We start from the raw sequence: 910,293 nt of genomic DNA, 5'->3' as shown, positions 1-910,293 counted from the left end.
CCACCCGGGGCGTGGCCGCCAGGGCGGCCGACCAGAAGGTCCGGGCCTCGTCCAGCACGGCGGACGGGACGTCGACGATGACCTCGCGCAGCAGGATCCGGTGCACGTCCCGACCCTAGGGCAGCGGGCCGGCCCGCGGCCAGACCTCGTCGACCCCCGCTGCTGCTCCTAGTATTCCGGCATGAGCACTCGGGAACCACGTCCGGACGCGCTGCTGATCGGGGCGCCCAAGGCGGGCACGAGCGCACTGCACGCCGCCCTCCGCGCGCACCCCGAGATCTGGGCGTCGCCGGTCAAGGAGCCGAAGTTCTACCTCTGCGGGGAGGCGCCGCCCCCGGCGTACCGCGGACCCGGCGACGCGCACAGCCAGCAGGAGTGGGTGTGGCGGCGGCGCGACTACGAGGCGCTCTTCGCCCCGGCCCCGGCCACCAGCGTGCGGCTGGAGAGCACGCCCTTCTACCTGTACTCCCCCGACGCGCGCCGCCGGATCGCCGAGGAGCTGCCGGACGTGCGGGTGGTCGTCGTGGTCCGCGACCCCGTCGACCGCGCCTACTCCAACTGGACCCACCTCTGGGCCGACGGCCTGGAGCCCGAGGCCGGCTTCGTCGACGCCTGGCGCGACGAGGACCGCCGGGTCGACGCCGGCTGGGCGCCGTTCTGGCACTACCGCCGGATGGGCCGCTACGGCGAGCAGCTGGCCGACCTGCTGGGCCGCGTCGAGCGCGACCGGGTGCTGGTGCTGCGGTACCGCGAGCTGGTGGACGCACCCGTCGCGACGCTGGACCGGGTGTGCGCGTTCCTCGGGGTGGCGCAGGGCCGGGTCGGCACCGTGCCGCCGGACAACTCCCGCGGCTTCGTCGAGGACGGCCCCCGCAACCGTGCCCTCGCCCGGCTGGTCCGGGCCGGGGCGGCCGCCGGCCAGTTCGTGCCCCCGCAGGTCTGGCGCCGCGCCAGCCGACCGCTGGTCGGCGCGCTGCAGCGCGGCGGCCCCGCCCGGCGCCCGCGGCTGGACCCCGACGCGCGGGGCGCGCTGCTCGCCGACGTCGTCGACGACGTCGACCTGCTGGAGGAGGTGCTGGGCCAGTCGTTCGCCGACTGGCGCTCGGTCACCGGACGCGGCTCCTTCTCCGAGCGGACCCGGCCGGCCTGACCGGGCGGGGCCGGCTCAGCGGGGGCTGAGCGAGGTCATCAGGTCGTGCGAGCCGTCGGCACGGGCGGCCTCGAAGTAGAAGCGGCGCCCGCCGTCCGGCAGGTCGACGACGCTGACGTAGCGCAGGGCCCCGTCGCTCTCCGGCGACTGCGCGACCGGGCCGTCGCCGACCGGCACCAGCACCCCGTCCTGCTCGCGGGCCACGCCGGTCCGCTCGAACCAGTTCGCGGCGGCGCTGTCGCGGCCGTCGTAGAGGACCGTCAGCGGCTCCTCGGCCAGCACCGCGGTCACCCGGGCCCCGCGGGAGTCCCAGGTCGCAGGGCTCCCCCGCAGCACCGGGCCGCGGTCGGTCCAGTCCAGGCCGTCGTCGCTGGTGGCCAGCCGGGTGACCATCCGGTCCTCGTGCCCGGCCTCGGCCAGCGGGTGGCAGCACACCCACATCCGCCAGCCCCGCGCGTCGGCCAGGACCACCGGGTCCTTGACGCCCCAGGCCGCGTCCCCGGGCAGCACCCGGTGCCGGGTGCCGTCGGCGAGGTCCTCGGGCCGGTCGGCGTCCAGCGCCTCCACCCACCAGTGCTTGGAGCCCGGGGTCGCGCAGCTGAGGTAGAGCCGCCAGCCGCCCTCCGGTCGGCGGACCAGCGCCGGCCGCTCGAACGACGCGGCGCCGAACGCGTCGCGGTGGACCTCGGCGACAGGGGTGAAGCTCAGCCCGTCGTCGGACCGGGCGACGACGACGCTCACCCCGCGCCCCTCGTCCAGCGGCCGGCGCACCCGGTAGGCCAGCCAGAACACCCCGTCGTCCAGGACGACGGCCGCCGCCCCGGACCAGTTGCCCGGGCCGGTCGCCGGGGCCGCGACGACCACCGCGGCGTCCTCGAAGCGCGGCAGGTCCAGGTCGACCGAGAGGCTCATGGGGGGAGCGTAGGCGGGCGGTGGCCGCCCGGGCCGCGCCGCCCGCTCAGCGGTCGAGCGGGTGCGCGGCCAGGTGCCCGAGCACCAGCGCGGCCAGCTCCGCCGGGCGCTCCTCCGGCACCCAGTGCGAGACGCCCGGGAGCACCACGAACCGGTACGGCCCGTCGACGTGGGCCGCCGTCCCCTCGGCGGCGCGCCGGCCCAGGGCGGTGTCGCGGTCGCTCCAGACGTAGAGCGTCGGCACCGCGGTCCGGCCGGTCCGCAGGCCACCGGGCAGCCGCAGGGCGCGGTACCAGGACAGCGGGCCGGTCGCCGACGCCGGGTCGGCGAGCATCGAGACGGCCGGCTCCGGGTCCGGCATCCCGGTGCCGGCCAGCAGGCGGCGGGCCAGGGCGCCGCCGCGCACCCGGAACAGCCGCTCGGCCAGCCCGGGCACCTGGAAGAACGCCATGTACCAGGAGCGCAGCGCCTGGCTGCCGGCGAGCGCGCGGGCCATGGCCGCCGGGTGCGGCACCGACACCGCCGTCAGGGTGGCCACCCGGTCGGCGTGCACGCCGGCGAGCACCCAGGCCACGGCCGCCCCCCAGTCGTGGCCCAGCACGTGGAAGCGCTCGGCGCCGGCGGCGTCGGCCAGCGCCAGCACGTCGCCGACCAGCCGGGCCACCGCGTAGGAGGCGATGTCCGGTGGCCGCGCGCCCGGGGAGTACCCCCGCTGGTCGGGGGCCAGCACCCGGTAGCCCGCCGCCACCAGCGGCGGGACGACGCCCGCCCAGCTGGCCGAGGTCTGCGGGAAGCCGTGCAGGGCCACGACGACCGGCCCGTCCAGCGGGCCGCTGTCGAGGACGTCGAAGGTCATGCCCTCGGAGGTGAACCGGGTCAGCCGCGCCGTCATGGCGCCAGTCTGCGCGACCGTTCTCAGCCGGCGAGGGCCAGGCCCGCGACCAGCCCCAGCCCGGCGAGCAGCACGGCGGCGACCAGCTGGCCCACGGCGTCGACGACGGCCGCCGTCCACCGGCCCGCGGTCGCCAGCCGGACCGCCTCGACGGCGGCGGTCGAGAACGTGGTGTAGCCGCCCAGGAAGCCGGTGCCCACGACCACCTGCGCGAGCGGCGGCAGCAGGCCGCCGGTCGCCAGCCCCGTGACCAGGCCCAGCAGCAGGGAGCCGGTGAGGTTGACCAGCACCGTCCCCCGCGGCAGCGCGTCGCCGAGCCGGCGGCGGACCTCGCCGTCGACCACCAGCCGGGCGACGGCGCCCAGGCCGCCGGCCAGGGCGACGACGAGCAGCAGCGCCGGGCTCACCGGCCGCCCCTGCGGCCGCCGCAGCGCAGCCCGGCGAAGGCGGCCGCCAGACCCAGCACCAGGGTCGCGCCGGCGTAGAGCAGGGCGGCCCCGACCCGGGCCTGGTCCGCGAGCCCGGCCGTGTCCGCGGCCAGCGCGCTGTAGGTGGTGAAGCCGCCCAGCACCCCGGTGCCCAGCAGCAGCCGCAGGTCGCGACGGCGTCCCTCGTCCGGGCCGGCGCGGTGCAGCGTCGCGAGCAGCAGGCCCAGCACGAAGGCGCCGACGACGTCGACGCCCAGCACCGCCACCGGCAGCCCGCTCACCGGAGGTACCGCCGCGCTGACGAGGGCCCGGAGGCCGGTCCCGAGCGCCCCGCCGACGAACACCAGCCCGACGCTCCGCCCGCGCAGGTGGAGGGACCGGGTTGCGCTCACGGCGTCACGCTAGCCCTCGCCGGCTCACTAGAGTGGTCACCCATGCAGCACGTGGGAACAGGTGGAGCGCGCCCGAGCGCCCCGGGGGACGGCCGGCGGCGACCGGGCAGCACCGACCGGGCGCGGCGCCCGCAGCCGCTGGAGGTGCTCGCGTGAGCGGCCACCTGCTGCTGCTGCAGCCCTCGGCCAACCGCGTCTACGCCGGCGCGGCCGACGCGCTGGTCGCGGCCGAGCTCCGCATCCTCCTCGGCGACGGGGACCCGGCCCTCGTCGAGCCCGTCGAGGTGGCCGGCGTCGGCTACCTGGCGGTGGGCCTCGACGACCTGGACGAGCCGACGGCCGACGCGCTGGGCCGGCTCTCGGCGGGCTTCGCGGTCTACCGGCGCGAGGGCGACCTGCTGCGCCCGGTGCCGCTGGTGCACCCCGACCGCTTCGACGACGACCTGGTGACCATCCCCAAGTACCCCGGCAAGACCAACGAGCAGTTCACCCGGCTGCTCACCAACGTCACGCTGGCCTCGGCCACCCGCCCCGCCACCGGGCCGCGCTCGGTCCTCGACCCGATGGCCGGCCGCGGAACCACGCTGAGCACCGCGCTGATCCTGGGCCACGACGCGGCCGGGGTGGAGTCCGACCTCAAGGCCGTCGAGGCCTACACCGCCTTCCTCAAGACCTACCTGCGCCGCAAGCGCCTCAAGCACACCGTCGAGCTCACCCCGGTGCGCCGCGAGGGCAAGAGCCTGGGCCGACGGCTCGACGTCGCGGTCACCTCCGAGGCCGGCGGCCGCACCCAGAACCTGTCGGTGTTCTCCGGCGACACCCGCCAGTCGGCGGCCCTGTACGGCAAGCGGCGGTTCGACGCCGTCGTCACCGACGCCCCCTACGGGATCGTGCACGGCAGCCAGCCGCTGAGCGGCAAGCGCGACCGCTCGGCGGCCGCCCTGCTCGGCGAGGCGCTCGGCGTCTGGGCCGGTCAGCTGAAGGCCGGCGGCGCCCTCGGGCTGTCCTGGAACACCTACGGCCTGACCCGCGAGCGGCTCAGCGCCCTGGCCGTCGAGGCCGGGCTCCGCCCGCTGGACTCCGGGCCCTACCTGCAGTTCGGCCACCGCGTCGACGCCTCGATCCACCGCGACGTCTTCGTGGCCGTCAAGGACATCTGAGCCCCCACCGGCCCGATGAGTCCGGCCCGCCCCGCCGGTCTGAGGGGCGTGATGAGCGCATGAGGACGCTGGTGGCCGTGGAGAACCTCTCGCTGGACGGGGTGATGCAGGGTCCCGGTCGGCCCGACGAGGACACCCGGGGCGGGTTCACGCGGGGCGGCTGGGCCGCGGCCGCGCTGGCCGCCGACCCGGTCGCCGCCCAGGCGTCGATGGCCGGCGACAGCCTCCCGGCCGGCCTCGTCCTGGGCCGGCGCACCTACCTGGACCTGCTGGACCACTGGACCCGCACCCCCGAGCCGAACCCCTTCGTCGACCTGCTGCTGAGCACGCCGAAGCACGTGGCCTCGCGCACGCTGGCCGAGCCGCTCCCCCACCCGGCCACCGCCCTGCTGGGGGACGACCCCGTCGAGGGGGTGCGGCGGATCAAGGGCGACGGCGAGGGAGAGCTGGTGCTGCTGGGCAGCGGCCAGCTGGTCCGCGCCCTCGCCGCGGCGGACCTCGTCGACACCTACGTGCTGACCGTCGTCCCCGTGGTGCTGGGCCAGGGGACCCGGCTGTTCCAGGACCGGCCCGTCGAGCTGGAGGTGCTCCGCACCGTCACCTCGCCGACCGGGATCGTCGTCGGCACCTACGCCGTCCGGCACCCGGGCTGAGCGGCCCGGGCGCCGGACACCGACCCGGCGTCAGCGGCGGCGCGGCCGCACCACCCCGGCGTCGCCCCCGCCGCGGCGGACCGGCTCGGCGACCGCCTGCACCCGGCCGCGGGGGAAGAACTCGAGCGCGGCGACGGCGCCGATCTCGCTGGCGCTGGTGAACGCGTCGCCGCTGGGCGTCAGCGTGTAGCCGTAGCCCTGCGGGCCGAGCGCCGCGCCGTAGCGCGCGATGAACGCCGGCTCGGCCGTCACCGCCGCGTTGTTGCGGTGGCTGGCCCGCGGGGCCGCGACCGCCTCGGGCAGCGTCAGACCGCGGTCGACGCGGTTCACCAGGGTCTGCAGCACGGTGGTGATGATCGTCGAGCCGCCGGGCGAGCCGAGGGCCAGCACCGGCTCCCCGCGACGGGTGACGATGGTCGACGCCATCGAGCTGCGCGGCCGCTTGCCCGGCTCGATCCGGTTCGGGTCGTCCGCGTCGTAGACCGTGGTGAAGTCGGTCAGCTCGTTGTTCAGCAGGAAGCCCCGGCCCGGCACGACGATCCCCGACCCGCCCGTCTGCTCGATGGTCAGGGTGTAGGAGACGACGTCGCCCCAGCGGTCGGCGGTCACCAGGTGGGTGGTGGAGGTCCCCCGCCCGTCCGCACCGGTCGGCGGCGCCGTCCGGCAGCCGCGCGCGCTGAGGTCACCCGGCGCCGTCGGCGTGGGCAGGGCCCGGTCGGGGTCGACCAGGCACGCGCGGGAGCGGGCGAAGCGCTTGCTCAGCAGGGTCCTCGTCGGCACGTCGACGAAGGCCGGGTCGCCCACGTAGGCGGTCCGGTCGGCGAAGGCCAGCGCCGAGGCGTCGAGGTAGTGGTGGAGGGCCTCGGCGTCGCCCATCCGCGCCAGCCGCTGCGTGGAGAGGATGTTCAGCGCCTCGCCGACGGTGGTGCCGCCGCTGGAGGAGGGCGCCATGCCCCAGACGTCGAGGCCGCGGTAGCGCACCTTCGTCGGGGCCTGGCGCAGCACCCGGTAGCGGGCGAGGTCGGCCTTCGTCATCGTCCCGGCGGGCACCGGCAGCGTCGCGCCGGCGACCACGGGCGGGTCCTGCACGGTGCGGACGATGTCGGCGCCGATCCGGCCGCGGTAGACGACGTCGGTGCCCTCGCGGCCGAGCGCCTCGTAGGTGGCGGCCAGGTCGGGGTTGCGGAAGACCGACCCGACGGCCGGGGCGTCCCCGCCCGGGAGGTAGAGGTCGGCGGTGGTGCTGATGGCCGAGAACCGGGCCTTGTTGTCCAGGGTCTGGTTGCGGAAGGTGTCGTCGACGACGAAGCCGCGGCGGGCGATCTGGACGGCCGGCCGGAGCGCCTGCCGCAGGCTGAGGGTGCCCCAGAGGCCGAGGGCGCGCTCCCAGGTGGCGGGTGTGCCGGGCACCCCGACCGAGACGCCGCTGGTGACCAGCTGCGGCGAGAACGGGTAGGGCTTCCCCGTCGCCGGGTCGAGGAAGGTCCGGGGCCCGACGTCGGCCGGCGCGGTCTCGCGGCCGTCGAGCGTGCTGACCCGGCCGGTGCGGCCGTCGAGGTGGACGAGGTAGCCGCCCCCGCCGACGCCGGCGGAGTAGGGCTCGGTGACCCCGAGCGCGGCGGCGGTGGCCACGGCGGCGTCGACGGCGTTGCCGCCGGCGCGCAGCACGCGCAGCCCGGCCTCGGTCGCCTCGGGGTCGACGCTGGCCACCGCCCCGCCGGTGCCGAAGGCCACCGGGTTCTTCTCGGTCTGCCGGACCGCCGCGGTGGCGGCCGGCGCGGCGGCCGGCACCGGTGCGGCACTGGCGGGCGCGAGCCCGCCGGCCAGCAGCGCGGCCCCCGTCACCGCCACCCCGACCAGCCCGGCCCCGCCCCGTCGGGCCGTCCTCGTCGTCCTCGTCGTCATCGCTCCCCCTCCGCCTCGCCCGGCCCCGCGGCCGTGTGACGGACGTTACACACCCCCGCTGACAGCGGGCGAGGACCCGGCGGGCAGCGCGGCGGCGGGCGCGCGCTCAGCCGGCGAAGCGCTCCGCGACCCAGTCGAGCTGCGCGGCGACCTGGTAGGCCTCGCCGCCCTCGTGGTCGTTGTAGGGGTAGACGTTGATCTGCTTGTCCGCGCCCCGGTAGTGGTTGTAGGCCGCGTAGACCGTCGACGGCGGGCAGGTGAGGTCCATCAGCGCGACCGAGAACAGCGCCGGGGCCACCGCCCGCTTGGCCAGGTTGACCCCGTCGACGTAGGAGAGCGTGCGGAACGCCGCGTCGGCGTGGTCGCGCCAGCCCGCCAGGTACTGGGCGATCTCGCGGTAGGGGTGCCGGTCGGTGAGCGCGACGGCGCGGGCGAAGTGGCAGAGGAAGGGGACGTCGGGCGCGCAGCCGGCCAGCTCGATCCCGGCCAGCGGCGCCAGCCCGGCGGCGGCGAGGGCCAGCCCGCCGCCCTGGCTGCCGCCGGTCACCACGACCCGGCGCGCGTCCAGCAGCGGGTGGTCCTGGGTCAGCTCGAGCATCCGCACCGCGTCGGTGTAGACGCGCCGGTAGTAGTAGGTGGCGGGATCGAGGATGCCCGACGTCATGAACCCGGGCGCGTGGTTGATCCCGGCGTCGGCCGAGGCGTCGGCGGTGCTGCTGCCGCCCCCGCCGTTCCAGCCCTGGCCGCGGGTGTCCATCGACAGGTGCGCGTAGCCGGCCTGCGCCCAGATCGTGCTGCTGTGCGGCAGCCCGCGGCCGCCGGAGTAGCCGTGGTACTGCACGACGGTGGGCAGCGGCCCGGTCGCGCCGGCCGGCACGTGCAGCCAGGCCCGGACCGGGGCGCCTCCCGCGCCGGCGAAGGTCACGTCGTAGGAGTCGACGAGCGCGAGCCGGTTGTCCACCGGCTCCACGGTCGGCGCGAGGGCGTGGCCGCGCGCCTCGTCCAGGGTGGCGGACCAGAAGGCGTCGAAGTCCTCGGGCTCGCTCACCTCCGGCGCGTAGGTCTCGAGCTCGGCGAGGGGCAGGTCGAACATGGCCATGGTCGCGGAGTCTAGGACCGGACCCGTCCCGGGCCGGCAGCGAGGTCGTAGCCTGCCGCGGTGACCACCACGCGGACCCTGCTGCTGCTCCGGCACGCGACCGCCGAGCCGGCCCGTCCCGGCCACCGCGACGCCGACCGGCGGCTGAGCCCGCGCGGGGAGGTCGAGGCCGACGGCGTGGGCGCCTTCCTGCGCGACCGGGGCGTGCTGCCCGACCGGGTGCTGTGCTCACCGGCGACCCGCACCCGCCAGACGCTCGAGCGGCTGGGCCTCGACGTGCCCGTCGAGCTGGTGCCGCTGCTCTACCAGGCCGGCTCCGACGAGGTGCTCGAGCTGGTCGCGGCCGCCGACGTCGGCACCGTCCTGGTGGTGGGGCACGCCCCCGCCGTGCCGGGGGTCGTCTACGACGTGGCCGACCCCGGGACCTCCTCCCCGGCCGCGTCCGCCGCCGTCGCCGACCGCTTCCCACCGGCGACGCTGGCCCGGCTCGAGGTGGCGGGCGACTGGTCCGACCCCAGCACGGCCCGGCTCGTCGAGGTCCGGCTGCCCGCCGGGTCCGAGGGCCGCCTGCTGCGCTGAATGTCACCGGAATCAGCGCTCAGGACGTATTTCCCGCTCCTTTCCGCGACCCCGGAAAAGCCCTTCGTGACCCGATCGCGACCTCGTCGGGAAGGGTTTCCGCCGCCGCTTCCCTAAGATGGCCGTCCGCGCTCCCGCCCGACAGGACCACCATGACCAGCGCCACGACCCGCTCGCCCGGGTCCCTGTCCCGCCGCACCCTGCTCGGCGGGCTGCTCGCCGGCGCGACGGCGGCCGCGGTGGGCTGCGGCGCCGACGGCGCGACCGCCCCGGCCCCCGGCGGCGGCCCCGCGGCCACGGTCGCGTCGCTGGTCGCGGAGCGGCCCTTCTACGTGGCCCACCGCGGGGGCGGCGGGAACTGGCCGGAGATGACGGCCTACGCCTACGAGCAGGCCGCCCGGCTGCCGGGGCTGCACGCGCTCGAGATCTCGGTCTGCCTGAGCGCCGACGGGGTGCTCGTCTGCAGCCACGACCCCAGCACCGCGCGGGTGACCGGCGTCGACCACGACATCGCCACCACGCCCTGGTCGACCCTGTCGACGCTGCAGGTCAGTGCGGCCGGGACGACCGACCCCGCCCAGCCCAGCAGGCCGCTGACCAGGTTCGACGACGTCGTGGACGCCTACGCGGACCGGTTCGTGCTGTTCGTGGAGCCCAAGGTCCCGGCGGCCGCGGGGCCGCTGATGGCGCGGCTGGTGGGGCTCGGCCAGCCCGAGCGGGTGGTGTGGAAGCAGTACGTGAACTCCGGGGAGTTCGAGCGGGCGAAGGGGAACGGCTTCGGCACCTGGGGCTACGTGCTGGACCAGCCGAGCCACCTCGGCGCCAACCTGGAGCGGTTCGCCGCGGCGCCCCACATCGACATGCTCGGCGTCCCGCGCGAGCAGCCGGACGCCTTCGTCAGCGCGGTCACCGACGCGGCGAACCGGAACGGCAAGCCGGCGATGATGTGGGCGCTGAGCTCGGAGGAGGACCGGTCCCGGGCGCTGCGGCTGGGCTGCCGGGGGCTGATGACGTCGAACATCGCCGGGCTGCTGCCCCGGGGGTGACACCGGTGGGACGGCTGGGTCAGGGGTGACACCAGTGGCCGTTCTGGTCCCTGTGTCCAGGGTCTCATCACGATTTCGTCTCGGCCGCACCCCCGGAAAGTTCCCTGTTGATAGCCTGCCGGGACCTGGTTGTTCACAGCGCGTATCAGCAGGCGGCGTATCAACTCCCCCAACGGTGGAGGCAGATCGCCGGCTCGGATACCTCGCGGCTGTGGTTGACAGCGAGTTTGAGCTTGTCGGGGGGCGACAAGACATACGGGGGACATCTGCATGGCAACACCTGAGCACTCCGCGGCGCCGAACGGCGCCGAGGACGGCCGCGCCCGCCCGGGCCCGGACGGGAACGAGGACTTCGCGGCCGAGCTGCGACCCCGCGACACCGCCGAGAGCCGGGACGCGCTGGCCGCCAGCACCGCCCACCCCTCGCACGACGTCAGCCCGGACACCGGGGCGATGGACGTCGCCCGTCGTCGTCCGGCCGACTCCGCCGCCGAGACCGCCCGCCGTGACCCGCGCTCGGAGGCGGTCCTGGAGCCGTCGCCGGTCCGGACGCCCGGCCTGGCCGCCTGGACCCAGCGCTACACGCTGACGGTGGCCGCCGCCGACGTGCTGGTCGGCGTCGTCGCCGTGCTGCTCGCGCTGCCGGTCCTGAAGTACCCCTTCACCACCGGCAACACCCTCGTCATCGTGGCCGGCGCGGCGCTCGCCTGGCCGCTGGCCATCGCGATCAGCCGCGGCTACGAGCGCAGCAACATCGGCGTCGGCGACGACGAGATGCGCGCCGTCATGCGGGCCGTCGTCTTCGCCGTCGCGGTGGGCGCGGTCCCCGCGGCCATCACCGAGAGCCTCGGCGTCGTCGCCACCTCGGTCATCGCGGTCCCGCTCGCCGGGCTCGGCAGCATCGCCGTCCGCTTCGCCGCCCGGAAGAACCTGCACCGCCAGCAGCGCGCCGGCCGCAACGTCCGCCGCGTGATCGTGGTCGGCAGCGCCTACGCCACCGCCGACCTCACCGAGGTGCTGACCCGCGAGCCGCACGCCGGGATGAACGTCATCGGGGTCTGCGTGCCGCGCTCCGACGTCTCCCGGGCCCGCGACGCCGGCCTGGCCGTCATCGGCGACCTGGACCAGGTCCCCGAGCTGATCCGCGCCTACGCCGCCGACGCGGTCGCCGTGACCGGCAGCGACGCGACCCGCCACAACTACCTCCGCGAGCTCTCCTGGGCCCTCGAGGGCGCCGGGGTCGAGCTCCTGGTGCACCCCGGCCTCGTCGAGGTCGCCGGCCCGCGGATGCACATCCGGCCCTACGTCGGCCTGCCCCTGCTGCACGTCGAGCAGCCGCACTTCACCGGCTGGCGCCGCTTCGTCAAGCGCGCCACCGACCTGGTCCTGACCGGCGCCGGCGTCCTGGTCATCTCCCCGGTCCTCGCGGCGCTGGCCCTGGCCGTCAAGCTCAACGACGGCGGACCGGTCATCTTCCGCCAGACCCGGGTGGGCCTGGACGGCTCCACGTTCACGATGCTCAAGTTCCGCTCCATGCACGTCGACGCCGAGGCCAAGCTGGCCGAGCTGCGGGCGCAGAACCCCGAGATCGGCCACATGTTCAAGATGGAGGACGACCCGCGCATCACCCGCGTCGGCAAGTTCCTCCGCAAGTTCTCCCTCGACGAGCTGCCGCAGCTGTTCAACGTGCTCGCCGGCACCATGTCGCTGGTCGGCCCCCGGCCGCCGCTGCAGTCCGAGGTCGACGGGTACGAGGACCACGCCCGCCGCCGCCTCCTCGTCACCCCCGGCCTGACCGGTCTCTGGCAGGTCAGCGGCCGCTCGCTGCTCAGCTGGGAGGAGACGGTCCGCCTCGACCTCCGCTACGTCGAGAACTGGACCCTCACCCTCGACCTGCTCATCCTGTGGAAGACGTTCTTCGCCGTGGTCGCGCGCCGCGGCGCCTACTGAGCCGGCCACCACGGTGCTCGTCCCCCCGCGGGCCGCGCTGCGGCTCGCCCTGACCGCCGTCGTGCTGGGGTCCGCCCTGGCCACGACGGCGTGCAGCACGCCGGCGCCGACGGCGTCGGGGACGCCGAGCGCGGGCACAGCGCCGAGCTCGACGACCAGCACCGCCACGACCTCTGCCGCGCCGAGCCCGACCCCGACGGCCTCGCCGTCCGGCCGGCCCGGCGCCAGCCCGACGGCCACGACCTCGGCCCCGGAGCCGGGCTCGACGCCGAGCGGCCCGGCCGGCGGCCCGACCGCGGCGCCGTCGGCCTCCGGCTCCGCCGCGGACGCCCCGGACCCGACGGCGCCGGCCCAGCCGGTGCCCGCCGACCGGGAGGACGCCCGCGACCGGCTGCCGGCGGTGGAGGGCGCGCTCGCCGACGGCCTGCGCTGGTCCGACGGCGTCCGCGTCGCGGTGGTCGAGGTCACGCAGGGCGAGCTGGACCAGCCGGGACCCGGCAGCCGGATCGGCCCGTTCACGAGCTTCCGGCTGCGGGTGACCAACGAGTCCGACGAGCCGCTGGACCTCAGCCGGGTCATCACCAGCCTCACCTACGGCCGGCCGCCGCTGCAGGCCCGGCCCGTCTACGACGAGGACGCCGCCGACTTCACCGGCCGCCTCGCCCCGGGGGACCGCGCGTCCGCGCGGTACTCCTTCGCCGTCCCGGCGTCGGGACGGTCCGCGGTCGCGCTGACCGTCGACCTCGACGCCCGTCACGGCCTCGCCACGTTCCGAGGGGACGCCCGCTAGCCGGCGCCCGCACGACCCGCCCGTCACCGAGGACGGTCGGCGCCATCACTCGAGGGGAAACATCTGATGGGAATCCTGCAGGGCCGCCGGTCCCGCCTGTCCGCGGCGGTGGCCGGGGGGCTCGCGACCGCCCTGGTCGCGCTGGGCCTGGGCGCCGCCCCGGCCGCGACCGCCGACACCCGCCCGATCTCGACCACCCTGCCCACGACGGCGTCGGTGGACCCGCTGCCCACCTGGCAGCTGACCGGCGTCGTCTGGAGCCAGGTGGTCGTCGGCACCACCGTCTACGCCACCGGCGACTTCACCAAGGCCCGCCCGGCGGGCATGTGGAAGGGCGGGCCGACCGAGATCGCCGTGTCCCACCTCTTCGCCTACGACATCACCACCGGCGAGCGGGTCGCCTCCTTCAACCACACGCTGAACGCGCCCGGGCTCGCCGTCACGGCGTCCCCGGACGGGAAGCGGGTCTACGTCGGCGGCTCGTTCACGACGGTGGACAACAAGCCGCGCGGGCACCTGGCCGCGTTCGACACCGCCACCGGCGCGCTGGTCGAGGGCTTCAGCCCCTCGGTCGACCAGGACGTCAAGGCGCTGACGGCGACGAACGCCACCGTCTACGCCGGTGGCGCCTTCGGCAGCGCGACCGGCACCGCCGCCCCGACCTCCAGCGCCCGCAAGCGGCTGGCGGCCTTCGGCGCGGCCGACGGCGCCCTGCTGCCCTGGGCCCCCTCGGCCACCGACGGCGCCTACGTCTGGGCGCTCACCCTCACCCCGGACCAGACCAAGGTCGTGATCGGCGGGCAGTTCGCCACCCTCAACGGCGCGAACGTCTACGGCCTTGGCGCCGTCGGCGCGACGACCGGCACGAACCTGCCCTGGGCCGCCAGCGGCACGCTGCGGGACTCCGGCAAGGGCGCGATCAACTCCCTCACCACCGACGGCACCTACGTCTACGGCAGCGGCTTCGCCTTCGGCGCCGGCGGGCTGTTCGAGGGCAGCTTCTCCCTCAACCCGGCCAACGGGGCCATCCGCTGGATGGTCGACTGCCTGGGCGACACCTACGACGTCGAGCCGGTCGGGGACGTCACCTACACCGTCAGCCACGCCCACGACTGCCGCTCGATCGGCGCGTTCGGCGACACCAGCCCGCGCACCCGGTGGCAGCCGGCCAACGCCTTCACCACCGCGCCCACCGGGCTCAACAACGGCCCGAACGCCTACGGCTGGAACTACAAGGGCCGCCCCGCCCCGACGATGCTGCACTGGTACCCCGAGCTGGGGATCGGCATCTACAGCAAGCAGTACCAGGCCGCCTGGAGCGTCGTGAGCGGCAGCGGCTACATCGCCCTGGGCGGGGAGTTCCCGACCGTCAACGGCAAGGAGCAGTACGGCCTGACCCGCTACGCCGTACCCGGCGCGGCGCCGGGCGTGCCCGCCAACAAGGTGGGCCCGCAGTACCTGGGCACCGTGCCCGTGCGCAGCGCCCCGCCCGCCACCGCGGCCTCCGTGCCGGCCCCGGGCACCGTCCGGGTCACCTACGGCGCGGCCTGGGACAAGGACAACCAGCGGCTGACCTACCAGCTCTACCGCGACCGCGGCACCGCGGCCGAGGCCCTGGTGGACACCCGGACCGTCGACAGCAACTTCTGGACGCTGCCGACGCAGACGGTGGAGGACAAGACCGCGCCGGCGGGCAGCCACACCTACCAGGTGCGGGTCACCGACCCGTTTGGCAACGAGCTACTCAGCCCCGTCTCGAACAGCGTCACCGCCAGCGGGAACGCGGCCCCGACTGCGTCGTTCACCGCCACCACCACCGGTCTGACCGCCAGCGTCGACGGCGGCGGCTCCACCGACGCCGACGGCACCATCGCCTCCTACGCCTGGACCTTCGGCGACGGCACCACCGCCACGGGGCGCACGGCCTCCCGGACCTACGCCGCCGCCGGGACCTACAGCGTCAAGCTCACGGTCACCGACGACCAGGGCGCGGTGGGCACCACCACGCGGTCGGTGACCGTCGCCCCGACGCCGCCGGCGAACACGGCGCCGACGGCCTCGTTCACCAGCACCACCGCGGGCCTGCGGGTCGACGTCGACGGCAGCGGGTCCGCCGACGCCGACGGCACGGTCGCCTCCTACGCCTGGACCTTCGGTGACGGCACCACCGCCACCGGGGCCACGGCGAACCGCACCTACGCGGCCGCGGGCACCTACGACGTGCGCCTCACCGTCACCGACGACGACGGCGCGACCGGCACGGTGACCAAGAGCGTCACCGTCACGGCCCCGCCGTCCGACGTGCTGGCCGACGACACCTTCGAGCGGACCTCGACCTCGGGCTGGGGCAGCGCGCCGACCGGCGGCGCCTGGACCTACAGCGGCAGCACGAGCCTGTTCACCGTCGCCGACGGCGCAGGGGTCATCACCATGGCCGCCGCCGGCTCGGGCCCGACGGCCCGGCTGCCGATCTCCTCGACCGACACCGACCTGCAGCTGACCTTCGCCTTCGACAAGGCGCCGACGGGCGGCGGGCAGTACACCCGCGCCGTCGTCCGCGGCGACCAGGCGAACGGCTACCACGCCAAGGTCTGGGTGCAGGCCAACGGCACGATGGTCGTCTACCTCAACCGGAACGTGGCCGGCACCGAGACCAACCTGGCCAGCAAGGTGCTGCCCGGGACCTTCGTCCCCGGGCAGGGCTACCGCGTCCGCATCCAGGGCTACGGCTCGGGCACCACGACGCTGCGGACGAAGGTCTGGCCGGCCGGCACCACCGAGCCGACGGCCTGGGCCGCCACCGCCACCGACACCACGGCCGCCCTGCAGAGCCCGGCCGGCGTGGCCGTCCGGGCCTACCTGTCCGGCAGCTCGGCGGCCCCGGTCAGGCTCTCCGTGAGCGAGATCACGGCCCGGCGGACGGGAGAGCTGACGGCCCGCTAGACCGCAGGGAGAGGACGGGCGGCGCACCGGCGCACCGCCCGTCCGGCCTCGGGGGGCCGCTCTGCGCACCACCACCGGACGCTGGCGCGCGCGTAATACGACCGTGTCATCCGAGCCGTACAGTGATGCGCCTACCAAGCAAGGACGGATTGTGATGAGAGTTTTGGTTCTCTGGGCCGACGACCGGTCCCCAAACCTCGGGGTGAGAGTTCTCGGTGCCGGCACGGAGGCCCTGACGCGTCGGGTCTGGCCGGACGCCGAGTTCGTGTTCTACAACTACGGCGCCCGCACGGCTCCGGTGCGGCTCGGCTCGGTGGCCGAGGTCGCGAAGGAGGCGGTGCTCCGGCGCCACGGCCTGGCCGACTGGTTCCGCGGGTTCGACCTCGTGATGGACACCCGCGCGGGTGACTCCTTCGCCGACATCTACGGGCTGCCGCGGCTCTCGGCCATGTGCGCGACCACGGAGTTCGCCTCCCGGGTCGGCGTGCCGGTCGTGCTGAGCCCGCAGACGATTGGCCCCTTCGGCTCCCGGCGGGCGAAGGCCCTGGCCAAGCGCTCGCTGCGCACCGCCGCGGTCGTGATGGCCCGCGACAGCACCAGCGCCGAGGCCTCCGCCGGTCTGGGCCGGCCCGTCGACGTGCTCACCACCGACGTCGTGTTCGCCCTCGACGTCCCCGAGCCGACGACGCGGCGCGACGTCGTGCTCAACGTCTCCGGCCTGCTCTGGCAGCCCGGCCCGCACGTCGACGCCGCGGCCTACCGGCGCACCGTCGCCGAGGTGCACGACCGGCTGGTCGCCGCCGGCCGCACCGTGAGCCTGCTGGCCCACGTGCTGCCCTCGGACAACCCCGACGACGACGTGCCGGCGGTCGAGGAGTTCCGCGACACCCACGCCCCCGGCGCGGAGGTGATCGTGCCGACGTCGCTCACCGACATCCGGACCACCCTGGCCGGCGCCGAGCTGGTCATCGGCTCGCGGATGCACGCCTGCCTCAACGCGCTGTCGGTCGGCACCCCCGCCATCCCCCTGGCCTACTCCCGCAAGTTCGCGCCGCTGATGGCCGACCTCGGCTGGGAGCACGTCGTCGACCTGCGCACCGCCGGTGACGAGGCCCCCTCCCTGGTCGCCGGCATCGCCGCCCGCGACGACCTGCCCGCCCGCGTCACCGCCGTCCGGGAGCGGGCCGCCAGCACGCTCGCCCTGGCGACCGACGCGCTCGCCGGCCAGGTCGACGCCGTCGCGGCGGGGCGGGGCTGATGGGCCGGGCCGACGCCGAGGCGCTGGACCGGGCGGTCGCCCGGGTCGTGGACACGGCCAACTGCTCCGGCTGCGGGGCGTGCACCCAGCTCGACGCGGGGCTCGCGATGGCCCTGGACGCGGAGGGCTACGCCCGCCCGGTGCGCGGGACGGCCGCGCCCGCGCCCGTCCCCGGGGCCGCCGCGACCTTCGACCGGATCTGCCCCGGCCGTCGCGTCGCCTCCCCCCGCCCGCCGGGCGCGGAGGTCCACCCGACGCTCGGCCCCGTGGTCAGCGCCTGGGAGGCCTGGGCGTCCGACCCCGAGATCCGGCACCGCGGCAGCAGCGGCGGCACGCTGACGGCACTCGTCGCCTGGCTCACCGAGAACGGCGAGCAGGCCTCCTTCACCGGCGCCCGCGCCGCGGCCGCCGAGCCCCGGCGGACCGTCTCGGTCACCATCACCAGCCGCGACGAGGCCCTGGCCTCGGCCGGCTCCCGGTACGCGCCGGTGGCCTCCGTCGCCGCCCCGGGCGCGCTCGCGCCCGGCACCGGCCTGGTCGGCAAGCCGTGCGAGGTCTCCGCCGCCCGGGCGCTGCTGGACGGCGCGCCGGCGACCGGGTCCACCCCGCTGCTGCTGTCCTTCTTCTGCGCCGGCACGCCCAGCCAGCACGCCACGGACGCCCTCGTCCGCGAGCTCGGGGTGCCCGACGACGCCGGCCTGCGCGACCTCTGGTACCGCGGCCGCGGCTGGCCCGGCCACTTCACCGCCGAGGCGGCGGACGGCCGCACCGTCCGCACCACCTACGACGAGTCCTGGGGCCGGCACCTGGGCAAGGCCACCCAGTGGCGCTGCAAGATCTGCCCCGACGGCGTGGGCGAGAGCAGCGACGTGACGGCCGCCGACTTCTGGCACACCGACGCCAAGGGCTACCCGGTCTTCACCGAGGGCGACGGCACCAGCGCGCTGCTGGCCCGCACCCCGCGCGGCCACGAGGTCCTGCAGCGGGCCTTCGCCGCCGGCGTGCTGACCGGCCGGGCGCTCGACCTCGACGCGCTGGCCGGCGTGCAGCCGCTGCAGGTGTCGCGGCGCAGCACGCTGCTGGGCCGCCTCGTCGGCGCCCGGCTCGCGGGCCGCCCGGTCCCCCGCTACACCGGCTTCGGCCTGGCCCGGCTCGCGCTCGGCGACTGGCGGGAGACCGCCCGGACGGCCAAGGGCAGCTTCCGCCGGGTCCAGCGCGCGCGGCGCGGTGCGGTGGGTGCCCGGTGAGCACCGAGCCCCCGCTGAGCGACCCGCCCCTGGCCGGCCCGCCGATCAGCGACGCGGAGGCCGAGGCCGCCGCCGAGAAGGCCGCGATGAAGGAGCAGCGCGGGCTGCTGGGCCGCACGGCCGCCCGCGGCGCCCTGATCACCGTCGGCGCCCAGGGCGTCAAGATCGTCCTGCAGGTGGTCGGCGTCGTCGTCCTCGCCCGGCTGCTGACGCCGGGTGACTACGGCCTCGTCGCCATGGTCACCGCCATCATCGGCGTGGCGGAGATCTTCCGGGACTTCGGCCTCTCCTCCGCCGCGGTGCAGGCGAAGACGCTCTCGAAGGCCCAGCGCGACAACCTCTTCTGGATCAACACCGGGGCCGGCCTCTTCTTCACCGTCCTGGTCTTCTTCACCGCCCCGCTGATCGCCCGGATCTACGGCCACGAGGAGCTCGTCGGGCTCACCCACGTGCTGGCGCTGGTCTTCGTCCTCAACGGCATGGGCACCCAGTACCGGGCCGACCTCAACCGGCGGCTGCAGTTCACCAAGCTCGCGACGGTGGAGATCGCCGCGCCGGCGATCTCGCTGGTCGTCGCGATCGTGGCCGCCCTGGAGGGAGCGGGCTACTGGGCGCTGGCCGTCCAGCAGATCACCATGGCCGTCGTCCTGCTCGTCGGCAACGCGGCTTCGGCCCGCTGGATCCCGCGGCTGCCCCGCCGCGCCCCCATGCGCGACCTCTTCACCTTCGGCTGGCAGCTCGCCGGGTCGCTGTTCGTCGGCTACCTCGGCAACAACATCGACTCCCTGACCATCGGCACGCGGTTCGGCTCGGAGGCGCTCGGCCTCTACAACCGCGCCTTCCAGCTGCTGATGACGCCGCTGGGCCAGCTGCGCGCGCCCAGCACCAAGGTGGCGCTGCCCGTCCTCTCCCGGCTGCGGGAGGACCGGGAGGCCTCCAACGCCTACCTGCAGCGCGGCCAGGCCGCCCTGGGGCTGACCCTGGTCGTCGGCCTGGGTGTCATCATCGGCGCCGCCGAGCCGGTGACCTCGATCTTCCTGGGCCGCCAGTGGCTCTCCGTCGAGCCGATCCTGCGGCTGCTCGCCGTCGCCGGGGTGTTCCAGAGCCTCGCCTACGTCGGGCTGTGGATCTACCTGTCGCACGGGCTCACCAAGGAGCTGCTCCAGTACACGATGATCACGGTGACCATCAAGGTCGCCTGCATCCTCGTCGGCAGCCTGTGGGGCGTCACCGGCGTGGCCTGGGGCTACGCGATCGCGCCCGCGCTGGCCTGGCCGCTGTCGTTCTGGTGGCTCTCGCGCAAGGCGCCCGTCGACGTCGGCCCCCTGTTCGTCGGCGCCGGCCGGATCATGGTCCTCACCGCCTTCGTGGCCGGCGGGACCTTCGGCGCCTGCGAGCTGACGGCGGAGTGGGGCCGCTGGGTCCAGCTGCCGGCCGGGGCCCTGGCCGCCGCCGTCGTCTACGCGCTGGCCTTCGCGCTGGTCCCCATGTTCCGCCGCGACATCACCGGCGTCCTCCAGATCGTCGGCAAGGGAATGAGGAAGAACCGGTGAGCACCCCCCAGCCGCTGCCCCGCTGCGCGGCCGTCGTGGTCAACTACGGCTCGTCGGCGCTGCTGGCGACCAACCTGGCGGCGGTCTCGGCCGCCGCGCCCGCGCTCGACGTCGTCGTGGTGGACAACTTCACGACGGCCGGGGAGCTGGCCGCGGTCCGCGAGCTCTGCGCCGCCCGGGGCTGGACGCTGGTCCCCTCCCCCACCAACCTCGGCTTCGGCGCGGGGGTGAACCTGGGGGCCCGGACCGCGCTGGCCGCGGGCGCCGAGCAGCTCCTGCTGCTCAACCCCGACGCCCGGCTCGACGCCGACGCGCTCGGCCGGCTGCAGCGGGTGGTCGCGGACGACCCGCTGGTGATGGCCGCCCCCGTCGTGCGGGCGGCCGACGGCCGGGTCTGGTCCGACGGGACCGACCTCTACCTCGACCGCGGCGGCATGCGGGCGACCCGCAAGCGGCCGACCGACCCGGAGCCCCGCGTCGAGATGTGGCTGAGCGGCGCCTGCCTGCTGCTCGCCCGCGGGCTCTGGGAGGCCGTCGGCGGCTTCGACGACCGCTACTTCCTCTACTGGGAGGACGTCGACCTGTCCCGCCGGGTGCGGGAGGCGGGCGGCCGGCTGGTGGTGGTCCGCGAGGCCGGGGCCGTGCACGACGAGGGCGGCACCCAGGGCGAGGGCGGGCAGCGGGCCAAGTCGGCCACCTACTACCGCTACAACATCCGCAACCGGCTGCTCTTCGCCGGCCAGCACCTCGACGCCGCCGACCGGCGCCGCTGGGTGGCCACCGCGCTGCCCGAGGCCTGGGCCGTCGTCCTGCGGGGCGGGCGTCGCCAGCTGCTGACCTCCACCGCCCCCTGGACCGCGATGGTCCGCGGCACGGTCGAGGGGCTGGCGCTGCTGCACCGGGCGGCGCGCACGGCGGCGGCGCCGGCCGACGGCCCCGTCCGCGTGCTGCAGTCCTTCCCGGACCCGCGGCCGACCACCAACCCCTACATCTGGATGCTCAAGGACAGCCTGGAGGCCCACCCCGACGTCGAGCTGACGACCTTCAGCTGGCGCCGGGCGCTGACCGGGGACCACGACGTCTTCCACGCGCACTGGCCCGAGATCCTCGTCGACGGCCGCACGCCGGCGCGCAAGGCGCTGCGCCAGCTGCTGTTCGTCCTCGTCCTGCTCCGCTCCCGGCTGCGCGGCACCGCCGTCGTCCGCACCGTGCACAACCTCGAGCTGCCCTCCGGCATCAGCCGGCGGGAGGTGGCGCTGCTGCGCTGGTTCCAGCGGCGGACGACGCTGCTGATCCGCATCAACACGTCCACCGAGCTGTCGGACCGGCCCCACGAGACGGTCGTGCACGGGCACTACCGGGACTGGTTCGCCTCCTACCCCCGCGAGGAGCAGGTGCCGGGGCGGCTCGCCTACTTCGGGCTGATCCGCCGCTACAAGGCGGTGGACACCCTGCTGACGGCGTTCCGGGCCACGACCGACCCGGCGCTCAGCCTCTTCGTCGGCGGACGGCCCTCGACGCCGGAGCTGCGGGCCGAGCTGACCGCGCTGGCCGCGCCCGACCCGCGGGTGAGCACCCACCTGGAGTTCCTCACCGACGCCGAGCTGGTCGCGGCCGCCTCGGCGGCGCAGCTGGTCGTGCTGCCCTACCGCGAGATGCACAACTCGGGCGGCGTGCTCGCGGCCCTCTCGCTGGACCGTCCGGTCCTGGTGCCCGACAACGAGGTGAACACCCAGCTGGCCGCCGAGGTGGGCCCCGGCTGGATCCACACCTACGCCGGCGCGCTCACCCCGGAGGACCTCACGACGACGCTGGAGCGGCTGGCCGCGGGGACCACGGGCCGTCCCGACCTGTCGGCCCGGGACTGGTCGACCGCCGCCGAGCTGCACCTGCGGGCCTACCGGCGCGCCCTGGCCCTGGTCCGCGGGACCGGCACGTGAGCGCGGCCCGGCCGGGCCGCCGGGCGCCCGCGAGCACCGCCGGCACCTGGTCGGACCGCCTAGAGTGGTGCCCGACCACCCGTCCCCGGTCCGCGACGCCCGGGGACCCGCGGGCGTCCACCGGCCCGCGCGGCCGGCCGCGGGACGCCGGACCGTCGACAAGGAGCACGTCCATGGCCGCCGAGACCTCGCCGAGCGCCCCGTGAGCGGGACGCAGTTCGACAGCGGGCTCGAGCTGGTCGCCGGCGTCCTCGTCCTGCTGGTCGTCTTCGCCGGCCTGCGCCGCTCGCCCAAGATCGCGGTCTTCGCCTGGCTCGTCGTCATCTGCTTCGTGCCGGTCTGGATCGGCCAGAGCGTCGTCGCCTACTTCCCGGCGTTCACGATCATCTCGCTGCTGACGGCCGCCAGCCTGCTGCCGACCGTCGTCGGCATCCGCTGGTCCTACGTCGACCTCTTCTTCGTCGCCATCGGCGCCATCGCGGTCGTCGAGTACCTGCTGCGGCTCACCACCCTGAGCGCGACGTTCGACCTCGCCACGGCCTGGGCCGGCGCCTTCCTGCTGGGCCGGATCGTCACCTCGGTGCTCGACGCGCGCTGGATCTACGGCGCCGTCGGGGTGTTCTTCAGCGTCGTCGCCGCGCTGGCCGTGCTGGAGTTCGCCACCGGCACCAACCTCTTCACCACCTACGTGACCGCGAACAACGCCAACTACGAGGTGTGGGGCGGCCTGCAGCCCCGCGGCGGGATCCTGCGCGCCGAAGGGGCCTTCGGCCACTCCATCGCGCTGGGCAGCTCGCTGGGGGTGGCCGTGGCGCTGACGATGGGCAGCCGCTTCCGGCCGGTGCTCAAGACCGCCATGGTCGCGCTGATGCTGGTCGGCGCCGTCGTCAGCTTCAGCCGGACCGGCATGATCACGGCCGCCGCCTCGGTCGTGCTGGCCTGCCTGTTCCTGCGCGACTCCCTCTCCCGCGCCTACCGGGTGAGCCTGCTGGTGCTGACGCTGGCCGCCGCGGGCGTCGTCTTCGCCCTCGTCGAGGACGTCTTCGTGGCCTCGGGCAACGAGGCCGAGGGCAGCGCGCTCTACCGCTCCGAGCTGCTGCAGCTGCTCACCTACATCCAGCCGTTCGGGCTGGCCGACAACTTCGCGGTCTCGACGACGTCGGAGGTCTCGATCGGCACCTTCGGCTCCGTGGACAACGCGCTGCTGCTGTTCGGGCTGATCTTCGGCTGGGTGCCGGGCGTCCTCGTCCTGCTGCTGCTCGCCGCCGCCGGCCTCTACGTGCTCCGCGGCCGGGCGACGGCCGCCACCATCGCCGTCGTCGCCCAGATCCCGGCGCTGGTCACGGTGGCCCTCATCACGCAGTACGCCGCCGTGCTCTGGTTCGCCGTCGGCCTGGCCGTCAGCACCCAGGTGCTGGCCAACGCCGAGCACCGCGCGCGCCGGGCGGCGGCCCGGCGGCCACCGGTGCGACGGCACCGGCGCGTCCCCGCGCCCGTCACCGCCGGCTGAGCCCGTCCGGCGGCACCCGACCCGTCCGCGCTCAGTCGGGCGCGCTGCCCCAGTCGGCGACCTGGCCGACCTCGACCGCCGGGTTGCCGGCCACGATCGTCCCCGACGGCACGTCGCGGCGGACCACCGAGCCCGCGCCCACGACGGAGCCCCGCCCGACCGTCACCCCCTTGAGCACCAGCGAGCGGGTCCCGACGAGGACCTTGGGCTCGATGACGATGGGCGCCTTGTGGTCGCGCCGCCGCCCCGAGGGCGAGGTGGTCCAGTGGAAGTCGGTGTCGAGCAGCTGGACCTCCCAGGAGATCCGCACGTCCTCCCCGATGGTGACGCCGGAGCCCACGTTGACCTTCGAGCGGGCGCCGATCTTGGCGCCCTTGCCCACGGTCAGCGTCGCGCCCGAGCCGACCCACAGGTGGGCGCCCTTGGAGATCGTGCAGCCCGGGGCGAGCGCGTAGGTGCCGGGGCCCATCAGCTTCACCCGCGACTCGATCCGCACGCCGGGGTGGCCGCGCAGCACCCCGCGCAGGTAGCTCCAGAAGTGGCGGCGCACCATGCGCAGACGGGACACGGGCACCAGCTCCCTCACCGGGGCCCCGGGGGCGGCCCCACTCGGGGGTCAGCATAGCGACGGGCGGCCCTCGTCCAGCCCCCTCGAGGGGTGCCCGGCGGTTATGATGCGTGCTCTCCTCGACGACGAGAGCTGTCCGTCCGGCGACCAGAAGGCAACCCTCGTGCCCCTCCGTGACCAGCCCGACGGCGCCCGGCAGCCGGCCCCCGCCGCCCCGGGCTCCCGCACCTTCGCCGCCGTCTTCGACCCCCGGCGCAACGCGCTCAACGCCATCCGGCTGCTGCTCGCGGTGTCGGTCATCGTCTGGCACTCGTTCCCGCTGACCGGCGCGGACATCGGGTTCGCCCCGCTGCGCCAGCTGCTCAGCCACGGCGGCGTCGACGGCTTCTTCACCATCTCCGGCTACCTCATCGTCTCCAGCTGGCTGCGGGCCCCGAAGGTGTCGACCTTCCTGCGGGCGCGCGTGCTGCGCATCTTCCCCGGCTTCTGGGCCAGCCTGCTGCTGACGGCCGTGGTGGTCGCCCCGCTCGCCCTCGTCCTCGCCGGCGTCGGCCTGCCCGCCGGCTACTGGTCCGACGCCGCCGCCTACGTCGGCAGCAACGCCGCCCTCTGGGTGAACCAGTACGGCATCGCGGGGACGCCGGCCGGGGTGCCGTTCCCCGAGGTCTGGAACGGCTCGATGTGGACGCTGGTCTGGGAGTTCTTCTGCTACCTCGCCGTCCTCGGCCTCGGCGTCGTCGGGCTGCTGCACCGCCGGCACACCATGGTCGTCGCCTTCGTCGCGCTGACCGCGACGACGCTGGCCACCGCGTACGGGCCGGTGGACAACTACTGGCTGACCCTCGGGTCGCGCTTCGGCCTGCCGTTCGTCGCCGGTGCCCTCGTCTACCGCTACCGCGAGACCCTCGTCGTCCGCGGTCGCTACCTGCTGCTGGCCGCCGTGGTCGTGCTGGCCTCGACGGCCCTGCCGGACTACCGGGTGGTCAGCGCGCTGCCGCTGGCCTACCTGCTGCTGGGCCTGGGCGCCCTCGGCACCCGCCCGCGCCTGCAGTTCCGCCAGGACCTCTCCTACGGCACCTACATCTACGCCTTCCCGCTGCAGCAGCTGCTGGCCCTGGTGGGCGCGGGAGCGCTCGGGGTCCCCCTCTTCGCCCTGGCCTCGCTGGTCCTCACGCTGCCGCTGGCGGCGGCGAGCTGGTTCGGCCTCGAGAAGCCCGTGCTGCGGCTCAAGGACTTCCGTCGCGCCCGCACCGTGCAGCAGGCCGCCGTCGCCGACGTGCCCGCCCCGGCCCCGGCCCCGCCGCGCTGACGTCGAGCGCCCGTCGACCGGCCCGCCGGGGGCTCCCCACCCGGGGCTGACGCCGTCCTCCTCGCCGGCCGGACCGTCGGCACCCGCACCTGCAGGTCCGGCGCAGCGCCCCGGACGCGGACGAGCCGTGCCGGTCGGTGACCGGCACGGCTCGTGGGCTCGTGCTGCGGGCCTGGAGGCCCGGGTGGTGCGTCAGCGCCAGGCGCCGAGGTACCGCGTCCCGGCCGCGCGGCCGAGCTTGGCCGCGACGTCGGAGGGCAGCGGCTGCCCCACCGTCGTGTTGCGGCTGGAGATCGCCGAGACGGGCTGGTAGTTGCTGCCCACCGGGGACGAGCCCAGGTGGTGGTAGCTGTTCCGGTCCCGCCCGGTGGCGGCGACGTAGTCGGAGAACGTGACGAAGTTCGTCGAGTACGCCCCGGCGTTGCCCCAGACGGTGGCGAGCTTCGGCGTGCCCACGGCAGGCTGGCTGAAGACGTTGCCGTTGGAGTAGGTCGCCATCTGCTCGGCGTTCAGCGCGCGGTCCCAGGCCTCGACCAGGTAGATGGTCGACTTGCTGGCCGGGCCACCGGTGAAGATGTTGTTGCCCACCGTGACGTTGGTGGTCGTCCACGGCATCGACAGGTCGGGCTGGGCCCGGCGCGGGTCGTGGCCGGAGACCGAGAGCTGGGTGATCCGCCGCTTGTCCTGCGCGATCGCCAGGCCGGAGCGGCCGTTGCCCACCAGGGTGTTGTTCCAGACGCTGACGTTGTTCGTGTTCGAGATCATCAGGCCGTCGTGGGCGTTGCCGGCGATCACGTTGCCCGCCACCACCGCCTTGGACGAGATCTCGAGCACGACGCCCCAGCGGGCCCCGTTGGTGATCGTGTTGTTCAGCACGTTGATGTCGTAGGTCGACTGGTCGGTCCAGAACTGGTTGCCGTTGGTCCCGGTGAGCTCGCTGTTCTTCAGCGTGATCCCGCGGGTCGTGGTGACCTTGAAGCCGCCGGCGCTGGGCGTCGGGTTGAAGTTCTGGTCGTTGCTGTTCTGCAGCGAGAGGTTGTCGACCACCAGGCCGTCGGCGTAGCTGGCCTGCAGGCCGATCTGGCCGCTGCCGGCGATGGTGACGTTCTTGAGGCTGGAGCCGGGCTTGAAGATGCCGACGCCGGCCGTGGCGCTGTCGCGCACCTCGACGTTCTCGAGCTTCTGGCTCGCGTAGTAGGCCGTGATGACGCCCTGCTGCGGGACCGAGGAGGCGTAGCGGCGGAAGCCGATGCCGCGGATCGTGGTGCCGGGGGCCCGGAGCGAGACGGCCTGGCTCAGCGTGCTGGCCTGGACGGTGCGGCCCGACGGGTTGGTGCCGAGGTAGAGCCGCTTCGCACCGCGGTCGACGAAGAAGGTGCCCGTCCTGACCTGGCTGAGGCTGCCGACCTGCTTCTGCTCGGCGCCGTCGATCCACACCTGGTCGGGGTGGGCCGCCATCGGGTAGGCCGGGTTGAGGAACGTCCAGCCGACGGCGGTGCCGTCCGGGGCGCCCTTGGTGTAGGTCGGGCTGGTGTCGAAGGCGGTGTTCCAGCCGTCGACCTTCCAGGCGCTGCCGGAGGCGGCGAAGCCGGTGACACGGCTGGAGCCGTCGAACCAGACGGCCTCGTTCGGGTAGCTCTGGATCGTCACGGCCTTGCCGGGCGGCACGATGAAGTACTCGTGGTACGTCCCGCCGCGGATCACGATGGTCTGACCGCTGGAGGCCTTGGTCAGCGCCTTGGTGACGGTCCGGACCGGGGAGGTCTTGGTGCCCGAGCCCGCGTCGCTGCCCGAGGTGGAGACGAAGACGGCGTTGGACGGCACCGGGTAGGCCGTGGTGCCGATGGTGGCGGCGCCGTGCTTGCCCGACGGGGCCGGGGTGGCCACCGGGGTGGTGACGACCGGCGGGGCCGGCGGGGCGACGGTGCCGCTGCCGCTGGTGCTGAGGGCCGAGAAGGCCTGGGTGCGGTAGGTCTGCGCGGCCTGGCCGGCGCTGACGTACCCGCTGACGCCGACGGCACCCGCGGACGCGATGCGCGACCCGGAGGTGTCGGTGGCGCGGACCTGCCAGTCGGGTGCGCTCGTCCCGGTGACGTAGGCCTTGCTGCGGACGGCCACCGACGACGTGCCGGTGACGTTCAGCTCGACGGTGACGGTCTGGCCGGGCGACACGGTGCCGAGCACCTTCGAGGCCAGGACGGTGGAGACGCCGCCCGCGACGCGGACGACCTCGCTGTGCAGCTTGCGGTTGGCGTCGATGCGGGCGCGGCTGCCGTACGCGGTGCCGCTCGCCTGCCGGCGGGCCTCGGCGCTGTAGTAGACCTGCGTGCCGCTCGGCACGGTGAACGCGGCGCGCACGGTGGCGTCGCCGAGGGTCACCGCGGGCAGCGAGGCCCGGAACGAGCGGTTGGCGCCGACCCCGCTGACGACAGCGGTGCTGCCGCTCACCGAGCGGGCGGAGCCGCCGGTGACCGACCAGGCACCGCCGCTGGGGGCGCTGCCCCAGCCGGAGCCGACGGAACGGTCGAAACCGTCGGTTGCTACTGTCGTGTCGGCCGCAGCGGTCAGCGGCGTCGCCGCGAGGGCGACCGTGGCGAGCACGGTCGACGCGAGGCCGACGACGGGCGCGGCCCATCTTCGGCGCGCGCCAGTGGAGAACGATGGCATGGGGGCACTCCTGCAGTCTGGGGGCAATGGCTGGGGATTGTTGTGCAATCGTTGCGACGAAGTGTTGCACACGCCGACCCCGGCCTAAAATCACGGAACGGTCTCGTTCCGGTCACCCCACGGTCACGTCGGCCCCGACCGCCGGTCGACGTCACCCCTGGTCAGAGCGGGTTCGGCCGCCGGTCCCCATGACCACCGGTCGCCCTCCGGCCCCTCGGCGGAACGCCGCCGTTACACCCGGAGCGCTATGACCTCGGTCACATGTCCGCGTCCTGCACGGCCCGCCGCCCCCACCATCCGCTACGGGTTCGACTCCGAGGCGCCGTGCAGGCCGACGCCGGACCAGTGCCACAGCCAGGCCACCCAGACGACCTGGGCCACCAGGCAGGCGACGAGCAGCGTCGCGCGGTACGCCTTCGAGCGCGACGCCATGGCCGCCGCCAGCAGCAGCGGGAAGGCCGGCACCATCAGCCGGAAGACCGCGCCGTTGGGGGCGATGACGCCCAGCAGGTAGAGCAGGTAGCTGGCGGTCCAGAGGTACATCACCGGGCCCAGCGAGCGGACCGTCCGGGTGGCCATCACCAGGACGAGACCGAGGACGAAGACGACCGGGGCCAGCACCCCCAGCGGCTTGCCGAAGAGCCGGATGCCGATGTTGGCCCACAGCTCCCCCGGCAGCACGTGGGCGTTGCCGTGCCATGCCGCCTCGGTCTCGAAGTAGGCGTCGGGGTCGCCGGTGACGACCGCCATCACCGCCGGCCACAGGAAGGTGCTGAGCCCGGTGACGGCGGTGAGCACGCCCAGCCCCACCCACTGCCGCCGCTCGACCGGCCGCTGCCGGCGGTACAGGAACCAGCCGACAGCGAGCAGCAGCATGGTCAGCGCCAGCGGTGCGCTGGTCGGGCGGGTGAGGCTGAGCACGAGGACGAGCGGGACCGCGGTCCACCAGCGCTGGTGGACCAGGCACAGCAGCACGGCCACCAGCAGGGTGAGGCCCAGCGACTCGGCGTAGCCGAACTGCAGGATCGGCGCGGCCGGCTGGAAGGAGAACAGCGCGACGCCGGTCAGGGCCGTCCCGGCGGCCGCCCGGGTGGCGAAGAGCCGGTAGAGGAGCAGGCAGAGCGCCAGGCTGGCCAGCAGCGAGATCAGCGGCCCGCTCACCAGCCACCCGACGCCGGTGACCAGCTCCACCAGCTTGGCCAGCCCCGGCAGCACCGGGTAGAAGGCCCACTGGTTCGGGTCGAGGGCGCCGGCGGCGTCCCGGGGCAGCACGCGGGGGTAGCCCTCGTCGAAGATCTTGTGGTACCAGCCGGCGTCCCAGCCGTCGACGTACTCCAGGTAGCCGGGCCGCTCCGTCGTCCAGGGGTTCGGGCCCTGCATCCGGGCCACCGTCAGCACCACGGCCAGCGAGAACAGCCGGCCGACCGCCCAGACGACGAGCACCTGCACCCACCAGCGCCAGGTGGTGAAGCGGCGGAAGCCGGAGCCGAAGGCGCCGAGCACCCGGTCCGTCAGCTGCCCGAGGGTCGTCCCGAGCCGGAGGGCGGAGTCCATGCGGACACGCTACGGGCTGACGACGGCTCAGCCGGTGGGCTGACCACGGAAGACGACCAGTGGGTCACTGGGCGTCACGCCGACCTCGACGGTCACGGGGTCGCGGCGGCCCTCCGCCACCGTGAACACGTAGACGCCGTCCACGGTCTGCCCCGCGGCGGCGCGGGTGGGCAGCGGACGGGCCGGGTCGGCCGACATCAGCGAGCCCGGGGCACCCTTCGCGTCGGCCAGGTTGACCACGGCCGAGCCGAGGTCGAGCTCGGCCGTCGTGCCGTTCTCGATCGAGACCGTGACGGCCAGCGCGGGGCCGGCCACCTCGCCGGGCCCGCTGGCGGTGGCCTCGACGGCGCGGACCGAGGCGAGCCGGACGACGACGTCGTCGGCGGCCTCCCCGGGCGCGTCGAGGCGGACCGGCTTGCGCGTGCGGACCGGCTGCGCCTCGACGCTGGACTCCGCGCTGCCCGGGGTGGGCGGCGGCACCGGCGTGGTCGCCGCGCTGGAGGCGGGGACGGGCGGCGGCTCGGGGACGGGCGTGGTCCCGCCGTCGGAGCCCCCGGTGCACCCGGTGAGCAGGACGGCGAGCAGGACGGCTCCGGCGGCGGCGCGGGCCACCGGCCGGGAGGGGTCGTGGGACATGGCTGGCCTCTCTCGTTCCCCCGAGGTCAGACGCCGATCCTCCCACCCGGCGGCGCTCCGCGGGGAGCGGCGTGCCGGGGTGGGAGGAGCGGGGCGTCAGCGGCGGGTGACGACCAGGTCGTCGAAGGCGAACACGACCGGCGCGTTGGTGCTGCTGCCCGACAGGTAGGCGGTCAGCGCCACCGCACCCGCGCTCTGCAGCCCGGCCACCGTGCTGGTGCTGGTGACCTGGGCCGCGGCCGGCTCGGTGCCGGTCGCCTTCCAGACCTTGCCGGCCAGCGTCGTGGTGCCCGTGCCGGTCACGTCGAAGCGGACCGTGAGGACGTCACCGGGGGTGTAGGTGAGCCCGCTGACCAGGCTGTCCTTGAGCAGCGTCTCGGTGCCGGCGGAGACCGACGTGGTGCTGAGCCGCACCGTCCCGTCGGCCACCAGCCGGACCTTCAGCCGGTACTCCGACGTGCCCTGCTTGCGGGCCGCGACGGTGACGTAGCTGCCGCCGCCGGTGGCCACCTTGTCCGCCGCCACCGAGACGGTGGTGGTGGAGTCCAGGACCGAGACCCCGTTGAGCGCGGCGACCGGGCCGGAGCCCGCCTTGGCCACGGTCACCAGGCCCTTGCCGCCGCTGGTGGCGAAGGCCGACGAGTCGGTCCAGCTGCCACCGGCGTCGGCGGCGCCCCAGCGGGTGCCGGTGCGGCCGAAGGCGTCGGAGGCGACGACGGCGGTCGCCGGCGGGGCGGCGGTGACGGTGACGCTCTTGGTGACGCTGTCGCTCAGCCCGCCGTCGTCGGTCACCGTCAGCTTCACGCTGTAGGTGCCCGCCGCCGCATAGGTGTGGGCGTCGGTCCGACCGGTCCCGGTCGACCCGTCCCCGTACTCCCAGGCGTAGGACGCCACGGTGCCGTCGCTGTCGGTCGACCCCGACCCGTCCACGCTCAGCTTCAGGTCCGCCGCCGAGGAGGCGAACGCCGCGGTGGGCTTCACGTTGGCCGCCGGCGGGGCGGCGGTGACGGTGACGCTCTTGGTGACGCTGTCGCTCAGCCCGCCGTCGTCGGTCACCGTCAGCTTCACGCTGTAGGTGCCCGCCGCCGCATAGGTGTGGGCGTCGGTCCGACCGGTCCCGGTCGACCCGTCCCCGTACTCCCAGGCGTAGGACGCCACGGTGCCGTCGCTGTCGGTCGACCCCGACCCGTCCACGCTCAGCTTCAGGTCCGCCGCCGAGGAGGCGAACGCCGCGGTGGGCTTCACGTTGGCCGCCGGCGGGGTGGTGGTGCCGGGGGCGGTCACCGCGTAGCCGTCGAAGCGCAGCGTCACGGGCAGGTTGGTCACCGTCGAGGCCAGGTAGCCCTGGACCGCGGCGGCACCGGGGCCCTGCAGGCCGGCCGCCGTGCTGGTGGCGCTCACCTGGGCGGTCGCCGGCTCGGTCGCCGAGGCCTTCCAGAGCTTCGCGGCCAGCGTGGTGGTGCCGGTCCCGGTCACGTCGAGGCGGATCTTGTAGACCTCGCCCGGGGTGACGGTCAGGCCGCTGACGAGGACCTCCTTGAGGGAGGTCTCCGCACCGGAGACGACCTGGGTGACGCCGAGCCGGACCGAGCCGTCGGCCAGCACCCGGGCCTTGAGCCGGTACTCCGAGGTGCCCTGCTTGCGCGCCGCCAGGATGACCTGGAGCCCGCCGCCGTTCGCGACCTTGTCGACCGCGAACTCGGTGGTCGTCGTGGAGTCGGTGGCCGCGACCCGGGTCAGGGTCGCCGTCGGGCCGGAGCCGGCCTTGGTCATGGCCAGCACGCCCTTGCCGCCGGCGGTGGAGAACCAGGTGGCGCCCGAGTCGGTCCAGGCCCCGCCGGTGTCGGCGGTGCCCCAGCGGCTGCCGGTGCGGCCGAAGGCGTCGGCCGCGATGACGCTGCTGGCCGGCGGCTGCGGGGCCGCGGTGACGGTGACGCTCTTGGTGACGCTGTCGCTCAGCCCGCCGTCGTCGGTCACCGTCAGCTTCACGCTGTAGGTGCCCGCCGCCGCGTAGGTGTGGCTGTCGGTCCGACCGGTCCCGGTCGACCCGTCCCCGTACTCCCAGGCGTAGGACGCCACGGTGCCGTCGCTGTCGGTCGACCCCGACCCGTCCACGCTCACCTTCAGGTCCGCCGCCGAGGAGGCGAACGCCGCGACCGGCTTGACGTTGGCCGCCGGCGGGGCGGCGGTGACGGTGACCGCCTGCGTCACCTGGTTGGTGCCGCCGCGGTTGTCGGTCACCGTGAGGGTGACGTCGAAGCTGCCGGCCCGCGGGTAGGTGTGGCGCGGCGTGGCGCCGGTGCCCGTGGTGCCGTCGCCGAAGGTCCAGGCGTAGCCGGCGACGGTCCCGTCCGCGTCGGCCGAGGCCGAGGCGTCGAAGGCCGCGACGAGGTCCGTCGTGGTCGAGGTGAACGCGGCCACAGGGGCCGTGTTCGCCTTCTGCACCGAGACCGGGTGGGTGACGGTGTCGCTGCCGCCGCGGTCGTCGGTCACGGTCAGCGTCACCTGGTAGGTGCCGTCGACCGCGTAGGTGTGGGTCGGGGCGGCCAGCGCGGAGGTGTCCCCGTCGCCGAACGTCCAGGCGTAGGTCGCCACGGTGCCGTCGGCGTCGGCGCTGGTGCCGGCGTCGAAGCTGCAGGCCCGCTCGGCGCAGGTGCTGGTGAAGGCCGCGACGGGCGCCTGGTTCGGCACCGGCTTGGTCACCATCACCTGGCGGGTCGTGGTGGCCTTGGCGCCCTTGTCGTCGGTGACGGTCAGGCTCACGGTGTAGGTGCCCGACGCCGCGTAGGTGTGGGTCGCCGTCGAGCCGGTGGCCGTGGTGTCGTCGCCGAAGTCCCAGGCCCAGGCCGCGACCGAGCCGTCGGCGTCGCTGCTGCCCGAGCCGTCGAGGAAGCAGGTGGCGTCGGTGCAGGAGGAGGTCAGCGCGGCCACCGGGGCCGCGTTCACCGCCGCGTCGGAGGCGTTGTAGTGCGCCGCCACCTGGGTGGCGCTCAGCGCGTAGGGGTAGACGGCCGCCTCGTCCAGCGAGCCGGCGAGGAAGGAGCTGTTGCCACCCCAGGAGGTGTCACCGCCGATCCGCCAGTAGCCGGTGTAGCCCTGGTTGGAGGTCTGCCCGTTGGTGCCCACCAGGACGCCGTCGACGTAGAGCCGCATGCCGGCGGTCGGGTCCTGGGTGGCCACCATGTGGTGCCAGCGGCCGTCGTTGTAGGTGGCGGGCGTCGTCGTGGTGTTGGCCTGGCCGGTCCACACCCCGAAGGTCAGCTGGCCGCTGTTCTCCAGGTAGATGTGCCGGTCGTAGTTGCCCGAGTAGCCGCTCTGCTGGTCGCCGAAGCCCATCAGCTTGCCGCCGTTGGTGGTCGTGGTGGAGAACCAGACCTCCTCGGAGTAGGCCGTCGGGTTGGTGAAGGTGCGGGCCGTCGCGATGGTGCCGGTGCTGCCGTCGAAGGCGGCGGCCTTGCCGGCGGTCACAGGGCTGGGTCCCCCAAGGGTGACGCCGGCGGCGACGTTGCCGGCCGTCCGCGCCTCGGTGGCGTCGGCGACGGTGCTGCCGCTGGTCTCGTCGAGGCGCCAGAAGAACAGCGGGCTGTCGCCGTAGACCTGCTGGCCGTAGCGGTCGGTCGGGGCCGGCGGCACGTCGACCGTGCGCCCGCTCTTGGTGTAGTGGTCGCGGATCTGGGTCTGGCTCAGCGCGGTCGGGTAGATGGCGACGTCGTCGACGGTGCCCGCGAAGCTGCTGCTCGAGGGCTGGTTGGGCCAGCCGCCGATGTTGTCCCCGCCGACCCGCCAGTAGCCCTGGAAGTCCTGGCCGGAGGTGGTGCCGCCGTCGGTGCCGACGCGGATGCCGTCGACGTAGAGCTGCTGCCCGGCGGGCGACAGCGAGGCGACGACGTGGTGCCACTGGCCGTTGTTGTAGCTGGCCTGGCTGGTGAGCGCCCGGACCCCGCCCGGGTAGACGCCGAAGGTCAGCCGGCCGCTGTTGTCCATGTAGACGTGCCGGTCGTAGCTGCCGCTGTTCCCGGTCTGGCTGTCCCCGAAGCCGAGGATCTTGCCGCCGGTGGCCGTGGTGGTCTTGAACCAGGCCTCGGCGCTGAAGGTGTTGGTGCTGCGCTCGGTGCTGGTCTGGCCGGCCACGCCGGCGGCGGTGCCGTCGAAGGTGGCCGCCGTGTCGGGCGAGCCGGTGACGGCCCCCGCCGCGCCGTTGGTGACGCCGCTGCCCAGCACCAGGTCGTTGCCGCCGGCCCAGTCGACCGAGGTGGTCTCACCGGCCGCCTCGTCGAGGCGCCAGTAGTGGGTGGCGCCGTCGGTCTGCACGGCGCGGGAGTAGGGGCTGTCGTCGACGACGGTGGTGCCGGTCGTGATCGAGGTGGTCGCGCTCTTCGCCGTGTTGCCCGAGGGGTCGGTCGCGGTGACGTAGTAGCCGTAGCTCGCGCCCGGCGTGAGCCCGGTGTCGGTGAAGACCTGGATCGGCCGGTTCCAGAACTGGGAGGTGACCGTCCGGGTCAGCACCGGGGTGGCGGGCCGGTCGGTGCGGAAGAGCTTGTAGGTGAGCTGCTGGTCGTCGCGGTCGAAGTTCGCCTTGAACGAGACGCGGACCGAGGAGCCGGAGATGCCGCGCAGGCTCGGCGCGCTGTCGGCGGCGGTGGCGCGGGGGCCCTGCTTGTTCGTCGCGATCGAGGGGATCGCGAAGCGCACCAGGCCCTGCTGGCCGACGTTGTTGACCAGCGGGAACTCCCCGCCCTGGACGACGTACTCGCTGGTGGCCTCGGTGGTCCAGCCGCCCTGCGACTGGCCGGTGAAGGAGCCGACGGAGACGTCGGGGAACCAGTTGACGATCGAGGACGACGGCTGGCCCTGGAAGCTGTAGTAGCCGCCGGCGTTGTTGGGGCCGGTGGTGGTGGTCGCGTCGACGGTGAAGGCGTTCGCCCGCATCCAGCGGCTGCGCGGGTTGGTGTCGGGGAAGCCGTTCATGTTCGAGCAGTCGTGGTGGTGGCTCACGGTGTAGACCACGCCGCCGACGGGCGACACGTCGTAGGTGTCGCCGTGGCAGTCGGCCATCGACTTGAGGGCGCCGCTCATCGGGTCGGCGACGAACATGCCCTCGAAGTTGCCGGTCCCGCCGTACCAGTAGGCCGCGCCGTAGATGTTGGTGCCGTCGCTCTTCAGGCTGTAGATGCCCGCGGAGTTGCCGTAGTTCTTGATGGTCTGGTTCGCGGCGAACGGGTAGAGGGTGCCCGTCGTGGCGTCCAGCGAGCCGAGGCCGATGGCGGCCGAGCCGTTGAGGGCGGCGAAGATGCCGCCGACCACGAGCCGCGAGCCGTCGGGCGTCAGCGTCATGGTGTTGACCGTGCTGTCGGCGGTCGGCGCCCAGGCGAGCGTGGCGCCCGTGCTGGGGCTGACGGCGGCGAGCCGCTGCCGGGCGACGCCGTTGACCGCGCCGAACCAACCGCCGAGGTAGACGGCGTCGTTCGAGACCGCGATGGAGAAGACGTCGGAGCTGGCCACCGGCTTGAACGTGGAGACGAGCGAGCCGTCGCTGGTGTTGAAGGCGGCGACGCGGCTGCGGCTCTGGCCGTTGACCGTGGTGAACGAGCCGACGACGTAGAGCCGCGACTTGTCCGGCGACACGGCCATGGCCCGGATCCGCCCGTTGACCGTGGGCGCGAAGCCGGGGTTGAGCACGCCGGTGCGGATGTTGTAGGAGAGCAGGTTGCCCCGCGGCGTGAGGTTGGTCCCCGCGGCCGCGCCGGCCGGGCGCGCGTTGGCGAACTGGCCGCCCGCGTACACGGTGTCCCCGACGATGGCCTGGTCCCAGACGACGCCGTCGATCTGCACGGTCGGCAGCGCGTCGGCCGTCACGCCCTTGGCGGCGTCGCGGTCGACGACGTTGTAGGTGGACGCGGCCTCGGCCGCGGAGGCCTGGCCGGTGCCCGCCGCGACCAGCGCACCCGCGAGGATGGTGGTCGAGAGCAGGCCGGTGAGAGCGCGCTTGGCACGCGAAGGCGTCAACGCCATGAGTTGGGTTCCCCGAGTGTTCGGTGCGCGGCCCCACCCCCCGTGGGTTCCGTCGCAGAGGAAGACTAAGGAACGGTCCCAAGTCCCGCTGCTCGTCGTTACCTGTTCGTGTCCGGCTCCCGCGGGAGCGGCGGCCCGCTGTGACGGAGATCTCTCAGCGGCGGTACTCGGCCACGTCGCGGCCGAGGGCCCCGACGAGCATCCCCGCCCCCTTGGCCGCCAGCCGCCAGCCGCGGGCGCGCTGCCCCAGACCGCCGCCGAGGCGCCCGAGCAGGGCCCGGAGCAGCCCCGCCGCGACCCGCGCGAGCGCGCCGGCCGCCAGCCGGAGCCGCGCGGTGACCCCGCCGCCGGCGAAGCCGAGCTCGATCCGGCTGGCCACCGCGCCGTGGCTGAAGGCCCGGCGCAGCACCCAGCGCCGGTCCATCCGGGCCGGCGGGATGTGGTCGACCACCTCCGCCTCGTCGCACCAGACCAGCCGGTGGCCGGCCCGGGTCAGCGTCCGGGTGAGCAGGGTGTCCTCCCCGCCCCGCATCCCCAGGCCGCGGTCGAAGGTCAGGCCGAGGGCGCGGAGCAGCCGCAGGTCCAGCAGCAGGTTGGCCGAGGACGCCGCGGCGACCTCGGTCCCCGTCGGGTACCGGCGCCGCTTGAAGAAGCCGCCGGCCTCGATCCAGGGGTCGGTGACGCCGGCGTAGGTGGGCGAGACCCGGCCGACGACCCCCGCCGGCCGGCCCTCCGCGTGCCAGGTGCCGAGGAGCCCGGTGAGCCAGCCCGGCGCCGGCTCCTCGTCGTCGTCGATGAACACCAGGACGTCGGCGTCGGCGGCCTCGGCGACGGCGCGGGCCCGCCCGGCGGCGATGCCCGGGGTCTCCTCGTGCACGTAGCGGACCCGCGGCGCGTGCGCGGCGGCCACCGGCTCGGCGCTGCGGGCGGCGTCGTTGTCGACGACGACGACGGTCGTGGTCCAGGGCCCGGCGGCGTCGAGCCCGGCCGCCTGGTCCACCAGCTGGGGCAGCAGCACGGCCAGCTGGTCGGCGCGCCGGAAGGTGAGGACGGCGACGACCACGGCCGAGCTCTCGGGGTGGTTGGGCGTCATCGGGGCTCCTCGGGGCGGCCGCGCCGGGCGGGTGATCTCGATCTCAGTGGCGGCGTCCCCGGCGCCCCCGACCGGCGCGGGGGCGCGACGCGGCGGTGACGGACCTGCGCGGAGCGCCCGGCGGGCGGGGCCGGGTGGATTACAGTATCCGACGACACCGGGGCCGGGTCCCGGTGGCTCTCGGCGTCGGCCCGTTCCCGTGCGCCGTCCCTGCGCGCACGACACGTCGCTCGAGAGGTCTCTCCCGTCATGAGCTTTGCCTCCTCCGTCCGGCTGCTGCTGCGGCACTGGATCCTGATCGGACTCATCACCCTGCTGGTCGGGGCCGGCGTCTACGCCGTCTCGACGACGAGGACGCCGCTCTACACCGCGACCGCGAGCCAGTACTTCACCGTGAGCGTCGGCGACTCCGCCGCCGAGCTGGCCCAGGGCAGCAACTACGTGCAGGACCAGATGGCGTCGTTCGGCCAGCTGGCCACGTCGCCGGCGGTGCTGAACCCGGTGATCGACGACCTGGGCCTGACGATGACGGTCAAGGAGCTGGCCCGGAGCATCCGGATCACCACCCCGCGCAACACCGTGGTCATGCAGATCGCCGTGGCCAACGCCAACGCCGAGACCGCCGCCGCCATCGCCAACTCCGTCGGCTCCCAGCTGGGGAACGCCGTCGACACCGTCGGCCCGAAGCTGCCGAGCGGCCGCTCGCTGGTGACGGTCCAGTCGATCCAGACCGCCCTGCCGCCGACGGTCCAGTCCTCCCCCGACACCCGCCGCAACACCGCCCTCGGCCTGCTCGTCGGGCTGCTGCTGGCGACCGGCATCGTGCTGGCCCGGGCCCGGATGGACAACCGGGTGCACAGCCCCGCCGCCCTGGCCGAGATCACCGACGAGCCCGTGCTCGGCGCCATCCGGCACGCGGCCAACCTGCAGAACCGCGCGCTCGTGGTCATCGACGACGCCGACAGCCGCAGCGCCGAGGACATCCGGCACCTGCGCTCGAGCATCGAGCAGCTGGCCGGCGGCCGGTCGAGCTTCGCGCTCGCCGTCACCTCCTCCGTCCGCGACGAGGGCCGCTCGACCATCGCCGCCAACCTGGCCGCCGCCCTGGGTGAGGCCGGCCGCCGCGTCGTCCTCGTCGACGGCGACCTGCGCCGGCCGCGCGTCGCCGAGATCACCCGCACCGACGGCGGCACCGGCCTGCTGACCGTGCTGGGCGACCCGACCGGCGTGGCCGGCACCGTCCAGGCCGTCCGCAACGGCCACTTCGACGTGCTGACCGCCGGCGGCACCAGCGCCAACCCGACCGAGGTGCTGGCCTCCCCCGCCCTCGCCGCGCTGATGGGCGAGCTGCGCAGCCGCTACGAGTTCGTGGTCGTCGACACCCCGGCCGTGCTGGCCGTCGCCGACGTCACCGCGCTGCGCGGCCAGGTCGACGGCGCCGTCCTGGTCGCCGACGCCTCCAGCGTGCGGCGCCCGCAGCTGCAGCAGGCGCTGGACACGGCCGACGTCGCCGGCCTCACCGTCCTCGGCGTCGTGCTCAACGAGGTCGCCGACCGCGAGCTGCCCGCCACCTCGGGCTACACCGGCACCGAGTCCCGCCGCACCCGGCAGAGCGACAAGGGCGCCGCCCGCGCCAGCCGTCGCAGCTCCTCCGCCGTCAGCTGGGACGCCCCCTCCGCCTGACCCACCCCCGACGTCCCGCCCTCCCCGCCCGGGGACGGCGGGACGTCGTGCGTCCGGGGTGCGAGTGCTGAGAACCCGCGACGCCGGGGCCGCCGGACAGACGGTTTCCCAGCACTCGCGGCCGTCGGCGCAGGACCGGACCGCGGGGTCACCCTGGTTCTGCAGACGCAGTGGGGTCGGGTGAGCCGGATCCGGCCCCTCACGGGTCACTGTGTCTGCAGAACCAGGGACCGGGTCTCTAGCGCTGCCAGGCGCCGAGACGGGGCCGCTGGGGGGCCGCCCCGGCGGCGGCGTCGTCCGCCGCGGTGTCGAGCGCGCGGGGCACGTCGGCGGCGTCCTCGGCCGCGGAGCGGGCGACCCGGCCGTCGCGGTCGACCAGCCGGTCGCCGCCGACGACGAGGACGCTGGCCGGGTCCTGGCCGGTGGCCGTGCGGTAGGCGGCGAAGTCGTCGTAGAGCGCCGGCTTGCCCGCGGCGGAGGGCCAGCTGGCGAAGACGGGGTGCGCCCGCGCCGTCGCCAGGTGGTACAGGTTGTGGTCGAGCTCGACGTCGAGCTGCTCGCCCGACCGCTTGCCGGTGTAGTCCACGAGGCAGACGACGCAGCCCTCGCCGCCGTCGGAGAAGACGTTGTTGTAGATCGCCACGTCCTGGCTCACCCACGGCATGCCGTCGCCGTCGGGTCGGCGCTCGTCGGTGCCGCCGGGACCGGGGTTCTGCGGGGTGCGTCCGTCGGTCACCACGACGAGGTTGGCCTCGTCGTTGCGGGCGAAGGTGTTGTTCGCGATCTCCGCCCGGTCGGTGTCGATGAGCCACAGCCCGTGCACCCCGTTGTCCACCAGCACGTTGTCGACGAGCCGGACAGCGCTGGAGATCTCGACGACCATCCCGGCGCCGGTGTTGCGCTCGGCGCGGGAGGAGACGATGTCGACGTCGTAGGAGGCGGCGTCGAACCACAGCCCGTGGCCGAGGTTGTCGGCGAACGCGCTGCCCTCGACCCGGACGTGCCGGGAGCTGGTCAGCTTCATCCCCCCGGCGGCGGGCGCCCGGTTGAACAGCTCCAGGTTGTTCTGGGTGGCGACGACGTTCGCGACGTCGAGGTGGTCGGCCTGGTGGGCGTGCAGGCCCATCAGCCCGTTGCGCGAGGCGGTGAGGTCGCGCAGCGTGACATCGGCGGCGAACACCGAGAGCCCCGTGGTCGCGTTGTCCTCGAAGACCATGTCGGACAGCCGGACGCCGGTGTTGTTCACCGTCGCGGCGCCGAGCTGCCAGACCGAGGTCGCGTAGCGCCGGACGCCGATCCCGCGGACCGTGTCGCCGCGGCCCACGACGGTGAGCCCCTTCGACAGCGTGCTGGCCCGGACGGTCGCGCCGGCGGGGTCGGTGCCCAGCACCAGGCGCTCACGCCCGGCGTCGACGAAGAAGGTGCCCTCGACGACCTGGGCACGGGTCCGGACCTGGGTCTGGGGCCGTCCGCGGACCCAGACCTGCTCGGGGTGCGCGGCCATCGGGTGCGCCGGGTTGACGAAGCGCCACCCCGGCTCGTCCCGCTCAGGCGCCCCGCGGGTGTAGGTGGGGCTGGAGTCGAACGTCTTCGTCCAGCGCACCTCCCACACGTCGCCGCGGCGCTGCCAGCCCTTCAGCACGCTGCTGCCGTCGAGCCACACCGGCTCGCCGGGGTAGGCCTGCAGGTTGACCGTGCGCTCGATGGGCAGCACGACGCTCTCGTGGTAGCTGCCGGCCCGGACCACCACGGTGCCGCCGGCCGGGGCCCGGTCGACGGCGTCCTGGATCCGCGTGAACGGGGCCTGCGCCGAGCCGTCGCCGCCGGCCGCCGCGTCGCGGCTGACCAGCAGGGCCCCGTCGGGGACGGGGTAGCGGGTGGAGCCGATCGGCGCGGAGCCGGTGGGCCGGCCCGCGGCGTCGTCGGGGGCGTCGTCGCCGGCCGTGCCGTCCTGGCCGGCCGGGACCACCACGCCGCCGCCGATGGAGCCGGTGCCGTCCGCGGTGCCCGGCGTCTCGGCCACCTGCTGGCGGACGTTCAGGTTGTCGAAGCCGACCACCTTGTCGGCGTCGGAGCTGCCGGCCACGTAGGCCCACAGGGCCAGCGACCCGCCGGCGGCCAGCCGGGACGCGCTGGCGTCGACGGCCTCGACCCCGCTGGCCTCGCCCGCGCCGGCCGAGACCCCGGCGCGCACGGTGACCGGCGTCATCCCGGTGACCGACGCCGTGAAGGTGAGCCGGGTGCCGGCCCTGACGCCCGTGGCGACGATCTTCTCGGTGGCCAGCACCAGCTGGTCCTCGGTGCTGCCGTCGAAGCGGGAGAGCGAGAGGTAGACCTTGCGGTCGGGGGCGAAGCGGAGGACGGGCCGGTAGTAGAAGGGGCCGTTGGTGCGCAGGTGCATCGCGACGTAGACCCCGCTCCCACGGCGCACCGGTGCGGGAGCGATGACGTCGACGGACGCGGTGAGGTCCTGCGGGCGCTCGCGCGTCAGCGCGGCGAGGTGGCCGACCGAGGCCCGCGGCAGCCGGACGAGACCGGTGCCGCCGTCGACGTGGAAGTCCGTCGCGCCGGTGAGCGCGTAGGGCCCGCCCGAGTCGGCCTCGCCCCAGCCGGTGTCGAGGTCACGCTCGAAGGTGTCGGAGATGACGACGCGGCCGTCGCGGTAGGTGGGCTCAGCGGTGGCGTCCCCGCCGCGGGAGCGGCGGTCGACCAGGACGACGCCGAGCAGGAGCAGCAGCACGAGGGCCGCGACCACCAGACCGACGACGGACCCACGGGTCCACCGCTGGTGTGCTCTCGACGACACGCGACGTGTTCTCCCCTGGTCCGCGGCAGGCTCGCACCCTCGGCGGCACCGTCCCGCCGACGTTAGCAGAGCGTCCCGAGCCTCCCCGGGGCGTCGCGGACATCGCAAGCCAATCGAGATCTGGCCGCCACCGGGCCCCCGCGGACCGCTCCGGGACCGGCGCGGACGGTGCCCGCGGAGCGGCGGCCGGCGGCGACAATGGTGGGGCGGGCGAGCGCCCGCACCCCGGCGCGAGCGAGCAGGAGACCCCATGGCGGCAGACGCACCCCGGACCTGGCCGGTCCGGCTGGCCCTGGTCCTGGCCGTCGTGGCCGTGCTCGTGGCCGCCGTGCTGGTGGTCCGGCAGGTGCGGTCCGAGCCGGCCGCCGTCGAGCCGCCCGCCGGCACCCCGGTGCCCAGCGGCTCCCCGGCCACCACGCCGGAGACGTCCCCGTCGGCGACGCCCACCGCCAGCCCGGTCCCGACGGCCGCCCCGTCCTCGGCCGGCCCGACCGCCGCCGCGAGCCCGACCGCGCGGACCTCGCCGTCGGCGAGCGCCACCGCGGAGGAGGAGCCGGAGGAGGCCCCGGCGCCGACGGCCGAGGTCAGCACGAAGCCGCCGGTGCCGCTGGACGAGCCGGAGGAGGTCGAGGAGGGCCTGACCGCGCGGGTGAGCCGGCTCGAGGCCGTCGCCGGCGAGGCGAGCGGGCCCGGCGAGGTGTCCGGGCCGGCGGTCCGCGCCACCGTCACCCTGACCAACCGGTCCGGCGAGCGGGTCGACCTGTCCAGCACCGTCGTCAACCTCTACCACGGGGCCGACGAGGCCCCAGGGTCCGCGCTGAGCGGTCCGGGCACCCGCGCGCTGCCGAGGTCGGTGGCCCCCGGGGAGCGCGCGAGCGGCACCTTCGTCTTCGCGGTGCCGGAGGACCGACGCTCCGACGTGCTGATCACCGTCGACTACTCGGTCGACACCCCGGTGGTCGCCTTCCGCGGCCGCGCCCCCAGCTGACCGGCGGAGGGGAGCCCGGGGAGGGCCGGGCTCAGCGCTCGGAGAGCAGCGAGCGCAGCAGCGTGCTGGAGGTGTGCACGGTGTAGGGGAAGTAGTGCACCCTCACCCCGACCGACGCCATGTCGGCCTCGAGCTTGTCGCCCTTGGCGGTCCCCCGCCAGTCGTCGCCCTTGAAGAGCACGTCGAAGCGGACACGCTCCCACACCTCGAGCTTGTCCGAGGAGAAGTCGGTGGTGACCTCGTCGACGAGGTCGAGCGCGGCCACCACCTCGAGCCGCTCGGCCAGCGGCACCACCGGGTGCTTGGCCTTGGCCGCGAAGAGGGCCTCGTCGGTGACGGCGCCGACGACGAGCCGGTCGCAGTGCTCGCGGGCCCGCAGCAGGATGTTGAGGTGCCCGACGTGGAACATGTCCCAGGCGCCCGGCACGTAGCCGACGACCGGGGTGCTCACGCCGCCACCCGCTCCGGGGCGCCGAGCGCGGAGACGTCGCGGTACCACTTGCGCAGGGCCAGCGCGAGGTAGCCGAGCGTGCCCAGCCCCAGCAGGCCGTAGAGGGTGAAGAAGACCAGCGGGGCGCCGAGCACGAGGAACACCAGGCAGAGCACGCCGTAGTCGGCGGGGATCTTCATGAGGGTCCGCAGCGGCGTCGACCCCTCCGTCGACGGCGCCGGCCGGCCGTGCTGGGCGCGGTCCACCCGGGCCAGGAAGTCGTTGAGCAGCATGCCGAAGAACATCACGGCGGTGACGACGGTGAAGGCGATCGGCACCAGCAGCCAGCCCAGCGCCAGGTCGAAGTGCCGGAAGGCGATGATCAGCACCGCCAGGTGCAGCATCGAGTTCTTGGCCGCGTCGAACATGTGGTCCAGCCACTCCCCGGCCGGGCTGCCGCCGCCGCGCAGCCGGGCGAGCTGGCCGTCGGCGGAGTCGAGGGCGTAGCCGAGCACCAGCAGCAGGCAGACGCCGATGCCGGTCAGCCAGGTGGGCGCGCCCGCGGCGAGCCAGACGATGCCGCTGAACGTGGCCAGGGCGCTGACGCAGGTCACCTGGTTGGGGGTCATCCCCACCTGGAAGGCGGCGGCCGCGAAGACCCTGCCCAGCGGGCGGTTCACGTAGAGCGAGTACGCCGGGGCGCCCTTGGACGTCTTCTGCGCGTTGCGGAGCTGGGCGTGGGCCGCGCCGAAGCCGCGGGCCTGCACTTGGGTGCCGGCGGCCATCAGGCGACGGCCTCGTCGGAGACCGCGGCCCGCAGCGCGTGCCGGAGCACGTCGGAGGCGGTCTCCCGGCGCGGGCTGAGCACGACGGCGTCGACCCCGTCGAGCACCGAGGGCTCGTCGGCGACGACGAACGCCGTCACGGCTCCCACCTCGGCGGGCACCTCGGCACCCGTCTGCTCGACGGCGCGGCTGACCCCGCGGACGCGGGCGACCAGGGCGAGCCGCTCGGCCACCGGCACCACCGGCCGCCGGCCGTAGCGCTGTTCGACGAGGTCGTCGGCGAGGACGCCGGCCACGAGCTCGTCGCAGCGCTCCCCGGCCTGGGCCACCAGGTCGAGGTCGCGGACGTTCAGAAGGTCGAAGCTGTGGGCGAGATAACCGACAGACAATGTGCTCAACTCCCCACACGCGGGTGTTTGCGGACTGGATTCTCGGCACCCCGGCGTCCGGTACCGGAAGGGTAGCCGGAAAGGGCCCCGCCGCCGCCCGGAAAGGCGGCGGATGAGCCCGACGTCACAGCCTCGTGACCCCCGGGCCCCGGAGCGCTCAGCGGACCCAGTACTGGTCGACGAGGGCCTTGGTGCCGGCGATGTTGCGGCGGCTGGAGGCCCCGAACACGATCGACTCGATGTTCGGCTGGGCGCAGACCCACTCGATCGCCTCGCGCGGCTCGATGGCCCCGGACGCGAAGACCGACATGGCGATCGCGCGGAACTCCCGCTCGGCCAGCATCCGGTGGTAGGCCTCCATGCCGCCGCTCATCCGGAATCCGACCTTGTTGATGTTGGAGCAGACGATCGGGTTGACGATCCCGAGGCCGTCCAGCACGTCCAGCAGGGCCGGGGTGTTCATGGTGATGAACCCCGGCTCGGCGCCGTAGCGGGCCCGGACGTGGTCGTGGAAGATCTTGAAGGCCTCGTTGAAGCCCAGCCCGAGGAGCAGGTCGACGACGACGTTCTGCAGGAAGATGACCGGCGTCCGGAGCCCGGCGAACATCTTCATCTCGGAGTCGATGAGCAGCGTGACGATGCCCTCGATGTCCTTGGTGGCCAGCGAGCGGCTGCCGCGCAGCGCCGCGTCGAGGAAGCCCTCGTCCGGCAGGAAGCGCTTGATGGCGCCCAGCGGGCCGTCCTCGGTCATGGCGTTGGCGTACTTGTGCGCGTACGGCATGCACGGGTAGAAGGTCATGTCCGGGTAGCGCTCGGGGTTGGCGCGGACGTGATCGGCCACCAGGGCGATCCGGTCGTGCGTGGTGCACATGAAGGTCGTGACGCCCTCGTCGTAGGCGTCGTCGAGCACCGACTGCACCACGCTGATGTCCTGGAACTTCATGGCCTGCGCGCGGGCCTTCTCCTCGGACATGTGGTTCACGCCGAAGAACTGGTTGTCCCCGAACAGCAGCCGGTCCATCCGGACCTGCTCGGTCGTCGTCGTGGTCATCGGGCGACCCCCACCTTCTGCAGCAGCGAGCGGACCCGGGAGCGCACGGCCCCGGGCAGGGAACGGCCGGTCCGCCCGGCCGGGGCGGCGAGCGCACCCGTCGCGGGGGCGCGGACCACGCCGGCGGCGTCGTCGACCATGAGCTGGATGGCCCGGTCGGTGGCGGCGGCGTGGGCGAAGTTGTTGACGCCCTCGGTCTCGCCCTTGATCACCCGGGTGACGAAGGTGTCGACCTGCGCGCTGTACTCCTCGCCGCGCAGGTAGAACCAGACCTCCTCGGTCAGCTCCGTCGTGTACTTGACGTTCCACCCGGGCACGTAGCCGTCGGGCACGGCGGCGCCGTCGCGGAGGAAGACCTGCACCTCCTGGCGGTCGGCGGAGATGCGGCCCTCGGTGCCCCAGATGGTCACCTTGGTCGTCATCTTGCGCTGCGACTCGTCGCTCCAGTTCACCGACAGCTGAGCGGTGACCGGCGCCCCGCCCGGCGTGGCCGGGTCGAAGAACAGGGTGCTGAACACCTCGTCGTCGGTCTCGCGGGAGAACACCGGGTTGAGCACCGAGCCGCCGGCCCGCTCCGCCTCGCCCAGGTACCAGTTGACGAGGTTCAGCGGGTGCGCGGCGTAGTCGTAGAGGCTGCCGCCGCCGAGCGCCTTCTTGGTCCGCCAGGTGCTGCCCTGCGGCTTGAGCACGACGGGGCCGTAGGCCTCGGCCAGCACGTGGGTGACCCGGCCGATGGCACCGAGGTCCAGCAGCCGCTTCACCTCGGCGAAGGCGCCGACGAAGCGGTAGTGGTAGCCGACCTGGGTGACCAGGCCCTTCTCCTCCGCCAGCGCGGTGAGGGCGGCGGAGTCGGCCGGGTCGAGGCAGAACGGCTTCTCGCAGAAGACGCTCACCCCGCGCTCCAGAGCGGTGCGGACCATCGGCGCGTGCATGCTCGACGGGGTCGAGATGACCACGGCGTCGAGCTCGGCGTCGTCGAGCATCGCGCCCATGTCGGCGTAGGTCTTCAGCCCGGTGTACTTGTTCAGCACGCCCAGCATGTAGCCGGCGGAGTCGCAGATGCCCGCGACCTCCACCTCCGGGTGGGCGTTGAACATGGACAGGTGGGAGAGGCCCATCTTGCCCAGCCCCACGACTCCGACTCTGATCACGACTGCTCGCTTCCTGTTGTCCCTGCGGTCTGGACCACCGGCATCCCTCCGGTCTCGTGCGTGTCGGCCATCCCCGCGGTGACCCCTCGGCGCCCGTCGGGCCCGAGGTAGGGCAGCAGCAGCTGCTCGTACTGGCCGGCGACGTGCTCCCAGGTGAACTCGGAGGCGTGCCGGACGCGGGCGGCCGCGCCGAGCCGGGCGGCGGTCTCCGGGGAGGCCACCAGCTCCCCGACCCGGGCGTCGACGTCCGCGGCGGTGCGGAAGTAGAGGGCGGCGTCGCCGGCCACCCAGCGGTTGTAGGCGTTGTCGTGCGCGATCACCGGGTTCCCGGCGCCCAGCGCCTCGACCAGCGACGGGTTCGTGCCGCCGACGGTGTGGCCGTGCACGTAGCCGAGGCTGTGGAAGCGGAGGGCGGCGGTGGCCGCCGGGTCGTAGATGCCGCCGACGAAGCGCACCTCGGGACCGGCCGCCTCGACGACGGCCCGGTGGTAGGCGTCCTCGTCGGGCTTGTAGCCGCCCAGGACGACCAGCTCGACGCCGCGCGGGCGGGCCGAGAAGCCCTGCACGATCTCGAGGATCGTGTTCTCGGGGATCGGCCGGGCGATCAGCGTCAGGTAGCGGCCGGGGGTGAGCCCGTGCGCCTCCACGACGTCGGTCGGGGCGTCGAGCACCGTCGGGCCGCCGTAGGTGACCGTGCTGACCTTCCGCGCCGGCGCCCGGGTGTGCAGGTAGGTCTCGATGACCGGGTGGTCGGCGACGAGGTGGTTGCCGACGAAGCAGGCGATCCGCTCGTTGGTGTAGAGGATGGCCTGGCGCAGCTTGCCCCAGCGGGCCCGCGACCACTCGATGCCGTCCATGTTGATGACGTTGGGGATGCCGAGCACCCGCTGCACCACGTTGAAGACGGCGGTGTTGTAGCCGAAGGTGAGGCAGACGTCGCGGTGCTTCGCGGCGTGGGTGATGGAGAGCCAGTCGAACTGCGACGTGCCCAGCCAGCCCTCCCGGTCGACGGGGATGAGCACCCGCTCCAGGCCGTTCCAGACGTCCTCGGTCACCGGACCGGTGCCCGGGACCTGGCAGTAGACGACGACGCGCCAGCCCTGGTCGCGCAGGAACAGGGCCACGTTCTCGGCCGCGGTCTCGAAGCCGCCGTAGTTCGCGGGCACGCCGTGGGTGCCGAGGATGCGGACCGTCCGCGAGCGCGGGGTGGCGGTGAACCGACGGCTGCCCGGCAGCCGGTCCAGCACCCCGGCCAGGCTGGCGACGGCGCTCACGGGGCCACCTCCACGGTGCCGGTCAGCTCGCGGACGAGCCCCACGACCTCGGCGTTGTAGCGCCCGGTGGTGAAGCGCGCGAGCGCGTTGGCGCGGGCGGCGGCGGCCAGCGAGCCGGCCAGCTCGGCGTCCTCGACGAGGCGCCGGACGGCGTCGGCCATCGCGTCCACGTCCTCGGCCGGGACCAGCAGGCCGGTCTGCTCGTCGGTGATGCTCTCCAGGTGGCCGAGGGCCGCGGTGGCGACGACCGGCCGCAGCGACATCTGCGCCTCGACGACGGCGTTGCCGAAGGGCTCGCGCAGCGAGGGGGCGATGGCCAGGTCGGCGCGCTCCAGGGCGGGCCAGATGGGCGAGCAGTAGCCCGAGAAGGTGACGGCGCCGGCCAGGTCCTCCTGGGCCGCGCGCTGCTCCAGCTGCTCGACGTACCACTCGTAACCGGGGAAGGCGGAGCCGGCGAGCTCGACCTCGAGGGCGACGCCCTGCTGGCGGAGCCGGCCGACGGCCTCCAGCGCCAGGTGCGGCGCCTTCCGCGGGGAGAGCCGGCCGACGACGACGGCGCGCAGCGGCAGGTCGCGGGCGGGCGGGGACGGCTCCTCGGGCGGGGTGGGCACGCCGTTGTAGATGAGCCGGCCGCGGGCCTCCAGGCCGGGGTCGGCCTCCACCATGGCGGCCATCGCCGACCGGCTGATGACGATGACGGCGTGCGCCAGCCGCAGCGGCGCGACGAGCGCGCGGCGCACGACCGGGGAGTCGGTGTTCTCGGCCTCGTGCAGGTGGCAGACGGTCGGGGTGCCGGTCAGCCGGGCGGCCAGCAGCCACCACGGCAGGGTGACGGTGTTGACGTAGACCAGCGAGGGCTTCAGCCGGCGGATCAGCCCGACCAGCCGGGGCACCGCCAGCGCCGCGGAGCCGACCATGCCGGCGAAGGCGGCCGCCGACTGGTTGGCCCGGCGCAGCACCGGGAAGGAGAAGAAGTGGACCTCACCGCCGCGCGCCCGGATCCGGGGGACCAGCTCGCCGTCGGACGGCAGAGCCACCACGACCCGCCAGCCCTGCGCGGTCATCGCCGAGATGCTCTCCAGCATCTGCAGGTCGGACCCGTAGACGTCGGGCGACGGGTTGGCGATGAGCACACTGATGCGCTCGTCACTCATGCTGTTGGTGTCCCCCTTGGCCGCTCGCCGTCCCCGCCGACGCATGCTGAGCAGTCGAATGATGAACAAAGATGCGCACCCTCCGCACCGGGGGAGCGCCGCGGCTCATCGTAGGGCATTTCCCCCGCCCTGACCCCGGGAGGAAATCCTCGACCGGCCCCCGGAGCGCATTCCCGGCCGAAGTGGAACGCACTCGTTACCCGCTGAGCGTGACGGCCCCCGCGGCGGGACCCCGGGGGGCGGATCCGGTGTGGGGCGGATCACCCCGGTCCGCCGCGCGGGACGCCGTCCGGGCGCGGCCCGCGCGCGGCCGGGGTCCTGTGGACGCCTCGCTAGAGTGACGGCGTGGACGACGCGGGTCGAGCAGGTCACGGGGACCGCCGCAGCCGTTGCTGCGGAGAGGGACCCCGATGACGGTGACCGAGGAGTCGGTGGTGCTGATGAGCGCGGCCGGCGAGCCCATCGGGCAGCGGCTGAAGTCCGAGGTGCACGACGCGGAGACGCCCCTGCACCTGGCCTTCTCGCTCTACCTGTTCGACGAGGACGACCGCCTGCTGCTGACCCGGCGGGCGCTGGGCAAGCGCACCTGGCCCGGCGTGTGGACCAACACCTGCTGCGGCCACCCCGCGCCCGGCGAGGACATGGAGGACGCCGTCCGCCGCCGCGTCGGCGAGGAGCTGGGCCTGGCCGTCGGACCGCTCGAGTGCGTGCTGCCCGACTTCGCCTACACCGCCACCGACGCCAGCGGCGTCGTCGAGAACGAGATCTGCCCGGTGTACCGGGCCCGCGCCCTGCATCCGGTCGCGGACCCCGCAGCGAACCCTGCCGAGGTCATGGACTGGAAGTGGGGGGCATGGGACGACGTGGTGCGTGCGGTGGGGGCGACCCCGTTCGTGTTCAGCCCCTGGTCGGTGCTGCAGGTCGAGCGCCTGGCGGTGACCGGGTGAGGGGGCACCCGTGCGGTCGGAGGACGCGATGAGCTCGCAGCTCTCGCCCTCGGGCCTGCCGGGCCGGCGTCGGGGGTCCTCGTCGGTCGTCGCCCTGCCGACCCGCCGCGCCGGTGAGCTGAACGAGGAGTTCCTCGTCCGCGTCGACGCCCGGATGGCCGAGGTCGTCGACGACCTCGAGCGCGTCTGGACCGACGAGCTGAGCCCGCACGGGGCCGTCGTCGACATCCTGGCCGACCGCGACCTGCCCGAGCTGCTCCGCGGCCTCGTGGGCACCGGCGGCAAGCGCATCCGGCCGAGCATGTGCCTGTGGGGCTGGGTGGTGGCCGGCGGCCGGCGCGACGACCGCGGGGCGGCCGACGTCCTCCAGGTCGCGACGGCGCTGGAGCTGCTGCACATCTTCGCCCTCATCCACGACGACGTCATGGACGAGTCCGCCTCCCGCCGCGGCCAGCCCTCGGTGCACACCCTCGCCGCCCAGCTGCACCTGCACAGCGGGGGCCGCGGCAGCGCGAACCGCTTCGGCGACAGCATCGCGGTCCTGGTCGGCGACCTCGCGCACGCCGAGGCCGACCACCTCGTCAGCTCGCTGCCGGCGGCCATGCGGTCGGTGTGGCGGGTGCTGGTCGTCGAGCTGGTCCGCGGGCAGAGCCGGGACCTCACCGGCAGCGCCGCCGGCCGCCGCGACCTGGAGCACGCGCGCCAGGTGGCCCAGGCCAAGTCGGGCTGCTACACCGTCTGGCGGCCCCTCCAGCTGGGCGCCACCGCGGCCGGCGCCGACCGCGCGACCGTCGAGGTGCTGGCCACCTACGGCGCCGAGGTCGGCGAGGCGTTCGCGCTGCGCGACGACCTGCTGGGCGTCTGGGGCGACCCCGCCCGCACCGGCAAGCCGGCCGGTGACGACCTGCTCTCGGGCAAGCCCACCGTCATCCTCTCCCTGGCCCACGAGCTGCTGCAGGGCCCGGCGCGCGACGTGCTGGAACGGGTCGGCACCCCGGCGCTGAGCCCGGCCGACGTCGTCTTCCTGCAGGACGCGCTGCGGGCCGGTGGCGTCGTCGACGCCGTCGAGTCCCGGATCAGCGCCCACGTGCACGCCGCCGTCGCCGCCCTCGGCGCCGAGGGGCTCGACCCCGACGGCGTCGCCGGCCTCACCCAGATGGCCCACCGGATCGCCTGGCGCGACCGGTGAGCGGCCCTCGCCCCCGTCCCACCCCACCGCTCGAGGAGCACCCCACCCGCATGACCACCCCGTCCCCGGCCCGCGCATGAGCTCCGTCGTCGTCATCGGGGCCGGTCTCGCCGGCCTCTCCACCGCCTGCCACCTCGCCGGTCGCGGCTACGACGTCACCGTCGTCGAGCGGGAGGACATCGCCGGCGGCCGCAACGGGCTGCTGCAGCGCGACGGCTTCACCTTCGACACCGGCCCCAGCGTGCTGACCATGCCGGACCTCATCGCCGACGTGCTCCGCGCCGCCGGCAGCGACCTGTCCGCGCTGGGCCCGCTCAAGCGCCTCGACCCGGCCTACCGCGCGGTGTACGCCGACGGCAGCACGATCATGGTCCGCGGCGACCGCGACGCGATGCGCCAGGAGATCGCCGAGACCTGCGGCAGCGTCGACGCCGCGGCCTTCGAGGGCTTCGTCGAGTGGCTGCGCAAGCTCTACGTCGCCGAGATGCCGAACTTCATCGACACCAACTTCGACTCCCCGCTGGGGCTGCTGAAGAACCCGCGGGCCGCCGCCAAGCTGCTGCAGCTCGGCGCGTTCCGCCGGCTGGGCCCGGCCGTCCGCTCCCACTTCCAGGACCCGCGGCTGCACCGGCTGTTCAGCTTCCAGGCGATGTACGCCGGCCTGGCGCCCGAGAAGGCGCTGGCCCTCTACGCGGTGATCACCTACATGGACAGCATCGAGGGGGTCTTCTTCCCCGAGGGCGGCATGCACGCGGTGCCCCTGGCGCTGGCGCAGGCGGCCGAGAAGGCCGGCGCGCAGTTCCGCTACGGCGAGAGCGTCGAGACGGTGCTGCGCTCCCCCACCGGCCGGGTGGCCGGCGTCCGCCTCGCGGGCGGTGAGGCGGTCAGCGCCGACGCCGTCGTCTGCACGCTGGACACCCCCGTCGCCTACGAGCACCTGCTGCCCGAGCTGACCCCGCCGCGGGCCGCGCGCCCGGGCAAGGGCGACTACTCGCCCTCGGCCGTCGTCTGGCACGTCGGCGTCCGCGGCCTCCCCGAGGAGAGCGCCGCGCACCACAACATCCACTTCGGGCACGAGTGGAACACGGCCTTCGACGCGCTGCTGGACCGCGGCGAGCTGATGCCCGACCCGTCGCGGATGGTCACCATCGCCTCGCTCGACGCCCCCTCCGCGGCGCCGGAGGGCTGCTCGTCGCTGTTCGTCCTGGAGCCCGTGCCCAACCTCTCCGGCGGCAAGATCGACTGGGTGCAGGAGGCGCCGGCCATGCGCGACCGGCTGCACGGCTTCCTCTCCGCCAACGGCTACCCGGACGACGTCGTCACCGAGGAGCTCGTCGACCCGCTCGGCTGGCAGCGCCAGGGGATGGCAGCCGGCACCCCGTTCGCCCTCGCGCACACGTTCCCCCAGACCGGCCCGTTCCGGCCGCCGAACGTCGAGAAGCGGGTGCCCGGCTTCTTCTTCGCGGGCTCGGGCACGGTGCCCGGCGTCGGCGTGCCGATGGTGCTGATCTCGGGCAAGCTCGCCGCCGAGCGGGTGAGCGGCTACCTGCCGGGGCCGACCCGGTGAGCCGCACCACCGACGCCCCCGCCGCCTCCGACGGCGGCCGCACGGCCCTGCTGCACGCGGGCTACCGCGAGGCCGCCCGGCTGACCTGGCGCTACGGCACCACCTACTACTGGGGCGCCGCTCTGCTGCCCCGGGCCCGCCGCAAGCACGTGCACGCGGTGTACGCGCTCTGCCGGCTCGCCGACGACATCGTCGACGACCAGGCCGTCATCGACGGCGGGGACACCGCGGCCACCGCGGCCGCGCTGCAGGCCTTCGCCGACCGCTACCGGACCGCCGTGGCGGCCGAGGAGGCCGGTGCCCCGACCGGCGACGACCCGGTGATGGCCGCCGTCGCCGCCACCGTCGTCGGCTGCGACATCGAGCGCGAGTGCTTCGACCGCTTCTTCGGCGCGATGGCGATGGACCTCACCACCACCGCCTACGAGACGTGGGACGACCTCTGCGGCTACATGGAGGGCTCGGCCGCGGTCATCGGGGAGATGATGCTCCCGGTGCTGGAGCCTGCCAGCCCGATGGCGAAGGAGCCGGCTCGTGCCCTGGGCCTGGCCTTCCAGCTGACGAACTTCCTGCGCGACGTCGACGAGGACCTCGACCGCGGCCGCGTCTACGTGCCGCAGGAGGACCTGCGGCGCTTCGGCGTCGAGCTCGACCCTTCGCGTGTCGCGGGGGGGCTCGGGGGGGTCGTCCCCCCCGCAGGTGAGGCCGTGGAGGCGCGCGGCCGGCGGCGCGCGACGCCGGAGTGGCGGGAGTTCCTGGCCTTCCAGATCGCCCGCAACCGCGAGCTCTACGCGCTGGCCGACACCGGCATCGCCCTGCTGCCGGGCCGCTCGGCCCGCTGCGTCGGCGCCGCCCGGGTGCTCTACAGCCAGATCCTCGAGCGCATCGAGGCCGCCGACTACGACGTCTTCACCACCCGGGCCCGGGTGCCCACCTGGCGCAAGGCCACCACCGCCGCGCGCATCATGGTGGCGGGGCCGCCGACGCCGCCCGCCGCCGCCCAGACCGGACCAGGAAGGACCGCCGACCATGTCGCTCCGCACCCCCGCTGACGCCGTCGGCCAGGCCACCGGCCAGCAGGCCGCCGAGCCCGACCTGCTGCCCGGGGTCCCGATGCCCGCGTCGGTGCGCAGCCGCATCCCGCTCTACCGGGTGCCGCAGCCCCGCGAGGACCGGATGATCTCGACCTGGCGGCTGGCCAAGCCGCGGCGGATCGCCGCCGCGCTCGCGGTCTCCCAGGCGCAGAACTCGGGCGGCTGGTACGTCGCCGGGGCCAGCACCGACGTCGGCCGCGCCGAGTCCGTCGCCCGCACCATCGCCGGCCGCGAGGTCGTGCTGTGGCGCGACGGCGAGGGCACGCTGGTCGCCGGGCCGGGCGCCTGCCCGCACCTGGGCGCGCTGATGGACCGCTGCCCCGTGCTGGACGGCACCATGTACTGCCGCTGGCACGGCCTGGCCTTCGAGAACGCGCCGCAGCCCGGCTGGAGCCCCTACCGCGCCTTCGACGACGGCGTGCTGGTCTGGGTGGGCCTGCCCACGCCCGGCGAGGAGCCCACCGAGCGGCCCTCGCTCCCGCCGCGCCCGCCGCTGCTGGGCTCGGTCGCCGCCGTGATCGCCCAGCCCGGCGTCTGCGAGCCGCAGGACGTCATCGCCAACCGGCTGGACCCGTGGCACGGCTCCTGGTTCCACCCCTACGCCTTCAGCCACCTCGTCGTCGACGACGACGCCAGCGACGACACGACGATGGTCGTCGACGTGACGTTCCGGCTCAGCCGCACGTGGGGCGTCCCCGTCCAGGCCGAGTTCAGCTGCCCCGACGCCCGCACCATCGTCATGCGGATCACCGAGGGCGAGGGCGCCGGCAGCGTCGTGGAGACCCACGCCACCCCGCTGGGGGTGGACGAGGAGGGCCGGCCGAGGACGATGATCACCGAGGCGACGATCGCCTACTCCGACCGCCCCGGCTTCGCCGCGGCCCGCTGGTTCTCCCCGGTGCTCAAGCCCCTGATCCGCCGGACCGCCCGGCAGCTCTGGGTCGACGACCTCGACTACGCCGAGCGCCGCTACGACCTGCGCCAGCGGGGCGAGTTCCCCGGCTGAGAATCGCCGCGCCGGCTCAGCCGGCGCGGGTGAGCAGCCGCCGGACCCGGCCGGCGACGGGGTGCCGGGAGGCCGTCGGGACGGTCCAGAGGTCGTGGCCGGCGACGCCCTCGCGGGCCAGCAGCGCGTTCGCGGCCAGCCAGCCCGTCGTCGCGGCCCGCTCCATGAGGGCGACCGGGTGGTCGCAGCGGATGCCGTCGCCGGCCAGCACCACCCGCGGGTCGGGGGTCGCGACGCCGGGCCGCAGCTGCCAGGGCGCGGTGCCGGCCAGCGGGCAGTCCGCACTCACCAGCCACTCCTGCGCCAGCACGGCCGCGCCGGCCAGCTCGGGGAGGAGGACGTCGAGGTGGTGCCGCAGCTCGGCCCGCAGCGCGTCCTCGTCCACCCCGTCGGCCAGCGCGTAGGCGTGCAGCTCGACGACCGAGCCGCCGCGCGCCTCGGACCAGCGGCGGGCGCCGTCCTCGAAGCGCTCCAGCAGCGAGACGTTGTCCAGCGGCCCGAACCCGCTGGTGCCGAGGAACGGCGCGCGCTCGACGTCGGCCCGGCGGTCCAGCCAGAGCCGCCAGACGGCGAACGGCGGCGCGTTGCGGCCCGCGCCCACCCGGCCGCGGTAGTCGTCGTCGAACAGCGGGGAGCCGTCGACGAGGCGCCGGGTCGTACCCGGGTCGGTGGCCAGCACGACGCCGGAGACCCGGCGCTGCTCCCCCGAGCCCAGCGTCACCTCGAGCTCGTCGCCGGTCCCGGCCACGTGCTCGACCGTCTCCGACGTCGCCACCTCGACGCCGAGGCCGTGCAGGTGGCGGCCCAGCGGCGCCCAGAGGCTGGTGTCGTAGTCGTCCCGCGGCACGTCGAAGAGCAGGCCCTCGGCCGAGCCGGTGAAGTAGGAGTGGAACATCGCCACCAGCTCCCCCGCCGCGAACTCCGACGGGTGGGCGAAGAAGCTGCGGGCGAAGACCTCCAGCGCGAGGTGCCGGGCGTCGGAGGGGAAGCGCAGCCGGTCCAGGAAGTCCGCCGCGCTCTCGCCGTCGTAGCGGGAGAAGGTGGCGGGGAAGTCGACGTCCAGCAGCTCCAGCGCCGCCGGGATGTCGACGCGGGCCAGGTCGGCGGCGGTGAAGGAGGGGCTCTGCGCCACGAAGGCGGCGATGGAGAGCGGCGGGGTCCGCGGGACCGCGGCGAAGGAGTCGCGCTGGCCGGCGGCCGAGACCAGGGGGTAGTCCGCCAGCGGCACCAGCCGGTCCAGGCCCGGGTCGGTGCGGCGCAGCAGCGCCCGCAGGTTGTAGTACTGCCGGAAGAAGGCGTGGAAGCCGCGGCTCATCGTCACCGGGGGGCCGCCCGCGCCGGGGTGCTCGACGGGCCAGGCCCGGACCCGGCCGCCCAGCTGGGGCTGCGCCTCGACGAGGGTCACCGGCACCCCCCGCTCGGCGAGGCCGGTGGCGGCGGTCAGCCCGGCGATGCCGCCGCCGGCCACCAGGACCGGGTGCCCGCCCGTGCTGCGCCGCGCGCCCGGGGCGCCCGGGTGCCGGACGGCCCGCGGGTCGCGGCCCGGGAACCAGCCCCCAGCGCTCACCCCGCCCGCCTCGCCCGGAACGTGTGCAGGATGCCGCGCTGCCAGCCGGGCGCCGTCGAGACCTCGACGTCGACGAAGCCGGCGGCGTAGAGCCGGTCGACGAAGGTCTGCACGGCGTCGAAGGCGCGCACGCTGCGCCACAGGTAGCGGTAGAGCCGGGTCTGCCGCGACGTCACCCAGCTGAGCGGGATGACGACCAGCCAGCAGACCAGGGACCAGACCAGGTCGGCCACCCGGGACTGGGCGACGGAGTACTCCTGCACGACCAGGACGCCGTCGGGAGCCAGCAGGTCGTGGACGTCGCGGAGCACGGCGTCGCGCTCGTCCGGGCCGACGTTGCGGAACAGGTAGGCGGCCAGCACGCCGTCGACGGGCCCCGCCAGGCCGAACTCGGACCGGCGGGCGGCCAGGTCCTGCGCCAGCCCGTGCTCGAACGAGACCCCGGTCGGCCAGCGCTTGGCGTGGGCCTCGTCCAGCATCCCGGAGGAGGCGTCGACCCCGGTGAGGGCGACGTCGCGGTCGGCGTCGCGCGCGGCGGTCACGAGGGCCCGCGTCGAGGCGCCGGACCCGCAGCCCAGGTCGACCAGCGCCAGCGGGCGGCCGGCCGGAGCGGCCTCCAGCAGCGCCTCGGCCGCCGTGGCCAGGTGCGCGTGGTAGCCGGGGTTGAGCGCGACCATCGCGTCGTAGCTGGGGGCCGCCTCGTCGAAGGCCAGGGGCACTTCCTGGGTGCTGATCACGGTCGGGTCCTCACCTCGTCGTGCCGGCGGGCCGGCGTGCTGCTGCAGGGGGGCCCGTGGCCGGCGCGGGGCCGGTCCGACGAGACCTCGACAACCCTAGCCGCCCGGACCGCGCCGGCCCGGGGCGCGGTCACCGGAATTACAACGTTCAACCAATAAATAGCGTCCACGCCCTGACCTGAGAAACGTCCGAGAAAGCGCGGGAATGATCTTTCATTGATCCGTTTTCAGGCCGAATGAATGGGTTACGATCCCCCCATGTCCCGGAGCCACCCCCTGCACGCCGGCCGGCGCAGCGGGGGTGCGGGCGACCTGCGGCAGGGCAACCTGACCCAGATCCTGCGGCACGTCCGCGACCACGGCGCCAGCAGCCGGCACGACATCGCGCACGGCTGCGGGCTCGGCATCTCCACCATGACCGACCTGGTCGGCGAGCTCCGCGCCCGCGGCCTGGTCCGCGAGCTGGAGCCGGTCCGCCGGCCGGGCGCGGGCCGGCCCACCAAGCCGATCGCGCTGGACGGCGACGCCTGGTGCGTCCTCGGGGTGCAGCTGGACATGCTCGAGGCCTCGTTCGTCTGCACCACCGTGGGCGGGCGGGAGCTGTGGCGCGAGCAGGTCCCGCTGCAGCTGCTGCACTCCGGACCCGAGCGCGGCTTCGCGCTGTTCCACGAGGCCCTGTGCGGTCAGCTGCGCCGGATCCCGGAGGAGCGGACGCTCGTCGCGGTGCACCTCGCACTGCCGGGCTACGTGGCGGGCGACGGCGGCACCGTCAGCTGGTGCCCGACGCTGGGCTGGGACGGCCTGGAGCTCAAGACCGCCGTCTACGACACCGTCTACGGGGCGGGCTGGGAGAACGTCACCGTCGGTGTCGAGCACGACGGCCACCTGGCGGCGCTGCAGGCGGTCCGCGCCGAGCTGCCGCCCCCGATGCCGGAGGTGGCGGTCTACCTCGGCGGGCTGCGCGAGCTCAACGGCGGCGTGGTCCTGGACGGGGAGATCTTCCGCGGGGCCGACGGCGGCGCCGGCGACCTCGGCCACGTCCGGGTGCAGCCGGACGGACCGGCGTGCGGCTGCGGCCGGCGCGGCTGCCTGGAGTCGCTGCTGGGCCCGGAGCAGCTGCTGGTCCGCAGCGGGCTGGTGACGGCGTCGGAGGCCGAGCGGCTCACCACCTTCGAGCCGTTCCGCGGCCTGCAGATGCTGGTCGAGGCGGCCCGGACCGGGCATCCCGGCGTGCTGCAGGCCCTGCAGGACGGCGGCGGGGCCCTGGGCGTCGCCCTCGACGGCATCATCGGCACCCTCAACCCGCACGCCGTGGTGCTGGGCGGGTACCTGAGCCTGCTGGGGCCGTCGCTGCTCGGCACGCTGCAGGAGGGCCTCGACGCCCGCACCGCCATCGGTCCGTTCGCCTCCACCCAGGTGGTCAGCCTCGAGACCGTCTCGGTCAGCCGCGTCGTCCTCGGGGCCGCGCTCGCCGCCCGGGACGCCGTCCTGCAGGACCCGCTGAACCTCACCCACCCGCTCTGAGCGGAGGCCGACCGCGGCCGCCCGGCGGGTCGGTCAGGGACCGAGCTCGACGGCCGCCAGCACCACCGCGGCGCTGGCCCAGGCCAGCGGGGCGACCGCCGCGGGGCTGCCGTCGGCCAGCACCTTCTCCGGCAGCGAGCCGGCCGCGGTGCGGTGCGCGTCCAGCCAGCGCAGCCACGCCTGCGCCCCGGCCCGGTCGCCGAGCGCGGCCGCGGCCAGCGCGCAGCTCGAGGTCGACGTCGTCCAGCTGATCCCGTCGTCGCGCCACGACCCGCCCGGCGCCAGCCCGCCCGCGGGCCGCAGCATCGCCCGCGGAACCCGCGCGAAGGCCGCGACGGCGTCGGGGTCGGCGTGCTCGGCGAACGGGGGCAGCAGGAAGACGACGCCGAGGTCCACCGACGACGCCGGCCCTCCCGGGTGGCGCGGGTAGCCGTCGCCGAAGCGGGCGCGGACGGTGGCGGCCAGGCGGTCGGCCGCCGCGCCCGCGCGCTCCGCGGCGGCCGGGTCGCCGGCCAGCCCCTGCAGGCGCGCGGCCGCGGCCAGCCCGGCCCGGAGCAGCGCCGCCGTGGCCAGCGTCGGGCGGCGCTCGGGCACCTCCCAGTAGTCAGGACCCGCGGGCGGCAGCCGCCGGCCGTCGTCCACGGCGGCGCGGGCGGCCGCGGTGGAGCGGTCCAGCAGCGGCGCCCACCGGGCCAGCAGGGCCGCGCGGTCGGCGGCGGGGGCCGCCTCGACGACCGCGGCCAGCGCCCACAGCGCCCAGCCGGTCCCGTCCAGCTGCTCGCCCCGGTCGTCGGGCACCCCGGAGCCGTCGGGTGAGTAGCGCGCGGCGAAGACCCCGGACGCCGGCTGCACGCGCTGCAGGAAGTCGAGCACCGCGGCCGCGTCGGCCGGGTGGCCCGTCCGGGCCAGCGCCGCCGCGGCCAGCGCGGAGTCGCGCGGCCAGACGTAGCGCCAGGGCGGCGACCAGGCCGCCACCGGCACCCCGTCGGGGAGGGCGAGCGTGCGCAGGTCCAGCAGGGCGTCGCGGACCATCGTGCTGCCCTCCAGGCCGGGCACCGCCGGGACCGAGCCCGAGGCCAGCCACGCCTGCTCGGCCCGCCGTCGCCCGGCGGCACCCGGGGCGCCCGCGAGCACCCGGCTGCCGGGCAGCAGCAGCGCGGCGTCCTGCACCGGCTCCAGCCGTCCGCCGGCGCCGACGCCGGTCGTCAGCGCGTCGAGGGGGACGACCCGGTCCCGGACCGCGCGGGAGGCGGCCCCGGCCGGGCACAGGCCGTAGACCAGCACGACCACGAGGCCGAGGGCCAGCGGGCGCAGCGCGCGGCGGAGCGGCCGGCCGGTCCGGGGCCGTCCGGCCGGGGCCGCGGTGGTCATGCCGGGCAGCCTAGGCGGCCGGGCCCCCGGGCCGCCGCCCTATCCTGAGGCCGTGGCGCACCGGGACGAGGGACGGCGGCCGGGCCGCCCGGCGGCCCTGGTGCCGGCCGTCCTCGCCGTGGGCGCACTCGTCGTGCTCGCCGCGGCGACGGGCTCCTCCTGGGGGATCACCGACCGCTTCGGCGTCTTCGGCGACGGCCCCGACGTCGAGCCGGGGAACCTCCCGTCGGTGCCGACGGCGGCCCCCAGCAGCCCCCCGCCCCTGCAGGACGCCGGGACCGGCACCCTCGTCGTGCCCGTGCTCTGGGCCGCGCTGGTGGTGGCGCTGCTGGCCGTCCTCTTCTGGGTCTGGCGGGCGCTGCCCCGCACGCCGGTCAAGAACGCCGCGGCCGCGCCGACGGGCGGGCTGGTGGCCGGTGACGGCGGGCCCGACGCCCCGGCCGTGCAGCAGGGCGTGCGGGAGGCCCAGCAGCTGCTCGACACCGTCGTCGACCCCACCGACGCCGTGCTGGCCGCCTGGGTGGCGCTGGAGGACGCGGCGGCGCGCTCCGGGGTCCCCCGCCGCCCGGCGGACACGCCCACCGAGCTGACCTCGCGGGTGCTGGCCGCCACCGAGGCCGACGCGGCCGCCGTGACCACGCTGCTGGGGCTGTACCACCGGGCCCGCTTCTCCGCCGACGGCGTGGGACCGGCCGCCGTCGTCGAGGCCCGCCGCTGCCTGGCCGACCTGGCCCGCAGCTGGTCGCGCTTCTCCGCCGACGCCGGGCCGCCGCCGTGACCGCCGGCGACGTCGCCCGCACGGCCGCGCTGGGCGCCGGGGTCTTCGTGCTGATGCTGGTCGTCGGCCTGGACCTCGCGCACTGCCTGCTGCTCGCGCTCACCGCCTGCGTGCTGCTGCGGCTGCGCGCGACGGCGGTCGCCGACGACGACGGCTGGCCCGAGCACGACGACGACCGCACCGACACCGGCGCCCGGCGCGAGGTCGACCGGCTGTCCTGGGGCCTGCACGGCTTCGAGTCCCGCGTCGACCGCCGCTCGCTGGCCCACCTGCGCGGCATCGCCACCCGGCGGCTCCGCTGGCGCGGCGTCGACCTCGACGACCCGTCCGACGCCGACCGGGCCCGCGCGCTGCTGGGACCCGACGCCCACACCGCCCTCACCGCCGACCCGGGCACCCCGCCCCGCTACGACGCCTACGCCCGTGCCGCCCTGGCGGTCGAGCGGCTGACCGAGAGGACCACCCCGTGACCGAGCCCCAGGTGGCACCGCCCGCCGCCCCCGTCCAGCCGCTGAGCGTGCCCGAGGTGGCCCGGCTGGGCCAGCAGGTGCTCGCCGAGGTGGGCACCGTCGTGGTCGGCATGGAGGACGCGCTGCCCACCGCGCTGGCCGCGGTGCTCGCCGGCGGCCACGTGCTGTTCGAGGACGTCCCGGGGCTGGGCAAGACGCTGGCCGCCCGCAGCCTGGCCGGCGCCCTGGGCCTGGACTTCACCCGGCTGCAGTGCACGCCGGACCTGCTGCCGGCCGACATCACCGGCTCCTACGTCTGGGAGCCGGGCAGCGCGGCCTTCGCCTTCCGCGCCGGACCGGTGTTCACCGGCCTGCTGCTCGCCGACGAGATCAACCGGACGGCGCCCAAGACGCAGTCGGCGCTGCTCGAGGCGATGGCCGAGCGGCAGGTCACCGTCGAGGGCCGCAGCTTCACCCTCGACCGCCCCTTCCACGTGATGGCGACCTCGAACCCCGTCGAGTACGAGGGCACCTACCCGCTGCCGGAGGCCCAGCTGGACCGGTTCCTGGTCCGGCTCGCCGTCGGCTACCCCAGCGCCGAGGGCGAGGCGGAGGTGCTCGGCCGCCGGCTGGCCCGCCAGCAGGAGGAGACCGCCGTCCGGGCCGTCGTCGACCCGGCCACCGTGCTGGCCATGCAGGCCGGCGTCGAGCAGGTGGCGGTGGACCCCGACGTCGTCCGCTACTGCGTCGCGCTCGCCTCCGCCACCCGCCAGCACCCCTCGGTGGAGGTCGGCGCCTCCCCGCGCGGCTCGCTCGCCCTGCTGCTGGTCGCCCGGGCCCGCGCGGTCCTCGACGGCCGCGACTTCGTCACCCCGGAGGACGTCAAGCAGGTGGCCGTGGCCGCGCTGGCGCACCGGATCACCCTCAACCCGCAGACCTGGGCCAGCGGGCTGGCCGCGGCCGACGTCGTCGGGACGCTGCTGGCCACCGTGCCGGGGCCGGCCGCGACGGCGAGCGCGCGGTGAGCGCGCGACGGGCGCGCCCGTGAGCGACCCGACCACGACGGCGCGGGTGGTGGACCCGGACGCCCCCCGGCCCCGGCCGGTCGCGCCGGCGCCGCCGCGCACCCCGGCCCCCGCGCCGGCCAGCGCCGCCTGGCTGGTGGGCGGGGTGCTGGTGGCCGTCGTCGGCCTGGTCGCCGGTCGGCCCGAGGTGGCCGTGCTGGGGCTGCCGCTGCTGCTGGGCCTCGTGGTCTCCCGGGCCGGCTGGCCCGCGCAGGACGTCCGCGCCCGGCTGCGGGCCGCCGACCAGACGGCGAGCGCCGGCACCCTGCAGGCCGAGCTGGAGGTCGGCGCCGCGCCCGGCGTCCCGCTGCTCGGGGTGCGGGTGGACGCGCCGGGGCACCGCCCGCGCGAGGCGCTGCTGCTGGCCCGCGACCGCGTCGTCGGGGTGCGGATGCGCTCGGTGCGCACCGGCAGCCGGGCGCTGTTCCAGCTGGACGCGCGCTCGGCCGACCCGTCGGGCCTGCTGCTCGGGCCCGTCAGCTCGCAGCCGCCCGTGGTGATGACGGTGCTGCCGTCCACCCGCGCGCTGCGGGCCCTGCCGCTGCCCTTCCGGCTGCAGGGCCTCACCGGCCCGCACGGCTCGCGCCGGGCGGGCGACGGCGGCGACCTGCACGACGTCGCCCCCTTCCGGCCCGGCGACCGGCTGCGCCGCATCGACTGGCGGGTGACGGCGCGCATCAACGGCCAGGGGGCCGCCGGGGCCGGCCAGCCGGGCGCGGTCTCCGAGCTCTACGTCCGCCGCACCTTCGCCACCGCCGACGCCACCGTGATGCTCGTGGTCGACTCCCGCGACGAGGTCGGCCCGCGGGTGGACACCTGGGGCGACGCCTCCGCCGTCGACGAGGACGAGGCGACCTCGCTGGACCTCGCGCGCACCGCCGCCGCCTCGGTGGCCCGCAGCTACCTCGAGGCCGGCGACCGCGTCGGGCTGGAGGACCTCGGCCGGCTCCGGCGGCCCAGTCCCCCGGCCGGCGGCCGGCCGCACCTGCACCGGCTGACCCAGCAGCTGGCCCGGGCCCGGCCCGACGGTGAGCCCACCCGCCGGCAGCGGGTCCCCCGGCTGCCCTCGGGCGCGCTCATCGTGCTGTTCTCGACCTTCCTCGACGACGACCCGGCCCGGCTCGCGACGTCCTGGCGCGGCTCGGGCCACCGGGTGGTGGCGGTCGACACGCTGCCGCCGCTGCTGCTGGCCGGGCTCAGCGGGCGGCAGCGCACCGCGTTCCGGGTGGTGTCGATGGACCGGCTGGACCGGATCGCCGACCTCGGCCGGGCCGGGGTGGAGACGGTCAGCTGGCAGAGCCTGGACCCGGCCCACGACGTGGCCGCCGAGCTGGGCGTGCTCGCCCGCCGGCGGGTCCGCCGGTGAGGGGGCCGTCGCGGCTGGCCCCGCTGCGCGACCGCGTGGTCGAGCTGGTCCGCAGCACCCCGCGGGCGCTGCCGTCGCTGCGGCCCCGCCGGCGCCGGGTGCAGATCGGGCTCGGCACCACCCTCCCCGGCTGGCTGCTGCGCGCGCTGCTGACGGTGCTGACCGGGGCGGCCGTCGTCGCCGCCGGGGCGCCGACCGGCAGCGCGCTGTTCTGGATCGGCCTGCTCGTCGGGGTGGCGCCGCTGGTGCGGCCGGGCGGGGCGTCGGCCGTCGTCGCCGTCGGCTTCGTCGCCTTCGTCGCGCTGACCGCCGGCACCGGCGCGTGGCGGCCCGGCGCGTTCGTCGCGCTGGCGCTGACGCACCTGCTGGTCCAGCTGGCCGCCGTCCTCGGGCCCTTCGGCTGGTCGGTGCGGGTGGAGCCGGGCGTGCTGGTCGTGCTGCTGCGCCGCTACCTGCCGGTCCAGGTCGCCTGCCAGCTGGTCGCCGTCGTGGGCGCCGTCGTGGCGCAGGGCCGGGTCCAGCTGTGGTGGCTGGGGCCGCTGGCCGTCCTGGCGGTGGGCGCGCTCGTGGTGGCCCTGGCCCCCCGGCTGACCGCCCGACCCCGAGGGGGCGGGCAGCGCCCGGGGGGCGCCGTGTAGAAACAGGGGCATGGACTACCGCACCCTCGGACGCAGCGGCTGCGCCGTGTCGAACCTCTGCCTGGGCACCATGACCTTCGGCGCCGAGACCGACGAAGCCGGCTCGCACGCCCAGCTGGACCGCTTCGTGGAGGCCGGGGGCACCCTGGTCGACACCGCCGACGTCTACGGCGCCGGCACCTCGGAGGAGATCATCGGCCGCTGGTTCGCCAGCCGGCCGGCCGAGGTCACCGAGCGGGTGGTGCTGGCCACCAAGGGGCGCTTCCCGATGTCGGCCGAGCCCAACGGCGCCGGCCTGACCACCCGTCACCTGACCCGGGCGCTGGACGCCTCGCTGGGCCGCCTCGGGCTGGACACCGTCGACCTCTACCAGGTGCACGCCTTCGACCCGTGGACGCCGCTGGAGGAGACGCTGCGCACGCTCGACGGCTTCATCCGCGCCGGCAAGATCGGCTACTACGGCTTCTCGAACTTCACCGGCTGGCAGCTGACCAAGGCCGTGCACGTCGCCGCCGCGCTGAACCTCGCCCCGCCGGTGACGCTGCAGCCGCAGTACAGCCTGCTGGTCCGCGAGATCGAGTGGGAGGTCGTGCCCGCCGTCCAGGACGCCGGCATGGGCATGCTGCCCTGGAGCCCGCTCGGCGGCGGCTGGCTGTCCGGGAAGTACGAGCGGGACGAGCGGCCCACCGGCAGCACCCGGCTGGGCGAGAACCCCGAGCGCGGCATGGAGGCCTACGACCGCCGCGGCACCGAGCAGACGTGGGACGTCGTCGACGCGGTCCAGACTGTCGCGGAGGCGCGCGGGGTGTCGATGGCCGAGGTCGCCCTGGCCTGGGTCACCGACCGGCCCGGCGTCACCTCGACGATCCTGGGCGCCCGCACGCTGGAGCAGCTGGAGACCAACCTGGCCGCGGCCGACCTCCACCTGAGCGCCGAGGAGAACGCCCGCCTGGAGGAGGTCTCCCGCCCCCGCGTCGGGGACTACCCCTACGGCGACCTGGGCGTCCAGCAGCGCAGCCGCAAGCTCGCCGGCGGTCGCTGAGCCCTCAGCAGGCCGCCCTCACGAGGTCACCAGCACCGAGCAGATGTTGCCGGCCGGGTCGGCGAACCAGGCGATGGGCGGGCCCCAGCCCCGCTGGATGCCCCGCTCGTCGGTGCTCTCGTAGCGCTCGAGGACGACGCCGCGCGCCACGAGCGCGTCGACGGCGGCCTCGATGTCCTCGACCGGGAAGTTGAGCACGGTCGCGCTCGCCGGCCGGTGGTCGGGCTTCGGGTAGACCAGCACGGTCCCCCCGCCGCCCAGGTGCAGCGTGAGCATGCCGTCGCGCTCGCTCACCCGCAGCCCGAGGGTCTGGCCGTAGAAGGTGCGGGCGGCGTCGACGTCGTCGGTCGAGAAGCCGCTGAAGGCCGGTGAGTCCTGCAGCACGGTGTCCTCCTGGTCGTGGGGAGCGCGGTGCGCGGCTCCGGGGGTCAGACCGGGCTCGGCCCCCGAAGTCGTCGGGCTGCGGTTCCCGTGCCCCGGGAACGGCGACGGGCCGCCGGCAGCAGCAGCTGCGGGCGGCCCGTCGTCGTGCGGGTGCGGCTCAGGAGACCTTGCGGGTCACCTTCGGGCTCGTGACCCGGTTGCCGTCGGCGTCGGTGATCCGCACCTGGTAGGTGTAGGTCTTGCCGGCCTTCACCGTGGTGTCGGCGTAGCGGATCCACGGCCGGTTCCAGAAGGTGGACCTGCGGGTGAAGGTCTTCAGGACCTTCCCGTCGCGGACGACCTGGTAGCGCAGCGAGCGGTCGTCGAGGTCGTAGTTGGCGTTCCAGCCCAGCTGCAGGCCGGCCTTGTCGGCCCGGCCCCAGACCGACGGCGTGGTCGCCGCTCCGGTGGCCCGCGGCCCCATCTTCCGCGGGGCCTTGTTCGCCGGCGTCGTGAACCGGGTCAGGCCCTGCTGCGGCTTGCCGTTGACGGTGGTGAACTCCCCGCCGAGGACGACGTACTTCGAGGTGCCGGCGACGCTCCACGCGCCCTGGGTCGAGCCGCTCACCTTGCCGGTGTTGAGCTTGGGGAACCAGTTGTAGATGGCCGGCGCCTTGTAGCCCTGCCAGTTGCGGTAGTTCACGCCGTCCTGGGTGTTGGTGGCGACGGTGCCCTTGGCGGCCTTGCTCACCACGAGGGCGCGCTGCGGGTCGATTTCCTGGAACCCCCCGATGTTGCGGCAGAAGTGCGCGTGGCCCACGGAGTAGACGAGGTCACCCACGGGGGCGACGCCGTACTGGTCGCCGTGGCAGTCCTGCAGCCACTTGATGCCGCCGTCCTTCGGGTTCAGCGCGAAGACGCCCTCGAAGTTGCCGGAGTTGTAGCCGTACCCGGTGCCGTAGACCGTGTCCTTGTCGGCGGCCAGGGAGAGCACCGCCGAGGCGCTGCCGTAGTCGCGGATCTTAGCGTTGGCCTTCCAGGTGCCGGGGGTGCCGGCCACCTTGGTGACCGCGCCCATCCCGCGGTTGACCTTGCCCGAGAGCTTGCCGAACGAGCCGCCGATGACGACGCGCGTCTTGTCCGGCGTCGGGACCAGCGCCTCCACCGAGCCGTCGGCCGAGGGGTTCCACTTCGTGACCCCGCCGGTCTTGGCGTCCAGCGCCGCGACGCGGAGCCGCTGCTTCTGGCCCACCCGGGTGAACCAGCCGCCGACGTAGACGCGGCCGCCGATCGTGGTGATGGCGTTGACCCGGTTGTTGAAGTTGCCGCTGAGCGGCAGCAGCTTGCCGGTCGCCACGCTGAACGCGGCGAGCGCCGGGCGGTTCGTGGTGCCGACCTTGGTGAAGTCACCGCCGACGTAGAGGATCTTCGCGTCGGGCGAGGTGGCCAGCGCCCGGACCTGGCCGTTGAGCTTGGGCGCGAAGGCCTTCATCTTGCCGGTCCGGATGTCGTAGGACATGAGGTTGTAGCGCCGGACGGCGCTCTTCCCCGGGGCCGCACCGGCGGGGCGGGCGCTGGTGAACTGCCCGCCCGCGAAGACGGTGTTCCCGGCGATGGCCTGCTTCCAGACGATGCCGTCGATCTGCGCGGTGGGCAGCGCGTCGGCGGTCACCGTCGCCTTCGGCTTCTGCAGCACGGGGGGCACGGCGGCGGAGGCCTGACCGGGCAGGGCGGCGGACAGGCCGAGGGCGGCCACCGCGACGAGGGAGCCGGCGAGCCGCAGGGAGCGGGCGGGCCGAGCGGGGCGGGAGGTGGGTCTGAGGGGGCGCATGAACCATCCGGGTGGGGGCGACGGAGATCTTCGGAGGGGGGAGGGCTCGGACTCTACCGGAGCGGCCCGGCGGCCCCCGGGCCCTGCGAGGCCCCGTCGGGCCCTCCGCGGCGGCGTCCGGGATCCCCGGCGGCGCCCGACCACCGCCACCGGACCGTGATCTGAGCGTGATCGGACCGTGACCAGCCGCTGCCGGCCGCTGCGCCGCCGTCGCCGCCCGTGTGCCCCACATCACAGCAGGCCGGAGCAGAAAACTGCCCCGCCACCGACGAGCGGTGGCGGGGCAGCGGGGTGCGCGCGGGGCTCAGGCGCCCAGGGTCGCGGTGTCGATGACGAAGCGGTACCGGACGTCGCTGGCGACGACGCGGTCCCAGGCCTCGTTGATCTTGTCGGCGCTGATGACCTCGATCTCGGCGCCCAGGTGGTGCTCGGCGCAGAAGTCGAGCATCTCCTGGGTCTCGGGGATGCCGCCGATGCTGGAGCCGGCGAGGCTGCGGCGACCGGGCAGCAGCGAGAACGCCTTGACCGACATCGGGTGCTCGGGGGCGCCCACCTCGACGAGCGTGCCGTCGACGGCCAGCAGGCCCATGTAGGCGTCCAGGTCGAGGTTGGCCGAGACGGTGTTGACGATGAGGTCGAAGGTGCCGCCGAGCTGCTCGAAGGTCTCCGGCTCGCTCGTCGCGTAATAGTGGTCGGCGCCCAGGCGCAGGCCGTCCTCCTGCTTCTTCAGCGACTGGCTCAGCACGGTCACCTCGGCCCCCATGGCGTGGGCGATCTTGACGCCCATGTGCCCCAGCCCGCCGAGGCCGATGATGGCCACCTTCTTGCCGGGCCCGGCGTTCCAGTGGTTCAGCGGGGAGTACAGCGTGATGCCGGCGCAGAGCAGCGGGGCGGCCTCGTCCAGCGCGATGCCCTCGGGGATGCGGAGCGCGAAGTCCTGGTCGACGACGATGTGGGTCGAGTAGCCGCCGGCGGTCGGCTTGCCGTCGCGGCCGATGCCGCCGTAGGTGCCGATGTTGCCGTTGAGGCAGTACTGCTCGAGGCCCTTGAGGCAGGACTCGCACTGGCGGCAGGAGTCGACGAGGCAGCCGACGCCGACGCGGTCGCCGACGACGTGCTTGTCGACGTCGGACCCGACCTCGGCGACGACGCCCGCGATCTCGTGGCCGACGACGATGGGCCAGCCCGCGTCGCCCCACTCGCCGCGCGCGGTGTGGATGTCGGAGTGGCAGATGCCGGCGAACTTGATGTCGATGAGGATGTCGCGCGGGCCGAGGTCACGGCGCTCGATGGTGGTGGGCTCGAGCGGCGCGGTGGCGCTGGGCGCGGCGTAGGCGTGGACGGTCAGCATGCGAGGGGTTCTCCTTCGGTCGGTGAGCCGGGTCGGCTCGGCGACGGCGCGGTCGCGGGCTGGTCGGCCCCGGGCCGCAGCGCGGTCGCCTCGGCGTCCCGCGTGGGAACAGCCGGTCTCCCACCCTAGTCGGCCGCTGCGGCCGGCCCCGGCCACCCCGACGCGGGTGGACGGCACCGGGGACCGTCGCCCGGACGGACGGGGCGGGGTCAGCCGGGCAGCGTCCGCGCGCCGACCAGGCCGGTCCCGGCGCCCGGCTGCAGCACGGGCGGGACCAGCGCGAGGGAGCCGACGCCGGGCAGCCCGAGGTGCGCCATCCCGGTGCCGGGCACCGCGCCGTCGTCCTCGCCGGGCACGGTCACCAGCAGGACCGGCACCGGGTCCTCGTCGTCGAGCGGTCGCGTCAGCAGGACGCCGGCCACCGACGCAGCGAACCCGTCGCCGCGCTCGGCCCGCCCGGCCACCCCGACGGCGTCCTGGGACCAGGCGGCGCCGGTTCCCGCCAGGGTCGCGCCGGTGGCCACGTCCACCCGGCTCGTGCTGAGCGCGCCGGCGTCGACGACCCCGCCCAGGTCCTCCCCGGGCGAGCCGACGACCAGGTGGCGCCGGCCGCTGCCGAGCCCCAGCTCGGCGCTCAGCACCGCGGCACCGAACCGGTCGCCCGCCTCCAGGGCGCCCGGCACGCCCGGGGAGTCCTGGGTCACCGTCGTGCGCCGCCCGCGCAGCGGCCCGGCGCTGGTGGGCGAGGCCTCGAAGAGCTCGACGGCGGCGTGCCCCACCAGGCCGGCGTCGACGGCCCGGCCGACGTCCTCCCCGGGGACGCCCACCGCCACGACGACCACCGCGTGGTCGCCCAGCGACGTGGCCCAGCTGCTCACGGCGGCGCCGTAGCGGTCACCCGCCTCGGCGGCACCGCCCGCTCCCGGGGAGTCCTGGCTCACCTGGGTGAGCGGGTACCCGGGGACGGCCAGGGCCAGGGCCCCGGCGTCGACGCGGGAGCCGACGTCCTCGTGCGGGACGCCGACGAGCAGCAGCGGGCCCAGGCCGCTGGGCGCCACGTGCAGCACCTCCCCGAAACGGTCACCGGGCTCGGGCGCCCCGGCCCCGGGCCCACCCTGCTGGACGACGTCGACCCGCTCGGTCCCGGCGAGCCGGCGGTCCAGGCGCACGACCCGACCCGCGTCCCGGACGCCGGCCACGTCGCGCCGCGGCACGCCGACGGCCAGCCACTCCCCGTCCTCACCGGCCAGGGCCGCGCCGAAGCCGGCCCCCGCCTGCGCGCCGCCGAGGCCCGGCCAGCGCGACTCGTCCAGCGTCTCGAGCGGTCGTCCCAGCCCCTGCGGCGATCCCGGCAGCACGTGCACGCGGCCGGCGCCGCGGAGGCCGGCGACGTCCTCGCCGGGTGCGCCGACCACGACGTCGGCGCAGGCGCCACCCGGGCGCCGCAGCACCAGCACCGCGGCCCCGAACCGCGCACCTGCCCGGGTGGGCAGGCCGACGTCGGCCGCGGTCACCAGGGTGCGCCGGGCCACCCGCTGCGGCAGCGGCTCCCCGGGCCCGGCGAGGTCGGAGAGCACGACGAGCGCGCCCGCGTCGGGCTGGCCGGGCAGGTCGTAGGAGGGCAGGCCCAGCACGACGTCCGGTCCCCCGCCGTCCACGTCGGCCGGCACCCCTGCCCGGCAGCCGGGTGCCGCGGCGGCCGACGGCGACGGCGGCGCGGCCAGCAGCAGCGGGACCGGCACCAGCGCGGCGAGCAGGACGGCCCGCCGCCGTGCCCCGCTCCGGTCCCCGTCGACCACCGCGCACCCCCGTCCGCCCCCACCCCGAGGCCTACGCCCACCGGTGAGGGCCGGCAAGGTGTCAGATCGGCCCAGGGCGGGCCGGCGGGCGGGCCGGGCGGTTGAGCCAGAGCCCGCCGCCCACCAGGACGGCCGCGACGAGCAGCGTCCAGGACAGCCGCTCGCCCAGCAGCAGCACCGCGCCCAGCGTCGTCACGACGGGGATGACCAGCTGCGTGGTGCCCGCCGCGGTGCCGGTCAGGGAGCGCTGGCAGACGTACCAGGCCACGTAGGCGAAGGCCGTCGTCCCCGCCCCCATCAGCACGCCCCAGGCCAGGCCGGCCCCGGTCAGCGTCAGCCCCGCGGCGGCCCCGGCGGCCGTCGGCACCACGACCACGACCGCCAGCAGCGCGAAGTTGGCCGTGGTGGCCAGCCGCGGGTCGCCGGTGGTGCGCCCCAGCGCGGTGTAGACGCCCCAGGCCACCCCGGTGAGCGCGAGCAGCAGCACCCCGGCCGGCGTGACCAGCTCCACCCGGCCCGCGCTCAGCACCCCGATGCCCAGCAGCGAGACGCCGGCACCCACCCGGCGGCGGACCGGCACGGGGGTGCGCCGGACGACGTCGGAGCCGACGAGGGTGACCATCACCGCGGCGTAGAAGACGAAGGTGCCGGCCGCGGCGCCGATCAGCACGTAGCCGTAGGAGATGCAGACGGCGTAGACGCCGAGGGCCAGCGTCGGCACCAGCGCGGCGCGGCCGGGCCTGGCCACCCGGCCGTCCCGCAGCAGGGCGACGGCCAGCAGGGCGACGGCCGCCGCCAGCACCCGGACCCCGGTGAGCAGGCCCGGGTCGGCCAGCCCGGCGGCCACGACGTGCCGGGTGATGAGGGAGTTGGCCGCGAAGGCCAGCAGCACGAAGGCCAGCAGCAGCGGGAGCCGGCCCGGGGGCAGCGGCGCCGGCTCAGCCACCGGCGGTGCGGGCCAGCAGGTCGCGGGCGGCGACCAGGACGTCGTCGGCCGTCACCGCCAGCAGCGCGGGGTCCGGCGTCGAGCCGAAGGTGTCGCCCACCCGGAGCCGGGCGTCGGTGAGGACGACGTGCGGGCCGCCGGCCGGCGGGCCCCACTCCTCGGGCGGCGCGGGGCCGAAGATCACGACCGACGGCGTCCGGTAGGCCGAGGCCAGGTGCGGGACGCCGGTGTCGACCGAGACGAGCAGGGCGGCGTCGGCCACCAGGGCGGCCAGCGCGGCCAGGTCGGTGCGGCCGGCCAGCACGTCGGCCTCGGCCAGCCCGGCCAGCGCGCCGACCTCGAGGGCGCGGTCCCGCTCCCGGGCGCTGCCGGTCAGCACGACGTGGTGGCCGTCGTCGACCAGGGCGCGGGCGACGGCGGCGAAGCGCTCGACGGGCCAGGCGCGGCAGCCGTAGAAGGCGCCGACGTGGACGACGACGGCCCCCGGGGCCGGGGAGGGCGTCGGCCCGCGGAGCAGGGCGACGTCGTCGGGGTCGGCCGGCATCTCGTGCGCGGTGACGAGCCGGGCCCAGCGGTACCGCTCCAGCACGCCGTCCTCCCAGGCCGGGCCGTCCCAGCCGGGGGCGGCGTGGCCGAGGCGGACCCGGGGCTCCAGCGCCTCCAGCACCCGCCGGCTGTCCGGGCCGCCGTGCAGGTCGACGACGGTGTCCACCCGGCCGGGAGCCAGGGGCAACAGGTCGTCCAGCCCCGGCGTCGGCAGCAGCGCGTCGACGCCGCCGACGAGGTCGACGACGGGGTCCAGCCAGCCGGGGACGGCGAGCACCAGCCGGTGGTCGGGGTGCGTCCGCCGGATCGCGTGGACGGCGGGCACCGCGACCAGCAGGTCGCCCAGCTTGAGGGCGCGGAGCGCGAGCAGCTCCGGACGTCCGTCCGGCTCGCCGAGGATCTGCACGGGCTCAGTCTGCCCGGTCCCCGCTCCGCCGATCCGCGCCGGCGAGCAGCGCCCGAGCGTCGGCCAGCACGGCCGCGACGGGCACGTCGGCGACGAAGGAGTCGTCGTGCGGGCAGCGCGGGGCCCCCAGGGCGGTGACGTCGACGCCGCAGACCGGGCATTGGGTCGTCCAGGCCAGCTGCAGCCGGTGCCGGCCCCGGCTCAGGGCGCCGGCGTTGAGGGCGTTGCCGAACCAGTAGACGCCGACGGTCGGGGTGCCCAGCGCTGCGGCGACGTGCCGCGGGCCGGAGTCGTCCGCCACCACCAGGTCGGCGCGCAGCAGCAGGTCGACGAGCTCCGGGAGGGTCCCCCGGCCGGCCGTCGAGCGGACCCGCGGTGCGTGCTCCGGCGGGACCGCCGCCAGCAGCTGCTCGGCCAGCCCCACCTCGGAGGCGTCGCCGACGACGACCACGTCCGCGCCCTCGGCCGCCAGCGCCGCGGCGACGGCGGCGAAGGAGGCCGGCGGCCAGCGGCGGCGGGGGTCGGTCGCGCCGGGGTGCAGCACGACGAGCGGCGGACCGGCAGGACCGGACCGGCGCGCCTCCTCCTCGGCCGGCGTCAGCCGGAGCCGCGGCTCCAGGTCGACCGCCGGCGCCCCGGCCAGCGCGGCCACCTCGAGGGCGCGCAGCACCTCGTGCTGGTAGTAGAGGTAGGGCACGGTCCGCTCCAGCGCCGGCGCGTCCTCGGCCCGCAGGCCGACGGTGTGCCGGGCGCCGAGGGCCAGCAGGAACGGGTTGGAGTTCGCGCCCCCGCCGTGCACCTGGACGGCGAGGTCGTAGCCCCGGGCCCGCTGGTCGTCGAGGAAGGCGGCCGTGGCGGCCGGGTCCTCCACCCCGTCGCGGACCCCGGGCCGGACGGGCAGCACGACGACGTCGGCGAACGGCGAGGGCCGGCCGGCCAGCAGCGCCGCGTGCCCGGGCGCGCCCAGCAGGGTCAGCGTCGCGCCCGGGTACGCCGCGGCCAGCGCCTCGGCCGCCGGCAGCGCGAAGACGAGGTCGCCGAGGCCGCCGCCGCGCAGCACCGCGATCCGGGTGACGTCGTCGAACCGGGGGGCCAGCGCGCCCACGACGGGCGCGCGGCCGGGCCCGGCGGAGGGGCCGTCGCTCACGAGACGTCCGGCGTCCAGGCGCCGCCGGCCACCCGGGCCGACGCCTCCCCCGCGCCCGCGGGCTCCAGGTCGGCGCGAGCCGGCACCCGGGTCGACGCGGTCGCCGCCGCGCCGGCGCTGACGTAGGCGGCGGCCTCCATCACCGCGGTCCGGACGGCGTCGTCGGCGTCCGCCCCGGCCAGCAGGGCGGCGGTCGCGCTGGCCGCGAACTGATCGCCGGCGCCGCAGGTGTCGGGCCGGCCGTGACCGGTGCCGGTCGCCGATCCCACCAGGGGGACCGCGACGGCCCGGCCGCCGCCCGCCCGGGCCAGCACCGCGCCCCGCTCGCCCTGGGTGATGGCGACGGCGTCGACCTCCCACCGCCGGCACAGCCAGCCGGCGCCCTCCAGGGCGTCGTCGCCGGCGCCGAAGTGCCGGGCCTCGGCGGCGTTGGGGGTGACGAGCGCGACGCCGGGGACCGGATCGGCGCCGCGGGGGTGCGGGTCCCAGACCACGGGCACGTCGACGGCGACGGCGCGCAGCCGGCGGCGCAGGGCGGGCAGCGCCGCCACGCCGCGGCCGTAGTCGGCGACCAGCACGGCCCCGGCCCGGCCCAGCAGGGCGTGCACCGCGCGGGGCAGCACGCCGCCCGCCGGCCGGCCCCCGCCGCTGTCCAGCCGCAGCATCGGCACCCCGGCGGCGCCGACCCGGGTCTTGACGACGGTGTCGCCCTCCCAGCGCAGCGGCTCGACGCCGACGTGGCGGCCCAGCAGCTCCTCCAGCCGGGCGGCGGCCGGGTCCTCGGCCAGCGCGGTCACGAGCACGACCTCCACACCGCTCCGGGCGGCCAGCAGCGCGGCCAGACCCGCGCCGCCCGGGCGCTCCCAGCGCTCGTCGAGGTCGACCACCGGGACGGGCGCGTCCGGGCACAGCCGGGTCGCGGTCCCCGTGAGGTCGACGTCCAGCAGGATGTCGCCGACGACCACCAGCGGTCCTGTGCGCCTCATGCCGGCACCTCCGTCCTGAGCTCCTCGACCGCGGACGGGGCGGCCACCCGTGCGACGGCGGCGACGACGTCGGCCGGCGCGACGCCGGTCAGGCAGGGGTGCCCGGGGACCGGGCAGGTGCGGGCGCGGGTGCCGGCGCACGGGGCGTCCTGGTCGCCGAGCACGACGACGGGGACGCCGTGCGGCGCCCAGGCGGAGGCCGCGACGACGGGCGCGAAGAGCGAGACGACCGGGGTGCCGACGGCGGCCGCGAGGTGCGCGGGCCCGGTGTTGACGGCGACGACGGCCCGGGCGCCGGCCAGCACCCCGGCGAGCTCCCGCAGGTCCAGCCGGCCGCCGAGGTCGCGGGCCCGCTCCCCCGCGCCGGCCGTGGCCGCCGCCGTCAGGGTGCGCTCGCCGGGCCCGCCGGTGACCACGACCCGGTGGCCGGCCGCCACCAGGGCGTCCACCAGCGCGCGGGCGTGCGGGCCGGTGGTGGCGCGGGCGGTCACGGCCGCGCCCGGGTGGACGACGACGTAGGGACCGTCCCCGGCGAGCGGGCGGGCGTCCGGCCGCGGGCCGGCGACGGCGAGCCGGCTCGTGCTGGCCGCCGAGCCGAAGCCCGCGGCCCGGGCCAGCTGCAGCGCCCGCTCGGCCTCGGGCAGGCCCTCGACCGGCCGGTGCCGCAGGTCGAGCAGCGAGCCCGGGTAGTCCTCGCTGGCCGCGCCCACCCAGCCGACGCCGGCCATCCGGAGCAGCAGGGCCAGCGGCAGCGGCGACTGGTGGTAGGACGTCAGCACGAGGGCGGCGTCGAAGCGGCCGGCGGCCAGCGCGGTCACCAGCTGCTGCACCGCCGCGGGGTCGAGCGGCGGCGGGTCGAGGACCACCCAGGGGGCGGTGAACTCCAGCACGGCATCGACCCCGGGCAGCATCCCGGCGACCTCGCGCCCGCCCGGCCCGACCAGCAGCGTCACGTGCGCGGCGGTCTCGGCGACGGCGCGCACCGCCGGCCCGGCCAGCAGCACGTCGCCCAGGCTGTCCAGCCGGGCGACCAGCACCCGGCCGGTCGTGGGGGCCGGCCTCACGGGAGCCCCGCCTCGTCGGGCTCGTCCAGGTCCGGCCCGTGCACGCCGGGCACGTGCAGGCCGACGGCCTCCGCGAGGCTGCCGGCGACGGCGGCGACGGCCCGGGCGTGCGCGATCTCCTCGGGCCGGGTGACGGGGGTGGGCACCAGCACGGCCCGCGCCCCGGCGGCCAGCGCGGCCCCGACGTCGGCCCCGATGTCGCCCACGACCAGGCAGTCCGCCGGCTCCAGGCCCAGCGCGGCGGCCGCGGCCAGCACCATCCCGGGGGCGGGCTTGCGGCAGCCGCAGCCCTCGTCCGGGCCGTGCGGGCAGACCTGCCAGGTGTCGAAGGGCCCCAGCTCCTCGACGACGCGGGCGTTCACCCGGACCAGCGCCTCCGGCGTGATGAGCCCGCGCGCGACGCCGGACTGGTTGCTGACCACGCCGACGGCCAGGCCGAGGCCGCGCAGCCGGTCCAGCAGCGCGCGGGCGGCGTCGACGGGCCGGACGCCGGCGGGGTCGTCGAGGTAGGGCACGTCGTGGATGAGGGTGCCGTCGCGGTCGAACAGCACGGCCCGCAGCGCCCGCGGCTGCCCGCCCCCCGCTCCTGCCATCGCCTGCCCTCCCTCGTCGTCCGTGCTCCCGATCGCTGCCCCGCCCTCCTCCCTCACGCGCGTCGCAGGGGTTGGGCTGCGGCGCGGGGCCGCCGCTCGAGGGCGGCGGCGTAGGCGTCGGCGGTCGCGGCGGCCACCCGCGGCCAGGTGTAGCGCTCCAGCACCCGCGCCCGGCCGGCGGCGCCCAGCCGGGCGCCGAGCTCGGGGGCGGCCAGCAGCCGGCGCAGCGCCGCGGCCAGGGCGACGGGGTCCTGCGGCGGGACGAGCAGCCCGGTCACACCGTCGCCGACGCTGTCGAGCATCCCGCCGACGGCCGCGGAGACCACGGGCACGCCGCAGGCCATCGCCTCCAGCGGGACGAGCCCGAACGGCTCGTACCAGGGGGCGCAGACGACGGCGTCGGCCGAGCGGAGCAGGGCCGGCATGGCCGCGCGCGGCACCTGGCCCGGGAAGTGCAGCCGGTCCGCGACGCGGACCCGGGCGGCCAGCTCCTGCAGCCGGTCCCGCTCGGGGTCACCGGTCGCCCCGCCGACCACCAGCAGCTCGGTGTCGGGGAGCGTCGCCAGGGCCTCGACGACGACGGCGAACCCCTTGCGCGGCACCGGCCGGCCCACCGTCACCAGCCGGTGCCGGCGGGTGCGCGGCGGCACCGGGGTGCCGTCCTCGACGGGGGTGAAGCGGGTGGCGTCGACCCCGCAGGGGACGACGGTCGTGCGCTCGGCGGGCACGCCCATCCGGCGCAGCTCGCGCACCTCGTCGGAGCAGGTGGCGACGACGCGGTCCGCGGCCCGGGCCACCGCCAGCTCGACGCCCACCCGCTCGGGCGGGCTCGTGTCGGCCGGGCCCTGGTGGCGGCGCTTGACCGTGCCGAGGGCGTGGAAGGTGACCAGCCGCGGCAGGTCCAGCGCGTCGGCGGCCCGGTCGGCCGCCCAGGCCGACATCCAGAAGTGGCCGTGCACGACGTCGGGGGCCAGCGCGGCGAGCTGCGCGGTGAGCCCGTCGGCGAAGGCCGGCATGTGCGGCCAGAGGTCGTCCTTGGGCAGCGGGCCGGCGGGGCCGGCCGGCACGTGCAGCACGGCGTAGCCGGCGTCGGTGTCGACGCGGGCGGGCTGGTCCGGGTCGTCGCGGCGGGTGTGCACGGTGACGTCGTGGCCCTGCTGCACGAGCGCGGCCGCCAGGGCGTCGACGTGCACGTTCTGCCCGCCGGCGTCCACGGCACCCACGACCGCCAACGGGCTGGCGTGCTCCGAGACCAGTGCGACCCGCACCCCACCTCCTCCTCCACGTGTGGCAGGAGCACTACCCCTTCTTCTCCTCCCGAACCAGGGGGCGAGGCCCCCCGGGCGGGGCGGCGGACTCCGCAGGACGGACGGCCGAGCGTTTCGACGCGGCCGGGCTGGGCAACCAGCGGGCATGACTGGATTCCAGGTGACCGAGGTGCAGAAGGCGCTCAAGGGCGCGGACTACCCGATGGACGGCCCCGCGCTGGCCGAGCTCGCGAAGTCCAACGGCGCGGGCGACGACCTCGTCCAGGCGCTGCAGGGCCTGCGCGAGGTCGAGGGCCCCAACGGGGTGATGAAGGAGCTGAAGGGCGAGCTCGGCGGCTCGACCGACGACTGAGCCCCGTCCCCGTCGGCCGGTCGCCGACGACGTCCCCGGGGGCCTGCCGGGGCGTCGTCGGCGACCGGTGCCGTCTCAGCCCTCGGTGAGCAGGACGGCGACGTCCCAGGGGCCCAGCGCCAGGCCGGCCCCGAGGTCGCGGTCCGGGTGCCGGGCGTCGACCGCCCCGGCCGGCGCGGCCACCTGCTGCGGCTCCCAGCCCCAGTTGTGGACGACGTGCAGCCGCCGGCCGTCCCGCGTCCGGGCCTGGCTGACCGTCACCGCGGCCGGCAGGTCGCCCCAGCCGGGCCGTGGGTCCGGCACCAGCCACGCCGCCAGGTCGCGGGCCAGCGCCGGGTCGGGCACCGTCCCCACCGTGGTGATCCGGCCCTCGCCGTGCTCGGTGGTGGTGACGGCCGGGAAGCGGCCCAGCTGGGGGTGGTCGTACTCCAGCAGCGTCTTGGCCCCGTCGCTCTCCAGCAGGTCCACCCACCGGGTGGCGTGCGCGTCCGGGCCCACCGCCAGCCCGTCGCCGGCGGGGTGCACGTCCAGCGGCGAGCGCAGGTTGGTGAACTCCTGGAACGAGACGCCGGCGGCGTCGGCCAGCAGCGCGGGTTTCCGCTCGGTCCGCGGCCGGCCCTCGTCGTCGCCGTAGCCGGTCCGGATGCCCAGCACGAGGTGGCCGCCCGCGGCGGCGTACGCGCGCAGCCAGAGCAGCAGCGCGTCCCCGGCCACCAGCAGGCCCGGGACGACGAGGACCGGCAGCTCCGCGGCCACCGCGGCCGGCGTGCGCTCGAGGAGCTGCTCGTCGTGCACCACCCGGACGCCGACGCCCGCCTCGAACGCGCCCCGGTAGAAGGCTTCGTAGATGCGGTGGAAGGCCCGCGGGTCGGTGTCGGCGGGCGACAGCGTGGCGTCGGCGGCCGGGAACGGTGACTGGAACGCCAGCCCCCACTTGGACCGGGCGGAGTAGACCAGCCCCAGCGACGCGTGCGGGGTCAACCCGGTGACGGTCGGTCCCAGGTCGGCCAGCTCCGCGCCCAGCGCCGCCAGCTCGCGGTAGACCCGGCCGGGCCGCTGGTCGTGGGGCAGGATCCCGATCCAGTACGACTCGGTGCCGAAGTGGTTGGTGTGCCAGTGCCAGTACTCGACCATCTCGGCACCGCGGGCGATGAAGCTCCACGCCGCCTGGCGCCACTGGCCGTCCCAGGCGGGGAAGTTCGTCCCCGGTCCGCCGATGGCGCCCGCGTTGGTCTCGGTGACCAGGAACGGCGCCTGCTTGGAGGCGTACATCCGGTCGGCGCTGGCGAACAGCGTCCACGCGCCGCTGGTCGTCCAGCCCTGCGGGGCGTCGTCCCCGACGGGTAGGGCGAGGTCGTCCTGCATGGCGTAGTACGGGTTGCCGGCGGTGACGTCCAGCGCGCGGGTGAGGCCCACGTCGTCGACGCCCGGCCGGTCGTAGGCGATGCAGGTGGTGACGAACTGCTCGGGCGAGGCGTACTCGCGGACGATGTCGGCCTGCCAGGCGATGAACTCGGTGGTGAGCTGCGCCTGGAAGGTTCGCCAGGCGAGGTCGTACTGGGGCTGGTAGTTGCCGTCGGGGCGCCACAGGTCGGCCCAGGTCGAGAGCCGGTGCGACCAGTAGACGAGGCCCCAGGCCTCGTTGAGCGCCTCGACGGTGCCGTAGCGCCGCCGGAGCTCGTCGACGAAGCGCTGGAACACGCCCTCGTTGTGGAAGAGCAGCAGGCCGGGCTCGTTGTCGACCTGGAAGCCGATGACGGCCGGGTGCCCGGCGTAGCGCTCGACGATCTTGCGGACCACCCGCTCGGCGTGGGTGCGGAAGGCGGCGTGGCTGTAGTCGACCTCCTGGCGCCCGCCCCACGGCACCCGCTCCCCCGTGCTCACCTCCCCCGCGATCTCGGGGTAGCGGCGGGCCAGCCACGGCGGGACGGCGTAGGTCGGGGTGCCGAGCACCACCGAGATCCCCCGGGCGTGGGCGCCGTCGAGGACGGGCTGCAGCCAGTCGAGGTCGAAGACGCCCTCCTCCGGCTCCCAGGTGGACCAGACGGACTCCCCCACCCGGATGACGGAGAAGCTCGCCTCGACCATCAGGTCGAGGTCGGCCTCGAGCCGGGGTGAGGGCTGGTACTCGTGGTAGTACGCGGCGCCGAAGAGGACGCGGTCAGGACGCGGGGACACGGGGAGATCCTTCCGGGGGTGGTGCGGGACGGGGACGCCGGGGTGGGCCGGCGGGCGGTGGTCGGCGGTCAGGCCTTGACGCCGCCGGCGGCCAGGCCGGTCTGCCAGAAGCGCTGCAGGACGAGGAAGGCCACGACCAGCGGGATCACCGAGACGAGCGAGCCGGTGATCACCGTCGAGAAGAGGGCCTGGGAGCCCGAGCCGGCGGCCGCGGTCGACTGCCACTGGGCGAGGCCGACGGGGAGCGGGAACTTGTCCGGGCTGTTGAGCATGATCAGCGGCAGGAAGTAGTTGTTCCAGGTGGCCACCAGGCTGAACAGCAGCACGGTCACCGCGCCGGGGACGAGCAGCCGGAACGCCACCGTCACGAAGATCCGCAGCTCGCCCGCGCCGTCCACCCGGGCGGCCTCCAGCATCGAGGCGTCGACCGCGTCGGCGGCGTAGACCCGCATCAGGTAGACCCCGAACGGGCTGACCAGCGAGGGCAGGATGATCGCCCAGTAGGTGTCGGTGAGCTCGGCGCGGGCGAAGAGCAGGTAGGTCGGCAGGGCCAGCGCCGTCGTCGGGACCATGACCGCGCCGAGGATGACCGAGAACAGCGCCTTGCCGCCGGGGAAGTCGTACTTGGCGAAGGCGTAGCCGGCCGCGGTGGCCAGCACCGTGGCGCCGACGGCGCTGGTCACGGAGTAGATGACCGAGTTGAGCGCCCAGCGGGCGAACACCCCGTCCTGGAAGGTGAAGACGCTGCGCAGGTTGTCGAGGAGGTTGAGATCGGCGAACCACAGCCCGAAGGTGCTGAAGAGGTCGGCGTTCGACTTCGTCGAGGCCACCACCAGCCAGTAGAGCGGGAAGAGGAAGTACAGCAGGCAGGCCACCATGACGACGGTGAGCAGCAGGCTCGTCCGGCGCCTCGGCTCCTCCCCCCGGCGCGCCGGGCGCCGCGGCGGGTCGGCCAGCGGGGTGGTGGTGGGCGTGGCGGTGGCGGTCATGACCGGTTCTCCTTGCGCTGGTTCCACAGCTGCACCGCGTAGGACAGGGCCATGATCACGATGCCCAGCAGGAAGGCGATCGCGGCGGCGTAGTTGACGTCCTGGTTCACGAAGGCGAGCGAGTAGGCGTACAGGTTCGGGGTGTAGGCGTTGCCGATCACCGTCGGGGCGACGGTGCGCAGCAGGTTCGGCTCGTTGAAGAGCTGGAAGGTGCCGATCACCGAGAAGATCACCGTGAGCACCAGGGCCGGCCGCACGTGCGGGATCTTGATCGACCAGGCGATCCGCTTCTCCGACGCGCCGTCGACCCGGCCCGCCTCGTACAGCTCCGGCGGGATGGACCGCAGGGCCGCGTAGATGATGATCATGTTGTAGCCGATGAACTCCCAGTTCACGACGTTGATGATCGAGAAGAACATCCCCGTGGACGTGAGGAAGGGCGGGGCCGGCAGCCCCAGCAGCCCCGCCACCTGGGCGAACGGCCCGAAGTCGGGTCCGTAGAGGTAGCCCCACATCAGCGCGGCGACGACGCTCGGGACGGCGTAGGGCACGAAGATGCCCAGTCGGATGATCTTGGAGAGGCGCGTCATGCCGCTGTCCAGGGCCAGCGCGAAGAAGAGCGAGAGGCCGAGCATGACCGGCACCTGCACCACGAGGAAGCCCGCCATCCGGGCGACGCTGCTGAGGAAGCTGGCGTCGGTCAGCGCCTTCGCGTAGTTCTCGAACCCGACGAAGGAGACGCCGCCGATCAGCTGGCGGCGGAAGAAGGAGAGGTAGCCGGCGTAGGCCAGCGGCACGATGATCATCGCGAGGAAGATCACGAAGAACGGCAGGACGAAGAGGTAGGCGGCGCGGTACTGGCGCTTCTTCGCCACGGTGAGCCCGCGGCGGCGCGGCGGGTCGGCGGAGCGGGTGGGGGTGGGGACGGTGGCGGTGGCCATCGGGGTCCCTTCCAGGACGGGGGTCGGGCGGAGGGGGTGCCGCCGCCGCGCAGGGCGGCGGCACCGGGGGACGTCAGGCGAGCGTGAAGCCCTGGTCCTTCGCGTAGCCGGCGACGGCGTCCTGCCAGGCCTGCAGGCCCGCCGTCAGGTCGCCCTTGTCGGCGATGGCTTTGCCGAGGGTCTCGTTGAAGTTCGTGTAGACGAAGTCCATGAACGGCAGCCAGCCGAAGTCCGGCGTGACGGTCGCCGAGATCTCGGTGAAGGTCGCGTTCACCTTCTGGCCGCCGAAGAACGGGGACTCCTGGTCGGCCACCTCCGGGTCCTCGAGGATCGTCGTCGACGGCGGGAAGAGGAACTGCTCGGTGGCCAGCTTGAGCGCCGACTCCTTCGCGGTGTTGATGTAGAGCGCCAGCTGGGCCGCTGCGATCGGGTTGGCGCTGCTCTTGAGCACCGCGTCGGTCGACCCGCCCCAGTTGCCCGACGCGGGCGCCGCCTCGTCCCACTGCGGCAGCGGCACGGCGCGCCACTGGCCGGAGGTCTTCTTGGCGGTGCCCTGCAGGAACACCGGGCCCCACGCGGCGGTCGGCCAGCTGGCGTACTTGCCGTTGGCCAGGCCCTGGTACCAGGAGTCGGTGAAGTCGGGGTCGACCGAGAGGCTGCCGGCGGCGAGCATCTCGCCCCAGAGCGCGACGACCTTCTTGCCCGCCTCGCTCGCCAGGTCGACGGTGACCGTCTTGTCGCCGTCGTAGGCGAAGGGCCGTGCCCCGGCCTGCCACAGGTAGCCGATGATCTGGCCCGGCTGGTTGGGCGCCAGGTTCGTCAGGTAGCTCTTCGGGTTGGCCTTGCGGTAGTCGGCGGCCGCCGTGACGAAGGCCTCCCAGGTGGTCGGCACCTCGACCCCGGCGTCGGCGAGCAGGTCGTCGCGGTAGAGCAGGCCCATCGGGCCGACGTCCTGCGGGACGGCGTAGACGACGTCGCCCGTGCTCACCTGCGACCACACCCACTCCGGGTACTGGTCCTTGATGGCGCCGGCGCCGTAGCCGGAGATGTCCAGCAGGTTGTCCCCGAGGGTGAAGGACGGGATGTACTGGAACTCCATCTGCGTCACGTCGGGAGCGCCCTGACCGGACTGGATCGCCGCGCGCAGCTTCTGGTAGTGCGGCGCGCCCTGGCCCACGTTGACCAGCTCGACCTTGATCGCCGGGTACTTCTTCTCGAACAGGTCGACCTCGTTCTGGATGTCGGGCACCCAGGTCCAGAAGGTCAGCGTCGTCGGCTTGGCCATCGCGGCGTCGATGTCGGCCTGGCTGACCTGCGGGCCGGCCGAGGGGGCGGCCGGGCCGTCGTCCCCGCCGCCGCTGCAGGCGGCGAAGAAGACGGCGGCCGAGGCGAGGGACATCGTGCCGAGGAAGCCGCGTCGGGTGAGGGTGGACATGGGCGTACCTGCCTTCGTCGGGAGGTGGTGCACAGGCGCACGGCTCGGTCGAGGGTGCGCGGGACCGCCCCGGTGGCCGGGAGGCCGTCGGGCGGGTGGTGAGGAGGAGGGGTCAGGGGCGCGCGGCGGGAGGCCCGCTCGAGCGTCGTGGGATCAGCAGCGGGGGCGGGGCGTCGACGGGGTCGAGGTGCTGGGCGCCCTCGATCATGGCCACGAGGTCGTGCAGCGCCCGGTCGGTCGAGACGGTCTGGTCGAGCCGGACGGTGGTGAGCGGGACGACCTGGAACTCGGCCTCGGGGACGTCGTCGACTCCGACCACCGAGACGTCCTCGGGCACCCGGAGGCCGGACTCCACCAGCGCCCGGACCACCCCCATGGCCATCGAGTCGTTGGCCACGAAGACCCCTGTGGCGCCCGAGCGGGCCAGCTCCAGCCCGCAGGCGTAGCCCGAGCGGGGTGACCAGTCGCCCTCGAGGACCGGGCCGGCGTCCACGCCGGCGGACCGCAGCTCGGCCTGCCAGCCCTCGCGACGGGCGACCGCGGCGTCCCAGCGCCGCGGCCCGGCGACGTGGGCCAGCCGGGTGTGGCCGAGGTCCAGCAGGTGGCGGGCGGCCAGCCGGCCGACCAGCGGCTGGCTGGCGCCGAGGAGGGCGATGTGCCGGATGCCGGGGAGCGGCCCGACGTTGCTGACGACGGGGACGTCGCGGAGCAGGTCGGTGTCCAGCCGGACGTCGACCGAGGGCACCTCGAGGATGACGCCCTCGGCGCCCCGCTGCAGCAGGCTCTCGACGGCGCCGTGCACGTCGTCGAGCCACGGGTCGGGGGTGGAGTTGATGGCCAGCGAGTACCCCTTGGCCCGGGCGGCGTGCTCGATCGAGAGCAGCCGGGTGGCGGGCCCGTAGTAGCGGGTGCCCACCGCGATGGCGCCGATGACGTGGGTGCGCTGGGTGACCAGGGCGCGGGCGGCGGTGTTGGGGCGGTAGCCCAGCTCGCGGACCGCGGCCAGCACCCGCTCGCGGACGTCGGCCCGGACGTGCGGCGCGTCGTTGATGACGCGGGACACCGTCTTCTGCGACACCCCGGCGGCCCGCGCGACGTCCATCATCACGGGCACCCGCCCCACGCGTTCCGGCACCGTCTGAACACTACCCATCGCTCCTCGTTGACTACGCTGTCATCTGGCTCTGACTGCGTAGTCAAAACCCGTCGGGCAAGATTGTCAAGGCCCTGACGGGGTAGAGGCACGGCGCAGCGCCGGCGGAGGAGAGGAACGGGGTTGGACGAGCGGGTGAGCGGCACGACGGAGCTGCTGGAGCGGCCGGGGCTGCCCGGGGGCGCGGACTGGTGGCGGACGGCCGTGATCTACCAGGTGTTCCTGCGCAGCTTCGCCGACGGGAACGGCGACGGCGTCGGTGACGTGCCCGGGCTCCGGTCCCGGCTGCCGTACCTGGCCGCGCTGGGCGTGGACGCCGTCTGGGTCAACCCCTGGTACCCCTCCCCGATGGTCGACGTGGGCTACGACGTCGCCGACTACCGCGACGTCGACCCGGCCTTCGGCACCCTCGCCGACGCCGAGGCGCTGGTCGCCGAGGCGCACGCCCTCGGCCTGCGGGTGCTGCTGGACGTCGTGCCCAACCACACCTCCGACGCGCACCCCTGGTTCGTCGCCGCCCTGGCCGGCGACCCCGCCGCCCGGGCCCGGTACCTGTTCCGCGAGGGCCGCGGCGAGCACGGCGAGCTGCCGCCGAACGACTGGGAGAGCTGCTTCCGCGGGCCGGCCTGGACCCGGACCACCGACGCGGACGGCCGCCCCGGGGCCTGGTACCTCCACATGTTCGCCCCCGAGCAGCCGGACCTGGACTGGCGCAACCCGGAGGTCCGCGCCGAGCTCCTCGACGTCCTGCGGTTCTGGTTCGACCGCGGCGTCGACGGCTTCCGGATCGACGTCGCCCACGGGCTGGTCAAGCAGGCGGGGCTGCCCGACGCCCACGGCAGCGACCGGCGCTCGGAGGAGCACCCGGGGTGGGACCAGGACGAGGTGCACGAGGTCTACCGCAGCTGGCGGCAGCTGGCGGACAGCTACGACCCACCGCGGGTGTTCGTCGCGGAGGCCTGGGTGGCCCGGCCCGAGCGGCTGCCGCTGTACCTGCGGCCCGACGAGCTGCACACCGCCTTCGAGTTCGAGCCGCTGCACGTCACCTTCCGCGCGGAGCCGTGGCGGGCCGTGGTCGAGCAGGGCCTGGCCGCCGCCGCCGTCTCGGGTGCTCCCAGCGCCTGGGTGCTCACCAACCACGACGTCGTCCGCCAGGTCACCCGCTACGGCCGGGCGCAGCCCGAGCGCCGGGCCTCCAACGAGGAGCAGCGCGCCCGCTTCGGCGTCGACCCCGTGGACCACGCGCTCGGCCGCCGCCGGGCCCGCGCCGCCGTCGTGCTGACCATGGCGCTGCCGGGCGCCGCCTACGTCTACGGGGGCGAGGAGCTGGGGCTGCCCGAGGTCGAGGAGATCCCCGACGCGCGCCGCCGCGACCCCATCCACGCCCGCTCCGGCGGCACCGACCCCGGCCGGGACGGCTCCCGGGTGCCGATGCCGTGGACGGCGGGCGCCCCGTCGGCCGGCTTCTCCCCGCCGGGCGCGGCCCCGACGTGGCTGCCGCAGCCCGCGGGCTGGGACGCCCTCGCCGTCGACGTCCAGGAGGCCGACCCCGGCTCGACGCTGCACCTCTACCGGTCGCTGCTGGCCGCCCGCCGCGAGCGGATGACGGAGGCGGGTCCGCTGGAGTGGCTGGCGACGCCGCCCGACGTCTTGGCCTTCCGTCGGGGGACGACGGCGTGCTGGGTGAACTTCGGCGACCGGGCGGTCCCGCTGCCGTCCGGCCGGGTGGTGCTGGCGTCCGGTCCGCTCGCCCCCGGCCTGCTGCCGGCCGACACCGCCGTCTGGGTCGAGGTGCCGGCCGGCTGAGCCGGACCTCCGGCACCGGTCGAAAGCCTCTGGGCGGGGCCGGTACCCGCTCCTACGGTGGAGCAGGCCCGTCCGCACCCCGTCCCCCGGAGGATCGATGCCCCGCTCCCGCACCGCCCGTCGCCGCCTGCCCGCCGCGCTCGCCGCCCTCGGCGTGCTGGCCGCCGGGGCCGTCCTGAGCACGACGCCGGCCGAGGCCGCCGTCGTCCGGCAGGCCTCCTGCACCGACGGCGGGGGCGTCCGCTGGGATGTCGCCGTCACCTGGGGCGCGCCCTACGCGACCGCGGGCGGGGTGACGAAGGTGGCCCTGGACAAGGCGGCCTGGACGACGACGGAGGCCGGCCCGGTGCCCACCGACTCCCGCGTCCGCACCTACGACGGCGCCGGGAAGCGGCTGCAGGACCTGACCTGGTCGGGAGCCTTCGACTACCGCGGCGGCGCCGTTTCGAAGTCGCGCAACCCCGTCAACCCGCCCAGCGCCCCCGGCAAGGCCAAGGTGGTGCTGACCCTCGGCGTCGACGGCGACGGCTTCGGCAGCTGCTCGGTCACGCTGACCCAGCCCGCGACGGCCGCGCCGAGCGCCGCCGACCGCTACGAGACCGACGTGGTGGCCGCCACCAACCCCGAGCGGACCAGCCGCGGTCTGGCCGCCCTGGCCCCGCAGTCGTGCGTCGACTCCTACGCCGAGGCCCAGGCCCGCCGGATGGCCGACGAGGGCCGGATGTTCCACCAGGACCTGCAGCCGGTCCTCACGACGTGCGGCCTGCGCACCGTCGGGGAGAACGTCGCCTACGGCTACCCGACCGGGACGGCCGTCACCCAGGCCTGGATGGGCTCCCCCGGACACCGCGCCAACATCCTCAACGGCAGCTTCAAGCTGATCGGCGTCGGCGCCGCCCAGGGCCCCGACGGCCGCTGGTACGCCGCGCAGGTCTTCGGCACCCTCGCCTGAGTCCGCCCGCACCCACCGAGTTGTGAGGAGTTCGACCGCGACTACCCGGTCGAACTCCTCACACGAACGCGTCCCCGTCAGCTGACGGGGTTGCCGCCGGTGACGCCGAGCATCTCGCCGGTGATGTAGCTGGACTCCTGCGAGGCGAAGAAGACGTACGTCGGGGCCAGCTCGGCCGGCTGGCCGGCGCGGCCCAGCGGGGCGGACTCCCCGTGCTGGGAGGCGCGCTCGACGGGCATGGTGGCCGGGATCAGCGGGGTCCAGATCGGGCCGGGCGCGACGGCGTTGACCCGGATCCCCTTCTCGGCCAGCTCGGCGGCCAGGCCGCGGGTGAAGTTGTGGATGCCGGCCTTGGTGGTGGCGTAGTCGAGCAGCTCCGGGGACGGGCTGACGGCCTGCACCGAGGAGGTGTTGATGATGGTCGCGCCCTCGGCCAGGTGCGGCAGCGCCTTCTGGCACAGCCAGAACATCGCGTACAGGTTGGTCTTCATCACCCGGTCGAACTGCTCGGTGGTGATGTCGGCGATGCCGCCCGACTGCGCCATCTGGTACGCCGCGTTGTTGACGAGGACGTCGATGCCGCCCAGCTCGGAGACCGCGGTGTCGATGATCTGCTGGCACACCTGCTCGTCGCGGATGTCGCCCGGGCAGCGGACGGCCTTGCGGCCCGCCTCCTCGACGAGCCGGACGGTCTCGTCGGCGTCCTCCTCCTCCTCGGGCAGGTAGCTGATCAGCACGTCGGCCCCCTCGCGGGCGAAGGCCAGGGCCACGGCGCGGCCGATGCCGGAGTCGCCGCCGGTGATGACCGCCCGCTTGCCGGTGAGCCGGTCGCTGCCGCGGTAGCTGTCCTCGCCGTGGTCGGGCTGCTCCTGCATGTCCCCGGTCAGCCCGGGGTGGGGGATCTGGTCCTCGGTCTTCTCGGGCTGGTCGTACTGCTCGGTGGGGTCCGTCTGCTGCGTCTGGTCGCTCATGACCCCTCCTCTACCCGGCCGCGGCCCGTCCGACGCCCTCGGCGTCCCCGGTCGAGGGCGGCGGGTGCAGCCGGCGCAGCCAGCGCTCGGTCTCGGCGACGTGCGCGGCGGCCGCGGTCTGCGCGGCGCCGCCGTCCCGGGCGGTGATGGCGGTCGCGATCGCCCGGTGGCCGTCGTCGCTCACCCGCTTGATCTCGGGCCCGGAGGCGGAGTCGAAGATCTGGTAGTTCCGGCTCCGGCTGCGGAAGACCTCCAGCAGCGCGGCCAGCGTCGGGTTGCCGCCCGCCTCGGCGATCATCGTGTGGAAGCGGTGGTCCAGCTCGGCGGTCCCGGTCGGGTCGTCGCAGGCCTCGAGCTCGGTGAGCAGGGCGTCCATCCGCTCCACCAGCACCTCGGACCGGCGGGCCGCCGCCTGAGCGGCCGCGTGGCCCTCGAGGACGCGGCGCAGCTCGTAGATCTCCAGCAGCCCGTCCAGCGGCAGCAGGCCGACGGTCAGGCTGAGGCTCCGGACGATGTCGGCCGCCCGCAGCTGCGAGACGTAGGTGCCGGCGCCCTGCCGCACCTCGACCACGCCGAGCGCCGCGAGCATCCGCACCGCCTCGCGCAGGGAGCTGCGCGAGACGCCCAGCTCGGCGCACAGCTCGCTCTCGATCGGGAACCGCTGCCCGGCCTGCAGCCGGCCCGTGGCCATCATCTGCCGGAGGCCCTGGAAGGCCGTCTCCACCGCCGACACGCGCGCTCCCTCCGTCCGCCCCCCGACGGGCCGGGCGGCCCGCCGCCATCATGCCCGGCCACGACGCGACGACGCCGACGTGTCTGATGAATTGACGTGATCGAAACATCTGTGGCTTCACAGCGGCGCATTCGTCAGACAGGATGGGCGCCACCCCACCCCCAGGAGTGCCTGTGCCCACCACGACCGACGTCACCGCGCCGGCCCCGCTGACCACGCCCGACGGCCGTCCGGCAGCGGCGCTGTGGGCGCTGCACCCCGACCTGCGCCACCTCAACCACGGCTCCTTCGGGGCGGTCCCGCGGGCGGCGCTGGCCCACCAGGACGAGCTGCGCCAGCAGACCGAGCTGGCCCCGGTCGCCTGGTTCCCGGGCCTGCCGCAGAGGATCGAGGGCGCCCGCCGGCTGGTCGCCCCGCGGCTGCACGTCGAGGCCGAGCGGCTGGCGCTGGTGCTCAACGCCAGCGCGGGGGCCAGCGTCGTCTTCGGCAGCCTCACCCTGCCGCCCGGGGCGGAGGTCCTGGTCACCGACCACGGCTACGGCGCCGTCACCGCGGGCGCCGCGCGCGCCGCGCGTCGCGCCGGCGGCCGGCTGGTCACCGCGGCGGTCCCGCTGGAGGCCGACGAGGACGAGGCGTTCGAGGCCATCTGGGCCGCCGTCACCGACCGGACCGCGCTCGTCGTCCTCGACCACATCACCTCCCCCACCGCCCGCCGGCTGCCCGTCGGCCGGGTCTGCGCCGAGGCCCGCCGCCGCGGCATCGCCACCCTGGTCGACGGCGCCCACGCGCCGCTGCTGCTGGAGGACCCCGTCGCCGAGGCCGACGCCGACGTCTGGGTGGGCAACCTGCACAAGTACGGCTGCGCCCCGCGCGGCGCGGCGGTGCTGGTGGCCCGGCCCGAGGTCGCCGAGGACCTGCACCCGCTCATCGACTCCTGGGGCGCCGGCCTCCCCTTCCCCGAGCGCTTCGACCACCAGGGCACCCTCGACCTCACCAGCTGGCTGGCCGCGCCGACGGCGCTGGACACGGTCGACCGCGAGCTGGGCTGGGACGCGGTGCGCCGCTACACCACCGCGCTGGCCGACTGGGCCCAGGACCTCGTGGCCACCGCGCTGGGCGAGGCCTCCGGCGTCGACTGCCACGCCCGCGTCGGGATGCCGGTCGGGCCGCTGCGGCTCGTCGGCCTGCCGGGCCGGCTGGCGACCGGGCACCTCGAGGCCAACGCCATGCGCGACCGGATGCTGGCCGAGGCCGGCATCGAGACCGCCTTCACCGCGTTCGGCGGCCGCGGCTACCTGCGGCTGTCCGCGCACGCCTACAACACCCCGGAGGACTACCTCGACCTCGTCGAGCGCGCCGTCCCCCTGCTCCTGGCCTGGGCCGTCGAGGCCGACCCCGCATCCGCACCCGTCACCGTCAACCCCCAAGGAAGAAGAGAGCAGTGAACCGCAGATCGTTCCTCCTCGCCACGGCCGGACTGGCCACCGTCTCCGTCACCGGCCTCAGCAGCTGCTCCGGCGGCGGCTCCGACGCCGGCGGGAGCGAGGGCGGCGACGTCACGCTCCAGATGGTGGAGAGCCTGACCAACCCCGCCCGCTCGCAGGTGCTGAAGAAGCTGCTCGCCGACTTCGAGGCGGGCAACCCGGGCATCAAGGTCCAGCTCGTCTCCCCGCCCACCGAGCAGGCGGACCAGAAGATCCAGCAGATGCTGCAGGCCGGCAACGGCGTCGACGTCCTCGAGGTCCGCGACCTGACCGTCGGCCCGTTCGCCAACAACGGCTGGCTCTACGACATGACCGCCGACACCGAGGGGTGGGCGGGCTTCGCCGACCTCACCGAGCAGGCGCAGAAGTACAGCAAGCACAGCGACGGCAAGACCTACTTCATCCCCTACGGCTTCTACGGGCTCAGCCTCTTCTACCGCACCGACCTCGTCGCCGAGGCCGGCTTCTCCGGCCCGCCGAAGACGTGGGAGGAGCTGCTGGAGCAGGCCGCCAAGATCCAGGACCCGAGCAAGAACCGGTACGGCTACGCCTTCCGCGGCGGCAAGAACGGCAACGGCAACGTCGTCGCCGCCATTGAGGCCTACGTCGGGGACACGATCGACCGCGAGAACGCCTTCAAGATCCAGGGCGGGCAGTCGATCTTCGCCGCGCCCGAGGCCCAGGCCGCCGTCGACACCTACTTCGACCTGTTCCGCCGCGCCTCGCCGCCCTCGTCGGTCGCGTGGGGCTACCCCGAGATGGTCGAGGGGTTCAACAACGGCTCGACGGCGTTCCTGCTGCAGGACCCCGAGGTGATCGCCACGATCTCCGCGTCGAAGACCGTGAAGTCCGACCAGTGGAACACCGCGCCGCTGCTCACCGGCCCCTCGGGCAAGGCGTCGCAGCCCGTGGCCACGGCCGGCTGGGGTGTCGCGAAGGCGAGCAAGAACCCGGAGGCGGCCGTCAAGCTGGTGCAGTTCCTCTCCGGTGAGGCGTCGACGACGTTCGCCAAGGAGAACAGCCTCGTCCCGATCCAGAAGACCGCCGGTGCCGACTCCTTCTACACCAGCGGCCCCTGGGCGTCCTACGTGACGATGACCGAGAACCCGGACACCTACCTCACGGTCGTGCAGCCGCGCGGCGTCGCCTGGTGGACCGAGTGGTCGACCAAGGCCGACAACGACGTGCAGAAGGTCCTCATCGACCAGCTGTCCACGGCCGACCTGCTCAAGGGCTGGGACGCCTACTGGACCGAGAAGTGGAAGGGCTGAGCGCGGCGTGACCGTCCTCGACCGGGCTCCGCGGGGGGGCCGTCCGCTCGCGGACCGTCCTCCCGCCCCGGCGGGCCCCCGCCGGCGGACCTTCACCGTGCGGCGGGGTCTCGGCCTGCTGGCCTTCCTCGCGCCCGCGCTGGTCTTCGTCGTCGTCTTCACCTACTACCCGCTGCTGCGCGGCAGCCAGATGGCCTTCCAGCAGTGGAACCTCTACGACCTGCGCAACACCCCGTTCGTCGGCCTCGACAACTTCCGCACGCTGCTGGCCAACCCGACGTTCTGGACCGTGCTGCGCAACTCGGTCGTCTGGGTCGTCGGCTCGATCGTCCCGCAGCTGCTCATCGGCTTCGGCCTCGCCCTGCTGCTGCGCAAGCGGTTCCGCTTCCGCGGGGTCTACCAGGCACTGGTCTTCTTCCCCTGGGCCGTCTCGGGCTTCCTCATCGGCATCCTGTTCCGCTGGATGTTCAACGGGGAGTTCGGCGTCGTCAACGACCTGCTGCGCAAGGCCGGCCTGATCGACACCAACGTGGCCTGGCTGGCCGACCCGGAGCTGGCCATGTTCTCGGTCGTCGTGGCCAACGTCTGGTACGGCGTGACCTTCTTCGCGATCATGATCCTGGCGGCGCTGCAGTCGGTGCCCGACGAGCTGCTGGAGGCCGGCGCGCTGGACGGCGCGGGCAAGGCCCGCACCCTGTTCTTCATCGTCATCCCGTTCATCCGCACGACGCTGCTGCTCACCGTGCTGCTGCGGGTGATCTGGGTGTTCAACTTCCCCGAGATCATCTACGGCATGACGGGCGGCGGCCCCGCCGAGCAGACCCACATCGTCACCAGCTGGATGATCAACTTCACCTCCCAGGGCGACTACGGCCTGGCCTCGGCGCTGGGGCTCATCGTGCTCGCCGTCCTGGTCCTGTTCACGACCTTCTACCTGCTGGCCCTGAAGGAGCGTGACGCCCGGTGATCGACCAGCTCTCGCCCCCCGTCCGGGTGCTCCGCGTCGCCCTGCTCGGGCTGTGGCTCGTGATCACCCTGTTCCCGCTGTACTGGATCCTGGTCACCTCGTTCAAGGACCCGGGCGACATCGCGGCCTTCCCGCTGCGCTACCTGCCCTCGCCGTGGACGCTGACCAACTACGCCAGCCTCTTCCAGAACTTCGCGTTCGGCACCTACATGGCCAACAGCCTGCTGGTGTCGGTGGTGGCCGCCGCGGTCGCGACGCTGATCTCGCTGCTCTCGGCCTACACGCTGGCCCGCTTCGAGTTCCGGGCCAAGGGCGCGCTGCTGATGGCGTTCCTCGTCACCCAGATGATCCCGGCCTTCATCGCGCTGGGCCCGCTCTACGTGCTGATGGTCGACCTGCAGCTGGTCGACCGCAAGGGCGGCCTGGTGCTGCTCTACATCGCGGTCTGCATCCCGTTCTGCACGATCATGCTGCGCGGCTTCTTCGAGAACGTCCCCGACGCCCTCGAGGAGGCGGCGATGGTGGACGGCTGCTCGCGGCTGAGCGCGCTGTTCCGGGTGATCGTGCCCGTGATGACCCCGGGGATCATGGCGGCCTTCATCTTCAACTTCGTCAACTGCTGGAACGAGCTGTTCCTGTCGGTGACGCTGATGAACTCCGACAGCAACAAGACCATCCCGACCGCCCTCAACGGTTTCATCTCCAGCTTCAACATCGAGTGGGGCCCGATGGCCGCCGCCGCGGTGCTGACCATCGTCCCGACGATGCTCATGTTCGCCCTCGCCAGCCGCTGGATCGTCGAGGGCCTCACCTCCGGAGCCGTCAAGGGCTGAGGCGGGACGACCGGGCGGAGGGCCCGGGTCGTCCGGGACCAGGTGTCCCGCCGGCGCAGGACCAAGGGCCGGGCAGCAGGGTGCTTTCTCCCCTGCTGCCCGGCCCTCGTCGCGCGCGAGGATGGAGCCATCAGCACGGGGGACGGCACCAGATCGACGATCCAGGAGGACCGATGACCCCCGCGCCCAGGTCGAGCAGCACCGGCCGCCGCGGGCCCCGGTCCCCCCGGCCCCCGCTCCACCCGACGACCCGCTGCTAGCGGCGTCAGCACCCGCTCTCCCGGCGTCCCCGACGCCACCGGCCGCCGACGGCCCCCCCTCCCCGTCCCGGGCTGCACCCTGCCCGCTCGCCCCCAGGAGCTCCGCCATGCCCCGCACCGCCACCCCCGTCACCCCGTTCCGCCGGGCCGCCCGCGTCGTGGTCACCGCCGCGCTGGCCCTCGCCGCCGGCGCGGTCCCCCTGCTGACCCCGACCGGCGCCTCGGCCGGCACCCACCTCGTCATCGACGGCTTCGACCGCACGGTGGCCTCCGGGTGGGGCAGGCCCGACACCGGCAGCGCCTGGACCGGCGTCTCCGGCGGCACCGCCACCTCGGTCGGCGGCAGCGAGGGCAAGGTCAGCAAGATCCTCGGCGGGCGCAGCTTCAAGGCCTACCAGGGCGGGGTCCAGGTCCGGGACGCGGTCGTGCGCGCCGAGTTCACCGTCCCGGTCGGCAAGAACTTCCAGTACTCGGTGGAGGCCCGCAAGCAGGCCGACGGCTCCTCCTACTCCGCCCGGGCCCGGATCGACTCCGGGTCGGTCCTGCACCTCGACCTGTACCGCTCCGACGCCGCCGGGCGCCAGAGCGTGCTCAAGGAGATGACGCTGGCCACGCCCGTCCCCGTCGGGCAGCGCCTGGTGCTGAAGCTCTCCACGACGGGGACCGACCCGGTCATCGCCCGCGCCAAGCTCTACGTCAAGGGCGCCGCCGAGCCGGGCTGGCAGGTGACCGCGCTGGACCGCGCGGGCGCCGTCACCGGTGCCGGCCACCCCGGCCTGCAGGTCTACAACGGCGCCGGCAACCCGACGGTCGACCTCACCACGCAGGCCTTCGTCGTGACCGACGTCGCCGCCGACCTCACCTCGGCTCACCTGGTCGGCGACGAGGGCACCTCCACCGCCCCGCTGGCCGTGCGGCACGGCGCCGGCCCGGTCGGCAGCGCCCGCTACCCCGTGCCCGCCGACGCCCTGTTCGTCGCCCCCGGCGGCAGCGACGCCAACCCGGGCACCCTCGACAGGCCCTTCGCGACGCTGGCCAAGGCGGTGACCAGGAACTACTCCGGGCAGACGATCGTCCTGCGCGCGGGCAGCTACCACGAGTCGGTGCTGGTGCCCCCGGGTCACGCGGCCACCATCCAGCCCTACCCCGGGGAGGCCGTGTGGTTCGACGGCACCCGCGCGGTCACCGGGTTCAAGGCCAGCGGCAGCGCCTTCTCCGCCCCCTGGGACGTCGTCCTCGACCACAGCCCGACCTACTCCAAGGGCGCCCCCGACGGCACGGCCGCCGGCTGGCGCTGGATCGACCCCGCCCACCCGATGGCCGCGCACCCGGACATGGTCTGGCTCGACGGCGTCGAGCAGCGCCAGGTCGGCAGCCTCGCCCAGCTGGAGCCGGGCACCTTCTACGTCGACCAGGGCACCCGCCGCCTGCACCTCGGCAGCGACCCGACGGGCCGGTCGGTGCGGGCCTCGGACCTGCAGACCGCGTTCTCGCTGCGTGCCCCGGGCACCGTCCTCCGCGGCTTCGGGATCCGCCGCTACGCCGACTCCGTCTGGCAGCAGGGCGTGGTGACCAGCTACTTCGAGCGGATGACGCTGGACGAGATGACGGTGCTGGACAGCGCCACCGGCGGGATCGGGATGTTCAAGCCCGGCTCGGTCATCCGCAACACCACCGTCGACGGCTCCGGGCAGGTCGGCATCCACGCCAACCAGGCCGACGGCCTGCTGCTGGCCAACGTCTCCGTCACCGACAGCAACGACGAGCGGTTCAACCCGGCCCCCAGCGCCGGCGGGATCAAGATCACCCAGACCCGCGGCGTCACCCTGCGCGACAGCGAGATCCGCCGCACCCACGGCAACCAGTTCTGGACCGACCAGTCGGTGTTCAACGTCGACGTCGTCCGCAACGAGATCGTCGACAGCACCCGCTTCGGGGTGGTCCTGGAGATCTCCTCCACCGGGACGGTCGTCGACAACGTCATCGCCGACAACGCCTCCGACGGCGTCATGGTGGCCAACACCGACAAGGTGGCGATCTGGAACAACACGATCGTCGGCAACCGCCGGGCCATCGCCTTCACCCAGGACTCCCGCCGGATCGAGCAGCTGAGCGTCTCGGGCCACGACCTGCGCCGGCCGCAGCCGGACCTCACGATGCCCTGGGTCATCGGCAACAGCTCGGTGGGCAACAACGTGCTGGCCGCGGGGCACGGCGCCAGCTCGGTCCTCGCCGTCGAGAGCTACGAGCTGGCCCACGACGCCGGCGCCCTCCGGCTGACGAGCAACGGCAACGTCTACTCCCAGACCGCGCTGGGCGTGCCGAACGCGACCGCCAGCTGGGCCCGGCTCAAGGCGCAGCCGCTGCAGTTCGTCCTGCTGGAGGACTTCCGCGACAACACGGGCCAGGAGCGCAGCAGCATCAACCCGCTGACCACCAGCCCCGTCGACGCCGGCTACCGGCTGAAGCCGGCCATCGCCGCCCGGACGGCCGAGGTGGCCCAGCCGCTGCCCGCCCACGTCGCCCTCAAGGCCGGCCGGGAGGTCGGCGCCCGGACCCTCGGCGCCGTCGAGCGTCCAGCGAGCTGACCCCGGGCGGCAGGTCGCCGTCCTCGCCCCCGCCCCCGCCCCCCGGCACCGTGCCGGGGGGCGGGGCCGTCGTCGCGCCCGGGGCGCCCGCACCCCGGCGCAGGTCGGCCGGGGCGAGCTCGGCGGCGGTGAGCCGGGCGGCGACCGCGTCGAGCGAGCTGCCGGCGTCGACGGCGAAGCCCCGCAGCAGGTCGAGGCCGCCCTGCTGCGTCGTCCCCAGGTCGTGCACCACCATCCCGACCGCGCGCCAGACCTCCATCCGCCGGGCGACGCCGGGGCCGGCGAGCCAGGCGGCCACCGGCTCGTCGGTCCACCCGGCGCGCACCAGCGGGGCGTCCAGCAGCAGTCCGCCGATCTGGTCGGCGACGTCGGTCTGCACCTCGGCGCCCCGCGCCGCGGCGTCGACGGCGGGCGCGTCGCTGTAGAGGTCGAGCGCCCCGATCGGCGGGTGGCCCGGCGTCCGCAGCGGCAGCGAGGCCACCGAGCGGAACGACGTCTGCCGGATGAGCGCCCGGTGGTAGGCCGGCCACCGGCGCGCCAGCTCCGGCTCGTCGACGGCGACCGCCTCGCCGGCCTCGATCGCGTCCAGGCAGGGCCCCTCGCCCAGGGTGGTCTGCAGCCGCTCCGCGCGGACGGCCTCGTCGTCGCTGCCGCCCAGCGGCACCCGCAGCCGCTCGACCAGCCCCAGCCCGGCGCCCTGCACCGGCAGCACCGCGACGCAGGCCCGGGCCAGCACCGCGGGCAGCAGCGCCCGCCCGTCGTCGTCGTCGACGCCTCCCACCACCGCGGCCAGGTACCGGTCCGCCAGCCGACGCATCAGGCTCCTCGAGGTCCGGGGCGCCCTCGGCCGGGCGCCCGCACCCCGCAGCTACCCGGCCGGCGCCGGTCCGACGCGGACGCCCGGCCACCCGCGGGCCGGTCGCCGGGCGGGCGGGGCCAGAGTGGGGACGTGCAGAGCGACGTCGTGAGCGGCACCGCACGGGCGGCCGCGCTCGCCCACGCGCGGTCCTTCGCCCGGCTCTGCGCCGGCACCGCCGACGTCCTGCTGGACCTGGCCGGGGCTCCGGACCCCGGGGACCGGCTGCTCGACGTGGGCACCGGGACCGGGACGGTCGCGGCCGCCGCCCGGCGCCGGGGCTGGGTCGCCGTCGGCGTGGACCCCGACCGCGCGGTGCTGGACCTCGTCCGGCGCCAGGAGGACCTGCCGCTGGTCGCGGCCGCCCTGCCCCGGCTCCCGCACCGCTCGGGCGCGGTCGACGCGGCGACCGCCAACTTCGTCGTCAACCACGTGCCCGACCCCCGCGCGGCGACCGCCGAGCTGCTCCGCGTCGTCCGCCCGGGCGGGTCGGTCGCGGTGACGGTGTGGCCCGCCGGGGGTGACCTGGCCCGGCTGTGGGCCGATGTGCTGGCCGCGGCCGGCGTCGCCGCCCCGCCGTCGCGGTCCCTGCCGCCGGCGCTCGACTTCGACCGCACGGCGCCGGGCCTGGTCGGGCTGCTGCGGGACGCGGGCGGCGCGGACGCGGACGCGGCCGAGGTGGGCTGGGTGTGGCGGGTCGGGCCGGCGGACCTGTGGGCGGCGGTGGAGCACGGGCTGGCCGTGGTCGGCCGGACCTACCAGGCGCAGCCCGCGTCCGGCCGTCGCCGGCTGCGGGCGGCGTTCGAGGGCCTGGCGGCGGAGCGCGCGGTCGACGGCGAGCTGCGGCTGGCCGTCCGCGCGGTGGCCGGGGTGGCCCGCCGGTCCGGTTGAGCCGACAGCCCTCAGGTGGCCGTCGCCGGCCCGGGCGGCGGCGCGGCCCCGGCCCGGACGAAGTGCGCGCCCCAGGCGGCCGCCAGGGCGGCGAGCTCGGGCGGGCTGACCACGGTGAACGGGGCCCCGGCGGCGCCGAGAGCCCACAGGGGGCCGTCCAGCGCGTCGGTGTCCAGGGTCATCGTGCAGGTGCCCGCGGTCCGCGGGCGGACGTCGGCCCACCGGCCGACGCGGGCCGCCACCACGTCGGCCGGCGCCTCCACCACCACCTCCACGTGGTGCCGGCCGGCCGCCCCCGCCGCCTGGACCCGCTCCCGGACCCAGGTGGCCACGTCGTCGAAGGGCGGGGTCCGCGGACCGAAGGGCGTGCCGGTGCCCTCGGCCGTGGCGATCCGGTCGATCCGCAGGGTGCGCCAGTCCTGCCGCTCGAGGTCGTAGGCGACGAGGTACCAGCGACGGCCGAGGGGGACGAGCCGGAACGGCTCGACGCGGCGCGAGGAGGGCGTGCCGTCCGCGGCCCGGTAGTCGAGCCGCACCCGCTCGCCGTCGCGGCAGCCGAGCGCCAGCGTGGCGAGCACCGCGTGGTCCACCGGGGCGTCGGTGCCGGTGGACCACCGGGACGGGGTCGTGGCCAGCCGGACCGCGTCCAACCGCGTCCGGAGCCGGCGCGGCATCACCTGCACGACCTTGGTCAGCGCCCGCAGTGCCGCGTCGCCGCCCTGGCCGCCGGCCAGCTGGGACTGGATGGCCACCGCCAGCGCCATCGCCTCGTCGTCGTCGAGGACGAGCGGGGGCAGGGCCGCCCCGGGTGCCAGGGCGTAGCCGCCGTCGACGCCGGGGTGGGCGTCCACGGGGTAGCCGAGCTCGCGCAACCGCTCGACGTCGCGGCGCAGGGTGCGGGCCGAGACCTCCAGCCGCTCCGCCAGCAGCGGCCCGGGCCAGTAGCGGCGGGCCTGGAGCAGCGACAGCAGCCGCAGGGTGCGCGAGCTCGTGTTCACCATGGGTCTGATCCTCGTCGCCATCGCGGACAGGATCTGGCCGCGATGCTCCCTAGCGTAGGACCCGAGCGCAGGCCACCCCGAGAGGAACCACCATGACCCCCACCCCCACCCCCACCACCTCCGGCCCCGCCGTCAGCGAGAGGGACGAGCTCGTCGCCCTCCTCGAGCGGCACCGCGGGTTCTTCCTGCACACCGTGCAAGGGCTCACCGACGAGCAGGCGCGGCTCACCCCGACCGTCAGCGCCCTGAGCCTCGGCGGCCTCGTCAAGCACGTGACGGCAGTCGAGGCCGGCTGGCTGGACTTCGTCGAGCACGGCGCCCCGCAGCCGGACGCCGGGGCGGACCAGCAGGCCGACGACGCGGGCTACGCGGCCTACGTCGACGGGTTCCGGCTGCTGCCCGAGGAGACGCTCGACGGTGTGCTGGCCGGCTACGCGGCGGTGGCCGAGCGGGCCGTCCGGCTGGCCCGGACCGCCGACCTCGACGCCGCGCACCCGCTGCCGGAGGCGCCCTGGTTCGCGGACGAGTCGTGGAGCAACCGCCGGGTGCTCGTGCACGTCATCGCCGAGACGGCCCAGCACGCCGGCCACGCCGACCTCATCCGGGAGACCATCGACGGGCAGCGGACGATGGGCTGACCGGCCCCGGCGGGCGTCAGAGCCGGCCGAGGGTGCTGAGCAGGTGGGAGAGGAACGCGTCGGCGTCGACGGCGGTCGCCACCCGGCAGTTCGGGGCGGGGGCGTCGACGCCGTCCAGCAGGTCGGTGACCATGACCCCGCGGGCGGGGCCGTCGCCCGTGACCACCTGGACGTGCGCGTCGCGCCAGGTCACCAGCTCGGGCCGGGTCACGACGGCGACGGCCAGCGGGTCGTGCAGGGCGCACGAGTCCGCCTGCGCCGGGTCGCCCGGGTGCCGCGCGGCCTGGTGGTCGATCCAGGCGGCGGTCGACTCCCCGGCGAAGGCGCCGAAGCCCCCGCCGTCCTCGACCATCGCCCGCGCGTGCTCGCGGGTCAGCCGGACCTGCAGGGTGACGTCGAGCCCGACGAAGCGCAGCGGCGCCCCGCAGCGGAGGACCGCCTCGGCCGCCTCCGGGTCGCTCCAGATGTTGAACTCCCCCGGCATCCCCGTCGCGTGGGTCTGGCCGAGGAAGACCCCGCCCATGACGACGACCTCGCGGACGCTGCTCGCCAGCCGCCGGTCCAGCGACAGCGCGGCGGCCACGTTGGTGAGGGGGCCGACGGCGACGAGGGTGATCTCGCCGGGGTGCGCCAGGACGTGCTCGAGGAGCGCGACCGCCGCCGGTCCCGGGCGCGGGGCGCGGTGGCCGTAGGCGGACCGCGTCGCCTCCGGGGCGTCGCGGTGCCGGTCGGGCCGGGTGAGCGGGGCGGACGCGCCCCGGTGCACGGGCAGGTCCGGACGGCCCAGGCGCTCGGCCAGCTCCAGGGTGAGCAGGGTCGCGCTCTCGACGTCGGTGTTGCCGCTGACCGTGGTGACCAGGTCCAGCTGCAGGTCGGGGTCGGCGTGGGCCAGGGCGAGCGCGAAGCCGTCGTCGATGTCGGAGCCCGGGGCCCCCATCGCGAGGTCGGTGTCCAGGATGATGCGGGTCACGCGTGGTCTCCTCAGCGGGTCAGCAGGTCGCGGGTCAGGGGACCCGGGGCGGGGCGAACTCGTCGAACGCCTCGTGGCCCGCGCGCAGCGAGCCGTCCGCCTCGACGAAGTGCAGCCACTCCGGCGTGCCGACCGGGCCCCAGGCGTCCTGGTGCAGATCGGCCGCCAGGCTGTGGTGCAGCGCGTGCACGACGTGGCCGATGCCGCGGCGGCGCAGCTCGCCCAGGGTGTAGCGCATCACCTCCACGTGTTTGGCGTCGTCGCGGGCGCCCCAGACGGTCTCGTTGGCGACGAGCTCCTTGCCGGCCCGCCCGGCGAGCGCGACGCAGTCGTCGAGGAACCGCTCGAACCCGTCCTTCGTCTTGGTGTGCGGCTGGTTCCCGCTGCCGTTCCACATGTAGTACGGGTGGAAGCTGAGGATGTCGCTGATCGGCTCGGTCAGCGCCAGCGCGGTGAGGTTCGGGTAGTTGCCGACGGTCAGCGGCGCCCGCGCGCCGAGGTCCTTGCAGACCCGGTGGCACCAGGTCAGCCAGCTCAGCTCGGCCCGGCGGACGGGGCTCTCCTCGTCGTCGACGTAGCGGCCCATCAGGGGCTCGTTGCAGAGGTCCCAGGCGTAGATGCGCGGGTCGTCGACGTGCGCCCCGACCACGTCGGCCAGGTAGCGGTGGAAGATCCCCTGGACCGGGGCGGCGACGGGGTCGCCGGCGTCGGGGCGGGCGAAGAGGTCGTCCGCGCCCGTCCACGCGCTGTGGTGCGGGAGCAGGTGGTCCAGCGGCACGCCGCCGAAGTCGCAGACGGGGTCGCGCCACCGGTTGAAGAGCACCGGGATGACGAGGACGTCGTGCTGGGCGAAGACCCCCAACCCGGCCTCGAGGTTCGCCAGGAAGCGCTGCGGGTCGCGCTGGTGGGCCTCGTGCGAGAGCCACCACCGGGCGACGTTCCAGCCGGGGAAGTACCGCTTGCCGCGGGCGACCTCCACCGCCATCCGGCCGTGGTCGTGGTGCTGCCACAGGTCGAGGCCGCTGGTGCCCCAGGACCCGTCGTAGTTGAAGCCGTGGACGTCCTCGCTGCGCACGCGGCGCCCCTTCCTCGGTGGCTGGGACCGACGGGGGCCGGGGCGGGCTGTCGCCCGCCCCGGTGCCCGTCGGGTGGAACCGTCCCGGCTAGGAGCCGGCCAGCGACCCGCCGATGCCGCCGACGCTGAAGTACTTGTTCAGCGTCGCGAACAGGATGACCGGCGGCAGCATCATCATGACGGCGACGGCCATCACCAGGCCCCAGTTGGTCGCGTTCTGCTGGAAGAAGCTCTGCAGCCCCACGGGGAGCACGAAGTTCGTGTTCGACCGCAGGAAGACCAGGGCCACCAGGTAGTCGTTCCAGGCCAGCAGGAACGAGAAGATCGCCGTGGACAGGATGCCGGGGAGCGAGTTCCGGAGCACGACCTTCAAGAAGCCGCCGAAGACCGAGCAGCCGTCCATCCACGCGGCCTCCTCCAGGCTCACGGGGATGGAGTCGTAGTAGGCCGCCATCATCCAGATCGCCACCGACATGGTGGACCCGACGTAGATGATCATGATGCCGGTCAGGGTGTCCACCAGGCCGAACGCGGCGAACAGGATGAACAGCGGGATCACCGCGGTCACCACGGGCAGCGACTGGATCACGAACAGCACCAGCGAGAACCCGGAGATCAGGCGGCCCCGGCCCCGGGAGAGCACGTACCCGGCCGGCGCCGCCACCACGACCGACACGACGACCGTGACCAGGGTGACCGTCAGGCTGTTGCGGAGCCAGGTCAGGACGTCGGTCGCCCGGAAGATGGTGACGAAGTTCTCGAGCGTGAACCGCGACGTGCTCGTGCTCCCCAGCGCCGGCTGCAGGGCGAGGCCCACGACCGCGATGATCGGGATGAGCACGACGAGCGTGATCACCAGGATCGCGAGGAACCGCCACCAGCTGCCGCGCGACCCGGGCTCGGGCTTCGGCCTGGTCGGCGTGCCGACCCGGGGCTGCACCCCGGGCTCGGAGGAGATGGCTGCGGTGGTCACAGGATCTGCACCTTCCTGATCTGGCGGAACAGCACGACGGAGATGATGATCAGGACAAGCGTCATCAAGAAGGCGACCGCCACCCCCGGGCCGGTGTCGAAGTTCAGGAACACCGTGTTGTAGGCCAGCACGACCAGCGACTGCGTCGCGTTCACCGGGCCGCCGCCGGTCAGCAGGAAGATCGTGGTGAAGTCGTTCACGCAGAAGATCGTCATCAGGATCCAGCTGATGTAGGTCGACCGCGAAATCATCGGCAAGGTGATGTTCGTCAGCGTCTTCCACCGGCTCGCGCCGTCGACCCGGGACGCCTCGTAGACGTTGTTGTCCACCGACTCCAGGGCGGCGGCCATCATCATCATCATGAACGGGAAGCTGATCCAGACCTTGAAGACGCAGACGGTGATCTGCGCCAGCAGCGGGTTGGCCAGGAAGAGGACGTTGCCGAGCCCCAGCGACTGGGCCAGGACCGGGAACGGGCTCTGCGGGGTGGCGACCAGCCAGTTCCACGCCGTCGCCGAGACCACGACGGGAACCACCCAGGGCAGCAGCAGGAGCACGCGGAACAGCGTCTTCCCGGGGATCCTCGTCTTCAGCAGGATCGCCAGGGCGAGGCCCACGACCCAGCTGCCGAACACCCCGACCACGGTGAAGATCACGGTGAACCGCGCCGAGGCCCAGAACTCCGGGTCGGCCAGCACGTCGACGTAGTTCTCGATGCCGACGAAGTCACCGGCCGAGATCAGGCTGCCGTCCCGCAGGCTCTGGTAGGCGGCGTAGATCACGGGGTACAGGTTCAGCAGCACGAGCAGGACCAGCGACGGCACGGCGAAGGCGAACAACGTCCACGGGCTCGCCCCCGGCCGTCCCTTCACGCGCGGACCGCGCGACGACCCCGACCCGGCGCTGGCGACGCCTCTCCGGGCGCGGGTCAGGCTCTCTCCAGCGGTACGAGTCGACACGGGCTCACCTCCTCGGTGGCAGGGCGCCGGCCGCTCGGGGCCGGCGCCGCACGGTGCGCAGCCGGAGCTGCAGGATCAACGAGGGCGAGCACGTCAGGACTTCAGGTTGGCCTTGACCTCGTCCTGGAGCTTCGTCAGGGCGCTCTTCGCGTCCGTCTGCCCCCCCAGGATCGACTGGGTGAAGACGTTCATGGCCGGCGTGGCGTCGACCGTGGTCACGTTGAGGAAGTTGGCCGCGGTCCCGGGGGCGGCCCACGTCTTGGCGATGGGCTGCCACTCCTCGATGATGCGCACGTTGTTCTTGTTCTGCTGGAACTCCGAGGTGGCGGCGATCGACTTGAGCGGCGGCAGCCCGATGCCGGTGGCCTCGGTCCAGAGCGGGGCCATGTTCTGGTAGTAGTACGTGAGGAAGGCCTCGGTGCCCTTCTTGTTGGTGTTGTTCTCGTACATCATGATGTTGTTCGGGAAGTAGAGCGCGCCCTTCTTGCCCGACGGGGACGACAGCGGGCTGATGACCTGCAGGTCCTTCGCGATGGCGCCGCCGATGTTGGCCGAGAGGCCACCGGTGTCGTAGCCCATGGCGAACTTCTTGGCCTTCCACTGGCTCTGGACGTTGTCCGAGGTGTAGGTGGAGCTGGCCGGGTCGACGTAGCCCTTCGACACCATCTCGAGGACGAACTCCACGGCCTCGATGTTCTCCGGGGTCACGGCGTTGGGCTGCTGGTTCTCGTCGAAGAGGCCGCCGCCGTTGTTGATCATCCAGCAGACGATCGCGTGCTGGCCGGTGTAGGCGCCCGCGCCGGCACCGGTGCCGTAGCCGTAGATGTTGTTCTTCTTCAGCGCAGCCGCGGCGTCCAGGTAGGACTGCCAGTCCGTGGGGACCTCGGCGCCGTTCTCCTCCAGGAGCGCGGTGTTGGCCCAGATCACGCGCATGTCGAGGTTGTAGGGGATCGCCGCGTACCCCTTCTCCACCTTCAGCGTGTCGATGAGGCCCGGCAGGAAGTCGTCGTAGAGACCGTTCTCCTTCCAGGTGGCGTACAGGTCGTCGGCGTAGTGGATGCCGCCCTGGTCCTCGAACTGGAAGACCTGGGTGCCGCCGCCCGAGCTGACGGCCGGGTTCGTCTTGGAGGCGACGGCCGAGGCGAACGTCTGGTTGAAGTTGGCCCACTGGATGGTCTGGTACGTCACCGGGGGCAGGCCCTCGGCGGGCTTGTAGGCCTCGGTGATCTTCTGGTCGAGGGGGTTGAACGTCGTCTGCCCCCAGGGCATGTTCCAGAACTTCAGCGGCTCGGTGCTCCCGCCGCCGCCGGCGCCGCCACCACCCCCGCCCGAGCAGGCGGCCAGCACGGACGTGCTGGCGACGGCGGCCGCGGACAGCCCGAGGAAGTGACGACGGGACAAACCTGCATTGCTGACCATCTCTGGGCCCCTTTGCTCAGACGGTTCGTGCGTGGAGGGGGGCGCTCGGCGGCGGGCGGGAGGTCCCGGCCCCGGCTCGACCGGTCCTGAGGGGCCGGCGATCCGTCTGCTGCGTCACGGCCCCGGGTCGGCACCCTCGTGGCACCGACCGATGAGCTGTCGAGACTTTTCGCCCGTTCGCGAAAAACGTCCTGCGCAGCACAGTAGGACCACGATCGCAGCGGCGTCAACGACTTCGCCGAACTACTTGACAGCAGGCGGGCGACCCGCTTGCCTGGGGGCACCCCACCGGGTCGGACGCCGGAAGTCGTCGAAACTTTCGTCCCTGCTCGGTGCCGAGACGGCGACCGGTCCCCCCGGGAGCGACCCCCGCGAAGGAGCGGACAGTGAGCAGAGACGGCCGCGCCACCCTGGAGACGGTCGCCGTCGCCGCGGGCGTGTCGCAGGCCACCGTGTCCAAGGTGCTCAACGACCGCAAGGACGTCGCCGCCGCCACCCGGCTGCGCGTCCAGCGGGTGCTCGACCAGGTCGAGTACGTCCCGCCGCGGCGCACCCCGACCGCCGCCGACGCGACGGGACGCCGCACCGTCGAGCTGGTCTTCACCTCGCTGGACAGCTCCTACGCGGTGGAGATCCTGCGCGGGGTGAGCTCGAGCCCGGTGGACGTCGTCGTGTCCACGGTGGCCGACGCCGACGACCCGCGCCCGTGGTCCACCCGGCTCGCCGCCCGTGGTCGGTCCGGGGCCATCGTCGTCACGTCCACGCTGACCGCGGCGGACCAGCGGACGCTGGCCCGGGCCCGGATGCCCTACGTCCTCATCGACCCGGCCGCCGAGCTGCCGACGCCGGAGGTCGCAACGGTGGGCGCCACGAACTGGGCGGGCGGGCTGGCGGCCACCCGTCACCTGCTGGGGCTGGGCCACCGCCGGATCGGCGTGATCGGCGGACCCGTCGCCATGCTCTGCAGCCGCGCCCGCATCTCGGGCTACAGCGCGGCGCTGGCCTCGGCCGGCCTCGAGGTGGACCCCGCCCTGATCCGGCACGGCAGCTTCCACCACGACGGCGGGCACGACGCCGCCCTGGAGCTGCTCGCGCTGCCCGACCCGCCGACGGCGATCTTCGCCGGCAGCGACGAGCAGGCCTTCGGCGTGGCCGAGGCGGCACGGCTCACCGGTCGGCGCATCCCCGAGGACCTCAGCGTCGTCGGCTTCGACGACCTGCCGATCTCCCGGTGGTTCTCGCCCCCGCTCACCACGGTGCGGCAGCCGCTCGCCGAGATGGGCCGCACCGCGGCGGCCATGCTCTCGGCCGTGCTCGACGGCCGGGAGCCGCACGGCCGCCAGGTCGAGCTGGCCACCGAGCTCGTCGTCCGCTCCTCCACCGCGCCGCCCCCGGCGACCGCCGCGACGCCCGGGGCGGGGACGGGACGGGTCCGTGGCCGGCGCTGAGCCGACGGGGACCGCCGCCGAGCGCTGGCGCGCGGTCGTCCAGGACCCGCAGCTGCGCGCTGCCGTCGACCGGGTGGTGCCCGCCGACGACTGGCCCGCCGGCTGGGCGGGCGGGGTCGGGGACTACCTGGCCGAGGGCGGCACCGAGCAGGAGTGGGCCCTGGCGGGGCTCGAGCGGCTGGTCGCGGTGCTCGCCGGGCAGGACTTCGCCGCGGCGCCCCCCGCGGAGCAGGACCGCGTCCTGTCCGACCTCGGCGGGCGGCCGGGCCCCGACGCCGACCTCGCCGGCCTCCTGCGGCTGTGCTGGGAGGGCTACTACGCCACCCGGCGGAGCGCGGCCGACCGGGCGGACGACCCCGGCTGGCCGGCCGGGCTGGCGATGGTCGGCTTCCGCGACCTGCCCGAGGGCGTCACCCCGGTCGAGGCCCCGCTGCCCCCGGCCACGCCGGCCGCGCGGCTGCGGGCGCACTACGACGCCGTCGTCGTCGGGTCCGGCCCGGGCGGGGCGGTCGCGGCGCAGACCCTGGCCCGCGCGGGCCGCAGCGTGCTCGTCGTCGAGCGGGCCCGGCCGCTGAGCAACGCGGGGCTGCGGGGCGACCACCTGCACGGCAAGCGCAACGCCGTCTACCGTTCGGTGGCCGGTCCCGGCCCGCAGCACCCGCGGCTGGCGGTCCAGGAGGACGACGGCGGCGGGCTGGCGGAGCGGCTGGTGGACGGCGACGGCGACGCCTGGGCGTACGGGTTGAACGCCTACGCCTACGGCGGGGGCACCCGGCTCTGGCAGGGCATGGCGTGGCGGTTCTTCCCCGAGGACTTCGCGATGGCCAGCACCTACGGCAACCCCGCGGGGGCGACGCTGGCCGACTGGCCGCTCGGCTACGACGAGCTGGAGCCCTACTACAGCCGCGCCGAGCAGGAGCTCGGCGTCGCCGGGGAGGAGGGCGCGCTGACCGCCCGGACCCCGCGCTCGCTGGGCTACCCGATGCCCGCGATGGGCACCGAGCCCGCCCGGGAGCTGCTGGCCGGGGCGGCCGGGCGGCTCGGCTGGACCACCGGCGCCATCCCGCTGGCCATCAACAGCGTGCCCGCCGCCGGCCGGCCCGCCTGCGTGCGCTGCTCGTCGTGCGTCGGCCACGCCTGCCCGGTGGACGCGAAGAACGGCGCCCACAACACCTTCCTCCCCCGCGCGCTGGCCACCGGGAACACCGAGGTCGTCCTGGACGCCGAGGTGATCGCGGTCCACGACGGCCCGGCCGGGGCCTCGGTGGAGGTGATGACCGGCTGCTCGGGCGAGCCCGTGCTGCGGACCGTCCGCGCCGACGTCGTCGTCGTGGCCGCCGGCGCGGTGGAGTCGGCGCGGCTGCTGCTGGCCAGCGGGCTGGGCAACGACCACCTCGGCCGGCACCTGCACGACCACCGCTTCGTCAGCCTGCGCGGCGAGGTCGACCAGCCCGTGAAGAACGGCCTCGGCCCCGGGCACTCCGTCGCGACCCTCGACCACGTGCACGCCGGCACGATCCCCTGGGGCGGCGGTGTGCTCGTCGACCTGATGAGCGTGCTGCCCCTGACCTCGGCCACCGACCCGGGCGAGGGCGTCCCGCGCTGGGGCGCCGGCCACAAGCGGTGGATGCGGGAGGGCCGCCCGCACGCGTTCGGGGTGTTCGGGATGGGCCAGGAGGTCCCCAGCGAGACCTCGGCGGTCACCCTGGCCGGCGTCCTCGACCGGTGGGGGCGCCCGGGCGCCCGGCTGCGGAAGAGCGTGCACCCGGCCTCGCGCGAGGTCGAGGCGGGGATGGCCGCGCTGGGCACCCGCTGGCTGGAGGCCGCCGGGGCGCGGGGCGTCCGCCAGCAGCGGGGCGGCGCCACGGCGTCGGCGGCCGGCGAGCACTCCTGCGGCACCGCCCGGATGAGCGACGACCCGGCCACCGGGGCGACCGACCGCTTCGGCCGGCTGTGGGGTGCCCACCGCGTCGTCGTCTGCGACAGCTCGCTGCACCCGACGAACGGCAGCGTCAACCCCACCCTCACCATCGTGGCCAACGCGCTCCGCGTCGCCGAGCGGCTGGTCGACGACTGGCCCCGATGAGCCCTCTGCCCCCGGCGCCGACCACCGGCGCCGGCGACCCCGCGGTCCGCACCCCGGCCCGCGGTACGAACAGGACCACCACGAAAGGCGCTCGAGTGCCCACTGAACTGCACGTCGCGACCACCGGAGCCGACGACGGCGACGGCTCGGCCGACCGTCCGCTCCGCACCATCAACCGGGCCGCCGCGCTCGCCGTCGCCGGGGACACCGTCGTCGTGCACGGCGGTGAGTACCGGGAGTGGGTGCAGCCGCAGCGCGGCGGGCTCAGCGACCGGCGCCGGATCACCTACACCGCGGCCGCCGGCGAGCACGTGGTGGTCAAGGGCTCCGAGGTCGTCACCGGCTGGGAGCGGGTGGAGGACGGGGTCTGGCGCGCCGAGCTGGCGAACACCCTGTTCGGCTCCTTCAACCCGTTCGCCGAGGAGCTGGACGGCGACTGGGTCGTCTACGCCGACCAGTCGGTGCGCAAGAAGCACCTGGGCGAGGTGTACCTCGACGGGCAGAGCTCCTACGAGGTGGACTCGCTGGCGGAGGTCTCGGACCCGCCGCGGCGCACCGAGGTCGTCGACACCTGGACCGGGACGGTGGACCGGGTCCGCGACCCCGAGCAGACCCGGCGGGTCTGGTACGCCGAGGTGGGCCCGGAGCGGACGACCCTGTGGGTGCACTTCGGCGCGGCGGACCCGAACGCGTCGCTGGTGGAGATGAACGTCCGCCGGTCGGTGTTCTTCCCCACCGAGCACCACCTCGACTGGATCACCGTGCGCGGGTTCGAGCTGGCCCACGCGGCCACGCCGTGGGCGCCGCCGACCGCCGACCAGCCGGGCCTCATCGGCCCCAACTGGGCCAAGGGCTGGGTGATCGAGGACAACGTCATCCACGACGCCAAGTGCTCGGGCATCTCGCTGGGCAAGGAGCGCTCGACCGGCCACAACTACGCGACGACCCGCCGCGACAAGCCGGGCTACCAGTACCAGCTGGAGTCGGTCTTCTCCGCGCTGCAGATCGGCTGGGACCGCGAGCACGTCGGCTCCCACGTCGTGCGCCGCAACACGATCTACGACTGCGGCCAGACCGGTGTCGTCGGCCACCTGGGCTGCGTGTTCTCCACCATCGAGGACAACCACATCCACCACATCGCGCTCAAGCGCGAGTTCTACGGCTACGAGATCGCGGGCATCAAGCTGCACGCCGCGCTCGACGTCGTCATCCGGCACAACCGGATCCACGACTGCTCGCTGGGCACCTGGCTGGACTGGCAGACCCAGGGCACCCGGGTCACGCGGAACCTCTTCTACGCCAACCAGCGCGACCTGTTCGTCGAGGTCAGCCACGGCCCGCACCTGGTGGACCACAACGTCCTGGCGTCGCGGGTGTCGCTGGAGGTGCACAGCCAGGGCGGCGCCTTCGTCCACAACCTGGTCTGCGGCACGGTCTCGATCGACCCGATCGTGGAGCGCCCGACGCCGTACCACGTCCCGCACAGCACGCAGGTGGCCGGCTACGCGGCCATCACCGGCGGCGACGACCGCTACGTGGGCAACCTGTTCCTCGCCGACGACCCGGCCCTGGCCTACGCGCCGGGCTCGCGGCGACCGGGACGGCGCGAGGTGGGCTACGGCACGGCCGTCTACGACGGGCACCCGGCCTCCCTGGAGGACTACCTGGACCAGGTGTCCGACCCCACCAAGGGCGACCACGAGCGCTTCGCGCACGTCCAGCAGCCGGTCTACATCCGCGACAACGTGTACGCCCCCGGGGCGACCGCCTACGAGGCGGAGACGCGGGCCGCCCACCTGCCCGACGGCGACGCCGCCGCCCGGGTGGTCGAGGAGGGCGACGCGGTCTACCTGGAGACCACCCTGCCGGCCGGCTTCGACGACGTCCGGGTCGACGCCGTCCGCGGCACGGACCTCGAGCGGGTGCGCTTCGTCGACGCCGACTTCGAGGAGCCGGACGGCAGCCCGTCCCGGCTGGCGCAGGACCTCCTCGGCGCCGCCAAGGAGGCCGGGGGCCGCTACCCGGCCGGACCGCTGGCCGACCTCACCGCGGGGGTCGTGCGCACGCGGGTCTGGTGAGCCCGGGCGGAGGGGCGGCGCGGCCCTGACGGGCGCGCCGCCCCTCCGCCGCCGTCAGCCGGCCGCGAGCTGCGCGACCAGGGACTCCCGCACCTGGCAGCTCGCGAACGCGAACGAGTCGGCCAGCGCGTCCAGCTCGGAGTCGTCGAGCCCGCGGAGCAGCTCGGCGTACTCCTGCGCCATCGGCTCGGCGACGGCGATGTTGAGCAGCAGCCGGCGGACGAAGTGGAACCGGCCGAAGGGGTAGGGGTCGAAGTCCGGGAACTCGCGGGCGACGAGGTCCTGCACCGGCTGGGTCACCGCGCGCGGGCCGACCTCGTCGCTGCCCCACGCGTCGGCGGCCAGCCGGTCCTTCTTGGCCACGAACGGGTCGAACCGCGTCCGGTAGGGGGTGTCGGGCCGGACGCCGACCATGCCCTGGCGGCCCAGGTCCTTGTACATCCAGGACTGCCAGCTCGCCCCGTGGCGGGTGTAGATCTCCAGCTGGTCGGCCAGGATCTGGCGACGCTGGACGTCCCGGGCCTCGTCGCCCGTGTAGATCGGGGAGAACTCGCTGACCATGATCGGCGTCCCGGTCCGGCGGGCGTGCGCCGAGCGCTGCAGGAACTTCTCCTCCACCACGTCGCGGTCCACCCAGGTCCCGTCGGTGACGCCCGGGTAGGGCCCGCCCCGGCCGAAGCCGGAGGTCACGTAGTCGTGCAGGGCGTAGACCACGCCCTCCTGCGGCTCGCCGAAGAACTCGAACTCCGTCGAGTAGGTGTTGCCGTCCAGGAAGACCAGGTGGTGGGGGTCGACCGCGCGGACCGCGGCCAGCAGCCGGTCGTAGAACGGCCCGACGCGCTGCCGGGTGGCGTCCGCGGGCTCGTTCACCAGGTTGTAGCCGCTCACCCAGGGCTGGTCCTTGTAGCGGTCGGCGATGACCTCCCACAGGTGGACGACCCGGTCCTGGAAGTGCGGGTGGTCCCAGAACGTGTCGACGTGGGTCGGGTTGTCGGAGTGCCAGTCCTGGTTCTGGTAGCCGGGCAGGGCGTGCAGGTCGACCATCGTGTAGATCCCGTGCGCCGCCCCCAGCTCGACGGCCCGGTCCAGGTGCCGGAACCCGTCCTCGCGGACCTCGAAGGGCCGGGCGTCGTCCTCGAGGTGGCGGTAGCTGACGTTCACCCGGATCGCGTTGAAGCCGCGCTCGGCCAGGAAGGCGACGTCGGGCTCGGCGAAGAAGGCGGTCAGCAGCCGCTCGAAGAAGCGCTCCGCGCGGTCCTCGCCCAGCACCCGCCGGACCTGCGCCCGCATCGTCGACTCGTTCGCGGCGAAGCCGGTGACGAAGTTCTCCATCAGCAGCCAGCCGCCGATGTTGGGCCCGCGCAGCCGCACGACCTCCCCGGCCGCGTCGACGAGCTGGTCACCACGGGCGGACAGGAAGCGGTCGGGCACGGGCGGTCCTCTCGGGCGGGCGCTGGGGGCGTGCCGCCGACGCTACGCCGCTCGGGGCCGCTCAGCCGGTGAAGCGGACGACGAGGTCGCTCACCCAGGGGATGAACTCCCGGCCCTGCTGGACGGCGCGGGCCGCGGTGGCGAGCAGCGGGTACACCGCGACGACGAGGGCGAGCGCGAGAGCCGCCAGGGCCAGCGGCCAGGCGAGGGCCGCCCGACGGGTCAGCACCAGCCCCACCGCCAGCGCGAGGACGACGAGCAGGCCCAGCACGGTGACGGCGGCGATCCGGCCGGCCGGGACGTCGACGGCGCCGGCCACGGCCCCGTCGGCCGCCCCGATGGCGGTCCAGACCGGCAGCACCACGCCGACCAGGACGAGGACCAGGCCCAGGCCGGCCACCCCGAGGGCGGCGCGGACGGCGGGCGGGCGGGGGCGCAGGGCGCGGCGGGTGGTGCGGACGGTCACGGCGGTCTCCAGGAGGTGGGTGCGGGTACCTCCTCCAGACGCCACGACCGGCCGGGTCGTCACGCCCCGGACCGGGTCAGACCGGCTCGACGACGCTCAGGACGCTGATCTCGACGCTGCCGGGCACCAGCCCGTGCCCGACGACCAGGGCGACGAGCTGCGCCTGCAGCTCGGTCGCGGTGGCGCGGGCCTGGTGGTCGGCGCGGGTGGCCAGGTTGACGTCGACGTCCACCACGCGGCCGTGCGCCACCAGCTGCACGCCGTCGGGGCCGCCCGCCCGGCGCAGCGCCTGCACGGCGCCGGCCAGGGTCGGCTCCAGCCGGAGGACCCCGGGGTGGGCGGTGACGAGCGCGCCGACCTGCGTGCGCAGGGCGTCGACGACGTCCTCGCCGACCTCCAGCACCGTCGACCCGACGACCCGACGGCCCGGCTCCGGGCGGGACCCGCCCGCGGTCGCGCGCTCAGACACCGTGCACGTCCTCCACCTCGATGTCCACGCGGACCACGTTCATCCCGACCTCCCTGCTGACGACGTCGATCACGGCCCTCCTGAGCTCGCCGGACAGCGACGGGATGGACACGCCGCCGTCGATGCTCACGCGCAGCGCCACGCGCACGTCGGACGCCTCCCGGGGCGCCAGCTCGTCGACCACCGGGAGGGAGCCCGCCACGGGCGCGGAGTCGTCCACCAGCTCGACGCTGCAGCGCCGGACCTGGACGCCGCCGTGCCGGTCGCCGGTGCGGCGGACGACGGCCGCCACGGCCTGCTCGCTGATGGTGAGCGCCTCGCTCACCTGGCCGGGCAGCGGCTTGTTGAGGGGCAGCCGCCGGTTGCGCCGCACCTCGGAGCGGGCGACCTCGAGGATGCGCGCGATGACCAGCGGCCCGGCCTGGAGCTCCGGGTCCTCCTCGTCGTCGACCCGCAGCTTCGACGTCGCCCGTTCCAGCTCCTGCAGGCTCTCCCGGGCGGGGCCGCAGAACGGGCAGGAGAGCTCGTGCGGGGTCGCGGGGCGGGCGATGTTCTCCCACACCTCGTCGATGTCACGACCGCAGCCGAGCTGGGTCGAGGTGTTCACCGCCATGCGCTCATTCCTTCCGTGAGGTTCTGGCGAGCCCGGGCGAGACGGCCCCGGACGGTCGAGACGGGCAGGTTCATCGCGAACGCGATCTCCGTGTACGTCAGGTCGTGCAGCTCCCGCAGTACCCAGCAGGCGCGCTGCTCATCGGGCAGCTGCCGCAGGAAGGTGTCGAGGCCGCGCAGCTGCGCGGCGTACTGGGCCATCCTCGCCGGGTCGTCCGCGTCGTCGACGGGCAGGTCCCGCTCCAGCGCGTCGGCGTCGGTGGCGTCGGTCGCCCGCCGGGTGCGGGTCCGCAGCACGCTCAGGCAGCGGCGGGTGGCCAGCTGGTAGACCCAGCGCCGGAACGCGACGACGTCGGTGAGGGTGGGCAGCTTGCGCCAGACCAGCACCAGGCAGTCCTGGACGACGTCCTCGGCCTCGCCGCGGTCGCCCAGCATCCGGTAGGCCAGCCGGAAGACCGGTCCCTGGTAGCGCCGGACGATCAGCTCGAACGCCTCGAGGTCGCCGTCCTGGGCGCGGCCGACGACCGTGGCCTCCTCGAGGCCGTCCGGGTACGGCGGCGAGCCCGCGGAACCCTCGGTCCCGGCGGGCGAGCCCGACGTCTCGTCGTCGGGGCCCCCGGACGCGACGGCCTGCGCGTCGTCCACGCCGGCCTCGTCCACCCCCGCCACGTCAGCGGGGACCGTCTCGCGGTCCTCGATCTCCACCCGTGCTCCGTCCCCTCCTGACCCTGCCCCGGCCGGTCGACCGGGGCTGCTGCCGCGCGCTCAGGCCGGGCGGCGGTCCTCCGCGGCGCCGTCGCCGTCGACCACGACGACCTCGTCGGCGACGACGACCTGCTCGGCGACGACGACGCGCGGCGTGCCGCCGTCCCCGTCGGCCGGGCCGACGACGACCGTCGTGGCCGGCGTCTCGTCGAGGGTGGCGCTGTCCGCGGTGGCCGCGTCGACCGCCGGGGCCTCGTCGGCGTCCTCCACGGCTGCCGCGGCGGGCTCCTCAGGAAGGGGACCGGCCTCGGCCTCGGCCTCGGGCTCGTCGACGAGGGGCTCGGGCGCGGCCGGCGGGGGGACGTCGTCGTCGGGGTGGTGGACGTCGACGACGGTGACGTTGACCTCCAGCACCTCCAGACCGGTGGCGGCGGCGACGTCGCGGCCGACGGCCGTGCGCACCTGGTCGCCGACCTGCGGGGCCTGCGCGCCGTACTCCAGCACCAGGCTGACGTCGACGGCGGCCTGCTCGGCCCCCACCTCGACGCTGACGCCGCTGCCGTAGGAGGTGCGACCGCCGCGGACCCGGCCCATGGCCCGGACGAGGGTGCGGCCCGCGGGGCTGCCCACGGCGTGCACCCCGCCGACGCCGGCGGCCGCCAGGGCCGCGCTCTGCTGGGCGCGCGCGGCGGGCAAGGTCTCGGGGGTGGCGGCGCCGGCCAGCGGCAGCGGCGCGGCGCCGGCCGGGGTCTGGGCTGCGGGCGTCTCGCGGATGGTGTCGGTCACGACCGGGTCTCCTCGTGCGGGGTGGCGGGCCGGGCGGTCGCCCGGCCCACCGGGTGGGCGGGGATCAGCGCTTCTCTTCGAGCTTCAGCGCGACGCCGAGCGCCATGAAGGTGGGCGCCCAGTGGCCGATGAAGATGCCCCAGCGGTCCGACTGGCTCTTGTCGTCGCCGGTCTTGCCGCGGCTGATCAGCCACGAGCCCAGCGAGACGCCGATGGAGGCGAAGGCGCCGGCGTAGGCCCACTCGCTGCGCAGCCCGAGGCGGTGCAGCCGGTTGACGACCCCGTGCCCCTCCCGGACCTCGTCCACGGCGTCCTCGACGCGGTCGGACACGTGCGACGCCGCGCCCTCGACCTTCCGGCCGGCGTCGGAGGCCGCCCGGGAGGCGGAGCGGCGGGCGTCGTCGGCCCGGTCGCCCACCCGCTCGGCGGTGTCCTGCGCGCGGTCGGCGACGTCGTCGGCCAGCTGACGGGCCTTCGTGCCCGCGTCCTGCGCGGCGTCGGCGACCGCGTCGCCGAGGTCCTCGGCCTTGTCCTGGATGCCCATGCTGTGCTCCTCGTGCTGTGGTGGTGGTGACCGCGGACGGTCAGAGGGTGATGCGGTCGAGCCGCTTCTTGCCGGCGTCGATCTCCAGCTGGACGCCGAGCCGGCGAACCACCGTGTCCAGGGCCGTGCCCAGGTCGCGGACGGGGCCGAACTCGATCTGCTCGAGCAGCCGGGGGATGTCGGCCCGCTCCCCCGCCGTCACCTTGACGGTGAGGTCGGGGTTCTGCGCGTCGCCCCGGAGGACGGCCGCGGCGGACTGGACGCCCGGCAGGGCCTCGATCTGGGCCTCGACGGCGTCGGTGAGGACGTCGGGGGCGCAGCGGGTGAGGCCGTGCTCGGCCTCGTCGTCGAGCCGCAGCGGCTTGGCCGCGTTGGTGCGCGGCACCTGGGCGGCGAGCCAGGCCAGCCCCAGCAGGGCCAGCACGACGCCGACGACGGCGACGAGGACGACGACCCAGCCGGTCCCGAGGGCCGAGGCGGTGGCGCTGCCGGCGACCTTCGCGTCCGTGGCCGGACGGCTGAGGTCGAGGCCGGCCTGCCGGCCCAGCGGGGCCAGCTGGCCGGTGCTGACGAGGAGGCCGGCGGCCCCCGCGAGGACGAGCAGGACGCCGATGACGACGAGCCAGGCGCGGTTGAGCCCGGGGGCGTGCTGACGCATCAGATCTCCTTGGTTCGGACCGCGGCGGTGACCCGCGGCTGGGGCTGGACGGCGGCGGCCGTCAGTCCCTCGGTGACGGCGGCGACGACCCGGGCCCGGATGTGGTCGCGCTGCTCCGAGGTGGTGGTGACGTCGAGGTGGACCCGGCGGCTCGAGACCGACGCCGAGACGTCGTCGACCCCGTTGACGAGGTCGGCGCGGGCGGCGGCCAGGCGGGCGAGGGAGCGGTTCGAGATCACGTACTCGCGCTCGGCCACCACCCCGAGACCGCGGCTGGTGTCGAGCCGGGTGGAGGTGTGGGCCCCGGGCTTGACCCCGGCGACCACGAGGACGACCCCGAGCACCGCCACGACGGCGGATGCGGCGATGACGGCGGTGGAGCCCCAGGTCAGGCCGGCGACGGCGGACGCGGGCCCGGTCACCTGGCTGGCCCAGCTGCCCTGGACGAGCCGCGCGATGGCGGCGACGGCGGCCAGCACGCCGACGGCGAGCAGCACCACCGCGACGACCGACGCGGGGACGGTGCGGCTCGGGCGGCGGCGCAGGCTGCTCGAGCGGGCGTCGGACCTGCTCATCGGAGACCCTCCTGGGGGCGGTCGGTGTCGATGCCGGTGACGCTGAGGAACGCGACCTCGAGGTCGAGACGGTGCACGTCGACCCCGGTCAGCTCCTTGACGCGGCGGACGACGTGGGTGCGGAGCTCGTGGGTGGTGCGGCGGATGGACCCCGGGTAGGCGATGCCCACCGTGAGGGCCAGGTCCGCGTGGTCACCGGACAGGTCGACGTCGACGTCCGGGCGCGCGGCCCGGTCGACGTGGGAGCCGATGCCGAGCACGCCGCCGGAGCGGCCGTGGACGGCGCCGACCTCGGCGGCCGCCTGCCCGGCGATCTTCTCGACCACCTTGTCGGCGAGCACCAGACGGCCGCGACGAGCGGGGTCGGCCCGGTCGGTGCGGGAGGCCGGGGGTGCGGCGACCTCGGTGCTCATCGCTTCTCGGTCGCGCGACCGATCAGGCTCTGGACGTCGAGCTTGCCGTCCAGGGCGCGGCCGATGAGCAGGCCGATCGCCCCGAACACCAGGACGATCATGAACGAGCCGAAGGTGCCGAAGGCGGCGGTGAGGCCGAGGACAAGGCCCACGAAGAGGGCGGTGGTGCTGCGGGACAACGTCGGATCCTTTCAGGAGGGGTGGACGGGGAGAGGGGCCGCCGGCCCGGCCCGGCCCGCAGGCCGGGTCCGGGCAGCGGCGGGGCTCAGCGGAGCGGGTCGCTCGAGGAGCCGGCGTCGTCGGCGTCGTCCTCGGGGAGGTGGACGTCGGTGACGTTGACGTCGACGGAGACGACGTCGAGGCCGGTCCCGTACTCGACGGCGGAGATGACGTTCTCGCGGATCTGGTCGCTCACCGTGACGATGGAGACGCCGTACTCGACGACGACCGAGATGTCGATGGCGGTCTCCCGCTCACCCTTCTCGACCGAGACGCCACCGGAGACGCTGGGCTGGGTGCTGCCGGGGATGCGCTGGGCGAGGTTGCCGATGGCGCGGCGGGCCGCGTTCCCCATCGCGTAGACCCCGGACACCTCGCGGGCGGCGATGCCGGCGATCTTGGCCACGACGCCGTCGGCGATCGTGGTGTCGCCGTGCTCGGTGTGGAGGGCGTCGAGCTGCTTGGGCTCGGCCTTCTCCGCGTTCTTCGCGGCCTGGGCCTCGGCCTGGCGACGCTCTTCACCCGTGGCGGGCACAACGGACTGCGACATGCGAACTCCTTCAGAGTGTGTGAACTGCTGTCACAGAGGAGGACGCCGGTCACCCGGCAGGTGTCACACGTCTTCTCCCGCAGAAGGTGTGATGTGGGACACCTGTGCCCGGGGGCGTGGGCGCGGCAGAGCGGTCGCTCGCGCCGGAGCGGCCAGCTGCAGGGAGGCCGCCGGAGGAGCTGCTAGGCGTGCGCCGCCCGGTAGCGGTCCAGCACGTCGGAGGAGATCCGGCCGTGCGGGGCGACCGGGAGGCCCTGGGCCTGCGCCCACGCGCGGACGGCGGGCGCCCGCGTCGGGGCGGCCGGCGGCGCGGGCGGCGCGACCTCGGTGGCGTGCCGGGCGTACCGCGCGAACACCGCCCGGAGCCCCTCGGCGTGGTCGGGGCTGAGGTCGATCTCGTAGCTGCGCCCGTCGAAGGCGAACTGCAGGGGCGGGCTGTCCTCGGCGAGCAGCGAGCCGTCCAGGTCGTCGTGGACCTCGGTGAACGCGCGCTTCATGCTCGACCTCCCATTGGACTGATTGGTCTGATTGAACCACCGCGCGGGCGGCGGGCGGGAGGACACGCGGGAAGCCGGGACGCGGCGCCGGGCTGCGGCCGGGACGGCGGGCGGAGGAGACGGACCGCTTCGACGTGGGGTCGCCGTTGAGCCTGTGGATATCCTGAGACCTCCTCCAACGGAATGAGACCCAGACATGATCGAGTTCCGCGCGGTGACCAAACGGTTCGCCGACGACACGGTGGCCGTGGAGGACTTCAGCTTCGTGCTGCCCTCGCACAAGACGACCGTCCTGGTCGGCTCGTCGGGCTGCGGCAAGACCACGCTGCTGCGGATGATCAACCGGATGATCGAGCCCACCTCCGGGCAGGTGCTGATCGACGACGTCGACGTGGCCACCCAGGACAAGGTGGAGCTCCGACGCAGCATCGGCTACGTGCTGCAGTCCTCCGGGCTGCTGCCGCACCGCAAGGTGCTCGACAACGTGGCCACCGTCCCCGTCCTCAAAGGCGTCCCGAAGGCCGAGGCCCGCGAACGCGGCCTGGAGCTGCTCGACAAGGTGGGGCTGGACCGCGCGCTGGCCGGCCGCTACCCGCGGCAGCTCTCCGGCGGCCAGCAGCAGCGGGTGGGCGTGGCGCGCGCGCTGGCCAGCGACCCGAACATCCTGCTGATGGACGAGCCGTTCGGCGCCGTCGACCCCATCGTGCGCGCCGACCTGCAGGTCGAGCTCAACCGGCTGCAGCGCGAGCTGGGCAAGACGATCATCTTCGTCACCCACGACATCGAGGAGGCGTTCACCCTCGCCGACCAGGTGATCATCTTCAAGAAGGGCGGTGTGATCGCCCAGGCCGGCACCCCGGCCGAGATCCTCGCCGACCCGGCGGACGACTTCGTGGCCAGCTTCATCGGGGCCGACAAGGGCGGCCGGGACCTGTTCCTGCAGCAACGCGAGGGCGACCGCGGGATCACCCTGGTGGTGGACGGCGGCGGCCGCCCCGTCGGCGTGCTCGAGCCCGGCGAGGCGCCCCACCAGCCGACGGACCTGCGATGAGGTGGACGCTCTCCAACCTCGACCTGATCGCCGAGCTGACCCTCAACCACGTGCGGCTGTCGGTCATCCCGATCATCGTCAGCTTCGTGCTGTCCATCCCGCTGGGCTGGCTGGCCAACCGCAACGCGGTGCTGCGCTCGGTGGTGATCACCGGCGGCAGCCTGCTGTTCACGATCCCGTCGCTGCCGCTGTTCGTGATCCTGCCGTTGATCATCCCCACCCGGGTGCTGGACGAGACCAACCTCGTGGTGGCGCTGAGCATCTACGGCGTGGCGATCATGGCCCGCTCGGCCTCGGACGCGCTGGCCTCGGTCGAGGCACCCACGCTGGACGCGTCCACCGCGATCGGCTTCTCACCGGCGGCGCGCTTCTTCCGGGTCGAGCTGCCGCTGGCCGGTCCGGTGCTGCTGGCCGGCATCCGGGTCGTGTCGGTCAGCACGATCGCCCTCGTCTCCGTCGGGGTGATCATCGGCTCGCGGAACCTCGGGTACCTGTTCCAGAACGGCAAGCAGCGCGGCATCTTCGAGGAGGTCGTCGTCGGCATCCTGATCAGCCTGGTGCTGGCCCTGCTGTTCGACCTCGTCATCGTGGGCCTCGGCAAGCTCGCGATGCCCTGGAACCAGGCCACCCCGGGACGGCGACGCCGACCCGCCCCCACGGCGCTGCCGCGGGACACCGAGGCCCCGGTCCTGAGCGGAGCCTCCCGGTGAGCCTCCTGCTGAGCGCCCTGCGCTGGCTGTTCGACCCGGCCAACTGGGTGAGCGGCAGCCAGAGCCCGCTGCCGATCCAGGACCGGCTGCTCGAGCACCTGGCCTACACCGCCATCGCCGTCGTCATCGCCGCCCTGATCGCCCTGCCGCTCGGGTTCTACATCGGCCACACCGGCAAGGGCCGGCAGTTCGTCATCGGCTTCACCGGCGCCATGCGGGCGCTGCCGACGCTGGGGCTGCTGTTCTTCCTGCTCATGGTGTTCGGGTACGTCATGTCCTACTCCACCGCACCTCTGGTGGGGGCGACGATCGCGTTCGTCATCCTTGCCATCCCCTCGATGCTGGCGGGGGCCTACTCCGGGCTCGAGTCGGTCGACCGGGCGACCATCGACGCCGCGCGCGCCAACGGGATGACGGAGTGGCAGATCCTCACCCAGGTGGAGATCCCGCTCGGTCTGCCGCTGATCGTCGGCGGCCTCCGGGCGGCGGTGCTCCAGGTCATCGCCACGGTGACGATCGCCTCCTACGCCGGGCTCGGCGGGCTCGGCCGGATCATCACCAGCGGCATCGGGCTCAACGACTACGATCTGATCCTGGGTGGTGCCCTCCTGGTCACCGCCCTGGCCCTCGGCGTCGACGGCCTGTTCGCGCTCGCGCAGCGGGCCACGGCCACCCGCGGCCTCACCGACAGCACGACGGCACCACACCGCAGCTCGGCCAGCCGGTCATCGCGACCGCCCACGCGTGAGAACGCGTGAGACGAAGGGAACCACCCTCATGTCCAGCACCACCCGTCTCCTCCGGATAGGCGCCGCGACCCTCGCGCTCGGCCTGGCCACCACGCTGAGCGCCTGCGGGTCCAGCGACCCCACCGCCGCCCCGTCGGCCTCCGGCGGCGGCCAGACCGTCGTCGTCGGCTCGTTCGCGTTCCCCGAGAGCGAGATCCTCGGCGAGATCTACGCCCAGGCCCTGGAGGCCAAGGGCGTCACGGTGCAGAAGAAGTTCAACATCGGACCGCGCCAGCAGACGATCCCCGCCCTGAAGGACGGGTCGATCAACCTCATCCCGGAGTACAACGGCAACCTGCTGGCCTACTACGACACGAAGTACACCGAGCGCACCACCGCCGACGTCGACGGCGCCCTGCCCGACGCCGTGGCCGCCGACAAGCTGCGGGTGCTGAACTCGTCCGCGGCCGAGGACAAGGACGCCTACGTGGTCACCCGCGCCACCGCGGACAAGGGCCTGACCTCGATCGGCGACCTGTCCAAGATCGTGCCGTTCAAGCTGGGCTCCAACCCGCAGTTCGGCGAGCTGGGCTACGGCATCCCCGGGCTGAAGAGCGTCTACAAGGTGGGCACGAACAAGGGCGACGTCGACTTCGTCCCGATCGAGGACTTCGGCGGCCCCGACACCGTCAAGGCCCTGGTCGACGACACCGTCCAGGTGGCCGACATCTACACGACCTCGCCGGCCATCAAGTCCGAGGACCTGGTCGTGCTGGAGGACCCGGAGAGCATGATCTCGGCCCAGAACGTCCTCCCGCTCGTGTCGGAGGCCGTCTACACCGACCAGCTCGCCGAGACCCTCAACGGCGTCTCGGCCCAGCTCACCACCGACGACCTCATCTCGCTGCGCGACCGGGTCGAGGGCGACGAGAAGGCCTCGGCCGAGACGGCCGCGAAGGAGTGGCTGGCCCAGAAGGGCCTCGCCTGAGCTTGCCCGGGCGGCCCGCCCAGCCGTTCTGACCCCGCCGTCGGCCACCCCTGGATGGCCGACGGCGGCGCTCCGGGGCGAGCCGCCCGCAGGCGTTCACCGCGCGCTGCAGTGGTCAGCATCCGCGCGGTGACCCAGCACCAGGGAGCCCGGAGCGGCGGAGCGGTGCTGAGGCCTCACGACGCCGGGGCCGGGGATGGCTAGAGTCCGGTCCGTGCACACCTCCCGCAGGTCCTGGTCCACCGCAGCGGTCCTCCTGCTGCTCGGGGCGGTCGCCGGCGCGGGGGCGGTGCGCGAGCACTGGCTGGACTGCCGCGGGTCCATGTTGAGCGGCTCCATCCTGCGCGGGTACGCGTACGGGCCGGACTTCAGCGAGGCCTGCCTGGAGACGATGGACCGGGGCGGGTTCGCCTTCGTCTGGCCCAGCGGCGAGGACCCGTGGGGGACCGAGTCCCTGCTCGGCATGGTCTGCGCCTTGCTGTGGACGCTGTCCTGGGTCGCCGTCCTGGCGGCAGCGGGTTGGTCCCGCGGGACCCGTGTGGTGGCTGGCATCCCGGCCGTGCTGACCGCGGGCGTGGCCCTGGGAAACCTCCTGTCCGTGCGCAGCGACGCCTTGGACGTCGGCTTCCGCCTGTTGCTGTTCGCCGTGGACCTGAGCGCCGTCGTCGCGTTCGTGGTGATCGCCGCTCGAGAGCGGCTCAGCGTTCGGACGCTGTCGCGGGTCGCGTTCGTGCTGGCCGGCTCGACCGCGGTCGGCCAGTTCCCGTCGATCCTGGACTACGCGTTCATGGTGACCGTCTTCAGCGACGCGAACTGGGACGTCCCGCCGGGAGCCGGCTACCCCACCGTCGTCGCCGTCGGCGTGCTGGGCGCTGCGGTCCTCCTGATGACCGCTCTCCCGCCCGCCCGCGCACGGCGCCCGGCCGACCGACCGGTCCACGCGGATCTCCACGCCTGACTCCGGGGCTGTCCGGCCTCGTCGCTCAGGGGCCCGCACGCCTCCGCACGAGGGTCGGCCGCACGACGGTCGTCCACTGACGTGCTCCGCACGAGGGTCGTCCACTGACCCGGGCCGGATGGCGCCGAACCAGAGAGTCGCGGCGAACGGGAGGACCCCGGCACCCGAAGAACAAGGATCAACGGGCTACCCAGAGCTCCGGTGTGTGACCAAGAGGAAGACGATTCCTCCGACCGCGCCGTCACAGAACCTTGACGACGTCGTCCCGTGGACCGACCTCATCCGACATGGCAGTGGAGGCTGCACGTCGTAGACCGGGTAAGTGTTGCGGGAGGCGCTTCACTTCTGGTGCGGCCCTCAAGAGGACGACTGTCTCTCCGCCGACAGGTTCAGAGCCGCTCCCTGTTGACGGAGGACCAGCCGGGTCGCCGTCACCAGGATCCCGCCGACCGCGCTGATGGCCAGCAGGATCATCAGCGCAGGAAACAGGCCGAGGGCATCCACAGGCGTGGCGGAGTTGTTGTCGAGTGCTGGCAGCACGGCGAAGACGTAGATCGCCACCGCTGGCGCGAGGAGCTGCGGGACCAGCCGCAGACCGAAGCTCCATGTCGACCTGTTGGATCGCCGCTCGACCCACCGCGGCGCTCGACGGAGACCGACCACGGCCAGAGCCACGACGGCGAGGGTGAGAACGCCCAGGATCGCGTCCACGATCGTGGCTACTGGTGCACCAGAACTGGGCGCTCGGCCCTCGGTGAGGGCAACGACACCAGCGGAGATCTCGAACGGATGCTTGGTGATCGGGGTGTAGCTGTTGAGCAGCACCACCACGCCATACCCGCTACTGGGGACCAGCTCGGCGCGGGCGCTGTAGCGGGTCAGGGCGCCGTCGTGACCGATCCGTGGCGGAGTCGACGTCGTGGTGGCCTGCCAGCCGAGCGCGTACGTCGATCCGTCCCGCGGTGAGCGTGCCTGGGTGATCAGTTCCTGCGACAGCAGTCGCGTCCCGTCAGCAGTGACCCCGCCGCGTTGTTGCATGGCCAACCACAGGGCCATGTCGTGGGCAGTGCTGATCACGCTGCCAGACCCGATGTACATCGCCGTCATCTCACGAAGACGCCAAGCGCCGCCGTACGCCGTGACGTGACCGTCGTCGAGCCCGACCTCGTTCGGGGTGGTCAGCACCGAGCGGGTGTCGGCCATCCCCAGGGGAGTGAAGATGTGCTCGTCGAGGTACGTCGCGAAGTCTTGTCCGGACACGGTCTCCACCAGCCGCGCTGCCGTCTGGTAGTTGAGGTTGCTGTAGGCGTACGTGGTACCGGGGTCGTTGTCCAGCGAGATGGTCCGCACCTGGCTGACTCGCTGAGCCGGGTCGGCCGCTGCCGCGATGACCAGCGGGTTCGGTAGTCCCGAGGTGTGCTCGAGGAGCTGGCGGACGGTGATCTCGGCACCACGTGGATCGTCCAGCGTGAACTCGGGGAGCTGGCTGGTGACCGACCGGTCGAGATCAACCTTCCTCTGATCGACCAGCTGCAGCACGGCGAAGGCGGTGATCATCTTGCTCACCGAGCCGATCGACATGGGCGTGGTCGCAGTGATCGGGTCGCCGTTCGTACTCTGCCCGGTCTCCACGACGATCTGACCATCATGGACGACCGCCACCGCCGCCCCTGGAAGGCCCTCGGCCCTCAGGTAGTCCCAGATCCACCGATCGACCGTCGCGATGTCCACCCGCTCATCGGCTGAGGCGGGCACCGCAAACAAGAGCAGCAGACCGGCTGCAAGGGTCAGGGCCACCGCGAGTCGGACAGGACGCAGCGCCGAGATTCTTGAGAGCATCAGCCCACGCTAGGCCTACGAAGACCGCCCCATCTCTGGGTGAACCATCTGTTCCACCCGGTCATCTCCCTGGATAAACCCCAGTAGTCAGACCTCGAGAAGGGACTTGCCCGGTTACGGCTGGTCGACACGAGGTGGAAGCTCTTCCGCGGCGGGCTCGTCTGTTGCGCATCGGCTTGCCCCAGACGGGGACGACCACGCTGCAGTCGACCGCATGGTCGAAGGGAGACAGTGCCAGATCGGGGTGGCGCTACCCCGGGCGGTGGGATGAACCACCGGGAAGCGGTGTCGTCGCTGAGGGGTCGGTCACTGACGTGCTCCGCACGAGGGTCGGTCACTGACGTGCTCCGCACCAGGGTCGACGTGCTCCGTACGAGGGTCGTTCGCAGGCTTAGCCTCCTCAGGTGACCCCCGCGATCCGCGCCGTCCTCTTCGACCTCGATGACACCCTGTTCGACCACAGCGGCTCGGTACGCGCCGCGCTCGCCCAGTGGCTGCCCCACGTGCCCGACGCTGACCTCGGACGACTCACCGATGTCTGGTTCGACCTCGAGCACGTGCACTACGACAGCTGGCGGCTCGGAGACATCTCCTTCGACGAGCAGAGGCGCCGGCGCATCCGCGACTTCTGGCCCCACCTAGGCCGCCAGCTGCAGCCCGACGACGACCTCGACGCCCTCTTCGCCACGTACCTGACCCACTACGAGCACGCCTGGCAGACGTTCGACGACGCCAGCCCCGTCCTCACCGAGCTGAGGAGGCTCGGCTACCTCACCGCCGTCCTCACCAACGGAGCCGCCACCCAGCAGAACGCCAAGATCGACCAGATCGGGCTCCGCGACCAACTCGACGCCGTCATCACCTCCGAACAGCTCGCCGTTGCCAAGCCCGACCCCGCTTCATACCAGGGCGCCTGCCAGCAGCTGCGGGTCGAACCGCAGCAGACGCTGCACATCGGCGACCGGTCCGACCTGGACGTTCTCGGCGCGCGCGCCGCCGGACTCCACGCCCTTCACCTCGACCGCAACGACGCCGGCGCTGCCGACACTGAGGAACGCATCACCAGCCTTCACGACCTGATGACGCGCCTCACGACCGCTGCCGCAGCACAATCCTCGTAGATTTTCACCGCAGTCTCTGATCGTGCACCGGTCGGCTACTGCGTGCGTCCCGCACGGGGTCGGCCACTGACGTGCTCCGCACGAGGGTCGGTCACTGACGTGCTCCGCACGAGGGTCGGTCACTGACGTGCTCCGCACGAGGGTCGGTCACTGACGTGCTCCGCACGAGGGTCGGTCACTGACGTGCTCCGCACGAGGGTCGGTCACTGACGTGCTCCGCACGAGGGTCGGTCACTGACGTGCTCCGCACGAGGGTCGGTCACTGACGTGCTCCGCACGAGGGTCGGTCACTGACGTGCTCCGCACGAGGGTCGGTCACTGACGTGCTCCGCACGAGGGTCGGTCACTGACGTGCTCCGCACGAGGGTCGGTCACTGACGTGCTCCGCACGAGGGTCGGTCACTGACGTGCTCCGCACGAGGGTCGGTCACTGACGTGCTCCGCACGAGGGTCGGTCACTGACGTGCTCCGCACGAGGGTCGGTCACTGACGTGCTCCGCACGAGGGTCGACTGACGCCTCATGCACGACCTGCTCGCCCAGGCATTCTGTCTTGTGCGCCAGCCCTGGGTGCATCCGCGCGCGGGTAGGTTGCGGCCGGAGTTCAGCGGGAAGGGGTGGCCTCTTGGGCCTGTGCATCGAAGAAGTCGGGCAGGTTGTCTGGTCGCTCTGAGTGGGGTCAGATGCGCGCAACTGCTCCAGCCGGCAGCCGTTCGGTGGCGACTGCGCCGCTGAGCGCTCGGACAGACTCCCGCACAACCAGCTGCGGCAGGGAGCGTGGGAGGGCGAAGTCGAGCTCCTCGAGCTCGTGGAGCACCGTGGCCATGATGTCGTGGCCGAGCTGGACGAAGTCTTGGCGCATCGTCGTGAGCGGTGGTACGACGTGCTCGGCCTCGGGAATGTCGTCGAAGCCCATGACGCTGATGTCTGCGGGTACGTCGAGGCCGCGGTCGCGCAAGGCGTGCAGCAGACCGAGGGCCATCTGGTCGTTGCTGGAGAAGACGGCGGTGGGCAGACCGCTCACGCCGCTGCCCAGCTGACGACCGAAGGCGTAGCCGCTGGCCGGGGACCAGTCGCCCTCGGCAGGGGTTGGCGCGGCCAACCCGTAGTCGGTCATAGCGTCTTGCCACCCGCGTGTTCGTTCGGCGGCGTCGATCGAGTCCGCGGGGCCGGCGAGGTGGACGATGCTGCGGTGGCCCTGGCTGATCAAGTAGCCGGTGGCTCGGCGGGCTCCGGCGTACTGGTCGATCGCGACCGTGGTCGTAGCCAGGACCCCACTGGGGTCCACGGCGACTACGGGGAGGTCGAGCTCGACCGCCGCGAGGGTGTTGATGAGGCTCCGCCGGGTAGCTAGGACGACGACTGCCTCGATCGACTGGCTGAGCAGGAGCTCGACGGAGGCCCGTACGTAGTCCGGGTCGGAGTCGGGTAGCGGCGCGATGCTGACGGTGTAGCGGGCTTCCCGCGCTGCGGCGGTGAAGCCCAGGACGGTGCTGGCCGGACCGTAGTCCGGAGAGCCGGTGGTGATCAGGCCGAGGTTGCGCGACCGCCGCCTGACCATCGCGCGGGCTGCCGTGGAGGGGCGGTAACGCAGCTGGCGGACGGCCTTCTGCACGCGCTCTCGCGTCGAGTCGCGGACGTTGGGGTGGTCGTTGATCACCCGCGAAACAGTCTGGTGCGAGACGCCGGCCAGCCGTGCGACGTCGAAGATGTTCGGCGCTCGCTCACGACCGTCTTCGTTCACCACTTACCTCCTCCGTCCCTGCCTCACGTCCAACGCCCACCTCACCGACCGCCATTCTGCCGCAGCGGTCAGGTCCGCCTCGTCGTCAAGAGCTTCTGCAGGACGATGAACACCAGTAGGAGCGCCCCGATGAAGATGCGCGTCCACCAGGAGCTGAGCGTGCCCTGGAACGTGATGATCGTTTGGATCGTGCCCAGCACCAGCACGCCGAGGGCCGAGCCGAGCACGAAGCCGTAGCCGCCGGTGAGGAGGGTCCCCCCGATCACCACCGCGGCGATGGCGTCCAGCTCGGCGCCGATCGCGGTGAGGCTGTAGCCCGACAAGGTGTAGAAGCTGAAGAGGATGCCGGCCAGACCAGAGCAGAAGCCGCTGATCACGTAGACGGCGATCTTCGTCCGGTTCACCGCCAGTCCCATCAACAGGCTGGAGGATTCCGCACCGCCGAGGGCGTACACGGTTCGGCCGAAACGGGTGGCGCGGAGCACCAGGAACGCCGCGAGGACGACGAGCACCGCGATGACGGCGCCCGGTGAGACGGTGACGTCGGCCCAGACCGGGATCTGCAGGGACGCGACGGTGGTGAAGAACGGGTCGTCGATGGAGATCGACTGCGGGGCGATGACGTAGCAGAGCCCGCGCGCGAGGAACATCGCCGCCAGGGTGGCGATGAACGGCTGCACCCCGAAGTGCTGGATCATCCCGCCCACCAGCAGCCCGAGCACGGAGGCGACCGCGAGGACGGCGACGATGGTGACCGCCGGCCCCACCCCGGCTTGCAGCAGCCGGGCGGCGATGACGGTGGACAGGGCCATGACCGCCCCTACCGAGAGGTCGATGCCGCCGGAGAGGATCACGAAGGTCATCCCGACGGCCAGCACCAGCAGGAAGGCGTTGTCGACGAGCAGGTTGGCGAGCACCTGGGCGGAGAAGAAGCCCTCGTACAGACCCCCGCCCACCCCGAACAGGACGATGAACAGGACGGCGGTGACGATCACGGGACCGTGCTTGGGGCTGGTGATCAGGTCGACCAGATGAGCGAGGCTGGGGCGGTCTCGCCGCCTTCCGGGCCGGTTGACGTCAGACCCGACGCGGAGGGCGGTCATCGGAGGGCCACCTTCGCGCCGCTGCCCTGGACCAGAGGCGTAGACGGTGGCGGCGGAGCAGCGCCAGCCGGTGGGCTGCCGCGGAGGGAGCGGCGCCAGCGGGCGAGAGTCGCGGTCGTGGCTGGGGACTGCAGGAGGCAGACGGCGGTGATGACGGCTGCTTTGAAGATCATGGTCACGATGGGCGGGATGCCGACGGTGTAGACGGTGGTGACCAGGGTCTGGATGACCAGAGCGCCCACCACGGTGCCGGCCAGGGAGTAGCGCCCGCCCGCTAGCGATGTGCCGCCGATGACGACGGCGAGGATGGCGTCGAGTTCGATGAACAGCCCGGTGTTGTTGGCGTCGGCGGCTGTCTGGTTGGACGTGAGCACCAACCCTGCGAGTGCTGCGGCGAGGGCGCAGGCCACGTAGACCCCGATCACGAGGCCGCGGCTGCGGATGCCGGCCTGCCGGCTGGCTTCGGGGTTGATGCCGACGGACTCGATCAGGAGCCCGAGCGCGGTGCGCCGGGTCAGCACGGCCGCGAGGACGACGACGGCGACGGCGATCAGGACCGGGACCGGGACCCCGAGCAGGAAGCCCGAGCCGATGACCTTGAAGGCCGGGCTGTTGACGGTGACGATCTGGCCCTCGGTGATCAGCATGGCCACCCCGCGGCCGGCGGTCATGAGGATGAGGGTGGCGACGATGGGCTGCAGCCCGAGGGCGGCGACGAGGGCGCCGTTCCACAGGCCCAGCGCCAGCGCGAGCACCAGGGAGATGCCGATCGCTGCGGCGACCGTTGCGGGGGAGCCCGGGTCGGGAGCGTCGATGATGATGGAGCAGGTCAGGGCGCCGGCGATGGCGCCGACGGCGCCGACGGAGAGGTCGATGCCGCGGGTGGCGATCACCAGGGTCATGGCCACGGCGATGATGAGGGTCGGGGCGCCGTTGCGGGCGATGTCCACCAGGCTGCCGAAGAGGTGACCGTCGCGGACGGTGACGGTGAGGAAGCCCGGGACCACCGACACGTTGATCACCAGCAGGACGAGCAGGACGGCGACCGGCCAGATGAGCCGGGACCGCAGGAGGCGGCTCATGCGTAAGTCCCTTCAGAGGAGGCTCCGTCGGCGATGACGGAGAGGATGGTCTTCACAGTGAGGTCCTCGTTCTCGAGGTCGGCCACCTTGTGACGGTCGCGCATCACCACCACCCGATGGCTGAGCCGGAGCACTTCCTCCAGCTCGGCGGAGATGAACAGCACCGACATGCCGTTCTCGGCGAGCTCCGCGACCAGCCGTTGGATCTCGGCCTTAGCGCCGATGTCGATACCCCGGGTGGGCTCGTCGAGGATCATCAGGCGAGGTGCGGTGGCCAGCCAGCGAGCCAGCAGCACCTTCTGCTGGTTGCCGCCGGAGAGGTTGCGGACCAGGGCGTCGGGGTCAGCCGGGCGGATGTGCAGAGCCGCGATGTAACTGGCGGCGAGCTCGTCTTGACGGCGACGGGGGATGCGGCGGAGCCAGCCGCGGTCGGACTGCAGGGCCAGCGTGATGTTGTCCCGGACCGACAAGTCGCCGATGATGCCCTCGGCCCGCCGGTTCTCCGAGGCGTAGGCCACCCGGTGTCGCAGTGCGGCGCGCGGGCTGCGGAACTTCACCTGCCGGCCTTCGACGGTGATCGTGCCGCTGTCGGCCCGGTCGACGCCGGACAGGAGCCGTGCCGCCTCGGTGCGACCGGAGCCGAGCAGCCCGGCTATGCCGACCACCTCACCCGCGCCGATGGACAGGTCGAGCGGTTGGACTGAGCCCTTGCGCCCCAGTCCTGTCGCCGCGACCACCGGAGTCTCGGTCTCCTTCTGGGTAGTGGTGTGGGTCTTCCGCTCGAGGTCGTCCAGGACCGCGAGGTCCTTGCCGATCATCTTCTGCACCAACTCGATACGCAGCAGGTCCTCGGTGCGGTACTCCCCCACGAGGCGGCCATTGCGTAGAACAGTCAGCCGGTCGCTGATCTCATAGACCTGGTCGAGGAAATGGCTGACGAACAGGATCGCCACCCCGCTGCTCTTGAGGCTCCGGATGACCCGGAAAAGCTCGGCCACCTCATCGGCGTCCAGACTTGAGGTCGGCTCGTCCAGCACGAGTACTCGGGCCTCGACGTTGACTGCGCGGGCGATGGCCACGAGCTGCTGGATCGCCAGCGAGTGGTCACCGAGCAGCGAGCCCGGGTCGACCTTGAGGCTCAGCCCGTCGAGCAGCTCGGCCGCACGCAGACGCATCGCCGACCAGTGGATGCCACCGAACCGCCGAGGCTCGTGCCCCAGCAGGATGTTCTCGGCCACGGTGAGGTTCGGCAGGAGGTTGACCTCTTGGTACACGGTGCTGATACCCGCGGCCTGCGCCTGCCCTGGCGCTGAAAAGGTCACCGGCTCCCCGTCCAACCGCGTTGTCCCGGCGTCGGGTGTGTAGACCCCGGTGAGAGCCTTGATCAAGGTCGACTTGCCGGCCCCGTTCTCCCCCATCAGGGAGTGGACTTCGCCGGGCAGCAGGCGAAAGCTGACGCCCTCGAGAGCTCGGACCGGGCCAAAGCTGATGCTGATGTCCTGCATCTCGACCACCGGCCGCGCTTCGGCAACCGTGTCGGCAGCGGGGGGTGGGGCGGCGGTGCCCGTCATGGTGTTCCTCGACTGTTCGGTGTAGGGGCGGGGGCGGGGGCGGGGGTGCAGAAGGAGGCCTCGGCCGCTGCCGACGAAGAGGCGGCAGCGGCCGAGACTTACCTCCCCGAGGAGGCTTAGTACTGCCGGTTGGGCAGTGCTTCCTTCGCCTGCTCAGGGGTGAAGGTCGTCTCCTCGGTGAGGATCCGCTTGGGCACGCTCTCCCCAGCCTTGACCTTCTGCGCGACGTCCATCAGCTGCGGGCCCAGAATCGGTGAGCACTCGACGATGTAGTTGATCTTGCCCTCGCTCAGGGCGGTCATGCCGTCCTTCACCGCGTCGACGGTGACGATCTTGATGTCCTGGCCCGGCACCTTCCCAGCGGCCTCCATCGCCTCGATGGCGCCGAGACCCATGTCGTCGTTGTGGGCGTAGACCAGGTTGATGTCCGGGTTCGACTTCAGCATGGCCTCCATGACCTGCTTGCCCCCCGCGCGGGTGAAGTCGCCGGTCTGCGAAGCCACCACCTCGAACTTGCTGTCCCCGGCAAGGGCCGTCTTGAAGCCCTCCGCCCGGTCGATCGCCGGGGCCGACCCCGTGGTCCCTTCGATCTGGGCGATCTTGACTGGGTCGCTGGAGTCGGTGTACTCCTTCGCCACCCACTCGCCGGCCTTCTTGCCCTCCTCCACGAAGTCGCTGCCCAGGAAGGTCACGTACAGCGACTCGTCGGAGGAGTCCACCGCCCGGTCGGTGAGCACGACAGGGATGTTCGCCTGCTTCGCCTCGTTGAGCACGGTGTCCCAACCGGACTCCACCACCGGGGAGAAGGCGATCACGTCGACCTTCTGCTGGATGTAGGAGCGGATCGCCTTGATCTGGTTCTCCTGCTTCTGCTGGGCGTCGGAGAACTTCAACGTGACGCCAGCCTCCTTCGCCGAGTCCTGGATGGACTTGGTGTTCGCGGTCCGCCAGCCGCTCTCGGCACCCACCTGGGCGAAGCCCATGGTGATCTTCTCGTTCGAGCCGGCTTGTCCGCCAGGCTCTGCCGTGGTTCCGCTCCCGCTGTCTCCACACCCCGCCAGTGCGACCGTCAGGGTGAGAGCTGCTACGGCTCCGATGATCTTGCGCATGTCGACTCAACCTCCTTGTTCATCGACGCGGGCGTCCCTGCCCGTGGTCCCCGCCAGCGGCGGTGAGCGCAATGTTAGGGTTAACAATTGCTACCCCGCAAGGGTTTCGGTGATGTTGCAGGGGCTTCGTGCCTCCAGAGCGCCTTACAGCAACATCTCAAACTGCCCGTTGGTCTCTCCACGGCTAGTGCGGATGTGAGGGCTCTCAATGCGAAGACGTCGTCAAGGAGCGTCGCTGACGTCAGGGGGAGGGCTGGCCTGAGACACACCCCCGAGGGGATGCGCCCCTGTCTCGGCGGGTCCGGGGGTAGGGAGCAACACGAGGCAGGTCATCCGAGGTTCACCCGCCTCGCGCAGCTGAAGTCAGCCGCAGCAGGCGGTAAGAGTCGATGGCGCTACCGTGCTCCGCACGAGGGTCGGTCACTGACGTGCTGCGCACCGGCGGCTGTGACCGTGGACCTCTACGGGCACGTGATCGACCGCAACCTGTGGGACACCGCGCAGCGGCTCGGGGCACCCCGGGGGCACGTCGGGCCTCCAAGCGGAGACGGTGCTCGTGGCGCCAGACGCAAGTCGCCATGACCAGGTGGTTCGGGTGGGGCCGCCTGAGAGAATCGAACTCTCGACCTACGCATTACGAGTGCGTTGCTCTGCCATCTGAGCTAAGGCGGCCTGCGCGCGGGCGGCATGCCGCTCGCGCACGGTCGCCCACTATATCGACCCGGCGCCCCGACGTCGAAGCGGCGCCGCGGACGGGTGCACAGGGACGCACAGCGGAGCCCCAGCCGGCGCCCAGGCCGCTCCCGGCTCCCGCACAGCCGGGCCCGCGACGGTGGTCGCACCCGACCACGAGCGCCGTCAGGCGAGAGGCGAGACGATGAGCGACCTGCACCCCCTCCCCGTCCCCACCCGAGCCCTCGAGCAGGGCCCGGCACCGGCCGCCGCGGCCGCTGCCGAACCCACGACGACCCCGCCCGGCCGAGCCCGACGCTGGCTGGCGGGCACCGTGCTGGTGACCGTCGGGCTGGTGGCCGGCGCCGGGGCGACCTACGCCTTCACCGACCGGCCCGCCGCCACCTGGACCGACCCGGGCCCGGGGTCCGCGGGCGTCGACCGGCGCGGCACCGACCCCGCGGGTCCGCCGCCCGGGCCGGCCGACCCGGCCGGTCCCGGCACCACCACCGACGGCGAGCCGACCTGAGCGCTCAGGCGGCGCAGCGGGTCCCGTCGGCCGGCGGGGGCCCGCCGAGCAGGTAGGGCAGCACCAGGCCGCGGACGCAGGCGCTCTGGTCGTAAGCCGTGTGCCCCTCCCCCTCCAGCGTCACCAGCACCCCGGAGCGCAGCTGCCCCGCCATCGTCACGGCGTTCTCGTACGGCGTCGCGGGGTCGCCGGTGGTGCCGAGGACGACGACGGGGGCCGCCCCCTCGCCGGTGATCCGCGGCGGCTCCGGCGCAGGCGCCACCGGCCACAACGGGCACACCAGGTCGGGGCCGGAGATCGGGCCCAGGACGGGCACCCGGACGGCCGCCTCCGCCGCCTCCTCCTCGGCGCGGACGACGCTGGTCTCGCGGCTGTCGAGGCAGCGCACGGCCGGGAAGGCGTCGTTGATCTGGCCGTAGGTGCCGTCGGTGCGCCGCTGGTTGCCCTGGTCGGCCAGGGCGAGCAGCCCGCGGCCGTCCCCGCCCGCCGCCGAGGTCAGGGCCCGGAGCAGGTCGGGCCACTGCTCGCGCCCGTAGAGCGGGGTCAGCAGGCCCTGGACGCCCTGCTGCTGGCTCAGCACGCGGCCGGCCGGCGTCGTCAGGGGCTGCGCGTCGAGACCGGTGAGCAGCCGGCGGACGCGGCTGAGCACGGCCGCCTGGCTGGTGCCCAGCGGCTGCCCGGCCTCCGACGTCGCCGCCCACCGGGCGAAGTGCCGCAGCGCGCGCTCGAAGCCCTCCAGCTGGCTGACGTCGGCCTCGTCGTCGCTGATGTCCACGGCGCCGTCGAGGACGAGCCGGCCCACCGTCGCCGGGTACAGCTCCGCGTAGAGCGCGCCGATCCGGGTGCCGTAGGAGGCGCCGAAGTAGTGCAGCTGCGGGTCGCCGACCAGCTGGCGGAGCAGCTCGAGGTCGCGGACGGTGTCCTGGGTCGAGATGTGCTCCAGCAGCGCCCCCGAGTGCTGCAGGCAGGCCTGGCCGAAGGCGTAGTTCTCGGCCACCAGCGCCTGTTCCTCGGCCTCGTCGTCGGGCGAGAGGTCGACGGCGAGGTAGCGCTCGAGGTCACCCGCGCCGTAGCAGCGCACGGGCGTCGAGGCCCCCACCCCGCGCGGGTCCCAGCCGACGACGTCGTAGGACTCCAGGCCCTCGGCGTCGAAGTAGCCGACGTAGTTCCGGCCCGAGCCGCCCGGTCCCCCGGGGTTGACGAACAGCGTGCCGCGTCGGGGCTCCGCCGTCGCCGGCCGCTTGGCCAGCGCCAGGGTCAGGGCCCGGCCGTCCGGGTCGTCGGCGTCCAAGGGGGCCAGCACGGTCGTGCACTGGAGGCCGCGCCCGCACGGGCGCCAGGTCAGGGTCTGCGCGCGGTAGCGCTCCGTCCCCTGCCCCGGCGGCGGGTCGGCGAACCCGGTGGGCGCCACGTCGGGGACCGGGGTCAGCGGGCGCCCCTGCGCGGGCAGCGCCGGGACGGTCGGCGTCACGGTGGCGGGCTCGGGCGACGGCGCGGGCGCGCGGTCACCCCCGGGCAGCGCGCAGCCGGCCAGCAGCAGGAGGACGGCCAGCCCGGACGCCAGCGAGCGACGTCGGCGGGCGGGCATGGAGCGAGGGTACGGGCGGGCCGCAACCGGTGCGGGGCGGACGGCCGGGCGGCCTCAGGAGGGCGGGGCGGTCCGCCGACGGCGACGGGTGCGCGGCTTGCCCGTCCGCGCCGACGTGCCCGCGCCGGGATCGTCGGCGTCGGCCGGCTCCGGTGCGGGACTCTCGGCGGACGGCTCCGCGAGCGCCGCCGACGTGGCGGGCGGCAGCTCCTCGGTGCGGGTGGCGAACACCTGGCGGGAGCCGCAGACGCCGGCCTTCGCGCAGCTGGAGACCTGCCCGCTGTCCTTCATCCGCACGAGGACCGCGTCGGCCGGCACCGAGTGGCCGACGACGACCCCGTCGCCCTGCTCGGTGGTCACCGCGCTGCCGACGGCGGGCGCGGTCGCGGCGAACTCCACGTAGAGGGGGTGCTCGTACTTGAGGCAGCACATCAGCCGGCCGCAGGCCCCGGAGATCTTGAGCGGGTTCGGCGGCAGGTCCTGCGCCTTGGCCATCCGCAGGCTCACGGGCTCGAAGTCCTTGAGGAAGGTGGCGCAGCACAGGTCGCGCCCGCAGCTGCCCAGCCCGCCGGTGATGCTGGCGGCGTCCCGGCTGCCCACCTGCCGCAGGTCGATCCGGCTGCGGAGCGCCCGGGCGAGCTCGCCCACCAGCGCGCGGAAGTCCACCCGGTGCGGGGCGGTGAAGTAGAGGACCGTCAGCTGGTCGTGGTCCCCGGTGCCGACGACGTCGACGCCGACCACCTTCATCGGCAGCCCGTGGGTGCGGACCAGCTTCTTGGCCACCAGCTTGGCCTGGGCCCGGCGGCGGCGGTTCTCCTCGTCGCGCACCAGGTGCGCGTCCTGCGCCGGGCCGGCGCACACGGGGAGGTCGGCGAAGCCGCCGTCCTCGACCCACTCGGGCGCCCACACGCACTCGGCCACCTCGGGCCCGGAGTCGGTCGGCACCAGCACCCGGTCCCCGACGCGGTACTCCCGCTCACCGGGGTCCAGGTAGTAGAGCCGCCCGTAGCGCTCGAACGAGACCGCCATCACCCGAGCCATGGGCCCAGCCTAGGACGCGGCGCTCGTCGGGACCATCCGGTCAGCGGGGGCCGACCTGGTCAGGGAAGAGCGGAAGCCCGGCAGATGCGGGTCTGCCGGGCTTCCTCGGGTGGGCGTTCTGGGGGGCAGGGTCCCACCCGCGCCATGTTGGTCAGCGGAGCCGGAGAACCTGACCGACCTTGATCCGGTTCGGGTTCTTCAGCGTCTTCTTGTTGAGCTTCCAGAGGCCCTTCCAGCCGCCCTTCACCGCGTGCCGGTGGGCGATCTTGGCGAGCGTGTCACCGCTCTTGACCTTGGTCGTCCTCGCCTTGGAGCTCGACTTCTTGGCGGTGGACTTCTTCGCCGAGGAGGACTTCTTCGCCGACGAGGACTTCTTGGCCGAGCTGGACTTCTTCGCGCCCGGGTTGCTGGACGGCGTCGCGCTCTTGCTCGCGTGGCCGTTGCTCTTGGAGAGGCCGGCCTTACGGCCGCAGGTGGGCCAGGCGCCCGCGCCCTGGGAGGCGAGCACCCGACGGGCGACGGCGATCTGCTCGCCCTTGCTCGCCTTGTGGGCCTTCGAGGCGTACTTGCCGCCGCCGAAGCCGGACCAGGTGCGGCTGGAGAACTGCAGGCCGCCGTAGTAGCCGTTGCCCGTGTTGATCTTCCAGTTGCCGCCGCTCTCGCAGCGGGCGACCTTGTCCCAGACGGTGCTGGCGGCCGAGGCGGGCGGGGTGGCGAGGGAGACGAGGCCGAGGGCGAGGGCCAGCGAGGCCAGCACGCCGACGAGGCGCTTCATGAGGGTGGACGTCAACAACGTCGTCAGTACCTTTCCTGACTGACGCCTGTGAAGTTAGCTGACGGGTTCGGGCGAGTCAGGTGCCCGGCGCTCGCCGAACCGACGGTTCGAGCGCTTCACCCCAGGGCTCCCGCGGACGGGATCCCGAGTGGTTCCTCCACCTCCGCTGCGCCCGGGACTGTCCCGGCGAGGGGTCCGCCCAGCGAAGTTCGGCGCAACGGACCCGCGTTCCGACCCGCGCCCCGAGCGCCGGTCGGCCTTGCTCTTGGTCACGCTTCCGACACCGTCAGATCACGGGCAGGTCACGAACCAGGGACACCGTACGGGTAAGAATCCGCTGAGCGCAACTTGACGGCGACGTCTCCGGGCGCGGTCGGAAACCGCTTACCCGCAACGACGGAATCCGTCGTCGACGGAGGGCTGGACGGCGGGGCCGAGCCGTGCGCGAGGGCCGCCACCGAGCGGATGGGCTGCCGGTCGGCGCAGCCGTTCGCGTCCCGCGGCGGCCGGTCGGCGCCTGCGGCGGCAGATCCGCGCGTGCCGGAGCGGTCCGACCGCACGATGCGGCGCGCCGGCCCTCGCCCGCCCCGGACCGGCCCGGGGACGACGAGAGCCCCGTGCCGGTGGCACGGGGCTCTTGACGGTTCAACGGTTTCAGTTGTCGGAGAGGACGCTCGGGGGTTCGTCCCCTCCGGCAACCACGGCTGACGTTACTCCAGTTCGGCCGAAAACTCGACCTCGCGGGGTCCGCGGCCTCAGCCCTGGACCAGCGCGACCAACGTCGACTCCACCGCGAGCAGCGGAGCGACGTTGCCCTCCAACGCCGTCCGGCAGGCCAGCAGGGCGTCGATCCGGCGCAGCGTCGACTCCGGCGTGGAGCGCCGGGCGAGGACGTTGACGGCCGGCTCCAGGTCGCTGTTGACCAGCGGCGCCCCCGAGCGGGTCTGCACGCTGAGCACGTCGCGGTAGTAGCCGGTGAGCTCGGTGAGCGCGCGGTCGAGGGCGTCGCGCTGGTAGCGCTTGGCCCGGGCCTTCTGCTGGTCCTCCAGCTCCTTGAGGGCCGACGCCGCCTGCCGGGGCCGCGCGCCGCGGGTGCCGAAGCCCAGCGCCTCCTCCAGGGCGGCCCGCTCCTTGGCGTCCAGCTCGGCCGTCGCCGCGCTCGCCTCGGCGGCGCACGCCTCCACCAGCGTCGCGGCGGCCCGCAGGCACGCCCCGAGGTCGCCGAGCTGGCTGGGGATCTGCAGGATCTGCCGCCGACGCTCACGCGCGGGCTCGTGCCGGGCCAGGGCGCGGGCCCGGCCGACGTGCCCCTGGGCGACGCGGGCGACGAAGGCGGCCAGCTCGGGCTCGACGCCGTCGCGGGTCTCCAGCAGCCGCGCCACCGCGTCGGTCGACGGGGTCTGCAGCTTGAGGCTGCGGCAGCGCGAGCGGATGGTCACCACGACGTCGTCGGCGGTGGGCGCGCAGAGCACCCAGACCGTCAGCGGCGCCGGCTCCTCGATGCTCTTGAGCAGCGCGTCGGCGCCGCGCTCGGTCACCCGGTCGGCGTCCTCGACGACGATCACCTGGCGCCGGCCGAGCGTGGGGCTCATGGCCGCCCGGCGGACCAGGTCGCGGACCTCGTCGACGCCGATGGAGAGCATCTCGGTCCGGACCAGGGTGACGTCGGGGTGCGCGCCGCTGAGCGCGGTGCGGCACTGGGTGCACTCCCCGCAGCCGCCGCGCGGGCACTGCAGGGCCGCGGCGAAGGCGCGGGCGGCGTTGGACCGGCCGGAGCCGGGCGGCCCGGTGAACAGCCAGGCGTGGCTCATCGCGTGCCGCTCGCCGGCCACGGCGCGCCGGAGGGTCTCGGCCGCGCCCTCCTGGCCCACCAGGTCGGCCCACACCCCGCCCAGGGGGGCGACCGACGTCGCCGGCGCGCTCACCGGCGGGCGCCGCGGGCGCGGGAGGAGCTCATGGCGCCAGTCTGCCCGAGACCTCCGACAGCCCCGGGCCCGTCCCGTCCTCCAGCAGCGCCCGGACCCGCGCCGAGACCACGGCGGCCAGGTCCTCGACGGTGCGCCGGGCGTCCAGCACGAGGTAGCGGGCCGGCTCCCGCGCGGCCAGGGCCAGGAAGGAGGCGCGGGCCCGCGCGTGGAAGGTCTCCCCCGCCGCCTCGAGGCGGTCCTTGGCCACCTTGGTGTGCACGGCCCGGCGGGGGTCGACGTCCAGCAGCACCGTGAGGTCGGGCCGCAGGTCCTCGGTGGCCCAGCGCGCCACCTGCTCCACCTCGGCCTCGGCCAGCACCCGGCCCGCCCCCTGGTAGGCCAGCATCGAGTCGACGTAGCGGTCGCAGACCACCACGGCCCCGCGGGCCAGCGCCGGCCGGACGACCGCGTGCAGGTGCTGCGCCTTGTCGGCGGCGTAGAGCAGCGCCTCCGCGCGGGGGGCGAGGTCGCCGGTCTCAGGGTCCAGCACCAGCCGGCGGATCTTCGCGCCCAGCACCGAGTCCCCCGGCTCGAAGGTGCGGACGACCTCCCGGCCGGTCGGCGCCAGGGCCGTGCAGAGCTGCTCGACCTGGGTCGACTTGCCCACCCCGTCCCCGCCCTCGAAGACGACGAAGACGCCACGCGCGCTCACCGGCCCGTCCGCTCGCGCAGCCGGCCGGTCGACCGGGCGGCGGCGGTGCGGAAGGCCTCGCGGGCGCGCCGGGACTCCCCGACCTGGCGCTCCCAGGCCCGGCCGGCGGCGAAGGCGGCCGCCGGGTCCAGGGCGGCGGCCGCGGTCAGCGCGGCCTGCTCGTCGACGGGTCCGGCGCACACGGCGTCCAGCCGGCGCCGGGGCTTGCGCAGCCGGCGGAGGACCTCGGCGGAGCGGGCCGGCAGCACGGGGGCCGCGAGCGCGGCCAGCGCCTCCAGCCGGCGCAGCCGCACCGCGACGTCGGCCCAGGCGCTCGCCGGGCCGTCGACCCCGGCCGCGCCGACCGCGGCGGCGAGGTCGTCGACGGCGGTGGTCAGCAGCCGGTCCAGCTCGGCGGCGGCCGGGGCGGCCCCGCGCTCGCCGAGCCGCGGCGCGCGGGCGGTGCCGACGAGGCCGTCGAGCAGGGCGAGGTGGCGCTGGCTGCGCAGCCGCGCGACCACCCGCTCCGCCGGGTCGTCGTCGGGCCCGACGAGCCAGCCCAGCTCGTCGGCCAGGTCGGGCAGCCAGTCGGCGTCGACGCCGACCCGGAGGCCGTCGAGCTCGGCGGCCAGCACGGCCGCCGCGGCGCGCACCCGGGCGGGGGCGTCGGGGTCGCCGCCGCGGACGGCGAGGTCGGCCTCGACGAGCGCGCGCAGGCGCCGGCCCAGCAGCTGGCCGAGGAACCGCTTGAAGGAGGCGTCGGGCGCCGGCGGGTCCACCTCCGGCACGTCGCTGGGCCCGGTGGCGGGGGCGCCGAGCCGCGCGACCAGCCGGGGGAACCGGGTGACGACCGTCGAGCCGACGCCGGTCAGCGCCCGCTCCAGCCACGCCGTCTGGTCCTCGTCCAGGCCCCGGCCGACCGGGGTCACGACGACCTCGCGGTAGCGCGCGGTGGTCAGCCCGCCGCGGCGGACGGTCACCTTGTCGTCGCGGAGCAGCGCCAGGGTCTCGCCCTCGGCGTCGCGCAGGGCGAACTCGCGCCGGTCGCAGGTGAGGGCGGCGACCGGGCCCAGCGCCGCCCGGCGGCGCAGCGGCCGGATGAGGTCGGCCAGCTCGTCGGGCAGGTCGCTGTGGCCCATCAGCTCGATCCGGTCCCGGGGCAGCAGCGGCTCCCAGTCGGGCGCGGTCAGGTACCACTCGCCCCGGCCGTCGAGCACCCGGTGCGCCAGCAGCACACCGGAGCGGATCAGCCGGTGGTCCGGCGCGTCCAGCAGGGTGACGTCGATCGTGTACGCCGCGTTGTGGCCGGCGCGCGAGACGAGGTTGTGCAGCCCGAGGTCGGGGTGGACCAGCCGCGGGGCGACCGCGCTGTAGGGCATGTCGAACAGCCGCTGGCCGGGCGGGCGCGAACGGCCCGCCGGGGCGGGACCGGCCTCGGCCACCGGGGCCGGGGGCTCGACCGCCGCACCCGCGCCCTTCCGGCCGGCGCGGTCGGACCGGCGACCGCGGCGGCTCACCTGTCCGTCCTGCGCACGGGCCCAGCCTTCCACAGGCGACGGCGCGGCGGCCGCAGCCTCAGCGGCCGGCCTCGGCCGCGACCGTCTTCTTCGCCGGGGCCTTCTTCGCGGGAGCCTTCTTCGCCGCCGCTTTCTTCGCCGTCCCCGTGCCGGCCGCCGCCTTCTTGGCGGGGGCCTTCTTCGCCGGCGCCTTCTTGGCGGCGGTGCGCTTCTTCGGCGCGGGGCCCTTGGCACGCTTCTCGGCGAGCAGCTCGGCCGCGCGCTCGGGCGTGATGGTGGCGATGTCGTCGTCGCGGCGCAGCGTGGCGTTGAACTCGCCGTCGGTGACGTAGGCGCCGAAGCGGCCGTCCTTGATCACCATCGGCGCGCCCGAGACCGGGTCGGGGCCCAGCTCCTTGAGCGGCGGCTTGGCCGCGGCCCGGCCGCGCTGCTTCGGCTGGGCGTAGATGGCCAGCGCCTCGTCGAGGGTGATCGCGAAGATCTGGTCCTCGCTCGTCAGCGAGCGCGAGTCGGTGCCCTTCTTGAGGTAGGGCCCGTAGCGGCCGTTCTGGGCGGTGATCTCGACGCCCTCGGCGTCGGTGCCCACGACCCGGGGCAGGCTCATCAGCTCGAGGGCCTGCTCCAGGGTGACGGTCTCCACGCTCATCGACTGGAACAGCGAGCCGGTGCGGGCCTTGGCGTTCTTCGGCGCGTCCTCGGGGAGCACCTCGGTGACGTAGGGGCCGAACCGGCCGTTGCGCGCGACGACGGGGTGCCCGGTCTCCGGGTCGACGCCCAGCTCGCGCTCCTCGCCCATCGGCTTGCTCAGCAGCTCGCGGGCCAGCTCGACGGTGAGCTCGTCCGGCGGCAGCTCCTCGTCGACGTTGGCGCGGCGGCCCTCGGCGTCCTCCACGTAGGTGCCGTAGCGGCCGACCCGGACGACGATCGGTCCTCCTGAGCCTGTCGACGGATCGGTGTCGGTCTCCAGGTCCCCGACGGGGAAGGTGGACAGCTTGCGGGCGTCGATGTCGCCCAGCTCCGACACCAGCCGCTGCAGGCCCTCGTGGGCCGCGGCGTCGCCGGCGTCGGTGCCGTCGGCGGCCGCGCCGAAGTAGAAGTCGTTGAGCACCGACAACCGCTGCGCGTTGCCGCCGGCGATCTGGTCGAGCGTCTGCTCCATCTCGGCGGTGAAGGCGTAGTCGACGAGGTTCGGGAAGTGCTCCTCCAGCAGCCGGGTGACCGCGAAGGCGAGCCAGGTCGGCACCAGGGCCGAGCCCTTCTTGAACACGTAGTCGCGCGAGGTGATCGTCCGGATGATCGACGCGTAGGTCGACGGCCGGCCGATCTCCAGCTCCTCGAGCTTGGCCACCAGCGACGGCTCGGTGTAGCGGGCCGGCGGGCGCGTCTCGTGGCCCGAGGCGGTGACGCTCTCGGGCCGCAGGCTCTGGCCCTGCGTCAGCTGCGGCAGCCGGGTCTGCGCGTCGTCAGAGGTGGAGTCGTCGTCGGTCGACTCGACGTAGGCCTTGAGGAAGCCGTGGAAGGTGATGGTGCGGCCCGAGGCGGTGAAGCGGCAAACCTCCGGGGCCTCGCCCCCTGAGCCCGTCGACGGGCGGGTGGCGTCGATCCGGACGGTGATCGACTGGCCCTCCGCGTCCTTCATCTGCGACGCCACGGTGCGCATCCAGATCAGCTCGTAGAGCCGGAACTGGTCACCCCGCAGGTTGGTCTGCGCCGGGGTGAGGAAGGTGTCGCCGGCGGGCCGGATCGCCTCGTGGGCCTCCTGCGCGTTCTTCTGCTTGCTGGCGTAGGTGCGCGGCTTCGCCGGCAGGTAGTCGGCGCCGAACAGCTGGGTCACCTGGTTGCGCGCCGCCGTCAGCGCGGTGTCGGACAGCACCGAGGAGTCGGTGCGCATGTAGGTGATGAAGCCGGCCTCGTAGAGGTCCTGGGCCACCGACATCGCGCGCTGGGCGGTGAAGCCGAGCTTGCGGCCGGCCTCCTGCTGCATCGTCGTGGTGCGGAACGGCGCGTAGGGCTTGCGGGTGTAGGGCCTCGACTCCACGCTCTGCACGGCGTAGGTCGCGCTGCGCAGGCCGGTGGCCAGCTGCTGGGCGGTGGCCTCGTCGAGGTGGGCGAGCTGCTCGCTGCCCCTGGCGACCAGGGCGCCGTGGCTGTCGAAGTCGCGGCCCTGGGCCACCCGGCGCTCCCCGACGTGGGTCAGCCGGGCCGGGAACAGGGGCGGGTCGGCCGGGGCGCCGGCGTCCAGCACGGCGTCGAGGTCCCAGTAGGAGGCGGCGCGGAAGGCGATCCGCTCCCGCTCGCGCTCGACCACCAGGCGGGTGGCGACGGACTGCACCCGGCCGGCCGAGAGCCGCGGCATGACCTTCTTCCACAGCACCGGGGAGACCTCGTAGCCGTAGAGCCGGTCGAGGATGCGGCGGGTCTCCTGGGCGTCGACGAGGTCGGTGTCGAGGTCGCGCGGGTTGGCCACGGCGTCGGCGATCGCCTTCGCGGTGATCTCGCGGAAGACCATCCGGCGGACGGGGACCTTCGGCTTGAGCTCCTGGAGGAGGTGCCAGGCGATGGCCTCGCCCTCGCGGTCGTCGTCGGTGGCCAGCAGGAGCTCGTCGGAGCCGGCGAGCGCGTCCTTGAGGGTGCGCATCGTGGCGCGCTTGTCGGGGCTGACGACGTAGATCGGCTCGAAGCCGTGCTCGACGTCGATGCCGGTGCGGGCCCACTTCTCACCCTTGTACTTGGCCGGCACCTCGGCGGCGCCGGTCGGCAGGTCGCGGACGTGCCCACGGCTGGACTCGACGACGTAGCCGTCGCCGAGGTACCCCGCGATCGTCTTCACCTTGGTGGGCGACTCCACGATCACGAGCCGCTTGCCACCTGCTTTGCCTGCCACGCTGTCCCTCTTCTCCCGGCTCCGGCCGGGCGCTGGGCCCCGCTTCGCCGGACGTCTGCCACGTCATCGGTGCCCCCGCGGTGCTCGACCGGCGACGGCGCGCTCACTCTACGACCGAAGTCCACCCCCGCCCCGCAGCCCGCCGCGGCCCGCGTCGCGGCCGCCACCCCCGCGCCGGGGTGCTCGTGGCGTCAGGACAGGAAGCCGTCGACCACCAGCTGGCGCACCGCCGGCACCACCTCGGCGGTCAGGTCGTCCGCGTCGACGTCGAGCAGCCCGGCCACCGTGGCGACGACGGTACCCAGCGCGAGCTCGCCGTCACAGGCGCCCAGGATCCCGGCCAGCGCGGTGCCCGGCTCGGTCGCCCGGCGGAACCCGCGCTGCTGGCGCAGGACCAGGTGCTGGGGGTCGGCCTCGCCGGGCACGCCCGTCGTCTCCTCGACGACGTCGCCCGCCAGCACCCAGCGGCGGGCCAGCAGGGCCTCGTCGGTCAGCGACCGCTCGAGCCCGACGGCGACCAGCTCGCGCTCCAGCGCCGGGGCCAGCGGCTGCTCGACGGCGTAGGGCCAGTCCTCCAGCCGCACGTGCGGCACCGCCCGGCCGGCCCGGTGCAGCAGCAGCCAGCCCATCCCGACCGCCTCGATGCGCAGGGCCTCGAAGTAGTCCAGCCACTCGGCGTAGCGCGCCCGGTAGTCCGGCGAGCCGGCCAGCCCCGCGTCGGCCAGCCAGAGCTCGACGTACTCGTGGACGTCGAGGACCTCGCGCTGGACGACGTGCACGTCGCAGCCCGAGCCCGCGGTCCAGCCGCCCACCCGCTCGGTCCAGTCCTGGCCCGCGACGTGCGCCCAGTTGGCCAGCACCTGCAGGGTGCCGTCCTCGGCCAGGTGCCGGACGCCGTCGCGGACCACCTGCTCGACGAGGCCGTCGGAGGTCCAGCTGCCCTCGCGGTAGGCGAGCCGCTCGGCGTCGCTGCGCGGCGGGGACATGACGTAGGGCGGGTTCGTGGTGATGAGGTCGAACGTCTCGCCCTCGACGGGGTCGTAGAGGCTGCCCAGCCGCAGGTCGACGTCGACCTCGTTGAGCGCCGCGGTCAGCGCGGCCAGCTCCAGCGCCCGGGGGTTGAGGTCGGTCGCGGTCACCGAGCCCGCGTGCCGGGCCAGGTGCAGGCTCTGCACGCCACAGCCGGTGCCGAGGTCGAGGGCCCGCTCGACCGGCCGGCGGACGGTCAGCTGGGCCAGCGTCGTCGAGGCCGAGGAGACCCCGAGCACGAAGTCGGGGCGGATCGGGCGGACCTCGGTGTCGAGGTTGGGCGAGAGGTCGGAGACCACCCAGCCGCTCGCCCCGTCGTCGCTCGCATAGGGCCGGACGTCGACGGCGGCGCGCACCGCGTCGCCGTCGCGCTCCAGCAACCCGGCGGTGACGAGCGGTCCGACGAGCCCGGGCAGCGCCTCCTCCAGCGCGGCGGCGGGGACGGCGCGCTGCAGCAGCCAGAGCCGGCTGAGCACGGCCAGCGGGTCGGCGTCCTCGCCGAGGGCCCGGGCGCCGGCGAGCGTGGAGTTGCGGCCCAGCGCCGCGTGGGCGGGCGCGCCCATCCGCTCGACGACGGCGTCCACCTCGTAGCGGTGGCGGCGGAACGCCTCCCGCAGGGCGCTGACGTGGTCGGGGCTCAGGTCGGGCATCCCGTCATCGTCCCACCCCGCCTCCACCGGTCGTCCGGAGCGGAGCGGCCGGTCGGCCTCAGCCGCAGTGGTGCCGGCCGACCGGGATGACGGTGGGGGTGTGCGAGACCGGGTCGTCGATCACCCGGGCGGTGAGCCCGTAGACCTCGGCGATCGTCTCGGGGGTGATGACGTCCTGCGAGGGTCCGGCGGCGACGACGCGGCCGTCCTTCATCGCCACCAGGTGGTCGGCGTAGCGGCAGGCCAGGTTGAGGTCGTGCATGACGATGACCACGGTGGTGCCGCGCCGGCGGTTGAGGTCGGTGAGCAGGTCCAGCACCTCGACCTGGTGGGCGAGGTCCAGGTAGGTGGTGGGCTCGTCGAGCAGCAGCAGGTCGGTCTGCTGGGCCAGCGCCATGGCGATCCAGACCCGCTGCCGCTGGCCGCCGCTGAGCTCGTCGACGGGCCGCTCGGCCAGCTCGAGGGTGTCGGTGAGCACGAGGGCCTCGGTGACCGCGCGGTCGTCGGCCGCCGACCAGGAGCGGAACCAGGTCTGGTGCGGGTGCCGGCCGCGGCCGACGAGGTCGGCGACGGTGATCCCCTCCGGCGCGGTCGGCGCCTGCGGCAGGAGGCCGAGCACCTGGGCGACGGAGCGGCTGGGCATCCGGTGCAGGTCGCGGCCGTCCAGCAGCACGACGCCCGAGGCCGGCGGCAGCAGCCGGGCCATCCCGCGCAGCAGCGTCGACTTGCCGCAGCCGTTCGCGCCGATCACCACGCTGACCCGCCCGGTGGGCACGGGCAGCGACAGGTCCTGCACCACCAGCCGGTCGCCGTAGCCGAGGCTGAGGCCGCGGGTCTCCAGCTCGTGGGTGGTCGTGGGGGTGTCGAGCAGGGTCATGGTCGTCATCCTTTGCGGGCGGAGGCGGCGTTGGTGCGCAGCAGCAGGTAGATGAGGTAGGGGGCGCCGACGGCGGCGGTGAGCACGCCGACCGGCAGCTGGATCGGCAGCAGGTGCTGCCCGGCGAAGTCGGCGAGGGTGACGACGGCGGCGCCCACCAGCCCGGCGGGGACCAGCCCGGCGCCCGCCGCACCGGTGAGGCGGCGGGAGATCGGACCCGACACGAAGGCCACGAAGCCGACCGGGCCGGCGACCGAGGTCGCCACCGCCGCGAGGGCGACGGCGAACAGCATGAGCAGCAGCCGGGAGCGCTCGACGCCGACGCCGAGGGCCCGGGCGGTGTCGTCACCCAGCTGCAGGCCGCTGAGCGTGCGGCCGGCCCACAGGGTGAGCGGCACGACGACGACCACCAGCACGGCGAGCGGGCGCAGCGCCCCGGCGTCGGCCCCGTTGAGGCTGCCGGTCAGCCAGACCAGCGCCACCTGGGCGTCGTTCACCTGCGCCCGGGTCATGAGGAAGTCGATGACCGAGAGCAGCACGGCGCCGACGCCGATGCCGACGAGCACCAGCCGGGTGCCCGCGACGCCCTGGCGCCAGGCGAGCAGGTAGATGGCCATCGCCGTGACCAGCGCCCCGCCGAAGGCCGAGGCGGCGACGGCCACACCCGAGAGCCCGAGGAGCAGCAGCGCGGTCACCGCGGCCGCGCTGGCGCCGGCGGTGATGCCGATGATGTCGGGGCTGGCCAGCGGGTTGCGGAGCATGGTCTGGAACACCGCGCCGGCCATCCCGAGGGCGAAGCCGACGAGCAGCCCGCTGAGCACCCGGGGCAGCCGCAGGTCGTAGACGATGAAGTCCGACGCCCGGGTGCCGCGGCCGGTGAGGGAGGCCAGCACGTCGCCGACGGCCAACGGGTAGTCCCCGACGACCAGGGCGGCGACGAACGCGACGGCCAGCACGACGAGCAGGCCGGCGCAGGTGAGCACCGTCCGGCGCCGCAGGTGCCGCCGGACCCCGCGCACGGGGTCGGGCGGCATCCGGGTCGGCGCCTCGCGGAGCGCGGTCACAGCTCGCTCACGTGCCGGCGCCGGACCAGGGCGATGAAGACCGGGGCGCCGATGAGGGCGGTGACGATGCCCACCTGGACCTCGCCGGGCCGGGCGATGACCCGGCCGACGACGTCGGCGGTCAGCAGCAGGCACGGGGCCAGCAGCATCGAGTACGGCAGCGCCCAGCGGTAGTCGGGGCCGACGATCATCCGGGCGACGTGCGGGACGGTGAGGCCGACGAAGCCGATCGGGCCGCAGGCCGCGGTCGCGGAGCCGCAGAGCAGCACGACGACGGCGGCCGCGACGCCCCGCGAGCGGGACACGTGGGCGCCGAGCCCGCGGGCCACGTCGTCGCCGAGGGAGAGGGTGTTGAGCACCCGGCCGAGGAACAGCGCGGCGACGCAGCCGACGAGCAGGAACGGGGCGACCTGGGCGATGACGTCGGTCCCCCGGCCGGCCAGCGCGCCGACCTGCCAGAACCGGAACTGGTCGAAGGTGGCCTGGTCGACGAGCAGGAACGCCGTGGTCACGGCGCCGAACGCCGCGCTGACCGCGGCCCCGGCCAGGGCGAGCTTGAGGGGGGTGGCGCCGTCGCGGCCCAGCGCGGCCACGCCGTAGACGACGACGGACGCCGCCGCGGCGCCGGCGAAGGCGAACCAGATGTAGCCCAGCGCGCTGGTGACCCCGAGCAGGCTGATGGACAGCACCACGAGCAGCGAGGCGCCGGCGTTGACGCCGAGCAGGCCCGGGTCGGCCAGCGGGTTGCGGGTGACGCCCTGCATGACCGCCCCGGCCAGGCCCAGCGCGGCCCCGGCCAGCAGGCCGATCACCGTGCGCGGCAGCCGCAGCTCGCGGATGACGAGGTGGTCGGTGTTGTCCGGGTCGTAGCGGGTGACGGCGTCCCAGACGGCGGTGACGCCGGTGGTCCGGGTGCCCACGGCCAGGCTGAGGTAGACCAGCAGCACCAGGACGGCGGCGGTGAGGACCAGGCCCGTCACCCGGCGGCTGCGCTGCGGGCGCCGGACGGGGCGGCGGCGCACGTCGGGTCGCGCCTCCACCGTGGTCATAAGGCGAGCCTAACCTGACCTCCCGCCGGCTGTCTGCCGTCGCCCTCCGGGGTGGTCCGCCCGGGTCAGCCCGCGCGGTCGTCCCGGAGCACGGGCCGCAGCCGCTCCACGACGTCGGCGTCCTCCACCGTCGAGGGGACGACACCGGGGCCGCCGTCGGCGATCTCGCGCATGGTGCGCCGCAGCACCTTCCCCGAGCGGGTCTTGGGCAGCGCGGCGACGACGTCGACCCGGCGGAGCGCGGCGACGGGACCGATCTCGGACCGGACGAGGGCGACCAGCTCGGCCTCCAGCTGCCCCGCCGGCGTGGTCACGCCGTCGGCGAGGACGACGAGGCCGCGCGGCACCTGGCCCTTGAGCGCGTCGGCGACGCCGATCACGGCGCACTCGGCGACGGCCGGGTGCGAGGCGAGCACCGCCTCCATCGCGCCGGTGGAGAGCCGGTGCCCGGCCACGTTGATGACGTCGTCGGTGCGGCCCATGACGAAGACGTAGCCGTCCTCGTCGAGGTGGCCGCCGTCACCGCTGAGGTACCAGCCCGGGAAGGCGTCGAGGTAGCTGCGGCGGAAGCGGTCGTCGTCGCCCCAGACCGTCGGCAGGGTGCCGGGCGGCAGCGGCAGCCGCAGGCAGAGCGCGCCGTCCTCGCCGGCCGGCAGCACCGCGCCGTCGGGCCCGAGGGCCTGCACGTCGTAGCCGGGCACCGGCACCGACGGCGAGCCCGGCTTCAGCGGCAGCGGCTCCAGCCCGCGCGGGTTGGCGGCGATCGGCCAGCCGGTCTCGGTCTGCCACCAGTGGTCGACGACGGGGACGCCGAGCGTCTCCCCGGCCCAGGCGAACGTGTCGGGGTCGAGGCGCTCGCCGGCCAGGAACAGCGCCTGCAGGCTCGAGAGGTCGTAGCGACGGACGAAGGCGCCCTCCGGGTCGGCCCGGCGGACCGCCCGGATGGCGGTCGGGGCGGTGAACAGCACCTTCGCGCGGTGCTCGCTGACCACCCGCCAGAACGCGCCCGCGTCCGGGGTGCCGACGGGCTTGCCCTCGTAGAGCACCGTCGTCGCCCCCACCAGCAGCGGCGCGTAGACGATGTAGGAGTGGCCGACCACCCAGCCGACGTCGCTGGCGGTGAACATGACGTCGCCCGGGCCGACGTCGTAGACGGCCCGCATCGAGTAGGCCAGCGCGACGGCGTGCCCGCCGTGGTCGCGGACGACGCCCTTCGGCTTCCCCGTCGTGCCCGAGGTGTAGAGGATGTAGAGCGGGTCGGTGGCCGCCAGCTCGGCGCAGCCGGCCGGCTGGAACTGCCCCGGCCGCATGAGCACGGCGAGGTCCAGCTCGCGCTCGCCGCGCAGCTCGGCGGTCGCCTCGGGCCGCTGGTGGACCACGACGTAGTCGGGCCGGTGGGTGCTGCGCTCCAGTGCGGCGTCCAGCAGCGGCTTGTACTCCACCACCCGACCGGGCTCCAGGCCGCAGGAGGAGATGAGCACGACCTTGGGGCGGGCGTCGTCGATCCGGGCGGCCAGCTCGGCCGCCGCGAAGCCGCCGAACACCACCGAGTGGACGGCGCCGAGGCGGGCGCAGGCCAGCATGGCGATGACGGCCTCGGGCACCATCGGCATGGAGATGACGACGCGGTCGCCCGGTCCGACGCCCAGCTCGCGCAGGCCGCCGCCCAGCTGGGCGACCTCCTGCAGCAGGTCGGCGTAGCTGTAGGTGCGGCGGGTGCCCGAGTAGGCGGAGTGGAAGACCAGGGCCGGGTCGTCGGCGCGGCCGCGGACGACGTGCCGGTCGAGGGCGTTGTAGCAGGTGTTGAGGACGCCGTCGGGGAACCAGCGGCCGGCGGGCGGGGCCCCGGCGTCCAGCACGGTGCGGGGCCGGGTGAACCAGTCGACGGCCCGGGCCTGCTCGCCCCAGAAGCCCTCCGGGTCCTCGAGGCTGCGGCGGTGCTCGTCGGCGTACGCGCCCATCGGGCCCTCCTCGTCGGGGTGGCGCCGAGGGGTCGGCGGACGGCCCCGGACGCTTGTGGGCCCAGCGTACGATCCGGGGGATGCCTCCCCTGCTGCTGGACCCCCGACCGCTGATCGGACGCCAGCGGGCCGGCCTGGCCAAGATGCTGCGGGACCGGATCGGCGGCGAGGAGTTCAACGCCAGCCACGAGCGGATCTGGTTCACCGAGGGCGAGCGCTGGTTCTCCGAGGACGACGTCATCTGGCGCGTGCACGCCGACACGTCGATGTTCATCGGCGGGATCCGGGCGCTGCTGCTGCAGTCGCTGCACCCCGTCGCCATGCAGGGCGTCAGCGAGCACTCCGGCTACCGGGGCGACCCGTGGGGACGGCTGCAGAACACCAGCCGCTACCTGGCCACCACCACCTACGGCACGGTCGAGGACGCCGAGCGGATCATCCGCGTCGTCCAGGCCATCCACCGCCGCGTCACCGGCACCACGCCCGCGGGCCGGCCCTACGCCGCGAGCGACCCGCACCTGCTCGGCTGGGTGCACGCCGCCCAGGTCGACAGCTTCGTCACCAGCTACCAGGCCTTCGGCCCGCGCCGGCTCGCCGACGCCGAGGTCGACGCCTACGTCGCCCAGTCCGGTGAGGTGGCGCAGCGGCTCGGCGTCGTGGACCCGCCGCGGACGTGGGAGCAGGCCGTCGCCCTGCTGGAGCGCTACCGGCCCGAGCTGCGCAGCACCCCCGCCGCCCGCGACGTGGCGGCGATGCTGCTCCGCGACCCCCCGCTCACCGGCCCCGCCCGGCTCGGCTTCGGGGTGCTGGCCGCCGGCGCCGTCTCCACCCTTCCGCCGTGGGTGCGGACCACCCTGCTGCTGCCCACGCTGCCGACGGCCGACCGGCTCGTCGTCCGGCCGCTGGCCCGCTCAGCCATGCTCACGCTGCGCTGGGCGCTCGGCGACACCACGGACCTGCCCGAGCCGCCCCAGCCGGCCGCCGCCGGCTGACCACAGCAGGCAGACCGCCAGCACCGCGGCCGCGCCGGCCCCCATCGAGCGGGTCGCGACGGCGAAGGCCGACGCCTCCAGCGAGCGCCCGCCCGCCAGCGCCAGCCCGCCCACCAGCGCGGCGGTGACCAGCACGACCGCGACGCCGACCAGCCAGGCCGTCCGCCGGGCCGCCGTCAGGGTGGCGGTGGGCACCGGGCGAGCCGGGGTCCGCCGGACCCAGAGCAGCAGCCAGAGGCCGAGGCCCGCCAGCCCCAGCAGCCCGCTGGCGAACTGGAACCACTTGAAGGCCGGCAGCGGGCCGAGCGGCTCCGCCAGCAGCGCGACGTGCGTGGTGCCCCAGCGGTCGGCGTGGGTGAAGGTGTCCCAGACGACGTGGGTGAGCGCCCCCAGCACCACCGACACCGCCGCCGCGAGCAGCAGCCCCGGGGTGAGCGCGGCCGGTGGCCGCAGCCGTTCCCGCAGCCAGCGCGGCGCCAGGTCGGCCAGCGGTCGGCGCAGGACCAGCCGCCACAGGACGAGGACGAGCAGCCCGAGCACCAGGTCGACGCTCACCGGACCGCTGGCCGCGTGGGTCCAGCGCGACCCGACCGGCAACGGCACGAAGTAGGGCAGGTCCGGCACCCACGAGCCGATGACCAGGGCCGCCGGGACCAGCCGACGGCTGCGGGCCAGCGGCAGGACGGCGACGGCGTGGCTGAGGGTGAACGGCACGCAGGACAGCCTGCCGGAGTCCGTGCCGCCGCGGGGGCCGGAGCGTCAGCCCCGCGGGCCGGGAGCGGGCGGAGGTGCCCAGAGGGAGGGGTCAGCTCGGGGGCGGGCCCGCGGGCGCCGGCTGCCACGCGGGCGCGGGCGCGGGCGGCAGCGGCGCGGGCGCCGGGGCGGCCGGCCGGGTGAGCGCCTGCAGCCCGGTCCGGCCGGCCTCGCGCCAGATCAGCACCAGCGCGACGCCGTGCACCACCACGGAGAGGGCGAACTGCAGGAAGGTCCCCGTGGTGTCGGAGCCGATGAAGGCGTCCTTCCAGCCGCCGAAGAGGATGACGGTGACGAAGGCGAGAATGTTGTTGACGGCGTGCATGGCGATCGCCGCCTCCAGCCCGCCGGTGCGCCAGGTGGCGAGGCAGCCGGCCACCGCGAGGCAGGCGATGCTGCCCACCACCCAGACGTCGGGGCTGCCGTGCGCGGCGGAGAAGGCGATCGAGGAGATGACCGTCGTGACCACGAGGCCGACGACGGGGCGCCGGAACCACGAGCCGAGGACCTGCAGGATCCAGCCGCGGAAGAAGTACTCCTCGCCCGCCGCCTGGAACGGCGTCATGATCAGGACGACGACCAGCAGAGCCCCCCAGTGCGCGGGCCGCGGGCCGCTCGGCTGGTCGACCAGCAGGGTGATCCCGACGTAGACCACCCACACCGGCACCACGACGAGCAGGCACCGCCGCATCCAGCCCCACCGGATGCCGCCGGTGACCGAGGTGCTGAAGCGCGGCCGGACGCCGTGCACCGCCCAGATCGAGAACATGACCGTGGGGATGAGGATCACCAGCGACAGGTTGAGCGCGATGAAGCCGACGACGCCGAGGTCGTCGACGTCGGTGAGCGTCCCGAACACGTAGCCACCCAGGTCGGACCGGCCCGTGGCCAGGCCGACGACCAGCGGCGGGACGACGGAGAGGACGCTCAGGCCGAGGAAGATCGCGCCGGCGAGCAGCATCGTCAGCAGCGGCTTCCACCAGCGGTGCCGGGGGCCGCGGAGCAGCTGGGGGTAGCGGACGGGCTCCTGCGGCATCGCCGGCGGGCGGGGCGGCGGACCCCACGGGGCGACCGGGCCGTAGCCGGGCGGGAAGCCCTGGGGCGGGAAGCCGGGGGGCGGGTGGCCCTGGGGGGCGTAGGGCTGGGGGGCGTAGGGCTGCGGGGCGTAGGGCTGCGGGGGGTGGCCAGGCGGCGGGCTCTGCGGGGCGTAGCCCTGCGGATGGCGCGGCGGCGGGGGACCCTGCTGACCGGACCACGGGGCCGGCGGGGCGACCCACGGCTGGTCGGAGGTGGGCCGGCTCGGGAACGGCTGCCCGGGGTACGGCTGCCCCGGGTGGACCGGCGGCGTCAGACCGTCCGCGGACGCGGGCGGCCGGGGCTGCGCCGGTCCGTCGGACGCGGGCGGGACCGCTCCTGCGTCGGGCTGCTGGGGCTCGGAGGGGGCGTCGCCCGGCTGCTCGCTCATCCCGGCCAGTGTGCCACCGGCCCCGGTCCGCAGAGGCGGACCGGGGCCGGTGGAGGTGGGATCTGTGGACGACGGCGGGAGCCGCCGTCCGCTCAGGCGGTGTGCTCGGTGCGGGGCGCCGACGTGAGGTCGGCCCCGTCCGTGGCCTGCTCGACGGCCGCCCCCGGCCCGGTGGGCGCGTCGGGGGTGTCCGCCATGGCCATGCCGCGCCGGCTGCTGATGACGACCGCGACGACGATGATCGCCAGCGCGACCAGGGCGATGGCGTAGCGCCACGCACTGGGGGTCTCGCTGAACGGGGACATCGCGACGACCGCGGGGGCGATCAGCACGGCGACCAGGTTCATCACCTTGATCAGCGGGTTGATGGCCGGACCGGCGGTGTCCTTGAACGGGTCACCGACGGTGTCGCCGATGACGGTGGCCTCGTGGGCGGGCGAGCCCTTGCCGCCGTGGTTGCCGTCCTCGACCAGCTTCTTGGCGTTGTCCCAGGCGCCGCCCGAGTTGGCCAGGAAGACCGCCATCAGGGTGCCGGAGGCGATCGCGCCGCCGAGGTACCCGGCCAGGGCCGGGGCGCCGAGGCCGAAGCCGACGGCGATCGGGGCGAAGATCGCCAGCAGGCCCGGCGTCGCCAGCTCGCGCAGCGAGTCCTTGGTGACGATGTCGACGACCTTGCCGTACTCCGGCTTGCCGGTCCCCTCCATGATCCCGGGGATCTCGCGGAACTGGCGGCGCACCTCGTAGACCACCGCGCCGGCGGCACGGCCGACGGCGGTGATGGCCAGGCCCGAGAAGAGGAACACCACGGCGGCGCCGAGGATCACCCCGACCAGGGTCTGCGGGTCGAAGACGACCGCTTCTGCGGCGAAGGCGGCGTAGCGGTCGGCGAGCACGTCACGGATCGCGTCGGTGTAGGACCCGAACAGCGCCGTCGCGGCCAGCACGGCCGTCGAGATCGCGATGCCCTTGGTGATGGCCTTGGTGGTGTTGCCCACCGCGTCGAGCTCGGTGAGGATCTGCGCGCCCTCGCCGTCGACGTCGCCCGACATCTCGGCGATGCCCTGGGCGTTGTCGGAGACGGGGCCGAAGGTGTCCATGGCCACGATGACGCCGACCGTGGTCAGCAGGCCGCAGCCCGCGAGGGCGATCGCGAACAGGGCGACGACGCCCGAGCCGCCGAGCAGGAAGGCGCCGTAGACCGCGGCCGCGATGACCAGGGCGGTGTAGACGGCCGACTCCAGGCCGACGGAGATGCCGGCCAGCACGACGGTGGCCGCCCCGGTCAGCGAGGTCCGGCCGATGTCCTTGACGGGCCGGTCCTCGGTGCCGGTGTAGTAGCCGGTCAGCGCCAGGATGACGACGGCCAGCAGGATGCCGATGACGACGGCGCCGATGGCCACGACCCGCGGGTCGTCGACCGGACCGGTGAACGCCTGCGCGCCCGGCACGCCGAGGGCGGCGAACGAGGAGGGCAGGTAGGCGAAGGAGGCGATCGCGCAGAGCACCGCCGAGATCGCGGCCGAGAGGTAGAACGACCGGTTGATGGTCTTGAGGCCGTTCTCCCCCGCCCGCGGCTTGGTGAGGTAGATGCCGATGAGGGCGGTGATCACGCCGATGGCGGGCACGATCAGCGGGAAGACGAGCCCGGCCTCGCCGAAGGCCGCCTTGCCGAGGATCAGCGAGGCGACGAGGGTGACGGCGTAGGACTCGAAGAGGTCCGCGGCCATGCCGGCGCAGTCGCCGACGTTGTCGCCCACGTTGTCCGCGATGGTCGCCGCGTTGCGCGGGTCGTCCTCGGGGATGCCCTGCTCGACCTTGCCGACGAGGTCGGCGCCGACGTCCGCGGCCTTGGTGAAGATGCCGCCGCCGACGCGCATGAACATGGCGAGCATGGCGGCGCCGAAACCGAAGCCCTCGAGGATCACCGGGGCGTCGCTGCGGAAGAAGAAGACGAACACCGAGGCGCCCAGCAGGCCGAGGCCGACCGTCGACATGCCGACGTGGGCACCGGTGCGGAAAGCGATCTTCATGGCCGGGTCGCGGCCGCCCTCGCGGGCGGCGGAGGCGACGCGGACGTTGGCCCGCACCGCCAGCCACATGCCGAGGTAGCCGATCAGGGCGGAGAACACCGCGCCCGCCAAGAAGGCGATGGAGCGGAAGATGCGGAGGGTCCACTCGCCGAAGTCACCGCTGCCGCGGGCCGGCAGGGCCAGGAGCAGGAAGAAGGCCACCACGGCGAAGACCGACAACGTGCGGAACTGACGTCCGAGGAATGCCGAGGCACCCTCCTGGACGCCGAGCGCGATCGTCTTCATGTTCTCGGTGCCGTCGTGGGCCGCGAGCACCTCGCGGCGGAAGATCACCGCCATCACGAGCGCCAGGAGCGCGATCACGCCGACGATGGCGACGAGGGTGAGATTGCCTCCCGAAACCGGGATGGCGGTCACTTCCAAAGGAACTGGAAGTACGGGCATACAAAGTCCTCCTCGACCATGTCCGTGCGAAAGAAAGGGCCTGGGTTCAGCCGCGCGCAGTCTAACCACATGCCCTACTGGTCCGCTCGGGTCCCCGCGGCACGGCGCGGGCGCGTCCCGGCGCCGCGGCCGTGCCACGCTGGAGGGATGAGCGCGGGGACCGGAGCGGTGGTCGGGCGGCCCGGGGCGCCCGCCCTGCCACCCGTCGACGAGGCGGAGCCGGGGGTCCGGCACGTCCGGCGGCTGCCGGCCCGGGCGGGCACGCACGCCCCCTGGCCCGGCTGGCTGCCCGACGAGCTGCGCGAGGCCTTCGCGGGCACCGGCGTGGAGCAGCCCTGGCAGCACCAGGTCGAGGCCGCCGAGGCCGCCTGGCGGGGACGGCACGTCGCCCTGTCCACGGGGACGGCCTCGGGCAAGACGCTGGGCTACCTGATGCCCGTGCTGGCCGCCACCCGGGCCGGGCTGGCCCCGGCCGGCCCGCCGCGCCCGGAACCGACCGGCACCGCCGCCTGGCGGGTGGCCGGCCGCCCGCACACGTCGCTGTACCTCGCGCCCACCAAGGCCCTGGCCCACGACCAGCTCCGCGCGTGCGCGGACCTCGGCCTCTCGGGCTGGCCGATCGCCGCCGTCGACGGCGACACGAGCCCCGACGACCGCACCTGGGCCCGGGAGCAGGCGGTGCACCTGCTGACCAACCCCGACCTGCTGCACTTCTCGCTGCTGCCCGGGCACGCGCGCTGGGCCGGCTTCCTCTCCTCCCTGCGCTTCGTCGTCGTCGACGAGGCCCACCGCTACCGCGGCGTCTTCGGCTCGCAGGTGGCGCTGGTGCTGCGGCGCCTCCGCCGGCTGGCCGCCGCGTACGGGGCGGACCCCGTCTTCGTCGTCGCCTCGGCCACCGCCGGGGACCCCGGTCGGACGGCGGCCGAGCTCATCGGCGTCGACCGGTCGGCCGTCACCACCGTCGACGTCGACCGCTCCGCGCGCGGGCCGGTCGAGGTGGTGCTCCGCGAGCCGCACGGCTCCACCGAGGACGAGACCGCCGACCTGCTGGCCCGCTCGGTGGCCGCGGGAGCCCAGACCATCGCCTTCGTGCCCTCGCGCCGCGGCGCGGAGGTGGTGGCCCGGCGCGCACAGCAGCAGCTCGACGCGTGGTCGCCGCCCGACGACGGCGGCGGGCCCGGGACCGCACCCCGGGTGGCCGCCTACCGGGGCGGCTACCTCGCCGCCGACCGGCGGCGCCTCGAGCAGGCGCTGCAGGACGGCAGGCTGGCCGGGGTCGCCGCGACCAACGCCCTGGAGCTGGGCGTCGACATCGCCGGCATGGACGCCGTCGTGATGGCCGGCTTCCCCGGCACCCGCTCGGCCTTCTGGCAGCAGGCCGGCCGGGCGGGACGCCGGGGCCGGCCGGCGCGGGTGACCCTGGTGACCCGCCCGCACCCGCTCGACGCCTACCTCGCCGAGCACCCCGCCGCCCTCCTCGACCAGCCCGTCGAGCCCACGCTGCTGCACCCGGGCAACCCCTACCTGCTGGGACCGCAGCTGGCGGCCGCCGCCCAGGAGCTCCCGCTGACGCCGGCCGACGCGGCCTGGTTCGGCCCGCACATCGAGGCGCTCGCCGAGCGGCTGGCCGCGACCGGCGCGCTGCGCCGGCGCCGCGACGGCTGGTACTGGACCCGCCCCGAGCGCGCGTGCGACACCATCGACCTGCGCGGCTCGCGCGCCGACCAGGTCGAGATCGTCGAGGTGGACACCGGCCGGGTGCTGGGCCACGTCGACCCCGTCGCCGCCGACCTCACCGTGCACCCGGGGGCGGTGTACCTGCACCGGGGCGAGAGCTTCCTCACCGAGGAGCTCGACCACGAGGGGCTCGAGGCGCTGGTCCGCGCCGCCCGGCCGGGGTACCTCACCCAGCCGCAGACCAGCACCGCCGTCGAGGTGCTCGCCGAGCACGTCCGGCGGGCCCTCGGCCGGGGCTGGCTGCACCGCGGCCAGATCGCCGTCACCAGCCAGGTCACCGGATACCTCCGCCGCGACGAGGTGCTCGGCACCGTCTGGGACTCGACGCCGCTGGACCTGCCCGAGCACCGGCTGGTGACCAGCGGCACCTGGCTGACGCTCCCGCTGGCCGAGGTCGACGAGTCCGTCCCGCTGGCCCGGCTGGCGGCCGGGGCGCACGGGCTCGAGCACCTGGCCCTGGGCCTGCTGCCGATGCACGCGCCGTGCGACCGCTGGGACGTCCGCGGGTACACGACCGCGGCCGACCTCGGCACGGGCCTGCTCACCGTCACGTTCTACGACCAGCAGCCCGCCGGCGCGGGCTTCACCGAGCAGGCCTTCGGGGCCGGCCCCGCCTGGCTGGCCGCGGCGCTGGAGCGGGTCGAGGCGTGCCGCTGCGAGAACGGGTGCCCCGCCTGCGTGGTGGCCGCCGACTGCGGCGACGCCCAGCGCGGGCTGGACAAGCAGCTCGCCGCGTCCCTGCTCCGGCTGCTGCAGCCCCCGCCGGCCACCGGCGCGTAGCGGCGCCGGGCCCGCGGCGTCCGGCCATACTGGCGTCATGGTGGCCCTCGCTCTCGTGCTCGTCGTGCTGGTGCTGGTGTTCGCCGCCGCGGTGCTGCTGGGCAGCGGTGCGTCGTACGACCTGTCCGTGCTGGGCGCCACCGTGCCGGTGACCAGCAGCGGTGTGTTCCTGGCCGGGGCCGCCGCGATGCTCGTGCTGGCGCTCGCCCTCCTCCTGCTGGTGGTCGGCCTGCGTCGCGGCCGGGCCCGGCGCCGCCGGGTCAAGGCGCTGCGCTCGGCCGCCGTCGGCACGCCCGGCGCGTCCGCCCCGGGCGCGCCCGCGGCCCAGACCACGGGCTCTGCCGCACCCAGGACGACGAGCGCGCCCTCCTCGTCCGCATCCTCCGACCGGCCGGCCGCGTCCGACGAGGTGACGTCCACCCGGGACGACGACAGCCCGACCACGACCCCGGCCGAGCGGTCGCGCCTGCTGGACGAGGCGGACGAGGCCACCCGCGACCAGTCCCTCCGATGAGCTTCGGGGAGATCTTCAACCCGGGGCTCCGGTACCTCCGAGAAGAGAAGGAACGCCAGAAGATGCTCGTCTCCAAGCCCACCCACGGCGGCGGCTCGCCGCTCGGCATCGACCTCGAGGCCGGGGTCGCCAAGATCACCGTCCGCCGACCGGCTCCCGAGCCCGTCGACGCGGCAGCGGCCGACCCGGCCGACGCCTCCCCCGCCGCCGGCTCCGGCACCGCGCCGGAGACCGCCGAGGACCCGGCGGACTAGCGCGCTCACGGGGCCGACCCTGCGTGGGCCTCGCCGACGACGCGCCTCGGCAGGCCCCGCACCCGGCTCCGCACCGGCAGGGCGACCCGCACGCTGACGACGTACTCCACCGGGTCGCCGACCGTGCTGCAGCTGAGCACCGTGGCGTCGTTGTCGCGAGCGGTCCTCCGCGCCTGGTCGCACGCGTCGCGTCCGGCCGCGAAGGCGACGGCCCCGCTCACCGCCGCGAGGTCGGCGGCGGCCCGGGCCCGGTGCTGGGCGACCTCGTAGCCGGCCACCAGCAGCGCGACCCCGGTGAGCACGACGACGACCCCCATCACGCCGGCGACCAGCACCGACGCGCTGCCCCGCTGGTCTCCTCGCCGGACACGGCCGGTCACCGGCCTGTCCCGCCGGGCTCCGGCACGACGACCGCCTCGGCCGAGAGCGGCACCGCGAGCCTCCCGCCCCGCAGCGGCGCGACCGTCACCTCCACCCGCACCACCACCTGGCCGGAGCGCCGCTGGACCTGCACCCGCGCCCCGTCCGGAGCCTGGGCCCGGACGACAGCCGACGCCTCCCGGTCGCCCCGCGCCTCCTGCCGCGCCACCGCCGCCGCGGTGTCCACGCAGCGCAGCTGCATGACGACCAGGAGCACGCCCCAGCACAGCAGCAGGAAGAGGCTGAGCGCCGCCAGGATGGCGACGGCCAGCTCGGCCGTCACCATCCCGCGCCCGCCGCGCGAGCGCGTGACCCCGCGAGCGGGAACCACGGCGACGGCCCTCAGATCCCGCGCGCGAAGGCCTGGATGACCAGCAGGATGAAGTTCAGGATGGCCTTCTCCACCGGTCCGCTGGTCACCACCGCGAGCAGCACGCCCGCGATCCCGATCGCGGCGATGATGCCCACCGCCCACTCCGCGCTGACCATGCCGCGCTCACCGCGGCGGGTCACCGTGCGGCCGTCGGCCGTCACCGGCACGGCCACCGCCGTACCGGTCGCCGGACCCGTGCACCGGACACCGGAGCCGGCCTCGTTCGTCGTCGTCATCTGGACCTCCTGGGAGAACTCGCACCCTGTGCGGCAGCCACGTTGGCTGCACCGGGACTCTCCGGAGCGCCAGCCCCGCTGGTGCGTCGCGCGGCTGCGCTGTGCACGACCGGGCCGCCGCCCCCGGGGCTGTGGACGGACGGGGCCCTCACCCGAAGGCGTGGACGACGGCCGAGACGACGGTCGGGACGACCCCGAGCAGCAGGAACGCCGGGATGAAGCACGTCATCAGGGGCAGGACGCTGCGCACGCCCACGCTCCGCGCACGCTGCTGCAGCGCCGCCCGTCGTCGCTCGCGGGCCGCGGCGGCGTGGTGGCGCAGCGCGGCCACGAGCTCGGTGCCCGCGTCGGCCGAGCGGGCGAGCTCCGCCGCCGCCTCCCCCAGCTGCGGGTGGCGGGCGAGCAGCGCCCAGGCCGGACCGTCACCCACCCCGAGCTCGACGGAGCGGAGGACCGTCCCCAGCTCCTCCGCCACGGGCCCGTCGAAGGCCTCGGCCACGACGGCGCAGGCCCCGCGGAGCGGCAGCCCCGACGCCAGCCCGTCGGCCACCAGCTCCAGTGCCTGCGGGACGTCGGCGACCAGCCGGGCACTGCGGACCTGGGCGGCGCGCGGCTCCAGCCCGCCCAGGAGGACGGCGGCGACCACGGCGAGCAGCGGCCACGCGAGGCCGGCCCACCCGCCGAGGTCGAGCAGCCGGGACGCGACCAGGCACACCCCGGCGGCCGCCGCACCGCCGAGGACGAGCCGACGGGCCAGCGGTGGTGCGCCGGGACGACCGCGGAGCGCCCGGCGGACCGGGCCCACGGGTGCGTCCGGCGCGGGCACCGGCCCCGGGCGGATCCGGCGCAGCCCGCCCCGCGGCGGCGTCAGGGCCAGCAGGCAGGCGCCGCCGGCGAGGACCGCCGGCAGCAGCGGGCCGAGGGCGGGGAGCAGCGGCTCCACGGCTAGGCCTGCACCGACGCGGCACGGGCCAGCGCCTCGATCCACAGCACCCCGGTGCAGGCGAGGGCGGTCCCGAGCACGGTGCAGGCCCAGCCAGCCGGGCCCGCGGTCAGCCAGCCGACCGGGTCGCCGCCGAGCAGGTAGCCCATCCCCAGGCCCAGCACGGGGAGGGCGGCCATGAGCTTGCCCGTGGCCCGGGGTGCCGCCAGCTCCCCGCCCACGACGGCCCGCAGCGCCTGGTCGGCGCTCTGCCCGGCCGCCACCTGCTCGAGCGTGCTGCCGAGCGAGGCGCCGCTGCGGCTCGCCACCTGCCAGGCCCGGGCCAGCTCGCGGAGCCCACCGGCTCCCGGACCCGTGGCCTGCCGGAGCCACACCTCGGTGACGTCGCCGCCCAGCAGGAGCGTCTCGTGCGCGGGCCGCAGCACCGGGCAGGCGGCGGCGGCGGTGGCCAGCGCCCGGCTGGGCACCTGGCCGACGCGCAGGTTGGCCGCCAGGACGGTGCAGCCCTGCACGACCTCCGCCGCCGTCCGGTCGGCGGCCCGCCGCGCGAGCGCGAGGACCACCAGCCGGGCCGCGGTGGCCAGGACGAGGGCCCCGGCCACCCCCGGCACGGCGGCGCGCGCGCCGCCCAGCAGACCGGCCAGCACGGGGAGGGCGGCGAGCCCGGCGGCAGCCAGGAGCACCGCCCGTGCGGGCGGGCGCGTCCTCCCGGCCGTCGCAGGCGGAACCGGCGGGGCGGACCTCGACCAGCCCCGCACCGGGCGTGGCACCCCGAGCAGGACGGCGACGACGGCGAGCAGCACGGCGAGCCCGGTCATCGGTCGAGCAGCCTCTCGAGCCGCGCGCTGCCGGGACCCAGCCGCGACCGGCCCCCGGGACCGAAGGTGACCGCCGGTGACGTGCTCGTCAGCCCGGAGCGCTCGTCGCGGACCACCACGTGCACCTCCGCCAGCCGGCGCACCCCGGCCTCGTCGCGCCGGATGTGCAGCACCACGTCCAGCGCGGAGGCGATCTGGGCGTGCAGGGCCGCCCGGCCCAGCCCGCCCAGGGCGCCGAGGGCCTCGAGCCGGGCGGGCACGTCCTCGGCCGAGTTGGCGTGCACGGTGCCGCAGCCGCCCTCGTGCCCGGTGTTGAGGGCCCGCAGCAGGTCGCAGATCTCGGCCCCGCGGACCTCGCCCACCACCAGCCGGTCCGGCCGCATCCGGAGCGCCTGGCGGACCAGCTCGGTGAGGCCGAGCGCCCCGGCCCCCTCGGCGTTGGCCGGCCGGCCCTCCAGCCGGACCACGTGCGGGTGGGCCGGGTCGAGCTCGCGGGAGTCCTCCGCCACGACGATCCGGTGACCGGGCGGCACCAGCGCCAGCAGCGCGCTGAGCAGCGTCGTCTTGCCCGAGCCGGTGCCCCCGCTGACGAGGAAGGCGAGCCGGGCCTCGACGAGACGCCGCAGCAGGGCGGCCGCCCGCGGCCCCATGGCCCCCGAGGCGACGAAGTCGTCGAGGCCGAGACCGCGGCGGGCGGGGACGCGGAGCGACAGGCAGGTGCCGGGCCGGGCCACCGTCGCCAGGACGGCGTGCAGGCGGGTGCCGTCGGGCAGCCGAGCGTCGACGAAGGGCGAGGCGTCGTCGAGCCGGCGGCCCACCGACGCGGCCAGCCGCTGGGCCAGCGCCCGCACCTCGGCGTCGGAGCCGAAGCGGACGTCGGCGGCCTCCAACCCGGCCCCGCGGTCGAGGAGGACCTGCTCGGGACCGTTGACCAGGACGTCGGTGACCCCGGGCAGCCGCAGCAGCGGCTCCAGCGGACCCGCGCCGACGCTGTGCCGGCGCAGCGCCTCCACCGTCTCGACGAGGACGGCGTCGGTGACGAGCCGGCCCTCGGCCCGCATCGCCTCGGCCACGTCGTGCGCGGTGTGCGGGCGGCCGAGGGCGACCAGCCGGGTGCGCAGCGGGTCCAGCTCCACCGGGGCGCTCACGCCCGCACCTCCGCGGGCAGGCACTGCGCGAGCACCGCCCGGGCGGTGCGCGCGAGCACGCTGCGGTCGGACCGGGCGGGCGGCTCCCCCCGCTCGCCCGCGGCGAGCGCCGCCGGGTCGTGCGGCAGCACCCCGGCGCTGCCCAGTCCCAGCGCCTCGGCGGCCGCCGCGCCGGCCAGACCGCTGCGCCGGGCGTGCCGGGTGAGCACCCGCACCGCGGCGCAGGACGGGACGAGCAGCCGGGCCGCCTCGCGCCCCGCCGCCACCCCGCGGACGTCCGCGCGCACCACCAGCAGCACCTCCTCGGCCCGCCGCAGCACCTCGGCGGCACCCGCCGTCGCCTCCCGCGGCAGGTCGACGACCACCAGCGCGTGGCTGCGCAGCAGGGAGAGCAGCACGGCGCCGACCGCCTCCCCCGTGAGCGGGGCGCCGCTGTCGGGGAGCCGCGCCGTGGCCAGCACGTCGACGCCCTCGACCACGGGCAGCTGGCCGTGCAGGTCGCCGAGGAAGCCGCGCGCGCCGCTCAGGCGGGGCCAGCGCCAGCCCTCGTGCTGCTCGGCCCCCAGCAGCAGGTCCAGCCCGCCGCCCCGTTCGTCGAGGTCGACGAGCGCCGCCCGGGTGCCGTCCCGCGCGGCGACCAGCGCGAGGGCAGCGGCGGCCGTTGACGTCCCGACCCCGCCGGAGGCGCCCGTCAGCGCGAGCAGCCGGCCGGACCCCGGCGACCGGCCCGCCAGCCCGCTCACCGCGTCGGCCAGGGCCTCCGCGCCGCTGGGCAGGGTGAGCACGGCCGCCCCCAGGCCCGCGGAGTGCCGCACGGCCGCCGCCGGCGCCTCGTCGTGGCCGACGACCAGCAGCCCCCGACGCGGCGGGAGCCGGAGGCTGGCGAGCGCCGCCGCCAGGTCCGGGCCGACCACGACGAGCGGGGCCGACGCCCAGACGTCGCGGACCTCGGCCGGCTGGTCGAGGAGCCGGGGCTGGACGGCGAGCGTCGCCGTCACGGCGTGCACGCGGGCCAGCAGCTCGGGGTCGGCGGTCACGACGACGGGCGGGGTCGCTCCGGGCAGGTCCATGGCGGAAGTCTGGGCAGCCCGCGGCCTCACCGGGCGCGGACGGGCGGGCCTGTGGACGCGGCCCGGAGGGCGGCGTTTGACCTGTGGACGACGCACCTCCGTCGGCGTCCCCAGGAGCACCGGACGGGCGGCCGACGGCCTCCCCGGGGCATGTCCGGTCAAAGAAGATCCGCGTCCCGCGACCCCTTCCCGCACCCCCCGATCCCGTGTACAACAGAACCCAGGAAAGGACCGCGACGCCGGTGGCGATGAGCCCGGGGCGACGGGCCCGGTGGGTCACCGGGTCAGCCGCAGGGACGCCACCCCCCGAACGGTCGACGGCTCGAGACGGCAGTACCCACGCGGCGATCACCCATCCCTGAGGGGCAGTTGCGATCCAGGTCCACCTGGGCCAACGCGGAGAAACAGCACGCATGGTCGCTCCGGAACCGAGCCCGGCACGGCGCCCGCACCGCGGGCGCCGTGCCAACCCATCTCCCGGTCGCCGGGACCGCCCGCACCCGGCCCAGGACGCACGCTCAGCCCGTCAACGCGGCGAGCTCCGCGGACCGGCCGAGGGCCGTCGTGCAGTGCAGCAGCCAGTCGCGCACCCCCGTCAGGGTCCCGCCGGCGTAGCCGGCCAGCGCGGCGGCGTAGGCCGCTCCCGCGTCCGCGTGCCCGGCCTCGACCGGGACAGCGCCCCGCGGGTCCACCCCGGCGGAGATGAGCACCATGTGCTCGGCCGCCCGGGCCAGCACGGCGTCGGCCGAGCCGAAGGGCGCCAGGTCGGCCAGCTCGGCGTGCACCACCGCGGCGAGCACCACGGCCGACGCCGACCCGGAGCCGGTGAGCAGGCCGGTCAGCCCGGCCAGCCGCTCCGTCGTCGCCGCGTCGCCGCGCACCCGGCCCAGCGCGTCCTCCGGCACCACCCCGCGGGCCACCAGCACGTGCGCGCGGGCCAGCGCCTGGGCGGGGGCGACCCTCAGCGTGGCGGCCAGCGCGGTCAGCTCGGCGGACAGCCGCACGGTGCCGGGGAGCCAGCGGTCGCCGTCCCCGGTGAGTGCGGCGCTCGCCCGCGCCCCGCGGAGCAGCGAGCCGGCCACGGCGTCCGGGCTGAGCCGGCGCTCGCCCCGGTCCCGCAGCACGACGTCGACGGCGGCGAGGGCGGCGGCCACCGCTGAGGGGACGCCCTCCAGCCGCGCGAGATCGGCGAGCGGGTCGGGCACCACTAGAGTCTGCCCCATGACCGACGCGCGCCGGACCCCCTATCCGGAGGCGGCCACCCGCTGGATGGTGGGTGAGCGGCGGGCCCGCGTGCTGGACCTCGGCAGCGGCCGCGGTGGCTTCGCGGCCATGCTGCACGACGCGGGACACGAGGTGTTCGGGCTGGACCGCGAGGTCGGCGCCGTCGCCCACCTCGCCGAGCGGCTGGGCACCCGGCTGCACGTGGCCGGGCAGGTCGAGTCGCTGCCCTACCTCTCCTGCCACTTCGACGTGGTCACGGCCTCCCAGACCCTGCACCGCTTCGCGCCGGGCCTCGCCCTGACCGAGATCGCCCGGGTGCTCCGGCCGGGCGGCCACCTCGCGATCGCCTACAACACCCGCGACGACACGGTGCCGTGGGTCCGCCGGCTCACCGCGCTGATGCGCGACGCCGACCCGCAGGCGATGGCCGGCGACTTCGGCACCGAGGCGGTGCAGTCCCTCACGGAGAGCCCGTACTTCACCGGACTGGAGCGGCGGAACTTCCGCAACTGGGTCCCGATCACCCGGTCCGGGCTGGTGGCGATGGTCCAGCGGCAGCCGTGGGCGGCCGCGCTCAGCGAGGACCGCCGGGCCCGTCTGGTGGCCGACGTCGAGGAGCTGTACGACACCTCAGCCCGCCGCCCCGAGCCGCTGCTGCTGCCGTTCCAGGCGTCCTGCTGGCGCGCCGAGGTCGACCACGCCGGTCTGGTGCTGGTCGAGGACGAGGACGCGCTCGAGATCCGCCTCTGACCGACGGCGGCCCGATCGTGCGTGCCCCGCGCGATGTGTCGTAGGTCACCGTTATGGTGCGTCCACGACTACCCGTGGAGGCCCGATGACGGAGAGCACCACCCCCATCCCCGAGCACGGCGGCCGGAGCCCGCGCAGCGCCCACGAGGACGCCTACGCCGAGATCGCCGCCGAGCCGGACTTCGTCGAGCTGAAGCGCCGCTACCTGCGCTTCGCGTTCCCGGCGACCCTGGCCTTCATGGCCTGGTACATCACCTACGTCGTCGCCAACAACTGGGCGCGCGGGCTGATGGACACCCCGGTGGTCGGCAACATCAACGTCGCCGTGGTGTTCGGGCTGCTGCAGTTCGTCTCCACCTTCGTCATCGCGTTCCTCTACTCCCGGCACGCGACCCGGGCCCTCGACCCGCTGGCCACCCGGCTGCGCGACCGCTTCGAGCAGGGCGGCGACCGGTGAGCGCCCCGCTGCTGCTCCCGCTGGCCGCCGGCGACAACCGCGGGCTCACCATCGGGCTGTTCCTCGTCGTGGTGGCCATCACCCTCGGGATCACCTTCTGGGCCTCGCGGCAGAACAAGACCGCCGCCGACTACTACGCCGGCGGGCGCTCGTTCACGGGCTTCCAGAACGGCCTGGCCATCGGCGGCGACTACATGTCGGCCGCGTCCTTCCTGGGCATCTCCGGCTCCATCGCGCTGTACGGCTACGACGGCTTCCTCTACTCGATCGGCTTCCTCGTCGCCTGGCTCGTGGCCCTGCTGCTGGTGGCCGAGCTGCTGCGCAACTCCGGCCGCTACACGATGGCCGACCAGCTCGCCTACCGGATGCGGCAGACGCCGGTCCGCTCGGCGGCGGCGTCCTCGACCATCGTCGTGTCGATCTTCTACCTGCTGGCCCAGATGGTCGGGGCCGGCAGCCTCGTCGGGCTGCTGCTCGGCGTCAACGACGCCGCGGTCAAGAACCTCGTCATCGTCGGGGTGGGCGTGCTGATGATCATCTACGTCACGCTCGGGGGCATGAAGGGCACCACCTGGGTGCAGATCGTCAAGGCCGTGCTGCTGATGATCGGCACGCTGCTGATCACGATCCTCGTGCTGGCCCAGTTCCACTTCAACCTCTCCGAGCTGCTGGGTGCGGCCGCGGAGAAGTCGGGCAAGGGGGCGGCCTTCCTGCAGCCCGGCCAGCTCTACGGCAAGGACCTGGTCGGCAAGTTCGACTTCCTGTCCCTCGGCCTGGCCCTGGTGCTGGGCACGGCGGGCCTGCCGCACATCCTCATCCGCTTCTACACGACGCCGACGGCGCACGCCGCCCGCAAGTCGGTGCTGTGGGCCATCGGCCTCATCGGCGCCTTCTACCTGATGACCCTGGTCCTGGGCTTCGGCGCGGCGGCGCTCGTCGACACGGGGAAGGGCAGCCAGATCGCCTCCAGCTCGGGCAACGCGGCCTCCCCACTGCTGGCCCAGGCCGTCGGCGGCGGTGAGGGCACCCTCGGCGGGTCGGTCCTGCTGGCCCTGATCTCGGCGGTCGCGTTCGCCACCATCCTGGCCGTCGTGGCCGGGCTGACGCTGACCTCGGCCTCCTCGGTGGCGCACGACCTCTACGCGAGCGTCCTCAAGAAGGGACGGGCCAGCGAGAAGAGCGAGCTGGTCGTCGTCCGGATCGCGGCCTTCGCCATCGGCGCGGTGGCCATCGCGCTGGCCATCCCCGCACAGCGGCTGAACATCGCGTTCCTGGTGGCCCTGGCCTTCGCCGTCGCGGCGTCGGCCAACCTGCCGGCCCTGCTGTTCAACCTGTTCTGGCGGCGCTTCAACACCCTGGGCGCCACCTGCAGCATCTACGGCGGTCTGGTGGCCGCCGTCCTGCTGGTGGTCTTCTCACCCGTCACCTCCGGCACCCCGACGTCGTTGATGCCGAACGCCGACTTCGCCTGGTTCCCGCTGCGGAACCCCGGCCTGGTGTCGATCCCGTTCGGCTTCCTCTGCGGCATCGTCGGGACGCTGCTGAGCCGGGACCCGGAGTCGGAGCGTCGCTACGACGAGCTGTCGGTCCGCTCCCTCACCGGGGCCGGTGCGGAGAAGGCCACCAGCCACTGAGCCGGCTCCCCGCCCGCCGCCGCCCGGGCCCGACCGGCGGCGGCGCGGCGGGAGGCCGCTCGCTAACCTGAGCAGCGCCGGACCGCCGTCCGGAGCGCAGCAGCCGTCGAGGAGGACCAGCGTGAGCGAAGAGGGACTGTCCCACCAGATGCAGGAGGACCGTCGCTTCCCCCCGCCCCCGGAACTGGCCGCGCACGCCAACGTCACCGCGGCCACCTACGCCGAGGCCGACGCCGACGTCGAGGCGTTCTGGGCGGAGCAGGCGCGGCGGATCAGCTGGGAGACCCCGCCCACCGAGGTGCTGGACTGGAGCAACCCGCCCTTCGCCCGCTGGTTCGCCGACGGCCGGCTGAACGCCGCCTACAACTGCCTGGACCGCCACGTCGAGGCGGGCCTCGGCGACCGGGTCGCCTTCCACTTCGAGGGCGAGCCGGGCGACACCCGGACGATCACCTACGCCGACCTGGCCGCCGAGGTGCGCCAGGCCGCCAACGCGCTCGCCGAGCTGGGCGTCGTCGCCGGGGACCGGGTGGCGATCTACCTGCCGATGATCCCCGAGGCCGTCGTGGCCATGCTGGCCTGCGCCCGGATCGGCGCCCCGCACACCGTCGTCTTCGGCGGGTTCTCCGCCGACGCGCTCGCCTCGCGGATCCAGGACTGCGGCGTCGAGGTGGTCATCACCGCCGACGGCGGGTTCCGCCGCGGCAAGCCGTCGGCCCTCAAGCCGTCGGTCGACGCCGCCCTGGAGTCCTGCCCGGACGTGCGGCACGTGCTGGTCGTCCAGCGGACGCACCAGGAGACCCCGATGACCGAGGGGCGCGACCACTGGTGGCACACCTTCGTCGGCGGCCAGCCCACCGAGCACGCGCTGGAGTTCTTCCCGGCCGAGCACCCGCTCTACATCATGTACACCTCCGGCAGCACCGGGAAGCCGAAGGGCATCCTGCACACCACCGGCGGCTACCTGGTCGGCACCTCCTGGACCCACTGGGCGACCTTCGACCTCAAGGCCGAGACCGACGTCTTCTGGACCGCGGCCGACATCGGCTGGGTGACGGGGCACTCCTACCTCGTCTACGGTCCGCTGGCCAACGGCGCCACCAGCGTCATGTACGAGGGCACCCCCGACACCCCCCACAAGGGGCGCTGGTGGGAGCTCATCGACAAGTACGGCGTCACGATCCTCTACTGCGCGCCGACGGCCATCCGCACCTTCATGAAGTGGGGCTCCGACATCCCGGACGGCTACGACCTGTCCTCGCTGCGGCTGCTCGGCTCGGTCGGCGAGCCGATCAACCCCGAGGCCTACGTCTGGTACCGCGAGCACATCGGGCACGACCGGACGCCCGTGGTCGACACCTGGTGGCAGACCGAGACGGGCATGCACATGATCTCGCCGATGCCCGGGGTGACCGTGGGCAAGCCGGGCGCGGCCATGACGCCGGTGCCCGGCGTCAAGGTCGAGGTCGTCAACGACGAGGCGCAGCCCGTCGGGAACGGCGAGGGCGGCTACCTCACCGTCACCCACCCCTGGCCCGCGATGTTGCGCACCCTCTGGGGCGACGACGAGCGCTACGTCGACACCTACTGGTCGCGCTTCCCCGGCATGTACTTCGCCGGGGACGGGGCGAAGAAGGACGAGGACGGCGACATCTGGTTCCTCGGCCGCGTCGACGACGTGATGAACGTGTCCGGCCACCGGATGTCGACGACGGAGATCGAGTCGGCCCTGGTCAGCCACCCGAAAGTGGCCGAGGCGGCCGTCGTCGGCGCCACCGACCCGACGACCGGCCAGGCCGTCGTCGCCTTCGTCATCCTGCGCTCCGAGGCCGGCGACGGCGGGCCCGACGTGGTGCAGGAGCTCCGCAACCACGTGGCCAAGGAGATCGGTGCGATCGCCAAGCCGCGGCAGATCATGGTCGTGGAGGAGCTGCCCAAGACCCGCTCGGGCAAGATCATGCGGCGGCTGCTGCGCGACATCGCCGAGAACCGCGAGCTGGGCGACGTCACCACGCTCACCGACTCCTCGGTGATGGACCTCATCCAGGAGAACCTGGCCGCCAGCCCGGCCAGCGAGGACTGAGCCTGCGGGCGGGGGGCCGGCCGACGGCTCCCCGCCCCCGCCGCTCCGCTCCGTGGCTCCGGTACGACCTCAGGCCTCCGCGCGGCCCTGCCCCTGGTAGACGTCCGGGGTGCCGTCGGCGTCGGCGTCGCGCTCCTCCGCCTCGCAGATCCGCCGGTAGGTCCGGTTGCGCAGCCGAAGGATGACCGCGGCCAGCAGCGCGGCGAGCAGCGAGCCGCAGAGCACCCCGACCTTGACGTGCTCGTCGCGGGTGCTCCCGGCGCCGTAGGCCAGGTCGCCGATCAGCAGGGACACGGTGAAGCCGATGCCGGCCAGCACCGACAGCCCCGCCACGTCGACCCAGCGCAGGTCGGTGTCCAGCCGCGCGCGGGTGAAGCGGGCCATCAGCCAGGTCGAGCCGAGGACGCCGACGGTCTTCCCGACCACCAGCCCGGCCACGATGCCCAGCGCCACCCGGTCCTGCAGCGCGGTCACCAGGCCGTCCAGCCCGCCGACGGTGACCCCGGCGGCGAAGAAGGCGAACACCGGCACGGCGAACCCGGACGAGATCGGCCGCACCCGGTGCTCGAAGTGCTCGGCGAGCCCGGGGCCGGCCTCGGGACCGCCGGCCGCCTGGCTGCGGAGCACCGGCACGGTGAACCCCAGCAGCACGCCGGCCACGGTGGCGTGCACCCCGGACGCGTGGACGAGGGCCCAGGCGGCGGCCGCGAGCGGGAGCAGCAGCCACCAGGAGCGGACCCGGCGCTGGACCAGCAGGCCGAACAGCCCCAGCGGCACGAGGGCGGCGAGGAGCAGCAGCGGCTCGAGGTCGCGGGTGTAGAAGATGGCGATGATGGTGATGGCCAGCAGGTCGTCGACGACGGCGAGGGTCAGCAGGAAGGTCCGCAGGGCGACCGGCAGGTGCGTGCTGATGACGGCGAGCACGGCGAGGGCGAAGGCGATGTCGGTCGCCGTCGGGATGGCCCAGCCCTGCAGGGCGCCGTCGCCCGTGCGCAGGTTGACCAGCACGAAGACCAGGGCCGGGACGGCCATGCCGCCGACGGCCGCGACGACGGGCAGCGCGGCCTTGCGCGGGTCGCGGAGGTCGCCGGCCACGAACTCGCGCTTGAGCTCCAGACCGGCGACGAAGAAGAAGACCGCCAGCAGCCCGTCGGCCGCCCAGGTGCCCAGCGTCAGGTCCAGGTGCAGCGCGGCCGGGCCCACCGAGAAGTCACGGAGGGCGGTGTAGCCGGCCGACCACGGCGAGTTGGCCCAGGCCAGGGCCAGCACGGTGGCGACGAGCAGCAGAGCCCCGCCGACGGTCTCGCGGCGCAGCAGCGCGGTGACGCGGGAGACCTCGGGCCAGGAGCCGCGGCCGAACAGGGTGCCGGGCGGGCGGGCGGGCTGGGGCACAGGGTGCTCCTCGGGTTCAGGGGTCGTCACGGACGTTGCCGACCAGACTTCCCGGCGCACCGCGGGCCAGCCTACCGAGCCGGCGCGGCCCGGCGCGAACGCCGCTGCGGGCACCGCGCGCAGCACGGCGGCTCGCAGACACTAGGCTCACCCGGGACGAGAGGAGCACTCATGGCAGACCAGGGTGTGAGCGACCTGATCAAGGGCATCAGCGACGACGTGAAGCTGTTGGTGCGCGACGAGATCCAGCTGGCCAAGGCCGAGCTGGTCCCGGCGGCCAAGAACGCCGGCATCGGTGCCGGCCTGTTCGGCGCGGCCGGCTACTTCGCCATCTGCGCGCTGTCCGTGCTGTACTTCGCGGCCGCCTTCGCGCTGGCCCAGGTGGTGGACACCTGGCTGGCCTTCCTGATCGTCGGCGTCGCGCTGCTGCTCGTCGCCGCCGTGCTGGGCCTGGTCGGCTTCGTGCTGGTCAAGCGGGTCAAGGCGCCGGAGAAGACCATCGCCAACGCCAACGCGACGGTGGCCGAGCTGAAGGCCGCCGTGCAGCGCGGCAACGCCGCGGCGACGGCCCCGCAGATCGAGGGCCAGGTCGTCAGCAGCCGCGCGATCAGCTGAGACCGGCTCAGCTGAGACCGGCTCAGCTGAGACCGGGGCAGCTGAGACCGGCTCAGCTGAGCTCAGCGGAGGTCGGACCCCCGCGGCCGCAGGGCAGCGGGGGTCAGAACCGCTCGGCCGCGTCCTGCTCGTCGCCGGGGACGGGGAACTCCTCGCCGCTCGCGGTCTCGGGGCCCGGGTCGTCCTCGGTCTCGACGAGCGCCTCGTGGGACGCGCCGCGCGCCTCGTCGATGAGCTGCTCGGAACGCTCCAGCAGGGTGGGGTCGGCGGTCTCGGGCACGTCGGGGCTGTTGTCCGTGGTCACCGGCTCAGCCTCTCACGCGGCTCAGCGCCGGCCGTCGGAACCCAGCCAGGCGTCCATCACCCGGTAGGCGTTGGCGAAGATCGTCAGCACCGGGTTCACCCCGCCGTTGGTGACGTGCAGCGAGCCGTCGACCACCCGCAGGTTGTCGTGCCCCCACACCCGGCCCTCGGGGTCGGTCACCGAGTGCACCGGGTCCGTGCCCATCCGGCAGCTGCCGGCCTGGTGCTGCCCGCTGCTCGGTCCTAGCTCGTCGCCCCGCCGGCCGCCGACGACGACCGTCGACGCCCCGGCCGCGCGCAGCCAGTCCGCCGCCCGCTCGCCGAGGTAGGCCGCCGTCCGGTGGTCCTCGGGGTGCAGCCGGCCGCTCAGCCGGGCCACCGGCAGGCCGAGCCCGTCGGTGACCCGCGGGTCGAGCCGCACCCGCGACTCCGCCGAGGTCACCTCCTGGACCGGGCCCACCACCCGCTGCATGCGCGGCATCAGCCGGTCCATCCCCTGCTGCAGGCCCGTCCCGTGCCGGGGCACCAGGCCGCTCTGCGTCAGGTGCAGGAAGGTGCTGGTCGGGGTGGGCACGAACTCGTTGGCGATCATCCCGCCGCCCACCAGCCGCCCCGTGGCGTCGGTGTTGTGGTGGCGGAAGTCGTTGGTGGCGATGCTCGGGCCGGGCCCCACGTAGTCGTTGACCGGGTCGTCGAAGAGCCCCAGCGCCCCGGCGTAGAGGTGTCCCTGGAGGTGCCGGCCCACCTGGTCGGCGTCGTTCCCCGCCCCGTGCGGCTCGCGGTCGCTGGTGCTGGTGAGCAGGAAGCGCGCCGACTCCACGGCGCCGGCGGAGACGACGACGTCCGCGGCGGCCACCTCGGTGCGCCAGCGGCGGCCCTCGACCTCGGCCACCAGCACGACGCCGGTCACCCGGCCCGCCCGGTCGAAGGTCAGCCGCTCGGCGCGGGTGCCCAGCAGCAGGTGCAGCCGGCCGGTCGCCGCGGCGCGGACCAGCGTCGTGTTGTGGGAGCCGTTCTTGGCCTCGACGGGGCAGGCGAAGCCGACGCACTGCCGGCAGCGGGCGCAGGCGGGGCGGCCGTCGTAGGGCGTCGAGTTCACCGCGAGCGGCACGGCCAGCGTCTGGATCCCCAGCCGCGACCCGGCCTCGGCCAGCAGCCGCGCGGGCGCGGTGAGCGGCATCGGGGGCATCGGGAAGTCCCGTGACCGGTGCGCCAGGGCCGCGTCGCCGGCGGTGCTGCCGCTGACCCCGATCTCCCACTCCGCCCGGCTGTAGAACGGCTCCATGGCGTCGTAGGAGACGGGCCAGTCGGCGAGGGCGCTGCCCTCGGGCACGCCGTAGGTGCTGGCCATGGTGAAGTCCTCGGGCACGAAGCGCCAGGCCTGCGCGCCGTAGACCCGGGTGCCGCCGCCGACGGTGTTGGCGTTGCTCCCCCACCGCGGGTCCCACGGCGAGACGGTCTCGGTCCGGCCGCCGATCTCGAGGGTCCGCGGGTTGCCGCGCGAGGGCACCAGGGTCCGGTGGTCCAGGCCGATGTCGGTCCGGGCGTTGCGCAGGTGGTCCTCGGCGAGGTGGGCCCGGTCGGGGAAGCCGCCGCGCTCGACGACCAGCACGGTCCGGCCGGCCGCCGTCAGCTCGGCGGCCGCCACGCCGCCGCCGGCGCCGGAGCCGATCACCACCGCGTCGTAGCGCTCGCGGACGTCGGCGTGCCCGATGACCGCCCGCCGGTCCTCCGGCGGCACGGCCACGTCCGGCCAGCCGCCGGGCGGGTCGGGCGTCCAGCCGAGCGGCCCCCACGCGTCCGCGACGTTGCCGCCCGAGGCCGGGTCGGCGTAGTAGGCCGCCCCGACGGTGGTCGCGAACCAGCCGACGTCGGGCTCGCCGAGGAGGCCGGCGAGCACCTCCTGCTGCGCCGCGCCGGTCAGGCCGGCGAAGCCGCCGGTCCCGCCGCGCTCCGCCGCGGCCACGTCGAGCCGGTCCAGCACCGCCCCCACCCGCGCGGCCCAGCCGTAGGAGCCGACCGCCTCCGACACCAGGAAGTCCGCGACGCCGACGGCCGAGGCCGCGGGGGTCAGGCCGGCCGGCACCACGGCGTCGACCGCGGCCCGGAGCCGCTCCTGCTGCGCGGGCACGGGCACGCCTCAGCCCACCAGGTGGACGCGGGACTCCCACGGCGCCAGCTCGGCCGAGGCCGCGCCCGGGTGGGTGCTGAGGAGCAGCCGCGCCCCGGTGACGTCGGGCAGCGCGCCCGCCGGCACCGTCGCCGGCAGCGAGGAGCAGTTGGCCACGACGAGCAGCACCTGCTCCCCCAGCGTCCGGGTGAAGGCCCAGAGCTGCTCGTGGTCGGGCAGCAGCAGGGCGAAGCGGCCCTCGACGACGACGGGCAGCTCGTGCCGCAGCGCGATGAGCCGGCGGAGGTGGTGGAACGTCGAGTCCTCGTCGGCCACGGCCGCCGCGGCGTTGACGTACACGTAGTTCGGGTTCACCGGGAGCCACGGGATGCCCTGGGTGAAGCCGGCGTGGGAGGTGTCGTCCCACTGCACCGGCGTCCGGGCGTTGTCGCGGCTGCGCGCGGCGAGCGAGCGCATCACCGTCTCGGCCTCCAGGCCCAGGCTCATCGCCTCGGCGTGGTAGTTCACCGACTCGATGTCGCGGTAGGAGCTGATGTCGACGAACTGGGTGTTCGTCATCCCCAGCTCCTCGCCCTGGTAGACGTAGGGCGTGCCCTGGTGCAGGTGCTGCACGGTGGCCAGCGTCTTCGCCGAGACCACGCGGAACTCGGCGCTGTCGTCGCCGAACCGCGACACCGCCCGCGGCTGGTCGTGGTTGTCCCAGTAGAGGGAGTTCCAGCCGACCCCGGCCAGCCCCTCCTGCCAGGAGGCGAGGTTCTGCTTGAGGACCGGCAGGTGCAGCGGGGCGAGGTCCCACTTGGTGCCGCCGGGCTGCGCGTCCAGGCCGACGTGCTCGAAGGTGAAGACCATGTTGAGCTCCGCGTTGGCCGGGTCGGTCACCCGGCGGGCCAGCTCGATGGTGGAGCCGGGCATCTCCCCGACGGTCAGCAGGTGCCGCGCGTCGAGGCCGACGGCGGCGTTCATCTCCTGCAGGAACTCCTCCAGCCGCGGGCCGTTGGCGAAGCGCTCGAACGCCGGCGCGAAGCGGCGGCCGGGCGCGGCCTCGCCGTCGGCCAGGCCGGGCTGCTTGGAGATGAGGTTGATGACGTCCATCCGGAAGCCGTCGACCCCGCGGTCCACCCAGCGGTTCATCATCGCGTAGACGGCCTGGCGGACCTCCGGGTTCTCCCAGTTGAGGTCGGGCTGCTTCCGGCTGAACAGGTGCAGGTAGTACTCACCGCTCCGCTCGTCGAGCTGCCAGGCGGAGCCGGAGAAGAAGGACGCCCAGTTGGTGGGCTCGGCCCACTCGGCGCCGGGCTCGGAGCCCTCGCGCGCCGCCCGCCACCAGTACCAGTCGCGCTTGGGCGAGGCCGGGTCGCGCGACTCCTGGAACCAGGCGTGCTCGTCGGAGGTGTGGTTGACGACGAGGTCCATCACGAGCTTCATGCCGCGGGCGTGCAGCGCCGCGATCAGCGCGTCGAGGTCGGCCAGCGAGCCGAACGTCGGGTCGATGTCCTCGTAGTCGGAGATGTCGTACCCGTTGTCGTCCTGCGGGGAGGCGTAGACCGGGGACAGCCAGACGACGTCGACCCCCAGCGAGGCCAGGTAGTCCACCTTGGCCGTGATGCCCGGGATGTCGCCGATGCCGTCGCCGTTGCTGTCGGCGAAGGACCGCGGGTAGATCTGGTAGACGACGGCGGACCGCCACCAGCCGGGTTCCCGGGCGAGGACGGCTCCGGTGGAGGGGACGCGGGGCTGCTCGGGGCTGCTCACCTGCGCGAGTCTCGCACAGCGTCCTCGTCCTCCGGCTGCTCGATCCCCAGCCGGTCGCGCAGCGACCAGAGCTCGCGCTCGAGGTTCGCCCGGGCGGCCGCCTTGAGGCTCTGGGCCTTGCCGCTGCGGAAGATCTCGCCGTCGGCCAGGGGCTCCATGACCGCGAGCCGGCCGGCCAGGAACTCCTCCTCCGGGACGGCCTCGTGCTCGGCGCGGACGGCCTCGACGTAGGCGTCGTAGAGCTCCGGCGGCGCGGCGAGCACGGCGAGGTCGGCGTCGCAGAGCAGCTCGCCCTCGGGGTCGCGGGCGCCCGGCGCGTGGGTGGCGGTCAGCCGGACCAGCCGGGCGACCTGGGTGAGGTCCTCCTGCTCGAAGCCCGCGCGGCCCAGCTCGCGCACCGACAGCCGGGCCGAGGCCTCCTCGTTGGTCAGCTCGCGCTCGGGCAGGTCGTAGACGGCGTCGTGGAACCAGGCCGCGAGCCGGACCACGTAGAGGTCCTCGTCGCCGGCCAGCCGGTCGACCATCCGCAGCACCTGGAGCAGGTGGGTCCGGTCGTGGTAGCGCCGGTGCGGCTCGGCGTAGCGGCGGCGCAGGCCCGCGCCGAGCTCGGGGAGGGCCGGCATCAGCGCGTCCCAGCGCTCCGTCAGCTCGGCCTCGACGGCGTCGGGGTCCAGCGCGGCCACCGCGAAGGGGTCGGTCGGGTCAGTGGGCATCGGGGCCTCCGGGTTCGGGGTGGGGACGGGTGGTGTCGGAGCGGTCCCGCAGGTAGCGGGCGGGGATGGGCACCTCGCGGTGGCGGTCCCAGGGCCGCTGCCAGCCGGCGAGGTCGAGGACGCCGTCGAGCAGGTGGGCGGTCAGCCCCCAGATCAGGTGGCCGGCGACCTCGAACGCCGGTCCGGTGTAGCCCGACGGGTGCCGGACCGAGGCCCGCCGCGCCGGGTCGGTGAGCTCGGCGACCGGGACGACCGGGACCGAGGCCACCTCGGCGAGGTCGACGGCGCGGGCCTGCGTGCGGTCCCGCCACCAGCCGACCACGGCGGTGACGTCGAAGCCGCTGACGGCGACGTGGGCGGGCGGCAGCAGGCCGAGCACGTCGACGGCGTCGCGGCGGACCCCGACCTCCTCCTCGGCCTCGCGCAGCGCGGTGTCGACGAGGTCGGCGTCACCCGGGTCGGCGGCGCCGCCGGGGAAGGCGATCTGCCCGGCGTGGGTGCGCAGCGTGGCGGCGCGCTCGACGAAGAGCACCTCGGGACCGGCGGCGCCCTCGCCGACGAGGCAGAGCACGGCCGCAGCCCGGCCGCCCACCCCGGGCCGCAGGGAGACGACCGAGGCCACCCGGTCGGGGGTGGCGAGCGCAGCGGTCAGCGGGGCCAGCCACGACGGGCGGCCCGCGACCGGCGCGCTCACGGGGTCACCCCGAGGTGCTCGCGGGCCAGCGAGCGGATCTGGTCGGCGGAGGTGAAGGGCCGCAGGTTGCGGTGGGCGATGGTGCCGTCGGCGCGGACGAAGAAGGTCTGCGGGAGGGCGACGACCTGCAGGTCCCGGCGCAGCACGAGGTCGCGGTCCTGGACCTGCGGGTAGCGCCACCCGGCCACCCGCGCGAACTCGAGGGCGCGGGCGGGCTCGGGGTCGGCGTGGTCGATGCCCAGCACCAGCACGTCGGACCCGGGGTCGGCGGCGACCTCGGCGAGGAAGGGCGCCTCGTCGCGGCACGGCCCGCACCACTGGGCCCAGACGTTGACGATCATCGGCCGCCCCCGGAGCCCGGCCAGCCGGACCTCCCGGCCCCCGCCCAGGCAGGGCAGGACGGCGTCCGGCAGCCCGTCGGGCACCGCGGCCACCGCGGGGTCCGAGGCCGGGCAGTCCGCGATCCCGGCCGCCGCCTTCTCGGCGGCCAGGCCGCTGGAGTCGGGCGCCGGGCCGGCCGTCTCCGGGACGGTCGTGTCCGGGGCCGTGGCGGTGGGTGCGACCGAGGACCGCGTGACGGGGGGCTCGCTGGTGCAGCCGGCGACCAGCACCAGCGCGAGCAGGGCGGCCGCCAGGGGCCGACGGGTCATCCGCGCGGTTCCCGGATGAGCTTGGCCGCCTTGGCGGGGTCGGTCTCGCCCTCGCCGTAGGACGGGCACCAGTGCGCGACGGGGCAGGCGCCGCAGGCGGGGTTGCGGGCGTGGCAGCAGCGGCGGCCGTGCCAGATGACGTGCTGGCAGAGCGGCACCCAGTCCTTGCGGGGGAACAGCGCGCCGATCTCGGGCTCGACCTTCTCGGGGTCGGTCTGCCGGGTCCAGCCGAAGCGGCGCGACAGCCGGCCGACGTGGGTGTCGACGGTGATGCCGGGCACCCCGAAGGCGTAGCCGAGGACGACGTTCGCGGTCTTGCGGCCGACGCCGGGCAGGGAGACGAGGTCGACGAGCCGGCCCGGGACCTCGCCGTCGAACCGCTCGGTCAGCGCCGCGCCCAGCTTCATCAGGCTGTCGGCCTTGGCGCGGAAGAACCCCGTGGGGATGATGAGCGCCTCCAGCTCGGCGCGGTCCGCCCCGGCGTAGGCGGCGGCGTCCGGGTACCGGGCGAACAGCACCGGCGTCACCGTGTTGACGCGCTTGTCCGTGCTCTGCGCGGCGAGGATCGTGGCGACGAGCAGCTCCAGCGGCGTGCGGAAGTCCAGCTCGATGTCGGCGTCGGGGTAGGTCTGGGCCAGCGTCCGGCCGATCTGCCGGGCCCGGCGCACCAGCGCCGTCCGGGAGCGGTCGTAGGGGGCGGGCTCCGCCTCCGCGGCCGGCTCGTCGGCCGGGGGGCCGCCCGGGGTGGGGCTCGCGGTCATGGCCTCACCCTATGCCTCGGAGCGGGTGCGGCCCGAGGCCTGCGGAGCGGAGCGCCGGAGGCGCTGCGACCAGGCGCGGGACGACCCGGGCCGGGGCCCGGAGGGGCCCCCCGCCGCCGTCTCACGTTCTCGCGTCTGCCACGGTAGCCTGACACGCGTTGGATGAGACATGCGTCACTCAGGAGGTCGTGCGTGGATCCGGAAGTCTTGAAGAAAGCACCGCTCTTCGCCGGTCTCGAGGACGAGGCGGCGAGCGCGCTTTCTGCCGCCATGGGGACGATCCGCCTGGTCAAGGGCGAGGTGCTGTTCCACGAGGGCGACGCCGAGGACCGGCTCTACGTCGTGATCACCGGCAAGATCAAGCTGGGCCGCAGCGGCTCGGCGGGCCGGGAGAACCTGCTCGCGATCCTCGGGCCGGGGCAGATGTTCGGCGAGCTCTCGCTGTTCGACCCGGGCCCGCGCTCCACGACCGCGACGGCGGTCACGGCCTGCGAGATCCGCACCCTCGAGCACGACGAGCTGATGGGCTGGCTGACCGGCCGGCCCGAGGTGGCCCAGGGCCTGCTCGGCCAGCTCGCCGCCCGGCTGCGGCGGGCCAACGACGTCGTCGCCGACCTCGTCTTCTCCGACGTGCCGGGTCGGGTGGCCAAGCAGCTGCTCGAGCTGGCCAAGCGCTTCGGCGACGAGCGCGAGGACGGCGTGCACGTGCACCACGACCTCACCCAGGAGGAGCTGGCCCAGCTGGTCGGCGCCTCGCGGGAGACGGTGAACAAGGCCCTGGCCGACTTCGCCGCCCGCGGCTGGATCCGCCTGGAGCCGCGCTCGGTCACCATCCTCGACACCGAGCGCGTGGAGCGCCGCGCGCGGTAGTTCTTCTCCAGGCGCAGCTCGCGCACGCCGCGCTGGAGTCCCCGCCTTCCTCCCTCGCCCGCGGACGAAGAACGTGTCCGCGGGCTCGGTCGTCCAGGCGGGACGCGCGGCTCCGACGCTCGCTGCGCGGCACGGGGCCGGGCGCGGCGATCAGCGCCGCGCACTCGTCACTGCTGACCGAGGGTGACCTTGACGGTCTGGGCGTCGCCGTTGCCACGGGTGTAGGTCACGGTGACCTCGGTGCCCGGGGCGTAGAAGCGGGTGGCGGCGATCAGGCCGTCCGGGGTGGTGGTGGCGAAGTCGTCGAGCCGGGTGACGACGTCGCCCTGCTCCAGGCCGGCCTTGGCCGCAGCGCCGTCGGGGCTGACCGACTGCAGGGCCACCCCGGTCGCCGTGGAGACCTGGGCGTCCGAGCCGCCGACCGTGACGCCGAGGGCCGCGTTGGTCGAGGACCCGTCCTGGATCAGCTCGCCGGCGACCCGCGTGGCGACGTCGGCCGGGATGGCGAAGCCGATGCCGATGTTGCCGGACTGCGTGCTGCCGGAGCTGGCGCCGGTGCTGGCGATCGAGGAGTTGATCCCCACGACGGCGCCGTTGAGGTCGACGAGCGGGCCGCCGGAGTTGCCGGGGTTGATGGCCGCGTCGGTCTGCACCGCGAGGTAGACCGCGTCGTCGTCGTCGCCCGAGCGGACGGGGCGGGCGGTGTTGGAGACGATGCCGCTGGTCACCGACTCCGACAGGCCCAGCGGGGCGCCCGCCGCGACGACGGCCTGGCCGGTCTGCAGCGAGGAGGACTTCGCGAAGACGGCGGGGGTGAGGTCGCCCACCCCGTCCACCTTGATGACGGCGAGGTCGTTGGTCGGCGAGGTCCCGACGACCTGCGCCTGCGCCGTCGTCCCGTTGTGGAAGGTCACGGTGATGGTGCCCGCCGTGCCGCCCTGGCCGGAGCTGCCGGCCGCCGCCGAGACGACGTGCTCGTTGGTGAGGATGTGGCCCTGGTCGTCGAGGACGACGCCGCTGCCGATGTCCCCGCCCTGGCCGGCCTGCACGGTGATGGTGACGACCGAGGGCTGGATCTTGTCGGCCGCGGCGACGACGGTGCCGTCGAGGACGGGCGTCTGCGCGGCGGGCACGGTGGTGACCGAGATCGGGGACACCGCACCCGCGGCGCCGCCGTCGGTCAGGTAGGCGAAGGAGCCGACACCGGCACCCGCGCCGACGACGGCCGCGAGCGAGGCCGCCACCAGCAGCGACCCGATCCGGCGGCGCGGACGAGCCGCGACCGCGGGGGCCGGGGCCAGCGTGGTGACGCCGGCCGGGGCGGGGAAGTCGGCGGCCGTGTAGCCGGGCAGGGGCTGCGTCGACCACGGCGCGTCCTGGTGCACCCCGGTCGGGACGTCCTGGGTCGGCGTCCCGTAGCCCGGCGCCCCGTAGGTCGGGGTGCCGTAGCCCTGCGCCTGGTGGTCCGGGGTGCCGTAGCCGTGCGCCCCGTAGCCCTGGGTCTCGTAGGTCGGGGCCCCGTAGCCCTGCCCGGTGTAGCCCAGGGGCTGGGCCGGGGTGTCGTAGCCCAGCGGCTGGTGGCCCGGGGTGTCGTAGCCGAGCGGCTGCGTCACGTCGTCCTGGCCGGCCACGTGGTGCGGTCCGGGCTGTCCCGGCTGGCTGCCGAGGGGCGGCGTGCCCGCCCCGGAGGTCTCGTCCGATGTCATGCTCCGAGGTTGCGTCGCCATCCTGTGCGTCACCTGTGCGGTTCACGTGAGCGCGCTGGGAGTTGCGGCCGCCTCAGTTGCGGTGCGCCGCGCAGAGCGCGAAGTCGGCGCAGGCGTTGCAGAGCAGCGCCCAGCCCCGGCACAGGGGGGCCACGCAGTCGCGGTGGGCGTAGGTGGGCGCCCCGCAGGTCTCGCAGGAGCCGAGCACGGCCGGGTGGTCGCTGAAGGTCACCCGCACCCGGTCCTGCAGGACGTAGAGCGCGCCCTCCCACAGGCCGTCGTCGGCGAAGGTGCGGCCGTAGGCGAGGATGCCGCCCTCCAGCCGGTGCACGTCGGTGAACCCGCGGTTGCGCATCAGCGCGCTGAGCAGCTCGGCGCGCAGGCCGCTCGTGCAGTAGGTGACCACCGGCCGGTCCCGCAGCCCGTCGTGGGTGCCGGCGTCGAGCTGGGCCAGCACGTCGCTGGCCCGTTCCGCGCGGAACGACCGGGCGCCCGCGAAGCGGCCCACCTCGGTCTCGTGCCGGTGCCGGCCGTCGAGCAGGACCACCTCGTCGCCGCGGGTGGCCACGAGCTCGTGCAGCCCGTGCGGGCCGAGCGGAGCGCCGGCGCCCACCAGCCCGTGCCGGTCGACGCGCAGCTCGTGCGGGGCGCCGAAGCCCACCAGCTCCTCGCGGACCGTCACCGACAGGCGGGGGCGCGGCTCCCCCTGGCCGGGGACCAGCCGCAGGTCGAGGTGCGCGAAGGCCGGGTGCTCCCGGGTGGCGCGGGCGTAGGTCTCCAGCCGCTCGGGCGGGCCGCCGAGGTTGCCGCAGAGGCCCTGCGGGGAGACGACGACCGAGCCCCAGATCCGGCAGCGGGCCGCGAGCTCGCGCTGCCAGAGCGCGGTCGCGTGCGGGTCCGGCACGGGCACCAGCCCGTAGTAGAGCAGCAGCGTCGTGCTCGCCATGGCGCCTCCCCCGTGTCGCCGGCCTCTCCTGCGGCCGAGTCTGTCAGGCCTCGTCGAGCGCCGCGCCCAGATGGCGCAGCTGCGCCCGGACCGACTGCTCCGCGGCCGGCCGGACCGCCTCCCCGACGTCACCGTAGACCCGGTCGACGACCTGCTGGACCCCGCGGGCCCCCGTCCGCAGCGCCGTCCGCACCTGCTCGAGCCGCTCCTCGCGGTGCCGCCGGTACGCCTCCAGCCGCTCCGCCGGGTCACCGACCCGCGGTCCGTGCCCGGGCAGCAGCTCGACGACGCCCTCGGCGGCGACGAGCGCCGCGAGCCGGTCGAGCGAGGCCAGGTAGGCGCCCAGGTCGCCGTCGGGCGCGGCGATCACCGTGGTGCCGCGGCCCAGCACGGTGTCGCCGGTGAGCAGCCGGGCCGCCCCGTCGTCCCCGCGCAGCAGCAGCGAGCAGGAGTCGGCCGTGTGCCCGGGCGTGGTCACGACCCGCACCTGCCCGCCGGGGAGCGCCAGCACGTCGCCGTCGCCGAGGCCGTCCTGCCCCACCCGGAAGGCCGGGTCGACGGCGCGCACCGGGCAGCCGGCCGCCGCCGCGAGGGCGGGGGCGCCGTCGCTGTGGTCGGCGTGCCGGTGGGTGAGCAGCACCGCGGACACGCCGTGCGGAGCGGCCGCGAGCAGCCGGGCGCGGTGGCCCGCGTCGTCGGGACCGGGGTCGACGACGACGACCGGTCCGGCCGCCGGGTCGCCGAGCAGCCAGGTGTTCGTGCCCTCCAGGGTCATCGGGCCGGGGTTGGGGGCGAGCAGGACCCGCACGGCCGGGGCCACCCCCTCGACGGCCGCGGTCACGACCGGCTCCCGGCCGGGTCCGGGTAGACGAAGACCCAGCCGGCGCCGTCGCGGCGCAGGACGGGGAGCACGGTCTCGACGACGCGGTCCCGGGCCGCTTCGGCCACCGCGGCCAGGTCCGGCAGGTCGGCGAGCTCCAGCAGCACCGAGCGGGTGGGCGGCATCAGCACCAGCTCGCCGCGGTCCGCGGCGGCCAGCGCGGCGGCGGGGCGGTCCCAGCCGGCCCGGGTCGTCTCGCCCGAGACGTCGCTCGCCTCCGCCCCCGCGGGCAGGGCGGCGACGTAGAAGAGGGTGTCGTAGCGCCGCGGCTCCACCGCCGGGGTCACCCAGTGGGCCCACCGCCGCAGCGCACCGGGAACGAGGGCGACGCCGGTCTCCTCCGCCGTCTCGCGCAGCGCGCAGGCCAGCCGCGGATCCGGGCCGGCGTCGGCCGGGTCGACCCCGCCGCCCGGGAAGACGACCACCGACGGGGCGAAGGGCATCCGGGCGTGCCGGTGCAGCAGGTAGGTCTCGAGGCCGCCGTCGGCCGCCTCGCGCAGCAGCACCACGCTGGCCGAGGGCCGCGGGGCCACCGGCTCACCCGCCGACGTGTCCGCCCGGGCCGCGAGCGCGGCCGGCACCCGGCGGTCCAGGCGGGCGAGGACGTCGAGCGAGCGCGTCGGCACGGGCGCCTAGAGCGGCCGGATCGTCGGCGTGGCGGTCACCTCGACCACCAGCTCGACCTCGACCGGGGAGTCGAGCGGCAGCACCGCCACGCCGACCGCGCTGCGGGCGTGCTTGCCCGCCCCGCCGAAGACGTCGCCCAGCAGCTGGCTGGCCCCGTTCGCCACCTGGGCCTGCCCGGTGAAGGACGGGTCGCTGGCCACGAAGACGACGACCTTGACCACCCGGGCGACGGCGTCCAGCCCGCCGACCTCGGCCGCCACCGCGGCCAGGGCGTTGAGGGTGGCCAGGCCGGCGCACTCCGCCGCGGTCTCGGAGGTGACCTCCGCGCCGACCTTGCCGAGGGCGACGAGCTTGCCCTCGACGCTGGGCAGCTGCCCGGAGGTGTGGACCAGGTCGCCCACCCGGACGGCCGGCACGTAGGCGGCCAGCGGCGCGGCCACACCGGGCAGGGTCAGCCCGAGCTCGGCGAGCCGCTCGGAGGGGCTGCTCACGCCCCGGTGCCGGGGATCGGGCGCTTGAGGTAGGCGACCAGGTTCTCGGGGTTCAGGCCGGGCACCACCTGGACCAGCTCCCACCCGTCCTGGCCCCAGTTGTCGAGGATCTGCTTGGTCGCGTGCACCAGCAGCGGAACGGTCACGTACTCCCACTTCGTCATGGCGCTCACCCTAGCGACCGGGCCGGGTGGGGTCAGCGCAGCGGCGCGGGCCGGCCGACGGCGGCGGTGAGCGACCAGGAGCGGGTGGCCCCGGCCTCGAGCACCTGGTGGGTCCCGGCCGCGGCGCCGTCCGCCACCGACAGCGGGTGGCCCGTGCAGGGCTCGAGCACCAGGACGTCGTGCCCGCGCCAACCGCCGCCGTGGGAGGCGAACAGCCAGCACGACGGGAGGTCGGCGGCGTCCCAGCCCAGGGCGAGGCCCGAGCCGGCGGCGGGGTGGTCGACAGCGCACGCGCCCCGGTCGAGGCCGGTGGCGACGAGGAGCTCGGCGACGCCGCGCCCATTGATGTCCGGGCGCCGCCGGAAGTCGTGGTCCTGGCCGTCCACCCGGGCGACGGGCCACGAGAAGACGGCCCCGGCCGGCCGCACGCGGGGGGCGCCGAAGCCGTCGACCAGCACCTCGCGCGCGGCCATGTCCACAGTGGTGTCGGGCTGCAGGGCGACCGCGACGTGGGACTTCCAGAGGAACGGCAGCGCCCGACGGCCCTCGTTGGTCACCCGGTACTCGCACCGCAGCTCCGGGCCGTCCCCCAGGACCAGCCGCCGCTCGGCCCGGCAGGCCGAGACCGGCGTCGAGACGGCGAGGTCCAGGACGACCTCCGGCCCGCCGCCCCCGGTCGACGTGCCCGTCGAGACGGCCCAGGGCTGCGTCCACAGCTCGCCGTGGTCCGGCATCAGCTCCCCCGCCAGCTCCTCCGGCTCGTCGTTGGGGAACATCTCGTCCCAGCCGCCGCTGAAGTGGTCGTCGTAGACGGCCCCGGTGGGCACGGCCCGCAGCGGCACCCGGCCGTTGCGCCACAGGAGCTCGAGGTCGGCCCGCTTGTCGACCAGGCTCACGACCTTGGCCCCCAGGGCCGGCAGCACCACGGCCCGCAGCCACCGGTTCTCCAGGACCACGGCGGGGTGGCCGGACAGCGACCACTCCGTGCTGAGCGTCGGGCTGGTGGGGCTGGTGGCGGTCCGGGCGCCGGAGGTCGGGGCCGGGCCCCGCTCAGCCGGCACGGAGCCGCTCGAGCAGGTCCAGGTCGACCTCGACGCCCAGGCCGGGCTGGTCGAGCGGCACCCGCACCTGGCCGTCGACGAAGTCGATCTCGCGCGCGACCAGGTCCCGGGCGATGGGGGAGGTCGAGACCGTGTGCTCGATCAGCCCGCCGTTGGGGATGCTCGCGGCGAAGTGCGTCGACGCGGCGACGAGCACCCCGCTCTTGAAGGCGTGCGGCACCACGCGCCGGTGCCGCGTCTGCGCCAGCCACGCGAGACGGCGGCCCTGGGTGAGCCCGCCGCAGCGGGCCAGGTCCGGCTGGATGAGGTCGAGGCCGCCCTCGTCGAGGAGCCGCTCGAAGGCCCCGTAGCTGCTCTCCTGCTCCCCGCCCGCGATGGTCAGCGACGAGCGGTCCGACAGGGCGCGGTAGCCCGCGAGGTCGTCGGCCGCGACCGGCTCCTCCAGCCAGGCGATGCCGTACCCCTCGTACATGGCGGCCATCCGCAGCGCCGTCTTGGTGTCCCAGACCTGGCCGGCGTCGATCATCACCGCGACGTCGTCGCCGACGGCCCGCCGGATCTCCCGCACCAGCGCCTCGTTGGCCGCCAGGTCCTGGCCGATCGGCCCCCAGCCGAACTTGATGGCCCGGTAGCCCTGCTCCGCGTGCCGGGCGGCCGCCGCGGCGGCCTCGGCCGGCGTGTCCGGCATGACCAGGCTGGCGTAGGCGTCGAGCCGGTCCGAGCGCGGCCCGCCCAGCAGGCGGGCGACGGGCAGGTCGAGGACCTTGCCCGCCAGGTCCCAGAGCGCGATGTCGACGCCGCTGATCGCGTGCATGGTGGCGCCGCCGCCGAAGTAGCGGCTGCCCTCGACCATGTCGTGCCAGAGCGCGTCGACGTCGAGGGGGTGGCGGCCCAGCAGGACCGAGCGCAGGCCCCGGGCGATGAGGTGGGAGGGCTCGGCCTCGATGACGGCCTTCGCCACCAGCGGGGACGAGTCCACCTCCCCCACCCCGACGGTCCCGTCGCTGGCCGTGACGAAGACCAGCAGGGTGTCCTGGGTGCCGTCGCAGCGCTCGGCGTCGATCTCGGACAGCCGCAGGTGGACCGCCTCCACCGCGGTGATCGTCAGGTCGGCGTGGCTCATGGTTCCTCCGGGTCGGGGACGGCGGGGTCCGGCAGGGCGGCGGGGCCCAGCTCCTCGGCCACGATCCGCCGGACCGCCGGCATCTGCGCGACGAGCTCGTCGGCGGTGGTCCGGCTGGCGACGGCGCTGATGCTGAGCGCTCCGGTCGGCCGGCTGGGCGATCCGAGGAAGACGGGGAAGGCGATGCAGACGATCCCGAGGTCGTTCTCCTCGAGGTCCAGCGCGTAGCCGGCCCGTCGGTACCGGCTCAGCGCCTCGTGCAGGGCGGCCGCGCTCACCAGGGTGTGCGGGGTGCGTGCCTCCAGCGGGCCGTAGCTGGCCACGTAGCGGTCCACCGCCGTCCGGTCGGGCAGCGCGTGCATGAGCAGCGCCTTGCCGATCCCGGTCCGGTAGGCGGGGTTGGAACCACCCACCACCGAGCTCATCTGGAACGTGGCGCGCGGCGGCGGGACCTTGGCCTGGTAGACGATCGCCCCCTCGATGAGGGTCCCGTAGTGCGCGGTCTCCCCCGTCGTCTCGGCCAGCCGGCGCAGGACGGGCGTGACGGCGTGCACGGTGGGCTGCGCCTCCTGGTAGCCGACGACGAGCCGGACCAGGTCGAAGCCCAGGTGGTAGAGGCCGTCGGCGTCCTGGCGAGCGAACCCGCCGCCCACCAGCACCCCGAGGCTGCGATGAGCGCTCGACTTGGGCGTGCCCAGGGCGGCGGCGACCTCGCCCAGCCGCAGCCCGGTCGGGTGCTCGGCCAGGAGCCGGAGGGCGGCCAGCGACCGCGCGGCCCCCGTCGGCGCGGGCGTCGGCGGCTGGTGGGGGCCGGGCGCGTCACCCTCCGGGGCGGTCCGCGCGGCGGGCTCCGACGTCATCCCACCCCTCCTGGCGGTTCCGCCCTTGACCACTGCGTCACCTGTCGTACGATACCCACATCCCACTGCCGGGAACACCGTTCCACTTAGCGGAACTAGGACATAGATGTCTGCAGTGCAGGTCGACAGGGCGGTCGCGCCCGGTGCGGGGCGCACCCGTACCGCCACCCGGTCCCGCCGCAACCGGCGCCGGGAAGCGATCTGGTGCTACGTCTTCATCGCCCCGGCCGTGCTCGGCCTGCTGCTGTTCTCCCTCGGCCCGATGGTGGCCTCGTTCCTGCTGAGCTTCACCTCCTACGACCTGCTGTCCTCGCCGCAGTGGACCGGGCTGGAGAACTACGCCGCACTCGCCTCCGACGGCCTGTTCCGCAAGTCGCTGGCGGTCAGCCTCGTGTACGGGCTGGTCAGCGTCCCGGCCACGCTCGTCCTGGCGCTCGTGCTGGCGATCATGCTCAACGCCAAGATCCCGGCGCTGGGCTTCTTCCGCTCGGCCTACTACCTGCCCAGCGTGATCAGCGGCGTCGCCGTCGCCATGCTCTGGAAGTGGCTGTTCAACGGCGAGTACGGGCTGATCAACGTCGCGCTCGGCAAGATCGGCATCGCCGGGCCCGCCTGGCTGACCGACGAGAACTGGGCGCTGCGGGCGCTGATCTTCATGAGCCTGTGGGGCTTCGGCGGCACGATGCTGATCTACCTGGCCGGGCTGCAGGGCGTGCCGAAGGAGCTCTACGAGGCAGCCCAGGTCGACGGCGCGACCCGGTGGCGGCAGCACCTGCACGTGACGGTGCCGATGCTGTCCTCGGTCACCCTGTTCAACTTGATCATGGGGGTGATCAACGCCCTGCAGGTGTTCGCCGAGCCGTTCGTCCTGACACCCAACGGCGGGCCCGACAACTCCACACTGCTGCTCTCGGTCTACCTGTACCAGAACGCGTTCCAGTACCTCAAGATGGGTTACGCGTCGGCGATCGCCTGGGTGACCTTCGCGATCATCCTGGCGCTGACGGCCCTGGTCTTCCGCTCGATGCCGCTCTGGGTGCACACCGAGGGCGGTGATGAGCGGTGACCACCACCACCCGTCCCGTCCAGGCCACCCCGCGCCGGCGCCCGGCCCGCGGTCGGCTAGGCCGCTGGTCCCTCGTCGTCGTGCTCTCCCTCGGCTGTTTCGTGGTGCTGCTGCCGGTGGTCTGGATGGTGCTGACCTCGCTCAAGACCAGCGACCAGGTGTTCGTCAACCCGCCGCTGTGGCTGTTCACCCCGCAGTGGCACAACTACGTCGAGGTCCTCACGCTGGTGCCGTTCCAGCGCTACATCCTCAACACCGCGACGATCGTCGGCTTCGTCGTCCTCGGGACCCTGCTGAGCTGCTCCTTCTGCGCCTACGGCTTCGCCCGGCTCCGCGCCCCCGGCCGCAACGCGATCTTCTTCGTCCTCATGGCCACCCTCATGCTGCCGACCACGGTGACGCTGGTGCCCACCTACATCGTCTTCAACAACCTCGGCTGGCTGAACACCTTCAAGCCGCTCATCCTCCCGGCGTTCTTCGGGTCGGCGTTCTTCGTGTTCCTGTTCCGCCAGTTCTTCCTCGGGATCCCCAAGGAGCTGGAGGAGGCGGCCCGCATCGACGGGGCCGGCTACCTGCGGATCTGGTGGACGATCTTCATGCCCCTGAGCTGGCCGGTCATCGCCACGGTGTCGGTGTTCACGTTCGTGGGGGCCTACAACGACTTCTTCGGCCCGGTGATCTACCTCTCGGAGGAGTCGAAGTACACCATCGCCGTCGCCCTGTCCTACTTCAGCGGCTCGCCGCGCATCGGGCCGCAGATGCACCTCACCATGGCGGCGACGACCATCGCCGCCCTCCCGTCCGTCGTCGTCTTCCTCCTCGCGCAGCGCCAGTTCGTGCGCGGGATCACCGTCAGCGGCATCAACAAGTAGCCCACCACCAGCGACCGCTGGACCGTCCGAAGGGATCGTGCCGTGCCCCACCCCCTCCTCCCCGGCGCCACCGCGCCCCAGCTGACCCGCCGGACCGTGCTCGGAGGCCTGGCCGCCTCCGCGCTCGCCGTGGCGGGCTGCTCCTCCGGCGGTGACGCGCCGGCGTCGGCGCCCGCCGCGACCAGCACGCAGGTGGTCGGCCGGACCGAGCTGGCCGTCTACGCCTGGACCAACGGGCCCACCATCGACGACAACTTCAAGAAGCGCGTGGCGCTGTTCAACCAGGAGTTCTCGGGCAAGTACACGGCCAAGATCAACTTCCTGCCCTACGACCAGTACTGGCAGAAGATCCAGCTGCAGTACGCCGCGAAGAAGCCCTTCGACATCTACTTCTGGGACGTCCAGGCCTACGCCCACTACAAGAAGGGGCTCATCTTCAACGAGCAGACCGCCGTCGACGGCACCCCCATGGTCGACCAGGCCACCTACCCGACGGCGCTCTACGACCCCTGGCGCTTCGACGGGAAGAACCTGTTCTGCGTGCCCGACAGCCTGCAGACGATGATGCTGTACTACAACAAGGACCACTTCGACGAGGCCGGCCTGGACTACCCCGACGCCACGTGGACGTGGGACAAGGTCGTCGAGACCGCTCCCATGCTGCAGAAGAGCTCGGGGGGCAAGGTCACCCGCTGGGGGCTGGACATCGGGGCCCTGGGGATCTGGTGGGGCCTGCAGTCCCTGGCCTGGGCGGCCGGGACAGCCTTCGTCGACAAGGCGCTGGAGCCGGCCGCGTTCCAGATGACCGACCCGAAGGTGGTCGAGGCCCTGCGCTACGTGCAGGACCTGATGTGGTCCAAGCACGTCGCCCCGCGCCCGGAGGAGCGCGCCGCGGTGTCGCAGAACAACGGCGGGTTCGCCTCCGGCGCGTTCTCGATGATCCCCGACGGCAGCTGGAGCATCGCCTCCTACCAGCAGATGAAGGCGAACTGGGCGGTCGCCCCGTTGCCCAGCTACCAGGGCCAGAGCGTCGCCCCGTACTGGATGGGCGGCTGGGTGATCCCGAAGGACTCGGGCGCGCTGTCGGCGGCCCAGACCTTCGCCCTCTGGAGCGCGACCACGTTCCAGAAGACGATGGCCACGAACCACGACTGGATCCCGCTCGAGAACGCGGCGCGGACCTCCGACGAGATGCTGCAGGGGATGCCCGACGGCTTCAGCGAGGCCATGACCAACCTGCCGAAGGCGCGGATCGGCGACTTCTACACCACCAACATGCAGCAGATCTTCAACGAGGTGTTCGGCACCAACGTCGACCTGCTGCTCAACAACAAGCTGACACCCGAGGCCGCGGCCCAGAAGATGCAGGACGCCGCCACCAAGCTGCTGGCCTAGCCGCCGCGCCCGCCACCGGCTCCCCACCCACCCCTCAGCGGAGGTCCCATGCAGGCGCTGGTCCTGGCCGAGATCGGCCGGTTCGAGCTCGCCGACGTCCCCGATCCGGTCCCCGGACCGGGTGAGGTGCGGCTGCTCGTCGCGCAGTCGGGCATCTGCGGCTCCGAGCTCGGCGGCTTCCGCGGGACGGACGGCCTCCGCCGACCCGGCCTGGTGTTCGGCCACGAGCTGGTCGGGACGGTCGAGGCCTACGGGCCCGACGTCCCGGCCGGGCGGCGGCTGCCGCTGGGCACCCCGGTCACCGCCAACCCGCTCACCTCCTGCCTGGCCTGCCCGGTCTGCCGGGCCGGGCGGCCCAACGTCTGCCCCGAGCGCCGGCTCCTCGGCGGGCACGTGCACGGCAGCAACGCCGAGCTGGTCGTGGTCCCGGTCGACGCCCTCCACCGACTCGACCGCTACCCCCGGCCCGAGGCGGGCGTGCTGGCCGAGCCGGCGGCCTGCGCCGTCCGGGCGGTCGGCCGCACGGCGGTCGCCGAGGGCGGGACGGCGCTCGTGCTCGGCGCGGGACCCATCGGGCTGCTGCTGCTGGAGGTGCTGCGGCACCGCGGGGTGGAGACGCTGCTGTTCACCGAGCGCCTGCCGGGCCGGGTCGCGCCCGCGGAGGCCGCGGGCGGGGTCCGGCTCCCCGACGAGCCGGAGGCGCTGCTGGCCGAGGTGGCGTCGAGGACCGGGAGCCTCGGCGTCGACGCCGTCTTCGACGCGGTGGGCAGCACCGACACCCGCCGGGCCGCCGTCGCCGCCGCCCGCCCGGGCGGGGAGGTCTGCTTCGTCGGCCTGCACAGCGCGGAGTCACCGGTCCCCGTGCGCGATCTCGTGCGCCGCGAGGTCACGGCCACCACGAGCTTCGCCTACCGCCCGGCGGAGTTCGCCGAGGCCCTGGAGCTGCTCGGGACCGGTCGCCTGGAGTTCCACGGCGAGGTGGTCCCGGCCCCCCTGTCCGAAGGCCAGCACTGGTACGAGGCGCTGCTCGCCGGTCACCCGGCCGGCAAGGTCGTCCTGCGACCGGGAGCGCACCGGTGAGCGCCGCTCCCGAGGTCCTCGCGGTCCTGCCCGGCGCCGAGCTGGTCCGGGACGGCGGCGAGGCTGCCGCCACCTGGACGGCGACGGTGCAGGGCCCGACGCCGGCCGAGGGCCTGGTCCCGGTGGTCGCCGCGGTCCACGTGCCCGGCGCCCGCACGCTCCGGGGCTTCACCAGCAGCTGGGGCCTGGAGTTCGAGCCGCAGGACCGGCCCGCGGGCGAGCCCCTCGTCCTCGAGGTGACCAGCGGCCGCTCGAGCAACCAGGCGAGCCCCTGGCTCGCGGTCGAGGGCGCCGCCGGAGCCTGCGTGCTCACCCTCCACTGGAGCGGCAACTGGCGCCTGACCAGCACGCCCACCGCCGAGGGCGTCCGGGTCGAGGTGGGTCTCCACCCGGACGGGCAGCGGCTGCACCTGACCGAGGGCGAGGCCGGCACCCTGCCCGCCGTGTCCGTCGGCTGGGGCACGAGCACCGCCGAGGCGGCGGCTTCCCTCGCCCGGCACCTCCTCGGCCAGGTGCCGCCCGGTCCGCCGCTGCTCACCGAGTGGAACCACTGGTGGCCCTACGAGGACGTGGAGATCGACGAGGACGTCTTCCTCGCCAACGCCGCCGTGGCCGCCGACCTCGGCCTGGAGGTCGCCGTGCTGGACGCGGGGTGGTTCGGCCGGGCGGACGCGACGAGCGACTGGGTGGCCGAGCGCGGGGACTGGCACCGCGTCAACACCGCGCGCTTCCCGCACGGGCTGGCCTGGCTGGCCGAGCAGACGCGGGCCCGCGGCGTCGAGTTCGGGATCTGGGTCGAGGCGGAGGCGGTGGGCGGAGCCGCAACGGTCGCCGAGGAGCACCCCGAGCTGCTCGCGCTCGACGCCGACGGCGCCCGGCTGGGCTACGTCTGCCTCGGCTCCCGCCGCGGTCGCGAGCACGTGCACGACACCGTGCACGGGCTGCTGGAGCAGACACGCGCCCGGTGGCTCAAGTGGGACTTCAACCTCGACCCGGGACGGGGGTGCGCGCGCGACGACCACGGCCACCGCGCCGACGACGGGCTGCTCCAGCACTACCGGGGGCTCTACGCGGTCCTCGACCGCCTCAAGGTCGCGCACCCGGCGACCGTCCTCGAGGCGTGCGCCTCCGGCGGCCTCCGGCTGGACGCCGGCCTGGCCGCGCACGTCGACGGCTTCTTCCTCTCCGACCCCGACTGGACCGAGCACCACCTCGCCGTGCTCTGGGGGGCCGCCCGGATGCTGCCGCCGCGGCAGCTGCTGCACTGGCCGCAGAGCGAGTGGCGCGGCGAGCACCGCTTCCAGAAGGTCGACTACTCGGGCAGCCTGCTGACGCTCGAGCAGTTCGACACCAAGGTGCGGGCGGCGCTGCTGCACCGCTTCGGGGTCTCCGTGCGGCTGACCGAGATGCGGCCGGACCTGGCGGCGCGGCTCCGCGAGCACGTCACGACCTTCACCACGGTCGTCCGCCCGCTGCTGGCCGACGGGGTCCTCGTCCCGCTGACCGAGCAGCCGCTGCGCGAGGAGCGGGGCCACCGGCAGCCCGCCTTCCAGCTCAGCTCCGGCGACGAGCACCTGGTCGCTGCCTTCCGGCTGCCCCCGACCGGGGGCTGGGACCCCGTCCGGCCCGCCGGCCTGGACGCCCGCACGACCTACGCCGTGGCCCCCGTCGACGTCGCCGCGCCCGACGAGGCCGTCCTGGTCACCGGGGCCGAGCTGCAGGACGTGGGGCTGCCGAGCCCGCCGGCGTCGGTGACCTCGGCGCTGTGGTCGGTGCGGCGTGCTGCCGCTGGCGACGGGGGCCGGCGATGAGCGACGGTCCGGCGACCGCCGCCGTACCGGGCCGGGCCGGGGTCGCCGTCGTGACCGGGGCCGCCCAGGGCATCGGTGAGGCCACGAGCCGGCTGCTCGTGGAGCGGGGCTGGACCGTCGTCGGGCTCGACCGCGACGAGCAGGCCCTGGAGGCGGCGAGCCGGTCCCTGGGCGAGGCGTTCCACCCCGTGCCGGGTGACGTCACCCGACGCGTCGACCACGAGCGGGCCCGGGACGCGGCCTGCGCGCGGGGCACCCTGACGGGCTGGGTCAACAACGCCGGGATCGAGCGGCCCACCACGGCCCGGGACCTGGACGAGGACGACCTCCGGGCGGTCGTCGGCGTCAACCTCGTCGGCACGATGCTGGGCTGCGCGACCGCCGTGGGCGTGATGCGCGACCGCGGCGGGTCGATCGTCAACCTCTCGAGCATCCACGCCCTGGTCGGCTTCCCGGAGTCCTTCGTCTACGCCGCGACCAAGGGGGGCATCGACGCCCTGACCCGTCAGCTCGCCGTCGAGGAGGGACCGCACCGGGTCCGCTGCAACGCCGTCCGGCCGGGAGCGGTCCGGACACCGCTGACCCAGCGCTTCCTCGACGCGGCCGAGGACCCGGAGGCCCTGCTGGCCGAGTACGCCGACCTCCACCCGATCCGTCGGCTGATCGAGCCGTCCGAGGTCGCCGCGGTGGTGGCGTTCCTGCTCTCGCCGGACGCGGGCTTCGTCAACGGCGAGGCCGTGACCGTGGACGGCGGCGCCACCGCGCGCTGCTACCCGTACCCCACCTGAGCACCCGGCCCGGTGGGTCGTGCGCACTACGATGACCGGCATGACCCCCACCGCCCGTCCCGCACCCCGTCGCGCCCCGCGGCTCCCCGCCGCGGCCGGGACGCGCGCGTGAGGATCGGGATCCTCGGCGGCACGGGACCGCAGGGCCGGGGCCTGGCCCGCCGCTTCGCCACGGCCGGGCACGCCGTCGTCCTGGGCAGCCGCTCGGCCGAGCGGGCGCACGAGGTCGCCGCCGCCTACGCCGACCTGGGCGACGTCACCGGGGACACCAACGCCGGCGCCGCGGCCGCCGAGCTGGTCGTCGTCACCGTCCCCTACGAGGGCCACGCCGCCCTGCTCGCCGAGCTGGCCGGGCCGCTGGCCGGCAAGATCGTCGTCGACTGCGTCAACCCGCTGGGCTTCGACGGCCAGGGCCCCTACGCGCTGGCCGTCGAGGCCGGGTCCGCGGCGCAGGAGGCCCAGCAGCTGCTGCCGGGGTCGACCGTCGTCGCCGCCTTCCACCACGTCAGCGCGGTGCTGCTGGACGACCCGGCGGTCGACCACCTCGAGGGCGACGTGCTGGTCCTCGGCGAGGACCGCGACGCCGTCGCCACCGTGTGCGAGCTGGCCACCGCGATCCCCGGCGCCCGCGGGATCTACGCCGGCCGGCTGCGGCTGGCCGGCCAGGTGGAGGCCTTCACCGCGAACCTCATCGCCATCAACCGCCGCTACAAGGCCCACGCCGGCCTGCACGTCACCGACCTGCCATGAGCCGCGCCGCCCGCCCGTCGCCGGCGCCCGCTCCCGCCCCGCCCCGGCACGGCCTGCACATCGTCAGCGGCAAGGGCGGCACCGGCAAGACCACGGTCGCCGGAGCGCTCGCCTGCGCGCTGGCCACCGAGGGTCGCCGCGTGCTGCTCTGCGAGGTCGAGGGCCGGCACGGCATCTCCGAGCTGTTCGGCGTGCCGCCGCTGGTGGGCGACGAGGAGCGCCGGCTGCTCCGCACCCCGGCCGGCGGCGTCGTGCACGGCCTCTCGATCGACGCCGAGGACGCGCTGCTGGAGTACCTCGACACCTTCTACCACCTGGGCCTGGCCGGGAAGGCGCTCGACCGCTTCGGCGCCATCGACTTCGCCACCTCGATCGCCCCCGGCCTGCGCGACGTGCTGCTCACCGGCAAGGTCTACGAGGCCGTCCGACGCGGGCCGACGAACCGGCCGGGCGCCTACGACGCCGTCGTCCTGGACGCCCCGCCCACGGGCCGGATCGCCCAGTTCCTCAACGTGCACGAAGCGGTGTCGGGGCTGGCCAAGATGGGCCCGATCCGCAGCCAGGCCGACTCGATCATGACCGTGCTGCGCGCCCCCACCACGGTCGTGCACCTGGTGACGCTCCTGGAGGACATGCCGGTGACCGAGACCGAGGAGGCCGTCACGGCCCTGGCCCCCACCCGGATCGCGATCGGCAGCGTCATCGAGAACATGGTGACGCCGACCCCGCTCGCCCCGGAGGTGCTGGCCGAGGCGGCACAGGGCGGGCTCGACCTGTCCGTGCCCGGCTGGACGGCGGCGCAGAACGCCACGCTGGCCGCGGAGTTCGCCGTCGAGGCCGCGCGCACCCTGCAGCAGCAGGCCCGCCACGAGCGGCTGACGGGGCTCGGCCTGCCGCTGGCCGCCGTGACGTTCGACCCCGCCGGCATCGACGAGGACGCGCTGGTGACCATCGCGCACCAGCTCCGCGACCAGCTCGCGCTCGAGGCCGCCTGATGGCCGCCCGCGCCCGGACCCCCGCCGCACCGACCCCCGCGCCGCCGCCGTTCCTCGACGTCGACGCCGTGATCGCCGACCGGAGCACCGAGATCGTCATCTGCTGCGGCTCCGGCGGGGTGGGCAAGACGACGACGTCCGCCGCCCTCGCGCTCCGGGCGGCCGAGGCCGGCCGCAAGGTCGTCGTCCTCACCATCGACCCGGCCCGGCGGCTGGCCCAGTCCCTCGGCCTGGGCGAGCTCGACAACACCCCGCGCCCGGTGACCGGCATCGACACCGCGGCCGGCGGCAGCCTCGACGCGATGATGCTCGACATGAAGCGGACGTTCGACGACGTCGTGCTGGCCCACTCGACGCCCGACCGGGCGCAGGAGATCCTCTCCAACCCCTTCTACGTCGCCCTGTCCTCCTCCTTCGCGGGCACGCAGGAGTACATGGCCATGGAGAAGCTGGGCCAGCTGCACCGCCAGGCGCGGGCGGCCGGGCGCTGGGACCTGATCGTCGTCGACACCCCGCCGGCCCGCTCGGCCCTGGACTTCCTCGACGCCCCCGAGCACCTCAGCTCGTTGCTGGACGGCCGCTTCATCCGCCTGCTGCTCGCGCCGGCGCGGGGACCGCTGCGGCTGATGAGCGTCGGCTTCACCCTGGTCTCGACGGTGATGAACAAGGTGGTCGGCGGTCAGCTGATCAAGGACCTGCAGACCTTCGTCGCCGCCTGCGAGGCGCTCTTCGGCGGCTTCCGGACGCGGGCGCAGGAGACCTACCGGCTGCTGTCGTCGCGGCACACGACGTTCGTGGTGGTGGCCACGCCCCAGCGCGACGCGCTGCGCGAGGCGGCCTACTTCGTCGACCGGCTGACCGAGGAGCAGATGCCGCTCGCCGGCCTGGTCATCAACCGGACCCACGTCAGCGGGCTCGACGTCTCGGCCGAGCGGGCGCTCTCGCTGGCCGAGGACCTGCCCGACGAGGTCGTGGTGGAGGTGGAGGCGCTGCGCCGGCACGCCGACCTCATGCGCGTGGTGGAGTCGGAGCAGCAGCTGCTGCACCGCTTCTCGGGTGCGCGCCCGCAGGTGCCGCGGACGCTGGTGGAGACGCTGCCCACCGACGTGACCGACGCCGCGACCCTGCGCCGCGTCGGCGACCTGCTGGCCGAGCGGGACTGACGCGGACCCGGCGGCTCGGCCGCCGGGTCACGCCACCCCGTCTCAGCTCTGCTTGACCAGGAGCCGCGCCCACGACGTCACGTCGCTGCGCTGGCGCAGCAGCTGACGCCGCTCGCGCTCGGTCATGCCCCCCCAGACCCCCCACTCGATGCGGTTGTCGAGCGCCTCGGCGAGGCACTCCGACCGCACGGGGCACCCCCCGCAGATGAGGCGCGCGCGCTTCTGCTCCGCCGCCTCCGGAAAGAGGTCGTCCTGCTGGCCCCGGCACTTCGCGCGCATGGTCCAGTCCTCGTGGTGCACTGCAGTCACTGAAGTTCTCCCCTGTAGGTCCGACGCCGCACCGGGCTTCCCCGGCCCTGGTGGTGCGACGTGGGTAATCTAGGGACCGGTCGCGGTCGGTGACTAGAGGTGTCAGTTGAACCTTGGCCTGTTCGTGACCTGGACCCGCACATTTGTGTCGGGCCCGTGGTACGGAGGGGTCTTCCCGCCCGCGTCCAGGCGACGCGCGCACGAGGGGCGCGGGAGATTCGGCATGGCAGAAATCCTCCCGTACCCTGTCTGCCATGCCATTCAGCCCTAAGCGCGCGGGCAGCGTCGCGTACTCGTCGGTGATGTTCGTCATCGTCAGCGTGCTCGCCGGTGTCCTGGTCGCCGGACTCTTCGTCCCCCTCGCCGGCATGGCCGGGGTGAGCAGCAAGGCGGCGGCCACCGAGCTGGAGAGCCTGCCGACCGAGCTCTCCACCCCCGCCCCGCCCACCCGCTCCCGGGTGCTGATGGCCGACGGCAAGACCCTCGCCTACTTCTTCGACGAGAACCGCGTCCCCGTCACGATGGACAAGATCGCCCCCGTGATGCGGCAGGCGCAGCTCGCCATCGAGGACCACCGCTACTACGAGCACGGGGCGCTCGACCTCAAGGGCACCCTGCGCGCGCTGGTCCGCAACTCGACCAGCGACTCGGGCACCCAGGGCGGGTCCTCCATCACCCAGCAGTACGTGAAGATGGTCCAGGTCGAGGCCTGCAACGGGGACCGCGAGTGCATCGCGGACGCCCAGGCCAAGAGCATGGAGCGCAAGGTCCGCGAGCTCCGCTACGCGATCGCCCTGGAGAAGAAGTTCTCCAAGGATGAGATCCTCGAGCGCTACCTCAACATCGCCTACTACGGCGAGGGCGCCTACGGCGTCCAGGCCGCCGCCCGGCACTACTACTCCAAGGACGCCGAGGACCTGACGCTGGCGCAGGCCGCGATGCTGGCGGGCCTGGTGCAGAACCCCGACGCCAACAACCCGGTCGACAACCGCGCCGCCGCCCTCGACCGGCGCGACGTCGTCGTCAACCGGATGCTCGAGCTGGAGCTGATCACGCCCGCGCAGGCGAAGAAGGCCAAGAAGACCGGCTTCGACGAGGACCGGGTCAAGACCACGCGCGCCGGCTGCGTCGGCACCAAGTACCCGTTCCTCTGCGACTACGTCCGCCGCTCGCTGCTGAAGATGCCGAGCCTGGGGAAGACGCAGGACGACCGCAAGAACATGCTCAACCGGGGCGGGCTGACCATCCAGACCGCGATCGACCCGAAGACCCAGGACCTCGCGCAGAAGAAGGTCTCCTCCGTGGTCGGCCCGACCGACCCGCTGATCTCGACCATGAACATGATCCAGCCGGGCACCGGCCTGATCGTGGCCATGGCCCAGAGCCGCCCGGTCATGGGCAACGACAGCAAGAAGGGCGAGACCTACTGGAACCTGGCCGCCGACCCGGCGATGGGTGGCATCCAGGGCTACCAGGCGGGCTCGACGTTCAAGACCTTCACCATGGCGGCCGCCCTGGAGAAGGGCATCCCGATCAGCAAGAAGTTCAACGCGCGCTCGCCCTTCGACTTCACCGGCAAGACCTACCAGTCCTGCGTGGGCACCGAGACCGTGCCGAAGTACAAGGTGACCAACTCCGTCGGCCACTCCAAGGTCATCGACATGACCGAGGCCGCCGAGTTCTCGGTGAACACCTACTTCGTCCAGCTCGAGCTCGCCGCCGGCCTCTGCAACGTCACGAAGATGGCGGAGAAGGTCGGCGTGAAGCTGGGCACGCAGGACCGCGACCTCGTCGACTTCTACCAGTCGATCCCCTCGTTCACCCTGGGCAGCGTCGAGGTGAGCCCGCTCTCGATGGCCGAGGCCTACGCCACCTACGCCGCCCGCGGCGTGCACTGCGACCCGATCATCGTCTCGAAGGTGACGAACCGGAACGGCAAGCAGCTGGAGGTGCCCGACGCCGGCTGCGAGCAGGTCGTCGAGCCCGCTGTGGCCGACGGCGTCAACAAGGTGCTCAAGTCGGTCATGGACTCGGGCACCGGCCAGCGGGCCAAGGTCTACAACGGCTACGACATGGCCGGCAAGACCGGCACCATCGACAGCAACGAGGCCGTCTGGTTCGCGGGCTACACCCCCGAGATCGCCGGCGTGGCCATGATCTCGATCGACAACACGAAGAAGCCCTTCCGCAAGGGCAAGCCGGGCTTCCGCCGCAACGGCGTGAAGAACTACTCCGTGCCCTCGACGGACGTCTACCTGCAGGGCTCGGGCTCCGGCGACGCCGGTCGGCTCATCTGGAAGCCCGTCATGGAGTCCTACCTGAAGAAGGTGCCGGACACCTCCTTCAAGGCGCCCTCGCGCGACGTCCAGGTCGGCAAGCAGGTCCGGGTGCCCAGCCTCTACGGCCTGAGCATCGCGGCCGCGACGAAGAAGCTCGAGAAGGAGGGCTTCACCGTCGAGCGCCGCCAGGTCTACAGCCGCTCCACCGTGGGCAGCTTCCTCGGCTTCTCCCCCGGCTCGAACGCCACCGTCGCCGAGTTCAGCACGATCTACGTGAACTACTCGGCCGGTCGCGACCCGGCCGAGGTGGCCGCCGAGCGCCGGGCCCGCGAGGAGGCGGCCGAGCGCCGGGCCGAGGCCCGCGAGGAGGCGGCCGACGCGGCGCGCGAGGCCCGCGAAGAGGCCCGCAAGAAGGCCGAGGCCGCGGAGAAGAAGGCTGCGGAGGACAAGAAGAAGAAGAAGGACGACGACGGCTGAGCCGTCCCGCTCGTGCACGATGCCCGCCACCCCTCAGGGGTGGCGGGCATCGTCATGTCCGGGGGCGCTGCGTCAGGGGGGCGGTGCGCCCGGCGCGGGACCGGCTCAGCCGCCGGCGAGCTGGCGGCGCACCTCGGCGGCCACCGCCCCGCCGTCGGCCCGGCCCTTGGTCTGCGGGGTCACCACGCCCATCACCTTGCCCATGCCCTTCGGGCCCAGCTCGGCGGCGCCCGTGGCGGCGACGGCGTCGCGGACGATGGCGCTCACCTCCTCGGCCGTCAGCGGCTGGGGCAGGTAGTCGGCGAGCACGCCGGCCTCGGCCTGCTCGCGCTCGGCGAGCTCGGCGCGGCCCGCGGCGCGGTAGGCATCCTCGGCCTCCCGGCGCTTCTTGGCCTCGCGGACGAGCACGTCGAGGACCTGCTGGTCGGTGAGCTGGACGGCCTCGGAGCCGGCCACCTCGGCCTCGCTGATGGCGGCCAGCACCATCCGGATGGTGCCGGAGCGGAGCTTGTCGCGGCCGCGGATCGCGGCGGTCAGGTCGGTGCGCAGGCGTTCCTTGAGCGAGGACGGGGCAGGAGACATGCCTGCAGTCTCTCAGGCGGGCGACTTGTAGCCTTCCGGACATGACGGCAGCGCGCACGGCCACCACGCTCGCCCGCGGCGCCCTCGGGCTGCTGGGGGCCGGTGCGGGCGTCCTGGCCTACGCCTCGCTGGTCGAGGCCCGGGCCTTCGTCCTGCGGCGCGTCGAGGTGCCCGTGCTGCCCGCCGGGGCGGACCCGGTGCGGGTGCTGCACGTCTCCGACCTGCACCTGACGCCGTCGGCCGTCGCCCGCCAGCGCTGGGTCGCCGGGCTGGCGGCCCTCGAGCCGGACCTCGTCGTCGACACCGGCGACAACCTCGCCCACCGCGAGGCCGTCCCCTTCGTGCTCAGCAGCCTGGGCCGGCTGCTCGACGTACCCGGTGTGTACGTCTGGGGCTCCAACGACTACTACGCCCCCAGCTTCAAGAACCCGCTGTCCTACCTCCTGCACCCCAGCCGGCCTCGCGGGGAGAGCAAGCGGGAGCTGCCGTGGCCGGACCTGGACGCCGCCTTCCGGGCGGCCGGCTGGACCGACCTCACCCACACCAGCACGACCCTGGAGGTGCGCGGGCTCCGGATCGGGTTCCGCGGCACCGACGACGCCCACCTCGGCCGCGCCGACTACGCCCGGGTCGCCGGTCCCGTGGACCGCACGGCCGTCGACGTCAGCCTCGCCGTCACCCACGCCCCGTACCGGTCGGTGCTGGACCCCGCGGTCGCCGACGGGCACGACCTCGTCATCGCCGGGCACACACACGGCGGGCAGGTCTGCGTGCCCTTCTACGGGGCCCTGGTGACCAACTGCGACCTCGACCGGCCGCGGGTCAAGGGGCTGTCCCAGCACGTCGCCGGGGGGCGGACGGCGTGGCTGCACGTGTCCGCCGGCCTGGGCACCTCGCCCTATGCGCCGGTCCGCTTCGCGTGCCGCCCGGAGGCCACCCTGCTGACGCTGACCGCGCGCGGGACGGATGCGGCTCCGGGGTCCGCCATGGGCTAGACTCTCCGAGGCTCGAGGGCCACGGGGTGTGGCGCAGCTTGGTAGCGCGCGTCGTTCGGGACGACGAGGTCGCAGGTTCAAATCCTGTCACCCCGACCAGCTCGCTGGTCGACCACGCAGAGGCTCCTGGACTCCGGTCCGGGAGCCTTTCGTGTTCCCCGGACCAGTCCGCTCAAGCCGCTGAGCCCGGCCGGCCGGCCCGCTCCGGCGAGCCGAACCAGAGCTGCTCCAGCCGCAGCACCCGCGCCTCGGCGCCCAGCGCCCGCCGCTCGAGCAGCGCGTCGGGGTCCAGCACCGGCCGTGACCGGGGCGGGGCCGTGCGGCAGAACCAGACGGCGTGCACGAAGCGGCCGTCGTCGTGGCGGCCCAGCAGCCCGCCAATGGCCGCCGCGGCGGGGTCGGCGCTCAGGGCGGCCAGCCGGGCGGCGAGGTCGCCCGAGCGACCCGGTCGGGCACGGCCCAGCAGGACCTCGACGGAGCCCGCGCCGTCGGCTCCCCCGTCGCCGAGCACCTCGACGTCGTCGTAGTTGTCGAAGACCACGTCACCGGTGAAGAGCAGGACGCTGCCGGCCCACCACAGGCCCTGCTCGACGCGGTCGCTGCTGCGGCGGGCGTCGGCCTCGCTGGCGAAGCGGACGAAGGAGACCAGCTCGCGGTCCGCCGTCACCCCGGCGGTGGTGCCCAGCCAGCCGGTGGCCCCGGGGGCGAGGTTCTCCAGCCAGTCGTCCAGCCGGGCGAACGTGGCGACCGGGTCGGCGACGACCCCCCGCACGACCTGCACGAACATGACGGCGCCTCCAGCGCTCGGGTCCGACCCGTGCGGTTCCCCACATGATGCGCGAGGGCGTCGGGCTCGGCAAGCACCGGGCCCACCCGCCCCGAGCAGGCCCCCGGCGTCACGAGGACGCCGGGAGCCTGACTCGTCCCTGTGCGGGTGGTGCATCGCCGGTCAGCCTGCGAGGCGGCCACGGCGTGCGCGGCCCGGCCTCTGCAGGATGTTCGGAGCTGAGGTGCTCCCGGATGGGTCCGGGTGGGAGAAAGTTCCCCGGCGCCTCAGCGACCGGTGCCGGCGTAGACGACGGCCTGCTCGTCGTCGCTGTCCAGGCCGAACGCCGTGTGCGCCGCGACGACGGCGCGGTCGACGTCGTCCTGGTCGACGACGACGGAGATGCGGATCTCGGAGGTGGAGATCATCCCGATGTTGACCCCGGCACTGGCCAGCGCGGAGAAGAACCGGGCGGTGACGCCGGGGTGCGAGCGCATGCCCACCCCGACCACCGAGACCTTGCCGATGAGGTCGTCGTAGAGGACGTCGGCGAAGCCCACCTCGGCCTTGAGCGCGTCGAGCGCGGCCATGGCGGCCGGCCCGTCGGTCTGCGGGAGCGTGAACGAGATGTCGGTGCGCCCGGTCGCGACGGCGGAGACGTTCTGGACGATCATGTCGATGTTGATGTCCGTGGCCGCCACGGTCTCGAAGATCCGGGCCGCCTCACCCACCCGGTCGGGGACGCCGACGATGGTGATCTTGGCCTCGCTCCGGTCGTGCGCCACGCCCGAGATGATCGCCTGCTCCATGGCTGAACCTTCCTGTCGCTCCTGGACCCACGTGCCGTCGAGGCTGGAGAACGAGGAGCGGACGTGCACGCGCACGTCCTCCCGGCGCGCGTACTCCACGCAGCGCAGGTGCAGGATCTTGGCGCCGCAGGCGGCCATCTCCAGCATCTCCTCGTAGCTGATGTGCGGGATCCGCTTCGCGCTGGGCACGATGCGGGGGTCGGCGGTGTAGACGCCGTCCACGTCGGTGTAGATCTCGCAGTGGTCGGCGCCCAGCGAGGCGGCCAGCGCCACGGCCGTGGTGTCCGAGGCGCCACGGCCCAGCGTCGTGACGTCCTTCGTGTCCTGGGCCACGCCCTGGAAGCCGGCGACGATGACGATGTCGCCCAGCTCCAGCGCGCTGGTGATCCGGCCCGGGGTGATGTCGATGATGCGGGCGTTGCCGTGCGTCCCGGTGGTGATGATCCCGGCCTGGGAGCCGGTCAGCGACCGGGCGTGGTGGCCCTGGTCGTGGATGGCCATGGCCAGCAGCGCGGCGCTCATCCGCTCGCCCGCCGTCAGCAGCATGTCGAGCTCGCGCGGCGGGGGCAGCGGGGAGACCTGGAGGGCGAGGTCCATCAGCTCGTCGGTGGTGTCGCCCATGGCCGAGATGACGACGACGACGTCGTTGCCGGCCTGCTTGGTCGCGACGATCCGCTTGGCGACGCGCTTGATGCTGTCGGCGTCGGCGACGGAGGACCCACCGTACTTCTGGACTACGCGACCCACGCCGTCTCTCCTCCACCTCGTGCTGGTCCGCCCGGACCCCCGGCAGCGGTTGCGCGACCACTGTAGTGGCGACGACCGGGTAGACCGGCCGCGTCCAGCGGGCCGGACGGGTGCGGCCCAGCGCCTCCGCCGGCCCCCCGGGACCGGGCCGGTGCGATACTCGGGCGCGTGAGCGAGTCCTCCGGTCCGCAGCCGCCCGAGCCCCAGCGCGCGCCGCTGCCGCGGATCGGGGACGCCGAGCGCGACCGCGCCGTCGACGCCCTGCAGACGCACATGGCCGAGGGCCGCCTCGACCGCGAGGAGTTCGACGAGCGGCTGAGCCAGGCCCTGGCGGCCCGGACCGCCGCGGACCTGCAGCCGCTGTTCGACGACCTGCCCGAGCCCCGCCCCGGGACCGGGCTGGAGACGAGCTCGGCCTACGCGCCGCCGCCGTGGAGCCAGGCAGCACCCACGGCCTCCGCCGTCCCCGCCGTGGTCCCCGAGGCCGGCCTGCCGGCCACCCGGCCTCGCCCCTTGGGCGCCACCCTCGCCCTCACCCTCGTCTGGCCGGCGGCCGTCCTCTTCTGCTTCGCGACGAGCTGGTCCAACTGGTGGGTGTGGATCGTCGCCGCGATGGTCGCCGGCGTGGTCAACAAGACCTGGCCCGGCGAGGAGCAGGGCGACAAGGAGCGTCGACGGCACGGGGAGCACGGCGAGAACGGACAGCATTGACCCGGCTGTCAATCTGAGCGTCAATCGTTGACATAACGTTTCGGTCACGGTAGCGTCTTCGAGACGGTCGAGGGGCCTGTGGCTCCCGACGCGCCGGGCCGATCGGGGGAGCCCGGGGCGCAGGCCGCGCTCGACGTCACCGACTCCGGGACGACGGTCGCCCGTCACGTCGCAGGACCGGACGGGTACGCACCCGTCCCCCTGCTCCGCGCCGCGCGCGGGGTCCCAGCAGGCCGTGCCCCTCGTCGGGGGAGCGCCGGGGCTGGGCCCCGGGCCGGTGGCCGCGGAACCCCTGCCGCACCCGTCCTACAGTGGCGAGGTGAGCACTCCAGGAACGGTCCGCTGGGGCATCCTCGGGCCGGGCCGCATCGCCCGGGCCGTCGTCCCGGACTTCGTGCACGTGGACGGCGCCGAGCTGGTCGCGGTGGCCAGCCGGTCGGCCGAGCGGGCCCAGGCCTTCGCCGACGACCTCGGCGTCCCCCGCGCCCACGGCTCCTACGCCGAGCTGCTGGCCGCCGACGACGTGGACGTCGTCTACATCGCCACCCCCCACCCCCAGCACCACGCCCTGGCGCTCGCCGCGATCGCGGCGGGCAAGGCGGTGCTGGTCGAGAAGACCTTCACCGCGACCACCGCCGGGGCCGAGGAGGTCGTGGCCGCCGCGCGGGCGGCCCGCGTCTTCGTCATGGAGGCGATGTGGACCCGGTTCCAGCCCGCGGTCGTCGCCGCCCGCGCGCTCGTCGACGACGGGGCGATCGGCGAGGTGCGGCAGGTCCAGGCCGACCTCGGCGTCGAGCGCCCCTTCGACCCGGCCGACCGGATGTTCGACCCGGCCCAGGGCGGCGGCGCCCTGCTGGACCTCGGCGTCTACGTCGTCTCGTTCGCGCAGTACTTCCTGGGGACGCCCGACCGGGTCGTCGCGCACGGCTCGCTGACGTCCACCGGCGTCGACGCCGAGGCGGGCCTGCTGCTGGGCTACGACGACGGCCGGGTCGCCACCCTGCTGGCCACGCTCCGCCACCACACCCCGGGCGCCGCCCGCATCCAGGGCACCACGGGCTGGATCGAGGTCCCGCCCCGGTTCCACCACCCCGGTTCCGTCGTGCTGCACCGGCGCGGCGCCGAGCCCGAGGTCATCACCCGCCCGGCGACCGGCGGCGGCTACGCCCACGAGCTGGTCGAGGTCACCGAGGCGGTGGCCGCCGGCCGCACCGAGAGCGCCGTGATGCCGCTGGACGACACCCTCGCCGTGCAGCGGGTGCTGGGCGAGGCGCTGGACCAGCTGGGCGTCCACCTGGCCGAGGACCCGGAGGTGCTGGCGTGAGCGGCACCGCCGGGCCCGTGCCCTTCAGCCCCGAGCGCGTCCAGCGCGCGGTGGCCGCCGCTCCCCCGTCGCTCGTGGTCCGCGGTGCGGCCACCGGGGCGGCGGCCGGGCTGGCGGCGATGTTCGTCTTCCAGCTGCTGCGGGTGGGCTGGCTGATGGCCCAGGACCTCACGCGGGGCACCGGGTCGACCCCGGACGCCGAGAGCGCGTCCCGCGTCGTCGGCGTGCTGGTCCTCGGCTCGCTGCTGAGCCTGGCGCCCGCGGTGGTCGCGGGGCTGCTGCTGGGTGCCGTCACCGGCGGGCTGCTCACCTGGTCCTGGCGGCACCAGGGCCTGGTCCGGGCCTGGCTGACCGGCAGCGTCGTGGCCTACGTCGCCGCGCTGGTGCTCAACGCCACCGTGCTGCTGCGCCACCGCCCGCAGCCGCTGCTGTTCGAGCACTGGCTCTCGGCGGTGGGCCTGCCCTCGATCCTCTACGTGCTCGTCCTGGGCGGGGTCGGGGTGTCGCTGCACCTCACCGGCACCGCCGACGAGCGCGCCGCCGTGCAGGGCCGGGTACCGCAGGACTGACCTCGGCGGCGGGGCCGGAGGTCAGACCTCGACGAACCGCCGGCCCTCGAAGGCGCGGCCGAGGGTCACCTCGTCGGCGTACTCGAGGTCCCCGCCCACCGGCAGGCCGCTGGCCAGCCGGCTGACCCGGACCCCCAGCGGCAGCAGCAGCCGGCTCAGGTAGGTGGCCGTCGCCTCGCCCTCGAGGTTGGGGTCGGTGGCCAGGATGACCTCGGTGACGGTGCCGTCGGCCAGCCGCAGGCAGAGCTCGCGGATCTTGAGGTCGGCCGGGCCGATGCCGTCGATGGGGCTGATGGAGCCGCCGAGCACGTGGTAGGTGCCCCGGAACTCCCGGGTCCGCTCCACGGCGACGACGTCCTTGGACTCCTCGACGACGCAGATGGTCGTGGCGTCGCGGCGCGGGTCGCGGCAGACGCGGCACCGGGTGTCCTCGGAGACGTTGAAGCAGACCTCGCAGAACTTGACGGTGTCTTTGACCAGCCGGAGCACGTCGGAGAGCCGGCGGACGTCGTCGGGGTCGGCCGCCAGGATGTGGAAGGCCAGCCGCTGGGCGCTCTTCGGCCCGATGCCGGGCAGCCGCCCCAGCTCGTCGATCAGATCCTGGACCGGACCTTCGTACACCCGTGCTCCTCGTCCCTACGTGTCGTGCTCGTCCTCGTGACGCCGATCGGCGCCGGGAGGCTCAGAAGCCGAGACCGCCCATGCCGCCGGTCAGCGGGCCCAGCTTGGCGGCCGCGAGCGCCTGCGACTTGCCGGTGGCGTCACGCACCGCGGCGAGCACCAGGTCGGCCAGCGTCTCGGTGTCCTCGGGGTCGACGGCCTCCGGCTTGATCACCAGGCCGAGCAGCTCACCCGCCCCGGAGACGGTGGCGGTGACGACGTCGCCGCCGGCGGAGCCCTCGACCGTGGCCTCGGCCAGCTCGCGCTGGGCGTCGAGCAGCTGCTGCTGCATCGCCTGCGCCTGGGCCAGCAGGCCGGACATGTCACCTTCGGGGATCATCGTGCTCCTCGTCTCGTCGCCGCCGCCGGCGCGCGGCCGGCGCGGGGTCGCCCCCGTTCGTCCCGCCAGCCTATGCGCGTTCGGTCTCCTCGGCGATGATCTCCGCGCCGAGGTGGCGGGCCAGCAGCTCGGTGTGCGACTCGGCCGAGTCCTCCAGGTCGCTGTCGTTCCGGGTGGCGGCGGCATCGCGCTCGTCGTCGGTGCTGGCGACGGCCGGGCCCTGGCGGGTGGGGCGGATCTGCTGGCGCAGCTGCTCACGCGACTCGGACCGGTCCGGCTCGGCGGGCGGCGGCTCGGGCGGAGGAATCGGAGCGGCGGCGGGTGCCGGGGCGGGGGCGTCCCAGGAGGCGGCGGCCTGCTGGTCGACCGGGGCCGGCCGGGTGGCCGGGGTGGGCGTGCTGGGCCCGCCCTCCACCAGCGTCTCGATCTTGAAGTCGGCCCCGAGGACGACGACCAGCGCCTCCCGGAGCACGTCCTCGCTGCCGCCGCGGGAGAAGCTGTCGCGGGCGCCGACGTTGGCCATGGCCAGCACCATGACGCCGTTGCGGAGCTCGTGGACCTGGGCGTTCTGGCTGAGCAGGATCCAGGTGAAGCGGCGCTTGCCCTTCACCTCCTCCAGCACCTCGGGCCACAGCCGCCGGACGTCGGTGACGGTGAGCTGACCGCTGCCCGCACCGGGGCTGGCCGCCGGGGCCGGAGCGGGGGCGCCGAGGGCGGTGTCGTCGGAGTCCCCGCCGGAGGGGCCACGCAGGTCGGCGGGAGCGGCGTCGGCCAGCGAGGCCGGCGGCTCCGCGCGGGGCGGCTCGGCCAGGCGCGACGGGGGTGCACTGGGCTCCGGATCGGCGGACGGCTGGGCCGGACCGGCCTCAGGAGCCGCGGACACCGAGGTGCCGGAGGGGGGCGGGCGCGTCGCAGTCGAGGCGGGAGCCGCGGAAGGCACGGGCGCGGCAGCAGGAGCCGGGGCTGCCGGACGGACGGGGGACGGGTCCAGCGGGGCCGGCCGAACCGGGGCGTGCTGGGCCGGGGCGTCGCCGGCGGGGACGCTGACGCCGAGCCGGCGCTCGATGCGGTCCAGCCGGGCGTGCACGCCGCGCTCGTCGACGTCGGCGCCGGGCAGCAGCACCCGGGCGCACATCAGCTCCAGGTGCAACCGGGGCGCGGTGGTCCCGCGCATGTCGGTGAGCCCGGCGGCGATCACCTCGGCGGCGCGGGTCAGCTCGCCCGAGCCGAGGGCGGCGGCCTGGGAGGACAGCCGCTCGGCCTGGTCGGGGGCGACCTCGACGAGGCCGGAGCGCAGCGCGTCGGGCACGGCGGCGACGATGACGAGGTCGCGGAGCCGGCGGAGCAGGTCCTCGGCGAACCGGCGCGGGTCCTGGCCAACCTCGATGACCTTGTCGACGCAGGAGAAGACCCCGCCCGCGTCGCCGGCGGCGAAGGCGTCGACGAACTCGTCGAGCAGGGAGTCGGGGGTGTAGCCCAGCAGGGCGGTGGCGTGCCGGTAGCTGACGCCGGACTCCTCGGCCCCACCCAGCAGCTGGTCGAGCACCGAGAGCGAGTCGCGGACCGAGCCCGCCCCGGCCCGGACCACCAGCGGCAGCACCGTCTGCTCGACGGCGATCCCCTCGGCCGCGCAGAGCTTGCCCAGGTAGTCCGTCAGCACCTTCGGCGGCACCAGCCGGAAGGGGTAGTGGTGGGTCCGCGAGCGGATGGTGCCGATGACCTTGTCGGGCTCGGTGGTGGCGAAGATGAACTTGACGTGCGGCGGCGGCTCCTCGACGAGCTTCAGCAGGGCGTTGAAGCCCTGCGGCGTCACCATGTGCGCCTCGTCGATGATGTAGATCTTGTAGCGGCTCTGCACCGGGGCGAAGAAGGCCCGCTCGCGCAGGTCGCGGGCGTCGTCCACACCGCCGTGGCTGGCCGCGTCGATCTCGATGACGTCGATGCTGCCGGCAGCGCCGCGGGCGAGGTCACGGCAGGAGCGGCAGGTGCCGCAGGGCTCCGCACGCGGGCCCAGCTCGCAGTTGAGGCAGCGGGCGAGGATGCGCGCCGACGTCGTCTTGCCGCAGCCGCGGGGTCCGGAGAACAGGTAGGCGTGGTTGACCCGGTTGTTGGTCAGCGCGCGCTGCAGCGGCGCGGTGACGTGCTCCTGGCCGATGACGTCGGCGAAGGTGTCGGGCCGGTAGCGGCGGTAGAGGGCCAGCGGGGCCGCGCCCGTGGCGGACCCGGTCGACGGCGGCGGCCCGTCGAACAGCGCCTCGTCCTGGGTGTGCTCGGCGTCCTCGAGCAGCGCTTCCTCCACGCCCAGAACCTTATGCCCCCGCACTGACAGCGCCCGCCGCGCGAGCGCGGGCGGCTAGGCCGGGACGGTCGGCTCCAGGGCGGGTGCGGCGGCCAGCCGGGCCCGGCGCCGGCGCGGCGGCGCGACCTCGACGACGGGGGCCGCCAGGGCCAGCGCCAGCCGCCGCGCGCGGTCGGTGGAGAGAGCGACCAGCGGTGGATCGACGACGGGGCGCGGGGCCCGGCGGGCCTCGGCGCTCAGCATCAGGGCGACGGCCCGGCCTGCGTTCATGGGTGCTCCTGCACGAGGGGTGGCCGGCTTGCCGGCTGCTGGTCCCCCGACGCGGCTGCGCATCTCTCACGCTGGCAGGTCGGACGTCGTCCGGTCAGGGCCGGAGGTCCCGGCCGCGTCGGGACGAGGGGCCCGCCGGGACGGGACGGAGGTCCCGGCCGACAATGGCCCGGTGGACGTCCGCATCGGCATCTCCGGCTGGACGTACAAGCCGTGGCGGGGCACCTTCTACCCGCCCGGGCTGCCCCAGCGTCGCGAGCTGGCCCACGTCGCGGAGCGGATGACCAGCGTCGAGATCAACGGCACCTTCTACTCCCGCCAGCGCCCCACCAGCTTCGCCTCCTGGGCCGCCGCGGTCCCCGAGGACTTCGTGTTCTCCGTCAAGGGGCCGCGGTTCATCACCCACCTCAAGAAGCTGGGCGACGTCGCCGTGCCGCTGGCCAACTTCTGGGCCTCGGGCGTGCTGGCCCTCGGCCGCGGGCTCGGTCCGTGCCTGTGGCAGCTGCCGCCGACGCTCGGCTTCGACGCCGCACGGATGACCACATTCTTCGACCTGCTCCCCCGCACCGCGGGCGAGGCGGCCGCGCTGGCCGCCGGGCACGACGCGCGGGTGCCCGAGGACCAGGCTCTGACCACGACGACGGTCCCCGACCACCGGCTGAGGCACACCGTCGAGGTCCGGCACGAGACCTTCCGCGACCCGGCGTTCTACGCCCTGCTCCGCCGGCACGACGTCGGCCTGGTGATCGCCGACAACCCGGGGCGGTGGCCGGTGATCGAGGAGCGGACGACCGACTTCACCTACGTCCGGCTGCACGGCCACGACGAGCTCTACGCCAGCGGCTACGACGACGAGGCGCTGGACGCCTGGGCGGCCCGGGCCCGCGGCTGGCTGGCGCAGGGGCAGGACGTCTACGTCTACTGCGACAACGACGTCAAGGTCCGGGCGCCCTACGACGCCATGGGCCTGCTCGCCCGGCTGCGCGGCGAATCCACCGGGGGCGGCTGAGAGAATCATGGGCATGGTTCCCCCGCTCCGTGCCGTCCTCGTGGACGCCGACGGCGTCCTGCAGTTCACCGCCCCCTCCTGGCGCGACGGGATCACCGACACCGTCGGGCAGGACGACATGTCGCGCCACCCCCGGCTGCTGGACGAGATCGCCAAGGCCGAGGGTCAGGGGACGATGACCGGCGAGACCGACCTGGAGCACTCGCTGACCCAGGTGCTGGACCGCCACGACGTCGACCTCGAGCCGGCCGACGTCATCGAGGCCTGGCACGCCATCGAGCTGCACGCCGACGTCGTCGACGGGGTCCGCGGGCTGCGCGGCCGCGGCCTGGTGCTGGCCCTGACGACGAACCAGAACCCCCCGCGGGCGGCGTGGATGCGCGAGAACCTGCCCTACGACGAGGTCTTCGACGAGCACTTCTACTCCTGCGAGGTCGGCTTCGCCAAGCCCGACCCGGCCTACTTCACCCACGTCCTCGAGGCGCTGGGCGTGGCCCCGGAGGAGGCGCTGTTCATGGACGACACCGCGGTCAACGTCGAGGCGGCGGCCGCGCTGGGGATCCGCGCCGAGCTCTTCGCCCGGGACGGCGGTCGGGGCGAGCTGGACCGGATCCTCGCGACGCACGGGCTGGCCTGAGCCACGCTTCCCGGGTGTCCCGAGGAGGGCTCGGCCCGGCTGAACGGGGCGCGGGGGTCGGTCCTCGGGTGAAGTGCCCGGACCTCCGGAGACAGAAGAGCCCCCCGCGCACCCGATAGAGCCCACTTACCCTTGCTGCCGTCAAGCCCTGGGGGAGTTGGGTGAGGTGTCGCCACGCGGGGGACCGCAGATGAGCATACGGGATCCGCGCCGTCGGCCGAAGTCGAGGCGCCCCCTGCTGGCGGAGCGGCGCCGATTTGGTCCCGAGCGGGGGCGAGCGGGTAAGGTTCCGCGCGGAGGATTCGCCTAGAGGCCTATGGCGCTCGCTTGGAAAGCGGGTTGGGTGTGAAAGCCCTCACGAGTTCGAATCTCGTATCCTCCGCCAGTCTGACCCCCAGCAACTGCTGAACCCAGTGCACCGCCCGTCTGGCTTCGTCACAAAAGGCGTGAACCCAGGCGTTGGACCGGACTCGTGTGATTGGCGCCGATGATGCGCAGCGCGGCGAGAACGTGCATACGATTCCTCCGCGGTAGCCCAGTCCAGCATTAGCACCCGGGCACAGCCTCGATGCCTTGCGGCCACCCCTAGCGACGGTTCCCGCGAGGGCCGTCCGGCCAGTCCAAGCACTCCAACATCTCCTCCGAGAGCCAGCCCAGCGCGTACTGCGCCAGGTTGCGTTCGGGCGACGGCCGTCCACGCTCGACCTCCAGGGCGCTCGCTGGCGCCCAGAGCTTCCGATGGAGATAGTCCAAGGTGGCGCCGGCGCTGCGCTGGGTGAGAAAGAGCGCCACCTGCCGACCAAGCCCGATCTTGTCCTCCTCAGACAACTGCGCCTCGGCCTTGCCGTAGAGGGAGAACATGTCGTCCAGAACCTCGATCGTGCTCGTCCTCCTGGTCGGGATGTCCTCACGGAGAAAGCCTCTCCCCCCTTCTAGGTGGCGCCGGATGTCGGCGGCGAGGGACGCCAAGTCGTCGGCAGGCTCGTCGACCTCGAGGAACTGGCTGCGCAGCCGGACCAGTCTCTCGTCGACGGACGGGTGCCGGTTCACATCCGAGCCAGGCAACTGGTCCTCGAGCATGCCGGCTGTCTGCAGGAAGACCTCGGCCCCGATAGGGGCCCAGCACTGGCTCTCCTGCTCAACGGCCAGTACTTGCCGGTACAACTTCAGTCCCACCCGATCTGCTTCGTGCTCGCGCTCCCACCCGTCCTGCAGTGCGTCGAGCACTACCGTCTCGACCTGCACGGGCTCAGTTACTTGCTCGCGCTGGTCCACGAAGGCCAGCACGTGGCCGAGCTCGTGACACAGGCCGAAGCGGGTCGCGTGATGAGCCATGGTCAATTCGAGCTCGGTCACCGACGCGTCCGACCTGCCGTGGATTGGCTTCCTCGCGCGTGAGGTTGCCCAGTCGACGAGCACGGCGAGCTCCATCAGCGCCCCCGCTGCGCTGTGCAGGTCAGGATCGCCCGCAGAGGCATCCCGGTGGGTGCCGGGCAGGGACGCGGTCATCCTGCTGACCGCCGCGCACACGGACATCAGCGCCGACGACAGGCCTGCGTTGAAGACGATCACCATCCCGTCGCCGGTGGGCACCGTGAGTGCGTTGATCGTGCTGGAGCCGCGCTCCTCGACCACCAGCCCGGCCGGTCCAAGAGAGGTGATCGCGCTGGTGACGTCGGGCAGGGCGGCCAGCAGCTCTTGCAGCACCGGAGCGAGCATCGACCCCGAGACGAGCTGGGCGACGAGGTGCGCCGGCACGCCCTTGTCGAGGAGGCCAGCGATCTTGTCCTGGGTCATCGCGGCATTCTTCACTCGCGGCAGCGGCGGCAGCTGGGCGAGGAGCGCTGCCGTGCTGGGCGTCGGGGCAGCGTCGGACACGGCTCAGACCAAGGCGAAGTACTCGTCTGCGCCGTCTCCCTCGACCGGTCGGAGGATCGTCTCCTCCACCTGATCGGGGTCGACGTCAAAGGCACCGTACGCTTCGAACTGTCGCCACCAGAACCATCCGCGGTAGCCCAGATAGAGGATACGGCCCGCCAGCACGGCGCCATCGGCGAACGCCTGCAGCTGCGCGCCGGCCGAGGATTGGACCACGCTGAGCTTGCCGGCGAGGGAGGCGATCTCCGGCACCGCCGTGGGCGAGACGTCGGCCGATGCCCGGGCACGCAGCGTCGCGTTGCTGCCCTCGGCGGTGAACAGCACCCCCGCACCGGTCAGCTGCTGGGCGATCACGATGGACTCGCCCTTGTGCAGCTGACCGTCACGAGCGGCGGCCACGACAGCCGCCCGCACCACGCCGACGTCGGCGTAGCCGCGCCACCACATGGCCTTGCCGTAGAGGCTCGCCCCCGCCTGCCGGCCGAAGCTGACCGTCACGTCCCACCCTGCTGCCCCGATCGCGCCTCCGAGGCCGGAGAGCTTCCCGCTCGACTCGACGCTCAGCGCGATCTCGTCGTTGCTCTGGAACTGCCACGGGGTGTCGGCCCGCTGCTGAGTCGGGTCCTCCTGCAGCGCCGGGACCCCACGCAGGGCCAGGGTCGTCTCCGGCTGGAAGTCCAAACCGCTCACGACGCCGACCGCGCCCAGGTCCAGGTTGTAGGTCGGTTCGAGGTTGACCAGCCACCCCGGGCCCAGTCCCCGGCGTCGGGCCCAGGCCTCGGCGTAGCGCTCACGCAAGGACACCGTCGGTTCTCCCTCGTCTGCTGGTCGTCGGGGGACGACGTTCCCCATCGTCGTCGCGCCCGAGCGGCAAGGTCAATGGCCGCGCCGTGAGCGCTCACTTCCCGGCGGGCAGCACCCCGTCCACGATCACCGTCGACCCGGCCCGGTGGGCCTCGTCCTCGTCCAGCAGGTCGTGCAGCCGCGCCACCATCACGCCGTCGCCGGCGGGAACGGCCACACTGACGGAGCTGCCGGGGCTGGCGTCGCAGTCCTGCAGCACCTCCTCGACCAGCCGGGCGCTGGTGGCGTCGGACTGGGCACCGGCGTCGGCGTGCACGGAGAGTCGCAGCACCTCGTCCTGCGGGCTGTCGGCGTGCGGGTCGGGCTGGATCTCGGGCTTCATCGAAGTCCTCCGGGGTCGTGGAGCGCGGGGAGCCGCGCCGCGACCGGTGGTCGACGACGACGGACGCCCCCGGTCCGGGCGGCCAGGGGAGCCGGCTCGGGACCAGGAGCTCTGGCACGGCGAGACCGCACCAGGAGCGGCCGATGGGATGGTCCGGCCGCTCACCCCTGACGACGCCGTGACCCGGCGAGCAGAACGCGGCACTGCCTGTGACCCCGGTCACCCAACGCGAGCAGCAACAAGGAGAGAGGACGCCGACGGCAGCGACGAGGGTCGCCTCCTCTAGCGTCGGACCCGAGCCCTCGACGACGAGGTGCCGCGCCCCGAGGAGGTACGACCGTGACCACCCCTGGTCCCGACCGCGCACTGGCCCGGCTCCGGCCGGTGCAGACCCGCTCGATCAGCCCCGAGAACCCGGACGGCCGTCCTGGCGGTGGAGCCCGGGCGACGGAGGGCACCGGAGCCGCCGCGGCCCGCGACCTCGGTCCCGGCTGGAAGATCTCCCCGAGCGTCGTCGTCGCCCCGGGTGAGACCCACACCCTCGCCGACGTCGAGGGCTCCGGCGTCGTCACCCACCTGTGGGCGACCACGCACCCCGACCACTGGCGCACCCTCGTGCTGCGCGCGCACTGGGACGGCGACGCGGAGCCGGCGATCGAGGTCCCCTACGGCGACTTCTTCACCATGGGCTGGGGCCGGTTTGCCCAGGTGAGCTCGCAGGTGGTCGCGGTCAACCCGCACGGCGGCTTCAACAGCTACTGGCCGATGCCCTTCCGCTCCGGCGCCCGGCTGACGCTGGAGAACACCGGCTCGACCCCGGCCGTCGTCTACTACCAGCTCACCTACGAGACCGGCGGCGACCACGACGGCGACGGCTACCTGCACGCCCAGTGGCGGCGCAGCAACCCGCTCGAGGACCGCACCCCGCACGTGCTGCTCGACGGCGTCGAGGGGGCCGGGCAATACGTGGGCACCTACCTCGCCTGGGGCGTCAACAGCTCGGGCTGGTGGGGCGAGGGCGAGCTCAAGATGTACCTGGACGACGACACCACCCACCCGACCATCTGCGGCACCGGGACCGAGGACTACTTCGGCGGCGCCTGGAACTTCGACGTCCCCGGTCAGGGGTACACCGCCTACTCCACGCCCTACCTCGGGATGCCGCAGGTGATCCGCCCTGACGGCCTCTACGCCAGCCAGCAGCGGTTCGGGATGTACCGCTGGCACCTGCCCGACCCGGTGCACTTCGCCACCCGACTCCGGGTGGACGTCCAGGCTCTGGGCTGGCGCGACGGCGGCCGCTACCTGCCGCTGCGCGACGACATCGCCTCGACGGCCTTCTTCTACCTCGACCGCAGCTCCACCCGCCGCGGCCCTGCCCCGACCTTCGACGCCATGGAGATCCGCTGATCTGCGGCCGAGCGACCGCTGCACAAGGACCGGGGCCCTTCGACAGGCTCAGGGAACGAGGGCTGGGGCCCTTCGACAGGCTCAGGGAACGAGGGCTGGGGCCCTTCGACAGGCTCAGGGAACGGGGCGGGGGCCCTTGACAGGCTCAGGGAACGAGGGCTGAGGCAGGTCGACAGGCTGAGGGAGCCGGGGCTGATCCGGCGCGTCCGGCTCGCGGCTCGGCCGCGACTGCCAGGATGACGGCGTGCCGACCACGCTGAGCAGACGGCTCCGCGTCGGCTACGCCACGGGCGGGGTGGCCACCGGGTCCTTCGGCACCGTCCCCGGGCTGCTGCTGCTCCCCTACCTGACCGACACCCTCGGCGTCGCCGCCCTGCTGGCCGGGGTCGTGGTCTTCCTGCCGAAGGCGCTCGACGTCCTGCTCAACCCCGTCACCGGCCGGGTCAGCGACCGGCTGGCCGGCACCCGGGGACGCCGTCCGTTCCTGCTGGTCGGCGGGCTCGGGCTGGCCGTCGGCTTCGTCCTGCTGTTCTCCGGCCCGGTCCGGCCGCAGCCCGTCGCCGTCGCCTGGGTGGTGGTGGCCTTCGTCCTCTGCGCCGTGGCGTACTCGGTGTTCCAGGTCCCCTTCGTCGCGCTGCCGGCGGAGATCACCGACGACCCGCACGAGCGCACCGTGCTGCTGACCTGGCGGGTCGCCGTGCTCGCCGTCGCCATCCTGGCCAGCGGGGCCAGCGCTTCGGTGCTGCGCGACGCCGTGGGCGGCAGCGCCGGCTACAGGGTGATGGCCGTGGTCATCGGGCTGCTCATCGCCCTGGGTGCGCTGGGCGCGTGGGCCGGCACCCGCGGGGCGACCGGGCACCCGGTTCCCGCCCCGGCCGGCGGGCTGGGCCGGCACCTGCGGCTGGCGCTCGGGGTGCACGACTTCCGGGTGCTGCTGGCCACCTACGTGCTGCAGGCGCTGGGGATCGGCTGCATGCTCGCCGCCGTCGACTACCTGGCGCGGGAGGTGCTGGACCGGCCGGGAGCCTCGACCGTGCTCTTCGTCTGCTTCGTCGGCCCCGCGCTGCTGGTCACCCCGCTGTGGGGCCGGCTGGCCGACCGGGCGGGCAAGAAGCGCGGCTACCAGCTGGCGACGGTGCTGCTCGGCCTGGCCGCCGCGGGCGCCGTCACGGCCGGCCGGGTCCCCGTCGTCGTCGTCTTCGTGCTGGCCGCGATGGCCGGCATCGGCTACGCCGGCTGCCAGCTGTTCCCGCTGGCGATGCTGCCCGACACCGCCGCGGACGACGCCCGGCGCACCGGCGAGAACCGCGTCGGCGTGCTGACCGGGGTCTGGACGGCCGGCGAGACGCTGGGCCTGGCCCTGGGTCCCGCCGTGCTGGCCGTGCTGCTGGCCATCGGCGGCTACGTCTCCAGCCGCGGCGACGCCGTCGCCCAGCCGCCCGGAGCGCTGACAGCCATCACCCTGGGCTTCTCCGTCGTCCCCGCCCTGCTGGTCGCCGCCAGCCTGCTCACCCTGCGCGGCCACGGCCGCGGCCCCGCCCCCCTGACCGAGGAGACCCGGTGACCCCCGACGAGGTCCGCCAGCAGCTCGCCGCCGTCCGCGCGCACGACCTGCCCACCCACGGCGGCCGCACCCTGGCCTACGTCTACGACTCGGGCCTGGCCGAGGCCGACGCCCTGGGTCGGGAGGCGCTGGCGGCCTTCGGCGGCACCAACGGCCTGGACCCGACGGCCTTCCCCTCGTTGCTGGCGATGGAGCAGGACCTCGTCGGGCTGGCCGCCGACCTGCTCGACGGCCCGCCGGAGACCGTCGGCTCGGTCACCTCCGGCGGGACGGAATCGCTGCTGCTCGCCGTGCAGACCGCGCGCGACTCCCGCCCGGACGTCGAGCGGCCGGCCCTGGTGATGCCCAGCTCGGCGCACGCGTCGTTCCACAAGGCCGCGCACTACTTCGGCGTCCGGCCGGTGCTGGTGGACGTCGACCCGGTCACCGGCCGCGCCGTCGCCTCCGCGATGGCCGAGGCGATCGACGCCGACACCGTGCTGGTGGTGGCCTCGGCGCCCTCCTACCCGCACGGCGTCGTGGACCCGGTCACCGAGATCGCCACCCACGCCCAGGCGGCGGGCGTGCGCTGCCACGTCGACGCCTGCATCGGCGGCTGGCTGTTGCCGTACCTGCGCCGCGACGACCCGGGCGTGCCGGCCTACTCGTTCCTGGTCCCGGGCGTCACCAGCATCTCGGTGGACCTGCACAAGTACGGCTACACACCGAAGGGGGTCTCGCTGCTGCTGCACCGCAGCCCGGAGCTCCGCCGTCCGCAGCTGTTCGCCAGCGCGGCCTGGCCCGGCTACACGATGCTCAACACGACGACGCAGTCCACCCGCTCGGGCGGACCGCTGGCCGCGGCCTGGGCCATCACCCGGCTGATCGGCGACGACGGCTACCTGGCGCTGGCCCGGGAGGTCCGCGACGGGCTGGCCACCCTGGTCGCCGCCGTCGGCGTCAGCGCGCACCTGCGCGTGGTCGGCCGGCCGGACACGAGCCTGCTGGCGCTGGCCGCCGACGACGCCCTGGACGTCTTCACCCTGGCCGACGAGCTGCTCGCGCGTGGCTGGTACGCCCAGCCCCAGCTGAGCTCGGGGCCGTTCCCCGCCACCCTGCACCTCTCGGTCAGCGCGGCGACGGTCCCCCGGCTGCCCGAGTTCCTCACGGCGCTGGACGCCGCCGTCGACGCCGCCGTGGCCGCGGGCCCGACGACGGCCGACCCGGGCCTGGCCGCCGTGCTGGCCGAGCTGGACCCGGCCTCGCTCGACGACGCCGGGTTCGACCAGCTGCTGGCGATGGCCGGGCTGTCCGACGGCTCCGGGGCACCGGCCCTGCCCACCCGGATGGCGGCCGTCAACGCCGTCCTCGACGTCGCGCCGACGGCGCTGCGCGAGGCCCTGCTGGTCGGCTACCTCGACCGGGTCAGCCGACCCGTCCGGGCGGCCGGTGGTGTGGCGAGTTCCGGGTCGTAGTCGACCCGGAACTCACCACGCCCTACTGCTCCTCGTCGGAGAGGTCGACCGGCTGCTCCTGCTCGACGAGGTCGGCCTCGGCCGCCTCGCGCGCGTCGGGGTCCAGCCTGCTGGCGGGCGTGGGCGGGTGGCCCTCGGCCAGCGGTCCGGCCTCGGCCGCCTGCTCGGCCCAGTCCTCCTGGGGCACCTCGTCGCCGGGTGCGCCTGCGGGCACGGTCATCTCGCCTCCTGCTGGGTCGTGGTCAGAACCCGTCCCACCCTGCCAGACAAACCCGTTGCGACCCCCGGCGGCCGTCCCTAACGTTCTTCCCGCGGCACCCGCCGCCACGACGACCGGGAGGAGGTGTCCGACCTTGCTGATCATCTTCGCTGACCAGCCGTCCGCCGACGGCTCCCCGGCTTCCCACCTGGACACCGCCCGCGGTCCCGCTGCCTGACCGCAGCGCCCCGGGACCAGGTCCCCGCCGAGCCCCGTGACCCCGCCGACCCCCTCGGGTCGACGTCGGTCCTGCTCCTCCGCCCGTCCTGACGGGCTCCCGTCGTCATTTCCAAGGAACCGCCATGTCCTCCTACAGCCACGTCCACCTCCTCGACCCCACCGCGCACCAGCTCACCGGGTCGACCTCCCTGCCGCTCAGCCAGGCGGCGGCGCGGACCTACGCCCTGCGGCAGGCCGTCGCCGAGCGCCAGGCCCAGCACCGCGGCCCGCGCCCGGTCCGCACCTCGGTCCGGGAGCGCGCCCGCCGCCTCCTGAGCCGGCCCCGGCCGGCCTGACGCGCAGGTGAGCGCACCACCCGACGTCCCCGTCACCGCTCCGGTGGCGGGGACGTCGTGCGTCCGGGCTCAGCGCCGGCGCGCGGTGCCGAACAGGCTGCGGACGATTTCCCGGCCGGCCGTGCGGGCGAACTGCTTGAACGCCGACGACGCCACCACCTGCTGCACCACCGAGCGCTCGGCCCGCGGCGTCGCCCGGCTGCGCGGGGCCGCCCGACCCGACGACCGGCTCTCGCGCGCGGCGCGCTCGTCGGCCTCCCGGCGGGCCCGGTCGTCGCGCTCGGCCTGCTCGCGGGACTCGACCGCCTGCCGCTCGGCCGCGGCGGTGGCGGCCCCGGCCTCCAGCTTGCGGGCGAGCATCTCGCGGGCGGAGTCGCGGTCGACGGCGGTGCCGTAGCGACCCATCAGCGACGACGCGGCGATCCCGGGCCGCAGCACGTCCGCCGGCGTCGGCGCCATCAGCGACTGCGGGGCGCGCATCCGGGTCCGGGCGACCGGGGTCGGCGTGCCGTCGGGGTCCATCACCGTGACGACGGCCTCGCCGGTGCCGAGCTGCTGCAGCACCTCGGCCAGGTCGTACGGCGAGCGCGGGAACGTCGCCACCGTCTGCTTGAGCGCCTTGGCGTCGTTCGGGGTGTGCGCGCGGAGCTGATGCTGCACCCGGGAGCCGAGCTGGGCCAGCACGTCGTCCGGCACGTCCTTCGGCGTCTGGGTGACGAAGAAGATGCCGACGCCCTTGGAGCGGATCAGCCGGACGGTCTGGGCGATGGCGTCGAGGAACGCCTTCGACGCGTCGGTGAACAGCAGGTGCGCCTCGTCGAAGAAGAAGACGAGCTTGGGCTTCTCGACGTCGCCCACCTCGGGCAGGTCGTGGAAGAGGTCGGCCAGCAGCCACATGAGGAAGGTGGAGAACAGCGCCGGCCGGTCCTGCAGGTCGGGCAGCTCCAGCAGCGAGACCACGCCCTGGCCGTCGGCGGTCACCCGCATCAGGTCGGCGGTGTCGAACTCGGGCTCGCCGAAGAACGCGTCGGCGCCCTGGGCGGCGAAGGTGACCAGCGAGCGCAGGATGACCCCGACGGTGGCGGCGCTGAGCCCGCCGATGTTCTTGAGCTCGGCCTTGCCCTCGTCGCTGGTCAGGTGGGTGAGCACCGCCCGCAGGTCGGCGAGGTCCAGCAGCGGCAACCCGGCGGTGTCGGCGTAGTGGAAGACCAGGCCCAGCGAGGACTCCTGGACGGCGTTGAGCCCCAGCACCTTGGCCAGCAGCACCGGCCCGAAGGAGCTCATCGTCGCCCGCAGCGGCACCCCGAGGCCCTGGCCGCCGAGGGAGAAGAACTCGGTCGGGCAGGCGCGCGGCTGCCAGTCCTGGCCCAGCTTCTGCGTCCGGGCCAGCAGCTTGTCGCTGGCCTGCCCGGGCGAGGCCAGCCCGGACAGGTCGCCCTTGATGTCGGCGGCGAAGACGGGGACGCCGGCGGCGGAGATCTGCTCGGCCATCAGCTGCAGGGTCTTGGTCTTGCCGGTGCCGGTCGCCCCGGCCACCAGGCCGTGCCGGTTGAGCATCGAGAGCGGGATCCGGACCCCGGCCGCGGGCACCGGGGCGTCGTCCTCCAGCACCACGCCCAGCTCGATCGCGGGCTCGTCGAAGGTGTAGCCGGCGGCGATCGCCGCGACCTCCTCGGAGAGGGCCGGCGGCGTGCTCGCCGGGTCCTCCGGCGCCGCGGCCGCGGCGTCCGTCGGAGGGGCGGGCGGGGTCGCGGCGGGCTCGGTCATGACCGAATCGTAACGACGCCCGTCTGCGGCCACCGGCCTCTGCTGACTACAGTGGCCGGGTGATCTTCAAGCGCGTGGGTGACGTCCGCCCGTACCCCGACCACGGGTACGTGCAGAAGCAGTGGGCGGCCATCGCCCCTCACCAGGTGCGTTTGGACCAGCTGGTGACCACGAAGCGGACGCTCGACCTCGAGGCCCTGCTGGAGGAGGACTCGACCTTCTACGGCGACCTGTTCGCCCACGTCGTCGCCTGGCGCGGGGACCTGTACCTGGAGGACGGCCTGCACCGCGCGCTGCGGGCCGCGCTGCAGCAGCGGCAGACGATGCACGCCCGCGTGCTCGACCTGAAGTAGCCCGGGCGGGCGCGCCCGACCGGGGGGCGCCCCGGCGCCGGGTAGGGTGCACGGACCGGAGGGGGCGGCGAGCGCTCGTCCCGCCACCTTGAGGAGGAGGAGCGTTGCTCGGTCGCATCTTCCGCGCGGTGCGCACCCCGTTCACGCTGCTCGTGCTGCTGGGAGTCCTCTGCTACGGCGCCTGGTGGGGCTACACCAACGTCATCCGCGAGGTCCCGCCCGCCCCGCCGGCTCCGTGCGTGGAGCAGAAGCTCCCCAAGAACCAGCTCAAGTCCAGCCAGGTGACCGTCAGCGTCTTCAACGGCGGCGACAAGCGCGGCCTGGCCGGCGACGTCGGCCGCTCGCTGCGCGACCGCGGCTTCAAGGTGCAGACGACGACCAACACGCTGCAGAAGGTGCAGAAGACGGTCATCGTCGGCGCCGGGACCAAGAACCCCGAGGTGCTGCTGGTCAAGGCGTTCTTCAAGGACGCCGACGTCAAGGCCGACAAGCGGGTCGACGGCTCCGTCGACGTCCTGGTCGGCAACCGCTACGGCGGGTTCAACAAGAAGGCCAAGACCACCTACACGGTGAAGAGCTCGAAGGCCTGCCTGCCCGCGCAGCCCACCCCCACCCCGACGCTCGGCAGCTGACCTCCGGCGCCGCCGGCCTCAGGTGGTCCGCTCGCCGTCGCGCCAGCGGGCCAGCCGGCCGCCCCGGCCGATGGCGCGCAGCCGGTCCTCGGTGACCTCGCGCTGCGCCGTCGGGGTGACCACCAGCAGCTCGTCGCCCACCCGGATCCGCTCCCGCGGGGCCGGGTTGAACGGCTCGCTCCCGCGGATGATCAGCGTCACGACGGTGTGCCGGGGCAGCCGCAGCTCGCCGATCTCCACCCCGGCCAGCCGGGAGCCCTCCGGGATCCGGACCTGCAGCAGGTCGGCGGAGATGCGGTCCAGCGGGGCCACCTCGACCTCGACGTCGGTGGCCGCCCGGTCGTCGAGCAGCCCGAGGAGCCGGCCGACGAAGGGCAGCGTCGGCGCCTGCAGGCAGGTGAAGACGATGACGAAGACGAGCACGACGTCGAAGAGGAAGACCGCGCCCGGCACGTCCTCCGACAGCGGGATGGTGGCCAGCACGATGGGCACCGCGCCGCGCAGGCCCGCCCAGGACAGGAACAGCTGGTGGCGCACCGGCACCTTGAAGGCGAGCGAGGACAACCCCACCGACACCGGCCGGGCGACGAAGGTGAGGAACAACCCGGCCAGCAGGGCGACGACGACGGCGTAGAGGGTCACCCGACCCGGCGAGGCGAGCAGCCCGAGCATGACGAACAGCCCGATCTGGGCGATCCAGCCGATGCCCTCGACGAACGAGCGGGTGGCGGTGCGGTGCGGCAGCTGGGCGTTGCCGAGCATCAGCGCGCAGGCGTAGACGGCGGCGAAGCCGCTGGCGTGCACCAGCGCCCCGATGCCGTAGGCGAAGACGGTCCAGACCAGAGCGGCGAGCGGGTAGAGGCCGGAGGACGGCAGCGCGACCCGGCGCAGGATCTGCACCCCCACCCAGCCCAGGCCGATCCCGACGGCGAGCCCGGCGACCAGCTCCAGCAGGATCAGCCCGATCAGCCCGGGCACCCCGCCGTGCGTCGGCTGGCCGATCGCGACGGCGCTCGCCAGGCCGACCAGCAGCACCGTCGGGGCGTCGTTCAGCCCGGACTCGGCCTCCAGCGCCCCGCGCAGCGCGTGCGGGATCGGCACGTGCCGCAGCACCGAGAACACCGCGGCCGCATCGGTCGGGGAGGTGACGGCGCCGAGCAGCACCGCGATCCACAGGTCCAGGCCCAGCACGTAGTACCCGAACAGGGTCATCAGCCCGACGCTGACGCCGATCCCCAGCGTGGCCAGCACCAGGGCCAGCAGCGTCGAGGAACGGATGTCGGCCCACCGGGTGGTCAGCCCGCCCTCGGCCAGGATGATGACCAGCGCGCCGAAGCCGAGGGCGCGGGCGAGGTCGGCGTCGTCGAAGCGGACGCCGAGGCCCGAGTCGCCGAGCGCCATGCCGAGGCCGAGGAACAGCAGCAGCGACGGCAGGCCCACCCGGGCCCCGATCCGTGCGGCGACGATGGCCAGGATGACGACGACAGCCCCCACGAGGAGGACGCTGTCGAGGTCGATCACCCGCCCATCCTCCCCGACGGCTGTGACGCCCCGGTGACGAGCGGGTCAGCCTGGACGGCGCCGGACCTCCAGCCGGCTGCCCGGGACGACACCCCAGGCCGCCAGGGCGCCGGCCGCCGCCTCGAGCGTCGCGCGCGCCCCGCGCCGCGGCCGGGTGAGCCCGGTCCAGGGCTGCAGGGTCCCGACGTGCAGGACCACGCCGTCCCCGTCGAGGACGGCGACGTCGAGCGGGTAGCGCATCCCCACCATGTGCACCGACGGGCAGCGGGTGATCCACAGGGCGCCGACGACCGCGTCGGTGCCCAGCAGGCCGCGGCGGCGCTCGGCCGTGCGCTGAGCGACGGCGACGGGCGCCACCGGCGTGCCGTCGCGCAGCAGCACGTCGGGGCCGGGGCCGAACGGGCGTCGGGTCACGGGTCTCCTCCGGGTCGGGTGGGGGTGCGAGCGGCGGCGCGCGGGCCGGTCCGCTGACCCCGGCGGACCCTACGATCCGAGCGGGTCAGCCGCCCCGGGACCGGGGCGCGGCGGCCCTCCCCGACCCCCGAACCCGACCCGAGACCCCGACACCCAGACCCCGACACCGAGGAGGCCGACCGTGGCGCGACGCCGTGCCGTGGAGCGCGTCCGGCGCCGCGAGGGGGTGCTGGACCGGCTCGTCGCCGGCGCCCTCGTCGTGGTGGCGGCGTCCGGCCTGATGAGCGTGCTGCCCGGCCGGGGCCAGGCCGCCGTCACCGCGACGGCTTGCCGGCTGGGCTCCCTGGGCCTCGGCGCCTGCGGCCCCGACGCCGACGCGACCGGGGTCGACCTCGGCGCCGACGCCCTCGCCCCGCCCCGCTGCCCGGTGCTCGCCGACCTCGACGCCACCGTGCCCGAGGTGCGGACCCGGACCCTGACCACGGCGCGCGGCCTCGTCGTCCGGCTGGCCGCCGACCGCTCGGGCGACACCGTGCTGCGGCTGGGACCCGGCCCCGACCCGGCGCCGCCCGACCTGCTGGCCGGCGACGGGCGGGCCGACGTCGCCGTGCTGCCCGGGACCGCCGTCCCCGCCGGCACGGCCTGGCTGCTGCCCGGCGGCCAGGGCGCGGCGACGGTCGTCGGCGCCGCGCACGACCGTCAGCGGGCCTGGTCCCAGCGCCGCTCGGCGCTGGCCCTGCCCGCGGTGCTGACCCGCGACCACGGCCGCGACCTGCCCGCCCCCACCCGGCTCGCCTCCGCCGTCGACCTGCGCCGGGCCGTGCTGCCCGGGGGTCCGGCGTCCGTCCCGGCCGCCCCGCCCGCCGGCGGTCGCGGGCCGGATGGCGTCCGGCTGGACCCCGCGCGGCCGGCGACCGTCGTGCTCGACACCACCACCGGCACCTCCGCCGTGACCGCCGACCTCCGCGGGCGGGCCGCCGGTCGGCCCGTCGCGGGCGCCGTCCGCTGGACCCGCGACGCCGGCGGCGGGCTGACCGGACTCGTGCTGGCCCTCGCCGCCACCGGCCCGCTGGTCAACGGGCAGCCCGCCGGTGCGGCGACGACCGTCGTCTACCTGCGGGTGCCGGTCCGCACCCCGGTGGAGCGCGCCCTGGTCGAGGAGCGGCTGGCGGCGGCCGGTGGCCTCGCGCTGGACCTCGACGGCCTGCTGGCCCTGCGCCCGCCCGCCGCCGACGACCGGCTGGGCGGCTTCCTGGCCCGCGCGGCGACCGTGACCGTCCTGGGCTGGGACGGCCCCGGCCCCGGCGCGGCGGCCGGCCAGCTGCGGACCGAGCTCGACGACGACGCCCGCCAGCTCTGGCCGGACGCCCGGCTGGTCAGCGCCGGCGCCGTCGCCCCGCAGCCGACGGGCACCGCCCGCGTGCTGCGGGACGACCCGGGGTGCGTCGGCGGATGACCGAGCACCCGACCGGCTCCTGGACCCGCCGCTCCGCCCTGGCCCTCGGCCTGTCCGCTGCCGCGCTGCTGGTCGCACCTGCCCGCGCCGCGACGACCGAGGTCCGGCTGGGCGCGCTGGCCTTCGCCGTCCCCGCGGGCTTGCTGCCCGTCGACGACCCCGGCCTGGGGTCCGGCTGGCAGTGGCGCGGGGCCGGTCCCGGCCGGTCGCCGGTCGTGCTGGCCCGCGCCGAGCTGGCCGCGATCAGCCCGGAGGAGGTGCTGGCCCTGGTGCTGGCCGGGGCCGGCGCCGGGCTGCTGCCGGGGCTCCGGCTGGGGCCGCGTCGGCGTCGGACCACCCCCGGGGCCGCGCCGGGCGACGCCCAGCTGCGGGCCGAGCTGGGCTGGCGCTCCGCCGCCGGCCGCCCGGCCCGGGGCACCCTGCTGGCCGCCACCCGGGTCGGGGGCCCGGCCGCGCTGGTCGCGGTGCTGGGCGACGCCACCCTGACCGCGGGCACCGTCGACGCCGTCCTGGACTCGGTCCGGTGGACGCGCTGACGAGCGGGCCGGCCGGGCAGGCCGTCCGGGCCTGGGTGGTCGGGACGGCGACGCTGCTGAGCGCCGGGACCGCGGTGTCCGCCCTGGCCGCGGGTGGCGGCGAGCTCACGCCGCTGCGCGCGGCGCTCGCGGCCGCGGTGCTGGCCGTCGGCGTCGGCGCGGTCTCCGTCGTGGTCACCGACCGCGGGACCCGCACCCGGCTGCGCTGCCTGCTGTGGGGTGGCCTGGTCCCGCTGCTCGCCGGAGCGGGGACGGCCGCGCTGGTCGGCCCCGTCGCCGGGCCGGCCGCCGCGGCCGCCGGTGCTCTGCCCTGGCTGGCCGGGCTGCTGCCGGCCCTCGTCGGGCCCGCGCTGCCCCAGCTGCGGCTCGGCCGGTCCGGTCGGCCCCGTCGTCGCTGACGAGGGCCGTCACCGGTCCCGTCGTCGCGTGGGCGGCTCCGCCGGCCCGGCCGCTGACGACCGGCGCCGGTCCTAGCCGGTGAGCCGGGGCCGCAGCCGCTCGGCCAGGGCCACCAGCTGGGCCGGGTCGTCGGGGCGGAAGCGCAGGTCGAGGAGGTCGAGCCGGACGTCGACCCGCTCGTCGCCGCACGTCAGCACCGTGATCACCGGCGGGGGCGGCGGGGGCGGGGGCGCGTCGTCGTCCTCGTCGGCCGGCGGCGCCGTGGGGGTCGGGGTGGGCGTGGGCACGACGAACGACGGGTCGAGGGCGCAGTCGTCGGCCGCGAAGGTGGTGGCGGCCTCGGCCCCGGCACGGGCCGGCGGACCGGAGACGTCGGTCGTCCGGGCCACCACCTCGACGCTCACCTCGTCGCGCCGGACGTCCCAGCAGTAGCCGGTCAGCGACGCGCCGTTCGCGGTGGCCAGCCGCGCGGCCTCCACCCGGCCCTGCTGCGCGCACCGGCCACCGCCGACGAGATCGGCGACCTCCGAGGCCCGCCGGAAGCCCGGCGCCAGGGAGCGCGGGAGGTCGTCGACCACGCTCTGCGCCCCGGCCAGGGCGGCGGCGTCGGCGGCCTGCTGCGCCCGGCCGCCCTCGGCGCCGGCCACCGAGCCGAGGGCGACGAAGCCCGCCCCCAGCAGCAGGGCGAGCACCGCCATCACCAGCAGGGCGGTCACCGGCCCGGAGCCGCGCTCGGCGTCGGCGGGGCGAGCGGCCATCAGGTCCTCCTGCGGGTGGTCGGGGTGGGGAGTGCGGGGGTGCGGGCCGGCGGCGCGAGGGTCCGGGGTGCGGATCGCCGGGGCCGGGGACGCCGGACGGCCGGACGGGGGTGCTCCCCCGTCCGGCCGTCGGTGGTGGTCAGGCGACGGCGGTCTTGACCTTCTCCACGGCGGTGGTGATCATCCCGCCGAGGTCGGCCTCCTTGGCCACGGCGACGACCGCGACGATGATGATCGCCGCGACGGCGATCATCCCGACGTACTCGAGGGTTCCCTGGCCGGCCTCGCGCCGGGCCGCGACCTTGTCGAGGGCGGTCAGCTGCCAGAAGTACAGGGTGAGGGCGATCTTGCTCATGGGGGTTCCTCCGGTGCTCGTGCGACCCGGGTCCGGGTCGGCTGGTGGTCGTCCCCGCGGGGAGCGGGTGTTCCGATGTCGACGACGCTACGGAGCGCGGAGGCCGCGGGGATGGGCCCGAGGACCCACCCCCGGACCCAATTCCGGGCACCCCGCCGGGCACCTCGCCGCGGGTGCTCACCGGGCGGTCGCGCCGAGCCAGAGGGCGACGGCGTGGCCCCGGTTCTGGGCGCCCAGCTTGGCGAAGATCCGGTTGATGTGGTTCTTCACCGTCTTCTCGGAGATGAACAGCTCGCGGGCGACGTCGCCGTTCGCGGCCCCCTCGGCCACCAGCGCCATCACCTCGGCCTCGCGCACGGACAGCCCGAACCGGGCCGCCAGCCGCTCCTGGCTGGGTGCCGGGTCGCGGAGGACGGCGACGGCCTGCGCGGAGAACGTGCCCAGGCCGCGGGCGACCATCCGGACGGCCTGCAGCAGCTCGTCCTCGCTGAAGTGGCCGTGCACCAGGTAGCCGCGGACGCCGGCCCGCAGGGCGGCGGCGATGACGTCCGGGGAGTCCGAGTAGGTGAGCATCAGCACGGCGGTCTCGGCGGCCAGCTCGGCCGCGGCGCTGACGCCGTCCTGCCGGGGCATCCGGACGTCGAGCAGCAGCACGTCGGGGCGCTTGGCGCGGGCGAGCGCGACCGCGGCGGCGCCGTCGCCCGCCTCCCACACCACCTCGAGGTCGTCGGCGGTGGCGAGCAGGCTGCGGACGCCCATCCGGACGACCGCGTTGTCGTCGGCGACGGCGACCCGGATCCGGGTCCTCACCGCGGCAGGCGGAGCGGCACGTCCTTCGTCGAGCTGGTGCGCGGGTGGCGCGAGGCGGTCCATCGGACGCAGGTCCCCTTCCCGGGTTCGGAGTCGACGTCGACGTCGCCGCCGACGGCGCGGGCGCGCTCGTGCACCCCGCGCAGGCCGTAGTGGCCGGGGGCGGCGGCCGTGCCGGCGGCGGGCGCCCGGAAGCCGACCCCGTCGTCGCGGACGGTCAGCCGCACCCGGGTCGCGTCGCCGTCCAGCCGCACGTCGACGCGGGTGGCCCGGGCGTGCCGGGCGACGTTGTGCAGCAGCTCGCCCAGAGCGGCGGCCAGCTGGCCGGTGACGGCCGGGTCGGCGTCGACGGCCCCGGCCGCGTGCAGCGAGGTCGCCACCCCGGTGTCGGCCTCGAAGGTGCGCAGCAGCGAGGCGACGACGTCGACGGTGGGCCGGTCGTCGGTGTCCTCGCGCAGGGTGACGAGCAGGGCGCGGGCCTCCCGGGCCGCCTGGTCGGCGGCGTCGGCGAGCGAGCGCGAGAGGTCGCGGGTGAGCGTCTGGTCCTGCCCGGCGACCCGGGTCAGCGCCTTGGCGCCGAGGGAGATGCCGTGCAGGGACTTGCCCACCGAGTCGTGCATGGCCCGGGCCAGCCGGGCGCGCTCCTCCGCGGCGCCGACGGCGGCCACGGCCAGCGCCACCTCGCTGCGGGCGCGGAGGGTGCCCTCGACGCTGTGCCGGACGACCGCACCGACGCCGCCGAGGCCGAGCACCAGGGCCGGCAGCCCGGCCAGCAGGGCCAGACCGGCCTGCCAGCTGACCGGGCCGGCCCCGAGCAGCGCCGCCGGGGCGCCGAGGCTGCCGACGGCCAGCGGGGCGACCAGCGCGACGAGCACCCGGCGCGGGAACAGCAGCCCGACGGCGAGCGCGGAGCAGACGACGGTGAGCGCCGCGGGCTGGTCGGCGCCGACGGTGAGCAGCAGGGCGACGGCCAGGGCGACGTCGGCCGAGGCGGCCAGCGGGTGCGCGATCAGCAGCCGCACCGTCCGGCCGCTGCGGCTCAGCACCAGGCTGGAGGCGGTCAGCAGCAGCAGGCTCGCCGTGGCGGCCGCCGTCGCACCTGGCCCGGTCAGCGCGGCCGGGGCGGCCAGGGCCAGGCAGACGAGCCGGGCGGTGAAGGCGCCGCGGACCAGCCGGACGAACGCCGGGTCGGCCAGCAGCGACGCCGTCGCCCCCAGGTCGGGCCCGGTCGGCACGCCGACCACGCCCGTCACGCCCGGCCCCGGCTCACGAGAAGGCGTCCGAGATCGCGGACAGGTCGATGTCGGCCCCCAGCACCAGCCCGACGAGGACCAGCAGCAGCGCGGCCGGCACCAGCACGAGCGAGGTGACCAGCGTGACCCGCGGTGCCGTCTGCGCGGCGCGGCGGCGGGCGGCCTGGGCGCTCTCGCGGCGCATGTCGACGGCGATCTGGGTGAGCGTGACGCCCAGCGGGGCGCCCAGCTCCTCGGCCTGCAGGAAGGCGGTGACGAAGCTGTGCATGGCGCTGGAGCCGCTGCGCCGCTCCATGGCGGAGAAGGCGACCCGGGTGCTGGCCCCGTGCGCGAGCTGGTCCAGCGTCAGCCGGACCTCGTCGGAGATCGCCCCGCTGAACCGGTCGGTGACCCGGGCCAGCGCCGAGCGGAACGAGATGCCGGCGCTGACGGTGACCGAGAGGATGTCGAGGAAGTCCGGCAGGTCGCGGTCGATGCTGTCGCGGCGCCGCCGGGCCTGGCCGGCCACCCGCATCAGCGGCAGCAGCAGCGCGACCACGGGGATGAGCACCAGCCCGACCACCTGGCCCTGGACGGCGAAGAGCACCGCCACGGGCGCCAGCAGCAGGGACCACCAGCAGATCTTGCGGAGCAGGCCGTCGACGCTGACCCCGGCCGGTCGGCCGGCGTGGTCGATCTGGCGCTGCAGGTAGCCGACGCCCGTCGGGCCCAGCAGCCGGCGGAGCCGCGGCACCAGCCGGCCCGCCAGCCGGTCCAGCGGGGACAGCCGACCGGCGGCCTCGCGGCGCCGCTCCTCGCGGAGCAGCACGAGGTCTGCCGCGTCGAGGTAGGTCGAGGCGCTGCTGCGCATCATCCGGTAGCCCAGGCCGAAGGTGAGCAGGGCGCCCGTCAGGCCCAGCGCGGGCCACAGCGTGGAGAAGGTGATCACTACCGCTCCGTCCGGGTCATCCGGGCGACGACGAGGTAGCCGGTGGCGAACAGCCCGCAGGCCACCACCAGCGCCACCTGGCCGACGAGCTCCTCGGTCATCTTCTGCACGGTGCCGGGCTGGACGACGTTGAGCATCAGCAGGATGCCGACGCCCATGGCGATGACCAGCGTGCTGGTGGCGCGGGCCTGGGCCAGCGTCGTCCGGATCTCCCGGCGCACCTCCTTGCGGTCGTCGAGGGTCAGCGAGATGTCGCGCAGCGCCCCGACCAGCGAGCCGCCGGAGCGGGCGCTGACCACGAGGGTGGACATCAGCACCCGGACCTCGCGGGCCGGCAGCCGGTCCAGCAGCTGGAGCATGGCGGCCTCCAGTGACGAGCCGAACCGGACGGCGGCGTTGAGCCGCTGGATCTCGGTGCGGGCGGGCTCGGCCATCTCCTTCTCCGCGACCGCCCAGGCGGTGGCGATGCTGAGCCCCGCGCCGGTGGCGTTGGAGAGGATCCGGGCCAGCTCGGGGATCTGGGTGACGAACTTCTCCCGCCGGCGCTCCCGGGCCCGGCGCAGCCACGCACGCAGCAGGACGTAGCCGCCGAGCAGGCCGACGAGGCCGAACGCCGGCGCCAGCAGCCGGGCCAGCACGTAGGGGATGGTCGCGGTGGCCAGCACGAGCACGGCGAACACCGAGGCGGGCGGGTAGGTGACCCCGGCCAGCACGAGGTCGCGCTGCAGGGCGCGACCCAGCCGGGTGCGGTCGAAGCGGCGGGCCAGCCGGCGCAGCGGCGAGGCCGTCGGCTCGGCGGTGACGGTGCCCGCGAGGGTGCCGGCCACCACCTGCCGGTGGTCGGCGGCGTGCAGCGCCAGCTGGCTGATGCCGGCGACGAGCAGGACGACGAAGAGGGTCAGCCCGACGAGGACGAGGGTCACGGGGCCACCTCCCAGCCGGCCGGCAGCTCCTCGCCCGCGGCGGCCAGCGCCCGGACCAGCTTGGCGGGCGCCGGGTGCCGGACGAACTGCCGCGTCGACGGGTCGAACTCGGCGAGCGTGTGCAGCCGGTAGTCCTCCCGGCGGGCCGAGACCACGTAGGCGATCTGGGTGATCCGCCGGGTGCCGTCGGCGTGCCGGGACAGCTGGACGACGACGTCGATGGCGTTGTTCACCTGGTCGCGGATGGCCGCGAACGGGATCTCGACGTCGCTCATCGTCGCCAGCGTCTCGATCCGGGAGAGCGCGTCGTCGGCGGTGTTGGCGTGCACGGTGGCCAGCGAGCCGTCGTGCCCGGTGTTCATCGCCTGCAGCATGTCCAGGGACTCCCCGCCGCGGACCTCGCCGACGATGATCCGGTCGGGCCGCATCCGGAGCGCGTTGCGGACCAGGTCGCGGATGGTCACGTCGCCGCGGCCCTCGACGTTCGGCGGCCGGGTCTCCAGCCGGATGACGTGCTCCTGGGCCAGCGAGAGCTCGGCCGCGTCCTCGACGGTGACGATCCGCTCGCGGGCCGGCACGAACTGCGACAGCGCGTTGAGCAGCGTCGTCTTCCCCGAGGCGGTGCCGCCGGAGACGATGACGTTCAGCCGGCCGCGGACGCAGGTGGCCAGCAGCTCGGCGCTGGGGCCGTCGAGGGTGCCGCGCTGCAGCAGCTCGGCCAGCCCGTAGGCCTTGGGGAACAGCCGGATGGTGACCGACGGGCCGTCCAGGGCCAGCGGCGGCAGCACGACGTTGACCCGGGCGCCGCGCGGCAGCCGGGCGTCGGCAGGCAGCCGGGCGTCGACCATCGGGCTGGACTCGTCGACGCGGCGGTTGACCGCGGAGACGATCCGGTCGACGGTCTGCAGCAGCTGGGCCTGGGAGGTGAACCCGCTGGGGATCCGCTCCAAGCGGCCGAACCGCTCCACGTAGACGGTCTCGTGCCCGTTGATCATGATCTCGGAGATGCTGTCGTCGGCCAGCAGCGGCTCCAGCACGCCGAGCCCGACGGCCTCGTCGACGACCCGGCGGACCAGGGTCGCGCGCTCGCGGCTGGAGAGGATGACGCCCTCGCGGGAGATGAGGTGCGCCAGCACCCGCTCGAGCCGGGCCCGCCGCTCCTCCGGCGCCAGCTTGGACAGCTCCTGCAGGTCGACCTCGTCGAGGAGGATCTGCTTGAACCGGCGGACCTGGGCGTCGTCGGCCTCGCTCTCGCTGGCGTCGCGGCTCTGCGGGCGGGCGAAGTGGCTGAAGTCGCGCCTCACGGGAACACCACCGTCCGGCTGACCCGGCGGTCGGCCAGGAACAGCATCGGCGGCGCCTCGACCGTCACCCGGGCGCCGTGGTCGGGGCCGAAGGTGACGACGTCGACGACCCGGACGGCTCCGGGCACGCTGGCCGCGGCGGCCTGGGTCGCGGAGGCGTCGAGGGAGTAGGCCCGGGCCGCGTCGCGGGCGGCCTGGTCGGCGGCGTGCGCGGTGTAGGCCATCACGAGCACCTGGAGCGCCAGCACGAGCACGACGAGCACGACCGGCACCAGCGCGACGGTCTCGATGCTGGCCGAGCCGGCGTCACGGCGTCTCACCGGGGCTCCCGGACAACGGTGTGGTCGACGACGACGGCGACGTCACGGGTGACGCCGGAGCCGAGCAGCATCGGCGAGCGGACGGTGACGGCCACCCGGTCCCCGCCGGCCGCGACGCGGAGGTCGGACCGCAGCCCCGCGGGCACGGCGTCCCGCGCGGCGGCGTCGGGGCTGGTGCCCACCGCGACGGCCCGCGCCGCCGCACCGGCCGCCACCCCGGACCAGACGAAGGAGACCCCGAGCAGGACGAACTGCAGGCAGACGGCCAGCACGACGAGGGCGACGGGGATGAGGGCGACGTTCTCCACCACCACCTGCCCGGCGTCGGCCGGCAGCCGCCGCCGAGCCCGGTCCTCCGCTCCCTGAGCCTGACCTCCCGCGCCCTGAGCTCGTCGAAGGGCCTGAGCCGAACCCCCCGCGCCCTGAGCCTGACCTCCCGCTCCCCGAGCCTGACCTCCCGCGCCCTGAGCCTGTCGAAGGGCCCGCTTCCCGGCACCCCTCTCCTTCTTCCCCGCACCCCGCCCACCGCCCGGGGCCGCCCGGAGGGCCACCTCGTCGTCGGCGCCGCCGGCCCGCCGGGAGACGGCGACGGCGTCGTCGAAGGCCCGGCGCACCTGCAGCTCCGCGCCGACGGCCCGCAGGCTCCGCCACCAGACGGCGTTGCGGACCTCCGACGGCATCCGGGCGTTGCCGGCGCGCTCCAGGCCGCGCTCGAGGTCGGGGATCAGCACCTGGGAGCGCAGCCCCAGGGCCAGCTGGTCGATGGTGTCCTGCTGGATCTCGCTGCGCCGGACGAAGCGGTTGACGACCACCCGGACCGCGGCGGCGTCGGCGACGCCGAGGGACTCCCAGGCCGTCACCTGCCGGCGGGCGGCGCGCAGGGCGGGCACGTCGGCGGTCACGACCTGGAGCGTGACGTCGGCCGACTCGACCGCTGCGGCCTGCGTCGTGGTGACCGCCGAGCCGGTGTCGACCACGACGAGGTGGTAGAGCGTGCGCAGCTGGGCGAGGATCCGGCGGACGGCCTCGGGGCTGACGAACTCGGTGTCGCGGATCTCGGTCGGGGCCAGCAGCAGGTGCAGGCCGCTGGTGTGCACCACGACGGTGTCGGCGACGGCGCGGGAGGCGAGGTCCTCGCTGATCTTGGCCAGGTCGGCCACCGAGACCCGGTGGCTGACGTCGAGGTAGCTGGGCACGTCGCCCTTCTCCACGTCGAGGTCGACGAGGCAGACCCGCATGCCGGGCTCGGTCGTCGCGGTGTCCCAGGCCAGGTGGGAGGCGATGACGGTGGCGCCCACCCCGCCCTTCGCGCCGGCGACGGCCACCACCCGGGCGCCGCGGCTGCTGCCCGCGCCCCCGGGCTCGGGGTGGTCGGACAGCGCCGAGCGCAGCGTCGAGCTCCACTCCAGCAGCGCGGCCAGCCGGTGGTTGAGCTCCTCGAGCCCGAACGGCGCGGCCAGCACGGCGCGGGCGCCGGCGTCGAGGGCCTGGCTGTAGGTGTCGGCCGAGCCGGCCGTGCTCACCACGACGACGGCGAGCGCCGGGTTGCGCAGCGTCAGGTCGCGGACCGTCGGGGCCACCGAGCCCGGGCCCAGCCGGTCGTGCACGAAGAGCAGCGCGGGCCGGTGGGTGAGCACCGCCGCGACCATCTCCGACGTCGACTCGGCCACGAAGGCCACCTCGACGTCGATGTCGCTCTGGTCCAGCAGGGAGCGCAGCTCCTGCACCACCACCTGGTCGGCGACGGCGATCACGGCGCGGTTCATCGGGTTCCCTCCTCGGGGACGGCCTTGCCGCCGAGCTTGCGCGCGTCGAAGGTGTCGTCCTCCTCGCTGCGGTCCTGGGCCACGCCCGGCGGCAGCCCGACGAGCCGGACCTCCTGGGCGAGGGTGTTGGCGTACGTCACGCCGAGCGCCGCGTCGGGCTGCAGCGCGAGGGTGACGGGGATGACGTTCTGCAGGCTCTTGGCGTCGGGCGACTGGACCTGCTGCTGGCCGGCGACGGAGACGACGCGGACGTTCTCGACGAGGATCCGGGCCTGCTTGGTCAGGCCGGGGACGTCGGTGAACACGGCGTAGACGTCGACCCGGTCGCCGGGGCGGACCCGCCCGGCCAGCCCGGTCACGGCGTCGACGTTGACGGCGACCTCGCGCTCGGTCGGGTCGAGGTCGCTGGGCGGCACCAGCCCGTCGAGGCTGACGGGGGAGCCGGCGGCCAGCGGCGTGGCCGTCACCCGGCCGTCGACGTCGGAGCTGCGCAGCACCGTGCCGGCCGACGCCCAGCGCTCGGGCACCTCGGCGGGCTCGGTGTTCTCGCTGGACAGCGTGGTGAAGGCGGGCAGGTCCTGGGTGACGCGGTAGACGGTGACCATCGGGCCGACCTGGGCGTTGACGTCGGCGACGTAGCTGGAGACCCCGACGAAGACGAGGACGGCGGCCAGCGCGGACAGCACCATCAACATCACGCCGCGGCGTTGGCGGGGGTTCATGCGGATCCTCCTGCGGGGACGAGGGGACGGGCGGGAGCGGGCCCGGTCGCGGGGACCGGCGGAGCGGGCGGGGCGGGGGCCGGCGGGGCCGGCGCGACCGGCGGCAGCGCCGCGGGGACGGCGGCGGTGCCGCAGAAGACGCAGCCCGCGGCGCCCGTGCCCGCGCCGCAGACCGGGCAGGCGGGCCCGGGCAGGACCGGCCCGGTCGGGGCGACCAGCAGGGTCAGCTCGACGGAGCCGGGGCTCGCGTAGGGGCAGCCGGGCGCGGGGCCGGCGTCGACGGCGGTGCCGGCCCGGCCGTCGAGGTGGCGGGCGAGGGCGTCGGGCAGCGGTCCAGCGCTGTGCAGCACCGCCGCACCGGCGGCCCCGGCGTCGGGGCCGAGGCCCAGCCGCGCGGGCAGCAGGCCGGCGGCGCCGACCTCGGCGAGGTAGCCGGGCCGGCCGAGGAGCGAGCGCAGCCGGGCGCCGGCCGGCACGGGCTGCGGGGTGCCGTCCCACGCCCCGGCGCGGCCGCCGGCCCGCGGGTACCAGACGAGGCTGCGGGAGCGGGCGGCCACGGAGCGGACCAGGGCGACGGCGCGGCCGGGGTCGTCGGCGGCGGCCGGGCCGGCCGCCAGCCGACCGGCCAGCAGCAGCGTCAGCGCGTGGTGGTCGAGGACGAGGACCCCGACGCGGAGGTCAGGCCGGGCGGCGACCAGGACGTGCGCCTGCTCGCGGGCCCCGCGGGCCGCGTGCCGCGGGCTCAGCACGAGGACGGGCCCGCGATGGCGGTCCCCGACGGCGGCGAGGAGGGCGCTCGGGACGCCCTCCGGGAGGCCGACGACGGGGTCCAGGCCGGACGCCCCGGCCACGGTGATCATCAGCACAAGTCCCCCACGGGTCCGCCGGCCCGCGACGGGACCGGCACGCTGGTGCGGGCCCCTGCGGCCCGGCTGCGGCGTGAACCTACGGGCGGCCGGGGTCACCGCCCGGGGCGTCCGGACGGCCGGGGTAGGGCTCAGGCCAGCGGGGCCAGCACCGTGCAGAGGTAGGCGCCGAGCAGCATGGCCGGGCCGAACGCGAGGGCGCCGCCGCGGTCCACCCGGCGGGCCAGCAGCAGCACCAGCGCGGCGAGACCGCCCAGCACGAAGCCGCTGAGCAGGCCCACCAGCGCGTCCGACCAGCCCCACCAGCCGAGCAGGCCGCCGAGGACGCCGGCCAGCTTCACGTCGCCCAGGCCGAGGCCCTCCCCGCCGGGGCTCAGCAGGGCGGCGAGCAGGAACGCCGCGACGCCCGCGCCCGCGCAGGTGAGCGCGCGGAGCAGGGCGGCCGGCTCGCCGGTGACCACCGCGCAGGCGGTCAGCAGGAGGGCGGCGACGGGGTAGGCGGGCAGCACGAGCCGGTCCGGGAGCCGGCGCACCTCGAGGTCGACGGCGGCCAGCAGCACGGCCCAGACCAGGGCGAGCGTGAGCGTGGCGAGCACGACGGGCGGCTGGTCGGCCAGGAACGGGCCCGCGGCGACGGCGCCGACCACGGCCACCAGCGGCACCGCCCAGGGCGGGACGCTGCGGTGGTGCTCGTCGTCGGGGCGGCGGTGGTGGCCGCGGTGCAGCCAGCCGGCGGCGAGCACGCCGAGCAGCCCGGTCACGCCCACCCAGACCCACGCCACGGCTGGCTCCCTCCCGCCGGTCGCCACGCGCGGGACCGGTCTGCCCCCGCGACGACCTAGAGTCGGGTCTCCCGACCCCGTGGCGGAGGCGGCGCGACTGTACCCCGGCGCCGGTCCCCGCCCGGCACCACGACAGGGAGGCCCCATGCGCGCGACCCGACGGACCGGCGCGGCGCTCGCCGTCCTGCTGCTCTGCGGCCTGGCCGGCTGCGCCGACGACGGCAGCGGCGCCTGGACCGAGGTGGAGGACGGCCGGCTGCGCGTCGACCGGCCGACGGCGTGGTCGGCGCCGGTGCCCGTCGAGGCACCGTGGACCGCCGGCTTCACCCCCGGCGAGGGTGCCGTCGAGCAGCTCCAGGTGTCCGGCGACTTCGGCGACCACACGAGCGCGGCCCAGGGCATGGGCACCCTCGTCGGGCAGGCCCAGGTGGGGCTGCGCGGGTTCACCGTCGTCGAGAGCCGCGACGTCGAGATCGAGGGCGCCACCACCGGCCGGCTGACCCGCTACACCTTCACCGACAACGGCGGCTCGCAGCTGACCGGCACCTGGGTGGTGGCCGCCCGCTGGCCCTCCCCGCAGTCGGTCGCCGTCTCCTTCCTCACCCCGCAGCCCGACCCGGAGCTGGAGCGCCGCGTGCTGGAGTCCCTCGTCCTCGACGCGGACGGCTAGCCGGCCGGGCCCGCCGTTGGGCCCGCGGGCCCACGACACCGACCCCGGCCGCCCCTAGCGTCGAGCCACCGGACCGCACGGCCCGGCACGACGACGAGGGGACCCCATGCGGCAGCGCGGTGCACGGCTCACCGGTCGGCCGGCCCGCGGCGCCGCCACGCTGGAGGTCGCCGCCGCCTACGGCCTGGCCGCCCTGCTCGTCGCCGCGCTCCTGCTGGCCCTCGTCGGCAGCAGCGTGCCGGGGATCGCCGCCCGCGCGATCTGCGTCGTCCGCTCCGCCGTCGACGGCGACGCGTCGGGCTGCGCGCCCGCGACCGAGGTCCCGCCGCCGGTGGTCGACCCGTCCTTCGACCCCGAGCCGGCGCGCTGCAAGGTGAACGAGACCTCGGAGAAGGTGAACGCGCAGATCAAGATCGCGTTCATCAGCTTCGGGGAGAACGCCGGCTTCGTCGAGACCACCTACAGCGACGGCACGGTCACCTACACCGCCACCGACGGCGCCTCGCTGGGCGTCACCGGCGGCTTCGGCGGCCGGCTGGACATCGGCAAGGTGCAGCGCGGGGCCAAGGTCGACTTCGGGGCCGGCGTCACCGTCGACTACGGCAGCACCTGGGTCTTCGAGGACGCCGACGAGGCCGAGGAGATGCGCGAGCAGCTCGACCAGTACCTGGTGGAGCAGGAGACGCTGAAGCACGACAGCTCCGGCGGCTACGCGATCTACCTGGCCATCACCGGCGGCACCGACCCGCCCGACGCGCCCACCCTGCAGGTCTCGACCTTCGAGGTGAACGCCGACGTCAGCGGATCCGTCGGGCTCAGCTTGCCCTTCGACCCGGGCAGCACCGAGGGCCCGGCCCTGACGCTGGCCCAGGCCGGCCTCAAGTTCGGTGGCACCGGCCGCTGGACGCTCATCACCGACGCCGACAGCGGCGCCACCACCTACGTCACCGGCGGCGAGGTCTACGGCCAGGTCAGCGGCCAGGTCGGACCCGCGGCGGGCGAGCTCAAGGGGGTGCTCGGCTCCAGCATGGCCATCACCCGCGACGAGGACGGCCAGATCACCCGGGTCAGCCTCGTCACCACCCGCGAGGGCAAGGCCACCGGGACCCTCAACTCGGGACAGGGGAACCTGGGCGGCAACGCCTCCGACTCCAGCTCCGCGAGCGACGTGACCGTGACGACGACCACCCTCGACGTCACCACCCAGGACCAGCGCGACCTCGTCGACGCCTGGCTGGCCGCGCAGGCCGACCCCGAGGCCGCCGTCTCCCCGCAGACCTTCTTCCCCGACCGGATGGTGCCGGGCGACGCCTTCCAGAACCTCATGTACACGAACGCGACGGTGAGCAACGTCCAGTACGACAACGTCAGCGACAAGACCGGCTTCGCCGCCGAGGTGAAGCTGGGCCTCGCCTTCGGCATCGACCTCAGCCTGGAGACGACCGACTCGACGGCGGTCGACGCGACCTACCTCGACGTGCCCGGCGCCGACGGCATCCGGCCGCCGGTCGACTTCCCCGCCTGCGAGGCGGGGTGAGCACCGCCGTCCTCACCCCGGACGGCGGGCTGCGGGCGCTGCTCCTGCGGCTCTTCCTCGTGCTGCCGCCGGCCCAGGTGCTCGGGGTGCTGCTGGCCGGCGGGTTGCTGGGCGTCTCCGGCCTGCTGCCCGGACCGCCCGGGCTGACGGCGCTGGTCCCCGTCGTCACGGGGCTGGTCGGCGGGGCCGCGGCCGGGCTGCTGGTCGAGCCGGCCGGCGCGGGGCTGCGCCGCGCGCTCGCCGCGCAGGCCGCCCTGGGCTCGGCCTCGGTGCTGCTGCTGACGGTGCTCGCCGCGCTCGCCCTGCCGGCCACCTCGGCCGCGCCCCCGGTCCTCGGCTCGGCGCTGGGCGCGCTGGCGGTGGTGGTCGTCCAGACCGCCACCGCCGGGGCGCTGTGGCGGCTGCGGTCGCGGCCGTGACGACCACGCTCGAGGTGATCAGCAGGACAGCCGCGCGCCGAAAAAGGCTCTCCTGTACCGGTAGCCGAAGGAGTCCGTGCCCACTGTGCGTGCTCCTCGGACGGTGATCCCGCGGGGTGAACCGCGCAGGACCGTGACCGCGCCAGCCTGGTGGTTCTCGCCGAAGGCGCCGATGGTGAGGTCCAGGCTCCCGTCACCGTCGTGGTCCAGAAGAGCGAGGCCACCGCCGAAGAAGTCCCGCGGTTCTGCCTTTCCCGGGATGCCCACCGTGTCCTGGTCGTAGCGGCGATTGCCCGTCGTCTGCCAACCGCTGGCGCCGCCACGAACCACGACGACGCCGCCACGCTCCGAACGCTTGCCGGGCACGCCGACCACCAGATCCGAGTAGCTGTCCCGGTCCAGCCGGCCCACGACGACGCAGACACCGAACCCGTCCATGCTGTCACTGATGCCAGGGACACCTGGCGAGGTCTGGTCGATGACGCTGGTCCTGGCCACGGTCAGCTCCGCCTCGCCAGCGAGCTCGAGCACCGTCACCTGGCCATCGCTCGGGTTGTCGATGTCGCCGCCCCCCGAGCCCACCACGACCTCCGCACGCGGACCGCGCATGACGTTGCCCACGGCGAGCGAGGACAGGCCGTGGTCGAGCTCGTGGGTGAGACGTGGGCACCCGCCGGGTCCACCTCGCTCCACCTGGCAGACGCTGATCGATCCGGGGTAGGTGTTGCCCTCGCGGTTCGAGCCCTTCGAACCCACCAGCAGATCCCCGTCTCCGTCCCCGTCGAGATCGCCCACCGCCAGCAGGCCTCCGAACCCCATGTCGTATCCGTCGTCCTGGCCGGCGTCGAACCCACGCAGCAACGTGGTGCCCGCGGTCGTCACCCCGTGCGCACCGCCCAGCAGGACCTGCACGGCACCTGTCCCGAGACCTCGCGAGGAACCTTCTCCGGGGGTACCCACGACCAGGTCGGGATAGCCGTCGAGATCGAGGTCGGCAGCCACCAGGGACTCCCCCCACCGCGCGGCCGTAGCAGCGCCGCCCGGTGCGGAGAACGCATCGGATCGACGCGGGTCCAAGCCCGTCCTCGAGCCGTACACGACCGTGACGGCACCAGCCCCCGGCACCGCACCGACCCCCTCGTCAGGGGCTCCGATCGCCAGGTCGGCGTAACCGTCGTGGTCGAAGTCCGCACTGGCCACGGAGGCACCGAAGGCGTCCCCCCGCTCCGCGACACCCGGGATGCCGCGGGTCGACTGGGTCAGAGCGCGTCCCCGCGTCGACAGTCCTCTGCTGGTGGCCCCGTACACCACCACTCCGCCGGCATCGCCCGCCGTGCCGACCCTCATCACCGGGGCGCCGACCACCAGATCCGGATGACCGTTCCGGTCGAAGTCGAAGGGCCGCACCACTGGCACCGCCTCAGCAAGCGGTGCGAGCAAGGTCAGCGACAACGCGAGACACGCAGTGCCCGCGGCTAGAACGCGCACGGTTCTCATCAACCCGGACCTCCCGCCTCGGCGCTCAGCCTCCAACATCCTCCTCCCGGGAGGGGGTGCCAACTACTAGATCTGCCATCCCGCACCGATCGGACGCTGCGTCGGAGCGGTGACACGAAGGTGATCCGCTCACACGCTGCAGGGAGACCCGCCGTCAGGCGGAGCCCGCAGTCGTGAAGCCGGTGCCCACGCGTGCGAGCCCTCCGACGACACCGGGGCCTTGAAGGTCACCGAGCGGTTCCTCGGTCGTTCTGCGACGACTACCGGGAGCTGGGTGAAGGAGCGGGCCCACGGCTCCGTCGACGACACCGCGGCAGAGTCGGCCCGGGTGGCGCTGGCGCTGACGCTGGACGTGGTGGTGCGGCTGTTCCCCCGATCCTGCCGTTCGCGGCCTAGCGGGTCTGGTCCTCGTGGAAGAACGGGCGAACCACCGGGCCCCGTGGCCGCCGCGGTGGGCACCGAGGGGGACCCGTCCGTGCTGACCGACGTGGCGGCAGCCCTGATCAGCACCCGCGGCCAAGTCCCAGGTCGAGGCGTCCCTGAAGACCGAGTTCCGCCTCGCGGGCAGCCCCGGGTTCGTCCAGCGGCTGGGTCTCTTCGGGGCGCTCTGCGGGGTGAGCCAGTTGGTCGGCGCCGTCGGGGTCTCCGGGTGGCGTCATGCAGGAAATCCCGGAGTCAGATGTCCTTCTCGGGCGATCTCGATCGTCCCTAGGGTGAGGCGGGACCGTGAGGGCCCCACCCATCGGAGAGGAACGATGATGGCTCAGTACGCAACACTCATCTACAGCCGCGATGTCGACTGGTCCGAGCCGCAGTACGCGGCCGAGATGGCCGAGTACAACGAGTTCGGTGCGGCGGCGGCGGCCGCGCTCCGTGGAGGCGCCGCGCTCTACCCCACGAGCACCGCGACCACGGTCCGGGTGAAGGGGGGCAAGGGGGGCGACATGGTGACGAGCGACGGCCCCTACGCCGAGACCAAGGAGGCGCTCACCGGCTTCTACCTGCTCGAGGCGGACGACCTGGACGCGGCGCTCAAGCTGGCGGCGCAGATCCCTGCTGCCTGGGACGGCGCCGTCGAGGTGCGACCGGTGCTCCAGTTCGGCCAGTGACGTCGACGACCACCCGGGCTGCCGTCGCCCGAACCGTTCGAGAAGCGGGCGCCCGGGTGGTCGCCACGCTGGCTCGTATGACCCACGACGTCCAGCTCGCCGAGGACGCCGTGCAGGATGCCTCCCTCCGTGCTCTGACCGCGTGGGAGGCCGAGGGGATACCGAACGCGCCGCGGGCCTGGCTGACGGTCGCGGCCCGGAGACGGGCCCTCGACCTGGTGCGCCGGGAAGCCGCCCGGGGCGGCAAGGAGGAGGAGGCGATCCGGGTGCAGAACCTCTTCCGAGCCGAACCACCGGACTCCGACGTCCCGGACGACCTGCTGCGTCTGATCTTCACCTGCTGCCACCCAGCCCTGTCGACGGAGGCGCAGGTCGCACTGGCGCTGCGGACCCTGTGCGGTCTGAGCACCGCCGAGGTGGCGCACGCCCTGCTCGTGCCAGAGGCGACGATGCTGAAGAGGCTGACTCGCGCCAAGCAGAAGATCAAGCAGGCACGGATCCCCTACCGGGTCCCGCCGGCGGCCGAGCTCCCCGACCGCGTGCGCGGCGTGGTCTCGGTCGTCTACCTGCTGTTCAACGAGGGGTACGTGGCCTCCGCAGGCGACACGGCCATCCGGACGAACCTGGTCGACGAAGCCACGCGGCTGGCGTGGTTGCTCCACGAGCTGATGCCCGACGAGCCCTCGGTGTCCGGCGTGCTCGCGTTGATGCTGCTGCACGACTGCCGGCGCGAGGCCAGGCTGGACGGTCACGGAGATCCGGTGCTGCTCGCCGACCAGGACCGGAGCACGTGGGACCAGGACAAGATCCGCGTCGGCGTCGAGCTGCTGGGCCACGGGCTGAGCCGGACGCCCGACCGTCCCGACCCCTACGTCGTCCAGGCGGCCATCGCCGCCTGCCACGTGCTTGCCCCCAGCTACGCCACGGTGCCCTGGTCAGCGATCGTCTCGTGGTACGACGTCCTGCTGACGGTCAGCGACACGCCGGTCGTCCGACTCAACCGCGCTGTAGCCGTCGCGGAGCTCTGCGGTCCGGCGGCCGGGCTCGCCGAGGTGGACGGGATCCCCGACCTGCCGCACTACGCCTGGTGGCACGCGACGCGATCCCTGCTGCTGGCCAGACTGGGACGTCACGAGGATGCCGAGAAGGCCCGCGAGACGGCCCTCGGTCTGGACGCCAACCTCGTCCTCCACCACGGGCTGAGCACGGGCGACGTGATCGCGTGATCGGCGCGTCAGCCCCCGGGCCACCGGCCCCGCGTGCCGGCCGGCGACGGGCCGCCGACGTCAGGCGGCTCGGTCCAGGGATCGCACGGAGGCGGGGAACCGAGACCAGGGAGCAGAACGCCGGCGCCGCCCCAGGGGCTGCGCCGGCATCTGGCCGAGCTGGCGGTGGCGGAGAGATTTGAACTCTCGGAGGTTTTACCCTCACGCGCTTTCGAGATCTGCTGACCACATGCCGGTCGGGTACAGCGGCGTCCGGTGGGGCGGGCACACCAACCCAGAGGACGGATGCTGAACGAGGGCGAACGGTGCTGAACGAGACTAGAAGTGAGACTGGGTCCGCCTAGGTCGGCCGCAGCCCCGGCTGGCAGGCGAACTTATCCTGTGACTCGGCGGGCCGCCGGCGCATCGAGCAGCGAGGGGGCGCCTACCGGTTAGGCCGGACGGTGCGAGTACGGGTTTGTCGAGGTCTTCATTCCACCGGTTCGACAGCTGGAGGACCACTCAGCGGGGCGCAGTACGAGCATCCGTGCTGGGCAAGGCCGGCCTGGATAAGCGACTGTATCGACGGCAGGCACGAAATGCCTCTCGGATTTGAGCATCCGCCCAGCGCCGCCCTCCGCTTGCCCTGCTAAACCAAGTCGATGCCGAGGGTGTCGAGCCACTGGAGCGCTGCGGTGATCGGTTGCTGGGTGGGGCCGTGAGCTTGGCGGTAGCGGCTGCGTTCGCCGTTGCTCCAGCTGGTCTGGATGGCCTCGATGTTGGGGTGGGTGTAGTGCTCCCAGAGGGGTTTGGGCTGGAGCCGGATCGTGTACAGGTCCGGTGACGCCCAGATGGTGATGCCGCGCAGCGGCCGGGTGGCGGAGCGGGCGTCGATGGCGAGCGGCCCGGTTGATCCGGCGAGCAGCGCCAGGGCGGCGGTGATGGGGTCGCTGATGGTGCCGGTGACCTGCAGCAGCTGGGACGAGGCCTCGACGCAGTCCCAGCCGCGGGTCTGGGCGAGCTGGATGGCGCGGTGCAGGGGATGGTGCAGCCAGGCGTCGAGCTGGCCGTCGACGGTCTCGGGGGCGAGCGGCAGGCCGGCGGGCGTGCGCAGGCAGCGGCAGTACTCGGCTAGCAGCGCTGGTGTCGGCTGGTGTTGGGTCAAGACGGGCTGGGCTGCGGCTTCGACTCGGCGCGCGGCGACGGCGACAGGCCCGGTGGCGCTGGTGCCGGCGCGTTGGCGGACGACTGCGACGGCCACCGCGGCGAGTGCCACGGCTTCGTCGAGGTGGTCCTCGGCGGACGCTCCGGCCAACAGGGTGGTGAGGAGCTCGGCGAGGTGCTGGGCGGGGGTCTCGTCGTCGTCGGGCCAGTTGCCGGCGCAGGAGAAGACCAGGGCGAGACGGGTGACGGCGAGCCAGGACAGGGTCGACAGTTGTGAGTGCGACGCCGGGTTGGGGGTGCGGAGCCGGTTGCGGTTCTCGCGGTGGGCGAGGTCGGCGTAGCCGTGGACCCAGTGGCGGCGGGCGCGGCGCATGGCGGGCTGCTGGTGGCGGTGGTCGACCGGCTCGTTGTCGGTGTCGTCGCTGATCGTCTCGCTGAGGGTGCTGGTGATCGCGCTGTCGGTGGCGAGCTCGCCGACAGGGGTGTCAAAGTCCTCCCAGGCATCGCCAGGGGCGGCAGGTGGGAGGCCGAGCGCGAAACCGGTGAGCGCGGGTCCGTGCAGGCCGCGGGCGGCCTTCTCCCACCGCCACAGCGCTTCGACGCCTTGGGTGTCGTCGGGGTCGGTGACCCGTTCGGTGACGGCGGTCGCGCTCCGGGTAGTGGCGGGGGAGGCGCGGCGGCGTTCGTTGGCGAGAGCGGTGAGTTGGTCGGCGAAGGCGGCTAGGTAGCCGAGGTCGTCGCCGAGCAGGTCCTCGGCGGTGCTGATGCGGCGGCGCTGGCCGGGGCCGAGCAGCGGAGGCTGGGTGGCGCGGGGCAGGTTGGTGACCGGGACGGGCTGCCCGACGACCAGGTCCACGCCACTGGTGCTGAGTCGGAGGTGGGCGACGTCGTCGACGCCGACCCCGGGGAGGTGGTGGCGTCGCACGCCGACGGGGATGGCGCCGAGGCTGCGCCATTCGCCGTCGATGGGATGGTTCCGCGACTGCACCTCGACCTCGGGGGGACAGGCTTTGCTGAGCTCGAGGTCGAGGTCACGGCCCTCCCAGACGACACTGAGCAGCAGCGGAAGGCCCGCCGGTGTCGCCGTCGCGGTCGGTTTGTGCGGTTCGGCGGGGGCCGGGAGGTCGGCCAGGGTGACGACCTCGCGGTCACGGTCTCGGGCGCCAGCTGTTGGTGGCCACACCGGTTTGGTGAGCTCCTCGAGGACTGTCAACTCGATGTTGCCGCCCCGCCCGGGTGGGCGCAGCAGGGCGCTGCCGGTGAGGTTCGCGCTGCCCGTGAGCGCCCACCGTTGGGTGCCGGTGCGCCACTCGATGAGTTTGGCGTGCCGGTAACGGGTGGAGCGGTCAGCGATAACGGTCACTGACCCCGTCGCGGCGGCCAGCACCGAGGTGAGGGTGGCGGGGTCGAACACGCCCCGGTGCTCCTGCAGCACGATCGTGGCCTGGCGGGGCTGTAGGCGCTTTAGCAGGGCGTGGATGGCGTCGGCGGCCGGGTCAATGAACGGGGCCGCGAGGAGGAGCTCGTCGACGGGTCCCTGAGGGAGTCCTTCGATGACAGGTCGGTCGAGGGGTAGCACCCGTACGGTGCTGGACTGCTCAGGGACACGGGTCAGCAGGGCAAGGAGTCGGTCGGTAGACCTGTGGACCGCGTCGCGATGCGGGCCGGCCAAGGTGGCGGTGGTGGTGAGCTGGTCTAGCCACTCTGCGAGCTCGAGCAGCGGCTGGGTGGGGGCGCCCGCCGCTGTTGCCTCCAGGCAGCGCCACAACTCGGTGTTGTACTGCCAGCCGCTGGTGGTGAGGTTGCCGGAGCCGATCGCGGCCAGGGCGCCGTCACCGCCTTGAAGCAGCATCAGCTTCGGGTGGAACGCCCGTGGTGTCGCGGCAAGACCGAGGAGGTACTCCTGCCCAGCCGACCTCAGCGCAATCGGGTCCGGCGCCCACACCGTACCGTCGGCGATGACGGTGACCACCGCGCCGGCGGCGCGGCAGCGGCCCAGGATCCCGCGTTCGAAGAAGCCGGAATCGAACCCGAACGTGAGGAACAGCGCCTCCTCAAGCGGCCACGCGTCGCCGGCCGCGACCGTATGGAGGAGCTGGGCGAGGTTCATCGTCGCCGGCGCTCTGCTGTCGGTCGCGCCGACGGTCATGGTGCGCCGTCGGTGAGAGTCCAGCGGTTCTTGGTGTCGGACCAGCAGGTGATGCCGAGTCCGATCATCACCTGCGCGGCGGTCTCCCAGCGCAGTGAGATCCCACCGCCCGGCTCGAGGGAGTCGGTGACGAGCCGGCCGTCGATGCTGGCCAGGCGGGTGGGGATCTTCCAGCCGTCGGTGTGGAATCGGCCCTTGGACAGCGCCACCCGCTGGGAGCGGTGCAGCAGCATGGCGGTGAGCTCGCGCGCCACGTCCGCGGACGACTGATCGCGGCGCTGATCCAACCAGTCCGCGAAGGCGGTCGGGGTGAGCTGACGGTTCCGTCGCTCCGCGAGTGGGTCCTCGAAGTAGTCGGCGACCCGCTGCGGCAGCCGGCCGGCGCGGCGTGCGCCGATGATGAGCTGAGCCAGCTCGCGGCAGCCGCGCGGTAGATCGGTGATCGGCGGCTCCCGGTCCGCTGCCGTCGGCTGCCCGTCGGCGCCGACCCCGTCGGGCAGGGCCTCGATCAGCGCACCCAGCCGTGGGGCGGTCAGGTGCTCGGTGAGGGTGTCGGCGAGGCGGTCGCCGAGCTGACCGGCCGGCACCGCCGCCGGCATCGAGTTGATCGTCCACGCCCACAGGGACCGCCAGGCCTCCACGTACCAGGAGCGCAAGATGACTCCTCGCCACGCCGCCGCCACCTCGAGGCCAGCCACAACGGAGTCGGTGTACGTTGCACGGTCGCTAACCAACTTCTCCGCGGCTTGGACCGTCAGTTGCCTTGGCGTGTGCAGCTCGACCAGCCGGGCCAGCAGGCGCAGTGTCTGCGACCGTCGCTCGTCGCTCACAGCCGGCATCTCCGGCGCCACGAAGACGCTGCGCAGCCAGTCCCGCTCCGCCGCGGAGACCCCGCACACGCACCACTCGGGCCGATCCTGCAACTCAGCCACCGCCACACTGTCCCGGCCGGCCAGACTGAGGAGGTCGGGAAACGCGTCCCGCAGCAGACGGCGCCGAGCGCGCGGGCCGGCGCCGACCGCCGAGCCGACATCGACGACTAACCCGAGGGTGCGTTCACTGGCCAAGTAGGGGCCCAGGAAGCCTCGAGCCGATGCGGCGTACTGGCCGGGCTCGGCCAGCCCTGATACATCGACCGTCCCACCCTCGACCAGTTGCGGGGCGATCACGTCCGCACCGTGAGCCGCCGCCAACCCCTCATGCAGCTCCGGACGTAACCGGGCGTGCATGGTGGCGGCTGCGCCAACCACCACCTCGCACCGCCGCAGCAGCGCCAGCCGTTCCTCGACGCCAAGATCCTGCTCATCACCCTCGACGCCGACCAGAGCATGCAACGCGAAGTACCGGGCGTGCGGGGTGACCGTCGTCGCCCCAGGCAGCAGCTCCGCCACCGCCGCCAACGCGAACGACTCCACCGCTAACGGATACCGGCCCGGGTACCGACCGCCCAGAGCATTCGGGCCGGGTCCTGACCACAACGGTGCCCCAGGCGCGACGCTCACCCACTTGACGCTAGCGGGCGCGGGGGCAGCGTGAGGACTCTGGCTCCCCGTGTCTGCCAATCCTGCTGCACCGGCCGGTTCTGATGGAGCCAGTTCGGGAGAGCCTGGCATCGACGGGCGCCCAATCTGTCCACGCCGGACGTGGCGTAGCCCCGGCGCATCTCGCGGCTACGTTCAGGCGTCAGCCGCCCTTTGGGGCACGCAAGTTAGACCGCCATCTCCCGCCTGAACTCGTCGTAGGTCCCACCGAGGTACTCAAGCATCATGTCCTGGAAGTCAGGGTTGGCGAAGAAGAGGTCGAAAAGCTGGCCGTTCTTGTCCTGCCGGTCTACCAGCAGTTGCTTGATCTTCTCGGTCAGCACCAGCTCGTACTGGCTGCGGTCGTTATTTTGGGCGACGGTGCGCATGTCGTCGTCGGTCTTGACCACCACCCATTGCTGGTCTACCCACACCCGGTCGCCGTCGTCGAGACCGGTACCGAACTTGTCATTCATCACGGCGATCAGGGCCGAGAGCTTGTCGAGCACGGGCTCGGCCTGCTTGCCCTTCCCCTGCCCGGGGAGCGCAACTCCGGGCTCGTCGTCTCCACTGAGCTCGATGGAAGAGTCGGAGCTGACGGCAATCCGGAGATGGGTCAGCTGAACCGACTTGCTGAGCTGCGGCATCGGGTCGTTGTCACCGGTAGGAAGCTCGGTGAGCAGTGCCTTGCCGTAGAGATACAGCTTCTCCAGCTCGGCGTCGGTCCAGGGCATCACCTGAGCGACGAAGGCGTACGCGCGAGTGAAGCTTTGCAGTGTGGCGCGGAACTCCTCCTGCTGGTCCTCGTCAAGCAGCGTGAATCGGCCAACGGCAGGGCTCAGGTTTCCGTAGAGCAGCGACTGCTGCGCCGGGTCGCCCGAAAGGAGTGCAGCGACCGCCGCGTCCATCTCGGCGGGCGCCAGCACCTGAGCGGCCTTCAGATCGTGCTCCATCGTGTAGAGCACATTCGGATCCGTAGGCGCAGCCAAGGTCTCCTCGTAGAACGGCTCAAAAGAGTGTTGAATCTCCTCCGCGCTGTTGGCGAAGTCGAGGACGAAGGTGTCCACCTTGCCAGGTCGGGTGCGGTTGAGCCGCGAGAGGGTCTGGACCGCCTTGACTCCGGCCAGCTTCTTGTCGACGTACATCGTGTGCAGCAGGGGCTCGTCGAAGCCGGTCTGGTACTTCTCCGCCACCACAAGCACCTGGTATCCGTCCTCCCGGAACCGCTGAGGCAGCTGGCTCTCAGGGAAGCCGTTCATGCCCGGCTCAGTGAACTCATCCTCCGGTGAGTCGGGGTCCTTGACACTGCCGGAGAACGCGACGAGCGTCCGCAGCGGCTGCGCTCCTGCGTCGTAGCCTTTGCGCTTGATGTAGGCGTCGAGCGCCTGCTTGGTGCGCACCGCGTGCAGCCGGGACCGAGTCACAACCATCGCCTTCGCGCCGCCATCGATCTTGCCCGCCGTTTTCTGCCGGAAGTGCTCGACGATCACCTCGGCCTTCTGCTCAAGCTGGTAAGGGTGCAAGGAGACGAACCGCGCCAACGCCGCCTTGGCCTTCGACGCCTGCATCTCCGGGTCGTTCCGTGGGTGGGCGTGGGCGAGCTTGTAGTAGGTGGAGTACGTCGTGTAATTGGCCAGCACGTCGAGGATGAAGCCCTCGTCGATCGCCTGCCGCATCGAGTACGTGTGGAAGGGGTGCCGGTGCCCGTCTTCGCCGAGCATGCCGAAGGTGTCGAGCGTCTTCGGCTTCGGAGTCGCCGTGAAGGCGAAGAACGACAAGTTCTGCTGCTTACCGCGCGCCTTCGCGCTGGCCAGCAGGACATCGTCGACCTGCAGCTCCGCCGCCTCGGCCTCCGCCTCGCCCTCCTCAGCGTCCTCGAGCCCGCCACCAAGCACCTTCTTCAGCTTCTGCACGGCGTCGCCGCTCGTCGAGGAGTGCGCCTCGTCCACGATGACGGCGAAGCGGCGGCCCACGACGGCGTTGGCGCTCTCGGCGATGACCGGGAACTTCTGCAGAGTCGTGATGATCACCCGCGCCGCGTTGCCCTCCAAGGCTTCCCGCAGCTGGTTGGAGTGCTGGTCGATCCGCACGATGGTGCCGGGCGTGTGGTCAAGACCGGCGACGGTCTGCTGCAGCTGGCGGTCCAGCACGCGACGGTCGGTGATCACCACCACCTTGTCGAAAATCGGGTGGTCGTCGTCACCGTGCAGCCGTGACAGTGAGTGAGCCGTCCAGGCGATGGTGTTGGACTTGCCTGATCCGGCTGAATGCTGGACCAGCCGGTCGACGCCGGCTCCGTCGACCTGGGTGGCGGCGAGGATCGAGCGCACCGCGTGCCACTGGTGGAAGCGCGGGAACAGGACGTTTCCGTTCTCGACGTGCACAAATGCCGCGAGCAGATCAAGCCAGGCGTCGCGCTGCCACACCTGCTCCCAGAGGTATGCCGTCTCATATGACTCAGTGGCCGAGGGGGTGGAAGGTGGATTGCCCGCCGCTCCCGGCTTGCCCGGGCCCGCAGAGCCGGTGTTGAAGGGCAGGAAGCGGGTCTGGTCCCCAGCCAGGCGAGTGGTCATTGCGACGCGGTGAGGGTCGACGGCGAAATGCACCAGCGCCCGCTTGTCGAAGATAAGGTCGTGCGGGTTGCGGTTCGTGCGGTACTGGGCCATGGCATGCTCGATGGTCTGGTGCGTGAGCGGGTTCTTCAGCTCGGCCGTAGCCACCGGGATGCCGTTCACCACGAGCGTCAGGTCGAGTGAGTCGGCTGGGTTGGACTCCGAGTGGTGGAGTTGACGCACGACGCCGCACCGGTTTGCGTCGTATCGCTCCTGCAGTTCGGGAGTCAGGCTGTTCGCGGGCTTCGACCAACACATCCGCACGGTCACGCCCGAGTCCTTTACAGTCCCACGCAGAACGCTGATCGGCCCTCGGTGGTTGATGGCGTCGGCAACGACCTTCACAAACCTCTGCCGCGCCATCCCCTCCCCGCCGTGTCGGTTGATCAGTTGTTGCCAGGCTTTTGGTTGGCTCGCCGCGACGTAGGTCACCACCTCGTCGCCGAATAGGCCCAGCCCCTTGTCGTAGGTCGCAGGGTTGATTTGGTACCAGCCATGCGTGATCAGATGCGCTTCGATGTTGGCCTCAAACGCTGACTCCAGATGCACGCTCATGTCAGGATCCTGTCTTGCTGCATATCGGTCGCGCCGGTCACGGCGGCCGTTATTAGAGAAGATCTGTACTCGATTAGCAATCTTATCGATCGGGTGAGTCCGGCCGTTACCACGGCTTCCCTCTTGTGAATTGCTTCAGCGCGGTCAATGATCTCCGGCTGCCGCACACTGGGGACCAAAGGAATGCGCAAATCACGAACGACACCGGAGGGCAGGTTATTAGCCATTCCTTCGGCTCCACTAACTCCAAGCCGGATCCCCTCACGACTCCTCCGGGTGCGCATTATGTGCGCGAGATACCTGGCATCCCAACCCTCTGCGGGTGCGATTCGATAGATCTTGTCACATAGCAGTAGCCGGGAACGCGTGCCGCCTGGCACAACCGCAACGCTCCCGATAAGGTCTAAGGACCCACTCGCGCGCGACATCAGCAAGTCTCCGGATCGGATTTCGTATTCGGGCCGAGGCTCAAGACCATCTGGGAGCCGTTTGTTGTCGTCTGGCCGAAAGAGTCCGCCGTTCACACAGCCCGAACGCATTACTCCCCACTCTTGCGGTGCAGCTGGGACGGAGTCTGCCTGGGGTGACCATCCTTGCTCAAGGCCGACGAGGAGGTACCCAAGACGACACTCGCCGTACTGGCTGACCAAGTTGTCGTGCAGCTGCTGCAGATGAGCCTCTCGCGCTTGCACCAACTTTCCGATCTGCTCGCGGCGGGCAGCGACGATCCGGTCAATCAGAGCGATTCGGTTGTCGAGAAGATCCGCGATGCGCCTCTGATCGCCGCGATTCAACTCCGGCACCTGAAGCTTTCGTATGTCCTGCTGGAATAGGTGCGGCACACCCATCCCATCCTTGAGCTGCTGAATCTGCGCCTGAATCGGGCTGGCTTGTAGCCAGTACATTAGGTACCGGGATTCCACGTTGAAGGGTCGAAGAACTGCGATCGAGCCATTGACCGTTGCAGGCCTCGGCAAGTGGCGCACACAGTTTGCGATACCCAGCGTGCTGCCATCCTTCGCAAGCAGCACGTCGCCGATCTGCAATTGAAGTTCCGGGGACTCCGTGTAGCGAAAGTCAGAGATGAAGTTGACATTCGTATAATCGATTACTGATTGCTTGATGTTCGGTGTAGAGAGAAAAGCAAATCCATCGTCGACGTACTCGTCGGCCGTCAGCGCCTTCCAGCCGATCCGCGCATGGACCGTTGCTACTCGGTCCAGACGTGTCATCTCCGTCACAGCTCCACCCCGCTCATCCACAATTGGATCTGGCCCTCCAATTCCTTGATTTCGGAGGCAATCTCCTCCACCGGCCGCGGCGGCGTGTAGACGTAAAACTGTCGGTTGAAGGGAATCTCGACACCTATCCTGGTTTTCGTGTGATCAATCCAGGCGTCGGGTGCGTAAGGGTGGATTTCGTCTGTCAGGTGCTGCTCCGCGGCCTCGTACAACGCCTTGCTGCGCTCGTGCTCGCCAAGGTCAAACCATCCGGCCGGCAGTGGTACGTTCTCCTGGTCACGGAGGCCAGCGTCCGGCTGCGCCTTACCCTTCTTCAGCCGGGGAGCACCGTTCTCGTCTACCAACGGTCGCTCGACGGTGATTCGCTGAAAACCGAATGTCTCCCGTTCCAACATCTTGACCCGCGCCTCGTTGGCGAACTCGCCACCAGCGCCGCCGTAGAGTTGAGCGATCTCGGCGATCGCCTCCGGTGTGAGTTCCTTGCGCTTGTCGCCGAGCGACCTCCGCATCTTCGTGCCGAGTGCGCGTCCGTCAATCAACCTCACTCGGCCCCGGTCGGCCTCCGCCTTCTTGTTAGTCAGGATCCACACGTACGTCGAAATTCCGGTGTTGTAGAACATCTGATCCGGCAACGCGACGATCCCTTCAAGCCAGTCGTTCTCTAGGATCCATCGGCGGATCTCCGACTCCCCTGATCCGGCTTGGCCGGAGAACAGTGGCGAGCCCGAGAGCACGATGCCGACTCGCGAGCCGGTCGGCTTCATCTTCCAAAGCATGTGCTGCAGGAAGAGTAGCGACCCATCCGATGCGCGCGGCAACCCAGCGCCGAATCGGCCAGAGTGGCCCAAGGCGGCGTGCTCATCCTTGATCGGCCCGGCATAGCTCTTCCAGTCGACCCCATAGGGCGGGTTGGCCAGAATGAAGTCGAAGGCGCGGTCGAAAGCGTCGGCGGTGAGGCTGTTGCCATTGGCCATCTGGTTTGGCTCGATATCCTGCATCATTAGGTCTGACTGCGCGATGGCCCAGGTCTCATCGTTGAGTTCCTGGCCGTAGACCTTGACTACGGCGTTGGGGTTGCGCTCCATGATCTGATGCAGGGCCCCCATCAGCATGCCGCCGGTGCCAGCCGCGGGATCGTAGACGGTGCGGACGGGCTTAGGGTTCTGGGTCAGCTCTGACGAGGTCTTCTCATCCAACAGCAACTCGACCATGAGCGTGATGACTTCGCGCGGAGTGTAGTGTTCCCCGGCCGTCTCATTGCTCATCTCTGAGAACTTACGTAGCAGCTCCTCGAAGATGTAGCCCATCGCCTCGTTACTGACCACACTCGGCCGCAAATCTAGGTCGGCGAAATTGGAGAGTACGGCGTAGAGAATCCCGGCGCGGTCCATGCGGGTGATCTTGTCGTCGACGTTGTACGCCTCCATGACAGCGTATGCGTCCGTCGAGAGTCGGCGGATGTAGCCAGCGAGCTGCTCGACCAGGTTCTTATCGTCGCTGAGCATCGACGAGAACGTGAGGGGTGAGGTGTTGTAGAACCGCTGCTTTGCGACCGCCTTGAGGATGGCGTCCTGACCCTCCCCGATGGCCGCCATTCCGGCGGCCTTGGCGACTACGGCCTCCTTGGTGGGCGCCAGCACGGCGTCCATGCGCCGCAGGACGAGCAGGGGCAGCATGACCGATCCGTACTCGTGCTGCTTGAAGGTGCCACGCAGCTTGTCAGCAACCTTCCAAACGAAGGCCACCTTGTTTTCGAACCCGACCGGTGTCATCTGATCCCTCTCGACGGTGAGGTATGAGTCTGCATCCTGCTGGGCTCCGAGCTACCCGTTACGGGCATGTGGCGGCGGCGCCAACAAGTGGGAAGGCCAGACGGTCCGAGCTGAGCAGCGGACGACGCCTTCTCCGCCCGGCACCTCAAGGCTCCATCGGCAGCGGCTGCCTGTTGCACAGATGGGGCGACGCCAGCCCGCTGGGGCACAGGGACGCTGTGGGCCGCGCCCGACGGTCCAACCTGACTGTGGGCCGGGCTGAGAATGCGAGGCACTTCGATCAGGCGGCCCGCGAGTCCATCAACAGAACAGCTCGATGCTGCCAAGCCAAAGCGAGGCAGGCCGCACTGGTCTGGCCCAGCGGCTCCGATGACGTCAGCTGGTGCACCGTGTGCGGGTCGAACGGCAGCCCGCTCACTGTCCTGTTCGAAGGAAGGGACTTGATCAAGGTGCCTTCGGCATTCGTGTCCACCAGATCGCGGAAGAGGCGATCGAAGGCTCGGCTCTCAACGACCGCGACCGTTGCGATCGACGAGTTCAAACTCAGAGCATCGAGCACGATGCCCAGAGCGTAGACACGCAGCTCGCCAGAGGTGCGCGCGGCCGACATGTCGCGGTAAAAGCGCCATGTGTCGTAGTCGATCGGCCGACCACTGCTGCCGTCATGCTCCGGCTGACCGAGCATCTCCTCGCTGTACTCGCGCACCATGTTCCGCCACAGATCAAGGTCCGTAGCGACGCTCTCGGTCGAGATGCTGGCGGGCTGAAACTCGCCCGCCGGGAGCAAGCTGTAGTGCCGGCCGTTCGTCACCTGGGACGGGTTGCGCTGAAGCAGGAAGAACGTCCCCTTGCCGGCTTCCCGGTCCCACCGGATGGTCAGGGTGCTGATGCCCGGGTTGACGGGCCGATCGGCCAAGTCGAACGGGTCGGTCACCAGCGAGCGGTACGGCAGCTGTGTCCAGTCGAGCTGGCCCGCCAGCTCCGCGGTCGCCGCCTCGTGCGCGAAAGGCTCCGCGCTGTCGAGCTTGTCGAAGAACGTTGAGAGACCGAATGTCAATTCTCCCCCGCCGCCGCGCCAGTCGACGTTCAGCAGGCGGTAGCTGTGCCGGTTCTCGAAGAGGGCTGGCGACTTGAGGTAGCGAATAGCGGTTGTGTAGCGCTCGAAGGCGCGGCCTGGCGCACGCAGCGGCAAGGTCTGCCGCGCCTCGGCCTGCTCTCCCGTGATTCGAGGGGCTGGCGGCTCGGCTTCCCAGCGCAACGTGATTGCTTCGAGCGGCACGGGGCGCTCAGGGAGCCACGCTGCGGCGCTCAGCGCTGGCAGCTGGTCGATCCGGAGCACGGGGTCGTAGAGAGCGGCGGTCCGTGACGCCAACCCGATACCGCTCTCGGTGAGGTACTGCCGAACGTCGAGCCAGCGGGCTTGACTCGCTTGCACAACCGCGTCGGGCGTCGGCCGAGCCGGCGCCGGCCCCGTGCCGTTTGGCGACTCGACCAGGCCGCCCGACACGGTCACCGGCTCGGCAGCGAGGAGCAGCGTGAAGCGTTCGCGCGTGAGGTCATCGAGCCTGCTGAGGACCGTGTCGAGCAGCTCGCTGGTCGTCGGCCGCAGGTCAGCCTCGGGCCGTTCGCGCCACTTGGCAACAGTGCGCGGACTGACTCCGAGATAGCCGGCGAACGCCTCCTGGGACATGCGCGTCGCGGCCTGGAGCACAGTCGCCTTCCCGGCGGTCCAGTGCGTCACGACCGTCACCAGGGCAGTGCCAGGGCGGTGCTGGACCAGCGCGGGTGCATGGTCGGGCGGGCCCTCGCCGACTTGACTCGTGGTCATGACACCCCGCCTCTCAAGCCGTCGGCTCGCCATCGCCGGCGGCCGCCTCGAGTCGGGCCAGTCGAGCCTTGATCTCGTCGAGCTGCACGCTGATCTGGTCGAGTGTGCGCTGCATCTCGGGTTCGGTGACGCTTTCCGCGACTTGCTGCACTTGCACACCGGAGCCGGGCACCGCCCGCACCAAGCCGAGCTCGGCGAGGTTCTGCAGGGCGGCGCGAGCAGTCGTGCGGCTGACGGCGTGAGCCTCGGCCAGCTGCCGCTCAGACGGCAGCCACGAACCAGGCGCTGGCTCCCCAGCCCGAATCTGCGTCGCCAGCTGGGCCGTGAGCTCGTGCGCACGTACGGGAGGTTTCGGCATCGGTCGTTGACGGTCCCCTCTTGGTATGCTTATGGTCCACTCATGGGTCTCTCTTGGTCCTGACTCTAACTGCCATAGCTCGTCCCCGGCATCCCCCCGGCCGAGCACCCCTGACCGGTCGCAACCGGCGCCGGCACCCCTCGAAAGGAACACTCGTGCTCTCCATCCCCCTGGTCCTCCTGCTCGGTCTCCTCGCCTTCGGTCTGGTGCGGTGGGGCAAGCAGAAGGTCTCCGGCGTCATCGTCGGAGTGCTGTTCGGTCTCGCGCTGGCCTCGACCACCGTCGGACCGCCGATCCTGTCCGGCCTCAACTCGTTGTCGAACTCGGTCGTGCGTGCCTTCAGTTCGGCGGTGCAGTGATGGCCGAGCCGGCTATGGGCGACCCGGCGGCCCCAGCGGAGCCGGCTCCCCCGCTGGTCCAGCTCGTCGAGCCTCAAGGCGGACCGGCCGTCGCTGCCAAGCCGCCCCTCGTCGACAGTCGCGGTGGCGCCGGTCCTCCGACCGAGCCCCTTCCGGTCCTCCCGTCCTGGCTTCACTCGCGCACCGCCTTCCGTGACGCTGCCGCATGGAATGCCAGGCGCTCCGCTCACGTCGCCGCATTTCATGCGCTGCGGCTCCCGCTCTACTGGCTGCGACTGACGGCGCGCTCCCCTCTAGGACTGGCTCGGCTAACCCGTGGCTGGTTCTCCTGGGCGCTCGACGCTGACGGTCGAACTGTGCGCGCTCAGATGACCGCGCCGGGCGCCGACCCCGCCGTGTTCCTGCGGCTGAGCGAGCAGCACCGACGGACAGCTTCCGGTCGCGCCGGGCTCTCCGCGGTGGTCCTGGTACTAGCCGGCCTGATCGTGTGGAGCGGCACGCAGGCGGCGACTCCGGGCGGTCTGCTCGCGGGCACCGTCGGCCTCCTCTCGCTGCTCGGACTGCTCGGCCGGTCACCCGACCGGCCGGTCACCTCCCGAGCGGTCGACTCCGAAGCTGTCCCTCGGCTGACGGCTGACCTCATCCTGACCGCGCTCGGGTCGCTTGGGATCGGCGAGCTGAACAAGGCCATCACCCGCGGCGGGGAGAGCGCGGTCCGGTTCCCGTCGCCTGTCGTTCGGGACGGCCCCGGCTTCCGCGCTGACCTCGACCTGCCGCCCGGAGTCACGGCCGGCGACGTGATCGAGCGCCGCGACCGGCTCGCCTCGGGCCTACGCCGGCCGCTCTCCTCGGTCTGGCCCTCGACCGACCACGACACCCACGCCGGCCGGCTCATCTTGTGGGTGGGCGACAAGCCGATGAGCAAGGCGAAGCCCGTTCCCTGGCCGCTAAGCAAGGCTGGACGGGTCGACCTCTTCGCGCCCGTCACCTTCGGCGCCGACCCCCGGGGCCGGCCGGTCACCGTGACCCTCGTGTTCGCGCTGATGGTCATCGGCGCCCTGCCCCGGATGGGGAAGACGTTCCTGCTCCGCCTGCTCACGCTGGCCGCCGCGCTCGACCCCACCGCCGAGCTGCACGTCTACGACCTCAAAGGTGGCGCCGACTTCCTCGCCATCGAGCCGGTCGCCCACCGCTTCCGGGTGGGCGACGACCCCGACGACCTGAGCTACTTCAAGGCCGACCTCCGGGCGATCCACGCCGATATGGGCCGGCGCTACAAGCAGCTGCGCAGCCTCCCCCGGGAGGTGTGCCCCGAGGGCAAAGTGACCCGCGCCCTGTCCGACCGCCGCGAGCTCGGGCTCTGGCCGGTCGTGCTCGTGATCGACGAGTGCCAGCTCGCCTTCGACGACGACCCCGAGACCGTCGCCCTCGTGACCGACCTCGGCAAGCGTGGCCCGGCCGCCGGCATCATCGTCCTCCTGGCCACCCAGCGCGTCGACGCCAAGAGCCTCCCCACCGGGATCTCCTCCAACGCCGTCCTGCGGTTCTGCCTCAAAGTCGCCGGCCAGGTCGAGAACGACATGGTGCTCGGCACGAGCATGTACAAGGCCGGCGTCCGGACAACCACCTTCGCCCGCACCGATCGCGGCGTCGGCTTCCTGGCCGGCGAGGGCGACGAACCAGTCATCGTCCGCGTGGCCTACCTCGATGCCCCGGCCGCCGAGCCCGTCGTCGCACGCGCTCGCGCAGCTCGACTTACTGCGGGCCTCCTGACCGGCCACGCAGCAGGGCTCGACCCCGAGCCCGACACCGACACGTCCTCGGTGCTGGACCATCTGGCGGCGGCCTGGCCACTTGAGGAGGACAAGGTCTGGTGGGACGATCTGGCCGACCGCCTGAGCGCGGCTCACCCCGGCCTCTACGGCGCGTGGACCGGCGAGCAGGTCTCGGCCGCCGTCCGTCCTCATGGGCTCCGCTCGATCCAGGTGAAGCGGGTCTTCGATGGCCGCCCCGTGAACCGCCGCGGCCCCTCCCGCGCCACCCTCGCGGGGGCCCTGGGCGACCGCGACGACGTGCCGCCCGACACCTCTGAGGCACCCGCCACAGCTGCTACCGGTAGCGGCGCCGCTACCGAATCGACCGCCTCCCCACCAGGGAAGTAGCGCGTAGCGGCCGCCGACCGGCCGCCGGGCATCTCCCGCTCAACCCTCGCCAGCTCGACCACCACCGCGCAGGCCGCTACCGCCGGCGCGCCTGATCCGTACGCCCTCAGAGAAGACCTCAACTGTGATCGACCACAACAAACGGACCGCAGCCGCTCTCAAGTACGCAGCTCGCGGCTGGCACGTGTTCCCTCTCCTGCCCGGCAGCAAGCGGCCGGCCTGCCCCAACCACTCAGCGGCCCGCTGCGACCGCTCTGACCCCTTCTGCCGGCACGGCCACCAGGGATGGGAGCAGCGAGCGACGAACAGCGAACTGCGGATCAGCCGCGCTTGGAACCGGCACCCCTTCGGCATCGGCATCGCCTGCGGGCCGTCAGGGCTGCTCGTGATCGACACCGACCGCCCCAAGCCTGGTGCTGATGCTCCGTCCGTGTGGCGTCATCGCGCGGCAGTCACCGGGGAGGACGTGCTGGCCGAGCTGGCGCATGCACGCGAGCTGCCCGACACACACACGGTCTCAACCCCGTCGGGTGGCTTCCACCGCTACTACCGAGCCCCCAGGAACGCCCAGCTCGCCAGCACCGCCGGCCGCCTCGGTTGGCTCATAGACACCCGTGGTCAAGGTGGCTACGTCGTCGCACCACCCACGCAGCTAGTTGACGGCCGCCGCTACACGACGACCGCCGCCCTACCCCTGGCACCACTTCCCGACTGGCTGACCGCCGCGCTCAGCCGTAGGGCCGGCGGCTCCTCCGCCTCCCCTCCTCACGTGGCAGGCCGGACCGTCCCGGCCGGCTACGCCAGCGCCGCGGTCAGGGCCGAGGTCGACGCCGTACGCGCCGCGCGAGCTGGCCAGCGCAACCACGCGCTGTTCTGCGCCTCCGTCGCCCTCGGTCAGCTGGTGGCCGGCGGCCTCCTCGACGAGGCGCCGATCCGGTACCAGCTGCACTTGGCCTGTGCCGACCACATCGCCGCCGGCGCCTTCACCACCGCCGAGGCCATGGCCACCATCACCAGCGGTCTGCACCGCGGCGGCCTGACGCCTCGCACCGGGCCGCGCAACCGGAGCGCGGCGTGACCAGACCGACCGCGTCCACGGCCGCTGGTGAGCCGACCGCCGCCGTCGACGGCGCCGAGGTGCTGGACCAGGTGCTGAACGCCCTCCGTCGCTACGTCGTGATGCCGTCCGACGAAGCCGCCACCGCGGTCGTCCTCTGGGTGGCCGCCACTCACGGCATGCCTGCCTGGAACGCCGCCCCGCGACTGGTGATCAAGGCCCCGGAGAAGCGCTGCGGCAAGTCCCGGCTGCTCGACCTGGTCGAGGCCCTGTGTCACCTCCCGCTGATGACGACCAACGCCTCCCCCTCAGCCGTCTACCGGTCCATCGGTGAGAACCCGACCGACCCACCCACCCTGCTCATCGACGAGGCCGACACGATCTTCGGGCCCCGCGCCGGCGAGCACGAGGACCTCCGCGGCCTCCTGAACGCCGGCCACCAGCGGGGCCGGCCCGCGATCCGCTGGGACGCCTCCCGCCGCGAGGTCGACCGCATCGCCACCTTCGCCATGGCCGCCCTGGCCGGCATCGGCAACATGCCCGACACGATCGAGGACCGCGCCGTGCTGGTCACGATGCGGCGGCGAGCACCAGACGAGACGGTCCAGCCGTTCCGAGCCCGCCGCGATGGTCCAGCTCTCAGCGGGATCAAGTCTGAGCTGCACCAGTGGGTCCGCGCCCAGTTGGACCAGCTCAGCGCGGCCGTCCCCGCCCTCCCGGTCGAGGACAGGGCGGCCGACACCTGGGAGCCACTCGTCGCCGTCGCCGACCTCGCTGGCGGCCACTGGCCCGCAACCGCCCGGATGGCCTGCCTGGCCCTGAGCAACGGCGACAGCGACGAAGAGCACGTTTCCCTACGCGTCCGGCTGCTGATGGACTGCCGCACCGCGTTCGGCGCCGCAGCCGGCCTACCGACCGCCACCCTCGTCAGCCGACTCCGCGACGACGACGAAGCGCCCTGGGCGACCCTCGGCCACGATGGGCTTACCGGACGATCCCTCGGCATAATGCTCCGCGACTTCGGCATCAGCTCGGCAAACCGCCGATGGGAGGACGGCTCCCAGACCAAGGGCTACCTCGCCGAGACCTTCGCCGACGCTTGGTCCCGCTACTGCCCTCCGGCTCACCCGGGCGGCCTTCCCGTCCCATCCGTCCCGCCGTCCCACGAGCGCGAACTTGGGACGGATAGCGGCTCCTGGGACGGGTCATCCGTCCCACGACCGTCCAACCGTCCCAGAACCACGCCTGCGGGACGGCGGGACGGATGGGACGGGTACCCGACCTCGACCTCACCGGCCGTCTGCATCAGCTGCCGCGAACCGCTCAGCTACGACGACGGCACCCACACCCACCCCACCTGCAGCACGGCCTAGAGGAGTGTCAGAGATGACCGACGACGAGCTCACCGCCCTGTTCCCCATCCGTCCGGCTGCCAGTTCGCTTCCCCTGGTGCTGACCGTCGAGGAGGCCGCTCAGCGACTCGGTATCGGACGCACTGTGATGTACGCCCTCGTCAGCTCCGGCGCCGTCGAGTCGGTTCGCATCGGCCGGCTCCGCCGCGTGCCTGCCGACGCCCTGGTGACCTTCCTCGACCAGCTACGCGGTAACCGCGGCGGCGACGCCGCATGACGCGCCAGGGCAACCGGCGCTCGACGATCTACAAGGGCGCCGACGGGCACTGGCACGGTCGCGTCACTGTCGGTCTGACCGAGGAGGGACGGGTCGATAGGCGGCACGTCATGTCCCGCTCCAAGTCCGTGGTCGTCGAGAAGGTGAGGGCGCTCGAGAAAGCGCGGGACCAGGGCCAGCTCGGGAAGGTGTCAGAGCGGTGGACGGTCGAGGACTGGCTTGAACACTGGCTGGAGAACATCGCCCGACCCTTCGTCAAGCAAGATACCTACGAGGGCTATCGGGCCGCGGTGCGCAAACACCTGGTCCCCGGCCTCGGCCGCCACCGGCTCGACGCCCTCAAGCCCGAACACCTGGAACGGCTCTACGTCGCCATGCTCAAGCTGCCGACCCGGCGCGGCACGCTGATGAGTCCCGGGCGAGTTCACCAGGTCCACCGGACGCTCCGGGCGGCGCTGAACGAGGCCGTTCGACGCGGCTACATCACCCGAAACCCCGCTGAGTTGGCCAAGACACCGACCGTCGAGGACCACGAGGTGGAGCCGTACACGGTCGCCGAGGTCCAACTGCTGTTCGCCGCTGCCGGCCAGGAACGCAACGGCACCCGCTGGGTCGTCGCCCTCGCCCTCGGGCTTCGCCAGGGCGAGGCGCTCGGCCTGAAGTGGGAGGACGTCGACTGGGATCGCGCCATTCTCACCATCAGGCGTAGCCGTGTCCGGCCTCGATGGGCCCACGGCTGCGGCGGCAGCTGTGCCCATAAGTACGGGGGCCACTGCCCGCAGCGGCAGGCGCTTCGTCCGGACGCCGACACCACCAAGTCGAAGGCGGGCAAGCGGTTCGTCCCTCTCCCGGCGGCCATCCTGGATCTGCTTCGGGCCCACGCCGCCACCCAGGAGCTCGAGCGGCAGACGGCCGGCCAGCTGTGGCTGAACCAGGGATGGATCTTTGCCACAGAGCTCGGCGAGCCGATCAACCCGAGAACTGACTGGGACCGGTGGAAGAAGCTCCTCGTGGCCGGCGGCGTCAGGGACGGCCGGCTGCACGACGCGCGGCACACCGCCGCGACCGTGCTCCTGCTCCTCGGGGTGCATGAGCGCACCATCATGAGCGTGCTTGGCTGGTCGACGACGGCGATGGTCAGCCGATATGCCCATGTCATCGCGCCCATTCAGACGGACCTAGCGGCTAGGCTCGACAGCCTCCTCTGGGCGAGTCAGAAGGACGTTCCTGCACCAGCTCCTGCTGCCGGCCGAGGGCTACCCCAGTAGCAGCTCGGCTGCAGCGCTGACACTTCCCTTGCATCCGGGCGACAGAGACCGGTTCAACAGTTCCCCTCCAGAGACCGCTTGACCTCACCGGCGGCGTTGGCCGCCCAACCAAGGATCCAGGCCGCGCTCCCGCAGCATGCCCAGGAGCGGCAGATGCGGCTGGGCTCGGCAGTAAGCCCCCGGTACAGCTCAGTTTGTCAGCAAGTACCATCGGGGCATGCAGCCGGCGAACGGAACTTCCCTTGGACTCTTTGATGGTTTCGAAGCCTATCGAACACCCTCGGCCGACGACTACCGGGATCTGCTAAAGCGCGCTCTAGTGGTATTCGACACAAACGTCCTTCTGAACCTTTACAGGTACAGTGTCGACACTCGAAAGTCAGTGGTGGCGGTCATGGCGGCCCTCGGCGATCGCTTCTGGATACCGAACCACGTTCTGGAAGAGTTCTGGCGCAACCGGGAACGTGCCCTTGGAAGCCCAATCTCCGAAGTTAATGAGAGCATATCGTCGGTCGCAAGACACCGCGACCAAGTCTTCGAGATACTCGGCGCCTGGGTGAATAAGGCCGCCCTGTCGGAGGACGAAGTCAAAGTAGCAAAAGCCGAACTCGGAGATGCCTTCGAGCGGCTTAGCCAACTGCTAGACGCGGTAGCTGATGAGGACGAAGTCGCGCGAGCGCGAAGCACGGCGCAAGATCCAGTCCTAGAGATGCTTGAGCCGGTGCTTCGAGGTCGAGTTGGGGAGCCGATGCCAAAGCGAGAGCGAGAGGCTGCAATCAAGGAGGGCCAGCGTCGTGCCGCCGCAGGGGAGCCACCGGGGTTCGCAGATGTCAAAAAGGCTGATCTGGGCCCGGAGGGGGCGGCGGGTGATTACCTAGTCTGGTCACAGACACTTCTCGAAGCGGAGAAACGCAAACTAGATGTTCTTTTCGTCACCGGCGACGTAAAGCGAGACTGGTGGAGATACGAGAGTGGGACTCCTCGCGGACCCCGTATTGAACTAGCGCGAGAACTCAGGTCCAGGAGTGGCACGGCCCTCTACATGATCAAACCCGATCGGCTACTGACTTTCGCGAGCGTCCTTTCTGTCGAGGTAGAGCCCAGCTCCGTGACCAATATTGAGCGCGCGACGAGGAGGGACGAACCTTCCGTGATGCCCGACGGCGAGGACCCCGCGACCGACGCGCCAGCAGGCGATGCCGGCTTCTACACAGCGACTGCTCCCACCCACTGGAACGCAGTCGGCATCGACATGCTCCTCAAACGCCTCGGCCGAGGTGCTCCCGTCCAGCAGGCTGTACTGCGGCGGGCGGCGTTGAACGGTGGATATATCAGCCGGCAAGAGGTGTACGAAATCGGCGAATATGAGCCGGAGCGGCAGCTTAAGGGTTTCACGCGGCCAGTCAACCGCATCGTGGAGGAAATGCGCACTGCTGGAATCATCTCCACTGATGCCGAGGACGTCTTGGTACCCGTTTACGATGCAGGAGACTACGGGTTCGGATGGGTTGACGGATACCGCGTGCCATCGACCGTAGCCGCTCTCATATCGATCCATCAGGGTCAGGCAGTCCAACCGCAGAAAGATGACAGCTAAAATCGGTTAGGATTGACGACCGGTATAAGCCAAACGCATCTAGCAACGTCCGGTCCGGAACGACCTTGCAGCCCCTCACTGTGGACTTTCTCCTGGACTCCTGCTATACGAGGGCACCGATCAGTTCGGGCAAGTGAGGCTCCAAGTCAACGAGTTCAACGTGGGCTGCTGGACCAGCGGTGAATTCATGGATAGGCATTGGGAGTGGTCCGAATCGCTGCTCGAACAGGGCTCGCGTGCTTGTGGCGCGATCTAGTCCCCACCGGGCAGGCGAGGTGGACTCGCGCAGGAACTTGATCGGGGCCTGACCGACAACTAGGAGCTGCACTCGCCGCCCGGAGTCGTCCGACGCCAGGTGGACGAGGTCCTTGAAGACTTTGCGCTTCCTCATCGCGTCTGCTCCCGCCCACTGCGCCAGCTTGAACTCAGCTATCCGCTTGTTCGTCTGCAAGTCGTAGGGCCGGGTTGGGTCGTTGCCAGCCGCGAGTGAGGGACGACCCTGCACCACCTCGTCGTCGTCCAGCAGCGTCGGCAACATCAAGGCGATGGCAGATGCGTGGATCAAGTCGTTGACCCGCCCAAGCTTCCGCCGGGTGGCCACGGCCGCTGCAAGCAGCTCCAGGCTGACCCCGGCCGCCGCAGCTCGGGCGGCCGCGGACTTACCATCGCAACCGTCGAGCTCGTGTTCGAGATTGCGGACTGCATCTGTGAGGGGCACCTCCTCCAGGAACGCAAGGAGGAGCGCAACCTCAGCGACGAGCCCGTCGCTCATGTTGACCTGAGGAAAGTCACTCTGCGCGCCGACAAGTTCACGCTCTCCGTTTTCCAACCAGCGGCCAGCCAGGCGACTGCCTCCGGATGACTGTCGCTGTTCGACCACCAAGCAGGGTGGTTGTAGGCGCTGCTCGGCAGGCCCCCTGGGACCAGCTCAACTACTTCCTCGAAGCTGGCTCTCCAGGGTGACGTCTGCCTGTCCCGGAGGTAGCGCCGCAGATCGTCGTACTTCGCCATGCCCCCATCCTCCACTGCTCAGCGACATCGCGTGGGCGGAGAGCACCCGTCACTACGGGGCCAACTGAGACTAGAACTGAGACTAGAGACCAGAACGCCGGCGCCGCCCCGAGGGCTGCGCCGGCGTCTTGCCTGGTCAGGCTGGCGGTGGCGGAGAGATTTGAACTCTCGGAGGTTTTACCCTCACGCGCTTTCGAGGCGCGCTCTTTAGGCCGCTCAGACACGCCACCGCCGTAGAGGCTACTCAACGACCGGCCGGTCACGCCAATCGAGGCGCGCGCTCAGCGGGTGAGGAAGAAGTCCCGCAGGAGCTCCCCGCAGGCGTCGGCCAGGATGCCGCCGCGGACCTCGACCCGGTGGTTCAGCCGGGGGTCGCGGACGACGTCGAACAGCGACGCGACCGCCCCGGCCTTGGGGTCGTAGGCCCCGAAGACCAGCGTCGGGACCCGGGCCAGCACCAGGGCGCCGGCGCACATCGTGCAGGGCTCGAGGGTGACGACGAGGGTGCAGCCGGCCAGCCGCCACTCCCCCAGCACCGCCGACGCCCGGCGCAGCGCGAGGACCTCGGCGTGCGCCGTCGGGTCCCCGGTGAGCTCGCGCTCGTTGCCGGCCGCCGCCAGCAGCCCGCCGTCGGGGCCCAGCACCACCGCGCCGACCGGGACGTCGCCGTGCTCCTGCGCCCGCTGCGCCTCGGCCAGCGCCAGCCGCATGGGCGGCGCCCAGCCGCCGGCCGGGGCGGACCCCGGCACCGGTGCGCTCACGGCTGCCCGCTCAGGACTGCGCGGCCGCCTCGGCGACCCGGCGGAACTGGGGGTTGAGGCCGATCTTGTCGGCGATCTCGACGAGCATCTGGTCGCTGCCCAGGTCGAGGTCCTCGATGAGGGCGGCCATGTCGAAGTCGCTCATCCCGAGGTCGGCGACGATGCCGAGGTCGCCCATCGGCTCGCTGTCGTCGTCGGGATCGGGGATGTCCTCGTCGAGCAGGTCGGCGACGTCGTGGGCGATCGGCCAGTCGGCCGCCGCGGCGGCGTCGTTCAGCAGGACCTGCACGTGCTGGCCGCGCACCCGGACCAGGACGAAGACCTCCTCGACGAGGCTGACGAAGCCGAGCGCGCCCGCGTCGCCGGGGAGCCGGCGCAGCTGGGCGATCAGCTCCTCGAGGTCGTTGGCCAGGTCGGCGTCCATCGCCTGGACCAGCACCTGGCCCTCCTCGCGGTAGGCCGCGACGACGAAGTCGATCTCGTCGTCGGCGGCGTCCTCGAGGTCGTCGTCGTCATCGTCCTCGTCGTCGTCGTCCTCGACGTCCACGACGACGGGTGCCGCTGCGGGCGCCGCCGTCCGCGGCCGTGTGTCCGAGCCGGGTCCGTCCAGGTCGAACGACTCGTACTCCTCGTCGTCGAAGTCCGACACCCCGCCCCTCCTCCACGCTCGTCCAGCTGTCCCGACAGCCTCGGGCCGTCCGGTCCATCGTGTCAGACATCACGCCCCGGCACGACACCGAACCCTGCCCGGCCGCGACCGCTAACCTTCCCCCCGTGGACCTCCGCATCGTCGAGCACCCCCTCGTCTCGCACAAGCTCACCGTGCTCCGCGACCGGACGACCGACTCACCGACGTTCCGGCGGCTGACCGAGGAGCTGGTGACCCTGCTGGCCTACGAGGCGACCCGCGAGGTGCGGGTGAGTGAGCAGACGGTGCAGACGCCGCTGGCCACCGCCGTCGGCGTGCGGCTCTCCAGCCCGCGGCCCCTGGTGGTGCCGATCCTGCGGGCCGGCCTGGGCATGCTCGAGGGGATGACGCGGCTGGTCCCGACGGCCGAGGTCGGCTTCCTGGGGATGGTCCGCAACGAGGAGACGCTGGAGGCCGCGACCTACGCCGAGCGGCTGCCCGAGGACCTGTCCGGGCGCCAGTGCTACGTCCTCGACCCCATGCTGGCCACCGGCGGCACGCTGGCCGCAGCCGTGAAGTTCCTCGCCGCCCGCGGCGCCGACCACATCACCTGCATCTGCCTGATCGCCGCGCCCGAGGGCGTCGAGCGGCTCCGCGGTCTGCTCGAAGGGCTGGCCGTGCCCTGCACCGTCGTGCTGGCCGGGATGGACGAGAAGCTCAACGAGGTCGGCTACATCATCCCGGGCCTCGGCGACGCCGGCGACCGGCTCTACGGCGTCGCGGACTGAGGTCTCCTCCGGCCGCACCCGGCCCCGGTCAGTAGTAGTAGGGGAACTCCGACCAGTCCGGCGCACGCTTCTCCAGGAAGGCGTCGCGGCCCTCGACGGCCTCGTCGGTCATGTAGGCCAGCCGGGTCGTCTCGCCGGCGAACACCTGCTGGCCGACCAGCCCGTCGTCGACGGCGTTGAAGGCGAACTTCAGCATCCGCTGGGCGGTGGGGCTCTTGCGGCAGATCGCGCGGCCCCACTCCAGCCCGACGGTCTCCAGCTCGGCGTGCGGGACCACCCGGTTGACCATGCCCATCCGCTGGGCGTCCTCGGCGGAGTAGGTCTCGCCCAGGAAGAAGATCTCGCGGGCGAACTTCTGGCCGACCTGACGGGCCAGGTAGGCCGAGCCGAAGCCGGCGTCGAACGAGCCGACGTCGGCGTCGGTCTGCTTGAAGCGGGCGTGCTCGGCGCTGGCCAGGGTGAGGTCGCAGACCACGTGCAGGCTGTGCCCGCCGCCGGCCGCCCAGCCGCCGACGAGGGCGATGACCACCTTGGGCATGAAGCGGATCAGCCGCTGCACCTCGAGGATGTGCAGCCGGCCCGCCGCGGCCGGGTCTACCTGCTCGGGCGCCTCGTCCTCGGCGTAGGTGTAGCCCGAGCGGCCGCGGATCCGCTGGTCGCCGCCGCTGCAGAAGGCCCAGCCGCCGTCCTTGGCCGAGGGGCCGTTGCCGGTTAGCAGCACCGCCCCGACGTCGGAGGACGTGCGGGCGTGGTCCAGGACCCGGTAGAGCTCGTCCACCGTGTGCGGCCGGAAGGCGTTGCGCACCTCGGGCCGGTCGAACGCGATCCGGACGACGGGGGCGTCGACGGCGCGGTGGTAGGTGACGTCGGTGAGCGCGAAGCCCGGCACCTCCCGCCAGAGCGCGGGCTGGAACGGCTGGGCGGGGTCGGGCTGGCTCACCCGCTCACCGTAGCCGGGGCTCACTCGACGTCGAACTCGTTGCCCTCCGGGTCGGTCATGGCGATCCAGTGCCCGCCGACCTCGCGCCACTCCTTGCCCTCGACGGCGCCGAGGGCGACCAGCCGCTCCACCTCGGGCCGGATCCGCTCCTCGCCGACGTGCAGGTCGAGGTGCAACCGGTTCTTCACTGCCTTCTCCTCGGGCACCCGCTGGAACAGCAGCCGCGGTCCCGCGCCCCGGACGGCGACGAGGTCGCGCCAGTAGCGCCGGCCGTGGTGCACCAGGGTGTCGGACTCCTGCGCCCAGCCGCGGTCCAGCACGCCGGCGATCAGCTCGGCGTTGTCCTCGAGCTCGCCGCCCAGCGCCGCGGCCCAGAAGTCGGCCAGGGCATGGGGGTCACGGGCGTCGATCGTGAGCTGCCAGCTCACCCTCGTCGGCTGCTGCGTCGTCATCGGGTTCCTCCGCTCGTCGTCGGGCCTGCCGGACAACGTAGCCCGCGAGCGCGAGCACCGCCGCCGTGCCCACCACGATGGCAGTCACCGGTGACAGTTCCCAGAGCCGGCGCCAGGCCGCGAGACCCGCGGTCCAGACGGTGGCGTAGATGAAGGCCCAGATCGCCCCGCCGACGACGAGCGCCGGCAGGTAGCGGCGCAGCGGCATCCGGGCGAGGCCGGCGGCGAGGTTCACCAGGGTCTGGACCCCGACGGTGAGGAAGGACGCGGTCACCACCGGCGCGCCCCAGCGGGTTACCAGCCGCTCGGCCCGGCGGAAGCCGGGGCGGCGGACGAGACGGGCCAGCCGGGTGCGGCCGGCGCCGGCGTGGGCGCCGCGCCCCAGGGCGTAGGTGGCGCCGGCCCGGAGCAGGACGACGACGAAGAGGGTGGCGAGGGCGAGGGGGTACGGCCAGCCGGCCAGGAAGTCCATCGCCACGCGGCCAGTGTAGGGAGCGGCGCCGCTCAGCCCGGGGGTCGCGGACGGGCGGGGAGCTCCGGCGCGCTGCCCAGCAGGTCGGTGATCTCGCGCAGCCCGTGCTCGACCATCCGCAGCTGCTCGCGGCTGTCGTCGAGCTGCTGCGCGGCCAGCTCGTGGCGCGCCGACTGGGAGACGACGTCGAGGACGCGGTCGCCGAAGGCCTCCGCCGCGGGCAGGGCCCGGGAGACGCGGAGCACGGACTCGAGCCGCCGCACCTCCGCCCGGTAGGCCGTCAGCGCCCGGGACCGGCGCAGGCCGTCGTCGAGCGCGCCGAGCAGGGCGCGCTCGTAGCCGGCGTAGGTGCGGCCGGCCGCGGAGTCGGCGGGCAGCTGGCGGCGCTGCTCGCGCACCTCGCCCAGCAGTCCGGTGACCCGGTGCAGGTGGTCGAGGATCTCCGCGGCCTCGGCGATCGGGTCGATGAGCAGCTGGTGGTCGGCCAGCCAGGGGTCCCGCCAGGCCGGGGAGGTGAAGATGGCGTAGGCGTCGGCGAGCGGGTTCACCGTCGTCCGCCGGTCCCGGTAGCCGACCGGCGGCGTCGCCGCGCGGAGCCGGTGCGCCTCGTCGAGGATGGCCAGCTGGCGGGCGTTCGCCCCGGCCGCCTGCCACTGCGCGCGGTACCGGCCGAGGTGCGGGTAGACCGGCGCACCGGACCGGACGACGAGGGCGCCGACGCCGGCCCCCAGCGCGGCGACGACGAGCGCGCCGCCCGCGGCCCCGAAGGCGTCACCGCCCACGCCGAGCGCGGCGTCGGTGAGCAGCAGGCCGAACCCGCTGATGCCGCTGACCAGGGTGCCTCGGGTCAGCCAGCGCCCGGCCCGGACCGGCTCGGGCACGGCGCCGGCGAGCAGCGCGGGGAGCCGGTCGGGAGGCGGCGGGGTGGGCACGGGCACGGGGGGGTCCTCGGTCAGAGCTCGACGGCGTGGTTCTCGCCGAGGTCGGGCTGCTGGCCGGTGAGCCGGGCCTTCGCGTACTTCACGGCGGTGACCAGCTTGGGGTCCGACACCGACCAGTACTCGGCCGAGTCGGCCTCCACCCTGAGCAGCGCGACGGCCGGGTCCTGACGGCCGCCGTCGAACCAGGCCTCGGCGTGGCTGTTCCAGAACTCGTCGATGCGGGCGGGGTCCTGGGTGACCGAGGCGGTGCCGCTCACCGAGACCCAGCCGTCGTCGGAGGAGAAGGACACGTTGACCTGCGGGTTGCGGGCGACCTGCTCGGTCTTGTGCGAGGGGTCCTGGGTGAAGAACCACAGCTCGCCGTCGAAGTCGCGGTGCTGCACGGCCAGCGGGCGGCTCACCAGTTTGCCGCTCTCGGCGACCGTGGTCACCAGCGCGATCCGCGACTTCTCGACCAGCTGGGCGACCTCGGCCCGCTGCGCGGCGGTGCTGTCCTGCTCGGAGCTCATGTGCCGAAAGTACACCCGGCCCGGGGCCGGGGCCGGGCCCGGCGGAGCGCTCTCAGCCCCGTCCCAGGAAGGGCATCGCGGTGGCCATCACCGTCATCTGCGCGACGTTCGCGCCGAGCGGCAGCGAGGCCATGTAGACGACGGCGCGGGCCACGTCGGCGACGTCCATCCGGGGCTCGGGCCGGCGGCTGCCGTCGGCCTGCAGGATGCCGTCGGCCATCAGCGCCGTCATGTCGGTGGCCGCGTTGCCGATGTCGATCTGGCCGCAGGCGATGTCGAAGGGGCGGCCGTCGAGCGCCGTCGCCTTGGTCAGGCCGGAGACGGCGTGCTTGGTGGCGGCGTACGGCGCGGAGCGGGGCCGCGGGGTGGTGGCGGAGATGGAGCCGTTGTTGATGATCCGCCCGCCCCGGGGGTCCTGGGACCGCATGACCCGGAACGCCTCCCGGGTGCAGAGGAACGCCCCGGTGAGGTTGACGTCGACGACGGCCCGCCAGTCCTCCAGCGAGATCTCGTCGAGCGTCTGCTCGAAGGAGCCGCGGCCGGCGTTGTTGAAGAGCAGGTCGACGCGGCCGTGGTCGGCGACGACGGTGCCGAAGAGCGCGTGGACCGAGTCCTCGTCGGTGACGTCGGCGACGACGGGGTGCAGCCGGTCAGGCCGGGTCGCGGCGACCTCCGCGAGCGTCTCGGCCCGGCGGCCGGCCAGCACCACCCGCCAGCCCGCATCGGCCAGCGCGGTCGCCGCCGCCGCCCCGATCCCGCTGCCTGCCCCGGTCACCACGGCCACCTGTGCGCTCACCGCGCCAGCCTCCCACGGAGACGTTGCTGCGCCGTGCCGTGAGTACGCGGCACGGCGCAGCAGCGTCCTCCCCCTCCCCGGGGTCAGCGGGCGCGGAGGATCTCCGCCCCTGATCAACGAGCGCGGAGGATCTCCGCCCCTGGTCAACGAGCGCGGAGGATCTCCGCGACACCCGGCAGGACGTCGCCCGTCGGGCCGCTGAGGCCGCACTCCATGGCCAGCCAGCCGTCGAAGCCGATCCGGTCGAGCGCGGCCAGCGTGGCCGGCCAGTCGTAGTGCCCGGCGCCCGGCTCCAGCCGGTTGCTGTCGCCCAGCTGGACGTGCTGGATGTGCGCGCCGGCCGCCTCGATCGAGGCCGCGCAGTCAGGTTCCTCGATGGACATGTGATACGTGTCGGCGATCACGGCGACACCGGGCGAGCCGACCTCCTCGACCACCGAGACGGCGTCGGCGAGGGTGTTGACCAGGTAGTCCTCGTAGCGGTTGAGCGGCTCGAGGAACAGCACCGACCCGGCGCCCACCGCGTGCTCGCCCAGCTCGACGAGGGCCTCGACGAGCAGCCGGCGCGACTCCTCCTGGCTCCGCGGCGGGGTGAACGGGGGCAGCTTGCGGCTGAACACCCCGAAGGCGTTGGGGCTGACGATGCCCAGCCCGCCGGCCTCGGCGATGGTGCTGAGCAGCACCTTGAGGTCCGCGATCGCCGTCGCCCGGGCCGCGGGCTCGAAGCTGCCCAGGAACGTCGGCGTGTGCATCACCGCCGAGCACATCTGCACCCCGGCGTCGCGCGCCCGGCGCAGCTCGTCGACCCGGGCCCCGAAGACGCCGTCGCCGCGGCCGGACAGCTCGATGCCGTCGAAGCCGCAGTCGAGCGCGAACTGGAACTGCTCCTCCAGGTTGGCGCCCGGCAGGGTCGCCTCCTGCGCCGCCAGCCGGATCACGCGGCCACCTCCAGCGCCTCGTCGAAGCTGAGGACGACCTGCAGGGCCTGCTCGGGGTGCTCGTCGAGCATCCGGAAGGCCTCCGGCGCCTGCGCCATCGGCATCTCGTGGGAGATCAGCTCGGTCAGCCGCAGCCGGCCGGAGACGGCGAGGTCGATCGCGGTCCGGGCCAGCCGGGTGCCGTCCCAGCGGTGCTGCAGCGAGGGCGCGACGCCCGAGATCTGCGAGCAGACCAGCTGCACGCGGTTGTGGTGGAACTCCTCCCCCAGCCGCAGCCCGATGCCGTCGCCCTGCATGAAGCCGGCGGCGCAGACGCGCGAGCTGTAGGCGACCGAGCGGACCGCCTCGTGCAGGGCCCGGTAGCTGCCGGTGACCTCGAGGCAGACGTCCGCGCCCCGGCCGCCCGTCAGCTCGCGGATCCGCTCGGCCACGCTCCCCTCGGTGGCGTCGAGGACGGTGTCAGCCCCGAGCTCCAGCGCGAGCTCCCGCCGCGCGGGCAGGTTGTCGACGCCGATCACGCGGGCCCCGTTGAGCCGGGCCAGCTGCGCGGCGATCTGGCCGGGCACCCCGAGCCCGAACACCGCGACCGTCTCGCCGATGTGGATGTCGGCGTCCAGCACCACGTTCAGCCCGATGGCGCCGATCTGGGAGAAGATGCCGACCCGCGGGTCGGCGCCCGGGTCGAGGACGCGCTGGGCGGCGCGCTCGGCCTTCTGCACGGTGGCGGCGCGGTGGCCCCAGGTCCCCCAGACCCGGTCGCCGAGGGCGAGCCCCGCGGCCTCGGACCCCAGCTCGACGACCTCGCCGACCTCCTCGTAGCCCCAGCCGTCGACCGGGTAGGAGAAGCTCGTCGAGCCGTCGACGAAGAGCCGCCGCTCCTCGTCCCACCGCTTCGTCAGGTACGGGTTGCTGCCCCGGTAGGCGGTCAGCTCGGTGCCGGCGGAGATGCCGGAGTAGAGCGTGCGGAGCCGCACCTCGTCGGCGCCGAGCGGGGCGAGGGGTTCCTCGACCACCTCGGACGCGTGCGGGGAGGTGAAGCGGATGACGGAGGGCATGCGAGCTCTCTTCCTGATGGGGTGGTTGGGAGGGGGACGGGCGAGGGGACGGACGGACACCTGCGAGCGTCGGGCAGGTCAGGCCCGGGCCCTGTCTGGACGACGGAGCGAGCAGGACACGCTCTTCGTCCTGCTCGCGAGGGAGGAAGACAGGGTCTGGAGGGCCTGACCGGGCGCGAGCAGGATCACTCAGCCCTTGACGGCGCCGGAGATGAAGCCGGCGGTCACCTGCTTCTGCAGGACGACGAAGAGCACGATGATCGGCAGGATCGTGATCAGGGTGCCCGCCGCGAGCGGGGCGATGTCGATGGAACGGCCGCCGGTGAAGGCGTACAGGGCAGTGGTGAGCGGCCGGTAGCCGCCGCCGGGCAGGTAGAGCAGCGGCACCAGGAAGTTGTTCCAGGTGCTGATGAAGGTGAACACCGCCAGCGACCCGATGCCGGAGCTGACCAGCGGCAGCATCACCGAGGTGAAGATCCGCCACTCCGAGCAGCCGTCGATGCGGGCAGCCTGCTCCAGCTCCTCGGGGAGGTCGGAGAAGAACGCCCGCATGAAGAAGGTGCCGAACGAGGTGCCCGTCGAGGTGAGCACCAGCACGGCCCCGGGCAGGGTGTCCAGCAGGCCCATCGAGCGCAGCTGGAAGTAGAGCGGGATCATGTAGGTGAAGAAGGGGACGAGCAGCCCCAGCACCACCACGTAGAAGAGCAGCGTGCGCCCGGGGAACGGCAGCCGCGCGAAGGTGTAGCCGGCCATCGTCGAGACCACGATGATCAGCACCGTGCTGGGCACCGCGAGCAGGACGCTGTTGAGCAGGTAGTCGCTGAACTGCCCCTCGGTCCAGGCCCGGACGATCGACTCCATGGAGAAGGACGTGAAGAGCCCGAAGGGGTCGACCTTCACCTCGGCGTCGGTCTTGAGCGCCGTCGAGACCACGAGCAGCACGGGGATGACCGTCGTCACCGACATGACGATGAGCAGCAGGTGCCGGAGCGCCAGCCCGGCGCGACGCCGGCCCGAGACGCGGTGGACCGTGGCCCCCCGGGGCTCGGGCGGCAGGTCCGGCAGGACGGGGAGCGCCTGCGTCGTCGTGGCCATCAGGCCCCCGTCCCCTGCAGCGACAGCTTGCGCTGCAGGCGGTTGAGCGCCACCGCGAACGGCACCGAGAGCACCGTGATCAGCAGCGCGAGCGTGGTCCCGTAGCCGATCCGGCTGAGCTGGAAGGCCTGGGTGTAGGAGTAGGTGCCGATCACGTTGGTGGCGTCCGCGGGACCGCCGCCGGTCATGATGAAGATGATGTCGAAGACGCTGAACCCGCCCACCAGGGTGAGGGTCAGCACCATGAGGAACACCGGCATGATCTGCGGCAGGATCACGTACCAGAGCCGGGCCGGGCCCGCCGCGCCGTCGATCCGGCTGGCGTCGACCAGCTCGACGTCGACGTTGCGCAGGGCCGAGATGAAGATGACGACGGCGAAGCCGGTGGCCCCCCAGATGGCGGTGACCAGGACGGCGTAGAGCGCCCAGCGCGGGTCGCCCAGCCAGCCACGGGCCAGCGAGCCGAGCCCGACGGCGGCCAGCGTCTTGTTGAGCAGCCCCTGCACCGGGTCGTAGATCCAGCCCCAGACGATGCCGATGGCGATGCCGGGCAGCACGTAGGGCAGGAAGAAGCAGAGCCGGTAGAGCACGCTCCCCCGCTCGACACCCCAGAGCAGCAGGGCGATCAGCAGCCCGATCGCGATCGGGGCGACGGTGCCGATCACGATCCAGATCGCGTTGTTGGACAGCGCGTGCCACACCTCGTCGTCGGCGAACATCTCGCGGAAGTTGGCGAGGCCGACGAAGGGCGGGTTGGAGCTGACGCCGTCGAAGTCGACGACGGAGTAGACGAGCGCGTTGGCCAGCGGCAGCAGGAAGAACACGACCGTGAGCGCCACCACCGGGAGGACCAGGAGGACGCCCAGCCGGCGCTGGGCCCTCCGGGTCACCGCCGGGGCGTGCGAGGTGAGGACCGCCACCTCAGCTGGCCGGCTTCTTGAAGTTCTTCTGCAGCTGCTCGGCCACCTTCTCCGGCGTCGACTGGCCGGTCATCAGGCCCTGCATGCCCTTCCACATCGCGTTGTTGAAGGTGTCGTTGGTGAGGACGTCGATGTTGTAGCCGAAGTCTCCGGAGCCGTCGGCGATCTTCGCGGTGTCGGCCAGGATCTGGGTGAACAGCGGCGACGCCTCGATGCCGCTGGTGTCGATGGGGAACGCGGGGATGTCCTGCAGGTTCTCCACCGCCCAGCGCCCGTGCTCGGCCGTCATCCCGTAGTCGAGGAACTTCTCGGCCGCGTCCAGCTTCTTGCTGCCCGCCGAGATGAACGTGCCCGAGCCCAGGCCGCCGCTGAAGATGCCGGGGCCGCCCGAGGCCGGGAACGGGATGAAGCCGACCTCGAACTTGGCGTTGCGCTCGATGTCCTGGGCGAGCCAGGAGCCGGTCGGGTTGATCGCGGCCTTGCCGGAGTAGAACAGCGCGTTGCCGTTGTCGTAGCCGACGGCGGTGGGCGACGGCGTCAGCAGGCCCTGCTGGGCCATGTCCGACCAGGTCCGCAGGGCGCCGACGACGGCCGGATCGGTCCAGGGGGTCTCACCGGCGAGCAGCTTGTCCATGCCGTCGCTGCCGACCTCGCTGGAGAGGGCCATGCTCAGCAGGTGGCCGCCCTGCCACCCCTCCTTGTCGCTGACCCCGAACGGGATGACGCCGGCCTGCTCGAGCTTCGTCGCGCTGGCCATCAGGTCGGCCAGGTCCGTCGGCTCGGCCAGGCCGTTCTGGGCGAAGAGGTCCTTGTTGTAGAACAGGCCGACCTCCTCCATCTGGCTGGGGATGCCGACGAGCTTGCCGTCGAACGTGACCCGCTGCTTGGCGAAGTCGTAGACGGGCCACTGGTACTTCTCGTAGGCGCCGGTGAGGTCGTGCACCAGGCCGGCCTTGGCCAGCGCGCCCGCGAAGCCGGGGCCGGTGTCGTAGCCGAAGACGTCGGGACCGTTGCCCGAGCGCAGCTGGGTCTGCAGGACGGTGCGGATGGTCTCCGAGGGCAGCACGTCGAGCTTGACGGTGATGCCGCCGCTCTGCGCCTCGAACGCAGCGATGTCCTCCTTCATGAGCTTGAGGTCGGCCGCGTCCTCGGGCTGGCCGACCAGGTAGCGGATCTCGACCGGCCCGCTGGAGACCTGCGGGGCCGCGGACTCCTCGGCGGCGGGCGAGCCGCCGAAGCAGGCGGTGAGGGTGAGCGCGAGAGCGGGGACGAGCACGAGCAGGGGTCTGCGAGCAGCCACGGTGACTTCCTTGTCAGGGGGTGGATCAGCGATGTCGGACGACGGGAGCGTGAGCGGGAGGGCGCGGCCGAGCGACGGAGGTGCCCGGGGACGACCCGGCGGCGGGCTCCGTCGCCGCGCATGTTCTAACGTTAGAAGACGATGGCCGGAACGGTGTCGGATTGTCAAGATCTCGGGTAGAAACGAGGGGTGACCGTGACCGGACCCGACGCCGTGCCCCCACCGGGCGTCGGCCGTCCGGCCCGGATCAAGGACGTGGCGGCGATGGCCGGCGTCTCGCTGAAGACGGTGACGAACGTCGTCCACGAGCGGCCCTACGTGAAGCAGGAGACGCGCGACCGGGTGCTGGCCGCGATCGCCGAGCTGGACTACCGGCCCTCCCGCGCCGGCCGCCAGCTGCAGAGCGGGCGCAGCGGCCTCATCGCCCTGGTGGTGCCGCGGATCGACGAGCCCTACCTCGGCGGCCTGGCCCACGCGCTGATCACCGCCGCCTCACCGCGCGGGCTGCGGCTGCTCATCGACGAGACCTCGGGCCGGGTGGAGCAGGAGCTGGAGGCGGCCAACGGCTACCCGGGGCACGGGATCGACGGCGTCATCTTCAGCCCGTTCGCGCTGAACCCCGAGCACCTGGCCGCGCGCAGCCACGACGTCGCCATGGTCATGCTGGGGCAGTTCCTGCCCGCCAGCACCGCCGACTACGTCGCCATCGACAACCCCGGCTCGGCCGCCGACGCCGTCCACCACCTGGTGCAGCAGGGCCGGCGGCGGATCGGGTTCCTCGGCGCGCAGCCCGGCCGGCCGGGTGCGCTGGGCGAGGTGCGGCGCGGCGGATACGCGGCCGGGCTGGCCGCCCACGGGCTGCGGCCCCCCGACGGCGGCGTCGCCCCCGGCGCCCGCTTCACCCGCGAGTCGGGCGACGCCGGCGTGCAGGAGGTGCTGGACCGCGCCCCCGACGTCGACGCCCTGGTCTGCGCCAGCGACCTGATGGCGATCGGGGCGATCCGGGCCCTGCAGCGGCGGGGGGTCCGGGTGCCCGACGACGTGGCCGTGCTGGGCTGGGACGGCATCGTCGACGGCGAGTACGTCACGCCGAGCCTGACCACCGTCGCGCCCGACCTGCCGGCCCTGGCCGACGCCACGCTGGACGCGCTGATCCGCCGGATCGAGGGCGACCGGACGCCCGGCCAGGCCTACGTCGTGCCGCACCGGCTGGTCGTGCGGGGCTCCACCGGCGGGGGCTGACCCCGCCGGCGGGACCCGTCGGACCTCAGTGCAGGCGGGCGGGGGCGTCCGCCGGCTCGCTGCCGGGCTCGGCCCCGGCCGGCTTCTCGTTGCGGAGGAACAGCGCGCAGGCGACGGCGCCGAGGCCGACGACCATGGCGACGCGGAACGCCGTCTGCAGGCCCCCGCTCTGGGCGTCGACCGCGGCGGCCCCGGCCTCGACCAGCGTCGCGCTGCGGCCGGCCATGATGCCGACGAGCAGCGCGGTCCCGGCCGCACCGGCGACCTGCTGCAGGGTGGAGAGGATCGCGCTGCCGTGAGAGTACAGGGACGGCGGCAGCGGGTTGAGCGCCGTGGTGAACGCCGGCGTGAACAGGCAGGCCAGGCCCAGCGACATCACCAGGTGGTACCCGACCAGCAGCCCCACCGGGGTGCCGGCGTCGACGGTGCTGAGCCGCCACATCGTCACGACGAGCAGCAGCGCCCCGAAGGTGGACAGACCGCGCGGGCCCCAGCGGTCGAACAGCCGGCCGACGACCGGGCCGAGCAGACCCATCAGCAGGCCGCCCGGGAGCAGCAGCAGGCCGGTCTGCAGCGAGTCGAGCCCGCGGACGTTCTGCAGGTAGATCGGCAGCAGGATGATCACGCCGAACAGCGAGATCATCGCGATGCAGAGCATGGTGAGGCTGACGCTGAACATCGGGAAGCGGAAGGCGCGCAGGTCCAGCAGCGGGTCGCCGCCGCGGGCCAGCCGCAGCTGCCGCCAGCCGAAGGCCACCAGGCAGAGGACGCCGACGGCCAGGAAGACCAGCGCGGTGCTGAGGCTCTCTCCCCCGGCCTCGCCCAACCGGCTGAGGCCGTAGACCAGACCGCCGAACGCGGGCACCGACAGCAGCACCGAGACCACGTCGAGCCGCTGGCGGCCCGGCTCGCTGACGTTGCCGAGCAGGCGGGCGCCGAGCACCAGGGCCGCGAGGGCGATGGGCAGCACGATGACGAACATGAAGCGCCACGACAGGTACTGGAGGATGATCCCCGACACCGTCGGGCCGATGGCCGGCGCGACCGAGATGGCGATGCTGACGTTGCCCATGACGACGCCGCGGCGGGCGACGGGCACCAGCGTGAGGATCGTCGTCATCAGCAGCGGCAGCATGATCGCGGTGCCGCTGGCCTGGACGACGCGGGCGGCCAGCAGCATCCAGAAGCCCTGGGAGACCGCGGCCAGCAGGGTGCCGGCGGAGAAGAGGCTCATCGCCAGCACGAAGACGGTCTTGGTGGCCAGCCGCTGGAGCAGGAACCCGGTGGTCGGGATGACCACGCCCATCGTCAGCAGGAACGCCGTCGACAGCCACTGCACCGTGGACGCGCTGACCTGGAGGTCGCTCATCAGGTGCGGCAGGGCGACGCCCATGATCGTCTCGTTGAGGATGACGACGAAGGTGGCCACCAACAGCGTCATGATCACCGTCCGGTGCGCGGCGGGCATCGCCGCTCCCCGGCTGCCGGCCCGGCCGCCGGCCCCGGTCCCCGTCGTCTCGTCGATCGCCGTCATGGCCCACCCGTTCTCGTCGTCGCTGCTCCGTCTGCCGGCGCCGGTGCCGAGCCGTCCTGCTCCCCCGCGGACCGCCACCCCTCCGACCCGCCGCAGCGGTCGGACTCATCGGGTGGCTCGTCCGGGTGCGGACCGGGACCCACGCTAGGAGGACCGGTCCGCGGGGAGCAAGCGCTTTCACCTGTACCCCGCCGGAGGCGCCAACACCGGCTCGGCCGGTTCTGTTCCGCCCGCTAGCGTGGCGCGGTGCCCCCACCCCGTCTCGTCGTCGGCGCGGTGCTCGTCGACCGCCTCGACCGGCCCGCCCGCGTGCTGGCCGCCCGCCGGACCCGGCCCCCGGAGCTGGCCGGGCGGTGGGAGCTGCCGGGCGGCCAGGTCGAGGCCGGGGAGACCCCCGAGGACGCCCTGCACCGCGAGCTGGCCGAGGAGCTGGGCGTCACCGTCCGGCTCGGCGCCGAGCTGGTCTCGGGGCACGGGCCGACCTGGCCGCTGACCCCCGGACTGGTGCTGCGGGCCTGGTGGTGTGAGCTGGTCGAGGGCGTGCCGGTGGCCGGCGAGGCGCACGACGCGGTGTGCTGGAGCACCGCCGCCGACGTCGCCGACCTCGCCTGGCTGGAGCCCGACCGCCCGCTGGTGGAGCGGGTGGTCGCCGCGCTCGCCGCGGGGGCACCCGTCGACGGCGGGACGACCCGCGAGGGAGCGGGCACACTCGACGCATGAGACGCACCCTCGGCGCCGGGACCGTCCTGCTGCTGGCCCTCACCGCGGCCTGCACGGCCGCCGAGCCGCGCAGCGCCCCCGCGCCCGAGACCTCCGCCTCCAGCGCCCCGGCCTCCCCGGCCTCCCCGACGTCGAGCGGATCCGCGGCGGCCACCGCCGCCCCGAGCCCCTCGCCCCGGCCCTCCGCGACCCCCACACCCACGCCGTCGCCCACGAAGAAGCCCGATCCGATCTCCATGGCGGCGCTGGAGCAGAGGACGTACGACGGCCGCGACCTGCGGGTGGGCCGCTCGCTGGGCGACGTCGGCCCCTACGAGCGGTTCCTCGTCACCTACCGCGGCGACGGGCTGACGATCTCGGGCGTGATGGCGGTCCCCGACGGGAAGGGCCCGTTCCCCGTCCTGGTGCTCAACCACGGCTACATCGACCCGCGGAGCTACTTCCCCGGCCAGGGCATGCCCCGGGAGATGGACTACCTCGCGCGCCAGGGCTACGTCGTCCTGCACACCGACTACCGCGACCACGCCGGGTCCGACCGCGACGACGACGTCGACCACCAGCTCCGGCTGCCCTACACGGTGGACACCATCAACGCCGTCCGCGCGGTCAAGCGGTCGAAGCTGCGCTACCTCGACGGCGACCGCGTCGGCTGGCTCGGCCGCTCGATGGGCGGCGAGGTCACCCTCCGGGCGCTGGCGGCGCAGCCCGGCCTGGTCGACGCCGCCGTCGTCTACGCCTCGACGAGCTCGTTGGCCGCCGACAACTGGGAGCAGTTCTACCGCGGCGACGGCGACCGGGCCGCGACGAACCGGAAGATCGACCGCACCTACGGGCTGCCCGACGACAACCCCGCCTTCTGGCGCCGGGCCTCGGCGCGCTCGGCCTTCGACCGGGTCACCGAGCCGGTGCTCGTGCACCACGGCACCGAGGACGACACCTGCCCGCCGCGCTGGGCCCGGGCGACCGTCGACGCGCTCGAGGACGAGGGCGTCGACGTCACCCTGCGGATGTACGAGGGCGAGGGCCACACCTTCGAGGGCCAGTGGCAGCGCTCGATCGAGCGCACCGAGGCCTTCTTCGCCGAGCACCTCGACTAGCGGGCACCTCGACGAGCGGGCACCTCGAGCCGACCGGCTCAGCCCTCGACGACGGCCCAGCTGTGCGGCGCGACCGCGCCGTCCTGCACCGGGTCGCCGGCCTCCAGCACCGCGGCCGCGCCGTCCGGCAGCGGGAACGGCGCGTCGCCGAGGTTGAGCGCGAGCGTCAGCCGGGCGCCCGCCTCCTCGTCCGGCCCGCCGTCGGGCCAGGCGTGCACCAGCAGCTGCTCGTTCGCCACGCCCGAGGTGGCCGTCCGCGCGCGGGTCAGCCAGGGGTGCCGGCGGCGCAGGCCGATCATCCGCTGGTAGACCGACCAGGTCTCCGCGTCCGCGTCGGCGACCTCGGAGGGGGCGCCGGGCATCTCGGGCCGGATGGCGTCGTCGCCGCCGGCGCGGTCCTCCTTGACCGCGCGCAGGCCGTACTCGTCGCCGTAGTAGACGCTGGGCACGCCCGGCAGGAAGAACAGCAGGGCGACGGCGTGCGCGACGTGCCGCGGGTCCGCCACCTGCGTGGCGATCCGGGTGACGTCGTGGTTGCCGAGGAAGGTCAGCGGCAGCAGCTGGGCGACGAGGTCGCGGTGCCGGCCCAGCGTCCAGTCCAGCTCGAAGAGGTTCCGCTCCTTCAACGAGGACCAGACCGCCTTCCACAGCTCGTACTGGGTGACGGAGTCCAGGCCCGAGCGGTGCACGTAGTCCTGGTAGTCGCCGTGGATCATCTCGCCGACGAACCAGGCGTCGGGGAAGCGCTCGCGGACCCGGGGCAGCACGGCGGCCCAGAACTCCGGCGGGACGGCGTACGCCGCGTCGAGCCGCCAGCCGTCCACGCCGCGCTCCAGCCAGTGCGTCATGACGTCGACGACGTGGTCCTGCACCTCGACCGACCCGTGGTCCAGCGCCACCAGCTGGTCGTGCCCCTCGAAGTACCACGGGTGCCCGTCGCTCCAGCGGATCCAGCGGCCGGCCTCGGAGCCCTCGCCGCCCTCCAGGGCCGCGCGGACGGGCGGGAAGTCGCGGCCCGCGTGGTTGAAGACCCCGTCGAGCAGCACCCGGACGCCACGCTCCCGGCAGGCGGCGACGAGCGCGTCGAGGTCGCCCTCGTCCCCCAGCCGCGGGTCGACCCGGTGGTAGTCGGTGGTGTCGTAGCCGTGGGTCCTCGACTCGAAGACCGGCCCCAGCGCCAGCCCGTTGGCGCCCAGGGCGACGAGGTGGTCCAGCCAGCCGTGCAGGCGGGCCAGCTGGTGCGGCCCGGGGTGCGACCCGGCCAGCTCCTTGTCGGCCCCGACGAAGCCCAGCGGGTAGACCTGCCACCAGATGACGTGCTCCACCCACGCGCTCATCGACGACCACTCCCCTCGCACCTGCCGGACCGGCCTCCCAGCATCGCAGAGCGGCCGACGCCGACTCCGACGCCGGGGGGCCGGGACCCCCGTCCGGCCCTCGGGACGGCCGCCGCCCCGGACGTAGGGTTCCCAGCGTGACCACACCCCCCGCGCCGACCCTCGCCGAGGTCGAGGCCGCGCTGCACCGCTCGCAGGACCGGCTGGCCGCCGCTGTCGCGGTGCTGGCTCCGGCGGAGCTGACCGGCCCCTCCTACGACGCCGGCTGGACCGTCGCCGACGTCCTCTCCCACCTCGGCTCGGGGGCCGCCATCGCCGACCTCAGCCTGGAGGCGGGGCTGGGTCGTCGCGGCGCCCCGGAGTTCGAGGAGCTCGACGCGATCTGGACCGCCTGGAACGCCAAGCCGCCGCAGGACCAGGCGGCGGACGCCGTCGTCGCCAACGCCGCGTTCCTGGACCGGCTGGTCGGTCTCGACGACGCGCAGCGCGCGGGGTTCGCCGTCGACATGTTCAACGGCCGGCAGGACCTGCTGGGGCTGCTGCAGCTGCGGCTCAGCGAGCACGCCGTGCACACCTGGGACGTCCTGGTGGCCCGCGACCCCGCCGTCCGGCTGACCCCGGACGCCACCGTCGCGCTGCTGTCCGGCCTGCCCGAGCTGGTCTCCCGCGCCGGCCAGCGCAGCGAGGTGCCGCTGCGGGTGGCCGTCACCACGACCGAGCCGGGCGCCGCCTTCGTCCTCGAGGCCGACGGCGACGGACCGCGGCTGCTGCCCGGCGCGGCACCGGACGTGCCCGCACGGGTGACGCTGCCGGCCGAGGCGTTCATCCGGCTGGTCTACGGCCGGCTCGACGACGCGCACGCCGACGCGGTGGACGTCGACGGCTGCCGGCTGGACGACCTGCGGGCGGTCTTCCCCGGCTTCTGAGCTCCCGCCGATCGTGGCGTCCGGCGGGCGGGAGCGTCGGCGGCCGCGCCTAGGATGGCCGCACCAGCGCCGGTCAGCCTCGAGGAGGGCCGGTCCCCGAGGTCAGGAGCTCCGATGACAGACCAGACCGTGCCCGGTGACGCCGACGAGGGCGTCGAGCCCGGCTCGCTGCCGGAGCCCGAGGGCTCCGGCCTCACCGACCCCGACGCCTACGGCAGCCTGACCGTCGAGGACGACCCCGGGGGCACCGTCGACCCCGCCGACCTCGCCGGCGGTGCCGACGAGACCGACGAGGACGTCAGCTGAGGCTGTCGCTCAGCCGGCGTCGGTGGCCAGCACGACCAGCCGGGCGTAGCTGGAGCTGAAGCGGTTCTGGTCGATCGGGGTGGCCGTGTACTGCCAGAACGTCGCCCAGGTCCAGCCGCCGGGGAGCGTGCCCGGGGTCGTGGCGTAGCGGGCCAGCCACAGCGGGTTGGTGGCCGAGAACGCCTTGCTGTTCCCGGTGCAGCGGGTCCACCAGTCGGTCGTGGTGTAGATGACGGCGTCCCGGGTGGTCAGCCGTTTGTACTCGGTCGTGAAGGCCTTGACCCAGGAGACCATCTTGGCCTTGCTGAGCCCGTAGCAGGTGGCGCCGTAGGGGTTGTACTCGATGTCGAGGACGCCCGGCAGCGTCCGGCCGTCCGGCGACCAGGCGCCGCCGTTCTTGACGAAGACCTGCGCCTGCTTCGTCCCGCTGCTGCTGCTCGGCGTGGCGAAGTGGTAGGCGCCGCGCACCATCCCGGCGTAGTACGAGCCCGTGTACTGCGACCGGAAGTAGGGGTTCTTGTAGCCCGTGCCCTCGGTCGCCTTGACGTAGGCGAAGAGCTTGCCCGACGCCACCTGGGCGTCCCAGTCGACGTCGCGCTGCCAGCTGGAGACGTCGATGCCCAGCACGCCCTTGGGCACGAAAGCCTTCTTCTTCGCCTTGGCGGCGGCGGCGGCCGGGCCGGTGGTCCGGCTGGTGGACAGCGAGGGGCCCGACGGCAGGGCGCTGCGGCCGGCCGTGGGCGACTGCTGGCGCCAGCCCATCGTGGCGTTGCCGGGCTGGACGCCGGCCGCGCGGGCCTCGGCGGTCACGACCGGCGTCCGCGGGGCGGCCTCGGCGGGCAGGGAGGAGAGGGCGGCGAGCCCGGCGACGGCGGCGGTGAGCAGGGCCGCGGCGACCCGGCGCGGGGCACGGGGGGTGGAGAGCATGACGGGTCCTTCGGGGATCAGGGCACGGGGGGAGGACCCGCTCCGCAGCCCGCCGACGGCGGGCACCCCCCGAGGAGCCAGGACCGCGGACAGCCTAAGCACCGCTCCCGGCCCAGGGGAAGGGGCCGAAGGACCCGAGGACGGGACCGCTCAGCCGAAGTAGAAGCCCCGCAGGTGCGTGTCGACCCGGCCGCCGCGGAAGGTCACCTGCATCGTGCTCCAGCCCTGGCAGGGGACGGGCTGCCACTCCCCCGCCCGCTTGAGGTCGAACTGCTTGCCGCGCAGCACCCGGTCGGCCTCGGCGCGCGGCATGCCGTCGCGCAGCCGGTCGAACTCGGCGGCGGTGGTGCACCGCCGGTCCTGGCGCTCCCCCGCGTTGACGACGTAGGTGATGCGGCCGTCGTCGGCCTGGATGAGCATCGCCCGGGTGCTGCTGCACGCCTTGGGGTAGGACTGCGACCAGACGCCGTGCTCGGGACCCCACCAGACGGCCCGACCCTGCAGCAGGTGCTTGGCGCGCGCGAGCGTCATGCCGACCTCGACCCGGTCCAGGGCGGCCCTGCTGACGCAGCGGGTCGGCGGGTCACCGGCCCAGGCGGCGGCCTGCGCCGACGTCGGTCCCAGGCCGGACACCAGGCCGACCAGGGCCAGCAGCAGGGCGGCGGTCGCGGGGAGCCGACGGCGTCGGGACATGGCGGGTCCTCTGGGTGCTCGGGGGAAGCGGGCGCGACCATCCTCAGCGGGCCGGGCGTCCGGGCCGGGCTGCGACACCCCGAGCACCTCCGTTCGCGGAGCGGTCGGTACCAGATCGTTATGGCTCTCCCGGCGGCCACCCGTCGGCGGTCCGGGCCGCCCCGGCGAGCCCGGCCCGGGGTGTCGTCACCAGGGGCGATGGCGGTCCTGGGGGCCGGACGGCCCCGCGCGGGCCGCCCGCGAGGCTGTGGACCGCACCCCGGGCCGCCGGTCGCGGGCACTAGTCTCCTGGCGACCTCGGACGGCGGCGCCTCCCCGGCGCCGGCCGCCGTCGGGGTCGACCGAAGGAGTCCCGGTGCGCTCTCGTCCCGCCCTCGTCGGCCTCGCCGCCGCCCTCCTCCTCGGGCTGGTGCCGCCGGCCGTCGCCGCCCCGCCGGCCCCGCCGCCGACCGGGTCGCCGACCGGGCCCACCGCCTTCCGGCGCACGCTCGCCCCGGGCACGGCCGGCCGGGTCACCGCGCTGCCCCCGGGCCTGCGCCCCGACGCGCGGGTGAGCGCGCTCGTCCAGCTGGACGCGGCGCCGACCGGGGTCCGGGGTCGCGCAGGCGCCGGAGGAGCGGTCGCGCGTCGTGCGGTCACCCGGGTGCAGGACGCCGTCGTCCCCCGGCTCGAGGCCGCGGGGGCCGACGTGGGGGCCCGGCTGGGCACCGTGCTCAACGCCGTCCAGGTCCGGGTCCGCGTCCGCGACCTCGACCGGCTGGCCGCGGTGCCGGGCGTGCGCACCGTGCAGGTCGCGCGCGTCGTCCACCTCGCCAACGCCCGGTCGGACCAGGCGACCACCGCCGACGAGACCTGGGACCGGCTGGGGCGCACCGGCCGCGGCCAGGTCATCGGCGTCGTGGACAGCGGCCTGGACTACACCCACGCCGACTTCGGCGGACCGGGCACCCGGGTGGCCTACGAGCGCAACGACGGCGCCGTCGTCGAACGCGGCACCTTCCCCACCCGCAAGGTGGTCGGCGGCCACGACTTCGTGGGCGACGACTACGACCCCGGGGCCACCGGCCCCGACGCCGTCCCGCGCCCCGACGCCGACCCCCTGGACTGCCAGGGCCACGGCTCCCACGTCGCCGGGACGGCCGCCGGCGGCGGGGTCACCGCGGCCGGGCGGCCCTACACCGGTCCCTACACCGAGGCGGCGCTGAAGAAGGCGTTCCGGGTGGCCCCCGGTGCGGCTCCGCAGGCCACGCTGCGGGCGTACCGGGTCTTCGGCTGCGCGCACGGCGCCGGGGACGACGTCGTCGTCGCGGCCATCGACCGGGCCGTCCGCGACGGGGTCGACGTCCTCAACCTGTCCTTCGCCGCCTCCTGGGGCACCGCCGACGACCTGCAGACCCAGGCGGTCCGGGCGGCGACCGCCGCGGGCGTGCTGGTGGTCGCTGCCGTCGGGAACGACGGCTCCCGGCCCTACCTGGCCGCGACGCCGGCCACCGCCGACAGCGCGCTGGCGGTCACCGCGGTCGACACCGAGTCGGCGACCCGCGGCAAGGTCGCCAGGTTCAGCTCCGGGGGACCCCGCCGGCTCGACTCCGCCCAGAAGCCGGACCTGGCCGCGCCCGGGGTCGCGGTGCCGTCCGCGCTGGCCGGCTCGGGCAGCGGCAGCACGCGGATGTCGGGCACCTCGATGGCGACCCCGCAGACCGCCGGCGTCGCCGCCCTGGTCCGGCAGGCCCACCCCACCTGGACGCCGGCGCAGGTGAAGGCCGTCCTGGTCTCGACCGCCTCGGCGACGGCCGTCACCGGCTACGACTCCCGCCGGCTGGGCACCGGGCTGGTCCAGGCCCGCCGGGCCGCCGCGGCGAAGACGTACGCGTCGACCCCGACGGGGCTCGACAGCCTGGCCTTCGGGATGAACCAGCTGGGCGGCGCCTACCGCGAGAAGCGGACCTTCCAGCTCACGAACCGCTCGACGACGTCGGTCCGCTACGGCCTCCGCGCCACCTTCAGCTCCCCCGTCCGCGGCGCGGCGCTGACCTTCTCGCCGTCCGCCCTGACGTTGAAGGCCGGCCGGACGGCCACGGTGACGGCGACGCTGGCGCTGAGCGCGGCCGAGGTCGCGGCCCTGCCCGGGGCGTCGGCGTCGGACCGCGGGTCGCTGAGCACCCTGCACGGCGTCGTCGTCGCCACCCCGCGCACCGCGACCGCCGCCCACCCGGTGCTGCGGACGGCCTTCCTCTCGGTACCCGTCCCGCTGTCCGCCGTCAGCGCACCCGCGTCGGCCACCGCCGGGGCGACGGGCGACCCGGCGCCGATCCGGCTGACCAACGCCGGCTCGCACGCGGGCACCGCCACCGTCTACCAGGCCCTGCTGAGCGACCCGGCCGGGGACGCGTCCGGCACCGAGACGGCGGACGTCACCGACCTCGGCGTCCGCGCCGAGCCGGCCCCCAGCGGCGACCCGGCCGACCGCCTGCTGGTCCTCGCCGTCGGCGAGGCCCGCGGCACCTCCACCCACGGCCCGCGCACGGCCCTGGTCGCCCTCGACGTCGACGGCGACGGGGCGGCCGACTTCCGGGTCTTCAGCCGCGACACCGGCTACCAGGACCGCGGCGTCCCCGACGGCACGCTGACCAGCTTCACCGTCGACGCGGAGAACCACGTCGTCGACCGCTGGACCAGCTCGGCGCCGGCGAACGGCTCGACGGTGCTGCTGCCCGTGCTGGCCAGCAGCCTCGGCGTCACGGCCGCGAGCCCCCCGCTGGGCGTCCAGCTGGCCGGCTTCAGCGAGCTGGGGGCGGGCCAGGACGACGTGACCGCGGTGGCGCGCTTCCAGCCGTTCCGCCCGGCGCTGGGCCAGGGACCGGCAGTGACGGTGCCGGCCGGCGGCACCGCGACCGTGCCCCTCCGGCTGGACCGGACCCGGCTCGCGGGGCAGACCGCCACCGGCTGGCTGGTGGTCACCCCCGACGACGCCGCCGGGCTGGAGGCCGACCGGGTGCGGCTGCAGCGGACCCCCGGCAGCGCCGCCGTCGTCGGCAACGGCGGCTGACGCCCGCTGCCGGCGGCCTCCCGGGGGCGCGGGCCCTCAGACCTCGGAGACCAGCGCCTCGCTGTGCCGCTTCGTGGTGAGGTCGAACAGGGCGTAGCCGGCGACGGCGGCCAGCGCGACGGCCGGCACGAGGAACGCGATCGCGAAGCCGCCCGCGTCGGCGACCGCGCCCATCACCGGGGTGAGCAGGGCGCCGCCGAGGATGGCCATCACCAGGCCGGCCGCCCCGAACTTGGTGTCCTCGCCCAGCCCCTGCAGGGCCACGCCGTAGATGGTCGGGAACATCAGCGACAGCGAGAGCGAGATCCCGACGACGCAGACCAGGCCGACGAGGTTGGGCGAGAGCACCCCGACCAGGGCGAGGACGACGCCGAGCACGGCCATGACGAGCAGCAGCTTCGTCGGCCGGATCCGGCCCAGCAGGTAGAACATGAGGAACCGTGAGAAGAGGAACAGCAGCAGGCTCGCCTGCAGCGCCCAGCCGGCGGCACCGGCGCTCCAGCCGACGACCTCCTCGGCGTACTGGATGGTGAACGACCAGGTGCAGACCTGGGCGCCGACGTTGAAGAACTGGGCCACGACCCCCCAGCGGTAGTGCCCGTTGCGGACCAGCCGGCCGAGCACGCCCGCACTGCCCTGCGCGCCCGGCGCCGCCTCGACGTCCTCGACGGGGCTGTGCATGCCCTTGCGGAAGAAGATCAGCAGCCAGATGAGGATGAGCACCAGCGCGATGCCGAGGTAGGGGCCCAGCACCAGGCCGAGGTCGCGCTCCTGGCTGGCCACCAGCTGCTCGGGGCTCAGCCCGGCCTTGTCCTCCTCCTGCGTCAGGTTGGGCAGGATGAGGGCCGCCCCCAGCAGGACGCCGATGTTGGCGCCGACGGGGTTGAACGACTGGGCCAGGTTGAGCCGACGGGTCGCCGTCTCCTCCGGGCCCATGGCGATCGCGAAGGGGTTGGCCGAGGTCTCGAGGATCGACAGGCCGGCGGCCAGCACAAACAGCGCGGCGAGGAAGAGGCCGTAGGTCAGCAGCCGGCTGGCCGGGATGAAGAGCAGCCCGCCGACCGCGGCCAGGCCGAGCCCGGTGAGGACGCCGGTCTTGTAGCCGTAGCGCTTGTTGATGAAGGCGGCCGGGATCGCCAGGGTGAAGTAGGCCCCGTAGTAGGCGAACTGGACCAGCCCCGACTGGAAGTTGTTCATGCCCGTGAAGATCTTGCGGAAGACGCCGACGAGCACGTCGGTGAGGTTCGCCGCCGATCCCCAGGCGGCGAAGCAGGTCACCAGGAGCACGAAGGGCACCACGAGGGCTGGGTACACCAGCCTCGGGCTGCCGTCGGCGCGGCGCCCGTCCTGGACGTCCGGTCGGTCGGAGTCGGTCGTCGTCATGGCGCACCACTTCTCGTCGAGGATCAGGTGATCTGGATCACAGGCTGCAACCTACGCCCGCCGCGAGCGGAGGGCCACGGCGGTCGGTCAGGGGACCAGCTCGTGCAGCAGCCGCAGGGTGGAGGGGGCGCGCAGCAGCGGCTCCAGCTCGGCGTTGCCGCGCTGGTTGTGCTCTGACGCCATGTGCTCGTCCCAGGCGGCGCGGGAGACGAACTGCTCCACCATCGTCCAGCTGCCCGGCTCGTCCTCGGTCCCGTCGACGCCGCCCTGGAGCAGGTGCATGAAGACGCAGCCCTCCTCGGCCTGGGAGGCCGCCCGCATCCGGTGCAGCTGCGCCTCCGCCTCGGCGAGCCGGTCCGGGCGGGGGCGGATCGTGACGACCAGGAACAGCGGGGTGCCCGGGTCGGGGGTCGGGGTGGTCATGGCAGCTCCTCGGGGACGACGTCGTCGCCCCCGACCCTGCACCCCCGCAGCCGGCGGCGCGCACCCGACCCCCCCGCACCCGACCCCTCCGCGGCCGGCCCACCCGGCGTCCGCGCCGCCGGGGCGTGCGGCCGATGATGTCCCCATGCCCGATGCCGCGCCCGCCCCGACCGTCACCCCCGCGACCAAGGCCCTGCACACCTGGTCGCTCTTCCGCACCCTGGACCGCTACGTGGCGCCCGGGTCGATGCCGCTCGGCGGACTGCCCGAGTCGACGGGACCGGCGCCGGACCTGCTCGCCCTGCCAGCCGGCCTGGCCGCGCACGGCTACGGCAGCGCCCAGCTCTGCCACTTCTACCTGTCCCGCCGCGACCCGGCCTACCTCGGCGAGCTGCGCGCGGCCTTCGCCGACGCGGGCGTCGTGCTGGAGTGCCTGCTCGTCGACGACGGCGACCTGGCCCACCCCGCCGACGGCGACGCCCAGCGGGACTGGGTGTCCGGCTGGCTGGAGGCCGCCGAGCTGCTGGGCGCCACCCGCGCCCGCGTCGTCGCCGGGAAGCAGGACCCCGAGGAGGCGACGCTGGCCGCCAGCGCCCGCCGGCTGCGCGAGCTCGCCGACCGGCACCCCGACCTCGCCCTGGTCACCGAGAACTGGCACGCCCTGCTGCCGGACGCCGCCTCCGCCCTGGACCTGCTGGCGCGGACCGAGGGCCGGGTGGGCCTGCTGCTGGACCTCGGCAACTGGAAGGGCCCGGACCGGCACGCGCAGCTCGCCGCCGTCGCCGACCGCGCGGAGACCTGCCAGGCGAAGGTGCGCACCGAGCCGGACGGACGGCTCGACCTCGACGAGTACCGGACCTGCCTGCAGATCCTCGCCGACGCGGGCTACGCCGGGCCGCTGGCGATGGTCCACGACGGCCCCGACCCCGACGAGTGGGGCCGGCTCGACGACGCGCACGCGGTGGTCCGCTCGGTCTTCGGGTCCGCCGGGGCCTGAGGCCGGGACCGCTCCCGCCCGCGGGGGCCGCTCCGGGGGCCACCGGGAGGAGCACTTCCGCGCCGGTAACCTGGGCGGATGCAGACCGACGGCGGTGATCGCGAGCGGGACGGTGCCCGGCACCGGCTGCTCGACGCCGCCGAGAAGCTGGTGGCCCTCAAGGGGGAGGCCGGCGCCGCCAACCGCGCGATCATCCTCGAGGCCGGGCAGCGCCACAACTCCGCCATCACCTACCACTTCGGGACGCGACGGGCTCTCTTCGACGCCGTCTGGGAGTCCCGCAGCGCGGCGGTCGACCGGTACCGCCGGCCGCTGCTGGACGGCCGCGACGCCGACGGGCTCGAGGAGCTGGTCGCGGCCTACGTCGTGCCCCTCGCCCAGTACCTCGACGACCACGCGCCCAGCTACTGGGCCCGGTTCAACGAGAAGACGCTGCACCGCTACCCGCTGCAGCTGCCCGCCGCGCTCCGCACGTCGCTGAGCGCCGCCCCGGATGGGACCGGCCTGCTGACGCTGCTCGAGGTCTTCGAGCGCCTGCAGAAGCTGACCTGCGACGGCGTCGAGCCGGACGCCAGCCTGCGCGTCACCCAGGCGATCCGCACGGTCATCACCACCTTCGCCGCCTGGGAGCGCGAGCGCGACGCCGGGACGACGACGCTGAGCGCCCAGGAGCTCGGCGCCCACCTGGTGCCCGGCGTCCTCGGGCTCCTCGGCGCCCCGCGCTGACCCCCGGCGCCGCCGCCGTGCGGAGTCCGCAGCGCTCGGTCTCGATCCGGCAACACCCCTGGCGCCGCACGTCCGGCCGCCTCTACGATCGCCGAGGAAATCCTTCCTAACCGGCTCCGGAAGAGGTTCGCCGATGACCGTCTCCACCGAGGTCTCGTCCGCGCAGGTGCTCGTCGACGACCACGCGCCGCCGCCGCCGGCCACGGGCGAGTGGGGACTCCTCCTGGTCCCCGTCCTGATGAGCGCGGCGATGTTCGTCCTGGTCCTGCTGGCCGGCTGAGCGACCCGGAGCCGGCCGCACCCCGTCCCGGCCCGGCCCGGTGTCGCCCAGACCTCACCGGACGGTCACCGTCCAGGGGGTTCCAGGAGCATTTTCCTACCGCTAGTGTTCTCCCCGACATTCGTCTTCCCCGCCCCGCGCGCCCGGCCGCCGTTGGTCCCGCGCGGGGCGATCCGAAAGGACTCCCCATGCGCGAACCCTCTCTCGGCGCCAAGCTCGGCGCTGAGTTCCTCGGCACCTTCTGGCTGGTCTTCGGCGGCTGCGGCAGCGCCGTGCTGGCCGCGAAGTTCCTCTCCGAGGACGACGTGCAGCTCGGCATCGGCTTCCTCGGCGTCTCCCTCGCGTTCGGCCTCACCGTCCTGACCGGGGCCTACGCCTTCGGCCACGTCTCCGGCGGCCACTTCAACCCGGCCGTCACCATCGGCCTCGCCGTGGCGAAGCGCTTCGCGTGGAAGGGCGTCGGCCCCTACATCGTGACCCAGGTCGTCGCGGCCTCCGTCGCCGGCGCGGTGCTCTTCGCCATCGCCTCGGGCAAGGCCGGCTTCGACGCCGTCGGCAGCGGCTTCGCCTCCAACGGCTACGGCGAGCGCTCCCCCGGCGGCTACGGCCTGCTCGCCGCGCTGATCGCCGAGATCGTGCTCACCGCCGTCTTCCTCTACATCATCCTGGGCGCCACCGACGACCGCGCGCCCAAGGGCTTCGCCCCGATCGCCATCGGCCTGGGCCTCACCCTGATCCACCTGGTGTCCATCCCGGTCACCAACACCTCGGTCAACCCGGCCCGCTCGCTCGGTGTCGCCTGGTTCGCCGGCGGCGCGGCCATCAGCCAGGTCTGGCTGTTCATCGTCGCCCCGATCATCGGCGCCGTCATCGCCGGCGCCAGCTACGCCCTGATCACCGGCGCCGCGCGCGGTGCTGCCGACGAGGGCATCGCCAACAACCCCGAGATCGGCTCGGCCCCCGCCGCCTGACCTCGACGGGCCGGTCGCAGGTCCGCCTGCGGCCGGCCACCCCGGCCGGCGCCACCGTCGGCCAGCCTCCCGGACGACTCTCCCGCCGTCTCGCCCCTCGGCACCGCAGCCCGGGCGCTGACAGCCCGGGCGCCGGAGCCCGGGACTCCCGCTGACCGGGCTGTCTCAGGAGCGCGAACGGCGGCTCCGCAGCAGCAGCCCGGCGCCGACCACCGTGGCCAGCAGCGCGAGCACCCCGGCACCGGCCGACGGTCCGCCCGTCGCGGCGAGTGCACCGCCGGTGCCGTCGCCGGCGGGTCCGGCCGTGGTCGGACCGACCGCCGGAGCGGACGTCGAGGCGACCGGCTGCGGATCCGGCTGCGTGCTGGTGGGGCCCGGCTCGCTAGGAGCGGGCTCCGTCGGCCCCGGTCCCGTCGGCTCCGGCCCGGTCGCCACGGGCTCGAGGACGAAAGCGAGCTCGACCCGGTCCTCGTCGACGACGACGACGGTCTGCCCCTCCGGCGTCCGGTACCCCTCAGGGGGGTCCAGCGTGGCGCGGTAGGGCCCGGGCTCCAGGCCCGGTACGACGAAGCGGCCGTCCTCGTCGCTGGTCGCCGTCACCGCGTCGGCGTCGGTGGTCGTCGGCTCCAGGGTGACCTCGGCGTCCGCGACCGGGTCACCGGCGACGTCGGCCACCGTGCCCTCGACCACCCCGGTCGCGGGTACCGCCGCCGGGGTGACGGTGAAGTCCTGCCGGCTGACCGGCTCCTCGGACCCGACGGGCACGCTGACCTCGCGCCGGACGGGAGACGCCGTCGCGCCCCGGGGCGGGGTGACGGCGAGCCCGTAGTCGGCCCCGTCCGGGACGCGCTCGAACCGGTACCGGCCGGCCGCGTCCGTGACGTCCTCGCGGGTGCCGCCCCCGGCGTCGGTGAGCGTGACGGTGACGCCGGCGAGCGGTTCGCCGTCGTCGGTGGTCACCGTGCCCGAGACGGGCACGGGCTCCAGCGCCCGGAGGGCGAAGTCGACGTCGGTCCGGTCCGCCGCCCCCAGGTCGACGGTGCGGCTCAGCGGGTTGTCGGAGGTCAGGCCCTCCGGTGCCGTCAACCGGACCCGGTAGCCGTCGTAGGGCGCCCGGCCGGGAAAGCGGTAGCCGCCGTCGTCGTCGGTGCGGGTCTCGCCGACCTTCGCCCCGGAGGGGTCGAACAGCTCGACGAGCAGCCCGCCGGCGAGGTCGTCGGGAGCGCTGACCGTGCCCGCGAGGTCGAACTGCAGGCTGGAGAACCAGGTCTGGTAGACGGGGCTGCCGGCGCGCTGGCTGTAGCGGAAGGTGAGGGTGCGCAGCGCGGTCCGCGGTTGGAACCAGCCGCTCGCGCCGGCGGTGTCGAGCGCTCCCTCGTTGCCGCGCAGGGTGGCGGTGCCCTCGTCCCAGCTCGGCAGGTCGGTGCCGTCGTTCCCGGGCGGGCCGCAGGTCGGCTTGGGGGTCACCCCCCGGGCGCAGGAGTTGAAGACGCCGCTGAAGCCGAGGTCGGCCGGGTCCACCGCGGCGCCGTCGGCGCCGGTCGCGGTGACGACCACCGCGTCGGCGTCGACGTCGCCGAGGACGAAGGTCCACCCGCTCGCCGGGGTGGGCCGCTCGAAGGTGTAGGTGGTGACCGAGGGCGGTCCGGCGTTCAGGCCGGCCGGCCGGAGGTTGAGGTAGCCCTGGTCACGGCTGGAGCCGTAGACCGCCCCGGGCGGGGTCTGCGGCGCGAGGAAGGTCGAGGCGCCGGACTGCACGCCGACGCCGCTGCCGGCGACGCCGGTGCTGCGCACGGCGGCGACCGGGAAGCCGGCCGGGCGCTGGGTCATCGTCGTGACCAGGTTCCCCGACGTTCCGGTCAGGGGTGCCCAGCGGGCATAGCCGGCCGGCGCCGCCTGCGCCGGGAGGGCGGCCCCGACCAGCACCAGGCCGGTCGCGAGCAGGGTGGCCGCGGCGCGGGGGGCCAGGGGACGCCGGGGGGCGGCGTCAGCACGTCGGTGCACGGGGGATGTCCTGACGGTCGGGGGCAGACCTCTGCATCAGACCACAGGGCGGCACCGCTCAGGAAGGCCTTCCTACCGCCGGTGGTCCCCGGGCTCGTCCGGGCGGCGGTCAGCGCGTCCGGCGGAGCGCGGGTCCACAGCAGTCCCACAGCCGGCTCACCGGTGGCCGCGAGGGACGGCCCGCAGGATCTGGGGTGTGCCAGGAGAACCCGTGACGAGCACCGCGATCCCCCGTCGGAGCGGCTCGCGGTGGGAGCCGCCCGCCGACCCCCGTTCCGAGCCGCCAGCGGCCCCGCCGGACCCGGCACGGCCGCCGGACCCGGCGCGCCGCCGGTCGCGCACGGCGGTCTGGCTGGTCTCCGGCGGTGGCGGCGCCGTGCCCCGGGGCCGCGCGGGTGAGCGGACCGGCGGGGAGGGCACGTGACCGCCCTCGCCCCGGCCCGCGCGGTGACGCCGCCCGCGTCGCGCGCTCCCCTCCCCGGGCACGCGTCGAGCCGGCTGGACGCGACGGTGCGGACGGCCTCCGCCCTCGTGCTGTGGCTGGGCCTCGTGCTCGTCACCTCCTGGTGGACCGCCGCCGGCGGCGTCCAGGAGCTGGCCCGCTGGGGCGACGGGCTGACCTCGGTGGGGCGGCTGGCGGGCCTGTGGTCCGCGGACCTCCTCCTGGTCCAGGTCCTGCTGATGTCCCGGCTGCCACCGCTGGAGCACGCCTTCGGGCGGGACCGGCTGGCCCGGGTCCACCGCGTCGTGGGGTTCGCGTCCTTCGACCTCATGCTGCTGCACGTCGCGGCGATCCTGCTCGGCTACGCCTCCGGCCGCTGGTCGGCCCTGCCGGGCACCACCTGGGCGCTCGTCCGCGACGAGCCCGGGATCCTGCTGTCCGTGGCCGGGACGGCGTGCCTGGTCGCGGTGGTCGCCACCAGCGTCCGGGCCGCCCGCCGGGTCCTCCGCTACGAGTCGTGGCACCTGCTCCACCTCTACGCCTACCTGGGCGTGGGGCTCGCGCTGCCGCACCAGCTCTGGACGGGCACCGAGTTCCTCAGCTCCCCCGGCCGGACCGTCTACTGGTGGACCCTCTGGGCCGGCGCCGCGGGCGCCGTGCTGGTCTGGCGGGTGGGCCTGCCGCTCGTCCGCAGCCTCCGGCACGGCTTGCGGGTCACCTCGGTGGTCCGGGAGGCCAGCGACGTCGTCTCGGTCCACATGTCCGGACGGCGGCTGGACCGGCTGCCGCTGCGGTCCGGGCAGTTCATCTCCGCCCGCTTCCTGGACGGCCCCGGGTCCAGCCGGAGCAACCCGTTCTCCGTGTCGGCTGCCCCGGACGGCCGGAGCATCCGCATCACGGCCAAGGCGCTGGGTGCCGGCAGCGCCCGGCTCGCCTCCCTCCGGCCCGGCACCCGGGTGCTCTTCGAGGGCCCCTACGGCCGGCTCAGCAGCCGGGCCCGCACCCGGCCGCGCGTGCTGCTGGTCGGGGCCGGGGTGGGCATCACCCCGATCCGGGCGCTCGCCGAGGACCTGGCGGCCGCACCGGGCGACATCACGGTGCTCCACCGCTACACGGGCGAGCCGCTCTTCGCCCGCGAGCTGACCGTGCTCGCCGCCGAGCGCGGCCTCCTGCTGCACCCGCTGCCCGGCCCACGATCGCATCCTGGCGCGGTGCTGGGCGCCGCGGCCGGGCCCGACGAGCTGGCCGCGCTGCGGGCCTGGGTGCCCGACGTGGCCGAGCGCGACGTCTTCCTCTGCGGCCCGACCGCCTGGACCGACGGCGTCGAGCGCCTCCTGCACGCGGCAGGTGTGCCGCGCGACCACCTCCACACCGAGAGCTTCGCATGGTGAACCGATGAGAAGGATCGTCCTCTGGCTGGCCGCGACCGTCACCGTCGTGGTCCTGCTGTTCAGCTACCACACCTCGACCGACGCTCCGGCCGCGACGCCGCCCGCGGCCACGGCGAGCAGCACGCCGGGCGGCTCCTCCAGCGCGACGGCGGGCGCCGGCGCACCCCCGGCACCCGGCACCAGCCCGACCACGACCGCACCGAGCTCCCCGCCGGCGTCCGGATCGCCGTCGACGGCGAGCGGCGGCGGCGGCACCTACACCGGCGACGTCGCGCAGACCCGCTGGGGACCGGTCCAGGTCGAGATCACCGCGGCCGACGGCCGGCTGACCGCGGTGCAGGTCGTCGAGTACCCGACGGAGAACCCGCGGGACCAGGAGATCAACGCGCGCGCCATCCCCACCCTGGTCGACGAGACGCTCTCGGCCCAGAGCGCGGAGATCGACATGGTCAGCGGCGCCACCGTGACCAGCGAGGGGTACCTGCAGTCCCTGCAGTCCGCCCTGGACCAGGCCGGGATCTGATGACGGCCGACGTCCGCGCACCCGAGGTCGGGGAGTCCCCCGCACGCCGCGTGGGCACGGTGATGGGCACCGTCGTCAGCCTCGCGCTGCGCGGCCGGCACGCCGGCAGCACCGCCGGTGAGGCGGCGTGGCAGGAGGCGATGGCCCGGCTCCGTCATGCCGACGCCCTGTTCAGCACCTACCGGGCGGACTCCGTCGTCAGCCGCGTCGACCGCGGCGAGCTGGCGCTGCCCGCCTGCCCCGCCGAGGTGCAGGAGGTGCTGGCCCTGGCCGAGCGGGCGCACCGCGACTCCGGCGGCGCCTTCGCCGTCTGGCGCCCCGACGTCTCGGGGAGGCCGCGGCTCGACCCCAGCGGCGTCGTCAAGGGCTGGGCCGCCGACCGCGCCGCCGCCGCCCTCGCGGTGCTCGACGACACCGACTTCTGCCTCTCCGTCGGCGGCGACCTGGTCTGCCGGACGCTGGACGACGCCGCCCCCGCCTGGCGGATCGGGATCGAGCACCCGCACGACGTGCGCAGGCTGGTCGCCACCGTGCCCGTCCGCACCGGCGCGGTAGCCACCTCCGGCACCGCGCGCCGCGGCGCGCACCTCGTCGACGCCCGGACCGGCACTCCTCCTGCGGGCATCGCCTCGGTCACGGTCATCGGCGACGACCTCGCCGGCGTCGACGTCGACGCCACCGCCGCCTTCGCCCTCGGGCCCGACGCCGCGCGGTGGCTCCGCGGACGGGCGGGGCGGACGGGCCTGATCGTGTGGTCCGACGGGACGACGGAGGTGGTCACCGGCGGGGCGGCGGCATCGCCGGCCCCCCGGTGCTGACCGGGATCAGCTCCCCGACCGTCACCCACGACCACTCGCACCAGATCACGGAGGGGGGCACGGGCACGCCCGGTACGTCGCCCGGAGCAGGAAGGTCACCGGGGGTCCCGTACGTCGACTCCGAGCGGCGCACGACCGAGGTCGTGGGTCGCGCGACCACCACGTCTGCCGATCAGCTCGGAGGGCTGCCGGTAACGGGGAGACCACGACCTGACGCGACGCGGGGACGTCCGGCACGCGATCGCCCACCAACCGGCCGCGGGCGTGTGAGGATCACCCCATGAGCCTTGGCCTGGGAATCTTCCTCCTCGTCGTCGGCGGCATCCTGGCCTTCGGTGTCCGCGACCAGTTCGACGCCTTCGACCTCACCGCGATCGGCTACGTGTGCATGGCCGCCGGGGTGCTGGCCATCGTGCTGACCCTGGTCCTCCAGCAGCAGCGCCGCCGGACGAGCCACACCAGCTACGTCGAGCGTCGCGACGACACCCGGCCCCCGACGGTCTAGTCCGGGCAGACACCGGGCGGGCCCGTCCGTCAGGACGTGATCGCCGTCATCCTCAGGGAGACGAGGACCCCGGGCAGCTCGACGCCGAGCCTGGCCACGTAGCGGGTGGGCGGTCGGTCGGGGAAGGCGCGCGCGTACTCCTCGTTCAGGCCCTCGAAGTCGGCGGGGTCGGCGAGCAGGACGCCGACCTCGACGATGTCGTCGTACCCCGCGCCCGCGGCATCGAGGACGGCGAGGCAGTTGAGGACGGCCCGCCGGGTCTGCTCCTGGATGGTGGGGCCGGCCAGCGCTCCGGTCGCCGGGTCCACGCCCGTCATGCCGGCCACGTGGACGTGGTCGCCGACGCGCACGCCCTGGCTCCACAGCGCCGAGCGGGGGGCGCGGTCCGTGCTGATCAGCTGGCGACCCATGGCCGGATCATCCCAGCCGCCCGGGCGGACGGCAACGGCAGCGCGTCAGTCGACGGCGTTGGACAGCTGGTCGAGAACGGCCACGTCGTCGGTGTCCAGGTCGAAGTCGAGCTGCGCGTTGGCCGCGATCCGCTCCGGGGTCACCGACTTGGGCAGCGGCAGGACGTCCTTCTCCAGCAGGTAGCGGATCGACAGCTGGGCCACGCTCTTGCCGTACTTCCCGGCGATGCCGGCCAGCCGGTCGTCCTCGAGCAGCTTGCCGGTGGCCAACGGGGAGTACCCCTCGACGAGGATGGCGTGGTCCTGGCAGTAGGCGGTCGTCTCGGGCTGGGTGTTGCCGATGAACCACCGGATCTGGTTGACGTGCGGGGTCACCTCGGTGCCGGAGGCCAGCGACTCGAGGTCCTCGACGTCGAAGTTGGAGACACCGATCGAGCGCACCCGACCGGCCGCGTGCAGCTCCTCGAAGACCTTCCAGACCTCGATGTTGCCCGCCCGGTGGTCCGAGCCCATGTCCTGCCAGGGCCACGGGGCGTGGATCAGCCACAGGTCGACGACGCCCAGGTCGAGGTTGGCCGCCGACGTCTCGAACGCCTCGCGGGCACCCTTGGCGTCCTTGATCTCGGCCGGGAGCTTGGTCGTGATGTAGACCTCCTCCCGCGGCACGCCCGAGTCGCGGATGGCCCGTCCCACGCTCCGCTCGTTCCCGTAGGCCAGCGCCGAGTCGATGTGCCGGTAGCCGACCCTCAGGGCCTCGGCCACCGCGTCGTAGGCCTCGGCGCCTTCTGGGATCTGCCAGGTGCCGAACCCGATCTTCGGGATGGCGTGGCCGGAGGAGAGGGAGAACGTCTCGGTGAGGATGGGCACGACGCGAACCTACCGCCGGCCCTGGCCGGGTGATGTCCCGGTCCCCTCGCCGGTCGCCGGGCCCCGGTGGTCGACCGGGCTGCGCGAACCAGTCGTCGTCGACGTCACCGTGGCGGCTGGTCACCACGACGCCTCGACCTGGTCGTCCGTCCAAGGCCGACCACACGAGGGTCGGCCCCTGCCGTGCGTCCCGTACCCGGGCTCCGTTGCCACTGCGTCGAGCGGCATGCGACATCGCTGGCTTGATCACACCCCGGAGATGTGAGCGAGCGGGTGGTCAGGTCAGGCGAGCTTCTCCCGATCGGCGGCGTCGAAGGAGCGCAGGTCCTCGAACCGGCCCTGCTGGACCTTGAGGACCCACTCGGGGTCGCTGAGCAGGGCTCGTCCGACAGCGACGAGATCGAACTGGCCCTCCTCGAACTGATCCAGCAGCTGGTCCAGCGGCACCGTGCGGGCGCGGCCTCCGGCGGTGTAGGCGGTCATGAGGTCGCCGTCGAGGCCCACCCCTCCGACGGTGATAGTGGGTGTGGCGGTGATCTTCTTGACCCAGCCGGCCAAGCCGAGGGATGAGTCCGGGAAGGCGGCCTCGACGTGGCGTCGGGTGGAGACGTGGAAGACGTCCACCCCGGCGGTGAGCAGAGGTGCCAGCACTGCTTCCAGCTCGTGCGGCGTCTGGGCCAGGCGGGCGTGGTAGTCACCAGCTTTCCAGTTCGAGAGACGGAAGATGATCGGGAAGGCAGGGCTGGTCGCGGCTCGGCAGGCAGCGACGACCTCGGCGGCGAAGCGCGCCCGCCCCGCGGGTCCACCGCCGTAGAGGTCGGTGCGGAGGTTGGTGCCCGACCAGAGGAACTGGTCGAGGAGGTAGCCGTGCGCTCCGTGCAGCTCGATGCCGTCGAAGCCCAGGCGCTGGGCGTCGGCGGCGGCTCGGGCGTAGGAGGAGACGACCTCGTCGATGTCCGCGACGGACATGGCCTCGGACCCGGTCAGACCCGGGTAGCGACCCGAGGGGCTGATGGAGCTCGTCTCCGGGTGGGGGCCGCTGCCGGGTGGGCGCTGGGCCCCGCGGTGCCACAGCTGCGGCACGATCCGACCGCCGGCCGCGTGCACCGCCCGGGCCACCTCCTGCCAGGCCTGCAGGGCCTGATCGCCGTAGAACTGCGGCACATCGGTCCTGTCGCCGGCGGCCGCGTGGTCGATGAAGGTCCCCTCGGTGACGATGAGCCCGACGTCGCCCGCGGCCCGGCGGGCGTAGTAGGCGGCCACGTCCGGACCCGGGATCCCTCCTGGGGAGAACTCGCGCGTCATCGGGGCCATCACGAAGCGGTTGGCCAGCTGCAGGCTCCCCAGCCGGAAGGGGGTGAACAGCGGCGAGACGTCAACGGTCACAGCGGCACTCCTAGGATCAGCGGATCGCGATAATCTAATGTATCAGGAAACCGCGATATGCTTTACCCATGGTCGATCTCGACACGTCGCTGATCTTCAAGGCGCTCGCCCACCCGGTGCGACGACAGATCCTCACCTGGCTGCGCAGTCCGGAGGGGTTCGAGCCCCAGGAGCATCCTGACTCGGCGGTGTACGGGATCTGTCTCAGCAGCATCCAGCACCGCGCGGGCACGTCCCAGTCGATGACCTCGCAGCACATGGCCGCGCTCGAACGCGCCGACCTGGTCCAGAGCCACCGCCTGGGACAGTGGACGCACTACCGCCGCAACGAGGACGTACTGCGACGTTTCGCAGCCCACGTCGCCAAGGACCTGTAGGAGCCATCGGCCGTGATCGGCGGGCCAAAGGTCTGCACCCACCAGGGCTCGACCACTTCGGTCCGCCTCGCACGAGGGTCGGTCGCTGACGCGCTCCGCACAGGGCCGGCCACCACCAGCGCTCTCCCGGGAGCTGTTCCCTGGGGGGACCCGCCCGGATCGACGGGCCTGGGCGGGTCAGCTGGTCGACGCGCGGTCGTCGCGGACCTACGGGTGCGAGATCGGGCGCTGGCGCGCGCTGACCGGACTGCTGCCGTGAGCCGGCGCACGCACGGTCGAGCGCCTGCTCCCGGTCCGGACCCGATCCGGCTCTGCCGCCGATGAGGCCCTGCGAGCGCTAGCCTCAACCAGATGCCCCCCGGACTGCGGATCCTCGGCATCACCCTGGTGACGGCCGCCGCCTTCGCCGCGGCCGTGGTGGTCACCGGGTTCCTCGCGTGCGGCGTGTCGGGCTGCAGCGGCGCCGGGTTCGGGCCGGCGTACGCGCCGGTCCAGGGCCAGATCGGTCTCGTGGTCTGCGGTGCGCTGCTGGTGCCCTTGGCGGTCCACCTGCTCGGCGGCCGGCCGCACCTGGAGCGGGTGGCTGCCGAGTTGGTCGCCGGCGTCGTCGGCGCCGTGCTGGCGATGGCCCTGCTGGGCCTGGGCCCCGACGGCTGCCCGTCCGGTCAGACCCGCGCCAGGGCGGGTGCCGAGGACTTCGCGCCGGGCACCCTCACCTGCGTGGGCGGCCCCGGCGGCGGCTAGGACCGTGCCGCGTGCTCCTGCGCCTGCTTCCAGGCGTACCGGCGGTCGGCCGCGTCGATGCTGGCGCGGCTGCGGAGGTCGACGCCGGCCCGGGCAGCCGCCCGCTCGATCTCGGGGCTCCGCAGGTCGGGGATCGTGACGACCGCGGGCTGGATGGCCCGGTCACGGTCGGCGTAGCGGCGCTGCTGCACCGCCAGCTGCTCCGACACGACGGCGGCCTGGCTGGCCGACAGCGTCGTCGCGGGCGCCGAGCCCGTGAGTGCCGTGCTGACCAGCGGGTAGTACCCGGAGGCGTGACCGCTGCGGTTCGGGTGGAAGGACTCCGACGTCGGGCTGGCCAGCCCGTTGAGCCACTCCACGTCGTCGCAGACGGCATGGCTGACGAACCGGGCCGTGGGGCTGCTGTAGGTCAGCCCGGCCCCGGACCCCGCCACGGCCGCCTGGATGGTGCTGTTGAGCAGGTCGGCGGTCGCGTTCAGGCGGGCCTCCTCGGTCGGGGAGAACCAGGTGAGCAGGTTGCAGTCCTCGCCGTTGAAGATCCGCGGGTAGCCGGCGACGACCACTCTGGCCTGCGGAGCGCGCGTCCTGATCGCCTTGTAGAGGGCGGTGAGGCCGGCCGGCAGCTGCGTCCTGATGATCGACTGAGCCCGGTCGACCGCCGCGTTGCAGTTGCTGGCCCAGGAGGGCTTGGCGCACTCGGTGAGGACGCTGGCGAACCCGGCGTCGTTGCCGCCCACGGTCAGGGTCACGTAGGACGTGGTGCTGCTCAGCGCGGGCAGCTGAAGACTGCTGACGTCAGCGACCTTGGCGCCCGAGCAGGCCCGGAAGTTCAGGGCGAGGCTGCTGCGGGTGGCGATCAGGGACGGGTAGGCGTACGCCGACCGCTGGCAGGTGGTGCCGTCGCTGAGGTAGCTGCGAGTGCCCGTGCCGGAGGAGTAGGAGTCTCCCAGCGCCACGTAGGAGGTCCCGGCCGCGGCGGCGGGACCCGCCGTGGGAGCGAGCAGCACCAGCCCGGTCAGGACGCTGACGACGACGGCGACCAACCTGCGCATGGTTCTCCTCGGTCCGGCGAGCGCGGCCCTGCCTCGCACCGGCGGACGCTAGCACCCGTGGTGGTGCTGCGGACCGGAGTCGTCCTCCAGGAGCGTGTGCACGAGTCGACCAGGGCCGCGGAACCGCCGCTGCGCCCGCACGAGCGGAAGAACGCAGGATCCTGTTCAGAGGTGTGACGGTGTCTTGACCGTGGACCCATCGGCTCCCAGCGACGAGTAGGAGCGGGATGGCGGCCGAGGTGGTCAGCAGGACTGCGCTGGCGAGGGATTTTGCTGGCGCACCCGGAGAGACTCGAACTCCCAACCTTCTGATCCGTAGTCAGATGCTCTATCCGTTGAGCTACGGGTGCTCGTCGCCGCAGCACGCCGCGGACAACGGTTGATCACTATACCGATGGCAGCGCCCGGACGCGAACCGGCCCTCCGCGCGCCTCCCCGACCCCCGTCCCACCGGCGCGCCGCACGGCCCCGGCGGCACGTTTGACATCGTCCGGTGTTCTCCTAGAGTTCATCCGACGGCTGCCTCCAGCGTCACCACTGGAGCACGGGCGCCCTCCGAGCGCAGATAGGAAAGCGACGTGACAGTGCTGTTCGTCGTGATCGCCGTCGTCGTCGTGGCCCTGGTCTTCGACTTCACCAACGGTTTCCACGACAGCGCGAACGCGATGGCCGGCCCCATCGCCACCGGCGCGCTGCGCCCCCGCACGGCGGTGGTCATCGCGGCGGTGCTCAACCTCGTCGGCGCCCTGCTGTCCACCGAGGTGGCCAAGACGATCTCCGGCGGCTTCTTCGACGAGTCGCTGATCACCGCGCCGATCATCCTGGCCGGACTGGTCGGGGCCATCATCTGGAACCTGCTGACCTGGCTGCTCGGGCTGCCGTCCAGCTCCTCCCACGCCCTGTTCGGCGGCCTCATCGGCGCCGTCATCGTCGGCGCCGGGATCAGCACGGTGCACGGCTCGGTGATCGTGTCCAAGGTCCTGCTGCCCGCGCTGGTCGCCCCGCTGGTCGCCGGCGTCGCCGCGGCCGTGGCGACGCGGATCGCCTACCGGATCACCGCCCGCGCCGACCGCTCGCAGACCGACGCCGGGTTCAAGTACGGCCAGGCCTTCACGGCCTCCCTCGTCGCCCTGGCGCACGGCACCTCCGACGGCCAGAAGACGATGGGCGTCATCACCCTCGTGCTCATCGCCGCCGGCCTGGCCATCGGCCTGGGCACGTACTCCGGCGGCTGGCGGATCATGCGCACGATGGGCAAGGGCATCGTCGAGATCGAGACGCCGCAGGGCGCGGCCTCGGGCGCGGCCACCACGGCGACCATCCTCGCCTCGTCCCACCTCGGCTTCGGCCTCTCCACCACCCACGTCAGCACCGGCAGCATCCTCGGCTCGGGCGTCGGCCGCGAGGGCGCGGAGGTGCGCTGGTCGGTGGCCCGCCGGATGGTCTTCGCCTGGGTGCTGACCCTGCCGGCCGCCGGCCTCGTCGGCGGGCTCTCGGCCCTGGTGGCCGAGCAGGGCACCGCCGGCGTCATCATCCTGCTGGTGCTGCTGGCCGTCGCCTGCGCCGTCATCTGGGCCTTCTCCCGCCGGAACAAGGTCGACCACGAGAACGTCACCGACAGCGCCGAGGTGATGGTCTTCGCCAGCGCCCGCACCTTCCCGGGTCACCCGGTCGAGGGTGACGACCACGGCCAGGGCTCGACGACGCGGCGCACCGGAGCGGGCTCGCGGTGAGCATCGACTGGTGGGCCCTGGTGCTGGTGGCGCTGGTCTCGATCGGCATGTCCGTGCTCTTCGTGATCCTGCTCTCGGCGGGCATCCGGCTGGTGGTCGCCGCCCGCGGCCGCAGCAGCGGCGCGGCCGTCGCGCTGTCCGGCGGCTACGCGCTGCTCGGCCTGGCCGGGCTGCTCGTGCTCTTCGGGATCTACCTCATCGTCCCGCAGTTCCACTGACTAACCGGTTCCGCTGACCCCCGGTTCCGCCCACTCCTCCGGTCACCGGACGCCGCGACGCAGCCCCCGGCCGGCCAGCGCGCCGGTGAGGGCGCCGTCAGCCAGCACCCGTACCCCGGCGACCCAGACGTCGTCGACGCCCTCGGCCAGCGCCCGCGGCTCGTCGTAGGTGGCCCGCGCGGCCACGGCGGCGGGGTCCACCAGGACGACGTCGGCCACCGCCCCCGGCCGCAACGAGCCGCGACCCGCCAGCCCGAAGCGTTCCGCCGGCAGCGCGCTGTGGTGCCGGACGACGTCGGCCCAGCCGAGGTCGCCGCGCTCGGCGGCGAACACCTGCAGGTAGCGGGCGAAGGTGCCGTAGGCCCGCGGGTGCGGCACCGCGCCCCGGAAGATGCCGTCCGAGCCGCCGACGTGCGCCGGGTGGGTGAAGGCCACGGCCAGCTCGGCGTCGTCGCGCTCGACGGGGGTCCGCATCACCACCCCCACCTCGAGGTCGGACGCGGCCAGCACCCGCAGCCCGAGCTCCGCGGCTGACGTCCCGGCCCGCTCCCCCGCCTCGGCCAGCGTCAGCCCGGGCAGCTCCTCGTAGCCGGGGGCCGCGACGTGGGCGTAGCGGACCTGCTCGGCCCACCGCGGGCCCATGTCCGCGCGGGCCGCGAGCACCGGCACCCAGGCGTCGAGCACCTCGGCGCGGACGGCCGGGTCGGCCAGGGCGGCGGCGCCGGCGCCGACGCCCTCCGCGAGCAGCGTCGGCGGGAGCAGCAGCATGCTCAGCAGGGAGGACCCGCGCGAGTAGGGGTAGGAGTCGAAGGTCAGGTCCACCTGCGTCCGGGCCCGGTCCACCAGCTCGCGGACCAGCGCCGAGCGGGCGTGCAGGTGCGAGACGTGCCCGCGCACGCCGGCGTCGCGGCAGATGGCCACGACCTCGTCCAGCCCGGCCGCCGCGTTGTCCTCGTAGCCGCCCCGCATGTGGGTGACGTAGAGCCCGTCGACGGGCGCCAGCGGCCGGCAGAGGGCCGTGATCTCCTCGGTGCCGGCGAACAGCCCGGGCACGTAGTCGAGCCCCGTCGACAGGCCCAGCGCGCCGTCGGCGAGGCCGGCGGCCACCAGCTCCTGCATGGCCGCGACCTCGGCCGCCGTCGCCGGACCGGGACGCAGCCCGCAGACCTGCTCGCGCACCGTGCCGGCGGGGACGAGGTAGCCGACGTTCACCGGCGACGCACCGTCGTAGCCGGCCAGCAGCGCGGCCACACCCGGTCCGCGGTAGGTGGGGTGGGAGCCGTTGAGGGCGGCGAAGTAGCGGGTGGCGAAGCTCCCGTCGCCGGGGGCGAAGGAGACCCCGTCCTGGCCGGCGACGACGGTGGTCACGCCCTGCCGGAGCAGCGCCAGCGCCACCGCCGGGTCGAGGACGGCGGCGTCGGCGTGGCTGTGCGCGTCCACCAGTCCGGGCAGCACCAGCCGGCCCGTGACGTCGACGACGACGTCGGCCCCGGCCGGGTCCCCGTCGACGACGCGGCCCTCGGCCAGCAGGAGGTCGCCCGGGCGCTCCCCGTCGGCGTCGACGAGGGTGCCGCCGCGCAGCGCCGTGAGGACCGGCGCGGCCGCCGCCGTCACACCGGGCCCGTGGTGAGGTCCCGGGCCATGGCGACCTGGCCGGTGAGCAGACCCCCATCGACGGGCAGGGTCACCCCGGTGATCCAGGAGGCCTGGTCGGAGGCGAGAAAGGCGATGGCCTGCGCCACCTCGTCGGGCTGACCCACGCGGCCGAGCGGGTAGTAGCTGCCCATCCGCTCGAGGAAGCCCGGCTCGGCGGCGGCGCGCTCGTTCCAGGTGGGCGTGGCGATGGTGCCGGGGGCGACGGCGTTGCAGCGGATGCCGTCGCGGCCGTGCCGGGCGGCGACAGAACGGGTGAGGCTGACCAGGCCGGCCTTGGCCGCGGAGTAGACGTCGTTGCCGAAGTAGCCGAGGCCGTTGACCGAGGCCACGTTGACGATCGCGCCGCGGCGCTGGCGGCGCATGGCGGGCAGGCAGACCCGGATCATCCGGACGGCGCCGAGCAGGTCGACGTCGAGCTCGTCGAGCATGTCGGCGTCGTCGTCGCGCTCGTCCAGCTCGCCGGCCGAGATCCGCATGGCGTTGTTGACCAGCACGTCCACCCGGCCGAAGTCGGCCTGCAGCTGGTCGAGGACGGCGGCCGCGGCGGAGAGGTCGCGGATGTCGAGGGTCATGGCCACGGCCCCGTCGAGGGCCTCGGCCGTCTCGACGGCGCTGTCGCCGTCGACGTCCAGGACGACGACCTGCGCGCCCTCGGCGGCGAAGAGCCCGGCCGCCGCGCGGCCGATCCCCGACCCGGCCCCGGTGACCAGCACCACCTGCTCGGCGAAACGCATCGGGATCCTCCTGCTGGTCGGGGCGGGGTCAGAGGGAGCGGGGGTCAGGGGAGGCGGGGAGTCAGAAGAACGTGTGCACGGCGTCCAGGACGGCGGGGTCGGGATGGGCGGCGTCGTCCACCACGGCGATCGCCCGCCACTTGTCGAACGCGGTGCAGGGGTGCGAGAGCCCGAGCCGGACGACGTCGCCCACGGCCAGCGCGCTGGCCGGCTCGACGTCGACGTAGGCGTGCTGGTCGTTGAGCCGGGTGAGCGTGGCCGGGCCGATCTCCACCGGCTCCGGCTCGCCCAGCGGGCGCCGGCGGACGGCGTCGAGCAGGACGGGCAGGTCGAGGTCGAAGGGCAGGTCGCGCTTGCCGGCGTCGAGGACGACGAGCCCGGGCTCCGGTCGGGAGAGCACCTGGGCCCGGACGTGGATGGCCGGGCGGAGGGCCGGGCCGCCGCCGCGGGTGCTGGGGGTGACCTGCGCGTAGTGCACGTCGTCGTGGACGACGTAGGCCCCGGAGCGCAGCAGGACCTCGACGCGGTGGCCCTCCCGCTCCCCGGCCAGCGGGCCGAGGACGTCGACGACGGCGTCGAAGTGCGCGCTGCCGCCGGCCGTCAGGGTGACCACCGGCGTCTCGAAGCGGTCCGCCAGCCGGCCGTGCGCGTCCGCCAGCCGCTGCAGGAAGGCCTCGACGGCGGCCAGGCCCTCGGCGGTGCCGCCCGCGCCGACGACGGCGCCCTCGTAGCCGCTGACGCCGGCCAGCACGCAGGCCGGGGACGCGACGACCCGCGCGGCGACGGCGTCCACCTCGGCGTCGGTCCGGGCCCCGGTGCGGCCGCCGGGGGCGCCCAGCTCGACGCAGACGGTCAGCGGGCGCCGGGGCGGCACGCCGGCCAGCGCCGCGTCGATCCGCTCGACGGCGGCCACGGAGTCGACCCAGTGCAGGACCTCCAGCGCGGGGTCGGCGTCGCGGGCGGCGGCGAGCCAGCGCAGCTCGGCCGTGGCGACCAGTTCGTTGGCCACCACGAGGGAGCGGACCCCGAACGCGTGCGCGGCGCGCAGCTGCGCGGCGTTGGCCACGGTGATCGCGCGGGCACCGGCGTCCAGCTGGGCCAGCCAGAGGGCCGGCGCCATCGTCGTCTTGCCGTGCGGGGCCAGCGCGACGCCGCGGTCCGCGCACCAGGACGCCATGGCGGCCAGGTTGGCCGCGACGGCGCCGGCGTCCAGGGTCATCAGCGGCGAGCCGAGCTCGGACACCCGCAGGCCGGCGCCCGCCAGGTCGCGCGCCGCGAACCGGCCCTCGAGGCCGGCGAAGCCCTGGTGCCGCCAGTCCAGCGGCTCGGCCGCCAGCGCGTCGACGAAGGTGCGCAGCAGCGCGTGCCGGTCCGGGGCGCGACGGTCCTGGGCTGAGTGGTCCTGGGCGGGCCTGTCGGGCACGTCAGGCGGTCCCGGACGGCTCGACGGCGTCAGGCAGCACCGCCACGACGTCGATCTCGACGAGGATGTCCATCAGCTGCGAGCCGACGGTCGTGCGCACCGGGTAGGGCTCCACCATCCGGCTCCGGTAGACGGCGTCGTAGCCGGCGAAGTCCCGTTTGAGGTCGGCCAGGTGGGTGGTGACCTTGACGACGTCGCGGAGCCCGCAGCCGGCCGCGGCCAGGGCCGCCTCGAGGTTGTCGAGGACGCGGGCGGTCTGCTCCTCGATCGTGTCGCCGACGTTGCGCTCGGTGGCCGGGTCGACCGGGCCGAAGCCGGCGGTGAACACCAGCGAGCCGGCCTGGATGACCTGGGAGTAGCTGCCGCGCGGCTGGGGCGCGGAGTCGGAGGTGAAGGCCTGCCGCATGGTCGTCTCCCGAGGGGGTGAGGGGTCGCCCGCAGCGTAGCGAGGGCGGCCCGGCCGACCGGCTCCGGGGATGGGAAGACCCCGGCCGAACAGGCGTCGGACGGGGTCTGACCAGCTGGCTCGTGTGGCGGAGGCGGCGAGATTTGAACTCGCGATGGGCTTTAAGACCCAAACCCGCTTAGCAGGCGGGCGCCATAGACCGGACTAGGCGACGCCTCCCACACTGAGCGCCCACCGGGGCGAGCGCCCGGCAAGACTACCGACCGACCGCGCCGGGAGGCAAAAGCCACCCCGGAGAGCCTCCGCGCGCCGGCCCGCGGGCTCCGGCGGCCACGTACAGTGGGCCTCGCCCGTCCCGCCCGCCCCGTCGTCGAAACGCCTTGTGGGAGCACCCGTGACCGACCAGCCGCCCGAGCAGGGCCCGTGGAGCTGGGACCTCCCCTCCTCCGGGGCGACGGCGATCCCGACCCCCGGCCGCAGCTTCCGGCGGACGGCCGCGCTCACCGTCGCCGGCACCGTGCTGCCCGGCCTGGGGCTCATCGCCGCCCGCCGGCGGGTGGTCGGCGGCGTCGTGCTGGGGCTGTTCGCGGTCGCGCTGGTGGTCCTCGGGCTCTGGGCGGCCCTGGACTGGCAGGGCCTGCTGGCCCAGTTCGTCAAGCCGTCGGTCCTCTACGCCACCAGCTCGGTGCTGGTCGTGCTGGCGCTGGCCTGGGTGGGCGTGGTCGTCGCCAGCCACCTCAGCCTCCGCGGCCGGACGACGCGTCCGCAGCGGGTGGCCGGCGGGCTGCTGGTCGCCGTGCTGGCTTTCGCGGTCGCGGCCCCGATGGCGGTGGCCGCGCGCTACAGCTACGACACCGCCTCGTCGGTGCAGGGCGTCTTCAAGAGCCAGGACGACAGCCGCAGCGCCACCCGGCCGACGCTGGGCGGCAAGCCGACCAAGGGCGCGACGGCCGCGGCCGACCCCTGGGCGGACAAGCCCCGGCTCAACGTGCTGCTGCTGGGCGGCGACGCGGGCGACGGCCGCACCGGCACCCGGACCGACACCGTCATCCTGGCCAGCATCGACACCGCGACCGGCGACACCACGCTGTTCAGCCTGCCGCGCAACACCGGCCGGATGCCGTTCCCGAAGAAGTCGGCGCTCAGCCGCTACTACCCGGACGGGTTCACCACCGGCGACGGGGACGACCCCGAGCACTTCCTCAACGCCATGTACGACAACGTGCCGAACACGGTCCCGAAGGACGTGCTGGGCGAGACCGACAACCTGGGCGCGGACGCGCTCAAGCTCTCGGTCGGCACGGCCCTGGGGCTCGAGGTCGACTACTACGTGCTGATCAACCTGCAGGGCTTCAGCAAGATGATCAACGCCCTGGGCGGCATCACGCTCAACATCAACAGCTACATCCCGATCGGCGGCAACACCGATCTCGGCATCCCGCCGAAGGAGTTCCTCGAGCCCGGGCCGAACCGCAAGCTCGACGGCCGCGGCGCCCTCTGGTACGCCCGCGGCCGGTTCGGCTCCGACGACTTCGCCCGGATGGACCGCCAGCGCTGCGTGATCGACGCGATCATCAAGCAGGCCAACCCGGCCAACATGCTGGCCCGCTACGAGGACGTCGCCAAGGCGGGCAAGCAGATCGTCCTCACCGACATGCCGCAGGAGGTGCTGCCGCTGATGGTGGACCTCAGCCTGCGGGTCAAGGACGGCAGCGTCCGCAGCATCGTGTTCAAGCACGGCGAGGACGGGTTCCTCAGCCCGAACCCGGACTTCGACCGGATGCGGCAGCGGGTCAAGGTCGCGCTGGGCGAGACCAAGGCGGCCAAGCCGTCGGGCGGCTCGACGTCGAAGAAGCCGTCCCCCTCGGGCAGCGCCTCGAAGACGGCGAAGCCGAAGAAGACCGAGAGCGAGGACGTCGCGGACTCCTGCGCCTACGACCCGGAGATGGCCGCCACCGCGACGCCGTACCGCGGCTGACGCGTCGGGCTGACCCGCTCCGGCGGGCTCACTCCAGCGGGCGGTAGCCCCGGTGGTCGTCGAGGCGCTGGCGCAGGGCGTCGAGCAGCGCGGCGAACCGCGGGTCGGCCGGGCCACGCGGGTTGGTCACGACGAGGCCGTCGGCCGGGTCCTCGGTGACCACCTGCAGCTGCGGGTGGTGCAGCGTCACCTCCTGCACGTCCTCCCAGGCCACCGAGCGCGACTGCCCGGCGCGCGTCACGCGCACCGCGTCCGGGGCCAGCTCCACGCGGGTGCGCAGCCGCCCGCTGAGCACGACCGCGGCCACCACCAGCGCCAGGCCCGCGGCGAGGAGCAGGCCCCCGAGGACGGCGACGACCAGCGGCAGGTCCAGCGCCCCCCAGCCGACCAGCAGCAGCGCCCCCAGCACCTCGGCGCCAGCGGCGATGGCCAGGGCGCGGACCGGCGGGGTGGCGACGAGGTCGAAGCGCTGGACCGGGGGCTGGACGACGGGGTGCGGGCTCACCCGGGAACCCTAGCGAGCGGCGACGACCGGGCCGGGCGCGTGCGGGGCCGCCGGTGCGCGAGGACCGCGGCAACCGGCTCAGCCGCCGACGACCTCCAGCAGGGCCGGTCCCCACTTCTCCAGCTTGCCAGCCCCGATGCCGGAGATGGCGGCGAGCTGGTCCAGCGCCGTCGGCGCCACCAGGGCGACCTGGCGCAGCGTCGCGTCGTGGAAGACGACGTAGGGCGGGACGCCGGCCTCCTTCGCCGTCGCCGAGCGCCAGCCGCGGAGCCGCTCGAACAGCTCCTCACCGGTCGCGTCCAGCGGGACGGCACCGGCCGCCGACGACTTCTTCCGCGTCCGGGTCCCGGCGGCCTTCGGGGCCTCCCGGCGCAGAGCGACGGTCCGCTCCCCGCGCAGCACCGCCCCGGAGGCCTCGGTGAGGGTCAGGGTGCCGTACCCGTCGGCGACGGACAGCAGCTGCTGGGCGAGCAGCTGCCGGACGACGCCGCGCCACTCGTTCGCGTCGAGCTCGGTCCCGATGCCGAAGACGGTCAGGTCCGTGTGCCCCAGCTGGGTGACCCGGGGCGTGGTGTTGCCCAGCAGGATGTCGACGACGTGCCCGGCGCCGTAGCGCTGCCGGCGGTCGGCCAGCCGCCACACCGCGGACAGCAGCTTCTGCGCGGGCACGGTCCCGTCCCAGGTCTGCGGCGGGCTGGTGCAGGTGTCGCAGTTCCCGCAGGGCTCCGCCTGCTGCCCGAAGTAGGCGAGGAGCTGGACGCGGCGGCACTCGACGGTCTCGCAGAGGGCGAGCATCGCGTCGAGGTGCGCAGCGAGCCGGCGGCGGTGGGCGGCGTCGCCGTCGGAGGAGTCGATCATCTTGCGCTGGGACACGACGTCGGCGAGCCCGTAGGCGAGCCAGGCGGTCGCCGGCTGGCCGTCGCGCCCCGCTCGACCGGTCTCCTGGTAGTAGCCCTCCACCGACTTCGGCAGGTCGAGGTGGGCGACGAAGCGGACGTCAGGCTTGTCGATGCCCATGCCGAACGCGATGGTGGCCACCATCACCAGGCCGGGCTCGCGCAGGAACCGCGCCTGGTTCCGCGCGCGGACCGCGCCGTCGAGACCCGCGTGGTACGGCAGGGCGGTGATCCCCTCCCGGTTGAGGAACACCGCGGTCTCGTCGACCGACTTCCGCGAGAGGCAGTAGACGATGCCCGCGTCGCCCGCGTGCTCGGTGCGCAGCAGGGTCAGCAGCTGCTGGCGCGGGCTGTCCTTGCCGACGATCCGGTACTCGATGTTGGGCCGGTCGAAGCTGGCGACGAACTGGGTCGCGTCCTGGAGCTCGAGCCGGGTGACGATCTCCGCGGCGGTCGCCTCGGTGGCCGTGGCGGTGAGCGCGATGCGGGGCACGTCGGGCCAGCGGTGCCCGAGCATGGCCAGGGTCAGGTAGTCGGGCCGGAAGTCGTGGCCCCAGGCCGAGACGCAGTGCGCCTCGTCGATCGCGAACAGGGCGATCCGGCCGCGCTCGAGGAGCCGCACGGTGTCGGGGACGTTGAGCCGCTCGGGCGCCAGGTAGAGCAGGTCGAGCTCACCGGCCAGGTAGGCGGCCTCGACGTCGCGGCGCTCGTCGAGGCGCTGGGAGGAGTTGAGGAACGCCGCGCGGACGCCGAGGGCGGCGAGGGCGTCCACCTGGTCCTGCATCAGCGCGATCAGCGGGGAGATGACGACGCCGGTGCCGGGGCGGACCAGCGCTGGCACCTGGTAGCAGAGCGACTTCCCGGCGCCCGTCGGCATCAGCACGAGCGCGTCGCCGCCCCCGACGACGGTGTCGACGACCTCGGCCTGCTGCCCGCGGAAGCTGTCGTAGCCGAAGACGGTCCGCAGCACCTCGAGGGGGGTGCCGGCGTCGGGAGGGGTGGTGGTGGTGGACACCATGGTGCGCTGCTGACTCCTGTCCGGCGGTGCCGACGTCTGGCGGCGAGGGTGGGATTCGAACCCACGGAACGGTCTCCCGCTCGGGCGCTTTCAAGGCGCCTGCACTAGTCCACTATGCGACCTCGCCCGCACGTGGCCGTCGAGCGCCCGGCCCCGGGACCACCGCAGCGTAGCCGACCGCCCGCGTGGCAGGCTCGCCGTCATGAAGGCGATCGTGGCCCGCGAGGCGGGCGGCCCGGAGGTGCTCGGGCTCACCGAGGTCGACGACCTGAGCGCCGGTCCGGGCGAGCTGCTGGTCGACGTCACCGCCGCGGGGGTCAACCGGGCCGACCTCCTGCAGCGGCAGGGGCACTACCCGCCCCCGCCCGCCGCGAGCCCGCTGATCGGGCTCGAGGTCTCGGGGCACGTGGCGGCGCTCGGGGAGGGCGTCGAGGGCTGGGCGGTGGGCGACCCCTGCGTCGCGCTGCTGGCCGGCGGCGGCTACGCCGAGCAGGTCGTCGTCCCGTCCGGCCAGGTGGTCGCGCCCCCGCCCGGCTTGAGCCTGGTCGAGGCGGCCGGGGTCGTCGAGGTCGCGGCGACGGTGGTCTCCAACCTCGACCTGGCCCACCTGGGGGCCGGGGAGGTCTTCCTCGTGCACGGTGGCGCCGGCGGGATCGGCTCCTTCGCGATCCAGTACGCCCGCGCACTGGGCGCGACGGTGCTGGCCACCGCCGGCAGCGAGGACAAGCTGGCCTACTGCCGCTCCGTCGGCGCCCACCACGCCTTCTCCTACCGCGACGACTGGGCCGCGCAGGTCCGGTCGGCGGCCGCGGACGGGGTCGACGTGGTGCTGGACAGCATGGGCGCGAAGTACCTGGAGGCGCACCAGCAGCTGATGGCGACCGAGGGCCGGCTGGTGGTCATCGGGATGCAGGGCGGCAGCCGCGGCACCCTCGACCTGGGCGCGCTGCTGGCCCGGCGCGGACTGGTGACTGCCACCTCGCTGCGGCCGCGGCCGCCGGCGGAGAAGGCGGCGATCTGCCGTCGGGTGGTGGAGCGCGTCTGGCCGCTGCTGGCCGACGGCACGATCACGCCCACCCCGCAGACGACGTTCCCGCTGGCCGAGGCGGCTTCCGCGCACGCCCACCTCGAGTCCGGCGACAACCTCGGCAAGGTGGTCCTGGTCGTCCGCGGCTGAGCCGGTGCCGTCCGCCCGGGCGGGGTGTTGTCCGTCCGGCGTCGGTGTTGTCCGTGCAGCTGGACGTCTGGTAATCGAACACCTGTTCTCCTAGCGTGGTGGCGTGGACGAGGACGAGACCCCGGTGGGGCGGCGGCTGGCGGCGCTGGCCGACGCGCTGGCCGGGCTGGTCGACGAGGTCGAGGGCGGCGGGCTGGACCACCTCGACGCTGCGGGCCTGGTCGCCTTCCTGCAGGACCTCGAGACCGTCCGCAACCGGCTGCCGCTGGTCGACCACCGAGCCCTGCGCGACGCCGCCGACCGTGATGTGGCAGGGGCGCTCGGCCAGGGCCGGCTCACCCGGCTGCTCACCGCGGCGCTGCGGATCTCCGCCGGCGAGGCGCACCGCCGGGTCCGGGCGTCCGAGCAGGTCGGGCTGCGGGTCACCGCGCTCGGCCAGCCCGCACCGCCGATCCGGCCCGCCCTCGCCGCCGCCCAGCGCGCCGGTGAGGTGACGCCCGAGCAGGTCGACGTCGTCTGCCGCGGGCTCGCCCACGTCGACCTGCCGGGCTACGACGCCGCCGCGGTCACCGAGGGCGAGCGCGAGCTCACCCGGCTGGCCACGGTGCTCGGGCCGCGTGACCTGCAGGTCTGCACCGAGCGGTTCGTCGAGCACCTCGACCCCGACGGCAGCCGGCCCCAGGAGCAACTGGTGTCCGACCGGCGACACCTCGAGCTGCGGCGCGGCCGCGACGGGAGCTGGCGGGGCGAGCTGCGTCTCACCGGGACCCTGGGCGCCAAGCTCCGTGCCGTCCTGCTGCCGCTGAGCCTGCCGCGCACCGACGTCGTCCCGGGTCCCCGCGGGGGGCTGGTGGAGGTCCCGGACGGACGGACGCACGGCCAGCGGCTGCACGACGCCCTGGAGGACGTCTGCGACCGCGTCCTGCGCGCCGGCGACCAGCCGGCGTCCCCAGCACCGTGCTGGTGACCATCGAGCACGAGAGCCTGCTGCGGGGCACCGGTTACGGCACCACCGTCGACGGCCACGCGATCCCGACCGCCCAGCTCCTCGAGCTGGCGGCCGAAGCGGAGATCATCCCGACGGTGCTGGACCGTGCAGGGGCGGTCCTGACGCTCGGCCGGTCCCGCCGGATCGCCTCGCGTAGCCAGACGCTCGCCCTCGCCGTCCGCGACGGCGGCTGCAGCTTCCCCGGCTGCGACCTGCCCCCTCCCGTGGTGCGAGCGCCACCACATCACCGCCTGGGTCGACGGCGGGCGCACCGACCTCGACAACCTCACGCTGCTGTGCCGCTACCACCACCACAACGACGCGGCGCGCGGCTGGACCTGCCGGATGGGCGAGGACCGGCTCCCGGACTGGGTCCCGCCGCCGCACGTCGACAGGACCCGGACCCCCTGCGCAACGCGCGCCTCTCCGCGCCGCGGCCGGGTCGGGCGGTGAGCGAGCCCGGTCTTACGCTCACCGGATGACTGCCGACGGCCCCACCATCCTGGCGACCTCGGGCGGGCTGCGGCCCGGCCGCCGCACCCGTTGGGAGTTCTCCGCGCTGACCGAGCACGCCCTCGAGCTGGCCGGGGTGTCCGGGCGCGCCCCGAGGATCTGCTTCCTGGCCACGGCGTCGGGGGACAACCCGGCCGCGCTGACCGGCCTCTACGAGGCGGCCATCCTGCGCGGGCTGCACGCCTCCCACCTGACGTCCTTCGGGATGCCGAACGTCGAGGACCCGGCCGCGCACCTGCTCGAGCAGGACGTCGTCTGGGTGCTGGGCGGCAGCGTCGCCGGGTTGCTGGCGCTGTGGCGGCTGCACGGCTACGACCGGGCGCTGGAGCAGGCCTGGCGGGCCGGCGTCGTGCTCACCGGGGTGTCGGCCGGCTCGATCTGCTGGCACGAGGGCGGGACGACGGACTCCTTCGGCCCCGACCTGCAGCCGGTGACGAACGGGCTCGGGCTGCTGCCCTTCAGCAACGGCGTGCACTACGACAGCGAGGAGCAGCGCCGGCCGCTCTTCCAGTCCCTGGTGCAGGACGGGACCCTGCCCACCGGCTACGCCACCGACGACGGGGTGGGCCTGCTCTACCGGGGCACGACGATGGTCGAGGCGCTGGCCGAGGAGGACGACAAGGCCGCCTACCGCGTGGAGGCCGGGGAGGAGGCCGCCGTCGAGACGCGGCTGGACACCCGCCGGCTCTGAGCCGCGGCGCGGACGGCTGCCGTCAGCGCAGCTCGGGCGAGCCCTGGGCGGCGACGGCGGCCTCGGCCCGGTCGCGCGGGACGTCGAGGGTCCGCGCGCAGTAGGTGCAGGTGTCCAGGTAGCGGGTGCCCACCGGGAACAGCGGGATGAAGAACAGCGTGAACCGCCGCGTGCGCTTGATCAGCTGGTGCGCGGCCTGGTTGCCGCAGACGTCGCACACGTAGAACAGCGTCGCCAGCAGCACCTGCTTGGTGCTCAGTCCGAAGATCAGCACGGCGCCCCCTCCTGCGGCTCCCGGGCGGGAGCGCCGCACCAGGGTGCCACGGCCGCCTCCGGGCCCCACGCCGCCTCCCGCGACCGGGGACCCGCACCGGCCCGACCCGCATGTCGCGGGAGCCCGGACCTACTTCTTCTTCTTCTTGCTCCCGCCGCCCTTCTTGCCCAGCTCGGCCTGTGCGGCCGAGGAGGTGCGCGGGTTCTTCTTGCCCTCCTTCGAGGCCTTCGCGTTCGCCTTCTTGGCGGTGTCGCTGCCCTTGCCCTTCTTGTCAGCCACGGACGGCCTCCTCCTGGTCGATGTGCGCCCATCCTGCCAAGGCCGTCGGGGCTCCCGGAGGCAGCCGCCGGCCCGCTGCTCGGCACGCTCGACCCGCCCGCCGTTTCAGCAGGGACGGGCGGGGTTATGGTGCACCTGGGAGGCGAGATGGACATCCGCAAGACGTTCCTCGAGTGGCCGGTGCTCCGGCAGCTCACGGGCAAGGACCCGCTGGGTCGGGGCTCCGCCGTGCAGTCGCAGCGCACGCGCGACCTGGCGCCGCGCACCCGGACCGCAGACCGCGTCGTGCAGAGCATCTGCCCCTACTGCGCCGTCGGCTGCGGGCAGAAGGTGTACGTCAAGGACGAGCGCGTCGTGCAGATCGAGGGCGACCCGGACTCCCCCGTCTCCCGCGGGCGGCTGTGCCCCAAGGGCTCGGCCAGCGAGCAGCTGGTCAACTCGGCCGGCCGCGCCACGACGATGCTGTACCGGCGCCCCGGCAGCACCACCTGGGAGAAGATCGGCGTCGAGCAAGCGACCGACATGATCGCGGACCGCGTCGTCGCCTCGCGCCGCCGGCACTGGCAGGACACCGACGAGGAGGGCCGCCCCCTCCGCCGCACCATGGGCTTCGCGGCGCTCGGCGGGGCCACCCTGGACAACGAAGAGAACTACCTGATCAAGAAGCTCTTCACCGCGATGGGCGCCATCCAGATCGAGAACCAGGCCCGTATTTGACACAGTGCCACGGTTCCCAGTCTGGGAGCCTCGTTCGGCCGTGGCGGTGCCACCGGCTTCCTGCAGGACCTGCAGAACTCTGACTGCATCGTCATCCAGGGCTCGAACATGGCCGAGTGCCACCCGGTCGGGTTCCAGTGGGTGATGGAGGCCAAGGCGCGCGGCGCCAAGGTCATCCACATCGACCCCCGGTTCACCCGGACGTCCGCGGTCGCCGACGCGCACCTGCCCATCCGGGCCGGCAGCGACATCGTCTTCCTCGGCGCGGTGGTCAACTACATCCTCGGCAACGAGAAGTACTTCGACGAGTACGTCCGCCGCTACACCAACGCCCCGATGCTGGTGAGCGAGGACTTCCGCGACGTCGACGAGCTCGACGGCGTCTTCTCCGGCTACGACCCCGAGACCGGCACGTACGACACCTCCAGCTGGGCCTACGAGGGCATGGCCGAGCACTCGGCCGGCGGCGGTCCGGCCTCCGACCCCGGGAGCGGGGCCGAGGGCTCGGGCGACGAGGACGAGGAGAGCGAGTCCAGCCGCGGCGCCGGCCACGAGCTCGGCGGGCACGGGGCCGCGCTCGACCACTCCGAGATCCAGCGCGACGAGACGCTGCAGCACCCGCGGTCGGTGTTCCAGGTGCTCAAGCGGCACTACGCCCGCTACACCCCGGAGATGGTGCAGGAGACCTGCGGCATCAGCCCCGAGCAGTTCCTCGAGGTCTGCGAGGCGGTGACGGCCAACAGCGGCCGCGACCGCACCACCTGCTGGGTGTACTCGGTGGGCTGGACACACCACACCGTCGGCGTCCAGATGATCCGGACCTCGGCGATCATCCAGCTGCTGCTCGGCAACATGGGCCGCCCCGGCGGCGGCATCATGGCGCTCCGCGGGCACGCGAGCATCCAGGGCTCGACCGACATCCCGACGCTGTTCAACCTGCTGCCGGGCTACCTGCCGATGCCGAAGGCGGGCGAGCACGACTCCCTCGACGAGTACGTCAAGGAGATCGCGAGCCCCGACCAGAAGGGCTTCTGGACCAACGCGAAGAGCTACTCGGTCAACCTGCTCAAGGCCTGGTGGGGTGACGCGGCGACGGCGGAGAACGACTTCGCCTTCCAGTACCTGCCCAAGCTCACCGGCGACCACGGCACCTACGCCACCGTCATGTCGATGCTGCGCGACGAGATCGACGGCTACTTCCTGCTGGGCCAGAACCCGGCCGTCGGCTCGGCCCACGGCAAGATGCAGCGGATGGGCCTGTCCCACCTCAAGTGGCTGGTGGTCCGCGACCTCAACATGATCGAGTCGGCGACGTTCTGGAAGGACGCCCCCGAGATCGAGACGGGCGAGCTGCGCACCGAGGACATCGACACCGAGGTGTTCTTCTTCCCCGCCGCGGCGCACGTGGAGAAGGGCGGCACGTTCACCCAGACCCACCGGATGCTGCAGTGGCACCACAAGGCGGTCAGCCCGCCCGGGGACTGCCAGAGCGACCTCGAGTTCTTCTACAAGCTCGGCCAGAAGGTGCGCCAGCGGCTCGCGGGCTCCGACGACCCCCGCGACCGGCCCGTGCTGGACCTCACCTGGGACTACCCGCTGCTCGAGGACGGGGAGATCGACCCGGAGGCGGTGCTGCGCGAGATCAACGGCTCCTTCCTCACCGGGGAGAAGGCGGGCCAGCCGCTCAACACGTTCAACGAGATGCAGCCCGACGGCTCGACCAGCGGCGGCTGCTGGATCTACACCGGCGTCTACGCCGACGGCGTCAACCAGGCCGCCCGGCGCAAGCCCGGGCGCGAGCAGTCCTGGGTGGCGCCCGAGTGGGGCTGGGCGTGGCCGATGAACCGCCGCGTCCTCTACAACCGGGCCGCTGCCGACCCCGACGGCAAGCCCTGGAGCGAGCGCAAGGCGCTGGTCTGGTGGGACGAGGAGCAGCAGAAGTGGACCGGGCACGACGTCCCCGACTTCGAGGTGGGCAAGGCGCCGTCCTACCGGCCCGAGGAGGGCGCCTCCGGACCCGCCGGCCTGGCCGGTGACGACCCCTTCATCATGCAGGCGGACGGGAAGGGCTGGCTCTACGCGCCGGCCGGGCTGCTCGACGGCCCGCTGCCGGTGCACTACGAGCCGCAGGAGTCCCCGGTCAGCAACCCGATGTCGCGGCAGCAGTCCAACCCGACGCGGGAGGTCTTCCCGCGGGAGGACAACCTGCAGAACCCCTCGGGCGACGAGCCGGGCGCCGAGCTCTACCCCTACGTGTTCACCACCTACCGGCTGACCGAGCACCACACCGCCGGCGGGATGAGCCGCTGGCAGTCGGTGCTGGCCGAGCTGCAGCCCGAGTTCTTCTGCGAGGTCTCGCCCGAGCTGGCCCGCGAGCGCGGCCTGGAGAACAACGGCTGGGCGACGATCATCAGCGCCCGGACCGCGATCGAGGCCCGGGTGATGGTCACCGAGCGGATGGCCCCGCTGCGGGTCGCCGGCCGCACCGTGCACCAGATCGGCCTGCCGTACCACTGGGGGGTCGGGAACGACGCCCTGGTCAGCGGCGACTCGGCCAACGACCTGTTCGGGGTGACCTTGGACGCCAACGTGCACATCCAGGAGACCAAGGTCGCCTCGTGCGACATCCAGCCGGGCCGGCGTCCCCGCGGCCCCGCCCTGCTGGACTACGTGGCCGCGCACCGCGAGCGGGCGCACGTCACGGTGGCCACCGGCAACCAGCAGCGCACGCCCCCCGAGGGCCCCGACGGCCGGCACCCCAGCGACGCGGGCAGCCTCGGGCACTCGACCCAGGGCCAGGTCGGCGAGGGGCACGCCCCCGCCGGCCGGGACACCGACGCAGGACCTGACGGAGGCACCTCATGACCCACGGCGACCCGGCGCACCAGGGCGGCGGCCACGCCCGCGTCGACGCGGGTGACGGCCACCTGGGCCTGGACCAGGCGTTCACCTCCGCCGGCCCGGCGGGACCGGCGGCGCACGCCGGCTGGGAGGCGCCGCCGTCGCGCAAGGGCTTCTTCACCGACACCTCGATCTGCATCGGCTGCAAGGCCTGCGAGGTGGCCTGCAAGGAGTGGAACGGGGTGCCGCAGGACGGCATCTACGAGCTGCTCGGCAGCTCCTACGACAACACCGGGGCACTGGGGGCGAACACCTGGCGCCACGTCGAGTTCATCGAGCAGCGCACGCCGATGGCCGGCCTCGACACCGGCATCACCATCGGGGTGCCCGAGACCGCCGTCGGCCCGGACGTCCTGGTCAGCGAGGACATCCTGGGGTCGATGGCCCGCTCGGTGCACGACAAGCCCCTCGTCGACCTGGGGATGCCCGCGTTCGACCTGCCCAGCGCCTCCCCCGACGCCGGGGAGCGGACCGAGTTCCGCTGGCTGATGGCGTCCAACGTCTGCAAGCACTGCACCAACGCCGGCTGCCTCGACGTCTGCCCGACCGGCGCGCTGTTCCGCACCGAGTTCGGCACCGTCGTCGTCCAGGACGACATCTGCAACGGCTGCGGCTACTGCGTCGCCGGCTGCCCCTTCGGCGTCATCGACCGCCGGATCGGCCAGAAGGCGCCGCTGGTCGGCCACTCCGACAAGCCCGTGACGAAGAACGCCGGCGTAGCCCAGAAGTGCACGCTCTGCTACGACCGGCTGCTGGACGACCTGACCCCGGCGTGCGCCAAGGCCTGCCCGACGCAGTCGATCCAGTTCGGCGACGTCGACGAGCTCCGCGAGCGCGCCGAGAAGCGGGTGGCCGACCTCCAGGCCGCGGGCGTCATGGGCGCGCAGCTCTACGCCGAGGACCCCGAGGGCGGGGTCGGCGGGGCCGGGGCGTTCTTCCTGCTGCTCGACGAGCCGGAGGTCTACGGCTTCCCGCCCGACCCGATCGTCACCACCGCCGACCTGCCCCGGATGTGGAAGCACGCGGGGCTCGCCGCCGCGGGCCTGCTGGCGGCCGCGGCCGCCGCCTTCCTCGGGGGCCGGCGGTGACCGAGGGCGGCTACGAGCGCGGCCAGCAGGAGGTCGGGAAGGCCGCCAACCCCGACATCAACGAGGCCGGCCCGAAGAACACCACCGACGACATCGGCGCCATCCCCGGCACCCAGGGCGGCGGCAGCGCGGCGGCCACCGCCCAGCGCACCGCCGGCGGGGGCCGCTCCGAGGGCCGTGGGGACGGGCGCGGCGGGCGCGGTGGGCGGCGCAAGCGCCGGCGCGCCGAGGAGCAGATGGTCCCCGACGCGACCTTCACCTCCTACTACGGCCGTCCCGTCGTCAAGGCCGCCCCGTGGGAGGCGGCGATCCCGCTCTACCTCTTCATGGGCGGCATCGCCGGCGGCTCGTCGCTGCTGGCCGCCGGCGCCGACCTGACCGGTCGACCCGCCCTGCGCCGCGGCGCCCGGATCGGGGCCACCGGCGCCATCACCATCAGCCTCGCCGCCCTGGTGGCCGACCTCGGCCGGCCCGAGCGCTTCCTCAACATGCTGCGGGTGTTCAAGCCCACCTCACCGATGTCGGTCGGCACCTGGATCCTCACCGCCTACGGGCCGGGCGCGGTCGTCGCCGGGGCCGCCGAGGTGGCGAAGCTGCTGCCGGTCCGGTTCGGGGTCCTCAGCACCCTGCTCGACTGGGCCGCCCGCCCCGCCGGGCTGGCCGCGGCTGCGATCGCCCCCGGCGTCGCCTCCTACACCGCGGTCCTGCTGACCAACACCTCGACGCCCGCGTGGCACGACGCCCACCGCGAGCTGCCGTTCGTCTTCGTCGGCTCCGCGGCCGCGGCCTCGGGCGGGCTCGGCATGCTGCTCGCCCCCGTCCACGAGGCCGGCCCGGCCCGGCTGTTCGCCGTCGCCGGCGCGGCGGCCGAGCTGGCCGTCGAGCACCGGATGGAGCGCTCGATGGGCCTCTCGGCCGAGGTGCTGCACGCGGGCACCCCGGGTCGGCTGATGCGGGCCAGCAAGGCCCTCACCGCCGCCGGTGCCCTGGGCACCCTGCTCGTCGGCCGGCGCAGCCGCGTCGGCGCCGCCCTGTCCGGGCTCGCCCTGCTGGCCGGCTCGGCCTGCACGCGGTTCGGCGTCTTCGAGGCCGGGCCCGCCTCGGTGCACGACCCCAAGTACACGATCGTCCCCCAGCGGGAGCGGCTGAACCGGCGCCGGGCGGCCGAGGCCGCCGCCGGCCAGCCCCCGACGGGCGAGGCGTCCCCACCGGCCCAGGAGACCTGATGAGCAGCACCACCGCCGCGAGGACCAGCACTGGGAGCAACCCGACGAAGGGTCGGTGGGGCCTGGTCGTCGCCGCCCTGCTGCTGCAGCTCTCGCTGGGCGCCGTCTACGCGTGGAGCGTCTTCAGCTCCGCGCTGCAGAAGGCCGAGCCCTGGCAGCTGAGCAAGCCCGAGGCCACCGTCCCGTTCGAGGTGGCGATCGGCATGATCTTCATCGGGACCTTCCTCGGCGGCCGCATCCAGGACCGCCGCGGGCCGCGCACCGTCGCCGTCATCGGGGCGGTGGTCTACGGGCTCGGCGTCATCGTCGCCTCGTTCGCGCGCAGCTCCGACCAGCTGTGGCTGCTCGTCGTCGGCTACGGCGTCCTGGCCGGCTTCGGGCTGGGGCTGGCCTACATCGTGCCCATCGCCATGCTGCAGAAGTGGTTCCCCGACAAGCGCGGTCTCATCACCGGCCTCGCCGTCGGCGGCTTCGGCTTCGGCGCCGTCGTCACCGCGCCGATCGCGCAGGTCCTGGTCCGCGGGAACCCGGACGAGCCGACCGCGGCCTTCCTGCCGCTGGGGATCGCCTACCTGGTGTTCTCGGTGGCCGGCGCCCTGCTCTTCCGGGACCCGCCGCAGGGCTACGAGGTCCCGGGCTACGTGCCGGCGACCACGGGCAAGGTCGTCGACAGCGGACGGGACTACACCCAGGGCGAGGCCCTCAAGACCTGGCAGTGGTACTCGCTGGCGGCGATCCTCACCCTCGCCGTGCTGGCCGGGATCTCCTTCATCTCCCAGGCCGCGGCCAGCTTCACCGACATCTCCGGCTACACGGCGGTCGCGGCCGCCAGCGCCGTCGGCTTCCTCGGGCTGTTCAACGGGGCCGGCCGGATCGTCTGGGCGGCCGTCTCCGGGCGGCTCGGCCGGATGCCCACCTTCGTCGCCATCCTGGCCCTGGAGGGCGTCTGCCTGCTGCTCATCCCGCACGTGCAGAACGCCGTCCTGTTCTTCGTCCTCTGCGCGGTGGTCTACCTCTGCTACGGCGGCGCCTTCGGCACCATGCCCGCCACGGCCGGCGACTTCTTCGGGGTGAAGAACGCGGGCGGCATCTACGGCCTGATGCTCATCGGCTGGAGCCTCGGCGGCGTCGTCGGACCGCTGATCGCCGCCGCCCTGATCGGCGAGGACAAGGACTACACGACGGCCTACACGACCATCGGCATCATCGCCCTGGTCGCCATCGTGCTGCCGCTGGTCACCCGGCTCCCCCGCACGCGGACCGACGCCGCTGAGGGCAGTCTCGGCACCGCTCGCTGAGCCCACCGCTCCCTGGGCTCGTCGAAGGGCCCTTGAGCCTGCACTGCACTGCACCGCGCCATGAGCCTGGCGAAGGGCACCGCTCCCTGAGCCTGGCGAAGGGCCCTTCGACGAGCTCCGGGAACGGATCGGCTCAGGGGACGGGGCGGCTCAGGAGCCCGCGCGCTTCTTCGCCGCCGCGTTGGCGGCCCGGGTCTTGGCCGCCTTCTTCGCCGCGGCGCTCCGCTTCCGCTTGGCCGCGGCCAGCTCGGCGAGGATCTTCTGCTCGGCCCGCTCCTGCCGCCTGCGCGCGTTCTCTCGCTGCCGCTCCTCCCGCTCGATGACGGCGGGGGAGCGGACCGGCCAGACGTACTCCAGGTCGGGCCGGACGTCGGGGAACCTCGCGCGGTAGAACCCCGGGTCCTTGCGCACCAGCGCCGACTGGTGGCTCTCCCGGACGGCCTCGTCGAACAGCCACGGCGGCAGGGCGCCGGCGTCGGCCAGCTCGGCCTCGGTGCGCAGGTGCGGGACGCCGTAGGCGGCCAGGTCGGCCTGGATGGTCGCCGCGCAGGTGTCGCCGAAGCCGAGCTCCAGCCACACCTCGCACATCACCAGGCCGTAGCGGCCGAGCGCCTCCTCGTAGCCCTTCCACATGAGGACGGCGGGGTGCGACTTCCACGCGTAGCCGGGCACGGTGAGGGCCCGGACGATCTGGATCACCTCCACCCGCTGCTTGCCCAGCCGCTTGGCGTCCAGCGCGCGGGCGGACGCCTCGAAGGAGACGAAGGGGACGAAGGTCTGCATCGGGGTCCTCGGGAGCGTGGCGGGCGGGGCGCGGGTGCGCTCAGGCGGGTTGGCAGCGGGGGCAGGCGTAGACCGTCCGGCCCTGCAGGGTGCTGGTGACCACGGGGGTCCCGCAGTCGGCGCAGGCGTCGCGCTTGTAGACCCGGCGGGCGACGGCCTCGGGCACGTCGGCCCGGTCCTGGCCCGGCGGGACGTCGACGGTGATGATCCGGCCGTCGGCGACGCCCTGGCCCATCATCGCCGCGAGCCCGGACCACAGGGCGTCGACCTCGGCGTCGGTCAGCCGGGAGGCCGGTCGGTCGGGGGCGATCCGGAGCGCGTGCAGGATCTCGGCGCGGAAGACGTTGCCCACCCCAGCCAGCACCGACTGGTCCATGAGGGCCGCGCCGACGCTGCCCGGGAACCCCTGCAGCCGGCGGCGGGCCTCGGCCGGGTCGGCGTCGGCCCGGAGCGGGTCGGGTCCCAGGCCGGCGAGCAGCCGCGCCCGCCCGGCCGCGTCCAGCAGCTCGCAGGTGCTCGGGGCGATGAGGTCCCAGGCCACGTCCGGCGTCGCCAGCCGCAGCCGGACCTGCGGCATCGGCGCCCCGGTGACCGGCGCGAACCGCAGCAGCTTGCCACGCATCCCAAGGTGGACGTGCACGCCCGGGACGTCGACCAGGTCGACCAGCAGGTGCTTGCCGTACGCCTCGACGCCGGCGACGACGGCGCCGTCGACCGCGTCGGCGGCGAACCGCCCCTGCGGGGAGGACGCGGCGACGCGCTCCCCCACCAGCTCCTGCAGCTCACCGGCCAGCCGGTGGAGGGTGTGGCCCTCGGGCACGGCTCAGCCCGCCGTCAGCGGACGACCAGCGGGTGCGGGCCCGCGGCCAGCACCTCGCCGACGACGGGGGCGCCGGGCACCTCGCCGACGACGAGCAGGCCGCCGCTGGTCTGCGCGTCGGCCAGCAGCAGCAGCTCGTCCTCGTCGACCCCGGCGTCGAGGAACGGGCGGACCCAGTCCAGGTTGCGCCGGGTGCCGCCGCTGACGAAGCCGTCGGCCAGGGCCTGCCGGGCGCCGTCGAGGTAGGGGACGGCCGCGGCGTCGAGCCGGATCGTCACCCCGGACGCGCGCGCCATCTTGTAGGCGTGGCCGAGCAGCCCGAAGCCGGTGACGTCGGTCGCGGCCCGGACGCCGGCGGCCAGCGCGGCCTCCGACGCGGCCCGGTTGAGCCGGGTCATCGTCGCGACCGCCTCGGGGAACACCTCGCCGGTGGCCTTGTGCCGGTTGTTGAGGACGCCGATGCCCAGCGGCTTGGTGAGGCTGACGGGCAGCCCCGCCACCGCGGCGTCGTTGCGCAGCAGCCGGTCGGGGTCGGCCAGGCCGGTCACGGCCATCCCGTACTTGGGCTCGGGGTCGTCGATGCTCTGCCCGCCGGCCAGGTGCACCTGCGCCTCGCGGCAGACGTCCATCCCACCCCGCAGCACCTCGCCCAGCAGCTCCATCGGCAGCACGTCGCGCGGCCAGCCGACGAGGTTGAGCGCGACCAGCGGGGTGGCGCCCATGGCGTAGATGTCGGACAGCGCGTTGGCGGCGGCGATCCGGCCGAAGTCGTAGGCGTCGTCGACGACGGCGGTGAAGAAGTCGGTGGTGCTGACCACCGCGCGGCCGCCCTCGATCCGCACGACGGCCGCGTCGTCCCCCGTCTCGAGGCCGACGACGAGGTCGGGCGAGGTCCACGGCGTGAGCCCGGCCAGCGTCTCCTCCAGCTCGCCGGGCGGGATCTTGCAGGCGCAGCCGCCGCCGTGGGCGTACTGGGTCAACCGGTACGTCTGCTGGGTCGCGGAGCTCATGGGGCCACTCTAGGAGGGCCCGTTACGCTCCTGCGTGGAGGCGTACAGGTGCCTGGTGGCCCTCCCGGTCTTCAAAACCGGTGAAGTCGAGCATCTCGGCTTGGCGGGTTCGATTCCCGTCCGCCTCCGCCAGTCCTGACCCGTCCCCGGCGCGTCGGCGCCGCCGGGCCCGACCCGGACCGCCGCGGTGCCGCACCTAGGATCGCCCCCGTGACGACGGCGGAGACGGACCCCCGGCGGCGGGTGCCCCGGACCGACGCCGTGCTGGCCGACCCGCGGCTGGTCGCGGCGGCGGAGCGGCTGGGCCGCGACGCCGTCAAGCAGCAGGTGGTGGCCGCCCAGGCCCGCGCCCGCGCCGGCGAGCTGGCGCCCGAGGACGTGGCCGACGCCGCCGTCGCGGCCCTGCCCCGCACCCTGCACAGCACGGCGGCCGTGCTCAACGCCACCGGCGTCGTCCTGCACACCAACCTGGGGCGCGCCCCGCTGTCCGGCGCCGCGGTGGCCGCCGTCGCCGACGCGGCCGGCTACGCCGACGTCGAGTTCGATCTCGCCACCGGCCGCCGGGCCCGCCGGGGTCGCGGTGCCCTGGAGGCCCTCGCCGCCGCCGTCCCGGACGCCGGCGGGGTGCTGGCCGTGAACAACGGCGCCGCCGCGCTCGTACTGGCCACGACGGCGCTGGCCGCCGGCCGCGAGGTGGTCATCAGCCGGGGCGAGATGGTGGAGATCGGCGACGGCTTCCGGCTGCCCGACCTCATCGCCTCCACCGGGGCCGTGCTGCGGGAGGTGGGGACGACGAACCGGACGACGGCGGCCGACTACGCCGCTGCGCTCGGCCCCGCGACCGGCTGCATCCTCAAGGTGCACCCCAGCAACTTCCGCGTCGAGGGCTTCACCTCCGCCGCGTCGGTGGCCGAGCTCGCCAGCCTGGGCGTGCCGGTCGTCGTCGACATCGGCAGCGGCCTGCTGGCCCCCGACCCGCTGCTGCCCGAGGAACCCGACGCCGCCACCGCCCTGCGCGCGGGCGCCGACGTGGTCACCGCGAGCGGCGACAAGCTCCTCGGCGGGCCGCAGGCCGGCCTGCTGCTGGGTCGTGCCGACGTCGTCGAGCGGCTCCGCCGGCACCCGCTGGCCCGCGCGCTGCGGGTCGACAAGCTCACCCTGGCCGCGCTGGAGGCGACGCTCCGGGGACCGGTCACGCCGACCTGGGCCGCCCTCCGCGCCGACCCCGACCAGCTGCGCGCCCGCGCCGCGGCCCTGGCGACGGCGCTGGCCGAGGGCGGCGTCGCGGCCGCGGTGGTGGCCTCGGCCGGAGCCGTCGGCGGCGGCGGAGCGCCCGGGCTGGAGCTGCCCGGCTGGGCCGTCGCCCTGCCCGAGGACTACGCCGCCGCGCTGCGGACCGGCCGGCCCGCCGTCGTCGGCCGGGTGGAGCGCGGCCGCTGCCTGCTGGACCTGCGCTGCGTGCCGGCCGACGACGACCCCTGGCTGCTCGCCGCCGTCCGGGCCGCCGCCGCGGGCGCCGCGCCCGCGCGGGACGAGGGCTGAGTGCACGTCGTCGCCACCGCGGGGCACGTCGACCACGGCAAGTCGACGCTGGTCCGCGCCCTGACCGGGATGGAGCCCGACCGCTTCGCCGAGGAGCAGCGCCGCGGGATGACCATCGACCTCGGCTACGCCTGGACCAGCCTCGACGGCCCGCCCGGGGCGGACCGGACGCTGGCCTTCGTCGACGTCCCGGGCCACGAGCGCTTCATCGGCACCATGCTCGCCGGGCTCGGCCCGGCGCCCGCGGTGCTCTTCGTCGTCGCCGCCGACGAGGGCTGGCGGCGCCAGTCCGGTGAGCACCTGGCCGCCGTCGACGCCCTGGGGCTGACCGCGGGGCTGCTCGTCGTCACCCGCTCCGACCTCGCCGACCCGGCCGCCGCGACGGCGGAGGCCCTCGACCACCTCGCCGCGTCCAGCCTCGGCCGGGTGCCCGCCGTCGCCGTCTCCGGCCGGACCGGCGCGGGCCTGCCGCGGCTGCGCTCCGCGCTCGCCGACCTGGTCGCCGGCCTGCCCGCGCCGCGCACCGACGGCCGGGTCCGGCTGTGGGTCGACCGCTCCTTCACCATCCGCGGCGCGGGCACCGTGGTCACCGGGACGCTCGGGGCCGGCCGGCTGGCCGTCGGCGACACGCTGCAGCTGGGCGGGCGCCGGGTCCGGGTCCGCGGCCTGCAGAGCCTCGGCGAACCGGCCGACGCCGTCGGAGCCGTCGCCCGGGTCGCGGTGAACCTGCGCGGCGTCGAGGTCGACGAGGTCGGCCGGGGCGACGCCCTGCTCACCCCCGACGCCTGGCCGACCACCGGCGCCGTCGACGTCCGGCTGGCCCCGGCCGCCGGCGCGGTCGCCGACCTGCCCGCCGAGCTGGTCCTGCACGCCGGCACCGCTGCCGTGCCCGTCCGGGTCCGGCCGCTGGGCGGCAGCACGGCCCGGCTGACCCTGCCGGCACCGCTGCCGCTGGAGCCGGGCGACCGGCTGGTGCTCCGCGACCCGGGACGGCACGCCGTCGCCGCGGGGGCGCTGGTCCTCGACGCCGACCCGCCCGCCCTGCGCCGCCGGGGGGCGGCCGCCGCCCGGGCTGTGGCGCTGGAGCGGGCCGCCACGGCCGACCCCGCCGCCCAGCTGGCCGCGCAGGTGCAGCGCCGGGGCGCCGTCCGCCGAGCCGAGCTGCTCGCCCTCGGGATCCCGGTCGACGATCTCAGCCACGTCCGGGCCAGCGGCGACTGGCTCGTCGACCCGGCCGTCTGGGAGCGCTGGCAGCGGGACCTGACGACGGCCGTCGACGCGCACGCGGGCGCGCACCCGCTGGACCCTCGGCTGGCCGTCGAGGCGGCCCGGCGGGCCCTCGACGTGCCGGACCGGGAGCTGCTGGTCGCCCTCGCCGCGGCCGCCGGGCTGGAGCACGTCGACGGCCGGCTCGCCCGGCCGGGCACCGGTGACGACCTGGGCCCGGCCGAGGCGGGGCTGGCCCGGCTGGTCGCCCACCTCGAGGCCGAGCCGTTCCTCGCCCCCGAGAAGGGCGACCTGGAGCGCTGGGGTCTCGGCGTGGCCGAGCTGGCGGCCGCCGAGCGGGTGGGTCGGGTGGTCCGGCTGACACCCGACGTCGTGCTGCTGCCGGCCGGCCCGGCGCGGGCGATGCGCGTCCTGTCCGGCCTGGAGCAGCCCTTCACGCTCAGCGGGGCCCGGCAGGCGCTGGGCACCACCCGCCGGGTGGCCGTCCCGCTGCTGGAGCACCTCGACCGGCGCGGCTGGACCGTCCGGGTGGACGGCCAGCTCCGCCGCGTCAGGGGGCGCTGACCGCCACCCGCGACCGGCGGGGCAGGACGCGCCAGGCGCGCCCGACCAGGAGGAACACCACCAGCACGGCCAGCAGCGGCAGCCAGGGCACCCCGCTGAAGGCCGCGGAGAGCTCGGCCGGGCTGGACACGGCCTCCACCCGGGTGCCCAGGAAGCTGCCGCGGGCCGGGGCCGTCGTGCCGGTGGCGGTGAGCGCGTCGAGCATCCCGACCGCGTAGAAGAAGGTCGCGTAGACCCAGGCCGCCAGCAGCAGGGCCGCGGCGACGGCGCCCTGGTGCCAGCGCGGCCGGTCGGCCGGCTCGGCGTCGAGGTAGGTGCGGGCGAGCTCGCGCGGGGCGCCGAGGTCCGCGAGGGCCCGGGCGAGACCGACGTCGGCCGTCGCCTCGTCGAGGTTGGCCCGCAGCTCGCCGAGGACGGCGCGGCGACGGCGGCGCGGCATCGGGTCCAGCCACAGCTCCACCCGCTCGAGGTACCAGGAGCGGCGCCAGCGGTCGGCCAGGGACGACGTGCGGTTCATCGAGACTCCTCAGGAGGGGGGACGAGGCGGTGGACGACGTCGGCCAGGGCGTCCCACGCGCGCCGGGCGTCGGCGAGCAGGATGAGGCCGGACGGGGTGGGGCGGTAGTACTTGCGGGCCGGCCCGGCGGCGGAGGGGACCAGCCGCGAGCTGAGCCGGCCCTCCCGCTCCAGCCGGGTGAGCACCGGGTAGACGGTGCCGGTGGCGATGCCGTCCAGCCCGCCGTCCTGCAGGCGGGTGACCAGCTCGTAGCCGTAGGACTCCTCTTGCTGGAGGAGGGTGAGCACGAGCATCGGCAGCACCCCCTTGAGCAGCTGGGGGTCTCGTGCGACCACCTCGGCGACGTCCATGCTGGGAGGCTAGGCCCGGTATTCGGCGATGTCAACTAGTGGGCTTCGCCGGAGACCACGTGGTGCGGGGCGACGCGGCTCCGGGGTCAGCGGATCGCGGTCAGCAGCCCGCCGGCCAGCAGGGCGACGACGACCGTCGCGGCCCCGGCGGCCAGCGTGACCCGCCAGGTCAGCGCCCGGCCCACCATGATCATCGACGGCAGGCTCAGCGCGGGCAGGGCGATGAGCAGCGCGCCGAGCACGCCGGCGCTCGCCCCCGCCGCGGCGAGCCCCAGCAGGATGGGGATCTCCCCGCCCGTCGGCAGCACCAGCAGCGCGGCGACGGCCGCCGCGACCAGCACCGTCAGCAGGCCCCCGTGGCCGAACAGCCGGCTGAGCGGTGCGCCGACGAGGCCCACGAGGAAGACGACGACGAAGTACTCCGGCACCAGCACCAGGGCGAGCCCGCCGAAGCTGCGCAGCCACCGGCCGGGCAGCTCACGGAGGCCCGGCGTCGGCTCGGGGTCGGCCAGCGCCTGCTCGACGGCCCGGTCGGCCCCGGCCGGCAGCCGGGCGGCCCGCCGCTCGACGAGGACGCCCAGCAGCGCGCTGACGCCGACGACGAGGACCAGCCCCAGCACCACGCGGACCAGCACCCACGGCCAGGGCGCCAGCAGGGCCAGGAACACGAGCACGGCGGGGTTGAGCACCGGGTTGCCCAGCCAGAAGGCCAGCGCGGCCGACGTCGGCACCCCGGCCCGGCGCATCGTCACGGCCAGCGGTGCGGTGCAGCAGGTGCACATCATCCCCGGCAGGGCCGCGAGCCCGCCCGCCACCGAGCCGCCGAGCGGGGTCCGCCGGCCCAGCACCCGCAGCAGCCAGCTCCGCGGGACGAGCACGTCGACCGACGCGGCCACGACGAGCGCGACGGCCAGGGCCTTCCAGACGGCCCCGCTGTAGACCAGGGTGAAGTCCCAGGCCCGTTCCAGCGGGGGCCGGCCCTCGCCGGCCAGCAGGACCGAGGTGCCCTCCCAGGCCGCGGAGCCGACGAGCCCGAGCACCCGGTCGGTATAGGGCAGCCACTTGGCCCAGGTCAGCCCGACCACCCCGAGGGCGAGGGCCAGCGCCGTCAGCACCAGCGGCCGCAGCCGTCCCGTCCCCGCGCCCCTGTCGACCGTGGTGCTCATCCGTCGCCTCCCACTCACGCCTGCTGTCCCGGGGAGCACCAGTGCCCGGCCGGGACGCCGCTCAAACCGCCGCGGTCAGGACGTCCAGGCCCGCCACAGCCGCGCGTACTCGCCGTCGGCCTCGACCAGCTCGTCGTGGCTGCCCAGCTCGGCGATCCGGCCGTCGATGACCACGGCGATCCGGTCGGCGTCGTGCGCGGTGTGCAGCCGGTGCGCGATGGCCACGACGGTGCGGTCGTCGAGCAGCGCCGCCATCGATCCCTCGAGGTGCCGCGCCGTCCGCGGGTCGATCAGCGACGTAGCCTCGTCCAGCACCAGGGTGTGCGGGTCGGCCACCACCAGCCGGGCCAGCGCGATCTGCTGCGCCTGCGCCGGCGTCAGCTTCTGGTGCCCGGCCCCCAGCAGGGTGTCGAGGCCGCGCGGCAGCCGCTCCACCCAGTCCCAGGCGTCGACGGTGCGCAGGGCCTCGACCACGGTCTCGTCGGTCGAGGTCTCGCGGGCCAGGATGATGTTGTCCCGGACGGTGCCGACGAAGACGTGGTGCTCCTGGGTGACCAGGGCCACCTGGGTGCGCATGACGTCCAGCGGCAGCGCCGTCAGCTCGACGTCGCCGACGGTGACCGAGCCGGTCCGCGGGCCGTTGATGCCGGCCAGCAGCCGGCCCAGCGTCGACTTGCCCGAGCCGCTGGGGCCGACGACGGCGAGCCGCTCCCCCGGCCGCAGGTCGAGGTCGACGCCGTGCAGCACGTCGTGGCCCTCGCGGTAGGCGAAGCGCAGGTCGCGGCCGACGAGGTGGTTGCCCAGCGGCAGCTCGTCGCCGGGCTCGCGGTCCTGCGGCACTGTCGCGATGCCGAGCAGGCGGGCCGTCGAGGCGACGCCCACCTGGAGGCGGTCGACGTTGCGGATCAGCCGCTCCAACGGCTCGATGAGGGCCTGGACGTAGAGCACGGCGGTGGTGATCTGGCCGAGGCTGACCAGCCCGTTGACGTAGCCGACGGCACCGACGAGCAGCACCAGCACCTGCGGGGTGTCGAAGGCGATGCCGAGCACGCCGAACAGCAGGTTGCGCAGCGCCATCGTGTAGCGCTCGGCCTGGGAGGAGACGGCGATGTCGTCGTCGCCCCGCCGGGTCCGGCCCTCCTGCAGGCCCAGCGACTCGACGGTCCGGGCGCCCTCGACCGTCTCGGTGAGGGTGGTGTTGATCCGGGAGTAGGTGCCGCCCTCGGTGATGTAGCCCTTCGGCGCGCGGGCCAGGTAGCGCCGGGTGGAGAACCACAGCAGCGGCATGCTCACCAGCAGCGGCAGGGCCAGCAGCCACGAGTTCAGCACCATGGCCACGACGGTCAGCACCGTCGTCATCGCCGCGATGATCGCCTCGGGCAGGCCGAAGCGGACCGACTCGCTCATCGTGTGCACGTCGCGGGTGACGCGGGTGACGAGGTCGCCCGAGCTCGCGCTCTCGACCCGGCCCAGCGGCAGCCGCAGGACGGTCCGGACCACGTACTCGCGCGCCTCGGCCAGCAGGTCCTGGCCGAAGCGGACCGAGGTGCGCAGGGCCAGGAAGGTCAGGAGGGCCTGGGTGAGCACGACGGCGACGACGGCGAGCGCCAGCCCGTCCAGCCGGTCGGCCAGCGAGCCGCCGGCCCCGGCGGCGTCGACGAGCGTGCCGAGGATCCGCGGCACCACCAGCCCGGCGAGGGCGGCCAGGGCGTGCAGCACGAGCAGCGCGACGACGAGGAACCGCCGGCTGGTGAACAGGTCGCGGAGGAAGGCGACGACGTCGGAGCTGCCGGCCACCGGCAGCGCGCGGGCCGGCCGGCGGGAGCCGCGGTAGTACTCCTCCGCCCGCTCCTCGCGGGCCAGGTGCCGGGCGCGCCAGGCCCGCAGCCGCTCGCGCGGGGCGCCGCGGTACGGCGGCTCCAGCACGGGCGGGACGACGGGCGCCGGGGTGCCGGTCCGCCACGTCTCGGCCGAGCCCTCGAGCTGGGTGGTCAGGTCGGTCATCGTCCCTCCCCCACGCCGGAGGCCTGCTCGGCGGCCTCGTCCAGGGCCCGGGCCACCACGGAGCGGTAGCCGGGCGAGCCGTCCAGCAGCTCCTCGTGGGTGCCGCTGGCCGCGACGACGCCGTCCTCCAGGTAGGCGACCCGGTCGGCGTGGTGCAGCAGCAGCGGGGAGACGCTGGTGACGACGGTGGTCCGGCCGCGGCGGTGCGCCGCCAGCCGGCTGGCGATCAGCGCCTCGGTGTGCGCGTCGACGGCGGACGTCGGCTCGACCAGGACGAGGACGGCGGGGTCGAGGCCCAGCGCCCGGGCCAGCACCAGCCGCTGGCGCTGGCCGCCGGACAGGCCGCGGCCGCGCTCGTCGATCGTGCCCTGCCAGCCGCCGGGGAGCCCCTCGAACACGTCCTCGGCCGCCGCGGCGTGCAGCACGGCCTCGGCCTGCTCGCGGGTCAGCCGGTCGTGCGGGTCGACGAGCTCCTGCAGGGTGCCGGCGAAGACCTGGCTGGCGGCGTCGCTGACCAGGACGGTGCGGCGGACCTCGGCCAGCGGTACGTCGGCCAGGTCGACGGGGCCGAGGCTGACGCCCCAGCTGCCCGAGGCCAGCACGCGGTCGCGCTCGGCCAGCCGGGCCCGGTCGGCCTGCTGCTGCGCGCGGGCCCGCTTGGCGGCCCGGCCCTTGACGCCCTCGACGTCGAGGCCGACCGGCTCGTACTCGGCGGGCAGGTACCGGCCCAGCCGGTCGGCCAGGGCGGCGGAGTCGTCCGGCAGCGCGGACACGACCAGCGTCAGCTCGCCCGGGCGGGCGGTGAACCCGGAGCGGCGGTCGTGCAGCGCGCCGTCGGCCGGCAGCCGCAGCGGCTCGGCCGGCGGCGTCCACGGCGGCTGCTGCTCGAAGACGGCGATGGCCTTGCGCGCCGAGACCAGGCAGCGGACCCACTTCTGCGTCGACTGGAAGAAGGTCTGGATGGGCCACACCATGAACACGGCGTAGCCGAAGAAGCTGACGAGCTGGCCGACGCTCAGCTGGCCGGAGACGACCTGCCGGGCGCCCAGCCAGGTGAGCGCGACGAGGAACAGGCCCGAGAACAGGACGCTGGTGGCGTCGACGGCGGCCTGCCAGCGCCCGGCCGACAGCCCGGCGGCGCGGGTGAGCTGGGACTGCGCGGCGTAGTTGCGGGCGAACGTCTGCTCGCCGCCGATCCCCCGCAGGATCCGCAGGCCGGCGACGATGTCGGTGGCCAGCGAGGTGAGGTCGGAGGAGCGCGAGCGCTCGGCCTCCTGCCGGCGCTGCAGCGGCTTGAGCAGCGGCAGGGCGAAGACGACGATCAGCGGGGCCGCGACCAGCACGACCACGCCGAGCTGCCAGGAGGTCGAGAGCACCAGGCCCGCGATGACCAGGTAGGCGACGACGGCGCCGGCCAGGTTGGCCAGCAGCTCGTTGAGGCCGCCGAACTGGTCGGCGTCGCCGGAGGCCACGCTGAGCACCTCGCCCGTCGGCGTCCGCTGGGGCAGCACGTGCCCCATCTGCGCGACCTTGCGGGTGACCAGCTTGATGCTGCCGTACATCGCCACCAGCCAGGTGCGGACGATGAGGGTGTGGCTGAGGACGCCGGAGGCGGCGCCGACCAGGACCAGGCCCAGCAGCACCAGGCAGAGCCGGACGACGACGTCGAGGTCCCGGGCGGTGATGCCGTCGTCGATGATCCGCCCGACGACGTAGGGCCCGACGGCGCCGGGCAGCCACTGGAGCACCGTCACCCCGGTGAGGACGACGACCGCCGAGCGCTGCTGGCGCAGCAGCCAGAGCAGGAAGCGGCTGGGGCTGCGGGTGTCGGGGTGGGAGAAGTCACCGCGGCTGCGCGCGGGACGGGGTGCGCGGGGACGCACGTCGGCCAGGGCCCGCGGGGTGGGGGTGGCCGCCGTGTCCTCGAAGTCCGGGACGACCGGCGGGAAGTCTTGCATGACCGGCTCAGCCTAGGGTGCGCCCCTGACAGTCTCCACCCGGTTTCGCGCGGCCGCGCGGGCTCCGGGTGGCCGCCGCGCTGTCAGCGGCCGCACCTAGGATCGACCCATGACCAGCCAGCAGAGCGAGGACGGCCAGGACGGCGACGGCGGACCGGGCGGGCAGGCCGTGGCGGGGGCCACCGAGGACGGCCGCGTCTTCGTCGTGACGCCCCAGGCGATGGCCGTCGAGGGCCCGCCGGCGGAGCGCGCCGGCGCCCCGGCCGAGCACTCGCCCACGTCGGTGACCGACATGGTGGAGCAGCCCGCCAAGGTGATGCGGATCGGCAACATGATCCGCCAGCTGCTCGACGAGGTGAAGGCCGCGCCGCTGGACGAGGCCAGCCGCTCGCGCCTGGCCACCATCCACACGGCGTCCATCGCCGAACTCAAGGAGGGCCTCGCGCCCGAGCTCGTGGAGGAGCTGGACCGGATCGCGCTGCCCTTCAGCGCCGAGGAGACCCCGACCGAGGCCGAGCTCCGGATCGCCCAGGCGCAGCTGGTCGGCTGGCTCGAGGGCCTCTTCCACGGCATCCAGACCGCGCTGTTCGCCCAGCAGATGGCCGCGCGCGCCCAGCTGGAGCAGATGCGCCGCGCCCTGCCCGCGGGTCGCGGACCGGTCGGCCCCGAGGGACCGGCCGGGGGCGGCAGCGGGGGCATGTATCTCTGACCCCGAGCGCCGCGGGGAGGACGGGCACGAGGACCGCGAGGTCGACCTCGCCGTGCTGGGCGGCGGCCTGGCGGGCGGGCTGGTCGCGCTCGCGGTGGCCGCCCGGCACCCGGACCTGCGGCTGGCCGTCGTCGAGCAGGACCGGGTCGGCGGCAACCACGTCTGGTCGCACTTCGCCGCCGACGTCGACGACGGGGACGAGTGGCTCGTCGAGCCGCTGATCAGCCACCGCTGGGACGCCTACGACGTCTCCTTCCCCGGCTTCGCCCGCGAGCTGCACGCGCCGTACCGCAGCATCACCTCCGAGCGGCTGGCCGAGGTCGTGCACGCCCGGCTGCCGGCGGGCGCCGTCGTCCGCGGCCGGGTCGCCGAGGCCCGGCCCGACCGGGTCCGGCTGCACGACGGCCGGACCCTGCGCACCGGCGCCGTGCTGGACGCCCGGGGGCCCGGCGACCTCGGCCTGCTGCGGCTCGGCTACCAGAAGTTCGTCGGCCAGGTCCTGCACACCACCGCGCCGCACGGCGTCGCCCACCCGGTCGTCATGGACGCGACGGTGGAGCAGCGCGACGGCTACCGGTTCGTCTACCTGCTGCCGTTCGGGCCGCACGAGCTGTTCGTCGAGGACACCTACTACAGCGACTCCCCCGACCTCGACGTCCGCGACCTGCAGCGCCGGATCGCGGCGTACGCCGCGGCGAAGGGCTGGCCGGTCGAGCGCACCAGCCGCACCGAGAGCGGCGTGCTGCCCGTCGTCGTCAGCGGGGACTTCGAGCGCTACTGGGCCTCGACCGGCATCGAGCTGGCCAAGGCGGGCATGCGGGCCGGCCTGTTCCACCCCACCACCGGCTACTCCCTGCCCGACGCGATCCGGCTGGCCGGCCTGGTGGCCGCGGCCGACGACCTCTCGCACCCGGCCCTGCTGCGTCTGACCCACGAGCACGCCGCCCGCACCTGGCGCGAGCGCGGCTTCTACCGGTTGCTCGACACCATGCTGTTCGGCGCCGCCGAGCCCACCGAGCGCTACCAGGTGCTGCAGCGCTTCTACCGCCTGGACCCGGCCCTGGTGCAGCGCTTCTACGCCGCGCGGTCCACCCGCTCCGACCAGTTCCGGATCCTGGCCGGCCGCCCGCCCGTCCCGATCTCCAAGGCGGTGCGGGCCATCGCCGCCGCCCGCGCGCCGCGCTAGGAGAAAACCTGCGCGCGGACGGAACCGGACGCCGCGGCACCCCGTCCCACCCGAGGCCGAACAACCACGACACCTCGGGAGCCGTCCATGACCACCACGCTCGCCCCTCGCCGCACCTCCCCGCTCCCCCGCCCGGGCACCGCCGCTCCCGCCGCCCCCGCCCGCGCCGCCGCACCCGTCTGCGCCTCGTCGCCCCGGGTGTTCCAGGACCCGCTGCTGGAGGAGCCGCCCGCCACGGGCGCCCCGGCGCAGGACCGCCGCCGCTACGCCGACCTCGTCGCCGACGCGCAGGACGCCTGCCAGTCCTGCCCGCTCGTGGTCGACTGCCTCTACCGCGCGGTCGTCGAGCACGACGTCGCCGGCTACGTCGGCGGCACCACCGCCCGCCAGCGCGTCGAGATCCGCCGCCGGCTCGGCGTCGTCGTCCAGCCGGAGGACTTCGACACCCTCGCCGGCGTGCTGGGCGGCAGCCGGCCCGTCGACCACGACGAGGTGCTGCGGGTCCGGGCCGCGCACCCCGACGAGACGCTCGAGGTCCTCGCCGTCCGGCTCGGCTGCTCGCTGTCGACGGTGAAGCGTCACCTGCGCCGCGAGCGCAACCAGCCCAGCGCTCCCCGGCCCGTCGCCGTCCGGCCCAGCCGCCGCCAGGTCCTCGAGGCCACCCTCGCCGTCACCCGCCCCGCCCCGCGCGGCCACCAGCACGCCGCCTGAGCCCCCGCGGCACGGTCTACGGTGAGGGTCCCCGACGAGGAGGACCCGTGGACGACGAGACCCGCGCCTTCGCCCGCTCCTTCACCCGCTTCGTGCGGGCGATGGAGAAGATCGCCGACGAGGACGAGGCCGCGACCGAGGAGCTGACCGAGCTCGGGGTCCGCGTGCGGGACTTCCTGGGCGCCGACCCGACCACCGTGGAGCCGGTCGTCGAGACCGTCCCCGAGCACCAGGTGGTCGACCTCGACCTGGCCCTGGAGTTCCTGCTGGCCGACCTCGGCGGCGAGCGGATCGGCGTCCACGGCGTCGACCGGGGCCACGTCGAGGGCTTCACCGAGTACCTGGTCCGCAGCCACTACCCGTTCAGCCCCGGTGCCGTCAGCTACCGGCGGATGCCGACCGGCCCGGCCAGCGACCGCCGGGTCGTGGTCCTCGGCATCGGCCTGGTCGAGCTGGCGGGTCGGCCGCTCGTCTGGCTGCAGCGGGCCGCCAACCAGGACTACGACCGGCAGAGCTACACCCTCGAGCTGCTGGCCGCCGACCCCTCGGTGGTCGAGGAGTTCATGCTCCGCGTCCGGGCCGAGATGTCGCGGCGCAGCATCCTGCGCGGCCAGGTGGTCTCCTTCGCCGCCGACGCCTTCGACTACCACTCGCCGGGCGCCACCCTCTCCTTCCGCGTCCGGCCCGACCTCCCGGCGGAGCAGGTCGTGCTGCCGCCGGGGGTGCTGGACCGGGTGGCCCGGCACGTCGTCGGCCTCGGCGAGCACCGCGACGCCCTGCGCGCCGCCGGCCAGCACCTCAAGCGCGGCGTCCTGCTCTACGGGCCGCCCGGGACCGGCAAGACGCACCTGGTGCGCCACCTGCTCAGCCGGACGCCCGGCACCACCGCGGTCCTGCTGTCCGGCCAGACCCTCGGGCTGCTGCGGACGGCGACCGACCTCGCCCGGGCGGCGCAGCCCGCGCTCGTCGTGCTGGAGGACTGCGACCTCGTCGCCGAGCACCGCGGCGGGGACACCCGTGCCGCCCTGTTCGAGATGCTCGAGGCGATGGACGGGCTGGCCCCCGACGCGGACATCACCTTCGTCCTCACCACGAACCGGGCCGACCTGCTGGAGCGCGCCCTGGTGGAGCGGCCCGGCCGCGTCGACCTCGCCGTCGAGATCGCCAAGCCCGACCTGGAGGGCCGGCGGCGGCTGTTCGGGCTCTACGGCGCCGGGCTGGTCGAGGCCGGCAGCGTCACCGCGACGGCGCTCGATGCGGCGGCCGAGCGGACCGAGGGGGTGACGGCCTCGTTCGCGAAGGAGGCCGTCCGGCGCACCGTGCTGGTCGCCGCCCAGGAGGGCCGCGCACCCGTCGACACCGACCTCGACCGGGCGCTGGAGGAGATGCTGTCTGACGCCGAGGCCCTCACCCGCAGCCTGCTCGGCGGGGCGCGGCACTCCTACGGCGACGACGACCCGGAGGACGACGACCTCGACGAGGACCGCGACCTCGACGACGACATCGACGACGAGGACGGAGCACCGCGCTGGGCGGCGCGTCCGGGCCTGGCCCCGCGGGGGCCGACGTGGGGGACGGCGCCGGAGGACGACTGAGCGCTCAGCCGAACCAGCGGCGGAGCTCGGCGACCGGGCCGCCGTCGGCGAAGGTGTCGGTGACGACGTCGGCCGCCTGCTGCACCTCCGGCGGCGCATCGCCGATGGCGACGCCGCGGCCGGCCCAGCGGAGCATCTCCAGGTCGTTGCGGCCGTCGCCGAAGGCGATGACGTCGGCGGCGGTCAGGCCGAACCCGGCGGCCACCTCGGCCAGCGCCGTCGCCTTGTTGACGCCCTCGGGGGCGATGTCGAGCCAGGCGCTCCAGCCGACGAAGTAGGTCACCCCGTTGAGCCCGAGGTGCTGGGCCAGGGAGATGAAGTCCTCCGCCGAGCGCGTCGGGTCGCGCAGGATGACCCGGGTGACCGGCTGAGCGCCGAGCTGCTGGGAGTCCTGGATGACCATCTCGCCGGTCAGGTCGTCGTCGGGGAAGTGGCCGTTGAGCCGGTAGCCGCGTCCGACCTCCTCGACGGCGATCAGCGTGCCGGGCGCGAACTCCTCCACCCGGTCGATGACGTCGCGCGGGTCGAAGGTGATGGCCTGGACGACCTCCTCCGGCGGGTAGGTGACGATGACCGCGCCGTTCGAGCAGACCGAGGGGCCGGGCGGCAGGCCCAGCAGGTCGACGAGGTCGCGGGTGCCGTGCCAGCTGCGGCCGGTGGAGAGGACGACGGGCACCCCCGCGGCGACGACGAGGGCGATCGCGTCCTTCACCGCGCCGGGCAGGGCGCCGTTCCGGTCGACGACGGTGCCGTCCACGTCGAGCGCGACCAGCCGCGGGCGCCAGCCGTCGTCGGCGGGCCCGGGGGCAGCGGCGTCGCTCATCCGCGCGGGACCAGGGCCTCGCGGCCGCCGAGGAACGGCCGCAGCGCCGCCGGCAGCCGGACCGAGCCGTCGGCCTGCTGGTGGTTCTCGAGGATCATGATGATCGTCCGCGTCATGGCGCAGAGCGTCCCGTTCAGCGTCGCCACGGGCCCGGTGCCGCCCGCGAACCGGGCGCGGACGTTGAGCCGCCGGGCCTGGAACTCGGTGCAGTTGGAGGTCGAGGTGATCTCCCGGTAGCGGTCCTGGGTGGGCAGCCAGCCGTAGCAGTCGTACTTGCGAGCCGCGCTGAGGCCGAGGTCGCCGCCGGCCAGCTCGAGCACCTGGTAGGGGATCTCGAGGGCCTCGATGAACTCCTTCTCCCAGCCGAGCAGCCGCTGGTGCTCGGCCTCGGCGTCCTCGGGGGCGCAGAAGACGAACATCTCGACCTTGTCGAACCAGTGCACGCGGAAGATGCCGCGGGTGTCCTTGCCGTAGGAGCCGGCCTCGCGGCGGTAGCTGGGGCTGTAGCCGGCGTAGCGCAGCGGCAGGGACCCGGCGTCCAGCACCTCGTCGGAGTGGTAGGCCGCCAGCGGCACCTCGGCGGTGCCGACGAGGTAGAGGTCGTCGTCGGGCAGGTGGTACACGTCCTGGGCCGCCTGGCCCAGGAACCCGGTGCCCTCCATGGCGGAGGACTTGACCAGCGCCGGCGGGATCATCGGGGTGAAGCCGTTGCGCAGCGCGAGGCTCATCGCGAGGTTGATGAGGGCCAGCTCCAGCTCGGCGCCCTGCCCCGTCAGGTAGTAGAAGCGGGAGCCGGACACCTTGGCGCCGCGCTCGACGTCGATGGCCTGCAGCAGCTGGCCCAGCTCGAGGTGGTCGCGGGGGGTGAAGCCCTCGGCGGCGAAGTCGCGGCGCTCGCCGTGGGTCTCCAGCACGACGTAGTCGTCCTCGCCGCCCTCGGGGACGTCGGGGAACACGAGGTTGCCGACCTGCTTGAGCAGTCCGTCGAAGGTCGCGGACGCCTCGCCGGAGGCGGACTCGGCCTTCTTGACCTCCTCAGCCAGCTCGCGGGTGCGGGCGAGCAGGGCGGCGCGCTCGTCGCCGGCGGCCCGGGCCACCTGCTTGCCGAGGCCCTTCTGCTCGGCCCGCAGCTCCTCGAACCGGGTGATCGCGGTGCGGCGGGCCTCGTCGGCGGCCAGCAGGTCGTCGACGAGCTCGACCGACTCCCCGCGCGCCCGCTGGGAGGCACGGACACGGTCGGGGTCGGCGCGGAGCACCTTGACGTCGATCACCGCCTCACCCTATCCAGCCGGCCCCGCCGTCAGCACCTGCGTTGCGGCGGTGCCGCGGGCGGCACCGGGCAGGGGACAATCAGCCCATGCCGCGACGACCTCCTCGCCCTGCCGCCGTGGTGATCCTCGCCGTGCTCGTCGCCGCGCTGGCCGCGTGGACCGCGATGACCCTGTCCTGGCCCGCGTTCCGGGCCCTCGACGACCGGCTGCTGCCGCGGCCCCTGGACCCGCGGTCGGCGCTGGCGCAGGTCGCGGCCGCCGTCGCGCTGGTGGCGCTGCCCACGCTGCAGTACCTCGCCCTGCTGGCGCTGGCCTTCTGGGCCTCCCGCCGCCGGCTCCGCCAGCTGTCGGTGGCCCTGCTGCTGATGGCGGCGCTGGGCTGGGGCGCGACCGCCCTGTTCCGGCTGCTGGTGGACCGGCCGCACCCGGCCCAGGCCCTCGACGTCATCACCGTGCAGCACTCCGCCTACCCGGCGGCGCACCTGGTCAGCGCGACCATCACCGCGATCGGGGTGGGGGCCGTCTTCGCCGTCACCCGGCGCAGCGTCCGGGCCCGGTTCCTCTGGCAGACCGGGGCGACGGGCGTCGTGCTGCTGGTCGCCGTCGACCGCTGGCTGCTCGGCGCCCACCACGTCAGCGACCTCGTCGGCGGGCTGCTGCTGGGCGGCGTGGTCGCCGTGCTGAGCCTGGTCGTCACCGGCGTCCGGGTGCCCGTGCCGCACGACCTCGTCACCGAGATGGTCCGAAGCCGGCAGCCCGACGCCGAGACCGACGGGCCGCCGCGGCGGGCGGCGGTCATCGTCAACCCGTCGAAGGTGCTGGACTGGGTGACCTTCCGCCGGCAGGTCGAGTACGAGCTCTCCGAGCGCGGCTGGACCCACCCGCTGTGGATCGAGACCACCGTCGACGACCCGGGCCGGGCGATGACCCGGCAGGCCGTCGACGCCGGCGTCGACCTGGTCCTGGGAGCCGGCGGCGACGGCACGATCCGGGTGATCTGCGCGGGCCTGGCCGGCAGCGGCATCCCCTTCGGCCTCATCCCCTCGGGCACCGGCAACCTGCTGGCCCGCAACATCGGCATCCCGCTGGACCGGGCCGCGGCGCTCGAGGTGGCCCTGGACGGCGTCGACAAGGGCGTCGACCTGGTGGAGATCCGGGTCGACGACGGCCCCCCCGACCACTTCGCGGTGATGGGCGGGATCGGCATCGACGCCGTGATCATGGAGGGCACCAACCCCGACCTGAAGAAGGCCGTCGGCTCGGCCGCCTACTTCGTCTCGGCCGCCCGCAACGCCAACCACCCGGCGCTGCACACGACCATCCAGGTCGACGACGCGCCGCCGCTGCGCCGCCGGGCGCACGTGATCGTCGTCGGCAACGTCGGCTACCTGCAGGCCAACATCCCGCTGATCCCCGACGCCAAGTACGACGACGGCCTGCTGGACGTCATGGTCGCCTCGCCCCGCACCGCGGCCGACTGGGTGCGGATCACCACCCGGGTGCTGACCCGCCAGCGCCGCTCGGACGAGCAGCTGGACCGGATCACCGGCAAGAAGGTCACCATCACCGTCGAGGAGCGCGACCAGTACCAGCTGGACGGCGACACCGTCGGCGAGTGCGGCACGATGGTCGCCGAGGTCAAGCCCGGCGCCCTGGTGCTGCGCGTGCCGCGGACCAGCGGCACCTCCGCCGGCCAGCCCGCCGACGCCCTGGAGCAGTCCACCGAGGACCACCTGGAGGAGGCCCGCGGCTGAGCGGCTCACCGCTGCCTGAGCTCGTCGAAGGCCTGAGCGCTCCAGAGCGGGGGCGGAGCGGGGGTCAGCCGTGCAGGCGGCGCAGCCAGGAGGCGGCGGCGGCGTAGTCGTCGTTGGTGGTGCCGACCCGGATGACCGGGCGCTGCTGGTCGGCGCGGGGGTAGCTGCCCAGGAAGACGACGTCGGCGCAGACGCGGTGCAGGCCCATCAGGGCCTCGGCCAGCCGGGCGTCGTCGAGGTGGCCCTCGGCGTCGACGGAGAAGCAGTAGTCGCCCAGCGTGCGCTTGGTGGGCCGGGACTCGATCCGGCAGAGGTTCACGCCCCGGCTGGCGAACTGCTCGAGGATCTCCAGCAGCGCGCCGGGGTGGTCCTCGCGCAGGAAGAGCACCAGCGTCGTCTTGTCCGCCCCGGTGGGGGGCGCGACCGGGCCGGGCCGGGAGACGAGCACGAAGCGCGTCACCGCCTCGGCGTTGTCGGCGATGCCCTCGGCCAGCGGGGTCAGCCGGTACATCTCCCCGGCCACCCGGGCGCAGACGGCGGCGTCGTAGCGGGAGGCCGGGTCGGCGACCTCGGCCGCGGCGGCCGCCGTCGAGCCGCCCTCGGTGACAAGCGCCCCGGGCAGGTGGGCGGCCAGCCAGTCGCGGCACTGCGCCGCGGCGTGCGGGTGGGTGAGCACCTGTCGGACGTCGCGGAGCGCCGTCCCCGGCCGGGCGAACAGGGTGAACTGGACCGGGAGCAGGACCTCGCGGGTGATCACCAGGGGGTCGCCGTAGGCCAGGTTGTCCAGGGTGGCGGTCACCCCGCCCTCGACGGAGTTCTCGATCGGCACCAGCACGGCGGTGACCTCGCCGTCGCGGACGGCCTGCAGGCCCTGGCCGACGCTGGCGAAGGGGATCGCCTCGCCGTGCAGGGCGGGCAGCGTCATCAGCGCCTGGTGGGTGAAGGTCCCGGCGGGTCCGAAGTAGCCGTACTGGGCGGGCGGGACTCCGGGCACCGGCACAGGCTAGCCGCGGGCGGGCCTCAGCGCGTCGTCATCCCGGCCAGCGAGGCGTCGAGCGCGGCCAGCGTCGCCTCCGGGGTGTCGTCGGGCCGGCTGGAGAACCAGATCCCGTAGCCGCCGTCCTCCAGCGCGACCACCAGCACGCTCGTCCGGTCGTACCGGCTGGGGACGCCGTCGACGGCGTAGTGGATCTCCGCCGTCCGCGCCTCGGACTCCCCGGCCGGAGCCCCGTCCCAGGACTGCCGCTGCGGCTTCTCCTCCGTCGTCTCCTGGCCGGCGAAGAACTGGCCGCGGAGCGCGGCGAAGACCTTGGCCGCGGTCAGCTGGAGGCTGTCCTCGACGACGAGGGAGTCGGGCACCAGGCCCAGGCCGGTCGTCGCCGACCAGTCGCTGCCGTCCTCGTCGTAGTCCTCGTGCACGGGCGCGTTGCAGACGACCAGCGAGCGGAACGTGGGCAGCGCCGACCGCGGGGTGGTGTCGCAGACGTACGGCGCGGCCGGCAGCACCAGCCTCAGCTCCTCGATCGAGGCGGTGCGCGACGACGCGTCGTAGACCACGGCCGGCCCGGCCGGCTCCCCGGTGGGCGGGGCCACCGCGGGACCGCTCGGCAGCCGCTGGGCGCTGGCCGAGACCACCGCGCCGACGGCGACCACGGCGACGACCAGCACGGCCACGACGAGGGCCACGGCGACGGGCAGCCGGACCCCGGGCGGCTCGTGCGGGATCGGCAGCGCGGCCGCCGCGGGCTCCGCGGCCACGGGCTGCGGGGGCGGGCCGACGGCGTCGGCCGGGTCGGCGGGCGGGCTGAGCGTGGGCGCCTGCTCGGGCGGGCCGACGTCGGGGTCGCGGCTGAGCCAGCGCGTCCAGGCGGCGCCGTCCCACCAGCGGAAGGCGCCCGCCGACCCGCTGGGGTCGGCGTACCACCCAGGGTCCGGAGCGCTCACCCGGCCACCCTAAGGGCCTCCCGGGCCGCACCGGGCCCACGACGGCGACCCGGACCACGGCGCCCGACGGCTCAGGCGGCCGCCGCGTTCCCCGCCCGGCCGCGCAGCCGCTCGGCGGCGGTCTCACCCCGGCGCCCCACCGGGACGCTCCCGGTCGCGGCGGCCAGCCCCATCGGCGGCGTGGCGACGTACACCGACTCCGCGCGCTCGACGACGTAGGTCTCGTGCCAGATGCCGACGGCGCCGGGGACGGCGCGGGCCCGCCGGTTGAAGGCCGACCAGGCGGGCCGGTGCTCGGCGTCGGGCTGGGCGGCGTAGGCGTAGAGCTTCTCCGCCGAGCTCCAGTACTGGACCACCGTCGGCCCCCCGGACCCCAGCAGCACCCGGAAGCCGAGCAGCCCCGACTCGCGGTCGCGGGAGAGCTCGGCCAGCATCTTCGGCATCGCGGCGAAGACGGGCAGCCAGAGGTCGGGGCGCCAGGGCTTGTTGAAGCGCATGCCGATGAGGAAGACCACCAGCTCGCCCTCGTGGTCGTGGGTCATCCGGCTCGGGACGATCGGTGGCATGATGCTCCTTGTTGGATAGTGGTGGTTCCCATTATTGGGGAGTAGCACTATCCAATGTCAAGGGCAGCGGACGCCGAGCGGGGAGGACGGGGATGCGCATCTCGGAGCTGGCCCGCGCGGCCGACGTGCCGGTGGCCACCGTGAAGTTCTACTTGCGCGAGGGCCTGCTGCCCGAGGGGGAGCTGACGTCGGCGACGCAGGCGCGCTACGGCGAGGCCCACCTGGAGCGGCTCCGGCTGGTCCGGGCGCTGACCGGACCCGCCGGGCTGTCGCTGGCCGCCGTCCGCCGCGTCGTCGACGCGATCGAGGACCCGCCCGCCGACGTCAACGAGCTCCTCGGGGTGGCCACCGCCGCCGTCGACGAGCCCTCCCCCGCCCGCGACCACCGCGCCGTCCACGCGCTGCTCGAGCGCTGGGGCTGGCAGCTGCAGGAGAAGGACTGCCGCAGCCACGACCAGCTGGCCGCCGCGCTGCAGGCGCTCGACGACGCCGGCTACGCCTTGGAGCCCGGCGCGCTCGACCTCTACCGCCGGCACATGGAGGAGATCGCCGCGGTCGAGGTGGGCGGCGTGCCCACCTCCTCCCCGGCCGACGCCGTCCGCTACGTGGTGCTGGGTACCGTGCTGGTCGAGCCCCTGCTGCTGGCCCTGCGCCGGATGGCGCACCAGGAGCTGTCGGTGCGCCGCTTCGGCGGGACGTCCGCGGGCCGCGACGGGCCGGCGCCGGACCACCCCGGTCCGCCGACACGGGACCGCTGAGCCGACGAGGACGTCATCGAGGAGTTCATCGCCGGGCTGCCCAAGGCCGAGCTGCACGTGCACCACGTCGGCTCCGCCTCACCGCGGATCGTGGCCGAGCTCGCCGCCCGGCACCCCGGGCCCGGGCCGCCGGGCTGCACAGCGTCCCGCACGCCGGTGAGACGACCGGGCCGGAGTCGGTCTGGGAGGCGGTGCGGGACCTCGGGGCCGAGCGCGTCGAGCACGGCATCGCCGCCGTCCGCGACCCGGCGCTGCTGGCCCACCTGGTCGAGCACGGCGTCGTCCTCGACGTCTGCCCCACCTCCGACGTCGCCCTCGGCGTCGTGCCGTCGCTGGCCGAGCACCCGCTGCCCGCCCTGGTCGCGGCCGGGGTGCGGGTCACCGTGGCCACGGACGACCCGCCCATGTTCGGCACCGACCTCGGCCGCGAGTACGCCATCGCCGCCGACCTGCTGGGGCTCGACGAGGCCGGGCTCGCGGACCTGGCGCGGTCCGCCGTCGACGCCTCCTTCGCCCCGGACGCCACGAAGGCGGCGCTCCGGGCCGAGATCAGCGCCTACGCCGCCCGGACGACGCCACCGGCCTGACGCCGCGGCCACCGGCGGGGGCGGGCCGGCCCGGGCCGACGGCCGACGGCGGCGTGCCGGTGTGCGTGGTGGCGTCGCCGCTGGTCGTCGCGGCGGGGGCGCGGACGGGGAACAGCTCGGGCCGCTCGGGGCGGCGCCACCACAGCACGACGGCGGCCAGCACCGCGAACTGCACGACCGGCGACACCGTGTCCCGGACCCGGTTGGCCGTGAAGTCCAGGGCCGGCCCGACGTCGATCGCCCGGCCCGGCACGTAGGCCAGCGAGAGCGGGGTGATCCGCAGCAGCATGATCCGGTCCAGCTTGTTCGCCGCGAGCACCGCCAGCGGCATCCAGGCGATGAGGTCGTACCAGCTGAGCGTGTACATCGAGGTGACCAGCCAGGCGACGCTGAGCACCAGGGAGGTGCGGACGGCGATGGTCAGCGGGTCCTGGCGCAGGTCGGCGCCGCGGGCCAGGCCGGGGACGGCCGTCCAGGGCACCGTGCGCGACAGCATCCAGGCGATGACGAACAGCCCGCCGTAGGAGATGACGCCGACGACGACCTTGGCGTTGAAGCCGGTCATGAAGAGGTCGAGGAAGCGGAAGACGGGGTTGGCCCAGGAGCCCACCGAGACGTAGCTGCCGTTGCGGAGCGCCTGGAAGAACGCCGTCGGCTGCCAGAGGATGTAGGCCCAGCCCATCGGCAGGGCGGTGCCGAGGCAGAGCAGCAGCGCCTTCTTCGGCTCCTTGCGGTAGGCCCAGAGCATCGCCAGCCCCCAGATGCCGATGCTCACCTTGGCGCAGCCCGCCAGGCCGATGCCGACGCCGGCCGCGAAGGGGCTCTTGCGCATCATCATCAGCCCGGCGACGGCGAACACGACCGACAGCGCCTCGTTGTGCGCCCCCGCGACGACGGCCCAGATCAGCACCGGGTTGGCGACCGTCAGCAGGGCCGCCCGGGCCTGCCGGCGGGCGTCGCCGTGGGCCAGCATCACGACGCCGGCGCCGGCCAGGACGAACGGCACGACGGCGAACACCTGCAGCCAGAAGACGATGTCGTGCATGTTCTCCCCGCCCAGCTTGTTGGCCAGCAGCTGGAGCCAGGAGGTGATGGGGCCGTAGACGCTCGGGGTGTCCTGCCAGGGCCGCTCGGTCCAGCGCAGCACCGGGTCGAACTGGCCGCGGAAGACCTCGGCCGGGGTGATCTCGTACGGGTCGCGGCCGATGGCCTGCAGCCGCCCGTAGGCCGCGTACATCAGCACGTCGGCCGAGGTCAGCGGGGGGACGGTGATGGTGACCAGGCTCAGCCCGGTGCCCAGGGCGAAGAGCCGCCGGACCCGCGGCTTCCAGCCGTCCGCCAGCGCCCGCATGGCCACGAAGAGCCCGGCGGCGCCGACGACGATGGCCAGCCAGACCAGCGCGGAGACCACCCACTCGTCCGGCCGCACCACCCCGGCCGGCAGGTACCAGGGCGGCAGCAGCGAGCGGCGGGGACCCAGCGTCAGCGTCACCGCCGACGGGCCGAGGAAGCCGGCCAGCAGGGTCAGCGCGGTCGCGCCGACGATGCCGGCGACGCCGTAGCGGTGGTCGCGGTGCCAGTGCTGCGGCCGGTAGACGGGGGCGGGGGGCTTCGCGGGGTTGCCGGGACGGCGGCGGCGGCGCGCGCTCACCGGCCCCGGTCCCGCCGGAGCAGCGAGGAGAGGCCGTTCGCCCGGACCTGGTCGATCCCGGACTGGACCAGCCCGCGCGCGGCGAGGGCCCGGGTCACGTCGCGGAGCTGCTTGGCGCGGTGCAGCTGGCCGGCGAGGTCGCGGCCGGTGGCCCGGTGCCTCAGCGCGACGGGGACCTCCTCCACCCGCAGTCCGGCCCGCAGCACGTCGACGGTCATCCCCACCTCGACGCCCCAGCCCGCGGCCAGCGGGCTGGCCAGCTCGAAGGCGCGCCGGGTGAGGCAGCGCTGGCCCGACAGCGGGGCCTGCGGCATCCAGCCGGTGAGCTCGGTGATGCCGCGGGCGGCCGTGCCCATGACCAGGCCGAAGCCGCCCGGGGTGCCGCCGTCCTCGGTCTGCTGCTCGGGCAGCACCGCGATCGTGAGGTCGGCCCGGCCCTCCACCACGGGGGTGATGAGCGGGGCGCACGCGGCGGCGGTGCCGCCGAGGTCGGCGTCCAGCAGCAGCAGGGTCCCGCACTCGGGCCGGCCGTCGCGCTGCTCGCGGACGCCCAGGGCGTTGACGCCGGACTCGACGGCGGCAGCCTTGCCCCGGTTGCGGCGGTGGGTGACGACGACGGCCCCCGCGGCCGCCGCGTGCTGGCCGGTGGCGTCGGTGCTGCCGTCGTCGCAGACCAGCACGACGTCGACGTGGGGCAGCGCGAGGGCCGCGGTGACGGTGGCGGCGATCCGCTCCTGCTCATCCTTGGCGGGGATGATGCACGCGACGCGCGCCAGGGCTGGGCTCACCCGGCCATGCTAGAGGGTCGGCCCGCGCGCCCGGGGGGCCTCGCGGCGGGGCCGATAGGGTCCCGGCATGAGCGAGACAGCTGTCGCACGTCCCGGCGTGCGCTCCGAGGTCGGCCGGCTCCGCACGGTGATGCTGCACCGCCCGGGCCCCGAGCTGAAGCGGCTGACCCCGCGCAACAACGACGCCCTGCTGTTCGACGGCCTGCCCTGGGTGGACCGGGCCCAGGCCGAGCACGACGCCTTCGCGGCGGTGCTGCGCAGCCGGGGCGTCGAGGTGCTGTACCTCAGCGAGCTGCTGACCGAGACCCTCGGCGGCGCGGACGCCCGTGAGCGGGCGATCACCCTGACCCTGGCCGACCTCGGCCTGGGTGACCGGCTGCGGGCCTACCTGCGCGGGATGGCCGGTGACCTCGACGCCGCCGAGCTGGCCGGGGTGCTGATGGCGGGGCTGCGCAACGACGAGGTGCACGGCTCCGGCAGCCTCGTCACCGCCCTGCTGCCCGACCAGGAGTTCCTGGTCAACCCGCTGCCCAACCTGCTGTTCACCCGCGACTCCAGCGTCTGGGTCCAGGACCGGGTGACGATCACCTCGCTGGCCATGCACGCCCGCCGCCGGGAGACCCAGCTGACCGAGCTGATCTACACCTTCCACCCGCGCTTCGCCGGCGTCGAGCGGATCCACGGCTGGGAGAAGGAGCACCTGGAGGGCGGGGACGTGCTGGCCCTGGCCGACGGCGTGCTGGCCGTCGGCGTCGGGGAGCGGACGACGCCGGCCGGTGCCGAGCGGCTGGCCCGGACGGTGTTCGCCGAGGGCCTGGCGCACACCGTGCTGGCCGTGCCGATCGACCAGGACCGGGCGACGATGCACCTGGACACCATCTGCACCATGGTCGACACCGACGCGGTGGTGATGTACCCGAACGTCGCCCACCGGCTCGCGGCGCTGGCCGTCCGGGCCGGGCACGACGGCGAGCTCGAGGTCGACGGGCCGGTGCCGTTCCTCGAGGCGGCGGCGCGGGCGATGGGCATCGACCAGCTGCGGCTCATCGACACCGGCCTGGACCCGGTCACGGCCGAGCGCGAGCAGTGGGACGACGGCAACAACACCCTCGCCCTGGAGCCGAAGGTGGCCGTGGCCTACGAGCGCAACGAGGAGACGAACAGCCGGCTGGCCGCGGCCGGCATCGAGGTGCTGGCCATCGCGGGCTCCGAGCTGGGCTCGGGCCGGGGCGGCCCGCGCTGCATGTCCTGCCCGATCAGCCGGGACTGACGCCCCGGCGGGCGGGCCTCAGGCCACCGCCAGCCGCTGCTCGGCCAGCACCTCGCAGACCTCCGGGGGGCAGTCGGTGGTGAACCCGGTGACGCCGAGGTCGCGGAGGAAGCGGACGTCGTCGGGGTGGTTGACGGTGTAGGCGTGCACCTCGCAGCCGCGGTGCAGCATGTGCTCGACGAAGCCCGGGTCGCGGCGCAGCAGGGTGAGGTCCACCCCGACGGCGCGGACACCGGCCGGCAGCTCGGCGTCCCACCAGGGGGTGAGGTCGCGGCGCAGCAGCAGCGTGCGGGGCACGTGCGGCAGCAGCCGGCCCAGCCGCTCGACGCCGTCCAGGTCGAAGGTGATGAGCCGCACCGGGGAGCCGGCGTGGTGCCAGCCCAGGGCCCGCAGCATGGCGGCCAGCCGGTCCTCGACGTCGAGCGCGCGCGGGTTGGGGTGCTTGGTCTCGATGGCCAGCGTCACGTCGACGCCGTCGGCGCGGGCCTGCGCCGTCATCCCCAGCAGCTCGGCCAGGGTGACCAGCTCGCGCTCCTCGGGCTCCGGGCTCACCCGGACCCACGAGCCGAAGTCCAGCCGCTTGAGCTGGGCCACGGTGAGGTCGACGGGCCGGTCGGGCAGCCCGGCCGTCCGCTGGAGGTTCTGGTCGTGGAGGCAGACGAGCTGGTCGTCGGCGCTGAACTGGACGTCGCACTCCAGCCCGAGCTCCTCGCCCGTCGACGCCGCCCACTCGATGGCCGCCCGGTAGGCGGCCCGCGTCATCTCCGGGTGCCGCGCGGACCACCCCCGGTGCGCGAAGATCGCTGACACGCCTCCAGCGTTGCACCCGCTCGTCGTGCACGTGACGTTTCAACGCCGTGCGCGGACAACTGTGATGCACGCCACAGGGCGGTCGGTGTCAGCGGCCCCCGGCAGGGGTAGGGCGGGGCCCGGCCGGGAACGGCCGGGCCCCTGCGGCCCTAGGCCGACTCGTGCGCGATCTCGATCTCGGCCGTGGCCTGGATGAGGCTCAGCAGCTCGGCGTCGAGGCCGGGCGAGAACTCCTCGCGGCGCTCGGGCGCGATCGTGATGGGCGGGCCGTCCTGCGGCATCTGCGCGGTGCTCAGCTCGGTCCCGTCACCCGACGGCGACGCCCCGCGGTACAGCTTGGCCGCCTGGCTCGCGTTGTCGGCGTCGAAGGTGAACTGCACGCTCTGCAGCCCCTGGTCGACCAGCTTCTTGACCTCCGGGAAGGCCTCGGCGTTGGTCTTCGGGATCGGCAGCACCTTGCCCCAGTTCACGCCCAGGCTCTCCAGCGCCTTGGCGAACGCGTTCTCGTGCGCCTGGTCGCGGACGATCAGGTAGGCGATCGTCGAGCGCGCCGCCTTGTTGTCGGTCATCTGGTAGATCCGGCACTTCTGCAGCCGGCCCGTCGACTCGAGCATGAGGTTGTAGAGCAGGTCGAGGACCAGGTTGCCCGAGTTGTAGACGTAGGACCCGCTCCACGGGTTGCCCACGGCGTCGACCGGCATCGCGCCCTGGGCGCCCACCAGGAAGTGGTGGATGTTGCCGGTGTCCTTGGCGATGCTCAGCGGCGTCGCGCCCTTCGCGCCCGGGGCGTCGACGGGGTCGCTCTTCTTGCCGTGGTAGCCCGGGGCGCCGTCGAGCAGCCGGGCGATGGTGGTGCCGATGAGCTCGACGTGGCTGATCTCCTCGGTGCCGACGCCCTGCAGCAGGTCCTTGTAGGGCTGCGCCGCGGGGTCGCCGCGGAAGTTCATCGACTGGAAGAGGTACTGCATCATCGTGCGCATCTCGCCGAACTGGCCGCCGAGGCCCTCCTGCAGCGCGTTGGCGGCAGCGGGGTCGGGCTCGTCGGTGGCGATCTCGTGGATGAGGCGCTGGGTGTGGAGGTACATGGCTCGCTCCTACGACCGGGTGCCCCCGTGGGGGCACCGCGTGGAGCGGCTCAGCCTCTTGACCGCGTGTCCCCGCAGTCAAGCACCAGCAGTGCGGGCATCCCCGGCGGGGGGCCGGTCAGGCCTCGATGGGTCCGCCGCCGGCGGCCCAGCCGTGCACGCCGCCCTCGACGTTGAGCGCCTCGCGGCCCTGGGCCCGCAGGTACTGGGTGACCCGCGCGGAGCGGCCGCCGACGGCGCAGACGACGAGCGTCTTGTCGCCGACCTCCGCCAGCCGCTCGACCACCTGGTCCATCGGCACGTGCAGGGAGCCGGGGATGCGCCCGCTGGCCCACTCCTCGTCGGTGCGCACGTCGAGGAGGCGCCAGCCCTGCGCGAGCAGGCCGTCGACGTCGGCCGCGTGGATGGTCGGTACCTCAGAGGTCACCGGACCACGATAGCCACCGCACCGGGGGGCGTCCGACGAGCGCCGTGACGTGGGCGGACGGCCTACTTCAGCAGCCGGGAGAGCCGCCGGTCGGCCAGCTTCTTGCCGCCGGTCTGGCAGGTGGGGCAGTACTGCAGCGAGGAGTCGGCGAAGGAGACCTCGGCGATGGTGTCGCCGCAGACGTCGCAGGGCTGCCCCGCGCGGCCGTGCACCCGCAGGCCCGACTTCTTCTCGCCCTTCAGGTCCTTGGCGGCCAGGCCCTCGGCGCGGGCGATCGCCCCGCCCAGCTCGTCCTTCAGCGCCCGGTAGAGCGTGCTCAGCTCCTCCGGCGTCAGCGAGCTCGCCGGCTTGAAGGGGCTCAGCCGGGCCGCGTGGAGGATCTCGTCGGAGTAGGCGTTGCCGATGCCGGCGATCGTCCGCTGGTCCTTGAGCACGCCCTTGAGCTGCGCGCGCCCGGCCCCGGCCAGCACCGCCCGCAGCGCGTCCTCGTCGAACTCCGGGCCCAGCGGGTCGGGCCCCAGCGTGGCCACCATGGCGATGTCCTGCGGGTCGGCGACCACGTGCACGGCGAGCTTGCGCTGGGTGCCGGCCTCGGTGAGGTCGAAGCCGGAGCCGTCGTCCAGCCGCACGCGGAGGGCGAGCGGGCCCTTGCCCGGCTTGGCCGGGGTCTCGGGGAGCTGGTCCTTCCAGCGCAGCCACCCGGCGCGGGCCAGGTGGAACACCAGGTGGAGGCCCTGCGCGGAGAGGTCGAGGTACTTGCCGTGCCGCTCGACGCCGTCGATCTCCAGCCCGTTGAGCGCCGAGAGCGGCGGGTCGTAGGTCTTGAGCGCGCTGAAGGCGGTCAGCTCGACCCGGACGATGACGCGGCCCACGCACCGCTGGCGCAGGAAGACCGCGAGCGACTCGACCTCGGGCATCTCGGGCACGCCCACATCATGGCACCGCGGTCCGCGCCCGTCAGGGGGTCCGCGCGAGGGACGGGTCCGAGGCCCCGGACCGGAGGTGCCCCTGAGCCGGTCCTGAGGTCGCCGCGAGGTCGAGGGCGTCCTGGGGAAGTGCTGAGCGGAGGGGGCCGTCGGAGCTGAGGGAGCCCCGAGGTCGGGCGGCCAGAGTTCTTCTCACCAGCCCGGGTGACCGGGCCGGGGAGCCGCCGGGGGCCGCTCCACTCCCCCGACCAGCCCTCACCGCCAGGAGCCACCATGACCACCACCACCACCCGCACCGCCACCGCCACCGGCCGCCCCTCCCGCCGCCTCGCCAAGGTCGCCACCCTGCTCGCCGTCCCGGCCGCCATCGCCGTCTCCGGCCTCGTCGTCTCCCAGGCCTCCTACTCCGCCTACTCCGCGACCACCGTCAACCCCACCAACAACTGGGCCACCGGCACCGTCGCCCTCACCGACGACGACAACAGCACCGCCGCCTTCACCGCCGCCAACCTCAAGCCCGGGTCGACCGGCGAGAAGTGCATCGCCGTCACCTCCAAGGGGTCGCTGGCCTCGAACGTGAAGCTGTACGCCACGAACCCGACCTCCACCAAGGACCTGGCCGCGAACCTCAACCTCAAGGTCGTCCAGGGCACCGGCGGCTCGTTCGGCTCCTGCGCCGGCTTCACCCCGCTGGCCTCGGGCTCCGAGCTCTACTCCGGCACCGTCGCGGGCTTCGCCTCCACCGCCACCGGCTTCCACAGCGGCCTCGGCACCTGGGCCCCCACCGGCACCGCCGACGAGACCCGGACCTACCAGATCAGCTACGCCGTCCGCACCGAGGCGCCGGACAGCACCCAGGGCGGCACCGCGTCCGTCGGCCTCACCTTCGAGGCGCAGAACAGCTGACCCACCCGTCCTGACCACCCGGCCCCGTCGGGGGAGACCGGGGACGAGCCGGGCCACCAGCACCGCGGTGCTGGCGGCCCGGCTCGTCGGTCGTCCGGCGGGGCTCAGCCCTGCGGCGGGCCGTACAGCTGCAGGTCGTTGCCCTCGCTGTCCTTGAACGGGGCGATCCGGCCCCACGGGTGGTCGCTGATCCCGCCGGCGAAGGCGACCCCGGCACGGGTGAGCCGCTCGACCTCGTCGTCGATGCTGCCGTCGGGGGTGAAGGTGATGACGGCGCCGCCGTCCGCGTGGGCGGACGTCCCCTCCCGGGCGTTCAGCCCGATGGTGAGATTGCCGGCGTCGATCTCCGACCAGTCCTCCCCCTGGTCCTTGACATCGAGGGCGAGGGTGTCGGCGTAGAACCGGACCGCGCGGTCCATGTCGTCGACGGGGACCCAGACGGTGGCGACGGAGGTGGCCATGACGTTGCTCCTTCTCTCGGTGTGCTGTCCCCGGGCCCCTACCCGCTGCCGGCCGTCTCGCACGGCGACGCCGGCGTCAGCGCGTCAGGTGCCGGCCTCGTGCTGCGCCGCGACCTGGGCCGCGGTCAGCGCGGTCGTGGAGAAGGTGGCCTCGTCGAGGGTGCCGGCGAAGTAGCGGCTGGTGGGCGTGCTCGGCCAGCCGTCCAGGTTGTCGAAGCCGATCCGCAGGTAGCCGCCGCTGACCGCCTCGGCCGTCGTGGTGGCGGTGTCGGAGGCGACCAGCTCGCCGTCGAGGTAGAGGCGCATCCCGGCCGACGACAGCGTCGCCACGGCCTGGTGCCACCCGCCGTCGCGGTAGGCCGCCGGCGAGGTGACCGTGCGGACGGCGCCGTTGTAGACGCCGAACACGACGCGACCGGCGTCGGTGAGGTAGAGGTGGCGGTCGTAGATGCCCGAGGCGCCGGTCTGGGCGTTCCCGAGGCCGATGAGCTTGCCGCCCCGGGCGGTGGTCGTGCGGAACCAGATCCCCACGGTGAAGGTGTTGGGGGCGGCACCGCTGAGGGCCGCCGAGGAGAGGTAGCCGCTGCTGCCGTCGAACACCATCGCCCGGCCGGTGTCGCGGGGGCAGGCGCGGTCGGTGGTGCTGGTCTTCCCGGCCGCGCCGTAGACGCCGTTGCGGGCGGCGGCCGAGCTGTCCAGCGCGACGGTCGTCGTCGAGGAGGTCTCGTCCATCCGGAACCACAGCGAGGGCGAGGTGGCCGTCACCGCGCTCGCGCAGCGGAAGTAGGTCGAGGCGGCCAGCCGGTTGCCGGCGTTGGCGGTGGTGCCGGTGAACACCGCCCCCGCGGGCACGGCGGCGAGCCCGAGGAGCAGCCCGGCGACGGCGAGGGCCCCCGCGGGGCGCAGGACGGCGCCGCCGGGGCCGGGCGGCCGGGCGGCGGCTGGACGTGGGTCCGGGTCGGCCGGGTCGACGCCGTTGGGCGTGCCGGGCCGGTCGTCGGAGGGGTCGTCGTCGGGCGGCCCGGGCGGGGCGGCGCCGAACCGGCGGCCCTGCGCGGCGACGGCGGTCAGCCCGGCCAGGGCCAGCGCGGCCAGCCCCAGCGGGAGCCAGGCCCGCTCGCGGAACCAGACCACCGGCAGCCCGACCCACGGGACCCGCAGGGTGCCGACCCCGCGGACCGCGGCCAGCGTGACTGGAGAGGAGTCGTCGCCGGGGTTCGCGTCGCCGCGGGTGACCAGCCGGCCCTCGTCGTCCACCCGGACGAAGCGGTGCAGCCGCAGGCGGTCGGGGTGGTCGGGGTCGTCGAACAGCAGGACGCTGCCCAGGGTGGGTGCCGCGCCGTGCAGCGGCCGGGAGACGGCGACGTCGCCGACGTGCAGCCGCGGCAGCATCGAGCCGCTGCTCACGGTGGTCGGCGACCAGCCCAGCACGGCGGGCAGCGCGCCCCACAGCCCGAGGCAGACGGCCGTGGCCAGCACGCCGCGGGCCACCAGGCAGGCCACCAACCACCCCCAGGTCCAGGGCCGGACCTCCGGCTCCGGCGTCGTCGGCACCGGGCCCATCAGGTGTTCTGCGCCTCCCAGGTCAGGGCGAAGGCCGCGGTGCCGCCCTGCGCGGAGTCCGGGGTCGTCGTCGAGACGAGGTAGCTGACCTGGAAGGTCCGCGTCTCCGCCGCGGTGCCCGACGGCGTCCACGTCCCGACGCCGGAGGCGTAGCCGGTCGCGGCGCCGGTGAAGGCGGCGAGCGTCCCGGTGTAGACCGACGAGCCGCTGGCCAGCGGCGTGAAGCCCGCGCAGCCGCCGAAGGACGCACCGGTCCCCTGGGTGATCGTCAGCGTGACGGAGGAGGCGAGGCCGCGCGTGGTCGTGGCGTCGGCGGCGTAGAGCCGGACCGCGGACGCGAGCGTGCCCGACGACGTGACGGCCACGCAGCGCGACCCGGACGAGCCGGGCTTGAGGTTGGTCAGCGAGAGCAGGGCCGAGCCGGCGTCGTCGTCGCCCAGCACCACGGTGCCGACGGCGAGGCTGTTGCCGGCGTTGGACACCTTCGCGCTGAAGGCCGAGTAGGAGGCCTGGCCGACCAGGCCGAGGGTGGCCAGCACGGCCACCGGCCAGGCCAGCCAGCCCGAGCGGGCGACGGCGCGGGCGGAGGGGGGCAACGGGACTCCTGCGGGACCGGACGGACGGACGTCGCCCCCGCGACCAGACCCCGAGGATAACGGCTCCGGGGCGGGTCTTCGGGTACGGCGGTCAGGCCTCCGGAGCGCGCGCGGGCCTGGGGCCCGGGGTCCAGTCCGGCGGGTCGAGCGGCAGCGCCGCCGCCAGCAGCCGCAGGTAGTGCGGCCGCGGCACCTCGACGACGCCCAGGCTCTGCAGGTGCGGGGTGGCCCACTGGACGTCCAGCAGCCGCGCGTCCCCGCCGGCCTCGCGCAGCAGGTCGACGAGGGCGACGAGGGCGACCTTCGAGGCGTCGCGGCCGATGTCGGGGCGGTGGAACATCGACTCCCCGGCGAACAGCCCGCCGACGCTGACGCCGTAGAGCCCGCCGGCCAGTTCGCCGTCGGCGGTCCAGGCCTCCACCGAGTGCACGGTGCCGGCGTCGTGCAGCGCGCGGTAGACCCGGCGGACGGAGCCATCGATCCAGCCGTCCGGTCGGCGGGGGTCGCCGCAGCCGGCGAGCACGCCCTCGAAGTCGGTGTCGACGCGGACCTCGTAGCGGTGCGCCATCTTGCGCAGCGAGCGGGTGACGCGCAGCCCGTCGAGCGGCAGCACGGCGCGGTCGAGCGGGGACCACCAGCCCATCAGGCCGCCGCGGGCGGGCATCGGGAACAGCCCGCAGCGGTAGGCCTGCAGCACGAGGTCCGTGTCGAACTCCCGGCTGACGGCGACCAGGTCGTCGTGCCGCCACAGCTCCGGGGGTCCGAACGGTGACTCGGCCACGAGGTGATCATGCGCTCCGGGTCGGACCCGGGTGGGACCGGGGTCGGCTCCGGTCCGCCTCGCCCACCCGGCACGTACCCTGGCTCGTGGTGCGGCACGGCCCGGCGGCGACGCCGGCAGGGCCCGGCCCGAGCGCCCGGACCGGGTGCGCCGCACAGCGCAGCGACGAGGAGGAGACCCGATGCCCTCAGCCCAGGACGTGGGGAAGATGATCGCCCGCGGGATCGGCCCGGTCGCGACGATGGTCGCCCAGCCGCACGCCGCCGGCGGGGTGCTCCGCCGGGTGCTCGAGGTGGCCATCGACGGGTACGGCAAGGTGCCCGGCGCCAAGGCCAGCGCCGCCCGCCACCTGCAGCGCCACGAGGGCGACGTCGACCGGGCCGTCGAGGCCCTCATCGACTTCCACGTCCGGCTCGCCTCGGCCCAGGGGTTCGTCACCAACCTCGGCGGCGTCGCCACGCTGCCCGTCGCCGTGCCGGCCAACCTGACCGGCGTCGCCGTCGTCCAGGTCCGGATGGTCGCCGCCATCGCGCACCTGCGCGGCTACGACCTCGACGACAACCGCGTCCGCACCGCCCTGGTGATGTGCCTGCTGGGGGGTGAGGAGGTGGTCAAGCTCATCAAGGAGGGCAAGCTGCCCACCTCGCCGATGGCCATCGCCACCGCCCCCGTCTTCGACCCCGAGCTGGACGCCCGCGTCGCCGACGCCGTCGTCACCGACCTCGCCGGCCGGGTGGGCGGCAAGAACCTCGCCCTCGTGCTGACCAAGCGGGTCCCGCTGGTCGGCGGCGGGATCGGGGCCGTCGTCGACGGCGTCGCCACCCACCAGATCGGCAAGTACGCCAAGTCCGAGCTCGTCCGCCGGCGCGCGCTCGGCGGCTGAGCCGCCCCGGCGCCTCTGGGACGATGGGCCCGTGGAGCGCCAGCAGCAGGTCATCGGGGTCGTCGCCCTCGTCGTCGCGGCCCTGCTGGCCGTGGTCACCGTCGTCGGGGTGGTGCAGGCCCTCTCCTCCGGCAGCTGGGTCGTCGCCTCCAGCGCTGCGGTGCTGACCGCGGCCGCACTCAGCCAGTGGGCGGCCGTCCGGGCCCGCGCCCGCGGGGGCCGGCTGCTCCGCGGCGAGGTCGCGCTGCTGCTCGGCCTCGGCGTCGTCGGGATGGCGCTGTGCGTGCTCGACTTCGTGACCGGCGACCGCGGCAACCGCGCCTTCACCACGCTGTTCGCGGCCGGGCTGGTCGTCGTCGTCGGCGGGGTGGTGGGCTCCTACCGGCGCCCTGCGCCGCCCGCGGCCGACCGCTGACCCCTCCGGCGAGACCTCAGCCGGCGACGCGGCGGTACAGCCCCAGCGGCATCAGCCGCATCGGCCAGGCGAGCGCCGCCCAGGGCAGCGCCGGCACGTAGGCCCGCGCCGGCTCCCGCTCGACCGCCGCGACGATCGCCCGGGTCGCCCGGTCCGGGTCGCTGGCCATCAGCATCCGCGGGAAGTGCGAGGCCATCTCGGTCCGGACGTAGCCGGGGTGGACGGCGGTCACGGCGATCCCGGTGCCGACCAGGTCCGAGCGCAGGCCCTCGGCCAGCGCCGAGACACCCGCCTTCGTCGCGCTGTACACGTTCATCGCCCCGCCCATCCCCCGTAGGGCGGACATCGAGGAGATGAAGACGAGGTGCCCGGCGCCGGCGGGCCGGAAGACCCGCAGCGCGGACTCGGCCTGGTGCACCGCACCGAGGAAGTTCGTCCGCGCGGTGGTCCGGTTGGCCTCGGCCCCGTCGAGCCCCAGAGAGTCCCCGCCGGCCACCCCAGCGTTGACGACGACCCGGTCCAGCCCGCCCAGGGCGGCGGCGGCGTCGTCCACGGCGGCGTCGACGGCCTCGTGGTCGGCGACGTCCACCACGTGCAGGCTGACGACGGCCGACGGCGTCGCGGCGAGCAGCTCGTCGCGGAGCCGCTCGAGCGCGTCCGGACGGCGGGCGCAGAGGGCGAGGTCGCGACCCCGGGCGGCCCAGGCCCGGGCCATCTCGCGGCCGAGGCCGGCGGAGGCGCCGGTGATGAGGATGCGCTGGCGGAGGGGCGGCGGGACGGGCACCGGGCGACCCTACCCAGGGCCGCCGCCGGTGTCGGGTGGGTCACATCACTTGCAGCTCTTCTCAGGGTCGCTTAACTTAGGCGAGGCTCACCTACTGCGGGCCACGGAGCGCCGGGAGGACGGACATGCTCGCCAACTTCCTGATCGGCCTCCGCGAGGGGCTCGAGGCAGCCCTCGTCGTCAGCATCCTCGTCGCCTACCTGGTGAAGACCGGGCGCCGCGCGCTGCTGCCGCGGGTGTGGGCGGGCGTCGGCATCGCCGTCGCCGTCTCGCTGGCCTTCGGCGCGGTCCTCACCTTCGGCCCCAAGGGCCTGACGTTCGAGGCCCAGGAGCTGATCGGCGGCGGGCTCTCGATCGTCGCCGTCGGCTTCGTCACCTGGATGATCTTCTGGATGGCCACCGCCGCGCGCGGGCTGTCCGGCCAGCTGCGCGGGCAGATCGACCGGGCCGCCGAGGCGGGCCGCTGGTCGCTCACCGTCGTGGCCCTGCTGGCCGTCGGCCGCGAGGGCCTGGAGACGGCGCTCTTCCTCTGGGCCGCGACCCAGGCCGCCGCCCGCGACACCGCCGGCACGGCCACCCCGCTGGTGGGGGCCGCGATCGGCATCGCCGTCGCCGTCGTCCTCGGCTACCTGCTGTACCGGGGCGCCGTCCGGATCAACCTCACCCGCTTCTTCACCTGGACCGGGGCGTTCCTCATCGTCGTCGCCGGCGGGGTGCTCGCCTACGGCGTGCACGACCTGCAGGAGGCCCGCTTCCTGCCTGGCCTGGGCACGCTGGCGTTCGACGTCTCGCACGTCATCCCGCCCACCTCCTGGTACGGAACGCTGCTCAAGGGCGTCTTCAACTTCTCCCCCGCGACGACCGTCCTGGAGGCGGTCGCCTGGGTGCTCTACGTCGTCCCGACGATGGCGCTCTTCCTGCGCCGGATCTCCGCCCGGACCGCCGCGCCCGCCGCCCCGGTGGCCGCGCCCGTCCCCGCCACCACCGGAAGGACCCGACCGTGACCGGTCACCCCACGACGAGCCGCCGGGGCGCCCGCCCCGGTCTCGCTCTCGCCTCGGCCTCGGCCCTGCTGCTCGTCCCGCTGCTCGCCGGCTGCACCGACAACGCCTCCGCCGGCGCGGCGGGCGACACCGTCGACGGCGACGGCCGCGCGCTCACCGTCCAGGCCACCGACGCCGGCTGCCAGGTCTCGGCCGACACCGCCCCCTCGGGCAACCTGACCTTCTCGGTGACCAACGCCGGCGCGCAGGTCACCGAGTTCTACCTGCTGGCCTCCGACGGCCTGCGCATCGTGGGCGAGGTCGAGAACATCGGGCCGGGCCTGTCCCGCGACCTGGTGCTGGCCGCGCCCGCCGGCTCCTACTTCACCGCCTGCAAGCCGGGCATGGTGGGCGACGGCATCCGCGCCCCCTTCGCCGTCTCCGACTCCGGGGAGGACCTCGCGCCCACCGGGGACGACAAGGCGCTCGTCGACCAGGCGAACACCGGCTACGCCGCCTACGTGAAGGACCAGACCGAGCAGCTGGTCGCCGGGACGGACGCCTTCGCCGCCGCCTACGTGGCCGGGGACGACGCGAAGGCCCGCGAGCTCTACCCGCGGACCCGCGTGCACTGGGAGCGGATCGAGACGGTGGCCGAGTCCTTCGGCGACCTCGACCCGAAGATGGACCTCCGCGAGGCCGACCTCGAGCCCGGCCAGAAGTGGACCGGCTGGCACCGGATGGAGAAGGACCTGTGGCCGGCCCGGGCGAAGGGCTACGAGCCGCTGAGCACCGCCGAGCGCACGACCTACGCCGACGACCTCGTCAAGAACACCGCGAGCCTGAACACCCAGGTCCGCGAGCTGACCTTCACCGCCGACCAGATCGCCAACGGCACCCGGGGCCTGCTCGACGAGGTCGCCACCGGCAAGGTCACCGGCGAGGAGGAGTACTGGTCGCGCACCGACCTGTGGGACTTCCAGGCCAACGTCGACGGCGCCCGGGTGGGCTTCGAGGGGCTGCGGCCGCTGCTGCAGCGCAAGGACCCCGAGCTGGACACCCAGATCGACGAGCGGTTCACCGCCCTGCAGACGCTGCTCGACGCGCACAAGGAGGGCGACGGGTTCGTCAGCTACGACGAGCTGAGCGCCGCCGAGGTCAAGGGCCTCTCCGACGCCGTCAACGCCCTGTCCGAGCCGCTGTCGAAGCTCACCGCGGCCGTCGTCTGATGAGCACCCTCCGATGAGCACCCAGCCCGTGCCCGGCCCCGAGGTCGGCCCGTCCGTCCCGGGCGGGGACGGCGCGCCCGCGCGCCCCGGCGTCTCCCGTCGCGGGCTGCTGGGTGCGGGGGCGGCCGGCGTCGTCGGCGTGGGCGCGGGGCTCGTCGGCGGCCGGCAGCTCGGCGGCCCCGGGTCGGCGGTGGCCGAGCCGGCCCCGGTCGCCGGCGGGTACCCGTTCCACGGCGCGCACCAGGCCGGCATCGTCACCCCGGCGCAGGACCGGCTGCACTTCGCCGCCTTCGACATGGTCTCGGCCGAGCGCGAGGACCTCGTCTCGCTGCTGCAGGACTGGACCGCGGCCGCGGCCCGGATGACCCAGGGCAGGGACGCCGGCCCGTTCGGGGCGACGTCGGGGCCCTACGACGCCCCGCCGGACGACACCGGGGAGGCCCTCGGGCTGCCGCCCTCGGGGCTGACGATCACCTTCGGCTTCGGGCCGTCGCTGTTCCGGCTGGCCGGGAAGGACCGCTTCGGCCTGGCCGCGCGGCAGCCGGCGGGCCTGCGGCGGCTGCCGCACTTCCCCGGCGACAACCTCGACGCCGAGCGCTCCGACGGCGACCTGTGCGTCCAGGCCTGCGCCGACGACCCGCAGGTGGCCGTGCACGCCGTCCGCAACCTGGCCCGGATCGCCATGGGCCGCGCGTCGCTGCGCTGGTCGCAGCTGGGGTTCGGCCGGACGTCGTCGACCTCGACGGCCCAGGCCACGCCGCGGAACCTCTTCGGGTTCAAGGACGGCACCATGAACCTCAAGGCCGAGGAACCGGGGCTGCTGGACGACCACGTCTGGGTCCGGCCCGAGGGCGCGGCCGACCAGTGGCTGGCCGGCGGCTCCTACCTCGTGGCCCGGCGGATCAACATGACGATCGAGACGTGGGACCGCCAGCCGCTGCGCGAGCAGGAGCGGGTGATCGGCCGCACCAAGGCGACCGGGGCGCCGCTGTCCGGCGGCGAGGAGTTCAGCCAGCCCGACTTCACCCTGAAGGGCCGCGGCGACGAGCCGCTGGTGGCCACCGACGCGCACGTCCGGCTGGTGCACCCCGACCAGAACCGGGGCGTCCAGATGCTCCGCCGCGGCTACAACTTCGTCGACGGCAGCAACGGGCTGGGCCGGATGGACGCCGGCCTGTTCTTCATCGCCTACGTCCGCGACCCGCGCACGCACTACATCCCCGTGCAGATGAAGATCGCCCGCGGCGACGGCATGAGCGAGTACCTGCAGCACACCGGCTCCGGTCTCTGGGCGGTCCCGCCGGGCGTGCAGCCCGGCGGCTACGTCGGCCAGTCGCTCTTCACGGGCTGAGCGCGGCGGCCCGGGCGACCAGCGCCGGGCCGCCCTCGGAGCGAGAGCGGACGGTCACGGCGGGGCGTCCCGACGTCATGGGACCATCCTCGCGCGACCGCCCGGGGCCCGTCCTCAGGCGGTCCCGCTCCGAACTCCCCGGGGCCGGACGCCGCACTATCCTCGGCCTCGAGAGGTGGTGCAGATGGCGCCCGACGCCGAGGTCCTCGCCGCGGGCGCGCGCGCCCGCGTGCTGGTCGCCGGCTGCGCGCTGCTCCTGGTCGGCGACGTCGAGCGGGCCGACCGGCTGGCCCAGACCGCGCTGGCCCGTGCCGCGGCCGAGCCGTCCGGGCCGGACCCGCTGGTCCGCGCGCTGGCCACCGTCGCCCGGCCCCGGCCGGCCGACTTCGAGCCGCCCTGGAGGCCGGGCTCCCGCGTCGAGCTGCGCGACGGCGGGGGCGCCGCGCCGGTGGCCGCCGTCGTCGCCGACCTGCGCGACCTGCCGGCCGGACCCCGGGCCGCGGTGGTGCTGGCCGAGCACGGCGGGCTCGACGCGGCGCAGGTCGCGGCCGCGCTGCGCACGGACGAGACGACCGCGCGGGACTGGGTCGCGGAGGCCCGCGCGACGCTGATCGCCCGCCGACCGGAGCGGGGCGCGCCGGGCCGGCTGGCCGAGGAGCTGGCGACGGCCGCGGCCCCGGCGGTGGCGAGCGGCTCCCCGGCGGCGGACCTCGCCCACGGCCGGGCGCTGGTCCGGCGACGGCGGGTGCGGGGGGCGGCGGCCCTGGTCGCGGCCGCCCTGGCGCTGGTGCTGGGCACGGCGACCGTGCTGGACCGGACCGGCGAGGTCCCGCAGGCGGCGAGCACGCCCGGGGCGCCGGTCCCCGCTCCCAGCCCGACGCCGAGCGGGCCGGAGCCGGTCACCGCGGCCTGCGACATCGCCAACCCGTCCTGCCAGGCCACGGTCATGCGCCGGTGGCGGACGACGATGAGCGAGGTCGTGGTCTCCCACCTCGACCCAGAGGGGACCTACTTCACCGGCTACAGCTTCTCCTACGACCCCCGCTACGAGAGCCGGGAGTTCTGGTCCGGCGGCGACGGCGCCCTGGGGCTGGAGGTCTTCCGGCTGCGCGGCGGGGCGACCGAGGTCTACGTGCAGGTGGCCAGCGGGTACGACACGGCGGTCCGCTGCGGCGAGGTCACCGCGACCCGGTGCGAGGGGCAGCGCTTCATGAACGGCAACCGGTTCACCCTCAGCACGACCACGCAGGTCGCCCGCGGCATCGAGGTCCAGCACCGGCCCGACGGCGACCAGGTGGTCACCGTCGTGGCCCGGAACACCACCAAGGGGGAGGTCCTCGACGTCACCCGGGCCGACCTCATCGACCTGGTGCAGGACCCGCGGCTGCGGCTGCCGGTGATCTGAGACCGATCGGAGGAGCTCAGGCGGCGAGGTCGACCGGGGGCCGGCCGTGGCCGCGGGGGCCGTGGCCCCGGTGCGCGGGCCGGCGCGCGGCGTGCGGGTGGCCGCTCCGGCGCGGCCGCGGGGCCAGCGGGGTGGGAGCGACCGGGGCGTCGGCGGTGCCGGCGCGCGCGTCCATCACCGAGGGGACCACGGCCATCGCCCCCACCAGGGCGACGCCGACGACCGAACCGAGCGTGATGACCAGCTGCGTGATGTCCATGCGCCCAGCCTGGCGCGGCCGGGTGTGCGGGACATCGGTCCGCGGTCTGCGGCCGCTGTGGACCGGCTCGGCCCTCGGGCCGGTGCCCTCGTCCGCCGGTGTCGCCCGGAACGCGCCCCGGTGCCCCCCGGGACCCGGTCCCGGCGTGCGCCCGGGACCCGGTCGCCCCCCGGTCAGCCGAGCGGCATCTGCTCCCCCGCGCGGACGACCGCGCTGACCGTGTTGCCCGCCGGGGCCAGCGGGCAGAGCCACCGGCTGTCGTAGCGGCACGACGGGTGGTAGGCGAAGTTGAGGTCGACGACCAGGTGGCCGTCGTCGCCGCCGAGGTCGGCGCCCTTGGCGGTGTCCAGCAGGTAGCGGCCGCCGCCGTAGCTGGAGAACCCGTCCACCGCCCGGCCCGAGGAGCCGTCCCGCAGCGGCAGGAACAGCCCGCCGCCGTACTGCTGCAGCCACCAGACGTCGAGGCTGCCGCCCACGGGGTCGGGCAGCTCCACCCGGCCCACGGGCCGCAGCACCGTGCCCGCGTCGTCGCCGCCGTCGAGCTCCAGGCGGGCGTCGGCGTCCCGGGCGGGCAGCAGCTCCAGGACGGAGCGGAGCGCCGGGTCGTAGGGGGCGCACGGCAGCCCGGTCGTGCGCAGCGGGTCGTCGGGGGCCAGTGGGCTCTGCGGGTGCTCCCGGAAGAGCGCGTCGCGGCCCGCGCGCCACAGCGCGTGGCCGGCCGCGGGGTCGTCGGCCGCGCGCACGCCCGCGTACAGCTCGGCGACGGCCCGCCGCCAGCTCGTCAGCTCCAGCTCGGTGCTCACCGGAGCGCTCCCGCCTCGCCGGCGACCAGCCCGCGCACCGCCGCGATGTCGTCCGGGGTGACGCGGCAGCAGCCGCCGACCAGCCGGGCGCCGTCGCGCAGCCAGCCGCGCACGGCCCCGGGGGCGAAGGTGCCCTCCCCCGCCCAGCGGCGGCGCTCGGCGTCCCAGCCCTCGCCGCTGTTGGGGTAGACGACGACGGGCTTGCCGCTCGCCCGGGCGGCCAGGGCGACGAGGGCGTCGGCGTCGCCCGGGTCGGTGCAGTTGACGCCGACGGCGACCACGGCGTCGACCCCACGGGCCAGCGCGAACGCCTCCTCCACCGGCTCGCCGGCCCGGGTCCGGGTGCCGTCGCAGGTCAGGGACAGCCAGCCCGGCCGGCCGAGGGCGTCCATCTCGGCGACCAGGGCCTCCGCCTCGGCCAGGCACGGCACGGTCTCGCAGGCGAGGACGTCGGCGTCGGTGCCGGCCAGCACCTCCAGCCGCGGCCGGTGCCAGCGGCGCAGGGCGTCGACGTCGAGGCCGTAGTCACCGCGGTACTCCGAGCCGTCGGCCAGCGCGGCGCCGTAGGGGCCGACGGAGGCGGCGACGAAGCGCGGCGTCCCGTCGTCGGCGGCGTCGCGGGCGCGCTGCGCCAGGGTGACGCTGAGCCGGAGCAGCGCGGTCGCCCCCGCCCGGTCGACGCCGGCCGCGGCCAGCCCGTCGAAGGAGGCCTGGTAGGACGCGGTCGTCGCCACCGCGGCGCCGGCGGCGAAGAACGCGGCGTGCGCGGCGACGACGGCGTCGGGCTCCTCGGCGAGCAGCCGGGCCGACCACAGGTCGGAGGAGAGGTCGTGCCCCTGCGCCTCCAGCTGGGTGGCCAGGCCGCCGTCGAGGACGACGACGCCCGCGGCCAGCGCGGCGGCCAGGTCGGGGGCGCTCATCGGGCGTTGAAGGCGTCCCGGTAGGCCACCCAGTCCCGGGTCAGCGCGAGGTCGAAGCCGGCGTCGCCGTCGGTGCTCAGGGTGATCAGCCGCTCGCCCAGGCCCGTGAGGGCGTCGCCGACGGCGTCGGGACCCTCCTCGGTGGCCGTCGAGCGCTCGATCTCGGCCGGGTCGCGGCCCACCTCGGCGCACCAGCGGTCGAGGACGGCGTTCTTGTGCCGGAGCTCCTCGACGTCGCCGAAGCCGTGCCAGATGTCGGCGTGCTCGGCCACCAGCCGGAGGGTCTTGCGCTCCCCGCCGCCGCCGACCAGGACCGGGACCGGCCGGACGGGCGGCGGGTTGAGCGCGGCGAAGCGGTCCTTGATCCGCGGCAGCGCCTCCCCCAGCGCGGCGATCCGGGTGCCGGCGGTGCCGAACTCGTAGCCGTAGGCGGTGTAGTCGCGCTCGAACCAGCCCGCGCCGATGCCGAGGATGACGCGGCCGCCGCTGATGTGGTCGACGGTCCGCACGACGTCGGCCAGCAGGTCGGGGTTGCGGTAGGAGTTGCAGGTGACGAGGGCGCCCAGCTCGACCCGCTCGGTCTGCTCGGCCCAGGCCGCCAGCAGGGCGTAGCACTCGAAGTTGCGGCCGTCCGCGTCGCCGCTGAGCGGGAAGAAGTGGTCCCAGGTGAAGACGACGTCGACGCCCGCCTGCTCGGCGGCGTCGACGGCGCGCCGCAGGTCGGCGTAGTCGGCGTGCTGGGGCTGGAGCTGGACGCCGACCCGCAGCGGGCGGTGGGCGTAGGACGGGACGGGCTCGGTCATCGGGGTCCTCCACGACTCGGTTGCCCGGAGCCTAGACCGCAGCGCCGCCGAGCCGGCCGGGCGCTCGGACGGCCCGGGCACACTGGGGTCCCACCGCGCACCCCCACGGAGACCCGATGACCACCAGCCCCGCCCTCCCCACGCCCGTCAGCCGACGGTCCCTGCTGCTCGCCACCGGGCTGGGCGTCGCCGCCGTCGGCGGCCTCACCGCCTGCGGGATGGACGCCCCGGCCCCCGAGGGCGCCCCGGGGCCGCAGACCGCCGCGACCGGGGACATCCCCGTCGGCGGCGGCACGATCTTCCCCGGCTCGGAGACCGTCATCACCCAGCCCGCGGCCGGGGAGTTCAAGGCGTTCTCCTCGATCTGCACCCACGCCCGGTGCCCCGTCACCGAGGTGACGGACTCCATCCACTGCCTCTGCCACGGCAGCAGGTTCAGCCTGGCCGACGGCTCGCCGCTCAACGGCCCGGCGACCGAGCCGCTGGCGGCCAAGACGGTGACGGTCAGCGGGAGCACGGTCTCCGTCGCGGGCTGAGCACCACCCGGCGCGCAGCGCGACCGCGGCGCCCCGGGAGCGCGAGCCGGGGCAGGACCGGCGGTGATGGGGTTGACTGGTCGCCACCCCGGCCGCCCGGCGGGGCCGACGGGGTGAGGAGGACGCGATGGCCCGGGGCTCCAACCTCACCCGGCTCGGCGGCTTCAACCAGACCGTCCTGTTCGACGCCATCCGCCGCGCCCCGGCGGGCATCAGCCGGGTCGAGCTGGTCAGCGAGACGGGCCTGACGGCGCAGACCGTCAGCAACATCGTCCGCCGGCTGCTGGACGAGGGGCTGGTGGTGGAGGGCGGCCGCGTCCAGAGCGCGGTCCGCGGAAAGCCCCGGACGCTGGTCCGGGTCCGCCCCGAGGCCCGGCACGCGCTCGGCGTGCACGTCGACCCGGCCACCCTGACCGTCGTCCTCATCGACGTGGCCGGCGAGGTGCGCCGCTACGCCCGCCGGCGGACGCCGCAGGCGCAGCGGCCCGAGGACGTCGTCGCCGTCGTCGCGGACGAGGTCCAGCGCGTGCTCGCCGCCTCCGACGTCGACCCGGCGACGGTGCTCGGCCTCGGCGTGGCCGCCCCCGGGCCGCTGGACGTCGTCGAGGGCACGCTGCTGAACCCGCCCCAGCTGGCCGGCTGGGAGCAGGTCCGGCTGCGGGCCGACCTGCGCGAGGCGACCGGCCTGCACGTGCTGGTCGACAAGGACGTCACCGCCGCCGCCACCGGCGAGATGTGGGCGCAGGACGGCGCCCGGCACTCCTTCGTCTTCTGCTACCTCGGCTCGGGCCTGGGCGCGGGGGTGGTCATCGAGGACGCGGTGCTGCGCGGCGTCACCAACAACATCGGGGAGATCGGCAACCTCCTCGTCGACCTCGACGGCGAGGACATCGGGCTGGCCCGGCGCGGCTCGCTGGCCGCCACCTGCCTGCCGCAGGCCCTCGTCGTCCGGGCGCAGCGGCGCGGCCTGGTCACCTCGACGGTGGCCGCCGACGACTTCGGCGGCGTCGACGAGGTGTTCACCGAGATCTGCGCGCGGGCCGACGCCGGCGACGCCGGGTGCACCGAGCTCCTGGACGTCGCCGCCCGCGGCCTGGCCACCGGCCTGGCGGTGATGGTGAACTTCCTCGACGTCGACCGCGTGGTGCTGGGCGGGCCCGCCTGGCCGCGAATGAGCCGCCGGCTGCTCGAGGTGCTGCCCGGGCTGGTGCAGCCGCAGCTGGTGGCCGCGTCGACCCCGCTGGTGGTCGAGGGGTCCGCCGTGGGCGAGCACGTGGCGGCGCAGGGGGCCGCCGCCCTGGTGCTCGACCACTTCCTCTCCCCGCGCCCCGCCGCGCTGGTGATGGACTGAGCGTCGGCCCCGGCTTAAGTCCAATCGCTTGAGTTAGTGTGGGCGGGTCGACGACGCCAACCTGACGGAGAACCCACGTGCACGACGACCGCAGCCTCCTCGAGGGCCGCCTCAGCCGTTTCACCACCGACCACCTCGCCGCCGCCGTGCACCGCGACCGCGCGCCGCTCACCCTGACGGCCTGGCCCGTCCCGGGGGAGCCGGTGCCCTTCGCCGAGGCCGTGCAGCAGGAGTACGCCCCGATCGAGATCGGGGCCGCCTGGGGCCGGCCCTGGAGCACCCTGTGGATCCACGTCACCGGCGAGATCCCGGCCGGCTGGGCCGACGAGCCCGGCACGGTCACCGAGATCTCGGTCGACCTCGGCTTCGGCCACGGCGCCGGCTTCCAGTCCGAGGGGCTGGCCTGGACGCCGCAGGGCCGGACGATCAAGGCCGTCTCCCCCTACAACCACCACCTCCCGGTCGTCCCGGGCGAGCCGGTGGACTTCTACCTGGAGTGCGCCGCGAACCCCGACGTGGCCAACACCGGGTTCCGCGCCACGCCGAACGGCGACCCGGCGACGGCCGGCACCGAGCCGATCTACCGGCTGAACCAGCTGGAGCTGGTGCTCCGCGACGTCGCCGTCTGGGAGCTGCAGGCCGACCTCTTCACCCTCGGCGGGCTGATGGCCGAGCTGCCGACCACCTCGCCGCGGCGCGCCGAGATCCTCATGGCCCTGCAGCGGGCTGTCGACGTCGCCGACCCCGACGACCTGGCCGGCACCGCGCCGGACGCCCGCGCCGAGCTGGCCGACGTGCTGAGCCGCCCGGCTGCGGCGAGCGCCCACCGGGTCGCCGCCGTCGGGCACGCCCACATCGACAGCGCCTGGCTGTGGCCGGTGCGCGAGACCATCCGCAAGTGCGCCCGGACCTTCTCCAACGTCCTCGAGCTGGCCGAGGCCGACCCGGACTTCCGGTTCGCCTGCTCCTCGGCCCAGCAGTACGCGTGGATGAAGGAGCACTACCCCGAGCTGTTCACCCGGATCACCGCGGCCGTCCGGCGGGGCCAGTTCGTGCCCGTCGGCGGCATGTGGGTGGAGTCCGACACCAACATGCCGGGCAGCGAGGCGATGGCGCGGCAGTTCGTCGCGGGCAAGGGCTTCTTCCTGGAGAACTTCGGCGTCGAGACCGAGGAGGTCTGGCTGCCCGACAGCTTCGGCTACTCCGGCGCGCTGCCGCAGATCGTCAAGGCGTCCGGCTCTCGCTGGTTCCTCACCCAGAAGATCTCCTGGAACCAGGTCAACACCATGCCCCACCACACCTTCTGGTGGGAGGGCATCGACGGCAGCCGGGTGTTCACGCACTTCCCGCCCTCGGACACCTACAACTCGACGCTGTCCGGCGCCGACATGGCCCGCGCCGAGCGGCAGTACCGCGAGAAGGGCCGGGGCACCACCTCGCTGATGCTCTTCGGCTACGGCGACGGCGGTGGCGGCCCCAACCGCGACATGCTGGCCGCCGCGCACCGGCTCGAGTCGCTGGAGGGCTCGCCGACGCTGCGGCTGGACTCCCCGGCCGGCTTCTTCGCCGACGCCGAGGCCGAGTACCCGGGCGCGCCGGTGTGGAGCGGGGAGATGTACCTCGAGCTGCACCGCGGCACCTACACCAGCCAGGCGCGCACCAAGCAGGGCAACCGGCGCAGCGAGCACCTGCTGCGCGAGGCCGAGCTCTGGGCCTCGACGGCGACGGTCCGGACCGGCCGGGAGTACCCGGCCGCCGAGCTGAAGGCGCTGTGGGAGCTCGTCCTGCTGCAGCAGTTCCACGACATCCTGCCGGGCAGCTCGATCGCCTGGGTGCACCAGGACGCGGAGCGCAACTACGCCGCGATCGCCGGCCGGGCCGAGCAGGTCGTCGCCGACGCCGTGGCGGCGCTGGTCGGGGAGGGCGAGCGGCCGCTGCTGCTCAACGCCGCGCCGCACGCCCGGTCGGGCGTCCCCGCCCTGGGGGCCGACGAGGTCGCCGCCGACGCCGGGACGGTCCGGGTCGAGGAGGTGACCGACGCCGAGGGGCGGCCGGCGCACCGGCTCGACAACGGCGTCGTCAGCCTGGTCGTCGACGGGGCCGGCCAGCTCGCCTCGCTGGTCGACGCGGCCAGCGGCCGGGAGGCCATCGCGCCCGGGGAGAAGGGCCTGCGGCTGCAGCTGCACCGCGACATCCCCAACCAGTGGGACGCCTGGGACGTCGACGAGCACTACCGGCGCACCGTCCGCGAGATCGACCAGGTCGACGAGCTGCGGGTGGAGAGCACCCCGGAGGCGGCGACCGTCGTCGTCACCCGCTCGTTCGGGGCCTCGCACGTCGAGCAGCGGATCACCCTGGCCGCCGGCGCGCCCTCGGTCGCGGTGACCAGCACCGTCGACTGGCACGAGCGGCAGAAGCTGCTCAAGCTCGGCTCCGCCTTCGACGTGCACGCCGACCGCTCGGCGTCGGAGACGCAGTTCGGGCACATCTTCCGGCCCACCCACGTCAACACCTCCTGGGAGTTCGCCCGGTTCGAGATCTGCGCGCACCGCTTCCTGCACGTCGGCGAGCCGGGCTACGGCGTCGCGGTCACCAACGACGCGACCTACGGCCACGACGTCGGCCGGCGGACCCGCGAGGACGGCGGCACGACGACGACGGTGCGGCAGTCCCTGCTCCGGGCGCCGCTGTACCCCGACCCCGAGGCCGACCAGGGCCGGCACGTCCTGACGACGACGATCCGGCCGGGCGCCGCGATCGCCGACGCCGTCGAGGAGGGCTACCGGACCAACCTGGCGCCCCGGGTGGTCCGCGGCGCGCACGCCGTCGCCCCGCTGGTCACGGTCAGCGACCCGGCCGTCGTGGTCGAGGCGGTGAAGCTGGCCGAGGACGGCAGCGGCGACCTCGTCGTCCGGCTCTACGAGTCGCTGGGCGGTCGGGCGCGGGCGACGGTGACGGCCGACGCCGGCGCCACCGCGGTCGTCGCGACCGACCTGCTGGAGCGCCCACTCGAGGACGGGGTGAGCGCCGACGGCGCGTCCGTCGACCTCGAGCTGCGGCCCTTCCAGCTGGTCACCCTGCGGTTCCGCCGCTGATCCCTGGTCCCGCGCGGACCGTGTGAGGAGTTCGACCGGGTGTTCCCGGTCGAACTCCTCACACCATCGCCGAGCGGCGCCTCAGAGGACGGCGAGGGCCTCGACCAGGTCGTCGAGGCCGAGGCTGCCCTGGCTGAGGGCGGCCATGTGCCAGGCCTTGAGGTCGAAGGCGTCGCCGTGCGCGGCCCGGGCCCTCTCCCGGCCGGCCAGCCACGCGCGCTCCCCCAGCTTGTAGCTGATCGCCTGGCCCGGCATCCCGAGGTAGCGGACCAGCTCGCTGTCGAGGAAGGCCGGGTCGCCGCCGCAGTGCTCGCCGAGGAAGGCGCGGCCCAGCGCGGGCGTCCACGGCTCGCCCCGGTGGTCCGCCAGCACGCCGTCGGCGTCCTCCGGCACGGGCAGCCCCACGTGCATCCCGATGTCGATCACCACCCGGACCGCGCGCAGCTGCTGGCCGTCGAGGTAGCCCATCCGGGCGCCCGGGTCGGTGAGGAAGCCCAGCTCGTCCATCAGCCGCTCGGCGTAGAGCGCCCAGCCCTCGACGTCGGCGCCGACGGCCCCGACGGTGGTCTGGTACGTCGACAGGCTGCCCGCCACGTAGGTCCACTGGGCCAGCTGCAGGTGGTGGCCCGGCACGCCCTCGTGGTACCAGGTGGAGACCAGGTCCCACAGCGGGAACCGGTCCCGGCCCAGCGTCGGCAGCCAGGTGCGGCCCGGCCGGGAGAAGTCCTGCGACGGCTCGGTGTAGTACGGCGCGCCGGCGCTCCCGGGCGGGGCGATCATCGCCTCCACGCGGCGGATCGGCGGGGCGAGGTCGACGTGGGTCCCGTCGAGGGCGTCCATCGCCTCGTCCATCATCTGCTGCAGCCGGGCCCGGACCGCCTCGACCCCGACGACCGCCTCCCCGTGCTCGCGGAGCCACTGCATGGCCTCCGCCGGGCCCGACCCGGGCAGCACCTGCTCGGCCAGCACCCGCTGCTCGTCGCGGATCCGGCGGAACTCGGCCCAGCCGAAGGCGTAGGCGTCCTCCAGGGCCGTCCCGGTGCCGAGGTCGATGCCGTTCCAGTAGCGGGCGAACCGGGCGTAGCGCTCCCGTCCGACGGCGTCGGGCGTGCCGGCCGCCTGCGGGGCGTAGGTGTCGCGGAGGAAGTCGTGCAGCGCGGCGACCGCGTCGTCGGCGTCGGCGGCCGCCCGGTCCAGCTCCCCGCGCAGCCCGTCCGGGCCGTCCGCGGCGACGCTGGTGAACCAGCGCCCGGCCGACCACTCGGCCAGCTGCTCGACGACCGTGCGCACCTGCAGCGGGGCCGAGAAGAGGCCCTGCGCGGCCCCGGCGGCCAGGGTCTCCTGGTAGCCGCGCAGGGCCGCGGGCACCCGGGCCATCCGGCGGGCGACGACGCCCCAGTCCTCGTCGGTGTCGGTGGCCATCAGCTGGAAGGCCTCGCGGACCTGGTGCACCGGGGAGAAGAGGTTGGACAGCGAGCGCAGGCCCTCCGAGGACGCGTGCAGCGCGAGCTCGGCGCTCAGCCGCTCCCGCAGCAGCCGGGCGCACCGCTCCTCGACCTGCTCGTCGGCGGCCCCGGCGGCCTCCACGCGGTCGAGCGCGGCCAGCGTCGTGCGCTGCAGGTCTGCCACGGCGTCCAGGCCGGCCGGGGAGAGGTCGGGCAGCCCGTCGGGGGCCGGGATGCGGCCCAGGACGGTGCCCAGGGTGGGGTCGAGCACGCAGAGCCGGTCGACGTAGCCGTCGGCGAGCTGGCGGGGGGTGGGCAGGGGGTCGGTCATGGTGTTCCTCGCTCAGCAGCTCGGTGTCGTGGGGCTGTCCAACTCATCCCCCACCCATCAGCGACGAACGCTACTCGTCGCTAGCCGATGAGCGGTACGGCGACGCTGATACACGACCCATGCTTGCAGCAAATGCCGATAGACCGTTGGCGAAGCGGGGCGGCTCAATTGGGGCCGAGCGCCTCGACCCACTGGCGAACGACATTGAGCCAACGCTTTGACTTCACCGCACTTCTGCGACGGATCGAAGTCGAGCGGGATCTAGCAGCCGCAAGGACATCGACGGAGTAGTACTTGAGGCATTCTGGCCCAATACCAAGGCGCACGCTCGTGGGATCACTCAAGGGCAAGTGGCAGCGGTCGCACGTCGTCACCGCCACTCCACGCGAAGAGTTACGGCTACCCAACCGCCGGATCGCCGCTTGCTCGCCCAAACGAGTTTCGAGTTCGCCTGGAGTGCACTCCTGACGCTGGAGGTGAACTTCTCTGACTGGCAGACCCACACCCGCTTCGAGCAGAGCCTGCAATTGGTCGGCTGCAGAGCGCGGTTCGTCGTACCGCCAGACCAGCACCGATCCAGGTGACTCGCGATCACTGGTATGGACGAGAGGCAGGACATCCCCCGGTGACAGCGTCCAAGACTCCGACACCGAGTCCCCCGCGAACGTGGGCGGCTCAGACCGGAGTGCTGCGGTCAGCCAGATCTCGCCCTTAGGACCTGTGCGGATAAAGTCGTATCGCAGCCACACGCTTCGCGTTGGAGTGAGGGCCGCACGGATCGTCACGTCATCTGTGCTGACCTCAGCAAGCCAGACCCTCAGATCTGCTGTCACCTTCGCCCATGTCGCTTCTGCGGCCGGAGTCGCTGCTCGCGTCCGCAGGACGGGGACACTCGGCCGCTGAGGAGAAGGGCGGCTGAATTCCGGTACCGAGCGTAGGACGTCGAGTACGAGGCGCGGGTTTACCCGGTACCGACGCCCGAGGTGTCGGGAGAGCGTTGTGAGCGACCAAGAGCCAGGGCTCTCTTTAACGAGACGTAGGCCCTCCGCCTGCACGGCCGAGATGCTGAGGTTGTTCGGCCTCGCTGAGCGCCGTCCGTCCGGCAAAGTCATCAACCCTTCTCGAGGACTGCTAGCAGCCGTTCCCAACCTCGAAGAGCGATGCTGTCACTTCGGAAGTCATCTAGGGCATGATTCGCCGACATCGACGACAAATCACTCGCATCCATCAATTCGGATTGTCGACCGGATGAAACCACTGGCAGCGCCGCCCCGACCCGGACGCGCAACAGCCCGGCACCTCGGAAGAGGTGCCGGGCTGCTCGTCGCCGTGCGCGAGGGGGGACTTGAACCCCCACGTCCTTTCGGACACTGGCACCTGAAGCCAGCGCGTCTGCCATTCCGCCACTCGCGCTCGATCCGGACCTCGAACCAGTCCGAACCAGCCGAAGAAGGCTAGCACGATCCGCGCGGGCCGCTCGCCACGCTCCGGGGCGGCCGCCGTCCCGCCGCGGCGGGTCGGGCGCGCGAGGTCGGGCCCGGCGCGCGCGCACCGTTACGATCGGGGTCGGACCGAGCCGGTGGGAGGAGGGACATGGGGATCTTCGGACGCTTCGAGAAGAAGGTCGAGGGCGCCGTCAACGGCGTGTTCGCGCGCGCCTTCAAGGGCGACGTGCAGCCCGTCGAGATCGCCGCGCGGCTGCAGCGCGAGCTGGACGCGGAGGCCAAGCTCCTGTCCCGCGACACGCGCCTGGTGCCCAACGACTTCACCGTCGGGCTGTCGCCGCACGACCACGACAAGCTCGCGCCCTACGCCGGCACGCTCACCACCGAGCTGGCCGCCGAGCTGCGGCACCACGCGGCCGAGATGGGCTACCAGTTCAACGGGCCCATCCGGATCCACCTCGTGCTGGCCCCGACCCTGCCCACGGGGCGCTTCACCGTGGCGTCGGAGGCCGTCGCCGGCGTCGAGGAGCGCGGGACGCCCGACCGCCCCGCCCCGGCGGCCCGTCGACCCGAGGCCCCCCGCCGTCCCGAGCCGGCGCGCCCGGCCGGACCCGACCCGCGGACCCAGCTGGTGCTCGAGGTCAACGGCACCCGGCACGCGCTGACCCCGCCCGGCCTGGTCATCGGCCGCGGCACCGAGGCCGACCTGCGGATCAACGACCCGGGCATCTCGCGGCGGCACGCCGAGATCCAGGTCGAGGGCACGGGCGCGTCCCAGCGGCTGCACATCGTCGACCTCGGCTCGACCAACGGGATCACCGTCAACGGCCACAAGGTGCGCGAGGCCGCGCTGCAGGAGGGCTCACGGATCGAGATCGGCTCGACCCGGATGCTCGTGCACGCGCCCGCCGGCCGGTGACCCGTGTCCGAGATCGCGCTGACCGTCCTCAAGGTGCTGTTCCTGGCGCTGCTCTGGCTGTTCATCTTCTCGGCCGTCTCGGTCATCCGCACCGATCTCTTCGGCAAGGCGGTGCCGGCACCCGACCAGCCCGAGGCCCGCGAGCTGGAGTCCCCGTCCCCGCCGGCCCGCCGCACCCGGCGGCCCCGCGGTGAGCCCCGGGTGCTGAGCATCGTGCAGGGCCAGCAGACCGGCGAGGCCGCCGAGCTCGACCCCGGTCTGGTGATGATCGGCCGCGGCGCCGACTGCCAGCTGGTCCTGGACGACGACTACGTCTCCACCCGGCACGCGCGGGTGGTGGCCGGGGAGAGCGGGCTCTACATCGAGGACCTCGGCTCGACCAACGGCACCTACGTCAACGGCGCCCGGATCACCGCCCCCACCGCCATCTCGATGTCGGACACCCTGCGGATCGGCAAGACGATCCTCAAGCTGGAGCCCTGACGCGATGGCCCTGACGCTGCGCTACGTCACGCACTCCGAGATCGGCCTGGTGCGCAAGAACAACCAGGACTCCGGCTACGCGAGCCCGAACCTGCTCCTCGTCGCCGACGGCATGGGCGGGGCGGCGGCCGGGGACCTGGCGTCGGCCGTCGCCGTCGAGGCCATCCGGCAGTCCGACGCCCCCACGCCGTCGGCGGAGATGCTCGACGTGCTCGCCCGGGCGCTGCACCGGGCCAACGACCGGATCGCCGACCTCGTCGAGGCCGACGTCTCCCTCGACGGGATGGGCACCACGGTCACCGGCGCCCTGTTCGACGGCCGGGACCTGGGCCTGGCCCACATCGGCGACTCCCGCGCCTACCTCTACCGCGACGGCACCCTGGAGCGCCTGACCCACGACCACAGCTGGGTGCAGTCGCTGGTCGACGACGGCAAGATCGACGAGGCCGAGGCCGCCGTCCACCCGCACCGCTCCCTGCTGCTCAAGGTGCTCAACGGCCAGCCCGCCAACGAGCCCGACCTCACCCGGACGACGCTGGTCGCCGGCGACCGGCTGCTGTTCTGCAGCGACGGCCTCTGCGGCCTGGTCCCCGACCCCGAGATCGCCGCCGGGCTCGCCGTGCCCGACGCCGCGGAGGCCCTGCGCCAGCTGGTCGACGAGGCGCTCGCCGAGGGCGGCATCGACAACATCACCGCGATCCTGGCCGACGTCGTCGAGTCCGACGGCAGCACCGAGCCCGTCGTGCTGGGCGCCGCCGCCGACCGCGACCTGCCGACGGCGCCGATCGGGCTGCCCGGACCCGGGAGCGCAGGACCGGCGGGGACCCCGGCGGACCCGGCCGCGCCGTCGGGCCCGACCGCCCACGGCGCCACCGCCGGCGGCGCCACGGCCCTGGGTGCGGCCGCGCCGCTGGAGGACGAGGCCCGCTACAACCCGCAGCCCCCGGCCCGCCGCCGGCTGGTCCGCCCCCTGGTCGGCGCGCTCGTGCTGCTGCTGGTGGCCGGGGCGGGGCTGGCCGCCGCCTTCTCGTGGACCCGCACCCAGTACTTCGTGGGCGCCGCCGGCGACCAGGTGGCGATCTTCCAGGGGCTGCCGGACGACGTCGTCGTGCCGCTGTCGCGGGTCTACGAGGTGCAGCCGCTGGCCCTGGCGGACCTGCCGGCCTTCTACGCCCAGCAGGTGCAGGCCGGCATCGAGGTGTCCAGCCTGACGTCGGCGCGGCAGACGGTCGCCGAGCTGGCCGAGGCCGCCCGGCGCTGCGAGCTGACCCGGCCCACCCCCACCCCGTCGGCCTCGCCCACCGGCAAGGCCGACCCGCGGAGCACGCCCACCCCGGTCCGGCCCGAGGGACCCGCCACCCCGTCGGCGTCGGCGTCGGCCTCCGGGACGACCGGAGCGGGCTGCTGAGGTGAGCGCCCCCGCCCAGGTCACGGTCGTCCCGCGCAAGCGCCGCACCACCGAGCTGGCGCTGCTGGCCTTCGCGCTCGGCATCGGGCTGGCCGCCTACGCCGTCGTCGACCTCAACGTGCTCGGCGCCGTCAGCCCCCGCTTCGGCGTGGTGGCCGGCGTCGGCGCCGCCCTGGTGCTGGCCGCCCACCTCGCCGTCCGCTGGCGGCTGCCCTACGCCGACCCGGTGCTGGTGCCCTGCGTGGTGCTGCTCAACGGGCTGGGCCTGGCGATGATCCACCGGATCGACCTCATCAACGACCCGCCGCTGGCCGGGGCCCGGCAGCAGCTGATCTGGACGGTGATCGGCGTCGCGCTGTTCGTCGCGGTGGTCCTCGTGCTGCGCGACCACCGGCCGCTGCAGGGCTACACCTACACGATCGGGCTGGCCGGCGTCGTCCTGCTGCTGCTGCCGCTGCTGCCCGGCCTGGGCGTGGAGAAGTTCGGCGCGCGCATCTGGATCGAGGTCGGCGGCTACAGCTTCCAGCCGGCCGAGGCGGCCAAGGTGCTGCTGGCGGTCGCCTTCGCGTCCTACCTCGTCGAGAAGCGCGACGTGCTGGCCCTGGCCGGCTGGCGGGTCCTCGGCCTCGACCTGCCCCGCGCCCGCGACCTCGGGCCGATCCTGCTGATGTGGCTCGTGAGCCTCGCGGTCCTGGTCCGCCAGCGCGACCTGGGAACCTCGCTGCTGTTCTTCGGGTTGTTCGTGATGATGCTCTACGTCGCGACCGAGCGGGCCGGCTGGCCCGTGCTCGGCACCCTGCTGTTCGCCGTCGGCGCGTACCTGGGCTACCAGCTCTTCGGCCACGTCCGCGTCCGGGTGGGCGCCTGGCTGGACCCGTTCTCGGACTACGACGCCTACTACCAGGTGATCAACGCGCAGTTCGGGATGGCCTGGGGCGGGCTGCTGGGCACCGGTCTGGGCGAGGGCCGGCCCGGCCTCACGCCGCTGGCCCGGAGCGACTTCATCGCCGCCGCGCTCGGCGAGGAGCTGGGGATGACCGGCCTGATGGCGGTCATCCTCGTCTACGGCCTGGTCGTGGCCCGCGGCCTGCGCACCGCCCTGCAGTGCCGCGAGCCGTTCGGCAAGCTGCTGGCCGCCGGCCTGGCCTTCGCCTTCGCGCTGCAGGTCTTCACCATCATCGGCGGGGTGACCCGGCTGCTGCCGCTGACCGGTCTGACGACGCCGTTCATGTCCCAGGGCGGCTCCTCGCTGGTCTGCAACTGGATCGTCGTCGCCCTGCTGCTCGTCGTCTCCCACCAGGCGCGCAAGCCCGTCGTCACCGTCGCCCCGCTGGACCCGGACGCGCAGACCACCCAGCTGGTGCGGGTGCCCGCGGCCGGGGCGGGGGCCCGCGCGTGAACCGCCCGATCCGCCGCGTCGCCTTCGTGGCCATGCTGATGTTCGCCCTGCTGCTGGCCAACGGGACCTACATGACGCTGTTCCGCACCGAGTCGCTGGCCGCCGAGCCGCAGAACCGGCGCGTCCGCGACGCCGAGTTCGCCCAGGACCGGGGCGCCATCCTGGCCGCCGGCAAGACCGAGATCGCCACCACCAGCCCGTCCGACGACCGGTTCCGCTACCAGCGCAGCTACCCGGCGGGCTCGCTGTACGCGCCGGTCACCGGCTTCTACTCCTACGACCACGGCAGCACCGGGGTCGAGAGCACGCACAACGGCCAGCTGGCCGGCACGGCCGACGCGCTGTTCGTCCGTCGGCTCATCGACCTGGCCACCAACCGGGCGCCGCAGGGGGCCAGCGTGCAGACGACGATCGTGCCCGCCATGCAGGAGGCCGCCGCCCGGGCGCTGGGTGACCAGAAGGGCGCCGTCGTGGCGCTCGACCCGAGGACCGGCGCCGTGCTGGCCCTGGTCACCAGCCCCACCTACGACCCGAACGACGTGGCCAGCCACCGGATCGAGGAGGCGGGCGCGGCCTACGACCGGCTCGCCGGCGCGGAGGACCGGCCGCTGGCCAACCGCGCGGCCCGCGAGATCTACCCGCCCGGGTCCACCTTCAAGCTGGTGACGGCGGCCGCGGCCCTGGCCGACGGCAAGCGGCCGGACTCGGAGGTGGACAGCCCCGACGAGCTGACGCTGCCCGGGACGAAGACCGTGCTGCCCAACTCCACGAACTGCGGCGGCACCCGGGTCACCCTGACCCAGGCGCTCGAGGTGTCCTGCAACACCGCGTTCGCGAACCTGGGACTCGAGCTGGGCCAGGACAAGCTGCGCGAGCAGGCGCAGGCCTTCGGCTTCGACCAGCGGCACCTGGCCGACCTCAACGGGGTCGCCAGCCAGTTCCCCGACGACCTCGACGACGCCCAGCTGGCCCTCAGCGCCATCGGCCAGTTCGACGTCGCCGCCAGCCCGCTGCAGATGGCCATGGTCACCGCCGGCATCGCGAACGACGGGGTGGTGATGGACCCCTACCTGGTGAGCATGGTCCAGGCGCCGGACCTCAAGCCGCTCTCCACGCACGAGCCCACCGCGCTGTCGGAGGCCATGACGCCGGAGAACGCGGCGGCGCTGCAGCAGATGATGGTCGAGACGGTGGCCTCGGGCACCGGGCGCAACGGCGCCATCGCCGGCGTCGAGGTGGGCGGGAAGACGGGCACGGCGCAGTCCGACCCCTCCCGCAAGCCCTTCGCGTGGTTCACCTCGTTCGCCCCGGCGGACGACCCGCAGGTCGCCGTCGCCGTCGTGGTGGAGGACGCCGACATCCCCCGGCAGGACATCGCCGGCGGCCGGGTCGCGGCCCCGATCGCCCGCGCCGTGATGGAGGCCGGGCTGTGAGGGCGGGGCGGGCAGCGGGGGACCGCGGGGACCGCCGCCGCGACGGGGGAGCACCGGCGCGTCACGTCGGTGGCCCACAATGGCGCGGGGCACGGAGGGCGGGCGCGCACGTCCGAGCGGCCACACGGAGAGGAACCACGAGATGACTGGCGAGCCGATCACCGTCGGAGGCCGCTACGAGCTGGGCGACGTGCTCGGCCGCGGCGGCATGGCGGAGGTCCGTCGCGCCCTCGACCGGCGGCTCGGGCGGCCGGTGGCGGTCAAGCAGCTGCGCACCGACCTGGCCACCGACCCGACGTTCCAGGCCCGCTTCCGGCGGGAGGCCCAGTCGGCGGCGGGGCTCAACCACCCGACGATCGTCGCCGTCTACGACACCGGCGAGGAGCCCGACCCGCACACGGGCATCTCGATCCCCTACATCGTCATGGAGCTGGTCGAGGGCTCGACGCTGCGCGACGTCCTCCGCGACGGCCGCAAGATCCTGCCCGAGCGGGCGCTCGAGCTGACCCAGGGCGTCCTCGACGCCCTCAGCTACAGCCACAAGGCCGGCATCATCCACCGCGACATCAAGCCGGCCAACGTCATGCTGACCCCCACCGGCGGGGTCAAGGTCATGGACTTCGGCATCGCCCGGGCCGTCGCGGACACCTCGGCGACGATGACCCAGACGGCGGCCGTCATCGGCACCGCCCAGTACCTCTCGCCCGAGCAGGCGCGGGGTGAGACCGTGGACGCCCGCAGCGACATCTACTCCGCCGGCTGCCTGCTCTACGAACTGCTGGTGGGCCGGCCGCCGTTCGTCGGCGACTCCCCCGTCAGCGTGGCCTACCAGCACGTGCGCGAGGCCCCGGTGCCGCCGAGCCAGCTGGACCCGGTGATCACCCCGGACATCGACGCCATCACCCTCAAGGCGCTGGCCAAGGACCCGGCCGACCGGTACCAGTCCGCGCGGGAGATGAAGGCCGACATCAGCCGGGTGCTGGCGGGCCAGCAGGCGACCGCCGTCGTCCCGCGGGTGGCCGCGCCGGTCGACGCGACGCCCACCCGGGTGGTCCCGGTGCCGGTGGCGCCCCCGCCCGAGCCCGAGGACGAGGTGGAGGAGGAGCCGAAGCGCCGGGCCGGGGTCATCGCCGCCGTCGTCGCCGTGGTCCTCCTGCTGCTGGGCCTCGGCGCCTTCGGGCTGTACCGGGCCTTCGGCCCCCAGGCACCCGTCCCGGTCGCCATGGTCGAGGTGCCCGCGGTCATCACCTACCCGCAGGCGCTGGCGGAGGCCCGCCTCACCGAGCTGGGACTGGAGCCCGAGGTCCGCCGGACCAACGGCGCCGACGACGCCACCAAGGGCACCATCACGGCGCAGAACCCGGTCGGGGGCACCTCGGTGCCGACGGGGAGCACCGTGGGGCTCACGCTCAACGTGGGCCCGAAGACGGCCAAGATCCCGGCCGACCTGCTGGGCGCCAAGGTCGACGACGCCGAGCAGGCCCTCGAGGACGCCGGCTTCACCAACGTCAGCACCGAGGCGGCCACCAGCGAGGAGGCCGACGCCGAGGAGGACGAGGTCCTCGACGTCGACCCGGGCGAGGGCGAGACGGCGGCGCTGGACGACGAGATCGTCCTCACCTACGCCACCGGCGAGTCGGCGGTCCCCGTGCTCACGGGCAAGACGCCCGAGCAGGCCCTCTCCGACGCCCGCACCGCGGGGTTCACCAACGTCAAGCGGGTCGAGAAGGAGACCGACGAGGAGACGGCCGGGGTGGTGTTCGAGCAGAACCCCGAGGCCGGCAAGCGCGAGAAGCGGAGCAAGGAGATCACCATCACCGTGGCGGTCGCCCCGCCGCCCGCGCCGGAGCCGACGCCCACGCCCACGCCCACGCCCGAGCCGGAGCCGTCCGACACCCCGGCTCCCGAGCCGTCCGGCACCCCCGGCGTGACGAGCCCGACCCCCGGCAGCACGCCGGGCTAATAGAACGCCTGTACGATTTGTGCTAGGCTGGCGCCATGACCAGCGTGGTCCAGACGTCGCTCTTCGACCTGCCCGAGCCCGACGACGGGCTGGGACCGCTGGGCGGGCTCGTCACCCGGCAGGTGCTGGGGCGCGGGGCCTGGGTGGACGTGCTGCCGGGCTGGCTCAGCGGCGTCGACGGGCTGTTCGACACCCTGCTGGACGCGGTCCCCTGGGTGGCCGAGCGGCGCCAGATGTACGAGCGGGTGGTGGACGTGCCGCGGCTGCTCTGCTTCTACGGCGAGCACGACCTGCTCCCCCACCCGGCCCTGACGACGGCGCGGGAGTCGCTGAACGCGCACTACGGGCCCGAGCTGGGCGAGCCCTTCACCACGGCCGGCCTCTGCCTCTACCGCGACGGCCGGGACTCGGTCGCCTGGCACGGCGACACCATCGGCCGCGGCCGGATGGAGGACACGATGGTGGCCATCGTCTCCCTCGGCTCACCGCGGCACCTGCTGCTGCGGCCGCGGGGCGGCGGCGCCACGATCCGCCAGCAGCTGGGGCACGGCGACCTCGTCGTCATGGGCGGCTCCTGCCAGCGCACCTGGGAGCACGCCGTCCCCAAGACCAGCCGGGCCGTCGGACCCCGGGTCAGCGTGCAGTTCCGCCCGCACGGGGTCCGCTGAGGACTACCCGTGCGCTGAGCCCGTCGAAGGGCTCGACCCGACCCCGTTCCCTGAGCCCGTCGAAGGGCCCTGAGCCCGTCGACGGGACCTGGTCAGGAGCCCGCGGACATCAGGGGCGCGAGGCCGGCGGCACGGGCGGGGGCGCCGGCGTCGCCGCAGACGGCCAGCCAGTTGGCCAGCATCTGGTAGCCACCCTCGGTCAGCACCGACTCGGGGTGGAACTGGACGGCCTCGACAGGCAGCTCGCGGTGCCGGACGGCCATCACGACCCCGCTGGCGGTCAGCGCCGTCACCTCCAGCACCGACGGCACCGAGGCGGGCTCGATGGCCAGCGAGTGGTAGCGGGTGGCGGTGAAGGGCTGGGGCAGCCCGGCCAGCACCCCGACGCCCTGGTGCTCGATGAGCGAGGTCTTGCCGTGCAGCAGCTCGGGCGCCCGGTCGACGACGCCGCCGTAGGCGACGCCGATCGACTGCAGGCCCAGGCAGACGCCGAAGATCGGCACCACCCCGGCCTGCTGGCGGACCACGTCGACGCAGACGCCGGCGCCCTCGGGCGTGCCCGGTCCGGGCGAGAGCAGGATGCCGTCGAAGCCGGCGGCGAACCCCGGGTCGGCGAACCGCTCGTCGTCGTTGCGCCAGACCTCGACCTCGGCGCCGATCTGGGCCAGGTACTGGACGAGGTTGTAGACGAAGGAGTCGTAGTTGTCGATCACGAGGATCTTCGCGGCGCTCACGCCCCCATTGTCGCGCGCCCGCGGCAGGTCCCGCCGGGGTGACCAGCCTCAGCGCGGGGTGCTGGTCCCCCCGCCCGCGCTGGGCGAGGCGCTGCTGCCGCCCAGCGGGACGGCGTGCTGCAGGTCGAGGGAGCCCTCGTGCGCCGGGAAGTCCGCCCGCTCGACCGTCCGCTCGCTGTAGACCAGGCCATAGGCGGCCACGTACTGCTGGTAGATCTGCAGGGCGGGCGAGCCGGCCAGGGCGGCCTGCAGCCGCGCGGGGTCGCCGAGCGCGCTGACCACGTAGGGCGGGGCGTAGGGGATGCCGTGCAGCACCACGGTGTTCCCGACGCACTTGACGCCGGTGGTGGAGATGACCCGCTGGCCCTGGATGGTCATGGCCTCGGCGCCGCCGCTCCACAGCGCATTGACCACCGCCTGGATGTCCTGCTGGTGGACGACGAGCAGGTCGGCGTCCACCCCCTCGGCCGCGACGGTGTCGGGGGCGTCGTCGATGGTCACCGAGACCGCGGGGCCGGTCATGGCCGTGAAGGCCGCGGCGGCGGACGCCTGCTCCAGCCGGGCCTGCAGGGCGGGGTCGGTGCCCTCGACGCCGGCCAGCGCGTCCACCTGGTCGCGGACCTCGCTCACCTGGCGGGCCAGGTCGGCGTTGCGCCGGGACTGGGACTGGACCAGGCTCACCAGGTCGGTGTTGCGGCCCGGCCGCAGGTCGGTGCCCCGGGCGTTCACCGCGCTGAGCACCACCATCAGCCCGGCGAGCAGGCAGACGGCCGCCGTCAGCACCCGTCCGGCGGGCCGTCGGCTGGCGTCGCGACGGCGCTGCGCGCCCCGTGCGCGGCGGAGGGCGTGGAGCACCCGGTCGACGGCGCCCGTGCGCTGCGGCTCCTGCACCTGGCCTCCTCCCGACGCCTCGGACCGACCGGAGGAAATGGCTCCGGCCCGGTTCGCCGACTACGCTACCGAGCGACACCGAGGAGTTGAGCGTGCCAGAGTCGAGAACCCGCAAGTCCACCGACGAGAAGAAGCGTCGGGCCGCCCAGGTGGCCAAGCCGGCCAAGGTCAAGGCCCCGTCGAGCCGTCGGTGGGTGCCGCCGACCTTCATCACCGTCGGCCTGCTGGGCGTCATCTGGCTGATCGTCTACTACGTGGCGGGGCCGAACATCCCCTACATGAGCGACCTCGGCAACTGGAACATCCTCATCGGCATGGGCGGCATGGCCGCCGCCTTCGGCATCGCCACGCTCTGGCGCTGACCGTCCCCCGCTGCCGAACTACACCTGTGTGATTACGTCCACAATGGGGATAACCCCTGTGGACAACTTCCGGGACCGGCTCCGGTGAGGCGCTCGGGCGCCGCCCGGGGCCTGGACCGGGAGATCTTCGGGCTGGCCCTGCCGACGCTGGCTACGCTGGTGTCGGAGCCGCTGCTGCTGCTGGCCGACTCCGCGATCATCGGCCACCTGGGCACCGACCCGCTGGCCGGCCTGGGGATCGCGGCCAACGTGCTCGGCGTCCTCACCGGGCTGTGCATCTTCCTGGCCTACGGCACCACGGGCACCGTGGCGCGCCGGCTGGGCGCCGGCGACCGCGCCGCCGCCCTCGCCGGCGGCTTCGACGGGCTGGTCCTGGCGGTCGGGCTGGGCGCGCTGCTCGGGCTCGCGCTGCTGCTCGCCGCCCCCGCCGTCGTCGCCGCCTACGGCGCCTCGCCCGCGGTGACCGAGGCCGCCACGACCTACCTCCGGGTCGCGGCCTTCGGCGTCCCCTCGATCCTGCTGCTGCTCGCCGGCACCGGGGTGCTGCGCGGGCTGCAGGACACCCGGACGCCGCTGCAGGTGGTCATCGCGGCCAACCTGGCCAACGTCGTGCTGAACCTGGCGCTGGTCTACGGCGCGGGGCTGGGCATCGCCGGCTCGGCGCTGGGGACGCTGCTGGCCCAGACGGGCGCGGCGGTGGTGGTCGCCGTCGTCGTCGTCCGGCGGATGCGCGCCGTGCAGGCCCGGCCGCGGTTCGCCCCGGGCGGCGTGCTGCGCGCCGCGCGGGCCGGCAGCTGGCTCGTGCTGCGCACCGCGACGTTGCAGGGGGCCGTCACGCTGACCACGCTCACCGCGGCGACGAGCGGGACCATCGCCCTCGCTGCCCACCAGGTCGTCAACAGCCTCTGGGTGCTGCTGGCCTTCGCCCTGGACGCGCTGGCCATCGCCGGGCAGGCGATCATCGGCCGCGCGCTCGGGGCCGGCGACGTCGCCCTGGGCCGGGCGATGACCCGGCGGATGGTGGGCTGGGGCGTGGTCGCGGGCCTGGTCTTCGGGACCGCCGTCTGGGCGGCCCGGCCGCTCTACGTCGGCCTCTTCTCCCCCGACCCGCAGGTGCAGGCTCTCGTGGGGGCGGTGCTGCTGGTGGTCGCCGTGGTGACACCGGTGGCCGGTGTCGTCTACGTCCTCGACGGGGTGCTGATCGGGGCGGGCGACAGCCGCTACCTGGCCCTGGCCGGCCTGCTCGCCCTGCTGGCCTACGCCCCGCTGGCGCTGCTGGTGCGCGGCCAGGGCGCGGGGCTGGTCTGGCTGTGGGCGGCGTACGGGGTGTTCATGCTGGCCCGGATGACGACCCTGGTGCTGCGGATCCGGACCGGCGCCTGGGCCCGCACCGGGGCCTCGGTCGCCTAGTCGTCGACGACCGGGCTCAGCCGTTGAGGTCGGGCTTGGTCCAGTACCAGGTGCTGTCCAGCCGCTTCCGGGCCTCCAGGCCACCGGCCACCATGACGACGCCGGCCAGCAGGGCGAAGACCCAGGCGACGCCGAGCCGGCTCGGCACCCCGGCCACCTCGAGCTGGTTGTAGCCGGTCACGACGAGGACGGCGCTGAGGGCGAGCAGCCAGCCCGAGAGCAGCGCGAGCCGGCGGATCCAGCGGCCCAGCGTCTCCGCGGCGAGCGACCAGAACGACCCGAGGCCGGCCAGCAGGCCGATCTGCTGGGCGGCGAGCCCGAGGTAGGTGACGTCCAGCCCCAGCGCGAGCCGGCCCCGGCTGACGGCGCCGAACCCCTCGGCGTCGGGCTGGGCGGCGACGAAGAACCGGCTGGCCCCGATCAGCCCGCGCCCGTAGGCGTCGAAGGCCTGGATGCCGACGTGCGGCAGGAACGCGCTGAGCACCATGGCGACGGCGGCGACCCCGGCGACCACCCCCCGGCGCTGGTAGCCGCGGCGCCGGCGCAGCCGCGCCTCCTCGGTCGGCAGGATCACGGGCCGACCCTACGTGAGCCGCCGGAGCCCGTCGGGTCGTCGGACGACGCGGCGGCGCGCAGGACCTCCACCCGAGCGGCGTGCTCGGCCCAGAGAGCACTCGGGTCGCGGTCCTCGCCGGCGAGCAGGGCGGCCAGCCGGTCCAGGTGCAGCTGCCAACCCGCGCCGTAGCCGAGGACGTCGGCCAGGCCGCGGTGCTCGACCCCGAGCACCGTGCGCTCGGGACCGACGACGCTGAGCCGGAAGGTGACGCTGCTGTCGTCCTCGCCGGGGAAGTGCCAGCTCCAGCCGAGCACCCGCTGCGGCCGCCACCGGGTGACCCGGTGCGCGGACGTGGTGTCCTCGTCGTGGGCGAGGGCGAACCGGGCTCCCATCCGCTCCGGCAGCCCGGTGGGCCGGCCGAGCCAGCCGCCCAGCTGCTCCGTCGTGAGGGCGCGCCAGACCGCCGCGCGGCCGACCGCGAGGGGTGCGCGGACGAGGACCGTGCCGGCGACCGCGTCCAGCACGGTCTCGAGGTCAGGGGTCATCAGGGCTCCGCCCGGGTGGGGACAGCACGACGCCCCGAGGCCGGGGCCTCGGGGCGTCGTGGTGCGACGTGGGACGTCCGTCAGGACGCGGCGACGACCGCGAGCTGGACGTGCGCGGTGACCGCGTCGTGCAGCTTGATGCCGATGGTGTGGGTGCCCACCGACTTGATCGGCTTGCCGATCTCGACGGAGCGCTTGTCCACCGACACGTTGCCGGCCTTCTTGATGGCGCCGGCGATGTCCGCCGCGGTGACCGCGCCGAACAGCTTGCCGGTGTCACCGGCCCGCACCGGGAGCTCGACGCTGATGCCCTCGAGCTGCGTCCGCACCTCCTGGGCGTGGTCGATGCCGCGGATCTCTCGGGCCGCACGGCTCCGCTTGATGCCGTCGATCTGCTTCTCGCCGCCACGGGTCCAGCGGATGGCGAAGCCACGCGGGACGAGGTAGTTCCGGCCGTAGCCGTCCTTGACCTCGACCACGTCGCCGGCGCCACCGAGGTTGTCCACGGCAGCCGTCAGGATGAGCTTCATCTGGTCGTCCCTCCTCAGCGAGCCGTCGAGGCGTACGGCAGCAGCGCAACCTCACGGGCGTTCTTGATGGCGATGGCGACCTTGCGCTGCTCCTGGACGGAGAGCCCGGTCACCCGGCGGGCGCGGATCTTCCCGCGCTCGGAGATGAACTTCCGCAGCGTGGCGGTGTCCTTGTAGTCGATGTGCTGGCCCGCGCGCAGCGGGTTGGACTTCTTCTTCGGTGCGCGCTTGGCGGGTGGGGTGCTGGCCATTGTGGTGCTCTCCTCTCGAGCCCGGCGCGAGCTGTTGCTCGATGGCCGGAATGTGCCGTGGTGGTGTGGTGGGTGCTCGACCGCTCAGCCGGGGGCTGGACCGGTCAGAACGGGGGCTCGTCGCTCTGGGGCGTCGCCCAGGGGTCGGAGCCTTGTGCGCGGCCGCCGCCGCCGCCGCTGCCGCTGCTGGCACCGGTGGCCCAGGGGTCTTCGCCCCCGCCGCCGCCGTTGCCGCCGCCACCGCCGCTGTAGCCGCCGCCACCGCCCCCGGAGGGCCGGTTGCCGCCGCCACCGCCGCCGTAGCCGCCGCCACCGCCCTGGCCACCGCCGCCACCACCACTGCTGGTGGTGCGGGTGACCTTCGCGGTCGCGTAGCGCAGCGCCGGGCCGATCTCGTCGACGTCGACCTCGAACACGGTGCGCTTCTCGCCCTCGCGGGTCTCGTAGCTCCGTGACTTCAGGCGACCCTGGACGATGACCCGCATGCCCTTCTGGAGCGACTCGGCGACGTTCTCGGCAGCCTGGCGCCAGACGGCGCAGTTGAGGAACATCGCATCGCCGTCACGCCACTCGTTGGACTGACGGTCGAAGGTGCGCGGGGTCGACGCGACGGTGAAGTTCGCGACCGCGGCACCCGAGGGGGTGAAGCGCAGCTCCGGGTCGGCGGTGAGGTTGCCGACCAGGGTGATGGGTGTTTCGCCTGCCATGGGGTCTCCCTGGGTTGAGATGCGACGGTACGAGCGAGCGGGTGGGCCGGACCCTCAGCGGTCCCGGTCAGCCACGGCGACCACCTTGCCAGCCCCGGCTGACAGGATCGAGAGCCGGAGACGGGCTGTGGACGCAGCCGCGGACGAGGACGAGCCTGTGGACGGCCCGCGCGCGCTCAGTGGGCGTCGGTGCGGATGACCTTGGTGCGCATGATCGACTCGTTGATCGAGAACTGGCGGTCCAGCTCCTTCACGTCGACCGGGTTGGCCTGCATCGTGATGACGGCGTAGATGCCCTCAGACTTCTTCTGGATCTCGTACGCCAGCCGGCGACGACCCCAGATGTCCAGGTTCTCCACGGTGCCGCCACCCTTGGTGATGACGGTGAGGAACTGCTCGAGCGTGGGTTGGACGGAACGCTCATCGGTCTCAGGGTCGAGGATGACCATGACCTCGTAAGGGCGCATGCGCGAACTCCACCTCCTCTGGTCTCAGCGGCTGCAGGCGGGTCCCGCAGCAGGAGGGCGAATGCCGACCGGTCCCACACGGGTGGGTCCGGTCCGTCCGCAGCCCGAGGGCTGCGGCACAGCGAGCCATGCTACCGGCCGCCGGCAGCGCGGGCCAATCGCCGGACGCCGTCGACGGGAGGGGCCCGCGCGGCGCCACCCGGGGTCAGGCGTCACTCGTAGACGAACATCGCCTCGCCGGGCAGCACGAAGCCGAGGCCGTCCTGCAGCCGGTCGCGCCAGGACTCCCAGTTGTGGCCGTCGCGGGACTCCACGTACTCGACCTCCATGCCGGTGCCGCTGAGCACCGGCAGCATCGAGCGGTTCTGGACGATCAGGTCCTCGTACACCCCGCAGGAGACGAAGAGCCGGTCCGCCACCCGGGTCGGCCGGGCCCGGTACCGGTTGACGAAGCGGACGACGGGGTCGAAGGCCCGGTCCTCGCCGTGGTCGGCGCCGATGTCGGTGAACACGAAGGACCCCGACTGGAGCAGCAGGGAGCCGAACGTGCCGGGGTGCCGGACGGCGGTGGACAGCGAGGCGACGGCGCCGAAGCTGGAGCCCATCAGCGCCCGGGCGCCCGGACCGGGGGCCAGCGGCAGGTCCTCCTCGAGCCGGCCGACGAGCTCGGTGGCGATCCAGCGGGCGTGCGCGCTGGAGTTCGGGTACTCCACGAGCCGGTCGCCGGGGTGGGTGAAGGCCACCACCGCCTCGGCGACGTCGAGGCGGTGGATGAGGTTGTCGAGCACCGTCTTCATGGCGGCGTACTCGAGGTAGTCCCCGCCGTCGTGCACCACGAGCAGCGGGTAGCGGGCCGAGCGCCGGAACCGGGCGGGCAGGTAGAGGGTCACCCGGTTGTCCCGCCGCTGCGCGGTGCTGCGGATCCACGTCTCGACCAGCTCGCCCGGCCGGGCGTCGGGGTCGTGCACCGCCCACGAGGGCGTGACGTAGCCCGCGCCGTGCAGCACCGACGAGCTGCCGAAGGGCCCGCGGGCCTGCCGGGGGTTGCCGGGGTCGTTGAAGCGCTCGTAGGAGTCGCCGCGGCGGGCCTCGAACTGGTACTCCACGCGCGAGTCCGGCGGGATCTCGACGACGACGTACCAGAGGTCGGTCCCGGCCAGCCGGCGCAGCGGCAGGGGGTCGGCCAGCCCGACGACGCGGTGCCGCAGGGTGACGGCGTCGGCGTCGCCCACCCGGACGGCGAAGGTGCAGCGCAGTCCCTCGACCACCGGGAAGTCGTGCCGCTCGAAGAAGCGCTGCAGGGCGGCCTCGGGCGGCTGGCCCTCGGCCGCGAGGCGGCGGATCCGGTCGCGCAGCCGGTTGACCGGCAGCCGCCGTGGCCGGGCCTTGGTGCCGGCGGGCGGGCGGGCGGCGGGATCGGCGCCGCCGGGACGGACGTCGCTCACCCGGCCGCCCCCGCCGTCACCGCGCCGGAGGGGTCCAGCCGGCGGGCCGAGCGCGGCAGCACGCCGTGCTCGAGGTCCAGCCGGGCGCCGTCGGGCAGCAGCACCGCCCGGGACGGGGCGAGCCGGCGGGCCAGCAGCGCCATCCGCTCCGGCTCGTCGAGGCGCAGCCGCCGGCGGGCGTGCGGGAACGGCACGACGCCCGCGTAGAGGCCGAGGCCGTCGGCGTGCACCTCGGGCGGCCGCTCGCCGCGCGGCGGGTGGTCGTGGAAGAGGACGACGCGCTCGGCCAGCGCCATCGCCCCGGCCGACCAGGTGATGACCGGCCCGGCCACGACCGCGCGCAGCGCGAACAGCTCCAGCACGTGCAGCAGCACGCCGACGTGCCCGCCGGCGACCACGAGACCCGCGCTGCCGCCGAGCAGCCCGGCCACCGCGGCCCGGTGCTCCGCGACGGCGGGCCGGGCGTCGAGCCCCACCTCCTCGCGGTGCTCGGCCCGCAGCCGCCGGCCCCGCGCCAGGTGCCAGGTGTCGAGCGCCCGCAGCGCCGCGAGGGCGTCGGCCCCGGCGTCGACGGCCACCTCGGGGTCGCGGACCTGGCGGTGCACCGCGCGGACCGCCTCCAGGGCCGCCCGCAGCCGCACCCGGTAGGCGGTCCGCAGCGCGTCCAGCCGCTCGGCCAGCCGCTGCTCCGCCGCCGCCAGCACCGGGTCGGCCTCCAGCACCTCGAGCCAGCGGCGGTGCAGCTCCAGGTTCTGCAGCCGGCCGCCCAGCACGTCGTCGAGCTCGCCGGTGTCGGACTCGCGCTCGCGCCAGCCGGCGTTGACGGCGGCGACCGGGCCGTCGGGGATGAGCTCGGCGACCGCCGCGCGCGCCCCGGCGACGGTGCGCTGGGGGCCCAGCAGAGTGACCCGGACGGCGTCCCCGGCCGCGCCCGGAACCGCTCGCCGCTCCACGCGGCGATGCTACCGACACGGTTCGGTCACGATGACGGGGCTCTGACCTGGGCGGACGCTACGCTGCCTCCGCCTACCCGACCTCGGGCCACCACAAGGAGAAACCCCCATGTCCCAGTACCCGCCCGGCGCCTACCCGTCCGGACCGGCACCGCAGGCCGGCCCGCTGCCCGGCAAGACCCTCGGCATCGTCGGCCTGGTCCTCGCGATCTTCTGCAGCCTGATCGGGGCCATCGTCAGCTTCATCGCCTACCGGCAGTCGGCCGCGGCCGGCTGGAAGAACAACGTCGCCCTGGCCGGGGTGATCGTCGGCCTGGTGCTCTTCGTCATCGGCCTCGTGTTCCGCCTCTCGGGCGGCTACGCCAGCATGATGGGCAGCTGAGCCCGCTCCCGCAGCGCGCTCCAGCACCCGTGCCCCGGGGCACCGACCACCGCGGTCGGTGCCCCGTCGCACGTCCGGGGCCGGGTGCGCGCCGCCCGCCGGGCGCTGTCAGCGGGCCTCGCTAGGGTCGGCCCATGACGACGACGCTGGCGATCGGTGGGCACGGCGAGCAGGCGGACCCCGTCGGGGAGGCCCGCGCCCGGGAGGCGACGCTGGCGCAGTTCTTCCTCGGCGACCCGCAGGGCTGGAAGGGCCCCGAGTTCGCCCACCCCGGCGGCGCCGCGGGCCTGCGGGCCGAGGCCGAGGAGGCCGGGATCGCGCTCTACGTGCACGCGCCCTACGTCCTCAACGTGGCGACCAGCAACAACCGCATCCGCATCCCCAGCCGCAAGTTCCTCCAGCAGTACCTGCACGCCGCCGCCGAGGTCGGGGCCGCGGGCGTGGTGGTGCACGGCGGGCACGTGCTCAAGGCCGACGACCCCGAGACCGGCTTCGACAACTGGCGCAAGTGCGTCGAGCGGCTCGAGATGCCCGTCCCGCTGCTGATCGAGAACACCGCGGGCGGGGACAACGCGATGGCCCGCCGGCTGGAGCGCGTGGCGCGGCTGTGGGACGCCGTCGGGGACGCCCCGGGCGGGGACGCGGTCGGCTTCTGCCTCGACACCTGCCACGCCCACGCCGGCGGCGAGGAGCTGGTGGGCCTGGTCGACCGCGCGCGCGCCATCACCGGCCGGATCGACCTGGTGCACGCCAACGACTCCCGCGACGGCTTCGACTCCGGCGCCGACCGGCACGCCAACGTCGGGGCCGGCCAGCTGGACCCGCAGGCCCTCGCGGAGGTCGTCCGGCTGGCCGGCGCCCCCGTGGTGGTGGAGACGCCCGGCGGGCCGGAGGGCCAGGCGCAGGACATCGCCTGGTTCCGCGAGCACGTCTGAGGGAAGTACTTGCCAACCGGGAAAGTAGTTGCCAGACTTCCAGTCATGGATCCCGTCGCCACGTCCCCCGCCGTCTCCGCCGACCAGCTCGACCGGGCCGCCCGCCTCAGCGGCGCGGCCCGCCGCTCCAGCCGGTGGTACCGCACCTACCTCCTGGTGTTCGCGGCCGGGTCGTTCGTGCTCGCCCTCGCCACCGGTCTCTGGGCCGGCGGCCCGGGCGTCGCCGTCGTCACCGGGGTCTGGGCCGCCTTCATCGCGCTCTCCTCGGTCTGGGTGACCCGCAAGCCCACCACGATCCGCGGCATGAGGGGCCTGCACCTCGGCGTCATGCTTGCCTGGACGGTCGCCTGGGTGCTGACCGTCGTCCTCGGCAGCACCGTCTTCACCGGCCAGCTGGCCTGGTGGGTCGTCGGCGGCCTGCTGACCGCCGCGGCGCCGGCCGTGGGCGCGGTGCTCGCCCACCGGCGCACCGCGTGACCGCCGCCGGCCGGCACCCGCGGCACGGGCTGGACGAGGTCGTCCACTCCCCCGTCCGCTTCTCCATCACCGCCACGCTCTCGGGCGTCGACCGGGCCGAGTTCGGCTTCGTCCGGGACGCCGTCGAGATCACCGACTCGGCCCTCTCCAAGCAGGTCGCCGTGCTGGAGCAGGCCGGCTACGTCACGGTCACCAAGGGCTACGTCGGCAAGCGCCCGCGGACCTGGCTCGCCCTCAGCCCCGCGGGTCGTGCCGCCTTCGAGCGCCACCTGGCCGCGCTGACCGAGATCGCGGCCCGCGCCCGCGACACCGCGACGGCCGACCCGGGTGCCGTCAGCCCTTCGTGAGCCGGACGGGAGCGTCCCGGTCGCCCCGTCCGAACAGGCACCGGTAGACCCGGTCGCTGCCGTCGGCCTCCTGCGGGGGCAGCGCCAGCACCTCCCAGTCGGTGCCGCGGTCGGCGTCGTCGAGCATCGCGTCCAGCACGTCGGCGTCGCAGAGCCGCTCGACGGCCCGCAGGTCCTCCAGCTGGGACTGCCGCCGCACCTCGACGTCCAGCGGACCGGCGGCGAAGGTCTGGTAGACGTGCGTCTCGCCGCAGTCGCGCGGCGTGCCCAGCGAGGGCAGGTCGAACACCGAGATGATCCCGGCCCAGCACTCGGGCTCGGTGGGGCAGTAGCTCGTGCCGCCGAGATCCGCCGAGCAGTCCTCGTAGCCGGGCGGCAGGGCGGCGGCCCGGGTGGGGCCGGCGGTGGTCGGCGACGCCGACGCGCCCGCGGGTGGCGACGCCGTCGACGGGGCCGGGGTGGCGACCGGGGTCCCCGGCGCCGCGGACCCGCCCGGGTCCCGGCCGCCCAGCAGCACGGCCGCCACCACCAGGGCAGCCAGCACCACGGCGACCAGCGGCAGGACCAGCAGCCGCCGGCGTCGGCGCTCCGCCGTGGCGTCCGGACCGGTGTCGGCCCGCGCGGTGACGGCACCCGGGGTGGGCTCCGGCTCCGGCTCCGCCCCGAGCGGCAGCGCGGCGAGGCGATCGCGCAGACCGGCGGCGGTGGGGCGGGCGGCGGGGTCGAGGTCGAGCGCCTCGGTGAGCACCGCGGCCAGCCCGGGGTCGACGTCGACCAGCGGCTCCAGCGGCTCCCGGTGCCGGGCGACGACGTCGGCCAGCCCGGGCGTCGGGCCCTCCGGCCAGCGCGGCGGCCGGCCCGCCAGCAGGGCGTAGAGCGTGGCGGCCAGGGAGTAGACGTCGCCGGCCGGCGCGGGCGCGCTGCGGTGCAGCACCTCGGGCGCGGTGTAGGCGGGTGTCACGCCCTCGAAGGCCTCGGCGCGCGGGGCGTCGGGCCCGGGCATCGCCGCGAGGCCGAAGTCGGCCAGCCCCACCCGGTCGTAGGCGTCGACGAGGATGTTGGCCGGCTTCACGTCGCGGTGCAGGACGCCGCGGGCGTGGGTGGCGGCCAGCGCGTCGGCGATCCGCACCCCGATCTCCCGCACCCGCTCCGCCGACGGCCGCGCGTCGGCGTCGAGGTAGCGGGTGAGCGAGCCGCCCGGGCACAGCTCCATGACCAGGTAGGGCCGGTCGTCGGCGAGGATCCCGGCGTCGTGGACGGTGACGATGCCCGGGTGCGCGGACATCTGGCCGGCGGCGCCGGCCTCGCGGAGGAAGCGGAGCCGCTCGGACTCCACGTCCAGCCGGCGCTGGTCGACCTTCACCGCGACCAACCGGTCCAGGGTGACCTGCCGCGCCTCCCAGACCACGGCGAAACCGCCGCGGGCCAGCGGACGCCAGTCCGTGAGCCCCGGGATCTGCGGGGGTTCGATCGGCATCGTCACACCCTAGGCGGGCCTCCCGCGCGCCGCCGGGGTTCCGCGGGACCGGTCCGGAGCGGCGGTGGACCGGCGCGGGAGCGCGGGCGCCGCCGGCGCTCGGCGGACGCCGGGCCGTCACGCCCGGCCGCTACCCTCGCCGCATGAGCCGGAGCGTGTACGTGGCCTCACCCGAGGGCCTGACGGGCAAGTCCGCGGTGGCGCTGGGCCTGCTGGACGCGCTGGTCCGCGAGGTGGGCTCGGTCGGGGTGTTCCGGCCGCTGACCACGGCGCTGCACTCCGGGGACGACGACGTCGACCTCATCGTCGACCTGCTCGTCAGCCAGCCGGGGGTCCAGCAGGAGTACGCGGACGCGATCGGGGTCACCTACGACGCCGCCCGCACCGACCCCGACGAGGCGCTGCACGTCATCGTCGAGCGCTTCGGGCACCTGGCCGACCGCTACGACGTCATCCTCGTCCTCGGCTCGGACTACACCGACGTCTCGACGGGCACGGAGCTGTCGCTCAACGCCAAGATCGCGGCCAACCTCGGCTCGCCCGTCGTCCTCGTGGTGCACGGCCGGGAGCGGACGCCCGAGCAGGTCCGGACCGCCGCCGACGGCGCCATCGCCGAGCTGCGCGCCAACCACGCCCAGACGGTCGCCGTCATCGCCAACCGGGTGGAGGCCGCCGAGGTCGAGCCGACGATGGCCGCGCTCGCCGGCCTGGCCCCCCTCGTCGTCGCGGCCATCCCCGAGAGCCCCGTGCTCTCCGCCCCGACCTTCCGCGCCCTGGTCGAGGCGGCCGGCGCGGAGCTCACGCTGGGCAGCGAGAGCTGGATGGACCGGGAGTCCCTGGGGCTGATCGTGGCCGCGATGAGCCTGCCCAACGTGCTGGCCCGGCTGGGCCCCGACGTCACCGTCATCGCCCCGAGCGACCGCACCGACCTCATCCCCGGGCTGATGCTGGCGCACCAGTCGGGCACCTTCCCGACGCTGGCCGGCATCCTGCTGACCGGCGGCTACCCGCTGCCCGACACCATCCGGCGGCTGTCGGAGGGCGTGCAGCAGGACCTGCCCATCGCGCTCACCGCGGACGGCACCTTCGCCACCGCCGAGAAGCTCATGCGGGTCCGCGGGCCGATGACCAAGGGGTCCACCAGCAAGGTCGAGACGGCCCGCCGGCTGTTCGCCGAGCAGGTCGACCAGGCCGCGCTGCTGGCCGCGGTCGACGTGCCGGCCACCGAGGTGCGCACACCGCTGATGTTCGAGTACCAGCTGGTGGAGCGGGCCCGGGCCGACCGCCAGCACATCGTGCTGCCCGAGGCGAGCGACGACCGGATCCTCGAGGCGGCCGCCATCCTGCTCCGCCGCGGCGTCGCCGACCTCACCCTGCTGGGCGAGGAGACCAAGGTGCGGGCCCGGGGCTCGGCCCTGGGCCTCGACCTGGACGCCGCCGCGGTCGTCTCCCCCACCGACCCGGAGCTGGTGGAGCGGTTCGCGGCCGCCTACACCGAGGCCCGCGCGCACAAGGGGATGACGCTGGAGGTCGCCCGCGAGCGGGTCACCGACATCTCCTACTTCGGCACGATGATGGTGCACCTCGGCCTGGCCGACGGGATGGTCTCCGGGGCGGTCAACACCACCGCGCACACCATCCGCCCGGCCCTGGAGTTCGTGAAGACCCGGCCGGGCGTCGACACCGTCTCCAGCGTCTTCCTCATGTGCCTGGCCGACAGGGTGCTGGTCTACGGCGACTGCGCCGTCATCCCCGAGCCGACGACCGAGCAGCTGGCCGACATCGCGCTGTCCTCGGCCGACACCGCCCGCCAGTTCGGCATCGACCCCCGCGTCGCGATGCTGTCCTACTCCACCGGCAGCTCGGGCTCGGGTGCGGAGGTGGAGAAGGTGCGGGCGGCCACCGCGCTCGTCGCGGAGCGGGCCCCGGAGCTGCCGCTGGAGGGGCCGATCCAGTACGACGCGGCCGTCGACCCCGGGGTGGCCCGGACGAAGCTGCCGGACTCGGTGGTGGCGGGTCGGGCGACGGTGTTCGTCTTCCCCGACCTCAACACGGGCAACAACACCTACAAGGCGGTGCAGCGCAGCGCGCACGCCGTCGCCATCGGGCCCGTCCTGCAGGGCCTGCGCAAGCCCGTCAACGACCTGTCCCGGGGAGCCCTGGTGGAGGACATCGTCAACACCGTCGCCATCACGGCGGTCCAGGCGCAGGGGGTCCAGGCGTGAGCGCGGAGCCGGGCAGCGGGCCCGTCCTCGTCCTCAACGCCGGGTCGTCGTCGCTGAAGTACCAGCTGCTCGACCCCGCCGGCGGCGACGTGCGGGCCAAGGGCACCGTCGAGCGGATCGGCGAGGAGGGCAGCGGGGTCGCCGACCACCACGCCGCCGTCGAGCAGATGTCCGCCGCGCTGGCCGACGCCGGCGTCGACCTGGCCACCGCGGGCGTCCGCGCCGTCGGCCACCGGGTGGTGCACGGCGGGCCGGACTTCTCCGACCCCGTCGTGGTCGACGACGACGTGGTGGCCCGGATCGAGGCGCTCAGCCCGCTGGCCCCGCTGCACAACCCGGGTGCCGTCGCCGGCATCGAGGCGGCCCGCGCGCAGCTGGACGTGCCGCACGTGGCCGTCTTCGACACCGCCTTCTTCGCCACCCTGCCGCCCGCGGCGTCCACCTACGCCCTGCCGCGCGCCCTGTCCGAGCGGTACCGGATCCGCCGCTACGGCATGCACGGCACCTCGCACCGCTACGTCTCCCGCGCCGTTCCCGCCCTGGTCGGCCGACCGCTGGAGGAGCTCGACCAGGTCGTCCTGCACCTGGGCAACGGCTGCTCGGCCTCCGCCGTCCACCACGGCCGGGCGGTCGACACCTCGATGGGCCTGACGCCGCTGCAGGGCCTGGTGATGGGCACCCGCTCCGGCGACGTCGACCCGGGGCTGCACTCCTACCTGCACCGCGAGGCCGGGCTGTCGGTCGAGGAGATCGACGACCTGCTCAACAAGCAGTCCGGGCTCAAGGGCCTCAGCGGCGTCAACGACTTCCGCCAGCTGCAGGAGCACCGCGCGGCCGGTGACGAGGCCGCCGCGCTGGCCTTCGACGTCTACGTCCACCGGCTCAAGCACTACCTCGGCGCCTACCTCGTCCAGCTGGGCCGGCTGGACGTGCTGACCTTCACCGCCGGCGTCGGGGAGAACAACGCCGCCCTGCGCGCCGCCGTCGTCGAGGGCCTCGGCGGCCTCGGCCTCGCCGTCGACCCCGGGCGCAATGCGTCGCCGAGCCGCGAGGCCCGCGTCATCTCCCCCGACGGCGCCCCGGTCACCGTCGCGGTGGTGCCGACGAACGAGGAGCTGGAGATCGCCCGGCAGACCGTCGCCCTGCTCGACGGCACGGAGGGCTGACCCCACCGACCGGCCTGAGCTGCAACCCGCGGCCTGAGCCTGTCGAAGGCCCGAGATGGTCGGGTGCGGTCGCTGCGGGCCACCACCGGCGCCGGGCAACCATCCGCCCGCGCGCGGCCCACGCTGTGCGACGGCCCGTGCGCGCGGGCTCCCGCCAGACCCATCCACGCCCGGCGCCGGTGGTGTCCCTCCGCGCCCTCGTGCCCGGGTGCCCGCCGCACGCGGCCTAGGGTGGAGCGCATGGCGACAGCACTGGTGACGGGCGGCACGTCGGGGATCGGGGCGGCGTTCGCGCGGGCCCTGGCGGCCCGGGGCGACGACCTGGTCCTGGTCGCCCGCGACGCGGCCCGGCTCGAGACCACGGCGACCGAGCTGCGGGAGCGGTACCGCGTCGGGGTCGAGGTGCTGGCCGCCGACCTGGCCGTCAAGGCTGACGTCGAGCGGGTCGCGGCCCGGCTGGGCGAGGCCGAGCGGCCCGTCGACCTGCTGGTCAACAACGCCGGCTTCGGGATCCGGCAGCGGCTCGTGTCGGAGGACCTGTCCGCCTTCGAGCAGGGCTTCGACGTCATGGTGCACGCGGTGATGGTGCTCTCGGCCGCCGCGGCCCGGGCGATGACCGCCCGGGGGCACGGCGCCGTCGTCAACGTCGGCAGCACCGCCGGCTACGTGACGATGGGCGGCTACTCGGCCCTGAAGTCCTTCGTCGGCGTCTACACCGAGGGCCTGGCCAACGAGCTCGTGGGCACCGGCGTCACCGCCACCGTGCTCTGCCCCGGCTGGGTGCGGACCGAGTTCCACGAGCGCGCCGACATCGGCACCGGCTCCATCCCGTCGTGGATGTGGCTGGACGCCGACGCGCTGGTCGCGGAGTGCCTCCGCGACGTGTCCGCCGGCAAGGTGATCTCCATCCCGTCGCGCCGCTACCAGGTGCTCATGCTGGCCGCCCGGCTGGCCCCGCGCCCCCTGGTCCGGCGGGCCTCGCGCGCGCTGTCCTCCAGCCGGCACTGAGGCCGGCCGCGGCGCCGGCGGAAACGACGCGCGTCGCCGCGGTGCCGACGGGGTGAAGAGCGTCTGACGGTTCGGATACTGTGTCGACGTGTCCAGCCGCAGCCGTTACACCTCCCCCGTGCACGCCGGGGCGCGGTTCGTCGCGCAGCGGCTGATCCTCAAGCCCGCGATCTGGCGGATGACCACCGTCACCGTGCTGGGCCAGGAGAACCTCGAGGGCGTCACCGGTCCCTACGTCGTGGTCTCGAACCACAGCTCGCACCTCGACGCCCCCCTCATCATCACCGCCCTGCCGCACAAGCTGTCGCGCTACGTCGCCGCGGGGGCCGCCGCCGACTACTTCTTCGACGTCTGGTGGCGCAAGGGCCTCACCTCGCTGTTCTTCAACGCCTTCCCCGTCGACCGCACCGGCCTGCGCGGCCGGAAGGGCCTGGCCACCAGCCTGCTCGACGACGGCGTGCCGCTCCTGCTGTTCCCCGAGGGCACCCGCTCGCGCACCGGGGAGATGGGCTCGTTCAAGCCCGGAGCGGCCGCGCTCTGCATCAGCCGCGACGTACCCTGTCTGCCGGTGGCCATCGTGGGGGCCTCCGAGGCCATGCCGCACGGCAGGAACTGGCCGGACCGCGGTCGCCCGCCGGTCTACGTGACCTTCGGCGAGCCGATGCGTCCGGAGGAGGGCGAGAAGGTCGCCCAGTTCTCCGAGCGGATCGCCAAGGAAGTGCGGAGCCTGTACGACTACACCACCAGCTATCGCGAGGACCACGCCTGACCGCCCGCGCCGACCGCCGTCGGCGCGCCGGAGGGCAGCACCGGGACCACCCCGGTCGAGGAAGAAGGAGTGCGGCCATGCCTGCCGTTCAGCACATGAAGTGGTACGGCTGGGGCGTCGAGGGCGTCAGCTTCCACCACGAGGACAAGCCCGCGCTGCGGCCCTTCGTGCAGGAGATCATCGACCTCGACCTCGCCACCCCGCCCAAGCCGCGCACCCAGCTGAGCGACCTGGACATCCCCGCCCCGCGCATCTCCCCGGAGCTGCACGCCGCGCTGGTCGCCGTCGTCGGCGTCGACAACGCGGTGGACGAGGACGAGGACCGCATCGTCCACACCTACGGCAAGAGCATCCGCGACCTCATGCGCCTGCGCGGCAACGACCTGCCCCGGGTGCCCGACGTCGTCGTCTACCCCGCCGACGAGGATGAGGTGCAGCAGGTCGTCGACGCGGCGATCGCCGCTGACGCCGTGCTCATCCCCTTCGGCGGCGGCAGCAACATCGCCGGCAGCCTGCAGGCCCCCGAGGACGAGACCCGTCCCGTCATCAGCCTCGACCTCGGCCGGCTGACGAAGCTGCTCGACGTCGACGAGGAGGCCGGGCTGGCCCGGATCCAGGCCGGCGCGCTCGGTCCCGACCTCGAGGCGCAGCTGAACGCCCGCGGCTGGACCCTCGGACACTTCCCCGACAGCTTCACCCACTCCACGCTCGGCGGCTGGGTCGCGACCCGCTCCTCGGGCATGCAGTCGGACAAGTACGGCGACATCGCCGACATCACCCGCGGCCTGCGGATGGTCATGCCCGGCCGGGTGCTCGTGCTCCGCGGCCTGCCCAGCACCTCCACCGGGCCCAGCGTCCGCGAGATGGTGCTCGGCTCCGAGGGCCGCCTCGGCGTCATCACCGAGGTGACCGTCCAGGTGCACCGGATCCCCGAGGAGCGCGTCATCCTCGGCTACCTGTTCCCCTCCTTCGAGGCCGGCGTCGCCGCCATGCAGGAGATCTCCACCAGCGACGCCTCGCCGTCGGTGACCCGCGTCTCCGACGCCGGGGAGACCCGCTTCTCCTTCTCGACCCGGAAGAAGAGCAAGGGCGTCTCGGTGTCCGGCCTGGTCAGCAAGGGCCTGTTCAAGGTCCTCGAGCGCCGCGGCTGGGACCTCGACGCCGTCTGCCTGTCCTTCGTCGGCTACGAGGGCGGCCCGGACCACGTCCGGCGGCAGAAGGCCATCGTCAAGAAGATCATCGGCCAGCACGGCGGCATCCTGCTGGGCAAGGGCCCGGGCGAGCTCTACGACCAGAAGAAGTTCGACACCCCCTACATCCGTGACTTCCTGCTGGACCGCGGGGCCGCGGCCGACGTCTCCGAGACGGCCGCCCCCTGGTCGCAGCTGGTGCCGATGTACGAGAACGTCACCGCCGCCGCCCGCAAGGCGTTCGCCCAGATCGGCGTCCAGGGCTGGGTCATGTGCCACCTCTCGCACAGCTACCACTCCGGCGCCTGCCTGTACTTCACCTTCGCCTTCCGGCATGACGACCAGGAGCCCCTGGCCCGGTACGACGTGGTGAAGTCGGCCATCCAGCAGGCCTTCATCGACACCCACGGCACGCTCTCCCACCACCACGGCGTGGGCACCGAGCACGCCCCGTGGCTGGAGCAGGACATCTCCCCCGCCGGCGTGCAGATCATGGAGGGCCTCTTCGCCGGGGTCGACCCGGGCCGCAACCTCAACCCGGGCAAGATCACCGTCACCCCGCCGACCTCGCGGGCCTGACCCTCACCGCTGCCTGAGCCTGTCGAAGGCCCTTCGACACGCTCAGGGCGCGGAGGGTCGCGCTCGACGCGCGGAGGACAGGCCATCGACAGGCTCAGGGCGCGCGGGGCTCAGGGCGCGACGGCCGCGGCCTCGGCGACGAGGGCGTCGACCACCTCACGGACGGCCCGACGGGCGTAGCGGTCGGGCCGCAGCAGCGCCTCCACCAGCCGGCCGGCGCGCAGGTCGCGCAGCGGCAGCAGCACCAGGCCCGCGGGCGCGTGCTCGCGGGTGGTGTGCCGGGGCAGCAGGGCGATGCCGTGGCCCCGGGCGACCAGGATCTCGGTCAGGGGTAGGTGGGTGGTCCGGCGGACCACCCGGACCGGGGCCCCGGCCCGCGCGGCGATGGCGCTGAGCACCCGGTCGATGGGGAACTCCGGCGGCGGGGCGATCCAGTCCTCGCCGATGACGTCGGCCGGGGTGACGTGCTCCCGCCCGGCCAGCGGGTGGTCGGCCGGCAGGGCGACGTCCATCGGCTCGCGCAGCAGCGGGACCACCACGAGGCCGTCGCGCGCCGGGGCGGCCACGTCGTCCGAGCGGTGGGCCACCACGACGTCGTAGTCGGCGGCCAGCGCGGCGAAGTCGTCCTGGGCGACGTCCTCGTCGGCGGTCTCCAGGACCAGCCCGGGCCGGGAGCGCAGCCGGTCCAGCAGCCCCGGCACCAGCAGCTCGGCGGCGGAGTGGAAGCAGGCCAGCCGGACCGTCCCCGTCGCCGCCCCCTGGAACCGCTGCCAGGACGCCTCGGCCTCGGCCAGCGCGGTGGCCACCCCGACGGCGCTGCGGGCCAGGGCCACGCCGGCGTCGGTCAGCACCAGCCCGCGCCCGGCCCGCACGACCAGCGGGACGCCGAGCTCGCGCTGCGCGGCCTTGAGCTGCTGGGAGACCGCCGACGGCGTCTTGTGCAGCGCCGCCGCCACCGCGGCCAGGCTGCCCCGGTCGTGCAGCTCGCGCAACAGCTCCAGCTGCTCCACCGTCGGCCCGGACACATGAGCGACGCTACACCGTCGGTGCAGCAGAAGTCGCTTGTGCTTCACCGTCGCCTCCGCCGAGGATGGACGACGTGCCTCCCCGCGACCAGCTCCGCGCCCTCCTCGTCGCCGTCGTCTGGGGGCTCAACTTCCCGGCCACCGCCGTGGCGCTGGAGCACTTCCCCCCGCTGCTCATGGTGGCGCTGCGCTTCACCCTCGTCGCGGTGCCCGCGGTGCTGCTCGTCCCGCGACCCCAGGTCCCGCTGCGCTGGCTGCTCGGCGTGGGGCTCGGCATCGGGCTGCTGCAGTTCGTGTTCCTCTACCTCGGGATGGCCGCCGGGATGCCGAGCGGCCTGGCCTCCCTGGTGCTGCAGGCGTCCGCGCCCTTCACCGTGCTGATCGCCGGGATCTGGCTGCGCGAGCGGATCACCCGGCGCCAGGCGCTCGGCATCGCCGTCGCCGTCCTCGGGCTGGCCGTCATCGCCGTCCACCGGGCCCAGGTCGCCGCCCTGCTGCCGGTGCTGCTGACCCTGTGCGGGGCGCTCGGCTGGGCCTTCGGCAACGTCTGCAGCCGGCAGGCCCGGGCCCCGAAGCCGCTCCACCTCACGCTGTGGATGTCCGTCGTGCCGCCGGTCCCGGTGCTGGCGCTCTCCCTGCTGGTCGAGGGCCCCGACCGCGTGGTCACCGCGCTGCGGACCACCGCCACCGCCGCAGCCCTGCCCTCGGTGCTCGGGCTGCTCTACATCGTGCTCGTCGCCACCCTGCTGGGCTACGGGCTGTGGAACTCCCTCCTCTCCCGGCACCCGGCCGGCCTCGTCGCCCCGTTCTCGATGCTGGTCCCGGTGGTCGGGGTGCTGAGCTCGTGGCTGCTCCTCGGCGAGGGGGTCGACCGGACCGAGCTGCTGGCCGGGCTCGTCGTCGTGGCGGGGGTCCTCGTCGCCTCCCGGCCGCCGCGCCGCGCACCGGCGGGGACGCCTCCCCCCGAACCGGTCGTGGGCACTGGCGCGGTCGTCGTCGGTGCGCCACCATCCGGATATGGACGATGACGTTCGACGCCCGGCCCCCGGCCGCCGCCTGACCGGGGCGCTCGCCCGGTCCCTGACGACGGGCTGCGCGCTCGTCCTCCTCTCGACCGCGCTGACCGGGCTCCCGGCGTCCGCGGCCGTCTCCTGCCCCGGCGCGGTGGACGGCGACGTCAACGGCGACGGCCTCGCCGAGGTCGTCGTCGGCGAGCCCGGCTACGCCCGCGGCGCGGGCGCCGTGCACGTCTTCTACGGCTCCGAGTCGGGGCTGCGCACCGGCCCCGCCACCGGCGTGCCGGACGACGAGTACCTCAGCCAGGCCACCCCGGGCGTACCCGGCACCGCCGAGTCCGGCGACGGCTTCGGCGCCAGCGCGCTGCTGGCCGACTTCGACGGCGACGGCTGCGGCGACCTCGCCGTCGGGGCGCCCGGCGAGAACGACGGCCGGGGCTCGGTGACCGTCCTCTACGGCTCGCCGACCGGCCTGACCACCGACCGCGCGTCCGGCTGGACGCAGAACGCCCTGCTGGGCGCCGGTGCGGCCCGGCGCGCGGAGTTCTTCGGCGAGACGCTCGCCGCCGGCGACCTCGACCACGACGGCCGGGCCGACCTGGCCGTCGGGGCGCCGTCCGACCGCGTCGGCGCCGCCTTCGCCGGCGCGGTGACGGTGCTGCTGAGCGGGCCCTCCGGGCTCGGCGGCGCCGGCCGCACCAGCACCGTCAGCCAGGCCACCGCCCGCGTGCCCGGCGTGCCCGAGGACGGCGACGGCTTCGGGGCCGCGCTCGCCGTCGGGGACTTCGACGGCGACGACGTCGGCGACCTGGCCGTCGGGGCCCTCGGGGAGGACGACGTCTCGGGCGTGGTCGAGGTGCTGCCCGGCCGCGCCGGGCTGGGCGTGGGCCGGGCGCCCGCGCGGGCCCTGACCCAGGACACGCCGGGCGTGCCGGGGGCGGCCGAGCCGCTCGACCGCTTCGGCGCCGCCCTCGCGGCCGGCGACGTCACCGGAGACGGGGTGGACGACCTGGCCGTCGGGGCACCCGGGGAGAACGGCGTCGACCCCGAGCCGGGCTACGGCGCCGGCTCGGTGACCTTCCTGCCGGGCTCGGCCGACGGCCTCACCAGCCGGGGCAGCCAGGGCTGGACCCAGGACTCGCCCGGTGTGCAGGGGGTGGCCGGCCCCGAGGACGAGTTCGGCGCCGCCCTGGCGATGGGCCACCTGGACGCCGGGCCCTTCCTCGACCTCGCCGTCGGGGCCCCGCAGGACGCCGTCGGCGCGGTCCCCCGGGCGGGCTCGGTGACGGTCCTGCACGGCACCGCGGCAGGGCTCACCACCGCCGGTCCCGGCGGGCTCCGCTTCCACCAGGACGTGCAGGGCCTCGCCGGCGTGCCGGAGCCGGGCGACGCCTTCGGCGCCTCCGTCGCGGCCGTCGCGGTGCAGACCCCCGACGTCGACAGCCTCGTCGTCGGCGTGCCCGGCGAGCGGGTCGCCCGCGACCGCGACGGGATGGTCCAGCAGCTGTCGACCTTCGAGTTCGGGCCCAACCCCGTGGGGAGCCGCACCCTGTACCAGGACACCCCGGGCGTGCGCGGCGACGCGGCCGCCGGCGACCTGTTCGGCTGGGCGGTCCGCTGAGGGCGGCTTAACACAGCCGATACCTGCGCACCCTTGAATGGGGTCCCCGGCGAGCGAGAGTGGAGCGTGGACCTCAACACCGTGACCGACGTGCGGCCCGCCCGTAGCCGCGCCGACCTGGCCGGCCTCGACGCGCGCACCACGGTGCTGGCCGGCGGGTCGTGGCTGTTCGCCGAGCCGCAGGACCACCTCGTCGGCCTGCTCGACATCACGACGCTGGGCTGGCCGTCGGTCACCGAGCGCCCCGACGGCGGCCTCAGCCTGGCGGGGACCTGCACGCTGGCCGAGGTCGCCGCGCTGTCCGGACGGCTGGGGTGCGCGGCGGCGCCGCTGTTCCACCTGGCCTGCAGCGCCCTCTCCGGCTCCACGAAGGTGTGGGCCGTCGCCACCCTCGGCGGCAACCTCTGCACCGCCCTGCCCGCGGGCCCGATGACCAGCCTGGCCGCCGGCCTCGACGCCGACGTCGTGGTCTGGCGCGCCGACGGCACCGACGCCGTGCTGCCGGCCTCGACCTTCGTCACCGGGAACCGGACGACCCGGCTGGGCCCGGGCGACGTGCTGCGCTCGGTCGAGGTCGGGGCCGCGGCCCTCGCCTCGCGGGTCGCGTTCCGGCGGACGGCGCTCTCGGCCCTCGGCCGCTCGGGCGCGGTGCTGGTGGGCCGGCGGACCGGCACGGGCGGCTTCGTCCTCACCGTCACCGCGGCCACCGACCGCCCGGTCCAGCTGCGCTACCCCGACCTGCCGCACGCCGACGTGCTGGCCGCCGACGTCGCCGCCGTCGACGCCTGGTTCAGCGACCCGCACGGGGCGGCCGACTGGCGGCGTGCGGTGAGCGGGCTGCTGGCGGAGGAGATCCGGGAGGAGCTGGCGTGAGGTTCCACGTCGACGGCGCGCCCGTCGAGGCCGAGCCCCGGCCGGGCCAGTGCCTGCGCACCCTGCTGCGGGAGCAGGGGCACCACGCCGTCAAGAAGGGCTGCGACTCCGGTGACTGCGGCGCCTGCACCGTGCTGCTGGACGGGACCGCCGTGAACTCCTGCATCCTCCCGGCGCACCGAGCCGAGGGCCGCGCCGTGACGACGGCCGCCGGGCTGGGCACCCCCGAGGAGCCGGGCCCGGTGCAGCGCGCCTTCGTCGAGCACGCCGCCTTCCAGTGCGGCTTCTGCACCGCCGGCATGGTCGTCACCGCCTCGACGGTCACCGCCGACGACCTGCCCGACCTGCCCCGGCTGATGAAGGGCAACCTCTGCCGCTGCACCGGCTACCGCGCCATCCGGGAGGCCGTCGGGGCGGCCGCCGCCGGCTCCGCCGCTCCCCCGTGCGCGGGCCCCGCCACGACCGCGGACGGCTCGGCCGTCGGCCGCTCGCTCGGCGCGCCCGCCGGGCACCGGGTGGTCAGCGGCCGGGAGCCGTTCACCCTCGACGTCACCGTCCCCGGCCTCACCCACGTCGCGGTGCTGCGCAGCCCGCACGTGTCGGCCCGGGTCCGCTCCGTCGACACCGGGGCGGCCGCCGCGCTGCCCGGCGTCGTGGCCGTGCTCACCGCGGCCGACGCCCCGACGACGCCGTTCTCGACCGGCCGGCACGCGAACCGGCTCGACGACCCCGACGACACCCTCGTCCTCGACACCGTCGTCCGGTTCCGGGGGCAGCGGGTCGCCGCCGTGGTGGCGGAGACGCTCGCCGTCGCGGAGGCGGCGTGCCGGCTGCTCGTCGTCGACTACGAGCTGCTGCCGGCCAACGTCGACCCCGAGCGGGCGCAGGACCCGGACGTCCCCGCCCTGCACGGCGAGAAGGACCCCACGACCAGCCGGATCGCCGCCCCGCGCCGGAACGTGGCCGCCGAGCTGCACGGCGAGCACGGCGACGTCGACGCCGCGGTGGCCGCCGCCGACGCCGTCGTCCGGGGCCGCTGGCGCACCCAGCGGGTGAACCACGCCCACCTGGAGACCCACGCGACGGTCGGCTGGCGCGACGAGGACGGCCGGCTCGTCCTGCGCACCAGCTCGCAGGTGCCCTTCCTGGTCCGCGACGAGATCGCCCGGCTGTTCGACCTCGACCGCGCGGCCGTGCGCGTCTTCACCGCGCGGGTGGGCGGCGGGTTCGGCGGCAAGCAGGAGCTGCTCACCGAGGACCTCGTCGCGCTGGCCGTGCTCACCACGGGCCGGCCGGCGCAGCTGGAGATGACCCGCACCGAGGAGCTGACGACGGCCCCCTGCCGGCACCCCTTCCGGGTCGACGTCACCCTGGCCGGGAACCGGGACGGGCGGATCACGGCGCTGGCCCTCGACGTCCTCACCGACACCGGCGCCTACGGCAACCACTCGGCCGGGGTGATGTTCCACGGCGTCTCGGAGTCGGTGGCCATCTACGCGGTGCCCAACAAGCGGGTGGACGCAGCGTCGGTCTACACGAACAACCTGCCGTCCGGGGCCTTCCGCGGCTACGGGCTGGGCCAGGTCGTCTTCGCCCTGGAGTCGGCGCTGGACGAGCTGGCCGCCGAGCTGGGGGTCGACCCCGTCGAGCTGCGCCGGCGCAACGTCGTCCGGCCCGGCGATCCGCTGGTCGTCACCCACGTCGAGGGCGACGACCTCGTCTTCGGCTCCTACGGGCTGGACCAGTGCCTGGACCTCGTCGAGGCCGCGCTGGACCGGGACGACGGCGTGGAGCCGCCCGTCGGCGCGCGCTGGCGGACGGGACGGGGGCTGGCCATGGCGATGATCGCGACGGTCCCGCCCCGCGGTCACCCGGCGGAGGCGAGTGTCACGCTCGACCGCGAGGGCCGCTGCACCGTCGGCGTCGGGACGGCGGAGTTCGGCAACGGCACCACGACCGTGCACACCCAGCTGGTGGCCAGCGTGCTCGGCACCAGCGCCGACCGGGTCGTGGTGCACCAGTCCGACACCGACGCGACCGGCCACGACGTCGGCGCCTTCGGCTCCACCGGCACCGTGGTGGCGGGGCGCGCCGTGCACACCGCCGCGACCGCCGTGCTGCGCGCGCTGCAGGAGCGGGCCGCCGCCCTCACGGGCACCGCCCCGGAGCGCTGGCAGCCGGGACCCGACGGGCTGGGCGACGGCGACGTCGTGCTCGGCTTCCCCGTCCTGCTGGGCGAGGACGCCGTGCTGCGCCGGGAGGCGGCCGTCGACGGGGCCGTCCGCTCGCTGGCCTTCAACGTGCACGGCTTCCGGGTGGCGGTGGACACCGGGACCGGCGAGGTGCGGCTGCTGCAGTCGGTGCAGGCGGCCGACGCCGGGTTCGTCATCAACCCGGCGCAGTGCCGCGGCCAGGTGGAGGGCGGGGTGGCCCAGGCGCTGGGCACGGCGCTGTGGGAGGAGCTGGTCCTGGAGGACGGCCGGGTGACCACCGACGTGCTGCGGCACTACCACCTGCCCCAGATGTCCGACGTCCCCGAGACCGAGGTCCTCTTCGCCGACACCAGCGACGCCCTGGGCCCGTACGGGGCGAAGTCGATGAGCGAGTCGCCCTACAACCCGGTCGCACCCGCGCTGGCCAACGCCGTCGCCGACGCGATCGGCGTCCGGCCGCGCGAGCTGCCGATGTCGCGCGACCGGCTGTGGCGGCTGCTCCAGCAGGACCGCTGAGATCCGGCACGTCGTGGACGCCCCGGGCCCGGAAGGTCGGCGTGTTGCGGCCCTGGCCCCCACGAGATGTCGGATCTCAGCGACCCGTGTTCGTAACGCGCGGTCCCTAGGATCGGCGCCACCGACGTCGGGAGGATCGTCATGGGCATCGTGCTCGGCACCCACCAGTACGGCAAGGCGGAGAACCGGGTCGTCCGGATCTACCGGGACAGCCCCCGGCACGAGATCCGCGACGTCACCGTCTCGACGGCCCTGCGCGGCGACTTCGCCCGGGCGCACACCGTCGGCGACCAGTCGGCCGTGCTGCCCACCGACACCCAGAAGCAGACGGCGTACGCCTACGCCAAGGAGAAGGGGCTGCGGGCCGTCGAGGACTACGCCCTCGCTCTGGCCCGGCACTTCGTCGACGACGTCGAGCCGGTGGCGGGCGCCCGCGTCGAGGTCGAGGAGCACGCCTGGGAGCGGGCCGTCGTCGACGGCGTGGAGCACGACCACACCTGGGTCCGCCGCGGCCAGGAGGTGCGCACGGCCTCGGTGACCGTCGAGGGCACCGGGGACGACCAGCAGGTCTGGGTCACCGGCGGCCTCAAGGACATGGTCATCCTCAAGAGCACCGGCTCGGAGTTCTCCGGCTTCCTCACCGACCCCTACACGGTCCTGCAGCCGACCACCGACCGCGTGATGGCGACGTCGCTGGTGGCCCGCTGGCGCTTCACCGAGCACACCGGGATCGACTGGGACGCGACCTACGCTGGGATCAAGGCGCTGCTGGTGGAGCAGTTCGCCACGGTGCACTCCCTCGCGCTGCAGCAGACCCTGTTCGCGATGGGCAGCGCCGTCCTCGAGGCCTACGGCTTCCTCGCCGAGGTCCGGCTCTCGGCGCCCAACAAGCACCACTTCCTCTACGACCTCAGCCCCTTCGGGCTGGACAACCCCGGCGAGGTCTTCCACGCCGACGACCGCCCCTACGGCCTGATCCAGGCCCAGGTCACCCGCGACGACGCCCCCGACGCCGGGCCCGCCTGGTACGGGTACACGGGTCTGGTGTGAGCCCGGTCGGAGCGCCGGAGCCGCTCCCGGCGCCGGCCCGGCTGGTGCTGCGCGGCCACGTCTTCCACGTCGCCGGCGACGCCACCCTGGCCACCGCCCGCGAGCGGCTGGTCTCGCTGCCCGACGGCGCGCTCGTGATCGCCGACGACGGGACCATCGCCTGGCTGGGCGCGCACTCCGCGCTCCCCCGCGAGCACGCCGACGTCCCCGTCCGGCGGGCCGACTTCGTGCTGCCGGGCTTCGTGGACACCCACCTGCACTACCCCCAGACCTTCTCCCTCGGCGCCCACGGCGGCGGCCAGCTGCTGGACTGGCTGCAGCGCTGCATCTTCCCGGCCGAGGCCAGGCTGGCCGATCCGGCCGTCAGCACGGCGATGGCGGAGGCCTTCGTCGAGCGCCGGGTGGCCGTCGGCACGACGGCGGCGCTGGTCTTCGGCTCGGCGTTCCCCACGGCGCAGGACGCGCTCTTCGCCGCACACCAGCGCGCCGGGCTGCGGCTGGTTAGCGGCCGGGGCGTGCAGACCGTCGGCTCCCCCGCCGCCGCCCCGCTGCTGACGGGGGAGGAGGAGGCCCTCGACCTGGTGGCGCAGGAGATCGAGCGCTGGCACCTGGCCGACACCGGGGACCTCGCCACCGCGCGGCTGCAGGTGGCCGTCGTCCCGCGGTTCAGCCTGTCGGTCACGCCGACGACGCTCGCGGGGCTCGGCGAGCTCTACGCGGGGGTCCGCGACCGCGGCGTCTACTTCCACTCCCACCTCAGCGAGCACGACACGCCCGGCACCGGCGAGGTCGCCGCCGTCCGCGCCGCCTACGGCGTCCGGGACTACCTCGACACCTACGACGGCCGATTCCGCCCCGGGTCCGCCGTCGGCGGGGAGAGCCTGCTGGGCCGCCGCAGCATCCTGGCCCACGCTGTGCACTGCACCGACGCGGAGCTGGCCCGGCTGGCCGAGACGGGCAGCTCGATCGCGCACTGCCCCACCTCGCAGCAGTTCCTCGGCTCGGGCACCCTGCCGTGGCGGCGGACCACCGCCGCCGGCGTGCGGGTGGCCCTGGGCACCGACATCGGCGCGGGAGACGAGTGGCTGGTCTCCCGCGTGCTCAACGACGCCTACAAGGTCCACCTCTCCGAGCCGGGCGCGGCCGGGGTGGCCCTGCACCCGGCCGAGCTGCTCTACACCGGCACGCTCGCCGGGGCCCAGGCACTGGACCAGGACGACCGGTTCGGCAACCTCGACGTCGGGAAGGAGGCCGACCTCGTCCTCGTCGACACCTCCGCCCAGCCGGGCCTCGGCGCTATCCTGGGAGCCGTGGCCCAGCAGGGCGGCCCGGGTGACCAGGACGACGCCACCCTCTTCGCGCTGCTGATGGGACTGCGGGAACCCGCCATCACCGGGGTCTTCGTCGCGGGCCACGCGATTACTTCGGGTCCAGTACGGTGAACTCATGTCCGGGGGGTCTCTGACGCCCGGGATAGGCCGAACGCATCCGGCCTGGTTCGCGTTCCCCGCGCGGCCAGGTCCATCCCCTGTGCGGGTGCCTATCCCGGGTTCGGACCCTCCCCCTGCACCTCACACCTCGCCGGGCAGCGGCAGCACCGCCTCGGGCTGGATCACCTCGTCGGGCTCCAGGGCCACGGGCTCCAGCCCCTCCAGCGGCTCCCCCTCCTCCGGCAGCTCGGGGTCCTCGGGCAGGTCCGGCTCCTCGGCCGGCTCCGGCTGCGGCCGGCCGCGCGGGTCGAAGGCGTCGGCCTCGAGGACCAGCGCCCCGAAGGCGTAGCCGGCCCCGGGGTCGAACCGCGGCCGGAGCGTGAAGTACGACGTCGGGTCCAGCGCCAGCAGGCCGAGGAACACCTCGGCCACGATGCGGCCGCCGACCGGGCCCAGCCGCTGCCCGCCGCCGAGCTCAGCCTCCTTGAGCACGTAGTACCAGAGCGGCGCCTTCTTGCCCCAGCCCGCCTCCGGCAGCCCGCCCAGCTGCGCGTTGGTCAGGGGCTTCAGGCCCATCGCCGTCGCGACGTCCTGGCCGCACGGCAGCCCCAGCCGCTTGCCGCGCAGCAGGTTGCGCTCGGCGAGGGCGAGGATCGCCCCCGCCGCCGGCGCCACCACCGTGGGCGGCAGGGTCGAGAGCGGCAGGGAGATCTGCGTGTCGATGCGACGCGCCATGTTGCGGTCGTCGGGGGTGCTGAGACCCGGGATGTCGAAGAAGTAGTTCCAGTCCACCCAGAGGTCGTGCGGGACGGGCCGGCTGCCGCGCAGGTCCTCGTAGCCGTCCCGCGCGAACAGCGGCACCGTGTGCTGGTCCTGCACCTCGTACTCGGCGCGGATCATCGAGTGCCCGTAGCGGTAGGCGGCTCCGGAGAACTCGACCGGCATGTACGGCTTGGCCGTGCTGCGCGGCTTGTAGAAGGTGGTCCGGGCCGTGAGCGTGCCGTCGGCCCGTCGGGCCAGGATGGCGTCCACGACGCCCTGGCCGACCACCCGTGGCAGGAAGTCGTGGACGATCAGCCACTGGTAGCGGAACCGCACCTCCTGCCGGGCCTGCTCGAAGCCGAGGCCGGAGTCCCGCAGCCGGTTGTGCAGGCGGAGGAACACGGTGTGCAGCTGGGCCACGATGAGGTTCTCGTCGTTGCGCGGGTCGCCCAGGAACGCCTTGCCCACGGCGTCGCGCGGGAGGTCCACCAGGCCGTCGTGGTGCTCCACCCGCAGGTAGCCGGGCCGCGCCGGGTCGTAGAGCTCGGGGCTGGCGGCGGGGCCGGCCCCGTACACGCTGCCCAGGTCGAAGCGCGGTGAGTCGAAGTTCGTCGTGCCGCGCGGGTCCTGCTCCTGCAGGGTCAGCGGGGTCTTGTCGAGGGTGATGTCGTGGTCGGCGAACTGGCCGAGGTAGATGTAGCCGGCCGGCATCGAGGTGTCGCACGCGGTGTCGCTGAACCGCACGTCCGACAGCGGCGCCTTGCCGTCGTCCATCCGGCGGGCGAGGGTCCGGAGCAGGGCGTCCGACGGGCTGTAGGCCGGCAGCTTCTTGAACATCAGGCCGAAGCGGGCCTCGCGGTCCCGGCCCACCCGGGTGGCGATGTCGAGGCCGCGCAACCCCTGGCCGTGGGTGCCTCGGCGCGCCCGGCGCACGGCGGCCGCCGCCCGGACCGCGCCGAGCGGCCCGGACCGCAGCCCACCGGCCAGCAGCCCGGCGGCCGCCGCGGCCAGCACGGTGCGGCGTCGGACCGCCGGACCTCCCGGGGCCGTGGCGGCGCCCCGCGGGCGGTCCTCCCCGACGGCGGCCGGAGCGGCGGTGCGCCCGGTGAACGGGCAGGTGGCGGTGTGAGCACGGCTCGACATGGTCGGTTCTCCCCCTGGTGGACTCGACGACCCGAGCCTCGCCGCTCGACGCCACGGGCAGCAGCCGCTCCTGGGGGGTGCAGGCACCCCCTGGGTGCGGGGGTCGACCCGCGCTCCCGGCCCCCGGACGCGAGGAGGGCCCGCCGCGGGGAACGGCGGGCCCTCGTCGGCTGCTGGTGCGCGTGGCCTCCGTCAGGGGGGCGGCGGCGGGGCACCGGCAGCCGTGCAACCGCGACGGGCGCAGCGGGTGGGTCGCTGCGCCGCCGGTCCAGCGGTTGCTCGCACCGCGATCCTGCGCCCGCGACGGGTGCGGGCACCACGCCCAGCGGAGGGGGCGGCCACCCCCACGGATGAGGGGGTCCGGGGCCCCTCAGGCCGAGGGGCCCGGGTCGGCGAGGAGTCCGAGCTCGCGCGCCTTGAGCACGGCCTCGAGCTGGCTGGCGGCACCCAGCTTGGCCCGCACCGACTTCACGTAGCCGCGCGCGGTGTTCAGGCTGATGCCGAGCACCGGCGCCAGGTCCTTGACCGCCGTGCCGTCAGCCAGCAGCCGCAGCACGTCCACCTCGCGCGGGCTGAGCTCGGGGACGTCGGCGACCGGGGACGGGTCGACGGGGACCCGGAACGCCGACGGCGCCACGACGAGCTGGCCGCGCTGCAGCCCCGTGAGCACGTCGAGCATCTCCTGCAGCGAGCCGTTCTTGGGCACGAAGGCGGAGGCGCCGGCCTGGGCGGCCTTCCCGACCCACTCCGGGGAGGCGTGCGCGGTGAGGACAGCCACGAGCGCACCGGGGGCCACCTCCCGGACGCGCGCGGTGGCGACCAGCCCGTCCTCGCGCGGCATCTGGATGTCCATCACGACGACGTCGGGCTGGAGCCTCCGGGCCAGGGCCACCCCCTCGGAGGCCGACCCCGCGATCCCGACGCAGCGCAGGCCGGGCGTGCCGTCGAGGGCGGCCGCCAGCATCTCGGCGAAGGAGCGGTGGTCGTCGACCACCAGCACCGTCCGGTCGCGGTCGTCCCCGTCCGCGGTCGGCTCCTCGTCGGCCACCGTCACGTCGACCTCCTCCAGCTGTGCAGGATGACCCGATCGTGGCACAGCGGTGCCACGCCGGGAGGCCGTCCGGGCTACAGGTGCGTGGGGAGCAGGACGGCGAGGGCGAGCAGGGCGACGAGGACGACGACCTCGCCGGCGACGAGCGCGAGCAGCAGCACGCCCCGACCCTCGGACACCACGTCGGCGGCGCGGCGGCGGTGCCGGTGCCCGACGGCGACGACCACGGCGACCCCGGCGAGCTGGGCCGCGCCGACGACCGGCGAGGTGCCGGTGCCGGGCGCCAGCAGGCCGGCGAGCACGCCGGCCCCACCGGTGAGCAGGGCGACCGCGGTGACCAGCGAGCCGTAGCGTCCCAGGTGGTGGCGGAGCAGGTAGAGCGGCGTGCGCAGGTGCCCCACCGCCGCCAGCGCGCCCAGCCAGCAGGCCAGCGCCAGCAGCTGCAGGGCCCCGACCACGGCGACGACCGGCGGGACCGGGCCGGCGTCGTGCGCCACCGCGGCGCCCACCGGCAGGCCCGCCACCAGCGCGGCCCCGGTCAGCACCAGCAGGGCCGACGACTCCCGCCAGCCCCCCAGCCGGGTCCCGAACAGGGCGACGAGCAGGGCGACCCACAGCACCTCGACGCCGGACCGCACGACCGGGCTGCCGGCGGCCACCGCGAGCAGGTCGTCCACGCCGACCAGCCGGGTCAGCGGCACCCCGACGAGGCCGCGCAGGGTCACCAGCAGGCCGACGGCGGTGGCCCCGGCCCAGACCCAGGCCCAGCGGGCCGCCCAGGTCATCAGGTGGTGCCCCGCCACGGTGCGGGTGCGACCCCCGATGACGAGGCGCAGGGCGACCAGCCCCAGCACCGGGACCCCGGGCAGCAGGGACAGCGCGGCCGCGCGCGGGAGCTGCCAGCTGAGCGGGACGGCGGGCGACTGCTGCCACCAGTGCAGGCCCAGCAGGGCCGCGAGGGCCACCAGCGCGGCCGGGGTGGCCAGACCCGCCAGGTCGCTGGTCCAGATCCGGACGCGGGTGCGGGTGTCGAGGACGGCGCGCTGGGCGAGGTAGGACATCGAGGCTCCTGGTCAGGTGTGCGGGGTGGGCGTGCGGGTCGAGGAGGTGGGGACGGTGCTGCGGGAGCACGAGGGGGACGTCGGTCAGCAGGAGGACCAGAGCCGGCCGGAGAGCCGGCCGTCCACGGCGTCGAGCGGGACCGGCCCGAAGGCCCGGGAGTCGACCGAGAGCTCGCGGGCGTCGCCCATGACGAAGACGGTGCCCTCCGGGACGAGGACGGGGCCGAAGTAGACGCCGTCGATCGTCGCGGGGTCGACGTAGGGCTCGGCCACCACGCGGCCGTCGACGACCAGCAGCGCGTCGGCGATGCCGACCTGCTGGCCGGCGACGGCGACCACACGCTTGATCTGCTCGGTGCCGTCGACGGGGCTGGCGAAGGTGACGACGTCGCCCCGGTCGACGCCGCCGCGCGGGGCGAGGTGGTTGACGACCACGACGTCACCGGTGCAGACCGTCGGCTCCATGCTCCCGGAGGAGACCCGGACCGGGTCGAGCACGCTGAGCCGCGCCCCGGCGACGCCGCCGAGCACCGCCACCACCGCCACCACCGCCCGCCAGCGCACCGGGGAGCCGCTCAGCTGTGGTCGTCGTCGGTCGGCCGCTCACCCGTGATCGGGTCGTTGCCGTCCGGGTGGTCGTCGTCCAGGCCCACGCTGAACTGGTGCATCATGTCGTGGTCCTCGTGCGGCAGGTTGTGGCAGTGGACCATGTACTTGCCGCGGTGCGGGCCGAACTTCATGATCACCCGCACCGTCTCGTTCTCGCCCACGTAGACGACGTCCTTCGGACCCATCTCGTAGGGGAACGGCGGCCGGCCGTTGCGGCTGAGGATCTTGAAGTCGATCAGGTGGATGTGCACCGGGTGGAACCACCCGCCCGAGTTGTTCTGGATCTCCCAGATCTCGGTGTCCCCGAGGTCGGGGTCGGCGACCACCTTGCGGTAGTCGGACCGGACGACGTCGTCCCAGGTCTCGCCGTTGATGCTCCAGAGGTTGGTCACGTCGCTCTTCTGGACCCGCAGCGTCCGGACCTCCATGTCCTTCGTGGGCACCAGCCCCATGACCTCGTCGTTGACCAGCGGCGCCGAGGGGTCGTCGGTGAGCCGCTTCTGCCCGGTCACCGGGTCGACGACGCAGCGGAACTCGGTCGGGATCCTCCAGTTCTTGACCGCGTCGCTGACCGGGTCGCCGACGACGTCGAAGGCCATGATCTTGCCGGTGTGGTCGTAGTCCCGGTTGTTGGGGTTGCTGAGGTTCTTCAGCTCGATGCGGGTGCCCGGGGCGTAGCTGCGGAAGTCGACGAGGAACTCGTAGCGCTCGGCGCTGCCGTGCCGCCACTGGCTGACCTTCTGGACCTTCGGCATCATCCCGCCGTCGGTGGCGACCATGTGCACCTGCGCGCCGTTGGACAGCGTCGGCCGGTAGGACCGCGAGATCGAGGCGTTCAGCAGCCGGAACCGGTAGACCGCCCGCTTCACCTTCAGCACCGGCCAGGCCACCCCGTTGACCAGGATGACGTCGCCCCAGAGCCCGGAGTGGGTCCGGTCGTCGTACATCAGGGCGCCGTTGGCCTGGAACATGGCGTCCGAGACCGTCAGCGGCACGTCGAACTCGCCCTGCGGCAGCGCCGCGCGCTCCACGGCGTCGTGCAGGTGGTACTGCGCGGCCAGCCCCGAGTAGGCGTTCTGCGCGGTGTAGTGCTGGGCGTGGTCGTGGTACCAGAGCGTCCGGGCCGGCTGGAAGTTCGGGTACTGGTAGTACTTCTTCTGCCCGTTGAGCGTCAGGTCGCCGGCGTACCCGTCGTACTGCGGCAGCGACGCCGAGCCGTGCAGGTGGGTCGAGATCGGGCTCGGTGTCCCGAAGGTCCCGGTGGTCGCCCCCAGCGCGTTGCGGACGACCAGCTGGACGGCCTGGCCCTGGTCGACGTCGATCCGCGGACCGGGGATCGAACCGTTGTAGCCGAGCATGATCGTGCTCAGCTTGGGAAGGATCTTGGCCGCCGGCACGGTCTTGGCGGTGACGTCGTAGTACTTCTTGACGACCTTGCCGTCCACGACGTCCTGGCGGACCGGCTGCATCGCTTCCGGGATGGTCAGGACGTTGGTGTAGCGCGGCGGGAAGTTGCCGGTGCTGAGCAGGCTGGGTGTGCCGGCCTGGACCGAGCGGCCCAGCGGCAGGGCGAGGCCTGCGGTGCCCACGGCGGCGAGCCCGCCGAGCTTGAGTGCGTCGCGACGCGAGAGCTTCATGTGGTCGTGTCCCCCCGGACGAGTGGCGTGCGGCGGGTCAGCGTCCCGGGGCCCCTGGTCCCCAGGACGGTTCCGCGAGCGGCTCAGCCGGCCCCGGTTTCCCGTCGGCCCCACACTCCTGGGTGCCGGCCCCCCGCAGAACCCTCACGGGTGGGGGAGCCGCGACCCCTCAAACACGGGGGTGGGGGAGGTGCCGGTGCGTGCCCGGCGGTCGCCGGTCAGAGGACGGCGGGGAAGCCGGCGGCGACGTCCTCCGGCCAGGCCGTGCCCCCGCGGGCCACGTGGCGCACCGCGTCCAGCACCCGGTCGGCGTCGGCACCCTTGACCAGGTAGCCGACGGCCCCGTTGGCCTCGGCGGCCCGGCGGTTGCGGCTGACCGGGTCGGAGCTCAGGAGGATGACCCGGGCCGACGAGCCCGCCCGCTGCAGCTCGGCAGCGGCCTCCAGCCCGGAGCGGATGCTCATCCGCACGTCCATCAGCACCACGTGGGGCTGCAGCTCGGCGACGGCAGCGGCCACCGCCGCGCCGTCGGCGCACTCGCCGACGGCCACCAAATCACCGCTGGCGTTGACCAGCTCGACCAGCGACCCGCGGAAGAAGTCGTGGTCGTCCACGACCAGCACGCGTGTCATCCGGGTCCCCTCGGTGTCGGGTGGCGGGACGAGAACCGCCTGCACCCAGCATGGGGACGGCCGTGGAAAAAAGCCACCCCGAACGGGTCGGACAGGGACCCCCAGGATGAGGGGGCGAAGGGCTCGACCCCTCGTCTGGGGGGACCGTCGACCCCCCTCCTGAGGCTGCTCGGGCCGGGCGGCCGGCGCCAGGCTGGGGGCACCGCCGCAGCGCACCGGGCGGGCGTCGTCCAGGCGCCCGGCCCGCCGGGCGCCGGCGGCACCAGCACACGGGCCCGACGGGCCGTCCAGGGGGAGAACACATGTCCAGCACCCGCACCACCGGCCGGGTCGCCGCCATCGGCGCCGCCGCGGTCCTCACCGGCCTGGCCCTGCCGGGCTCGGCCTCGGCGCACGTCTCGCTGAGCGCCGACACCACCGCGGCCGGCAGCTACGCCGTGCTGACGGTCGCCGTCCCGCACGGCTGCGACGGGTCGCCGACCACCGGGGTCGCCGTCAGGCTGCCCGCCGGCATCAACACGGTGACCCCGACGGTGCACCCCGGCTGGACGGTGGCCGAGCGCTCCGAGCAGCTGCCGGAACCCGTCACCACCGCCCACGGCACCGTGCTCACCGAGCGGGTGTCCGAGGTCGTCTGGACAGCCCGCACCCCGCTCGCCGAGGGTCTCCGCGACACGCTCTCCCTGCAGGTCCCGCTGCCCGAGGACGCCGCCGGGCGCACCCTCGTCTTCCCGACCGTCCAGACCTGCGCCGAGGGCGAGACCGCCTGGACGCAGGTCGCGGCGGAGGGCCAGGACCCCGAGACCCTGGAGCGGCCGGCTCCCGCCGTGACGGTCACCGCCGCGGTCGGCGGGCACGGGCACGGCACGGCCGCCGCCGCCCCGGCCGGGCTCGCGGACGGCGCGGTCGCCTCCGCGTCGCTGACGGCCGGCGCGGGCAGGAGCGCCGCCGACCTCGGCGGTCTGGTGATGGGCGCCCTCGGGCTGGCCGCCGGGCTGACCGCGCTCGCCCGCACCCGCCCGGCGCCGACCCGGCCCGACCGGGGCTGAGGTGCTCCCCCGCGGCGGGGCCCGCGCGCTCGGGCTGCTGGTCCTGCTCCTGCTCGGCGCGGTCCTGGGCGCCCCGGCGGCGTCCGCGCACACCCGGGTGGTGGTCGCCGTGCCCGTCGAGGGCAGCGTGCTCAGCACCGCCCCGGGAACCGTCGAGCTGCGCTTCAGCGAGCCGGTCGCCCCCGTGGCGGAGGGCTTCGCCCTCTACGACAGCACCGGCCGGCACACGGTGGACGGCGAGCCCAGCACGGTCGACGTCACCAGTCGCGACCGGGTGGTCACCGCCGCGCTGCCGACCGGGCTCGCCCGGGGCAGCTACCTCCTCGGCTGGCGGGTCGTCTCCGCCGACGGCCACCCCGTCGGCGGCACGCTGGCCTTCGCGGTCGGCGCCCCGTCGGCGACGCCCCCCTCGGCGCCGGCCGTCGACGACGGCGGCGCGGTCGGCACCCTGCTGACCACCCTCCAGGTGCTCGGCTGGGTCGGGCTGCTCGGCGGCGTCGGGCTCTGGTCCTTCCGCCACCTGGTGCTCGGGCCCGACGGCCGTCGCGGCCCGGGCGGCCGCGTCGTCGCCGCGGCCCTGGGTCTGGCCGTCGCCGCCTCGGCGCTGCAGGCCGGCACGGCGGCCGTCCTCCGCGCCGGCGGCCGGCTGGTCGACCTCGCCGACGGCTGGGCCTGGCGCCAGGGCCTGGCCGAAGCACCCGGGACCGCCCTGCTCCTGGTCACCGCCGGGACCCTGCTGCTGCTGGTCGCGGGGCGGCTGCCCACCCGGGCTGCCCGCGTCCTCGGCGGCCTGGGGTCCCTCCTGGCCCTGGCCTCCGTGCTGGTCACGGGGCACAGCCGCACCGTCGGACCCACCGGGCTGATGGCCGTGCTCGACCTGGTCCACGTCAGCGCCGCCGCCGTCTGGTCCGGGGGGCTCCTCGGGCTCGGCCTCCACCTGGTGGCGGCCCGGCGCCGCCCCGAGGAGGCCGTGCGCACCGCGGCCGTGGTCGTCCGGTTCTCGGTCCTGGCCGGCGTCCTGGTCGGGCTGCTCGGCGCGAGCGGTGCGGCCATGGCGACCCTGGTGCTCGAACGGCCGGCCGACCTGACCGGCACCGGCTGGGGCCGCGCCCTGCTGGCCAAGCTGGCCCTGGTGGCCGTCGTCGGCGTGCTCGCGGCGTGGAACCGCTACGCCCTGGTCGCCGCCGTCCGTCGCCGCGGGGCCGCCGCCGCCCAGTGGCGCCGGCTCCGGTCAGCCGTGGTCGACGAGGCCCTCGTCGTCGTCGTGGCCCTCGCCCTCACCGGCGTGCTCGTGGGCCAGAGCCCCACCGCACCGGCCGGCGACGGCTCGCGCACGGCCCTCGCCGGCGCCACCACCCAGCGCGCCGAGCTGGGCGACGGCAGCGTGCAGCTGACCGTGACCCCGGGCGGGGTGGGCAGGCGCACGGCGGAGCTGACGCTGCGCCGGGGGGACGGCTCCCCGCTGGTCACCGACCAGCCGCCGCAGGTCACGCTGAGCCTGCCCGAGCAGGGCCTGGGCCCGGTGCCGGCGGCCGTGCAGGCCCTCGACGAACCGGGCCACCACAGCCTCGAGGCCGCGCTGCCGGTCGCCGGCCCCTGGCAGCTGGTGGTCACCGTGCGGACGAGCCGCTTCGACGAGCCGAGCGCCGTGCTCGTGCTGCCGGTCACCGGCTGACGCGGTGAGCGGGACCGGCGCGCGAACGGCTCAGCGCGCGCTGGCCGGCTCCGGTCAGGTGGTGAGCGGCAGCTCGACCTCGACAGAGGTCCCCCGCCCCGGCCCGGTGACGACGACCAGCCGGCCGCCGAGGTCCTCCACCCGGTCGGCCAGCAGCCGCAGGCCCAGGTGGCCCTCGGCGCGCCGGTCCAGCCGGGTCGGGTCCGCGCCCACCCCGTCGTCGGCGACGACGAGGCGGACCCGCCCACCCCGGGGGTCGGCGGCGCCCGGGGTGACGGGGGCGAGCGAGACCGTCACCGCGGTGGCGTGGGCGTGCTTCACCACGTTGGCGAGGCTCTCCCGCACCACCCGGTACAGCGCGGCTCCCTGGTCCTCGCCCAGACCCGGCAGGTCGGCCAGCTGCAGCTCGACCGCCAGACCTTCCGCGCGCACCTCCTCCGCGAGCACGCCCAGCGCCTGGACGAGGTTGCCGTCGCGCAGGTCCGGCGGGTAGAGGTCGGTCATCAGGGTGCGCAGGTCCTGCACCGAGCGCTGGACGGCCTCCTGCACCCGGGCCATCAGCGGCGCGTGCTTCGGGTCCACCGACGGCGCGACCGCCCCGAGGGCGTAGCCGATGCCCGCGAGGTCCTGGATGGGGCCGTCGTGCAGGTCGGCCGCGAAGCGGACCCGTTCGGCGTCGGAGCCGGACAGGGCGCGCTCGAGCAGCCGCGCACGCTCGTTCTCGTGCCGCCGCAGCCGCCGGGCCAGCGAGACGGCGACCGGGATCTGGATCGCCTGGAGCACCAGCAGCGGACCCAGCACCAGGGGGAGGGTCTGGCGCAGCAGGCGGTCGGCGACGTCCTCGACCCGCTGGTAGTCGTAGTAGGCCTCGAACGCCATCGGCGGGTGCCCCGCGACGCGCAGCGGGGCGTAGACCTCGACGTAACGGCTGGGACCGGTCCCGGCCTGCCCGGCGGGAGCCGCTCCAGCCGCGTCCGCCTCGGGAGGGTCGTCCTCGAAGGCGGAGGTGGTGCGGCCCGCCACCGCGTCGGCGACCTCGGGCGGCACCGGGTCCGCCACGTGGCCGACGTCCTCGGCCCGGTTGCTGAACAGCACCTCGCCCGCGGCGCTCCACACCGTGACCTCGGTCAGGTAGCCGTCGGACATCCGGTTGGCGATCGCGCGTCGCAGCTCGTCCACCTGGACGGGGTCGCCGTCGAGGTATCCCGGCAGCGCGGGCGTGATGACCAGCGTGGCCAGCCGGACCGTCATCCGCTCGGAGTCGTCCAGGGCCTGGCCCTGGGCCACGCGCCGGCTCGCGAAGGCGGCGCCGAGGCCGATGGCCAGCATCACGGCCAGCCCCAGCCCCACCAGCAGGGTGAGCTCCCGGCGGGCGCCGAGGCGGATCACCCGGACGCCCGCCGCCCGCCGGTTCATGAGTCGAGGAGCTGCAGCTGCCGGGCGCGGTTGACGGCCTCGATCCGGCTGCTCACGTGCAGCTTCGCGTAGACCGTCTTGATGTAGCCGCGGCAGGTGTGGACGCTGATGCCCATCACCTTGGCCACGCTCTTGGCCTGCAGCCCCTGGCCGATGTAGCCCAGCACCTCGAGCTCGCGCGCGGTGAGCGCGTCCGGTCCCGCGGCGCTCGTCGGGGCCGGGGCCGTCCGGCGCAGCGATGGCGCCACCTCCATCCGGCCCGGCCGCGCCCGTCGGAGCAGGTCGACCATCTCGGCCAGCGAACCGCCCTTGGGGATGAACGCCGACGCGCCCGCCTGCGCCGCCCGCGCCACCCACTCGCCGTCGGTGTGCGCGGTGACCACCGCGACCGCCGTGCCGGGGCTCGCCTGGCGGAGCCGCCGGGTCGCGGCCAGCCCGTCGGTGCCCGGCATCTGGATGTCCATGACGACGACGTCAGGTCTCAGCCGTGCCGCGGTCGCCACCCCCTCGGCCGCCGACGCCGCCGTGCCCAGGCAGCGGAACCCCGCCACCGCGGACAGCGCGGCCGTCAGCAGGTCGCTGAAGCACTGGTGGTCGTCGACCACCAGCACGGTCGTCTCGTCCCGGACCTCGTCCAGCCCGGGCGCTGCCAGCGCCCGCGCGTCCCTCGTGCCACCGTCCGACATCAGTCCCCCCGGAGAACGTCGTGGTAGCGCTCAGGATAGGACCGGGCGGCGGCCCGTGGGGGGCGTCGGAGCCGATTCAGCCGTCGGCCACCACACTTTTCTGCGACCAGCCCGCTGCGCGCAGCACCGCGTCGGCGACCTCGGCACGGTCCAGCCCGGCCACCGCCACCGCCGTGTCGGCGACGTCGGCCGCGTCCAGGACGGCGTCCAGCTCACCGCGCCGGTGCAGGTGCCAGGCCAGGCCGTCGGGGTCGCCGGCGTGCCGGGCGCGCAGCCGCGGGGCGACGACGTCGGCGGGGGCCAGCAGCCGGACCACCTGCAGCGGCACCCCGAGGGCGTCCTCGTGCCGCTGCCGGTCCGCGCGGGTCTCGACGACCCCGGCCAGCACCAGCCGCTCGGCGCCGGCGTCGCGGTAGCCGCCCGCCAGCGCGGCGAGGTTCCGCAGCGAGAGCGCGGTGTGGAACGGGTCGTCGGCCGGGGCCGGCCAGCAGCGCCGCAGCTCGTCGAGGTCGACGACGGCGTGCGGCACCCCCGCCGACCGCAGCCGGTCGGCCACGGCGTCGGCCGTCGTGGTCTTGCCGACGCCGACGGTGCCGGTCAGGAGCAGGGCGCGGCAGGTCATGGCCGCGAGCGTAGGGCGGCCGTGTGACCGAGCGCACGCCGAGCGGGCGGAATCGGGCCCCGCCCCGCCCGGTTGCGCTGGACATGGCCGAGCTCTTCACCCCCCTGACCCTGCGTGACCTCACGATCCCCAACCGCGTCTGGCTGGCGCCGATGTGCCAGTACTCCGTGCTGGCCGAGGACGGCGTGCCGACCGACTGGCACCTCGTGCACCTCGGCTCCCGGGCCCAGGGCGGCTTCGGGCTGATCCTCACCGAGGCCACCGCCGTCGTGCCCGAGGGCCGGATCAGCCCGCAGGACACCGGCCTGTGGGACGACGTCCAGCGCGACGCCTGGAAGCCCGTCGTCGACTTCGTCCACGGGCAGGGCTCCGCCATCGGCGTGCAGCTGGCCCACGCCGGCCGCAAGGCCTCCACCTACCGCGGCTTCCCGGGCGAGCCGACGGGCAGCGTCGCCGAGGACGAGGGCGGCTGGACCAGCGTCGGCCCGACGGCCGACGCCTTCCCCGGCTACACCGCCCCGCGCGCCCTCGCGACCGAGGAGCTGGCCGGCGTCGTCCGCGCCTTCGCCGAGTCCGCCCGCCGCGCCGACGAGGCCGGCTTCGACGTCGTCGAGGTGCACGCCGCGCACGGCTACCTGCTGCACCAGTTCCTCTCCCCGCTCTCCAACACCCGCACCGACGGCTACGGCGGCAGCTTCGCCGGCCGCACCCGCCTGCTGCTCGAGGTCGTCGACGCCGTCCGCGACGTGTGGCCGGCCGGCAAGCCGGTCTTCGTGCGCATCTCGGCCACCGACTGGACCGAGGGCGGCTGGAGCGGGGACGACTCGGTCCGGCTCTCGGCGGTCCTCAAGGACCGCGGCGTCGACCTCGTCGACGTCTCGACCGGCGGCAACGTGATGGCCGACATCCCCGTCGGCCCCGGCTACCAGCTGCCGTTCTCCGAGGCCGTCCGGCACCAGGCGGGCATCCCCACCGGCGCCGTCGGCCTCATCACCAGCCCGCAGCAGGCCGAGGAGGTGCTGGCCTCGGGCCAGGCCGACGCCGTCCTGCTGGCCCGCGCCGCGCTCCGCGAGCCGTCCTGGCCGCTCCGCGCCGCCGCCGAGCTGGGCCTCACCTGGCGCGACGCCCCCTACCCGCCCGCCTACAGCCGCGGCAAGTGGGACGACGTGCTGGCTCCCGTCTGAGCCAGGAGGTCAGCTCGGACGGCCGCACGGCACAGCGCCCCCGACCGACGCCGGAGGGGGCGCCGCGGTCTGGACGACCGAGGGAGCAGACACGTTCGTCGTCTGCGAGCGAGGGAAGAAGACCGTGGGCTGGAGCCCCCTTCGCGAGCGAGCGGAGCGAGCTCCGAGGACACGCCGTGCTCTTCCCTACGAGCTCTCCCTCACAAGCTGACGTCCGCCCGCTGCCGGCCCCGGCCGTCGCAGACGGTGCGGCCGTCGCTGAACAGCACGCCGTCGGCGAAGCGGGCCTCGACCGCCCCGCCGCTGAACTGCTCGGTGTAGAGCCGGGAGTACAGCCCGCCCTGCTCCAACAGCTCGGCGTGGGTGCCCTGCTCGACCAGCACGCCGTCCTCGAGGCCGAAGATCACGTCGGCGTTCTGGATGGTCGAGAGCCGGTGGGCGATGGCGATCGTCGTCCGGCCGCGGGTGGCCCGCTCGAGGGCGTCCTGCACCAGCCGCTCGGTCTCGGTGTCCAGCGCCGAGGTGGCCTCGTCGAGGATGAGGACGCGGGGGTTCATCAGGAACACGCGGGCGATGGCGAGCCGCTGCTTCTCCCCGCCCGAGAGCCGGTAGCCGCGCTCGCCGGTGACGGTCTCGTAGCCGTCGTCGAAGCTCATGATCCGCTCGTGGATGTTGGCGTCGCGGGCCGCCCGGTGGATGTCGGCCTCGGTCGCGTCCGGCCGGGCGTAGGCGATGTTGTCGTAGATGGTGCCGTGGAAGAGGTACGGCTCCTGGGTGACCATGCCGACCGCCTCGGCGAGGGAGTTCATCGTCGCGTCGCGGACGTCGACGCCGTCCACCAGGACCGCGCCCTCGGTGACGTCGTAGAAGCGCGGCACCAGGTAGGTCATCGTCGTCTTGCCCGAGCCGGACGGGCCGACGATCGCGGCGAGCTGCCCCGGCCGGACCGTCAGGCTGAGGTCGCGCAGCGTCCAGCCGTCGCCCACCGGCCGCTCGGCCTCGGGCTCGACGGCGGGATCGGAGGGGGCGGCGACGGCGTCGGGCCGGGCGAACCGCGGGGCTCCGGAGCGTCCGCCGGTCAGCTCGCGCGGCTCCGGGTAGCGGAACCAGACGTCGCGGAACTCGACGGAGCCGCCCTCCTCGCTGGCCGGCAGGTCCTGCGCGCCCGGCCGCTCCTGGACGGCCGGCACGAGGTCGAGGTACTCGAAGATGCGGCGGAACAGGGCCAGCGAGGTCTGCACGTCGAGGGTGACCCGCATCAGCTGGATGAGGGGCATCTGGAGCCGCGCCTGCAGCGTGGTGAAGGCCACCAGGGTGCCGGCGGTGAGCCCGGCGCCCCCGCCCAGCCGGCCGCTGATCATGAACCCGGCGACGAGGTAGATCAGCGCCGGGGTGATGGCGAAGAAGGTCTGCACCAGGGCGAAGAACGCCCGGCCGGTCATCGCCTGCTCGACCTGCAGCCGCGTCTGGCGCTGGTTCTCCTCGCGGTAGCGCGCGACCTCGGAGTCGGCCCGGTTGAAGACCTTGGCCAGCAGGATGCCGGACACCGAGAGCGACTCCTCGGTGATCGCCGTCATCTCCGAGAGCGACTCCTGGGTGCGCCGGGCCAGCCGCTGGCGGCGCCGGCCCACCCGGACCTGCAGCACGACGAACAGCGGCATCAGCACGAGGGTGAGCACCGTCAGCTTCCACGACAGCAGCACCATGGCGATGAACGCGGAGATGACGGTCACCGAGTTCTGCAGGATCGTCGTCGCCGTGTCGGTGAGCACCGTGCGCACGCCGCTGACGTCGTTGGCCAGCCGCGACTGGATGGCCCCGGTCTTGGTGGCGGTGAAGAACGCCAGCTCCATCTTCTGCAGGTGCGCGAACAGCGTGCTGCGCAGGTCGGCCATCGCCGAGTTGCCGATGGTGGCGGTCAGCAGGTTCTGCCCGATGCCGATCAGCGCGCTCAGCACCGGGATGACGCAGAGACCGGCCACCAGCCAGCCGAGCAGCCGGAGGTCGGCCGGACCGCCGTCGACGGGGAACAGCGCGTCGTCGAACACGGCCCGGGTGAGGAAGGGTGCCACCGAGGTGAGCACCGCGGCGCTGACCACGGCCACGGCGACCAGCGCCATCTTGGCCTTGTAGGGGGCGAGCAGGCCGGCGATCCGGGCCAGCACCCGGTCGCCGGGGTCCGGGTCGGTCGTCGTGGGGGGTGCGGTGGGTGCCGGCGCCGCGGTCACGGGCAGCGCGCCGGGGCGGTCGGGCGTCGAGCCGGGTGCCTCATGCGGCGAGCCTAGGCTTCTCCGGCACGCGCTGCGCCCGAGGGTCGGACCCGAGCGGTCCGGGCAAGCAGCAACGGCGGGCCGTGTGGCCCGCCGTTGCTGCTCCTGTCCAGCGGTCTCCCCCATCCCCCGATCGGAAGGGACTGCGGTGCTGCGACCGCCGGTCCGAGGAGCTGGGGATCAGACGAAGTCGACCGAGATCGTCTCGTCGTAGGCGTGCCAGGTCTTCTTGTCGAAGGGGGCGTAGATCGTGCTGGAGATGGTCCCCTTCTTGGTGTCGACCGAGAGCATCCGGACCGGGTTCGTGGTGCCCTCGTGGAAGGTCGTGAGGAAGGAGTAGACCTTGTTGCCGGCCTTGCCCGTGTCGACGCGGGCCTTGGCGGCGTACCCGACGTGGCCGGAGAACACCATCTTGATGTTCGGGTACTGGCTGACGAGGTTGTCGAAGACGTACTTGCCGGACGCGTCGCCGTAGCCGCCGTTGCTGGTGGAGATCGTGCTGTTGCCGTTCAGGTAGAAGTGCGTCGAGATGATGACGTTGTGGTCGGGGTGGGCCGCGACGACCGACTTGGCCCAGGCGACGGCCGCCTTGCGGGGCGCGAACTCCAGCGTGATGACCATGAACTTCTTGCCCCCGGCCTGGTAGGTCGCGTAGACGTTGTCGATCTTGCCGGGCTCGAAGGCGCCGCGGACGTTGCCGAAGTCGCTGGCCGAGAAGTAGTCGTTCAGGGTCTTGGTGTCGCGGACCAGCTCCCAGGTCTTGCCGGGGCGGGCGCTGCCGCCGACGCCCGTGGCGTGGGTGTCGTGGTTGCCGACGGCGACGGTGTAGGGGGTCTTGTTCTGGGTGAGGACGCCCATGCCGACCTTGGCCCGCTCGTACTGCTCGTGCTGGTCGGTGTCCCAGTTGACGAGGTCACCGGTCTGCGCGACGAAGGCGACCTTCTGGTTGACCAGCCACTGGTTGCGCGCCTTCATCCGCTGGTCGTCGGCCTTGAGGACCTCGAGCTGGGTGTCGGGGATCACCGCGAACTGGAAGGGACCGGCGTCCGCGGCGGGGCTGGAGGGGAGGGTCGGCGTCGTGGGGACCTCGGTGGGCGCCGGCGGCAGGGGGGTCGGGGTCGACGGGCTGGTGGGCGGGTTCGTCGGCGTGGTCGGCGTGCCGGCCTTCGTGCCGACGAAGAACTTGACGCCCTCGAGCGTCCAGCCGGCCTTGGTCATGGCCTCGGTCTCGCCGTTCTGGGTCGCGACGCGGTGCTGGCTGCCCTTGACCAGCCGCGGCATGCTCACCGTGCAGCCGGTGCCGCCGGTGGCGGAGACGTAGAAGCTGATGCCCTGGTCGACGTAGCCCTTGCTCTTGACGGCGTTGCTGACCTCGCCGGAGCTGATGGAGAAGAGGAAGTCCTGGGTCTTGGCGTTGTAGAGGCGGTGCACCCCGACCAGGCCGGCGGCCTGGGTGGTGGAGCCGTAGAAGACGACGCCGCGGTCGGTGGTGAAGCCGTGCTTGGCCGCCTTGGTGGCCTCGCCCTCCCACGGGGTCAGCAGGCTCGAGCCGACCTTGGGGTTCACGACCTGGTGGATGGGGTCGTCCAGCACCGCGCAGGAGGGCGAGGCGGCCGACGCCATCTGGACGCCCGCGCCGACGAGGAGGGCTGCGCTGACGCCGATCGCTCCGATGATCTTGGTCGACTTCATGGTGCACCTCGGGATTCTGAGAAATGGTGGATTGTGCTGGTCTGACCCCGAGTGATCAAAACCCTAGGAAATCCTGAGCATTCGCCGCAATGCGCGGGAAAGGAGTCGGGACCTTCGCCCGGGAAATACCGCCGGGTGTGCCCGAAGGCCCTTCCACCGAGGTGACGAACGCCGTCGCGGAGCGGGACTTCGGTCCCGGCACAGGGCCCGGGTCCCCCGCCCGGGGGCGTCCGCGGCGCCCGGGACGGCCTGCGCCGCTCCCGCAACGCGGCTGCCACGTCGGGGCGGTCCGGTCGTGGCAGACTGTCCACCCAGATCGGGCACCCGGACGCCGGGCCCGGACGCCACACGGACCCGGACCGACGGTCGTGACCACGGACGAGCAGGAGTCGGAATGGAGGCGGTGCTGCCATGACGGCGCCCACCCGGGACACCGAGACCGAGTTCGAGCCGGTCTACCACCGCTACGGCCCGCACCGCGCCGGCCTGCCCCCGCTGGTCCCGTACTTCCGCGAGCTCTGGCACCGGCGCGGCTTCGCCGCCGAGATGAGCCGCGCCACGATGCGCAGCGCCAACGTCTCGACCTTCTTCGGCCAGGCGTGGCTGGTGCTCAACCCGCTGCTGCTCGCGGGCGTCTACTACCTGCTGGTGACGATCATCCGCGGCCAGCACGACCCGTCGTTCTTCACCCACCTGACGCTCGGCCTGTTCGCGTTCAACCTGGTCTCGACGTCGATCACCTCCGGCGCCACCTCGGTCACCACGTCGGGCAAGCTGCTCATCAACACCGCGTTCCCCCGGCTGCTGATCCCGCTGTCCGCGGTGCGCACGGCGTTCTTCCGGTTCCTGCCCACCATCCCGGTGTACCTGGTGTTCCACGTCATTTTCCTGCGCGACCAGTGGAGCTGGCACATGCTGCTGGGGATCTACTTCCTGGCGATGATGATCCTGTTCGGGATGGGGCTGGCGGCGTTCTTCTCCACCCTGCAGATCTACTTCCGCGACACCTCCAGCTTCCTGCCGTTCTTCGTCCGGCTCTGGATGTACCTGTCGCCGGTGCTCTGGCTGCCCGAGGCGATCTTCGCCCGCGACTTCCCGCGCTGGATGCTGACGCTGATCCAGGTCAACCCCCTGTACTCGATGCTCGGCGGGTACGCCGACGCGATCCAGGAGGGCCTGGTGCCCGACCTGTCGACGTGGGTCACCTCCGCCGCCTGGGCGGTCGGCGTGGCCGCGCTGGGGTTCCTGTTCTTCATCTCGAGGGAGCGTGAGTTCGCTGTCCGCCTCACCTGAGTCACCCGCCGCGGCCGCCGCCACCGACCCGCCCTACGCCGTCCGGGTGGAGAACCTCTCCATCACCTACCGGACGACGTTCGAGCGCAAGCCCACCCTCAAGCAGGCGCTGGTCCGGTTCGGCCGCGGCCAGCGGGCCGTCCGCGAGGTGCAGGCCATCAAGGACGTCAGCTTCGACGTCCGGACCGGCACCGCGATGGGCATCATCGGGTCCAACGGCGCGGGCAAGTCCACGCTGATGCGCGCGATGGCCGGGATCCTGCCGCCCACCAGCGGGTCCATCGAGGTCTGGGGCAAGGCCAGCACCCTGCTCGCCCTCGGCGTCGGCTTCAACAAGGACCTCTCCGGCCGGGAGAACATCATCCTCGGCGGGCTGGCCTCCGGGCTCTCCCGCAAGGACGTCGAGGAGCGCGCCGACGACGTCGCCGAGTGGACCGAGCTCGGCGAGTTCATCGACATGCCGATGCGCACCTACTCCTCCGGCATGTCGGCCCGGGTCGGGTTCTCCGTCGCCGTGCACATGAAGCCCGACATCCTGATGATCGACGAGGCGCTCTCCACCGGCGACGCGAAGTTCCGCGAGAAGGCCAACGCCAAGATGGCCGAGCTGCGGCAGAGCGCCCGGGCGATGTTCCTGGTCAGCCACGGCCTCGGCTCCATCAAGGAGATGTGCAACGAGGCCATCTGGCTGAACAAGGGCGAGCTGATGATGCGCGGCGAGCCCGACGAGGTCGTCAACGCCTACATGCGCTTCGTCAAGGTCAAGCGCACGGCCGTCACGGACGAGGACATCTGAGGCTGAGTCGTCTGAGCTCGCTCCGCTCGCTCGCGGAGGGGGCTCCGGCCCGCAGTCTTCCTCCCTCGGTCGCAGACGAAAAGCGTGTCTGCTCCCTCGGTCGTCCAGACCGCGGCGCCCCCTCCGGCGCGGGTCCCGACTCCGCTCCCTGAGCCTGTTGAAGGGCCCGTCCCCCCTCCGGCGTCGCCCGGCCCCCGCGCCCTGAGCCCGTCGAAGGGCCCGTCCACCTCCCGGCGTCGCCCGGCCCCACCCTGAGCCCGTCGAAGGGCCCGTCTCCCTCCCGGCGTCGCCCGGCCCCCGCGCCCTGAGCCTGTCGAAGGGCCCGTCACCCTCCCGGCGGCGCTCGGCCTTCGCTCCCTGAGCCCGTCGAAGGGCCAGTCACCCTCCCGGCGCTGGTCCCGCCCCGGCTCCCTGAGCCTGTCGAAGGGCCGCCCAGCCCCTCAGGCAGGCGAGGTGAGCTGCACCAGGTTCCCGCAGGTGTCGTCGACGACGGCGGTGACGACGGGGCCCATCGCGAGCGGCTGCTGCACCACGCGGACGCCGCGCGCCTCCAGCGCGGTGACGGCCGCGGCCACGTCGTCGACGGCGAAGGAGGCGGCCGGGATGCCGTCGGCGGCCAGGGCCTGCTGGTAGGCGCGGGCGGCCGGGTGGTCGTCGGGTTCCAGCACCAGCTCGACGCCGTCGGGGTCGTCCGCGCTGACGACGGTGAGCCAGCGGTGCTCCCCGAGGGGCACGTCGTGCTTGAGCCGGAAGCCGAGGACGTCGGTGTAGAAGGCGAGCGCCCTCGCCTGGTCGTCGACGTGGACGCTGGTGAGCACGATCCGCGGGGCGGGGGTGGTGGTCATGGGGACTCCTCGGTGGGCAGCGGCCAGCGCTCCAGGACGGCGCGCAGCGGGGCGGTGGAGAGCGTGTGCAGCTTGGTCCGCCCGCTCCGCCGCGTCCGCACCAGCCCCGCGGCCTCCAGCACCGCGAGGTGCTGGGACACCGCCTGCCGCGACGAGGTCACCTGGTGCACCACCGCCAGCCGGGTGCACAGCTCGAACAGCGACTGGTCGTCGCGCTCGCGCAGCTCGTCGAGCAGGAGCCGTCGGGTCGGGTCGGCCAGCGCCCGGTACAGGTCGGCCTCCGCCTCGTCCTCCATCACCGGTCACTATAGGCAAGTCCACGCTTGCCCATCAAGGGGTCAGCCGGCCTCGAGCCGCCAGCGGAGGAAGTCCACCAGCGAGCCGGACTCGCCGTCGCGGCCGCCCCGGCCCACCACCAGCGGCGGCGGGCTGGGCTGCAGCTTCACCCCGGACACCCGCTCGCGCAGGCCGCCGGGCACGGTGAGCACGTAGTAGGCGCCGTCGTCGCCGATGGCGAGGCTGCGGTTCTTCCGCAGGTACCAGCCGGTCTTGTCGGTGCGGACCGACTGCCCGGTGAACAGGGTCGCCCGCAGCCGCTCGGTCGGCAGGCCGCGCTCCCGCGCCTGCGTGACGAAACCGTCGATGAGCTTCTGCGCCTGCAGCGACTCCCCCCGCTCCTGGGCGGCGGCGAGCTCGACGCGGCGGGCGGCTTCCTCGGCGCGCGACATGGCCCCAACCTAGCTCCGGCGCGGTGGTCGGGCGGCCCCGTCCGTGCAGCGGGTGCGGCCCGCCGGGCTCGTTCCGGGCGGCCCGTGCGTTGGGTGACGAGGGTGTCACGGGCCCGTCGCAGCCCCGTTCCCGCCTGTCACGTCCGCATAGACTGCGCTCACCTTCCAGCCGAGGACCACCCGCATGCCCGAGACCCCAGCGCCCGCCGACCCCGACGCGGGGACCCCGAGCGCACCCGCCCGAGCCCGGCGCCGCCGTCGCGTGTGGCCGCGGGTGCTCGTCGTGGTGGCCGGCGTGCTGGTGCTGGCCCTGGTCGGCGTCGGGGTCTACGCCTGGCGCGTGGACCGCGGGCTGACCAACAACATCACCCGCGGCATCGACCTGCCGACCGACGACCCGTCCAGCGGCTCCCGGCCGACGGCGGCGCCGGAGACCGGCACCCTCAACTACGTCCTGCTCGGCTCCGACAGCCGCGACCCCGAGGACGAGGGCGACGGCCGCAGCGACAGCATCATGGTCGTCCACCTCAACAAGGAGCGCGACGAGGCCTACATCGTCTCGTTCCCCCGCGACATGTACGTCGACATCCCCGGGTACGGCCGCAACAAGATCAACGCGGCCTACTCCCTGGGCGGCCCGGCCCTCACCGTCCGGACGCTGGAGAAGCTCACCGACGTGCGGATGGACCACGTGGTGCTCATCGGGCTCGAGGGGTTCATCGGGCTCACCGACGACCTCGGCGGGGTGACGGTGACGAACGGGACGGCCTTCACCTCGCACGGCTTCGACTACCCCAAGGGCAAGATCACCATCAAGGGCGAGCAGGCGCTGTGGTTCGTCCGCGAGCGGCACTCGCTGCCGAACGGCGACCTCGACCGGGCCGAGAACCAGCGCAACGTCATCAAGGCGATCGTGGCCAAGGGGCTCAGCGCCGACGTCATCTCCGACCCGGCGCGGTTCACCGCCTTCATCTCCAACCTGGCCAAGCACGTGACGGTGGACAACAGCCTCACCGACGCCGAGATCCGCCGGACGGCGCTGTCGCTGCGCCTGAAGTCCCGCGACATCGAGCTGCTGCAGGCTCCGCTGTCGGGCTTCGGCACCAGCCCCGACGGGCAGAGCATCGACGTCGTGGACACCGCCAAGCTCGCCGAGCTGTCCGAGGCGCTGGAGAAGGACACGATGGACAGCTACGTCAAGAAGTACCCGAAGGGCTGAGGTGGAGTTCCTCCGCAGCCTGCGCCGCCTGTGGCGGCACCCGCTGTTCCGCCGGCTGCTGGCCGTCCGCGTCGCGACCCAGTCCTGCGACGGCCTGCTGCAGATCGCCCTCGCCTCGTTCGTCCTGTTCTCCCCCGAGCGCCAGCCCGACGCCGCGTCCATCGCCACCGTGCTGGCCATCACCCTGCTGCCGTTCTCGGTGCTCGGCCCGTTCGTCGGCGTCGTGCTGGACCGCTTCTCGCGCCGTCAGGTGCTGGTCGTCGTCGACCTCTGCCGGTCGGTGCTCTGCCTGGGTCTGGCCGCCCTGGTGGCGACCGGGCTGCGGACGCCGGCGGTCGAGACGGTCTTCTACGGGCTCGTCCTGCTGGCCATGAGCCTCAACCGCTTCCTGCTCGCCGCGCTCTCGGCCTCGCTGCCGCACACCATCGACGCCGACGAGTACATGGTCGCCAACTCGGTCGTGCCGACGGTGGGTCCGGCCGGCGCGCTGATCGGCGTCGGCGTCGGGACGGGCCTGCGGCTGCTGCTCGGCCGCTCGATGCCCGACTACACGGCCAACGCCATCCTCTTCACCGTCGCCGCGGCCGGCTTCGTCCTCAGCGCCTCGCTGGCCCTGCGCATCCCGCGCGACCGGCTGGGCCCCGACGTCCAGGAGCCGACGCGGGCCCGCGACGTCCTCTCCGGCCTGGCCGAGGCGCTGCGCCACCTCCGCGCCCGGCCCGCCGCCGGGATCGGGCTGCTGACCATCGGCGCCCACCGGGTCGTCTACGGCGTCGTGACCGTGGCGACGATCCTCGTCTACCGCAACTACTTCCACACCGTCGACGAGGTCGACGCCGCGATCGCCGACCTCGGGCTGCTCGTCGTGGTGACCGGGGCCGGCTTCGTGCTGGCCGCCGCCGTCACCCCGCCCGGGACGGCCCGGCTCGGCGTCCGCCGCTGGCTGGTGGTCAGCCTGGTCGCCTCCGGCGTCCTCCAGGTGCTGCCCGGGGCGGTCTACGCGACGGTCCCGCTGCTGGTCGCCGCGTTCCTGCTGGGCGTGACGGCGCAGAACGTCAAGATCTGCGTCGACACCCTGGTCCAGGCGAACGTCGACGACGAGCTCAAGGGCCGCGTCTTCGTCCTCTACGACATGGTCTTCAACATGGCCCTGGTCATCGCCGCGGTCATCGGGGCCCTGGTCCTGCCGGCGAACGGCAAGTCGGTCCTGGTCCTCGTGGTCCTGGCCGGCTGCTACCTCGCCGTCGCCGCCGTCTTCGCCGCCACCACCCGGGGCCTGGCCATGGACCGCGGGACCGAGTCCCTGCAGGCCCAGCCGGCCTGACTCCCCGGCGTCTGCTCGTCGCCGCGGCGCCAGCAGGAGCCGCGGCGACGACGACACGCCGCGGAGTCAGCGGGAGCCGCGCGCCAGCGCCCGCCGCAACCGCTCCTCCAGCGCCCGCTCGTGGTCGAGGTGCCACCACGTCCACCGCGCCATCTGCCAGCCCTGGTCGCGCAGCTCGTCCTCGCGCTGCTTCTCGGCCCAGAGGACGTCCTCCGCCTTCTGGTCCGGACCCAGCAGGCGCCCGTACTTGACCCGGCCGTCGAACTCGCCGAGAGTCCGGCGGTCCTCCCAGCCGAGGTCGCTGCGCCCGACCAGCCGACCGGACGCGTCGTGGACGGCGAGCTGGAGCGTCGTCGGGGGCAGGCCGATCCGGTGCAGCACCACCCGGCTGCGCGACTCCCCGACGCTCTCGCTGCGCGCGTCGGCGAAGGCGGCCACCCGTCGGGCCGCACCCACGCCCGGACGCCGGCCCGCTCGGGCCAGCACCTCGTCGAGCTCGTGGCGCTCCAGCCCGAGCCGCAGGGCGGCGTCACCGGCGACCACGGCGTCCGCGAACGGGAGGCTGCAGCCCAGGTCCACCACCGTGCGCGCCAGGCTGGTCACTGCGACGCCGTCGCGCACGACGACGTCGGACGGGTCGAGCGCGGCCACGTGCAGGTGGACGTAGCCCCGACGCTTGCCCCGCCCGTCGGGTCGGGTCAGGTGCACCTGCGACAGCGGGCCGGGGACGGGGAGCCCGTGCAGCACCGCGGCGGAGAGGTGGCTGACGACGGCGTCGGCGGTCAGCTCCAGCGTGGCCGCGACGAGCAGCCGGTGCCGACGGCCGACGTCGCCGGGCTCGGCAGTCAGCCAGGCGCCGCGGCGCAGGTGCACCAGCTCGCCGGTGCGGCCGAGCCGGGCCAGCTCGGTGGCGCTGTGGCCGGCGGCGGTCAGGTCGCGGGTGAGCAGCGGTCGCGGTTGCACGCCCCGAGCCCACCACGCGGGAGCCCGCCCGAGGGCTCGGCGGACCGCATCTGTGGACAGCCGCGCACTCCGCGGCGTGTGCTCGTCGATGCGGCGCCAGCAGGAGCCGCGACGGCGACCAGACGCCGCGGGGTCAGCCCTGCGGCTGCTGCTCCGCCCACCAGGCCCGCAGGGCCTGCTCCGCGCGCTCGGGACCGAGCGGGCCCTCGTCGATCCGCAGCTCCAGCAGGTAGCGGTAGGCCTGGCCCACCAGCGGGCCGGGCGGCACGTCGAGCAGCTCCATGATCTGGCGGCCGTCGAGGTCGGGACGCAGCGAGGCGAGCTCCTCCTGCTCGGCCAGGACGGCGATCCGGGCCTCGAGGTCGTCGTAGGCCGCCCGCAGCCGGGAGGCCTTGGCCTGGTTCCGGGTCGTGCAGTCGGCGCGGGTGAGGATGTGCAGCCGCTCCAGCTGGTCACCGGCGTCGCGTACGTAGCGGCGGACGGCGGAGTCGGTCCAGCCGGCCTCGCCATAGCCGTGGAAGCGCAGGTGCAGGAAGACCAGCTCGCTGACGGCCTTCACCTCGTCGCTGGAGAAGCGCAGCGCGGTCAGCCGCTTGCGGACCAGCTTGGCCCCGACGACGTCGTGGTGGTGGAAGGAGACCTTCCCGCCCTCCTCGAACTTCCGGGTCGCGGGCTTGCCGACGTCGTGCAGCAGCGCGGCGAGCCGGTTCACCAGGTCCGGTCGGGCGGGCAGCCGCGCCTCCAGCTCGATGGCCTGCTCCAGCACGGTCAGGCTGTGCTCGTAGACGTCCTTGTGCCGGTGGTGCTCGTCGCGCTCCAGACGCAGGGCGGGCAGCTCGGGCAGCACGCGGTCGGCCAGCCCGGTCCGGACCAGCAGGTCCAGGCCCGGCCGCGGCCGGTCGGCCAGCAGCAGCTTGGACAGCTCGTCGCGCACCCGCTCGGCCGAGATGATCCCGATCCGGTCAGCCATCGCCGTCATCGCGGCGACGACCTCCGGCACCGGGGTGAAGCCCAGCTGGGCGGCGAAGCGGGCGGCGCGCATCATCCGCAGCGGGTCGTCGCTGAACGAGTCCTCGGGCGTCCCCGGGGTCCGGAGCGCGCCGGCGGCCAGGTCGGCCAGGCCGCCCCAGGGGTCGACGAAGCGGTGGTCGGGCACCGAGACGGCCATGGCGTTGACGGTGAAGTCGCGCCGCACCAGGTCGCCGTCGAGGGTGTCGCCGAACTGGACGACGGGCTTGCGGCTGTCGGCGGCGTAGGCGTCGGAGCGGAAGGTGGTGACCTCCACGACCCAGGAGTCGTCGCCGTCCTCGACCTTGCAGCCGATCGTCCCGAACTCCTTGCCGATCGTCCACACCGCGCGGGAGAAGCGGCGGAGCAGCGCCTCGACGTCGTCGGGGCGGGCGGAGGTGGTGAAGTCGAGGTCGTGGCCGAGCCGGCCGAGCAGGGCGTCGCGGACGCTGCCGCCCACCAGGTAGAGCTCGTGGCCGGCGTCGGCGAACAGCCGGCCGAGCCGTCCCGCGACCGGCGCGATCCGCATCAGCTCGGCCACCGCGTTGGCCTGGGCCTGGTTCAGCGTGGGCGTGGACACGCCGAGCCACTCTACCGTCGGGCCCCGCCACGGGCACGGTCGTGACCAGCCCCGCCGCGGGCGCAGCGGGCCGTCCCCCGGCCGTCCGGCTCTAGGATGACCCGGTGAGGAGGCAGCGCGCATGAGGGCTCCCCGCGTGCTGCTGGCGCTGCTGGTGGGGTGCGCGGCGCTGCTCGGACCCCTCGCCGCGACGCCGGCCCACGCCGTCGAGCCGGAGGCGCTGGTGCGGATCACGCTGACCGGGATGACGCCCGCGCTCCCCGAGCGCGACGGCACGGTCACCCTCACCGGGCGGGTGGAGAACGTCACCCAGGAACGGCTGTTCCGGCTGCAGGCCACCCTGTGGCGCGACCAGGCGCCCATCACCACCGCCGAGGGCGTCGACCAGGCCCTGGCCTCGGAGTCCAACGTGCCCATCGGGCGCCGCTACCCGTTCCTGCCCGCCGGCTTCCAGGACCTCTACACCCCCGACGACCCCTACCTCGACCCGGGCGAGACCGCCGACTTCACCGTCTCCGCCCCCGTCGCGGACCTGCAGCTGGCGCCCACCGACGGGGTCTTCCTCGTCGGGGTGCACGTGCTGCAGAACGGCAACGCCACCGCCGTCGGCCGGGCGCGCACCTTCGCCCCCGTGCTGGCCGCGCCGCCGGAGAACAGCCTGCGGATGACCTCGCTGGTCGTGCTCAGCTCGCGGCCCTCGCTGCTGCGCCGCGGCGTGCTGGCCGACGACCACCTGGCCGAGGAGGTCCGGCCGGGTGGGCGGCTCAGCGCGCTGCTGGCCGCGGCCGACAGCGACGAGGCCAGCTTCGCCGTCGACCCGGCCCTGGTCGAGGAGCTGACGACGATGCGCGCGGGCTACGCCGTCCAGGCCGCCGACGGCAGCACCACGCCGGGCCGCGGCCAGTCCGACGCCACCAGCTGGCTGCAGCGGTTCACCCGGGTCCGCGACGACCGCGACGGCTTCCGGTTGCTCTACGGCTCCCCGGACGTCGCCGCGCTGGTGCACGGCGGGCAGACCGACGTGCTCGACGACGCGGTCGCGGCCGGCGCCCGGGTGGAGGCGACCGCGTCCCTGCCGCTGCTGGTGCTGCCCGGGGGCGGCTGGGCCGACGAGGAGACCCTGCGCGCCGCCGAGGCGCTCGAGCCCGCGGCCGTCGTGCTCTCCGACTCCACCGTGACCGACGCCGACGCCCCGCTGCTGGCCGGCGGCGACGGCGTGCCGGTCGTCCGGTTCAGCAGCGCCGCGGGGGGCGGCGGTCCCGGTCCGGACCCGCGGAACACCCCCGTCCAGGTCCGCCAGCGCTCGCTCGCCGACACCTGGGTGCAGGCCACCGAGGCGGCCGACGGCGTCACCCGCGGCCGGGTGCGGCTGGTGGCCGCCACCAACCAGGTGCAGGGCGACGACCCCGGCGTCGACGCCCCCTGGATCCGCCGGACCACCCTCAGCGACCTGCTCTCAGGCACCCCGGCCCGCTGGGACGGCGGGGTCACCTACCCCCAGGAGGCCCGCGAGACCGAGCTGACGAGCGGCCAGCTGGCCACGCTGCGGCGCTTCGCCGCCAGCTGGTCGACCTGGTCCGAGCTGCTCGCCGACGGCGACGACGCCCGGGTCACCGGCCAGGCCGCCGTCGCCCGGGCCGCCAGCACCGCGTGGCGCGACCGGGAGCGCCTCCGCAGCCCGTTCCTGGAGGCCCAGCAGGACGCGCTCGACACCGCGCTGGACGACCAGCTCCAGATCAGCACCAACCCGCGGGTCAGCACCGTGGCGCGCGAGGGCGTCGTCTTCCCCATCACCGTCGAGAACACCATGGCCGCCGACCCGGCCGACCCGGACGCCGGCGCGGTCCGGGTGCGACTGGTCTTCACCTCAGAGAACCGCCAGCGGCTGACGATCGACCCGATCGCGCTGGGCACCGAGCGCGACGGCCAGCAGACCCTCCGGGCCGGCGAGAGCTTCACCGCCGAGGCCCGCGTCACGGCCAAGGCCAACGGCACCGTCCCGGTCCAGGCCCAGCTGCAGACCCTCGACGGGACCCCGGTGGGCCGCCCGCAGCGGATCGAGGTCCGGGTCACCCAGAACGGGACGACCGGCTGGGCCATCGCCGCCGCCGCCCTCGTCGTGTTCGGCGGCAGCACCGCCCTGCGCATCCGCCAGGTCAACCGGGCGCGCGGCGGGCAGGACCCGGTCGACCCGGCCCCGCCCAGCGCCCTGACCTCCGCCCCGCCGCCCGAGGCCCCGGCCACCAGCCGCCCCCGCCCCGATCCCGCCCAGACCGATCCAGCCCAGACCGACCCCGCGCAGGCCGACCCCCCGCAGGCCGACCCCCCGCACACCGACCCCTCCGGACACCCCTGATGACCGACACCTCCACCAGCCCGCCGCCCGCCACCGCGCCCGCCGGGCCCGGCCCGGGCCGGACGTCGGCCCTGGTGTCGGCCAGCGCCCTGATGGCGGCCGGCACCCTGCTCTCGCGGGTCCTCGGCTTCGGCCGGCTGATGCTGCTCGTCTACCTCTTCGGCAACGCCACCCGGCAGGCCGACATGTTCACGGTCGCCAACACGGTGCCCAACAGCATGTACATCCTGCTGGCCGGCGGCGTGCTCAACACCGTCCTCGTGCCCCAGATCGTCCGCGCCATCCGGGGCGATGCCGACGGCGGCGAGGCCTACACCCACCGGATCATGACGGCCGGCCTGCTCGCGCTGGCCGCCATCACCGTCGTGCTGACGCTGGCCGTCCCCGCCGTCATCTGGCTCTACTCCGCCGACTCCTGGCGGGCGCCCGGGGTCTCGGCGCAGTACGAATCCATGGTGGCGCTGGGCTACTACTGCATGCCGCAGATCTTCTTCTACGGCGTGCACGTGCTCGCCGGTCAGGTGCTCAACGCGCGCGACCGGTTCGGACCGATGATGTGGGCGCCGATCGCCAACAACGTCGTCTCCATCGCCGTCCTCGGCCTCTTCGTCGTCGTCTTCGGCCGCGGCGACACCGGCGCCCCGTTCAGCACCGGCGAGGAGCTGCTGCTCGGCCTGGGCTCCACCCTGGGCATCGCCGTCCAGGCCGCGGTCCTGGTGCCGTTCCTGCGCCGGGCCGGCTACCGGTTCCGCCCGCGCTTCGACTTCCGGGGCGTCGGGCTGGGCAAGACCCTGCGGCTGGCCAAGTGGACGCTCGGCTTCGTCGTCGTCACCCAGCTGGCGCTGGTCGTGGTCTCCCGGCTGGCCACGGGCGCGACGGCCGGCGGCGCGGGCGGGGGCATCACGGCCTACTACAACGCCTACGCCGTGTGGATCCTGCCGCACTCCCTCGTCACCGTCTCCCTGGCCACCGCCATGCTGCCGGCCGCCTCGCGGATGGCCGCCGCGGCCGACCTCGAGGGCGTCGCCGCCGAGACGGTGCGGGCCATCCGGCTCGCGCTGACGGTGCTGCTGCCGGCCGCGGTGGCCTTCGGGGTCCTCGGGGTCCCGCTGGCCCGGCTCGCCTTCGGCTTCGGCCGGGGCTCGGCCGACGCGTCCGCCGTCGGCTGGGCGCTGATGGCCCTGGCCCTCGGCCTGGTGCCCTTCACCGTCCAGTACCTCTGCCTGCGCGCCTACTACGCGCTGGAGGACACCCGGACGCCGTTCTTCCTGCAGATCGTCATCTCCGGGGCCAACGTGGTGCTGGGCCTGGCCGCGGTCGCCGTCGTCGACTCCCCGGCCCTGGTGGCGGCCGCCCTGGGCCTGGCCTACTCGCTGTCCTACCTGCTGGGCGTCCTGCTGTCGCTGTCCCGGCTGCGCCGCCGGCTGCCCGACCTGGACACCTTCGGCCTCGTCCGGCACTGCGTCCGGCTGCTGGCCGCGGTGGCCCCGGCCGCCGTCGTCGCCGTGCTGCTGACCTGGTGGCTGGGCCGCGGCGTCGACAGCCAGCTGGGCCGCGCGCTCGTGCTGGCCGTCGCGGGCGTCGTCGCCGTCGTCCTCTTCCTCGTCGCCGCGCGGCTGCTGGGGATCGCCGAGCTGACCGCCGTGCTCGCCACCCTCCGCCGGCGCCGAGGGGCCGGCCCGGCCGCCGTGCCGGAGGAGGCCGCTCACGATCTGGCCACGTCCGGCGATTCGGACACCCTCCTGCGGCCGGCGTCTCCTACCATCGAGCCACCACCCACCGCCGGTCCTGCGTCCCAGCCGCGGCCCGGCACGAGCGAGAACGCTGACTCCATGGCTCAGGCGGCAGTCGTCCGTAGACACCCTGGGGACGAGGCCGATCTGGGGGACGCCTCGGCCCTCCCGCACCCGACCGACCCGCACGACGGCGCGCACCGGCCCGGTACCAAGGCCGCCACGCTGCCCGCGGGCACGGTCCTCGGCACGCGCTACCGGCTCGAGGAGCTGCTGGCCGGCTCCGGACCGGCCATCACCTGGCGGGCCTTCGACCAGGTGCTCTCGCGCTCCGTGCTGGTGCACCTGCTCGCCCCGGGGGACCCGGCCGAGGCCGACCTGATGGCCGCCGCCCGGCGCGCCTCGGTGGCCACCGACTCCCGCTTCCTGCGCGTGCTCGACGCCGTCCCGGGCGGCTCGGCGGCCGGTCCGGGCGCGGACCCGGAGCTGGGCTCCTACATCGTCTGCGAGTACGCCACCGGGCAGTCCCTGGAGGTCATCCTCAGCCAGGGTCCGCTCTCGGGGCTCGAGGCCGGCTGGGTGGTCCGCGAGGTGGCCGACGCGCTGTCGGGCGTGCACAGCCTCGGCGTGCACCACCGCCGGATCAGCCCCGAGACCGTCATCGTCACCCCGACCGGGAACGTCAAGATCGTCGGCCTGCTCATCGAGGCGGCGCTGCGGCCCGCCGCGACCGAGCCGCTGGCCGACGACGACGACCCCGAGCTGGTCGACGTCACCGACCTCGGCCGGCTGCTGTACGCCGCGCTGGTCTGCCGCTGGCCCGGGGGCCCCGCCCACGGGCTGCCCGACGCACCCACCAGCGGCCGCCGCTGGCTGTCCCCGCGCCAGGTGCGCGCCGGCGTCTCCCCCGCGCTCGACGACGTGTGCGACCAGGTGCTGGGCGACCCGCCGCGGCACCGGGCCACCGCCGTCACCGACGCGAACGCCCTGGTCAACGCGCTGACGAAGGTGCTCGGCGCCGCCGACGCGTCCGGCGACCTGGAGCGCCGGCTGCGCCAGCCCGTACCCCGGGTCGGCGCGCACCGGCCCGGCACCCCGACGCCCGTGTCGACCCTGCTGGACCAGCCCACCGAGCCCACGCCCGTGGTCCGCGACGACGGCCCCGACCTCAGCCGGGCCGCGGCCGCCGACGCCGCACCCCTGCGGGTGACCAGCTCCGTGCCCGCCGCCACGCCGACGGCTCCCGCGGCCCCCGCCTCGGCGACCACCACCGTCATCCGCACGCCCGTCCCCGGCCGCCCGCCCACCGCCCCGCGGCGGCCTCCGCGCCAGCCGCGCCGCTGGATCGCCCTGCTGGTCGGCCTCGTGGTCCTGCTGTCCGGCGTCGGCCTGGTCGCCGGGCTCGTGCTCAGCGACCAGCTGGGCGCGGCCCCCGAGCCCGGCCCGTCCGCGACCCCGGCCCGTCCGCCCGCGGCCACCCCGACCTCGGCCGTGCTGCCGGTCCGGAGCGCCCGCGACTTCGACCCCCAGGGCTCCGACGACCAGCGCGAGAACCCCGACGAGGTCCGCTTCGCCTACGACGGCGACCCCTCGACGCGCTGGCGGACGGTCGCCTACATCGGCAACCCGGAGCTGGGCGGCATCAAGCGCGGCGTCGGCCTCGTCCTCGACCTCGGCTCGGCCCAGCCCGTCGCGTCGGTCAAGGTCTCCCTCAGCGGCACCGGCACGGACCTCGACCTCCGGGTGCCCGCCGACGACTCGGCCGGCACCACCCGGCCGCCGCTGGGCTCGGACCGGCAGTGGGACGTCGTCGCCGAGCAGGAGGGCGCGGGCCGCTCGGCCACCCTCACCCCGCAGCAGGCCGTGACCACCCGCTTCGTCCTCGTGTACCTGACCTCGCTGCCGAGGGAGGGGGGACGCTACCGCGGCGGCATCAGCGAGGTGGAGGTCCGCCGGTGACCCCGGGTCACCCGCACCCGCCCCGCACCACCCGGTCCCCGCTCCGCCGTGCCGCCTCCTAGCCACGTCCTCCCCGCCGACCCCGACGACGCCGGCCTGCCCGACGCCGAGCTGCTCCGCCGGCACGTCGCCGGCGACCCGGACGCCTTCGGCACCCTCGTCGGCCGGCACCGCGACCGGCTCTGGGCGGTCGCGCTGCGCACGATGCGCAACCCCGAGGACGCCGCCGACGCCCTGCAGGACGCCTACATCTCCGCCTTCCGCCGCGCCGGCAGCTTCCGCGGCGAGTCGCAGGTGACGACGTGGCTGCACCGGGTCGTCGTCAACGCCTGCCTCGACCGGCTGCGGCGGATGCGCAGCCGCGCCGCCGACCCGCTGCCCGAGGACCTGGACCGGGCCGCCGTGCTGGGCGCCGAGGCCGCCGACCCGATCGAGGAGCAGCAGCAGCGCGACGACGTCGGCGCCGCCCTCGCCCAGCTCAACCCCGACCAGCGGGCCGCCCTCGTGCTCGTGGACATGCAGGGCTACTCGGTCGAGGAGGCGGCGGCCATCCTGCGCTGCGCCCCCGGCACCGTGAAGAGCCGCTGCGCCCGCGGCCGCGCCCGGCTGGTGCCGCTGCTGGCCGACCTGCAGCCCGCGGCCGGGGGGCGCTGATGCCGCACCCCCTCGAGCACGCCGACAACTGGCGGACGCCGGCCACCGTGACCAGCGTCGGCGCCGTCGTCTGCCTCGGCGTCGTGCTGCGCGGCGACGGCGCGGGCCGGGGCGGCGTCGCCGTCGTCCTCGTCCTCCTCTGGGCCGCCTGCCTCGCGGTGGTCTGGGCCCGCACCCGGGCGCTGCTGCAGGTGGACGGGTCCCGGCTGACCATCCGGCGCGTCCGGGCCCGGCACACCGTCGCCGGCCCCGACGTGCTCGCCGTCCGCCAGCGCAGCTCCGCGTCCGGGCCGGTCTTCACCCTGGTCTGCCGCGAGCCCGGCGGCGGCACCCGGCGCGTGGTCGCCCCCGTGGCGCTGCTGCGCGGCGGGACCTCGACCCTCTTCCGCTGGATACTCGAGCACGCCCCGCAGGCCGAGCTGGACCGCGGCGCCCGGCGCACCCTGGACCAGCTCCGGGTGAAGGGGCTGGTCCTGTGAGCACCGCCGCAGCCCCCGGACGCCTCCGCGCGGACCAGCCCCTGGGACGACGGGAACCAGGAGAGGGGTCCGGTGCGTCGGAGGACGGGGCCCCACCCGGCGTCGGCGCCCCCGACCCCCATCCCTGGCCCGAGCACCGGAGGACCCCCCGTGGCTGACCACCCCTCGATCGACGACCTGGCGGACGCCGCCGAGGGTCTGCTCGACCCCGGGCGCAGCCGCTGGGTGGCCGAGCACCTGCCGGGCTGCGCCACCTGCCAGGAGAGCGCGGCGGCCCTCGCCGCGGTGAGCCGCACCCTGGCGGCCGCCCCGGCCCCGACGATGCCGTCCGCCGTCGCCGCCCGGCTGGCCGACGCCGTCGCCGCCGAGAGCGCGCACCGGTCGGCCATCTCGGTGCCCGCCGCCCGGACCGTCCGGCCGCGCCCGCGGCACAGCCTCGGGCACTTCGCCGACCGCACCCCGCACCCGCCCTGGTGGCGACGGCTGGTCCCCGTCCTCGGCGTCGCCGTGACCGCCGCCGCCGTCGGCCTCGGCGGCTACGTGCTGAGCGCCGCCGCCGGGCTCAACGAGCCCCCGGTCGTCGGGGTGGCCCTCAGCACCGGGGACCTGGCCGGCGGGGCGCGCGCCCTCCAGGCCTCCCGCGACCTCGACCCGCACCGCTTCTCCGACGCCTGGTTCTGCGGCCGCGCGACCACCGACGGCCGGATCACCGGGCTGGTCCGGGCCCGCGTCGACGGCGCCCCCGCGCTGCTCGTCTACACCCGCGAGGACGGCACCAGCAGCGTCACCGTGGTCACCGGCTGCACCACCCGGCTGCCCTCCCCGACCGCCTCCGCGGTGCTCGGCCGCTGATCCCGGGGCCCGGAATACGGCACCCCCCGGTCCTGTTGAGCGGAGGTAGGGTGAGGCCCCGGCGGGGCCCCTCCCAGGAGTGCTCCGGGAGACCGGGACGCGCCGGATCCGGTCGAGCAGGACAGCTGAGAGGGCGACGATGAGCGGGATGGACGAGAACCAGGTGCGCGACGTGATCGTGGTGGGCAGCGGCCCCTCGGGCTACACCGCCGCCATCTACGCCGCCCGGGCGAACCTGCACCCGCTGGTCTTCGAGGGCTCGGTCACCGCCGGCGGCGCGCTGATGAACACCACCGAGGTCGAGAACTACCCCGGCTTCCCCAGCGGCATCATGGGCCCCGAGCTGATGGACAACCTCCGCGAGCAGGCCGAGCGCTTCGGCGCCGAGCTGGTCAGCGAGGACATCGTGTCCATGGACCTGACCGGTGAGCTCAAGACCGTCACCGACGGCTACGGCAACACCTTCACCGCCCGCGCCGTGATCCTGGCCATGGGCTCCAGCTACCGCAAGCTCGGCCTCCCCGACGAGGAGCGGCTGTCCGGCCACGGCGTCTCGTGGTGCGCCACGTGCGACGGCTTCTTCTTCCGCGACAAGGACATCGCCGTGGTCGGCGGCGGCGACTCCGCCGTCGAGGAGGCCACCTTCCTCACCCGGTTCGCCCGCTCGGTCACCCTGGTGCACCGCCGCGGCGAGCTGCGGGCCAGCAAGATCATGGTCGCCCGGGCCGAGAAGGACCCGAAGATCACCTTCGCCTGGAACTCGGCGGTGACCGCGGTCAACGGCGGGTCGTCGGTGGAGTCGGTCACCCTGACCGACACCCACGACGGCAGCACCCGCGAGCTGCCGATCGCGGGCCTGTTCATCGCCATCGGTCACGACCCGCGCTCGGAGCTGGTCCACGGGCAGGTCCACCTGGACGGCGAGGGCTACGTCATCACCGACGGGAAGTCGACCCGGACCAACCTGCCCGGCGTCTTCGCGGCCGGCGACCTCGTCGACCACACCTACCGCCAGGCCATCACCGCCGCCGGCACCGGGTGCTCCGCCGCCCTGGACGCCGAGCGCTACCTGGCCGACCTCGACGACCTCGGCGAGGCCGTGCTGGCCGACGCGCACTCCGAGCTCATGGGCGCCGGCAGCTGAGCGCTGCCCCACCCCGGGCTGTCAGACCCCGCTGGCACCCTCGTCCCCACCACCCCCGAACCGCAGGAGAACTCAGATGGGTGCAGTATCCGACGTCACGGACGCCGACTTCGACAGTGTCGTCCTCCGCTCCGACAAGCCCGTCGTCGTGGACTACTGGGCCGACTGGTGCGGCCCGTGCAAGCAGGTGGCCCCGATCATCGAGGAGCTCGCCACCCAGCACGGCGACAAGGTGACCTTCGTCAAGATGGACACCAACACCAACCCGGTGACCCCGGCCAACAACCACGTGCTCGGCCTGCCGACGATCCAGGTCTACGTCGGCGGCGAGCTGGTCAAGGCGTTCAAGGGCGCCAAGTCCAAGTCGGTCCTGCTGAAGGCGATCGAGGAGTACCTCTGAGCCGTCGCTGACGGCTCCTGACGGCCGTCGTCCCTGCCCCCGGGCAGCGGACGGCGGCCGTTCGTCGTCCCCGGCGCCCTACCGGCCCGCTCAGAAGTAGTCGCGGCAGAACGGCAGCCGCGGGCCGGCGAGGGCCCGGGCCAGCGCGCCGAGCGCCCCCGGCGTCCGCTCCTGCACCAGGCCGGCGCGGCCCAGGGTGGTCAGCGGTGTGCCGCCGAGGTAGGCCGCGCCCAGCTCGCGGACGCCGAGGTGGACGTCCGGTGAGCTCTCGACCCGACCGACCGACGCCCCGTCGGGGCCGCCCGCCAGGCGGTAGGTGCCGCCGTACTCCGGTCCGCGCGGGTCGGTGACCGCGACGACGACGTCGACGTCCGTGGCGTAGCGCCGGGCCTCCAGGGCGGCGGGCACGTCGAGCAGCCGGACGTGCGTCGACTCCGAGACCGTGCTGGTCAGGGCCAACGGGTCCGCGAGCAGGTGCGGCAGCGGGTCGTCCCCCGCGACGGCGGCCTCCACGGTGCGGACCAGGTCGAGGTCGAGGACGAACCGCCACAGCCGGGCGTGCGCGGCCGGGGTGACCGCGTCCAGCGCCGTGACCCGGACCGTGAGCCCGGGGCCGAAGTCGGCGGCGGCCGGCAGCCGGAAGGCCAGGTAGCCGTCGACGGCGCCCGTCTCGTCGTGGTGCAGGGCGTAGCGCTGCGCGCTCTGGCCGGGTCGGCGCGAGGGCCGGTCGTCCAGCGCCGCGTCCCACCAGGCCGCGGTCCGGTCCAGCGAGCCCGGGCGGTCGGCCAGCAGCCGGGCGTGCAGGGGGACGACGACGGACCGGAACTCCTCGGACCCGACCTCCTCCACCGAGCCGCCGCCCAGGTCGACATCGGCCCGGAAGGCCGTCTCCCGGGTCGGCCCGCTCACCCGCAGCGACGGCACGGCGGCCCCGTAGCCGTAGCGGCCGTAGATGCCCGCCTCGGAGGCCCACAGCAGGGCCACGGGCTCGGGGACGGTCGCCAGCTGGTGGGCCATCAGCTCGGTGAGCAGGCCGCGCCGCCGGTAGGACGGGCTGACCGTCACCCAGGTGACCGCCGCCGTCGACACCGTCCCGCCCGGCACCACCAGCCGGCGGGCGTAGGACGAGCAGGTCGAGACCCAGCCGCCCTCCACCTGGTGGCCGAAGCTGCGCCCGGTGTCGAGCAGCCGGACGGCGGGCTCCAGGGCGTCGCCGTCCCAGTCGCGGTGGAACCCGTGCATGGTCGCCCGCAGGAACGCCTCGTCGCCCTCCGGCGGGCAGGCGACCAGCTGGGGCGAGGTCAGGTGGGGCGCGGGCACAGGAGCATCCTCGGTCAGCGCAGGAACAGCTCGACCACCGGGACCGCGACGGCGGGCGGCTGGGTGGGGAGCCGGAGGGTCAGGGTGCCGGGCGGCTGGCCGCCGGGGACCAGGGTCTGGGCCTGCTGGTCGGGCGCGATCTCCTCCAGCGCGATCTCGGACGCGTCGTCCAGCAGCTGCGCGTAGGCCACCTTGCCCGCCATCCCCGGCAGGTGCAGGTGGCCGAGCGGCCAGCTGAACACGTGCAGGTACAGCCGGTCGCCGCGCCGGGTGTAGCGGCAGTCCGGCGGCGGGGTCCCCCCGCTGGGGCCGGCGCCGTGGACCGCGCGGCCGTGCCGGTCCATCCAGGTGGCCAGGCCGTCGAGGGAGGCCAGCGCGCGGGGGTCCAGGTCGCCGCGGCCGGTGGGGCCGACGTTCAGCAGCAGGTTGCCGCCGTTCGCGACGCCGTCGACGAGCATCCGGACCAGCAGGGGCACGGACTTGTAGTCGTGGTTGTCGCGGTCGAAGCCCCAGCTGCCGTTCAGCGTCTGGCAGGCCTCCCAGGCCAGCGGCTCGCCGTCGGCGCCCAGCATCGGTCCGCTCGGCTGGTACTGCTCGGGGGTGACGAGGTCACCCGGCACCTCGAGCCGGTCGTTGACGACGATCCCGGGCTGCAGCTCGCGGACCAGGGCCAGCAGCTCCTCGGAGCCCCAGTCGGCCGCCCCCTTGCCGGGCAGCCCCCGGTAGCTGTCCTGGCCGTAGGAGAAGTCGAAGAAGAGGTAGTCGACGGTGCCGTAGCCGGTCAGCAGCTCACGCACCTGGCCGTGCAGGTAGGCGCGGTAGCGCTCCATCGAGCGCTGCGCGTTGAGCTCCGCGGCGGCCGGGTCGTCGCGCAGCGGGTGGTGGACGTCGACGGGGAAGTCGGGGTGGTGCCAGTCCAGCAGCGAGTGGTAGAAGCCGACCCGCAGCCCCTCGGCGCGGAACGCCTCGACGAACTCGGCGACGGCGTCGCGGCCGAAGGGGGTGTGCACGGTCGTGTAGTCGGTGAGCGCGGAGTCCCAGAGGCAGAAGCCGTCGTGGTGCTTGGTGGTGAGGACGGCGTAGCGCATGCCGGCGGCCTTGGCGGCCCTCGCCCAGGCGCGCGGGTCGTAGCGGTCGGCCTCGAAGTAGCGCTGGTAGCGCTCGTAGGTGTCGGGGTGGATCTGCTCCTTGCTCATCACCCACTCGTGCCGGGCGGGCAGGGCGTAGAGGCCCCAGTGCACGAACAGGCCCAGCCGCGCCTCGGCGAACCAGGCGTGCTCGGGGCGGCCGGCGGGCAGGGCGGTGGTCCCGGCGCTCACGCGGGCACCTCCTCGCCGCGCAGCAGCGGACGGACGGGCGTGCCCAGCTCGACGGTGCGGCTGACGGTGCAGAGCCGGTCGTGCGACATGGTCACCGAGCGCGCCAGCACCGACTCCGCGGCCCGGCCCTCGGCGGTGTCGGGGAAGGTGACGCGGAAGTCCAGCGTGATCCCGGTCAGGTGGTTGCCGTCGCCGTCGCGCACCTTGTCGGCCTCGGCCACGACGTCGAACTGCTCCGGCTCGGAGCGCTTGCCGGTGATCGCGTCGACGTCGACGGCGCTGCAGCCGGCCAGGGCGACGAGCAGCAGCTCGACGGGGGTGAAGTCGGGGGTGTCGCCCGAGCCGAGATCCAGGGTGGTCCCGCGGCTGTTGGTCGCGCGCAGCCGGAAGGGGCCGGTGCGGGTCAGCTCGACGCGGCGGTGCGCGGCGTCGTGCGGGGGCGCGGCCGGGGTGGCCGGGGGCGTCGTGGCGGGGGGCGGGGCGTCGGTCACCGCACCAACCCTGCCACAGGCCTATGCCGCGGGCGTGCGCTCCTCCAGCCCCCACGGCGAGCCGTACTCCCCCGCCAGCAGGTCGAGGAAAGGGACGGCGTCGAAGGCCTCTGGGCCCCGCACGCCGGTGCCGGACCAGACGCCGGTGGCCAGCAGCTCCAGCGCGACGACGGGGTTGACGGCGGTCTGCCAGACCACGCACTGCGCGCCGTACTCGCGCATCGTCGTGGCGTTGTCGACGACGTGGTGCAGGTAGACCTCGCGCGGGCGGCCGTCCTTGCCGGTGCCCGTCACCCAGAGCCCGGCGCAGGTCGAGCCGTGCATGGTGTCGCCCAGCGTCGCCGGGTCGGGCAGGCAGGCGGCGACGAGGTCGCGGGGCGAGACCGGCACCCCCTTGACCAGCACCGGCTCGGTGCGGTCCAGGCCCAGCTTGCGCAGGGTGCGGAGCACGTCGACGAACTCCTGGCCCAGCCCGTACTTGAACGTGACCCGCCGGGCGTCCAGCCAGCGGGGCATCAGCAGGACCTCCTCGTGCTCGACGTTGACGCACTCGACGGGGCCGATGCCGCCCGGGAAGTCGAACACCTCCGGCTCGCTGAACGGCTCGGTGACGAACCAGCCCCGGTCCTTCTCCCAGACCACCGGCGGGTTGAGGCACTCCTCGATCGTGGTCCAGATGGAGAACGACGGGGCGAAGTCGTGGCCGTCGACGGTGAGGTTGGAGCCGTCGCGGGTGCCGAGCTCGTCCACGGCCGAGAACAGGTGGTCGCAGGCGTAGCGGGCGAAGACGTCGGAGAGACCGGGCTCGACGCCCATCCCCACCAGGGCGAGACGGCCGGCGGCCTCCCACTGCGCCGCGTCGGCGAACTGCTCGTCGCCGAGCTTGACGTGGGTGGTGCCGTAGGGGTCGTCGGGGTCGCGGACCGAGAGGGACATGGCCATGTCGAGGTAGTCCGCTCCGGCGGCGAAGGCGCCGCGGAAGATCGGCAGGACGAACCGCGGGTCGACGGCGTTCATCACGTGCGTCGCGCCGTGCGCGCGGGCCAGCGCCTCGACCGAGCCGGCGTCGGACGCGTCGACGTGGGCGGCGACGAAGCGCTCGTCCGGCCCCCGCCAGCCCGTCACGGCGGCGACGGTGCGCTCGGCCCGGGCCAGGTCGTGGTCGGCCACCACGAGGCGCTCGAAGAAGGACCGCCGGACCGCGATCTTGGCGAAGGCGTCCCCGACGCCACCCGCCCCCACCAGGACGATGCGCATGCGTTTCCTCTGCTCGCACCCCTCCGGCGGAGGAGGTCGTGCCCGCACTCTAGGGGCCGCGCGCTCAGCCCGGGGTGGTCGGCAGCGGGTCCGCGGCGTCGCGGTGGGCGTAGGTGGCGGGCTCGACCGACGCCGGGGCGGCCACCAGCCCCGTCAGCCGGCTCCACGCGGCCCCCAGGTCCGGGAGCCAGCGCTGGGTGGTCTGCAGGTCCATCCGCAGCCGCGGGGTCACCGGGTGCGGCCGGACGACGGTGAAGCCCACGCTCTCCAGCCAGCTCACCGGCAGCATGCAGGACGGCCCGGCGTGGTGGGTGCCGACGGCCTCCAGGGCGCGGATGTCGCGCCGGGCGACCAGCGCGGCCGCCGTCTGCACCAGGTGCCGGCCGACGCCGTGGCCGCGGTGCTCCTCGGCGACCCGGACCGAGGTGACGACGGCGGCGTCGGCGCTCACCGGGGTCGTGGCGAAGGCGCCGAGCCGTGGGACGTGCCCGGCCGGGGCCAGCGTCAGGTGGCCGATGAGCTCGTCGTCGTTGTACGCGGCCACGCCGCAGTAGCCCCAGTGCCGGGTGACGGCCTCGGCCCACTCCTGCTTGGTGGCCGCGCGGCGCTGGTCGGAGGAGGTGGCCAGGTCGGCCAGGCTCGACTCCCAGAAGGTGCAGCCGCCGCAGGGCTCCGGCAGGTCGGCGAGGTCCGCGGCGGTCATCGGGCGGAAGCGGCGCGCCATCAGGCCCCCCGCGCGGCGGGGGCGTCGGTCGTCTCCGGCCGGGGCCGGGCGAGGCCCAGCACGAAACCGACGGCGAGACCCGAGGCCACTCCCGAGGCGAGCCAGAGCGACCAGCGGAAGGGGCGCGGCAACCCACCCGAGGAGGCACGGCGCATGCGCCCATCGTAGGCGTCGGGCCCGGCTCCGTCGACGCCCCCGACGCCCGCGGCGCGGGGTGGGACGGCGTGCGCGGCTGGGGTCGATGAGGCACCCTTGGGGGGTGAGCGTGCCACCTCTCCCCACGACCGGCCCCGGGGTGACGCACGGCTCCGGCGGTGAGGTGGCCCGCCCGGCGCGGCGCGACACCCGGCTGGACCCCTACGTCGACCGCTACGCCGCCCGCACGCACGGGATGACCGCCTCCGCCATCCGCGCCCTGTTCTCGGTGGCCAACCGGCCCGAGGTCGTCTCCCTGGCCGGCGGGATGCCGAACATCGCGGACCTGCCGCTGGACGTCGTCGGCTCGACGCTGGCCGACCTCGTCGCCCAGCAGGGCATGCGGGCCATGCAGTACGGGTCGGGGCAGGGCGAGCCGATGATCCGCGAGGCCATCTGCGAGGTGATGCGGCTGGAGGGCGTGCAGGCGCACCCCGACGACGTCACCGTCACCGTCGGCTCCCAGCAGGCGCTGGACCTGGTCACCCGCATCTTCTGCGACCCGGGCGACGTCGTGCTCTGCGAGGCCCCCAGCTACGTCGGCGCCCTCGGGGTGTTCCGGGCCTTCCAGTGCGACGTCGCGCACGTGGCCATGGACGAGCAGGGCCTCGACCCGCAGGCGCTCCGCGAAGCGGTCACCGCCCTCCGCGCGGCGGGCCGGACGGTCAAGTTCCTCTACACGATCCCCAACTTCCACAACCCGGCCGGCGTCACCCAGTCGCTGGAGCGGCGGACCGAGATCCTGCGGGTGGCCGAGGAGGCCGACCTGCTCGTCGTGGAGGACAACCCCTACGGGCTGCTCGGCTTCGAGGGGGAGCCGACGCCGGCGATCCGCTCGCTCGACCAGGACCGCGTCGTCTACCTCGGCTCGTTCTCCAAGACGTTCGCCCCCGGGTTCCGCGTCGGCTGGGTGCTCGCCCCGCACGCCGTCCGCGAGAAGCTCGTGCTGGCGCAGGAGTCGGCCACCCTGTGCCCGCCGGTGTTCTCCCAGTTCGCCATCGCCGCGTACCTGGCCAACCACGACTGGCGCGGCCAGATCAAGGTGTTCCGCGAGATGTACCGCGAGCGTCGCGACGCGCTGCTGGCCGGTCTGGCCGACCACATGCCGGCCGGCATGTCCTGGACGGTGCCGACGGGCGGGTTCTTCGTCTGGGCGACGCTGCCGCCCGGACTGGACTCGCACGCCATGCTGCCCCGCGCCGTCACCGCCCGGGTGGCCTACGTGCCCGGCACCGCCTTCTACGCCGACGGCTTCGGCAGCCGCTACATGCGGCTGTCCTACTGCTTCCCGACGCCGGAGCGGCTCGTGGAGGGCACCCGCCGGCTCGGCGAGGTCCTGCAGCACGAGGCGGACATGCTCGCCACCTTCGGCCCGGCGCTGGAGGGCGGGTCCGACCGCTCGCTGCGGCCCTACGAGGCGCCCGGCGCCAACCAGGCCTGAGGCCACCGGGGCCGTCGCCGGCCCCCTCCCGACACCCCACCGAGGAAGACGACACCGCGTGAGCACAGCAGAAGCACCCCTGGCCAGCCTGCCGGGCACCGTCGTGGTGCTGGCCGGCGGGCTCTCGCACGAGCGCGACGTGTCGCTGCGCTCGGGCCGCCGGGTCGCGCAGGCGCTGCGCTCGCAGGGGGCCGACGTCGTCGAGTCCGACGTCGACTCCACCCTGCTCCCCCGGCTGGCCGAGCTGGCCGACCCCGTCGTCTTCCCCGTGCTGCACGGCGAGGCCGGCGAGGACGGCGCCCTGCGCGAGGTGCTCGCCCTGCTCGGGGTCCCGTTCGTCGGCTCGGAGGGCGCCGCGTCGCGAGTAGCGTTCGACAAGTCGATCGCCACCACCGTCGTCGCCGAGGCCGGCCTGCGGACGCCGGCCCAGGTGGCCCTCCCCCACGAGATCTTCCGCGAGCTGGGGGCGGCCGCCCTGGTCAGCGCGCTCGGGCAGCAGATCGGCTTCCCGATGATGGTGAAGCCGTCCCGGGGCGGGTCGGCCCTGGGCTGCAGCAAGGTGACCCGCGCCGAGGAGCTGCCCTCGGCCATGGTCGGGGCCTACGCCTACGGCGCGGTGGCAGTCGTCGAGGAGTTCGTCGAGGGCACCGAGGTGACGGTCGCCGTCGTCGACCGGGGCACGGGCCCGACGGCGCTGCCCGCGGTCGAGATCCGGCCCGACTCCGGCGTCTACGACTACACCGCCCGCTACACCGCGGGGGCCACCCGCTTCCTCTGCCCCGCCGAGGTGGACGCCGACGTCGCCGCGCGCTGCGCCGACCTGGCGCTGCAGGTGCACGACGAGCTGGGCCTGCGCGACCTCTCCCGCACCGACCTCATCATCACCCCCGCCGGCGAGCCGGTCTTCCTGGAGGTCAACGTGGCTCCCGGCATGACGGAGACCTCCGCCGTCCCGCTGGCCATCGAGGCCGCCGGCTGGAGCCTGGGCCGGATGTGCGCCGACCTCGTCCGCACCGCCGCCGCCCGCGGGGCCACGTCGGGCGCCGCCGGTCCGCGGGTGCCGGCGTGAGCTGCGAGGTCGGGCGGCCGTGCGCCTGATCCGCCTGCGCCAGGCCGGGATCGTCCTGGTCGGGCTGGTCCTCGCCGCCGTCATGGTGGTGCTGGGCCTGTGGCAGCTGGACGTCTACCACAGCCAGGGCCAGGCGGTGGCCGAGCAGCGGGCCAGCGCCCCGCCCAGCGAGGTCGGCGCCGTCGCCCGGGCCGGTCAGCCGGTACCGGACGGCTACGGCCGCACCGTGCTCTTCCGGGGCCGCTACCTCCCCGGCACCGAGGTCCTCGTGCCCGAGGAGGACCAGCCCGGGCGCTACCGGGTGGTGACGGCGCTGCGTCTCGACAACGGCGACGTGCTGCCCGTGGTCCGCGGGACCGCGACCTCGACCACCGCTCCCCCGGCCCCGAGCGGTGACCAGGCCGGTCAGGGTCTGCTGCTGCCGTCGGAGGAGGCCCCCACGGGCGACCTGCCCGAGGGCCAGATCAGCTCCGTGCGGCTGCCGACGCTGGCCCAGACGTGGCCCGCGCCGATCGTGAGCGGCTTCGTGACCCTGAGCGGCGACGAGTCCACCGCCCAGGGGCTCGAGCCGGCCGCGGTGGTGCTGCCCGAGGGCAGCGGCCGGCTGCGCAACGGCGCCTACGCGCTCCAGTGGTGGGTCTTCGCCGCCTTCGCCGTGGGCCTGGCCCTCCGGATGGCCCGTGACCAGGAGCTGGGCGGCCCCGAGGTGGCCGATCTCACGCCCGAGGAGCCCGCGCGCGCGACGTAGGCTCGGCCCATGCGCAACGCCCTGCTCCGCTACCGGGTGATGGCCTACCTCGTGGGCACCCTGCTGATCGTGCTCACCCTCGTGGGGCTGCCGTTGAAGTACGTCTACGGCGACGACCGGGTGGTGACCTGGACCGGCATCCCGCACGGCTGGCTGTACATGATCCTCATCATCACCGCGGTCGACCTGGGACGGCGCGCGCACTGGCGGTGGAGCCGGCTGCTGCTCATCGCCCTCGCCGGCACCGTCCCCTTCCTGTCCTTCATCGCCGAGCGCTCGGCCACCAAGGACGTGCGGGCCAAACTCGCCGCCGAAGAAGCCCGCGACGCCACGACGGCCCCGGCGACCACTCCCTGACGATCACCATGTACCAACTTAGGTATTTATCGACTTAGCGATTGGTCGTCATGGCGTCCACGATCCGCTGCAGATCCTCGGCCGTGGCGAAGTCGACGACGATCCGGCCCTTGGACCGGCCCATCTCCACGCGGACCCGGGTGTCCAGCCGGTCCGAGAGGCGGCCGGCGAGCTCGGTGGCCAGCGCCGGCGCCTCCCGGCGCTCCCGTCGACGCGGGGTCTCCTCGCTCCCGGTCTCCCCCAGCGCCACCAGCTCCTCGACGGCCCGGACCGAGAGGCCCTCGGCGACGACCCGCTGGGCGAGCCGCTCCTGGCCGGCCGGGTCGGGGACGGCGAGCAGGGCCCGCGCGTGCCCGGCGCTGAGCACGCCGGCGGCCACCCGGCGCTGCACCGTCGGCGGCAGCCGCAGCAGACGGATCGTGTTGGAGATCTGCGGCCGGGACCGCTTGATGCGGGTGGCCAGCTCGTCCTGGGTGCAGCCGAAGTCCTCCAGCATCTGCTGGTAGGCCGCCGCCTCTTCGAGCGGGTTCAGCTGGGCGCGGTGCAGGTTCTCGAGCAGCGCGTCGCGCAGCAGGTCGTGGTCCTCCGTGCGTCGCACGATCGCCGGGATCGTCGTCAGCCCGGCGGCCTGCGACGCCCGCCACCGCCGCTCCCCCATCACCAGCTCGAACCGCTCGCCGCCGACCGGCCGGACGACGACCGGCTGCAGCAGGCCCACCTCGCGGATCGACCCCGTCAGCTCCTCGAGGGCCTCCTCGTCGAAGACGCTGCGGGGCTGGCGCGGGTTCGCGCTCACCGTCGCGATGTCGAGCTCGGCGAAGTAGGAGCCCTCCGGGACAGGGTGCAGAGACGGCGGCGGGGTCTGCTCCACGGGCGCGGCCGGAGCGGTGGGCGCGGCGGCGGGTGCCGGCGCGTCGGTCACCTCCGTGCGCTGGAACAGCTCCCCCAGGCCGCGGCCCAGTCCCCGGCGGTCGGTCGCGGTGCTCATCGGTTCTCCTCCGAGGTCGTGGCTGCGCCGCGCAGGGCGATCTCCTGCGCGGCCTTGAGGTAGGACACCGCTCCGGCGGAGTCGGGGTGGTACGTCAGCACGGTCTGCCCGTAGCTGGGTGCCTCGCTGATCCGTACCGAACGCGGGATGACCGTCGGCAGCGTCTCCGCGGCGAAGTGCGTCCGCACCTCCTGCGCCACCTGCGCGGCCAGCCGGGTGCGGGCGTCGAACATCGTCAGCACCACCGTCGTCAGCTGGAGGTCCTGGTTCAGCTCGCCGGTGACCAGGTTGATCGTGCGCATCAGCTGCGAGACGCCCTCCAGGGCGTAGTACTCGCACTGGATGGGGATGAGGATCTCCGTCGCCGCCACCAGGGCGTTGAGGGTCAGCAGGCCGAGCGAGGGCGGGCAGTCGATGAAGACGTAGTCGGTCGGGTGCTCGGCGAGGTAGGCGCGCAGCGCGCGCAGCAACCGGTTCTCGCGGGCGACGACCGAGACGAGCTCGATCTCCGCGCCGGCGAGGTCGATGGACGCGGGCAGCACCTGGAGCCGCGGCGCCTCGGTGGAGGGCACGACGTGGTCGGCGATGGCGGAGCCGCCGATGAGCACCTCATAGGTGCCCGGGGTGCCAGGGGAGTGCTCCACCCCCAGTGCCGTCGACGCGTTGCCCTGCGGGTCGAGGTCGACGACCAGGACCGAGAGCCCGCCGAGGGCCAGGCCGGCCGCGAGGTTGACCGAGGTCGTCGTCTTGCCGACCCCGCCCTTCTGGTTGGCGACCACGAAGACGCGCGGAGCCGGGGGAGCGGGCAGGGTTGCCGGTGCGGGAGGTGTTTCACGTGGAACGACGTGCTCGTGCTCCTCGACCGGTGGCGGCAAGCCTTCCTCGGCCTCGTCGAACCGTGCCCGACGCGGGCCGGGCGGGCGCGCGATGGAGGGCGCAGAGCTGGGACTGTCGTCCGGCTCCACGGGAGCAGCGTCCACGGCGACGTCTGCCGGCGCGGCGGTCTCCGGCTCTGGCGGTGCCACGGGCTCAGGACCGGACGGCTCGGGCCCCTCGGGCGCTGGCTCGACCCCGGGCGTGGTGGGACCCGGGTCAGGGACCGGCGCCGCTTCCTCCTCGACGCGGGGGTCGGGAGCCGGGGTGCGGACCTCCGTCGGCCAGTCGAGCGTTTCACGTGGAACACGAGGCCATCCGACCTGGGGGTCGGGCTCCACCCGCTCAGGCCACCCGAGGCCGGGTACCACCTCGTGCTCGCGTACGGGTCCGACTGCCATCCATGCTCCCCTGTCGACTACGAGGGTTCACGGTACTCGGCGTCGAGGGGTGCCCGACGTCACGCCACGCGTCGACCCGGCTCCACTCGACCCGCCGAGCTCGGAGACCGCGGACCGACGCTCAGCGACCGGCGCGGAGCCGGACCACCGACGTCGGCTCCACCGACGGGTGAGCCCGGACGGTCAGAACCTCGCCGACCAGGCCACGGCGCTGCAGCTCACGCTCGGCCTCGGCCAGCTCGTCCGACGCCGACCGGCCCTTCAGCGCGAGGATGACCCCGTCGGGCTGACGGAGCGGCTCGCACCAGGCCAGCAGCCGGGGGAGGGGCGCCAGGGCGCGGGAGACCACGGCGTCGTAGCGCTCTCGGTGGTCCTCGGCCCGGGCCCGGACGACCGAGACCCGGTCGCCCAGGTCCAGCTCCTCGACGGCCTCGGTGAGGAAGGTGGCGCGGCGGAGCAGCGGCTCGACCAGCGTCACCCGCAGGTCGGGGCGCAGCAGCGCCAACGGGATGCCGGGCAGTCCGGCCCCGCTGCCGACGTCGGCCACGGTGGCACCCGGCGGGAGCAGCGCGGCCGGGGCCACGCTGTTGAGCACGTGCCGGTCCCAGAGCCGGTCGCCCTCCCGGGGTCCGATCAGCCCCCACTCGATGCCTCGCGTGGCCAGTATGTCGACATATCGAGAAGCCGACTCATATTGGTCCCCGAAGACGTCCTGCTCGACGCTCATGCGGTGTGCCCTCCCGACGGCGCGCAGTGGTCACCCGACGGCTCGACGTCGAGCGCGGGGTTCCGGTCGAAGAAGCCGACCGGCTTGAGCCAGAAGGAGACGACGTCCACCGGCATCACCGGCCAGTCCTCGGGCCTGGCCACGTGGTGGATGCCGAAGGTGTACCAGAGCACGACGTCGGTGTCCTCGATGGAGCGGTCGGCCGCGGTCCAGCGTGGGAGCCCCTCGCCGACCCGGCTCTGGGTGACGAACTCCCCGGCGGGCCAGCGCTCGTCCGGGTGCTCGGGGGTGACCCACAGCGTGTGCCCGATGACCTGGGCGCGTCCGAACACCGGGGAGGCGGGGTCGAAGAAGGTCGGCAGGGCCGCCCCGGGCACCAGCTTGTAGGCCACCGGGGTGCCCAGGCCGTTCAGGACGTGCGGGTTGACGACCTTCCAGGCGCGCTGGCTCTCCCAGCGGTAGTCCTGCCGGCCCTCCTGCTCGGTGCGCAGCGCCTCCGTGTGCTGGGCGACGGCGATCCCGTGCGGGTTGTCCGGACCCATCGGCACCGCGCGGGTCTCGGTCATCTGCACGGTGTTGTCCGGGCCGTCGACGTCGAGGTCGAGGCGAGCGACGATGAAGTGCTGGTGGTGGGGCGCGTAGGTCCGCTGGTCCACGAGCACGCCGTACGGGGCGGCGGCGTCCTCGGCCAGGTGGGTGACCACCATGATCCCCGTGGCCCGGACCTCGCACTCGATGCTGCCGTCCTCGTGGAAGCGCCAGTAGACCAGGTACTCGTAGTTCGCCACCGTGACGTGGAAGGAGACGACGAACCGCCGCATCCGGCGAACCTCGGCCCCGCTGTCGGCGTCGACGTGCTTCCACAGCACGCCGTTGTCCTCCTCGTGCAGGCAGATGGCGTCCCGGATGACGCGCGGGGTCCCGGTGCTGTCGTGCACGGTCGCGTCGAGGTAGCGGATCTCGCCCAGGCAGTCGCAGCCCAGCTCCAGGGACTGGGTGAGGAAGCCGAGCCCCCACTCGCCGATGTCGAAGGCCGTGCGGCGGACGTGGTCGGGTCCGGGGTCGCGGTAGGGGACCACCATCTCGGCGAAGGAGAGCTTGTGCGCGACCGAGCGGTCGCACGGGCCGCCGGGTGCGTAGGCGTCGGCGTAGCGGACGTCGTGCAGCGTCATCCCCTCGCGGACGTTGAACCCCACGCGGAACGACCAGTTCTGCCAGCGGACCAGCTGACCCTCCACGGTGAACGAGACGCCCTCGGGTTGGCTGATCTCCAGCGGCCGCCGGGGCGGGCGACCGCCCTGCAGCGCCTCCGGCACCAGCCGGGGGACGTACTCACCCATCACCGCCGGGCGCTCGGGCACCGCGACGTCCTCGATCTCCAGGAGCTCCATGGCGTTCAGGTCGATGACGCAGTGCAGCCCGTTGACCGGGCCGGCGTAGGGGTTGGCCCCCGGCGACGCCCGCACCCAGGTGTCGGACCAGCCCACCCGGCGGCCGGCGTGGGCGGGCGGGACGAACGAGGCGCCGTAGGTCCAGGTATCCATGAACACCAGGGACAGGTCGGTGATGCCACGGCGGGCGAGGGCGGCGCGGACGTCCGGGTGGGCGACCAGGACCGCGTTCGCCTCCTCCCACTCGTCCAGGGTGACGTTGGGCTGCACGTCGGGGACGTGGGTGAAGGAGGTCAGCGCTCCCGCCCCCAGGTCGACGCGGGCGCGGAACACCGCGTTGGCCGCCCGGTCCAGCACGACGGCCTGGGCCAGCCGGGGCGGCACCGTCCCCGTGCGGCGGAACTGCTCCAGCGCGGCCTTCGACGGCTCCACGGCCTCGACACCGGTGTAGCGCCAGCCGGCGCCGACGCGCCGCTCGCGCGCCAGCACCTCCCGGACGACGTCGATCTCGGCCGCGGTGACCGGGTCGAGGGGGTGGGCCGTCGGCGTGGTCCCGCCGCTCACCCGAGCGAGCTCATGACGTGCTTCACCCGGGTGTAGTCCTCCAGCCCGTAGCCGGAGAGGTCCTTGCCGTACCCCGAGGCGCCGAACCCGCCGTGCGGCATCTCGGCCGCGAGCGGGATGTGGGTGTTCAGCCAGACGCAGCCGAAGTCGAGGTCGCGCGACATCCGCAGGGCGGTGGCGTGGTCGCGCGTCCAGACGCTGGAGGACAGCCCGTAGGGCACGCCGTTGGCCTTGGCCAGGGCGTCGGCCTCGTCGGTGAACCCCTGGACGGTGATGACCGGGCCGAACACCTCCTGCTGGACGATCTCGTCGTCCTGCTCCAGGCCGGTGATCACGGTGGGTTGGAAGTAGAAGCCCTCGCTGCCGTGCTGCTGACCGCCGGTGCGGACCACGGCCCGCTCGGGGATGCCCGCGACGAGCGCCTGGACCTTGGCGAGGTGGCCGGCGTTGTTGAGCGGGCCGTAGGCCGCGTCGGCGTCGTCGCGCCCGCCCGGCCGGTTCAGCTCCGCCTGGACGACGAGCGCGTCGACGAAGGCGTCGTGCACGGTGTCGGCGACGATCACCCGGGTGGCCGCGGTGCAGTCCTGGCCGGCGTTGAAGAAGGCCGCCGTGGCGATGCCCTCGGCCGCCGCCTCGAGGTCGGCGTCGGCGAAGACGACGACGGGGGCGTTCCCGCCCAGCTCCAGGTGGGCGCGCTTGAGCCCTTGGGCGGCGGACACGGCGACGGCGATCCCGGCGCGCACCGAGCCGGTGATGGCCACCAGGCCGGGCACCGGGTGCTCGACCAGGCTCCGGCCGGTCTCCCCGTCGCCGTTGACGACGTTGAGGACGCCCGGCGGGAGGATCTCGCCGGCGATCTCGGCCAGCCGCACCGTCGACTCGGGCGTGGTGTCGCTGGGCTTGAGGACGACGGTGTTCCCGGCGGCCAGCGCCGGGCCGATCTTCCACAGCGCCATCATCAGCGGGTAGTTCCAGGGCGTGACCTGGGCGACGACGCCGATCGGCTCGCGCCGGACGCTGGAGGACAGCCCCTCCAGGTACTCCGCCGTCGCCCGGCCCTCCAGGCTGCGGGCGGCGCCGGCGAAGAACCGCAGCTGGTCGGCGCCGACGGCGACCTCCTCCGAGGCGATGAGCGACGTCAGCTGCCCGGTGTTGCGGCTCTGCAGCTCCACCAGCTCGTCGCTGTGCGCCTCCAGCGCGTCGGCCAGCTTCAGCAGCGCCGCCTGACGCTGGGAGGGCGTCGTCCGCCGCCAGGTCGTGAACGCCCGCTCGGCCGCCCGCACCGCGGCGTCGACCTCTTCGGGGGTCGACTTCGGCGAGCGGCCGGTGACCTCGCCGTTCGTCGGGTCCACCAGCTCGGTGAACTCCGTGGCGGTGCTGTCGACCAGCCGCCCGTCGACGTAGTTCTGCACGGTGCGCGGGGCGGAGGGGGGAACAGCGGTCACGAGGTGGTCTCCAGGTCGAGGACGCGGGCGACGGGCTGCTCGGCGCTCTCGGCCAGCACGTCGGCGAGGACGTCGAGAGCCTCGGTGAGCAGCGCGTCGCTGATGGCGAGCGGGGGGAGCAGACGCAGGACGTTGCCGTACGTGCCGCAGGTCAGGACGACGACGCCCCGCCGGTGGGCCGCGGTGGCGACGGCCTTGGTCAGCTCGGGGTCGGGCTCGGTGCTGCCGGGGTGCACGAGCTCGACGGCGACCATCGCCCCGAGCCCGCGGACGTCGCCGATCCGGTCGTCGCCGGCCTGCAGGGCGCGCAGCCGGGGGAGCAGCACCTGCTCGATCTCCACGGCCCGCTCGACCAGCCGGTCCTCGGTGATCGTCTCGATGACGGCGAGCGCGGCGGCGCAGGCCAGCGGGTTCCCGCCGTAGGTGCCGCCGAGGCCGCCGGCGTGCGCGGCGTCCATGATCTCGGCGCGGCCGGTGACGGCCGAGAGCGGCAGCCCGCCGGCGATGCCCTTGGCGGTGACGATGAGGTCGGGGACCACGCCGAAGTGCTCGCAGGCGAACCAGGCGCCGGTGCGGGCGAACCCGCACTGGACCTCGTCGGCGACGAAGACGACGCCGTTCGCCCGGCACCAGGCGGCCAGGGCGGGCAGGAAGCCGTCGGCGGGGACGATGAAGCCGCCCTCGCCCTGGATCGGCTCGATGACCACCGCGGCCAGGTTGGCGGCGCCGACCTGCTTCTCGATGACGTCGATGGCGCGGGCGGCCGCGGCCTCACCGCTCAGCCCCGCGTCGTCGCGGTAGGGGTAGGACAGCGGCGCCCGGTAGACCTCGGGGGCGAACGGGCCGAAGCCGCTCTTGTAGGGCATCGACTTCGCCGTCAGCGCCATCGTCAGGTTGGTGCGCCCGTGGTAGGCGTGGTCGAAGGCGACGACGGCCTGCCGGCCGGTGTGCGCGCGGGCGATCTTCACCGCGTTCTCCACCGCCTCGGCGCCGGAGTTGAACAGCGCCGAGCGCTTCTCGTGGTCGCCGGGGGTGAGCCGGTTGAGCGCCTCGGCCACCGCGACGTAGCTCTCGTACGGGGTGACCATGAAGCAGGTGTGGGTGAAGGCCTCGACCTGGCGCTGCACGGCCTCGACGACCCGGGGGGCGCTGTTGCCGACGGTGGCCACGGCGATCCCCGAGCCGAGGTCGATGAACGAGTTGCCGTCGACGTCGACGACCACGCCACCGCCGGCTCGCTCGGCGAAGACGGGCATGGTGGTGCCCACACCGGCGGCGACGGCGGCCGACTTGCGCGCCATCAGCGCCTCCGAGCGGGGCCCGGGGACGGCGGTGGTGAGCAGGCGCTGCTGCTCGAGCGGTGGGGGCATGCCTGCCATTCTGCACCTGACGCCGCGGCGCCCCGGCGGTGGAACGCAGAACCCCGCCCGGACGAGGTCCGGACGGGGTGCGCGGGTGCTCGCGAGGAGCGGAGGACGACGGCTCAGGCGGGCAGGACGACGACGTGGCGCCGGGGCTCCTCGCCCTCGGACTCGCTCGTCAGGCCGGCGGCGGCCACCGCGTCGTGCACGATCTTGCGCTCGAACGGGTTCATCGGCTGCAGCGGGACCCGCTCACCGGAGGTGCGCGCCTCCTCGATGGCGTCGGCGGCCAGCGCGGCGAGCTCGGTGCGCCGGCGCTCGCGGTAGCCGGCGACGTCGAGCATCAGCCGGCTGCGGTCGCCGGTGTCGGTCATGACGGCCAGCCGGGTGAGCTCCTGCAGCGCGTCGAGCACCTCGCCGTTGGCGCCGACCAGCACCTGCGACTCGCTGACGATGGACACGTGCGCCCGGTCGCCCTCGATGTAGGTGTCGATGTCGCCGTCGAGGTCGGCGATGTCGAGCAGCTCCTCGAGGTAGTCCGCGGCGATCTCGGCCTCGGTGTCGAGCGGGTTGTCCGACGCGGCGTCGTCCTCGTCGTCCTCCCCGTCGGCGTCGGCCTCGGGGGCCGACACCTCGGCTGCGGCCGCGGGGGCGTCGTCGGCCACCAGGGTCTGCATGGCGCCGTCGACCTCGGTCACGGCCTCGTCGGTGTCCTGGGCCTCGGGGCCGGGGTCACGCTCGTCGTTCACAGGTCCTCCTCGCAGAGCCCGCCTCGCGGGCTCGTCGTCGGCCCCGGCCGGGCGACGGCACGGGGAAGTAGCGGGGCGCCGGAGCGCCGGGAGAGCGGCCGGTCAGACCCTGCGCTGGGAGCGGGTCTGCTTGCGCGGCTGCTGGCGGATGACCTTCGACACCGACGTGCCGGCCGCCTCGGCCTCCACCTCGAGGTCGGAGACGATCGCCTCGTGCAGGTCCTTGCCCTTGGCCTTGCGGCGCTCCTCCCAGGCGTCGTACGCCGGGGTGCCGGGCGCCGGGTTGCGGCGGATGACGTAGAACTGCTGGCCCATCGTCCACAGGTTCGAGGCGAACCAGTAGATGAGCACGCCCACCGGGAAGTTGATGCCGCCGATCGCGAAGATCAGCGGGAACAGGTACAGCATGATCTTCTGCTGCTGGGCGAACGGGCCGGTGAGGGCGTCGGCCGGCATGTTCTTGCGCATCAGCTGCAGCTGGGTGATGAACAGGGTCGCCGTCATGGCGATGATGAGCACCAGCGTGACGATGTGCACGCTGTTGATGCCGTTGGCGAAGCCGACCTTCATGAAGGTGTCGGAGATCCGCGCCCCGAGCAGGGTGGCCTGGTTCAGCGACAGCAGCAGGTCGGGGTTGACCGCCAGCCAGTGGCCACGGGCGATCGGCAGGCCGTCGGGCCCGAGGCGCGCGGCGCCGTCGAGCACGCGGAACAGGGCGATGAAGATCGGCGACTGCAGCAGCAGCGGCAGGCAGGAGGCCAACGGGTTGGCGTTGTGCTCCTTGTAGAGCTTCATCGTCTCCTGACCGAGCTTCTCCCGGTCGTGGCCGTACTTCTTCTGCAGCTCGCGCACCTTGGGCTGCAGCAGCTGCATGGCGCGGGACGACTTGATCTGCTTGACGAACAGCGGGATCAGCGCGACGCGGATGACGATCGTCAGGCTGACGATGGACAGCGCCCACGTCCAGCCCGAGTCGGTGCCCAGCAGCGGCGCCCACAGGGAGTGGAAGAGCACGAGGATGCCCGACACCACCCAGTACAGCGGCGTCATGATGGCGCCGCCGATGGCGATGAAGGGGTCCCAGATGCTCAGCGGGAGCATCAGCGGAAGAAGGTCCATCAGTTCACACCTCGTCGTGACGCCATCTCTGCGTCGTGGTCGTGGGCTTGCGGGTCGTGCCCTGCTCGGTCCCGGGGCGGCACCGTCTCCAGTGTCCCCGCTGCGCGGGCCTGCTCACGTTCTTCCTCGGCGAACTCCGGCGTGCCGGGCACCGGGTCGTAGCCGCCGGCGGCCCAGGGGTGGCAGCGCAGCAGGCGCCGACCGGTCAGCCACGTGCCCTTGACCGCTCCGTGCACCCCGACCGCCCGGAGGGCGTAGGCCGAGCAGCTCGGGTAGTAGCGGCAGACGTCGCCGTAGAGCGGGCTGATGACGAGCCGGTAGACCTTCAGCAGGCCGATGAGCACGTACTTCACGAGCGGGCGGCCACCCGCCGCAGCGCGGTGGCCCACGCCGAGGCGAGGTCCTGCTCCAGACCGCCGGTCGCGTCGGCCGCGGCGGGCAGCGCCCGCACGACCACGTCGGTCCCGGCCGGGGTGCGGTCGAGCTCGGCGGTGGCGAGGTGGCGCAGCCGGCGCTTGACCCGGTTCCGGGTCACGGCGTTCCCGACCGCCTTGGAGACGACCATCCCGACGCGCACGTCGTCACGCCCCGAGGGGCCGACGTGCAGGACCAGCGTGGGGCGTCCGACGCGGACGCCCCGCCGGATGGTCGTGCGGAAGTCCCCCGAGGCGTGGAGCCGGGAACCGCGCGGCAGCACCGACGCTCAGCCGCGCAGGCTCAGGCCGACAGCTCGTTGCGACCCTTGCGGCGACGGGCCGCCAGGATCGCGCGGCCGGCGCGGGTGGACATGCGGTGACGGAAGCCGTGGGTGCGGCTGCGACGCCGGAGGCTGGGCTGGAAGGTGCGCTTGCTCACGGGAGTGCTCCCATATCTTCGAAGGGCGAACGGTTGGCTCTGGTGGCCGCTCCACGACGGGGTCGCGGGGGCAGCCGACAGCAGTCGCTGGTGCACAGCGACCTGCCAACGGTACGGGGACGCACCGGAGGGGTCAAACCAGCGGTGTCCCACCGTCGGTGGGAAGCACGCGCACCAGCCTACGTCGACCCGTCCAGCCGACACGCCGTCCGCCTCCGCGAATGTTCCCGATCGGGTTGCGCGGCCCCGGAGGGGTTGCTAGCGTCCCGCAGGCCACGACGGACCACGGTGGCCCCGAGAGCACGCGAACGACGACCCAGCTGAGCCAGGCTGCTGCTGCCGACCCCCGGGTCGCGCCGCCCGGCCCGGCTCTCGTCCACCCCTTCATGCACAAGGTGTGGATAACTATGTGGAATGGCTAAGGTGTAGCCGTCCCCCCCGACCGCAAGACACGCCGCACCGCGTGGTCGCGGGCCCTCGTGGCCCGTCGCCCCGCACCGGTTGGCCTGCACGAGACGCAGCGGAGAACGAGTGAGCGAACCTGCTGACAGCGCAGCCGAGACCCGCAGGGCGTGGGAGCACATCTACGCCTCCGCCCCGCCCGAGCTCCGGCGCTGGCTGGGCACCGGCAAGCCGGTCGCGCTCCACCAGGACCTGATGATGGTCGCGGTGTCGAGCAACTTCACCCGCAACCTGCTCGAGGGACGCTTCCGCGGCGTCATCGAGTCCGAGTTGCTCACCTTCTTCTCCCGTCCGGTGCAGCTGGCCGTCATCGTCGACGAGTCGTTGGTCCCCGACGAGGAGCCCACGGCGTTCGACCCGCCCGCGCCGGACTACGAGCAGCGCGAGGGCCGGGGCTTCGAGCCCCAGGGCGAGGGCGGGGCCCCGCCGCTCAGCCGGGACGAGTTCGCCCGCACCGACCACTACGAGAGCCCGGACTTCCGCTCGCCGTCGGAGTACGACGCGAACGGCTACGACCAGCACGGCCGCGACCGCAACGGCTTCGAGCCGGGCGAGTTCGGCGCCAGCAGCTTCCGCACCGGTGACGCCGGCCCGCACCTGCCCCCGGGCACCGGCGCGCCGACCGACGGCTTCGCCGCCCACCCGGGCGACCCCGGCCGCCCGCGGCGCGAGACCGACGCCCGGCTCAACCCCAAGTACTCCTTCGAGACCTTCGTCATCGGGAGCTCGAACCGCTTCGCCCACGCCGCGGCCATCGCCGTCGCCGAGAACCCGGGCAAGTCCTACAACCCGCTGACGATCTACGGCGAGTCCGGCCTGGGCAAGACCCACCTGCTGCACGCGCTCGGCCACTACGTGCGCAACTACTTCGACCGGGTCCGCGTCCGCTACGTCTCCACCGAGGAGCTGACGAACGACTTCATCAACGCGATCAGCCAGAACAAGGGGGCGGAGTTCCGCCGTCGCTACCGCGACATCGACGTGCTGCTGATCGACGACATCCAGTTCCTCGAGGGCAAGGAGCAGACGCAGGAGGAGTTCTTCCACACCTTCAACACGCTGCACAACGCCCAGAAGCAGATCGTCATGACCTCGGACCGGCCGCCGAAGCTGCTGGAGAACCTCGAGCCCCGGCTGCGCAGCCGGTTCGGCTGGGGGCTCATCACCGACGTCCAGCCGCCCGACCTCGAGACCCGGATCGCCATCCTGCGGAAGAAGGCCGCGCAGGAGCGCCTCACCGCCGGCCCCGACGTGCTCGAGTTCATCGCCAGCAAGATCCAGACCAACATCCGCGAGCTCGAGGGCGCGCTGATCCGGGTCACCGCCTTCGCCAGCCTGAACCGCCAGCAGGTCGACATGACGCTGGCCGAGGTGGTCCTCAAGGACCTCATCCCCGAGGGCGGGGAGACCCAGATCAACACCGGCATGATCATGGCCCAGACCGCCGCCTACTTCGGGCTGACGATCGACGACCTCTGCGGCCAGAGCCGCACCCACGTCCTGGTCACCGCCCGCCAGATCGCCATGTACCTCGTGCGCGAGCTCACCGACCTGTCGCTGCCCAAGATCGGTCAGCAGTTCGGCGGCCGCGACCACACGACGGTGATGCACGCCGACCGGAAGATCCGGACCCTCATGGCGGAGCGCCGGAGCGTGTTCAACCAGGTCACCGAGCTGACGAACCGGATCAAGCAGCAGGCCTCGCAGCGCTGACCCCCGCTGACCCGACCACCGCTCCCTGAGCTCGTCGAAGGGTCGCTCCCTGACTCGACCCCCGGTCCCTGAACTCGTCGAAGGGCTCTGCTGCTGCCGGGGGTCTCGGCTGGGTCCGGGCTCTGCGGGAGCCTGGGGGCGCCGGGCAACCATCCGCCCGCGCGCGGCTCCTGCTTCCTACCGGAGCCTGGCCGGCGCGGGCTCCCGCCAGACCCATCCACGCCCGGCGCCCCCAGGTTCCCTTCGTGCCCTCGGCGGCCGTCGCACGTCCCTGTTCCCCGCTCCGGAGCTGCCGAGCCACCGCGCCCTGAGCTTGTCGAAGGGCCTCGTCGTCGTTGCGCCCTGAGCTCGTCGAAGGGGCCTGCCGCGCTGCGAACCTTCGCTCTCGTCGGTCGTTCTCGGGTGGTCGAACCCGCCCTTCGCGAGGTCTTCGCGGCTGCGTCACGTTCCGATGTCGGGGGGTGCACAGCTGGGGAGAACCTTGTGGACAACTGTGGACGTGTGCGGGGATGACGGGGATGGTGGTGTGGGGGCTCGACGGGGGGCTGCAGCCTGTCCGCAAATACTCCCCGTGTGGTTTCGAGTGCTCCACAGCGGCGGCGTCGGACTTTTGTCATTCCCACGGCCGGAGACGACGGTTGTCCACAGGTTCCACAGCACCTACGACTACGACGAGATGAACTATCGAATGACAAGAAGCCTAAGTCTGTGAGCGTGCTGACCTGTGCACAACGGGTCGGATCCGCTGTCGGGAGGTCCTGGAGCAGCAGGGCATGATCGAGAGGCGCACGCGGAGGCGTGCGCACCGGTCAGGAGGAGCACGTGGGGATTCTGGGGAAGCTGTTCGGGCGCGACAAGGACGACGAGGACGGCTTCGACGTACCCGTCAGCCTGGACGTCGAGGCGCGGCGGCCACAGCTGCTCCGGCTGGAGCAGGGTCTCGACGCCCTGGCCGGGCAGATGCGGGTCGCGCAGACCGTCGACAACCCCGGCTGGCGCGGCCGGGTGAACGAGTACGGCCGGCTGGCGGGGGAGGCGATGACCCTGCGCAAGGGCACCCCGACCCGCGAGCAGCTGCTCGACCTGGTGTTCGAGATCCGTCCCGTCTTCACCGGACCGGTGCCGCCGGGGCTGGAGAGCCTGGTCCCGCTGCAGGACGAGGTCGTCGCCGCGGCGGAGGACCTCCGCGAGCTGCTGCCGCACGAGCGGGGCTGAGCCCGTCCGGACCCGTCGTCCCCAGCCGTCGCGCGATGGCCTGGCGGGCCGGTCGCGCGTCGGTATGATCGTCGAGCCCGTCCAGGGCACGTCCTGCGGCGGGCTGCCCCGAGCCCGTCACGACCGACCTCGTCAGGGGTGAGGGAACAGCTGTGAAGATCCGACTCGAGCGCGACACCTTGGCCGAAGCCGTCCAGTGGGCTGCGCGCAGCCTGCCGATGCGGCCGAGCGTGCCGATCCTGGCCGGGCTGCTCGTCCGGGCGGACGCCGAGGGGGTCACCTTCTCCAGCTTCGACTACGAGACCTCGGCGCAGATCACCGTCGCGGCCACGGTCACCGACGAGGGCACGGCGCTCATCTCGGGGCGCCTCCTCGCCGACATCTCGCGCAGCCTGCCGGCCAAGCCGGTCGACATCTCCGCCGACGACTCCAAGATGGAGCTGGTCTGCGGCAGCGCCCGCTTCACCCTCCAGACCCTGCCCGTCGCGGACTACCCCTCGCTGCCGACGATGCCCGAGGCGACCGGCACCGTGCCCAGCTCGGTCTTCGCCCAGGCGGTCTCCCAGGTCGTGGTGGCCGCCGGCCGCGACGAGCTGCTGCCGGTCTTCACCGGCGTCCGGGTCGAGATCGAGGGCGACACCATCTCCCTGCTGGCCACCGACCGGTACCGGATGGCGCTCAAGGAGCTCACCTGGAACCCCAGCTCGACCCAGATCTCGGCCACCGCGCTGGTCCCGGCCAAGGTGCTCAACGAGACCTCCAAGTCGATGACCGCCGGTGACGAGGTCACCCTCAGCCTCGCCGGCGGCTCCGGCGACGGGATCATCGGCTTCGAGGGCCACGGGGCCTCCGGCGCCCGGCAGACCACCACCCGGCTGCTGGACGGCGAGTTCCCCAAGGTCCGCCACATCATGAACACCGCCGCGGTGATGAACGTCCGCGTCAGCACCGCCGAGGCCATCGCCGCCGCCAAGCGCGTCGCCCTCGTCGCCGAGCGCAACACCTCGCTGCGGATGCTCATCGGGGACGGGGTCGTCACCCTCGAGGCCGCCACCGGTGACCAGGCGCAGGCGTCGGAGAGCATCGAGGCCACGGTCGACCAGCCGGGCGGCGGGGACCTCGCCGTCACCGCGGCCGGCTTCAACCCGACCTACCTGCTGGACGCCCTGGGCGCCTTCGACACCCCGTACGTGAACTTCGCCTTCACCGCCCCCAGCAAGCCCTGCCAGCTGACCGGCGTCCCCGAGCTCGACGGCGAGATCCGCACGGACTACCGCCACGTCATCATGCTCATGCGCCTGCCGGGCTGAGAGAGAAATCGGACCCCCGCACCGGGGTCCGCCGACCGCAACCAGGCACCCGGACCGCGCGCCGCCGGAGTGAGGAGGAGCCCGTGGACACGTTCTCCGTCCACGGGCGACGACGAAGCCGGCGGGCCGGAGCGCGGTCCGCGCCCGAGCGAAGCGAGGGCAGATAGCACCGTGTTTGTCGACCATCTCCAGCTGGCCGACTTCCGCTCCTACACCGGCGTCGACGTGCCGCTCGGCGCGGGGGTCACGACCTTCGTCGGGGCCAACGGCCAGGGCAAGACCAACCTCGTCGAGGCCATCGAGTACCTGTCCACGCTGAGCTCGCACCGGGTCTCCACCGACCAACCGCTCGTCCGCTTCGGCGCCGAGCGGGCGGTCGTCCGGGCCCGGGTGCAGGCCGGCGTCGACGACCCGCGCCAGCTCCAGCTCGAGGTCGAGATCACCCCGGGCAAGGCCAACCGGGCCCAGCTGAACCGCTCGCCGCTGCGCCGTCCGCGCGAGCTGGTCGGGGTCCTGCGCACCGTCGTCTTCTCCCCCGAGGACCTCGCCGTCATCAAGGGCGACCCGGGGGAGCGTCGCCGGTTCCTCGACGACCTGCTGGTCACCCGCTGGCCGCGGATGGCCGGCGTCCGGGCCGACTACGACCGGGTGCTGCGGCAGCGCAACACCCTGCTCAAGTCCCTCAGCGGGCGCAGCCGCGGCGGTCCGCCGTCGGCCGAGGCCGCGTCGACCCTCGAGGTCTGGGACACCCACCTGGCCGCGGCCGGCGGTGAGCTGCTGGCCGCCCGGCTCAGCACGCTCGCCGACCTCGGCCCGCACATGGCGAAGGCCTACGCCGACATCGCCCCCACCAACAACGAGGCGGCCGCGGAGTACAAGTCCTCGGTCGACCTCGAGGGCCGGCTGAGCCGCGACGAGCTGGCGGAGGCGCTGCGCGACGCGATGACCGCCCGGAGGCACGAGGAGGTCCAGCGGGGGATCTCGCTGGTCGGCCCGCACCGCGACGACGTCGTCCTCAGCCTCGGCGTGCTGCCCGCCAAGGGCTACGCCAGCCACGGCGAGTCCTGGTCGTTCGCGCTCGCGCTGCGGCTGGGCAGCTTCCACCTGCTGCGCTCCGACGGCATCGAGCCGGTGCTCGTGCTCGACGACGTCTTCGCCGAGCTCGACGTCACCCGCCGCGAGCGGCTGGCCGGTGGGGTCAGCGCGGCCGAGCAGGTGCTCATCACCGCGGCCGTCGCCGCCGACGTCCCCGCCGTGCTGCAGGGCCGCCGCTACGCCGTCCGCGCCGGGGAGGTGACCCTCGATGCCTGACCCCGACGAGTCCGCCGACGGGACGAGCACCGACGGCGAGACCGCTGAGGGCACCTCGGCCGTCGAGCGCCCCGCGCCGGCCGAGCCGCACGACCCGACCGGGCTGGCCCTGGCCCGCTCGATCGCCCAGTCCCTCGGCGCGACGGCGCGGAGCCGCCCCCGCCGCAGCACCCGGCCGCGGCCGCCCCGCGTCGTCGGCCCCGGCCCGCAGGTCAGCGGTGCGCACCCCGACGACCGCGACCCCCAGCGCCTCGGCGCGGCGGTGGAGCGGCTGGTCGACAGCAAGGGCTGGGCCACCGAGGTCGACGTCCGCGGCCTGCTGGCCCGCTGGTCCACCCTCGTCGGGCCGGCCAACGCGGCGCACTCCCGGCCGGAGGCCTTCGCCGACACGGTGCTCACCGTGCGCACCGACTCGACGGCCTGGGCGACGCAGCTGCGGCTGCTCGCGCCGCAGCTCGTCGCGCTGCTGAACCAGGCCCTGGGCGACGGTACGGTGACGCGCGTGGACGTGCGGGGCCCCGACGGGCCGACCTGGAAGAAGGGCCGGCTGTCCGTCCGCGACGGCCGCGGCCCCCGGGACACCTATGGCTGAGCCGGCCGTCGCACCCCCCGCGCCGCGGGGCGCGGCGGGCGTCGGCCGCGCCGAGCTGGCCGAGCTGCTCACCGACGTGCGCATCCTCGTCGTCGACACCGGGCGGGTCTGGTGGCGGCTGCTGCCCCAGGTGCTGGGGCTCTACCTGTTGGGCTGGCTGGGCTCCCAGGTCGCGCTGCGGCTCGCCGTCGCGGCGGGCGACGTCAGCGCCTGGCTGGCCCTGGTGCTGTTCTCCTTCAACTTCGTCAGCCTGCTGACCGCGCTGGTGCTGATCCTGCGGGTGGTGGGGCGCGAGCTGGGCATCCGGGCGCTGATCCCCGAGGACGAGGCGGCCGTCGACGGCCGCGACGAGAGCGTCGGCCAGCTGCTGGCGGTCACCCTGCTGCCCTTCCTCGGCCTCTACGCCGCCTTCGGCCAGGTGACCGAGGCGGCGGGCGACCTCACCGTCGAGCAAGGCATCCGCAGCGGCTTCGGGGCCGAGGACAGCGTGCTCGGCGTGCTGAACGCCGCCAGCCGCGAGCACCCGTTCCGCCTGCTCGCGCTCGTGGTCGGGATCTACGTGCTGCGCCGGGTCGTCGACGCCCTGCACGAGCGCACGGGGAAGCAGGTCCTCGGCCTGCTCGTCGCGCTCGTCGAGTCCTTCTTCATGCTGCTCGTCATCCTGGGCGGCATCCGGCTGTTCCAGCTGGCGATGATCTGGCTGACCGGCCGCGCGTTCTGGGGCTGGGGGGCCGCCGTCCGCGACGCCGTCGCCGCCTTCCTCGCGCGCTTCGCCATCGACCTCCCGGCGGTCCTCGACGCGCTGGGGCGGGTGCTGCGCGAGGACGTCTGGCCCGTCGCCTGGGACGTCGTCTCGCAGCCGGTCATCTGGCTGGCCGTCGCCGCGCTGATCTACGGCTCCCAAGTGCTGTCGCTGGCCGAGCTGTGGCGCAAGGGCCAGACCTACGCCGAGCGGATCCCCGGGGCCGGCACCTTCGCGAAGTACCGCGACAAGCAGGCGCTGCGCCGGATCGGCCCGCCGCCGCGCGGGGTCCAGCGGGTGGCCCGCGAGGCCAAGGAGGCCTTCCTCGGCGACGTCGACGACAAGTACCTGCCGACCTTCCACTCCCTGCGCCTGGTGCTGCGCGCGGGACTGGTCTTCCTCGGCTCCTTCGTGCTGGTCTACGCCGTCCTCGAGGCTGTCGGGAACTACTTCTCGACGGCGCTCGACGCCCTGCTCGGCGGTCACACGGTCGACTTCTGGACGGTCTGGGGCCCCTGGATCGGGCTGGCCACCGAGCTGCCCTTCGAGCCGTTGCGGCTGTGCCTGCTCGCCGTCGCCTTCCGCCGCTGCCTCGAGCTGTTCCAGCAGCGCTCGACGGCCGGCGCCGTCGTCGGGCCGCCGGCCCCGGGTCCCGCCGGCACGACCGTCACCGCCGGCACGACCGTCACCGCCGGGGCCGAGCGGTGAGGGTCCGTCGCTCCCGGCTCGTCGCCGTCGTCGCGGCCGTCGCCTGCGTCGCGCTGGCGGCCACCGCCGTCCAGGTGAGCGAGGCCGGGCCGGAGTTCGAGGAGGTGCGCGGCGTCGTCGGCGCTCCCGTGGCGGTGGAGGACGGCGAGGTGCTCGTCGAGGACGTGCGGGTCGGCACCCGGCTGACCCGCTCCGGTGAGGTGATGGACACCACGCCCGGGGTCTTCGTCGTGCTCGCCGTGACCGTGCGGGCGACCGGCAGCCACGACATCCTCTACTCCGACAGCCGGCTGCTCACCCGCGGCGAGCGCGTGTACGACGAGTTCAGCACCGAGAGCTCGCGGGCCGCGCCCGGGTTCGCCGAGCGCAGCGACTACGTCTTCGAGGTCGACCCGCTCGCCGTCGACGACCTGACGCTGGAGCTGCGCCGGCTGGAGATCATCAGCGGCTTCCAGCAGCGGGTCCGGATCCACCTCGGCATCACGCCGGCGAACGCGGCGGCCTGGCGGGACGCGGCCGCCGGGCGCAGCGTCGAGGTCGAGACCACCTCGCGGACCGAGGCGCTCCGGTGACCGCCGTCCTCGACCCGGCTCCGTCGCCGCCCCAGCGGCCGGCCGAGCGCCGGCGCGCCTGGCTGCTGACCGCCGTCGTCGGCCTCGTGGTGCTGGTCTACCTCACCGGCTGGTCGGTGTACTCCCTCGCGCACACCGGGGACGACCGCTACCGCGCCCTGCCGCCCGGCGCCCCGGCCACGGCGCTGGACGCCGAGTGGCGGCTGCTCAGCCTGGTCCGGACCGACCGGCTGACGGCGTCGTCGGGCGACCCCGGCTTCGCCGACGCCGGCAGCACCTTCGTGGTCGCCGAGCTGGAGCGGACCCCGACGGCGGCGGTCGAGTTCGCCTTCTGCACCACCGCGCTGCTGGGTCCCGGCGGCCGGGTGTGGGAGCCGGGCGACCTCGGGCTGGACCTGCCGTCCCGGGACACGCCGCGCTGCGGCAGCGAGGACCGCGAGGTGGGCCGCACCTACGCCTTCGAGGTGATCTACCTCGTGCCCACCGCCTTCGCCGACCAGGTCGTCGGGGTGGCGCTGCCGGACGGCGCCACCGCCGCCCGCACGCCCGTCCTGCGGCCGCCCGCCTGAGCCGGGACCGGTGGCCGACCGCTCAGCTGGTGGCCGGCGGGAGCACCTCGACGGGGAGCTCGAACCGGCTCGCCTCGTCGGCGTTGCGCCACTGCGGCTCCTGGTCCCCCAGCAGTGAGCTGTCGCGGAACTCGAGGTCGAAGACGACGAAGGTGATCGTCGCGCCCGGCCTGTAGGTCTGCGGGAAGTCGAACTGCACGCGGAACGGCTGCAGGGGCAGCCCCGGCGTGAAGGCCGAGGAGCTGACGAAGCCGCCGGGCCGGAAGGTCTGGCCCTCCGGCGTCCGCACCTCGCCGCTGTCCAGGTCCTTGGCCACGAACATGCCGTCGTCGCCGATGTAGTCGGGGGCGATCGTCTCGTCCCCGGTGGTCCGGCCCTCGCCGACGGCGGTGACCCGCCAGGTGACCGTGTCGTCGTACGCGGTCTGCTGCTGGGCGGTCGCGCCGGTGAAGCGCAGCTCGTAGGGGCCGGTGCTGACCAGGGTGCCCACCGGCGTGGGCCGGAGCAGGTCGGTGCGGCGCTCGAAGCCGCCGAGGACCCAGACCAGGACCACGAGCCCGACCAGCCCGACGGCGACCAGCCCCCACGCCGCCCCCGGGGGCAGGCGGTGCCGGCGCGGCGGCGAGGTCGGCGCCGACCACGACGGGTCGACCTGGCCCTCGTCCAGCCAGACCCGGCTGACGGCGGTCTCGGCAGGCACGGCGTCAGTGTAGGGGCGGCTCGGGCCGGGTCCCCGGACGTCGAGGAGGGCGGCCGGGGAGGGCGACGGCAGGAGCCCTCAGAAGCCCTCAGCGGGTCGGGGGTGCGTATCGGGAGTCTCCGACGGTCTCCGGATTCGCCCAGATGCCCAGCCAGGCCCAGCCAGCAGGATCCGGTCGTCCACAGACACCCCGCCGGGATCGCCGTTCCGGCTCGCGCGCGCTAGAATAGGAGCATCCGGTCCAGCACCGGCCTGCCCCCGGTCCTGGACCGCGGGCGGGCGCGTGCTCCGGAGGAGGTCGGACCGCCGGTCCGGCCACGACCGTCTGAACGCGCCGCCCGCTCGACGTCCCGCCCGGCCCACCGTGTCGGGTCGGCCAGGGCGGCGCCTGTGCGACAGGAGCCCGTGCCGGTGCCGGACGAGACGCCCGACCAGACCCCCTCGACCCCCCTCGACGCCACCCCGCCCGAGGCCACCGACCCCGCCGCCGCGGAGGCTCTGGAGAGCTACCTGCGCTCCGATGACGTCGAGACCACCGAGGTCGACGGCGTGACCATCGGCCCCGAGTCCTCCGACGAGCTGCCGGCCGACCGCACGGTCGAGGCGCCGCGGAACGTGGGCACCAACAACCCCGGCGCCTACGACTCCGAGTCGATCACCGTCCTCGAGGGCCTCGAGGCCGTCCGCAAGCGGCCCGGCATGTACATCGGCTCCACGGGGGAGCGCGGCCTGCACCACCTGGTGCAGGAGGTCGTCGACAACTCCGTCGACGAGGCGATGGCCGGGTACTGCGACACCATCGACGTCCGGATCCTGCCCGACGGCGGCATCAAGGTCACCGACAACGGCCGCGGCATCCCGGTGAAGATCCACCCCAAGGAGGGCATCCCGGCGGTCACCGTCGCGCTGACCGTCCTGCACGCCGGCGGCAAGTTCGGCGACGGCGGCTACAAGGTGTCCGGCGGCCTGCACGGCGTCGGCGTCTCGGTGGTCAACGCCCTCTCCACGCACCTGACCGTCGAGGTCCGCCGCGACGGGTACCGCTGGTCGCAGTCCTTCTCCCTCGGCGTGCCCGACGGGCCGCTCGAGCAGCACGAGGCGACCGACGAGACCGGTACCACCGTCACGTTCTACGCCAGCGACGAGATCTTCGAGACCACGGTCTACACCTACGAGACCCTGGCGACGCGCTTCCGCGAGATGGCCTTCCTCAACAAGGGCCTCACCATCTCCATCACCGACGAGCGGCCCGACCGTGTGGACGAGGACGGGAAGCAGAACACCGACACGTTCTGCTACGCCGACGGCCTCGTCGACTACGTGAAGTACCTCATCGGCACCAAGGAGGTCATCCACGGCTCGGTCATCGACGTGGAGGCCGAGCGGCCCGAGGCGGGGCTGAGCCTCGAGCTCGCCATGCAGTGGAACACCTCCTACAACGAGTCGGTGCACACCTTCGCGAACGCCATCAACACCCACGAGGGCGGCACGCACGAGGAGGGCTTCCGGGCGGCGCTCACGCTGACGGCCAACAAGTGGGCCGAGACGTGGGGGCTGGTGAAGAAGAAGGAGGACCGGCTGTCCGGTGAGGACATCCGGGAGGGCCTGACGGCGATCATCTCCATCAAGCTCGCCGAACCGCAGTTCGAGGGCCAGACCAAGACCAAGCTCGGCAACACCGAGGCCCGCTCGTTCACCCAGCAGGTCGTCAACGACAAGCTCGGCGCCTGGTTCGAGCAGAACCCCGCCGAGGGCCGCCAGATCATCCGCAAGGGCCAGGCGGCCGCGATCGCCCGCGTCGCGGCGCGCAAGGCGCGCGACGCCGCCCGCGACCGCAAGGGCCTGCTGGGCCGCAGCGGCCTGCCGGGCAAGCTCAGCGACTGCCAGTCGACGAACCCGGAGGAGTGCGAGGTCTTCATCGTCGAGGGCGACTCGGCCGGCGGCTCGGCCAAGGGCGGCCGGGACCCGCGGATCCAGGCGATCCTGCCGATCCGCGGCAAGATCCTCAACGTCGAGAAGGCGCGGATCGACCGGATCATGCAGAACAACGAGGTCCAGGCGATCATCTCCGCCCTGGGCACCGGCGTCCACGACGACTTCGACGTCGAGAAGCTGCGCTACCACAAGATCGTCATGATGGCCGATGCCGACGTGGACGGTGCCCACATCCGGACCCTGCTGCTGACGCTGATGTTCCGCTTCATGCGCCCGCTCATCGAGGCCGGCCACGTCTACCTGGCCCAGCCGCCGCTGTTCAAGATCAACTGGAGCAACTCCGCGCACGAGCTGGCCTACACCGACGCCGAGCGGGACGCCCTGCTCCGGGTCGGCGGCGAGGAGGGCAAGCGGCTGCCGCGCGACAACGCCATCCAGCGCTACAAGGGCCTCGGCGAGATGAACCCCGACCAGCTGTGGGAGACCACGATGGACCCGGACAACCGGGTGCTGCTGCAGGTCACCCTCGACGACGCCGCCCGCGCGGACGAGATGTTCTCGATCCTCATGGGCGAGGACGTCGAGCAGCGGAGGAACTTCATCCAGCGCAACGCGAAAGACGTCAGGTTCCTTGACATCTGAGCCTTCTCGTTCGCGCCCGGCTGCGCCCTCCAGCTCCTGTCTTCCTCCTCGCGCGGGACGGACGAAGAGCGTGTCCGCCCCGCACTCGTCGTCCAGACAGGACCCGGGCGCAGCCTTGCCGACGCTCACGAGGAGTCGGCTCCCTGATCGGTTCCGCTCTCGAAGGAGCAACACATGAGTGACCAGACGCCCGAGGCCCGGACGACCGACCGGCGGGAGCCGGTGGACCTCCAGGAGGAGATCCAGAAGTCCTACCTCGACTACGCCATGAGCGTGATCGTCGGGCGCGCGCTGCCCGACGTCCGCGACGGACTGAAGCCGGTGCACCGCCGGGTGCTCTACGCGATGTTCGACGGCGGGTACCGCCCTGACCGCGGCTGGAACAAGTGCGCCCGCATCGTCGGCGACGTCATGGGGCAGTACCACCCGCACGGAGACTCCTCGATCTACGACACCCTCGTCCGGCTCGCGCAGCCGTGGGTGATGCGCTACCCGCTGGTCTCGGGCCAGGGCAACTTCGGCTCGCCAGGCAACGACCCGGCCGCGGCCATGCGCTACACCGAGTGCAAGATGGCGCCGCTGGCCATGGAGATGGTCCGCGACATCACCGAGGACACCGTCGACTTCAAGCCGAACTACGACGGCAAGGAGCAGGAGCCGGTCGTCCTGCCGTCGCGGTTCCCGAACCTGCTGGTCAACGGCTCGACGGGCATCGCCGTCGGCATGGCCACGAACATCCCGACGCACAACCTGCGCGAGGTCGCCGCCGCCGTGCAGTGGGCGCTCGAGCACCCCGAGGCCAGCGCCGAGGAGCTGCTCGCCGCCGCCATGGAGCGGGTCGCCGGGCCGGACTTCCCCAACGGGGCGCTGATCGTCGGCCGCCAGGGCATCGAGGACGCCTACCGGACCGGCCGCGGCTCGGTCACCATGCGCGCCGTCGTCGACATCGACGAGGACCGCTCGGGCCGCACCAACCTCGTCATCACCGAGCTGCCGTACATGGTCAACCCGGACAACCTCGCGCTGAAGATCGCCGAGCTCGTCAACACCGGGAAGTTGTCCGGCATCTCCGACATCCGCGACAACACCTCCTCGCGGACGGGCCAGCAGCTGGTCATCGTGCTCAAGCGCGACGCCCAGCCGCGGGTGGTGCTCAACAACCTCTACAAGCACACGCAGCTGCAGGACACCTTCGGCTGCAACATGCTGGCGCTCGTCGACGACGTGCCCCGCACCCTGCGCCTCGACCAGTTCATCTCCTACTGGATCGAGCACCAGGTCGAGGTGATCCAGCGGCGCACGCGGCACCGCCTCGCCGACACCCAGGCCCGCGCCCACATCTACCGCGGCCTGGTCAAGGCGCTCGACGCCCTCGACGAGGTCATCGCGCTCATCCGCCGCAGCCCCAGCACCGACGAGGCGCGCGAGGGCCTCAAGACCCTGCTGGAGATCGACGACCCGCAGGCGACCGCGATCCTCGACATGCAGCTGCGCCGGCTGGCCGCGCTGGAGCGTCAGCGGATCATCGACCAGCTGGCCGAGTACGAGCGGATCATCGCCGACCTCGAGGACATCCTGGCCCGGCCCGAGCGGCAGCGGACCATCGTCAGCGAGGAGCTGGCCGAGATCGTCGACAAGTACGGCGACGAGCGGCGCACGACGATCATCTCCGCCGACGGCGACCTGTCGGACGAGGACCTGATCCCCGACGCCGACGTCGTCGTCACCATCACCCGGGGCGGCTACGCCAAGCGCACCCCGACGGGCCTCTACCGCGTGCAGAAGCGCGGCGGAAAGGGCGTCCGCGGGGCGACGCTGCGCACCGACGACGAGGTGGACCAGCTCTTCGCCACCACCAACCACCACTGGATCCTGTTCTTCACGAACAAGGGCCGGGTCTACCGCGCCAAGGTGTGGCAGCTGCCCGAGGCCAACCGCGACGCCCGTGGCGGCCACGTCGCCGGGCTGCTCTCCTTCCTGCCCGACGAGGAGATCGCCCAGGTGCTCGCGGTGCGCGACTACCAGACCGCGCCCTACCTGCTGCTGGCCACCAAGCGCGGCCTGGTCAAGAAGACGGCGCTGTCGCAGTACGACTCGCCCCGTCAGGCCGGCATCATCGCGGTGAACTTCCGCGACGACGACGACGAGCTGATCGGCGCCCAGCTGGCCAGCACCGAGGACGAGGTGCTGCTCATCTCGCGCAAGGGCCAGGCCATCCGCTTCCCGGCGCACGACGACGAGCTGCGGCCGATGGGCCGGGCCACCTCCGGCGTCACCGGGATGAAGTTCCGCTCCGACGACGAGCTGCTCAGCCTCTCGGTCATCAAGGCCGGCGAGACCGAGGACGACCACTACGTCTTCACCGTCACCGACGGCGGGTTCGCCAAGCGGACGGCGGTGTCGGAGTACCGGCAGCAGGGCCGCGGCGGGCTCGGCATCAAGGCCATGCGGCTGAACGAGGACCGGGGGTCCCTGGTGGGCGGTCTCGTGGTCACCGAGCGCGACCAGGTCATCGCCATCAAGGCCAGCGGCCAGATCACCCGCAGCGCCGTCGCGGAGGTCCCCGTCAAGGGTCGTGACACCATGGGGGTCAAGTTCGTCGGGGTGAGCGGCAACGACTCGGTGGTCGTGATCGCGCTCAACCCGGAGACGACCGCCGAGGCCGCCGTGCTGGACACGGACGGGGCGGACGGGGCCGAGGTCCCGGTGGAGGGTGCCGTCGCGTCGGTGACGGAGCCCGGTGAGCAGGTCGACGAGGCCCCGGTGGCCGCGGACGCCGAGAACACCGCCCTCGAGGGTGACAGCTCCTCGAGGCACGGCGAGGAGGAGCAGCAGTGAGCGAAGGCAACCAGGGGTCGAGCGGCCCCCCGCGCCGGACTCCGGTGACCGAGGACGACCGGCCCACGGCCGAGATGCCGGCGGTCGGGCCGGACGGCGACGCCCGTCCCGCTGCGGCGCCCCCGGCGGCCAGCCGGGGACCGGCCAGCGCCGGTCCCTCCAAGACGCGCACCGCCCGGAGCCAGTCCGACGGCCCGGCCGCCCCGCGGTCCGGCTCGTCCAACGGGAACGGCAGCGCCGGCTCGGGCACGTCGGCGAGCGGCGCACGACCGGCCGGCCAGGGCTCCGCGCCCGGCGGCGGCCAGGGCGGCACCCGCCCGTCCGGTCCCCAGCCCAGCGCCTCCGGGTGGACCCCGCCGCCGCTCGGCGGCCGCCAGACCCCGCAGCCGCCCGCCGGCGCCCCGTCGGGCTCCGGTCGTCCCGCGACCACCGGCGCCACCGGGTCGCGGCCCGGCACCAGCTCCGCCACCCCCGCCCCGACGGGGAGCAGCACCCGACCGACGGCCGGTCCGTCCCGGCCGGCGCCGGCGCGGCCCGCCGCCCGGCCGGCCAGCGCGGCGTCCTCGACCGGACCGGCCCCGGCCGGACCGGCGTCGCGAGCCCCGGGCGCCGACCAGCCCCGCACCGACCCGACCACCGGACCGACGAGCACCGCCTCGCCGGCCAGCGCGGCAGCCACCGCCGCCGCCGGGCTCGGCGCCTCGGCGGCGGGAACCGGCAACTCGACGAAGCCCTCGCTGTGGCAGCGGGTGACCGATGCCCTCGGCATCGAGCGCAAGGCCGACGAGGGCACCGACACCGACGGCGCGGCCCCGGCGGCCGCCACCGGGGTCACCGCCCCGGCGGCCCGCACCGCCCAGCCCGCCTCCCCGTCCACCGGGGCCCCGGCCCCGCGACCGGGGACCGGTGCTCCCGGCGTCACCACGACCACCCCGGTCGGCACGGGCACGGCTCCCACCCACCCGGGACCGCAGCAGTACCGCGTCGGGGAGCGGCCCCAGCCGGCCGGCGCCCCGACGGCACGGACCGGTGCTGTCGCCGGTGCGGCGACGACGGGCGCGGTCGCCCCGGCGGCCAGCACCGCGCTGCTGCCCACGACCACCCCGCCCGGGGGGCCGAAGCCCGCCGAGACGCTGGCCGCCGGCCCAGCACCGGTCAGCACGCCGGCCCGTCGCACCCGCAAGGCCCGCCTGCGGCTCAGCCGGCTGGACCCGTGGTCGGTGATGAAGACGTCGTTCCTGTTCTCCATCGCGGCCGGCATCATGCTGGTCGTCGCCGTCTACGCGGTGTGGGTGGTGCTCAGCACGTCGGGCCTGTTCGCCTCGGTCAACGACATCGTCGCCAGCGTCGTCTCGACGCCGGGGGACACGACGCCGTTCCGCGTCGAGGACTACGTCAACACCCAGCGGGTGATGGGCGTCGCGGCGCTGATCGCCTGCGTCGACGTCGTCATCTTCACCGCGCTGGCCACGCTGGGGTCGTTCCTCTACAACCTGGCCGCTACCATGCTGGGCGGGCTGGAGATCACCCTCGCCGAGGACTGAGCCCGTCGGCCGCGGACCGATTTGAGGCGGTCCGCGGCCATGGGCTAACCTTGCAAGTCGCACCGGGGGTCACCCCGGAGCGCACCGCGGTTCCCCGCGGGCCTATAGCTCAGTCGGTTAGAGCGCTGCCCTGATAAGGCAGAGGTCAGTGGTTCAAGTCCACTTAGGCCCACCACCACCCCGGACGACGGCCTCTCGGTCGTCCGCTCCCTCATCCCACGCAGCGTCGCACCGCGTCGAGCAGACGGCTCCACCGCGCATCCCCGTCCGGCCCGATCACCCGCATCCGGCTGCAGACGTAGCCGAACCCCACCCCCAGGTCCGGGTCGGCCAGGCCCAGCCGCGCGCCGGCGCCCGTGTGGCCGAAGGAGGCGGGGCCGAGGCCCGGCATGCTGGGCGACGCCAGCTGGAAGCCCAGGCCGAAGCGGATGTCCGGCCCCGCCGTCCCGCTCTCCACCAGCGTCTCGACGTCGTCGGTGCGGGGCCGGGTGACGCGCCGCCGGGTGCTCTCGTCCACCAGCCGCACCCCGTCGACCTCACCGAGCAGCGCGGCGTACATCGTGGCCAGCGAGCGCGCGTCGGTCACCGCGCCGACGGCTGGGCGCTCGGCGGCGAGGTGGATGGCGACGGCGTCCCGGTCCTCCGGGTCGGGTTCGATCGGCCCGTTCTCAGCCAGGAACTGCTCGCGCAGCGCGGCGTAGCTGCCGGGCGCGGGCGGCGGGGCGTCCGCCGGCGCGGTCGACGCCGTGGCCTCCTCCCAGCGCCCGGGGACGACGCGGTCCACCTCGGCGGCCGGGAGGCCCATCCAGAGGTCGACGCCGAGCGGCCGGGCCACCAGCTCCTGCACGTGCTGGCCGATCGAGCGGCCCGTCGCGCGGCGCACGACCTCGTCCAGCAGCGTGCCGTAGGTGACGGGGTGGTAGGCCATCGCCGTCCCGGGGGTCCACAGCGGCCGGGCGGCGGCCAGGGCGGCGGTGACCGCCGGGCCGCGGTGCAGGTCCAGCCCGCGGAGGCCGGTGCCCAGCGGCGGGTAGGGCAGGCCGGCGGTGTGCGAGGCCACCATCGCGACGGTGGTGTCCTCCTTGCCTTGCACGGCGTACTCCGGCCAGTACCGGCCGACGGGCGCGTCCGGGTCCAGCAGGCCGCGCTCGACCAGCACGGCCAGGACGGCCGCCGTCACGCCCTTGCTGCAGGACGCCACCACCATCAGCCCGTCGCGGGGCATCGGCCGACGGCGGACGACGTCGGTGCCGCCCCAGAGGTCGACCACCTTCCGGCCGCCGTGGAACACCGTGACCGCGGCCGCGTCCTCGCCGGGGTCGTCGGCGTTCGCCACGAAGGCGTCCGCGACCGCGCCGAACCCGTCCTCGACCCACCACCCACCGTCTCGCTGCACCGGCCCAACCTCTCACCGGCCCCGGACGGCCGGACCCTCGGCCCGCGGTCGGGTGGCGGGTGCTCAGGCTGCGGCGGACCGCCGGAGCTTGCGGATCTCGCTCTTCGGCGTCTGCAGGAGGGCCAGCACGGCCTTCTCCACCTTGCCGTGGGTGGCGCCGTCGGACAGGTCGGCGTTCTTCCCGACCAGGGACGGGGTGATGGTCGCGCCGTCGTTGAAGAGGTCGACCAGGCGGGGGTCGACGTAGGAGGCGCGGGCCACCGTCGGGGTGTTGCCGAGGTAGACCGAGACCTCCTTCATCGCCGCCGAGACCGCGCGCTTGCGGGCGCTCGCCGTCGTAGCCTTGTCGTTGGCCCGGGCCAGCGCCACCGCCGCGATGACCGTGCCGTGCCAGGTGCGGAAGTCCTTGGCCGAGACCTCACCGCCCACCACCTGCTTGACGTAGGTGTTGATGTCGGTGGAGCCGACGTCCTTCCACTCCCCGTCCTCGGTCTGGTAGGCCAGCAGCTCCGGTCCACCGCCCTCGCGCTCGAGCAGCAGCTGCACGGAGGCGCGGACCAGCTCGTCGCCGAGGCTGATGAACCGCTCCTTGCCGGACTTGGCGATGTAGTCGAAGACCACCGAGCGCCCCTCGAGGCTGACGTGCTCCTTGTGGATGGTGGCCAGCCCGTAGCTCTGGTTCGCCTCGGCGTAGGCCTCCCCGCCCACCCGGAAGAAGCCGAGGTCGAGCATCCGGAAGGCGGTCCCCAGGGCCCGCTCGTAGGGCATCCCCGGCAGCCGCAGGTGCTTGGCCACCCGGCGGCGGGCCAGCGGCAGCTTCGCCGCCACCTCGAGCACCCGGTCGTGCTTGGACTGGTCGCGCTTGCGCCGCCACTCCTCGTGGTACAGGTACTGCCGCCGGCCGGCGTCGTCGGTGCCCACCGCCTGGATGTGGCCGTTCGGGACGGGGCAGATCCACACCTGCTGCCAGGCGGGCGGTATGACGAGCAGCTTGCAGCGCTCGGCGTCCTCCTCGCTGAGGCGCTGGCCGTCGTGGTCCAGGTAGACGAAACCCTTCCCGGCGCGGCGGCGGGTCCAGCCCGGGTCGCGCGGGGAGACAGTTCTCAGGCGTGGCACATCCCTTCCTTACCCCGTGGAGCGAAGTTCGATGCGCCGGCGGCCGGAATCGTCGTGCGCGACCGAGCACGGGGGCGGGGCGGGCCACCGGCCGCAGAAGTGTCGGAGGCACCGCCTACGCTTCGGGCCATGAGCGAATTCACGAGCGAGACGAGCCAGGCCGCCCAGGAAGAGGGCACCATCGGCGCCAAGGCCGACACCGAGAACCCGGCCCTGGAGAAGGACCCCAGCGACTGGGTCAGCGGCGACGACCCGATGACCCCGTCCCAGAAGAGCTACCTCGACACCCTCGCCAAGCAGGCGGGGGAGGAGCTGCCGGCCGACCTCAACAAGGCGCAGGCCTCCGAGCACATCGACCGGCTGAAGTCGGCCCAGGCCGACCAGTCCTGAACCCGGGCACGAGGAGGAGCAGCTGATGACGCGCTTCGGCTACACGCTGATGACGGAGCAGAGCGGCCCCAAGGCACTGGTCGGGTACGCGACGGCGGCGGAGGAGGTCGGCTTCGACTTCGAGGTCTCCAGCGACCACTACTCGCCGTGGCTGGTCTCGCAGGGGCACGCGCCGTACGCCTGGACGCTGCTGGGGGCGGTGGCGCAGGCCACCTCGCGGGTCGAGCTCATGACCTACGTGACCTCGCCGATCCAGCGCTACCACCCCGCGGTGGTGGCGCAGAAGGCGGCGACGCTCCAGCTGCTGGCCGACGGCCGCTTCATCCTCGGCCTCGGCTCGGGGGAGAACCTCAACGAGCACGTCACGGGCGAGGGCTGGCCGCCGGTCGACCAGCGCCAGGACATGCTTGTCGAGGCGGCCACGATCATCCGCGAGCTGCACACCGGTGAGCTGACGACGTGGGAGGGCGACTACTTCCGCGTCGACTCGGCGCGGATCTGGGACGTCCCCGACGACGGCGTCCCGATCGGCATCGCCGTCTCGGGCCCCAAGTCGATCGAGCGCTTCCACCCGCTGGCCGACCACCTCATCACCACCGAGCCCGAGGCCGAGCTGCTGCAGGCCTGGGACCAGGCCAAGGGGAACAGCGCCTCCCGCAAGATCGGCCAGATCCCGATCTGCTGGGGCCGTGACCGCGAGGCCGCGGTGGCCAAGGCGCACGACCAGTTCCGCTGGTTCGCCGGCGGCTGGGCCGTCAACGCCGACCTGCCGACGCCGGCGGGCTTCGCCGGGGCCAGCCAGTTCGTCCGGCCCGAGGACGTCGCCGAGCAGATCCCCTGCGGGCCCGACCTGGACGCGGTCGTCGAGGCGGTCAAGCCCTTCTGGGAGGCCGGCTTCACCGACATCGCGCTCGTGCAGGTGGGCGACGAGGGCCAGAGCGAGTTCCTGGAGCAGGCCGCCGGCCCGCTGCTCGAGAAGCTGCGCGCCGCCGCGTCCTGACAACGCGCGTCCTGACGACGCCGAATTGAGGACGAGCGAGGCGGTCGGACCCACCCGGGCCCGGCCGCCTCGACGGGTCTCCAGGGCCTCAGCCGGCGTCCACCCAGGCCTGCACGTGCGCGGGCAGCGGGGCGTCGGCCAGCTCCGGCGCCGGCCGGGGCGTCCCGCGGTGGACGGCCAGCGGCAGCACCCCGGCCCAGTGCGGCAGGTCGAGGTCGTCCGGGTCGTCCCCGGGCGGCCCGGTCCGCACCTTGAGCGAGACCTCGCGCAGCGGCAGCCGCAGGACCGCGGTGGCCGCCAGCTCGCGCCGGTCCGGCCCGCGGGTCCCGGCCGCGCGGCCGGGCACCACCGCCTCGACCAGAGCCTCCAGCACCGCCGTCTTCTCCGCGTCGTCGCGCACGAGCGCGGCCCGGCCCTGGGCCACCACCGAGCGGTAGTTGACCGAGTGGTGGAAGGCGGAGCGGGCCAGCACCAGGCCGTCGACCAGGGTGACGGTGACGCAGACCTCGAGCCCGTCGTCGGCGGCGGTCCGCAGCGACCGGGCCCCGGTCGAGCCGTGCAGGTAGAGGTCGTCCCCGACCCTGACGTGCAGCTGCGGCAGCACCACGGGCCGGCCGTCGACGACGAACCCGACGTGGCAGAGGGTGGCCTCGTCCAGCACGGCGTGCACGGCGGCCCGGTCGTAGCCCACCCGCTCGCGCAGCCGGGTCGGCGTGGTGCGGTCGGTGGGCGGGTACGTGTCGGCGCTCATCCGCCCAGTCTGGCCGAGAGCACGCCGGCGTCAGGCGGTGAGCCGGTCCAGCAGGGCCGGGAGGTCGACGAAGGCGAAGCGGATCGAGGAGTCGCTGCAGCCGTAGGGCACCACCAGCCGGTCGCCGTGCACGAGCGCGCCGCAGGAGTAGACGACGTTGGGGACGTAGCCCACCCGCTCGTCCTCGTCCGGCAGCAGCAGTGGCTCGGGCAGGACGCCGCGGAGCACCGTCGGGTCGTCGCGGTCCAGCAGCAGTGCACCCATCCCGTAGCGGCGGACGGGGCCGACGCCGTGGTCGAGCACCAGCCAGCCGGCCTCGGTCTCCACCGGCGGCCCGCAGTTGCCCAGCTGGATGAGCTCCCAGGGGGCCACCGGCTGCTGGACGGTGACGGCGTCGTCCCACCAGCGCAGGTCGCGCGAGCGGGCGACGCCGATGCTCTCGCGGTCCCAGCGCACGAGGGCGGTGTACTCCCCGCCCACCCGGCGCGGGAAGAGGGCCATCCCCTTGCTCCTCGACGCCGGGCCCAGCAGCTGGCGGACCTCCAGCCGGCGGAAGTCGTCGGTGCTGACCAGGTGCGAGGTGATCCCCGAGCCGTCGTAGGCGGTGTAGGTCGCGTGGTAGCCGACGCTCCCGTCGTCCTCCACCAGCCGGGTGATCCGGGCGTCCTCGACGCCCTGGACCTCGTCCGGCGCGACGGGGAACAGCACGGTGTCGGCGAGCGGCCGGGCCGGGTCGACGTCGAGGCCGTAGTCGCAGGCGAACACCCAGCGGACCTGCTCGCTGACGGTGTTGCCGCGCCCCCGGTCGACGTAGTCGCGGCGGACGGCGTCCAGCACCTGCTCGAGGTTGTCGCCGTCCACCCGGGCGGGCAGCAGCCGGGCCAGCTCGTCGACGGGGGTGCCGGTCCGGTCGGCGACGGCGGTCAGCAGCGTCTCCCGGGTCAGGGACGCCGGCCGGTGCTCGGGGGTCCGCGGCCGGCCTGGTTCGTCGACGCGCAGGTCGCCCGGGGTCGCGCCCAGCACGCCGGTGCGCAGCTGGATGCTGGAGACGTGGCCCTCGCCCACCGAGCGCACGGTCATCAGGAACCGCAGCTCGCCGGGCGCCAGGCCGTCCTGGTCGGGGTGGGGGACCATCGAGGGGTTGAACAGCGCGGCCGCCTCCAGCGCGTACTCCTGGGTGAAGTAGGCGCCCAGCAGCGCGGCCCGCTCGGCCGAGACGACGCCGGTGCCGGCGCGGTCCGCGACCGCGGCGAAGTGCCGGGCGAAGACGGCGTCGAGGTCGTCGTGCCGGTGCCCGAAGGTGGCGACGGTCTCGGCCAGGGTCGCCGTGACGTCGGCGTCGGGCATGGCCTGCACCCGGTCGACGACGGCGTCCACCCGGGCCCGGCCGTCAGCCAGCACCTCCTGGCCGGGCAGGAACTGCCGGGCAATGACACGCCCGGGGTCCGGTCGCAGGACGAGCGGGCTGCGGACGACGAGGTCCGCGCTCACGACCGGGCGACCGTCACCGCGGCGCTGCGCTGCAGGGTCGAGATCAGCGCGATCGTCGACTCCGCCCCCTGGTTCTCGTTCCGCCCGTGCTCCATCAACCCGTCGCACCCACCACCGCTGATCACGTCGAGCAGCATGACACCCGTGTCGTTGGCGCCGAGGAACCACGTCCGGCAGCGCTCCAGGCCGGCAGCCCAGCGCGGGTCCCCGGTGAGGGCCAGGGCGCGGGCGCAGGCGTCGGCCAGCGCGGCCACCTCGATGGGCTGCTGGTCGTAGCCGGGCCGGACCTCCCCGCGGGCCCAGCCGCCGACGGGCGTCACCGAGAGCCGGTCACCGGTGGTCTCGAGGTCCAGCAGCCACCCCAGCAGCCGCAGGCCCGCGTCGAGGAGCCGGGGCTCGGCCAGCAGGTCGCCCGCGGCCAGCAGCACCTCGGGCACGCTGCCGTTGGCGTAGCGGAGCCGCGGCTCGGGCCAGGGCCAGCCGTCGTCGGCGGGGGCGGCCAGCAGGCGGTCCGCCGTCGTGGCCAGCAGCCGGCGGGCGGCACGGTGACCCGGGTGGGTGGCCAGCACCTCGGCCGCCCCCAGGGCGGCGAAGACCTCCGCCCGCAGGTGCGGCGACCGGTGCCGGGCGCCGCGCTCGAAGTGCCGCAGGGCCAGCCGGGCCCGGGGCTCGTCGTCCCAGCGGGCGGCCACGCTGCCGAGGCCCCAGAGCGCCCGGCCCCAGCAGTCCTCCAGCGACGGCCGGTCGGTCCAGCGCGCGGTCAGGTCCCGGCGGTTGTGGAAGCGGCCGTCGGCGCTCTGCGCGTCGACCACCAGGGCCAGGTAGCCCTCGGCGAGGGTCCGCAGCGGGGCGGCGGGGTCCGGCTCGCGGGCCAGCACGACCAGGCCGCGGGCGATGTCGTCGACGCAGTAGCCGTGCTCGGGCCGCGGCACGGTCAGCTCGGCGTGCTCGAACAGCCCGCCGGCGTCGCTGAGCCGCAGCAGGTGGTCGAAGGAGACCGGCGGTCCCAGGACGGGGACGGCGGTCACGCGGTGGCCAGCACCGAGCGCGCGGGCAGCACGGCGGCCGCCAGCGCGCGGTAGCGGTCGGCGACGGCCGGCCACAGCAGCTCGGGGGCGATCCGCTCCGCCTCGGCGCTCATGGCGGCCTCCAGCCCGGGCTCGGTGAGCAGCCGGCGCAGGGCGGCGGCGATGGCCGCCGGGTCCTGGCGCTCGACCAGCAGCCCTGCGCCGCTGGAGAGCAGCTCGACGGCGTGCGGGAAGGCGGTCGACACGACGGGCTTGCCGGCCGCCACCGCCTCGATCAGCACCCCGGAGGTGACCTGCTCGCGCGAGTCGTAGGGCAGCAGGACGACATCGGCCGCCTGGACGATCTCGTGCAGCTGGGGCGCGGTCAGGTAGCGGTCGTCGAAGTGCACCGCACCGCTGCCGCCGGCGGCCGCGCGGGCCACCAGACGCTCGCGGTAGACCTCGCCGTGCTCGGCCCGCACCTTCGGGTGGGTCTGCCCGACGACGTGGTACTCCGGCCGCGGGTCGAGGTCGCCGAGCAGCGCCATCGCGTCGACGGCCCACTCGATGCCCTTGCCCTCGCCGAGCAGCCCCCAGGTGAGGACCTTCAGGGGCCGGTCCGCCGGCCGGGGCCGGCGGTGCAGCTGCGGCGGCGGGGTGGCGGCGCCGTGCGGGATGACCGTCACCTTGGTGGGGTCGACGGCGTAGTGCGCCAGCAGCCGGTCGGCCGCGGTGCGGGTCATGGTCACGACGGCGCTCGACGCGGCCACCAGGGCCTCGAGGATCCGCCGCTGGTTCGGCGACGGCGTCACGAGGACGGTGTGCAGGACGGTGACCAGGGGGACCCGCAGGCGGCGGACGACATCGAGGACGTCCTCGCCGTCGGGGCCGGGGAAGATGCCGTACTCGTGCTGCAGCACGGCGACGTCGAAGCGGTTGAGGGCCGAGGCGGCGCGGCGCGGGCCGCGGACGTCACCGCGGACCCAGCTGCCGTCGGCCGGCTGGTCGGTGGTGCGGGCCGAGCGCGGGCGCCCGGCCAGCTCGTCGGCGTCGGCCACCCGGACCACCCCGACGAGGTCCTGCGGCGACTCCAGCGCCGAGACCAGGGCGCGGCTGAAGGTCGCCAGCCCGCACTGGGTGGGGGGGTAGGTGCTGAGCACCCCGTAGGAGACGGTCATGGACATCCTTCCCGCGCCGCGACCACCGGGGATGCCCCGGGCTCGGGACGGTCCGGCCGGCCGGACAGGCCGGAGGCTAGCAGCGCCGTGTGTCCCCCAGGTTTCACCACCGCAGGGGTTGAGCGCACCACCCGCAGGGGTGGGTGGTGCGCTCCCCGGCTCAGCGGTCGGCCAGCGCCGCCGTGGGCGTGGCCAGGGCGGCCCGACGGGCGGGCAGCACCGAGGCGAGCGCCCCGGCGAGGGCGGCCACGGCCACCACCCCGAGGGTCTGGGCCACCGGCACGGCCAGGTGCAGGGCCCCCATCCCGGTCTCCCGGGCCAGCGACGCGGCACCGACGCCCCCGAAGGCGATCCCCACGACCACGCCGACGACGGCCCCGACCAGCGCCAGGAGCACGGCCTCGACGGCGAGCATCCCTCGCAGCTGGCGGCGCTGCAGGCCGAGCGCCCGCAGCAGCGCCGACTCCCGGGTCCGCTCCAGCACCGAGAGGCCGAGGGTGTTGCCCACCCCGATGAGCGCGATGAGCACCGCGACCCCGAGCAGGCCGGTGGCCACCGCCAGCAGGGTGTCCAGCACCTGCCCGACCTCGGCGGCCTCGGGCAGCGAGCCGTCGACGCGCAGGCCGGGCTGGCCCGCTGTCGCCTGCCGCACCTCGGCCAGCACGGCGCGGGCGTCGTCGCGGTCCGCGGCCGCCGCCCACAGCTCCGAGGTCGGCGCGGTCGGGGCCAGCGCGGTGAGGGCGTCGTCGGTCACGACCACCCCGCCCGAGCGCGGGATCTCGCTGGCCTGCAGCACGAAGCGGGCCCGCCGGCCCTGGTAGGTGAGCTCCAGCGGGTCCCCCGACCGCGCGCCGAGCATCTCCAGGGTGAAGCCGTCGACGAGGGCGGTCCGGCCGGTCAGCGGCTCCAGCCCGGTCGGCACGACGCGCTCGACGCCGGCCCCCGGGGCGGAGACCAGCAGCTCGGTGGCGTCCTCCTGCGGGTCGGCGCCGACGATGCCGGCCTGCACGCTGCGGACGTCCACCGTCGCGGTGACGCCGGCGGCCCGGCCGACGGCCGCGGTGACGGCCGGGGAGATCGGGCCGTCCGGGTTGGTCACCACCAGGTCGACGGGGAACTTCTCGTCCAGGGCCGCGTCGAGGGTGGCCTTCACGGTGGCCGAGCCCACCTGCAGGGTGACGATCAGCCCGACGGCCAGCATCAGGGCGGTGCAGGTGGCGGCGGAGCGGCCCGGGTTGCGGACCAGGTTGGCGGCCGCGAGCCGGGCGGTGGGGCCGCCGCGTCCCGCCAGCCGGCCCGCGGCGCGGAGCAGGGCGGGGACGACGACCACGGCGAGGGCCAGCACGCCGAGGGAGGTGACGGCCGCACCGGCGACGGCCAGCAGGACGTTGTGCGCGTCCGCCGTCAGCGCGACGACGATGACGCCCACCCCCAGCAGCGTGCCCAGGCCGCCGGTGGCGGTGCGCAGCCGGAGGAACCGGCGGCGGTCGGGTTCGGCGGCGACGGGCCGCAGCGCCTCCAGCGGCGCGACCCGGCTGGCCCGTCGGACCGGGGCCAGCGAGGCCAGGACGGTGACGACCACCCCGCCGACGAAGCCCAGCGCCACCGCGAGCGGGGGCACGGCCAGGCCGGCCGCGATCCCGCCGGTCAGCGCGGCCGCGAGGGCCGCCACCCCGATCCCGACGACGACGCCGACGGCCGAGCCGAGCAGGCCGGTGAGCAGGGCCTCGGCCAGCAGCATCCGGCGCACCTGCGGGGTGGAGGCGCCGACGGCGCGCAGCAGGCCGATCTCGCGGCGCCGCTGGGTGAGGACGATGACCAGGGTGTTGAGCACGGTCATCGAGCCGACCAGCAGGGCGATCGCGCCGAAGACGAGCACCAGGTAGCCGAAGACGTCTCCGACGCCGGTCGCCTGCTCCAGCGCGGCCGCCCCGGCCTCGGCCGAGGTCTGCACGTCCCCGGTCTCGCCGACGACGGGTCGCAGGGCCGCGACCACCGTGCCGGGATCGGTCCCCGGGGTCACCCGGACGAGGACGGTGCCGGAGAGCTCCCCGGGGGACAGGCCGGCGGCGAAGGCCGGGGCCACGACGCCGTGGTCGCCGAGGTCGGCCAGCAGCCCGCCGCCCTCGGCGAGCAGTCCGGTCACCACGAGCCGCCGGGCCGGCCGGTCGCCCTGCGGGTCCAGGGTGAGGACGCCGCCCTCGGCCACGCCGTAGGACGACGCCGTGCCGGGGCTCAGCACCACCTCGTCGGCGGTGGTGGGCCAGCGGCCCGACGACAGCGTCGACCAGCGGAACTCCGGCCGGTCGGGGAGCGTGGTCAGCTCCATCGCGCCGGGGCCCTCGGCGGTGCTGAAGGCGACGTAAGTGCTGGCCGTGGTGGACACGGCGGCCACGCCCGGCAGGCCGGTCGCGGCGGCGGCGACAGGGGCCGGGTCGGTGCCCGTGCTCACCAGCACGTCGCTGGTGGAGGACGGGGCGCTCAGCTGCTGGCCGACGCCGCGGGTCTCGGTGGCCACGAAGACCAGGCAGGCGACGACGAAGGCGACGCTGACCACGACGGCGAGGCCGATGGAGACGGTGCGGTCGGGGTGGGCGCGGAGCTCGCGCCAGGCGCGCCGCACGTCAGGACCCCAGCCGGGTGAGCGCGGCCAGCAGGTCGTCGGGACCGGGGGCGTCGAGGTCGTCGACCAGGGCGCCATCGGCGAGCAGCAGCACCCGGTCGGCGTGCGCGGCGGCGCCGGGGTCGTGGGTGACCATGACGATGGTCTGGCCCAGCTCGCGGCTGGCGCTGCGCAGCTGGGCCAGCAGCTGCTGCCCGGTGCGGGAGTCGAGGGCGCCGGTCGGCTCGTCGGCGAAGACGACGTCGGGGCGGGTGATGAGGGCGCGGGCGATGGCCACCCGCTGCTGCTGGCCGCCCGAGAGCTCGCTGGGCCGGTGGGACAGCCGGTCCTGCAGGCCGAGGCTGACGGCGGTGGCCTGCAGCAGGCCCGGGTCGACGCGCCGGCCGGCCAGCTCCAGCGGCAGCGTGATGTTCTGCGCCGCGGTGAGCGTCGGCAGCAGGTTGAAGGCCTGGAAGACGAAGCCGACCTGGTCGCGGCGGACGGCGGTGAGCTCGCGGTCGCGGAGGCCCGAGATCTCGCGGCCGCCGAGGAAGACCTGGCCGCTGGTCACGGTGTCGAGGCCGGCCAGGCAGTGCATGAGGGTCGACTTGCCGGACCCCGACGGCCCCATCACGGCGGTCAGCTGGCCGCGGGTGACGTCGACGCTGACCCCGTCCAGGGCCCGGACGGCGGTCCGGCCGCTGCCGTAGGTCTTGACCAGGTCGACGGCGCGGACGGCGGCGTCCCCGGCGGCGGGGCGGCCGGGGCGGGTGCCCGGGGTGGGGTCGGCGCCGGTGGGCGGCTCGAGGGTGGTGCGCACGGGGAAGTCCCTTCGGTCGAGGTGTCGGCCTCAACCTAGGAACGCGGGACCCCGGACCGCATCGGAGCGCGGGCCCCGCCGAGGGGGTCCGCGGTCGGACCCCGGGTCAGACCGTGACGACCCCGGTCTCGTAGGCGAACAGCACCAACCCGACACGGTCCCGGATCTCCAGCTTGGCCAGCAGCCGGCCGATGTGGGTCTTGACGGTTCCCTCGGCCAGGTACAGCCGAGCACCGATCTCGCTGTTGCTGGCGCCGGCGGCGATCTCGGCCAGCACGTCGAGCTCGCGGGCGGTGAGCAGCGCCAGCCGGGGGTCCGGGGCGTGCTCGGTCGGCCGGCCCGGCAGCGTGGGCACCACCTGGGCGAGCAGCCGGCGGGTGGCGCTGGGGGCCACCACGGCGTCGCCGGCGGCCACGTCCCGGATGGCGCTGAGCAGCTCCGCCGGTCGGGCGTCCTTGAGCAGGAAGCCGCTGGCGCCGGCCTTGAGGGCGGCGAAGACGTACTCGTCGAGGTCGAAGGTGGTGAGCACCAGCACGCGGGCGGGGTGGCCGGCCGCCGTCAGCCGCTGGGTGGCCTCGACGCCGTCGACGACGGGCATCCGGATGTCCATCAGCACGACGTCGGCAGCGGTGCGGGCCAGTGCCTGGACGGCGTCCTGGCCGTTGGCGGCCTCGCCGACGACGACGAGGTCGTCCTCGGCCTCGATCAGCATCCGGAAGCCGCTGCGGACCAGGGCCTGGTCGTCGACCAGGAAGACGCGGACGGCCATCAGCGGGTCCGCCAGGCGACGGGCGCGGCCGGCCCGGTGGGGGCGGCGGCGAGGGGGAGGGACGCGCGGACGGCGAACCCGCCCGTGGGTCGCGGACCCGCGGTGAGCGTGCCGCCGTGCAGCGCGACCCGCTCGTGCATGCCCCGCAGCCCGTGGCCCTGGCCGTCACCGGTGGCCGCGGCGCCCCGGCCGTCGTCGGACACCTCGATCTCGACCGCGGTCGCGGTGAAGGCGAGCGTCACCTGGGCGGTGGCGGCGGGGCCGGCGTGCTTGAGCGTGTTGGTCATGGCTTCCTGGACGATGCGGTAGGCGGTCAGGCCGAGGGCCTGGCTGACGGGGGGCGGGGCGCCGAAGGTGGCGAGGCGGGCGGTGGCGCTGGTCTTGCGGACGAGGTCGGGGATGTCGTCGAGGCCGGGGGTGGGCACGTAGGAGGTCGGCTCGGCGCCCGCGCCGCCGCTGCGCAGCAGGCCGACCATCCGGCGCATCTCCTCCAGCGCCTCCCGGCTGGTCTCGGCGATGGTGCCGAGCACCTCGGGGCCCTTCTCGGGCCGCTTGCTGGCCAGGGCCCTGCCGCCCTCGGCCTGGACGACGATCACCGAGAGAGAGTGGGCGACGATGTCGTGCAGCTCGCGGGCGATCCGGTTGCGCTCGTCGACGGCGGCGACGGCGGCCCGCTGCTCCTGCTCGGCCAGCCGCAGCTGGGAGCGCTCGAGCTCGGACAGCTGCCGCTCCCGGCGGTTCTCCACGTCCTCGCGTCGCCGGCGGCCCACCAGGTAGGCGGCCAGCACGATGCCGGCGCAGCCGGTGACGCCCATCGCGAAGTAGACCAGCGCTGCGCTCGAGGAGTAGACCCCGAGCGCCCAGCGGGCCGGCCCCAGGACGGCGCCGACCAGGCCGAGCGCGAGACCGGCCCGGCTGACCACGTGGCTGCCCCAGCGGGCGGCGGCGTAGACCAGCATCGGCACGACGACGATGCCCACCATCGGCTGCCCCAGCGTCAGCAGCTGCCCCAGGGCACCCGCCGCGCCCACGGCCAGAGCGGCGGCGGGGACGAGCCGGCGCACGACCAGCGCCGAGGCCAGGATGACGCTGGCCGCCGCGGCGAGGGGATCGCCGCTCGCGGCGTAGGGGACGCCGACCAGCACCGCGACGGTGGCGGCGAGGACGAAGTCCCCGACGAACCGCGGGTCGCGGACCTGCAGGTCGAGGCGAGAGCTCATGGCCCGGTCAGCCTACGGGCGCCCGCGCCGCCACCCATCGGTCTGCGGTCTGACGTCGGCGCGCGTGCCCGGCACCGCGGTCGCCCCTCGACGCGATGGCTAGGCTGCCCCCGTGGAGTGGAAGACGGTGGTCGCCATCGGCGCGGCCGTGGGCAGCGTGGTCTGGTACCTCGAGCGCCGGCGCACCCGGCCGGTGCCCAGGGTCGACCGCTGGGCCCAGGTCACCGACCCGGTCCTCCCCTCCTGACCCGGCCCCGCTCCCTGAGCCCGTCGCAGGGGCCCCGCACCTAGCATCGCCCCATGGAGATCAGCGCGGCCCTGGCGGCGGCCCGGAGCACCCACCAGTCCGTCCTCACCACGCTGCGCCGCAACGGCCGCCCGCAGCTGTCGAACGTCGTGCACGCGGTCGACGACGAGGGCGTGCTCCGCGTCTCGACGACCGCTGATCGCGCCAAGTACGCCAACCTCCGACGCGAGCCCTGGGCCGCGCTCAAGGTCGACGCCGGCTCGTTCTGGTCCTACGCGGTGCTGGAGGGCCCGGTCGAGCTCTCGGCCGTGGCCGCCGCGCCCGACGACGTCGCCGTCGAGGAGCTCGTCGCCCTCTACCGCGCCATCTCCGGCGAGCACGACGACTGGGACGCCTACCGCGCCGCCATGGTCGCCGAGCGCCGGGTGGTCGTCCGGCTGCGACCCGACCACGTCTACGGCTCCCTGCGCTGACCCCGGTCGCTCGGGAGAGGGCGCTCAGGTGCCGGGTGGCACGATGACGCCATGACCGTGATCGTGGTGGGAGCCGGCCTGTCCGGGGTGGCGGCCGCGCGCACCCTGCGCGACGCCGGCGTCGACGTGCTGGTGCTGGACCGGGGCAAGCGGATCGGTGGCCGGATGGCCAGCCGGCGCACCGACGGCCGGGTCGTCGACACCGGGGCGTCCTACTTCACCGTCTCCGACCCCGCCTTCGAGGCCCTCGCCGAGGACTGGCGGTCCCGCGGGCTCGCCCGGCCCTGGACCGACACCTTCCAGGTCGCCGACGACGGCGAGCTCACCCCCAAGCCCGGTCCCATGCGCTGGGCCGCCCCGGGCGGGCTGCGCACCCTCGTCGAGGACCTGGCCACCGGCCTCGACGTCCGGGAGCAGACGGTCTGCGCCGTCGCCCCCGGCCTGCACGTCGACGGGCAGCCGGCCGACGCCGTCGTCCTGGCCATGCCCGACCCGCAGGCCCAGCGACTCCTCGACCCCGCCTTCACCGCGGTGTCCGCCGCGCTGCACGACCCCTTCGAGCCGGTGCTGGCCCTGACCGCCCGCTGGGACGAGGCCGCGTGGCCGGCCCTGGACGGCGCCTTCGTCGCCGACGACCCGGTCATCGCCTGGATCGCCGACGACGGCCGCCGCCGCGACGACTTCGCGCCCGTCCTGGTCGCCCACTCCACGCCGGAGTTCGCCGCCGAGCACATCGAGGCGCCTCAGGAGGCCGCCCCGCTGATGGAGCTCGCCGTCCGGGACGCGCTGGGCATCAGCACCGAGGCCGCGTCCACCCACGTGCACCGCTGGACGTTCGCCAAGCCGAGCGGGACGCGCGACGAGCGCTTCTTCCTCGGCGACGACCTCGTCGGGGTCTGCGGCGACGCCTGGTCGGACAAGCCCCGGGTCGAGTCGGCCTACCTGTCCGGCGTCGCGCTGGGCCGCGCGCTGGCCGAGCGGCTCGCCGGCGCCTAGCGCCCGCGGGAGCGGCCCGGACGCCGCGTGCTGGTGGTCCGGGTCCGACCGGCGACCGGCTTCGGCCTCGGCGCGGTCCGGGCGGGCCCGGCCTTCGCCGGCTTGGTCGGCGTGGTCGGCGTTCCGGTCTCGGCCGGCCGGGTCGACCGCGAGCTGTTGGCCGTGCGTCCCCGGACGATGCCGACGAACTCCTCGATCATCTCGTGCGGGTTCTCCCGCAGCCAGGCCAGCCCGATCTGCGTCGGCTCCGCGTCGGTGACGGGCCGGTGCACGAGGTCCTTGCGGCTGGCGGCCCGGGCCACCGCCTGGGGCAGGTAGAGGACGCCGGCCCCGCCCGCCACCAGGTCGAACGCCTCCTCGCCGACGAAGCCCTCGACGACGTCCTCCTCGGCCAGGTCGGCCCGGGTGACGGAGTCGAACACGGCGACGGGGTGGTCGCGCCGCGCCACCACCACCGGCTGCTCGCTCCACAGCGGGATGAGGTGGAGGCGCGGGTCCTCCAGCGGCAGCCGGACGAAGCAGAGGTCGACGGCCTCGTCGGTCAGCGCGGCGTGCTGGTCGGCCTGGGCCACCTCGACGACGTCGAGCCCCAGCCGCGGGAACCGGTCGGCCCAGATCCGGCGCCACTTGGTCACCGTCACCCCGGGCACGAAGCCGACCCGCAGCGTCGGGACGGCGTGCCGGCCGTCGGCGGGGGAGGGGTCGCTCACCCCCGCAGGCTAGACCCGGGGTCCGTGCGCGCGGTGGGGCGGCGGGCCGGGGATCGCTAGCCTGGGGCGGTGAGCCAGACCCTGAAGCCCCTCACCGCAGCCCAGAAGCTCGGTGTCCACCTGCCCGCGACCCCGGAGGAGTTCCAGCACGCGGAGCTGACCCGTGACGAGGTGGAGCAGCTGAAGGCCGAGCCGCCGGAGTGGTTGGTCGAGCTGCGGCGCAACGGCCCCTTCCCGCGCGACGTCGTCGCCCAGAAGCTCGGCATCTCCCGCGCCGCGCTGGGCCGCAACGGGCTGGACGACAGCCTGGACGCCGAGCAGATCGGCGCCCTGCTGGCCGACCCGCCGCCGTGGCTGCTCAAGGAGCGCCGCACCTACACCGCGACGATCGAGGAGAAGGAGCGGGCGAAGGACCACCGCCTGCACCGCTGAGGCGCGGCGGCGGTCCTGCCGGTCAGGCCTGCGCGCCCTTGCCGTCGGTGTGGGTGCCGCCGACCTGGTCGGCCTTCTCGCCGCCGGCCTCGAGCGAGCTGCCCGCGGGGAGCTCGTGGTGGCCGCCGAACTGCTGGCGCATGGCTGACAGCACCTGGTTGGCGAACTTGTCCTCGTCGCGGGAGGCGAACCGCTCGAACAGCGACGCGGCCAGCACCGGGACCGGGACCCCGACGTCGATGGCCGCCTTGACCGTCCAGCGGCCCTCGCCCGAGTCGGAGACGCGCCCGGCCAGGCCGTCCAGCGTCGGGTTGGACTGGAGGGCGGCAGCCGTGAGGTCCAGCAGCCAGGAGGAGATGACCGACCCGCGGCGCCACAGCTCGGTGACCTTCGCGGTGTCGATGTCGAACTGGTAGTACTCCGGCTCCTCCAGCGGGGCGATCTCGGCGGAGTGCTCGCCGGCCTTGATGCCCGCGTCGGCGTTGTGGAGGATGTTCAGCCCCTCGGCGAAGGCGGCCATGATGCCGTACTCGATGCCGTTGTGGACCATCTTCACGAAGTGGCCGGCGCCGGAGGGACCGCAGTGCAGGTAGCCCTGCTCCTCCGCGCCCAGCTCGCCCTCGCGGCCGGGGGTGCGCTCGATCTCGCCGGGCCCGGGGGCGATGGTCTTGAGGACCGGGTCGATGAGGCTGACCGCCTCCTCGTCGCCGCCCACCATGAGGCAGTAGCCACGCTCGAGGCCGAAGACGCCGCCGCTGGTGCCGATGTCGACGTAGTGGATCCCCTGCTCGCGCAGCTTCTTCGCCCGGCGGACGTCGTCGTGGTAGTTCGAGTTGCCGCCGTCGATGATGACGTCGCCCTCGTCCAGCAGCGGGGCCAGCTTCTCCACCGTCTCGCCGGTGATGCCGGCGGGGATCATCACCCACGCCACCCGCGGCTGCTCCAGCTTGGCGACGAACTCCTCGAGCGTGGGGGCGCCGACGGCACCCTCCTTCTCCAGGGCGGCGATCGAGTCGGCGCTGACGTCGTAGACCACGCACTCGTGGCCGTCCCGCATGAGGCGGCGGACGATGTTGGCACCCATCCGGCCGAGACCGATCATTCCGAGCTGCACGGTGGCTCCCCTCGTCGAAGGGTCCGAACATAACAGGGGTGCTCCCGCTCGCTCGGGGGCGGTGCGAGCGTGCGGCGACCCCGCTGCGGGCCCGGCCGCGGCGGCGTGATCGGCTGGGCCGGGACGAGCGCAGGAGCGGCGATGCGAGCAGTGGTGGTGCACGGGGCGGGCGACGTCCGGGTGGAGGAGCGGCCGGAGCCGGTCGCCGGACCCGGTGAGGTGGTCCTCGACCTCGAGTGGGGCGGGCTCTGCGGCTCCGACCTCTCCTACTGGCGGCACGGGGCGTCCGGGACCTCGGTGGTCCGCGAGCCGCTGGTCCTGGGCCACGAGGTGGCCGGCCGGGTCCGCGCCCTCGGGCCCGGGGTCGGCGGCGTCGAGGTCGGGCAGCCCGTGACGGTGCACCCGGCGACGCTGGTCGGCGACGGGACGATGCCCGAGCGGCTCGCCGGCCGGACCAACCTCTACCCGGAGGTCCGCTACCTCGGCTCGGCCGCGTTCCTCCCGCACACCGACGGGGCCCTCGCCGAGCAGGTGGCGGTCCGGGCCGACCAGCTGCGGCCGCTGCCCGACGCCGTCCCGACCCTGCACGGTGCCCTGGCCGAGCCGCTCGGGGTGGCGATGCACGCCGTCCGCCGGGCCGGGGACGTGCGCGGCCGCGACGTGCTGGTCAACGGCGCCGGGCCGATCGGCTCGCTCGTGGTCGCCGCGCTGCGCTTCGCCGGCGCCCGGACGGTGACCGCCGCCGACGTCAGCCCGACCGCGCTGGCGATCGCCCGGGCGATGGGCGCGGACGTGACCCTCGACGTGCGCGCGGGGGACAGCCTGCCGGCCGACGTCGAGCTGGTGGTCGAGGCGTCGGGGTTCCCGGGCGCGCTGGGCGCGGTGCTGCACGCCGTGGCCCGCGGCGGGACGCTGGTCCAGGTCGGCAACCTGCCCGGCGAGCCCAGCCCGGCCGCGCTCGGCGACCTCGTCACCCGTGAGATCACCTGGGTGGGCAGCTACCGCTTCGTCGACGAGATCACCGACGCGGTCGCCGCCATGGCCGCCGGGCTCGACGTGTCGCCCCTGATCACCCACCGGTTCGCCCTGGCCGACGCCGTCGAGGCCGTGCGGGTGGCCGCCGACCGGGGCACCGGCAGCAGCAAGGTCCTGCTCCGGCTCGCGGACGGGGACCTCCGGTGAGGATCACCGACGCCCGGGTCGTCGTCTGCTCCCCGGGGCGCAACTACGTGACCCTGGTCGTCGAGACCGAGGACGGCCTCACCGGGGTCGGCGACGCCACCCTCAACGGCCGCGAGCTCGCCGTCGCCTCCTACCTCCGCGACCACGTCTGCCCGCTGCTCGTCGGCCGCGACGCCCGCCGGATCGAGGACACCTGGCAGTACCTCTACCGCGGCGCCTACTGGCGGCGCGGCCCGGTGACCATGACGGCGATCGCCGCCGTCGACGTGGCGCTCTGGGACCTGCTGGGCCAGGTCGCCGGGATGCCGGTCCACCAGCTGCTCGGCGGGGCGGCCCGGGACGGCGTCATGGTCTACGGCCACGCCAGCGGCACGACGCTCGACGACCTCTCCCGCGACGTCGAGGCGCACCTGGCGCAGGGGTACAAGGCCATCCGGGTGCAGGCGGCGGTCCCGGGCATCGACAAGACCTACGGGGTGCCGCCCGGCGACGGGCTGCTCTACGAGCCGGCCAGCGGCGAGGTGCCGCAGGAGGACGTCTGGGAGACGACGGCCTACCTCGACTTCGCGCCGACCCTGCTGGCCCACGTCCGGGCCGAGTTCGGGTACGGGCTGCACGTGCTGCACGACGTGCACCACCGGCTCACCCCGATCGAGGCGGGCCGGCTGGGCAGGGCGCTGGAGCCGTACCGTCCGTTCTGGATCGAGGACCCGACGCCGGCGGAGGACCAGGCGGCGTTCCGGCTGATCCGCAGCCACACGACGACGCCGCTGGCCGTCGGCGAGGTGTTCAACTCCATCTGGGACTGCCAGCAGCTGATCACCGAGCGGCTCATCGACTACATCCGCACCTCGGTGACCCACGCCGGCGGCATCACCCACCTGCGGCGGATCTTCGCCCTCGCCGATCTCTACGGCGTGCGGTCGGGCTCGCACGGGCCGGGCGACCTGTCCCCGGTGGCGATGGCGGCGGCGCTGCACGTCGACCTGAGCATCCCCAACTTCGGCATCCAGGAGTACATGGGCCACCGCTCGCCCGCCGAGGAGGTGTTCCGGACCTCCTACTCCTTCGCCGACGGCTTCATGCACCCCGGTGAGGAGCCCGGCCTCGGGGTCACCTTCGACGAGGAGGCCGCCGCGCGGTACCCGTACGCGCCCAAGTACCTGCCGGTGAACCGGCGGCTCGACGGGTCGATGCATGACTGGTGAGGCCGCGTTCGACGTCGTCGTGCTGGGGGAGGTGCTGCTCGAGGTCGGCACGGAGCAGCCCTTCGGGCACGGCGTGCCTGCCCGGCTGCAGGTGTCGGGTGACGCGCTGAACGTCGCCGCCTGCGCCGCGGCCGCCGGGGCGCGGGTCGGGCTGGCCTGCGTGCTGACCGACGACGAGCTGGGCGACGCCGTCCTGGCCCGGGTCGACGAGCTGGGGGTGTCGACCGCCCTGGTGCGGCGCCGGCGCGGGCAGCAGGGGATGTACCTGGTGCACAGCGACCCCGAGGGCCAGCGCGAGTTCGCCTACGCCCGCTCCGGCTCCGTGGGGTCGTCGCTGTCGGTCGACGACCTCGACCTCGACGTGCTGGCGGAGGCCGGCGCGGTGGTGGCGAGCGGGATCACCTGCGCGGTCTCGGCGTCGGCGGCCGCGGCGGTGCGGACCGCGGCCGGGGTGGCGTCGCGGTTCGTCTACGACCCCAACTTCCGGCCGCGGCTGACGTCGGCGGCCGAGGCGGGGGTGGTGCTGCGCGAGCTGGCGGCACGGGCGTGGCTGGTGACACCGTCCTTCCCGGGCGAGACGTCGGCGCTGCTGGGTGTCGGGTCGGCCGTCGAGGCGGGGCGGGCGCTGCGGGCGCTCGGGGCGGAGGCCGTCGCCGTGACCTGCGGCGCCGAGGGCGTGCAGCTGGTGGCGGGCTCGGGGGAGACGTGGGTCGACGCCGTCCCCGCGCCGGCGGTGCTCGACCAGACGGGCGCCGGCGACGCCGTCGTCGGGACCTTGACCGCCCGGCTGGTCCGGGGCGACGACCTGGTGACGGCGACCGGGCTGGCGGTCGCCGCGGCGTCGCTGGTCGTCGGCGGTCGTGGCGGGACCGGCCTGGTGCCGACGCTCGAGCAGACGCGGGCGCACGCGGCGACCGCCGGCTGACCGCTCCGGGTCAGCGGGTGCCGGTGTCGTCCGGGTGGATGCTCCGGGTCTCGGCGCGGCTGTAGCGGCCGCGGTGCCAGTCGCTGACGTAGACCTTCGGCAGCATCTTCGCCACCGCCAGGCCGACGTACATGATCGTGTTGACGGCGACGAAGGCGGCGAGGAACTGGAAGGCGTGCGACCGCAGGACGTCCTGGGAGAAGAGGAGGCCGAGCGGGACGAGCAGCGCGTGCGTCATGCGTGACCTCCGGTGGTGCTGGGCGTGGGGCTCTGGACGACGTGCTTCCAGCTGGCCTGGCGGCGGACGGCGATGTCGAGAACGCCCTTGACGAACACCGCGTTGAGGACGAGCGAGTACGCGAGCTCGGGGAAGAGCGTCAGCGCCAGCAGCCGGGCCGGCCAGCCGCCCCGCCAGACGGTGACCACCCGTTCGACGACGAACAGCCCGCCGACGCCGACCCAGAACGGGAACCACACCCACTGGTCGAGGGACAGCAGCATGACGAGGATGAGCAGCAGGTAGCCGACGATGGCGATGACGCCGTAGCCGATGCCCAGCTGCTGCGCCCAGTAGCGCATGACGGAGGGCCGCAGGCCGTAGTCGCCGAGGTTCTCGACGGCACCGCGCTGCCACCGGAGCCGCTGCGCCCACAGCGCGCGCCAGTTCTGCATGACCTCGGTGACCACCGTGCACTCCGACGGGGAGATCATCAGCGCGCCCAGCGACTTGAGCGCCAGGGTGAGCTCGTTGTCCTCGGTGAGGACGAGGGTGTCGTAGACGTCGCCCGGCACGCCGGGAAGGCTGCGCCCGCGCTCGGCGGCGACGGTGCGCAGGGCACGCGGCCGGAAGATCGACGCGGTCCCGGTGAGCACGAAGACCCGGCCGCGGCGGCGGCTGACGTCGCGGGCGTAGCGGGTGTACTCGTTGCGCTGGAACAGCCCGATGAGCCCGCCGCCCTCCTCGCCGTAGAAGAGTCCGCCGACGGCCATCAGCGCCCGGTCGTTCGTCATCCGCTGGACCGCTGCGGCGAGGAAGCCCTGGTCGAGGGTGGTGTCGGCGTCCATGATCATGACGGTGTCGTTGTCGCCCTGCTCGGGCAGCACGAGCGCCAGCACCTGGTTGAGCCCGCCGGCCTTCTTCTTCGTGTTGCCGACGGTCTCGACCACCTCGACACCAGCGGCCCGGGCGATCGGCACCGTCTCGTCGGTGCAGTTGTCGGCGACGACGATGATCCGCTCCGGCGGGTGCGACTGGGAGCGCAGCGACGCGATGGTCGCGGCGATGCAGCCGGCCTCGTTGTGGGCGGGGATCAGGACGGTGATCGTCACCGGCCCGGCGTAGACGCCGCGGGTCTCCGCCATCACGAGCTTGGGGGCCAGCGGCATCCGGACGGCGTCCTCGCTGCGCCGGGCCCGGGTGCTCACCCGGCGCTCGACCAGCGCGACCACCGCAGCCAGCACCAGCCCCAGCCCGATCGCCCCGAGGATCACGACGGGAGAGGGGGCGGTGGTGTTGTAGAGCAGGTGCCAGACCCCGACGGTGGTCGGCGTGGCCTCGTCCACGCGCGGGGTCCGGAAGACGGTGGCCGCGGCCAGCCCCACGAGGACCGCGCCCAGGGCGGCCAGGCCCACGAGGAGCAGGCCGACGTAGCGCTCGAACTTCTGCACAGGAGAGACCCCTTCAGGCGACACCCCCCGGCGGGGACGATTGTGCCAGGTGCAGCCCGGGTCGCGGCTGTTGCTGGGTGACGGGGAAGAACGGGCTGAGGGAGGGCCGACGCCCCAGAGGACCACACCCTGACGGCGGTGGAACGGGGCTCGGCGGAGGAAGTGGAGCCAAGGGGACTCGAACCCCTAACCCCCTGCTTGCAAAGCAGGTGCGCTACCAATTGCGCCATGGCCCCTCCGGCCGCGACCGCCCCGAGGGACCGCCTGGCCAGCGCACGATGTTACGTCATCCCCCCGTGACCCACCAGCCGCCCGACCCGGCCCCACGAGGGCAGAACGACGTGAGTTCCACTCAGAACCGTGACCCAGACCGCCCTCGCGCACCTCGTCCTGGTCAGGACGACGACGTAACCTTGCGCCCATGTGGTCGCAGCGGGAGGTCATCGATTACGCGCTGCAGCGACGCTCCACGCTGGAGAAGCTGCGCCGCCCGGGGAAGGCTCTGGCGCGCCTCGACGCGTGCGACGCCGACCCGATGCTGCTGCGCGCCGCCAAGCACCACGGGGAGTCGACGGAGATCCCCTGCCCGGTGTGCCAGACCCCGAACCTGACCACCCTGAGCTACGTCTTCGGCGACCAGCTCGGTCAGTACTCCGGCCGCATCAAGCGGACCCCGGAGCTCGAGGAGATGGCGCACGAGTTCGGGGAGTTCAAGGTCGTCGTCGTCGAGGTGTGCCAGACCTGCCACTGGAACCACATGATCCTGAGCTACCTCCTCGGCGACGGGGTGAAGAGGAAGCCCCCGCGCCGCCAGCAGACAGTTGAGGACATCTATGGCTGACCCCCAGTGGGGGCCCGTCGCGAAGCGTCCGGTGGGCGCCACGTCGAAGAAGCAGCGCACGCGCGGACAGCGGTGGGCGCGGCGGATCCTGATCGGGCTCGTGTCGCTCGTCGTCCTGGGCCTGGTGGGTGGGACGGCCGTCGTCGGCGTGGGGTACGCGACGACGGACCTGCCCGACGCCAACGCCGACTTCGAGACGGCGACGACCTTCGTCTACTACGGGGACGGCAAGGCCGAGCTGGGCAGCTTCGCCATCCAGAACCGGCAGCCTCTGACCCTGGACGAGATGCCGAAGACGATCAAGGACGCCGTCGTCGCCGCCGAGAACCGGTCCTTCTGGACCGACCGCGGCATCTCGCTGCGGGGCATGGCGCGCGCCGCCTACGTGATCGCCCGGGGTGGTTCGCTGCAGGGCGGCTCGACCATCACCCAGCAGTACATCAAGATCAAGTACCTGTACTCCGAGCAGACGGCGACCCGGAAGTTCAAGGAGCTGTTCCTCGCCTACAAGATCAACAAGCAGCTCTCCAAGGAGCAGATCCTCGAGGGCTACCTCAACACGATCTACTTCGGGCACGGGGCCTACGGCATCGAGGCGGCGTCGCAGAACTTCTTCGACGAGGACGCCAAGAAGCTGAGCGTCCCGCAGGCGGCGGTGCTGGCCAGCGTCATCAACAACCCGTCGGCCTTCGACCCCGACGACGAGGACAACCTGCCCCGGCTGCGCGACCGCTACCGCTACGTCCTGCAGTCGATGGCCGACACCGGCGCCATCACCCAGGCCGAGGCCGACAAGCACGCGAAGAAGCTGCCGAAGTTCCCCGAGATCAAGACCAACGAGCGCTACGGCGGGCCCAAGGGCTTCCTGCTCAAGATGGTCGAGCGCGAGCTCACCGACGCCGGCTTCACCTCCGAGCAGATCAACGGCGGCGGGCTGAAGATCACCACGACCTTCGACAAGGCGGCGCAGAACGCGGCGGTCAAAGCCGCCCAGGACGTCACCGAGCAGGCCGCCGACGCGTCGGGGGAGAAGGCCTCGAAGCTCCACGCCGGCATCGCCTCGGTCGACGTCAACACCGGGGAGGTGCTGGCCCTCTACGGCGGCCCGAACTACGTCAAGAACTCGCGGAACTGGGCGACCACGCCCCGACCGACCGCCTCGACGTTCAAGACCTACGCCCTGGCCGCCGGGCTCAAGGACGGCTACAGCCTGCACTCGCTGTTCCGCGGCAGCAGCTTCAACCTGCCCGGTGACCCGACGATCGTCCGGAACGAGTACAGCCAGAGCTACGGCTACCAGACCAGCCTGCTCAACGCGACGACGTACTCGATCAACACCGCCTTCGTCGACCTCGTCACCACGATGAAGGACGGCAAGAACAAGGTGCTCGACGTCGCCCGGGCGGCCGGCGCCCCGAAGGCGACCGGCTGGGACGCGGCTCCCCGCAACATCCCGATCGGCACGCCGGAGGTCAGCCCGCTCAACATGGCCAGCGGCTACGCCACCTTCGCCAACGACGGCACCGCGGTGCAGAACCACGTCGTCAAGGAGGTCGAGGACGCCGACGGCAAGGTCATCTACAAGGCCGAGCCGAAGAAGAAGCGCGCGGTCAGCGAGGACATCGCCCACGACGTCACCTTCGCCCTGTCCAGCGTCGTCGAGAACGGCACCGGCCAGCGGGTGCAGACGCTGAACCGGCCGGTCGCCGGCAAGACCGGCACCAACGGCGTCACCGACACGAAGGGGAAGGACATCGTCAACTCCTCCTGGTTCGTCGGCTACACCAAGCAGATCTCCACCGCCGTCATGTACGTGGCGGGCGACAGCGGCAGCGAGAGCCTCGACGACTACCGCCGCCCCGGCGACAGCACCTTCTTCGGCGGCACCTACCCGGCCCAGACCTGGGACCAGTACATGCAGGTCGCCACCGACGACCAGCCGGTCCGCGCGTTCGACCCGCCGGCCTACGTGAACGCCGATGCGGCGCCGCAGCCGTCGCCGAGCTACACCCAGCAGCCGACGGAGCAGCCGAGCGCCACCCAGGAGCCGACGCAGGAGCCGACGGAGGAGCCCTCCGAGGAGCCGAGCGCCGAGCCCAGCGCCGAGCCGTCCACCCAGGAGCCGGAGCCGAGCGAGGAGCCCAGCCGGTCCGCCGAGGCCGAGCCGGAGCCGGAGCCGAGCCAGAGCGCCAGCACCGGCGGGGGCGACGGCGAGAACGGCGACGAGGAGAACGCGGGCGGGGACGCCACCCCGGCCGGCGGCGGCTGAGCGTGGCCTCCGCCGTCCCGGTGGACCGCCCGTCCGCGCGCCCGCCGGCGCCGGACGTGCCCTCCCGCAGCGACCCGTTCGTCGCCGGCCTCAGCCGCCGCGTCGGCGGGCCGCCCGGCGCGCACGCCCGGCCACCGCGCTGGTGGAGCCCGGTCCGGGTCGCCCTCGTCGTCGGCACGCTGGTCTACCTGGCCGGGATGGTCTTCCGGCTGCCCTGCCGGATCACCGTCGCCGGCCAGTCCATCGAGCAGTACCGCGACCTCTGCTACTCCGACATCGGCCTGCTCTACAGCGGCCGCGGCCTGCTGCAGGGCAACGTCCCCTACCTCGACTCCGGCGACTACCCCGTGCTGGAGTACCCCGTCCTCACCGGCTGGTTCCTCGAGCTCGAGCGCCGGCTCACGGTCCTCCTGGGCGCCCCCACCGGCGCCGGGCTGAGCGACCAGCAGGCCGTCGACGCCACCCTGCGCTTCGTCGACGTCAACGCCGTCCTGCTCGGCGCCCTGCTGCTGCTCACCCTCTGGGCCCAGGCGCGCACCGTCCCCGGCCGGCCCTGGGACGCGATGATGGTCGCCGCCTCGCCCTGCGTCGCCGCGACCGCGCTCATCAACTGGGACCTGCTGCCCGTCGCCCTCACCGCCACCGCGCTGCTGGCCTGGTCGCGCCGCCACCCGACGCTGGCCGGGGTGCTGCTGGGGCTGGGGATGGCGGCGAAGCTCTATCCCCTGCTGCTCCTCGGACCGCTCCTGCTGCTCTGCCTGCGGGCCCGACGGATGCGGGACCTCGGCGTCGCCCTGGCCGGCTTCGCCGTCGCGTGGACAGCGGTCAACCTGCCGGTGCTGCTGCTCGCGCCCGACGCCTGGCTGAGCTTCTGGTCGTTCAACTCCGACCGGGCCGGCGACTTCGGCTCGCTCTGGTACGTCTTCTCCCTCGCCGGCCGCCCGGTGCCGCAGCTCAACGCCGTGAGCGGCGGTCTCTTCGCGGTCGGCTGCCTGGCCATCGGGCTGCTGATCCTGCTGGCGCCCCGCCGTCCGCGGCTCGGCCAGGTGGCCTTCCTCGTCGTCGCCGCGTTCCTGATGACCAACAAGGTCTACTCCCCGCAGTACGTGCTGTGGCTGTTGCCGCTGCTGGTGCTGGCCCGTCCGCGGTGGCGCGACTGGCTGGTCTTCACCGTCGGCGAGCTCGTCTACTTCGTCGCCATCTGGTGGCACCTCGGCGGGCTGCTCGCCCCCGGCGACGGCTCGGCCGACCGGGTCTACTGGCTCGCCGTGCTCCTCCGGCTGGCCACCCAGGCGTGGGTGGTCGGCGTCGTCGTCCGCGACGTCCTGCGGCCGGCCCACGACCCGGTCCGCCGTGACGGTGCCGACGACCCGGGCGGCGGAACGCTCGACGGCGCCGTGGACGCCCCCTGGCTGACCCGGTTCCGGCATGCCCTCGGGGCGGCGACGTGATGCGGCTGGCCGCGCTGGCCCCGGCCCGGACGGCCCCGGAGGCACCCGGTGGCGAGCGACCGGGCGCGGACGGCGGTGGTCGGCTCGTCGTCCAGGCCTGGCTGGCCAGCCGCGGGTTGATCGCCCTGGTCGCGGTGCTGCTGGCGCTGCGCGAGGGCCGGAGCTTCACCGACATGGTGAGCAACTGGGACGTCCAGCACTTCAGCGCGCTGGCCCGGGGCGGCTACTTCGCCGAGCCCGACGGCATCCTCATGGCCTTCTTCCCCGGCCTGCCCACCCTGCTGGCCGGCGGGCTCGCGCTCGGGATCCCGGTCGCCGTCGGCGGGGTGGTCCTGTCGCTGGTCTGCTCCGCGGTCGCGGCCGGGGCGCTGCTCCGGCTCGGCGGGCCCTGGGCGGCCGTCGCCTGGCTGTTCGCCCCGCCCGCCGTCTTCACCACCGTGCCCTACACGGAGTCGCTGTTCTGCGCGGCCGCCTTCTGGGCCTGGGAACGCGCCCGCGCCGACCGCTGGGCCGCCGCCGCCGTCCTGGCGGCCGCCGCCTGCACCGTCCGGGTCTCCGGGCTGTTCCTGCTCGGCGCGCTCGCGGTGATGGTCCTGACCTCCCGCGGGGTGGACCTGCCCGGCCGGGTCCGGCGGCTGGCCTGGCTGCTGCTGCCGGCCGCCGTCATCGTCGCTTTCGCCACGTACCTGCACGGCCTGACCGGCAGCTGGACCGCCTGGTACACCGCCCAGTCGACGGGCTGGGTCCGCGAGCTGACCACCCCGTGGCAGTCGTTCCTCCACACCATCCCGGCCATCGTCCCCGGCGCCTACGCCGACCACCCGTGGTGGGCGGCGGTGTTCCGGGCCGAGGTCGTCTCGATGGTGGTCGGCCTCGTCGTCACCGCCTGGTGCCTGCGCCACCGGCTGTGGGCCGAGGCCAGCTGGGTCGGGGTGCAGGTGCTCGCCTTCTCGCTGTCCTACTGGTTCTTCTCGGTCAACAGGGCCACCCTGCTCTGGTTCCCGCTGTGGGTCATGCTCGCCCGCTGGGGCACCGCCGCTCCCGCCCGGCCGGTCGCGGCCCGCGTGCACCGGGTGCTGGTGGTCGCGCTCTGGGCGCTCGGGGTCGTGCTTCTGCTGTGGTGGAGCTGGCTGTTCTTCACCGGCCACTGGGCCAGCTGAGGCGGTTCCCTACACTGGGAGCCGTGCAGCGGATGTGGATTGAGCTCGACGGACTGGCCAACCTGCGGGACGTCGGAGGGATCCCCACCACCGACGGCGGCGCCATCCGGACGGGGCAGCTGCTCCGCTCGGACAACCTGCAGTCCCTCACCCCGTCCGACGTCGACGCGTTGCTGGGCCTCGGTCTGTCCGACGTCGTCGACCTCCGCAGCGAGTACGAGGCTGAGAACGAGGGACCCGGCCCGCTGGTCGGCCACCCCGAGGTCACCATCCACCAGCTGTCGCTGTTCCGCGAGTGGCGCGAGGGGGTCGGCGAGGACAAGCCCGACGAGCGCCCCGAGGTGCTGCCCGAGAAGGCGCTGCCCTGGGTCGACCTGAAGCCGACGGTCGAGCTCGACAACCCCATCGCCTCGATCTACCTGAGCTACCTCGCCGACCGGCCCGACTCCGTCGTCGAGGCGCTCCGGGTCATCTCCCGGGCCGAGGGTGCCTCCCTGGTGCACTGCGCCGCGGGCAAGGACCGGACCGGTACCGTCGTGGCCCTGGCTCTCAGCCTGGTCGGCGCCGACCGCGAGGCCGTCATCGACGACTACGCCGCCAGCTCCGAGCGCGTCCAGCAGATCCTCGACCGGCTGCTCGCCACGAAGACCTACGCCGCGAACCTGCGGGACCGCCCGCTCAGCTCGCACCTGACCCACGCCGAGACCATGCGCGCGCTGCTCGACCACGTCGACGCCGAGTACGGGGGCGTGCCCGGCCTCGTCGAGCGGCTCGGCTGGACCGCGGAGGACCAGCAGCGGCTCGAGGCGAAGCTGCGCGGCTGACGCCGGTGGCCTGAGGCCTTCCCGTGGCCCGAGTTCCGAAGGCCCCTTCGACGGGCTCAGGGAACGGTGGGTGCTCCGGGCGCGAGGCTCAGACCTCCGCGATCCGGTCGACGGTCGCGGTGGTGAGCCGCAGCTCGACCGGGACCTCGTCGCCGCGCTCGGGCGGGGTGACGCCGGCGGGCAGGAAGAGCTGGCTGGACTGCATGTGCGGCGGCTCGAGGAACCAGCGCTTGCGGCCGTCGACGGTGTAGGGGCTGAGCGCCCGGCCGGCCGCCTCCAGGCCGCCGCCGGCCAGCGCGACCGCCCGCTGCCGGAGGGTGCTGGCCGACGTCGGCGCCTCCATCCCCACGCCCTGGGCGGTCCCGCCGGCGACCACGACGACGTGCCCCGCCGCCGGGGCCTTGCGCTGCCGGTAGCCGACCCGCTGGCCGCGCTGCACGGCGTGCACGTCCATGACGGTCGCGGTGGTCCGGCGGCTGCCGGGGTCGCCCAGCCAGAGCCGGGTGCCGCTCCGCAGGTGCAGGGGTGCGGGGGCCTCACCGGGTGCGGCCAGCGCGGCCACGACGTCCTGGGCCTCGGCGGGCGGCAGGTGGGAGATCCACAGCGGTCCGGGGGCGGCAGCCAGCGCGGCCCGGGCCAGCCGTTCGGTCTCGGCGCGCCGGCCGTGCTCGTCCAGCGGCAGGTGGATCGACCAGCCCTCGAACTTCACCCGGTCCAGCAGCAGGGCGACCCGGTCCAGCTGGGTCGGGTCGATGCCGTGCCGACGCATCGAGGTGAGCACCTCGACGAGCACCCGGGGCCGGGTGTCGAGGTCGGCCAGCGCGGCCAGGTCCTCGAGCCGGGAGACGGTGGTGAGCACCTTGGGGTCCTCAGCCAGCTCGACCGCGGTCGGGTTGGCGGCGTCCCAGGGGTTGAGGACGACGACGGTGCCGGGGAAGACGTCGCGCACCTCGGCCACTTCGGCGGCGACCCCGACGGCCAGCGCGTCGACGCCGAGCAGGGCGGCCTCCTCGGCCAGCCGGCGGAGCCCGAAGCCGTAGCCGTTGCCCTTGACCACCGGCACCAGGCCGGGGATGGCCGCGGCCTCGCTGCGCAGGTGGCGGCGCCAGCGCTCGACGTCCAGGTGCAGGGTGAGTCCGCTCATCCGGCGAGGCTACCGGTGCGGCCGAGATGGTGCTGCGCCGTGCCGTGAGTACGCGGCACAGCGCAGCAGCGTCTCAGCCGCGGCGCTTCATGTAGACGTCGAAGGCCTTGTAGAGCAGGGCGTTGAGGGGCAGGTCCCACTCGCCCAGGTACTCCACGGCCTCGCCGCCGGTGCCCACCTTGAACTGGATGAGCCCGAGGTGCGGGTCGTCGGCCTCCAGGCCCTCGGTGATGCCGCGGAGGTCGTAGACGGTGCAGCCCGCGGCGACCGCGTCCTGGATCATCTGCCACTGGACGGCGTTGGAGCCGCGGACCTCGCGCTTGGCCGTCGAGCTGGCGCCGTAGGAGTACCAGGCGTGCCCGCCGACCCGGACCCACGTCGTGGCGGCGACCAGGTCGCCCTCGTGCTCGGCGAGGTAGAGCCGGATGCGGTCGGGGTCCTCCGCGCGCAGCGCGTCCCACATCGTCTCGAAGTAGGACAGCGGCCGCGGGGTGAAGTGGTCGCGCTCGGCGGTCTCGACGTAGAGCGGGTGGAAGCGGGCGAGGTCGTCGCGCTCGCCCTGCCGGACGGTGACGCCCAGCTTGGCGGCCTTCTTGATGTTGCGCCGCCACAGCTGGTTCATCCCGGCCAGCAGCTCCTCGGGCGTGCGGCCGGCGGTCGGCAGCTGGAAGACGAACCGCGGCTGGCCGGCGGCGAAGCCCTCCTCCTCGTCCGGCGGGCGCCAGCCGAGCTGGCGCATGCTGTCGCGCAGGTGGGTGTGGGTGTGGTTGACCTCGTCGGGGAGGGCCTCGCTGAGCCGCGGGATGCGCTCGTCGGCGATGGCGGCCTTGATGGTGTCGGGACCCCAGCGGCGGACGACGACGGGCGCGCCCACCCGGACGCCGAACGCCCCGGCGGCCTTGACGTGCTCGGCCAGCGGGCGGAGCCACACGCCGATGTCCTCGGCGTCCCAGTCGATCGTCGGGCCCTCGGGCAGGTAGGCCAGGTACTTCTTGACCTTGGGCAGCTGCCGGTAGAGCACCAGGCCCGCGCCGACCAGGCGGTCCTGCTCGTCGAACCAGCCCAGCGACTCGTTGCGCCACTCGCTCTTCACCTGGCCCCAGGCCGGGGTCTGCAGGAAGCTGACCGAGGGCTGGGAGGCGTTGAACAGGACATGCCGGTCGGGGGAGATCGTCCGTACGGTGAGAACCACGGACGAGAATCTATCCGTTGCGGGCCGGCACGCCGCCCGCCCGCGCCCCCAGCAGGAGGAGACGAGCCCCATGACGACGCCCCGGGTCGAGCTGACCGACGCCGAGCTGCGGGAGGGCCTGACCGCCTGCCTCGCGGTGCCCCGCTGGGTCGACGACGTCGCCGCGCGCGCTCCCTTCGGCTCGCTGCTGGAGCTGATGGACGCCGCCGCCGCGGCCGCCACGCCGCTCAGCGCGGAGGAGGTCGACCAGGCTCTGGCGCACCACCCGCGGATCGGGGAGAAGGCGCGCGGTGAGGGTACGGCGCAGAGCTTCTCGCGCTCGGAGCAGTCGGCGAGCCAGTCCGAGGACGAGGCCCTGGCTGCCGCGCTGGCCGAGGGCAACCGGGCCTACGAGGAGCGCTTCGGCCGGGTGTTCCTCATCCGCGCCGCCGGCCGGGACCGGGCCACGATCCTCGCCGAGCTGCAGCGCCGCCTCACCCTCGACGACGCCACCGAGGCGGCCGTGGTGGCCAGTGAGCTGCGCGACATCGCCCTGCTCCGGATCCCGCAGCTGTTCGGCCACCTCGACCACCACTCCGGCTTCGACGACCCCGAGGCCGCGCAGTGAGCAGCCGGGTCACCACGCACGTGCTCGACGCCGTGGCCGGCTGCCCGGCCACCGGGGTCGCGGTGGTGCTGGAGGCCGCGTCCGGCTCCGGCTGGGCCGTCGTGGCGCAGGGTCTGACCGACGACGACGGGCGGGTCGGGGACCTCGGCCCCGCCGACCTGGTCCCCGGCACCTACCGGGTCCGCTTCGACACCGGCGCCTGGTTCGACGCCCGTGGGACGGTGGCGTTCTACCCCGAGGTCGTCATCCCGTTCACCCTCGCCGACCCGATGGCGCACTACCACGTGCCGCTGCTGCTCAGCCCGTTCGCGTTCTCCACCTACCGGGGGAGCTGAGCCGCCAACACCGCGGCCGGGTGGACAACACCGGGCGGGTGTCGGCCAACACCGCTGCCAACACGCGCTCGCGAGGCTCGGGGACGTGGAGAAAGCCCTCGCCGTCCCGGTCCGCCGGTCGCCCCTCGCCCTCGTCGACGCCCTCAACCGGGAGTGGGCGGCTCTCGTCGTCGACCTGCCCGAGGACGTCCCCGCGCTCGTCGAGGAGGCCCGGCGGGGTGACGACGCCGCCCTGCACCGGCTGGTGGCCGCCGCGCTGGCCGGCGACCCGCTCGCCGGGCGGGCCGTCCTGCAGTCCCAGCTGGGTCGGCTGGTGCGGATGGCGGGCCGGGACGCCCGGGCGGGTGTCGACGACTACGTCAGCGCGCTCTGGTGCGTCCTGGCCCGCTACCCGCTGGCCCGGCGGCCGGAGCGGATCGCCGCCAACCTGGCCCTGGACACGCTCAAGCTCGTGCACCGGGACCGGCAGTGGATGGGCCGCAGCCCGGTCGTCGTGCACGCGCTCGGCGACGAGCTCGGGCCGCTCCTCGAGCGTCTGGTCCCCGCCGTCGAGGACCAGGACGAGCCGGGCGCGACGGCGGTGATCCGGGCCGGCGAGCGGCTGCGGCTCATCGACCCGGCCACGGGTCGGCTGCTGCAGGCCGTCTACGTCGACGGGCTCAGCGGGAAGGACGCGGCGGTGCGGTGCGCGACGACGCCGGGCTCGCTGCGGGTGCGGTGCAGCCGGGCGGTCCACCGGCTCGCGGAGCACCGCGCCGAGCTGGCCGAGGCGGCGTGATCGACGTGGCGACTGTGCTCCCCGTGACTCAGGAGACAGGTGCGACGGCGACCATCGGTGGAGGTCACGATCCGGTCCCAGGAATCTGCCGCCACCCCTCCCGCGACGACGTCGTCGCGGCCATAGTTCTCGTACCAGCAAGCCGGGCGGCAGCAGCCTGCTCCGTCCGGGACCGCGTTCGGGGGTGGACGTGCAGCAGGTCGACGACGTCGCGCGCCGGGAGACGGCGCCTCAGCAGCGACGCGTGCCCGCACCCCCGCCCGCCGGGACGGATCCCGTCCACCGGCTCACCACTCGGGGGTCCCGCGTCCGCCGGACCCGTACTCGGAAGGACCACCCATGAACGCGAAGAGCCTGCTCCTCTCGGCCGTCGGTCTGCTCGTGCTGCTCAAGGACCCCGGGCGCCGGGACGAGCGCGGCCTCAGCCAGTCGGCGGAGAACGCGATCCTGCTGGCCGGCGCGGTGACGGTCGCGCTGATCGTCATCGGGGCGATCACCACCTACGTGACCGGCCGGATGCCGAAGTAGCCGACCGGTGCCCCGACCCGATGAGCGCGGCCTCAGCGAGAGCGTGCAGTTCGCGGTGGTCTGGCCGGTGCTGATGCTGGTCACCCTCGGCGTGCTGCAGGCCGGGCTGTGGCTGCACGGCCGCAACGTCGCCCAGCGCGCGGCGACGGCAGCGGTCGACACCGCGCGGGGCAGCACGGGCTCGGTCGAGGCCGCCCGTGCGATCGGCGCCGAGCTCGCCCGCAGCGGCGGGCTCGACGGCGTCACCGTCGAGGTGGTGCGCGGCGGGACCGACGTCTCGGCGACGGTCACCGCCGCCTCCCCGCTGCTGCTCGACGTCGGCCTCGGCCGGCTGCGCGAGAGCGCCGCCGCCCCGCGGGAACGGGTCACCCCGCCGTGAGCGGCCGTCCGGCCAGCCGCGGCTCGGTGACCGTCGAGCTCACCCTCGTCGTCCCCGCCCTCGTCCTGGTCCTCGGCCTGCTGGTCGCGGGCGGCCGGCTCTGGTTCGCGCGCGCCACCGTCGTCGAGGCGGCCCAGAGCGCGGCCCGGGCCGCCTCCCTGGCCCGGAGCGCGGGAACGGCCGCGGTCGACGGCCGGGCCGCAGGCCAGGCGTCGCTCCGCACCGCCGGGCTGGTCTGCTCCAGCACGACGGTCGGGGTGCAGACCGCCGCGTTCGCCGTGCCCGTCGGCACCCCGGCCACCGTTCGGACGACGGTCGGCTGCACGGTGCCGCTCGGCGACGTCGTGCTGCCCGGCCTGCCCGGCTCGATCCAGCTCAGCGGCGAGGGCGCCGCGGCGCTCGACACGTACCGGAGCCGGCGATGAGGCGGGACGAGCGCGGGCAGAGCATCAGCCTCTTCGTGCTGATGGTCATGGGTGCCCTCGTGCTGGTGGCCGGCCTGGTCGTCGACGGCGGGCAGAAGGTCGCCGCCGCCAGCCGGGCCGAGGCGGCCGCCGCCGGGGCCAGCCGGGCCGCCGGGAACGCGGCCGCCACCCGGCAGCTGGGCGGCGCCGAGCCGGCGGGCGCTGCCGTGCTCGCAGCGAAGGCCTTCCTCGCCGGCGACCCGTCGGTCCAGGGCACGGTCACCCTGCGGGCGGGCGTCGTCCGGGTCGAGACCCGGTCGAGCGCGCCGACGCTCTTCCTGTCCGTCGTCGGCCTCGGCACGGTGACCGGCACCGGGTCCGCCGAGGCCGTCATCGTGCCGACCGGGGGCGCGCGGTGACCGGGTCCGTCGTCGACACCCCGCACACCCGTCGTCCTGGGAGGACTCCGTGAGCATCGACCTGCGACCGCGCACCCGCGCGGCCCGACCGCGCCCCTCTGAGGCCGCGGACGCCTCGGGCGCGGCCACTGCTGCCCCGGAGCTGCCGCGGCTGCCGGGCCGCCGCAACCCGCGCTGGATCGCCCTCGGCGTGCTGGCGCTGTGCCTCGGCGCGCTGCTGTCGGCCGTGGTCTACGCCCGGCTCGCGTCGGAGACGACGGTGGTGTCCCTGGCCGCGACCGTCTACCGCGGTGAGGCGATCCAGCGCGACGACCTGACGACGGTCCGGCTGCGGGGCGGGACGCTGCCGGACACCGTCGCCGCCGAGCGGCTCGAGAGCCTGGTCGGCCAGCGGGCCGTCTTCGACCTGCCGGCCGGCTCGGTGCTGCCCGCCGCCGCCGTGGCGCCGGTGGCCCTGCCGGCCGACGGCCGCGCCGCCGTCGCGATGAAGCTCGTCACCGGACGGGCGCCGGAGGGCTTGCTGCCGCCCGGCTCACCGCTCCGGCTGGTCGCCCTGCCACCGGCGTCGACCCAGGGCGGCGGACCGGACGCCCTCGTCGGCAAGACCTACCGGGCGCGGGTCGTCGAGCAGGTGCCCGGCGTCGACGGGGCCTCCATCGTGCTGACCGTCGACGTCGACCAGGGGCAGGCGCCGACGGTCGCCCTGCTGGCTGCGCAGGAGCGGCTGACCGTCGTCCGGGACGCGGGTCGCTGAGATGGCCGTCCTCGTCCTCACCTCCTGCAGCGGGTCGCCCGGCGTCACCACGCTGGCCGTCGGGCTGGCGCTCACCTGGCCCCGGCCCGTGCTGCTCGTCGACGCCGACCCCGGTGCGTCCCAGGCCGTGCTGGCCGGCTACCTGACCGGCCGCTCGACCGGCGGCAAGGGGCTGCTGCGGGTCGCCGAGGCCCACCGCGACCGCCGCAACCTGCGGGAGGCCGTCGTCGACCAGTGCCTCACCCTCGCCGAGACCGACGGCGACCGCCGGCTCTTCCTGCCCGGCTTCACCCGGCCCGGCAGCGCCGCCCACTTCGCCGGCGTCTGGGACGACCTCGCCGACGCGCTCGACCGGCTCGGCGACGTAGACCTCGACGTGGTCGTGGACGCCGGCCGGCTCGGCCCGCTCGGGCTGCCGCCCGCCCTGCTGGAGCGCAGCGCGCTCACCGCGGTCCTCCTCGGCTCCAGCCTCCGCGCCGTGCTCGCCACCCGCGTGCAGCTGCCGGTGCTCGCCGAGGCCCAGCGCGCGGGGTCCGGCGCCCGGCGGCGGACCGGTCTCGTCGTCGTCGACGAGGGCCATCCCTACCGCAGCGCCGAGATCGGCCGCGCCCTCGGGCTCGAGGTGGTCGCCCGGCTGCCCCACGACCCCGCCTCGGCCGCCCACTTCTCCGACGGCGCCCCGCAGCACCGCAAGTTCGCCGGCGCCCCGCTGGTCAAGGCCGTGCGGAGCACCGCCTCGACGTTCGCGGGCGTCCTCCAGCAGTCGAGCGCCCTGGTGAGGAGCTGACGTGGACGACCGCACCCGCACCGTGCCCGCCCTGGAGCCCGTTCCCGACCTCGACGCCGTCCCCGTCCTGCGGGAGCTCGCCGACGAGCCGGGCTGGAGCGCCGCCGCAGCGCCGGCCCGTCCCGGCCTCGGCCACCTCAGCCGGACCGAGGTCGCGGCCCGGCCGGATCTGCTCGCCGTCGGCCTGGACTGGGGGGAGGTCGCCGAGCTCCGCCGCCGCGCCTCGGAGGTCATCACCGAGGAGAGCGCCGCCCAGCAGCGGAGCACCGGGCGCCCGCTCGCGGGTGACGACCGGCTGCTCCTCGGCCGGGCCGTCATCCGCCGGGTGGTCGGGGACCACGTGCGGGCGCTGCACCGGGCCGGCGCCGAGCTGTGGTCCCCGGCCCAGGAGCAGACCTACGTCACCGCCGTGGAGGACGCGGTCTTCGGCTACGGCCGGCTGCAGCCGCTGCTGGAGATGCGGAGCGTGGAGAACATCGAGATCCACGGCTGGAACTCGGTCGTCGTCCAGTACGGCGACGGCCGCCGCGAGCGGATGCCGCCGGTCGCCGACAGCGACGACGAGCTGGTGGAGGCCATCCGCTTCCTGGGCCAGAACGGCCAGCCCTCGCGGCCCTTCGACGACACGCACCCGTCGATGACCCTGGCCCTCGGCGAGCGCTTCCGGCTGCACGCCATCGGCTTCGGCCTCTCCTACCGGCCCAGCGTCGTCATCCGGCAGCACACGCTGACCGACGTCTCGCTCGCCGAGCTCGCCGACGGCGGCCTGATGCCGCTGGAGGTCGCCCGCTTCCTCGACGCGGCCATCCTGGCCCGCAAGTCCGTCGTCATCTCGGGCGACCAGGGCGCCGGGAAGACGACGCTGCTGCGGGCGCTGATCCACGCCATCCCGAGCACCGAGCGCTTCGGCACCCTGGAGACCGACTACGAGCTGATGACCCACCTGCAGCCCGGCCGGGAGAACATCCTCGCCCTGCAGGCCCGCACCGGCCACGGCGAGACCTCCGGCGGCACCCGGGTCGGCGAGGTGACGATCGCCGACCTCATGCCCGAGGCGCTCCGGCAGAACCTCTCGCGGCTCGTGGTGGGTGAGGTCCGGGGCGGGGAGGCCGCCGCCATGTTCGAGGCGATGCAGGCCGGCACCGGCACGCTCTCGACCACGCACTCGCACTCCGCCGAGTCGACGATCGACCGGCTCGCCTCCCGGGTCGCGCAGGGTGGCGTGCTGACGATCGACGAGGCCTACCGCCAGATCGCCCACAACATCCACCTCCTCGTGCACGTCCGGCTGCAGGACGACACCTGGAAGGGCGGGGTGCGCCGCCGCTTCGTCGCCGAGATCCGCCAGGTCACCCGGGCCACCGAGAGCGGCCGTCCGGTCACCCACCTGACCTACTCCGCCACCGGCACCGGCACGCAGCCGCCCGGCTTCTTCCCCGACGCCGACTTCGAGGCCGAGCTGCTGCCCTTCCGCCGCCCGCTGCCCGTCCGCCCCCGACCGGACGGCGGCCGATGACCTCCGTGGCCGCGCTCGCGGGCCTGCTGCTCGTCGGCGGGCTCTGGCTGCTGGTCGGCGGGCTGCAGCGGCGGGCCCCCGTCAGCCGACGTGGGTCGAGCGCGTCGCCGGCGCAGGTGTGGGCGCGGTGGAGCCGGCGCCCGGCCGGCCCGCGCGGGCGGCGTCGCGACGTCGTGCTGGTGCTCGGGCTGGCCGCGGGGACGGCGGTCGCGGCGGCCACCGGCTGGCTGATCGCCCTGCCGCTGGTCCCGGTGCTCGCCCTCGGACTGCCCTACCTGCTGACGGCGCCGCGGGCGCGCGACATCGCCCTGCTCGAGGCGCTCGACCGCTGGGTCCGCTCGCTGAGCGCCACGCTGGCCACCGGCAAGTCGATCACCGACGCCCTGCGGATCTCCCGCCGGACGGCCCCGCCGCTGCTCGCCGACGAGGTCGAGACCCTGGTCGCCCGGCTCAACAACCGCTGGGACACCCGGGAGGCCCTGCTGCGGATGGCCGACGCGCTCGACTCCCCGGACGCCGACGGGGTGCTGGCCCCCCTGATCCTCGCCGCCAACCGCGGGGCCAACGGTGCGTCGGTGACCCTGCAGGCGCTGGCCGACTCGCTGCAGGCCACCTTGGCGGGGCGGAGGGCGATCGAGGTGGAGCGCTCCAAGCCCTACGTCGTCGTCCGGCAGGTCACGGTCATCTCGCTGGGCACGCTGCTGGTCGCCTTCGCCGTCTCCCCCGACTTCTTCGTGGCCTACCGGAGCGGGATCGGGCAGCTGGTCCTCGGCGTCCTCCTGCTGGCCTACCTCGGGTCGCTGCTGCTCATGCGGCGCAAGGCCCAGCAGCGGGAGCGGCCGCGGATCCTGGTCGGGGCGCCACGGTGACCTTCGCCCTCGTGCTCTTCGCCGGTGCCCTGCTGGCGGCCGGCCTGGTGGCCCTCGTCGCCGCTGCCGTGCCGGTCGCCCCGCGGCTCGACGCGGCGCTGGACCGCGCGGGGGAGCCCGGTCGGGGCTCCGACCGCCGCCGGGACGCCGGCCCCGTCACCAGCCGCTCGGAGCGCCTCGGGGCCGCCCTGTACCGCCGGGCGCCCGTGCCGCTGTCCGACCGCCAGCGCCGGGCCCTGGAGCTGCAGGACAAGTCCATCGCGGAGTTCTACGCCGACAAGGCGGTGATGGCCCTCGTCGGCGCCGTGCTGCCCGCGGTGGCCGGGGTGGTGCTGGGCTGGCTCGCCGGTGCGGTCGGGCCGCTGCCCGCCCTGGCCGCGCTCGGCGGGGCCGTCGCCGGGTTCGTCGTGCCCGACCTGCTGCTCCGGCGCACCGCGGCCGCGGTGCGGGTGAACGCCGTGGAGGCCCTGCTGCTCTACATCGAGCTCGTCACCCTCGAACGGCTGACGAACGCCTCGGCGCCCCAGGCGCTGCACAACGCCGCCCAGCTGAGCGAGGTGCCGCTGTTCCTGCAGATCCGCTCGGCGCTGGAGCGGGCGCGGCTGGAGCAGCAGCCGCCCTACGCCGAGCTCCGGCGGCTCGCCGGTCAGCTCGACCTGCCCGAGCTGGCCGACGTCGCCGACGTCATGCAGCTGGACGAGACGGGGGCGGCGCTCTCCGGAGCGCTGCGGGCCCGCGTCAAGGAGCTGCGGGACGCCCACCTGACCACCGAGCAGATCAGGGCGAGCGCCGAGGCGGAGGGCATGACGCTCTACATGACCCTGCCCGCGCTCGTCTTCGGTCTGATCTTCCTGGTCGCCGCGCTGCTGAAGATCTTCGGTGCCTGAGCACGGACAACACCAGCGGGGGACGGACAACACCGAGCCGTTCCCCGTCGGGCGCGCGGACGCCAGGCTGGGACGGCGGGGGAGAGGAGGGACCGGATGAGCCGGGTGCTGCGCGGGCTCGGGGCCCTGGTGGTCCTGCTGGCCCTCCTCGTCGGGGTGCCGGCGCTGCTGCTCGCCGTCGGCGCCCGGTGGCCCACGACGTGGAGCCCCCAGGTGCTGCTCCGGCCCGACGACGGCACCGTGCTGCTCGCCCTCGTCACCTCGACCGCCTGGGTGGCGTGGGCGGTGCTCGCGCTCTCCGTGCTGGCCGAGGTGGTGACCGCGGCGACGCGGGCGCGGGTCCGCGTCCGGCTGCCCGGGCTGGCCGGGCCGCAGCGCGCCGTCGCCGGGCTGGTCCTGGCCGTCCTCGCCCTCGCCGCCGCCCCGGCGGTGCAGCTCGGCCCGCCCCCCGCCGTGGCCGAGGCGCGGACCGCACCCCCGCCGGCACCCGCCGCCGCCGAGCCCACGACGACCCGCGCCCGTGCCCCGGTGCCCGCGCGGCCGGTCGACCCCTCCGCCGTGGTCCACGAGGTGCGGACGGGCGACGACCTCTGGACCCTCGCCGAGCGCTACTACGGCCGCGGTCAGGACTGGCGACGGATCGCCGCAGCCAACCCCGACCGGCTCACCGGCGGCCCCGACCGGCTGGAGGTCGGCTGGCGGCTCCAGGTCCCCGGCGTCGTGGCGGTCGACGACGTGCCCGCGGGAGCCGATTCCGACCCCGGCACGGTCGTCGTGCGGGCGGGGGACAGCCTCAGCGCGATCGCCGAGCGGGAGCTCGGTGACGACGCCCGCTGGCCCGAGCTGTTCGAGGCCAACCGCGCCGTCCTCGACGACCCGGACGTGCTCGAGGCCGGCCAGCAGCTGGAGGTGCCCGCCGGGGACGCTGCGGGGCCAGCACAACCACGGGCCGAGCGCGTGCCCGAGCGGACCGACCCTCCGGTCCGCCGCTCCGAGCCTCGGTCCACACGACCCGCCCCACCCGCGGGGGACGGCGCCGTCCCCGGTTCGGCCGTCCCGCGGGCAGCCGATGGGCCGGCTCGGCCGTCAGCCCCGCCGCCGGCCGAGCCCTCCGCTGCGGTCGAGGACCGCGTCGCCTTCGCCGCCGTGGGCGGTCTGCTGGCGGCGGGCCTGCTGACGGGCCTGGCGCTCCGGCGCCGGCTGCAGCTCGCGGCCCGTCCCGTCGGTCGCCGGATCGTCCACCCCGCCCCGGCCGTCGTGCCACTGGAGGCCGCGCTCGGCCGGCGGCAGCGGCCGTTCACCCTGCGCACGCTCGACCGGGCGCTGCGCGCCGTGGCGGTGGCCTGCCGCGACCAGCGGCTGCCGCTCCCCGCCCTGCAGCTCGTGCTGCTCGCGGAGGACCGCGTCGAGCTGCGCCTCTCCGCCCCGCACGCGACGGCGCCGGTCGGGTTCGCGGTCGAGGACGGCGGACGCTCCTGGGTGCTGGACCAGCCAGGGGCCGACCACCTCACCGCCGTGCCCGCGGACGAGCCGCTGCGACCGTGGCCGACGCTGGTCACCCTCGGTCGGGACGACCAGGACCGGCTGGTCCTCGGCGACCTGGAGGCCCTCCGGCTGCTCCAGCTCGACGGGGACCCGGGGGCGGGCCGGGACGTGCTGACGGCCCTGGCCGTCGAGCTGTCGTTCTCGCCCTGGGCCGACGAGATGCGCCTGACCCTGCTGGGCCCGGACACCCGGTTGCCCGACGCGCTGGGCGCGCACGCCGTCGAGCAGTCCGAGGACGCCGACGCCCTGCTCGACCGGCTCGAGGACCGCGCCGCCGAGCAGCGCCGGCACCAGCCGCAGCCGGTGCTCGGCCAGCACCGCCTCGACCCGGACCTGGCCGAGCCGTGGACGCCCGAGGTCGTGCTGGTCGACGGCCCGCTGACCCGGGAGCAGACGGCGCGGTTCCGGGCCCTCGTGGACACCGAGCCGCACGTGACGACCGCTGTCGTCCTCGTCGGCGACGTCGGCGCCCCCTGGCGGCTGACGACCGCACCGGCGGCCGCGGGACCGCCCACCGCCCGCCTCGAGCCGGCCGGGCTCGACCTGCGGGCGCAGGCGCTGACGCCGGACGAGACGGCGGGCGTCGTCGCGCTGGTCGCCGCCACCGGCCGGACCGACACCACGACGGCGCCCTGGTGGCACGTCGAGGTCGCCGAACCCGAGCCGCCCCCCGACAACGTGACGTACCTGGGACGGAGGTTCGGCGGGTGGTCAGCAGAGACGACGGGGGAGGTGGACGGGGTGGTGGCGATCCGGGCGGCCGCGGCACTGGCTGCCGACGCGCGCGTCGACCACCCGACCCTGCTGGTCCTCGGGCCCGTCGAGCTGCTGGGCGCCACGGGCACGGCGCCCCCGCGGGCGGCGAAGCAGTGCCTGGAGTACTGCGGCTGGTTGCTCGAGCACCCGGGCCGGACGGCGCGGGACATGGCCTCGGCGCTGGCCGTCGCCGAGGGCACCCGCCGCTCCAACATGAGCCGGCTGCGCACCTGGCTGGGCGCCGACGCGGCCGGGGAGGCCTACCTGCCGGACGCCTACACCGGGCGGATCGCGCTGCACCCCGCCGTCAGCTCCGACTGGCAGCAGGTGCAGATCCTCACTGCGGGCGGGGTGAATCGGGCCGGAGACGAGGCCCTGCGCGCGGTCCTGCAGCTGCTGCGCGGTGCTCCCCTCGCCGACGCCGCCCCCGGTCAGTGGCACTGGGCCGAGGAGCTCCGGACCGACCTCATCTCCTGCCTCCGCGACGTCGGCGTCGAGCTCACCAGCCGCGCGCTCGACGCCGGCGACCTGGGCCTGGCCCGCTGGGCCGCCGCCCGCGCGCTGGTCGCCGCCCCCGGCGACGAGCTGCTCCTGGCCGCCCGCATCCGCACCGAGCACCGGGCCGGCAACACCGCGGAGACCGAACGGCTCACCCTGCAGCTGGCGGGGCAGGCCCGACGGCTCGGCGTCGACCTCGACCCCGCGACGGTGACGCTGCTGCAGGAGGTGGTGGAGGGCCGGGTCCGGGCCCGGATGGCGTGAGCGGAGAAGTGTCAGCGGTCGGTGGGAGCGTGCCGTCATGACGACGCAGTACTACACCGCGACGAGCATCGACGGCTTCATCGCCGACGCCGACCACTCCCTCGAGTGGCTGTTCCAGCTGGACGACCCCGAGGCCACCGGCATGCAGGACGAGTACCCCCGCTTCATCGCCGACGTCGGAGCGCTCGCCATGGGCTCCACGACCTACCGCTGGCTGGCCGACCACACCGGCTTCCTCGACGACCCGACGCAGTGGGAGTACACGCTGCCCACCTGGGTCTTCTCCAGCCGGGACCTCCCGGTGCCCGACGGACTCGACATCCGCGTGGTGTCGGGTGACGTCCGGCCGGTGCACGCGGCGATGGTCGAGGCCGCCGCCGGGAAGAACGTCTGGCTGGTGGGCGGCGGGGAACTCGTCGGGCAGTTCCACGACGCCGGTCTGCTCGACGAGGTGGTCCTCGGCGTCGCGTCGGTCTTCCTCGGGTCGGGGGCGCCGCTGCTGCCGCGGAGGATCACCGCGCCGTCGCTCGAACTGGTCGAGACCCGGCAGTACGGCGGCGCCTTCGTCAGCCTCCGGTACCGCGTCCGGCGCAGCTGACCTCAGCCCGCGGCACCCCCGGCGCCGACCACCGCGGTGGGGGCGTAGTGCCGCATCTCCTCGATGTCGGCGAGGTAGGGCCGGATGGCGCCGAAGAACGTGCGGAACTCCGGGCTCCGCCGGAAGCCGTCGAGGTGATCCGCGCTCGAGGTCCAGCGGATGCGCAGCACGTAGTGCTCGGCGTCGTCCGCCGGCGCGTCCGCCGGCCCCGGACCCGTCGGCTCGTCCGTCCGGCGGGCCAGCTCGTAGTCGCGGCAGTACGGCGACGCGGCCAGCACCTCGGCCGCCCGGGCGTAGGCGGCCTCGAAGTCCGGCCCTCCGCCGGCCCGGATCCGGTAGCGGATGTACTCGACGACCATGACGTCCCCCTCGCGCTGCGCGGTGCGGACCCGACGGCCCCGGACCCATCGGAGCACCAGCCGACGGGTCCGGCAACCCCCCGAGCGCCCCGGGGCGCGGCGCTCAGGAGAAGCGCGCCCGGAACCGGCGCAGCCGCAGGCTGTTGGTCACCACGAAGACCGAGCTCAGCGCCATGGCCGCCCCGGCGAACAGCGGGTTGAGGAAGCCCGCGGCGGCCAGCGGGATCGCGGCGACGTTGTAGGCGAAGGCCCAGAACAGGTTGCCGCGGATCGTGCCCAGCGTCGCCCGGGCCAGCCGGATGGCGTCGGCGGCCACCCGCAGGTCGCCCCGGACCAGGGTGAGGTCGCTGGCCTGGATGGCCGCGTCGGTCCCGGTGCCCATGGCGATGCCCAGGTCGGACTGCGCGAGCGCCGCGGCGTCGTTGACGCCGTCGCCCACCATGGCGACCCGCTGGCCCTCGGCCTGCAGCCGCTGGACGACCGCGACCTTCTCCTCCGGCCGGACGCCGGCGATCACCTCGTCGATGCCGACGGCCGCGGCGACGGCGCGGGCCGTCACCTCGTGGTCACCGGTCAGCAGCACCGGGCGCAGGCCCAGCTCCCGCAGGGCGCGGACGGCGTCGGCGGAGGTGACTTTGACGGTGTCGGCCACCGCCAGCACACCCCGGGCCTCGCCGTCCCAGCCGGCGACGACGGCGGTGTGGCCGGCGGCGCGAGCGGCGTCGTGGGCCGCGAGCACCGCGGCCGGGACCGACAGCCCCTCGGCCTCGAGCAGCGCGGGCTGGCCCACGACCACCAGGGGGCCGGAGGTGAGCCGGGCGACGACGCCGAGGCCGGCCCGGCCGGTGACGGTGTCGACGGCGGGCAGCGGGCCGGTGGCCGTCGCCGCGTGGGTGACGACGGCGCGGGCGATCGGGTGCTCGGAGCCCGACTCGGCGGCCCCGGCGTGCCGGAGCAGCTCGGCCTCGGTCGCGCCGACGGCCGCGACGCCGACGACGGCCATCCGGCCCTCGGTGACGGTGCCGGTCTTGTCGAGCAGGACGGTGTCGACGCGGCGGGTCTGCTCGAGCACCTCCGGACCCTTGATGAGGATGCCCAGCTGGGCGCCCCGGCCGGTGCCGACCATGAGCGCGGTCGGCGTGGCCAGGCCCAGCGCGCACGGGCAGGCGATGATCAGCACCGCGACGGCGGCGGTGAAGGCGAACGAGGCGTCGGCGCCGCTCAGCAGCCAGAAGGCCAGGGTCGCGACGGCCAGCACGAGGACGACGGGCACGAAGACGCCGGAGACCCGGTCGGCCAGCCGCTGGACGGCGGCCTTACCGGTCTGGGCCGCCTCGACGAGGCGCGCGATCTGGGCCAGCTGGGTGTCCGCGCCGATCCGGGTGGCCTCGACGACCAGCCGTCCGGAGGTGTTGAGGCAGCCGCCGACGACGTCGTCGCCGGGGCCGCGCTCGACGGGCACGGTCTCGCCGGTGACCAGCGAGGTGTCGGCGGCGCTGTGCCCGGCGACGACCACGCCGTCGGTCGCGATCGTCTCGCCCGGGCGGACCACGAACCGGTCGCCGACGCGGAGCCGCTCGACGGGGACGGAGGTCTCGACGCCGTCGACCAGCAGCGTGGCCTCGGCGGCGCCCAGCTCCAGCAGGGCCTTCAGCGCGGCACCGGAGCGGCGCTTGGCCCGCGCCTCGAACCAGCGCCCGAGCAGGATCAGCGCGGTGACGCCGACGGCGACCTCGAGGTAGAGGTTGGCGGTGCCGCCCATCGGGTTGCGCTCCAGCGCCAGGGAGGCCTCGTGGGTGAAGCCCCAGGCGCCGGCCGGGCCGGTGAGCAGGGCGAACACCGACCAGCCCAGCGCGGCGAGCGTGCCGACCGAGATGAGCGTGTCCATGGTGGCGGCGCCGTGCCGCAGGTTGACGGCCGCGGCCCGGTGGAACGGCCAGCCGGCCCACAGGACGACGGGCAGGGTGAGCACGAGGCTCAGCCACTGCCAGCCCGGGAGCTGCAGCGGACCGACCATCGACAGCAGCACGACGGGCACGCCCAGCGCCACCGCGACCAGCACCCGGCGGCGCAGCGCGGCGGGGTCGTCGTCGTGGTGGTGCCGGTCGGGTGCGGGCACCGACGCGCCGTAGCCCGTCTTCTCGATGGTCGCGATGAGCGCGTCCGTGCCGACCGAGGGCGGGGCCTGCACGGTCGCCCGCTCCGTCGCGTAGTTGACGGTCGCGTGCACGCCGTCGAGCCGGTTGAGCTTCTTCTCGATCCGGGTGGCGCAGGACGCGCAGGTCATCCCCTGGACGTCCAGCTGGACGGTCGTCAGCGCGGACGGCGTGGTCTGGGTGGTCACCGGGTCACCTCCTCGAGGTGGGTGGGTCGGGGGTCCCGTGGAGGGGACGGGTCGGAGCCGCGAGGGCTCAGACGAGGGTGTAGCCGGCCTCGTCGACGGCGGCCGCGAGCGCCGAGCGCTCGACGTCGGTGCTGCTGGTGACGGCGAGCTCGCCGCGCTCGAGGTCGACGCGGACGGCCGTCACGCCGGGCACGCCGCTGACCTCCTCGGTGACGGCGTTCACGCAGTGCTGGCACGTCATGCCCGTGACCTGGTAGGTCCGGGTGCTCGCGGTGGTGGGGTCGGTCATGAGGTCCTCCTGGTCAGGAACGGACGAGGCGGGCGATGGCCGCCGACGCCTCGCGGATCTTCTCGTCGGCCTCGGGGCCGCCCTCGGCGGCGGCCCGGACCACGCAGTGGTGCAGGTGCTCGTCGAGCAGGCCCAGGGCGACGGACTGCAGCGCGCTGGTCATCGCCGAGACCTGGGTGAGGATGTCGATGCAGTACTTCTCGTCCTCGACCATCTTCTGCAGGCCGCGCGCCTGCCCCTCGATGCGCCGCAGCCGCTTGAGGTAGTCGTCCTTGCTGCTGATGTAGCCGTGGTGCGCGGGGGCGGTGGCGGGGGCCTGCTCGGTGGTCATACACCTACCGTACCCCCCTAGGGTACTAATTCAACTCCTGCCCGGCGTCCCCCCTGACGAGAAGCACCTTCGGGCCGGGGGGACCAGGTGCGTTGTCCACAGCATCCCCAGGGCCCTGTGGGTACTAACCCGGCAGGAGCTCCTTGTCAACCGGCCGAGACGGCCCCGGGAGTGTCGGCAGATTTCTGCGAGGTGGTTCCCGTCCACTGGTGAGGACGGCCATCACCCCTGGTCAGAGGCGTTTCTGGGACGAAAGTCCTGCGCTGTCCCCAGCCGTCCCCCGGGCTGCGCACAGGCGGGGCGCGTGTCCCCCACAGGAGATCCCCAGTTGTGCACAGGGCCTGTGGACAAGCGGCTTCCGGGTGGTCGTCGGGCGGCGTACGTTGTGCCCTGGCCGTGCCGGGGGGCAGCGGCTGCGGCAGGAATGTCAGCGGTGCAATTTATCGTTCGTGACGTGACGGGTGGGGGACCACCCGCCGTCGGCGACCGCCGGGAGGGGATGTCCCGGCCGAGAGGGGAGTGACGCGTGAGCCTGGCCGAGGTGATGACGCCGTACCGGGACGAGGCGCCGCGGACGCCGGACCGGACGCCGCCCCAGGACATGGACGCCGAGCAGTGCGTGCTCGGCGCGATGCTGATGTCCAAGGACGCGATCGCCGACGTGGTCGAGGTGATCCGCGGCGTCGACTTCTACCGGCCGGCCCACGAGCAGGTCTACGACGCCGTCGTCGATCTCTACGGCCGCGGCGAGCCCGCGGACGCCATCACCGTCTCGGCCGAGCTGGGCAAGCGCGGCGAGCTGGTCCGGGTCGGCGGGGCGCCGTACCTGCACACGCTGCTCTCCAGCGTCCCGGTCGCCGCCAACGCGGGCTACTACGCCGAGATCGTCCGCGAGAAGGCGATCCTGCGGCGCCTGGTCAACGCCTCCATCCGGATCGGCCAGATGTCCTACGCCGGCGAGGGCGACGTGGACGGCATCGTCGACCGTGCCCAGGCCGAGGTCTACGCCGTCACCGACCGCAGCGCGTCCGAGGACTACAAGCCGCTCTCCGAGCTCATGCAGCCGACGCTGGACGAGATGGAGGCCATCTCCTCCCGGGGCGGCAACCTCGGCGGCGTGCCCACCGGCTTCGCCGAGCTCGACGACCTCACCAACGGCCTGCACCCCGGCCAGATGGTCATCGTCGCCGCCCGACCCGGCATGGGGAAGTCGACGCTGGCGCTCGACCTCGCGCGCTCGGCGTCGATCAAGCACGGGCTGACGTCGGTCATCTTCAGCCTGGAGATGAGCCAGATCGAGATCACCATGCGCCTGCTGTCGGCCGAGGCGAGCATCCCGCTCTCCCACATCCGCGGCGGCCGGATGAGCGACGACGACTGGAGCCGGGTGGCCACCAAGATGGGCCAGGTCTCCGAGGCGCCGATGTACATCGACGACTCCCCGAACCTGACGATGGTGGAGATCCGGGCGAAGGCCCGCCGGCTCAAGCAGCGCCAGGACCTCAAGCTGGTGGTCATCGACTACATCCAGCTGATGACCTCGGGCAAGAAGGTCGAGTCGCGTCAGCTGGAGGTCTCAGAGTTCTCCCGGCAGCTGAAGCTGCTGGCCAAGGAGCTGGAGGTGCCCGTGGTGGCGCTGTCCCAGCTGAACCGTGGTCCCGAGCAGCGCACCGACAAGAAGCCGATGCTGTCCGACCTCCGCGAGTCCGGCTCGCTGGAGCAGGACGCCGACATGGTCATCCTGCTGAACCGCCCGGACATCCACGACAAGGAGTCCGAGCGGGCGGGCGAGGCCGACATCGACCTGGCCAAGCACCGCAACGGCCCCACGAAGACGATCACCGTGGCCTTCCAGGGCCACTACTCGCGCTTCACCGACATGCAGCACTGACCGGTCGGTCCACCGGTCTCCGTGCGGTCAGCGGCGGCGACGTCGCCCGCCGCGCATGAGCCAGCTCAGCAGCCGGGTGTGCCCGACGGGCAGCAGCCGGGCCAGCAGGTCGGGCACGACCGCGCTGGGGGCGATGAGCAGCCGGGCCCGGCGGTGCTCGACGGCCTCGAGGATGTCGGCCGCGGCCCGCTCGGCCGGGTAGGTGAGCAGCTTGGCCATCAGCGCCTTGCCGGCGGCGGCCTCGCGCGGGTCGACGCCCTGGCCGACGTGCGCCGTCTCGGCGATCCGGGTGCGGATGCCGCCGGGGTGCACCGTGGTCACCCCGACGCAGCGGCCCGCCAGCTCGGCCTGCAGCACCTGGCTGAAGCCGCGCAGCCCGAACTTGCTCGTCGAGTAGGCGCTCTGCCCGGCCGGCGCGATGAGCCCGTAGAGGCTCGAGACGTTGACGACGTGGCTGCCCGGACTGGCGAGCAGCGTGGGCAGCAGGTGGTGGGTAAGGGTGACCGGCGCCGTCAGGTTGACCCGCAGGACGGCGTCGAACTCCACCAGGCTCACCTGGTCGAAGCGCCCGGCCATCGCCACGCCCGCGTTGTTGACCAGCAGGTCGACGCGGGGGTGCTCCGCGAGCACCTCGGCCACGAGCGGCTCGATGGCCGCGGTGTCGGACAGGTCGACCGTGTGCACGTCCACGGCCAGGCCGGGGTGCGCCACCCGGACGGCGGCCGCGACGCGGTCCAGCCGGTCGGCGTCGCGGTCCACCAGGACCAGCGCGGTGCCACGGCCGGCCAGCTGGTGCGCGAGCTGCTCGCCCATCCCGCTCGCCGCCCCGGTGACCAGCGCGGTCGCGCCGGCGAAGCGGAACGGCTCCAGGCGGCTCATGCGGCGACCTTCTCGTCGGCCGCCGTGCGGCCGCTGATCCGCGGCTCCGGCGGGACGTCGAACCGGACGTCCTCGCTCACCCGGGCGCGCCGCATCCGGATCAGGTCGAGCACGTAGTTCTGCGGCACGGTCCAGGGGTCCCGGGTGCCCTGCACCGGCAGCGAGGCGAGGGCGCGCTGGACGTAGCCGGAGCGCAGCGGCATCACCGGGCGCTCCTCCAGGTCGGCGGGCCGGACCGGGTAGCCGTACCGACGTCCGCGCCGGCGCAGGTGGTTGAGGAAGCGGCAGACGTAGCGGCTGGAGAGGTCCGAGCGCAGGGACCAGGAGGCGTTGACGTAGCCGATGGCCAGAGCGAAGTTGGGCACGCCGTCCAGCATGAGCCCCCGGTAGACCGCGCGCTCGGGCAGGACGACCGGGGCGCCGTCGACGTCGAGGGAGAACCCGCTGAGCAGCCGCATCTGCAGCCCGGTGGCGGTGACGACGACGTCGGCCTCCAGCACGCGGCCGGACGCCAGCCGCACCCCCTCGGGCACGAACCGCTCGACGGTGTCGGTGACCACCTCGGCCTCACCCCGCTTCACCGCCTTGAGCAGGTCGCTGTCGGGGATGACGCACAACCGCTGGTCCCAGGGGTCGTAGTCGGGCGTGAAGTGCTCGGCCGCCTGCTCGGCCCCCATCCGGCCGACGATCGGCTTGCTCAGGTAGCTCCGCGCCAGGTCGGGACGGCGGCGGCTCAGCTGGTAGAAGGTCTGGGTGACGGCGAGGTTGCGCGCCCGGACCAGCCGGTGGGCGAGCTTCGGCGGGAACCGCCGCTTGATCCGGGCGGTCACCGGGTCGTCCTGCCGCTGCGAGACGAGCCAGGTGGGGGAGCGCTGCAGCATGACGGGGTGGGCGCCCTCGCGCACGAGCGCGGGGACGAGGGTCACCGCTGTGGCACCGGAGCCGATGACGACGACCCGCCGGCCCGCCAGGGCCAGGTCCTCGGGCCAGAACTGCGGGTGCACGACCTGCCCGGCGAAGTCGTCCAGGCCGGGGAAGTCGGGGGTGTGCCCGCCGGTGTAGTCGTAGTAGCCGGAGCAGGCGTAGAGGAAGGCGCACGACCAGGTCTCGGTCGTGCCGTCCGTGCGCTCGGCGCTGACGGTCCAGCGGGCCGTCTCGGACGACCACGACGCGTGCACCACGCGGGTGCCGAACCGGATCCGGCGGTCGATCCCGTTCTCGGCCGCGACCGTCTCGATGTAGCGGCGGATGCCCTCGCCGTCGGCCAGGGTCTGGGTGCCCTCCCAGGGCCGGAAGAGGTAGCTGAAGGTGAAGACGTCGGAGTCGGACCGGACGCCGGGGTAGCGGAAGAGGTCCCAGGTGCCGCCGATCCGCTCGCGGGCCTCCAGCACGGCGTAGGTGCGGTCGGGGCAGCGGGTCTGCAGCCGGTAGGCGGCGCCGATCCCGGAGAGCCCCGCGCCGATCACCAGCACGTCGACGGTGTGGTCGGGGCCCCCGGTGGCCGCGCTCTGCTCGCTCATCCCCTCAGTCTGCCCCCGGGCCACCAGGGCGGGGCCGGGGGACGGGCGCCGGCCGGGGGCCGGCGCCCGCAGGGCTCAGCTCACGGCGTCGGTGAGCCGGGTGAACTCGTCGTCGGAGAGCTGGAGGCTCGCGGCGGCGAGGTTGTCCTCGAGGTGCGCGACGGTCGAGGTGCCCGGGATGGGCAGCATGACCGGCGAGCGGCGGAGCAGCCAGGCCAGCGCCAGCTGCGACGGCGTCGCGCCGTGCTCCTGCGCCAGGGCGTCCAGCGGGCCGCCGGGCCGCGAGAGCTGGCCGGTGGCCAGCGGGAACCACGGGATGAAGGCGATGCCCTCGGCCTCGGCGTGGTCGAGCAGCGGCTCGGCCGAGCGGTCGGAGAGGTTGAAGAGGTTCTGCACCGAGACGATGGTGGCGCTCTGCTGCGCCTCCTGCAGCTGCTCGACGCTGACCTCGGAGAGGCCGATGTGGCGGATCTTGCCCTCGTCCTGCAGCTCCTTGAGGGTGCCGACCTGGTCGGCCAGCGGGACCTGCGGGTCGATCCGGTGCAGCTGGTGCAGGTCGATGCGCTCCAGACCCAGGTTGCGCAGGCTTAGCTCGACCTGCTGGCGCAGGTACTCGGGGCGCCCGACCGGGCGCCAGTCGCCGGGGCCGGGACGGGTCAGACCGGCCTTGGTGGCGATGACGAGGTCGTCGGCGTAGGGGTGCAGCGCCTTCTTGATCAGCTGCTCGGCGACCACGGGCCCGTAGGAGTCGGCGGTGTCGATGAAGGTGACGCCCAGCTCGACGGCCCGGCGCAGCACGCGGACGGCCTCGTCGGGGTCCTTCGGGTCGCCCCAGACGCCGTCCCCGGTCAGCTGCATGCTGCCGTAGCCGAGCCGGACGACGGGCAGGTCGCCGCCGAGGGCGAAGGTGCCGGAGGCCTGGGCGGAGGGGGTCAGGGTGTCGGTCACGGGTGTGCTCCTTCAGGTGCGTGGACGTGCTCGTGCACCTCTGACAACCCGGGGATGGCCCCGGTTCTTCCCCCGACCAGCGCACGGGAGCCCTGACCGCGGGCCGTCGGCCGGTCGGGCCCGGTAGATTTGGCGGCCTACGAGCTGCGCCGGGAACGGCGCATGAAGGAGAACACGATGGGTCTGCTCAGAGGTCTGGTCAAGGGCGCTGTGGTCGCCAAGGTCATCCAGGTCGCGCAGCGCGAGCTGTCCAAGCCGGAGAACCAGCGCAAGATCAAGGACGGCCTGGGCAAGCTCGCCCAGTCCGGTCGCAAGAAGCACTGATCGCTCCGCGCGCCCGGTGAGCCGGCCCGACGACCCGTCGTCGGCACGGCCACCGGGACGCCGAGAGGCTCCCAGCCCGAGCCCCTCTGCTCAGCGGGCGCCGGCCCCCGCCGTCACCTCGACCGGGTCGGCCCCGGTCCGCACCGGCCCGCGGTCCTGCGCCCGGGACCGGTCCTCGTGGGCGAAGCTCAGCAGGGCGAGCCCGAGGCCCAGGACGCCGAGCCCCACCCCCACCCAGCTGGGCGCCAGGTAGCCGTAGCCCGCGGCGATGACCAGGCCGCCGAGCGCGGCCCCGATGCTGTTGGCGATGTTGAGCGCCGAGTGCACCAGCGCCGCCCCCAGCAGCTGCGCCTCCCCGGACACCGCGATGAGCCGCGCCTGGACGCCGGGGATGAGCACCATGTTGGTGAGCCCCACGGCGAAGGCGCTGAGGAAGACGCCGACCGGGTGGCCCCCGGTGAGGGCCATCGCGACCATCGAGGCCAGGAAGAACGGGAAGCCGACGACCACCGTCCGGCGCAGGTCCCGGTCGGCGGCCCATCCCCCGAAGATCGTGCCCAGGGTCATCCCGACGCCGATCGCGGCGAGCACCCACGGCACCGCCGACGTCGGCAGTCCGGCCTCCACGCGCACGACCTCGGCGATGTAGGAGTACACGGCGAAGAAGCCGCCGAACCCGATCGCCCCGACGCCCATCATCAGCCAGAGCTGCGGCAGCCGCAGGACGCGGAGCTCGCGGCGGACGGAGGCGCCGGCGGTCGGGGGCTGGCGGGGGACGGCCAGCGAGACCGCCACCAGGGTGAGCAGGAACAGCGCGGCAACGACGAGGTAGGCGGCGCGCCAGCCGGCCAGCTGTCCCACCCGGGTGATCAGCGGGACGCCGACCACGTTGGCCACCGTCAGGCCGGTGAGGACGAACGCGATCCCCTGGCCCTGCTTGCCCGGCCCGAGCAGCCGACCGGCGACCAGCGCTGCCGTGCCGAAGTAGGCGCCGTGCGGGAGCGCGGCGACGAAGCGGGCCGCCACCACCCAGCCGAAGGTGGGCAGGACGGCCGAGGCGACGGTGCCCAGCGCCAGCACGCCGACGAGCAGCAGGATGAGCAGCTTGCGCGGGACCTTCACCGAGAGCGCCGCGAAGACCGGGGCCCCGACGACGACGCCGAGGGCGTAGGCGCTGATCAGCCAGCCCGAGCGGGCGATCGCCTGCTCGGGGTCGGCCGCAGCCAGGCCCGGCAGGAGGTCGCGGGCGAGGTCCGGCAGGAGGCCCATGGCCACGAACTCGGTGGCGCCGATGCCGAAGCCGCCGAGGGCGAGGGCCAGCAGCGCGAGCCAGCGGCGGGTGGGGGAGAGGGGCGGCACGGGACGACCTCCGGGTGGAGCGCGGACGGCGTTCCCGAGGCCGGGACGTCGACGAGGACGTCCCCGTTGACGCCCGCAGACTAGCAACGCGGCGCCCCCTCGGCCCCAAACCCGAGCCCGGCCGACCCTCATCCCGCAGGTCACAGTTCGTCGCCGAGCCGTGACGGGACGGAGGACCTCGCCTAGCCTGTGACGCCTGAGGCTTCTGGGACGACCAGGAGCGGACGGGAGGAGAGCCGGATGACCGGACGACCTCGGCGCCTGGCCGCCGTCGCGGTGGCGCTGCTGCTCGGCACTGCGGGCTGCGCCGGCCTGCCCGGTGCGGCGGTGGACGACGCCGCGCCCGCCCCCTCCGTCTCGGCCGGCGGCCCCACGGCGAGCAGCCCGGCGGATGACGCCACCAGCGCCACCCCCAGCACGGCTCCCTCGACCAGCAGCACCCCGACCCCCTCGGCGTCGCCGACCCGGACGCCGTCGCCCGACGCCGAGCCGGCCGCGATGCTGTCGAAGGGTGACTCCGGGACGAAGGTGCGCGAGCTGCAGCACCGCCTCCGCCAGCTCGACTGGTTCGCCGGCGACATCACCGGCCGCTACGCCGCCAGCACCGTCGACGCCGTCGAGGGCTTCCAGGACAAGCGCGAGCTGGAGGCGACCGGGGCCGTCGACGCGGCGACCTGGACCTCGCTGACGAGCCGCACCCGCAAGCCCACCGACGACGAGATGCACAACCGGCTGACGCCCGGGCCGGCGCTGATGGCGCCGGGGGCCAGCGGCGACCGGGTGCGGGACCTGCAGGCCCGGCTGAAGCAGATCGCCTGGTTCTCGGGCTCGGTCACCGGCACCTACGGCTCCGCCACGGCCAGCGCGGTGAAGGGCTTCCAGGCCAAGCGGGAGATCCCGGTCACCGGGGAGGTCGACCAGCGCACCTGGGACCGGCTGACGGCCATGACCCGCACCCCGAGCAGCGACGAGCTGCACAACCGGACCCCGAAGCCGTCGGCCGCCGGGCTGGACTCCCGCTGCCTGACCGGGCGGGCCATGTGCATCAGCAAGAGCACGAACACGCTCGTGTGGGTGGTCGACGGGAAGCCGCAGATGCGGTTCGACGTCCGCTTCGGCTCCGCCGAGCTGCCCACCCGCGAGGGCGCGTTCTCGGTGGGCTGGAAGTCCCGCGACCACGTCTCGACGATCTACCACACGAAGATGCCCTACGCGATGTTCTTCTCCGGCGGTCAGGCCGTGCACTACTCGCCCGACTTCGCCGCCAACGGCTACAACGGCGCCTCGCACGGCTGCGTCAACGTCCGCAACCTGGCCGGCATCCAGTCGCTGTTCGCCCAGGCGCGGGTGGGCGACAAGGTGATCGTCCACCGCTGACCGGTCCACGGGTGCGGGTACCGCGGCGTTCCACGTGAAGCGCTGCGCCGCTGCGGTCGTCATGCCGGGACTCTCCGGGCGATCGGACCGTCCGTGTCGCCGGCGGCAGGGCCTGTGGACGACGGCCCCGGCCCCGGCGGTGGACGAGCGAGGCCGTCAGACCCAGATGGCGCCGGTGAGGCCGTGCGGCAGCGGCTCCGGAGGGTCGGGCAGGCAGGTGGCCCGGCCGTCGCGGACCCGGAGCGCTGTCCACGCGGCGGCGCCCGCGTCCAGCACGTCGTCGACGCCGGCCCGGCCGGGGTCGGGGCCGAGGTCGGCGTCCAGCACGATCCCCGCGGCGGCCAGCAGCCGCCGGCGCTCGACGGCACCCGCCCACGTCTTCTTCCCTGCGGCCAGCGGCGCTCCCGCCAGGGTGGCGAAGCTGAGCTCGGGGTGCACCTCGAGCAGCACCCGCCCGCCCGCCCGGACCAGGGCGTCGACCTCGAGCACCTTGGTCCGCAGCCCGAAGGCCTGGCGCGAGAAGCCCTGCCCGGTGCGGGCGCGGTTGAGGGTCACCGCCTCGGCGTAGTCGGGCGTCTCGAGCGCCTCGCGGACCGGGGTGAGGAACAGCGACGAGCGCCGTCGGCCCAGCCGCTCGCGGGCCAGCAGGTCGGCCTGCCGGGGTCCGGAGCCGGGCAGGCCGATCGGGATGTCGACGCCGACGTGGGCGAGGGGCCCGTCCTGCTCGGCGCGGGCGATCACCGCCGCGAGGGTCGGGGCGGTGTAGACCCGGGTGCGGCCGGGGTCGGGGGCCACGGCCACCCAGCCGTCGGGGCAGCCGTCGACGCCGAGGACCCGGTGCGGCCCCTCGACAGGCTCAGGGCGCGGGGACAGCGCAGGGCGCGGCCCTTCGACGGGCTCAGGGGGCGGAGACAGCGCAGGGCGCGGGGTGCTCAGGAGCGGGCGGTCAGGACGAGGGGGCCGTCCGGGGTGATGGCGATGGTGTGCTCGGAGTGGGCGCCGCGGGAGCCGTCGCGGCTGCGCAGGGTCCAGCCGTCGGGGTCGGTGTAGATCTTGTCCGTCGACTCGAGGAACCACGGCTCGATGGCGATGACCAGGCCCGGCTTGAGGGGCAGCCCGCGGCCGCGGCGGCCGTCGTTGGGGATGTGCGGATCGCCGTGCATGGTCCGCCCGACGCCGTGCCCGCCGAAGTCGGTGTTGATCTTGTAGCCGGCCTTGGTGGCCACCCGGGCGATGGCGAAGGAGATGTCGCCGACCTTGGCCCCCGGCTGCGCGGCCTCGATGCCCGCGGCCAGCGCCTCCTCGGTGGTGGTGATGAGCGCGAGGTCCGCCTCGCGCGGGGTGCCGACGACGACCGAGGTGGCCGAGTCGGCGACCCAGCCGTCGACGGAGGCGGCGAAGTCGACGCTGAGGAGGTCGCCGTCGGCCAGCACGTAGTCGTGCGGCAGGCCGTGCAGGACGGCGTCGTTCACCGAGGTGCAGAGCACCTTGCCGAACGGGCTCGCGCCGAAGGAGGGGTGGTAGTCGATGTAGCAGCTCTCGGCCCCGCGCGCGGTGATCATCTCGTGCGCGAGGGCGTCCAGCTCCAGCAGGTTCACCCCGACGTCGGCGCGGTCGCGGAGGGCCTCCAGCACCTCGGCGACGAAGCGACCCGCGGGTCGCATCTCCTCGATCTCGGCGGGGGTGCGGTACTCGATCACCCGCCCAGTGTGCCGTACGCGACCGCGCCGCCCCCGGCCCGCTCGGTCCTTGTGGCTCCCGGCCGGGCCTGCTTGGATGAGCGCGCTCGTGCTCGCCCGCGTCCCCCCGCCGCGGTCCGCCGAACCGGAAGCTCCCCCCATGCGCCCGCACCACCCCCGCTCGACGCCCCGACGCGCCCCTGCCGGGGTGGTCGCCGTCGCCCTGCTGACCCTGGCCGCCGCGCTCGGCCCGGTGCCGGCGTCCGCCGCGCCGACGGCGGAGCCCACCCCGGCCGTCACCGCGACCGCCACCCCGACGCCGACCCCCGAGGCGTCGACATCGGCGCCGACGGCCAGCGCCACCCCGACGGCGACCCCGGAGCCGAGCACCAGCCCCACCCCGAGCGCGACGCCCAGCGCCAGCGCCAGCCCCGCGCCGTCGGCGAGCGCGGACGCCCCGGGCGCGAGCCCGCAGCCCGTACCGGCCCCCCGCCGGGTGGGCCGGACGGTCGCCGGACCGGCCCCGGCCGTCCCCGCGCTGCTCCGCCGGGCGGCCGCCGGGGACCGGCTGGACCGTGCGGCCCCGGCCGCGGCGGTGGAGGTCGACCCGCGCTACGAGGTCGTCGTCCTCTCCACCTGCGCGACCGCGGACGAGCCCGGGCTGGTCAACGTCCGGGCCGTCGAGCGCGGGGACGGCTTCGACGAGGCGCTGACCTTCGAGCTCACCCTGGGCGGGCAGGTCGTGGCCGCCGGGCCGCTGGACCTCGGCTCCGAGCTGGGCGTCGACGTCACCGAGCTCGCGGCGGACGACTACCGGCTGACCACCACCGTCGCGGGCGAGGCCGGTCCGAGCACCGAGGCCGACGTCTACGTCACCCGGTGCCTGACCCCGGTCGTCGACTGCACCGGCGCCACCTTCACCAACCCGGCGGAGAACCCGGCCGTCGGCGTGGTCTTCGGCCCCGCCGGCGCCGGCGAGGAGGACGCCGTCGACGGCGTCGTGTTCGTGCCGCCGGGCGCCAGCCGGACCGTCCGGGTCGCCTACCCCGAGATCGCCTGGGCGGCGTTCTCCGGCGGCGGGCTGACCGATGAGGAGGACGACCCCGACGAGGACGAGGACGAGCCGGTCGCCCTGGTGGGCGACGGCGTGCTCGAGACCCCCGACGGCTGCCCGCCCCGCCCGCGCGCGGTGACCGGCCAGGTCGGCTGCGTCCGCGGCAGCGGGTCGGCCCGGCTGGAGCTGGACGTCGTGCCCGGCCCCGTGCGGTCCTTCGTCTACCAGGTCACCGACGCCCGCGGCCGCGTCGTCGCCGAGGACCGGGTCGACGTGGACGGCGAGGAGAGCACCGCGGTCACCGAGCGGCTCCCCGGCCGCGGCCGCTACACGTTCGCCCTGTACCTGGAGAGCAACCAGGTGCCCTACGAGACCGTCGACCTCCGCGTCCTGGACTGCCTCGACGTCGACGTGACCTGCCAGGCCGTCGTGCTGACCAACCCCGCGCGCAACCCCGAGGTCGAGCTGTTCTCCGGCGCCCCCGGCCAGGTCGAGCCCGGCTTCGCCACCCTGGCCCCGGGGGCGGAGGAGCGGATCCGCTGGACCCAGCGCGACTTCCGCTGGGTGGCCGACGCCACCGACCCGGACGGGATCACCGAGTCGGCCGGCGACGGCGAGCTCACCGTGCCGCAGGACTGCGTGAGCGGTACCGGCGGCGGGGCGGCGCCGGTCGCCGCGCCGGTCCACCGACCGGGCCTTGCGGACACCGGCGCCCCCGGCGGGGTGCTCGCGGCCCTGGCCGGAGCCCTCGGGCTCACCGCGGCCGGAGCGCTCCTGCTCGCCCGTCGCCGCCGGTCCTGAGGGACCGGGCCGGCCTCAGGCGCTGACCAGGGCGAGGTCGACGACGACCGGGGCGTGGTCGGAGGGCAGCTTGCCCTTCCGGGCGTCCCGGTCGACGTAGGCGTCCTCGACGGCGACGCCGGCGCTGGCCAGCACGTAGTCGATGCGCATGCCCTGGTCCTGGTGGAAGCGCCCGGCGCGGTAGTCCCAGTAGGTGTAGGGACGGTCGTTCTTGCCGGGCCGGGCCACCACGTCGGTGAGCCCCCAGTCGACGAGGGCGTCCATCGCCGCCCGCTCGGCCGGGGTGACGTGGGTGGAGCCGACGAACAGGGCCGGGTCCCACAGGTCGGCGTCGGTGCGGGCGACGTTGAAGTCGCCCATGATCACCTGCGGTGCGGCCGGGTCCAGCTCGTCCAGCGTGCGGCGGAGCGCGGCGAACCACTCCAGCTTGTAGGGGTACTGGGCGTCGTCGACGGCCCGGCCGTTCGGCACGTAGACGCTCGTCACCCGCAGGCCGCCGCAGTCGGCCGTCGCGTAGCGGGGCTCGGTCATCCCGGGCAGGGCGTCGGCCACCGGGGTGAGCCCCACCCTCGACAGGATCGCGACGCCGTTCCAGCGGCCGTCGCCGACGTGCATGACCTCGTACCCCAGCGCCTCGACCTCGGCGAAGGGGAAGCCCGCGTCGGCGCACTTGGTCTCCTGCAGGGCGGCCACGTCGGGTTGCCGGGTCTCGAGCCAGTCCAGCAGGCGGGGCAGCCGGGCCCCGACGGAGTTCACGTTCCAGGTCGCGATGCGCACCGGGCCATCCTCCCAGCCGCGCAGAACCCGCTCGCCCCGGCGGTGCACGGGACCACGGAACTCGACTCCACGGCGGTTGGTCGTCCGCGCGGCTCCTGCAGGAGCCGCCTCGACGACGACACGCCGCGGAGTGGACCCCTAGCCGACCGGCACCCGGGCCGGACCGAGCGTGACCACCCGGTCGCACCGGGCCACCAGCGTCGGGTCGTGGGTGATGACGAGCACCGCGGCCCCGGCCGTCGCCGCCAGCAGGTCCTCCACCAGGGCGTCAGCCGTCGGGGCGTCGAGGTGCTCGGTCGGCTCGTCGAGGAGGACGACGGCGTCCTCGCGGAGCAGCAGCCGGGCCAGCGCCACCCGCTGCGCCTCGCCGCCGGAGAGCCGGCTGCCGTGCTCGCCGACCAGCCGGTCCAGCGGCAGGTCCAGCCCCACCCGCGCGAGAGCGGCGGCGCAGGCGGCGTCGTCGGCGTCGCGGCGGCCGATCCGCAGGTTCTCGGCCACCGTGGTGTCGAACAGGTGGGCGTCCTGCGCCAGGTACCCGACCCCGCCGGACACGCCGACGGTGCCCGCGCGGGGCGGCAGGAGGCCCAGCACGGTGGCGGCCACGGTGGTCTTGCCCGAGCCGCTGGGGCCGACGAGGGCCACCCGCTCGCCCGCCCGGACGTGCAGGTCGAGGTGCTCGACCAGGTCCGGTCCGCCCGGCCAGCCGACGGTGACGTCGTGGAGGTCGACGGCCCCGGCGCCGGCCGTCACGGGCGCCGCCCCGCCACCGACGGGGGCGCGGTCCAGCAGCTCGTCGACCCGGGCCAGCGCCGCCCGGGTCCGGGTGCGGACGCCGAGGGCGGCCGGCAGGCCGGCGACCACCTCGTGCAGGGCCAGCGGGGTGAGGGCCAGCACGGCGACCTGGACGGGGGCCAGGCCGCCGTCCGCGACGCCGACCGCCGCGGCCAGCAGCCCGGCGACCACGGCGGCGCCCGTGGTGAGCAGCTGGGCGGCGCCCGCCCAGCCGGTGACGGCGGCGGTGCGCTGCTCGGCCCGGCGGAGGGCGTCGTCGGCGTCGCGGACCCGCGCCAGCAGCGGCCCGGCGGCGCCGTAGGCCCACAGGTCGGGGGCGGCGGCGTGCGCCTCGGTCACCGCCTCGGCGAGGGCGCCGCGGAGGGGGGCCAGCGAGCGGTCCGCCCGTGCGGAGAGCCGGGCGGCCAGCACGGGCACGACGCCGGCGCCCAGCACGGTGGCCGCGGCGACGAGCAGCCCGGCCGGCGGCCAGACCACGGTGAGCGCGACGGCGGTGCCCACGGCCACCAGGGCGGCCGCGGTCACCGGGACGACGACCCGGACCACCCGGTCCTGGACGGCGGCGACGTCGTTCACCACGCGGGAGAGCAGGTCGCCACCGCGCCGGCCCACCCAGGTGCCGTCGGCCAGCGCCTCGAACACCCGGACGCGGAGCGCCGACTGGCGGCGCAGGGCCACGTCGTGGCCGACGAGCCGCTCGGCGTAGCGGAAGACGCCCCGGCTGAGGCCGAAGAACCGGACGCCGACGATGGCGACGATGAGGAACAGCACCGGCGGGTGCTCCGCGGCCCGGGACAGCAGCCAGGCCGACGCCGCCATCAGGGCGACGCCCGCGCCCGAGGCGGCGGTGCTCAGCGCGACGGCGCCGACGAGCCGGCGGTCGACGCGGCAGGCCGGGGCGCTCATGCGGTCACCGCCGCGGACGTGGTGAGGGTGACGACCCGGTCGGCCGCGGCCAGCACGGCGGGCCGGTGGCTGACCACGACGGTGCTGACGCCGAGCCCGCGGAGGCCGGCGACGGCGTCGAGCTCGGTGCCGGCGTCCAGGCCGGCGGTCGGCTCGTCGACCAGCAGCAGGGAGGCGCCGCCGCACTGCACCCGCAGCAGCGCGCGGGCCAGGGCCACCCGGCGGATCTCGCCGGCGGACAGACCCTCGGTGCCGGCCTCGACGGGCTGGTCGAGGTCGAGCCCGGGGGCACCGGCCCGGTCCAGCGCCTCGCGCACCCGGGCGTCGGGCGCCCCCGGGGCGCCGAGGGCGACGTTGCTGCCCACGGTGCCGCGGAGCAGGGCGGGCCGTTGCGGGACCCAGGCGGTCCGGGCGCGCCAGGCGTCGCCGTCGAGGTCGGCGAGGTCCGCCCCGCCGACCAGCACCCGGCCGGCCGTGGGGCGGGTCAGCCCCAGCAGCAGGGTCAGCGCGCTCGACTTGCCGGACCCGCTGGGCCCGGCCAGCGCCACCGTCTCCCCGGGCCCGACGACGAGGTCCAGCCCGGCCAGGGCGTCGGTGTCCGCGCCGGGGTGCCGCAGCCGGGCGCCGACCAGCTCGACGGTGCTGGTGGCGGGATCGGGGACGGCCCGGCCGGCACCTGTCCGGGTGGCCTCCGCGGCGTCGAGGAGGGCGAACGCCTGGTCGGCGGCGGCCAGGCCGTCGGTGGAGTCGTGGTAGTGGCTGCCCACCTGGCGCAGCGGCAGGTAGGCCTCGGGGGCCAGCATCAGCACGAAGAGCGCGGTGGCCAGGTCGAGGTGGCCCTCGACCACCCGCAGGCCGATGCCGACGGCGACGACGGCCACCGAGAGCGTGGCCAGCAGCTCCAGCACCAGCGCGGAGAGGAACGAGACGCGGAGCGCGGCCAGGGTCTCGCGGCGGTGGGACTCGCCCGTGCGGCGCAGCCCCTCGACCTGGGCGCGGGCCCGGCCGAACACCTGCAGCGTGGGCAGCCCGGCGACGAGGTCGGCGAAGTGGTGGCCGAGCCGGGACTGGACCCGCCAGCGCCGGGCGACCAGGGTCTGCGTCGTCCAGCCCACGAGGACCATGAACAGCGGGATGAGCGGCACGGTCAGCACCATCACCAGCGCCGAGACCCAGTCCGACGCGAGCACGGCCACGCCGACGACCAGCGGCACCGTCGCCGCCAGTACCAGGGCCGGGAGGTAGCGACCCAGGTAGCCGTCCAGGGCGTCGAGCCCGGAGGTGACCAGGGTGACCAGCGACGCCGAGGTGGCCGGGGCGGTGGGGGCCTGCAGCCGGGCCGCGACGATGTCGGTGCGCAGCTGCGACTTCACCGCCGCGGCCGCCCGCTGCGCCAGCACGGTGCTCAGCCAGCTGAGCAGTGCCCGGCCGGCGAAGACGGCGACCAGCGCGGGCGCCGCGGCCAGGGCCGCGTCGGCGGTCCGGCCCGCGAAGACCCCCGCGATGGCCCGGGACAGCAGCCACGCCTGCGCGACCACCAGCCCCGCCGTCAGGGTGCCGACCACGGCGGCGCTGACCAGGTAGCGCCGGGTCGCGGCCGCCCGACGCCACAGCCGGGGGTCGACGGGACCGCCCCGCCGGGTCGTCGTCGCGCTGGTCGTGGTCGTCGGAGCGGTCGGGGTCGATGTGCTGGTCACCGGGCCGCCGCGGGGGGCCGGGTGCCCTCGGGGTGGAGGGCGTCGTCGGGGATGTGGCCGGCGGTGAGCCGACGGCGGAAGACCCAGTAGGTCCAGGCCTGGTAGCCCAGGACCACGGGCGTGGCCACGGCGGCGGCCCAGGTCATGATCGTCAGCGTGTAGGGCGTCGACGAGGCGTTGGCGGTGGTCAGGCTCCAGGCCGGGTCGAGGCTGCTCGGCATCACGGCCGGGAAGAGCACGACGAACGCGGTGACGAAGAGGAGGCCGATGGTCGTCGCGGTGCCCACGAAGGCCCAGCCCTCGCGGCCCCGGCGGCCGGCGGCCAGCGCCCCCAGCAGCCCGACGGCGGCGACGGCGCTCAGCACGTAGCTGGCGGTGGAGCCCTGGCTGAGGTTGAGCCACAGCACGAGGACGACGGTCAGGACGGCGGCGGTGCCGCCGACCCGTCCGGCCACGCGGCCGGCCCGCCGGCGGACCTCGCCGTCGGTCTTGAGGGCGACGAAGACGGCGCCGTGCAGCAGGAAGAGGCTCAGCGTCACCAGCCCGGTGAGCAGGGCGAACGGGTTGAGCAGGTTCACCAGCCCGCCGACGTACTGCCCGTCGGCGTCGATCGGCACCCCGCGGAGGAGGTTGCCGAAGGCAACGCCCCAGAGCAGCGAGGGCACGGCGGAGCCGACGACGATGGCGACGTCCCAGCGCCGGCGCCAGGCGATCTCGCGCCGCTTGCTGCGGTAGTCGATGGCCACCAGCCGGATGATCAGCGCCGCCAGGATGGCCAGCAGCGGTAGGTAGAAGCCGCTGAAGAGGGTGGCGTACCACTCGGGGAACGCGGCGAAGGTGGCGCCGCCGGCCACGATCAGCCAGACCTCGTTGCCGTCGAAGTGCGGGCCGATGGTGTTGAGCACCTGGCGGCGCTCGCGGTCGTTCCGGCCGATGACGTGCAGCAGCATGCCGACGCCGAAGTCGAAGCCCTCGAGGACGAAGTAGCCGACCCAGAAGAAGGCGATGAGGACGAACCAGACGGTGGTGAGCTCCACGGCTCCTCCTAGTAGGCGAACGCCAGCGGGGCGTCCAGGTCGTCGTCGGCGTCGGCCGACGGGTGGGGGGCGACCTCGGGCAGGCCGGCCCGGAGCGTGCGCAGCATCAGCCGCACCTCGATGACGGCCAGCACGCTGTAGAGGGCGGTGAAGGTGCCCATCGAGATCAGCACCTCGGTCACCGTCGTGCCCGGCGAGACGCCGGCCGCGGTGGGCAGCAGCCCGAACACCAACCAGGGCTGACGGCCGGTCTCGGTGAAGACCCAGCCCAGCGAGTTGGCGAACAGCGGCATCAGCGGCAGCGCCACGAGCACCGGCAGCCACAGCCGGTGGCGCAGCGTCCGCCCGCCCCGGGTGGCCCACAGGACGACGGCCCCGACGGCCGCGCCGGCCATGCCCAGCGCGATCATCCAGCGGAAGGTCCAGTAGGTGAGCGGGATGTTCGGCGCGTAGCTGCCCGGGCCGTAGGTCGCCTCGTAGGCCGCCTGCAGCTCGCGGATGCCCTGCACCTCGCCGTCGAGGGTGCCGGTGGAGAGGAAGGACAGCAACCGCGGCACCTTGATCGACCACAGCTCGCGCTGGCCGTCCGGGGTGCCGATGGTGATCACCGAGAACGACGCCGGGGCCTCGGTCTCGTACAGCGCCTCGGCCGCGGCCATCTTCATGGGCTGCACCTGCGTCATCACCTTGCCCTGCAGGTCGCCGGTGATGGCCACGCCGATGCCGGCGACGACGAGGGTGATGACGCCGACCTTGAGCGCGGTGCGCCAGGCGGCGCCGTGGCCCTCGTGCCCCCCGTGACGTGAGCCTGCCGAAGGGCGCCCTTCGACGGGCTCAGGGAGCGAGGTGCCGGGCTCAGGGCGCGAGCTGGTGGGCTCAGTTAGCGAGGTGCCGGGCTCGTGGAGCGGGGTGGGCTCAGGACTCGGGTTCTGGGCGGACTTCCAGAGGTGGTAGCCGGCGACGGCGGCCACGAAGGCGCCGCCGACCATGAAGCAGCCGAAGATCTGGTGCGGGAAGGTGACGAGGACGACGGGGTTGCTGAGCACCGCGCCGAAGTCGGTCAGCTCGGCCCGGCCGCGCTCGGGGTTGAACGTGAAGCCGACCGGGTTCTGCATGAAGGAGTTGGCCGCCAGGATGAAGTAGGCGCTGAGGATCGTGCCGATCGCGGCGACCCAGATGGTCATCAGGTGCACGCGGCGCGGCAGCCGGTCCCAGCCGAAGATCCACAGGCCGAGGAACGTCGACTCCAAGAAGAAGGCGAGCAGGCCCTCCAGGGCCAGCGGGGCGCCGAAGACGTCGCCGACGAAGCGGGAGTACTCGCTCCAGTTCATCCCGAACTGGAACTCCTGGACGATGCCGGTGACCACGCCCAGGGCGAAGTTGATGAGGAAGAGCTTGCCGAAGAACTTGGTCAGCCGCAGGTAGCGGTCCGAGCCGGTCCGCACCCACGCCGTCTGCAGGCCGGCCACCAGGGTGGCCAGGCTGATCGTCAGCGGGACGAAGAAGAAGTGGTAGACGGTGGTGATGGCGAACTGCCATCGGGCCAGCGTCTCGGCGCTCATCGGGCTTCCCTCGTGGTCACGACCCGACTCTACTACCGCGCGTCGTACTAGGACAGGTAGTACGCAGCGCTGTAGTACGGATCACGTAGTAGCAGCGCGCTAGGCTGGAGCGGTGAACACCCTGGGTGAGCTGGAGCGCAGCGTCATGGAGGAGCTGTGGGCCGCACGGGTCCCGCAGTCGGTCCGCGAGGTGCACGCGTCGCTGAGCACGCGCCGCGACCTCGCCTACACGACGGTGATGACCGTGCTGGACCGGCTCTCCAAGAAGGGCCTCGTCCACCGCGAGCGCGACGGCCGCGCCTACCTCTACGCCCCCGAGCAGACGCGCGACGAGCTGGTCGCCGACGTCATGCACACCGCCCTCGAGGGGGAGGCCGGGGACCGGACGGCCGCGCTGGTCGCCTTCGTCAGCCGGGTCAGCCCCGAGGAGGCCACCGCCATGCGCGAGGCGCTCGCCCGGCTGGAGAGCCAGGCGTGAGCGGCTCCGCCGGACGACCCGGCGCGGTCCGGCCGCCGGGCTGAGCCGTGGTCGCCCTCGCGCTCGGCGTGCTGGGCCTGGTCCTCGCCGGCCCAGGCCCGCTCTGGGTGGAGCGCTGGCGCTTCCTGCACCGCGTCCCCCGGGCCGCCGTCGTGCTCTGGCAGGCCGGCGCCGTCGCCGCCCTGGTCTCGGTGGTGGGGGCCGGACTCGCCGTCGCCCTCCCCGTCGCCCGCGGCTGGCGCGAGCTGGACGCCCTGCCCCTGCCCGAGCTGGCCCTGTTCGCCGTGCTGGCCGTCTTCACCGTCGTCGTCGTGCTGCGGCTCACCTGGTCCCTGGTGGCGGTGGCCCGGGACACCACCGCCCGGCGCAGCCGGCACCGGGCCGCCGTCGACCTGCTGAGCCAGGTCCAGGAGTCGCCGGCGCTGCCCGGGCTCCGCGTGCTGGCCGAGCAGCTGCCCGTGGCCTACTGCCTGCCCGGGCTGCGCGAGTCCCGCGTCGTCCTCAGCGCCGGCACCCTGACCGCGCTGGACGCCGAGGAGGTGCGGGCGGTCGTCGCCCACGAGTCGGCCCACGTCCGGGCCCGGCACGACGTCGTCCTCGACACCTTCACCGCCCTGCACCGGGCGTTCCCCATCGCCGTCCGCAGCGAGATCCCGGCCGAGCAGTGCCGGCTGCTCGTCGAGATGCTCGCCGACGACGCCGCCCGGCGGCTCACCGGTCCGGTCCCGCTGGCCCGGGCGCTCGTCACCCTGGCCGGGGCGCCCAAGCCGGCCTGGGCCCTGGGCGCCACCGGGTCGGGCACCGCCGAGCGGATCAGCCGGCTGGCCGAGCCCGCCGGACCGCACCGGCTGCTCAGCGCCGCCGTCTACCTGCTGGCCTGCGGGCTCGTGGTCTTCCCGGTGCTGATCATGGCCGCCCCGGTGATCCTGGGCTGAGCGGCTCCGCCGCGGCTCCTGGGTTGAGCGGCTCCGCCGCAGCTCCTGGGTTGAGCGGCTCCGCCGCGGGTCCTGGGCGGAGCAGCGTCGTCAGCAGGGCCGCCAGCTGCTCGGGGTGGACGACCTCGGTCGTCCGCTCGAGCTCGTCGACGCCCCACCAGCGGTGCTCGCTCATCGAGCGGCGCTCCAGCGCGGTCCAGCCGGTGGTCACGACGGCGTCGGAGTCGACGCGGCAGAGGTAGAAGTCCTCGGTCTGGCGGTGGTCGCGGCCCTCGAAGGAGAACTCGGCCACCCGGTGCAGGACGACGGGGCCGAGGTCGGCCGGCAGCACCAGCCCGGCCTCCTCGAACGCCTCCCGGCGGGCGGCCTCGGCGGTGGTCTCGTCGCCCTCGCAGCCGCCGCCCACGGTGAACCACCAGTCGCCGTCGGCCGGCCGCGCCGGGTCGCTGCCGCGCAGCAGCAGCACCCTCCCGTCGTGCACCGCCAGCACCCGACCTGCCCGCCGCTCCTGCACCGTCATGGCCCCGAGCATGCCCGCCCGGCCGGCCGTTGACACCGGCGGTACTTTCTGAGAGCGCTCCCAGATCCGCCGTTCTCGAAGGAGAGACATGAGCCCCGACCGTCCTGCCGCCGTCCGCCGCCGCACCGTCCTGGGAGCGGGGCCGCGCTCGGCCTGGCCGCCCCGCTGGCCGGAGCCGGCGCCCTCACCGCCACCGCCGACGAGCGGACGGCCGCCGTCCGCGGCCGGCACGCCGCCTCGGTGCGCGCCGCGCTCGGCTTCCTCGGCGGCGTCACCGACGCCCACCGCGCCACCGGTCCCCGGCTTGCGCAGAGCTACCAGGACGCCAGCGGGTTGGAGGACACCGCCTTCGTCTACGACAACGCGCTGACGGTGATCGCGCTGCTCGCCGGCGGCGACGTCAAGCACGCCCGGGCGATCGGCGACGGGCTGCTGTTCGCCCAGAGCCACGACCCGGAGTTCGACGACCGGCGGCTGCGCCAGGCCTACAACGCGCAGGACTTCGTGGTCGCCGCGGGCGGCACCGAGGTCGCCAACCCGGCCTCGGGGTTCGGGCTGGTCGGCACCGCCGTCGGCGACATGGCCTGGTCGGGCATCGCCCTGGCGCACCTGGCCCACCGGACCGGCGTCCGCGCCTACCTGCAGGGCAGCCTGGCCATCGCGCGCTGGATCCAGCGGAACACGTACTCGACGACCGGCCTGGGCGGCTACACCTTCGGCGCGACCGCCGGGCTGGAGGACCACAAGTCCAGCGAGCACAACATCGACGTCACGGCCTACTTCCGGCTGCTGGCCCGGCTGACCGGCGACGCCGCCTGGCGCGACCGCGCCGAGCACGCCTGGGCCTTCGTCGAGCGCGTCTGGAACGCCGAGGGCGGCTTCTTCTGGACCGGCTCCGACGACGGCGCGACGATCAACAAGGCGCCGGCCCAGCTGCCGCTGGACGTCCAGACCTGGTCCTGGCTGGCGCAGCGCGACCGCAGCCACGGCGAGGCGTTGGACTGGGCCAGGACCAACCTGGCCACCACCGATACCCCGCTGCGGGCGGGCTCGGCGCTGACGGGCCGGCAGACGTTCTCGGGCGTCGTCTTCGCCAGCGGCTCGCTGACCACCGACACCGGCACCCGGATCGGCGGCCAGTCCTACAACCCGTTCCCCGACGACGGGGCGGTCTGGTTCGAGGGCACCGGCCAGCTGGCGATCGCCCTGCGCGACCGCCGTGGCGCCGGCGACGCCGACCGGGCCGAGGTCCTGCTCGCCCAGCTCCGGGCGGCGCAGCGCGAGCTGGGGCGCGGCCAGACCTTCGGCGGCGCGCGGGTCGAGGGCGGGATCGTCGCCGCCTCCAGCCCGATGGACACCGGGTTCGGGTTCGGCTACTACCCGAACCTGCACCTCGCGGCGACGTCCTGGTACGTCTTCGCCGCCACCCGCACGAACCCCTACCGGTTCTTCTGAGCCGGTCCGGCCGCGGGCCGGCGTCGCGGGCGGGCGCCGGTCAGCGGACGGTGACCGAGACCTGGTGGTAGCCCGACGCGCCGTCGGGGGCGGGCGCGGCCTCGGCCGGGTCCTGCAGCGTGCCGTCGGCGTCGGTCGCCCGGACGGTGAGGGTGTGGTCGCCGCTCGCGGCGTCCCAGGCGTAGCTCCACTGGCGCCAGGTGTCCGGGCCGGTGACCTCGGCCAGCTCGGCGGGCTGCCAGTCGCCGCCGTCGACCTGCACCTCGACGCCGCGGATGCCGGTGTGCTGGGCCCAGGCGACGCCCGCGACGGCGACCTGCCCGGCGTCGACGGTCCGGCGGGGGACGTCGATGCGCGACGCGAGCTTGATGGGGCCGCGGGCCGACCAGCCGAGCGGGGTCCAGTAGCCCTGGTCGGCGTCGAACGTCGTCACCTTGAGCTCGGTGACCCACTTGGTGGCCGAGACGTAGCCGTACAGGCCGGGGACGACCATCCGGACCGGGAAGCCGTGCTCCAGCGGCAGCGGCTCGCCGTTCATCCCGATGGCCAGCAGGGACTGGCGGTCCGGGTCGGTGAGCGCCTCCAGCGGCGTTCCGGCGGTGAAGCCGTCCTGGCTGGTCGAGAGCACCATGTCGGCGCCGGCGGTGGGCCGGGCGCGGGCCAGCAGCTCGCGGATGGGGTAGCCGAGCCAGAGCGCGTTGCCGACCAGGCTGCCGCCGACGTCGTTGGACACGCAGGTGAGGGTGGCGACGTGCTCGACCAGCGGGAGCGCGGAGAGCTCGGCGTAGGTCAGCGTCACCTCCTCCTCGACCATCCCGGTGATGGTCAGCGACCAGTCGGCCGGGTCGATGACGGGCAGCTGGAGGGCGGTGTCGATGCGGTAGAAGTCCGCGTTCGGCGTCACGTACGAGCTGAGGCCCGGCAGGCCGAGGTCGGCGGCGGCGGGCACGGGCGGGGCGGGCGTCGCCGCACCGGGCAGCCGGAGCCGCAGCCGCGCCTCGTTGACCCGGGTGGCGGCACCCAGCAGCGCCTCCCCGGCGACGGCGCCGATCGCCGCGATCCCGCCGGCGACCAGCGTCAGCCGGAGGAAGCCGCGGCGCGCGTCGGAGGTCGGGCCGTCGGCGGACGCGGCGTCGCGCCAGGTCTCCAGCCGGTCGACCAGGGTGCGGAGCAGGATGTAGCCGAGAGCCAGCCCGACCAGCGTCGGCACGTAGACCGTGGCGTTGGCGCCGGCCCGGGCGCCGATGCCGACCAGGCCCACGACGGCGACGACGGCCAGCACGGCCGCGCCGCCCAGCCGCCGGCGCAGCTCGGCCTGGCCGGCGAGGGCGCAGACCACCAGCACGGCGACGGTGACGATGGCCACCAGCACGGGTTTGTCGGCCGTGCCCAGGGTGTCCTTGCCGAAGTTCACCAGCGGGGCGGGCAGCAGGTCGATGACGAGCTCGCCGACCGCGGAGACGGGCGCCCCGGTCGGGCCGACCAGCCAGGCCCCCAGGTTCGCCAGCGCCAGGCCGGCCACCCCGGCGACGAGCCCGGCCAGGCGGGCCGGCCAGATCAGGGGACGGGTGCCGGTCCGGTCGGCGGTCGCGGCGCGCTGGTGCATGAGTCCATAGTGCGCCTGTGCACGAAGCCGGCGCAGCGGTTCGCGCGGCCGCCGCCTGCCGGCGCGGGCGGGCGCCGGCCCCGTAGCGTCGCCCTCATGCGCCTGCGCCTCGCCGTCCTGCTGCCCTGCCCGCCCGAGCGGGTGGTGGCCGAGCTGGCCCGCACCCGGTGGCTGAACCGGCTGGACGCCCCGGTGCTGCGCTTCGACCCGCTGGACCCACCGGCCCTCCCCGAGCGGTGGCGGACCGGCGACCAGCGGGTGGCCCTGCGGGTCGGCGGGGTGCTGCCGATCGGGCAGCACGTACTGGGTGTGCGCCGGGTCCTCGACGCCGGCGACCCGTTGGGGGAGGGCCCCACCGAGATCTGGCACGACGCGGGCCACAGCGACCTGGTGCGGACCTGGGACCACCGCGTCCTGGTCGAGGACGTGCACGGGATGACCCGCTGCACCGACGTCGTGGAGATCCGCGCCGGGCTGCTCACCCTGCCCGCCTGGCTGTTCGCCCAGGTGCTCTACCGCGTGCGCGGCCGACGGCTGACCCGGCTGGCCGCCCGCGGGTTCGCCGACGACGCGCTGGACGGCTGAGGGCCGCCGGCGGCGGGCTGGCGCAGGAACGCAACGCAGCCGTCACACGACCGACCCCGGAACGGTTGCCAAACGCCGCCGGACATCCCTATGTTATACGTATGCACTTGACGCCTGCCGACAAGAACCGGGTCACCGGCACCTTCTCCGTCGTCCGCGAGCCCGCCCGTCCCGACGTGGCCGCCCAGTCGGACCCGGCCGTCATCGCGACGGTGTCGTCGATGCTGCTCGACATCGAGCAGAACGGCCTGGTCGCGGTGCGCCGCTACGCCGAGCAGCTGGACGGCTGGACCGGTGGCGAGGACTTCGAGATCCCGGCCGACCAGGTCGGCGCGCTCACCGCGTCGCTGCCGCAGGACCTGCGCGACGCCCTGGACGCGGGCGCCGAGCGCACCCGCCGGTTCGCGGGCATGCAGCGGGCGCACCTGACCGACTTCGAGGACGAGGTCGTGCCGGGCGTCGTCTGCGGCCAGAAGTACGTGCCCGTCGGCAACGTCGGCGCCTACCTGCCGGCCGGCCGGTTCCCGCTGCTGGCCAGCGCCTTCATGACCATCGGCGTCGCCCGGGCCGCGGGCGTCCCCAACATCGTCTCGGCCACCCCGCCGTCGAACCACGGCACGGCGCACCCGGCCGTCCTCTACGCCGCGCGGGCCTCCGGCGCCGAGCGGATCTTCGCCCTCGGCGGGGTCCAGGCGCTGGCCGCGATGGCCTTCGGGCTGCTGGACGGCGTCGCCTCCGACATGATCGTCGGGGCGGGCAACGCCTTCGTCGCCGAGGCGAAGCGACAGCTCTACGGCAAGGTCGGCATCGACGTGCTGGCCGGCCCGTCCGAGGTCGCGGTGATCGCCGACGAGACCGCCAGCGCCACGATGGTGGCCGCCGACCTGCTCGCGCAGGCCGAGCACGGTCCCAGCTCCCCGGCCTGCCTGGTCACCACCTCGGCCGAGCTGGCCGACGCCGTCGAGCTGGAGATCGCCCGCCAGCTCGAGGGCCTGGCCACCCGCGAGATCGCCGGGGCGGCCTGGCGCGACTGGGGCTCCGTCTACGTCGCCGACTCGGCCAAGACCGCGATCGAGATCATGGACCTGCTCGCCCCCGAGCACCTCGAGATCCTCGCCGCCGACACCGACTTCTACCTCGACAACCTGCGCAACTACGGGTCGCTGTTCCTCGGCGAGTGGTCGACGGTGGCCTACGCCGACAAGGGCATGTCGGGCACCAACCACGTGCTGCCCACCGCGCGCGGCGCCCGCTACACCGCGGGGCTCTCGGTCACCGGCTACCTCAAGCAGCTGACCTACCAGAAGGCGACCCGGGAGGCGACGCAGATCCAGGCGGGTCCGGTCGTCACCATCTCCGACTTCGAGGGCATGCCCGGGCACCGGGACAGCGCCCAGCTCCGGCTCGACCTCATCGCCCGGGGCTGAGAGGCTCACCGACGCGCCGGTGGAGCTCCACCGGCCGTCGGTGCACAACTGAATACGTATTCTCCAAGTGCTCGGCCCGTTCGTGATCCGTTCCGCTCTTGATCGAAGAAGAGGACCCATGCGCGCATCCCGCTTGTCCCGAGCACTGGCCGTCGGCCTGCTCTCCGCCACCCTCGTCGGCCTGACCGCGTGCGGCGCCGGCTCCCGCACCGGCGCCGAGACCGCCACCAAGGTCGCCTGCGACTTCGAGAACCCGGCCGAGGCGACGACCATCAACGTCCTCGCCTACAACTCCTCGGCCGTCGACCCGTTCTCGAACACGATGGTCTCCAGCTGCACCCACGACAACGTCACCGTCAAGCACGACCCGATCGACTTCGCGGGCCAGCTCGACAAGACCACGGCCACGCTCTCCGGGGACTCCGGCACCTACGACGTCGTCGAGACCTACACCTACGCGATCCCCGACCTGGCCTCGCGGGGCAAGCTCGAGCCCCTGGACGACCTGTTCGCGGAGTACGAGGACAAGTACGCGCTGGGCGACCTGGACCCGAACACGCTGAAGTCGATGACCTACGACGGCAAGCTCTACGGGCTGCCGATGCAGTCCCAGCTGCTGACGATGGTCTACCGCAAGGACCTCTTCGAGAAGAACGGCCTGACGCCCCCGACCACCTTCGAGGAGCTGCGGACCGGCGCCCAGAAGCTGCAGGAGGCGGAGGGCATGAAGTACCCGATCGCGCTGCCGCTCCTCAGCACCGCCGACCTCGACACCGCCTTCGCCGCGACGCTGGGCTCCCAGGACAGCGCCTTCTTCGTGAACCCGGAGACCAAGACGCCGAACTTCGACCAGGAGCCGACGGCCAAGGCGCTGGAGCAGCTGAAGTCGCTGCTGCCCTACATGGACCCGCAGGTCACCACGTTCGACCAGCCCAAGGTGCAGCAGCAGCTCTACAACGGGAAGGCCGCGGTCGCGGTCATGTTCTCCGGCCGGATGAGCGACCTCGTCGACCAGAAGAACACCAAGCTGTACGACAAGTTCGCCTTCGCCGCGCCGCCCGCGGTGTTCGAGGGCGGCAAGGCCTACAGCACGGTGTCGACCGACGGCTGGTCGATCCCCTTCAACACCAAGGTCGACAAGGACCTGGTCTTCCAGGTGATCGCGGCGTCGGTCAGCCAGGAGGCCTCGCAGGCGTCCGTCCCGGCGGCGTTCCCCGCGCGGACCACGGTCGACCAGAGCTCCTCGCCCTACGCCGCGGCCGCCAAGGACTCCCTGGCCAAGGGCCCGACGAAGGAGATCCAGCCCTACGTGCCGGCGGTGAGCAACGCGATCCGCCCGGTGCTGGCCAACTACATGGCGGGCAAGATCGACGTGCCGCAGGCCCAGCAGCAGATGCAGGCTGCGGCCGAGAAGGCCCTGGCCGCCGAGAAGTGACCGCCACACGCGAGGGGGAGGCCAGGCCATGAGACGACGGCAGTTCTGGGCGCTGGTCGCCCCCAGCGTGGTGGTGATGTTCGGCTTCATGCTGGTGCCGCTCTACCGCACGCTGCGCTGGAGCTTCGAGCGCGTGAACTACGGCGAGGCCGGGACGTTCATCGGCCTGGCCAACTACCAGGCGGCGCTGAGCGACCCGCGGCTGGGGCGGGCGGTGGTGTTCACCATCGGCCTCACCGTGGTCGTGGGGGTGGTGTGCCTGGTCCTCGGCTACGTCCTGGCCACCCTGGTCAACGGGCTGGGCCGGGCGCGCCCCGTGGTGCTGGGCATCCTGCTCATCTCCTACGTCTCGCCCCACATCGTCGGCGCGGTGGCGTTCTCCTGGCTCTTCGACTCCAACTTCGGCGGGATCGTGGACTACCTGCTGAACGCCGTCACCGGGGGAGCCTTCGGAGAGCCGCTCTGGTTCACCTCGACCTGGCCCAACCGGCTCATCATCGTGCTGAACGTGGTCTGGTTCATGCTGCCCTTCTCGATGCTGCTGATCCTGGCGGGGCTGCAGGGCGTCTCGGCCGAGATGATGGAGGCGGCGCAGATCGACGGCGCCTCGCCCCTGCAGCGCCACCTCTACGTGATCGTCCCGAGCATCCGCGGCGTGCTGGGCTTCGTGGTGCTGATCCTGACCATGGACGTGGTGCGGGTCTTCGACTCGCTGATACCGCTGGCGCCGCAGTCGCTCACCAACGGGAACGAGTCGCTGATGGTGTACATCTACCGCGTCGCCTTCGCCGAGGCGACGCGGAACCTGGGCCTGGGCAGCGCCATCAGCGTCCTGACGATCCTGCTGATCCTGGTCCTGCTCCTCCCGTCCATCCGCAGCGTCGTCAAGGAGGCCAGGGCATGACCCGGTCCTCTGCTCGCGCCCTGCGTTCCCGCACCCCCGAGAGGCTCCGCCGATGACCGTCGAGATCGCCGGGACCGACGCCCGGTCGGCCAGGACCCCGGTGCAGGCGGCCGGCGACGTCACGCGTCGCCGTCCCCGGCCCGGTCGTTCCCGCATGGCGGTGGTCTCGGCGATCCTGCTGGCGGTCACCTGCCTGCTCATGGTGTTCCCGTTCGTCTGGGCGGCGCTGGCGAGCACGAAGCCCACCGACGTGGCCTTCGCCAACCCGCCGGTGTTCCGCTACACCCCGACGTTCTCGGCCTACGTCGACCTGTGGCAGACCACCGACTTCTACCTGTACCTGATCAACACGGTGGTGGTCGCGGTGATCAGCACGGTGGTGGCGTTGCTCGTGGGCATCCCGTGCGCCTACGCGCTCTCGCGCTACGGCGGCGTCGCCTCGGTCGTCCTGCTGATCCTGGCCCTGGTCTTCCGGGCCCTGCCCCGGTTCGCCGTGGTGCTGCCGATGTACGACATCACGCGCAGCCTGGGGATCTACGACACGACGTACGCCATGGCGGCGGCGCTGATCGTCATCAACCAGCCCTTCACCATCTGGCTGCTGCGCAACTTCTTCGCCGAGATCCCGCGGGAGCTCGACGAGGCCGCGATGGTCGACGGCTGCACGCGGGTCGGGGTCCTGACCCGGATCATGGTCCCGCTGATGGGGCCCGGCATCCTGACGGCCGGCATCTTCGTGTTCCTGTTCGCCTTCCAGGAGTACCTGACCGCGGCCGTGCTCACCGACACCACGTCGAAGACGGTGCCGGTGTTCATCGCCACCCAGCTGGGGCAGAACCTGCCGCTGCTGCAGCAGGCCTCGGCGGCGACCGTGCTGCTGACCCTGCCCGTCGTCGGGATCGCCTTCATCGCCCAGAAGTACCTGGTGGCCGGGCTCGCGTCCGGCGCCGTCAAGGGGTGAGCACGGCGGAGCCGCTCGTCCTGCTGCCGGGGATGGGCTGCACGGCGGCGCTGTGGGCGGGGCTCGACCTGCCCGGGGCCCCGGTCACCCCGGTGCTCGAGGAGGCCGCGCTCGACGCCGAGGTGGACCGGCTGCTGCGGGTGCTGCCGGAGCGCTTCGCGCTGGCCGGGCTGTCGCTGGGGGCGATCGTGGCCATGGCGCTGGTCCGGCGGGCGCCCGCGCGGGTGACCCGGCTGGCTCTGCTGTCCACCAACCCGTGCGCCCCGACGTCGGCCCAGCGGTCGGGCTGGGCCGACCAGCGGGCCCAGCTGGCCGCCGGCTCGGCCCGGGCGCTGCAGACGTCGCTGCTGCCGCTGCTGCTCGCGCCGGGGGTGCTCGCGTCGCGACCCGACGTGGTGGCGACGACGTTGGCCATGGCCGACGCGGTGGGCGCGGCGGGCTACGACCGCCAGCTGCGGCTGCAGGGCACCCGGGTCGACGAGCGGGCCGGCCTGGCCCGCGTCCGCTGCCCGACCCTGGTGCTCGCCGCCCGCGACGACCGGCTCTGCCGCCTCGACCGGCACGAGGAGATCGCCCGTCTGGTGCCCCGGGTCCGGCTGGCGGTGGTCGAGGACTGCGGCCACCTCTCCCCCCTGGAGCAGCCCGCCGCCGTCAGCGCTCACCTCCGGGCCTGGCTCACGGCCGACGTCCTGGCTCCGGCCGTGCGCTGAGCGCTGACGGTCGCTCCCGGGACGACGTCGAGCGCGCTGCTCGACCACCGCTCCCTGAGCCTGTCGAAGGGCCACGGGAGGTTCGAACCGCACGAGCGTCTCAGCCCTCGCTCCTCAGCTCTCGAAGGGGCCTCGGCGGACTCGAGCCGTACGAGCGTCCTAGCCACCGCTCCCTGAGCTCGTCGAAGGGCCCCGAGCATGAGGCCCGCTCCGCGACAGCCGCGGGAGGTCGACGAAGCGCCCTTCGATCAGGGCGATCCGCTTCTCGCGCCGCCAGCCCTTGATCTTCCGCTCGAGCCCGTGGGCCTCGTCGACCCGCTCCGACTCGAGCGCCCACACGAGCTCGACCGGCCGCCGCGTGGCGGTGTAGGAGCCGTCGGTGCCGAGCGCGTGCTGGGTCATTCGCGCATCGAGGTCACGGGCGCTGCCGACGTAGAAGGAGCCGTCCGCGCAGCGGAGGATGTAGGTCCAGGGCATAGAGCGATGGTGGCTCCGGGGCCGCCGCGTGGTCGAGGGGTTGCGGCGGATCTGTGGACAACCCTGTCGACGCAGCGAGGCGCGCTGGTTCGCACCCGCTGCTGAGCTGGTCGACGGCCCTTCGACAGGCTCAGGGTGCGGTGGCGCTGAGGCCCTTCGACAGGCTCAGGGTGCGGTGGCGCTGAGGCCCTTCGACAGGCTCAGGGTGCGGTGGCGCTGAGGCCCTTCGACAGGCTCAGGGTGCGGTGGCGCTGAGGCCCTTCGACAGGCTCAGGGCGCGGTGGCGCTGAGGCCCTTCGACAAGCTCAGGGCGCGGTGGTGCGGCCCTTCGACGAGCTCAGGGAGCGGCGGGTCCCGGGTGGGCGCCGCGGAGGTCGGCGAGGTGGCCCATGACGGTGGCGGTGAGGTTGTAGACCACCAGGGAGGCGCCGTCGGCGAAGGAGGCCTCGGCCTGGGCGCGGCCGTTGACGATGTCCATCCGGTGGCGGCCGGCGGCGGCGAGGGAGCGGTGGACCGTGGCCAGGCCCTCGGCCGGGTCGGGGTCGTCGGCCGTGCTCGAGGCCCGCAGGTCGGCGGTGCCGACCATGATCCCGTCCAGGCCGGGGGTGGCGACGATGGCGTCGACGGCCCGCACCCCCGCCGGGGACTCGACCATCCCGAACACCAGCGTCGTCTCCGCCGCGGCGCGCAGGTGGTCGGCGGGGCTGACCAGGCCGAAGCGGCCGGCGCGGCCGTAGGTGGCGAAGCCGCGCAGGCCGGTCGGCGGGTAGTGCGCCGAGGCCACCAGGGCCTGGGCCTGCTCCGGGGTGTCGACGTGCGGGGCGACGACGCCCTGGGCGCCGGCGTCCAGCACGCGCAGGACCAGGGCGGGCTCGTGCCCGCCGACCCGGACCAGCACGGGGACGCCGTGGGTCTGCGCCAGCACCAGGTGCCGGCGGAGCTCGCCCACGTCGGCCGCCCCGTGCTCGGTGTCCAGCAGCACGAAGTCGAAGCCGCTCACCGCGACCATCTCGACGAGCTCCTCCGACCCCAGCCGCAGCAGCGCGCCGAGCAGCTTGTCCCCGGCCGCCAGCCGGGCCTTCAGCGACGTCGTCATCACGCCACCATCCCCGCCGACAGGTCGACGTCGGCCCCGCAGAGCCCAGGCATCGCCAGCATCGCGACCACAGCGGCCCCGACCTCCTCCTCGGTCACCATCCGGCCCAGGGCGGACCGGGAGACGAACGCCTCCTCGGCAGCGGCCTCCGTCGCGCCGGTGCGCTCGGCCTCCAGCCGGAAGTTCCGCTCCATCCGCGGTCCGGCGACCGGGCCGGGGGAGAGGGTGTTGACGTTGACCCCGGCCGGGCCCACCTCGAAGGCGAGCGTCGAGGTCAGCCCGATCACCGCCATCTTCGAGGCCGCGTAGGGGGTGCGCCGCGCCAGCGGGCGCTTGCCCGAGACCGACGCGACGTTGACGACGTCGCCGCGGCCCCGCGCCACCATGGCGGGCAGGAACGCGCGGCAGACCAGGAAGACGCCGCGGACGTTGACGTCGAAGACCTCGTCCCAGTCCTCGACGGCGATCTCGGTCAGCGGGGCCACCGGGCCGGCGATCCCCGCGTTGTTGACCACGACGTCGACCTCGACGTCCTCGAGCGCCTCCGCGAGCGCGGCCACCGACGCCGGGTCGGCCACGTCGCAGGCGTGCCAGGTCGCCCGCTCGCCGAGCGCGGTGCAGACCTGCTGCAGCGGCTCGGGCCGTCGCCCGGCCAGGACGACCGCGGCCCCCTGCGCGTGCAGCGCCCGGGCGATCGCGGCGCCCAGGCCGTTCCCGCCGCCGGTGACCAGGGCCGTCCGGCCCGCGAGAGCCGTCACGCCTGACCGGCGGGCTCGGAGGCGAGCGCCGCGTCGATCCAGTCGAACCGGTCGCCGAGGTGCCGGGCGGCGCGGGCGTCGCCGGAGCGGGCGTGGCCCTCGAACAGCTCGACGCGGGAGGCACGGCCGCAGACCCGGCCCAGCTCGCCGCTGGAGGTCGTGTCGCGGATCTCCTGGTACGTGGCCGTGCGCAGGTACTTGCCCACCCAGAGGCCGCCGGTGTAGCGGGCGGCGCCGAGCGTCGGCAGCACGTGGTTGGTGCCGATCACCTTGTCGCCGTAGGAGACGCAGGTGTTCTCGCCGAGGAAGAGCGCGCCGTAGTGGACCATCTTCTCCAGCGCCTCGCGCGGCTCGGCGGTGAAGATCTGCACGTGCTCGGAGGCGAAGGAGTCGGCGACCGCGTAGGCCTCGTCGAGGGACTCGGTGACGATGACCTGGCCGTAGTCGCGCCAGGCCGGCCCGGCGTAGTCGGCGGTGGGCATGCCGGGCAGGATCCGCTCGACGTGGTCCATGGCCTCGCGCGCGACCCGCTCGCTGCTGGTCACCAGCACGGCAGGGGACTCCGGGCCGTGCTCGGCCTGGGAGAGCAGGTCGACGGCGACGAGGAACGGGTCGGCGTGCTCGTCGGCGACGACGAGGATCTCGGTCGGCCCGGCGAACAGGTCGATGCCCACCTCGCCGAACAGTTGGCGCTTGGCCTCGGCCACGTAGGCGTTGCCGGGCCCGGCGATGAGGTCGACGCGACCCATCGACTCGGTGCCCACGGCCATCGCGGCGACGGCCTGCACGCCGCCCAGGATCCAGATCTCGTCCGCGCCGGCCAGGTGCATCGCGGCCACGGTCGCGGCGGGGATCTCGCCGCGGATGGGCGGGGTGCAGGCGACGACGCGGGGCACCCCGGCGACCTTGGCGGTCACGATGGTCATGTGCGCCGAGGCGGTGAGCGGGTACTTGCCGCCGGGGATGTAGGCGCCGGCGGCCTGCACGGGCACGTGCCGGTGGCCGAGGAAGACCCCGGGCAGCGTCTCGACCTCGACGTCGGTCATCGAGGCGCGCTGCACCTCGGCGAAGTGCCGGACCTGGGACTGCACGAAGACGATGTCGTCGACCACCTGCTGCGGCAGGGTGGCGATGATCTCCTGCACCCGCTCGGGGGAGAGCCGGAACTCACCGCTCCAGCGGTCGAACGTCTGCGCGTACTCCTGCACGGCCTCGTCCCCGCGGGTGCGGATGTCGGCGATGATCCCCTGCACGCGCTCGCGCACGTCGTCCTGGCTGGTGTCGGCGAACGACTTCGACCGGCCGGTCTTCAGGTGGGTGGGCACGCGGGGCTCCTCAGGTCGACGGCGACGTCAGCGGCAGCAACGTCTACATACGTATGCGACCAGTGAACCCCGGACCGGGGCGTCGGGTCAAGGTCGGCGGGCCGCGGGCGGTTATGCTGCCCTCCAGCCCGCCGGAAGGGGAGCCTCGCATGGTGGTGACCAGCCACGACGTCGCGCGCCTCGCCGGGGTCAGCCAGCCCACCGTGTCGCGGGCGCTCCGGGACAGCCCCAAGGTCTCGGAGGAGACCAAGCGCCGGGTGCGCGAGGCCGCGTCGGCCCTGGGCTACGTGCCGAGCGAGACCGGGCGGGCCCTCTCCAGCGGCCGGACGCGGCGGATCGGCCTGCTGCTCACCGACCTGGAGAACCAGTTCTACCCGCACGTCATCGCGCCCATGCACCGCGAGCTGGAGGCGCTGGACTACCAGCTGGTGCTGCAGACCGAGACCGACGACACCGGTCGGGTGGCCGAGCGGCTGCTGGCCAACGGCCTCGACGGCGTGCTGCTGGCCACGACCACGGTCGACTCGGTGCTGCCCGTCCGGCTCCGCGACCGCGGGGTGCCGTTCGTCTACTTCAACCGCACGTCGGAGTCGGTGGAGGCGGACTCGGCCGAGGTCGACCCCGGCGGCGGGCTCCGCCAGCTCGCCGACCGGATCCTCGGTCTGGGCCACCGGCGCGTCGGCGCCATCTTCGGCCCGCGGAACACGAGCACGGCGGAGCAGCGCGAGACCGCCCTCCGCGACGCGCTCGCGGTCGGCGGGGTGAGCATCAGCGCCGCCCTCAGCTACCGCGGGCCCTTCGACTTCGCCACCGGGCACGCCGGGGCGCTGCACCTGCTGCAGCGCGAGGACCGGCCCGGCGTCGTCGTCTGCGGCAACGACGTCGTGGCCTACGGCGCGCTGAACGCGGCCCGCGAGCTGGACCTGCGCGTGCCGCAGGACGTCTCCGTCGTCGGCTTCGACGACCTGCCGGCCGCGCGCTGGCCGCTGCTGCAGCTCACCACCGTGGCCTTCGACCTCGACGCCATGGCCCGGCGCGCGGCCAGCCTGCTGGTCGACCGGATCGAGGACCCGGCCGCCCCCTTCCGGCACGAGCGCTTCCCCAGCCGGCTCGTCGAGCGCGGGACGCTGGGCGCCGCGCCCTGACCCGGGCCTTGAGGTCTGGCTGTGCATACGCATACACTCAACGTGCACGCACGTCGCCAGACCAGGAGGACCCATGCCGTTGGACCCCGTCGCGTACCAGCCCTACGCGGACCCGGACGACTTCATCCGGGAGGTGACGGACCTCATCTGGGTCAACCGCTCCATCAGCCACATCTACGAGAACTACGAGCCGGACTCGATCGTGCACGGCGCCTACGGGACGTCGGTCGGGGTCGAGGAGGTCGTCGCCGGGACGCTCATGCGGATCGCCTCGACGCCGGACCGCATCGGCCAGGCCGAGGACGTCATCTGGGAGGCCCGCGGCGACGACGCCTTCCTCTCCTCGCACCTGGTGCTCTCGGTCGACCCGGCCAGCGGCTTCATCCACCGCACCGTCGCCAGCTGCCTGTACCGGCGCGGCCGGATGGTGGAGGAGTGGGTCGTCCGGGACTCCCTCGCCATCGCCCTGCAGCTGGGGCAGGACCCCGACGCCGTCGCCCGCGAGAAGGGCTACCTCGGCTTCTCCGGCAGCATGACCGAGGCGCCGCCGGCCGACGTGCTGGCCGTCGGCGACTCCGGCCCCCGTCCCGACGACTCCCGCCCCGAGGTCACCCGGGTGCTCGAGATGATCGAGCAGGTCTGGAACGGCCGCGACCTCAAGGCCGTCGACGACTACTTCGTCCGCGACCTCACCCTGCACACCGTCGGCTACCGGACCGCCATCCGGCCCGAGAACTACCGGCGCGCGCTGCTGCGGATGCTCCGCCCGTTCCCGACGGGCAGCTTCGAGGTCCGCGACGTCGCCGCCAACCACGCCGAGCGCTACGCCGGGACCCGCGTCTCGGTCACCTGGGTCTACAAGGGCCTCTACAACGGCGTCGCCGACTTCGGCCCGCTCACCGGGACGCCCGTGGAGATCCTCGGGGTCTCCCAGTTCCTCGTCCAGGACGGCCGCATCGTCCGCGAGGTCCGCGTCTACGACGAGATCGCCGTCCGCACCCAGATCGCCGTCCGCCGCGGCGACACCCCCTACGACAGCACCAACATCTACTGACGCCCGGGCGCCCGCGCCCCGCCGTCCCCCGCTCCCGAAAGGACCTCCCATGACCGACGTGGTCGTCCCCTCCACCGAGGTGACCCGACGGACCATCCGCCGCTCCGACTGGGTGGCCGAGAACGCCGCCTTCATCGACTGCCGCACCCCCGGCTCGGACCGCAAGTCCAACTACGCCTTCATCGGCCCGGGCGTCTCCCAGAACGCCAAGCAGTTCATCAACCTCAGCGAGCCGCACGGCTACAACGTGGGCGCCGCGGGGATGCCGAACGGCGTCAACAACAACCTGCACCTGCACTTCACCGCGGAGGTGTTCATCAACTTCGGCGGCACCTTCCGCGTCCGCTGGGGCGTCGACGGGAAGCAGGGCGAGTACGTCAGCCACGACGGCGACATCATCTCGGTGCCCAGCTGGATCTTCCGCGGCTTCACCAACGAGGGCCCCGACGAGGGCCTGCTGCTGACGGTGCTGGGCCAGGACGTCACCGGCGGCATCATCTGGGGCCCGTCGGTGCTCAAGGAGGCCGAGTCCTACGGCCTGCACCTGACCGCGGACAACCGGCTGATCGACACTGTCGCGGGCGACGAGCTGCCCTCCGACGTGCCGCTCATCAAGCCGATGAAGCAGGAGTACATCGACGACCTCACGACCTACAGCGTCGAGGAGATGCGCGAGCGGGTCACCCAGGCGGGCGACCGCCGCTACAGCGCGCGCGCGACGCTAGGCCACGCCCTGCCCGGCGGGGCCGGCGAGCTGGCCCTGGTCATCGGCTACGGCATGAGCGAGGACCGCCGCCAAGTGCCCCGGCTGCACGAGCCGCACAGCTTCAACATGGCCTGGCTGCGCGCGACGCCGGGCGAGGGCCTGCTCCGGCACCGGCACGACGCCACCCAGACGCTGCTGGTGAAGTCCGGCCGCTGGCAGGTGACCCTGAACGCCGGGGCCGAGGAGGAGACCGTCGTCCTCGAGCCGCAGGACATGCTCTCCGTGCTGCCCGGCAGCTGGCGCCGCTTCGAGCTGCTCGAGGCGGGGCCGGACGCCGCCACCGACGGGACGGGCGAGCTGCTCGTCGTCAACGCCGGCGACGCCCGGGTGCGCCTGGAGTGGGCGCCCGACGTCGTCGAGGCCGCCTTCGACGCCGGCTGGATGCTCGACCCCAACGGCTACCTCGCCCCGGTCGCGGTCATGGTCACCGCGACCGAGGACGACTGAGCCGGACCGGACGCCCCGGATGGCCGTCGTCGCCGCCTGCCAGGTCCCCGTCGACATCGACGACCCGGCGAAGACCCGCCGGATCGTCGCCGAGGCGGTGGCCGAGGCGGCGGCGCGGGGCGCCGAGCTGGTGGTGCTGCCCGAGCTGACGGTCTGCGGCTCGATCTGGCGCGACGTCGCCGAGTCGAGCGCCCGGGCCGAGCCGGTGACGGGGCCGTCGGTCGAGCTCTTCCGGGCCCTGTCGCGCGAGCACGGCGTGGTGGTCGTCGGCGGCTTCTGCGAGGTGTCGGGGCTGGACAAGCCCTACAACAGCGCGGTGGTCGTCGACGGCGGCGAGGTGCTGGCCGTCTACCGCAAGACCCACCTGTGGGACACCGAGAAGCTGCACTTCACCCCCGGTGACGCGCTGCCGCCGGTGGTGCCCACCCGGGTCGGGGCGATCGCGCCGCTGATCTGCTACGACCTCGCCTTCCCCGAGGTGGTGCTCGACGTGGCCCGGCGGGGCGCGCAGGTGGTGGCCTCGCCGGCCAACTGGCCCGACTCCGACGACCCCAACACCCGGCCGCCCGAGGTGGGCAAGGCGATGGCGATGGCCTCGACCTACCACCTCGTCGTCGTCGTCGCCGACCGCGTCGGACCCGAGCGCGGCGTCCGGTGGGTCGGCGGCAGCGTCATCTGCGACGTCGACGGCTTCCGGGCCGCCGGTCCCGCCTTCGGCGCGACGACGGTGCTGACGGCCGAGCTGGACCTGGGGGCGGCGCTCGACAAGCAGATCAGCACCCGCAACCACGTCTTCGCCGACCGGCGGACCGACCTCTACTGACCGACCCCTGCTGACCGACCCCTGTTGACCGACCCCTGCTGACGGGCGATGAGTTCGGGGACCGGGCCGGGTCCCTGTCCCGACCGCACCGACCCCAGGAGGCACCCGTGTCGTTCCAGGCCTACCTCGACGCGCTCGAGGACAAGACCGGCCAGACCCCCCAGCAGCTGCTCGACGTCGCCCGCGCTCGCGGGTTCGGGCCGCAGACCAAGGCCGCCGAGGTCGTCGCCTGGCTGAAGGACGACTTCGGGGTCGGCCGCGGGCACGCCATGGCGTTCGTGCACGTGCTCAGGAACGGCCCCACGATCAGCGCGGAGCACGTGGGCAGCACCGGCGCGCACCGCGACGCGTCGACGACCCTGCGGCTGGACGGCCGGGCGCAGCGCTGAGAACGGGAAAACCAGGTGTCCTCGCCGCCCGGGCGGGGCTAGCGTCGCCGACCGTGGTCATGATCTGGCAGGTCGCGCGTGTCCGGGGCCCACGGCAGGCCCGTCCGGCGCTGGGGGTGGCACCGGCTGCACGCTGACCGGGCCGCGCAGCTCGTCGAGGTGGCGCAGATCCGCCCCGAGGACCTCGTCCTCGACCTCGGGGCCGGCGACGGCGCCCTGACCGAGCCGCTCCGGCGCGCGGGGGCGCGGGTGCTGGCCGTCGAGCTGCACCCCGTCCGCGCCGCCCGGCTGCGCGAGGGCTTCGCCGACGCCCGCGGCCGCGGCCCCGGCACGGTGACCGTCGTCGAGGCCGACCTGGAGGACTTCCGCTGGCCCGACCGCCCGTTCCGGGTGGTGGCCAACCCGCCGTGGACGCTGGGGGTCCCGCTGCTCCGCGCGCTCACCGGCCCGCGCAGCAGCCTGCTCTCCGCGCACCTGGTGCTGCCGCGGGGACTGGTGCAGCAGGCGGCGGGCTCCCGGCGGCGCGGCCTCGGGCACCGGTACGCGGCGGACGCGCTGGACCGGCTGCCGCCGCAGGCGTTCAGCCCGCCCCCGCCGGGTCCGGGCGGGGTCCTCGCCGTCCGCCGGGCAGGATGGCGGCCATGACCACACCGCACGCCGGGCCGGCGGACGCCACCCCGGACCCGCCGCCCCGACCGACGACCACCGTCGCGGCCTGCCAGCTGCGGGTCGACATCGACGACCCCGAGGGCACCCGCGCCCGCGTCGTCGCCGCGGTGGACGACGCGGTGGCCCGCGGGGCGCAGCTGGTCGTGCTGCCGGAGCTGGTGACGTCGGGCTACGTGTTCGCCGACCTCGACGAGGCCCGGGCCCGTGCCGAGGCCGTCGACGGCCCGACCGTCACCCTGCTGGCCGGGCTCTCGGCCCGGCACGGCGTCGTCCTGGTGGCCGGGTTCTGCGAGCGCGGGGACGGCGAGCGCCCCTACAACAGCGTCGCCGTGCTGGACGGCGGCCGGCTGCTGGCCGTCTACCGCAAGACGCACCTGTGGGGGACGGAGAAGACGGTGTTCGCCCCCGGCGACGCGCTGGCCCCTGTGGTGGAGACCAGCGTCGGCGTCGTGGCGGCGATGATCTGCTACGACCTGGAGTTCCCCGAGATGGTGCGCGACGTCGCCCTGCGCGGGGCGCAGATCGTCGTCGCGCCGTCGAACTGGCCGAGCAACGCGCCACCCGCCGGGGAGCGGGCGCCGGAGGTGGTGAAGGCGCAGGCCAGCGCTGCCGTGAACCGGGTCTTCGTCGTGGTCACCGACCGGGTCGGCGCCGAGCGGGGCGTCGAGTGGATCGGCGGCAGCGTGATCTGCGACGTCGAGGGCTACCCCGTCGCCGGGCCCGCGCAGGGCGAGGAGACGACGCTGCTCGCCGAGCTCGACCTCGGCCGCGCCCTGGTCAAGGACGTCGGGCCGTACAACCACGCGTTCACCGACCGGCGGCCCGACCTGTACTGAGGTCCCTCGCGCCGCGGTCGTCAGCGCAGGGGCAGCTCGGCGCCGCGCTCGGACTCCGGGCGCGGGCCGAAGATCCGGCGCTCGTCCTCGCTGATGGCCACGTCGTCGATGCCGCCCGATCACGGCGCGGCGCGGCGTGGTCTGGGCCGAGCCGGCTGACGAGGCCACGTTCTGCACGGGCTCACCGGGGCGCCCCAGGGTCTGCGTGCGCTTACTCGACGCCGACGCGGACGAGTGTTGCTGGACACCGTGCAGGCTGCTCGGGCGCCTTCCTGATAGGGCCGCCGCCGGCCTCGTTCCAAATCAGCGCCGGATGGGCTGCCCGGTCGTCCCAACCGGAAGCCGTACGCCAAGCTGTCCGCAAACCTCCGAGGTTTCGTCTAACCTACACGAAGTCCTGATTGGTTGATTTGGAGGAGTACGGGTGAGCGACAAGGAACACCCAGGCGGCCAGGACGGCGGCAGCCCTGTTGCCGCTCCCTGGACTCCGACAGCAACGCCCCTGTCCGTCCAGGACGAGCCCCATCGCACGTCGATGACGGCGTTGCTGGTCGGAGTAATTGCGTTGACGCTCGTCGTGGGGGCTGTGGCGGTCGCGGTCCTTAACCAACAGCAGGCCAAGCTCGGCGCATTGCAACCTACAACCCCCATCGCCACCCCCACGACGGCCTCTACCGGTGTGCCCTCTACCAGCACAGCGCCGCGAACCACCTCTCCTCCGGCTAAAGCGACGATCACCCCTGCGGAGCGAAGGAGACGCGAGCAGCGAGCAGCGCGTGAGGAGCTCGAGCAGCTGGCGGACGAGGGGATCTCACTGATTGATCTCAATGGCGAAGACGCCGCCATGATTGCTTCGAAGTGGGAGGGGATCCGGGATCCGTTACAAACGACCAGCAGGGGCGACCACCTCTTCCATTACACCGATATCCTGGAAGAGCATCGCCGGCTAGCGGATGAGGACAACCTCGGCGCAACCGTGATCCTAATCAGGAGTACAGATTACGGAAAACGGGCGACGTCACCGGAGGGGCAGCATCTTTACGTGACTATCGCGCTCAACGACTTCACCAGCTCGGAGGAGGTTGCTTCGTGGTGCGAGGGGCGATTTGCGGACTTGGATGAGGAACGTCGGAAGAACACTTGCGTCCCCACGCGACTGACCGAGTAAGTGCCCGAGGCAGGCGTAGTCTCGACGGCCACACTCGCTTATGCAGCATCAACACCCTGATCAACCGCTTTGATTTGAACGACCCCCTGCGCTCCTAAGAGCCGGTGTTGGGATAGCAAACCCTCTTTCCTGCCCCGAAGGTTGTACCCGGAGAATCTTTCGCGATCGCTCATAAGACAACTCCTTGTCCTCCAATCGAGACGACGTCCCAAGCCGCAAATACCAGACGTGCAGCAAGATCAGTCGTGAGCGGGGCGATCTCGGGCGTCCGCTCTCGTCAGGAGGAGTGACGCTCCGCGGTGAAGGAGGTCGCTGAGACCAAGGTTGAGAATCGCTCTCGCGCCTGGACTGAAGCCGTTAGTCTCCTCGAGAGCACCCGGAGATCGTCCGTAAGGATCCGGACGGTTTTCTTATCGGTTCCCCCCCCCAGGCGCCTTGAAGGATTTTCTTTGCGCTATCCACGTCGAGGATAAAGAATTAGAATCGGTCCTCTTTTCTCGATGGGAACTGTCAGTCTGGCGTCCCCTTATCGCTGCCTACGTCGGTCTGATCCGAGGAGAGTGAAGAGCCTGACTGAGGCATGTTTCGCCTCGGTTCTTCCCCCGAACTCGACCTGGCGAACAAGGTTGCCCCCTGAGGGTGGTCGCGAGCGCGCGAGCTGGCAGATGGACGTTCAAACGCTTGTCAGCCGAACTGGAGGTTCTCGCCCGGATCCGGGACGCGGTTGCGCTGACAGCAACAACATCGTTCGTCACCAGTCCAATCACTCTACGGATGGTGCAGATCCATCGGTCGCTGGCGCAGCGGTCGGGCGAAGTCAAGCAAGCGAACCCGTCCGTGCCTGATCAAACAGAGCCGGCCAGGTTAAAGGGGAGTCAGGTGGCGTCCATCATCCAATGGCTCAATAGGATCTCGCCGGGGGATCTTACCGTCCGTCTCCCGAGTGCCGACGAGGTTCAATCAGTTCAAGCACTGATCCCGGGGAGAGCAGGATGGCGCCGGGTCTGGATCGACGCTGGGGAGCAGGGTCCAAATGTTCTTGATCTTTCAAGCATCGATCTCTCCTCGTCACTACTGGCGGCCGAGGTGCTCAAGGGGGCCACGAAGTCGGCGAACGAAGATGATCATCGGTTGTTCCTAGCTGCATTGAGTAGAGGTACGTCCACCGAAGCTGAGCTGCAGGATCGGCGACAGATTGTTTCGAATCTGGCCACCCTCAAGTGGCGCACCTCCGCCCGACCAGTCGAAGATGCCTTTCCGAATAGTGAATGCCCAGCCCAGCCCGCCTGCTGGGACGTTGAGTCAACGCTTGACAGGCTTCGGCTTGCCGAACGCGAGTTCACGAAGGGCGCGGCTGCTCAGGCCTACCTGCGTGGGGCGCAGGTCAATCTCGCCGCCGCTTGGCGGGACAGAGACAGTTGGGGTGTCGAGCGACGGTCCCTAGATATGACCAGGACTATGTTCGGGCTTGCCCTACACGAAATCGTGGTGCATTGGTCCCCGAGGAATCACCAGTCCGGTGCCCTGGTTGCGGGCGCTGTGCTCGGTGGACTGTCGGCCACGTGGCCCCTTGGGTCTGCTTCCGTTGGTGTGCAGCCTCCCGCCACCTACATGGTGGTGGAGTCGCGTCCCATCGAAGGAGACGCTCTTGCGCTAGTCCGCGATCCCGGGGGTCTTCTCGGATGAAGGGCAGCATCTGCACCACTCGTTGAGGATCATGCTGGAGCTACGGTCCTCGGAGCGACCTCGACGCAGGTGATGCTCTCGGGGCCGTCCAGGGAGCCGCGGGCCTGAGCGGGGGCACGCGACCCTGGTGATGACGGTCGATCGTTCGTACCAGCCGGCCACGTACATGTGCCCTCGATCCTGCCGAACGGCACGAATGGCAGGCACGTCAGCCAAACTTGTCATGCATCTGTTCACTAGGCTGCAGTGATGCCCGCCGCACCAGTGGTCCGGCAGATCGATCGGAGGATATCTCTCATGACTGACCCCACAGGACGGCCAGTCCTAATCAGCGCTGAAGATGACGATCAGTCTTCGGGTGTGCGCTCGAATGAGCCGGCTTCGGGCGCTGGTGACCCTTCGCTGCCCGAGGAGGCCATCCCGCTGCCCGACGTGACTCGGCCACCGACGGCCGAAGATCCGAGGTTGAGGTTGGCCGACGAGTCACTGTCGGCCGGCAGCCATGCGGGCGGCGCTGATCCGGAGGGTAGGCAGAACGAGCAGGTGTCGCCGTCTCTGGCTGACGATCTGGCCGCCATCCGAGCCGAATTAGTCGCGCTGCGGAGCGAGACCCAGCACGTGAATGCAATTCTCGACCGCCTACACGCTGAAAACGAACAGTTGCGGCGAGGGGAAGCCGATCGCCAGCTGCAGCCGATCTTTCGCGATCTCATCAAGCTCGCCGATGACTGGCAGAGCATGGGCAAGTCCTGGTCTGGGCGAGAGTCGGCGACGCCCGACGATGTCGTGTCGAAGTGTCTCGGCATGGCCGAGGACGCCGCCCTGATCCTGGAACGGCATGGTGTCGACCTCGATGAGCCCGAGCCCGGGGACGTCTTCGACCGGCGGCGACACCGGGCCCTCGCCAGCGTCTCCACCGAGGACCCGTCGGTGGCGGGCAGGGTCAAGGAGGTCAGGCGACCGGGGTACGTCCTCGGGGGAAAGGTTCTCAGATTCGCCGAGGTCGTCGTCTTCAGGTCGTGATCACCGGTTCCTCTCTCAGGGTCCAAGCTGGGTGCTACTCCATTGAATGTAGAAGTTGATCCCCAAGATGACTCCTCCGAGGACGACCGCGAAGGCGATCACCAGAACTGCTCCGGTGAAGTGTCGAGCTCGGATAATTTGATTCGGTATCTTCAGCATCAGCGAAACGCACCTCGGTTCAAGATCCACTGGATTGGGTCGGCGGGATCGTCGTTCACTGCACGATGTGGCTCACGGCCGGCGAATGCGGCATCGGCGTGGCTGACAACAAAAAACGATACAGTGGAGAAGTTGCTGAGGAGCGACGCCACCAGATCAGGACGCACGCCTACCTCCGCAATCCATCGGCGGACAGCCTCGTCCCGCTGGGATCGCTCGTTGCTGCTGCTGTTGGTCGTGAGTTCACTGTAGGGGTGCCGTATCCCGGCCGGGCCGAAGGCGTCCGCTTTGGTGATGACGACCGCGACCTTGACCGAGAGCTTGCCAGCAGAACGTCGCGGATTCACTTCCCGCAGGTTCTCGGTGAGTCGTTCGAGGACTTTCTTCGGATCCGAGGGCGAGGATCGGACGTGAACGCGGAAGTCGGCCGAGATTGACCTACGCGGACCAGGGAGCGAGAACGGGTCGATACACAGCACGATTCCCTCGGTGAGATGAAAGAAGTCCGCCTCAGACAGCCGTCCTTCCGCGTCGTAGATCTCGCCGGCAGTGTCGTAGAGGTACATCAGGCGCCTCTTTGCTCCTCGTCCCAAGTAGACGTTGTAGGCGTTGGGACGGTCCTCGGTGGTCTTCCGCATGAGCTCAGGACTAGCGACGCTCGCCTGCGTCCGCGCGAAGGTGGCCGCGAATCTTGGGTCTGCCCAGAAATCACTCTCGGAGTTTTCTCCGTCGACGCCGTCGTAAAGCCGCTTCACGGCGGCGAACATGAAGACCGACTTCCCGGCTTGCGGGCCACCCGCCACTGGCACGTGCAGGGTCGGAGCGCTCATTCCCCGAAGGGGAAGGACATAACTGCACTGAGGGCATTGGCTCGCGAGGTTGAGCTTGCCGAGCAGCAGCAACGTGGGAAGGGAGCGGCCGCATCGGCACACGCGGAAGAGCACCCCATAACGGCCTGGCGTCAAACCTGAATGAGCCGCGTCGCAGCCGTGTTCGCCGCTGCAACGGTAGATTGGACGAGCCACGCGCTGCCGGCAGCCGGGGCACTCTAACGTGATACCTCGGATCGACAGTGTCACAAGCTCGACTATCTTCAACGCGAGGCCGAGGAGGAGCCCGAACAGGACAAGGGTGCCGATCAGAGTGGCAGCTACGGCAGCAACGACGAACAAGACGACGGCGCCGAGTGCGCCACCTACCACGAGGCCGACAATGGTTCCGATCGCCGGCAGGACGGCGAACACCATCCACGCCGTCGAGTCATACTGAGTGACCAGCGCCCAGCTACCCGAGATCCACGTACTGATACGAGTGCTGACCGCCTTTCCACTCGCTCGGACAACGTTACCGAACTCGTGCACAACCGGGCCTTGATAGTAGGACCTGTATGCTGGTACGCCGTTGGGCTCGGGCAGGATCTGAAGGTTGTCCAGTGGGGCCCGTCCGCCGAAGCCTCGGACACTTGAACTGGCAAACTCCGCCACGGCGAGAACGAATCCGAAGGCCGAAGCGATAGCGACGGCGAACCAGGCCAGGAATAGACCAGCGGAGAGCAAAGCAGCGTAGAACGCAAAAATGAAGAAGAAGGCGATGATGTAGCCCACCGGTCAGTCACGCTTCTCTCGCGGGGGCATGAGCCGGCCGAGCAGGCCCTTCGATTCATGCTTGCTCCGCCACCTCCCCCACCAGAGTTGCCAGCCCTCGGGCATCCCCGGGTTAGCCCGCACGGTGGACGTATTCGGCAGAAGCTCGCCCAGGCGGTCGAGGTCGCGGCGCCTCACCCGCCGCAACGCCTTCGGGAGGGCCTGGTCGAGGAGATGAGCTCGGAGCCGACGTGCGTCTCGCTCGTCAGCGTCACTCCCGACTGCTGACGGGCTTCCGATGCTGCGCCAGGCAATCACGATTGAGGCCGCAGATGCCGCTGAGGCCCTGAGCCCATCCTCAGCAAGGCCTGTGTATACGCCCACGAAGCCCATCATGTCGTCATCAAAAGGGAGGAGGAGCCGCTCGAGGGCGTCCCGCTGGGAATTCCAGGGCAGCGAAACCAGCCAGGTTGCGATGGAGCGCTCCAACAGAGCGACGAGGGCTGGTGGTAGGGATCGGGCCAGCTGGAGGCCGCGGACTGCGTAGCCGGTGGCCTCTTCCGCGTCTCGGCGTGGAGCGGTGAAGTACTCGATCAAAGTCACCGCATCAACCTTGCGTTGATCATCCTTGCTCAAGAGGTGGCGAAAGATGCGCTGCCTCAGCAGCTCCACGAGCTGGAAGTGATCGGCACCCAGGGCGCCACCGGCTGCAGCGTCGTCAGTCAGGCGCTCGATCAGCTGCTCGATCACATGAGTCCGTTGCAAGGTCTCGACCGGAGTGGTCCGCAAGAGCCTGTGAGCCTGGGTGAGCGTGGGTGGGCTGTCAGGCCAGAGCAGGCCAGCGAGCTCCTGCCACTCCTCGCCGGTCCGCAGGCTCCGGGAGTCGGCAGCACCGAGTGCGTCGACCGGATCCAGGTCGCCCTCGGACGCCAGCACCGTAGAGGCGAGGATTCGCAGCCGGTGGTGCTGCTCCGACTGCTGCAGGCAGAAAGAGGCTGCGTTCCGGTCCAGCATCGTCCGCCCTTCGGAGAGCGTGACTGGTTCGAGGCGGCGGGCCAGCTCGGCAACGACCACGGCGGCCAAAGACTCACGGCCTCGTTGACCCAGCCAGCGGAGCAGAGTGGTGGTCGGGTGGGCGAGTAGCGCCGGGACGAGAACTGCGTCGGCTAGGTGGTGGTTGGCTGTGTCGTCCAGCTTGGGCAGCCAGGTGTCGTGCGTCCCAGCCCCGCTGACAACAGCGTCCACGGCCACCCGGAGGTAGTCGTTGGTCAGCGACGCAGGGACCGACACCCCTTTCTCGGTGGCTGATCGCAGGACCGCGCTCCAACGGCTCACCTCGGTGATTCCGCCGGAGTTCTCGGTGATCTTGGCGACGGCATGCCAGTTCGACAAGAAGAGCGAGCTCGCACGTCTCTGAGCGAACTCGAGCCCGGACAGCGTATCCATCTCTGACCAGTCCTTCGGGGGGGTCAGGTCCAGGAAGAGCACAGCGGCCTGCGCGAACTCGTCGAGCTCGGACACCATCAGGGGCGGCGTCAGGGACGAGCTGGCCACGACGAGTTCCTCAATCAGGCCCTCCCGCCACGACTGAGCAGCGAGCCGGGCGAACGCGAGAGGAGCAGCGTCTCTGGCCGCCGCACCGCCGGCGACGTCGACGAGGCGGAAGTCACCGTAGGCCGGGACGGAGACGTCGGGCGTCGTGCAGACGATCAGTCCCTGGTGAGACTCGGGTCGCGCCGTATAGGTCGTGAAACTGACGGCGGCAGCGATCGACGCCGGCAACGACCGAGTCACCGTCGAGATCCAGAGTGCGGCCGTCGTGGAGTCGCTGACGATCATGATGACTCGGCCCTTGCCCTGGGCGAAGACGTCCAGCACCGCCTGGATGACGCTGGCGACAAGTTCGGGTTGCTGCGGCTGGAGGAACCGCATCGTCGATCCCAGGTCTGCCTGCATTCCTGGAACCAGGTCCCCGGGATTGACGGAGGCCAGCACGCCGGTCCGCTCTGAACTCTGCGCCCAGGCTGGTGACTCCCACAGGTCGATGGGCAACAGCTGGGCTGGAGCGGCGCTGTCGAACGTCAGCGCCTGGGCGAAGTAGTTTCCCCATCGTCCGGTGTGGTCCCGGCCGACGTAGGTGGATCGGAAGACGACGGACCCTCCGGGAACCCTGGTGTAGCCGAACGCGCGAGGGAACTGCGTCAGCTCAGAAGCAGTCGGCGCACTGGGCCGCCCGGGTGAAGGTTCGTAGATGCTGTCTCGAATCGCGGCGGTGCGAAGCTCGTCACGGATCCCAGGAGACATGGCCCGGACCTGGAATCCGCCGATCCCGTCCAGACCGTCGTCGCACGACGTGTACTCGAGCCGACCAATCATCGCTTGCCTCTCCTGCTCTTGACCGAGCCGAACTTGGCGAGCAGCCAGAGCATCGGGTCCTCGACCCGATAAGGGTGCACGCCCGATGCGGCGATCTTGGCCTCGTCCTGTGGCGGCGCGCCGAGCGACGTCAGGCCGAAGTAGCGATAGGTGGCGAAGTTGGCCGCCAACGAGTTGTCGAAGGCGGGGCCGAACCATTCGTCGAGCCAGCCCCGCACCTCTTCGTGCACATCGCGGCCGTCGTCGTCGTCGTAGTAGCCGTCGTGTCGGGCCGTCCGGCGCAAGGGGGAATCTGCTTCGAAACTGTCCCGCAGCAGGTCGATCTTGGTCAGGGCGACCGCAAGAGGCACGGCATGTTTACGGTTTCCGTGCGTTGCCGACTCTCGGAGCAGCTCCGACAGGCGTTCGATCATGACCTGCTGGTCGAGCATCTTGGTGGCCTGCGCGCTCCGCGACATGGTGTTGCCGAATCGGCGGCGGACGGCCGGCATCGCCATGGGGTCGATGAGCAGGAGGATTCCCCCGGCCGTGTCGAGATAGCGGACGAGTGGATCCATCGCGTCGGCGGTGATCATGTTCTCGCCGGACGCGTCGTAGAAGACACTCAACGCGCTGTGTACCTTCGTCCCGCCGAGCACCGCCCTGCCGGCGGGGAACTTCAAGGTGAAGATCAAGGGTTCGATCTTGCTGTCGCCCACCAGCGCGGGTGTCTTGCGAACGGTCTCGCCGAGGTCGAAGAGCGGCGTCGCGAACCGCTCGTCGTAGTTCTTGCGTGACTCGTCGCCCAGAAGGTCGACGGCCATCCCGTTGAAGGCCGTGGCCACCCGTCCGCGGAGCTCATGCAGGAGGACGCCGATGTACGTCGTCTTTCCCGAGGCGGCCGAGCCGATCACGGCTACGTTGCTGCCCTGGTTCTCCAGGTACTCACGCAGCAGCACCTTCTTGCACTCCGGGCAGAAGCGCCGCTGCACCGGGCGTCTCCCGTGCGGGCAGTTTCCCTTCGCCGCGTCCCGGTCGTGAAAGAAGGTCTGGTCCTTCGCCGGGCAACTGGCGCTGCATCGTCGCAGCAGGTCCGCGTCCTTGAAGGTGTGCCAGCAGTAGGGGCAGTTCGTCGTCCTTGCCATCGTGCTCCTAGTCGACGATCAGCTGGTCGGGGCGCTCGGGGCGCAGGATGATCGACGGATCTGTCGCGAAGAGACGCAGGTGGGCGGGCCGGCCGACGGATTTGGGCACCACAAAAATCTGGCGCGTCTCGGATTCGCCGCCGTCGATCTCGAGGAGGATCTCGCCCTGGAGCGCGGTGCGCGGCCTGACCCGGGCGTTGGCTACCAGCTGCATCCGGGGGAGCGGCGGCCCTTCCGGTGAACCGACGGCGAGCACCAGCTTTCGGGAGAGCAGTCCGGTGTGGCCGACCCGGTAGGCGATCTCGGTGTGTCGCGTGACTGACGTGACCGTCAACGGACCGAAGCTCGTCTCACCACGCAGGCTCGAGGTCGTGCACACCCCGAAGTAGTTCACGCCCGCGTCGGCGTCAAGTCGGACGCCCAGCGCGTCGTAGGTCGCCCGGGAGATGCGGTACGACTTCGCCAGCTGATCATCGGCTCCCGTTGGCCGAGAGCCGAGCCGGTGCAGCATGGCAACCTCCGTGGCCTCCGGCGGCCACTCCCAGGTGAGCTGCACGTTTCCGCCCCGCAGCTCCGCCTCGAGGTTCCGCACCGGCCGAAGGTGTCGGTCGATCACCTGGCTGGGCCCGATGGCGGCGAGGTCACCGAGCACGGTGACCGCCAGAAGATGAAGGCTCCCGCCGTTGCCGCTCGGCCGGGACCGCAGGCCTGTCCTGGTTCTCAGCGTCACCCCGCTCAGCGCGGCTCCGATCTGACTGAGAGCGGCGGTCGGCACCACGCGCGCTTCCGGGATGCTCCGATTGCCGATCTCTCTGATCTCCACCTCGCCGAGCTCCGGCGAGGACCACTCGACGACGACGTCCTCGCCCTCCATGCTGACGTCCAGACGACTGACCGCTGTGGGTACCTGTTGCGTCCGGCCCCTGACGGTCAGCCCGCTGCTGTGCACGACCGAGCCGTCCGGGAGGCGGTAGGACGCTCGTACCAGGTAGTCGTACACCTGGCCGGCCCGCACGGCTATATCGACGAAGCCATCCAGTCTCGCATCCGCAATCCGCGTCGTGCCGGTATCTGATCGTCGGATGACCTCGACGTCGATCGCTTGCGGGGGAGTATTCCAGCGCGCCCGGATGGAGTCGGACGACGGGATCAGCTGCAGGCCCGACACCTCGGGCACGATGAGGACGGGTCCCGCGTGCGCGGGGACGGAGCCCGCGGCGCCCTCGCGTAGGGCAAAGACGGCATAGTGCAGGTGCTGGGCTGCCGGTGGGTGCTCGTCGACGACGGCGAGGGTCGTGATGTCAGCCGCGATCGTGACCCCATCCGCCGGGCCGGTCGGGCGGCGCCCCGCAGACCGGACGACGGCGTAGCTGATCCGACCAGCTCGCGAGGACGTGGGCTGCCAAGCCAGGGTGACCACAGTTCCGCCGTCAGCCGTCGCCGTCACCGATCTTGGTGGCGCAGGAAGGCACCTGCTAAGACCGGCATCAATCCGGGGATCCACCAGCTCCGAGCGAACCTGCAGGTACAGCTCGGCGGCGCGCTCGACCTGACTGTCCTCAAGTTCCGACGCTTCGTCGATTCGTTCGTCGAGCCTCTGGACGGTATCGCGCAGCTCCTTCAGCATCTTCTCTTCATCAGGTGTGCGCTTGTCGGCAGAGCCGAGTACCGAGAGAGCACGTCGGAGGTTGTGCGCCGCCCGTGCTTCCCGGTACTCGACCCGCCACGCCGTACCCACTCCTGTAGCGGAGAACCGCCGGCGGCACCACACGGCATAGGCGATCTCGTCGACCCCGCCCTCGATCCCAAGCTGCTTGAGCCGGGGAAGAGCGCTCTCGGTGGCGGCCCGGAGAACCGGGAACCGATACGCGGCCTGGGCCCCAAGACCTTGGATCACCTCGTACCTGAGGGCGTCGACCAGAGCCGTGGACCGGACATAACTGCGCAGGATCTCGAGCAGGCTCGCTTCCGCAGTGCTCGCGGCGTCACGCCGCTTCCGTACCTCACCGAGGCGGCTGTTGATGGCTCCCTCGTCGGTGGCGACTCCCTTGAGCGGCGTCGTCTTCTGCACATAGTCCCACAAGCTGGCCTGACCGAGCTGGGAGAGAGACGTGACGACCTGAGGCCACTGCCGGGGCGTTACCGGGTCGGCGATCTCCTGGGGCTCTCGTTCCGCAGCCCCGATGGCTTTGAGAGACTCCCGGATCTCGGCCCGCGTGTGGTTCCCGCCAGATTCCGCCGCCATCGCGGTCACTGCAGCCGGGGGCAGGCCCGGACCGCCGGCGACCCGGTCGGCCAGCGTCGCCTCCAACTGCTCTGCTGTCGCGCGGACCGCCTCCGCGTGCTGACGTCGCGCCTGGTCGTTACCCAGAATCTCGCGCGCCCGGGCGTGGCCGGCCTTCAGCCGGCCGACCGGACCGGCGAACCCGCGTTGCAGTCGCTGCGTCCCCAGGCCGTTCAGCACAGTCGTCATCGCAGCCTCGATCGTTGCTGCGTCACTGACCAAGGGGGCGAGCTGGTAGACACGGAAGAGGTTGCTGGTCGGGTCCCAGCCCGCCTTGATCGACGTGAGGACCTCTTCGACGAACCGTGCCTCGTCGAAAGTGGGCATGACGGGCTCTCAGTGATCAGGCGGACGGTGGTCAGCGCTGAATGTACGGGAGCGGGGCATCGAGCACCTCCTGCGGAGTCGCCCCGCTGATCTTGGCCTCGATCTTCAGCTCTCGACCTCCCGAGTTGGCGGTTGCTCGCAAGATGCCGTCGTCGCCGAGGTTGTAGTTCACCTGGATCGGCTGGTTCGCCGGCTTGCCGGAGGGTAGCCCGGCGAGGTCCCCGTCCACCAGCAGGACGTGTTCGGTCAGCACGTCGCTGAGGATGTCGGTGGTCGACTCGTAGATCTCGATGTGGACCTCAGTCTGGTTCGCCATCACCGTGTGGAACGTATCCGACGGACTCGTCGGGAGCTCGTCGTTCGGGTGAATCAGCCACTCGATGTGGCCGACCTTGTCGTGCTGGTCCTTGACGACCTTGATCCCGTAACCCTTCGAGGTCACGTTGATGATCTCCAGGTCTTCGCCGCCGGGCAGCAGCCTGCTCCGGCTGGGATCGGCGCCGACCTCGTTGTCGTCGAGCTCGGCTACCTCGCGCGCGGCGAAGAGGGCGGCCCCTTTCGCCACGATCTGATCAGGATCGGTCAGCCGCGGCTCAGGCAGTTCCTTGAAGTCCGCGGCGAGGCGCTGGGCGATCACGGGGAACCGTGACATGCCGCCGACGAGCAACAGGTCGTCGATGTGGTCGACTCCCTTGGCGGCCGCCGCGTCCAGGACCTGTCGGGTGAAGTCCACGGTGCGGGCCACGAGATCGTCCGTCCGCTCGAGGACGGCGCTGCGGGTGAGTTCGATCTTGGCCCGCTCACCGTGGGCAATCACGGTGACCGTTGCGCTTTCCTTGCGGCTGAGGCTCTTCTTGACGTCTTCAGCCATGACCTCGAGCGGGCTGCCGGAGTCGAGGTCGGCGCGCGGATCGTCCTTGTCCGGGTACTGCGCGACGAACTCCTCAGCGAGCATGTCCGCGATGCGCTCGTCCCAGTCGGCACCACCGAGCGAGTGATCACCGCCGGTGGCGATGACCCGGATCGAGTTCTCCGACACCTTGATCACCGTCACGTCGAAGGTTCCGCCGCCCAGGTCGTAGACCAGCACCGTGCGATCGGTCCCCGCATTGGTCACGCCATAGGCGATGGCCGCCGCGGTGGGTTCGTTGATGATGTTGACGACGTTCAAGCCGGCAATCTTTCCGGCGTCGCGAGTGGCGCTGCGCTCGGCAGCGCCGAAGTAGGCGGGAACCGTGATCACGACGTCGGCGATCTCACCCTGCGCGGGCTTGTCGAGGCCGAGTTCGGTCAGCGCGTCCTCGACGACAAACCGCAAGATGATCGCCGAGACCGCCTGCGGATACAGGACCTGGTCGCCGACGGTGACGGTGTAGCCGTCCTCGCCCATGTGCCGCTTGATCAAGGAGACGACTCTGTCGGCGTTGGTCTCGGTTTCCTTCTTAGCCAGCTCGCCGACGACGACGTTGCCCGAGTCCTCGAAGAAAACGACCGACGGCGTGGTGAAGTCGCCGTCGCTGTTCGGCAGGACCGTCACCCGGCCGGTGTCGTCCAGCTGCGCTACGCAGGAATAGGTCGTGCCCAGATCGATTCCGAGGACGGGCTTCTCACTCATGGAGCCTCCGAAAGTTCTTGGTCGTCAGAGTTTGGGACGGGCGGGGGACCAGGATGGGCACTGATCAACGTCGCGATCCTACTCATCGGGCGGCCTCTGGTGACCCGCCGGACCACTCTCGTCCCTCAGGAAGTCCAACGACATCGACCGGGCGCGACTGGGTGGGCTGGCCGGCGGCGAGGAGTCGGCCGCTTCCGGCGGCTCGGGCTTCGTCCTGGTCGGTACGGGGGGAGCAACATCAGCCAGTTTCAGCGGGGCCGCCCTCCCGACGGACCGCTTTCGAGGCTCCTTGGACGCCGCAGGAGTGAGTGGCGCCACCGTCGGCGGTCCGTTGCGTCGGCGGTTGAGCACCATCCCGGCGATCAGCAGGGCGACGAGTCCCACGGCCGCGCCGATCAAGGTCTTGGCCAAGGGAAACGCCGTGGGCTCGGGTGTGGGCAGCGCCGAGATCGGCACTCCGCAGCTCCTGGCCGCGACGCCGTAGAGCTCGCGACGCAGCCGGTCGAGATCGGTGGCGAAGTAGTCCTCGCCGGGGCGATTGCCGGAGATGGCGGCCAGGTTCTGGGTGCCGCCGGGCCCGAGGGCGATGCCTACCGGCACCACGCGGGTTCCTGCGCGCTTGAGACCGTTGGCGACCTTCTGGGCGGCCAGGAGTGCGGCGTCACCGCCGTCCTCGTCCCCCTGGACGGGATTCCCGTAGGCATTGGGTAGCCCATCGGTCAGGACCACGACGATCTGGGGCTTGGCTGCTGCCGCCAGAGCCAGCCCGGCCTCCCAGTTCGTCCCCCCTTGCCCCGAGGCGTTGGAGAAGGTGTCGAGGTTATCGATCGACCTCTTGACGCGCCGGCGCCCGCTGGGATCCGAGACATCGGTCAACGGCTCGACCACCTGAGCCTCGGTGCCGAAGGCCACGATCATGACCTGGGACGGGCGGTCGCGGAGCGCGTCGACCATATCCTCCGAAGCCTGACGGACCTTGTCGAAGCTTCCTTCCAGCGATGCCGACTGATCGACCACCAGAGCGACCGTCACGGGGCATCGTCCGGGCCAGTCGGGCTCGGCCTCGATGACGGGCGCGGCGACGGCCGGGATCAGCGACGTCGCCATCAGCACGCCGAGGACGATCGGCGCCATCGCGGCTCGCGCCGGGCCGGCCCGCAGCAGGGTCACCATGGGGGTAATCCTCGTGGTTCGGTCTCATCGGAGACGGGGACGTGAGAAGGTTTCGGAGTCTAGGCCTCCTTGCCGATGTCGCGTCGTGCTTTGGCAGAGTCGATACTTCCCTCAGTGCTAACAAGATCAGGCGGGGCGTTCCATGAGCGGAGACTTCAGGCTGCCACCGATCCGCAGGCCGGGGAAGGAGTCACGCCCGCCCCCTCAGCCCACCCCCGTGCAGGGGGAGGGCGAACGGGCCTGGTCCGGCGATCGTGACGACGCTTCAAGGAAGGGTCCGGAGGTCGACCGTCCTACCGCAGAGCGCAGGCCCGCTGAGCGACGCCCCTCGACCCGGCGGTCCGGCGGGGGAACGACGGCATCAGGGTCGACGGCCGAACGGCCCGGTCGACCGACGGCGGAGAGGACCACGACCGCGCGTCCCGACGAGCGCGACGTCGACCGTTCGCGATCTGCTCGCGATGACCGACGGCCCCGCACCGATCGGCGTCCTGCTGAGAACCGGCGTCCTGCCGACCGCAACTCGAGTGCCCGCGAGCCGGACAACGACCCTGACGCACCCGCGCAGCCTGCCCGGGCTACCAGCTCCAGCCGCTTCGTGGGCAGGGTCAGCGCAGATCCGCGTCCGACGGAGCGGCCCCGGCCCTCGTCGGCTCCCGTGCTCGTCGCTCTGGTGATCGTGGCGGTCTGTGTGCTGTTGCCGACCGTGTTGCAGTACCTCGCAGTCAGCGTCGTCATCCTGATCGTTGTCGCCGTGATCACCCGCAAGCTGAGACTCGGGTGGGGTATCAGCGGGATCACGTCCTGGCAGGGACGTCGCGAGAAGCCCAGACTGCTGATCACCAAGTTCCGCGTGGACGTGCCGCGTCCTGACGATCCCACCCGGGCGGCGCGTTCCTTCTCGTGCAGTCTCATCACCAGGCAGGTCGACGGCGCCGTCCAGATCTCGAAGGGTGACGAGGTGGCGGTCATCGGCTCGGGGAAGGGCGAGATCTCGGTACGTTCAGTCAGAGTGCTATCGACGGGATATGTGGCCAAGCGTGCGGGTCATGCCTTTCCCGCCATGACCGCAGGAATGACCCTGGGACTGTTGGCTGTGGCCGGGCTCGCGCTGTGGTGGAACCGGGATCAGCTGACTCGTGCGATGCTCAGCCAACAACTGATGGCGGTCGAGCAGAGCATCGTCCACCTCGCCGGCCTCGCTATCACCATCGCTGTCATCTGGCTCGTGGTCAAACGGCTGTTCCGCCGATTCTGAGTCATGGCGTCGCCTTCATGCCTGGTCGTCCACGTTGGCCTCGGGTAGTGCCGCGCCCGGGAACCATAGGTCCCACAAGGAGCGTAGCCAGCCGTCGAGTGCCTCCTGATCCTCGAACCAGGCCGAGGTGATCTCGTAGTAGTCGTCTGGATCGAGTTGGTGGTCGACGACAGCCCGTCCAAACTCCTGCTTCACCCAGCGCTCGAAAGCTGGGTCGGGGAAGTCACGAAGCTCCTGCGCGAGACCAACAGGATCGACGTCGACATTGCACCAACGCGCCAGGAACTTCCGTAGCCGCGGTGAGATAGACGAGTTCACTTCTTCCCCTTCTTCCGTGGATCATCCTCCTGGGGGAAGTGGGACTGCAGATACCATTTTCCTTCCCGCGAAAGTCTCCAGTAGGTCCGTATCGTGCTGTCGTCGGAGAACGACGTGGGCCCAGACCCTTCGCCGGCCACGGTGTAGCCCTTGACATGGTCTCGCCATGTCTCGCCGAGCACGTCTGATGCCTTGCTCGTGTTCTCGATCTGGTCGTTGTCGCGAAGGTAGGCGCGAATCTCTTCGGGATTGCGCTGCTGCGCGAGGAGCACTCGGTACCCGCTTTCGACGATTCGCCTCTGGGCCTGAGTGCTCTCTGACTGCCAGGCGACTGCCTCGGCGGCCACGAACGCCTCGGCCGAGGTGAACTTGGTGATGCTCCGTGGCGCTGCTGTGACACCTGGCTCGGCGATCCTCGGCACCCCCATGCGGGCGCGCGATTCCATCTCTGACTCGCTCACGTCGAGATGTTTCTTGCTGCCGTGGCCCATTCGGTTCGCTTCGTTTCCTCGAATCCATTCGAGGTGAGCGCGGACGGCCGGGTTTCCTTCGCTCAGCCTGCGCACATCAGGTGGATCTCCCAGTTCGAGGGCGATCTGGCGTCTATGACGATCGACCTGAGCATGCATCGTGAGCCCCCGCGGCTCGAACCCGCGCTCCGCGTTCTCGAGAGGCGTCTCAGAGCGCTCTTGGTGAGCATGGATTCGTTCACCTGGTGGCACGGAGTCACCTCTGCTTGGCAGCCGAAGAAGGACGATGGCCCGAGTGACCTCGAACTCAGTGTCAGTCCGGTGGGCGTCAGGTGACGCTCGATGCCGATCATCACACTCTCCGGTGACCGTTTCAGCGCCGACATGCCGGGCGGCGAGCAGGAGAGGGGGTAGCTGGAGGCGGCGGCGTTGGCTACTCGCTTCGATCCGAAATGCCCTCAGCCAATCCATAGGCTCGAGGACGCGAGCCCTGCTGGCTCTGCAGGCAACCGGATCGACCTCTGTCATGAGGGTCGCTGCAGCTGCCTGCCCAGGTTCCCCTGGTGCCTGGCGGCAAGGTGCCAGAGTGCTGCTGCCGATGGTGCCCTGTGGAAGTAGGTGCGCGTGTGTCGGTCTCTGTCGAAGGGCTACTGCCTGGACCGCAGGAGAGAAGAGCGCGCTCGCTCGCCCGCTGACTCAGGGCTCTGGCTGGAAGCATCACGAGGAAGGGTCGGGCGCTTGGGAAGCGACTGGCGCGGGTTCCTCGCTTGTCCCAACTCGAGTGCCGATAGACTCCAGGTGACAAGGAATCGAGGACAAGTGCGACCGCAGGGAGGTGAGTGCAAACTCGCCTGCCCGTGCCCATACACGAAGCTGGCTCACCCCTTCCTTCGAGTCGCGGGATGCGGAATCTGCTCAGGTAGGAGCAGCAGCGGGTCGTCTGCCGGGTTCAGGTCGTCTCGCGGCTATCGAAGGCGGCGATAGGAAAATACGGCTAGACCACTTCTGAAATCGGAAGGTTGGATCCAAGGCGATGAAAGAGACTCAGGGGAAAAGGGCCGAGTTGCCGGGGCTTGAGGGGCGCGGAGTTCGCCCAGGCGGAGGTGAGCGCCTACTCGGCATGGACAGGAAGCTCGTCAAGCTGGATCCCATGACCGAGCTGCGCCGCAGCAACGAGGACGAGAAAAGGAATCTCGAACCTCGACTGAAATCGGTGTCCCTGGACCAGCGGCGGCGTCTGCTGGCAGACCTCAAGGAGGAGCAGCAGATGAAGTTCGACGAGCTGCTGGCCCACAGGGATAAGCCGGATAAGCCCACAGCGATCGACCACCAATACGCGGTGAAATATGAACAGAAGGTGGACGGCTGGCTGGCTGACCTACGCAATCACCCTATAGCCTCGAAATTGATCCCCGAGGGCTACGACCCGTTCTACGCAAGAGGCGCTCACCTCCTGGATTCCGCCGCCAGGAATGATTGCAAGATGTATCTGGACCGTTATGCTCTCGGAGTCAACTCCAAAGAGGAGCCGGTATGGAACTGGGCTGAGATTGCCCCCAACAATGGAGTCCACTGGGATAATGAGGTTCGTACAACTTTAGAGGTGGGCACTGTCATCGACCGGTGGGGTCCCAGGGTGAAGGAAGCCAAGTACGATACGGGTACCTATATCTGCCCCTCGGACACCCCTTTCGAGAGGGCCGGAATACCGCCGTCCAATCTTGCGCAGTTCCAGCGTTACAGGGTTTGTAAGCTCATGCACGTTCTCAGGAGTGAAGTGACCCCGGGAGCTGTCGGTACCCTCGGCCGTGGGGGTCAGTACAGGCTGCAGGTCCCCTTGGGCAAGTACGTTGACAGGGGCTTCCTCGAACCGATTGGGCCGCCATTCGGGAGGTCGCGAGAGTAGCCTATGAGCCAACATCGGCAAGTCTCGACCCACCTGTCGGCCGCGATCGTCCGGGCTGCGACGGCCACCTCAGCTTCTACGAGAACAGAACGATGGAGGGCATCGGTCTTCGTCAACCCTCACCCTCGACCGCGGCGTTGGCCTCAGTCGGAGTCGTTCAGCAGGCGATCCTGCTCGCCGGCGGGCATGCCAGCACTCGCGGCCGACTGCACCAGCGCACATCGAGCCAACGACACCGCCGCCTCGTCTCCGAGCAGAGGCGTCAGTGACTTGACGGACTGACCGGCCCAAAAGTTCATGACCTCGACCGTCGTCATCCCCGGTACAGGGACCCAGGCTGGCCGAAGACTGGTCTGGACGCTTTGCTGGCCGAGTGAGGTCGACGCTTCGGCCACATGGCGATAGGAGCAGACGTCCGAGCACCACCGGCAGCCGTGGAAGGGTCCCACCATGTCGCCCGGGCGCTTCGTGAGTCGAAGTTGCTGACTCCCCTTGGCCTCCCAGACCTCGAAGGCTCGTTGCAGGCGGCCGGCCAGGTGCCCGCTGTCGAGGCTGCCGTAGGCGACGTGCCGGACCATCGCGCGTCGGAAACCGATCCAGGCCAGGCATCTGACGGCCTGGTCGCTGTCAGTCGTCAGGGCCGGGTCCAGGGCCGCCAGCTGTGCGAGTCCGAGGTCTGCGTCGGACCAGATCGACGCTCGGTCCTCCCTCGTCCGCAACATGTGGTTGAGCGCGAGGGCGAGGACGCTCTCGGCTTCACGCGAACGGGCCTCGGCAGCATGGTGGGTACCGGGGTCGCGTCCGTGGCAGCAAGGGCGCGGATCGTCGTCCCGGTTGACACGGAACTCGACCGGGGCTGGTCCGTGCGCGTCGGGCTCTGCGGCCTGGATCCGGATCAGCTGGGCCTCGCCCGTTCGGCGCGTGGCCATTAGCGCCTCTCCTCGTCCGAGTTTGGTCAGGCTGAGGTAGTGCTTCTCGATCATGCCGAGACTGCCCCCAACGACCTCCCGATCGTCGGGATCGGGTAGTCGATGGGCGATCTTGAGGTTGGTGTTGCGCAGCACGTCTCGGGCCACGGCCGCCGGGCTCTGGTCGACGACGAGCACCGACTCGCCGTAGCTACGGATCTCGGCCAACATCTGGGTGAGCAGCTTGGCCGATACTCCGGCGGCATTCCCGTCCTCGCTCGAGGCAGAGTCGCGTGGTTCGGGAAGGATCCGGTGGGCCTCCTCGAGAACAGTCACGTGGCGGACCGCGCCGTTGCTGCGGCCGAGGACATGGGCACGCTCGGCGACGTAGATCGTCAGCATCGACATCAGGAACGCGCGCTCCTGCTCGTCGCCGAGTGTTGACAGCTGGACGACGGCGGGACGTTCGAGAATGCTCCGCAGGCACGGTCGACCGTCAGGTGACGCCACCCGCTCGGCTTTCGCCGGCGACAGCAGCAACGAGAGTCGTAACCCGAGCGAGGCTCGGATGTTGCTCTCGATCTCGCCGTCGTACCCGAGCGAGGCGACGTAGGGATCGAGTTCGTCGCGGAGATCATGCAGGGTCGGCGCCGGGTCCGCCGCGGACCGCGCGATCATCTGCTCGAACAGCTGCGCCACGATATACGGAACCGGGGATGGGAACCCGAACGAGCCGACGAACGCGTTGGAGACCATCTCCAGGTGCGTGCGGAGCGAGAAACCCTCACATGGCTGCATGACGTTGAGAGCCAGGTCCGTCGCGGTGACCGATAACAGCCCTCGGTCGATGCTTGGCGCCAGCTCTTCGTAATCAGCCTTGACCGGGTCGATGATGAGAAAGGGGATGTGCCACTTGTTGCTGAGCTCGAGCAAGATCTTCTGCACCGTCGTGCTCTTGCCCATCCCTGTGGTGCCGGTGACGAAGCCGTGTCCCTCCAGGTCCTGGACGTCGATGACGACCTCCGCACTGGTACCCGCCCACTGTCCGAGCGGGATCGGCTTGCTCATCGGGGGTTGAGCCCGCCCAGCTGGAGGAGCTTCGCTAACTTCCAGTCCGGGGAGCGAGCCGAATCCGGTCTCCAGGAACACCCCGATGTCGGCAGACGAGAGCAGCGATACCGGCTCCGGCAGGTCTGGTACGCTCGACTGTTCGCCGTAGGGGACGTGGCAACTATGCGAGATCCATCGGCCCGACGTGAGGGGGTCGTTTTGGAGGATCGAGCCCAGAACGCCTGAGATCATCTCGACTGTGGCGCCGTCCTCGCTGAAGACATAGGGCGAGGTATTCCACAGGCCTACCGATTCGGCGGCACGAAGATGGTCGACCCTGGCTTTCAGGTCCTCCAGCAGCTCGTCGACGGCCGGGAGTTGGCGGCTGATGCTGTCCTGTTCGTTGTCTGTGTGAGTCACCGTGCCGCCAAGACGACCGAGCGCGGAAAGACTTCCGTAAAGGGCGGTCTCGATTGCGCGAGCTTCGGCGAACTGGACGGGCTCGAGCAGGATGACGATCGACCAGGAGGGCGAGGAGGCGAGCAACAGCCGGCGTAGCCCTGGCAGTCCGGACTGGTCCGGAGCATTGTCGGACCCCGCTGAGAGCGAGAAGCTGACGCCGTTGGACCATACCTGGTCGTTGCCGACGAAGGCGCTCACGCCGGGAGGCGACGATGCAACCTTCTCCGCGATCACGGCTGGCGCTAACGTCGTAGGTAGCCACTCCTCCAGCCCATTGCGTTGGACGCCGAGGTGAAGGCCGCCCGTGGGCCCACCCGAGATGACAAGAGCCGCCGACGACCGCATTGCTGCGATCGCCGAGAGCCCGTCCACCAGAGGTGACCGGACTCCGTCCTCCGGCGACGGCAACCTCCGCAGCCGGAACCACGACAGGTGGTTGAGGGGCGTGACCGACAGAGGTCGACACTCGAGTGATTCGAGGCCGATGAACTGGGGCAACGCAAGGTCATTGCGCAGTTCGCTCAGGTCCTCGTCCCCGCTCGAGAACCGCTTGGCCTTGCGGGCCAGCAGATCGTAGGCGCGCTCGTGGGCCGTACGGCCGAGGCCGGGTTCAGCCATGACAGCCGCAGGCTTCACGGAGGTGGGGCACGGTCTGAAGTATCACAGGAAAGCCGTCTACTGGCTGGCGGCTCCTCCTGCCCGTCAGGGGCAGAGCCGACCAGGCTCCCCTGCAACGCGCTCTGCAGGATTAGGAACGAGCGGCAACGGACAGGGCTCTGTAAGGGGACGCTCCTTCGTCCTCACCGATCGCGCCCGCGAACTGAGATCGGTAGAGGTCGGCGTAGGCGCCGCCGGCCGTCAGCAGCGCGGCGTGGCTGCCCTGCTCGACGATCTGGCCCGCCTGCATGACGAGGATCAGGTCGGCGTCGCGGATGGTGGAGAGCCGGTGGGCGATGACGAAGCTGGTCCGGTCGCTGCGCAGCGCGGCCATGGCGTGCTGGACCAGCACCTCGGTCCGGGTGTCGACCGAGCTGGTGGCCTCGTCGAGGATCAGCAGTGCCGGGTCGGCCAGGAAGGCGCGGGCGATGGTGATCAGCTGCTTCTCGCCCGCCGAGATGTTGCTGCCCTCCTCGTCGATCACCGTGTCGTAGCCGTCGGGGAGCGCGTGCACGAAGCGGTCGACGAAGGTGGCCTCGGCGGCGGCCATCACCTCGGCCTCCGTCGCGTCGGGGCGGCCGTAGGCGATGTTGGCCCGGATCGTCCCGTGGAACAGCCAGGTGTCCTGCAGCACCATCCCGACCTTGGAGCGCAGCTCCGCGCGCGGGATGGTGGCCACGTCGACGCCGTCCACGGTGATCCGGCCGCCGTCGAGCTCGTAGAACCGCATGATCAGGTTGACCAGCGTCGTCTTGCCGGCGCCCGTGGGGCCGACGATGGCGACGGTGCTGCCCGGCTCGGCCACCAGCGAGAGGTCGGTGATCAGCGGCTGCGCCGCGTCGTAGGAGAAGGCGATGTGCTCGAACTCGACGCGCCCGCGGGTCGGCAGCGCGGCGCCCGCCGAGGCGGCCGGCTCGGCGGACTGCTCCTCGGCGTCGAGCACCTCGAAGACCCGCTCGGCCGACGCGATCCCGGACTGCAGCAGGTTCGCCATCGACGCCACCTGGGTGAGCGGCTGGGTGAACATCCGCGTGTACTGGATGAAGGCCTGCACGTCGCCGAGGTTCATCGTCCCGCTGGCCACCCGCAGGCCGCCGACGACGGCGATCGCCACGTAGTTGAGGTTCCCGATGAACATCATCGCCGGCATGATGATGCCGCTGACGAACTGGGCGCCGAAGCTGGAGCGGAACAGCCCGTCGTTGCGCTCGCCGAAGACCGCCGCGACCTCGGACTGGCGGCCGAAGACCTTGACCAGCGCGTGCCCGGTGAAGGCCTCCTCGATGTGCCCGTTGAGCTCGCCGGTCGCCTTCCACTGCTGGGTGAACAGCTTCTGCGACCGCTTGCCGATCACCCCGGTGATCACCACCGAGATCGGGATGGTCACCAGCGCGATGAGGGCCAGCAGCGGCGAGACCACGAACATCATCACGACGACGCCGATCACCGTCAGCAGCGAGGTGAGCAGCTGGCTGAGGGTCTGCTGCAGGGCCTGGGCGACGTTGTCGATGTCGTTGGTCACCCGGCTGAGCAGCTCGCCGCGGGTCTGCTTGTCGAAGTAGCTGAGGGGCAGCCTGTTGATCTTGGTCTCGACCTCGTTGCGCAGGGTGAAGATCGAGCGCTGGACGGCGCCGTTGAGCAGGTAGCCCTGCAGCCACAGGAACAGCGACGAGACCAGGTAGAGCCCCAGCGCCAGCAGCAGCCAGCGGCCCAGCAGGCCGAAGTCGATGCCCTGCCCGGGCACCACGGCCAGCCGCTCGACGAGGTCGGCGTAGGTGTCCTGGCCCGCCGCCCGCAGCTGGGCGACGGCCTCGGCCTTGGTGGCCCCGGCGGGCAGCCCGCGGCCGACGATGCCGGTGAAGATCACGTCGGTGGCGTAGCCGAGGATGCGCGGGCCGTAGACGTTCATGACGATGCCGACGACGGCCAGCGCGACGACGGCGACGAGCACGACGCGCTCGGGCGCGAGGTGGCCGAGCAGCCGCTTCAGCGAGGGCCAGAAGTTCAGCGACTTCTCCGCCGGAGCGGGTCCCCCGAAGGGTCCGCCGCTGCGCGCGGCCGGTGCGTACTTCGGGCGCTCGGGGGCCTTGGCGGCCCCGGTGGCCGGGGCCTCGGGGGCGTCGGTGCGGGTGTCCTCGCTCATGCCGCCACCTCCTCGGCGCTCAGCTGGGAGCTGACGATCTCGGCGTAGGTCGGGCATGTCTCGAGCAGCTCCTCGTGGGTGCCGGTGCCGACCACCTCGCCGTGCTCCAGCACGATGATCTGGTCCGCGTCGCGGATGGTGGCCACGCGCTGGCCGACGATGATGACGCAGGCCGACGCCGTCTCCCGGGCCAGCGCGGCCCGCAGCCGGGCGTCGGTGGTGACGTCGAGGGCCGAGAAGGAGTCGTCGAAGACGTACACCTCGGGCCGCTTGACCAGGGCCCGGGCGATGGAGAGCCGCTGCCGCTGGCCGCCGGAGACGTTCGTGCCGCCCTGGGCGATCGTCGCCTCCAGCTGGCCGGGCATGGCGCGGACGAAGTCCTCGGCCTGGGCGACCCGCAGCGCGTGCCACAGCTCGTCCTCGGTCGCGTCGGGCTTGCCGTAGCGCAGGTTGCTGGCGACCGTGCCCGAGAACAGGAACGGCTTCTGCGGCACCAGCCCGATCCGGCTCCACAGCAGGTCCGGGTCGAGCTCGCGGACCTCGACGCCGTCGACGGTGATCGAGCCCGCGGTGACGTCGATCAGCCGCGGGATCAGCGAGACCAGCGTGGACTTGCCCGCACCCGTCGAGCCGATGATGGCCGTCGTCCGGCCGGGACCGGCGGTGAAGGTGACGTCGCGCAGCACCGGGGCGTCGGCGCCGGGGTAGGTGAACTCCGCGCCCGCGAAGGCGACCTCGGACGCGGTGGGCAGGGTGGTGACCGGGCGCTCCGCGGTGACCACGGACGACTCGGTGTCCAGCACCTCGCTGATCCGCTCGGCGCAGACCATGGCGCGCGGCGCGATCATCAGCAGGAAGGTCGCCATCATCACCGACATGAGGATCTGCACGAGGTAGCTGAGGAACGCCGTCAGCGAGCCGATCTGCATCTGACCGCTGTCGACGCGCTGGGCCCCGAACCACAGCACGGCGACGCTGGAGATGTTGAGGATGAACATGACGATCGGGAAGATGGAGGCCACCAGCCGGCCGACCGAGGTCGCCGTCTGGGTCAGCTCGGCGTTGGCGGCGGAGAACCGCTCGGTCTCGTGGGGCTCCCGGACGAAGGCCCGGACCACCCGGATGCCGGTGATCTGCTCGCGCAGCACCCGGTTGAGGGTGTCGATCCGGGTCTGCATCACCCGGAACAGCGGGCCCATCTTGCGGACGACGAGCCAGATCGAGAGCGCCAGCAGCGGGACGGCGACGACGACGAGCCAGGACAGCCCGACGTCCTCGCGCAGCGCCATGACGATGCCGCCGACCATGGTGATGGGCGCCGCGACGAACATCGTCGTCGAGAGCAGCACCAGCATCTGCACCTGCTGGACGTCGTTGGTGTTCCGGGTGATGAGCGACGGCGCCCCGAACCCGTTGAGCTCGCGGGCCGAGAAGCCGAGCACGCGGTCGAAGAGCGCGCCGCGGACGTCGCGGCCGAAGCCCATGGCCGTCCGCGCGCCGAGGTAGGTGGCGGCGATGGCGCAGACGATCTGCAGCAGGCTGACGACCAGCATCACGCCGCCGGTGCGCCAGATGAAGGCGGTGTCGCCCTTGGCCACGCCCTCGTCGATGATCGAGGCGTTGAGGCTGGGCAGGTACAGCGCCGCCATGGTGCCGACGAGCTGCAGCACGACGACGCCCGCGAGGACGCGCCGGTAGGGCTGCAGGTAGCGGCGCAGGAGACGGATCAGCATGGAGCGTCCTCGGGTCGGAGCGGGTGGGCGGAGACGGGGCTGGGGGCGGGCCGGGCGACGAGCCCGTGCAGGAGCAGGTCGGCGATCTGCTCGGGCTCGCTGGGGGCGGCGTCGCCGAGCATCGGGTGGGTGAGCGCGAAGGTGACGGTCCGGACGAGGGTGGCCGCCTCCTCCACCGGGCGGCTCAGCCGGTCCTCGAACGGGATGAGCACGCCGGCCATCGCCGCGTTGAGGGCCGCGTTGTCCTGGTCCTGCCGGGCGCGCAGGTCGCCGACCTCCTCGGGGCTCTCCGGGGAGAACCGCAACGTGTGGAAGAGGGCGATCACCCGGCGGAGCCGGTCCTGCAGCAGGCCGACGGCCGCGGTGACGGCGGGCTCCAGGTCGAGGTCGGGGTCGAGGGCGTCGAGGTCGGCGCAGGTGGGGCCGATGTCGAAGGCGTCGGCCAGGACGGCCTCGATCAGCGCCTCCTTGGTGGGGAACGCCCGGAAGATCGTGCCCTCGGCGACGCCGGCGGCCTCGGCGATCTGGCGCGTGGAGACGTCGCGGCCGTAGCGCTGCAGGAGCGGCTCGGTGGCCGCCATCAGCGCGACGCGGCGCTCGTCGAGCGGGAGGGGGGTGGCGCGGGGCACGCAGGGATCCTAGTGAGTGAGCGCTCACTCAGCAAGAGGGTTCGGTGAGCGGTGCTCGGCGGACGGGCCGTGGTCGGGGAGGATGGGGGCCGGGCGCGCAGGTGGCGCGCACGAGGTGGAGGAGTTCCGGTGGGTCTGGGCGCGCTGTCCGACGAGGTCTTCGAGGCCGTCCTGTTCGACATGGACGGGACGCTGATCGACTCCACCCCGGCGGTGATGCGCGCCTGGACGACGTGGATGCACGAGTTCGGGCTGACCCCGGAGCAGATGGGCCGCCACCACGGCATGCCCTCGGCCCAGGTGGTCCGCGCGCTGCTCGCGGAGGACCGGCACGTCGAGGCGATCCGCCGGATCGACGAGCTGGAGCTGGCCGACGTGCACGACATCGTCGTGCTGCCCGGCGCGGCCGAGGCGCTGGAGGCCCTGCGCGGCGCCAAGAACGCCATCGCCACCTCCTGCACGGTGCCCCTGGCGCAGGCCCGGATCGCCGCCGCCCGGCTGCAGCCGCCGTCGGTGCTGGTCACCGTCGACGACGTGGCCCGCGGCAAGCCCGCGCCCGACCCGTTCCTGGAGGCGGCCCGCCGGCTCGGCGCCGACCCGACCCGCTGCCTGGTGGTGGAGGACGCGCCCAAGGGCCTGGAGGCCGCGCGGGCGGCAGGCTGCCGGACCCTCGCGGTGGTCACGACGACCGAGCGCGAGGACCTCGACGCCGACGCGGTGGTCGGCGACCTCTCCGAGGTGGAGTTCATCCCCGGCGAGGACGGCATCCGGGTGCGGCTGCGCGGCTGAGCCCACCTGCTGATTCGGCTGGTTCCCCGCTGCCTGAGCTTGTCGAAGGCCCTTCGACAGGCTCAGGGCGCGGTATCGGCTCAGGGCGCGGGGTCGGGTCCGGGGCGCGGGGGTCGGCCCGGGGTGGGGGCTAGCCGGTCTTGCGGCGGAAGGTGCGCTTGGCCTCGACGGGGCCGTGGGCGTGCACCGGCTGCTGGCCGGCGTCGAGGTGGTCCTCCCCGCGGCGCCCCTTCTTCGCCTCGAGCGCCTCGCGGAACTTGGCCTTCAGGTCGTCGGCGGGCGTGGTCTGGTCGTCGGCGGTCATGGCGCCATCCTCTCCCGGGCGGCCCAGCAAGACCAGGGGTTACCCCGTCCGCTCAGCACCGACCGGTCCGCCGGCCAGGGTGACGGCCGTGCCGTAGGCGCAGACCTCGCTCAGGGACTGGGTGATCTCGCTGCAGTCGAAGCGCAGCCCGACGACGGCGTGCGCGCCGGCGGCCTCGGCCATCTCGACGAGCCGGGCCACGGCGTCCTGCCGCGACTCGGTCAGCATCGTCACGTAGCCGTCGACGGGGTTGCCGCCGCGCAGGTCCGGCCGCAGCTCGCGGGTGCGGGCGACGACGCCGACGACCTCGCCGAGCACCTCGACGATCTCCTGACCCACCAGCTTGTCCATGGTGACGACCGGGAGGCTGTGCCGGACCAGCTGCGGCCTGCGCGCCGCGGCCGGCTGGGGCGTCCAGCCGCCCTGCTGGCCGTAGGGCTGCTGCGCCGGTGGGTAGCCCTGCGGGGGCTGCTGGCCGTACGGCTGCTGGGGCGGGTATCCCGGCTGGCCGTAGGGCTGCTGCCCCTGGCCCGGGTGCGGGGGCTGCCCGTAGGGCGACGGCGATCCGTGGGGTCCGGGCTGCTGCCCGTAGCTGCTCATGGCAGCAGGGTAGTGACGCGCGCGCGGCCCGTCAGGTGTCGCGGCGCTCAGCCCAGCTCGGTCATCGCCACGGTGACGAACATCGACGACGAGCCGCCGGAGTAGGTCCCGCGCAGCGGGGCGACGTCGCCGTAGTCGCGGCCGTGGCCGACCCGCACGTAGCTGTCGGTGAGCCGTCGGCCCATCGTCGGGTCGTAGGGGACCCAGGTGCCGCACCACCACTCGATCCAGGAGTGGCTCTCCCCGGTCACCGTGGTGTTGGGCTCGCGCGGTCCGGGGTGCAGGTAGCCCGAGACGTAGCGGGCGGGGATGCCGATCGAGCGCAGGGCGCCGAGGGCGACGTGGCTGTAGTCCTGGCAGACGCCGGCGCCGAGCTGCCAGACGTCGGCGGCCGCGCTGGTCACCTCCGTCGAGCCCTTCTCGTAGCGCAGCCGGTCGTCGAGGATCCGGCAGACGTCGAGCGCGGCCAGCCGCGGCGGCTGGTCGGCGACCTCGGCGGCCAGCGCGACCAGCTCGTCGGCGGGGGCGGTCCGCCGGTTGACGGTGAGGTACTCCGCCATCCGGTCGATGACGCCGCGGTCGCGCAGCGCCGACCAGCCGAGGTCGCTGGCCGCGACCCGCCGGTCGGTGTCCCAGGCCAGCTCGTCGCCACGGGTGTCGACGACCGCCTGCGCGTGCACGGTCAGCCGCTCGTGCGCCTCGTGCAGCTCGAACGTGGTGACGCGGGTGCCCCAGTAGTCGGTGTAGCTGAAGCTCCAGGCGGCCGGCTCGATGCTGACCCGGCTGCTCCAGATGGTCTGGTGCTCGCTGGCCGCCGGCGTCATCCGCGCCTCGTTGTAGGACGACTTCACCGGCGAGCTGTACCGGAAGCCGGTCTGGTGGTCGATGCTCAGCCGCATATCAGCGCGTCCCCTCGGTGATCCAGGCCGTCGGGTCCTCCGCGACGAAGTAGTTGTTGGCGACGGCGGCCGTCACCTGCGCGGCGACCTCCTGCACCCAGGTCATCTCGTCGCCCAGGTTCTCCAGCAGCTCGCCGACGTCGGCGTACTCGAGCCGGGCCCGCAGCTGGCCCAGCGCCCGGGCGGGGAACTCCGACTGCCGGGCCGCCTGGCCGTTGACCGTGCTGAGCCGGCGCAGGCAGTCCGACGCGGCGACGAGGCCGTGCATCAGGGAGCGGGGGAACCGGACGTCGGAGATGAGGAACTGCGCCGCCTCGCGGTCGGTCTGCAGGCCGCGGTAGGTGCGCAGGAAGGCGTCGTGCCCGCCGCAGCCGCGCAGCACCGAGGGCCACTGGGTGCTGCCGGTGCGCAGCGAGGCCGAGGCCACCAGCCGCGACGTCATGTCCACCTGCTCCAGCGACCGGCCGAGCATCATGAACTCCCAGCCGTCGTCGCGCACCATCGTGCCGCGGGCGATGCCGGTGAACAGGGCGCTGCGCTCCTGCGCCCAGTCGAGGAACGTGTGCACGCGGGACGTGCGGAACCGTCCCGTCGGCAGCTGGTGCCAGGTGGTGTTGATGCACTCCCACAGGTCCAGCGGGATGACCTCCCGGGCCCGGCGGGCGTTGTCGCGGGCGGCGGCCCAGCAGGCGAAGATCGACGTCGGCTCCTTGCCGTCGTAGCCCAGCACCCGGACCAGGTCCTCGTGGGTGGGGTGCTCGACGTGGTCGACGCTCATCAGCGCCAGCAGCGTGCGGCAGGCCTCGGTCTCGGAGCTGGTGTCCTCGGTGATGAGCCGCAGGTGGGTCTGCAGCAGCCGGGACGTGTCCTCGGCCCGCTCGACGTAGCGGCCGATCCAGAACATCGACTCCGCGATCCGGCTCAGCACGGCGCGTCCCCTCCGCCGGCGCGCCCGGACTGCTGCTGCTGCTCCTCCTGGTGGCGCTGGATGACCTTCGGCGTCATGAGGACGGCGGGCCGGGCCGCGAGCGGGGCGCCGGTCGGCCGGACCGGCACCTCCTCGGCCTGCGGCTCGGCGGGCACCGGAGCGGGCTCCTCCTCCGCGAGGGTGACCGAGGGCCGGTGCGCGGGCGGGCTCAGCACCCAGGTGTCCTTGCTGCCGCCGCCCTGGCTGGAGTTGACCACCAGCTCGCCCTCGGGCAGCGCGACGCGGGTCAGCCCGCCGGGCAGCACCCACACCTCGTCGCCGCTGTTCACCGCGAAGGGCCGCAGGTCCACGTGCCGGGGGGCCAGCTGGTCGTCGATCAGCGTCGGCACGGTCGACAGCTGGACGACGGGCTGCGCGATCCAGCCGCGCGGGTCGGCCGTCACCCGGGCGCGCAGCGCGTCCAGCTCCTCCTTGGTGGCGCGCGGGCCGATGACGATGCCCTTGCCGCCGGAGCCGTCGACGGGCTTGACCACCAGCTCGTCGAGCCGGTCCAGGACCTCCTCGCGCGCGTCGTCCTCCTCCAGCCGCCAGGTGTCGACGTTGGCGATCACCGGCTGCTCGCCCAGGTAGTAGCGGATGAGGTCGGGCACGTAGGTGTAGATGAGCTTGTCGTCGGCCACCCCGTTCCCGATGGCGTTGGCCAGCACGACCCCGCCGGTCCGGACGGCGTTGACCAGGCCCGGGACGCCCAGCATCGAGTCGCTGCGGAAGTGCACCGGGTCGATGTACTCGTCGTCGATGCGGCGGTAGATGACGTCGACCCGCTGCAGGCCGCCGGTCGTCCGCATGAACACCTTCCCGCGGCGGCACTCCAGGTCGCGGCCCTCGACGAGCTCGACGCCCATCGTCCGGGCCAGCAGGGTGTGCTCGAAGTAGGCGGAGTTGTAGACGCCCGGGGTCAGCACCACCACCGTCGGGTTGTCGACGGTGGGGGTGGCGGCCAGCCGGAGCGCCGCGAGCAGCCGCTGCGGGTAGCTGGCCACCGGGCGGATCCGCTGGGCGGCGAAGGCGTCGGGCAGCGCGGTGATCATCGCGCTGCGGTTGGTCATCACGTAGGAGACGCCGCTGGGCACCCGGACGTTGTCCTCCAGCACCCGGACGTCGCCCTCGGGGGTGCGGATGAGGTCGACCCCGGCGACGTGGATGCGCACGCCGTTGCCCGGCTGGACGCCCCAGACGGCGCGGTGGAAGTGGTTGGAGCTGGTGATCAGCTGGCCGGGGATGACACCGTCGGCGATCACCCGGGCGTCGGAGTAGACGTCGGCCAGGAACGCCTCCAGGGCGCGGACCCGCTGGGCCACGCCGGCCTCGATGGTCTCCCACTCCGGCGCGGCGATCACCCGCGGCACCAGGTCCAGCGGGAAGGGGCGCTCGACCCCGCCGATGTCGAAGGTGACCCCGGCCTGCACGTAGTTGTTGGCCAGCGACTCGGCGATGGTCTTCAGCTCGGCCGGCGAGGAGCGGTCCAGCGTGGCGTGCAGCGCCCGGTAGGACGGCCGGACCTCCCCGTCGACGTCCATCATCTCGTCGAAGGCCGCGCCCGGCCGGTAGTTCGCGAGGACGTCCGCCATGACGGCACCCTACTCAGAGCCTTGTTACCCCCGTGTGAACGCCTGCCGGCGCCGGGCTCAGCCGAGGAAGCCGCCGACGAGGCCGACCAGTCCCAGCAGCAGGGCCAGACCCAGGACCGCCATCAGGACCCAGAAGCCGGTCTGCCCCGGGCGCGGCTGCGGCACCGGGCCCATCCGGCCGGAGAGGAAGGTGAAGGCCGGCGGGCTGTAGTGCACCTCGGTGCTGCGGCCCGGGTGGACCGGGACGACGTCGTGGGCGGAGCCGTAGGTGAAGAGGTAGCGGGTGGCGGCGTGCAGCTGCCGTGGGCCGGCGGGGGCGACGAACGCGTTGCGGCCCCAGCGCAACGGCGCCGGGTAGCCGTCGATGGTCAGCAACGGGGTCATCATGGAGCTGCCGCCGCCGAGCGGCGGGCGGACGTGCACCACCAGCTCACCGGTGGGCTGCGGGCCGGTGGGCTGCGGGCCGGGCGGCGGGGGCGGGCTGGGCCAGGGGGAGGTCACGGGCGGGATCCTGCCAGCCCCCGGGGCGATCCGGGCGTCGTCGTGCGGGTCGTGACCGCGACGAGACCGGGGGCCCGCGGCACTAGGCTGACGCGGTGCCCGAACAGACGAGTCCGCCCGCAGCGGTGGACGAGCCCGAGCAGATCCGTGTCCGCAAGGACAAGCGCGAGCGGCTGCTCGCGGAGGGCCGCGAGCCCTACCCGGTGACGGTCCCGCGGACCCACGCGCTGCGCGAGGTCCGCGAGCGCTGGGGCCACCTGGCGACCGGGGAGGAGACCGACGACGTCGTCTCGGTCACCGGCCGCGTGGTGTTCGTCCGCAACACCGGCAAGCTCTGCTTCGCCACGCTCCAGGAGGGCCTGTCGCTGGGCGACACCGGCGTCCGGCTGCAGGTGATGCTGTCCCGCGACGAGGTGGGCGAGGAGTCGCTGGGCGCCTGGAAGGCCGACGTCGACCTCGGGGACTTCGTCGCCGTCACCGGCCGGGTCATCTCCTCCCGCCGCGGCGAGCTGTCCGTGCTGGCCACGGCCTGGACCCTGGCGTCGAAGGCGCTGCGGCCGATGCCCACGCTGCACAAGGAGCTCTCCGACGAGACCCGGGTGCGGCAGCGGCACGCCGACCTGACCGTCCGCGAGGAGGCCCGGCAGATGGTCCGCACCCGCGCGGCCGTCACCCGGAGCATCCGCGAGACGCTGCACCGCGAGGGCTACCTCGAGATCGAGACGCCGGTGCTCCAGCTGGTGCACGGCGGCGCCCAGGCGCGCCCGTTCGGCACCCACCTCAACGCCTTCGACACCGACATGACGCTGCGGATCGCGCTGGAGCTGTTCCTCAAGCGCGCCGTCGTCGGGGGGGTGGAGAAGGTCTACGAGATGGGCCGCATCTTCCGCAACGAGGGCGTCGACTCCAGCCACAGCCCCGAGTTCACGATGCTCGAGTTCTACGAGGCCTGGGGCGACCAGCGCACGGTGGCCGCGCTGCTGCAGCGCATCGTGGTCGACGCGGCGGACGCGGCCCTCGGCTCCCGGCAGGTCGAGACGGCCGCCGGCACGGTCGACCTGGACGGCGAGTGGCCCTGGCTGGGCGTCTACCCCGGGCTCTCGCAGGTGCTGGGCGAGGAGGTCACCTGGGAGACCGGGGCCGACCGGCTGCGTGCCGTCGCCGCCGAGCGCGGCGTCGAGGTCGACCCGGCCTGGGGGGCGGAGAAGCTGGTGCTGGAGCTGTTCGGCGAGCTCGTCGAGCCGACCCTGCTGCAGCCGACCTTCGTCTGCGACTACCCGCCCTCGGCCCAGCCGCTGGCCCGGCCGCACCGCAGCGACCCGCACCTCATCGAGGCGTGGGACCTCATCATCGGCGGCACCGAGCGCGGCACCGGCTTCTCCGAGCTGGTCGACCCCGTCGTCCAGCGCGACCGGCTCACCGCGCAGTCGCTGGCCGCGGCGGCCGGTGATCCCGAGGCGATGCAGCTGGACGAGGACTTCCTGGCCGCGCTGGAGTTCGGCGCCCCGCCGATGGGCGGGGTCGGGCTGGGCATCGACCGGCTGGTCATGCTGCTCAGCGGCGCCGGCATCCGCGAGACGATCCTCTTCCCGCTGCTGAAGCCCGGGTCGGGCGAGTGAGCGGGCCGCTGACCGAGGGCGTGCCCAGCGGGGAGGACCCCGTCGAGCTGGCGCACTGGCTGCTGGACCGGGCCCGCGTCGGCGAGGCCGAGCGGCTGGCCGCCTACGCCGACCACGGGATGCCCGTCGACCTCACCGACGCGACCGGCAACACCCTGCTGATGCTCGCCGCCTACCACGGGCACGCCGCGACGGTCCGGGTGCTGGCCGAGCGCGGCGCCGACGTCGACGCCGTCAACGACCGCGGCCAGACGCCGCTGGCCGGGGCGGTGTTCAAGGGCTACACCGACGTCGTCGAGGTGCTGCTGGCCGCCGGCGCCGACCCCGACCTCGGGACGCCCTCGGCCCGGGCCTCGGCGGAGTTCTTCGAGCGCGCCGAGATCGCCGCGCTGCTGCCCCCGCCGCGGGGCTGATCCGCGCGAGCCAGCCGCGGCTCGGACCGCGGTCGGGTGCGCGCCCTGCAGGTCCGGAGGTCCCGTGGACCTGCGGCAGCGCGCACCCGGCGGCGGTCAGTCCTCGCCGTCGTCGACCGCGGTGTCGCCGAGCAGGCCGCGCTGGGCCAGGTCGACGGCCGGGTCGGTGCCCTCGGGCAGCGGGTCGGTGGCCGGCGGGACGTCGACGGGGGCGTAGTCGGCGAGGCCCGCCGCCACCCGGTCCCGCTCGACGGCGGCCTCGAGCGCGTCGTCGTCGGGGTGCAGGGGCATGCCGCGGCCCTCGCTGCGGACGTGGTGCAGGCCCGGGTCGTCCTCGGGCTCGAGGACGTCCTCGGAGAACGCGGCCTCGTCGGCGGCGCCGGGGTCGGAGGCGCCGGAGAGGTTGGCGCCGGGATCGGTCGGGTCGGATGCGCTGGGTAGGGACATGACCCGAAAATACCGCCGCCCCGTCAGCCGCTGAGGGCGACCACCGTCAGGCCGCCGGTGCCCCCGCTGAGCCGGTCCATGGCCATCAGCGCGGCCGGCGCCTCGTCCAGGCTGATCACGGCGCCCACCAGGGCGGACAGCGAGACGGCGCCCGAGGCGACCAGGGCGAGCATCGGCGGGTAGTCCGCGGCGGCCAGCCCGTGGGACCCGTAGAGCTCCAGCTCGTGGGCCACCACGAGGTCCATCGGCAGGGCCGTCCCGGCCGGGTCCAGCAGCAGCCCGACCTGGACGTGCCGGCCGCGCCGGCGCAGGCTGGCGACCGAGGCCGCGGCGGTGGCGGGGGAGCCCAGCGCGTCGACGGAGGCGTGCGCGCCGCCCCCGGTGGCCTCCCGGACGGCGGCGACGGGGTCGGCCGAGCGGACGACGACCTCCGCCCCCAGCCGCGAGGCCCGCTCGAGCGCGTCGGCGGACAGGTCGACGGCCACCACCCGGGCGCCGAGGGCGACGGCGATGGCGACGGCGGAGAGCCCGACCCCGCCGCAGCCGTGCACCGCGAGCCACTGGCCGGGCTGCAGGCGGGCGTGCGCGGTGAGGGCCCGGTAGGCGGTGGCGAAGCGGCAGCCGAGCGCCGCGGCCTCGACGAAGCCGACGGCGTCGGGCAGCCGGACGAGGTTGGTGTCGGCGGCGTGCAGGGCCACCTGCTCGGCGAACGAGCCGGGGCCGGTGAAGCCGGGCTGGGTCTGGTCGGGGCAGACCTGCGGGTTCCCGTCCCGGCAGGTGGCGCAGCGGCCGCAGCCGTTGACGAAGGGGGTCGTCACCCGGTCGCCGACGGCGAACCGGGTCACCGCCGGGCCGACGGCCGCCACCGTGCCGGCCAGCTCGTGCCCGGGGACGTGCGGCAGGGCGACGGGGTCGTGGCCCCGCCAGGCGTGCCAGTCGGAGCGGCAGACGCCGGTGGCGGCGACGTCGACCACGACGCCGTCGGGCGGGCAGTCCGGCGCCGGCACGTCGCGCAGCACGGGGACCGCGCCCACGGCGTCGTAGACGACGGCGCGCACTCTCAGCGACCCGGCCGGCCGCCGGGTCCGGCGCCCTTCTCGTCGGGGTCGCGGAGATCGGAGAAGCCGAAGTCGTCCTCCGGCTTCTGCCGCCGCCAGCGCCGCCATCTGGCCTCGGTCTCGGCCTCGCTGCGGGCCGCGGGGGCACCGGTCCCGGCGGCCGGGGCGTCGTCGCGCGCGGCGCCGCTGCCGTCGCCGCGGGATGGCGTGCTGCCGGACGGGGTGCTGGCGGACCGGGTGCTGGCGGACGGGGTGGGAGCGGGCGCCGGGGTCGCGGGCACGTCCGCGGTACCGGCGGTCGTCGGCCCCGCGCCGTCCGCGGCCGACCGGTCGCGTCCCGCCCCGTCCCGCTCCGCGCGGTCGCGTCCCGGGCGCTCGGCGGCGGGGTCGTCGGAGGCGTCGTCCCCCTCGTCCGCGCGGTCGCGGGTGCGGTCGGCGGCGGGCACCGGCTCGAGGTCCTCGAACTCCTCGACGCGGTCGCGGCGGCGGCCGGCGCCGAGGCTGCTGCCGCGGTCGCTGGCCCGGACCACGGCGACGCCGACGGCGGTGGTGAGCGGCACCGCGAGCACCAGGCCGATGGAGCCGACGAGGGTGCGGATGACCTCGCCGGCGAACTGCTCGGTCTGCAGCACCTGGAGCAGGGGGCGGTTGTAGACCGCGATCAGCAGCAGCACCGAGAGCGAGGCGCCGGCCGTGGCGAAGGCGATGGTGTAGATGGTCGAGGCGATGTGGTCGCGGCCGATCCGCATGGCCCGGGAGAACAGACGGCGCTGGCTGCGGCCCTCGCCGTCGGGGTCCTGTCCGTCCGCCAGCTCCCAGACCGCGGACGCCTGGGTGATGGTCACGTCGTTGAGCACGCCGAGGCCGGCCAGGATGATGCCGCACATCACCACCGACGTCAGCGACAGGTTGGGCGCGGCCGCGGCGAGGACGTAGTCGTCCTCGGCGGCGACCCCGGTCAGGTGCGCCCAGCGCGTCGCGCCCCAGCCCAGCAGGGCGATGAGGATGAGCCCGAACAGCGTGCCCACCAGGGCGGTCGTCGTCCGCGCGCTGAACCCGTGGGCGGCGTAGAGGACGACGAACATGATGGCCGAGGAGCCGATCAGCCCGATGAGGATCGGGTTCTCGCCCGCGACCAGCGCCGGGAACATGAACTTCACGAGGATGAACCCGGCGAAGCCCAGACCCACCAGCGAGGCGAAGCCGCGCCAGCGGGCGACGGCGACGACCACGGCGACGAAGGCCAGGGTGAGCAGCACCAGCGGGGTGCGGCGCTCGAAGTCGGAGAACTGGAACTGCGACGGCTGGCCGTCGGCCGGGGGGATGCGGATGAGCTTGATCTTCTGGCCCACCTCGACACCGGAGGAGTAGAGGGCGTCGGTCAGCGGGACGGTGGCGGACAGGCCCTCGTCGTCGCCCTCGAGGAGCTGGGCGGTGATGTTGGCGCACCGGCTGTCGTCGATCCCGGGCGTCGAGCCCGACAGGCCCTCGCAGGAGATCTGCTCGACGGCGGTGATCCGCGCGGTCGGGTAGGTGACGCCGGGGACGCTGTAGCCCGCGACGTCGGAGTTGACCTGCTCGGAGATGTCGCCCGGCCAGAGCGCGATCAGGCCGACCAGGGTCCACACCGCCAGCGGGATCAGCACCACCACGAGCATCCGCAGGGCGCGCCGGTGCCGCCGCAGCTCGTCGGCGTCCACCAGGGCGAGCTGCCCGCCCCCCGGGCGCGCCGGTCGGGAATGGGTGTGGGCCACGTTCTCCGCCTAGTCTTGGTCGTCGTGAGTGCTCCGCCGGCTGGGTCCCCGCCCGTCCGGCCACGCCGTCCCGGGCGCCCCCGCCCCACCGGGGGCGGACCCGCCGCCGACGCGAGCGGCTCACAATCTAGCCGAGATCCCCGTGACCCCCCGCGGCCTGCGCCCGGCCCCGCCGCGAGCGATCCGCGGCCGGGCCGCCCGACGACGGTCCCCGTCACGCTGGTGCCGTGGCCGGTCGACGCGGCCCGCCGGCTGGTCGCGGGTGAGGCCGCGACGGCTGCCGATGCCGCGCGCTGGCACCCCGACTACCCGCAGCCCGACACCGTCGACGCGCTGACGATGCTGCTGGGGGCGCACGGCGCCATGGGCACGCTGGACGGGCTGCCGCGCTGGTGGGTGCACGAGATCCGCGTCGACGGCCGGGTCGTCGGCGACGTCGGCTTCCACGGCCCGCCCGCGGCGACCGGCCCGGTGGTGGTCGAGATCGGCTACGCCGTCGTGCCCGCGCTGCGCGGCCAGGGGGTGGCCACCCGCGCGGTCGCGCAGCTGCTGGCGCTCGCCTGGCGTGACGGCGCCGCCGAGGTGCTGGCCGGCACCGACGAGGACAACGCGGCCTCCCAGGGCGTGCTGCGGGCCAACGGGTTCCGGCGCCGGCTCTCCGGGGACTGGTCGGTCCGCCGGCCGGGGGCGGCGTGAGCGCGGCGGCCGGGCTGACCCGGCGGCTCGTCGTCGACCGGCCGGTGCTGCTGGCGCCGGTGCTGGGCCTGCACCGGCGCGGTGCCGGCGACCCGACGCACCGGGTGCTGGGCGACATCCACCTGCGGACCACGCGCACCCCCGAGGGGCCCGCACTGCTCAAGCTCGTGGCCGGCGGCGGCGAGGTCGCCGCTCGCGCCTGGGGAGACGGCGCCGCCTGGGTGCTGGACCACCTGCCGCGGCTGGTGGGCGAGGAGGACGACGTCGCCGGGTTCGAGCCGGTGCACCCCGTCCTGGTCGAGGCAGTCCGCCGCTACGGGCACTACCGCGTCGGGCGCTCCGACGCCGTCTACGAGGCGATGGCCCCGGCGTGCCTCGAGCAGGTCGTCACCGGCAAAGAGGCGTTCCGCGCCTGGCACCTGCTGGTCAGCGAGTTCGGCGAGCCCGCCCCCGGCCCGGCGACCGACCCCGCGTCGGCCGCCTTCGGCATGCGGGTGCCGCCCACCCCGCAGGTCTGGGCCCGGGTGCCCAGCTGGACCTTCCTCGCCGCCGGGGTGGAGGAGCGCCGGAGCCGGACGCTGGTCCGGACGGCGGCCCGCGCCGTCGCGCTGGAGCGGACGCTGGCCCTGGGCTCGGCGGAGGCCGACCGGGCGCTGCGCAGCCTGCCCGGCGTCGGCCCGTGGACCTCGGCGGAGGTGCGCCAGCGGGCGCACGGCGACGCGGACGCGTGGAGCATCGGCGACTACCACGTGGGCAAGAACATCACCTACGCCCTGACCGGGGAGGTGCTGGACGACGACGCGGCCACCGAGCTGCTGGAGCCCTACCGCGGGCACCGGTTCCGGGTGCAGGCGCTGCTGGGGCTGATGGGCGGCGTCGCCCGCCGTCCCCGCCGGGCCCCGCGGATGACGCTGCCCACGCACACCCCGTACGCGACCCGCGGCCGCTCCTGAGGCTCGCCCTCTGCCGAGTTGTCAGAGGTGGTGTCGGCTAGGACCGCCACCACGTCTGACACGTCGGCGCCAGAGGTGACCCCTGGGTGCCGCCTCAGCCGGTGATGAGGAGGACGAGGAGGAGGGCGTTGAGGGCGACGATGGCGGCGACGACGGCCCAGGTGATGGCGATGGTGGCCGGGCGGGTGGGGACGAGGGCCATGAGCTTGGGGTCGCGGGCGATCCGGACCAGCGGGATGAGGGCGAAGGGGATCCCGAAGGAGAGGACGACCTGGGACAGGATCAGCAGCCGGGTGGGGTCCGCGCCCAGTCCGAGGAGGACCAGGGCGGGGATGGCGGTGGCCAACCGGCGCCAGAGCAGCGGGATCCGCCGGTGCAGCAGCCCGTCCATGATGACGGTGCCGGCGTAGCCGCCGACCGAGGTGGAGGCCAGCCCGGAGGCGAGCAGGGCGAGCGCGAACAGGATCGCGACGACCGGGCCGAGGCCGGTGCTGATCGCGGTGTGGACCTCGGTGAGCCCGTCCAGCTGGAGCCCGAACAGTGAGCTGCCGGAGAGGAGGAGCATGCCGATGTTGACGCTGCCGGCGACGACCATGGCGAGGATGACGTCGGCTTTGACGGCGCCGAGGACTCCGCGGGCGTTGCCGGGGTCGGCGCGGCCGTGGCGGTCGCGGACGAGGGCGGAGTGGAGGTAGACGGCGTGCGGCATGACGGTGGCGCCGAGCATCCCGACGGCGAGCAGGGCGGAGTCGGTCCCCGCCAGCCGCGGCACCAGCCCGGCCGCAGCCTGAGCGGGGTCGGGGGGGTCGACGACGAGGCCGGCGAGGAACCCGACGGTGACCACGGCCAGCAGGGCGGTGATGACCTTCTCGAAGCTGGGTTGGCCGTGGCGCTGGACGTAGAGCAGGGCGGTGGACACGCTGACGGTGACCACGGCGCCGGCGACCAGGGGCAGGTCGAAGAGGAGCTGGAGGGCCAGGGCGCCGCCGACGACTTCGGCGATGTCGGTGGCGACGGCGACGAGCTCGGCCTGGGCCCAGTAGGCGAGGCGGGTGCGGCGTCGGGTGCGCTGGCCGACGAGGGCGGGCAGGGACTGGCCGGTGAGCCAGCCGACCTTGGCGGAGAGGTACTGGATGAGTCCGGCCATCAGGGTGGCGCCGACCAGGACCCAGAGGAGGAGGTACTGGTAGGTGGCTCCGGCGGTGGTGTTGGTGGCGACGTTGCCGGGGTCGACGTAGGCGACGGCGGCGACGAACGCGGGTCCGAGGAGTTTGGTGCGGTTGAGCAGGGTGCCCGCGTCGGGCCGCGGCGGCCTCGTCAGCAGCGTCATCTCCTCGGCCCTCTCCCGGTGGTCGGTCTCATCGTGCCACCGCTACCCCGCGGGGCGGTGGGAGGAACAGGACGGCCGGCGGCCACCTCGGTGAGGTGACCGCCGGCCGCCCGTCGGATCAGCTGTTGTCGTCGCTGGTCTTGACCTCGCCGTTGAGCCCGGACGGGAAGAACCCGCCCTTGCTCACCTTGGCGGGGTTGAGGTAGACGACGTTCAGCACCTGGCCGGGGGTCCGGGAGTAGACGATGCTGTTGGCGTCGGTCGGCACCAGGTTGCCGCTCTTCTTGCGGCCGATGCCCTGGTCGATGTTCTTCGGGCCGTCCAGGCTGTCGCGCGCGTCGGAGATCTTCTGCGCCGCGGCGTAGAGGCCCTTGGCGTAGAGCGACGTGCGGACGATGCCGGCGTGGTAGGCCTCGACGGCCAGGATGCCGGCCGCGGCCTCCAGGTAGTCCTTGTTGTCGATGAGCGGGGCGGCACCCTTGTAGGCGGTGACGCCGACGTCCTCGAAGATGAACGCCGCGAGCAGGAAGTTGTTCTCGTTGGCGAACGGGTCGAAGGTCTGCTTCGCGCTGATCAGGCCGGCCGCGCGGGCCGCCGCCGTGAAGCTGCTCTTCAGGTCGATCTTCGGACGCGCCACGGCCGCCGAGCCCAGCGCACGGCGCAGGAACGTGACGTGGTTGAGCTCGTCCTCGGCGATCTCCTTGGCGTACTGGGCGATCGCCTTGCTCTTGAAGGCCACCTTCCGGCCGCCGGTGACGCCACCGCGGGTGCCCTTGCCCCCGGTCAGCGCGCTCGGGACGCCCCAGCCGTAGTAGGCGTGCAGGTAGAACTCCGCCTCGAGGTACTCGAGGTTCAGGGCGAAGTTGAGGACGGCGCCGTCGCTGGGCGCCGCGGCCGCCGCGGGAGCGGCGGAGGCGGACAGCGCACCCGTCCCGGACAGGGCGGTGGCGCCGACGACGCCGAGCCCGGCGAGACCGGCGGTGCGCAGGAAGTTGCGACGGTCCGCCTCGTTCTCGGCACTGCGGTTGATCATGTCGACGACGACATCTTTTCCGAACATGCGTGCTCCTCTGACTGAGGGTGGAGCTCCGTGGGAGCGTGGCCGGCGGCGCTCTCGGTGCGCGGAGCACGCAAAGAGGGCAGGAGTGCGTGCACGGACGCGTTCTGACGACGTCGGCACGAACCACTGGTCACGTGAGCAGGTGCGGGAGGTGGATCTGCCGGCCGGCGTTCCCCCGAACCCTTGCGCTCTGAGCCCTGTTCGGGGCCGTCGGGCGATCGGATGGGTCGGACCCCGGTGCGGGCTCCGCGCCGTCGGGCCGGGCGGTCCCGGGGCCGTCAGGGACGCCGGGCGGGCAGGGCCGAGGGGACCGACGGCGGCCGCTCGGCCAGCGCCTCCAGCGTCGTCGCGCCGGGCAGCTGGACGGTGAACTCGGCCCCGCCCTGGGCCGACCGGCTGGCCCGCACCCAGCCGCCGTGCCGGTCGACCGCCTGCGCGACGATCGAGAGCCCGAGCCCGGTGCCGGGGGTGTTCCGGGCGGTCTCGGCGCGGAAGAAGCGGTCGAAGACGAAGGGCAGGTCGGCCTCGTCGATGCCGGGCCCCTGGTCGGCCACCCGGAACCGGCCGCCCTCCAGCTGCACCCGCACGGTGCCCCCCGCCGGGCTCCACTTGACGGCGTTGTCGAGCAGGTTGGTGAACGCCCGCTCCAGGGTGTCGGCCTCGCCGACGACGTAGTAGGGGTTGAGCTCGACGTCGAAGTCGACGCCGTGAGCGCGGCGGCGGACCCGGTCCAGGGCCGAGCGGATGACGTCGCGGAGGTCGATCGGCTCCGGCGAGGCGGCCACCCCGTCCTCGCGGGCGAGCTGGACGAGGTCGCCGATGAGGCTGGTGAACTCGGCCAGCTGGGCGTTGACGTCGGCGAGGATCTCGGTCCGGTCGGCCGGCTTGAGCATGCCGGTGCTGGCGTCGGCCGTCAGCAGCTCGATGTTGGTGCGCAGGCTGGTGAGCGGGGTGCGCAGCTCGTGGCCCGCGTCGGCGATCAGCTGGCGCTGCCGCTCGCGGGAGGAGGCCAGCGAGGTGAGCATCGCGTTGAAGCTGTCGGCCAGCAGGGCCAGGTCGCCGCTGGCGGCGATGGTGATGGGCTCCAGGTCGTCGGTCGCCGTCACGTGCTCGACGGCGGCCGAGAGCTGGCGGACCGGACGCAGGCTGGAGCGCGCGACGGTCGCCCCCACCACCGCGGCCACGCCGACGCCCAGCGCGCCGAAGATCACCAGCACCAGCGAGACCGAGCGCAGGGTGTTGTTCGTCGGCTGCAGCGGCCGGCCGAGGACCAGCGCGTAGTTGCCCAGCTGGGTGATGGGGACGGCGACGATCCGGTACTGCTCGCCGTCGGTCGCGACACCGGTGCGCGCGGACGCACCCCGGTTCAGCCGGGCGACCGCCAGCTCGTCGGCGGTGAGCACGAGGTGCTCCCGCTCGTCGGGCACGTAGAACTGCTGGCCGTCGGCGCGCTGGGCGGCGACGCTGACGTCACCGGCCCGCAGCGCGCTCTCGGTGAGCCCGCCCAGCCGGGTGATGTCCTGCGCGACTGGCACGGCCAGCGTGCTGGCCACCTCGATGAGCTCGTCGTCGAGGGCGTTGTAGAGCGAGACGCGCAGCGTGACGAAAGCGGCCAGGCCGGTCGCGGCCACCGCGACGGCCACGGCCAGCGTGGTCAGGAGGAAGACGCGGCGCTGGAGCGGGAAGCCGCGCAGCCACGACCTCAGCCGGCGGGGCAACCCCGGTCCCCTCCGCAGCCGGGGCGGGGGCCCGCGGGGGGACCGGCCGGGGTCACGGCGGGGTCTCGCGCAGCACGTAGCCGACCCCGCGGACGGTGTGGATCAGCCGCGGCTCGTCGCCCACCTCGGTCTTGCGGCGGAGGTAGCCGATGTAGACCTCGAGGGAGTTGGCCGTGGTGGGGAAGTCGAAGCCCCACACCTCGTTGAGCAGCCAGCTGCGCTCCAGCACCCGGCGGGGGTGCTGCATGAAGGCCTCGAGCAGCGCGAACTCGGTACGGGTCAGGCTGATCGACCGGCTGCCGCGGAGCACCTCGCGGGTCTGGGTGTTGAGGACCAGGTCGGCGAAGGCGAGGCTCGAGGTCGAGGGGTCGGTGGAGTCGGCCACCGTGCCGGCGCGGCGGACGAGCGCGCGCAGCCGGGCCAGCAGCTCGTCGAGGGCGAAGGGCTTGGCCATGTAGTCGTCGGCCCCGGCGTCGAGCCCGTCCACCCGGTCGCCGACGGCGTCGCGCGCCGTCAGCACGAGGATCGGGACGTCGTTGCCGGCCGAGCGCAGCATCCGGGTGGTCTCCAGGCCGTCGAGCCGCGGCATCATCACGTCCATGACCACGGCGTCGGGCCGGACCGCGGCCAGCCGCGCCAGCGCCTGGACGCCGTCCTCGGCGGCGCTCACCTCGTAGCCATTGTACTCCAGCGACCGCTTGAGGGAGTCCCGGACGGCTTGGTCGTCGTCGACGACAAGGATGTGCATGGGTCCAGCCTAGGGTCAGCGGGCCGCCGCACCCGGCGGTGCCGTCAGCCCGAGCGGGTCGCGCACCCGGACCCGGCCGGGCCGTCGGGCCGTGGCCGGGTGATGGCCAGCACGAGGGCCTGCAGGGCGCTGGTGTCGACGTCCTCGTCGAAGAGCGCCTGCGTCTGGACCCGGGCGTGGGTGGCCAGCAGCATCTCCACGGCCAGGTCGACGGGGAGGGTGAACTCCAGGCCCACCCGCTCCAGCGCGCCGGTGAGCAGGGTGCGCAGCTGGTCGCTGCTGGCGGCGAGGAACTCGCGGTAGGGCCGGTGCAGCGCGGGCACCCGGGCGGCGTGCAGCAGCAGCTCCTGCTGGGCGAGGACGCCCTCGCGGCCCGTCGCGCCGAAGGCGTCGAGCTGCTGGAGGGTCCGGGCGACCACGTCGGCGACCGTGCCGGTGCCGAGCGCGTGCTCCACCTCCTCCACGGCCGCGCGGGCGGCGGCGTACTGGGCGGCCACGTCGGCCTGGATGAGCGCCAGCACCAGGGCGTCCTTGTCGGCGAAGTTGGAGTAGAAGGCGCCGCGGGTGAACCCGGCGGTCTCGCAGATCTCCTCGACGCTCGCGCCGTTGACCCCGCGCTCGGCGAACACCGAGGTGGCGGCGGCCAGCAGCCGCTCGCGGGTCTGCGCCCGGCGCGCGCTGACCGGTGCGGCGGCCCGCGACGGGCTGGTGGTGGTGCTCACGCGGCTCCTCCGGGGGTCTGGGGGCGTGGCTGCGGACCACGGTAGCGGATCGGATCCACCGCTGTATCCGATGCACGACCGTATCCGATACAGGCGTGTATCCGATGCGCTGCTGGATCGGATACAGTTCTGGATCGAGATGCATCCGGTACGGCGCAGCACCGGAGCCACCACCGACGACCGTCGCACCACTCTTGGGGGAGACCCGTGTCCTCGTTCCTGTACGGCCTGGGCCGGACGGCGTTCCGGCGCCGGCTGCGGGTGCTGCTGGCCTGGCTGGCCGCCCTCGTCGTCGTCGGCGGCCTCGCGCTCGCCATCAGCGACGAGTTCGACGAGTCCTTCACCCTGCCCGGGACCGAGTCCCAGGTGGCGCTGGACGCCCTCGACCGCACGTTCCCGCAGGTCGGCGGCACCACCGCCGACCTGGTCGTGGTGCCGGCCGAGGGCCAGAGCGTCCGCTCGGCCGCGGCGAAGAGGGCGATCGAGGCCGCCGTCGACGAGATCGGCGACCTGCCGCAGGTGGACGGCGTCACCTCCCCGTTCGACCAGTACGCCGAGGGTGTGATCGCCGAGGACGACAGCGCCGCGATCATCTCCGTGCGCTACGCCGTCAGCGCCCCCGAGATCGCCCCCGCCAGCCTCGAGGCCCTGGAGGACGAGACGGCGTCGCTGCAGGCGTCGCTGCCCGGCTCCCAGGCGTCGGTCGGCGGCCAGGCGTTCGGCGGCGAGACGCCGGGGCTGAGCATCTCCGAGGGGGTGGGCGTGCTGGTGGCCCTGGTGGTGCTGTTCTTCACGCTCGGCTCGCTGCGGGCGGCCGGTATGCCGCTGCTCACCGCGCTGCTGGGCGTCGGGCTGACCATGGCGCTGATCTTCGGCGCCACCGGCGTGGCCACCATCTCCTCGACCACCCCGCTGCTCGCCCTCATGCTGGGCCTGGCGGTGGGCATCGACTACGCCCTCTTCATCACCTCCCGGCACCGCGACCAGCTCCGCGACGGGATGGATGCCGAGGAGTCCGTGGCCCGGGCCGTCGCCACCTCGGGCTCGGCCGTCGTCTTCGCGGGGATGACGGTGATGATCGCGCTGTGCGGGCTCGCCGTCGCGGGCATCCCCTTCCTCACCACGATGGGCGTGGCCGCCGCGATCGGCGTGGCCATCGCCGTCCTCATCGCCCTCACCCTGCTGCCCGCCCTGCTCGGCTTCGCTGGCGAGTCGCTGCGGCCGAAGCCCCGCCGGGTGCGCGGTGGCGCCGCCGCGGCCGCCGGGTCCGCCGACGGTGCCGCCGTCGGGACGGCCGGTGCCGGGGCGCCCACCCCGGCCCGCCGGGAGCCGCGGGCGAGGACCGGCCTCGGCCGCCGCTGGGTGCGGCTGGTCACCAGGGTGCCGGTGCTCACCGTGGTCGTCGTCGTCGCCGGCCTCGGGGTGGTCAGCTATCCCGCGCTGGACCTCCGGCTGGCCCTGCCCAGCAACGGCACGGCCGCCCCCGGCACCCCCGCGCGCACCACCTACGACCTCATCGCCGAGCACTACGGCGCCGGCTACAACGGCCCGCTCGTCGTCTCGGCCACCATCGTCGGCTCCGACGACCCGCTGGGCCTGATGGACGACCTCGCCGACGACCTGCGCGCCCTGCCCGGCGTGGCCAGCGTGCCGCTCGCCACCCCGAACGAGGACGCCTCGGCCGGCATCGTCCAGGTCATCCCCGAGGGCGCGCCCGACAGCACCGAGACCAAGGACCTGGTGCGGGCCATCCGCGACGCCGCACCCGCGCTGGAGGCCAAGTACGACGTGCCGATCGCGGTGACGGGCTTCACCGCCGTCGGGATCGACGTCTCCGACCGCCTCGGCGGGGCGCTGCTGCCGTTCGGCGTCCTCGTCGTCGGGCTGTCGCTGGTCCTGCTGGCCATGGTGTTCCGCTCGGTGGCGGTGCCGCTCAAGGCGACGATCGGGTTCCTGCTCAGCGTGGGCGCCGCGTTCGGCGCCACGGCCGCCGTCTTCGAGTGGGGCTGGTTCGGCTCGCTCCTCAACGTCGCGCAGACCGCCCCGGTGATCAGCTTCCTGCCGATCCTGCTGATGGGCATCCTCTTCGGCCTGGCCATGGACTACGAGGTGTTCCTCGTCTCCCGGATCCGCGAGGAGTACGTGCACCGCTCGCGCCGCTCCGGCCGCGGCACGTCCGCCGACGCCTCGGCCGCCATCGAGGAGGGCTTCGTCTCCTCCTCCCGGGTGGTCGTCGCGGCCGCGGTCATCATGTTCGCCGTCTTCGCGGCCTTCGTGCCCGAGGGCGAGGGGCCGATCAAGACGATCGCCTTCGGCCTGGCCGTCGGGGTGTTCGTCGACGCGTTCCTGGTCCGGATGACGCTGGTGCCGGCCGTGCTGGCCCTGCTGGGCCGCTCGGCCTGGTGGCTGCCGCGCTGGCTGGACCGGCTGCTGCCCTCCTTCGACGTCGAGGGCGAGGGCCTGGAGCACCAGACCTCGCTGGCCGACTGGCCCAGCGCCGACGACCCGCACGTCGTCTACGCCGGCCTCGAGGTCGCCGGCCAGGCGGTCGCGCTGTCGGCGCTGCCGCGCGAGGTCGTCGTCGTCGACGGGCCCCCGCACAGCGGCAAGACCGCGCTGCTGCTCACCCTCGGCGGGCGGATGCGGCTGACCACCGGCCAGGTCAAGGTGGCGGGCCGGGTGCTGCCCGAGCAGGCGGCCGGCGTCCGCCGCGTCGTCGGCTACGTCGACTGCGCCGCGACGCAGGACCTGCGCGGCGAGCTGGCCGAGGTGCTGGGCCGCGACCCCGCCCTGGTGCTGGTCGACCACGCCGACCTGCTCACCGCCCACGACGACCGGGCCGCGCTGGCCAGCCTGCTGGACGACCTGGCCGTGGGCAGCCGCGAGGTGGCCGTCCTGCTGGCCGTCCGCGACCGCGAGGCCGTCGCCGACCTGCTGCCCGCCTCCTGCTCCGCCCTCACCCTGGACCGGCCCGCCGAGCTGGTCCCGGCCCCGCACGCCTGATCCCGCACGCCTGACCCGCACGCCTGACCCCGCAACGGAGATGTCACCGATGTACCCGCTCGAACGTGCCACCAGCAGCCGCCGCGTCGGACTCTGGTCCCTGGTCGGCCTGGTCCTGGTCCCCCTCGTGGTCGCCGCCGGCTTCCTCTGGGCGACCTGGGACTCCACCGACCGCCTGGACCGGGTCCAGGCCGCCGTGGTGAACCTCGACGAGCCCGTCGAGCTGGACGGCCAGACGGTGCCGCTCGGCCGGCAGCTGGCCGGCGGCCTGGTCACCGGCGGCTCGGGCGAGGAGAAGGTCGACACCAACTTCGACTGGGTCCTCACCGATGCCGCCGACGCCGACGCGGGCCTGCGCTCGGGCGGCTACGCCGCCGTGGTGACGATTCCGAAGACCTTCTCCGCGCGGGCCACGTCGTTCTCGAAGACCGACGCGGACAGCATCCGGCCCGCGACCATCGACGTCCGCACCTCCGAGGTCAGCGGCATCGCCGACCCGGTCGTCGGCCAGGCGATCACCGCGGCCGCCACCTCGGCGCTGAACACGACCCTGACGAAGCAGTACCTCGACGGCATCTACGTCGGCTTCAACGACCTCGGCAAGCAGTTCTCGACGGTCGCCGACGCCTCCGACCAGCTCGCCGACGGCGCGGAGGACCTGTCCAAGGGCATCGACGGCGTGGCCACGGGCACCCGCGGGCTGGCCGACGGCCTGGAGCAGCTCGACGACGGCGCCCAGCAGCTGTCCACCGGCAGCACCCAGCTGACCACCGGCACCGCCGCCCTGGCCACGGGCCTGCAGAAGCTGAGCGAGGGCGCTGCCGCCCTGCCCGGCGGGGCGCGCGAGCTGGCGAAGGGCACCACGGCGTCGGCCGACGGCGCCGACGACCTGGCCGACGGGGCCGGGAAGCTGGCCGACGGGGCGGGGCAGCTCTCGACGGGCGCCTCCCAGCTGGCGAGCGGCGTGGGCGCCCTGCGCAACGGCACCCCGGACCAGCCGGGCGGCACCAAGGCCTTCGCTGCTGGCGTGCAGCAGTACGCCGCGGGCGTGACGACCTACCGGGACACCTTCGCCGCGCTCGCGGACGCGCCCGACGCGACGGTGCTCGCGCAGGTGCCGACCCTGTGCCCCGAGGGCACGCCCGCCGAGCTGTGCAGCGGGATCGTCGACGCCTTCCAGGGCGGCATCACCGCGACCCTCGCCGGCTTCGAGAACACCGAGGACCCGCGGACCGGCGCCACCGTGCCCGGCCTCATCCCCTCCGCGGAGCAGCTCGCAGCGGGCGCGAAGGGCGTCGACGGCGGCGTCGCCCAGCTGTCCACCGGCGCGTCCGGGCTGGCCGGCGGGGCGAAGACGCTCGCCACCGGCACGTCTGGGCTGGCCGGCGGGGCGACCCAGCTGGCCGACGGGCTCGACCAGCTGGCCGAGGGCACCGACCAGTTCGCCAAGGGCCTGGTCCCGCTGACGGCGGGCATCGCCTCCAGCGCCGACGGCGCGGCCGAGCTGGCCACCGGCGTCCGCGAGTTCGGCACCGGCGTCACCGGCCTGGCCACCGGGACCGCGCAGTCGGCCTCGGGCGCCGACCAGCTGGCCACCGGCGTCGTCAAGCTCTCCGACGGCGGCGAGCAGCTGGCCGACGGCAGCCGCGAGCTGTCCGACGGGCTGGCCAAGGGCGCCGACGCGGTCCCGAGCTACGACAAGAACACGCGCGAGAAGCTCTCGGACGTCGTCGCGCAGCCGGTGCAGACCGAGGCGCCGACGTCGGCCTTCTCCGACGTCACCACCACGACGTTCCTGGCCGTCCTGGCCCTCTGGGTCGGCGCGCTCGCCAGCTACCTCGTGCTGCGGCCCTTCACCGCCCGGGTGCTGGCCTCGATGAAGCCGTCCTGGCGGCTGGCCCTGGAGGGCCTGCTGCCCGGCCTGGTGATCGGCCTGGTCCAGGCCGTCGCGCTGACCGTGGTCCTCGAGCTGCTGCTGGACCTGCCCGCCGGCCGGGCCGTCCAGATGGGCGTCTTCCTGGGCCTGGTGGCCGCCGCCTTCGTGGCGGTGAACCACGCGCTGGTCGCGTGGTTCGGCGGGGTCGGCCGCTTCCTGTCGGTGGCCGTCGTCGTGGCCGGCGCCGCCGGCGCGGTGACCTCCGCGGTCCCCGCGAGCTTCGACGTGCTGCGGCCCTTCCTGCCGCTCACCCCCGCCTTCGACGGGCTGCGGGCCGTGGTCGCCGACGGCTCGGGGGCCGGCTCGGCCGCCAGCCTGCTCGTGGCCTGGCTCCTCGTCGGCGTCGTGGCCGGGGTGCTCGCCGTCGCCCGACGGCGGGTGGTCGCCCCGGTGGTGGCGGTGCCCGCGGTCTAGCCCGCGCGGGGCCGCCGCGGCCGCTGTCACAGCGGGCGCGCCCACCCGGTCTCCCTGGTGACGGACGTCAGCAGAGGAGGACGCGGTGCGCAGGGTGGTGGTGGTCGGCGGGGGCTACGCGGGGTTCTACACCGCGTGGCAGCTGGAGAAGCGGCTGAGGCAGGACGAGGCGGAGGTCGTCGTCGTCGACCCACGCCCCTACATGACGTACCAGCCCTTCCTCCCGGAGGTGGCGGCCGGCTCGGTGGAGGCCCGGCACGCGGCGGTCTCGCTGCGACGGCACCTGCGGCGCTCGACGCTGGTCCCGGGCACGGTGACCCGGATCGACCACGCGCAGCGGCAGGTCGAGGTCGGGCTCGCGGACGGGGGGAGCCGGGTGCTGGGCTACGACGCCGTCGTGGTCACGGCCGGGGCCGTGACCCGCACCCTGCCGATCCCGGGCGTGGCCGAGGAGGCCATCGGGCTGAAGCACGTGGAGGAGGCCGTCGCCATCCGCGACCGGCTGCTCGTGGCCTTCGACCAGGCGTCGGCGCTGCCGCCCGGTCCCGAGCGGCGACGGCTGCTCACGGTGGTCGTCGTCGGCGGCGGCTTCACCGGCGTCGAGGGGTTCGGGGAGCTGCTCTCCCTGGCCACGGCCCTGCTCCGCCGCTACCGGGAGCTGACCGCGGACGACCTGCACTTCCACCTCGTCGAGGCCAGCGGTCGGATCCTGCCCGAGGTGTCGGACCGCCCCGGGGCCTGGGTGGTCCGCTCGCTGGAGCGGCGCGGGGCGCGGGTGCACCTCCGCACCCTCGTGCAGTCGGCCGTGGGCGGGCACGTGGTGCTGTCCGACGGGGAGGAGCTCGACGCCGGGCTCATCGTCTGGACGGCCGGCAACGGGGCCAACCCGGTGGTGGCGCGGCACACGGACCTGCCGGTGGACGGCCGCGGCCGGGTGGTGGTGCGGGCCGACCTGCGGGTGGGGACGCCGGCGGAACCGGTCGCGGGCGCGTGGGCGGCCGGCGACGACGCCGCGGTCCCCGACCTCGCGGCGCGCACGCCGGGCGCGCTGACCGTGCCGAACGCGCAGCACGCCGTGCGCCAGGGCCGGCTGCTCGCCCGCAACCTCGTCGCCGACCTGCGGGGCCGCCCGACGAAGGACTACGTCCACCACGACCTCGGCGTGGTGGCCACGCTGGGCCTCGGCCGGGGGGTCTTCGAGTCCGGCCCGGTGGTGCTCACGGGTTTCCCGGCGTGGCTGGCGCACCGCGGCTACCACGTGCTCGCCGTGCCGAGCTGGGAGCGCAAGGTCCGGGTCCTCGCCGTCTGGCTGCCCGCCCTGCTGTTCGGCCGCGACATCGTCTCGCTGCAGTCGGTCCAGCACCCCCGCGACGCCTTCGTCCGCGGCGGAGCGCCCCGTGCGCACGGCTAGGGGCGCCGGAGCCCTCGCCCGGGCCGGTCACGGCGCGGCAGCCGCCGCCTGGGCGGTCCCGGGTGCCGGCCGTCTCGGCCGGCTCCTCGACGGGCTGCGGCACCGGGCGGTGCCGAACCGGTGGTCGTCCCTCCTCGGGGTGGTGGCGGTGGCCAGCCTGGTCCTGCTCGTCGTCACCGGGCTGGTCCTGACCCTGGTCTACGAGCCCTCGAGCACCCTCGTGCGCTACCAGGGCCGCTACCGGCTGCTGCAGGGTGTCGAGATGTCCGAGGCGTACGCCTCCACGCTCCGGATCTCGCTGGACCTGCCCGGCGGGCTGCTCGTGCGCCAGGCCCACCACTGGGCCGCGCTGGTCCTGCCCGCGGCGCTGCTGCTGCAGCTGGCCACGCTCTTCTTCACCGGCGGCTTCCGACGCCCCCGGCGCGCGGCCTGGGTGCTGCTGGTCGGCGTCCTCGTCCTCGCCCTGGTCAGCGGCTGGAGCGGCTACGCCCTGCCCGACGACGCGCTGTCGGGGACCGGGCTCCGCATCGTCGAGGGCGTCACGCTCGGCATCCCGCTGGTCGGGACCTGGCTGTCCTGGGTCCTGTTCGGCGGCGAGCTCCCCGGCCGGGTCGTCGAGCACCTCTACCTCGTGCACCTGGCGGCGCCCGCCCTGCTCGTGCTGCTGGTCGTGCTGCGGCTCCGGAGCTCCTGGCGGACCGGGCCGGCCCAGCTCCCCGGGCCCGGCCGCTCGGCCGAGCGCGTCGTCGGGCTGCCGCTCTGGCCGGCGGCGGCCGTCCGGGCGGCGGGCCTGTCCGCCGCCACCACGGGACTCCTCGTGCTGATGGCCGGCACCCTGACGATCAGCCCGGTCTGGGCCCACGGGCCGTCGTCGCCCGGCAACGCGTTCGCAGGCAGCCAGCCCGACTGGTACACCGCCTTCCTCGACGGCGCGCTCCGCCTGGTCCCGCCGGGCTGGGAGGTCACCTGGCTCGGCCGGACCTGGACCCTCGCCGTCCTCGTCCCGCTGGCCGCGATCGGCCTGCTCGGCGCTCTGCTGACCGTCCACCCCTTCCTCGAGAGCCGGGTGACGGGGGACCGGTCCGACCACCACCTGCTGGACCGGCCGCGCGACGCCCCCACCCGCACCCCGGTCGGGGCGGCCGGGCTGACGGTCTACGGCGCGCTCTGGGCGGCCGCCAGCGCCGACCTGGTCGCCACCCAGTTCCGGGTGGCCCTCGAGGACGTCGTCGGGGTGCTGCGCGCCGTCCTGCTGCTGGGACCCGTCGTCGCCTTCGTCGTCGCGCGCCAGGTCTGCGCGACCCTGCGCGCCGCGGAGCGGGACCGGCACGCGCACGGGGCGGAGTCGGGCCAGGTCGTGCAGCTGCCCAGCGGCGGCTTCCAGGAGCGGCACGCCGCGCCCGGTCCCACCGCGCAGCCGGTCCTGGGACCGGCTGCGCGGTGGGCGGCGGCGCGCCGGCCCGAGGCGACCGGCGCCCCCGGCGCGGCCGAACCGGGCGCCCGCCCGGACCTCGCGGCCAGCGGTCGGGGCTGACCTGCGAGGGGCGCCGGCCGGGTCGCGCAGCCCTAGGATCGCGGCCATGACGCAGCCGGCCGCAGCAGGGGGCGGAGACCTCGACGACGCGGCGGCGGTCTTCGCCGAGGTGCGGCCCCGGCTCTTCGGCATCGCCTACCGGATGCTGGGCAGCTGGAGCGAGGCGGAGGACGTCGTGCAGGACACCTGGCTGCGCTGGCAGGGCACCGACCGCGGCGTGGTCCGGACCCCGGTCGCCTTCCTGGTGACCACCACCACCCGGCTCTGCCTCAACGTGGTGCAGTCGGCGCGGGCCCGACGTGAGACCTACACCGGTCCCTGGCTGCCCGAGCCGGTGGACACCGCGGCGGACCCCACCCTGGCCGTCGAGCAGGACGAGGCGGTGGAGCTGGCCGTGCTGCTGGTGCTGGAGCGGCTGACGCCGACCGAGCGCGCCGCCTACGTGCTGCGCGAGTCGTTCGACTACCCCTACGCCGAGATCGCCGAGATCCTCCAGCTCGGCCAGCCGAACGTGCGCCAGCTGGTCAGCCGGGCCCGCCGGCACATCGCCGGGGAGCGCCGGGTGCCGGTGAGCCGGGAGGACCACCGGCGGCTGCTGGAGGCGTTCCTCGTCGCCGCGCGGACCGGGGACGCCGCCGCCCTGGAGAGCCTGCTGTCGGCCGACGTCGTCAGCTACTCCGACGGCGACGGCGCCGCCCGGGTCGCCCGCCGGCCGGTGGCGGGACCGGCCCGCGTCGCCCGCTTCGTCGCCGCCTTCCGGGACGTCTTCTGGCCGCGGTCCCAGATCACCTGGGTGGAGGCGAACGGGCGGCCGGCCGTGCTGGTGGTGGTCGACGGGTCCCCGCAGGCCCTGCTGAGCGTCACCGCCTCCGAGCGGGGCATCGAGCAGGTCCAGTGGATGATGAACCGCGCGAAGCTGGCCGCCTGGGAGCGGTCCGGCGGCGGCGCGCGCTGACGAACGGCGCGGCCGCTGTCACAACCCCGGTCGCGACCCGGTCTCCCTGGTGACACCCCCGCACCCCAGGAGAGCACCATGCGCATCGTCATCTTCGGCAACGGCCTGATCGGCAGCCAGGCCGCCGCCCGGCTGCTCGAGGCCGGGCACGACGTCACGGCCCTCGGTCGCGACGACGTCGACACCACCACCGGTCGCGGCGTCGCGGCGGCCGTGGCCGGGGCGGAGGTGGTCGTCGACCTGACGAACTCCCCGTCGTGGGCGGACGACGACGTCCTGGCCTTCTTCACCGACTCGACCCGCCACCTGCTCGAGGCCGGGGCGGCGGCCGGGGTCCGGCACCACGTCATCCTCTCGGTCGTCGGCGCCGACCGGTTGCCCGACGCCGGCTACCTGCGGGCCAAGGTCGCCCAGGAGGCGCTGGTGGCCGCGGGGCCGCTGCCGTTCTCGGTGGTCCGCTCGACGCAGTTCTTCGAGTTCGTGGCCGGCATCGCCGACGCGGCGACCACCGACGGGGTGGTGCGGGTGACGCCCGCGCACCTGCAGCCCATCGCGTCGCGGGACGTCGTCGCCCACCTCGCCGACGTCGTCGCCGGTCCGCCGCTGGACCGGGCCGTCGAGATCGCCGGACCGGAGCCGCTCGGCATGGACGAGCTGGTGCGCCGGCTCTTCGCCTCGACCGGGGACCCGCGCACCGTGCTCCCGGACCCGCAGGCCGGCTACTTCGGGGCGGTCCTGACCGACGCCTCGATCACGCCGACCCCCGGGGCCGAGCTCTGGACGGCGCCCACGAGCTTCGACGTCTGGCTGGCCGAGCAGAGCGAGCGGGCCGCCGCCTAGCCCGCGCGGGAGGCCTGGATCTCCCGGACCCGGTCGAGCACGCCCGGGACGGCCGCCTCGACCGCGGCGAGGGTGTCGTAGAAGCCCTCGGGCGTGCCGTACCAGGGGTCCGGGACGCCGCTGCCCGGGGTGGCGGCCGGGTCGAAGTCGGTGAGCAGGGCGAGGTTGTCGGCCCCGGGGGCGATCCTGCGCAGCCGGTCGACGTGCAGGTCCTCCATGGCGACCACCAGGTCGGCGCCCGCCACCTCCGCGGCGTCGGCCTGGTGGGCCACGTGGCCGTCGGCGTCGTAGCCGCGGTCGCGGAGCACGGCGGCGGCCCGCCGGTCCATCGGGTGGCCCAGCTCCTCGGTGCTGGTGGCGGCGCTGGTGAACTCGACCCCGGTCAGGCCGGCCTCCGCGGCCCGGCGCCGGGCCACCCGCTCGGCGATGGGGGAGCGGCAGATGTTGCCCCAGCAGACGAACACGACCTTCACGGGAGCCGTCCCGCCCTCCTCAGGCACGACGACGGTCCGAGCGGCGGTCCGGCACGAAGGCGTTGAGGAAGAAGCTGACGACCGAGACGACCAGCGCGCCGAGCACGGCGGTCCAGAAGCCGTCGACCGACCAGCCGAGGTCCACCCGGGTGGAGACCCAGGACGTCAGCAGCAGCATCAGCGCGTTGACGACCACGAGGAACAGCCCCAGCGTGACCAGCAGCAGCGGCACGGTGACCAGGGTGAAGACCGGCTTCACGACCGCGTTGACGACGCCGAAGATCAGCGCCACCACCAGCAGGGTGACCACCTTGCCCTCGGTGGTGGCGGCGGTCAGCCGGATGTCGGCGAGCAGGAAGGTGGCCACGGCCAGCGCCGCGGCGTTGGCCAGCAGCCGGAGGATCAGTCGCATGCCCCCAGCCTCCCAGATGGCGTCCGGGTCACCCGGGCGAGCGCCGCGGGCGGGCGCCGGCCGACGCCGCGGCCAGCAGCACCGCCCCGGCCGCCACCCCGGTCGCCGCGACCGGCCAGCCGGGCCCGACCGCCAGCACGAGGACCGCCCCGAGCACCGCCACGGCCACCAGGCCCAGACCGACGGCCCGCAGCACGGGCGCGCGGAAGGCCCACGCCATCGGCAGGAAGTGCAGGCCCACGACCAGCACCACCCAGGGCAGGGTCAGCTCGGGCCGGCCCACCACCTGGCGGAGCACCAGGCTGCCCACCGGGAAGAGCAGCAGCATGATGACGACGCTGAGACCGTAGGTCCGCAGCGCCGCCAGGGCGGGCGGGGTGGTGTCGCGGACGTCCCACACCCGGACCACGGCGAACCAGAGCACCGCCGCGAACGCCAGCAGCCCGAGCGCGCGGACCGGCCACGGCCAGCCGGGCGGCAGCCCGCCGGCGTTGCCGAGCACGAAGGCCAGGCCGCCGAGGCCGCCGACCAGGGATCCCAGAGCGGTGCGCACGGCCCTCACGCTAGAGGCGGACGGGGCCCCGGAGCGGCAGCGGGGCGCGGCTAGACCTGCAGCAGGGTGAGCCGTCGCCGGCCCTCCCGCGGACCCGTCCAGTGGTCGGGCCGGGTCAGCCGCGGCGGCAGCTCGGTGTGCTCGTCGCCCTCGGCGGAGTTGACCTGGAACTGGGTCAGGTAGAGGGCGCCGGCCAGGTGGGCGCCCGACAGGTCGGCGTCGCGGAGGTCGGCCGCCCGCAGGTCGGCGCCGCCGAGGTCGGCCTCGCGGAGGTCGGCCTGGATGAGCAGCGCGCCCGAGAGGTCGACGCCCCGCAGGTCCTGCTCGGCGAGGTCGGCGCCCAGCAGGCTGGCGTCGGGGACGGCGCGCTTCGCGGCGCGGGAGGGCCGGCGGCGGCCGCGGGCCTGCGCCCGCACCAGCTCGCTGGCCCGGTCGACGGCGGCCTGGGCGCGCCGGCGCTGGGCCTGCACGTCGGTGCCGAGCACCCCGTCGGCGTCGCGCAGGGTCATCGCCTCGGTCTCGACGAACAAGGCCTCCAGCTCGGCGTGCACCGGTCGCGCCTCGGGGCGGCCGAGCGCCTCGTCCAGCAGCCACAGCAGGTCCTGCAGCGGCCGCATCACCTGGAAGGTGACGAACATCAGCTCGCGCTCGGCGGCGTCGGCGTCCTGCCAGGACCGGCCGCCGAAGGTGTGCTGGGTGACCTTCTGGCCCGTCCCCTGGCAGTCGAAGACGGTGCAGCCGGAGAACCCGCGCGGCCGCAGCTCGGCGTGGATGCCGCAGCGGTGGTCCGCCTGCAGGTTGACGCACGGCTCGCCGGCCGGCTTGTCGTAGCCGAACCCCGACTCGGTCCCGAAGGCCAGCGAGACGCAGCACAGGCCCGCGCAGCTCGCGCAGTCCGCGCGCACCGACCGGGACCGGTCGCTCTCGTTCGTGGTCGGCTCCGCCATGGGGGCGCTGTCCTCTCCTGCCCCGTCCTGCCGCGCGCGGGTGCGCGCGCCGGCGGTCGGGGACCTCGAGCATGCCACCCGGGGCCCCCGGCCGCCGACCCCGCTCAGCGCACCCGCGGCTCCGGCAGCTCCGGCGGCACCTGGGCCGGCGTCCGCGCCAGCCGCTCGAGCGCCTCGTCGACGGCCCGGTCCAGCTGCGGGTCGCCGGGGGCGTCGTGGTCGGCCGGGGTGTGCACCACCTCGACGTCGGGGTCGACGCCGTGGTTCTCCAGGCCCCACCCGTAGCCGTGCAGCCAGGTCGCGTACCGCGGCTGGGTGACGTCCGTCCCGTCGACGAGGGAGAAGCGGCCGTCGATCCCCACCACCCCGCCCCAGGTCCGGACCCCGACGACGGGACCGAGCCCCATCGCCTGCGCGCCGGCGTTGACGATGTCCCCGTCGGAGCCGGAGAACTCGTTGGCGACGAAGACCACCGGGCCGCGCAGCGCGTTGGCCGGGTAGGGCCGCGCCACCTCCGCGTGCCGGCTGGTGCCCCAGCCGACGACCCGGCGGGCCAGCTGCTCCAGCACCAGCTGGCTGGTGTGCCCGCCCCGGTTGTAGCGGACGTCGACCACCAGGCCCTCGGCCTCGGCGGCCACGTGCAGGTCGCGGTGCAGCTGCGCCCACCCGTTGCTCATCATGTCCGGCACGTGCACGTAGCCCAGCCGGCCGGCCGAGCGCTCGGCGACGTACCGGGCGCGGCCGCGGACCCAGTCCTGGTAGCGCAGCGGCTCCTCGCTCTCCAGGGGCACGACGACGACGCGTCGGTCCGCGCCGTCACGGCGCAGCGTCAGCTCGACGGGGGAGCCCGCGGTGCCGACCAGTGACGCCGCCGGCCCGGCCGCCGGGTCGACCGGGCGGCCGTCGACGGCCACCACGAGGTCGCCCTCCCGGCCGTCGACGCCGGCCGCCCGCAGCGGCGAGCGGGCCTCGGGGTCGCTGCTCTCGCCCGGCAGCACCCGGTCCACCCGCCAGCCCTCCGCCGTCGGGCGCAGGTCGGAGCCCAGCAGGCCCAGCCGGCGCTCCTGGTCCCCGGGCGGGGAGGCCGGGTTGACGTAGGCGTGGGAGGTGTTGAGCTCGCCCACCGTCTCCCAGAGCAGGTCGACCAGGTCGTCGTGCCCGGCCAGCCGGGAGACCAGCGGCCGGTAGCGGGCCAGCACGGCGTCCCAGTCCACGCCGTCGAGGTCGGCGCGCCAGTAGTGGTCGCGCATCAGCCGGCCGTTCTCGTCGAACATCTGGTGCCACTCGGCGACCGGGTCCAGCTCGGAGCGGAGCCGGCCGAGGTCGACGGCCACCAGCTCGGGGCTGTCGGGCTCGACCGCCTTGGCCACCGGCCGGACGGAGACGTCGTCGCCGGCGCGGACGACGACGCGCTCGCCGTCGCCGCTGACCCGGGCGCTGTCCACCCGGTCGACCAGCTCGACGACCTCGCGGCTGACGAAGGAGAAGAACTCCAGGGCGTCGCCCGGCCGCTCGCCCTCGACGCCGGCCCGGTGGGCTCCGAGCGGCGTGTCCTCGCCCGACTCGCGGACCCAGACGACGCCGTCGTGCGCGGCCTGCAGGTCGCGGTAGCTGCCCGAGGGGACGGGGAAGGCCACGAGCCGCTCCTCGAAGCCCTCGAGGTCGATCGCGACCGGCGCCGGCGGGGCGGCCGGGTCGGCGACCGGCCCCTCCGGCGGCGTGGGCGGCTTGCTGATCCGCCAGCCCTCGGCGCTGGGCCCGAACGGCGCCGGCTCGGCGGCCCGCAGCGGCACCAGGTAGGGCCGCACCGCGGCGCCGAACGACAGGTCGAAGGACTGGCTGTCGTAGCGGGGGTCGAAGGTGCGCGCGGAGAGGAAGGCGAGGTAGCGCCCGTCGGCGGTGAAGGCGGGCGCGGTGTCGGCGAACCGGCCGCTGGTCAGGGCCACCGGCGCGCTGCCGGGGGCGTCCAGGTCGGCCAGCACGAGGTGGCCCTGCTCCTCGTTGCGCCAGGGCTCGGACCAGACGAGCCAGCGCCCGTCGGGGGAGAAGGTGGGCGAGGTGGCCTCGCCGTTGCGGGCGACGGCGACGTCGCGGACGGCCCCGTCGGCCAGGTCGACGAGCCGGACGGTGCCGTCGTGGGCGACCGCGACGACCCGGGCGCCGGCCGGGTCGCTCTCCAGGTGCAGGACGTGGCCCAGCGCGCCGGCGGCCAGCCGGCGGACCTCGCCGGAGCCGGTCAGCGGGTGCACCTCGAGCGCGTCCGCGCCGCCTTCGTCGCTGACCAGGACGGCCGAGCCGGTGCGGCCCAGCGGCCGGACGAGGTGGGCGCGGACGTCGGAGCGGTCGACGAGCGCGCGGGCCGGCCCCTGCCGGTGGCTGAGCAGGAAGGCGCGGCCGCGCCGCTCCACCAGGCTGGCGTCACCGCCGTGGTCGGGCCGGAGCTCGACCAGCTGCTCGGTCGGCTCGACCCGCCGCGGCCGGCGCGCGGCCAGCCCGCCCGGCAGCGTGACGTCGAGCGCTCGGGGCTCCGTCCCGGGGCCCTCCAGCAGGTGCAGGGTGCCGTGCGCGTGGTAGACGACGCGGTGGCCGTCGGTGGTGGCGTCGCGGACGTAGCCCTGCGCCGCGGTGTGCCGGGTGAGCTGCTCGGGGCCGGCGGCGGGGTCCTCGACGTCCAGCGACCAGAGGTTCGCGACCTCGTCGGCGTGGTCGGGGAAGGTGGCCAGCCGGTCGCTGACGAACAGCAGCCGCCCGCCCACCCAGAGCGGGTCGACCAGCGAGGCCGTCTCCCGCGGCAGCAGCCGCTCCCAGGTGCGGGCCTCGCCCGTCCGGTCCAGCCACAGCTGCGGGGCGGTGCCGCCGCGGTAGCGCTTCCAGGCCGCCGGCGGCCGGCTGCCCACGGTGGCCAGCGCCGTCACCCCGTCGTCGCGGACGGCGACGCCCCAGGCCGGCCCGTAGGGCAGCCGCTCGACGGCGAGGTCCAGCCCCACGGCGTGCACCACCTGGCGGCGCAGGTTCGCCTCCCGGGCCGCGGAGGCGACCAGCACCCGGCCGTCGGCGGTCCAGCCCAGCACCGCCGTCGTCGCGCTGCCCCACCAGGTGAGCCGGCGCGCGTCGCCGCCCTCGACGGGGACGACGTAGACCTCGCTGTGGCCGTCCCGGGTAGAGGCCCAGGCGACGTGCGTGCCGTCGGGGGAGAAGCGGGGGCTGCGGACCGGCGCCCGGTCGTCGGTGAGGCGCCAGGCGCGGCCGCCGCCGACCGGGGCCAGCCAGACGTCGTCGGCGGCGACGAAGGTGATCAGGTCGCCGTGGAGGTGCGGGGAACGGAGGTAGTGCGGCACGTCGGCGACCCTAGACCCGGCCGCTGACAGCCCGGTCGACGGTCGGCTCAGCCGCGCAGGACGCCGTCCCGCTCGTCGGCCAGGGTCGTGTCGTCGCCGTGCCCGGTCTTGACGATGGTGCGCACGGGCAGCCCCAGCAGCTGGTCGGTGATGGAGTGCAGCAGCAGGTCCCGGTCGCTGAAGCTGCGGCCGGTGGCGCCCGGGCCGCCCTGGAACAGCGTGTCGCCGGTGAAGACGATCCCCAGCTCGGGCGCGTAGAAGCAGACCGCGCCGGGCGCGTGCCCGGGGGTGTGCAGCACCTGGAGCGTGGTGCCCGCGACGGCGATCTCCTGGCCGTCGGCGAGGTCCCCGTCCGGCGGGACGTCGCCGTGGGTGAGCCGCCACAGCGGCAGGTCGTCGGGGTGCAGCAGGACGGGCGCGCCGACGGCGCGGCCCAGCGCGGGCGCCACCCGGACGTGGTCGTCGTGCGCGTGGGTGCAGAGCACGGCCACGACCCGGCGGCCGGCGACCAGCGCGAGGATCGGGTCGACGTCGTGCGGCGCGTCGATGACCACGCACTCCGCGTCGTCGCCCACCACCCAGACGTTGTTGTCGACGTCGAAGGTCTCGCCGTCCAGGCTGAAGGTGCCGGAGACGACGGCGTGGTCGACCCGGGCGCTCACGCGGCCGCCCCGTCGAGGATGACGACCGAGCGCAGGACATCGCCCGCGGCCATCTTCTCGAAGGCCGCCTCGATGTCGCCGATGCCGATCTCCTCGCTGACGAAGGTGTCCAGCGGCAGCCGGCCCTGCAGGTAGAGGTCGACGAGCACCGGGAAGTCGCGCGAGGGCAGGCAGTCGCCGTACCAGCTCGACTTCAGCGCGCCGCCGCGGCCGAACACGTCCAGCAGCGGCAGCTCCAGCGTCATCTCGGGCGTGGGCACGCCCACCAGCACGACGGTGCCGGCGAGGTCGCGGCCGTAGAAGGCCTGCTTGTACGTCTCCGGCCGGCCGACGGCGTCGATGACGACGTCGGCGCCGAAGCCGCCGGTCAGGGCCTGGATGCCCTCGACGGCGTCGGTCTCGCGGGAGTTGATCGTGTGGGTGGCGCCCAGCTCGCGGGCGGTGGCCAGCTTGCGGTCGTCGACGTCGACGGCGATGACCCGCGACGCCCCGGCCAGCCGGGCGCCGGCGACGGCCGCCGCGCCCACGCCGCCGCAACCGATGACGGCGACCGAGTCGCCGCGGCCGACGGCCCCGGTGTTGATCGCCGCGCCCAGCCCGGCCATCACCCCGCAGCCCAGCAGCCCGGCGGCCGCGGGACGGGCGGCCGGGTCGACCTTGGTGCACTGGCCGGCCGCGACGAGGGTCTTGTCGGCGAAGGCGCCGATGCCCAGGGCGGGGGACAGCTCGGTGCCGTCCTCCAGCGTCATCTTCTGGGTCGCGTTGTGGGTGTCGAAGCAGTACCAGGGACGGCCGCGCTTGCAGGCTCGGCACTCCCCGCACACCGCGCGCCAGTTGAGGATGACGTAGTCGCCCGGCGCGACGTCTGTGACGCCCTCGCCGACCGCCTCGACGACGCCGGCGGCCTCGTGGCCCAGGAGGTAGGGGTAGTCGTCGCCGATGCCGCCCTCGCGGTAGTGCAGGTCGGTGTGGCAGACCCCGCAGGCCTGCACGACCACCACGGCCTCGCCGGGTCCCGGGTCGGGCACCACCACGGTGACCAGCTCGACGGGGGCGCCCTTGCTCCGCGCGATGATCCCTTGCACCTGCTGCGGCATCCCGCTGCTCCTCGCTGTCGACGTCGGGCCGATCCTAGGGGGCGGCCCGGACAACCCGGCGGGGCGGACGGGTACCGTCGGGGAAAACGCTGTCCGGCTCCTGTATGCGGTTGACCCGACCCCCGGGTGGGCATGCATAGTAGGGCGAGGTTTCTTGAACGGTTCAGCCCGCGCCCGCGGCCCCGCCCCCGCGGCCCGCGCCCCGGTCCTGGCCGAGCTCCTCGCCCCGACGTCCCGGTGCCTCGGCGACGCCAGACCTGACCGCCCTCCCGACCCGCCCAGCCCGAGGATGTCCCCTCCATGCCAGCCGAAGTGACGGCGCGCGCCTCCGCCGAGACGCCCACCCCCGACCCCCGGGCGACCGGCGCCGCGGGGGCGCCGACCCCGCTCACCGCCCTCGACCGCCCGCCCGCCATGGCGCCGCCGGCGCCGCCCCGGGTGGGCCGCGACGGCCAGCCCCGCAAGCGGCGCTCGAGCGCCAACCTGTGGCGGCTGCGCTTCTACCTGCTGCCGTTCCGCACGCGCTTCCTGCTGACCGTCCTCTGCGCCGCCGTGGGCACCGGCGCCACGATCGTCGTCCCCCTGGTCACGAAGGCGGTCATCGACGGTCCCATCGCCGGCTCCGACCGGATCGGCCTCTACGCGCTCGGCCTGCTGGCCCTCACCCTCGGCGTCGTCGAGGCGGTGCTGATGTTCCTGCGCCGCTGGATCGTCTCCCGGGCCACGAACGGCGTCGAGTTCGCCGTCCGCACCGACCTCTACGCCAAGCTGCAGCGGCTGCCGATGGCCTTCCACGACCGCTGGCAGTCCGGCCAGCTGCTGTCGCGGATCATGAGCGACCTGGCCACGATCCGCCGGTTCCTCGGCTTCGGCCTGCTGTTCATCCTCACCAACATCGCGCAGATCCTCGTCACCACCGCGATCCTGCTCAACCTCTACTGGCCGCTCGGCCTCGTCGTGCTGGCCTCCACGGTGCCGATCACCTGGCTGTGCCTGCGCAACGAGCGGGAGTTCACCCGGCTGTCGCGCAAGATGCAGGACCAGAACGGCGACGTGGCCTCCACCATCGAGGAGGGCGCCTACGGCCTCCGCGTCATCAAGTCCTTCGGCCGCGGCCGGCACGCCTTCGCCAAGTTCGACGACCGCGCGGTGAAGCTCTACGACTCCTCGGTGGAGCGGGTGCAGCTCAGCGCGCGGTTCTGGACGATGCTCGCGGTGATCCCCAACATCACCCTGATCGTCGTGCTGGGCCTGGGGGCCGTCGCCGCCGGCCAGCAGCGGATCACCCTGGGCACCCTGGTCGCCTTCATCACCCTGATGCTGTCCCTGGTCTGGCCGGTCACCGCGCTGGGCTTCCTGCTGGCCCAGGCGCAGGAGTCGATGACCGCCGCCGACCGGATCGCGGAGATCTTCGACTCCGAGAACGAGATCACCGACGGCGACCGGACCCTCGGGCAGGTGGAGGGCCGGCTGCGCTTCGAGGGCGCCGCGTTCCGCTTCGCCGACTCCGACACCGACGTGCTGCACGACCTGCACCTCGACATCGCCCCCGGCGAGACCGTGGCCCTGGTCGGCGCGACCGGCTCCGGCAAGAGCATCCTCACCATGCTGGTGCCGCGGCTCTACGACGTCACCGCCGGCCGGATCACCATCGACGGTGTCGACGTCCGCGACCTCGCCCTCGACGACCTCCGCCGGGTGGTCGCCATCGCCTTCGAGGACCCGACGCTGTTCTCGATGTCGGCGCGGGAGAACCTCACGCTGGGCCGGCCCGACGCCAGCGACGCCGACGTCGAGGAGGCGATCGACGTCGCGCAGGCGCACTTCGTGCACGACCTCCCGTGGGGTCTGGCCACCCGGATCGGCGAGCAGGGGATGAGCCTGTCCGGCGGCCAGCGGCAGCGCCTCGCGCTGGCCCGCGCGGTGCTGGCCAAGCCGGCCGTGCTGGTGCTGGACGACACGCTGTCCGCGCTGGACATCCACACCGAGGCCCTGGTCGAGGAGGCGCTCAAGCGCGTGCTCACCGGCGTCACCGGCATCGTCGTCGCGCACCGCGCCTCGACGGTGCTGCTGGCCGACCGGGTCGCGATGCTCTCCGGCGGCACCATCACCGCCGTCGGGCGGCACACCGACCTGCTGGCGGAGGTGCCCGAGTACCGGGCGCTGCTGTCGGCGGAGTACGAGGACGAGCTCGACGAGCTGCTCCTGGAGGAGGCGCGATGACCGCGACCACGACCACGGCCGGCACCGCCGACGACCGCGAGCCCGAGAGCGCGCTGGCGGCCCCCGAGATCCAGGAGTGGCGCGGGGTCTCCGCCGAGGACACCGACGACATCAGCGACCGCGGGACCGTGTTCCTGCGCCGCCGCAGCCGGGCCCTGCTCGGCGACCTGCTACGGCCGTACAAGCGCTGGATCTGGGTGCTCGTCATCGCCGTCGTCGTCGAGAACGCCGCCCGGCTGAGCGTGCCGTGGATGGTCCGCCGCGGCATCGACCTCGGCGTCCCGCCGCTGCTGGAGGGCGGCAGCGGCCGGCTGCTGTACGAGACGGTCGGCCTGATGGCCGGCGCCGTGCTGGTCCAGGGCCTCAGCCGGACCTTCTTCCTGCGCAACTCCGGCACCGTCGGCCAGAAGGTGCTGCTGGAGCTGCGGCGGCGGGTGTTCAAGCACTTCCAGGCGCTCGACGTCCGCTTCCACGACCGCTACACCACCGGCCGGGTGGTCTCCCGACTGACCAGCGACATCGACGCGATCATGGAGCTGCTCGCCAACGGCTTCGACAGCCTCGTCACCGCGGTGCTCACCATGGTGGGCGTCGGGGTGCTGCTGCTGGTGCTCGACGTCGAGCTGGGCGCGGTCTGCCTGCTCTGCTTCCCGGTGCTGATGCTGCTGGTCCGCTGGTTCTCGCGGTCCTCCTCGCGGACCTACCGCACGGTGCGCGAGACCTCCGCGCTGACGATCGTCCAGTTCATCGAGACGATGACCGGCATCAAGGCCGTCCAGGCCTACCGCCGCGAGCACCGCAACGCGGGGATCTTCGAGGACGTGGCCGGCCGCTACCGCGAGGCGAACATCGACTCGTTCAAGCTGGTCGCGATCTTCATGCCCAGCATCAAGCTGGTCGGCAACCTGACGATCGGCGTGGTGCTGCTCTACGGCGGCTACCGGGTGATCGAGGGCGACATGACCGTCGGCGTGCTGGCGGCGTTCCTGCTCTACCTGCGGATGTTCTTCGAGCCGATGCAGGACATCAGCCAGTTCTACAACACCTTCCAGTCGGCCTCCTCGGCGCTGGAGAAGCTGTCCGGGGTGCTGGAGGAGCAGCCGAGCGTCGTGCAGTCCACGACGCCGACGCCGCTCCCGCACGCCAAGGGCGCGGTGCACCTGGAGCACGTGCGGTTCGAGTACGCGAAGGACCGCCCGGTGCTGCCGGACCTCGAGCTGGACATCCCGGCCGGCCAGACCGTCGCCCTGGTGGGTACCACCGGTGCGGGCAAGACGACCATCGCCAAGCTGATGGCCCGGTTCTACGACCCCGATGGCGGCCGGGTGACGCTGGACGGCACCGACCTGCGGGACCTCGCCGACGACGACCTGCGGCGGGCGGTGGTGATGGTCACCCAGGAGAACTTCATGTTCGACGGGACCATCGCCGACAACATCGCCTTCGGCAAGCCGACGGCGAGCCGGCAGGAGATCGAGGACGCGGCCAAGGCCGTCGGCGTGCACGCGTTCATCACCGCGCTGCCGCAGGGCTACGACACCGACGTGGCCAAGCGCGGCTCGCGGCTCTCGGCCGGCCAGCGCCAGCTGATCACCTTCGCGCGGGCCTTCCTGGCCGACCCGGCGGTGCTGATCCTCGACGAGGCGACGTCCAGCCTGGACGTGCCCAGCGAGCGGCTGGTGCAGCGCGCGCTGCAGACGATCCTGGCCGACCGGACGGCCATCATCATCGCCCACCGGCTCAGCACCGTCGAGATCGCCGACCGGGTGCTGGTGCTGGAGCACGGCCGGATCATCGAGGACGGCTCGCCGCGCGAGCTGATGGCCGACCAGGAGGGCCGCTACGCCGCCCTCCACCAGGCCTGGGAGTCCTCGCTGGCCTGAGCCGGTGCCGAGTTGTCAGATCTCGGTCGACCCGAGGGTCAACTCACGTCTGACAGCTCGGACGGCCTCGGCCACCGTCGTCACCAGCGGGACGCCCGGCGGGGGAGCGGGGCGCTCGAGGACGACGACGGGGAGCCCCAGCGCGGCGGCCGCGTCCAGCTTGGCCGCGGTCAGGTCGCCGCCGGAGTCCTTGGTGAGCAGCGCGTCGACGCGGTGCTCGCGCATCAAGGCCCGCTCGGCGTCGAGCTCGTAGGGGCCGCGGGCCAGCAGCAGCGTCCAGGCGGGGGGCAGCGGCGTCTCCGGCGGGTCGACGACGCGGGCCAGCACCGCGCGGTCGGCCCAGGGCGCGAAGTCGGGCAGCGACTGCCGCCCCGTGGTCAGGAACGGCCGGCGGCTGGCGTCGGCGGCGCGCAGGGCCGCCGCGGCGTCGGGCACCCAGGTCCAGCGGCCGGCGTCCGGGTGCGCGCTCCAGCCCGGGCGCTGCAGCCGGACCAGCGGCACCCCGGTCGCCGCGCAGGCGATGGCGGCGTTGAGCGAGATCCGGGCGGCGAAGGGGTGCGTGGCGTCGACGACGTGGCGGACGCCGTGGTCGCGCAGGTAGGCGGCGAGGCCCTCCGGACCGCCGAAGCTGCCCACCCGGACCTCCCCGACGGGCAGAGCGGGCCGCGACACCCGGCCGGCCAGCGAGCTGACGACACCGACCCCCTCGGCGTCCAGCGCGGCCGCGAGCCGGCGCGCCTCGCCCGTGCCGCCGAGGACCAGGACGGTGCTCACGGGGTCACCCTGGAAATGCAGCGCACAACGGCCCAAAACCGGCCGACAAGCGCTTTCCGGCGCCACTGCGTCTGCATTCCCAGGGCGACCGCCCGGAGCCCCGTCGCCAGCACCGCGGACGCGACCCCGACCAGCAGGCTCAGCCGGGCGGCGGGGGCGATGTCGGCCACCCCCACGACGCGGCCCCGGCCAAGCACCCCGCGGTCCTCGACCACGCCGCCGTAGACGTTCCGCCCGCCCAGCCGCACTCCGAGCGCGCCCGCCGCCGTGGCCTCGACCACGCCCGCGTTGGGGCTGGGGTGCTGACCGGCGTCGCGGCGCCAGGCCGCCCAGGCGTCGGCCGGCCGGCCGCCGACCAGCGGGGCCAGCCCGACGGTGAGCAGCCCGCAGACCCGGGCGGGCACCCAGTTGGCGACGTCGTCGAGCCGCGCCGCGGCCCAGCCGAACCGGCGGTAGCGCGGCGAGCGGTGGCCCACCATGGCGTCCAGGGTGTTGACCGCCCGGTAGCCCAGCAGGCCCGGCAGCCCCAGCAGCGCACCCCAGAACAGCGGCGCCACCACCGCGTCGGCGGTGTTCTCGGCGACCGACTCGACGCAGGCCCGGGCCAGCTGCTCCGCGTCCAGCGTCGAGGGGTCGCGGCCCACCAGGTTGCGGATCTGCCGGCGGGCGGCGGGCAGGTCGTCGGCGCCGAGCTGGCGGGACAGGGTGCCGGCCTCCCGCTGCAAGGAACGGCCGCCCAGCACCGTCCAGGTGGCGGCAGCGGTCAGCACCAGGCGGGCGGCCGGGTGGTCGCGGGCCACCCGCTCGCCGAGCACGCCGAGCCCCGCCGCGCCGGCCACGAGGACGGCGACGTGCCGCACCCCGGGCGCCCGGCGGTCGGCCCAGGTCCGCTGCTCCAGCCGGGCTGCGACCGCGCCGAAGCCGGCGACGGGGTGGCCGCGCCGCGGGTCGCCCAGCAGCTGGTCCAGCGCGAAGCCGGCCAGCAGGCCCAGGGCGCCGGCGGCGCTGTCCCTCCGGGCTAGGGTCATCGCCGATGTCCTCTCCGCAGAAGGTCCTGGTCACCGGCGGCGTCCGCTCGGGCAAGTCCCGGCACGCCGAGGGGCTGCTCGCGGGCGCCGACGGCGTCACCTACGTCGCGCCCGGGCCCGTGCCCGACCCCGTGGCCGACCCGGAGTGGGCCGCCCGCGTCGCCGCCCACCAGGCGGGCCGGCCGGCGTCCTGGCGCACGGTGGAGACGGCCGACCTGGCCGCCGCGCTGCGCGGGACCGACGGGCCCGTCCTCGTCGACTGCCTGGGCACCTGGGTCACCGCCGTCGTCGACGGCCTCGGCACCTGGGACCAGCCGCTGGCCTCCTGGCGCGACCGGTTCGAGGAGCACCTCGACGCCCTGGTCGCGGCCTGGTCGGCGCACCCGGCCCTCGTCGTCGCGGTGACGAACGAGGTGGGCCTGGGGCTGGTGTCCGAGCACCGCTCGGGCCGGGTGTTCACCGACCTGCTGGGCCGGGTGAACCAGGCGGTCGCCGCGCGCTGCGACGACGTCGTGCTCGTGGTCGCCGGCCGCGCCCTGCACCTGTAGCCCGTTCACGCCGTCCACCCGCCGGTCGCGGTCGCCCCCAGCAGCAGGACCGTCAGCGTCACCTCGACGACGGCGCCCATCACGTCGCCCGTCACCCCGCCGAGCCGGCGCCGGCACCAGGTGACGAGCAGTGCCGCGGCGGCCAGGGCCAGCGCCGCGGTGAGAAGGCCGCCGAGGGGAGCGCCGCCGCGCAGCACCCAGGTCAGCGCGAGCAGCGCGGCGACCACCACCCAGACGGCGGCGGCGAGGGCCGTCGGCACCGTCCCGGCCACGGCCGCCCCGAGCCCCGAGGGCCGCGCGGCCGGCACGCCGGCCCGGCAGACCACGACCAGGGCGGCGCGCGAGGCGCAGACCAGGACGGCCAGCCCCAGGGCGTCGGCCCAGCCGTCGACGAGGGCCCCGGCGGCCACGGCCTGCAGGCCCAGCACCAGCACCAGGGCGACGACCCCCATCGGCCCGACGTCGCCGCGCCGCATGACGTCCAGCGCCCGCGCGCGGTCCCAGCCGGTGCCGAGCCCGTCGACGGTGTCGGCCAGCCCGTCCAGGTGCAGGGCCCGGGTGCCGAGCGCGAGCACGGCGACGCCCAGCAGCCCGACCGCCGTGGCCGGCAGGTCCAGCGCGGCCGCCACCCCGGTCACCAGGGCCGCGGCCAGGGCCAGCGGGACGACGGCGAGGGGCGCCAGCAGCATGGCGCCGCGGGCTGTGGCCCGGTCGACGGTGACGGCGCCGGTGGGCAGCACCGTCAGGGTGCCGACGGCGAGCCGCAGCGCGGGGCCGAGGGGGAGGGGCACGGTCAGGGCGCCAGGTCCGCGAGCAGCGCCATGTCGCGCAGCAGCAGGGCGGCCGAGCGGAGCACGGGCAGCGCGGTGAGCGCCCCCGTCCCCTCGCCCAGCCGCAGGCCGAGGTCCAGCACGGGCTCCAGGCCCAGCTTCTCCAGGGCGAGCCGCTGCGCCGGCTCCGTCGAGCGGTGGCCGGCGGCGCACCAGGCCACGACGCCGGGTTGCAGGTCCTCGGCCACCAGCAGCTCGGCCAGCGGCACGACGCCGTCCAGCAGCACCGGCACCCGGGCCCGGGCCGCGGCGACGAGGAAGCCGACGCCGGCGGCGAGGTCGGCCGAGCCCAGCGCCGTCAGCCGCTCCACGGGGTCGCCCACCCGGTCGCCGGCGCGGGCCAGGGCGCGGGTGACGACGGCGGTCTTGTGGGCCAGCCGGGCGTCGTCGACGCCGGTGCCGCGTCCGACGACCTGCTCGGCGGGCGCGCCCAGGCTCGCCGCGACCAGCGCGGCGGCCGGTGTCGTGTTCCCGATGCCCATGTCGCCCAGGACCAGCAGGTCGGCCCCGGCCGCGACCTCCTCGGCTGCGACGAGCGCGCCCGCGTCCAGGGCGGCCCAGGTCTGCGCGGCCGTCAGCGCGTCCTCCCGGTCGACCGCCCCGGAGGAGCGCCGGACCTTGTGCTCGGCCACCCCGGGCAGGTCGTCGAGGTCGGCGTCGACGGCGAGGTCGAGCACCCGCAGGGCGACGTCGTGCTGGCGGGCCAGCACGCTGGCGCCGGCGACGCCCGCGACGAACGCGCGGACCATGGCCGCCGTCACCTCACGGGGGTAGGCCGAGACGCCGTCGGCCGAGACGCCGTGGTCACCGGCCAGGATCACGGCGCGGACGGCGGCGGGCGGATCGGCAGGGCAGCGGCCGGCGCAGGCCGACCACCAGGCCGCCAGCTCCTCCACCCGGCCGAGCGCTCCGAGCGGCTTGGCCAGCGCGTCCAACCGGGTCCTGGCCGCGGCGCGGACCTCCGGGTCGGGCGCCGGCAGGGGGCGTGGGTCGGGGGACGGTGCGGTCGGCATGGTGGTGCGTCCTCTCAGGTTGCGGCGACCCGGCGGTGGTCCCGCAGGCAGGGTCTGGCTCGAGTCCGCGCCGACCGGCGGGCGGTCGTCGACGGACTCTCACAGCGGCGCGACCGCGTCGGGTTCTCACCGAGCTTCCTGGTCTCCTGCGGTTGCGCCGAGCGTAGCGGTCGGCGGACGAGCGGTCGGCGGAACGGCCGTCGGCGGACCCCTGGACGGCGTGCCGACGACGGCGAGAATGGACGGGAAAAGGGCCGGGATATCTCGTTCAGGTCACGGCTGGAGGTCGTTTCCGAATGACCACTCCAGCGGTCGAGGAATAGCGGCCGGAAAGGCCCGGGAATTCCAGGACCAAGGTCCTGGCGGAACGGGGACCTTCAGGCCTGCCCGGCTGTCCGCCGGGACGGTTGACTGGTCGACATGAGCCAGAACGTGGTCCTCGGCACCGAGGGAGACCGGCCCGACGAGACCGGCCGGACGGTCCGCGCGGCCGAGGCCGCCGCCCCGACCGCGCTCGACCCGGTCCGTGCCCTCAGCGAGAGCATCGCGCGTCCCGGCAACCTGCTGCACCGCGAGCCCGGCACCCGCACCAAGCGCCCCCTCGACGCCCAGTACTGGGCCTGCTGGGTCGTCGCCGTGGTCTACCCGCTGCTCATGGCCTACCTCTGGTTCACCCGCTGAGCCGGCGCGCTCCGCACCCGCTCCCGGTGACCCGCCATGGCCATCAACGACGCCGCTGCCGTCGGCACCTCCGCCGGCCGGTCCCGCCCACCGCGCCGGCGCAGCCCCCTCCCGCACGCCTGCACCACCACCGCTGACGTCGTCCGCCGCTCCGGCGCACCGGCCCCGGCCGACACCACCCCTCCCCCCTCCCCGGTGCCGGCCGGGCCGGCGACGTCCGCTGCGGACCCCGCAGCGTGGTCACCCGGGCGCCCAGCCCCTACTGTGACGGCGGTGACCTCCCCCGACGGCCGCCCGGCCGGAGCGCCCGGCGCCGTCGGCGGCGCGCCGCCGCTGCCCGTCGCGGACCTGATGACCCAGCTGGGCCAGCGGGCGGACGACATCGTGTCCGCCCAGCGCCGGCTCCGCGGCCTGCTGGCGGCCAACCGCTCCATCGTCGGCGAGCTGTCGCTGCCCCGGGTCCTGCAGAAGATCGTCGAGGCCGCCCGCGAGATCGCCGGGGCCCGCTACGCCGCGCTCGGGGTGCTGGCGCCCGACGGCGGGTTCGAGCAGCTGGTGCACAGCGGGATGGACGAGCAGACCGTCGCCGGGATCCAGGACTTCCCGTCCGGCCAGGGCGTGCTGGGCGTGCTGGTCGGGCACGCCGAGCCCATCCGGGTGGGCCGCATCGCCGACCACCCGCGCTCCTTCGGCTTCCCCGCCGGCCACCCGCCGATGCAGAGCTTCCTCGGCGTCCCCATCACCGCGCACGGCTCGGTCTTCGGCAACCTCTACATCACCGAGCCGGTGGCGGGCGGGGAGTTCAGCGCCGAGGACGAGGACCTGGTCGCCGCGCTCGCCGCCACCGCGGGCATCGCCGTCGAGAACGCCCGGCTCTACGAGGAGTCGCGGCGCCGCCAGGAGTGGCTGCTGGCCTCCAGCGAGATCAGCCAGCAGCTGCTGGCCGCGGGTGACGACGAGCGCGCCGTGCTGAGCCTGATCGCCGTCAACGTGCACCACCTCGCCCGCGCCGCGCTGGTGTGCATCGTCGTGCCCGACGAGGACGACCCGGCGCTGCTCCGGATCGCCGCCGCCGCGGGTCGCGACGAGCACGCCCTGCTGGGCCTCACCTACCCGGTCGAGGGCAGCCTCGCCGGGCTGGCGATGCGGGAGGGCCGCGGCCGCGTCGTCGACTCCGGGGCGCAGCACAACCTGCGCTGGCTGCTGCGGCCCGACACGTTCGCCGGCCCGGTGATGGCGCTGCCGCTGACGGGGGAGTGGGGGGCCAGGGGCGCCGTCGTCGTCGGCCGTCTGGAGCACCAGCCGATCTTCTCGATGGCCGACGTCGCGATGGCCGAGGACTTCGCCGGCCAGGCCGCGATCGCCCTCGAGCTCGCCGGGGCGCGCTCCGCGCAGCTCCGGCTGGGCGCGCTGGAGGACCGCGAGCGGATCGCGCGCGACCTGCACGACCACGTCATCCAGCGGCTGTTCGCCACCGGGCTCACCCTGCAGAGCACCGCGGGCTCGGCGCACGACCCGGCGGTGCGCGACCGGCTGGGCCGCACGGTGGCCGACCTGGACGAGACGATCCGGCAGATCCGCACCTCGATCTTCGCGCTGCAGTACGCCCGGCCCGCCGCCGCCTCCGTGCGCGCCACCGTGGCGGCCGTCGTCGACGACCTGAGCGCGGCGCTGGGCTTCCGGCCCAGCACGCACCTGGCAGGGCCGCTGGACACCCTCGTCGAGGAGGACCTGGTGGTCGACGTGGCCGCGGTGGTCCGGGAGGCGCTGGCCGACGTCGCCCGGCACGGCCGCGCGCGGCGCTGCTCGGTGGTGGTGGAGGCCGACGCCGGCGAGCTGCGCGTGGTCGTGGCGGACGACGGCGCCGGTCTGGTGCAGGATGGGCGGCGCAGCGGGCTGGCCGACCTCCGGGAACGTGCTCTGCGCCGCGGGGGCGGGATGACGACGGAGCGAGCGGACGAGGGGGGCCTGCGCGTGCGCTGGTCGGTGCCACTGACATGAGCGGGACCACCACCCGTGTCTTCATCCTGGATGAGCACGAGCTGGTGCGGCGGGGGCTGGTCGACCTGGTGGCTGCGGCGCCGGACCTGGAGGTCGTGGGTTCGGCGGGTGACGCCGACGAGGCGCTGCCGCTGATCGCGGCCAGCCGTCCCCACGTCGTGCTCCTCGACGCCCCGCTGACCGACGGCGCGGGCATCGAGGTGGGACGGCGGATCCGCTCCGCGTTCCCCGACGTGCGGTGCGTGCTGCTCACCTCCTTCGACGACGACGAGGCCCTGTTCACCGCCGTGATGGCCGGCGCCGCCGGCTACCTGGTCAAGCAGGTGGGCGGCACCAGCCTGCTCGACGGCGTCCGCGCCGTCGCCCAGGGCCGGCCGCTGCTGGACGGCGCCGTCACCGAGCGGCTGCTGGACCGGCTGCGCCAGTCCGGCCAGGGCGACCACCGCGGCGCCAGCCTGGACGGCCGCGAGCACCGGGTGCTCGAGCTGATCAGCGGCGGCAGCACGGACGGGCAGATCGCCGACGCCCTGGGCAGCACGCCGGACGAGGTCCGGGGCTGGGTGAGCGACCTCTACGGCAAGCTCGCGCTCCGGGGCGGGAGCCCGCCGTCGGGCCCCTCGCTGCGGCTGTTCGACGTCGACCCGTCCTGACCCGCCGGGTCCTGCTCCCCCGGGCGCTGGGCGGGACCCGCGCGGACGGTCCGGGCCGGGCCGGGCCCGGCCCGTCGGTAGGGTCACGCCATGAGCTCCGGCCTGCGCGACCTGCTGCGCCCGGTCGCCCGGCACCCCTCGGCCGTCCTGCTGGTGGCCCAGCTGGTCGGCGTGCTGCTGTACCCCTTCGCCGAGTCGCTGGCCTGGGGCCGCGGGCTGTTCGAGGTCTTCGGCGCGCTGGTCCTGGGGCTGGCCGTCTGGTCGGTCCGCGACTCCCCGGGGCCCACCTGGGTGGCGCTCATCCTCGGCATCTCGGCGTCGGCGCTGTCGGTGGCCGACGCCCTCAGCCCCAACCCCACCGTCGCGGTGGTCTCGGCCGCGCTGCACGCGGTGTTCTACTTCTGGGCTGCCGGCAACCTGATGGCCTACATGCTGGCCGACGCCACCGTCACCCGCGACGAGCTCTACGCCGTCGGGGCCACCTTCACCCTGGTGGCCTGGGCGTTCGCCTACGTCTTCACCGTGCTGCAGGCGCTGCAGCCCGGGTGCTTCACCGCCGCCGTCGACCCGCAGGGGCAGCGGACCTGGATGGAGCTGCTGTTCCTCAGCTTCACGAACCTGTCCAGCACCGGGCTGTCCGACGTCGTGCCGATCACCCCGCACGCGCGCTCGGTGGTGATGATCCAGCAGCTGGCCGGGCTCGGCTACGTCGCGCTGTTCGTCAGCCGGCTCGTCGGGCTGACGATCAACCGGCAGCAGCAGCAGCACGACGCCGCCGGCAGCGCCCGGTCCGAGGCCGGCGGGCCGGGCGAGGGCTGAGCCGCCCCGTCAGGGCCGGAAGCCGGCGACGGCGCCGACCACGGTGATGGCCGGCGGCCGGATCCCGGCCTCCAGGGTGCGCGCCGCGATGTCGTCGACGCGGCCGCGGACGTCGCGCTGGCTGGGCAGGCCGGCGTCGGCGACGGTGGCAGCCGGTGTGGCCGGGTCCATCCCCTGCGCGACCAGCTCGGCGCAGATGGCGGGCAGCGTCGCCACGCCCATGAGGACGACGAGGGTGGTGCCGGCCCGGGCCAGCGCGGCCCAGTCCAGCGTCGAGCCGGGGTCACCGGGCGGCAGGTGGCCGGAGACGACGGTGAACCCCTGCGTCAGCTGCCGGTGGGTCAGCGGGATGCCGGCCAGCGCCGGCGCGGCGATGGCGGAGGAGACGCCGGGGACGACGCGCACCGGGACGCCCGCGGCCGCGCAGGCCTGCCACTCCTCGCCGCCGCGGCCGAAGACGAAGTTGTCGCCGCCCTTGAGCCGGACCACCCGGCGGCCGGCGAGGCCGTGCTCGACGAGCAGCTCGTTGATCCGCTCCTGCGGGGTGAAGGTGCCGCGCGGGATCTTGGCGACGTCGATGACCTCGGCACCGGGCCGGACCTGCTGGAGCACCGAGAGCGGCGCCAACCGGTCGACGACGAGGACGTCCGCCGTCCGCACGGCCTCCAGGCCGGCCACGGTCAGCAGCCCGGGGTCGCCGGGACCGCCGCCCACCAGGACCACCTCGCCGCGGCCGTCACCGCCGGGCAGCAGGGGGACGGCGGGACGGACGGCCAGCACGCCGGCGGCCGCGGCCCGGCGGGTGGCGTCGGCGTCGGCGTCCGGGTCGCCGGTCGCCGGGACCAGCAGGGCCGCGCCCGTCAGCACGTCCGCGGTGTCCGGGGCGGTGACGGTGAGCAGGCCGCGGGCGGCGAGGTCGGCGACGGTGGTGCCGGGGGCGTCGCTGACGACGGTGACCACGGCACCGGCCTCGAGCAGCGCGGTGACCGGGGCCAGGGCCTCGGCCCGACCGCCCCACACGACGACGCGGCGGCCCGCCAGGTCGAGGTCGGCGACGAAGCCGCGGGTCATCAGGTCCCTCCGAGGAGCGGGGCGAGCGCCTCCAGGAAGCGCGCCGTGGTGGCCGGGTCGCGCACGGCGATGCGGACCCAGTCCGGGCCCAGCCCGGGGAAGGTGTCCCCGCGCCGCACGGCGAAGCCCCGCTCGCGCAGCGCCTCGCGGACCCAGCCTGGCGGACGACCGCCCCGCACCCCCGCCGTGTCCACGAGGACGAACGGCGCAGCCGGGGTGCCGGCGACCGGCAGCCCCAGCGCGGCCAGGCCGTCGACCAGCAGGGCGCGGCGCTCGGCGATCACCTCCGCCTGGGCCCGGGCGGCGGTCAGGGCGTCGTCGGACAGGCAGGCGACGGTGGCGGCCAGGGCGGGCGTCGAGACCGACCACGGCGGCTGCTGTGCGCGCAGGGCGGCGACCAGCGCGGGGTCGCCGACGACGTAGCCGGCCCGCAGCCCGGCCAGCCCCCAGGTCTTGGTCAGCGAGCGGAGCACCAGCACGCCGCTCATCGTGGCGCTGACCAGGGACTGGTCCGGTCCCGGCACCGCGTCCAGGAAGGCCTCGTCCACGACGAGCACGCGGCCGGGCGCCCGCAGCCGCTCGAGGACCTCGGCCGGGTGCAGCACCGAGGTGGGGTTGGTGGGGTTGCCGACGACCACGAGGTCGGCGTGCGCGGGCACCCGGTCGGGGTCGAGGACGAAACCGTCACCCGCCTCGAGCAGCAGCCGCTCCGGCTGGTGGCCGGCGGCCAGCAGCGCCGCCTCCGGCTCGGTGAACTGCGGGTGCACGACCAGCGGGTGGCGGGGCTGCAGCGCCCGGGCGAGCAGGGTGAAGGCCTCGGCCGCGCCGGAGGTGGGCAGCACGTGGTCCGCTGGCACGGCGTGCGCGTGGGCGATCGCCGCCGTGGCCGCGGCGCTGCTGGGGTAGGCGCCGAGCGTCGGGACGGTGTCCCGGACCACGTCGGCCAGCCAGGCCGGCGGCTCGCGGTGCTGGACGTTGACGGCGAGGTCGACGAGACCCTCACCCACCTCGACGTCGCCGTGGTGCAGCAGGTCGACGTCGTCTGCCCTCGCTCCGCTCGGGCGTGGACCGCGCTCCGGCCCGCCGGCTTCGTCGTCGCGCGGTCCGGGTACCGGCTGAGTCACCCCCTCCACCGACGTGTCAGATGCTGTGGTCGCCGGGGCACCCGCAGCGTCGGACACGTCGGCCGGATCGGCGGCCCAGGCGTGCACGGCGTCGGCGAAGCGCTGGGCCAGCTGCGGGTGGCCGGCCCAGTGCAGGTGCAGGTAGCTGGCGTGCAGGCTGGCCGCGCCGCGGCCGGCGGGGTCGGCGGAGAAGCCGACGCGGTGGCCGTCGACCAGCCAGGCCTCGTCGTCGCCGGCCGGGGGGTCGACGTGGGTGCGGTGGAACTCGTGGCCGGTGACCCGGGCGCCGCGGGCGGCCAGCAGCGAGTCTGCGGTGGCGACCAGGGTCTGGTAGCGCAGCGTGAGCTTCGGCGTCATCGCGGCCTCGGCGTCGATCGCGCCCACCATCGGGGAGCCGTCGACGGTGCGGCACAGGTAGAGCAGGCCGGCGCACTCGGCGACGGTGGGCACCCCGGCCTCGACGGCTCTCCGCAGCGAGGCCCGCAGCGCGGTGTTGGCACTGAGCTCGGGCGCGTGCACCTCGGGGAAGCCGCCGCCCAGGTAGACCCCGGCGGTGCCGTCGGGCAGCGCGTCGTCGGTCAGCGGGTCGAAGGGGACCGGCTCGCAGCCGGCGGCCCGCAGCAGCTCGTCGGTCTCGGCGTAGCGGAAGGTGAAGGCCCGGCCGGCGGCGACGGCGACGACGGGGCGCCGCTCGCTGGGCGCGTGCACGACCTGCCCGGGGGCCCAGGCCTCGCCGGCCAGCGGCGGTGCGGCGTGGGCCAGCGCCAGGATGCGGGTGAGGTCGAGGTGCTCGGCGACCTGGTCGGCCAGCCGGGCGATGGCGGCGGCCGCGTCGCCGCGCTCGGCGGCGGGCACCAGCCCGAGGTGCCGCGACGGCGCCTCGATGCCGGCGTTGCGGGGCAGCACGCCCAGCACCTCGACGCCGGTGGCCTCCAGCGCCCGGACCACCTCATCGCTGTGCCGGACCGAGCCCGCCTTGTTGAGCACGACGCCGCTGAGCCGGACGGCCGGGTCGAAGGTCGTCAGCCCGTGCACCAGCGCGGCCGCGGTCCGGGAGACCGAGCTGATGTCCAGCACCAGCACGACGGGCGCCTCCAGCAGCCCGGCGACGTGCGCCGTCGAGGCGTAGCCGTCGCCGCCGATCTGGCCGTCGAACAAGCCCATCACGCCCTCGACGACGGCGACGTCGGCCGGCCGCGGCGCGGTCAGGCCGTGCAGGAACAGCGGCCGGATCTGGTCCTCGTGGCACAGGTGCGGGTCGAGGTTGCGGCCCGGCCGGCCGGTGGCCAGCGCGTGGTAGCCGGGGTCGATGTAGTCGGGGCCGACCTTGAACGACGCGACCTCCAGGCCCTCGGCCCGCAGGGCGCCCATCAGCCCGGTGGCCACCGTCGTCTTGCCGTGGCTGGAGCCCGGCGCGGCGACGACGAGCCGGGGCGCGACGGTCGTCACCACTCGATGCCCCGCTGACCCTTCTGGCCCTCCTGGAAGGGGTGCTTCACCATCTGCATCTCGGTCACGAGGTTGGCGATCTCCAGCAGCTTCGGGTCGGCGCGGCGGCCGGTGATGACGACGTGCTGCTGCCCGGGGCGGTGGACCAGGGTCTCGACGACGTCGTCGACGTCCACCCAGCCCCAGGCGATCGGGTAGGTGAACTCGTCGAGCACGTAGAGCCGGTGCGTCTCCGCGGCCAGCCGGCGCTTGATCTCCTGCCAGCCCTCGGCGGCGTCGGCGGCGTGGTCCTCCTCGGTGCCCGCCTTGCGCGACCAGGACCAGCCCGAGCCCATCTTGTGCCACTCGACGGGGCCGCCCTTGCCCGTGGTCCGGTGCACCTCGTCGAGGGTCTCCAGCACGGTCTGCTCCCCGATCCGCCACTTGGCGGACTTGACGAACTGGAACACCCCGATCGGCCAGCCCTGGTTCCAGCCGCGGACGGCCAGCCCGAAGGCCGCGGTGCTCTTGCCCTTGCCGTCGCCGGTGTGCACGATCACCAGCGGCCGGTTCCGGCGCTGCTTGGTGGTCAGCCCGTCCTGCGGCTCCACCTCGGGACGTCCCTCGGGCATCAGGCGGCCCTCCCCTGCGGCTGGGCCGGGCGGGCCGGGGCCGCCCGGTGGACGACGGAGACCAGCTGGTCGGCCGCGACCTCGCCGACGGGCACGTGCTCGGCGCCCAGGTGGAGCGCGAGCGTGCGGGCCAGGCCCAGGCCGAAGCCGGTCTCGCAGTCGATGACGACGCTCGCCACGCCGGCCGCGCGGAGCAGGTCGGCGGCGCGGCGGGAGCGGGCGACGGCGTCGGGGCCGGAGGTGGCCCGGCCGTCGGTCACCAGCACCAGCAGCGGACGGCGGCGGGGGTCGCGGATCCGCTCCAGGCGCAGCGTCTCGGCCGCCACCAGCAGGCCCTCGGCCAGCGGGGTCCGGCCGCCGTTCGGCAGCTCCTCGAGCCGGCGGGCGGCGACCTCGACCGACGACGTGGGCGGCAGTGCGAGGGTGGCCGCGGACCCGCGGAAGGTCACCAGGCCGACCTTGTCCCGGCGCTGGTAGGCGTCCAGCAGCAGCGAGAGGGCGGCGGTCTTGACGGCCTCCATCCGGCGGCGGGCGGCCATCGAGCCGGAGGCGTCGACGACGAGCAGCACGAGGTTGGACTCCCGGCCCTCGGTGATGGCGGTGCGCAGGTCCTCCCGGCGCAGCCGGAGCACGTCGGCGCCGGCGCGGCCGCGGGCGGCCTGCTGCGGGGCGGCGGCCCGGATGGTCGCGGGCAGGTGCAGCCGGCCGCCGGGCTCGGGTCGAAAGGCGGCGCCGACGCTGCGGCCCGTCCGGGTGACGGCCCGGCTGCGACGCCCGGCCTCGCCCGCGCCCACGCCGGAGGCGGTGAAGAGCCGGGTCCGGTAGGCGGTGCCCGCGCTGGCGAGCGTGGTGGGCACGACGGCGGCGGTCGGGCCGTCCTGGTCGCGCGCCGGCTCGGGCTCGGGCTCGGGCTCGGTCGACGAGGCGCCCGGCTCGCGGTCCGGCGGCCGGGCGTCAGCGCCTTGCCCGGGGCCCGACGGGGGTGCCGGCGAGCCGGCGTCGGTGCCCTCGGCCGGATCGGCGGACCCGTCGGCGGGCTCGCTGCCCTCGTCGTCGGGACCGGGCTGCGGGTCCTCCGGCTGCGGCGGCTCGGGCTCGGGCTCGTCCTCGCCCAGCAGGCGGTCCAGCAGCTCCTCGTCCAGGCCGGGGGCGTCGAAGGGGTTGCGGCGCCGGCGGTGCGGCAGGGCCAGCCGGGCGGCGGCGCGGATGTCGGCCCTGGTGACCGTCGTGCGGCCGTGCCAGGCGGCGTGCGCGACGGCGGCCCGGGCGGTGACGAGGTCGGCGCGCATGCCGTCCACCTCGAACGCGGCGCAGACCTCGGCGATCAGCAGCAGCTGGTCGTCGCGCAGCTCCACCTGCGGCAGCAGGGCCCGCGCGGTCCGCAGCCGGCCGGAGAGCTCGGCCTCGTCGTCGGCGTAGCGGGCGGTGAAGGCGTCGGGGTCGCGGTCGAAGGCCATCCGCCGGCGGACGACCTCGGCGCGCAGGGCCGGGTCGCGCGGGGCGGCGACCTCGGCCGTCAGCCCGAAGCGGTCCAGCAGCTGGGGCCGCAGCTCGCCCTCCTCCGGGTTCATGGTGCCGATCAGCACCATCCGGGAGGCGTGCGCGACCGAGACGCCCTCGCGCTCGACGGTGGAGCGGCCCGTCGCCGCGGCGTCCAGCAGCAGGTCGACGAGGTGGTCGTGCAGCAGGTTGACCTCGTCGACGTAGAGCAGGCCGCGGTGGGCGGCGGCGAGCAGCCCCGGCTCGTAGCTGACCCGGCCGGCGCCGAGGGCCTGCTGCAGGTCCAGCGACCCGATGACCCGGTCCTCGGTGGCGCCCACCGGCAGCTCGACCAGCCGGGCGGGCCGGGTCGTCGACGCGGTGGCGGCGGGGTGCGGGCCGTCGGGGCAGCGCGGGTCGGGGTCGGCCGGGTCGCAGGAGAACCGGCAGCCCTCGACGACCGCGAGCGGCGGCAGCACCCGGGCCAGCGCGCGGACGGTGGTGGTCTTGGCCGTGCCCTTCTCGCCGCGGACCAGGACGCCGCCGACCTCGGGGGAGACCGTCGTCAGGACCAGCGCGAGCGCCATGTCGTCGGAGCCGACGACGGCGGAGAAGGGGTAGGTGCGCGGCTCGGGGGGAGCGGCGGAGGGAGACGGCACGGGCGAGCCCTTCTGCATGGATGTCCACGTCCACGCTGCGGTGAGCCCCGTGCGACTGCGACGCGGCCGGCGCGGCAGACGGCCTGACTTCCCACGAGCACCTGGGTGGCAGGAGCTCCTGGGTCACAGTGGCGGGACCGTCCCGGAGTCGCACCGGGTTCCTCTGCTGCGCCGTGGTCGATGATGGCACAGCGGTCCGACCGTTCCCGGCCGCGCACGTGCCGCGGGACTCAGCCGAACACGTCCTCGGCGGTGGTCCAGGACGATCGGTCGTCCAGGTCCGCCGGGAAGCGCAGGGCCTCCGCGACGGCCAGCAGCGCGGGCACCTCGCCGGAGCGGTCCGGGTAGGGGCCCGTGTCGCTCGAGTCCACCGCCACGCAGACCCGGTGGCCCTGCTCGAGCAGGCAGACCCAGGGGAACCGCGCGTCCTCGCCCTGCGTGGCCGCGCGCCCGCCCACCGTCACCGGACGGCCGCCGGTCGGGGCTGACGACCCGTCGAAGGAGAGCACCAGGCCGCCGTCCGCCGCGAGCGGACCGGGCCCGAGCCGCACGGTCGTGGCGCCGGTGACGACGTCGACCTCGACCGACTCCGGCCCGTAGCCGGCGGGCAGCCGCTCGAGGTCGAACGGCAGGGCCATCGACGTCGGCTCCCAGACCACGGCCTCGGCGACGCGGCGGTGGGTCGCGGGGCTCTCGTCGGGGTAGCAGCTGACCTCGGCCCAGGACGCGTCGGGCCGCTGCCACATCAGGTAACCGCCCTCGGCTCCGGCGCCGGCCCGCACGCCGGGTCGGCCGTCCACCTCGACGGGGACCTGCTCGCCGACCTTGTTCTCCGGCCCGTAGGTGCCCGCGGGGTACCACGAGACGGAGCAGGTGTCCTGACCGCCGGCGTCGAGGGCGAGCTGCGTCGCGTCGGAGTACCCCGAGGCGGACCGGGCGAGCACCCGGAGGCCGGACGAGGCCGGGACCCGGTGGCCCAGCTGCCAGCTGGTCCGGGCGGGCTCCGCCGGGCGGGGGTCCCGGCGCGGGACGGCGGGCGTGGTGCAGCCCACCAGGAGGGCGAGGACCGCCACCCCCAGCGCGGTGCCGCAGCGCCTCCGCATCCTCGGACGATACGCGCGGGGGCCGTGGCCCGCAGTGACTACAGTGCAGCGGTGATCGAGGTGGTGGGCATCGGCGCGGCGGGCTGGGACGCGCTGGGCGCCGCCGAGCGCGCGCTGGTGCTGGGGGCCGACCGGGTCCTCGGCGGGCCGCGGCACCTCGACCTGCTGCCCGACGTCGCCGGCCAGCAGCGCACCGCCTGGCCCCGCGACCTCCGCGGCGCCCTGCCCGGGCTCGTCGCCGGGCACGAGGAGCGCTCCGTCGTCGTGCTGGCCAGCGGCGACCCGCTGCTCGCCGGCGTCGGCTCGACCCTGGTCGACCTGCTCGGCGCCGACGCCGTCCGCGTGCACCCGGCCGTCTCCTCGGTGGCCCTCGCCGCCGCCCGCCTCGGCTGGGCCGCCGGCAGCTACGCCGTCGTGCGGCTGCGGGGCGACGACGTCGACCTGGTCCGCCGCGAGCTCTACCCCGGCCGCCGGGTGCTGGTGCTGGCGCGCGACGCGGGCACGCCCGCGGAGGTGTCCGCGCTGCTGGTCGAGGACGGCTACGGCGACAGCACGCTGACCGTGCTCGGCGACCTGGGGGCACCGGAGGAGACCCGGGCCGACGTGGTGGCCGCGGCCTGGTCGGGGTCCGGGCCGGCGCTCGCCGTCGTCGCGGTGCAGTGCGCGGCCGGGTCCGCGGCGATGACCGCCTCGCTGGCCCCGGGGCTGCCGGACACCGCCTACGAGCACGACGGCCAGCTGACCAAGCGCGACCTGCGCGCCTCGGCGCTCGCCCACCTCCAGCCCCGACCGGGTGCCCTGCTCTGGGACGTCGGGGCCGGGGCCGGCTCGGTGGGCGTCGAGTGGATGCGCAGCCACCCGACCTGCCGGGCCGTCGCCGTCGAGCAGCACGAGGAGCGGGCCGCGCGGGTGCGGCGCAACGCCGCCCGGCTCGGGGTGCCGGGGCTGACGACGGTGGTCGGCTCGGCGCCGGACGCGCTGGTCGGGCTGCCCGCACCGGACGCGGTCTTCGTCGGCGGCGGGGGGAGCGCGGCCGTCCTCGACGCCGTCTGGGCCGCGCTGCGTCCCGGCGGCCGGCTGGTGGTGCACGCCGTCACCCAGGAGACCGAGATGCTCGTCGCCGCGCGCTGGCGCGAGCACGGCGGGTCGCTGACCCGGATCGCCGTCGAGCACCTGGAGGCGATCGGCGGCTTCCACGGCTGGAAGCCGGCCCGCGCCGTCGTGCAGTGGGGGGTCGTGCGGTGACCGTGCACTTCATCGGCGCCGGTCCCGGCGCGGCCGACCTGCTGACCCTGCGCGCCGTCCGGCTGCTGGCGTCGAGCCCGGTCTGCGTCTACGCCGGCACGTACCTCGACGCGGAGGTGCTGGGCCACTGCGCGGCGGGCACCCGGCTGGTCGACAGCCAGTCGCTGGACCTCGACGCCATCGTCGCCGTGCTCGCCGAGGCGCACGCCGCCGGCCAGGACGTCGCGCGGCTGTGCTCCGGCGACCCGTCCCTCTACTCCGCGCTGGCCGAGCAGACCCGGCGGCTGGACCGGCTGGGCATCCCCTGGGACGTGACGCCGGGGGTCCCCGCCTACGCCGCCGCGGCCGCCGTCGTCGGGCGCGAGCTGACGGTGCCCGAGGTGGCCCAGTCCGTCGTGCTGACCCGCACCCAGGCCGCCTCGACGGCGATGCCGCCGGGGGAGTCGCTGGCCGCCTTCGCCGCCACCGGCGCGACGCTGGCCCTGCACCTGGCCATCCGCCGGACGCGCGCCCTCTGCGCCGAGCTGGCGCCGCACTACGGCGCCGAGTGCCCCGTCGTCGTGGTGAGCCGCGCCACCCAGCCCGAGCAGGTGGTGCTGCGCGGCACGCTGGCCGACATGCCCGACCAGGTCGAGGCCGCCGGGCTGCGCCAGGCCGCCGTCATCCTGGTCGGCGAGGCCCTCCGGGCCGACGACTTCGTCGAGTCGCACCTGTACGGACCGCGCGCTCGCTGATCGTGTGAGTTCGGGTGGTGTGTACACCTCGTGAACTCACACGCTCTTCGAGCTCAATCCCCTCGGCGGGAGGTCCAGACCCCGCTGGGGGCTGCCATCGTCCGGCTGGAGCCGATGATCAGCAGGCAGCGCATGTCGATCGAGTCGGGGTCGAGGGCGGCCAGGGTGGTGACCTCCAGCTCCTCGCCGTCGCGGCCGACGTCGCGGCCGACCACCACCGGGGTCGCCGGGTCGCGGTGCTCCAGCATCACCGCGCGGAGCCGGGCCACCTGCTCGCGGCGGGAGCGCGACGCCGGGTTGTAGACGGCCAGCACCAGGTCGGCCGCGCCGACGGCGTGCAGGCGCTGCTCGACGAGCTCCCAGGGCTTCAGCCGGTCCGAGAGGGAGACGACGGCGTAGTCCCCGCCCAGCGGCGCGCCGGCCCGGGCGGCGACGGCCTGGGCGGCGGTGAGCCCGGGCAGCACCTCGACGGCGACATCGGCGAAGCGGTCGTCGGCGGCCACCGCCTCGTGGACGGCCGAGGCCATCCCAAACACCCCGGCGTCGCCCCCGGAGACGACGGCCACCCGCTCGCCGCGGCGGGCGAGCTCCAGCGCGAAGGCCGCGCGGTCCACCTCGACGGTGTTGCCGCTGACGTGCCGCTGCAGGCCGGGGCGCTGCGGCACCCGGTCGACGTAGGGGCCGTAGCCGACGACGTGGTCCACGCCGGCCAGCGCGGCGGTGACCTCCGGAGTCACCCAGCGGGCCGGTCCCGGACCCAGCCCGACGACGAGCACCCGCCCGCCGTCTGCGGGGACGTCGGCGTCGGACTCCGCCGCCGGCCCGCTCATCGCCCGCTGCGCGGCGTCGGCCCGCAGGTCGGGACCGGGCACCAGGACCATCGAGAAGTAGGGCACCTCGTCGGGGTCGACCTCGCTGACCGGCAGCCGGCGCTCGCGCCCGGTGCTGGCCCGCTCGACGTACCAGGCGCCCTCCAGCCGGCCGGCCTGCCGCAGCGCCTCGCGCACGCCGGCGAAGGTCCGGCCCAGCTTCATGACCGCGGCCCCGCCGCCCTCGGCCAGCCGGCGGGCCAGCTCGGGGACGGGCATCGTCCCGGGCAGCACGGTGAAGGTGTCCTCGTGCCGGCTGATCGGCACGGCGACGGCCGCCGACGACGCGCTGACCGAGGTCACCCCGGGCACGATCTCGGCCGGGTAGAGCGGGGCCAGCCGGTCGTGCAGGTAGGAGTAGGAGCTGTAGAACAGCGGGTCGCCCTCGGCCAGCACGACGACGGTGCGACCGGCGTCCAGGTGCTTGCCCAGCCGCTCGGCCGACTCGTCGTAGAAGTCCTCGATCGCCCCGTAGTAGCCCAGCGGGTGGTCCGTCGCCCCGGTGGTCACCGGGTAGATGAGCAGCTCCTCGGTCGCGTCCGGGCTGATCAGGTCGGCCACGATCGTCCGCGCGATCGAGCGCCCCGCCGTCCCGGAGTGGTAGGCGACGACGTCGGCCCCGCGGATCAGCCGCGCGGCCTTGAGGGTCACGAGCTCGGGGTCCCCGGGGCCGACGCCCACCCCGTACAGCCGGCCGGTCACGCGATCTCCTCCTCCTGCGCCAGGGCGTTGATCGCCGACGCGCACAGCGCCGACCCGCCCCGGCGCCCGTGCACCACCAGGTAGGGCAGGTCCCACGGGTTCTCCACCAGGGCGACCTTGGACTCCGCCGAGCCGACGAACCCGACGGGGATGCCGAGCACGGCGGCCGGCCGCGGGCCGCCGGCGGCGACCTGCTCCAGCAGGTGGAACAGGGCGGTCGGCGCGTTGCCGATGGCCACCACCGCCCCCTCCAGCTCCTCGCCCCAGAACGAGACGGCGGCCGCGGAGCGGGTGGTCGACCAGGCGCGGGCCCGCTCGGGCACCCGCGGGTCGTCGAGCAGGCAGCGGACGGCGTTGTCGGCGGGCAGCCGGCGGCGGGTCACGCCCGAGGCGATCATGTAGGCGTCGGTGAAGATCGTCGCGCCGCCCTCCAGCGCCCCGCGGGCCGCGGCGACCAGCCGAGGGTGCAGGGCGAGCGAGCGCGGCAGCTCGAGGTCGCCGCTGGCGTGGATCATCCGGACGGCGACGGTCCTCGCGTCCTCGGGCAGCCCCGACAGGTCGGCCTCGGCCCGCACCTGGGCGAACGAGCGGCGGTAGATCTCGGCCGGGTCGGTGACGTAGTCGTACAGCCGTGCCGGCGGGCTGTCCGACCGCGGGGGCCCGGGCAGCGGCGCCTCAGACATGGGCCACCAGCGGGGCGGCGGCCACGGCGAGCAGCGCCTCCCGGGTCGGCGCGACCAGGTCGCGGTGGGGGCCTGAGGGTGCGCCGCAGCGCCGCTCGCAGCCGCTGACGTGGGTCCGCGGCCAGCGCCGGTCCTCGTCCGCGACCGAGCGCAGCAACTGCTGGGTGTCGACCCGGCCGGACGCGCACCAGGGCGCCCCGACGCAGGCGCTGAGCGCCGTCCAGGGCGACGTCGGGTCGGCCACCAGCCCGGCCCCGGTCAGCGCCGCCAGCCGGTCGGCCCCGCCGGTGACGACGAGGCTGCGCCACGGCGTGACGACGACGGCGCCGTCCCCGGCCACGGCGACGACGGCGGCCAGCTGGGCCGGGGTGAGGAAGCCGAGCGGCACCCCGACGACGGCGTGCGCGCCGACGACGCCCAGCGGCGGCTCGGGCGCGACCGGCACGTCGACGGGTGCGAAGCCGGCCAGGCCGTCCACCCAGGCCGGCAGCTCGCGGACCCGCCACACCCCGCTGGCCGCGCGGGCGGCGTCGAAGTTGCGGGCCAGGGCCAGCAGGGCGGGGACGGCGTCGTCGAGGGCGACGACCCGGCCGCGGTCGGAGCCGACGACGAGCAGGCCGTGCGCGGGCCCGAGGGCGCGGTAGGTGAGGTCGGGCTCCAGGGCGGCGACGTCGCCGCGGCCGTCGTCGAGCCCGAGGAGGAAGCGGCCGGACAGCCCCGCCAGGGCGGCGTCGGCCTGCAGGGCGGTGTCGAGGGCGCGGACCAGCGGGCGCAGGTCGGCGAGCCCGCCGTGCAGCCCGGTGAGCGGGGAGGCGACGACGTTGCGGACCCGCTCGTGCGTCGCCGAGGGCAGGAAGCCCGCCGCCGCGACCTCGGCCTCGAAGGCGTCGGGCAGGTCCTCGGGCAGGCCCCGGACCTGCAGGCCGGCCCGGGAGGTCAGCTGGAGCAGGCCGCGGCCGTGCCGTGCCGCCGCCCGGCCGAGGGCGGCCAGGGCAGGCCCGGTGGTCTGGCCGCCGGGCACCCGGACGCGCACCATCGCGCCGTCGGCCGCCAGGTGGGGCCGGAGCACGCCGGGGCAGCGGTCCTCGTTCACGCCCGCCATCGTAAGTCGCGTCGACGGCCCGGCCCGCCCGTCGTCCGCCCACCCCAGCGGTGGAAAGCGCTTCCCTCGCGCCGTAGGGTGAGCGCGAGATCCGTCGACGACGAAAGAGGTCCGCATGGTCATGCTGTCCGCCTCCACCCTCGGTGCCCCCGGCGAGGACCTCGACCAGGTGCTCGGCGCCCTGCGCCGGACCGGCATCGGCGGGGTCGAGCTGCGGCTCAGCGCCGGCGAGCTCGCCGACCCGGCCATGACGCGAGCGCAGCGCCGGGACCTCCGCGCGGCCGTCGCGGACGCCGGGATCGCCATCACCGGTGTCGCGAGCTACGTGCGGGTGGGCTCCGACCTCCCCGACGACGTCGTGCTGGGCGCCCTCGTCGGCGCGCTGGACCTGGCCGCCGACCTCGGCGCGCCGTTCGTCCGCGTGTTCCCCGGGGCCCCGGCCGAGCCCTGCGCCTACGACACCGTGCCCACCCTCATCGAGCCGCGCGAGGAGGTCGCCGACCGGGCCGCCCGCCGGCTGGACGCCGTCGCCGGCTTCGCCGAGGAGGTCGGCGTCCGGCCCGCGCTGGAGACCCACGACTCGCACCCGACGGGCGCGCTCATCGCCGACGTGCTGGCCCGGGTGCAGTCCCCGGTGGTCGGCGCCGTCTGGGACCTCATGCACCCCTGGCGGGTCGGCGAGCCGCTGGCCGACACCTGGGCGGCGCTGCGCCCGTGGCTGGAGAACGGCCGCGGCTGGGTCCAGGTCAAGGACGCGTCCCTGCCCGGCCGCCCGCTGCCGCTACCGCTGGGCGAGGGCACCCTGCCGCTCGACCCTTTCGCCGCGCTGCTCGCCGAGGTGGGCTACGACGGCGTCGTCAGCCTGGAGTGGGAGCGGATGTGGTACCCCGACGCCGCCCCGCTCGAGGTCGCCAGCGCCTCCTTCCGCCGCTGGGCCGACGCCGTGGGGCTCGCGGCGTGAGCCGTCCCGTCGTCGTGCTGGCGATGCGCGGCGCGGGGCTGCGGGACGCGCTGCTCCCGCCCGCGCTGCTCACCCGGCTCACCGACCTGGCCGACTGCGACCCCGATCTCGTGGTCACCGACTTCGCGACCGCCCCGGCCGACGCCCTGGCCGCCGCGGACGTCCTGCTCACCGGGTGGGGCTGCCCGCGGGTCGACGCCGCCGCGCTGGAGCGGCTCCCGCGGCTGCGGCTCGTCGCCCACGCCGCCGGCACCGTCAAGGCCCACGTCGACCCCGTCTGCTGGGAGCGCGGGATCACCGTGACGACGGCGGCCGCGGCCAACGCGGTGCCCGTCGTCGAGTTCGCGCTGGCCCAGATCCTGCTGGCCGGCAAGGACCTGCTGGGCGCCAGCGCCCGCTACGCCAGCGGCACGCCGCGGCCCGCCCACGAGCACGCGCCCCTGGTGGGCAACTACGGCCGGGTGGTCGGCATCATCGGCGCCTCGACGATCGGCCGCGGGGTGCTCGAGCGGCTGCGGACGTTCGACGTGCGGCTGCTGCTGGCCGACCCCACCGTCACCGCCGACGAGGCCGCGCGGCTCGGCGCCGAGCTGGTCGACCTGGACACCCTGATGGCCCGCTCCGACGTCGTCTCGCTGCACGCCCCGCTGCTGCCGGGCACGGTCGGAATGATCGGCGCCGCGCAGCTGGCCGCGATGCGCGACGGCACCACCTTCCTCAACACCGCCCGCGGCCGGATCGTCGACCACGACGCCCTGCGCCGCGAGCTCCGCAGCGGTCGGATCAGCGCCATGCTCGACGTCACCGACCCCGAGCCGCTGGAACCCGACGACGAGCTGTTCACCCTGCCCAACGTGCTGCTCACCCCGCACATCGCGGGCTCGATGGGCAACGAGCTGCACCGGATGGCCGCGCTGGCCCTCGACGAGGTGGAGCACCTCGCCGCCGGCGCCCCGCCCCGGCACCCGGTGCTGCTGGAGGACCTGGCCCGGATGGCTTGAGGGTCGCGGCCTCCCGAGTTGTCAGACGTCTGTTGACCCGGGGGTCAACTCAGCTCTGACAACTCGGCCCGTCAGGCCGGGCCGCTGGTGACCGACCAGCGCAGCGTCTCCCCGGGCTCGGCGAGGTCCAGCCGGACCAGGCCGCAGAGCCCGCGGCGGTTGGCGTACCCCGCGGGCAGGACGCTGCGGCGCTCCAGCGGGCCGTCGACGCGCACCTCCACCCACTCGGCGCCGCGCGCGAACCGGACGCCGTCGGCGAGGCGCGTCACCGCCGTGGGGACGCCGTCGCCGCGGTCGTGCAGGTAGGGCACGAGCAGCGTCCGCCGGCCGGACCAGCCGGGCACCGTCTCGACCACGTCCACCCCGCTGCCGGTCAGCGACGCCGACCACCGGTGCTCACGGCCGGCCAGGTCGCCGTCGTCGAAGGCCGCGGTGAAGGCCAGGCCGACGTCGCCCTCGGCGCGCAGCGGTGCGGCCAGCCGGCGGGGGAGCGGTCCGGGCGGCGTCACCGGGGACGCGCCCGGCTCGTCCCGCAGGGCCAGGCCCGGCACCAGCCAGGGCCCGCCCTCGAGGTGCCGGGCGGCGCTGACGAAGACCAGCGAGCGGCCGGTGCCGAAGGTCAGGTCGACGAGCCCGCTGGCGTCGTAGGTGGGGTCGGCGGCCGCCTGCACGGCCAGCGAGACCCGACCCCGGGACACCGCACCCCGGTGGGTCGGCGCCCCCTCGACGCGGACGACGGCGGGCCGGGCGTCCAGCTCGGCCGCTCCTGGCGGCTCGTCCTCGCCGAAGCCGTGGACGAGCGCGTCGGCCAGGAAGGCGAGCGCGAGCGGGCTGTAGTGGCCGTCGGCGGTGTAGGCCTCGTAGCCCACCCGCAGCTCGGGCGGGAGCACGTTCTGGACGGGCGAGAACACGCCCTCGGGCCGGACGCCGAGGGCCAGCGCGCGGTAGGCGCGCCAGGCGGCGAGACGGGCCTCCTCCCGGTCGGCGTCGGACCCCAGGCCCAGCACGCGGGAGGCGGTGAACAGGGCGACCTGGGCGCCCAGCACCCACGTCTGGCCCGCGCTGCGGTAGCCCGAGGCCATCGAGCCGTCGGAGAGCTGCAGGTCCAGGCTGCGGCGCAGGCCGGTGCTGAGGAAGGCGACGAGCCGTTCGCGGTTGCGGCCGTCGTAGCCCTGGACCAGCAGGTCGGTGAGGTGCAGCCGGGTGAAGAGGTCGTAGGCGTTGGGCAGCCCGCGCTCGACGTAGAGGCCCAGCTCCAGGTCCAGGCCCACCTCGCCGCCGGCGAAGAAGACGTCGACCCAGTCGTCGAGCTGCGCGGGGGTGGTGGGGGCCAGCCCGGCCTGCACCCGCAGGAGCTCCCCGCTCATCCAGACCGCGGCCCAGTTGGACGGCGGGCGGGCGCGGAAGGCGGTCTCGACGTCGACGCCGGCGACCTGCACGTCGACGTCCGGGTCGAGCGCGACACCCGCGGCGGCCAGCGCGCGGCGGGTCTTGAGCAGCGGCGGCCAGGTGAAGTCGCGGTGGTTGAGCCGGCCGGTGACGCTGAGCGTCCGGCGGTCGAACCCGGAGGCGTGCGGGGGCCGCGACGGGTCGGCGGTGTGGGCGAGCGCGGCGGCCATCGCCCGGACGGCCCGGTCGCGCTGGACCGGGCCGTCGGCGGCGTCGGGCCGGGTGCCCAGCACGGCGCAGCACCACGCGAGGTAGGCCGTGCCGTACTGGGTCGGGGCGTCGAGCACCGGGTCGTGCAGGGTCCCGTCGGACTGGAGGTGGGGTGCCCAGGCGGACACCCCGGCCTCCAGCAGCCCGAGGGGGGAGGGCAGGTCGGTCACCCGGGGGTGGCCCCGACGGTCTGCAGCTGCTCCTCGTACTCCTTGCGCATCGCGTCGCCGACGGCGCTCTTCCAGGTGCTGACGAGGTTCTTCAGCTCCGACGGCTGCCGGCGGCCCTGGACGATGTCGTTGACGCCGTCGGTGAACGCCTTGTCCGCCGTCGCGTTCTTGCTCGACGCGGTGTTCGAGTAGAGCCCGATCGTCGGGTTGTCGATGCCCGTGGGCACCTCCTTCGACTGGTAGGCGTGCTGGGTGTCGGCGTCCTGCGGCCGGCCCGGCATGTAGATCGTGTAGGGGCTGTCCGCCAGGTAGCGGATGGGGATGACCGTGTTCGCGGTGCCGGTCTTGGACAGCACCGGGTTCCCCGCGCTGTCGACCGTGTGGTCCACGCCCTCCTCGCCGTAGAGGCGGTACTTGTACTCCTCGGTGCCGAACGGCGCGGCGAGGTAGTTGAGGACGCGCAGGATCTCCTTGATCTTCTCCGGATCGTCCTGCTTCTTGAGCAGGGTGGTGGAGAAGAAGCCGCTGCCGAGGTTCCAGGCGGCCAGCTCGCTGCCGTCGCGCTTGTAGATGGGCATCAGGCCCAGCTCGAAGTCGGGGTTCGAGGCGTTGTCGAGGATGTACTGCGTCCAGCCCGGGTAGCCGTCGGCCGCGTTGATGGCCACCGTGCCGGCGTTGAACAGCTGCTTGAACGGCTGGGCCGGGTTGAAGGAGTCCGGGTGCATGACCCCCGACTTCCACATCGTGATGAGGTCGTCGACGGTCTTGGCGTAGTTGTCGGTCTCGTAGACGTGGGTGAGCTTGCCGCCCTCCTCCGCCCAGACGTTCGGCTCCTCGTTCATCCGGCCCAGCAGCTGGCGGGGCTGGTTGAACAGCCCGAACGCCCAGCGGCGCTTCTTCGGGTCCGTCAGCGCCTTGGTGGTCTCGACGAGCTCCTCGTAGGTCTTGGGCTCGGTCGAGACGCCGGCGGCGTCGAAGAGGTCCTTGCGGATGAAGTGGTACGAGCCGATGGCGCCGCGGGGGATCGGGATGCCGTAGATGCCGCCGTTGTAGACGGCGGCCTTCCAGCTGCGGGTGGGCAGGTTGGCCAGGTTGGGGTAGTCCTTGACCGCGTCGCCGGAGAGGTGCTCGGTGAGGTTGGTGAACCGCTTGTCGAGCAGCTGCGGCATGTTCGGCACGGGCGGCGGGGCGCCGTTGGGCACCTGCAGCATGTCGGGCAGGTCGTTGCCGGCGATGGTCGTCGGGAACTTCTGCAGGTAGTCGGCGTTGCTGACCATCTGCAGGTCGAGCTCGACGCCGAGCCGCTCGTTGAGGCCCTTCCAGTAGCTGTTGCGGTCCGGACCCGGCGGGACGGCGAAGTAGATGTTCGCCATGCCGGTGAGGGTGCCGCCCGAGCCGGGCTTCTCGGGGACGGACTTCGGGTTGTCCTGCGGGAAGTTGCGGAACGCCGGGTCGACGCCCTGCTCGGTGCCGGGCAGGTCGGGCTTCAGCCCGGTGTAGGGCACATAGGTGGGCAGGCCGACAGCGGCGTTGACGCTCGCCGCGTTGCCGCCGCTGCCCCCGGCGCCGCCTCCGCCGCACGCGGTCAGGCTGCCGCTGCCGATCAGGGCGGCGGCGCCGCCGGCTCCGGCCAGCAGCTTCCGCCGGCTGAATGCACTGGTGGTCATGGATCCTCCTTGATCCGACAGGGGTCGGGTCCTCGTCCTCGGGGTGGGTGTCGGTGGTGCGCTCCGGCCGGCGCGGACGCCGGTCGGGGGTCGTGGTCGGGCGGCCGGGGGTCCCGGCCGGGGTCGGCGTCAGCCCTTGACGGCGCCGATCATCACGCCCTTCGCGAAGTGGCGCTGCAGGAAGGGGTAGAGCATGAGGATCGGCACGATGGCGATCACGAGGATCGCCATCTGCAGCGGCAGCTGGGGCGGCAGCACCTCGGCCGAGACCTGGTCGCCGCCGATCGTGCTCTGGTTGACGACGTAGGTGCGCAGCACCAGGGCCATCGGCCACTTGTCGCTGGACTGGATGTAGAGCAGCGCGTTGAAGAAGGCGTTCCAGTAGGCGACGGCGTAGAAGAGCCCGATCACCGCGAACACGGCCTTGGACAGCGGCAGGACGATCTTGAACAGCACCGTCGCCGAGCTGGCGCCGTCGATGGCCGCCGACTCGAACAGCTCCTGCGGCAGCTCCTGGAAGAACGCCCGCATGACGATGACGTTGAAGGCGTTGACCAGCACCGGCAGGATCAGCGACCACAGCGAGTCGAGGAGGTTGAACTCCTTGACCACCAGGTAGCTGGGGATCAGGCCGGGGGAGAACAGCACGGCGCCGAGCACCAGCATCAGCACCGGCTTGGCGCCGGGGGCGCCCGGCCGGGAGAGCCAGTAGGCCAGGCCGGCCGTGGCGGCCAGCGAGAGCAGCGTGCCGATCACCGTGATGCCGACGGAGATGATCACCGCGCGGGTCACGACGCCGCCCGAGAGCACGGCGGCGTAGGCGTCCAGGCTGATGCCGCCCGGCCACATGACCATCCCGCCGCCGGACTCGTTGATCGTCTGCTGGTCGGCCAGCGAGGTGGCGATCACCGACCAGAACGGGATGATCACCAGCGCGACGGCCACGGCCAGCGCGATGAACTTGACGACCTGCGTCAACGTGGAGGGCTTCTCCATCCACGGCGGCCGCTTACCGTCGCTGCGGACGGCCTTGTTCTCGGTGTCGTCGCCGATGGTGGCGTTCTCGATCGTGGTCACTTCTCGTACACCCCTCGCTCGCCGAACGCGTGGGCCAGCTTGTTGGCCCCGATCACCAAGAGCACGCCCACCAGGCCCTTGACCAGGCCGGCGGCGGCCGAGACACCCCAGTTCCCGCCGAGGATGCCGTAGTTGTAGACCCAGGTGTCCAGCACCTCGCTGGCCTGCAGGCCCACCGGGCCCTGCTGCAGCACGATCTGCTCGAAGCCGACCGAGAGGCTGCTGCCCAGGCGCAGGATCAGCAGCAGGATGAACAGGCCCTTGAGGGCCGGCAGGGTGATGCTGAACATCCGCTGGCGGGCGTTCGCGCCGTCGACGGCGGCCGCCTCGTACTGCTCCTGGTCGATCCGCGAGATCGCGGCCAGGAAGATGATCGTGCCCCAGCCGGCGTCCTTCCAGATCGCCTGCGACGTGAGCAGGGCCTTGAACAGCTCCGGCACGCCGATGATCTGGATGATCGGCAGGTCGTGCTGCACCAGGAAGGTGTTGAGCATGCCCGCATTGCCCAGCATCTGCTGGAACAGCGCGACCACGATCACCCAGGACAGGAAGTGCGGCAGGTAGAGGATCGACTGCAGCGTCCGCTTCAGCCGCTCACCGGCGAGGCTGTTGAGCAGCAGCGCCAGGGCCAGCGGGATGGGGAACACCAGCACCGTCTGGATGATCGTCAGGATGACGGTGTTGTAGAGCGCGTTGAGGAAATCGGCGTTCCCGTCCCAGAGGAACGAGAAGTTCGTGAAGCCGACGAACTCGGCCTCGGTGATGCCGAGGTAGGGCTGGTAGTCCTGGAACGCGATCACGTTGCCCAGCAGCGGCACGTAGTGGAACAGCACCAGCGCGATCCCGCCGGGCAGCCCCAGCAGCAGGATCAGCAGCTTGTCCCGCGTCAGCTTGGGTCGTTGTTTGGGCCGGGAGGTCCCGGTCCCGGCGGACGTGCCGCCCGGGGCGTCGACCGAGGTCGAGGTGGCCCCCGGGAGGCGCTTGCCGACTGCGTTGAAGTTCACCTTTGAGCTCACACCACGTCACCTGCTTCAGGAGTGGACCCGCAGGCCCACGGAGTCGGACGGTCGGACGGCGTTGTGCCGGCCCCGGGGGTGGCGCTACAGTTTGGTAAACGCTTACCCGGCCGATCGACGCTCAAGTTAGCACGCGTTCCGCGGCAGGTGGAAGAGCCGGACCCAGGCGTTGACGCCCCACTCCCGTCCCAGGACATCGAGGTTCGATGAGCGACGCCGGCCCGTCCCCGTTCGACCAGCACCCCTTCGACTACTCGCCCTGGTGGTTCTGGCGCCGGGCCGGCGAGCAGGAGCAGCAGGAGCAGCTCGCGCTGCAGCGCGAGCTGGCCGCGCGGACCGACGTCGTGCTGGGGGAGCGGGTGTTCCTCAGCACCCTGGCCGCCGTGCAGACCGACCACCTCGAGCTCGGCCCCGACAGCTACGTCGCCGCCCACGCCTACCTCACCGGCAGCGTCGTGGCGGGCCGCAACTGCACCGTCAACGCCTTCACCGTGGTCCGCGGCGACGTCCGGCTGGGCGACGCCGTCCGGATCGGCGCGCACACCTCGATCCTCGCCTTCAACCACACGATGGCCGACCCCGACACCGAGGTCTTCCGCCAGCCCATCTCGACGAAGGGCATCACCATCGGCGACGACGTCTGGGTGGGCTCGCACGTCGTCGTCCTCGACGGCGTCACCGTCGGCGACAAGGCGGTGCTGGCCGCGGGGGCCGTCGTCACCAAGGACGTGCCGGCGGGCGCCGTCGTCGGCGGCAACCCCGCCCGGCTGCTCCGCTGGCGGGTCCCGCCGGCCGGGGCCGCGACGGCCGCCCGCTCCGGCGACCTCGGCGCGCGGGTCAGCGCCTTCGCCGGCCGCGCCCGCGAGCAGGTGCAGGACGTGCTGGCCCGCTCGTGGCGGCCCGAGCTGCAGGACGGCCTGTTCGTCGACCGGCCCGGCCACCCCGTCACCGTCCGGGCGCAGTGCGACGCGATCGAGATCGCCGACCTGCTGCTGGGCCGGGCGCCCGACCAGCTGCCGGCCGCCGAGCAGGTCCGCCGGCTGCGGGTGCTGCAGGACCCCAAGACCGGCCTGGTCCCGACCTTCGACCCCGAGGGCCGCCCGCTGGCCGCCGCGGCCGACCTGTCCGACGGCGACGTCTGCTACCACGTGCTCTGCGTCGGGTACGCCCTCGACGTGCTGGGCAGCGGCTTCGAGCACCCCGTGCACCGGGTGGCCGAGATGGACGCCGGCGAGCTGGTCGAGGGCCTGGCGAACCAGCCCTGGGAGGGCCGGGCCTGGGGCTCGGGCGCCTGGGTCGACATGCTCGGCACGGCCCTGCGCTGGAACCTGCCGCGCGGGGTCACCGGACCGGCCGGGGCGTCGGAGGCCCTGTTCGGCTGGCTGACCACCCGGGCCGACCCCCGGACCGGCATGTGGGGCACGGTCGAGGGCAACGGCGGCCTGCTGCAGGTCGTCAACGGCTTCTACCGCGCCTCCCGCGGCACCTTCGCCCAGTTCGGGCTGCCGGTGCCGTACCCGGAGCGCGTGGTCGACACGGTGCTGGAGCACGCGCGCAACCCCGAGCTGTTCGCCCCGGACCGGCAGAACGCCTGCAACGTGCTCGACGTCGCCCACCCGCTGTGGCTGGCGGGCCGGCAGACCGACCACCGCGCCGCCGAGGTGCGGGCGCTGGCCACCCGGCTGCTCGGCGACCTGCTGGGCCACTGGACCGACGGCCAGGGCTTCGGCTTCCAGGCCCCGCACCCCGCCACCTCGGCGCTGCCCGCGACGGTGCCCGGGCTGCAGGGCACGGAGATGTGGCTGGCCATCGCCTGGCTGCTGTCGGACCTCGTCGGGGTCTCGGAGCTGCTCGGCTACCGGCCCCGCGGCATCCACCGGCCGGAGCCGGCGCTGCGGTTGACCTGACCGGCGCGGGAATGCCGGGCCGCGGTCCGGTGCTGCTCGAGAGGTGAACATCTTCCTCACCGGTGGCACCGGTTACATCGGCTCGGCCCTGCTCCCCCGGCTCGTCGAGCGCGGGCACCAGGTGACCGCGGCGGTCCGCAGCGAGGCGTCGGCGGAGAAGGTCAGCGGCCTGGGGGCCACCCCGGTGACCGGTGACCTCACCGACGCGACCTGGGTGGCCGCGCAGCTCGCACGCGTCGACGGCGCCGTGCACACCGCGTCCCCGGGCGACGCCTCCAGCCCCGACTTCGACGCCGCCGTGGCCACGGCCGCCGTCCAGGCGTTCGCCGGCACCGAGAAGCCCTACGTGCACACCAGCGGGCTGTGGATCTGGGGTGCCGGGGAAGGGCTGAGCGAGCAGTCGCCGCTGAACCCGCCGGCGCTCACCGCGTGGCGGCCGGGCGTCGAGGACATCGTCCTGGGCGCCGGCCTGCGGGGCGGGATCGTGGCCCCGGCCGTCGTCCACGGCCACGGCGGCGGGCTGCCGAACGTCCTGCTGCGCGGACCGCGCACCGCCGACGGCGCCCTCATCCTGATCGGCGACGGCTCCCAGCACTGGGGCACCGTGCACGTCGACGACCTCGCCGACCTCTACGTCCTCGTGCTGGAGCGCGGCGAGGTGCTGGGCCGGGTGCTGGGCGTGACCGCCGGCGCCCCGACCGTCCGGGCGGTGGCCGAGGCCACCGGCGACCCGGTGGCGCCCGAGCCCGTCGAGGCCACCCGCGCCCGGCTGGGCGAGGCCTTCGCCGACGCCCTGCTGCTCGACCAGCAGTTCGACAACGGCTACGCGCTGTCGCTGGGCTGGTCGCCCCGCCGCTCCCGCGTGGTCGACGAGGTCCGCGCCGGCGACTACGCCGGCTGAGCCGAGGGCGCGCGGCTGCGTCCCGGGACGGGGCGGGGGCGGAAGGACAGGTATGACCTCCGACCCCACCCCCGTCCAGAAGATCGCCGAGCTGGCGAAGGGCATCGACTTCGCCATGCTCACCACCGTCGACGAGACCGGCGCCTTCGTCAGCCGCCCGATGGCCCAGCAGGACACCGACTTCGACGGGAACCTCTGGTTCCTCTCCTCGAAGAGCTCGCGCAAGGTGGAGCACATCAGCGCGCAGCCGCGGGTCGGCGTGGCCCTGACCTCGCGCGACGTCTGGGTGTCGGTGAGCGGGACCGCCGAGGTCCTCACCGACCCGGACAAGGCCGAGGAGCTGTGGTCCCCGCAGATGGAGGGCTGGTTCCCCCAGGGCCCGCGCGACGACTCGGTCGTCGTGGTCAAGGTGACCGGCGAGACGGCCGAGTACTGGGACACCCCCGGCGGCCTGGTCGCGTCGGTGCTGAGCCTGGTCAAGGTCAAGACGACCGGCGAGCGCTACCAGGGCAACGAGAACGAGGTCGTCGAGCTCTGAGCACGGTGTGAGGAGCTCGTCCGCGAGCACCCGGACGAACTCCTCACACGACCGGGTCAGCGGGGGCCGGCGGCCGGGAGGGGCTGTCACCGGGAGCGCCTAGGGTGGCGGCCATGACGCGCATCGCCCTGGTCTCGACGTCGGACACCGACCTGCTGTCGGCGCGCGCGTCGGGCGCGGACTACGTGTACGTCAACCCGACGAAGACCGCGCACACCGAGATGGCCGAGGTCTTCGCGGCCGCCGACCTCATCGTCGCCCGCATCCTCGGCTCGGCCCAGTCGCTCTGCTCGGGCTTCGCCCGGATCCGCGGCGAGGGCCAGCCGATGGTCGTCCTCGGCGGGGAGCAGGCGCCCGACGCCTCGCTGATGGAGCTCTCGACGGTGCCCATCGGCATCGCCGCCGACGCCCACGTCTACCTGGCGCAGGGCGGGCCGGAGAACCTGGCCCAGCTGCACGCCTTCCTCTCCGACACCGTGCTGCTCACCGGCGAGGGCTTCGAGCCGCCCGTCGCCCAGCCGGTCTGGGGCGAGCTCGCCCGTCCCGAACCGGTGGCCGCGGAGCAGGTCCGGCCCCGCGTCGGGATCCTCTTCTACCGGGCGCAGCAGACGGCGGGGAACACCGCCTACGTGCACGCGCTGGCCGACGCCGTCGACGCGGCGGGCGGGGTAGGGCTGCCGGTCTTCGCCGCCTCGCTGCGCGACGCCCCGGCCGACCTGCTGGCCCACCTCGGCACCCTCGACGCCCTGGTCACCACGGTGCTGGCCGCGGGCGGCACCCGCCCGGCCACGGCGTCGGCCGGCGAGGACGACGGCGCCTGGGACGTGCAGGCGCTGGCCGCGCTGGACATCCCCATCCTGCAGGGCCTCTGCCTGACCACCCCGCGCGCGGTCTGGGCGGAGTCCGACGAGGGGATGAGCCCGCTGGACGTCGCGACCCAGGTCGCGGTGCCCGAGTTCGACGGCCGGATCATCACCGTCCCCTTCTCCTTCAAGGAGACCGACGCCGACGGCCTGCCCACCTACGTGCCCGACCTCGAGCGCTGCCGCCGGGTGGCCGAGATCGCCGTCAACCACGGCCGGCTCCGGCACCTCGCACCCAGCGAGCGGCGGATCGCCCTCGTGCTCTCGGCCTACCCCACCAAGCACTCCCGGATCGGCAACGCCGTCGGCCTCGACACCCCCGTCTCGGTCATCCGGCTGCTCCGCGCCCTCCGCGAGGAGGGCTACGACCTCGGGGCCCCCGGCGACATCCCCGGCACCGGTCCGCTGGAGCCGGTCGAGGGCGAGTCGGCCGACACCACCGCGGGCAACGCGCTCATGCACGCCCTCATCGCCGCCGGCGGCCAGGACCCGGAGTGGCTGACGTCGGGCCAGCTGTCCGGGCAGCCGGCCCGGGTGCCGGCCGCCACCTACCGGCGCTGGTTCGCCGACCTGCCGGCCGAGCTGACCGACGCCGTCACCGCGGCCTGGGGCGAGGCGCCGGGCGAGCTGTTCGTCGACACGACCCGCGACGCCGACGGCGAGATCGTGGCCGCGACGCTGCAGGCCGGGAACGTCGTCATCCTCGTGCAGCCGCCCCGCGGCTTCGGGGAGAACCCGATCGCGATCTACCACGACCCCGACCTCGCGCCCACCCACCACTACCTCGCCGTCTACGGCTGGCTGCAGCACGAGTTCGGCGCCCACGCCGTCGTCCACGTGGGCAAGCACGGCAACCTCGAGTGGCTGCCGGGCAAGAACATGGGCATGTCGGCGGCCTGCGGGACCGACGCGGCGCTGGGCTCGCTGCCGCTGGTCTACCCCTTCCTGGTCAACGACCCGGGCGAGGGCACGCAGGCCAAGCGCCGCGCCCACGCCACCGTCGTCGACCACCTCATCCCGCCGATGGCCCGCGCCGAGTCCTACGGCGACATCGCCCGGCTGGAGCAGCTGCTGGACGAGTACGGCAACGTCGCGGCGATGGACCCGGCCAAGGTCCCGGCGCTCCGCGGCGAGATCTGGACGCTGATCCAGGCCGCCCAGATGGACGCCGAGCTGGGCCTCACCGACCGCCCCGACGACGAGGCCTTCGACGACTTCGTCATGCACGTCGACGGCTGGTTGTGCGAGATCAAGGACGTGCAGATCCGCGACGGGCTGCACGTGCTGGGGCAGGTGCCCCAGGGCGACGAGCTGGTCAACCTCGTGCTCGCCGTGCTCCGGGCCAACCAGGTGTTCGGCGGCCAGGTCAACGGCGTGCCGGGGCTGCGCACCGCCCTCGGGCTCACCGAGGGCGACGCCCCGCTCGCGCAGGTCGACGCCGTCGAGGAGCAGGCCCGCGCCCTCGTCGTCGCCCTCGCCGACCGGGGCTGGGACGCCGCCGCCGTGCCCGCCGTCGTCGACGAGGTCCTGGGCGTCGAGAACGCCGGGGCGGCGGCCGCGCTGACCTTCGCCTGCCTCGAGGTCGTGCCGCGGCTGGCCCGGACCGCCGACGAGATCGGCAACACCCTGCACGCGCTGGCCGGCGGCTACGTCCCGGCCGGGCCCTCGGGCTCCCCGCTCCGCGGCCTCGTCAACGTGCTGCCCACCGGGCGCAACTTCTACTCGGTCGACCCCAAGGCCATCCCCTCGCGGCTGGCCTACCAGACCGGTCAGGCGATGGCCGAGTCGCTGGTCCAGCGCCACCTCGACGACACGGGGGAGTACCCGCAGTCGGTCGGGCTGTCGGTGTGGGGCACGTCGGCCATGCGCACCTCCGGCGACGACGTGGCCGAGGTGCTCGCGCTGCTCGGCGTCGTCCCCGTCTGGGACGAGGCGTCGCGCCGGGTGACCGGCCTGGACGTGCTGCCGCTGGCCGAGCTGGGCCGGCCGCGGATCGACGTCACGGTGCGGATCTCCGGCTTCTTCCGCGACGCGTTCCCGCACGTGCTGGCCATGCTCGACGACGCCGTCCGGCTGGTCGCCGACCGGGACGAGCCGGCCGAGCAGAACTACGTCCGCGCCCACGCGCAGGCCGACCTGGCCGCGCACGGCGACGAGCGCCGGGCCACCACCCGCATCTTCGGCTCCAAGCCCGGCTCCTACGGGGCGGGCATCCTGCCGCTGATCGAGGCGGGCAACTGGCGCGACGACGCCGACCTGGCCGAGGTCTACACGGCCTGGGGAGGCTTCGCCTACGGCCGCGACCTCGACGGCGCCCCGGCCCGGGAGGACATGGAGGCCAACTACCGGCGGATCAGCATCGCGGCCAAGAACATCGACACCCGCGAGCACGACATCGCCGACTCCGACGACTACTTCCAGTACCACGGGGGCATGGTCGCGACGGTCCGGGCGCTGACCGGGACGGCGCCCAAGGCCTACGTCGGCGACTCGACCGTCCCCGAGGCCGTCCGCACCCGCACCCTGGGCGAGGAGACGGCCCGGGTGTTCCGCGCCCGGGTGGTCAACCCGCGCTGGATCGGGGCCATGCAGCGGCACGGCTACAAGGGCGCCTTCGAGCTGGCCGCCACCGTCGACTACCTCTTCGGCTTCGACGCCACCGCCGGCGTGGTGCCCGACTGGATGTACGCGCAGCTGGCCGAGAGCTACGTGCTGGACAAGGTCAACCAGGACTTCATGAAGCACGCCAACCCGTGGGCGCTGCGCGGGATCATCGAGAAGCTGGGCGAGGCGGCCGAGCGGGGGCTGTGGGCCGAGCCCGACCCCGAGCTGGTGGAGCAGATGCAGCAGGTCTACCTCGACGTCGAGGGCGACCTCGAGGACCGCGACCAGTGAGCCTCGACCTCGCCGACCTCGGCGACGACGTCCTCACCTTCCTCGCCGAGCGGCACCTGGCCACGCTCACCAACGTCCGGGCGAACGGGACGCCGCACGTCGTCCCCGTCGGGTTCACCTACGAGCCGGCGACCCGGCTGGCCCGGGTGATCACCAGCGGGGAGTCGGTCAAGGCGCGGCTGGCCGGGCGGCCGGGGGCCGTCGGGGCGCTGTGCCAGGTGGACCGGGCCCGCTGGCTCACCCTGTCCGGGCTGCTGCACGTCGAGCGCGACCCCGAGGTCGTGGCCGACGCCGAGCGCCGCTACGCCGAGCGGTACCGCGTGCCGCGGGAGAACCCGCTCCGGGTCGTCCTGGTGATGCAGGTCGACCGCGTCCTCGGCCGGGGCTGAGCCGTGCGCCTCCGCTACGACGCCGAGGTCGACGCCGCCTACCTCAGCCTGGTCGACCGCGACCTCCGGCCCGGCGAGGCCGTGCGGCAGAGCGACGTCGTCAGCGTCCCGGGCGGGGAGGGCTCGGTGGTCCTGGACGTCGGCGCGGACGGCCGGCTGCTCGGCGTCGAGGTGCTGGGCGCCCGGGCGGTGCTCCCGCCCGAGCTGCTCCCGCCCGCCTGACTCCTGACGCCCGCCCCCGTCCGAGGGCCGGCCGTCAGTGGCCGAAGGTGTCCGGGTCGGCGACGTCGACCTCGCCGCGGTCCAGGCCGTCGACCCGCGCCATCTGCTCGTCGGTGAGCTCGAAGCCGAAGACGTCGAGGTTCTCCGCGATCCGGCCGGGGTCCCCCGACTTCGGCACCGCGACCAGCCCGCTCTGCACGTGCCAGCGCAGCACGACCTGGGTCGGCGTGCGGCCGACCTCCTCGGCGACGGCGGCGACGACGGGGTCGGAGCGCAGCCCGTCGCCCGAGCCGCCGATGGGGCTCCACGACTCGGTGGCGATGCCGTGGGCGCGGTGGTACTCCTGCGCGGCCCGGCGCGCGGCGTAGGGGCTCAGCTGGATCTGGTTGACGTCGGGCACCAGCCCGGCCTCCTCCTCGACCCGGCGCAGGTGCGCAGGGGTGAAGTTGGAGACGCCGACCGCGCGGATCGAGCCGTCCTCCAGCAGGGCGGTCAGCCCGCGGACGGCGTCGACGTAGCGGTCCTGGCCGGGGTTCGGCCAGTGGATCATGAAGACGTCGAGGTAGTCGACGCCCAGCCGCTCGGTGCTGGCCCGCCAGGCCTGGCGGACGCCGTCGACGCCGTGCCACTCCTTGTTGAGCTTGGTGGTGATGACGACGTCCTCGCGCGGGACCCCGGAGTCGCGCAGGCCCTGGCCCACGCCGTCCTCGTTGCGGTAGTTCTCGGCGGTGTCGACCAGCCGGTACCCGGCCTGCAGCGCGGTCCGCACCGCGGCGGCCGCGTCGGCGCCGCGCAGCGGCCAGGTGCCCAGGCCGACGACGGGCATCGCGAGCCCGTTCCGCAGGGTGAGGGTGGGGGCGAGCGGCATGGGTCTCCTCGGGTCGGGGCGGGCACCGCGCACGCTAGCAACCGAGCCCGCCGCCGCCCCGCCCGCCCTGCGCCGGCTCCGGCCCGCAGCCGACCGGACCGCGGCTCAGCTGACCAGCACCATGGCCGCCGCCATCGAGGAGAGCCGGGTGCGGCCTCAGCCGGGCGGTTCGGACGCCGGGCCGGGCCGCAGCAGGTAGGTGTCCATCACCCAGCCGCGCTCGGCGCGCAGCCGGAGCCGGACCGAACGGATCTCGTCCAGCACGTCGGCCAGCCGGCCGGCCACCAGCGCCTCGTCGGCCAGGCCCAGCTGGGCGCCCCAGAAGATCTTGAGGTCGGGGTGCGCGTCCAGCAGCCGGGCGCAGGTCAGCGTGCCGTCGAGCATGACGACGACGTCGCCGAGGTCCGCGCGGTACTCCACGAGCAGCCGGCGCCCCGTCGTCACGTGCACCGAGCCGCCGACGCCGTTCAGCACCAGCCGGTGCCGGGCCGCGAGCAGCTGCAGGCTGCTGATCCCCGGCAGCACCGTGGTCGTCAGGTCGACGCCGTGCTCGGCCACCGAGTCGACGATCCGCAGCGTCGAGTCGTAGAAGGCCGGGTCGCCCCAGACGAGGAAGCCGACGACGCCGTCGGGGCCCACCTCGCGGCGGATCACCTCGGCGTAGCGCGCGGCCCGGGCGGCGTGCCAGTCCCGGACCCCGGCGGTGTAGGCGGCGGTGTCGCGCTGGGCGTCCGGCCCGCGCTCGGGGTCGGGCACTTCGACCACCCGGTAGCCCCCGGTGCCCCGGACGCCCTGCACCAGCGCGGTCCGCAGCGTGACCAGGTCGCTCTTCACCTCGCCCTTGTCGGCGACGAGGAAGAGGTCGACGCGGCGGATCGCGGCCGCGGCCTCGCCGGTCAGGTGGCCGGGGTCGCCGCTGCCGATGCCGATGACCAGCACCTCGACGCTCACGATGCCACCCCCGTCCGGGCCGCGGGCAGGGTGACGCGGGTGCCGGTGAGCAGCAGGTCGAGGTCGACGTGGGCGTCGACGGCGTCGGCCAGGGTCTCGACCATCGCCTCGCGCCGGTCGGCGTAGCCGGGGGCACCCGGCTGCGGCGTCCAGCTCGACCCGGCGGCCGCGGCCACCTCGGCGAGCCAGGCGCGCCGGAAGGCGTCGTTCTCGCAGGTGCCGTGCCACATCGTGCCCCAGACCGCGCCGGCCCGGGCGCCGTCGAGGAAGGGCTCGGCTCCGTCGTCCAGGGCGGCCAGCCCGTGGTGGATCTCGTAGGCCTCGACGCGGTGGCCGCGCCAGGCGCCGACGGGGCGGCCCAGCACCTTCTCCTCGGCGAACGCGACCCGGGTGGGCAGCAGCCCGAGGCCCTCGACCGGGCCGGCCCCGGACTCCACCGGGTCGTCGATCCGGGCCGCGAGCATCTGGTAGCCGCCGCAGATCCCCAGCACGGGCCGTCCGCGCGCCGCCCGCTCGGCCAGCACCGCCGCCAGCCCGGTCGTCCGCAGCCAGCCGAGGTCGGAGACGGTGGCCCGCGAACCGGGCAGCACGACGAGGTCGGCGCCGGCCACGACGTCGGGGTCGGTGGTGACGAGCACGTCGACGCCCGGCTCGGCGGCCAGCGCCTCGACGTCGGTGAGGTTGGAGACGCGCGGCAGCCGGGCGACGGCCACCCGCAGGGCGCCGGGCCGGGGGTCCGAGCGGCGCCAGGCGCCCACCTCCAGGGTGTCCTCGGCGTCCAGCCAGACGCCGGTCAGCCAGGGCAGGACGCCGACGAAGGGCACGCCGGTGCGGCGGGTGAGCGCGTCCAGGCCGGGCTGCAGGACGTCGGGGTCGCCGCGGAACTTGTTGACGAGGAAGGCGCGGACGACGGCGCGGTCCTCCGGCTCCAGCAGGGCGACGGTGCCGTAGAGCGAGGCGAAGACGCCGCCGCGGTCGATGTCGCCGACGACGACGCAGGGCAGCCCGAACCGCCGGGCCAGGCCCAGGTTGACGTAGTCGCCCGCCCGCAGGTTGATCTCGGCCGGCGAACCGGCGCCCTCGCAGACGACGAGGTCGAACCGCGCGGCCAGCTCCTCGTACGCCGCCCAGGCCGCCTCGGCCAGGTGCCGGCGCCCGGTGGCGTACTGCCCGGCCTCCAGGATCCCGGCCGGCCGGCCGCGGACGACGACGTGCGAGCGGCGGTCCGAGCCCGGCTTGAGCAGCACCGGGTTCATCGCCGACTCCGGCGCGACGCGGGCCGCCTGGGCCTGCAGGTACTGCGCCCGGCCGATCTCGGCGCCGTCGGCGCAGACGGCCGAGTTGTTGCTCATGTTCTGCGCCTTGAACGGGGCGACGGAGACCCCGCGCCGGGCCAGCGCCCGGCACAGCCCGGTGACCACGAGGGACTTGCCGGCGTCGGACGACGTGCCGGCGACCAGCAGACCCGAGGCGCTCACCGTGCGGAGTCTAGGGCGGCGCCACCCCGGGTCCCCGCGCGTCCGCTCAGGGGTGCGGGATGTTGCGCAGGTTCCCGACGGCGAGGTCGACGACCTCCTTGAGTCCGCCGCGCTGCACCGCCACCTTGCCGAGGCTGGCCGCGAAGCCCTTGACCTCGTCGAGGGTCAGGTGGGTCGGCACCTCCAGCGCGTTCGGGTCGGTGACGACGTCGAGCAGGGCCGGGCCCTCCGCGGCGAAGAAGGCCTCGACGGCCTCCGGCAGCGCGGCCGGGTCCTCGACGTGGCGGGACCAGAAGCCCGCGGCGGCGGCGATGGCCGCGTAGTCGACGGCGTCGTGGTCGGTCTCGAACGGCGGGTCGCCGGCCACCAGCATCTCCAGCCGGACCATGCCCAGGCTGGAGTTGTTGAAGACGACGACCTTGACCGGCAGCTGGTGCGTCTTCACCGTCAGCAGCTCGCCCATCAGCATGGCCAGCCCGCCGTCCCCGGACAGCGAGACCACCTGGCGGCCGGGGTAGGCGCGCTGGGCGCCGATGGCCATCGGCAGCGCGTTGGCCATCGAGCCGTGGACCCAGGAGCCGATCATCCGCCGCCGGCCGTTGGGCGTCAGGTAGCGCGCGGTCCAGGTGCAGTCCATCCCGGTGTCGACGGTGAAGACCGCGTCGTCGGCCGCGGCCTCGTCGACCAGGGCGGCCAGCTGCTCGGGGTGGATGGCCCGGCGCTCCACGGGGTCGTGGTCGTAGGTGTGCACGCCGCGGCGGACCATCGAGGCGTGCTTCTCCAGCACCCGGTCGAGGAAGCGGTGCTCGGACCGGGGCTCCAGCAGCGGCAGCAGGGCCTGCAGGGTCAGCCCGACGTCGGCCGCGATGCCCTGCACCAGCGGCGCCCGGCGGCCCAGGTGGGACGGGTCGAGGTCGACCTGGACGTTGTTCTCCTTCGGCAGGAAGTCGACGTAGGGGAAGTCCGTGCCCAGCAGCAGCACGAGGTCGGCATCCTGCAGGGCGGCGTAGCAGGCGCCGTAGCCCAGCAGCCCGGTCATCCCGACGTCGTAGGGGTTGTCGTAGCCGAAGACGTCCTTGCCCCGCAGGCTGTGCCCGACGGGGGCGCCCAGCCGCTCCGCCAGCGCCAGGACCTCCGCGCGGGCGCCGGCCGCGCCGATGCCGGCGAAGACGGCGACCTTCTCGGCGGCGCGGATCCGGCCGGCCAGCTCGGTCACGGCCTCGGGCTCGGGGACCGACCGGGGGCGGGCGGTCACGGTGGCGTTGGGGGCGACGCGGCCCGCGGAGTCGGCCGCGAGGACGTCGCCGGGGAGCACGAGGACGGCCGCCCCCTGCTTGCCGAGCGCGTTCTGCACGGCGTCGTGGGCCAGCCCGCCGATCTGCTCGGGCTGGGAGACCAGCTCGCAGTAGTGGCTGGCCTGGGCGAACAGCGCCTCGGGCTTGGTCTCCTGGAAGAAGCCCCGGCCGATGCTGGTCGAGGGGATGTGGCTCGCCAGCACCAGGACGGGGGCGCCGGAGCGGTGGGCGTCCATGACCCCCTGGATGAGGTGGGTGTTGCCCGGCCCGCAGCTGCCGGCGCAGACGGCCAGCCGGCCGGTGAGCTGCGCCTCCGCGGACGCGGCGAAGGCGGCTGCCTCCTCGTTGTGCACGTGCACCCAGTCGACGCCGCCGTTCGCGGCGCCCCCGCTGCGGCGGACCGCGTCGGAGAAGGCGTTGAGGCTGTCGCCCACCAGCCCGTAGATGTGGGTGACCCCCGCGGCCACCAGGACGTCGAGCAGGTCGTCGGCCACCGTGCGGGCCATGGGCGCTCCTCAGGCTGCAGCGTGCCCGGTGGGAGACCGCACCCCGTCGTCGCGCCCCCGCCCGGGCTTTCGGTGCAGCCTAGGAGGCCGACCGCCGGGCCGCTCAGCCCGGGGGGCGGCCGAGGTCCCGCACCCGCTCCAGCTGGGCCCAGTGCCGGACGCGCGCCTCCCGACCGGCCGGGGTGATGGCCAGCGTGGTCTGGGGGACGTTGCGGACGAAGGCCTTGCGGGCGGTGACCAGCCCCGCCGCCTCCAGCTTGGCCAGGTGCGCCGACAGGTTCCCCTTGGTGAGGCCCAGCACGCGCTGGAGGAAGAGGAAGTCGGTCTCGGCCACCCCGTCCAGGACGCTGAGGATGCCCATCCGGGCCGGCTCGTGCACCAGCCGGTCGATGGCGCCCAGGTCCAGCTGGGGCTCAGCGGCCACCGTCGTGGTCCTCGTCCTCGACGGGCGCGAGGGCCCGGACGAGCCGGCGGTGGTCCACGAGGCCGACCACCACGAGGGCGCCGCCGGTGACCGCCAGCACGTAGGGCAGGAGCTGGGCGCCGGTGCCCAGGCCCACCAGCGGCCCGGCCGCCGCCAGCGCGACGAGGCCGTGGACCACGAGGTGCACCGGCGTCAGGCCGGTGCGGCGCAGCATGAGGTGCTGGCCGACGCCCAGGCTGAGGGCGACGGCCAGCAGGGTCAGCAGGACGGGCCCGCGCAGGTGCCGGTCCGCGACGTAGGCGCCCAGGAAGAGCAGCAGGGCGGTCGCCGCGCCCAGCGCGACCCAGGCGTTCCGGTCCGGCGCAGGCTTCACGGTGCCGAAGCGGCGCTGGTACCACAGCGGCGCGCTGGCGCTGGCCGCGGCGCCGAGGGCGATCCAGACGGCCGGCTCGTCGACCACCGACCCGAACAGGAAGGCCCCGCCCATCACGACGAAGGTGAGGCCCTGGAGGGCGTCGTACTCGCGGGCCAGGCCCGCCGCCCGGGCGGTGTCGGTCATGGTCGTCTCCTCAGCGCAGACCGGTCTGTGGTGCAGACCAGACAACCACAGACTGGTCTGCACCGCAAACCGAGGGGTGTGCCACCCGTGGGGGACCGATGCCGGCCCCCCGCTGTCGGCGGGTCCGCCGGACCGGCGTCGACGGGGCGCCGCCCCCACCGCGGGACCGCCGGCCACGGGCAGACTCCCGATCCGCCGGGGCAGGTCTGTAACGCGGGGCGGGGGCCGGGTCGTACTCCGGGTGGAACCGCCCACCGCGCCCCGCCCCGGGACGCCGACCGATGGAGACCCGATGATCACCACCCGCGAGACCGCCACCCCGACCGCCGACGGCCGGACGCCCACCAGGACCCCGTCCCGCTGCCGTCGGGCCCTGGGGGCGGTGGCCTTCGCCGCGGTCGCCGCCGGGGCGACGACCCTCGCCTCGCTCGGGCTGGGGGCGGGCCTGGTGCCGGCGCAGGCCGACCCGGGGGACACCTTCGTGGCCCTCGGCTCCAGCCGCCTCGTGCAGAGCGAGGACCTGCTCGCCCTCCAGATCCCGCTGGACACCGCGAAGGTGCAGCTGGGGCGCGACACGGACTTCTCCTCGTGCGTCGGCGAGGGCCGGCCCTGGACCAGCGTGCTGCCCGGCTCGGCCGCACCGGTGGCCGGGACGTGGACCCAGCGCGGGCACCGTGGTCCGGCGATCTCGGAGCACCTCGCCCAGGCGGCGACCGACGCCCAGGCCGCGCGCTGGGCCCGCACCCTCGTCGACGAGGGCATCCGGGCCTGCCGCACCCCCGGCCGGGCCTTCCACCTCGGCCCGCTCCAGACCTCCCGCGTCGGCTCGGGCGAGGCCACGTGGGCCCTCTCCTACCGGGGCGACCGGCGGACCGCCGACGGCGGGGTCGTGGTCGTCCGCAAGGGGACGACCGTCGGCTACCTGCAGGTCCGGGGCACCTGGGGGCCCGCCGACCAGACCCTCGAGTCGGTCGCCAAGGTGGCGACGGACCGGCTCTGACGCCGGCCCCCACCGGCGCGCTGACCTGACCGAGACCGTTCCCCGAGGAGGGTGGGCCCGTGGGCCACGACGAGGAGTTCACCGACTGGGCGGGTCGCTGCACGCCGGCGCTGCTGCGCCGCGCGCACCTGCTGTGCGGCGACCGCCAGCTCGCCGAGGACCTCGTCCAGGAGACGTTGGTCAAGATGTTCCTGCACTGGCGGCGGGTCGACGCCGACGGCAACCCGCTCGGCTTCGCCCTCACGACGCTGTTCCGCGTGTTCTGCTCCGGCCGCCGGCGGCGCAGCGCGTCGGAGCTGCCCAGCGAGACGCTGCTGGACCGGCCGGCGCCCGTCGGGTCCGACCCCGGGCTCCGGCTCGACCTGGTCGCCGCCCTGCAGGCGCTGACCCCGAAGCAGCGCTGCGTGGTGGTCGCCCGCTACGTCGACGACCGGCCCGTCGCCGAGGTCGCCGCGCTGATGCACCGCACCGAGGGCTGGGTGCGGGTCACCGCGCACCGCGCCCTGCTCGCCCTCCGCGACTCGCCGCTGATGGCGATGAGCGACTCATGACCCCGCCGCACCGCTCGACCCGGAGGACCTCCCGCCATGGATGACGACCGCCTCATCGACCAGCTCCGCGCCCACGGCGAGCACCTCGACGACGGGGCCGACGGCAGCGACGTCGACGCGCTGGTGCACGGCGCCGTGCTCCGGGGCCGTCGCCGCCGGACCCGGCGCCGGGTGACCGGTGCCGTGTCGGGCCTGGTGGTGGCCGCGCTGGCCGTCGTCGCGCTCGGCGTGGCCGACCCGTCGGTCCTGCGCGGCCTGCCCGCCGACCCCCCGGTCGCGGGCACCCCGGTGCCCCGGAGCGCCGCGCCCGAGCCGTCGGCGAGCCCGACGCCGCCGCCGGCCACCACCGGCCGGGTGAGCGGCCGGCCCGCCGACGTCCGGACCACCCTGGCCGGGCTGCTCCCCGGCTCGCTGGAGGTCACCGCGGCCACCGCCGCGCGCGAGGAGGGCAGCAACGGCTTCGCCTGGGAGCACAACGCGGCCCTCACGGTGCGCGACGACGAGGGCACCGCCTACGTCCTCGGCGGGATCGGTGACGGCCACTTCCCGGACGGCTGCCTCGGCCTGGCCGACTGCACGGCCACCGACGTGCCCGGCGGCGGCACGGTCTGGGTGACCCGCAGCCCGGGCGGGGACAAGAGCGGTGCCGACCGCACGTTCACCTACGACCGCCCCGACGGCGGCCACGTCTGGCTGATGGAGCGCAACGCCCCCGGCGGCGCCGAGCCGGTCTCGCGCCCCGGCCTGCCGCTGGCCGACGCCGTGGGCCGGGCGGTGGTCACCAGCGCCGACTGGGACGCGCTCTTCCAGGGCTGAGCGGCGGGCGGGAGGCTCGACCCCGGCCGCCGGGCCGGGCAGACTGCGGGCAGGAGGTCTGATGGCCGATCGGGCGCAGGTGCACCTGGAGACGCGGGACGCGTGGCGGGCGTGGCTGGCCGCGCACCACGAGGTCAGCGAGGGCGTCTGGCTCGTCTCCTGGCGCTCGCCGACCGGGCGGCCGGCCGTGGGCTACGTCGAGTCGGTCTGCGAGGCGCTCTGCTTCGGGTGGGTCGACAGCACCGCCCGGCGGCTCGACGACGAGCGCAGCATGCAGTACTTCGCCCCGCGCAAAGCGCGGAGCGGGTGGGCCCGCACGAACAAGGCACGGGTCGCGCAGCTGCGCGCCGACGGCCTGATGACCGAGGCGGGGGAGCGCGTCATCGCCGAGGCGGTGGCCAACGGCGCGTGGTCGCTGCTGGACGACGTCGAGGACGGCGTCGAGCCCGACGACCTGCGCGCCGCCCTCGACGCCCACCCGGTCGCGCGCGGGCACTGGGACCGCTTCCCGCCGTCGGCCCGCAAGGTGATGCTGCAGTGGCTCGCCCAGGCGCGGACGCCCGGCACCCGCGGCAAGCGGCTGGCCGCGGTGGTCGACGGGGCGGCGCAGGGGGTGCGCGCCTACCCGACCTGGCGTCCGGCCCCGCCCGCGACGCCGCCCGGCTGAGCGCTCAGCGCCCCCGTCGCTGGACGACGGCGATCCCGGCCAGCACCAGCGCCCCGCCGACCAGCTGGCCGCCGGAGGGCTGCTGGGCCAGCAGCACGACGGCGAAGACGACGGCGAACAGCACCTCGGCGAGGGAGACGAAGGACGCGACCGAGCTGCCCAGCCGGCGGACGGCGACGATGCCCGTCAGGTAGGCCAGCACCGCGGTGACGCCGACGAGCAGCAGCACGGGCAGCCACCAGCCGACCTCGGAGCCGGCCAGCACCGTGCTGCCCGTCCGGGCGGCCAGCGGCAGCACGCCGACGGCCGCGGCGGCGAGGATGACCGCGCCGCCGACGCCGGTGCCGACCGTGGTCAGCAGCAGCGGCGGGACGGCGCCGTGACGGCCACCGCTCTCGCTGAGCACGAAGTAGGCGCACAGGCAGACCGCCGCGCCCAGCCCCCAGGCCACGCCGACCGGGTCCAGGGTGACGCCGCTGCGCAGGTCGAGGACGAACACCAGGCCCAGCAGGGCCAGCGCCGCGCCGCCGAAGACCGACCACGCGGGCCGGTGCCCGCTGCGGACCCAGTGGTAGAAGATCAGCAGCACCGGCGCCAGGTACTCCAGCAGGAGGGCCACGCCCACGGAGAGGTACTGGACGGCGCTGAAGTAGCAGAGCTGGGCCAGCGCCACGGCGACGACGCCGTAGACGGCCATCCGGCCGGTCTGGCGCAGCGAGGGCAGGCCGGTGCGCCGCAGCAGCAGCAGGCAGGGGACGAGCAGCAGCACGAAGGCGCCGCTGATCCGGACGGCCACCACGGCCGCCGGCGTCCAACCCAGGTCCAGCAGCGAGCGGGCCAGCGAGCCGGAGAGCCCGAACGAGGCGGCGGACAGCAGGGCGATGGCCAGCCCGCCGCCGTAGCCGCCGCGGGCACCCGGCCGGCCCGGCGCGGGGTCGCGCTCGAGGGCGCCGGCCACCGAGGGCACGGGGCTGGTGGGGGTCGGGCTGGTGCTGGTCATCAAGGTCTCCCGTCGAGGGTCGGTGGTGTCCAGCCGTCCGGGTCGGCGGGGTCCGGCAGCGGGGCTGCGTCCTCCGTGTCACGACCAAGACGTGGTTACACTCGTGACACTAGGGGAGATCCCGGTCAGGAGTCAACGTGCCTTTCACCCATGACACCGAGGTCGCGCTCGCGGAGGCGGCGGCGCTGGTCAACACGCTCGGCGACGACGGCGACAGCCTGGAGACCCGGGCGGGGCTCGACGCCTTCCTGGCGCGCTACCCCTTCTCGGGCCGGGTGACCGGGGACGCCGAGGAGCTCCGCACCGTCCGCCGGCTCCGCGAGCGGCTGCGCGCCTTCTGGGCCGTGGCCGACCGCGACGAGGCAGCCGCGCTGGTCAACGCCCTGCTGGCCGACTGCGCGACCTCGCCGTACCTGAGCAAGCACGACCACTACGACTGGCACCTGCACGTCACCCACCCGGACGCCCCGCTGGGGATGCGGATCGGCGCGGAGGCGGCGATGGGTTTCCTCGACCTCGTCCGCTCCGACGACCTCGACCGGCTGCGGACCTGCGCCGCGGAGGACTGCTCCGACGTGCTCGTCGACCTCTCCCGGAACCACTCCAAGCGCTACTGCGACACCGGCAACTGCGCCAACCGGGCCCACGTGGCGGCCTACCGCGCGCGCAAGCGGACGTCGGCGTGAGCGCCCCGGGGCTGCGGCCGTCGTCGCGGGCGGCCGTCCCGCCGTTCGCCGTGATGAGCATCCTCACCCGGGTCGCCGAGCTCCGGGCCGCCGGCCGCGACGTCGTCGCCCTCTGCGCCGGCGAGCCCTCGGGCGGGGCGCCGGCGGACGTCCGGGCGGCGATGACGACGCTGATGGCCGGCGACGTGCCGCTCGGCTACACCGGCACCTTCGGCATCCGCCCGCTGCGCGAGGCCCTGGCCGGGCACTACCGGCGCTGGTACGGCCTGGACGTCGACCCCGACGCCGTCGCGGTCACCACCGGCTCGTCCGGCGCCTTCACCCTGGGCTTCCTGGCCGCCTTCGACGCCGGCGACCGGGTTGCGCTGGCCCGGCCCGGCTACCCGGCCTACCGCAACATCCTCACCGCGCTGGGCTGCGAGGTCGTCGAGCTGGACTGCGGCCCCGAGCAGCGGTTCCAGCCCGACGTCGAGGCGCTGGCCGCCGCGCACGCCCGGGCGCCGCTGGCCGGGCTGGTGCTCGCCTCGCCGGCCAACCCGACGGGCACGATGGTCGGCGCCGAGCAGCTGGCCGCGCTCGCCGGCTGGTGCCGCGCGCACGGCGTCCGGCTGGTCAGCGACGAGATCTACCACGGCATCACGGCCTCCGGCGACGTCGGCAGCTGCGCCCGGGCGGTCGACCCGGACGCGCTCGTCGTCTCCTCGTTCTCCAAGTTCTGGGGGATGACCGGCTGGCGGCTGGGCTGGTGCCTCGTCCCGTCGGACCTGCGGGCCGCCGTCGACGCGCTGGCCGGCAACTTCGCCCTCTGCGCACCGGTGCCCGCCCAGCACGCGGCGCTGGCCGCCTTCACCGAGCGCTCCTACGCCGAGGCCGCCGACGCCGTCCAGACCTTCGACGCCGCGCGCGCCGTGCTGCTGGACGCCCTGCCCGCCCTGCGCTGGGGCGCCGTCGCCCCCGCTGACGGCGCCTTCTACGTCTACGCCGAGCTGGGCGACGCCCTGGGCCGGCACCCCGACTCCGTCGCCTGGTGCGCCGCGCTGCTGGAGAGCCAGGGCGTCGCCCTCACCCCGGGCGCCGACTTCGACACCGTCCGCGGCGGCAGCGCCGTCCGGGTCTCCCTCGCCGCCGGCCCCGACGCCGTCGCCGAGGCCGTCCGCCGGATCCTGCGCTTCCAGTCCTGACCCCGCCCCTACCCCGGCCCGCCCCTGCCCCGCCCCCCACCAGCCGGGATCGCGTGAACGAGTGGTGCGTCTACTCACCACTCGTTCACGCGTTCCGGCCGGGAAGCCGTGAACGAACTGGTCGTCCAGTCGAACCTCGTTCACGGCTTCGCGTCCATAGCGAGACGATGCTGTGCGGAGCGACTACTCGTGCGAGAGTAGTTGTGTGTCCTCCATCCGGCTGTTCGTCCTCGACGCCCTCGCGCGCCGCGGCGACATGCACGGCCACCAGCTGCGGCTGCTGGCCGAGGAGGAGCACGCGCACCTGTGGACCGACATCTCCGTCGGCGCGCTCTACGGCGCGCTGAAGCGGCTGGCGGCCGAGGGGCTGCTGGCCGAGGTCCGCACCGAGCGCGAGGGCGGCTACCCCGAGCGGCAGGTCTACGGCGTCACCGACGCCGGCCGCCAGGCCCTCGCCGCGCTGCAGGCCGCGACCCTGGAGCACGTCGTGCTCAAGCCGGACCCCGTCGACCTCGCCCTCAGCCGGCCCGACCCGGACCGGCTCGACGACCTCGCCGGGACGCTCGCCGCCCGGCTGTCCACCCTGCAGGACCTGCTGGCCGAGTCCCGCGCGCGGACCGCGCGCGCCCGGCCGTACCTATCGGTGGGCGAGACCCACGCCCTGCTCCACCGCGAGCACCGGATCCGCGCCGAGATCGGCTGGCACGAGTCGCTGCTCGCCGCCGTGCCCGAGATCGTCGCCGACGAACGCGCCCGGGCGCTGCGCCCCGACGCCCTCCCCACCGCCGAGGACCTGGCCGCACGCCGTCGTGCGACGCCGGCCGGCCCACCCGAAGGACCCCGCCCATGACCGAGCAGACCGCGGCCCGCGCCGCCACCCCGGCCACCCCGTCCGGCCCACCCCCGACGACGGTGCCCCGCCGTTCCTGGCAGGCGCTCGTCGTCCTGCTGGCGGGCATGTTCATCGCCCTGCTGGACACCACGATCGTCAACGTCGCCCTGCCGACCATCCGCACCAGCCTCGAGGCGTCCGAGGCGACGCTGTCGTGGATCATCTCGGGCTACGCGCTGGCCTTCGGCCTGGCCCTGATCCCGGCCGGCCGCTTCGGCGACCGCTTCGGCCACAAGTGGGTCTTCTTCACCGGCATCGCCCTGTTCACCGTGGCCAGCGCCGCGTGCGGGCTGGCCCAGAGCGACACCCAGCTGGTCGTCGCCCGCGTCGTCCAGGGCCTGGCCGGCGGCATCTTCGTGCCCGCCGTCACCGCCTTCATCCAGCTGCTGTTCCCCGGCCCCGTCCGCGGCAAGGCCTTCGCCGTGATGGGTGCCGTCATCGGCGTCTCGTCCGCGCTCGGCCCCATCGTCGGCGGCCTCATCATCCAGGCCTTCGGCGAGGAGCAGGGCTGGCGGCTCGTCTTCGGCGTCAACCTGCCGATCGGCGTCGCCACCCTGGTCGCCGCGGCCCTGCTGCTGCCGCGCAAGCAGGCCGACGACGCCCCCGTCCGCACCGGCCTGGACTGGCTGGGCCTGGTCCTGCTGAGCGCGGCCCTGGTGGCCCTGCTCGTGCCGCTGATCGAGGGCCAGGACAAGGGCTGGCCGCTGTGGACCTACCTGACGCTGGCCGCCGGCGCGGTGCTGCTGGTGCTGTTCGCCCTCTGGGAGGTCGGCTACACCCGCCGGGGCCGCAACCCGCTGGTGCCGCCGCACCTGTTCAGCCACCCGTCCTTCACCGGCGGCGTGGTGCTCGCGATGGTCTACTTCGCGGCCTTCACCAGCATCTTCTTCACCATCTCGCTGCTGTGGCAGTCCGGCCTGGGGCACACCGCGCTGGAGTCGGGGCTGGTCTCCATCCCCTTCGCCATCGGCAGCATCATCGCCTCCTCGCAGAGCAACCAGCTGAGCCAGAAGCTCGGCCGGACGGTGCTGGTGATCGGCACCGCGCTGGTCACCGTCGGCCTGGTCTGGACGTGGCTGGTGCTGCGCAGCGCCACCCCGGACACGCTGACGCACTGGGACCTGCTGCTGCCGCTGTTCATCGCGGGCCTCGGCAACGGTGCCTTCATCGCCCCCAACGCGCAGTTCATCATCGCCACCGTCGACCGGGCGGAGGCCGGCGCGGCCAGCGGCGTCGTCTCCACCGTGCAGCGCGTCGGCAGCGCCGTCGGGATCGCGATCATCGGCAGCGTGCTGTTCGGCTCGCTGGTGATCAGCGGCCCCGACACCGTCGCGACCGGCTTCATCGCCGCCTCCGCCGACGCCATGGCCGTCAGCGCGGCCTTCAGCGTCGCGGCCCTGCTGCTGGTCTTCGTGCTGCCCAAGCAGGCCGGCGGACGTCCGGGCGCCCCGGCCGGCGCGGCCCCGCGCCGGGCGATGGCCCCGACCGACTGAGCACCCCCGGCCGAGCTGTCAGCGCCGGTGGTCGCCCCGGCCACCACCGCGTCTGACCGCTCGGCCCGGGCTCGGCCGCGCGCCCTCAGAAGGCGTGCGACAGCAGGTCGGCCAGCAGCTCCTCGGCGTCGACGTCCAGGCCGCGGGCGCGGAACCAGGTGGCGACGTTGCGGCAGTCACGGGCCAGGAACTCCACCCCCGACGTGCTGCCCACGACGTCGACCGCCTGCGGCACGTCGATGAGCACCAGCCGGTCCTCGGTGGCCAGCACGTTGAACGGCGACAGGTCCCCGTGGGCCAGGCCCATCCCGGCCATCACCCGCATCGCCGCCACCAGCTGCTCCCAGTAGCGGGCCAGCAGGTCGGGCGCGGGCCGGGTCTGGGCCAGCCGGGGGGCGGTGCTGCCGTCCTCCAGCGTCACCAGCTCCATGAGGATCTCGGTGCCGTCCAGCTGCACCGGGTAGGGGACGGGCAGCCCGGCCGACCAGAACCGGGACAGGTGGTCGAACTCGGCGGTGGCCCACTGGCCCGCCTCGACGGCGCGGCCCCAGCGGGTGCCCTTCGCCGCGGCCCGGCGGTCGCGGGTGTTCCGCATCCGCCGGTGCTCGGTGTAGCCGGCGTCGCGGTGGAACAGCCGGTGGTCGGTGCCGCGGTAGCGCTTGGCGGCCAGCACGACGCCGTCGGCGCCGGGCACGGCGCGCTCCAGCAGGAAGACGTCAGCCTCCTTGCCGGTCTTGAGGACGCCCAGCTCGGTGTCGACGGCGGCGCTCTCGGTCACCAGCCAGGCGGGCCAGGGCTCGGGACCGGCGAGGACGCCGATGTCGTCCCAGGTGGACCAGCGCCGGCCGGGGCCGAGCTCGTCCTCGAGCTCGACGAAGTCCGGGGCGAACGGGTCCGCCGCCGGCAGCGGGTGGAGGGGGGTGCGGTCAGGGGTGGCGACGGGGTCGCCGGGTACGGGCTCGGACATGCGGGTGGTGTGCTCCAGGGACGAGGGGACGGGTCGGGGTGGACCCGGGGGCGGTGATGGACACGTCACGCCTCCTTCGTCTCGGTGCGTCCCCCGCGGGACGCCGTGGGTCCACCCTGGGGCGAAGAAGTAGGCCCTGCAAGTTGTTTTCCGGGGTCCGGCGGGTCGGCGGTACGTTGTCGTGCGCGGCGCCCGGCGGGGATCCCGACCAGGGGTCCTGGGGCCGGCGGGGACGTCCACCGACGACCCGCGCCGCGGGGGCGCGCCGGGGGTGGCGCACCGCCGAGCGGAGGAGAGGATGCCTGTGAGCGAGGTCAGCCGAGTCGGGGACATCCCGCGCGCCGAGCCGGACGACGGGGGCCGCGGCCCCGGCGGGGACGCCGAGCTCGTCCAGCTCCTGACGCCGGAGGGCGAGCGCCGCGAGCACCCCGACTACACCTTCGACGGCACCGACGAGGACGTCCGCGGCTACTACCGCGACATGGTGCTGAGCCGCCGCGTCGACGCCGAGGCCACCGCCCTGCAGCGCCAGGGCGAGCTGGGCGTCTGGGCCTCCAGCCTGGGCCAGGAGGGCGCGCAGGTCGGCTCCGCGCACGGCATGAGCCCTCAGGACTTCGTCTTCCCCACCTACCGCGAGCACGGCGTCGCCTGGGTCCGCGGCGTCCCGCCGCTGCGGCTGCTGGCCATGTTCCGCGGCGTCGACCACGGCGCCTGGGACATCGAGCAGTCCCGGTTCGCGCCCTACGCGATCATCATCGGCGCCCAGACGCTGCACGCCACCGGCTACGCCATGGGCGTCGAGCGCGACGGCCTCGTCGGCACCGGCGACCCGGCGCGGGACACCGCCGTCGTCGCCTACTTCGGCGACGGCGCCACCAGCCAGGGCGACGTCAACGAGGCCTTCATCTTCGCCAGCTCCTACAACGCCCCGGTCGTCTTCTTCTGCCAGAACAACCAGTGGGCGATCTCGGAGCCCATCGAGCGGCAGTCCCGGATCCCGCTGTACCGCCGCGCCTCGGGCTTCGGCTTCCCCGGCGTCCGCGTCGACGGCAACGACGTGCTCGCGGTCCAGGCCGTCACGAAGGCGGCGCTGGAGCGCGCCCGCTCGGGCAACGGACCCACCCTCGTCGAGGCCTACACCTACCGGATGGGCGCCCACACCACCTCCGACGACCCGACGAAGTACCGGCTGGCCGACGAGCTGGAGCACTGGCGGCTCAAGGACCCGATCAGCCGCGTGCGGGCGTACCTGACCGCCGGCGGGCTGGCCGACGACGCCTTCTTCGACCTCGTCGACGGCGAGGCCGACGCGATGGCCGCCGAGCTGCGCGCCGCCTGCCTGGCCCTGCCGGACCCGGACCTCAGCGAGACCTTCGACTGGGTCTACGCCGAGCAGACCCCCTACCTGGCGGCCCAGCAGGCCGCGCACGCCGAGTACGTCGCGACCTTCGAGGACGCCCCGGCGACCGATCCCACGGCCCCCGGAGGTGCGCGGTGACCACGCTGACCATGGCCAAGGCGCTGAACGCCGGCCTCCGCCGCGCCCTCGAGGCCGACCCCAAGGTCGTGCTCGCCGGGGAGGACATCGGCAAGCTCGGCGGTGTCTTCCGGGTGACCGAGGGCCTGCAGAAGGACTTCGGCGAGGGCCGGGTGATCGACTCCCCGCTGGCCGAGTCCGGGATCATCGGCACCGCCGTCGGGATGGCCATCCGCGGCTACCGGCCGGTCTGCGAGATCCAGTTCGACGGCTTCGTCTACCCGGCCTTCGACCAGATCGTCAGCCAGGTGGCCAAGCTGCGCTACCGCACCCGCGGCGCGCTGCGCATCCCCCTGGTCATCCGCATCCCCTTCGGCGGCGGTATCGGCGGCGTCGAGCACCACAGCGAGTCGCCCGAGAGCTACTTCGTGCACACCGCCGGGCTCAAGGTCGTCAGCTGCGCCACCCCGGTCGACGCCTACTGGATGATCCAGCAGGCCGTCGCCTCCGACGACCCGGTGATCTTCCTCGAGCCCAAGCGCCGCTACCACGAGCGCGCCGAGGTGGACGAGTCCGCGACGCCGCTGCCGCTGCACGCGGCCTCGGTGCTGCGGGAGGGCCGCGACGTCACGCTGCTGGCCTACGGGCCGATGGTCAAGACCTGCCTGGACGCGGCGGCCGCCGCCGCCGACGAGGGCCGCGACCTGGAGGTCGTCGACCTGCGCTCGCTCAGCCCGCTGGACATGGCCGTCGTCGCCACCTCGGCGCAGAAGACCGGCCGGGTCGTCGTCGTGCACGAGGCGCCGACGACGCTGGGCCTGGGCGCCGAGCTGGCCGCCCGCGTCACCGAGGAGTGCTTCTACTCCCTGGAGGCGCCGGTGCTGCGGGTCGGCGGGTTCGACACCCCCTACCCGCCGAGCAAGGCCGAGGACGGCTACCTGCCCGACCTGGACCGCGTGCTCGACATGGTCGACCGCTCGCTGGCGTACTGACGCCCTCCGGGGGGACGACCCCCCCCGTCCTGACCCCCGCCCGAGCCCGCTGAGGAGACTGCACCGATGGCCGTTCGCGAGTTCCGCCTGCCCGACCCGGGCGAGGGCCTGGTCGAGGCCGACGTCGTCACCTGGCGGGTCGCCGTCGGCGACACCGTCGAGGTCAACGACATCCTGCTGGAGATCGAGACGAGCAAGTCCCTCGTCGAGCTGCCCAGCCCCTTCGCGGGCACGGTGACCGCGCTGCTGGTCGCCGAGGGCGAGACCGCCGACGTCGGCGCCCCCATCATCACCATCGACGACGGGGCGGCCGCACCTGCCGCCGCACCCCGGGTGGGCGCCCCGGCGTCCACCCCGTCGGCCGCCGACCCCGCGGAGGCGCGGGCGGTCGAGCCGAGCGACGGCATGTCCGGGGCCGGCGACGGCGGCCGCCGGGTGCCCAACCTCATCGGCTACGGCCCCCGGACCGGCGAGACCCGGCGCCGCCCCCGCAAGCGGGGCGCCGACGGCGACCAGCAGACCCACGACCAGCTCTCGGGGACCTTCGCCACCGACGTGCCCGTCTCGCGCCGCACCGACGACCGGGTGGCGCTGGCCCCGGCCGCGCCGGCCCCGGCGGCGCCCGTCGCCCCGCTGCCCGCGCCCGGCCCGGCCGCCCCCGAGCCCGTGCTCCGCGGCGGGGCCGTGCTGGCCAAGCCGCCGGTCCGCAAGCTCGCCAAGGACCTCGGCCTCGATCTCGGCACCGTCACCGGCACCGGTCCCGGCGGCGTCGTCACCCGCGACGACGTCACCGCTGCCGCCGCCGCGGCCGTGGCCCCGCCCGCCCCGCCCGTCCTCGCGCCGGTCGCGGCCGCCCGGGTCGACGGCGCCGGCGACGTCCGGATCCCCGTCCGCGGCGTGCGCAAGGCGACGGCCGAGGCGATGGTCCGCTCGGCGTTCACCGCCCCGCACGTCACCGAGTGGCTGACCTGCGACGTCACGGCGTCGATGGAGCTGCTGGAGCGGGTCCGGGCCCGGCGGGAGTTCCGCGAGGTGCGGGTCTCCCCGCTGCTGCTGGTGGCCAAGGCCGTCTGCCTGGCCCTCGGCCGGACGCCGGAGCTCAACGCGTTCTGGGACGAGCCGGCCCAGGAGATCGTGCAGCTGAGCGCGGTCAACCTCGGCATCGCCGCGGCGACCCCGCGCGGGCTCGTGGTGCCCAACATCAAGGGCGCGCAGGCGCTGGGCCTGCTCGAGCTGGCGCAGGCGGTCAACGCGCTGGTGGCCACCGCGCGGGAGGGCCGGACGGCGCCCGCGGACATGGCGCGGGGCAGCTTCACCATCACCAACGTCGGCACCTTCGGCGTCGACGCGGGCACCCCGATCCTCAACCCCGGCGAGTCGGGCATCCTCTGCCTCGGCCAGATCGCCCGCCGCCCGTGGGTGGTGGGCACCGGGGCCGACGAGCGGATCGAGCCCCGCTGGGTGACCACCCTGGCCGTCTCCTTCGACCACCGGCTCGCCGACGGCGCCCAGGGCTCGACCTTCCTGGCCGACGTGGCGCAGGTCCTCGGCGACCCCGGGCTCGGCCTGCTCTTCTAGGCCGCGGTCCGGGGTGGCCGGGGCGCGCCGTCAGCCCGGCCGGGTGGCCACGTAGACGGTGTTCGTCGCGTCGCGGCCCTGCAGCGGGTTCGGGAAGGTGACGACCTCGGCGGCGACGTCGACGAAGACCCCGGCCAGCACGTCGAGGTAGCCGGCGTCGGGCGGGTCGTTGGACCACAGCGCGTAGACCCCTCCCGGGCGCAGGTGCCGGGCCAGCCGCGCGGTGCCGGCGGGGGAGTAGAAGCCGGCGCTGCCGTCGGCCAGCAGGTGGGCCGGGGAGTGGTCGATGTCCACCACGACGGCGTCGAAGACCCGGTCCGGCCGGTCCGGGTCGAACCCGGCGCCGTCGCTGAGGGCGAAGAAGTCGCCGTGCACCAGCCGGCAGCGCGGGTCGGCGGTCAGCACCGGGCCGACGGGCACCAGCCCGCGGCGGTGCCAGTCGATCACCGGCGCGAGGGCGTCGACGACGACCAGCTCGCCCACCCGCGGGTCGGCCAGGGCGGCGGCGGCGGTGTAGCCCAGCCCCAGGCCCCCCACGGCGACGTCCAGCGCCTCCCCGGCGAGCCGGCCCAGCGCCAGCCGGGACAGCTCCTCCTCGGCGACGACGAAGAGGCTGGACATGAGGTACTCCTCGCCCAGCTTCACCTCGAACACGTCGTCCCCGGTCCGCGGGTCGGTCCGCCGCCGCAGGCTGACCTCGCCGATCGGGGTCGGCTGGAAGTCCAGCTCCTCGAGCCGAGCGCGCACGCCCTCACCGTCCTGCCCCGGCCCGTCCGGGCCCTGCGACCGGCCGGGCGCGCAGCGGGGCTGCGACGGGGTCCCGGGCGCCGGTCGGCCCAGCCTAGGCCTCCTGGGCGACCCGGCGGCGCGCCTTCACCGCCCGGCCGACGCGCTGGGCCAGCCGGTGGAAGCGGGACTCGACCAGCCGCTCGAACAGCACGGCCACGACGACGGCGACGGGCACCCCGAGGGCGATCGCCAGCCAGGGCGACGCCGGCGCGGTGAGGAAGCGCGCGGCCAGCAGGATCGGCTCGTGCACCAGGTAGAGGCTGAACGAGACCCGGCCCGCCCACTGCAGGAACGCGGTCTCGCAGAGGGCGCGGAGGGCGGGGCAGAAGGCCGCCGCGACGACGAGCAGCCAGACGCCCGGCAGGGCCAGGAAGGCGAGCCGGCTCGCGAGCGGCGGGTCGACGCCCAGCCCGGTGAGGTTCCAGCGGGCCGTGGTGAGCAGCACCGCGACCACGAGCACCAGCGGCCAGGCCCAGCGGCGCCCGGCGGTCCAGCGCTGCGCGCGGTCCTCGAGCGTCCGCCAGTTGAGCGCGGTCAGGACGCCGAGGGCGAAGATCGGCAGGTAGAACAGGGTCTGCGTCGACGTCGCCGCCCCGACGGCGCACAGCGCCACCAGCGCCGCCGCCCGCCACCCGTCCAGCCGCCGGGCCGGCACCAGCAGCAGCAGGTAGACCGGCAGCAGCAGCGAGAACAGCACCTCCCACTGCAGCGACCACAGCGGGCTGATCCGGCCCGAGGTGCCGGCGACCAGGGTGAGGTCGTCCACGAGGGCCTCGAGCGTGTAGGCGTTGGGCCGCCGCACCACCCAGGTGCCGAACAGGTCGTCGTTGGAGCGCGGGACCAGCAGGATCGTCAGCGCGCCCAGCAGCACGGCCGCGACGACCGGGCCGTACAGCCGGACGAGGCGCCGCGGGTAGTAGGCCAGCCAGTCGAAGCCCGGCCGGGCCAGCACCGGGAGGGTGAGGACGAGCCCGCTCAGCACGAAGAAGAGGTAGACCGACTCCGTGCCGGCCCAGACCAGGTGCAGCGGGGAGTAGGCCAGGGCGTCGGCGAAGGGCGGCAGCACCTCGGCCCGCCGGCCGGCGTAGTAGACCCCGGCCAGGGCGGGGAAGAGCAGCAGGGCGTGGTGCACGACGACGACGAGGGCCGCGGCCCCGCGCAGCCCGTCCAGGCTGCGCAGCCGGGGGGCGCCGGCGGCGGCGCCCGCGGCGCTCACGCCGACGGCCCCGGACCCAGGGCCTGGACGGCCCGGACGGCGAGCAGCAGGTCGAGCCCGGTGCGGCGCCGCGTCAGCCGGACGGCCTCGACCTCGCGGTCCTGGGCCAGCAGCTCGCGCACCTCACCGGCCAGCGGCTCGGGCAGCAGGACCGGCAGCTGGGGCTCGCGCGGGGGGAGCCGGAGGAGTCGTCGCCACACCGTCCCCACCGTAGCGGCCCGCGGACCCCCACCCCGCCCGGTCCGTCCGGGGTCAGACCAGCAGCGCGAGGGTGGCCAGCAGCAGGGCGAGGACGGCGGCGGCGCTGCGCAGCCGGTCCGCCGCCAGCAGCCGGCGCAGCAGCGCGGGGTCCCGGCCCGCCCCCAGCCGGCCGTGCAGCGGGGCGGCGACCGCGGCCGTCAGCGCCGGGCCGAGGGCGGCGGCAGCGACCGCCGCCAGCCCCGCCGGCCCGGGGGAGGTGAGCAGCGCGCCGACGCCGGCGACGACGAGAGCGAGGTAGACGACGCCCACCAGCGGGACGATCCGCCGGGAGTGCCGGGCGTGCACCGGCGCCCAGGTCTCCGCGGGGGTGGCGGCCAGCACCGGGTAGACGAGGACGCTGACGGTGAGCTGGAACCCCGCGTGCAGCGCCGTCGCCCCCAGCAGGGCCACCGGCCACGTCATGTCGCCCACCCGCCGAGCCTAGGCCGGGCGGCCGCGGAGGAGGCCGGTCGAGGCGGGCTCAGCCGACGCGGAGGCCCAGGTGCGCGGCCAGCAGCGGCGCCAGCTCGGCCAGCTGGTCCTCGCTCACCCAGGCCCCGGCCAGCCCGGCCAGGCCCTCCAGCTCCTCCAGCCGGGCGGTGCGCAGGTCGACGTCGACGAGGGTGGCGTCGGCGACCCGGAGGCTGCGCACCCGGCAGCCGTCCAGCCGGACCCGGGTCAGCCGGGCGGCGGTCAGGTCCAGCTCGTCGACGGTGCAGCCCCGCAGCGTGACGTCGGTCCACGTGCTGCCGCGCGCGTTGAGGTAGCCGATCTTGCTGTCGGTGACCAGCACCGAGCGCCAGGTCGACTCGTAGGACTCCACTGCGCCCAGCCGGGAGCCGTCGAGGGTGACGTCGCGCCAGCTGCTGCGCGGCAGCGTGCAGCGGGCGGCGTCCAGCGCGGTCAGCCGGCACTCGACGAGGTGCACCCCGCGCAGGTCGGCGGCGTCCAGCACCAGCCGCTCCAGGGAGCACTCCGCGAACGTGGTGCGGCGCAGGTCGGCACCGCTGAGGTCGAGGTCGGCGAGCCGCAGCAGCTCGTGGTGCTGCGCGCCCGGGAGGTCGGCGGCGCCGACGTCGGTGAGGGCGGGCAGCACCACCCGCACCTCCTCGGGCGGTCGTGGTCCTCGGCCGGGCGCCATCGCCCCTCCTTCGCTCGGGCGGCACCACCCTAGGGGCCCGGTGCGCGGCGTGCTCGCGGCCCCGGCGGCCGGGGCGGCGGTCGCCCGCGGGGCGCTCCGGGCCCGGTTGTAGCGTCGGGTCATGAGCCGAGACGACGTGCTGCGCGACCTGCTGACCGACAGCTTCACCCGGGTGCACGACCTCGTCGGCGAGCTGACCGGCTCGTGCTCGGACGCCGTGCTGCGCTACCGGCCGGACCCCGAGGCCAACACCGTGGCCTGGCTGCTGTGGCACCTCACCCGCGTGCAGGACGACCACCTCGCCGCCCTGGCCGGCGTCGAGCAGGTCTGGCCCGCGTGGCGGGACCGCTTCGCCCTGCCCTTCGACGACGACGCCACCGGCTACGGCCAGCGACCCGAGGACGTGGCGCAGGTCCGCGCCGACGCGGCCCTGCTGGCCGGCTACCACGAGGAGGTGCACGCCCTCGCGCTGCGCTACGTGGGCTCCGTCGACGCCGACGAGCTCGCCCGCGTGGTGGACGACTCCTGGGACCCGCCGGTGACGGCGTCCGCCCGGCTGGTCAGCGTCCTCGGGGACTGCCTGCAGCACCTGGGGCAGGCGGCCTACGTCGCCGGCCTGGCGCAGCGCGCGGGCCGCGACCGGTGAGCGGCTACCACTTCTACACCGACCTGGCGCCCTACTGGCCGCTGGTCTCCTCGCCCGGGGAGTACGCCGAGGAGGCGGCCTTCGCCGCCGCGCTGCTGCGGACGTCCGAGCCCCCGGCCGGGGACGGCGCGGTGGACCCGGCCGCGCGCCCGACGCTGCTGGAGCTCGGCAGCGGCGGCGGCAACAACGCCGCCCACCTCAAGCACGAGTTCGCCATGACGCTGGTGGACCTCTCCCCGCAGATGCTCGCCGTCTCGGCCGCGCTCAACCCGGAGTGCGAGCACCTCGAGGGGGACATGCGGACGCTCCGGCTGGACCGGACCTTCGACGCCGTCTTCGTGCACGACGCCGTGGAGTACATGACCACCGAGGACGAGCTGCGCAGCGCGGTGGCCACGGTGTTCGCGCACTGCCGGCCCGGGGGCGTCGCCGTCCTGGTGCCCGACCACATCGCCGAGAACTACGAGCCGGGCAGCGACCACGGCGGCACCGACGGCGACGACGGCCGCGGCCTGCGCTACCTCGCCTGGTCCCACCCGGTCCGGCCGGGGGCCACCACCGCCACCACCGACTACGCCTTCCTGGTGCGGTCCGCCGACGGCTCGGTGAGCGTCGCCCACGACACCCACGTGCTGGGGCTGTTCCCGCGCGAGACCTGGCTGCGGGTCCTCGCCGAGGCCGGCTTCGCCGCCCGCTCCGTCGCCGAGGTGACCCAGGACGACCGGCTGCCGCGGGAGTTCTTCGTCGGCTCGCGGCCGCTGCCCGACGCCCGGGGCTGAGCGCCCCGGACGACCTCCGCCCGCCCCGCCGGGAGCCCCGGTGCGTGGACTAGCGTGATCCCCTGACACCCGAGGTCCGAGCCCGGCAGGAGAGCGATGAGCGACAGAGGCGCTGACCCCGATCAGCCCACGGCTGAGGCGCACGCGCCCAGTGAAGTCAGCTACGACGAGCAGCGCTACCCGGCGCGGCCGAAGCGGCTGCGCCCCCGCGGACGGCTCCGCGGCCTGTTCTCGCGCCCGAAGACCGAGCGCAGCGGCAAGGCCAGCGGCGAGAACGCGCTCTACGTGAGCTGGCTCGCCGAGCAGTCGATGCTGGCCGACGCGATCGAGTTCGGCCGCCAGTTCTCCGGCCAGGGCAGCATGTGGCAGAACCCCTTCGCCAACCCCGACCCGCGTGCGGCGATCGAGAAGGCATCGGTCTGGTTCACCGCCTACCCGATCTCGATGATCACCAAGAAGGGCAGCTCGTTCCTCGGCACGCTCGGGGACGAGGACCTGTGGGCCGCGTTCGAGGCCATCGGCATCGACGGCGTGCACACCGGCCCCGTGAAGCAGGCGGGCGGCATCAGCGGCTGGGACCCCACGCCCAGCGTCGACGGGCACTTCGACCGGATCAGCACCCAGATCGACGCCGACTTCGGCACCGAGGAGGAGTACCGGGCGATGACCGAGGTCGCCGCCGGCCACCTCGGGATGGTGATCGACGACATCGTCCCCGGCCACACGGGCAAGGGCGCGGACTTCCGGCTCGCGGAGATGAAGGTCGGGGACTACCCCGGCATCTACCACATGGTCGAGATCGACCCGAAGGACTGGCACCTGCTGCCCAAGGTCCGCCGCGGCGACTCGGTCAACCTCGACGTCGAGGCCGAGGACCAGCTGACCAAGGCCGGCTACATCATCGGCCGGATGCAGCGGGTCATCTTCTACGAGCCCGGCGTCAAGGACACCAACTGGAGCGCCACGGCGCCGGTGCTGGGCCCCGACGGCGTCGAGCGGCGCTGGGTCTACCTGCACTACTTCAAGGAGGGCCAGCCGACGATCAACTGGCTCGACCCGTCCTTCGCCGGCATGCGGATGGTCATCGGCGACGCCCTGCACTCCCTGGGCGACCTGGGCAGCGGCGCGCTGCGGCTCGACGCCAACGGCTTCCTCGGCGTCGAGAAGAGCCCGGAGGACTCCCCGGCCTGGTCGGAGGGCCACCCGCTGTCCGAGGCCGCCAACCAGCTGATCGCCAGCATGGTGCGCAAGGTGGGCGGCTTCACCTTCCAGGAGCTCAACCTCACGATCGACGACATCAAGAGCTCCGCCGAGCGGGGCGCCGACCTGTCCTACGACTTCGTCAACCGGCCGGCCTACATCCACGCCCTGGCCACCGGGGACACCGAGTTCGTCCGGCTGACGCTCAACCTTTCGGTCCAGCACGGCGTCGAGCCGGCGTCGCTGGTGCACGCGCTGCAGAACCACGACGAGATGACCTACGAGCTGGTCCACTTCGCCACCCTGCACGCCGACGACCTGTTCGCCTTCCGCGGCACCGAGGTCCGCGGGGCCGAGCTGGCCGAGACGATCCGCCAGGACATGCTCGACCACCTGACGGGCGAGGCGGGCCCCTACAACGCGACGTTCACCCAGAACGGCATCGCCTCGACGACGGCCACCCTGATCGCCGCGACGCTGGGCTTCACCGAGATCGACGACCTGACCCCGGAGCAGCGCGCGCAGATCCAGCAGGCCCACCTGCTGCTGGCGATGTTCAACGCCCTGCAGCCCGGCGTCTTCGCCCTCTCGGGCTGGGACCTGCTGGGCATGCTCACCCTCGACCGCAAGCAGGTCTCCTCGCTGCTCGCCGAGGGCGACACCCGCTGGATCCACCGCTCGGCCTACGACCTGATGGACTACCGGCCCGACGCCACCGAGTCGCTCTCGCGGCTGCCGCGCGGCACCAGCCTCTACGGCAGCCTCCCGGCGCAGCTGGCCGACCCGACGTCCTTCGCCTGCCGGCTGCGCGACCTGCTGGCCGTGCGCAAGCGCTACGGGATCGCCACCGCGGTCCAGCTGGACGTGCCGCAGGTGTCGAACAAGGCGATGCTCGTCATGGTGCACCAGCTCAGCGACGCCGAGCAGGTGACGGTGCTGAACTTCTCCGGCGCCGAGATCTCGGGCAGCGTCATCTCCGAGCACCTGGTGCCCGGCAGCGGGCTGGTCGACATGTTCACCGACGAGCTGGTGGGCGAGGTGGACGACCTGCACACCTTCTCGGTCACCCTCGGCCCCTACGAGGGCCGCTCGCTGCTGGTGCTCTGCCCGGGCGACCACCCGGTCAACCCGCACCGCTCCACCGACCGGCCGAGCGTCCGCCCGCAGGACTGACGCCCGGGCCGCACGGCCCCGGACGACGACCGCCCCGGACCCCACGAGGGGTCCGGGGCGGTGCCGCGTCCGGAGGGGGTCCGACCTCAGCCGGCGGCCTTGTGCGCCGCGACCTGCGCCGCGGTCAGGGCCTTGTCGTAGACGGCGACGTTGTCGATGTCCCCGGCCAGGTAGGGCGAGGTGGGGTTGCCCGGCCAGCCGGACAGCACGTCGCCGCCGATCCGCCAGTACCCCGTGTAGCGCTGCGCCTGGTAGTAGTCCGACCGCGAGGCCGACAGCACGCCGTCGACGTAGAGCTTGAGCCCGGACGGGTCGAGCGTGGCGACCACGTGGTGCCACGCGCCGTCGTTCTTGCCCGAGGGCCCGTAGACGGCCCGGACCTGGCCGGCGATGGTGCCGAAGATGACCTGCCCGGTGTTGCTCAGGTAGACCTGCCGGTCGGCGTTGGTGGAGTTGCCGGTCTTGGCGGTGCCGAAGCTGACGATCTTGCCGCCGGTGGTGCTGGTCGTCTTGAACCAGGCCTCGACGCTGAAGATCTGCTTGCCCACCTCGGGGGTGTCGGTGGCGACGTTGCTGGTGCTGCCGCTGCCCGAGAACCGGTAGGCGGTGCCGGGGTCACCGGTCCGTCCGCCCGGGACGCCGGGGGTGACGCCGGTCCCGCGGGTCGCCGTCCCGGTGCCCGCGGTGTCGGCCACGGTCGTGCCCGACGTCTCGGCCAGCCGCCAGTAGTTCTGCGGCGCGTCGGCCAGCACCTTCTGGTCGTAGGCGCTGAGGGCGGAGCCGCCCGCGGCGGTGACGCTGACCGCCGCGCCCTTGGCCACGTTCGGCGCCTTGCCGTTCACCGACGGGTCGCTGACCTGCAGCGTGTAGGTGTAGGTCTGGCCCTTCACCGCGGTGGTGTCGAGGAAGGACAGGGTGGGCCGCCACCAGAACGTCGAGCGCTGGGTGGTGGTGTAGATCGGCGTGCCGCTGTTGCCGTTGCGGATGAGCTTGTAGGTCAGCTGCTCGGAGTCGCGGTCGTAGTTCGCGGGCCAGGTCAGCCGGACGCCCTGGGCGAAGCTCTGCGCCTTGGGCACGAAGCTGGTGCCCGAGAGCCGGGGGCCGTCGAGGTTGGGGGCCAGGCCCGGGCGGGCGAAGCGCGACAGGCCCTGCTGGAGCTTGTTGTTGACGGTGGTGAACTCGCCGCCGAAGACGATGTAGTCGTTGTTGCCGGTGACGTGCCAGGGGCCCTGGTACTGCTTCGTGTACTGGCCGTTGTTGAGGTCGGGGAACCAGTTCAGCCACTGCGGCTTCGGCTGGCCCGCGAAGTTGTAGTAGTTGTACGGCTCCTTGCCGACGGTGCCGCGGGCGTCCGGGGTGAAGGCGAGCGCGCGGTGGTAGGTGATGGGGCTCGTCTCCTCGAAGCCGCCGATGTTGCCGCAGTAGTGCGGGTGGCCTGCGACGTAGACCGCGCCCTGCCCCGCGAACACCGAGTAGCTGTCGCCGTGGCAGTCCTCGACCCACTCCAGGGCGCCGCTCCAGCTCACCTTGAAGGCGCCCTCGAAGTTGCCGTCGGTGGCACCGCCCGCGGCGTAGTGGAAGCCGGTGCCGTAGACGCTGCTGCCGGAGGCGTTGAGGCTGAGGATGCCGGCGGCGTTGCGCGCGTTGCGGATGACGGCGTTGGCCGCCAGCGGGGACGAGCTCTTGCCGGTGGCGGCGTCGACGATGGCCAGGCCGTAGCCGCCGGCGCTGCCGGCGCCGTTCACCGTCTCGAACTGCCCGCCGAGCATGACCTTCGTGCGGTCGGGGGAGACGGCGATGGCGCGGACGCCCGCGGTCTCGGTGCCGGCGACGGCGGGGGCGAACGGCAGCGCGGCGCCCGTGGTCGGGCTGAGCGCGGCCACCGAGGTGCGCGCGGCGCTGCCGGCGGCGGTCAGCCAGCCACCGGCGTAGACCGCGGTGTCGGTGGCGGCCAGCGCGTAGACGCGGTTGTTGGCGCCGGGGTTCCAGCTCGTCAGCTTGCCGGTGGCGACGTCGAAGGCGGCCAGCCGGTTGCGGGTCTGGCCGTCGACGGCGGTGAAGTCGCCGCCCACGTAGAGGGTCTTCCCGTCGGGCGAGGCCGCGACGGCGAGGATCTGCGCGTTGACCTTCGGGCGGAAGCCCGCGTCCATCACGCCGGTGGTGACGTCGTAGGAGAGCAGGTTCGGCTGGGCGACCGTCGAGGTCCCGGCGGCGGCGGCCGCGGGCCGGGCCGTGGCCCAGGAGCCGCCGGCGAAGACGCGGTTGCCGACGACGGCCTGGGACCAGGCGACGCCGTCGATCTGGACCGTCGGCAGCAGGTCGGTGGAGACGGTGGCCGGCAGGTTCGTCTCGGGCGGGGCGGTGTCGGCCAGCGCCGGCGAGCTGCCCGGGGCGGTCAGGCCGACGCCGGCCAGCACGGCCAGCGCGAGCACGGCGGCGCGGCCGCGGCGCGGCCGGGCGGAGGTGGAGAAGAGGGTCATGGGGGGTCACCTGCGGTCGGGGTCACCGGTCGCCCGGCGGTCGGCTACGTGCGGCGGAACGTCGTCGGTCCACAGGATCGCGGGGCCGCGCACGCCGCCCCGGACCTTGGCGCGCGCCGCCCCGGGGGGAGCCGCGCCACCGCTCCAGGGCGCGGCCGACGGACGCCGGTGCACGTGGAGTGCTCCCACCCTAGGCAACGACGGCCCGCCCGGCCGCCCCGCGCGGACGGCTGTGACCCATCCGTGACCTGCTGGGCGGGCCGTCCCCCCTGGTCAGGACGGTTCTCGGGCCGACGGCGACGGACCGCACTTTTGTGCGCGACGCCGCGGCCGCCGCCCCGGGTGAACCTCGGGACCGTCGCCCTCGTCCCGACCGGTGCGAGGATGACGGCGCCCGGCCGGTGTCCGGTGCGAGCGCCGGACCGGCGGAGGGAGGGGCGCGTGGCCACCAGCCAGAAGGAGACGGCCCTCGCCGCGCTGCACGAGCGGCACGGGGCCGAGCTCTGGCGCTTCGCCCTGCGCCTGACCCACGACCGGCAGGTGGCCGAGGACGTCGTCCAGGAGGTCCTGCTCCGGGCCTGGAAGGACCCCCAGCTGGGCGAGCGGGCCGAGCCGGCCGCGCGGGCCTGGCTGTTCACCGCCACCCGCAACCTCGTCATCGACCGCTGGCGCAGCGCCGCCTCGCGGCACGAGCTCCGCACCGAGCTGCCGCCGGACCGGTCCGTCGAGGACGCCACCAGCCAGGTGCTGGACCGGTGGCTGGTCGCCGAGGCGCTGGGGTCGCTGTCGCCCGAGCACCGGGCCGTCATCGCCGCCGCCTACTTCGAGGGCTGCACGGTGGCCGACATCGCGGCCCGGCTGCGGATCCCGGCGGGCACCGTCAAGTCCCGGCTGCACTACGGGCTGCGCAGCCTGCGGCTCGTCCTGCAGGAGAAGGGGGTCACCCGCTCATGACCACGCCGGAGCCGACCGGCGGTGACCGGTACGCCGACTGGGACGCCGCCTACGTGCTGGGCGCCCTCGCCCCGGCCGAGCGCGCCGAGTTCGAGGCGCACCTGGCCGGCTGCGCCCGCTGCCGCTCAGCGGTCAGCGAGATCGCCGGCCTGCCGGGCCTGCTGTCCCAGGTGGGGCCCGAGGACGCCGCCCGGCTCACCGACCCGGCGCCCGCCGCGACGCCGCCCGAGACGCTGCTGCCGGCGGTCCTCGCGACCGCGCGCCGCCAGCGGCGGCAGCTGCGGACCCGGCTGCTGGCCGTCGCGGCCGGCCTGGTCCTGGTGCTCGGGGGGTTCCTGCTCGGCCAGCGCGGCGGGGCCGACCCCGTCAGCCGCTGGGTCGCCTTCGAGCCGCAGGAGGCGACCGGGATCACCGCCGTCGTCGAGCTGGTGCCGGTCGCGGACGGCACCGAGGTCTCGGTGCAGTGCCAGGACGCGAGCGGCGCCGAGGCCGGCAGCCACCTCGCGGTCGTGGTGGCCGACCGCGCCGGCGGGCGGGGCACCGTCAAGGACTGGGAGGTGAAGGCCGGCAAGGTCAACCGGCCTTCTGGTCACACCCGGCTGACCGTCGCCGAGATCGCGGCGGTCGAGATCCGCGACGTCGGCACCGGCGACCTGGTGCTGCGGGCGCCGGTGGGCTGAGCGGACGGGCGACCGCCTCAGCGGCGGGCGCCGCCGAGGCCCAGGCCCTGGAAGATCGCGTCGAGCTGGCCGCGGACGGCCGAGGTGCTCTGCTGGGTGGCGTCGGCGATCTGGGCGTTGCTGGCCCCGCCCAGCGCGCCGGCCACGACCGCGTGCTGCTGGGCGCTGAGGGTCACGGCCCGGCGCTCGACGAGGGACTCCACGAGGGGCTCCAGCACCTCCACCGGCTCGGGGGCGAACAGCGAGCCGCCGCCGGCGACGGTGCGGATGCCGTCCAGCAGGGTGTCGCCGCCGAGCTCTTTGATGAGGTAGCCCGACGCGCCGGCCAGCCGGGCGGCGACGTGCGCCTCCTGCTCGCTGTGGGAGGTGAGCAGCACGCACCGCACCTGCGGGTGGCGGTCGCGGACCTCGCGGCAGACGGCCATCCCGCTGCCCTCGCGCAGCCGGGCGTCCAGCACCGCGACGACGGGCTCGGTCGCGGCGATGCCCGCGAGCGCCTCCTCGACCTCGCCGGCGCTGCCGACGACCGTCATCTGCGGGTCGGTGTTGATGTAGTCGGTGAGGGCGTCCCGGACCATCGCGTGGTCGTCGAGCACGAACACCGTGATCTGCCCCGCCGTGCGGCGCGCGCCGTCGTCCATGGTCCTGCGTCCCCCGATCCCCGGCGCCCCGCGCCGTGCCCGTCCGGACCCCCCGGTCCGTCCGCTCGTCCTCCCCCGCGCACCGCCCCGAGCGGTGCCGCACCCGTCGGCCCCGACGGCTCCGGCCGGGCCGGAGGACGTGCTCAGGGTAGCGGGGCGGACCGGTGGTGCGGGCGGGTTCGTGACCGCGCCGTGACCGCCCGTGCGTCCGCGGGGCCGACGGGTAGCGTCGGGGCATGAGCAACTGGTTCAAGGACAAGATCGACGCGGTCACCGGCTCCGACGACGACGGCGAGGGCTCCGGCGGCGGTCAGGTCTCCTCGGGACCGAACTCCTTCGAGAACAGCGAGACCTCCGTCGGCGGCGCCGACTCCGTCCCCGGCACCCCCGACGCCACCCCCTCGGCCGACCTCGGGGAGAAGGACGTCGAGCGCGCCGACGGCGCCTCCTGACCCCCGTCACGGCGCCGCGAGTTCCCGGCGGCGCCGTGAGGATCGTCATACCTACGGTCTCGTAAGTTACGGTTCCGTAGGTTAGCCTGGGAGCATGAGCTCGTTCCTCCTGGCGCCGTCGGCGCGGCCCCTCCGCGGGGTCGTCCGCGCCCTCCGCGAGCTGGCCGGGTCCGCCGTGACCCCGCTGGTGCCCGCGGACTACCTCGACCTCGTCTCGCCGTTGCGCCGGGGCGCCGACCTGCGCGGACGGGTGGTGGCCCTGGAGCCCGAGACCGCCGACGCCGTCACCGTCCGGATCCGCCCGGGCCGCTCCTGGCGCCCGCACCGCGCCGGCCAGTACATCCGCCTCGGCGTGGACGTCGACGGCGTCCGCCAGTGGCGCGCCTACTCGCTGACCTCGCTCCGCCGGGCCGCGGACGGGCTGCTCTCGGTCACCGTCAAGGCCATCCCGGGCGGGAAGGTCAGCAACCACGTCGTCCGCGCGCTGCGGCCCGGCACGCTCGTGCACCTGGACCAGGCGGCGGGGGGGTTCGTGCTGCCGGAGGTGCTGCCGGCCGCGACGCTGTTCGTGACCGCCGGCAGCGGCATCACCCCCGTCATGGGCATGCTCCGCAACCACCTGGACGAGCTGGCCGACGTCGTCGTCCTGCACTCCGCCCCCACCGCCCAGGACGTCGTCTTCGGCCCCGAGCTGCGGGCCTGGGCGGCGCAGGGCCGGCTGCGGCTGGTCGAGCGGCACACGGCCGCCGAGGGCGTGCTGACCCCGGCCGAGCTGGACGCCGTCGTGCCCGACTGGCGCGAGCGGCACACCTGGGCGTGCGGCCCCACCGGCCTGCTGGACGCCTTCGAGGAGCACTTCGACGGCGCCGGCCTGGGCCACCGCCTGCACACCGAGCGCTTCCGCCCCGTCGTCATCGCCGCGGGCGAGGGCGGCACCCTGAGCTTCGCCCGCCAGGGGAGCGTGGTGGAGGCCGACGGCGCCACGCCGATCCTCGACGCCGGGGAGGACGCCGGCGTGCTCATGCCGTCCGGTTGCCGGATGGGCATCTGCTTCGGCTGCGTCGTCCCCCTGACCTCCGGTGCCGTGCGCGACCTGCGCAACGGCGAGCTCGTCACCGCCGGCGAGGGCGACGACGTCCGCATCCAGACCTGCGTGTCGGCCGCCGCCGGCCCCTGCACGATCGACCTCTGAGGACTGCCATGACCGCGACCGCCACGCCCCCCGCCGCCGCCGCGCCCCGCGCGCGCTCGAGCCGGCTGGACACCACGACGACCGAGCGGCACCACGTGCCGAAGCGCTCCGGCAAGCCCGACCCGACGGCACACCTGTCCGCCGCCCAGGTCGAGGCGCTGGGCCGCGAGCTGGACGCGCTGCGCCAGGAGGTCCTGGACTCGCGCGGCAGCGCCGACGCCGCCTACATCCGCAAGGTGATCAAGGTGCAGCGGACGCTGGACCTCAGCAGCCGCGTCGTCCTGCTGTTCTCCCTGTTCCCGCCGGCCTGGGTGGCCGGCACGATCGGCCTCTCGGTGGCCAAGATCCTCGAGAACATGGAGATCGGCCACAACGTCATGCACGGCCAGTGGGACTGGATGCGCGACCCGAAGATCCACTCGCAGGTCTACGAGTGGGACCACGCCTCGCCCTCGGCCCAGTGGAAGCGCTCGCACAACGAGATCCACCACACCTTCACCAACGTGCTCGGCCGGGACAACGACCTCGGCTACGGCATCATGCGGGTGGACGAGGACCAGAAGTGGCACCCCTCCTACGTGGGCCAGCCGCTGTGGAACTTCATCAACGCCTGCATCTTCGAGTACGGGATCGCCGCCTACGACCTCGAGCTGGGCAAGCAGCTGAAGGGCCGCGGCGAGGACCCCGAGCGGTTCCGCGCCGACGCCAAGAAGGTGCTGGCCAAGATCGGCCGGCAGATGCGCAAGGACTACGTCGTCCACCCGCTGCTGTCCGGGCCGTCGGTCCTGCACACCCTCGCGGCCAACGTGACGGCGAACCTCGTCCGCAACCTGTGGACGCACTCGGTGATCATGTGCGGGCACTTCCCCGAGGGCGTCGAGACCTTCGCCAAGGAGTCGATCGACGGCGAGACCCGCGGCGAGTGGTACCTGCGCCAGATGATCGGCTCGGCCAACATCGTCGGCAGCAAGGCGATGCACGTGATGACGGGCAACCTGTCCCACCAGATCGAGCACCACTGCTTCCCGGACCTCCCGAGCAACCGCTACGCCGAGATCGCGCCGCGGGTGCAGGAGATCACCGCCCGCTACGGGCTCAGCTACACCACGGGCTCGCTGCCCCGCCAGGTCGGCTCGGCGTGGAAGCAGGTCATCAAGCTCTCGCTGCCCAACGACTTCTCCCTCGGCGGTGCGGCCCGGGCCGGCGCGGGCCGGCTGCTCGGCCGGCTCCGGCGTCGGCCGGCGGCCGTCGCGGCCTGACCGCCGACGCGGCCCCGGGTCGCCGCCCGGGGTGACCTGCGCCACAGACACCCGTCGTAAGGTGGGCTCCGACGCAAAGGAGCGCGCATGCACCTAGGGATCAAGGACGGCGGCGACGGGGTGCCCTGCTGGAACCGCCAGGCGGTGACGGCGCACGTCGACGAGGTGAACCGCCGCGAGCAGCAGGTGGCCGAGCGGAACCCGGACGTGGTGGTGCTGCCCGGGCGGCTGGTCTGCTACGGCTGCGAGGTCATGGAGTTCGACTACGGCATCAAGTGCACCGCCTCGCTGACCCGGACCCGCTACGTCGTCGACGGCGAGATCGAGCCCCGGGCCGAGGACGCCGTCGGCTCGCTGCTCGAGGTCGAGGGCCTGCGCAACCGGGCCCCGGCCGAGCTGCACGAGCAGGTGCGGGCGAAGGAGAAGGCCAGCGCGGGTGTCGCGGCCTCCTCCGGGGCCGGGCCGGCCGCTCCGCCCCCGCCCGGTGCGGGTGCCCCCACCCCGCCGACGACGCTGCCGCCCCACCCCGGCCGCGACGACTCCCGCCGCGGCGGGCTGCGCGGGCTCTTCGGCCGCTGAGGCGCGGTCAGCCCCGCACCAGCGGGGCGACCTCACCGCCCAGGAAGCCGAGCCAGCCGTCCAGGTCGGGTTCGCCCCCGACCGGCTGGAACACCACCGACGTGGCCCCGGCGTCGGCGAACGCCCGGACCTCCGCGGCCACCCGGGCCGCGTCGCCGGCGACGCCGATGCCCCGGCCGGGCTCGCCGCCCCACAGCGGCACCTCGGCGTCCACGCGCTGCTGCGCGTCGGCACCGGTGGCGACGATGACGGTGGCCACCAGCGGGTGCCCCGCGCCGCGGGTGCGGGCGAGCAGTGCCCCGACGTCGGCCACCTGCTCGACGGTCAGCGCCGCGGCGAGCAGGGTGCCGTCGCCCAGCTCGGCGGTGAGCTCCAGCGAGCGGGGCCCGGAGCCGCCGAGCATCAGCGGGGGCGGCGGGGCCGGCGGCCAGTCGAGGGCGACGTCGTCCAGCTGCACGTAGCGACCCTCGACGCTCACCCGCTCCCCGGCCAGCAGGGCGCGCAGCGCCGTGGCGTACTCGCGCAGCAGCGTCAGCGGCGAGGCGGGCCGGACGCCCACCTGCGCCATCCACGCCTGCACGCCGTGCCCGACGCCGGGCACCAGCCGGCCCGGGAACATCCGCTCCAGGGTGGCCAGCTCCATGGCCGTCAGCGCGACGTTGCGCAGCGGGACGGGCAGCAGGCCGATGCCGACCCGCAGCCGGGTGGTCCAGGCCAGGGCGGCCGCCGCGGAGGCGACACCGCTCTGCTTGAAGCAGTCCTCCCAGACCCAGAGCTCGTCGAGGCCGACGGCCTCGACGGCGGGAGCCAGCGTGCGCAGCCGCTCCGGGGCCAGGGTGGGGACGAAGGCGAGGCCCAGCTGCGGGGCCGGACGGTCGGTGTCAGCCATGGGGCTCATCCTGGACCCCGCCGCTGACGTCCCAGGCCGGCGGTGCCGCCGGGAAGGGCCGGCCCTCCAGCACGGCGAGCACCTTCCGCTCCTCGAAGCGGAAGTGCGACTCCAGGATCGCGGCCAGGCCGTCCAGGTGCTGGCGGAAGCGCAGCAGCTCCTGGTCGTCGGGCTCGGCCGGCAGGGCCTGCACCGCTGCGGTCAGGTCGCGGAGCAGGAAGCCGATGAGGTTGTGGTCGTGCTGCAGCTGGTCGACGGCGGCGGCCAGCGCGGGGTCGGCCGCCACCACCTGGGGGAAGAGCTCGGCGTCCTCGCCGCGGTGGTGCCGGGAGACGGCGGCGCAGAAGGTCAGGCAGTGCGCGCCCAGCGACCCGTCGCGGCCCGGGTGGCTGCTGTCCCGGAGCCCGCGCAGGGTGGCCCGGAGCTCGTCGTGGACGGCGACGAGGCGGCGGCCGAGCGACGCGCGCGGGTCCTCCGGGGTGCTCGTCACGCCGGTCCGGCCTCCTCGGCCACCGCTTCGAGCCGGCGGCGGTGGGCGGCCCACTCCGCCGGTGTGCGCGCGGAGAGGTTCCCGCGGTCGTCGCCGGCGCGGCCGTCCAGCAGCTCGCGGAGCACGTCCGCGTGGCCCGCGTGGTGAGCGGTCTCGACGACGAGGTGGACCAGCACCTGGTGCAGCGTCACGTCCTGCCGTCCCGGCCCCCACCACGGGACCACGCCGGGGGCGTCGAGGTCCAGCGCCGCGATGGTGGCGTCGGCGTGCGCGGCCGCGGCGTGGTGCAGGGCGACGACGTCGGCCCGGCTCTCCTGCGGCGCGGCCCACAGGTCGGCGTCGGGTTCGGCGTCGTCGTCGAGCCAGGGCAGCGGGATGCCCGAGGGCCGGTCGAAGACCTCGCCGAGGTAGCCCAGCTCGACGCTGGCCACGTGCTTGACCAGGCCCAGCAGGTTGGTGCCGGTGGGCGTGCCCGGCCAGCGCACCTGCCGCTCCGACAGCCCGTCGAGGCGGCCGAGCAGTCCGCGTCGTTCCTCGGCGAGGTAGCGCTGCAGCACCGCCTTGGGATCCATCCTCGACAGGCTAGGGCGTCCCCGCCCCGACGTCACCGGTCGGCGTGGTCCTTCGTGCTGCCGGTCAGCTTGAGCGAGCCGGGGTGCGCGTGCGCCGTCGGGTCGTTGCGCGTCTTGACCAGGCTGGCGACCACGGTGACCGCCAGGACCACGAGGATGACCGCGAGGCTGACCAGGGTCGGGATCTCCGGCACCGCCGGGCTGATGTCGACGTGCAGCCAGTGCAGGATCAGCTTGACGCCGATGAAGGCGAGGATGATCGACAGGCCGGTGGAGAGGTAGACCAGGCGGTCGAGCAGGCCCTTGACCAGGAAGAACAGCGCCCGCAGGCCCAGCAGGGCGAAGGCGTTGGCCGTGAAGACGATGAAGGCCTCGCTGGTGATCCCGAAGACGGCGGGGATGGAGTCCAGGGCGAAGAGCAGGTCGATGCTGCCGATGGCGATGAGGACGAGGAACAGCGGGGTGACCATCCGGCGGCCGGCCGTCCTGACGGTGAGCTTGCCCTCGACGTAGTCGTCGGTGACGGGCAGGAACCGCCGGGCGGCCTTGACCACGGCGTTGTCCTCGATGTCGGGGTCCTCGTCGCGGTGCCGGAACAGCTGGACCGCGGTGAAGATCAGCAGCAGGCCGAAGAGCAGGAAGACGACCGAGAAGGCGTTGAGCAGGGCGGCGCCGGCGGCGATGAAGATCGCCCGCATGATCAGCGCCAGCACGATGCCGAACGTCAGCACCTTGTGCTGGTGCTTCTCCGGCACCGCGAACGTCGTCATGATGATCACGAAGACGAAGAGGTTGTCGACCGAGAGGCTCTTCTCGACGAGGTAGCCGGTGAAGTACTGGGTGCCGAAGTCCCCGCCGTAGGCGGCGGTGAACCAGACGCCGAAGCCGACGGCGACGGCGATGTAGAACACCGACTGCGCGGCGGCCTCCTTGAAGCCGACCTTGTGCGGTCGCAGGGCGGCGAGCAGGAGGTCGGCGGCGAGGAGGACGACCACCAGCGCGATCGTCACCCCCCACACCAACGGGCTGATCTCGAGCATGGGGGTCCTCGTCTGGGTCGTGTCGTGGCGACAGGGTCCGGCGCGGCCGGCGAGGTCTCCAGTGTGGCCGGTCGCGCACGACCGACCGGCCGTTCTCAGCACCTCCGGGCTGCTTCCTCGGCAACTTCTTGGGGAGGGCGGGGCCGGCCGGTGGCGGGCTGTCAGCGGTCGGTGGTGCCATGGCCTCGAGCCGTCGACGGCGACGGCAGGACGGAGGACACCCGTGGACCGGCAGGAAGCGCTCGCCCGGCGGATCGCGGCGCAGCAGCTCGACCGGGCGCCCGCACCGCGCCCGCTCACCGACGCCGCGGTGCTCGACCTCGGCGTCCAGGACACCGGCCGGGACGGCGCCAGCTGGGCGCTGGCCAACCGCGGGGTGCCGGTCGCCTCGCCGGCCGCGCTCGCCGAGGCGCCCGAGCTGGCCCTGGCCTGGACGCTGCGCGGGGCGCCGCACCACTACCGCCGGGCCGACCTGCCCGACATCGCCGTCGCCACCTCGCCGTTCAGCGACGCCGACGCGGCCAAGCGCGTGGTCGGGGCGGCTGCGCCGCTGGCCGCGGTGGGCACGGGCCCGCGCGAGGGCCTGGCCGAGGTGGCGGCCGCGCTGCGCGCGGTGGTCGAGGAGCCGCTGGTCAAGGGCGAGGCGTCGGGTCGGCTCGGCGCCCTGCTGCCGGAGCAGCACCTGCGCGACTGCGTCCCCTGCGGCACCCGGCACGTCTGGGAGATCCCCTTCCGGCTCGGCGCGCTGTACGCCGGCCTCGAGCTGGTACCGGGCACCTCGCCGCCGGTGCTGCGCCGGGTCCCGGACTGGCCCCGCACCACCTGGGGACCCGCCGAGGACCCGGACGGCGCCCCGGCCCGGCTCCAGGTGGTCCGGGCCTACCTGCGGCTGCTGGGCCCGGCCACGCCCGCCGACGTCGCGGGCTTCCTCGACAGCACCGCGACGGAGGTGAAGCGGCACTGGCCGGCCGACGCCGTCGAGGTCGTCGTCGAGGGGCGGCGGGCCTGGCAGCTGCCCGACGAGGACGGCCGCGCTCCCGCGGCGGCCCCGGACGACCTCGTCCGGCTGCTCGGGCCCTTCGACCTGCTGCTGCAGGGCCGCGACCGCACGCTGCTGGTGCCCGACCGCGACCGGCACAGGGCGCTGTGGCCGACGCTGGGCCGACCGGGCGCGGTGCTGGTGGGGACGGAGGTCGCCGGCACCTGGCGGCCGCGGGCCTCGGGGCGCACCCTCGCCGTCCGGCTGGACCCGTGGCGGCCGCTCGCGCCCGCCGTCCGGGCGCTGGTCGAGGAGGAGGCCGAGCGGCTGGCCGCCCACCGCGGGGTGCGGCTGAGCGGGCTCGAGGAGGGCTGACCGCAGGACCGGCTGACCGGGGCCGACGTCACGAAGGCCGTCACCCAGCCTCCGCCCTGGTTCTGCAGACGCCGTGGCCCCGGGAACCCGCTGAGGGCCCCCGAGCGTCCACTGCGTCTGCGTTCTCAGGGTCCGCCCTCGACGACCACGGCCGGGGCCGCCGCCCCGGCCTGGCGAGGAGGTGCCCCTCAGCCGGCCGACAGCTCCCACGTCACGGCGGCCGGGTCCTTGTCCGGGCGCAGCCCGCGCCAGACGGGGTGCCGCATCCGGCCGGGCCCGGTCAGCTCGCCGTAGCTGACCTCGGCCACGAGCTGCGGCTCCACCCAGGAGGCGTCCCGGGCGTCCTCGCGGGGGACGTCGCTGAAGGGGCTGTCCCGGCGGGCCAGCGGGGCCAGCGCGGCCTGCAGCTCGTCCAGCGCGCGGTCGGCGAGCCCGGAGCCCACCCGGCCCACGTAGTGCAGGCCGTCGGCGGTGGGCACGCCCATCAGCAGCGAGCCGATCCCGCCGGCGCGCCGGCCCTGGCCGGGGCGCCAGCCGCCGACGACCACCTCCTGGGTCTTCGCGTGCTTGATCTTGCGCCAGGCGTCGCCGCGGCCGCCGGGCTGGTAGCGCGCGCTGCGGCGCTTGGCCACGACGCCCTCCAGGCCCAGCGCCCGGCTGGTGTCCATCGCCGCCTGCAGGTCGCCCTCGAAGACCGGCGGGACCTGCAGCCGGGAGCCCGGCCCCGGCTGGACGAGCTCCTCGAGGACGGCGCGCCGCTCGTCGTAGGGGAGGTCGAGCAGCGACTGCCCGTCCAGCTCCAGGACGTCGAAGAGCATCAGCCGGGCCGGGTGGGTGGCCGAGAGCCGCTGGATGTCGGCGGCGCGGGTGAGGTTGATCCGGGCCTGCAGCAGGCCGAAGCTCGGCCGGCCCTCGGGGTCCAGCACGACGACCTCGCCGTCGAGGACGGCGCTGCGGGCGGGGACCGCGGTGAGGGCTTGAGCCACGTCGGCGTAGGCGGCGGTGTCGTCGCGGCCGCGCCGGCTCCGCAGCTCCACCCGCCCGTCGGCCAGGTAGGCCAGCACCCGGACGCCGTCCCACTTCATCTCGAAGGCCCAGCCCTCCTCGGGGCCGAAGGAGGCCTCGGCGGTCAGCTGGGCCAGCATCGGCTCCACCCGCCCCGGGAAGCCGGAGTCCTGCACCGGCGGGGCCGGCCGGCGGCGGTCCGGGGGCGGCTCCGGGTCCGGCTCGGGCACCGGCTCGGGCTCGGGCGTCGGCTCCGCGGCGACCGGGTCGGGTGCGCCGCCCGGCAGGTCCTCGGGGTCGGTCTCCATCAGGTGCATCAGCCAGTTCTTCGCCGCCCGGCCGGGGCCGCCGGTGTGGATCAGCGCGAACTTCCGCACCCCGCCCAGCCCGCCGTCCGGGCGCCCGGTGCAGGTGACGATGACCTCTTTCCCGTCCCGCCACTTGTGCAGCCGGTAGGTGCCCGCGTCCCAGATCCGGACCTCGCCGCCGCCGTACTCCCCGCGCGGGATGCCGCCCTCGAAGGTGCCGTACTCCAGCGGGTGGTCCTCGGTCTGCACGGCCAGCCGGTTCACCTTCGGGTCGGTCGGCGGGGCCTTCGGCACCGCCCAGCTGACGAGGACGCCGTCGTGCTCCAGCCGGAAGTCGTAGTGCAGGGCGCGCGCGTGGTGCTCCTGGACGACGAAGGTGGGCGCGGCCTCGGCGGGTCGCGGGGCGGGCGGGTCGGCGGGCACCGGCTCGGGGGTCCGGCGGGCGTCGCGCATGCTCCGGTAGGTGCTCAGCCGGTCCTGCTCGGCGGCCGCCGCCCCCAGCAGCGGGGCCAGCAGGTCGCCGTCGGCCGCGATCCGCTCCAGCACCTCGGCGTGCTCGAGCTGGCGCAGGTCGGGGTCCTCCAGCTCGGCCCAGGTCCGCGGGGCGGCGACCGTCGGGTGCGCCCGGCCGCGGAGGGAGTAGGGCGAGATCGTCGTCTTGTTGCCGTTGTTCTGGCTCCAGTCCAGGAACACCTTGCCGGCGCGCTCGGAGCGCTTCATCGAGCTGATCACCCGGTCGGGCTGCTCGGCCTCCAGGGCCAGCGCGAGCTCGCGGGCCAGCGTCGTCGCCTGATCCGGGGTGAGGTCGCCGTCCAGCGGCGCGTAGAGGTGCAGGCCCTTGCTGCCGCTGGTCACCGGGACCGGGTCGTGGCCGATGCCCCGCAGCACCTCCCGCGCCTGCCGGGCCACCTCGGCGCAGTCGGCCAGCGTCACGCCCTCGCCGGGGTCGAGGTCCAGCACCAGCCGGTCGGGGTTCCGCGGCGCGCCGTCCTCGGCGAAGCGCCACTGCGGCACGTGGATCTCCAGGGCGGCGAGCTGGGCCAGCCAGGTCAGCGTGGCCAGGTCGTCGACGACGGGGTAGTCGTTGTCGTGGTCCCGGTGCCGGATCGTGAAGCGGCGCACCCAGTCCGGGGTGCCGGCGCCCAGGTCCTTGGCGAAGAACACCGTCCCGGGCCGCACGTCGTCGCCCACGCCGTCGGGCCAGCGCTTGCGGGTGGCGGGGCGCTGCCGCAGGTGCGGCAGCAGCACCGCGCCCACCCGGGCGTAGTAGTCGAGCACCTCGCCCTTGGTGGTGCCGGTCGCCGGGTAGAGCACCTTGTCCAGGTTCGTCAGCCGGACGCTGCGGCCCTCGACGTCGACGACCTGCTCCTGCGCGGGGCTCATGGGGCCAGTATCGCGGGGCCACCCGCCGTCGCGCCCGAGCCCCGGGCCGCGCCGCCGGGACCGGGTCGGCGCGCCGGGGGAGATCCTGCGCCGATCCTGGGGCGACCCTGCGCCCGGACCCGCCCCGGCCCTGAGGTGGGCCGGGCATCGTTCTCGGTGTCGGGGGAACAGCCCGGGCGCCGGACCACCATCGGGGGATGGGGAGGCGGCCCGGGAACCGCAGCCGCCGTCCCGGTGGCTCGTTCGGGGGAGCGAGCGCCGGGGCGGCCCTGTGCGTCCGCGGAGGGCCTGACGGCGTCCGCGGGACGAGGGGGTCAGCCGCCGGGGAAGATCTGCGGCAGCACCAGCAGCATCGTCGTCGACCACGTGATGTGGGTGAGGATCGGCGCCAGCACCCCGCCGCCCGCCCGCCGCTGCAGCCCGACGACGACGCCGAGGACCACGGCCGCGAACACCAGCACCGGGTTGCCGCCGGCCACGGTGGCCAGGGCGTAGACGACCGTCGAGATCAGCACGGGGCGGCGGCGGCCGATCGCGGCGAACAGCGCCCCGCGGAAGAACAGCTCCTCCGCGATGCCGTTGACCAGGGTGATGACCAGCAGCAGCGGCAGGCTGCCGGCGCGCGCGTAGCCCAGCACGCTCTCGGCGAAGGCGGCCAGCGGCGGGATCTCGCGCATCACCAGGGCGCCCACCACGAACACCGCGGCCAGCGCGAGCCCCACCAGCACGGGGGTGACGACCGGCCGTCGCAGCGCGCCGAGGATCTGGATGTGGCCCAGGTGCAGCGGTCCGGAGACGAAGCTGCCGACCGCCCAGGTGGCCGCCAGCCCGAAGGTGAGCGCGTAGAAGACGGGGTCGCCCTGCTCGGTGGCGAACGACAGGCCCAGCAGGGTGGCGCCGACGACGAGGGTGACGGCGACGACGACCCGGCGGTGCCGGAACGCCCGGTCGGTCTGCTGGTGGTCGCGCTCCACCTTGTCCACGAGGATCGGGCGGACGACGCCGAGCGCGCGGCCGACCAGGCGGGTGCGCGCCCCGGTCATGCGGTGGGGGAGCGCTCGTCCTGGACCCGGTCGGCCGGCCGGGCGGTCGGCTTCTCGTCGTCCTCGCCGAGCGCCGCCGCGCGCTGCGCGTAGGCGGCCTCGACCGCGGCGGTGTAGTCCATCGGCTCACCGGGGACGACCTCGCGGATGCTCTGCTCGTGCACGACGACCTCGTTGCTCATCGAGTCGATGAGGTTCCGCGCCGTCTCGGTGTCCACGTCGGTGACGAAGGCCAGCCAGTGCGAGGACAGCCGGGGGGTGAGCAGCGGCACGGTGACCATCGGCAGCGTCCGGCCGTGGTGCAGCCGCGCGACCCGCTGCATCATCTCGGCGTAGGTGAGCACCTCGGTGCCGCCGATCTCGAAGGTGCGGCCCCTCGCCTCCGCGGGCTCCAGCACCCCGACGAGGTAGCGCACCACGTCGGCGAGGGCGATGGGCTGCGTGCGGGTCGTCGCCCAGCGCGGGACGACCATGGCCGGGAGATGGGCGACCAGCTGGCGGGTGATCTCCCAGGAGATGCCGCCGTGGCCGATGACGATGGCCGCCCGCAGCACGGTCACCGGCACGCCGTCCTCGCCGAGCAGCGTCTCGACCTGGCGGCGCGAGCGGAGGTGGTCGGAGAGGTCCTGGTCCTCCCGGCCGAGGCCGCCGAGGTAGACGATCCGCTCGACGCCGGCCTGCGCGGCGGCGGCGCTGAAGTGCCGGGCGGCCTCCGCGTCCTTCGCGACGAAGTCCTCGCTGTCGAGGGAGTGCACCAGGTAGTAGGCGACGTCGACGCCGGCCATCACCCGGTCCAGGCTCGCGCGGTCGGCGACGTCGGCCTGCACGGGCTCGCCGGCGCCCGTGTAGCGCTCGGGGTGCCGGGTCATCGCGCGGACCCGGTGGCCCGCCTCGACGAGGGCGGTGGCGAGGTGCGACCCGACGAACCCGGAGGCGCCGGTGACGAGCACGGTGGAACCCATGGGGGCCTCCTGGGGCCTGGGGACGGACGCCGCGAGCCTACGCCGCGGGCACGACGGCCGGTCGGGCCGAGCCGTCGCCCAGGGTTCCCCCGACCGCGGGCCCCGAGATGCAGGCCGAGGGGATGCCGGGCCGGGCGGCGCCCCCCGGCCCGGCGGCGCTCAGGGGACGCAGACGGTCAGCGCGCCGCGGCGGACCTCGGCGACGAGCCGGCGGCCCTCGCCGACGACGTCGCCGTCGAGCTGGTAGGCCTCGGCGCGGCGCAGCGTCAGCTCCACCCGGCCGCCCTGCCAGGAGTCCACCTGGTCGTCGCGCTGGCCGCGCCGGGTGATGACCCGCAGCGCGAGCTTGAGCCAGTGGCTGACCCGCAGCGGGGAGGCGACGTAGACGTCGAGCCGGCCGTCGTCGGCCTGCGCGTCGGGCATCAGCACCAGGCCGCCGGGCAGCTTCCCGACGTTCCCGATGAGGCAGGTCATGGCCCGGCGGCGGTGCCGGCGGCCGCCGTCGACGCTGACCTCCATGGGGATCGGCAGCCGGCCGAGCGCCTTCCCGGCGGCGACGAAGTAGGCGGCCGGGCCGACCTTCTTCTTCAGGGCCGGGTCGACCTCGTCCATGATCGTGGCGTCCACCCCGACGCCGGCCATCACGGCGAAGTGCTCCTCGGGCCCGCCGTCGACCGCGAGGGCGACGAGGTCGATCGCGCGGGTGCGGCCGGCGAGGGCCACCTCGAGGGCGCCCGCCTCCTCCAGCGGCAGGTCGAGGTTGCGCGCCAGCAGGTTGCCGGTGCCCGCCGGGATCACCGCCATCGTGGTGCCGGAGCCCGCCATCGCGTCGGCGACGACGCGGATCGTGCCGTCGCCGCCTGCGGCCAGCACGACGTCGACGCCGGCCGCCAGCGCCTCCCGGGTCATCCCGCGGCCCGGGTCGTCCTCGCTGGTCTCGAGCCACAGCGGCGGGGCCCAGCCCACGGCCTCCGTGCGCTCGGTGACCAGGGCGCGGAACCCGTCGGAGACCTTGGTCGGGTTGCAGACCACGGCGCAGCGGGTGGCGTCGCTCGAGACGTCGGGCATCGGGTCCTCCAGGGATCGGCCGGGACGGTCCCGGCGCACAGCGGCACCCGGGGGCTCCGGGTGCCGGGTCCCATCCTCCCAGGTCCGGGGCCTCTTCTCTCCACCCCGACGGGTGTGACCGGCCCGCCGGCGGGTACCGGGGGGAGCACAGACCACCCCCGTCCGAGGAGAGCACCGTGCCGTTCGACCCCCGTCAGTTCCAGCCCTCGCGCGCCGTCGTCACCGCGTCCGACTCCGGCATCGGCAAGGCCACCGCGGTGGCCCTGGCCAAGGCCGGGATGGATGTCGGGATCACCTGGCACACCGACGCCGAGGGTGCCGAGGCCACCGCCGAGGAGGTCCGCTCCCACGGCCGCCAGGCCTACGTCGCCCGGCTCGACACCACCGACCTCGCCTCCTGCGCCGCCGTCGTCGACGGCCTGGTCGAGCAGCTGGGCGGGCTCGACGTCTTCGTCAACAACGCCGGCACCGGCGACGGCACCGCGTTCCTCGAGCTGGACCTCGACACCTGGCGCCAGACGCTGGCCACCGACCTCGACGGCGCCTTCGTCTGCCTGCAGGCCGCGGCGAAGCACCTGGTCCGCCAGGGTCGCGGCGGCCGGCTGATCGCGGTGACCAGCGTCCACGAGCACCAGCCCCGCGTCGGCTCCAGCGCCTACGACGCGGCCAAGCACGGCCTCGGCGGGCTGGTGAAGACGATCGCGCTGGAGCTCGGTGCGCAGGGCATCACCGCGAACGCCGTCGCACCGGGGGAGATCGCCACCCCGATGACCGGCCAGACCGACGAGGACCCGACGCAGACCGAGCGCCCGGGCGTGCCGCTGGGGCGGCCCGGCCACGCCTACGAGATCGCCGACGTCGTCGCCTTCCTGGCCTCGCCGCAGTCCAGCTACGTGACCGGCGCCTCCTGGGTGGTCGACGGCGGGATGCTGCAGATGGGGCCGCAGGCCGGCTCGCACCTCACCAGCCAGGACTGGCGCGAGGCCTGAGCCCCGCCGCCGGCCCCCGGGCCGGTCAGCCCCCGAGCGCGGCCCGGGCGTCGTCCCGGGCCCGCTCGGCCTCCTCCGCCGCCCGGGTCGCCGCCTGGTGCGCCCGGCGGGCGGACCGGGCCTCGCCGCGGGCCGCGGCCTCGTCCGCCTCCACCCGGGCCAGCTCGGCCTGCAGCTCCTCGACGCGGTCGGCCAGCGCGTCGGCCCGGGCCGTCGTCTCCTCCGCCGCCCGCTCGGCCTCCACCAGCGCCGCAGCGGCCTGCTCCCAGGCGCTCTCGGCCTCGGTCGCCCGCGCGCGGCGGGCCGCCTCCTCCGGGTCGGCCTCGGGCTCCGGCTCGGGCTCGGGCTCGGGGTCAGCCTCGGGCTCGGGCTCGGGCTCGGGCTCGGGCTCGGGGTCAGGCTCGGGCTCGGGCTCGGCGTCGGGCTCCGGCGCCGCCGCGACCTCCGGCTCCGGGTCGGGCGCCGCGGCGGCCGGCAGGGAGGCAGCCATCGCCGCGAGCCGGTCGGTCGAGCCGAAGCCGGCGTAGCTGACGGCGGTGGTCAGCCGTCCGCGCCGCAGCTGCTCGGCGGTGCCCGGGTCGCCCAGCGCGGACTGGAGGCTCTGCCCGACCTCCTGCAGCGCGCTCTCGGCGGCGGCGTAGCCCGCCTCGGTGCCGCGCCGGACGGCGTCGCGGGCCAGCCGGTCGACCAGCGTCCGGCGCTCGGCCGACAGCCGGCGCAGGTCGGGTCCGGAGCCCCGGCGCTGGGCGTCCTCCAGCTGGCCGGCCAGGGCCAGCAGCGCCTCGACGCCCGCGGCGTCGTCGCGGGCCAGCCGGTTCAGCAGCCACGCGGTGCGGGTCGGCCGGCGCAGCGCGCCGATCTCCTTGGCCAGCGGGCGGTCGCGGGCCGCGCGGGCCTGCGCCACCAGCGCGGTGCGGCGCTCGACGAAGTCGTCGGGCGAGCCCGCGTACAGCTCCTCGGCGGCGTCGTCGAGGTCCACGGGGCGGCGTCCGGCGGTCGGCGGGGCGTCAGACCGCCCGGTCGACCGTCTCCTGCTCGGGCAGCGGGGCGGGCAGCTCCAGCAGCGCGTTGTCGATCAGCCGGGTCGAGCCGACCTTCGCGGCCACCAGCATGCGCACCGGACCGGTGTGGTCGTCGGGGACCTCGGCGAACGTCGTCGGGTGCACCAGGACGGCGTAGTCGAGCTCGAAGTCGGGCTCGAACTGCACGCGGTCCAGCACCTCGTTGGCCGCGACCTTCGCGGCGGGCACGCTGTCGGCCGCCGCGGCCCGGCGCAGCGCCGTGGAGAGGCTCGTGGCCAGCGCCCGCTCGCCCGCGGAGAGGAAGACGTTCCGGCTGGACAGCGCCAGGCCGTCGGCCTCGCGGACGGTCGGGGCGCCGACCACCTCGACGTCCATGTTGAGGTCGGTGACCATCCGCTGGATGACCGTCAGCTGCTGGGCGTCCTTCTGCCCGAAGAACGACAGGGCGGGCCGGACGACGTGGAAGAGCTTGGCCACCACGGTGAGCACGCCGTCGAAGTGGCCGGGCCGGGAGCGGCCCTCGAGCACCGTCCCCATCGTGCCGGCGTGCACGGTGACCTGGCGGCCGGCGGGGTACAGCTCGGCCACCGTCGGGACCAGGACGAGGTCGACGCCCTCCTCCGCGCAGACGGCGAGGTCGTCCTCCAGGGGGCGGGGGTAGCGGGCGTAGTCCTCGCCCGGCCCGAACTGCAGCGGGTTGACGAAGATGCTGACGACGACGGCGTCACCGCTGGCGCGGGCCAGCCGGATCAGCTCGCGGTGGCCGGCGTGCAGGGCGCCCATGGTGGCGACGAAGGCGACGCGCCGGTGGCCGGCGGCGTCGAGGTCGGCGCGGGCGGTGGCGAAGTCGGCGAGGGAGTGGGCGACGATCACGAGAGAGCTCCTGGCGCACCCGGGACGGGTGGCGGGCCGGCCGGGGCCGGGTCGGACGGGTGGGACGGGACGGCGGGGGACGGGGTGTCGGCGAAGGTGTGCGCCGCGGTCGGGAACGTGCCCTCGGCGACGTCGGCCACGTAGGCCGCGGCGGCGGTCGAGATGACCGAGGCGAGGTCGGCGTACTGCTTGACGAAGCGCGTCACCTTGCCCTGCCGCAGTCCCAGCATGTCCTGCCACACCAAGACCTGGGCGTCGCAGGACGGGCCGGCGCCGATCCCGACGGTCGGGATGGGCAGCTCGGCGGTCACCCGCGCGGCGAGGTCGCCGGGCACCATCTCCAGCACGACGGCGAAGGCGCCGGCCTCGGCGACGGCGTGCGCGTCCTCCAGCAGCCGGGCGGCGCTGTCGCCGCGGCCCTGCACGCGGTAGCCGCCCAGCTGGTGCTCGCTCTGCGGGGTGAAGCCGATGTGGCCCATCACGGGGATGCCGGCGCCGGTGACCTTGGCCACCTGCTCGGCGACCCGGACCCCGCCCTCGAACTTCACCGCGTGGCAGCCGCCCTCCTTCATGAAGCGGATGGCGGTCTGCAGGGCCTGGCCGGGACCGGCCTCGTAGGAGCCGAAGGGCAGGTCGCCGACGACGAAGGCCCGCCGGGTGGAGCGGACGACGGCGCGCACCAGCGGCAGCAGCTCGTCGACGGTGACCGGCAGCGTCGAGTCGTAGCCGTAGACGTTGTTGGCGGCGGAGTCGCCGACGAGCAGGCTCCACACCCCGGCCTCGTCGAACAGGCCGGCGGTGTACTGGTCGTAGCTGGTGAGCATCGCCCAGCGCCGGCCCTCGCGCTTGGCGGTGGCGAAGTCGGTGACCCGGAAACGACGTGGCGCCGCGCTCGGCTCAGTCACTGGCTCGACCCTCGTATCTCTCTCGTCCCTGGTCCGGTCACGTCGTGCGGCCCCCCGGGTCGTTGAACTCTGCACGACCTGCGGCGCGTGAGAACCTAACGCATCGCGCGCCGGGATCTTCCGTCGTGACCCGCGGGGGCGGGTCCGCCGACGATCCTGCCACCTCCGCCGCCGGGGTCGGGCCCGGGCTGCCGAGTTGTGACCTACAGGTGCGAGAGGACGACGGCCGAGCGGGTGCGGCTGACGCCCGGGTGGTTGCGGATGACCCCCAGCACCTTCTCGAAGTGGGCCGCGTCGGAGGCGCGCACCAGCAGGATGCCGTCGGCCTCGCCGGTGACGGTGTAGGCCTCGCTGACCTCGGGGATGCTGAGGGCCAGCTCGCGCATCCCGTCCGGGGGGACGCGGCCCTCGCAGTACAGCTCGACGAACGCCTCGATCGTCCAGCCCAGCGCCGTCGGCTCGATCTCGGCGGTGAACCGGCGGATGACGCCCTCGGCGCGCAGCCGGTCGACCCGCCGCTTGGTGGCCGCCGTGGACAGCCCGACGCGGGTGCCGAGGGCGGCGAAGCTCTCGCGGCCGTTCTCGACCAGGCGAGCAATGATGTTGCGGTCGAGGTCATCAAGACGCAATGGATGCACCCCAAGTTCCTACATCGCGGACCATGTGTTGCGCAAGAGTCGACCTAAACTCGGCCCATGACGTCGAGCGTGCTGACCCGGCCGGAGGCCGCCCTGCGGCGGGCCTCGCCGCGGCACTACCTGATGTGCCCGCCCACCTCCTTCGACGTCCTCTACGCCATCAACCCGTGGATGCACCCGGGCGCCCCGGTCGACCGCGGCCGGGCGCTGGCCCAGTGGAGCGCCCTGGTGGAGGCCTACCGCGCGGCCGGCCACCGCGTCGACCTGCTGGACCCCGTCGAGGGCCTGCCCGACATGGTGTTCGCCGCCAACGGCGCCACCGTCGTCGACGGCCACGTCCTGCAGGCGCGCTTCGCCACCCCGCAGCGGGCTGCCGAGGCCGCGTCCCACGGCGCCTGGCACGCCGCCCGGCTGGGCGGCTCCGGCGTCGTCACCGCCCCGGTCGCCGTCAACGAGGCCGAGGGCGACTTCGCCGTGCTGTCCGACCGCGTGCTGGCCGGCCACGGCTTCCGGACCAGCCCCGACGCCCACGCCGAGCTCGCCCGGCTGACCGGCCGGGAGGTCGTCAGCCTCGAGCTGGTCAGCCCGGTCTACTACCACCTCGACGTCGCGCTCACGGTGCTCGACGACCGCGCCGACCACATCGCCTACCACCCGGCCGCCTTCAGCCCGGCCAGCCGGCAGCGGCTGGCCGCGCTGTTCCCCGACGCCGTGCTGGCCACCGCGGCCGACGCGGCGTGCCTGGGCCTCAACGCCGTCAGCGACGGCCTGCACGTCTGGCTGCCCGCCGGCGCCCCGCACCTCGTCGGCGCGCTGGCCGCCGCCGGCTACCGCCCCGTCGAGGTCGACGTCTCCGAGCTGCTCCTGGGCGGCGGCGGCGTCAAGTGCTGCACGCAGGAGATCCGACCCACCCGTCCCACCACCCCCTCCGGAGGTACCCCGCGATGACCGTCCTCGACGAGCGCACCCGTACGCCCGACCGCCCCGCGCCCTCGCCGGCCGCGGCCCTGCTGGCGGCCGAGGACGCCCACGTGGCGCACAACTACCACCCGTTGGGGGTGGTGGTCGCCTCCGGCTCCGGCGCCGTGCTCACCGACGTCGACGGCGTCGAGCACCTCGACTTCCTCTCGGCCTACTCCGCCACCAACTTCGGCCACGGCCACCCCGCGCTGCTCGCCGCCGCGCGCGCGCAGCTGGACCGCGTCACGCTGACCTCCCGCGCCTTCCACCACGACCAGCTGGCCCCGTTCGCCGAGGCGCTCGCGGCCCTGGTCGGCAAGGAGGTGGTGCTGCCGATGAACACCGGGGCGGAGGCGGTGGAGTCCGCGGTCAAGGTCGCCCGCAAGTGGGGCTACGAGGTCAAGGGCGTGCCCGACGGGCGGGCCACGATCGTCGTCGCCAGCGGCAACTTCCACGGCCGGACCACGACGATCGTCAGCTTCTCCGACGACCCGGACGCCCGCGACCACTTCGGGCCCTACACCCCGGGCTTCGTCACCGTCCCCTACGGTGACCTGGCCGCGCTGGAGGCGGCGCTGACCGACGACGTGGTGGCGGTGCTGCTGGAGCCGATCCAGGGCGAGGCCGGCGTCCGGATCCCGCCGCCGGGCTACCTGGCCGGCGTCCGCGAGGTGACGCGGGCCCGGCGGGTGCTGTTCATCGCCGACGAGATCCAGTCCGGCCTGGGCCGCACGGGGACGACGCTGGCCTGCGAGCACGAGGGCGTCGTGCCCGACGTGTACCTGCTGGGCAAGGCGCTCGGCGGCGGCATCGTGCCCGTCTCGGCCGTCGTCGCCGACCGCGACGTGCTGGGCGTGCTCCGGCCGGGCCAGCACGGCAGCACCTTCGGCGGCAACCCGCTGGCCTGCGCCGTCGGCCGCGCCGTCGTCGAGCTGCTCGCCACCGGTGAGCCCCAGCAGCGGGCCACCCGGCTGGGGGAGCGGATGCGCGCCCGGCTGGAGGCGATGGTGGGGCACGGCCTGGTGGCGGTCCGGGTGCGCGGCCTCTGGGCCGGCGTGGACGTCGACCCGGCCCTGGCCACGGGGCGCGAGGTCTGCGAGGCGCTCGCCCGCCGGCACGTGCTGGCCAAGGACACCCACGGCTCCACCCTGCGGCTCGCCCTGCCGCTGGTCATCACCGAGGAGCAGCTGGACCACGGACTGGACCAGCTGGCCGCCGTCCTCGCCGAGCTGGCCGGCGCCGCGCGGGGCTGAGCCGCCGCCCGCGGTGGCCGCCGCGTTGGTCCGCGTCTGGCATGCTGGCGCGGTTCGAGACGCGAGGAGGACGTGGGTGGCGGGTACGGGTCAGGTGCAGCAGGACGAGGACGGCGCGGCCGCGCACGCCCTGGTGCCGCTGCTGGTGGACTACCTCGAGGACCTGGCCGGCCGCACGGCCGCCAAGCTGGGCGACGTGGCGGGGGTGGCCGTCACCTTCGGCCTCGACACCACGCCGATCACCATCGGCTCCAGCAGCGACCTGGCGCTGGAGGTCGACCTGCTGCAGTACTCCATCGGGACCGGTCCGTGCCTGCACGCGCTGCAGTCGGGTGAGGGCCTCTACGTCCCCGACCTCGGTGCCGACGACCGGTGGGGCGACTACGGACCCCGGGCCGCCGCCCGCGGCGCCGCCTGCTGCCTCTCGGTCCCGGTGCACGTCGACGACCGGCCGGCGGCGGTGCTCAAGGTCTACGACTCCCGGCTCGACGGCGTCAGCGCCGCCCAGCGCGAGCTCGTCGAGCGGACGGCGCTGGACGTGGCCGGCGGCATCGGGCTGGCCCTGCACCTGGTGCGGCAGGCGCGCGAGCTCGACGACCGGGCGGCGGCGATGGACCGCCGGCGCCGGATCGACATGGCGCTCGGGATGCTCATGGAGCGCAACGGCAGCAGCGCCGACGCGGCCTTCGACCTGCTCCGCCGCTACTCGCAGAACTACAACATCCGGCTGCACGCCGCCGCCGGCCAGGTGGTCGCGGCGGCCGACCCCGCGCTGGCGGAGGCCCCGGCCCCCTTCCAGGTCGACGCCGCCTCCTGACCGGTGCCCCGGGCGGGTTCCGCTCCCGGCGACATCCGCGTCGCGTCCTCCGCGGCGCGACCGCGCTAACCTGACCCCACGCCTCTTCAGCACGGAGGGGGCAGCGGGCCGGTGACCCCGGCCCGGACCGGCGCGGCTGCGCCGGCTCCCCACCCGGTCGCCGGGCGGTCTGCCCTTCTGCGCCCGGGACCCGCCCTCGGCCGGGACTCCCCCGAGAGGACGTCCGCGTGGCACCCCCCGACCACCCGACCGCCGCCCCGGCCGTTCCCGCCGGCACCGCCGCCGTCGTGGACCCGCCCGCCCCGCTCCCCGCCCCGCGCGGGCCCGTCAGCGCCGCCCTGCTGCACCTGCTCCGGCGCCGCCCCTGGGAGGTCCGGGTGGGCGACGCCCTGTGGTGGGACGGCCTGCTGGGCGAGGCGCTGGCCGACGACGACCTCCAGCTGGCGCTGCACTGCGTCTACGAGCTGCACCACCGCGGCCTGGCCGGCGTGCCGGAGGAGTGGGAGTGGCAGCCCGACCTGCTGCGCGCCCGGCAGGAGTGGGAGCAGCTGGTGCTGGCCGCACTGGAGAGCGAGGTCGGCGCGCCGCACAGCCTGCGCCAGCGCGGGCTGGAGGCGACCGTCTCCCGCGTCGTCGCCCTCGGCCGCCGCGACGACCTCACCGCCTCCCCGGCGGAGCACCTGGTGCGCGAGGGCACCGCCGAGCAGCTGCGCGAGCTGCTGGTGCACCGCGCCCCCGCCGAGCTGCGGGCCGGCGACGGCTACGCCTGGACGCTGCCGCGGCTCTCGGGGGAGCCCAAGGTGGCGCTGGCCGAGCTGGAGGCGCAGACCTGGGGACGCGGCCGGCTGCCGCTGATGCGCGCCGAGCTGTACCGGGAGCTGCTGCGGTCCTGGGGGCTGGGCACCGGCTACGGGGAGCACGTCGACCGGCTGCCCGGGGTGACGCTGCTGACCACCAACCTCGTCACCCTGCTGGGCCTGCAGCGGCGCTGGCGGGGCGCCGCGCTGGGCCACCTCGCGTGCACCGAGGTGATGGCCCCGCTGGCGACGGCCCGCTTGGCCCGCGGCCACCGCCGCCTCGGCGGCAGCGAGGAGGGCGGCCGCTGGTTCGACGAGCAGCTGGGCGCCGAGCCGCGGCGCGAGGACCTGGCGGCCACCGACGCCGTCGGCGCGCTCCTCTCGGCCGAGCCGGGGCTGGGCGGCGACGTCGTCTTCGGCGCGGCCAGCGCCCGCTACGTCGCCGACCTGCAGGCGGCCCACGTGCTGCCGCGCTGGTACCGCGACCTCAGCTCGCTCCGCGACCCCGACGACGCCCGGGACGACGTCGCGCGCTGACCCCGCCCCCGCGTCAGGCCTGCCCGGTCGCGCCCGGCCACGTCCACTCCGCCACCTCGGGCAGGTCGACGCCGTGCTCGCGGGTCCAGGTCCGCGCCCGCAGCCGGGTGTCGACCATCTCCTGGCGCAGCCCCGCCGCCCGGGAGCGCAGCGCGGGCACGCGGTCGATGACGTCGACGACCAGGTGGTACCGGTCGAGGTCGTTGAGCATCACCATGTCGAACGGCGTCGTCGTCGTGCCGTTCTCCTTGTAGCCGCGGACGTGCAGCTGCGCGTGGTTGGTCCGGCGGTAGGTGAGCCGGTGCACCAGCCAGGGGTAGCCGTGGAAGGCGAAGATCACCGGCTTGTCGGCGGTGAAGAGGGTGTCGAACTCCGAGTCCGGCAGCCCGTGCGGGTGCTCGGACTCCGGCAGCAGCCGCATGAGGTCGACGACGTTGACCACCCGGACCCGCAGGTCCGGCAGCCGCTCGCGCAGGAGGGCGGCGGCGGCGAGGGTCTCCAGCGTCGGGATCTCGCCCGCGCAGGCCAGCACGACGTCGGGGTCGCTGCCCGTCTCGTCGCCGTGGCCCGCCCACTCCCAGATCCCGGCGCCGCGGGCGCAGTGCAGGGCCGCGTCCTGCACCCCCAGCCAGTCGGCCTGCGGCTGCTTGCCGGCCACGACGACGTTGACGTAGTGCCGCGAGCGCAGGCAGTGGTCGTAGGTCGAGAGCAGGGTGTTGGCGTCCGGCGGCAGGTAGACCCGGACGATCTCGGGCTTCTTGTTGAGCACGACGTCGAGGAAGCCCGGGTCCTGGTGGGTGAACCCGTTGTGGTCCTGGCGCCAGACGTGGCTGGACAGCAGGTAGTTGAAGCTGGCGATCGGGCGGCGCCAGTCGACCTCGGCGCTGGCCTGCAGCCACTTGGCGTGCTGGTTGAACATCGAGTCGACGATGTGGATGAAGGCCTCGTAGCAGGTGAACAGGCCGTGCCGCCCGGTCAGCAGGTAGCCCTCGAGCAGGCCCTGGCACATGTGCTCGCTGAGCACCTCCACCACCCGGCCCTGCCGGTCCAGCCGCTCGTCGAACTCCCCGATCTCGGCCTGCCAGCTGCGGCCGGTGACGTCGAGGATGTCCTGCAGCCGGTTGGAGGCCAGCTCGTCGGGGGCGAAGGTGAGGAAGCTCGTCGGGTTCAGCCGGGTGACCTCGGCCAGCCAGCGGCCCAGCACCCGGGTGGCCTCGTGGTCCGTCGAGCCGGGGGTGCCGACCTCGACGCCGAAGTCGCGCCAGTCCGGCAGCCGCAGGTCGCGCAGCAGCAGCCCGCCGTTGGCGACGGGGTTGGCGCTCATCCGGGCGTCGCCCTCGGGGTTCTGCTCCAGCAGCTCCGCGACCGGCGCCCCGTCCTCGTCGAACAGCTCCTCGGGCCGGTAGGAGCGCAGCCACTGCTCCAGCACCGCCCGGTGCGTGCCGTCGGTGCGGGCCGCGGGCAGCGGCACCTGGTGCGCCCGGAACGTGCCCTCGACCTGCTGGCCGTCGACCACCGGCGGGCAGGTCCAGCCCTTGGGGGTGCGCATGACGATCATCGGCCAGCGGCGGCGGCCGTCCTCGGGGCCGGCGTCGCCGCCGGCCGCCCGGGCGACCCGCTGGATCTCGGCGATGCCGTCCAGGCACGCCTCCATCGCGGCGGCCATGTCCTGGTGCACCTGCGCCGGGTCGGAGCCGGCGACCACGTGCGGCTCGTAGCCGTAGCCGCGCAGCAGCGTCTCCAGCTCCTCCTGCGGGATCCGGGCCAGCAGCGTCGGGTTGGCGATCTTGTACTCGTTGAGGGCCAGCACCGGCACCACGGCGCCGTCGCGGGCGGGGTTGACGAACTTGTTGGCGTGCCAGCTGCCGGCCAGCGGCCCGGTCTCGGCCTCGCCGTCGCCGACGACGCAGAAGACGGTGAGGTCGGGATTGTCCAGGGCGGCGCCGAAGGCGTGCAGCAGCGAGTAGCCCAGCTCGCCGCCCTCGTGGAAGGAGCCCGGGGTCTCGGGCGCGGCGTGGCTGGGAACCCCGCCGGGGTAGGAGAACTGGTGGAAGAACGCCTGCATGCCCTCGGCGTCGCGGGGGATGTGGCTGTAGAGCTCGGAGTAGGTGCCCTCGATCCAGCCGCAGGCGTTGGGCCCGGGGCCGCCGTGGCCCGGGCCGGCGACGAAGACCGCGCTCAGCCCGCGGTCGCGGATCAGCCGGTTCGCGTGGGCGTAGACGAGGTTGAGGCCCGGCACGGTCCCGAAGTGCCCGAGCAGGCGGGGCTTGACGTGCTCGGCCTGCAGCGGCTCGCGCAGCAGCGGGTTGTCCTTGAGGTAGATCTGCCCGACGGCGAGGTAGTTCGCCGCCCGCCACCAGGCGTCGAGCCGGCGCAGCGCGTCCGGGTCGAGCGGACCGGTGGCGTCGCCGAGGGTGTAGGCCTCCGGGGCGACGGTCTCGCCGCCGGTGCCGCCCTCGTTGTCGGCGGCGGTGTCGCCGCCCATGCTGGCGAGCTGGGTCATCGTGCTCCTCCGTGCGCTGGGACCGACCGGCCGGGAGCCGGCGGTCCTCGCCCGCCCCCGGGGTCCCACCGTCTCAGACGGCCGGGAGGCCCGCCTAGGGGGTCGGGGCCAGCGCGTCGTAGCGCAGGAAGCGGCGCTGCAGCCCCACGACGAGGGTCAGCACGACCATGCAGGTCAGCCCGCCGACGACGGCCGCCCAGCCCTCGCCGACCCAGCTGGACTCCGCGCCCAGCACGAGGTCGCCCAGCCGGGGGCCGCCCGCGACGACGACGATGAACACCCCCTGCAGCCGGCCCCGCATGTGGTCGGGCGTCGCGGACTGCAGGATCGTCTGGCGGAACACCGAGCTGACGGCGTCCGAGCCGCCGGCCAGGGCGAGGAACACCATGGCCACGACGAGGGCGCCGACGAGCACCTGGGCGGGCTGGTCGCGGCCGACGACGACCAGGACCACCCCGAACGCCGCCACCGAGGCCCCGAAGGCGAGGATCGAGCCGGTGATCACCTGGCCCTGGTGGCGCAGGCCCACCAGCCCGCCGGAGAAGACGCCGGCGAGCACGGCGCCGATCGCGTAGGCGGCGCTGAGCAGGCCCGTCGTCGTGGCGCCGCCGCCGAGGAACAGGACGCCGACGGCCGGGAACAGCACCCGGGGCATGGCGAAGACCATGGCGATGATGTCCACCACGAAGGTCATCCGGACGTTGGGCCGGGTCGCGAGGTAGTGCAGCCCCTCGACGATGGAGGCGAACCCGCGCCGGCTGCCGCGCTCGGGCGCCGAGCCGTCGGCGGTCAGCGGGGGCAGGTCCGGCAGCCGCCACAGCGCCCACAGGGCGAAGGTGAAGAGCAGGGCGTCGACGGTGTAGGCCGGCCCGAAGTCCCACACGGCCACCAGCAGGGCTCCGAGCAGCGGGCCGACGGTGAGGGCGACGTTGGTCTCGATGGTGGTGAGGACGTTGGCCGCCGGCAGCATCCGCGGCTCGACCAGCCGCGGGATGATCGAGGTCCGGGCCGGGTTGTTGATGGCGAACCCGGCCGACTGGACCGCGACTAGCGCGTACAGCAGCAGGACCGAGTCCACGTGCAGCCAGGCCTGCAGGGCCAGGGCCATGGTCACCACCCACAGCCCCAGCGACGACGCGAGCGCCACCCGCCGGCGGTCGTAGGCGTCCACCAGCGCGCCGCCGTAGAGGCCGAGCAGCACCAGCGGCACGAGCGCGCAGATGCCGAGCACGCCCACCGACAGCGTCGAGCCGGTGATCGCGTAGACCTGCAGGCCGACGGCGACGACGGTGAGCTGGGAGCCGAGGTTCGAGACGCCGAGGCCGATGACCAGGCGCCGGAACGGGGGGCTGGCGCGCAGCGGGGTCAGGTCGAGGAGCAGGGCCATGGCCGGGCCAATGTACGTCGTCGGGCTATCCACCCCGACCGCGCGCCGGTCCGCCCGTCTCGCGCCCCGAGCCGCCGGGGCGCCGCGGCCACTAGGGTGTCGGCGTCTCGTCCCCCACCGCCAGGAGCTCCACCATGACCACCGTGATCACCTTCGGCACCTTCGACGTGCTGCACGTCGGGCACGTCCGCGTGCTGAACCGCGCGGCGGCGCTGGGCGACCGGCTGGTGGTCGGGGTGTCCTCCGACGCGCTCAACTTCTCCAAGAAGGGCCGCAACCCGGTCTTCGACCAGGACGAGCGGACCGAGATCGTGTCCAACCTCAAGGTCGTCGACGCGGTGTTCGTCGAGGAGAGCCTGGAGCAGAAGCGGGAGTACGTGCTGGAGCACCGGGCCGACATCCTCGTCATGGGCGACGACTGGACCGGCAAGTTCGACTTCCTCAACGACGTCTGCCGCGTGATCTACCTGCCGCGCACCCCGTCGGTCTCCACGACGGCGATCATCGAGCACATCTCCGGCGGCGGCGCGGCCGGCTGAGGCCCGACCGGCGCCGGACGCAGGACGGCCTCCCCGTCGTCGACGAGGAGGCCGTGCGTGCTGCCCGCGTCAGCGGGGGACGTCAGCGCTTGAGGTCGTCCGCCGCGTCCTTGACCTCGCCGACGGCCTGCCGGGCGTTGCCTGAGGCCTGGTCGCCGTGGCCCTCGGCCTGCAGGTCCCGGTTGTCGGTGGCGTCGCCGGCCTTGGCCTTGGCGTCGCCCGCGAGCTCCTCGGCCTTGCCCTTGATCTTGTCGCCCAGTCCGCTCATGTCGGTCTCCTCACCTCCGCCGCACGACGAGTTCGCGCGGCACCGGCGGCGCGTCGTCCCTGGTCAGCAGGCCCGGCGGGAGCCGGGCGCCGAGGGGGCTCGGAGCCGTGAACTATGCTCCGAGGAAGTGACCGCGTCGTCTCCGCTCACTGTAGGCCGGGTCGTTTACCTTGTAAACAGCCGGGGTGGAGGGCCGGGGACGGCAGTGGTCGCGGCCGGGTGCCGAGCCCGGCCGAGACCTGCGAGGGACCCATGACACCGCACCAGCCCCAGCAGCCGAGCCCCACCGGCACGCTCGGTGCGCAACCGGCGGCGGGGCCGGAGAAGGCGATCACGCCGGGCGGCCGCCGCCCCCTGGACCGCCTGCTGATCCTGCGCGAGGCCGTCCGCTTCATCGACGCGCACGGCCGCGAGCGGCTGACCATGCGCCGGCTCGGGGCCGAGCTGGGCGTGGAGGCCATGGCGCTCTACCGCTACGTGCCCGGCCGCGACCAGCTGCTCGACGGCGTCGTCGAGACGGTGATGGACGAGCTGTACGGGCTCACGATGGAGCTGCAGCGACCGGGCACCTGGCAGGAGTTCCTCCAGCAGATGGCCCACGGCGTCCGGGCGATGGCCATGGAGCACCCCAAGATCTTCCCGCTGGTGGCCAGCCGGCCGCCGGCGGCGCCGTGGCTGCGACCGCCGCTGCGGAGCCTGCGCTGGGTCGAAGCCTTCCTGCAGGGGCTGCGGCACTACGGGATCAGCAACGAGGACAGCGTGCTGGTCTACCGCGCCTTCTCGACGTTCCTGCTGGGCCACCTGCTGCTGGAGTCGGCCACCTACGCGGTGGAGCCGCGGCTGGACGCGGCGAGCGACATCGAGTTCGTCGAGACCAACGACCTCGCCGCCTACCCGCTGGTCATGGAGCTCTCGCCGGAGCTGTCCCTCGACGCCTTCGACAACGAGTTCGAGGACTCCCTCGAGGAGCTGATCAACCGGATGGCCGTGGTCCCGCGGTGACGACGGGTGCCACCCGCCCGGAGCCGGGGGAGCCCGGGGCTGAGGCCGACGACGGCCGCGAGGAGTCGCCGAACCAGCGGCTGGACCGGAACTGGATCGAGATCCTGCAGGAGCTGCGGGTGACGCAGACCGGCACCCAGGTGCTCACCGGCTTCCTGCTGGCCGTCGCGTTTCAGCCCCGGTTCGACGACCTCGAGACCTACCAGCAGCGGATCTACCTCGGCTCGTGGTGGTCGCCGTGCTGACGACGGCGCTCGGGCTCGCGCCGGTCAGCCTGCACCGGGCGCTCTTCCGCCGCCGGGCCAAGACGTTGGTCGTCGCCGTCGGGCACCAGGTCCTGCGGCTCGTGCTGCTCGGGGTCGGGCTGGTGCTCGTCGGCACGGTCCTGCTGGTCTTCGACGTCGTGGTCGGGATGCCCGTGGCCGTCGTCGTGGCCGCGCTCACGGCCGTGGTGGTCGCCGCCCTCGGTGTCCTGCCGGGCCTGCTGCTCCGCCGGAGCGCGGCGGCCGAGCGGTCGTCGGCCCCGCCGACCTGACGCCGGCGGGTCGGGCCGCTCAGCGCCTGGCGGCGGCCCGTCGCTCCAGCCAGAGGGCCTTGCGCCGGTCGTGGTCCTTCTTCATCGCCACCCGCGGGTCGGCGTCGCCGTCCAGCGAGGCCGGTCCGAACACGTGCAGCAGCGTGTACTCGATCTCCCACCAGATCCGGTAGGGCAGCGAGTAGCCGTCACCCCGGGCCACCTTCTCCGTCACGTCGACTCCCGTCGGTCCGCGCCCCGCCGAGTGCTGAGGCCACGAACTGTTAGTGTACTAAGCATGACTGCGGAGCGACAGCGGGTGGAGCCCGCCGGCGACGTGAGCCCGGCCACGGAGCGCGACGCCGGCCGGGCTGGCGCGGGCGGCGGAGTGGGGGAGGGGCCCGACCTCCTCGAGCTCGAGCGCCAGGTCTGCTTCGCCCTGGCCGTGGCCTCCCGCAGCGTGATCAGCATCTACCGGCCGGTGCTGGAGCCGCTGCGGCTGACGCACCCCCAGTACCTGGTGATGCTGGCGCTGTGGCAGCACGCCCCGCTGCGGGTGGGGGAGCTGGGCCGGCTGCTGGCCCTGGAGCCCGCGACCCTCTCGCCGCTGCTCAAGCGGCTCGAGGCGGTCGGCTACCTCGAGCGGCGGCGCGAGCCGGGCGACGAGCGCGCCCTGCGGCTGACCCTCACCCCGGCGGGGGCCGCCCTGCGGGAGCAGGCGCTCGCGGTGCCCCGGACCGTGATGGAGCGGCTGCAGCTGGACGTGGCCGACGCCGAGCGGCTGCACGCGGCGCTCGCCGACGTCATCGGCCGGGCCCGGCGGGCCGGCGCGGACACCCCGCTCCCCGCGGCGGTGCCCGACGGCCAGCCGCTAGAGTGATCCCCGCGCGGCCCGGCCGCGCTCCGGAGGCGAAGACGACGGACGACCCCCGGGTCGCCGGACAGAGAGCGAGACACGATGCGACGAGCGATCGTCCTGCTGGTCCTCGGCGGGCTGTCGCTGGCCCTGTACGTCGTCGGCGTCGTCATGATGCTGACCACCAGCGGTGTGAACGACATCCCCACCCCCGGCTTCGGCGTCGTGGGCGGCGTGCTCGCCATGTTCGCCACGGTCGGGGTGTTCGTCACCGGCTTCGTGCTGATGGCCACCGAGCAGGACTGACCTCGCGGGCCGGTCGCCGGCCCGCGGGTGGCAGAGTCGGCCCGTGCCCACCGACCCCGCCCAGCCCTTCGACCGTCTGAGCCTGGACGCGCTGCGGCGGCGGCAGAGCCTCAAGTGGCGGGCGTACCCGCCCGACGTGCTGCCCCTCTTCGTGGCCGAGATGGACACCCTGCCCGCGCCGGCCGTGCGCGCCGCCCTCGACGAGGCGCTCGACCTCGGCGACACCGGCTACCCCTGGGGTCCGGGCTACGCCGAGGCCTACGCCGACGCCGCGCAGGCTGCCTGGGGCTGGCGCCCCGACCCCGCCGCGACCGCGCTGGTCGCCGACGTCATGACCGGCGTCGTCGAGGTGCTGGCCCTGGTCACGGGACCGGGCGACGCCGTCGTCATCGTGCCGCCGGTCTATCCGCCCTTCGCCGGCTTCGTCACCCACACCGGGCGCCGGCTCGTGGAGGCCCCGCTGGGCGTCGACGGCCGGCTGGACCTCGACGCGCTGGAGCGCGCCTGCGCCGACGCCGCCGCCGGCGGCCGCCGGGCGGCCCTGCTGCTGGCCAGCCCGCACAACCCCACCGGCACCGTGCACACCGCCGCCGAGCTCGCCGCCGTCGCCGCGCTGGCGGAGCGGCACGGGGTGCGGGTGGTGGTGGACGAGATCCACGCCCCGCTCACCCGCGTCGACGGGCCGGCCTTCACCCCCTACCTCGCCGTGCCCGGCGCCGAGCGGGGCTTCGTCGTCTTCTCCGCCTCCAAGGCCTGGAACCTGGCGGGCCTCAAGGCGGCGCTGGCGGTCGCGGGGCCGGGCGCCGCCGCCGAGCTGGCCGCGATGCCCGAGGTGGTCGGGCACGGCGCGAGCTCGCTGGGGGTGCTCGCCCACACCGCGGCCCTGCGCGGGGGCCAGGAGTGGCTGGCCGAGCACCGCGCGGGCCTCGACGCCCAGCAGCGCCTGCTGGGCCGGCTGCTGGCGGAGCACCTCCCGGCGCTCCGGTGGACCCCGCCGCAGGCCACCTACCTGGCCTGGCTGGACTGCCGGGCGCTGGACCTGCCCGCCGACCCGGCGGCCTTCTTCCTGGAGCACGCCCGGGTGGCGCTGGGCGTCGGGCCCGACTTCGGCACCGGCGGCGCCGGCCACGTCCGGCTGAACTTCGCGACCTCGACGGCGGTGCTCACCGAGGCCGTCGAGCGGATGGCCGCCGCCGTCGGCCGGTAGCCGACCGGACCGGACCGGCCTCGCGCAGGGCCCGCCGGAGCGCTCGCGGCGGGCGTCGGTAGAGTCCGCAGCCGGCCCGGTCGGCCGCGCGGCACGACCGTCGCGCGGGCCGGGCCGGTGCGGTGCCCGGTCGTCCGGCGTCGGCGCGTGCCCAGGGTGCGGCGGTGGTTGACTTCTGCCAGGGCAGGCTGTGTGCTGCATCACATGTTCGGCGAGCGAGGGAGCAGCAGACGGTGGTAGCGGTAGAGCGTGAGCACGAGCGGGCCGGGGAGCCTGCGGGCAAGCTCGCCTTCAAGGCCGTCGGGGTCAAGAAGCACTACCCCGGCGTGAAGGCCCTCGACGGCGTGGACCTCGAGGGCTACCGGGGGGAGGTGCTCGCCATCTGCGGCGCCAACGGCGCGGGCAAGTCCACCTTCGCGAAGCTGCTGGCCGGCGTCGAGACCCCGACCGACGGCGAGATCATGGTCGCGGGCTACGACCACCCGGTGCGCAACGCCGCCGAGGCGGAGCAGGCCGGGGTGCTGATGATGCACCAGGAGCCGCTGATCATCGACGACTTCACCGTCGGCGAGAACGTCTGGCTGTACAAGCTGCGCAGCGGCAAGGACATCCGCCCCTGGGCGCAGAAGGTGGACACCAACAGCGCCGAGACCAAGCAGGTCCTCCGCGACGTCGGGCTGGGCCACCTGCGCACCAACCAGCTCGCCGGCGACCTCGGCCCCGGCCAGCGCCAGATGCTCTCCCTGAGCCGCGCCGCGGTCAGCGAGCACAAGATCATGATCCTGGACGAGACCACGGCCTCCACCAGCGAGGAGCACTTCAAGGACATCCTCGACCTGGTCGCGCGGGAGAAGGCGGCCGGGACATCGATCATCTTCGTCTCGCACCGCCTCAACGAGGTGTTCGCCATGTGCGACCGCATCGCGGTGCTGCGCAACGGCAGCCTCGTCGACGTCCTCAAGACCTCCGAGACCGACCCGGACGCCATCACCACCCTGATGATCGGCCAGGCGCTGAAGGCGCTGGACCGGCCCGAGGCGGTCGACGTCACCGACGCCCAGCCGGTGGTCTCGGTCCGCGACCTCTGGGGCGGCACGGCCAAGGGGGTCTCGTTCGACGTCAACCCGGGCGAGATCGTCGGCCTGTACGGGCTGGTCGGTAGCGGCCGGTCCTCCGTCGCCCGCACCATCACGGGCCAGAAGCGCGCGGTCGAGGGCACCATCACGGTCCGCGGCCAGGAGGTCGTGCTCGACTCCCCGGGGACCGCCCTCAAGAAGGGCATCGCCTACCTCACCGAGGACCGCCGGCTCGAGGGCTTCGTCAAGGACTTCGACAACGGCGAGAACATGAGCCTGGTCGTGCTCCCGCAGATGTCGAAGGCCGGCGTCGTCGACGGCAAGCGGGAGAAGAAGCGCATCCGCGAGCTGATCAAGGAGTTCCAGGTCAAGGGCGGGCCGAAGACCTACACGAGCTCGCTCAGCGGCGGCAACCAGCAGAAGGTCGTCGTGGCCAAGTGGCTGGAGGCCGACCCCGACTTCGTCGTCCTCGACGAGCCGACCAAGGGCATCGACGTCGGCGCCCGGGCGAACATCTACCAGATCATCCACCGGGTCGCGGCCCGAGGGAAGGGCGTCCTGGTGGTCTCCAGCGAGGCCGAGGAGCTGCTCTCCCTCTGCCACCGCATCCTCGTGATGCGCAACGGCCGCGTGGTCGGGGAGTTCGACCCCGACGACGAGGGCACCGACACCGACGCGCTCATCCGCACGGCCCTGCACAGCGATGACTGACCGCAGCACCCCGGCGACGTCGGCGCGACCGCGCCGCGTCGTCCCCACCGCGCCCGGCGCGGCCCGACCCACCTCTTCCCCGACCGCAGACACAGGAGCCCGCGCATGACCGCCACGGCGACCGCCCCCACCTCGTCCCCCGAGCAAGCCGAGGAGAACCGCGGCAGCGCCGTGGTCGACTGGCTCAAGAGCCAGTACGCCCTCTACATCCTCGTCGCCCTCCTGCTGGTGGCCACCATCACGCGCGGGGCGGTCTTCTGGAGCGGCACCAACATCACCAACCTGCTGCTGCAGATGTCGATCATCGGCGTCGTGGTGATGGCCGAGCTCATCGTCGTCCTCACCGGCGGCATCGACATCAGCGTCGGCTCGGCCCTGGGCCTGGCCGCCGTCGTCGCGGCCGGCCTGTTCGGCGGCCCGTCGGTGCTGCTCGCGCTGGTCGTCGCCATCGTCATCGGCGGCATCGTCGGCGCGGTCAACGGCTGGCTGGTGGCCTTCCGCGGCCTGGAGCCCTTCATCGTGACGCTGGGCATGCTGGCCCTGGCCCGTGGCCTCGTCTACGCCTACGGCAACGGCATCCCGATCAACCCGGAGTCGGCCGACTCGTTCGCGAAGCTGGGGCAGTCGACGTTCATCGGCATCCCGGTGCTCGCCATCATCTGGCTCGTCGTCGTGGCCCTCATCGCGTTCCTGCTCTACCGCACCGTCTGGGGCCGCCGGGTCTACGCCATCGGCTCCAACATCAACGCGGCCCGCAGCTCGGGCATCCCGGTCAAGACCACGCTGTGGTCGGTCTACATCCTGGCCGGCCTGCTCGTCGGCCTGGGCGGCTGGATCTTCCTGGCCCGCTTCGCCAGCGGGACCTCGACCGCCGGCAACCTGCTGGAGCTGGAGGCCATCGCGGCCGTCGTCATCGGCGGCGCCCGGCTGGCCGGCGGCTACGGCAAGGTCTTCGGGGCCGTCGTCGGCACGATCATCTTCGCCGTGATCGCCAACCTCCTCTCGCTGCTCAACGTGTCGACGTTCCTCCAGGACGCCTTCCGCGGTGCGCTGATCCTGGTCGCGGTGACCCTGGCCACCGTCCAGTTCGCGCGCAAGCGCAAGGCCGACTCGACCACCCCCGCGTCCAAGTGACGCCGGTCCGACCCATGGAGACACCGATGATGAGGACCTCCCGGCTGCGGCGCGCCACCGGCGTCGTCGCCGCCGCGACCGCCCTGGCGGCGCTCAGCGCCTGCGGCTCGATCTACCCCTCGTCCGAGCCCGCGCAGGGCCCGGCCAACGGCATCAAGCCCGATGTCAGCGAGGTCGTCGTCGGCTTCGCCCAGCAGCAGCTGCAGGCGCCCTACTTCGCGGCCATGCAGGTGCAGTCGGAGCAGATCGCGAAGGAGCAGGGTTTCAAGCTGCTGTTCCAGGCGGCGAACAAGGACCCGGTCATCCAGATGAACCAGATGCAGGCGATGATCAGCCAGGGCGCCGACGTCCTGGTGGTCAACGCCACCAGCGTCAAGGGTCAGAAGGAGATGATGACCCAGATCGCCTCCCAGATCCCGGTCACCTACATCGACACCAGCGTCCCCGGCACGGGCATGACGAGCGTCCAGTCCGACAACCTGACGATCGGCCGCGAGTCGGGCAAGCTCACCGCCAAGCGCTTCAAGGACATGGGCAAGACCAGCATCACGATGGTGGTGCTCACCGGTCCGGCCACCGACGAGTTCGTCGGGCCCAACCGGCGGCAGGGCTTCCTGGACGGTCTCGAGGAGGGCGGCATGCCCTACGAGATCAAGGCCGAGCAGCCCGGGGACTACGCCCAGGACAAGGGCCAGGTGGCGGCCGAGACGATGCTGGCCGGCAACCCCGACATCGACCTGATCCTGGGGCTCAACGACTCCATGGCCCTCGGCGCGTACAACGTCGTCAACGGCAAGGACCAGTACAAGAACGTCTACGTCGCCGCGTCCGCCGACGGGCAGAAGGAGGCGCTGGCGCTGATCAAGCAGGGCGGCTGCGAGGGCCGGTACCTCTCGACCGGTCTGAACTCCCCGTCGCTGGCGGCGGAGGAGGCGCTGAAGATCTCCGTCGACGTCGCCACGGGCAAGTCCAAGCCCAGCGACTACAAGCCGGAGTCCTTCACCAAGGCGGTCGGCATCGGCTGCGAGAACATCGACGAGTACTACGACCCGAACAGCGTCTTCTGAGGCTGGGACGGACGGCGGACGGGCCCGGGGGAGCGATCCCCCGGGCCCGTCCGCGTCCCAGGACCCTCGTCCGCGGGGCCTCCTGCGGCACGCCCTAGGGTGTGGCCATGACTTCTTCGACGACGAAGCGCGTGGCGGTCCTCGGGGCGGGGATGATCGGCGAGGTGCACCGGCGCGCGGCCGTGCTGGCCGGCGCCGAGGTCGTCGGCGTGATGGCCTCCAGCCCCGAGCGCTCGCGCGAGGTGGCGGCCCGCTGGGGCGTCGAGCAGGCCTACGGCAGCATCGACGAGGTGGCCGCCGCCGGGCTCGACGCGGTGCACATCTGCACCCCCAACGCCTCGCACGTGCCGTTCGCGGTGCAGCTGATGGAGGCGGGCGTCCACGTGCTGTGCGAGAAGCCGCTCGGGGTCAGCGTCGAGGACGCCCGGCACGCCGCCGAGGTCGCCGCGCGCACCGGCGTCGTCAACACGATGCCCTTCGCCTACCGCTTCCACCCGATGGCCCGCGAGCTGCGCGCCCGGGTGCAGGACCCCGCCTTCGGCGCCGTCAACCTCGTGCACGGCACCTACCTGCAGGACTGGCTGCTGAGCCCGCTCTCGACCAGCTGGCGGGTGGACCCCGCGGCCGGGGGACCCTCGCGCGCCTTCGGCGACATCGGCTCGCACTGGTGCGACCTCGTCGAGTGGGTGACCGGGGACCGGATCGCCTCGCTGGTGGCCACCACCTCGATCAGCATCAAGCAGCGGCCCGCCGCCCTGCCGGCCGGCGCCGCCGCCTTCAGCACGGTCGAGAGCGACGCCCCGCTGGTCGACGTCACCACCGAGGACAGCGCCATCATCCTGTTCCGCACGGCGGCCGACGTCGCCGGCTCCGCGGTCATCACGCAGCTGGCCGCCGGCCGCAAGAACCGGCTGTGGGTCGAGGTCGACGGCATGCAGCAGAGCGCCGTCTTCGACCAGGAGCTGCCCGAGCAGCTGCTGCTCGGCGACGAGGAGGGCTACAAGACCCTGGTCCGCGACCCGCTGCACGGCTCCCCGGAGCAGCGCCGGCTGGCCACCCTGCCCGCCGGCCACGCCCAGGGCTACGCGCAGTGCTTCGAGGCCTACGTCGCCGACTCCTACGCCGCGATCGACGCCCACGCCGGGCACGGCGAGCGACCCCCGGGCCTGCCGACCTTCGCCGACGGGGCCCGCGCGGCCGCGATCTGCGACGCCATGCTGCGCTCCGCCGCCGGTCGGGAGTGGGTCGACGTCGTCGACTGAGGTGCCCGCGGCCGTCCTGGTGCGGTGCTCGTGACCGCCCTCGACGGGCCGGTCGAGCGGGTCGCGCCCACCCTGCTCGGCAGCCTGCTGCGGCACGGCGAGGTCGTCGTCCGGCTCACCGAGGTCGAGGCCTACGACGGCGCGGCCGACCCCGCCTCGCACGCCTTCCGCGGCCGCACCGCCCGCACCGAGGTGATGTTCGGCCCGCCCGGGCGGCTCTACGTCTACTTCTCCTACGGCATGCACTGGGCGGCGAACGTGGTCTGCGGGCCCGACGGGACGGCGTCCGGGGTGCTGCTGCGGGCCGGCGAGGTGGTCGAGGGGCTCGCGCTCGCGCGCTCGCGCCGGGGTCGCGCGTCCGACCGGGACCTGGCCCGCGGCCCCGGCCGGCTCACCCAGGCGCTGGGCATCACCGCCGACCACAAGGGGACGTCGGTCCTGGGTGGCGGGCCGGTGACGCTGGCCCTGGACCCCCCTCCGGCCGCGCGGGTGAGCGCCGGACCGCGCGTCGGGGTCTCCGCCGAGGCGGACCGGCCCTGGCGCTTCTGGCTCACCGGGGACCGCTTCGTCTCCGACTACAAGCGCAGCCCGCGCGCCCCCGCGCCGCCGTGATCACCGTGCCCCCCGCGCTGGTGCGCTGGCGGACCGGGCAGAGCGGCGACGTCGGCCGGCGCTGGCTGGACGGGCTGCCGGCGCGGGTCGCCGCGCTCTGCGCCGCCTGGGACCTCGTCGTCGAGGACACCCCGCCGCTGGCCGGGGCGCTCGCGCTGGTGGTGCTGGTGCGGCGCGGGGAGGAGCGGCTGGCGCTGCGCGTCCGCTGGCCCGAGCCGGGGCAGGACGCCGAGGTGGCGGCGCTGCGGGCCTGGGACGGCCGGGGGGCGGTGCGGCTGGTCGCCGTCGACCCGGCGGGCGACGCCCTGCTGCTCGAGCGGCTGGACCCGCACCGGACGCTGCGCGACCTGCCGGTGGAGCGGGCCGCCGTGGTCACCGGCCGGCTGCTGGCCGAGCTCTCCGTGCCCGCCCCGCCCGGCCTGCCGACGCTGGCCGCCTCCGCCGCGGCCTTCGTCGCGGGGGTCGCGGCGCGGGACACGGCTCTCGGCGGACCGGTCCCGGCCCGGGCGCTGGCCCGGGCCCGCGAGCTCGCGGCGACCCTGCCGACCGACGCCGGGCTGCTCGTGCACGGGGACCTGCACGGCGGCAATGTGCTGGCCGACGGCGCGGGTGGGTGGCGGGCCGTCGACCCGAAGCCGCTGGTCGGCGACCCGGCCGTCGCGCTTGCCGAGCCGCTGTGGACCCGCGCCGACGACGCCCCGAGCGCCGCCGACCTGCGCCGGGTGCTCCGGCTGGTGGCCGACGCCGCGGGCCTCGACCCCGACCAGGCCGCCGGCTGGACGGTCGTCCGCGCCGTCGACCACTGGCTGTGGGGCCTGGAGCACGGCCTCACCGAGGACCCGGTCCGCTGCGCCCGCCTCGTCGACGCCCTGGCCTGAGCGACCGTCAGTCGAGCGGCTGCAGCGAGGTCAGGATCGAGGGGATGTATTCGGCGACGGTCGGGTGGATCGGCAGGGCGTCGCGCAGCACGGGGTACCGGACGCCGGCCTGGATGGCCGTGCCGACCACCTGGATCACGTCGTCGGCCTGCAGCCCCAGGATCGTGGCGCCCAGCACCTCCTCGCTGTCGGCGTCGACGAGGATCCGCATGACGCCGGTGGTCTCGCTCTCCAGCCGCGCCCGGCTGACCCGCGCCATCGGCACCTCGGCCTTGAGCACCCGGCGGCCGGACTCGCGGGCCTGCGCGTCGTTCATCCCGACGCGGCCCAGCGGCGGGTCGGTGAACATCGCGTAGGTGGTGACGCGGCCGTCGACCGAGCGGGAGGGCTCCATCATGATCTGGCCGTCCTGGTAGGAGGTGTGGGTCCAGGCGCCGCGGCCGTTGACGTCGCCCAGCGCCCAGACGCCGGGGACCGAGGTCTGGAAGCGTCCGTCGGTGACGAAGAAGCCGTGGTCGTCGGTCTCGATGCCGTGCTCGCCCAGCAGGTCGGAGTTGGAGCGCCGGCCGACGGCCACCAGCAGGTGGCTGCCGGTGACGGTGCTGCCGTCGGCCAGCGTCACCTCGACGCCGCCGTCGGCGGGGGCGAACCGCTCGGTCCGCTGCTCCACCACGCGGATGCCCTCGTCGGTGAAGGTGCGGGTGAGGATCTCGCCGATGTCGGGGTCCTCGTGGCCCCCGATCCCGCTGCCCGCGACGATCGTCACCTCCGAGCCGAAGCGCCGGAACATCTGGCCGAACTCGCAGCCGAGGTAGCCCCCGCCGATGACCACCAGGTGCTCGGGCAGCGCGGTCAGGTTCAGCAGCTCCACCTCGGTGAGGACGTCGACGGTGTCGAGACCCGGCATCGGCGGCACTGAGGCGCGGGCGCCCACGTTGAGGTAGACCTGGCTGCTCGTCAGCCGGCGGCCGTCGACGGTGACGACGTGCTCGGCCCCGCTCGGGTCGGTGGTCAGGGTGGCGCGGCCGTGCACCAGCTCCAGGCCCTCCACGCCCTCGATGTAGTCCTGGAGGCCGTCGACCTCCTCCTCGATGATCTTGTGCACCCGGTCGATGGCGAAGCCGAAGTCCACCGTCACCTCACCGGTGTGCACGCCGTACTCGGCGGCCCGCCGGGCCTGGTGCGCGACGACGGCGCTGGCCCGCAGCGCCTTGGTCGGCTTGCACCCGTGGTTGAGGCAGGTCCCGCCGACGCGCTCCATCTCCACGAGGGCGACCCGGCCGTGCGCCGCGAGAGCCGCGGCGACGCCCGGTCCGGCCTGGCCGGCGCCGATGACGATCGCCGCGTAGGAGGTGGAGGTGTCGGCGTCCGTGCGCTCCGCCGCTGCTGCCGTCATGGCCGTTCCCTTCGTGGGTGGGGGTGTGCGGCTCACCCTAGCCACGCCCCGGCGGGCGGTCCGGGTCAGGAGCGCCGCACCACCGGGCCGGGCGGCCACCACGGCCGCTCACCCGGACCGGCGGCCGCGCGGACCCGCCGCTGCAGCGCCTCGTCGGCGCGGCGGTGGCGCACCTCGAGGGCGAGCACGAGGGCGGTGAGGAGCAGCAGCAGGAGCAGGAACCCGGTCATGGACCTCACCCTGGCGGGGGTCGGTCGGACCCGGGGAGTGGCTGCTCTGCCGTGGTGCGGAGGAATCCTGCCAACTCCCTGCCGATTGGCCAGGAGGGGCTCGCCCTGCCTAGACTCCCCGCCGGTAGATAACGATTCGATCTCGGCGCACCGTGGTGCCGGACAGCAGGGCATCAGGCTCGGGGGAGCGGAGGACTCGTGGAACGACCACGCCCACGTCGGGCGCTGCAGGCGCCGTGGCGGCAGCGGGTGGCCCGGTTGGCCGTCCCCGGCCTCCTCGCCGGCCTCGCCACCACCGGGGTGGTGGCGGCCGCGACCGGCGCGACGACCGCTCCGCTGAGCGGCCCCACCGCCGCCTCGAGCGCCAGCGCTCCCAGCGCCGCGCCGTCGACGACGGCCCCGGCGCTCACCCGCGAGCAGGGCACCAGCCGCAGCGGCGTCGACCGCCCGGCGCTGAGCGCCGCGGCCGCCGCTGACCAGGCGGCGGCCGAGAAGAAGGCCGCCGACCAGGAGAAGGCCGCGGCGGAGAAGAAGAAGGCCGCCGACAAGAAGGCCCAGAAGAAGGCAGAGGGCGTCGGGACGCTGCCGGAGGTCGACCTGCCCTCGCTCGCCGTGGTCGACACCGAGTACACCCGCGTTGACCTCAACGTCCGCGAGCAGGCCGACGCCGACTCCGACCTCATCACCGTGCTGAAGTCCGGCGCCAAGGTCTCCGTGACCGGGACCGTGCGCGGGGCCTGGCAGTACGTCGCCTACCGCGGCGACGGCGGCTGGGTGAAGAAGCAGTACCTCGTCGAGTCCAAGCCGAAGCCCCCCGCGGCGAAGAAGTCCTCGTCGCCCTCGTCCACGAAGTCCTCCGGTTCCGCCGGGGTCTCGGGCGGCACCTGTGCCGGCGGCTCCTCGGTCGAGTCCGGGCTGACCCCCGACGCCGTCAAGGTGCACCGCGCGATCTGCGCCCGCTTCCCGGCTGTCACCTCCTACGGCGGCGTCCGCGCCGACTCGCTGCCCGAGCACCCCTCCGGCCGCGCGCTGGACGCCATGGTCTCCAGCAACGGCCTCGGCCAGGAGATCGCCGGCTGGGTGCGCGCGAACGCGCAGCAGCTCGGTGTGAGCGAGGTCATCTTCGCCCAGCGGATCTGGACCGTGCAGCGCAGCGGCGAGGGCTGGCGGAGCATGTCCGACCGCGGATCGCCCTCGGCGAACCACTACGACCACGTGCACGTGACCGTCTACGGCAACGCTGCGGGGTAGATCACCGCAGGTCGGTCGCGCACGAACTTGTGGACGCTCTGAGCGCGACCTAAGGTTTGTTCATGGTGGACTCGTACCAGATGGTGCTCGGCGCTGTCGCCGTGACCGTGATGGTCCTCGTCCCCATCCTCTGCGTGCTCTGCTACGACCTCCTCGCCGGGCGCTGGGACGAGAGCATGAGCGCCTGGCGCGAGCGCCGCGCCGTCCGCCGCGAGCACCGGCAGGCCGTCAAGGCCCTCCGCGAGCAGCAGGGCCTCCCGCTGGAGCAGGTGATCGCCGACCTGCGACGGCTGCGGGTCGTCGTCGGGGCAGACGAGAGCCGCTCGGCCACCCAGCAGCTCGGCACCCGGCTGGCCTACGACCGGCTGCTCGCCCAGACCTGCGACATGCTCGAGGTGCACCACGACCTCGGCACCGAGTGCGTCGGCATGGAGCGCGAGATCGAGCGGCTCCGCGTCGAGGCCGAGCTCGAGCGGGTCGGCGTGCGGGTCACCGACCGCCGTTTCGGCCAGGCCGCCTGACCCTCGTCCCGCGCACCACCCCACGACCGCCCGCGCCCTCCGGCGCCGGCGGTCGTCGCACGTCCGGGGCCCCGCGCGGGCTGGTGGAATAGGAGGGGGAACGGTGGCGTTGCTACGATAGCTTCGAAATCGAAGGGTTCGACTTCTAAGCATCACAGCACCACCACCGAAGGGAAGCACCACATGTCTCGCCTCGCGCAGGCCATCCAGAGCCACCGTGAGATCAACCGCACCCGCCGCGAGCTGGCCCGTGCGATCAGCAACGCCGCCACGCCCGCCATGCGTGACGAGCTCATCATGGTGGCCCAGCGCGGCAACGGCTTCGGCCCGCGCGTCTGATCCCCACCCCGCGCACGACGCACCTGCAGGCTCCCGTCCTCACGGACGGGAGCCTTTCTGCTGCCCGGGTCAGGGCGCGGTGAGCACGCCGGCCAGCGACCGGCCCAGGTCGACCAGCGCGGGCACCAACAGCGCCGCGCCGACGGCGAGGCCCGCGACGCTGAGAAGCCCGAAGACCCCGATCCACAACCCGGCCGGCAGCCGGGTCAACCGGGCCAGCTGGCCGGCGTCGGAGTGCCCGGCCCGGCCCGCCCGGTGCTGGCGGGCCAGCTCGACGACGGGCTTGGGCGCGGCGACCAGCAGCAACCAGGTCAGCAGCGTCGCGACCGCCGTCTGCAGCGCGGCCGAGCCGTACCAGCTCAGCGCCAGCACGCCGGCGGCGACGCCGAGCACCACGACGAACCCGTAGAGGTTGCGGATCTGCAGCAGCATCGCGGCGAGCAGCAGCGTCACCAGCCAGAGCAGGCCCAGGGCGTGCCCGGCCAGCAGCAGGCCGACGGCGCCCAGCCCCACCACGGCCGGACCCAGGTAGCCGGCGAGCAGCATGGCCACCATCCCGGGGCCGCTCGGCCGTCCCCGGGAGACCGTCAGCCCGGAGGTGTCGGAGTGCACCCGGATGGCCTGCAGGCGACGGCCGGCCAGCACGGCGGCGACGGCGTGCCCGCCCTCGTGGGTGATCGTCACCAGCACGCGGGTGGCCCGCCACAGCAGCGGGTGGACGACCAGCACCAGGGCGGCGAGCGCCGCACCCAGCACCACTCCCGGGGTGGGGGGCGGCTGGTCGGCGGTGGCGCGCCGCCAGACCTCGGCGAGCAGCTCCACCGGCTCAGCCCAGCAGCAGGGTGGCCTTGTGCGGGCTGCGGCCGGTGCGGATCACCAGGACCGCGACGATGGCCAGCAGCGCGAGCACGGCGGCCACCTGCACGACGACGGAGGAGCTGGCGACCACGATGGCCACCAGCGCCCAGCCCGCGGTGAAGGTGAAGGCCGCGAGGGCGGCGAACCGCCCGACCACCACCACCGAGAAGACGGTGGCGGCCAGCACGAGGAGCAGCGAGAACAGCGTGACGGCCACCCCGCTCTCCGGCAGGCCCAGCGAGCGGGCCGTGGTGCCGAAGCCGGCGACGGTGGCCAGGGTCACCCAGCCGAGGTAGAGGGTGACCGGCAGCCGGAACGCGAACTGCTCGACGCGGTCGGCGGCGGGGCCGCTGCGCACCGAGCGCCGGACGGCCACCACCAGCGAGGCCAGCAGCACGAGGATGACGACCTGGGCCAGCCACAGGGTGCGGGTGGCGAAGACCGGGACCCAGACCGACGCCGCGGTGAAGGCGGCCACCAGCCACCAGCCCGTCCGCCGGTGCACCGCGCGCTCGCGCTGCGCGGGCAGCGCCTGGTAGACCGCGAGCACCAGGCAGGCCAGGTAGATGAGGCCCCAGATGGAGAAGGCGTAGCCCGCCGGCGTCACCGGCGACCGGTTCGCGTCGGAGATGGCCCCCGTGCTGGAGCCGGCGTCCACGACGAACTGGGAGCCGAGGCCGATGACGGCCTGGGCCAGCGCGGTGACGGCGACGGCGACGGTGCGGGTGCGGTCGGAGACGGGCATGCCCCCAGTGTCCCCGACGCCCCTGGTCAGGGCGGGGACGAGTGCGGCCGGCTCAGAGCGCGCCGTTGGTCCAGAGCAGGCTGCTGGTGCCCGTCAGGGTGGCGGCGAAGGCGACGGCCTGGGCGTCGGTGAGGCTGCTGACGAAGTCGACGATGCCCCGGCCGCGGCCCATCCGGGCCAGCTCGGCGTCCCCGGTCCGGCCATCCAGCCACTCCGGGTGGGTGGCCGCGATCCGCTCGTAGCCGTAGGTGGCGGCGTTGACGAGGTCCAGCAGCCGGCGCGGCGCGCGGGCGGCGTCGCCGCGGTCGGAGAGCCAGTCGTCGAACCCCTCGACGAGGTGGGTGATCGTCCGCTCCTGGCCGCGCTGGAACATGGCGAGGTCGGGCCGGTCGAGGATGAAGTAGCTGTTGACGAACTTGAGCACCGACACCTGGTGCCAGGCGGGCGCGCTCATCGAGACGTAGCCCGAGCGGACCGGCGGGTCCGGGTCGACGGCCACCGAGCCGATGAGGTGGTCGATCCAGCGGGAGACGAAGCCCGAGATGGCCCGGTCCCCGGCCATCGAGCCGTCGTAGGGCGTGGCCAGCACGCCGTCCACGAACTCCTCCCCGACGGTGGTGATCGCGTCGACGAAGGTCTGCTCGTCGAACACCCAGGCCTCCCGGGTCCGCAGCCGCCGGCGCAGCCGCTCCAGGCCGGCGCCGGGCTGGCGGCCCGCGGCGGCGAGGGTGCGGACGTCCATCGCCGCCAGCGCGGCCCGGTCGTCCACCCACGAGCGGAACTCCCCGGACACGGGGGAGAACTGCAGGACCCCGGAGCGGTGGAAGTCCTCGACGTCGTGCAGGGAGTAGGCGATGTCGTCGGCGAGGTCCATGACCGAGCACTCGAGCGTCTGCCGGCCCGGCGGCAGCCCCGGGAAGGCGGCGAGCGCCTGCTGCATCTCGGGCAGGTCGATGAGGTAGCAGGAGAACTTGGCGGCGCCGGACCCGGCGCCGCCGTGGCCCGCCCCGCGCGGCGGCTCGTCCCAGGTCGTCGGGTGCGGGTCGGGGTGGTGGAAGCGGGCCCACGGGTACTTGAGCACCGCCGCCCGGGTGGCCGCCGTCAGGTTGAGGCCCTCGTCGCCCGGGCCGTGCACCTCCAGCTCGGACAGGATCCGGAACGTCTGCGCGTTGCCCTCGAACCCGTCGACCAGGCCGAAGCGGTCGCGGGCCAGCCGGTCCAGCGCTCGCTCGCCGAGGTGGCCGAAGGGCGGGTGGCCGAGGTCGTGGGCGTTCGCCGCCGCCTGGACGACGACGTGGTCGAGCCCGCCGAGGCGGCGCAGCAGGTCGCGGTCCTCGGTGCGCAGCAGCCGGACGGCGATGGCGCGGGCCACCGCGGTCACCTTGATGCTGTGGGTGAGCCGGTTGTGCACGACCCCGCTGGTCGCGTTCGCCGCCACCACCTGCGTGACCTCGGCGAGCCGGGAGAAGGCGTGGGCGAACCGGATCCGCTCCAGGTCGGAGCGGAACTCCGACTCCCCGGGCGCGTAGGGGCTCGTGCTCTCGGGTCGCGCCCGCTCCAGCCGGGGATCCACGTCGCCAACCTAGCCCGCAGCCGCCACCGCCCGGCACCCCGCCGCGCGCCGTCGCTAGGGTGCGGGAGGAAGAGACGCCACCACGCCAGCCCCGGAGCCGCACCCATGACCAGTCCTGTCGACGCCACCACCACCGCGGCCTGGTCCGCGCTCACCGAGCTGAAGGCCGGGTTCACCCCCGACCTGCGCGGCTGGTTCGACGCCGACCCCGGCCGCGCCGAGCGGTACACCCTCGACGCGGGCGACCTGCACGTCGACCTCTCCAAGAACCTCGTCGACGACGAGGTGCTGGCCCGGCTGCTGGAGCTCGCCGAGCAGGTCGGGGTGGCCGAGCGCCGCGCGGCCATGTTCGCGGGGGAGCGGATCAACGTCACCGAGAACCGCTCCGTGCTGCACACGGCGCTGCGCCGCCCGCGCTCGGACTCCCTCGTGGTCGAGGGCACCGACGTCGTGCCCCAGGTGCACGAGGTGCTCGACAAGGTCTACGCCTTCGCCGAGGCGGTCCGCAGCGGGTCCTGGACCGGCGTGACCGGCAAGCGGATCGCCACGGTCGTCAACATCGGCATCGGCGGCTCCGACCTCGGCCCGGTGATGGTCTACGAGGCGCTCAAGCCCTACGTGCAGGACGGCCTCGAGTGCCGCTTCGTGTCCAACATCGACCCGACCGACGTCGCCGAGGCCACGAAGGACCTCGACCCCGAGACGACGCTGTTCATCGTCGCCTCGAAGACCTTCACCACGCTGGAGACGCTGACCAACGCGCGGCTGGCCCGGGCCTGGCTGCTGGACGGCGTCGGGAACGCCGAGGGCGCGGTGGCGAAGCATTTCGTCGCCGTCTCGACCGCGCTCGACAAGGTGGCCGACTTCGGCATCGACCCCGACAACGCCTTCGGCTTCTGGGACTGGGTGGGCGGGCGCTACTCCGTCGACTCCGCCATCGGCGTCGCCGTCGCCGTCGCCATCGGGCCGGAGAACTTCGCCGACTTCCTGGCCGGCTTCCACGCGGTCGACGAGCACTTCACGACCGCCGAGCCGGCGCGCAACGTGCCGCTGCTGATGGGCCTGCTCAACGTCTGGTACGACAACTTCTTCGGCGCCCAGACCCACGCCGTGCTGCCCTACGCGCAGTACCTGCACCGGTTCCCGGCCTACCTGCAGCAGCTGACGATGGAGTCCAACGGCAAGGGCGTCCGCTACGACGGCAGCCCGGTCACCACCGACACCGGCGAGGTCTTCTGGGGCGAGCCCGGCACCAACGGCCAGCACGCCTTCTACCAGCTGATCCACCAGGGCACCCGGGTCATCCCCGCCGACTTCATCGCCGTCGCGAACCCCGCGCACCCGCTGACCGACGGCGACGCCGATGTCCACGAGCTGTTCCTGGCCAACTTCTTCGCCCAGACCGCGGCCCTGGCCTTCGGCAAGACGGCCGACCAGGTGCGGGCGGAGGGCACGGCCGAGGAGATCGTCCCGGCCCGGGTCTTCACCGGGAACCGGCCGACGACGTCGATCATGGCCCCGGCCCTGACCCCGTCGGTGGTCGGCCAGCTGATCGCGCTCTACGAGCACATCACCTTCGTCCAGGGCGTCGTCTGGGGCATCGACAGCTTCGACCAGTGGGGTGTCGAGCTGGGCAAGCAGCTGGCCCAGCAGGTCACCCCCGCCGTCGGCGGCGACGAGGAGGCCCTCAGCGCCCAGGACCCCTCCACCCAGGCCCTGATCCGCTACTACCGGGAGCACCGCACGCGCTGAGTGCTGACTGGGGGCAGCTCCGACAGGTCCGGAGCTGCCCCTGTTCAGCACTCGGTGGTCCACCGGCGGCGGGCTCGGGTCCGGCCATCGGGTCCGTAGAGGGAGGCCCGGACCAGTGCCCGCCAGGCCGTCAGGCGCTCGGGGTCCCAGCCGCGGCCCAGGACGGCGTCAGCCGAGGCGATGATCGAGCCTCCCTTGCGCAGCACCTCGCCGGCGGTGTAGCCGCAGCGCTGCCACCCGGCCTCGACGAGCCGCCGGTCCCGGTCGAGGTCGGACCGGTGGGTGTCCAGGTCGCGGTGCACCTCGCCGTCGTACTCGTGCAGCCGTCGCGTGCCGACGAGCCAGAGGTCGGCCCGGGCGACGAAGCCGCCGGCCGCGTCGCGGACGACGTGCTGCGGCTCCACCCGGATGCCCGCGGCACCGTGCAGCACCCGCATCACCGACTCCCACGGCGACTCGCTGCGCGCGTCGACCAGCGGCAGCACCCGGCGGAGCATCCGCGTCCCCGGTCGCCGGCCGGCAGCGAGCTCGGACAGCTCGACGAGGTCGAGGTGTCCCGAGCGGAGCGCGGAGTCGGCCATCGGCACCAGGTCCAGCAGGTCGAGGTCGCGCGCGCAGGCCAGCAGCGTCTCCGCGGCGCCCGTCAGCGGGAGGCCGCCCGAGAGCTCGGTCGCGGGGGCCCCGCAGCGGTCGACCTGCAGGCCGCGTCGCTGGGGATGGCGGTCCTGCCGGGACACCGAGACGAAGACCGGCCGGGGGACGGGCGCCGGCAGCCACCAGCCGCGCAGCGCGGCCGCCGTCAGATGGGTGAAGGCTGCCGTGGTGGGCAGGACCAGGTGCCAGGCCCGTAGCGCGTCCCGCAGCTCCGGAGCCGTGGTGGCGACGTGCGCGCCCGGCGTCACCGACGTCCACCCCACCCGTCGCACCTTGCCCCGCGCCACCTCCACCACGCCCCGATCCTGCGGCCCGAACCACCAGCCGCGACCCCGAGCGCGCACATCTGTGGACGGCGGTGGCTCAGTGCTGAACAGGGGCAGCGTCCGGTTCCTCGACGCTGCCCCTGTTCAGCACTCGTTGCTCAGAGCTGCGGACCCTGGGCCCGCAGCTTGTCGACCTCCTGCATGGCGTCGCGCAGCTCGCCCAGCCAGGACTCGGCGTGCTGGCCGACCAGTGTGACCGCCCAGGCCAGGGCTTCCGAGCGGGACCGGGCGACGCCGGCGTCGACGAGGGTGTCGAGCACCTGGCGCTCCGGCTGCCGGAGCCGGGTCATGACCGGCACCGAGAGGTGGGTGAACAGCGTCTCCACCTCCCCGAGCCTCGCGCCCCAGGAGACCTTGCGGCCGTAGCGGGCCTCGGCCTCCTCGGCGATCTGGATGCGGGTCGCGCGGGTCTCGGCGCGGAACCGGCTGATCCGGCCCTCGGCCGCGGCCCGGTCCGCCGCCGGGTCCTCGGCGAGCGTGCCGACGACCGTGATCTCCTCGCGGTCGGCGTGCACCGCGACGGCGCTGAACCACTCACCCGGCAGCCGTCCCTCGAACCAGCTCCCGGCGTCGTCGGCCGGGGGCAGGTCGACGTTCTGCCACCCCCCCGGTCGTCCCGGGCCCCGGCGACCTCGCGGGCCGCGCCGTCCGCCCCGCTCGTCGCCGCTGTCGTCCTGCGGACCGTGCGGTCCGTCGAATCCGTGCCACATGGTGACCTCCTCTGTTGATTACATGATTACACCGCTGCAGAAGCAGCACCAGGGGAGCAGAGTCAGCGCACCAGGGCGTCCTTTACGGACGTGTCGGGCGGTCCCAGCACCGGGCGGCGCCGGGTGGCGAGGTCGACGACGGTCTTCACGCACGCCACCTGGTCGCGGAGCACGCCGCGGACGTAGGCGGGCCGGAACCGCCGGACCGAGACGTCGCCCACGCCCTCCGCGGCCAGCCCTAGGGCGCGCGCCGTGCCGACCGCCCGCGGCAGGTGGTAGCTCTGGGTGACCACCAGCAGCTCCTCGACGCCGAACACCCGGGCGGCCCGCACGCAGGAGTCGTAGGTGTCCAGCCCGAACCGGTCCAGCACCATCGCGTCGTCCGGCACGCCCGCGGCCAGCAGGTAGCGGCGCATCGCCGCCGGCTCGTCGTACTCGGGCGCCGCGCCGTCCCCGGACAGCAGCAGCACCCGCACCCGGTCGCCCTCGAGCAGCCGGCGGGCCAGGTCCAGGCGTCCGGCCAGGAACGCCGACGGGGTGCCCGAGGGGAAGACCTGGGCGCCCAGCACCAGGGCCACCGGCGCGGTCGGGGCGTCCGCCTCGGCATGCAGGTGCCCCGCCGCGTGCCAGCGGACGGCGCCGACGCAGGCCAGGACGGCGGCCGCGGCCCCCAGGGGCACCAGCCCGCCGGTGACGCGGAGCAGGGCGAGGAGGCGGCTCATCCGCGCAGCCTAGGACGGGCCTGTGGACAGGCCCGGAGCTGTCGGTGGGCGGCGCGAGGATGAGGCATGACCACGCGGACGACGACGATCCCGGTGAGCGGGCCTTACGACCTCGGCGAGGTCGCCCGGATGGGCTTCGGGCACCGCGACGAGGCCGACGTCGACGGCGTGATGCGGCTGGCCTTCTGCGCCGAGCCCGATCTCGCGCTGCCCGTCGGCGTCGAGGTGCGCCAGCAGGGTGCGGCGCTGGACCTGACCGTCCACGTGGCCGAGGGGGGCGATCTCGACGACGCGCGGCTGGCGGCCGTCGCGGCCCAGGTCGCCCGCGTCGTCTCGGCCGACCACGACGGCGTCGCCTACGCCGCGCTCTGCGCCGCCGACCCGGTGCTGGCCCGGCTGCACGCCGCGGCTCCCGGCTTCCGTCCCGCCCTGTTCCACTCGGCCTACGAGGCCCTGGTCTGGGCGGTGCTCAGCGCCCGGCGCTCGCGGGCCCAGGCCATCCCGCTCCGGCTGCGCCTCGGGGAGCAGTTGGGGACCACGTTCACGCTCGCCGGTCGTCCGACGGTCGCGGTGCCCACCCCGGCGCGGCTGCGCGAGCTGACGGCGCTGCCAGGGCTCCCCGCCGACCGGGTGCCCCGGCTGCACGCGATCGCCGAGGCGGCCGCCGAGGGTCGGCTGGACACCGGGCGGCTGCGTGCGCTGCCACCCGAGGAGGCGGCCGCCGAGCTGCGCCGGCTGCCCGGCATCGGGCCCTTCTACGCCACGCTCGTCGTCGTCCGCGCCCTGGGCCACGCCGACGTCCCGGCGACGGAGGAGTCTCACGGCCAGCAGGCCGTCGCCCGGCTCTACGGGCTCGACGCGGCCCTCGACGCCGACGCCCTCGCCCGGTTGGCGCAGAGCTGGCGCCCCTTCCGCACCTGGGTCCAGGTGGCCGCCCGCGCCGTCGGCGACCGGCTGCCGGCGTGAGCGGGAGCACCCGCCGGGCAGAACGGCGGGGTGCCCGAGGGAGACACCGTCTGGCGGTCCTGCCGCCGCCTCGACGAGGCGCTGGCCGGCCGGGTGCTGACGCGCTGCGAGCTCCGGGTGCCGCAGCTGGCCACCACCGACCTGACCGGCGTCGAGGTGCTGGCCGTCGTCAGCCGCGGCAAGCACCAGCTGTTCCGGTTCGGCAACGGCTGGACCCTGCACACGCACTTCCGGATGGAGGGCACCTGGCGCATCTTCCCGACGGGTCGGCCCTGGTCCGGCGGCCAGGAGTTCCAGATCCGGGCGGTGCTGGCCACGGCCGAGCACGACGCCGTGGGCTACCGGCTGCCCGTGGTGGAGCTGGTGCCGACGGCGGAGGAGGACGGCGTCGTCGGCCACCTGGGTCCCGACCTGCTGGGGCCCGACTGGGACGTCGAGGAGGCGCTCCGCCGCGTGCTGGCCCAGCCCGACCGGACGATCGGCGAGGCCCTGCTCGACCAGCGCAACCTGGCCGGGATCGGCACCCTCTACCGCTCCGAGCTGCTGTTCCTCCAGGGGCTGCACCCGCGGACGCCGGTCCGGGACGTCCGCAACCTCCGCCGGGTGCTGGTGCGCGGCCAGCTGCTGCTCCAGGCCAACCGGTGGCGCACCGAGCAGTCGACGACGGGGGACCTGCGCCCCGGCCGCAGCCGCTACGTCTTCGAGCGGCCGGGCCAGCCGTGCCGACGCTGCCGGACGCCGGTCCTCACCGAGGAGTTCGGCCCGCGCGGGCAGGAGCGGCGCAGCTACTGGTGCCCGCGCTGCCAGCCCGCGCCCGGCTGAAGCCCCGTCGCGCTGCTCAGGCGCCGCGGACCAGCCGCAGGCCCAGCTCGTCGGTCCGGTCGGTGGCCACGTCGGACAGCACCACGACGGCCCGGCCGCGCTCCCGGTCCAGACCGAGGAAGGCCCCGTAGCCCCCGGTGCGCCCGTTGTGCCAGGTGATCGTCTGGTCGCCCTCCGTGCTCAGCTGCCAGAACGTGCCGATCCGGCGGCCCTCGTCGCCGGCCTCGGCCAGCGGCTCCAGGGCCGCCATGCCCGGCGCGCGCTCCTCGAGCAGGGCGGTGGCGAGGGTGGCCAGGTCGGCGGTCGTGGTCACCGTGGCACCGGCCGGGGCGTAGCCGTCGAAGACCCACGGCTGCATGCGGCGACCCAGCGCGCTGCGCCCGGCGGGCACCCGCGCCTCCGCCGTCTGCAGCGTCGTGCCCGCGAGCCCGAGCGGGGTGAACAACCGCTCCTGCACCAGCGTCGGGTAGTCGGTGCCGGCGGCCGCGGCCGCCGCCTGACCCGCGAGCGCGGCCCCGAGGTTGGAGTAGGCGTACTCCTGCGCGCCGGTGTCCGTGCCGCCGGCGCGCTCGACGAGCTCGGCGGTGCTGACGCCCCGGTAGGGGTCCAGCCCCAGCAGCACGGGCGGCAGGGCCCGCAGCCGGGTCGTCGGGTCGAGCGGTGGCAGCCCCGCGTGGTGGGTGACGAGCTGGCGCACCGTGGTCCGGGACACGTCGCCGTCGCCGAGGTCGAGCAGCTCCCCCACCGGGGTGTCGAGGTCCAGCTCGCCGCGCTCCACCTGGTCGGCGATCACCAGCCCGGTCAGCGCCTTGGTGACCGAGCCGGCCTCGAAGGGCGTGCGCTCGTCCGCGCCCACCGAGGCGAAGCGGACCCGCGGGCTGCCGTCGAGGTCGACGACGGCGACGGCCAGCCGGCGGAAGCCGTCCGGCTCGCCGACCGCGTCCAGCAGCGCCGCGTCGCCGCTACGCGCGGCGCTCGCCCGCGGCGGGCCGGGCCAGACCCAGACCAGACCGGCGAGGACGGCGGCGACGACGACCGCGACGACCACGCGGCGGGCCGGTCGGACGGGGCGACGGGGAGCTCGGCTCATGCTCCGACTCTACGATATGACGTGATCACGTAGCAACGATCACGCGCTGCTGATTAGAGGTCAGACCGCTCCGGCCGCCCCCATCACCGAGGCGACGACGACGGCCGCCGCCGCGGACCAGGCCTGCGGGCGGCACGAGGCAGGGTAGGGGACCGGGCGGCCCTCGCCGCTCCACAGCTCGGGCAGCCGCTGCTCGAAGGCGACGGAGGCCCGCAGCAGGCCCTCGACCGGCCGGCCGCGTGCTCAGCCAGCCCGGCCCGCGCCAGCCCGGCCACGACGACGGCGGTGTCGTGCGGCCAGACCGAGCCGCAGTGGTAGCTGAGCGGGGAGAAGCCGGCGTCGTCGGTGGACATCGTCCGCAGCCCCAGGCCCGAGTCGAGCGCGGGGCTGACGACCCGCCGGGCCACCAGCCGCTCCTCCTCGGCGTCGAGCAGACCGGTGCCCAGCAGGTGGCCGATGTTGCTGGTCAGGCTGTCGACGCGGGCGCCGCGCCCGTCCAGGGCCAGCGCCGGGTAGCGGTCCTCGCCCTCGCCCACCCAGAAGGCGGCGCGGAACCGGTCGGCCAGCGTCGCGGCCCAGGTCCGCAGCCGCTCGGCGCCCGGCCGGTCGAAGGCCTCCAGCAGGGTGGCGCCGGCCAGGGCGGCCTCGTGGGCGTAGCCCTGCACCTCGCACAGCGCGACCGGGCCCTCGGCGATCCGGCCGTCGCGGAAGCGGACCGAGTCCGAGGAGTCCTTCCAGCCCTGGTTGGCCAGGCCGTGGCCGGTGGCGTCGAGGTACTCCCCGAAGCCGTCGCCGTCGGCGTCGAAGTCGGTGAGCAGCCAGCCGAGGGCGGCCTCCAGGGCGGGCAGCAGCTCCTGCACCTCGGCCTCCGGGAGCCCGGCCCGCCAGGCGTCGTGCAGCAGGCAGACCCACAGCGGGGTGGCGTCGATCGTGCCGTAGTAGAGCGGCGGCAGGGACATCGTGCCCAGCCCGAAGGCCCCGCGGCGGAGCTCGTGCATGATCTTGCCGGGCTGCTCGGCCCGCTCGACGTCGGTCGTGGTGCCCTGCAGTGCGGCCAGTGCGCGCAGGGTCCCGCGGGCGGGCTCCAGGCTGACGGGCAGCACGAGCCGGGCGGCCCACAGGCTGTCGCGGCCGAAGAGCGTCAGGTACCAGGGCGCCCCGGCGGCGAAGAAGACGTCGTCGGGCGCCTGCGGTCGCGCCATCCGCAGGCCGTCCAGGTCCTCCAGCGAGCGGCGCAGCCACGGCTCCAGCCGGGAGTCCGCGACGGCCGGCAGCGCCGCGGGGGTCCAGGGCGACGCCGCCGCGACCACGACCCCGCCGCGGTCGCTGACGTCGAGGGACCAGCCGACGTCGACGGCGCCGTGCGCGGGGACGACGACCGACCAGGTGGCGACCGCGCCCGTGCCGTCGGGACCCGGGGCCCAGGTCGCGCCCTCGGCGGTGAGCGCCGCCGCGAGGTCGTCGTCGCCCCAGCGGGGTGCGCCGGAGCCGGTGAGGAGGACCGCGGGGGTGCCCGCGCGGCCCGTCTTGACCGTCTCGACCCCGGCCAGGTCCGCGGCGAAGGCGACCGTCACCGTGACGGGGACCGGCTCCGCCAGCACCGAGCTCAGCCGCAGCCGCTCCGCGACGGCTCCGGCCCGGACGTGCCGCTCGCGGTCCAGCCGGAGCGTCGGGTCCGGCACGGCGGTGAGGCCGGCGCCGACGTGGCGCAGCAGGGTGGTGAAGCGGGCGGTCGCGGTGCCGGCCTCGGTGGCGATGTGCTCCCCGGCCCCGCCGTCGACCTCGACGACGACCCGGCTCAGCACCCGGACGTCGGCGTGCAGGACCCCCTGCGCCCCGGCCCGGTCGGCGTCGGCGCCGACGTCGCCGGTGCGGTCGGACAGCACCTGCGTGGGGGCGGCGAGGACGGTGACGAGGTCGTGCAGGAAGGGCTGCAGGGGCTGGGGCATCGGCGCGGGCTCCTCGGGGAGGTCAGGTCCAGGGCGGGGCACGCCGTCGGGCCTGCCACGCCGCCGTGCCGGGCCACATCGTGGCACAGCAGGGCCCACCGGCGGCGGCCCGTCAACGCGGTGGGGGAGGAGGCCGACCCGTGGAAGAATCGTGCGACGTGTCCTCCCTTCCTTCGCAGCTGAGCTCGCGGATCGAGGCCGTCGCCGGCGTCGACCCGGAGCTGCGGCCGGCCACCAAGCCCCAGTTCGGCCACTTCCAGTCGAACGTCGCGCTCCGCCTGGCCAAGAGCGAGGGGCGGCCGCCGCGCGAGGTGGCGGCGTCGATCGTCGAGCGGCTGGACCTGGACGACCTGTGCGAGCCGGTGGAGATCGCCGGCCCGGGCTTCCTGAACCTGCGGCTGCGGTCCTCGGTGCTCGCGGCCTGGGTCACCGACCAGCTGGCCGACCCCGGCGCCGGGATCGAGCCCGCCGCGGCCTCGGAGGTCGTCGTCATCGACTACTCCGCGCCCAACGTGGCCAAGCAGATGCACGTCGGCCACCTCCGGACGACGATCATCGGCGACTGCTTCCACCGGGTGCTGACCGCCGTCGGCCACCGGGTGATCCCGCAGAACCACATCGGCGACTGGGGCACCCAGTTCGGGATGCTCGTCGAGCAGATCCTCGACGAGGGCACCAACCCCGACGACCTCGACCTCGCCGCGATGGCGGCGCTGTACCAGCGCGCCTCGACGCACTTCAAGACCGACGAGGAGTTCGCCACCGCCGCCCGGCACCGGGTGGTGGCGCTGCAGGCCGGCGACACCGAGACCCGCAACATCTGGCGACAGCTCATCGAGTCCTCGCTGGTCGGCTTCAACGCGGCCTACGCCCGGCTCGGGGTGCTGCTGACCGACGACGACCTGGCCGGGGAGTCGACCTACAACGACGACCTCGCCGTGGTGGCGGAGGAGCTCGAGTCGACCGGCGCGGCCGTCATCGACGACGGGGCGCTCTGCGTCTTCGTCGAGGGCTTCAACGCCCCGATGATCGTCCGCAAGCGGGACGGGGGCTTCGGCTACGCGGCCACCGACCTGGCCGCCGTCCGGCACCGGGTGCGCGACCTGCACGCCGACCGGATGGTCTACGTCACCGACGCCCGGCAGGCCGACCACTTCGCGCAGGTCTTCGCCGTCTGCCGCAAGGCGGGCTACCTGCCCGAGGACGTCGTGGCCGAGCACGTCGGCTACGGCATGGTGCTGGGTCAGGACGGCAAGCCGTTCAAGACCCGCGAGGGCACGGCCGTCCCGCTGACCGACCTGCTCGACGCCGCCGAGGAGCGGGCCGCGCCGCCCGTCGCCCTGGCCGCGATCAAGTACGCCGACCTCTCGACCGGCATCAACAAGGACTACGTCTTCGACGTCGACCGGATGGTGCAGACGACCGGCAACACCGGCCCGTACCTGCAGTACGCGCACGCCCGGATGGCGCAGGTGCTGCGCCGGGCCGAGGCCGACGGGCTGGGCGAGCAGCGGGTCGTGACGGTGCTCGAGGAGCCGGCCGAGCAGCAGCTGGCCCTGCTGCTGTCGCGCTTCGGGGAGACGGTGACCGCGGTCGCCCGCGACCTGCAGCCGCACAAGCTGTGCACCTACCTCTACGAGCTGGCCGGGGCGCTCTCGGTGTTCTACGAGCAGTGCCCGGTGCTCAAGTCCGAGGGCGAGGTCCGCACCTCCCGGCTCGCGCTCTGCGCGACGACGAAGAAGGTGCTGGCCCGCGGCCTCGACCTGCTCGGGATCGCGGCGCCCGACCGGATGTGACGCCCCGCTGCCTGACTCACCCCGCTGCCTGAGCTCGTCGAAGGCCCTTCGACGAGCTCAGGGCGCGGAGGACGACGAGCCCAGGGCGCGAGGACGACGAGCCCGGGGGCGCGGGGGCGGCCGGTGGACGGCCTACTTCAGCAGGTCCGGGTGCGCACGCCGGTCGGCGGCGAGCCAGGCGGCGCCGACGATGCCGGCGGTGTTGAGCAGCTTCGCCGGCACGATCTCGGCGTGCACGTCGATCTTGGACAGGAACTTGTCCGCGTCCTTGCTGACGCCGCCGCCGATGACGATGAGGTCGGGCCACATCAGGGCCTCGACGCGCTCGTAGTAGCGCTGCAGCCGCTTGGCCCACTCCGAGTAGGAGAGGCCCTCCTTGTCCTTGACGCTGGACGCGGCCCGCGACTCGGCGTCGTGGCCGTCGATCTCCAGGTGGCCGAACTCGGTGTTGGGGATCAGCACGCCGCGGTAGACCAGGGCGGAGCCGATGCCGGTGCCCAGCGTGGTGAGCAGCACCAGGCCGGGGTGGTCCTTGGCCGCGCCGTAGTGCACCTCGGCCACACCGGCGGCGTCGGCGTCGTTGACGAGGTAGATGTCGCGGCCGAGGTGGTCCTCGAAGATCTTCTCGGCCTCGGCGTCGATCCAGGACTTGTCGATGTTCGCGGCCGACCGGGTCTGGCCGTGGGTGACCACCGCGGGGATGGTGACGCCGATGGGGCCGTCGGGGCCGATGACGTCGGCGAAGTGCTCGACGATCTCGCCGACGACCTTCGCCACGTTCTTGGGCGTCGACTTCTCGGGCGTCGGGATGCGCAGCCGCTTCTGCGCCAGCTCCCCGGTGGTCAGGTCGACCGGGGCCCCCTTGATCCCGCTGCCGCCGATGTCGATGCCGAGGACGGGAGCGCTGTGCACGGGTTGGTCGGTCATGGAGGGGAGCCTAGCGACATCGACCGGCGCGGCGGGAGGTGCCCGACTGCCACACTGGCCGCGTGCCCGTCTCCCGCAACGCCTCGGACCGCCGCGTCGTCCCCGCCCCGGCGGCGGAGGTCTTCGAGCTGCTGGCCACCCCGGCCCGCCACCCGGTCGTCGACGGCTCCGGGACGGTCACCGACGTGCAGGAGCGCACCCCCGAGCGGCTCTCCCCGGGTGCCCGCTTCGGGATGCGGATGCACTGGGGGCTGCGCTACAAGATCCTCAACGAGGTCGTCGAGTTCGAGGAGGGCCGGCGGATCGCCTGGCGGCACGCCGGGGGCCACGTCTGGCGCTGGCTGCTGGTGCCGGTGGACGAGACGTCCACCCTGGTCATCGAGGAGTTCGACGCGTCGACGTCCCGGGTCCCGCTGCTGCTGCTCCTGATCGGCGCGCAGCGGCGCAACCAGCGCTCGATCGAGCGCTCCCTGGACCGCCTCGAGGCCTGGGCGCGGGAGCGCTAGGCCCGCTCAGCCGCGGAGCTGGCGCAGGCACCACGCGTAGAGCGCCGGCTCGACGTCGGCGGTGTCGGAGAAGTAGAAGCCGTAGAAGCGCCGCCACATCCCCAGCCACCGAGTCAGGTCGCCGTCGGCCACCGGGCTGGCGCCGAAGCGCTCCAGTGCGACACCGGCCAGCCAGGCGGCGTCCTCGTCCGCGCCGGCGTAGGCCTCGAGCTCGAGGAAGGCGGTCGCCCCGACGAGGTCGGCCACGGGGTCGCCGTGCACGGTGTGCGGGCTGAAGTCGCCCAGCCCGGTGACCACCGGGCCGGCCGGGCCGAGGCTGACGAAGGCGTTGGGCGGGCAGATGTCGCCGTGCACCAGCACGGGGGTGACCCGGCGCTCGGCCAGGTCGGCCTGCAGCCGGTCCCAGACGGCGGCGACGTCCGGCAGGTCGGCCTGCAGCCGCGGGCGGCTGCGCGCGACCGGCCCGGCGAGCATGGTGTTCGCCAGCTCCGGCAGGCTGCCGAGCACCTGCGGCGCTCCCGTGCCGACCAGCCGGGCCCAGCCGGGCACCGGGCTGGGCAGCCGGGAGACCGCGACGGCCGCGTCCAGCAGGCTGAGCAGGGCGGGACGCCGGTCCTCCGGCGTCGCCGTCGCCAGCCAGCCCGACAGCTGACGGCCGGAGAACCGCCGGTCGACGGCCCAGGTGCGGCCGGCCAGCGTGCCGGTCTGCAGGGTCAGCGGGACCTCCAGGCCGACGTCGACCCCCGCCCAGTGGCGGTAGAGCAACTCCAGCTGCGCGGCGGTCTGCTGCGGGGCCTCGTGCCGGCCCCGGTACAGCCGCAGCACGCGCTCCTCGTCCAGGGCGAAGACCTCGGACTCCGAGCCGGCGCCGAGCAGCTGGTCGCGGGTGGTGCCGAACGCCGTCAGCACCTCCGCCTCGCCCTCGCGCTCGTCCGGGCCGGCCGCCAGCCGGGCCTGGCGCTCGCGGTCGTCGGCGCGGGCGGTCCGCGCCCGGTCGAGCTGGCTCAGGGCCAGCTCGCGGGCGACGGCGACGTCCAGCTGCCGGGCGACGACGTCGACCGGTCCCCGCGGGGTGTCGCAGTGCACGTCGGCCAGCCGGAGCCGCCGCTGGAGCGGGCCCTGCTCGATGCGCACCGACTGCGTCTTGCCGTGCGGCAGGACGTCCTCGACCGTCGTCAGCCAGCCGTGCCGGGTGACGAGCACGCGCTCGTCCCAGCCGTACCGCAGCGTCCAGAAGTCGAACCAGGCCACCCAGCGGGCCCGGCGGGGGGAGGGGTGCAGCGCGACGGCGTCGAGGGAGACCCCGGGCAGCACCCGGTCCAGCGCCCGCTCGACCTCGGCGCGGGTGGCCACGGGCAGCAGCACGCTGGTCGCGGCCGACTCGTTGTTCTCCCCGTCCGAGCTCGCGTAGCCGACGATGTCGACGTCGACCCGGTACCAGCCGAACGGCCGCCACAGCAGCGGCTGGCTGGTCCGCACGCCCTGGATGCGGTCGACCGGCACCGACTGGCTCGTCAGGTTGGTCAGCCCGCGGGTGACGCGCAGGCCGCGCGGGGACTCCGAGAGCGTGAAGTTGAACATGGCGAACACCCGGCGCCCGACGACGGAGACGGTGCCCACCAGCAGCGGGATGAGCCCGGGCAGCGCGTAGGCCGTGACGTCGAACAGGCCGGTGACGACGAGCACGGCGACCGTGATGCCGGCCGTGACCAGCCACTCGGTCGAGGCCAGGAAGCTCAGCACCAGCCGCTGCGGGCTGACGGTCACCAGCGGCCGGTCCTCGGCGCCGCGGTCGGTGAAGGCGCTGGCGGGCAGGGCCAGCGACGGGTCGTCGGGGCGCCCGCGGCGGCCGTGGGCGCGCACCAGCAGGTACTCGCGCAGCTGCGCGGCCTTGGCGCGGCCGAGGTAGCGCAGCCGCAGGGTGCTGTCGCCGGCCCCGACCTCGATCCGCAGCTCGGCCAGCCCGAAGATCCGGGCGGCGAGCGGCTGGATGATGTCCACCGACTGCAGCCGCTCGAACGGCACGCGCTTGGAGCTCTTGAACACCGCACCCGTCTCCAGCCGGAGCTCGTCGTCGATGACGAAGCGGGTGAAGTACCAGCTGACGAACCCGACGAGCCCGGCGAGCAGGACGACCCCGCCGACGACCGGCAGCAGCAGGCCGAGGTCGGAGGCGTCGAAGCCGTCACCGCTGCCGTCCGGCACCAGCTCGCGCGACCAGGTCACGGCGATGGCCACCAGCACGATCCAGCCGCGGATGAAGGGGGTCAGGGGGTGGGGGCGCTCGGTCTGCTTGACCACCGGGGCGCCCGGCACGACGGGGGCGGCGGCGGGGGAGCCGGGGTCGACGTCGGTGGGGACCGGGCCGGGCGGCGGGCCCGGTGCGGCGGGGGTGCTCACAGCCCCGAGGCGTGCGCCTCGCCCAGCTCGGTGAGCCGGTCGCGCAGCCGCGCGGCCTCCTCGGGCGGCAGGCCCGGGATGGTGGCGTTGGTCTCCGGGCTCGCCGTCTTCAGCGAGACGGTGGCCAGGCCGAACGCGCGCTCGAGCGGGCCGGAGGCCACCTCGACCAGCTGCATCCGCCCGTAGGGGACGGCGACCAGGCTGCGGAAGACCACGCCGTGGGTGATGTAGAGGTCGTCCTCGCGCTCGACGTAGCCCCAGGACCGCCAGGTGCGCTCGATCAGGCTCCAGCGGAGCGCGACGATGACGGCGGCGACCCCCCACAGGGCCAGCGAGATCCACCAGAGCCCCCAGACGAGGCCGAGGACCAGCGCGGGCACCGAGAGCACCAGCGGGGCGACCAGGGCCGTCGTCAGCCGTCGGAGGTTCCGGTAGGCCGGCGAGAGCCGCTGCCACGCGTGGCCGGGCGGTGCGAAGAGATCGTCCATGACGTCCACAGGCTACGCGGGACCGCGGTCGCCGACCGGGACCGCGGTCGGGGCCCGGTCAGTGCGCGTGCGAGCCCCCGCCGCACCCCTGGTGCTTGCGCCCGAACACCTTCTTGCGCTCCGGCTTGGGGCCCTTGACCGACACCCCGCCGAACAGGGACACGCCCTTGAGCACGATGACGGGGGCGCCGGGCTGCGGCTCGCCCAGGTCGCGGACGTCGGTGCCGCCGAAGACGCCCGAGGTCTGGTCGCGGACCTCGACGCCGGCCGGCACCTTGATGTCCAGCCCGCCGAAGCACCAGAACCCGGTGATCTCGACCACTTGGCTCTCGAAGACCGCCTCCCTCAGGTCCAGGTTCACCCCGCCGAACACGGCGTAGACCTGGGTGCGGCTGCGGATCCGCCACGTCCCCCGGCGGTCGGCGCCCCCGAAGACCGCCATCATCCGGTCGACCTCCCCGCTCGGGGTGCCGTGCTCGACGGCGTAGGTCCGCTGCTCGGCCGGCGGGGCGGCCGGGGCGGGGGTGCCGACGACGACGAGGTCGCGGGTCAGGCCGACGAGGTCGTCGAACGTCTTGGCCGCCAGCAGGGCGTCGAGACGCTCGTCGTGCTCCTCACGGCTCAGCCGACCCTCGGCGAACGCCGTGCTCACCACCTCCGCCACCTGGTCGCGGTCGGCGTCGGACGCCCGCAGGTGCCCTCCCGCCACGGGTCCGACGTGGGTGGGTTCCAGCGACTGCTCGGTCATGGGCGTCACGCTAGGACGTCGACGAGGCCCTGGCGAGACCTCCCGGGGGGCCGCCCAGGACATCTCGGGGTACACCCTGAGCGCTCGTCGCGGCGGGTCCGGTGCCCGTCATGGGCTACAGTTGTCGTCGCGGTTCGCCGCACGCGGATGTCGTACAATGGCAGTACATCAGCTTCCCAAGCTGAGAATGCGGGTTCGATTCCCGTCGTCCGCTCCACGCAGCGCCCCTGGTCAGGACCCCTGAGTGTCCTCGGTGCCCCCGCACATCGTCAGGATCCCGACCGCCCTGACCTCCGCGAGCGGCTGCAGGGTTGGCGGAGGACGCGGTCCACCTCCTACGCTGCGGGTCTGCGGTCGCCCGGCGGGGCGACGCAACCGGCGCCACGACTTCGGGCTGGCCTTGGGTCGAGCAGCGGCTCACGCAGAAGCACTCAGGCGTCGTCCTCACCGGGTGCTGCACCGCGGCGACCTCGTGGAGACGACGATGAACGACGCAGCAGCTGGCGGTCCTCCGGTGCCCGAGGCCGCGGTGGTCACACCGGGTCCGGCCCCTGGGGCGTCGGTGGCGCCGACGGGGGTGTTCGCCGAGCTGGACCGGATCCTGTTCACCCGGGACGGGCAGTCCCTCGGCCGGGTGCTGGGGCGTGTGGCGCACCTGGCGCGGAGTGTGCTGCCAGAGCTGACGTTGGTGTCGGTGACCCTGGTGCAGGACGGTCACGCGACCACGGCGGCGTTCGCCGGCTCTCTGGCGGCGCAGCTCGACGAGCGGCAGTACGAGCTCGGGTCCGGGCCGTGCCTGGACGCGGCGCTGGTGGGCGGCACGATCCTCGTCGACACCGCGGACCCGCACAGCACCTACCCCCAGTTCAGCCGGATGGCGGCCCAGCACCACATCACCCAGGTGCTGGCGGTCGGGTTGCCGACCCACCAGCGCACGGTCGGCGCGTTGAACATGTACGTCTCGAGCCCCCAGCCGCTCAGCACCGCGTCGGTGGAGCTGGCGCAGACCTTCGCCCGCCACGCTGCGGTGGTCGTCGCGAACGCGGTCCTGCACCACGACGCCCTCGAGGAGGCCCGGCACGTGCAGGAGGCGATGAAGACCCGCGCCGCCATCGAGCAGGCCAAGGGCATCCTGATGGCCACCCGCCACTGCACCGCCGAGCAGGCGTTCGGCCTGCTCACGCGGGCGTCGCAGCAGCAGAACCGCAAGCTGCGCGACATCGCCGACGACCTGGTCAACCGCCGCGGGGTCCGCCCGCAGGCACCGTGACCCCTGCCGAAAGGATGGGTCGGCGGCCCCGGCAGGGGGTAGGCCTGGAAGGGCCCGCAGACGACGTCCCGCGAGAAGGACCAGATGATGGCTGACGAGTCGGACCGGCGCCCCTGCGGTGACGTGGAGGCGGCCGCTGAGGCGTTCGAGCAGGCGCCGGTGCTGATGGTGGTGACCGACGGCCTCGAGCTGAGCACGCTGGCCCTCAACGCGGCAGCCCGCGCGATCGTCGGCGGCCGCTTCGAGCCGGGTCAGCCGATCCTGGAGTCCTTCCCCCGCGAGCTCCAGGGCCAGGGGTGGCCGCAGGCCTACCGCACTCCCGTGGAGACCGGTGAGACGGTCACCGTGGAGGAGTTCCGGATGCAGCTGCACCAGCCGGACGGCTCCGTCGCCCAGATCTACCTGGACGCCACCTTCAGCCCGCGCCTCGGCCCCGACGGACGACCCCGCGGGACGATCATGACAGCCCGTGACGTCACCGAGCGCGTGGGGCAGCGCGCCGAGCGGCAACGTGAGCTGGAGGAGCTCCGTGGCCGTTACGCGGCTGCCCGTGGCAGCGTCCGCGCCCTCCAGCGGGCCCTGCTCCCGGATGCGGTCCCGGTCGCGCGTGGCCTCGACGTGGCCGCCCGCTATCTCCTCGCCGACGACGAGGACGTCGCCGGCGGCGACTGGTTCGACGCCGTCGCCCGTCCCGACGGCACCACGGCGCTCGTGGTCGGTGACGTCGTCGGCCACGGGCAGGCGGCTGCGGTGGCGATGGGGCAGCTGCGGACCCTGCTGCTCGCCCAGCTGCAGCAGGGGGCAGGGCTGGCGGAGTCGCTCGGGTTCCTCGACCGGTTCGCGGACACCGTGCCGGCCGCCCGCCGCGCCACCGTCGTCGTCGCCCTCGTCGCCCTCGTCGCCGTCGACGGATCGGTCGAGTACTGCACCGCCGGACACCCACCGCCGCTGGTCCTGGCCGCCGTCGACGGCAGCGGCAGCCGCTATCTCCCACCGAGCGGTGCCGGTCCGCTGGCCACCGGCACCGTCTTCACCGTCGCCCGGGTCCAGCTCGTGGTGGGCGAGACGCTGGTGCTGTACAGCGACGGCCTCCTCGAGCGCCCCGGCACCACGGGCGCCGCCGCGGCGGTCGAGCTGCTCAGCACCGCCGACGACGCCCAGCACAACAGGACCATGCCCGCCGGCGCCCCCACCAGCGCCGCCGAGCGGATCTGCAGCCTCGTCCTCGAGCTGCTCACCCGGACCACCGGCCGCAGCGACGACATCACCATCCTCGCCGCTCAGCGACGTGCGCCGGTCGAGGACCTGGCGGTGGGAGGTCTGCCCGGAGCTGCGGCGGCCGGACTCGCGCGGAGGGCGGTCCGCAGCTGGCTGGAGGACCTCGCCGTCGACCAGGAAACGGTCCAGGCCCTGCTCCAGAGCGTGACCGAGCTGGTCGCCAACGTCGCCGACCACGCCCACCTCGACAGCCCGCCGCAACCCCTCCGGCTGCGCGCGGAGCTGACCTCCACCAGCCAGGTCGTCCTCCGCGTCAGCGACTCGGGGAGCTGGAAGATGCCGATCGTGACCGAGAGCCGAGGCCGCGGCCTGGCCCTGGTGCGCCAGCTCGTCGACGAGCTCCAGGTCGAAGGCACCGCGGCAGGCACCACCGCCACGGTGCGGCACGTCGTCCACCGGCCGGCCGGGTTGCTCACGTCAGCCGAGGGTCCGCGTCCCAGCGCGAGGGTCGACCCCGAGCACTTCGACGTCTACGCCACGGGCGGCCCGGAACCGGTCGTCACCATCGTCGGGCCCCTCGACGGCACCCACACCAGCGAGGTCTCCGTCTACCTCAACCTGGCCCTCACCGAGGCCGCCACCACGGCCACCGTCGACCTGACCCGCCTCACCCTGCTCGCCAGCTGCGGGGTCGACCAGCTCTTCCGCGTCGACCGCCAAGCCCGAGCGCTCAACCTCCGGCTCCAGCTGATCGCCCCCAACGGCACCCCGGCCCAACACGTGCTCGAGCTGGTCCGCCTGCCCTACCAGCAGGCCCCGAACCCGACAGGCGCCGACGCCGAGGGGCGGTGACAGGACGCGTCGCACCGGGACGGGCAGCGCCGAGCGCGGGCACTCCTCGGTGTCCCCCGGAGCGAGGCACGACCCGAGGTCCGCCGACCACGCGCCTCCTCTCCAGGTCCGCTGTCCCTCCCGCCCACCGCTGGGTCGCCTGGTGCTGCCGGTGCTGCTGGTGCCCCGCCTGCGCGGAACCGTGGCGCGGACGCGTCCCGAGGTCCTAGGCTGCGGCTCTGCGGTCGTCCGGCGGGACGACGCAACCGGCGCCCGGGAACGGGCCGGCCTGGGGTCGAGCAGCGGCTCCCGCAGAGGCACCCCCGGTCGGCGCCGCGGGGTGGGCACCGGGCGACCCCGTGGAGAACGCCATGACCGACGCACCCGCCACGCACCACCCCGCCACCCACCAGCGCTCGGCCCTCCGGGGCGTGCGCCCGGGCCCGTGGTCCGACCCCTGGGACGAGCTCAGCGAGGTCCTGCGGGCCGGCGACGAGGGCCCGCTGCGCCGCCTGCTGCAGCGGGTGGTGGACGGGGCGCGCAGCCTGGTCCCCGAGCTCGGCGAGGTGTCGGTGACCCTGGTCGAGGAGGGTCGGCCGCGCACCGCGGTCGCCGCAGGGCGGCTGGCCGCCTTCCTGGACGAGCAGCAGCACGCGCTCGGCGAGGGCCCCGGCCTGGACGCGGCCGCCGCCGGCGGGACGGTCGCGGTCACCACCACCGACCCCGAGACCCCCTACCCGGCGTTCAGCGGGATCGCCGCCCAGCACGGGATCACCCGGGTGCTGGCGGTCGCGCTGACCGTGGAACCGCCCGACGGCGGGGCGGCCGCGGCCGGCGCGCTGACCCTGTACGTCGCGACCTCGCGCCCGCTCTCGCCGGGCTCGGTGGCGCTCACCCGGACCTTCGCCGACTACGCCGCGGTGGCCGTTGCGGTCGCGCGGGCCGCCCGGCACCCCGCGGTGGCCGAGGCCCGCCGGCTCCGCGAGGCGATGAGCACCCGGGCCGTCATCGAGCAGGCCAAGGGGGTAGTCATGGGCACCCGGAACTGCTCGGCCGAGCAGGCCTGGGCCCTGCTCCTCGAGGCGTCGCGGACCCAGGACCGCGTGCTCCGCGACGTCGCGCTGGACCTCGTCACCCGGGCCGGGTAGCGCGCTGCGGAGCGGACCGCCGGCAGCTGCCGAGGGCGGGACGGGACGGCCACCCCGGGTCCGGGCTCTGACCCCGGCCGTCGATATGTTCTGCCGAACACACGTCGCGCCGGCCGACCCCCGGGGGCGTGCCCGACCCTGGAGGCTCCATGCCACACCGCCGGAACCGTTCGCTCACCGGACTGACGGGGGTGGCCCTCGGGCTGGCCCTCGTCGGCACCACCGTCCTGGCCCCCGCCCCGGCGCTCGCCGCGCCGGCCGGGGACCCCGTCGCCGACCGGACGCCGTCGTCGGCCCCGGGCGCGTCGACCGCGTCCTCCGCCGAGCGGCCGGTGCCGGCCTCGGTGGTGCCCACCCTGCGCTGGGGGAGCTGCGGCGGCGCCGAGCTGGCCGCGTTCCAGTGCGCCACGGCGCAGGTCCCGCTCGACTACGACCGCCCGCGCGGGAAGACCATCACCCTGGCGCTCACCCGGCTGCCGGCGAGCGACCCGGCGCGCCGGATCGGCACCCTGTTCACCAACCCCGGCGGCCCGGGCGGCTCCGGGGTCGACTTCGTGCAGACCGCCGCGCCGGTGGCCTACTCCGCCCAGGTCCGCGCCCGCTTCGACATCCTCGGCTTCGACCCGCGCGGCGTCGCCCGCTCCACCCCCGCGACCTGCTTCGCCACCGAGGCCGAGGAGGTCGCCTGGGGCGCGTCCTCGCTGCCCTACCCGGTCACCCGGGCGGAGGAGAAGCGCTACGTCCGCGAGGCGCGCACGCTCGCGCAGAGCTGCGCGGCCACGTCGCGGGAGCGCTTCAACCACATCTCCACGGCCAACGTCGCCCGGGACATGGACCTGCTGCGGCGGGCCGTCGGGGACCGGCAGCTGAGCTACGCGGGCTACTCCTACGGCACCTTCCTCGGCGCCACCTACGCCCGGCTGTTCCCGAGGGAGGTGCGCGCGCTGGTGCTCGACGGCACCATCGACCCGCGCGAGTACAGCGGCACCGCCCCGCGGTTCCGCGGCGTGCCGGTCGGGGTCCGGATCGAGCAGGACCGGGGCGGGGACGAGGTGTTCGAGGAGTTCCTCGCCCGCTGCCGCGCCGCCGGACCCCAGCGCTGCTCGCTGGCCGGGGTCGGGGAGCCCGGGGCGGTCGCCCGGCGGGTGCTCGACGGGCTGGAGGCGCGCCCGCTGACCGTCGCCCTGCCCGACGGGACGACGACCGAGCTCACCTACCAGCTGGCCGTCGTCGCCGCCTACAGCTACCTCTACAGCCCGGCCACCTGGGCCGAGCTCGCCGACTTCCTCACCGAGGTCGCCATCGGCCAGCGGACCCGGGCGCTGCAGGCCGACGCGGGCGTGGCCGCCCTGCTCACCTCGGCCCGGCGGACCCAGGACTACGCCTCCGCCGGCGGCTCGCTGGGGAGCACCTGCGTGGACACCCGCACCCCGCACTCGGTCACCACGTTCGCCCGGACGGCCGACCGGCAGGACCGCCGCTTCCCCGACTTCGGCCGCTACCGCGCCTGGACCGCCTTCGCCTGCCAGCCGCTGGCCGAGGCGGGCATCCGCGACCGCGACGCCTACACCGGGCCCTGGCGCCAGACCACGAAGGCCCGCGTCATGGTCCTGGGCACCCGGTTCGACCCGGCCACCCCCTACCGGAACACCCGCCCCTACGCCGACCTCTTCCGCCGGGCCTCGGTGACCACCCTGGCCGGCTGGGGCCACACCACGCTGGGGCAGAGCCGCTGCGTCGACGAGAAGGTCACCAGCTACCTGCTCAACCCGGCGGCGAAGAGGTCCGACGCGACCTGCGGCACCGATCTCCAGCCGTTCGCGGCGCCCACCACCACCCCGTCGCGGACCGCGGCGCGGACGGCGGTGGACCTGGCGCTCGCCGTGCGCTGACCCTTCCCCTCGACAGCCCCGGTCCCGGTGGACCGGGGCTGTCGTGCGTCCGGGGCCACCATCGGATACCCGGGGTATGCAGAACGTCCAGCAAGGGATACCCTGGGTATCGAAAGGGGATCGATGACCACCACCAGCAGTGCCGGCACCCGCTCGCGGCCCCGTCGCGCGGACGTCCGCGCCCAGGTCGTCCGGGCCGCGGCCGAGGCCTTCGCCGCGCAGTCCTACGCCGAGGTCTCGGTCAGCGCGATCGCCGCGGCCGCCGGCTTCACCAAGGGCGCCGTCTACTCGAACTTCGGCGGGAAGCCCCAGCTGTTCGCCGCGGTGTTCACCGCGCTGGTCGGCGGGGCCCTGCGCGACGCGCTGGCCGCCGTCGACACCCCGGGCAGCGACGCCCCGCGCGCCGTGGCGGCCTCCCTGGCGCGGGGCGTCGTCCGGGGCCCGCTGCCCGGCCTGCTGGCCGAGTTCCGGGCGCTGGCCGCGCGCGACCCGGAGCTGGCCGCCGTCTACTCCGGACTGCGGCTGCGGCAGCGGATCGAGCTCGAGGAGCTGCTCGGCGGAGTGGTCGACCGGCTCGCCGTGCCGGCCGGCCTGGACCTGGCCGTGGCGGCGACGCTGCTGCTGACCACGGTCAACAGCCTCGCCGTCGAGCACGCCACCGCCCCCGAGGCCTTTCCCGAGCCCCTGGTCGAGGCGGTCCTCGCCCACGTGATGCGCGGGATCCTCGCGTGAACGCCCACCCCCTGCTGGCCGTCGAGGGCCTGGGCCTGGCGACCCCCGCGGGACCCGTCTTCACCGACCTCTCCTTCGCCGTCCCGCGCGGCGCGCTGACCGCGGTCGTCGGGCCCTCCGGCAGCGGCCGCTCCGCGCTGCTGCTCGCGCTCGGGGGCCGGATGCGCCGGGTGACCGGCACGGTGCGGCTGGGGGAGCGGGCCGCCCGCAGCCGGCCCCGCGACCTGCGGGCGCACACCGCGGTCGCCCGCCTCGCCACGCTCGTCGAGCCGGAGGGCCGGCTGACCGTCGGGGAGTCGGTGACCGAGCGCGCGCTGGTCGACGGCGTCGCGGCGGACGCCGCCGCCCGCGCCGTGGCCCGGGCCGAGGAGACCGTCGGCACGACGTTCGACCGCTCCCTGCTCGTCGACGACCTCAGCGCGTACGACCGGGCCCTGCTGTGCGTCGCCCTCGCCCTCGTCCGGCCCGCCGACCTCGTGCTGCTCGACGACGCCGACCGCGCCCTCGACGTCGCCGACCAGCGCCGGCTGCTCGACGCGCTCGGCCGGCTGTGCGCCGCCGGCCAGACCGTGGTCGTCAGCACCACCGAGGCGGCGTCGCTGCCGCCCGGGACCGTCGTCGTCCCGCTCCGGCCGCCGCCGGCCGCGGACCCCGCGCCGGCGGGCCCGACCCCCGTTCCCCCCTCTGCAGAGAAGACCTCCTGACATGCGCGTCCCCGCTGCCCGCCTCGCCCGCTTCGAGCTCCGGCGGTTCCGCGGCCGGCTGGCCAAGATCGCCCTCGTGTTCGTGCTGGTCATCCCGCTGCTCTACGGCGCGGTGTACCTGACGGCCAACTGGGACCCCTACGGTCGGCTCACCGACCTGCCCGTCGCCGTCGTCGACGACGACCAGCCGACGACCGTCGGCGGCAAGACCGTGCACGCCGGCGCCGACTTCGTCGAGAGCCTGCACGTGAAGGGCTCGTTCGACTGGCACGACGTCGACGCCGCCGAGGCCGACCGGGGGCTGCGCGAGGGCGACTACTACCTCGTCGTGCACGTCCCGGCCGACTTCTCCGCCGACCTCGTCAGCGGGCAGGGCGACGACCCCGAGCGGGCGCAGATCACCCTCCGGCGCGACGACGCCAACGGCTTCGTCATCGGCAGCCTGCTGAACAGCGCCCAGAACACCATCGCCCGCTCGGTCGACGAGTCGGCCGTGGCCAGCTACTTCGACGCCGTCTTCGCCAACCTCGCCACCATCCGCTCCGGCCTGCTCGACGCGGCGTCGGGGGCCGAGAAGCTGCACGACGGCCTCGGCACGGCCCGCTCCGGCGCCGGCGACCTCGTCACGGGCGCGGCGACCGCGTCCGACGGCGCCGACCAGCTGAGCACGGGCGCGACCACCCTGGCCTCCGGCCTCGGCACCGCCCGCACCGGCGCCCGCGACCTCGCGAGCGGGCTCGACACGCTGCAGTCCAGCTCCGCCCGGCTCAGCACCGGTGCCGCCCAGGTGGCGGCCGGCAACAAGGCCCTCGACGACCGGGTGCAGCCCGCCCTGGCGGCGGCGCAGGAGGCGCTGCCCGGCATCGAGGCCGACGCGAAGGCGGTCTCGGGCCGGCTGGACACCATCGCCCAGCGGGCCGCCGGCCGCAGCGCGTCGATCAGCACCGACCTGGCCACGGCGTCCGACCAGCTGGACGCCCTCCGCGCGCAGTACCCCGAGGTCGCGGACAGCCCCGCCTTCCAGCAGGCGCAGGCCCGCGTCGACGCCGCGTCCGGCCGGGCCGAGGACATCGCCGCCGACGTGCGCACCGGGGCCGACCGGATCAGCCAGGTGGACGCGCAGGTGCAGGAGGGCGGGGACCTCGACGAGCGGATCGCCGACGCGCGCTCGGACCTCCGGGCCCTCGACACCGGGGCGGCGGCCGTGGCCGACGGGGCCCGGCAGCTGAACGGGGGCATCGCCAGCGCCTCCGACGGGGCCGACCAGCTGAGCACCGGCGTCGGCCGGGCGGCCGACGGCGCGACCACGCTCGCCACCGGGGCCGACCAGCTCTCCGACGGCGTCGACGCGCTGGGCACGGGCGCCGGGACGCTGCGCACGGGCCTCACCACCCTCCGGGACGGCGCCGGCACGCTGGCCGACCAGCTCGACCAGGGCGCCGCCCGGATCCCGCGGCTCAGCGCCGACGACCAGGACCGGGCGGTCCAGGTGCTGTCCTCGCCCGCGGACGTGACGACCGTCGTCGACCACCCGGCCGGGGTCTACGGCCGCGGCCTCGCCCCGCTGTTCTTCTCCATCGCCCTCTGGGTGTTCGGCATCTCGGTCTTCCTCGTCGTCCGGCCCATCTCGGGACGGGCGCTCGTCGGGCGGGCCGGGGCGGTCCGGCTGGCCCTCACCGCCTGGCTGCCGATCGGGGCGGTCGCCGTCGCGGCCGGCTGGCTGATGGTCGGCGTGGTCTGGGCCGCACTCGGCCTCGACCCCGTGCACCCGGTGCTGGTGATGGCGGTGGTGACCCTGGCGGCGGTCTGCTTCAGCGCGATCGCGCACCTGCTGCGGACGGCGCTCGGCACTCCCGGCTCGAGCCTGCTGCTGGTGCTGCTCATCCTCCAGCTGGCGGCCGCCGGCGGCACCTACCCGCCGGAGCTGCTGCCGGGCTTCTTCGCCGCGATCCACCCGTTCCTGCCGATGACCTACCTGGTCGACGCGTTCCGGATCGCCATCTCCGGCGGCCAGGGCGCGCACCTCGTCCGCGACGTCGTCGTGCTGCTCGCAGTGGCCGTCGCCGCGCTGGCCCTCGTGGTCGTCACCGTCCGCCGTCGCCAGCAGTTCCGGATGGCCGACCTGCACCCGCCGCTGGTGGCGCCCTGAGCGCCCTCGGCGTCAGCGGCTGCGGACCGACCGGGTGACGGTGAATCCGGTGTTCTGGCCGACGACGGCGGTGGAGCCGACGAGGCGGCGCAGCGTCCGCAGGTAGGGCAGGTGGGAGTTGTAGACCGTCCACAGCTCCCCGCCCGGTCGCAGGGCGCGGGCCGCGTCGGCCAGCATCTCGAAGGCGACGGCGCTGTCGCGGCTGTTGCCGCGGTGGAACGGGGGGTTGCAGAGGACCAGGTCGACGTCGGCGTCGGGCACCCCGGCCAGCAGGTGGCCGCGGCGCACCTCGACGCGGTCGCCGACGCCGTTGGCCGCCGCCGTCGCGGTCGCCGACAGGACGGCCGCCCGGGACACGTCCAGGGCCAGCACCGACGCCTCCGGCAGCGTGCGCGCGGCGGTGACGGCCAGCACGCCGGTGCCGCAGCCCAGGTCCACGACCCGGCGCGCGTCGGCGGGCAAGGAGCCCGCGAAGCCCGCCAGGAAACGGGTGCCGAGGTCGACCGACGGGCCGGCGAAGGCGCCGCCGTGCGCGTGCACCTCCAGCCCCAGCTCCGCGTCGTGGCCGACGACCGGGTAGCGCCCGCCGTCGGCCGGCCGCGGCTCGCGGGCGACCAGCACCCGGGACTTCTGCGCGCCGAGGCTGGCGCGGACCACGCCGAAGTGCCGGGCGAGGACGTCGTTCATGCCCCGGCTCATGTGCTTGACGCGGCCGCCGGCCAGCACGACCACGGACGGGTCGGCCCAGCGGGCCACGGCCCCGGCCATCTCGTCGAGGGCGGCGAGCCCCTTGGGCAGCCGCAGCACCACGAGCACAGCGCCGCCCAGCAGCTCGTGTCCGAGGTCCTCGAGGAGGGTGATCTCGGGCACACCCGCGACGGCCGCGGCCACCGCCTGCTGGTCGGTCCAGGCGTCCACCTGGACGCGCACCGCGACGCCGGGTCGGAGGGCGGCGACCCCCGTGCTGAGCGCGCCGGACGCGTCCTCCAGCACCACCACGGGTCCGGGCGCAGCGGCCAGCGCCCCCGCCTCCCTGAGCAGGATGCCGTCCACCGGGTCCCCGAGCGCCTCCACCCGGCCATCCTCCCCTGCTACCGGCCGAAGATATGTGAGGCTAACCTTAGTAGCGACCGCTCCGAAGACCTGTTGTGAGGACCCCCATGAGCCAGGCTGGCCAGCGCAAGCGCACCCCCCGCACCGCCGAGGTGGTGCGCGCGACGTGGCTGACCCCGTCCATGCGCCGCGTGGTGTTCACCGGTGCGGACCTGCGCTGCCTGGAGCAGATGCCCTGCACCGACCACTACCTCAAGATCCTCTTCGCCCCGCACGGCTGCGACTACCGCTGGCCCTTCGACCCCGACGGGATGAAGGCCACCGAGCCCGCGCACCGCTGGCCGGTCACCCGCACCTACACCGTCCGCAGCTACGACGCCGAGCGCAACGAGATGGCCGTCGACTTCGTCGTGCACGGCGACGAGGGGCTCGCCGGTCCGTGGGCGGCCCGCGCGGTCCCGGGCGACCGGATCGGCTTCTTCGGCCCCGGCGGCGGCTACGCCCCCGACCCGGCCGCCGACCGCCACCTGCTCGTCGGCGACGAGGCGGCCGTCCCGGCCATCGCCGCCGCGCTGGACCGGCTCGGCGACACCGCCCGGGCCTCGGTCTTCCTCGAGGTGGAGGGCCCCGGCGACGAGATGGTGCTCAGCGCCAGCCCCGACGTGCACGTCACCTGGGTGCACCGCGCGGGCCGGCCCTACGGCGACGCGCTCGCCGAGGCCGTCCGCACCGCCGGCGTCCCGGCCGGCGACGTCCAGGCCTTCGTGCACGGCAACGCCGAGATGATCCGCCAGCTGCGCCGCTACCTGTTCACCGAGATCGGCTTCAACCGCCAGCGCGTCTCGATGTCCGGCTACTGGCGGACCGGCCAGACCGAGGACGGCTGGCAGGCGGGCAAGCGCGAGTTCAACGCCCAGCTGGAGTCCGAGGACAGCCGGGTCGTCGCGGCCTGAGGTCGTCGCGTCCGGCGCCGGTGGGCTGCGGACCCCGCACGCGCGGGGGATGATGGGCGCCTGCCGGCACCCGCTCCGGGGCCGGTCACACGGCGCGAGGGGATGTCCATGAGCGAGGCGGGGCCGACGGGCCGGGTGCGCGGATGAGCCCGGTGGGGCGCTGGCGCGCGACCTACGCGCCGGGGGACTGGCTGGTCCTCTGCGGGCCGACGTCGCTGGTGGTCGTCGAACCGCCGGGCGAGGGCTGGACCCCCCTGGTGGAGGAGCTCTGGCAGCAGGTCCTGGCGTCGTCGTCGCTGGTCGACCTCGCCGCACGGATGGCCGGCTACGGCCTGGACACCATGCCCAGCTTCGGCGCCCTGTTCTGGACCGAGGACGACGGGATGCGCTCGCTGGTCCGGGGCGCGGTCGCCGTCGTCGACCCCGCCGACGGGCGGGTGGTGGCCGAAGGCGCCGGCATCCAGACCTGGAGCGAGGTCGGGCTCGGCCGGCTCAGCACGGTGCTCGTCCGCTGCGGCTCCGGCGACGCCCCTGGCACCGGGCTGCGGCTGCCGCTCGTCGTCGGCGCGGTGCAGGCCTCGTCCGTGCTGCTCGACGCCCGGGAGGACGCCCGCGCCCAGTCCCCGCAGCCGGTGCCGGCCGCGGACGCCGATCGCTCGGAGCCGACGAGCCGGACCCGCGACGCCCGGGGCGGCGCGGGGCCCACGCCCGACACCGAGCTCCCCGACGCCGAGCTCCCCGACACCGAGCCCCTGCACGCCGAGGAGGCCCTCGGCGACGGCGTCGAGCCGACGCAGGTGCTGCCGGACCCGGCCGCCCCGGCGGCCGACGACCCGGCGCGGGCGGCCCTGGAGAACGCCGACACCGAGCTGGTGCAGCTGGCGCCGCTGGCCGCCGAGCTGGGCGGCGTGGCCGTCCCGCCCGCGCCGCCGACCGGCCCCGTCGTCGACGCCGTCGTCTGCCCGCACGGCCACGCGAACCCGCCGGGGGAGCTCCGCTGCCGCGACTGCGGGGTCGCGGTCACCGACCAGCGCACCCGACGGGTGGCGCAGCCGGTGCTGGCGGTCCTGCGGGTCAGCGACGGCGCCGAGGTCCCGGTCGACCGGACCGTGCTCGTCGGCCGCGCCCCGGCCGCCCGCGGCGCCGGACCCGTCCGGCTGCTGACGGTGCCCAGCCCCGCGCACGACATCAGCCGCACGCACCTGGAGGTCGCGGTGGACGGCTGGCGGGTCACCGTCACCGACCTGCACTCGACGAACGGCACGCTGCTGGTCGACCCGGCGGGCGGGCGGCGCTCGCTGCCCCCGGGGCAGCCCGTGCCGGTGCGGGCCGGTGACGTCCTCGAGCTGGCCGAGGGGGTCTCGGTCACCGTGACCGACCCCCGGTAGCGTCGGCTCCGAACCACCGCGAGACCCCGGACCGCGCAGCAGGCGCGGGACGACGACGAAGGAGCAGCGAGCATGGCATCCCAGACGGCGGCGAAGCCGGACCGGTTCACCGGTCTGCCACCCGGCGTGGAGGTGGGGCCGCTCGGCCGCCGGCTGGTGGCGCACCTGGTCGACGCCGTCGTGCCCGCGGTGCTCGTCGCCGTGCTGACCTCGACGGGCGAGCCCGGCGTCCAGGCCGGTGACGTCGTCGCCCTCGTCCTCCTGGTGGCCTGGGCCGTCGTCCTGTGGTGGATGTTCGCCACCCGGGCCGCCGGGCCCGGCATGCGGCTGATGAAGCTGCAGCTCGTGGGCTTCAGCGACGGCCGTCCGATCGGCTGGGGGCGCTTCCTGCTCCGCGCGCTGGTCCTCGGGCTGCTGAGCGCGACCGGGATCGGCCTCCTGCTGATGCTGTTCTTCCTGCTCCGGCACCCCCGCTACCAGGGCTGGCACGACCTCGCCGCCGGCTCGGTCGTCATCCGGGAGCGGATGCTGGCCCCGCGCGGCGCCCGTCCCGCGTCCTCCGCCGCCGCGGACCCGCGCGGCCCGGCGGCCGCGGAGGCGCCGCGCCCGCTCACGCCGCCCGCCGCGAGCCCCGGCGTCGACCCGGTCGCGGGCGCCCTGCCCGCCACCGCCCTGCCGATGGCTCCCAGCGGGGTGGAGGTCGGGATGGCTCCCGTCGGTCCGGGCGCCGTCGCCGCCGGCCCCGTGCCCGCTGCCGCGGAGCCGGAGGACGTCGGCGAGCGCACCGAGCGGTTCGCCCCGCCCGTCCGCCGCAGCCCCGCCCCGCCGCCCGCGCCACGACGCTGGACCGCGGTCCTCGACGACGGCCGCGAGGTGCCCGTCGCCGGCCTCGTGCTGCTGGGCCGCAACCCGCAGCCGCGCCCGGGCGAGGAGACCGCCGAGCTGGTCAAGATCGCCGACGAGACCCGCACGGTGTCGAAGTCGCACCTCGCGCTCGACGTCGACCAGGAGGGCCTGGTCGTCGTCGACCGCGGCTCCACCAACGGCTCGACGGTGACGACCACCGACGGCGTGACCACCCCCTGCGAGCCCGGCCGCCCGGTGCACGTGGACGAGGGCTCCGTCGTCTCCATGGGCGACCACTGGCTGACCGTCCGCCAGGACTGATCGCGGGCGGCGCGCCCCGGACCCGCTCCCGGTAGGGTCGCGGCCATGCTGCTCTCCGACCGCGACATCCGGGCCGAGGTCGAGGCGGGCCGCATCGGCCTCGACCCCTACGAGCCGGCGATGGTCCAGCCGTCCAGCATCGACGTGCGGCTCGACCGCTTCTTCCGGGTGTTCGAGAACCACCGCTACCCCCACATCGACCCGTCGGAGGAGCAGCCCGAGCTCACCCGCGCGGTGGAGCCGGTGGACGGCGAGCCCTTCATCCTGCACCCGGGGGAGTTCGCGCTCGGCTCGGTCTACGAGGTCGTCACGCTGCCCGACGACGTCGCCGCCCGGGTGGAGGGCAAGTCCTCGCTGGGCCGGCTGGGCCTGCTCACCCACGCGACCGCCGGGTTCATCGACCCGGGCTTCTCGGGGCACGTGACGCTGGAGCTCTCCAACGTCGCGACCCTGCCGATCAAGCTGTGGCCCGGCATGAAGATCGGCCAGTTCTGCTTCTTCCGGCTCACCTCGGCCGCCGAGCTGCCGTACGGCTCGTCGCAGTACGGCTCGCGCTACCAGAACCAGCGCGGTCCGACGCCCAGCCGCTCGCACCTCAACTTCCAGCGCTTCTGAGGCTCCGCTAGACCCGCGTCCCGGCCTCGGGCTCGCGGCGCACCGACTCGAGCAGCAGCTGCGCCACGTCCAGCACCTCGACCGACTCGGGCGCGCGACCCTGCGCCTGCTGGGCGGTCAGGCCGTCGGAGAGCATCACCCGGCAGAACGGGCAGCCCGTGGCGATGGCCGCCGGGCCCGTCCCGGCGCCGGCCGACTCCAGCGTCGTGACCGCCTCCGCCGTCCGGTCGTCGTTGATCCGGGTGCCGATCTTCTCCTCCATCCACATCCGGGCGCCGCCGCCGCCGCAGCAGAAGGAGCGGGAGCCGTGCCGCGGCATCTCGGCCACGGTGGCACCGGGGATGGAGCCCAGGAGGTCGCGCGGCGGGTCGTAGACCTGGTTGTGCCGGCCGAGGTAGCAGGGGTCGTGGTAGGTGATCGTCCGGCCGCCGACGGAGCCCGCGGGCGGGGCCACCGGGGTCAGCCGGCCGTCGCGGACCAGCCGGTTCAGCAGCTGGGTGTGGTGGACGACCTCGGCGCTGATGCCCAGCTCGGGGTACTCGTTCTTGAGCGTGTTGAGGCAGTGCGCGCAGCTGGTGACGATCTTGGTGGCGCCCGCCTCGGTGAGGGTCTCGACGTTCTCCAGCGCCAGCTGCTGGAAGACGAACTCGTTGCCGGCCCGCCGCGCCGGGTCGCCGGTGCAGGTCTCGCCCTTGCCCAGCACCGCGAAGGTGACGCCCGCGGTGTGCAGCAGCTCGGCCACCGCGCGGGTCGTCTTCTTGGCCCGGTCCTCGTAGGCCCCGGCGCAGCCGACCCAGAACAGGTACTCCACGGCGGTCAGGTCCTCGACGTCCTCGCCGACCACCGGGACGGGGAACGGCAGGTCCGCCGCCCAGTCCATCCGGCCGCGCGGGCTCTGGTTCCAGGGGTTGCCCTTGCTCTCCAGCCCCTTGAACAGCCCGTTGAGCTCCTTCGGGAAGTCGGAGTCCATCAGCACCTGGTGGCGGCGCAGGTCGAGGATGTGGTCGACGTGCTCGATGTCGACGGGGCACTGCTGCACGCACGCGCCGCAGCTGGTGCACGACCACAGCACGTCGGGGTCGATGACGCCGGCCCGGCCGCCCTCGACGACCTGGATCGGGCCGACCAGCGGCCGCTCGGCCTCGGCGAGCACGGCGGCGGGCAGCGCGGCCCGGGCCTCCTCGGCCGCCCGCAGGTACGGGGCCTTGGCATGGGCGTGGTCGCGGAGGTCGGTGATGACGAGCTTGGGGGAGAGCGGCTTGCCGGTGTGCCAGGCGGGGCACTGCGACTGGCAGCGCCCGCACTCGGTGCAGGAGGTGAAGTCCAGCAGGCCCTTCCAGGTGAAGTCCTCGACCTTGCCGACGCCCAGGGTGGCGTCCTCGTCGAGGCCCTCGATCTCGGCGAAGTCCAGCGGCTTCCCGTCGACGACGACCGGGGCCAGCGCGCCCAGCGCCGGCCGGCCGTCGGCCCGCCGCTTGAACCAGATGTTCGGCCAGGCCGTGAACCGGTGCCAGGCCACGCCCATCGTCTGGTTGAGGCCGATGGTGACGAACCAGGCCATCGAGATGACGATCTTCAGCGCGGCCACCAGCACGACGGCGGTCTCCACCCCCGCCACCGGCAGCCCGCCCGGCAGCAGGAACCAGGTGAGCGGGAAGTGCCAGCGGCTCGTCGTCGCCCCCAGCAGCTGGAACTCCAGCGCGCGCAGCGCGAGCACGCAGACGACGATGCCGAGGATGGTGAGCTCGACGTAGACGGCCTGCCAGCCGGTGGAGCCGGAGAAGCGCGACGCCCGGCCGCGCCCGCGCTGGCGGGCCCGGACGCCGATCAGGTAGAGGATGCCGAGCAGGCCGGCCCAGGCGATGACCTCGCTGGCCCACTCGTAGACCACCCAGTGGCCGATGAGCGGCAGCGCGAAGCGCGGGTCGACGAGCTGCCCGTAGGCGGTGACCAGGGTGAGGAAGAGGGCGCCGAAGGCGACGAAGACGCACCAGTGCGCGATCCCGACCGCCGTCCACTGCAGCATCCGGGTGTGGCCCAGCGTCTCGGCCAGCAGGTGCCGCCAGCGGTCCCTCGGGGAGTCGCGGCGGCCCGTCACGGGGCGGCCCAGCCGGAGCACGCCGACGATGGAGGCCACGCCCCGGGCGAACAGGGCGACGCCGACCACCGACACGGCCAGGGCCAGCACGACGGCGACGACGGTCACCGGCGCCTCCTCTCTGCTGCAGCGCGGGGGGCCAACCTAGCCGGGCCCACCGACAGGACCGGGTCCCGCGCGCACCGGGGGAGCCCGGCCGCGGCGACCCGGCGGCCAGTATCGCGCCGGCCCGGCGCCGTCGTCCCGCGCGACCCGGGCTCGGGGGCACGCCGGTCGCGTGCCACGGGATCGTCAGGACCGGCCGCTAGGGTCGGAGCCGACCTACCGACCGAGGTGGCGAGAGGCAGTGGGTGGGGAATGATCGAGTTCGAGCACGTCGGCAAGACCTTCCGGGACGGCACGGCCGCGGTGGTGGACCTGAGCCTCCAGGTGCCCTCGGGGAAGATCACGACGATCGTCGGCCCCTCGGGCTGCGGCAAGACGACCACCCTGCGGATGGTCAACCGGATGATCGAGCCCAGCACGGGCCGGATCACCTGGGACGACAAGCCGCTCCGCTCGCAGCGCAAGACGACGCTGCGCCGTCAGATGGGCTACGTCATCCAGAGCGGCGGGCTCTTCCCGCACCGCACGGTGGTGGACAACATCGGCACGGTGCCGGGCCTGCTCGGCTGGTCGCGGTCGAAGACGCAGAAGCGCTCCCTGGAGCTGCTGGACGCCGTCGGGCTCGACCGCAAGCAGGCCGACCGCTACCCCGCCCAGCTCTCCGGGGGCCAGCAGCAGCGCGTGGGTGTCGCCCGGGCCCTGGCCGCCGACCCGCTGGTGATGCTGATGGACGAGCCCTTCTCGGCCGTCGACCCGGTGGTGCGCGGTGAGCTCCAGGACTTCTTCCTCGAGCTGCAGCGCCAGATCAGCAAGACGATCATCCTCATCACGCACGACATCGAGGAGGCCATCAAGCTGGGCGACCAGGTGGCCATCCTGCGCGTCGGCGGGCACCTCGCCCAGGTCGGCACCCCGCAGCAGCTGCTGGACGAGCCGGCCGACCCCTTCGTCGAGGGCTTCGTCGGCCGCGACCGCGGCTACCGCTCGCTGGCCTTCCAGCCCGCCTCCTCCCTCGACCTCGACGGGGTGCCGGTCGTCCGCGACGTCGCGGCTGCCTCGGCCGAGGGCCCGACGCTGGTCGTCGACGGGGACGCCCGCCCGGTCGGCTGGGTGCTGCCGGGCGAGCCGGGCCGGACGACGGCTCTCGGCTCCACCTTCGATGTCGAGTCGGGCACCCTGCGCAACGCGCTCGACGCGGTGCTGACCTCCCCGGTCGGGCTCGCCGTCGGCGTCGTCCCGGGCACCGGCCGCTACGCGGGCGTCGTCTCCACCGAGACGATCCTGGCCGGCGTGCACCAGGCCCGGGCCCGCCAGGTCGAGTCGGTCACCGTGCGGCCCGAGGCCGGGGCGGACGCGGCCGACGCCGGGACGGGCCTCGCGCACGACGACGAGGCCGCACCGGGCCACGACCACCGCGGCTGGTCGGCGCCGCCCGCCGACGCCTCCGCCGGGCAGGACGAGCACGGCACCGCCGAGCTGGGCGACGAGAGCGGCCAGGACGTCGACGCCGACGCGTTCGGCCCCGACGCCGGTGCGGACGGCTCCCGCACCGGTGACGACGACGGCGGACCGGACAGCGACGTCGAGGGCACGGCCGTCCGCGCGCCGCTCGCCGCCGACCCGGTCCAGCACGAGGCCGCCCTGGTGGCCGACGAGTCCGCCGGCCCCGAGCGGCCCGACGGTCCCGAGCGGCTCGACGACGCCGAGCAGCCCGACGACGCGCGGCAGCCCGACGACACGGACGTCCGCCGATGAACTGGGGCTGGATCCAGAACAACCTCGGCGAGATCGCCTCGCTGCTGGGGCAGCACGTCCTGCTCGCGGTGGTCCCGGTGGTGGCCGCCCTGGTCATCGCCCTGCCGCTCGGCTACCTCGTCTTCCGCACCGGCAAGGGCGCCAACCCGATCCTCGCGGTGCTCGGCGTCATCTACTCGATCCCGTCGCTGGCCCTGTTCGTCGCCCTGCCCGTGCTGCTCGGCACCCGCATCCTGGACCCGGTCAACGTCGCGGTCGCGCTCACCATCTACTCGGTGGCCCTGCTCGTCCGCAGCGTCGTCGACGGCCTCCGCTCGGTCCCGCCCTCGGTCAAGCAGTCCGCCTCGGCGGTGGGCTTCAGCCGCTGGGGCCGGCTGCTCCGCGTCGAGCTGCCGCTGGCCATGCCGGTCGTGTTCGCCGGCCTCCGGGTGGTCACCGTCTCCAACATCGCCCTGGTCACGGTCGCGGTGCTGGTGGCCAGCGGCGGCCTGGGCCAGCTGTTCCTCCGCGGCTACAACAGCATCTTCTACACCCCGCTGATCGTCGGCCTGGTGCTGACGGTGCTGCTCGCGCTGGTGGCCGACGGCATCATCCTGCTGATCCAGCGCGGGGCCCTGCCCTGGGCGAGGGGGCGTCGCGCGTGAACGTCTTCAGCTACCTCCTGGACGGCGCCAACTGGCCGGGGAACGGCAGGATCCTCGACCTGCTGCTGCAGCACCTGCTCTACACCGCGGCCGGGGTGCTGCTCGCCGCCGTCGTGGCCATCCCGCTCGGGATCCTCATCGGTCACACCGGGCGTGGCTCGTTCCTCGTCATCGGGCTCAGCAACGCGGCCCGGGCGATCCCCTCGCTCGGCCTGCTGTTCCTGGCGGTCATGCTGCTGGGCACCGGCGTGGGCAACATCGTCGTGGTGCTGGCGATCCTGGCCCTGCCCGCCATCCTCACGGCCACGGCGGCCGGCATCGCCGGCGCCGACCGCGAGGCCGTGCACGCCGGCCGGGCCCTCGGGATGACCGAGCGCCAGGTGGTGGCCCGCGTCGAGTGGCCGCTGGCCCTGCCGCTCGTGGTCTCGGGGCTGCGCAGCGCGACGCTGCAGGTGGTCGCCACGGCCACCGTGGCCGCCTTCGCCTCGGGCGGTGGTCTCGGCCAGCTGCTGACCAGCGGCCAGGCCCAGAGCGACTACCCGCAGATGTTCGCCGGCGCGATCCTCATCGCCGCGCTGGCGATCGTGCTCGACCTGCTGCTCGGCCTCGCCGGCTGGGGCGCGGCCCGTCGCGCCCGTCCGCGCAGCAGGACGGCGGCCGCGGCCGCGGTCGCCCCCGCCTGACGTCACCGCATACCCTGGTGCGCCAGTGGGGAATCAACCCTTGCCGAGACGGAGTGGACCATGAACCTCAGAAGAAACCTGGCCGTGGCGGGCGTCAGCCTCGCCTCCCTGCTGCTCGCGGCCTGCGGCGGCGGCGGCGCCGACCCGCTCGCGGAGCCCTCCAGCAGTGCTCCGGCCGCCAGCAGCGGCAGCGGTCAGCCGGTCGTCGTCGGCTCGGCCGCGTTCACCGAGTCGACCGTCGTCGCCGAGCTCTACGCCCAGGCCATCGCGGCCAAGGGCGTCCAGGCCTCCACCAAGCTCAACATCGGGTCCCGTGAGGTCTACCTCAAGGCGCTGCAGGACGGCTCGATCTCGATCGTGCCGGAGTACACCGGCAACCTCCTGCTGAACTACGACAAGTCGGCCACGGCCACCACCGCCGAGGAGGTCGAGAAGGCGCTGCCCGAGGCCCTGCCGTCCGACTTCGTCCTGGGCACGCCGTCGAAGGCCGTCGACCAGGACGTCTACGTCGTCACGAAGGAGTACTCCGAGGCCAACGGCGTCACCTCGCTCGAGGACCTCAAGAAGGTCGCGGGCGACGCCGTGCTCGGCGGCCCGTCCGAGCTGGCCACGCGCGCCTACGGCCCCGAGGGCCTGGACAAGGTCTACGGCGCGAAGCTCAAGGAGTTCAAGCCCTACGACTCCGCCGCCGTCCGCTCCCGGGACCTCAACGACGGGAAGATCCAGGTCGGCGAGTTCTTCAGCACCGAGGCGGTCATCCCCGACAACGGCTACGTGGTCCTCGAGGACCCGCAGGCGATGATCCTGCCGCAGAACGTCGTGCCGCTCTACCGGTCCGAGGTCGGCTCGGACGCCACGGTCACCGGCGCGGTCGACGCGGTGCAGCAGGCGCTGACCACCGAGGAGCTCACCGCCCTCAACAAGAAGGTCGACGTCGACAAGTCCGACGCCGACGAGGTGGCGAAGGAGTGGCTCACCAGCAAGGGCCTCGTCTGACCGCTGCTCGTCCCCGTCCCCTCGACCGCCGTCGCTCGACCGCCGCACCCCTGGAGCCCGCCGGCTCCGGGGGTGCGTCGCGTCCGCAGACCTCCGCGACCGGCCCACCCGCGCCGGCGCCGGCACGTACGCTGGCCGTGGCTCGGGGTCTGAGTCGAGGAGGTGGCGCGATGACGCGCTGGAAGAGCTGGACGGCCGCGGCCGGGCTGACCGGGGCACTGGGCGCCTCGTTCCTGGTGGCGGGTCCGACGGAGGTCGCCGAGGCGGCGCCGTCCCTGAAGTACACGACGGTGGTCTCGGGGCTGACCATCCCCTGGGACCTCACCTGGGTGGGGCCGGTGATGCTGTTCGACGAGCGCGACGGCGACCTCTTCAGCAAGCGGGGCACGGCCGCGCCGCGCCGGGTCTCGTTCCCGCTCCCGAAGCCCTACGTCAACAGCGAGGGCGGGCTGCTGGGCCTGGTGGCCGATCCCAAGGCCTCGACGAACAAGCTCTTCTACACCTGCTCGACGAGCGCGAGCGCGAAGGACGTCCGGGTGCTGCGCTGGCGGCTCACCTCCGACACCCGCGCCGTCGCCGTCGGCAAGCCGCTGGTCACCGGCATCCCGCTGACCAGCGGCCGGCACACCGGCTGCCGGCTGCGGTTCAGCCCCAAGGGCGTCCTCTACATCGGCACCGGCGACGCCGCCGTCTCCGCGAACCCGCAGAAGAAGTCCTCCCTGGGCGGCAAGGTGCTCCGCGTCTACTCCAGCGGCACCATCCCGAAGACGAACCCGTTCTACGCCTCCGGCGGCGCCGCGCGCTACGTCTGGAACTACGGCCACCGCAACATCCAGGGCCTGGCCGTCCGCCCGGCCACCGGTCAGATGTTCACCGCGGAGCACGGCTCCTACCGCGACGACGAGGTGAACCTCATCCGCAAGGGGGCCAACTACGGCTGGGACCCGGGCCCCGGCTACGACGAGTCCGTCCCCATGACCGACCGGAAGAAGTTTCCGAAGGCCGTGCCCGCGCTGTGGTCCTCGGGCAACCCGACCGTGGCCACCAGCGGCATGACCTTCCTCAGCGGGAAGCGGTGGGAGACGTGGAACGGCGCCCTCGCGGTCGCCGAGCTCAAGGGCGAGGACGTCCGCCTGCTGTTCCTCGACAAGGGCGGCAAGGTCACCAGCACCCGGACGGTGCCGGGGGCCGACCGCTTCGGCCGGATCCGCACCCTGCAGCAGGGCCCGGACGGGCTGCTCTACCTCACCACCTCCAACGGCGGCGGGAAGGACCGGATCATCCGGGTCACCCCCAGCTGAGGCCGGCCGGCCCCGCCCCGGGCGCTAGTCCTCGGGCGGGGCCTCGGCGCCGTCCCGCTCGTCGCGCTCGGCCCACTCCAGCAGCGTGCCCAGCCGGTAGGGGTGCGCGTCGATGTCGGCGTGCAGGTCGCCCAGCGCGGCGAACCGGGCCGGCATGGTGGCGAGCGTGAAATCGCCGGGCTCGGCGTCGGGGACCTCGTCCCAGCGCAGGGGCGCGGAGACCCGCCCCTCCGGGGTGCCGCGCACCGAGTACGCGGAGGCGATCGTGTGGTCGCGGGCGTTCTGGTTGTAGTCGACGAAGACCGAGCCCGGGTCGCGGTCCTTGCGCCACCAGGTGGTGTCGACCAGCCCGTCGGCCCGCCGCTCCACCTCGCGCGCGAAGGCCAGCGCGGCCCGCCGGACGTCGCCGAACCCGTGCTCGGGGACCACCCGCACGTAGATGTGCAGGCCCTTGCCGCCCGAGGTCTTCGGGTAGCCGACGGCGCCCAGCTCGGCGAGCAGCTCCTGCACCACGCCCGCGGTCCGGCGGACGTCGTCGTAGGTCGCGGCCGGCATGGGGTCGAGGTCGATCCGCCACTCGTCGGGGGACTCGGTGTCGTCGCGGCGGGAGTTCCAGGGGTGGAACTCCACCGTCGACATCTGCACGGCCCACAGCACGTCGGCCGGGTGGGCGACGCACAGCTCGTCGGCGTGCCGGTGGTAGCGGGGGAAGTGCACCCGGACCGTCTCCAGCCAGGGCGGGGCGCCCGGGGGCACCCGCTTCTGGTGCACCTTCTCCCCGTCCACCCCGTCGGGGAACCGGTGCAGCATGCACGGCCGGTGGTACAGCGCGTTGACGATGCCGGGCGCCACGGCCAGGTAGTACTGCGCGAGGTCCAGCTTGGTCTCCCCGCGGGCGGAGAAGTACACCCGCTGCGGGTTGCTGATCGAGACCGTGCGCCCCTCGACCTCCAGCTCGATCCGCTCCGCCGCCATGACCGGAGGCTACCGCCCCCGCACGCGCCGGCGGCCGGTCCGCGCGCGGCTCAGCGGGCCTGCAGCCAGGCCAGCACCGCCAGCACCCGGCGGTTGTCGCCCCCGGCGTCGGGCAGACCGATCTTGGTGAAGATGTTCGAGATGTGCTTCTCGACCGCGCCTTGGCCGACGACCAGCCGCTCGGCGATCGCCGCGTTGCTGCGTCCCTCGGCCATCAGCCCCAGCACGTCCCGCTCGCGCGGGGTGAGCGCGTCCAGCGGGTCGGTCCGCCGGCCGACCAGCAGCTGGGCGACGACCTCGGGGTCCAGCACTGTGCCGCCCGCGGTGAGCGTCCGCAGCGCCTCGACGAGCACGTCGAGGGAGGTGACGCGGTCCTTGAGCAGGTAGCCGACCCGGCCGCGGCCGCTGGAGAGCAGCACGTCGGCGTAGGACAGCTCGATGTAGGCCGAGAGCATGAGGACGGCGAGGTCGGGCTGCTCCTCGCGCGCGCGGACGGCGGCGCGGAGGCCGTCGTCGGTCATCGTGGGCGGCATCCGCACGTCGACGACGGCGACGTCGGGCCGGTGCTCGGCCGCCGCGGCCAGGAACCCCGGGGCGTCGCCGACGGCGGCCACCACCGTGCAGCCGGCCTCGTCCAGCAGCCGGACCAGCCCCTCCCTCAGGAGCACCGAGTCGTCGGCCACCACCACGCGCACGGGGCCCAGCCTGGCACGGCCGGGCCCCGCCGCGCGCGTCGTGCTCAGCCCCGGCTCTGCGGCAGCGTGGCGGTCAGCTGCGTCGGCCCGCCGGCGGGGGAGTCGACGGTGAGCGTGCCGTCGACACCGGCCAGCCGGTCGGCCAGCCCCGACAGCCCGTGGCCCTTGGCCAGCGCGGCGCCGCCGGTGCCGTCGTCGCCGACCACGACGACGGCGAGCCCGCCGACGGCGGCGACCTCGACGGAGGCGTGGCTCGCCCCGCTGTGCTTCTCGACGTTGGTCAGGGCCTCGGCCACGACGAAGTAGGCCGCGTTCTGCGCCGCGTCGGAGAGCCGGACGTCGGCGACGTCGACGCGGGTGGGGATGCTGCCGCGGGCGGCGAGCGCGGTGACGGCGGCCCGCAGCCCCTGCTCGGCGAGGATCGGTGGGGCGATCCCCCGGGAGAGCGTGCGGATCTCGGCCAGCGCGTCCTGCGACTGCTGCAGCGCCTCGTCGAGCAGCGCCCGGGCGCGGACCGGGTCGTCGTCGAGGCGTCGCTGGGCCGCCGAGATGTCCATGCCGAGGCGGACCAGCCGCTGCTGGGGGCCGTCGTGCAGGTCGCGCTCCAGCCGGCGGAGGGTGTCGACCTCGGCTCCGCCGGCCGCGCTGCGGCTCTCGGTGAGCGCGTCGACCCGCTCGCGCAGGGCTCCGGCCTCGTCCACGACGAGGGCGCGGGCCAGGGCCACGTGCAGCCGGACCAGGCCGCGGAGCACCACCGGGGTGCTCACCAGCAGCAGCACGCCGACGACGGTGTTGACGCTGACGTCGGCCAGCCGCCCCGGGAAGCCGAGCAGGTCCGGGAGGCCCTGGTTGCCCTCGGGCAGGAAGCGGCTCCAGAACCAGTAGGTCACCCCGCCGAGGCCGCCGAGGACCCAGGTGAGGGCGAGGGAGAAGGTGACGACGCTGACGGGGAAGTTGACCAGCACGTGCAGCAGGTCGCGCCACGCCTGCACGGAGGTGAGCCGGCGCAGCCGTCCGCGCAGGCCGGGGCCGGCGGCGGGGTAGCGGGTCGGCGGCAGCGCGTGGCCGGCCGAGGCGAGCAGCGCGCGGCTCATCCGGGCCGCCCAGCCGGCGACGACGAGGGCCGCCAGCAGCAGGAACAGCCCGACGAGCAGCACGGCCAGGCCCAGCCCGGCGCTGACGAGGGTGGTGCAGACGACGAAGGCGGCGAGGTAGACGGCGAACGTGCCGACCAGCACCCCGGTGTTGCGGGACACGTCGGTCATCAGGGACGTCACGGGGTCATCCTGGCGGGTCGGGGCCGGGCCGGCCAGGGGCGGGAGCGCGTCGTAGAGGTCGAGCACGTCGGTGCCCGGGACGCCGGGTGCGAGGTCGGTGGAGGTCATGGCTCCACGCTCGTCGAGCGCCGCCGCGGTCACCATCCGGCTGCCCGACGGACCCGGTGGGGGGTTGTCCCCACCCCGGGCGTCCTCGACGGTGCGGAGGTGTCGGTGCCGACGCCTAGGTTGGTCGGCATGAGCATGGAGAGCGCCGCCTGGTCGACCCTGTACCGGACGATGTCGGCGCAGCAGGAGAAGCGTCCCTTCTCCCGCGTCACGGTCCGCCGGATCGCCGGCTTCGCCCGCCCCCAGCGGGTCGCGCTGGGCGTCTTCGTCGTGCTGAGCGTCGTCGGGGCCTTCCTCGCCGTCGCCACCCCGCTGCTGGCCGGGGAGGTCATCGACGCCATCACCAGCCGCTCGGCCCCGGCCGTCGTCGTCCGGCTCGCCCTGCTGATCGCGGGCATCGCCGTCGCCGAGGCCGCCGTCGGGCTGGTCTCGCGGCGGCTGTCGGCGCAGATCGGGGAGACGCTGATCCTGCACCTGCGGCGCGCGGTCTTCGACCACGTGCAGACGATGCCGGTCGCCTTCTTCACCCGCACCCGGACCGGCGCGCTGGTCAGCCGCCTCAACAACGACGTGATCGGCGCGCAGCGCGCGTTCTCCGACACGCTGTCCGGGGTGGTCGGCAACTTCGTCGCCGTCGTCCTCGCGCTCGTGGTGATGCTCTCGACGTCGTGGCAGATCACCGTGCTGGCGCTGCTGCTGCTGCCGGTGTTCGTCCTGCCCGCCCGCCGGATGGGCCGGCGGCTCGCCCAGCTGCGGCTCGAGGCGGCCAACCACAACGCCACCATGAGCACCCAGATGACCGAGCGGTTCTCCGCCCCCGGCGCCACGCTGGTCAAGCTGTTCGGCCGGCCCGAGCTGGAGTCGGAGGAGTTCGGCGTCCGCGCCACCCGGGTGCGCGACATCGGCGTCAGCTCGGCGTACCTGCAGATGGTGTTCGTGACGGCGCTGACCCTGGTCTCGGCGCTCGCGCTGGCGCTGGTCTACGGCCTGGGCGGCTGGTTCGCCCTCAGCGGCTCCCTGGAGGCCGGTGCCGTGGTGACGATGGCGCTGCTGCTCACCCGCCTCTACGCCCCGCTCACCTCGCTGGCCGGGGCCCGGGTCGAGGTGATGAGCGCGCTCGTCAGCTTCGAGCGCGTCTTCGAGATCCTCGACCTGCCCGCCCTCATCACCGAGCGGCCCGGGGCCACGGTCGTCCCGCCCGGGCCCGTCGGCGTCGAGTTCGACCACGTCGACTTCGCCTACCCGACCGCGGACAAGGTGTCGCTCGCCTCGTTGGAGGAGGTGGCCGTGCTGGACAACCGGGGCGGCGTGCCGGTGCTGCACGACGTGACCTTCCGGGCCGAGCCCGGGCAGATGGTCGCGCTCGTCGGCTCCTCCGGCGCCGGCAAGTCGACGGTGGCCCAGCTGCTGGCCCGGCTCTACGACGTCGACGGCGGCGCGGTCCGGATCGGCGGCGTCGACGTCCGCGACCTCAGCTTCGCCGGCCTGCGCGAGGCGCTCGGCATGGTCACCCAGGACGGGCACCTGTTCCACGACTCGATCCGCGGCAACCTGCTGCTGGCGAACCCGGGGGCCAGCGAGGAGGAGCTGTGGGCGGCGCTGCGCCGGTCCCGGCTGGAGACGCTGGTCGCCGAGCTGCCCGCGGGGCTCGACACCGTCGTGGGGGAGCGCGGCTACCGGCTCTCCGGCGGCGAGCGCCAGCGGCTGACCATCGCCCGGCTGCTGCTGGCCCACCCCCGCGTGGTGATCATGGACGAGGCGACGGCCTCCCTGGACTCCACCTCCGAGGCGGCGGTGACGGCGGCGCTGGGCGAGGCCCTGCAGGGCCGGACGGCGCTGGTCATCGCGCACCGGCTCTCGACGGTCCGCTCGGCCGACCTCATCCTCGTGCTCGAGGACGGCCGGATCATCGAGCGCGGCCGGCACGACGAGCTGCTGGCCCTCGGCGGCCGCTACGCCGAGCTGTACCGGACCCAGTTCGCGTCGGGCCCCGACGGGGCCACGGCCCTCGAGGCCCGGGAGGACGAGACCGTCACGGGCTGAGCGGCGGCGCGAAGGGCGACCGGCCCTCGGGCCCGGCGCCCGGCGGCTCCGCGGCCGGCGGCTCCGGGGCGGTGGTCGCCACGGTGGTCGCCAGGGGGGCCGCGAGCGGCAGCCGGACGGTGAACGTGGTCCGGCCCGGCCGGCTGGCCACCGTCACCCCGCCCTGGTGCGCCTCGACGACGGCGGCGACGATGGCCAGGCCCAGCCCGGTGGAGGTGCCCGACGCCCCGCCCGCGGCGCGGACCCGGCTGGTGTCGGCGCGGGTGAACCGCTCGAAGACGTGGTGCTGGATGTCCTCGGGGATGCCCGGGCCGTCGTCGGTGACCGTGACCACGGCCATCCCGTCGCGGACGTCGAGACCGGTCTCGACGCGGGTGCCGGCCGGGGTGTGGGTGCGGGCGTTGGCCAGCAGGTTGACGACGACCTGGTGCAGCCGGTGCCGGTCGCCCAGGGCGACGACGGGCTCCGCGGGCAGGTCCAGCTGCCAGGAGTGCTCGGGTCCGGCGGCCCGCGCGTCGCTGACGGCGTTGAGGACCAGCTCGGTGAGGTCGGTCGGCCCCACCTCGATGGCGGGCCCGGAGTCCAGCCGGGCCAGCAGCAGCAGGTCCTCGACCAGCCGCGACATCCGCTCGGCCTCCGACTCGACCCGCGACATCGCGAAGGCGGCGTCCTCGGGCATCTCGCCCCGGCTGCGCCGGGTCAGCTCGGCGTACCCGCGGATGGCGGCCAGCGGGTTGCGCAGCTCGTGCGAGGCGTCCGCGACGAACCGGCGCACCTTGGTCTCACTGGCCTGCCGGGCGGCGAGCGCGTCCTCGACGTTGTTGAGCATGTGGTTGAGGGCCTGGCCCACCCGGCCCACCTCCGAGGTCGGGTCGGCGTCGGCCGGCGGCACCCGGACGGCCAGGGCGACCTCGCCCCGGTCCAGCGGCAGCTGCGAGACCTGCTGCGCCGTCGCGGCCACCCGGTTGAGCGGCCGCAGGCTGCGCAGGACCACCGCCCGGGCGGCGACGGCCGCCCCGCCGATCACCAGCAGGCTCAGCAGCGCCTCGAGGGCCGCGACCTGGGCCAGCAGCCGGTCGACGTCGGCCAGCGGCACGCCCACGACGACCTTGACCTGCTCGACGTCCCCGGAGCTCAGCGGCAGGCTCCCGGAGTAGGTCGCCACCCGGTAGTGGCCGAGGCCGGCGACGTCGATGCTGCGCTTCTGGGTGGAGACGGCGAGCCCGGCGAGGTCGGCGTTCGCCGCGTCGCTCAGGGCCGGGGGCTGGCCGCTGCCCCGGCGGAGGATGCCGCTGCTGACGGCGGTGCCCTCGGCGGTGAAGACGGCGATGATCGTGTCCTGCGGGTTGCCGAACTGCACGATGTCGTCGCGGCCGCCGGCCCGCCCGCCCGGCCCGCCGCTCTGCCCCAGGGCGACGGCGTTCACCTGCCGGTCGATCTGCTGCAGCAGCAGCTGGCGGGTGGCCAGGGCGGTGGCCAGGCTCAGCAGGACGGCCGCGAGCGCCACCAGGGCGGTGACGCGGATGACCAGCCGGCGCCCGAGGGTGCCCCGTCCCAGGGGGGCGAGCGGCTCGTCCTGCGGTGCGGGTGGCGACGGGACGGGCCCGGCGACCTCACCCGCGGCCGGGACGGGGGTGGCGCTCACCCCGCCGGGCGCAGCACGTAGCCCGCGCCCCGCATGGTGTGGATCATCGGCGCGCGGTCGGCGTCGATCTTCTTGCGCAGGTAGGAGATGTAGAGCTCGACGACGTTGGCCTGCCCCCCGAAGTCGTAGTTCCAGACCCGGTCGAGGATCTGCGCCTTGCTGAGCACCCGGCGCGGGTTGCGCATCAGGTAGCGGAGCAGCTCGAACTCGGTCGCGGTCAGCGCGATGTCCGTGCCGCCCCGGGTGACCTCGTGGCTGTCCTCGTCCAGGGTCAGGTCGCCGACCACCAGCACCGAGTCGCTGCGGGCGAAGGCCGCCCCGCTGCGGCGCAGCAGCGCGCGGAGCCGGGCGATCACCTCCTCGAGGCTGAACGGCTTGGTGACGTAGTCGTCGCCGCCGGCGGTGAGGCCGCCGATCCGGTCCGCCACGGCGTCCTTGGCCGTCAGGAAGATGACGGGGACGTCGGGGTCCTCCGCGCGGATGCGGCGCATCACCTCGAGGCCGTCGAAGTCGGGCAGCATCATGTCGAGCACGATCGCGTCGGGCCGGGTCTCCCGCGCGGCCTTGACCGCGGCGGTCCCCGAGGCGGCGGTCGTGACCTGCCAGCCCTCGTACCGCATGGCCATCGAGAGCAGCTCGGTGAGGCTCGCCTCGTCGTCGACGGCGAGCACCCGGATGGGGGTCCCGTCGGGGCGGGTGAGCGGAGCGCTGGCGGCATCGGTTCGGACCATGGACCAAGGTTCGCACCCGAGCTGAGGACAGGACTGTGCGAAGTCTGTGTCGTTCCTGTGAGCGCGACGCCTCGCGGACGGGGGCGGAGGAGCGGCGCGGACTCGGGGTGACCCGGGAATACGAGGCCACGCCTCAGGGTTGAGCCTGATGCACTCAACTTCTCCTTGCGGTGCGGATCGGGCTCATGCATAGTTGAGCGCGGAACGCTCAAGGACTAGGGTTGAGCGCAGCAGGCTCAAGCAGTACACAGACTTTCTGGAGGAAACACACCATGGCTCGTGCAGTCGGCATCGACCTCGGGACGACCAACTCTGTCGTCGCCGTGCTCGAGGGTGGAGAGCCCACCGTCATCCCCAACGCCGAGGGCGCGCGTACGACGCCTTCGGTCGTCGCGTTCGCGAAGGGTGGCGAGGTCCTGGTCGGCGAGGTCGCCAAGCGCCAGGCCGTCACCAACGTCGACCGGACCATCCGCTCCGTCAAGCGCCACATGGGCACGGACTGGAAGGTCAAGATCGACGACAAGGACTACCGTCCGCAGCAGATCAGCGCCTTCGTGCTGCAGAAGCTGAAGCGGGACGCCGAGGCCTACCTCGGCGAGCAGGTCACCAACGCCGTGATCACCGTCCCCGCCTACTTCTCCGACGCCGAGCGCCAGGCCACCAAGGAGGCCGGCGAGATCGCCGGTCTGACCGTGGACCGCATCATCAACGAGCCGACCGCCGCGGCGCTGGCCTACGGCCTCGACAAGGGCGGGTCCGACCAGACCATCCTCGTCTTCGACCTCGGTGGCGGCACCTTCGACGTCTCCCTCCTGGAGATCGGCGACGGCGTCTTCGAGGTGAAGGCCACCAAGGGCGACAACCGCCTCGGCGGCGACGACTGGGACTCCCGGATCGTCGACTGGCTGGTCAAGCAGTTCAAGAACAAGAACGGCACCGACCTGTCGAAGGACAAGATCGCCCGGCAGCGTCTGCAGGAGTCGGCCGAGAAGGCCAAGATCGAGCTGTCCTCGGCCAGCGAGACCTCCATCAACCTGCCCTACATCACCCTGGGCGAGTCCGGCCCGCTGCACCTGGAGGAGCGGCTCACCCGCTCGGAGTTCCAGCGGCTGACCTCGGACCTGCTCGACCGTTGCCGCACCCCGTTCAACGCGGTGGTCGCCGACGCCAAGATCTCGGTCGGCCAGATCGACCACGTCATCCTGGTCGGCGGCTCCACCCGGATGCCCGCCGTCGTCGAGCTCGTCAAGGAGCTGACCGGCGGCAAGGAGCCCAACAAGGGCGTCAACCCCGACGAGGTCGTCGCCCTCGGCGCCAGCCTGCAGGCCGGCGTGCTGAAGGGTGAGGTCAAGGACGTCCTGCTGCTCGACGTCACCCCGCTGAGCCTCGGCATCGAGACCAAGGGCGGCGTGATGACCAAGATCATCGAGCGCAACACCACGATCCCGACCAAGCGCTCCGAGGTCTTCACCACCGCCGACGACAACCAGCCCTCGGTGATGATCCAGGTCTACCAGGGCGAGCGCGACTTCGCCCGGGACAACAAGTCCCTCGGCAACTTCGAGCTGACCGGCCTGCCGCCGGCCCCGCGCGGCGTGCCGCAGATCGAGGTCGCCTTCGACATCGACGCCAACGGCATCGTCCACGTGCACGCCAAGGACATCGCCACCGGCAAGGAGCAGTCGATGACCGTCACCGGCGGCTCGGCGCTCGGCAAGGACGACATCAACCGGATGGTGCAGGAGGCCGAGGCGAACGCCGAGGAGGACCGCAAGCGCCGCGAGGCCGTCGAGCTGCGCAACGAGGCCGACAACCTGGTGTTCCGGACCGAGAAGCTGATCAGCGAGAACGCCGACAAGATCACCGACGACGTCAAGGCGCCCGTCGAGGAGGCCCTGGCCGAGGTCAAGACGGCGCTCGAGGGCACCGACGACGACGCGGTCAAGACGGCGGTGGACAAGCTGAACACCACCAGCGCCGCCCTGGGCCAGGCCATGTACGCCGCGGCCGCCGCCCAGCAGGCGCCGTCCGAGGCCGGCGAGCCCGGCGACCAGGCCGACAGCAACGGGTCCTCGACCAGCGCTGACGACGACGTCGTGGACGCCGAGATCGTCGACGACGACCAGGCCGCGAGCGACACCAAGTGAGCGAACGGCCGATGAGCGACCACGACGAGCAGTCGGAGCCCCAGGGCCCGACGGTGCGTGACCGGCGCCGCATCGACCCGGAGACCTTCGAGGTCCGGGAGCCGCAGTCCGCTGCGGCCCCGGGCCCGGAGGCCCCGGCCGGTGCCGCCACCAGCCCGGGCCCCGACGGCCCGGCCGGAGAGGACGAGCAGGTGCAGCAGCTGCAGACGGCCCTGGCCGAGCGGACCGCTGACCTGCAGCGGCTCCAGGCCGAGTACGTGAACTACAAGCGGCGGGTCGACCGCGACCGCGACCTGACGCGCAAGGTGGCCCTGGAGGGGTTCGTCAAGGACCTCCTCCCGGTGCTGGACGACGTGCGGTCCGCCCGCGAGCACGGCGAGCTGACGGGGGCCTTCAAGGCCGTCGGCGAGCAGGTCGAGCGGATCACGGCCAAGCACGGCCTCGAGAGCTTCGGCACCAAGGGTGACCCGTTCGACCCGCACGTGCACGACGCCCTCATGCAGGTCCCGGCCGAGGGGGTCGACGGCCCCACGTGCGTCGAGATCCTGCAGCCGGGCTACCGCATCGGTGACCGGGTGCTGCGCCCGGCCCGGGTCGCGGTGGGCGAGCCCGTCGAGGGCTCGGCCGCGCCGTCCGCGGACGACGCAGGTGCTCCTGCGGCCGATGCGGAGCAGTGACCGGCCGAGCAGCCGGGGCCCCCGCGGAGCGCGGGGGCCGGTGACCACCGAGGGGAGGCGTTCATGAGCACGAAGGACTGGATCGAGAAGGACTTCTACAAGGTCCTGGGTGTGGCGAAGGACGCCAAGCCCGAGGAGATCAAGAAGGCCTACCGGCAGCTGGCCCGGGAGAACCACCCGGACCAGAACCCCGGCAACCCCGAGGCCGAGCGGCGCTTCAAGGAGGTGTCCGAGGCCAACGACGTGCTCTCCAGCGAGAGCAAGCGCAAGGAGTACGACGAGGCCCGGCGCCTCTTCGGCGGGGGCGGCTTCCGCTTCCCGCGGAGCGGTGGCTCCGGCTCCGGCGGGGGGCCGTCGGTCGACGACCTGTTCCGCCAGGCCGGTGACACCGGCTTCTCCGACCTCTTCGGCGGGCTGTTCAACGGGGCGGGCGGGACGCGCACGGCGACCACCCGCACCTCGGCCAGCCGGGGGCCGCGTCGGGGCAGCGACGTCGAGGGCGAGGTGACCGTCGACTTCGTCCAGGCGATCGAGGGCGTGACCGTCGGCATGCAGATGGTGTCCGACGCGGCCTGCGCGCAGTGCCACGGCACGGGCGCCAAGGCCGGCACCGTCCCGAAGGTCTGCCCCACCTGCGAGGGCAGCGGCATGCAGACCTCGACGTCGGGCGGCGTCTTCGCCGTCACCGAGCCCTGCCGCGACTGCCGCGGCCGGGGCATGGTCGTCGACGACCCGTGCCCGGTCTGCCACGGCTCCGGCCGGGGCAAGTCCACCCGCACCATGCAGGTCCGGATCCCCGCCGGCGTGACCGACGGGCAGCGGATCCGGCTCAAGGGCAAGGGCGGTGCTGGGGAGAACGGCGGGGCCGCGGGCGACCTGTACGTCGTCGTCCACGTCCGCCCGCACGCGGTCTTCGGCCGCAAGGGCGACAACCTCACCCTCACCGCCCCGGTGACCTTCAACGAGGCCGCGCTGGGCGCCGAGATCGAGGTGCCGACCCTGGGCGGCGCCCCGGTGAAGCTCCGGGTGCCCGCCGGCACGCCCAACGGGCGCACCTTCCGGGTGCGCGGCAAGGGCGTGGCCAAGCGGGACGGCAGCAAGGGCGACCTGCTGGTGTCGGTCGAGGTGACCGTGCCCGAGGCGCTCGACGACAAGGCCAAGGCCGCCCTGTCGAGCTACGGCGAGGCCGTCGGGGCGTCGAACCCCCGGGCCAAGCTCTTCAGCTGAGGACGACGACCGATGAGGAGGAGGTGACGACGTGGCAGCAGAGCTCCCGCAGCGGATCGACCACGACGCGCCCGTCTTCGTGATCTCGGTCGCCGCCCAGCTGGCCGGCATGCACCCGCAGACCCTGCGGACCTACGACCGGATCGGCCTGGTCCAGCCGCGGCGGACCGCCAAGCGCGGCCGCCGCTACTCCGCGCGCAACATCGCGCAGCTGCGGCTGATCCAGCGGCTGAGCCAGGACGAGGGCATCAACCTCGAGGGCATCCGCCGGATCCTGGCCATGCAGGACGAGATCGACGGCCTCCGGGCCCAGGTCGCGCAGCTCGACGAGCTGCTCGTCCTGGCCCGGGCGGCCGCCTCGGGCACCCGCGTCTTCACCGCGGACCCGACCGGGGACGTCCACCTCGGCGGGGCCACCCGCCGCCGTCCGGCTCCCCGCGCCATCACCTCCCGCTGACCCGGGTGCCGAGGCACTCGCGCCCGGGTCGGTCTGGACCGTTGAGGTCGAGCAGGCGATGATCCTGCTGTGACCGCGGCGGGCGAGGAGCGCGAGGGCGTGGCCCTCAGTCACCTCGACGACGAGCTGTTCGACGGCGCCGGCGTCACCAAGCGCCACCTGCTCGACCACTTGGACGCGCTCTCGGCGCAGGTCCTGGTCGGACTGGCCGACCGTCCGCTCTCGGTGGTGCGGGTCAGGCCGGGCTCGGCCCCCTTCATGCAGAAGAACCTGCCGACCTACGCGCCGGACTGGATCCGGCGCAGCTCGACCTGGTCCGGGGCGTCCAAGCGGGAGGTCTCCTACGCCGTCGTCGAGGACCGGCGAGGGCTGGTCTGGTTCGCCAACCAGCGGGCGGTCGAGTTGCACGTCCCGCTCGTGCGCCTCGCGGACCCTGACCACGTCGACTTCCTCGTGATGGACCTCGACCCGCCCGAGGGCGCGGGCTTCGGCCAGGTCGTCGCCGCCGCCCACCTCGTCCGAGCCACGCTCGCCGAGCTCGGCCTGCGCGGGGCCGTCAAGACCAGCGGCGCCAAGGGCCTGCACGTCTTCGTACCGCTGGCCCGCACACCCGTCGGGGACGCCGCCGCTGCGAGCCGCGCGCTCGCCGCCCGGGCTGAGCGGGCGGACCCCGCCCTCGCAACGACGGCCTACGTGAAGGACGAGCGCGAGGGCAAGGTGTTCCTCGACTCCACGCGCTCGGGCGGGGCCACGGTCGTGGCGGCGTACAGCCCGCGGGCCCGGCCGGGGCTCCCCGTGTCCTTCCCCGTCCCGTGGGACGACCTCGACGGCATCGCCCCCGCCGACGTCACCGTCCGCAACGCCGCCTCCCTGCTCGACGGGCGCGACCCGTGGCGCGAGCTGCTCCCCGAGCCCCAGCGGCTGCCCGCCGACCTCGTCGCCGAGGGCCACGAGATCCCCGTCGCCCGCGTCGCCGCCATGCACGCCGGCAAGCGTCGCCGCCGTGCGGAGCGCGAGGGCGGCTCGTGACCTCGCGAGACCTGCTGACGGGGGACCAGGTCACGCGGAATGATTGATCCTTCAACTACGTTGGGCTGGACATGAAGAACATCGGCTTCTTGTCGTTCGGGCACTGGAACCCCTCGCCGCACTCGGGCACGCGCTCGGCGTCGGAGGTGCTGCACCAGTCCCTCGAGCTGGCGGTCGCCGCGGAGGAGCTGGGCGTCGACGGCGCCTACTTCCGCGTGCACCACTTCGCGCGCCAACTGGCCTCGCCCTGGCCGCTGCTCGCCGCCGTCGGCGCCCGCACGAGCCGGATCGAGATCGGCACCGGCGTCATCGACATGCGCTACGAAAACCCGCTGCTGATGGCCGAGAACGCGGCGGCGGCGGACCTCATCGCCCGGGGTCGGCTGCAGCTGGGCGTGAGCCGGGGATCGCCCGAGCAGGTGGTCGACGGCTTCCGCTACTTCGGGCACGTGCCCGACGAGGGCAGCGACCCGGCCGAGATGGCGCGCCAGCACACCGCCGTCCTGCTGGAGGTGCTCGAGGGCCACGGCTTCGCCGAGCCGAACCCGCGCCCGATGTTCCCGAACCCGCCGGGCCTGCTCCCGCTGGAGCCGCACGCCCCCGGGCTGCGCGACCGCATCTGGTGGGGTGCCGGGACCCGGGCCACAGCCGAGTGGACGGCTCAGCAGGGGATGAACCTGATGAGCTCGACGTTGCTGAGCGAGGACACGGGCGTCCCGTTCTCCGAGCTGCAGGCCGAGCAGATCGAGCGCTACCGCAAGGCGTGGGCCGACGCCGGCCACGACCGGACCCCGCGGGTGTCGGTCAGCCGCAGCATCCTGCCGCTGGTCGACGACCGGGACCGGGCCTACTTCGGCCGGGAGTCGGGCGGGCGCGACCAGGTCGGCTTCCTCGACGGCGGCAAGGCGCGGTTCGGCAAGACCTACGCGGGGGAGCCGGACCAGCTGGTCCGCGAGCTGGCGCAGGACGAGGCCGTCGCGGCGGCGGACACCCTGCTGCTCACCGTCCCCAACCAGCTGGGCGTGGACTACAACGCCCACCTGCTGCAGTCGGTGCTCGAGCACGTCGCGCCGGAGCTCGGCTGGCGCTGAGCCCCGGTGCGGGTGCCGCACCGGGGTCAGCCCGGTGCGGCGCTCAGCCGACGACGCGGACGCCCTTCCAGAACGCCACCCGGTCCCGGATGTGGGCGGCGTCGGGCTTGGGCTCGGGGTAGGTCCAGGCCGCGTCGACGTTGCTGTCGTCGCCCACCTGGACGGTGAAGTAGCTGGCCGTGCCCTTCCACGGGCAGACGGTGTGGGTGCTCGTCGGCGTCAGCACCCCGGGGGCGGCGGCGTCGAGGGGGAAGTAGTGGTTGCCCTCCACCACCACGGTGTCGTCGGACTCGGCGATGACGGTGTCGTTCCAGATGGCCTTCACGGGTGCTCCTCGGGTGGTGGTGGGGCTCCATCCTCGTCCCGCCCGCCAACTGCGCCGACGACCCTGTGCACAACCGGTCCGGGGGTCGGCCGACGCGGCAGCGTTGCGCCATGACCACACCGAGCCCGCCCGCCCTCACCGAGCCGATCTCCTCGGCCGCCGACCTCGCCCGCTTCTGGGCCGCCCTGATGGGGGACGGGGGCTTCGGCCGTCGCACCCTCTGGCTGGTCCTGCTGGACGACGAGGGGCGGCCCGTGCCCACCGTCGTCCCCGTCGACGACGTGCCCGAGGTGCCCTCGGCGGCCGACGTCGACTCCTTCGGCCAGTTCTTCGACCACCTCGACGGCTACGGGACGCCGGTGCTGCTGCTGTCCCGACCGGGACCGCCCGCCGTCCGGGCCGAGGACCGGCAGTGGGGACGCGCTCTGGCGGGCCTCGCCCCGCGCTGGCCCGTTCACCTGGCCACCGAGGACGCCGCCGGCCGCTGCGTCGTGACCCCGCTCGGCTGACGGCTCCGTCGGGATCTTGCCGGCCGGAGCGCGACGCACGGCGCCGCAGGAGCGGTGCGTCCCGGGCCAGAACCAGGGTCGGCTCAGGGTTGAGCGGAGGTCGCTCAACCTGGAATACTGTCCACCGGCACGAAGTTGAGTCAGATGGACTCAAGGGCGTCCGCCCCGCTGGACGTCCGCCCCGCAGCTCGACCCGGAGGACCGCGCAACCCATGGACACGAACAAGCTCACCACCAAGAGCCGTGACGCCGTCTCGACGGCGTTGCGGAACGCCCTCACCACGGGCAACCCCAACGTCGAGCCCTCGCACCTGCTGCACGCGCTGCTGCTGGTGCCGGGCAACACCGTCGCCCCGCTGATCAGCGCCGTCGGCGCCGACCCGGCCGTCGTCGACGCGGCCGCGCAGGGCGCCATCGCCAAGCTGCCGAAGGCCAGCGGCTCCTCGGTCGCCCAGCCCCAGCTGTCCGGCGCCTTCGCCCGGGTGCTGGCCGACGCCGAGAACCGCGCCCAGCAGCTCGGCGACCAGTTCGTCGCCACCGAGCACCTGATGATCGCCCTGGCCGCCGTCGACTCCGACGTGAAGAAGGCCCTGCTGGATCTCAAGGTCGACCCGCGCGCGCTCACCCAGGCCTTCAACGAGGCCCGCGGCAGCAAGCGGGTCACCAGCGCCGAGTCCGAGGGCACCTCCTCGGCGCTCGACCAGTACGGCGTCGACCTGACCGCCCAGGCGCGCGAGGGCAAGCTCGACCCGGTCATCGGCCGGGACACCGAGATCCGCCGCGTCGTGCAGGTGCTCGCCCGGCGCACCAAGAACAACCCGGTGCTGATCGGCGAGCCCGGCGTCGGCAAGACCGCCGTCGTCGAGGGCCTCGCTCAGCGCCTCGTCGCGGGCGACGTCCCCGACTCGCTCAAGGGCCGACGGCTCGTCTCCCTCGACCTGCCCTCGATGGTCGCGGGCGCCAAGTACCGCGGTGAGTTCGAGGAGCGGCTGAAGGCCGTGCTGACCGAGATCCGCGACGCGGAGGGCCAGGTCATCACCTTCATCGACGAGCTGCACACCGTCGTTGGGGCGGGCGCGTCCGGCGACTCCTCGATGGACGCCGGCAACATGCTCAAACCCATGCTGGCCCGCGGCGAGCTCCGGATGATCGGCGCCACCACCCTGGACGAGTACCGCGAGCGGATCGAGAAGGACCCGGCCCTGGAGCGCCGCTTCCAGCAGGTCTACGTGGGCGAGCCCAGCGTCGAGGACACCATCGCCATCCTGCGCGGGCTGCGCGAGCGCTACGAGGCGCACCACAAGGTGGCCATCACCGACGGCGCCCTCGTGGCCGCGGCCAGCCTGTCCAACCGCTACATCACCTCCCGGCAGCTGCCCGACAAGGCCATCGACCTCGTCGACGAGGCCGCGTCCCGGCTGCGGATGGAGATCGACTCCTCCCCGGAGGAGATCGACGTGCTGCGGCGCAGCGTGGAGCGCATGCAGATGCAGCGCTTCGCCCTGGAGAAGGAGTCCGACCCGGGCAGCGTCGAGCGCCTGCACCGCCTCGACGAGGAGCTCGCCAACACCCATGAGGAGCTGCGCGGGCTCGAGGCGCGCTGGGAGGCCGAGAAGCAGGGCCTCAACCGCGTCGGCGACCTGAAGAAGCAGATCGACGAGCTGCGCAGCCAGGCCGAGCGGCACCTGCGTGAGGGCGACCTCGTCAAGGCCAGCGAGATCAGCTACGGCGAGATCCCGGCCCTGGAGAAGGAGCTCGACGGAGCCCAGATGCAGGGCGAGAGCGACCACCTGCAGTCCGCTCGTCGGCGTGTTCGGGAGGCCGAGCAAGCCGTGGCCTCGGCCAAACGAGATGTCGAATCGGCTCAACGCGATCAAACAGAGCGAGCAGAAGCTCTGCGGCTGGCGGAGCAAGACGTGGAAGGAGCGGCGACAGCTCCCGTCATCACCCCTGAAGAGCGTGCTGCCCTTGCTCGGCTCCGGGACGAACTCGCAGATGCGAATGCGGAACTAATCGAGGGCAACCTGGCGAAGGACGGTGTGCAAGTGGCTATCCGGCTTGAGCCACGAGTGGCTGACCTGCGCCAGCGGATCAAGGACTTGGAGTCTAAGCTGGATCTCGAGCGGCAGGCAGCAGAGGCCCCCGGTCGAGCACTCAACGCATCAGTTCGCCTAGAGGATTCTGGTCGTTACGTCGACGAGTTGCGGGCTGCTCTTGGCGTTGCCAGTCAGCAATTGATCGATGCTTCCGCCGACCTGGAGAGGGTCAAGGGCTTCGCGCCATTGGCTCCGATGGTGTCAGACGAGGTCGGCCCGCAGGACATCGCCGAGGTGGTGGCGAACTGGACGGGCATCCCGACCGGCCGGCTGCTGCAGGGCGAGACCGAGAAGCTCCTCCAGATGGAGGACCGGCTGGGCACCCGGCTGATTGGCCAGCGCCAGGCGGTGCGCGCCGTCTCCGACGCCGTCCGCCGCTCGCGGGCCGGCATCTCCGACCCCAACCGGCCGACCGGCTCCTTCCTGTTCCTCGGCCCCACGGGCGTGGGCAAGACCGAGCTGGCCAAGTCGCTCGCCGAGTTCCTGTTCGACGACGAGCACGCGATGATCCGGATCGACATGAGCGAGTACTCCGAGAAGCACTCGGTCAGCCGGCTCGTCGGCGCGCCCCCCGGGTACGTCGGCTACGAGGAGGGCGGCCAGCTCACCGAGGCCGTCCGGCGGCGTCCGTACTCGGTCGTCCTGCTCGACGAGGTCGAGAAGGCGCACGGCGAGGTCTTCGACATCCTCCTGCAGGTGCTCGACGACGGGCGGCTGACCGACGGCCAGGGCCGCACGGTCGACTTCCGCAACGTGCTGATGATCCTGACGTCGAACCTCGGGTCGCAGTTCCTGGCCAACCCGAGCCTGGACGAGAAGGCCAAGCGCGACGCCGTGATGGGCGTCGTCCGCGGGGCCTTCAAGCCCGAGTTCCTCAACCGGCTCGACGAGGTCGTGCTCTTCGACGCCCTCGGCACCGAGGAGCTGGCCAGGATCGTCGACATCAACCTGGGCCGGCTCAACGCCCGGCTGGCCGACCGGCGGATCAGCGTCCAGGTCACGCAGGCGGCCAAGGACTGGCTGGCCCTGACCGGCTTCGACCCGGTTTACGGCGCCCGGCCGCTCCGCCGGCTGATCCAGACGACGATCGAGGACCAGCTGGCCCGACGCGTGCTGGCCGGGACCGTGCTCGACGGTGACACCATCAGCTTCGACGTGGACGCCGGCAGCGACGGCCTCGCCGTCGTCGAACCCGAGCCGGTCGCCGTCTGACCGAGCGCACCCGACAGCCCCGGACGACCCCGTCCGGGGCTGTCGTGCGTCCGGCTAGGGTGGCGCGGTGAGGGCGGGGGACCGGGTGCTGCGCACCGGCGAGCACGAGACGGTGCTCGTGCCCGACCCCACCCGGCCGCAGGCCTTCACGCTGCGCGTGGGCCGCACCGACCAGTCCTACGTCGACCTCGACGACCCCACCCGGCTCGAGTTCGACTACGTCCAGCGGGTCGTCGACGTCGTCGAGTCGGTCGCCCCGGCGGGGGAGCGGCTGGGCGTCGTGCACGTCGGCGGGGCCGCGCTCACCCTGCCGCGCTACCTCGCCCACACCCGGCCGCGCTCGGCCCAGGTGGTGCTGGAGCCCGACACCGAGCTCACCGAGCTGGTTCGCACCCACCTGCCGCTGCCCCGGCAGAGCGGCATCAAGGTCCGGGCCGACGACGGCCGCACCGGGGTGGCGGCGCTGCGCGAGGACTACGCCGACCTGGTGATCCTCGACGCCTTCGACGGCGCCCGGGTGCCGGCCGAGCTCACGACGACCGAGTTCCTGGGCGACGTCCGCCGCGTGCTGCGGCCCGCCGGCACGCTGGTCATGAACGTCACCGATCGGGGCCCCTTCGCTTACGCCCGGCGCGTCGTGGCGGGGGTGCAGGCGACCTTCGCCCACGTCGTCCTGTGCGCCGAGCCGTCCACCCTCAAGGGCCGGCGCTTCGGCAACGTCGTCGTCGCGGCCGCCGACGTCGCCCTGCCCGTCGACGCGATCGCGCGCCGCGCCGGCACCGCGCCCTACCCCTACCGGGTGCTGCACGGGTCCCGGCTCGCGCAGCTGGTGGGCGGGGCGGCCCCGTTCACCGGAGAGGACGTGGCCCTCTCCCCGCCGCCGCCGGCGGACCTGCTGTTCGGCTGAGCCGCCGCCGGCCACGACCTAGGCTGGAGCCCATGTCCGGACCGGGGTACGCGCCGCCGCCGCAGGGCGCCCCGCAGTTCCGGGCGCCCGGCGAGGCCGTCGCCGACCCCTGGGGGCAGCCCGCCCCGTGGGCTGCCGGCCCGTCCGGCCCCACCCCGCGCCCGGCCCCCGCCGAGGGGGTGCCGCTCGAGGTCCTGCGGGCACTGCCCGCCCCGCTCGCCCCGACGGCGCAGCCGTCCGGACCTCCGCAGCGGCCCGCGGTGATCGCCCTGGCCTGCACGCTCGCGGTGCTGGGGTCCCTGCAGTGGATCTGCGCGCTGAGCCTGCTCTGGGTGACCGCGACCGTCGGCACCGGCGCGTTCGCCGAGGCCAACGACGACGGGGCGCTGTTCCACGTCCTCAACCGCTTCAACTACCGGATGCTCGACGGCCTGGCCGTCCCGCTCTACCTCTTCCCGCTGGCCTCGCTGGTCACCGGCTTCCTCGTGCTGTCCCGACGGCTCTGGTCGCGGGTCGTGCACACCGGCGTCGGGGCGGTCGCCCTGGCCTGGGCCGCCTGGTGGCTGCGCGACGACCTGCTCTGGTGGTTCAGCGCCGCCTGGTACGTCGTCGTCGCGTGCCTCGTGCTCTGGACCCCGGCCGCCACCGCCTGGTACCGCTGGCGCGCGGACGACCACGGGACGCACCTGCGCGGCTGACCCCGCCGCGCCGGCGCCAGACTGGTCGGCGTGCCCCTCTCCGCCGACCGGGTCCCCCTCGCGACCTGGCCCACCCCGCTCGAGCCCGCGCCCCGGCTCTCCGCCGCCCTCGGGCTGCATCCCGACGACCTCTGGGTCAAGCGGGACGACCTCGCCGGACCGGCCGGCGGCGGCAACAAGATCCGCAAGCTGGAGCGGAGCGGCGCCGAGGCGCTCGCCGCCGGTGCCGACGTCCTGCTCACCAGCGGGGCGCCGCAGAGCAACCACGCCCGGTTGAGCGCCGCCGCCGCGGCCCGGCTGGGCCTGGCCGCCACCCTGGTCCTCGAGGGCACGGCTCCCGACGGCGAGCGGGGCAACCTCCTCCTCGACCGGCTGCTGGGCGCCGACGTCGTCTGGGCCGGCGAGGTCGACGCCGCCGGGCTGGCCGCCGCCGTCGAGGAGGAGGCCGAGCGGCTCCGGGGCGAGGGCCGACGGCCGCACGTCGTCCCCTTCGGCGGCTCGAGCCCCACCGCGGCCCTGGCCTACGTCGACGCCGCCGTCGAGATCGAGCAGCAGCGGCCCGGGACCGAGCACCTCGTCGTGGCCCTCGGCTCCGGCGGGACGACGGCTGGGCTGGTGGCGGGCCTGGGTGCCGAGCGCGTGCTGGCCGTGCACACCGGGGCGGTGGCCGACGCGGAGGCGACGGTGCGCGGCCTGCTGGAGGGGATGGGCGTCGAGGCGGGTACGCTGCGGCTGCGGCTCGACCAGGTCGGCGCCGGCTACGCGCACCTCACCGAGCCGGTGGTCGCGGCGCTGCGCCTCGCGGCCCGCACCGAGGGCCTGGGCCTGGACCCGACCTACACCGGCCGGGCGCTGGCCGGGCTCGTGGCCGCGGTCGCCGACGGGGACGTGCGGCGGGGGGAGCGGGTGGTCTTCCTGCACTCCGGCGGGCTGCCCGGGCTCTTCGGCCACCCCGACGCGGCGCGGCTGGCCGGCTGAGCCCTCAGGCGGTGAGCCCGCCCAGCCGGCGGACGGCCTCGTCCAGCACGGCGTCCTCCTTGCAGAAGGCCCAGCGCACGTAGGGCCGGCCGGCCTCGACGTCGTCGTAGAAGACCTGGTGGGGGATGGCCACGACGCCGCAGCGGTGCGGCAGGTCCCGGCAGAAGGCGACGCCGTCGTCGTAGCCGAGCGGGCGGACGTCGGTGGTCATGAAGTAGGTGCCCTGCGGTACCACCGGGTCCAGGCCGACGCTGCGCAGGCCGGCGGCGAGCCGGTCGCGCTTGCCCTGCAGGCTCACCCGGTTCGCCTCCACCCAGGCGTCGCCCTCGTCCAGCGCCCGGGCGACCGCCGGCTGGAACGGCGCCCCGGAGACGTAGGTGAGGAACTGCTTCACCGCCGTCAGCTCGGTCACCAGCTCCGCCGGCCCCAGCGCCCAGCCGATCTTCCAGCCGGTGGCCGAGAAGGTCTTCCCCGAGGAGGAGATCCGCAGCGTCCGCTCCCGCATCCCCGGGAAGGTGGCCAGCGGGACGTGCTCGGCGTCGTCGAAGACCAGGTGCTCGTAGACCTCGTCGCAGACCACGAGGACGTCGTGCGCCACCGCCAGCCGGGCGATCTCGGCCAGGTCGTCGCGGCCCAGCACCGTGCCGGTGGGGTTGTGCGGGGAGTTGACGAGCACCAGCTTGGTGCGGTCGGTGAAGGCGGCGGCCAGCTCGGCGTGGTCCAGCCGGAAGTCCGGGCCGAACAGCCCGACCCCCACCCGGGTGCCGCCGGCCAGGTCGATGGAGGCGGCGTAGGAGTCGTAGAAGGGCTCCAGCGCCACCACCTCGTCGCCCGGGTCGACGAAGGCGAGCATGGCCGCGGCGAGCGCCTCGGTGGCGCCGGTGGTGATGACCACCTCGGTGTCCGGGTCGTACTCCAGCCCGTGGTGGCGGCGGCTGTGGTCGACGACGGCCTGCCGCAGCGGCGCGATGCCGCGGCCCGGCGGGTACTGGTTCACGCCGTCGGCGATCGCCTGCCGGGCCGCGCCCAGCATCCAGTCGGGCCCGTCGGTGTCGGGGAAGCCCTGGCCGAGGTTGACCGACCCGGTCGCCACGGCGAGGGCCGACATCTCGGCGAAGATCGTGGTGGTCGCGGACCGGACCCGCTCGGCTTTCCACGCTGACGCCATACCCTGCACCCTAGCCGCGGCGCCCGCTGGGCTCCGGGGCGCGGGGTCTAGGCTCGCCAGCGTCCGACGACGAGGGGAGCAGACGGTGTCACAGGCCTCGGAGCAGGCGGTGCTCGACGCGGTGCCGGACGGGCTGCTGGTGGGCGGTGGCTGGCGCCCCGCCGCCTCGGGCAGGACCTTCGACGTGCACGACCCGGCGACCGGCGCGGTGATCCGCACCGTCGCCGACGGCGGTGTCGAGGACGGGGCCGCCGCGCTGGACGCGGCCGTCGAGGCGGGACCGGCCTGGGCCCGGACCGCGCCTCGGGTGCGCGGGGAGGTGCTGCGCCGGGCCTTCGACCTGCTGCAGCAGCGCCGCGACGACGTCGCCCTGCTGATGACCCTGGAGATGGGCAAGCCGCTGGCTGAGTCCCAGGCCGAGGTGACCTACGGCGGGGAGTTCCTACGCTGGTTCTCCGAGGAGGCCGTGCGGGTCGCCGGCCGCTACGGCACGAACCCCGAGGGCACCGGGCGGATGACCGTCAGCCAGCACCCGGTGGGCCCCTGCTACCTGATCACGCCCTGGAACTTCCCGCTGGCCATGGCCACCCGCAAGATCGCGCCGGCGCTGACCGCCGGCTGCACCGCGGTGGTCAAGCCGGCCGAGCTGACTCCGCTGACGACGCTGTACGTGGCCGAGCTGCTGCGCGAGGCCGGCCTGCCCGACGGCGTCCTCAACGTCGTGACCACCTCGACCGCGGGCGACGTCTCCGGTCCGGTGATCGCCGACCCGCGGCTGCGCAAGCTCAGCTTCACCGGCTCGACCCCGGTGGGCAAGCAGCTGCTCAAGCAGGCGGCCGACGGCGTGCTGCGGACGTCGATGGAGCTGGGCGGCAACGCGCCGTTCCTGGTCTTCGAGGACGCCGACCTCGACGCCGCCGTCGCCGGCGCGATGCTGGCCAAGTTCCGCAACGTCGGCCAGGCCTGCACCGCGGCCAACCGCTTCCTGGTGCACGAGCGGGTCGCCGAGGAGTTCGCCGCCCGCGTCACCGCGGAGGTCCGCGGCTTCCCCGTCGGCCGGGGGACCGAGGAGGGCGTCCGGATCGGCCCGCTGATCGACGACCGCGCCGTCCGCAAGGCCGAGGACCTGGTCGGCGACGCCGTCGGGCGCGGCGCCGAGGTGCTGACCGGCGGTGCGCGGGTCGAGCGCGAGGGCACCTTCTACGCCGGCACCGTGGTCACCGGGGTCCGGCCCGGCAGCGAGATCTTGCGCCAGGAGATCTTCGGCCCCGTGCTGTCGATCTCGACCTTCGGCGACGAGGACGAGGCCGTCGCGCTGGCCAACGACACCGAGTACGGCCTGGTCAGCTACGCCTTCACCCGCGACGCCGACCGCGGCCAGCGGCTCGTCGACCGGCTGGAGACCGGGATGATGGGGCTCAACGTCGGGGTGATCTCCAACGCGGGCGCGCCGTTCGGCGGGGTCAAGCAGTCCGGCATCGGCCGCGAGGGCGGGCTGGAAGGCATCCACGAGTACCTCTCGACCAAGTACACGCTGACGCCCGACCCGTATCGCTGAGCCGCTTGCCGGGGCCGGGCATGCTCGGGGCATGCCGATCCCGACCCGGGCCTACGCCCACGTCCGCCTGACCGTCACCGACATCGCCCGCTCGCGCGCCTTCTACGACGAGGTGTTCGGCCTGCCGGTGGCCTTCGAGCTCCCGGCCGACGCCGACGAGGCCACCCGCGAGCGGCTCGGCTTCCTCTACGGCGGCGTGATCTACGCCCTCGGGGACTCCCTGCTGGGCCTGCGCCCGGTGAGCGACGACGGCTTCAGCGAGGACCGGACGGGGCTGGACCACCTGGCCTTCGCCGTCGGCTCGCGCGCGGACCTGGTGGCGGCCGTCGACACCCTCGACGCCGCCGGCGTCGCCCACGAGGGCGTCAAGGACATCGGCGCGGGCCACATCCTCGAGTTCCGCGACCCCGACGGCATCGCCCTGGAGCTGTACGCGCCGGCGGCCGCCGCGTCCTGAGCCGGAGGCCGACGACCGGGCCGCGACAGTGGGAGGATGGCCCGGTGAGCGACTCCCCCGGCGCGAGCACCGGTCCCGGCACGCCCGCGCGGCGGGCGCGGTCCCGTCGGCGGCGGCCCTCGGCCCTCACCGTCGTCGGCCTGGTCCTGCTGCTGGGCGGGCTCAGCTGCCTGGCCTGGGTGGGCTACCAGTACGTCGGGACCAACGTCGTCTCCGAGCGGGCGTTCGACGCGGGCCGCCAGGACCTGCGGCAGCGCTGGTCCGACACCCCCGCCCCGGCCGGCCCCTCGGCCAGCCCCGAGCCGGACCCGCTGCCCGGCGACGCGACCGCGCTGCTGCGGATCCCCGCCTTCGGCGCGGACTACGAGATCCCGGTCCTCGAGGGCACCGACCTCGACATCCTCTCCGAGGGCGTCGGCCACTACACCGGCACCGCCGCGCCGGGCGAGGTCGGCAACTTCGCGCTGGCCGGCCACCGGGTGACCCACGGCGAGCCGTTCAGCCGGCTGCTGGAGCTCGACCCGGGCGACGAGGTCGTCGTCGAGACCCGGACGGCGGTCTACACCTACGTGCTCGACGAGGCGCCGCGCGCCCTCACCGTCGACGACACCGCGACCTGGGTGCTGGACCCCGTCCCCGGCGAGCCCGACCGCGAGCCCACCCGGGCGCTCATCACCCTCACCACCTGCCAGGACCTGTTCCGCTCGCCCGACCGCTCCGTCGGCTTCGGGCACCTGCAGAGCACCCGCAACAAGTAGGGGGTCGGTCCGCCCGGGGACCCGGTCCTCCCCGCTCGGCTAGGCTCCCCGGTCATGCCCGAGAACCCCGCACCCAGCCCCGCCGCCGACGACCGCGCCCGCCTGGTCGCGCAGGTCCGGGAGCTGGCCGTCGTGCACGGCGAGGTCACCCTGGCCTCGGGCCGGACGGCCGACTACTACGTCGACATGCGCCGGGTCACCCTGGACGGCGCGACCGCGCCGCTGATCGGTCGCGTGATGCTGGACCTCGTCGCCGACTGGGAGTTCGACGCCGTCGGCGGCCTCACCCTGGGCGCGGACCCGGTCGCGGTCGCCATGCTGCACGCGACGGCGGCGACCGGCGGCGTGCTGGACGCCTTCGTCGTCCGCAAGCAGGGCAAGGCCCACGGGCTGCAGCGCCGGATCGAGGGGTCCCCGGTGGAGGGCCGCCGCGTCCTCGCCGTGGAGGACACCAGCACCACCGGCGGCTCCGTGCTCACCGCCGTCGAGGCGCTCCGGGAGGCGGGCGCGGAGGTCGTCGGCGTCGCCGTCGTCGTCGACCGCGACACCGGCGCCCGCGAGGCGATCGAGGCGGCCGGGCTGCCCTACCGGTTCGCGCTCTCGGCCGCCGACCTCGGCCTGGCCTGAGCCGGCGACCCCGCTCCGGCACCCGTCCCGGTGCCCCCGGCCGGGACCCCCGAGGCACTACTGTGAGGGCTCCGGCCGCTCCGGCGGCGGGCCGTCGTGCCCGCTGCCGACTCCCTGAGGAGACCTGATGGGCACCGCCCTCACCGTCGTCATCGTCATCGTGGTGATCGTCGTCATCATCGCCCTGATCGCCATGGGGTCCTACAACGGCTTCGTGAGGTCGCGGAACCTCATCCAGGAGTCCTGGCGCCAGATCGACGTCGAGCTGAACCGCCGCTACGAGCTGATCCCCAACCTCGTCGAGACGGTGCGCGCCTTCGCCGCCCACGAGCGCAACACCCTCGAGGACGTCACCCGGCTGCGCAGCCAGGCCCAGTCGGTCGCGCAGGCCGACGGCGCCCTGCCCAGCCAGCAGCGATCCGACGTCGAGCAGGCGCTCTCCGGCGCCGTGCGCAACCTCATCGTCAGCGTCGAGGCCTACCCCGACCTCAAGAGCAACCAGAACTTCCTCGAGCTGCAGCGCCAGCTGGCCGAGACCGAGGACCGGATCGCAGCCGGGCGCCGGTTCTACAACGCGAACGTGCGCGTCTACAACACCAAGGTCGAGTCGGTGCCCTCGAACGTCATCGCCGGGATGTTCCACTTCGAGAAGGCCACCTACTTCGAGGTCAACGACCCGTCGGTGCGCCAGGCCCCCGGCGTCAGCTTCGGCGAGATCGCCTACCGCGGCGACGAGCAGGGCCCGGGTGCCGCCGGCCAGGACCGCGCCCAGCTGCCGCCGCAGCAGTCGGCGCCCCCGGTCTCCTTCGACCAGCACGACGACGTCCGGCCCGAGCCCGAGCAGCAGTACAGCCAGCCGCCCTCGTACCAGCAGCCCCAGCAGGGCGGCTACACCCCGCCGCAGACCGGTGGCTACACCCCGCCGCAGACGGGCGGCCCGCAGCAGCCGTAGCCCCGGTGGGTAGCGTGGCCGGGGGGCCGAGGACGGCCCTCCGACCACGCGAAGGGGAACACCGCTCCATGCCCGCAGAGATGACCTACCGCCAGCTCGGCCACTCCGGCCTCACCGTCTCCACCGTCGGGATTGGCTGCAACAACTTCGGCGCCCGGATGGCCGACGAGGACGTGGCGGCCGTCGTGCACGCGGCGATCGACGCCGGGATCACGCTGTTCGACACCGCCGACGTCTACGGCAACCGGGGCGGCTCCGAGACGCTGCTCGGCCAGGCCCTGCAGGGCCGTCGCGACCAGGTGGTGCTGGCCACCAAGTTCGGCATGGACATGGGCGGCACCAACGGCCCTGACTGGGGCGTGCGCGGCTCGCGGCGCTACATCCGGCTGGCCGTCGAGAACAGCCTGCGGCGCCTGGGCACCGACTGGATCGACCTCTACCAGATGCACGCGCCCGACCCGCGGACGCCGGTCGAGGAGACCCTCGCCGCGCTCAGCGAGCTGGTCGCCGAGGGCAAGGTGCGCTACATCGGCTCCTCGAACTTCGCCGGCTGGCAGGTCGTCGACGCCGACTGGACCGCCCACACCGGCAACCTCGAGGGCTTCGTGTCCGCCCAGAACGAGTACTCCTGGCTGAGCCGGGGGATCGAGGCCGAGCTGGTGCCGGCCCTGCAGCACACCGGCCAGAGCCTGCTGCCCTACTTCCCGCTGGCGTCGGGGCTGCTCACGGGCAAGTACCGCCGCGGGCAGGACGCCCCCGCCGGGACCCGGCTCGCCGGCCTGCCGGACCGGCTCGCCGCCGCCGACTTCGACCTCATCGAGTCCCTCGGCCAGTTCGCCGACCAGCGCGGCGTCAGCATGCTGGACGTGGCGATGGGCGGCCTGGCCGCGATGCCGACCGTCGGCTCGGTCATCGCCGGGGCGACGTCGGTCGAGCAGGTCCGGGCCAACGTCGAGGCCGGGCTCTGGGAGCCCTCGGACGAGGACCTCGACGAGCTGCGGAGCCTCACGGCCTGAGCCATCCCTGCGAGCGTCGGGTAGCGCCGGCCCGGGCCCTGTCTGGACGAGCGAGAGAGCCGACACGTTCTTCGTCGGCGATCGAGTGAGGAAGACAGGGTCTGGAGGGCCGGCGCGGGCGCGAGCAGGAGGGACCGAGAGATCACTCGCCGACGGGGGTGCCGGCGGTGCGGTGCCGGCGCCGGGCCAGCAGGAACTCGATGGCCATCGGGATCAGCGAGACCCCGACGATGAGGATCAGCACGGCGTCGATGTTGTTCTTGATGAAGCCGATGTTGCCGAGGTAGAAGCCGAGCACGGTGACGCCGACGGCCCAGAGCACGCCGCCGATCGCGGTGTAGGCGATGAAGTGCCGGAAGCTCATCCGGCTCACCCCGGCCACCAGGGTGACGAAGGTGCGCACGATGGGCACGAACCGGGCCAGGATCAGCGCGCGGCTGCCGTAGCGGTCGAGGAAGACGCGGGTCTTCTCCACGTAGGAGGGCTTGAAGATCTGGCCCATCAGCCCGGTCCGCTCGCGGAACAGCGGCGGGCCGACCAGCCGGCCCAGGCCGTACCCGACGACGTTGCCCAGCACGGCGGCGACCGTGAGCACGGCGCAGACGAAGACCATCGAGTGGTCGATGACCCCGGCCGCGGTGAGCACGCCGACGGTGAAGAGCAGCGAGTCCCCGGGCAGGATCGCGAACAGCCCGCACTCGGCGAAGATGATGAACGCCACGCCCCAGAGCGCCCACGGGCCCAGGGTGCGGATGATGACGTCCGGGTCGAACCACGACGGGAGCAGCATCGGCGTCAGGAGCACGGCGTCGACCAGGGGGTTCACCGGCGGAAGGGTACCGTCGCACGCTGTGAGTTACCTGAGCGAGGACGAGGTCGTCGCGGCGGCCGGGCCCGGCGTGGGACCCCACCCCGAGCCCTGGCCCGACGACCCGCGGCTGGACCCGGAGCTGCTGGCGCAGGGCGACCACCGCAACGTCGTCGACCAGTACCGGTACTGGCGGCTGGAGGCCGTCGTCGCCGACCTGGACACCCGGCGGCACCCGCTGCGGGTCGCGATCCAGAACTGGGAGCACGACTTCAACATCGGCTCGGTCGTCCGCACGGCCAACGCCTTCAACGTCGCCGGCGTGCACGTCGTCGGCCGCCGGCGCTGGAACCGCCGCGGCGCGATGGTCACCGACCGCTACCTGCACGTCCAGCACCACCCCGACGTCGCCGACCTGGCCGGCTGGCTCGCGGCGCACGACTACACCGCCGTCGGGGTCGACAACCTCCCCGGCTCCGTGCCGCTGGAGCGCACGGCGCTGCCCGAGCGGACCTGCCTGGTCTTCGGCTCCGAGGGCCCGGGGCTGACCGACGAGATGGTGGCGGCCTGCTCGTCGCTGGTGGCGATCACCCAGCACGGCTCCACCCGCTCGATGAACGCCGGCGCCGCCGCGGCCATCGCCATGTACGCCTGGGCGCTGCGCTGGGCGGACGCCGCCTGAGCGGAGGCGACTGGTCTGAGGTGCCAGTCAACAAAGGTTGACGTCGAGCAGTCGTCAACCTAAGGTGACGCCATGGCCTCCGCACCCGACACCCTCGACGGCACCACCAGTCCCGACCCGGCCGTCGGCCTCCGCGCCGTCGCCGCCCTCCGCCGCCTCGTGGAGCAGCTCGAGGACCTCCAGGTCGCCAGCGCGCGGCAGCAGGGCTGGTCCTGGGCCGACATCGCCGCGGCGCTCGGGGTGTCCAAGCAGGCCGTCCACAAGAAGCACGCCCCGCACACCTGAGGAGGACCCCGTGTTCGAACGCTTCACCACCGCCGCCCGGGCCGCCGTCGTCGGCGCCCAGTCCCACGCCCGCCAGGCCGGCCACGCCGAGATCGGGGCCGCCGACCTGCTGGCCGGCGTGCTCGACGACGTCGACGGCATCCCCGCCCGCGTCCTCGCCGACCTCGGCGTCGTCGCGGGAGAGGGCGTGGCCGCCACGGAGGAGGTCTTCGACGCCGACGACGCCGCGGCCCTCGGCGCCCTGGGCGTCGACCTCGACGCGGTCCGCCGCCGGGCCGAGGAGACGTTCGGCCCCGGCGCGCTGGACCGCCGCCGCCGCCAACGGCCCGGCCTGTTCGGCCGCCGCAGCGGCGCCGGGCACCTGCCCTTCAACCGCGAGGCGAAGAGCGCGCTCGAGCTGTCGCTGCGCGAGGCGCTGGCCGAGGGCCACCGCAGCCTGGGCACCGAGCACGTCTTCCTCGGCCTGCTGGCCACCGAGGAGGGGACCGCGCTGCGCGTGCTGCACCGGCTCGGCGTCACCGAGGACCGGGCGGCGCTCCGGCGCCGGGTGCTGGCCCGGCGGGCCGCCGCCGCCTGAGAGCTGCTGAGTCCTGCCCTCGCTCCGCGCGGGCGCGGACCGCGCTCTAACCCGCCGGCTTCGTCGTCACCCGTGGACGAGGAGCGTGTTCACGGGCTCCTCCTCGCTCCGGCGGCGCGCGGTCCGGGTGCCTGCGCGGTCGCCGGCCTCGGCCTCAGTCGGTCTGGGTGACCTTGCGCAGCCCGCGGGGGGCGTCGGGATCCAGGCCCAGCCGCCGGGCCAGCCGCTCGGTGAGCAGCTGGGCCGGGATCGGCAGGGCCAGCGGCGCGAGCAGCTCGGGCAGGTCGGGCCCGGCCACGGCCAGGTCGCAGGCGGCGCGGAAGCGCTCGTCGCCGCCGAGACCGAGGACGGGGCTGCCGGTGGCCCGGACCGTCGCGGCCAGGTCGACCAGGCCGGGCAGCGTCGGGCCGCTGGGCCCGGCGACGAGGACCGTGACCAGGTGCTGGTCGACGACGGCGATGGGGCCGTGCTTGAGGTCGGCGTAGGAGAGCCCGCGGACCGGCCGCAGGCAGGTCTCCTCCAGCTTGAGCGCCACCTCCAGGGTGGTGCCGAAGGCCAGGCCTCGGCCGCTGGCCAGCACCTCCTGGGTGCCGGCGAGGACCTCGACCATGGCGTCGAGCGCCGGTCCGGGGTCCAGCAGTCGCGCGGCCTGGGCCGGGACGGCGTCGAAGGCCGCGTCCAGCGTCCCCTTCCGGGGCGCCAGGGCGTCGACGGCCACGGCCAGGGCGGCCACCTGCGTCGTGTAGGTCTTGGTCGCCGGGACGGCGAGCTCGGGCCCGGCCTGGGTGATCAGCGCGATGTCGGCCCCGGCCGCCAGCGGTGAGCCGGCCACGTTGGTGACGGCCAGCGTCGCGGCGCCGCAGCGCTTGGCCCACTCCAGGGTCTCGACGATCTCCTGGGTGGAGCCCGACTGGCTGACGCAGACGGCCAGGGTGTCGGACAGGTCCAGCTCGGCGGCGTAGAGGGTGGCCACCGACGGGGCGGCGAGCGCGCTCGCGACGCCGGCGTGCACCTCGGCGAGGTAGCGGGCGTAGATGGCGGCGTTGTCGCTGGAGCCGCGCGCCACCAGCAGCAGCCGGCGCTTGGTCCGGGCCAGGGCGGCGATCTCGGGGCGCAGCGGCAGCAGCTCGGCCAGCGTCCGGGCCAGCGCCTCGGGCTGCTCGGCGATCTCCCGGGCCATCTGGCTGCCGGCACCGCCGGCGGGGGAGGGGGCGCCGTCCGTCGCCTCGGTCGCGGGCTCGATCGGCACTCCGTCACTCCTGCTGCTGGTATGGGACTGGTCTACTATCGGCGCAGGTCCACCCGCGTCGAGGAGCAGCATTGCAGCACGAGTTCGGTCGTGGCGAGGTCGGGCCCTACCGGCTCGAACGTCCCCTCGTCGCCACCACCACCAAGCGCGCCCAGGTCCGGGGCATCCTCGAGCAGCTGATCGACACCGAGCTGAACCCGGGTGACGCGATCCCCTCCGAGCGGGCGCTGGTCGTCCGGCTCGGGGTCAGCCGGGTCACCGTCCGGCAGGCGATCGCCGACCTCGTGGACACCGGGGCGCTGGAGCGCGTGCACGGCAAGGGCACCTACGTGACCGGCCCGCAGGTGGACTCCCGGCTGCACCTGACGTCGTTCTCCCGCGAGATGCGCGACCGCGGCCTGCTGCCCGCCACCGTCGTGCTGTCGGCCAGCGAGGAGGCCGCCGACGACGAGGTGGCCTACGCCCTGCGGATCCGGCCCGGCCGGCCCGTCGTCCGGGTGGAGCGGCTGCGCACCGCCGACGGCACGCCGATGGCCTACGAGGTCGGCCACTACCCCTCCGCCCTGTTCCCCGGGCTGCTGCAGCGGGAGCTCGGCTCGCTCTACGACGTCTTCGCCAGCGAGTACGGCGTCGTGGTGACCAGCGGGGAGCAGACTGTCCGCGCCGAGTCCGCCGACGCGTCGCAGGCGCGGGTCCTCGGCATCGCCAAGCGCGCCCCGCTGCTCGTGCAGGAGCGCGTCACCTACGCCGGCGACCGGGTGATCGAGCTCTCGACGTCCTGGTACCGGGCCGACCGGTACCGCATCCACATGGCCATCACCCCGCGCGGGGCCCGGGAGAACTGACGTGACCACCACCCAGCACGACCCCCACAGCGCTCCCCAGCCCTCGCGCGTGCTGCCGGCGGGCGACCGGATCGACGAGCTCCTCGTGCCCTTCGACGACGGCCAGCTGCGCGAGCGCGCGCGGCGCCGCAAGCGGGGGATGTGGGGGCGCGTCATCAGCCTCCTCATCACCGCCACGATCCTCACGCTGCTCTACGTCTTCGGCGGCGAGGAGCGGCAGAGCCGGGCGACGCTCACCGTCTACGGCGTCATCCTCGGCATCTCCCTCGCCTGGCTGCTCGGCTACCTGGTGGCCTGGCTGCGCGCCCGGCGGGCCGTCGCGCGGGTGCCCCGCGGCACCGCCGTCCGGGTCGGGCGGCCCGGCATCCAGGTGGCGCGGACGTTCACCCCGTGGGCCGACGTGACCGGCCTGGCCATGGTCCGCCGCCGCCGCGGCACCGCCTTCGAGGTCCGGCGCGCCTCCGGGCCGCCCGTCGGGGTCCCGCTCGACCAGTTCGACGTGCACCCCGCGACCCTCGACAGCACGGCCCGCGCCTACTCCGGGGGCCGGCACGGCGTCGACCTCGGTGCCCTCGACGTCTGAGCCGGGCCCCCGCCCGGACCCGCGCCGGCGCCCCCCGCCGGCCCGGACCCGGGGTCGTCCCGCGGGGAGCACCTCGACTTCCCTGCCCCCGGCACCCCTGACAGACTGAGGCCGGTGCCCGTGAGCGGGCGCCGCTCCGACGTGCCGCGCGCTCGCGCCGGCCCGCACCGTATGAGAGGACCCACCTGCATGCCCATCGCCACTCCCGAGGTCTACGCCGAGATGATCGACGCGGCCAAGAAGGGCTCCTTCGCCTACCCGGCCATCAACGTCAGCTCGTCGCAGACCCTGAACGCCTGCCTGCAGGGCTTCGCGGAGGCCGGTTCCGACGGCATCATCCAGGTCTCGACCGGTGGCGCCGAGTACGCGTCCGGCCCCACCATCAAGAACCAGGTCACCGGAGCCGTCGCCCTCGCCGCGTACGCGCACGAGGTCGCCAAGAACTACCCGGTCAACATCGCCCTGCACACCGACCACTGCCCCAAGGACAAGCTGGACGGCTACGTCCGCCCGCTGATCGCCATCTCCCAGGAGCGCGTCGACCGTGGCGAGAACCCCCTCTTCCAGTCCCACATGTGGGACGGCTCGGCCGTGCCGGTGGAGGAGAACCTCTCCATCGCCCACGAGCTGCTGGCCGCGGCCGCCAAGGCCCGCATCATCCTCGAGATCGAGGTGGGCGTCGTCGGCGGCGAGGAGGACGGCGTCAGCCACGAGATCAACGACAAGCTGTACACGACCGTCGAGGACGGCATGCGGACCATCGAGGTCCTCGGCACCGGCGAGCACGGCCGCTACATCACCGCGCTGACCTTCGGCAACGTGCACGGGGTCTACAAGCCCGGCTCGGTCAAGCTGCGCCCGGAGGTCCTCAAGGACATCCAGGAGCAGGTCGGCGCCAAGATCGGCAAGTCCAACCCGTTCGACCTGGTGTTCCACGGCGGCTCCGGCTCCACCCTGGAGGAGATCCGGGCGGCGGTGGACTACGGCGTGATCAAGATGAACATCGACACCGACACCCAGTACGCCTTCACCCGGCCCGCCGCGGCGCACATGTTCAGCAACTACGACGGCGTCCTCAAGGTCGACGGCGAGGTGGGCAACAAGAAGGCCTACGACCCGCGCGCCTGGGGCAAGGCCGCCGAGGCCGGGATGGCGCAGCGCGTCGTCACCGCCTGCGAGGACCTGCGCAGCACCGGCACCTCGCTGAGCAGCAAGGCCTAAGCCGCACCTGACGCGTCCCGCGGGACGCGCGCACGACCCGCACGGCCGACGGCGCCGGACCCTGGTCCGGCGCCGTCGCAGGTCTAGGCTCGGACGGTGAGCAGTGCCACCGCCGCCCTCTCGGGCCCCGTCCCCCTCAGCCGGGTCTGGGCCAAGGGCTCCGTCGTCGCCGAGGACCTGACGGGCGAGGACCTCAGCGACGTGCTGCAGCTGCACACCGACGCGTCGGCCTGGTGGGTGCTGCCGCGCGACCCCGACTACGGCGCCGCCGAGCTGCGCGGCGTCGCGCAGGCCCTCGACCTCGACGACCTCGCCGTCCGCGACCTGCTCGCCACCGACCGCCGCGCCAAGTTCGAGGCGCTGGGCACGGCCCGCCTGGTGGTCACCAACCTCGTCACCCACGACCCCGCCTCGTGCTCGCTGACGGTGCACCCCATCTCGATCATCGCCACCGACCGGGTGCTCATCTGCCTGGTGGGCGACGTCGACGGCTTCCAGCCCGCCCGGCTGCTGCTGCAGAAGGCCGAGCTGCTGGCCGAGGGCGGCGTCGAGGTGGGCCTGCAGCTCCTGATCACCGCGGTGGTCAACACCTACGAGAGCGCCGTCCAGTGGCTGGAGGACGCGGCCGACGGCCTGTCGGAGGTGCTGTTCGAGGAGCGCCCGCTGAGCCGGTCGGAGCAGCTCGACGCCTTCCGGCTGCGCTCGGCGCTCAGCCAGCTGCGCCGCGTGACCGAGCCGATGCGCGCGGTGATGACCGACCTGGTGGACAACCCGCCGCCGGCGCCCAAGGGCGGCAAGGGTGGCAAGAGCACCCGCACCGTCCGCCGCTGGGGCATGATCGCCGAGCAGCACACCCGGGTCGCCGCCGCCGCCGACGCGCTGCGCGAGGTGCTGTCCTCGGTGTTCGACACCAGCCTGGCGCTGGCCGACGTGCGGATGAACGCGATCATGAAGAAGCTCACGGCCTGGGCGGCGATCATCGCGGTGCCGACGCTGGTCACCGGCTTCGCGGGCATGAACGTGGCGTTCCCGCTGGACGGCACGGTGGCCGGCTTCTGGCTGGTGCTGGTGATCATGGTCGTGTCCGCCGTGGTGCTCTACGTCGGCTTCCGCCGTCGCGGCTGGATCTGAGCGTCCGCGCCCCGGCTAGGATCGGGCCGGTGACCGAGACCCACCGCAACCTGCTCGCCAGCTCCGGCGCCGGCCCCGCCCCGACCCTCCTGCCGCCGGACCCCGCGACGGCCGACCTGGCCGACCGCGGGCGCGAGCACTTCCTCGCCACCGTCGCCGCGCACCCCGACTCCACCCTGTGCTGGGCCCTGCTGGCCGAGGCCGCGCTGACCGTCGGCACGCTCGAGGCCGACCTCGGCGCCTACGCCTACGCCCGCACCGGCTACCACCGCGGGCTCGACGCGCTGCGCCGCTCCGGCTGGAAGGGCTCCGGCCCCGTGCCGTGGGAGCACGAGCCGAACCAGGGCTTCCTGCGGGCGCTGTGGGCGCTCGCCCTGGCCGCCGAGCGGATCGGCGAGACCGCCGAGCACGAGCGCTGCGCGCAGTTCCTCCGCGACTCCTCCGAGACGGGCTTCACCCACCTCGAGGCGGCCTCCGCGGGCCTGCGGCGCTGAGCCGCGGAGCGCCCCGGCGACGCCGGGGCGACAGCGGGGCCGGACTTCGGTAGGGTTTGGTCGCAAGAGTCCCCGTGGCGATCGCCCGGGGGCTTCACTCTTTTCGTCCCCGGAACGGGACGAGCGGAAGGGCGGCGATCACATGCCGGGCATCGTTGTGGTGGGAGCCCAGTGGGGCGACGAGGGCAAGGGCAAGGCGACGGACCAGCTGGGTGACCGGGTGGACTACTGCGTCCGGTACTCCGGGGGCAACAACGCCGGCCACACCCTGGTGGTGAACGGGGAGCGCTACGCCCTCCACCTGCTCCCCTCGGGCATCCTCAACCCGGAGTGCGTGCCGGTCATCGGCAACGGCGTCGTCGTCGACCTCGACGTGCTGTTCGAGGAGATGGACGGCCTCGCGGCTCGCGGCGTCGACGCCGAGAACCTCCTCGTGTCGGCCAACGCGCACCTCATCACCAGCTACCACCAGGTGATCGACAAGGTGACCGAGCGCTTCCTGGGCAAGAACAAGATCGGCACCACCGGCCGCGGCGTCGGCCCGGCCTACTCCGACAAGGTCAACCGGATCGGCATCCGCGTGCAGGACCTGCTGGACGAGTCGATCCTGCGGCAGAAGGTGGAGGCGGCCCTCGAGCAGAAGAACCACCTGCTCGTGAAGGTCTACAACCGCCGCGCGCTCGACCCCGACCAGGTCGCGGACCACCTGCTCTCCCACGCCGCGCGGATCACCCCGCACGTCGTCGACACCTCCCGGGTGCTGAACGACGCGCTGGACCGCGACGAGGTCGTGCTCTTCGAGGGCGCGCAGGCGCACCACCTCGACGTCGACCACGGGACCTACCCCTACGTCACGTCCTCCAACCCGGTCGCGGCCGGCGCCTGCGTCGGCTCCGGCGTGGGGCCCACCCGGATCAACCGGGTGATCGGCATCGCCAAGGCCTACACCACCCGCGTCGGCGAGGGCCCGATGCCGACCGAGCTGCTCGACGCCGACGGCGAGAAGCTGCGCCAGGACGGCGCGGAGTTCGGCACCACGACCGGCCGGCCCCGGCGCTGCGGTTGGTTCGACGCCGTCGTCGTCGAGGCGGCGGCGCGGGCGAACGCCTTCACCGACATCTTCCTCACCAAGCTGGACATCCTCACCGGCTGGGAGCGGATCCCGGTGTGCGTGGGCTACGAGGTCGGCGGGGTGCGGCACGACACCATGCCGATGTCGCAGTCGGACTTCCACCACGCCGTCCCCGTGTACGAGGAGCTCGACGGCTGGGACGAGGACATCAGCGGCTGCCGCTCGTTCGACGACCTGCCGAAGAACACGCAGGCCTACGTGAACCGTCTCGAGGAGCTGTGCGGCGCCCGGATCTCCGGCATCGGCGTCGGTCCCTCGCGCGAGCAGTCCATCCTGGTCCACGACCTGCTCTGACAGGGGTCGGCGCGGGGGTGCCGGGGCAGCAGCTCGGGGTCCGGGAGGAGACATGGCGCGCAGGGCAACGGCACAGGACGTCGCCGACCTGGCGGGCGTCTCGCGGAGCGCCGTCTCCCTGGTCCTCAACGGCCGCGGCGCCGGCAACATCAGCGAGGAGAAGCAGAAGGCCGTCCGGGCGGCGGCCGCGCAGCTGGACTACACGCCGAACGCGGTGGCCCTCAGCCTGCGCAGCCGACGCACCCGGACCCTCGGCGTGCTCACCTGGCCGGGTGTCGTCGGCTTCTCCCAGACGATGCTGCACCGGGCGCTGCGCAAGGCGGGCGAGCACAGCTACCTGCTGCTGGTGATGGACACCGACGACGACGCCGAGGTCGAGCGTCGCCAGCTCGACACGCTGCGGGACCGGCAGGTCGACGGCTTCCTCGTCGTCTCCCCGGCGCTGGCCCACTACCGCCCGCCCGAGGTGCTGCACAGCACCCCGACGGTGCTGCTCAACTGCCTGGACCCCGACGGCGCCGTCAGCAGCGTGACGCCGGACGAGGTGCAGGCGGGCCAGCGCGCCGCCGAGGTGCTGCTGCGGCACGGCCACCGCCGGATCGGTCTGCTCGTGGGCGACCCCGGCTCGCTGCAGAGCCGGCTCCGGGTCGCCGGTGTGCAGCAGGCCGCCACCGCCGCCGGCGTCGAGCCCCCGCAGCCCGTCGTGGCCGGGCGCAACATCGACGACGGAGCCCGCGCGGCCCGGGCCGTGCTGTCGGGACCGGAGCCGCCGACGGCGCTGGTCTGCACCCACGAGCGGCTGGCCGTCGGGGCCGCGCTGGTCGCGGCCGAGCTGGGCCTGCGGGTGCCGCAGGACCTCTCCCTGGTCAGCCTGGAGGACGGCGAGCGGCTGACGAGCAGGCTCGACCCGCCGATGACCACGGTGCACCGGCCCGACGGGGCGATGGCCGAGCAGGCCGTCGGGCTGCTCCTCGAGCGGCTGGGCGGGGCGTCGCCCGAGATCCGCCGGATGGTGTTCAGCTGCCCGCTGCGGGAGCGGGCCTCCGTCGGCTGCCCCGGTCGCGCGCCGGGGGTCCTGCCGCGGCCCCGGTAGGCTTCCGGCCCGTGGCGGAGCCGAGCAGTGTCCTGGTGATCGGGTCGGGCGGCCGCGAGCACGCCCTCGTCCTCGCGCTGGCCCGCGACCCGCAGGTGCGCGCGGTGCACGCCGCCCCCGGCAACCCGGGCACCGCCGAGGCGGCCACCAACCACCCCGTCGACGCCCTCGACGGCGACGCGGTCGCCGCGCTCGCCACCCGGCTGGGCGTCGACCTCGTCGTCATCGGCCCCGAGGCCCCCCTGGTGGCCGGGGTCGCCGACGCCGTCCGCGCCGCCGGCGTCGCCTGCTTCGGCCCCTCGGCCGCGGCCGCCCGGCTGGAGGGCAGCAAGGCCTTCGCCAAGGAGGTGATGGCCGCCGCCGGCGTGCCCACCGCGCGCGCCCACGTCTGCGCCACCGCCGACGAGGTGGCCGCCGCCCTCGACGCCTTCGGCCCGCCCTACGTCGTCAAGGACGACGGCCTGGCCGCCGGCAAGGGCGTCGTCGTCACCTCCGACCGCGACGAGGCGCTGGCCCACGCGGCCGGCTGCGGCCGCGTCGTCGTCGAGGAGTACCTCGACGGCCCCGAGGTCAGCCTCTTCGCCGTCACCGACGGCCGCACCGTCCGCGCCCTGCAGCCGGCGCAGGACTTCAAGCGCGTCGGGGACGGGGACACCGGCCCCAACACCGGCGGCATGGGGGCCTACACGCCGCTGCCGTGGGCCCCGCCCGACCTCGTCGCCGAGGTCACCCGGACCGTCCTGCAGCCGACGGTCGACGAGCTGTCCCGGCGCGGCACGCCCTTCGCCGGCCTGCTCTACGCCGGCCTCGCGCTGACCCGGCACGGCGTCCGGGTCATCGAGTTCAACGCCCGCTTCGGCGACCCGGAGACCCAGCCGCTGCTGGCGCTGCTGCGCACCCCGCTGGCCCGGCTGCTGCACGCCGCCGCCACCGGCACCCTGGACGCCGAGCCCGAGCTCGTCTGGGACGCGGGATCGGCCGTCGCCGTCGTCGTGGCCGCCGCCGGCTACCCCGGCACCCCGCGCACCGGGGACCCGGTCGGCGGGCTGGACGTGGCCGTCGAGGGCGCCTCCGTCGTCCAGGCCGGCACCGCCGCCGACGCCCGGGGCCGGGTCGTCAGCAGCGGCGGCCGCGTGCTGGCCGTGGTCGGCACCGGCGCCGACCTGGCCCGGGCCCGGGAGCGCGCCTACGCCCGCCTCGCCACCGTGGAGCTCGAGGGCTCCTTCCACCGCACCGACATCGCCGCCGCCGCGGCGGAGAAGCAGGTCTGACCATGGTCGTCCCCAACGTGCTCGCCAGCCGCTACGCCTCCGAGCAGATGCGCGCCATCTGGTCCGCTCCCGACAAGATCGTCGCCGAGCGCCGGCTCTGGCTGGCCGTCCTGGCCGCGCAGCGCGACCTCGGCGTCGACCTCGGCGACGCGGGCGACCTCGACGCCGTGGTCGCCGCCTACGAGCGGGTGCTCACCGACGTCGACCTCGCCTCGATCGCCGAGCGGGAGAAGGTCACCCGGCACGACGTCAAGGCCCGGATCGAGGAGTTCAACGCCCTCGCCGGCGCCGAGCAGGTGCACAAGGGGATGACCTCGCGCGACCTCACCGAGAACGTCGAGCAGCTGCAGGTCCTCAGCGCGATGAAGCTCGTCCGCGACCGGCTCGTCGCCGCGCTGGTCCGGCTGGCCGGGCTGGCCGAGCGCTACGCGGACCGCCCGATCGCCGGCCGCTCGCACAACGTCGCCGCGCAGGTGACGACGCTGGGCAAGCGGTTCGCGACGGCCACCGACGAGCTGCTCGTGGCCTTCACCCGGCTGGAGGAGCTGATCGCGCGCTACCCGCTGCGCGGCATCAAGGGCCCGGTGGGCACCGGCCAGGACATGCTCGACCTGCTGGGCGGCGACCAGTCCAAGCTGGCCGAGCTCGAGGACCGGGTGGCCGCCCACCTCGGGTTCGGCCGGGTGCTGGTCAGCACCGGCCAGGTCTACCCGCGCTCCCTCGACTACGACGTGGTGACGGCGCTGGCCCAGGTGGCCGCGGCCCCGTCCAACGTCGCGACGTCGATCCGGCTGATGGCCGGCGCCGAGCTGGTCACCGAGGGCTTCCGCCCCGGCCAGGTGGGCTCCAGCGCCATGCCGCACAAGATGAACACCCGCTCCTGCGAGCGGGTCAACGGGCTCTCGGTCGTGCTGCGCGGCTACGTCGGGATGATCGGCGAGCTGGCCGGCGACCAGTGGAACGAGGGCGACGTCAGCGACTCCGTCGTCCGCCGGGTCGCGCTGCCCGACGCCTTCTTCGCCCTCGACGGGCTCTTCGAGACCTTCCTCTCGGTGCTCGACGACTTCGGCGCCTTCCCGGCCGTCATCGACGCCGAGCTGCAGCGCTACCTGCCGTTCCTCGCGACGACGAAGGTGCTGATGGCCGCCGTCCGCAGCGGCGTCGGCCGCGAGACCGCGCACGAGGTGATCAAGGAGCACGCCGTCGCCGTGGCTCTGGCCATGCGCGAGCGCGGCGCCCCGAACGACCTGCTGGACCGGCTGGCCGCCGACGAGCGGCTGGGCGGGATCAGCCGGGAGGCGCTCGACGCCGCCCTCGCCGACCCGATGGAGCTCACCGGGACCGCCGGCCTCCAGGTGGCGACGCTGGTCGCCCGCGTCGACGCGATCGCCGCCGCGCACCCCGAGGCCGCGGCCTACAGCCCGGGCCTGGTGCTCTGACGCCGGTCCCCGTCGGGGCCGCACGGGGGGCGACACGCCGTCCCCGGTCGACGGCGCGCCCGGATCGTTGACCGGGGCGCCGGTGCGTTCCTAGGGTCGGGCCGGTGCGCACGTGGCGGGAGCTGGCAGCGGGAGAGCTCCGCCGCTACAGCACCTACCGGCTGGCCGTGCTGGCCGGGGTGTTCACCAACTCCGTCTTCGGCTTCCTCCGGGTGGGGATCCTCGTCTCGGCCGTGACGACGGCGGGCGGCAGCCTGGCCGGCTACACCGCTGAGGGCGCGTCCACCTACGTCTGGCTGGGCCAGGCGCTGCTCGCGCCGCTCGCGCTGATGGGCTGGTCCGAGATCGCCGACCGGGTGCGGACCGGGGACATCGCCGTCGACCTCGCCCGGCCCGTCGACCTCCAGCTGTCCTGGTGGGCCCGCGACCTCGGCCGCGCCGCGTTCGTGCTGCCGGCCCGTGGGCTGCCGCCGCTGCTGGTCGGGGCGCTGACCGTCGGCGTCGCCCTGCCGACCTCGTGGACGGCTTACCCGCTGGGGGTGCTGAGCGTCCTCGTCGCCGTGTCGCTGAGCTTCGCCCTGCGCTTCCTGCTGAACCTGGCGGCGTTCTGGGTGCTCGACTTCCGCGGGATCGCCGGGCTGTACTTCGTCGTCATCGCCCCGCTGTGCGGGCTCTACGTGCCGGTCCACCTGTTCCCGGGCTGGCTGGCCGCGCTCGCGCACGCCACCCCCTTCCCGTCGATGTTCCAGTCCCCGATCGACGTCCTCTCCGGCCGGGTGCTGGGCCGCGACGCGCTGGCCGTGCTGGGCGTCCAGCTGGTCTGGCTGGTGGTCGTGGCCCTGCTCGGCCGGCTGGTGCTGGCCCGCGCCACCCGGCGGCTGGTGGTGCAGGGTGGCTGAGCCGACGACGGCGCGCCGGCCCTCGGTGCTGCACACCTACCGGGTGGTGCTGGGCTCGCGGGTCCGCGCCCAGCTGTCCTACCGGGTCAGCTTCGCCCTCACCTTCCTCAGCGCGGCCGGCATCGGGGTGATCGAGTTCTCCGAGATCTACGTGCTGCTCTCGGCCGTGCCGGTCTTCGGCGGCCTCGACCTGGCCCAGGCCGCCCTGGTCTTCGCCCTGGCCAACCTGGGCTTCGCGCTGGCCGACCTCGTGTTCGGCCAGCTGGACAGCATCCCGACGCTGCTCCGCCTCGGCCAGCTGGAGGCGCTGCTGGTCCGGCCGGTGTCGGTGATGGGCCAGCTGGTCACCTCCGACTTCCAGCTCCGCCGGCTCGGCCGGGCACTGGTCAGCGTCGTGCTGCTCGCGGTGGTGCTGCCGCTGGTCGACGTCGACTGGACGCCCGCCCGGGTCTACCTGCTGCTGGTCACCCCGCTGGTCGGCTGCGCGATCTACGGCGCCATGTTCGCCGTGGCGGGCGGGGTGCAGTTCTGGCTCGTCGACGGCGCCGAGTTCACCTCGAGCTTCGTCTACGGCGGCGGCTACGCGGGGCAGGTGCCCGGCAGCGTGCTGCCGCCGGTGCTGCGTTCGGTCTTCACCTTCGTCGTCCCGGCCACGCTGACCGGCTACGCCCCGGCCCTGCTGCTGCTCGGGCTGCCCGGCCCGGCCCTGCTGCCCGCCTGGCTGGGCTGGTGGGCGCCCCTGGTCGCGGCCTGGACCTGGCTGCTGGCCGCCCTCGCTTGGCGCTCGGGCGTGCGCCACTTCACCGGAGCCGGAGGCTGAGATGGCGGGACCCGTCCTGGAGCTGGAGCACCTGCGCCGCACCTTCGTGGTGCGCGAGAAGGCCGGTCGGCTGCGCCGCCGCAGCCGGACCGTGGAGGCGGTCGCCGACATCAGCCTGCGCGTCGAGCCGGGGGAGGCCGTCGGCTACATCGGCGCCAACGGCGCCGGCAAGTCCACCACCATCAAGATGGTCACCGGCATCCTCGTGCCGACGGCCGGCACGGTGCGGACCTGCGGGCTGGAGCCGGTCCCGCAGCGACGCCGGCTGGCCGCCGAGATCGGGGTCGTCTTCGGCCAGCGCACCCAGCTGTGGTGGGACCTGCCGCTGCGCGACTCGTTCCGGATCCTCGCCGCCATCCACCGCCGGCCCGCCGACGACGCCGCCGCCCGCACCCGGGACCTCGTCGACGAGCTGGGCCTGGAGAGCCTGCTCGACACCCCCGTCCGGCAGCTGTCGCTGGGGGAGCGGATGCGGGGCGAGGTGGCGGCGGCCCTGCTGCACCGGCCCCGGCTGCTGGTGCTGGACGAGCCGACGATCGGCCTGGACATGATCAGCAAGGAGCGGCTGCGGCAGTTCCTCGTCGCCGAGCGCGCCCGTTCCGGGATGACGCTGCTGCTGACCACCCACGACATGGGCGACATCGAGCGGCTGTGCGAGCGGGTGCTGGTGGTGGACCGCGGGCGCGTGGTCTACGACGGGACGCTGCCCGACCTGGGGGCCGCGGTGGCCCTGCAGCGGGTGCTGGTCGTCGACCTCACCGGCCCGCACCCCCCGCTGCGGGTGCCCGGCACCGAGCACCGGGGGAGCGAGCTGGACGGCGTCCGGCAGCGGCTGGCCTTCAGCCCCGGCACGATCACGGCGGCGCAGGTGCTGGCCGGGGTCAGCGCGCAGGCCGAGGTGCGGGACCTGACGCTGGAGGAGCCAGCCATCGAGGACGTGGTGAGAACCCTCTACTCAGGGCGGGAACGCGCCACCGGCCCCCAGGTCTGAGACCTGGGGGCCGGCGTGAGGGGCACACGGACCGCGCGCCGCCGGGGTGAGGAGGAGGCGGTGGACACGCTCTTCGTCCACCGGCGACGACGGGGCCGGCGGATCAGAGCGCGGTCCGCAGCCGAGCGGAGCGAGGCCAGAAGGCTCAGGCCTCCTGGGGCATCAGGATCCAGGCGGCGAGGTAGATGAGGAACTGCGGGCCGGGGATCAGCAGGCTGACCAGGAAGATCACCCGGACCAGGTTCGCGCTGACGCCGAAGCGGCGGGCGATGCCCGAGCAGACGCCGGCGATCATCCGGTCACGACGGGGGCGGACGAGTGAGTTCATGCGCATGGTCCTCTCGAGGCGGTTCATGACCTCCACTGTGGCCCACGCCGAGGGGCCGGACCAGGGTTCTCCGAGAGGGTCCGGGGTTGGCTCAGGGGCAGCAGCGGACAGACCCTGAGCCGCGGACGACGACGGGGCGGCGGGCCCCAGGCTGACAGGATGGGCGCGCCGACCGCCCGAGGAGGAACCCGTGGATCCCGTGTACGAGTCCCAGCTGGACGTCCCGCTGGTGCACGCCGGCAAGGTGCGCGAGCTCTACGCCCTCGACGAGGACCGGCTGCTGATGGTGGCGACCGACCGGATCAGCGCGTTCGACTTCGTGCTCGACAGCGCGATCCCCGACAAGGGCCGGGTGCTGACCCAGCTCTCGCAGTGGTGGTTCGGCCAGCTCACCGACCTCGTGCCGAACCACGTGCTCTCCACCGACGTGCCCGAGGCGGTCCGCGGCCGCGCCGTCGTGTGCGAGCGCCTGGAGATGGTGCCCGTGGAGTGCGTGGCCCGCGGCTACCTCACCGGCTCCGGCTGGCTGGAGTACCAGGAGTCGCGCACCGTCTGCGGCGTGCCGCTGCCCGACGGGCTGGTCGACGGCTCCCGGCTGCCCGAGCCGGTCTTCACCCCGGCGACGAAGGCGGCGCTCGGCGACCACGACGAGAACGTCGACTTCGACACCGTCGCGCGGACCGTCGGCCTGCCGCTGGCCGAGCGGCTGCGCGACCTGACCCTCGCCGTCTACGCCCGGGCCGAGGGCGTCGCCCGCGAGCGCGGCCTGCTGCTGGCCGACACCAAGCTGGAGTTCGGCCTGCGCGCCGACGGCACCGTCGTGCTGGCCGACGAGGTGCTCACCCCCGACTCCTCGCGGTTCTGGGACGCCGCCGGTTGGCAGCCCGGCGGCGCGCTGCCGTCGTTCGACAAGCAGTACGTCCGGGACTGGCTGCTGCACGAGTCCGGCTGGGACCGGCACGGCCCCGACGCGCCGCCGCCGCTGCCCGACGCCGTCGTCGCCGCGACCCGGGCCAAGTACCTGCAGGCCTACGAGCGGCTGACCGGGCAGGCGCTGCCGCCGGCCTGACGCCTGCTGTCTGTCCTCGCTCCGCTCGGACGCGGACCGCGCTCGGGTCCGCCGGCTTCGTCGTCGCCGGTGGACGAAAAGCGTGTCCACCGGCTCCTCCTCACTCCGGCGGCGCGCGGTCCGGGGCGTTGCAACGCGATGGATTTCTGTCAGTCCCCCGGTCTAGGTTCTCGACATCGAGGGAGCTGGAACCATGGCCGACGCACCGCACCTGGACCTGCGCACAGGTCCGCAACGGGTCTTCCTGCACGTCCTGCTCAACACGCTGGTGGTCTCGGTCACCAACTTCACGCTCTGGTTCGCCGTCACCTTCTGGGTGTTCCTGGAGACGCGGTCGGTGTTCGCCACGGGGATGATCGGCGGCATCTTCCTGGTCTTCACCACGCTCACCGGGATCTGGCTCGGCAGCCTGGTCGACCACCACCCCAAGAAGACGGTGCTGCAGGCCTCGGCCGTGGTCTCGTTCGTGCTCTACGGGGCGAGTCTGGCCGTCTACCTGCTGAGCCCGCCCGAGGCCTTCCGGCGCACCGACAGCGTCTGGCTGTGGGTGTTCGTGCTGCTGCTGATGCTCGGGGTCATCGCCGGCAACGTCCGGATGATCGCCCTCTCCACCCTGGTCACCCTGCTGGTCCCCGCGGACGTCCGGGACCGCGCCAACGGCCTGGTGGGCACCACGGCGGGGGTGTCCTTCCTGGTCACGTCGGTGATCAGCGGGCTGCTGGTCGCGGCCGGCGGCATGCTCTACGCGCTGCTGCTGGCCCTGGTGGTGCTGGTCGCGGCGCTGACGCACCTGTCCCGGGTGGTCATCCCGGGGGACCGGCCGGGCCCGCTGGAGCCCGCCTCGCCGTCGGCCGGGGACGACGCCGAGCCGGTCGCGGAGCCGCAGGGCGGGGTGCTGGACCGGCGCGTCGACCTGCGCGGCACCGTCCGGCTGGTCCGCGGCGTCCCGGGACTGCTCGCCCTGATCGGCTTCACCTGCTTCAACAACCTGCTGGGCGGGGTCTTCATGGCCCTGCTCGACGCCTACGGGCTGTCCCTGATGGCGGTGCAGGCCTGGGGCCTGCTCTGGGGCGCGCTGAGCACCGGCGTCATCATCGGCGGGCTCCTCGTGGCCAAGGTGGGGCTGGGCCCCAACCCCGTGAAGACGCTGCTGGTGGTGAACCTCGTGCTGTGGAGCACGACCGTGCTGTTCCCGCTGCGCGAGTCGCTCGTGGTGCTGGCCGTCGGGATGTACGCCTACATGCTCATCGTCCCGTTCGCCGAGGCGGCGGAGCAGACGGTGCTGCAGCGGGTCGTGCCCTACGAGCGGCAGGGCCGCGTCTTCGGCTTCGCCCAGAGCGTCGAGCAGGCGGCCTCGCCGCTCACCGCCTTCCTCGTCGGCCCCCTGACCCAGTTCGTCGTCATCCCCTCGATGACCGACGGGGTGGCCGCCGACGCCGTCGGCAGCTGGTTCGGCACGGGGGCCGACCGCGGCATCGCGCTGGTCTTCGCCGTCGCCGGCGTGGTGGGTCTGGTCGCCACCGGGCTCGCCTTGGCCAGCCGGCCCTACCGCCGGCTCAGCGCCGCCGTCGAGGCGGCCCGGCCGGTCGAGGACCCCGAGCCGGAGGAGGCGGTGGAGGCCCCGTCCAGCGCCTCGTCGGGTTCGTCCGGCCCCGGGCACCCCGGCTAGGATCGCCCGCATGGCGCGAGTGGTGGTCGACGTGATGCCGAAGCCGGAGATCCTGGACCCGCAGGGCAAGGCGGTGACCGGCGCCCTCACCCGGCTCGGGTTCTCGGGCCTGTCGGTGCGCCAGGGCAAGCGGTTCGAGCTCGAGGTCGAGGGGGAGCTGACCGAGGAGACGCTGGCCGACATCCGCCGCGCCGCCGAGACGCTGCTGGCCAACACCGTCATCGAGACGTTCGACGTCCGGGTCGAGGCCCCCGCCGAGGCCGGCGCCTGATGGCGCCCAAGGTCGGCGTCGTCACCTTCCCGGGCTCCCTGGACGACCACGACGCGCTGCGCGCCGTGCGCCTCGCCGGCGCCGAGCCGGTGCCGCTCTGGCACGCCAGCGACGACCTGCAGGGCGTGGACGCGGTCATCCTGCCCGGCGGCTTCTCCTACGGCGACTACCTGCGCTGCGGTGCCATCTCCCGCTTCAGCCCGGTGATGGGCTCGGTCATCACCGCCGCCGACGCCGGGATGCCCGTGCTCGGCATCTGCAACGGCTTCCAGATCCTCTGCGAGGCCCACCTGCTGCCCGGCGCGCTGATCCGCAACGACGTCCGCACCTTCGTGTGCGTCGACCAGCGGCTGCGCGTCGAGTCGACCGCCACCGCCTGGACGGGGGACTACACCGCCGGCCAGGAGATCACCATCGTCCTGAAGAACGGCGAGGGCGGGTTCGTCGCCGACGAGGACACCCTGGACCGGCTGGAGGGCGAGGGCCGCGTCGTCGCCCGCTACCTCGGCGGCAACCCCAACGGCTCGTTCCGCGACATCGCCGGGATCGCCAACGAGCGCGGCAACGTCGTCGGCCTGATGCCGCACCCCGAGCACAACGTCGACCCGCTGACCGGCCCGGGGACCGACGGCACCCCCTTCTTCAGCAGCGTCCTGAGCTTCCTCTCCGCCCGGGTCTGACCCCGGATGGGTGGTCGCTCCCGCCGCGGTCCGCGCCCGGCCGGGCCCGCTCCCCGGGGGCCGGCGCTGTCCCGGCGCTGGGTCGCCGTCCTGCTGCTGCTCGCCGCCGTCGTCGCCGGGCTCCGCGGCGTCCACCTGCTGCAGGAGCCCGCGCAGGCCACCGCCTTCGTCACCGAGCAGGTGGTCGTCGTCGGCGTCACCGGTCGGCCGGCGCTCACCGACCCTGACCGGGCCGTCCTCGAGGGGCACCTCGACGACGCGCAGGTGGGTGCGGTCAACGTCCGTCCCCGCTACGTCGGCGACTGCGCCGCAGCCGGCTGGACCACCCTCGGAGCCGGCCGCCGGGCCGCCGTCGGCGGGCTCTGCGACCCGCAGGTGGTCGACGGCCGGGTCGCCGACTGGGACGCCCGGGTGGCCGCCGCCGCGGCGCGCCGCGGTGACGCCCGGCTGGGCACCTTGGCCGGCTCCACCACGGGCTGCGTCGCCGCCGTCGGGCCCGGCGCCGCCCTGGCCGCCGCCCGTCCCGACGGCACGGTGGCCGACTACCGCACCCCCGAGCAGTTCCTGGCCGACGGCCTCAGCACCCGCTGCCCCACGACGCTGGTGGACGCGGGCGCGCAGAGCGACGCCGTCATCGCCCGGCTGGCGCAGGACCCGGACCGGACGCTGCTGGTCACCGGCGTCGGTCCCGCCGCCGGGTCCGACGACCCGGCGCTGCAGGTCGTCTACCGGCTCGGCACCACCTTCCCGGGCTGGCTGACCTCGGCCAGCACCCGCCGGGAGGGCGTCGTCACCCTCACCGACCTCACCCGCACCCTCGTCGACCACGACGCCCCGGCCGGCGCCCCGGTGCCCACCACCGTCGACGGGTCGCCGCTGGCCGTCGACCCCACCGCGCTCACCGTGCCGCTGGTGGACGACCACCTGGCCGCGGTCGCCGCGCTCTCCGACGACGTGGTCACCGGGTACCTCGTGCTGGGCGGCGCCGGCACCGTCCTGTTCCTGCTCGGCCTGGTGCAGACGCTGCGCCGCCGCTTCGCCGTGCCGCGCACCATCCTCACCTTCGGCAGCGTGCTGGGCGCCGCCATGATGCTGACCGGCTCGGTGCCCTGGGCCGGCAGCGGCGCCCCCGGGCTGGTCCTCGGCGTCACCGTCCTCGGCTGGTCGGCGGCCCTCACCGGCGCCGCCCTCGCCCTCGCCGCCCGGCTCGCCGTCCCGGCGGCGGTGGCCGGCGCCGCGCTCACCGTCGCCGCCTTCACCGTCGACGCGCTGCTGGGCGGGCCCCTGCAGGCCGGCTCGATGCTCAACTCCCGGCCGGTCTTCGGGCTGCGCTGGTACGGCTTCGGCAACGTCACCTTCGCCGTCTACGCCACCGCGGCCCTGGTGCTGGCGGGCTGGCTGGCGCACCGGTTCCTGGCCACCGGGCACCGGCGGGCGGCCGTCGTCGCCGTGGCCGCCGTCGGGTTCGGCGTCGTCGTCTGCGAGGGCTGGCCGACCATGGGCACCGACTTCGGCGGCGTCGTCGCGCTCACCCCGCCGGTGCTCTGGCTGCTGCTCGTCGTGGCCGGGGTGCGGATCACGCTGCCCCGGCTGCTGGCCGTCGGCGGCTCGGCGGTGGTCGCCATCGCCGCCATCTCGCTGCTCGACTGGTCGCGGGGACCCGACCGGCGCAGCCACCTGGGGGCGTTCGTCCAGCGGGTCCTCGACGGGGACGCCGTCGACGTCGTCAGCCGCAAGGCCGTCGCCGCGGCCGAGACGGTGGTCGGCGGGCTGGGCATCGGCTCGGTCCTGGTCGGGGCCGTGCTCTGGCTGCTGGTCCTGCGCTGCGCCCTGCCGGTGCTGCGGCGGGACCTCCCGACGCTGCCCGCCGTCCTGCACGCCGCGCTGGCCACGGCCGTCCTGGGCACGCTGCTGAACGACGGCGGGATCAGCGTCTGGCTCACCGGCACGGCGGTGGTGGCCATCACCGTCGGCTGGTTCTGCCTGGACCACGCGCTCCGCGACGGCTGGCCCTCGCCCGCGCCGGGCCGGGAGCTGTGGACGTGGCTCGGCCGGGGGTCCGCCCGCCGGTAGGGTCGGGGCCGTGGCGGACACGGTCGAGAATGCGGCGGCGACCCCGGACCAGGCGCAGCCCTGGGCCGAGCTGGGGCTCACGGAGGACGAGTACCGGCGGATCCGCGAGATCCTCGGCCGGCGGCCCTCCTCGTCGGAGCTGGCGATGTACTCGGTGATGTGGTCCGAGCACTGCTCGTACAAGTCGTCCAAGGTGCACCTGCGGCGCTTCGGCGAGCTCAGCCAGGACACCCCGGCCGGCCGGCTGCTGGCCGGCATCGGGGAGAACGCCGGCGTCGTCGACATCGGCCAGGGCTACGCGGTCACCTTCAAGATCGAGTCCCACAACCACCCCAGCTACGTCGAGCCCCACCAGGGCGCGGCCACCGGCGTCGGCGGCATCGTCCGCGACATCCTCGCCATGGGCGCCCGCCCGGTCGGGGTGATGGACGCGCTCCGCTTCGGCCCGCTGGACGAGCCCGACACCCACCGCGTGCTGCCCGGCGTCGTCTCGGGCGTCGGCGGCTACGGCAACTGCCTGGGCCTGCCCAACATCGGCGGCGAGGTCGTCTTCGACCGCAGCTACCTCGGCAACCCGCTGGTCAACGCGCTGTGCGTCGGGGTCCTGCGGCACGAGGACCTGCACCTGGCCAAGGCCACGGGCGCGGGCAACCAGGTGATCCTCTACGGCGCCGCCACGGGTGGCGACGGCATCGGCGGGGCCTCGATCCTCGCGTCGGAGACCTTCGACGCCGACAAGCCCTCCAAGCGGCCGGCCGTCCAGGTGGGCGACCCGTTCATGGAGAAGCTGCTCATCGAGTGCACGCTCGAGCTGTTCGCCGCGGGCGTGGTCACCGGCATCCAGGACTTCGGCGCCGCCGGCATCTCCTGCGCCACGTCCGAGCTGGCCGCGGCCGGGGACGGCGGCATGCACGTCGAGCTCGACCGGGTGCCGCTGCGGGACCCCTCGCTGGCTCCGGAGGAGATCCTCATGAGCGAGTCGCAGGAGCGGATGATGGCCGTCGTCGAGCCCGACGACGTCGAGCGGTTCCTCGAGATCTGCGCCAAGTGGGACGTCCAGGCCACCGTCGTCGGCGAGGTCACCGAGGACGACCGGCTGGTCATCGAGTGGCACGGGGAGACCGTCGTCGACGTCGACCCGCGCACCGTCGCCCACGAGGGCCCGGTCTACCAGCGGCCCTACGCCCGGCCCGCCTGGCAGGACGAGGTGCAGGCCGACGGCGTCGACGCGCTGTCCCGGCCCACCACCGGCGACGCGCTGGCCGAGACCCTCCTGCGGCTGGTCGGCTCGCCCAACCTCTGCGACAAGTCCTGGGTCACCAACCAGTACGACCGCTACGTGCGGGGCAACTCGGTGCTGGCCCAGCCCGAGGACGCCGGCATGCTGCGGATCGACGAGGAGACCGGCCTCGGCGTGGCGCTCTCCACCGACTGCAACGGCCGCTTCGCCCTGCTCGACCCCTACGCCGGCGCGCAGCTGGCGCTGGCCGAGGCCTACCGCAACGTCGCCGTCACCGGGGCGCAGCCGGTCGCCGTCAGCGACTGCCTGAACTTCGGCTCGCCCGAGGACCCGGCCGTCATGTGGCAGTTCACCGAGGCCATCGCCGGCCTGGTGGACGGCTGCAAGGTCCTCGGCACCCCGGTCACCGGGGGCAACGTCAGCTTCTACAACCAGACGGGCAGCACGCCGATCCTGCCGACGCCCGTCGTCGGCGTGATGGGTGTCATCGACGACGTCCGGCGGCGGACCCCGGTCGGGTTCGCGGCCGACGGCGACGTGGTGCTGCTGCTGGGCGACACCCGCGACGAGCTGGCCGGCTCCGCGTGGGCCGACGTCGTGCACGACCACCTCGGCGGTCGCCCGCCCGTCGTCGACCTGGCGCACGAGATGCGGCTGGCCGCGGTGCTGGTGGAGGCCGGACGGCGCGGGCTGCTGAGCAGCGCGCACGACCTCGCCGACGGCGGCCTGGCCCAGGCGCTCGTCGAGTCCTGCCTGCGGCGCGGGCACGGCGTCGCCGTCGAGCTGCCGGGGTCCGCGGACCCGTTCGTCCAGCTGTTCTCCGAGAGCGCGGGCCGGGTGCTGGTCTCGCTGCCGGCCGCGCAGGCCGACGCGCTGGCCGCGCTGTGCGCCGAGCACGACGTGCCCCTGCACGCGCTCGGCCGGGTGACCGGCACCGAGGAGGCGACCCTCGCGGTCGCCGGTCAGTTCACGTTGTCGCTGGAGCAGGTGCGGGCGACCTGGTCGGCCACCCTGCCCGCCGTGCTCGCCGCGGACCCGGTCGCCGTCGTCGCGGCCGGCGCCTGACCCCGGGCGCTCGGCCGACGGGCAGCCGGGCCCGCTCCGCCGGTCCCGCAGCCCGAGCCTGCCGACGTCTCGACAGGCTCAGGCGCGGCGGTCGCGCGGGGAGGGTTACGGACCGCCGCTCTTGACGCGGTCGCCGTAGCGCTCCCGCAACCGCTCGTTGTTCTCGTCCCCGCCGGGGATGTTGGCCGAGATGAGGATCGGCACCTCCGCACCGGCCTCCAGCAGCAGGCCGCAGACCTCGGTGACGAGCATCTGGGCGATCAGCGTGCTGGTCACCGTCGAGGTGGCCAGCACCGCGCCCCGGGCGTGGCCCTCGGCGTCGTCGGGCAGCGGCAGCTCGGAGTCCCCGAACGCGCCCCGGTTGTCGATGACGACGTCGGCGAGCTCGAAGAGCCGCAGGCCGCTGGGGTGCCGGGAGGTGATCCGGGTGGTGTGGTCCATCGAGGTGACCACGACCAGCCGGTGACCGCGCTCCTTGACCAGCCGGGCCAGCTCGACGGTCGAGCCGTTGCCGCCGGAGTTGGAGCAGATGACGAAGATGTCGGCCGGGTCGATGACGTGCACGGCGAGCAGCTGGGCCGCCAGGGACGGGTCGCGCTCCAGGTAGGGGTCCATCACCTGGTCGGGCGTGAGGTCGCCGTAGAAGGTGAGGTCGGAGAGCGAGATCCGGTTCGCCGGCACCAGCCCGCCGGCCCGGCCGGCGATCTCGGAGGCGAAGCTGCGCGAGTGCCCGGTGCCGAACACCTGGATGACCCCGCCCGCGGTCAGCGACTCGACGACCAGGGCCGCAGCGGCGGCGATCTGCTCCTGCTGGGTGTCGACGACCTTGTCGAACGCCTCGCGCAGCACGCGGGCCGCGGTCTGCTGGTTGATGGTGGGATGACTCATCGCTACCTCTTCCGACGGCCGCTGGTAACCGTTGTCCCCGAGAGCGGCTGGTTGGTGGGAATCCTACAGAGCCGGACCCCTAGGCTCTGCACATGACGCTGGCGGAAACGGTACGGGCTCAGCAGCCCTCGGTGCGGGCCGATCTCGAGGCCCTGGTGGCGGTCCCCTCGGTGAGCGCGGACCCGGCGCGGGCGGGGGAGGTGCAGCGCAGCGCCGACCAGGTGGCCGCCCTGCTGCGCGACCTCGGCTGCCCCGACGTGGCGGTGGTGCGCGCGGGTGAGGGCCAGCCCGCGGTCATCGGCCGCTTTCCGGCGCCGGCCGGCGCGCCGACGGTCTGCCTCTACGCCCACCACGACGTCCAGCCCGAGGGCGACCTCGCGCTGTGGACCAGCCCGCCCTTCGTCGCCACCGAGCGCGACGGCCGGCTCTTCGGCCGCGGCACCGCCGACGACAAGGGCGGTCTGGCCGTCCACCTCGCGGCCCTGCGCGCCTTCGACGGACGGCCGCCGGTCGGGGTGACCGTCTTCGTCGAGGGCGAGGAGGAGATCGGCTCGCCGACCCTGGCCCGGCTGCTCGAGGAGCAGCGCGAGGTGCTCGCCGCCGACGTCTTCGTCATCGCCGACTCGGCCAACTGGGCCGTCGGCCAGCCCGCCTTCACCACCTCGCTGCGGGGCCTGGCCGACTGCGTCGTCGAGCTGCGCACCCTCGACCACGCCATCCACTCCGGCTCCTACGGCGGCGTGGTGCCCGACGCGCTGACCAGCCTCTGCCGGCTGCTGGCCACCCTGCACGACGAGCGGGGCGACGTCGCCGTCGCGGGCCTGGCCACCAGCCCGCCGCCCGACCTCGTCTACCCCGAGGACCGGCTGCGCGCCGAGTCCGGGCTGCTGGAAGGGGTCGAGCAGATCGGCACCGGCACCGTCGTCGAGCGGCTGTGGTGCAAGCCGGCGGTCTCGGTGATCGCGCTGGACGCCACCCCGGTCGACCGCGCCTCCAACACCCTGGCCCCGGTGGCCCGGGCCAAGATCAGCCTGCGGCTCGCGCCCGGGGACGACGCCCGCGCCGCCTCGGCGAAGCTGGTCGAGCACCTGCACGCGCACACCCCCTGGGGCGCGCAGCTCCGCGTGCTGGAGGGCGACACCGGCGAGCCCAGCACCATCGCCTTCGACGGCCCGGTGGCCGAGGTGGCCCGCCGGGCGTTCGCGCAGGCCTGGGGCGTCGAGCCGGTGTTCACCGGCCAGGGCGGCTCCATCCCGATGGTCGCCGACTTCGCCGCCGCCTTCCCCGAGGCCACGGTTCTGGTGACCGCGGTCGGGGACCCGGACACCCGGGCGCACGGCGTCGACGAGTCGCTGCACCTCGGCGACTTCGAGGCCGCGTGCGTGGCCGAGGCCCTGCTGCTGGAGGGGATCGCCGGGCTGCCGCCCCGCTGAGCAGGCCTCCCGGGGGACCGCGGCGTCGTCCGTCGTCCGGTCACCGCCGGGGGCGGGGGAATGCGGTGGGGAGAATGGTTGCTGCACAGGACAGCTCCCGGCTCCGGCCGGGCGCACGGCAACGGCGCCTCCATCCGATCTCTGGTGGGAGGACCCCCATGAAGAACTACGTCACGTCCGCCCTGCACGCCCTCGAGACCCGTCGGGTCGCCGGCGCGTGGTCGCGGCTGGACCGTCAGCCCCTCGGCTACCCGGCGCTGGACACCGCGCCGGTCGAGGACACCGCGGAGATGCGCCACTTCCTGGCGGCGCAGACCTCGCAGACCGTCTGAGCCCCGGCTCGGCACACCAGGACCGTCCGGCGCACCGCGCCGGGCGGTCCTGTGCGTCCGGGCTCAGGCCGGGCCGAGGCCCAGGGCCGGTGACACCAGCGGGGCGGCGCTCTGGACCGGGAACGCGCGGTGCCCGCTCGGGAGGCTCTCCTCGAAGCGTCGCTCCAGCTGCTCCCGCTCCCCGGTGGGCAGCTCGCCCCAGCAGCGCAGCCGGCTCAGCCCGCCGTCGGGGTAGACGTCGACCCGCAGGTGCGTGGCCGGGCGCCGCGACGGCACGACGAACCGGTGCGGGGTGTCGGCCAGGACGGGGACGACGGGCAGCAGGTCCCACCAGGACCCGGGCTCGTCGAGCGCCCCGGACTCCGTGTCGGCGGCGCTGACCCGGACCTGGCCGGGGGCGTTGCCGACGAAGTAGGAGGTGTCGACCTCCAGCAGCACCGGCTCGCCGCGGGCGGCCAGGGCGAACAGCGCCCAGTCGTTCCCCGCCCCGCGCCGGCGCGCGTTCTCCCAGCCCTCGCCCATCGTGCGGGCCCGGCCGGGCAGGATGAGGTTGGCCGGGGAGGAGTAGAAGGCGTCGGAGGTCTCCAGCAGCCGGCCGCCGTTCTCCAGGGCCAGCAGGTCGACGGTGCCGACCAGGTGCCGCGGGTCCGGCCGCGCCTCGCCGTGCACCCGGAAGCGGGCGACCCCGCCGTCGGGGTGCAGGGTCAGCCGGAGGTGGGTCCAGCGGCGGTCGCTGGTCACGGGGTAGAGGTTCTCCTGGTCACCGGCGCAGGCCGTGCGCGGGACGAGCGTCGTCCACTCCAGGTCGGCCAGCGCCTTCGGCCGGGGGTAGCCCTCGACCGAGACCGCCTCGACGGAGACGAAGGGCGGGTAGTTGCCGCGGAAGAACGCGGTGTCGACGACGACGCCGTGCACCACCCCCGGCACCCCCAGCCGGACGACGGCGCCGTCCTGGCCGGGCTCGCGCCGCCGCCGTGTCTCCCAACCGTCGTAGACCTTGCCGCTGTGCCCGAAGGCGTCGACGGCCACCGCCGGCCCCGGCACCAGCAGGCTCTGGCGGGGGGCGAACAGCTCGTCGTCGGCGCTCACCACGCTGCCCGCGAGGTCGCGGGAGGCCAGGTCGGGGTAGCGGCGGAAGTCGGTCGTCACGGGGTCTCCTCGCGGCGGACCAGGCGGCCCGCCGTCGTGTCGTCGGTGACGGGCCGGCCGGCCAGGTAGGTCCGGCGGACCACCCCGCGCAGCCGGGCGCCGTCGTAGGGGCTGACGGGGTTGCGGTGCCGGAGCCGGGCGACGTCGACGACCAGCTCCTCCTCGGGGGCGAGCACGACGAGGTCGGCCCGGGCGCCGACGGCGACCCGGCCCCGGTCGGCCAGCCCGACGAGGTCGGCCGGCCCTGTGGACATCCAGCGGACGACGTCCTCCAGCGCCACCCCCCGGGCGCGGGCCGCGGTCCAGACCAGCGGCAGGCCCAGCTGCAGGGACGCGATCCCGCCCCAGGCGGCCCCGAAGTCCCCCGTGCCCAGCAGCTTGAGGTCGGCGGTGGCGGGGGAGTGGTCGGACACGACGACGTCGATGACGCCATCCACCAGGCCCTGCCACAGGCGGTCGGCGTTGGCGGCCCCGCGCACCGGCGGGCAGCACTTGGCCGGGGTCCAGCCGTCGGCGACGTCCTCGGCCGCCAGCGTCAGGTAGTGCGGACAGGTCTCGACGGTGACCCGGACGCCGTCGGCCCGGGCCGCGGCCAGCGCGGGCAGCGCGTCGGCGGCGGAGAGGTGGACGACGTGGGTGCGGCAGCCCGTCGCCCGGGCGGCCGCCAGGACGGTCTCGACCGCCCGCACCTCGGCCTCGGGCGGCCGGGAGGCCAGGAACTCGGCGTACCGGGTGGTGTGCGGCACCGCGTGGGCGGCGATGACGTCGGGGTCCTCGGCGTGCACGAGCAGCAGCCCGTCGAAGGCGGCGATCTCGGTCATGGCCGCGTGCAGCTGGTCGGTCGAGAGCGCGGGGAACTCCGGCACGCCCGAGTCGAGCAGGAAGCACTTGAAGCCGAAGGCGCCGGCCGCGTGCAGGGCGGCGAGGTGGCCGAGGCTGGCCGGGACCGCGCCGCCCCAGAAGCCGACGTCGACGGCGACCGCGCCCTCGGCCGCGGCGCGCTTGACCTCCAGCGCCCCCACGTCGGTCGTGGCCGGGATGGAGTTGAGCGGCATGTCGAGCAGGGTCGTGACCCCGCCGGCCGCCGCCGCGCGGGTCGCGGTGGCGAAGCCCTCCCAGGCCGTCCGGCCCGGCTCGTTGACGTGCACGTGGGTGTCCACCAGGCCGGGCAGCAGCACCTCGTCGTCGGCCAGCTCGACGACGACCGTGCCGGCGTCGTGCGCGACCGTGGGGGCCAGGCCCGACAGCGACTCGAGGGTGACGACCCGGCCGCCGCTGACGGCGACCCGGCGCAGCACCACGCCGTCGTCGGTCAGCACCCGGCCGCGGATCTCGAGGTCGACCGCGGGCCCGCTCACGGCAGCCACCGGTGGGCGATCGCGGCGCCGGTCTCGGTCAGCAGGGGTCCGGCGTGGGCGATGCTCCGGGCGACGTCGGGCTCCAGGGCGCTCAGCGGGTGGACGGCGGCGAACCCGGCCGCGGCGCTCTCGGCCGGGCTCAGCAGGCTGCGGCCGGCGACGACGACGACGGGGACCCCGGCCGCGCGGGCCCGGTCCAGCACCCCGACCGGGGCCTTGCCGCTCAGCGACTGGGCGTCCAGCGAGCCCTCGCCGGTCACGACCAGGGACGCCCCGGCCAGCCGCTCGTCGAAGCCGACGAGGTCGAGCACCAGCTCGATGCCCGAGCGCATCTCCCCGCCCAGCAGGGCGATCGCCGCGAAGCCGGTGCCGCCGGCGGCCCCGGCGCCGGGCTGGTCCGCGTGGTCGGTCCCGGTCGCGGCGGCGACCACGGCCGCCCAGCGCGCCAGCGCCGCGTCGAGCAGCACGACCTGGTCGGCGTCGGCCCCCTTCTGCGGTCCGAAGACCGCCGCGGCGCCGTCGGGGCCCAGCAGCGGGGAGGTGACGTCGCTGGCCACCAGCACGCGGACCCCGGCCAGCCGCGACGTCAGCGCGGCGAGGTCCACCGAGGCCAGCCGGGCCAGCGCGGCGCCGCCCGGCGGCAGCTCGCGCCCGTCGGCGTCCAGGAGGCGGGCGCCGAGCGCCTGCACCAGGCCGGCGCCGCCGTCGGTGGAGGCGCTGCCGCCGAGCCCCAGCACCAGCTCGCGGACGCCGGCGTCCAGGGCGTGCCGGACGACCAGCCCGAGCCCGGCGGTGGAGGCGTGCAGGGGGTCGGGGACCCCGTCGGGCAGCAGGTCGAGGCCGACGACGGCGGCCAGCTCCACCACGGCCCGGTCGCCCCGCCGGGCGTAGCGGGCGGTGCCGGGCCGCCCCGTCGGGCCGGTGGCCGGGACGTGCACCGCGGCGTAGCCCGCGGTCAGGGCCGCCTCGACGGTGCCGTCGCCGCCGTCGGCGACGGGGAGCTCGACGACGTCCAGGTCGGGGTGCACCGTGCGCAGGCCCCGCGCCACCGCGGCGGCCACGGCGACGGCGGGCAGGCAGCCCTTGAACTTGTCCGGTGCGACCAGCACGCGCCGCGGGGCGACGGCGAGCGGCGGGGCGGGCGGCGGCGGGGCGGGCGGACGCTCAGGCTCGGTCACCGGGGTCCTCCTCGGGCGGGGTCGCGGACCCGCACCAGGGTAGGGAGGGCCGGGCCCCGGTGGCGACGTCGGGGCGGCCGCGGCTCCCGGCCGTCGGCCCGCCGGCTCCTGGGTCGGTCGCGTTACAGGTGCCCCACCCCGTGTTGTCGCCCCTCCCCGGGAGTGCGAGCATCAAGCCGTGGTCACCAACTACGCCCAGACGATCGCCTACCCGGCTCCCGGGTCGCGCCCCTCGCGCAACGGGCTGGAGGTCCTCCAGCCGCACGTCATCGTCCTCTTCGGCGCCACCGGCGACCTGTCCCGCCGCAAGCTGCTGCCCGGGCTCGCCCACCTGGCGCTGTCGGCGCTGGCCCCCGACATCCAGGTCATCGGCACCTCGCTGGAGGACTACACCGAGGACTCGTTCCGCGAGTTCGCGCGGCAGGCGGTCACCGAGTTCACCCACCACCCGCTGAGCGACGAGCAGTGGACGCAGTTCGCCCAGCGGCTGACCTACGTCCCGCAGAGCGCCGGACCGGAGGGGCTGGGCGACGCCGTCCGGCAGGCCGAGGAGCGCCTCGGCGGCGAGGTCGGCCGGCTGCACTACATGAGCGTCCCGCCCGCGGCGGCGCCGGCGGTCATCAACACCCTGCGCGAGGCCAACCTCGTCGAGCGCTCGCGGGTGGTCATGGAGAAGCCCTTCGGGACCGACCTGCGCAGCGCGATCCTGCTCAACGACCAGGTGCACGAGACCTTCCGCGAGCGGCAGATCTTCCGCATCGACCACTTCCTGGGCAAGGAGGCCGCGCAGAACATCCTCGCCTTCCGCTTCGCCAACGGCCTGTTCGAGCCGATCTGGAACCGCAACTTCATCGACCACATCCAGATCGACATCCCCGAGACCCTCGGGCTGGACCGCCGGGCCGGCTTCTACGAGGCCACCGGCGCCTACAAGGACATGGTGGTCACCCACCTGTTCCAGGTGATGGCCTTCGTCGCGATGGAGCCGCCGACGGCGCTGGAGCCGCGGGCCATCAGCGAGGAGAAGAACAAGGTCTTCCGCTCGATGCTGCCGCTGGACCCCAACCAGGTGGTCCGTGGGCAGTACGCCGGGTACCGGGACGAGGACGGCGTCGCCCGCGACTCCGACACCGAGACCTTCATCGCCCTCAAGGCCGGCATCGACAACTGGCGCTGGGCCGGCGTCCCGTTCTACCTCCGCACCGGCAAGCGGATGGCGGAGGGCCAGCGCATCATCTCCATCGCCTTCAAGGAGGCGCCCAAGTCGATGTTCCCCGGTGGCTCCGGGGTCGGCGCCTCCGGGCCCGACCACCTGACCTTCGACCTGGCCGACGAGTCCAAGGTGTCGCTGTCCTTCTACGGCAAGCGCCCCGGTCCCGGGATGAAGCTCGACAAGCTGAGCATGCAGTTCTCGACGCAGGAGACCGACCGCGCCGGCGACGTGCTGGAGGCCTACGAGCGGCTCATCATGGACGCGATGCGCGACGACCACACGCTGTTCACCACGGCCGAGGGCATCGAGAGCCTGTGGGAGCGCTCGGAGCCGCTGCTGCGCAACCCGCCGCCGGTGAAGCCGTACGCCCCCGGCTCGTGGGGGCCGAACGCCATCCACCAGCTCGTCGCCCCGCACGCCTGGCGGCTGCCCTTCGAGCGCGTCTGGCGGACCCGCCGGAGCTGATTCGCGGCCGGGAAGAAATGTTCCCCGGCCACTCGGTGGGGCGGTCATTCCCGGAGGCTTGGAATGACCATTGTCGGAACCATTGCCTCAGGATTTGCTCAGGTCCGCCCGGCGCGCCGACAATCACCGGAGGAAAGGGCCCTACACTCGATTGGTCAGAGCAACTCGGGGTATGGAAAGGGTCATGAGCAGTGGCGCAGAAGACCATCGTCAAGATGTATGACGACTTGGACGGCAGCGAGATCGACGCCGAGGGGAAGAGCGTCTCGTTCTCCTTCGACGGCACGTCGTACGAGATCGACCTCAGCGGCAAGAACGTCGAGAAGATGCGCGAGGACCTGCGCGTCTACATCGACAAGGCCCGCAAGGTGACCAACCGCGGACGCGCCGCCGGCAAGGCTGAGCCGGCTCCGCTGGACACCAAGGCCGTCCGCGCCTGGGCCGAGGAGCAGGGCATGGAGGTCTCCGCCCGCGGCCGCCTGTCGTCGGAGCTCATCGAGCAGTACCGCGCCGCCCACTGACCTGAGCTGACGCTGCCGGGGCCGCCACGGGCGGTCCCGGCAGTGCTCTGCCCGGGCATCTCGCGGGTGCGGCCGGAGTCGTCGGGTGACCGCTCACACGCTGGTTACGTCGAGGGCCTGGACGGCTCTTTCCCCATGGCTGCCACCCGTGGGAGCGCTCCCGCACCGGAATTCCTGTGAATGCGCTGTGCGAGCGCTGGGCGGCGCCTTTCCCGAGCCACTCCGGTCACCGCGCCGTCGGCCGGGAGAAGACGCGCGGAAGAGCACCCGACCGCGCCCTCCTCGTTCGGCGCGACCGGCGAGATCGCGCGGTGCTGCCCGACCGAGGTCCACCTCCAGCCGCTGCGCACGCCGTAGGGCTCAGGCCGGGCCTCAGCCCACCCGGCGGTCGGCGAGGGCCGCGACCACGGCGAGGTCGCTCCCCGTCAGCGCGGCCACCTCGTCGGCGGTGACGGCGCCGCAGTGCGCTCCCCGGACCAGGAAGGCGGCGAGGGCCTGCGCGGTCGCCGGCTCGTCCAGCGCCCCGCCGTCGGAGCGGCCGGCGAGGTAGCGGCGCAGCCGGTCGCCGGTGCCGGCCAGGCCGCTGCGGAAGAAGAGGTAGGTGCTGAGGTAGCGGGTGGGCAGCTGGGCCGGGTGCAGGTCCCAGCCCTGGTAGAAGCCGCGCTCCAGCGAGCGGCGGACCAGCCGCGAGTGCCGGGCCCAGCCGGCGTGCACGGCGGCGCGGTCGCCCACCGGCAGCAGGTTGGTGGAGCCGTCGCTGACCCGCACGCCCGTGCCGGCCGCCGCCAGCTGCAGGACGGCCTTCGCGTGGTCGGCGGCGGGGTGGTCGAGGGCCTGCTGGCCGCCCGCGACGCCCAGGGCCGCGGTGTAGTCGTAGGTGCCGAAGTGCAGCCCCGTGCAGCGCCCGGCCGCCGCCTGCACCATCGGCGCGACGCCGGCCGTGCCGTCGGCCAGCAGGACCGCCTGCGGCGTCTCCACCTGGATCTCGAAGCGGAGGGTGTCCGCGGCCAGCCCGTGACCCCGCTCGAGCCGTCCGCAGACGTCGACCATGGCCGCGACCTGGGCCACCGACGTCACCTTGGGCAGCGTGACCACGAACCCGGGCGGCAGACCGCCGTCGGTGAGCAGCGCTCCGAGCAGCAGGTCCAGGCTGCGCAGACCGCGCCGCCGGGTGCCGGCCTCGAGGGACTTGCAGCGCACGCCGAGGTACGGAGGCGCGGAGCCGGCGGCGACGGCGTGGGCGAGGGCGGAGCCGGCGGCGACGGCGTGGGCGTCCTCCTCGGCGTCGGGCCGGGTGCCGTAGCCGTCCTCGAGGTCGACGCGGAGGTCCTCGACGGGCTCGCGGGCGAGCTTGGCCCGCACCCGGTCCCAGACCTCGCCGACCTCGTCGGCGGGCAGCCCGGTCGCCGTGGCCAGGGCGTCGGGCCTGGGGGCGTGCTCCTCCAGCGCGGCCAGCGCCCGGGCGCCCCACGCGGGAGCCAGGTCGGCGCGCACCCGGTCGGCCGGCACGTAGACGGTGTGCACGGGCTGGCGGTCGGTGCGCTCGCCGGGGTAGCGGGCGAGCCGCTCGGCGTCGTCGGACGCCAGGGCGGCGTCGAGGGCGTCGAGGTCGGCAGCGCCGAGGCCGGTCCGCGGAGCCGCCGGTGCAGGCCCGCTCACCGCTGGCCCCGGACGATCGCCCCGGCCACCCGCAGGAACTCGTCCGCCGCGCGGGCGCCGAGGTGGTCGCCCAGGCAGTGGTGCCGGTAGGCCAGCCGCCGCTCGCGCAGCGGGTCGTCGCCCAGCAGGTGGTCCAGGGCCGCGTCCAGCGTCGAGAGGTCCTTCTCGATGACGTAGGAGACCCGCGCCATCGGGAACTCGTCGGTGAAGGCCGTGCCCGAGGAGCGGATGGCCACCATGGCCAGCGGCTTGCCCGAGGCCAGGAAGTCCGAGGCGACGGAGCTGACGTCGGTGACCAGCGCGTCGACGCCGTTGATGCAGGCCGGGATGTCCCGCTCGGTCTCGGCCGCCGGCCCCCAGACGTGGGCGCGGCCACTGGCGGCCCGGTCGTCGGCCAGCCGCTGCTGGATGCGGGCGACGACGGCGGCGTCCTCCGGTTCGTTGTAGCTCAGCGGGTGCGGCCGGAAGACGACGGTCGCCCCGCGGGCCAGCAGCGCCTCGACGACGCGGTCGCCGAGCGGCAGCGAGGAGTAGTTGGTCGCGGGCCGGCCGCCGCGCCAGGTGGGGGCGTAGAGGACGGTCCGGGGGGCCCCGGCGGCCAGCGGCTCGTCGTGCACCTCGATCCGCTCGATCTGCGGGCGGCCCACCACGACGAACTTCTCCGGCGGCACCTGGACGCCGTGCGCCGCGTAGCGCTCGACGCCCTGCTGGCCCGAGACGAAGAGCTTGTCGTAGGTGGCGTGCCGGGGGCTGAAGTTCGCGGCCTTGTCGGAGTCGCCGTGGTTCAGCCAGACGTGGGTCAGCCGCCGGTAGCGCTGGAAGGAGGAGTTGGCGGCGCTGCCCTGGACGTAGAAGGCGGCCTTCATCGACGGCACCACCAGCTGGTCGAGGGTGCCCACGGTGCTGTTCTTCCGGGGCACCAGGACCGGGGCGGAGGTCAGCGAGGCGATGACCGGGACGGTCTCGGGCGCCCGGGTGATGACGACGAACGGGACGCCGAGCCGCTCGAGGTAGGGCAGCCACATGCCCAGCTGGTAGCGCGCGCCGACGACGGTGGAGTAGTAGACGACGAAGGCCGGCGCGTGCGCGACCAGCGCCTTCCGCAGCCCGCGCGCGGCCCGGCGCGCGGCCAGGTTGGCCCGGCCGGCGTGCACGACGAGGACGGCTGCGGTGGCCAGGGCCACCAGCCCGGCGACCAGGTGCAGCCAGCCGGGCGCCGCCACCAGGGCCAGCACCCAGCCCAGCGCCGTCACCGCGAGGGTGACCCACGGGAGCACCGCCACCGGGAAGGGCGGCTCGGGCACCACGGGGACGCCGGGCAGGTTGACCGCGACCGTGTCGGTCTTGGTGAGCATGCTGCGCAGAGAGCTCTCGGCGAGGACGGCCAGCAGCGCCAGCCCGGTGCCGACCCAGATCCAGACGGCGTCGTCGGGCCGCCGGGCGAGCAGCGCGCCCGTGACCGCCACCAGCAGCACGAGGCGGGCGCCGACGTAGGAGCCGAGCAGCTCCGGCCGGCGGGCCGCGCTCCGCCGCAGCAGCCAGCCGACGAGGGCCAGCCCCACCAGCCCGACGGCGACGCCGACCAGCTGGACGGCCCCGCCGCCGGCGAAGAGCAGCACCACCGCCACGACCGCGGCCACCTGCGCGCCGTTCTGCACCAGCAGGTCGACCATCTTGGCCCGGCTCGAGCCGAGCACGCCGGACCACCCGCTGAGGCTCAGGACGCGGGGTCGTCTCCAGGCAGGCATGCCGAGAAGGGTAGTGGCCGACCACCGGCCGCCCGGGGAGGCCGCGGGCGCGCGGGAGCCCGGGCGGCCCGCGGCCGTTAGACTTCCGTGGTGAGCGGAGACGGCCGGCTGAACCACGACCTCGACCCCCAGGACCGCGGACCGCAGGACGCCTGCGGCGTCTTCGGCGTGTGGGCGCCCGGCGAGGAGGTCGCCAAGCTCACCTACTTCGGGCTCTACGCCCTGCAGCACCGCGGGCAGGAGTCCGCGGGCATCGCCGTCAGCAACGGCTCCCAGATCATGGTCTTCAAGGACATGGGGCTGGTCTCCCAGGTCTTCGACGAGACCACGCTGAACTCCCTGCGCGGGCACCTGGCCATCGGCCATGCGCGGTACTCGACCACCGGGGCCAGCGTCTGGAAGAACGCGCAGCCGACGTTCCGGCCCACCGCCTCGGGCGGCCTGGCGCTGGGCCACAACGGCAACCTCACCAACACCGCCGAGCTCGAGCAGTGGCTCGCCGAGCGGGACCGCCCGGAGGACTCGCTGGTCCCCGGCGGGATCACCCGCAGCTGGAGCCACCAGGGCACCCACGACTCGACCAACGACACCTCGCTGGTCACGGCGCTGATGTCCACCTACCCCGGGATGACGACGGAGCAGGCGGCCGCCGAGGTGCTGCCCCGGCTCAAGGGCGCTTTCAGCCTCGTGTTCATGGACGAGGAGACGCTGTACGCCGCGCGCGACCCGCAGGGCATCCGCCCGCTGGTCCTCGGCCGGCTGGAGCGTGGCTGGGTGGTGGCCAGCGAGACGGCCGCGCTCGACATCGTCGGCGCCTCGTTCATCCGCGAGATCGAGCCCGGCGAGATGGTCGCCGTCGACGCCTCGGGCCTGCGCAGCACCCGCTTCGCCGAGCCGGCCCCCAAGGGCTGCCTCTTCGAGTTCGTCTACCTGGCCCGGCCCGACACCACCATCTCGGGCAAGCGGCTGCACTCGGTGCGCGTGGAGGTCGGCCGCACGCTGGCCAAGGAGTTCCCCGTCGACGCCGACCTGGTCATCCCGGTGCCCGAGTCGGGCACGCCGGCGGCCATCGGCTACGCCGAGCAGTCGGGCATCCCCTACGGCCAGGGCCTGGTCAAGAACTCCTACGTCGGCCGCACCTTCATCCAGCCCAGCCAGACGCTGCGCCAGCTCGGCATCCGGCTCAAGCTCAACCCGCTGCGCGACGTCATCGCCGGCAAGAGGCTGGTCGTCGTCGACGACTCGATCGTCCGCGGCAACACCCAGCGCGCGCTCATCCGGATGCTGCGCGAGGCCGGCGCCCTGGAGATCCACGTGCGGATCTCGTCCCCGCCGGTCAAGTGGCCGTGCTTCTACGGCATCGACTTCGCCTCCCGGGCCGAGCTGATCGCGACCGGGCTCACCACCGACGAGATCTGCCGCTCCATCGGCGCCGACTCGCTCGGCTACGTGTCGCTGGAGGGCCTGGTCGACGCCACCGAGGTCGGCATGGACAAGCTCTGCCGTGCCTGCTTCGACGGCGTCTACCCCGTCGAGCTGCCGCTGAGCGAGCGGATCGGCCACCCGCTGGCCGACGAGGGCACCCGGACCGACGCGGACGGCCTGAGCGCCGCCGTCGCCGGTGTCGGCGCCGCCGACGCGCTCAGCCGTCCCTGACCCGGGCACCCGCCCCGAGCGACGCCCACCCGAGGAGCCCGATGACCCAGCAGTCCGCCTACGCCGCCGCCGGCGTCGACATCGAGGCCGGTGACCGCGCCGTCGAGCTGATGAAGGAGTCGGTCGCCCGGACCCGCCGCCCGGAGGTCCTCAGCGGCCTCGGGGGCTTCGCCGGGCTGTTCGACGCCGGCCCGATCGCCGCCATGCGGCACCCGGTGCTGGCCACCTCCACCGACGGCATCGGTACCAAGGTGGCGATCGCGCAGGCCATGGGCGTGCACGACACGATCGGCTTCGACCTCGTCGGCATGGTCGTCGACGACCTCGTCGTCTGCGGCGCCGAGCCGCTGTTCATGACCGACTACATCGCCTGCGGGCGGGTGGTTCCCGAGCGGGTGGCCGCCATCGTCCGGGGCATCGCCGACGCCTGCGCCCACGCCGGCTGCGCCCTGCTGGGCGGGGAGACCGCCGAGCACCCGGGCCTGCTGGGACCGGACGAGTACGACGTGGCGGGGGCCGCGACCGGCGTCGTCGAGCGGGACCGCATCCTAGGAGCCGAGCGCGTCCGGGCCGGCGACGTCGTGCTGGCCCTGGAGTCGTCGGGGCTGCACTCCAACGGCTACTCGCTGGTCCGGCACGTGCTGCTGGAGCACGCGGGCTGGGCGCTCGACCGCGACGTCCCCGAGCTGGGGCGCACGCTGGGCGAGGAGCTGCTGGAGCCCACCCGCGTCTACGCCCGCGACTGCCTGGCCCTGGTCGACGCCGTCGAGGTGCACGCGATGAGCCACGTCACCGGGGGCGGGCTGGCCAACAACCTGGCCCGGGTGGTCCCGTCCGGCCTGGCCGTGCAGGTGGAGCGCAGCAGCTGGGCGCTGCCGCCGGTCTTCGGGCTGGTGCAGGAGGTGGGCGCGGTGTCGCGCCCCGACCTCGAGGCGACGCTGAACCTCGGCGTCGGCATGGTCGCCGTCCTGCCCGCGGCCTCCGTCGACGCCGCGGTCGCGCTGCTCGCCGGGCGTGGCCTGCGGGCGTGGGTCTGCGGTAGCGTCAGCGCTGCGGGAACCGACGCTCCCGGCGCCGTGAGCCTGGTCGGGGAGCACGCGGTCGCCTGACCGGGGTCGCACCCGGCCCGGGGGTGGGCCGTGCTTTGCGCCGTTGCGCCCATTGGGTAGCATCGTGCCCACGACAGAATTCATCCTGAGCCGCGGCTGAGCCGCTGGCGGACAAAGGCGAGGGGGTCGACCCGACATGGGGCGCGGCCGTGCAAAGGCAAAGCAGACGAAGGTTGCCCGGGAGCTCAAGTACCGTGCGTTCGACACGGACTTCAGCTCGTTGGCGGCCGAGCTCCGAGGGTCGGAAGGTCACGAGGTGCCTCCTGCCTACGCCGACCTGGCCGACCAGGACACCGACGAGCAGGACGACTCGCCGGACACCTACGGGGACCTCCGCAAGTCCGGTTGACCGGGCCTCCGGGCCTAGCCTGGCGACATGAGCCAGCCGAGCCCGGAGCCGTCCGGACCTCCTCTGCAGCACCCCCACCCGGGAACTCCGTTCGCTGAACCGCGTCCGGGGCCCTGGGGTGGTGCCGCGTCGGCACCCTCGACCCCGGGAGCTCCGCGGCCGGTCGCCGGAACGCCGCTGAGCCGTGGCGACGAGGACCGCTGGGCCCTGCTGACGCACCTCTCGGTCCCGGTCACCGGGTTCGTCGGGCCTCTGGTCGCGCTCCTGGTGCTCGGCGACCGCAGCCCGTGGCTGCGCGCGAACGCCCTCGAGGCGCTGAACTTCTCGCTGCTCTACACGCTCGTCGTGGCGGTGAGCGGTGTGCTGACCGTCCTGCTGGTCGGCTTCGCCGTCCTCCCGGTGGCCTTCGTCGCGGCCGTGGTCCCCGCCGTCCTCGCGGCCCTGGCCGTGCGCCGCCACGAGCTCTACCGCTACCCGGTCAGCTGCGGCCTGGTCCGCTGACCGCCCTCGAGCCGCTCGAGGGGTCCCCGGCCCGGCTCTGCCACCCTGGGTGGTGTGAGGTCATGGCACCCGGACCTGCTGCCGGGCTACGAGAGCACCGAGCTGCCGCTGCCCGGCGCGCCGGCGGCGGGGGAGCCGGCGGGCACCGGGCTGGTGGCCACCCTGGTCCGGCGGGCCGGTCAGCCGCGCGGTGACCGGCGGCCCGCCGTCCTCTACGTGCACGGCTGGAACGACTACTTCTTCCAGACCCACCTGGCCGACGCCCTCGAGGACCTCGGCCTCGCGTTCTACGCCCTCGACCTGCGCCGCTACGGCCGCAGCCTGCGCCCGGGCCAGCTGCGGGGGTTCGTCACCGACCTCGCCGAGCACTTCGAGGAGCTGGACGCCGCCGCCGCCGTCCTGGCCGAGGACCACGACGGGCTGCTCCTCGTGGGGCACTCGACCGGCGGGCTCGTCAGCGCGCTGTGGGCGGCCGCCCGGCCCGGCCGGGTCGACGCGCTCGTCCTCAACTCGCCGTGGCTGGACCTGCAGGGCTCGGCGCTGGTCCGCACGGTGGGCAGCCCGATCGTCGACGCCCTGGGCAGTCGGAACCCGACGTCGGTGCTGCGGCTGCCGCCCGACCTCGGCCACTACGCCCGGGTGCTGCACGCCGACCACGGCGGCGAGTGGACCTACGACACCGCGCTGAAGTCCAGCCCCAGCCCGCCCGTCCGCGCCGGCTGGCTGCGGGCGGTGCTCGCCGGGCACCAGAAGGTCGCCGCCGGGCTGGGCCTCGAGGTGCCGGTGCTGGTCCTCGCGTCGGCCACGAGCGACTTCGGCCGCCGCTGGCACGAGGGCCTGCGGGGCGCCGACACCGTGCTCGACGTCGAGCAGATCGCGCTGCGGGCCGTCCGGCTGGGGCGGCACGTGACGCTGGTCCGGGTGCCCGACGGGGTGCACGACCTGGTGCTCTCGGCCCCCGCCGTCCGGGCCTCGGTGCTCGCGACGACCGCCCGCTGGGTCCGCGCGTACGGCCCGGTGCCCAGCATCACAGGGGGTGGGGACGGGGCCCGCTTGGGAGGAGGCTCCGACACTGATTGAATGGGCCTGTGACTGAGATGCCGCACGTCGTCGTTGTCGGAGCAGGATTCGCCGGGCTGTCCGCGACGGCAGAGCTGGCCAAGGAGGGCTTCCGGGTCACCCTCATCAACCGGCACCCGTACAACACCTTCCAGCCCCTGCTCTACCAGGTGGCCACCGGGGGCCTGAACGCCGGTGACGTGACCTACTCGCTGCGCTACTTCGCGGCCCGCCACAGCGGCGTCCGCTTCCGCCGCGCCACCGTGACCGGCATCGACCACGACGCCAACGAGGTCCTCTGCGACGACGGCGTCCGGGTCGGCTACGACTACCTCTGCCTGGCGACCGGCATCACCACCAACCACTTCGGCATCCCCGGCGCGGCCGAGTACACGATGTCGATGTACACCCGCGCCGACGCCCTCAAGGTGCGCGACACGATCTTCGGCTCGATGGAGATCATCGCCGGCATGTCGAGCCCCAACACCGGGGCGTTCACCATCGTCGTCGTCGGCGGTGGCGCCACCGGGGTCGAGATGGCCGGCCAGCTGGCCGAGCTGAAGACCGAGGCCCTGCCCGCCACCTACCCCGAGCTCAACCCGGCCCGCGTGCACGTGGTCCTGGTGGAGATGGGCGACGCGCTGCTCGCGCCCTTCGAGGACTCGCTGCGCCAGTACGCGCTCAAGGAGCTGGTCAAGCGCGGCGTCGACGTCCGGCTCAAGACCGCCATCACCGAGGTGCACCCCGACCGGGTGGACTTCAAGGACGGCACCACCCTGCCGGTCGACCTCGTCATCTGGGCGGCCGGTGTCTCCGGCAGCCCGGTGCTGCGCGACTGGGGCATCCCGATCGGCCGCGGTGGTCGCATCGAGGTGAACTCGGACCTGCGCGTCATCGGCCACGAGAACGTCTTCGCCCTCGGCGACGCCAGCCTCACCGTGGAGAACCCGCTGCCGCAGCTCGCGCAGCCCGCGATCCAGACCGGCAAGTTCGCCGCCGACCAGATCGCCCGGCTGCACCGCGGCCTGGAGACCGAGAGCTTCAAGTACCACAACAAGGGCACCATGGCCACGATCGGCCGCGGCGACGCCGTGCTGCAGATGCCCCAGGGGCTCAAGCTCAAGGGCGTCCTGGCCTGGCTGGGCTGGATCTTCCTGCACATCGTCTACCTGCTGGGCAACCGGAACCGGGCGCAGACGCTGCTCAACCTGTTCTCGCGCTACCTGCTGCCCAGCCGCTCCAGCGCCATCGTCGGCGACGTCATGGAGACGCCGAAGCTCAAGGCGATCCGCAAGTAGGTCGTCCCGCCCCGCAGGGGCTCAGGTCCGGGTCGTCCCCCGCCGTCGGTCAGCCGACGGAGCGGAGGGCGGCCCGTTCTGCTTCGTCCCCGTACCCGGCGCCGTGGCTGACCGCGTGCACCAGCAGCGGGTGCAGCTGGTGCAGGGGCAGCAGGTCGCGCCAGCCGGCGTCGAGGTCGGCCGCCGCGGCGTAGGCGTCCATCACCGCCGCCAGCTCGGGCAGGCCGAACAGGTCCAGCATCGCCAGGTCGGTGAGCCCGTGCCCGCCGTGGGCGGCCGGGTCGATGAGCACGATCCCGTCCGCCGTCGGCACGACGTTGCCGGACCAGAGGTCTCCGTGCAGCCGGGCGGGCGGTCGGCCGTCGTCGAGCTCGCCGGCGACCAGCCGGTCGGCGACCCGTTCGACGGCCCGCAGCCCGGACGCTCGGAGGGTCCCCCGCCGCGCGGCCGCCCGCGCGAACGGCAGCACGCGCTGCTCGGCGTAGAACCGGCCCCAGGTGGGCGTCGGGACCATGCTCATCGGCTGCCGGCCGATCCAGCCCTGCGGCGGACGCCCGGGCGGGGGAGTGCCGAAGGCGTCCGCGCCGGCGGCGTGGGTGAGAGCGAGCGCCGCGCCGAGCTCGCGCGCCGCTGTTCGCGTCATCCGGATGGGGTGCAGTCGCTGCAGGACCAGCCGGTCGGCCGTCACCGCGCGGACCTCCACGACGGCGGCCGCGCCGGGCCCGGCCGCCGCCAGCCAGGCCAGCCCCGCCGCCTCGGCGGCGAAGAAGCCGGGGGCGGCGTCGGGGTCGTGCTTGGTGAAGACCTCGCCGGGGGCGGAGGTCACACCGGCAGCTTGCCGCGCAGCATCGAGTTCCCCGAGTGCCGGAAGTTGTCGTCGCCGGCGGGCTCCTGGGAGACGTCGACCAGCCGGAACTCCTGGAGGTCGATCGTCGGGGCGATCGGGAACCGGCCCCGGCCGTCGACCAGGTAGCCCATGGCGATCATCGGGTCGGCCGTCGTCGTGGTCATCCAGACCTCGCGCGGGCCGTCGGCGGCCTCGGGGGAGCTGACGGTGACCACCAGCGTCCGGTTCCCCGCGCCGTCCTCCTCGACGACGGCGCGGCCGGAGGAGCCCGGCCACGACGGCAGGGCGTTCAGCGGCACGGAGGCCACCTCCCGCTGCCCGCCCGGAGCCACCCGGTCGAGGTTGGCGCCCACCCCGACCCCGACGGCCAGCGCGAGGGCGGCGGCCAGGACGAAGGCGGCGACGCGGGTCCGGCGCCGCTCGCCGGGACGGCCGGGAGCGGGGACCGGGGCGACGGCGGACGGGGGCCCGGCGGGCGGGGTGCCGGAGCCGGCCGACGTCAGGCCGAGCTCCTCGCTGATGTGCTGCCACACCTCGGGCCGCGGCGCGACCAGGGTGGCCTCGCCGGCCCGGCGCGCGCTGCCGGCCGCGGCGGTCAGCGCCGCCAGCTCACCCCGGCATCCGGGGCACCCGGAGATGTGCTCGAGGTCGGCGTCGGTGGCGGCGTCCTCGCCGAGCGCGAGGAGCGCGAGGACGTCAGGACTCGTGTGCACTGCTGGCGACCTCCATCCGGCGTCGGAGCTTGATGAGGCTGCGGCGGATGTGGCTCTTGACCGTGCCCGGGGGGAGCTGCATCCGCTCGGCGATCTGGGCGTGCGTCAGGTCCTCGTAGAAGGCCATCCGCAGCACCTTCTGGGGGACGGCGTCGAGCTTGGCGATCTCGTCGGCGATGATCAGCCGCTCGGCGATGTCCAGGGTGTCGGGCGCGAGGGGCAGGTTGGCCCCGACCTCGTTCTGGATCCGGCGCTGCTTCGTCCGGGCGGCGTGGGTGTCGGCGACCTTGTTGCGGGTGATGCCCATCAGCCAGGCGGAGATGCTGGCCCGGTCCGCCTTGTAGGTGTGCCGGCCGGTCCAGGCCGCCACGAAGACCTTCTGGACGACGTCCTCGGCCTCGGTCACGTCGCCGAGCGAGCGGAGGGCGACGGTGAAGACGAGGGCGGAGAAGCGGCGGTAGATCTTCTCCAGGGCGCGCTCGTCACCCGCGACGAACGCCTCGACCACGGCGCTCAGGTCGTCGTCTGGCGTGACGGTCACGACCGCTGGTTCCCTCCGTGGTCTGAGCATTCACCGGCTCCCGTCGCCGGTCGCCGTCACTCTAATCGACCGTCCGGGGTGAAGCCGAACCCGTCGGGGACACCGGACCCGGCCGGCGCGCCCGCGGGGGGCGGCGGGCGGGAGCGCAGCCCCTCTGCTCACCGGTGCTCCGTCCTCTCGTCCCGTGCCGTGGCCGACGCGGCCACGGAGGTGGGACGTCGTGCAGAGGGTTCGGAGCGGGGGCCGGGCTTGGATGCAGCCGGGGGCCGCGCGACCCGGGGATGACGCCGGGTGGCTGGGTGAGGAAGGGGTGGCCAGGGCCGGGTTCGAACCGGCGACCTTTCACTTTTCAGGCGAACGCTGCTACCAGCTGAGCTACCTGGCCGAAGCCCGACAGCTGGCGGGAGACTTCTCCCACCACCGGCTGACGAACACAGAAGCGGTGACTCCCCAGATAGATGGAGACATCACCGCTCTCGCGACCCCGACGGGACTCGAACCCGCGACCTCCGCCGTGACAGGGCGGCGCGCTAACCAACTGCGCTACGGGGCCTTGCTGGCCCAACTCGCTGCACCCTCACCGGGTGCCCGCGAAACTATAGCCCACCGGACGGGGTGGCTGGAAATCGTGCCCGGCCCGACGTCCGCGGCCGGTGCCGACGGCGAATCGTGACCTTTCCGTGCGCCTTTCGTGCCCCCGCCCCCGGTCGCCGACGGCTACGGTCCCTGGCATCGCCGGGTGCCGCCCGTCGAGCGACCGCGCGGTCCGGGACCGCGGAGGACACGAGGAGTCCGGATGCAGCGTGCAGCACGACGTCGGTGGCAGGTCCGGTCGGCGGGAGCCGGCCTGGCCGTCGCCCTGGTGGCCGGGGTGCTGGCCTCACCCGCCGCGGCCGGGCCGGCCGTCCGTCCGGCCGCGGTCGACCCCTGCCCCGCCCCCGTGCCGGTGGCCGAGGTGGTGCCCGGCACCGTCGGGGAGGGCCTCACGGTCGTCCGCGGCACCACGCCGCAGCCCTTCGCCGTCGAGGTGCTCGGCGTGCTCCCGGACGGCATCGGCGCCGGCAAGGACATGATCGTCGTCGAGGTCTCCGACGTCGCCGGCGGCCACGTGGTCGACCAGGGCGGCGGCGGGATCTGGGCCGGCATGTCCGGCTCGCCGGTCTACGTCGGCGGTCGGCTGCTGGGCTCGGTCTCCTACGGCTTCACCAGCGCCAACTCCCCGATCGGCGGGGTGACGCCCGCCGCCGACATGCTGCCGCTGCTGGACCTCGGCGTCCGGCCGGCCGCCCGTGCGGGCGCCGTCCGCGAGGACCGCACCGTCGCCCTGCCGAGCGCCCTGCGCCGCCAGGTCAGCAGCCGGGCGGCCGCCGCGGTGCCCCGCGGGGGCCTGCAGCGGCTCCCGGTCCCGCTCTCGCTGAGCGGCCTCAGCTCCGACCGCGTCGCCCGCTTCCAGGCGGGGGCGGACGCCGCCGGTCTCTCGGTCCTGGCCCACGCCGGCTCCGGACGGGCGGCCCCGGCCGCGGCCGGCCCGCTCGCCGTGCCGGTCCCCGGCGGCAACTTCACCGGGGTGCTCTCCTACGGCGACGTCACCGCCGCCGGCACGGGCACCACCACCGCCGTCTGCGGTGACCAGGCGCTCGCCTTCGGCCACCCGCTCGCCTTCGCCGGGGCCGTGTCGTACGGCGCGAGCGTCGGCAGCTCGCTGGCGATCATCCGCGACGACGCCTTCGGCGCCTACAAGCTGGCCACGGTGGGCGACCCCGTGGGCATCGTGGACCAGGACCGGACCTCGGGGCTGCGCGCCCGGCTCGGCGTGCTGCCCCGCACGGTCCCGGTCACGACGACGATCCGGAACTCGACGACGGGCCGGGCCCGGACCGGCACCACGCGGGTCGCGGCCCCGGACATGCTGCCCGAGATCGCCGCCTACGCCGCGCTCGCCAACTTCGACAACGTCTTCGACGAGGTCGGCGACGGCCGCGCCAGCAGCCACTGGGTGATCACGGGCACCCGGGCGGGCGGCAAGGCCTTCACGGTCAGCCGCACCAACCAGTGGGCCTCGCGCGATGACATCAGCGCCGAGCCCGCGTTCGACCTCGCCTACGCCGTCGACTCGCTGGTCAACCAGGACGACGAGGCCGTCACCATCACCGGCGTCACCCTGGAGTCCAACGTGACCAGCGACTTCCGCCAGTACCGGGTGGCGAAGACCGAGGTGGCCGTGGGCAAGGGCGCGTACCGCGCGCCGTCCTCGGTGACGGTCAAGGCCGGCACCACCCTCAAGGTCCGCACCACCCTCAAGGCGTTCCGCAGCAGCACCGTCCGGCGGGTCGTCAGCACCGTCAAGGTCCCGGCCCGCACCCAGGGCCAGTCCGGGGTGCTGCTCGTCGCGGGCGGCCAGGGCTCCAGCGTGCTGGGCGAGGACGAGGACGAGGGCTGCTTCCTCGACCCGTCGGCTTGCGACGACGAGCTGTCGGAGAGCCTGGACGGCGTGATCGCCGGCCTGAGGAAGGCGCCGCACAACAACGACCTGGCCGTCAGCCTGCTGCTGGGCTCGGAGGACGACGACGACTTCAGCACCGTCCGCGAGACCCGGCTGCCGCAGCGCTACACCGTCACCGGCGCGGGTTTCGTGGGGGTGCAGGTCCGCCGCTGAACCTCCTGACGTCCGTCGCCCCCCGGGCCCCGTCGTCCTCCCGCCCACCGGCGGGGGACCGGGAGCCGGGGGGCGACGTGCGTCCGGGGCGCCTGCGCCAGCCTTATTACTTTCTGTAACAATGGCCGGGCGGCGGACGACGGTCGTCCGCCGGCCGACGAGGAGGACCGTCATGCCGCACGTGCGCATCGACATGCACCGGGAGCTCGCCCCCCGGATGAGCCAGATCAGCGACGCCGTCCACGCGGGCCTGGTGTCGGGTCTGGACATGACCCCCGACGACCTGTTCCAGGTGTTCCGGCTGCACGACGAGGGCGAGCTGGTCTACTCCCGCACGTTCCCCGACGCCGACCGCACCGACATCGTCTTCATCGAGATCCTCGCGTCGCCGGGCTACACCGACGAGCAGAAGCAGCGCGGGATGACCGCCGTCGCCGACCGGGTGGCCGAGGTGGGGATCAAGAAGGACAACCTGCTGCTGGTCCTCGTCGAGACCGCGCCGGGCGTCGCCTGGCACGCTCCGGCCGCCGAGGGCTGAGAGGCGTCCCGGCGCGCGTCGCCGGGACGCGGTTCCCCCAGGGGCCCGGGGCGGACAGGATGGGCGCACGGCCCGTCCGTCCGCCCGACCCCAGGAGAACCATGAAGATCGTCGTCGGCTACACCCCCACCCGCGAGGGCCAGGCAGCGCTCGAGCACGCGAAGGGGGCGGCGCTGGCCGCGGCCGGGTCGCTCGTGGTGGTGAACACGGGCAAGGACGGCAACTACGCGTCGCCGCTGTTCGCCAGCCAGCCCGACCTCGACGCGCTGCGCGCCGAGCTGGAGCGCGAGGGCATCGAGCACGAGGTGCGGCAGCCGGTCGACGGCCGGCCCGCCGCCGAGGCCATCCTGGCCACGGTCGACGAGGTGGGGGCCGACCTCTTGGTGATCGGCCTGCGCCGCCGGTCGCCGGTCGGCAAGCTGCTCTTCGGGAGCACCGCGCAGCAGCTGCTCCTCGACGCCGCCTGCCCCGTGACCGCCGTCAAGCCGCCCGCGGTCTGACGCGGGGGCCGGCCACCCGTGCCCTGAGCGTGTCGAAGGGCCTTCGACGAGCTCAGGGCTGCAGCGGTCGCGCCGGAGGCCTCGCTAGCCTGCGGAGATGAGCCTCCGTCCGCTGGTCCTGCCCTACGAGGGCCTCGAGCCCCAGATCGACCCGACGGCCTGGCTGGCGCCGAACGCCACCGTCGTCGGCGACGCCCACGTGGGCGCGCAGGCCAGCATCTTCTACGGCGCGGTGGTGCGGGCCGACATGGCCGCCGTCCGGCTCGGCGCCGGCAGCAACCTGCAGGACAACGTCGTCGTGCACACCGACACCGACCTGCCCGCGCTGATCGGCGCGGGGGTCACGGTGGGGCATGCGGCGGTGGTGCACGGCTGCGTCGTCGAGGACCGGTGCCTGATCGGGATGAACGCGACCGTCCTCAACGGCGCGGTCGTCGGCGCCGGCTCGCTGGTGGCGGCGGGGGCGGTCGTCCGCGAGGGTGCGGTCATCCCGCCGCGGTCCCTGGTCGCCGGCGTCCCCGGCCGGGTGCTGCGGCCGCTCACCGACGACGAGCACGCACGGGTGGTGGCCGGGGCCGCCGTCTACGTCGACCTCGCCGCCCGGCACCGCGCGGCGCTCGCCGGGTCCTGAGCCGCTCGCGGGGTGCCGACCTCCCGGGGCCGATAGCGTTCTCCCCATGACCCGACGACCGCGGACTGCCCGATGAGCGGCCTCCTCGCCCTGTTCGACGACGTCGCCGCCATGGTGAAGATGGCGGCCGCCTCGGTCGACGACGTCGGTGCGGCGGCCGGCCGGGCCAGCGCGAAGGCGGCCGGCGTCGTCGTCGACGACACCGCGGTCACCCCGCGCTACGTGCACGGCTTCACCGCCGACCGCGAGCTGCCGATGATCAAGCGGATCGCGCTGGGGTCGCTGCGCAACAAGGTGCTGGTGATCCTCCCGGTGATCCTGCTGCTCAGCCAGTTCCTGCCCTGGCTGCTGACGCCGATCCTCATGGTGGGCGGGGTCTACCTCTGCTTCGAGGGCGCCGAGAAGCTCTACGAGAAGGTCTCGGGGCACCACGCCGAGGAGGAGGCACCCGCCGCGGCGCGCGGCGCCGACCAGGAGGACGTGATGGTCAAGGGCGCCATCCGCACCGACTTCATCCTCTCCGCCGAGATCATGGTCATCTCGCTCAACGAGGTGGCCGACGAGGGCCTGCTGTCGCGCGCGATCATCCTCGTCGTGGTCGCGATCGGGATCACGCTGCTGGTCTACGGCGTCGTCGGGCTCATCGTGAAGATGGACGACGTCGGGCTGCACCTGTCCGGGCGCAGCTCCGCGGCCGCCCGCCGGGTCGGCCTGCTGCTGGTCCGCGGGATGCCGAAGCTGCTCGCGCTGCTCTCCACCGTCGGCGTCGTGGCGATGCTCTGGGTCGGGGGCCACATCCTGCTGGTGGGCGCCGACGAGCTCGGCTGGCACGCCCCCTACGCGCTGGTGCACGGCGCCGAGGAGGCCGCCGCCCACGCGGTGCCCGCCGTCGGCGGGGTCCTCGGCTGGCTGGTCAACACCGCCGCCTCGGCGGTGATCGGCGTCGTCGTCGGCGCGGTGGTGGTCGCGGTGCTGCACCTGGTGCCGCGCCGGGCCCGCGCCGCCCAGCACTGAGGGCGCCCGGCCCTCGGAGGGTCGCCAGGGTGGGTGTTCATCCCAGGGTGGGCCCGGCTCCGGCTCGCTAGGGTCGACGCGAGCCCACGACGACGAGCGGCCGACGGCGCTGGTCGGCGCGGCCCCGGCCACGCCGTCGCCGGGCTGACCTCGGAGGAGACCCGATGCCCGCGTTCGCCGGGATCAACCACCTCGCGCTGACCGTCCGCGACCTCGACGTCAGCACCCGCTTCTACCGCGACGTGCTGGGCTTCGTGGTCGTGCTCGACACCGGTCCGGCCCGCGTCTGCATCCACCGGGCCACCGGGTTCACGATCGCGCTGATCCGTCCCGAGGGCGGGACCGGCGAGCGGTTCAGCGCGCTGCGGACCGGGCTCGACCACCTCGGCCTGGCCGCCGCCTCGCGCGAGGAGCTCGTCGTGTGGGAGGAGGTCCTGCAGGCCGCGGGCGTCCCGTGCAGCCCGATCCAGGACATGCCGCTGGGCCACCACCTGAACTTCGTCGACCCGGACGGCATCGCCCTGGAGCTGCAGGCGCCCAACGCCCTCTACCTGGCCGCGCTGGCCGAGCTGCGCACCTCCCCGATGTCCGACGACGAGGTGCGGGCCCGCGCCGCCCAGCTCCTCGAGGCCGCCGCCGCCTCGTCGTAGCACCGCGCGGGACGGGGAGCAGGCTCAGCCCTGGCCGAGGTTGGTGACGAAGTTGATGGCGACGGCGATGACCACGGTGCCGAAGAAGTAGGACAGCAGCGCGTGCTGGAGGGTCTTGCGCCGCATCAGGCTGCTGGTCGGCTCGATCTCGGAGACGGCGAACGACATGCCGACCGTGAAGGCGAGGTAGGCGAAGTCGCTGTAGCGGGGCGGGTCCTTCTGCTTGACGTCGAACCCGCCCGACGCGTGGTCGACGAAGTAGAGGCGGGCGTACTTCAGGGCCCAGACCGTGTTGACGAGCGCCCAGGCCACCATGGTGCCGAGGACGCCCAGGACGACCAGCAGCACCGACACCGGATCGGGGTCCTGGCTGTTCGTCTGGGTCAGGGCGACGACGACGGCGACCAGGCTGGCGAAGCAGGCGGTGACGACGGCGTCGTCGGTCACCCGGGAGGAGGACTCCTCCCGGGCGACGCGACGGGTGCCGTCCGCGTCCTGGGGCCAGCACAGGCGCCAGACCCAGACGAGGGCGAGGACGCCGGCCGTGCACCAGCCGACGAGGGGGCCGAGCCGTGCGTCGACGGCCAGGCCGGAGACCGTGCCGGTCACGACGCCGGCACCGGCGCAGATGAGGGCGCGGCGGGTGGACAGGACACGGTCGGCCACGTGGTGCTCCTTTCTCCGGGGAATGGGGACGTCCGGCGCAGGGCCGGACGCGCGGCTCAGGACCGTCGGGGACCCGCGCCGAACTCCTGCACGATGCGCTCGCAGAAGGCCGGCAGGTCGTCCGGCGACCGGCTCGTGGTGAGGGTGCCGTCGGTGACGACCTGCTCGTCGACGACGTCCGCCCCCGCGTTCCGGAGGTCGGTGCGCAGGCTCGGCCAGGACGTGAGCCGCCGGCCTCGCACCCGGTCGGCCTCGACCAGCGTCCACGGCCCGTGGCAGATCGCCGCCACGGGTCGGCCCGAGTCGACGAACGCCTGCACGAAGGCCACCGCCGTGGCGTCGGTCCTCAGCTGGTCGGGGTTGACCGTCCCGCCCGGCAGCAGCAGGGCGTCGAACTCCTCGGGGGTGGCGTCGCTGACCTCCCGGTCGACGCCGAAGGTGCCGGCGTCCACCAGGTCGTGGTCCCGCGCTGCGATCTCTCCCGTCTTGATCGAGAGCAGGACCGTCTCCGCACCGGCCTCGTCCAGGGCCTTCCGGGGCTGCTCCAGCTCCAGCCGCTCGACCCCGTCGGCCGCCAGGATGGCGACCCGTCGTCCGCTCAGCTCGCCGGCCACGTCACACCCCCGCCGTGGCGCCGTCAGGGTGCAGGACGACCTTCGTCCACCCCTGCTCGCGGTTGTCGAAGTGCTGGTAGCCCTCGGGCGCCTGGTCGAGCGACAGCTCGTGGCTGACGATCCAGGACGGCGTCGCCTTCCCGCCGGCGATGAGGTCGCGCAGGGCCCGGTTGTACTTCTTGACCGGGCACTGCCCGCTGCCGAGCTTCTGGCCGCGGAACCAGAACTCGCCGAAGTCGAAGGCGACGGCACCCTGCCGGGCCAGCTCGTCCGGCCCGCCCGGGTCCTGGGGGATGAAGACGCCGACCACGCCGATCTCTCCCGTGAACCGGACCGACTTGACCAGGTTGTTGAGCGTCAGGTTCGGGTGCTCGTCGCCCTGGGGGTCGTGGGCCTGGTAGCCGACGCACTCGCAGCCGTTGTCCGCGCCGAGGCCCATGGTCATCTCCATCACCGCCTGGACCGGGTCGACCAACGAGTCGTCGATCGGGATGGCGCCGATCTCCTCGGCCTTCTTCAGCCGGTCGGGGTGCCGGTCGACGACCATCACCTTGCTCGCGCCCTTGAGCACGGCGGAGTAGGCGGCCATGCAGCCGACCGGGCCGGCACCGTAGATGACCGTCTGGTCTCCCGGCTTCACGTTGGCCAGCTCGGTGGCGTGGTACCCGGTCGGGAAGATGTCGGCCAGCATCACGTAGTCGGTCTGCCGCTCCTCGGCGTCCTCGCCGAGCCGCAGGCAGTTGAAGTCACCCCAGGGCACCCGGAGCAGCTCCGCCTGGCCACCGGCCCAGGGACCCATGTCGGCGAAGCCGTACGCCGCTCCGGCCCACTCGGCCTTGGGCTGCGCGGTCAGGCAGTAGTTGGTGAGGCCGCGCTCGCAGTTCTTGCAGTGACCGCAGGCGACGTTGAACGGCAGGACGACGTAGTCGCCCACCCGGACCTTGTCGACGCCGGCGCCGACCTCGATCACCCGGCCCAGGTTCTCGTGCCCGAACCATCGACCGGTCTCGAAGTCGGTCCGGCCCTCGTACATGTGCAGGTCCGAACCGCAGATGTTCGTCGTGGTGATCTGCACCAGGACGTCGGTCGGACGCTCGATGCGCGCGTCCGGCACGTCCTTGACGCTGACCTTGCGCGGGCCCTCGTAGACCACGGCCTTCATGTCGTACCTCCTGTCGGTGGGGTGCTGCGCCGGTTCCTGCTGGTCACCGGCCGGGCTGGAAGACGGCGCGGACGCAGCCGTCCTCCTTGTTCTTGAACATGGAGTAGCCACGGGGACCGTCCTCGAGGGGGAGGACGTGGGTGGCCAGGTGCTCGGTGCTGATCTCGCCGGCGGCGATCCGCTCGAGGATCATCGGGATGTAGCGGTGCCCGTGCTGCTGGGCGCCGCGGACCGTCATGCCCTTGTTCATGATGGCGCCGAAGGGGAACTTGTCGACGAGCCCGCCGAACACGCCCAGGGCGAACAGGCTGCCGCCCTTGCGACAGGCGTAGATGGCCTCGCGCAGCGCGGTGGGCCGGTCGGACTGCAGCCGCAGCTGCTGCTTCAGCTGGTCGTAGAGGTACTGCGGTCCCGTGCTGTGCGCCTCCATGCCGACGGCCTCGATGCAGACGTCGGGCCCGCGACCGCCGGTGCGCTCCTTCAGCTCGGCGACGACCTCGTCCTGGGTGTAGTCCAGCGTCTCGGCGCCGATGTGCTGGCGCACCTGCTGCAGGCGGTTCTGCAGCCGGTCGATGACGACGACCTGCTCCGCGCCCAGCAGCATCGCCGCCCGGGCCGCCATCTGGCCGACGCCGCCGGCCCCCCAGACCGCGACGGTGTCACCGGGGGTGATGCCGGCGAGGTCGGCCCCGGTCCACCCGGTGGGGGCGGCGTCGGAGGCGAACAGAGCGGCGAGGTCCGAGACGCCGTCGGGGACGGGGAAGGCGCCCTCGTCGGCGTAGGGCACCCGGACGTACTCGGCGTGGCTGCCGGCGAACCCGCCGAGGGCGTGGCTGTAGGCGAAGCAGCCGCCGATGGAGGAGCCCCACATCGTCTCGGTGAGCGCCGGGTTGGGGTTGCCGTTGTCGCAGAGCGAGTACAGCTGGTGCTGGCAGTACCAGCACTGCCCGCAGGAGATGAACGAGCACACCACGACGCGATCGCCGACGTGGTGCTTCTGCACGGCCGGGCCCACCTCGACCACCTCGCCCATGAACTCGTGGCCGAGCACGTCGCCGGCGCGCATCGTCGGGATGTAGCCGCCGAGCAGGTGCAGGTCCGACCCGCAGGTCGTGGTCAGCCGCACCTTGAGGATGATGTCGCGGTCGTTGAGGATCGTCGGGTCGTCGACCGTCTCGACGGCGGTCTCGTTCACCCCGGTCCAGCACAGGGCCCTCACAGCACTCCCTCCCCACCGGCGCGCTTCGTGGCCGCCTCGACGACGGCCCCGGTCGGCGTCGGTGTCCGTCGGCCGTGCGGCGTCGGGTCGACGCGCAGCACCTCGCCCACCTCGATCAGCTGCTTGGCCTCGCGCAGCGCGGCGCGGACCCGCTGGCGGGGGTCGTCCCCGGACAGCCGGGCCGCCGCCGATGCGGCCCCGGAGGGCTCCGGCCCCCGGAGCCGGGCGCGCAGCTCGCTGCCCCGCCCGGCCGGTGCGGGCCGCACCTCCACCTCCACCAGGTCGCCGAGCTCGGCCAGCGGACCGGGCGCACGTCCCTCGGGCATCACCTCCTCGGGGCTGCGGTTGACGGTGACCGCTCGCCACCGCGACCGCGGCTCGCCGCCGCCCCCGCTGCTCCCGGCGACCCGCTGCTGCAGGTGCCGGACCAGCACGACGGCGCCGCCGCCGACGGCCAGCGCCGCGGTGCTGATCGCGCGGGCGGTCACCGGACGCCCCCGTCAGGGGAGCTGGGTCCGGCGTTCACCGCCGGTCCCTCCGGACCGGGCCGCGGGGGCCCGGCCGCAGCAGGGCAGGGGTGTCCTGGGTGGACGACCATGTTCATCACGCCTCCTGGAGGTAGACCGTGGGTCGGCGAGGGCGGTTCGTGGGTGCCGGGACGGCACCGCTCCTCCGTCCTCACCCGCCCTGTACCTGCGGGCGTGCGATGGATGCACCCGACCGGGGTGGAGCTCTTGTCCTGCCGTGAGGGCGGGACTAACGTGCCTGGTCATGGAGCTCCGTCAGCTCCGCTACTTCGTGGCGATCGCCGAGGAGCGCCACTTCGGGCGGGCCGCGCAGCGGCTGAAGATCGCCACCCCGACGTTGTCGCAGCAGCTCCGGGTCCTGGAGCGCGGGCTGGGCGTGGTCCTGGTCGAGCGCGCCCGCCCCGGACCGGTGACGCTGACGTCGGCCGGTGAGGTGCTGCTCGCGCACGCGCGGGTCCTCCTCACCCGGGCCGACCGCGCCCGCGAGGAGGTGCGGACGGCCGCGGGGGAGCCCGAGCAGGTCCTGCTGCGGGTGGCGTCCGGCGCGGAGGTCCTGCTCGCCCCTCACCTGCGGCGGTTGGCCGCCGATCCCGCCCTCGGCGTCGTCCTGATGACCAGCTCCACCCAGGACGCGCTCGTCGCGGTGCGCGAGGAGAGCGCGGACGCCGCCGTGGTGTGGGACGGAGGGGGCGAGGAGCTGGGCCTCGCGGGCGCCCTGCTGCTCGAGGTCGACGTCCACCTGGCGCTGCCCGCGGGCCACCGCCTCGCGGCCTCTCCGCGCGTCCGGGTGGCGGACCTCCGCGAGGAGCCGGTCGTCATGTTCCCCCGGCCCCTGTCGGCCCACGCGTGGGACCGGATGCAGGGTCACCTGCTGCCTGAGGGCCCGAGCCGACCGGGGCAGCTCGTCACCGAGTCGAACGCCACGACCGGGCCCGACATCGTGCTGCGGGGCGTCGCCGCCGGCAAGGGCGTCGGGCCCGCGGTCCTCCCGCTGAGCGAGCCGAGGCGCTCCGAGGGCGTCGTCCTCCGCCCTCTCGACCCGCCCCTCACCCTGCCTCTGGAGCTGACGTGGAGGGAGCCCGCCGGACGTGCCCTCCAGCGCGTCGTCGACCTCCTCGTCGCCGCGGCCCGGCGGCGGGGCGGGCCGGTGCGGGCGGGCTGGGGCGGTCGCCGCTGGGTGCCGGCGTTCCCCACCGGGTCGGAGACCCGCGGTCCGGTGCGGGACGGGATCAGCTGTTCTGGGCCTCGAAGGTGAGGCCGAGGGCGGCGGTGCCGCCCTGGGTGCTGTCCGGTGCCTCGGTGCGGACGGCGTAGGTGACCTGGTAGGTGCGGGTCTCGTCCGCCGTGCCGGTCGGGGCCCAGGTGCCGACGCCGGTGCCGAAGCCGGTGGCGGTGGAGGCGAACCCGGCGACGGTGCCGGAGTAGAGCTCGGAGCCCGAGGGCAGCGGGGTGAAGCCGGCGCAGGAGCCGAACGAGCCGCCGGTGCCCTGGACGACCTTGAGGTTGATGTGGGCGGCCAGGTTCTTGGTCGTCGTCGCGCCGGTGGCGTAGAGCTTGACGTTCGAGGCGAGGGAGCCCTTGGAGGTGACGGTGATGCACTTCTCGCCGGTGGAGCCGGGCTTGAGGTTGGCGGCGGTGAAGGCGGCGGTGCCGTTGTCGTCGTCGGTGAGCGCGACGGTGCCGGTGGCCCAGTTGTTGGTGGGGTTGACGGTGGTCGCGGAGTAGGCGGAGTAGGAGGCCTGGGAGACGACGAGGCCGGAGACGGCGACGGCGGCCGGGACGGCCAGCAGGGTGGCGACCTTGGCGAGGCGGCGGGACGGGCGGCCGGCGGTGCGGGCGGTGCAGGTGGCGGTGGTGGTCACGGTGGCTCCTGGCGGTGAGGGCTGGTCGGGTGTCTCGAGCTGCCCCCCGGCCGGCTCACCTGCCCGTCCGGGCTGGTGAGAAGAACTCTGCCCGGGCGACCTCCACGGCCCCTCTGCGCTGACGGCCGGTTCCCGCGAGCACTTCCTCAGGAGGACGCCGCACCTCGACGTGACCTCAGGATCGGCTCAACCGCCCCGTCGTCGGCGGGCCGGCGCTCCACCCGGGTCCGGCGTCGGAGCCACTCGTCGTCCCGTTCCGCCTACCGCGGGGACCGGTGCTCGTGCGTCCCGGACGGGTCCGCGGGCGGAGCCGCCCTCAGCGATCACGGCAGCGGGGGCCGTGGCGGGATCAGTGGTGGTACTGGTGGACGACGGCATGGCCCTTCCCGCGTCCGATCAGCGCGCGGTTGACCGGGACGGTGACGGCGAAGGCGATCAGCAGGGCGGCGGCCAGGCTGCCCCAGAAGAGCGGGCTGGTCAGTCCGGCCTCCAGGGCGCCGGGGACGGCGAGCACGACCGCGTTGTCGACGACCTCCATGGTGAGGATGGAGACGGTGTCGGCAGCGAGCGCCACGGTGATGGCGGTCCTCAGCGGGAGGCCCGAGCGCAGCACCGGCCCCAGGGTGAGGGCGTAGCCGAAGAGGAAGGCCAGCGCGACGGCGAGCACGACGGTGGCGCCGTTCGACCAGCCCCACCAGGTGCCGAGGACCATGCCGAGCACCTCGCCGATGGCGCAGCCGGTGAGGCAGTGCAGGGTGGCGGACACGGCGAGCCGGGTCAGCGCCTTCCCCTTCGGCTGGTCGATGGGGTGGTGAGGGTGTCCGTGGTGCTGACGGCTGCTCAGGGGTCCGGTGGCGGTCATGCCAGCCCCAACCGCGTACCCCGGGGGGGTATTCCGAAAGGCGCGATCCGATGTCGAGGGCTCCGGGCGGCGGCGCCGTCTCAGCTCCGGCCAGACCGAGCGCGGGGTGTGTTCCAGCGGCGTCTCCGGCTCGAGTGCCGGGGCATCGGCCAGCTGCCGTCTGCCGCATCTCCTGGTCGGGAGGCTGTCTGCTGGCATCCCCAACGGGATTCGAACCCGCGCTGCCGCCTTGAAAGAGCAAACCGGTGCTGTCCGTGGACGTCCACCGAGAGCGTTTCACGCTCAAAACAGCGGTTTGGACCACTCATCGTCTGCAGCTCTCTGCCACCGGTTCCGACGTTTGTGTGTCCCGAATGTGTCCGCGGACCAGCTGTCGCCAGCACTGTTCGATCACGGACTGAGCCGGTCCGCGGCCCCAGTGAGGTGGCGGCCCGATGACCAGCCCAGATGCTCGGCACCGGCCGGGGTCAAGGGTGGCCGAAGGTCATCGCGCAGCGACGCGCAGCGCCCTTGATGCCGGTCGGGGTCGTGCAGATCCTGTGTGATCGGGTCGTCGCCGACCCCACCGGCAGAACCGCAACCCCGTGACGTGACCAGTTGAGCCCGCGGGCGTAGCGGCCCGCAGCGCAGCGAGGACACGCGGAGCCGGAGGGCTCCGCCGAGCGCAGCGAGGCTCTTGAACCAGTAAGGAAAGTCGTAACCGCTGCTTCGCTGGTGCTCAGTCAGGTGTTGAGGAGACCGGATGTGCGGAGCCAGGCTTCCACGTCGTCCCGGTGCTGGGCGACCTCCTCGCCCTGGACGGCGAGCCCGGGACCGAGCTGGACACCGGGCAGGGCCGCGGCGTAGACCTCCTCAGTTCGGCCCAGGCCGCTGACGGCGTAGGTGACGAAGGGGTGCACGGTCTTGGCGGTGAAGTCCTGGCTGTCGAGGAAAGTGCTCAGGATCATCGGGGGCCTGACGTTCCAGATGGGGCTGCCCACCAGCACGGTGTCGTACTGCGTGATCGACGGGATCGGGTTGGCGATCGCTGGTCGGGCGTCGTCGTTCTGCTCCTGGGAGTTGCGGCTGACCGTGGCGTCGTAGTCCGAGGAGTAGGGGTCGGCCGCGTCGATCCGGTAGGTGTCGCAGTCGATGAGGTCGGCGATCATGCGGGCCAGGACTTCGGTGTTGCCGACCTCGAGGTCACGGCGACCGCCGTAGTAGTAGTTCTCTCCGGGTCGGGAGAAGTAGGCCAGCAGCGTCCGCGCAGAGTCTTCCGCTGTCGTCGTCGGTCTCTCCTTCGGGTCAGCGGTCGGCGTGCTGGCCGAGTCCGTTCGTGGTGGTGAAGTGCAGGAGCTGAGCAGCGCGCCCCCTGCAGCCGCGGCGCCGAGGACGGCGCCGCGGTGCAGAAGAGCCCGCCGGCTCAGGTCGGGGTGGAGACCCATGCCGACCAGAGCTCAGTCCTCCGGGATCGGCCGGCCGAAGTTCTCCAGGGTGATGGCCTCGGGCTCGGGTCCTCCGCGCTGCTCGGTGTCCAGGCCGTCGATGGCGCTCATCTGCTGGGTGGTGAGCTCGAAGTTGAAGACGTCGATGTTCTCGGCGATGCGGTGCGGCTTGGTCGACTTGGGGATGACGGAGCGGCCCTGCTGGAGGTGCCAGCGCAGCATCACCTGGGCTGGGGTGGCGCCCTGAGCGGCGGCGATGTCGGTGATGACCGGGTCTTCGAGGGTGCTGGTGTGCTGGCTGTCGCGGTAGAAGGTGATGCCGCCGATGGGGGACCACGCCTGGGTGAGGATCCCGTGCTTGTTGCCGAAGTCCTGGATCTCGCGCTGCTGGAAGTAGGGGTGGACCTCGATCTGGTTGACCGCAGGGACGACGGTGGCGACGTCGAGGAGGCGGGTGAGGTGGTCGACCATGAAGTTGCTGACGCCGATGGCGCGCACCTTGCCGTCGGCCAGGAGCTTCTCCAGCGCCTTGTAGGCGCTGAGGGTCTTGTCGAACTCCGAGGGCAGGGCCTGGTGCAGGATCAGGAGGTCGATCTGGTCGACGCCGAGCTTGCGTGCGGACTTCTCGAAGCTGTGCAGGGTCTGGTCGTAGCCGTAGTCGCTGATCCAGATCTTGGTCTCGATGAAGACCTCGGACCGGTCGAGGTCGGAGGCGGTGACGGCTTCGCCGACCTGGCGCTCGTTGCCGTAGGCGGCTGCGGTGTCGATGTGGCGGTAGCCAGCGGTCAGGGCGGCGGTGACGGCGTCCCGGGTCTCATCGGGCGGGGTCTGGAAGACGCCGAGGCCGAGGGCGGGCAGGGTGACGCCGTTGTTGAGGGTCAGGGTGGTCACGTCAGGCATGAGAGGTCCTTCTTGTGTGGTGAGTGCTGGTGGTCAGCGGTTGATCCACTGCTGCATGGCGGCGGGGTAGCGATCGCCGCTGAGGTCGATCTGGTTGGCGGCGGTGGTGAGCTCGTCGAGGTCGGCCGGCGACAGCTGCAGGTCGGCGGCGGCGGTGTTCTCCTGCAGCCGGTGGACCTTGGTGGTGCCGGGGATCGGGACGATCGTGGGGTGCTGGGCGAGAAGCCAGGCCAGGGCGACCTGAGCGGGGGTGGCGTCGTTGCGAGCCGCGACGGCGGCGACCAGCTCGACGAGTGCCTGATTGTCGAGCCGGGCCTGCTCGGTGAAGCGGGGCAGGGTGTTGCGGATGTCGCCCTCGGGGAACGGGGTGGCGCTGTCGATGGCGCCGGTGAGGAACCCTTTGCCGAGCGGGCTGAACGGGACGAAGCCGATGCCGAGCTCGATCAGGGTGGGCAGGATCTCCGCCTCGGGCTCGCGCCAGAACAGCGAGTACTCACTCTGCAGCGCGGTCACGGGCTGGACGGCGTGCGCGCGGCGGATGACGTCGACGCCGGCCTCGGACAGCCCGAAGTGGCCGACCTTGCCGGCGTCGATGAGCTCCTTGACCGTCCCGGCGACGTCCTCGATGGGGACGTCGGGGTCGACGCGGTGCTGGTAGAGGAGGTCGATCTTCTCGACCTGCAGTCGCTGCAGGGAGCCGTCGACGGTGGCGCGGATGTGGTCTGGCCGGCTGTTCAGCGGGGTCGGGCTGCTGGGGTCGAGGGGGAAGCCGAACTTGGTGGCGATGACGACCTGGTCGCGCACCGGTGCGAGGGCCTTGCCGACGAGGGTCTCGTTGGTGAAGGGGCCGTAGACCTGGGCGGTGTCGACGAAGGTGACGCCGAGGTCGATCGCGGCACGCAGCACGGTGATGCCGTGCTCGTCGTCGACGGCTGGGCCGAGGCCGTGGCTGAGGCCCATGGCCCCGAAGCCGATGGCCGAGACCTCCAGGCCGCTGGTACCGAGAGTGCGCTTGTCCATGGATGGCTCCTAGATGAGTAGGTGGAGGTCGAGAGATCAGGCCTGGCCGGCGGGGCGCAGGAGGATCTCGTTGATGGCGAGGCGCCGCGGGCGGGCGAGGGTGAAGGCGATGATCTCGGCGACGTCGTCGGCGGTGACCTCGGCGACGTCATAGGCCTGCTGGACACCCTGCCGGGTCTCCTCGTGGGTGATGTGGGTCGACAGCTCGGTGGCCACGATGCCGGGCTCGATCAGCGTGACGCGGACATCGGGCAGCAGCTCGTGGCGCAGGGACTCCGACCAGCCGTTCATGCCCCACTTGGTGGCGGCGTAGACCCCGTTGCCGGCACGGGCGGTGCGGCCGGCGACCGAGGAGATGTTGATGATGTCCCCGCCACCGTCCTTCAGCTGGTCGAGGAAGACCTCGGTGGTGGTGATGGCCCCCAGGAGGTTCACCTCGACCATCTGGCGGTAGTCGTTCCGCTGCTCGGCTGAGAACGGGCCGAGCAGCATGACGCCGGCGTTGTTGACCAGGACGTCGGTTCCCCCGAGCTCGGCCTGGACCCGTTCGGCGGCGGCCACGAGGGCGTCGCGGTCGGTCACATCGGCCTCGACTGCGAGGGCGCCCTCGCCGAGCTCGGCCGCCAGGGCGGTGATCCGGTCGAGACGACGCGCGAGCAACGCGACGCGGTAGCCAGCAGCGGCAAGGCTGCGGGCGGTGGCGGCACCGATGCCGGAGGAGGCTCCGGTGATCACGGCGACCGGCTGGGTGGCAGTCATGAGCACTTCCGTTCTCGCTGGTGGTCCTCAGCCCTTGAGGGCTGCACCAACTAGTGAAGTGCTGATGGGCAGGGTGTGGGAGTGCGGGGTTATCCGTGTACCAGCAGTCACTCCTCCACGGCGACGATCCCTCGTAGCGTGGAGGTCATGGACAACCAGGCCGAGGTACGCGAGTTTCTTCGCACTCGCCGTGCTCGTGTCACCCCGGACCAGGCGGGCTTGCTCACGGGCGGCCGCCGACGGGTGACGGGGCTGCGGCGCGAGGAGGTCGCGATGCTCGCCTCGGTCAGCACTGACTACTACGCCAAGATGGAACGCGGCAACCTGACCGGCGTCTCACCCGAGATCCTCGACGCCGTCGCCACCGCCCTACAGCTCGACGAGGCCGAGACCGCCCACCTGCGCGACCTCGCCCGGGCCGCGACCCCAGCCCTGGCCCGACGCCGCCCCCGAGCCACCGACGGAACGGTGCGACCGTCGCTGCAACGCTTCCTCGACGCCGTGACCGGAGCCCCCGCGTGGGTCGTCAACCAGCGCAAAGACCTCCTCGCCACCAATGCGCTCGGCCGCGCGCTGATGGCGCCGATGCTGGACGACCCCAGCAACGGCGCCAATATGGCCCGCTTCACCTTCTTCAGCCCCTTGTCGCGCAGCTTCTACCCCGACTGGGAGCAGGGCGCGAACAGCATCGCCGCCTCCTTGCGCAGCACCGCCGGGCAGCACCCGCACGACAAGGCCCTCACCGACCTCATCGGTGAGCTCGTCACCCGCAGCGACGACTTCCGCCTCCGCTGGTCGGCCCACAACGTCCGCTTCCACCGCAGCGGCACCAAGCGCATCCACCACCCCGACGTCGGCGACCTCGAGTTCACCTTTGAAGGCCTCGAGCTGCCCGACCACCCCGGCTGCACCCTGTACGCCTACACCACCGTTGCCGGGTCGCCCACGGAGGAACGGATCCAGCTGCTCGGGAACCTCGCCGCCACCCGGGAAGCCGCCGCCGCCGACCTCGACCGCTGACGACCCCGACCACCACCCCGGTGCCAGCCACGCCTGGTGCTGAATGCGCACGCCCTCGACGAAGGAACACACCATGCCCGAGCAGACCCCCGCCCAGCGCGCCGTCGGCGACATCGCCCCGAAACTCGCCCAGCTGACCGACGACGTCCTCTTCGCCGACGTCTGGGAACGCCCCGAGCTCTCCAAGCGCGACCGCAGCCTCGTCACCGTGGCAAGCCTCGTCACCTCGGGCAGTACCGAACAGCTCGTAGGACATCTCGCTCGCGCCAAGCAGAACGGCCTCACCGAGACCGAGCTCGTGGAAGCGCTCACCCATCTCGCCTTCTACGCCGGCTGGCCCAAGGCCATGTCCGCCCTGCAGGTCGCCAAGCGCGTCTTCGCCGAGTGAGAACAGCCCGACTGCTGGTTCCCTCCACGGCCCTGATCTGGGGGCTGCAGATCGCGTTCCTCAACCCGGCCCTGGCGCTGATCCTGGTCAGCCTCTACGACGCCACCACCACCGAGGTCGGCGTCGTGCTCGCGGTCTACAACGCGAGCGGGTTCATCGCCTCCCTGGTGGTGCCCGCCTACGCTGACCGCCACGGCGACTACCTGCGCCCGATGGTCGGCTGCGGCGTGCTGACCCTGCTCCTCGCCCTGCTGCTGGCCAGCACCACCTCGCTGCCCGTGGCGGTCCTCGCCCTGGTCCTGGTCGGCGGCCCCGCCGGCGTCGGCAGCAGCCTGCTCTACGCCCACCTCCGCCACGCCGGCGCGAGGCCCGCTGACATCGTCAACACCCGCGCCATCGTCTCGGTCGCCTGGGTCGGCGGACCACCGCTGGCCACCCTCATCATCGGCATCCTCGGCGAACGAGCCATCCTGCTCGCCCTCGCCGCAGTCTCCGTGCTCGGTATCACGGCCACCGCGGCCCTCTCCGCCCAGCACCGACGCACCCTCGCGTCCGAGAGCTCGGCGGGCGCCAAGGCGACGTTCGAGGAGGAGGACCTCGGCCTCAACCGGACTGCGGTCATCCTGGTCGTGGCGGCCTTCGTGCTGCTCCAAGCCGGGAACGCCACGGTCACCTCGATCCTCACCGTCTACGTGACCGAGACCTTGCACGTCGACGTGGTCTGGGCGGGCATCGCGCTCGGAGTCGCTGCCGGCCTCGAAGTGCCGGCCCTGATCCTGATCGGCCGGCTCAGCTCCCGCTACTCCAGCTTCGGGCTGCTCACCACCGGCACCCTCGCCGGCATCGCCTACTACCTGGGGGTGGCTGCGACACCTGGGCCAGTCCTCCTGCTCATCCTGCAACCCCTCAACGCCTGGGCCTTCGCCGCGATCGCCGGCGTCGGGCTCCCGCTGTTCCAGCAGATGATCCCGCGTCCTGGGCTCTCGACCGGGCTGTACATGAACACGCGCCGCATCGGTGCGATCGTCTCTGGGCCTCTGATCGCTCTCGGGTCTCTCACGGTGTTCGGTAATCGGGGCATCTTCGTCGGCTGCGCCGTCGTCACCGCCGCAGCACTGGTCGTCATCAGCGTGGTCAGCCGACGGCCTGCGCCGAGGACTCAGGCGGTTGACTCGACGACCGACGTCCCTGCCCGGGGTAGATGACCGTCGGAGTGTCGTTCGGAACTCGTCAGGTCGTGAGCCGCAGGTTCTGTCAGAGGCGTATGTCATGCTTCTTGTAGCAGATTGAACGCGCGCCACAACACAACGGCTTAATGCCTGGGGGTCGGCTCCCCACCCTGGCCTACGGGTCCACACACACTCGCCGCACAAAAACACTGCACTTGCTGCGCTGGCTGCCAACACCTCTGAACTGTTGCGTCTCGGTGCGGCTGCGAACCCCCGCATCGAAGGCCTCGCCCCTCTCGTGGCGGCGGTAGCCGGCCACCCTCAAGACCGGGTGTGCCGCGCGGCGGGTTCGCACTAGCCGCGCGGCACACCCTCTGGGTGGTGATCGTCACCGTGGACCTCCCCTCAACACTGAACGCCGGCCCTGCGGCCCACCATGACCGCGCCTGGCAGCACGACGACGAGGACTCCGGCCGTGGCCTGCTCAAGCTCGACGACCTGACTGCTGAGGTGTCGCAGCTGGTCGTGGCCAGGCTGGTGTCGAAGGACTTCGGCGCCTGGGCTGACACGTTGGCTCGGGTCGGCAACTGCGTCCGACCGGTCCGCCTTCGTGGCACCTCTGAGCGGATCGATCCGGCCACCGGTGAGGTGCTGTCGAGCTTCTCGAGCTCTGATCACCCGCTGGGTGTGGTGCACGTTCGGTGTGGGAACCGGCGGGCGTCGGAGTGCCCGTCCTGCTCCCGTCTCTACGCGGCGGACATGTTCCACCTCATCCGCGCCGGCGTCACCGGCGGGAAGACGGTCCCCGAGTCGGTGGCCGACCACCCGCTGCTGTTCGCCACCCTCACCGCCCCCTCCTTCGGCCGCGTCCACACCAGCGGGCGTTGCCACCCCGGCGACCTGAACCGTCGGTGCCCGCACGGCCGGCCGCTCGCCTGCGGACTGGTCCATGCCGAGGGCGTCGAGGGCAGAAGGTCTGCCGTCCTGCTGGGGCAGCCGCTGTGCCCGGACTGCTACGACTACGCGTCCCATGTGGTGTGGCAGTGGTTCGCCCCCGACCTGTGGCGCCGGTTCACGATCGCCTTGCACCGCGGCCTCGCCCACCACCTCGGCATCCCTGCTCATGCGTTGCCGGAGGTGGCGACGGTGCAGTACGCCAAGGTGGCGGAGTTCCAACGCCGCGGCGCCGTTCACTTCCACGCCCTCATCCGCCTCGACGGCCCCCGGAGTCCCAGCGGGGTCACCGACCCGCCTGGCGCGGTGACGGCTGACGTGCTCGCCACCCTCGTAACTCAGGCGGCGTCTACGGTGCACCTGCACGTGCCTGCCGTCGACGATCAGGACGTGCCCCGCCGCCTGGTGTTCGGCCGTCAGCTCGACGTCCGGGTCGTTCGCTCCCACCGCCCCGATGACGACCAGGCGCTCACCGCAGCCCAGGTCGCCGGGTACCTGGCCAAGTACTCGACGAAGACCGCCAGCGACGACGTCGCCACCAGCACCGCCCACCACCGCCGCCTGCAGGCCACCATCGCCGACCTGAACCTCCGCGCCCAGGTCGCCACCCTCGCCACCGGCCGCAGCCCGTATGAGCTGCTGGGGCACTGGGGGCGGATGCTCGGGTTCCGCGGCCACTTCGCCACGAAGTCCCGCCGCTACTCGATCACCCTCGGCCAGCTGCGCCGCGCCCGGCAACGCGCCCAGGCCCGTATTGCCGCCAGCCGGGCCAGCGGCACCCCACTGGACCTGGCCAGCCTCGAAGCTGATCTCCTCGCCGATGAGGAGGAGACCACCCTCGTGATCGGACGGTGGTCCTACCTCGGATCCGGCTGGGCGGATGAGGGCGAGACAGCCCTGGCTGCTGCCGCCGCCGCCCGGGCCCGTGAGTACGCCCAGGAGAAGGCCGCAGCGCGTCAGCACACCAGTCCGAGATGAGAGGAACGCAGATGAGCAAGAGGCCGATCGTGACGGAGCCTCCCGAGAGGCTGATGACGCTCGCCGACCTCTCGGAGATGCTCGGAGTGCCGGTCGCGACCTTGTACGCGTGGCGCTGTCGCGGGGAGGGGCCGTCGGGTTACCGGATAGGCCGCTACGTCCGCTACCGGCGCTCGGCGGTCGAGGCGTGGATCGAGGGTCAGGCCGATCCTGTCCGGGAGCCGTGATGACGTCGATCGAGCGCCGTGAGCTGCAGCAGCAGGACAAGTCGGGTCGGGTGAGGACGGTGGTGCGCTACAAGGTTCGATACCGGGATGGGGCCGGTCGGGAGCACAGCGAGACCAAGCGCCGTCTGGTCGACGCTGAGCGGCGCAGGGCCGAGATCGAGCTCGAGCTGTCGGGTGGGACGTGGCACGACCCTCGGCGGGGTGAGGTCCGGCTGTCGGTCTGGGCGGGGGAGTGGTTGCTCACGCGTCACGATCTCCGGCCGACGACGCACGCGCGGCTGGCGACGACGTTGTCTCGGCAGGTTCTGCCGAGGTTCGGGGCGACCCCGCTGCTGAAGATCAGCAACGGTGCGGTCCGAGCCTGGGTAGCTGAGATGGTGGCGAGCGGGCTCTCGCCTGCCACGGTCCGCAAGGCGGTGTTCGCCCTGCGTCAGTGCCTAGCAGCAGCCATCTCCGACCGACGGCTCGCACTGAACCCCGCCGCCGACGTGCCACTACCGGCTGAGCGCTCGAAGCCACCTCGCTTCCTCGCACAGTCCCAGGTCGAGCGTCTCGCGGCGGAGATGCCCGATCAGTACGTCGCCCTTGTCCTGGTCGGCGCATACGGTGGGTTGCGGTGGGGTGAGGCGGTCGGGCTCACCAGGGCCAGCATCGACGCTCTCCGGTCGCGGATCATCGTCGAGTCCACAGCTATCGAGGTGCACGGCAAGGTCACGCTGGGCCAGGAGCCGAAGACGCGGCGGTCCAAGCGCACGATCCCCGTCGCCCGCTCAGTGATGAGGCGGCTCGAGCAGCACCTGGCGGATCACGTCGGCCGAGAACCTGACGCCCTGGTCTTCACCGCTCGGCGAGGTGGCCCGCTCTTCCGGTCGACCTTCGCTCGTGAGGCATGGCGTCCGGCTGTCGAGCGCGCTGGCCTCGACGGCTTCACCTTCCACGGCCTGCGGCACAGCTTCGTCGCCATCCTGGTCGCCGCTGGTTGCAACGTCCGTGAGGTCTCGGAGTGGGCCGGCCACAACAGCGTCGCCTTCACACTCACCCGGTACGGCGGCCTCTTCGAGGACGGGTCGAACCAAGCCGTCGACCGGCTCGATGCCTTGATGCAGGGGCTCCAGGGCGGCGGCGCCGTCGTCGAGCTCCGGCGGGACTGAGTCGAATGTGTGTCCCGGATGTGTCCCCGGCCCGGGTACCTCGGACTCCGACTGAGGGCCGAACGACCAAATCACCTGGTCAGAGGTCGGTTGTCTTGGCATCCCCAACGGGATTCGAACCCGCGCTGCCGCCTTGAAAGGGCGGTGTCCTAGGCCGCTAGACGATGGGGACCTGGTGCCCGGCGAGTGTACCGCCGAGCACCGGGCCCCGCACCGGCCGCTGGATCAGCCGTAGACCGTGATGTGCACGTGGTTCTTGTGGTTCGCCGAGTCCCCGCCGCGGTCCGCCATCGGGCGCCAGCCCTCCTTGTCGCGCTGGATGTTCCAGATGCGCTGGTTCCAGATCACGTACTGGATGCCGAGGGCGCGGGCGTTGGTCCGGGCCCAGGCCGCGACCTCGCCGCCCAGCGCCTTGCCGCCCGAGGAGGTGTAGGACGGGATCATCAGGTCCAGCGCGCGGCCCGAGGGGTGGTCCGGGATGGAGTCGGCGCGGACGCCGTAGTAGGTGGTGATCTGCGGGAACTGCAGCCGGGCGGCGCGGTGCACCTTGACGGCGTTCGGCTTCAGCCCTCGCTCGACGCCTGCGCCGGCGCCGTTGTCGACCGAGGGCCGGCTGGTCGCGAGGTACTTCGCGGTCACCCAGCGGGCCGCCTTGTTCCAGATGATCTGCATCCGGCCGTCGACGACCACGCCGGTGATGCTCAGGGCCGTGCCGCGCGGCACCTCGCCGACGGCGGTGTAGGAGTCGGCGCTGGTGGAGCGGATGTCCAGGGTCGCCGTGGCGTAGCGGGTCCCGGTGACCCGCGGCAGGCCGGGCACGGCGGGCTGGTCGGCGGTCGGCGCGGCGAGGTACTTGGCGGTCACCCAGCGGGCCGCCTTGGCGTAGACCACCTGCGCGCGGCCGTTGGCGACGGCGCCGGTGATAGAGAGCTTGGTGCCCTTCTTCACCTCGGCGATGCGGGTGTACTCGTCGGCGGCGGTGGAGCGGATGTCCAGGGCGGCGGTGGCGACCCGGGTGCCCACGACGGCCGGCACCCCGGTCGTCGCCTTGAGGTAGGTGCTGGCGACCCAGCCCTTCCGGCTGCCGAGCACGACCTCGGCGAACCCGTCCGCGGTCCGCCCGGTCATGGTGACCCGGGTGCCGCCGGCCAGCACGCGCAGGACGGCGTGGGAGGTGCCGGCACCGGTCCGGACGTTGACCGCGGTCGTCGTCGCCCGCAGGCTGCCCGCGGCGACCGAGGGGGTGGCGACGACGGGGGTGGCCGCCGTCGTCCGCAGGTACTTCGCGGCGACGTAGGCCTTGGCGTCGCGGAACTCGATGCGCGTCCAGCCCCCGCTGGTGCTGAGGGTGGTCACCCGTTGCCCGTCGCGCAGGGTGCCCAGCACGCGGTAGGTGGTGCCGGGCCCGGACCGGACGTTGAGCGCCTCGGTCGTCGTCGCGGTGCTGACGGCGGACGCCGGGGCGGTGCCCACCAGCCCCACCAGCAGCGCGGTGCAGACGAGCAGTCGTGCGCCGGTCCTCAGACCTGCTCGGATGACGTGCATTCGGAGTCCCTCCTGTGGGCCGTCGGCGACGGCTCTGCGTGCACCCGAGTCCTGGGAGGGACAGCACAACGATTGCGTCACGTCCGTCACAAGAACCCCAGGTTGCTCAGGACTCTAGGGCTGCCCCAGCGGTCGAAGCAAGGGTTGAGTAACGATTCGACCCGATTGGCAAGCCGACACGCGGATGACAGCGATGTAGTTTCACGGTTGTTATTCATGCACGAAGCGCCGTCGGCGGCGACCACTAGGCTGCGGCTCATGAGGTCGACGTCCGCGGCACGCCTGTCCCACGGCCTCACGGCCCTCGTCGCGGCGTTCGCCCTGGTCGCCCAGCTGGTGCTGACCGCCAGCGGCGCCGCGACGCTGGTCGAGGTCGACCCGCCGGGGCTGGGGGAGCGGCTGTTCCACCTGGTCAGCTACTTCACGATCCTGTCCAACGTCCTGGTGCTGGTGACCTGCGCGGCCGCCGCGCGCGACCCGCGGGTCGACGGCCCGGTGTGGCGGGTGCTGCGGCTGGACGCCGTCGTCGCCATCACCATCACCGGCGTCGTGCACTGGTTCCTGCTGCGCCCGCTGCTGGACCTGGAGGGGTGGTCCTACGCGGTGGACAAGCTGCTGCACGTGGTCGTGCCGCTGCTGACGGTGCTGGGCTGGGTGCTGTTCGGGCCGCGGCGCCGGGTGACCCGGCGGGTGGTGCTGCTGGCCCTCATCTACCCCTTCGCCTGGCTGTTCTACACGCTGGTGGTGGGCGCGGTCACCGGTTGGTACCCCTACCCGTTCCTCGACGTCGGCGAGAACGGGGCGGTCGCCGTGACGGTCGCCGCGCTCGGCATCGCCGTCTTCCTCTTCCTCCTCTCGGCGCTGGTCTGGTGGCTCGACCGGGTCCTCGGCCCGGCCCCGCGCCCGGCCCCGGAGGCCGCCCGGTGACGGTGACGATGGAGGCGCCGGAGTTCGAGGCGCTGGTCCAGCAGGCCCTCGACGAGGTGCCCGACGAGCTGCTGGCGCTGGTCGAGAACTGCGTGATCCTCGTGGAGGACGCCCCGCCCCCGGACCTCGCCGGGCTGCTCGGGCTCTACGACGGGGTGCCGCTCACCGAGCGCGGCGAGTTCTACGCCGGCGTGCTGCCGGACCGCATCCTCATCTACCGGCTGCCGATCCTCGCGATCTGCGACACCCACGAGGACGTCGTCGAGGAGGTGCACGTCACCGTCGTGCACGAGATCGCCCACCACTTCGGCATCGACGACGACCGGCTGCACGAGCTCGGCTACGACTGAGGGCCCGAGCCCAGCACCACGACGGCGGCCCCGAGGGCCGTCAGCACGACGAGGACGCTGAGCAGCAGCGGCGCCCGTGCGTCGGCGAGCGGGCGGCGCTGCCGGACCGCGTCGTCGTTGCGGCGGAACCGGCGGCGGGCCAGCACGCCCAGCGCCGCCGTCGTCACCACCGCGGCGATGCCCGCGACCACCGCGGCCGGCCAGGACACCAGCGCCAGCAGCCGGGCCACCACCAGCGAGCAGGCCAGGCCCGAGAGCAGGGTCCGCTGCCAGGCCAGCGCCGTCCGCTCGCTCTGCAGGCCCGGGTCCCAGGGGCCGCGACCGGCGGCCCCCGACCTCACCCGCTCACCGACCTCACGTGGTCACCGCCCTCACCGGCTCACGCGAACGTGACCAGGACGAGCGCGACGGCGGCCGCCAGCACGACGATGCCCGTGACCGCCAGCAGCAGGGCCGACGACGGCAGCGGCTCGCCCAGCCGGAGCGCCCGCTCGTTGCGGGCCCAGCGGACCAGGGCGCCGACGCCGCAGACCAGGCCGGCGAGGACGAGCAGCAGGGCGGCCACCCGGGCCTCGACGCCGAGCCCGCCGCCCAGCCGGCCGACGGCGGCCAGCGCCACCCCGGCCGCGACGAACCCCAGCGCGGTGCGCACCCAGGCCAGGAAGGTGCGCTCGTTGGCGAAGCTGAAGCGGGGGTCCGGCTCGTCGCCGACGCCGTAGACGCCCCGCGGCCACCGCCGGTCCGCACCCGTCTCCGTCACCCGGGCAGCGTAGGGCGGCTCAGGCCGGGCTCGTCTCCCGGGTGACGGCCAGGCTGCGCCGGTCGGTGCTCACCCAGCGGCGGCAGCGGCCCAGCACCGTCGGCGGCAGGTACCCGGCCTGCCGGTCCGCGCGCTCGGTGGGGGTGGCGCCGCAGCCCCGGGCCAGCGCGTCCCGCTCGGCCGGGTCGCCCACCAGCACCACGACGACGGACAGCAGGCCGCGGAGGCGGTTCACCTCCAGCGTCGCCTGCACCTCACGGGCGACCCGGGGCGCGACCAGCACGAGGGGCGTCCGGCTCAGCAGGAGGCGCTCCAGCAGGCCCAGCAGCTCGCGCAGGCTCACCACCTCGTCGGCGCAGACCAGGACGACCGGCTCGTCGAGGACCGCCCAGCCCGTGGCCGGGTCGGTGACGAAGTCCGCCGACGCCCAGCCGACCGCCACGCCGGTGCCGGCGCCGTCCGCCAGCTGGCGCTCGACCTCGGCGCGGCCGGCGGCGTCCAGGACGGGCCGCGGGTCCTCGGGCGGGCGGCGCGCCTGCAGCTCGGAGAGGTAGCGCGGCGCGGGCGCGTCGGCCCGGAAGTGGGGGATCACCCGGTCCGGCGGGGCCAGCACCTCCGCCGCCCGGCGACGGTTCCGGGCCCGGTCGTGGAGGGCGCCGAAGACGACGGCGGCCAGCCCGACGACGACCAGCACCGCCAGCCCGACGCTCCAGGGGTCCACCGCCCCAGGGTGGCACACCGGTCCCCGCCGGCCGGGTCGGCGATGGCTAGTCTCGAGGGCGAGGCGTTCCCGGGAGGAGCCAGGCATGGAGCGGTACGAGAGCTGGGTGGACCGCCAGGTCCGCGAGGCGCAGGAGCGCGGGGAGTTCGACGACCTGCCCGGGGCCGGTCGTCCCATCCCCGGGGTGGCGAAGCACGACCCGAACTGGTGGGTCAAGGGCCTGATCGAGCGCGAGAAGATCTCCGCCCCGCTGCCGCCGGGCCTGGCGCTGCGCCGGGAGGTCGAGCAGCTGCCGACGGCGCTGGCCGGCGTCCGCGACGAGGCCGCGGCCCGCGAGCTGGTCGAGGACCTCAACCAGCGGATCCTCGACCTCCGCCGGCGCCCGCCCGAGGCCGGCGTCCCGGTGGTCGTGCCGACGGTCGACGTCGAGGCGGCCCTGCAGCGCTGGCGGGCGTCGCGGTGAGCGGGCCGGGGGCTGACCGGCCACGGCTCCGCGTCAGCCACGTCAACCTCGGCTGCCGCGACGTCCCGGCGCTGCTGGCCTTCTACCAGCGGCTGCTGAGCTGGGAGGTCGAGGAGTCCTCGGCGGAGTGGGCGGTGCTGCGCGACCCGGCCGGCGGCGTCGCCCTGGCCTTCCAGGCCGAGCCCCACCACGTCCCGCCGGTCTGGCCGCCCCGCGGCCCCGAGGACCAGCAGATGCAGCTGCACCTGGAGATCGAGGTCGAGGACCTCGCGGCGGCCAGCGCGCACGCGGAGTCCTGCGGAGCGCCGGCCAGCGCCTTCCAGCCCCAGGACGACGTCCGCGTGCACGTCGACCCGGCGGGCCACCCCTTCTGCCTGTACCTCGGCTGACGCGGCGTGCACCCTTTCCTGACCTCTGCAATAAAGTCGTGGTCGTGGACGTGACGTGGCCAAGCACCTGAAGGGCGCGACGGCGGTCGAGACCCACAGCGCGATCCTCGACCTCATCCGCTCCAGCGGCGTCGTCAGCCGGATCGAGCTCGCCGACCGCTCCGGGCTCACCGGGGCGTCCATCTCCCGCATCGTCAAGCAGCTGCTGACCGAGGGCCTGATCGCCGAGGTCGGGTTCGGCGACCGCACCGGCGGCAAGCGGCGCACCCTGCTGCAGCTGAACGCCCGGTCCCGGCACGCCGTCGGGGTCTCGCTGGACTTCGCCAGCATCACCTACCTCGTCACCGACCTGGCGGGGGAGGTGATCGCCCGGCTCGACGCCGACGGGATCGGCCACGACACCCCCGGCGTCGTGATCCCGCGGGTCGCCGCCGAGCTGGAGGGCCTGGTCGGCTCCGCCGGCGTCGACCGGAGCACGGTGATGGGCATCGGGATGGCGGTCGCCGGCCGTCAGGACACCGCCCACCAGGTGCTCCGCGGCAACCCGCAGTCGGAGGACTGGGAGCTCTTCGACCTCGAGGAGACGCTGAGCACGGCCACCGACCTGCCCGTCGTGGTCGAGAACGACTCCACCTGCGCCGCGATCGGGGAGTTCTGGGTGGGCCGCATCCCGGCCTCGGCGGACTTCGCCACCGTCTACATGGCCACCGGCTTCGGCCTCGGCCTGGTCACCAAGGGCGACATCTACCGGGGCTCGTCCTCCAACGTCGGCGAGATCGGCCACATGGTCCTCGACGTCAACGGCCCGCCGTGCTGGTGCGGCAGCCAGGGCTGCCTGGAGATGCTCGCGGCCCCCGCCCGGATCGTCGAGCGGGCGCTGGAGCAGCCCGGCCTGGCCGCCGAGCTGGGCCTGCAGGGGGACCGGGCCACCGTCCGGCAGGACGCCGAGCGCGTCGCCCGGGCCGCGGCCGCCGACCACGAGCAGGCGCTCCCGGTCATCGAGGAGTCGGCGTTCTACCTGTCCCGCGCGCTGGTCTCGGTGACCAACCTGCTGGACCTCGACCAGATCATCCTGGCCGGTCCGGGCTTCGGGGCGGCGGGGGAGATCTACCTGCGCCGCATCTGGCAGGACCTGGAGCGGCTCAGCTTCGTCCGCGCCGTGCACCCGACCAAGATCGGGCTGTCCCGGTCCAGCGACATCTCCGCGGCCCTGGGGGCCGCGTCGCTCGTGCTGCACAGCCGGCTGACGCCGCACCAGACGTCGAGCCGGCTGGCCCTCGCCGTCCACTGACCCCTCGCCGTGAGCCGACGTGTCAGACGCTGGGGCGGCCGGGACCGCCCCAGGTTCTGACACGTCAGCCCACGGGTGGGCCTCAGGCCTGCTGCTGCGCCGCGAGGAAGTCGCGGAACCAGGCGCCGCTCTTCTTCACCGTGCGGACCTGGGTGTCGTAGTCGACGTGGACCAGCCCGAAGCGGCGGCTGAGGCCGAAGGCCCACTCCCAGTTGTCCATGAAGCTCCAGGCGAAGTAGCCGCGCAGCGGGAGGCCCTGGGCCACCGCGTCGGCGCAGGCGCCGGTGTGCAGCTCGAAGTAGTGCCGCCGCTCCTCGTCGTCGACCTGGCCGTCGGCGCCCACCTGGTCGTCGTAGGCCGCACCGTTCTCGGTGATGTAGATCGGCAGGTCGCCCGAGCGCTCGGCCACCATGGCGACGACGTCGACCAGGCCGTCGGGGTGGATCTCCCAGCCCATGAACGTCTTGTCGGCGCCGGTGTCGACGTGCTGGACGCGCTCGCTGCCCGGTGAGGCGCTGGGCACCGACGGGTCGGCGAAGACGCCGTCCTCCGGGCCGGCCGCGGTGTGCCGGCTGTAGTAGTTGATGCCCATGAAGTCGACGGGCACGTGGATGACGTCGAGGTCCCCGCTGCGCTCCTCGAACCAGTCGCTGAGCCCGGCGTCCAGCAGCACGTCGCTCGGGTAGGAGCCCGTGAGCACCGGGTCGAGGAAGAAGCGGTTGCCGATGCCGTCGGTGCGGCGGGCGGCCTCGTGGTCCAGCTCGGAGTCCGAGGCGGGGCGCACCGAGTAGAGGTTCAGCGTGATGCCCAGCACCGAGTCCGTGTGCCGGCTCTCCCGCATCGCGTTCATCGCCAGGCCGTGGCCGAGCAGCAGGTGGTGCGCGGCCTTGAAAGCGTCCGTGCCCACCTGCTTCCCGGGCGCGTGCACGCCGTTGCCGTAGCCGAGGAAGGCCGAGCACCACGGCTCGTTGAGGGTGATCCAGTGCTGGATGACGTCGCCCAGCGCGTCGTGGGTCAGCGCCGCGTAGTCGCGGAAGGCGGCCGCGGTGTCGAGGTTCAGCCAGCCGCCCTGGTCCTCCAGCGCCTGCGGCAGGTCCCAGTGGTAGAGCGTCGCCCACGGGGTGATGCCGTGCTCGTGGCAGGTCTCGGCGATCCGGCGGTAGAAGTCCAGCCCGGCCTGGCTGGCCGGGCCGGTGCCCGTCGCCTGGATGCGCGGCCAGGCGATGGAGAAGCGGTAGGCGTTGAAGCCGAGCGAGGCCATCAGCGCGATGTCCTCGGCGTAGCGGTGGTAGTGGTCGTCGGCCACGTCGCCGACGGTGCCGTCGGAGATCTTCCCGGCCGTGCGGGCGAAGGTGTCCCAGATGCTGGGGCCGCGGCCGTCCTCGGCGACGGCGCCCTCGATCTGGTACGACGCGGTGGCGGTGCCCCAGACGAAGTCGGCGGGCAGCTGGGTGGGGGTGGTCATGGGTCTCCTCAGGGGTCAGCGGGTCGCGGGGTGGGAGCTCGAGGTCAGGAGGGCTGGGAGTCCAGCCAGTGCTCGCGCGGGGGGCGGAGCGCCTCGAGCGCGTCGAAGAGGCTGTCGTCGAGCTCGACGCGCAGGGCCTCGATCAGCGCGTCCAGCCGGGCGGGCCGGCTGAGCCCGACCACGGTCGTGCTCACCCGCGGGTCGCGGACCGAGGCCTGCAGGGCGGCGGTGGCCAGGTCCGTGCCGTGCTCGGCGCAGACGCCGCGCATGGCCTCGACGGCGGCCAGGGTCACCGGGCTGGCCTCGCGGTAGCCGTACTTGGTGGTGCTGCCGGGCTTGGCCAGCAGGCCGCCGCCGTAGACGGCGGCGTTGACCAGCGCGACGCCGAGGTCCTCGGCCTGGGCCACCAGCTCGGTCGCGCTGCGGTCGACGAGGGTCCAGCGGTTGTGCACCAGGAGCACCTCGAAGCCGCCGAGGGCGAGGTAGCGCTGCATCTCCTGGGAGGTGCCGCCCGCCAGCCCGACGTGGCCGATCACGCCCTCGTCGCGCAGCGCCATCAGGGTCTCGACGGCGCCGCCGGGGCCCGCCAGCTCGTCGAAGTCGTGGAACTCGGGGTCGTGCAGGTAGACCAGCGGCAGCTGGTCCACGCCGAGCCGCTCCTGGGACTCGGCGACGCTGGCCCGGACGCGGGCGCCGGAGTAGTCCCGGCCCTTCGCGTCGACCTTGGTGGCGACCAGGAAGTCCGCCGGCAGCCCGCCGCGGGCCGCGACGGCCGCGCCGATCCGGCGCTCGCTCTCGCCACCGCTGTAGCCGTTGGAGGTGTCGAGGACCCGGACGGGGGAGTCCAGCACGTACGCCGCCAGGGCGACGCCGTCGTCGTAGGCGACCTCGTGCCCGAAGTTCTCGGGCATGCTGCCCAGCGGCGCACCCCCGACGGTCACCGCCGTCACCGACAGCCCGGTGGAGCCGAGCGGCCGGACCCAGTCGTCGCTCCCGGGCGCGGTCACGCGGCCGGGCCGTCGGTGGTGGCGAACAGGAAGCCGTCGGCGTCGGCCAGCACGGCCGCCCCCGAGGTGTTGTCGACCGTGGTCACGCCGGCGGTCGGGGCGGTGCCGGCCAGCTGCGCCCAGCCGAAGCCGGGGGCGTCGGGCTGCGGGCTGCGGGTCTGCTTGGCGGCCTCGTAGGTGAACACCTCGAGCACGGTAGCGCCCGACTTCAGGTAGCCGATGCTGAACCCCCGGGGGTCGTGGGGCTGCTCGATGGTGCCGATGAAGGAGAAGCCCAGCGGCGCGTAGAAGGCGTCGGTGGCGGCCCGGTCGTCGACGGTCACGGCGACGTGGTCGAAGCGCGGGCGCTCGGGCACGCCCAGGGCGCGCTCGGCGGCCACGCCGTCGGCGTCGAGGACCTGCGCGTACTGCAGGTCGCCCTCGACGAGCTCGAGCAGCGTGCCGTCCGGGTCGTAGAAGAAGCAGATCCGCACGCCGCCCTCGGCGTTCAGCGGGTCGAGGTGGAAGGGGACCCCGGCGGCCTTGAGGACCTCGGCCCGCGGGTCGACCCGGTCGACCTTGAACCCGACGTGGCGGAAGCCCCGCTGCAGGTCGTCGGCGACCCAGGTGCTGTCCGCGGCGGGCACGGAGCGCAGCTCGAGGGTGGCGGTGACGAGGTCGAGGACGGCGTGCTCGGCGGTGGCCTCGCCGACCACGGCGGCGTCGAGGAACTCGGTGTAGAAGGCGACCGAGCGCGCGACGTCGGTGCTGTTGATGATCACGTTCTGGATGGGCATGGCGGAGCTCTCTGTTCGGGTCAGGGGGTGGGGAACGCCCTGAGCCTGCCGAAGGAGGCCCTTCGACAGGCTCAGGGAGCGGTGGTGCGGCTCGGGCGGGCGGGGCACGACGCCCGGTGGGGTGGTGGTGCCCATCGGCCGAGCGGGTGGGGAGGGGCGCGGCTACTTGACCGCGCCGAGGGTCATGCCGGCGACGAACTGGTTCTGCATCCGGACGTAGACGACCACCACGGGGATGATCGACAGCGTCAGGCCGGCCGTCAGCGTCGGCCAGTCGGTGGAGTACTGCCCGGTGAGGCTGAACAGCACCGGCTGCAGGGGCAGCTTGTCGGTGTCCTGCAGGACCGTGTTGGCCATCAGGAACTCGTTCCAGGTCTGCAGGAACTGGAAGATCACGACGGTGGCGATGCCCGGGCGCGCCAGCGGCAGGATCACCCGGAGGAAGATCGTCAGCTCGCTGGAGCCGTCCACCCGGGCCGCCTCGACCAGCTCGTCCGGCAGGGTCTGGAAGAACGCCCGCATGAGGAACATCGAGAAGGGCGCCGACCCCGAGATGTAGAGGACCAGCAGGCCCGACTGGGTGTCGAGCAGCCCGAGGTTCTTCAGCTGCAGGTAGAGCGGGATGATCAGCGCCGTCGACGGCATCATCAGCGTGGTCAGCAGCAGCAGGTAGAGCGTGTTCTTGAACGGGAAGTCCAGCTTGGCGAACGCGTACCCGCTGAGGGTGGCGAAGACCAGCACCCCGGCCACGGTCACCGAGGTGATCCAGAGGCTGTTCCAGAAGTGCAGCGGGAACTCGATCGAGGTCCAGGCCTTCGGGTAGGCCGCCCCGGTCAGCGACTCCGGGAAGAACGGCCCGGAGAACACGGTGTTCTGCGGCCGCAACGAGGTGAGCAGCAGCCAGACGAACGGGAACACCATCAGCCCGCAGATCGGCACCAGGATGAAGGTGGCGAACGTCTTGCCGAAGGGCAGCCGACGCCGGGTGCCGGTCCGCTTCCGCTTCTCCGGCGCGGTGGCGCCGGAGGTGGTCGGGGCCTGCAGGGTCGCGGTCACCGCTCCGCCCTCCGGGTGATGGTCATCTGGGCGACGACGGCGAGGATGCACATGATCATGACGACGACGCTGAACGCCGACGCGTAGCCGAACTGGGGCAGGGATCCCGAGGTCGAGCCGAACGCCAGGTTGTAGAGGTAGGTGCCGAACACCTCGCTGGCGTGGTTCGGGCCGCCGCCGGTCATCACGTAGATGATGTCGAAGACCTTGAACCCGTTGAGCAGGCCGAGGCTGACGACGATCCCGGTGACCACCCGCAGGCTCGGCACGGTGATGTTGAAGAACCGCTGGAAGGCGTTGGCGCCGTCCACCTGCGCGGCCTCGTACAGCCCCGGGTCGATGCCCTGGATGCCGGCGAAGAAGATCAGCATGTTCATGCCGATGCCGCCCCAGATCGCGACGACCATGATCGCCGGCAGCACCGTGGCCCGGTCGGCCAGCCAGATGTGCTGCAGCCCTTCCAGGCCCAGCGACCCCAGCACCCGGTTCAGGGTGCCCACGTTCGGGTCGTAGATCAGCTTCCACAGCACCCCCGACACCACGAAGGAGACGATGCCGGGGATGAAGAGGATGGTGCGGACGACGATGCCGACCTTGCGCCACACCTCGTTGACCAGCACGGCGATGACGATGCCGAGGACGGTCTGCACCACCGTCGTGACCGCGGTGAAGACCAGCGTGACCACGAGGGCGCGCTGGGCGGTCGGGTCGCCGACCATCCGGGTGTAGTTGTCGAGCCCGACGAAGGTCTTCTCGCCGAACCCGCTCCACTTGGTGAGGCTCAGGTAGATGGTCTGGACGATCGGCCAGCCCACGAAGGCCAGGAACAGCGCCAGCGTGGGGAGCACGAAGAGGTAGCCGGCCAGCCGTTGCGACCGCTTGAGCCGGGACCCGAACCGCCCCTCGCGGGACGGAACGGGTCCGTGCGGCACGACCACCTGCGGGGGTGCAGTGGTCGTCATGTCACCCCTTGGCGTTTTCCACGGCCGCCTGCATCTGCTGGGCCACCTCGGCCGGCACGCCCTTGCCCTCGAACAGCTGGACCAGCGGGTCCGCCGCGGCGACGGTGCCGTTGCCGAAGGGGATGTGCGGGCAGCCCTCGCCCTCGATCAGCCAGGAGGTCATCTGCTTCATCACCGGGTTCTCGATGATCGCAGCGGCGCTCTTGGTGGCGGGCATCGAGTTCGAGTTGTTCATGGCCGGGGAGTAGTTGGCCTCCTCGTACAGGAACTTGATGAAGGTGAGCGCGGCGTCCTTGTTGGCGCTGGTCTCCGAGACGGCCCAGCCGGCGCCGGCCTGGTTGGCCGTCCAGTGCTTCTTGCCCGCCGCGATGGCCGGGTTCTTCATCACCTTGTACTTCTTGACGAACTCCTTCGAGGCGTTCTGGATGAACCCCTGCGGGCTCCAGGAGCCGTTGAAGAGCATCGCCGACTTCTCGGTGTAGAAGATCTGCGGAGCCTGGTCGCCGGAGGTGCCGGTGGTGCCGGGCTGGAAGACGCCCGCGTCGACGATCCGCTTCTGCAGCTCCAGCGCCTGCACGACGACCGGGTCCTCCCAGGTGAGCCCGTCCAGGCCCTGGTCGAGGCGCAGGAAGAAGGTCGGGTCGTCGGAGACCTGGGTGAGCAGCGGCAGGAAGAAGTCCATGGCGCTCGTGCCCGGGTTGGCGCTGAAGGAGACGCCGTACTTGTCGGTCGCCTTGATCTTCGGCGCGGCGGCGATCAGGTCGTCCCAGGTCTCGAGCGACTCGGGGTCGACGCCGGCCTTGTCCAGCAGGTCCGGGTTGTAGAACAGCCCGAAGGTCTGGGCCATCCAGCCGATCGCGTACTGCTTGCCGTCCAGGGTGTACTCCTGGTTGGCCGAGTCGAAGAAGTCGGACAGGAAGCTGTCGCCGAGGTCGGCCTTGAGGTCGGCGGAGATGCCGCCCGTGCCGTAGGTCAGCGCCCGGGTGTGCGGGGCGAAGATCTCGGGCACGTCGCCGGCCGCGACGGCGGCCTGCAGGGCGGGGAGGTACTGGTCGGGGGTGCCGAACACGCGGTTCTCGACCTTGATGTTCGGGTTGGCCTCCTGGAACTTGGCCACGAGCTTCGGGAACTCGTCCTTCTGCTCGCCGTACCAGCTCCACATGCGCACGGTGGCGGGGTTGCCGCCGGCGTTGCCGCTGGCGCCGCTGCCGGCGGAGGAGCTGTCGTCGGTGCTGCAGGCGGCGAGCAGCGAGCCGGTCCCGAGAGCCGCGGCGCCACCCAGGGCGGCGCGGAGCAGGGTGCGGCGGCGGAACGGGGTGGACGCGCCGGACGCGGCCGGGGTGGTGTCGACGGCCTGCGGGGCCGCGGTCTGGTCCTGCATGGTTCTCCTCGTTGAGAGAGCTCGGGTGGGGTGACCGGACGGGTCGTCCGCCGGCTGCTTGCACTTCCTAACTCAATGTAAGAAAGTTTGTCAACGGGCCGCAGAGGCGCCTGGTTCTGAAGGTGTTCGCTCCGGATCGAGCCGGTTCCGCGGTGATTGACAGGGTGAAACCTGTAATGACAGGATGCTAACCCGGTCTCCCCGCCGATGACAAGACCCCGTCGTCGCCGGGCCGGGACGCCGGCGCCCCGCCCCGCGGGACGCGACGGCACGTCCGCGGTCCGGACCCGACCAGCACGCACACAGGAGTGATGTGACCAGCACGCAGACGTCCACCCCCAGCGCCCGGACCCCCGTCCGCTTCGGCCTGATCGGCACCGGCTGGCGCTCGGAGTTCTTCGCCCGGCTGGCCCGCCAGGCCCCCGAGGCCTTCGCCGTCGCCGGGGTCGTGTCCCGCCGGCCCGAGCGCGCCGCCGAGGTCGCCCGCGACTGGGGCGTCCCGACCTTCGCCACCGAGGAGGAGCTGCTCGCGGCCGACCCGGAGTTCGTCATCCCCTGCGTGCCCTGGGGCGAGATGGGCCCGACGACGGCCCGGCTCGCCGGGGCCGGGGTGCGGGTGCTGGCCGAGACCCCGCCCGCCGCCGACCTCGAGGGGCTCCGCACGCTGTGGTCCGCGGTGGGGGAGAGCGGCCTGGTCCAGGTCGCGGAGCAGTACCTGCTGATGCCGCAGCACGCCGCCCGGCTGGCCGTCGTCCGCGACGGCGTGATCGGCGACGTCAGCTCGGTGCAGGTCAGCTCGACGCACCTCTACCACGCCGTCTCGATGATCCGCGGGTTCCTCGGCGTCGGCCGCGGGCCGGTGACCGTGCACGCGCAGTCCTTCACCGCGCCGCTGGCGAACCCGCTGAGCCCGGCCGGCTGGTCGGGCTCGGACGCCCCCGAGCCCACCGCCACCACCCTGGCCACGCTCGACTTCGGGGACGGCCGCACCGGCCTCTACGACTTCACCGACAACCAGTGGTGGAACCCGCTGCGCGCCCGCCGGATCGTCGTCCGCGGCAGCCGGGGCGAGATCGTGGACGAGAAGGTCACCCGGCTCGTCGACCCGTGGACGCCCGTCGAGTCCTCCCTGGTCCGCCGGCAGGCCGGCCTGGACCTCAACCTCGAGGGCGTCGACCTGCAGCACGTCAGCTTCGACGGCCGCGTGGTGTGGCGCAACGCCTTCGCCGGCGCCCGGTTCTCCGAGGACGACCTCGCCGTCGCCGACCTGCTGGCCGCCACCGGCGCCTGGGCCCGCGGCGAGGGCCCCGCGCCGTACCCCCTGGCCGAGGCCTGCGAGGACCACCAGATCTCCCTCGCCCTGGGCGAGTCCATCCGGACCGGCACCTCGGTGACCACCGGCATCGAGGGCTGGTCCGACGCGGCCGGTACCGCGGCGGCCGACGGCGCGGCCGCCTGATGGCCTGGCCGGAGGGCGCCGTCGTCGTCGTGACGGGTGCGGCCGGCGGCGTCGGGCACGCCTGCGCGGCGTGGCTGGCCGAGCGCGGGGCGCAGGTCTTCTCCCTCGACCGTCGCGAGCCCGCCGACGTCGTCGGGACCTTCGTCGCCGTCGACGTGCTGGACGAGGCCTCGGTCGACGCGGCCGTGGCCGCCGTCGTCGACGCCGCCGGCCGGGTCGACGCGCTGGTCGCCGCGGCGGGGATCTCGGAGGAGCCGACGCCGGCGGAGGAGATGAGCGCCGCGACCTGGTCGCGCACCATCGGCGTCAACCTCACCGGGGTGTTCCTGACCTGCCAGCGGGTGGGCCGGGTGATGCTCGGCCAGGGTGCCGGACGGATCGTCACCATCGCGTCGATGTCGGGCGCGCACGTCGTCAACAACCCGCAGCAGCAGGTCGCGTACAACTCCTCCAAGGGCGGGCTGGTCGCCATGACCAAGTCCCTCGCCTTCGAGTGGGCCTCCCGCGGCGTGCGCGTCAACGCGCTCTCGCCCGGCTACGTCGACACCCCGCTGCTGGGCAGCAAGCACGAGCTGCACGACCAGTGGAAGTCCGTCACCCCGCTGCGCCGGTTCGCCGAGCCGGCCGAGGTCGCCGCCGCCGCCGCGTGGCTGCTCAGCGACGAGGCCGCGTTCTGCTGCGGCACCGAGATGCTGATGGACGGCGGCTACACGCTCGCCTGACCCGCTGCACCCCCTTCTGAGGAGAGAACCGTGGACACGATGAGAGCGGTCGTCTACGACCGGCCCGAGCACTTCACCGTCGCCGACGTCCCCGTCCCCGAGCCCGGTCCGGGCGAGGTCCGGCTCAAGGTGCTGGTGGCCGGCGTCTGCGGCACCGACGCGCACCTGCACGTCGGCGAGTTCGGCCCCACCTACCCGCTGACGCCCGGGCACGAGTTCGTCGGCGAGGTCGTCGCGCTGGGTGACGGCGTCGATGCCGACCTGCTCGGCCGGCGGGTCGTGGTCAACAACTGCGCCACCTGCGGCCACTGCGTCGAGTGCCGGCGCGGTCGGCCGGTGTTCTGCCGGAACGTCGCCGCGCAGGGCGTCAACGCGCCGGGCGGGTTCGCCGAGCAGGTGCTGACCGACGCCGACCGCTGCTTCGTCGTCGACGACCTGGAGCCCGAGGTCGCCGTGCTCACCGAGCCGGTGGCCTGCGTGGTCCACGGCCTCGACGTGCTCGACCTGGTGCCCGGCTCGGACGTGCTGCTGTTCGGCGCCGGCCCGACCGGGCTGATCCTCACCTCGCTGCTCGCCCGCTCCGGGGCCGGCCGGCTGGTCGTGGCCGCGCCGACGGCCGCGAAGCTGGAGCTCGCCTCGGCCCGGGGCGCCGACGTCGTCGTGCAGCTGGACCGCGCCGACCCCGAGGGCTCCCAGGCGCAGCTGCGCGCGCTGGCGCCGGACGGGTTCGACGTCGTCATCGACGCGACCGGGGCGCTGGCGGTGCTGGGCACGACGATCGGCCTGGTCCGCGACGCCGGCACGGTCTTCGTCTACGGGATGGCCGCGGAGGCCGCCGAGTGGCCGGTCTCCCCGTACGAGATCTTCCGCCGGGAGCTCACCATCAAGGGCTCCTTCGCCCAGCAGTTCGCCTTCGACCGGGCCCTGAGCGCCCTGCGGAACGGCCGGGTGGACCCGGTCGGGATCATCACGGAGCGCTTCAGCCTGGACGAGTACGGCGACGCCCTCGCCGCCGTCGCCGACAGCTCGGTGGTCAAGGCGGTCATCGTCCCGTGACCGGTCAGGTGACACTGGCCCGGCCGGTGCTGCTGCCGGTCTCGCTGGAGCAGGAGCCGGGGGAGTCCTTCCGCCGCCAGCTGGCGGCGCTGGTGGAGCTCTCCGAGGGGCTCGTCGAGTGGCGGCCGGCGGCCTGGGTCGGCGACCCGGTGGCCGACGACGTCACCGCCGTGGTCGTCCCGGACATGAGCGGACTGGCCTACCGGCTGCTGGAGGAGCTGCGGCGGATCCGGGTGCCGCTGCTCGTGGTGACGTCGGAGTTCGGCACCGTCTCCATGTGGGACTGGGAGATCCGGGACTACCTGCGCCGCCGCGGCGTCGACACCGTGGCGCCCACCTCGCGGCAGGAGCTGGTCGACGTGCTCCGCGGGCTGGCCGTGCGTCAGACCCTGCCCCGGTCGCGGATGCTCGCCTACCTCGACGACCTCGGCGCCGGCATGCAGCCCGACATCTTCAAGCGCTTCTACTGGTGGGAGGAGGAGTGCGTCGGCGACCTGGAGCAGCGGCTCGGGGTGACCGTCGAGCGACGCTCCTGGCGCGAGCTCGCGGCGCGGGCCGCGTCAGTCCCCGAGACCCGGGTGGTGGAGGCGCACGAGCGGATCTCGCCCGACGTCGAGCTGTCGGCCCTGTCCTGGCGGGCGCGGGCGGAGGCCCTGCGGCTCTACCTGGCGCTGTCCGACGAGCTGGACGAGACGCCCGACGTCATCGCGGCCGGGATCAACTGCCTCAACGAGTCGGCGACCTCCCCGACGACGCCCTGCCTGGCCTGGAACCTGCTCTTCGAGGAGCGGGGGCTGATGTGGGGCTGCGAGGCCGACCTGACCTCGATGATGACCGAGTTCCTCACCTGGCAGACCCTGCGGACCCCGGTGATGATGACGAACCTCTACCCCTTCCTCATGGGCGACGCGGCGCTGAAGCACGAGAAGATCCCGTACTTCCCGGAGGTGGCCGAGCGGCCGGCCGACCACATCCTCGTGGCGCACTGCGGGTTCCTCGGCGTGGTGCCCCAGTCGTTCGCGACGTCGTGGTCGGTGCAGCCGCGGGTGCTGGAGATCGTCGACCCGAACGCCCACGCGCTTGACGCCCGGATGGCCGAGGGGGACACGACGATCGTCAAGCTCACCTCGACCATGGACACCCTGACGGTGACCCCGGCCGACCTGACGGGCTACCACCAGTTCGAGAACTCCGACTGCCTGAACGGCGCGGTGCTCCGGGTGCCCGACGGCTACCGCTACGTCGAGGCCCTGCCCTCGCACCACGCGGTGCTCGCGACGGGGGACCTGCGGCGGCGGCTCGAGCTGGTCGCTCCCGTCCTCGGACTGGGGATCCAGCACATCTGACGTCCGCTCCCTGAGCCTGTCGGCGGCCCCCGGCGCGCGCCGGACTGACGCGTCGGCGTCGAGTGCGCGCAAACGCAGGTTTTCGCGACCGATCGACCTGCCGAAGCGCGCACTCGATGCAGAGGTCAGTACCCACCTGGCTCAGCGCTGTCGACTGCGCGCTGAGCGCTGTTCCGGCGGGCCGCGGACTGCTTTGAGCGCACAGTCGGGCGGCCCTTCGACAGGCTCAGGGCGCTGATTGGCGTAGCGATCAGGGGGCGGTGACCCGCATCAGGGGCTCGAGGTGCGCGTCGGCGGGCCGGGTGCGGTTGAGGGTGACCTCGAACCGACTGCGGTCACCGCGGTGGTAGGCGACGAACATCTCCACCGGGCGCTCGCCGGCGTGGGAGGTGCTGCGCAGGACCAGGACGGGGTCGCCGGGCTTGACGCCCAGGTCGGCGGCCAGCGCGTCGTGGGCCACGGCGGCCTCGACCCCGCGTCGGCCGTGGGTGAGGTGGACGTCGTAGCGGCGCTCCAGGAGGGCGTAGAGCGACTGGTCGGTGAGGTCGTCGTCGACCAGGCCGGGGGCGACGTCGTAGGGCAGGTAGGTGGTGGCCAGCACCCAGGGCTCGTCGTCGACGAAGCGGAGCCGCTCGATGACGATCAGCGGGGCGCCGGGCTGGATCTCCAGCTCGGCGGCGATCTGCTGGTCGGCGGGGACGACCTCCTGGCGGCGGACGACGCTGCGCAGGTGGGAGCCGCGGGCGGCGACGTCCTCGTACAGCCCGGTCAGGGACTGGACCAGGTGCTCCGACGTCTTCTGCGGTGCGACGAAGGTGCCGCGGCCCTTGACCCGGACGATGACGCCCTCGGTCTCCAGCTCGGCCAGGGCCTGGCGGACGACGGTCCGGGAGACGTCGAAGGTGGCGCAGAGCTCGTGGTCACCGGGCAGCCGGTCCCCGGCGGTGAGGTCGCGCTCGCGGAGGTCGGTGAGCAGGATCTGCTTCAGCTGGTGGTAGAACGGCAGCGGCGACGAACGGTCGATCGCGCTGGTCATCCCCGCAGTGTAGTGGTTGACCTCCTGTACGTACAGGACTACCTTTCCCTGGTGCCGACGTCGCCCCTCGTGCTGGTCACCAGCCGCTCGTTCTCCTCCGGTGACCTCGACCTGGCGGCCGAGCTGGAGGCGGTCGGCGCCCGGATGGTCACCGGTCCCTCCACCCACGACCTCGACGCGCTCCGGCCCCTGCTCGCCGACGCCACCGCGTGGATCGCCGGCACCGGTCCCGTGACCGCCGCCCACCTCGACGCGGCCCCCGGCCTGCAGATCGTCGCCCGCTACGGCGTCGGGTACGAGGCCGTCGACCTCGGGGCCGCCGCCGCGCGCGGCGTGCTCGTCACCAACACCCCCGGCGCCAACACCGGCGCCGTCGCCGACCACGCCGTCGCCCTCCTGCTCGCCGGCCTGCGCGACGTCCCGCAGGGCGACCGCGGCGTCCGGGCCGGCCGCTGGGCCGTGCAGCGCACCCGCGAGCTCGGCACGCTCACCGTCGGCATCGTCGGACTGGGCCGGATCGGCCGCGCCGTCGCCGCCCGGCTGTCGGGCTTCGGGCCGCGGCTGCTCGGGTTCGACCCGTGGGTGCCGCCCGCCGAGCTGGACCGGCTGGGTATCGAGGGCGTCGACCTCGACACTCTGGCCGCCGGGTCCGACGTCATCTCCCTGCACGCGCCGGGGGAGGAGGTCGTGGTCGACGCGCGCTTCCTCGGCCTGGTCCGGCCCGCGCTCGTGCTCGTCAACACCGCCCGCGCGACCCTCGTCGACGAGCCCGCCCTGGCCCAGGCGCTGCGGGACGGCCGGCTCCGCTGCTACGCCTCGGACGTGCTGGGCAGCGAGGCCGGCGACCACGCCAACCCGCTGCTGGCCGACGACCTGCTCGACCGCACCGTCCTCACCCCGCACTCCGCCGCCCAGACGGTGCAGGCCGTCGACGGCATGGGCCGCGGCGCCGTCGACGCCGTGCTCGCCCACCTGCGGGGCGACCAGCCCCCGAACCTCGTCCCCCTGCCTGGAGGCCCCCGATGACCAGCCCGCGCCCCGCTGACGACCTCACCGCCCTCCGCGCCGCCACCGTCGTCGCCGTCCTCCGGGCGCCGACGGCCGAGGCGGGCATCCGGGCCAGCGACGCGCTGGTCGCGGGCGGGGTCACCGGCATCGAGATCACCTACAGCACCCCCGACGCCGCCGCGGTGATCCGCGAGGTCCGCCGCCGGCACGGCGACGCCGTGCACCTGGGCGCGGGCACCGTGCTGGAGCCGCGGCAGGCCCGCGAGGCCGTCGACGCCGGGGCGGAGTTCCTCGTCAGCCCCGGCACGGACGCCGAGCTCGCCGGTGCCATGCTCGGCACCGGGGTGACCGTTCTGTCCGGCGCGCTGACGCCCAGCGAGGTGATGACGGCGCTCCGGCTCGGGGTGCACGTCGTCAAGCTGTTCCCGGCCTCGCTCGGCGGCCCGGCCTACCTCAAGGCCCTGCGCGGCCCGTTCCCGCACGTCGACTTCGTGCCCACCGGCGGCGTCAACGCCGGCAACCTCGCGGAGTGGCTGGCGGCCGGCGCGGTCGCGGTCGGGGCGGGCGGGGAGCTGTGCCCGGCCGCCGCGATGGCCGGCGGGGACTGGGACACCATCACCGCCAACGCCCGGGAGTTCGCCGCGGCGGCCCGGGAGGCCCGGGCGTGACCCGCGGCTCGACGTCCTACATGGGCTTCGTCGGCGTCAGCACCGGCGGCTCGTCGATCCGCCGGGTCTTCCCCGAGTGGGCCGACGCCCTCGCGCTGCCCACCCGCACCCTGGTGGGCCACGACGTCGCCCTGGACTCCCCGCCGGAGGTGTACCGCGACGTCGTCACCGCGATCCGCGACGACCCCGAGCACTGGGGCGCCCTGGTCACCACGCACAAGATGGCCGTGCACGCCGCCGCCCGTGACCTGTTCGACGACTGCGACGAGCTGGCCGAGACCTTCGGCGAGATCTCCTGCATCGCCAAGCGCGGCGACCGGCTGGTCGGCAGCGCGAAGGACCCGGTGACCGCCCGGCTGGCCCTGGAGGAGTTCGTCGCCCCCGACCACTTCGCCGCGGGCGGCGGCGAGGCGCTGGTGCTGGGCACCGGCGGCGCCGGCACCGCCCTCAGCCACCAGCTCGGCGTCCGCGCCGACCGGCCCGGGCGGATCACCTGCACCGCGCTGGACCAGGAGCCCCTCGACCACGCCCGCGCCGTGCACGAGCGCGCCGGCCTCCCCGAGGGCCTGGTCCGCTACGCCGTCACCCGGGACGCCGACGACGTCGACGCCCTGGTCGCCGCGCTGCCGCCGGCCAGCCTCGTCGTCAACGCGACCGGGATGGGCAAGGACCGGCCCGGCTCGCCGACATCGGGCGCCGTCCGCTTCCCCGAGCGCGGGGTCGTCTGGGAGTTCAACTACCGCGGCCCCCTCGACTTCTGGCACCAGGCGCTGGCCCAGCAGGAGGAGC

Annotated in this window: 834 protein-coding genes, 15 tRNA genes, 1 other RNA gene, 8 pseudogenes and 2 riboswitches (2 of these 860 only partly in view); of the genes and pseudogenes, 419 read left to right on the top strand and 439 right to left on the bottom strand. The window is 74.1% G+C overall.

The features are described 5' to 3' along the window. On the bottom strand, positions 1–106 hold the start of the coding sequence (locus JOF54_RS13385; RefSeq protein WP_210056608.1) for a VOC family protein. 272 nt of this gene lie to the left of the window's left edge; 106 of the gene's 378 nt are visible here — the first part of the coding sequence; it begins with the start codon at positions 104–106; its stop codon lies off the left edge, out of view. 75 nt (positions 107–181) lie between these two features. On the opposite strand from JOF54_RS13385, the gene JOF54_RS13380 reads away from it, so the two are divergent. Beyond that, a complete protein-coding gene (locus JOF54_RS13380; protein WP_210056606.1) occupies positions 182–1,150 on the top strand; it encodes a sulfotransferase in 969 nt (322 codons plus the stop codon). Between the two features lie 15 nt (positions 1,151–1,165). Here JOF54_RS13380 and JOF54_RS13375 read toward each other — a convergent pair whose 3' ends face one another. Genes JOF54_RS13375 through JOF54_RS13360 form a run of 4 tightly spaced genes read right to left on the bottom strand, consistent with a single transcriptional unit; the run spans position 1,166 to position 3,774 of the window. Beyond that, positions 1,166–2,062 (bottom strand): glycoside hydrolase family protein, encoded by an 897-nt coding sequence (locus JOF54_RS13375; RefSeq protein ID WP_210056604.1) that lies wholly within the window; start codon positions 2,060–2,062, stop codon positions 1,166–1,168. Positions 2,063–2,108: 46 nt separating this feature from the next. Next, entirely contained in the window at positions 2,109–2,954 is an 846-nt protein-coding gene (locus JOF54_RS13370; RefSeq protein WP_210056602.1) for an alpha/beta fold hydrolase, read from the bottom strand. Positions 2,955–2,977: 23 nt separating this feature from the next. Continuing rightward, positions 2,978–3,361, bottom strand: coding sequence for a fluoride efflux transporter FluC (locus JOF54_RS13365; protein ID WP_307804147.1), 384 nt, complete (start codon positions 3,359–3,361; stop codon positions 2,978–2,980). Next, complete coding sequence (locus JOF54_RS13360; RefSeq protein WP_210056600.1) at positions 3,358–3,774, bottom strand: fluoride efflux transporter FluC; 417 nt, start codon at positions 3,772–3,774, stop codon at positions 3,358–3,360. Before JOF54_RS13360 ends, JOF54_RS13365 begins: the two co-directional genes overlap by 4 nt. A 152-nt stretch (positions 3,775–3,926) precedes the next feature. Here JOF54_RS13360 and JOF54_RS13355 point away from each other — a divergent pair, with 152 nt between their 5' ends. Together JOF54_RS13355 and JOF54_RS13350 are read left to right on the top strand one after the other, a co-directional pair. Further along, positions 3,927–4,934 (top strand): TRM11 family SAM-dependent methyltransferase, encoded by a 1,008-nt coding sequence (locus JOF54_RS13355; RefSeq protein WP_210056598.1) that lies wholly within the window; start codon positions 3,927–3,929, stop codon positions 4,932–4,934. 59 nt (positions 4,935–4,993) lie between these two features. Further along, the gene (locus tag JOF54_RS13350; protein WP_210056596.1) at positions 4,994–5,587 is read left to right on the top strand and encodes a dihydrofolate reductase family protein; all 594 of its coding nucleotides are present in this window, start codon (positions 4,994–4,996) and stop codon (positions 5,585–5,587) included. A 30-nt stretch (positions 5,588–5,617) separates the two neighbouring features. On the opposite strand, the gene ggt is transcribed toward JOF54_RS13350, so the two are convergent. Then, on the bottom strand, positions 5,618–7,492 hold the full coding sequence (ggt, locus tag JOF54_RS13345) for a gamma-glutamyltransferase (RefSeq protein WP_210056594.1): 1,875 nt from the start codon (positions 7,490–7,492) through the stop codon (positions 5,618–5,620). 106 nt (positions 7,493–7,598) lie between these two features. Further along, positions 7,599–8,591: an acetylxylan esterase gene (locus JOF54_RS13340; RefSeq protein ID WP_210056592.1), complete on the bottom strand. Its 993-nt coding sequence runs from the start codon at positions 8,589–8,591 to the stop codon at positions 7,599–7,601. A 60-nt stretch (positions 8,592–8,651) separates the two neighbouring features. Between JOF54_RS13340 and JOF54_RS13335 the strand changes: the two genes are divergently transcribed. From JOF54_RS13335 to JOF54_RS13290, 10 genes are all read left to right on the top strand, one after another. After that, positions 8,652–9,170 carry a SixA phosphatase family protein gene (locus JOF54_RS13335; RefSeq protein ID WP_210056591.1) on the top strand — a complete coding sequence of 173 codons (519 nt, stop codon included), beginning with the start codon at positions 8,652–8,654 and terminating at the stop codon, positions 9,168–9,170. A gap of 152 nt (positions 9,171–9,322) precedes the next feature. Then, complete coding sequence (locus tag JOF54_RS13330) at positions 9,323–10,216, top strand: glycerophosphodiester phosphodiesterase (protein WP_210056589.1); 894 nt, start codon at positions 9,323–9,325, stop codon at positions 10,214–10,216. 270 nt (positions 10,217–10,486) lie between these two features. Then, positions 10,487–12,166, top strand: a complete 1,680-nt coding sequence (locus tag JOF54_RS13325) for a sugar transferase (RefSeq protein WP_210056587.1) — start codon at positions 10,487–10,489, stop codon at positions 12,164–12,166. Positions 12,167–12,179: 13 nt separating this feature from the next. Further along, complete coding sequence (locus tag JOF54_RS13320) at positions 12,180–12,956, top strand: hypothetical protein (protein ID WP_210056585.1); 777 nt, start codon at positions 12,180–12,182, stop codon at positions 12,954–12,956. 66 nt (positions 12,957–13,022) lie between these two features. Next, positions 13,023–15,899 (top strand): PKD domain-containing protein, encoded by a 2,877-nt coding sequence (locus JOF54_RS13315; protein WP_210056583.1) that lies wholly within the window; start codon positions 13,023–13,025, stop codon positions 15,897–15,899. A gap of 202 nt (positions 15,900–16,101) precedes the next feature. Then, a complete protein-coding gene (locus tag JOF54_RS13310; RefSeq protein ID WP_210056581.1) occupies positions 16,102–17,157 on the top strand; it encodes a polysaccharide pyruvyl transferase family protein in 1,056 nt (351 codons plus the stop codon). Then, entirely contained in the window at positions 17,157–18,404 is a 1,248-nt protein-coding gene (locus JOF54_RS13305; RefSeq protein ID WP_210056580.1) for a Coenzyme F420 hydrogenase/dehydrogenase, beta subunit C-terminal domain, read from the top strand. The genes JOF54_RS13310 and JOF54_RS13305 overlap by 1 nt, the downstream gene beginning before the upstream one ends. Then, entirely contained in the window at positions 18,401–19,957 is a 1,557-nt protein-coding gene (locus JOF54_RS13300) for a lipopolysaccharide biosynthesis protein (protein WP_307804143.1), read from the top strand. The genes JOF54_RS13305 and JOF54_RS13300 overlap by 4 nt, the downstream gene beginning before the upstream one ends. Further along, positions 19,954–21,897 carry a glycosyltransferase gene (locus tag JOF54_RS13295; RefSeq protein ID WP_210056569.1) on the top strand — a complete coding sequence of 648 codons (1,944 nt, stop codon included), beginning with the start codon at positions 19,954–19,956 and terminating at the stop codon, positions 21,895–21,897. The genes JOF54_RS13300 and JOF54_RS13295 overlap by 4 nt, the downstream gene beginning before the upstream one ends. Before the next feature lie 202 nt (positions 21,898–22,099). Continuing rightward, positions 22,100–23,407 carry a hypothetical protein gene (locus tag JOF54_RS13290; protein ID WP_210056560.1) on the top strand — a complete coding sequence of 436 codons (1,308 nt, stop codon included), beginning with the start codon at positions 22,100–22,102 and terminating at the stop codon, positions 23,405–23,407. A gap of 31 nt (positions 23,408–23,438) precedes the next feature. Here the strand turns inward: JOF54_RS13290 and JOF54_RS13285 are convergent, their stop codons facing one another. After that, positions 23,439–23,975 (bottom strand): acyltransferase, encoded by a 537-nt coding sequence (locus JOF54_RS13285; protein WP_210056558.1) that lies wholly within the window; start codon positions 23,973–23,975, stop codon positions 23,439–23,441. Between the two features lie 163 nt (positions 23,976–24,138). Between JOF54_RS13285 and JOF54_RS13280 the strand changes: the two genes are divergently transcribed. Next, positions 24,139–25,284 carry an acyltransferase family protein gene (locus JOF54_RS13280; protein ID WP_210056557.1) on the top strand — a complete coding sequence of 382 codons (1,146 nt, stop codon included), beginning with the start codon at positions 24,139–24,141 and terminating at the stop codon, positions 25,282–25,284. Positions 25,285–25,476: 192 nt separating this feature from the next. Here JOF54_RS13280 and JOF54_RS21560 read toward each other — a convergent pair whose 3' ends face one another. The 5 genes from JOF54_RS21560 to JOF54_RS13255 all read right to left on the bottom strand — a co-directional run bounded on the left by JOF54_RS21560 (position 25,477) and on the right by JOF54_RS13255 (position 37,246). Further along, the gene (locus JOF54_RS21560; RefSeq protein ID WP_210056555.1) at positions 25,477–27,951 is read right to left on the bottom strand and encodes a right-handed parallel beta-helix repeat-containing protein; all 2,475 of its coding nucleotides are present in this window, start codon (positions 27,949–27,951) and stop codon (positions 25,477–25,479) included. 300 nt (positions 27,952–28,251) lie between these two features. Continuing rightward, a complete protein-coding gene (locus JOF54_RS13270; RefSeq protein ID WP_210056553.1) occupies positions 28,252–29,505 on the bottom strand; it encodes a hypothetical protein in 1,254 nt (417 codons plus the stop codon). 27 nt (positions 29,506–29,532) lie between these two features. Further along, entirely contained in the window at positions 29,533–30,141 is a 609-nt protein-coding gene (locus JOF54_RS13265; RefSeq protein WP_210056551.1) for a hypothetical protein, read from the bottom strand. 96 nt (positions 30,142–30,237) lie between these two features. Continuing rightward, entirely contained in the window at positions 30,238–36,147 is a 5,910-nt protein-coding gene (locus JOF54_RS13260; RefSeq protein ID WP_210056549.1) for a PKD domain-containing protein, read from the bottom strand. A gap of 160 nt (positions 36,148–36,307) precedes the next feature. Then, positions 36,308–37,246 carry a glycosyltransferase family 2 protein gene (locus JOF54_RS13255; RefSeq protein WP_210056537.1) on the bottom strand — a complete coding sequence of 313 codons (939 nt, stop codon included), beginning with the start codon at positions 37,244–37,246 and terminating at the stop codon, positions 36,308–36,310. Positions 37,247–37,495: 249 nt separating this feature from the next. On the opposite strand from JOF54_RS13255, the gene JOF54_RS13250 reads away from it, so the two are divergent. Continuing rightward, positions 37,496–38,929: a tyrosine-protein kinase domain-containing protein gene (locus tag JOF54_RS13250; RefSeq protein WP_210056535.1), complete on the top strand. Its 1,434-nt coding sequence runs from the start codon at positions 37,496–37,498 to the stop codon at positions 38,927–38,929. A gap of 238 nt (positions 38,930–39,167) precedes the next feature. Here JOF54_RS13250 and JOF54_RS21965 read toward each other — a convergent pair whose 3' ends face one another. Next, positions 39,168–41,735 (bottom strand): right-handed parallel beta-helix repeat-containing protein, encoded by a 2,568-nt coding sequence (locus tag JOF54_RS21965; protein ID WP_210056526.1) that lies wholly within the window; start codon positions 41,733–41,735, stop codon positions 39,168–39,170. A gap of 250 nt (positions 41,736–41,985) precedes the next feature. Between JOF54_RS21965 and JOF54_RS13240 the strand changes: the two genes are divergently transcribed. Further along, entirely contained in the window at positions 41,986–42,723 is a 738-nt protein-coding gene (locus tag JOF54_RS13240) for a hypothetical protein (RefSeq protein ID WP_210056524.1), read from the top strand. Between the two features lie 31 nt (positions 42,724–42,754). On the opposite strand, the gene JOF54_RS13235 is transcribed toward JOF54_RS13240, so the two are convergent. The 7 genes from JOF54_RS13235 to JOF54_RS13205 all read right to left on the bottom strand — a co-directional run bounded on the left by JOF54_RS13235 (position 42,755) and on the right by JOF54_RS13205 (position 48,957). Further along, positions 42,755–43,174: an FAD synthase family protein gene (locus JOF54_RS13235; RefSeq protein ID WP_307804139.1), complete on the bottom strand. Its 420-nt coding sequence runs from the start codon at positions 43,172–43,174 to the stop codon at positions 42,755–42,757. Continuing rightward, positions 43,171–43,938, bottom strand: a complete 768-nt coding sequence (locus JOF54_RS13230) for a CDP-alcohol phosphatidyltransferase family protein (RefSeq protein WP_210056523.1) — start codon at positions 43,936–43,938, stop codon at positions 43,171–43,173. Before JOF54_RS13230 ends, JOF54_RS13235 begins: the two co-directional genes overlap by 4 nt. Continuing rightward, positions 43,938–44,336 (bottom strand): hypothetical protein, encoded by a 399-nt coding sequence (locus JOF54_RS13225; RefSeq protein WP_210056520.1) that lies wholly within the window; start codon positions 44,334–44,336, stop codon positions 43,938–43,940. Before JOF54_RS13225 ends, JOF54_RS13230 begins: the two co-directional genes overlap by 1 nt. Before the next feature lie 148 nt (positions 44,337–44,484). Further along, complete coding sequence (locus JOF54_RS13220) at positions 44,485–45,378, bottom strand: hypothetical protein (RefSeq protein WP_210056519.1); 894 nt, start codon at positions 45,376–45,378, stop codon at positions 44,485–44,487. Beyond that, positions 45,375–46,529 carry a Gfo/Idh/MocA family protein gene (locus JOF54_RS13215; RefSeq protein ID WP_210056517.1) on the bottom strand — a complete coding sequence of 385 codons (1,155 nt, stop codon included), beginning with the start codon at positions 46,527–46,529 and terminating at the stop codon, positions 45,375–45,377. Before JOF54_RS13215 ends, JOF54_RS13220 begins: the two co-directional genes overlap by 4 nt. Beyond that, complete coding sequence (locus tag JOF54_RS13210; protein ID WP_307804138.1) at positions 46,526–47,803, bottom strand: DUF1972 domain-containing protein; 1,278 nt, start codon at positions 47,801–47,803, stop codon at positions 46,526–46,528. The genes JOF54_RS13215 and JOF54_RS13210 overlap by 4 nt, the downstream gene beginning before the upstream one ends. After that, positions 47,800–48,957: a glycosyltransferase family 4 protein gene (locus JOF54_RS13205; RefSeq protein WP_210056515.1), complete on the bottom strand. Its 1,158-nt coding sequence runs from the start codon at positions 48,955–48,957 to the stop codon at positions 47,800–47,802. Before JOF54_RS13205 ends, JOF54_RS13210 begins: the two co-directional genes overlap by 4 nt. Positions 48,958–49,367: 410 nt before the next feature. On the opposite strand from JOF54_RS13205, the gene idi reads away from it, so the two are divergent. The 5 genes from idi (at position 49,368) to JOF54_RS13180 (ending at position 54,760) form a co-directional block, all read left to right on the top strand. Next, on the top strand, positions 49,368–49,904 hold the full coding sequence (idi, locus tag JOF54_RS13200) for an isopentenyl-diphosphate Delta-isomerase (RefSeq protein WP_245358089.1): 537 nt from the start codon (positions 49,368–49,370) through the stop codon (positions 49,902–49,904). Positions 49,905–49,932: 28 nt separating this feature from the next. After that, on the top strand, positions 49,933–51,093 hold the full coding sequence (locus JOF54_RS13195) for a polyprenyl synthetase family protein (protein ID WP_210056514.1): 1,161 nt from the start codon (positions 49,933–49,935) through the stop codon (positions 51,091–51,093). A gap of 76 nt (positions 51,094–51,169) precedes the next feature. Then, positions 51,170–52,660 carry a phytoene desaturase family protein gene (gene crtI, locus JOF54_RS13190; RefSeq protein ID WP_210056512.1) on the top strand — a complete coding sequence of 497 codons (1,491 nt, stop codon included), beginning with the start codon at positions 51,170–51,172 and terminating at the stop codon, positions 52,658–52,660. Beyond that, complete coding sequence (locus JOF54_RS13185) at positions 52,657–53,712, top strand: phytoene/squalene synthase family protein (RefSeq protein WP_307804136.1); 1,056 nt, start codon at positions 52,657–52,659, stop codon at positions 53,710–53,712. Before crtI ends, JOF54_RS13185 begins: the two co-directional genes overlap by 4 nt. Then, a complete protein-coding gene (locus JOF54_RS13180; RefSeq protein ID WP_210056510.1) occupies positions 53,690–54,760 on the top strand; it encodes a Rieske (2Fe-2S) protein in 1,071 nt (356 codons plus the stop codon). The genes JOF54_RS13185 and JOF54_RS13180 overlap by 23 nt, the downstream gene beginning before the upstream one ends. 16 nt (positions 54,761–54,776) lie before the next feature. Here JOF54_RS13180 and JOF54_RS13175 read toward each other — a convergent pair whose 3' ends face one another. Then, entirely contained in the window at positions 54,777–56,327 is a 1,551-nt protein-coding gene (locus tag JOF54_RS13175; protein WP_210056508.1) for an FAD-dependent oxidoreductase, read from the bottom strand. Beyond that, the gene (locus tag JOF54_RS13170; protein ID WP_210056506.1) at positions 56,324–57,064 is read right to left on the bottom strand and encodes a class I SAM-dependent methyltransferase; all 741 of its coding nucleotides are present in this window, start codon (positions 57,062–57,064) and stop codon (positions 56,324–56,326) included. The genes JOF54_RS13175 and JOF54_RS13170 overlap by 4 nt, the downstream gene beginning before the upstream one ends. A gap of 258 nt (positions 57,065–57,322) precedes the next feature. On the opposite strand from JOF54_RS13170, the gene JOF54_RS13165 reads away from it, so the two are divergent. After that, positions 57,323–58,588, top strand: coding sequence for an ROK family protein (locus JOF54_RS13165; protein WP_210056504.1), 1,266 nt, complete (start codon positions 57,323–57,325; stop codon positions 58,586–58,588). A 33-nt stretch (positions 58,589–58,621) separates the two neighbouring features. On the opposite strand, the gene JOF54_RS13160 is transcribed toward JOF54_RS13165, so the two are convergent. Beyond that, positions 58,622–59,959 (bottom strand): glucoamylase, encoded by a 1,338-nt coding sequence (locus JOF54_RS13160; RefSeq protein WP_210056501.1) that lies wholly within the window; start codon positions 59,957–59,959, stop codon positions 58,622–58,624. A 52-nt stretch (positions 59,960–60,011) separates the two neighbouring features. Between JOF54_RS13160 and JOF54_RS13155 the strand changes: the two genes are divergently transcribed. Genes JOF54_RS13155 through JOF54_RS13130 form a run of 6 tightly spaced genes read left to right on the top strand, consistent with a single transcriptional unit; the run spans position 60,012 to position 65,296 of the window. After that, complete coding sequence (locus tag JOF54_RS13155) at positions 60,012–60,737, top strand: DUF4129 domain-containing protein (protein WP_210056499.1); 726 nt, start codon at positions 60,012–60,014, stop codon at positions 60,735–60,737. After that, entirely contained in the window at positions 60,734–61,207 is a 474-nt protein-coding gene (locus JOF54_RS13150; RefSeq protein ID WP_210056497.1) for a hypothetical protein, read from the top strand. Before JOF54_RS13155 ends, JOF54_RS13150 begins: the two co-directional genes overlap by 4 nt. Next, positions 61,204–62,211: an AAA family ATPase gene (locus tag JOF54_RS13145; RefSeq protein ID WP_307804134.1), complete on the top strand. Its 1,008-nt coding sequence runs from the start codon at positions 61,204–61,206 to the stop codon at positions 62,209–62,211. Before JOF54_RS13150 ends, JOF54_RS13145 begins: the two co-directional genes overlap by 4 nt. A 19-nt stretch (positions 62,212–62,230) precedes the next feature. Beyond that, the gene (locus JOF54_RS21960) at positions 62,231–63,616 is read left to right on the top strand and encodes a DUF58 domain-containing protein (RefSeq protein ID WP_210056495.1); all 1,386 of its coding nucleotides are present in this window, start codon (positions 62,231–62,233) and stop codon (positions 63,614–63,616) included. Beyond that, positions 63,613–64,254, top strand: coding sequence for a hypothetical protein (locus JOF54_RS13135; protein WP_210056493.1), 642 nt, complete (start codon positions 63,613–63,615; stop codon positions 64,252–64,254). The genes JOF54_RS21960 and JOF54_RS13135 overlap by 4 nt, the downstream gene beginning before the upstream one ends. 10 nt (positions 64,255–64,264) lie before the next feature. After that, positions 64,265–65,296, top strand: a complete 1,032-nt coding sequence (locus tag JOF54_RS13130) for an aldo/keto reductase (protein WP_210056491.1) — start codon at positions 64,265–64,267, stop codon at positions 65,294–65,296. A gap of 18 nt (positions 65,297–65,314) precedes the next feature. On the opposite strand, the gene JOF54_RS13125 is transcribed toward JOF54_RS13130, so the two are convergent. From JOF54_RS13125 to JOF54_RS13075, 11 genes are all read right to left on the bottom strand, one after another. Further along, the gene (locus JOF54_RS13125; RefSeq protein ID WP_210056489.1) at positions 65,315–65,680 is read right to left on the bottom strand and encodes a VOC family protein; all 366 of its coding nucleotides are present in this window, start codon (positions 65,678–65,680) and stop codon (positions 65,315–65,317) included. Positions 65,681–65,837: 157 nt separating this feature from the next. Further along, positions 65,838–67,490: a PQQ-binding-like beta-propeller repeat protein gene (locus JOF54_RS13120; RefSeq protein WP_210056487.1), complete on the bottom strand. Its 1,653-nt coding sequence runs from the start codon at positions 67,488–67,490 to the stop codon at positions 65,838–65,840. A gap of 304 nt (positions 67,491–67,794) precedes the next feature. Continuing rightward, positions 67,795–68,841, bottom strand: a complete 1,047-nt coding sequence (locus tag JOF54_RS13115) for an NAD(P)-dependent alcohol dehydrogenase (protein WP_210056485.1) — start codon at positions 68,839–68,841, stop codon at positions 67,795–67,797. A gap of 209 nt (positions 68,842–69,050) precedes the next feature. Continuing rightward, positions 69,051–70,640: a hypothetical protein gene (locus tag JOF54_RS13110; RefSeq protein WP_210056482.1), complete on the bottom strand. Its 1,590-nt coding sequence runs from the start codon at positions 70,638–70,640 to the stop codon at positions 69,051–69,053. A gap of 61 nt (positions 70,641–70,701) precedes the next feature. After that, the gene (locus tag JOF54_RS21955) at positions 70,702–71,586 is read right to left on the bottom strand and encodes an EamA family transporter (RefSeq protein WP_210056481.1); all 885 of its coding nucleotides are present in this window, start codon (positions 71,584–71,586) and stop codon (positions 70,702–70,704) included. Further along, complete coding sequence (locus JOF54_RS21950; protein ID WP_307804133.1) at positions 71,579–72,538, bottom strand: glycosyltransferase family 9 protein; 960 nt, start codon at positions 72,536–72,538, stop codon at positions 71,579–71,581. Before JOF54_RS21950 ends, JOF54_RS21955 begins: the two co-directional genes overlap by 8 nt. A gap of 4 nt (positions 72,539–72,542) precedes the next feature. Then, entirely contained in the window at positions 72,543–73,685 is a 1,143-nt protein-coding gene (locus JOF54_RS13095; RefSeq protein WP_210056478.1) for a glycosyltransferase family 9 protein, read from the bottom strand. Next, positions 73,682–74,671 carry a PfkB family carbohydrate kinase gene (locus tag JOF54_RS13090; protein ID WP_210056476.1) on the bottom strand — a complete coding sequence of 330 codons (990 nt, stop codon included), beginning with the start codon at positions 74,669–74,671 and terminating at the stop codon, positions 73,682–73,684. The genes JOF54_RS13095 and JOF54_RS13090 overlap by 4 nt, the downstream gene beginning before the upstream one ends. Next, a complete protein-coding gene (locus JOF54_RS13085; RefSeq protein WP_307804132.1) occupies positions 74,668–75,735 on the bottom strand; it encodes a glycosyltransferase family 9 protein in 1,068 nt (355 codons plus the stop codon). The genes JOF54_RS13090 and JOF54_RS13085 overlap by 4 nt, the downstream gene beginning before the upstream one ends. Then, positions 75,732–76,328: an HAD-IIIA family hydrolase gene (locus tag JOF54_RS13080; protein ID WP_210056474.1), complete on the bottom strand. Its 597-nt coding sequence runs from the start codon at positions 76,326–76,328 to the stop codon at positions 75,732–75,734. Before JOF54_RS13080 ends, JOF54_RS13085 begins: the two co-directional genes overlap by 4 nt. Before the next feature lie 53 nt (positions 76,329–76,381). Further along, positions 76,382–77,596, bottom strand: coding sequence for a glycosyltransferase (locus JOF54_RS13075; RefSeq protein WP_210056472.1), 1,215 nt, complete (start codon positions 77,594–77,596; stop codon positions 76,382–76,384). Positions 77,597–77,741: 145 nt separating this feature from the next. Between JOF54_RS13075 and JOF54_RS13070 the strand changes: the two genes are divergently transcribed. After that, the gene (locus JOF54_RS13070) at positions 77,742–77,948 is read left to right on the top strand and encodes a DUF2795 domain-containing protein (RefSeq protein WP_210056470.1); all 207 of its coding nucleotides are present in this window, start codon (positions 77,742–77,744) and stop codon (positions 77,946–77,948) included. 75 nt (positions 77,949–78,023) lie between these two features. Here the strand turns inward: JOF54_RS13070 and JOF54_RS13065 are convergent, their stop codons facing one another. From JOF54_RS13065 to JOF54_RS13045, 5 genes are all read right to left on the bottom strand, one after another. Further along, positions 78,024–80,126 carry a beta-galactosidase gene (locus tag JOF54_RS13065; RefSeq protein WP_210056467.1) on the bottom strand — a complete coding sequence of 701 codons (2,103 nt, stop codon included), beginning with the start codon at positions 80,124–80,126 and terminating at the stop codon, positions 78,024–78,026. Between the two features lie 68 nt (positions 80,127–80,194). After that, positions 80,195–81,115 carry a carbohydrate ABC transporter permease gene (locus JOF54_RS13060; RefSeq protein WP_210056465.1) on the bottom strand — a complete coding sequence of 307 codons (921 nt, stop codon included), beginning with the start codon at positions 81,113–81,115 and terminating at the stop codon, positions 80,195–80,197. Further along, positions 81,112–82,056 carry a carbohydrate ABC transporter permease gene (locus JOF54_RS13055; RefSeq protein WP_210056463.1) on the bottom strand — a complete coding sequence of 315 codons (945 nt, stop codon included), beginning with the start codon at positions 82,054–82,056 and terminating at the stop codon, positions 81,112–81,114. Before JOF54_RS13055 ends, JOF54_RS13060 begins: the two co-directional genes overlap by 4 nt. Before the next feature lie 73 nt (positions 82,057–82,129). Next, on the bottom strand, positions 82,130–83,491 hold the full coding sequence (locus JOF54_RS13050) for an ABC transporter substrate-binding protein (protein ID WP_210056461.1): 1,362 nt from the start codon (positions 83,489–83,491) through the stop codon (positions 82,130–82,132). A gap of 112 nt (positions 83,492–83,603) precedes the next feature. Beyond that, complete coding sequence (locus JOF54_RS13045) at positions 83,604–84,626, bottom strand: LacI family DNA-binding transcriptional regulator (RefSeq protein WP_210056452.1); 1,023 nt, start codon at positions 84,624–84,626, stop codon at positions 83,604–83,606. A 153-nt stretch (positions 84,627–84,779) separates the two neighbouring features. Here JOF54_RS13045 and JOF54_RS13040 point away from each other — a divergent pair, with 153 nt between their 5' ends. Together JOF54_RS13040 and JOF54_RS13035 are read left to right on the top strand one after the other, a co-directional pair. After that, entirely contained in the window at positions 84,780–86,450 is a 1,671-nt protein-coding gene (locus tag JOF54_RS13040) for a glycoside hydrolase family 13 protein (RefSeq protein ID WP_307804131.1), read from the top strand. Positions 86,451–86,547: 97 nt separating this feature from the next. Next, the gene (locus JOF54_RS13035; RefSeq protein WP_210056450.1) at positions 86,548–87,402 is read left to right on the top strand and encodes a CAP domain-containing protein; all 855 of its coding nucleotides are present in this window, start codon (positions 86,548–86,550) and stop codon (positions 87,400–87,402) included. A gap of 77 nt (positions 87,403–87,479) precedes the next feature. Here JOF54_RS13035 and JOF54_RS13030 read toward each other — a convergent pair whose 3' ends face one another. Further along, on the bottom strand, positions 87,480–88,373 hold the full coding sequence (locus JOF54_RS13030) for an SDR family oxidoreductase (RefSeq protein WP_210056448.1): 894 nt from the start codon (positions 88,371–88,373) through the stop codon (positions 87,480–87,482). Positions 88,374–88,383: 10 nt separating this feature from the next. Beyond that, positions 88,384–89,106, bottom strand: a complete 723-nt coding sequence (locus JOF54_RS21945) for a FadR/GntR family transcriptional regulator (protein WP_210056446.1) — start codon at positions 89,104–89,106, stop codon at positions 88,384–88,386. A 173-nt stretch (positions 89,107–89,279) separates the two neighbouring features. Between JOF54_RS21945 and JOF54_RS13020 the strand changes: the two genes are divergently transcribed. From JOF54_RS13020 to JOF54_RS21540, 5 genes are all read left to right on the top strand, one after another. Beyond that, entirely contained in the window at positions 89,280–90,551 is a 1,272-nt protein-coding gene (locus JOF54_RS13020) for an aminotransferase class V-fold PLP-dependent enzyme (RefSeq protein WP_210056444.1), read from the top strand. Then, positions 90,548–91,861 carry an ABC transporter substrate-binding protein gene (locus tag JOF54_RS13015; RefSeq protein WP_307804130.1) on the top strand — a complete coding sequence of 438 codons (1,314 nt, stop codon included), beginning with the start codon at positions 90,548–90,550 and terminating at the stop codon, positions 91,859–91,861. Before JOF54_RS13020 ends, JOF54_RS13015 begins: the two co-directional genes overlap by 4 nt. Before the next feature lie 97 nt (positions 91,862–91,958). After that, on the top strand, positions 91,959–92,828 hold the full coding sequence (locus tag JOF54_RS13010; RefSeq protein WP_307804129.1) for a carbohydrate ABC transporter permease: 870 nt from the start codon (positions 91,959–91,961) through the stop codon (positions 92,826–92,828). Further along, the gene (locus JOF54_RS13005; RefSeq protein WP_210056440.1) at positions 92,825–93,661 is read left to right on the top strand and encodes a carbohydrate ABC transporter permease; all 837 of its coding nucleotides are present in this window, start codon (positions 92,825–92,827) and stop codon (positions 93,659–93,661) included. Before JOF54_RS13010 ends, JOF54_RS13005 begins: the two co-directional genes overlap by 4 nt. Before the next feature lie 367 nt (positions 93,662–94,028). Continuing rightward, on the top strand, positions 94,029–96,509 hold the full coding sequence (locus tag JOF54_RS21540) for a right-handed parallel beta-helix repeat-containing protein (protein ID WP_210056438.1): 2,481 nt from the start codon (positions 94,029–94,031) through the stop codon (positions 96,507–96,509). On the opposite strand, the gene JOF54_RS12995 is transcribed toward JOF54_RS21540, so the two are convergent. Then, on the bottom strand, positions 96,448–97,326 hold the full coding sequence (locus JOF54_RS12995; protein WP_210056436.1) for a GAF domain-containing protein: 879 nt from the start codon (positions 97,324–97,326) through the stop codon (positions 96,448–96,450). The genes JOF54_RS21540 and JOF54_RS12995 overlap by 62 nt on opposite strands. A 132-nt stretch (positions 97,327–97,458) precedes the next feature. On the opposite strand from JOF54_RS12995, the gene JOF54_RS12990 reads away from it, so the two are divergent. Beyond that, positions 97,459–98,256, top strand: a complete 798-nt coding sequence (locus JOF54_RS12990; RefSeq protein ID WP_210056434.1) for a class I SAM-dependent methyltransferase — start codon at positions 97,459–97,461, stop codon at positions 98,254–98,256. A gap of 11 nt (positions 98,257–98,267) precedes the next feature. On the opposite strand, the gene JOF54_RS12985 is transcribed toward JOF54_RS12990, so the two are convergent. Continuing rightward, positions 98,268–99,257 (bottom strand): helix-turn-helix transcriptional regulator, encoded by a 990-nt coding sequence (locus JOF54_RS12985; RefSeq protein ID WP_210056432.1) that lies wholly within the window; start codon positions 99,255–99,257, stop codon positions 98,268–98,270. Between the two features lie 92 nt (positions 99,258–99,349). Here JOF54_RS12985 and JOF54_RS12980 point away from each other — a divergent pair, with 92 nt between their 5' ends. Then, positions 99,350–99,895 carry a DinB family protein gene (locus tag JOF54_RS12980; RefSeq protein WP_210056430.1) on the top strand — a complete coding sequence of 182 codons (546 nt, stop codon included), beginning with the start codon at positions 99,350–99,352 and terminating at the stop codon, positions 99,893–99,895. A 16-nt stretch (positions 99,896–99,911) separates the two neighbouring features. On the opposite strand, the gene JOF54_RS12975 is transcribed toward JOF54_RS12980, so the two are convergent. The 5 genes from JOF54_RS12975 to JOF54_RS12955 form a co-directional block, all read right to left on the bottom strand. After that, positions 99,912–100,865: a nucleoside hydrolase gene (locus JOF54_RS12975; protein WP_210056429.1), complete on the bottom strand. Its 954-nt coding sequence runs from the start codon at positions 100,863–100,865 to the stop codon at positions 99,912–99,914. Between the two features lie 34 nt (positions 100,866–100,899). After that, positions 100,900–101,940, bottom strand: a complete 1,041-nt coding sequence (locus JOF54_RS12970) for a glycoside hydrolase 5 family protein (protein WP_210056427.1) — start codon at positions 101,938–101,940, stop codon at positions 100,900–100,902. A gap of 88 nt (positions 101,941–102,028) precedes the next feature. Continuing rightward, entirely contained in the window at positions 102,029–102,913 is an 885-nt protein-coding gene (locus tag JOF54_RS21045; protein ID WP_210056425.1) for a carbohydrate ABC transporter permease, read from the bottom strand. Continuing rightward, positions 102,910–103,785 carry a carbohydrate ABC transporter permease gene (locus JOF54_RS12960; protein WP_210056423.1) on the bottom strand — a complete coding sequence of 292 codons (876 nt, stop codon included), beginning with the start codon at positions 103,783–103,785 and terminating at the stop codon, positions 102,910–102,912. Before JOF54_RS12960 ends, JOF54_RS21045 begins: the two co-directional genes overlap by 4 nt. Before the next feature lie 180 nt (positions 103,786–103,965). Continuing rightward, positions 103,966–105,291 carry an ABC transporter substrate-binding protein gene (locus JOF54_RS12955; RefSeq protein ID WP_210056421.1) on the bottom strand — a complete coding sequence of 442 codons (1,326 nt, stop codon included), beginning with the start codon at positions 105,289–105,291 and terminating at the stop codon, positions 103,966–103,968. A gap of 386 nt (positions 105,292–105,677) precedes the next feature. Between JOF54_RS12955 and JOF54_RS12950 the strand changes: the two genes are divergently transcribed. The 3 genes from JOF54_RS12950 (at position 105,678) to JOF54_RS12940 (ending at position 110,903) form a co-directional block, all read left to right on the top strand. Next, the gene (locus tag JOF54_RS12950) at positions 105,678–106,739 is read left to right on the top strand and encodes a LacI family DNA-binding transcriptional regulator (protein WP_210056412.1); all 1,062 of its coding nucleotides are present in this window, start codon (positions 105,678–105,680) and stop codon (positions 106,737–106,739) included. Continuing rightward, the gene (locus JOF54_RS12945) at positions 106,726–108,825 is read left to right on the top strand and encodes a GMC oxidoreductase (RefSeq protein ID WP_210056404.1); all 2,100 of its coding nucleotides are present in this window, start codon (positions 106,726–106,728) and stop codon (positions 108,823–108,825) included. Before JOF54_RS12950 ends, JOF54_RS12945 begins: the two co-directional genes overlap by 14 nt. Before the next feature lie 95 nt (positions 108,826–108,920). Further along, positions 108,921–110,903 carry a right-handed parallel beta-helix repeat-containing protein gene (locus JOF54_RS12940; RefSeq protein WP_307804128.1) on the top strand — a complete coding sequence of 661 codons (1,983 nt, stop codon included), beginning with the start codon at positions 108,921–108,923 and terminating at the stop codon, positions 110,901–110,903. Positions 110,904–110,957: 54 nt separating this feature from the next. Here JOF54_RS12940 and JOF54_RS12935 read toward each other — a convergent pair whose 3' ends face one another. The 13 genes from JOF54_RS12935 to JOF54_RS12875 all read right to left on the bottom strand — a co-directional run bounded on the left by JOF54_RS12935 (position 110,958) and on the right by JOF54_RS12875 (position 118,828). Next, positions 110,958–112,334 (bottom strand): glycoside hydrolase family 5 protein, encoded by a 1,377-nt coding sequence (locus tag JOF54_RS12935; RefSeq protein ID WP_307804127.1) that lies wholly within the window; start codon positions 112,332–112,334, stop codon positions 110,958–110,960. A 61-nt stretch (positions 112,335–112,395) separates the two neighbouring features. Next, complete coding sequence (locus JOF54_RS12930) at positions 112,396–112,800, bottom strand: hypothetical protein (RefSeq protein WP_210056399.1); 405 nt, start codon at positions 112,798–112,800, stop codon at positions 112,396–112,398. A 76-nt stretch (positions 112,801–112,876) separates the two neighbouring features. After that, complete coding sequence (locus JOF54_RS12925) at positions 112,877–113,269, bottom strand: hypothetical protein (RefSeq protein WP_210056397.1); 393 nt, start codon at positions 113,267–113,269, stop codon at positions 112,877–112,879. Next, positions 113,262–113,882 carry an Asp23/Gls24 family envelope stress response protein gene (locus tag JOF54_RS12920; protein ID WP_210056394.1) on the bottom strand — a complete coding sequence of 207 codons (621 nt, stop codon included), beginning with the start codon at positions 113,880–113,882 and terminating at the stop codon, positions 113,262–113,264. Before JOF54_RS12920 ends, JOF54_RS12925 begins: the two co-directional genes overlap by 8 nt. Beyond that, positions 113,873–114,586, bottom strand: coding sequence for an RNA polymerase sigma factor (locus tag JOF54_RS12915; RefSeq protein WP_210056392.1), 714 nt, complete (start codon positions 114,584–114,586; stop codon positions 113,873–113,875). Before JOF54_RS12915 ends, JOF54_RS12920 begins: the two co-directional genes overlap by 10 nt. Before the next feature lie 60 nt (positions 114,587–114,646). Next, positions 114,647–115,372, bottom strand: a complete 726-nt coding sequence (locus JOF54_RS12910; protein ID WP_210056390.1) for an Asp23/Gls24 family envelope stress response protein — start codon at positions 115,370–115,372, stop codon at positions 114,647–114,649. A gap of 64 nt (positions 115,373–115,436) precedes the next feature. Then, entirely contained in the window at positions 115,437–115,916 is a 480-nt protein-coding gene (locus JOF54_RS12905; protein ID WP_210056388.1) for a hypothetical protein, read from the bottom strand. A 40-nt stretch (positions 115,917–115,956) separates the two neighbouring features. Then, positions 115,957–116,574, bottom strand: a complete 618-nt coding sequence (locus JOF54_RS12900; protein ID WP_210056386.1) for a hypothetical protein — start codon at positions 116,572–116,574, stop codon at positions 115,957–115,959. Beyond that, positions 116,574–117,149: a DUF6286 domain-containing protein gene (locus JOF54_RS12895; RefSeq protein WP_210056384.1), complete on the bottom strand. Its 576-nt coding sequence runs from the start codon at positions 117,147–117,149 to the stop codon at positions 116,574–116,576. Before JOF54_RS12895 ends, JOF54_RS12900 begins: the two co-directional genes overlap by 1 nt. Next, positions 117,146–117,562 (bottom strand): Asp23/Gls24 family envelope stress response protein, encoded by a 417-nt coding sequence (locus tag JOF54_RS12890; RefSeq protein WP_210056382.1) that lies wholly within the window; start codon positions 117,560–117,562, stop codon positions 117,146–117,148. The genes JOF54_RS12895 and JOF54_RS12890 overlap by 4 nt, the downstream gene beginning before the upstream one ends. Further along, positions 117,559–117,741 (bottom strand): hypothetical protein, encoded by a 183-nt coding sequence (locus JOF54_RS12885; RefSeq protein ID WP_210056380.1) that lies wholly within the window; start codon positions 117,739–117,741, stop codon positions 117,559–117,561. The genes JOF54_RS12890 and JOF54_RS12885 overlap by 4 nt, the downstream gene beginning before the upstream one ends. A gap of 86 nt (positions 117,742–117,827) precedes the next feature. Continuing rightward, positions 117,828–118,331, bottom strand: a complete 504-nt coding sequence (locus JOF54_RS12880; RefSeq protein WP_210056378.1) for an Asp23/Gls24 family envelope stress response protein — start codon at positions 118,329–118,331, stop codon at positions 117,828–117,830. A 182-nt stretch (positions 118,332–118,513) separates the two neighbouring features. Next, positions 118,514–118,828 (bottom strand): histone-like nucleoid-structuring protein Lsr2, encoded by a 315-nt coding sequence (locus JOF54_RS12875; protein ID WP_210056376.1) that lies wholly within the window; start codon positions 118,826–118,828, stop codon positions 118,514–118,516. A 196-nt stretch (positions 118,829–119,024) separates the two neighbouring features. Here JOF54_RS12875 and JOF54_RS12870 point away from each other — a divergent pair, with 196 nt between their 5' ends. From JOF54_RS12870 to JOF54_RS12850, 5 genes are all read left to right on the top strand, one after another. Further along, complete coding sequence (locus tag JOF54_RS12870) at positions 119,025–119,879, top strand: ABC transporter ATP-binding protein (RefSeq protein ID WP_210056374.1); 855 nt, start codon at positions 119,025–119,027, stop codon at positions 119,877–119,879. Beyond that, on the top strand, positions 119,876–120,589 hold the full coding sequence (locus tag JOF54_RS12865; RefSeq protein WP_210056364.1) for an ABC transporter permease: 714 nt from the start codon (positions 119,876–119,878) through the stop codon (positions 120,587–120,589). Before JOF54_RS12870 ends, JOF54_RS12865 begins: the two co-directional genes overlap by 4 nt. After that, the gene (locus JOF54_RS12860) at positions 120,586–121,347 is read left to right on the top strand and encodes an ABC transporter permease (protein ID WP_210056362.1); all 762 of its coding nucleotides are present in this window, start codon (positions 120,586–120,588) and stop codon (positions 121,345–121,347) included. The genes JOF54_RS12865 and JOF54_RS12860 overlap by 4 nt, the downstream gene beginning before the upstream one ends. Before the next feature lie 19 nt (positions 121,348–121,366). After that, positions 121,367–122,305 carry an ABC transporter substrate-binding protein gene (locus tag JOF54_RS12855; RefSeq protein WP_210056359.1) on the top strand — a complete coding sequence of 313 codons (939 nt, stop codon included), beginning with the start codon at positions 121,367–121,369 and terminating at the stop codon, positions 122,303–122,305. A gap of 214 nt (positions 122,306–122,519) precedes the next feature. Further along, positions 122,520–123,263 carry a hypothetical protein gene (locus JOF54_RS12850; RefSeq protein ID WP_210056357.1) on the top strand — a complete coding sequence of 248 codons (744 nt, stop codon included), beginning with the start codon at positions 122,520–122,522 and terminating at the stop codon, positions 123,261–123,263. Between the two features lie 357 nt (positions 123,264–123,620). Here JOF54_RS12850 and JOF54_RS12845 read toward each other — a convergent pair whose 3' ends face one another. Then, complete coding sequence (locus JOF54_RS12845) at positions 123,621–125,102, bottom strand: serine hydrolase domain-containing protein (protein ID WP_210056355.1); 1,482 nt, start codon at positions 125,100–125,102, stop codon at positions 123,621–123,623. 404 nt (positions 125,103–125,506) lie between these two features. On the opposite strand from JOF54_RS12845, the gene JOF54_RS12840 reads away from it, so the two are divergent. Next, entirely contained in the window at positions 125,507–126,223 is a 717-nt protein-coding gene (locus tag JOF54_RS12840; protein ID WP_307804121.1) for an HAD family hydrolase, read from the top strand. A gap of 678 nt (positions 126,224–126,901) precedes the next feature. Here JOF54_RS12840 and JOF54_RS12835 read toward each other — a convergent pair. The 6 genes from JOF54_RS12835 to JOF54_RS12810 form a co-directional block, all read right to left on the bottom strand. After that, positions 126,902–127,969 (bottom strand): LacI family DNA-binding transcriptional regulator, encoded by a 1,068-nt coding sequence (locus JOF54_RS12835; protein ID WP_210056353.1) that lies wholly within the window; start codon positions 127,967–127,969, stop codon positions 126,902–126,904. A 65-nt stretch (positions 127,970–128,034) separates the two neighbouring features. Next, complete coding sequence (gene yjfF / locus JOF54_RS12830; protein ID WP_372443520.1) at positions 128,035–128,985, bottom strand: galactofuranose ABC transporter, permease protein YjfF; 951 nt, start codon at positions 128,983–128,985, stop codon at positions 128,035–128,037. 80 nt (positions 128,986–129,065) lie between these two features. After that, on the bottom strand, positions 129,066–130,151 hold the full coding sequence (locus JOF54_RS12825) for an ABC transporter permease (RefSeq protein ID WP_210056348.1): 1,086 nt from the start codon (positions 130,149–130,151) through the stop codon (positions 129,066–129,068). Then, a complete protein-coding gene (locus JOF54_RS12820; protein WP_210056346.1) occupies positions 130,148–131,722 on the bottom strand; it encodes a sugar ABC transporter ATP-binding protein in 1,575 nt (524 codons plus the stop codon). Before JOF54_RS12820 ends, JOF54_RS12825 begins: the two co-directional genes overlap by 4 nt. A 116-nt stretch (positions 131,723–131,838) precedes the next feature. Further along, on the bottom strand, positions 131,839–132,705 hold the full coding sequence (locus JOF54_RS12815; RefSeq protein WP_245358080.1) for an ABC transporter substrate-binding protein: 867 nt from the start codon (positions 132,703–132,705) through the stop codon (positions 131,839–131,841). Positions 132,706–133,427: 722 nt separating this feature from the next. Beyond that, a tRNA-Thr gene (locus tag JOF54_RS12810) sits at positions 133,428–133,503 on the bottom strand. Positions 133,504–133,708: 205 nt separating this feature from the next. Between JOF54_RS12810 and JOF54_RS12805 the strand changes: the two genes are divergently transcribed. After that, a complete protein-coding gene (locus tag JOF54_RS12805) occupies positions 133,709–134,032 on the top strand; it encodes a hypothetical protein (protein ID WP_210056342.1) in 324 nt (107 codons plus the stop codon). A gap of 4 nt (positions 134,033–134,036) precedes the next feature. Here JOF54_RS12805 and JOF54_RS12800 read toward each other — a convergent pair whose 3' ends face one another. From JOF54_RS12800 to JOF54_RS12745, 12 genes are all read right to left on the bottom strand, one after another. After that, the gene (locus JOF54_RS12800) at positions 134,037–135,620 is read right to left on the bottom strand and encodes an alpha/beta hydrolase (RefSeq protein WP_210056340.1); all 1,584 of its coding nucleotides are present in this window, start codon (positions 135,618–135,620) and stop codon (positions 134,037–134,039) included. Positions 135,621–135,674: 54 nt separating this feature from the next. Then, on the bottom strand, positions 135,675–136,661 hold the full coding sequence (locus JOF54_RS12795) for a PSP1 domain-containing protein (protein ID WP_210056331.1): 987 nt from the start codon (positions 136,659–136,661) through the stop codon (positions 135,675–135,677). A 151-nt stretch (positions 136,662–136,812) separates the two neighbouring features. After that, complete coding sequence (locus JOF54_RS21530; protein WP_210056329.1) at positions 136,813–137,451, bottom strand: LysM peptidoglycan-binding domain-containing protein; 639 nt, start codon at positions 137,449–137,451, stop codon at positions 136,813–136,815. Positions 137,452–137,464: 13 nt separating this feature from the next. Next, positions 137,465–137,624, bottom strand: a riboswitch (cyclic di-AMP (ydaO/yuaA leader). Between the two features lie 567 nt (positions 137,625–138,191). Then, positions 138,192–139,361 (bottom strand): DNA polymerase III subunit delta', encoded by a 1,170-nt coding sequence (locus tag JOF54_RS12785; RefSeq protein WP_307804118.1) that lies wholly within the window; start codon positions 139,359–139,361, stop codon positions 138,192–138,194. Between the two features lie 28 nt (positions 139,362–139,389). After that, positions 139,390–140,055 (bottom strand): dTMP kinase, encoded by a 666-nt coding sequence (gene tmk / locus JOF54_RS12780; protein ID WP_210056327.1) that lies wholly within the window; start codon positions 140,053–140,055, stop codon positions 139,390–139,392. Further along, complete coding sequence (locus JOF54_RS12775) at positions 140,052–141,551, bottom strand: CYTH domain-containing protein (RefSeq protein ID WP_210056325.1); 1,500 nt, start codon at positions 141,549–141,551, stop codon at positions 140,052–140,054. The genes tmk and JOF54_RS12775 overlap by 4 nt, the downstream gene beginning before the upstream one ends. A gap of 58 nt (positions 141,552–141,609) precedes the next feature. Continuing rightward, the gene (gene topA / locus JOF54_RS12770; RefSeq protein WP_307804117.1) at positions 141,610–144,435 is read right to left on the bottom strand and encodes a type I DNA topoisomerase; all 2,826 of its coding nucleotides are present in this window, start codon (positions 144,433–144,435) and stop codon (positions 141,610–141,612) included. Positions 144,436–144,626: 191 nt separating this feature from the next. Continuing rightward, on the bottom strand, positions 144,627–146,114 hold the full coding sequence (locus JOF54_RS12765) for a DUF7059 domain-containing protein (RefSeq protein WP_210056323.1): 1,488 nt from the start codon (positions 146,112–146,114) through the stop codon (positions 144,627–144,629). A 58-nt stretch (positions 146,115–146,172) separates the two neighbouring features. Beyond that, positions 146,173–146,991 (bottom strand): ABC transporter ATP-binding protein, encoded by an 819-nt coding sequence (locus JOF54_RS12760; protein ID WP_210056321.1) that lies wholly within the window; start codon positions 146,989–146,991, stop codon positions 146,173–146,175. 5 nt (positions 146,992–146,996) lie between these two features. Then, positions 146,997–148,055 carry a FecCD family ABC transporter permease gene (locus JOF54_RS12755; protein WP_307804116.1) on the bottom strand — a complete coding sequence of 353 codons (1,059 nt, stop codon included), beginning with the start codon at positions 148,053–148,055 and terminating at the stop codon, positions 146,997–146,999. Then, on the bottom strand, positions 148,052–149,104 hold the full coding sequence (locus tag JOF54_RS12750; protein ID WP_210056319.1) for a FecCD family ABC transporter permease: 1,053 nt from the start codon (positions 149,102–149,104) through the stop codon (positions 148,052–148,054). Before JOF54_RS12750 ends, JOF54_RS12755 begins: the two co-directional genes overlap by 4 nt. Before the next feature lie 65 nt (positions 149,105–149,169). Next, complete coding sequence (locus JOF54_RS12745; protein WP_210056317.1) at positions 149,170–151,065, bottom strand: AMP-binding protein; 1,896 nt, start codon at positions 151,063–151,065, stop codon at positions 149,170–149,172. 80 nt (positions 151,066–151,145) lie between these two features. Between JOF54_RS12745 and JOF54_RS12740 the strand changes: the two genes are divergently transcribed. Further along, a complete protein-coding gene (locus JOF54_RS12740) occupies positions 151,146–152,057 on the top strand; it encodes an oxygenase MpaB family protein (protein WP_245358078.1) in 912 nt (303 codons plus the stop codon). Here the strand turns inward: JOF54_RS12740 and JOF54_RS12735 are convergent. The 3 genes from JOF54_RS12735 to JOF54_RS12725 all read right to left on the bottom strand — a co-directional run bounded on the left by JOF54_RS12735 (position 151,977) and on the right by JOF54_RS12725 (position 156,749). After that, entirely contained in the window at positions 151,977–152,771 is a 795-nt protein-coding gene (locus JOF54_RS12735) for a DUF4184 family protein (RefSeq protein WP_210056315.1), read from the bottom strand. The genes JOF54_RS12740 and JOF54_RS12735 overlap by 81 nt on opposite strands. A gap of 91 nt (positions 152,772–152,862) precedes the next feature. Beyond that, the gene (locus JOF54_RS12730; RefSeq protein ID WP_210056312.1) at positions 152,863–154,275 is read right to left on the bottom strand and encodes a CPBP family intramembrane glutamic endopeptidase; all 1,413 of its coding nucleotides are present in this window, start codon (positions 154,273–154,275) and stop codon (positions 152,863–152,865) included. Positions 154,276–154,367: 92 nt separating this feature from the next. Further along, the gene (locus JOF54_RS12725) at positions 154,368–156,749 is read right to left on the bottom strand and encodes a sodium-translocating pyrophosphatase (protein WP_210056310.1); all 2,382 of its coding nucleotides are present in this window, start codon (positions 156,747–156,749) and stop codon (positions 154,368–154,370) included. A 147-nt stretch (positions 156,750–156,896) separates the two neighbouring features. Between JOF54_RS12725 and sftH the strand changes: the two genes are divergently transcribed. The 3 genes from sftH to JOF54_RS12710 are packed head-to-tail and all read left to right on the top strand — an operon-like array spanning position 156,897 to position 160,034. After that, positions 156,897–159,266 (top strand): DEAD/DEAH box helicase, encoded by a 2,370-nt coding sequence (sftH, locus tag JOF54_RS12720; protein WP_210056308.1) that lies wholly within the window; start codon positions 156,897–156,899, stop codon positions 159,264–159,266. 37 nt (positions 159,267–159,303) lie between these two features. Beyond that, positions 159,304–159,780 carry a hypothetical protein gene (locus JOF54_RS12715; RefSeq protein WP_210056305.1) on the top strand — a complete coding sequence of 159 codons (477 nt, stop codon included), beginning with the start codon at positions 159,304–159,306 and terminating at the stop codon, positions 159,778–159,780. Then, the gene (locus JOF54_RS12710) at positions 159,777–160,034 is read left to right on the top strand and encodes a DUF6191 domain-containing protein (protein WP_210056303.1); all 258 of its coding nucleotides are present in this window, start codon (positions 159,777–159,779) and stop codon (positions 160,032–160,034) included. The genes JOF54_RS12715 and JOF54_RS12710 overlap by 4 nt, the downstream gene beginning before the upstream one ends. Positions 160,035–160,039: 5 nt before the next feature. Here JOF54_RS12710 and JOF54_RS12705 read toward each other — a convergent pair whose 3' ends face one another. From JOF54_RS12705 to JOF54_RS12675, 8 genes are all read right to left on the bottom strand, one after another. Continuing rightward, positions 160,040–160,414: an Rv3654c family TadE-like protein gene (locus JOF54_RS12705; protein ID WP_210056301.1), complete on the bottom strand. Its 375-nt coding sequence runs from the start codon at positions 160,412–160,414 to the stop codon at positions 160,040–160,042. Then, on the bottom strand, positions 160,411–160,785 hold the full coding sequence (locus JOF54_RS12700; RefSeq protein WP_210056299.1) for a TadE family type IV pilus minor pilin: 375 nt from the start codon (positions 160,783–160,785) through the stop codon (positions 160,411–160,413). The genes JOF54_RS12705 and JOF54_RS12700 overlap by 4 nt, the downstream gene beginning before the upstream one ends. An 11-nt stretch (positions 160,786–160,796) precedes the next feature. Next, a complete protein-coding gene (locus JOF54_RS12695) occupies positions 160,797–161,063 on the bottom strand; it encodes a DUF4244 domain-containing protein (RefSeq protein WP_210056297.1) in 267 nt (88 codons plus the stop codon). Between the two features lie 148 nt (positions 161,064–161,211). Further along, positions 161,212–162,006: a type II secretion system F family protein gene (locus JOF54_RS12690; protein WP_210056295.1), complete on the bottom strand. Its 795-nt coding sequence runs from the start codon at positions 162,004–162,006 to the stop codon at positions 161,212–161,214. A gap of 2 nt (positions 162,007–162,008) precedes the next feature. Continuing rightward, on the bottom strand, positions 162,009–162,824 hold the full coding sequence (locus tag JOF54_RS12685) for a type II secretion system F family protein (RefSeq protein ID WP_210056286.1): 816 nt from the start codon (positions 162,822–162,824) through the stop codon (positions 162,009–162,011). Further along, the gene (locus JOF54_RS21030; protein WP_307804114.1) at positions 162,821–163,972 is read right to left on the bottom strand and encodes a TadA family conjugal transfer-associated ATPase; all 1,152 of its coding nucleotides are present in this window, start codon (positions 163,970–163,972) and stop codon (positions 162,821–162,823) included. Before JOF54_RS21030 ends, JOF54_RS12685 begins: the two co-directional genes overlap by 4 nt. Continuing rightward, entirely contained in the window at positions 163,969–165,042 is a 1,074-nt protein-coding gene (gene ssd, locus JOF54_RS21025; protein WP_245358076.1) for a septum site-determining protein Ssd, read from the bottom strand. The genes JOF54_RS21030 and ssd overlap by 4 nt, the downstream gene beginning before the upstream one ends. 518 nt (positions 165,043–165,560) lie before the next feature. Next, positions 165,561–166,247, bottom strand: coding sequence for an oxidoreductase (locus JOF54_RS12675; protein ID WP_307804113.1), 687 nt, complete (start codon positions 166,245–166,247; stop codon positions 165,561–165,563). A 16-nt stretch (positions 166,248–166,263) separates the two neighbouring features. Here JOF54_RS12675 and JOF54_RS12670 point away from each other — a divergent pair, with 16 nt between their 5' ends. From JOF54_RS12670 to acs, 4 genes are all read left to right on the top strand, one after another. Further along, positions 166,264–167,016, top strand: a complete 753-nt coding sequence (locus tag JOF54_RS12670) for a class I SAM-dependent methyltransferase (RefSeq protein ID WP_210056284.1) — start codon at positions 166,264–166,266, stop codon at positions 167,014–167,016. 85 nt (positions 167,017–167,101) lie between these two features. After that, positions 167,102–167,473: a DUF485 domain-containing protein gene (locus JOF54_RS12665; protein WP_210056282.1), complete on the top strand. Its 372-nt coding sequence runs from the start codon at positions 167,102–167,104 to the stop codon at positions 167,471–167,473. Beyond that, entirely contained in the window at positions 167,470–169,107 is a 1,638-nt protein-coding gene (locus JOF54_RS12660) for a monocarboxylic acid transporter (protein ID WP_210056280.1), read from the top strand. Before JOF54_RS12665 ends, JOF54_RS12660 begins: the two co-directional genes overlap by 4 nt. A gap of 148 nt (positions 169,108–169,255) precedes the next feature. Then, positions 169,256–171,190: an acetate--CoA ligase gene (acs, locus tag JOF54_RS12655; protein WP_210059532.1), complete on the top strand. Its 1,935-nt coding sequence runs from the start codon at positions 169,256–169,258 to the stop codon at positions 171,188–171,190. Positions 171,191–171,259: 69 nt separating this feature from the next. Here the strand turns inward: acs and nhaA are convergent, their stop codons facing one another. Next, positions 171,260–172,582: a Na+/H+ antiporter NhaA gene (gene nhaA, locus JOF54_RS12650; RefSeq protein ID WP_210056279.1), complete on the bottom strand. Its 1,323-nt coding sequence runs from the start codon at positions 172,580–172,582 to the stop codon at positions 171,260–171,262. 171 nt (positions 172,583–172,753) lie between these two features. Between nhaA and JOF54_RS12645 the strand changes: the two genes are divergently transcribed. Continuing rightward, positions 172,754–173,197: a phage holin family protein gene (locus tag JOF54_RS12645; RefSeq protein WP_210056276.1), complete on the top strand. Its 444-nt coding sequence runs from the start codon at positions 172,754–172,756 to the stop codon at positions 173,195–173,197. Positions 173,198–173,300: 103 nt separating this feature from the next. Here the strand turns inward: JOF54_RS12645 and JOF54_RS12640 are convergent, their stop codons facing one another. The 7 genes from JOF54_RS12640 to nth are packed head-to-tail and all read right to left on the bottom strand — an operon-like array spanning position 173,301 to position 180,201. Beyond that, a complete protein-coding gene (locus JOF54_RS12640; RefSeq protein ID WP_210056274.1) occupies positions 173,301–173,501 on the bottom strand; it encodes a hypothetical protein in 201 nt (66 codons plus the stop codon). 21 nt (positions 173,502–173,522) lie between these two features. Then, entirely contained in the window at positions 173,523–175,631 is a 2,109-nt protein-coding gene (locus tag JOF54_RS12635) for a GMC oxidoreductase (RefSeq protein ID WP_307804112.1), read from the bottom strand. Positions 175,632–175,640: 9 nt separating this feature from the next. Beyond that, on the bottom strand, positions 175,641–177,383 hold the full coding sequence (locus tag JOF54_RS12630; RefSeq protein WP_210056270.1) for a glycoside hydrolase family 13 protein: 1,743 nt from the start codon (positions 177,381–177,383) through the stop codon (positions 175,641–175,643). Beyond that, positions 177,380–178,096, bottom strand: coding sequence for an HD domain-containing protein (locus tag JOF54_RS12625; RefSeq protein ID WP_210056268.1), 717 nt, complete (start codon positions 178,094–178,096; stop codon positions 177,380–177,382). Before JOF54_RS12625 ends, JOF54_RS12630 begins: the two co-directional genes overlap by 4 nt. Beyond that, positions 178,086–178,790 carry an NUDIX hydrolase gene (locus tag JOF54_RS12620; protein WP_307804111.1) on the bottom strand — a complete coding sequence of 235 codons (705 nt, stop codon included), beginning with the start codon at positions 178,788–178,790 and terminating at the stop codon, positions 178,086–178,088. The genes JOF54_RS12625 and JOF54_RS12620 overlap by 11 nt, the downstream gene beginning before the upstream one ends. Continuing rightward, positions 178,787–179,440, bottom strand: coding sequence for a TlpA family protein disulfide reductase (locus JOF54_RS12615; RefSeq protein WP_210056266.1), 654 nt, complete (start codon positions 179,438–179,440; stop codon positions 178,787–178,789). Before JOF54_RS12615 ends, JOF54_RS12620 begins: the two co-directional genes overlap by 4 nt. Continuing rightward, a complete protein-coding gene (gene nth, locus JOF54_RS12610; RefSeq protein WP_210056264.1) occupies positions 179,437–180,201 on the bottom strand; it encodes an endonuclease III in 765 nt (254 codons plus the stop codon). The genes JOF54_RS12615 and nth overlap by 4 nt, the downstream gene beginning before the upstream one ends. A gap of 192 nt (positions 180,202–180,393) precedes the next feature. Here nth and JOF54_RS12605 point away from each other — a divergent pair, with 192 nt between their 5' ends. Beyond that, positions 180,394–181,071, top strand: a complete 678-nt coding sequence (locus tag JOF54_RS12605; protein ID WP_307804110.1) for a Crp/Fnr family transcriptional regulator — start codon at positions 180,394–180,396, stop codon at positions 181,069–181,071. Between the two features lie 167 nt (positions 181,072–181,238). Here JOF54_RS12605 and JOF54_RS12600 read toward each other — a convergent pair whose 3' ends face one another. The 9 genes from JOF54_RS12600 to JOF54_RS12560 form a co-directional block, all read right to left on the bottom strand. Continuing rightward, positions 181,239–182,777: a S1C family serine protease gene (locus tag JOF54_RS12600; RefSeq protein WP_210056260.1), complete on the bottom strand. Its 1,539-nt coding sequence runs from the start codon at positions 182,775–182,777 to the stop codon at positions 181,239–181,241. 73 nt (positions 182,778–182,850) lie between these two features. Then, positions 182,851–183,723, bottom strand: a complete 873-nt coding sequence (locus tag JOF54_RS12595; RefSeq protein ID WP_210056259.1) for a rhodanese-like domain-containing protein — start codon at positions 183,721–183,723, stop codon at positions 182,851–182,853. A 43-nt stretch (positions 183,724–183,766) separates the two neighbouring features. Continuing rightward, positions 183,767–184,564 carry an MBL fold metallo-hydrolase gene (locus tag JOF54_RS12590; protein ID WP_307804109.1) on the bottom strand — a complete coding sequence of 266 codons (798 nt, stop codon included), beginning with the start codon at positions 184,562–184,564 and terminating at the stop codon, positions 183,767–183,769. After that, positions 184,561–185,229, bottom strand: coding sequence for an NUDIX hydrolase (locus tag JOF54_RS12585; RefSeq protein ID WP_307804108.1), 669 nt, complete (start codon positions 185,227–185,229; stop codon positions 184,561–184,563). The genes JOF54_RS12590 and JOF54_RS12585 overlap by 4 nt, the downstream gene beginning before the upstream one ends. A 6-nt stretch (positions 185,230–185,235) precedes the next feature. Next, entirely contained in the window at positions 185,236–185,721 is a 486-nt protein-coding gene (locus tag JOF54_RS12580) for a RidA family protein (protein WP_210056257.1), read from the bottom strand. Next, a complete protein-coding gene (gene sp36, locus JOF54_RS12575) occupies positions 185,718–185,885 on the bottom strand; it encodes a Sp36 family protein (RefSeq protein ID WP_210056254.1) in 168 nt (55 codons plus the stop codon). The genes JOF54_RS12580 and sp36 overlap by 4 nt, the downstream gene beginning before the upstream one ends. Positions 185,886–185,917: 32 nt before the next feature. Next, on the bottom strand, positions 185,918–186,946 hold the full coding sequence (locus JOF54_RS12570) for an aldose epimerase family protein (RefSeq protein ID WP_210056252.1): 1,029 nt from the start codon (positions 186,944–186,946) through the stop codon (positions 185,918–185,920). After that, positions 186,936–188,069 carry a mandelate racemase/muconate lactonizing enzyme family protein gene (locus tag JOF54_RS12565; protein WP_210056251.1) on the bottom strand — a complete coding sequence of 378 codons (1,134 nt, stop codon included), beginning with the start codon at positions 188,067–188,069 and terminating at the stop codon, positions 186,936–186,938. Before JOF54_RS12565 ends, JOF54_RS12570 begins: the two co-directional genes overlap by 11 nt. Continuing rightward, positions 188,066–188,929 (bottom strand): IclR family transcriptional regulator, encoded by an 864-nt coding sequence (locus tag JOF54_RS12560; protein WP_210056249.1) that lies wholly within the window; start codon positions 188,927–188,929, stop codon positions 188,066–188,068. Before JOF54_RS12560 ends, JOF54_RS12565 begins: the two co-directional genes overlap by 4 nt. Before the next feature lie 106 nt (positions 188,930–189,035). Here JOF54_RS12560 and JOF54_RS12555 point away from each other — a divergent pair, with 106 nt between their 5' ends. From JOF54_RS12555 to bagB, 9 genes are all read left to right on the top strand, one after another. Then, positions 189,036–189,995, top strand: a complete 960-nt coding sequence (locus JOF54_RS12555; protein WP_210056247.1) for a carbohydrate ABC transporter permease — start codon at positions 189,036–189,038, stop codon at positions 189,993–189,995. Further along, the gene (locus tag JOF54_RS21020) at positions 189,992–190,867 is read left to right on the top strand and encodes a carbohydrate ABC transporter permease (RefSeq protein WP_210056245.1); all 876 of its coding nucleotides are present in this window, start codon (positions 189,992–189,994) and stop codon (positions 190,865–190,867) included. Before JOF54_RS12555 ends, JOF54_RS21020 begins: the two co-directional genes overlap by 4 nt. Positions 190,868–190,909: 42 nt before the next feature. Further along, positions 190,910–192,262, top strand: coding sequence for an ABC transporter substrate-binding protein (locus JOF54_RS12545; protein ID WP_210056242.1), 1,353 nt, complete (start codon positions 190,910–190,912; stop codon positions 192,260–192,262). 48 nt (positions 192,263–192,310) lie between these two features. Continuing rightward, the gene (locus tag JOF54_RS12540) at positions 192,311–193,342 is read left to right on the top strand and encodes a zinc-dependent alcohol dehydrogenase (protein WP_210056240.1); all 1,032 of its coding nucleotides are present in this window, start codon (positions 192,311–192,313) and stop codon (positions 193,340–193,342) included. Further along, positions 193,339–195,153, top strand: a complete 1,815-nt coding sequence (locus JOF54_RS12535) for an alpha-galactosidase (protein WP_210056239.1) — start codon at positions 193,339–193,341, stop codon at positions 195,151–195,153. The genes JOF54_RS12540 and JOF54_RS12535 overlap by 4 nt, the downstream gene beginning before the upstream one ends. Then, positions 195,150–195,941, top strand: coding sequence for an SDR family NAD(P)-dependent oxidoreductase (locus tag JOF54_RS12530; protein ID WP_210056237.1), 792 nt, complete (start codon positions 195,150–195,152; stop codon positions 195,939–195,941). The genes JOF54_RS12535 and JOF54_RS12530 overlap by 4 nt, the downstream gene beginning before the upstream one ends. Positions 195,942–196,049: 108 nt before the next feature. After that, positions 196,050–196,691, top strand: coding sequence for an NADPH-dependent F420 reductase (gene npdG, locus JOF54_RS12525; RefSeq protein ID WP_307804105.1), 642 nt, complete (start codon positions 196,050–196,052; stop codon positions 196,689–196,691). Then, a complete protein-coding gene (bagA, locus tag JOF54_RS12520) occupies positions 196,688–197,686 on the top strand; it encodes an ATPase BagA (RefSeq protein ID WP_210056233.1) in 999 nt (332 codons plus the stop codon). The genes npdG and bagA overlap by 4 nt, the downstream gene beginning before the upstream one ends. After that, positions 197,686–198,849, top strand: coding sequence for an ArsA family ATPase (bagB, locus tag JOF54_RS12515; RefSeq protein ID WP_210056231.1), 1,164 nt, complete (start codon positions 197,686–197,688; stop codon positions 198,847–198,849). Before bagA ends, bagB begins: the two co-directional genes overlap by 1 nt. A 42-nt stretch (positions 198,850–198,891) precedes the next feature. Here bagB and JOF54_RS12510 read toward each other — a convergent pair whose 3' ends face one another. Continuing rightward, entirely contained in the window at positions 198,892–199,128 is a 237-nt protein-coding gene (locus JOF54_RS12510) for a WhiB family transcriptional regulator (protein ID WP_210059528.1), read from the bottom strand. 284 nt (positions 199,129–199,412) lie between these two features. Between JOF54_RS12510 and JOF54_RS12505 the strand changes: the two genes are divergently transcribed. Next, positions 199,413–201,914: a transglycosylase domain-containing protein gene (locus JOF54_RS12505; RefSeq protein WP_210056229.1), complete on the top strand. Its 2,502-nt coding sequence runs from the start codon at positions 199,413–199,415 to the stop codon at positions 201,912–201,914. 105 nt (positions 201,915–202,019) lie between these two features. On the opposite strand, the gene JOF54_RS12500 is transcribed toward JOF54_RS12505, so the two are convergent. Then, positions 202,020–202,496 (bottom strand): GatB/YqeY domain-containing protein, encoded by a 477-nt coding sequence (locus JOF54_RS12500; protein ID WP_210056227.1) that lies wholly within the window; start codon positions 202,494–202,496, stop codon positions 202,020–202,022. A 41-nt stretch (positions 202,497–202,537) separates the two neighbouring features. Here JOF54_RS12500 and JOF54_RS12495 point away from each other — a divergent pair, with 41 nt between their 5' ends. Next, complete coding sequence (locus JOF54_RS12495; protein WP_210056225.1) at positions 202,538–203,491, top strand: metallophosphoesterase; 954 nt, start codon at positions 202,538–202,540, stop codon at positions 203,489–203,491. Between the two features lie 22 nt (positions 203,492–203,513). Beyond that, positions 203,514–203,590: transfer RNA gene (locus JOF54_RS12490), tRNA-Pro, on the top strand. Positions 203,591–203,663: 73 nt separating this feature from the next. Here the strand turns inward: JOF54_RS12490 and JOF54_RS12485 are convergent. Continuing rightward, complete coding sequence (locus tag JOF54_RS12485; protein ID WP_210056224.1) at positions 203,664–204,278, bottom strand: hypothetical protein; 615 nt, start codon at positions 204,276–204,278, stop codon at positions 203,664–203,666. Between the two features lie 266 nt (positions 204,279–204,544). After that, positions 204,545–205,813: an aspartate kinase gene (locus JOF54_RS12480; protein ID WP_210056221.1), complete on the bottom strand. Its 1,269-nt coding sequence runs from the start codon at positions 205,811–205,813 to the stop codon at positions 204,545–204,547. Between the two features lie 168 nt (positions 205,814–205,981). Here JOF54_RS12480 and JOF54_RS12475 point away from each other — a divergent pair, with 168 nt between their 5' ends. The 3 genes from JOF54_RS12475 to JOF54_RS12465 all read left to right on the top strand — a co-directional run bounded on the left by JOF54_RS12475 (position 205,982) and on the right by JOF54_RS12465 (position 208,417). Beyond that, positions 205,982–206,524: a DUF1707 SHOCT-like domain-containing protein gene (locus JOF54_RS12475; RefSeq protein WP_307804104.1), complete on the top strand. Its 543-nt coding sequence runs from the start codon at positions 205,982–205,984 to the stop codon at positions 206,522–206,524. 319 nt (positions 206,525–206,843) lie between these two features. Next, on the top strand, positions 206,844–207,848 hold the full coding sequence (locus JOF54_RS12470; protein WP_210056219.1) for a Gfo/Idh/MocA family protein: 1,005 nt from the start codon (positions 206,844–206,846) through the stop codon (positions 207,846–207,848). After that, positions 207,845–208,417 carry a hypothetical protein gene (locus tag JOF54_RS12465; RefSeq protein WP_210056217.1) on the top strand — a complete coding sequence of 191 codons (573 nt, stop codon included), beginning with the start codon at positions 207,845–207,847 and terminating at the stop codon, positions 208,415–208,417. Before JOF54_RS12470 ends, JOF54_RS12465 begins: the two co-directional genes overlap by 4 nt. Positions 208,418–208,438: 21 nt before the next feature. Here JOF54_RS12465 and recR read toward each other — a convergent pair whose 3' ends face one another. The 4 genes from recR to JOF54_RS12445 form a co-directional block, all read right to left on the bottom strand. Beyond that, a complete protein-coding gene (recR, locus tag JOF54_RS12460) occupies positions 208,439–209,038 on the bottom strand; it encodes a recombination mediator RecR (RefSeq protein ID WP_210056215.1) in 600 nt (199 codons plus the stop codon). A 61-nt stretch (positions 209,039–209,099) separates the two neighbouring features. Further along, positions 209,100–209,417 carry a YbaB/EbfC family nucleoid-associated protein gene (locus JOF54_RS12455; protein ID WP_091408962.1) on the bottom strand — a complete coding sequence of 106 codons (318 nt, stop codon included), beginning with the start codon at positions 209,415–209,417 and terminating at the stop codon, positions 209,100–209,102. A 70-nt stretch (positions 209,418–209,487) separates the two neighbouring features. Next, the gene (locus JOF54_RS12450; protein ID WP_245359915.1) at positions 209,488–211,668 is read right to left on the bottom strand and encodes a DNA polymerase III subunit gamma and tau; all 2,181 of its coding nucleotides are present in this window, start codon (positions 211,666–211,668) and stop codon (positions 209,488–209,490) included. A gap of 102 nt (positions 211,669–211,770) precedes the next feature. After that, entirely contained in the window at positions 211,771–211,986 is a 216-nt protein-coding gene (locus JOF54_RS12445) for a hypothetical protein (RefSeq protein ID WP_210056213.1), read from the bottom strand. Between the two features lie 172 nt (positions 211,987–212,158). Here JOF54_RS12445 and JOF54_RS12440 point away from each other — a divergent pair, with 172 nt between their 5' ends. Both JOF54_RS12440 and JOF54_RS12435 read left to right on the top strand, forming a co-directional pair. Beyond that, a complete protein-coding gene (locus tag JOF54_RS12440) occupies positions 212,159–212,995 on the top strand; it encodes a DUF72 domain-containing protein (RefSeq protein ID WP_307804103.1) in 837 nt (278 codons plus the stop codon). Between the two features lie 13 nt (positions 212,996–213,008). Then, on the top strand, positions 213,009–213,632 hold the full coding sequence (locus tag JOF54_RS12435) for an HAD family hydrolase (RefSeq protein WP_210056209.1): 624 nt from the start codon (positions 213,009–213,011) through the stop codon (positions 213,630–213,632). A 92-nt stretch (positions 213,633–213,724) separates the two neighbouring features. Here the strand turns inward: JOF54_RS12435 and ffs are convergent. Continuing rightward, positions 213,725–213,821, bottom strand: an RNA gene (gene ffs / locus JOF54_RS12430) — signal recognition particle sRNA small type. 106 nt (positions 213,822–213,927) lie between these two features. Here ffs and JOF54_RS12425 point away from each other — a divergent pair. Continuing rightward, positions 213,928–214,017 (top strand) — tRNA-Ser (locus tag JOF54_RS12425). Positions 214,018–214,217: 200 nt separating this feature from the next. Here the strand turns inward: JOF54_RS12425 and JOF54_RS12420 are convergent. From JOF54_RS12420 to JOF54_RS12410, 3 genes are all read right to left on the bottom strand, one after another. Beyond that, the gene (locus tag JOF54_RS12420) at positions 214,218–215,429 is read right to left on the bottom strand and encodes a M48 family metalloprotease (protein WP_210056207.1); all 1,212 of its coding nucleotides are present in this window, start codon (positions 215,427–215,429) and stop codon (positions 214,218–214,220) included. Between the two features lie 84 nt (positions 215,430–215,513). After that, entirely contained in the window at positions 215,514–216,314 is an 801-nt protein-coding gene (locus JOF54_RS12415) for a hypothetical protein (protein ID WP_210056205.1), read from the bottom strand. Between the two features lie 94 nt (positions 216,315–216,408). Further along, a complete protein-coding gene (locus JOF54_RS12410) occupies positions 216,409–216,696 on the bottom strand; it encodes a hypothetical protein (RefSeq protein ID WP_210056202.1) in 288 nt (95 codons plus the stop codon). A 339-nt stretch (positions 216,697–217,035) separates the two neighbouring features. Here JOF54_RS12410 and JOF54_RS12405 point away from each other — a divergent pair, with 339 nt between their 5' ends. The 3 genes from JOF54_RS12405 (at position 217,036) to JOF54_RS12395 (ending at position 221,124) form a co-directional block, all read left to right on the top strand. Next, entirely contained in the window at positions 217,036–218,106 is a 1,071-nt protein-coding gene (locus JOF54_RS12405; protein WP_210056200.1) for a glycoside hydrolase family 172 protein, read from the top strand. A 244-nt stretch (positions 218,107–218,350) separates the two neighbouring features. Next, the gene (locus tag JOF54_RS12400) at positions 218,351–219,670 is read left to right on the top strand and encodes an MFS transporter (protein WP_210056198.1); all 1,320 of its coding nucleotides are present in this window, start codon (positions 218,351–218,353) and stop codon (positions 219,668–219,670) included. Continuing rightward, positions 219,667–221,124, top strand: a complete 1,458-nt coding sequence (locus JOF54_RS12395; protein WP_210056196.1) for a pyridoxal phosphate-dependent decarboxylase family protein — start codon at positions 219,667–219,669, stop codon at positions 221,122–221,124. Before JOF54_RS12400 ends, JOF54_RS12395 begins: the two co-directional genes overlap by 4 nt. 22 nt (positions 221,125–221,146) lie before the next feature. Here JOF54_RS12395 and JOF54_RS12390 read toward each other — a convergent pair whose 3' ends face one another. Continuing rightward, positions 221,147–221,344 (bottom strand): Rv3202a family protein, encoded by a 198-nt coding sequence (locus JOF54_RS12390; protein ID WP_210056194.1) that lies wholly within the window; start codon positions 221,342–221,344, stop codon positions 221,147–221,149. A gap of 341 nt (positions 221,345–221,685) precedes the next feature. On the opposite strand from JOF54_RS12390, the gene JOF54_RS12385 reads away from it, so the two are divergent. Beyond that, positions 221,686–221,898, top strand: a complete 213-nt coding sequence (locus tag JOF54_RS12385) for a hypothetical protein (protein ID WP_210056192.1) — start codon at positions 221,686–221,688, stop codon at positions 221,896–221,898. Positions 221,899–221,967: 69 nt separating this feature from the next. Here JOF54_RS12385 and JOF54_RS12380 read toward each other — a convergent pair whose 3' ends face one another. Further along, positions 221,968–223,665, bottom strand: a complete 1,698-nt coding sequence (locus JOF54_RS12380; protein WP_210056189.1) for a helicase HerA-like domain-containing protein — start codon at positions 223,663–223,665, stop codon at positions 221,968–221,970. Positions 223,666–223,724: 59 nt separating this feature from the next. Here JOF54_RS12380 and JOF54_RS12375 point away from each other — a divergent pair, with 59 nt between their 5' ends. Both JOF54_RS12375 and JOF54_RS12370 read left to right on the top strand, forming a co-directional pair. Then, complete coding sequence (locus JOF54_RS12375; RefSeq protein ID WP_091408876.1) at positions 223,725–224,018, top strand: type II toxin-antitoxin system VapB family antitoxin; 294 nt, start codon at positions 223,725–223,727, stop codon at positions 224,016–224,018. Between the two features lie 104 nt (positions 224,019–224,122). Continuing rightward, the gene (locus tag JOF54_RS12370; RefSeq protein ID WP_210056187.1) at positions 224,123–224,650 is read left to right on the top strand and encodes a LytR C-terminal domain-containing protein; all 528 of its coding nucleotides are present in this window, start codon (positions 224,123–224,125) and stop codon (positions 224,648–224,650) included. A gap of 18 nt (positions 224,651–224,668) precedes the next feature. Here JOF54_RS12370 and JOF54_RS12365 read toward each other — a convergent pair whose 3' ends face one another. Both JOF54_RS12365 and JOF54_RS12360 read right to left on the bottom strand, forming a co-directional pair. After that, positions 224,669–226,171, bottom strand: coding sequence for a potassium/proton antiporter (locus JOF54_RS12365; protein ID WP_210056185.1), 1,503 nt, complete (start codon positions 226,169–226,171; stop codon positions 224,669–224,671). A 45-nt stretch (positions 226,172–226,216) separates the two neighbouring features. Next, complete coding sequence (locus tag JOF54_RS12360) at positions 226,217–226,585, bottom strand: DUF192 domain-containing protein (RefSeq protein WP_210056183.1); 369 nt, start codon at positions 226,583–226,585, stop codon at positions 226,217–226,219. A gap of 181 nt (positions 226,586–226,766) precedes the next feature. Here JOF54_RS12360 and JOF54_RS12355 point away from each other — a divergent pair, with 181 nt between their 5' ends. From JOF54_RS12355 to JOF54_RS12345, 3 genes are read left to right on the top strand one after another with little or no spacing between them, the layout of a single operon-like run. Next, positions 226,767–228,041, top strand: coding sequence for a hypothetical protein (locus JOF54_RS12355; protein WP_210056181.1), 1,275 nt, complete (start codon positions 226,767–226,769; stop codon positions 228,039–228,041). Continuing rightward, entirely contained in the window at positions 228,038–228,577 is a 540-nt protein-coding gene (locus JOF54_RS12350) for a hypothetical protein (RefSeq protein ID WP_210056179.1), read from the top strand. Before JOF54_RS12355 ends, JOF54_RS12350 begins: the two co-directional genes overlap by 4 nt. Next, positions 228,565–228,975 carry a hypothetical protein gene (locus tag JOF54_RS12345; protein ID WP_210056177.1) on the top strand — a complete coding sequence of 137 codons (411 nt, stop codon included), beginning with the start codon at positions 228,565–228,567 and terminating at the stop codon, positions 228,973–228,975. Before JOF54_RS12350 ends, JOF54_RS12345 begins: the two co-directional genes overlap by 13 nt. A 72-nt stretch (positions 228,976–229,047) precedes the next feature. Here the strand turns inward: JOF54_RS12345 and JOF54_RS12340 are convergent, their stop codons facing one another. The 12 genes from JOF54_RS12340 to JOF54_RS12285 all read right to left on the bottom strand — a co-directional run bounded on the left by JOF54_RS12340 (position 229,048) and on the right by JOF54_RS12285 (position 239,763). Continuing rightward, on the bottom strand, positions 229,048–229,734 hold the full coding sequence (locus JOF54_RS12340; RefSeq protein ID WP_210056175.1) for a hypothetical protein: 687 nt from the start codon (positions 229,732–229,734) through the stop codon (positions 229,048–229,050). Between the two features lie 139 nt (positions 229,735–229,873). Next, positions 229,874–230,089 (bottom strand): hypothetical protein, encoded by a 216-nt coding sequence (locus tag JOF54_RS12335; RefSeq protein WP_210056174.1) that lies wholly within the window; start codon positions 230,087–230,089, stop codon positions 229,874–229,876. A 177-nt stretch (positions 230,090–230,266) separates the two neighbouring features. After that, entirely contained in the window at positions 230,267–230,899 is a 633-nt protein-coding gene (locus JOF54_RS12330) for a response regulator (protein WP_210056171.1), read from the bottom strand. After that, entirely contained in the window at positions 230,896–232,152 is a 1,257-nt protein-coding gene (locus JOF54_RS21940) for a sensor histidine kinase (RefSeq protein ID WP_210056169.1), read from the bottom strand. The genes JOF54_RS12330 and JOF54_RS21940 overlap by 4 nt, the downstream gene beginning before the upstream one ends. A 13-nt stretch (positions 232,153–232,165) precedes the next feature. Beyond that, on the bottom strand, positions 232,166–233,080 hold the full coding sequence (locus tag JOF54_RS12320; RefSeq protein ID WP_210056167.1) for a type II secretion system F family protein: 915 nt from the start codon (positions 233,078–233,080) through the stop codon (positions 232,166–232,168). Beyond that, entirely contained in the window at positions 233,080–234,003 is a 924-nt protein-coding gene (locus tag JOF54_RS21935; RefSeq protein ID WP_210056165.1) for a type II secretion system F family protein, read from the bottom strand. Before JOF54_RS21935 ends, JOF54_RS12320 begins: the two co-directional genes overlap by 1 nt. Then, positions 234,000–235,307: a TadA family conjugal transfer-associated ATPase gene (locus JOF54_RS12310; protein ID WP_210056155.1), complete on the bottom strand. Its 1,308-nt coding sequence runs from the start codon at positions 235,305–235,307 to the stop codon at positions 234,000–234,002. Before JOF54_RS12310 ends, JOF54_RS21935 begins: the two co-directional genes overlap by 4 nt. Continuing rightward, positions 235,304–235,627 carry a TadE/TadG family type IV pilus assembly protein gene (locus JOF54_RS12305; RefSeq protein ID WP_210056153.1) on the bottom strand — a complete coding sequence of 108 codons (324 nt, stop codon included), beginning with the start codon at positions 235,625–235,627 and terminating at the stop codon, positions 235,304–235,306. The genes JOF54_RS12310 and JOF54_RS12305 overlap by 4 nt, the downstream gene beginning before the upstream one ends. Beyond that, positions 235,624–237,393, bottom strand: a complete 1,770-nt coding sequence (locus JOF54_RS12300) for a CpaE/TadZ family protein (RefSeq protein WP_210056151.1) — start codon at positions 237,391–237,393, stop codon at positions 235,624–235,626. The genes JOF54_RS12305 and JOF54_RS12300 overlap by 4 nt, the downstream gene beginning before the upstream one ends. After that, positions 237,390–238,115: a Flp pilus assembly protein CpaB gene (cpaB, locus tag JOF54_RS12295; protein ID WP_210056149.1), complete on the bottom strand. Its 726-nt coding sequence runs from the start codon at positions 238,113–238,115 to the stop codon at positions 237,390–237,392. The genes JOF54_RS12300 and cpaB overlap by 4 nt, the downstream gene beginning before the upstream one ends. Beyond that, positions 238,112–238,975, bottom strand: a complete 864-nt coding sequence (locus JOF54_RS12290; RefSeq protein WP_210056147.1) for a hypothetical protein — start codon at positions 238,973–238,975, stop codon at positions 238,112–238,114. The genes cpaB and JOF54_RS12290 overlap by 4 nt, the downstream gene beginning before the upstream one ends. A gap of 137 nt (positions 238,976–239,112) precedes the next feature. After that, positions 239,113–239,763: a prepilin peptidase gene (locus JOF54_RS12285; RefSeq protein ID WP_210056145.1), complete on the bottom strand. Its 651-nt coding sequence runs from the start codon at positions 239,761–239,763 to the stop codon at positions 239,113–239,115. A 145-nt stretch (positions 239,764–239,908) separates the two neighbouring features. Between JOF54_RS12285 and JOF54_RS12280 the strand changes: the two genes are divergently transcribed. The 3 genes from JOF54_RS12280 to JOF54_RS12270 all read left to right on the top strand — a co-directional run bounded on the left by JOF54_RS12280 (position 239,909) and on the right by JOF54_RS12270 (position 242,389). Then, on the top strand, positions 239,909–240,433 hold the full coding sequence (locus JOF54_RS12280) for a hypothetical protein (protein ID WP_210056136.1): 525 nt from the start codon (positions 239,909–239,911) through the stop codon (positions 240,431–240,433). Positions 240,434–240,539: 106 nt separating this feature from the next. Further along, entirely contained in the window at positions 240,540–241,970 is a 1,431-nt protein-coding gene (locus JOF54_RS12275; RefSeq protein ID WP_210056135.1) for a hypothetical protein, read from the top strand. Beyond that, positions 241,967–242,389 carry a hypothetical protein gene (locus tag JOF54_RS12270; protein WP_210056133.1) on the top strand — a complete coding sequence of 141 codons (423 nt, stop codon included), beginning with the start codon at positions 241,967–241,969 and terminating at the stop codon, positions 242,387–242,389. The genes JOF54_RS12275 and JOF54_RS12270 overlap by 4 nt, the downstream gene beginning before the upstream one ends. 18 nt (positions 242,390–242,407) lie before the next feature. Here the strand turns inward: JOF54_RS12270 and JOF54_RS12265 are convergent, their stop codons facing one another. Next, complete coding sequence (locus tag JOF54_RS12265; RefSeq protein ID WP_210056131.1) at positions 242,408–243,886, bottom strand: FG-GAP and VCBS repeat-containing protein; 1,479 nt, start codon at positions 243,884–243,886, stop codon at positions 242,408–242,410. A 758-nt stretch (positions 243,887–244,644) separates the two neighbouring features. Between JOF54_RS12265 and JOF54_RS12260 the strand changes: the two genes are divergently transcribed. Together JOF54_RS12260 and JOF54_RS12255 are read left to right on the top strand one after the other, a co-directional pair. Beyond that, positions 244,645–244,995 (top strand): YciI family protein, encoded by a 351-nt coding sequence (locus JOF54_RS12260; protein ID WP_210056129.1) that lies wholly within the window; start codon positions 244,645–244,647, stop codon positions 244,993–244,995. Next, positions 244,992–246,221: an RNA polymerase sigma factor gene (locus JOF54_RS12255; RefSeq protein ID WP_372443491.1), complete on the top strand. Its 1,230-nt coding sequence runs from the start codon at positions 244,992–244,994 to the stop codon at positions 246,219–246,221. The genes JOF54_RS12260 and JOF54_RS12255 overlap by 4 nt, the downstream gene beginning before the upstream one ends. 628 nt (positions 246,222–246,849) lie before the next feature. Here JOF54_RS12255 and JOF54_RS12250 read toward each other — a convergent pair. The 7 genes from JOF54_RS12250 to JOF54_RS12220 all read right to left on the bottom strand — a co-directional run bounded on the left by JOF54_RS12250 (position 246,850) and on the right by JOF54_RS12220 (position 259,399). Then, the gene (locus JOF54_RS12250; RefSeq protein ID WP_210056124.1) at positions 246,850–249,513 is read right to left on the bottom strand and encodes a phospholipase D-like domain-containing protein; all 2,664 of its coding nucleotides are present in this window, start codon (positions 249,511–249,513) and stop codon (positions 246,850–246,852) included. Then, a complete protein-coding gene (locus tag JOF54_RS12245) occupies positions 249,510–250,928 on the bottom strand; it encodes a hypothetical protein (RefSeq protein WP_210056122.1) in 1,419 nt (472 codons plus the stop codon). The genes JOF54_RS12250 and JOF54_RS12245 overlap by 4 nt, the downstream gene beginning before the upstream one ends. 293 nt (positions 250,929–251,221) lie before the next feature. Continuing rightward, positions 251,222–254,200, bottom strand: a complete 2,979-nt coding sequence (locus JOF54_RS12240) for a type I restriction endonuclease subunit R (RefSeq protein WP_210056120.1) — start codon at positions 254,198–254,200, stop codon at positions 251,222–251,224. Continuing rightward, positions 254,197–255,441 carry a restriction endonuclease subunit S domain-containing protein gene (locus tag JOF54_RS12235; protein WP_210056118.1) on the bottom strand — a complete coding sequence of 415 codons (1,245 nt, stop codon included), beginning with the start codon at positions 255,439–255,441 and terminating at the stop codon, positions 254,197–254,199. The genes JOF54_RS12240 and JOF54_RS12235 overlap by 4 nt, the downstream gene beginning before the upstream one ends. Beyond that, positions 255,438–257,213, bottom strand: a complete 1,776-nt coding sequence (locus JOF54_RS12230; protein ID WP_210056116.1) for a type I restriction-modification system subunit M — start codon at positions 257,211–257,213, stop codon at positions 255,438–255,440. Before JOF54_RS12230 ends, JOF54_RS12235 begins: the two co-directional genes overlap by 4 nt. Before the next feature lie 280 nt (positions 257,214–257,493). Continuing rightward, entirely contained in the window at positions 257,494–259,041 is a 1,548-nt protein-coding gene (locus tag JOF54_RS12225) for a helix-turn-helix domain-containing protein (protein WP_210056114.1), read from the bottom strand. A 13-nt stretch (positions 259,042–259,054) separates the two neighbouring features. Beyond that, the gene (locus JOF54_RS12220) at positions 259,055–259,399 is read right to left on the bottom strand and encodes a winged helix-turn-helix domain-containing protein (protein ID WP_210056113.1); all 345 of its coding nucleotides are present in this window, start codon (positions 259,397–259,399) and stop codon (positions 259,055–259,057) included. Positions 259,400–259,554: 155 nt separating this feature from the next. Here JOF54_RS12220 and JOF54_RS12215 point away from each other — a divergent pair, with 155 nt between their 5' ends. The 8 genes and pseudogenes from JOF54_RS12215 (at position 259,555) to JOF54_RS12185 (ending at position 267,471) form a co-directional block, all read left to right on the top strand. After that, positions 259,555–259,758, top strand: coding sequence for a hypothetical protein (locus JOF54_RS12215; protein ID WP_210056111.1), 204 nt, complete (start codon positions 259,555–259,557; stop codon positions 259,756–259,758). A gap of 356 nt (positions 259,759–260,114) precedes the next feature. Further along, positions 260,115–261,920 carry an FtsK/SpoIIIE domain-containing protein gene (locus tag JOF54_RS12210; protein WP_210056109.1) on the top strand — a complete coding sequence of 602 codons (1,806 nt, stop codon included), beginning with the start codon at positions 260,115–260,117 and terminating at the stop codon, positions 261,918–261,920. A 124-nt stretch (positions 261,921–262,044) separates the two neighbouring features. Then, positions 262,045–262,623: pseudogene (locus tag JOF54_RS22150) on the top strand (bifunctional DNA primase/polymerase); the annotation flags it as partial. 66 nt (positions 262,624–262,689) lie between these two features. After that, positions 262,690–262,998, top strand: a complete 309-nt coding sequence (locus tag JOF54_RS21005; RefSeq protein WP_245358070.1) for a hypothetical protein — start codon at positions 262,690–262,692, stop codon at positions 262,996–262,998. Between the two features lie 59 nt (positions 262,999–263,057). Next, positions 263,058–264,350 (top strand): DUF3631 domain-containing protein, encoded by a 1,293-nt coding sequence (locus JOF54_RS12200; RefSeq protein WP_307804098.1) that lies wholly within the window; start codon positions 263,058–263,060, stop codon positions 264,348–264,350. Between the two features lie 13 nt (positions 264,351–264,363). Further along, positions 264,364–264,606 carry a helix-turn-helix domain-containing protein gene (locus JOF54_RS12195; protein ID WP_210056105.1) on the top strand — a complete coding sequence of 81 codons (243 nt, stop codon included), beginning with the start codon at positions 264,364–264,366 and terminating at the stop codon, positions 264,604–264,606. Further along, a complete protein-coding gene (locus JOF54_RS12190; RefSeq protein ID WP_210056102.1) occupies positions 264,603–265,874 on the top strand; it encodes a tyrosine-type recombinase/integrase in 1,272 nt (423 codons plus the stop codon). The genes JOF54_RS12195 and JOF54_RS12190 overlap by 4 nt, the downstream gene beginning before the upstream one ends. A 217-nt stretch (positions 265,875–266,091) precedes the next feature. Beyond that, positions 266,092–267,471, top strand: coding sequence for a PIN-like domain-containing protein (locus JOF54_RS12185; protein WP_210056101.1), 1,380 nt, complete (start codon positions 266,092–266,094; stop codon positions 267,469–267,471). A gap of 103 nt (positions 267,472–267,574) precedes the next feature. On the opposite strand, the gene JOF54_RS12180 is transcribed toward JOF54_RS12185, so the two are convergent. The 5 genes from JOF54_RS12180 to JOF54_RS12165 all read right to left on the bottom strand — a co-directional run bounded on the left by JOF54_RS12180 (position 267,575) and on the right by JOF54_RS12165 (position 269,892). Then, positions 267,575–268,243 carry a hypothetical protein gene (locus JOF54_RS12180; protein ID WP_210056099.1) on the bottom strand — a complete coding sequence of 223 codons (669 nt, stop codon included), beginning with the start codon at positions 268,241–268,243 and terminating at the stop codon, positions 267,575–267,577. Next, complete coding sequence (locus tag JOF54_RS22165; protein ID WP_425560601.1) at positions 268,240–268,482, bottom strand: DUF7662 domain-containing protein; 243 nt, start codon at positions 268,480–268,482, stop codon at positions 268,240–268,242. Before JOF54_RS22165 ends, JOF54_RS12180 begins: the two co-directional genes overlap by 4 nt. Positions 268,483–268,624: 142 nt before the next feature. Continuing rightward, positions 268,625–268,712, bottom strand: a tRNA-Ser gene (locus tag JOF54_RS12175). Between the two features lie 51 nt (positions 268,713–268,763). Next, a complete protein-coding gene (gene tadA, locus JOF54_RS12170) occupies positions 268,764–269,192 on the bottom strand; it encodes a tRNA adenosine(34) deaminase TadA (RefSeq protein WP_210059524.1) in 429 nt (142 codons plus the stop codon). 61 nt (positions 269,193–269,253) lie between these two features. Beyond that, complete coding sequence (locus JOF54_RS12165) at positions 269,254–269,892, bottom strand: tRNA adenosine deaminase-associated protein (protein ID WP_210056097.1); 639 nt, start codon at positions 269,890–269,892, stop codon at positions 269,254–269,256. Between the two features lie 125 nt (positions 269,893–270,017). Between JOF54_RS12165 and upp the strand changes: the two genes are divergently transcribed. Beyond that, positions 270,018–270,659, top strand: coding sequence for a uracil phosphoribosyltransferase (gene upp / locus JOF54_RS12160; RefSeq protein ID WP_210056095.1), 642 nt, complete (start codon positions 270,018–270,020; stop codon positions 270,657–270,659). Positions 270,660–270,687: 28 nt separating this feature from the next. On the opposite strand, the gene JOF54_RS12155 is transcribed toward upp, so the two are convergent. From JOF54_RS12155 to JOF54_RS12105, 11 genes are all read right to left on the bottom strand, one after another. Then, entirely contained in the window at positions 270,688–271,599 is a 912-nt protein-coding gene (locus JOF54_RS12155) for a 1,4-dihydroxy-2-naphthoyl-CoA synthase (protein WP_210056093.1), read from the bottom strand. Positions 271,600–271,619: 20 nt separating this feature from the next. Beyond that, positions 271,620–272,027, bottom strand: a complete 408-nt coding sequence (locus JOF54_RS12150; RefSeq protein WP_307804097.1) for a VOC family protein — start codon at positions 272,025–272,027, stop codon at positions 271,620–271,622. Further along, on the bottom strand, positions 271,996–272,523 hold the full coding sequence (locus JOF54_RS12145; protein WP_210059523.1) for a DedA family protein: 528 nt from the start codon (positions 272,521–272,523) through the stop codon (positions 271,996–271,998). Before JOF54_RS12145 ends, JOF54_RS12150 begins: the two co-directional genes overlap by 32 nt. A gap of 32 nt (positions 272,524–272,555) precedes the next feature. Further along, a complete protein-coding gene (locus tag JOF54_RS12140) occupies positions 272,556–273,461 on the bottom strand; it encodes a hypothetical protein (protein ID WP_210056088.1) in 906 nt (301 codons plus the stop codon). A 14-nt stretch (positions 273,462–273,475) separates the two neighbouring features. Continuing rightward, the gene (locus tag JOF54_RS12135) at positions 273,476–273,973 is read right to left on the bottom strand and encodes a pyridoxamine 5'-phosphate oxidase family protein (protein WP_210056086.1); all 498 of its coding nucleotides are present in this window, start codon (positions 273,971–273,973) and stop codon (positions 273,476–273,478) included. Between the two features lie 52 nt (positions 273,974–274,025). Beyond that, positions 274,026–274,769: an SDR family oxidoreductase gene (locus JOF54_RS12130; protein ID WP_210056084.1), complete on the bottom strand. Its 744-nt coding sequence runs from the start codon at positions 274,767–274,769 to the stop codon at positions 274,026–274,028. Positions 274,770–274,912: 143 nt separating this feature from the next. Continuing rightward, a complete protein-coding gene (locus JOF54_RS12125; protein WP_307804096.1) occupies positions 274,913–275,707 on the bottom strand; it encodes a sugar phosphate isomerase/epimerase family protein in 795 nt (264 codons plus the stop codon). After that, positions 275,704–276,762, bottom strand: coding sequence for a zinc-binding dehydrogenase (locus JOF54_RS12120; RefSeq protein ID WP_210056082.1), 1,059 nt, complete (start codon positions 276,760–276,762; stop codon positions 275,704–275,706). Before JOF54_RS12120 ends, JOF54_RS12125 begins: the two co-directional genes overlap by 4 nt. 189 nt (positions 276,763–276,951) lie before the next feature. Then, entirely contained in the window at positions 276,952–277,857 is a 906-nt protein-coding gene (locus JOF54_RS12115; RefSeq protein WP_210056080.1) for a carbohydrate ABC transporter permease, read from the bottom strand. Continuing rightward, positions 277,857–278,747 (bottom strand): carbohydrate ABC transporter permease, encoded by an 891-nt coding sequence (locus JOF54_RS12110; RefSeq protein ID WP_210056078.1) that lies wholly within the window; start codon positions 278,745–278,747, stop codon positions 277,857–277,859. The genes JOF54_RS12115 and JOF54_RS12110 overlap by 1 nt, the downstream gene beginning before the upstream one ends. A gap of 31 nt (positions 278,748–278,778) precedes the next feature. Next, a complete protein-coding gene (locus JOF54_RS12105; protein ID WP_210056076.1) occupies positions 278,779–280,077 on the bottom strand; it encodes an ABC transporter substrate-binding protein in 1,299 nt (432 codons plus the stop codon). A gap of 189 nt (positions 280,078–280,266) precedes the next feature. On the opposite strand from JOF54_RS12105, the gene JOF54_RS12100 reads away from it, so the two are divergent. After that, a complete protein-coding gene (locus JOF54_RS12100; RefSeq protein WP_210056074.1) occupies positions 280,267–281,319 on the top strand; it encodes a LacI family DNA-binding transcriptional regulator in 1,053 nt (350 codons plus the stop codon). A 25-nt stretch (positions 281,320–281,344) separates the two neighbouring features. On the opposite strand, the gene JOF54_RS12095 is transcribed toward JOF54_RS12100, so the two are convergent. Continuing rightward, the gene (locus tag JOF54_RS12095) at positions 281,345–282,853 is read right to left on the bottom strand and encodes a DHA2 family efflux MFS transporter permease subunit (RefSeq protein ID WP_245358068.1); all 1,509 of its coding nucleotides are present in this window, start codon (positions 282,851–282,853) and stop codon (positions 281,345–281,347) included. Between the two features lie 246 nt (positions 282,854–283,099). On the opposite strand from JOF54_RS12095, the gene JOF54_RS12090 reads away from it, so the two are divergent. Both JOF54_RS12090 and JOF54_RS12085 read left to right on the top strand, forming a co-directional pair. After that, positions 283,100–283,573 (top strand): (deoxy)nucleoside triphosphate pyrophosphohydrolase, encoded by a 474-nt coding sequence (locus JOF54_RS12090; RefSeq protein WP_210056072.1) that lies wholly within the window; start codon positions 283,100–283,102, stop codon positions 283,571–283,573. Next, positions 283,570–284,670, top strand: coding sequence for an alpha/beta hydrolase family protein (locus tag JOF54_RS12085; protein ID WP_210056069.1), 1,101 nt, complete (start codon positions 283,570–283,572; stop codon positions 284,668–284,670). Before JOF54_RS12090 ends, JOF54_RS12085 begins: the two co-directional genes overlap by 4 nt. Before the next feature lie 38 nt (positions 284,671–284,708). On the opposite strand, the gene JOF54_RS12080 is transcribed toward JOF54_RS12085, so the two are convergent. Next, positions 284,709–286,007: an alpha-amylase family glycosyl hydrolase gene (locus tag JOF54_RS12080; RefSeq protein ID WP_210056067.1), complete on the bottom strand. Its 1,299-nt coding sequence runs from the start codon at positions 286,005–286,007 to the stop codon at positions 284,709–284,711. Between the two features lie 137 nt (positions 286,008–286,144). Here JOF54_RS12080 and JOF54_RS12075 point away from each other — a divergent pair, with 137 nt between their 5' ends. Beyond that, positions 286,145–286,933 carry a maleylpyruvate isomerase family mycothiol-dependent enzyme gene (locus JOF54_RS12075; protein WP_210056065.1) on the top strand — a complete coding sequence of 263 codons (789 nt, stop codon included), beginning with the start codon at positions 286,145–286,147 and terminating at the stop codon, positions 286,931–286,933. A gap of 114 nt (positions 286,934–287,047) precedes the next feature. Then, the gene (locus tag JOF54_RS12070; RefSeq protein ID WP_210056063.1) at positions 287,048–287,239 is read left to right on the top strand and encodes a hypothetical protein; all 192 of its coding nucleotides are present in this window, start codon (positions 287,048–287,050) and stop codon (positions 287,237–287,239) included. A 9-nt stretch (positions 287,240–287,248) separates the two neighbouring features. Here the strand turns inward: JOF54_RS12070 and JOF54_RS12065 are convergent, their stop codons facing one another. Further along, the gene (locus JOF54_RS12065; RefSeq protein WP_245358065.1) at positions 287,249–288,166 is read right to left on the bottom strand and encodes a lysozyme; all 918 of its coding nucleotides are present in this window, start codon (positions 288,164–288,166) and stop codon (positions 287,249–287,251) included. A 150-nt stretch (positions 288,167–288,316) separates the two neighbouring features. Further along, entirely contained in the window at positions 288,317–288,859 is a 543-nt protein-coding gene (locus tag JOF54_RS12060) for a hypothetical protein (RefSeq protein WP_210056061.1), read from the bottom strand. A gap of 355 nt (positions 288,860–289,214) precedes the next feature. Here JOF54_RS12060 and JOF54_RS12055 point away from each other — a divergent pair, with 355 nt between their 5' ends. Next, positions 289,215–291,908 carry a S8 family serine peptidase gene (locus tag JOF54_RS12055; RefSeq protein WP_210056059.1) on the top strand — a complete coding sequence of 898 codons (2,694 nt, stop codon included), beginning with the start codon at positions 289,215–289,217 and terminating at the stop codon, positions 291,906–291,908. A gap of 36 nt (positions 291,909–291,944) precedes the next feature. Here the strand turns inward: JOF54_RS12055 and fucP are convergent, their stop codons facing one another. Continuing rightward, positions 291,945–293,291 (bottom strand): L-fucose:H+ symporter permease, encoded by a 1,347-nt coding sequence (fucP, locus tag JOF54_RS12050; protein WP_210056057.1) that lies wholly within the window; start codon positions 293,289–293,291, stop codon positions 291,945–291,947. Positions 293,292–293,378: 87 nt separating this feature from the next. Then, entirely contained in the window at positions 293,379–293,714 is a 336-nt protein-coding gene (locus JOF54_RS12045; protein ID WP_210056055.1) for a putative quinol monooxygenase, read from the bottom strand. A 145-nt stretch (positions 293,715–293,859) separates the two neighbouring features. Between JOF54_RS12045 and JOF54_RS12040 the strand changes: the two genes are divergently transcribed. The 4 genes from JOF54_RS12040 (at position 293,860) to aqpZ (ending at position 296,688) form a co-directional block, all read left to right on the top strand. Beyond that, the gene (locus JOF54_RS12040; protein ID WP_210056053.1) at positions 293,860–294,711 is read left to right on the top strand and encodes a sugar phosphate isomerase/epimerase family protein; all 852 of its coding nucleotides are present in this window, start codon (positions 293,860–293,862) and stop codon (positions 294,709–294,711) included. Positions 294,712–294,789: 78 nt separating this feature from the next. Beyond that, on the top strand, positions 294,790–295,437 hold the full coding sequence (locus JOF54_RS12035; RefSeq protein WP_210056051.1) for a TetR/AcrR family transcriptional regulator: 648 nt from the start codon (positions 294,790–294,792) through the stop codon (positions 295,435–295,437). A gap of 133 nt (positions 295,438–295,570) precedes the next feature. Continuing rightward, on the top strand, positions 295,571–295,717 hold the full coding sequence (locus JOF54_RS12030) for a hypothetical protein (RefSeq protein WP_210056049.1): 147 nt from the start codon (positions 295,571–295,573) through the stop codon (positions 295,715–295,717). A 188-nt stretch (positions 295,718–295,905) separates the two neighbouring features. Further along, on the top strand, positions 295,906–296,688 hold the full coding sequence (gene aqpZ, locus JOF54_RS12025) for an aquaporin Z (protein WP_210056047.1): 783 nt from the start codon (positions 295,906–295,908) through the stop codon (positions 296,686–296,688). Between the two features lie 165 nt (positions 296,689–296,853). On the opposite strand, the gene JOF54_RS12020 is transcribed toward aqpZ, so the two are convergent. Further along, entirely contained in the window at positions 296,854–298,692 is a 1,839-nt protein-coding gene (locus JOF54_RS12020) for an MSCRAMM family protein (protein WP_210056045.1), read from the bottom strand. Positions 298,693–299,112: 420 nt separating this feature from the next. Here JOF54_RS12020 and JOF54_RS12015 point away from each other — a divergent pair, with 420 nt between their 5' ends. The 4 genes from JOF54_RS12015 to JOF54_RS12000 all read left to right on the top strand — a co-directional run bounded on the left by JOF54_RS12015 (position 299,113) and on the right by JOF54_RS12000 (position 302,371). Further along, positions 299,113–300,525, top strand: a complete 1,413-nt coding sequence (locus tag JOF54_RS12015) for a ferredoxin reductase family protein (RefSeq protein WP_307804093.1) — start codon at positions 299,113–299,115, stop codon at positions 300,523–300,525. Between the two features lie 4 nt (positions 300,526–300,529). Continuing rightward, positions 300,530–301,048: an FMN-binding protein gene (locus JOF54_RS12010; RefSeq protein WP_210056043.1), complete on the top strand. Its 519-nt coding sequence runs from the start codon at positions 300,530–300,532 to the stop codon at positions 301,046–301,048. Continuing rightward, entirely contained in the window at positions 301,048–301,866 is an 819-nt protein-coding gene (locus tag JOF54_RS12005; RefSeq protein ID WP_210056041.1) for an FAD:protein FMN transferase, read from the top strand. Before JOF54_RS12010 ends, JOF54_RS12005 begins: the two co-directional genes overlap by 1 nt. Before the next feature lie 280 nt (positions 301,867–302,146). Further along, positions 302,147–302,371, top strand: a complete 225-nt coding sequence (locus tag JOF54_RS12000) for a DUF6458 family protein (RefSeq protein ID WP_210056039.1) — start codon at positions 302,147–302,149, stop codon at positions 302,369–302,371. 29 nt (positions 302,372–302,400) lie between these two features. Here JOF54_RS12000 and JOF54_RS11995 read toward each other — a convergent pair whose 3' ends face one another. From JOF54_RS11995 to JOF54_RS11985, 3 genes are all read right to left on the bottom strand, one after another. Beyond that, positions 302,401–302,781 carry a RidA family protein gene (locus JOF54_RS11995; protein ID WP_210056037.1) on the bottom strand — a complete coding sequence of 127 codons (381 nt, stop codon included), beginning with the start codon at positions 302,779–302,781 and terminating at the stop codon, positions 302,401–302,403. Between the two features lie 45 nt (positions 302,782–302,826). Continuing rightward, positions 302,827–303,648 carry an aldo/keto reductase gene (locus JOF54_RS11990; RefSeq protein WP_210056035.1) on the bottom strand — a complete coding sequence of 274 codons (822 nt, stop codon included), beginning with the start codon at positions 303,646–303,648 and terminating at the stop codon, positions 302,827–302,829. A gap of 282 nt (positions 303,649–303,930) precedes the next feature. Further along, positions 303,931–305,034: an NADH:flavin oxidoreductase gene (locus tag JOF54_RS11985; RefSeq protein ID WP_210056033.1), complete on the bottom strand. Its 1,104-nt coding sequence runs from the start codon at positions 305,032–305,034 to the stop codon at positions 303,931–303,933. Positions 305,035–305,102: 68 nt separating this feature from the next. Here JOF54_RS11985 and JOF54_RS11980 point away from each other — a divergent pair, with 68 nt between their 5' ends. Both JOF54_RS11980 and JOF54_RS11975 read left to right on the top strand, forming a co-directional pair. Continuing rightward, on the top strand, positions 305,103–305,411 hold the full coding sequence (locus JOF54_RS11980) for an ArsR/SmtB family transcription factor (protein ID WP_210056031.1): 309 nt from the start codon (positions 305,103–305,105) through the stop codon (positions 305,409–305,411). A gap of 351 nt (positions 305,412–305,762) precedes the next feature. Next, positions 305,763–306,155, top strand: a complete 393-nt coding sequence (locus tag JOF54_RS11975) for a hypothetical protein (protein WP_210056029.1) — start codon at positions 305,763–305,765, stop codon at positions 306,153–306,155. Here JOF54_RS11975 and JOF54_RS11970 read toward each other — a convergent pair. Both JOF54_RS11970 and JOF54_RS11965 read right to left on the bottom strand, forming a co-directional pair. Beyond that, positions 306,152–307,207: an SGNH/GDSL hydrolase family protein gene (locus JOF54_RS11970; RefSeq protein ID WP_210056027.1), complete on the bottom strand. Its 1,056-nt coding sequence runs from the start codon at positions 307,205–307,207 to the stop codon at positions 306,152–306,154. The two genes, JOF54_RS11975 and JOF54_RS11970, sit on opposite strands and share 4 nt — an antisense overlap. A 274-nt stretch (positions 307,208–307,481) precedes the next feature. Beyond that, positions 307,482–307,557, bottom strand: a tRNA-Arg gene (locus tag JOF54_RS11965). Between the two features lie 228 nt (positions 307,558–307,785). Between JOF54_RS11965 and JOF54_RS11960 the strand changes: the two genes are divergently transcribed. After that, positions 307,786–308,940, top strand: a complete 1,155-nt coding sequence (locus tag JOF54_RS11960) for an inorganic phosphate transporter (protein WP_210056025.1) — start codon at positions 307,786–307,788, stop codon at positions 308,938–308,940. Beyond that, entirely contained in the window at positions 308,937–309,158 is a 222-nt protein-coding gene (locus JOF54_RS11955; RefSeq protein WP_210056023.1) for a hypothetical protein, read from the top strand. The genes JOF54_RS11960 and JOF54_RS11955 overlap by 4 nt, the downstream gene beginning before the upstream one ends. Before the next feature lie 42 nt (positions 309,159–309,200). On the opposite strand, the gene JOF54_RS11950 is transcribed toward JOF54_RS11955, so the two are convergent. From JOF54_RS11950 to JOF54_RS11930, 5 genes are all read right to left on the bottom strand, one after another. Next, complete coding sequence (locus tag JOF54_RS11950) at positions 309,201–310,772, bottom strand: N-acyl-D-amino-acid deacylase family protein (protein ID WP_210056021.1); 1,572 nt, start codon at positions 310,770–310,772, stop codon at positions 309,201–309,203. Next, a complete protein-coding gene (locus JOF54_RS11945) occupies positions 310,769–311,548 on the bottom strand; it encodes an SDR family NAD(P)-dependent oxidoreductase (protein ID WP_210056019.1) in 780 nt (259 codons plus the stop codon). Before JOF54_RS11945 ends, JOF54_RS11950 begins: the two co-directional genes overlap by 4 nt. A gap of 61 nt (positions 311,549–311,609) precedes the next feature. After that, positions 311,610–312,971 carry a type III PLP-dependent enzyme domain-containing protein gene (locus tag JOF54_RS11940; protein ID WP_210056017.1) on the bottom strand — a complete coding sequence of 454 codons (1,362 nt, stop codon included), beginning with the start codon at positions 312,969–312,971 and terminating at the stop codon, positions 311,610–311,612. 1 nt (position 312,972) lies between these two features. Further along, entirely contained in the window at positions 312,973–313,377 is a 405-nt protein-coding gene (locus tag JOF54_RS11935; RefSeq protein WP_210056015.1) for a RidA family protein, read from the bottom strand. 125 nt (positions 313,378–313,502) lie between these two features. Beyond that, positions 313,503–313,596, bottom strand: a tRNA-Ser gene (locus JOF54_RS11930). Positions 313,597–313,771: 175 nt separating this feature from the next. Here JOF54_RS11930 and JOF54_RS11925 point away from each other — a divergent pair. Next, on the top strand, positions 313,772–315,355 hold the full coding sequence (locus JOF54_RS11925; RefSeq protein ID WP_210056013.1) for an LCP family protein: 1,584 nt from the start codon (positions 313,772–313,774) through the stop codon (positions 315,353–315,355). A 28-nt stretch (positions 315,356–315,383) separates the two neighbouring features. On the opposite strand, the gene JOF54_RS11920 is transcribed toward JOF54_RS11925, so the two are convergent. The 3 genes from JOF54_RS11920 to JOF54_RS11910 form a co-directional block, all read right to left on the bottom strand. Next, positions 315,384–315,860 carry a hypothetical protein gene (locus JOF54_RS11920; protein WP_210056011.1) on the bottom strand — a complete coding sequence of 159 codons (477 nt, stop codon included), beginning with the start codon at positions 315,858–315,860 and terminating at the stop codon, positions 315,384–315,386. Between the two features lie 78 nt (positions 315,861–315,938). Then, positions 315,939–317,774 carry a DNA helicase RecQ gene (recQ, locus tag JOF54_RS11915; protein WP_210056009.1) on the bottom strand — a complete coding sequence of 612 codons (1,836 nt, stop codon included), beginning with the start codon at positions 317,772–317,774 and terminating at the stop codon, positions 315,939–315,941. Positions 317,775–317,811: 37 nt separating this feature from the next. Beyond that, positions 317,812–317,901 (bottom strand) — tRNA-Ser (locus tag JOF54_RS11910). Between the two features lie 75 nt (positions 317,902–317,976). Between JOF54_RS11910 and JOF54_RS11905 the strand changes: the two genes are divergently transcribed. From JOF54_RS11905 to JOF54_RS11890, 3 genes and pseudogenes are all read left to right on the top strand, one after another. Further along, entirely contained in the window at positions 317,977–318,951 is a 975-nt protein-coding gene (locus JOF54_RS11905; RefSeq protein ID WP_210056007.1) for an NAD(P)H-quinone oxidoreductase, read from the top strand. A 103-nt stretch (positions 318,952–319,054) separates the two neighbouring features. Further along, positions 319,055–320,421: pseudogene (locus tag JOF54_RS11900) on the top strand (DUF222 domain-containing protein). Beyond that, positions 320,418–321,143 carry a Type 1 glutamine amidotransferase-like domain-containing protein gene (locus tag JOF54_RS11890; RefSeq protein WP_210056001.1) on the top strand — a complete coding sequence of 242 codons (726 nt, stop codon included), beginning with the start codon at positions 320,418–320,420 and terminating at the stop codon, positions 321,141–321,143. Before JOF54_RS11900 ends, JOF54_RS11890 begins: the two are co-directional and overlap by 4 nt. A 22-nt stretch (positions 321,144–321,165) precedes the next feature. On the opposite strand, the gene JOF54_RS11885 is transcribed toward JOF54_RS11890, so the two are convergent. Beyond that, positions 321,166–321,417 (bottom strand): zinc-ribbon domain-containing protein, encoded by a 252-nt coding sequence (locus JOF54_RS11885; protein WP_210055998.1) that lies wholly within the window; start codon positions 321,415–321,417, stop codon positions 321,166–321,168. Positions 321,418–321,546: 129 nt separating this feature from the next. Further along, a complete protein-coding gene (locus tag JOF54_RS11880) occupies positions 321,547–321,696 on the bottom strand; it encodes a hypothetical protein (RefSeq protein ID WP_210055996.1) in 150 nt (49 codons plus the stop codon). A gap of 126 nt (positions 321,697–321,822) precedes the next feature. Between JOF54_RS11880 and JOF54_RS22175 the strand changes: the two genes are divergently transcribed. The 5 genes and pseudogenes from JOF54_RS22175 (at position 321,823) to JOF54_RS11855 (ending at position 328,926) form a co-directional block, all read left to right on the top strand. After that, positions 321,823–322,413 carry a molybdopterin-binding domain-containing protein gene (locus JOF54_RS22175; protein WP_245358061.1) on the top strand — a complete coding sequence of 197 codons (591 nt, stop codon included), beginning with the start codon at positions 321,823–321,825 and terminating at the stop codon, positions 322,411–322,413. A 12-nt stretch (positions 322,414–322,425) separates the two neighbouring features. Next, positions 322,426–325,278: pseudogene (gene fdh, locus JOF54_RS11870) on the top strand (formate dehydrogenase); the annotation flags it as partial. Continuing rightward, complete coding sequence (locus JOF54_RS11865; RefSeq protein ID WP_210055992.1) at positions 325,275–326,402, top strand: 4Fe-4S dicluster domain-containing protein; 1,128 nt, start codon at positions 325,275–325,277, stop codon at positions 326,400–326,402. The pseudogene fdh and the gene JOF54_RS11865, both read left to right, overlap by 4 nt. Next, positions 326,399–327,628, top strand: a complete 1,230-nt coding sequence (nrfD, locus tag JOF54_RS11860) for an NrfD/PsrC family molybdoenzyme membrane anchor subunit (protein ID WP_210055991.1) — start codon at positions 326,399–326,401, stop codon at positions 327,626–327,628. Before JOF54_RS11865 ends, nrfD begins: the two co-directional genes overlap by 4 nt. Beyond that, complete coding sequence (locus tag JOF54_RS11855; protein WP_210055981.1) at positions 327,628–328,926, top strand: L-lactate MFS transporter; 1,299 nt, start codon at positions 327,628–327,630, stop codon at positions 328,924–328,926. Before nrfD ends, JOF54_RS11855 begins: the two co-directional genes overlap by 1 nt. 150 nt (positions 328,927–329,076) lie before the next feature. Here the strand turns inward: JOF54_RS11855 and JOF54_RS11850 are convergent, their stop codons facing one another. Genes JOF54_RS11850 through selD form a run of 3 tightly spaced genes read right to left on the bottom strand, consistent with a single transcriptional unit; the run spans position 329,077 to position 331,539 of the window. After that, positions 329,077–329,709, bottom strand: coding sequence for an MSMEG_6728 family protein (locus tag JOF54_RS11850; protein WP_210055979.1), 633 nt, complete (start codon positions 329,707–329,709; stop codon positions 329,077–329,079). Positions 329,710–329,749: 40 nt separating this feature from the next. Beyond that, complete coding sequence (locus JOF54_RS11845; protein WP_210055977.1) at positions 329,750–330,529, bottom strand: Fpg/Nei family DNA glycosylase; 780 nt, start codon at positions 330,527–330,529, stop codon at positions 329,750–329,752. A 14-nt stretch (positions 330,530–330,543) separates the two neighbouring features. Beyond that, the gene (gene selD / locus JOF54_RS11840; protein WP_210055975.1) at positions 330,544–331,539 is read right to left on the bottom strand and encodes a selenide, water dikinase SelD; all 996 of its coding nucleotides are present in this window, start codon (positions 331,537–331,539) and stop codon (positions 330,544–330,546) included. Between the two features lie 36 nt (positions 331,540–331,575). On the opposite strand from selD, the gene JOF54_RS11835 reads away from it, so the two are divergent. The 3 genes from JOF54_RS11835 (at position 331,576) to selB (ending at position 334,872) form a co-directional block, all read left to right on the top strand. Next, positions 331,576–331,671 (top strand) — tRNA-Sec (locus JOF54_RS11835). A 78-nt stretch (positions 331,672–331,749) separates the two neighbouring features. After that, positions 331,750–333,081: an L-seryl-tRNA(Sec) selenium transferase gene (gene selA, locus JOF54_RS11830; RefSeq protein WP_210055973.1), complete on the top strand. Its 1,332-nt coding sequence runs from the start codon at positions 331,750–331,752 to the stop codon at positions 333,079–333,081. Further along, entirely contained in the window at positions 333,082–334,872 is a 1,791-nt protein-coding gene (gene selB / locus JOF54_RS21930; protein ID WP_307804088.1) for a selenocysteine-specific translation elongation factor, read from the top strand. Here selB and JOF54_RS11820 read toward each other — a convergent pair. The 5 genes from JOF54_RS11820 to JOF54_RS11800 all read right to left on the bottom strand — a co-directional run bounded on the left by JOF54_RS11820 (position 334,859) and on the right by JOF54_RS11800 (position 340,867). Continuing rightward, positions 334,859–335,389 (bottom strand): HAAS signaling domain-containing protein, encoded by a 531-nt coding sequence (locus JOF54_RS11820; protein WP_210055971.1) that lies wholly within the window; start codon positions 335,387–335,389, stop codon positions 334,859–334,861. The two genes, selB and JOF54_RS11820, sit on opposite strands and share 14 nt — an antisense overlap. Further along, complete coding sequence (locus JOF54_RS11815; protein WP_210055969.1) at positions 335,386–335,739, bottom strand: PadR family transcriptional regulator; 354 nt, start codon at positions 335,737–335,739, stop codon at positions 335,386–335,388. The genes JOF54_RS11820 and JOF54_RS11815 overlap by 4 nt, the downstream gene beginning before the upstream one ends. A gap of 86 nt (positions 335,740–335,825) precedes the next feature. Beyond that, positions 335,826–336,905, bottom strand: coding sequence for a permease (locus tag JOF54_RS11810; RefSeq protein ID WP_210055967.1), 1,080 nt, complete (start codon positions 336,903–336,905; stop codon positions 335,826–335,828). Between the two features lie 75 nt (positions 336,906–336,980). Next, the gene (locus JOF54_RS11805; RefSeq protein WP_210055965.1) at positions 336,981–338,909 is read right to left on the bottom strand and encodes an ABC transporter ATP-binding protein; all 1,929 of its coding nucleotides are present in this window, start codon (positions 338,907–338,909) and stop codon (positions 336,981–336,983) included. Next, positions 338,906–340,867 carry an ABC transporter transmembrane domain-containing protein gene (locus JOF54_RS11800; protein ID WP_210055964.1) on the bottom strand — a complete coding sequence of 654 codons (1,962 nt, stop codon included), beginning with the start codon at positions 340,865–340,867 and terminating at the stop codon, positions 338,906–338,908. The genes JOF54_RS11805 and JOF54_RS11800 overlap by 4 nt, the downstream gene beginning before the upstream one ends. A gap of 109 nt (positions 340,868–340,976) precedes the next feature. Between JOF54_RS11800 and JOF54_RS11795 the strand changes: the two genes are divergently transcribed. From JOF54_RS11795 to JOF54_RS11780, 4 genes are all read left to right on the top strand, one after another. Next, on the top strand, positions 340,977–341,576 hold the full coding sequence (locus JOF54_RS11795; RefSeq protein WP_372443490.1) for a bacterial proteasome activator family protein: 600 nt from the start codon (positions 340,977–340,979) through the stop codon (positions 341,574–341,576). 52 nt (positions 341,577–341,628) lie between these two features. Further along, positions 341,629–342,762: a lycopene beta-cyclase CrtY gene (crtY, locus tag JOF54_RS11790; RefSeq protein WP_210055961.1), complete on the top strand. Its 1,134-nt coding sequence runs from the start codon at positions 341,629–341,631 to the stop codon at positions 342,760–342,762. Between the two features lie 87 nt (positions 342,763–342,849). Then, on the top strand, positions 342,850–343,473 hold the full coding sequence (locus JOF54_RS11785; protein WP_210055954.1) for a WhiB family transcriptional regulator: 624 nt from the start codon (positions 342,850–342,852) through the stop codon (positions 343,471–343,473). A 47-nt stretch (positions 343,474–343,520) separates the two neighbouring features. Then, positions 343,521–345,068, top strand: coding sequence for an AAA family ATPase (locus JOF54_RS11780; protein ID WP_210055952.1), 1,548 nt, complete (start codon positions 343,521–343,523; stop codon positions 345,066–345,068). 4 nt (positions 345,069–345,072) lie between these two features. Here the strand turns inward: JOF54_RS11780 and JOF54_RS11775 are convergent, their stop codons facing one another. Together JOF54_RS11775 and serS are read right to left on the bottom strand one after the other, a co-directional pair. Then, positions 345,073–345,891: an HAD family hydrolase gene (locus JOF54_RS11775; RefSeq protein ID WP_210055949.1), complete on the bottom strand. Its 819-nt coding sequence runs from the start codon at positions 345,889–345,891 to the stop codon at positions 345,073–345,075. Beyond that, positions 345,888–347,162 carry a serine--tRNA ligase gene (serS, locus tag JOF54_RS11770; protein ID WP_210055948.1) on the bottom strand — a complete coding sequence of 425 codons (1,275 nt, stop codon included), beginning with the start codon at positions 347,160–347,162 and terminating at the stop codon, positions 345,888–345,890. The genes JOF54_RS11775 and serS overlap by 4 nt, the downstream gene beginning before the upstream one ends. Before the next feature lie 86 nt (positions 347,163–347,248). On the opposite strand from serS, the gene JOF54_RS21000 reads away from it, so the two are divergent. Then, entirely contained in the window at positions 347,249–348,916 is a 1,668-nt protein-coding gene (locus JOF54_RS21000; protein WP_245358059.1) for a bifunctional phosphatase PAP2/diacylglycerol kinase family protein, read from the top strand. A gap of 64 nt (positions 348,917–348,980) precedes the next feature. Here the strand turns inward: JOF54_RS21000 and pheA are convergent, their stop codons facing one another. The 3 genes from pheA to JOF54_RS11750 all read right to left on the bottom strand — a co-directional run bounded on the left by pheA (position 348,981) and on the right by JOF54_RS11750 (position 351,426). Continuing rightward, a complete protein-coding gene (gene pheA / locus JOF54_RS11760; RefSeq protein ID WP_307804086.1) occupies positions 348,981–349,910 on the bottom strand; it encodes a prephenate dehydratase in 930 nt (309 codons plus the stop codon). A 26-nt stretch (positions 349,911–349,936) separates the two neighbouring features. After that, on the bottom strand, positions 349,937–350,860 hold the full coding sequence (locus tag JOF54_RS11755) for a DUF2510 domain-containing protein (protein ID WP_210055945.1): 924 nt from the start codon (positions 350,858–350,860) through the stop codon (positions 349,937–349,939). Positions 350,861–350,931: 71 nt separating this feature from the next. After that, the gene (locus JOF54_RS11750) at positions 350,932–351,426 is read right to left on the bottom strand and encodes a DUF4188 domain-containing protein (RefSeq protein ID WP_210055943.1); all 495 of its coding nucleotides are present in this window, start codon (positions 351,424–351,426) and stop codon (positions 350,932–350,934) included. A 92-nt stretch (positions 351,427–351,518) separates the two neighbouring features. On the opposite strand from JOF54_RS11750, the gene JOF54_RS11745 reads away from it, so the two are divergent. Together JOF54_RS11745 and JOF54_RS11740 are read left to right on the top strand one after the other, a co-directional pair. Continuing rightward, positions 351,519–352,184: a MerR family transcriptional regulator gene (locus JOF54_RS11745; protein WP_210055942.1), complete on the top strand. Its 666-nt coding sequence runs from the start codon at positions 351,519–351,521 to the stop codon at positions 352,182–352,184. Then, the gene (locus JOF54_RS11740) at positions 352,181–352,771 is read left to right on the top strand and encodes an amidohydrolase family protein (RefSeq protein WP_210059514.1); all 591 of its coding nucleotides are present in this window, start codon (positions 352,181–352,183) and stop codon (positions 352,769–352,771) included. The genes JOF54_RS11745 and JOF54_RS11740 overlap by 4 nt, the downstream gene beginning before the upstream one ends. Here the strand turns inward: JOF54_RS11740 and mptB are convergent. Beyond that, positions 352,734–354,422: a polyprenol phosphomannose-dependent alpha 1,6 mannosyltransferase MptB gene (gene mptB / locus JOF54_RS11735; RefSeq protein WP_210055939.1), complete on the bottom strand. Its 1,689-nt coding sequence runs from the start codon at positions 354,420–354,422 to the stop codon at positions 352,734–352,736. The genes JOF54_RS11740 and mptB overlap by 38 nt on opposite strands. Then, complete coding sequence (locus JOF54_RS11730) at positions 354,419–355,210, bottom strand: glycosyltransferase (RefSeq protein WP_210055937.1); 792 nt, start codon at positions 355,208–355,210, stop codon at positions 354,419–354,421. Before JOF54_RS11730 ends, mptB begins: the two co-directional genes overlap by 4 nt. Positions 355,211–355,277: 67 nt before the next feature. Here JOF54_RS11730 and JOF54_RS11725 point away from each other — a divergent pair, with 67 nt between their 5' ends. Then, positions 355,278–356,480, top strand: a complete 1,203-nt coding sequence (locus JOF54_RS11725) for an arginine deiminase (protein ID WP_210055935.1) — start codon at positions 355,278–355,280, stop codon at positions 356,478–356,480. An 18-nt stretch (positions 356,481–356,498) separates the two neighbouring features. Here JOF54_RS11725 and JOF54_RS11720 read toward each other — a convergent pair whose 3' ends face one another. From JOF54_RS11720 to JOF54_RS11705, 4 genes are all read right to left on the bottom strand, one after another. Continuing rightward, a complete protein-coding gene (locus JOF54_RS11720; RefSeq protein ID WP_210055933.1) occupies positions 356,499–357,290 on the bottom strand; it encodes a glycerophosphodiester phosphodiesterase in 792 nt (263 codons plus the stop codon). Positions 357,291–357,439: 149 nt separating this feature from the next. Continuing rightward, a complete protein-coding gene (locus JOF54_RS11715) occupies positions 357,440–358,375 on the bottom strand; it encodes a manganese catalase family protein (RefSeq protein ID WP_210055932.1) in 936 nt (311 codons plus the stop codon). 118 nt (positions 358,376–358,493) lie between these two features. Beyond that, positions 358,494–358,802, bottom strand: a complete 309-nt coding sequence (locus tag JOF54_RS11710) for a rhodanese-like domain-containing protein (protein ID WP_210055930.1) — start codon at positions 358,800–358,802, stop codon at positions 358,494–358,496. A 62-nt stretch (positions 358,803–358,864) separates the two neighbouring features. After that, on the bottom strand, positions 358,865–359,728 hold the full coding sequence (locus JOF54_RS11705) for an Fpg/Nei family DNA glycosylase (RefSeq protein WP_210055928.1): 864 nt from the start codon (positions 359,726–359,728) through the stop codon (positions 358,865–358,867). 273 nt (positions 359,729–360,001) lie between these two features. Here JOF54_RS11705 and JOF54_RS11700 point away from each other — a divergent pair, with 273 nt between their 5' ends. After that, positions 360,002–360,634, top strand: coding sequence for a hypothetical protein (locus JOF54_RS11700; RefSeq protein WP_210055926.1), 633 nt, complete (start codon positions 360,002–360,004; stop codon positions 360,632–360,634). A gap of 104 nt (positions 360,635–360,738) precedes the next feature. On the opposite strand, the gene JOF54_RS11695 is transcribed toward JOF54_RS11700, so the two are convergent. From JOF54_RS11695 to aat, 4 genes are all read right to left on the bottom strand, one after another. Continuing rightward, positions 360,739–361,095 (bottom strand): VOC family protein, encoded by a 357-nt coding sequence (locus JOF54_RS11695; RefSeq protein WP_210055924.1) that lies wholly within the window; start codon positions 361,093–361,095, stop codon positions 360,739–360,741. A gap of 84 nt (positions 361,096–361,179) precedes the next feature. Beyond that, a complete protein-coding gene (locus JOF54_RS11690) occupies positions 361,180–362,658 on the bottom strand; it encodes a LamG-like jellyroll fold domain-containing protein (RefSeq protein WP_210055916.1) in 1,479 nt (492 codons plus the stop codon). Further along, positions 362,658–363,254, bottom strand: coding sequence for a M73 family metallopeptidase (locus tag JOF54_RS11685; RefSeq protein WP_210055914.1), 597 nt, complete (start codon positions 363,252–363,254; stop codon positions 362,658–362,660). The genes JOF54_RS11690 and JOF54_RS11685 overlap by 1 nt, the downstream gene beginning before the upstream one ends. Before the next feature lie 91 nt (positions 363,255–363,345). Then, positions 363,346–364,035, bottom strand: a complete 690-nt coding sequence (gene aat / locus JOF54_RS20995; protein ID WP_307804082.1) for a leucyl/phenylalanyl-tRNA--protein transferase — start codon at positions 364,033–364,035, stop codon at positions 363,346–363,348. 181 nt (positions 364,036–364,216) lie between these two features. On the opposite strand from aat, the gene JOF54_RS11675 reads away from it, so the two are divergent. Both JOF54_RS11675 and JOF54_RS11670 read left to right on the top strand, forming a co-directional pair. Then, a complete protein-coding gene (locus JOF54_RS11675) occupies positions 364,217–364,918 on the top strand; it encodes an EcsC family protein (protein ID WP_372443489.1) in 702 nt (233 codons plus the stop codon). Positions 364,919–364,949: 31 nt separating this feature from the next. Then, entirely contained in the window at positions 364,950–365,333 is a 384-nt protein-coding gene (locus tag JOF54_RS11670; RefSeq protein ID WP_210055908.1) for a hypothetical protein, read from the top strand. A 16-nt stretch (positions 365,334–365,349) separates the two neighbouring features. On the opposite strand, the gene JOF54_RS11665 is transcribed toward JOF54_RS11670, so the two are convergent. Next, entirely contained in the window at positions 365,350–366,117 is a 768-nt protein-coding gene (locus JOF54_RS11665) for an SDR family oxidoreductase (RefSeq protein WP_210055906.1), read from the bottom strand. 125 nt (positions 366,118–366,242) lie between these two features. Between JOF54_RS11665 and efeU the strand changes: the two genes are divergently transcribed. The 4 genes from efeU to JOF54_RS11645 all read left to right on the top strand — a co-directional run bounded on the left by efeU (position 366,243) and on the right by JOF54_RS11645 (position 371,085). Then, on the top strand, positions 366,243–367,121 hold the full coding sequence (gene efeU, locus JOF54_RS11660; RefSeq protein ID WP_210055904.1) for an iron uptake transporter permease EfeU: 879 nt from the start codon (positions 366,243–366,245) through the stop codon (positions 367,119–367,121). Further along, complete coding sequence (gene efeO / locus JOF54_RS11655) at positions 367,118–368,329, top strand: iron uptake system protein EfeO (RefSeq protein WP_210055903.1); 1,212 nt, start codon at positions 367,118–367,120, stop codon at positions 368,327–368,329. The genes efeU and efeO overlap by 4 nt, the downstream gene beginning before the upstream one ends. A 13-nt stretch (positions 368,330–368,342) precedes the next feature. Beyond that, positions 368,343–369,680: an iron uptake transporter deferrochelatase/peroxidase subunit gene (efeB, locus tag JOF54_RS11650; protein ID WP_210055900.1), complete on the top strand. Its 1,338-nt coding sequence runs from the start codon at positions 368,343–368,345 to the stop codon at positions 369,678–369,680. A gap of 184 nt (positions 369,681–369,864) precedes the next feature. Further along, positions 369,865–371,085: an RNA polymerase sigma factor gene (locus JOF54_RS11645; protein WP_210055898.1), complete on the top strand. Its 1,221-nt coding sequence runs from the start codon at positions 369,865–369,867 to the stop codon at positions 371,083–371,085. A gap of 16 nt (positions 371,086–371,101) precedes the next feature. On the opposite strand, the gene JOF54_RS11640 is transcribed toward JOF54_RS11645, so the two are convergent. The 4 genes from JOF54_RS11640 to JOF54_RS11625 all read right to left on the bottom strand — a co-directional run bounded on the left by JOF54_RS11640 (position 371,102) and on the right by JOF54_RS11625 (position 373,870). Next, positions 371,102–371,344 (bottom strand): hypothetical protein, encoded by a 243-nt coding sequence (locus JOF54_RS11640; protein ID WP_210055896.1) that lies wholly within the window; start codon positions 371,342–371,344, stop codon positions 371,102–371,104. Positions 371,345–371,517: 173 nt separating this feature from the next. Then, complete coding sequence (locus JOF54_RS20990; RefSeq protein ID WP_210055894.1) at positions 371,518–372,147, bottom strand: DUF1684 domain-containing protein; 630 nt, start codon at positions 372,145–372,147, stop codon at positions 371,518–371,520. Further along, the gene (mmuM, locus tag JOF54_RS11630) at positions 372,144–373,067 is read right to left on the bottom strand and encodes a homocysteine S-methyltransferase (RefSeq protein ID WP_210055892.1); all 924 of its coding nucleotides are present in this window, start codon (positions 373,065–373,067) and stop codon (positions 372,144–372,146) included. The genes JOF54_RS20990 and mmuM overlap by 4 nt, the downstream gene beginning before the upstream one ends. Further along, on the bottom strand, positions 373,064–373,870 hold the full coding sequence (locus JOF54_RS11625) for an LLM class F420-dependent oxidoreductase (RefSeq protein WP_210055889.1): 807 nt from the start codon (positions 373,868–373,870) through the stop codon (positions 373,064–373,066). Before JOF54_RS11625 ends, mmuM begins: the two co-directional genes overlap by 4 nt. A 116-nt stretch (positions 373,871–373,986) precedes the next feature. Between JOF54_RS11625 and JOF54_RS11620 the strand changes: the two genes are divergently transcribed. The 3 genes from JOF54_RS11620 to JOF54_RS11610 all read left to right on the top strand — a co-directional run bounded on the left by JOF54_RS11620 (position 373,987) and on the right by JOF54_RS11610 (position 378,852). After that, a complete protein-coding gene (locus tag JOF54_RS11620) occupies positions 373,987–374,406 on the top strand; it encodes a Rieske (2Fe-2S) protein (protein ID WP_210055887.1) in 420 nt (139 codons plus the stop codon). 127 nt (positions 374,407–374,533) lie between these two features. Beyond that, complete coding sequence (locus tag JOF54_RS11615; protein WP_210055877.1) at positions 374,534–375,757, top strand: ROK family transcriptional regulator; 1,224 nt, start codon at positions 374,534–374,536, stop codon at positions 375,755–375,757. Between the two features lie 77 nt (positions 375,758–375,834). Beyond that, positions 375,835–378,852, top strand: a complete 3,018-nt coding sequence (locus JOF54_RS11610; protein ID WP_210055875.1) for an alpha-mannosidase — start codon at positions 375,835–375,837, stop codon at positions 378,850–378,852. A gap of 81 nt (positions 378,853–378,933) precedes the next feature. On the opposite strand, the gene JOF54_RS11605 is transcribed toward JOF54_RS11610, so the two are convergent. From JOF54_RS11605 to JOF54_RS11600, 3 genes are all read right to left on the bottom strand, one after another. Beyond that, positions 378,934–380,628, bottom strand: coding sequence for a DUF885 domain-containing protein (locus JOF54_RS11605; RefSeq protein WP_210055873.1), 1,695 nt, complete (start codon positions 380,626–380,628; stop codon positions 378,934–378,936). Between the two features lie 164 nt (positions 380,629–380,792). After that, entirely contained in the window at positions 380,793–381,740 is a 948-nt protein-coding gene (locus JOF54_RS22140) for a DUF6011 domain-containing protein (protein ID WP_372443488.1), read from the bottom strand. Between the two features lie 218 nt (positions 381,741–381,958). Next, positions 381,959–382,041 (bottom strand) — tRNA-Leu (locus JOF54_RS11600). 180 nt (positions 382,042–382,221) lie between these two features. Here JOF54_RS11600 and JOF54_RS11595 point away from each other — a divergent pair. From JOF54_RS11595 to JOF54_RS11565, 7 genes are all read left to right on the top strand, one after another. Then, positions 382,222–382,992, top strand: coding sequence for an FHA domain-containing protein (locus JOF54_RS11595; RefSeq protein ID WP_210055871.1), 771 nt, complete (start codon positions 382,222–382,224; stop codon positions 382,990–382,992). Between the two features lie 3 nt (positions 382,993–382,995). Further along, complete coding sequence (locus JOF54_RS11590) at positions 382,996–383,475, top strand: FHA domain-containing protein FhaB/FipA (protein WP_210055869.1); 480 nt, start codon at positions 382,996–382,998, stop codon at positions 383,473–383,475. Positions 383,476–383,479: 4 nt separating this feature from the next. Further along, the gene (locus JOF54_RS11585; protein ID WP_210055866.1) at positions 383,480–384,883 is read left to right on the top strand and encodes a PP2C family protein-serine/threonine phosphatase; all 1,404 of its coding nucleotides are present in this window, start codon (positions 383,480–383,482) and stop codon (positions 384,881–384,883) included. Position 384,884: 1 nt separating this feature from the next. Next, complete coding sequence (locus JOF54_RS11580; protein WP_210055864.1) at positions 384,885–386,282, top strand: FtsW/RodA/SpoVE family cell cycle protein; 1,398 nt, start codon at positions 384,885–384,887, stop codon at positions 386,280–386,282. Then, positions 386,279–387,715: a peptidoglycan D,D-transpeptidase FtsI family protein gene (locus tag JOF54_RS11575; protein ID WP_210055862.1), complete on the top strand. Its 1,437-nt coding sequence runs from the start codon at positions 386,279–386,281 to the stop codon at positions 387,713–387,715. The genes JOF54_RS11580 and JOF54_RS11575 overlap by 4 nt, the downstream gene beginning before the upstream one ends. A gap of 142 nt (positions 387,716–387,857) precedes the next feature. Further along, positions 387,858–389,678 (top strand): Stk1 family PASTA domain-containing Ser/Thr kinase, encoded by a 1,821-nt coding sequence (gene pknB / locus JOF54_RS11570; RefSeq protein ID WP_210055860.1) that lies wholly within the window; start codon positions 387,858–387,860, stop codon positions 389,676–389,678. A gap of 35 nt (positions 389,679–389,713) precedes the next feature. Then, complete coding sequence (locus tag JOF54_RS11565) at positions 389,714–390,346, top strand: alpha-ketoglutarate-dependent dioxygenase AlkB (protein WP_210055858.1); 633 nt, start codon at positions 389,714–389,716, stop codon at positions 390,344–390,346. A 92-nt stretch (positions 390,347–390,438) separates the two neighbouring features. Here the strand turns inward: JOF54_RS11565 and JOF54_RS11560 are convergent, their stop codons facing one another. Together JOF54_RS11560 and JOF54_RS11555 are read right to left on the bottom strand one after the other, a co-directional pair. Continuing rightward, a complete protein-coding gene (locus tag JOF54_RS11560) occupies positions 390,439–391,080 on the bottom strand; it encodes an aminodeoxychorismate/anthranilate synthase component II (protein ID WP_210055856.1) in 642 nt (213 codons plus the stop codon). Positions 391,081–391,128: 48 nt separating this feature from the next. Beyond that, positions 391,129–391,971 carry a DUF881 domain-containing protein gene (locus JOF54_RS11555; protein ID WP_307804080.1) on the bottom strand — a complete coding sequence of 281 codons (843 nt, stop codon included), beginning with the start codon at positions 391,969–391,971 and terminating at the stop codon, positions 391,129–391,131. 92 nt (positions 391,972–392,063) lie between these two features. Between JOF54_RS11555 and JOF54_RS11550 the strand changes: the two genes are divergently transcribed. Beyond that, positions 392,064–392,333 (top strand): cell division protein CrgA, encoded by a 270-nt coding sequence (locus tag JOF54_RS11550; protein WP_210055854.1) that lies wholly within the window; start codon positions 392,064–392,066, stop codon positions 392,331–392,333. A gap of 84 nt (positions 392,334–392,417) precedes the next feature. Further along, positions 392,418–393,743, top strand: coding sequence for an MATE family efflux transporter (locus JOF54_RS11545; RefSeq protein WP_210055852.1), 1,326 nt, complete (start codon positions 392,418–392,420; stop codon positions 393,741–393,743). Between the two features lie 16 nt (positions 393,744–393,759). On the opposite strand, the gene JOF54_RS11540 is transcribed toward JOF54_RS11545, so the two are convergent. The 8 genes from JOF54_RS11540 to JOF54_RS11505 form a co-directional block, all read right to left on the bottom strand. After that, the gene (locus JOF54_RS11540; protein WP_210055850.1) at positions 393,760–394,317 is read right to left on the bottom strand and encodes a hypothetical protein; all 558 of its coding nucleotides are present in this window, start codon (positions 394,315–394,317) and stop codon (positions 393,760–393,762) included. Further along, complete coding sequence (locus tag JOF54_RS11535; protein WP_210055849.1) at positions 394,314–394,844, bottom strand: SRPBCC domain-containing protein; 531 nt, start codon at positions 394,842–394,844, stop codon at positions 394,314–394,316. The genes JOF54_RS11540 and JOF54_RS11535 overlap by 4 nt, the downstream gene beginning before the upstream one ends. 80 nt (positions 394,845–394,924) lie before the next feature. After that, a complete protein-coding gene (gene rplI / locus JOF54_RS11530) occupies positions 394,925–395,374 on the bottom strand; it encodes a 50S ribosomal protein L9 (RefSeq protein WP_210055839.1) in 450 nt (149 codons plus the stop codon). A 14-nt stretch (positions 395,375–395,388) separates the two neighbouring features. Then, a complete protein-coding gene (rpsR, locus tag JOF54_RS11525) occupies positions 395,389–395,625 on the bottom strand; it encodes a 30S ribosomal protein S18 (RefSeq protein ID WP_210055837.1) in 237 nt (78 codons plus the stop codon). A 104-nt stretch (positions 395,626–395,729) separates the two neighbouring features. Then, the gene (locus tag JOF54_RS11520) at positions 395,730–396,332 is read right to left on the bottom strand and encodes a single-stranded DNA-binding protein (protein WP_210055835.1); all 603 of its coding nucleotides are present in this window, start codon (positions 396,330–396,332) and stop codon (positions 395,730–395,732) included. A 176-nt stretch (positions 396,333–396,508) separates the two neighbouring features. After that, the gene (gene rpsF / locus JOF54_RS11515) at positions 396,509–396,799 is read right to left on the bottom strand and encodes a 30S ribosomal protein S6 (RefSeq protein WP_091416301.1); all 291 of its coding nucleotides are present in this window, start codon (positions 396,797–396,799) and stop codon (positions 396,509–396,511) included. 212 nt (positions 396,800–397,011) lie between these two features. Then, positions 397,012–398,244, bottom strand: a complete 1,233-nt coding sequence (locus JOF54_RS11510; RefSeq protein WP_307804078.1) for an alpha/beta hydrolase-fold protein — start codon at positions 398,242–398,244, stop codon at positions 397,012–397,014. Next, positions 398,241–399,197 carry a type 1 glutamine amidotransferase family protein gene (locus JOF54_RS11505; protein ID WP_210055833.1) on the bottom strand — a complete coding sequence of 319 codons (957 nt, stop codon included), beginning with the start codon at positions 399,195–399,197 and terminating at the stop codon, positions 398,241–398,243. The genes JOF54_RS11510 and JOF54_RS11505 overlap by 4 nt, the downstream gene beginning before the upstream one ends. A gap of 109 nt (positions 399,198–399,306) precedes the next feature. Here JOF54_RS11505 and JOF54_RS11500 point away from each other — a divergent pair, with 109 nt between their 5' ends. The 4 genes from JOF54_RS11500 to JOF54_RS11485 all read left to right on the top strand — a co-directional run bounded on the left by JOF54_RS11500 (position 399,307) and on the right by JOF54_RS11485 (position 401,338). After that, positions 399,307–399,579, top strand: a complete 273-nt coding sequence (locus JOF54_RS11500) for a hypothetical protein (protein WP_210055831.1) — start codon at positions 399,307–399,309, stop codon at positions 399,577–399,579. 134 nt (positions 399,580–399,713) lie between these two features. After that, positions 399,714–400,514, top strand: a complete 801-nt coding sequence (locus JOF54_RS11495; RefSeq protein ID WP_210055829.1) for a deoxyribonuclease IV — start codon at positions 399,714–399,716, stop codon at positions 400,512–400,514. A 45-nt stretch (positions 400,515–400,559) separates the two neighbouring features. Continuing rightward, positions 400,560–400,991 carry a hypothetical protein gene (locus tag JOF54_RS11490; RefSeq protein WP_210055826.1) on the top strand — a complete coding sequence of 144 codons (432 nt, stop codon included), beginning with the start codon at positions 400,560–400,562 and terminating at the stop codon, positions 400,989–400,991. Then, entirely contained in the window at positions 400,988–401,338 is a 351-nt protein-coding gene (locus JOF54_RS11485) for a winged helix-turn-helix domain-containing protein (protein WP_210055824.1), read from the top strand. Before JOF54_RS11490 ends, JOF54_RS11485 begins: the two co-directional genes overlap by 4 nt. On the opposite strand, the gene JOF54_RS11480 is transcribed toward JOF54_RS11485, so the two are convergent. Beyond that, positions 401,325–402,815: a serine/threonine-protein kinase gene (locus tag JOF54_RS11480; protein ID WP_210055822.1), complete on the bottom strand. Its 1,491-nt coding sequence runs from the start codon at positions 402,813–402,815 to the stop codon at positions 401,325–401,327. The genes JOF54_RS11485 and JOF54_RS11480 overlap by 14 nt on opposite strands. 143 nt (positions 402,816–402,958) lie before the next feature. Here JOF54_RS11480 and pta point away from each other — a divergent pair, with 143 nt between their 5' ends. The 5 genes from pta to JOF54_RS11455 all read left to right on the top strand — a co-directional run bounded on the left by pta (position 402,959) and on the right by JOF54_RS11455 (position 409,752). Further along, positions 402,959–405,040, top strand: coding sequence for a phosphate acetyltransferase (gene pta / locus JOF54_RS11475; protein WP_210055812.1), 2,082 nt, complete (start codon positions 402,959–402,961; stop codon positions 405,038–405,040). Then, positions 405,037–406,206: an acetate kinase gene (locus JOF54_RS11470; protein ID WP_210055810.1), complete on the top strand. Its 1,170-nt coding sequence runs from the start codon at positions 405,037–405,039 to the stop codon at positions 406,204–406,206. Before pta ends, JOF54_RS11470 begins: the two co-directional genes overlap by 4 nt. A gap of 240 nt (positions 406,207–406,446) precedes the next feature. Further along, entirely contained in the window at positions 406,447–407,214 is a 768-nt protein-coding gene (locus tag JOF54_RS11465; protein WP_210055808.1) for an SDR family NAD(P)-dependent oxidoreductase, read from the top strand. 88 nt (positions 407,215–407,302) lie between these two features. Further along, positions 407,303–407,983, top strand: a complete 681-nt coding sequence (locus JOF54_RS11460; RefSeq protein ID WP_210055800.1) for a lysophospholipid acyltransferase family protein — start codon at positions 407,303–407,305, stop codon at positions 407,981–407,983. A 77-nt stretch (positions 407,984–408,060) separates the two neighbouring features. After that, positions 408,061–409,752, top strand: a complete 1,692-nt coding sequence (locus JOF54_RS11455; RefSeq protein ID WP_210055798.1) for an FAD-binding oxidoreductase — start codon at positions 408,061–408,063, stop codon at positions 409,750–409,752. A 110-nt stretch (positions 409,753–409,862) separates the two neighbouring features. On the opposite strand, the gene JOF54_RS11450 is transcribed toward JOF54_RS11455, so the two are convergent. After that, complete coding sequence (locus JOF54_RS11450; protein ID WP_307804074.1) at positions 409,863–410,777, bottom strand: LysR family transcriptional regulator; 915 nt, start codon at positions 410,775–410,777, stop codon at positions 409,863–409,865. 74 nt (positions 410,778–410,851) lie between these two features. Here JOF54_RS11450 and JOF54_RS11445 point away from each other — a divergent pair, with 74 nt between their 5' ends. The 6 genes from JOF54_RS11445 (at position 410,852) to JOF54_RS11420 (ending at position 419,508) form a co-directional block, all read left to right on the top strand. After that, positions 410,852–411,805, top strand: a complete 954-nt coding sequence (locus JOF54_RS11445) for an EamA family transporter (protein ID WP_210055796.1) — start codon at positions 410,852–410,854, stop codon at positions 411,803–411,805. Then, a complete protein-coding gene (locus tag JOF54_RS11440) occupies positions 411,795–413,414 on the top strand; it encodes an FG-GAP-like repeat-containing protein (protein WP_210055794.1) in 1,620 nt (539 codons plus the stop codon). The genes JOF54_RS11445 and JOF54_RS11440 overlap by 11 nt, the downstream gene beginning before the upstream one ends. Before the next feature lie 66 nt (positions 413,415–413,480). Then, positions 413,481–414,287 (top strand): FAD binding domain-containing protein, encoded by an 807-nt coding sequence (locus JOF54_RS11435; protein WP_307804072.1) that lies wholly within the window; start codon positions 413,481–413,483, stop codon positions 414,285–414,287. Next, positions 414,284–417,016, top strand: coding sequence for a molybdopterin-dependent oxidoreductase (locus tag JOF54_RS11430; RefSeq protein ID WP_210055785.1), 2,733 nt, complete (start codon positions 414,284–414,286; stop codon positions 417,014–417,016). The genes JOF54_RS11435 and JOF54_RS11430 overlap by 4 nt, the downstream gene beginning before the upstream one ends. A gap of 141 nt (positions 417,017–417,157) precedes the next feature. Next, entirely contained in the window at positions 417,158–418,066 is a 909-nt protein-coding gene (gene pucL, locus JOF54_RS11425) for a factor-independent urate hydroxylase (RefSeq protein WP_210055774.1), read from the top strand. Continuing rightward, a complete protein-coding gene (locus JOF54_RS11420; RefSeq protein WP_307804070.1) occupies positions 418,063–419,508 on the top strand; it encodes an amidohydrolase family protein in 1,446 nt (481 codons plus the stop codon). Before pucL ends, JOF54_RS11420 begins: the two co-directional genes overlap by 4 nt. Before the next feature lie 129 nt (positions 419,509–419,637). On the opposite strand, the gene JOF54_RS11415 is transcribed toward JOF54_RS11420, so the two are convergent. The 6 genes from JOF54_RS11415 to JOF54_RS11390 all read right to left on the bottom strand — a co-directional run bounded on the left by JOF54_RS11415 (position 419,638) and on the right by JOF54_RS11390 (position 426,391). Further along, entirely contained in the window at positions 419,638–421,401 is a 1,764-nt protein-coding gene (locus JOF54_RS11415) for a peroxidase family protein (RefSeq protein ID WP_210055772.1), read from the bottom strand. Between the two features lie 370 nt (positions 421,402–421,771). Continuing rightward, complete coding sequence (locus JOF54_RS11410) at positions 421,772–422,455, bottom strand: response regulator transcription factor (protein ID WP_210055770.1); 684 nt, start codon at positions 422,453–422,455, stop codon at positions 421,772–421,774. A 71-nt stretch (positions 422,456–422,526) separates the two neighbouring features. Further along, positions 422,527–423,513 carry a hypothetical protein gene (locus JOF54_RS11405; protein WP_210055768.1) on the bottom strand — a complete coding sequence of 329 codons (987 nt, stop codon included), beginning with the start codon at positions 423,511–423,513 and terminating at the stop codon, positions 422,527–422,529. 84 nt (positions 423,514–423,597) lie between these two features. After that, positions 423,598–424,077, bottom strand: a complete 480-nt coding sequence (gene lepB / locus JOF54_RS11400) for a signal peptidase I (protein ID WP_210055766.1) — start codon at positions 424,075–424,077, stop codon at positions 423,598–423,600. An 11-nt stretch (positions 424,078–424,088) separates the two neighbouring features. After that, positions 424,089–425,759, bottom strand: coding sequence for a multicopper oxidase family protein (locus JOF54_RS11395; protein WP_210055764.1), 1,671 nt, complete (start codon positions 425,757–425,759; stop codon positions 424,089–424,091). Between the two features lie 218 nt (positions 425,760–425,977). Next, positions 425,978–426,391: a response regulator gene (locus JOF54_RS11390; protein ID WP_210055754.1), complete on the bottom strand. Its 414-nt coding sequence runs from the start codon at positions 426,389–426,391 to the stop codon at positions 425,978–425,980. A gap of 302 nt (positions 426,392–426,693) precedes the next feature. Here JOF54_RS11390 and JOF54_RS11385 point away from each other — a divergent pair, with 302 nt between their 5' ends. Beyond that, positions 426,694–427,440 carry a YcnI family copper-binding membrane protein gene (locus tag JOF54_RS11385; protein WP_210055752.1) on the top strand — a complete coding sequence of 249 codons (747 nt, stop codon included), beginning with the start codon at positions 426,694–426,696 and terminating at the stop codon, positions 427,438–427,440. Position 427,441: 1 nt separating this feature from the next. After that, on the top strand, positions 427,442–429,115 hold the full coding sequence (locus JOF54_RS11380) for a copper resistance CopC/CopD family protein (RefSeq protein WP_210055750.1): 1,674 nt from the start codon (positions 427,442–427,444) through the stop codon (positions 429,113–429,115). 54 nt (positions 429,116–429,169) lie between these two features. Here JOF54_RS11380 and JOF54_RS11375 read toward each other — a convergent pair whose 3' ends face one another. The 3 genes from JOF54_RS11375 to JOF54_RS11365 all read right to left on the bottom strand — a co-directional run bounded on the left by JOF54_RS11375 (position 429,170) and on the right by JOF54_RS11365 (position 431,839). Further along, entirely contained in the window at positions 429,170–430,531 is a 1,362-nt protein-coding gene (locus tag JOF54_RS11375) for a sensor histidine kinase (protein WP_210055747.1), read from the bottom strand. Next, positions 430,528–431,217 (bottom strand): response regulator transcription factor, encoded by a 690-nt coding sequence (locus tag JOF54_RS11370; protein WP_210055745.1) that lies wholly within the window; start codon positions 431,215–431,217, stop codon positions 430,528–430,530. Before JOF54_RS11370 ends, JOF54_RS11375 begins: the two co-directional genes overlap by 4 nt. 76 nt (positions 431,218–431,293) lie before the next feature. After that, on the bottom strand, positions 431,294–431,839 hold the full coding sequence (locus tag JOF54_RS11365) for an ATP-binding protein (RefSeq protein WP_210055743.1): 546 nt from the start codon (positions 431,837–431,839) through the stop codon (positions 431,294–431,296). 83 nt (positions 431,840–431,922) lie between these two features. Here JOF54_RS11365 and JOF54_RS11360 point away from each other — a divergent pair, with 83 nt between their 5' ends. Next, complete coding sequence (locus JOF54_RS11360) at positions 431,923–433,023, top strand: NADH:flavin oxidoreductase/NADH oxidase (protein WP_210055741.1); 1,101 nt, start codon at positions 431,923–431,925, stop codon at positions 433,021–433,023. 200 nt (positions 433,024–433,223) lie between these two features. On the opposite strand, the gene JOF54_RS21510 is transcribed toward JOF54_RS11360, so the two are convergent. Continuing rightward, positions 433,224–435,251 (bottom strand): ABC transporter ATP-binding protein, encoded by a 2,028-nt coding sequence (locus tag JOF54_RS21510; RefSeq protein ID WP_307804069.1) that lies wholly within the window; start codon positions 435,249–435,251, stop codon positions 433,224–433,226. 222 nt (positions 435,252–435,473) lie between these two features. Continuing rightward, positions 435,474–436,985: a metallophosphoesterase gene (locus tag JOF54_RS11350; RefSeq protein WP_210055738.1), complete on the bottom strand. Its 1,512-nt coding sequence runs from the start codon at positions 436,983–436,985 to the stop codon at positions 435,474–435,476. A 411-nt stretch (positions 436,986–437,396) separates the two neighbouring features. Between JOF54_RS11350 and JOF54_RS11345 the strand changes: the two genes are divergently transcribed. Both JOF54_RS11345 and JOF54_RS11340 read left to right on the top strand, forming a co-directional pair. After that, positions 437,397–438,278, top strand: coding sequence for an ABC transporter permease (locus tag JOF54_RS11345; RefSeq protein WP_210055736.1), 882 nt, complete (start codon positions 437,397–437,399; stop codon positions 438,276–438,278). Then, positions 438,253–439,074 (top strand): ABC transporter ATP-binding protein, encoded by an 822-nt coding sequence (locus tag JOF54_RS11340; RefSeq protein WP_307804067.1) that lies wholly within the window; start codon positions 438,253–438,255, stop codon positions 439,072–439,074. Before JOF54_RS11345 ends, JOF54_RS11340 begins: the two co-directional genes overlap by 26 nt. A gap of 440 nt (positions 439,075–439,514) precedes the next feature. Here JOF54_RS11340 and JOF54_RS11335 read toward each other — a convergent pair whose 3' ends face one another. The 3 genes from JOF54_RS11335 to JOF54_RS11325 are packed head-to-tail and all read right to left on the bottom strand — an operon-like array spanning position 439,515 to position 440,647. Then, the gene (locus JOF54_RS11335; RefSeq protein WP_210055734.1) at positions 439,515–439,919 is read right to left on the bottom strand and encodes a VOC family protein; all 405 of its coding nucleotides are present in this window, start codon (positions 439,917–439,919) and stop codon (positions 439,515–439,517) included. Then, on the bottom strand, positions 439,916–440,215 hold the full coding sequence (locus tag JOF54_RS11330; RefSeq protein ID WP_210055732.1) for an ArsR/SmtB family transcription factor: 300 nt from the start codon (positions 440,213–440,215) through the stop codon (positions 439,916–439,918). The genes JOF54_RS11335 and JOF54_RS11330 overlap by 4 nt, the downstream gene beginning before the upstream one ends. A gap of 42 nt (positions 440,216–440,257) precedes the next feature. Further along, the gene (locus tag JOF54_RS11325; protein WP_210055730.1) at positions 440,258–440,647 is read right to left on the bottom strand and encodes a hypothetical protein; all 390 of its coding nucleotides are present in this window, start codon (positions 440,645–440,647) and stop codon (positions 440,258–440,260) included. A gap of 184 nt (positions 440,648–440,831) precedes the next feature. On the opposite strand from JOF54_RS11325, the gene JOF54_RS11320 reads away from it, so the two are divergent. Beyond that, positions 440,832–441,866, top strand: a complete 1,035-nt coding sequence (locus JOF54_RS11320; protein ID WP_210055728.1) for an LCP family protein — start codon at positions 440,832–440,834, stop codon at positions 441,864–441,866. A 1-nt stretch (position 441,867) separates the two neighbouring features. After that, positions 441,868–443,190, top strand: coding sequence for an MFS transporter (locus JOF54_RS11315; protein ID WP_210055726.1), 1,323 nt, complete (start codon positions 441,868–441,870; stop codon positions 443,188–443,190). 66 nt (positions 443,191–443,256) lie between these two features. Here the strand turns inward: JOF54_RS11315 and JOF54_RS11310 are convergent, their stop codons facing one another. Both JOF54_RS11310 and JOF54_RS11305 read right to left on the bottom strand, forming a co-directional pair. Continuing rightward, positions 443,257–444,153 (bottom strand): type IV toxin-antitoxin system AbiEi family antitoxin domain-containing protein, encoded by an 897-nt coding sequence (locus JOF54_RS11310; protein WP_210055723.1) that lies wholly within the window; start codon positions 444,151–444,153, stop codon positions 443,257–443,259. A 133-nt stretch (positions 444,154–444,286) separates the two neighbouring features. Continuing rightward, on the bottom strand, positions 444,287–445,702 hold the full coding sequence (locus tag JOF54_RS11305; protein ID WP_372443518.1) for a CCA tRNA nucleotidyltransferase: 1,416 nt from the start codon (positions 445,700–445,702) through the stop codon (positions 444,287–444,289). A gap of 160 nt (positions 445,703–445,862) precedes the next feature. Between JOF54_RS11305 and JOF54_RS11300 the strand changes: the two genes are divergently transcribed. The 7 genes from JOF54_RS11300 (at position 445,863) to trxA (ending at position 455,318) form a co-directional block, all read left to right on the top strand. Further along, on the top strand, positions 445,863–448,097 hold the full coding sequence (locus JOF54_RS11300; protein ID WP_210055712.1) for a DUF6049 family protein: 2,235 nt from the start codon (positions 445,863–445,865) through the stop codon (positions 448,095–448,097). Next, a complete protein-coding gene (gene murJ, locus JOF54_RS11295) occupies positions 448,097–451,789 on the top strand; it encodes a murein biosynthesis integral membrane protein MurJ (RefSeq protein ID WP_210055710.1) in 3,693 nt (1,230 codons plus the stop codon). Before JOF54_RS11300 ends, murJ begins: the two co-directional genes overlap by 1 nt. A gap of 48 nt (positions 451,790–451,837) precedes the next feature. Then, positions 451,838–452,443, top strand: coding sequence for an RNA polymerase sigma factor SigM (gene sigM / locus JOF54_RS11290; RefSeq protein ID WP_307804066.1), 606 nt, complete (start codon positions 451,838–451,840; stop codon positions 452,441–452,443). Then, on the top strand, positions 452,443–452,922 hold the full coding sequence (locus JOF54_RS11285) for a hypothetical protein (protein WP_210055700.1): 480 nt from the start codon (positions 452,443–452,445) through the stop codon (positions 452,920–452,922). The genes sigM and JOF54_RS11285 overlap by 1 nt, the downstream gene beginning before the upstream one ends. 150 nt (positions 452,923–453,072) lie before the next feature. Beyond that, the gene (locus JOF54_RS11280; RefSeq protein ID WP_210055698.1) at positions 453,073–453,774 is read left to right on the top strand and encodes an anti-sigma factor; all 702 of its coding nucleotides are present in this window, start codon (positions 453,073–453,075) and stop codon (positions 453,772–453,774) included. Between the two features lie 106 nt (positions 453,775–453,880). Continuing rightward, entirely contained in the window at positions 453,881–454,918 is a 1,038-nt protein-coding gene (gene trxB, locus JOF54_RS11275; RefSeq protein WP_372443517.1) for a thioredoxin-disulfide reductase, read from the top strand. A 76-nt stretch (positions 454,919–454,994) separates the two neighbouring features. Then, a complete protein-coding gene (trxA, locus tag JOF54_RS11270) occupies positions 454,995–455,318 on the top strand; it encodes a thioredoxin (RefSeq protein WP_210055694.1) in 324 nt (107 codons plus the stop codon). Between the two features lie 90 nt (positions 455,319–455,408). Here trxA and JOF54_RS11265 read toward each other — a convergent pair whose 3' ends face one another. The 6 genes from JOF54_RS11265 to JOF54_RS11240 form a co-directional block, all read right to left on the bottom strand. Then, the gene (locus tag JOF54_RS11265) at positions 455,409–456,638 is read right to left on the bottom strand and encodes a GNAT family N-acetyltransferase (RefSeq protein ID WP_210055691.1); all 1,230 of its coding nucleotides are present in this window, start codon (positions 456,636–456,638) and stop codon (positions 455,409–455,411) included. 14 nt (positions 456,639–456,652) lie between these two features. Further along, on the bottom strand, positions 456,653–457,957 hold the full coding sequence (locus JOF54_RS11260; RefSeq protein ID WP_307804065.1) for an alpha-L-fucosidase: 1,305 nt from the start codon (positions 457,955–457,957) through the stop codon (positions 456,653–456,655). After that, entirely contained in the window at positions 457,954–458,448 is a 495-nt protein-coding gene (locus tag JOF54_RS11255) for an OsmC family protein (RefSeq protein WP_372443486.1), read from the bottom strand. Before JOF54_RS11255 ends, JOF54_RS11260 begins: the two co-directional genes overlap by 4 nt. 21 nt (positions 458,449–458,469) lie before the next feature. Beyond that, positions 458,470–459,705, bottom strand: coding sequence for a saccharopine dehydrogenase family protein (locus JOF54_RS11250; RefSeq protein WP_210055689.1), 1,236 nt, complete (start codon positions 459,703–459,705; stop codon positions 458,470–458,472). 64 nt (positions 459,706–459,769) lie between these two features. After that, positions 459,770–460,429 (bottom strand): GNAT family N-acetyltransferase, encoded by a 660-nt coding sequence (locus JOF54_RS11245; RefSeq protein WP_210055680.1) that lies wholly within the window; start codon positions 460,427–460,429, stop codon positions 459,770–459,772. Beyond that, entirely contained in the window at positions 460,429–460,584 is a 156-nt protein-coding gene (locus JOF54_RS11240; RefSeq protein WP_210055678.1) for a hypothetical protein, read from the bottom strand. Before JOF54_RS11240 ends, JOF54_RS11245 begins: the two co-directional genes overlap by 1 nt. A gap of 77 nt (positions 460,585–460,661) precedes the next feature. Here JOF54_RS11240 and JOF54_RS11235 point away from each other — a divergent pair, with 77 nt between their 5' ends. From JOF54_RS11235 to JOF54_RS11220, 4 genes and pseudogenes are all read left to right on the top strand, one after another. Beyond that, positions 460,662–462,065, top strand: a complete 1,404-nt coding sequence (locus JOF54_RS11235; protein WP_425560603.1) for an aminotransferase-like domain-containing protein — start codon at positions 460,662–460,664, stop codon at positions 462,063–462,065. 58 nt (positions 462,066–462,123) lie between these two features. Next, the gene (locus JOF54_RS11230) at positions 462,124–463,134 is read left to right on the top strand and encodes a D-alanine--D-alanine ligase family protein (RefSeq protein ID WP_372443485.1); all 1,011 of its coding nucleotides are present in this window, start codon (positions 462,124–462,126) and stop codon (positions 463,132–463,134) included. A 19-nt stretch (positions 463,135–463,153) separates the two neighbouring features. Further along, positions 463,154–463,882 carry an SURF1 family protein gene (locus JOF54_RS11225; RefSeq protein WP_210055674.1) on the top strand — a complete coding sequence of 243 codons (729 nt, stop codon included), beginning with the start codon at positions 463,154–463,156 and terminating at the stop codon, positions 463,880–463,882. A 9-nt stretch (positions 463,883–463,891) separates the two neighbouring features. Beyond that, a pseudogene (locus tag JOF54_RS11220) lies at positions 463,892–464,239 on the top strand (DUF3817 domain-containing protein); the annotation flags it as partial. Positions 464,240–464,273: 34 nt separating this feature from the next. On the opposite strand, the gene JOF54_RS11215 reads toward JOF54_RS11220, so the two are convergent. The 11 genes from JOF54_RS11215 to rpmH all read right to left on the bottom strand — a co-directional run bounded on the left by JOF54_RS11215 (position 464,274) and on the right by rpmH (position 474,712). After that, positions 464,274–465,227 (bottom strand): ParB/RepB/Spo0J family partition protein, encoded by a 954-nt coding sequence (locus JOF54_RS11215; RefSeq protein ID WP_210055671.1) that lies wholly within the window; start codon positions 465,225–465,227, stop codon positions 464,274–464,276. After that, a complete protein-coding gene (locus JOF54_RS11210) occupies positions 465,224–466,156 on the bottom strand; it encodes a ParA family protein (RefSeq protein ID WP_210059502.1) in 933 nt (310 codons plus the stop codon). The genes JOF54_RS11215 and JOF54_RS11210 overlap by 4 nt, the downstream gene beginning before the upstream one ends. Before the next feature lie 466 nt (positions 466,157–466,622). Further along, the gene (rsmG, locus tag JOF54_RS11205) at positions 466,623–467,228 is read right to left on the bottom strand and encodes a 16S rRNA (guanine(527)-N(7))-methyltransferase RsmG (RefSeq protein WP_210055668.1); all 606 of its coding nucleotides are present in this window, start codon (positions 467,226–467,228) and stop codon (positions 466,623–466,625) included. Then, positions 467,225–469,183: a primary-amine oxidase gene (locus tag JOF54_RS11200; RefSeq protein WP_210055654.1), complete on the bottom strand. Its 1,959-nt coding sequence runs from the start codon at positions 469,181–469,183 to the stop codon at positions 467,225–467,227. The genes rsmG and JOF54_RS11200 overlap by 4 nt, the downstream gene beginning before the upstream one ends. Next, positions 469,180–470,628 carry an aminobutyraldehyde dehydrogenase gene (locus JOF54_RS11195; protein WP_210055651.1) on the bottom strand — a complete coding sequence of 483 codons (1,449 nt, stop codon included), beginning with the start codon at positions 470,626–470,628 and terminating at the stop codon, positions 469,180–469,182. The genes JOF54_RS11200 and JOF54_RS11195 overlap by 4 nt, the downstream gene beginning before the upstream one ends. Next, positions 470,625–471,998, bottom strand: coding sequence for a 4-aminobutyrate--2-oxoglutarate transaminase (gene gabT / locus JOF54_RS11190; RefSeq protein ID WP_372443484.1), 1,374 nt, complete (start codon positions 471,996–471,998; stop codon positions 470,625–470,627). The genes JOF54_RS11195 and gabT overlap by 4 nt, the downstream gene beginning before the upstream one ends. 113 nt (positions 471,999–472,111) lie before the next feature. Continuing rightward, positions 472,112–472,666, bottom strand: a complete 555-nt coding sequence (locus JOF54_RS11185) for a Jag family protein (RefSeq protein WP_210059501.1) — start codon at positions 472,664–472,666, stop codon at positions 472,112–472,114. Between the two features lie 174 nt (positions 472,667–472,840). Next, positions 472,841–473,839, bottom strand: a complete 999-nt coding sequence (gene yidC / locus JOF54_RS11180; protein ID WP_210059500.1) for a membrane protein insertase YidC — start codon at positions 473,837–473,839, stop codon at positions 472,841–472,843. A gap of 17 nt (positions 473,840–473,856) precedes the next feature. After that, positions 473,857–474,210 carry a membrane protein insertion efficiency factor YidD gene (gene yidD / locus JOF54_RS11175; RefSeq protein ID WP_210055649.1) on the bottom strand — a complete coding sequence of 118 codons (354 nt, stop codon included), beginning with the start codon at positions 474,208–474,210 and terminating at the stop codon, positions 473,857–473,859. Further along, the gene (rnpA, locus tag JOF54_RS11170; protein WP_210055648.1) at positions 474,207–474,554 is read right to left on the bottom strand and encodes a ribonuclease P protein component; all 348 of its coding nucleotides are present in this window, start codon (positions 474,552–474,554) and stop codon (positions 474,207–474,209) included. Before rnpA ends, yidD begins: the two co-directional genes overlap by 4 nt. 20 nt (positions 474,555–474,574) lie before the next feature. Further along, on the bottom strand, positions 474,575–474,712 hold the full coding sequence (rpmH, locus tag JOF54_RS11165; protein ID WP_210055647.1) for a 50S ribosomal protein L34: 138 nt from the start codon (positions 474,710–474,712) through the stop codon (positions 474,575–474,577). 618 nt (positions 474,713–475,330) lie between these two features. Between rpmH and dnaA the strand changes: the two genes are divergently transcribed. From dnaA to JOF54_RS11125, 8 genes are all read left to right on the top strand, one after another. Continuing rightward, positions 475,331–476,887 carry a chromosomal replication initiator protein DnaA gene (gene dnaA, locus JOF54_RS11160; RefSeq protein ID WP_245359762.1) on the top strand — a complete coding sequence of 519 codons (1,557 nt, stop codon included), beginning with the start codon at positions 475,331–475,333 and terminating at the stop codon, positions 476,885–476,887. An 822-nt stretch (positions 476,888–477,709) separates the two neighbouring features. After that, complete coding sequence (locus JOF54_RS11155; RefSeq protein ID WP_210055644.1) at positions 477,710–478,102, top strand: hypothetical protein; 393 nt, start codon at positions 477,710–477,712, stop codon at positions 478,100–478,102. Positions 478,103–478,254: 152 nt separating this feature from the next. Continuing rightward, positions 478,255–479,412, top strand: coding sequence for a DNA polymerase III subunit beta (gene dnaN / locus JOF54_RS11150; RefSeq protein WP_210055643.1), 1,158 nt, complete (start codon positions 478,255–478,257; stop codon positions 479,410–479,412). Positions 479,413–479,583: 171 nt separating this feature from the next. Continuing rightward, complete coding sequence (gene recF / locus JOF54_RS11145; protein ID WP_210055641.1) at positions 479,584–480,723, top strand: DNA replication/repair protein RecF; 1,140 nt, start codon at positions 479,584–479,586, stop codon at positions 480,721–480,723. Then, a complete protein-coding gene (locus JOF54_RS11140; RefSeq protein WP_210055637.1) occupies positions 480,716–481,315 on the top strand; it encodes a DciA family protein in 600 nt (199 codons plus the stop codon). The genes recF and JOF54_RS11140 overlap by 8 nt, the downstream gene beginning before the upstream one ends. Then, positions 481,308–482,765: a hypothetical protein gene (locus JOF54_RS11135; protein WP_210055635.1), complete on the top strand. Its 1,458-nt coding sequence runs from the start codon at positions 481,308–481,310 to the stop codon at positions 482,763–482,765. The genes JOF54_RS11140 and JOF54_RS11135 overlap by 8 nt, the downstream gene beginning before the upstream one ends. Then, positions 482,762–483,337, top strand: a complete 576-nt coding sequence (locus JOF54_RS11130; protein ID WP_210055632.1) for a hypothetical protein — start codon at positions 482,762–482,764, stop codon at positions 483,335–483,337. The genes JOF54_RS11135 and JOF54_RS11130 overlap by 4 nt, the downstream gene beginning before the upstream one ends. After that, positions 483,334–483,906 (top strand): hypothetical protein, encoded by a 573-nt coding sequence (locus JOF54_RS11125; protein WP_210055631.1) that lies wholly within the window; start codon positions 483,334–483,336, stop codon positions 483,904–483,906. The genes JOF54_RS11130 and JOF54_RS11125 overlap by 4 nt, the downstream gene beginning before the upstream one ends. A gap of 22 nt (positions 483,907–483,928) precedes the next feature. Here the strand turns inward: JOF54_RS11125 and JOF54_RS11120 are convergent, their stop codons facing one another. Next, positions 483,929–484,606: a hypothetical protein gene (locus tag JOF54_RS11120; RefSeq protein ID WP_210055630.1), complete on the bottom strand. Its 678-nt coding sequence runs from the start codon at positions 484,604–484,606 to the stop codon at positions 483,929–483,931. 549 nt (positions 484,607–485,155) lie between these two features. Here JOF54_RS11120 and gyrB point away from each other — a divergent pair. The 4 genes from gyrB (at position 485,156) to JOF54_RS11100 (ending at position 491,740) form a co-directional block, all read left to right on the top strand. Continuing rightward, positions 485,156–487,183, top strand: a complete 2,028-nt coding sequence (gyrB, locus tag JOF54_RS11115) for a DNA topoisomerase (ATP-hydrolyzing) subunit B (protein ID WP_372443516.1) — start codon at positions 485,156–485,158, stop codon at positions 487,181–487,183. A gap of 174 nt (positions 487,184–487,357) precedes the next feature. Next, positions 487,358–490,021, top strand: coding sequence for a DNA gyrase subunit A (gene gyrA, locus JOF54_RS11110; protein WP_210055629.1), 2,664 nt, complete (start codon positions 487,358–487,360; stop codon positions 490,019–490,021). Between the two features lie 44 nt (positions 490,022–490,065). Beyond that, on the top strand, positions 490,066–491,565 hold the full coding sequence (locus tag JOF54_RS21505; RefSeq protein WP_210055628.1) for a DUF3566 domain-containing protein: 1,500 nt from the start codon (positions 490,066–490,068) through the stop codon (positions 491,563–491,565). A gap of 98 nt (positions 491,566–491,663) precedes the next feature. Beyond that, positions 491,664–491,740 (top strand) — tRNA-Ile (locus tag JOF54_RS11100). Between the two features lie 36 nt (positions 491,741–491,776). Here the strand turns inward: JOF54_RS11100 and JOF54_RS11095 are convergent. Further along, the gene (locus JOF54_RS11095) at positions 491,777–492,961 is read right to left on the bottom strand and encodes a serine hydrolase domain-containing protein (protein ID WP_210055627.1); all 1,185 of its coding nucleotides are present in this window, start codon (positions 492,959–492,961) and stop codon (positions 491,777–491,779) included. A 63-nt stretch (positions 492,962–493,024) separates the two neighbouring features. Continuing rightward, on the bottom strand, positions 493,025–494,077 hold the full coding sequence (locus JOF54_RS11090; RefSeq protein WP_307804062.1) for a DNA topoisomerase IB: 1,053 nt from the start codon (positions 494,075–494,077) through the stop codon (positions 493,025–493,027). 129 nt (positions 494,078–494,206) lie between these two features. On the opposite strand from JOF54_RS11090, the gene JOF54_RS11085 reads away from it, so the two are divergent. Both JOF54_RS11085 and JOF54_RS11080 read left to right on the top strand, forming a co-directional pair. After that, positions 494,207–494,467, top strand: a complete 261-nt coding sequence (locus JOF54_RS11085; RefSeq protein WP_210055625.1) for a DUF3072 domain-containing protein — start codon at positions 494,207–494,209, stop codon at positions 494,465–494,467. A 25-nt stretch (positions 494,468–494,492) separates the two neighbouring features. Further along, positions 494,493–495,467 (top strand): TIGR03557 family F420-dependent LLM class oxidoreductase, encoded by a 975-nt coding sequence (locus JOF54_RS11080; protein WP_210055624.1) that lies wholly within the window; start codon positions 494,493–494,495, stop codon positions 495,465–495,467. An 88-nt stretch (positions 495,468–495,555) separates the two neighbouring features. Here the strand turns inward: JOF54_RS11080 and JOF54_RS11075 are convergent, their stop codons facing one another. The 8 genes from JOF54_RS11075 to JOF54_RS21500 form a co-directional block, all read right to left on the bottom strand. After that, positions 495,556–496,218, bottom strand: coding sequence for a pyridoxamine 5'-phosphate oxidase family protein (locus tag JOF54_RS11075; RefSeq protein ID WP_210055623.1), 663 nt, complete (start codon positions 496,216–496,218; stop codon positions 495,556–495,558). A 30-nt stretch (positions 496,219–496,248) separates the two neighbouring features. Further along, entirely contained in the window at positions 496,249–497,709 is a 1,461-nt protein-coding gene (locus tag JOF54_RS11070) for a glycoside hydrolase family 130 protein (RefSeq protein WP_210055621.1), read from the bottom strand. Continuing rightward, entirely contained in the window at positions 497,706–498,737 is a 1,032-nt protein-coding gene (locus JOF54_RS11065; protein ID WP_210055619.1) for a glycosyltransferase, read from the bottom strand. The genes JOF54_RS11070 and JOF54_RS11065 overlap by 4 nt, the downstream gene beginning before the upstream one ends. Then, positions 498,734–499,894, bottom strand: coding sequence for a glycosyltransferase (locus JOF54_RS11060; protein ID WP_210055617.1), 1,161 nt, complete (start codon positions 499,892–499,894; stop codon positions 498,734–498,736). The genes JOF54_RS11065 and JOF54_RS11060 overlap by 4 nt, the downstream gene beginning before the upstream one ends. Positions 499,895–500,054: 160 nt before the next feature. Further along, positions 500,055–502,517: an FtsX-like permease family protein gene (locus JOF54_RS11055; protein ID WP_210055615.1), complete on the bottom strand. Its 2,463-nt coding sequence runs from the start codon at positions 502,515–502,517 to the stop codon at positions 500,055–500,057. Between the two features lies 1 nt (position 502,518). After that, on the bottom strand, positions 502,519–503,316 hold the full coding sequence (locus JOF54_RS11050) for an ABC transporter ATP-binding protein (protein ID WP_210055613.1): 798 nt from the start codon (positions 503,314–503,316) through the stop codon (positions 502,519–502,521). A 106-nt stretch (positions 503,317–503,422) separates the two neighbouring features. After that, positions 503,423–504,100, bottom strand: coding sequence for a response regulator (locus JOF54_RS11045; protein ID WP_372443515.1), 678 nt, complete (start codon positions 504,098–504,100; stop codon positions 503,423–503,425). Next, positions 504,085–505,305, bottom strand: a complete 1,221-nt coding sequence (locus JOF54_RS21500) for a sensor histidine kinase (RefSeq protein WP_210055609.1) — start codon at positions 505,303–505,305, stop codon at positions 504,085–504,087. Before JOF54_RS21500 ends, JOF54_RS11045 begins: the two co-directional genes overlap by 16 nt. Before the next feature lie 112 nt (positions 505,306–505,417). On the opposite strand from JOF54_RS21500, the gene JOF54_RS21495 reads away from it, so the two are divergent. The 3 genes from JOF54_RS21495 to JOF54_RS11030 are packed head-to-tail and all read left to right on the top strand — an operon-like array spanning position 505,418 to position 507,021. Beyond that, positions 505,418–505,552 carry a hypothetical protein gene (locus tag JOF54_RS21495; RefSeq protein ID WP_281073377.1) on the top strand — a complete coding sequence of 45 codons (135 nt, stop codon included), beginning with the start codon at positions 505,418–505,420 and terminating at the stop codon, positions 505,550–505,552. Positions 505,553–505,605: 53 nt separating this feature from the next. Next, the gene (locus tag JOF54_RS11035; protein WP_210055606.1) at positions 505,606–506,025 is read left to right on the top strand and encodes a PPOX class F420-dependent oxidoreductase; all 420 of its coding nucleotides are present in this window, start codon (positions 505,606–505,608) and stop codon (positions 506,023–506,025) included. A 51-nt stretch (positions 506,026–506,076) separates the two neighbouring features. Continuing rightward, on the top strand, positions 506,077–507,021 hold the full coding sequence (locus JOF54_RS11030) for an NAD(P)/FAD-dependent oxidoreductase (protein WP_210055604.1): 945 nt from the start codon (positions 506,077–506,079) through the stop codon (positions 507,019–507,021). Here JOF54_RS11030 and JOF54_RS11025 read toward each other — a convergent pair. After that, a complete protein-coding gene (locus JOF54_RS11025) occupies positions 507,018–507,731 on the bottom strand; it encodes a LysR substrate-binding domain-containing protein (RefSeq protein ID WP_210055602.1) in 714 nt (237 codons plus the stop codon). The genes JOF54_RS11030 and JOF54_RS11025 overlap by 4 nt on opposite strands. Positions 507,732–507,800: 69 nt before the next feature. Here JOF54_RS11025 and JOF54_RS11020 point away from each other — a divergent pair, with 69 nt between their 5' ends. Continuing rightward, on the top strand, positions 507,801–508,163 hold the full coding sequence (locus tag JOF54_RS11020; protein WP_210055600.1) for a DUF5997 family protein: 363 nt from the start codon (positions 507,801–507,803) through the stop codon (positions 508,161–508,163). 22 nt (positions 508,164–508,185) lie between these two features. Here the strand turns inward: JOF54_RS11020 and gnd are convergent, their stop codons facing one another. Then, on the bottom strand, positions 508,186–509,277 hold the full coding sequence (gene gnd, locus JOF54_RS11015) for a phosphogluconate dehydrogenase (NAD(+)-dependent, decarboxylating) (RefSeq protein WP_210055598.1): 1,092 nt from the start codon (positions 509,275–509,277) through the stop codon (positions 508,186–508,188). Between the two features lie 141 nt (positions 509,278–509,418). Here gnd and JOF54_RS11010 point away from each other — a divergent pair, with 141 nt between their 5' ends. Genes JOF54_RS11010 through JOF54_RS11000 form a run of 3 tightly spaced genes read left to right on the top strand, consistent with a single transcriptional unit; the run spans position 509,419 to position 512,592 of the window. Continuing rightward, complete coding sequence (locus tag JOF54_RS11010; RefSeq protein WP_210055596.1) at positions 509,419–510,459, top strand: L-idonate 5-dehydrogenase; 1,041 nt, start codon at positions 509,419–509,421, stop codon at positions 510,457–510,459. Beyond that, positions 510,456–511,667, top strand: coding sequence for a D-mannonate dehydratase ManD (gene manD / locus JOF54_RS11005; protein ID WP_210055594.1), 1,212 nt, complete (start codon positions 510,456–510,458; stop codon positions 511,665–511,667). The genes JOF54_RS11010 and manD overlap by 4 nt, the downstream gene beginning before the upstream one ends. Then, the gene (locus JOF54_RS11000; protein ID WP_210055592.1) at positions 511,657–512,592 is read left to right on the top strand and encodes a carbohydrate kinase family protein; all 936 of its coding nucleotides are present in this window, start codon (positions 511,657–511,659) and stop codon (positions 512,590–512,592) included. Before manD ends, JOF54_RS11000 begins: the two co-directional genes overlap by 11 nt. 10 nt (positions 512,593–512,602) lie before the next feature. Here JOF54_RS11000 and JOF54_RS10995 read toward each other — a convergent pair whose 3' ends face one another. From JOF54_RS10995 to JOF54_RS10985, 3 genes are all read right to left on the bottom strand, one after another. Beyond that, complete coding sequence (locus tag JOF54_RS10995; RefSeq protein ID WP_210055590.1) at positions 512,603–512,830, bottom strand: hypothetical protein; 228 nt, start codon at positions 512,828–512,830, stop codon at positions 512,603–512,605. Further along, positions 512,827–514,260, bottom strand: a complete 1,434-nt coding sequence (locus JOF54_RS10990) for a glycosyltransferase family 2 protein (RefSeq protein WP_210055588.1) — start codon at positions 514,258–514,260, stop codon at positions 512,827–512,829. Before JOF54_RS10990 ends, JOF54_RS10995 begins: the two co-directional genes overlap by 4 nt. A 163-nt stretch (positions 514,261–514,423) precedes the next feature. Further along, positions 514,424–514,496, bottom strand: a tRNA-Ala gene (locus JOF54_RS10985). Positions 514,497–514,681: 185 nt separating this feature from the next. Here JOF54_RS10985 and JOF54_RS10980 point away from each other — a divergent pair. From JOF54_RS10980 to JOF54_RS10960, 5 genes are read left to right on the top strand one after another with little or no spacing between them, the layout of a single operon-like run. Further along, positions 514,682–515,101, top strand: coding sequence for a DUF5318 family protein (locus JOF54_RS10980; protein ID WP_091415969.1), 420 nt, complete (start codon positions 514,682–514,684; stop codon positions 515,099–515,101). Next, the gene (locus JOF54_RS10975; protein WP_210055587.1) at positions 515,094–517,370 is read left to right on the top strand and encodes a transglycosylase domain-containing protein; all 2,277 of its coding nucleotides are present in this window, start codon (positions 515,094–515,096) and stop codon (positions 517,368–517,370) included. The genes JOF54_RS10980 and JOF54_RS10975 overlap by 8 nt, the downstream gene beginning before the upstream one ends. Before the next feature lie 56 nt (positions 517,371–517,426). Continuing rightward, entirely contained in the window at positions 517,427–518,821 is a 1,395-nt protein-coding gene (locus JOF54_RS10970) for a glycosyltransferase family 87 protein (RefSeq protein WP_307804060.1), read from the top strand. Continuing rightward, entirely contained in the window at positions 518,821–519,981 is a 1,161-nt protein-coding gene (locus tag JOF54_RS10965; RefSeq protein ID WP_210059497.1) for a putative hexosyltransferase, read from the top strand. The genes JOF54_RS10970 and JOF54_RS10965 overlap by 1 nt, the downstream gene beginning before the upstream one ends. Before the next feature lie 32 nt (positions 519,982–520,013). Beyond that, a complete protein-coding gene (locus JOF54_RS10960) occupies positions 520,014–520,805 on the top strand; it encodes a tyrosine-protein phosphatase (RefSeq protein WP_245359738.1) in 792 nt (263 codons plus the stop codon). Positions 520,806–520,893: 88 nt separating this feature from the next. Here JOF54_RS10960 and JOF54_RS10955 read toward each other — a convergent pair whose 3' ends face one another. After that, positions 520,894–521,949 (bottom strand): alanine racemase, encoded by a 1,056-nt coding sequence (locus JOF54_RS10955; protein WP_210055580.1) that lies wholly within the window; start codon positions 521,947–521,949, stop codon positions 520,894–520,896. 73 nt (positions 521,950–522,022) lie between these two features. Continuing rightward, a complete protein-coding gene (locus tag JOF54_RS10950) occupies positions 522,023–523,141 on the bottom strand; it encodes a lipid II:glycine glycyltransferase FemX (protein WP_210055578.1) in 1,119 nt (372 codons plus the stop codon). Positions 523,142–523,211: 70 nt separating this feature from the next. Between JOF54_RS10950 and uraD the strand changes: the two genes are divergently transcribed. From uraD to JOF54_RS10880, 14 genes are all read left to right on the top strand, one after another. Then, the gene (gene uraD / locus JOF54_RS10945; RefSeq protein ID WP_210055576.1) at positions 523,212–523,748 is read left to right on the top strand and encodes a 2-oxo-4-hydroxy-4-carboxy-5-ureidoimidazoline decarboxylase; all 537 of its coding nucleotides are present in this window, start codon (positions 523,212–523,214) and stop codon (positions 523,746–523,748) included. Beyond that, the gene (uraH, locus tag JOF54_RS10940) at positions 523,745–524,083 is read left to right on the top strand and encodes a hydroxyisourate hydrolase (protein ID WP_210055575.1); all 339 of its coding nucleotides are present in this window, start codon (positions 523,745–523,747) and stop codon (positions 524,081–524,083) included. The genes uraD and uraH overlap by 4 nt, the downstream gene beginning before the upstream one ends. 85 nt (positions 524,084–524,168) lie before the next feature. Next, positions 524,169–524,861, top strand: a complete 693-nt coding sequence (locus JOF54_RS10935; protein WP_210055573.1) for an RNA polymerase sigma factor — start codon at positions 524,169–524,171, stop codon at positions 524,859–524,861. A 339-nt stretch (positions 524,862–525,200) separates the two neighbouring features. After that, the gene (locus JOF54_RS10930; protein ID WP_210055571.1) at positions 525,201–525,389 is read left to right on the top strand and encodes a hypothetical protein; all 189 of its coding nucleotides are present in this window, start codon (positions 525,201–525,203) and stop codon (positions 525,387–525,389) included. Positions 525,390–525,396: 7 nt separating this feature from the next. Continuing rightward, the gene (locus JOF54_RS10925) at positions 525,397–525,768 is read left to right on the top strand and encodes a TadE/TadG family type IV pilus assembly protein (RefSeq protein ID WP_210055569.1); all 372 of its coding nucleotides are present in this window, start codon (positions 525,397–525,399) and stop codon (positions 525,766–525,768) included. Beyond that, a complete protein-coding gene (locus JOF54_RS10920; RefSeq protein ID WP_210055567.1) occupies positions 525,765–526,193 on the top strand; it encodes a TadE/TadG family type IV pilus assembly protein in 429 nt (142 codons plus the stop codon). The genes JOF54_RS10925 and JOF54_RS10920 overlap by 4 nt, the downstream gene beginning before the upstream one ends. Then, positions 526,190–526,591: a pilus assembly protein TadG-related protein gene (locus JOF54_RS10915; RefSeq protein ID WP_210055565.1), complete on the top strand. Its 402-nt coding sequence runs from the start codon at positions 526,190–526,192 to the stop codon at positions 526,589–526,591. The genes JOF54_RS10920 and JOF54_RS10915 overlap by 4 nt, the downstream gene beginning before the upstream one ends. A 49-nt stretch (positions 526,592–526,640) precedes the next feature. Beyond that, positions 526,641–527,345 (top strand): SAF domain-containing protein, encoded by a 705-nt coding sequence (locus JOF54_RS20965; RefSeq protein ID WP_210055563.1) that lies wholly within the window; start codon positions 526,641–526,643, stop codon positions 527,343–527,345. Position 527,346: 1 nt separating this feature from the next. Continuing rightward, positions 527,347–528,132 (top strand): CpaE/TadZ family protein, encoded by a 786-nt coding sequence (locus JOF54_RS10905; protein ID WP_210055561.1) that lies wholly within the window; start codon positions 527,347–527,349, stop codon positions 528,130–528,132. Between the two features lies 1 nt (position 528,133). After that, positions 528,134–529,648, top strand: coding sequence for a TadA family conjugal transfer-associated ATPase (locus JOF54_RS10900; RefSeq protein ID WP_307804059.1), 1,515 nt, complete (start codon positions 528,134–528,136; stop codon positions 529,646–529,648). After that, entirely contained in the window at positions 529,645–530,517 is an 873-nt protein-coding gene (locus JOF54_RS10895; RefSeq protein WP_210055559.1) for a type II secretion system F family protein, read from the top strand. The genes JOF54_RS10900 and JOF54_RS10895 overlap by 4 nt, the downstream gene beginning before the upstream one ends. Beyond that, positions 530,514–531,404 (top strand): hypothetical protein, encoded by an 891-nt coding sequence (locus tag JOF54_RS10890; protein ID WP_210055557.1) that lies wholly within the window; start codon positions 530,514–530,516, stop codon positions 531,402–531,404. Before JOF54_RS10895 ends, JOF54_RS10890 begins: the two co-directional genes overlap by 4 nt. Positions 531,405–531,500: 96 nt before the next feature. Then, entirely contained in the window at positions 531,501–534,467 is a 2,967-nt protein-coding gene (locus tag JOF54_RS21490) for a LysM peptidoglycan-binding domain-containing protein (RefSeq protein ID WP_210055555.1), read from the top strand. A 37-nt stretch (positions 534,468–534,504) separates the two neighbouring features. Next, positions 534,505–535,065 carry a dihydrofolate reductase family protein gene (locus JOF54_RS10880; protein ID WP_210055554.1) on the top strand — a complete coding sequence of 187 codons (561 nt, stop codon included), beginning with the start codon at positions 534,505–534,507 and terminating at the stop codon, positions 535,063–535,065. Positions 535,066–535,067: 2 nt separating this feature from the next. Here JOF54_RS10880 and JOF54_RS10875 read toward each other — a convergent pair whose 3' ends face one another. From JOF54_RS10875 to JOF54_RS10860, 4 genes are all read right to left on the bottom strand, one after another. After that, a complete protein-coding gene (locus JOF54_RS10875; RefSeq protein WP_210055551.1) occupies positions 535,068–535,481 on the bottom strand; it encodes an antibiotic biosynthesis monooxygenase family protein in 414 nt (137 codons plus the stop codon). A 46-nt stretch (positions 535,482–535,527) separates the two neighbouring features. Beyond that, positions 535,528–537,768 (bottom strand): heavy metal translocating P-type ATPase, encoded by a 2,241-nt coding sequence (locus JOF54_RS10870; RefSeq protein ID WP_307804056.1) that lies wholly within the window; start codon positions 537,766–537,768, stop codon positions 535,528–535,530. Positions 537,769–537,835: 67 nt separating this feature from the next. Continuing rightward, positions 537,836–538,057 (bottom strand): heavy-metal-associated domain-containing protein, encoded by a 222-nt coding sequence (locus tag JOF54_RS10865; RefSeq protein WP_210055549.1) that lies wholly within the window; start codon positions 538,055–538,057, stop codon positions 537,836–537,838. A 13-nt stretch (positions 538,058–538,070) separates the two neighbouring features. After that, complete coding sequence (locus tag JOF54_RS10860) at positions 538,071–538,388, bottom strand: metal-sensitive transcriptional regulator (RefSeq protein WP_210055547.1); 318 nt, start codon at positions 538,386–538,388, stop codon at positions 538,071–538,073. A gap of 544 nt (positions 538,389–538,932) precedes the next feature. On the opposite strand from JOF54_RS10860, the gene dnaB reads away from it, so the two are divergent. Next, positions 538,933–540,279, top strand: a complete 1,347-nt coding sequence (gene dnaB / locus JOF54_RS10855; protein ID WP_210059494.1) for a replicative DNA helicase — start codon at positions 538,933–538,935, stop codon at positions 540,277–540,279. Positions 540,280–540,306: 27 nt separating this feature from the next. Here the strand turns inward: dnaB and JOF54_RS10850 are convergent, their stop codons facing one another. From JOF54_RS10850 to JOF54_RS10840, 3 genes are all read right to left on the bottom strand, one after another. Further along, the gene (locus JOF54_RS10850; protein ID WP_210055544.1) at positions 540,307–541,158 is read right to left on the bottom strand and encodes an SDR family NAD(P)-dependent oxidoreductase; all 852 of its coding nucleotides are present in this window, start codon (positions 541,156–541,158) and stop codon (positions 540,307–540,309) included. Further along, positions 541,155–542,678, bottom strand: a complete 1,524-nt coding sequence (locus JOF54_RS10845; RefSeq protein ID WP_210055542.1) for a flavin-containing monooxygenase — start codon at positions 542,676–542,678, stop codon at positions 541,155–541,157. The genes JOF54_RS10850 and JOF54_RS10845 overlap by 4 nt, the downstream gene beginning before the upstream one ends. 75 nt (positions 542,679–542,753) lie before the next feature. Then, the gene (locus JOF54_RS10840; RefSeq protein WP_307804053.1) at positions 542,754–543,626 is read right to left on the bottom strand and encodes an aldo/keto reductase; all 873 of its coding nucleotides are present in this window, start codon (positions 543,624–543,626) and stop codon (positions 542,754–542,756) included. A 177-nt stretch (positions 543,627–543,803) separates the two neighbouring features. On the opposite strand from JOF54_RS10840, the gene JOF54_RS10835 reads away from it, so the two are divergent. Continuing rightward, entirely contained in the window at positions 543,804–543,950 is a 147-nt protein-coding gene (locus JOF54_RS10835) for a hypothetical protein (protein WP_210055540.1), read from the top strand. A gap of 90 nt (positions 543,951–544,040) precedes the next feature. Here JOF54_RS10835 and JOF54_RS10830 read toward each other — a convergent pair whose 3' ends face one another. Beyond that, entirely contained in the window at positions 544,041–545,309 is a 1,269-nt protein-coding gene (locus JOF54_RS10830; RefSeq protein ID WP_307804052.1) for an MFS transporter, read from the bottom strand. A gap of 240 nt (positions 545,310–545,549) precedes the next feature. Between JOF54_RS10830 and JOF54_RS10825 the strand changes: the two genes are divergently transcribed. Further along, on the top strand, positions 545,550–546,686 hold the full coding sequence (locus JOF54_RS10825) for a L,D-transpeptidase family protein (protein WP_210055536.1): 1,137 nt from the start codon (positions 545,550–545,552) through the stop codon (positions 546,684–546,686). Between the two features lie 156 nt (positions 546,687–546,842). Here the strand turns inward: JOF54_RS10825 and JOF54_RS10820 are convergent, their stop codons facing one another. Both JOF54_RS10820 and map read right to left on the bottom strand, forming a co-directional pair. Then, positions 546,843–547,559 (bottom strand): DUF429 domain-containing protein, encoded by a 717-nt coding sequence (locus JOF54_RS10820; RefSeq protein ID WP_245359725.1) that lies wholly within the window; start codon positions 547,557–547,559, stop codon positions 546,843–546,845. 59 nt (positions 547,560–547,618) lie between these two features. Continuing rightward, a complete protein-coding gene (map, locus tag JOF54_RS10815; RefSeq protein ID WP_210055532.1) occupies positions 547,619–548,386 on the bottom strand; it encodes a type I methionyl aminopeptidase in 768 nt (255 codons plus the stop codon). A gap of 139 nt (positions 548,387–548,525) precedes the next feature. Between map and JOF54_RS10810 the strand changes: the two genes are divergently transcribed. Then, a complete protein-coding gene (locus JOF54_RS10810) occupies positions 548,526–550,220 on the top strand; it encodes a hypothetical protein (RefSeq protein ID WP_210055530.1) in 1,695 nt (564 codons plus the stop codon). A gap of 15 nt (positions 550,221–550,235) precedes the next feature. Here JOF54_RS10810 and JOF54_RS10805 read toward each other — a convergent pair whose 3' ends face one another. The 5 genes from JOF54_RS10805 to JOF54_RS10785 all read right to left on the bottom strand — a co-directional run bounded on the left by JOF54_RS10805 (position 550,236) and on the right by JOF54_RS10785 (position 556,991). Next, positions 550,236–550,997, bottom strand: coding sequence for an exodeoxyribonuclease III (locus JOF54_RS10805; protein WP_210055528.1), 762 nt, complete (start codon positions 550,995–550,997; stop codon positions 550,236–550,238). Between the two features lie 138 nt (positions 550,998–551,135). After that, positions 551,136–552,695 carry a thiol reductant ABC exporter subunit CydC gene (gene cydC / locus JOF54_RS10800; RefSeq protein WP_210055526.1) on the bottom strand — a complete coding sequence of 520 codons (1,560 nt, stop codon included), beginning with the start codon at positions 552,693–552,695 and terminating at the stop codon, positions 551,136–551,138. After that, entirely contained in the window at positions 552,692–554,275 is a 1,584-nt protein-coding gene (cydD, locus tag JOF54_RS10795) for a thiol reductant ABC exporter subunit CydD (protein ID WP_210059492.1), read from the bottom strand. Before cydD ends, cydC begins: the two co-directional genes overlap by 4 nt. A gap of 113 nt (positions 554,276–554,388) precedes the next feature. Further along, positions 554,389–555,429, bottom strand: coding sequence for a cytochrome d ubiquinol oxidase subunit II (gene cydB / locus JOF54_RS10790; protein ID WP_210055524.1), 1,041 nt, complete (start codon positions 555,427–555,429; stop codon positions 554,389–554,391). A gap of 8 nt (positions 555,430–555,437) precedes the next feature. Further along, positions 555,438–556,991 carry a cytochrome ubiquinol oxidase subunit I gene (locus JOF54_RS10785; protein ID WP_210055522.1) on the bottom strand — a complete coding sequence of 518 codons (1,554 nt, stop codon included), beginning with the start codon at positions 556,989–556,991 and terminating at the stop codon, positions 555,438–555,440. Between the two features lie 112 nt (positions 556,992–557,103). Between JOF54_RS10785 and JOF54_RS10780 the strand changes: the two genes are divergently transcribed. Next, the gene (locus JOF54_RS10780) at positions 557,104–557,469 is read left to right on the top strand and encodes a BlaI/MecI/CopY family transcriptional regulator (protein WP_210055520.1); all 366 of its coding nucleotides are present in this window, start codon (positions 557,104–557,106) and stop codon (positions 557,467–557,469) included. A 47-nt stretch (positions 557,470–557,516) separates the two neighbouring features. Then, positions 557,517–558,404, top strand: coding sequence for a M56 family metallopeptidase (locus tag JOF54_RS10775; protein WP_210055518.1), 888 nt, complete (start codon positions 557,517–557,519; stop codon positions 558,402–558,404). On the opposite strand, the gene JOF54_RS10770 is transcribed toward JOF54_RS10775, so the two are convergent. After that, positions 558,376–558,960 (bottom strand): NUDIX hydrolase, encoded by a 585-nt coding sequence (locus tag JOF54_RS10770; RefSeq protein WP_210055515.1) that lies wholly within the window; start codon positions 558,958–558,960, stop codon positions 558,376–558,378. The two genes, JOF54_RS10775 and JOF54_RS10770, sit on opposite strands and share 29 nt — an antisense overlap. Before the next feature lie 204 nt (positions 558,961–559,164). Here JOF54_RS10770 and JOF54_RS10765 point away from each other — a divergent pair, with 204 nt between their 5' ends. Then, positions 559,165–560,379, top strand: coding sequence for a hypothetical protein (locus JOF54_RS10765; protein ID WP_210055513.1), 1,215 nt, complete (start codon positions 559,165–559,167; stop codon positions 560,377–560,379). A 40-nt stretch (positions 560,380–560,419) separates the two neighbouring features. Here the strand turns inward: JOF54_RS10765 and JOF54_RS10760 are convergent, their stop codons facing one another. Further along, the gene (locus tag JOF54_RS10760) at positions 560,420–561,985 is read right to left on the bottom strand and encodes a molybdopterin-dependent oxidoreductase (protein ID WP_210055511.1); all 1,566 of its coding nucleotides are present in this window, start codon (positions 561,983–561,985) and stop codon (positions 560,420–560,422) included. Positions 561,986–562,081: 96 nt separating this feature from the next. On the opposite strand from JOF54_RS10760, the gene JOF54_RS10755 reads away from it, so the two are divergent. The 6 genes from JOF54_RS10755 to JOF54_RS10730 all read left to right on the top strand — a co-directional run bounded on the left by JOF54_RS10755 (position 562,082) and on the right by JOF54_RS10730 (position 568,007). After that, entirely contained in the window at positions 562,082–562,570 is a 489-nt protein-coding gene (locus JOF54_RS10755; protein WP_210055509.1) for a hypothetical protein, read from the top strand. Positions 562,571–562,671: 101 nt separating this feature from the next. Then, entirely contained in the window at positions 562,672–563,997 is a 1,326-nt protein-coding gene (hisD, locus tag JOF54_RS10750) for a histidinol dehydrogenase (RefSeq protein ID WP_210055507.1), read from the top strand. Positions 563,998–564,115: 118 nt separating this feature from the next. Beyond that, complete coding sequence (locus JOF54_RS10745; RefSeq protein WP_210055504.1) at positions 564,116–565,432, top strand: ABC transporter substrate-binding protein; 1,317 nt, start codon at positions 564,116–564,118, stop codon at positions 565,430–565,432. Positions 565,433–565,460: 28 nt separating this feature from the next. Next, positions 565,461–566,336, top strand: coding sequence for a carbohydrate ABC transporter permease (locus JOF54_RS10740; protein WP_210055502.1), 876 nt, complete (start codon positions 565,461–565,463; stop codon positions 566,334–566,336). Positions 566,337–566,388: 52 nt separating this feature from the next. Then, positions 566,389–567,297: a carbohydrate ABC transporter permease gene (locus JOF54_RS10735; protein WP_210055500.1), complete on the top strand. Its 909-nt coding sequence runs from the start codon at positions 566,389–566,391 to the stop codon at positions 567,295–567,297. Beyond that, entirely contained in the window at positions 567,294–568,007 is a 714-nt protein-coding gene (locus JOF54_RS10730) for an alpha/beta fold hydrolase (protein ID WP_210055498.1), read from the top strand. Before JOF54_RS10735 ends, JOF54_RS10730 begins: the two co-directional genes overlap by 4 nt. Before the next feature lie 159 nt (positions 568,008–568,166). Here JOF54_RS10730 and JOF54_RS10725 read toward each other — a convergent pair whose 3' ends face one another. The 4 genes from JOF54_RS10725 to hisD (JOF54_RS10710) form a co-directional block, all read right to left on the bottom strand. Continuing rightward, entirely contained in the window at positions 568,167–568,484 is a 318-nt protein-coding gene (locus tag JOF54_RS10725) for a GIY-YIG nuclease family protein (RefSeq protein ID WP_210055496.1), read from the bottom strand. Positions 568,485–568,821: 337 nt separating this feature from the next. Then, positions 568,822–569,580 (bottom strand): HpcH/HpaI aldolase family protein, encoded by a 759-nt coding sequence (locus JOF54_RS10720; protein ID WP_210055494.1) that lies wholly within the window; start codon positions 569,578–569,580, stop codon positions 568,822–568,824. Beyond that, positions 569,580–570,338 carry an SDR family NAD(P)-dependent oxidoreductase gene (locus JOF54_RS10715; protein ID WP_307804049.1) on the bottom strand — a complete coding sequence of 253 codons (759 nt, stop codon included), beginning with the start codon at positions 570,336–570,338 and terminating at the stop codon, positions 569,580–569,582. The genes JOF54_RS10720 and JOF54_RS10715 overlap by 1 nt, the downstream gene beginning before the upstream one ends. Beyond that, the gene (gene hisD / locus JOF54_RS10710) at positions 570,335–571,663 is read right to left on the bottom strand and encodes a histidinol dehydrogenase (protein ID WP_210055492.1); all 1,329 of its coding nucleotides are present in this window, start codon (positions 571,661–571,663) and stop codon (positions 570,335–570,337) included. Before hisD (JOF54_RS10710) ends, JOF54_RS10715 begins: the two co-directional genes overlap by 4 nt. A 149-nt stretch (positions 571,664–571,812) precedes the next feature. On the opposite strand from hisD (JOF54_RS10710), the gene JOF54_RS10705 reads away from it, so the two are divergent. The 9 genes from JOF54_RS10705 (at position 571,813) to grpE (JOF54_RS10665) (ending at position 581,669) form a co-directional block, all read left to right on the top strand. Next, positions 571,813–572,808 carry a LacI family DNA-binding transcriptional regulator gene (locus JOF54_RS10705; protein ID WP_210055490.1) on the top strand — a complete coding sequence of 332 codons (996 nt, stop codon included), beginning with the start codon at positions 571,813–571,815 and terminating at the stop codon, positions 572,806–572,808. A 73-nt stretch (positions 572,809–572,881) separates the two neighbouring features. Beyond that, positions 572,882–573,862, top strand: coding sequence for a nuclear transport factor 2 family protein (locus JOF54_RS10700; protein ID WP_210055488.1), 981 nt, complete (start codon positions 572,882–572,884; stop codon positions 573,860–573,862). Between the two features lie 49 nt (positions 573,863–573,911). Then, positions 573,912–575,075, top strand: a complete 1,164-nt coding sequence (locus tag JOF54_RS10695; RefSeq protein WP_210055486.1) for a cupin domain-containing protein — start codon at positions 573,912–573,914, stop codon at positions 575,073–575,075. 19 nt (positions 575,076–575,094) lie between these two features. Then, positions 575,095–575,898 (top strand): nitrilase-related carbon-nitrogen hydrolase, encoded by an 804-nt coding sequence (locus JOF54_RS10690; protein WP_210055484.1) that lies wholly within the window; start codon positions 575,095–575,097, stop codon positions 575,896–575,898. Positions 575,899–576,005: 107 nt separating this feature from the next. Continuing rightward, positions 576,006–576,287 (top strand): DUF4287 domain-containing protein, encoded by a 282-nt coding sequence (locus JOF54_RS10685; RefSeq protein ID WP_210055482.1) that lies wholly within the window; start codon positions 576,006–576,008, stop codon positions 576,285–576,287. 78 nt (positions 576,288–576,365) lie between these two features. Then, on the top strand, positions 576,366–576,932 hold the full coding sequence (locus JOF54_RS10680; RefSeq protein ID WP_210055480.1) for an rRNA adenine N-6-methyltransferase family protein: 567 nt from the start codon (positions 576,366–576,368) through the stop codon (positions 576,930–576,932). Then, complete coding sequence (locus JOF54_RS10675; protein WP_210055477.1) at positions 576,929–577,792, top strand: nitrilase-related carbon-nitrogen hydrolase; 864 nt, start codon at positions 576,929–576,931, stop codon at positions 577,790–577,792. Before JOF54_RS10680 ends, JOF54_RS10675 begins: the two co-directional genes overlap by 4 nt. Positions 577,793–578,216: 424 nt before the next feature. Beyond that, positions 578,217–578,960, top strand: a complete 744-nt coding sequence (locus JOF54_RS10670) for a hypothetical protein (protein ID WP_210055475.1) — start codon at positions 578,217–578,219, stop codon at positions 578,958–578,960. 2,046 nt (positions 578,961–581,006) lie between these two features. Next, positions 581,007–581,669, top strand: coding sequence for a nucleotide exchange factor GrpE (gene grpE, locus JOF54_RS10665; protein WP_210055473.1), 663 nt, complete (start codon positions 581,007–581,009; stop codon positions 581,667–581,669). 158 nt (positions 581,670–581,827) lie between these two features. On the opposite strand, the gene JOF54_RS21925 is transcribed toward grpE (JOF54_RS10665), so the two are convergent. The 6 genes from JOF54_RS21925 to JOF54_RS10635 form a co-directional block, all read right to left on the bottom strand. Then, positions 581,828–583,432 carry a TRAFAC clade GTPase domain-containing protein gene (locus tag JOF54_RS21925; RefSeq protein ID WP_210055471.1) on the bottom strand — a complete coding sequence of 535 codons (1,605 nt, stop codon included), beginning with the start codon at positions 583,430–583,432 and terminating at the stop codon, positions 581,828–581,830. A gap of 3 nt (positions 583,433–583,435) precedes the next feature. Then, entirely contained in the window at positions 583,436–585,787 is a 2,352-nt protein-coding gene (locus JOF54_RS10655; RefSeq protein WP_210055469.1) for a GAP1-N2 domain-containing protein, read from the bottom strand. Next, complete coding sequence (locus tag JOF54_RS10650) at positions 585,784–586,911, bottom strand: TRAFAC clade GTPase domain-containing protein (RefSeq protein ID WP_210055467.1); 1,128 nt, start codon at positions 586,909–586,911, stop codon at positions 585,784–585,786. The genes JOF54_RS10655 and JOF54_RS10650 overlap by 4 nt, the downstream gene beginning before the upstream one ends. Before the next feature lie 7 nt (positions 586,912–586,918). Continuing rightward, complete coding sequence (locus JOF54_RS10645; protein ID WP_210055464.1) at positions 586,919–589,522, bottom strand: SaeA-related protein; 2,604 nt, start codon at positions 589,520–589,522, stop codon at positions 586,919–586,921. 31 nt (positions 589,523–589,553) lie between these two features. Then, the gene (locus JOF54_RS10640; RefSeq protein WP_210055462.1) at positions 589,554–591,137 is read right to left on the bottom strand and encodes an Hsp70 family protein; all 1,584 of its coding nucleotides are present in this window, start codon (positions 591,135–591,137) and stop codon (positions 589,554–589,556) included. A 78-nt stretch (positions 591,138–591,215) separates the two neighbouring features. Continuing rightward, on the bottom strand, positions 591,216–592,310 hold the full coding sequence (locus JOF54_RS10635; protein ID WP_210055459.1) for a vWA domain-containing protein: 1,095 nt from the start codon (positions 592,308–592,310) through the stop codon (positions 591,216–591,218). 658 nt (positions 592,311–592,968) lie between these two features. Between JOF54_RS10635 and JOF54_RS10630 the strand changes: the two genes are divergently transcribed. Continuing rightward, positions 592,969–593,568, top strand: a complete 600-nt coding sequence (locus tag JOF54_RS10630) for a hypothetical protein (protein ID WP_210055458.1) — start codon at positions 592,969–592,971, stop codon at positions 593,566–593,568. Between the two features lie 15 nt (positions 593,569–593,583). On the opposite strand, the gene JOF54_RS10625 is transcribed toward JOF54_RS10630, so the two are convergent. Together JOF54_RS10625 and JOF54_RS10620 are read right to left on the bottom strand one after the other, a co-directional pair. After that, the gene (locus tag JOF54_RS10625; protein WP_210055456.1) at positions 593,584–593,886 is read right to left on the bottom strand and encodes a hypothetical protein; all 303 of its coding nucleotides are present in this window, start codon (positions 593,884–593,886) and stop codon (positions 593,584–593,586) included. After that, entirely contained in the window at positions 593,883–594,515 is a 633-nt protein-coding gene (locus tag JOF54_RS10620; RefSeq protein ID WP_210055454.1) for a hypothetical protein, read from the bottom strand. The genes JOF54_RS10625 and JOF54_RS10620 overlap by 4 nt, the downstream gene beginning before the upstream one ends. A 961-nt stretch (positions 594,516–595,476) precedes the next feature. On the opposite strand from JOF54_RS10620, the gene JOF54_RS10615 reads away from it, so the two are divergent. Beyond that, entirely contained in the window at positions 595,477–596,262 is a 786-nt protein-coding gene (locus JOF54_RS10615) for a TNT domain-containing protein (protein WP_210055452.1), read from the top strand. A gap of 143 nt (positions 596,263–596,405) precedes the next feature. On the opposite strand, the gene JOF54_RS10610 is transcribed toward JOF54_RS10615, so the two are convergent. From JOF54_RS10610 to JOF54_RS10595, 4 genes are all read right to left on the bottom strand, one after another. After that, positions 596,406–599,300, bottom strand: a complete 2,895-nt coding sequence (locus JOF54_RS10610; protein ID WP_210055450.1) for an ATP-binding protein — start codon at positions 599,298–599,300, stop codon at positions 596,406–596,408. A gap of 130 nt (positions 599,301–599,430) precedes the next feature. Then, positions 599,431–601,482 carry an ABC transporter ATP-binding protein gene (locus JOF54_RS10605; RefSeq protein WP_210055447.1) on the bottom strand — a complete coding sequence of 684 codons (2,052 nt, stop codon included), beginning with the start codon at positions 601,480–601,482 and terminating at the stop codon, positions 599,431–599,433. Beyond that, a complete protein-coding gene (locus JOF54_RS10600) occupies positions 601,479–603,215 on the bottom strand; it encodes an ABC transporter ATP-binding protein (protein WP_210055445.1) in 1,737 nt (578 codons plus the stop codon). The genes JOF54_RS10605 and JOF54_RS10600 overlap by 4 nt, the downstream gene beginning before the upstream one ends. After that, positions 603,209–603,844, bottom strand: coding sequence for a TetR/AcrR family transcriptional regulator (locus JOF54_RS10595; RefSeq protein ID WP_307804045.1), 636 nt, complete (start codon positions 603,842–603,844; stop codon positions 603,209–603,211). Before JOF54_RS10595 ends, JOF54_RS10600 begins: the two co-directional genes overlap by 7 nt. Positions 603,845–603,973: 129 nt before the next feature. Between JOF54_RS10595 and JOF54_RS10590 the strand changes: the two genes are divergently transcribed. Beyond that, a complete protein-coding gene (locus JOF54_RS10590; protein ID WP_307804044.1) occupies positions 603,974–604,633 on the top strand; it encodes an HAD family hydrolase in 660 nt (219 codons plus the stop codon). Positions 604,634–604,763: 130 nt separating this feature from the next. Here the strand turns inward: JOF54_RS10590 and JOF54_RS10585 are convergent, their stop codons facing one another. From JOF54_RS10585 to JOF54_RS10560, 6 genes are read right to left on the bottom strand one after another with little or no spacing between them, the layout of a single operon-like run. Next, positions 604,764–604,937 (bottom strand): DUF5302 domain-containing protein, encoded by a 174-nt coding sequence (locus JOF54_RS10585; RefSeq protein ID WP_210055443.1) that lies wholly within the window; start codon positions 604,935–604,937, stop codon positions 604,764–604,766. Between the two features lie 39 nt (positions 604,938–604,976). Further along, positions 604,977–605,537 (bottom strand): YbjQ family protein, encoded by a 561-nt coding sequence (locus JOF54_RS10580; protein ID WP_210055441.1) that lies wholly within the window; start codon positions 605,535–605,537, stop codon positions 604,977–604,979. 47 nt (positions 605,538–605,584) lie between these two features. After that, entirely contained in the window at positions 605,585–606,436 is an 852-nt protein-coding gene (locus JOF54_RS10575; RefSeq protein ID WP_210055439.1) for a transglutaminase family protein, read from the bottom strand. Between the two features lies 1 nt (position 606,437). Further along, complete coding sequence (locus JOF54_RS10570) at positions 606,438–607,364, bottom strand: alpha-E domain-containing protein (RefSeq protein WP_210055437.1); 927 nt, start codon at positions 607,362–607,364, stop codon at positions 606,438–606,440. Further along, positions 607,358–608,995, bottom strand: a complete 1,638-nt coding sequence (locus JOF54_RS10565; RefSeq protein ID WP_245358046.1) for a circularly permuted type 2 ATP-grasp protein — start codon at positions 608,993–608,995, stop codon at positions 607,358–607,360. Before JOF54_RS10565 ends, JOF54_RS10570 begins: the two co-directional genes overlap by 7 nt. A gap of 57 nt (positions 608,996–609,052) precedes the next feature. Continuing rightward, complete coding sequence (locus JOF54_RS10560; RefSeq protein ID WP_210055435.1) at positions 609,053–609,496, bottom strand: hypothetical protein; 444 nt, start codon at positions 609,494–609,496, stop codon at positions 609,053–609,055. A 143-nt stretch (positions 609,497–609,639) separates the two neighbouring features. On the opposite strand from JOF54_RS10560, the gene lysS reads away from it, so the two are divergent. Together lysS and JOF54_RS10550 are read left to right on the top strand one after the other, a co-directional pair. After that, positions 609,640–611,115, top strand: coding sequence for a lysine--tRNA ligase (lysS, locus tag JOF54_RS10555; protein WP_210059488.1), 1,476 nt, complete (start codon positions 609,640–609,642; stop codon positions 611,113–611,115). Further along, positions 611,112–611,528: an ankyrin repeat domain-containing protein gene (locus JOF54_RS10550; RefSeq protein ID WP_307804043.1), complete on the top strand. Its 417-nt coding sequence runs from the start codon at positions 611,112–611,114 to the stop codon at positions 611,526–611,528. The genes lysS and JOF54_RS10550 overlap by 4 nt, the downstream gene beginning before the upstream one ends. 96 nt (positions 611,529–611,624) lie before the next feature. Here the strand turns inward: JOF54_RS10550 and JOF54_RS10545 are convergent, their stop codons facing one another. From JOF54_RS10545 to JOF54_RS21485, 3 genes are read right to left on the bottom strand one after another with little or no spacing between them, the layout of a single operon-like run. Continuing rightward, entirely contained in the window at positions 611,625–611,975 is a 351-nt protein-coding gene (locus tag JOF54_RS10545) for a hypothetical protein (RefSeq protein ID WP_210055432.1), read from the bottom strand. 23 nt (positions 611,976–611,998) lie between these two features. After that, positions 611,999–613,033, bottom strand: a complete 1,035-nt coding sequence (locus JOF54_RS10540) for a zinc-dependent alcohol dehydrogenase family protein (RefSeq protein ID WP_210055430.1) — start codon at positions 613,031–613,033, stop codon at positions 611,999–612,001. Between the two features lie 2 nt (positions 613,034–613,035). Beyond that, on the bottom strand, positions 613,036–614,787 hold the full coding sequence (locus JOF54_RS21485; RefSeq protein WP_307804041.1) for a YibE/F family protein: 1,752 nt from the start codon (positions 614,785–614,787) through the stop codon (positions 613,036–613,038). Between the two features lie 222 nt (positions 614,788–615,009). On the opposite strand from JOF54_RS21485, the gene JOF54_RS10530 reads away from it, so the two are divergent. Together JOF54_RS10530 and JOF54_RS10525 are read left to right on the top strand one after the other, a co-directional pair. After that, positions 615,010–615,483, top strand: a complete 474-nt coding sequence (locus tag JOF54_RS10530) for a GNAT family N-acetyltransferase (RefSeq protein WP_210055428.1) — start codon at positions 615,010–615,012, stop codon at positions 615,481–615,483. Beyond that, entirely contained in the window at positions 615,480–616,436 is a 957-nt protein-coding gene (locus JOF54_RS10525; protein ID WP_307804040.1) for a DNA-3-methyladenine glycosylase family protein, read from the top strand. Before JOF54_RS10530 ends, JOF54_RS10525 begins: the two co-directional genes overlap by 4 nt. Before the next feature lie 94 nt (positions 616,437–616,530). On the opposite strand, the gene JOF54_RS10520 is transcribed toward JOF54_RS10525, so the two are convergent. From JOF54_RS10520 to JOF54_RS10500, 5 genes are all read right to left on the bottom strand, one after another. Next, positions 616,531–617,766 (bottom strand): Nramp family divalent metal transporter, encoded by a 1,236-nt coding sequence (locus JOF54_RS10520; protein ID WP_210055426.1) that lies wholly within the window; start codon positions 617,764–617,766, stop codon positions 616,531–616,533. 118 nt (positions 617,767–617,884) lie between these two features. Next, positions 617,885–618,826 (bottom strand): ferritin-like domain-containing protein, encoded by a 942-nt coding sequence (locus JOF54_RS10515; protein ID WP_210055424.1) that lies wholly within the window; start codon positions 618,824–618,826, stop codon positions 617,885–617,887. 278 nt (positions 618,827–619,104) lie between these two features. Continuing rightward, entirely contained in the window at positions 619,105–620,544 is a 1,440-nt protein-coding gene (locus tag JOF54_RS10510) for a HAMP domain-containing sensor histidine kinase (RefSeq protein ID WP_245358042.1), read from the bottom strand. Between the two features lie 52 nt (positions 620,545–620,596). Beyond that, positions 620,597–621,292: a response regulator transcription factor gene (locus JOF54_RS10505; protein ID WP_210055422.1), complete on the bottom strand. Its 696-nt coding sequence runs from the start codon at positions 621,290–621,292 to the stop codon at positions 620,597–620,599. A 44-nt stretch (positions 621,293–621,336) separates the two neighbouring features. After that, entirely contained in the window at positions 621,337–622,014 is a 678-nt protein-coding gene (locus JOF54_RS10500) for a TetR/AcrR family transcriptional regulator (protein WP_210055420.1), read from the bottom strand. 207 nt (positions 622,015–622,221) lie between these two features. On the opposite strand from JOF54_RS10500, the gene JOF54_RS10495 reads away from it, so the two are divergent. The 6 genes from JOF54_RS10495 (at position 622,222) to JOF54_RS10470 (ending at position 632,107) form a co-directional block, all read left to right on the top strand. Next, positions 622,222–625,017 (top strand): MMPL family transporter, encoded by a 2,796-nt coding sequence (locus JOF54_RS10495; protein WP_307804039.1) that lies wholly within the window; start codon positions 622,222–622,224, stop codon positions 625,015–625,017. A 49-nt stretch (positions 625,018–625,066) separates the two neighbouring features. Then, positions 625,067–627,367 (top strand): YhgE/Pip domain-containing protein, encoded by a 2,301-nt coding sequence (locus JOF54_RS10490; protein WP_210055418.1) that lies wholly within the window; start codon positions 625,067–625,069, stop codon positions 627,365–627,367. Between the two features lie 85 nt (positions 627,368–627,452). Further along, positions 627,453–628,778, top strand: a complete 1,326-nt coding sequence (locus tag JOF54_RS10485; protein ID WP_210055417.1) for an NAD(P)/FAD-dependent oxidoreductase — start codon at positions 627,453–627,455, stop codon at positions 628,776–628,778. Further along, positions 628,765–630,312, top strand: coding sequence for a cytochrome bc1 complex cytochrome b subunit (qcrB, locus tag JOF54_RS10480; RefSeq protein ID WP_210055415.1), 1,548 nt, complete (start codon positions 628,765–628,767; stop codon positions 630,310–630,312). The genes JOF54_RS10485 and qcrB overlap by 14 nt, the downstream gene beginning before the upstream one ends. Before the next feature lie 46 nt (positions 630,313–630,358). Then, positions 630,359–631,267 (top strand): RNA polymerase sigma-70 factor, encoded by a 909-nt coding sequence (locus JOF54_RS10475; RefSeq protein ID WP_210055413.1) that lies wholly within the window; start codon positions 630,359–630,361, stop codon positions 631,265–631,267. 78 nt (positions 631,268–631,345) lie between these two features. Next, a complete protein-coding gene (locus JOF54_RS10470) occupies positions 631,346–632,107 on the top strand; it encodes an SDR family oxidoreductase (RefSeq protein ID WP_210055411.1) in 762 nt (253 codons plus the stop codon). Here JOF54_RS10470 and JOF54_RS10465 read toward each other — a convergent pair. From JOF54_RS10465 to JOF54_RS10435, 7 genes are all read right to left on the bottom strand, one after another. Continuing rightward, the gene (locus JOF54_RS10465; RefSeq protein WP_443673988.1) at positions 632,104–632,607 is read right to left on the bottom strand and encodes a low molecular weight protein-tyrosine-phosphatase; all 504 of its coding nucleotides are present in this window, start codon (positions 632,605–632,607) and stop codon (positions 632,104–632,106) included. The two genes, JOF54_RS10470 and JOF54_RS10465, sit on opposite strands and share 4 nt — an antisense overlap. Then, positions 632,600–632,992 (bottom strand): phage holin family protein, encoded by a 393-nt coding sequence (locus JOF54_RS10460; RefSeq protein WP_210055409.1) that lies wholly within the window; start codon positions 632,990–632,992, stop codon positions 632,600–632,602. The genes JOF54_RS10465 and JOF54_RS10460 overlap by 8 nt, the downstream gene beginning before the upstream one ends. Before the next feature lie 28 nt (positions 632,993–633,020). Then, on the bottom strand, positions 633,021–633,545 hold the full coding sequence (locus JOF54_RS10455) for a hypothetical protein (protein ID WP_210055407.1): 525 nt from the start codon (positions 633,543–633,545) through the stop codon (positions 633,021–633,023). Positions 633,546–633,595: 50 nt separating this feature from the next. Then, complete coding sequence (locus JOF54_RS10450; RefSeq protein ID WP_210055406.1) at positions 633,596–634,492, bottom strand: pentapeptide repeat-containing protein; 897 nt, start codon at positions 634,490–634,492, stop codon at positions 633,596–633,598. Positions 634,493–634,596: 104 nt separating this feature from the next. After that, positions 634,597–637,830 carry a S41 family peptidase gene (locus JOF54_RS10445; RefSeq protein WP_210055404.1) on the bottom strand — a complete coding sequence of 1,078 codons (3,234 nt, stop codon included), beginning with the start codon at positions 637,828–637,830 and terminating at the stop codon, positions 634,597–634,599. Between the two features lie 47 nt (positions 637,831–637,877). Then, complete coding sequence (locus JOF54_RS10440; protein WP_210055402.1) at positions 637,878–638,492, bottom strand: MBL fold metallo-hydrolase; 615 nt, start codon at positions 638,490–638,492, stop codon at positions 637,878–637,880. Further along, positions 638,489–639,589 (bottom strand): S-(hydroxymethyl)mycothiol dehydrogenase, encoded by a 1,101-nt coding sequence (locus tag JOF54_RS10435; protein WP_210055400.1) that lies wholly within the window; start codon positions 639,587–639,589, stop codon positions 638,489–638,491. Before JOF54_RS10435 ends, JOF54_RS10440 begins: the two co-directional genes overlap by 4 nt. Positions 639,590–639,889: 300 nt before the next feature. Here JOF54_RS10435 and JOF54_RS10430 point away from each other — a divergent pair, with 300 nt between their 5' ends. Beyond that, the gene (locus JOF54_RS10430) at positions 639,890–641,812 is read left to right on the top strand and encodes an ABC transporter ATP-binding protein (RefSeq protein ID WP_245358040.1); all 1,923 of its coding nucleotides are present in this window, start codon (positions 639,890–639,892) and stop codon (positions 641,810–641,812) included. After that, entirely contained in the window at positions 641,809–643,695 is a 1,887-nt protein-coding gene (locus JOF54_RS10425; protein WP_210055398.1) for an ABC transporter ATP-binding protein, read from the top strand. Before JOF54_RS10430 ends, JOF54_RS10425 begins: the two co-directional genes overlap by 4 nt. A gap of 15 nt (positions 643,696–643,710) precedes the next feature. On the opposite strand, the gene JOF54_RS10420 is transcribed toward JOF54_RS10425, so the two are convergent. Then, a complete protein-coding gene (locus tag JOF54_RS10420; RefSeq protein ID WP_307804033.1) occupies positions 643,711–644,469 on the bottom strand; it encodes a cobalt-precorrin-6A reductase in 759 nt (252 codons plus the stop codon). Beyond that, positions 644,466–645,497, bottom strand: coding sequence for a cobalamin biosynthesis protein (locus tag JOF54_RS10415; RefSeq protein WP_210055394.1), 1,032 nt, complete (start codon positions 645,495–645,497; stop codon positions 644,466–644,468). Before JOF54_RS10415 ends, JOF54_RS10420 begins: the two co-directional genes overlap by 4 nt. A gap of 5 nt (positions 645,498–645,502) precedes the next feature. Here JOF54_RS10415 and JOF54_RS10410 point away from each other — a divergent pair, with 5 nt between their 5' ends. Then, positions 645,503–646,045: a bifunctional adenosylcobinamide kinase/adenosylcobinamide-phosphate guanylyltransferase gene (locus JOF54_RS10410; RefSeq protein WP_210055392.1), complete on the top strand. Its 543-nt coding sequence runs from the start codon at positions 645,503–645,505 to the stop codon at positions 646,043–646,045. A 5-nt stretch (positions 646,046–646,050) separates the two neighbouring features. Here JOF54_RS10410 and JOF54_RS10405 read toward each other — a convergent pair whose 3' ends face one another. Both JOF54_RS10405 and cobT read right to left on the bottom strand, forming a co-directional pair. Continuing rightward, a complete protein-coding gene (locus tag JOF54_RS10405) occupies positions 646,051–646,836 on the bottom strand; it encodes an adenosylcobinamide-GDP ribazoletransferase (protein ID WP_210055390.1) in 786 nt (261 codons plus the stop codon). A gap of 2 nt (positions 646,837–646,838) precedes the next feature. Then, positions 646,839–647,888, bottom strand: a complete 1,050-nt coding sequence (cobT, locus tag JOF54_RS10400) for a nicotinate-nucleotide--dimethylbenzimidazole phosphoribosyltransferase (protein WP_210055388.1) — start codon at positions 647,886–647,888, stop codon at positions 646,839–646,841. 420 nt (positions 647,889–648,308) lie between these two features. Between cobT and JOF54_RS10395 the strand changes: the two genes are divergently transcribed. From JOF54_RS10395 to JOF54_RS10380, 4 genes are all read left to right on the top strand, one after another. Further along, positions 648,309–648,569: a hypothetical protein gene (locus JOF54_RS10395; RefSeq protein WP_210055386.1), complete on the top strand. Its 261-nt coding sequence runs from the start codon at positions 648,309–648,311 to the stop codon at positions 648,567–648,569. A 273-nt stretch (positions 648,570–648,842) separates the two neighbouring features. Then, positions 648,843–650,570: a sensor histidine kinase gene (locus tag JOF54_RS10390; RefSeq protein WP_210055384.1), complete on the top strand. Its 1,728-nt coding sequence runs from the start codon at positions 648,843–648,845 to the stop codon at positions 650,568–650,570. Beyond that, a complete protein-coding gene (locus JOF54_RS10385) occupies positions 650,567–651,220 on the top strand; it encodes a response regulator (RefSeq protein WP_210055382.1) in 654 nt (217 codons plus the stop codon). The genes JOF54_RS10390 and JOF54_RS10385 overlap by 4 nt, the downstream gene beginning before the upstream one ends. Positions 651,221–651,310: 90 nt before the next feature. Further along, entirely contained in the window at positions 651,311–652,039 is a 729-nt protein-coding gene (locus JOF54_RS10380; protein WP_210055380.1) for a potassium channel family protein, read from the top strand. A gap of 9 nt (positions 652,040–652,048) precedes the next feature. Here JOF54_RS10380 and cobA read toward each other — a convergent pair whose 3' ends face one another. From cobA to JOF54_RS10355, 6 genes and pseudogenes are all read right to left on the bottom strand, one after another. Beyond that, a complete protein-coding gene (gene cobA / locus JOF54_RS10375; protein ID WP_245359678.1) occupies positions 652,049–652,792 on the bottom strand; it encodes a uroporphyrinogen-III C-methyltransferase in 744 nt (247 codons plus the stop codon). Between the two features lie 30 nt (positions 652,793–652,822). Continuing rightward, positions 652,823–653,110: pseudogene (locus JOF54_RS20945) on the bottom strand (NAD(P)-dependent oxidoreductase); the annotation flags it as partial. Beyond that, positions 653,110–655,686, bottom strand: a complete 2,577-nt coding sequence (cobBC, locus tag JOF54_RS21920; protein ID WP_372443481.1) for a bifunctional hydrogenobyrinic acid a,c-diamide synthase/histidinol phosphate aminotransferase CobBC — start codon at positions 655,684–655,686, stop codon at positions 653,110–653,112. The pseudogene JOF54_RS20945 and the gene cobBC, both read right to left, overlap by 1 nt. Further along, positions 655,680–656,294: a cob(I)yrinic acid a,c-diamide adenosyltransferase gene (gene cobO, locus JOF54_RS10365; protein WP_210055376.1), complete on the bottom strand. Its 615-nt coding sequence runs from the start codon at positions 656,292–656,294 to the stop codon at positions 655,680–655,682. Before cobO ends, cobBC begins: the two co-directional genes overlap by 7 nt. Further along, on the bottom strand, positions 656,294–658,432 hold the full coding sequence (locus JOF54_RS10360; RefSeq protein ID WP_307804030.1) for a VWA domain-containing protein: 2,139 nt from the start codon (positions 658,430–658,432) through the stop codon (positions 656,294–656,296). The genes cobO and JOF54_RS10360 overlap by 1 nt, the downstream gene beginning before the upstream one ends. Before the next feature lie 74 nt (positions 658,433–658,506). Beyond that, a riboswitch (cobalamin riboswitch) is annotated at positions 658,507–658,622 on the bottom strand. Between the two features lie 40 nt (positions 658,623–658,662). Then, positions 658,663–659,535, bottom strand: coding sequence for a hypothetical protein (locus tag JOF54_RS10355; RefSeq protein WP_210055374.1), 873 nt, complete (start codon positions 659,533–659,535; stop codon positions 658,663–658,665). A 51-nt stretch (positions 659,536–659,586) separates the two neighbouring features. Here JOF54_RS10355 and cbiE point away from each other — a divergent pair, with 51 nt between their 5' ends. Together cbiE and cobM are read left to right on the top strand one after the other, a co-directional pair. Beyond that, positions 659,587–660,780, top strand: a complete 1,194-nt coding sequence (gene cbiE, locus JOF54_RS21915; RefSeq protein ID WP_210055372.1) for a precorrin-6y C5,15-methyltransferase (decarboxylating) subunit CbiE — start codon at positions 659,587–659,589, stop codon at positions 660,778–660,780. After that, the gene (cobM, locus tag JOF54_RS10345; RefSeq protein WP_210055370.1) at positions 660,777–661,514 is read left to right on the top strand and encodes a precorrin-4 C(11)-methyltransferase; all 738 of its coding nucleotides are present in this window, start codon (positions 660,777–660,779) and stop codon (positions 661,512–661,514) included. Before cbiE ends, cobM begins: the two co-directional genes overlap by 4 nt. A gap of 53 nt (positions 661,515–661,567) precedes the next feature. On the opposite strand, the gene JOF54_RS10340 is transcribed toward cobM, so the two are convergent. Genes JOF54_RS10340 through JOF54_RS10330 form a run of 3 tightly spaced genes read right to left on the bottom strand, consistent with a single transcriptional unit; the run spans position 661,568 to position 664,861 of the window. Next, positions 661,568–663,085 carry a precorrin-2 C(20)-methyltransferase gene (locus JOF54_RS10340; protein WP_210055367.1) on the bottom strand — a complete coding sequence of 506 codons (1,518 nt, stop codon included), beginning with the start codon at positions 663,083–663,085 and terminating at the stop codon, positions 661,568–661,570. After that, entirely contained in the window at positions 663,082–663,768 is a 687-nt protein-coding gene (locus tag JOF54_RS10335; protein ID WP_210055366.1) for a precorrin-8X methylmutase, read from the bottom strand. The genes JOF54_RS10340 and JOF54_RS10335 overlap by 4 nt, the downstream gene beginning before the upstream one ends. Next, positions 663,761–664,861: a ferredoxin-like domain-containing protein gene (locus tag JOF54_RS10330; RefSeq protein ID WP_210055364.1), complete on the bottom strand. Its 1,101-nt coding sequence runs from the start codon at positions 664,859–664,861 to the stop codon at positions 663,761–663,763. Before JOF54_RS10330 ends, JOF54_RS10335 begins: the two co-directional genes overlap by 8 nt. Positions 664,862–664,985: 124 nt before the next feature. On the opposite strand from JOF54_RS10330, the gene JOF54_RS10325 reads away from it, so the two are divergent. Next, positions 664,986–665,831: a sugar phosphate isomerase/epimerase family protein gene (locus tag JOF54_RS10325; protein WP_210055361.1), complete on the top strand. Its 846-nt coding sequence runs from the start codon at positions 664,986–664,988 to the stop codon at positions 665,829–665,831. Beyond that, entirely contained in the window at positions 665,828–666,832 is a 1,005-nt protein-coding gene (locus JOF54_RS10320; RefSeq protein WP_210055359.1) for a hydroxyacid dehydrogenase, read from the top strand. Before JOF54_RS10325 ends, JOF54_RS10320 begins: the two co-directional genes overlap by 4 nt. 71 nt (positions 666,833–666,903) lie before the next feature. Here JOF54_RS10320 and JOF54_RS10315 read toward each other — a convergent pair whose 3' ends face one another. The 4 genes from JOF54_RS10315 to JOF54_RS10300 form a co-directional block, all read right to left on the bottom strand. Further along, a complete protein-coding gene (locus tag JOF54_RS10315) occupies positions 666,904–668,661 on the bottom strand; it encodes a hypothetical protein (RefSeq protein ID WP_210055357.1) in 1,758 nt (585 codons plus the stop codon). Beyond that, a complete protein-coding gene (locus JOF54_RS10310) occupies positions 668,658–670,328 on the bottom strand; it encodes a type 2 periplasmic-binding domain-containing protein (protein WP_210055355.1) in 1,671 nt (556 codons plus the stop codon). The genes JOF54_RS10315 and JOF54_RS10310 overlap by 4 nt, the downstream gene beginning before the upstream one ends. 129 nt (positions 670,329–670,457) lie before the next feature. Next, complete coding sequence (locus JOF54_RS10305; RefSeq protein ID WP_307804028.1) at positions 670,458–671,405, bottom strand: carbohydrate ABC transporter permease; 948 nt, start codon at positions 671,403–671,405, stop codon at positions 670,458–670,460. Further along, positions 671,402–672,421, bottom strand: a complete 1,020-nt coding sequence (locus tag JOF54_RS10300; protein ID WP_307804027.1) for an ABC transporter permease subunit — start codon at positions 672,419–672,421, stop codon at positions 671,402–671,404. The genes JOF54_RS10305 and JOF54_RS10300 overlap by 4 nt, the downstream gene beginning before the upstream one ends. Positions 672,422–672,627: 206 nt before the next feature. On the opposite strand from JOF54_RS10300, the gene JOF54_RS10295 reads away from it, so the two are divergent. From JOF54_RS10295 to JOF54_RS10270, 6 genes are all read left to right on the top strand, one after another. After that, complete coding sequence (locus JOF54_RS10295) at positions 672,628–674,328, top strand: acyltransferase (protein ID WP_210055353.1); 1,701 nt, start codon at positions 672,628–672,630, stop codon at positions 674,326–674,328. A gap of 43 nt (positions 674,329–674,371) precedes the next feature. Further along, positions 674,372–675,229 carry an NAD-dependent epimerase/dehydratase family protein gene (locus JOF54_RS10290; protein ID WP_210055351.1) on the top strand — a complete coding sequence of 286 codons (858 nt, stop codon included), beginning with the start codon at positions 674,372–674,374 and terminating at the stop codon, positions 675,227–675,229. Between the two features lie 52 nt (positions 675,230–675,281). Beyond that, a complete protein-coding gene (locus JOF54_RS10285; protein WP_210055349.1) occupies positions 675,282–675,767 on the top strand; it encodes a pyridoxamine 5'-phosphate oxidase family protein in 486 nt (161 codons plus the stop codon). 113 nt (positions 675,768–675,880) lie between these two features. Further along, positions 675,881–679,525, top strand: coding sequence for a cobaltochelatase subunit CobN (cobN, locus tag JOF54_RS10280; protein ID WP_210055347.1), 3,645 nt, complete (start codon positions 675,881–675,883; stop codon positions 679,523–679,525). Further along, a complete protein-coding gene (locus JOF54_RS10275) occupies positions 679,522–679,914 on the top strand; it encodes a pyridoxamine 5'-phosphate oxidase family protein (RefSeq protein WP_210055345.1) in 393 nt (130 codons plus the stop codon). The genes cobN and JOF54_RS10275 overlap by 4 nt, the downstream gene beginning before the upstream one ends. A gap of 3 nt (positions 679,915–679,917) precedes the next feature. Next, entirely contained in the window at positions 679,918–680,136 is a 219-nt protein-coding gene (locus JOF54_RS10270; protein ID WP_210055343.1) for a DUF2283 domain-containing protein, read from the top strand. 34 nt (positions 680,137–680,170) lie between these two features. Here JOF54_RS10270 and JOF54_RS10265 read toward each other — a convergent pair whose 3' ends face one another. The 6 genes from JOF54_RS10265 to JOF54_RS10240 form a co-directional block, all read right to left on the bottom strand. Beyond that, positions 680,171–681,004: an aldo/keto reductase gene (locus JOF54_RS10265; protein WP_210055341.1), complete on the bottom strand. Its 834-nt coding sequence runs from the start codon at positions 681,002–681,004 to the stop codon at positions 680,171–680,173. A gap of 156 nt (positions 681,005–681,160) precedes the next feature. Next, positions 681,161–681,955 (bottom strand): precorrin-6A synthase (deacetylating), encoded by a 795-nt coding sequence (gene cobF, locus JOF54_RS10260; RefSeq protein WP_210055339.1) that lies wholly within the window; start codon positions 681,953–681,955, stop codon positions 681,161–681,163. Continuing rightward, entirely contained in the window at positions 681,952–683,433 is a 1,482-nt protein-coding gene (locus tag JOF54_RS10255) for a cobyric acid synthase (protein WP_210055337.1), read from the bottom strand. The genes cobF and JOF54_RS10255 overlap by 4 nt, the downstream gene beginning before the upstream one ends. Positions 683,434–683,479: 46 nt before the next feature. Beyond that, on the bottom strand, positions 683,480–685,234 hold the full coding sequence (locus tag JOF54_RS10250) for a thiamine pyrophosphate-dependent enzyme (RefSeq protein ID WP_210055335.1): 1,755 nt from the start codon (positions 685,232–685,234) through the stop codon (positions 683,480–683,482). 103 nt (positions 685,235–685,337) lie between these two features. Next, entirely contained in the window at positions 685,338–685,658 is a 321-nt protein-coding gene (locus JOF54_RS10245) for a transcriptional regulator (RefSeq protein WP_210055333.1), read from the bottom strand. Then, complete coding sequence (locus JOF54_RS10240; protein WP_210055331.1) at positions 685,648–686,217, bottom strand: hypothetical protein; 570 nt, start codon at positions 686,215–686,217, stop codon at positions 685,648–685,650. The genes JOF54_RS10245 and JOF54_RS10240 overlap by 11 nt, the downstream gene beginning before the upstream one ends. Positions 686,218–686,509: 292 nt before the next feature. Between JOF54_RS10240 and JOF54_RS10235 the strand changes: the two genes are divergently transcribed. The 4 genes from JOF54_RS10235 (at position 686,510) to JOF54_RS10220 (ending at position 689,251) form a co-directional block, all read left to right on the top strand. After that, positions 686,510–687,217: a hypothetical protein gene (locus tag JOF54_RS10235; protein WP_210055330.1), complete on the top strand. Its 708-nt coding sequence runs from the start codon at positions 686,510–686,512 to the stop codon at positions 687,215–687,217. A 59-nt stretch (positions 687,218–687,276) separates the two neighbouring features. Further along, positions 687,277–687,768: a sigma-70 family RNA polymerase sigma factor gene (locus tag JOF54_RS10230; protein ID WP_210055328.1), complete on the top strand. Its 492-nt coding sequence runs from the start codon at positions 687,277–687,279 to the stop codon at positions 687,766–687,768. A 36-nt stretch (positions 687,769–687,804) separates the two neighbouring features. Beyond that, complete coding sequence (locus JOF54_RS10225) at positions 687,805–688,584, top strand: hypothetical protein (RefSeq protein WP_210055326.1); 780 nt, start codon at positions 687,805–687,807, stop codon at positions 688,582–688,584. Between the two features lie 61 nt (positions 688,585–688,645). Further along, complete coding sequence (locus JOF54_RS10220; protein ID WP_210055324.1) at positions 688,646–689,251, top strand: YdeI/OmpD-associated family protein; 606 nt, start codon at positions 688,646–688,648, stop codon at positions 689,249–689,251. 4 nt (positions 689,252–689,255) lie between these two features. Here JOF54_RS10220 and JOF54_RS10215 read toward each other — a convergent pair whose 3' ends face one another. After that, positions 689,256–690,251, bottom strand: coding sequence for an EamA family transporter (locus tag JOF54_RS10215; protein WP_210055322.1), 996 nt, complete (start codon positions 690,249–690,251; stop codon positions 689,256–689,258). Between the two features lie 137 nt (positions 690,252–690,388). On the opposite strand from JOF54_RS10215, the gene JOF54_RS10210 reads away from it, so the two are divergent. The 4 genes from JOF54_RS10210 (at position 690,389) to JOF54_RS10195 (ending at position 694,503) form a co-directional block, all read left to right on the top strand. Then, positions 690,389–690,937 (top strand): CGNR zinc finger domain-containing protein, encoded by a 549-nt coding sequence (locus tag JOF54_RS10210; protein ID WP_210055320.1) that lies wholly within the window; start codon positions 690,389–690,391, stop codon positions 690,935–690,937. Beyond that, positions 690,934–692,118, top strand: a complete 1,185-nt coding sequence (locus JOF54_RS10205; RefSeq protein WP_307804025.1) for an aminotransferase class I/II-fold pyridoxal phosphate-dependent enzyme — start codon at positions 690,934–690,936, stop codon at positions 692,116–692,118. The genes JOF54_RS10210 and JOF54_RS10205 overlap by 4 nt, the downstream gene beginning before the upstream one ends. A 205-nt stretch (positions 692,119–692,323) precedes the next feature. After that, positions 692,324–692,968 carry a PadR family transcriptional regulator gene (locus JOF54_RS10200; protein WP_210055318.1) on the top strand — a complete coding sequence of 215 codons (645 nt, stop codon included), beginning with the start codon at positions 692,324–692,326 and terminating at the stop codon, positions 692,966–692,968. After that, positions 692,965–694,503 carry an MFS transporter gene (locus tag JOF54_RS10195; RefSeq protein WP_210055316.1) on the top strand — a complete coding sequence of 513 codons (1,539 nt, stop codon included), beginning with the start codon at positions 692,965–692,967 and terminating at the stop codon, positions 694,501–694,503. The genes JOF54_RS10200 and JOF54_RS10195 overlap by 4 nt, the downstream gene beginning before the upstream one ends. Before the next feature lie 85 nt (positions 694,504–694,588). Here the strand turns inward: JOF54_RS10195 and JOF54_RS10190 are convergent, their stop codons facing one another. Continuing rightward, a complete protein-coding gene (locus JOF54_RS10190) occupies positions 694,589–695,470 on the bottom strand; it encodes a serine protein kinase RIO (RefSeq protein ID WP_210055314.1) in 882 nt (293 codons plus the stop codon). A 331-nt stretch (positions 695,471–695,801) separates the two neighbouring features. Here JOF54_RS10190 and pdhA point away from each other — a divergent pair, with 331 nt between their 5' ends. The 3 genes from pdhA to JOF54_RS10175 all read left to right on the top strand — a co-directional run bounded on the left by pdhA (position 695,802) and on the right by JOF54_RS10175 (position 699,517). After that, positions 695,802–696,968 (top strand): pyruvate dehydrogenase (acetyl-transferring) E1 component subunit alpha, encoded by a 1,167-nt coding sequence (pdhA, locus tag JOF54_RS10185; protein ID WP_307804466.1) that lies wholly within the window; start codon positions 695,802–695,804, stop codon positions 696,966–696,968. Next, complete coding sequence (locus JOF54_RS10180) at positions 696,965–697,939, top strand: alpha-ketoacid dehydrogenase subunit beta (RefSeq protein ID WP_307804024.1); 975 nt, start codon at positions 696,965–696,967, stop codon at positions 697,937–697,939. Before pdhA ends, JOF54_RS10180 begins: the two co-directional genes overlap by 4 nt. 87 nt (positions 697,940–698,026) lie before the next feature. Next, positions 698,027–699,517, top strand: a complete 1,491-nt coding sequence (locus JOF54_RS10175; RefSeq protein WP_443673991.1) for a dihydrolipoamide acetyltransferase family protein — start codon at positions 698,027–698,029, stop codon at positions 699,515–699,517. A 30-nt stretch (positions 699,518–699,547) separates the two neighbouring features. On the opposite strand, the gene JOF54_RS10170 is transcribed toward JOF54_RS10175, so the two are convergent. From JOF54_RS10170 to JOF54_RS10150, 5 genes are all read right to left on the bottom strand, one after another. Then, positions 699,548–700,264 (bottom strand): polyamine aminopropyltransferase, encoded by a 717-nt coding sequence (locus JOF54_RS10170; RefSeq protein WP_210055308.1) that lies wholly within the window; start codon positions 700,262–700,264, stop codon positions 699,548–699,550. A 94-nt stretch (positions 700,265–700,358) separates the two neighbouring features. Next, a complete protein-coding gene (locus tag JOF54_RS10165) occupies positions 700,359–701,522 on the bottom strand; it encodes an acyltransferase family protein (protein WP_210055306.1) in 1,164 nt (387 codons plus the stop codon). Continuing rightward, complete coding sequence (locus tag JOF54_RS10160; protein ID WP_210055304.1) at positions 701,519–701,722, bottom strand: hypothetical protein; 204 nt, start codon at positions 701,720–701,722, stop codon at positions 701,519–701,521. The genes JOF54_RS10165 and JOF54_RS10160 overlap by 4 nt, the downstream gene beginning before the upstream one ends. A 52-nt stretch (positions 701,723–701,774) precedes the next feature. Continuing rightward, positions 701,775–702,194: a hypothetical protein gene (locus JOF54_RS10155; RefSeq protein ID WP_210055302.1), complete on the bottom strand. Its 420-nt coding sequence runs from the start codon at positions 702,192–702,194 to the stop codon at positions 701,775–701,777. A gap of 49 nt (positions 702,195–702,243) precedes the next feature. Further along, entirely contained in the window at positions 702,244–702,861 is a 618-nt protein-coding gene (locus JOF54_RS10150; RefSeq protein ID WP_210055300.1) for a pentapeptide repeat-containing protein, read from the bottom strand. A gap of 163 nt (positions 702,862–703,024) precedes the next feature. On the opposite strand from JOF54_RS10150, the gene JOF54_RS10145 reads away from it, so the two are divergent. The 3 genes from JOF54_RS10145 to treS all read left to right on the top strand — a co-directional run bounded on the left by JOF54_RS10145 (position 703,025) and on the right by treS (position 706,701). Then, positions 703,025–703,549 carry a mycothiol transferase gene (locus JOF54_RS10145; protein ID WP_210055298.1) on the top strand — a complete coding sequence of 175 codons (525 nt, stop codon included), beginning with the start codon at positions 703,025–703,027 and terminating at the stop codon, positions 703,547–703,549. After that, positions 703,546–704,328: a class I SAM-dependent methyltransferase gene (locus JOF54_RS10140; RefSeq protein WP_210055296.1), complete on the top strand. Its 783-nt coding sequence runs from the start codon at positions 703,546–703,548 to the stop codon at positions 704,326–704,328. The genes JOF54_RS10145 and JOF54_RS10140 overlap by 4 nt, the downstream gene beginning before the upstream one ends. Positions 704,329–704,424: 96 nt before the next feature. Then, positions 704,425–706,701: a maltose alpha-D-glucosyltransferase gene (treS, locus tag JOF54_RS10135; RefSeq protein WP_210055294.1), complete on the top strand. Its 2,277-nt coding sequence runs from the start codon at positions 704,425–704,427 to the stop codon at positions 706,699–706,701. 86 nt (positions 706,702–706,787) lie between these two features. Here treS and JOF54_RS10130 read toward each other — a convergent pair whose 3' ends face one another. After that, positions 706,788–709,181: a LamG domain-containing protein gene (locus tag JOF54_RS10130; protein WP_210055292.1), complete on the bottom strand. Its 2,394-nt coding sequence runs from the start codon at positions 709,179–709,181 to the stop codon at positions 706,788–706,790. Positions 709,182–709,622: 441 nt separating this feature from the next. Here JOF54_RS10130 and JOF54_RS10125 point away from each other — a divergent pair, with 441 nt between their 5' ends. Further along, positions 709,623–710,135: a sigma-70 family RNA polymerase sigma factor gene (locus tag JOF54_RS10125; RefSeq protein WP_307804021.1), complete on the top strand. Its 513-nt coding sequence runs from the start codon at positions 709,623–709,625 to the stop codon at positions 710,133–710,135. Next, a complete protein-coding gene (locus tag JOF54_RS10120) occupies positions 710,132–710,815 on the top strand; it encodes a zf-HC2 domain-containing protein (RefSeq protein WP_210055287.1) in 684 nt (227 codons plus the stop codon). The genes JOF54_RS10125 and JOF54_RS10120 overlap by 4 nt, the downstream gene beginning before the upstream one ends. A gap of 17 nt (positions 710,816–710,832) precedes the next feature. Here the strand turns inward: JOF54_RS10120 and JOF54_RS10115 are convergent, their stop codons facing one another. Continuing rightward, positions 710,833–711,456 (bottom strand): response regulator, encoded by a 624-nt coding sequence (locus JOF54_RS10115; protein ID WP_210055286.1) that lies wholly within the window; start codon positions 711,454–711,456, stop codon positions 710,833–710,835. A gap of 236 nt (positions 711,457–711,692) precedes the next feature. Between JOF54_RS10115 and JOF54_RS10110 the strand changes: the two genes are divergently transcribed. The 4 genes from JOF54_RS10110 (at position 711,693) to JOF54_RS10095 (ending at position 714,938) form a co-directional block, all read left to right on the top strand. Continuing rightward, entirely contained in the window at positions 711,693–711,908 is a 216-nt protein-coding gene (locus tag JOF54_RS10110; protein ID WP_210055284.1) for a hypothetical protein, read from the top strand. A gap of 94 nt (positions 711,909–712,002) precedes the next feature. Then, on the top strand, positions 712,003–713,100 hold the full coding sequence (locus JOF54_RS10105; RefSeq protein WP_210055281.1) for a ferredoxin reductase: 1,098 nt from the start codon (positions 712,003–712,005) through the stop codon (positions 713,098–713,100). An 8-nt stretch (positions 713,101–713,108) separates the two neighbouring features. Beyond that, entirely contained in the window at positions 713,109–714,359 is a 1,251-nt protein-coding gene (locus JOF54_RS10100; protein ID WP_210055279.1) for a fatty acid desaturase family protein, read from the top strand. Positions 714,360–714,446: 87 nt separating this feature from the next. Beyond that, positions 714,447–714,938 (top strand): hypothetical protein, encoded by a 492-nt coding sequence (locus tag JOF54_RS10095; protein ID WP_210055278.1) that lies wholly within the window; start codon positions 714,447–714,449, stop codon positions 714,936–714,938. 7 nt (positions 714,939–714,945) lie between these two features. Here JOF54_RS10095 and JOF54_RS10090 read toward each other — a convergent pair whose 3' ends face one another. From JOF54_RS10090 to JOF54_RS10075, 4 genes are read right to left on the bottom strand one after another with little or no spacing between them, the layout of a single operon-like run. Continuing rightward, positions 714,946–715,827: an LLM class flavin-dependent oxidoreductase gene (locus tag JOF54_RS10090; protein ID WP_210055276.1), complete on the bottom strand. Its 882-nt coding sequence runs from the start codon at positions 715,825–715,827 to the stop codon at positions 714,946–714,948. Continuing rightward, positions 715,820–716,317 carry a hemerythrin domain-containing protein gene (locus JOF54_RS10085; RefSeq protein ID WP_210055274.1) on the bottom strand — a complete coding sequence of 166 codons (498 nt, stop codon included), beginning with the start codon at positions 716,315–716,317 and terminating at the stop codon, positions 715,820–715,822. Before JOF54_RS10085 ends, JOF54_RS10090 begins: the two co-directional genes overlap by 8 nt. Next, positions 716,314–716,889, bottom strand: coding sequence for a DinB family protein (locus JOF54_RS10080; protein WP_210055272.1), 576 nt, complete (start codon positions 716,887–716,889; stop codon positions 716,314–716,316). Before JOF54_RS10080 ends, JOF54_RS10085 begins: the two co-directional genes overlap by 4 nt. Before the next feature lie 32 nt (positions 716,890–716,921). Then, positions 716,922–717,929 carry a TerC/Alx family metal homeostasis membrane protein gene (locus JOF54_RS10075; protein WP_210055270.1) on the bottom strand — a complete coding sequence of 336 codons (1,008 nt, stop codon included), beginning with the start codon at positions 717,927–717,929 and terminating at the stop codon, positions 716,922–716,924. A gap of 223 nt (positions 717,930–718,152) precedes the next feature. Between JOF54_RS10075 and JOF54_RS10070 the strand changes: the two genes are divergently transcribed. Further along, complete coding sequence (locus tag JOF54_RS10070) at positions 718,153–719,283, top strand: winged helix DNA-binding domain-containing protein (protein ID WP_307804019.1); 1,131 nt, start codon at positions 718,153–718,155, stop codon at positions 719,281–719,283. A 188-nt stretch (positions 719,284–719,471) separates the two neighbouring features. On the opposite strand, the gene JOF54_RS10065 is transcribed toward JOF54_RS10070, so the two are convergent. The 4 genes from JOF54_RS10065 to JOF54_RS10050 form a co-directional block, all read right to left on the bottom strand. Next, positions 719,472–721,979: an ATP-dependent DNA ligase gene (locus tag JOF54_RS10065; protein ID WP_210055266.1), complete on the bottom strand. Its 2,508-nt coding sequence runs from the start codon at positions 721,977–721,979 to the stop codon at positions 719,472–719,474. Between the two features lie 314 nt (positions 721,980–722,293). Next, positions 722,294–723,022 (bottom strand): CPBP family intramembrane glutamic endopeptidase, encoded by a 729-nt coding sequence (locus tag JOF54_RS10060; protein WP_210055264.1) that lies wholly within the window; start codon positions 723,020–723,022, stop codon positions 722,294–722,296. Beyond that, the gene (locus tag JOF54_RS10055) at positions 723,019–723,984 is read right to left on the bottom strand and encodes an NAD(P)H-binding protein (RefSeq protein ID WP_210055262.1); all 966 of its coding nucleotides are present in this window, start codon (positions 723,982–723,984) and stop codon (positions 723,019–723,021) included. Before JOF54_RS10055 ends, JOF54_RS10060 begins: the two co-directional genes overlap by 4 nt. A gap of 159 nt (positions 723,985–724,143) precedes the next feature. Next, positions 724,144–725,052 (bottom strand): diacylglycerol/lipid kinase family protein, encoded by a 909-nt coding sequence (locus tag JOF54_RS10050; protein ID WP_210055260.1) that lies wholly within the window; start codon positions 725,050–725,052, stop codon positions 724,144–724,146. A gap of 176 nt (positions 725,053–725,228) precedes the next feature. Between JOF54_RS10050 and JOF54_RS10045 the strand changes: the two genes are divergently transcribed. After that, complete coding sequence (locus JOF54_RS10045) at positions 725,229–726,041, top strand: SDR family oxidoreductase (protein ID WP_210055258.1); 813 nt, start codon at positions 725,229–725,231, stop codon at positions 726,039–726,041. Positions 726,042–726,066: 25 nt separating this feature from the next. Here the strand turns inward: JOF54_RS10045 and JOF54_RS10040 are convergent, their stop codons facing one another. The 4 genes from JOF54_RS10040 to JOF54_RS10025 form a co-directional block, all read right to left on the bottom strand. Further along, positions 726,067–727,020, bottom strand: coding sequence for a hypothetical protein (locus JOF54_RS10040; protein WP_210055256.1), 954 nt, complete (start codon positions 727,018–727,020; stop codon positions 726,067–726,069). A gap of 28 nt (positions 727,021–727,048) precedes the next feature. Beyond that, complete coding sequence (panC, locus tag JOF54_RS10035; RefSeq protein WP_210055254.1) at positions 727,049–727,936, bottom strand: pantoate--beta-alanine ligase; 888 nt, start codon at positions 727,934–727,936, stop codon at positions 727,049–727,051. Beyond that, the gene (panB, locus tag JOF54_RS10030; protein WP_210055252.1) at positions 727,933–728,841 is read right to left on the bottom strand and encodes a 3-methyl-2-oxobutanoate hydroxymethyltransferase; all 909 of its coding nucleotides are present in this window, start codon (positions 728,839–728,841) and stop codon (positions 727,933–727,935) included. Before panB ends, panC begins: the two co-directional genes overlap by 4 nt. A gap of 203 nt (positions 728,842–729,044) precedes the next feature. Then, positions 729,045–729,479 carry an Lrp/AsnC family transcriptional regulator gene (locus JOF54_RS10025; protein WP_307804017.1) on the bottom strand — a complete coding sequence of 145 codons (435 nt, stop codon included), beginning with the start codon at positions 729,477–729,479 and terminating at the stop codon, positions 729,045–729,047. 57 nt (positions 729,480–729,536) lie between these two features. Between JOF54_RS10025 and ddaH the strand changes: the two genes are divergently transcribed. From ddaH to JOF54_RS21910, 4 genes are all read left to right on the top strand, one after another. Beyond that, entirely contained in the window at positions 729,537–730,427 is an 891-nt protein-coding gene (gene ddaH, locus JOF54_RS10020; protein ID WP_210055250.1) for a dimethylargininase, read from the top strand. Continuing rightward, positions 730,424–731,692 carry an ornithine--oxo-acid transaminase gene (gene rocD / locus JOF54_RS10015; protein ID WP_210055249.1) on the top strand — a complete coding sequence of 423 codons (1,269 nt, stop codon included), beginning with the start codon at positions 730,424–730,426 and terminating at the stop codon, positions 731,690–731,692. The genes ddaH and rocD overlap by 4 nt, the downstream gene beginning before the upstream one ends. 76 nt (positions 731,693–731,768) lie before the next feature. After that, positions 731,769–732,509 (top strand): GAF and ANTAR domain-containing protein, encoded by a 741-nt coding sequence (locus JOF54_RS10010; RefSeq protein ID WP_210055247.1) that lies wholly within the window; start codon positions 731,769–731,771, stop codon positions 732,507–732,509. 227 nt (positions 732,510–732,736) lie between these two features. Further along, entirely contained in the window at positions 732,737–733,843 is a 1,107-nt protein-coding gene (locus tag JOF54_RS21910) for an iron-containing redox enzyme family protein (protein ID WP_210055245.1), read from the top strand. A 13-nt stretch (positions 733,844–733,856) separates the two neighbouring features. Here JOF54_RS21910 and JOF54_RS10000 read toward each other — a convergent pair whose 3' ends face one another. Both JOF54_RS10000 and JOF54_RS09995 read right to left on the bottom strand, forming a co-directional pair. Next, on the bottom strand, positions 733,857–736,346 hold the full coding sequence (locus JOF54_RS10000; RefSeq protein ID WP_245358038.1) for a phosphoketolase family protein: 2,490 nt from the start codon (positions 736,344–736,346) through the stop codon (positions 733,857–733,859). Between the two features lie 94 nt (positions 736,347–736,440). Then, positions 736,441–737,733: an MFS transporter gene (locus JOF54_RS09995; RefSeq protein ID WP_210055243.1), complete on the bottom strand. Its 1,293-nt coding sequence runs from the start codon at positions 737,731–737,733 to the stop codon at positions 736,441–736,443. 134 nt (positions 737,734–737,867) lie between these two features. On the opposite strand from JOF54_RS09995, the gene JOF54_RS09990 reads away from it, so the two are divergent. After that, positions 737,868–738,272: an FAD synthase family protein gene (locus JOF54_RS09990; RefSeq protein ID WP_210055241.1), complete on the top strand. Its 405-nt coding sequence runs from the start codon at positions 737,868–737,870 to the stop codon at positions 738,270–738,272. An 82-nt stretch (positions 738,273–738,354) separates the two neighbouring features. Here the strand turns inward: JOF54_RS09990 and JOF54_RS09985 are convergent, their stop codons facing one another. Beyond that, positions 738,355–738,540, bottom strand: a complete 186-nt coding sequence (locus tag JOF54_RS09985; RefSeq protein ID WP_210055239.1) for a CsbD family protein — start codon at positions 738,538–738,540, stop codon at positions 738,355–738,357. 252 nt (positions 738,541–738,792) lie between these two features. Between JOF54_RS09985 and JOF54_RS09980 the strand changes: the two genes are divergently transcribed. Next, on the top strand, positions 738,793–739,542 hold the full coding sequence (locus tag JOF54_RS09980; RefSeq protein ID WP_210055237.1) for a TetR/AcrR family transcriptional regulator: 750 nt from the start codon (positions 738,793–738,795) through the stop codon (positions 739,540–739,542). After that, a pseudogene (locus JOF54_RS09970) lies at positions 739,539–740,077 on the top strand (DUF6328 family protein). Before JOF54_RS09980 ends, JOF54_RS09970 begins: the two are co-directional and overlap by 4 nt. A gap of 19 nt (positions 740,078–740,096) precedes the next feature. On the opposite strand, the gene JOF54_RS09965 reads toward JOF54_RS09970, so the two are convergent. After that, positions 740,097–740,291 (bottom strand): hypothetical protein, encoded by a 195-nt coding sequence (locus JOF54_RS09965; RefSeq protein WP_210055232.1) that lies wholly within the window; start codon positions 740,289–740,291, stop codon positions 740,097–740,099. Between the two features lie 63 nt (positions 740,292–740,354). On the opposite strand from JOF54_RS09965, the gene JOF54_RS09960 reads away from it, so the two are divergent. The 9 genes from JOF54_RS09960 to JOF54_RS09920 all read left to right on the top strand — a co-directional run bounded on the left by JOF54_RS09960 (position 740,355) and on the right by JOF54_RS09920 (position 749,165). Further along, entirely contained in the window at positions 740,355–740,936 is a 582-nt protein-coding gene (locus tag JOF54_RS09960) for a MarR family winged helix-turn-helix transcriptional regulator (RefSeq protein ID WP_210055230.1), read from the top strand. Positions 740,937–741,014: 78 nt separating this feature from the next. Then, positions 741,015–741,218 (top strand): hypothetical protein, encoded by a 204-nt coding sequence (locus JOF54_RS09955; RefSeq protein WP_210055228.1) that lies wholly within the window; start codon positions 741,015–741,017, stop codon positions 741,216–741,218. Between the two features lie 43 nt (positions 741,219–741,261). Next, positions 741,262–742,425 carry a MalY/PatB family protein gene (locus tag JOF54_RS09950; protein WP_210055226.1) on the top strand — a complete coding sequence of 388 codons (1,164 nt, stop codon included), beginning with the start codon at positions 741,262–741,264 and terminating at the stop codon, positions 742,423–742,425. Between the two features lie 233 nt (positions 742,426–742,658). Beyond that, positions 742,659–744,212, top strand: coding sequence for a sugar ABC transporter ATP-binding protein (locus JOF54_RS09945; RefSeq protein WP_307804013.1), 1,554 nt, complete (start codon positions 742,659–742,661; stop codon positions 744,210–744,212). A 105-nt stretch (positions 744,213–744,317) separates the two neighbouring features. Next, positions 744,318–745,346 (top strand): ABC transporter permease, encoded by a 1,029-nt coding sequence (locus JOF54_RS09940; RefSeq protein ID WP_210055224.1) that lies wholly within the window; start codon positions 744,318–744,320, stop codon positions 745,344–745,346. Between the two features lie 26 nt (positions 745,347–745,372). Beyond that, a complete protein-coding gene (locus tag JOF54_RS09935) occupies positions 745,373–746,413 on the top strand; it encodes a sugar ABC transporter substrate-binding protein (RefSeq protein ID WP_210055222.1) in 1,041 nt (346 codons plus the stop codon). 107 nt (positions 746,414–746,520) lie between these two features. Beyond that, complete coding sequence (locus JOF54_RS09930) at positions 746,521–747,675, top strand: Gfo/Idh/MocA family protein (protein WP_245358036.1); 1,155 nt, start codon at positions 746,521–746,523, stop codon at positions 747,673–747,675. Positions 747,676–747,699: 24 nt separating this feature from the next. Then, positions 747,700–748,287 carry a DNA-3-methyladenine glycosylase gene (locus JOF54_RS09925; protein ID WP_210055220.1) on the top strand — a complete coding sequence of 196 codons (588 nt, stop codon included), beginning with the start codon at positions 747,700–747,702 and terminating at the stop codon, positions 748,285–748,287. Next, positions 748,284–749,165 (top strand): aminoglycoside phosphotransferase family protein, encoded by an 882-nt coding sequence (locus tag JOF54_RS09920; RefSeq protein WP_210055218.1) that lies wholly within the window; start codon positions 748,284–748,286, stop codon positions 749,163–749,165. The genes JOF54_RS09925 and JOF54_RS09920 overlap by 4 nt, the downstream gene beginning before the upstream one ends. Positions 749,166–749,172: 7 nt before the next feature. Here JOF54_RS09920 and JOF54_RS09915 read toward each other — a convergent pair whose 3' ends face one another. Then, positions 749,173–750,561: a mercuric reductase gene (locus tag JOF54_RS09915; protein ID WP_210055215.1), complete on the bottom strand. Its 1,389-nt coding sequence runs from the start codon at positions 750,559–750,561 to the stop codon at positions 749,173–749,175. A gap of 65 nt (positions 750,562–750,626) precedes the next feature. Beyond that, positions 750,627–750,791, bottom strand: a complete 165-nt coding sequence (locus tag JOF54_RS09910; RefSeq protein WP_210055213.1) for a hypothetical protein — start codon at positions 750,789–750,791, stop codon at positions 750,627–750,629. Positions 750,792–750,989: 198 nt separating this feature from the next. On the opposite strand from JOF54_RS09910, the gene JOF54_RS09905 reads away from it, so the two are divergent. From JOF54_RS09905 to JOF54_RS09895, 3 genes are all read left to right on the top strand, one after another. Beyond that, positions 750,990–752,042, top strand: coding sequence for an SH3 domain-containing protein (locus JOF54_RS09905; RefSeq protein ID WP_307804012.1), 1,053 nt, complete (start codon positions 750,990–750,992; stop codon positions 752,040–752,042). A gap of 62 nt (positions 752,043–752,104) precedes the next feature. Beyond that, on the top strand, positions 752,105–752,563 hold the full coding sequence (locus JOF54_RS09900) for a hypothetical protein (RefSeq protein WP_210055211.1): 459 nt from the start codon (positions 752,105–752,107) through the stop codon (positions 752,561–752,563). A 183-nt stretch (positions 752,564–752,746) separates the two neighbouring features. Then, entirely contained in the window at positions 752,747–752,902 is a 156-nt protein-coding gene (locus JOF54_RS09895) for a hypothetical protein (RefSeq protein WP_210055209.1), read from the top strand. A 69-nt stretch (positions 752,903–752,971) separates the two neighbouring features. Here JOF54_RS09895 and JOF54_RS09890 read toward each other — a convergent pair whose 3' ends face one another. The 3 genes from JOF54_RS09890 to JOF54_RS09880 are packed head-to-tail and all read right to left on the bottom strand — an operon-like array spanning position 752,972 to position 756,078. Beyond that, positions 752,972–753,724 carry a M50 family metallopeptidase gene (locus JOF54_RS09890; RefSeq protein ID WP_307804011.1) on the bottom strand — a complete coding sequence of 251 codons (753 nt, stop codon included), beginning with the start codon at positions 753,722–753,724 and terminating at the stop codon, positions 752,972–752,974. A gap of 4 nt (positions 753,725–753,728) precedes the next feature. Continuing rightward, on the bottom strand, positions 753,729–754,505 hold the full coding sequence (locus JOF54_RS09885) for a TspO-related membrane protein (RefSeq protein WP_210055207.1): 777 nt from the start codon (positions 754,503–754,505) through the stop codon (positions 753,729–753,731). 52 nt (positions 754,506–754,557) lie between these two features. Next, on the bottom strand, positions 754,558–756,078 hold the full coding sequence (locus JOF54_RS09880) for a deoxyguanosinetriphosphate triphosphohydrolase family protein (RefSeq protein WP_210055205.1): 1,521 nt from the start codon (positions 756,076–756,078) through the stop codon (positions 754,558–754,560). A gap of 105 nt (positions 756,079–756,183) precedes the next feature. Between JOF54_RS09880 and pgi the strand changes: the two genes are divergently transcribed. Next, positions 756,184–757,830, top strand: a complete 1,647-nt coding sequence (gene pgi / locus JOF54_RS09875; RefSeq protein WP_210055204.1) for a glucose-6-phosphate isomerase — start codon at positions 756,184–756,186, stop codon at positions 757,828–757,830. Between the two features lie 44 nt (positions 757,831–757,874). Here pgi and JOF54_RS09870 read toward each other — a convergent pair whose 3' ends face one another. From JOF54_RS09870 to JOF54_RS09860, 3 genes are all read right to left on the bottom strand, one after another. Then, a complete protein-coding gene (locus JOF54_RS09870; RefSeq protein ID WP_210055202.1) occupies positions 757,875–758,780 on the bottom strand; it encodes a putative endonuclease domain-containing protein in 906 nt (301 codons plus the stop codon). Between the two features lie 128 nt (positions 758,781–758,908). Beyond that, the gene (abmR, locus tag JOF54_RS09865) at positions 758,909–759,520 is read right to left on the bottom strand and encodes an ATP-binding transcription factor AbmR (protein WP_281073366.1); all 612 of its coding nucleotides are present in this window, start codon (positions 759,518–759,520) and stop codon (positions 758,909–758,911) included. A gap of 62 nt (positions 759,521–759,582) precedes the next feature. Then, positions 759,583–760,242 (bottom strand): SanA/YdcF family protein, encoded by a 660-nt coding sequence (locus JOF54_RS09860; RefSeq protein ID WP_210055200.1) that lies wholly within the window; start codon positions 760,240–760,242, stop codon positions 759,583–759,585. 66 nt (positions 760,243–760,308) lie between these two features. On the opposite strand from JOF54_RS09860, the gene JOF54_RS09855 reads away from it, so the two are divergent. Then, complete coding sequence (locus JOF54_RS09855) at positions 760,309–761,208, top strand: DNA-3-methyladenine glycosylase family protein (RefSeq protein ID WP_210055198.1); 900 nt, start codon at positions 760,309–760,311, stop codon at positions 761,206–761,208. 30 nt (positions 761,209–761,238) lie between these two features. Beyond that, on the top strand, positions 761,239–762,030 hold the full coding sequence (locus JOF54_RS09850; RefSeq protein WP_210055196.1) for an Fpg/Nei family DNA glycosylase: 792 nt from the start codon (positions 761,239–761,241) through the stop codon (positions 762,028–762,030). A gap of 16 nt (positions 762,031–762,046) precedes the next feature. Here the strand turns inward: JOF54_RS09850 and JOF54_RS09845 are convergent, their stop codons facing one another. Together JOF54_RS09845 and JOF54_RS09840 are read right to left on the bottom strand one after the other, a co-directional pair. Then, on the bottom strand, positions 762,047–763,120 hold the full coding sequence (locus JOF54_RS09845; RefSeq protein WP_210055194.1) for a serine hydrolase domain-containing protein: 1,074 nt from the start codon (positions 763,118–763,120) through the stop codon (positions 762,047–762,049). An 83-nt stretch (positions 763,121–763,203) separates the two neighbouring features. Beyond that, a complete protein-coding gene (locus tag JOF54_RS09840; protein ID WP_210055192.1) occupies positions 763,204–765,069 on the bottom strand; it encodes an amylo-alpha-1,6-glucosidase in 1,866 nt (621 codons plus the stop codon). Positions 765,070–765,227: 158 nt separating this feature from the next. Between JOF54_RS09840 and argS the strand changes: the two genes are divergently transcribed. Further along, the gene (argS, locus tag JOF54_RS09835) at positions 765,228–766,865 is read left to right on the top strand and encodes an arginine--tRNA ligase (RefSeq protein WP_210055190.1); all 1,638 of its coding nucleotides are present in this window, start codon (positions 765,228–765,230) and stop codon (positions 766,863–766,865) included. A 132-nt stretch (positions 766,866–766,997) separates the two neighbouring features. Here the strand turns inward: argS and ppgK are convergent, their stop codons facing one another. Continuing rightward, on the bottom strand, positions 766,998–767,792 hold the full coding sequence (ppgK, locus tag JOF54_RS09830) for a polyphosphate--glucose phosphotransferase (RefSeq protein WP_210055188.1): 795 nt from the start codon (positions 767,790–767,792) through the stop codon (positions 766,998–767,000). Positions 767,793–767,854: 62 nt separating this feature from the next. Here ppgK and JOF54_RS09825 point away from each other — a divergent pair, with 62 nt between their 5' ends. Continuing rightward, on the top strand, positions 767,855–768,298 hold the full coding sequence (locus tag JOF54_RS09825) for an SRPBCC family protein (RefSeq protein ID WP_210055186.1): 444 nt from the start codon (positions 767,855–767,857) through the stop codon (positions 768,296–768,298). Between the two features lie 6 nt (positions 768,299–768,304). On the opposite strand, the gene JOF54_RS09820 is transcribed toward JOF54_RS09825, so the two are convergent. From JOF54_RS09820 to JOF54_RS09810, 3 genes are read right to left on the bottom strand one after another with little or no spacing between them, the layout of a single operon-like run. Then, positions 768,305–770,698, bottom strand: a complete 2,394-nt coding sequence (locus tag JOF54_RS09820) for a PH domain-containing protein (protein ID WP_210055184.1) — start codon at positions 770,696–770,698, stop codon at positions 768,305–768,307. Continuing rightward, positions 770,695–771,186 carry a PH domain-containing protein gene (locus tag JOF54_RS09815; RefSeq protein ID WP_210055182.1) on the bottom strand — a complete coding sequence of 164 codons (492 nt, stop codon included), beginning with the start codon at positions 771,184–771,186 and terminating at the stop codon, positions 770,695–770,697. Before JOF54_RS09815 ends, JOF54_RS09820 begins: the two co-directional genes overlap by 4 nt. A gap of 58 nt (positions 771,187–771,244) precedes the next feature. Beyond that, a complete protein-coding gene (locus JOF54_RS09810; RefSeq protein ID WP_210055179.1) occupies positions 771,245–771,934 on the bottom strand; it encodes a DUF1707 SHOCT-like domain-containing protein in 690 nt (229 codons plus the stop codon). Between the two features lie 143 nt (positions 771,935–772,077). Between JOF54_RS09810 and JOF54_RS09805 the strand changes: the two genes are divergently transcribed. The 8 genes from JOF54_RS09805 to JOF54_RS09770 all read left to right on the top strand — a co-directional run bounded on the left by JOF54_RS09805 (position 772,078) and on the right by JOF54_RS09770 (position 781,878). After that, a tRNA-Gly gene (locus tag JOF54_RS09805) sits at positions 772,078–772,151 on the top strand. A 267-nt stretch (positions 772,152–772,418) separates the two neighbouring features. Then, the gene (locus JOF54_RS09800; protein ID WP_210055177.1) at positions 772,419–773,204 is read left to right on the top strand and encodes a GAF and ANTAR domain-containing protein; all 786 of its coding nucleotides are present in this window, start codon (positions 772,419–772,421) and stop codon (positions 773,202–773,204) included. A gap of 87 nt (positions 773,205–773,291) precedes the next feature. Further along, entirely contained in the window at positions 773,292–775,274 is a 1,983-nt protein-coding gene (locus JOF54_RS09795) for a SpoIIE family protein phosphatase (RefSeq protein WP_210055175.1), read from the top strand. Between the two features lie 350 nt (positions 775,275–775,624). Beyond that, a complete protein-coding gene (locus tag JOF54_RS09790) occupies positions 775,625–776,401 on the top strand; it encodes an ANTAR domain-containing protein (protein WP_210055173.1) in 777 nt (258 codons plus the stop codon). Between the two features lie 149 nt (positions 776,402–776,550). Beyond that, complete coding sequence (locus JOF54_RS09785; protein WP_210055172.1) at positions 776,551–778,293, top strand: alpha/beta fold hydrolase; 1,743 nt, start codon at positions 776,551–776,553, stop codon at positions 778,291–778,293. A 123-nt stretch (positions 778,294–778,416) separates the two neighbouring features. Beyond that, a complete protein-coding gene (locus JOF54_RS09780; protein WP_210055171.1) occupies positions 778,417–779,025 on the top strand; it encodes a TetR/AcrR family transcriptional regulator in 609 nt (202 codons plus the stop codon). Next, a complete protein-coding gene (locus JOF54_RS09775) occupies positions 779,022–779,729 on the top strand; it encodes an ATP-binding cassette domain-containing protein (RefSeq protein WP_210055170.1) in 708 nt (235 codons plus the stop codon). The genes JOF54_RS09780 and JOF54_RS09775 overlap by 4 nt, the downstream gene beginning before the upstream one ends. Before the next feature lies 1 nt (position 779,730). Beyond that, a complete protein-coding gene (locus tag JOF54_RS09770; protein WP_210055169.1) occupies positions 779,731–781,878 on the top strand; it encodes a YhgE/Pip domain-containing protein in 2,148 nt (715 codons plus the stop codon). Between the two features lie 12 nt (positions 781,879–781,890). Here JOF54_RS09770 and JOF54_RS21905 read toward each other — a convergent pair whose 3' ends face one another. After that, positions 781,891–782,952, bottom strand: a complete 1,062-nt coding sequence (locus tag JOF54_RS21905; RefSeq protein WP_210055168.1) for a class I SAM-dependent methyltransferase — start codon at positions 782,950–782,952, stop codon at positions 781,891–781,893. 86 nt (positions 782,953–783,038) lie between these two features. On the opposite strand from JOF54_RS21905, the gene JOF54_RS09760 reads away from it, so the two are divergent. From JOF54_RS09760 to dcd, 4 genes are all read left to right on the top strand, one after another. Then, positions 783,039–783,884 carry a siderophore-interacting protein gene (locus tag JOF54_RS09760; RefSeq protein ID WP_210055167.1) on the top strand — a complete coding sequence of 282 codons (846 nt, stop codon included), beginning with the start codon at positions 783,039–783,041 and terminating at the stop codon, positions 783,882–783,884. 143 nt (positions 783,885–784,027) lie between these two features. Beyond that, positions 784,028–785,272, top strand: a complete 1,245-nt coding sequence (locus JOF54_RS09755) for an FHA domain-containing protein (protein ID WP_210055166.1) — start codon at positions 784,028–784,030, stop codon at positions 785,270–785,272. Between the two features lie 72 nt (positions 785,273–785,344). Next, positions 785,345–786,439 (top strand): RDD family protein, encoded by a 1,095-nt coding sequence (locus tag JOF54_RS09750; RefSeq protein ID WP_210055165.1) that lies wholly within the window; start codon positions 785,345–785,347, stop codon positions 786,437–786,439. Positions 786,440–786,484: 45 nt separating this feature from the next. Next, positions 786,485–787,054 carry a dCTP deaminase gene (gene dcd, locus JOF54_RS09745; RefSeq protein ID WP_210055164.1) on the top strand — a complete coding sequence of 190 codons (570 nt, stop codon included), beginning with the start codon at positions 786,485–786,487 and terminating at the stop codon, positions 787,052–787,054. 7 nt (positions 787,055–787,061) lie between these two features. Here dcd and JOF54_RS09740 read toward each other — a convergent pair whose 3' ends face one another. Next, on the bottom strand, positions 787,062–789,260 hold the full coding sequence (locus JOF54_RS09740; protein WP_210055162.1) for a (Fe-S)-binding protein: 2,199 nt from the start codon (positions 789,258–789,260) through the stop codon (positions 787,062–787,064). Positions 789,261–789,509: 249 nt separating this feature from the next. On the opposite strand from JOF54_RS09740, the gene JOF54_RS09735 reads away from it, so the two are divergent. The 5 genes from JOF54_RS09735 to JOF54_RS09715 all read left to right on the top strand — a co-directional run bounded on the left by JOF54_RS09735 (position 789,510) and on the right by JOF54_RS09715 (position 794,636). Next, a complete protein-coding gene (locus JOF54_RS09735; RefSeq protein WP_210055160.1) occupies positions 789,510–791,012 on the top strand; it encodes an ABC transporter ATP-binding protein in 1,503 nt (500 codons plus the stop codon). Continuing rightward, on the top strand, positions 791,009–791,656 hold the full coding sequence (locus JOF54_RS09730) for an ABC transporter permease (protein WP_210055158.1): 648 nt from the start codon (positions 791,009–791,011) through the stop codon (positions 791,654–791,656). Before JOF54_RS09735 ends, JOF54_RS09730 begins: the two co-directional genes overlap by 4 nt. Continuing rightward, complete coding sequence (locus JOF54_RS09725; RefSeq protein ID WP_210055156.1) at positions 791,653–792,339, top strand: ABC transporter permease; 687 nt, start codon at positions 791,653–791,655, stop codon at positions 792,337–792,339. The genes JOF54_RS09730 and JOF54_RS09725 overlap by 4 nt, the downstream gene beginning before the upstream one ends. Before the next feature lie 60 nt (positions 792,340–792,399). Next, entirely contained in the window at positions 792,400–793,335 is a 936-nt protein-coding gene (locus JOF54_RS09720) for an ABC transporter substrate-binding protein (RefSeq protein WP_210055155.1), read from the top strand. Between the two features lie 170 nt (positions 793,336–793,505). Then, positions 793,506–794,636, top strand: coding sequence for a PQQ-dependent sugar dehydrogenase (locus JOF54_RS09715; RefSeq protein WP_210055152.1), 1,131 nt, complete (start codon positions 793,506–793,508; stop codon positions 794,634–794,636). Positions 794,637–794,660: 24 nt separating this feature from the next. On the opposite strand, the gene JOF54_RS09710 is transcribed toward JOF54_RS09715, so the two are convergent. The 3 genes from JOF54_RS09710 to JOF54_RS09700 are packed head-to-tail and all read right to left on the bottom strand — an operon-like array spanning position 794,661 to position 797,691. Beyond that, on the bottom strand, positions 794,661–795,611 hold the full coding sequence (locus JOF54_RS09710) for a DNA polymerase domain-containing protein (RefSeq protein ID WP_210055151.1): 951 nt from the start codon (positions 795,609–795,611) through the stop codon (positions 794,661–794,663). A 50-nt stretch (positions 795,612–795,661) separates the two neighbouring features. Further along, complete coding sequence (locus JOF54_RS09705) at positions 795,662–796,306, bottom strand: response regulator transcription factor (RefSeq protein ID WP_210055149.1); 645 nt, start codon at positions 796,304–796,306, stop codon at positions 795,662–795,664. A gap of 44 nt (positions 796,307–796,350) precedes the next feature. Then, positions 796,351–797,691: a sensor histidine kinase gene (locus JOF54_RS09700; protein WP_210055147.1), complete on the bottom strand. Its 1,341-nt coding sequence runs from the start codon at positions 797,689–797,691 to the stop codon at positions 796,351–796,353. A 129-nt stretch (positions 797,692–797,820) separates the two neighbouring features. Between JOF54_RS09700 and JOF54_RS09695 the strand changes: the two genes are divergently transcribed. After that, complete coding sequence (locus JOF54_RS09695) at positions 797,821–799,734, top strand: ABC transporter ATP-binding protein (RefSeq protein WP_210055145.1); 1,914 nt, start codon at positions 797,821–797,823, stop codon at positions 799,732–799,734. On the opposite strand, the gene JOF54_RS09690 is transcribed toward JOF54_RS09695, so the two are convergent. Together JOF54_RS09690 and JOF54_RS09685 are read right to left on the bottom strand one after the other, a co-directional pair. Beyond that, the gene (locus tag JOF54_RS09690) at positions 799,724–801,379 is read right to left on the bottom strand and encodes a sensor histidine kinase (RefSeq protein WP_307804009.1); all 1,656 of its coding nucleotides are present in this window, start codon (positions 801,377–801,379) and stop codon (positions 799,724–799,726) included. The two genes, JOF54_RS09695 and JOF54_RS09690, sit on opposite strands and share 11 nt — an antisense overlap. Beyond that, complete coding sequence (locus tag JOF54_RS09685) at positions 801,376–802,110, bottom strand: response regulator transcription factor (protein ID WP_210055143.1); 735 nt, start codon at positions 802,108–802,110, stop codon at positions 801,376–801,378. The genes JOF54_RS09690 and JOF54_RS09685 overlap by 4 nt, the downstream gene beginning before the upstream one ends. 272 nt (positions 802,111–802,382) lie before the next feature. On the opposite strand from JOF54_RS09685, the gene dnaK reads away from it, so the two are divergent. The 6 genes from dnaK (at position 802,383) to JOF54_RS09655 (ending at position 808,738) form a co-directional block, all read left to right on the top strand. Beyond that, entirely contained in the window at positions 802,383–804,257 is a 1,875-nt protein-coding gene (gene dnaK, locus JOF54_RS09680) for a molecular chaperone DnaK (protein WP_210055141.1), read from the top strand. Between the two features lie 11 nt (positions 804,258–804,268). Next, complete coding sequence (gene grpE / locus JOF54_RS09675) at positions 804,269–804,934, top strand: nucleotide exchange factor GrpE (RefSeq protein ID WP_210055139.1); 666 nt, start codon at positions 804,269–804,271, stop codon at positions 804,932–804,934. A 63-nt stretch (positions 804,935–804,997) separates the two neighbouring features. Then, entirely contained in the window at positions 804,998–806,161 is a 1,164-nt protein-coding gene (dnaJ, locus tag JOF54_RS09670; RefSeq protein WP_210055137.1) for a molecular chaperone DnaJ, read from the top strand. Between the two features lie 31 nt (positions 806,162–806,192). Beyond that, positions 806,193–806,618, top strand: a complete 426-nt coding sequence (locus tag JOF54_RS09665) for a heat shock protein transcriptional repressor HspR (protein WP_210055136.1) — start codon at positions 806,193–806,195, stop codon at positions 806,616–806,618. A 69-nt stretch (positions 806,619–806,687) separates the two neighbouring features. Beyond that, complete coding sequence (locus tag JOF54_RS09660) at positions 806,688–807,647, top strand: DNA polymerase domain-containing protein (RefSeq protein ID WP_307804008.1); 960 nt, start codon at positions 806,688–806,690, stop codon at positions 807,645–807,647. Positions 807,648–807,718: 71 nt separating this feature from the next. Next, complete coding sequence (locus JOF54_RS09655) at positions 807,719–808,738, top strand: LLM class flavin-dependent oxidoreductase (RefSeq protein WP_210055134.1); 1,020 nt, start codon at positions 807,719–807,721, stop codon at positions 808,736–808,738. Positions 808,739–808,781: 43 nt separating this feature from the next. On the opposite strand, the gene JOF54_RS09650 is transcribed toward JOF54_RS09655, so the two are convergent. Next, positions 808,782–809,063, bottom strand: a complete 282-nt coding sequence (locus JOF54_RS09650) for a DUF427 domain-containing protein (RefSeq protein WP_210055132.1) — start codon at positions 809,061–809,063, stop codon at positions 808,782–808,784. Between the two features lie 110 nt (positions 809,064–809,173). Between JOF54_RS09650 and JOF54_RS09645 the strand changes: the two genes are divergently transcribed. The 6 genes and pseudogenes from JOF54_RS09645 (at position 809,174) to JOF54_RS09625 (ending at position 815,463) form a co-directional block, all read left to right on the top strand. Next, positions 809,174–809,572: a hypothetical protein gene (locus JOF54_RS09645; protein ID WP_210055130.1), complete on the top strand. Its 399-nt coding sequence runs from the start codon at positions 809,174–809,176 to the stop codon at positions 809,570–809,572. Positions 809,573–809,784: 212 nt separating this feature from the next. After that, a pseudogene (locus JOF54_RS21900) lies at positions 809,785–811,333 on the top strand (Clp protease N-terminal domain-containing protein); the annotation flags it as partial. A 308-nt stretch (positions 811,334–811,641) separates the two neighbouring features. After that, positions 811,642–812,880 (top strand): annotated as a pseudogene (locus JOF54_RS21895) (AAA family ATPase); the annotation flags it as partial. Between the two features lie 67 nt (positions 812,881–812,947). Then, positions 812,948–813,787 carry a spermidine synthase gene (locus tag JOF54_RS09635; RefSeq protein ID WP_307804006.1) on the top strand — a complete coding sequence of 280 codons (840 nt, stop codon included), beginning with the start codon at positions 812,948–812,950 and terminating at the stop codon, positions 813,785–813,787. A gap of 32 nt (positions 813,788–813,819) precedes the next feature. Beyond that, a complete protein-coding gene (locus JOF54_RS09630; protein WP_210055127.1) occupies positions 813,820–814,485 on the top strand; it encodes a hypothetical protein in 666 nt (221 codons plus the stop codon). Between the two features lie 30 nt (positions 814,486–814,515). Continuing rightward, positions 814,516–815,463, top strand: coding sequence for a pyridoxal-phosphate dependent enzyme (locus JOF54_RS09625; protein WP_307804005.1), 948 nt, complete (start codon positions 814,516–814,518; stop codon positions 815,461–815,463). 4 nt (positions 815,464–815,467) lie between these two features. Here the strand turns inward: JOF54_RS09625 and JOF54_RS09620 are convergent, their stop codons facing one another. Beyond that, positions 815,468–816,631 carry a pyridoxal phosphate-dependent aminotransferase gene (locus tag JOF54_RS09620; RefSeq protein ID WP_210055124.1) on the bottom strand — a complete coding sequence of 388 codons (1,164 nt, stop codon included), beginning with the start codon at positions 816,629–816,631 and terminating at the stop codon, positions 815,468–815,470. A gap of 85 nt (positions 816,632–816,716) precedes the next feature. Here JOF54_RS09620 and JOF54_RS09615 point away from each other — a divergent pair, with 85 nt between their 5' ends. The 6 genes from JOF54_RS09615 to JOF54_RS09590 all read left to right on the top strand — a co-directional run bounded on the left by JOF54_RS09615 (position 816,717) and on the right by JOF54_RS09590 (position 821,999). Further along, positions 816,717–818,189, top strand: a complete 1,473-nt coding sequence (locus tag JOF54_RS09615; RefSeq protein WP_210055122.1) for an NAD-dependent succinate-semialdehyde dehydrogenase — start codon at positions 816,717–816,719, stop codon at positions 818,187–818,189. A gap of 31 nt (positions 818,190–818,220) precedes the next feature. Beyond that, entirely contained in the window at positions 818,221–818,646 is a 426-nt protein-coding gene (locus JOF54_RS09610) for a VOC family protein (RefSeq protein ID WP_210055120.1), read from the top strand. Positions 818,647–818,690: 44 nt separating this feature from the next. Beyond that, positions 818,691–819,404 carry a class E sortase gene (locus tag JOF54_RS09605; RefSeq protein ID WP_210055118.1) on the top strand — a complete coding sequence of 238 codons (714 nt, stop codon included), beginning with the start codon at positions 818,691–818,693 and terminating at the stop codon, positions 819,402–819,404. A 54-nt stretch (positions 819,405–819,458) separates the two neighbouring features. Continuing rightward, positions 819,459–820,031 (top strand): orotate phosphoribosyltransferase, encoded by a 573-nt coding sequence (gene pyrE / locus JOF54_RS09600; protein WP_210055116.1) that lies wholly within the window; start codon positions 819,459–819,461, stop codon positions 820,029–820,031. 127 nt (positions 820,032–820,158) lie between these two features. Continuing rightward, a complete protein-coding gene (locus JOF54_RS09595) occupies positions 820,159–820,983 on the top strand; it encodes a LemA family protein (protein ID WP_210055114.1) in 825 nt (274 codons plus the stop codon). A 68-nt stretch (positions 820,984–821,051) separates the two neighbouring features. After that, the gene (locus tag JOF54_RS09590) at positions 821,052–821,999 is read left to right on the top strand and encodes an aldo/keto reductase (RefSeq protein WP_245358034.1); all 948 of its coding nucleotides are present in this window, start codon (positions 821,052–821,054) and stop codon (positions 821,997–821,999) included. Positions 822,000–822,141: 142 nt separating this feature from the next. On the opposite strand, the gene JOF54_RS09585 is transcribed toward JOF54_RS09590, so the two are convergent. Beyond that, entirely contained in the window at positions 822,142–822,789 is a 648-nt protein-coding gene (locus JOF54_RS09585) for a DedA family protein (protein ID WP_210055112.1), read from the bottom strand. Between the two features lie 70 nt (positions 822,790–822,859). Between JOF54_RS09585 and JOF54_RS09580 the strand changes: the two genes are divergently transcribed. The 3 genes from JOF54_RS09580 to JOF54_RS21890 all read left to right on the top strand — a co-directional run bounded on the left by JOF54_RS09580 (position 822,860) and on the right by JOF54_RS21890 (position 824,351). Then, complete coding sequence (locus tag JOF54_RS09580; protein WP_245359584.1) at positions 822,860–823,489, top strand: TrmH family RNA methyltransferase; 630 nt, start codon at positions 822,860–822,862, stop codon at positions 823,487–823,489. 72 nt (positions 823,490–823,561) lie between these two features. Further along, positions 823,562–823,774: a helix-turn-helix domain-containing protein gene (locus tag JOF54_RS09575; RefSeq protein WP_210055108.1), complete on the top strand. Its 213-nt coding sequence runs from the start codon at positions 823,562–823,564 to the stop codon at positions 823,772–823,774. 10 nt (positions 823,775–823,784) lie between these two features. After that, entirely contained in the window at positions 823,785–824,351 is a 567-nt protein-coding gene (locus tag JOF54_RS21890) for a Clp protease N-terminal domain-containing protein (RefSeq protein WP_210055106.1), read from the top strand. Between the two features lie 154 nt (positions 824,352–824,505). Here the strand turns inward: JOF54_RS21890 and JOF54_RS09565 are convergent, their stop codons facing one another. Beyond that, a complete protein-coding gene (locus JOF54_RS09565; protein WP_307804003.1) occupies positions 824,506–825,600 on the bottom strand; it encodes an SIS domain-containing protein in 1,095 nt (364 codons plus the stop codon). Positions 825,601–825,671: 71 nt separating this feature from the next. Between JOF54_RS09565 and JOF54_RS09560 the strand changes: the two genes are divergently transcribed. From JOF54_RS09560 to JOF54_RS09505, 12 genes are all read left to right on the top strand, one after another. Continuing rightward, the gene (locus JOF54_RS09560) at positions 825,672–826,445 is read left to right on the top strand and encodes a GntR family transcriptional regulator (RefSeq protein ID WP_210055105.1); all 774 of its coding nucleotides are present in this window, start codon (positions 825,672–825,674) and stop codon (positions 826,443–826,445) included. A gap of 1 nt (position 826,446) precedes the next feature. Next, on the top strand, positions 826,447–827,028 hold the full coding sequence (locus tag JOF54_RS09555; protein ID WP_210055103.1) for a hypothetical protein: 582 nt from the start codon (positions 826,447–826,449) through the stop codon (positions 827,026–827,028). A 189-nt stretch (positions 827,029–827,217) separates the two neighbouring features. Beyond that, a complete protein-coding gene (gene fbaA / locus JOF54_RS09550) occupies positions 827,218–828,249 on the top strand; it encodes a class II fructose-bisphosphate aldolase (protein ID WP_210055101.1) in 1,032 nt (343 codons plus the stop codon). Positions 828,250–828,345: 96 nt separating this feature from the next. After that, positions 828,346–829,380 carry a magnesium transporter CorA family protein gene (locus JOF54_RS09545; RefSeq protein WP_210055098.1) on the top strand — a complete coding sequence of 345 codons (1,035 nt, stop codon included), beginning with the start codon at positions 828,346–828,348 and terminating at the stop codon, positions 829,378–829,380. 29 nt (positions 829,381–829,409) lie between these two features. Then, a complete protein-coding gene (locus JOF54_RS09540) occupies positions 829,410–829,874 on the top strand; it encodes a DUF3151 domain-containing protein (RefSeq protein WP_307804002.1) in 465 nt (154 codons plus the stop codon). 142 nt (positions 829,875–830,016) lie between these two features. Beyond that, positions 830,017–831,300 (top strand): adenylosuccinate synthase, encoded by a 1,284-nt coding sequence (locus tag JOF54_RS09535; RefSeq protein ID WP_210055096.1) that lies wholly within the window; start codon positions 830,017–830,019, stop codon positions 831,298–831,300. Between the two features lie 52 nt (positions 831,301–831,352). After that, positions 831,353–832,393 (top strand): LacI family DNA-binding transcriptional regulator, encoded by a 1,041-nt coding sequence (locus JOF54_RS09530; protein ID WP_210055093.1) that lies wholly within the window; start codon positions 831,353–831,355, stop codon positions 832,391–832,393. Positions 832,394–832,404: 11 nt separating this feature from the next. Beyond that, positions 832,405–833,664 carry a phosphoribosylamine--glycine ligase gene (purD, locus tag JOF54_RS09525; protein ID WP_210055091.1) on the top strand — a complete coding sequence of 420 codons (1,260 nt, stop codon included), beginning with the start codon at positions 832,405–832,407 and terminating at the stop codon, positions 833,662–833,664. A gap of 2 nt (positions 833,665–833,666) precedes the next feature. After that, positions 833,667–835,103: an adenylosuccinate lyase gene (purB, locus tag JOF54_RS09520; RefSeq protein WP_210055089.1), complete on the top strand. Its 1,437-nt coding sequence runs from the start codon at positions 833,667–833,669 to the stop codon at positions 835,101–835,103. 104 nt (positions 835,104–835,207) lie between these two features. Continuing rightward, complete coding sequence (locus JOF54_RS09515; protein ID WP_210055086.1) at positions 835,208–836,002, top strand: ABC transporter permease; 795 nt, start codon at positions 835,208–835,210, stop codon at positions 836,000–836,002. Then, the gene (locus JOF54_RS09510) at positions 835,995–836,822 is read left to right on the top strand and encodes an ABC transporter permease (protein ID WP_210055084.1); all 828 of its coding nucleotides are present in this window, start codon (positions 835,995–835,997) and stop codon (positions 836,820–836,822) included. The genes JOF54_RS09515 and JOF54_RS09510 overlap by 8 nt, the downstream gene beginning before the upstream one ends. Position 836,823: 1 nt before the next feature. Beyond that, entirely contained in the window at positions 836,824–837,813 is a 990-nt protein-coding gene (locus tag JOF54_RS09505; protein ID WP_210055082.1) for an ABC transporter ATP-binding protein, read from the top strand. A 145-nt stretch (positions 837,814–837,958) separates the two neighbouring features. Here JOF54_RS09505 and JOF54_RS09500 read toward each other — a convergent pair whose 3' ends face one another. Next, positions 837,959–838,141 (bottom strand): PspC domain-containing protein, encoded by a 183-nt coding sequence (locus JOF54_RS09500; protein ID WP_210055080.1) that lies wholly within the window; start codon positions 838,139–838,141, stop codon positions 837,959–837,961. A 190-nt stretch (positions 838,142–838,331) separates the two neighbouring features. Here JOF54_RS09500 and JOF54_RS09495 point away from each other — a divergent pair, with 190 nt between their 5' ends. The 6 genes from JOF54_RS09495 to purL all read left to right on the top strand — a co-directional run bounded on the left by JOF54_RS09495 (position 838,332) and on the right by purL (position 846,208). Then, the gene (locus JOF54_RS09495; RefSeq protein WP_307804001.1) at positions 838,332–839,210 is read left to right on the top strand and encodes a phosphoribosylaminoimidazolesuccinocarboxamide synthase; all 879 of its coding nucleotides are present in this window, start codon (positions 838,332–838,334) and stop codon (positions 839,208–839,210) included. Positions 839,211–839,403: 193 nt separating this feature from the next. Continuing rightward, positions 839,404–840,879: an MFS transporter gene (locus tag JOF54_RS09490; protein ID WP_210055078.1), complete on the top strand. Its 1,476-nt coding sequence runs from the start codon at positions 839,404–839,406 to the stop codon at positions 840,877–840,879. A gap of 10 nt (positions 840,880–840,889) precedes the next feature. Then, the gene (gene purS / locus JOF54_RS09485; protein ID WP_210055077.1) at positions 840,890–841,150 is read left to right on the top strand and encodes a phosphoribosylformylglycinamidine synthase subunit PurS; all 261 of its coding nucleotides are present in this window, start codon (positions 840,890–840,892) and stop codon (positions 841,148–841,150) included. Further along, positions 841,150–841,830 (top strand): phosphoribosylformylglycinamidine synthase subunit PurQ, encoded by a 681-nt coding sequence (gene purQ / locus JOF54_RS09480; protein ID WP_210055074.1) that lies wholly within the window; start codon positions 841,150–841,152, stop codon positions 841,828–841,830. Before purS ends, purQ begins: the two co-directional genes overlap by 1 nt. Positions 841,831–841,836: 6 nt before the next feature. After that, entirely contained in the window at positions 841,837–843,903 is a 2,067-nt protein-coding gene (locus JOF54_RS09475; protein WP_210055072.1) for a hypothetical protein, read from the top strand. A 10-nt stretch (positions 843,904–843,913) separates the two neighbouring features. Continuing rightward, positions 843,914–846,208 (top strand): phosphoribosylformylglycinamidine synthase subunit PurL, encoded by a 2,295-nt coding sequence (gene purL, locus JOF54_RS09470; RefSeq protein ID WP_210055070.1) that lies wholly within the window; start codon positions 843,914–843,916, stop codon positions 846,206–846,208. Positions 846,209–846,313: 105 nt separating this feature from the next. Here the strand turns inward: purL and JOF54_RS09465 are convergent, their stop codons facing one another. Then, positions 846,314–847,096: a sugar isomerase domain-containing protein gene (locus tag JOF54_RS09465; protein WP_210055068.1), complete on the bottom strand. Its 783-nt coding sequence runs from the start codon at positions 847,094–847,096 to the stop codon at positions 846,314–846,316. 92 nt (positions 847,097–847,188) lie between these two features. Between JOF54_RS09465 and JOF54_RS09460 the strand changes: the two genes are divergently transcribed. After that, a complete protein-coding gene (locus JOF54_RS09460) occupies positions 847,189–848,529 on the top strand; it encodes a dipeptidase (RefSeq protein WP_210055066.1) in 1,341 nt (446 codons plus the stop codon). A 158-nt stretch (positions 848,530–848,687) separates the two neighbouring features. Next, a complete protein-coding gene (locus JOF54_RS09455) occupies positions 848,688–848,861 on the top strand; it encodes a hypothetical protein (protein ID WP_210055064.1) in 174 nt (57 codons plus the stop codon). Positions 848,862–848,924: 63 nt separating this feature from the next. Here JOF54_RS09455 and alc read toward each other — a convergent pair whose 3' ends face one another. The 3 genes from alc to JOF54_RS09440 are packed head-to-tail and all read right to left on the bottom strand — an operon-like array spanning position 848,925 to position 852,546. Further along, positions 848,925–850,010: an allantoicase gene (gene alc / locus JOF54_RS09450; RefSeq protein WP_210055062.1), complete on the bottom strand. Its 1,086-nt coding sequence runs from the start codon at positions 850,008–850,010 to the stop codon at positions 848,925–848,927. After that, positions 850,007–851,368 carry an allantoinase AllB gene (gene allB, locus JOF54_RS09445; protein ID WP_210055060.1) on the bottom strand — a complete coding sequence of 454 codons (1,362 nt, stop codon included), beginning with the start codon at positions 851,366–851,368 and terminating at the stop codon, positions 850,007–850,009. Before allB ends, alc begins: the two co-directional genes overlap by 4 nt. Continuing rightward, positions 851,365–852,546 (bottom strand): glycerate kinase, encoded by a 1,182-nt coding sequence (locus tag JOF54_RS09440; protein ID WP_210055058.1) that lies wholly within the window; start codon positions 852,544–852,546, stop codon positions 851,365–851,367. Before JOF54_RS09440 ends, allB begins: the two co-directional genes overlap by 4 nt. Before the next feature lie 178 nt (positions 852,547–852,724). Here JOF54_RS09440 and zwf point away from each other — a divergent pair, with 178 nt between their 5' ends. Next, the gene (gene zwf, locus JOF54_RS09435) at positions 852,725–854,224 is read left to right on the top strand and encodes a glucose-6-phosphate dehydrogenase (protein ID WP_210055056.1); all 1,500 of its coding nucleotides are present in this window, start codon (positions 852,725–852,727) and stop codon (positions 854,222–854,224) included. 191 nt (positions 854,225–854,415) lie between these two features. After that, entirely contained in the window at positions 854,416–854,745 is a 330-nt protein-coding gene (locus JOF54_RS09430; protein ID WP_210055054.1) for a histone-like nucleoid-structuring protein Lsr2, read from the top strand. Between the two features lie 372 nt (positions 854,746–855,117). On the opposite strand, the gene JOF54_RS09425 is transcribed toward JOF54_RS09430, so the two are convergent. Both JOF54_RS09425 and JOF54_RS09420 read right to left on the bottom strand, forming a co-directional pair. Continuing rightward, complete coding sequence (locus JOF54_RS09425; RefSeq protein WP_210055052.1) at positions 855,118–856,404, bottom strand: DUF6986 family protein; 1,287 nt, start codon at positions 856,402–856,404, stop codon at positions 855,118–855,120. Beyond that, entirely contained in the window at positions 856,401–858,152 is a 1,752-nt protein-coding gene (locus JOF54_RS09420) for a CDP-glycerol glycerophosphotransferase family protein (protein ID WP_210055050.1), read from the bottom strand. Before JOF54_RS09420 ends, JOF54_RS09425 begins: the two co-directional genes overlap by 4 nt. An 87-nt stretch (positions 858,153–858,239) precedes the next feature. Here JOF54_RS09420 and purF point away from each other — a divergent pair, with 87 nt between their 5' ends. From purF to JOF54_RS09390, 6 genes are all read left to right on the top strand, one after another. Continuing rightward, entirely contained in the window at positions 858,240–859,808 is a 1,569-nt protein-coding gene (gene purF / locus JOF54_RS09415; protein ID WP_210055048.1) for an amidophosphoribosyltransferase, read from the top strand. Between the two features lie 41 nt (positions 859,809–859,849). Then, positions 859,850–860,917 carry a phosphoribosylformylglycinamidine cyclo-ligase gene (gene purM, locus JOF54_RS09410; protein WP_210055046.1) on the top strand — a complete coding sequence of 356 codons (1,068 nt, stop codon included), beginning with the start codon at positions 859,850–859,852 and terminating at the stop codon, positions 860,915–860,917. Between the two features lie 136 nt (positions 860,918–861,053). After that, on the top strand, positions 861,054–861,266 hold the full coding sequence (locus JOF54_RS09405) for a DUF3073 domain-containing protein (RefSeq protein WP_210055043.1): 213 nt from the start codon (positions 861,054–861,056) through the stop codon (positions 861,264–861,266). 27 nt (positions 861,267–861,293) lie between these two features. Beyond that, on the top strand, positions 861,294–861,767 hold the full coding sequence (locus JOF54_RS09400; protein ID WP_210055041.1) for a DUF4870 domain-containing protein: 474 nt from the start codon (positions 861,294–861,296) through the stop codon (positions 861,765–861,767). A 54-nt stretch (positions 861,768–861,821) separates the two neighbouring features. Continuing rightward, positions 861,822–862,847, top strand: coding sequence for an alpha/beta hydrolase (locus JOF54_RS09395; protein ID WP_210055039.1), 1,026 nt, complete (start codon positions 861,822–861,824; stop codon positions 862,845–862,847). A gap of 17 nt (positions 862,848–862,864) precedes the next feature. After that, positions 862,865–864,124, top strand: a complete 1,260-nt coding sequence (locus JOF54_RS09390; RefSeq protein WP_245359551.1) for an NAD(P)/FAD-dependent oxidoreductase — start codon at positions 862,865–862,867, stop codon at positions 864,122–864,124. Positions 864,125–864,173: 49 nt separating this feature from the next. Here the strand turns inward: JOF54_RS09390 and JOF54_RS09385 are convergent, their stop codons facing one another. The 5 genes from JOF54_RS09385 to JOF54_RS09365 form a co-directional block, all read right to left on the bottom strand. Further along, on the bottom strand, positions 864,174–864,950 hold the full coding sequence (locus tag JOF54_RS09385; protein WP_210055035.1) for a fructosamine kinase family protein: 777 nt from the start codon (positions 864,948–864,950) through the stop codon (positions 864,174–864,176). Then, on the bottom strand, positions 864,947–865,684 hold the full coding sequence (locus JOF54_RS20930; protein ID WP_210055033.1) for an anti-sigma factor domain-containing protein: 738 nt from the start codon (positions 865,682–865,684) through the stop codon (positions 864,947–864,949). The genes JOF54_RS09385 and JOF54_RS20930 overlap by 4 nt, the downstream gene beginning before the upstream one ends. Then, the gene (locus tag JOF54_RS09375) at positions 865,668–866,225 is read right to left on the bottom strand and encodes an RNA polymerase sigma factor (protein ID WP_210055031.1); all 558 of its coding nucleotides are present in this window, start codon (positions 866,223–866,225) and stop codon (positions 865,668–865,670) included. The genes JOF54_RS20930 and JOF54_RS09375 overlap by 17 nt, the downstream gene beginning before the upstream one ends. Positions 866,226–866,536: 311 nt before the next feature. Continuing rightward, positions 866,537–866,610: transfer RNA gene (locus tag JOF54_RS09370), tRNA-Phe, on the bottom strand. A gap of 94 nt (positions 866,611–866,704) precedes the next feature. Then, positions 866,705–866,778: transfer RNA gene (locus JOF54_RS09365), tRNA-Asp, on the bottom strand. Between the two features lie 243 nt (positions 866,779–867,021). Here JOF54_RS09365 and JOF54_RS09360 point away from each other — a divergent pair. The 6 genes from JOF54_RS09360 to JOF54_RS09335 all read left to right on the top strand — a co-directional run bounded on the left by JOF54_RS09360 (position 867,022) and on the right by JOF54_RS09335 (position 872,214). Continuing rightward, positions 867,022–868,881, top strand: a complete 1,860-nt coding sequence (locus tag JOF54_RS09360) for a SpoIVB peptidase S55 domain-containing protein (RefSeq protein WP_210055029.1) — start codon at positions 867,022–867,024, stop codon at positions 868,879–868,881. Between the two features lie 172 nt (positions 868,882–869,053). Continuing rightward, positions 869,054–869,419: a tautomerase family protein gene (locus JOF54_RS09355; protein WP_210055026.1), complete on the top strand. Its 366-nt coding sequence runs from the start codon at positions 869,054–869,056 to the stop codon at positions 869,417–869,419. A gap of 101 nt (positions 869,420–869,520) precedes the next feature. Beyond that, the gene (locus JOF54_RS09350; RefSeq protein WP_245358030.1) at positions 869,521–869,919 is read left to right on the top strand and encodes a universal stress protein; all 399 of its coding nucleotides are present in this window, start codon (positions 869,521–869,523) and stop codon (positions 869,917–869,919) included. Positions 869,920–870,016: 97 nt separating this feature from the next. After that, positions 870,017–870,550, top strand: coding sequence for a gamma carbonic anhydrase family protein (locus JOF54_RS09345; RefSeq protein ID WP_210055022.1), 534 nt, complete (start codon positions 870,017–870,019; stop codon positions 870,548–870,550). 72 nt (positions 870,551–870,622) lie between these two features. Next, positions 870,623–871,564, top strand: a complete 942-nt coding sequence (locus JOF54_RS09340; protein ID WP_210055020.1) for a DUF808 domain-containing protein — start codon at positions 870,623–870,625, stop codon at positions 871,562–871,564. Between the two features lie 164 nt (positions 871,565–871,728). Further along, the gene (locus tag JOF54_RS09335) at positions 871,729–872,214 is read left to right on the top strand and encodes a VOC family protein (protein ID WP_210055019.1); all 486 of its coding nucleotides are present in this window, start codon (positions 871,729–871,731) and stop codon (positions 872,212–872,214) included. Positions 872,215–872,238: 24 nt separating this feature from the next. Here JOF54_RS09335 and JOF54_RS09330 read toward each other — a convergent pair whose 3' ends face one another. Genes JOF54_RS09330 through JOF54_RS09310 form a run of 5 tightly spaced genes read right to left on the bottom strand, consistent with a single transcriptional unit; the run spans position 872,239 to position 876,363 of the window. Next, positions 872,239–872,880: a DUF1345 domain-containing protein gene (locus JOF54_RS09330; RefSeq protein WP_210055017.1), complete on the bottom strand. Its 642-nt coding sequence runs from the start codon at positions 872,878–872,880 to the stop codon at positions 872,239–872,241. A 56-nt stretch (positions 872,881–872,936) separates the two neighbouring features. Further along, entirely contained in the window at positions 872,937–873,494 is a 558-nt protein-coding gene (locus JOF54_RS09325) for a type 1 glutamine amidotransferase domain-containing protein (RefSeq protein ID WP_210055015.1), read from the bottom strand. 1 nt (position 873,495) lies between these two features. Next, a complete protein-coding gene (locus JOF54_RS09320) occupies positions 873,496–874,656 on the bottom strand; it encodes a glutathione-independent formaldehyde dehydrogenase (RefSeq protein ID WP_210055013.1) in 1,161 nt (386 codons plus the stop codon). A gap of 43 nt (positions 874,657–874,699) precedes the next feature. Next, complete coding sequence (locus tag JOF54_RS09315; protein ID WP_307803996.1) at positions 874,700–875,851, bottom strand: zinc-dependent alcohol dehydrogenase; 1,152 nt, start codon at positions 875,849–875,851, stop codon at positions 874,700–874,702. A gap of 20 nt (positions 875,852–875,871) precedes the next feature. Then, the gene (locus JOF54_RS09310) at positions 875,872–876,363 is read right to left on the bottom strand and encodes an SRPBCC family protein (RefSeq protein ID WP_210055009.1); all 492 of its coding nucleotides are present in this window, start codon (positions 876,361–876,363) and stop codon (positions 875,872–875,874) included. Positions 876,364–876,646: 283 nt separating this feature from the next. Between JOF54_RS09310 and JOF54_RS09305 the strand changes: the two genes are divergently transcribed. Next, positions 876,647–877,657, top strand: a complete 1,011-nt coding sequence (locus tag JOF54_RS09305) for a LysR family transcriptional regulator (protein ID WP_210055007.1) — start codon at positions 876,647–876,649, stop codon at positions 877,655–877,657. Here JOF54_RS09305 and JOF54_RS09300 read toward each other — a convergent pair. The 6 genes from JOF54_RS09300 to JOF54_RS09275 all read right to left on the bottom strand — a co-directional run bounded on the left by JOF54_RS09300 (position 877,632) and on the right by JOF54_RS09275 (position 883,229). Further along, entirely contained in the window at positions 877,632–878,264 is a 633-nt protein-coding gene (locus tag JOF54_RS09300) for a M73 family metallopeptidase (RefSeq protein WP_210055005.1), read from the bottom strand. The two genes, JOF54_RS09305 and JOF54_RS09300, sit on opposite strands and share 26 nt — an antisense overlap. A gap of 349 nt (positions 878,265–878,613) precedes the next feature. Then, positions 878,614–879,126: a DUF4396 domain-containing protein gene (locus tag JOF54_RS09295; RefSeq protein WP_210055003.1), complete on the bottom strand. Its 513-nt coding sequence runs from the start codon at positions 879,124–879,126 to the stop codon at positions 878,614–878,616. Between the two features lie 722 nt (positions 879,127–879,848). Beyond that, positions 879,849–880,550 (bottom strand): flavodoxin, encoded by a 702-nt coding sequence (locus JOF54_RS09290; protein WP_210055001.1) that lies wholly within the window; start codon positions 880,548–880,550, stop codon positions 879,849–879,851. Positions 880,551–880,562: 12 nt separating this feature from the next. Continuing rightward, complete coding sequence (locus JOF54_RS09285; RefSeq protein WP_210054999.1) at positions 880,563–881,450, bottom strand: aldo/keto reductase; 888 nt, start codon at positions 881,448–881,450, stop codon at positions 880,563–880,565. Positions 881,451–881,483: 33 nt separating this feature from the next. Next, complete coding sequence (locus JOF54_RS09280) at positions 881,484–882,470, bottom strand: aldo/keto reductase (RefSeq protein WP_210054997.1); 987 nt, start codon at positions 882,468–882,470, stop codon at positions 881,484–881,486. Between the two features lie 36 nt (positions 882,471–882,506). Next, complete coding sequence (locus tag JOF54_RS09275) at positions 882,507–883,229, bottom strand: SDR family oxidoreductase (protein ID WP_210054995.1); 723 nt, start codon at positions 883,227–883,229, stop codon at positions 882,507–882,509. Positions 883,230–883,376: 147 nt separating this feature from the next. On the opposite strand from JOF54_RS09275, the gene JOF54_RS09270 reads away from it, so the two are divergent. The 6 genes from JOF54_RS09270 to JOF54_RS09245 all read left to right on the top strand — a co-directional run bounded on the left by JOF54_RS09270 (position 883,377) and on the right by JOF54_RS09245 (position 889,116). Further along, positions 883,377–884,249, top strand: coding sequence for a helix-turn-helix transcriptional regulator (locus JOF54_RS09270; protein WP_210054992.1), 873 nt, complete (start codon positions 883,377–883,379; stop codon positions 884,247–884,249). 73 nt (positions 884,250–884,322) lie between these two features. After that, entirely contained in the window at positions 884,323–884,637 is a 315-nt protein-coding gene (locus JOF54_RS09265; protein ID WP_210054990.1) for a carboxymuconolactone decarboxylase family protein, read from the top strand. Then, a complete protein-coding gene (locus tag JOF54_RS09260; RefSeq protein ID WP_307803994.1) occupies positions 884,634–885,842 on the top strand; it encodes an MFS transporter in 1,209 nt (402 codons plus the stop codon). The genes JOF54_RS09265 and JOF54_RS09260 overlap by 4 nt, the downstream gene beginning before the upstream one ends. A gap of 297 nt (positions 885,843–886,139) precedes the next feature. Then, on the top strand, positions 886,140–887,738 hold the full coding sequence (locus JOF54_RS09255; RefSeq protein WP_210054988.1) for a replication initiator: 1,599 nt from the start codon (positions 886,140–886,142) through the stop codon (positions 887,736–887,738). A gap of 11 nt (positions 887,739–887,749) precedes the next feature. Next, positions 887,750–887,965: a helix-turn-helix transcriptional regulator gene (locus JOF54_RS09250; protein ID WP_210054986.1), complete on the top strand. Its 216-nt coding sequence runs from the start codon at positions 887,750–887,752 to the stop codon at positions 887,963–887,965. Beyond that, positions 887,965–889,116: a tyrosine-type recombinase/integrase gene (locus tag JOF54_RS09245; RefSeq protein WP_210054984.1), complete on the top strand. Its 1,152-nt coding sequence runs from the start codon at positions 887,965–887,967 to the stop codon at positions 889,114–889,116. The genes JOF54_RS09250 and JOF54_RS09245 overlap by 1 nt, the downstream gene beginning before the upstream one ends. A gap of 96 nt (positions 889,117–889,212) precedes the next feature. Here JOF54_RS09245 and JOF54_RS09240 read toward each other — a convergent pair. Both JOF54_RS09240 and JOF54_RS09235 read right to left on the bottom strand, forming a co-directional pair. After that, positions 889,213–889,288: transfer RNA gene (locus JOF54_RS09240), tRNA-Glu, on the bottom strand. Between the two features lie 53 nt (positions 889,289–889,341). Further along, positions 889,342–890,661: a VldE C-terminal domain-containing protein gene (locus JOF54_RS09235; protein ID WP_210054982.1), complete on the bottom strand. Its 1,320-nt coding sequence runs from the start codon at positions 890,659–890,661 to the stop codon at positions 889,342–889,344. 258 nt (positions 890,662–890,919) lie between these two features. Here JOF54_RS09235 and JOF54_RS09230 point away from each other — a divergent pair, with 258 nt between their 5' ends. Beyond that, the gene (locus JOF54_RS09230; protein ID WP_210054980.1) at positions 890,920–891,588 is read left to right on the top strand and encodes a Pr6Pr family membrane protein; all 669 of its coding nucleotides are present in this window, start codon (positions 890,920–890,922) and stop codon (positions 891,586–891,588) included. Then, entirely contained in the window at positions 891,585–891,938 is a 354-nt protein-coding gene (locus JOF54_RS09225) for a metallopeptidase family protein (RefSeq protein ID WP_372443479.1), read from the top strand. The genes JOF54_RS09230 and JOF54_RS09225 overlap by 4 nt, the downstream gene beginning before the upstream one ends. On the opposite strand, the gene JOF54_RS09220 is transcribed toward JOF54_RS09225, so the two are convergent. The 3 genes from JOF54_RS09220 to JOF54_RS09210 are packed head-to-tail and all read right to left on the bottom strand — an operon-like array spanning position 891,929 to position 893,419. Next, complete coding sequence (locus JOF54_RS09220; RefSeq protein ID WP_210054977.1) at positions 891,929–892,279, bottom strand: DUF202 domain-containing protein; 351 nt, start codon at positions 892,277–892,279, stop codon at positions 891,929–891,931. The two genes, JOF54_RS09225 and JOF54_RS09220, sit on opposite strands and share 10 nt — an antisense overlap. A 38-nt stretch (positions 892,280–892,317) precedes the next feature. Next, positions 892,318–892,698, bottom strand: a complete 381-nt coding sequence (locus JOF54_RS09215; protein ID WP_210054976.1) for a YidH family protein — start codon at positions 892,696–892,698, stop codon at positions 892,318–892,320. 19 nt (positions 892,699–892,717) lie between these two features. Beyond that, positions 892,718–893,419, bottom strand: a complete 702-nt coding sequence (locus JOF54_RS09210; RefSeq protein ID WP_210054974.1) for a hypothetical protein — start codon at positions 893,417–893,419, stop codon at positions 892,718–892,720. Positions 893,420–893,504: 85 nt separating this feature from the next. Between JOF54_RS09210 and JOF54_RS09205 the strand changes: the two genes are divergently transcribed. Genes JOF54_RS09205 through JOF54_RS09195 form a run of 3 tightly spaced genes read left to right on the top strand, consistent with a single transcriptional unit; the run spans position 893,505 to position 895,562 of the window. Then, the gene (locus JOF54_RS09205) at positions 893,505–893,882 is read left to right on the top strand and encodes a DnaJ family domain-containing protein (protein ID WP_210054973.1); all 378 of its coding nucleotides are present in this window, start codon (positions 893,505–893,507) and stop codon (positions 893,880–893,882) included. Beyond that, a complete protein-coding gene (locus tag JOF54_RS09200) occupies positions 893,879–894,271 on the top strand; it encodes a VOC family protein (RefSeq protein WP_210054971.1) in 393 nt (130 codons plus the stop codon). The genes JOF54_RS09205 and JOF54_RS09200 overlap by 4 nt, the downstream gene beginning before the upstream one ends. Before the next feature lie 55 nt (positions 894,272–894,326). Next, positions 894,327–895,562 (top strand): ROK family transcriptional regulator, encoded by a 1,236-nt coding sequence (locus JOF54_RS09195; protein WP_210054969.1) that lies wholly within the window; start codon positions 894,327–894,329, stop codon positions 895,560–895,562. An 82-nt stretch (positions 895,563–895,644) separates the two neighbouring features. Here JOF54_RS09195 and JOF54_RS09190 read toward each other — a convergent pair whose 3' ends face one another. The 6 genes from JOF54_RS09190 to JOF54_RS09165 all read right to left on the bottom strand — a co-directional run bounded on the left by JOF54_RS09190 (position 895,645) and on the right by JOF54_RS09165 (position 902,209). Beyond that, positions 895,645–897,027, bottom strand: coding sequence for a GH1 family beta-glucosidase (locus tag JOF54_RS09190; RefSeq protein ID WP_210054967.1), 1,383 nt, complete (start codon positions 897,025–897,027; stop codon positions 895,645–895,647). A 44-nt stretch (positions 897,028–897,071) separates the two neighbouring features. Beyond that, a complete protein-coding gene (locus JOF54_RS09185) occupies positions 897,072–898,034 on the bottom strand; it encodes an aldo/keto reductase (RefSeq protein ID WP_210054965.1) in 963 nt (320 codons plus the stop codon). Next, positions 898,031–898,810 carry a VOC family protein gene (locus JOF54_RS09180; protein WP_210054963.1) on the bottom strand — a complete coding sequence of 260 codons (780 nt, stop codon included), beginning with the start codon at positions 898,808–898,810 and terminating at the stop codon, positions 898,031–898,033. Before JOF54_RS09180 ends, JOF54_RS09185 begins: the two co-directional genes overlap by 4 nt. 162 nt (positions 898,811–898,972) lie before the next feature. Next, positions 898,973–899,866: a carbohydrate ABC transporter permease gene (locus JOF54_RS09175; protein WP_210054962.1), complete on the bottom strand. Its 894-nt coding sequence runs from the start codon at positions 899,864–899,866 to the stop codon at positions 898,973–898,975. Further along, positions 899,863–900,828, bottom strand: a complete 966-nt coding sequence (locus tag JOF54_RS09170) for a carbohydrate ABC transporter permease (protein ID WP_210054960.1) — start codon at positions 900,826–900,828, stop codon at positions 899,863–899,865. Before JOF54_RS09170 ends, JOF54_RS09175 begins: the two co-directional genes overlap by 4 nt. Before the next feature lies 1 nt (position 900,829). Further along, positions 900,830–902,209, bottom strand: a complete 1,380-nt coding sequence (locus JOF54_RS09165) for an ABC transporter substrate-binding protein (protein WP_210054957.1) — start codon at positions 902,207–902,209, stop codon at positions 900,830–900,832. Between the two features lie 313 nt (positions 902,210–902,522). On the opposite strand from JOF54_RS09165, the gene JOF54_RS09160 reads away from it, so the two are divergent. Genes JOF54_RS09160 through JOF54_RS09145 form a run of 4 tightly spaced genes read left to right on the top strand, consistent with a single transcriptional unit; the run spans position 902,523 to position 906,792 of the window. After that, the gene (locus JOF54_RS09160; RefSeq protein ID WP_210054955.1) at positions 902,523–903,668 is read left to right on the top strand and encodes a Gfo/Idh/MocA family protein; all 1,146 of its coding nucleotides are present in this window, start codon (positions 902,523–902,525) and stop codon (positions 903,666–903,668) included. Continuing rightward, the gene (locus JOF54_RS09155) at positions 903,668–904,390 is read left to right on the top strand and encodes an SDR family oxidoreductase (RefSeq protein WP_210054953.1); all 723 of its coding nucleotides are present in this window, start codon (positions 903,668–903,670) and stop codon (positions 904,388–904,390) included. The genes JOF54_RS09160 and JOF54_RS09155 overlap by 1 nt, the downstream gene beginning before the upstream one ends. A gap of 39 nt (positions 904,391–904,429) precedes the next feature. Continuing rightward, positions 904,430–905,446: a zinc-dependent alcohol dehydrogenase family protein gene (locus JOF54_RS09150; protein WP_245359525.1), complete on the top strand. Its 1,017-nt coding sequence runs from the start codon at positions 904,430–904,432 to the stop codon at positions 905,444–905,446. After that, the gene (locus JOF54_RS09145) at positions 905,443–906,792 is read left to right on the top strand and encodes a hypothetical protein (RefSeq protein WP_210054949.1); all 1,350 of its coding nucleotides are present in this window, start codon (positions 905,443–905,445) and stop codon (positions 906,790–906,792) included. The genes JOF54_RS09150 and JOF54_RS09145 overlap by 4 nt, the downstream gene beginning before the upstream one ends. A 250-nt stretch (positions 906,793–907,042) precedes the next feature. On the opposite strand, the gene JOF54_RS09140 is transcribed toward JOF54_RS09145, so the two are convergent. Next, the gene (locus JOF54_RS09140) at positions 907,043–907,828 is read right to left on the bottom strand and encodes a GntR family transcriptional regulator (protein ID WP_210054947.1); all 786 of its coding nucleotides are present in this window, start codon (positions 907,826–907,828) and stop codon (positions 907,043–907,045) included. 51 nt (positions 907,829–907,879) lie between these two features. Here JOF54_RS09140 and JOF54_RS09135 point away from each other — a divergent pair, with 51 nt between their 5' ends. The 3 genes in view from JOF54_RS09135 to JOF54_RS09125 are tightly spaced (each overlapping or abutting the next) and all read left to right on the top strand, a layout consistent with a single transcriptional unit that may run on beyond the window. After that, positions 907,880–908,854, top strand: coding sequence for an NAD(P)-dependent oxidoreductase (locus JOF54_RS09135; protein ID WP_210054945.1), 975 nt, complete (start codon positions 907,880–907,882; stop codon positions 908,852–908,854). Continuing rightward, positions 908,851–909,504: a bifunctional 4-hydroxy-2-oxoglutarate aldolase/2-dehydro-3-deoxy-phosphogluconate aldolase gene (locus JOF54_RS09130; RefSeq protein ID WP_210054943.1), complete on the top strand. Its 654-nt coding sequence runs from the start codon at positions 908,851–908,853 to the stop codon at positions 909,502–909,504. Before JOF54_RS09135 ends, JOF54_RS09130 begins: the two co-directional genes overlap by 4 nt. Further along, on the top strand, positions 909,501–910,293 hold the 5' portion of the coding sequence (locus tag JOF54_RS09125; RefSeq protein ID WP_210054941.1) for a shikimate dehydrogenase family protein. Its footprint extends 134 nt past the window's final position; 793 of the gene's 927 nt are visible here — the first part of the coding sequence; it begins with the start codon at positions 909,501–909,503; its stop codon lies off the right edge, out of view. The genes JOF54_RS09130 and JOF54_RS09125 overlap by 4 nt, the downstream gene beginning before the upstream one ends.

The sequence above is a fragment of the Microlunatus capsulatus genome (assembly GCF_017876495.1).
In the GTDB taxonomy this organism is placed as follows: domain Bacteria; phylum Actinomycetota; class Actinomycetes; order Propionibacteriales; family Propionibacteriaceae; genus Microlunatus; species Microlunatus capsulatus.
This window is presented reverse-complemented; position numbering and strand designations above follow the sequence as displayed.

Excerpts from the sequence above, each read along its gene's own strand:
- JOF54_RS10090 (WP_210055276.1), bottom strand. The coding sequence starts at position 715,827 with ATGGCTGACACCGACCGTCCGGCCCCGCAGCTGGGCCTCGCCTTCGTC.
- murJ (WP_210055710.1), top strand. The coding sequence starts at position 448,097 with ATGACCGACACCTCCACCAGCCCGCCGCCCGCCACCGCGCCCGCCGGG.
- JOF54_RS12645 (WP_210056276.1), top strand. The coding sequence starts at position 172,754 with ATGGCAGACCAGGGTGTGAGCGACCTGATCAAGGGCATCAGCGACGAC.
- JOF54_RS10835 (WP_210055540.1), top strand. The coding sequence starts at position 543,804 with ATGGGTCTGCTCAGAGGTCTGGTCAAGGGCGCTGTGGTCGCCAAGGTC.
- JOF54_RS22140 (WP_372443488.1), bottom strand. The coding sequence starts at position 381,740 with ATGACTTTGCCGGACGGACGGCGCTCAGCGAGGCCGAACAACCTCAGC.
- JOF54_RS11905 (WP_210056007.1), top strand. The coding sequence starts at position 317,977 with ATGAAGGCGATCGTGGCCCGCGAGGCGGGCGGCCCGGAGGTGCTCGGG.
- pknB (WP_210055860.1), top strand. The coding sequence starts at position 387,858 with ATGACTGGCGAGCCGATCACCGTCGGAGGCCGCTACGAGCTGGGCGAC.
- ppgK (WP_210055188.1), bottom strand. The coding sequence starts at position 767,792 with ATGACCGACCAACCCGTGCACAGCGCTCCCGTCCTCGGCATCGACATC.
- JOF54_RS13055 (WP_210056463.1), bottom strand. The coding sequence starts at position 82,056 with ATGGCCACCGCCACCGTCCCCACCCCCACCCGCTCCGCCGACCCGCCG.
- JOF54_RS10380 (WP_210055380.1), top strand. The coding sequence starts at position 651,311 with ATGAGCTCCGGCCTGCGCGACCTGCTGCGCCCGGTCGCCCGGCACCCC.
- JOF54_RS10095 (WP_210055278.1), top strand. The coding sequence starts at position 714,447 with ATGCACCTAGGGATCAAGGACGGCGGCGACGGGGTGCCCTGCTGGAAC.
- JOF54_RS11330 (WP_210055732.1), bottom strand. The coding sequence starts at position 440,215 with ATGGAGGACGAGGCGGAGGCCGACCTGTACCGGGCGCTGGCCGACCCG.
- JOF54_RS09360 (WP_210055029.1), top strand. The coding sequence starts at position 867,022 with ATGCAGCGTGCAGCACGACGTCGGTGGCAGGTCCGGTCGGCGGGAGCC.
- JOF54_RS12740 (WP_245358078.1), top strand. The coding sequence starts at position 151,146 with ATGCCTCCCCTGCTGCTGGACCCCCGACCGCTGATCGGACGCCAGCGG.
- JOF54_RS10615 (WP_210055452.1), top strand. The coding sequence starts at position 595,477 with ATGGACAGGAAGCTCGTCAAGCTGGATCCCATGACCGAGCTGCGCCGC.
- JOF54_RS10915 (WP_210055565.1), top strand. The coding sequence starts at position 526,190 with ATGAGGCGGGACGAGCGCGGGCAGAGCATCAGCCTCTTCGTGCTGATG.
- JOF54_RS09710 (WP_210055151.1), bottom strand. The coding sequence starts at position 795,611 with ATGGCGGCGGAGCGGATCGAGCTGGAGGTCGAGGGGCGCACGGTCTCG.
- JOF54_RS10575 (WP_210055439.1), bottom strand. The coding sequence starts at position 606,436 with ATGCGGCTGAGCATCGACCACCAGACCGGCTTCCGGTACAGCTCGCCG.
- abmR (WP_281073366.1), bottom strand. The coding sequence starts at position 759,520 with ATGTGGCACGGATTCGACGGACCGCACGGTCCGCAGGACGACAGCGGC.
- JOF54_RS11855 (WP_210055981.1), top strand. The coding sequence starts at position 327,628 with ATGAGCAGCACCACCGCCGCGAGGACCAGCACTGGGAGCAACCCGACG.
- JOF54_RS10100 (WP_210055279.1), top strand. The coding sequence starts at position 713,109 with ATGACCGCGACCGCCACGCCCCCCGCCGCCGCCGCGCCCCGCGCGCGC.
- JOF54_RS12010 (WP_210056043.1), top strand. The coding sequence starts at position 300,530 with ATGAGAAGGATCGTCCTCTGGCTGGCCGCGACCGTCACCGTCGTGGTC.
- JOF54_RS10145 (WP_210055298.1), top strand. The coding sequence starts at position 703,025 with ATGAGCCGAGACGACGTGCTGCGCGACCTGCTGACCGACAGCTTCACC.
- JOF54_RS13205 (WP_210056515.1), bottom strand. The coding sequence starts at position 48,957 with ATGAGTGACGAGCGCATCAGTGTGCTCATCGCCAACCCGTCGCCCGAC.
- JOF54_RS12005 (WP_210056041.1), top strand. The coding sequence starts at position 301,048 with ATGACGGCCGACGTCCGCGCACCCGAGGTCGGGGAGTCCCCCGCACGC.
- JOF54_RS12625 (WP_210056268.1), bottom strand. The coding sequence starts at position 178,096 with ATGCCCACTGACCCGACCGACCCCTTCGCGGTGGCCGCGCTGGACCCC.
- JOF54_RS09165 (WP_210054957.1), bottom strand. The coding sequence starts at position 902,209 with ATGCAGGACCAGACCGCGGCCCCGCAGGCCGTCGACACCACCCCGGCC.
- JOF54_RS13230 (WP_210056523.1), bottom strand. The coding sequence starts at position 43,938 with ATGGCCGCCGGCACCCAAGTGCAGGCCCGCGGCTTCGGCGCGGCCCAC.
- JOF54_RS09180 (WP_210054963.1), bottom strand. The coding sequence starts at position 898,810 with ATGCCCATCCAGAACGTGATCATCAACAGCACCGACGTCGCGCGCTCG.
- JOF54_RS13180 (WP_210056510.1), top strand. The coding sequence starts at position 53,690 with ATGTCGCTCCGCACCCCCGCTGACGCCGTCGGCCAGGCCACCGGCCAG.
- JOF54_RS11820 (WP_210055971.1), bottom strand. The coding sequence starts at position 335,389 with ATGAACCGCACGTCGTCCCTGGCCGACCGCTGGCGCCGCTCCTGGTAC.
- JOF54_RS12500 (WP_210056227.1), bottom strand. The coding sequence starts at position 202,496 with ATGTCTCCTGCCCCGTCCTCGCTCAAGGAACGCCTGCGCACCGACCTG.
- JOF54_RS12985 (WP_210056432.1), bottom strand. The coding sequence starts at position 99,257 with ATGGTGAACACGAGCTCGCGCACCCTGCGGCTGCTGTCGCTGCTCCAG.
- JOF54_RS12815 (WP_245358080.1), bottom strand. The coding sequence starts at position 132,705 with ATGGGCTTCGCCCAGGTGGGTGCCGAGAGCGGCTGGCGGACCGCGAAC.
- JOF54_RS11350 (WP_210055738.1), bottom strand. The coding sequence starts at position 436,985 with ATGAAGTCGACCAAGATCATCGGAGCGATCGGCGTCAGCGCAGCCCTC.
- JOF54_RS12820 (WP_210056346.1), bottom strand. The coding sequence starts at position 131,722 with ATGACGGGCACCGCCGCCCCACCCCCCGCTGCCGACACGGTTGCCGAA.
- JOF54_RS09340 (WP_210055020.1), top strand. The coding sequence starts at position 870,623 with ATGAGCGGCCTCCTCGCCCTGTTCGACGACGTCGCCGCCATGGTGAAG.
- JOF54_RS09530 (WP_210055093.1), top strand. The coding sequence starts at position 831,353 with ATGGCGCGCAGGGCAACGGCACAGGACGTCGCCGACCTGGCGGGCGTC.
- JOF54_RS09995 (WP_210055243.1), bottom strand. The coding sequence starts at position 737,733 with ATGGCCCTGCTCCTCGACCTGACCCCGCTGCGCGCCAGCCCCCCGTTC.
- JOF54_RS10325 (WP_210055361.1), top strand. The coding sequence starts at position 664,986 with ATGGTCATGCTGTCCGCCTCCACCCTCGGTGCCCCCGGCGAGGACCTC.
- JOF54_RS12035 (WP_210056051.1), top strand. The coding sequence starts at position 294,790 with ATGCAGACCGACGGCGGTGATCGCGAGCGGGACGGTGCCCGGCACCGG.
- JOF54_RS09695 (WP_210055145.1), top strand. The coding sequence starts at position 797,821 with ATGAGCATGGAGAGCGCCGCCTGGTCGACCCTGTACCGGACGATGTCG.
- JOF54_RS09990 (WP_210055241.1), top strand. The coding sequence starts at position 737,868 with ATGACCACCGTGATCACCTTCGGCACCTTCGACGTGCTGCACGTCGGG.
- JOF54_RS10055 (WP_210055262.1), bottom strand. The coding sequence starts at position 723,984 with ATGGGTTCCACCGTGCTCGTCACCGGCGCCTCCGGGTTCGTCGGGTCG.
- JOF54_RS12290 (WP_210056147.1), bottom strand. The coding sequence starts at position 238,975 with ATGATCACCGTGGCCGGGGCGTCCGGCCTGGACCCCGTCGTCGGCCTC.
- ggt (WP_210056594.1), bottom strand. The coding sequence starts at position 7,492 with ATGACGACGAGGACGACGAGGACGGCCCGACGGGGCGGGGCCGGGCTG.
- fucP (WP_210056057.1), bottom strand. The coding sequence starts at position 293,291 with ATGACGACGACCGACTCCGACCGACCGGACGTCCAGGACGGGCGCCGC.
- JOF54_RS12410 (WP_210056202.1), bottom strand. The coding sequence starts at position 216,696 with ATGAAGCCCGAGATCCAGCCCGACCCGCACGCCGACAGCCCGCAGGAC.
- JOF54_RS09270 (WP_210054992.1), top strand. The coding sequence starts at position 883,377 with ATGGACAACCAGGCCGAGGTACGCGAGTTTCTTCGCACTCGCCGTGCT.
- JOF54_RS09285 (WP_210054999.1), bottom strand. The coding sequence starts at position 881,450 with ATGCCTGACGTGACCACCCTGACCCTCAACAACGGCGTCACCCTGCCC.
- JOF54_RS13080 (WP_210056474.1), bottom strand. The coding sequence starts at position 76,328 with ATGGCAGGAGCGGGGGGCGGGCAGCCGCGGGCGCTGCGGGCCGTGCTG.
- cpaB (WP_210056149.1), bottom strand. The coding sequence starts at position 238,115 with ATGAACCCCCGCCAACGCCGCGGCGTGATGTTGATGGTGCTGTCCGCG.
- JOF54_RS12435 (WP_210056209.1), top strand. The coding sequence starts at position 213,009 with ATGGTTCCCCCGCTCCGTGCCGTCCTCGTGGACGCCGACGGCGTCCTG.
- tadA (WP_210059524.1), bottom strand. The coding sequence starts at position 269,192 with ATGCGGCTGGCGCTGGCCGAGGCGCAGCGGGCGCAGGAGCACGGCGAC.
- JOF54_RS11500 (WP_210055831.1), top strand. The coding sequence starts at position 399,307 with ATGTCCCAGTACCCGCCCGGCGCCTACCCGTCCGGACCGGCACCGCAG.
- JOF54_RS10585 (WP_210055443.1), bottom strand. The coding sequence starts at position 604,937 with ATGACCGCCGACGACCAGACCACGCCCGCCGACGACCTGAAGGCCAAG.
- JOF54_RS09305 (WP_210055007.1), top strand. The coding sequence starts at position 876,647 with ATGGAGCTCCGTCAGCTCCGCTACTTCGTGGCGATCGCCGAGGAGCGC.
- JOF54_RS13195 (WP_210056514.1), top strand. The coding sequence starts at position 49,933 with ATGAGCTCGCAGCTCTCGCCCTCGGGCCTGCCGGGCCGGCGTCGGGGG.
- JOF54_RS11415 (WP_210055772.1), bottom strand. The coding sequence starts at position 421,401 with ATGTCGAGCCGTGCTCACACCGCCACCTGCCCGTTCACCGGGCGCACC.
- JOF54_RS10605 (WP_210055447.1), bottom strand. The coding sequence starts at position 601,482 with ATGAGCGAGGACACCCGCACCGACGCCCCCGAGGCCCCGGCCACCGGG.
- JOF54_RS09620 (WP_210055124.1), bottom strand. The coding sequence starts at position 816,631 with ATGGCGTCAGCGTGGAAAGCCGAGCGGGTCCGGTCCGCGACCACCACG.
- JOF54_RS12445 (WP_210056213.1), bottom strand. The coding sequence starts at position 211,986 with ATGAACGCAGGCCGGGCCGTCGCCCTGATGCTGAGCGCCGAGGCCCGC.
- JOF54_RS10515 (WP_210055424.1), bottom strand. The coding sequence starts at position 618,826 with ATGTTCGGAAAAGATGTCGTCGTCGACATGATCAACCGCAGTGCCGAG.
- JOF54_RS10700 (WP_210055488.1), top strand. The coding sequence starts at position 572,882 with ATGCCGTTGGACCCCGTCGCGTACCAGCCCTACGCGGACCCGGACGAC.
- JOF54_RS12485 (WP_210056224.1), bottom strand. The coding sequence starts at position 204,278 with ATGTTCGTGCAGGTCGTGCGGGGGGTCGTCGCCGACCCGGTCGCCACG.
- JOF54_RS10050 (WP_210055260.1), bottom strand. The coding sequence starts at position 725,052 with ATGCCCGACGTCTCGAGCGACGCCACCCGCTGCGCCGTGGTCTGCAAC.
- JOF54_RS09230 (WP_210054980.1), top strand. The coding sequence starts at position 890,920 with ATGAGGTCGACGTCCGCGGCACGCCTGTCCCACGGCCTCACGGCCCTC.
- JOF54_RS10580 (WP_210055441.1), bottom strand. The coding sequence starts at position 605,537 with ATGAGCAGCTACGGGCAGCAGCCCGGACCCCACGGATCGCCGTCGCCC.
- purQ (WP_210055074.1), top strand. The coding sequence starts at position 841,150 with ATGGCGCCCAAGGTCGGCGTCGTCACCTTCCCGGGCTCCCTGGACGAC.
- JOF54_RS09730 (WP_210055158.1), top strand. The coding sequence starts at position 791,009 with ATGAACTGGGGCTGGATCCAGAACAACCTCGGCGAGATCGCCTCGCTG.
- JOF54_RS09250 (WP_210054986.1), top strand. The coding sequence starts at position 887,750 with ATGAGCAAGAGGCCGATCGTGACGGAGCCTCCCGAGAGGCTGATGACG.
- recQ (WP_210056009.1), bottom strand. The coding sequence starts at position 317,774 with ATGGTGTCCACCACCACCACCCCTCCCGACGCCGGCACCCCCCTCGAG.
- JOF54_RS11085 (WP_210055625.1), top strand. The coding sequence starts at position 494,207 with ATGAGCGAATTCACGAGCGAGACGAGCCAGGCCGCCCAGGAAGAGGGC.
- JOF54_RS12825 (WP_210056348.1), bottom strand. The coding sequence starts at position 130,151 with ATGAGCCGCCTCCTGCGGTCCCGGCTCATCTGGCCGGTCGCCGTCCTG.
- JOF54_RS11440 (WP_210055794.1), top strand. The coding sequence starts at position 411,795 with ATGGACGATGACGTTCGACGCCCGGCCCCCGGCCGCCGCCTGACCGGG.
- JOF54_RS11865 (WP_210055992.1), top strand. The coding sequence starts at position 325,275 with ATGACCCACGGCGACCCGGCGCACCAGGGCGGCGGCCACGCCCGCGTC.
- JOF54_RS13265 (WP_210056551.1), bottom strand. The coding sequence starts at position 30,141 with ATGTCCCACGACCCCTCCCGGCCGGTGGCCCGCGCCGCCGCCGGAGCC.
- JOF54_RS09715 (WP_210055152.1), top strand. The coding sequence starts at position 793,506 with ATGACGCGCTGGAAGAGCTGGACGGCCGCGGCCGGGCTGACCGGGGCA.
- JOF54_RS13305 (WP_210056580.1), top strand. The coding sequence starts at position 17,157 with ATGGGCCGGGCCGACGCCGAGGCGCTGGACCGGGCGGTCGCCCGGGTC.
- JOF54_RS11135 (WP_210055635.1), top strand. The coding sequence starts at position 481,308 with ATGGCTGAGCCGGCCGTCGCACCCCCCGCGCCGCGGGGCGCGGCGGGC.
- JOF54_RS09985 (WP_210055239.1), bottom strand. The coding sequence starts at position 738,540 with ATGAGCGGACTGGGCGACAAGATCAAGGGCAAGGCCGAGGAGCTCGCG.
- JOF54_RS12220 (WP_210056113.1), bottom strand. The coding sequence starts at position 259,399 with ATGCCGAAACCTCCCGTACGTGCGCACGAGCTCACGGCCCAGCTGGCG.
- JOF54_RS12875 (WP_210056376.1), bottom strand. The coding sequence starts at position 118,828 with ATGAAGCGCGCGTTCACCGAGGTCCACGACGACCTGGACGGCTCGCTG.
- trxA (WP_210055694.1), top strand. The coding sequence starts at position 454,995 with ATGGGTGCAGTATCCGACGTCACGGACGCCGACTTCGACAGTGTCGTC.
- pta (WP_210055812.1), top strand. The coding sequence starts at position 402,959 with ATGAGCCGGAGCGTGTACGTGGCCTCACCCGAGGGCCTGACGGGCAAG.
- JOF54_RS11465 (WP_210055808.1), top strand. The coding sequence starts at position 406,447 with ATGGCGACAGCACTGGTGACGGGCGGCACGTCGGGGATCGGGGCGGCG.
- JOF54_RS13325 (WP_210056587.1), top strand. The coding sequence starts at position 10,487 with ATGGCAACACCTGAGCACTCCGCGGCGCCGAACGGCGCCGAGGACGGC.
- JOF54_RS11060 (WP_210055617.1), bottom strand. The coding sequence starts at position 499,894 with ATGACCGTCTCCTACGGGGTGCTCAGCACCTACCCCCCCACCCAGTGC.
- JOF54_RS13035 (WP_210056450.1), top strand. The coding sequence starts at position 86,548 with ATGCCCCGCTCCCGCACCGCCCGTCGCCGCCTGCCCGCCGCGCTCGCC.
- JOF54_RS11405 (WP_210055768.1), bottom strand. The coding sequence starts at position 423,513 with ATGTCCTACCTCGCCCAGCGCGCCGTCCTCGACACCCGCACCCGCGTC.
- JOF54_RS12080 (WP_210056067.1), bottom strand. The coding sequence starts at position 286,007 with ATGAGCGCGTGGGTGGAGCACGTCATCTGGTGGCAGGTCTACCCGCTG.
- JOF54_RS11775 (WP_210055949.1), bottom strand. The coding sequence starts at position 345,891 with ATGAGCGACGCCGCTGCCCCCGGGCCCGCCGACGACGGCTGGCGCCCG.
- JOF54_RS09170 (WP_210054960.1), bottom strand. The coding sequence starts at position 900,828 with ATGACGACCACTGCACCCCCGCAGGTGGTCGTGCCGCACGGACCCGTT.
- JOF54_RS12070 (WP_210056063.1), top strand. The coding sequence starts at position 287,048 with ATGACAGACCAGACCGTGCCCGGTGACGCCGACGAGGGCGTCGAGCCC.
- JOF54_RS10065 (WP_210055266.1), bottom strand. The coding sequence starts at position 721,979 with ATGAGCCCCGCGCAGGAGCAGGTCGTCGACGTCGAGGGCCGCAGCGTC.
- JOF54_RS11035 (WP_210055606.1), top strand. The coding sequence starts at position 505,606 with ATGGAGATCAGCGCGGCCCTGGCGGCGGCCCGGAGCACCCACCAGTCC.
- JOF54_RS09335 (WP_210055019.1), top strand. The coding sequence starts at position 871,729 with ATGCCCGCGTTCGCCGGGATCAACCACCTCGCGCTGACCGTCCGCGAC.
- yidC (WP_210059500.1), bottom strand. The coding sequence starts at position 473,839 with ATGCTCCCGCTGAGCATCTGGGACCCCTTCATCGCCATCGGCGGCGCC.
- JOF54_RS09390 (WP_245359551.1), top strand. The coding sequence starts at position 862,865 with ATGCCGCACGTCGTCGTTGTCGGAGCAGGATTCGCCGGGCTGTCCGCG.
- rplI (WP_210055839.1), bottom strand. The coding sequence starts at position 395,374 with ATGAAGCTCATCCTGACGGCTGCCGTGGACAACCTCGGTGGCGCCGGC.
- JOF54_RS09750 (WP_210055165.1), top strand. The coding sequence starts at position 785,345 with ATGGCATCCCAGACGGCGGCGAAGCCGGACCGGTTCACCGGTCTGCCA.
- JOF54_RS09475 (WP_210055072.1), top strand. The coding sequence starts at position 841,837 with ATGGGTGGTCGCTCCCGCCGCGGTCCGCGCCCGGCCGGGCCCGCTCCC.
- JOF54_RS10645 (WP_210055464.1), bottom strand. The coding sequence starts at position 589,522 with ATGCCCACTTTCGACGAGGCACGGTTCGTCGAAGAGGTCCTCACGTCG.
- JOF54_RS09780 (WP_210055171.1), top strand. The coding sequence starts at position 778,417 with ATGACCACCACCAGCAGTGCCGGCACCCGCTCGCGGCCCCGTCGCGCG.
- JOF54_RS11490 (WP_210055826.1), top strand. The coding sequence starts at position 400,560 with ATGGATCCCGTCGCCACGTCCCCCGCCGTCTCCGCCGACCAGCTCGAC.
- JOF54_RS12565 (WP_210056251.1), bottom strand. The coding sequence starts at position 188,069 with ATGAGCCACGCCGACCTGACGATCACCGCGGTGGAGGCGGTCCACCTG.
- JOF54_RS12710 (WP_210056303.1), top strand. The coding sequence starts at position 159,777 with ATGAGCTTCGGGGAGATCTTCAACCCGGGGCTCCGGTACCTCCGAGAA.
- JOF54_RS10450 (WP_210055406.1), bottom strand. The coding sequence starts at position 634,492 with ATGGCGGAGCCGACCACGAACGAGAGCGACCGGTCCCGGTCGGTGCGC.
- JOF54_RS13375 (WP_210056604.1), bottom strand. The coding sequence starts at position 2,062 with ATGAGCCTCTCGGTCGACCTGGACCTGCCGCGCTTCGAGGACGCCGCG.
- JOF54_RS13380 (WP_210056606.1), top strand. The coding sequence starts at position 182 with ATGAGCACTCGGGAACCACGTCCGGACGCGCTGCTGATCGGGGCGCCC.
- JOF54_RS09810 (WP_210055179.1), bottom strand. The coding sequence starts at position 771,934 with ATGACCGAGCAGTCGCTGGAACCCACCCACGTCGGACCCGTGGCGGGA.
- JOF54_RS11695 (WP_210055924.1), bottom strand. The coding sequence starts at position 361,095 with ATGGCCACCTCCGTCGCCACCGTCTGGGTCCCCGTCGACGACATGGAC.
- JOF54_RS12715 (WP_210056305.1), top strand. The coding sequence starts at position 159,304 with ATGGTGGCCCTCGCTCTCGTGCTCGTCGTGCTGGTGCTGGTGTTCGCC.
- JOF54_RS11645 (WP_210055898.1), top strand. The coding sequence starts at position 369,865 with ATGGCGCCCGACGCCGAGGTCCTCGCCGCGGGCGCGCGCGCCCGCGTG.
- acs (WP_210059532.1), top strand. The coding sequence starts at position 169,256 with ATGCAGGAGGACCGTCGCTTCCCCCCGCCCCCGGAACTGGCCGCGCAC.
- JOF54_RS09785 (WP_210055172.1), top strand. The coding sequence starts at position 776,551 with ATGCCACACCGCCGGAACCGTTCGCTCACCGGACTGACGGGGGTGGCC.
- JOF54_RS13120 (WP_210056487.1), bottom strand. The coding sequence starts at position 67,490 with ATGCGCCCCCTCAGACCCACCTCCCGCCCCGCTCGGCCCGCCCGCTCC.
- gabT (WP_372443484.1), bottom strand. The coding sequence starts at position 471,998 with ATGCCCCCACCGCTCGAGCAGCAGCGCCTGCTCACCACCGCCGTCCCC.
- JOF54_RS12240 (WP_210056120.1), bottom strand. The coding sequence starts at position 254,200 with ATGAGCGTGCATCTGGAGTCAGCGTTTGAGGCCAACATCGAAGCGCAT.
- JOF54_RS09405 (WP_210055043.1), top strand. The coding sequence starts at position 861,054 with ATGGGGCGCGGCCGTGCAAAGGCAAAGCAGACGAAGGTTGCCCGGGAG.
- JOF54_RS12120 (WP_210056082.1), bottom strand. The coding sequence starts at position 276,762 with ATGCCCTCCGTCATCCGCTTCACCTCCCCGCACGCGTCCGAGGTGGTC.
- JOF54_RS11010 (WP_210055596.1), top strand. The coding sequence starts at position 509,419 with ATGCGAGCAGTGGTGGTGCACGGGGCGGGCGACGTCCGGGTGGAGGAG.
- JOF54_RS13030 (WP_210056448.1), bottom strand. The coding sequence starts at position 88,373 with ATGAGCGACCAGACGCAGCAGACGGACCCCACCGAGCAGTACGACCAG.
- JOF54_RS12085 (WP_210056069.1), top strand. The coding sequence starts at position 283,570 with ATGAGACGCACCCTCGGCGCCGGGACCGTCCTGCTGCTGGCCCTCACC.
- JOF54_RS10720 (WP_210055494.1), bottom strand. The coding sequence starts at position 569,580 with ATGACGACGTCGCTGAAGGCCCGGCTGGCGGCCGGGGACAAGCTGCTC.
- JOF54_RS21560 (WP_210056555.1), bottom strand. The coding sequence starts at position 27,951 with ATGCCATCGTTCTCCACTGGCGCGCGCCGAAGATGGGCCGCGCCCGTC.
- JOF54_RS12880 (WP_210056378.1), bottom strand. The coding sequence starts at position 118,331 with ATGTCGCAGTCCGTTGTGCCCGCCACGGGTGAAGAGCGTCGCCAGGCC.
- JOF54_RS11370 (WP_210055745.1), bottom strand. The coding sequence starts at position 431,217 with ATGTCGGACGGTGGCACGAGGGACGCGCGGGCGCTGGCAGCGCCCGGG.
- JOF54_RS12135 (WP_210056086.1), bottom strand. The coding sequence starts at position 273,973 with ATGAGCTCCGAGCAGGACAGCACCGCCGCGCAGCGGGCCGAGGTCGCC.
- JOF54_RS12180 (WP_210056099.1), bottom strand. The coding sequence starts at position 268,243 with ATGAGCGACGGGCTCGTCGCTGAGGTTGCGCTCCTCCTTGCGTTCCTG.
- JOF54_RS09940 (WP_210055224.1), top strand. The coding sequence starts at position 744,318 with ATGACCGCCACGGCGACCGCCCCCACCTCGTCCCCCGAGCAAGCCGAG.
- JOF54_RS11890 (WP_210056001.1), top strand. The coding sequence starts at position 320,418 with ATGACTGCCGACGGCCCCACCATCCTGGCGACCTCGGGCGGGCTGCGG.
- uraD (WP_210055576.1), top strand. The coding sequence starts at position 523,212 with ATGACGACGCCCCGGGTCGAGCTGACCGACGCCGAGCTGCGGGAGGGC.
- JOF54_RS09400 (WP_210055041.1), top strand. The coding sequence starts at position 861,294 with ATGAGCCAGCCGAGCCCGGAGCCGTCCGGACCTCCTCTGCAGCACCCC.
- JOF54_RS12750 (WP_210056319.1), bottom strand. The coding sequence starts at position 149,104 with ATGACCACGGTGGAGGCGCGACCCGACGTGCGCCGCCGCCCCGTCCGG.
- dnaB (WP_210059494.1), top strand. The coding sequence starts at position 538,933 with ATGACGCCGTACCGGGACGAGGCGCCGCGGACGCCGGACCGGACGCCG.
- JOF54_RS12845 (WP_210056355.1), bottom strand. The coding sequence starts at position 125,102 with ATGCTCTCAAGAATCTCGGCGCTGCGTCCTGTCCGACTCGCGGTGGCC.
- JOF54_RS10760 (WP_210055511.1), bottom strand. The coding sequence starts at position 561,985 with ATGCACCAGCGCGCCGCGACCGCCGACCGGACCGGCACCCGTCCCCTG.
- JOF54_RS09610 (WP_210055120.1), top strand. The coding sequence starts at position 818,221 with ATGCCGATCCCGACCCGGGCCTACGCCCACGTCCGCCTGACCGTCACC.
- JOF54_RS10355 (WP_210055374.1), bottom strand. The coding sequence starts at position 659,535 with ATGCGGAGGCGCTGCGGCACCGCGCTGGGGGTGGCGGTCCTCGCCCTC.
- JOF54_RS13250 (WP_210056535.1), top strand. The coding sequence starts at position 37,496 with ATGAGCTTTGCCTCCTCCGTCCGGCTGCTGCTGCGGCACTGGATCCTG.
- JOF54_RS09885 (WP_210055207.1), bottom strand. The coding sequence starts at position 754,505 with ATGCCCGTCTCCGACCGCACCCGCACCGTCGCCGTCGCCGTCACCGCG.
- selD (WP_210055975.1), bottom strand. The coding sequence starts at position 331,539 with ATGAGCTCCGCGACCCAGCAGACGTACCGGTTGACCCAGTACGCCCAC.
- JOF54_RS09815 (WP_210055182.1), bottom strand. The coding sequence starts at position 771,186 with ATGGACGATCTCTTCGCACCGCCCGGCCACGCGTGGCAGCGGCTCTCG.
- JOF54_RS13070 (WP_210056470.1), top strand. The coding sequence starts at position 77,742 with ATGACTGGATTCCAGGTGACCGAGGTGCAGAAGGCGCTCAAGGGCGCG.
- JOF54_RS12000 (WP_210056039.1), top strand. The coding sequence starts at position 302,147 with ATGAGCCTTGGCCTGGGAATCTTCCTCCTCGTCGTCGGCGGCATCCTG.
- JOF54_RS09505 (WP_210055082.1), top strand. The coding sequence starts at position 836,824 with ATGGCGGGACCCGTCCTGGAGCTGGAGCACCTGCGCCGCACCTTCGTG.
- fbaA (WP_210055101.1), top strand. The coding sequence starts at position 827,218 with ATGCCCATCGCCACTCCCGAGGTCTACGCCGAGATGATCGACGCGGCC.
- JOF54_RS12065 (WP_245358065.1), bottom strand. The coding sequence starts at position 288,166 with ATGCTCTCCACCCCCCGTGCCCCGCGCCGGGTCGCCGCGGCCCTGCTC.
- JOF54_RS10785 (WP_210055522.1), bottom strand. The coding sequence starts at position 556,991 with ATGAGCGCCGAGACGCTGGCCCGATGGCAGTTCGCCATCACCACCGTC.
- JOF54_RS11725 (WP_210055935.1), top strand. The coding sequence starts at position 355,278 with ATGAGCGAGACAGCTGTCGCACGTCCCGGCGTGCGCTCCGAGGTCGGC.
- JOF54_RS12695 (WP_210056297.1), bottom strand. The coding sequence starts at position 161,063 with ATGACGACGACGAACGAGGCCGGCTCCGGTGTCCGGTGCACGGGTCCG.
- JOF54_RS09630 (WP_210055127.1), top strand. The coding sequence starts at position 813,820 with ATGTCCGGACCGGGGTACGCGCCGCCGCCGCAGGGCGCCCCGCAGTTC.
- JOF54_RS10960 (WP_245359738.1), top strand. The coding sequence starts at position 520,014 with ATGTGGATTGAGCTCGACGGACTGGCCAACCTGCGGGACGTCGGAGGG.
- JOF54_RS12870 (WP_210056374.1), top strand. The coding sequence starts at position 119,025 with ATGATCGAGTTCCGCGCGGTGACCAAACGGTTCGCCGACGACACGGTG.
- JOF54_RS10980 (WP_091415969.1), top strand. The coding sequence starts at position 514,682 with ATGTGGTCGCAGCGGGAGGTCATCGATTACGCGCTGCAGCGACGCTCC.
- JOF54_RS12980 (WP_210056430.1), top strand. The coding sequence starts at position 99,350 with ATGACCCCCACCCCCACCCCCACCACCTCCGGCCCCGCCGTCAGCGAG.
- JOF54_RS11700 (WP_210055926.1), top strand. The coding sequence starts at position 360,002 with ATGACCACCACCACCACCCGCACCGCCACCGCCACCGGCCGCCCCTCC.
- cobO (WP_210055376.1), bottom strand. The coding sequence starts at position 656,294 with ATGCCCGAGGGACGTCCCGAGGTGGAGCCGCAGGACGGGCTGACCACC.
- JOF54_RS12855 (WP_210056359.1), top strand. The coding sequence starts at position 121,367 with ATGTCCAGCACCACCCGTCTCCTCCGGATAGGCGCCGCGACCCTCGCG.
- sp36 (WP_210056254.1), bottom strand. The coding sequence starts at position 185,885 with ATGACGAAGTGGGAGTACGTGACCGTTCCGCTGCTGGTGCACGCGACC.
- JOF54_RS09490 (WP_210055078.1), top strand. The coding sequence starts at position 839,404 with ATGGCCGACGCACCGCACCTGGACCTGCGCACAGGTCCGCAACGGGTC.
- JOF54_RS13315 (WP_210056583.1), top strand. The coding sequence starts at position 13,023 with ATGGGAATCCTGCAGGGCCGCCGGTCCCGCCTGTCCGCGGCGGTGGCC.
- JOF54_RS10295 (WP_210055353.1), top strand. The coding sequence starts at position 672,628 with ATGAGCGACGCCGGCCCGTCCCCGTTCGACCAGCACCCCTTCGACTAC.
- JOF54_RS11800 (WP_210055964.1), bottom strand. The coding sequence starts at position 340,867 with ATGCAAGACTTCCCGCCGGTCGTCCCGGACTTCGAGGACACGGCGGCC.
- JOF54_RS12760 (WP_210056321.1), bottom strand. The coding sequence starts at position 146,991 with ATGACCCTGCTCGACACCCCCACGACCACCCACGAGCTGGAGACCCGC.
- cobN (WP_210055347.1), top strand. The coding sequence starts at position 675,881 with ATGACGCGCATCGCCCTGGTCTCGACGTCGGACACCGACCTGCTGTCG.
- JOF54_RS10470 (WP_210055411.1), top strand. The coding sequence starts at position 631,346 with ATGCGCATCGTCATCTTCGGCAACGGCCTGATCGGCAGCCAGGCCGCC.
- JOF54_RS09790 (WP_210055173.1), top strand. The coding sequence starts at position 775,625 with ATGACCGACGCACCCGCCACGCACCACCCCGCCACCCACCAGCGCTCG.
- JOF54_RS10695 (WP_210055486.1), top strand. The coding sequence starts at position 573,912 with ATGACCGACGTGGTCGTCCCCTCCACCGAGGTGACCCGACGGACCATC.
- JOF54_RS11360 (WP_210055741.1), top strand. The coding sequence starts at position 431,923 with ATGGCCGAGCTCTTCACCCCCCTGACCCTGCGTGACCTCACGATCCCC.
- JOF54_RS10705 (WP_210055490.1), top strand. The coding sequence starts at position 571,813 with ATGGTGGTGACCAGCCACGACGTCGCGCGCCTCGCCGGGGTCAGCCAG.
- JOF54_RS10310 (WP_210055355.1), bottom strand. The coding sequence starts at position 670,328 with ATGACCACCAGTGCATTCAGCCGGCGGAAGCTGCTGGCCGGAGCCGGC.
- JOF54_RS10845 (WP_210055542.1), bottom strand. The coding sequence starts at position 542,678 with ATGAGCGAGCAGAGCGCGGCCACCGGGGGCCCCGACCACACCGTCGAC.
- JOF54_RS13090 (WP_210056476.1), bottom strand. The coding sequence starts at position 74,671 with ATGAGGCGCACAGGACCGCTGGTGGTCGTCGGCGACATCCTGCTGGAC.
- JOF54_RS10745 (WP_210055504.1), top strand. The coding sequence starts at position 564,116 with ATGCGCGCATCCCGCTTGTCCCGAGCACTGGCCGTCGGCCTGCTCTCC.
- rpsR (WP_210055837.1), bottom strand. The coding sequence starts at position 395,625 with ATGGCCAGCACCCCACCCGCCAAGCGCGCACCGAAGAAGAAGTCCAAC.
- JOF54_RS22165 (WP_425560601.1), bottom strand. The coding sequence starts at position 268,482 with ATGGCGAAGTACGACGATCTGCGGCGCTACCTCCGGGACAGGCAGACG.
- JOF54_RS10955 (WP_210055580.1), bottom strand. The coding sequence starts at position 521,949 with ATGAGCGGACTCACCCTGCACCTGGACGTCGAGCGCTGGCGCCGCCAC.
- JOF54_RS11935 (WP_210056015.1), bottom strand. The coding sequence starts at position 313,377 with ATGCGGCAGGCCTTCACCTCCGACTCCGCGCCCCAGCCGCGCGGCAGC.
- JOF54_RS10425 (WP_210055398.1), top strand. The coding sequence starts at position 641,809 with ATGACCGCGACCACGACCACGGCCGGCACCGCCGACGACCGCGAGCCC.
- JOF54_RS11795 (WP_372443490.1), top strand. The coding sequence starts at position 340,977 with ATGACCAGCCAGCAGAGCGAGGACGGCCAGGACGGCGACGGCGGACCG.
- JOF54_RS09595 (WP_210055114.1), top strand. The coding sequence starts at position 820,159 with ATGGGCACCGCCCTCACCGTCGTCATCGTCATCGTGGTGATCGTCGTC.
- JOF54_RS10520 (WP_210055426.1), bottom strand. The coding sequence starts at position 617,766 with ATGACGCTGCTGACGAGGCCGCCGCGGCCCGACGCGGGCACCCTGCTC.
- JOF54_RS09205 (WP_210054973.1), top strand. The coding sequence starts at position 893,505 with ATGGAGCGGTACGAGAGCTGGGTGGACCGCCAGGTCCGCGAGGCGCAG.
- JOF54_RS10545 (WP_210055432.1), bottom strand. The coding sequence starts at position 611,975 with ATGTCCCTACCCAGCGCATCCGACCCGACCGATCCCGGCGCCAACCTC.
- JOF54_RS11325 (WP_210055730.1), bottom strand. The coding sequence starts at position 440,647 with ATGTCGCGCGCCGAGGAAGCCGCCCGCCGCGTCGAGCTCGCCGCCGCC.
- purB (WP_210055089.1), top strand. The coding sequence starts at position 833,667 with ATGGTCGTCCCCAACGTGCTCGCCAGCCGCTACGCCTCCGAGCAGATG.
- JOF54_RS11810 (WP_210055967.1), bottom strand. The coding sequence starts at position 336,905 with ATGAGCACCACGGTCGACAGGGGCGCGGGGACGGGACGGCTGCGGCCG.
- rpsF (WP_091416301.1), bottom strand. The coding sequence starts at position 396,799 with ATGCGCCCTTACGAGGTCATGGTCATCCTCGACCCTGAGACCGATGAG.
- JOF54_RS12670 (WP_210056284.1), top strand. The coding sequence starts at position 166,264 with ATGACCGACGCGCGCCGGACCCCCTATCCGGAGGCGGCCACCCGCTGG.
- JOF54_RS11970 (WP_210056027.1), bottom strand. The coding sequence starts at position 307,207 with ATGCGCAGGTTGGTCGCCGTCGTCGTCAGCGTCCTGACCGGGCTGGTG.
- JOF54_RS11980 (WP_210056031.1), top strand. The coding sequence starts at position 305,103 with ATGGTCGATCTCGACACGTCGCTGATCTTCAAGGCGCTCGCCCACCCG.
- JOF54_RS11185 (WP_210059501.1), bottom strand. The coding sequence starts at position 472,666 with ATGCAGACCCTGGTGGCCGACGACGCCCCCGCGGCCGCAGCCGAGGTG.
- purM (WP_210055046.1), top strand. The coding sequence starts at position 859,850 with ATGACCCAGCAGTCCGCCTACGCCGCCGCCGGCGTCGACATCGAGGCC.
- JOF54_RS12955 (WP_210056421.1), bottom strand. The coding sequence starts at position 105,291 with ATGGTCAGCAATGCAGGTTTGTCCCGTCGTCACTTCCTCGGGCTGTCC.
- nth (WP_210056264.1), bottom strand. The coding sequence starts at position 180,201 with ATGACCGCGAGCCCCACCCCGGGCGGCCCCCCGGCCGACGAGCCGGCC.
- JOF54_RS12995 (WP_210056436.1), bottom strand. The coding sequence starts at position 97,326 with ATGCGTCGGCTGGCGGACCGGTACCTGGCCGCGGTGGTGGGAGGCGTC.
- JOF54_RS10755 (WP_210055509.1), top strand. The coding sequence starts at position 562,082 with ATGCGCCTGCGCCTCGCCGTCCTGCTGCCCTGCCCGCCCGAGCGGGTG.
- JOF54_RS12030 (WP_210056049.1), top strand. The coding sequence starts at position 295,571 with ATGACCGTCTCCACCGAGGTCTCGTCCGCGCAGGTGCTCGTCGACGAC.
- JOF54_RS11335 (WP_210055734.1), bottom strand. The coding sequence starts at position 439,919 with ATGACCACCACCCCCGCCCCGCGGATCGTGCTCACCAGCGTCCACGTC.
- JOF54_RS10120 (WP_210055287.1), top strand. The coding sequence starts at position 710,132 with ATGACCACGCCGGAGCCGACCGGCGGTGACCGGTACGCCGACTGGGAC.
- JOF54_RS10265 (WP_210055341.1), bottom strand. The coding sequence starts at position 681,004 with ATGCCGCTCGCCCCCACCCTCACCCTGCGGAACGGGCTCGCGATGCCC.
- JOF54_RS21500 (WP_210055609.1), bottom strand. The coding sequence starts at position 505,305 with ATGAGCTCTCGCCTCGACCTGCAGGTCCGCGACCCGCGGTTCGTCGGG.
- JOF54_RS12335 (WP_210056174.1), bottom strand. The coding sequence starts at position 230,089 with ATGAGCAAGATCGCCCTCACCCTGTACTTCTGGCAGCTGACCGCCCTC.
- JOF54_RS09800 (WP_210055177.1), top strand. The coding sequence starts at position 772,419 with ATGAACGACGCAGCAGCTGGCGGTCCTCCGGTGCCCGAGGCCGCGGTG.
- JOF54_RS10235 (WP_210055330.1), top strand. The coding sequence starts at position 686,510 with ATGATCACCACCCGCGAGACCGCCACCCCGACCGCCGACGGCCGGACG.
- JOF54_RS11080 (WP_210055624.1), top strand. The coding sequence starts at position 494,493 with ATGACGCGCTTCGGCTACACGCTGATGACGGAGCAGAGCGGCCCCAAG.
- JOF54_RS11690 (WP_210055916.1), bottom strand. The coding sequence starts at position 362,658 with ATGGGCCCGGTGCCGACGACGCCGGAGCCGGAGGTCCGGCCCTGGACC.
- JOF54_RS09275 (WP_210054995.1), bottom strand. The coding sequence starts at position 883,229 with ATGACTGCCACCCAGCCGGTCGCCGTGATCACCGGAGCCTCCTCCGGC.
- JOF54_RS09915 (WP_210055215.1), bottom strand. The coding sequence starts at position 750,561 with ATGACGGCAGCAGCGGCGGAGCGCACGGACGCCGACACCTCCACCTCC.
- JOF54_RS11285 (WP_210055700.1), top strand. The coding sequence starts at position 452,443 with ATGCCGCACCCCCTCGAGCACGCCGACAACTGGCGGACGCCGGCCACC.
- JOF54_RS11535 (WP_210055849.1), bottom strand. The coding sequence starts at position 394,844 with ATGACCCCTGACCTCGAGACCGTGCTGGACGCGGTCGCCGGCACGGTC.
- JOF54_RS13165 (WP_210056504.1), top strand. The coding sequence starts at position 57,323 with ATGTCCCGGAGCCACCCCCTGCACGCCGGCCGGCGCAGCGGGGGTGCG.
- JOF54_RS12890 (WP_210056382.1), bottom strand. The coding sequence starts at position 117,562 with ATGAGCACCGAGGTCGCCGCACCCCCGGCCTCCCGCACCGACCGGGCC.
- JOF54_RS11745 (WP_210055942.1), top strand. The coding sequence starts at position 351,519 with ATGCGCATCTCGGAGCTGGCCCGCGCGGCCGACGTGCCGGTGGCCACC.
- JOF54_RS12280 (WP_210056136.1), top strand. The coding sequence starts at position 239,909 with ATGCGCGCGACCCGACGGACCGGCGCGGCGCTCGCCGTCCTGCTGCTC.
- JOF54_RS11240 (WP_210055678.1), bottom strand. The coding sequence starts at position 460,584 with ATGCGCCGTGCCTCCTCGGGTGGGTTGCCGCGCCCCTTCCGCTGGTCG.
- JOF54_RS13130 (WP_210056491.1), top strand. The coding sequence starts at position 64,265 with ATGGACTACCGCACCCTCGGACGCAGCGGCTGCGCCGTGTCGAACCTC.
- JOF54_RS09345 (WP_210055022.1), top strand. The coding sequence starts at position 870,017 with ATGAGCCTCCGTCCGCTGGTCCTGCCCTACGAGGGCCTCGAGCCCCAG.
- JOF54_RS13160 (WP_210056501.1), bottom strand. The coding sequence starts at position 59,959 with ATGACCACCGCGGCCCCGGCCGGACGGCCCCGGACCGGCCGGCCGCTC.
- JOF54_RS10435 (WP_210055400.1), bottom strand. The coding sequence starts at position 639,589 with ATGCCGCAGCAGGTGCAAGGGATCATCGCGCGGAGCAAGGGCGCCCCC.
- JOF54_RS11750 (WP_210055943.1), bottom strand. The coding sequence starts at position 351,426 with ATGCCACCGATCGTCCCGAGCCGGATGACCCACGACCACGAGGGCGAG.
- JOF54_RS10475 (WP_210055413.1), top strand. The coding sequence starts at position 630,359 with ATGACGCAGCCGGCCGCAGCAGGGGGCGGAGACCTCGACGACGCGGCG.
- JOF54_RS09150 (WP_245359525.1), top strand. The coding sequence starts at position 904,430 with ATGAGAGCGGTCGTCTACGACCGGCCCGAGCACTTCACCGTCGCCGAC.
- JOF54_RS11250 (WP_210055689.1), bottom strand. The coding sequence starts at position 459,705 with ATGCGCATCGTCCTGGTGGGGGCGGGTGGCGTCGGGGACGCCTTCGCC.
- JOF54_RS10250 (WP_210055335.1), bottom strand. The coding sequence starts at position 685,234 with ATGGCCCGCACGGTGGCCGACGACCTGCTCGACGTCCTGGTGGCCGCG.
- JOF54_RS09645 (WP_210055130.1), top strand. The coding sequence starts at position 809,174 with ATGACCACACCGAGCCCGCCCGCCCTCACCGAGCCGATCTCCTCGGCC.
- JOF54_RS12275 (WP_210056135.1), top strand. The coding sequence starts at position 240,540 with ATGCGGCAGCGCGGTGCACGGCTCACCGGTCGGCCGGCCCGCGGCGCC.
- JOF54_RS11395 (WP_210055764.1), bottom strand. The coding sequence starts at position 425,759 with ATGAAGCTCTCGCGTCGCGACGCACTCAAGCTCGGCGGGCTCGCCGCC.
- JOF54_RS09130 (WP_210054943.1), top strand. The coding sequence starts at position 908,851 with ATGACCAGCCCGCGCCCCGCTGACGACCTCACCGCCCTCCGCGCCGCC.
- JOF54_RS12045 (WP_210056055.1), bottom strand. The coding sequence starts at position 293,714 with ATGACCACCCCGACCCCCGACCCGGGCACCCCGCTGTTCCTGGTCGTC.
- JOF54_RS11585 (WP_210055866.1), top strand. The coding sequence starts at position 383,480 with ATGGCCCTGACGCTGCGCTACGTCACGCACTCCGAGATCGGCCTGGTG.
- JOF54_RS09265 (WP_210054990.1), top strand. The coding sequence starts at position 884,323 with ATGCCCGAGCAGACCCCCGCCCAGCGCGCCGTCGGCGACATCGCCCCG.
- JOF54_RS10190 (WP_210055314.1), bottom strand. The coding sequence starts at position 695,470 with ATGTCCGAGCCCGTACCCGGCGACCCCGTCGCCACCCCTGACCGCACC.
- JOF54_RS11455 (WP_210055798.1), top strand. The coding sequence starts at position 408,061 with ATGCCTGCCGTTCAGCACATGAAGTGGTACGGCTGGGGCGTCGAGGGC.
- JOF54_RS09700 (WP_210055147.1), bottom strand. The coding sequence starts at position 797,691 with ATGACCTCCACCGACCTCGCACCCGGCGTCCCGGGCACCGACGTGCTC.
- JOF54_RS11565 (WP_210055858.1), top strand. The coding sequence starts at position 389,714 with ATGACCAGCGTGGTCCAGACGTCGCTCTTCGACCTGCCCGAGCCCGAC.
- JOF54_RS10690 (WP_210055484.1), top strand. The coding sequence starts at position 575,095 with ATGGCCGTCGTCGCCGCCTGCCAGGTCCCCGTCGACATCGACGACCCG.
- JOF54_RS11805 (WP_210055965.1), bottom strand. The coding sequence starts at position 338,909 with ATGACCGACCTGACCACCCAGCTCGAGGGCTCGGCCGAGACGTGGCGG.
- JOF54_RS12420 (WP_210056207.1), bottom strand. The coding sequence starts at position 215,429 with ATGACCCAGGACAAGATCGCTGGCCTCCTCGACAAGGGCGTGCCGGCG.
- JOF54_RS09355 (WP_210055026.1), top strand. The coding sequence starts at position 869,054 with ATGCCGCACGTGCGCATCGACATGCACCGGGAGCTCGCCCCCCGGATG.
- JOF54_RS13330 (WP_210056589.1), top strand. The coding sequence starts at position 9,323 with ATGACCAGCGCCACGACCCGCTCGCCCGGGTCCCTGTCCCGCCGCACC.
- JOF54_RS10880 (WP_210055554.1), top strand. The coding sequence starts at position 534,505 with ATGACGACGCAGTACTACACCGCGACGAGCATCGACGGCTTCATCGCC.
- JOF54_RS09860 (WP_210055200.1), bottom strand. The coding sequence starts at position 760,242 with ATGAGCCGCCTCCTCGCCCTGCTCCGCGTCACCGGCGGGCTGGTGCCC.
- JOF54_RS10105 (WP_210055281.1), top strand. The coding sequence starts at position 712,003 with ATGAGCTCGTTCCTCCTGGCGCCGTCGGCGCGGCCCCTCCGCGGGGTC.
- JOF54_RS13220 (WP_210056519.1), bottom strand. The coding sequence starts at position 45,378 with ATGACCACGACGACGACCGAGCAGGTCCGGATGGACCGGCTGCTGTTC.
- JOF54_RS13115 (WP_210056485.1), bottom strand. The coding sequence starts at position 68,841 with ATGCTGACCGTCCACGCCTACGCCGCGCCCAGCGCCACCGCGCCGCTC.
- JOF54_RS10110 (WP_210055284.1), top strand. The coding sequence starts at position 711,693 with ATGAGCAACTGGTTCAAGGACAAGATCGACGCGGTCACCGGCTCCGAC.
- JOF54_RS11385 (WP_210055752.1), top strand. The coding sequence starts at position 426,694 with ATGTCCAGCACCCGCACCACCGGCCGGGTCGCCGCCATCGGCGCCGCC.
- JOF54_RS09855 (WP_210055198.1), top strand. The coding sequence starts at position 760,309 with ATGACCACGCGGACGACGACGATCCCGGTGAGCGGGCCTTACGACCTC.
- JOF54_RS10225 (WP_210055326.1), top strand. The coding sequence starts at position 687,805 with ATGGATGACGACCGCCTCATCGACCAGCTCCGCGCCCACGGCGAGCAC.
- JOF54_RS10850 (WP_210055544.1), bottom strand. The coding sequence starts at position 541,158 with ATGAGCCGCCTGGAGCCGTTCCGCTTCGCCGGCGCGACCGCGCTGGTC.
- JOF54_RS10740 (WP_210055502.1), top strand. The coding sequence starts at position 565,461 with ATGAGACGACGGCAGTTCTGGGCGCTGGTCGCCCCCAGCGTGGTGGTG.
- hisD (WP_210055507.1), top strand. The coding sequence starts at position 562,672 with ATGCACTTGACGCCTGCCGACAAGAACCGGGTCACCGGCACCTTCTCC.
- JOF54_RS09465 (WP_210055068.1), bottom strand. The coding sequence starts at position 847,096 with ATGAGTCATCCCACCATCAACCAGCAGACCGCGGCCCGCGTGCTGCGC.
- JOF54_RS11945 (WP_210056019.1), bottom strand. The coding sequence starts at position 311,548 with ATGCGTTTCGCCGAGCAGGTGGTGCTGGTCACCGGGGCCGGGTCGGGG.
- dnaJ (WP_210055137.1), top strand. The coding sequence starts at position 804,998 with ATGAGCACGAAGGACTGGATCGAGAAGGACTTCTACAAGGTCCTGGGT.
- JOF54_RS09420 (WP_210055050.1), bottom strand. The coding sequence starts at position 858,152 with ATGCCTGCCTGGAGACGACCCCGCGTCCTGAGCCTCAGCGGGTGGTCC.
- JOF54_RS12920 (WP_210056394.1), bottom strand. The coding sequence starts at position 113,882 with ATGGCGGTGAACACCTCGACCCAGCTCGGCTGCGGTCGTGACATCGAC.
- JOF54_RS09190 (WP_210054967.1), bottom strand. The coding sequence starts at position 897,027 with ATGACCACCCCCACCCAGCTGCCCGCCGACTTCGTCTGGGGCACCGCC.
- JOF54_RS10240 (WP_210055331.1), bottom strand. The coding sequence starts at position 686,217 with ATGACCGACACCGCCCGGGCGGCGGGCCTGGCCCGCGAGTACGACGCC.
- efeU (WP_210055904.1), top strand. The coding sequence starts at position 366,243 with ATGCTCGCCAACTTCCTGATCGGCCTCCGCGAGGGGCTCGAGGCAGCC.
- JOF54_RS12095 (WP_245358068.1), bottom strand. The coding sequence starts at position 282,853 with ATGACGGCGATCGACGAGACGACGGGGACCGGGGCCGGCGGCCGGGCC.
- JOF54_RS09955 (WP_210055228.1), top strand. The coding sequence starts at position 741,015 with ATGCGACGAGCGATCGTCCTGCTGGTCCTCGGCGGGCTGTCGCTGGCC.
- JOF54_RS12300 (WP_210056151.1), bottom strand. The coding sequence starts at position 237,393 with ATGAACCGCGCCGTGATCGCCGTCGCCGACCAGGTGGTGGTGCAGGAG.
- JOF54_RS12260 (WP_210056129.1), top strand. The coding sequence starts at position 244,645 with ATGGCTCAGTACGCAACACTCATCTACAGCCGCGATGTCGACTGGTCC.
- JOF54_RS12685 (WP_210056286.1), bottom strand. The coding sequence starts at position 162,824 with ATGACCGGGCTCGCCGTGCTGCTCGCCGTCGTCGCCGTCCTGCTCGGG.
- JOF54_RS11345 (WP_210055736.1), top strand. The coding sequence starts at position 437,397 with ATGACGGCGCCCACCCGGGACACCGAGACCGAGTTCGAGCCGGTCTAC.
- JOF54_RS10995 (WP_210055590.1), bottom strand. The coding sequence starts at position 512,830 with ATGACGCACGCGCTGCTCGTCCCGCTCGGCCTCCTCTTCTCCCAGGAC.
- JOF54_RS21000 (WP_245358059.1), top strand. The coding sequence starts at position 347,249 with ATGCCGCGACGACCTCCTCGCCCTGCCGCCGTGGTGATCCTCGCCGTG.
- purS (WP_210055077.1), top strand. The coding sequence starts at position 840,890 with ATGGCGCGAGTGGTGGTCGACGTGATGCCGAAGCCGGAGATCCTGGAC.
- JOF54_RS09155 (WP_210054953.1), top strand. The coding sequence starts at position 903,668 with ATGGCCTGGCCGGAGGGCGCCGTCGTCGTCGTGACGGGTGCGGCCGGC.
- JOF54_RS09500 (WP_210055080.1), bottom strand. The coding sequence starts at position 838,141 with ATGAACTCACTCGTCCGCCCCCGTCGTGACCGGATGATCGCCGGCGTC.
- JOF54_RS12115 (WP_210056080.1), bottom strand. The coding sequence starts at position 277,857 with ATGGCCACGACGACGCAGGCGCTCCCCGTCCTGCCGGACCTGCCGCCC.
- JOF54_RS11640 (WP_210055896.1), bottom strand. The coding sequence starts at position 371,344 with ATGGACATCACGCAGCTGGTCATCACGCTCGGTTCGGTCGTCGGCGTC.
- JOF54_RS11675 (WP_372443489.1), top strand. The coding sequence starts at position 364,217 with ATGCCCTCAGCCCAGGACGTGGGGAAGATGATCGCCCGCGGGATCGGC.
- JOF54_RS13350 (WP_210056596.1), top strand. The coding sequence starts at position 4,994 with ATGAGGACGCTGGTGGCCGTGGAGAACCTCTCGCTGGACGGGGTGATG.
- JOF54_RS09535 (WP_210055096.1), top strand. The coding sequence starts at position 830,017 with ATGCCGGGCATCGTTGTGGTGGGAGCCCAGTGGGGCGACGAGGGCAAG.
- aqpZ (WP_210056047.1), top strand. The coding sequence starts at position 295,906 with ATGCGCGAACCCTCTCTCGGCGCCAAGCTCGGCGCTGAGTTCCTCGGC.
- JOF54_RS10860 (WP_210055547.1), bottom strand. The coding sequence starts at position 538,388 with ATGACCACCGAGCAGGCCCCCGCCACCGCCCCCGCGCACCACGGCTAC.
- JOF54_RS10930 (WP_210055571.1), top strand. The coding sequence starts at position 525,201 with ATGAACGCGAAGAGCCTGCTCCTCTCGGCCGTCGGTCTGCTCGTGCTG.
- gyrA (WP_210055629.1), top strand. The coding sequence starts at position 487,358 with ATGAGTGACCAGACGCCCGAGGCCCGGACGACCGACCGGCGGGAGCCG.
- JOF54_RS12265 (WP_210056131.1), bottom strand. The coding sequence starts at position 243,886 with ATGAGAACCGTGCGCGTTCTAGCCGCGGGCACTGCGTGTCTCGCGTTG.
- JOF54_RS10620 (WP_210055454.1), bottom strand. The coding sequence starts at position 594,515 with ATGCATGCTCAGGTCGATCGTCATAGACGCCAGATCGCCCTCGAACTG.
- JOF54_RS09760 (WP_210055167.1), top strand. The coding sequence starts at position 783,039 with ATGAGCCAGGCTGGCCAGCGCAAGCGCACCCCCCGCACCGCCGAGGTG.
- JOF54_RS10430 (WP_245358040.1), top strand. The coding sequence starts at position 639,890 with ATGCCAGCCGAAGTGACGGCGCGCGCCTCCGCCGAGACGCCCACCCCC.
- JOF54_RS10635 (WP_210055459.1), bottom strand. The coding sequence starts at position 592,310 with ATGGTGACCCTGCTGCGGGCCGGCCCGGCGCGAGCCGCGATGGCGCCG.
- JOF54_RS21490 (WP_210055555.1), top strand. The coding sequence starts at position 531,501 with ATGAGCCGGGTGCTGCGCGGGCTCGGGGCCCTGGTGGTCCTGCTGGCC.
- bagB (WP_210056231.1), top strand. The coding sequence starts at position 197,686 with ATGGCCGCCCGCGCCCGGACCCCCGCCGCACCGACCCCCGCGCCGCCG.
- JOF54_RS09280 (WP_210054997.1), bottom strand. The coding sequence starts at position 882,470 with ATGGACAAGCGCACTCTCGGTACCAGCGGCCTGGAGGTCTCGGCCATC.
- dcd (WP_210055164.1), top strand. The coding sequence starts at position 786,485 with ATGCTGCTCTCCGACCGCGACATCCGGGCCGAGGTCGAGGCGGGCCGC.
- JOF54_RS10385 (WP_210055382.1), top strand. The coding sequence starts at position 650,567 with ATGAGCGGGACCACCACCCGTGTCTTCATCCTGGATGAGCACGAGCTG.
- JOF54_RS09845 (WP_210055194.1), bottom strand. The coding sequence starts at position 763,120 with ATGAGCCGAGCTCCCCGTCGCCCCGTCCGACCGGCCCGCCGCGTGGTC.
- JOF54_RS12350 (WP_210056179.1), top strand. The coding sequence starts at position 228,038 with ATGACCGAGCACCCGACCGGCTCCTGGACCCGCCGCTCCGCCCTGGCC.
- JOF54_RS10565 (WP_245358046.1), bottom strand. The coding sequence starts at position 608,995 with ATGGCGGACGTCCTCGCGAACTACCGGCCGGGCGCGGCCTTCGACGAG.
- JOF54_RS12600 (WP_210056260.1), bottom strand. The coding sequence starts at position 182,777 with ATGACATCGGACGAGACCTCCGGGGCGGGCACGCCGCCCCTCGGCAGC.
- treS (WP_210055294.1), top strand. The coding sequence starts at position 704,425 with ATGAGCGACAGAGGCGCTGACCCCGATCAGCCCACGGCTGAGGCGCAC.
- JOF54_RS12230 (WP_210056116.1), bottom strand. The coding sequence starts at position 257,213 with ATGACACCGGTCGGGTTCGAAAACAAGGTGGCCTTCGTTTGGAAGGTT.
- JOF54_RS11000 (WP_210055592.1), top strand. The coding sequence starts at position 511,657 with ATGACTGGTGAGGCCGCGTTCGACGTCGTCGTGCTGGGGGAGGTGCTG.
- rsmG (WP_210055668.1), bottom strand. The coding sequence starts at position 467,228 with ATGAGCGTCGAGCAGGACGTCTTCGGGGACCAATATGAGTCGGCTTCT.
- JOF54_RS12145 (WP_210059523.1), bottom strand. The coding sequence starts at position 272,523 with ATGGACTTCCTGGCCGGCTGGCCGTACCCCCTCGCCCTCGCCACCCTC.
- idi (WP_245358089.1), top strand. The coding sequence starts at position 49,368 with ATGACGGTGACCGAGGAGTCGGTGGTGCTGATGAGCGCGGCCGGCGAG.
- JOF54_RS10490 (WP_210055418.1), top strand. The coding sequence starts at position 625,067 with ATGTACCCGCTCGAACGTGCCACCAGCAGCCGCCGCGTCGGACTCTGG.
- JOF54_RS12730 (WP_210056312.1), bottom strand. The coding sequence starts at position 154,275 with ATGAGCGAGCAGCCGGGCGACGCCCCCTCCGAGCCCCAGCAGCCCGAC.
- JOF54_RS13240 (WP_210056524.1), top strand. The coding sequence starts at position 41,986 with ATGGCGGCAGACGCACCCCGGACCTGGCCGGTCCGGCTGGCCCTGGTC.
- JOF54_RS12725 (WP_210056310.1), bottom strand. The coding sequence starts at position 156,749 with ATGCCCGTACTTCCAGTTCCTTTGGAAGTGACCGCCATCCCGGTTTCG.
- JOF54_RS11030 (WP_210055604.1), top strand. The coding sequence starts at position 506,077 with ATGACCGTGATCGTGGTGGGAGCCGGCCTGTCCGGGGTGGCGGCCGCG.
- JOF54_RS09455 (WP_210055064.1), top strand. The coding sequence starts at position 848,688 with ATGAAGAACTACGTCACGTCCGCCCTGCACGCCCTCGAGACCCGTCGG.
- JOF54_RS10895 (WP_210055559.1), top strand. The coding sequence starts at position 529,645 with ATGACCTCCGTGGCCGCGCTCGCGGGCCTGCTGCTCGTCGGCGGGCTC.
- JOF54_RS12380 (WP_210056189.1), bottom strand. The coding sequence starts at position 223,665 with ATGACCGAGCCCGCCGCGACCCCGCCCGCCCCTCCGACGGACGCCGCG.
- JOF54_RS10215 (WP_210055322.1), bottom strand. The coding sequence starts at position 690,251 with ATGACCAGCACCAGCCCGACCCCCACCAGCCCCGTGCCCTCGGTGGCC.
- rocD (WP_210055249.1), top strand. The coding sequence starts at position 730,424 with ATGACCGTCCTCGACGAGCGCACCCGTACGCCCGACCGCCCCGCGCCC.
- cydC (WP_210055526.1), bottom strand. The coding sequence starts at position 552,695 with ATGAGCGCCCCGGCCTGCCGCGTCGACCGCCGGCTCGTCGGCGCCGTC.
- JOF54_RS10060 (WP_210055264.1), bottom strand. The coding sequence starts at position 723,022 with ATGACCGGGGCGCGCACCCGCCTGGTCGGCCGCGCGCTCGGCGTCGTC.
- JOF54_RS10460 (WP_210055409.1), bottom strand. The coding sequence starts at position 632,992 with ATGCGACTGATCCTCCGGCTGCTGGCCAACGCCGCGGCGCTGGCCGTG.
- JOF54_RS12495 (WP_210056225.1), top strand. The coding sequence starts at position 202,538 with ATGACGGCAGCGCGCACGGCCACCACGCTCGCCCGCGGCGCCCTCGGG.
- JOF54_RS09140 (WP_210054947.1), bottom strand. The coding sequence starts at position 907,828 with ATGACCAGCGCGATCGACCGTTCGTCGCCGCTGCCGTTCTACCACCAG.
- JOF54_RS11995 (WP_210056037.1), bottom strand. The coding sequence starts at position 302,781 with ATGGGTCGCCAGCTGATCAGCACGGACCGCGCCCCCCGCTCGGCGCTG.
- JOF54_RS21540 (WP_210056438.1), top strand. The coding sequence starts at position 94,029 with ATGCCCCGCACCGCCACCCCCGTCACCCCGTTCCGCCGGGCCGCCCGC.
- JOF54_RS11245 (WP_210055680.1), bottom strand. The coding sequence starts at position 460,429 with ATGGCGCGCCGCTTCCGCCCGATGACCGCCGCGGACCTCGCCGACCTG.
- JOF54_RS12060 (WP_210056061.1), bottom strand. The coding sequence starts at position 288,859 with ATGTCCCGACGCCGTCGGCTCCCCGCGACCGCCGCCCTGCTGCTGGCC.
- JOF54_RS10865 (WP_210055549.1), bottom strand. The coding sequence starts at position 538,057 with ATGACCGACCCCACCACCGCGAGCACCCGGACCTACCAGGTCACGGGC.
- JOF54_RS10130 (WP_210055292.1), bottom strand. The coding sequence starts at position 709,181 with ATGACCCTCTTCTCCACCTCCGCCCGGCCGCGCCGCGGCCGCGCCGCC.
- JOF54_RS12195 (WP_210056105.1), top strand. The coding sequence starts at position 264,364 with ATGACCGACGACGAGCTCACCGCCCTGTTCCCCATCCGTCCGGCTGCC.
- JOF54_RS11215 (WP_210055671.1), bottom strand. The coding sequence starts at position 465,227 with ATGAGCACCGCGACCGACCGCCGGGGACTGGGCCGCGGCCTGGGGGAG.
- JOF54_RS09840 (WP_210055192.1), bottom strand. The coding sequence starts at position 765,069 with ATGCCCCAGCCCCTGCAGCCCTTCCTGCACGACCTCGTCACCGTCCTC.
- pgi (WP_210055204.1), top strand. The coding sequence starts at position 756,184 with ATGACCAGTCCTGTCGACGCCACCACCACCGCGGCCTGGTCCGCGCTC.
- JOF54_RS13255 (WP_210056537.1), bottom strand. The coding sequence starts at position 37,246 with ATGACGCCCAACCACCCCGAGAGCTCGGCCGTGGTCGTCGCCGTCCTC.
- JOF54_RS11595 (WP_210055871.1), top strand. The coding sequence starts at position 382,222 with ATGGGGATCTTCGGACGCTTCGAGAAGAAGGTCGAGGGCGCCGTCAAC.
- JOF54_RS09350 (WP_245358030.1), top strand. The coding sequence starts at position 869,521 with ATGAAGATCGTCGTCGGCTACACCCCCACCCGCGAGGGCCAGGCAGCG.
- JOF54_RS09720 (WP_210055155.1), top strand. The coding sequence starts at position 792,400 with ATGAACCTCAGAAGAAACCTGGCCGTGGCGGGCGTCAGCCTCGCCTCC.
- JOF54_RS10395 (WP_210055386.1), top strand. The coding sequence starts at position 648,309 with ATGAGCCAGAACGTGGTCCTCGGCACCGAGGGAGACCGGCCCGACGAG.
- JOF54_RS11850 (WP_210055979.1), bottom strand. The coding sequence starts at position 329,709 with ATGCAGACCTTCGTCCCCTTCGTCTCCTTCGAGGCGTCCGCCCGCGCG.
- JOF54_RS12530 (WP_210056237.1), top strand. The coding sequence starts at position 195,150 with ATGAGCGACGGTCCGGCGACCGCCGCCGTACCGGGCCGGGCCGGGGTC.
- JOF54_RS11975 (WP_210056029.1), top strand. The coding sequence starts at position 305,763 with ATGCCCCCCGGACTGCGGATCCTCGGCATCACCCTGGTGACGGCCGCC.
- JOF54_RS09575 (WP_210055108.1), top strand. The coding sequence starts at position 823,562 with ATGGCCTCCGCACCCGACACCCTCGACGGCACCACCAGTCCCGACCCG.
- JOF54_RS11520 (WP_210055835.1), bottom strand. The coding sequence starts at position 396,332 with ATGGCAGGCGAAACACCCATCACCCTGGTCGGCAACCTCACCGCCGAC.
- JOF54_RS12865 (WP_210056364.1), top strand. The coding sequence starts at position 119,876 with ATGAGGTGGACGCTCTCCAACCTCGACCTGATCGCCGAGCTGACCCTC.
- JOF54_RS10600 (WP_210055445.1), bottom strand. The coding sequence starts at position 603,215 with ATGCTGATCCGTCTCCTGCGCCGCTACCTGCAGCCCTACCGGCGCGTC.
- JOF54_RS12665 (WP_210056282.1), top strand. The coding sequence starts at position 167,102 with ATGACGGAGAGCACCACCCCCATCCCCGAGCACGGCGGCCGGAGCCCG.
- JOF54_RS09590 (WP_245358034.1), top strand. The coding sequence starts at position 821,052 with ATGCCCGCAGAGATGACCTACCGCCAGCTCGGCCACTCCGGCCTCACC.
- JOF54_RS11140 (WP_210055637.1), top strand. The coding sequence starts at position 480,716 with ATGCCTGACCCCGACGAGTCCGCCGACGGGACGAGCACCGACGGCGAG.
- JOF54_RS09795 (WP_210055175.1), top strand. The coding sequence starts at position 773,292 with ATGGCTGACGAGTCGGACCGGCGCCCCTGCGGTGACGTGGAGGCGGCC.
- JOF54_RS11815 (WP_210055969.1), bottom strand. The coding sequence starts at position 335,739 with ATGGACGTCGCCGAGGTGGTCGCACGAGACCCCCAGCTGCTCAAGGGG.
- JOF54_RS09235 (WP_210054982.1), bottom strand. The coding sequence starts at position 890,661 with ATGCACGTCATCCGAGCAGGTCTGAGGACCGGCGCACGACTGCTCGTC.
- JOF54_RS11620 (WP_210055887.1), top strand. The coding sequence starts at position 373,987 with ATGACCACCAGCCCCGCCCTCCCCACGCCCGTCAGCCGACGGTCCCTG.
- JOF54_RS10655 (WP_210055469.1), bottom strand. The coding sequence starts at position 585,787 with ATGATTGGTCGGCTCGAGTACACGTCGTGCGACGACGGTCTGGACGGG.
- JOF54_RS12505 (WP_210056229.1), top strand. The coding sequence starts at position 199,413 with ATGCCATTCAGCCCTAAGCGCGCGGGCAGCGTCGCGTACTCGTCGGTG.
- JOF54_RS10080 (WP_210055272.1), bottom strand. The coding sequence starts at position 716,889 with ATGGATCCCAAGGCGGTGCTGCAGCGCTACCTCGCCGAGGAACGACGC.
- JOF54_RS09295 (WP_210055003.1), bottom strand. The coding sequence starts at position 879,126 with ATGACCGCCACCGGACCCCTGAGCAGCCGTCAGCACCACGGACACCCT.
- JOF54_RS09895 (WP_210055209.1), top strand. The coding sequence starts at position 752,747 with ATGTCTCGCCTCGCGCAGGCCATCCAGAGCCACCGTGAGATCAACCGC.
- JOF54_RS10285 (WP_210055349.1), top strand. The coding sequence starts at position 675,282 with ATGACCTCCGACCCCACCCCCGTCCAGAAGATCGCCGAGCTGGCGAAG.
- JOF54_RS10335 (WP_210055366.1), bottom strand. The coding sequence starts at position 663,768 with ATGTCTGAGGCGCCGCTGCCCGGGCCCCCGCGGTCGGACAGCCCGCCG.
- crtI (WP_210056512.1), top strand. The coding sequence starts at position 51,170 with ATGAGCTCCGTCGTCGTCATCGGGGCCGGTCTCGCCGGCCTCTCCACC.
- pucL (WP_210055774.1), top strand. The coding sequence starts at position 417,158 with ATGGGCATCGTGCTCGGCACCCACCAGTACGGCAAGGCGGAGAACCGG.
- JOF54_RS10725 (WP_210055496.1), bottom strand. The coding sequence starts at position 568,484 with ATGCCCTGGACCTACATCCTCCGCTGCGCGGACGGCTCCTTCTACGTC.
- JOF54_RS10220 (WP_210055324.1), top strand. The coding sequence starts at position 688,646 with ATGGCCGATCGGGCGCAGGTGCACCTGGAGACGCGGGACGCGTGGCGG.
- JOF54_RS09980 (WP_210055237.1), top strand. The coding sequence starts at position 738,793 with ATGACACCGCACCAGCCCCAGCAGCCGAGCCCCACCGGCACGCTCGGT.
- JOF54_RS09735 (WP_210055160.1), top strand. The coding sequence starts at position 789,510 with ATGATCGAGTTCGAGCACGTCGGCAAGACCTTCCGGGACGGCACGGCC.
- JOF54_RS10675 (WP_210055477.1), top strand. The coding sequence starts at position 576,929 with ATGACCACACCGCACGCCGGGCCGGCGGACGCCACCCCGGACCCGCCG.
- JOF54_RS13270 (WP_210056553.1), bottom strand. The coding sequence starts at position 29,505 with ATGGACTCCGCCCTCCGGCTCGGGACGACCCTCGGGCAGCTGACGGAC.
- JOF54_RS09910 (WP_210055213.1), bottom strand. The coding sequence starts at position 750,791 with ATGACCGGGTTCCTGCTCCTGCTGCTGCTCCTCACCGCCCTCGTGCTC.
- JOF54_RS09460 (WP_210055066.1), top strand. The coding sequence starts at position 847,189 with ATGACGCTGGCGGAAACGGTACGGGCTCAGCAGCCCTCGGTGCGGGCC.
- JOF54_RS12615 (WP_210056266.1), bottom strand. The coding sequence starts at position 179,440 with ATGACCCGTCGGCCCCTGGCGGCCGCCCTGCTCGCGCTGGTGCTGGTC.
- cobT (WP_210055388.1), bottom strand. The coding sequence starts at position 647,888 with ATGCCGACCGCACCGTCCCCCGACCCACGCCCCCTGCCGGCGCCCGAC.
- JOF54_RS13370 (WP_210056602.1), bottom strand. The coding sequence starts at position 2,954 with ATGACGGCGCGGCTGACCCGGTTCACCTCCGAGGGCATGACCTTCGAC.
- JOF54_RS13060 (WP_210056465.1), bottom strand. The coding sequence starts at position 81,115 with ATGACCGCCACCGCCACGCCCACCACCACCCCGCTGGCCGACCCGCCG.
- JOF54_RS09585 (WP_210055112.1), bottom strand. The coding sequence starts at position 822,789 with ATGCTGCTCCCGTCGTGGTTCGACCCGGACGTCATCATCCGCACCCTG.
- JOF54_RS11615 (WP_210055877.1), top strand. The coding sequence starts at position 374,534 with ATGGCCCGGGGCTCCAACCTCACCCGGCTCGGCGGCTTCAACCAGACC.
- ssd (WP_245358076.1), bottom strand. The coding sequence starts at position 165,042 with ATGGACCTGCCCGGAGCGACCCCGCCCGTCGTCGTGACCGCCGACCCC.
- JOF54_RS10000 (WP_245358038.1), bottom strand. The coding sequence starts at position 736,346 with ATGACCCAGCTCGCCAGCATGGGCGGCGACACCGCCGCCGACAACGAG.
- JOF54_RS13050 (WP_210056461.1), bottom strand. The coding sequence starts at position 83,491 with ATGTCCACCCTCACCCGACGCGGCTTCCTCGGCACGATGTCCCTCGCC.
- JOF54_RS10640 (WP_210055462.1), bottom strand. The coding sequence starts at position 591,137 with ATGAGTGAGAAGCCCGTCCTCGGAATCGATCTGGGCACGACCTATTCC.
- JOF54_RS10195 (WP_210055316.1), top strand. The coding sequence starts at position 692,965 with ATGACCGAGCAGACCGCGGCCCGCGCCGCCACCCCGGCCACCCCGTCC.
- JOF54_RS11605 (WP_210055873.1), bottom strand. The coding sequence starts at position 380,628 with ATGACCGACCCCCTGCCCACCCCCCGCCAGCTCGCCGACGGCTACGTC.
- JOF54_RS12185 (WP_210056101.1), top strand. The coding sequence starts at position 266,092 with ATGCAGCCGGCGAACGGAACTTCCCTTGGACTCTTTGATGGTTTCGAA.
- JOF54_RS09655 (WP_210055134.1), top strand. The coding sequence starts at position 807,719 with ATGAAGAACATCGGCTTCTTGTCGTTCGGGCACTGGAACCCCTCGCCG.
- JOF54_RS11075 (WP_210055623.1), bottom strand. The coding sequence starts at position 496,218 with ATGAGCGCCGACACGTACCCGCCCACCGACCGCACCACGCCGACCCGG.
- grpE (WP_210055139.1), top strand. The coding sequence starts at position 804,269 with ATGAGCGACCACGACGAGCAGTCGGAGCCCCAGGGCCCGACGGTGCGT.
- JOF54_RS10735 (WP_210055500.1), top strand. The coding sequence starts at position 566,389 with ATGACCGTCGAGATCGCCGGGACCGACGCCCGGTCGGCCAGGACCCCG.
- JOF54_RS11715 (WP_210055932.1), bottom strand. The coding sequence starts at position 358,375 with ATGTACCTCCACACCCAGCGCCTCATCCACGAGATCGCCACCGACGAG.
- JOF54_RS10115 (WP_210055286.1), bottom strand. The coding sequence starts at position 711,456 with ATGGACGACGGCGCGCGCCGCACGGCGGGGCAGATCACGGTGTTCGTG.
- sftH (WP_210056308.1), top strand. The coding sequence starts at position 156,897 with ATGAGCGCGGGGACCGGAGCGGTGGTCGGGCGGCCCGGGGCGCCCGCC.
- JOF54_RS10505 (WP_210055422.1), bottom strand. The coding sequence starts at position 621,292 with ATGCACATCCTTGTCGTCGACGACGACCAAGCCGTCCGGGACTCCCTC.
- JOF54_RS10415 (WP_210055394.1), bottom strand. The coding sequence starts at position 645,497 with ATGACCCTAGCCCGGAGGGACAGCGCCGCCGGCGCCCTGGGCCTGCTG.
- JOF54_RS09755 (WP_210055166.1), top strand. The coding sequence starts at position 784,028 with ATGAGCCCGGTGGGGCGCTGGCGCGCGACCTACGCGCCGGGGGACTGG.
- dnaK (WP_210055141.1), top strand. The coding sequence starts at position 802,383 with ATGGCTCGTGCAGTCGGCATCGACCTCGGGACGACCAACTCTGTCGTC.
- JOF54_RS11320 (WP_210055728.1), top strand. The coding sequence starts at position 440,832 with ATGCCCGAGACCCCAGCGCCCGCCGACCCCGACGCGGGGACCCCGAGC.
- JOF54_RS12385 (WP_210056192.1), top strand. The coding sequence starts at position 221,686 with ATGTCCTCCTACAGCCACGTCCACCTCCTCGACCCCACCGCGCACCAG.
- JOF54_RS12455 (WP_091408962.1), bottom strand. The coding sequence starts at position 209,417 with ATGATCCCCGAAGGTGACATGTCCGGCCTGCTGGCCCAGGCGCAGGCG.
- pyrE (WP_210055116.1), top strand. The coding sequence starts at position 819,459 with ATGCCCGAGAACCCCGCACCCAGCCCCGCCGCCGACGACCGCGCCCGC.
- JOF54_RS12250 (WP_210056124.1), bottom strand. The coding sequence starts at position 249,513 with ATGACCGTCGGCGCGACCGACAGCAGAGCGCCGGCGACGATGAACCTC.
- JOF54_RS10825 (WP_210055536.1), top strand. The coding sequence starts at position 545,550 with ATGACCGGACGACCTCGGCGCCTGGCCGCCGTCGCGGTGGCGCTGCTG.
- JOF54_RS09290 (WP_210055001.1), bottom strand. The coding sequence starts at position 880,550 with ATGGGTCTCCACCCCGACCTGAGCCGGCGGGCTCTTCTGCACCGCGGC.
- JOF54_RS10975 (WP_210055587.1), top strand. The coding sequence starts at position 515,094 with ATGGCTGACCCCCAGTGGGGGCCCGTCGCGAAGCGTCCGGTGGGCGCC.
- JOF54_RS10905 (WP_210055561.1), top strand. The coding sequence starts at position 527,347 with ATGGCCGTCCTCGTCCTCACCTCCTGCAGCGGGTCGCCCGGCGTCACC.
- JOF54_RS10075 (WP_210055270.1), bottom strand. The coding sequence starts at position 717,929 with ATGCTCGAGATCAGCCCGTTGGTGTGGGGGGTGACGATCGCGCTGGTG.
- JOF54_RS12040 (WP_210056053.1), top strand. The coding sequence starts at position 293,860 with ATGCCCGATGCCGCGCCCGCCCCGACCGTCACCCCCGCGACCAAGGCC.
- JOF54_RS12190 (WP_210056102.1), top strand. The coding sequence starts at position 264,603 with ATGACGCGCCAGGGCAACCGGCGCTCGACGATCTACAAGGGCGCCGAC.
- JOF54_RS12555 (WP_210056247.1), top strand. The coding sequence starts at position 189,036 with ATGTCTGCAGTGCAGGTCGACAGGGCGGTCGCGCCCGGTGCGGGGCGC.
- JOF54_RS11390 (WP_210055754.1), bottom strand. The coding sequence starts at position 426,391 with ATGACACGCGTGCTGGTCGTGGACGACCACGACTTCTTCCGCGGGTCG.
- JOF54_RS12595 (WP_210056259.1), bottom strand. The coding sequence starts at position 183,723 with ATGGCGAGCACGACGCTGCTGCTCTACTACGGGCTGGTGCCCGTGCCG.
- JOF54_RS12745 (WP_210056317.1), bottom strand. The coding sequence starts at position 151,065 with ATGGGCGCGTACGCCGACGAGCACCGCCGCAGCCTCGAGGACCCGGAG.
- JOF54_RS10410 (WP_210055392.1), top strand. The coding sequence starts at position 645,503 with ATGTCCTCTCCGCAGAAGGTCCTGGTCACCGGCGGCGTCCGCTCGGGC.
- efeB (WP_210055900.1), top strand. The coding sequence starts at position 368,343 with ATGAGCACCCAGCCCGTGCCCGGCCCCGAGGTCGGCCCGTCCGTCCCG.
- ddaH (WP_210055250.1), top strand. The coding sequence starts at position 729,537 with ATGACGTCGAGCGTGCTGACCCGGCCGGAGGCCGCCCTGCGGCGGGCC.
- JOF54_RS09935 (WP_210055222.1), top strand. The coding sequence starts at position 745,373 with ATGATGAGGACCTCCCGGCTGCGGCGCGCCACCGGCGTCGTCGCCGCC.
- JOF54_RS12340 (WP_210056175.1), bottom strand. The coding sequence starts at position 229,734 with ATGGCCGCTCGCCCCGCCGACGCCGAGCGCGGCTCCGGGCCGGTGACC.
- JOF54_RS11495 (WP_210055829.1), top strand. The coding sequence starts at position 399,714 with ATGACGACGACGCTGGCGATCGGTGGGCACGGCGAGCAGGCGGACCCC.
- JOF54_RS12805 (WP_210056342.1), top strand. The coding sequence starts at position 133,709 with ATGAGCGACCTGCACCCCCTCCCCGTCCCCACCCGAGCCCTCGAGCAG.
- JOF54_RS09245 (WP_210054984.1), top strand. The coding sequence starts at position 887,965 with ATGACGTCGATCGAGCGCCGTGAGCTGCAGCAGCAGGACAAGTCGGGT.
- JOF54_RS13340 (WP_210056592.1), bottom strand. The coding sequence starts at position 8,591 with ATGGCCATGTTCGACCTGCCCCTCGCCGAGCTCGAGACCTACGCGCCG.
- JOF54_RS12540 (WP_210056240.1), top strand. The coding sequence starts at position 192,311 with ATGCAGGCGCTGGTCCTGGCCGAGATCGGCCGGTTCGAGCTCGCCGAC.
- JOF54_RS12905 (WP_210056388.1), bottom strand. The coding sequence starts at position 115,916 with ATGGGCATCCAGGACAAGGCCGAGGACCTCGGCGACGCGGTCGCCGAC.
- JOF54_RS12510 (WP_210059528.1), bottom strand. The coding sequence starts at position 199,128 with ATGCGCGCGAAGTGCCGGGGCCAGCAGGACGACCTCTTTCCGGAGGCG.
- bagA (WP_210056233.1), top strand. The coding sequence starts at position 196,688 with ATGAGCCGCGCCGCCCGCCCGTCGCCGGCGCCCGCTCCCGCCCCGCCC.
- JOF54_RS11300 (WP_210055712.1), top strand. The coding sequence starts at position 445,863 with ATGAGGGCTCCCCGCGTGCTGCTGGCGCTGCTGGTGGGGTGCGCGGCG.
- JOF54_RS11785 (WP_210055954.1), top strand. The coding sequence starts at position 342,850 with ATGACCACCACGCTCGCCCCTCGCCGCACCTCCCCGCTCCCCCGCCCG.
- JOF54_RS12765 (WP_210056323.1), bottom strand. The coding sequence starts at position 146,114 with ATGCCCGACCTGAGCCCCGACCACGTCAGCGCCCTGCGGGAGGCGTTC.
- JOF54_RS12225 (WP_210056114.1), bottom strand. The coding sequence starts at position 259,041 with ATGACCACGAGTCAAGTCGGCGAGGGCCCGCCCGACCATGCACCCGCG.
- JOF54_RS10810 (WP_210055530.1), top strand. The coding sequence starts at position 548,526 with ATGCGCCCGCACCACCCCCGCTCGACGCCCCGACGCGCCCCTGCCGGG.
- JOF54_RS12795 (WP_210056331.1), bottom strand. The coding sequence starts at position 136,661 with ATGGCTCGGGTGATGGCGGTCTCGTTCGAGCGCTACGGGCGGCTCTAC.
- JOF54_RS12900 (WP_210056386.1), bottom strand. The coding sequence starts at position 116,574 with ATGCGTCAGCACGCCCCCGGGCTCAACCGCGCCTGGCTCGTCGTCATC.
- JOF54_RS09770 (WP_210055169.1), top strand. The coding sequence starts at position 779,731 with ATGCGCGTCCCCGCTGCCCGCCTCGCCCGCTTCGAGCTCCGGCGGTTC.
- JOF54_RS12560 (WP_210056249.1), bottom strand. The coding sequence starts at position 188,929 with ATGACGTCGGAGCCCGCCGCGCGGACCGCCCCGGAGGGTGACGCGCCC.
- JOF54_RS11375 (WP_210055747.1), bottom strand. The coding sequence starts at position 430,531 with ATGAACCGGCGGGCGGCGGGCGTCCGGGTGATCCGCCTCGGCGCCCGC.
- JOF54_RS10965 (WP_210059497.1), top strand. The coding sequence starts at position 518,821 with ATGCGGCTGGCCGCGCTGGCCCCGGCCCGGACGGCCCCGGAGGCACCC.
- JOF54_RS09900 (WP_210055211.1), top strand. The coding sequence starts at position 752,105 with ATGGTGGACTCGTACCAGATGGTGCTCGGCGCTGTCGCCGTGACCGTG.
- JOF54_RS12895 (WP_210056384.1), bottom strand. The coding sequence starts at position 117,149 with ATGAGCAGGTCCGACGCCCGCTCGAGCAGCCTGCGCCGCCGCCCGAGC.
- JOF54_RS12390 (WP_210056194.1), bottom strand. The coding sequence starts at position 221,344 with ATGACCGTGCCCGCAGGCGCACCCGGCGACGAGGTGCCCCAGGAGGAC.
- JOF54_RS11625 (WP_210055889.1), bottom strand. The coding sequence starts at position 373,870 with ATGACCGAGCCCGTCCCGTCCTACGCCCACCGCCCGCTGCGGGTCGGC.
- JOF54_RS09960 (WP_210055230.1), top strand. The coding sequence starts at position 740,355 with ATGACTGCGGAGCGACAGCGGGTGGAGCCCGCCGGCGACGTGAGCCCG.
- mmuM (WP_210055892.1), bottom strand. The coding sequence starts at position 373,067 with ATGAGCGCCCCCGACCTGGCCGCCGCGCTGGCCGCGGGCGTCGTCGTC.
- JOF54_RS10650 (WP_210055467.1), bottom strand. The coding sequence starts at position 586,911 with ATGGCAAGGACGACGAACTGCCCCTACTGCTGGCACACCTTCAAGGAC.
- JOF54_RS09685 (WP_210055143.1), bottom strand. The coding sequence starts at position 802,110 with ATGGTCCGAACCGATGCCGCCAGCGCTCCGCTCACCCGCCCCGACGGG.
- JOF54_RS11365 (WP_210055743.1), bottom strand. The coding sequence starts at position 431,839 with ATGACCTGCCGCGCCCTGCTCCTGACCGGCACCGTCGGCGTCGGCAAG.
- JOF54_RS09930 (WP_245358036.1), top strand. The coding sequence starts at position 746,521 with ATGACTTCTTCGACGACGAAGCGCGTGGCGGTCCTCGGGGCGGGGATG.
- JOF54_RS22175 (WP_245358061.1), top strand. The coding sequence starts at position 321,823 with ATGGTGCACCTGGGAGGCGAGATGGACATCCGCAAGACGTTCCTCGAG.
- JOF54_RS10610 (WP_210055450.1), bottom strand. The coding sequence starts at position 599,300 with ATGGCTGAACCCGGCCTCGGCCGTACGGCCCACGAGCGCGCCTACGAT.
- JOF54_RS12800 (WP_210056340.1), bottom strand. The coding sequence starts at position 135,620 with ATGCCCGCCCGCCGACGTCGCTCGCTGGCGTCCGGGCTGGCCGTCCTC.
- JOF54_RS11480 (WP_210055822.1), bottom strand. The coding sequence starts at position 402,815 with ATGCCGATCGAACCCCCGCAGATCCCGGGGCTCACGGACTGGCGTCCG.
- JOF54_RS09320 (WP_210055013.1), bottom strand. The coding sequence starts at position 874,656 with ATGAAGGCCGTGGTCTACGAGGGCCCGCGCAAGGTCAGCGTCAAGGAC.